The 922746-nt window shown below is 33.7% G+C and carries 683 protein-coding genes, 19 tRNA genes, 3 rRNA genes, 2 pseudogenes, 1 CRISPR repeat array and 1 riboswitch (2 of these 709 running past the window's edge); of the genes and pseudogenes, 296 read left to right on the forward strand and 411 right to left on the reverse strand.

What is annotated here, in order from left to right; all coding sequences use genetic code 11:
* The 16 genes from C8C83_RS02250 to C8C83_RS02325 form a co-directional block, all read right to left on the reverse strand.
* Window positions 1-4555: the 5' portion of a helicase-related protein gene (locus C8C83_RS02250; RefSeq protein WP_121326242.1), read on the reverse strand. The gene continues 1016 nt to the left of window position 1, outside the view; the window shows 4555 of its 5571 coding nt (coding positions 1-4555); its start codon is at window positions 4553-4555; the stop codon falls past the left edge of the window.
* A 38-nt stretch (window positions 4556-4593) separates the two neighbouring features.
* Complete coding sequence (locus C8C83_RS02255; protein WP_121326243.1) at window positions 4594-5022, reverse strand: DUF1896 family protein; 429 nt, start codon at window positions 5020-5022, stop codon at window positions 4594-4596.
* Between the two features lie 11 nt (window positions 5023-5033).
* On the reverse strand, window positions 5034-5378 hold the full coding sequence (locus tag C8C83_RS02260; RefSeq protein WP_121326244.1) for a DUF4134 domain-containing protein: 345 nt from the start codon (window positions 5376-5378) through the stop codon (window positions 5034-5036).
* Between the two features lie 137 nt (window positions 5379-5515).
* Window positions 5516-5995: a hypothetical protein gene (locus C8C83_RS02265; RefSeq protein ID WP_121326245.1), complete on the reverse strand. Its 480-nt coding sequence runs from the start codon at window positions 5993-5995 to the stop codon at window positions 5516-5518.
* Window positions 5996-6425: 430 nt separating this feature from the next.
* Window positions 6426-6890: a hypothetical protein gene (locus C8C83_RS02270; RefSeq protein ID WP_121326246.1), complete on the reverse strand. Its 465-nt coding sequence runs from the start codon at window positions 6888-6890 to the stop codon at window positions 6426-6428.
* A 163-nt stretch (window positions 6891-7053) separates the two neighbouring features.
* Window positions 7054-7839 carry a phospholipase D-like domain-containing protein gene (locus tag C8C83_RS02275; protein ID WP_121326247.1) on the reverse strand — a complete coding sequence of 262 codons (786 nt, stop codon included), beginning with the start codon at window positions 7837-7839 and terminating at the stop codon, window positions 7054-7056.
* Window positions 7840-7992: 153 nt separating this feature from the next.
* Window positions 7993-8850, reverse strand: a complete 858-nt coding sequence (locus tag C8C83_RS02280; RefSeq protein WP_121326248.1) for a hypothetical protein — start codon at window positions 8848-8850, stop codon at window positions 7993-7995.
* 193 nt (window positions 8851-9043) lie between these two features.
* Window positions 9044-9766 (reverse strand): hypothetical protein, encoded by a 723-nt coding sequence (locus tag C8C83_RS02285; RefSeq protein WP_121326249.1) that lies wholly within the window; start codon window positions 9764-9766, stop codon window positions 9044-9046.
* 21 nt (window positions 9767-9787) lie between these two features.
* Entirely contained in the window at window positions 9788-10195 is a 408-nt protein-coding gene (locus tag C8C83_RS02290) for a hypothetical protein (RefSeq protein WP_121326250.1), read from the reverse strand.
* A gap of 193 nt (window positions 10196-10388) precedes the next feature.
* Window positions 10389-11165 (reverse strand): DUF4145 domain-containing protein, encoded by a 777-nt coding sequence (locus C8C83_RS02295; protein ID WP_121326251.1) that lies wholly within the window; start codon window positions 11163-11165, stop codon window positions 10389-10391.
* A 154-nt stretch (window positions 11166-11319) separates the two neighbouring features.
* Window positions 11320-12015: a CBS domain-containing protein gene (locus tag C8C83_RS02300; protein ID WP_121326252.1), complete on the reverse strand. Its 696-nt coding sequence runs from the start codon at window positions 12013-12015 to the stop codon at window positions 11320-11322.
* 159 nt (window positions 12016-12174) lie between these two features.
* Window positions 12175-12549 carry a hypothetical protein gene (locus C8C83_RS02305; RefSeq protein ID WP_121326253.1) on the reverse strand — a complete coding sequence of 125 codons (375 nt, stop codon included), beginning with the start codon at window positions 12547-12549 and terminating at the stop codon, window positions 12175-12177.
* Window positions 12550-12927: 378 nt separating this feature from the next.
* Window positions 12928-13476: a hypothetical protein gene (locus tag C8C83_RS02310; RefSeq protein ID WP_121326254.1), complete on the reverse strand. Its 549-nt coding sequence runs from the start codon at window positions 13474-13476 to the stop codon at window positions 12928-12930.
* 24 nt (window positions 13477-13500) lie between these two features.
* On the reverse strand, window positions 13501-14181 hold the full coding sequence (locus C8C83_RS02315; RefSeq protein WP_056250074.1) for a hypothetical protein: 681 nt from the start codon (window positions 14179-14181) through the stop codon (window positions 13501-13503).
* A gap of 109 nt (window positions 14182-14290) precedes the next feature.
* On the reverse strand, window positions 14291-14926 hold the full coding sequence (locus C8C83_RS02320) for a response regulator transcription factor (RefSeq protein ID WP_123887402.1): 636 nt from the start codon (window positions 14924-14926) through the stop codon (window positions 14291-14293).
* Window positions 14927-15480: 554 nt separating this feature from the next.
* Window positions 15481-16209, reverse strand: a complete 729-nt coding sequence (locus C8C83_RS02325) for a hypothetical protein (RefSeq protein WP_121326255.1) — start codon at window positions 16207-16209, stop codon at window positions 15481-15483.
* Between the two features lie 354 nt (window positions 16210-16563).
* On the opposite strand from C8C83_RS02325, the gene C8C83_RS02330 reads away from it, so the two are divergent.
* The gene (locus tag C8C83_RS02330) at window positions 16564-18234 is read left to right on the forward strand and encodes an AraC family transcriptional regulator (protein ID WP_121326256.1); all 1671 of its coding nucleotides are present in this window, start codon (window positions 16564-16566) and stop codon (window positions 18232-18234) included.
* Between the two features lie 58 nt (window positions 18235-18292).
* Here C8C83_RS02330 and C8C83_RS02335 read toward each other — a convergent pair whose 3' ends face one another.
* The gene (locus C8C83_RS02335; protein WP_121326257.1) at window positions 18293-18880 is read right to left on the reverse strand and encodes a hypothetical protein; all 588 of its coding nucleotides are present in this window, start codon (window positions 18878-18880) and stop codon (window positions 18293-18295) included.
* A gap of 104 nt (window positions 18881-18984) precedes the next feature.
* Window positions 18985-19269, reverse strand: a complete 285-nt coding sequence (locus tag C8C83_RS02340; protein WP_121326258.1) for a transcriptional regulator — start codon at window positions 19267-19269, stop codon at window positions 18985-18987.
* 619 nt (window positions 19270-19888) lie between these two features.
* Here C8C83_RS02340 and C8C83_RS02345 point away from each other — a divergent pair.
* From C8C83_RS02345 to C8C83_RS02355, 3 genes are read left to right on the forward strand one after another with little or no spacing between them, the layout of a single operon-like run.
* Window positions 19889-22903 (forward strand): SusC/RagA family TonB-linked outer membrane protein, encoded by a 3015-nt coding sequence (locus C8C83_RS02345; protein WP_121326259.1) that lies wholly within the window; start codon window positions 19889-19891, stop codon window positions 22901-22903.
* A gap of 10 nt (window positions 22904-22913) precedes the next feature.
* A complete protein-coding gene (locus C8C83_RS02350) occupies window positions 22914-24302 on the forward strand; it encodes a RagB/SusD family nutrient uptake outer membrane protein (RefSeq protein WP_121326260.1) in 1389 nt (462 codons plus the stop codon).
* 11 nt (window positions 24303-24313) lie between these two features.
* Window positions 24314-26986 (forward strand): prolyl oligopeptidase family serine peptidase, encoded by a 2673-nt coding sequence (locus C8C83_RS02355; protein ID WP_121326261.1) that lies wholly within the window; start codon window positions 24314-24316, stop codon window positions 26984-26986.
* A 75-nt stretch (window positions 26987-27061) separates the two neighbouring features.
* Here C8C83_RS02355 and C8C83_RS02360 read toward each other — a convergent pair whose 3' ends face one another.
* From C8C83_RS02360 to C8C83_RS02370, 3 genes are all read right to left on the reverse strand, one after another.
* Entirely contained in the window at window positions 27062-27334 is a 273-nt protein-coding gene (locus C8C83_RS02360; protein ID WP_072959310.1) for a DUF6520 family protein, read from the reverse strand.
* A gap of 110 nt (window positions 27335-27444) precedes the next feature.
* Window positions 27445-28950, reverse strand: a complete 1506-nt coding sequence (locus C8C83_RS02365) for a MauE/DoxX family redox-associated membrane protein (RefSeq protein ID WP_121326262.1) — start codon at window positions 28948-28950, stop codon at window positions 27445-27447.
* A gap of 378 nt (window positions 28951-29328) precedes the next feature.
* On the reverse strand, window positions 29329-29622 hold the full coding sequence (locus C8C83_RS02370; protein ID WP_347812775.1) for a hypothetical protein: 294 nt from the start codon (window positions 29620-29622) through the stop codon (window positions 29329-29331).
* A gap of 626 nt (window positions 29623-30248) precedes the next feature.
* On the opposite strand from C8C83_RS02370, the gene C8C83_RS02375 reads away from it, so the two are divergent.
* From C8C83_RS02375 to C8C83_RS02390, 4 genes are read left to right on the forward strand one after another with little or no spacing between them, the layout of a single operon-like run.
* Window positions 30249-30641, forward strand: coding sequence for a plasmid mobilization relaxosome protein MobC (locus tag C8C83_RS02375; protein ID WP_121326263.1), 393 nt, complete (start codon window positions 30249-30251; stop codon window positions 30639-30641).
* Window positions 30626-31930 carry a relaxase/mobilization nuclease domain-containing protein gene (locus C8C83_RS02380; RefSeq protein WP_121326264.1) on the forward strand — a complete coding sequence of 435 codons (1305 nt, stop codon included), beginning with the start codon at window positions 30626-30628 and terminating at the stop codon, window positions 31928-31930. The genes C8C83_RS02375 and C8C83_RS02380 overlap by 16 nt, the downstream gene beginning before the upstream one ends.
* A gap of 17 nt (window positions 31931-31947) precedes the next feature.
* Window positions 31948-33930: a conjugal transfer protein MobC gene (gene mobC, locus C8C83_RS02385; protein ID WP_121329924.1), complete on the forward strand. Its 1983-nt coding sequence runs from the start codon at window positions 31948-31950 to the stop codon at window positions 33928-33930.
* Between the two features lie 51 nt (window positions 33931-33981).
* Window positions 33982-34233 (forward strand): DUF1016 N-terminal domain-containing protein, encoded by a 252-nt coding sequence (locus C8C83_RS02390; RefSeq protein ID WP_255416712.1) that lies wholly within the window; start codon window positions 33982-33984, stop codon window positions 34231-34233.
* Here C8C83_RS02390 and C8C83_RS02395 read toward each other — a convergent pair.
* From C8C83_RS02395 to C8C83_RS02445, 11 genes are all read right to left on the reverse strand, one after another.
* Window positions 34161-34871, reverse strand: coding sequence for a SprT family zinc-dependent metalloprotease (locus C8C83_RS02395; RefSeq protein WP_121326266.1), 711 nt, complete (start codon window positions 34869-34871; stop codon window positions 34161-34163). The genes C8C83_RS02390 and C8C83_RS02395 overlap by 73 nt on opposite strands.
* On the reverse strand, window positions 34871-38095 hold the full coding sequence (locus tag C8C83_RS02400) for an HsdR family type I site-specific deoxyribonuclease (protein WP_121326267.1): 3225 nt from the start codon (window positions 38093-38095) through the stop codon (window positions 34871-34873). Before C8C83_RS02400 ends, C8C83_RS02395 begins: the two co-directional genes overlap by 1 nt.
* Window positions 38095-39300 carry a PDDEXK nuclease domain-containing protein gene (locus tag C8C83_RS02405; protein ID WP_121326268.1) on the reverse strand — a complete coding sequence of 402 codons (1206 nt, stop codon included), beginning with the start codon at window positions 39298-39300 and terminating at the stop codon, window positions 38095-38097. Before C8C83_RS02405 ends, C8C83_RS02400 begins: the two co-directional genes overlap by 1 nt.
* Window positions 39301-39303: 3 nt before the next feature.
* Window positions 39304-40434 (reverse strand): SAVED domain-containing protein, encoded by a 1131-nt coding sequence (locus tag C8C83_RS02410; protein ID WP_121326269.1) that lies wholly within the window; start codon window positions 40432-40434, stop codon window positions 39304-39306.
* 5 nt (window positions 40435-40439) lie between these two features.
* Window positions 40440-41639, reverse strand: a complete 1200-nt coding sequence (locus C8C83_RS02415) for a restriction endonuclease subunit S (RefSeq protein WP_132011641.1) — start codon at window positions 41637-41639, stop codon at window positions 40440-40442.
* Between the two features lie 100 nt (window positions 41640-41739).
* Window positions 41740-42546, reverse strand: coding sequence for a hypothetical protein (locus tag C8C83_RS02420; RefSeq protein ID WP_121326271.1), 807 nt, complete (start codon window positions 42544-42546; stop codon window positions 41740-41742).
* A 50-nt stretch (window positions 42547-42596) separates the two neighbouring features.
* Window positions 42597-43076, reverse strand: a complete 480-nt coding sequence (locus tag C8C83_RS27325) for a hypothetical protein (RefSeq protein WP_199735280.1) — start codon at window positions 43074-43076, stop codon at window positions 42597-42599.
* Window positions 43060-44292, reverse strand: coding sequence for a nucleotidyltransferase (locus C8C83_RS02430; protein ID WP_121326272.1), 1233 nt, complete (start codon window positions 44290-44292; stop codon window positions 43060-43062). The genes C8C83_RS27325 and C8C83_RS02430 overlap by 17 nt, the downstream gene beginning before the upstream one ends.
* Before the next feature lies 1 nt (window position 44293).
* Window positions 44294-45826: a class I SAM-dependent DNA methyltransferase gene (locus C8C83_RS02435; protein ID WP_121326273.1), complete on the reverse strand. Its 1533-nt coding sequence runs from the start codon at window positions 45824-45826 to the stop codon at window positions 44294-44296.
* Window positions 45827-45844: 18 nt separating this feature from the next.
* Entirely contained in the window at window positions 45845-46066 is a 222-nt protein-coding gene (locus tag C8C83_RS02440) for a hypothetical protein (protein ID WP_121326274.1), read from the reverse strand.
* Window positions 46067-46073: 7 nt separating this feature from the next.
* Window positions 46074-46631 carry a restriction endonuclease subunit S gene (locus C8C83_RS02445; protein WP_121326275.1) on the reverse strand — a complete coding sequence of 186 codons (558 nt, stop codon included), beginning with the start codon at window positions 46629-46631 and terminating at the stop codon, window positions 46074-46076.
* A gap of 505 nt (window positions 46632-47136) precedes the next feature.
* On the opposite strand from C8C83_RS02445, the gene C8C83_RS02450 reads away from it, so the two are divergent.
* The 8 genes from C8C83_RS02450 to C8C83_RS02485 are packed head-to-tail and all read left to right on the forward strand — an operon-like array spanning window position 47137 to window position 52286.
* Window positions 47137-47523, forward strand: a complete 387-nt coding sequence (locus C8C83_RS02450; protein WP_121326276.1) for a single-stranded DNA-binding protein — start codon at window positions 47137-47139, stop codon at window positions 47521-47523.
* A 30-nt stretch (window positions 47524-47553) separates the two neighbouring features.
* Window positions 47554-48615, forward strand: coding sequence for a DUF932 domain-containing protein (locus tag C8C83_RS02455; protein WP_121326277.1), 1062 nt, complete (start codon window positions 47554-47556; stop codon window positions 48613-48615).
* Window positions 48616-48662: 47 nt separating this feature from the next.
* Window positions 48663-48869 carry a hypothetical protein gene (locus C8C83_RS02460; protein WP_233565982.1) on the forward strand — a complete coding sequence of 69 codons (207 nt, stop codon included), beginning with the start codon at window positions 48663-48665 and terminating at the stop codon, window positions 48867-48869.
* Window positions 48870-48873: 4 nt separating this feature from the next.
* Entirely contained in the window at window positions 48874-49413 is a 540-nt protein-coding gene (locus C8C83_RS02465; RefSeq protein WP_121329927.1) for a prtrc system protein e, read from the forward strand.
* Window positions 49407-49625 (forward strand): PRTRC system protein C, encoded by a 219-nt coding sequence (locus tag C8C83_RS02470; protein WP_072965252.1) that lies wholly within the window; start codon window positions 49407-49409, stop codon window positions 49623-49625. Before C8C83_RS02465 ends, C8C83_RS02470 begins: the two co-directional genes overlap by 7 nt.
* 56 nt (window positions 49626-49681) lie before the next feature.
* Window positions 49682-50773, forward strand: coding sequence for a hypothetical protein (locus C8C83_RS02475; RefSeq protein ID WP_121326278.1), 1092 nt, complete (start codon window positions 49682-49684; stop codon window positions 50771-50773).
* Window positions 50770-51486, forward strand: a complete 717-nt coding sequence (locus C8C83_RS02480; RefSeq protein ID WP_121329928.1) for a PRTRC system protein B — start codon at window positions 50770-50772, stop codon at window positions 51484-51486. Before C8C83_RS02475 ends, C8C83_RS02480 begins: the two co-directional genes overlap by 4 nt.
* A complete protein-coding gene (locus tag C8C83_RS02485) occupies window positions 51483-52286 on the forward strand; it encodes a PRTRC system ThiF family protein (RefSeq protein WP_121326279.1) in 804 nt (267 codons plus the stop codon). Before C8C83_RS02480 ends, C8C83_RS02485 begins: the two co-directional genes overlap by 4 nt.
* Before the next feature lie 450 nt (window positions 52287-52736).
* On the opposite strand, the gene C8C83_RS02490 is transcribed toward C8C83_RS02485, so the two are convergent.
* Entirely contained in the window at window positions 52737-53249 is a 513-nt protein-coding gene (locus C8C83_RS02490) for a response regulator (protein ID WP_132011642.1), read from the reverse strand.
* Between the two features lie 443 nt (window positions 53250-53692).
* Here C8C83_RS02490 and C8C83_RS02495 point away from each other — a divergent pair, with 443 nt between their 5' ends.
* Entirely contained in the window at window positions 53693-54007 is a 315-nt protein-coding gene (locus C8C83_RS02495) for a hypothetical protein (protein WP_121326280.1), read from the forward strand.
* Between the two features lie 131 nt (window positions 54008-54138).
* Here the strand turns inward: C8C83_RS02495 and C8C83_RS02500 are convergent, their stop codons facing one another.
* From C8C83_RS02500 to C8C83_RS02545, 10 genes are all read right to left on the reverse strand, one after another.
* Window positions 54139-54924 carry a hypothetical protein gene (locus C8C83_RS02500; protein WP_121326281.1) on the reverse strand — a complete coding sequence of 262 codons (786 nt, stop codon included), beginning with the start codon at window positions 54922-54924 and terminating at the stop codon, window positions 54139-54141.
* A 102-nt stretch (window positions 54925-55026) separates the two neighbouring features.
* On the reverse strand, window positions 55027-56436 hold the full coding sequence (locus C8C83_RS02505; protein WP_121326282.1) for a TolC family protein: 1410 nt from the start codon (window positions 56434-56436) through the stop codon (window positions 55027-55029).
* On the reverse strand, window positions 56436-59591 hold the full coding sequence (locus C8C83_RS02510; RefSeq protein WP_121326283.1) for an efflux RND transporter permease subunit: 3156 nt from the start codon (window positions 59589-59591) through the stop codon (window positions 56436-56438). The genes C8C83_RS02505 and C8C83_RS02510 overlap by 1 nt, the downstream gene beginning before the upstream one ends.
* A 30-nt stretch (window positions 59592-59621) precedes the next feature.
* The gene (locus tag C8C83_RS02515) at window positions 59622-60860 is read right to left on the reverse strand and encodes an efflux RND transporter periplasmic adaptor subunit (RefSeq protein ID WP_233565984.1); all 1239 of its coding nucleotides are present in this window, start codon (window positions 60858-60860) and stop codon (window positions 59622-59624) included.
* 69 nt (window positions 60861-60929) lie between these two features.
* Complete coding sequence (locus tag C8C83_RS02520) at window positions 60930-62006, reverse strand: adenylate/guanylate cyclase domain-containing protein (RefSeq protein ID WP_121326284.1); 1077 nt, start codon at window positions 62004-62006, stop codon at window positions 60930-60932.
* Between the two features lie 167 nt (window positions 62007-62173).
* Window positions 62174-62929, reverse strand: coding sequence for a LytTR family DNA-binding domain-containing protein (locus C8C83_RS02525; protein ID WP_121326285.1), 756 nt, complete (start codon window positions 62927-62929; stop codon window positions 62174-62176).
* A 4-nt stretch (window positions 62930-62933) separates the two neighbouring features.
* On the reverse strand, window positions 62934-64028 hold the full coding sequence (locus C8C83_RS02530) for a histidine kinase (RefSeq protein ID WP_121326286.1): 1095 nt from the start codon (window positions 64026-64028) through the stop codon (window positions 62934-62936).
* A gap of 176 nt (window positions 64029-64204) precedes the next feature.
* A complete protein-coding gene (locus C8C83_RS02535) occupies window positions 64205-65251 on the reverse strand; it encodes a beta-ketoacyl-ACP synthase III (RefSeq protein ID WP_121326287.1) in 1047 nt (348 codons plus the stop codon).
* Between the two features lie 63 nt (window positions 65252-65314).
* Window positions 65315-66646: a hypothetical protein gene (locus C8C83_RS02540; protein ID WP_132011643.1), complete on the reverse strand. Its 1332-nt coding sequence runs from the start codon at window positions 66644-66646 to the stop codon at window positions 65315-65317.
* A 206-nt stretch (window positions 66647-66852) separates the two neighbouring features.
* Window positions 66853-67701: a universal stress protein gene (locus tag C8C83_RS02545; RefSeq protein WP_121326289.1), complete on the reverse strand. Its 849-nt coding sequence runs from the start codon at window positions 67699-67701 to the stop codon at window positions 66853-66855.
* 239 nt (window positions 67702-67940) lie between these two features.
* On the opposite strand from C8C83_RS02545, the gene C8C83_RS02550 reads away from it, so the two are divergent.
* The 3 genes from C8C83_RS02550 (at window position 67941) to C8C83_RS02560 (ending at window position 69769) form a co-directional block, all read left to right on the forward strand.
* Window positions 67941-68501 carry a Crp/Fnr family transcriptional regulator gene (locus tag C8C83_RS02550; protein WP_121326290.1) on the forward strand — a complete coding sequence of 187 codons (561 nt, stop codon included), beginning with the start codon at window positions 67941-67943 and terminating at the stop codon, window positions 68499-68501.
* A gap of 71 nt (window positions 68502-68572) precedes the next feature.
* Window positions 68573-69436, forward strand: coding sequence for an NmrA family NAD(P)-binding protein (locus C8C83_RS02555; protein WP_121326291.1), 864 nt, complete (start codon window positions 68573-68575; stop codon window positions 69434-69436).
* A gap of 6 nt (window positions 69437-69442) precedes the next feature.
* The gene (locus C8C83_RS02560) at window positions 69443-69769 is read left to right on the forward strand and encodes a multidrug efflux SMR transporter (protein ID WP_121326292.1); all 327 of its coding nucleotides are present in this window, start codon (window positions 69443-69445) and stop codon (window positions 69767-69769) included.
* A gap of 312 nt (window positions 69770-70081) precedes the next feature.
* Here the strand turns inward: C8C83_RS02560 and C8C83_RS02565 are convergent, their stop codons facing one another.
* From C8C83_RS02565 to C8C83_RS02585, 5 genes are all read right to left on the reverse strand, one after another.
* Window positions 70082-72103, reverse strand: coding sequence for a thioredoxin family protein (locus tag C8C83_RS02565; RefSeq protein ID WP_121326293.1), 2022 nt, complete (start codon window positions 72101-72103; stop codon window positions 70082-70084).
* A gap of 240 nt (window positions 72104-72343) precedes the next feature.
* Window positions 72344-73381 carry a TlpA disulfide reductase family protein gene (locus tag C8C83_RS02570; protein WP_121326294.1) on the reverse strand — a complete coding sequence of 346 codons (1038 nt, stop codon included), beginning with the start codon at window positions 73379-73381 and terminating at the stop codon, window positions 72344-72346.
* A gap of 22 nt (window positions 73382-73403) precedes the next feature.
* A complete protein-coding gene (locus C8C83_RS02575) occupies window positions 73404-74771 on the reverse strand; it encodes a RagB/SusD family nutrient uptake outer membrane protein (protein ID WP_121326295.1) in 1368 nt (455 codons plus the stop codon).
* A gap of 32 nt (window positions 74772-74803) precedes the next feature.
* Window positions 74804-78175 carry a SusC/RagA family TonB-linked outer membrane protein gene (locus C8C83_RS02580; protein ID WP_121326296.1) on the reverse strand — a complete coding sequence of 1124 codons (3372 nt, stop codon included), beginning with the start codon at window positions 78173-78175 and terminating at the stop codon, window positions 74804-74806.
* Window positions 78176-78318: 143 nt separating this feature from the next.
* Window positions 78319-79470: a FecR domain-containing protein gene (locus C8C83_RS02585; protein WP_121326297.1), complete on the reverse strand. Its 1152-nt coding sequence runs from the start codon at window positions 79468-79470 to the stop codon at window positions 78319-78321.
* A 295-nt stretch (window positions 79471-79765) separates the two neighbouring features.
* On the opposite strand from C8C83_RS02585, the gene C8C83_RS02590 reads away from it, so the two are divergent.
* The 3 genes from C8C83_RS02590 to C8C83_RS02600 all read left to right on the forward strand — a co-directional run bounded on the left by C8C83_RS02590 (window position 79766) and on the right by C8C83_RS02600 (window position 85404).
* Window positions 79766-80359: an RNA polymerase sigma-70 factor gene (locus C8C83_RS02590; RefSeq protein WP_121326298.1), complete on the forward strand. Its 594-nt coding sequence runs from the start codon at window positions 79766-79768 to the stop codon at window positions 80357-80359.
* 590 nt (window positions 80360-80949) lie between these two features.
* Window positions 80950-82410, forward strand: a complete 1461-nt coding sequence (locus tag C8C83_RS02595; RefSeq protein ID WP_121326299.1) for a TlpA disulfide reductase family protein — start codon at window positions 80950-80952, stop codon at window positions 82408-82410.
* A 237-nt stretch (window positions 82411-82647) separates the two neighbouring features.
* A complete protein-coding gene (locus C8C83_RS02600) occupies window positions 82648-85404 on the forward strand; it encodes a M16 family metallopeptidase (protein ID WP_233566129.1) in 2757 nt (918 codons plus the stop codon).
* A 417-nt stretch (window positions 85405-85821) separates the two neighbouring features.
* Here the strand turns inward: C8C83_RS02600 and glyA are convergent, their stop codons facing one another.
* From glyA to C8C83_RS02615, 3 genes are all read right to left on the reverse strand, one after another.
* The gene (gene glyA / locus C8C83_RS02605; protein WP_121326301.1) at window positions 85822-87093 is read right to left on the reverse strand and encodes a serine hydroxymethyltransferase; all 1272 of its coding nucleotides are present in this window, start codon (window positions 87091-87093) and stop codon (window positions 85822-85824) included.
* A gap of 759 nt (window positions 87094-87852) precedes the next feature.
* Window positions 87853-88470 (reverse strand): Crp/Fnr family transcriptional regulator, encoded by a 618-nt coding sequence (locus C8C83_RS02610; protein WP_121326302.1) that lies wholly within the window; start codon window positions 88468-88470, stop codon window positions 87853-87855.
* Between the two features lie 226 nt (window positions 88471-88696).
* The gene (locus C8C83_RS02615; RefSeq protein WP_121326303.1) at window positions 88697-90172 is read right to left on the reverse strand and encodes a glycoside hydrolase family 30 beta sandwich domain-containing protein; all 1476 of its coding nucleotides are present in this window, start codon (window positions 90170-90172) and stop codon (window positions 88697-88699) included.
* 465 nt (window positions 90173-90637) lie between these two features.
* Between C8C83_RS02615 and C8C83_RS02620 the strand changes: the two genes are divergently transcribed.
* From C8C83_RS02620 to C8C83_RS02675, 12 genes are all read left to right on the forward strand, one after another.
* On the forward strand, window positions 90638-91384 hold the full coding sequence (locus tag C8C83_RS02620) for an NUDIX domain-containing protein (RefSeq protein ID WP_121326304.1): 747 nt from the start codon (window positions 90638-90640) through the stop codon (window positions 91382-91384).
* A gap of 370 nt (window positions 91385-91754) precedes the next feature.
* Entirely contained in the window at window positions 91755-92738 is a 984-nt protein-coding gene (locus tag C8C83_RS02625) for a catalase family peroxidase (protein ID WP_121326305.1), read from the forward strand.
* A 23-nt stretch (window positions 92739-92761) separates the two neighbouring features.
* The gene (locus C8C83_RS02630; protein WP_121326306.1) at window positions 92762-93001 is read left to right on the forward strand and encodes a hexameric tyrosine-coordinated heme protein; all 240 of its coding nucleotides are present in this window, start codon (window positions 92762-92764) and stop codon (window positions 92999-93001) included.
* An 821-nt stretch (window positions 93002-93822) separates the two neighbouring features.
* Window positions 93823-94338: an acetolactate synthase small subunit gene (ilvN, locus tag C8C83_RS02635; RefSeq protein ID WP_121326307.1), complete on the forward strand. Its 516-nt coding sequence runs from the start codon at window positions 93823-93825 to the stop codon at window positions 94336-94338.
* A gap of 72 nt (window positions 94339-94410) precedes the next feature.
* Window positions 94411-95673, forward strand: coding sequence for a threonine ammonia-lyase IlvA (ilvA, locus tag C8C83_RS02640; protein WP_121326308.1), 1263 nt, complete (start codon window positions 94411-94413; stop codon window positions 95671-95673).
* Between the two features lie 571 nt (window positions 95674-96244).
* Window positions 96245-96844, forward strand: coding sequence for an RNA polymerase sigma factor (locus tag C8C83_RS02645; RefSeq protein ID WP_121326309.1), 600 nt, complete (start codon window positions 96245-96247; stop codon window positions 96842-96844).
* A gap of 164 nt (window positions 96845-97008) precedes the next feature.
* On the forward strand, window positions 97009-98082 hold the full coding sequence (locus tag C8C83_RS02650) for a FecR family protein (RefSeq protein WP_158598129.1): 1074 nt from the start codon (window positions 97009-97011) through the stop codon (window positions 98080-98082).
* A gap of 28 nt (window positions 98083-98110) precedes the next feature.
* The gene (locus tag C8C83_RS02655) at window positions 98111-101305 is read left to right on the forward strand and encodes a TonB-dependent receptor (protein WP_121326311.1); all 3195 of its coding nucleotides are present in this window, start codon (window positions 98111-98113) and stop codon (window positions 101303-101305) included.
* Window positions 101306-101322: 17 nt separating this feature from the next.
* Window positions 101323-102732 (forward strand): RagB/SusD family nutrient uptake outer membrane protein, encoded by a 1410-nt coding sequence (locus tag C8C83_RS02660; RefSeq protein WP_121326312.1) that lies wholly within the window; start codon window positions 101323-101325, stop codon window positions 102730-102732.
* 80 nt (window positions 102733-102812) lie between these two features.
* A complete protein-coding gene (locus C8C83_RS02665) occupies window positions 102813-104087 on the forward strand; it encodes an MBL fold metallo-hydrolase (RefSeq protein WP_121326313.1) in 1275 nt (424 codons plus the stop codon).
* A gap of 19 nt (window positions 104088-104106) precedes the next feature.
* Window positions 104107-105030, forward strand: coding sequence for a glycerophosphodiester phosphodiesterase family protein (locus tag C8C83_RS02670; RefSeq protein ID WP_121326314.1), 924 nt, complete (start codon window positions 104107-104109; stop codon window positions 105028-105030).
* Window positions 105031-105306: 276 nt separating this feature from the next.
* Window positions 105307-106722, forward strand: a complete 1416-nt coding sequence (locus C8C83_RS02675) for an alkaline phosphatase (protein ID WP_121326315.1) — start codon at window positions 105307-105309, stop codon at window positions 106720-106722.
* 630 nt (window positions 106723-107352) lie between these two features.
* Here C8C83_RS02675 and C8C83_RS02680 read toward each other — a convergent pair.
* On the reverse strand, window positions 107353-108981 hold the full coding sequence (locus C8C83_RS02680; RefSeq protein WP_121326316.1) for a DUF6377 domain-containing protein: 1629 nt from the start codon (window positions 108979-108981) through the stop codon (window positions 107353-107355).
* 429 nt (window positions 108982-109410) lie between these two features.
* On the opposite strand from C8C83_RS02680, the gene C8C83_RS27175 reads away from it, so the two are divergent.
* From C8C83_RS27175 to C8C83_RS02735, 12 genes are all read left to right on the forward strand, one after another.
* A complete protein-coding gene (locus C8C83_RS27175; protein ID WP_255416713.1) occupies window positions 109411-109572 on the forward strand; it encodes a GH32 C-terminal domain-containing protein in 162 nt (53 codons plus the stop codon).
* Window positions 109573-109826: 254 nt separating this feature from the next.
* A complete protein-coding gene (locus tag C8C83_RS02685) occupies window positions 109827-112967 on the forward strand; it encodes a TonB-dependent receptor (RefSeq protein ID WP_121326318.1) in 3141 nt (1046 codons plus the stop codon).
* 60 nt (window positions 112968-113027) lie between these two features.
* The gene (locus tag C8C83_RS02690; RefSeq protein WP_121326319.1) at window positions 113028-114590 is read left to right on the forward strand and encodes a RagB/SusD family nutrient uptake outer membrane protein; all 1563 of its coding nucleotides are present in this window, start codon (window positions 113028-113030) and stop codon (window positions 114588-114590) included.
* 176 nt (window positions 114591-114766) lie between these two features.
* Window positions 114767-116986 (forward strand): alpha-galactosidase, encoded by a 2220-nt coding sequence (locus C8C83_RS02695; RefSeq protein WP_121329930.1) that lies wholly within the window; start codon window positions 114767-114769, stop codon window positions 116984-116986.
* A 789-nt stretch (window positions 116987-117775) separates the two neighbouring features.
* Entirely contained in the window at window positions 117776-118888 is a 1113-nt protein-coding gene (locus C8C83_RS02700) for a hypothetical protein (RefSeq protein WP_121326320.1), read from the forward strand.
* A gap of 29 nt (window positions 118889-118917) precedes the next feature.
* Window positions 118918-120390 carry a T9SS type A sorting domain-containing protein gene (locus tag C8C83_RS02705; protein ID WP_121326321.1) on the forward strand — a complete coding sequence of 491 codons (1473 nt, stop codon included), beginning with the start codon at window positions 118918-118920 and terminating at the stop codon, window positions 120388-120390.
* A gap of 47 nt (window positions 120391-120437) precedes the next feature.
* The gene (locus C8C83_RS02710) at window positions 120438-121367 is read left to right on the forward strand and encodes a hypothetical protein (RefSeq protein ID WP_121326322.1); all 930 of its coding nucleotides are present in this window, start codon (window positions 120438-120440) and stop codon (window positions 121365-121367) included.
* 33 nt (window positions 121368-121400) lie between these two features.
* Window positions 121401-121922, forward strand: a complete 522-nt coding sequence (locus C8C83_RS02715) for a hypothetical protein (protein WP_121326323.1) — start codon at window positions 121401-121403, stop codon at window positions 121920-121922.
* A 301-nt stretch (window positions 121923-122223) separates the two neighbouring features.
* Window positions 122224-123144, forward strand: a complete 921-nt coding sequence (locus tag C8C83_RS02720) for a hypothetical protein (RefSeq protein WP_132011644.1) — start codon at window positions 122224-122226, stop codon at window positions 123142-123144.
* A 5-nt stretch (window positions 123145-123149) separates the two neighbouring features.
* A complete protein-coding gene (locus tag C8C83_RS02725; RefSeq protein WP_132011645.1) occupies window positions 123150-123776 on the forward strand; it encodes a hypothetical protein in 627 nt (208 codons plus the stop codon).
* Between the two features lie 440 nt (window positions 123777-124216).
* Window positions 124217-125803 (forward strand): transglutaminase-like domain-containing protein, encoded by a 1587-nt coding sequence (locus C8C83_RS02730; protein ID WP_132011646.1) that lies wholly within the window; start codon window positions 124217-124219, stop codon window positions 125801-125803.
* A 65-nt stretch (window positions 125804-125868) separates the two neighbouring features.
* Window positions 125869-127677: an O-antigen ligase family protein gene (locus C8C83_RS02735; protein ID WP_132011647.1), complete on the forward strand. Its 1809-nt coding sequence runs from the start codon at window positions 125869-125871 to the stop codon at window positions 127675-127677.
* A 647-nt stretch (window positions 127678-128324) separates the two neighbouring features.
* Here C8C83_RS02735 and C8C83_RS02740 read toward each other — a convergent pair.
* Window positions 128325-128756, reverse strand: coding sequence for a hypothetical protein (locus C8C83_RS02740; RefSeq protein ID WP_121326329.1), 432 nt, complete (start codon window positions 128754-128756; stop codon window positions 128325-128327).
* Window positions 128757-129906: 1150 nt separating this feature from the next.
* On the opposite strand from C8C83_RS02740, the gene C8C83_RS02745 reads away from it, so the two are divergent.
* The 3 genes from C8C83_RS02745 (at window position 129907) to cas2 (ending at window position 132804) form a co-directional block, all read left to right on the forward strand.
* Window positions 129907-131130 (forward strand): site-specific integrase, encoded by a 1224-nt coding sequence (locus tag C8C83_RS02745; protein ID WP_121326330.1) that lies wholly within the window; start codon window positions 129907-129909, stop codon window positions 131128-131130.
* A gap of 454 nt (window positions 131131-131584) precedes the next feature.
* Window positions 131585-132499, forward strand: coding sequence for a type II CRISPR-associated endonuclease Cas1 (gene cas1 / locus C8C83_RS02750; protein ID WP_121326331.1), 915 nt, complete (start codon window positions 131585-131587; stop codon window positions 132497-132499).
* Window positions 132475-132804 carry a CRISPR-associated endonuclease Cas2 gene (cas2, locus tag C8C83_RS02755; protein WP_073485070.1) on the forward strand — a complete coding sequence of 110 codons (330 nt, stop codon included), beginning with the start codon at window positions 132475-132477 and terminating at the stop codon, window positions 132802-132804. The genes cas1 and cas2 overlap by 25 nt, the downstream gene beginning before the upstream one ends.
* A 167-nt stretch (window positions 132805-132971) precedes the next feature.
* A CRISPR array of direct repeats spans window positions 132972-135053; the repeat unit is 36 nt; unit sequence AATATCGTGTTTTCTAATCTTTAATCAAACCACAAC.
* A gap of 75 nt (window positions 135054-135128) precedes the next feature.
* Here the strand turns inward: cas2 and C8C83_RS02760 are convergent.
* From C8C83_RS02760 to cas9, 3 genes are read right to left on the reverse strand one after another with little or no spacing between them, the layout of a single operon-like run.
* Window positions 135129-135425 (reverse strand): type II toxin-antitoxin system RelE/ParE family toxin, encoded by a 297-nt coding sequence (locus C8C83_RS02760; protein WP_121326332.1) that lies wholly within the window; start codon window positions 135423-135425, stop codon window positions 135129-135131.
* Window positions 135418-135663 (reverse strand): CopG family transcriptional regulator, encoded by a 246-nt coding sequence (locus C8C83_RS02765; protein WP_121326333.1) that lies wholly within the window; start codon window positions 135661-135663, stop codon window positions 135418-135420. Before C8C83_RS02765 ends, C8C83_RS02760 begins: the two co-directional genes overlap by 8 nt.
* Window positions 135664-135714: 51 nt before the next feature.
* On the reverse strand, window positions 135715-139089 hold the full coding sequence (cas9, locus tag C8C83_RS02770) for a type II CRISPR RNA-guided endonuclease Cas9 (protein ID WP_121326334.1): 3375 nt from the start codon (window positions 139087-139089) through the stop codon (window positions 135715-135717).
* A gap of 595 nt (window positions 139090-139684) precedes the next feature.
* Between cas9 and C8C83_RS02775 the strand changes: the two genes are divergently transcribed.
* On the forward strand, window positions 139685-139876 hold the full coding sequence (locus C8C83_RS02775) for a hypothetical protein (protein WP_132011648.1): 192 nt from the start codon (window positions 139685-139687) through the stop codon (window positions 139874-139876).
* Window positions 139877-139895: 19 nt separating this feature from the next.
* Here C8C83_RS02775 and C8C83_RS02780 read toward each other — a convergent pair whose 3' ends face one another.
* A complete protein-coding gene (locus tag C8C83_RS02780; protein ID WP_121326336.1) occupies window positions 139896-140342 on the reverse strand; it encodes a response regulator in 447 nt (148 codons plus the stop codon).
* A gap of 376 nt (window positions 140343-140718) precedes the next feature.
* On the opposite strand from C8C83_RS02780, the gene C8C83_RS27180 reads away from it, so the two are divergent.
* From C8C83_RS27180 to C8C83_RS02810, 6 genes are all read left to right on the forward strand, one after another.
* Window positions 140719-142677 carry an ATP-binding protein gene (locus C8C83_RS27180; protein WP_158598130.1) on the forward strand — a complete coding sequence of 653 codons (1959 nt, stop codon included), beginning with the start codon at window positions 140719-140721 and terminating at the stop codon, window positions 142675-142677.
* A 10-nt stretch (window positions 142678-142687) separates the two neighbouring features.
* Window positions 142688-143128: a response regulator gene (locus tag C8C83_RS02795; RefSeq protein ID WP_121326337.1), complete on the forward strand. Its 441-nt coding sequence runs from the start codon at window positions 142688-142690 to the stop codon at window positions 143126-143128.
* Between the two features lie 54 nt (window positions 143129-143182).
* Window positions 143183-144406 carry a hybrid sensor histidine kinase/response regulator gene (locus C8C83_RS02800; RefSeq protein ID WP_121326338.1) on the forward strand — a complete coding sequence of 408 codons (1224 nt, stop codon included), beginning with the start codon at window positions 143183-143185 and terminating at the stop codon, window positions 144404-144406.
* Window positions 144407-144441: 35 nt separating this feature from the next.
* Window positions 144442-144639, forward strand: a complete 198-nt coding sequence (locus C8C83_RS02805) for a hypothetical protein (protein WP_132011649.1) — start codon at window positions 144442-144444, stop codon at window positions 144637-144639.
* 527 nt (window positions 144640-145166) lie between these two features.
* Complete coding sequence (locus tag C8C83_RS27355; protein ID WP_233565986.1) at window positions 145167-145550, forward strand: hypothetical protein; 384 nt, start codon at window positions 145167-145169, stop codon at window positions 145548-145550.
* Window positions 145551-145576: 26 nt separating this feature from the next.
* Complete coding sequence (locus tag C8C83_RS02810) at window positions 145577-146395, forward strand: site-specific integrase (RefSeq protein WP_233566131.1); 819 nt, start codon at window positions 145577-145579, stop codon at window positions 146393-146395.
* A 733-nt stretch (window positions 146396-147128) separates the two neighbouring features.
* Here the strand turns inward: C8C83_RS02810 and C8C83_RS02815 are convergent.
* The 9 genes from C8C83_RS02815 to C8C83_RS02855 form a co-directional block, all read right to left on the reverse strand.
* Window positions 147129-148034: a toll/interleukin-1 receptor domain-containing protein gene (locus tag C8C83_RS02815; protein ID WP_121326339.1), complete on the reverse strand. Its 906-nt coding sequence runs from the start codon at window positions 148032-148034 to the stop codon at window positions 147129-147131.
* A gap of 145 nt (window positions 148035-148179) precedes the next feature.
* A complete protein-coding gene (locus C8C83_RS02820; protein WP_158598131.1) occupies window positions 148180-149112 on the reverse strand; it encodes a hypothetical protein in 933 nt (310 codons plus the stop codon).
* Window positions 149109-150296 (reverse strand): toll/interleukin-1 receptor domain-containing protein, encoded by a 1188-nt coding sequence (locus C8C83_RS02825; protein ID WP_121326340.1) that lies wholly within the window; start codon window positions 150294-150296, stop codon window positions 149109-149111. Before C8C83_RS02825 ends, C8C83_RS02820 begins: the two co-directional genes overlap by 4 nt.
* Window positions 150289-151077: a TIR domain-containing protein gene (locus C8C83_RS02830; RefSeq protein WP_121326341.1), complete on the reverse strand. Its 789-nt coding sequence runs from the start codon at window positions 151075-151077 to the stop codon at window positions 150289-150291. Before C8C83_RS02830 ends, C8C83_RS02825 begins: the two co-directional genes overlap by 8 nt.
* Before the next feature lie 16 nt (window positions 151078-151093).
* The gene (locus C8C83_RS02835; RefSeq protein WP_121326342.1) at window positions 151094-151657 is read right to left on the reverse strand and encodes a toll/interleukin-1 receptor domain-containing protein; all 564 of its coding nucleotides are present in this window, start codon (window positions 151655-151657) and stop codon (window positions 151094-151096) included.
* Between the two features lie 4 nt (window positions 151658-151661).
* Complete coding sequence (locus C8C83_RS02840) at window positions 151662-152276, reverse strand: hypothetical protein (protein WP_121326343.1); 615 nt, start codon at window positions 152274-152276, stop codon at window positions 151662-151664.
* The gene (locus C8C83_RS02845; RefSeq protein WP_121326344.1) at window positions 152276-152767 is read right to left on the reverse strand and encodes a TIR domain-containing protein; all 492 of its coding nucleotides are present in this window, start codon (window positions 152765-152767) and stop codon (window positions 152276-152278) included. The genes C8C83_RS02840 and C8C83_RS02845 overlap by 1 nt, the downstream gene beginning before the upstream one ends.
* 13 nt (window positions 152768-152780) lie before the next feature.
* Window positions 152781-153788: a nucleotide kinase domain-containing protein gene (locus C8C83_RS02850; protein ID WP_121326345.1), complete on the reverse strand. Its 1008-nt coding sequence runs from the start codon at window positions 153786-153788 to the stop codon at window positions 152781-152783.
* 21 nt (window positions 153789-153809) lie between these two features.
* Entirely contained in the window at window positions 153810-154694 is an 885-nt protein-coding gene (locus C8C83_RS02855) for a nucleoside triphosphate pyrophosphohydrolase family protein (RefSeq protein WP_121326346.1), read from the reverse strand.
* 324 nt (window positions 154695-155018) lie between these two features.
* Here C8C83_RS02855 and C8C83_RS02860 point away from each other — a divergent pair, with 324 nt between their 5' ends.
* Both C8C83_RS02860 and C8C83_RS02865 read left to right on the forward strand, forming a co-directional pair.
* On the forward strand, window positions 155019-155312 hold the full coding sequence (locus C8C83_RS02860) for a recombinase family protein (protein WP_121326347.1): 294 nt from the start codon (window positions 155019-155021) through the stop codon (window positions 155310-155312).
* A 224-nt stretch (window positions 155313-155536) separates the two neighbouring features.
* Window positions 155537-155621, forward strand: a tRNA-Ser gene (locus C8C83_RS02865).
* Window positions 155622-156190: 569 nt separating this feature from the next.
* Here C8C83_RS02865 and C8C83_RS02870 read toward each other — a convergent pair.
* From C8C83_RS02870 to C8C83_RS02905, 8 genes are all read right to left on the reverse strand, one after another.
* Window positions 156191-157690 carry an aminotransferase class V-fold PLP-dependent enzyme gene (locus C8C83_RS02870; RefSeq protein ID WP_121326348.1) on the reverse strand — a complete coding sequence of 500 codons (1500 nt, stop codon included), beginning with the start codon at window positions 157688-157690 and terminating at the stop codon, window positions 156191-156193.
* 22 nt (window positions 157691-157712) lie between these two features.
* Window positions 157713-159713: a cytochrome c biogenesis protein CcdA gene (locus C8C83_RS02875; RefSeq protein ID WP_121326349.1), complete on the reverse strand. Its 2001-nt coding sequence runs from the start codon at window positions 159711-159713 to the stop codon at window positions 157713-157715.
* A 388-nt stretch (window positions 159714-160101) separates the two neighbouring features.
* The gene (locus C8C83_RS02880) at window positions 160102-162897 is read right to left on the reverse strand and encodes a pitrilysin family protein (RefSeq protein WP_121326350.1); all 2796 of its coding nucleotides are present in this window, start codon (window positions 162895-162897) and stop codon (window positions 160102-160104) included.
* An 88-nt stretch (window positions 162898-162985) separates the two neighbouring features.
* Entirely contained in the window at window positions 162986-164119 is a 1134-nt protein-coding gene (locus C8C83_RS27445; protein WP_121326351.1) for a TlpA disulfide reductase family protein, read from the reverse strand.
* A 59-nt stretch (window positions 164120-164178) separates the two neighbouring features.
* Window positions 164179-165378, reverse strand: a complete 1200-nt coding sequence (locus C8C83_RS02890; protein ID WP_121326352.1) for a TlpA disulfide reductase family protein — start codon at window positions 165376-165378, stop codon at window positions 164179-164181.
* A 66-nt stretch (window positions 165379-165444) separates the two neighbouring features.
* Complete coding sequence (locus C8C83_RS02895) at window positions 165445-166851, reverse strand: RagB/SusD family nutrient uptake outer membrane protein (RefSeq protein WP_121326353.1); 1407 nt, start codon at window positions 166849-166851, stop codon at window positions 165445-165447.
* Window positions 166852-166868: 17 nt separating this feature from the next.
* Window positions 166869-170447: a SusC/RagA family TonB-linked outer membrane protein gene (locus tag C8C83_RS02900; protein WP_121326354.1), complete on the reverse strand. Its 3579-nt coding sequence runs from the start codon at window positions 170445-170447 to the stop codon at window positions 166869-166871.
* A gap of 412 nt (window positions 170448-170859) precedes the next feature.
* Complete coding sequence (locus C8C83_RS02905; protein WP_121326355.1) at window positions 170860-172011, reverse strand: FecR family protein; 1152 nt, start codon at window positions 172009-172011, stop codon at window positions 170860-170862.
* Between the two features lie 291 nt (window positions 172012-172302).
* Between C8C83_RS02905 and C8C83_RS02910 the strand changes: the two genes are divergently transcribed.
* Entirely contained in the window at window positions 172303-172908 is a 606-nt protein-coding gene (locus C8C83_RS02910; RefSeq protein ID WP_132011650.1) for an RNA polymerase sigma-70 factor, read from the forward strand.
* Window positions 172909-173037: 129 nt separating this feature from the next.
* Here C8C83_RS02910 and C8C83_RS02915 read toward each other — a convergent pair whose 3' ends face one another.
* The 17 genes from C8C83_RS02915 to C8C83_RS02995 all read right to left on the reverse strand — a co-directional run bounded on the left by C8C83_RS02915 (window position 173038) and on the right by C8C83_RS02995 (window position 202236).
* On the reverse strand, window positions 173038-174150 hold the full coding sequence (locus tag C8C83_RS02915) for an alkene reductase (RefSeq protein ID WP_121326356.1): 1113 nt from the start codon (window positions 174148-174150) through the stop codon (window positions 173038-173040).
* 41 nt (window positions 174151-174191) lie between these two features.
* Entirely contained in the window at window positions 174192-175148 is a 957-nt protein-coding gene (locus C8C83_RS02920; protein ID WP_121326357.1) for a polysaccharide deacetylase family protein, read from the reverse strand.
* 48 nt (window positions 175149-175196) lie between these two features.
* Window positions 175197-175670, reverse strand: coding sequence for a nuclear transport factor 2 family protein (locus C8C83_RS02925; RefSeq protein ID WP_158598132.1), 474 nt, complete (start codon window positions 175668-175670; stop codon window positions 175197-175199).
* Window positions 175671-175737: 67 nt separating this feature from the next.
* Window positions 175738-177111 (reverse strand): alginate export family protein, encoded by a 1374-nt coding sequence (locus C8C83_RS02930; RefSeq protein ID WP_121326359.1) that lies wholly within the window; start codon window positions 177109-177111, stop codon window positions 175738-175740.
* Window positions 177112-177140: 29 nt separating this feature from the next.
* Complete coding sequence (locus C8C83_RS02935; RefSeq protein ID WP_121329932.1) at window positions 177141-178910, reverse strand: amidohydrolase; 1770 nt, start codon at window positions 178908-178910, stop codon at window positions 177141-177143.
* A 670-nt stretch (window positions 178911-179580) separates the two neighbouring features.
* Window positions 179581-180627 (reverse strand): cellulase family glycosylhydrolase, encoded by a 1047-nt coding sequence (locus C8C83_RS02940; protein WP_199735281.1) that lies wholly within the window; start codon window positions 180625-180627, stop codon window positions 179581-179583.
* A gap of 640 nt (window positions 180628-181267) precedes the next feature.
* On the reverse strand, window positions 181268-183196 hold the full coding sequence (locus tag C8C83_RS02945; protein WP_121326360.1) for an RICIN domain-containing protein: 1929 nt from the start codon (window positions 183194-183196) through the stop codon (window positions 181268-181270).
* Window positions 183197-183487: 291 nt separating this feature from the next.
* Window positions 183488-185161, reverse strand: coding sequence for an endo-1,4-beta-xylanase (locus C8C83_RS02950; RefSeq protein ID WP_121326362.1), 1674 nt, complete (start codon window positions 185159-185161; stop codon window positions 183488-183490).
* A 17-nt stretch (window positions 185162-185178) separates the two neighbouring features.
* Complete coding sequence (locus C8C83_RS02955) at window positions 185179-186210, reverse strand: DUF5627 domain-containing protein (protein ID WP_121326363.1); 1032 nt, start codon at window positions 186208-186210, stop codon at window positions 185179-185181.
* A 51-nt stretch (window positions 186211-186261) separates the two neighbouring features.
* Window positions 186262-187998: a RagB/SusD family nutrient uptake outer membrane protein gene (locus tag C8C83_RS02960; protein ID WP_121326364.1), complete on the reverse strand. Its 1737-nt coding sequence runs from the start codon at window positions 187996-187998 to the stop codon at window positions 186262-186264.
* A gap of 27 nt (window positions 187999-188025) precedes the next feature.
* Window positions 188026-191052: a SusC/RagA family TonB-linked outer membrane protein gene (locus C8C83_RS02965; protein ID WP_121326365.1), complete on the reverse strand. Its 3027-nt coding sequence runs from the start codon at window positions 191050-191052 to the stop codon at window positions 188026-188028.
* 45 nt (window positions 191053-191097) lie between these two features.
* Window positions 191098-192987, reverse strand: coding sequence for a RagB/SusD family nutrient uptake outer membrane protein (locus C8C83_RS02970; RefSeq protein ID WP_121326366.1), 1890 nt, complete (start codon window positions 192985-192987; stop codon window positions 191098-191100).
* 10 nt (window positions 192988-192997) lie between these two features.
* Entirely contained in the window at window positions 192998-196201 is a 3204-nt protein-coding gene (locus tag C8C83_RS02975) for a TonB-dependent receptor (RefSeq protein ID WP_233565989.1), read from the reverse strand.
* A 466-nt stretch (window positions 196202-196667) separates the two neighbouring features.
* Window positions 196668-197792, reverse strand: a complete 1125-nt coding sequence (locus C8C83_RS02980; RefSeq protein WP_121326368.1) for an alpha/beta hydrolase-fold protein — start codon at window positions 197790-197792, stop codon at window positions 196668-196670.
* A gap of 28 nt (window positions 197793-197820) precedes the next feature.
* Window positions 197821-199116, reverse strand: a complete 1296-nt coding sequence (locus C8C83_RS02985) for a glycosyl hydrolase family 8 (RefSeq protein ID WP_121326369.1) — start codon at window positions 199114-199116, stop codon at window positions 197821-197823.
* An 88-nt stretch (window positions 199117-199204) separates the two neighbouring features.
* Window positions 199205-200167 carry a glycoside hydrolase family 43 protein gene (locus tag C8C83_RS02990; protein WP_121326370.1) on the reverse strand — a complete coding sequence of 321 codons (963 nt, stop codon included), beginning with the start codon at window positions 200165-200167 and terminating at the stop codon, window positions 199205-199207.
* Window positions 200168-200304: 137 nt separating this feature from the next.
* Window positions 200305-202236, reverse strand: coding sequence for a glycoside hydrolase family 97 protein (locus C8C83_RS02995; RefSeq protein ID WP_121326371.1), 1932 nt, complete (start codon window positions 202234-202236; stop codon window positions 200305-200307).
* A 942-nt stretch (window positions 202237-203178) separates the two neighbouring features.
* Between C8C83_RS02995 and C8C83_RS03000 the strand changes: the two genes are divergently transcribed.
* Window positions 203179-204645, forward strand: a complete 1467-nt coding sequence (locus C8C83_RS03000) for an MFS transporter (protein ID WP_121326372.1) — start codon at window positions 203179-203181, stop codon at window positions 204643-204645.
* A gap of 719 nt (window positions 204646-205364) precedes the next feature.
* Here the strand turns inward: C8C83_RS03000 and C8C83_RS03005 are convergent.
* The 22 genes and pseudogenes from C8C83_RS03005 to C8C83_RS03110 form a co-directional block, all read right to left on the reverse strand.
* A complete protein-coding gene (locus tag C8C83_RS03005; protein WP_121326373.1) occupies window positions 205365-206858 on the reverse strand; it encodes a RagB/SusD family nutrient uptake outer membrane protein in 1494 nt (497 codons plus the stop codon).
* A gap of 13 nt (window positions 206859-206871) precedes the next feature.
* A complete protein-coding gene (locus C8C83_RS03010; RefSeq protein ID WP_243653110.1) occupies window positions 206872-209886 on the reverse strand; it encodes a TonB-dependent receptor in 3015 nt (1004 codons plus the stop codon).
* A 790-nt stretch (window positions 209887-210676) separates the two neighbouring features.
* Window positions 210677-214804 (reverse strand): two-component regulator propeller domain-containing protein, encoded by a 4128-nt coding sequence (locus C8C83_RS03015; RefSeq protein WP_121326374.1) that lies wholly within the window; start codon window positions 214802-214804, stop codon window positions 210677-210679.
* 130 nt (window positions 214805-214934) lie between these two features.
* Window positions 214935-216896 carry a glycoside hydrolase family 97 protein gene (locus tag C8C83_RS03020; RefSeq protein WP_233565990.1) on the reverse strand — a complete coding sequence of 654 codons (1962 nt, stop codon included), beginning with the start codon at window positions 216894-216896 and terminating at the stop codon, window positions 214935-214937.
* 42 nt (window positions 216897-216938) lie between these two features.
* Window positions 216939-217127: pseudogene (locus C8C83_RS03025) on the reverse strand (fibronectin type III-like domain-contianing protein); the annotation flags it as partial.
* A 42-nt stretch (window positions 217128-217169) separates the two neighbouring features.
* Window positions 217170-218732: a glycoside hydrolase 43 family protein gene (locus C8C83_RS03030; protein WP_121326377.1), complete on the reverse strand. Its 1563-nt coding sequence runs from the start codon at window positions 218730-218732 to the stop codon at window positions 217170-217172.
* A gap of 20 nt (window positions 218733-218752) precedes the next feature.
* Window positions 218753-221221: a glycoside hydrolase family 95 protein gene (locus C8C83_RS03035; RefSeq protein ID WP_121326378.1), complete on the reverse strand. Its 2469-nt coding sequence runs from the start codon at window positions 221219-221221 to the stop codon at window positions 218753-218755.
* A 168-nt stretch (window positions 221222-221389) separates the two neighbouring features.
* Window positions 221390-223921, reverse strand: coding sequence for a glycosyl hydrolase 115 family protein (locus C8C83_RS03040; protein WP_121326379.1), 2532 nt, complete (start codon window positions 223919-223921; stop codon window positions 221390-221392).
* A gap of 147 nt (window positions 223922-224068) precedes the next feature.
* The gene (locus C8C83_RS03045) at window positions 224069-225751 is read right to left on the reverse strand and encodes a sialate O-acetylesterase (protein WP_121326380.1); all 1683 of its coding nucleotides are present in this window, start codon (window positions 225749-225751) and stop codon (window positions 224069-224071) included.
* A gap of 180 nt (window positions 225752-225931) precedes the next feature.
* Window positions 225932-227176 (reverse strand): SGNH/GDSL hydrolase family protein, encoded by a 1245-nt coding sequence (locus tag C8C83_RS03050; RefSeq protein WP_121326381.1) that lies wholly within the window; start codon window positions 227174-227176, stop codon window positions 225932-225934.
* A gap of 173 nt (window positions 227177-227349) precedes the next feature.
* Complete coding sequence (locus tag C8C83_RS03055; RefSeq protein WP_121326382.1) at window positions 227350-229077, reverse strand: glycoside hydrolase family 43 protein; 1728 nt, start codon at window positions 229075-229077, stop codon at window positions 227350-227352.
* A 682-nt stretch (window positions 229078-229759) separates the two neighbouring features.
* Window positions 229760-230416, reverse strand: a complete 657-nt coding sequence (gene fsa, locus C8C83_RS03060) for a fructose-6-phosphate aldolase (protein ID WP_121326383.1) — start codon at window positions 230414-230416, stop codon at window positions 229760-229762.
* A 106-nt stretch (window positions 230417-230522) separates the two neighbouring features.
* A complete protein-coding gene (gene xylA, locus C8C83_RS03065) occupies window positions 230523-231848 on the reverse strand; it encodes a xylose isomerase (RefSeq protein ID WP_121326384.1) in 1326 nt (441 codons plus the stop codon).
* A gap of 8 nt (window positions 231849-231856) precedes the next feature.
* The gene (locus C8C83_RS03070; RefSeq protein WP_121326385.1) at window positions 231857-233338 is read right to left on the reverse strand and encodes an FGGY family carbohydrate kinase; all 1482 of its coding nucleotides are present in this window, start codon (window positions 233336-233338) and stop codon (window positions 231857-231859) included.
* A gap of 283 nt (window positions 233339-233621) precedes the next feature.
* Complete coding sequence (locus tag C8C83_RS03075) at window positions 233622-234353, reverse strand: NUDIX hydrolase (RefSeq protein WP_121326386.1); 732 nt, start codon at window positions 234351-234353, stop codon at window positions 233622-233624.
* 37 nt (window positions 234354-234390) lie between these two features.
* On the reverse strand, window positions 234391-235425 hold the full coding sequence (locus C8C83_RS03080; protein WP_121326387.1) for a glycoside hydrolase family 43 protein: 1035 nt from the start codon (window positions 235423-235425) through the stop codon (window positions 234391-234393).
* 29 nt (window positions 235426-235454) lie between these two features.
* The gene (locus C8C83_RS03085) at window positions 235455-236888 is read right to left on the reverse strand and encodes an MFS transporter (RefSeq protein WP_121326388.1); all 1434 of its coding nucleotides are present in this window, start codon (window positions 236886-236888) and stop codon (window positions 235455-235457) included.
* Window positions 236889-237108: 220 nt separating this feature from the next.
* A complete protein-coding gene (locus C8C83_RS03090; RefSeq protein WP_121326389.1) occupies window positions 237109-238224 on the reverse strand; it encodes an endo-1,4-beta-xylanase in 1116 nt (371 codons plus the stop codon).
* An 80-nt stretch (window positions 238225-238304) separates the two neighbouring features.
* On the reverse strand, window positions 238305-239465 hold the full coding sequence (gene uxuA / locus C8C83_RS03095) for a mannonate dehydratase (RefSeq protein WP_121329936.1): 1161 nt from the start codon (window positions 239463-239465) through the stop codon (window positions 238305-238307).
* Window positions 239466-239700: 235 nt separating this feature from the next.
* Window positions 239701-240438: an SDR family oxidoreductase gene (locus tag C8C83_RS03100; protein WP_121326390.1), complete on the reverse strand. Its 738-nt coding sequence runs from the start codon at window positions 240436-240438 to the stop codon at window positions 239701-239703.
* A gap of 171 nt (window positions 240439-240609) precedes the next feature.
* Complete coding sequence (locus C8C83_RS03105; protein ID WP_121326391.1) at window positions 240610-242775, reverse strand: alpha-glucuronidase family glycosyl hydrolase; 2166 nt, start codon at window positions 242773-242775, stop codon at window positions 240610-240612.
* A 467-nt stretch (window positions 242776-243242) separates the two neighbouring features.
* On the reverse strand, window positions 243243-244274 hold the full coding sequence (locus C8C83_RS03110) for a LacI family DNA-binding transcriptional regulator (protein ID WP_121326392.1): 1032 nt from the start codon (window positions 244272-244274) through the stop codon (window positions 243243-243245).
* A 473-nt stretch (window positions 244275-244747) separates the two neighbouring features.
* Between C8C83_RS03110 and C8C83_RS03115 the strand changes: the two genes are divergently transcribed.
* From C8C83_RS03115 to C8C83_RS03155, 9 genes are all read left to right on the forward strand, one after another.
* The gene (locus C8C83_RS03115) at window positions 244748-246103 is read left to right on the forward strand and encodes a heme-binding protein (RefSeq protein ID WP_121326393.1); all 1356 of its coding nucleotides are present in this window, start codon (window positions 244748-244750) and stop codon (window positions 246101-246103) included.
* Between the two features lie 75 nt (window positions 246104-246178).
* Window positions 246179-247897, forward strand: a complete 1719-nt coding sequence (locus C8C83_RS03120; RefSeq protein ID WP_121326394.1) for a thiamine pyrophosphate-dependent enzyme — start codon at window positions 246179-246181, stop codon at window positions 247895-247897.
* Between the two features lie 45 nt (window positions 247898-247942).
* On the forward strand, window positions 247943-249937 hold the full coding sequence (locus C8C83_RS03125) for a hypothetical protein (protein ID WP_121326395.1): 1995 nt from the start codon (window positions 247943-247945) through the stop codon (window positions 249935-249937).
* 96 nt (window positions 249938-250033) lie between these two features.
* Complete coding sequence (locus tag C8C83_RS03130) at window positions 250034-251554, forward strand: ferritin-like domain-containing protein (RefSeq protein WP_132011651.1); 1521 nt, start codon at window positions 250034-250036, stop codon at window positions 251552-251554.
* A 12-nt stretch (window positions 251555-251566) separates the two neighbouring features.
* On the forward strand, window positions 251567-252145 hold the full coding sequence (locus tag C8C83_RS03135) for a hypothetical protein (RefSeq protein ID WP_132011652.1): 579 nt from the start codon (window positions 251567-251569) through the stop codon (window positions 252143-252145).
* Window positions 252145-253059 (forward strand): DUF692 domain-containing protein, encoded by a 915-nt coding sequence (locus tag C8C83_RS03140; RefSeq protein ID WP_121326398.1) that lies wholly within the window; start codon window positions 252145-252147, stop codon window positions 253057-253059. Before C8C83_RS03135 ends, C8C83_RS03140 begins: the two co-directional genes overlap by 1 nt.
* A gap of 9 nt (window positions 253060-253068) precedes the next feature.
* Entirely contained in the window at window positions 253069-253905 is an 837-nt protein-coding gene (locus C8C83_RS03145; protein WP_121326399.1) for a DNA-binding domain-containing protein, read from the forward strand.
* A 136-nt stretch (window positions 253906-254041) separates the two neighbouring features.
* The gene (locus C8C83_RS03150; protein ID WP_121326400.1) at window positions 254042-255751 is read left to right on the forward strand and encodes an NAD(P)/FAD-dependent oxidoreductase; all 1710 of its coding nucleotides are present in this window, start codon (window positions 254042-254044) and stop codon (window positions 255749-255751) included.
* A gap of 1 nt (window position 255752) precedes the next feature.
* The gene (locus tag C8C83_RS03155; protein WP_121326401.1) at window positions 255753-257513 is read left to right on the forward strand and encodes a thiamine pyrophosphate-dependent enzyme; all 1761 of its coding nucleotides are present in this window, start codon (window positions 255753-255755) and stop codon (window positions 257511-257513) included.
* A gap of 176 nt (window positions 257514-257689) precedes the next feature.
* Here C8C83_RS03155 and C8C83_RS03160 read toward each other — a convergent pair whose 3' ends face one another.
* Window positions 257690-258520 (reverse strand): M57 family metalloprotease, encoded by an 831-nt coding sequence (locus C8C83_RS03160; RefSeq protein WP_121326402.1) that lies wholly within the window; start codon window positions 258518-258520, stop codon window positions 257690-257692.
* Between the two features lie 577 nt (window positions 258521-259097).
* Here C8C83_RS03160 and C8C83_RS03165 point away from each other — a divergent pair.
* The 13 genes and pseudogenes from C8C83_RS03165 (at window position 259098) to C8C83_RS03225 (ending at window position 290611) form a co-directional block, all read left to right on the forward strand.
* Window positions 259098-261812: a S8 family serine peptidase gene (locus C8C83_RS03165; RefSeq protein WP_121326403.1), complete on the forward strand. Its 2715-nt coding sequence runs from the start codon at window positions 259098-259100 to the stop codon at window positions 261810-261812.
* Between the two features lie 449 nt (window positions 261813-262261).
* The gene (locus C8C83_RS03170) at window positions 262262-262864 is read left to right on the forward strand and encodes a hypothetical protein (protein WP_121326404.1); all 603 of its coding nucleotides are present in this window, start codon (window positions 262262-262264) and stop codon (window positions 262862-262864) included.
* On the forward strand, window positions 262861-268515 hold the full coding sequence (locus C8C83_RS03175; protein ID WP_132011653.1) for a hypothetical protein: 5655 nt from the start codon (window positions 262861-262863) through the stop codon (window positions 268513-268515). Before C8C83_RS03170 ends, C8C83_RS03175 begins: the two co-directional genes overlap by 4 nt.
* 183 nt (window positions 268516-268698) lie before the next feature.
* A complete protein-coding gene (locus C8C83_RS03180; RefSeq protein ID WP_121326407.1) occupies window positions 268699-271575 on the forward strand; it encodes an isopeptide-forming domain-containing fimbrial protein in 2877 nt (958 codons plus the stop codon).
* Window positions 271576-271966: 391 nt separating this feature from the next.
* Window positions 271967-275557: a hypothetical protein gene (locus C8C83_RS03185; protein WP_132011654.1), complete on the forward strand. Its 3591-nt coding sequence runs from the start codon at window positions 271967-271969 to the stop codon at window positions 275555-275557.
* Window positions 275558-275559: 2 nt separating this feature from the next.
* Window positions 275560-276258, forward strand: a complete 699-nt coding sequence (locus C8C83_RS03190; RefSeq protein ID WP_132011655.1) for a hypothetical protein — start codon at window positions 275560-275562, stop codon at window positions 276256-276258.
* A 32-nt stretch (window positions 276259-276290) separates the two neighbouring features.
* Entirely contained in the window at window positions 276291-286919 is a 10629-nt protein-coding gene (locus tag C8C83_RS03195; protein WP_121326410.1) for a DUF6883 domain-containing protein, read from the forward strand.
* A 6-nt stretch (window positions 286920-286925) separates the two neighbouring features.
* Window positions 286926-287144 (forward strand): DUF4926 domain-containing protein, encoded by a 219-nt coding sequence (locus C8C83_RS03200; RefSeq protein ID WP_121326411.1) that lies wholly within the window; start codon window positions 286926-286928, stop codon window positions 287142-287144.
* A gap of 81 nt (window positions 287145-287225) precedes the next feature.
* Window positions 287226-288251: pseudogene (locus C8C83_RS03205) on the forward strand (RHS repeat-associated core domain-containing protein); the annotation flags it as partial.
* A gap of 15 nt (window positions 288252-288266) precedes the next feature.
* Window positions 288267-288770: a hypothetical protein gene (locus C8C83_RS03210; protein ID WP_121326413.1), complete on the forward strand. Its 504-nt coding sequence runs from the start codon at window positions 288267-288269 to the stop codon at window positions 288768-288770.
* Between the two features lie 455 nt (window positions 288771-289225).
* Complete coding sequence (locus tag C8C83_RS03215) at window positions 289226-289603, forward strand: hypothetical protein (protein ID WP_121326414.1); 378 nt, start codon at window positions 289226-289228, stop codon at window positions 289601-289603.
* A 4-nt stretch (window positions 289604-289607) separates the two neighbouring features.
* The gene (locus C8C83_RS03220) at window positions 289608-290057 is read left to right on the forward strand and encodes a hypothetical protein (protein ID WP_132011656.1); all 450 of its coding nucleotides are present in this window, start codon (window positions 289608-289610) and stop codon (window positions 290055-290057) included.
* 134 nt (window positions 290058-290191) lie between these two features.
* The gene (locus C8C83_RS03225) at window positions 290192-290611 is read left to right on the forward strand and encodes a hypothetical protein (protein ID WP_132011657.1); all 420 of its coding nucleotides are present in this window, start codon (window positions 290192-290194) and stop codon (window positions 290609-290611) included.
* A gap of 693 nt (window positions 290612-291304) precedes the next feature.
* On the opposite strand, the gene C8C83_RS03230 is transcribed toward C8C83_RS03225, so the two are convergent.
* From C8C83_RS03230 to C8C83_RS03295, 14 genes are all read right to left on the reverse strand, one after another.
* Entirely contained in the window at window positions 291305-291517 is a 213-nt protein-coding gene (locus tag C8C83_RS03230; protein WP_121326417.1) for a hypothetical protein, read from the reverse strand.
* 455 nt (window positions 291518-291972) lie between these two features.
* The gene (locus C8C83_RS03235) at window positions 291973-292911 is read right to left on the reverse strand and encodes a DUF6252 family protein (protein ID WP_121326418.1); all 939 of its coding nucleotides are present in this window, start codon (window positions 292909-292911) and stop codon (window positions 291973-291975) included.
* A 134-nt stretch (window positions 292912-293045) separates the two neighbouring features.
* Window positions 293046-294167, reverse strand: a complete 1122-nt coding sequence (locus C8C83_RS03240) for a type II secretion system F family protein (RefSeq protein ID WP_121326419.1) — start codon at window positions 294165-294167, stop codon at window positions 293046-293048.
* Window positions 294157-294663, reverse strand: coding sequence for a hypothetical protein (locus C8C83_RS03245; protein WP_121326420.1), 507 nt, complete (start codon window positions 294661-294663; stop codon window positions 294157-294159). The genes C8C83_RS03240 and C8C83_RS03245 overlap by 11 nt, the downstream gene beginning before the upstream one ends.
* Window positions 294644-294988 (reverse strand): hypothetical protein, encoded by a 345-nt coding sequence (locus C8C83_RS03250; protein WP_121326421.1) that lies wholly within the window; start codon window positions 294986-294988, stop codon window positions 294644-294646. The genes C8C83_RS03245 and C8C83_RS03250 overlap by 20 nt, the downstream gene beginning before the upstream one ends.
* On the reverse strand, window positions 294963-296174 hold the full coding sequence (locus C8C83_RS03255; protein ID WP_121326422.1) for a hypothetical protein: 1212 nt from the start codon (window positions 296172-296174) through the stop codon (window positions 294963-294965). Before C8C83_RS03255 ends, C8C83_RS03250 begins: the two co-directional genes overlap by 26 nt.
* On the reverse strand, window positions 296174-297004 hold the full coding sequence (locus tag C8C83_RS03260) for a hypothetical protein (RefSeq protein WP_132011658.1): 831 nt from the start codon (window positions 297002-297004) through the stop codon (window positions 296174-296176). The genes C8C83_RS03255 and C8C83_RS03260 overlap by 1 nt, the downstream gene beginning before the upstream one ends.
* A gap of 125 nt (window positions 297005-297129) precedes the next feature.
* Complete coding sequence (locus C8C83_RS03265; protein ID WP_121326424.1) at window positions 297130-297639, reverse strand: hypothetical protein; 510 nt, start codon at window positions 297637-297639, stop codon at window positions 297130-297132.
* A 1-nt stretch (window position 297640) separates the two neighbouring features.
* A complete protein-coding gene (locus C8C83_RS03270) occupies window positions 297641-298594 on the reverse strand; it encodes a hypothetical protein (protein ID WP_121326425.1) in 954 nt (317 codons plus the stop codon).
* Entirely contained in the window at window positions 298578-299102 is a 525-nt protein-coding gene (locus C8C83_RS03275) for a hypothetical protein (protein WP_121326426.1), read from the reverse strand. Before C8C83_RS03275 ends, C8C83_RS03270 begins: the two co-directional genes overlap by 17 nt.
* The gene (locus C8C83_RS03280; protein WP_121326427.1) at window positions 299095-300282 is read right to left on the reverse strand and encodes a hypothetical protein; all 1188 of its coding nucleotides are present in this window, start codon (window positions 300280-300282) and stop codon (window positions 299095-299097) included. The genes C8C83_RS03275 and C8C83_RS03280 overlap by 8 nt, the downstream gene beginning before the upstream one ends.
* On the reverse strand, window positions 300282-302186 hold the full coding sequence (locus tag C8C83_RS03285; protein ID WP_121326428.1) for a type II and III secretion system protein: 1905 nt from the start codon (window positions 302184-302186) through the stop codon (window positions 300282-300284). The genes C8C83_RS03280 and C8C83_RS03285 overlap by 1 nt, the downstream gene beginning before the upstream one ends.
* Before the next feature lie 5 nt (window positions 302187-302191).
* On the reverse strand, window positions 302192-303598 hold the full coding sequence (locus C8C83_RS03290) for a GspE/PulE family protein (RefSeq protein ID WP_165877221.1): 1407 nt from the start codon (window positions 303596-303598) through the stop codon (window positions 302192-302194).
* Window positions 303599-304081: 483 nt separating this feature from the next.
* The gene (locus C8C83_RS03295; RefSeq protein ID WP_121326430.1) at window positions 304082-304513 is read right to left on the reverse strand and encodes a type II secretion system protein; all 432 of its coding nucleotides are present in this window, start codon (window positions 304511-304513) and stop codon (window positions 304082-304084) included.
* 302 nt (window positions 304514-304815) lie between these two features.
* Here C8C83_RS03295 and C8C83_RS03300 point away from each other — a divergent pair, with 302 nt between their 5' ends.
* From C8C83_RS03300 to C8C83_RS03315, 4 genes are all read left to right on the forward strand, one after another.
* Complete coding sequence (locus tag C8C83_RS03300) at window positions 304816-305835, forward strand: proline-specific peptidase family protein (RefSeq protein ID WP_121326431.1); 1020 nt, start codon at window positions 304816-304818, stop codon at window positions 305833-305835.
* Window positions 305836-306472: 637 nt separating this feature from the next.
* A complete protein-coding gene (locus tag C8C83_RS03305) occupies window positions 306473-318838 on the forward strand; it encodes a gliding motility-associated C-terminal domain-containing protein (protein ID WP_132011659.1) in 12366 nt (4121 codons plus the stop codon).
* A gap of 28 nt (window positions 318839-318866) precedes the next feature.
* Entirely contained in the window at window positions 318867-319790 is a 924-nt protein-coding gene (locus C8C83_RS03310) for a type IX secretion system membrane protein PorP/SprF (RefSeq protein WP_121326433.1), read from the forward strand.
* Window positions 319791-319801: 11 nt separating this feature from the next.
* Window positions 319802-321730 carry an OmpA family protein gene (locus C8C83_RS03315; protein WP_132011660.1) on the forward strand — a complete coding sequence of 643 codons (1929 nt, stop codon included), beginning with the start codon at window positions 319802-319804 and terminating at the stop codon, window positions 321728-321730.
* A gap of 198 nt (window positions 321731-321928) precedes the next feature.
* Here C8C83_RS03315 and C8C83_RS03320 read toward each other — a convergent pair.
* The 8 genes from C8C83_RS03320 to C8C83_RS03355 form a co-directional block, all read right to left on the reverse strand.
* A tRNA-Leu gene (locus tag C8C83_RS03320) sits at window positions 321929-322014 on the reverse strand.
* An 8-nt stretch (window positions 322015-322022) separates the two neighbouring features.
* Window positions 322023-322095 (reverse strand) — tRNA-Phe (locus tag C8C83_RS03325).
* 63 nt (window positions 322096-322158) lie between these two features.
* Window positions 322159-322268, reverse strand: a 5S ribosomal RNA gene (gene rrf / locus C8C83_RS03330).
* A 179-nt stretch (window positions 322269-322447) separates the two neighbouring features.
* Window positions 322448-325329, reverse strand: a 23S ribosomal RNA gene (locus C8C83_RS03335).
* Between the two features lie 190 nt (window positions 325330-325519).
* Window positions 325520-325593, reverse strand: a tRNA-Ala gene (locus C8C83_RS03340).
* A gap of 91 nt (window positions 325594-325684) precedes the next feature.
* Window positions 325685-325758, reverse strand: a tRNA-Ile gene (locus tag C8C83_RS03345).
* Window positions 325759-325891: 133 nt separating this feature from the next.
* Window positions 325892-327405, reverse strand: a 16S ribosomal RNA gene (locus C8C83_RS03350).
* Together the 16S, 23S and 5S rRNA genes with 4 tRNA genes alongside form the textbook arrangement of a ribosomal RNA operon.
* Before the next feature lie 978 nt (window positions 327406-328383).
* On the reverse strand, window positions 328384-329385 hold the full coding sequence (locus C8C83_RS03355) for an LLM class flavin-dependent oxidoreductase (protein ID WP_121326435.1): 1002 nt from the start codon (window positions 329383-329385) through the stop codon (window positions 328384-328386).
* A gap of 187 nt (window positions 329386-329572) precedes the next feature.
* On the opposite strand from C8C83_RS03355, the gene C8C83_RS03360 reads away from it, so the two are divergent.
* From C8C83_RS03360 to C8C83_RS03375, 4 genes are all read left to right on the forward strand, one after another.
* Entirely contained in the window at window positions 329573-330088 is a 516-nt protein-coding gene (locus C8C83_RS03360) for a DUF2975 domain-containing protein (protein ID WP_121326436.1), read from the forward strand.
* A gap of 2 nt (window positions 330089-330090) precedes the next feature.
* Complete coding sequence (locus tag C8C83_RS03365) at window positions 330091-330297, forward strand: helix-turn-helix transcriptional regulator (protein WP_121326437.1); 207 nt, start codon at window positions 330091-330093, stop codon at window positions 330295-330297.
* 106 nt (window positions 330298-330403) lie between these two features.
* Window positions 330404-331288 carry an ABC transporter ATP-binding protein gene (locus C8C83_RS03370; RefSeq protein WP_121326438.1) on the forward strand — a complete coding sequence of 295 codons (885 nt, stop codon included), beginning with the start codon at window positions 330404-330406 and terminating at the stop codon, window positions 331286-331288.
* 4 nt (window positions 331289-331292) lie between these two features.
* On the forward strand, window positions 331293-334832 hold the full coding sequence (locus tag C8C83_RS03375) for a M1 family aminopeptidase (RefSeq protein ID WP_121326439.1): 3540 nt from the start codon (window positions 331293-331295) through the stop codon (window positions 334830-334832).
* A 99-nt stretch (window positions 334833-334931) separates the two neighbouring features.
* Here the strand turns inward: C8C83_RS03375 and C8C83_RS03380 are convergent, their stop codons facing one another.
* On the reverse strand, window positions 334932-336167 hold the full coding sequence (locus tag C8C83_RS03380) for a polysaccharide deacetylase family protein (RefSeq protein WP_121326440.1): 1236 nt from the start codon (window positions 336165-336167) through the stop codon (window positions 334932-334934).
* Window positions 336168-336381: 214 nt separating this feature from the next.
* Between C8C83_RS03380 and C8C83_RS03385 the strand changes: the two genes are divergently transcribed.
* Window positions 336382-337173, forward strand: a complete 792-nt coding sequence (locus C8C83_RS03385; RefSeq protein WP_121326441.1) for an alpha/beta hydrolase — start codon at window positions 336382-336384, stop codon at window positions 337171-337173.
* Here the strand turns inward: C8C83_RS03385 and C8C83_RS03390 are convergent.
* On the reverse strand, window positions 337165-339147 hold the full coding sequence (locus tag C8C83_RS03390; protein ID WP_121326442.1) for a sigma 54-interacting response regulator: 1983 nt from the start codon (window positions 339145-339147) through the stop codon (window positions 337165-337167). The two genes, C8C83_RS03385 and C8C83_RS03390, sit on opposite strands and share 9 nt — an antisense overlap.
* A 207-nt stretch (window positions 339148-339354) precedes the next feature.
* Here C8C83_RS03390 and C8C83_RS03395 point away from each other — a divergent pair, with 207 nt between their 5' ends.
* From C8C83_RS03395 to C8C83_RS03445, 11 genes are all read left to right on the forward strand, one after another.
* Window positions 339355-341796 (forward strand): sensor histidine kinase, encoded by a 2442-nt coding sequence (locus tag C8C83_RS03395; RefSeq protein ID WP_121326443.1) that lies wholly within the window; start codon window positions 339355-339357, stop codon window positions 341794-341796.
* A 51-nt stretch (window positions 341797-341847) separates the two neighbouring features.
* Window positions 341848-343191, forward strand: coding sequence for a sigma-54 dependent transcriptional regulator (locus C8C83_RS03400; protein WP_132011661.1), 1344 nt, complete (start codon window positions 341848-341850; stop codon window positions 343189-343191).
* 251 nt (window positions 343192-343442) lie between these two features.
* Window positions 343443-343724 (forward strand): hypothetical protein, encoded by a 282-nt coding sequence (locus C8C83_RS03405; protein WP_121326444.1) that lies wholly within the window; start codon window positions 343443-343445, stop codon window positions 343722-343724.
* Between the two features lie 183 nt (window positions 343725-343907).
* Window positions 343908-343985, forward strand: a complete 78-nt coding sequence (gene kdpF, locus C8C83_RS03410; protein WP_073075461.1) for a K(+)-transporting ATPase subunit F — start codon at window positions 343908-343910, stop codon at window positions 343983-343985.
* 96 nt (window positions 343986-344081) lie between these two features.
* On the forward strand, window positions 344082-345803 hold the full coding sequence (gene kdpA / locus C8C83_RS03415) for a potassium-transporting ATPase subunit KdpA (RefSeq protein WP_121326445.1): 1722 nt from the start codon (window positions 344082-344084) through the stop codon (window positions 345801-345803).
* Window positions 345804-346039: 236 nt separating this feature from the next.
* A complete protein-coding gene (kdpB, locus tag C8C83_RS03420; RefSeq protein WP_121326446.1) occupies window positions 346040-348073 on the forward strand; it encodes a potassium-transporting ATPase subunit KdpB in 2034 nt (677 codons plus the stop codon).
* Window positions 348074-348171: 98 nt separating this feature from the next.
* Entirely contained in the window at window positions 348172-348735 is a 564-nt protein-coding gene (locus C8C83_RS03425; RefSeq protein WP_121326447.1) for a K(+)-transporting ATPase subunit C, read from the forward strand.
* Between the two features lie 473 nt (window positions 348736-349208).
* Window positions 349209-350285, forward strand: coding sequence for a porin (locus C8C83_RS03430; RefSeq protein ID WP_121326448.1), 1077 nt, complete (start codon window positions 349209-349211; stop codon window positions 350283-350285).
* Window positions 350286-350530: 245 nt separating this feature from the next.
* The gene (locus C8C83_RS03435) at window positions 350531-351658 is read left to right on the forward strand and encodes a universal stress protein (protein WP_121326449.1); all 1128 of its coding nucleotides are present in this window, start codon (window positions 350531-350533) and stop codon (window positions 351656-351658) included.
* Between the two features lie 132 nt (window positions 351659-351790).
* Entirely contained in the window at window positions 351791-353512 is a 1722-nt protein-coding gene (locus C8C83_RS03440) for an ATP-binding protein (protein WP_121326450.1), read from the forward strand.
* A 696-nt stretch (window positions 353513-354208) separates the two neighbouring features.
* On the forward strand, window positions 354209-354970 hold the full coding sequence (locus C8C83_RS03445; protein WP_121326451.1) for a phosphatase PAP2 family protein: 762 nt from the start codon (window positions 354209-354211) through the stop codon (window positions 354968-354970).
* Window positions 354971-355166: 196 nt separating this feature from the next.
* Here C8C83_RS03445 and C8C83_RS03450 read toward each other — a convergent pair whose 3' ends face one another.
* A complete protein-coding gene (locus tag C8C83_RS03450; RefSeq protein WP_121326452.1) occupies window positions 355167-355940 on the reverse strand; it encodes a LexA family transcriptional regulator in 774 nt (257 codons plus the stop codon).
* A gap of 85 nt (window positions 355941-356025) precedes the next feature.
* Between C8C83_RS03450 and dinB the strand changes: the two genes are divergently transcribed.
* The 5 genes from dinB to C8C83_RS03475 all read left to right on the forward strand — a co-directional run bounded on the left by dinB (window position 356026) and on the right by C8C83_RS03475 (window position 363004).
* Entirely contained in the window at window positions 356026-357207 is a 1182-nt protein-coding gene (dinB, locus tag C8C83_RS03455; RefSeq protein ID WP_121326453.1) for a DNA polymerase IV, read from the forward strand.
* Window positions 357208-360270 (forward strand): DNA polymerase III subunit alpha, encoded by a 3063-nt coding sequence (gene dnaE, locus C8C83_RS03460; RefSeq protein WP_121326454.1) that lies wholly within the window; start codon window positions 357208-357210, stop codon window positions 360268-360270.
* Between the two features lie 54 nt (window positions 360271-360324).
* Window positions 360325-361710: an exonuclease domain-containing protein gene (locus C8C83_RS03465; RefSeq protein WP_121326455.1), complete on the forward strand. Its 1386-nt coding sequence runs from the start codon at window positions 360325-360327 to the stop codon at window positions 361708-361710.
* A 48-nt stretch (window positions 361711-361758) separates the two neighbouring features.
* Window positions 361759-362385 (forward strand): alpha-ketoglutarate-dependent dioxygenase AlkB, encoded by a 627-nt coding sequence (locus tag C8C83_RS03470; protein ID WP_121326456.1) that lies wholly within the window; start codon window positions 361759-361761, stop codon window positions 362383-362385.
* Between the two features lie 157 nt (window positions 362386-362542).
* On the forward strand, window positions 362543-363004 hold the full coding sequence (locus tag C8C83_RS03475; RefSeq protein ID WP_121326457.1) for a DUF1810 domain-containing protein: 462 nt from the start codon (window positions 362543-362545) through the stop codon (window positions 363002-363004).
* Window positions 363005-363311: 307 nt separating this feature from the next.
* Here C8C83_RS03475 and C8C83_RS03480 read toward each other — a convergent pair whose 3' ends face one another.
* Complete coding sequence (locus tag C8C83_RS03480; protein ID WP_121326458.1) at window positions 363312-364724, reverse strand: amino acid permease; 1413 nt, start codon at window positions 364722-364724, stop codon at window positions 363312-363314.
* A 722-nt stretch (window positions 364725-365446) separates the two neighbouring features.
* Here C8C83_RS03480 and C8C83_RS03485 point away from each other — a divergent pair.
* Together C8C83_RS03485 and C8C83_RS03490 are read left to right on the forward strand one after the other, a co-directional pair.
* Window positions 365447-366871, forward strand: a complete 1425-nt coding sequence (locus C8C83_RS03485) for a HAMP domain-containing sensor histidine kinase (protein ID WP_121326459.1) — start codon at window positions 365447-365449, stop codon at window positions 366869-366871.
* A complete protein-coding gene (locus C8C83_RS03490; RefSeq protein WP_121326460.1) occupies window positions 366861-367250 on the forward strand; it encodes a response regulator in 390 nt (129 codons plus the stop codon). Before C8C83_RS03485 ends, C8C83_RS03490 begins: the two co-directional genes overlap by 11 nt.
* Before the next feature lie 8 nt (window positions 367251-367258).
* Here the strand turns inward: C8C83_RS03490 and C8C83_RS03495 are convergent, their stop codons facing one another.
* Window positions 367259-368686, reverse strand: coding sequence for a LysM peptidoglycan-binding domain-containing protein (locus tag C8C83_RS03495; protein WP_121326461.1), 1428 nt, complete (start codon window positions 368684-368686; stop codon window positions 367259-367261).
* A gap of 241 nt (window positions 368687-368927) precedes the next feature.
* Between C8C83_RS03495 and C8C83_RS03500 the strand changes: the two genes are divergently transcribed.
* Window positions 368928-370307, forward strand: coding sequence for a carboxypeptidase-like regulatory domain-containing protein (locus C8C83_RS03500; protein ID WP_121326462.1), 1380 nt, complete (start codon window positions 368928-368930; stop codon window positions 370305-370307).
* Window positions 370308-370504: 197 nt separating this feature from the next.
* Here the strand turns inward: C8C83_RS03500 and C8C83_RS03505 are convergent, their stop codons facing one another.
* Both C8C83_RS03505 and C8C83_RS03510 read right to left on the reverse strand, forming a co-directional pair.
* Window positions 370505-372769, reverse strand: coding sequence for an aconitate hydratase (locus C8C83_RS03505; protein ID WP_121326463.1), 2265 nt, complete (start codon window positions 372767-372769; stop codon window positions 370505-370507).
* Window positions 372770-372899: 130 nt separating this feature from the next.
* Window positions 372900-375671, reverse strand: a complete 2772-nt coding sequence (locus C8C83_RS03510; protein ID WP_121326464.1) for a bifunctional aconitate hydratase 2/2-methylisocitrate dehydratase — start codon at window positions 375669-375671, stop codon at window positions 372900-372902.
* Window positions 375672-376104: 433 nt separating this feature from the next.
* Between C8C83_RS03510 and C8C83_RS03515 the strand changes: the two genes are divergently transcribed.
* Window positions 376105-378600, forward strand: coding sequence for an XrtN system VIT domain-containing protein (locus tag C8C83_RS03515; RefSeq protein WP_121326465.1), 2496 nt, complete (start codon window positions 376105-376107; stop codon window positions 378598-378600).
* A complete protein-coding gene (gene xrtN / locus C8C83_RS03520) occupies window positions 378600-379841 on the forward strand; it encodes an exosortase N (RefSeq protein ID WP_158598133.1) in 1242 nt (413 codons plus the stop codon). Before C8C83_RS03515 ends, xrtN begins: the two co-directional genes overlap by 1 nt.
* Before the next feature lie 62 nt (window positions 379842-379903).
* Here xrtN and C8C83_RS03525 read toward each other — a convergent pair whose 3' ends face one another.
* Both C8C83_RS03525 and C8C83_RS03530 read right to left on the reverse strand, forming a co-directional pair.
* A complete protein-coding gene (locus C8C83_RS03525) occupies window positions 379904-380857 on the reverse strand; it encodes a MoxR family ATPase (RefSeq protein ID WP_121326467.1) in 954 nt (317 codons plus the stop codon).
* Window positions 380858-380935: 78 nt separating this feature from the next.
* Window positions 380936-382366: a peptidylprolyl isomerase gene (locus C8C83_RS03530; protein ID WP_121326468.1), complete on the reverse strand. Its 1431-nt coding sequence runs from the start codon at window positions 382364-382366 to the stop codon at window positions 380936-380938.
* Between the two features lie 539 nt (window positions 382367-382905).
* Here C8C83_RS03530 and C8C83_RS03535 point away from each other — a divergent pair.
* The gene (locus tag C8C83_RS03535) at window positions 382906-384348 is read left to right on the forward strand and encodes an alpha-amylase (RefSeq protein ID WP_121326469.1); all 1443 of its coding nucleotides are present in this window, start codon (window positions 382906-382908) and stop codon (window positions 384346-384348) included.
* 159 nt (window positions 384349-384507) lie between these two features.
* Entirely contained in the window at window positions 384508-386100 is a 1593-nt protein-coding gene (locus C8C83_RS03540; RefSeq protein ID WP_121326470.1) for a peptide chain release factor 3, read from the forward strand.
* Between the two features lie 251 nt (window positions 386101-386351).
* Here the strand turns inward: C8C83_RS03540 and C8C83_RS03545 are convergent, their stop codons facing one another.
* The 19 genes from C8C83_RS03545 to C8C83_RS03635 all read right to left on the reverse strand — a co-directional run bounded on the left by C8C83_RS03545 (window position 386352) and on the right by C8C83_RS03635 (window position 404098).
* Entirely contained in the window at window positions 386352-386663 is a 312-nt protein-coding gene (locus C8C83_RS03545; protein WP_099711150.1) for a DUF3467 domain-containing protein, read from the reverse strand.
* A gap of 10 nt (window positions 386664-386673) precedes the next feature.
* The gene (gene rpoC / locus C8C83_RS03550; RefSeq protein ID WP_121326471.1) at window positions 386674-390984 is read right to left on the reverse strand and encodes a DNA-directed RNA polymerase subunit beta'; all 4311 of its coding nucleotides are present in this window, start codon (window positions 390982-390984) and stop codon (window positions 386674-386676) included.
* Between the two features lie 274 nt (window positions 390985-391258).
* The gene (gene rpoB / locus C8C83_RS03555; protein WP_099711148.1) at window positions 391259-395071 is read right to left on the reverse strand and encodes a DNA-directed RNA polymerase subunit beta; all 3813 of its coding nucleotides are present in this window, start codon (window positions 395069-395071) and stop codon (window positions 391259-391261) included.
* Between the two features lie 262 nt (window positions 395072-395333).
* The gene (rplL, locus tag C8C83_RS03560) at window positions 395334-395705 is read right to left on the reverse strand and encodes a 50S ribosomal protein L7/L12 (protein ID WP_007807437.1); all 372 of its coding nucleotides are present in this window, start codon (window positions 395703-395705) and stop codon (window positions 395334-395336) included.
* Window positions 395706-395796: 91 nt separating this feature from the next.
* Window positions 395797-396300, reverse strand: a complete 504-nt coding sequence (gene rplJ / locus C8C83_RS03565) for a 50S ribosomal protein L10 (RefSeq protein WP_026985794.1) — start codon at window positions 396298-396300, stop codon at window positions 395797-395799.
* Window positions 396301-396322: 22 nt separating this feature from the next.
* A complete protein-coding gene (gene rplA, locus C8C83_RS03570; RefSeq protein WP_031456760.1) occupies window positions 396323-397012 on the reverse strand; it encodes a 50S ribosomal protein L1 in 690 nt (229 codons plus the stop codon).
* Window positions 397013-397025: 13 nt separating this feature from the next.
* Window positions 397026-397463: a 50S ribosomal protein L11 gene (rplK, locus tag C8C83_RS03575; RefSeq protein ID WP_007807442.1), complete on the reverse strand. Its 438-nt coding sequence runs from the start codon at window positions 397461-397463 to the stop codon at window positions 397026-397028.
* 67 nt (window positions 397464-397530) lie between these two features.
* Window positions 397531-398082, reverse strand: a complete 552-nt coding sequence (nusG, locus tag C8C83_RS03580; RefSeq protein ID WP_059116013.1) for a transcription termination/antitermination protein NusG — start codon at window positions 398080-398082, stop codon at window positions 397531-397533.
* 10 nt (window positions 398083-398092) lie between these two features.
* Window positions 398093-398290 carry a preprotein translocase subunit SecE gene (gene secE, locus C8C83_RS03585; RefSeq protein ID WP_041517377.1) on the reverse strand — a complete coding sequence of 66 codons (198 nt, stop codon included), beginning with the start codon at window positions 398288-398290 and terminating at the stop codon, window positions 398093-398095.
* An 18-nt stretch (window positions 398291-398308) separates the two neighbouring features.
* Window positions 398309-398379, reverse strand: a tRNA-Trp gene (locus C8C83_RS03590).
* A 58-nt stretch (window positions 398380-398437) separates the two neighbouring features.
* On the reverse strand, window positions 398438-399625 hold the full coding sequence (tuf, locus tag C8C83_RS03595) for an elongation factor Tu (RefSeq protein WP_031456758.1): 1188 nt from the start codon (window positions 399623-399625) through the stop codon (window positions 398438-398440).
* A gap of 55 nt (window positions 399626-399680) precedes the next feature.
* Window positions 399681-399752 (reverse strand) — tRNA-Thr (locus C8C83_RS03600).
* Window positions 399753-399850: 98 nt separating this feature from the next.
* Window positions 399851-399931 (reverse strand) — tRNA-Tyr (locus tag C8C83_RS03605).
* Between the two features lie 55 nt (window positions 399932-399986).
* Window positions 399987-400060: transfer RNA gene (locus C8C83_RS03610), tRNA-Thr, on the reverse strand.
* A 91-nt stretch (window positions 400061-400151) separates the two neighbouring features.
* Entirely contained in the window at window positions 400152-400454 is a 303-nt protein-coding gene (gene raiA / locus C8C83_RS03615; RefSeq protein ID WP_121329938.1) for a ribosome-associated translation inhibitor RaiA, read from the reverse strand.
* A gap of 34 nt (window positions 400455-400488) precedes the next feature.
* Entirely contained in the window at window positions 400489-401382 is an 894-nt protein-coding gene (locus tag C8C83_RS03620) for a tyrosine-type recombinase/integrase (RefSeq protein WP_121326472.1), read from the reverse strand.
* Window positions 401383-401491: 109 nt separating this feature from the next.
* Window positions 401492-401686 carry a 30S ribosomal protein S21 gene (gene rpsU, locus C8C83_RS03625; protein WP_035684969.1) on the reverse strand — a complete coding sequence of 65 codons (195 nt, stop codon included), beginning with the start codon at window positions 401684-401686 and terminating at the stop codon, window positions 401492-401494.
* Between the two features lie 367 nt (window positions 401687-402053).
* Window positions 402054-403196, reverse strand: a complete 1143-nt coding sequence (locus tag C8C83_RS03630; protein ID WP_121326473.1) for an acyl-CoA dehydrogenase family protein — start codon at window positions 403194-403196, stop codon at window positions 402054-402056.
* A 14-nt stretch (window positions 403197-403210) separates the two neighbouring features.
* Window positions 403211-404098, reverse strand: a complete 888-nt coding sequence (locus C8C83_RS03635; protein ID WP_121326474.1) for a helix-hairpin-helix domain-containing protein — start codon at window positions 404096-404098, stop codon at window positions 403211-403213.
* A gap of 272 nt (window positions 404099-404370) precedes the next feature.
* Between C8C83_RS03635 and C8C83_RS03640 the strand changes: the two genes are divergently transcribed.
* Window positions 404371-405846 (forward strand): amino acid permease, encoded by a 1476-nt coding sequence (locus C8C83_RS03640; RefSeq protein WP_121329939.1) that lies wholly within the window; start codon window positions 404371-404373, stop codon window positions 405844-405846.
* A gap of 60 nt (window positions 405847-405906) precedes the next feature.
* On the opposite strand, the gene C8C83_RS03645 is transcribed toward C8C83_RS03640, so the two are convergent.
* From C8C83_RS03645 to C8C83_RS03680, 8 genes are all read right to left on the reverse strand, one after another.
* A complete protein-coding gene (locus tag C8C83_RS03645) occupies window positions 405907-406134 on the reverse strand; it encodes a PspC family transcriptional regulator (RefSeq protein ID WP_099711143.1) in 228 nt (75 codons plus the stop codon).
* A gap of 131 nt (window positions 406135-406265) precedes the next feature.
* Entirely contained in the window at window positions 406266-407537 is a 1272-nt protein-coding gene (locus C8C83_RS03650; RefSeq protein WP_121326475.1) for a DUF2851 family protein, read from the reverse strand.
* Window positions 407538-407613: 76 nt separating this feature from the next.
* Complete coding sequence (locus C8C83_RS03655; RefSeq protein WP_121326476.1) at window positions 407614-408096, reverse strand: 3'-5' exonuclease; 483 nt, start codon at window positions 408094-408096, stop codon at window positions 407614-407616.
* 14 nt (window positions 408097-408110) lie between these two features.
* On the reverse strand, window positions 408111-408881 hold the full coding sequence (locus C8C83_RS03660) for a Fic family protein (RefSeq protein WP_121326477.1): 771 nt from the start codon (window positions 408879-408881) through the stop codon (window positions 408111-408113).
* A 171-nt stretch (window positions 408882-409052) separates the two neighbouring features.
* Complete coding sequence (locus C8C83_RS03665; protein WP_099711140.1) at window positions 409053-410414, reverse strand: pyridoxal-phosphate dependent enzyme; 1362 nt, start codon at window positions 410412-410414, stop codon at window positions 409053-409055.
* 49 nt (window positions 410415-410463) lie between these two features.
* Window positions 410464-412431, reverse strand: a complete 1968-nt coding sequence (locus C8C83_RS03670) for a putative porin (RefSeq protein WP_121326478.1) — start codon at window positions 412429-412431, stop codon at window positions 410464-410466.
* 156 nt (window positions 412432-412587) lie between these two features.
* On the reverse strand, window positions 412588-414060 hold the full coding sequence (locus C8C83_RS03675) for a RagB/SusD family nutrient uptake outer membrane protein (RefSeq protein WP_132011662.1): 1473 nt from the start codon (window positions 414058-414060) through the stop codon (window positions 412588-412590).
* Window positions 414061-414064: 4 nt separating this feature from the next.
* Window positions 414065-417232: a TonB-dependent receptor gene (locus C8C83_RS03680; RefSeq protein WP_121326479.1), complete on the reverse strand. Its 3168-nt coding sequence runs from the start codon at window positions 417230-417232 to the stop codon at window positions 414065-414067.
* A gap of 300 nt (window positions 417233-417532) precedes the next feature.
* Between C8C83_RS03680 and C8C83_RS03685 the strand changes: the two genes are divergently transcribed.
* Complete coding sequence (locus tag C8C83_RS03685) at window positions 417533-418192, forward strand: ribonuclease HII (RefSeq protein ID WP_121326480.1); 660 nt, start codon at window positions 417533-417535, stop codon at window positions 418190-418192.
* Between the two features lie 93 nt (window positions 418193-418285).
* Here the strand turns inward: C8C83_RS03685 and C8C83_RS03690 are convergent, their stop codons facing one another.
* From C8C83_RS03690 to C8C83_RS03725, 8 genes are all read right to left on the reverse strand, one after another.
* On the reverse strand, window positions 418286-419137 hold the full coding sequence (locus tag C8C83_RS03690) for a nuclear transport factor 2 family protein (protein WP_121326481.1): 852 nt from the start codon (window positions 419135-419137) through the stop codon (window positions 418286-418288).
* A gap of 164 nt (window positions 419138-419301) precedes the next feature.
* On the reverse strand, window positions 419302-419901 hold the full coding sequence (locus tag C8C83_RS03695; RefSeq protein WP_121326482.1) for an NAD(P)H-dependent oxidoreductase: 600 nt from the start codon (window positions 419899-419901) through the stop codon (window positions 419302-419304).
* A 145-nt stretch (window positions 419902-420046) separates the two neighbouring features.
* Complete coding sequence (locus tag C8C83_RS03700; protein WP_121326483.1) at window positions 420047-420886, reverse strand: SDR family NAD(P)-dependent oxidoreductase; 840 nt, start codon at window positions 420884-420886, stop codon at window positions 420047-420049.
* Between the two features lie 84 nt (window positions 420887-420970).
* Complete coding sequence (locus tag C8C83_RS03705; RefSeq protein ID WP_121326484.1) at window positions 420971-421870, reverse strand: AraC family transcriptional regulator; 900 nt, start codon at window positions 421868-421870, stop codon at window positions 420971-420973.
* Window positions 421871-421897: 27 nt separating this feature from the next.
* Entirely contained in the window at window positions 421898-422719 is an 822-nt protein-coding gene (locus tag C8C83_RS03710) for an AraC family transcriptional regulator (protein WP_121326485.1), read from the reverse strand.
* Window positions 422720-422740: 21 nt separating this feature from the next.
* The gene (lipB, locus tag C8C83_RS03715) at window positions 422741-423442 is read right to left on the reverse strand and encodes a lipoyl(octanoyl) transferase LipB (RefSeq protein WP_121326486.1); all 702 of its coding nucleotides are present in this window, start codon (window positions 423440-423442) and stop codon (window positions 422741-422743) included.
* Between the two features lie 5 nt (window positions 423443-423447).
* The gene (locus C8C83_RS03720) at window positions 423448-424203 is read right to left on the reverse strand and encodes a hypothetical protein (protein ID WP_121326487.1); all 756 of its coding nucleotides are present in this window, start codon (window positions 424201-424203) and stop codon (window positions 423448-423450) included.
* 236 nt (window positions 424204-424439) lie between these two features.
* The gene (locus C8C83_RS03725; protein WP_121329940.1) at window positions 424440-425165 is read right to left on the reverse strand and encodes a hypothetical protein; all 726 of its coding nucleotides are present in this window, start codon (window positions 425163-425165) and stop codon (window positions 424440-424442) included.
* A gap of 425 nt (window positions 425166-425590) precedes the next feature.
* Between C8C83_RS03725 and lysS the strand changes: the two genes are divergently transcribed.
* The 3 genes from lysS (at window position 425591) to C8C83_RS03740 (ending at window position 428578) form a co-directional block, all read left to right on the forward strand.
* Window positions 425591-427294, forward strand: coding sequence for a lysine--tRNA ligase (lysS, locus tag C8C83_RS03730; protein ID WP_121326488.1), 1704 nt, complete (start codon window positions 425591-425593; stop codon window positions 427292-427294).
* Window positions 427295-427421: 127 nt separating this feature from the next.
* The gene (locus C8C83_RS03735) at window positions 427422-427892 is read left to right on the forward strand and encodes a hypothetical protein (protein WP_121326489.1); all 471 of its coding nucleotides are present in this window, start codon (window positions 427422-427424) and stop codon (window positions 427890-427892) included.
* 260 nt (window positions 427893-428152) lie between these two features.
* Window positions 428153-428578, forward strand: coding sequence for a hypothetical protein (locus C8C83_RS03740; protein WP_132011663.1), 426 nt, complete (start codon window positions 428153-428155; stop codon window positions 428576-428578).
* Between the two features lie 32 nt (window positions 428579-428610).
* Here the strand turns inward: C8C83_RS03740 and C8C83_RS03745 are convergent, their stop codons facing one another.
* From C8C83_RS03745 to C8C83_RS03755, 3 genes are all read right to left on the reverse strand, one after another.
* On the reverse strand, window positions 428611-429213 hold the full coding sequence (locus tag C8C83_RS03745; protein ID WP_121326491.1) for a hypothetical protein: 603 nt from the start codon (window positions 429211-429213) through the stop codon (window positions 428611-428613).
* 35 nt (window positions 429214-429248) lie between these two features.
* A complete protein-coding gene (locus C8C83_RS03750; protein ID WP_121326492.1) occupies window positions 429249-430274 on the reverse strand; it encodes a 2-hydroxyacid dehydrogenase in 1026 nt (341 codons plus the stop codon).
* A 120-nt stretch (window positions 430275-430394) separates the two neighbouring features.
* Complete coding sequence (locus tag C8C83_RS03755; RefSeq protein ID WP_121326493.1) at window positions 430395-431318, reverse strand: DUF4274 domain-containing protein; 924 nt, start codon at window positions 431316-431318, stop codon at window positions 430395-430397.
* Window positions 431319-431534: 216 nt separating this feature from the next.
* Between C8C83_RS03755 and C8C83_RS03760 the strand changes: the two genes are divergently transcribed.
* Window positions 431535-431975 (forward strand): hypothetical protein, encoded by a 441-nt coding sequence (locus C8C83_RS03760; protein WP_121326494.1) that lies wholly within the window; start codon window positions 431535-431537, stop codon window positions 431973-431975.
* A 164-nt stretch (window positions 431976-432139) separates the two neighbouring features.
* Window positions 432140-432880: a hypothetical protein gene (locus tag C8C83_RS27370; RefSeq protein WP_233565995.1), complete on the forward strand. Its 741-nt coding sequence runs from the start codon at window positions 432140-432142 to the stop codon at window positions 432878-432880.
* 53 nt (window positions 432881-432933) lie between these two features.
* Here the strand turns inward: C8C83_RS27370 and C8C83_RS03770 are convergent, their stop codons facing one another.
* The 6 genes from C8C83_RS03770 to C8C83_RS03795 all read right to left on the reverse strand — a co-directional run bounded on the left by C8C83_RS03770 (window position 432934) and on the right by C8C83_RS03795 (window position 439345).
* Window positions 432934-435408, reverse strand: a complete 2475-nt coding sequence (locus tag C8C83_RS03770; RefSeq protein ID WP_121326495.1) for a zinc-dependent metalloprotease — start codon at window positions 435406-435408, stop codon at window positions 432934-432936.
* 181 nt (window positions 435409-435589) lie between these two features.
* Window positions 435590-436876 carry a glutamate-1-semialdehyde 2,1-aminomutase gene (hemL, locus tag C8C83_RS03775; RefSeq protein WP_121326496.1) on the reverse strand — a complete coding sequence of 429 codons (1287 nt, stop codon included), beginning with the start codon at window positions 436874-436876 and terminating at the stop codon, window positions 435590-435592.
* A gap of 39 nt (window positions 436877-436915) precedes the next feature.
* Entirely contained in the window at window positions 436916-437167 is a 252-nt protein-coding gene (locus tag C8C83_RS03780) for a hypothetical protein (RefSeq protein WP_121326497.1), read from the reverse strand.
* A gap of 53 nt (window positions 437168-437220) precedes the next feature.
* Entirely contained in the window at window positions 437221-438111 is an 891-nt protein-coding gene (locus tag C8C83_RS03785) for a glucosaminidase domain-containing protein (protein ID WP_121326498.1), read from the reverse strand.
* Window positions 438104-439000 carry a pyridoxal-phosphate dependent enzyme gene (locus C8C83_RS03790; RefSeq protein WP_121326499.1) on the reverse strand — a complete coding sequence of 299 codons (897 nt, stop codon included), beginning with the start codon at window positions 438998-439000 and terminating at the stop codon, window positions 438104-438106. The genes C8C83_RS03785 and C8C83_RS03790 overlap by 8 nt, the downstream gene beginning before the upstream one ends.
* Before the next feature lie 3 nt (window positions 439001-439003).
* Window positions 439004-439345 carry a hypothetical protein gene (locus tag C8C83_RS03795; protein ID WP_132011664.1) on the reverse strand — a complete coding sequence of 114 codons (342 nt, stop codon included), beginning with the start codon at window positions 439343-439345 and terminating at the stop codon, window positions 439004-439006.
* Between the two features lie 113 nt (window positions 439346-439458).
* Here C8C83_RS03795 and C8C83_RS03800 point away from each other — a divergent pair, with 113 nt between their 5' ends.
* The 4 genes from C8C83_RS03800 to ilvA (C8C83_RS03815) all read left to right on the forward strand — a co-directional run bounded on the left by C8C83_RS03800 (window position 439459) and on the right by ilvA (C8C83_RS03815) (window position 444385).
* Window positions 439459-439644, forward strand: coding sequence for a DUF5522 domain-containing protein (locus tag C8C83_RS03800; protein WP_041517399.1), 186 nt, complete (start codon window positions 439459-439461; stop codon window positions 439642-439644).
* Window positions 439645-440179: 535 nt separating this feature from the next.
* On the forward strand, window positions 440180-442156 hold the full coding sequence (locus tag C8C83_RS03805; protein WP_121326500.1) for a urocanate hydratase: 1977 nt from the start codon (window positions 440180-440182) through the stop codon (window positions 442154-442156).
* A 99-nt stretch (window positions 442157-442255) separates the two neighbouring features.
* Entirely contained in the window at window positions 442256-442795 is a 540-nt protein-coding gene (locus tag C8C83_RS03810) for a DUF4136 domain-containing protein (protein WP_121326501.1), read from the forward strand.
* Window positions 442796-443140: 345 nt separating this feature from the next.
* Entirely contained in the window at window positions 443141-444385 is a 1245-nt protein-coding gene (ilvA, locus tag C8C83_RS03815; RefSeq protein WP_121329941.1) for a threonine ammonia-lyase IlvA, read from the forward strand.
* 78 nt (window positions 444386-444463) lie between these two features.
* Here ilvA (C8C83_RS03815) and C8C83_RS03820 read toward each other — a convergent pair whose 3' ends face one another.
* Entirely contained in the window at window positions 444464-446869 is a 2406-nt protein-coding gene (locus C8C83_RS03820; protein ID WP_121326502.1) for an RICIN domain-containing protein, read from the reverse strand.
* Between the two features lie 397 nt (window positions 446870-447266).
* On the opposite strand from C8C83_RS03820, the gene C8C83_RS03825 reads away from it, so the two are divergent.
* The 3 genes from C8C83_RS03825 (at window position 447267) to C8C83_RS03835 (ending at window position 450204) form a co-directional block, all read left to right on the forward strand.
* Window positions 447267-447653 carry a group III truncated hemoglobin gene (locus tag C8C83_RS03825; protein ID WP_121326503.1) on the forward strand — a complete coding sequence of 129 codons (387 nt, stop codon included), beginning with the start codon at window positions 447267-447269 and terminating at the stop codon, window positions 447651-447653.
* 86 nt (window positions 447654-447739) lie between these two features.
* Complete coding sequence (locus C8C83_RS03830) at window positions 447740-448180, forward strand: hypothetical protein (RefSeq protein ID WP_121326504.1); 441 nt, start codon at window positions 447740-447742, stop codon at window positions 448178-448180.
* A 266-nt stretch (window positions 448181-448446) separates the two neighbouring features.
* Window positions 448447-450204, forward strand: coding sequence for an aromatic amino acid hydroxylase (locus C8C83_RS03835; protein WP_121326505.1), 1758 nt, complete (start codon window positions 448447-448449; stop codon window positions 450202-450204).
* 194 nt (window positions 450205-450398) lie between these two features.
* Here the strand turns inward: C8C83_RS03835 and C8C83_RS03840 are convergent, their stop codons facing one another.
* From C8C83_RS03840 to C8C83_RS03860, 5 genes are all read right to left on the reverse strand, one after another.
* Window positions 450399-451028 carry a DUF4230 domain-containing protein gene (locus C8C83_RS03840; RefSeq protein WP_121326506.1) on the reverse strand — a complete coding sequence of 210 codons (630 nt, stop codon included), beginning with the start codon at window positions 451026-451028 and terminating at the stop codon, window positions 450399-450401.
* Between the two features lie 198 nt (window positions 451029-451226).
* On the reverse strand, window positions 451227-453545 hold the full coding sequence (locus C8C83_RS03845; RefSeq protein WP_121326507.1) for a BamA/TamA family outer membrane protein: 2319 nt from the start codon (window positions 453543-453545) through the stop codon (window positions 451227-451229).
* Window positions 453529-458619 carry a translocation/assembly module TamB gene (locus C8C83_RS03850; protein WP_121326508.1) on the reverse strand — a complete coding sequence of 1697 codons (5091 nt, stop codon included), beginning with the start codon at window positions 458617-458619 and terminating at the stop codon, window positions 453529-453531. Before C8C83_RS03850 ends, C8C83_RS03845 begins: the two co-directional genes overlap by 17 nt.
* 302 nt (window positions 458620-458921) lie before the next feature.
* Window positions 458922-459893, reverse strand: coding sequence for a GSCFA domain-containing protein (locus C8C83_RS03855; protein ID WP_121326509.1), 972 nt, complete (start codon window positions 459891-459893; stop codon window positions 458922-458924).
* Between the two features lie 99 nt (window positions 459894-459992).
* Complete coding sequence (locus C8C83_RS03860) at window positions 459993-460784, reverse strand: hypothetical protein (RefSeq protein WP_121326510.1); 792 nt, start codon at window positions 460782-460784, stop codon at window positions 459993-459995.
* A 203-nt stretch (window positions 460785-460987) separates the two neighbouring features.
* On the opposite strand from C8C83_RS03860, the gene C8C83_RS03865 reads away from it, so the two are divergent.
* Window positions 460988-462733, forward strand: a complete 1746-nt coding sequence (locus C8C83_RS03865; protein WP_121326511.1) for an ABC transporter ATP-binding protein — start codon at window positions 460988-460990, stop codon at window positions 462731-462733.
* Window positions 462734-462825: 92 nt separating this feature from the next.
* Here the strand turns inward: C8C83_RS03865 and C8C83_RS03870 are convergent, their stop codons facing one another.
* A complete protein-coding gene (locus tag C8C83_RS03870) occupies window positions 462826-463203 on the reverse strand; it encodes a GxxExxY protein (protein ID WP_121326512.1) in 378 nt (125 codons plus the stop codon).
* 113 nt (window positions 463204-463316) lie between these two features.
* Window positions 463317-465947 carry an alanine--tRNA ligase gene (alaS, locus tag C8C83_RS03875; protein WP_121326513.1) on the reverse strand — a complete coding sequence of 877 codons (2631 nt, stop codon included), beginning with the start codon at window positions 465945-465947 and terminating at the stop codon, window positions 463317-463319.
* A 248-nt stretch (window positions 465948-466195) separates the two neighbouring features.
* Between alaS and C8C83_RS03880 the strand changes: the two genes are divergently transcribed.
* The 9 genes from C8C83_RS03880 (at window position 466196) to C8C83_RS03920 (ending at window position 474507) form a co-directional block, all read left to right on the forward strand.
* Entirely contained in the window at window positions 466196-467173 is a 978-nt protein-coding gene (locus C8C83_RS03880; RefSeq protein ID WP_121326514.1) for a peptidoglycan DD-metalloendopeptidase family protein, read from the forward strand.
* Window positions 467174-467219: 46 nt separating this feature from the next.
* On the forward strand, window positions 467220-467552 hold the full coding sequence (locus C8C83_RS03885) for a MerR family transcriptional regulator (RefSeq protein ID WP_035685071.1): 333 nt from the start codon (window positions 467220-467222) through the stop codon (window positions 467550-467552).
* 44 nt (window positions 467553-467596) lie between these two features.
* Entirely contained in the window at window positions 467597-468178 is a 582-nt protein-coding gene (locus tag C8C83_RS03890; protein ID WP_121326515.1) for a LemA family protein, read from the forward strand.
* Between the two features lie 63 nt (window positions 468179-468241).
* A complete protein-coding gene (locus C8C83_RS03895; RefSeq protein ID WP_121326516.1) occupies window positions 468242-468679 on the forward strand; it encodes a TPM domain-containing protein in 438 nt (145 codons plus the stop codon).
* A 3-nt stretch (window positions 468680-468682) separates the two neighbouring features.
* Window positions 468683-469519: a TPM domain-containing protein gene (locus tag C8C83_RS03900; protein ID WP_121326517.1), complete on the forward strand. Its 837-nt coding sequence runs from the start codon at window positions 468683-468685 to the stop codon at window positions 469517-469519.
* Between the two features lie 54 nt (window positions 469520-469573).
* Window positions 469574-470356 carry a tetratricopeptide repeat protein gene (locus tag C8C83_RS03905; RefSeq protein WP_121326518.1) on the forward strand — a complete coding sequence of 261 codons (783 nt, stop codon included), beginning with the start codon at window positions 469574-469576 and terminating at the stop codon, window positions 470354-470356.
* A gap of 9 nt (window positions 470357-470365) precedes the next feature.
* The gene (locus C8C83_RS03910; RefSeq protein WP_099711089.1) at window positions 470366-470779 is read left to right on the forward strand and encodes an Rrf2 family transcriptional regulator; all 414 of its coding nucleotides are present in this window, start codon (window positions 470366-470368) and stop codon (window positions 470777-470779) included.
* Between the two features lie 248 nt (window positions 470780-471027).
* Entirely contained in the window at window positions 471028-473589 is a 2562-nt protein-coding gene (locus C8C83_RS03915) for a TonB-dependent receptor (RefSeq protein ID WP_121326519.1), read from the forward strand.
* Window positions 473590-473766: 177 nt separating this feature from the next.
* Complete coding sequence (locus C8C83_RS03920) at window positions 473767-474507, forward strand: DUF2490 domain-containing protein (RefSeq protein ID WP_121326520.1); 741 nt, start codon at window positions 473767-473769, stop codon at window positions 474505-474507.
* A gap of 391 nt (window positions 474508-474898) precedes the next feature.
* Here C8C83_RS03920 and C8C83_RS03925 read toward each other — a convergent pair whose 3' ends face one another.
* Window positions 474899-477652, reverse strand: a complete 2754-nt coding sequence (locus tag C8C83_RS03925; protein ID WP_121326521.1) for an outer membrane beta-barrel protein — start codon at window positions 477650-477652, stop codon at window positions 474899-474901.
* A 379-nt stretch (window positions 477653-478031) separates the two neighbouring features.
* Here C8C83_RS03925 and C8C83_RS03930 point away from each other — a divergent pair, with 379 nt between their 5' ends.
* Complete coding sequence (locus C8C83_RS03930) at window positions 478032-479900, forward strand: hypothetical protein (RefSeq protein WP_121326522.1); 1869 nt, start codon at window positions 478032-478034, stop codon at window positions 479898-479900.
* Between the two features lie 84 nt (window positions 479901-479984).
* Here the strand turns inward: C8C83_RS03930 and der are convergent, their stop codons facing one another.
* Both der and era read right to left on the reverse strand, forming a co-directional pair.
* The gene (gene der / locus C8C83_RS03935; protein ID WP_121326523.1) at window positions 479985-481295 is read right to left on the reverse strand and encodes a ribosome biogenesis GTPase Der; all 1311 of its coding nucleotides are present in this window, start codon (window positions 481293-481295) and stop codon (window positions 479985-479987) included.
* A 404-nt stretch (window positions 481296-481699) separates the two neighbouring features.
* Window positions 481700-482581 (reverse strand): GTPase Era, encoded by an 882-nt coding sequence (gene era, locus C8C83_RS03940; protein WP_099712802.1) that lies wholly within the window; start codon window positions 482579-482581, stop codon window positions 481700-481702.
* Window positions 482582-482697: 116 nt separating this feature from the next.
* On the opposite strand from era, the gene C8C83_RS03945 reads away from it, so the two are divergent.
* Window positions 482698-482770 (forward strand) — tRNA-Met (locus tag C8C83_RS03945).
* An 84-nt stretch (window positions 482771-482854) separates the two neighbouring features.
* Here C8C83_RS03945 and C8C83_RS03950 read toward each other — a convergent pair.
* Window positions 482855-483223, reverse strand: a complete 369-nt coding sequence (locus C8C83_RS03950; RefSeq protein WP_121326524.1) for a hypothetical protein — start codon at window positions 483221-483223, stop codon at window positions 482855-482857.
* A gap of 234 nt (window positions 483224-483457) precedes the next feature.
* On the opposite strand from C8C83_RS03950, the gene C8C83_RS03955 reads away from it, so the two are divergent.
* Window positions 483458-483856, forward strand: a complete 399-nt coding sequence (locus C8C83_RS03955) for a lipocalin family protein (protein ID WP_121326525.1) — start codon at window positions 483458-483460, stop codon at window positions 483854-483856.
* Between the two features lie 131 nt (window positions 483857-483987).
* On the opposite strand, the gene C8C83_RS03960 is transcribed toward C8C83_RS03955, so the two are convergent.
* The 7 genes from C8C83_RS03960 to C8C83_RS03990 all read right to left on the reverse strand — a co-directional run bounded on the left by C8C83_RS03960 (window position 483988) and on the right by C8C83_RS03990 (window position 488892).
* A complete protein-coding gene (locus C8C83_RS03960; RefSeq protein WP_121326526.1) occupies window positions 483988-484905 on the reverse strand; it encodes a GyrI-like domain-containing protein in 918 nt (305 codons plus the stop codon).
* Window positions 484906-484953: 48 nt separating this feature from the next.
* Complete coding sequence (locus tag C8C83_RS03965; protein WP_121326527.1) at window positions 484954-485289, reverse strand: hypothetical protein; 336 nt, start codon at window positions 485287-485289, stop codon at window positions 484954-484956.
* 206 nt (window positions 485290-485495) lie between these two features.
* A complete protein-coding gene (locus C8C83_RS03970; protein ID WP_121326528.1) occupies window positions 485496-486047 on the reverse strand; it encodes a GNAT family N-acetyltransferase in 552 nt (183 codons plus the stop codon).
* A 90-nt stretch (window positions 486048-486137) separates the two neighbouring features.
* Window positions 486138-486647 (reverse strand): hypothetical protein, encoded by a 510-nt coding sequence (locus C8C83_RS03975; RefSeq protein WP_121326529.1) that lies wholly within the window; start codon window positions 486645-486647, stop codon window positions 486138-486140.
* Window positions 486648-486759: 112 nt separating this feature from the next.
* Window positions 486760-487200 carry a hypothetical protein gene (locus C8C83_RS03980; RefSeq protein ID WP_132011665.1) on the reverse strand — a complete coding sequence of 147 codons (441 nt, stop codon included), beginning with the start codon at window positions 487198-487200 and terminating at the stop codon, window positions 486760-486762.
* Window positions 487201-487351: 151 nt separating this feature from the next.
* Window positions 487352-488263: a hypothetical protein gene (locus C8C83_RS03985; protein ID WP_121326531.1), complete on the reverse strand. Its 912-nt coding sequence runs from the start codon at window positions 488261-488263 to the stop codon at window positions 487352-487354.
* Between the two features lie 89 nt (window positions 488264-488352).
* Entirely contained in the window at window positions 488353-488892 is a 540-nt protein-coding gene (locus C8C83_RS03990; RefSeq protein ID WP_121326532.1) for a helix-turn-helix domain-containing protein, read from the reverse strand.
* A 463-nt stretch (window positions 488893-489355) separates the two neighbouring features.
* Here C8C83_RS03990 and C8C83_RS03995 point away from each other — a divergent pair, with 463 nt between their 5' ends.
* Window positions 489356-489766: a helix-turn-helix domain-containing protein gene (locus C8C83_RS03995; protein ID WP_121326533.1), complete on the forward strand. Its 411-nt coding sequence runs from the start codon at window positions 489356-489358 to the stop codon at window positions 489764-489766.
* 159 nt (window positions 489767-489925) lie between these two features.
* On the opposite strand, the gene C8C83_RS04000 is transcribed toward C8C83_RS03995, so the two are convergent.
* Both C8C83_RS04000 and C8C83_RS04005 read right to left on the reverse strand, forming a co-directional pair.
* Entirely contained in the window at window positions 489926-490300 is a 375-nt protein-coding gene (locus tag C8C83_RS04000) for a hypothetical protein (RefSeq protein WP_121326534.1), read from the reverse strand.
* Between the two features lie 382 nt (window positions 490301-490682).
* Window positions 490683-492695, reverse strand: coding sequence for a M13 family metallopeptidase (locus C8C83_RS04005; protein WP_132011666.1), 2013 nt, complete (start codon window positions 492693-492695; stop codon window positions 490683-490685).
* 380 nt (window positions 492696-493075) lie between these two features.
* On the opposite strand from C8C83_RS04005, the gene C8C83_RS04010 reads away from it, so the two are divergent.
* The 3 genes from C8C83_RS04010 to C8C83_RS04020 all read left to right on the forward strand — a co-directional run bounded on the left by C8C83_RS04010 (window position 493076) and on the right by C8C83_RS04020 (window position 495473).
* Window positions 493076-493522, forward strand: coding sequence for a CAP domain-containing protein (locus tag C8C83_RS04010; RefSeq protein ID WP_158598134.1), 447 nt, complete (start codon window positions 493076-493078; stop codon window positions 493520-493522).
* Between the two features lie 344 nt (window positions 493523-493866).
* Window positions 493867-494625 carry a glycosyl hydrolase gene (locus C8C83_RS04015; RefSeq protein WP_121326536.1) on the forward strand — a complete coding sequence of 253 codons (759 nt, stop codon included), beginning with the start codon at window positions 493867-493869 and terminating at the stop codon, window positions 494623-494625.
* 152 nt (window positions 494626-494777) lie between these two features.
* Window positions 494778-495473, forward strand: coding sequence for a pseudouridine synthase (locus C8C83_RS04020; protein ID WP_121326537.1), 696 nt, complete (start codon window positions 494778-494780; stop codon window positions 495471-495473).
* A gap of 122 nt (window positions 495474-495595) precedes the next feature.
* Here the strand turns inward: C8C83_RS04020 and C8C83_RS04025 are convergent, their stop codons facing one another.
* The 8 genes from C8C83_RS04025 to C8C83_RS04060 all read right to left on the reverse strand — a co-directional run bounded on the left by C8C83_RS04025 (window position 495596) and on the right by C8C83_RS04060 (window position 502795).
* Complete coding sequence (locus C8C83_RS04025; protein ID WP_121326538.1) at window positions 495596-496303, reverse strand: DUF6090 family protein; 708 nt, start codon at window positions 496301-496303, stop codon at window positions 495596-495598.
* Window positions 496304-496384: 81 nt separating this feature from the next.
* Complete coding sequence (locus C8C83_RS04030) at window positions 496385-497200, reverse strand: DUF5694 domain-containing protein (protein WP_121326539.1); 816 nt, start codon at window positions 497198-497200, stop codon at window positions 496385-496387.
* Window positions 497201-497552: 352 nt separating this feature from the next.
* Window positions 497553-498236 (reverse strand): hypothetical protein, encoded by a 684-nt coding sequence (locus C8C83_RS04035; protein ID WP_132011667.1) that lies wholly within the window; start codon window positions 498234-498236, stop codon window positions 497553-497555.
* A 222-nt stretch (window positions 498237-498458) separates the two neighbouring features.
* Window positions 498459-499778, reverse strand: coding sequence for a hypothetical protein (locus C8C83_RS04040; protein ID WP_132011668.1), 1320 nt, complete (start codon window positions 499776-499778; stop codon window positions 498459-498461).
* 138 nt (window positions 499779-499916) lie between these two features.
* A complete protein-coding gene (locus C8C83_RS04045) occupies window positions 499917-500363 on the reverse strand; it encodes a hypothetical protein (RefSeq protein ID WP_121326542.1) in 447 nt (148 codons plus the stop codon).
* 298 nt (window positions 500364-500661) lie between these two features.
* Window positions 500662-501159, reverse strand: a complete 498-nt coding sequence (locus C8C83_RS04050; protein ID WP_121326543.1) for a hypothetical protein — start codon at window positions 501157-501159, stop codon at window positions 500662-500664.
* A 106-nt stretch (window positions 501160-501265) separates the two neighbouring features.
* On the reverse strand, window positions 501266-501994 hold the full coding sequence (locus C8C83_RS04055; protein WP_121326544.1) for a CPBP family glutamic-type intramembrane protease: 729 nt from the start codon (window positions 501992-501994) through the stop codon (window positions 501266-501268).
* A 66-nt stretch (window positions 501995-502060) separates the two neighbouring features.
* A complete protein-coding gene (locus C8C83_RS04060; RefSeq protein WP_121326545.1) occupies window positions 502061-502795 on the reverse strand; it encodes a class I SAM-dependent methyltransferase in 735 nt (244 codons plus the stop codon).
* A 544-nt stretch (window positions 502796-503339) separates the two neighbouring features.
* On the opposite strand from C8C83_RS04060, the gene C8C83_RS04065 reads away from it, so the two are divergent.
* Window positions 503340-503411: transfer RNA gene (locus tag C8C83_RS04065), tRNA-Glu, on the forward strand.
* A 418-nt stretch (window positions 503412-503829) separates the two neighbouring features.
* Here the strand turns inward: C8C83_RS04065 and C8C83_RS04070 are convergent.
* The 3 genes from C8C83_RS04070 to C8C83_RS04080 form a co-directional block, all read right to left on the reverse strand.
* Window positions 503830-504525 (reverse strand): hypothetical protein, encoded by a 696-nt coding sequence (locus C8C83_RS04070; protein ID WP_132011669.1) that lies wholly within the window; start codon window positions 504523-504525, stop codon window positions 503830-503832.
* 131 nt (window positions 504526-504656) lie between these two features.
* Window positions 504657-504980, reverse strand: a complete 324-nt coding sequence (locus tag C8C83_RS04075; RefSeq protein ID WP_121326547.1) for a hypothetical protein — start codon at window positions 504978-504980, stop codon at window positions 504657-504659.
* A 251-nt stretch (window positions 504981-505231) separates the two neighbouring features.
* A complete protein-coding gene (locus C8C83_RS04080; RefSeq protein WP_121326548.1) occupies window positions 505232-505414 on the reverse strand; it encodes a hypothetical protein in 183 nt (60 codons plus the stop codon).
* 657 nt (window positions 505415-506071) lie between these two features.
* On the opposite strand from C8C83_RS04080, the gene C8C83_RS04085 reads away from it, so the two are divergent.
* Window positions 506072-507166, forward strand: a complete 1095-nt coding sequence (locus tag C8C83_RS04085) for an exopolyphosphatase (RefSeq protein ID WP_121326549.1) — start codon at window positions 506072-506074, stop codon at window positions 507164-507166.
* 179 nt (window positions 507167-507345) lie between these two features.
* Window positions 507346-507852, forward strand: a complete 507-nt coding sequence (locus tag C8C83_RS04090; RefSeq protein WP_121326550.1) for a GNAT family N-acetyltransferase — start codon at window positions 507346-507348, stop codon at window positions 507850-507852.
* A 94-nt stretch (window positions 507853-507946) separates the two neighbouring features.
* Here the strand turns inward: C8C83_RS04090 and C8C83_RS04095 are convergent, their stop codons facing one another.
* From C8C83_RS04095 to C8C83_RS04175, 17 genes are all read right to left on the reverse strand, one after another.
* Window positions 507947-508264, reverse strand: a complete 318-nt coding sequence (locus C8C83_RS04095; protein WP_121326551.1) for a hypothetical protein — start codon at window positions 508262-508264, stop codon at window positions 507947-507949.
* Between the two features lie 223 nt (window positions 508265-508487).
* Window positions 508488-508823 carry a hypothetical protein gene (locus C8C83_RS04100; protein ID WP_121326552.1) on the reverse strand — a complete coding sequence of 112 codons (336 nt, stop codon included), beginning with the start codon at window positions 508821-508823 and terminating at the stop codon, window positions 508488-508490.
* A gap of 3 nt (window positions 508824-508826) precedes the next feature.
* On the reverse strand, window positions 508827-512423 hold the full coding sequence (locus tag C8C83_RS04105; RefSeq protein ID WP_121326553.1) for a DUF6443 domain-containing protein: 3597 nt from the start codon (window positions 512421-512423) through the stop codon (window positions 508827-508829).
* 61 nt (window positions 512424-512484) lie between these two features.
* Window positions 512485-521286, reverse strand: coding sequence for a DUF5977 domain-containing protein (locus C8C83_RS04110; RefSeq protein WP_121326554.1), 8802 nt, complete (start codon window positions 521284-521286; stop codon window positions 512485-512487).
* A 68-nt stretch (window positions 521287-521354) separates the two neighbouring features.
* On the reverse strand, window positions 521355-523025 hold the full coding sequence (locus tag C8C83_RS04115) for a T9SS type A sorting domain-containing protein (protein ID WP_121326555.1): 1671 nt from the start codon (window positions 523023-523025) through the stop codon (window positions 521355-521357).
* 365 nt (window positions 523026-523390) lie between these two features.
* The gene (locus tag C8C83_RS04120; protein WP_121326556.1) at window positions 523391-523939 is read right to left on the reverse strand and encodes a zinc ribbon domain-containing protein; all 549 of its coding nucleotides are present in this window, start codon (window positions 523937-523939) and stop codon (window positions 523391-523393) included.
* Between the two features lie 140 nt (window positions 523940-524079).
* The gene (locus tag C8C83_RS04125) at window positions 524080-525084 is read right to left on the reverse strand and encodes a N(4)-(beta-N-acetylglucosaminyl)-L-asparaginase (protein WP_121326557.1); all 1005 of its coding nucleotides are present in this window, start codon (window positions 525082-525084) and stop codon (window positions 524080-524082) included.
* A 283-nt stretch (window positions 525085-525367) separates the two neighbouring features.
* A complete protein-coding gene (locus C8C83_RS04130) occupies window positions 525368-526270 on the reverse strand; it encodes an ROK family protein (protein ID WP_121329942.1) in 903 nt (300 codons plus the stop codon).
* A gap of 134 nt (window positions 526271-526404) precedes the next feature.
* A complete protein-coding gene (locus tag C8C83_RS04135) occupies window positions 526405-527868 on the reverse strand; it encodes a glycoside hydrolase family 125 protein (protein WP_121326558.1) in 1464 nt (487 codons plus the stop codon).
* Between the two features lie 4 nt (window positions 527869-527872).
* Window positions 527873-530158 carry a GH92 family glycosyl hydrolase gene (locus C8C83_RS04140; RefSeq protein WP_121326559.1) on the reverse strand — a complete coding sequence of 762 codons (2286 nt, stop codon included), beginning with the start codon at window positions 530156-530158 and terminating at the stop codon, window positions 527873-527875.
* A 229-nt stretch (window positions 530159-530387) separates the two neighbouring features.
* Window positions 530388-532643, reverse strand: coding sequence for a GH92 family glycosyl hydrolase (locus C8C83_RS04145; protein ID WP_121326560.1), 2256 nt, complete (start codon window positions 532641-532643; stop codon window positions 530388-530390).
* Between the two features lie 237 nt (window positions 532644-532880).
* Window positions 532881-534869 (reverse strand): glycoside hydrolase family 2 protein, encoded by a 1989-nt coding sequence (locus tag C8C83_RS04150; RefSeq protein ID WP_165877222.1) that lies wholly within the window; start codon window positions 534867-534869, stop codon window positions 532881-532883.
* A 445-nt stretch (window positions 534870-535314) separates the two neighbouring features.
* Window positions 535315-536832, reverse strand: coding sequence for a SusD/RagB family nutrient-binding outer membrane lipoprotein (locus C8C83_RS04155; RefSeq protein ID WP_121326561.1), 1518 nt, complete (start codon window positions 536830-536832; stop codon window positions 535315-535317).
* Between the two features lie 15 nt (window positions 536833-536847).
* Window positions 536848-539937, reverse strand: coding sequence for a SusC/RagA family TonB-linked outer membrane protein (locus C8C83_RS04160; RefSeq protein WP_233565996.1), 3090 nt, complete (start codon window positions 539935-539937; stop codon window positions 536848-536850).
* Between the two features lie 303 nt (window positions 539938-540240).
* Window positions 540241-541251, reverse strand: a complete 1011-nt coding sequence (locus tag C8C83_RS04165; protein WP_132011670.1) for a LacI family DNA-binding transcriptional regulator — start codon at window positions 541249-541251, stop codon at window positions 540241-540243.
* Between the two features lie 346 nt (window positions 541252-541597).
* Window positions 541598-542566 carry a type I phosphomannose isomerase catalytic subunit gene (locus tag C8C83_RS04170; protein WP_121329944.1) on the reverse strand — a complete coding sequence of 323 codons (969 nt, stop codon included), beginning with the start codon at window positions 542564-542566 and terminating at the stop codon, window positions 541598-541600.
* A gap of 434 nt (window positions 542567-543000) precedes the next feature.
* Window positions 543001-545100 carry a glycoside hydrolase family 97 protein gene (locus C8C83_RS04175; RefSeq protein WP_121326563.1) on the reverse strand — a complete coding sequence of 700 codons (2100 nt, stop codon included), beginning with the start codon at window positions 545098-545100 and terminating at the stop codon, window positions 543001-543003.
* 243 nt (window positions 545101-545343) lie between these two features.
* Between C8C83_RS04175 and C8C83_RS04180 the strand changes: the two genes are divergently transcribed.
* From C8C83_RS04180 to C8C83_RS04210, 7 genes are all read left to right on the forward strand, one after another.
* On the forward strand, window positions 545344-545745 hold the full coding sequence (locus C8C83_RS04180; protein ID WP_121326564.1) for a hypothetical protein: 402 nt from the start codon (window positions 545344-545346) through the stop codon (window positions 545743-545745).
* A gap of 159 nt (window positions 545746-545904) precedes the next feature.
* Window positions 545905-546453 (forward strand): DUF4494 domain-containing protein, encoded by a 549-nt coding sequence (locus tag C8C83_RS04185; RefSeq protein ID WP_132011671.1) that lies wholly within the window; start codon window positions 545905-545907, stop codon window positions 546451-546453.
* 76 nt (window positions 546454-546529) lie between these two features.
* Window positions 546530-546967 carry a hypothetical protein gene (locus tag C8C83_RS04190; RefSeq protein WP_121326565.1) on the forward strand — a complete coding sequence of 146 codons (438 nt, stop codon included), beginning with the start codon at window positions 546530-546532 and terminating at the stop codon, window positions 546965-546967.
* Window positions 546968-547148: 181 nt separating this feature from the next.
* Complete coding sequence (locus tag C8C83_RS04195) at window positions 547149-548675, forward strand: glycosyltransferase family 39 protein (RefSeq protein WP_121326566.1); 1527 nt, start codon at window positions 547149-547151, stop codon at window positions 548673-548675.
* 2 nt (window positions 548676-548677) lie between these two features.
* Window positions 548678-549202, forward strand: coding sequence for a DUF4269 domain-containing protein (locus C8C83_RS04200; protein ID WP_121326567.1), 525 nt, complete (start codon window positions 548678-548680; stop codon window positions 549200-549202).
* Between the two features lie 127 nt (window positions 549203-549329).
* Window positions 549330-549402, forward strand: a tRNA-Met gene (locus C8C83_RS04205).
* Window positions 549403-549698: 296 nt separating this feature from the next.
* Entirely contained in the window at window positions 549699-550358 is a 660-nt protein-coding gene (locus C8C83_RS04210) for a hypothetical protein (protein WP_121326568.1), read from the forward strand.
* Window positions 550359-550777: 419 nt separating this feature from the next.
* Here C8C83_RS04210 and C8C83_RS04215 read toward each other — a convergent pair whose 3' ends face one another.
* The 3 genes from C8C83_RS04215 to C8C83_RS04225 all read right to left on the reverse strand — a co-directional run bounded on the left by C8C83_RS04215 (window position 550778) and on the right by C8C83_RS04225 (window position 552341).
* The gene (locus C8C83_RS04215; protein ID WP_121326569.1) at window positions 550778-551299 is read right to left on the reverse strand and encodes a cupin domain-containing protein; all 522 of its coding nucleotides are present in this window, start codon (window positions 551297-551299) and stop codon (window positions 550778-550780) included.
* Complete coding sequence (locus C8C83_RS04220) at window positions 551296-551691, reverse strand: DUF4267 domain-containing protein (RefSeq protein ID WP_199735282.1); 396 nt, start codon at window positions 551689-551691, stop codon at window positions 551296-551298. Before C8C83_RS04220 ends, C8C83_RS04215 begins: the two co-directional genes overlap by 4 nt.
* Before the next feature lie 71 nt (window positions 551692-551762).
* Window positions 551763-552341, reverse strand: coding sequence for a Crp/Fnr family transcriptional regulator (locus C8C83_RS04225; protein WP_121326571.1), 579 nt, complete (start codon window positions 552339-552341; stop codon window positions 551763-551765).
* 397 nt (window positions 552342-552738) lie between these two features.
* On the opposite strand from C8C83_RS04225, the gene C8C83_RS04230 reads away from it, so the two are divergent.
* Window positions 552739-553143: a helix-turn-helix domain-containing protein gene (locus C8C83_RS04230; protein WP_121326572.1), complete on the forward strand. Its 405-nt coding sequence runs from the start codon at window positions 552739-552741 to the stop codon at window positions 553141-553143.
* A 51-nt stretch (window positions 553144-553194) separates the two neighbouring features.
* Here C8C83_RS04230 and C8C83_RS04235 read toward each other — a convergent pair whose 3' ends face one another.
* The 3 genes from C8C83_RS04235 to C8C83_RS04245 all read right to left on the reverse strand — a co-directional run bounded on the left by C8C83_RS04235 (window position 553195) and on the right by C8C83_RS04245 (window position 555500).
* Complete coding sequence (locus C8C83_RS04235; RefSeq protein ID WP_121326573.1) at window positions 553195-553794, reverse strand: hypothetical protein; 600 nt, start codon at window positions 553792-553794, stop codon at window positions 553195-553197.
* A gap of 178 nt (window positions 553795-553972) precedes the next feature.
* Window positions 553973-554422: a hypothetical protein gene (locus tag C8C83_RS04240; protein ID WP_132011672.1), complete on the reverse strand. Its 450-nt coding sequence runs from the start codon at window positions 554420-554422 to the stop codon at window positions 553973-553975.
* A 34-nt stretch (window positions 554423-554456) separates the two neighbouring features.
* Window positions 554457-555500 carry a hypothetical protein gene (locus C8C83_RS04245; RefSeq protein ID WP_132011673.1) on the reverse strand — a complete coding sequence of 348 codons (1044 nt, stop codon included), beginning with the start codon at window positions 555498-555500 and terminating at the stop codon, window positions 554457-554459.
* Between the two features lie 344 nt (window positions 555501-555844).
* On the opposite strand from C8C83_RS04245, the gene C8C83_RS04250 reads away from it, so the two are divergent.
* From C8C83_RS04250 to C8C83_RS04270, 5 genes are all read left to right on the forward strand, one after another.
* Window positions 555845-557356: a hypothetical protein gene (locus C8C83_RS04250; protein WP_121326576.1), complete on the forward strand. Its 1512-nt coding sequence runs from the start codon at window positions 555845-555847 to the stop codon at window positions 557354-557356.
* Window positions 557357-557379: 23 nt separating this feature from the next.
* Window positions 557380-558099, forward strand: coding sequence for a hypothetical protein (locus C8C83_RS04255; RefSeq protein WP_121326577.1), 720 nt, complete (start codon window positions 557380-557382; stop codon window positions 558097-558099).
* A gap of 53 nt (window positions 558100-558152) precedes the next feature.
* Window positions 558153-559145, forward strand: a complete 993-nt coding sequence (locus tag C8C83_RS04260) for an energy transducer TonB (RefSeq protein WP_132011674.1) — start codon at window positions 558153-558155, stop codon at window positions 559143-559145.
* 337 nt (window positions 559146-559482) lie between these two features.
* Entirely contained in the window at window positions 559483-560637 is a 1155-nt protein-coding gene (locus C8C83_RS04265) for a helix-turn-helix domain-containing protein (protein ID WP_121326578.1), read from the forward strand.
* Window positions 560638-560725: 88 nt separating this feature from the next.
* Window positions 560726-561280, forward strand: a complete 555-nt coding sequence (locus C8C83_RS04270; RefSeq protein ID WP_121326579.1) for a porin family protein — start codon at window positions 560726-560728, stop codon at window positions 561278-561280.
* Between the two features lie 125 nt (window positions 561281-561405).
* On the opposite strand, the gene C8C83_RS04275 is transcribed toward C8C83_RS04270, so the two are convergent.
* The 9 genes from C8C83_RS04275 to C8C83_RS04315 all read right to left on the reverse strand — a co-directional run bounded on the left by C8C83_RS04275 (window position 561406) and on the right by C8C83_RS04315 (window position 578276).
* Window positions 561406-561738, reverse strand: a complete 333-nt coding sequence (locus C8C83_RS04275) for a hypothetical protein (protein ID WP_121326580.1) — start codon at window positions 561736-561738, stop codon at window positions 561406-561408.
* A gap of 163 nt (window positions 561739-561901) precedes the next feature.
* Window positions 561902-562444, reverse strand: coding sequence for a hypothetical protein (locus C8C83_RS04280; protein WP_121326581.1), 543 nt, complete (start codon window positions 562442-562444; stop codon window positions 561902-561904).
* 25 nt (window positions 562445-562469) lie between these two features.
* Window positions 562470-563087: an Imm26 family immunity protein gene (locus C8C83_RS04285; protein WP_121326582.1), complete on the reverse strand. Its 618-nt coding sequence runs from the start codon at window positions 563085-563087 to the stop codon at window positions 562470-562472.
* Between the two features lie 248 nt (window positions 563088-563335).
* The gene (locus tag C8C83_RS04290; protein WP_121326583.1) at window positions 563336-563800 is read right to left on the reverse strand and encodes a hypothetical protein; all 465 of its coding nucleotides are present in this window, start codon (window positions 563798-563800) and stop codon (window positions 563336-563338) included.
* A 225-nt stretch (window positions 563801-564025) separates the two neighbouring features.
* Complete coding sequence (locus C8C83_RS04295) at window positions 564026-564469, reverse strand: hypothetical protein (protein ID WP_121326584.1); 444 nt, start codon at window positions 564467-564469, stop codon at window positions 564026-564028.
* 269 nt (window positions 564470-564738) lie between these two features.
* Window positions 564739-565131, reverse strand: a complete 393-nt coding sequence (locus C8C83_RS04300) for a hypothetical protein (protein ID WP_132011675.1) — start codon at window positions 565129-565131, stop codon at window positions 564739-564741.
* 2 nt (window positions 565132-565133) lie between these two features.
* Complete coding sequence (locus C8C83_RS04305; RefSeq protein ID WP_121329946.1) at window positions 565134-568748, reverse strand: DUF6443 domain-containing protein; 3615 nt, start codon at window positions 568746-568748, stop codon at window positions 565134-565136.
* Window positions 568749-568782: 34 nt separating this feature from the next.
* Window positions 568783-576534: a DUF5977 domain-containing protein gene (locus C8C83_RS04310; protein ID WP_243653119.1), complete on the reverse strand. Its 7752-nt coding sequence runs from the start codon at window positions 576532-576534 to the stop codon at window positions 568783-568785.
* A 71-nt stretch (window positions 576535-576605) separates the two neighbouring features.
* A complete protein-coding gene (locus C8C83_RS04315) occupies window positions 576606-578276 on the reverse strand; it encodes a T9SS type A sorting domain-containing protein (RefSeq protein ID WP_121326555.1) in 1671 nt (556 codons plus the stop codon).
* A gap of 451 nt (window positions 578277-578727) precedes the next feature.
* On the opposite strand from C8C83_RS04315, the gene C8C83_RS04320 reads away from it, so the two are divergent.
* Both C8C83_RS04320 and C8C83_RS04325 read left to right on the forward strand, forming a co-directional pair.
* Window positions 578728-579297: a hypothetical protein gene (locus tag C8C83_RS04320; RefSeq protein ID WP_121326588.1), complete on the forward strand. Its 570-nt coding sequence runs from the start codon at window positions 578728-578730 to the stop codon at window positions 579295-579297.
* Between the two features lie 106 nt (window positions 579298-579403).
* Window positions 579404-580288 (forward strand): hypothetical protein, encoded by an 885-nt coding sequence (locus C8C83_RS04325; RefSeq protein ID WP_132011677.1) that lies wholly within the window; start codon window positions 579404-579406, stop codon window positions 580286-580288.
* A gap of 162 nt (window positions 580289-580450) precedes the next feature.
* Here the strand turns inward: C8C83_RS04325 and C8C83_RS04330 are convergent, their stop codons facing one another.
* Window positions 580451-582649: an alpha-galactosidase gene (locus C8C83_RS04330; protein WP_121326590.1), complete on the reverse strand. Its 2199-nt coding sequence runs from the start codon at window positions 582647-582649 to the stop codon at window positions 580451-580453.
* 965 nt (window positions 582650-583614) lie between these two features.
* On the opposite strand from C8C83_RS04330, the gene C8C83_RS04335 reads away from it, so the two are divergent.
* From C8C83_RS04335 to C8C83_RS04345, 3 genes are all read left to right on the forward strand, one after another.
* A complete protein-coding gene (locus C8C83_RS04335) occupies window positions 583615-586860 on the forward strand; it encodes a TonB-dependent receptor (protein ID WP_121326591.1) in 3246 nt (1081 codons plus the stop codon).
* Window positions 586861-586886: 26 nt separating this feature from the next.
* On the forward strand, window positions 586887-588587 hold the full coding sequence (locus C8C83_RS04340) for a RagB/SusD family nutrient uptake outer membrane protein (protein ID WP_158598135.1): 1701 nt from the start codon (window positions 586887-586889) through the stop codon (window positions 588585-588587).
* A 581-nt stretch (window positions 588588-589168) separates the two neighbouring features.
* The gene (locus C8C83_RS04345) at window positions 589169-591184 is read left to right on the forward strand and encodes a hypothetical protein (RefSeq protein WP_199735283.1); all 2016 of its coding nucleotides are present in this window, start codon (window positions 589169-589171) and stop codon (window positions 591182-591184) included.
* Window positions 591185-591554: 370 nt separating this feature from the next.
* Here the strand turns inward: C8C83_RS04345 and C8C83_RS04350 are convergent, their stop codons facing one another.
* From C8C83_RS04350 to C8C83_RS04380, 7 genes are all read right to left on the reverse strand, one after another.
* The gene (locus C8C83_RS04350; protein WP_121326593.1) at window positions 591555-592328 is read right to left on the reverse strand and encodes an isocitrate lyase/phosphoenolpyruvate mutase family protein; all 774 of its coding nucleotides are present in this window, start codon (window positions 592326-592328) and stop codon (window positions 591555-591557) included.
* 48 nt (window positions 592329-592376) lie between these two features.
* Entirely contained in the window at window positions 592377-593402 is a 1026-nt protein-coding gene (locus C8C83_RS04355) for a saccharopine dehydrogenase NADP-binding domain-containing protein (RefSeq protein WP_121326594.1), read from the reverse strand.
* Between the two features lie 38 nt (window positions 593403-593440).
* Window positions 593441-593911 carry a DUF4440 domain-containing protein gene (locus C8C83_RS04360; RefSeq protein ID WP_099710999.1) on the reverse strand — a complete coding sequence of 157 codons (471 nt, stop codon included), beginning with the start codon at window positions 593909-593911 and terminating at the stop codon, window positions 593441-593443.
* Between the two features lie 88 nt (window positions 593912-593999).
* Window positions 594000-594578, reverse strand: coding sequence for a Crp/Fnr family transcriptional regulator (locus tag C8C83_RS04365; RefSeq protein WP_121326595.1), 579 nt, complete (start codon window positions 594576-594578; stop codon window positions 594000-594002).
* Window positions 594579-594751: 173 nt separating this feature from the next.
* Window positions 594752-595195: an SRPBCC domain-containing protein gene (locus C8C83_RS04370; RefSeq protein ID WP_121326596.1), complete on the reverse strand. Its 444-nt coding sequence runs from the start codon at window positions 595193-595195 to the stop codon at window positions 594752-594754.
* Window positions 595196-595210: 15 nt separating this feature from the next.
* Window positions 595211-595705 (reverse strand): DinB family protein, encoded by a 495-nt coding sequence (locus tag C8C83_RS04375; RefSeq protein WP_121326597.1) that lies wholly within the window; start codon window positions 595703-595705, stop codon window positions 595211-595213.
* Between the two features lie 50 nt (window positions 595706-595755).
* Window positions 595756-596067 (reverse strand): EthD family reductase, encoded by a 312-nt coding sequence (locus tag C8C83_RS04380; RefSeq protein ID WP_121326598.1) that lies wholly within the window; start codon window positions 596065-596067, stop codon window positions 595756-595758.
* Between the two features lie 161 nt (window positions 596068-596228).
* Between C8C83_RS04380 and C8C83_RS04385 the strand changes: the two genes are divergently transcribed.
* Window positions 596229-597215, forward strand: a complete 987-nt coding sequence (locus C8C83_RS04385; RefSeq protein WP_121329949.1) for a helix-turn-helix domain-containing protein — start codon at window positions 596229-596231, stop codon at window positions 597213-597215.
* A 401-nt stretch (window positions 597216-597616) separates the two neighbouring features.
* Here C8C83_RS04385 and C8C83_RS04390 read toward each other — a convergent pair whose 3' ends face one another.
* Together C8C83_RS04390 and C8C83_RS04395 are read right to left on the reverse strand one after the other, a co-directional pair.
* Window positions 597617-597922 (reverse strand): hypothetical protein, encoded by a 306-nt coding sequence (locus C8C83_RS04390; RefSeq protein ID WP_121326599.1) that lies wholly within the window; start codon window positions 597920-597922, stop codon window positions 597617-597619.
* Window positions 597923-598495: 573 nt separating this feature from the next.
* A complete protein-coding gene (locus C8C83_RS04395; protein WP_121326600.1) occupies window positions 598496-599353 on the reverse strand; it encodes a Two component regulator three Y domain protein in 858 nt (285 codons plus the stop codon).
* A 180-nt stretch (window positions 599354-599533) separates the two neighbouring features.
* On the opposite strand from C8C83_RS04395, the gene C8C83_RS04400 reads away from it, so the two are divergent.
* Together C8C83_RS04400 and C8C83_RS04405 are read left to right on the forward strand one after the other, a co-directional pair.
* On the forward strand, window positions 599534-600022 hold the full coding sequence (locus tag C8C83_RS04400; RefSeq protein ID WP_121326601.1) for a DUF1761 domain-containing protein: 489 nt from the start codon (window positions 599534-599536) through the stop codon (window positions 600020-600022).
* Window positions 600023-600139: 117 nt separating this feature from the next.
* Entirely contained in the window at window positions 600140-601285 is a 1146-nt protein-coding gene (locus tag C8C83_RS04405; protein WP_121326602.1) for a GNAT family N-acetyltransferase, read from the forward strand.
* A 205-nt stretch (window positions 601286-601490) separates the two neighbouring features.
* Here C8C83_RS04405 and C8C83_RS04410 read toward each other — a convergent pair whose 3' ends face one another.
* Complete coding sequence (locus tag C8C83_RS04410; RefSeq protein WP_121326603.1) at window positions 601491-602360, reverse strand: diacylglycerol kinase family protein; 870 nt, start codon at window positions 602358-602360, stop codon at window positions 601491-601493.
* Window positions 602361-602425: 65 nt separating this feature from the next.
* Here C8C83_RS04410 and C8C83_RS04415 point away from each other — a divergent pair, with 65 nt between their 5' ends.
* Window positions 602426-603385, forward strand: coding sequence for an App1 family protein (locus C8C83_RS04415; protein ID WP_121326604.1), 960 nt, complete (start codon window positions 602426-602428; stop codon window positions 603383-603385).
* Between the two features lie 635 nt (window positions 603386-604020).
* Here C8C83_RS04415 and C8C83_RS04420 read toward each other — a convergent pair.
* Window positions 604021-605934, reverse strand: a complete 1914-nt coding sequence (locus C8C83_RS04420; RefSeq protein ID WP_121326605.1) for an ABC-F family ATP-binding cassette domain-containing protein — start codon at window positions 605932-605934, stop codon at window positions 604021-604023.
* 75 nt (window positions 605935-606009) lie between these two features.
* Here C8C83_RS04420 and C8C83_RS04425 point away from each other — a divergent pair, with 75 nt between their 5' ends.
* A complete protein-coding gene (locus tag C8C83_RS04425) occupies window positions 606010-606393 on the forward strand; it encodes a DUF983 domain-containing protein (RefSeq protein WP_121326606.1) in 384 nt (127 codons plus the stop codon).
* Here C8C83_RS04425 and C8C83_RS04430 read toward each other — a convergent pair.
* The 8 genes from C8C83_RS04430 to topA all read right to left on the reverse strand — a co-directional run bounded on the left by C8C83_RS04430 (window position 606374) and on the right by topA (window position 617412).
* On the reverse strand, window positions 606374-607447 hold the full coding sequence (locus C8C83_RS04430; RefSeq protein WP_121326607.1) for an FAD-binding oxidoreductase: 1074 nt from the start codon (window positions 607445-607447) through the stop codon (window positions 606374-606376). The genes C8C83_RS04425 and C8C83_RS04430 overlap by 20 nt on opposite strands.
* Window positions 607448-607523: 76 nt before the next feature.
* Entirely contained in the window at window positions 607524-608513 is a 990-nt protein-coding gene (gene gldN / locus C8C83_RS04435) for a gliding motility protein GldN (RefSeq protein WP_121326608.1), read from the reverse strand.
* Window positions 608514-608733: 220 nt separating this feature from the next.
* Entirely contained in the window at window positions 608734-609723 is a 990-nt protein-coding gene (gene gldN, locus C8C83_RS04440; protein ID WP_121326609.1) for a gliding motility protein GldN, read from the reverse strand.
* Window positions 609724-609767: 44 nt separating this feature from the next.
* Window positions 609768-611312, reverse strand: a complete 1545-nt coding sequence (gene gldM / locus C8C83_RS04445; protein ID WP_121326610.1) for a gliding motility protein GldM — start codon at window positions 611310-611312, stop codon at window positions 609768-609770.
* Window positions 611313-611364: 52 nt separating this feature from the next.
* Window positions 611365-612012, reverse strand: a complete 648-nt coding sequence (gene gldL / locus C8C83_RS04450; protein WP_121326611.1) for a gliding motility protein GldL — start codon at window positions 612010-612012, stop codon at window positions 611365-611367.
* A gap of 56 nt (window positions 612013-612068) precedes the next feature.
* The gene (gldK, locus tag C8C83_RS04455; RefSeq protein ID WP_121326612.1) at window positions 612069-613478 is read right to left on the reverse strand and encodes a gliding motility lipoprotein GldK; all 1410 of its coding nucleotides are present in this window, start codon (window positions 613476-613478) and stop codon (window positions 612069-612071) included.
* Between the two features lie 262 nt (window positions 613479-613740).
* Window positions 613741-614892, reverse strand: coding sequence for a formimidoylglutamase (locus C8C83_RS04460; RefSeq protein ID WP_121326613.1), 1152 nt, complete (start codon window positions 614890-614892; stop codon window positions 613741-613743).
* 3 nt (window positions 614893-614895) lie between these two features.
* A complete protein-coding gene (gene topA, locus C8C83_RS04465; RefSeq protein WP_132011678.1) occupies window positions 614896-617412 on the reverse strand; it encodes a type I DNA topoisomerase in 2517 nt (838 codons plus the stop codon).
* Window positions 617413-617958: 546 nt separating this feature from the next.
* On the opposite strand from topA, the gene miaB reads away from it, so the two are divergent.
* The 10 genes from miaB (at window position 617959) to C8C83_RS04510 (ending at window position 629541) form a co-directional block, all read left to right on the forward strand.
* On the forward strand, window positions 617959-619404 hold the full coding sequence (gene miaB / locus C8C83_RS04470; protein ID WP_121326614.1) for a tRNA (N6-isopentenyl adenosine(37)-C2)-methylthiotransferase MiaB: 1446 nt from the start codon (window positions 617959-617961) through the stop codon (window positions 619402-619404).
* An 89-nt stretch (window positions 619405-619493) separates the two neighbouring features.
* A complete protein-coding gene (locus C8C83_RS04475; RefSeq protein ID WP_121326615.1) occupies window positions 619494-619865 on the forward strand; it encodes a GxxExxY protein in 372 nt (123 codons plus the stop codon).
* Window positions 619866-619924: 59 nt separating this feature from the next.
* The gene (locus C8C83_RS04480; protein WP_099710974.1) at window positions 619925-621184 is read left to right on the forward strand and encodes a sigma-54 dependent transcriptional regulator; all 1260 of its coding nucleotides are present in this window, start codon (window positions 619925-619927) and stop codon (window positions 621182-621184) included.
* Window positions 621185-621249: 65 nt separating this feature from the next.
* On the forward strand, window positions 621250-621768 hold the full coding sequence (locus C8C83_RS04485) for an LptE family protein (RefSeq protein WP_121326616.1): 519 nt from the start codon (window positions 621250-621252) through the stop codon (window positions 621766-621768).
* Between the two features lie 97 nt (window positions 621769-621865).
* Complete coding sequence (locus tag C8C83_RS27185; protein WP_158598136.1) at window positions 621866-623641, forward strand: tetratricopeptide repeat protein; 1776 nt, start codon at window positions 621866-621868, stop codon at window positions 623639-623641.
* A 3-nt stretch (window positions 623642-623644) separates the two neighbouring features.
* Complete coding sequence (gene secG / locus C8C83_RS04490) at window positions 623645-623983, forward strand: preprotein translocase subunit SecG (RefSeq protein ID WP_121326617.1); 339 nt, start codon at window positions 623645-623647, stop codon at window positions 623981-623983.
* 148 nt (window positions 623984-624131) lie between these two features.
* Window positions 624132-624407, forward strand: coding sequence for a co-chaperone GroES (locus C8C83_RS04495; RefSeq protein WP_012023920.1), 276 nt, complete (start codon window positions 624132-624134; stop codon window positions 624405-624407).
* A 127-nt stretch (window positions 624408-624534) separates the two neighbouring features.
* On the forward strand, window positions 624535-626163 hold the full coding sequence (groL, locus tag C8C83_RS04500) for a chaperonin GroEL (RefSeq protein ID WP_121326618.1): 1629 nt from the start codon (window positions 624535-624537) through the stop codon (window positions 626161-626163).
* 265 nt (window positions 626164-626428) lie between these two features.
* Window positions 626429-627631 carry an ectonucleotide pyrophosphatase/phosphodiesterase gene (locus C8C83_RS04505; RefSeq protein WP_121326619.1) on the forward strand — a complete coding sequence of 401 codons (1203 nt, stop codon included), beginning with the start codon at window positions 626429-626431 and terminating at the stop codon, window positions 627629-627631.
* Between the two features lie 200 nt (window positions 627632-627831).
* Window positions 627832-629541, forward strand: a complete 1710-nt coding sequence (locus C8C83_RS04510; RefSeq protein ID WP_207903539.1) for an amidohydrolase — start codon at window positions 627832-627834, stop codon at window positions 629539-629541.
* Window positions 629542-629623: 82 nt separating this feature from the next.
* On the opposite strand, the gene C8C83_RS04515 is transcribed toward C8C83_RS04510, so the two are convergent.
* The 3 genes from C8C83_RS04515 to C8C83_RS04525 form a co-directional block, all read right to left on the reverse strand.
* On the reverse strand, window positions 629624-631153 hold the full coding sequence (locus C8C83_RS04515; RefSeq protein WP_121326620.1) for a SulP family inorganic anion transporter: 1530 nt from the start codon (window positions 631151-631153) through the stop codon (window positions 629624-629626).
* Window positions 631154-631297: 144 nt separating this feature from the next.
* The gene (locus C8C83_RS04520; protein ID WP_121326621.1) at window positions 631298-631510 is read right to left on the reverse strand and encodes a hypothetical protein; all 213 of its coding nucleotides are present in this window, start codon (window positions 631508-631510) and stop codon (window positions 631298-631300) included.
* A 45-nt stretch (window positions 631511-631555) separates the two neighbouring features.
* Window positions 631556-632536 carry a hypothetical protein gene (locus C8C83_RS04525; RefSeq protein WP_121326622.1) on the reverse strand — a complete coding sequence of 327 codons (981 nt, stop codon included), beginning with the start codon at window positions 632534-632536 and terminating at the stop codon, window positions 631556-631558.
* A 183-nt stretch (window positions 632537-632719) separates the two neighbouring features.
* Here C8C83_RS04525 and C8C83_RS04530 point away from each other — a divergent pair, with 183 nt between their 5' ends.
* Together C8C83_RS04530 and C8C83_RS04535 are read left to right on the forward strand one after the other, a co-directional pair.
* Window positions 632720-633715 (forward strand): histidine kinase, encoded by a 996-nt coding sequence (locus C8C83_RS04530; RefSeq protein ID WP_121326623.1) that lies wholly within the window; start codon window positions 632720-632722, stop codon window positions 633713-633715.
* The gene (locus C8C83_RS04535; RefSeq protein ID WP_121326624.1) at window positions 633691-634401 is read left to right on the forward strand and encodes a response regulator transcription factor; all 711 of its coding nucleotides are present in this window, start codon (window positions 633691-633693) and stop codon (window positions 634399-634401) included. Before C8C83_RS04530 ends, C8C83_RS04535 begins: the two co-directional genes overlap by 25 nt.
* A gap of 23 nt (window positions 634402-634424) precedes the next feature.
* On the opposite strand, the gene C8C83_RS04540 is transcribed toward C8C83_RS04535, so the two are convergent.
* Complete coding sequence (locus C8C83_RS04540) at window positions 634425-635033, reverse strand: YkgJ family cysteine cluster protein (protein WP_121329950.1); 609 nt, start codon at window positions 635031-635033, stop codon at window positions 634425-634427.
* Window positions 635034-635327: 294 nt separating this feature from the next.
* On the opposite strand from C8C83_RS04540, the gene C8C83_RS04545 reads away from it, so the two are divergent.
* From C8C83_RS04545 to C8C83_RS04560, 4 genes are all read left to right on the forward strand, one after another.
* A complete protein-coding gene (locus C8C83_RS04545) occupies window positions 635328-635789 on the forward strand; it encodes a hypothetical protein (RefSeq protein WP_121326625.1) in 462 nt (153 codons plus the stop codon).
* Window positions 635790-636140: 351 nt separating this feature from the next.
* Window positions 636141-637379, forward strand: coding sequence for a DUF3754 domain-containing protein (locus C8C83_RS04550; RefSeq protein WP_121326626.1), 1239 nt, complete (start codon window positions 636141-636143; stop codon window positions 637377-637379).
* 103 nt (window positions 637380-637482) lie between these two features.
* Window positions 637483-637947, forward strand: coding sequence for an Mpo1-like protein (locus C8C83_RS04555; RefSeq protein ID WP_121329951.1), 465 nt, complete (start codon window positions 637483-637485; stop codon window positions 637945-637947).
* A 362-nt stretch (window positions 637948-638309) separates the two neighbouring features.
* On the forward strand, window positions 638310-639041 hold the full coding sequence (locus tag C8C83_RS04560) for a CPBP family intramembrane glutamic endopeptidase (protein WP_121326627.1): 732 nt from the start codon (window positions 638310-638312) through the stop codon (window positions 639039-639041).
* Window positions 639042-639099: 58 nt separating this feature from the next.
* On the opposite strand, the gene C8C83_RS04565 is transcribed toward C8C83_RS04560, so the two are convergent.
* From C8C83_RS04565 to mraZ, 19 genes are all read right to left on the reverse strand, one after another.
* Window positions 639100-639984: a PorP/SprF family type IX secretion system membrane protein gene (locus tag C8C83_RS04565; RefSeq protein ID WP_165877223.1), complete on the reverse strand. Its 885-nt coding sequence runs from the start codon at window positions 639982-639984 to the stop codon at window positions 639100-639102.
* Between the two features lie 74 nt (window positions 639985-640058).
* Window positions 640059-644846 carry an MBG domain-containing protein gene (locus C8C83_RS04570; RefSeq protein ID WP_158598138.1) on the reverse strand — a complete coding sequence of 1596 codons (4788 nt, stop codon included), beginning with the start codon at window positions 644844-644846 and terminating at the stop codon, window positions 640059-640061.
* A 669-nt stretch (window positions 644847-645515) separates the two neighbouring features.
* Window positions 645516-645589, reverse strand: a tRNA-Arg gene (locus C8C83_RS04575).
* A 79-nt stretch (window positions 645590-645668) separates the two neighbouring features.
* Window positions 645669-646118 carry a GatB/YqeY domain-containing protein gene (locus C8C83_RS04580; RefSeq protein ID WP_121326630.1) on the reverse strand — a complete coding sequence of 150 codons (450 nt, stop codon included), beginning with the start codon at window positions 646116-646118 and terminating at the stop codon, window positions 645669-645671.
* A gap of 227 nt (window positions 646119-646345) precedes the next feature.
* Window positions 646346-648352 carry a cell division protein FtsZ gene (ftsZ, locus tag C8C83_RS04585; protein ID WP_121326631.1) on the reverse strand — a complete coding sequence of 669 codons (2007 nt, stop codon included), beginning with the start codon at window positions 648350-648352 and terminating at the stop codon, window positions 646346-646348.
* A gap of 84 nt (window positions 648353-648436) precedes the next feature.
* Window positions 648437-649858 (reverse strand): cell division protein FtsA, encoded by a 1422-nt coding sequence (gene ftsA, locus C8C83_RS04590; RefSeq protein ID WP_121326632.1) that lies wholly within the window; start codon window positions 649856-649858, stop codon window positions 648437-648439.
* Between the two features lie 6 nt (window positions 649859-649864).
* On the reverse strand, window positions 649865-650587 hold the full coding sequence (locus C8C83_RS04595; protein WP_099710908.1) for a cell division protein FtsQ: 723 nt from the start codon (window positions 650585-650587) through the stop codon (window positions 649865-649867).
* The gene (gene murC, locus C8C83_RS04600) at window positions 650574-651923 is read right to left on the reverse strand and encodes a UDP-N-acetylmuramate--L-alanine ligase (RefSeq protein WP_121326633.1); all 1350 of its coding nucleotides are present in this window, start codon (window positions 651921-651923) and stop codon (window positions 650574-650576) included. Before murC ends, C8C83_RS04595 begins: the two co-directional genes overlap by 14 nt.
* A gap of 152 nt (window positions 651924-652075) precedes the next feature.
* Window positions 652076-653161: an undecaprenyldiphospho-muramoylpentapeptide beta-N-acetylglucosaminyltransferase gene (gene murG, locus C8C83_RS04605; protein WP_121326634.1), complete on the reverse strand. Its 1086-nt coding sequence runs from the start codon at window positions 653159-653161 to the stop codon at window positions 652076-652078.
* 38 nt (window positions 653162-653199) lie between these two features.
* Window positions 653200-654516 carry an FtsW/RodA/SpoVE family cell cycle protein gene (locus C8C83_RS04610; protein WP_121326635.1) on the reverse strand — a complete coding sequence of 439 codons (1317 nt, stop codon included), beginning with the start codon at window positions 654514-654516 and terminating at the stop codon, window positions 653200-653202.
* Window positions 654517-654556: 40 nt separating this feature from the next.
* A complete protein-coding gene (locus tag C8C83_RS04615) occupies window positions 654557-654925 on the reverse strand; it encodes a four helix bundle protein (protein WP_347812776.1) in 369 nt (122 codons plus the stop codon).
* Window positions 654926-654999: 74 nt separating this feature from the next.
* On the reverse strand, window positions 655000-656331 hold the full coding sequence (gene murD, locus C8C83_RS04620; protein ID WP_121326637.1) for a UDP-N-acetylmuramoyl-L-alanine--D-glutamate ligase: 1332 nt from the start codon (window positions 656329-656331) through the stop codon (window positions 655000-655002).
* A gap of 64 nt (window positions 656332-656395) precedes the next feature.
* Complete coding sequence (locus C8C83_RS04625) at window positions 656396-656746, reverse strand: four helix bundle protein (protein WP_121326638.1); 351 nt, start codon at window positions 656744-656746, stop codon at window positions 656396-656398.
* Window positions 656747-656799: 53 nt separating this feature from the next.
* Complete coding sequence (gene mraY, locus C8C83_RS04630; protein ID WP_121326639.1) at window positions 656800-658029, reverse strand: phospho-N-acetylmuramoyl-pentapeptide-transferase; 1230 nt, start codon at window positions 658027-658029, stop codon at window positions 656800-656802.
* Between the two features lie 82 nt (window positions 658030-658111).
* The gene (locus tag C8C83_RS04635; RefSeq protein ID WP_121326640.1) at window positions 658112-659575 is read right to left on the reverse strand and encodes a UDP-N-acetylmuramoyl-L-alanyl-D-glutamate--2,6-diaminopimelate ligase; all 1464 of its coding nucleotides are present in this window, start codon (window positions 659573-659575) and stop codon (window positions 658112-658114) included.
* The gene (locus C8C83_RS04640) at window positions 659572-661578 is read right to left on the reverse strand and encodes a penicillin-binding protein (RefSeq protein ID WP_121326641.1); all 2007 of its coding nucleotides are present in this window, start codon (window positions 661576-661578) and stop codon (window positions 659572-659574) included. The genes C8C83_RS04635 and C8C83_RS04640 overlap by 4 nt, the downstream gene beginning before the upstream one ends.
* Complete coding sequence (locus tag C8C83_RS04645) at window positions 661569-661916, reverse strand: FtsL-like putative cell division protein (protein ID WP_121326642.1); 348 nt, start codon at window positions 661914-661916, stop codon at window positions 661569-661571. The genes C8C83_RS04640 and C8C83_RS04645 overlap by 10 nt, the downstream gene beginning before the upstream one ends.
* Before the next feature lie 16 nt (window positions 661917-661932).
* Window positions 661933-662841, reverse strand: a complete 909-nt coding sequence (gene rsmH, locus C8C83_RS04650) for a 16S rRNA (cytosine(1402)-N(4))-methyltransferase RsmH (RefSeq protein ID WP_199735284.1) — start codon at window positions 662839-662841, stop codon at window positions 661933-661935.
* Window positions 662816-663289, reverse strand: coding sequence for a division/cell wall cluster transcriptional repressor MraZ (mraZ, locus tag C8C83_RS04655; RefSeq protein ID WP_099710898.1), 474 nt, complete (start codon window positions 663287-663289; stop codon window positions 662816-662818). The genes rsmH and mraZ overlap by 26 nt, the downstream gene beginning before the upstream one ends.
* 378 nt (window positions 663290-663667) lie before the next feature.
* On the opposite strand from mraZ, the gene C8C83_RS04660 reads away from it, so the two are divergent.
* The 3 genes from C8C83_RS04660 to C8C83_RS04670 all read left to right on the forward strand — a co-directional run bounded on the left by C8C83_RS04660 (window position 663668) and on the right by C8C83_RS04670 (window position 665920).
* Window positions 663668-664432, forward strand: a complete 765-nt coding sequence (locus C8C83_RS04660) for an alpha/beta hydrolase (protein WP_121326643.1) — start codon at window positions 663668-663670, stop codon at window positions 664430-664432.
* A gap of 42 nt (window positions 664433-664474) precedes the next feature.
* Entirely contained in the window at window positions 664475-665095 is a 621-nt protein-coding gene (yihA, locus tag C8C83_RS04665) for a ribosome biogenesis GTP-binding protein YihA/YsxC (RefSeq protein WP_121326644.1), read from the forward strand.
* A 192-nt stretch (window positions 665096-665287) separates the two neighbouring features.
* Window positions 665288-665920, forward strand: a complete 633-nt coding sequence (locus C8C83_RS04670) for a hypothetical protein (RefSeq protein WP_121326645.1) — start codon at window positions 665288-665290, stop codon at window positions 665918-665920.
* 69 nt (window positions 665921-665989) lie between these two features.
* Here the strand turns inward: C8C83_RS04670 and C8C83_RS04675 are convergent, their stop codons facing one another.
* From C8C83_RS04675 to gldB, 3 genes are all read right to left on the reverse strand, one after another.
* Window positions 665990-666676, reverse strand: coding sequence for a hypothetical protein (locus C8C83_RS04675; RefSeq protein ID WP_121326646.1), 687 nt, complete (start codon window positions 666674-666676; stop codon window positions 665990-665992).
* Between the two features lie 186 nt (window positions 666677-666862).
* A complete protein-coding gene (gene gldC / locus C8C83_RS04680; RefSeq protein WP_165877224.1) occupies window positions 666863-667198 on the reverse strand; it encodes a gliding motility protein GldC in 336 nt (111 codons plus the stop codon).
* A complete protein-coding gene (gene gldB / locus C8C83_RS04685) occupies window positions 667198-668154 on the reverse strand; it encodes a gliding motility lipoprotein GldB (protein WP_121326647.1) in 957 nt (318 codons plus the stop codon). Before gldB ends, gldC begins: the two co-directional genes overlap by 1 nt.
* A 99-nt stretch (window positions 668155-668253) precedes the next feature.
* Between gldB and nadE the strand changes: the two genes are divergently transcribed.
* Both nadE and C8C83_RS04695 read left to right on the forward strand, forming a co-directional pair.
* Window positions 668254-669060 (forward strand): NAD(+) synthase, encoded by an 807-nt coding sequence (nadE, locus tag C8C83_RS04690; RefSeq protein WP_121326648.1) that lies wholly within the window; start codon window positions 668254-668256, stop codon window positions 669058-669060.
* A gap of 93 nt (window positions 669061-669153) precedes the next feature.
* Window positions 669154-669783 (forward strand): response regulator transcription factor, encoded by a 630-nt coding sequence (locus C8C83_RS04695; RefSeq protein ID WP_026730588.1) that lies wholly within the window; start codon window positions 669154-669156, stop codon window positions 669781-669783.
* Here C8C83_RS04695 and dnaG read toward each other — a convergent pair.
* From dnaG to C8C83_RS04715, 4 genes are all read right to left on the reverse strand, one after another.
* Complete coding sequence (gene dnaG, locus C8C83_RS04700) at window positions 669780-671858, reverse strand: DNA primase (protein ID WP_121329953.1); 2079 nt, start codon at window positions 671856-671858, stop codon at window positions 669780-669782. The two genes, C8C83_RS04695 and dnaG, sit on opposite strands and share 4 nt — an antisense overlap.
* A 129-nt stretch (window positions 671859-671987) precedes the next feature.
* Window positions 671988-673040, reverse strand: coding sequence for a hypothetical protein (locus C8C83_RS04705; RefSeq protein WP_121326649.1), 1053 nt, complete (start codon window positions 673038-673040; stop codon window positions 671988-671990).
* A 311-nt stretch (window positions 673041-673351) separates the two neighbouring features.
* Window positions 673352-674104 (reverse strand): hypothetical protein, encoded by a 753-nt coding sequence (locus C8C83_RS04710; protein WP_121326650.1) that lies wholly within the window; start codon window positions 674102-674104, stop codon window positions 673352-673354.
* The gene (locus C8C83_RS04715; RefSeq protein WP_121326651.1) at window positions 674091-674651 is read right to left on the reverse strand and encodes an RNA polymerase sigma factor; all 561 of its coding nucleotides are present in this window, start codon (window positions 674649-674651) and stop codon (window positions 674091-674093) included. The genes C8C83_RS04710 and C8C83_RS04715 overlap by 14 nt, the downstream gene beginning before the upstream one ends.
* A gap of 274 nt (window positions 674652-674925) precedes the next feature.
* Between C8C83_RS04715 and C8C83_RS04720 the strand changes: the two genes are divergently transcribed.
* Window positions 674926-675408 carry a hypothetical protein gene (locus C8C83_RS04720; protein ID WP_121326652.1) on the forward strand — a complete coding sequence of 161 codons (483 nt, stop codon included), beginning with the start codon at window positions 674926-674928 and terminating at the stop codon, window positions 675406-675408.
* A 10-nt stretch (window positions 675409-675418) separates the two neighbouring features.
* Here the strand turns inward: C8C83_RS04720 and C8C83_RS04725 are convergent, their stop codons facing one another.
* Window positions 675419-676396: a polyprenyl synthetase family protein gene (locus tag C8C83_RS04725; protein ID WP_121326653.1), complete on the reverse strand. Its 978-nt coding sequence runs from the start codon at window positions 676394-676396 to the stop codon at window positions 675419-675421.
* A gap of 162 nt (window positions 676397-676558) precedes the next feature.
* Here C8C83_RS04725 and C8C83_RS04730 point away from each other — a divergent pair, with 162 nt between their 5' ends.
* Entirely contained in the window at window positions 676559-677419 is an 861-nt protein-coding gene (locus C8C83_RS04730; RefSeq protein WP_121326654.1) for a hypothetical protein, read from the forward strand.
* A 330-nt stretch (window positions 677420-677749) separates the two neighbouring features.
* Here C8C83_RS04730 and rlmN read toward each other — a convergent pair whose 3' ends face one another.
* Window positions 677750-678793, reverse strand: a complete 1044-nt coding sequence (gene rlmN / locus C8C83_RS04735; protein WP_121326655.1) for a 23S rRNA (adenine(2503)-C(2))-methyltransferase RlmN — start codon at window positions 678791-678793, stop codon at window positions 677750-677752.
* A gap of 318 nt (window positions 678794-679111) precedes the next feature.
* Between rlmN and C8C83_RS04740 the strand changes: the two genes are divergently transcribed.
* The 6 genes from C8C83_RS04740 (at window position 679112) to C8C83_RS04765 (ending at window position 683868) form a co-directional block, all read left to right on the forward strand.
* Window positions 679112-679672 carry a YceI family protein gene (locus tag C8C83_RS04740; RefSeq protein ID WP_121326656.1) on the forward strand — a complete coding sequence of 187 codons (561 nt, stop codon included), beginning with the start codon at window positions 679112-679114 and terminating at the stop codon, window positions 679670-679672.
* Between the two features lie 302 nt (window positions 679673-679974).
* On the forward strand, window positions 679975-680544 hold the full coding sequence (locus tag C8C83_RS04745) for a YceI family protein (protein ID WP_121326657.1): 570 nt from the start codon (window positions 679975-679977) through the stop codon (window positions 680542-680544).
* 5 nt (window positions 680545-680549) lie between these two features.
* Complete coding sequence (locus C8C83_RS04750; protein ID WP_121326658.1) at window positions 680550-681932, forward strand: hypothetical protein; 1383 nt, start codon at window positions 680550-680552, stop codon at window positions 681930-681932.
* Window positions 681933-681939: 7 nt separating this feature from the next.
* Window positions 681940-682491 (forward strand): hypothetical protein, encoded by a 552-nt coding sequence (locus C8C83_RS04755; RefSeq protein ID WP_121326659.1) that lies wholly within the window; start codon window positions 681940-681942, stop codon window positions 682489-682491.
* A gap of 255 nt (window positions 682492-682746) precedes the next feature.
* Window positions 682747-683112 (forward strand): hypothetical protein, encoded by a 366-nt coding sequence (locus C8C83_RS04760; RefSeq protein WP_099710883.1) that lies wholly within the window; start codon window positions 682747-682749, stop codon window positions 683110-683112.
* A 114-nt stretch (window positions 683113-683226) separates the two neighbouring features.
* The gene (locus tag C8C83_RS04765; protein ID WP_121326660.1) at window positions 683227-683868 is read left to right on the forward strand and encodes an O-methyltransferase; all 642 of its coding nucleotides are present in this window, start codon (window positions 683227-683229) and stop codon (window positions 683866-683868) included.
* 445 nt (window positions 683869-684313) lie between these two features.
* On the opposite strand, the gene C8C83_RS04770 is transcribed toward C8C83_RS04765, so the two are convergent.
* The 7 genes from C8C83_RS04770 to C8C83_RS04800 all read right to left on the reverse strand — a co-directional run bounded on the left by C8C83_RS04770 (window position 684314) and on the right by C8C83_RS04800 (window position 690373).
* Window positions 684314-684877 carry a phosphatase PAP2 family protein gene (locus C8C83_RS04770; RefSeq protein ID WP_121326661.1) on the reverse strand — a complete coding sequence of 188 codons (564 nt, stop codon included), beginning with the start codon at window positions 684875-684877 and terminating at the stop codon, window positions 684314-684316.
* 1 nt (window position 684878) lies between these two features.
* Entirely contained in the window at window positions 684879-685226 is a 348-nt protein-coding gene (locus tag C8C83_RS04775) for a twin-arginine translocase TatA/TatE family subunit (RefSeq protein WP_121326662.1), read from the reverse strand.
* A 104-nt stretch (window positions 685227-685330) separates the two neighbouring features.
* Window positions 685331-687583, reverse strand: a complete 2253-nt coding sequence (locus C8C83_RS04780) for a M1 family metallopeptidase (protein WP_121326663.1) — start codon at window positions 687581-687583, stop codon at window positions 685331-685333.
* 66 nt (window positions 687584-687649) lie between these two features.
* Window positions 687650-688162, reverse strand: coding sequence for a DUF6702 family protein (locus tag C8C83_RS04785; protein ID WP_099710877.1), 513 nt, complete (start codon window positions 688160-688162; stop codon window positions 687650-687652).
* Window positions 688146-688904 carry a hypothetical protein gene (locus tag C8C83_RS04790; protein ID WP_121326664.1) on the reverse strand — a complete coding sequence of 253 codons (759 nt, stop codon included), beginning with the start codon at window positions 688902-688904 and terminating at the stop codon, window positions 688146-688148. Before C8C83_RS04790 ends, C8C83_RS04785 begins: the two co-directional genes overlap by 17 nt.
* Window positions 688894-689598 (reverse strand): carboxypeptidase-like regulatory domain-containing protein, encoded by a 705-nt coding sequence (locus tag C8C83_RS04795; protein ID WP_233566001.1) that lies wholly within the window; start codon window positions 689596-689598, stop codon window positions 688894-688896. The genes C8C83_RS04790 and C8C83_RS04795 overlap by 11 nt, the downstream gene beginning before the upstream one ends.
* A gap of 7 nt (window positions 689599-689605) precedes the next feature.
* The gene (locus C8C83_RS04800) at window positions 689606-690373 is read right to left on the reverse strand and encodes a carboxypeptidase-like regulatory domain-containing protein (protein ID WP_121326666.1); all 768 of its coding nucleotides are present in this window, start codon (window positions 690371-690373) and stop codon (window positions 689606-689608) included.
* A 164-nt stretch (window positions 690374-690537) separates the two neighbouring features.
* Here C8C83_RS04800 and pepE point away from each other — a divergent pair, with 164 nt between their 5' ends.
* Window positions 690538-691245, forward strand: a complete 708-nt coding sequence (gene pepE, locus C8C83_RS04805) for a dipeptidase PepE (RefSeq protein WP_121326667.1) — start codon at window positions 690538-690540, stop codon at window positions 691243-691245.
* A 417-nt stretch (window positions 691246-691662) separates the two neighbouring features.
* On the opposite strand, the gene C8C83_RS04810 is transcribed toward pepE, so the two are convergent.
* Window positions 691663-691735 (reverse strand) — tRNA-Gly (locus tag C8C83_RS04810).
* A 106-nt stretch (window positions 691736-691841) separates the two neighbouring features.
* Window positions 691842-691914, reverse strand: a tRNA-Gly gene (locus tag C8C83_RS04815).
* Window positions 691915-692050: 136 nt separating this feature from the next.
* Here C8C83_RS04815 and C8C83_RS04820 point away from each other — a divergent pair.
* Both C8C83_RS04820 and C8C83_RS04825 read left to right on the forward strand, forming a co-directional pair.
* On the forward strand, window positions 692051-692488 hold the full coding sequence (locus C8C83_RS04820) for a GNAT family N-acetyltransferase (RefSeq protein ID WP_165877225.1): 438 nt from the start codon (window positions 692051-692053) through the stop codon (window positions 692486-692488).
* A 1-nt stretch (window position 692489) separates the two neighbouring features.
* A complete protein-coding gene (locus C8C83_RS04825) occupies window positions 692490-694082 on the forward strand; it encodes a L,D-transpeptidase family protein (RefSeq protein ID WP_121326669.1) in 1593 nt (530 codons plus the stop codon).
* Here the strand turns inward: C8C83_RS04825 and C8C83_RS04830 are convergent.
* Complete coding sequence (locus C8C83_RS04830) at window positions 694071-694793, reverse strand: murein L,D-transpeptidase catalytic domain family protein (protein WP_121326670.1); 723 nt, start codon at window positions 694791-694793, stop codon at window positions 694071-694073. The two genes, C8C83_RS04825 and C8C83_RS04830, sit on opposite strands and share 12 nt — an antisense overlap.
* 318 nt (window positions 694794-695111) lie before the next feature.
* Between C8C83_RS04830 and C8C83_RS04835 the strand changes: the two genes are divergently transcribed.
* The 6 genes from C8C83_RS04835 (at window position 695112) to C8C83_RS04860 (ending at window position 704519) form a co-directional block, all read left to right on the forward strand.
* Window positions 695112-697541, forward strand: a complete 2430-nt coding sequence (locus C8C83_RS04835) for a DUF5916 domain-containing protein (RefSeq protein WP_121326671.1) — start codon at window positions 695112-695114, stop codon at window positions 697539-697541.
* Window positions 697542-697681: 140 nt separating this feature from the next.
* The gene (gpmI, locus tag C8C83_RS04840) at window positions 697682-699199 is read left to right on the forward strand and encodes a 2,3-bisphosphoglycerate-independent phosphoglycerate mutase (protein ID WP_121326672.1); all 1518 of its coding nucleotides are present in this window, start codon (window positions 697682-697684) and stop codon (window positions 699197-699199) included.
* Between the two features lie 232 nt (window positions 699200-699431).
* Entirely contained in the window at window positions 699432-700103 is a 672-nt protein-coding gene (locus C8C83_RS04845) for a TetR/AcrR family transcriptional regulator (protein WP_121326673.1), read from the forward strand.
* A gap of 16 nt (window positions 700104-700119) precedes the next feature.
* Complete coding sequence (locus C8C83_RS04850; protein WP_121326674.1) at window positions 700120-701781, forward strand: ATP-binding cassette domain-containing protein; 1662 nt, start codon at window positions 700120-700122, stop codon at window positions 701779-701781.
* Between the two features lie 3 nt (window positions 701782-701784).
* Window positions 701785-703131, forward strand: coding sequence for a biotin/lipoyl-binding protein (locus C8C83_RS04855; RefSeq protein WP_121326675.1), 1347 nt, complete (start codon window positions 701785-701787; stop codon window positions 703129-703131).
* The gene (locus tag C8C83_RS04860) at window positions 703131-704519 is read left to right on the forward strand and encodes a TolC family protein (protein ID WP_121326676.1); all 1389 of its coding nucleotides are present in this window, start codon (window positions 703131-703133) and stop codon (window positions 704517-704519) included. Before C8C83_RS04855 ends, C8C83_RS04860 begins: the two co-directional genes overlap by 1 nt.
* A 178-nt stretch (window positions 704520-704697) precedes the next feature.
* Here C8C83_RS04860 and C8C83_RS04865 read toward each other — a convergent pair whose 3' ends face one another.
* A complete protein-coding gene (locus C8C83_RS04865) occupies window positions 704698-705954 on the reverse strand; it encodes a DUF445 domain-containing protein (protein WP_121326677.1) in 1257 nt (418 codons plus the stop codon).
* 292 nt (window positions 705955-706246) lie between these two features.
* On the opposite strand from C8C83_RS04865, the gene map reads away from it, so the two are divergent.
* The 8 genes from map to pruA all read left to right on the forward strand — a co-directional run bounded on the left by map (window position 706247) and on the right by pruA (window position 714993).
* A complete protein-coding gene (gene map / locus C8C83_RS04870) occupies window positions 706247-707065 on the forward strand; it encodes a type I methionyl aminopeptidase (RefSeq protein ID WP_099710863.1) in 819 nt (272 codons plus the stop codon).
* A gap of 53 nt (window positions 707066-707118) precedes the next feature.
* Window positions 707119-707280, forward strand: a complete 162-nt coding sequence (locus tag C8C83_RS27460) for a hypothetical protein (RefSeq protein ID WP_347812789.1) — start codon at window positions 707119-707121, stop codon at window positions 707278-707280.
* Window positions 707232-707498 (forward strand): GxxExxY protein, encoded by a 267-nt coding sequence (locus tag C8C83_RS04875; RefSeq protein ID WP_347812777.1) that lies wholly within the window; start codon window positions 707232-707234, stop codon window positions 707496-707498. The genes C8C83_RS27460 and C8C83_RS04875 overlap by 49 nt, the downstream gene beginning before the upstream one ends.
* An 80-nt stretch (window positions 707499-707578) precedes the next feature.
* Window positions 707579-708352: a class I SAM-dependent methyltransferase gene (locus C8C83_RS04880; RefSeq protein ID WP_121326678.1), complete on the forward strand. Its 774-nt coding sequence runs from the start codon at window positions 707579-707581 to the stop codon at window positions 708350-708352.
* A 120-nt stretch (window positions 708353-708472) separates the two neighbouring features.
* Window positions 708473-711382 (forward strand): DEAD/DEAH box helicase, encoded by a 2910-nt coding sequence (locus C8C83_RS04885; protein WP_121326679.1) that lies wholly within the window; start codon window positions 708473-708475, stop codon window positions 711380-711382.
* A gap of 80 nt (window positions 711383-711462) precedes the next feature.
* On the forward strand, window positions 711463-712725 hold the full coding sequence (locus C8C83_RS04890; protein WP_121326680.1) for a DUF5103 domain-containing protein: 1263 nt from the start codon (window positions 711463-711465) through the stop codon (window positions 712723-712725).
* Window positions 712726-712826: 101 nt separating this feature from the next.
* On the forward strand, window positions 712827-713213 hold the full coding sequence (gene apaG, locus C8C83_RS04895) for a Co2+/Mg2+ efflux protein ApaG (RefSeq protein WP_008467225.1): 387 nt from the start codon (window positions 712827-712829) through the stop codon (window positions 713211-713213).
* Window positions 713214-713367: 154 nt separating this feature from the next.
* A complete protein-coding gene (gene pruA, locus C8C83_RS04900) occupies window positions 713368-714993 on the forward strand; it encodes an L-glutamate gamma-semialdehyde dehydrogenase (RefSeq protein ID WP_099710855.1) in 1626 nt (541 codons plus the stop codon).
* A 131-nt stretch (window positions 714994-715124) separates the two neighbouring features.
* Here pruA and C8C83_RS04905 read toward each other — a convergent pair whose 3' ends face one another.
* Complete coding sequence (locus tag C8C83_RS04905; RefSeq protein ID WP_132011679.1) at window positions 715125-716207, reverse strand: hypothetical protein; 1083 nt, start codon at window positions 716205-716207, stop codon at window positions 715125-715127.
* 298 nt (window positions 716208-716505) lie between these two features.
* Here C8C83_RS04905 and C8C83_RS04910 point away from each other — a divergent pair, with 298 nt between their 5' ends.
* Entirely contained in the window at window positions 716506-717558 is a 1053-nt protein-coding gene (locus C8C83_RS04910; RefSeq protein ID WP_158598139.1) for a sensor histidine kinase, read from the forward strand.
* 92 nt (window positions 717559-717650) lie between these two features.
* Window positions 717651-718355, forward strand: coding sequence for a response regulator transcription factor (locus C8C83_RS04915; RefSeq protein ID WP_121326685.1), 705 nt, complete (start codon window positions 717651-717653; stop codon window positions 718353-718355).
* A gap of 43 nt (window positions 718356-718398) precedes the next feature.
* Here the strand turns inward: C8C83_RS04915 and C8C83_RS04920 are convergent, their stop codons facing one another.
* The 3 genes from C8C83_RS04920 to C8C83_RS04930 form a co-directional block, all read right to left on the reverse strand.
* Complete coding sequence (locus tag C8C83_RS04920) at window positions 718399-720138, reverse strand: CocE/NonD family hydrolase (RefSeq protein ID WP_121326686.1); 1740 nt, start codon at window positions 720136-720138, stop codon at window positions 718399-718401.
* 140 nt (window positions 720139-720278) lie between these two features.
* The gene (locus tag C8C83_RS04925; protein ID WP_121326687.1) at window positions 720279-720995 is read right to left on the reverse strand and encodes a LytTR family DNA-binding domain-containing protein; all 717 of its coding nucleotides are present in this window, start codon (window positions 720993-720995) and stop codon (window positions 720279-720281) included.
* Complete coding sequence (locus C8C83_RS04930; protein WP_121326688.1) at window positions 720992-722047, reverse strand: histidine kinase; 1056 nt, start codon at window positions 722045-722047, stop codon at window positions 720992-720994. The genes C8C83_RS04925 and C8C83_RS04930 overlap by 4 nt, the downstream gene beginning before the upstream one ends.
* Before the next feature lie 465 nt (window positions 722048-722512).
* Between C8C83_RS04930 and C8C83_RS04935 the strand changes: the two genes are divergently transcribed.
* The gene (locus tag C8C83_RS04935) at window positions 722513-723244 is read left to right on the forward strand and encodes a hypothetical protein (protein ID WP_121326689.1); all 732 of its coding nucleotides are present in this window, start codon (window positions 722513-722515) and stop codon (window positions 723242-723244) included.
* 89 nt (window positions 723245-723333) lie between these two features.
* Here the strand turns inward: C8C83_RS04935 and rsmG are convergent, their stop codons facing one another.
* Window positions 723334-723963, reverse strand: coding sequence for a 16S rRNA (guanine(527)-N(7))-methyltransferase RsmG (gene rsmG, locus C8C83_RS04940; RefSeq protein WP_121326690.1), 630 nt, complete (start codon window positions 723961-723963; stop codon window positions 723334-723336).
* 107 nt (window positions 723964-724070) lie between these two features.
* On the opposite strand from rsmG, the gene C8C83_RS04945 reads away from it, so the two are divergent.
* The 9 genes from C8C83_RS04945 to C8C83_RS04985 all read left to right on the forward strand — a co-directional run bounded on the left by C8C83_RS04945 (window position 724071) and on the right by C8C83_RS04985 (window position 733368).
* Complete coding sequence (locus C8C83_RS04945) at window positions 724071-725165, forward strand: acyl-CoA desaturase (RefSeq protein WP_121326691.1); 1095 nt, start codon at window positions 724071-724073, stop codon at window positions 725163-725165.
* Window positions 725166-725236: 71 nt separating this feature from the next.
* Window positions 725237-726427, forward strand: a complete 1191-nt coding sequence (locus C8C83_RS04950; RefSeq protein WP_099710844.1) for a pyridoxal phosphate-dependent aminotransferase — start codon at window positions 725237-725239, stop codon at window positions 726425-726427.
* Window positions 726428-726834: 407 nt separating this feature from the next.
* Window positions 726835-727293, forward strand: coding sequence for a PA2169 family four-helix-bundle protein (locus C8C83_RS04955; RefSeq protein ID WP_121329954.1), 459 nt, complete (start codon window positions 726835-726837; stop codon window positions 727291-727293).
* A 135-nt stretch (window positions 727294-727428) separates the two neighbouring features.
* Window positions 727429-728007, forward strand: a complete 579-nt coding sequence (locus C8C83_RS04960; RefSeq protein WP_121326692.1) for a hypothetical protein — start codon at window positions 727429-727431, stop codon at window positions 728005-728007.
* A 126-nt stretch (window positions 728008-728133) separates the two neighbouring features.
* Window positions 728134-728679, forward strand: a complete 546-nt coding sequence (locus C8C83_RS04965; protein WP_121326693.1) for a dihydrofolate reductase family protein — start codon at window positions 728134-728136, stop codon at window positions 728677-728679.
* A gap of 141 nt (window positions 728680-728820) precedes the next feature.
* The gene (locus tag C8C83_RS04970) at window positions 728821-730692 is read left to right on the forward strand and encodes a U32 family peptidase (protein ID WP_121326694.1); all 1872 of its coding nucleotides are present in this window, start codon (window positions 728821-728823) and stop codon (window positions 730690-730692) included.
* A gap of 605 nt (window positions 730693-731297) precedes the next feature.
* The gene (gene purT, locus C8C83_RS04975; RefSeq protein ID WP_255416714.1) at window positions 731298-732473 is read left to right on the forward strand and encodes a formate-dependent phosphoribosylglycinamide formyltransferase; all 1176 of its coding nucleotides are present in this window, start codon (window positions 731298-731300) and stop codon (window positions 732471-732473) included.
* Window positions 732474-732475: 2 nt separating this feature from the next.
* Window positions 732476-732793 (forward strand): DUF6370 family protein, encoded by a 318-nt coding sequence (locus C8C83_RS04980; RefSeq protein ID WP_121326696.1) that lies wholly within the window; start codon window positions 732476-732478, stop codon window positions 732791-732793.
* Window positions 732793-733368: a Crp/Fnr family transcriptional regulator gene (locus C8C83_RS04985; RefSeq protein ID WP_121326697.1), complete on the forward strand. Its 576-nt coding sequence runs from the start codon at window positions 732793-732795 to the stop codon at window positions 733366-733368. Before C8C83_RS04980 ends, C8C83_RS04985 begins: the two co-directional genes overlap by 1 nt.
* A gap of 212 nt (window positions 733369-733580) precedes the next feature.
* Here the strand turns inward: C8C83_RS04985 and aceA are convergent, their stop codons facing one another.
* Window positions 733581-734861: an isocitrate lyase gene (gene aceA, locus C8C83_RS04990; protein ID WP_121326698.1), complete on the reverse strand. Its 1281-nt coding sequence runs from the start codon at window positions 734859-734861 to the stop codon at window positions 733581-733583.
* Between the two features lie 345 nt (window positions 734862-735206).
* Entirely contained in the window at window positions 735207-736808 is a 1602-nt protein-coding gene (aceB, locus tag C8C83_RS04995; protein WP_121326699.1) for a malate synthase A, read from the reverse strand.
* A gap of 197 nt (window positions 736809-737005) precedes the next feature.
* Between aceB and C8C83_RS05000 the strand changes: the two genes are divergently transcribed.
* The 5 genes from C8C83_RS05000 to C8C83_RS05020 all read left to right on the forward strand — a co-directional run bounded on the left by C8C83_RS05000 (window position 737006) and on the right by C8C83_RS05020 (window position 741105).
* Complete coding sequence (locus C8C83_RS05000; protein WP_121326700.1) at window positions 737006-738487, forward strand: XRE family transcriptional regulator; 1482 nt, start codon at window positions 737006-737008, stop codon at window positions 738485-738487.
* Between the two features lie 10 nt (window positions 738488-738497).
* On the forward strand, window positions 738498-738854 hold the full coding sequence (locus C8C83_RS05005) for a hypothetical protein (protein WP_121326701.1): 357 nt from the start codon (window positions 738498-738500) through the stop codon (window positions 738852-738854).
* A gap of 442 nt (window positions 738855-739296) precedes the next feature.
* Window positions 739297-740013 (forward strand): pirin family protein, encoded by a 717-nt coding sequence (locus C8C83_RS05010; protein WP_121326702.1) that lies wholly within the window; start codon window positions 739297-739299, stop codon window positions 740011-740013.
* A 172-nt stretch (window positions 740014-740185) separates the two neighbouring features.
* Window positions 740186-740422, forward strand: a complete 237-nt coding sequence (locus C8C83_RS05015; RefSeq protein ID WP_121326703.1) for a (4Fe-4S)-binding protein — start codon at window positions 740186-740188, stop codon at window positions 740420-740422.
* 149 nt (window positions 740423-740571) lie between these two features.
* Window positions 740572-741105 carry a YceI family protein gene (locus C8C83_RS05020; RefSeq protein ID WP_121326704.1) on the forward strand — a complete coding sequence of 178 codons (534 nt, stop codon included), beginning with the start codon at window positions 740572-740574 and terminating at the stop codon, window positions 741103-741105.
* Between the two features lie 207 nt (window positions 741106-741312).
* Here C8C83_RS05020 and C8C83_RS05025 read toward each other — a convergent pair whose 3' ends face one another.
* Window positions 741313-742176 (reverse strand): helix-turn-helix domain-containing protein, encoded by an 864-nt coding sequence (locus C8C83_RS05025; RefSeq protein ID WP_121326705.1) that lies wholly within the window; start codon window positions 742174-742176, stop codon window positions 741313-741315.
* Between the two features lie 178 nt (window positions 742177-742354).
* Between C8C83_RS05025 and C8C83_RS05030 the strand changes: the two genes are divergently transcribed.
* Together C8C83_RS05030 and fabD are read left to right on the forward strand one after the other, a co-directional pair.
* A complete protein-coding gene (locus tag C8C83_RS05030) occupies window positions 742355-742717 on the forward strand; it encodes a DUF983 domain-containing protein (RefSeq protein ID WP_041517577.1) in 363 nt (120 codons plus the stop codon).
* Between the two features lie 70 nt (window positions 742718-742787).
* Window positions 742788-743663, forward strand: coding sequence for an ACP S-malonyltransferase (gene fabD / locus C8C83_RS05035; protein ID WP_121326706.1), 876 nt, complete (start codon window positions 742788-742790; stop codon window positions 743661-743663).
* A gap of 108 nt (window positions 743664-743771) precedes the next feature.
* Here fabD and C8C83_RS05040 read toward each other — a convergent pair whose 3' ends face one another.
* The 3 genes from C8C83_RS05040 to C8C83_RS05050 all read right to left on the reverse strand — a co-directional run bounded on the left by C8C83_RS05040 (window position 743772) and on the right by C8C83_RS05050 (window position 746341).
* Entirely contained in the window at window positions 743772-743981 is a 210-nt protein-coding gene (locus C8C83_RS05040) for a hypothetical protein (RefSeq protein ID WP_121326707.1), read from the reverse strand.
* Window positions 743982-744147: 166 nt separating this feature from the next.
* On the reverse strand, window positions 744148-745161 hold the full coding sequence (gene galE / locus C8C83_RS05045) for a UDP-glucose 4-epimerase GalE (RefSeq protein WP_121326708.1): 1014 nt from the start codon (window positions 745159-745161) through the stop codon (window positions 744148-744150).
* Between the two features lie 46 nt (window positions 745162-745207).
* Window positions 745208-746341 carry a DegT/DnrJ/EryC1/StrS family aminotransferase gene (locus C8C83_RS05050; RefSeq protein ID WP_121326709.1) on the reverse strand — a complete coding sequence of 378 codons (1134 nt, stop codon included), beginning with the start codon at window positions 746339-746341 and terminating at the stop codon, window positions 745208-745210.
* Window positions 746342-746476: 135 nt separating this feature from the next.
* Between C8C83_RS05050 and C8C83_RS05055 the strand changes: the two genes are divergently transcribed.
* Both C8C83_RS05055 and C8C83_RS05060 read left to right on the forward strand, forming a co-directional pair.
* A complete protein-coding gene (locus C8C83_RS05055) occupies window positions 746477-747706 on the forward strand; it encodes a glycosyltransferase N-terminal domain-containing protein (RefSeq protein ID WP_121326710.1) in 1230 nt (409 codons plus the stop codon).
* A gap of 350 nt (window positions 747707-748056) precedes the next feature.
* Entirely contained in the window at window positions 748057-748281 is a 225-nt protein-coding gene (locus C8C83_RS05060; RefSeq protein ID WP_089354185.1) for a hypothetical protein, read from the forward strand.
* Between the two features lie 536 nt (window positions 748282-748817).
* On the opposite strand, the gene C8C83_RS05065 is transcribed toward C8C83_RS05060, so the two are convergent.
* The 4 genes from C8C83_RS05065 to mutS form a co-directional block, all read right to left on the reverse strand.
* Window positions 748818-749192 carry a DUF1508 domain-containing protein gene (locus C8C83_RS05065; protein ID WP_099710824.1) on the reverse strand — a complete coding sequence of 125 codons (375 nt, stop codon included), beginning with the start codon at window positions 749190-749192 and terminating at the stop codon, window positions 748818-748820.
* A 466-nt stretch (window positions 749193-749658) separates the two neighbouring features.
* Window positions 749659-749744 (reverse strand) — tRNA-Leu (locus C8C83_RS05070).
* Between the two features lie 14 nt (window positions 749745-749758).
* Window positions 749759-749831: transfer RNA gene (locus tag C8C83_RS05075), tRNA-Gly, on the reverse strand.
* A gap of 161 nt (window positions 749832-749992) precedes the next feature.
* Window positions 749993-752599 (reverse strand): DNA mismatch repair protein MutS, encoded by a 2607-nt coding sequence (gene mutS / locus C8C83_RS05080; protein WP_165877226.1) that lies wholly within the window; start codon window positions 752597-752599, stop codon window positions 749993-749995.
* A gap of 158 nt (window positions 752600-752757) precedes the next feature.
* On the opposite strand from mutS, the gene C8C83_RS05085 reads away from it, so the two are divergent.
* The 3 genes from C8C83_RS05085 (at window position 752758) to C8C83_RS05095 (ending at window position 756885) form a co-directional block, all read left to right on the forward strand.
* Window positions 752758-753180 (forward strand): DUF1573 domain-containing protein, encoded by a 423-nt coding sequence (locus C8C83_RS05085; protein ID WP_121326711.1) that lies wholly within the window; start codon window positions 752758-752760, stop codon window positions 753178-753180.
* A gap of 78 nt (window positions 753181-753258) precedes the next feature.
* On the forward strand, window positions 753259-753801 hold the full coding sequence (locus C8C83_RS05090; RefSeq protein WP_121326712.1) for an RNA methyltransferase: 543 nt from the start codon (window positions 753259-753261) through the stop codon (window positions 753799-753801).
* Window positions 753802-753909: 108 nt separating this feature from the next.
* Window positions 753910-756885, forward strand: coding sequence for a T9SS type B sorting domain-containing protein (locus tag C8C83_RS05095; protein WP_243653111.1), 2976 nt, complete (start codon window positions 753910-753912; stop codon window positions 756883-756885).
* A 122-nt stretch (window positions 756886-757007) separates the two neighbouring features.
* Here C8C83_RS05095 and folK read toward each other — a convergent pair whose 3' ends face one another.
* A complete protein-coding gene (folK, locus tag C8C83_RS05100) occupies window positions 757008-758141 on the reverse strand; it encodes a 2-amino-4-hydroxy-6-hydroxymethyldihydropteridine diphosphokinase (RefSeq protein WP_121326713.1) in 1134 nt (377 codons plus the stop codon).
* A gap of 281 nt (window positions 758142-758422) precedes the next feature.
* Between folK and sppA the strand changes: the two genes are divergently transcribed.
* The 3 genes from sppA (at window position 758423) to C8C83_RS05115 (ending at window position 763905) form a co-directional block, all read left to right on the forward strand.
* Complete coding sequence (gene sppA, locus C8C83_RS05105; protein WP_121326715.1) at window positions 758423-760180, forward strand: signal peptide peptidase SppA; 1758 nt, start codon at window positions 758423-758425, stop codon at window positions 760178-760180.
* A gap of 9 nt (window positions 760181-760189) precedes the next feature.
* Window positions 760190-761137 carry an alpha/beta fold hydrolase gene (locus C8C83_RS05110; protein ID WP_132011680.1) on the forward strand — a complete coding sequence of 316 codons (948 nt, stop codon included), beginning with the start codon at window positions 760190-760192 and terminating at the stop codon, window positions 761135-761137.
* A 173-nt stretch (window positions 761138-761310) separates the two neighbouring features.
* Entirely contained in the window at window positions 761311-763905 is a 2595-nt protein-coding gene (locus tag C8C83_RS05115) for an AsmA family protein (protein WP_121326717.1), read from the forward strand.
* A 278-nt stretch (window positions 763906-764183) separates the two neighbouring features.
* On the opposite strand, the gene C8C83_RS05120 is transcribed toward C8C83_RS05115, so the two are convergent.
* Window positions 764184-765263 carry a glycosyltransferase family 9 protein gene (locus C8C83_RS05120; RefSeq protein ID WP_121326719.1) on the reverse strand — a complete coding sequence of 360 codons (1080 nt, stop codon included), beginning with the start codon at window positions 765261-765263 and terminating at the stop codon, window positions 764184-764186.
* Between the two features lie 259 nt (window positions 765264-765522).
* Window positions 765523-766317 (reverse strand): DUF2797 domain-containing protein, encoded by a 795-nt coding sequence (locus C8C83_RS05125; RefSeq protein ID WP_099712789.1) that lies wholly within the window; start codon window positions 766315-766317, stop codon window positions 765523-765525.
* 256 nt (window positions 766318-766573) lie between these two features.
* Between C8C83_RS05125 and C8C83_RS05130 the strand changes: the two genes are divergently transcribed.
* From C8C83_RS05130 to C8C83_RS05145, 4 genes are all read left to right on the forward strand, one after another.
* A complete protein-coding gene (locus C8C83_RS05130; RefSeq protein WP_121326721.1) occupies window positions 766574-768097 on the forward strand; it encodes a GH3 auxin-responsive promoter family protein in 1524 nt (507 codons plus the stop codon).
* Between the two features lie 117 nt (window positions 768098-768214).
* A complete protein-coding gene (locus tag C8C83_RS05135; protein ID WP_158598140.1) occupies window positions 768215-768640 on the forward strand; it encodes a DUF695 domain-containing protein in 426 nt (141 codons plus the stop codon).
* A gap of 18 nt (window positions 768641-768658) precedes the next feature.
* On the forward strand, window positions 768659-769255 hold the full coding sequence (locus tag C8C83_RS05140) for a Zn-dependent protease (protein WP_121326725.1): 597 nt from the start codon (window positions 768659-768661) through the stop codon (window positions 769253-769255).
* Between the two features lie 46 nt (window positions 769256-769301).
* Window positions 769302-769547 (forward strand): redox-active disulfide protein 2, encoded by a 246-nt coding sequence (locus C8C83_RS05145; RefSeq protein ID WP_121326727.1) that lies wholly within the window; start codon window positions 769302-769304, stop codon window positions 769545-769547.
* Window positions 769548-769857: 310 nt separating this feature from the next.
* Here the strand turns inward: C8C83_RS05145 and serB are convergent, their stop codons facing one another.
* The 7 genes from serB to C8C83_RS05180 form a co-directional block, all read right to left on the reverse strand.
* Entirely contained in the window at window positions 769858-771084 is a 1227-nt protein-coding gene (gene serB, locus C8C83_RS05150; protein WP_121326729.1) for a phosphoserine phosphatase SerB, read from the reverse strand.
* A gap of 237 nt (window positions 771085-771321) precedes the next feature.
* Window positions 771322-771762 carry a VOC family protein gene (locus C8C83_RS05155; protein ID WP_121326731.1) on the reverse strand — a complete coding sequence of 147 codons (441 nt, stop codon included), beginning with the start codon at window positions 771760-771762 and terminating at the stop codon, window positions 771322-771324.
* Window positions 771763-771830: 68 nt separating this feature from the next.
* Window positions 771831-772274, reverse strand: coding sequence for an SRPBCC domain-containing protein (locus tag C8C83_RS05160; protein WP_121329957.1), 444 nt, complete (start codon window positions 772272-772274; stop codon window positions 771831-771833).
* 1 nt (window position 772275) lies between these two features.
* Window positions 772276-772683 (reverse strand): VOC family protein, encoded by a 408-nt coding sequence (locus C8C83_RS05165; protein ID WP_132011681.1) that lies wholly within the window; start codon window positions 772681-772683, stop codon window positions 772276-772278.
* A gap of 159 nt (window positions 772684-772842) precedes the next feature.
* Complete coding sequence (locus tag C8C83_RS05170) at window positions 772843-773247, reverse strand: SRPBCC family protein (protein WP_121326733.1); 405 nt, start codon at window positions 773245-773247, stop codon at window positions 772843-772845.
* 47 nt (window positions 773248-773294) lie between these two features.
* Window positions 773295-773702 carry an SRPBCC domain-containing protein gene (locus C8C83_RS05175; RefSeq protein WP_121326735.1) on the reverse strand — a complete coding sequence of 136 codons (408 nt, stop codon included), beginning with the start codon at window positions 773700-773702 and terminating at the stop codon, window positions 773295-773297.
* 18 nt (window positions 773703-773720) lie between these two features.
* Complete coding sequence (locus tag C8C83_RS05180) at window positions 773721-774131, reverse strand: VOC family protein (RefSeq protein WP_121326737.1); 411 nt, start codon at window positions 774129-774131, stop codon at window positions 773721-773723.
* Between the two features lie 140 nt (window positions 774132-774271).
* On the opposite strand from C8C83_RS05180, the gene C8C83_RS05185 reads away from it, so the two are divergent.
* Entirely contained in the window at window positions 774272-775237 is a 966-nt protein-coding gene (locus C8C83_RS05185; RefSeq protein WP_121326739.1) for a helix-turn-helix domain-containing protein, read from the forward strand.
* A gap of 155 nt (window positions 775238-775392) precedes the next feature.
* Here C8C83_RS05185 and C8C83_RS05190 read toward each other — a convergent pair whose 3' ends face one another.
* The 6 genes from C8C83_RS05190 to C8C83_RS05215 form a co-directional block, all read right to left on the reverse strand.
* Window positions 775393-776067 (reverse strand): murein L,D-transpeptidase catalytic domain-containing protein, encoded by a 675-nt coding sequence (locus C8C83_RS05190; protein ID WP_121326741.1) that lies wholly within the window; start codon window positions 776065-776067, stop codon window positions 775393-775395.
* Window positions 776068-776180: 113 nt separating this feature from the next.
* Window positions 776181-777413, reverse strand: a complete 1233-nt coding sequence (clpX, locus tag C8C83_RS05195; RefSeq protein ID WP_099710804.1) for an ATP-dependent Clp protease ATP-binding subunit ClpX — start codon at window positions 777411-777413, stop codon at window positions 776181-776183.
* 167 nt (window positions 777414-777580) lie between these two features.
* The gene (clpP, locus tag C8C83_RS05200) at window positions 777581-778255 is read right to left on the reverse strand and encodes an ATP-dependent Clp endopeptidase proteolytic subunit ClpP (RefSeq protein ID WP_089054473.1); all 675 of its coding nucleotides are present in this window, start codon (window positions 778253-778255) and stop codon (window positions 777581-777583) included.
* Between the two features lie 379 nt (window positions 778256-778634).
* The gene (locus C8C83_RS05205) at window positions 778635-779957 is read right to left on the reverse strand and encodes a trigger factor (RefSeq protein ID WP_121326743.1); all 1323 of its coding nucleotides are present in this window, start codon (window positions 779955-779957) and stop codon (window positions 778635-778637) included.
* Between the two features lie 118 nt (window positions 779958-780075).
* Window positions 780076-780420 (reverse strand): phage holin family protein, encoded by a 345-nt coding sequence (locus C8C83_RS05210; RefSeq protein WP_121326744.1) that lies wholly within the window; start codon window positions 780418-780420, stop codon window positions 780076-780078.
* Between the two features lie 106 nt (window positions 780421-780526).
* Window positions 780527-781291, reverse strand: a complete 765-nt coding sequence (locus tag C8C83_RS05215) for an alpha/beta fold hydrolase (protein ID WP_121326746.1) — start codon at window positions 781289-781291, stop codon at window positions 780527-780529.
* Between the two features lie 221 nt (window positions 781292-781512).
* Between C8C83_RS05215 and C8C83_RS05220 the strand changes: the two genes are divergently transcribed.
* A complete protein-coding gene (locus C8C83_RS05220) occupies window positions 781513-782880 on the forward strand; it encodes a hypothetical protein (RefSeq protein ID WP_121326748.1) in 1368 nt (455 codons plus the stop codon).
* A gap of 51 nt (window positions 782881-782931) precedes the next feature.
* Here the strand turns inward: C8C83_RS05220 and C8C83_RS05225 are convergent, their stop codons facing one another.
* The 3 genes from C8C83_RS05225 to C8C83_RS05235 all read right to left on the reverse strand — a co-directional run bounded on the left by C8C83_RS05225 (window position 782932) and on the right by C8C83_RS05235 (window position 787008).
* Complete coding sequence (locus tag C8C83_RS05225; protein WP_121326750.1) at window positions 782932-783783, reverse strand: DUF4249 domain-containing protein; 852 nt, start codon at window positions 783781-783783, stop codon at window positions 782932-782934.
* Between the two features lie 3 nt (window positions 783784-783786).
* Window positions 783787-786066: a TonB-dependent receptor gene (locus tag C8C83_RS05230; RefSeq protein WP_121326752.1), complete on the reverse strand. Its 2280-nt coding sequence runs from the start codon at window positions 786064-786066 to the stop codon at window positions 783787-783789.
* A 228-nt stretch (window positions 786067-786294) separates the two neighbouring features.
* Window positions 786295-787008, reverse strand: coding sequence for a pyridoxine 5'-phosphate synthase (locus tag C8C83_RS05235; protein WP_121326754.1), 714 nt, complete (start codon window positions 787006-787008; stop codon window positions 786295-786297).
* A 116-nt stretch (window positions 787009-787124) separates the two neighbouring features.
* Here C8C83_RS05235 and C8C83_RS05240 point away from each other — a divergent pair, with 116 nt between their 5' ends.
* The 7 genes from C8C83_RS05240 (at window position 787125) to C8C83_RS05270 (ending at window position 794633) form a co-directional block, all read left to right on the forward strand.
* Window positions 787125-787784, forward strand: a complete 660-nt coding sequence (locus tag C8C83_RS05240) for a CBS domain-containing protein (protein ID WP_099710795.1) — start codon at window positions 787125-787127, stop codon at window positions 787782-787784.
* Between the two features lie 98 nt (window positions 787785-787882).
* Window positions 787883-788767, forward strand: coding sequence for an NAD kinase (locus C8C83_RS05245; RefSeq protein ID WP_121326755.1), 885 nt, complete (start codon window positions 787883-787885; stop codon window positions 788765-788767).
* A gap of 173 nt (window positions 788768-788940) precedes the next feature.
* Entirely contained in the window at window positions 788941-789630 is a 690-nt protein-coding gene (locus C8C83_RS05250; RefSeq protein ID WP_121326757.1) for a DUF6089 family protein, read from the forward strand.
* A 4-nt stretch (window positions 789631-789634) separates the two neighbouring features.
* Window positions 789635-790375: an isoprenyl transferase gene (locus tag C8C83_RS05255; RefSeq protein ID WP_121326759.1), complete on the forward strand. Its 741-nt coding sequence runs from the start codon at window positions 789635-789637 to the stop codon at window positions 790373-790375.
* Complete coding sequence (locus C8C83_RS05260) at window positions 790308-793049, forward strand: POTRA domain-containing protein (protein ID WP_121326761.1); 2742 nt, start codon at window positions 790308-790310, stop codon at window positions 793047-793049. Before C8C83_RS05255 ends, C8C83_RS05260 begins: the two co-directional genes overlap by 68 nt.
* A gap of 42 nt (window positions 793050-793091) precedes the next feature.
* A complete protein-coding gene (locus C8C83_RS05265; protein WP_121326763.1) occupies window positions 793092-794114 on the forward strand; it encodes an OmpH family outer membrane protein in 1023 nt (340 codons plus the stop codon).
* A gap of 18 nt (window positions 794115-794132) precedes the next feature.
* A complete protein-coding gene (locus tag C8C83_RS05270; protein WP_121329958.1) occupies window positions 794133-794633 on the forward strand; it encodes an OmpH family outer membrane protein in 501 nt (166 codons plus the stop codon).
* A gap of 78 nt (window positions 794634-794711) precedes the next feature.
* On the opposite strand, the gene C8C83_RS27190 is transcribed toward C8C83_RS05270, so the two are convergent.
* The gene (locus tag C8C83_RS27190; RefSeq protein ID WP_158598141.1) at window positions 794712-794882 is read right to left on the reverse strand and encodes a hypothetical protein; all 171 of its coding nucleotides are present in this window, start codon (window positions 794880-794882) and stop codon (window positions 794712-794714) included.
* 113 nt (window positions 794883-794995) lie between these two features.
* On the opposite strand from C8C83_RS27190, the gene murI reads away from it, so the two are divergent.
* Window positions 794996-795775: a glutamate racemase gene (murI, locus tag C8C83_RS05275; RefSeq protein ID WP_121326765.1), complete on the forward strand. Its 780-nt coding sequence runs from the start codon at window positions 794996-794998 to the stop codon at window positions 795773-795775.
* Window positions 795776-795779: 4 nt separating this feature from the next.
* Here murI and C8C83_RS05280 read toward each other — a convergent pair whose 3' ends face one another.
* Both C8C83_RS05280 and C8C83_RS05285 read right to left on the reverse strand, forming a co-directional pair.
* Window positions 795780-797015 (reverse strand): aromatic hydrocarbon degradation protein, encoded by a 1236-nt coding sequence (locus C8C83_RS05280; protein ID WP_132011682.1) that lies wholly within the window; start codon window positions 797013-797015, stop codon window positions 795780-795782.
* Entirely contained in the window at window positions 797016-798344 is a 1329-nt protein-coding gene (locus C8C83_RS05285; RefSeq protein WP_121326767.1) for a DUF4270 family protein, read from the reverse strand.
* Between the two features lie 281 nt (window positions 798345-798625).
* On the opposite strand from C8C83_RS05285, the gene C8C83_RS05290 reads away from it, so the two are divergent.
* From C8C83_RS05290 to C8C83_RS05315, 6 genes are all read left to right on the forward strand, one after another.
* Window positions 798626-799417 (forward strand): DUF6268 family outer membrane beta-barrel protein, encoded by a 792-nt coding sequence (locus C8C83_RS05290; RefSeq protein ID WP_243653112.1) that lies wholly within the window; start codon window positions 798626-798628, stop codon window positions 799415-799417.
* A gap of 17 nt (window positions 799418-799434) precedes the next feature.
* Window positions 799435-800442 carry a kelch repeat-containing protein gene (locus tag C8C83_RS05295; RefSeq protein ID WP_121326771.1) on the forward strand — a complete coding sequence of 336 codons (1008 nt, stop codon included), beginning with the start codon at window positions 799435-799437 and terminating at the stop codon, window positions 800440-800442.
* Complete coding sequence (locus C8C83_RS05300) at window positions 800426-800764, forward strand: DUF4907 domain-containing protein (RefSeq protein ID WP_233566007.1); 339 nt, start codon at window positions 800426-800428, stop codon at window positions 800762-800764. Before C8C83_RS05295 ends, C8C83_RS05300 begins: the two co-directional genes overlap by 17 nt.
* Window positions 800765-801865 (forward strand): sensor histidine kinase, encoded by a 1101-nt coding sequence (locus C8C83_RS05305; protein WP_121326773.1) that lies wholly within the window; start codon window positions 800765-800767, stop codon window positions 801863-801865. It begins immediately after the preceding gene.
* A gap of 13 nt (window positions 801866-801878) precedes the next feature.
* Window positions 801879-802589: an intradiol ring-cleavage dioxygenase gene (locus tag C8C83_RS05310; protein ID WP_121326775.1), complete on the forward strand. Its 711-nt coding sequence runs from the start codon at window positions 801879-801881 to the stop codon at window positions 802587-802589.
* Window positions 802590-802697: 108 nt separating this feature from the next.
* Window positions 802698-803414 (forward strand): LytTR family DNA-binding domain-containing protein, encoded by a 717-nt coding sequence (locus C8C83_RS05315; RefSeq protein WP_099710782.1) that lies wholly within the window; start codon window positions 802698-802700, stop codon window positions 803412-803414.
* Window positions 803415-803505: 91 nt separating this feature from the next.
* On the opposite strand, the gene C8C83_RS05320 is transcribed toward C8C83_RS05315, so the two are convergent.
* Both C8C83_RS05320 and C8C83_RS05325 read right to left on the reverse strand, forming a co-directional pair.
* Window positions 803506-804024 (reverse strand): gamma carbonic anhydrase family protein, encoded by a 519-nt coding sequence (locus C8C83_RS05320; RefSeq protein ID WP_121326777.1) that lies wholly within the window; start codon window positions 804022-804024, stop codon window positions 803506-803508.
* Between the two features lie 9 nt (window positions 804025-804033).
* Window positions 804034-805023 (reverse strand): type IX secretion system membrane protein PorP/SprF, encoded by a 990-nt coding sequence (locus C8C83_RS05325; protein ID WP_121326779.1) that lies wholly within the window; start codon window positions 805021-805023, stop codon window positions 804034-804036.
* Window positions 805024-805166: 143 nt separating this feature from the next.
* Between C8C83_RS05325 and C8C83_RS05330 the strand changes: the two genes are divergently transcribed.
* From C8C83_RS05330 to C8C83_RS05340, 3 genes are all read left to right on the forward strand, one after another.
* The gene (locus C8C83_RS05330) at window positions 805167-806066 is read left to right on the forward strand and encodes a NifU family protein (protein WP_121326780.1); all 900 of its coding nucleotides are present in this window, start codon (window positions 805167-805169) and stop codon (window positions 806064-806066) included.
* 151 nt (window positions 806067-806217) lie between these two features.
* Complete coding sequence (locus tag C8C83_RS05335; RefSeq protein ID WP_121326782.1) at window positions 806218-806625, forward strand: YtxH domain-containing protein; 408 nt, start codon at window positions 806218-806220, stop codon at window positions 806623-806625.
* An 89-nt stretch (window positions 806626-806714) separates the two neighbouring features.
* Entirely contained in the window at window positions 806715-807524 is an 810-nt protein-coding gene (locus C8C83_RS05340; protein ID WP_121326784.1) for a mechanosensitive ion channel domain-containing protein, read from the forward strand.
* Window positions 807525-807531: 7 nt separating this feature from the next.
* Here the strand turns inward: C8C83_RS05340 and tsaB are convergent, their stop codons facing one another.
* The 8 genes from tsaB to C8C83_RS05380 all read right to left on the reverse strand — a co-directional run bounded on the left by tsaB (window position 807532) and on the right by C8C83_RS05380 (window position 815624).
* Window positions 807532-808206, reverse strand: coding sequence for a tRNA (adenosine(37)-N6)-threonylcarbamoyltransferase complex dimerization subunit type 1 TsaB (tsaB, locus tag C8C83_RS05345; RefSeq protein WP_121326786.1), 675 nt, complete (start codon window positions 808204-808206; stop codon window positions 807532-807534).
* Window positions 808207-808235: 29 nt separating this feature from the next.
* A complete protein-coding gene (locus C8C83_RS05350) occupies window positions 808236-808487 on the reverse strand; it encodes a hypothetical protein (protein ID WP_121326788.1) in 252 nt (83 codons plus the stop codon).
* A gap of 18 nt (window positions 808488-808505) precedes the next feature.
* Entirely contained in the window at window positions 808506-809798 is a 1293-nt protein-coding gene (locus C8C83_RS05355) for an efflux RND transporter periplasmic adaptor subunit (protein WP_121326790.1), read from the reverse strand.
* A 4-nt stretch (window positions 809799-809802) separates the two neighbouring features.
* Window positions 809803-811185 carry a TolC family protein gene (locus tag C8C83_RS05360; protein ID WP_121326792.1) on the reverse strand — a complete coding sequence of 461 codons (1383 nt, stop codon included), beginning with the start codon at window positions 811183-811185 and terminating at the stop codon, window positions 809803-809805.
* 78 nt (window positions 811186-811263) lie between these two features.
* Entirely contained in the window at window positions 811264-812379 is a 1116-nt protein-coding gene (locus C8C83_RS05365) for an efflux RND transporter periplasmic adaptor subunit (protein ID WP_121326794.1), read from the reverse strand.
* Window positions 812380-812417: 38 nt separating this feature from the next.
* Complete coding sequence (locus tag C8C83_RS05370; protein ID WP_121326796.1) at window positions 812418-813683, reverse strand: ABC transporter permease; 1266 nt, start codon at window positions 813681-813683, stop codon at window positions 812418-812420.
* Between the two features lie 2 nt (window positions 813684-813685).
* Window positions 813686-814930, reverse strand: coding sequence for an ABC transporter permease (locus C8C83_RS05375; protein WP_121326798.1), 1245 nt, complete (start codon window positions 814928-814930; stop codon window positions 813686-813688).
* Entirely contained in the window at window positions 814923-815624 is a 702-nt protein-coding gene (locus tag C8C83_RS05380) for an ABC transporter ATP-binding protein (RefSeq protein ID WP_121326799.1), read from the reverse strand. Before C8C83_RS05380 ends, C8C83_RS05375 begins: the two co-directional genes overlap by 8 nt.
* 176 nt (window positions 815625-815800) lie before the next feature.
* On the opposite strand from C8C83_RS05380, the gene C8C83_RS05385 reads away from it, so the two are divergent.
* Window positions 815801-817207, forward strand: coding sequence for a DUF4403 family protein (locus tag C8C83_RS05385; RefSeq protein WP_121326801.1), 1407 nt, complete (start codon window positions 815801-815803; stop codon window positions 817205-817207).
* Between the two features lie 133 nt (window positions 817208-817340).
* On the opposite strand, the gene C8C83_RS05390 is transcribed toward C8C83_RS05385, so the two are convergent.
* From C8C83_RS05390 to C8C83_RS05465, 16 genes are all read right to left on the reverse strand, one after another.
* A complete protein-coding gene (locus tag C8C83_RS05390) occupies window positions 817341-817643 on the reverse strand; it encodes a hypothetical protein (RefSeq protein WP_233566008.1) in 303 nt (100 codons plus the stop codon).
* 13 nt (window positions 817644-817656) lie between these two features.
* Window positions 817657-818238 (reverse strand): DUF420 domain-containing protein, encoded by a 582-nt coding sequence (locus C8C83_RS05395; protein WP_121326805.1) that lies wholly within the window; start codon window positions 818236-818238, stop codon window positions 817657-817659.
* A 2-nt stretch (window positions 818239-818240) separates the two neighbouring features.
* A complete protein-coding gene (locus tag C8C83_RS05400; RefSeq protein ID WP_121326807.1) occupies window positions 818241-818930 on the reverse strand; it encodes an SCO family protein in 690 nt (229 codons plus the stop codon).
* 10 nt (window positions 818931-818940) lie between these two features.
* Window positions 818941-819582: a hypothetical protein gene (locus C8C83_RS05405; protein WP_121326809.1), complete on the reverse strand. Its 642-nt coding sequence runs from the start codon at window positions 819580-819582 to the stop codon at window positions 818941-818943.
* A gap of 78 nt (window positions 819583-819660) precedes the next feature.
* A complete protein-coding gene (locus tag C8C83_RS05410) occupies window positions 819661-820011 on the reverse strand; it encodes a cytochrome C oxidase subunit IV family protein (RefSeq protein ID WP_121326811.1) in 351 nt (116 codons plus the stop codon).
* 18 nt (window positions 820012-820029) lie between these two features.
* Complete coding sequence (locus C8C83_RS05415) at window positions 820030-821013, reverse strand: cytochrome c oxidase subunit 3 (RefSeq protein WP_121326813.1); 984 nt, start codon at window positions 821011-821013, stop codon at window positions 820030-820032.
* 42 nt (window positions 821014-821055) lie between these two features.
* Window positions 821056-821643, reverse strand: coding sequence for a cytochrome c oxidase subunit 3 (locus C8C83_RS05420; RefSeq protein ID WP_099710761.1), 588 nt, complete (start codon window positions 821641-821643; stop codon window positions 821056-821058).
* Window positions 821644-821645: 2 nt separating this feature from the next.
* The gene (cyoE, locus tag C8C83_RS05425; protein WP_121326815.1) at window positions 821646-822548 is read right to left on the reverse strand and encodes a heme o synthase; all 903 of its coding nucleotides are present in this window, start codon (window positions 822546-822548) and stop codon (window positions 821646-821648) included.
* A gap of 159 nt (window positions 822549-822707) precedes the next feature.
* The gene (locus tag C8C83_RS05430) at window positions 822708-824849 is read right to left on the reverse strand and encodes an energy transducer TonB (RefSeq protein ID WP_121326817.1); all 2142 of its coding nucleotides are present in this window, start codon (window positions 824847-824849) and stop codon (window positions 822708-822710) included.
* On the reverse strand, window positions 824850-825593 hold the full coding sequence (gene deoC, locus C8C83_RS05435) for a deoxyribose-phosphate aldolase (RefSeq protein WP_121326819.1): 744 nt from the start codon (window positions 825591-825593) through the stop codon (window positions 824850-824852). It lies immediately after the preceding gene.
* 114 nt (window positions 825594-825707) lie between these two features.
* Window positions 825708-826091 carry a VanZ family protein gene (locus C8C83_RS05440; protein ID WP_121326821.1) on the reverse strand — a complete coding sequence of 128 codons (384 nt, stop codon included), beginning with the start codon at window positions 826089-826091 and terminating at the stop codon, window positions 825708-825710.
* Window positions 826084-826464, reverse strand: coding sequence for a glycine cleavage system protein GcvH (gene gcvH, locus C8C83_RS05445; RefSeq protein WP_121326823.1), 381 nt, complete (start codon window positions 826462-826464; stop codon window positions 826084-826086). Before gcvH ends, C8C83_RS05440 begins: the two co-directional genes overlap by 8 nt.
* Window positions 826465-826549: 85 nt before the next feature.
* Entirely contained in the window at window positions 826550-833794 is a 7245-nt protein-coding gene (sprA, locus tag C8C83_RS05450; protein WP_121326825.1) for a cell surface protein SprA, read from the reverse strand.
* A gap of 24 nt (window positions 833795-833818) precedes the next feature.
* Window positions 833819-834400 (reverse strand): Holliday junction branch migration protein RuvA, encoded by a 582-nt coding sequence (ruvA, locus tag C8C83_RS05455; RefSeq protein ID WP_121326827.1) that lies wholly within the window; start codon window positions 834398-834400, stop codon window positions 833819-833821.
* A 78-nt stretch (window positions 834401-834478) separates the two neighbouring features.
* Window positions 834479-836770 (reverse strand): NADP-dependent malic enzyme, encoded by a 2292-nt coding sequence (locus C8C83_RS05460; protein ID WP_121326828.1) that lies wholly within the window; start codon window positions 836768-836770, stop codon window positions 834479-834481.
* A gap of 159 nt (window positions 836771-836929) precedes the next feature.
* Window positions 836930-837355, reverse strand: coding sequence for a CBS domain-containing protein (locus C8C83_RS05465; RefSeq protein WP_099710752.1), 426 nt, complete (start codon window positions 837353-837355; stop codon window positions 836930-836932).
* A gap of 1082 nt (window positions 837356-838437) precedes the next feature.
* Between C8C83_RS05465 and C8C83_RS05470 the strand changes: the two genes are divergently transcribed.
* Window positions 838438-838764 (forward strand): hypothetical protein, encoded by a 327-nt coding sequence (locus C8C83_RS05470; protein ID WP_121326830.1) that lies wholly within the window; start codon window positions 838438-838440, stop codon window positions 838762-838764.
* Between the two features lie 115 nt (window positions 838765-838879).
* Here the strand turns inward: C8C83_RS05470 and C8C83_RS05475 are convergent, their stop codons facing one another.
* The 14 genes from C8C83_RS05475 to C8C83_RS05540 all read right to left on the reverse strand — a co-directional run bounded on the left by C8C83_RS05475 (window position 838880) and on the right by C8C83_RS05540 (window position 877829).
* Window positions 838880-840883: an OmpA family protein gene (locus C8C83_RS05475; RefSeq protein WP_121326832.1), complete on the reverse strand. Its 2004-nt coding sequence runs from the start codon at window positions 840881-840883 to the stop codon at window positions 838880-838882.
* 12 nt (window positions 840884-840895) lie between these two features.
* A complete protein-coding gene (locus C8C83_RS05480; RefSeq protein WP_121326834.1) occupies window positions 840896-841807 on the reverse strand; it encodes a type IX secretion system membrane protein PorP/SprF in 912 nt (303 codons plus the stop codon).
* Window positions 841808-841859: 52 nt separating this feature from the next.
* On the reverse strand, window positions 841860-862256 hold the full coding sequence (locus C8C83_RS05485; RefSeq protein ID WP_132011683.1) for an Ig-like domain-containing protein: 20397 nt from the start codon (window positions 862254-862256) through the stop codon (window positions 841860-841862).
* A 745-nt stretch (window positions 862257-863001) separates the two neighbouring features.
* Entirely contained in the window at window positions 863002-863928 is a 927-nt protein-coding gene (queG, locus tag C8C83_RS05490; RefSeq protein WP_121326838.1) for a tRNA epoxyqueuosine(34) reductase QueG, read from the reverse strand.
* Entirely contained in the window at window positions 863925-865271 is a 1347-nt protein-coding gene (locus tag C8C83_RS05495; RefSeq protein ID WP_121326840.1) for a cytochrome P450, read from the reverse strand. The genes queG and C8C83_RS05495 overlap by 4 nt, the downstream gene beginning before the upstream one ends.
* A gap of 11 nt (window positions 865272-865282) precedes the next feature.
* On the reverse strand, window positions 865283-866305 hold the full coding sequence (ruvB, locus tag C8C83_RS05500) for a Holliday junction branch migration DNA helicase RuvB (protein ID WP_055096839.1): 1023 nt from the start codon (window positions 866303-866305) through the stop codon (window positions 865283-865285).
* Between the two features lie 134 nt (window positions 866306-866439).
* Entirely contained in the window at window positions 866440-868242 is a 1803-nt protein-coding gene (locus C8C83_RS05505; RefSeq protein ID WP_121326842.1) for a cbb3-type cytochrome c oxidase subunit I, read from the reverse strand.
* Between the two features lie 31 nt (window positions 868243-868273).
* Complete coding sequence (locus C8C83_RS05510; protein ID WP_121326844.1) at window positions 868274-869464, reverse strand: cytochrome c oxidase subunit II; 1191 nt, start codon at window positions 869462-869464, stop codon at window positions 868274-868276.
* A gap of 19 nt (window positions 869465-869483) precedes the next feature.
* Window positions 869484-870878 carry a quinol:cytochrome C oxidoreductase gene (locus C8C83_RS05515; RefSeq protein ID WP_121326846.1) on the reverse strand — a complete coding sequence of 465 codons (1395 nt, stop codon included), beginning with the start codon at window positions 870876-870878 and terminating at the stop codon, window positions 869484-869486.
* A 27-nt stretch (window positions 870879-870905) separates the two neighbouring features.
* Window positions 870906-871451: a cytochrome c gene (locus C8C83_RS05520; RefSeq protein WP_121326848.1), complete on the reverse strand. Its 546-nt coding sequence runs from the start codon at window positions 871449-871451 to the stop codon at window positions 870906-870908.
* A gap of 8 nt (window positions 871452-871459) precedes the next feature.
* Window positions 871460-871984 carry a DUF3341 domain-containing protein gene (locus tag C8C83_RS05525; RefSeq protein WP_121326850.1) on the reverse strand — a complete coding sequence of 175 codons (525 nt, stop codon included), beginning with the start codon at window positions 871982-871984 and terminating at the stop codon, window positions 871460-871462.
* Window positions 871977-873377, reverse strand: coding sequence for an NrfD/PsrC family molybdoenzyme membrane anchor subunit (gene nrfD, locus C8C83_RS05530; RefSeq protein ID WP_041516374.1), 1401 nt, complete (start codon window positions 873375-873377; stop codon window positions 871977-871979). The genes C8C83_RS05525 and nrfD overlap by 8 nt, the downstream gene beginning before the upstream one ends.
* Before the next feature lie 34 nt (window positions 873378-873411).
* Window positions 873412-876465 carry a TAT-variant-translocated molybdopterin oxidoreductase gene (locus tag C8C83_RS05535; RefSeq protein ID WP_121326852.1) on the reverse strand — a complete coding sequence of 1018 codons (3054 nt, stop codon included), beginning with the start codon at window positions 876463-876465 and terminating at the stop codon, window positions 873412-873414.
* A gap of 32 nt (window positions 876466-876497) precedes the next feature.
* Window positions 876498-877829 carry a c-type cytochrome gene (locus C8C83_RS05540; RefSeq protein ID WP_121326854.1) on the reverse strand — a complete coding sequence of 444 codons (1332 nt, stop codon included), beginning with the start codon at window positions 877827-877829 and terminating at the stop codon, window positions 876498-876500.
* Window positions 877830-878048: 219 nt separating this feature from the next.
* Between C8C83_RS05540 and C8C83_RS05545 the strand changes: the two genes are divergently transcribed.
* Entirely contained in the window at window positions 878049-878438 is a 390-nt protein-coding gene (locus tag C8C83_RS05545; protein ID WP_121326856.1) for an SPOR domain-containing protein, read from the forward strand.
* 120 nt (window positions 878439-878558) lie between these two features.
* Here the strand turns inward: C8C83_RS05545 and C8C83_RS05550 are convergent, their stop codons facing one another.
* Entirely contained in the window at window positions 878559-879767 is a 1209-nt protein-coding gene (locus C8C83_RS05550) for an MFS transporter (protein ID WP_121326858.1), read from the reverse strand.
* A 98-nt stretch (window positions 879768-879865) separates the two neighbouring features.
* On the opposite strand from C8C83_RS05550, the gene C8C83_RS05555 reads away from it, so the two are divergent.
* Entirely contained in the window at window positions 879866-880666 is an 801-nt protein-coding gene (locus C8C83_RS05555; RefSeq protein WP_121326859.1) for a helix-turn-helix transcriptional regulator, read from the forward strand.
* On the opposite strand, the gene C8C83_RS05560 is transcribed toward C8C83_RS05555, so the two are convergent.
* The 4 genes from C8C83_RS05560 to rimP all read right to left on the reverse strand — a co-directional run bounded on the left by C8C83_RS05560 (window position 880663) and on the right by rimP (window position 886390).
* Window positions 880663-881460, reverse strand: a complete 798-nt coding sequence (locus C8C83_RS05560; protein ID WP_233566009.1) for a phosphatase PAP2 family protein — start codon at window positions 881458-881460, stop codon at window positions 880663-880665. The genes C8C83_RS05555 and C8C83_RS05560 overlap by 4 nt on opposite strands.
* Window positions 881461-881727: 267 nt before the next feature.
* Window positions 881728-884616 carry a translation initiation factor IF-2 gene (gene infB / locus C8C83_RS05565; RefSeq protein WP_121326861.1) on the reverse strand — a complete coding sequence of 963 codons (2889 nt, stop codon included), beginning with the start codon at window positions 884614-884616 and terminating at the stop codon, window positions 881728-881730.
* A gap of 48 nt (window positions 884617-884664) precedes the next feature.
* On the reverse strand, window positions 884665-885912 hold the full coding sequence (gene nusA / locus C8C83_RS05570; RefSeq protein WP_099710734.1) for a transcription termination factor NusA: 1248 nt from the start codon (window positions 885910-885912) through the stop codon (window positions 884665-884667).
* Between the two features lie 13 nt (window positions 885913-885925).
* Complete coding sequence (gene rimP, locus C8C83_RS05575) at window positions 885926-886390, reverse strand: ribosome assembly cofactor RimP (protein WP_165877227.1); 465 nt, start codon at window positions 886388-886390, stop codon at window positions 885926-885928.
* A gap of 176 nt (window positions 886391-886566) precedes the next feature.
* Here rimP and C8C83_RS05580 point away from each other — a divergent pair, with 176 nt between their 5' ends.
* The 3 genes from C8C83_RS05580 (at window position 886567) to C8C83_RS05590 (ending at window position 889889) form a co-directional block, all read left to right on the forward strand.
* Window positions 886567-887391 (forward strand): universal stress protein, encoded by an 825-nt coding sequence (locus C8C83_RS05580; protein ID WP_121326863.1) that lies wholly within the window; start codon window positions 886567-886569, stop codon window positions 887389-887391.
* Between the two features lie 205 nt (window positions 887392-887596).
* Complete coding sequence (locus tag C8C83_RS05585; RefSeq protein ID WP_121326865.1) at window positions 887597-889012, forward strand: aldehyde dehydrogenase family protein; 1416 nt, start codon at window positions 887597-887599, stop codon at window positions 889010-889012.
* A gap of 70 nt (window positions 889013-889082) precedes the next feature.
* A complete protein-coding gene (locus C8C83_RS05590; protein WP_121326867.1) occupies window positions 889083-889889 on the forward strand; it encodes an AraC family transcriptional regulator in 807 nt (268 codons plus the stop codon).
* Window positions 889890-890111: 222 nt separating this feature from the next.
* Here the strand turns inward: C8C83_RS05590 and C8C83_RS05595 are convergent.
* Together C8C83_RS05595 and C8C83_RS05600 are read right to left on the reverse strand one after the other, a co-directional pair.
* Window positions 890112-890182: transfer RNA gene (locus C8C83_RS05595), tRNA-Gln, on the reverse strand.
* A 96-nt stretch (window positions 890183-890278) separates the two neighbouring features.
* Window positions 890279-890349 (reverse strand) — tRNA-Gln (locus tag C8C83_RS05600).
* 245 nt (window positions 890350-890594) lie between these two features.
* Between C8C83_RS05600 and C8C83_RS05605 the strand changes: the two genes are divergently transcribed.
* Both C8C83_RS05605 and C8C83_RS05610 read left to right on the forward strand, forming a co-directional pair.
* Window positions 890595-893873: a DUF2723 domain-containing protein gene (locus C8C83_RS05605; protein WP_121326868.1), complete on the forward strand. Its 3279-nt coding sequence runs from the start codon at window positions 890595-890597 to the stop codon at window positions 893871-893873.
* A gap of 91 nt (window positions 893874-893964) precedes the next feature.
* A complete protein-coding gene (locus C8C83_RS05610) occupies window positions 893965-894600 on the forward strand; it encodes a polysaccharide deacetylase family protein (RefSeq protein WP_099710728.1) in 636 nt (211 codons plus the stop codon).
* Window positions 894601-894628: 28 nt separating this feature from the next.
* Here the strand turns inward: C8C83_RS05610 and C8C83_RS05615 are convergent, their stop codons facing one another.
* The 7 genes from C8C83_RS05615 to C8C83_RS05645 all read right to left on the reverse strand — a co-directional run bounded on the left by C8C83_RS05615 (window position 894629) and on the right by C8C83_RS05645 (window position 899390).
* A complete protein-coding gene (locus C8C83_RS05615; protein WP_068844990.1) occupies window positions 894629-894931 on the reverse strand; it encodes a thioredoxin family protein in 303 nt (100 codons plus the stop codon).
* Between the two features lie 74 nt (window positions 894932-895005).
* The gene (locus tag C8C83_RS05620) at window positions 895006-896241 is read right to left on the reverse strand and encodes a metallophosphoesterase (protein ID WP_121326870.1); all 1236 of its coding nucleotides are present in this window, start codon (window positions 896239-896241) and stop codon (window positions 895006-895008) included.
* A gap of 176 nt (window positions 896242-896417) precedes the next feature.
* Window positions 896418-896603 carry a hypothetical protein gene (locus C8C83_RS05625; protein ID WP_089353114.1) on the reverse strand — a complete coding sequence of 62 codons (186 nt, stop codon included), beginning with the start codon at window positions 896601-896603 and terminating at the stop codon, window positions 896418-896420.
* A 107-nt stretch (window positions 896604-896710) separates the two neighbouring features.
* A complete protein-coding gene (locus C8C83_RS05630; protein ID WP_233566010.1) occupies window positions 896711-898048 on the reverse strand; it encodes a HAMP domain-containing sensor histidine kinase in 1338 nt (445 codons plus the stop codon).
* Between the two features lie 10 nt (window positions 898049-898058).
* Window positions 898059-898733 carry a response regulator transcription factor gene (locus C8C83_RS05635; RefSeq protein ID WP_121329961.1) on the reverse strand — a complete coding sequence of 225 codons (675 nt, stop codon included), beginning with the start codon at window positions 898731-898733 and terminating at the stop codon, window positions 898059-898061.
* Between the two features lie 191 nt (window positions 898734-898924).
* On the reverse strand, window positions 898925-899116 hold the full coding sequence (locus C8C83_RS05640) for a hypothetical protein (RefSeq protein ID WP_121326874.1): 192 nt from the start codon (window positions 899114-899116) through the stop codon (window positions 898925-898927).
* Window positions 899117-899168: 52 nt separating this feature from the next.
* The gene (locus C8C83_RS05645; RefSeq protein WP_121326877.1) at window positions 899169-899390 is read right to left on the reverse strand and encodes a hypothetical protein; all 222 of its coding nucleotides are present in this window, start codon (window positions 899388-899390) and stop codon (window positions 899169-899171) included.
* 421 nt (window positions 899391-899811) lie between these two features.
* On the opposite strand from C8C83_RS05645, the gene polA reads away from it, so the two are divergent.
* From polA to C8C83_RS05660, 3 genes are read left to right on the forward strand one after another with little or no spacing between them, the layout of a single operon-like run.
* Complete coding sequence (gene polA / locus C8C83_RS05650) at window positions 899812-902652, forward strand: DNA polymerase I (RefSeq protein ID WP_121326879.1); 2841 nt, start codon at window positions 899812-899814, stop codon at window positions 902650-902652.
* An 18-nt stretch (window positions 902653-902670) separates the two neighbouring features.
* Complete coding sequence (locus C8C83_RS05655) at window positions 902671-903186, forward strand: DUF2004 domain-containing protein (RefSeq protein ID WP_121326881.1); 516 nt, start codon at window positions 902671-902673, stop codon at window positions 903184-903186.
* 4 nt (window positions 903187-903190) lie between these two features.
* Window positions 903191-904306, forward strand: a complete 1116-nt coding sequence (locus C8C83_RS05660; RefSeq protein WP_121326883.1) for a hypothetical protein — start codon at window positions 903191-903193, stop codon at window positions 904304-904306.
* A gap of 48 nt (window positions 904307-904354) precedes the next feature.
* On the opposite strand, the gene C8C83_RS05665 is transcribed toward C8C83_RS05660, so the two are convergent.
* Window positions 904355-905380 (reverse strand): LacI family DNA-binding transcriptional regulator, encoded by a 1026-nt coding sequence (locus C8C83_RS05665; RefSeq protein ID WP_121326885.1) that lies wholly within the window; start codon window positions 905378-905380, stop codon window positions 904355-904357.
* 511 nt (window positions 905381-905891) lie between these two features.
* Between C8C83_RS05665 and C8C83_RS05670 the strand changes: the two genes are divergently transcribed.
* The 6 genes from C8C83_RS05670 to tsf all read left to right on the forward strand — a co-directional run bounded on the left by C8C83_RS05670 (window position 905892) and on the right by tsf (window position 910584).
* Window positions 905892-906641 carry a ferritin-like domain-containing protein gene (locus tag C8C83_RS05670; RefSeq protein ID WP_121326887.1) on the forward strand — a complete coding sequence of 250 codons (750 nt, stop codon included), beginning with the start codon at window positions 905892-905894 and terminating at the stop codon, window positions 906639-906641.
* A gap of 26 nt (window positions 906642-906667) precedes the next feature.
* Window positions 906668-907480: a ferritin-like domain-containing protein gene (locus C8C83_RS05675; protein ID WP_121326889.1), complete on the forward strand. Its 813-nt coding sequence runs from the start codon at window positions 906668-906670 to the stop codon at window positions 907478-907480.
* 194 nt (window positions 907481-907674) lie between these two features.
* Window positions 907675-908130: a 50S ribosomal protein L13 gene (gene rplM, locus C8C83_RS05680; protein WP_026983738.1), complete on the forward strand. Its 456-nt coding sequence runs from the start codon at window positions 907675-907677 to the stop codon at window positions 908128-908130.
* Window positions 908130-908516: a 30S ribosomal protein S9 gene (rpsI, locus tag C8C83_RS05685; protein ID WP_116752865.1), complete on the forward strand. Its 387-nt coding sequence runs from the start codon at window positions 908130-908132 to the stop codon at window positions 908514-908516. The genes rplM and rpsI overlap by 1 nt, the downstream gene beginning before the upstream one ends.
* 185 nt (window positions 908517-908701) lie before the next feature.
* Entirely contained in the window at window positions 908702-909484 is a 783-nt protein-coding gene (gene rpsB / locus C8C83_RS05690; protein WP_121326891.1) for a 30S ribosomal protein S2, read from the forward strand.
* Window positions 909485-909621: 137 nt separating this feature from the next.
* Window positions 909622-910584 (forward strand): translation elongation factor Ts, encoded by a 963-nt coding sequence (gene tsf, locus C8C83_RS05695; protein WP_121326893.1) that lies wholly within the window; start codon window positions 909622-909624, stop codon window positions 910582-910584.
* Window positions 910585-910660: 76 nt separating this feature from the next.
* Here tsf and C8C83_RS05700 read toward each other — a convergent pair whose 3' ends face one another.
* Entirely contained in the window at window positions 910661-912739 is a 2079-nt protein-coding gene (locus tag C8C83_RS05700; RefSeq protein ID WP_121326895.1) for a M3 family metallopeptidase, read from the reverse strand.
* Window positions 912740-912939: 200 nt separating this feature from the next.
* Between C8C83_RS05700 and C8C83_RS05705 the strand changes: the two genes are divergently transcribed.
* From C8C83_RS05705 to C8C83_RS05750, 10 genes are all read left to right on the forward strand, one after another.
* Window positions 912940-913617: a queuosine precursor transporter gene (locus C8C83_RS05705; protein ID WP_121326897.1), complete on the forward strand. Its 678-nt coding sequence runs from the start codon at window positions 912940-912942 to the stop codon at window positions 913615-913617.
* The gene (locus C8C83_RS05710) at window positions 913617-914186 is read left to right on the forward strand and encodes a DNA-3-methyladenine glycosylase I (protein WP_121326899.1); all 570 of its coding nucleotides are present in this window, start codon (window positions 913617-913619) and stop codon (window positions 914184-914186) included. The genes C8C83_RS05705 and C8C83_RS05710 overlap by 1 nt, the downstream gene beginning before the upstream one ends.
* A 100-nt stretch (window positions 914187-914286) precedes the next feature.
* Window positions 914287-914384, forward strand: a riboswitch (TPP riboswitch).
* An 85-nt stretch (window positions 914385-914469) separates the two neighbouring features.
* Window positions 914470-914676, forward strand: coding sequence for a sulfur carrier protein ThiS (gene thiS, locus C8C83_RS05715; protein WP_121326901.1), 207 nt, complete (start codon window positions 914470-914472; stop codon window positions 914674-914676).
* A gap of 246 nt (window positions 914677-914922) precedes the next feature.
* Window positions 914923-916746 (forward strand): phosphomethylpyrimidine synthase ThiC, encoded by a 1824-nt coding sequence (gene thiC / locus C8C83_RS05720; protein ID WP_121326903.1) that lies wholly within the window; start codon window positions 914923-914925, stop codon window positions 916744-916746.
* Window positions 916747-916787: 41 nt separating this feature from the next.
* Entirely contained in the window at window positions 916788-917390 is a 603-nt protein-coding gene (locus tag C8C83_RS05725; RefSeq protein WP_121326905.1) for a thiamine phosphate synthase, read from the forward strand.
* Window positions 917357-918112 (forward strand): hydroxymethylpyrimidine/phosphomethylpyrimidine kinase, encoded by a 756-nt coding sequence (locus C8C83_RS05730; protein WP_121326907.1) that lies wholly within the window; start codon window positions 917357-917359, stop codon window positions 918110-918112. The genes C8C83_RS05725 and C8C83_RS05730 overlap by 34 nt, the downstream gene beginning before the upstream one ends.
* Entirely contained in the window at window positions 918102-918740 is a 639-nt protein-coding gene (locus C8C83_RS05735) for a thiamine phosphate synthase (RefSeq protein WP_121326909.1), read from the forward strand. The genes C8C83_RS05730 and C8C83_RS05735 overlap by 11 nt, the downstream gene beginning before the upstream one ends.
* Complete coding sequence (locus C8C83_RS05740) at window positions 918721-919497, forward strand: thiazole synthase (RefSeq protein ID WP_121326911.1); 777 nt, start codon at window positions 918721-918723, stop codon at window positions 919495-919497. Before C8C83_RS05735 ends, C8C83_RS05740 begins: the two co-directional genes overlap by 20 nt.
* A 172-nt stretch (window positions 919498-919669) precedes the next feature.
* Window positions 919670-920806, forward strand: a complete 1137-nt coding sequence (thiH, locus tag C8C83_RS05745; protein ID WP_132011684.1) for a 2-iminoacetate synthase ThiH — start codon at window positions 919670-919672, stop codon at window positions 920804-920806.
* A 95-nt stretch (window positions 920807-920901) separates the two neighbouring features.
* Window positions 920902-921612 (forward strand): HesA/MoeB/ThiF family protein, encoded by a 711-nt coding sequence (locus C8C83_RS05750; protein ID WP_121326913.1) that lies wholly within the window; start codon window positions 920902-920904, stop codon window positions 921610-921612.
* Here C8C83_RS05750 and C8C83_RS05755 read toward each other — a convergent pair.
* Entirely contained in the window at window positions 921609-922403 is a 795-nt protein-coding gene (locus tag C8C83_RS05755) for an MOSC N-terminal beta barrel domain-containing protein (protein WP_121326915.1), read from the reverse strand. The two genes, C8C83_RS05750 and C8C83_RS05755, sit on opposite strands and share 4 nt — an antisense overlap.
* A 2-nt stretch (window positions 922404-922405) precedes the next feature.
* On the reverse strand, window positions 922406-922746 hold the 3' portion of the coding sequence (gene aat / locus C8C83_RS05760; protein ID WP_121326917.1) for a leucyl/phenylalanyl-tRNA--protein transferase. It continues 298 nt past the right edge of the window; only the last 341 of its 639 coding nucleotides appear in the window; its start codon lies off the right edge, out of view — the gene reads right to left on this strand; its stop codon occupies window positions 922406-922408.

Here is a 922746-nt window from a genome sequence, read left to right on the forward strand (position 1 = left end):
GTTTGTTCTTCAAAAGGTTGAATTTGTAATTGTCCAGGGATTGCTCTGTGGCATAGATGAAGTTCTTTACTTTATTACCATAATGCTGTTTGGCAACTTCGTTCCCTTGTCTGCTGCCTCGGCCATTGCGTTGTCCCAGATCTGATGGTCTCCAGGGAATATCCATATGATGCATCGCCACAACACGTTTTTGTACATTAAGCCCGGTACCTGCTTTTTCTGTACTGCCCAGAAGAATGCGTATCTCACCTGTATTCATTTTAGAAAACAACTCCGGTTTCTTCTTATCTGTCCAATCGTGTATATAGGTAATCTCATGAGCAGGGATATTAAAATCCCTTACCAGTTTTTCTTTAAGGGCATCATACATATTAAAGTCATCCGGCTTTGGTGTACCGATATCTGAAAAAACGATCTGAGTGCCTTTATGCTCCATGGAAGCATGATAAATTTCAGCCACATTTCTGGCGCATGTATTGACCTTATTATTCGGGTGATCACCATATCTTTCATTTATCAGCCTCATATCGGCGGCCATTTTTTTAGCGTAATTAGTAGCTATAAGCATCCTGCCTTTGTCTTCCTGCGAGGTAAGAGGTGCCCTGCCTATAAGTGTCGCATTACCTGTTTTGGCAAACTGCATGAGTTGGGTAATGAATTCGGTTTGTTCCGGTGTCGGGCTGACATTGATAAGTCGCTCTTCAATTTCAGGTTTGTCCAGATCAATATGTTTTGCTGTTTTATAATCGGTAATCTCATTATAGAACAGTGCCAGTTCCGGAACTTTAATAAAATGGCGAAAACGCTCTTTGGCAATAATCTCGTTGGTGACAGAAAATTCAAAATCAGTCGTTTTTCTAGCAAAAACAGCTGCCCATCCATCAAAGTTTTCAATATGCTGGCGTTCCATTTCTTTAGGTCGCAGGTATTTGAAAAGCAGGTACATTTCTGTCAGACTGTTTGAAATAGGAGTACCTGAAAGAAAGGTCACACACAGATCCGAATCGAATTTTTCCTGAAGCGTGCGTACCGCAAATAACATATTAAGCGCCTTTTGGCTTCCCTGCATATTTCCAATTCCGGCAACACGGTCATGACGGGTAGTGAAAGTCAGATTTTTGAATTTGTGTGATTCATCTACAAACAAATGATCAATCCCCATTTCTTTAAAGTTGATGCCGCTGTCCTTTTTATCTTCTATATCTTTCAGCAGTGTTTTTAGTCTGCCGTCCAGATTATTTTTTCGTATTTCAAGACCTTTTAATATTTTTTTGGAGATATCACCTCCCAAATCTCTGGCCGTATCAAGGTCCCGTTCTATATTATCCAGCTCATTTTGTAATATCTCTTTTTGTATTTCGGGTGACTGCGGAATTTTACCAAACTGATCGTGGGTTAAAATGATACAGTCCCAATTATTATTTTTAATTTCATGGAACAGCCTTACTCGTTTAGCCGGAGTAAAATCATTTTCACCAGGTGCCAATATTCTTGCATTGGGATAAGCCTTTCGATAAGTTGCTGCAATTTGATTTACATTGGCATTCAATGCCAGTATTGCAGGCTTATGAATAATCCCTAATCGTTTCATTTCATTGGCAGCCACAATCATGGTTAATGTTTTTCCAAGCCCAACCTCATGATCGATTAAAGCGCCACGGTTCTGAATAATACGCCATGCCGCATTTTTCTGAGAACTGTACAAGTCTTCAATCTCCAGGGCTTTTTTATCCAAACCCGGAAAGCTCAGATGACTTCCATTATATTCTCGCAATACGTAACAATTAAACGTATTGTTATAGAGATTTTCCAATTCATTTTTGTCATTTATTGGCAATTCCTGCAGCCACTCAATAAAACCATTACGGATGTTTTCAATTTTTTGATGGGCAAGCTGTATAGCTTCATTATCGGGCAGTCGGATGGGTTTTCCGCCGGCTCCCTCAACTTCATAGGTAAAAAAGGGAGCCGTATTTTCGAGCGCATGCTCCAATATCGTGTAACCATAAGTGGTTCTGCCGCTTTTGGGAGTCACCGAAAATTCTCTGTCTATTTTGGTATTGTGACCTGTACTTACTTTAAAGGTATCCAGTGATGGGAAATAATTAATTTCAGTTGGCTGCTCAAATAATTTTCCGGCAAAACTTTCATAGTATCGGTTGGGAATCCATCGCTCGCCAAGATTGAAATCGAGTAATTCAAAAGGGATACGCTCTGGCTGTACTTTTTCCAGTGCCTGCAATCCTTTGTAGTATTGTGTGTTTTCAGGGTATAGCTGCACAGCCTGTTTAGCCTGTTGTAACTTTTCTACAACATTGCCGCTTAAATAGAGGTCTGAAGTTTCCCAATTCTGATCTGTAGGATTCAAATAGATATGATGGTTCAGACGTTCTATAACCTCATTGTGTTCAAGTCCTGTTGCAGCAGTTATAAATCCTAAGTCAACAGCTCCTTTTTCATTCAGACTTCGGGCCAGCGCTTCAACAGGATCGTCTGTATAATAGCGCTCTTGCTGTTTTACTACAGATTCTATTAAAATATCCGACTTCACATAACGTTCGCCTTCTTTGCGTTCCAATGAAGAAAGAATGGTGAAACCGAAAGCGGAATCATGCATGATTAACCTGCGATTCTCAGCACCGTTCAAAATACCATAGTGGGAAACAAATTTGGTATACTGCTCATCTAGATTTTTCCGAACTTCATCACTGGCTGTTTGGTCTGATTGCTCTTTCTCGAACAATTCCAGATAATGATCCCGAATAGTAATATAGGCATCGTAAAATTTCAGATTGCCCTGTGATGCTAATGGCTGGAAAAAGGCCTGTTTGTGTTGATCATTTATATCACTTATAATCCCAACGGCTTCTCCAAGCCGAACCAGTGTTCCTTCTTTATAGAAAGATTTAAACGGCGCCAATTCTTCGTACAGCTGTTTTTCCAAATTAAAGGCCGATTCGAGGGTTTTATCTCCTTCATAAGTATACTTGTGATCATAGTACTGAAGGGTATTGGATAAAGCCAATAACTCATGAGGCAGTAATCCGCCATTCATCCAATTGGCTGAAAAGCCATCGATTTCTTTTACATTCGAATATAATTTATACAAATACCGATTGGACTTGTTTTGTTTAGCAGCAATTAGCACAACATTTTCATGTGATGGATTATCAGTAGTTCGTATGGTGCTGAGTATTCGTGCTGTTTTTTTATCCACTACAGTTTCGTCAAGGGGATTGATGTAATCCATTGAACGGTTGATGTTTTCTGCAGGCACAGTATCAAACAAACCAAGCTGGACAGAAATACCGCTTGCTTTACTCTCGGGCATGGGTAAATAAGTGAATTTTTGCCCGATTGCTTCAGCGGACTGAGCTATCTCTGTTTTTTGAGCCTGCTCGAAGCATTCGGGGTTAAAGTTTTCTTTTAGTCCTTTAGTAATATTTTCTGCAAGACGGTTTCCAATAGAATTGATATCACCGTTTTGTCTCACACTTTGGTGTGCCTGCCCGTATTGATTTTTACCGGCGTGTATTTCATTCCCAATGATTAGCTCAGGTCTATTGTGCAGATATTTATTAATACTGTATTTTCCAAATTCATTTTTGAGTTCGACGGTTTGTAGCAGCTCATTTTCATTATCAGACAGGGTTTGTTTATGCTCGTTTTTTTGGACAATAAGCAGATGATTAGGAGCATCCGTATTTCCTGTTTCTTTCATCAGGTTGTCAGGCATAACTGCCACACTCACAAAATCCGCATTTTGAAAAAGATATGCGCGGACACTCTCATTGGAAGGGTTGTTTAAAAAACCGTCTGTTGTAATATAAGCCATAAGACCGCCATCAGCTAGTTTGTCCAGTCCTTTTGCAAAGAAGTAATTGTGAATTTTCCCCGAAATCGTTTTATCGGGATAGGCTTGGTCATACACAGAAAAATTACCAAACGGAATATTGCTGACCACAAGATCATAACTCCTATTATCATTTGTTGGAGCTTCTTCTAATCCTATGATATGTGTAGTATTTTTTGTTGTCAGTGTACTGTTTAATGCCGAAAGTACCAGACCGCTTAATTGGTCTTTTTCCACAGCAGTAATTTGTTCCAGATTTTGGAAAGCCTTTTCTGCTTCAGTGATAAAAATACCCGAACCTGCCGATGGTTCGTATAGCCTTTTAGGGCTAATGCCTTGCTCGTTTAAAAGGGAATATAATGTCTTAGGTACAATTTGCGGAGTGTAAAATGCCGTAAGGACACTGTTGCGTAGCGAAGAAACAACCGCACTATAATCCTTTTCAGAATACTGTTCCTGCAACAATTCATGCAGACGTGTCATCTCTGGATGAAGTTTCAAATCTTCTTTAGTAGCTCCGGATTTTATCCAGTCTTCGGTAGTGCCGTTAGGATAAAGTATAGCCTTGATTCCTCCAAAGCCAGCAAAGGCTTTAAGCGCTGCAACTGCTTCTTCCGATAAAACATCACCTTGCTGCCATTGCATTGCAATGGTAATCGCCTGGATATTGGCACTTAGTTTTTGGGATAGATTGTAAGCCATAATTACTCCTTTTCATACTACACACTACTATAAATAGCTCAACTCAAATAGTCAGCAATCTGACCGATAAGGGCATTTCTCAAATTGGGATCTTCTTCATTTTCTTTGGTAAAACCAATGGTTTCAAAAATGGGTCTGCAGTTCTCCATAAGATTGATTACTTCATAGGTCAGGATACCTGATTCCTGAAAAGCGGCATAGGTTTTTTCAAACTCACCTGAAAGCAGAGAGCGGATATATAAAAACCGGGAAGGTTTTAGATCTTCGGTAAGTACATTGAGACAGATTTCTTCGATGATATATTTAGGTGTACCATCAGATAACATATCATCCAATATGGACTTAACTCCTTCTATTTTTTTATTGAGATAATCCAATACACTGTAATCTTCCTGAAGTGTGAACATCAAATCTGGATTGTTATGGATAATGTAAAACCATAACTTTTCTTTGAGTAGATCTTCCATAACGATTTGTTTTAAATCCCAAAGAAGGATTTGATTACGGTAGCCACTACCACTAGAAAAACACAGCTTCCAAACCAGGCTGCTGCTACTTTTCCGGTATCAGGATCACCTGCGTTCCATTTTTGATATACTTTGACAGCACCAATAAGACCTAATAATGCCCCTACAGCATACATCAGTTCAGTTCCTGCATCAAAGTAACTTCGAACCTGTTGGTTGGCTTCATTGATTCCTGCCAGGCCATCCTGGGCGTAGGTTTCATAACTGATTACAAAAATTAATTGTGCCAGAAGCTTACAAATAATATTTGTTTTTTGTTCAATAAACTTTTTAAAATTCCAGTTCCATTTTTTCATCGCACATTATTTTTAAAGCTTAATAATTCAGAAAAAAACGGAGGTGTAGCCGCTGTCGCAGTTCCACTTTCCTATTACATCTGCCATACTGCGCCGGGATGGACAGGGGCGATTCCTCCGTTATATTGTTTTAGAGTTTATTCCCAAAGGGCTTCTGCTTCCTTCTGGGTTAAATTGATTGATTCGAGTTTATCACATTCTGAAACTATCAACTCGCTTACTGAAGAATTAAAAGCGGAATTTTTCACTGAAGGAAATTCTCTTAGGAGAAGCTGCAGATAGTAGGTAAATTCTTTTTTGACTAATTTTTTCTTTGCTGCATCTGCAATAAAAGTTTTTAATCGTGCCACCAAAGCATCAACGTCCTGAAAAGTGGTGTCAAATTCGCCAAAAGAAGTTTCGTTTGAAGTCAGTTCAGGAGAATGCTGATCCTTTAATTCGGGTTCAGTATCTTGGTAAGTTGAGTTTTCAAATCCACGGAATTGAAGTTTCCGCTTTCCTGATATGACTTCTTTGAGGTCATCAAAATAAAATCGAAATCCAACAAATAAATACCAGCTTGCCAATAGCAGAATAATTACAACTATATAATTACCCCATGAAATGTTTGTAAACATACCTCATCATTTTATCGTTCTACATTAGTTTCTCACAATCCCGGTAAATTGATAATTCCAAGCCAGGATCTTCATTATTACAAGGCAAAGAAACGATAGAGATAAAACTGCTACAAGTACAACTTTTGTTGTACCCTTATTGTACCCCGTTGAACCCCCAGTAAAATCAAGGAAAAAAAAATAAAAAAAATAAAAAAGCCTTCCGAATGGAAGGCTGATTTGATGATGAGATAATTATTTAGGATAGTTTTTTAGTTCGAAAATTTTACTAAATTCAAAATGAATTCAAAATGAATTCAAAAGTGTGTCATCTGTTTTTTTTACATAAACATAACACAGTCACTCTAGCTCATAAATTTTATCAGCCTATTCAACTTGCTATTCTAGTTTTATATTAGTTTATTTTGGTGACATTTAAAAAAAATATAAATTATTTACGATTAAAAGATTCTTGGTTTTCAATTTTCGGTGATTCTGGAGTTGTCCTATATTCTTTAACTTCTTGAATAATTAATGTTGCAATATAACCAAGAATACCACCAATTACATATTTTAGAATATCTTTTCTCATATCATCCGATTGAATAATATATTTTTTAAATGCCCATTTAATTCTAAAAACTTGGAATTGATTTGGTTTTATATTTATTATCTTAGTTTCTTCAGCATCATTATGATATAGTATTCGATATGTGAATTTTAGGTTTTTAGAATATTTTTCATAGAATATTTTTTCTAAACCATATTCAGAATTATATGAAGGTTGGTAATTAGTAAAAAATTCATTATGGTCAAATTTTATTTTTTGAATCTTGCCAAATTCTATAATTACATCACAAGGCACAAAATTTAATATTCCGTCTTTTAGATAATAACCTTTTAAATTTAATTTCATATTTATTTCTTCAAGTTTTTTTTAAGTAACTGCCGACATTCCTAAGCTAAAGCAGTTTGTGATCTTTTTAGCATAGTATTTTCAACTAAACCGAAATACGATTAAAAATGGTAATTCCACTGAAATTTGCAAACGGCTACAGATTTATGGTGTCAGCAGTATTTTATGTTGTTAGACGTTTATATTCAACAGAAAATTTTGTAGCTTGTTCTTGGTCATGTTGTATTGTTATATTTTCGTCATTTCTAAATTCCGCATTATTAGTCCAATTATAAGAACCCGTTACTACAACTTGGTTATCAATTACACAAAATTTATCATGCATTAAGCCTCCGCGTTTTCCTCTTTTAATTCTTTTGTGAGGTAATTGAGTGATATCAACGCCATGCTTCTTGTTAACACCGTCATCATAAATTGAAATTTCAACATCCACGCCTTGTTTATGTTTTTCAACTAACATATTGAATAAAGTTTCATTTGTAAACCATGCCATAATTACTTTGATAGATACTTTAGCCCCATCAAGAGCTATAAGAATTCTATTCTGAATGTCTTGAAAGTGAGCTTCATTGATAACTATTTTTGGTTTTATAATTACTCCACCTTGAATAAAAAATTCACCATTAACATTTTCAATTATGTAACCTTCATCGTTTAATAGAACTTCAATATTTTGAATAATTTCAGGTATTTTATTTATAACTATTTTTAGACAATCTCTAAGGGAGCCATCATTTCTTGTAGACATTTGATTAAGCCTCTCTTGAACATACTGAGTTTTACTTGGCCTTTGTCCATTTTTTTTACCTATATCTGGAAGTCCTCCATTATCATAGGAATAAATATCTTTGAATCCGAATTGATTAAATAATTTAACCAAATCATTTCCATTGCCGTAATTAATTATTTGAGGGGAGATGTTTGAAATTATATATTCTGATACTTTCATTTTTTAATTAAAATTTGTGTTATGTATACGATTCTGCCAGCTTTATGAATTACATAGTTACAGGAATAAATTAAGCCCGCCCAATCATCCCAAATCAAAACCAATTTCCATCAAGCCAATTGTATAAATTTGTTGTAGTAGCATTGCCTGCAGTTATTTTTCCAAGTTAAATTTATCATTATATAGTGATTTTCCAACATCTGAATCCCAAAATTTTTGCGGGTTTTTCTTTATTTCTTGTTCTATTTTATCTTGTTGAGCTTGATTAGGCAGTGGATATTTTTCAATTTCTCTAATTCGGTTACTTATGAATGAGATAATTGGTTGGTATTCTAAAATTTGTGGTATTTCAAAATTTCCTTTTCTTGGATGAATTTCTACGTCATATAAATCGTCACCGTAATCAGGGCTCTTTATAACGCTCCAAAAAACAAATCGATTAAACTTTCCACACATTATTATGAAAGTATGATTTGGGTTGTCTACTATTGTACCATCTAATGCTCTTGTAATATAAAAATCTACGCCAGTTAAATCAGTTGTATGGGATTTTACTCTATCGGTAAAGAGTAAATTTACGTTATGATATTTGTTTGGAATTTTTCCATTTTTTAAGAAATTTTTCCATTCAATTTCAACTTTTTTTAATTCTTCAAAATACCATTTATCTTTTAAATTCCCATCTCTTTTTATTTCTGTTACTAATATTCGCCAAAGAAATGAAATAGCGAAATAGTATAAATTTTCATCGTAATCTAATTTTGACTTACCCTCTAAGTATGGTACAAAAATATTTTCCGCAAACCATTTTTCTCGTAATGAAAATTCCTGTTCTGCTTCAAAGCTTAAAAGATGAAGTTTAAGACCATCTTGTTCTCTTTTATTAGGATCGACTACTCTTCTTAAATAAGTAGAACCAGTTTTTTTAGTATGTTTAATAACAAATTTAGGAAAAATATGACTTTCCATTAAGTCTTTTTCGTTATCGTATAAAGCACATATTCCTTTCAAAGTTTCAATTTTTTATAATTTTTAGATAACGTATGTTGGTGCTCTAGCGAATTTGAGACTTAATTAAGCCCATTATTCGGATTTACCTAATCATCCTAAATACAAAACTAACTTTCCCATTAAGACTATTATCCAAATCTGTTGTAGCTGTTGTATGCTGCTGTTCTCTCTTTGTTGTTCATCATCTCTGATTTTACTTTTCAAACACTCCTAAAACACCAACAAAATGAACAGCTTGAGCATAGAAGTCTCCAGTGTCGTTAAATATTTCTTCGTCAGAATGTTTACCTACATACAAAAGGTTGTCGTGAACTGTTGCTACTTCAACTCTATATTTAAAACCTGTTGTCCATATCTCTTTTGTGATAATGTCTTCAAGTTCTTTTTTTGCAGCATCTAAATCTTTTTGTATCTCGTTTTGCATTCTTGTATCTGAAAAGTGTCGGAAATATGTAACGTAAGATTTTTGAATAATAGATTGTGAGTTTTTGTTTTGAAATAAGAAATATTCTGCGTTTCTTCTAAGGTCAAGGATTACCCTTTCTTTTGAGTTAACTGTCGGGTTGAAATTTTTTACTTCAATAGCACACAACGCTGTTTTACCATCACTTTTATATACAGCAATGTCTATTTTACCATTTCGTTCAGTGTTGAAATCATTAAATGCCAAATTAAAAATGTCAATCGAAATTTCAGGGACACATTTCTTAGAAAAGTCTTCTGTGTCTTCTTCGATTGCGATTACGAATTTTTCAGCAGGATAAGAGTTAAACTTTGATATTGATTTTGCAATATTAACTGTTGCCAAATATTCTGGCTTTGTCCATTCGTTCTCAAAGTCCTGTCCTTTAAGAAGAATATAATCTTTAATTGTCGACCTTAGTCCTTCAAATATTGCTACTTCAAATTTATTCATTGTCGTTTGGTTGGTATGTCTTTAATATATTCGCATCACAGCTCTATCCTCTTCTTTCCCCCATTGTACCTGCCAAGTTCTACCATCTACTTTGTCAAGCAGAATGAAATTGTATATGTTTGTTGTTGGATAAAGAAAGAATCTACCATTCTTCTCTTCATCTTTATTTACTAAAGAGATGTCTGATAGTGTAGTCACAAACCTAGATTTGCTTTCTGTATTCCATTGAACTTGCCACATTTGTCCATTTCGTGTATCCAATTTGATAAAAGTATACATATTTTGTGTTGGAAAAAGTTGATACGCAGAAGTCGTAGATTCTTGCTTGCTTTCAGCATTATTATTTGGAATATCTTTTTTCAATTGCGCTTGAGCAACTAAATTCGTTATGGCTATCACCAGAATTAATAAGATTTTAATCTTTTTCATATTTGGTATATTTAAGAGTTAATTTCTTTTCTACGCGAGATGTTTGCTGATACATAAAGTTCTGGGACTACAGCGAGTTTGGGACTAAATTAAACTCATTCTTTGGATTTGCCAAATCATTACAAATGCAAAACCAACTTTAAATTAAGCCTAATGCCCAAATCCTTTGTAGCAGCTGTATATCTTGTTTTTTTTATTTATGCTTTGACAATGGTTTGTTTTTCAGAACAATTTCGGATGCTTTAATATGAATATTTTTTTCTTTTTTGTCATATACAAAATCTAATATTGATTCTAAAAATTCATAGGCATCTAATAGGTCCTCTAAAGCTACATTTCCGATGTGGCTTCCTTCATTTCCTATTATTTTTATCGCAAATAATAAGTTAGTTATTTTTTTGTTTTTTGTTTTTTTCTCATAGTTTTGAATTCTATGATGTAAAGTTCTGAAAGCTTTTAGTTTATTAGTTTTGGAATCTTTATATTTTTTAGGCGCTTTTAAATCGTCCAATATTAACTCAATGGAATTTCTAATTCTATTTGCACAAGAAGATAAGTCATTGTAAAAATGTGAAAATGACAAGTTTAATTGTTGCGCTACTTCTTTCGGTACTTTTTGGGAAATTTCTATTATTTTTAAAGGAGGGAAGAAATATTTGGGATAATATACACTTAAATATTCTTCAACATATTCTCCATTTGGTAATTGATATCCATTATGTATATCCTTCAGAACGTTTCCTATGATTGATAATACATTTTTGCAATTACTATTTTTACACACTAATATTCCACTGAAAACATAATCAATTCCATTAGGATAATTATACATTTCCATTTCTTCTTGTCCTGGAATAATTTTAGAATTCAAATCAGTAATATTTAATATTCCAATATTACATTTAGGGCAATTATAATCTAATGGATTTTTATTTGTAAAATTTCTTTTGTTCCAAATTTCTCTGTTCATATGATTTCTCTGTAAAGTAAGGCATAACGTTCTGTTACTACAGCAGGTTTGTGACTAAATTAAGTTCTATTTTAGAATTTACCAATCATCCTAAATACAAAACCAACTATCCATTAAGCTATTGCCCAAATCCGTTAGTAGTTGTTATGAGCAGTTATATCAAATTTGCAATATCTTCAATTGTTATTAATCCTAACAGTTTTTCATTAGGACTTCCGCTATTTGTTATAAAAAGAACATCAAGATTTCTATTGCTGTTTTCAATTTGTTGTATGAAAAAATTATAAGCAGTATAAATATTGCAATCTCTTGAAATGAACTTATAATTATTCTTAAACTCAATTTCGGAAATAAGTTCAGACACTTTAGGATTCTCGGTTATTATTTCGTCATTAATAATGTTTTTTCCCAACCACCTTGAAATAGTATTTGTATTTATAAGTTCAATAATAGAATTATTATCGTCAAATACTGGAAATTGGGAAAATGACATTTCTCTCATTATTTTTAAAACTTTATCAAGCTTTTCATTTTTATGAGCACCTATAACTTCAAACTGAAATGTTGGAATAACTTTCTTTGGATTTGTAAGTTTCTCTTTGAGGTTTTCAAAATCGATAACAACTTCCTCTAAAGGTTCAGCAATAAATCTGCCTCCAATTTTTGGGTTATGTACAATTGCATTTCTAAGTTCACCATAATCTAGCAATTTATCTTTAAAATTTCTAATTAACGGATTTTTGCTATTTTTTACTTTTGAAGAGAATGACTCATAATGATCCTTTTCTATATCCTTTAAAAGTTTATCAACAAAATTGTACGAATCAATAAAACGTTCGGCGTTTGTCATATAGAATTTCTAATAATTGCTCATAACGTTCTAGAGCTTGTGGTTGTTGTGGAAGTTCATAACCTTTCAATTTTCTGGTTTGCAGAAAATACGATACTAAACGGTAATTACACTAATTACACGCTAGCTCAAAACGGTAGTTAGGTATAGTTTTTTATATTACGATAGTTTTGAATATTCAATTTTAGAATCTTCTTCGTCATAAAGATCTGTAATTTTTTCAATTGAATATTTGCCATGTTCTGCTAAATCTATTTCTATTTTTTTTCCATCTATGTCAATCTCATTAGTCAATATTTTTTCGATGTTTTTTCTTTCGGTTTTTAAGTTATCTAGTTTAACGTTATGTTCATCAAATTTTTTAACAGGCTCAATATTTTCTTTTCTGATTTTATTAATTTCGTCTATGTCAGTTATTTTGTCTTCGCTTTTAATTTTGTCTTTTAATTCGTTAGACTTTTGAGTTAATGAATTTATTATGCTATCTTTTTCAATCAATTCAACCAATTTAGTTTTAATAGTTGTAGTGTTCATGTTTTTTAATTTTTTATTTGATTCTGTGCGATAAATTACCTCTACTCGTTAATACCTACCATAAAATGTCATCAACAATTTTTTTTTGATCGTTTTGATGCAGTAAAGCTATTCTTAAAGCGAATATAAGAAATATTTTTACTACATTTTTTAGCTTTCTTGAAATTTAAATAAAAATAATTCCTAAGTTTTCACCTCATTTAAATCCTCTCTAAATCATACCTCAAATGAGTTATATCAAGTTTTTAAACATCAATAAATAATGCATTTAAATCGATTAATTAATAAATTTCTGATTGTCACTAACTTTGTAATTACTGGAGGTGTAAAACCTGTAATATAAAGGTAGCTAAGTAATTCATGGATAGTTTTCATATCCTAAAATGACAAAAATTCAATTTCCGACTTTTTATCCAGTAGCCGCCAGCCTTCATCAGCAAGTATAAAATATACTTCATGAATCAATGTATCTTTCAATCCATTTTTAATTGCAGCAGCAAAAACATTTTTTTTTCGAATAGTAGTATATTCCACAATCGCCTTATTACCGGAGCTCATAATCCGGATGGCTACAATTGCTCCAAACTCTTCATCGGCTACTTTTACACGTTGAATTTTATGTTTTTTATCTGCTGCAGGTGTTGGCAGTAAGTACGGTCTTGCTGCAGGGGTAAAACTCACGAAAGCCGTTGTATCACCAAATTTTTTGGTTTGAAGTACTTTTACAAATCCTTTTTCTACGAGTCCGGATTTAAAAATGGTGTAGGCATGCGTGGGATCACCACAGAAAATATCATGGTCTACAATAGTAGGGTAATGATTTTTTTCCAGAATAAGGGCGGTAGCCAATTTCTCATCCAGCTTTTTAGGCTGGCAACCTGTTATGATCAGAATCATAGTGGCTAAAATATAAGATAGATTTTTCATGTTTTTAAGTTTTAAATTATTTAGTTAATATTCTTTAATCTGTTTAATCATGCGCTCCAATGTTTCAATTGCTATTCGTTTATCCCTTTCTTCAAAAATGTAAGCCTTGCTTCGCATGGCATTGTATGAAAGATCCACTTTATTTGGAGTGGATAGAAATGGAACAATTGTTTTAAATAAATGATTCATTGATTTTGAAATAAGAATTTTTAATTCATCAGATGCCCTAAGTATTAAGGCTGTCTGATCTGTCGAAAGCTTACATAAGACTTTATTAGAGGAAGAGTCTATAACGGAGGACTCACACATCTTCTTTTCAATAATTGGTAAAGGTTTGTTTAAATAGTTTGCAAATCTGGATTCTACAAAAGTTATTAATTCATCCAAACACGAAATTAAAGTAGCAGTTACCTCTTTTAAATGTTCTCTATGTTCATCATCGGTACTATTTATCTCTGTAATTTTATCTAAAAGAAATAACAGCGATGAATAATAATTTCCAACTAAAATTTTAATCTGTTTCTCCTTGGTAAGCGAAAAAACCTGTACCGTAAATTGTGACTGAATTAAGAATGTTTGCTCGGTCGCTTTTTTAATAATCGCTTTGGATTGAATTGGAGTAATCATAGTAAGATCTGTTTTACCAGGATTAAGGGTTGAGGTCACCGTTAAATCCATCCATTCTAAAAGATAGGTTTGAGTCATTTTTTTTACTTTTACTTAGTAAATATTTCTCTCGACTTGCAATCGACAGTACTCTAAATCAATGCTTATAGAACATTCTTAACCCGGTCAAACATGTATTATAAAGTATTTAATTAGAATTTAATTGTAAACGGTATTCTGAAGGAGACAGGGAAGTATGCCTTTTAAAAAAAGTACTGAAAGCAGAAGAATTACTAAAGTGCAATTCTTCTCCAATATATAAAATGGTTAAATGATTGTTTTGCAGTAAAACTTTTGCTTCGAGGAGAATCGCTTCTTCAATAAATTGCTTCGCAGTTTTTTCTGTAACTTGTTTAACTATTCTACTAAAATGATCCGTATTAACACCTAAATAATTTGCGTAGTATTTTACACTGTGTTGCTTTCTGCAATTCATTTCTAAAATTTTAAAAAATTGAAGAACTAGTTTTTCCCTTTTCGAATGCTGAAGTGATATATGCCAGGATGACCTGTGATAGATACCTGCTAATTCATATAATAACAGATTAAAACTAAAAAGTATTATCTCATCTTTAAAAACATGCGAGCTAGGTCGTAATACTTTGCTATTAAGTAATGTCAATAAATCAATTAGTAATAAAACATCTTTACTTTTTAGAAAGATTTTAGAGGATAATTGGGTAATAAAAAATTCAAAATACCTAATATGAGGTCTTCGTATACTATTTTCAATAACAAAGTCTGTAGTAAATGACAGCAAGCAAATTTGTAATTGATCACTCATGATCAAAATTTCAAATGAAGTCTTTATAGGTATCACAAGGATCTCACTTTCAAAGACAGTAACTTCTGTATTATCTATTAGGATAGATAAGGAACCCGAATTTACAATCAGTATAGAGAAATGGTCTACCTTAAATAATTTACTCAAAGATTTTTTAGATGTAAATTTCTCAAAAATGTAAACTTGCAGGCCAATATGAAAATATTTTGATTTTTTGCTTACCACGACAATACTCTTTATGAAATTATAATCAGTTAAAATAAATTTTACTTTATTAAAGCCCAAATTGGCAAGCTACTCTGACATCAACCTAGACATCAATGTAACGGTAATAAAAAGTAAATTGGACATGCCGCTCACAAAAAGCAGGTAGGCCAGACTACGTGGACTATCACTTTTTATCTCGCCATTTGTGAGATAGCCAATTATTTCATCATAGGATAATAGATCTATGATGAAATAAAGACTAACAAGATTGAAAAGAATCAAGCACACAGTAAACACGTATGCTATTTCTTTTTCATAGCAATAGATATAATACATCATAACTCAGATCATTGATTGTATATCATGATTCCTGTTACAAGTGAACGTTTTATTGCCGTACAGGGATCATCAATTGCACCACTAACCCCTGCAACACGGTGACCAGTAGAAGTGTCCCAGTCTTTATCTTTGCGTTCCAGAGCATAATACGTTGAATATCTCGCTATGGAGGAAGTGGTAAGGATAATTCTCTTATCCTCACTGTTAAATGCCTGATTAGCTATCACAGCTGATTCAAAAGATATTATGTATTGATAAATTTCCTCGTAGGAATCATTTTCCCATAAAAGGATATCATTCATAAAATTCGAAAGATTATCTTTTGCTGCAATTGTCATTGTAGAATTTAAAATAGTCTGATCTAGTTTAGACTGTGGATTATTTATAATCTCTTGTATCACAATCAGATTGGGAGACAAATTTGTTCCTGAAGTTAAAAGCATTAGATCATTATTTTGAGCCGCTATAGTTTCGATCTGTTGAGAAATTTGTCCTATTGTGTTATACTGATAGTTACCTGATAAATAAGCATCAAGAATATCATTATGTAGTTTACCAGCAAAATCGTAAATGTTTGCAAGGTTTTCAGGGGTCATGTTTTGCACCAAACGTGCTGATTTTTCTGATTCCTTGCTACTGATTTTACTATCTATACTTTCTATATTATCAATAGTATCAGTAGTACAGGAAACGATTAATAATGGTAAAATTATTAATCGTAATGAAATGTTTTTCATGATTAAAATGTGTTAAATGTGACCGACTAATTTTTTAGTCAGTTCATTTCACCCGGGTAAGCAGAACTTTAATTTAGTACTCTACTAAATATTTTTGCTTTTGAATTCAAGGCAAATCTAAAAGTAGATTTTTTGATTTGCAAAACATTAGTATGTGGATTTCCGAGAATAACAGTATGGATTTTCGGAAAATCCATATACCTTTTTTAAATAAAAAAAACCTTAATTATCAATTGTTTACACTATATTTAAGGCGATTTTTTTGAAAAATGTTAATGAGTCTTTTTATAAGCCTTTTATTTAGCTTTCAGAATGATTTTGTACAAAAAATAATGTCTCATTTTAATTCAAACTATGATTAGAAAGTATCTATTTATACTCTCTCTTTGCCTGGGAGATCAAATCTGCGCACAGGAAATCCATTTTAAAATTCCCGATACACTTCGAAATAAGAATTACGATTACCTTTTTGAAAGGATAGAAGAATCTGAAAAAGATAGTGTTAAAAAATCCTTATACCTTAAATCCTTTCTCGTAAAATCGAAAGCAGAAAATAATTTGGAAGAACTTGTAAATGGCTATAAAAACTATGTTCATCACTCGCCGGAAAATCTAAAACTGATCTATGTAGATAGTATGATTTATGCTGCAAAAAAATCAAAAGATAATGCATTAATAGGTTCAGCCTATCTTTCAAAAGGAATCGTATATTATGCCGCTAAAAAACATAATTATGCATTAGACAATTATCTAATTGCAGATAATTATATTTCCAGAACAAATGATAAGTATTTGATATATAAGGTAAAATACAATATTGCAAATATAAAATACTACCTGGGATTTTATAATGAGGCAATTTCTTTATTTAAGGAATGCATCGATTACTTTAAAGAAAACAACGATAGGGGCTATCTGAATTCCTTACATTCTCTGGGTCTTTGTTATAATCGTCTTGGAAGTTATAGTTTATGTACAGAAATAAATGAGAAGGGATTATCAGAAGGACAAAGATTATCTAACAATGAGATGAAAGAGTATTTTATTATCTCCGAAGGAGTTAACCAGTATTTCCGAGGCAATTATACTTTGGCTATTAGTAAAATCAACTATTCACTACCTGTCATTATAAAAAACAAAGATTTTGCAAATGAAGCTGTTGGCTATTTTTATATTGGGAAAAGTTATTGGGATCTTAAGAATCCTGAAATGGCTATACCTTATTTCAAAAAAGTAGATGATATTTTTAATAATAAAGGATACATTCGTCCTGATCTTCTCAATAGCTATGAATTATTAATCAGTTACTTTAAATCCAAAAAAAATCTTAACCTACAACTTTACTATATTGAGAAACTGCTTAAAGTAAATAATATTATGAACAGCAGATACAAATACGTATCGCAAAGAATTTACAAAGACTATAACACTAAAGAATTACTATTTCAGAAAAATAAAATTGAAAAGTTACTTGAAGAAAGAAAGCGTAATGACTTTATTTTCAATGGTATAATAGTTTTTTTATTTTTATCTGTGGTCTTTCTAATTTATAATCATAGTAGGAATAAGAAAGTTTATCGTCAAAGATTCGATGATTTAATGAAAAAAAGTGAAACTGTATCCAAGTTTGAATCAAAAATCCTAAATAACGGAATTGAAGATATAAATCTGGATACTGTAAAGGTTATATTGAAGCAATTAGAAAAATTTGAAAAGGATAAAAAATTTTTGGTGAAAGATTTGACGGAAGCAAAACTCGCGGTTCTAATTGATTCAAATATAAAATATCTTTCAAAAATAATATTACATTACAGAGGTAAGAAATTTGTAAAGTACATCAATGATCTAAGGATAGACTATTTGATAAAATTAATGAAAGAGGAAAAGAAATTTCAGAATTATACAAATAAAGCGCTATCAGAAGAAGCGGGTTTTAGTAGTAAAGAGCGTTTTACAAAAGCTTTTTTTTCCAGAACCGGAATGCCAACATCATATTTTATGAAAGAACTTAGAAAAGAGGACTAATAATACAGTTGAATTGTAACCTCGCTTAAATAAGTTTAGGCGATGTTATCTTCTAATATTATTCTAAATTATGCTTTTCTATCAATCTTATATGTTCCTTGTAAATTTCAGAAAATTTTTCTTTTCTATAATTTATCAAATCAATAGAGTCGTTCAATAAATCCTGAAGTTTTATTCCACTATCTATATATTCAAAATCGTTAATTAAAGAAGTATCTGCAATTTTGGGAAGAATATCAACTTTAAATCCTCTTTCTTTAAGATTTCTCAAATGACTAAATAATGAACAAATATTAGATATTCCTCCACCTGAACCTTGAAGAGCAAAGTATCCTAAAGCAAACTGAAAAATTTTTCCTGTTCTTTTTTCCTCGACTATGGGAGCAATTAAATTCCAAGCACTACTTTTTTTATCTTTCTGGATAAAAAGATACACAATCACATTATCATTAATATTATCAATTAAATGAAATTGGTTAGTGGATAAAGTAGTTTTTGATTCCGTAAAATTTATTCTGTCAATTGTTTCTGTACTTTCTAAATTCAAGATTTTATTTTTTTCTTTTTTATTAAAATTATTAGAAAGATTGAAAAAAGTGAATGATAAAATTGAATTTTTTACTGCATTATTCTCTAATTTAAACATAAGTCACGAAATTTTATTTTTTATAATTAAAACAACAACTGTATTGCTAATGTTAAGGTAAAATAAAAAAGGATGCGTATTGCATCCTTTTTTATTTGTTTTATTCATTTTTTTTCTTCAAAATAATCTTCATACAGTTTCTCTCCGTATTCTTTTTCTAGTATTTTAAAAAAATCTGATAAGGTAATTTCTTTGTAATAGCAAATTTTAGAAAGTGTATGCACTGGTATATTATAGTTGTCCGCACTTTTAATTTTTGCAATTATAGAATCATGAACAACAAAAAAAGCAGCCAATTTATCATTTGAATCTCCTGGTTTAAACCAGTTAGTTCGGATAAATTCACAGATATAATTATTTATTTTATATATTTTTTTTGTTGTGCTCAATTAAATGTAATTAGTTTAGTCTAAGCAAATAAAAAGACTTAAATTAAAATTTTCACACGCGATAGCGTGCGTTTCGAATAATTTTATTATATTTGATTTTAATTTTACAATTAAAATATTTGATTGTAAATTTGCGAACCTTATAAAATTCATGAGGCATTCGCTTTGAATCTCGTTATCAAAAACTGGTAATTTTAGCACGCGAGATGATAAGTAAGATGCTCACGTCCTATGGCGTGGGCTCACTTATTCGTGTGCGGGTATACCAGTACCTTGATAGCGTTTAAGATGAGTTCTGCGCCATTTTTTATTCGCTTGGTACAATTCTCTACTTTTATTCCTAGCAATGTTTCTCCATTTTTCAAAGTCTCGCATTTAGCTATTACCTAACCAAACCTGCATGACTTATGAATTAAAAAAAATTACTGCTATTTTTTACTGCCTGCACTGTCTCAATTTTTATTATGAATTAGTCAACTGCAAAGTTTTATAGGTTTTTAAAAAAGGCAAGATTACATGGCTTTATCTAAGCTAAAAAAAAGCTCTCTAACCCGCGATCAACAAGTATAGAGAGCTGAATTAATAAAACTTTCGTTTCAAATTAACTAACCCCAAAATTATGAAAACTTTTTCATTAAATAAAGGGTTGGCGGGACTTTGGTATCCGTTTATTTTCGGGTTCTATCTTTTTTGCACGCCAGCCTTAGCGAGGAACACCTTGTTCTTTTCCGTTTTACAACAACAAACACAAGTCCACGGTATCGTAACTGATGGCACCCTTCCTCTTCCGGGAGTCAGTATTTCAGTAAAAAACCAGAAAAAAGCTGTGGTTACTGACTTTGATGGCAAATTTACAATAACAGTGTCACCACACGATATTCTTATTTTTACCTACATTGGTTTCAAAACAACTGAAATTCCAGTTGCAGGGCGCTTAGTAATTAATGTACAAATGAAGGAAGATGCCACTTCTCTTCAGGAAGTAAAAATTAATGCAGGATATTATTCCGTTAAAGAGAGCGAACGCACGGGAAGTATAGCAAGAATTACTTCAAAGGATATCGAAACACAGCCCGTAACTAATGTACTTGCCACGATGCAGGGTCGTATGGCAGGTGTGAATATTACACAAAATACAGGAGTTCCCGGAGGTAATTTCGATATTAAAATCAGGGGACAAAACAGTATTCGCGTTGATGGCAATGCACCACTTTATCTTATAGATGGTGTGCCATATGCTTCTGAAACAATTGGATACAATCAGACCTCTACTATTTATCCATCACCTACAAGCCCTCTAAACAGTATAAATCCTGATACTATCGAAAGTATTGAAATACTCAAAGATGCAGATGCCACAGCTATATATGGTTCGAGAGGTGCTAACGGTGTGGTGCTCATCACAACTAAAAAAGGAAAAGCAGGAAAAACAACTTTTACAGTAACTGCCTCCACGGGTGCCGGAACTGTAACAAAATTCATGAAACTCATGAATACAGAGCAGTATCTAGCCATGCGAAGAGAAGCTTTTAAAAATGACGGCATTCCCTACAATTCATGGGATTATGATGTAAATGGAACATGGGATCAAAACAGATATACCGATTGGCAAAAGGAACTTATCGGTGGTACAGCCAGCATCACAGATCTACAGGCTGCTATTTCAGGGGGATCTGAAAAAACACAGTTCCTGATCAGCGGTAATTATCATACGCAGTCCAGCGTATTTCCGGGTGATTTTATCTATAAAAAAGGCGGTTCACAATTCAATTTAAACCACCGCTCAGAAGATAATAAATTCAGGGTTACGTTCTCAGCTGGATATAACAGTCAAAACAATGATCAGCCCGCCTTTGATTTTACCTATGATGCCCGCTCACTCCCTCCTAATGCACCTGCCCTTTATGATTCTAATGGTGAACTAAACTGGGAAAACGGCACTTGGGACAATCCGCTTCGGAACCTTAATGCTGAATTTGAATCTAAAACAAATGACCTTATTGCCAATTCCGTATTATCATATGAAATATCTTCAGGTCTCTTGATTAAAAGCAATTTTGGATATACTGATTTAAGCACTGTGGAAACCCGTACAGCTCCATCGTCTGTATATAATCCTGCCTACAATATCAGCAGTGCTAATTCATCACTTTATCTAAACAATACAGACCGCTCTTCCTGGATCATAGAACCACAGATAAGTTGGACAAAAGAATTAGGTTTAGGAAAACTGGACCTGCTTGCAGGATCAACTTTTCAAAATCAAACTACCACCCGGTTGTTTCAGTCAGGTACAGGATATAGTTCCAACAGCCTGATTTATAATCTGGCATCTGCTAAGTACATTAATGTACTGCTAAATGATGAAACCATATATAAGTATCAGGCCTTTTTCGGACGTATTAACTATAGTTTCGACAAACGTTACATCATCAACCTTACAGGCAGGCGTGATGGGTCAAGCCGTTTTGGACCAGGCAATCAATTTGCTATTTTCGGTGCCGTAGGTGTGGCATGGCTCTTCTCAAATGAGAATTTTCTAAAAAACAGCTCATGGATCAGTTTTGGAAAACTAAGATCCAGTTACGGAACAACCGGTAGTGACCAGATTGGCGATTATCAGTTCTTAAATACCTATACTACTACAGGGATAAATTATGGAGGAAATGTCGGCCTTGAGCCAACCCGGCTTTACAATGCTGATTTTGGTTGGGAAACCAACAAAAAACTAGAAGCCGCGCTTGAATTAGGTTTTTTTCACGATAAAATATTTACAACAGCTTCATGGTATCAGAACAAATCATCTAATCAGCTCGTGGGAGTCCCACTGCCCGGAACAACTGGTTTTACCGTTCTTCAGTCAAATTTAAATGCCGAAGTTCAAAACAGCGGTTTGGAACTGACACTTAGAACCAATAACTTCAGTAATGCAAATTTTAGCTGGACAACCAGCTTCAACCTAACCTTTGCCAAGAACAAACTGCTTAGTTTTCCGGTATTAGAAAGTTCTCCCTACAGCCAGAAATATCGCCTTGATAAGCCCCTAAACATTGAGCTTGTCTACGAGTATAAAGGGGTTAATTCCCAGACTGGTCTCTATGAATTTGAAGACATTAATAAAGACGGTAAAATTACTTTTCCTGAAGACAGACAGAAAGCTGTCGATCTTAATCCAAAGTATTACGGCGGTCTGCAAAATCAGCTTCGCTATAAGAATTGGAACCTTGACTTCTTATTTCAGTTTGTCAAACAAAAAAACAGAATAAATCCAATGGGATTTGCAGGACAGATGTCCAATCAGCCTGTTTCGAAAACAGATCGCTGGCAAGCTTTCGGAGACATTCCTGCTTATCAATTGTATACAACCGGTAATAATAGTGAGGCTGTAACAGCCGATTATTTATACGACAGAAGTGACGCCTCAATAACGGACGCTTCATTTATAAGACTTAAAAACATCTCGCTTTCCTATCTATTACCCATGCGCTCAAACACAGTGCAATGTAAAATTATGCTGCAGGCTCAGAATCTTTTGACTTTTACCAAATACAAAGACGGCGATCCTGAATTTACTTCGTCTGGATACTTACCGCCTCTTAAAGTCACAACTGCAGGCATTCAATTAACATTTTAAAACATACTTTATGAAAACATTTTATCATTTAGAAAAGCAAATGTTGTGGTTAGGAATATTGTCCTTTTTTATGAATTCCTGTGATTCTTTTGTAGAGGTAGATCTTCCTAAATCACAACTTACCACCGTCACCGTATTTGAGGATTATGCTACTGCAGATGCCGCTCTTACCAATATCTACGCAAAAATTAGGGATACGGGTCTGTTCACGGGCAATAACAGAGGACTATCGAATCAGCTTGGAAACTATACCGATGAGATAATTCCTTACGGTACGCCTTCAAATCCAAGTTTGAACTTTTATAACAATAGCCTTTTAGCTGAGAATGCTGATGTTGCGCAGTACTGGAACGACTCTTATAATCAGATTTATGCTGCCAATTCTATCATAGAAGGCACAGAAGCGAGTACTAAGCTTTCAGATCAAAATAAAAAACAACTTAAAGGAGAGGCTCTTTTTATTCGTGCATTACTGCACTTTTATCTGGTCAATCTTTTTGGAGACGTTCCCTACATCACAGTGACCGATTATAAAAAAAATAGTATAGTAAGCAGAATGCCTGTCAATCAGGTATATCAGAATATTATAAATGATCTGGAAAGTGCTATTGGTCTTTTACATAACAATTACAGCGAAATGGGACGAATCCGCGCTGACAGATATGTTGCCCGTGCCCTTTTAGCCAGAGTTTATCTGTATTCCAAATCTTATCCTGCGGCGGCCAATGAAGCCTCGGCAGTTCTTAACCAGACCGATTTATTTGCTTTGGAAATTATAGATGAGACCTTTTTAGTAAATTCAAGAGAGACCATATGGCAATTGCAGTCCGCAGAAGCAGGACAAAATACACAGGAAGCATCAACCTTTATATTCTTATCTGGTCCACCTGCACTTGTAGCTCTAAATGATAATCTTGTAAATTCCTTTTCAGCATCTGACCTGCGACATTCTAATTGGATTAAAGCGGTCAGTGACGACACCTCAACATGGTACCATGCCTACAAATACAAAGAGCAAAACTTTACTTCGATCTCTAAAGAATATTCGATTGTGTTTAGACTTGCCGAACAGTATCTCATCAGAGCCGAAGCACGAGCACAACAAGGTGATCTTATTGGTGCCAAAGAAGATTTAAACAAAATCAGGCATCGAGCTGGTCTTGATGATACTTCGGCAATCACTAAAGAAGAAATTTTAGATGCTTTATTAAATGAAAGACGATGGGAATTCTTTACCGAGTATGGACACCGTTTTTTCGATCTAAAACGCTTCAATCAAATAGATGTGGTGCTTTCAGGCAGTAAGCCGGGATGGAATGCGTCTGATAGTTTATTCCCTCTCCCTCAGAGTGAACTAAGTTCAAATCCGAATCTTCGTCCTCAAAACCAGGGATATTAAAATCGTTTAAGATGATGAAGTACGCTACTCAAAAATATTTCAGTCCTGTAAGTGCTTCTTTATTCCTAAATATGCGTTTACACTTTTTTTTATTTTTTATTTTGCCATTAGTAGCCTGTCCTTTAAGGGGACAGGTGGTGCAAAAAAAAGATCTTACTGCAGCAGACTATCACTTATGGGGTGCCCTGAGTCTGGAAAAAATATCTCCTGACCAGAAGTGGGCCAGTTATACCATGACTTACGAGAATAATATTGATACACTATTTGTTCGTAATACAGTAAGCCTTAAGACATTTTCGTTTGTGACAGTTCAGCATTCTTTATTCACTAAAAACAACACTTTTGTATGTCAGAATGAAGAGGGATTACAAATTACAGAACTACACACAGGGAAAAAACAGTATATAAAATCAGCTCATGAGTTTGATTATTCATCCCTTGCAGATCTTATCATCGTAACAATCAACCTTCCACAGGATAAAAAGAAACTCATCCTTCAAACTCCAGATGGCAAAGTCGTTAGGGAAATAGCTGACATTACCAGTTTTTCTTTAAGTCCTGACAAGCAGCATCTGGTTTATGGAAGAGCATTGAACGATAAACATTCCGTTATCCTACTGGATCTAAAAAAAACGGAGCAGGAAAAGTTGATTCTGAACAATCACGAAGATAAAAGTTTTGGCTTTACATGGCATAAAGATGGAAGTGCTGTTGCTTTTGCAACACAATCAAATTTAATAACTGAGACCTTCTTGTTTTATTATATACTCGAAAATGAAAAATTATATAAGCTCGATCCGGCGCTACAATTAAACTTGCCGAAGAATACCTTTATACCTGCAGACTTTACATTTAAACTGACCGTTTCTGATGATATGCAGAAAGTGTTTTTTACCACAAAAATAAATAGTCCATTATTGGAGGAAAAAAACACTCCAGATGTTGAAATATGGAACGCAAATGACAAATCGTTGTATGCCGAAAGGGAAAAGGGAGGTTCTCTCTCAACAGTTCCAAGGGTTGCACTTTGGTTTCCTTTTTCTAATATTGCCAATCAATTAACAACAAATGACCTGCCTAAGGTGATGCTTTCCGGTGATCAACAATATGCCTTATTATTTAATCCGAAGGATTATGAACCTCAGTTTATAATAAAACCCGGTCCAAGTGATATTTATATTCTGAATCTGAAAACACTTGAAAAAAAGCTATTTTTGAAAAAACATTCTGCTCATTTTTTAGAACTAATACCATCGCCTAAAGGAAACTATATTTCTTATTTTAAAGACGGCAACTGGTGGGTATATAATATTGCAGCTGATACACATCAAAATATTACAGCGGGAATAAAATCTAAATTTACAGCAGAAGATTTACAGTATTCCATCTCCGCCAAAAACTCAAATGCTGGCTGGAGTATGGATGATAAAGAAATTCTGCTATATGACGAGTTCGACCTGTGGGCTATTAAACCCGATGGAACTTCTTTCAGGAGGTTAACACAGGGACGCGAATTAAAAATAAGATACAGACTGGTTAGCAGCCCCGACAGGCAACCTTATCTTTTTGTTTATGATGCGCTAAAAGTAGACAACATTGATATCGAAAAAGAATTGTTTCTTCACGGTCAGGGAGACGATGGAAAAACGGGTTATTTTAAGTGGAATAAGAAGTCACGTGAAAAGTCAATTATCTATGATGATCGACATATTGACCAATTAACCTATAATTCTAACAAACAAAATTTGTTTTACAGGGAACAAAAATTTGACCTTTCTCCACAGCTGATAATTAAAAAGAAAAATTTGAATCCAGTCTCTTTTTTTCAAAGTAATCCACAGCAAAAAAGATATTATTGGGGAACATCAGAACTCATCGAATATGAAAATTCTAAAGGCGTAAAAATGAAAGGGGTACTACGTTACCCTGCGCATTATGATCCCAAAAAAAAATATCCGATGATAGTGCATGTATACCAGAGGCAATATGATCAGCATCATAAATATATAAATCCTACATCACAGATGGAGGATGAAGATAATGATACTGTATGGACCACTCAAGGCTACTTTGTTCTTCTTCCGGATATCATTGTGGAGTATGATACTCTGGGTTATTCAGCCTTGGATTGCGTTTTGGCAGCAGTCAAAAAAGTCCTCGCTAAAGAAATTATAAAACCAGATAAAATCGGACTTATGGGACATTCTTTCGGAGCGTATGAGACTTCGTTTATAATTACGCAAACAAATCTTTTTGCCTCAGCTATTGCAAGTGCCGGTAGTACCGATCTAAATAGTTTTTATTTTACCCTTGCCAAAAACTTCTCTTATCCTAATATGTATCGCTTTGCCAGTGGACAATGGAAAATAAGTCAGAGTCCGTTTGAAGACCCTGAAACCTATCGGCGTAATTCCCCAATTACGTATGCCAATAAAGTGAATACACCACTCTTGTTATGGTCGGGAAAAGAAGATTATAATGTTGATCCTCATCAGACTATGGAATTTTATTTTGCACTTCGTTCTTTGGGTAAAAAATGCATCATGCTCTTATATCCGGACGAAGGACATGGCATTTCAAAACCAGCCAATCAAAAAGATATGACCAGCCGGATTCAACAGTGGTTTGCCTACTATCTCAAAGATGATTTGTCGGCAGAATGGATAACCGAAGGCGTGAAATAAATTTTAAAATAAACTAAAAAAAGCAATGCAGTTCCACTTTGGAACTGCATTGCCGTTTATCGAAACCTCAAACCGTTAGTTTGCTGGTCGAAACAATACTTCATTACAGTTCCCTTGGGCATTTTTACCAAATGCCTGCGGTCCTGTTGCCCCATTAAGACGACAGGTTTGTGATCCACTGGTATCACAATTTACCGGAATGTTACAAGCGCCTTGAGCATTGAGAGTATATCCAATTTTTGGTGCAAGGTTTTTTTCAGTACTTTGCATGGACATAGTGGCAAATGCTCCGGTAATTCCCAGCGCAATAACTGCTGCCGGCATTACATTTTTAAAAAAAGTTTTCATAATAATAAATATTAAATTAAAAACACGATCTACTTTTTTCTACAGGTGTTCGATCTGGCTTCCTGACATCGGCCAATGTATTTTGATGCTGCTTTTTCATTCCAGCATTTTTATTTTTTTTTTAGTATATCTCTAAGTTTATAAACAGACAGCTCATCACTCATCAAAGCATACAAATGAGTATCAGTAACGATAAAGGATTGCAGTTTTTTATCCTCAACATTGTAGATTGCAAAACTCAGTAAATAAGCTTTTTTCTTTAGGTCATATACATCAATTATCGCAGCCTGTTTCCATAATTTCAGATCTTCAAAACGTCCTTGAATTTTGGAGTTTATAAAAAATAGATTTGAATTTACAGCAAGATTTGCATTTACGGTCATCGGCGGTGTTGCCATTCTTCTCTCTGTATTATTTTTGAGATACGCTACCTTAATCTGAGCATGTGATATTGTATCTATAGTATGACCCCGGTATAATAGCTTTAAATTTTCATCTGCAACAATAAATTCATTTCTGTAATAATAGAGATAAATCATTCGTTTCATTTTCTCATTGTAGACAAGCATACCATCAGTATCGAATACACCGTCGATTTGTGTCTGTAAAAGTGTATCGTTATAGCTAATTTTTGGTGACCTTTCGGCTTTAAAAATACTTAAAATATGAGCAGCATTCTTGCCATTATTAGACCTGAATACTACCGAAGTAATATCCACAGGCTCAGCGATGGTAAAATAATGAAGGTCTTTTATTTCGCCGATCACTTTCCAATTATTGGTCCTTCCCCAAAAAATGCAGGGAACGGTTCCATCCATCAAATAAAAGTAAGATCCTCTAACTAAAATTTTAATCCTTTTAAATGCTATATCTTTTGGGCTAAAAGAGATTTTAAATGTCTGTTTCACCTGTAAGGCAGAATCAAATGCAATAATATGCAGTGGATCTGTGTAGTTCCCAAGATATACCTGATTATCTCTGCTTCCGGCAAAATAATAGGAATTGAATTTCAGATTTACTGTTTTTTGCAGCATGATAGGATGCTGTGGATACCTTCTGATAAATGGATTTTCATGTTGCATAATTTGTTCCGATGATAAAAACAAAACAACAACTATTATGATGCTCAGTGCAACTGAAACTATAGTTGTTTTTATCCCTACAACCGGTTTTGTAAAGGATTCATTTTCTATACGTATATGATGTTCCAACAGAAGAGCCAACAATCCTAACAGCACAAAAACAATATTGAAAATCAGATGTACATCCCAGCTCATTTTCTCCAATATACCACCACAAGAACAAGGGACAAAAGAACTGTAATGCAGTACAATAAAAATATATGCCGTAAACATGGTCATCATACTTACTGAAGCAATTAGTCCCCAGTTTCTAAATCTTTTAACAACCAGTAGCACAACAATCAATAATTCACTCAGTGGTACTATCCATGAAATCCAGGAAGCAAAAGCGCTTAAAAGAGGAGATTGTCCAAGTTGCACTTGGAAGTTCTCATAGTCGAGTAATTTGCTAAATGCTGCATACACAAATAGAAGTATATACAGTAGACATATTGCGTCCAAAATTACACTCTTAATTTTTACATTCAGTTTCATATTTTCTATAGATTTAAGCTGATACCATTAGTGAATACTAAATCGGTATCATTAATATGGAAATTTTTATTCTAGTTTTAAATTTTGCTGTTATTCACCTAATAAATTTTAACAGCATAATTTAAATCCCCTTAAATCCTAAAAAATGAAAAGCATTTTAACTGTGATTCAATTGTTTGGAGTTGGGGCGAAAACAAAATTACAACAGCTTGTTTTATAGTACGTTATCAAAATCCGACATCAATTTGTCAAAATCCGATATTTTAGTTAAAGTTTTAAAAAAAACAATGATAAAATAAATTGGATAATAAAAAAAGGGTTCAAATAAACACTAATTGTTTATTTGAACCTCTTATATTTTCTTGTTTTTTTAATCTTTTATGACTTACCTGTCTCATTTAATGTGTTGAGCTTTTCACTAAGTTCTATAAGCCCTGCTTTTAAAAGACATTCCTCTCCAAACAGTTTTAAATCCTGTAGATTTTCTTCTGAAACACTTGTTAAGAGTATAGATGGTTTATCATCTCCTTTAGCTGCTAACCCACGTTGAATAACATGGTTTAATAACAATACATTTTTTCGTGAAATTTTCAAATCAATCTTCACTACATCATTCATGCTAGGGATACTAAGCACAGTATCAAAAACCTTGGCCACATCATTTGTTGTCATAATCTTCACATTTTTAATTAATAATTTATTTATACAAAGGTATAAAGCTAGTCCTAAAATGTCATGGACATAATATGTCCATCATAGGTAAAATCCATTTCGCTTACTTAATTTTGTATCTGAAATAACAGGAAAGGTTAAAATGAGCAATCAAAAACCTTCCCTAAAACGGTCAGGATTTTGTTGTTTTAAAATTGGTTTATTGCTGTGAAAGAGCACGTTTCTAAATCTAAAATAGAGAGGATAAATTGAGATAATAGTTACCACTTTACATTAGTTCCGAATTATATGCAGTGTGCACTTTCTTTGAGTTTTAAATACAAAAGTCAAACAGATTTTATAAAAAATGACTTCATGGATACAGCATTAAATTTCCGGAATATTACAATTAATACATCACATAATATAAAAAGAGTCTGTAAAAAGAGAAATTTAAGTTCTGAGTGTTTTAGAAATATTATAATGTCTAAAGAACATTTAAAGTTTCAGGAAGATTGCCACGTTTCTGCAATCGGCAAGATGTCCTGTTGTTAAACAACAGCCTTCTTGCTGCTCTACACTCGGAACTCGTGAGCAGTGATAGTGAAAGGATAAATAAGGTTTGATAACAATGAAAAAGAGAGAAAATGAAAAGAGAAAATTCAAACAGAACACGTATAGTTGGGTTACGCTTTACACCTCAAGAATATGCGAAAATTGAGAAAAAATGGAAAGCTAGTACTTGCCGCAAGCTGAGTGATTATATTCGCAGACACCTATTTGAGAAATCTATAACCACCATTTACAGGAATCAGTCTTTAGATGATATGATCCACGAAATGATGCCATTGTTCAAGCAATTAAATGGCATTGGAAACAACTTCAATCAGGCAGTAAAAAAACTACATACACTAAATCAAATTCCAGAATTTAAAGTATGGATAATAAATGCTGAACTGGATAAAAAAATCCTTTTTGACAAGATTGATGAAATCAAAAATTACATCCGGAAAATCTCCGAAAAATGGTTGCGATCATAAAAACAGGATACGCTATCCATAAGGTTTTCTATTACAATGAAAACAAAGTAAAAGAAAATGAGGCAGAGTGTATAGGTGCCGGAAATTATCCTATTGATGTTGATAAAATGAGCCTTCCTTTAAAACTGAACCGTTTTTTAAAACAGCTGGAACTAAATGAAAATGTAAAGCGAAACAGTGTACATATTTCGATCAATTTTGATCCTTCAGAAAATCATCCCAAGGAAAAGTTAATGGCTATCGCGGATACTTATATGGGAAAAATCGGATTTGGCCAGCAGCCCTATCTGGTATATCAGCATCATGATTCCGGACATCCGCACATCCATCTAGTCTCCATAAATGTTCAAAGGGATGGTACACGAATTGACATGCAAAATATTGGCAAAAACCGATCTGAACCGGCAAGAAAAGAAATAGAAGAACGCTTTGGGCTTGTTAAGGCGCAAGGGAATAAAAACAGTACTGATTTTAAGCTTAAGCCAATCATCTCACAAAAGATTCAATACGGTCGAAGCGAATCGAAAAAGGCAATTACAAATGTACTCAATCAGGTGCTTTCATCTTATAAATACACCAGTTTTCCAGAACTCAATGCTGTGCTAAAACAATACAATGTTTTAGCTGACCGAGGCAATGAAGATTCAAAAATGTTTAAAACAAAAGGATTGATCTATAGAATACTTGATGATGACGGTAAACCTATCGGAGTCCCCATAAAAGCCAGTCTGTTTTACAACAAGCCAACACTGAAATTTTTAGAAGAAAAATTTGCGTCTAATAAAACAAATGAAGTCTCAAATATAAGAAGGGTAAAAAATGCCATTGATATGGCATTCTTTAAAACTCAAATATCGCTCGCAGAACTAGTTCAAGTACTGCAAAAAGATGGAATCAATACTGTTTTTAGAAAAAACGCAGAAGGATTAATTTATGGGATTACCTATATAGATCATACCACAAAATGTGTTTTTAATGGCAGTACACTTGGTAAACAATACAGCGCTAAGGGAATACAGGAACGCTGTACATTCATTAATCAGGCCGAACATAAAATGACAAATTTGGTTAGTGAAAAATTACACGAAATCACATTTGAAACACCGAAATCGGAAATAGTTGCAGCACTGTTTGGTGATGATTTTAGAAATAACAAATATATAGGGGCCAGCACAATAATGGGGCAGTTAGCAGAGATGCTCACTCACTCTGAACAAACAGCTAATTACCTTCCATACGAGCTCAGAAACAAAAAGAAAAAAAGAAAAGGACAGTCTAATAATCGATAAAATTTGAAATCATGGCTATGCAGACAGGAGAAAACGAACAGGCGCTGAGAAAAATCTTAGATATGACAAGACTCATCAGCATCATTATTTTAGTAATCCATTTTTATTATTACTGCTATGCTGCCTTTCGGGAGTGGTATCTGGTGAGCGGGTTCAGTGATAAAATCATGGCTAATATTTACCATACAGGACTATTCAGTAATTTTCATAAATCCAAACTCTTTGCTCTGGGATTTTTAATCATTTCTTTAATTGGCGCAAAAGGGCGAAAAGATGAAAAACTGAATTACAAAACAGCTTTTGCTTACATCATTACGGGGATTCTGATTTATTTTATAAGTTGTCTTTCACTATACCTGAAAATAGAATTAATGCCGGCAGCAATTGCCTATATGACCATAACTTCCAGTGGCTTTCTTCTGATGCTTTCCGGAGGTACGCTATTGTCTCGTATTATAAAAAACAGGCTGAACGGCAAGGATATTTTTAATAACGAAAATGAAACTTTCCCCCAAGAAGAAAGATTCTTGGATAATGAATATTCCATCAACCTTCCGGCCCGCTATCATTTAAAGGATAAGATAAGGGACAGCTGGATAAACATTATTAATCCCTTTCGGGGACTGCTAGTTTCCGGTACTCCCGGATCCGGGAAATCTTATTTCGTCATACGCCATGTCATTACCCAGCACATCCGTAAACAATTCACCATGTTTGTTTATGATTTCAAGTTTGATGACCTAACCAGAATTGTCTATAATACCTGGCTTAAATACAAACATCACTATCCGAAATTACCACAGTTTTATGTCATTAATTTTGATGACCTTACCCGGACCAATCGATGTAATCCTTTAGAGCCATCTGGCATGAGTGACATTACGGATGCTTCAGAATCAGCGCGTACTATTTTGCTCGGACTCAACAGGGAATGGATCAAAAGACAGGGTGATTTTTTTGTGGAATCTCCGATTAATTTTCTCTCAGCTATAATATGGTATTTACGAAAATACAAAGACGGCGAATTCTGTACACTTCCCCATGTAATTGAACTCATGCAGGAAGATTACGATAGTCTCTTTACGCTGCTTAGAACCGAAAAAGAAATCGAAGTGCTCATTAATCCTTTTGTGAATGCCTATTTAAATAACGTAATGGACCAGTTGGAGGGTCAAATTGCTTCGGCAAAAATTGCCATGGCTCGTCTTTCCTCTCCACAATTGTATTATGTTTTATCCGGCAGTGATTTTACTTTGGACATCAATAATCCGGACGATCCTAAAATTGTATGCATGGGAAATAATCCGCAGAAAATCCAAATATATGGAGCTGTATTGTCACTTTACGTGAACCGATTGGTAAAGCAGGTAAATCAAAAAAAGAAACAAAAAAGCAGTCTGATATTCGATGAATTTCCAACCATTTATCTAAACAATATGGACAGTTTGATTGCCACAGCTAGAAGCAATAAAGTAGCAACTTGTTTGGGTATTCAGGATTTTAGCCAGCTGCGTAAAGATTATGGACGGGAACAGGCAGATGTGATTATGAATATTGTTGGAAACGTAGTCAGCGGACAGGTTACAGGAGATACTGCTAAACAATTATCGGAACGTTTTGGGAAAATTATGCAGGACAGGGAAAGCCTTTCCATTAATAGCGGAGATACTTCTATAAGCCGGTCCAAACAATTGGAATCCGCAGTTCCTCCATCCAAAATTTCCGGACTTAGTTCCGGTGAATTCGTAGGTATGGTAGCGGATGACCCTGATTGTAAAATAGAACTTAAAACCTTTCATTCTGAAATAGTAAATGACCATAAAGCATTAAAAAAAGAACAGGATCAATATGTCGATATTCCTGTTATTCGCAAAGTTGATAATCCAATGGTACAGCGGAATTACTTACAGATAAAAAAGGATATCAAGGATATTATTTATGCTGAAAAGGAAAGACTATTAAATGATCCTGAATTGAAGAATTTAGTGATTAAGAAATAAACAATTAAACTCAGAAATAATGATACAGCAGCAATTTACCGATATCAATTAATAAAACAATCCAGATCAAATGCTATTGCAGCAGTTAATACTGAAATGATTAACCTTTACTGGAATATTGGGCAGTACATTCACAATCGTATCGAAACAGAACGGTCGGGGAAATCAGTGCAAAAGAACTTGATGATTTTTTTAAATCATTCTTGTAAATTTGAAAAAAAAGCAATCATTTATGATAATGTAAATTCTAATTTTTCTTTCCACTTTTCCCAATTGGGAGATAATGTATTTTGTAAATCATAGAATTCCTTTTTATGATTGTAATGCACTAAATGACATAGTTCGTGAATTACGACATATTCAATACTTCCTTTTGGGGCTTTTATTAATTCTGTATTTAGAATTATTTTGCCAGATTTAGTACAACTGCCCCAACGTTTTTGCATGAATCTTATATCTAAAACCGGTTTTTCAATTTTATACTTATTGAATTTTTCTATAGAACTATCCAGCACTTCTTCAAAGTGAAAGATTGCTTTTTCCTTGTACCATTCATTTAATTTTCTTTCTAAATATTCTGGATTAGTTTTTTTTGTTTTCATAATCATCGCTCCTCTATAAAGTTTAATTTCATTTATAGTATCTTCAATGATTTGTAATTTATATTGTCTTCCTAAATACAAATGAGTTTCTCCATTAATATATTTGCGCTCAGGTGTGTTTGGTTTGTAACTACAAAAAAAGGCTTGTTGTTTCAAGATCCAATTGGCTTTTAATTTTACCTTTTTATTGATGTCTATTAAATTCGTATCATTTGGAGCAATAACCGATACCAATCCGTCAGGCAATACTTTTATGCCTAATGACTTTCTTTCGGCAAAAGACAATTTATATTCAATGCTTTTGCTTCCATACTTTACTTGTTGGATTGAATTAAGCATTAAAGGTATTTTAGTTTAGCTATTTTAATTACTTCGTCTATTAATTCATCTATTTTATCAAAAGAGAATTGCGTATCGTATTGTTGCTGTTTTTCGAAAAGTAAATCATCAAGATTGTTTTTCAATTCTTTCTCAATTTCTGTATTGGTTTGCCAATCAATAATAAGTGTATTGTTTTCAAACACTATATTCTTAATACAATCTTCTATCTCTAATGCTGTACGGGCTTGTACTTCTTTTGGCTCTGGTGCATTACTAAAACTATTCTCTAAAACTGCATTTATCAGATTATAAAAAGCAATTACATTAGGTTTGTCTTGGATAGCATTTGGAACATTATTTTGTTTTCCGGTCAGGAATTGATTTTCGTATACTTTAGCTTTTTGTAAATATAATGCTTCATCAATTCGATGCTGATGATAATCGTTTATGGCTTCTCTTATTAATGCCGATAAACTTTTGTAGAAGATTGGATCTTCATTCATTTTAACATTAATTGCCTTAACCGTACGAGTTGCAATATGGTCGGCTTTTGCAGCTTTACCTATTATTTTTTCTACCTCAGCTTCTCTTTTTTCTCTATCAAAAATATTCACGAGTTCGGTTATTTTCAATACTTCACCTTCCGTTGTAATATGTTTGTCTATTAACTTTTGAACTTGTGGTTCATAAGCTGCATAATCTAAATCATCAAAATATCTTCGTTTAACATCAACTCTTAATTGCAAGAAAAACTTACTGTCTTGTTTGTATTTATCAATAGTTTTCTCGTTTTTAATATCATTAAACTCTATAGATGCCATTGCTAATTTGAACAAACGAACAAAAGCAGAAAGCTTTTCATAAAAAGGATGTCTTATGCTTTCGTCACTTAATAATTCGGAATAGGCTTCTGCATCGTATTTGTTTTTTATCGTTTTGAAAATATCCCATAACTCGCTATGTGCTTGTGGTAATTTTTCTATTTCCTTATTGATGTTTATAATTGTTCCGGATAATTCTTCTAACTCAAAATCATTTAAACCACTATAGGTATTTAGAGCATTGTCCAGATTTTCTAAATTCCCAAAATAATCAATTATAAAACCATATTCTTTTCCTGGCGCTACTCTGTTTACCCTTGCAATAGCTTGAAGTAAAGTATGTTCTTTTAAACTTCTAGTAATGTATAATACTTGATTATTTGGTGCATCAAAACCAGTTAATAATTTATCTACTACAATAATTATTTCAGGTTGTTCTTGCTTTTTGAACGCACTAATTACTGATTTTTCGTAATCTAATTGTTTTCCATATTTACCCATCATTGCTTTGTAAAACTTCAAGACTACATCTTCGTTTTCCTCAAAAGCATCTTCGTGATTTTCTCTTGTGTCGGGTGCAGAAATTAACACCTCACAACTTACTTTTCCTATTTCTTTTAAGTATTCTCGGTATTTTATTGCGCTGGTTTTATTGGGTGCTACTAATTGTCCTTTGAAACCAGTCCCTTGAATGTTTGCTTCAAAATGCTCGCTAATATCCCAAGCTCTTGCATAAATCACTTGGTCGGCTTTATTAATTTGATTGGTTGAACTGAATTTTCTTTTTAATGCAACTTTTCCATAAGGTGTTGCAGGTTCCGAAATTTTATCGAAATAGGTGTCTAATGGTTTATCATTTACCTCAATTAGATTGTGTCTTCCCTCATAAAGCAACGGTACTACAGCTTTATCTTCAACGGCATCCGTTATAGAATAAACATCAATTAGGCCTCCAAATTTATTGGCAGTACTTTTTTCTTTTTTCATTAAAGGAGTTCCTGTAAATGCTACAAAGCAGGCATTCGGGAAAACCTTTTGCATTTTTACATTAAACGTACCGTATTGGCTTCGATGTCCTTCATCAATTAACACAAAAATATTAGGAGAAGTAAATCCTTCTTTTGATTGATTTATAGCCGCTTCAAATTTATGTATCAGTGTGGTAATAACTGCGTCAGTAGGACTGTTGATTAATTCAACTAAATGCTTTCCAGTTTGTGCTTCGTCTACATCAACGTGACATTTTTGAAATGTTTCTGTAATTTGGGTATTTAAATCTATTCTATCAGTAACGAGAATTATTTTTGGATTTTTTATGTCTTTTTGAGTTGCAATCATTTGGGCTAACATTACCATTGTTAATGATTTTCCACTTCCTTGTGTGTGCCAAATCACACCACCAGTTCGTTTACCATTAGCATCGGCAACACTAATTTTTTTGAGCGTTTCTTTTATTGCAAAATATTGTTGGTATCTAGTTATTTTTTTAATACCATCGTCATAAACTATATAATTGAAAATCAAATCTAATATTCTTGATTTTTGGCATAAACTGAATACTAATTTATCTTGCTCTGTTACAATTATTTCTTCTTCTTCCAATTGATTGAAATAATATAATACACTGCTAAATCGTTGTTTGAAAATCGCTGTTCGTTCTGTATTAGGTAATTCGCTGTTTTTTAGCTGTCTAATTGCATCGCCATACTGTATTCCTTCTTCCTTGGTACGGAATACCTCTTTCCAGACACTCCAAAACTCTTTTTGTGTAGCTGTTGTGGCATATCTTGCCTCATTTACTGCTAAGGATAATACCATATTAGAATATTGGTATAATCCTCTTATTCCGTCCTCTAATTGGTTTCTTAAATGTTGTGATATTCCTTGTGTTACAGGATCTTTTATCACATTGCTTTTACATTCAATTACTACCATTGGAATTCCATTAATAAATAAAACAATATCTGGACGGTAGGTGTCGTTTCTTTCACTACGCAATACGGCAAACTCTTCGGTAACGTGGAATGTATTATTCTCTATGTTTTTCCAATCGATATATTGAAAAGAGAAACTTTTTTTATCATTTAGAATGGTTTGTTCCAAACTTTTACCCAAAGTTATTAAATCGTAAAATGCTTGATTTGCCTTTATAAAACCATCTTGTATCGGTAATTCTCGCAAGGCTATAATGGCGGAATTGATATTACTATCTGAAAAAGAAAACTCTTTGTCTTTGTATTGAATACTATTTATTTTTTCGAGTTGTTTTTTTAAAATAGGTTCCAGCAATACATTACTGGTTCTTCCGCCACGTAATTCCATTGCTTCGTCTGGTGACACATATTGATACCCCATTTTTATGAGTAACTGCAATGCCGGAATTTGACTAATATGATCTTCTATATACGATGGAATACTCATTAGGATTCTGTGTTTTTTGATTGATTGTACAATTCTCCCAATTCGTGTAATTTAGCTTGGAGTAGTTTTTTATCAATTAATTTTGTGGTGTACTCTGCTACTTTTGTTGGAGACAGTGAACGGCTCATTGCAATTTCTACAATTTCATCGTCTTTACTTTTACAAAGAATTATTCCAATACTCGGATTTTCGTGTGGCTGTTTATGATCCCTGTCGAGTGCTTCTAAATAGAAGTTCATTTTACCTAAATACTCCGGTTTGAAATCGGTAATTTTTAGTTCAAAAGCCACCAAACATTGTAATGATCTGTGATAGAATAATAAATCTACTTCATAATCTCTATTAGATACTTGTACTCTGTATTCTTCGCCAACAAAAGAAAAATTATTTCCAATTTCTAAAATAAATTTCTTTAAGTTTTTTACTATTGATTTTTGTAAATCACTTTCACTGAAATCATCACCTAATTCTAAAAACTCTAATGAATAAATGTCTTTTAAGTGCTCGTTTATTTTGGCTGGTAATTGTGTCACCAGTGGCGACACTTTTTTATTACTTAAGGCATAGCGTTCAAATAAACCACTATCGATTTGTCTTCTGACTTCTAATTTGCCCCATTTCTCTTTCGAAGCCATAATCAAGTAAAACAATTTTTCTTCTGGCAACTTACAGGCTGATAAAATCTCTAAATGAACTGACCAACTCAATTGTGTCTGCAATGCGGACACAATTGTTTTTTCGTCATTATCATTAGTGTTTTCTAATTGTGTCGCCAGTGGCGACACTTTTTCATTGTGTGCTTTTTGCAATTGAGTCAACGCAGTTGATACAAACTCAAAACTTAAATGTGTCGGCGGTGCTGACACATTTTTATTATTTTGATTTTCAATATTTAGACTAGTAATATTTTGAAATATAACATCAAATTCCGATCCTGGACAATAGGTTTCGTAAAACTGCTTCATACGGTATAAACCCCTACGATTAAAGGATTTTAATGTAGGAATTTCAGCTTGAATATAATCTGCCAATTGTTGTACTGTACCTTGTCCCCAATTACCTTGTGCCACTTTTTGGCTAACTGTTTTACCAATATTAAAGTATAATGTTACCAAAGCAGTATTGGTATATTGTCTAACTCTGCCTTGTGCTTGTTGTATTAGATTTACAATATTGCTAAATTCTGGATTTTGAATGTTGCTCATAAATTAACTATTTACAATTTCTATCACTTTTGTAAATCCATCATTAGCAGTATTTTGGTCATAAAGAAATAACGGCATATCTGCTTTCGGCATCCAAACTCTTCCTAATTCCACTGCTTTAGCTATAGGAATTGCAGGGAAAATATGGATTGGAGTTTGTGCATCATATTTAGCTTTTATTTGATTAAATAATTGTCTAATTGCAATACTAAAATCTTCTAAATGTTTTTTACTCTTTAAATAATCATTAAATGGATTATCTATTGTAAATGTAAAAACATCGCATTCTTCGCCTAAAACTTGAGTAATTCTATCATTAGTAATGGTAGCACTTAAAGAAATATTTAAAGCCACCGTTTTATGCTTTTTCACAGGTTCTATTAGTCTATATTTTACCTCTGTGGTATCATCATCTAAATTCCAAGTATTAGGATTGCGTACTTTTTGATGAATATTAGCCGTATAAATATCATTGATAAGTGTACCTAATTTTATAAGTAATGGAATTGGCGCAAAAGCAAAGACGGATAAATGCTTAATTTCTCCTTTTGCATAATTCTGGAATAATTTCCTATCGAATTGTGCTTCTAAATTTGCTATTTCAGTTGTCCAAAACGCACTGTCTCTATCTCTTTGTACACTATTGGATAAACTTAAATCAATAGTGTCAGCAATTGCTGGATAATAGGTTGGATAAAGAAATTGGCTTACTGTTTGGTAACTCATTTCTGGTGTAAACACCCCTACATTAGCTTTGTAAGTAAGTATATGGCTATACATATTTGGTGCAATAGCTGTAACATTCTCAATGCGCTCTTCGTGTTCTTTTTTCATATCCATTAATTCTGATACAGAAAAATGTATGCCGTTTTCAGCATCAATTCTTCTATGGCAACCATCACATAGTAGCATTAAATTTGATACCGCATTTGCTAAAATTGGAGATTGAATCACATCGCCTCTAGGTCCTGTCGATTTATCTCCAACAATGTGAGCAATATATGATTTATTAAAATCTCTTTTTGTAATTAAATCTTTGTATAATGATTGATTACAGCCTCTAAACTGACAACGCCCAGCAGATTTTACTAAAAGTTGATTTTTTATTTTAGGTGGAATAGATGTATTGCTCATTGCTTTTAATTATTGGTTTTTACTCTCACTTTTCCAGTTAATAACTGTTGCATCAATCCTTTTTTCTGTAATCGTAAGGTTTCTAATTTTTGTTCATACTGTCTTAATTCTGCATTTGCTGTATCTAGAATTTCAACGATTTCATTTTGTTTATCTATAGTGGCAGGTATTTTAATATGAATTTTATAAAGTTCTCGTGGTTGAATACGTTTTGAACCGGTACCAGTAGAAATATCTTCAAGTTTTTCAAAAAAATGCACTCTTGAAAAATAATATAAAATATAATTTATATTAAAATTTACATTTACATCAAAAGCAGGTATGTCCGAACTGCTTTCAAATCCATCTAACTCATTTGGGATAATACCGAACGCTCCTTTATGCAAATTTTGTTTACCATAAATAAATTGTCCAGCTTTTCTTAAATAATATGCAGTCGCCTCTTCTATTTCACTTCCTCTAACTCCTCTTTTCTCAATTCCTTTTAAATTCAATCTTACTGTAATTCTTTTATTTACATTTGAATTGATAGCAGGAATTTTACTTTCGACAAATATGTCTCCTAATTTTACTTTTAATTCCTCATTTTCAATTATCAATTTATTTAAAAGGCCTTTATTTCTAACTTTTAAATTATCAATAATCAATTTACAATAATCAATAGCTATATCCCAGATAGATAATACTGATGCTATTTTTTGTTGTTCTTTAATCGGAGGTAATAAACAAGGGATCTTACTCAAAGAATCCTTAGTAAGTTTATATCTACCTACACCTTGTCTAGTTAAGTAAGGTGTCAATTCTTTATGATTAAAATAATAGAAAAACCATTCTGTTAGATTCTCTATTCCTTCTATTATATGTGCATGGTTATTTACATTAAATTTTCCTTCCACCAATAAAGTCATTGGAAGCTCTTTCCATTTTAAAAAGTGATCCCCATCTTCTCCAATAAGTGCATATTTTCCCTCAATTCTATAATTGTCTATGTAGCCCTGAATCTTAGTGGGACCATAATATGGATACTCGCCTTTTATTTTATTTCTTTCATCCTGACTAATTGGCAATCTAAGATTATTACAAATCTTAAATGCTTCTCCTACAGGTTTTATGTACCAATCCACAGGAATGATGCCAATAGGACTATCCTTATAGTCGTTAGTTATTTGTTTAGCCATTACCTTTATCATCGTGTTATTATTCATAGTTAAATCCACCTTTATAATTTATAATCGGAGTAATCCATAAAAAAATATTTTATAAATCCTCATTTGATAACAAAATTTCTTTTTTTTACTGTTGATTTTATTTTCTAACAACTTTAATCATATATGCATTAATGCAACCTGTATTGGTTATTAAATCGCCATAATCTGCCTCTGGATCAAAGCTAAAATTACGAAATTCTTCCGCAGGAATATTGACAATACTTGTATCAATTAACTCAAATAATAACTCGGGATATATATATGCCATTTCTTCAAAATATTTTTGCCAATTTTTTTTTTCAAAAGAAGTTTTGTTATCAATTTGAATACTTGTCAAGGTAGAATTATCATTATCAAATCTTTTAAAAAAACAGGTAAAGCAAGCCTGAATGCTATTTATACCTATTTCGTCTTTTAGACTAACAGCTTGTGCCATTCTGTTTACATCTTTTCTGATTTTTTTATCTGATTGATTTATTGATTTAATCTCAATACCAATTAATGATTTTTGGGTTGTTCCCCATTCTCCAGAAAATCTACTATCACTAGTTAAAACTATGTCAATTCTTTTTGATTTACTATCTTCAGGCGAATGTTTTTTTCTTCCTATATATTTTTGATCAAAGACGCCTCCTTCAAAAATAAATAATGGAAATGCATTATTATAGAAGTCATTTAAGGAATATTCTAGATTAATATAAATATCATTTTGGAAACTAAATTTTTCTAAATTTTGAGCTACATTAACCACAATCAAATATTCGATTACCCTAGACTGTAAATCGGAATAATTTTGTGTAAAAAGTATATTTTGTTTGTATCCTTGAATTAATCCATCTTTGATTAATTCTTGCACATCTAAAACAATATTTTTTTTAATTCTTGTAGTTAGATTGCTAGTCATAGTGATTTTAGTTTCGTAATAAATCAATTAGATTTATAGGTTAATTATTTTTATTTGTCAGATGATTTCGGTGAATTTTTAATTGGATGTACTCCGCCACCTGTCCATTCTCCGGTACCTAACCAAATTTCGTAATGGTATAACCACTCATAAGCCCAAGGAATAATCGTTGTTGCTAACAACATTGATTTATTCCACTCACTCCCATCAGGATAATACAAACAGAGATGTTGTTTCTTTTGGTCATAACAATGGGGCAATTTTGATTCTCCTATTGCTAACTCAAGTTTAGGATTTAGAACGTAAATTTTAGGTGCACTTGTTGTTTTTGATGATCCTAATCTATTTCTTGATCCATTTATTTTATAAACTAATTTAATCTCATATTTAGCGCCTAAAGGAGAAGGTATAATAGTATGCGTCCAAGTTAGTTCTTGGTCGTGAAAAGTTGTTACCGTTGTATCTGGATACATCTTTTTTATATTGGCGACTTGAATTGCAATTGATACGTGATTATTCTTCTGAGCCATAAAAATTATGAGGTTTAATTGCACTTGTTCCTGTTGAAGTTAATCCAACTGCAGCATTAAAATTATTTATACCACCATCAGTCATTAATTTCGTTTTGTTTCCAATATTTGTAAATGCCTTTTTAACCGCATTTTCTCCAAATGATTCTGAAAGATTTCTGATAATATTATGCTGACCACTTTGTTGTCCAGCATTATTAATATCAAATTTCACCTTTTTCAACCAATCATTAAACTTTTTTTCTTTGGCTGGGGTATCTCTCCAACGGTCAGCAAAGTTTTCAGAAAGATTAACAGGATTACCCACAAATCTGTATGCTTCTCCAGTATCTTGGTCAATTGCATCTTCCACAAATAAGTGCATTCTATCAATTACTCCAACCAAAGCATCAAGGACATTGGTTTGTCCTTCATAAGCATAAGCCGCTAAAGTGGTAATAATTATTGATATTGGTTTTTCTTTATCATCCTTAAACATCATATCTCTATGACGCTTTAAAATTTGAACCACTCTCTGTAAAGGCAATCTTCTCTTTTGGAATTTAGGTACTGGTTTAATAGATTCGTTTAAAGAGAAAAGTTTGAGATTACTAGTTTCTGCTCTGTCGATAAACCATTTTGCATAACCAAAAGGATTACTTTGCAACCAATTATCAGGATCAGTTGCCACTTCATAGTTTAATAACTCTTTATCTGTTATTCTAATTGCCAAACTATCAAAATTAATGTTTCTAGATTCTGAAAAAAATTTGGTCAATACGACATTGTAGCCATTAGCAATAACAGCCGGCAGAATATCCATATGGTACTGGTCGTTATTTACCGAGTTTTCCCTGTACTTCAAAGTCCAGCATCTTCTTCCTTCTTCATCAAGAATAGATTCATATTTTTTATGAGCTTCTAACTGTTCCTTGACAATATCCTTTAAGTCTTTTTGTGTCCATTGAGGATTTTTACCTGTTAATTCACATACTAAATCAATGTCAATATCCTGACCATCTGTATAAGGCTGAATAGTTGTCCCAATTAAAAATGAGCCTTGAGGTTTTACACTTGGACTGTAAGGTTTTAATTTTGATTCATCACTACAAAGCCAATTACCAACCGCATTGTAACTGGTTACAGCTGCATTAAATTGACTTTCAGTTATGTCAAGAGTTTCTCCTAATTCGTCTAATATTTCGCTGAATTCTGTTTTCTGTTGTATTGTTAGCATATTATATTAAATTTAGGTCTTTCAAGTAGTTTTCCATTTGGTTTTCTACTTCGGTTAGTTGTTTTTTCAGTTCTGTAATATTGGTATGCGTGGCTTTAATATCTACTTCTTCCTCTTCTTCAAATGTGTCTACATAACGGGGAATATTAAGGTTATAATCGTTTTCGATAATATCCGCCATTGTAGCACGATAGCTGTATTTGTCTTCTACAGCAGCCCCTTTTTCGGTGGTTAGGGGTGTAGCAGCTTTAAAAGCCTTGAATGCTGTTACAATATGCTCGATGTCACTATCTCTTAATTTATTTTGATTTTTGTCATTCTCAAATTCACGACTGGCATCAATAAATAAAATGTCTTTATTGGTTCCTTTTCCTCTGTTAAAAATTAATATAGCGGCTGGAATTCCTGTGCCAAAAAATAGGTTAGCAGGCAAACCGATAACAGCCTCCAATAAATTTTCATCAATTAGTTTTTTACGGATTTGTCCTTCGCTACTGCTGCGAAACAATACGCCGTGTGGTACAATAACCCCAACTTTTCCAACGTCTTCGTATGTAGTTTCTATCATGTGACTGATAAAAGCATAATCTCCTTTGCTCTTTGGAGGAACGCCTCTGTGAAAACGGTTGAATTGGTCAGAAGCCGCTGTATCAGCTCCCCATTTGTCGAGTGAAAATGGTGGATTCGCTCCCACAATATGGAACTTCATCAGTTGATCATTTTCCAATAATTTTGGATTATTGATGGTATCTCCCCATTCTATAGTAGCACTGTCTTGTTCGTGCAAAAACATATTCATACGGCATAATGCCCAAGTGCTACCGTTATTTTCTTGACCGTAAAGTGAATAATTTTTACCTTCTATTTCATCAGCCATTTTAATCAACAAAGAACCCGACCCTGCAGTGGGATCACACATTCTATTGCCCGGTTGCGGATCCAATAGTTTCGCTAATAGCGTACTGACTTCACTTGGCGTATAGAATTCTCCTGATTTCTTGCCACTTTCTCCTGCAAATTTTGAGATTAGAAATTCATAACTATCTCCAATGATGTCGTTGTCTTTTAAATGTGATGGCTGTAAGTCTAATTGTGAAAAATCAACCAATAGGTTTTTCATAATAGCATTACGTTGTTTGGTTTGACCAAAAACTGTTTCAGAATTAAAAGAAATACTACGGAAAACCATTGCTAATTTAGAACGGTTGGCATCCTCTAGAGCTGTTAATCCGATGTCAATAATTTCACCAATGTTAGCTTCATTTCGATTTTGAAACAAGTAATCAAAATTGCTAATTTCCGGCAATATGAAACGCTCTCTTTGTAATTGGCGCTTTATCATTTCTTCATTATCGGGATATTTAATACGGTATTGTTCTACTTTGTCCTTCCAAACATCAGATAGATATTTTATAAACAATAGTGTCAATATATAATCCTTGTATTGTTCACTTCCCATTACTGGGCGTAAAGTATCGCAAGCCTTCCAAACAATATTATTGATTTCCTTTTGGGTTATTTTATTCTCTGCCATAGTGGTTATTTTTTGGAGCTATTCTTTTTTATTGTTGTTTATTAAATCATTTAAAGAAACAATATTGTTCTTTTCTAAATACGTACCTAAATGCATATCACTTCTTACATTCAAATCTATGTTATAATTTTGTTCGATAGTACCTATGTGTGTATCACTTCTTTTTTTTCTTAATTCTCCGTTGTCATTTCTACTTCTTTCTCCTCTCATTCCGGGAGCATCATTTTTTACTTTTGGCATCTTGTAATTATTTTATAATTGTTGAAATTGTTGTTTGAAATAACTTTTGTTTCTCTTTCATTATAGCATTGGTAAGCTCCATATCTTTCAGATATAGCTCTTGTAATGCCACCACTTTTTGCTGTTCTTCTAATGGTATTAGATTAAAAGTAAAGTCAGCTAATTCATTTTTACGAATAGATGGAATTGTACTTCCTGCACCTGATTGCTGAAAGTGCAATAAGTTTTTAGGAAGATTAAGTACTGAAACCAAATAAGCAGGAATAATTCTGGTTTTATCAGTTCGTAAAATAAAAAATATTGAAGAGGCAACCGCCTTACCAAGTTCTTCTTTATATAAGGTAGCAAAAAAGCGAAATCCTTTCGCAACGAAAAGAATATCTTCATTTTGCAATAAGTTAGCTACTGATTTTGGGTCTTCTTCCAAAAAGGTATCATTTTCTCCATTATATTGCCCCATTTCATTGAAATGTTTGGCCTGTAGATATGGAATAGTACCTTTTTTACTTGGTTGTCCGTAATACCCAAACTGAATATTTGCTATTTCTTTTAATTTAACTTCCATTGCATTATTTTTGTAATATTATTCATTTCTGACACAAATATACAAAAACAATTCAAATACACAAGTTTATTTTATTGTATAGTTATTCGTTTTTTTTTAAAACACACTGAATAATAAATATATTCTTATAAAAATTTTAAAAAACAAAGATTTAAAATCTCATAGACACCTCTTTTATTTGCTCTATATTTTTAATACTAACATTGAATTTATAGCTCCCTGGAATTTAAAAATCACATTTTCATTATAGAAAAGCTAAAAAAATTTTCTTAAAGCTTTCACTCGAAACGGACTAAAAGGGCAGCTAAGATAGTGACTTAAGCATGCCCCGTGCGCATAATGGCGGCGCTTCCCTTGCCACCCTTCGGGACTTATAGCACTTACCCATCCTTAAGCCACTTACATCTTGCTTTCTTTTTTCCCGTTTTTTCGTTTTGAAAACAATTTTTGTGGGAGCAGGATTAGAGAGAAACTAAAACAGTAGTAATCTTTAAATTTTAAAATTATGGAAATCACAGGACGATTAACAGCAGATGCATCAGTTCAAAAAGTGAACAATGACAAACAAGTGGTCAATTTCAGCATTGCCATAAATGACAATTACAAACCAAAAGGCAGTACCGAGCTAAAAGAAGTCGTAACCTATATCGAATGTTCGTATTGGTTAAATACTGCTACAGCGAAGTGGCTGAAAAAAGGAACACTCGTACAGCTCTTTGGGCGTATTGGCATGAATGTCTACAATAACAGCGAAGGCGTAGCGGTGGGCAGTTTGACCTTTCACACCAACAATATTAAAATTTTGGTTTTCCCAAAAAAAGTAGAAAGTACTGAGGCCAATACAGCAGTAAAGGAAAAGAAAGCAAAAAAAACAGCAGAAGTACCTTTTTAATAATAGTGTAATCACCTAAAATGTAACATCATGGCACACAATATAAATTACAGCGAGCAGTCAGGAAAACACAGTTTTTTCAGTACTAAACAAAAAGCATGGCACAATTTGGGACAGATTATTACCGATTACCCAACAAGCGCCGAGGCAATTGCGCACGCAGGTTTGGATTATGAAGTAGAAAAACGTAAAATTTTCACAACCAGTTCAGCCGAAATTATTTTGGATAAGCAAACCATTCCGAGTAAAATAGAGGTACCAAATTACTACAGTACGGTGCGCACCGATAATGATGCCGTACTCGGCGTGGTCGGAAAAGACTACCAAATCTTACAAAACAGGGATGCCTTTTCTTTTTTTGACAGCATAGTAGGCGGTGACGGTATCCTATACGAAACCGCAGGGGCACTCGGTAAAGGGGAACGCATTTTTATAACCGCTAAACTCCCTGATTATATCAGGGTTGGAAACGATGATTTGATTGAAAAATATCTTTTCCTGACCACTTCCCACGACGGAAGCGGAAGCATTACCGCAGCATTCACGCCCATACGAATTGTATGCAACAATACCCTTAATGCCGCTATGAACAATAAAACCAATACCGTTCGTATTCGTCATACCTCCAATGCCAAACAGCGTTTGGAACAGGCACATAAAGTAATGGGTATATCCGATATGTTATCGTCGCAGATGGAGAATATTTTTAACCATTGGACAAAAATCCGCATCACGGACAATGAAGTAAAAAAATTCATACAGTCCGCCCTTGTTCCGAGTAAAGAGGTGCTTAAAACCATACAAGATGGTAAGGAAGACGAACTCTCGACTTGTTTTACAAATATGGTCGATAGTGCTTTTGAATATGCCATGAGCGACCCGACACAGCTTATGGAAACCACTAAAGGAACTGTCTTTGGGGCATACAATTCTTTGACAGGCTATTTTCAGAATGTGAGAAATTATAAAGATGAAGAGGCTAAATTAACTTCCCTTTTGATGGGTGGAACAGCACAGATTCGCACACAGTCCGCTTTTAATCTTTGTTTGGATTTTGCCACTAAAGGTTCGGATGCCTTGATTCTTAATTAACCAATCAGGACAGGCAGTTCCTGCCTGTCCTTTTAAATCCTTAGATCATGATACAAATAGAAGATAAAAACGGAGAAAACGTTGAGGTTGCCAATTTAACCCAAGCCATTGAGCAGGCAGATTATTTCAGAAATTTTGCCCACAGCGACAAACTCTTTGAAAAGTTTGATAAAAAACAGCAAGCCTATTGGCAGGACATGTACGAAAAGTTAGTAGCAATTAGTGATTTAGATGTTGAACAAACTAAAGAGTAAAGCAATGGAAACCAATTTTTTTAAATCAATCCTCGCCTTGCAGGTAGCAGGTAATTGGAAAATAAACATAGCCAAAGAAGAGACAGACAAACTCATTGTATCAGTATTGTTTTTTAACGATGCCATTGGCGATGATGCCCGAAAAAAAGTACCGCCCATTTTGCTAAAAGGTACAGCCGAAGAACTCGACAGCGGATTTTTTCAGGCAATTGCAGAGCCTGTGCAAGATACAGCGAAGCTTTTTGCCAATATGGAGCAGTTCCTAAAAGAAAAAGAACAGGCAAAAGTGAGTTCCCAAATGGAAAAGGACAACATTCTTAAAAGGGATAAGGAAAAATCAGAATTGCAGAAACAGTACGAATCAGCCATGAAAAAAGCAGAGGAACTCGAAACGGCAGGTAAATTTAAGGAAGCGTGGATGAAAGTGCCACAGGCTGACCTGTATCCTGAATACAAGGACATCATTCACGCCCGCAAAGCCGAACTTTCCGACAAGTTCCCTGTTGACCTTTTCAATGACCCTAATACAGACGAACCATGTTAACAGCGACAACCTTAGAGCGCATCTTTATCTTCAGGGATAAAGAGCAGGAGATTTGCCTTGCCGACCCATCGCCATCATTCAGTCCTGAAGCGGTACTCAATTTTTATGCCCAGACCTATCCGATTTTAACCACGGCAACCATAGAAGGACCAAGTATAAACAACGATGCGGTGCAGTATAAATTTATATCACAAATCGGCACAAAAGGATAAACTATGAAAACGAAAATCATAACAGGTAGTATCCAACTGCCTAAAAACAAAAAGCTATGCAGACTATACAGACAGTTAGGGGAATTCGCAGAAAACACAAACCGATTACCCGATGCGCAGGAAGTAAAAAAGAACCCCAACAGCTCAGCTCCGCTCGAACTCCTGCCGATGGTTTTCTAAGGTATTCCTTTTTACCATTGTTCGAAAAAGGCAAAAAGTTACCCGACCAATTGCAGGTAGAAAATGATTTTTTCAATTCGCTTGCTATCCTGAAAAGGCTGTACGGTTTTGAAACAATAGATATTGTAAACAAATCCTATCCGTATAATATCCTCTTGGTATACGCAGACATTCAGAAACAGCTTATTAAAGCGGGGCAGGATATTCAGCTCAAAATAATACAGGATGATGATGGCACGGTAAAATTAGCAACGAATCACACCTATAACACAAGTAATACTTTGTATTATATTCCTGTATTGCCGTTATTCCGATTGTTACAAAACAGGAAACAGAAACAAACCGCAGAAGTATTGCTCTCTGTTTTTGCTTATCTCTATCATATTGCAGGAATTCCCTATTACAGGGAAGACAGCAGTTGTCTGTATTATCACTATGAATGTATGGAAGAATGGCTTTTAGAGGATTTACAGGATGAGGAGTCTGAATCGGGTAACAGCATGGTTTCAGAATTGAACAAGGCTGTTTATTATGGGGACATAATGCTCCGTAAAATTTACAATCCCTATCATTTGAAAGCCTTTGAGAAACGTATAGAAAATTATAAACCAAGCACCTCTTTTGAAAAGGACTGCCTGAGTGTTGGCAGACAAGCATTGGCATTACTTCGCGAATATCCAGGCGATACTATTTTCAGGAATACTTCCACTCGGGAATTTGACAGTGAAGAAGGGATTATAAGGGCAGAGCAGTATATTTCTTTTATAGCAGACACCGATGGAGCACTTTATGAGAATATTGCACGGGTTGTCAATGACGAATTTAATGAATGCTCCCAAATGGAAGAACCCACAGTACTGCAAATCTATGATACCCAAAACGAGCTGTCCAATACGGTGCTTGATTTTGAGTACCGATTATTTCCACTCCTAAATGATTTATGCACCATTTTAAACAATATGCCATGAAAGATATAACCACCGCATTTGGAACATTGTACAATCCTGTAAAAGCCTTTGTCGTCTATCAGAAAAATTCCGCTGAAAAATCCATTTATGTGGAAGCCTATGACATGGATAAAAATGGCTGTCCAATTAATGCCCATCCCTTAAGCCTTAGGGAAAGCACACAGCTTGCGGGTGCCTTGGACACTTCGGAAGAACTGACACGCAGATTCTTAAAACCATCGGGACTGCTTCCCAAAAATATACTGTATCTAAATCCGGAGCAGGGTGGTTATGTCATTTGGTACACGCCTGCTCAAAAAGTTGATTTGTTTTTCGTGGAGGGTTTAGGCATTGCAAACGGCAAAGCATCCGTACCGCCATTGTTATGGAAAGCTTCAAAAAATACCTTATCCATTTATGCAATGGACACCCAAATAGAAATAAACGAACAGACTGCCCTTTACCATGCCCCTTTTTGTAATGTGTATAAAGACGGTAAGGTCTGCCTCGGTACAGTATCAGTTAACATACAGGCAGATTGTCTCTTGGAAGAATTCATTTCGCTTTGGGAACAGTATTTTTTCAACAGCTATTTCAGTCACGTGATTGGAAATACAAGTCCTGTAAAAGGAAACATTATTCAGCTTTGGCAGAAACTTGTGGGTCGTTCAAAGACATTCCCCCTGAAATCCTTACTTAAAAATGGTTTAACAATTAAAAATCTATTATCATGAACTCACTCAAACCCATGCATTATACAGCTAATTACCTGATAAATCCTACCAATCCCATTACGGTAAACCTCATTGGCGCAGGAGGAACGGGAAGCAGGATGCTGACAGAACTAGCAAGAATCAATCACAGCCTTATCGCTTTGGGTCATGCAGGATTACACGTCAATTTATTTGATGATGATGTGGTAACCACAGCCAATCAGGGCAGACAGCTTTTTGCAGATGCTGAGGTAGGACTTCCCAAAGCCGTAGCGCTTATCAATCGCACCAACCGCTTTTTTGGAACGAATTGGAAAGCCTTAACCGAACAGTTTAGTACCAACAATCTGAAATCCCTGCCCAATGGTGGCAGGGCAAATATTTACGTCAGTTGCGTGGATACCGTAACGGCACGTTTTGATATTGCATCTTTCTTAAAACAGGCTATAGAAAATAGTAATTTTGAACGTTCCAAATCACTCTATTGGCTCGACATCGGAAATTCCCAAAATACAGGGCAAGCCATATTGTCCACTATAGGAGAAATCAAACAGCCGAATTCCAAACTGTACAGGACAGTATCCCATCTTCCGATGGTAACAGATGAATTTAAGGAACTGCTCGAATTGCAGATGGATAATAATGAGCCGAGTTGTTCCCTTGCAGAAGCACTAGAAAAACAGGATTTGTTTATTAATGCTGCACTTGCCAGTATGGGGGCATCACTTTTATGGAAGCTGTTCCGTGAGGGCATGACTGCCCAAAGGGGATTTTTTCTGAATCTTGGCACTTTAAGGTTAGAACCTGTAATGGTGGGCTGAAAAGCCGCCGCCCCGCAATTGGTCTTCCTTTGGTCGGCAATTGCGGGGCGCTTTAAAACGGAACAACATCGTTAGCTCTATTGCTCATTACCCAATCGCAATACAGCTGACGATGTTTGCGTTTTATTGTTTTTGAACAATTTTTTTATATTTTTAGATTCTAAATGCTGACCCCATGCTATACTTTTGCAAGTAGTTTACAAAAAAGTAAAATAGTGCACAAAACCAGTGTGTTGACAAACAATAATTTTGTAAAAATAGAAAATGGAATATTGCGGTAATAATATTAAAAAATTAAAGTTTACACCGAAGTCCTAAATTTAAGTTCAGTTTTTCTATTGATTTTTTTGTAAAATCGAACATTTATACTTCGATTTTCCTACCGAACGCAAAGCCTAAAAAACGTCAGCAGCAAATAAATTGGGAAGAATATTGGCAAAATCATGATAATTATACTATAGACGCTGATTTTAATCCACAAAAGAAATTGAAGATATATATATATATGATATTCAGGCCAGCAGGAATTTTCGATCGTTTTTTTTTAACGCTGTTCCAGTCCATTTCAAAAATTTTCTGCAGCAGATTTTTCAATCCTTGAAAAGTACTCGGTTTAACAGCATAAAGGTCAGCACCAAGTTCGAAGGATAGTTCAATATTGTCAGGATTTTTGCTGGTGGAGAGCATGACAATCTTCACTTTTTTCAGATCGCCTTTCGCACTTCGGATTTCTTCAAGGCAGTCAAAACCACTTTTGCCCGGCATATTAATATCAAGGAAAATAATTTCAGGAAGCTGCTTTACAGCCTGTGAAAGCATATCGAGAAGCTGTATCCCATCCTCAGCAGCCGTTACAGCAGCAGGAAGCTTTAAATCCAGCACCGCATCAAAAAATAACATTCTGTCGTCTTCATCATCATCTGCTAAATAAATGATCTTTTGTAAGTTTTGCTGTTCTAACATGATTTCTCATTTTTAATTACAGTTCAAAATTGGATATAAACTGCAGGTGTTATCAAAAAAACATTTAGCCTCTGTCAATCCTCAAGCGATCGATTACATTCGTGGAACATCTAGCTTGTAAAAGTAAGTATTTTTACCTAAAAAATCACTTTTAAAATGTTATAAAAACATTCATAAAGTAAAAAACTGGTTCTGTCGCATCTGAGAATAACTTTTGTCTTTGGAATTTAAACCCATCGAAAAATGAACACGAAAGGTCATTGCTATCCGAAGTCTATTATATTGCAGGCAGTATATTTTAAGCTTAGGCTGACATTAAGCTATCGGGATGTTGAAGAGATCATGAAAATGCGAGGAGTTCATGTTGATCATGCTGGCATTCAGCGCTGGGTATAAGTTTGCATCGTTAGTAGAGATGCAAATGAAAAAACGCAAAGTACAAGTTGGCAGTAGTTGAAGAATGGACGAGACTTATATTAAGATTAAAGGGCAATGGTGTTATTTTATATAGGGCTGATAGGTCTGGCAATACAGTCGATTTCTTATTAACTAAGAGGAGGCAGAGGATGAGTGCCCAGTCATTTCTAATTAAAGTACTAAAGCTGATTATATTGAAATCGAAAAGGAAGCAAGCATTTTTATATTCGAAAACAATAGTAATTTCATCCTTTAAGATTTCAAAAAAGCCCAGCCAATTAGAAGTTGTCGAATCTGAAGGTCAAGGAAGCAGCTCGGTTGAGGATAGGGCTTTGAAATAACAAATAAAAAGATCGGAGATACATTAATCTTACATTATTTCCCCAGACAATCTACTCCTGTAGGAGTATTAAAATTTGGTACTGAATATAAATTTTTCAAATAAATGGCAAATCAATTTTACAGCTCCCCATTATTTTTCTTCACCGGCTATCATCTCGAGCTTAGCTACAATTCTGGCAAGACTATTCTCTAACGAAATTTTGCCGTCACGCCATTCTTTTTTATAAGAATGTCGAGTAATTTGCAGTATAAATTCATTTGTATGGACATATTGGGCAGAATCCTGAAAAACTTCAGGTGTTATCCTTTTTAAAGCTTCCCTAAGATAAATATCGATAGCAATACCATTTTTCATAAAAATAGTACCTGTTTTATTACTGCTTTTTTCAAACTTGTGTCCCCTGTATTGCAGCAGCTTAATAAAAGCATCCATAAATAATAAAGCCCTGGGTATATTTTGAGGAGTTACGTTTATATCAAGAACTTTGGAAAAATTTTTACTTGGGTTCGAAGGGTTTTGCTTATTGCTCCAATATGTTTTGGTATTTAATATTAATTTACATGGCTTGGTAAGTTTATTCGGAACAGCCAAAGGTGCATTGGGATCACTTTCTATACTTTTGATCAAGTCAAGTAAAGGTGTTGTTTTAGAGGTACTCCTTAATTGAATTTCATATGTCTTTTTTAAAATTCCGATTGGGTCGTTTTCACTGTTATATTCTGATAGTTCAGGTACATTACTTCTTTTGTAATTGGGCTTTAGCCAATAATTACTGTTAGGTAAAGGAATCTTGAGTTTGTGGCAGGCATTTTTTATTCCCATACTGGAAATACCATAATCCTTCTTTATTTGAGCGATAGAGAATTTCCAAACCAGGTTGTAAAGTTCTAATCGGGTAAAAAAAACTTTCTCCATAAATTAATAAAATAATTACAAGTTGCGCTAAAAGTTTAAAAACCGGAAAATTCACCACCCGTACCATAATTGATACAGATGATGAATTTTTTAGAATTAACCTTATTCTACTCCGCCGCCAAGGGCGCGGTATAAATTTATTGCCGCATTTAATTTTTCTAATTTTATAGCAACCACATCAAGCTCATTTTGAAGTGCACTGTTTTGAGCAGTTATTACCTCCAGATAATTGGCCATTCCGCTTTTGTACAGCAGATTGGCATCTGTAGTGGCTTTTTCCAGAGAAACGGCCTTTTCAGTGGCTAGATTCATGCGCTCATCTGCATATTTTACTTTTGACATCGCATCGGATACTTCACCAACAGCTACAATAAAAGACTGTTTGAACTGAACAACCGCCTTTTCCTGTTCCAGAACCGCAATCTCATAAGCCGTTCTCAACTGGCGTTTTTTGAAAATGGGCTGTACCAGATTAGCCGCTATGGTTTTAGTCACAGAACCCGGAAAATTAAACCAGGTATCAAATTCAAAAGAGCTGATTCCAATTGAAGGACTCAGGCTCAGCGTTGGATACATCGTGGCTTTTGCCAGTCCGGTTTTAGCATTGGCAGACATAACGGCATATTCAGCAGCTTTAACATCGGGTCTTCGGCTTAAAAGTGAAGCAGGTACTCCTGTGGATAAAACAACATTAAATTCGGCGGCGTTAAGATTTCCTGAGCGTGCAATACTATTAGGATATTCACCGCATAAAATTTGCAGGGCATTTTCCTGAACCGCTATATTTGCCTTTGCCAAAGGAACCAGCAATTCTGCTGTTTTCTTTTGGGCCTCAGTCTGATACAGTGCCAGTGAGCTGATGGCTCCCGAATTATACTGCAATTGCATCATGTTGAGGGTACTAGTACTCAAATCGATATTTTTCTGCGCAATTTTAAGCTGCTCGTCGAGTCCTAAAAGGTTATAATAAGACTGTGCCACCTGAACAATTATTCTGGTTTTAAGTGCCGAAAGATTCTCCTTCTGGGCAAAATAACCAGCCTTGGCATCTCTTTTCTGCATTGCTGCTTTACCCCAGATATCAGCTTCCCAGGACATTCTGAGATTGGCACTGTAATCGTCTATGTAATCTTTACTTGTAAATTGCGCACTTAAAGATCCGTTAAGTGAATTTTTAGACTGATAACTGCGGCTTGCTCCTGCATCAAAATCAAGCGTTGGCAGTAAAGTTAATTTTGCCTGTTTGTAAGTCAGATCGAGCTGTTCCATGCTTTTCATGGCAATAAGCACCTCGTTATTTTTAACGAGGGCTTTTTCAATAAGATCAACAAGCAGAGGATCTTTATAATAATTTTTCCAGGGAAGCAGAATAGTATCCCCCGTTACTGTTACTTCTTCACGATATTTTTCGGGAGCCTTTAAATCGGTGCGGGTATATTTCTTCCCTACCACGCAGGATGTTAACAAAACACCTGCAAATAAAGAAACTCCAATAGTATATAATGCTCTCATTATTCTTCTTTTATAGTTTGAATTACAATTTTCTTACCTGATACTTTTTCCTGTAAGTATTGGAAGAGTATAAAAAGCAGTGGAATGACAAAAACTCCCAGAACCACTCCGCTGAACATTCCAATAGCAGCACTTACACTAATTGAACGGTTTCCTACTGCGGTTCCTCCATGGGCAAACATTAACGGAATCATCCCTACAATAAAAGCAAGGGAGGTCATGATAATAGGTCTTAATCTTGACCTTGCACCTTCTATAGCTGCCTCGGCTATGGATAATCCTGCGTAGCGCCTCTGAAGGGCAAATTCTACAATAAGAATGGCATTTTTAGCCAATAATCCCACCAGCATGATTAATCCGACCTGAACATAAATGTTATTATCCAATCCTACTGCTTTAACTCCTGCAAATGCACCCAAAATTCCTGTTGGGATAGAAAGTAATACGGCAAGAGGCAGCAGGTAACTTTCGTACTGCGCAGCCAGTAAAAAGAAAACAAAAAGAAGACATAGTCCAAATATGGCTATCGTCTGATTTCCTCCCATTTTTTCTTCAAGGCTCAATCCTGTCCACTCATAGCTGTAATCAGACGGAAGTTTATTCAGTACTGTTTCAAGGTTCCCCATGATTTGTCCGTTACTGAATCCCGGCAGCGCCACTGCTGTAATATTAACCGAATTATAAAGATTGTAACGGTTTACCGATTCAGGACCATATACTTTACGGAGTTTAACAAGGGATTTTACAGGAACCATTTCCTTTTTGGCATTTCGAACAAATATTTCGTTGAAAGCTTCCTGATCTGTCCTGAAAACTCCATCCGCTTTTACATTTACCCTGTAAAACTTTCCAAATCTCGAAAAATCTGCCGACTGATCACCAGCAAAATAAGTCTGGATATTACCTAGGAGCTCTCGCACATTTACCCCCATCTGAGCAGCCTTTTCTTCATCTACTTCCAGCTCTAACTGTGGATAATCTGCTCTAAAAGTCGTATAGGCATACTGTACGCCGGGCTGCTGCATAATTTCACCGATCACTTTATCTGCCATCGCTTTTAATGTTGCCGGATCACGCGCCGTCCTGTCCTGAAGCACTATTTCGGCACCGCTTGTTACACCAAAACCTTCTACCGGAGGCATTCTCAGTACCATGATAGAACCTTCTTTTATAACAGACAATTTACCGCTCACCAGATTCAGTACTTCGTCAATATCTTTTACTGCTCCTCTGTCTTTTTTAGGTTTTAGTTTTATAAATCCTAATCCGTAAGCGGTACTGGCACTATTACTTAAAATATTAAAACCTGTAATACTGGTATTGACATCAATAGCCTCCACGCCGGCTAGCTCTTTTTCCATTTTCTGTACTACCGCTGTTGTACGGTCCAAAGCTGTACCGGGCGGCATTGACAAGCTGTAAAGCATAAATCCGTCATCTTCCATTGGAACGAAACTTTTTGGAGTGGAAATCATCATCACGACAGCTATGGCACTAATTGTTAAAACTAATCCTGCGGCAAGCCATTTTCTGCCAATAAGAAAACGGACTCCCTTAATGTACCTGCCCGTTAAATTGTTGAAACTTGTATTGAAGCCTATGAAAAAACGCTCTTTAAATCCTGTTTTGTGGTGATCTGCATGCTCTTTACCGCTATGGTTATTCTTCAAAAGAAGGGCGCACAATGCTGGTGTAAGCGTAAGTGCATTTACAGCTGAAATAATAATGGCAATAGCCAGTGTATAGGCAAACTGCTTGTAGAAAATCCCTGAGGATCCTGTCATAAAACCAATCGGGATAAACACCGCAGACATTACAAGGGTAATAGAAATAACAGCTCCCGTGATTTCCGCCATAGCACTGTGGGTAGCTTCCTTGGCCGTAAGGCTCGAATCTTCTTCCATTTTACTGTGAACGGCTTCGACCACAACAATAGCATCATCGACGACAATACCAATGGCCAGAACCAAAGCAAAAAGCGTCAGGATGTTAATAGTAAATCCAAAAACAAGCAGGAAGAAAAACGTTCCTATGATAGCAACCGGAACGGCAATAGCCGGAATAATGGTAGAACGAATATCCTGAAGAAATATAAACACCACAATAAAAACCAGAATAAAGGCTTCCAACAAAGTAGATTTAACCTGCCCTGTTGCTTCATCTAGTCTTTCTTTGGTACTCATTACATTAGTGTACTTAATACCGGGAGGAAAAGACTTGGACAATCGCTCCACTTCTTTATTAATACCGATTTCGATATCATTTGCATTCGAACCCGATGTCTGCAAAATGGCCATCGTAACGGCATTCTTTGAATTCGATTTGTTTTCACCACTGTAGGAGATCGAACCAAATTCTACCCTGGCGATATCTTTAAGTCTTAAAATATTGTTTCCTTCGGCTTTAACAACAATATTTTCATATTGCTCCGGTTTGTTTTTCTTTCCTTTATATCTGATAACATATTCTAAAGCTGCTCTTGATTCTTCTCCCAATTTTCCGGGAGCCGATTCCAAACTCTGGTCTGCAATAGCCTGAGTGACATCTGAGGGTACAAGTCCTGCATTGGCCATTTTACGCGGATCCAGCCATACACGCATTGAATAATCTTTCTGCCCGAAAATTTGTACCTGACCTACTCCCGGAACACGTTTAATCTGCGGAACCAAATTGATATTGGCATAATTCTGCAAAAATAACTCATCATATTTTTTGTTGTCTTCAGTATAAAGATTGAAAATAACAATCATACTGTTTTGCTGCTTGGAGGTTGTAAGTCCCATTCTGATCACTTCCTGGGGAAGTTTTGGTGTAGCCTGCTGCACCCTGTTCTGCACATTTACTGCAGCCTGATCCGGATCTACTCCCTGTTTGAAAATAATGCTGATAGAAAAAGATCCATCATTACTGGCAGTAGATTTTATATACTGCATATTCTCAACCCCGTTAATTTGTTCTTCAAGCGGTGTTACCACAGAACGAATAACCGTTTCACTGTTACCTCCAGGGTAAGAACCGCTTACCATTACCGTTGGAGGCGAAATATCGGGAAATCTTGTTACCGATAATCTTGTAAGACCTATGATACCCAATATCACCAATACAATGGAGATAACCGTAGCCAATACAGGCCTGTCTATTATTTTTTTTAACATGGAAATGTTATTTATATTAAAACCAAAAAATTACTTAGTACTTACTGCTTTTGAAGCCGTCTTTGGAACTACTTCCATACTGTCATAAAGTACATCGATGCTGTTCAAGGCAATCTTATCACCGGCTTTTACACCGCTTTTTACAAAATAATTTGTACCTGCGCTGCCTGCTATTTCAATTGGGACCATCGCTACCTTGTTGCCTTGTTTTAAGACATAAACAAAGAATTTATCCTGTATATCCTTCACACTCGCCATTGGAATTGTAACTACCGAAGACAAACTGTTGTTCAATATAATTCTTGCAGAACCTCCCGAGCGCAATTGCTTTTTTGGATTTGGGAATACTGCTTTTAATGAAATAGTACCTGTTGTACGATCAATATTTCCACTGGCTACTTCAAGTTTTCCATGCTGCTCATACAAACTGCCGTCTGCCATAATTAAACTTACGGTTTGATTTGATTTTGAATCTTTCGCAAAAGACAAATAATCAGATTCACTCAAAGAGAAATAAACAAAAACGGTATTAATATCAGAAAGAATCGTTAGAGGAACTGCATCTGCAGGGGTAACCAGATTCCCTACACGATTAGGAATCCTGCTGATGTAACCGCTTACCGGGGCTTTGATTAAAGAAAAATCAGCGTTAAGCTGTGAAGATCCTAAGGCTGCTTTTGCTTGGGAAACCTGTGCTGATACTGCTTCGTAATTGGCCTGTGCTGTTTTTAACTGCATGTCCGAAAATACTTTTCCCTCTACAAGCGGTTTTATTTTTTCAACCTCCAGCTTGGCGTTTGCCAGGTTTGCCAAAGCATTTTTATAAGCCGCACGGCTGTTGTTAACCTGCTCTGCAAATACATCAGCCTTGATTTTAAACAAGGACTGGCCTTTGTTTACATACTCGCCTTCTTTGACATAGATGGCTTCCAGATAACCTGAAACCTGGGCTTTTATATCAACATTGACTGTACCTTCAATACTGCCCGGATATTTTTTTTCTACTTCACCCGTAGATGATGAAGCCTGAAAAAAATCAACTTCAGGTTTTGGGGCTGCAAAAGCTTCAGCGCCAGGTCCGCCTTTACCACATGAAGAAAAGCTGATGATAATCAATAAAACTACCCCTGCGCAGAGTGCTTTATACTTTTGAGAAAACTGTTTTGTCATTTTTTTCATTTTAGTGAATACATAGAATTTGACGGCAAAAGAACAACTCAAAACATCTTTTAATCTGCAGAATTTTACCCAAACGTATATTTTTGGCACTGAAACGAACAATTTGACAACCGAGAAAATCAGGTGGCAGTAGTAAATGAAAAGGATAATTGCAAAATTTCAACTGCAGGTTTTGTATATGGCCACAGCCTTTTTTTTACCACGCAGCACTGTTGGTTCTATGGAAGTGAATTGCTCCTTTTCAAAAGAAGATAATTGTTCGAAAAAAGATTGTGTGATAAGGAGATCCGCCTGATATAAATTGCATAAATCACGAACGCGGGCTGCTGTACTGAGCACATCTCCGTGGTAGGCAATCTCGGTCTTTATTTGTCCAATCTCAGCAACCGTTACCAGCCCCTCGTTAATCGAGGCTTTGAACCTGGGAACCAAACCAAATCTATCCTGATAAAAATCTTTCTTATCTAATAGTCTGCCGGCAAAAGCTTCATAGAGTTTTATACATTGCCGCCTTTTAAAGCCATGCGTGACTTTCCATGTTATTACGGCTTCATCACCCACATACTGATAGACTTCCGCTTCATGCTCATGTAATATTTCTGATAGATCCGTAAAACATTCCTGCAGTAAAAGACTGTAATTGTAATGTCCTGCCTCTTCAGCTGCCGTTACGGACGCATACATATCCAAAAACATAAAAACCCTGTACTCCACAACCGGAATCCTATAATGACCGTATAAAAGACTTTTGAAATAACTATTTCCCAGCCTTCGGCGAAAAGCCTGCAAAAGTGTAATAAAGATGTGAACCAGCAGACAGTAAAAAGTAAAACATACCAGCCATTTTGCATTGACCTGCAGAGCAAATAAATTATTAATAGTAATATAATGTATTTTATTAAGTTCAATAACAATGAGCAGCGCTGCAAAACTCACCACTATAAACAAAAAACTCCGGAGAATTGAAGTAAGCAGTATGCCGTAACGGTAAAAAAAACGAGGATAGACATATTGCTGCAAAAGAAAAAGATTGGTGCCCATAAAGACCCCTACATATAAAGCTCCGGTAAGTTCCGATATTAAAAAATCCTTGACATTAAACCCATGATCAAGAAAATAAGAATCATCAATCATGCTGTAGGTCATAAAAATATAGAAAATAAATGCCCCTACCCAAAGCATTATAATCTGTACGTAGTCTCTGAGTTTTAATAGTGTTTTTAAAGAATATTTCATTCTGTACAATTTTGATGCAATCCGAACAAAAAAATACAGGTTCGAAAAACGATATGCAGCAAAATTAAAACACGATCTGTCTTAAATTGAAATAAGTATCACCCAAACGGTTATTAAAGGAACCCAATAGTATATTATACCATCTAAGATGAATCTTAAGAGATAGGCTAACGATCCATCCACTGCTTAAAAAGCGATGCTTTTTCCCTGCTGATAATCACCTCGGCCTCAGGATTTTCTTTAAGCCTTATTTTAAGCTTGGCATTAAAATAGTTGGCTATTGATTTAATACTTTCCGCACGGATGAAAAACTGCCTGTTGGCCCTGAAAAAAATGTCGGGATCAAGTTCTAACTCCAGCTCCTCCATGGTTTGACTAATGGGTATTGCGATGCCGCTTTTGAGAAACAGGTGTGAGGTTTTAAACTCTGAATAGATATAATCAATATCAGCAACATCAACACTTTTATAACCATCACGGAAACTTACCAGAAAACGTAGTCGAAATGAAGGCTTATTGATGAAACTTTTAAGAATTCCGGCAATATCATCGGTCCTATTGCTGCCTTTTGACAGGGTTCTGAATTTCAGCAGTGCCTGTTCGAGTTCATTTTTCTCGATGGGCTTCATGATATAATCGATACTGTTTACTTTAAAAGCTCTTACCGCATATTCATCATAAGCGGTAGTGAATATTACGGGACAGGTAATTTTTACTTCCTCAAAAATCGAAAAACTGATACCATCGGCAAGCCGTATATCCATCGTTATCAAATCGGGCATATCATGCGAATTGAGCCAGTTCACAGCGCCCTTCACAGTGTCAATTATTTCCAGGATTTCACAATCAGGTTCCAGTTCTTCCAACAGCCTCTTAAGACGGTTGGCATTGATACTTTCATCTTCTATAATTAAAATTTTCATAATATTAAATTAAGGGCAGACGCACACAATAAAAACCATTAGAATTCGAGAAAACAGGCATGCGGTCAAACAAAATTTTATACCTAAACTCAATATTTTTGTTACCGACTCCCATAGAAGTAAAGTTTTTACCTGATGTTGGCTGCAGGTTATTACGTACCACCAGATCTCCAAGATCCGAATAAATAGAGATAATCAGGGGATGGGTTATTGTCGCACTATTATGTTTCACCGCATTTTCAACCAGCAGCTGTAATGTTAATGGAGGCAGATGAAGATCAAGGCAAGCCATATCTATCTGCAGTTTTAATGCTACTTTTTCACCCAGTCGTTTTTTTAAAAGATAAAAATACGCATTTAGAAATTCAATTTCCTCCCTTACAGTGATGGTATCTTTATCCAGATTTGAAATCATATAACGATACACCCGTGTTATGTTCTCCAGGAATGAAGCGGCTGATTGCTGGTCTTCATGAATTAATTCTGTAAGGGTACTGAAATTGTTAAAGATAAAATGAGGATCAAGCTGGAGTTTTAACGATTCTAATTCTGATCTGGTTACTGCTTCCTGCAATTGAGAGGTTTTAATTTTGAGCTCCGCTGCTTCCTCAGAAGTGATACGCCAGCGGTTTAGTAAAAAGATACCCGTGTGAATAAAACTGATAAAGAGGGACAATATCGCAGCCATTAAATTGGACTGCCATATTACAAGAAGTTCACTTTGCTTAAGGGCTGTCCAGGGATATAAAAATTCCCATAAATAAGAAAATAAATAATTCAACAGAATGTTACCGGCAATAATAAATAAGAATTGTGCAAAAGCCCTGAAAATAGGTTTTTGTTCCCAGCTGATCCAATAATTAAGGCTCCGTCCCACAAAGAGACTAAGCTCGGTAAGAACAGCACAATACAATAGTATTACAAAAATATCAATAGTCCAGTCTAAAGCCAGCAACGAATCTTCACCAATTTCCCTATAGGGATCCATAAAAAAATAAGATGAAAGATACAGCATAAAAACTACAGGTATAACTATAATTCTATAATACTTATAGAAAAAATTCGTTTTAATCACCTGGTTTTGAACATTTGAATTCATAAATTATTGTATAATAGCAGTAATTATAAGTTTAAATACAGACAAAGGTAAAAAAAACAGCCGGTCTGTTTCCCTTTAAATATTTTTGTCAGATTCTGGACAAAGAAAATATATCCTTCCGCTATAAAGGCAGTCCTCAGATTTGTCACTATTCTTTCCTTGCTCCGGCAGTAAATTCAACGCACCAAGGCATGCTCAAGTTTTTTGGTGGTCTTAGATTCTTTCAAAGTCTTATGTTTTCTCATCACTCCCCATTTAATACAGGTCGCCCCCCAGGAAAAACCCGCTCCAAAAGTAGTCACTAATATATTTTGTCCCTCTTTAAAATCGTCTTTAAAATCCCACAAGCAAAGCGGAATGGTTGCCGATGTGGTATTCCCGTATTTTTCAATATTCACCTTAACCTTTTCAGCAGCAATGTTTAAATTTTCGCTAACAGCATTAATAATTCTTATATTGGCCTGATGCGGTACTATCCAGTCAATATCATTAATAGTAAGGTCATTACTGGCCAGAACATCGGCCGAAACACTGCTCATCGATTCAATAGCTTTTTTAAACACCAACGAGCCTTCCTGCTGGATATAATGCCTGCGGTGTAAAAGACTCTGCATACTGGCCGGAAATTTTGACCCTCCTGCAGGCACAAATAAAGAAGAGGTGCCGCTGCCGTCTGTGCGTAAAATACTTTTCATCATACCGTAATTTAAATCTGTTTTTTCTAAAAAAACTGCCCCGGCACCATCACCAAAAAGTATACAGGTATTGCGGTCTTCATAATCAACAATTGAACTCATTTTATCAGCACCAGCTACAATAATCTTTTGATAACGTCCGCTTTCAATCAGACTTGCTGCCATTTCCAGAGCGTATAAAAAACCACTGCAGGCAGCATTAAGATCCAGTCCAAAAGCATTTACAAGTCCGCTTTTCTCACATACTTTGCTTGCTGTTGGCGCCAGGATATGATCCGGTGTAGATGTAGCGAGGATCAGACAATCGATTTCATCCGGATCAACTTCATAATTCTTAATTAGATTGCCAATAGCTGCGCAGGCAAGATCTGAAGTGCATTGGTCTTTACCCTGTGCCACTCTTCTCTCTTTTATACCCGTTCTCTTTTCAATCCAATCCTCCGTGGTCTCTACCATTTTGGAAATTGTTGTATTATTTAAGACTGAAGTGGGTACAAAACCTCCTATAGCTGTAATTGTTGCATTCATTTTTTTTATTTTTTATTTTTTTTAATTCAATACTTCAAATAGTAACCGATAACATGACCTTTTTTACAAATAAATACTTCTTATCTTCTTCTTACGCGGTTTTGTAATATATTGGTCAAGGCTAAAAAAAGTGCAGAGAAAGGCTGGAGCAGGAAATAGTACAAGAAAAGAAGATGCTGAAATAATGGTCCCCGATAAAATTAATTCCTGATAAGAAACAGAACCCACGGCCGCAGTGAAATAAACTGATGATAACATAACAAATATCAATACGCAGGCTGCGGAAAATACAACATATAAAGACTTTGCAGTAGCATTCAATATACCGTCCTTAATCATTGAAGACTTCCTGAAATAGTGGATTGCAGTGTCGGTTTGAAAATAAATCCCAATTACTGTTACGGCAATGCTGCATAAAAAAGTGGCATCCATTATCAATTTACAATTCCATGATATCGCCTTACATACAGCACTTATGAAAAGGAAGTTAAGTATTATAGCCAAAACCGGAGCCAATGCCAGAACATAGCTCTGGTATCGTAAGACTACTAAAAGAAAATATAATACCGCAGCAGTTAAAATAATAATACCCGAATTACCTTCAGAAATAATATCTAAAAAATAGGGAATAAAGAGTGAAATCAATATCAAAGCCAATAATGTTATGGAAAAATAAATAATCTTATTGTAGATGATTGGACTTACAATCCATGCTAAAACAGTAGCAGTCTGTTCAATACGTGCATTGAATTGAACAAGAAGCTTCTCAGAAAATGCAGGTTCCAAATCATCCTGCATACGCTCTTCATTGAGATGCCCAAGACCAAAGAAACCAAAAAAAGGCAGAAGCATCATGCAGTTAATCACAGGTACAGCTATTACCACAGCTATCATCCAAATAAAACTTCTTGATGTAAATATCGAATACTTTAAAAAGAAAAGAGAAAACAGCAGTGACATTGCAGCAAAGAAAAGAATCACCAGCCAAAAGTTAATTTTCATGGCCTTACTTACGGCAGACTTTGCATCATTTTCCCATGATTTTTTACTCTCTCGTATGGAAAACAATAATAGGGTATTAATCAAAGCAGAAAAAGCCACGCTCATTACGATGCTGAGTATTGTCAATGGTGAATATTCTATTTTAAAAAGATCTATCAAAAAAAGTATTCCCAAAATTACATTTAGGGTACACGCTAGACTGATAAGTACAGAAATACTGTCCATAAGGAACAAATAACTTGACACGATATATAAAGCAGACAGCAGCATCAAATAAGAAGTGTCGATATGATCTGGCAGTGGAAATCTAAAGAGTGATAAGCTTCCTGTAATAAAAAAGAATACAGGAAGAATACTAAGAATAATTGGAGATTTAGAATAGCTGATTTTCATTATTTGCCTTATCGTAGGATTTTAATATTGTGAGTTGTATAAAATGAAGAATTGAAAATTACAATGCCCGGCAATGCATCAGGTACAGCATAATGCCAGCCAAAGGTTACACTTTATGTTCCAATTGATGGCTGTTTTTAAAAAATATAAAGGTCAAAAAACCTTAATGCTTTAAATTATAACTCCGGGCATTTATCCAAATGCCGCTATCGATTCAGGGCGGTATAACCCGGAAAGGATAATAAAGGTATATCTAAACCTGCCGCCATGAATCGGGTCTTACTTTTGTGTACCAGCGAATCCCAAAAGCCGTATTTTTGAGGAACCATCACTAAAATATCTGCTCCATAAATTTTGATCTCTTTCTGTATTTCGTTAATTACAGCATTGGATCTGACACTCTTATAAACATATTTGACATCCTGAAACTCCTCTTCCAAAGTCAAATTTACCAGCATTCGCCCACGTTCCTGTTTCATATCATCAATTTTTTCATCTACGCTGAAAAACTCCACCTCCGCACCTAAATTATCAAGGATATCCCTGAGCCATGAAAATTTTCTTATGGAAGAAAAACTTAATGTATCACAGGCATAAAGGATTTTTTTTATATTAAAAAATCGTGCATTTAAGGGAACTGCCAGTATAGGGATGTTTAAATTCTTTATTACCGATGTTGTTGAATTGCCCATCAGATCCTGCTCAACAGAACGATCGGCCATACCCATTACAACAAGATCTGTTTTACTGTCATCTATTAGGGAAATCAGCTGGTCTTCTAAAAAAGAATAGCTGCAGAAACAGCTCACTTCGATTTTGTAAAGCTTGGAAATATCCCTTCCTAATGCCTCAAGTCTCTGTGTCGCTTTCTCTATCTGTTTTTGCAGCGCCTCGGCACTAATGAGAGAATTGGAACCGTGTACTGTCAAAGAAAATGAATTGAATAAGATTAATTTGGCATTGGCAGATTTTGCAAGTCCTGCAGCATAAGTAACAGCATTATTAGAGATAGCAGAAAAATTGGTTGCCGCTATAATAGTAAAAGGTGAATTCATAAATATATCAATTAAGCAATTATTACAGTAAATTTGCTGATTTAAGCTTTACTATAATTTATAAAATTACCGTAGAATCAATATTTGGCTCCCAAACGTAATTTTTAGCTTCTGAAAATAGAATCAAGAGGAAATAAATTGAATTATTGCTTTAATATTACATACATCAATAATGTATTGAGCCATATTCCAAAGTTGCAGCATATATTAACCGAAAGAACTCAATAGAAAATATAAAAATGAATCCACTTATTAAAAAATTCAAACAATACGGTCCTGTCCCACCTGAGATCGAAAACCTGCTGGCAACCAAAATAAAATGTAAAACACACAAAAAAGGTGATTTTTTTCTTAAACCGGGACAGCTTATTTCAAGCTTGTTTATTCTCGAAACAGGACTGGTACGCTCTTTTTACATAAAAGACGAACGGGAAATCAATTCTTGGTTTGGATTTGAAAATATCATTTTAGGTTCTATCTTACCATTATTCTACAACATACCGTCGGCTGAAAACATTCAGTTCTTAGAAGAATCAACTTTATATTATATTCAAAGCAGTGACCTGAACAAAATATATCAAAAGTCCAACGAAATGAATACCATCGGAAGATTAATGGCAGAAGAATATTGCAAAATTTTAGAAGACCGTATTATGTCCCTGCAGACGCAATCCGCCGAAGAACGCTATAATTCTTTACTGGAATATCAACCCGACGCCGTACAAAGAATTTCGTTGGGTCATATTGCATCCTACCTGGGCATTAAGCAGGAAACATTAAGCAGAATAAGAAAAAAATAAATGATTTTGACTTTTGTCAAAAAAAGCATTTAAAAGATGAAGTTACTTTGCCTGATAAAATTAAGGTAATTATGATATTAGTAACAGGAGCATCGGGAAACTTGGGAAGTTGGGTAATTGAAAACTTATTAAAACAAGTGCCTGCGCATACCATTTCGGTCTTGCAGAGAAATTCAAAAAAAGCAGCGTCATTTCAGCAGAAAGGAATCACCGTACATATTGGAGATTATGGAGATAAAGAATCTATCATTAATGCATTACGGGACGTAACAAAATTATTGCTGATAAGCAGCAGCGGCCCAAATGCTTTATCGGAACATAAAAATGTAATTGATGCCGCCAGGGAAAGCGGTGTAAAACACATCTATTATACTGGAGGAGCATTGAACCAAAAGGTAAAAGAATCAAAATTAGGTTCGTTAGCCGACTCCTATATCACAACTGAAAACTATATCATAGAAAGCGGTTTAACTTATACTGTTTTCCAAAACGGGCTCTACGCCGAAACTATTCCTTATTTTGTTGGAGACCAGGTTTTAGAGAACGGTATTTATTTTCCTGCCGGTCAGGGGAAAGCATCGTTTGCAAAAAGGGAAGAAATGGGAGAAGCCATTGCCAATGTTTTAGCCAGCGAGGGACACGAGAATAAAATTTATATCACCACAGGTCTTCCTTCTCATTCGTTTTCAGAAATTGCTCAAATGCTTTCTGTGTTATCAGGTAAACCTGTCGCTTATTACAGTCCTGAATCCGGCGAATTCGAATCCCAGTTGAGAGAACATGGCGTGAGTGAGGATGACATATGGGTTTCGTCACTATTTGCAGCCGTTATCAAAAATCAGGAATTTGACATTTCAAGATCTCACCTGGCAGAATTATTGGGCCGTAAACCTGCTGATTTAAAAACATATCTTAAAGAAACTTTCATTAACTAAATTATTATGAAATACTTATTTCTCGCATCGGCCATTATATTTGAGGTAATCGGCTCAAGTTTTATGAAAGCGTCTGATGGTTTTACCAAATGGCTTCCTTCTGCTATTGTTGTAGCGGCATATATAACATGTTTTTATTTCTTATCATTAGCCCTTAAAAGCATTCCTCTGGGAATTGCCTATGCCATTTGGGGAGGTCTGGGAATCGTGCTAACAGCGGCAGTTTCCGTTTTAGTCTTCAAACAAAAATTGGATATGCCCGCCATAATTGGAATCACATTAATCGTTGCAGGAGTAGTTATAATGAATTTCTTTTCAAAAACTACACATTAAACTTCATATAGCTAAAACATAGTATAGGATTTAACTGCATGCAATTAAAAAAAAGGGACAGAGAAAATTTTCTCTGTCCCTTTTTTATTTTAAACATCATCCAAAATTATACATAAAAATTAAAAGAGCTGTTGGCAAAACAGCTCTTTGGGTTTTTCATATAAGCAAGTTAACTAATTCAATACTTTCAAAAATAAAAAAGATGAAAAACCACTATTTTTTTGTTCGAACCTTTTGTTTTAATCTGATAATCTGGTTTTTAGATTCAATAATAAATCAGACCTTTAAAAAAAAACATCGGATAGAATCCTGTTATTTAAAACTTTGAATACCCTCTTTAAGCCAGTTGCCGTAATCCTCAATATCGGGATTATAAGCAGTAGGCTGATTTAATGCTTCTCCCTTATGATTAATAAGAACATAATAGGGCTGCGCATTAGTTTTGTATTTCATAATTTGAAATTCGCTCCATTTCTGACCAGTGTATACAAGTTTTTTCCCTGTTATTTTTGATATTATCTGGTCTTTTTCAGCGATCTCTCTTTTATCATCAACGTATAAGGAGATCAAAACAACATCATTTTTTAGGTAAGACAGTATCTGATTGTCCGACCAAACACGCTCCTCCATCTTTCTGCAATTCACACAAGCATAACCTGTAAAATCAAGCATAACAGGTTTGTTTACTTTTCTGGCATAAGCCAGCCCCTGTTCATAATCATGGAAAGCCGGTATGCCTTGCGGTCCTTCTTCAGAACCTTCTGGAAAGATTATACTGGCCGTCTTTATCTGATTGGCAGCACCGACTCCCTTAGGGGATTCACTGTATTGTTGTGGAGGAGGAAATCCACTGATCCACTGCAGGGGAGCTCCCCATAAACCAGGAACCATATAAATGGTGAAAGCAAGTACAAAAATACCCAATGTCAGTCTTCCCACTGAAAGATGCTCTATGGGAGTATCGTGGCTCAGTTTAATTTTTCCAAATAAATACAAGACTAAGACCGAAAAAATAGCAATCCATATGGCCAGAAAAGTTTCCCTTTCCAGTAAATGTAATTGTAAAACCAAATCCGCATTACTTAAAAATTTAAAAGCCAGCGCCAATTCTAAAAAACCTAAAACTACTTTTACGCTGTTCAGCCATCCACCCGATTTGGGCAGTGAATTCATCCAGCCTGGAAATGCAGCAAAAAGAGTAAATGGTATTGCAATGGCCAAAGAAAATCCTAACATTCCTAAAATAGGAGATAGCCCTCCTTCACTTGCCGCCTGTACCAATAAGGTTCCTACAATTGGGCCCGTGCATGAAAATGAAACAATAGCCAGTGCCAGTGCCATAAATAAAATCCCGATAAGACCGCTTGCCTGAGATTTTTTGTCCACTTTTGTGAGCCATGAGCTTGGTAAAATAATCTCGAAAGCACCTAAGAATGAAAGGGCAAAAAAGAGAAGCAGACTAAAAAATATCAGATTGAAAGTGACATTAGTCGCTAAAGCATTTAAAGCATCCGCGCCAAATATGGTGGTAACTAAAGTTCCAAGAGCCACGTAGATTATAATGATAAAAAAACCATAAATTAAAGCGTTTATAACCCCCGCTCTTTTGTTTTTGCTTTGTTTGGTGAAAAAACTTACCGTCATGGGAATCATCGGAAAAACGCAAGGCGTTAATAACGCGGCAAGTCCGCCTAGAAAGCTAAAAAAGAAAATACTCCATGAACCTTTAGAACTCGGCAGCGTTTTTGATTTTGATATCACCTTGGCAGGTACTCTGGCAGTCCTAACTTCTTTTGCAGTATCAGTAGTATTATGTTCTTTTGCCTGTATGTCCGTATTTATATTGATCTGAACCATTGGGGAAGTATCTTTCTTTGACGTAGATTTTGGAATATCAAAAAACAATTCTTTTTCAGTAGGAGGCAGGCAGCGCTGATCATTACATACCATAAATTCTATAGCAGCCTTAATACGGAAAGCACCACTTCTCTTTCTTTCTACAATCTGTTTAAAGACAGTCTTGGTTTCAAAATATTTGATACGCATTTTAAAAACCGGATCATCAATTTCACGTCCTTCCAGCTCTTTTACAGTGCCTTTTGTTTCATAATTTTCAGAGGCAGCAAAACTAATGGTAGTGGCAACAGGTCCGTTTTCAGGCACCTGCTGAGAATACATATGCCAGCCTTTTTCTATCTGGGCAGTAATTATTAATTCAACATTATCGTTGTCTGTCTCCCTTAAGCTGGTTTTAAACGAAACCGGGTCGTAAACTTGGGCAATACAAGTGCATATCGTGAACAAAGTCACAAATAAAGTAAAAAAAACTCTCATGTATTTCAGGATATTTTCAGGAATTCCTCCTGTCTTAAATAATTTTATTTCTTAATGTCAATACTAGGTATATAGAATCAATCAGTAAATATTTTAGGCCGCATTTGATATTGTTTCTCTGGATTTTTCATTGAAAATATTATTAATCTTATTTTGTAATTTAGACTTCTGTCAATTCCTTACTAAATAAGAACTCTGCAAATAATGCAGATTAAAATTTTTTACTGTTTTTCCAAATCTTTATTTTTTGGTATTATAATAATCCAAAACCCCTTTTAAATACGGTATAGTTTCTTGTTGTTTTAATTTTTCTGCCAGTGTAAGTGCCCTATGGGCCGCAATTAATGCCTGGTCTTTGTCACCGCTTTTGAAATAACAGCGCCCCATGAAATCATTTACCATCAGACTATCCGAATAACTATACTTTGAAATAAGAATCTCAAACAATTTAGCTCCATAAGCATACGTTTTGGGATATAAATCTTCTGCCTGGGCAATTACTCGCGCCGCATCAAATAAATACACCTCAAGCTCTTTATCTTTTGATTCCTTTGTAACCTTGTCCATAAGATCCATGGTATCCCACTGCGAAATTTTAAGCAGGGCCTTAAATTTCTCAGAAATTACCTGTTTTCCCGCCAGAGTGTCCCGCTTCATAATCTCATCGGCTACATAGATAGCTTTTACATACTCTTTATTGTTATTTAAAGTAATCATTTCATTAGAAGACATTTCAGGTTTTTCCATAAGTTTCCATACAATAGTCTCAATCTCTTGTGCCCGAAAATCAGTCAGCGCATCAAATTTTCCAGCTACATTTCCCTGCTGATCTATAATAATGACAGTTGGGTTACCTGCTCCTATAGACTTTCCATAAGCATCATTATTGATTGTCATGGGGAATTTATAGTCCTGCTCCTGCCAGTACTTTACCGGATTCCCTTTTTTAACAGATTCTGCAAAATTAACGCCTATCATCAGAAAATTTTCGCCATTGTACTTTTGCAACATGTTATTAAGTTCTTTGGTTAATTCCCGACATGGGGAACACCAGGTAGACCAAAAATCAAGTACAATCACTTTCCCTATTAAATCATTGCTGTCTAAAACCTTGCCATCGGGTGTAGTCATCGAGAACGGTTTTATGGGCTGCCCATTTTTTGAGTTATCCCATCCGCTGGTGTAAAAACCTCTGGTATCTTGGACAAGGCTGACATAATTTTGACCAAAGCAGATCATTGGCAGAATTGCTAAAATGGTCAAAATTGTCTTTTGCATAAAATATTTGTTTTTCAAAATATTAGTATCCTTTGTTTTGTGTCAAATTAGGATTAAGCTTTATTTCAGATATTGGTATTGGGTACAGCATATCATCGGTATTCCAATTTTTATTTGGAAGAGCTCCTAATACTGCTGAAGCTCTTGAAGTCCTGTTTAAATCCAGCCAGCGATGTCCCCATTCGGCAAAAAACTCAAGCCTTTTTTCTTTTTCTATCAATAAAAGACATTCTCCCTGACTTATTCCCACAGGATCAATTTCGGATATTCCCGCCCTGTTTCTTATTACGTTCAAATCCAAGATGGCACCGGATATGTTATTTTGATTGGCCTTTGCTTCGGCAGCAATAAAGTACTGCTCAGCAGCTCTCAACAAAACATTATATTGCGGCGGTCCTGATGAATCATAAGGGCTTGTAGTATACTTGGCAGCATAAAAATTACCCTGATCTTCTCCAACCCATGAAATTCTTCTTAAATCTCCCGGTTCAAATTCTTTCAGGAGATTATCCTCAAGGAGATAATCCGCACCAAAAAGATTCATTAAAGAGGACTCAAAACTGCTTGTGTAATTATTGGGCGGCTGTAATTGAAATATTGTCTCTGAACTATTAGGAAAAAATACTTCCCCAACATTCGGTAATGCAGCTCCTGTCCCTAATGTATTTGCAATGGTCATTTCTGCATATTTTTGCGCCTCAGCCCAGTTTTTCTGATACAAATATACTCTTGCCAATAAGGCGGTGGCTGCAGATTTTTTTGCCCTTATATTATTAGATGCCGTCTCTGGCAGATTTTTAACGGATTCTAATAAATCGTTTAGAATAAATGTATATACATCTGCCTTAGGAATCCTAACAGACTTTGAAGTTGTACTCCATTTTGTAGAAGTGATAAGAGGCACATCACCCCATAGGTTTACCAAATAGAAATAACAATAGGCTCTTAAAAATTTTGCCTCTGCCAGGAACTGCAATCTTTTGTTTTCCGGAAAATTAGAATTATTCTCCAGCCCTTCGACTGTACCATTGGCCTGACCAATTACCTGATAAATTGACGACCAGAAAACCTGAACATTATCATTATTAGCAACAATGTCATTAATATGCAGCTGCCTGCTCGGGCTGTCATCGGTATGCCTGTACATATCATCTGCAGACAGCCCAAGGTATACCGAAGTGTAACCCTGTCCTAAACTGGAAGAGGTTAATTGATAATAAATTCCAAGTACGGCAGAATTTGCGCCTTTTTCATCACTAAAAACATCATCTTTTACCAGTGCATTTTTAGGAGGATCAATTTCTGTAAAACTCTCACATGACTGCAAAACTGTAAGCATTGAGAAAATAAATAATACAATAACTTTATTTTTAAGTTTATTTATAAACATGATACCATTATTTTTTATTAATGAATGAAAAACTAGAATGAACAATTAACTCCCATAGTATAAATGCTAGGAGAAGGAAAACTATTCACATTTCTGCTTGGATTTGCCGCATCCGTGCCTTTATATGAAGTAATTGTAAATAAGTTCTGTCCCCTTAAAAACAAATTAATGTCAATTTTATCGGTGCCGATGAAAGACCTTTGTGGAATTTTATAAGACAGCGATATATTTTGCAATCTGATGTAAGAAGCATCTACAATATTAGCATCTGAGCTGGTAAATTGATAATAATCCTCCGTAGCAGTTGTCGTAAAAGCCCTTACATTGGTAATATCTCCAGGGTTGCGCCATCTTTCCATAACGGCAATGGGCTGATTCTGCAGTGCCGTTCCGGGAATGTAATCAGTACCCACTCCATAAAACCCTTTTTGTTTTTTAAATGTAAATAAAAAGTCGAATTCTAAATTTTTATAGGTGAAGTTATTCTGTAAACCGCCATAAAACTTTGGTGTTAAATCCACCGGATGCAAATCTTTTGATCCCGGATTAGCATCGATTACACCATTATTATCTAAATCTTCAAAAGAGTATTGACCATTTTGAGGATTAACACCTTTGTATTTAAGTAAAAATTGTATAGTAGTAGGCATACCGACTACATACTGGTATTTATAAGATGGATAATTTTCTAAATCAGCAAATGCAACTACCTTGTTGGTATTTAGACTGATATTAAAGCTTGTTCTCCATTTAAAATCTTTACCACTGATATTATTACTGGTAAAAGTAAATTCCCAACCCTGATTTTGAACAGTAGCAGGAATATTTCCCGGAACCGTACTATTAGAAAAGCCCGTAAAACCAGCAAGAGGAATAGTAACGAGCTGGCTGTCTGATCTTTCCCTATACCATGCTGCATTTAAAGTAATGGCATTATTTAGAAATCCAAGTTCCAGTCCAATATCAGTCTTTTTGTTAACCTGCCAGCTGTAATTTTCATTATAGGGCTGAATCAAATTCAACGTTGGGGTGCCGTCATAATTATACAATGCCTTCCAAAGTTCAATATATTTATAATCACCTGAGCTCGCACTTCCGGTAGTTCCGTAACTTCCACGTAATTTACCAAAACTTAGCCATGAATTATCTCTCAGGAATTCCTCTTCGGTAAAAACCCATGCAGCCCCAATAGAACCGAAATTTCCCTGTTGGGATCCCGATTTAAAACGGGAAGAATAATCGGCTCTTCCTGTAAGGTTTAAAATGTATCTGTCTAACCAGTTATAACGCACTCTTCCATAATAACTGGCAAAACGAAATTGTGAATAATTTGTTTGGGTAAACTGTATCTTACCGCTGCCTAGATCACGCATTAAAGACTCATTGACAAAGCCGTTGGCCTGAATCGATTCTCCGTCCGTAATATTCTCCTGCAAAGTCACTCCCCCCATTATTTGAAGATTTCCTTTACTAATACTGGTATTATAAGTGATCTTAGGTTCTACTATCCAACCATTGAATGCGTTATTTCCAAAACGTGTAATATTATCATATAATGCAGGATCAGAACCTTGGGAAAAAGCCGGTACAAGATTTATCTGTTCCTGATCTGTCGAAGAAAAACCAAAACTGGAAGAGAACTCTAAATTATCCAGAAACTTATAACTCAAATCAAGATTGGTCATGAAATTCCTCGATTTTGCTTCATACCCCTGAAAAAAATTGGTGAAATTATAGGGAATCAAATCCAGTCCATTGGAACCCTGGTTCCATTCATCCCAATTAAGCCTGCCATCCTTATTGAGTATAGAAGGTGCATTGGGTGCTACTGTAAATGAATATGTATTTCCTCCAGGAAGCTTTGTGGTGGTATAAGCATAATTCATCATTATTGAAGAATTAAACTTGCCGTCACTTGATACGTGATTAAAGTTAAACATGCCTGATAACCTGTTATCCTTGAAATCATTTTTAAAACCTTTGGCTACAGGTGGTGTTTCTGAATGAAGGCCCCCACTAAATCTAAAACTATTGTACTCATCTCCTCCTGAATAAGATAATTGCAAATCATTGGTAAGAGAGCCGGCTCCTAGTTCATCCTGCCAGTCTGTATAACGATTAGGGTCCCAATTTACCAAATCCGTAGCATTAGAAGCATTGGGGACGATACCATCATTTTGCAGTGCTTCTCTACGCATTTCAAGATATTGCTTTGTATCGAGCATTTTAATCTTTTTAGGATTCATTTGTACACCGCTGTACGCGCTTACATTAAATGTGCTCTTTTTATTATTTCCTTTTTTGGTTGTAATCAGCACCACTCCATTTGCACCTCTTGAACCATAAATAGCCGTTGCATCACCATCCTTTAGAATACTTATACTTTCAATATCCTGTGGATTAATAAAGTACAAAGGGCTTTGTCCTCCATTAGTTCCCAAAAAACCATTCTGGTTAAGTCCTGAATTATTAACATCTCCATTACTTGTGATCAAAGGAATTCCGTCTATAATATACAGCGGCGTACTCGGGCTCGCCGCGCTATATAAATCCTTTTTTCCTCTAATGGTTATTTGTACCTGGCCGCTGGCGTAACCGCCCGTATTGACAACATCGACTCCCGCAACAGTACCTTCCATAGCTTTTAAAACATTAGAAACTGGCTGCTTTTCAATCTCTTTTTTAGTAATTGTCGATACAGATCCAGTACTGGTTCGCTTTGTTGTTGTACCGTAACCGATAATTACAAGTTCATCCATTTCATTTTTTTCCAATTCTAAAACGGCATTGATTATACTTTTTCCTGCAACTTTTATAATCTGTGTTTTGAAACCAACAAAACTAAATTTAAGTGCAGTCTCTAAATTAACAACCGTAATCTCGTAATCTCCATTAAAATCTGTAGTGACAATAGTGCTAGATTGAGTATCAGATACAGTTGTCCCGGGAAGGGGTATGCCTTGGGCATCTGTCACTTTACCTTTTACAATTGAAACATTGCTGTTTTTTTTAATTGGAATAATTTCTTCCGGAACAGTCACTTTTTTAGCCATTAAGACCACGTGCGTACCCGATATTTTATATTCCGTACTGGTATTTTTAAAAATCAATTTTAAAACCGTTTCAATGTTTTCATTTTTTACCTTTATATTAATGCTCCGATCTAAATCGACTGATTTAACATTATAGACAAAATTAAAATCAGTGGTACTTTCAATTTTTTCGATAACTTTTGCTACTGACATATTGTTGATATTCAAAGAAACTTTCGTCTTCTGTGAATAACCAACACTCGCCTGAATAACGGACATCGCTGTAAATAAAAATAATGTGGTGAGTTTCATTTTTAAATCAAATTTCAAAAAAGGTTTGTCAAACCTGATTGGGTTTAAGAGTTTTTTCATACTTTTAAATGTTTTTATTTGTGGTTGGTTAATTAACTGATCGCTTTTATATGGCCGGAAAATGTTAGAGCATTTTCCGGTTTTTTTTTATTACAATCGTATTCTTTTTAAATATTTTTTTTTACATAAACATTCTTTTTGATCTATTTTATAATTATTTTATCTTCCTCAATTGTATAATCAATAGCATAACTATCGCTTAAATATTTCAAGACTACTTCAATAGGCTCATTGTCAAAACGGGCATTAAAAACCTCTTTACCTAACATCCTGTTTTGATTTATAAAAGTGATATTATATTCTCTTTCGAGTTTTTTGATAATATTATCAAAAGAAGCATTCTTAAAAACTAAAATCCCCTTTACCCAATCGGTATAAAGTTCCGTATCTACTTGTTCTGTTGTAATTTTTTGCTGCCCTGTTAGGGAAGATCCTTTTAATCCCGGAGTTAAATAAACCTGATTGGAATTCGTTTTTTTATCTTTATAAAGCGAAACTTTACCCTCTACAAGAACAACATTTGTAGAAAAATCTTCTCTATAGTTATTGACATTAAATTTTGTTCCTAAAACCTCAACATTCAAATCCTGAGCATTTACGGTAAAAGGATGTTTTTTATCTTTTGTAACTTCGAAAAAAGCTTCACCTGTTAAGTATACCTCACGACCATGATCTTTTAAAAAACGGACCGGATATCTAAGTGAAGATCCCGAGTTTAAATGCACAATGGTTCCATCTGATAATGCAACTTCAAATTTTTTACCATACGGTATCTTTAAAGTGTTATAAACTAATTCAGACCCCGAAAAAATATTTGAATAAGCTAACTTATTTTTATCCTGCTTACCAATTACTTTTCCAAACTTATCGGTAAGATTTTGAGAATTGGAAGGATTGATAACCTGTACCTCTCCATTGTCCATCTGCAGTACAATAACATCTTCTCTTGGAACAACAATATTTTGTTTAGAATTTGAAAAATTTAAATTTTTATAATAATATACACCTGCTAAAAATAACATCAAAATAGCTGCGTATTTAAAATACGAACGCGTACGAGATTTATAAAAAATACTTTTTTCTGTTTTTATTTTGTCCATTAGCTCTTTTTTTAATAGAACAGGATCGAAAGTATTACTTGTATAATCAATTAAATAATTGACTTTTACAAAATCTTTAAACACGATTTGATTCTCTTTATCCTCAAGCCACTTGGTAAGAATTTCAATTTCTTCAATCGAAGCTTCATTGGTGATAAACTTAACAATTAGTCTCTCTGACTTTTTCAATGTCATTTTATATGTTTTTTTATATTAATACGAAGCCGAAATACAAAACCCTAACAATTTGGTAATCTTTTTTTAATTATTGTTAATTATTTCGTAATTTGAAAGTAAAAACTCTCATAATTTAATTACATAAGATAGTTTTATAGTAATATGCAAAGCTAAAAATCCATAAATGACATTTTATTAAAAAGACAAAACTTTCATTTTTACAATTAATATTTATCAGAATACAAGATTTAACTAATTATATTCAATAAAAAAGCAACTTTAAAGATAAAGATTTATTTATATATTTGCCTTCATGAAAAACAAGGTATATGATAATGATACGCTGATCGAATCTTTAAAAAATGGAGACGAAAAAGCCTATGCTTATTTAATTGACACCTATCACCATATGCTTTGCGTATATGCCAACAGCCTTATAAAAAATATTTACAATGCAGAAGACATAGTTCAAAATGCTTTTTTAAAGTTATGGGAACAGCGCACAAGTTTAAAATCCGATTATACCATAAAAAACTTTTTATACAAATTGGTTTACAACGAATTCATTGATGTATACAGAAAAAATCAATCTCTTTTCTCGCTTGAAAAAACCTATCATGACACTTTAAATGTAATAGTTCAGCAAGACAACGAAGAATCTTTTGAAAACGCGATAAACATTGTAAATAAAAAAATCGAAAACCTTCCTCCTAAATGCAAAGAAATTTTTATTCTTAGTAAAAAAGAAGGATTGACCAACGTTGAAATATCAGAGCATCTCGACATATCCATTAAAACAGTTGAAGCGCAGATAACCAAAGCTTTTTCTATTTTGCGTACATCACTTCAGGAGAAAATAAAAAACTTTCTTTTTTTATTATTTGGAAATAGAAAACTGTACCGCTAATTATTCTGACGATAAAAAAAGCATTTTATCAAACAAGGCATTTCTAAAAAATTTAAAACTATTTAAAAAAGGAAACTGATACCGGTAAAATGAACTTTAACAGCTTTATTGTTTTTTTTACCAACAATTCTGCATTTTTAATCTCAACCTCATAAAATAAATTCAAACTCCCGCCATTTTAATATTTAGCCGTTCAATAAATTAAAAATCGTAACCGTTAATTTAGAATACTTATTCAAAAAACTTAGTTCGTCCAAAAACGAATAACTTCCTTTACTTTTCTACTACCAACTTTATCAAATAATCATCCCCGTTTTTACATTTATACTTGTTTCACTAAAATATAAACATTGTGTTTTACTGCTAAATAAAATCAGTGTAGAGAAAATCTTTTTTGCATGTAAAAACTTTCAAATTGTGAAAAAACCAACAATAATTAAAAAAAGATTATCAAATTGTTAGGGTATTGCATTTCGGCTTCGTTTAAATATAAAAAAAACCATAAAAAACTAACAAAAGAAAACAGCCCTTTTCTTGTATAATACTACAATTTAAATTTAGAAGAAACCAAGTCAAATTACAATTACTACATGAAAAAAAATAATCTTCAGTTATTATTAATTATTATAACTATATCATTTTCAGCTATTAGTTTTTCTCAGGAAAAACCAAAGGGTTTTATTATTTCAGGAAAACTTAGTAACTTAAAACAATATCCCGATGCTGTTTTTATAAAGAGTATGGAAAATCCCGATATTTCATATCGAGTTCCTGTTGTAAATGGAAAATATGTTATCAAAGGAATACTTAACGGACCCACACAGTTTAATCTCAATCCTATTTACAATACCAAAAAAGAAAAACCCAAGGATATAAACTCTATAATATTTGTTTATATCGACAATAGCCATACAACCATTGAACATAAAAATAGTTTTAGTAATTTACAAGTGAACGGTTCGCAGGCTCAATTGGAATTCGATACTTTAGATAAGCAGATTCAGAAGAGTATTTCTGAAGGGGCAACCGAGGAGCAGATCAATGAACTTAGAAGAAAATTTTTATCGGACAATCCTACTTCTCCAATTTCGGTTTATGTGCTTAGAAATTTTTCAGAAATATTAAGTCAAAACAGAAATATTTCTTTTGAGGATATCCCTTTTAGTTTACAGAACAGCTATCTTTTGTACGCCGGGCGTTATGATTATAAAAAAGCCTTACCAATCCTGAAAAAACTTCCTGAATCTCTGCTGCAATCCGATGCAGGTATGACATTCAATAAAGATATGGAGTTTGCAAAACTAGACCTTGATGCTGCACCTTATCGTGCAAAAATTGACAGTCTTATCGCAATTCATAGTACCGCAATAAAAAGTAAGAATTTAAAAGAGGCTTCCGATCTGGAAAAAGAAATGCTGGTTATTGAATCTGCCATGTACACCGATGTTTATGAAGCTTATATCATTAAAATGCCGTCCTCGGCTATTGCATTTCCTGTTCTGGAAAGGATAGCACAAAGCAATTTTAATGATCCTGTAAAGACAAAGTTATTTTTTGACAAACTATCAGAAACTGCCAAAGCTACAAATGAGGCAAAAGATTTTAAGGCTCGTCTTGATATCGCACTAAAAACATCAGCTATTGGAATGCCAGCTGCTGATTTTACCCAGCCTGATGTTTCAGGAAAACCTGTTGCTTTATCTTCTTATCGTGGAAAATATATTCTGCTGGATTTTTGGGCAAGCTGGTGCGGTCCCTGCAGGGCTGAAAATCCAAATATGATAAAGTTGTATAATGAATATAAGGACAAGGACTTCACGATTATCAGCGTATCGCTAGATACTGACAAAGTAAAATGGCTAAAAGCTATTAAGACTGACAATCTTCCATGGGTACAGCTATCAGATCTTAAAAAAGAAAATGCGGCAGCAAAACAGTATGCTATACTGGGGATACCTGCAAATATACTCATCAACAAAGAGGGAGTTGTAGTAGGTAAAAATCTTTTTGGTGATACTCTCGGAGCAAGACTTTCAGAAATTATAAAATAATAACGCACTCCACTACTATAAAAAATATTAAGTACGACCTCAACAAAATCATATTCATCGTCTTTAAAATTTAGAACTTAAGTCGTTTCAATTAATTATTTAAAACTTTTAATTTTTTCAAAACTTTTACACATGCAAAAACACACTAACGCAAGGCAAACCTCTGCAAGGATCACTTTTAGGTCAATTGCATTTTGTCTATTCTTTATTAGTTATGGCTTATTGGCACAAAAAGCAATGCCGGCTGACAATGAAAAAATACCACTTGATAAGGCTGTAAGAACAGGTAAATTACCCAATGGTTTCACCTATTATATTCGCAGGAATTTAAAACCTGAAGGACGTGTAAGCCTTTATCTCGCTAATAAGGTAGGGGCCATACAAGAGGATGAAGATCAACTTGGTGCAGCACACTTTCTGGAGCACATGAACTTCAACGGTACGGTAAATTTTCCAAAAAATGAGTTGGTAGACTATTTGCAGAAAATTGGAGTTAGCTTTGGAGCGGATCTAAATGCCATGACCACTTTTGACGCGACAATCTACCAATTGCCAATCCCGACTGATAATCCTGAATTTATAAAAAAAGGACTGACTATCATGCACGACTGGGCACAGGGAGCCTCATTGGAAACAGATGAAATCAATGCTGAACGCGGTATCATTCTGGAAGAAATGAGATCCAGAGATAATGTAATGCAGCGTACCATGATGCAGTATACTCCTGTGGTTTTAAATCAATCAAAATATGCATCAAGATGGCCTATAGGCACAGAAGAATCGATTAAAAAAATGACGCCCGAAGCTATCAGAAGATTCCATCATGACTGGTATCGTCCTAATCTTCAGGCATTAGTTGTCGTTGGAGATATTAATGTTGACGAAATGGAAAAACAGATCCGTAAACAATTTTCCGATTTGAAAAATCCTGTCAATGAAAGATCCGCAGAAGTCGATAAAGTAAAATTAGCTGGAAAAAACAATTTTATTTCAATAACTGACAAAGAAGCTGACGGAACTATGATTATGGTTGTAGTAAAAACACCAGAAATAGTTGTCCGTACTATTGCTGATTATAAAGAAACTTTTAAGCGACAGATCTTCAATGATATCATGAGTGATAGGTACAATGTTGTATCACTGAATGACAATCTGCAATTCATCGGTGCAACAGTTAATATTTCTCCTTTTCTTGGAAAAATCGATTTATTAAGCGGTATGGTTGCTCTTAAACCCGGACAATATGAAGACGGGTTTAAGGCTATGTGGCGTGAACATGAAATAGCAAAACGTTTTGGCTTTACAGAAAACGAAATAAAAACCTCTAAAAAAAGTATACTCGATGGTCTTGCATTAGCTCTGATTGAAAAAAGTAATGCTCAATCTTCAGGCTACGTAGATGAATATGTAAGAGTATTTTTAACTGATGAAGCCGCTGCTGGTATTGTAAAAGAAAATGAGATTTCGATTGCAGCAGTAAATGAGATAACTCAGGCAGATATGCATGAATTTATCAAACGTATGATGTCTGATACCAATCGTGACATTATTATTACCTCTGCCGAAAAATATAAGGACGTATTGCCTAATCAGGCTGCAGTAGAATCCTGGATGCAGGAGGTGGCAAAAGAAGACCTAAAACCTTATAACGACAAAAAAGACAACAGGCCTCTAATGGCAAAGAAACCAAGTCCTGGAAAAGTAAAATCAACAAAATCAATAGCTTCTTTAAGTATTACAGAATTGACACTGAGCAACGGTCTTAAAGTGATCCTCAAACCAACAAAATACAGAAATGATCAAATTGTAATTAATGGCTTTGGCCCAGGAGGAACCTCTATCTATAGTGATGCCGACTTTGAATCTGCCGCTAATGCCACCGAGTTAATTTCGGGAGCAGGAGTTGGAGAATTCAGTAAAATTGATATTTCTAAAATTTCAATGGCCAACCAGATGGGTATCAACCCTATTATCGATGAGAATTATCAGGAACTAATGGGTTCTTGCATTACCTCAAGCTTGGAAAAACAACTTCAGCTTATTCATCTTTACATGGCCAAGCCCAAGCTCGATACCAATTATTATGCTAATTGGGTTGATCGTACCAAAGCAGAATTAGCAGAACCATCAAACAGTCCTCAAAGCAGCAGCAATGATACTATTATTAGTGTATTTCATAATTATAATCCCAGGTTCAAAACTGCTACTATTGAAGACCTAAAGAAAATAAACATAAACAGAGCTTTCGAAATATATAAAGAGCGTTTTGGGAATGCCCGTAATTTTACCTTTGTCATCATTGGAAGTTTCAATCCCAAAACCATAACACCTTTATTGGAGACATATCTGGGTTCGCTTCCCTCTCTGCCAAACAAAGACAGTATCGTTAATCTGAATATACATCCGGCTCCTGGCAAGATTACAAAAATGGTATACAAAGGCAATGGAAATTTGTCAAACGTTACGATGATTTTCAGTGGAAAGTATAGTTATGGTGTTAAAAACAATATGCAACTCATTGCTCTTAAAAGTATTCTGGACTATAAACTTACAGAGCGTCTGCGCGAGATTGAAAGCGGGGTTTACTCACCGAGTGTAAGTGTTAACTACAGCAAAATTCCGAATAATGATTACTCCGTATTCATTAGTTTTAGCTGTTCGCCTGATAACTATGAAAGACTTATTGCGGCGACTCTTGATGAAGTCAAAAAATTAAAAGACAACGGCGCGCTGCTCACAGATATAGAAAAATTCCATGAGGAGTCTATGAGACATCATCAGATTATGCTAAAAGAAAATTATTTCTGGATGTCTTATATAACAAGATCCTATAAAAACGGAGATAACCTCGAGAATATACTAGAATATGAAAAAAATATAAAAAACATTCAGGCAAATAATATAAAAGAAGCAGCAAATACTTTCCTTAGTGGGGATAACCTGATAAAAGTTATTCTTTTACCGGAGAATTATGCGACTAAATCTAACAAATAAAAATAGCTTTGGAGTTCTGACCTGAACAATACAACACTCTTTAAGCCACGCCTTTCAGAACAACATTAAAAAGAAAAAGTAGCGGCCCAGCGCGGTCGCTACTTTTTTTATTTTCAATCGAATAACTTTTATTGCTAAAATTATATTTTTAGAACAGGGATGAAGAATAAAAACGGATTTTATCGGATAGTGATAGTGGATTTATTTTGAATAATCGGACTCGTTTAAATCAAATCAAGAATTCATCTATTAAAATTGAAAACATTTCATTTTGAACAATTTGCCAATACTAAACAGCACAAATTTCAGTAAAATTAACAACATAATTGTTTATTCATACTCCTCAAAGTTCATGTATTGATAATAAATCCAAAACAGCTTCAGAGTATTTGCTTATCAGGAGCGATTATAATTTATCTAAACAAAAATTCTTCTTTCATTCATCATTTCATTAACACTATTGGAAACCTCTTCAATAATCTGCTGACTTTTGTGATTGATTAATACCTTATCAATTAAAGCAACTATTTTCTCCATATCTGCTTCAATTAAACCTCTAGTTGTAATTGCAGCTGTTCCAATACGAATTCCCGAAGTTTCAGATGGTAATTTCTCATCAAATGGAATCATATTTTTATTTACCGTGATTTCAGCTCTTACCAATGCATTTTCAGCATCTTTACCGGAAATACCTTTATTAGTCAAATCAATTAACATCATATGATTATCCGTGCCTCCCGAAACAATGCTGTATCCCTTTTTTAAAAAAGCATCCGCCATAGCCTTTGCATTTTTTTGTATTTGCGTTGCATAAACATAGAATTCCTCTTGTAAGGCCTCTCCAAATGCAACTGCTTTCGCAGCTATAATATGCATCAGCGGACCTCCCTGATTACCGGGAAATACCGCCAAATCTAATAATGTAGACATCATTCTGATTTCTCCTTTTAAATTTGTGGATCCACACGGATCTTCAAAGTCTTTACCCATTAAAATCAACCCTCCACGTGGCCCACGCAACGTTTTGTGAGTAGTTGTCGAAACGATATGACAATGAGGTATTGGGTTATTCAATAATCCCTTAGCGATAAGTCCTGCGAGATGTGAAATATCGGCAAATAAAATTGCCCCAACACTATCAGCAATCACTCTAAAACGTTCAAAATCCAAATCACGAGAATAAGTTGACGCTCCAGCAATGATTAATTTCGGCTTTTCTTTTAACGCAATTTCTTGAATCTTATCGTAATCTAAAAGTTTAGTTTCTTTATCTACACCATAAAATACAGGATTATACAACTGCCCTGAAAAATTTGCAGGCGAACCATGAGTAGAGTGTCCTCCATGGGATAAATTAAATCCCAAAATAGTATCACCGGGATTTAAACATGCGTGATAAACCGCTACGTTTGCTTGTGAACCGGAGTGTGGCTGTACGTTTGCATAAGCAGCGCCAAATAATTCTTTGGCTCGATCAATAGCCATCTGCTCAATAACATCAACTACCTCACAACCACCGTAGTATCTCTTTCCTGGATACCCTTCTGCATATTTATTCGTTAAAACAGAACCAACTGCTTCTTTTACATCATCACTTACATAATTCTCAGATGCAATTAATTCTATTCCTCTAATTTGTCTTTTCTGTTCTTTTAGAATAAGATCAAAAATTTGTCTGTCTTGCTGCATTAATTTATTTTTAGTTGAAAAGTGATACTAATATACAAAGAAGTTAATTGTCACTTAGTGTTCAATCTTTAAAAATGTTTGATAAGATCAAAAACTTAACATTGGTCATATTGTAGTTTTTAAGAAGGAAAATCAGTCTTGTGAATTTTAATATTTTCTTGTGAAATTAACAAGGTGACGCGATTTAATATAGTGGTGAAGGAAACCTTTGAAACAATCAAAAATTTAGTGCTCCAAATTCAGAAAATCGTAGATATTTTTAAATGTTATTGTAACACCCAAACCAGGAAATTATCTGTACACTATTAACCTTTTGAAGAATACCGACTTCAATCATTATCAATAAAGAAAATACGGATCATTTGTTTGAAAAATACAAGATTAATAACAATCGAAAAAGATTATTCCATCTTTGAGGTAACATCACAAGAAGGGGAAGTCAATAATTAAATGGATCAATTAAGCACTTTATGATCTGTCGAATTTGTAAAAAGTTCAAGAATTTTATTTATCAAGTTCAATGGCGGCTTCAGAAAGGAATTATTAGAAATGGAAACAAATACGTTCGTGAACCAACAGATTTCTGCGCCATTGATTGAAATCATACTCTGTTGATGTATTTTCTAACTATCATTTAAAATAAGGAGAAGATAACAAGAACAGGAATATCTATACTAATCTAAAATTTTACGTCTAAAAAAACGTAAATGTTCAAGCTAATTTATATATATTATTCCCATTTTAAACCAATGCTTAAGATCAAACAATCAGAAATATTTTTCTATTTTGTTGTTTTATTTTCCCATCACCTTCAATTTTTTTCATTATCCTGGAGATTACTTCACGTGTTGTTCCCAAATCATCTGCTATGGATCTATGAGAAATTAAAAATTCTTTTGAATTGTGGAATTTGCTCTTATTTTTTAAATAACTCAAGAGCCTCTCTTCAAGTTTATAACAAATGATCTGTTTCGTTGTTTGTAAAAGATCATCATAATGTTTTTGATATTCATTCAAAATTAAAGTATTAAATACTGGAAATCTAATTAGCCAATCCTTTGCTTTATCCATTGGAATCAATAACATTTCCGTTTCCCCCACTGAAACTGCTGAAAAATCAGAAGCTCTTGGACTAAACAAATGAGCAAAACTAAAAATACAGGCACTTCCTTCTTTCAGGTAGTACAATAAAAACTGAATTCCATTCTCCTGACTTTGTACTTTTACTAAACCATTTAAAACTATTGGCAGGTAACTTATTAATTGCCCCTGATTTATTATATCTTCATTGTTTTCGAACTTTCTAATTTTTCCGAATTTTTCTATTTCACCAATAAATTCATTTCCAAATTCAGGCAAACAAATTTTAATATTCATAGTATCTTTCTTTTTTAATTATCTACCGTGTTTTTATCTTAAATAATATGAATGTATGCGAATAAAAAATATCTTCATTTCAATTAAGAATTATTATTTTATGATATCTAAACAATACCAAGTTACTACTTTCATCTAATTGCAATATAGACAGACCTCAAATTTAGTCCATCTGCTTTTTTATGATACTATTGCTTCGGATACTTTTACTAAATTGATAAATAATTTATTGTTTGATTAAAAAAGTGTTGAATGACTTTGGTTCTAGTTCGGGGCTTATAACAGTATTATTTATTTTGATATTTAATTTCTTGAGGGAACTGCTTTCATTATAAACTACCACCACAATTGATCCGTCTGAATTTTTAAAAGCCAGCAGGTTTTCTTTATTACTCATTAAATCTCCTTTCCAAAAACCGAGAACATCATTACGATGATTTACAACAGCTGTACTGCTGGTTTCTAACATTCTGGATCCTGGTTTTACAAAATGACTAAGATGTTTCATGAGATAGTATTCGTTATTCCATTTATATGTCTTGTTTGAAGCATCGATTGAAAGTAAAGAATTCTGTTTCCAGCCCCAGCGACTTACCCCTCCCTTAAGCAGGGAAGTGTTCCAGTATAAATAAGCATTGGTACCATTCATAAAATAATGCTTCATTAAATCCCAGCTGTAAACTGCGTAATCCCAATCATTTTTACCATTACCACATTCATGCTCGCTTTGATAGATTTTCAGATTTGGATATTGTTTATGAATAACTTCCACTGCTTCTTTACCTGCCCATTGAAGCCCAATTCCATTGATGTTTTCTGTCGCTTCTTTATAAACATCTGAAAAAAGGTTTTTGTCAGGCCTCTCTAGTGTTCCGAAAAAAGTCTGAACACCAACCTTTTTCATTCTTGGAGCGAGCACATTTATAAATTTGATTAAACCCTCTTTTGTCCATGTACAGCTGGGGTACCATTGTGCCGAATTAAACTCATTTTGAGGCATTACCATGCTTATTTTAATTCCTTGAGTTTTATAAGCTTCAATGAATTTTTCGAAATACAGCGCATAAGCATCGAAGTATTCCGGTTTTTGTATAAACATGTCGGTACCTTCTTTACCTAACTGTTTTTCAGTGATACCATTTTCGGTATTTTTAATAACTGTAGGTACTTTATTTAAAGCATAATGTCTATTATACTTCATCCATTGCGGCGGACTCCAGGGAGAAGCCCAAAGCTTAAGATCCTTATTATACTTTTGTGCTGCTTTAATAAAAGGAACCAGCGTTTGTTTGTCGTTTTCTATAGAAAAATTTTTCATTGTAAAATCCCCCTCAGTTTCATCATATGAGTACCAATCCCTTGAAAAATCGTTGGCTCCTATCGGCATTCTACCGATTGTAAAACCTGCTCCAGTTCCGGGCTCATATAATTCTTTCATAATTGCACTGCGATCTGCTGCGGAAAGTGCTGATAAAGATGTCCAGCCCAATTCATTAAAACAACTACCAAAACCTTCGATTTCCTGTAAAGGTCTCCTCGTGAAAATTTCAATCGATTCTGTTTCAGAAGCACTTGTTAAACCTTCTATTTCTTTAATTTCCCAGGGCGTTGATTCTGTTGTCGAAACCCATTCCGTATTAACTTTCTTGCTTGCGCAACCTACTATTATAATTAATAAAAAGCTTAATACTATGTTTTTCATATTGTTTATTTTTATAATTATAAATTTCTACACTATTTTTTACTACCTTTTTTATTCTCTTCAAATTACCTTTCCAATCTTGGAAAAAATATGATGCAAAGAACCTTTTTATTAGTTATTAATTATACTCGCACTAAATTTCAATGCTTCATAAAGAAGCAATATTAACCACATTTTTTCATATCAACAAATGAATCATAAAATAATTTTTATAATCATATGAAAATCACATTTTAATCTCTATAATATTAATAAAACACGTCTAGCATAAATCTTATAAAAATAAGAAAATTGACTATCATGTTGTAGCAGAACCTTAATTTTGCTCAATTAAATTAGTTTACTAAAAATTTAATACCAGAAAAAAATAAAATGTAAATTTCAATATTTTTTTTATCGTAGAAAAATGATAACTAATCGAGCTTTAACTCTAAAAAAGAGTAAATTTGAGTATAATTACATCCAATGGAATTAAAAAAGATACTGGAAAAAAGATCCGAAGAATCTTGGGAAAAATATATCCCGGCACTCTCTATTGATTGTACAATTTTCAGCTTTAAAGATACTTCTTTGAAAGTTTTGACAATCAAAATGAAAGATCAGGAATCTTGGGGGCTTCCTGGTGGATATGTTCAAAAAGATGAAAATGTTGATCACGCGGCTATTCGTATTTTAAAAGACCGAACTGGTACGGAAGATATCTATTTGCAACAATTTTATACTTTTGGTAATTTAAACCGTTCAGAAAGTTTTTTTGATAATTACCAAGATAATTTATGGAATAAACAACGCTTTGTTTCTATTGGCTATTATGCACTTGCAGATTATTCCAAAGTAAAATTGATTATCGATGAGTTTTCAAGCGATTGTAAATGGCATTGTGTTAACGATCTGCCATGTTTAATGATGGATCACAGAGTTATTTTTGAAAAAGCACTTTTTACGCTGCGCGAACAATTAAATAATCATCCAATAGGATATAATCTTCTTCCTGAGAAATTTACAATACCGGAACTTCAAAAATTATATGAAATCATCCTTGGAAAAAAACTAAATCGTGGTAATTTTTACCGAAAGATTTTAAAATACGACATCTTAACAAAACTGGATGAATATCGAAAAGGTGGAGCACATAAAGCTCCTGATTTATACAGCTTTAATTTAGAGAAATATAATGTTGCGTTGAAAGAAGGTTTGAAAGGGAACTGGTAAATTATTAAAAAAAATTGAAATATTTCTTTGTATAGGAAAACTTTTGACAAATTAATACTGGACAATTTTCAAAAAAAACATCAAAATAATCTCCTGTTTAAGATGAAAAAAATCATCTGCAATAAATTGAATGTAGAATTTATGATCATTTAAACGCGAACTTGCAGGTCCAAAAGAAGTATTTACTTCTTACAGAATTATTTCAAAGATTTGAATACTACTGAAAAAGTAATTTCATAAAAATTAAAAAACTACACAAAAATAATATACGAAAATCAGATAATAACATTATAAGCTGTGACTTTTGGTACTGATTTTTACTATTGGTTATTCTAATATTGTACAATATTAATTTTTAAAAGTGTAAATTATGAAAAAGTTTAGAATTTCAATCATTTTTGGTCTGATGCTGATTTCATCGATCCTAAAAGCTCAAACAATAAAAACTGAATCCACACCTAATCAAATGGTAGATGCTCTGCATAATACGTTTGGAAAACATCCTAATGCAAGAGCCGTACATGCAAAAGGTATTATTGTGGAAGGGTATTTTGAAGCCTCCGAAAAGGCTAAAGCCATCACAAAAGCCATTCAATTTCAAAACAAAAAAACACCGGTAACAGTACGCTTTTCTGATTTTACGGGAATTCCAAATATACCAGATACAATTGGAGCATCAAATCCAAGAGGATTAGCTATTAAGTTTCTTTTACCAAAAGGAGTAACAACAGATATAGTTACTCATAGTTATAACGGATTTCCAGTATCAAATACAGATGAATTTGTTGAATTATTAAACGCAATTGCAAAAAGTGGAGCGAATGCTCAAAAACCAACCGCTTTGGAACAGTTTTTTGGAACTCATCCTATAGCCAAAACTTTTTTAACCACTCAGAAACCCGCCACGACAAGTTTCGGAACAATTTCATACTATGGAGTAAATTCATATAAATTTACGAACGTAAAAGGCGAATCAAAATTTATAAGATATCAATTTATTCCAGAAGACGGAGAACAATTTTTAAACAAAGAGCAAATTGCGAAATCAAGTCCGGATTATTTATATGATGAAATCAAAAATCATTTAAAAAACAAACCTGTTAAATTTAAATTGTATGCACAAATTGCAAAAACAGAAGATAATATAGCCAATCCTTCAATAGCTTGGCCAGAAACAAGAGAACGTATATTACTGGGGACAATTACAATTACTAAAATTGGAAAAAATACGCCCGATGCTGATAAGCAATTACATTTTATTCCAAATAATGTAACAGAGGGAATTGAAACGGCTGATCCCATGCTGGAAGATCGTTCAAAAGCCTACCCAATCTCTATAAAAGAACGTCAATAAACAAAATTTAAATTCAGGAAAACATGTCCGAACAAATTCAATTAGTACCAGGTAATTCTTTAATTACAAGTACACCGGAAGAGGGCCGTCAATTAGCATTAAAAATGGCGCGATTAATCATTAAAATTACTCAGCCCGATGCAGAAATTAGGGAAAGATTACGTAATGTTTACGCAGAAGATGCAAACCTGCTTATTGCTATTGGACAGACGGTTTCTAACGAATTTGCGACAATAGCTGCGGCAAATAATTATTGGAGGTAGCGAATTGGAATATTAGTAAATAAGTCATTCGGTAATAAGGTTTTATTGCCTAATTAAACATGTCGAATTCCATTAAACGTTGGTCTTATATAGAAGATGCTAGTTCGGATTTCGATCAACACAATTTCAATAAACGTAAAAGGGAAGGAAATATGCGCCACTTATCCATCTTAATTATGAGCATGCTTTTCTTCATTCAGGTATGCATTATCCGAAACGCGGATCTATGATGGTGAAGAAATTCTTAAATTATTCAGAGGAACCTGCTCGTTACTATTTGTTAGAATGAGCCACAAATATTTCTTTCAAAAGCTCCATTGGCATTGGATCAAACATCAGCTTTAATTGATGTAATGAAATAGTTGTTAAAAAATAAAAGGTTCAATACTATAATAGTACAGGACTAATTTTTATTTTCCCCCTGATAAATAAAAAATTGTGGTTTGATAAAAATTAATATATTTGCACTTTAATCAAGAGAAATGAAAAACTTTACCAACATCGTTATTATTAATATCATAATTATCATTGGATAACTATGATGGGGTGTTGTATAAATTAAAAAACTATATCAATTTAAAAACCTCCCTGTAACGGGAGGTTTTTTTGTTTAAAACCAATATGAAAAATTCATTATCAATAATTATTATCGCAATTATCATTATTTGTCTCTTATGACGAGTCAGGATTATATTGTCTAAATACAAACCTTTCTCTGTCAAACGAGAAAGGTTTTTTTATTTCAAAAAGCAGGTAAATTGATGTAAAATAATCCTTGACGCAAAAACTAACTACTTGAAGCAATTAACAACGAAAAAACAATGAAAGAAGAATACACATTAACAGTTTACGCAGAAGATCAAATGGGCACGATTAATAAAATAGCTATAATGTTTCTAAGAAAAAAAATTAATTTGAAAAGCCTTAATATTTCCTCATGTGAAATTGATATGATGTACCGTTTTACCATTGTAGTGAATGAGACCTCTGAAATTGTAAAAAACTTGAAGTTTCAGATAGAGAAAATTATTGAAGTTTTTAAATGCTACTGCAGTACAAATCAAGAAATCATCTCGTCACAGACGGCCATGTATAAAGTATCAACCGACATGATTATGAACGAAGCAAATATTGATCATTTAATGCGACAATATAACGCCAGATTCTTAATAATTGAAAAAGATTATGCTGTATTTGAAGCTACAGGACAAGAAAATGAGATCGATAACTTAACGAAATCATTAAATAAATTTGGGCTAATTGAAGTTATCAAAACTTCGAGAATTGCACTTATAAAATCCTGTGAGGGATTTGCAGTGGAATTATTGAATATGTAAAAAAAAAACTTCAAATGCCACAATTACATCCCCAAATACTTTTAATAACATTTACAATATCCCCACTCTAAAATGGATTTATTCAAAGAAATACATCTAGCAAAAAAGCAATTACATAATGTACTGTTACCTACTCCATTAATTGAAAGCTCAACCCTTTCAAAACAGTATGCTGCGACTATTTTACTAAAACGCGAAGATCTCCAAGTAGCTCATTCTTTTAAAATAAGAGGGGCATATAATAAAATAAAATCACTTACCGCTGCAGAAAAAGAACTTGGAATTATTTGTGCCAGTGATGGAAATCATGCTCATGGAGTTGCCTATTGCTGCAATCTTTTAAAAATAAAGGGAAAAATATATATGCCGAAAAATACATCTGAGCAAAAAGTGAAACAAGTCCAGCTGTTTGGAAAAGATTATATAGAAATAATTCTGGCGGGTAACTTTTTTGATCAGGCTTATGCAATAGCTTTAGGCGATGCCTCCATACATCATAAAGTATTTATCCATTCTTCTGAAGATATAAAGGTTATTGCCGGTCAGGGAACTGTAGGTTTGGAAGTTCTTGAAGAATATCAAAAAAAAATAATTGATTATGTTTTTGTACCAATGGAAGGAGGAGGTTTGGCCGCAGGATTATCAACTGTTTTTGGGCAATTAAGTCCAAACACTAAAATTATCGGGGTTACGGCTCAAGACAATTTCTCAACCGAAATTTTTATTCAAAATAACAATAAAAACTCTTTAGATCCAGTAGACCAATTTGTATATGATACATCTATAAAAAAATCTGATAGTCTAACTTCAGAGATATGTCAAAAAAATCTAAATGACATTATAAAAATTCCTAAGGGAAAAGCATGCGTCGCTCAATTACAATTATTCAATAACGAAGAGATAAATATTGACCCTACCGGCGTATTAACTATTGCTGCGCTGGATTCTTATGCTGAGCAGATAAGGGGAAAAACGGTGGTCTGTATCTTAAGCGGTGGTCTAAAACATATGGAAAGAGAAGATGAAATACGAGAACACTCCTTATTATTTGAGGGACTAGTACATTATTTTTTAGTCGATTTTCCACAACGGCCTGGAATATTAAAAGAATTTATTAATGATGTACTTAGTACGGATGATCATCTTACATATTTTCAGTCTGTCAAAAAACAAAATTCTGAAACAGAATCTGTACTAATGAGATTAGTTGTAAAAAATCCAGATAACATTCTAAACATAAAATCCAATATGCAGGCAAAAAAAATCCTATACCAAAATCTTAATGAAAAATATGATCTATTTGCCTCAAATATTACATTAGTTAATATAATGTAAATAAAAAAAACAAGCTTAATTTTAATCTAAAATACTGGTATGTAATATGTTTAACTTTCATGTGTCGAAAAAAGAATATCAGAAAACTAATGAAGCAGACAAACCTGTTTGCAAAGCAATATTTGTAATTTTTGAAGGAAATTTAATTTAGATAACTCTGTAAAATCCTTTTTTGAAATTTAAAAAAGTGAAATACGAGCTTTTTCTCTGCTAAAATGATCTGTTGATACACAAAGAGCAGTAGCAAGAGAATAACTAACGAAATGGGATTATATTTTTAATTATTTAATGTGACTGTTTTTTACCATTAAATAGGTTTTAAATGGGAATATTCGTTTTCTAAAAAGAACAAGGCAAGCTTTCTTTTGCATTTTTTTTCAGTTTTTTTGATCAGTATCATTCAAACCAACAACTTAATGATCTGGTATTATTTTGTTAACGAACAACATGATGAGAGTTTGTTTGGGAGGATATACTTTCGCAAAACAAAACCAAATTTATTATTTGTTTAAAAAAAACAAATAATGATAATTTGGCACAATCTTCTTCACTATTTAGAATAAACAGCTAAATGTCTTTAAATAAGCTAAATGATGGGATTATTATTTCTTTTGCCAACGGTAATAAGGTTGCTTTTATAGCCGTTTATAATCATTATCATCAAATAGTATTTAACAACGTCGCACGGCTTATTCCTCAAACGGATGTTGTTGAAGATGTATTACAGGAAGTTTTTTTGAAGCTTTGGGAAAACAAACATAAATTCCAGGACGAGCACGCAGTAGCTTCGTGGTTATTCTCTGTTAGTTACAACCAGTCTATTTCTCATATCAGAAAATTGATTAGAGAAAGAAAGTATATGGAATCTATGAAAGCAGATGTCAATTTTGAATATGATCCCGAAAGCGAAGTCGAAATAGAGAACATCAAAGAAAATATTTTGGCGGAAGCTATTAATCAGTTACCATTGCGCAAAAAACAGGCTTTTGAACTTTGTAAATTACAGGGGAAAACCTATGCCGAAGCTGCCGAAATTATGAATATATCTTCAGAAACGGTAAAAGAGCATATTACCCTTTCCCTAAAATTTGTACATACCTATACAGTAAATCGCTACGAAAAAGAGTCAGCGATATCTTTATTTATCATTGGTTTATACTTCCGTACTTAGTCTGTTTACAGTCAGATCTTAGTATTTACAATTAATACTTCTTTTGTTAATAATTACTTAACCAACACTGTACCCCCCCTTTTTGAATGTCTTGCGTTTTTAGAATAGTTGCGGTGTGCCAGATACCCCATCTTATTTTAAGGACAGGACATTTAATTTATACTATGAATAAAATTCAATCAATAATTGAAAAATTGTGGAAAGGAACTTTAAGTCCCGAAGAAATCACAATATTGGAAAATGCTTTAAAAAATGTAAATGACGAAGAAAGTAATCAAGTCAAAAATCATTTTAGAAAATTATACGAGCAGGATGATGCCCCTGATCAAAGCAATAAAAACAAGGCAATACTTTTAAAACGCATTTTGAAATCTATTGATGATAGCGAAGTGCGTCAGCCAAAACGATTGACTCTTAGTTCAAGATATACATGGTGGGCCGCAGCAGCTATAGTTGGTATTTGTACTTTATTTCTTTTCCAAATAAATAATCACTCACTGGGTAAAGCAGATAACAAAATTGTACAAGTAATTCAAAATTTAAAAATAATTAAAAATAAGCAACAACATAATATAAATGTTGATTTACCTGATGGGTCTGCAATTGTTTTATTTCCTAAAAGTGCAATTTCTTATAATCAGGAATTTAATAAAAAAGACAGGATAATCAACCTGAAAGGAAAAGCAATATTTAAAGTTGCCAAAAATAAGACAAAACCTTTCAGCGTACTTTCTGAGAGATTTTCTACCACCGCCTTAGGAACACAATTCTTAGTAAATACCACTAAAGAGAATCAGATTGAGGTAAAACTTTTTGAAGGACATGTAAGGGTGCGAGATACACATAGCAAAGGAAAAAACATTCCGGACATCTATCTAAAACCCGGACAATTGCTGACTTTGAACAAGCTAAGTCCTAAATACGAAATAAGCACATTTAGATTAAACGAAAATACACTGGTACCTACAGCTAAAATTACTCCTAAAAATCAGACAGTGAAAAATAATGGCTCTTTGAATTTTAATAATGCACCACTTAATATGGTATTACAGAAACTAAGTGAAAAATATAAAACGGCTATAGACTATGACAAGGAAACTGTTGAAGGGCTTTATTTTACAGGAAGGGTCGAACAAACAGACAGACTCAACACCGTATTATCAATAATAACAAAAATGAATGACTTAAAATTAAAAGAAGAGCAAGGAAAACTCATTATAACAAAGTACAACAATTAAAATTTAACGATTAAAACAAAAAAAGAAAATGAATCTATTATTAATGCCCAAAAAAAGAAAGTGGCTGTTATTTGTCTACCCTTTATTGTTTATTGTCACGCAAGCCATTGCACAAACACAAAATCCAATTGTATCGGGTACAGTAATATCCGAAAATGGCGAGGCTCTTCCGGGAGTAACCGTACAAATTGAAAACAATGATCATAAAATAGTGGACTCAAGTATTACCGACGAAAAAGGTTTATTTACAACTTCTGCCCTAAAATTAGGAGAAATCTATGACTTCTCTTTTTCTTCTGTGGGGTATCAATCTACTCAAATAAAATCATTTGCTGTAAAAGCTGGCACTAACACACTTTTGGCAAGGCTAAAAGATAACAACGAGAAATTAAACGAAGTGGTAGTCGTTGGTTATGGTACCCAACAGAAGCGTTTTGTTACGGGTTCTGTAACAAAAGTGAGTGCGGAGCAACTATCTAATTATAGCGGAAGTAACTTTGCCCAACAATTGAGCGGTAAAGCGGCCGGTATTCAAATTAACGAAGCCTCCGGGCAACCGGGTTCAAACCCTCAAATTATCATTCGCGGTATTGGTACACTAACTGCCGGACGCAGCCCTTTGGTTGTGGTAGATGGTTTTCCCCTAACGGAAGGAACTTCTTTCAATTACATTAATCCAAATGACATAGAAAGTCTTGAAGTGTTAAAAGATCCTGCATCAGCCTCTATATATGGTTCCAGAGCAGCAAACGGGGTAATTCTTATCACTACCAAAAAAAGTAAGGCTGACACGTTTAATGTAACTATAGATGCTTATACCGGATTTCAACAACGATCAGATAAAGTAGAATATGTTAATGCGCATGATGCTGCTATTTTTTTTACTGAAGCAAGAGATCAGGGATATATATCCAAAGATCCTGCAAACAGAAGCATAACCGATGATCGTGCGACCAGAGTTGCAAAAGGAGCTTCGCTTAGAGAATTACGTCTAAATTATCTGGATCCGTACCTGAACAATCAAACCGGCCTAACAGATACAAACTGGTCGAATGAAATATTCCGTACAGCACCTATAAGTAATATAAATGTGGCTTTGAGCGGCGGGAACGGAAAAACATCTTACTATACCTCATTCAATGCCTTTAATCAGGAAGGTCTAGTGGTCGAAAACGGACTAAAACGTTACAGTGCCAGTATAAAACTAAACAATAAAATATCTGATAGGGCTGAATTTGGTATAAGCCTTAATCCTTCTTATACAACACAACGGTATTATGATGCCAATGGTAGTTTTGACGAACCAATTGGTGCAATAGCAGTAATGTATCCTTTCTTCAAACCGTATAATGATGACGGTACTTTGGCTATTAGTCAACAAATAAAAGCCAATCAGCCCGAAGATGGTGCCTTGGTAGAAAATCCGATTGCTTTTCTTAATATGGTAAAAAACAACCGTACTTTCTTCAAACTTTATGGAAATACTTTTTTCAACTATGCTATATTAAAAGGCTTAAAATATAAATTTACTTTAGGTGGAGATTTTTCGCAAAGTATGTTTGATCTTTATAACCCATCTAATCTGGGAGCTTATCGTACGCCTGCGCCTAAGCCGGCAACTGCTTCAGAGACTGACGGATCATTAACGAATTACCTATTAGAACATACCTTAACATATTCTAAGAAAATTGACAAGCACGATTTTACACTTTTGACAGGCTACAGTTACCAGAAAGAAAATTCATTCTCAACGATTATAACCGGAGCAAATATTGCCGATGATAATATAGATAACATTGCCGGGGCCAGTTCTTTTACTGTAAATCCTAACAGGTACAGATGGGTGCAAATCTCTTATTTCTCAAGATTGCAATATATTTTTGCAGATAAATACATTACCTCGTTCTCTTATAGAATGGATGGTTCTTCAAGATTTGGAGCTGAAAACAGATGGGGGAAATTTCCATCAATAACAGCAGGTTGGATTTTCAGTAAAGAAGGATTCTTCCCTGAGCAAGATGTTGTTAGCTTTGGAAAATTGAGAGCGACCTGGGGACGTTCGGGCAATAATCAAATTGGTTCTTATGGTTCATTGGGTATTGTAACAGGAGGTAATGCCGCCAACAATTACATATGGGGTAATACGCCTGCGTCGGGCTTTAGTGCTTCAACAACACCAAATATAAACCTATCGTGGGAAACCAATACTTCTTACAATTTAGGTCTGGATTTGCAATTATTTAAAAAAATTGACCTTACTGCCGAATATTATAATGCTACTACTTCTAATTTATTGCTGGATGTGCCTGTTCCGCAACAATCGGGCTTTAGTAGCTCCTTACAAAATATTGGAAAAGTTCAAAATAAAGGATTAGACCTTAGCATCTCTGCCAGTGATATCAATTTAGGTCAGGTAAAATGGAATCCTGCTGCGAATATTTCTTTCAATAAAAATGAAGTATTGGCTTTGGCGCCAGGTCAGACACAAATAATTGCGGGTGATATAGGTAGTATTATTACAAAAGTGGGCGGTCCTATAGCCGAGTTTTACGGTTATCAGGTTGTGGGTGTGTATAAAACTCAGGATCAGTTCAATGACACAAAAATCCCAAAATTACCTGGTACACAAATGGGAGATTATATGGTAAAAGATGTAAATGGAGATGGCGTAATCGACACCAAAGACTGGACACCAATGGGGACTTATTCTCCAAAATTCACGTATGGATTCTCCAATTCTTTTGCTTACAAAAACTTCTCATTAACCTTTTCGTTAACGGGTGTTGAGGGTCGTAAGGTATATGAATCAAATTTGGCCTCAAGAGGAGAAGCCGGAGAAGGATTTGCTCTGCCAACAAAATATTATTTTGAAAACAGATACCATCCTATTGATAATCCGAATGGAACTTTTGCTCAGCCCAATTTAGGAAATTTTTCAGCAGCCCGCAGAGCTACAAAAGCATCAAATTTGTATATCCTTGATGGCGATTATTTAAGGCTTCGTGATGTACAATTGGCCTATACGCTTCCTTCATATATAGTAAAAAGAGCCAAAATAGCGAACATGAAAATTTATGTAGGCGGAAATAATTTGTTCACCATTACAAAATACAGAGGAACTAATCCAGAAGCAACTACAGGCTCTGCCTTAACAAACGGGCAGGCAACATCCAATTATCCTGTAGCCAGGACGTTTATTTTTGGTACCAATATTTCTCTTTAACAATTAAAACGAATACAATGAAAAAAATATTTTTTGCAATAATTGGTGCTGTCTCTCTTGTTTCCTGCACCAACGACCTGGATCAACATCCTATAACCGATAAAGAGTCAGGTAAGTTTTTGACCACCGAAACCGAAGTAGAAGAATATGTAGTGGCAACTTATGCCTCATTACAGGCAAATGGATTGTATGGATTGTATTTGCCTGCCATGGGCGAAGTACCTTCTGACAATACTTATGAAGAAGTACCGGCAAATGACGGTGCAATGTATGGAGATTTAGAAGAATTTAAAACCGTTCCGGCAAATGGAATGCTTGCCGATAACTGGAAAGCCAGCTATGTTACCATACAACGCTGTAATGTGATATTGAACAGAATAGCCGGAGTAGCCTACAAAACAGATGCTGTAAAAAGCTCCAGAATTGGAGAGATGAAGTTCATAAGAGCGTTAATTTACTTTAATATGGTACAATTTTATGGTGATGTTCCTTTGACAACTGACGAAACCAAAGATCCAAATGTTTATTTTGGTAAAGGTCGCCAACCGGCAGCCGATGTCTATAAGCAAATTATCCAGGACCTTACAGATGCGATTTCGACTTTACCTACATCGACAACACAACCGGGACGTGTAATAAAAACGGCGGCCCAGACTTTACTGGGAAAGGTTTATCTTGTACAAAAAGATTATGCTAACGCAAAAATCCAAATTGATGCTGTTGTAAATTCTGGTGCACACGCGCTATTCAACGATTCAACGACACTTTTTGATTTGGCAAACGAAAATGTAAGTGAATTCATTTTTTCAGTGCAGTTTGGTTCTGGTATAAACAGTAATACAGAGGGCAGCACTATGGTTCAACAGTTTTCACCTTCGGGTGTAATGAGTGGTGCCAAAGGACATAGCTTGCCTACCAAAGAATTGTACAGCAAATATATTGCCGGGGATAAAAGAAAAGATAACTATGTTAAGCTTTCTTCTGCCGGTACTCCGTACAATAATAAGCTCAAAAAACCCGTAGCGCCAACACCTCCTGCTGATGGCGGAAGTAATACAGTGGTACTTCGCTATGCAGACGTGTTATTGATGCAGGCCGAAATTGAAAACGAATTGGGTAATACACTTACAACGGCAAAACCAGCATTAGACAAAGTAAGAAACAGAGCCGGACTTGCTCCTTCAACTGCCCTTACACAAGCTGATTTGCGTGATGCCATTGAACTCGAAAGACGTTTAGAATTGATAGGAGAAGGATATCGTTGGCTGGATTTACTTAGAACCGGAAAAGCCATAAGTACGATGAACGCTTGGTTTATTTCTCAAAACAAACCGACCACAGTAACTTCTCAGTTCCTTTTAATGCCTATACCTCAAAATCAAAGAGATGCTGATCCTACCATAACACAAAATAAGGACTATCAATAGTAACAAGTACAGAATCGCTATACTTCAGCATCACAATTTAATACTGAAGTATAGTGTTATAAAAACTAATAGATACACAGATGAAAAAGCTATCAATAGCATTGTTCACTTTTTTTATTTACACTTTTGCAATAGCACAAGAAAATAATGACACAACCAATATTCTTTGGAAAGAAGGTTACATGGACATACACCATATCAACACTGGTCGGGGTGTCTGTACTTTTTTTATATTGCCGGACGGAACAACCATGATGGTTGATGCCGGTGATATGGACGACACCTATTATGCAGGACCAGATTCCAGAAGTTGGCCATTGACGGTAACACCTGCCTATCCTGATAATAGTAAAAATTCAGGCGAGTGGATTGTTGATTATATGAAACAGGTTTATCCGCAGGTAAAACAAATTGATTATGCTCTTATTACCCATTTCCATACAGATCACATGGGAGTCATTCGACCAGATAGCAAATTAGCTTTGCAAGGCGGATACAAACTTACGGGAATTACGCAGGTTGGTGATTTGGTTCCCATCAAAAAACTGATTGATCGTAGCGCTCCTAACTACAATTTCCCTCTTGATTTGAATAAATATTATACCGAAGAAAACAGTATTTTCCTTAATTATCAAAAATTCATTGCAGAAAACCAAAAAAAGGGCTTGAAAGCAGAAGGTCTTGATGTGGGAAATTCAGATCAATTGGTCCTTATAAAAAACAAAAAAAAATATCCGGATTTCCATATAACCGGAGTTAAGAGCAGCGGTACTATATGGACCGGTGTTGGCAATCAAACACAGGAATACATTACAGCCGACAGCATCGTTAAAAAAGGAAAATTCAACGAAAATCCTTTGAGCCTTGCTATAAAACTTAGCTACGGGAAATTTGATTACTTCACCGGTGGAGATAACACCGGATTGCAAGGCTATGGTTTACCCAAATGGTTTGATACAGAAACCCCCATGGCCAAAGCCGTAGGCAAAGTAGAAGTAACAACTTTAGATCATCATGGTAATCGTGATGGTACCAACGAAAATTTTCTTTCGTATTTGCAACCACAGGTTGTGGTAGAGCAAACCTGGTGCAGCGACCATCCCGGTCAGGAAGTAATGCACAGACTTTTATCAGACCATATTTACAAGGGAGAAAAAAATATTTTTGCGACCAATATTCAAGAAGTAACCAAGCACACCTTAGGCTATTGGTTTACCAAAGGATATAAAAGTATGTTCGGACACGTAATTGTTCGGGTTTTACCCGGAGGCAATTCGTTTTATGTTCTTATTGCCGAGACAGTAAACGGTAAGATTCAAATAAAAAAATCATTCGGACCCTATAATTCTAATTAATTTTAAAACAAAAAATACTATGTCTAATAAATATTTAGCCCTTATTCTTCTAACAACTCTTTTTTGTTATCAGGCAGAGGCTCAAAAAAAAGGAAAGTCGGTTTCGCCACAACAGAAACTAGAACAATTATTTAATCCAAAAAATAACGAAATATTGGTAACCGCTCACCGAGGCGATTGGAGAAACGCACCAGAAAATTCTTTATTGGCATTAAAATATTGCATCGATATGGGTGTTGATATTATGGAACTCGATTTGAAAAGAACCAAAGATGGTCAGTTGATTGTAATGCATGACAGAACCATTGATCGTACTACTAACGGCAAAGGAAAACCGGAAGATTACACTTTGGAAGAGATTCAAAAATTTAAACTTAAAAATGGTTTGGGTAGACCTACTTTACATCAAATTCCAACATTTGAAGAAATGCTTATTACCGCAAAAGGCAAAATATTGATTGACGTAGACAAGGGTTACGAATATTTTGGCGAAGTGGTAGCACTCATCAAAAAACATAATATGTACGATCAGACATTCATCAATATTGATGACAACACCAATTTAGAAAGTGTGGAATCGAAATATGGAAAAGTAGATCCGGAAGCAGTATTAATGCCTATTATTCGCTATACAGACAGTCATGCCGAAGAGATTGTAAACAGCTACATGAGACATAAAAAAACTGTTTTTCAGCCTGTTTTTGACACCGATACAGTCAAAACAATTAATAATTTACCAACGCTGAAACAGAAAGGTTATGGTGTTTGGATTAACAGTCTTTGGGCGTCTTTAAACGGTGGTCATGATGATGATACTGCGGTAGATGAGAACAAACCTGATGAATCATGGGGATGGATAATAAAAAAAGGAGCTAATGTAATTCAAACTGATAGGCCAAAAGAATTACTGCAATATTTGAAAAATAAAAAATTACATCAATAACCATAACTATAGAAAAGATTTTTTAAACGATTAAATTATACAATCGAAAGTTGAAGAAAGTTTTTGATAATCTGGAAAATTGTAATCCAAATGAGCTATAAAATTCAGAGACAGATCTAAGAGAAGAAACAGGCATCTAAAGGTTTTTAGCTTAATTTGTTACGCTAGTTTTATAATGAGAATTGTTAGATTAAGAAACAGTTATGTTTACTGTACTATCGTGACAGTGATCTTAATTTATTGATTATTTTTGAAAACACTTATAAATACACAATAATGAACAGAAGAAAGTTCTTTAAAAATGGCTCTTTATTTACAATTGGCGCAGTATTGATGAATCCTTTACAGGGTTCGGCCAATATTTTAGATGTAGAATCAGCCAATAAAAATAAGAAAGCAAAAAATATTATTTTATTGGTTAGTGACGGGATGAGCACGGGAACATTAAACATGGCCGATTTATTTTTGAACAGAAAAACAGGTAAAGGCTCTAACTGGATACAACTATATAAAGACAATAAGGTGTCAAGAGCTTTAATGGATACCGCATCTGCGAGTTCTATCGTAACAGATTCATCGGCAGCTAGCTCTTCCTGGGGAGGAGGTTTTAGAGTAAATAATGGTGTACTAAATATTAGCCCGCAAGGAGAACCGCATTTGCCGATTTGGCAGAAATTTAAAAAGGTTGGAAAAATGGCCGGTTGTGTTACGACCGTTCCCATAACGCATGCCACTCCGGCTGGCTTTTGTGTTAACAGCGAAAGCAGAAATGCTCAGGATGATATCGCCGAACAATATTTAAAGCTTGGCTTTGATGTTATGATGGGAGGCGGCGCAAACTATTTTAGTTCAGAATTAAGGAAAGATAAAAAAGACATGTTCGCAGCTTTTAGTTCGAAAGGATATCAGGTTGTAAAAACGCGATCTGAAATGGAGGCAGCTTCAAGTTCGCAACCTATTTTAGGAGTGTTTGCTGATGATGGACTTCCGTATTATGTGGATAGAAATAGTGATGAAAATTTAAAGAAAGCTACTCCAAGCCTTGGTGAAATGGCCAAAAAAGCAATTGACAGAATGAAAAATCATAAAAATGGTTTTGTCTTGCAAATTGAAAGCGGAAAAGTAGATTGGGCAGCACACGCTAACGATATTGCAGGTTTGATAAATGACCAGATTGAGTTTGATGAAGCAGTAAAAGTAGCAATAGATTTTGCAGAGAAAGACAAAGAAACTTTAGTTATAATTACAACAGATCATGGAAATGCAAATCCTGGAATAATTTATGGAAAATACGCCAATGATAATTTTGATAGCATTCAGCATTATACCCAAACCAATGAGTGGATTTTGAATCAAATAAAGTCAGATACTTCAGTTTCCCAAGTAAAGGAAATTATCGAAAAAGCAAATGGACACTCCGTTTCAGATGAAGACGCAAAAACAGTCTCGGGGTATTATGATGGGTTGCATAAAGAAGACGGTTTGTATAATTACAAAAAACTGCCTTACAAAGCTTTTGCAGAAATGCAGGGAAAAATAAATTCTGTTGGATGGATCAGTATGGATCATTCTGCAGATTATGTTGAACTGGCAATGTTTGGCCCAGGAAGCGAACTTTTAAAACCTTTTGTAAAAAACACAGATTTGCATTATTTAATGCTTCAGGCGGCAGAAGTAGAAAATAAATTTTAAACTATTATATAAAACAAATATAATTTAGATTATTTCAAGAGTAAGATCTTTTAGACTCTTTGGTGGAGGCTCAAATTATAATAAGTATATAAAAAGTAGCTGTGTCAGTTTTGAGATAGCTACTTTTTTTCGGAGCAGCTGCACACTCGAACCCAACTGTTATATCGCTTATTAATACTGAATTTGTAGTTTCTAAAAATCCATTTACCATGATTTTGCCACAAATTAAAATTTTCAAATTCTTGAATATTTTGAGACTGGATTAACCGTTTAAATGTACGTTATAATTCTTTAGCCGTTTTAACTGGTTTTATATTGTTTCTTTAATCAAGCACTGGTTATTTAAGACAATTTAAAACACCAAATTAATGCGAGTTGCATTGCTTAAGTTCAAATTGAGACTGTAACGATGTAGATTTTTTTGTCCCAGTTTTTTTTACTCTAGCTTTCAGAAACAACCTTAACTCTTTGTGACAAAATTGGTAGTAGCTCCATTTTTCGACGTCTATAGTTATTGGAATTTGGAGGAACTCATTTTTATGCAATTCACCCACTGGTATTTCAACGTCATTAATATAAATGGTATGACTATAAAAAGAATTAATCTGACTCAGATTCACACTATATGATTTACTGAACCTCCAACATATTTTTGAGCTGTTGCTCAAAATCTTCTCGTACAAACCGCGAACTGTTTTTCATTTTGACACGGTAATTGTAGATTGTTTGGGGAGAATAATGCAAAAAGGAAGCTATCTTATTACTGCTATCTATTCCTAATCGAATCAGGGCAAGGACACGCAGTTCACTATTTAATATTTCACCTTTTTTGAGTTGGAACTGACTATCTTCTTTCATAAGTTTATTCACATTCTCCACAAAGTTGGGAAAGAGGCTAAGTACGGACCGGTCAAAGTTTACAAAAAAATCATTCTTATCTGATTTGGCGAATTGCTGCGAATCAATATTCTTCAATAGATCATTGATTCTGTTATTGATGATCTTACTCTTCACAATCTGTTTGTAATCATCAAGTTTATTGATGTACGAAGAACAAAGATCCATAAAAAGGCCTATATTCTCCTCGCGTGTTTCGTTTGCATAATGAAGTTTGTTATTAAGATGTTGCAGCTCGTTGTTGTAAAACTGCAGTTCATTGTTTAGCCGATCCACTGCCAATCTGGCCTTTCGCAGTTGTATTACCTGTCTGTAAATAAAGATTAGGGACCATGTAATGAAAATTGATAAAATACTGATTACAATAATGGAATATTTTAAATGTCTATTTTCTTTACTCCTTTTTTCTTGAAAGGCATTTACGATCAAGGGTAATTTCTCGGATATCTGTAAGATTCGCTGCCTGTTATTGTAAAAGCGTGCGTCTGCCAAGGCCGACTGAATGTATAAATTGGCTCTATCAATATCCTGAAGTTTATTCTTATAGAGATAAAAGGCCAATTCCTTAATAGCCGCATTTTCTTTAGTAGGGATTTGCCTGTCTACAATGGATGCCTGGATGAGGTAATATTCATATAGTTTGTCATTTTTTAATACCTTATAGATTCCGGCAAGATCGTAATAGACCATTGCAGCAAATCTCGTTGGTTTGTTTAGCCCAGGGATTGTTTTTTTTAGTAAATCTCGGGCTTTAAGATATTCACCCGCATTTACCATTAAGTTAGCGGTGTATTTATTATATTCAATAGAATTTTTCGGATAAGTGGAGCGTACGGAATCCTGATAGGTCTGTTCCTGCCTTTTATAAAGTGGGGTGTAATAATTATCGTGACTAAATTCCGAAGATACGTAGTAAAACCTTTCCTGAGCATAATAATAATCTCGCAGCAAAGACTTATCGAGTCTCTGCCTATCTATTTTCTTCAAGATTTGCGATGATTCATTTAACAGACCAGATGTGGATAACATAATTGAATAGGTCAAAATAATCTGGTCAGACATCTTACTGTTGTGCGATACTTGTGCAATCTTCATATTTTTTTCGATATAAGCGTATGCAGAGTCCGCCCTATACCAAAGATAACCAGCAATGATCTTATTATAGGTTTCATATTTAAGAATCGGATCCGAGGTGTCATTTACCAGACGCTTCAAACTGTCCAGTGTTTTCTCTTTTGCAGTTATCATAGAGGTATCAGCGAGTACTTTATCCAGAGTCTTCAGAAACCTGTCATTGACATCAGCTTTCTGACAAGACTGAAATAATATCATTATAATTACCAAGTACATAATTTTATTCATAATAAAATATCAATTTATAATATTCAAGGATAAATTTTTATCAAAAATACAAAAAAGGAATCTACTTTAGCTTTATTCAGACCAATCATTTAAACATAAATAAAGTACTGATTAATAGTTGTTTATGATTTTTATTTTAAAAATAGAGCTACTTCTGATCTACTTTTTTTCATTAAACAAATCCCTCCTTATAATTTAGCCTCTTTATGAAAACTTAATCGATATAGAATAGATATGATACGAACAAAGTTGCTCATTACATTAATGCTTCTGCCATGTTTATAGAGGGGCGAGCACAGACTACTGCCGGGTTTCAAGCAACGTCCTTATTATATTGCAGGTCCACCTTCTGATGATGCGCTCAAGATAAGGAGGTGAAACATATCCAGTTTCGGGGGCGAAGATTTCAATACAAAGGAAATCAAAATTATTGCAGATAAAACCTCTATTGAAGTTTTTTACAATAATGGGAAAACAGTAATGACTGAAATATTTTTTCCAGAAAAACAAATGGAAACTTTCTCAGTATCTAAAGCAAATGTCAATTTTAGGATTGAAAATATAACAATTAACCAATTAAATATTAACTAAACTAACTTAATTATGAAACACAAAATTATTCTTTACTTAATTCTAATGGGCTCCTTTTTTTCTATTTCGGCCCAAAACAAAGGAATAAAAAGAGCGGTACCTTCTTGCGAAAAGAGCATTTCTTTTCCAAGTGTATCAGTATTTGTTTCTAGAACAATTTCTAGAACTTTAAATGATTTAGAAAGGCAATTTAAAATCAATACTACAGATAAAAAAACTATCAACAAGATTCTTAATTATTAAATCTAAAGATTATGAATGAAAAATATAAATTTCAAAGAAACGTTTTAATAAAATTGAAACTATTCTTATTTTTTTTCCTTTTTAGTTTTGCCTCAAATGCTCAGACTAAAACTGTGACAGGTGTAATTACATCCACTGAAAATGGGGAGACTTTAATTGGAGTAAATGTCTTAATTAAAGGAACTGCAAATGGCGTTATTAGTGATTTAGACGGGAAATATTCAATTTCTGTACCCAATGATGATGTCGTATTAATTTTTTCTATGATTGGGACGAAAAATGAAGAAATAAAAGTAGGTTCCAATCAGGTTCTTAATGTGAAGCTGTCGGCCAACAGTCAAATGATGGATGAAGTAATTGTAGTAGGCTACGGTTCACAGAAAAAATCAGAATTAACTTCGGCAGTTTCCTCCATTAAAAAGGAAGATATTAAAGTTGCTTTGGTTTCTAATGTATCTGAAGCTTTGCAAGGTAAAACTCCAGGTGTTGAGGTAATTAATAATAGTAACTCACCAGGAGGTGATGTTTCTGTACGCGTAAGAGGTATCAGTTCTTTGAATAATAGTATTCAGCCATTATATGTGGTAGATGGAATTCCTTTGAGTGGAAATGCATCATTCTTGAATAGTAATGACATTGCTAGTGTAGAAATATTAAAAGATGCAGCCGCAGCATCTATTTATGGAAGTCGTGGAGCAAATGGTGTTGTTTTAATTACTACAATTAAAGGAACGGCCAATGAGAAGTTCTCTATTACAGCAGATGCTTCGATTGCCTTTCAGACGCCAACACATATGGTAAAAATGATGAATCCTGCAGAATATGGACAAATGCTTCAAACATTTAAAACTAATGATGGCTCTGGGTTAACTATTAGTCCAGGCGAAAGTGCGGGAGCTGGAACTGATTGGTTAAACCTTATATCCAGATCCAATGCCCCTTTGCAAAACTATAATCTTTCAGTAAGCGGTGGTACAAAAAAAGTTGTTTATTCTTCCAGCTTAAGCTATTTTAATCAACAAGGTGTCGTAAAGACATCTGATTTCGAAAGATTTAATTACAGATTAAATACAGAGGCTAATGTTACAGATAAATTTAAAATAGGTGGAACAATAGTATTTACCAATTCTACGAGACATCTAGTTCCAAATGAAGGAGATTTATGGAATTCAATCTTCAATAATGCATTGACCATTGACCCAATAACACCAGTATATTTTAGTGCTACTGAATTGGCTGCTAATGCAGCGGCAGGAAATAGTACCAATGAATATAGTATTTATCACAATGCGCTATACACTAACAGTGGAAATCCAGTAGGTGCTGCTGCCAGAAATTTTAAGGAAGAAAAAAACACCAATTTTTTTGGTACTCTTTTCGGTTCTTATGAAATTGTACACGGACTGACTTATAAAACAAGTTTTGGATATGAATACAATGGATACCATTTTAATAATTTTAATCCTGAATTTTATGAAAATCCAAGTACAAAACTACTTGTGAATAGTTTGACTAAAAATGAAAATACAACAACACATTTTACATCAAATAACACTTTAACATATAGTAAAAAGTCTAAAGATCATTCATACACACTTTTGGCTGGTACAGCATACGAACATTATCAAACAGGAGGAATCAATGCCGCTGTTTCTGGTTTGCCAGGTAATGATCCAAATTACAGGTATTTAACATATGGAACATCTGGTGCGACTGTTAGTGAAACACAAGATGAATCAGCTTTGGTATCTTTTTTTGGTCGTGCAATGTATAACTTTAGATCTAAATATTTTCTTTCTGCCAGTATGCGTTCGGATGGTTCATCAAAATTTGCAGCTGGAAACAAATGGGGTAATTTCCCTTCTATATCAGGAGCGTGGGTAATGAGTAAGGAATCTTTCTTCGAGAATGACGTTGTTTCTTTATTGAAATTGCGCGTTGGTTGGGGAAAAATTGGAAATCAAAGTATTCCGTCTAATGCTTATTCTACGGTGCTAAGAAATAACGCTTACTATAATTTTGGGGGTAATCTTCTTACTCCAGGATATTCTATTGCAAAAGCCGGTAATCCCAACGTAACGTGGGAAACTACTACTGATTTAAACCTTGGTCTTGATTTTGGATTATTGGATGATAAACTTTCCGGATCAGTAGATGTTTACAATCGTAAAGTTTCAAATTTATTATTAGCTATCGATCCTCCAATGTTTACAGGTTTATACAATAGTAATTCGATTACAACTGGTATTATTACCAATGTTGGAGCAATGCAGAATAAAGGTATCGATTTAACATTAAATTACAGTAACAAAGTTGGTGGACTAGAATACGATTTTGGTGGAGTATTTTCTGTAGTTGACAACAAAGTGCTTGATTTGGGCACACTTTCTTATTTAGATGCAGGGGCACTTCGTAACGTAACAGGTTATGCTGAACGTACTGTTGTAGGGAAGCCTATTGGACAATTTTACGGTTATAAAGTACTTGGCATTTTCCAAAATCAGTCTGAAATAAATAGTTACACCCGAAACGGAGCATTAATTCAGCCCAATGCTAAACCAGGTGATTTTAAATTTGGTACCAATTCTGGTAACACGACAGGAACTAATTTAGTAGAAGCCGATAAACAATATTTGGGAAGCCCTCTACCTAAATTTACTTATGGCTTTAATTTGAAACTTAAATATAAAGGTTTTGATCTAAATGCTTATTTCTACGGTGTTTATGGTAATAAAATTTTAGAAGCCGAAAGAGCATTGATTTCTAATACAAATAATAGTTCATCTAATTTAAAGGCTGGACTTGTTGAAGCTGCATGGCATGGAGAAGGAACTTCAAACACAGTTCCAAAAATGACTTTGCAAAGTACTAATAATAACTTTGGAGTAGTTTCGGATGCTTATTTATCAGATGGTTCTTATTTGCGACTTAAGAATTTGAACGTAGGTTATGAGTTGAATAAAGAGGCATGTTCATTTCTAAATTTGAATCGTTTTAGAGTATATGTGGGTGCTCAAAATTTGTTTACAATAACTAAATATACTGGTTTTGACCCGGCCGTTTCTAATTCGACGGTAACTCAAGTGGGAGTTGATTATGGTGGTTATCCTACTAATCGTACTTTTCTTATGGGGTTTAATATTGGTCTATAATAATGGTATTTCAATGTACGATTACACTTCAAAATTAATTAATACTTAATAATAAATCAAATGAAAAAGATGTATAAAAAACAACTGATATTTTTATTTTTTCTGAGCTTCATGGGGCTTTCAAGCTGTAATGATCTCATCGATATTCCATCTCCAGGGATAACACAAGATGCTATTCCGATGAACCAAAAAGATGCAGTAGGTCTAATTACGGGTTGCTATTCAACATTTATGGATTACGACCAGACTCAAGGTGTTGACAACTGGGTTGAAGGTTATTTTTGCCAATGGCTTGTAGGTGAAGAGTGTGGTGATGATATTTATAAAGGTGGAGATAGTCATGGAGATTTTCAGGCCATGGAAGATTTAGGTTATTTCAAAACAGGTTATAACAATGTTATCGATTGGAAATGGCGTAAAATGTGGATTGGTATTGCTCGTTGTAACAAAGCTATTACTAGTATACCTAATGTTCCTGGGATTAATGCTGCTCTGTCTGCACGATTAGTAGGCGAAGCTCAATTTTTAAGAGCTTATTTTTATATGGAACTTCTAAGAAATTTTGGAGATTTGCCAATTATTACGACTCCAATCACTGCCTTCGATGTGAATCAGCCAAGAGTTGCTGTCAAAGATGTATATGAAAAACTAGTTGAGCCAGATTTAGTGGCTGCAGCTGCTATTTTACCTCAAAAAACTGCTTATGCAACAGCAGATGCCGGCAGAGCTACACGCGGAGCCGCTTTGAGTTTACTTGCAAAAGCTTATTTGTACCAAAAAAAGTGGTCAAATGCTTTTACTACAGGGCAAACAGTTATTGATGAAGGTCAATACAATTTGGAAACTAATTTTAGAAATGTATTTGAAGTAGACAATGTAAATGGTAAAGAATCCATTTTTGAAATAGCTTTCTCAGGAAATCAAACTTATCCTTTTGGCTGGGTTGGCGCTAATGCTATTGGCAGTAGAGATGATATAAATTGGGGATGGTTACAGCCTTCAACTGATTTAGATCGTGAATTTGAAAGTGGTGACCCTCGTCATCAAATGACAATCATTCATGATGGTGATACTTTTGTTGATGGATGGGGAGGACAACCTTATCCAATTACAGCTTTGCGTAACAATCAAGTTCCTTATACGGCTTCATATAAGTATTTTATACCTAAAAGTAAACGAGTATCTAACAATTGGTTGAGACAAAATTATAATTTAGAATTGATCAGATATGCAGATTTACTCTTAATGTACGGAGAAGCAGCTTTGCAATCGGGAAATCAAGTAAAAGCAGACTGGGCAGTAGAACAAGTTCGTTCTAGAGCAAGAAATCAGTCAGTGAATCCTTCCACGACCTTGCCAACAAAAACAGGAGTTACTATGAATGATATAATTCATGAAAGACGAGTAGAACTAGCTACTGAAGGACATCGATTCTATGACCTTAAAAGATGGGGAATTGCACAACAGGTCTTGAATGCACTGCCTGCTAAAATAGCTACTTATCCTGAAGCATTATATATCGGGGCAAAAGGAGCGCTGTATCAATCTCCTCGTAATGATAATTTTCAAATTCCTCCAACTGATGTTTCGAGAGCGGGTTGGACACAAAATCCAGGATATTAATAGTAGAATTGTTAATTAAATATTTGTTTTAATAAGTAAATTTGGTTAAAGGCAAGTAAAAACACTTGCCTTTAACTTTTATTTTCAAAGCAGATACTCTTTTGCTAAATATGATTTTTAGTAGAAATGCTTTAATTTTTAAGTTTTTAAATCAGAAAAAAATAGTTTTTAAAATTATGAATAAAAAAATCCCGCATTATTTTTATAAAAAATGGTTATTCCTTTTTAGTTTAATAACAACAGTCATGAATTTATCGGCGCAAACAATTATTCCTATAGCTACGGAAAATAACCTTATGTTACTGCAGACAGATAACACCAATAGGTTGAGAATGGTTTATTTTGGAAAACCATTAGATAATGAAAGTGAATATAAGTCGGTATCTGCGAATTATAATTATGATGAATCTAATGCTGGCATATATAATGCGGCCTATACTTCTGCAGGAACATGGAATCTTTCTGAACCTGCAATTCAGGTCAAACATGCAGATGGGAATCCTTCTTTAGAGTTGAAATATGTGAGTTTTAAAAAGGAAATAATTAATACTGATATTTCAATAACCAGTATTCTTCTTAAAGATCCTCTTTATCCGTTTGAAGTGACCTTGTTTTATAAAGTTTGGAAAAAAGAAAATATTATCGAACAATGGACGGAAATAAAACACAAGGAGAAAAAACCTGTGCTTTTGCAAAAATATGCTTCTGCTAATTTATATTTTGCTGATAAAGACTTTTATCTGACAAGTTTTCAGGGTGAATATTTGAAAGAAATGCAGCCAAAAGAAGCGTTATTAACACAAGGTATTAAAACAGTAGATTCAAAATTAGGAACGAGAGCAATGCTTTTACAGACACCTAATTTTATTGTGTCTTTTGGTAAACCTGCTTCTGAAGAGGAAGGAAATGTACTAGTTGGTCAATTAGCATGGAGTGGTAGTTTTAAGCTGGACTTCGAAATCGATTCACACAAAAACCTTCGTCTTATTGCTGGTGTTAATCCATTTGCATCAGAATATTCATTAGCTCCCAATGAAACATTTAAAACGCCTTCTTTAATCTATGCAGTGTCCAATCATGGAACTGGTCAGGCGAGTAGAAATTTACACGATTGGGCGAGAAAATATAGGGTGTTAGATGGTGCAGGAGAACGACTTACTTTGTTGAATAACTGGGAAGCAACCTATTTTGATTTTGATGAAAATAAAATAAAAGCTTTGTTTAAAGATGCTAAAGAGATTGGAGTTGATTTATTTTTGTTAGATGATGGTTGGTTTGGTAATAAGTATCCAAGAAATAATGATGATGCAGGACTTGGAGACTGGCAGGAAAATAAAAAGAAGTTGCCAAGCGGGTTAGGTTATTTAGTAAAGGAAGCTAAAAATGAAGGAGTGAAATTTGGTATTTGGATTGAGCCTGAAATGGTGAATCCTAAAAGTGAATTGTATGAAAAACATTTGGATTGGGTAATACGGCAACCAGAACGACCAGAGATTTATTATAGAAATCAAATGGTGTTAGATTTGTCAAATCCAGAGGTTCAGGATTTTGTGTTTGGAATTGTAGACGATTTGTTTGTTAAAAATCCAGAATTAGCTTTTATAAAATGGGATTGCAATGCGGTGATTTATAATGCTTATTCTGCTTATCTCAATAAAAAAGGAATTCCACAGTCTAATTTATATGTTGATTACATAAAAGGTTTGTATAAAGTATTGCAACGCATTCGTTCCAAATATCCAAAAGTACCTATGATGTTATGTTCTGGAGGAGGAGGAAGAGGTGATTATGAATTACTTCAATATTTTACAGAATTTTGGCCAAGTGATGATACAGAACCTTTGGAGCGTGTTTTTTTACAATGGAATTATTCGTATTTTTTCCCTTCAATTGCTACAGATAATCATGTCACTGATTGGGGGAAACAACCTTTAAAATTTAGGATTGATGTGGCTAGTATGGGAAAATTAGGATTTGATGTTGTAGTATCACATTTAAAAGAAGAAGATAAGGAGTTTTGTAAACAAGCGATAAGTAATTATAATTCTTTTAAAGACATAGTGTGGCATGGAGATATGTATCGTCTTGTCAATCCTTATGAAAATGATATTGCGGCATTAATGTATGTTAATCCAGATAAAAGTAAAAGTATTGTTTTTAATTATTTGGTAAGTAATAGATTTAATATCACAGCAACTAAAAGGCCTGTTGTGTTGAAAGGGTTGAATCCTAATAAAAAGTATTCAGTAAAAGAAGTTAATTTATACCCTGGTACAACATCAACAATTGATGCTAAAAATGTTTTTACAGGGGATTTTTTAATGAAAGTTGGTTTTAATCCAAATGTTACCTTGCAAAGAACTAGTGTTTTGTTAGAAATAAGTGAGGTTGAATGATTAGCATTTAAAAATTGAATATGGAACAGTAATTCTGCAAAAAAACGTTTTGTAGATTTTGCGACTCATTATCCACAATTTATTCAACGTTTCCGCAGCATCTTATTATTTCTTTAGGTATCACAAAAAAAGGAGACGAATTAGAATACTAAGGAGTGAAATAACTTCTCCTTTAAGTTTTAATGTAGAAAAACCGTTGAGGAATGTCAACGGTTTTTTTTGTTATAGTGTGCCCAGCATGAGCGGTAACTCTAGGTTGTAAGTCCCGAACGCACCTTTACACTGGGAAGTGTTAGCTAACTGCAAGGGTGTCCATTGTGAGGTGGAATCTGAAGGAAGCAGTAGGCAAACTCTTGGCCTGACGGATAGAAACTATATATAAGGCCAGAAATGTTAGATAAAGTTGCTATACAAACTAAAGTCTTTTCCTTAGGGGCTTTGATCTCTAACATGACTTTCTTAAAGTGAATATAAGAAATATTTTTACTACAATTTCTTAATCTTTTAAAGATAAAAAAATGATTTTTCATCATCCTCTCATTGAATTTTCTTCAAATCCTACAACAAGTGATTCGAATTCAGTACCGTCATTATACGAATTTTGTAAAACCAAGTAAAGTTTTTTTAGTTCAAACAAATTATCTGATTTTTTAATTATCTAGTTACTCGCTTTTCAAAAGTGATAGAATAGTACTCTATTTTGGAAAAATAATACTACAAAACAATTCTTTTAATCGTAATTTTGATGAATGTTTTTATAAATAAAATACTACTTACATACATTTAATTATGATTAAAAAATTACCCTTTTTCGTTCTTGTCTTATTTTTACTCCAAATTAAATTTCTTTATAGTCAGTCAAACAAAACAAGCACTCTTATTGATAATTTTGAAATTACAATGAATGAAACTGGTTTATCAAAACCTCAAATTTTACAAATCAAAGACTTATTGATTAAAAAAGATCAACTTCTCACTGAGAATATAGAATTAGAAAAAGAACTTAACGCAAAGTATCCTTTTGTTTTTCATGATCAAGAAACCACTACTAAATACATTAACCAGCAATTTGTACACTCATTATCTGAAATTGTTACAATATCTCAATTCAAACAATTATTCCTGTCGCAGCTTAATTACAGAATAAAAACAATTGCAGAAGATAAATTTAATCTTTCAAAAAAGAGATATAAGTTTACTGTTGATCAGGAAGCAAAACTTAAAAAATTACTGCAGGAAACCACAACTAATGAAATCATTATCAAAGAGTATTACAGCTATGATGATAATTTATCATGGAACAATTATACCGAAGAAAAAATAAAGTCCTCAGATAAAGAAAGGGAATTGCTGAAAAGTTTCGGATTATTTTATTCTAAAAATACTAAAACGGACAACCTTATTAAAAAACTTATTGAGGCTCAAGTTGATGCTGAAAGAATAAATCAAATTTTACTGGCATTGCAGATTTTACAAGAAAGAAATGACAAAAGACTTAAAACATGGAGAGAAAATGATGTCGCCAATGCCTTCAATTTTCATGACCCAGGCGATGATGAATATGCTATTTATCTTGACTTCCGTGAACAATTAAGTAAAATATTAAAAATAGAAGAATTCAAAACTGTTTTTGTATCCCAGATGCAAAACAGAATTGTCCGTGATACCCAAAAAGAATTTCAAATTTTGAAAAGTGCTTACAAGCTTACCGATGCACAGTATGATGAAATTCAAAAATTAGTTCTGGAAAAGAATACTGAGAAAATAGTAACAGAAGAATACTATAAATACAGTTACGAATTGTACCAGCAAAAATTGCGCGCTGTTGAATATCGACATGAAAAAAATATCCGAGAGACCATTCAAAAAATGATGAACGTAACTATGGAAATTAAAAAATAAATAACTATCACTAACCAAACTTTACTAAAATGAAACAAAAATTACTTCTATTAAGTTGCTTTCTATCGGGATTTGCCAACTATGCCCAGAACGACTGTGCAGAAACGAATAAACAAGCGCAAACGTATTTATTGGGAACAGCAGATAGTAAACCCGATTACCCAAAAGCATATGTTATTGTACAAGATTGTGCAAACCAGGGGGATGCTTCTTCCTTGGCTATCTCTGGAATTATGCGCCTTAATGGATTAGGGATTGAAAAAGATGAAAACCTTGCCTTTGAATATTTGATGAAAGCGGCTCTACAAGGACATCCTTCGGCAGAATATAACATAGGTCGTTTTTACATGATAGGTACAGGCTGTGACATTGACTTTGATAAGGCAATATACTGGCTCACATTGGCATCTGACCATGGAGATGAACAAGCTGCCTATTCCATTGGTTACATGTATCTAAAAGGACTCGGGGTGCCACAAGATTATAAAAAAGCTATTTCATGGTTTGAAATATCTTCCTGGCCTATGGCTAAACACTGGTTGGGTAATTGTTACTATTTTGGCTATGGAGTACCTAAAGACGAGAATAAGGCAATCCTGTATTATACTCAAAGCCATACGGGAAACAGTGAGCAACTTTTAAAACACATTGCACAAAATGTGAAAGAAAATGTTGATATCGCAATTAATAATGAACTAAAGGAAAAAGAAACTCCAGAAAACACGGGTATTGCCAAAGAAGCAATCGATAAATTAACAATCGAAACGCCTCAACAAACGGAGAATAGAACTCTTAAAGCCAAATATCTTAATGGTAAATGGAAAGGAAAATTGATAGAATTAGACTGGTCAGGCAAACAAATCATGAAAGTATTGCCTTTAAATAGTGAGTTTTCAGCAGAAGGGAATACTGTAAATTATAAATGGGAAATTAACAAAACTACAAGTCAGTCTACAGCTATCTGGGAAGATAACGCTTTGTATTTTGACAAGTTAAATATGGTTTTCGACTGGCCATTTAGTGACCGACCAGATGTAAATACCATAGACTGGGAAGTGCTCTCGGCCCAAATAGAATTTAAGGTAATCAACAACAAAACTTATTTAATAGGCAATTTACAAACTTTTACCAATCAATGGAATGAGCCAGGACCACCAATGCGTGTTATCCTAAAACAAACAGGAGAAGGAGAAGATGATGATCTATCAGATGATGAACTCCTTGCTATAAGTGAGCAAAAAGATCATTTTATCGTTTTGTATCCAAATCCTTTTGTAGAAGATGTATTTATAGCTTATGAACTAGATAAGGATGCACAAGTGAGTGTAAATGTCTATGATCTTACCGGAAACCCTCTACCAGCAATCCTAGAGCCAGGAGCATTACAAACTGCAGGAAAGCATCACTACACACTTAGCGGAGGCAATCTGAAGGCAGGTATGTACATTGTACGTGTAGGAGTTGGCAATGAAATGCATTCCAGAATTTTAATAAAAAAATAGACAAGATGAAAAAACTTTATATTTGCCTCATAATTGTCTTATGTTCAATGAAAGGTTTTGCACAATTCTCGGAGTACGGGGGAACCTATTATGACTATCCATCTGGCCAAACAGGTGTTATTGTAACATATAACAACCCACAGCCTAATAATATAGGTGCGCAAATGGATGCACAAATGGCTGCAAATGCGGCTGCTGCAGCCTCACATATCCCAACACAACCTCCAATACCGCCAGCAACTGGCGGGAGCAGTGGATCACCATCAACTCCAAATACACCACCCCCACCACCAATAACTCCTCCTGACCCTTGTGCTTCCGCTGCAAAAAGTGATGCAAAAACGAGCAATGCAATTCTTGCAGCTCAAAATGCATCAATAAAAACACAATCAACCACGACTGAATTCGGGGCAGAACAAAATTTAACTTCATTTCCTGTAACGAGCACTACTGGCTATAAAAATATTGCTGTACGTTCAAACGGGGCTGCTGGTTCTTTCAGTCCTAATTTTACCTGGGATGCTACAAATGGATACACAATAGGAGTTTCTCATGGTCATCCAGGAAACGGTGCTCCCTCTCCTGCGGATTTAATAAATGCATATGGTAATTTATCAAACCCACAACTGGTTGCTGGCGGTCAGGCTGCTATTGATTATTATAAAGCTAATTTTACAATATCTGTAGTAACACAAAATGAAATTTACACAGTAAGTGTTACAGATTGGACTGCATTAGGTACATTATATACTGCTTATAAAGCAAACCCAGCTGCAGCTAATACTGCATGGTCAAATGCTGCCGTTGCTTATCGTGACGCCAACGTAGGTTCAAGTTATGGTGATTACACAGCATATGCAGGATTAAAATTATATGGCAATGCAATAACTATTACCAAAAAGGATAATGCTGCCGTAAAATCTACCCCATTGAAAATTGATAGCGCTGGGAAAGTAGTAAAAACAACTTGTCCTTAGTTATTTTTTATAACTTTATAAAAAAATGAAAAAATGAAAAATTTTTTAAAATATCTTATTATAATACTTTTATTTATTTCCTGTAGCAGCACTAAAAACGTTCAAAAATTAGAATCCGTAAAATTCGAATTACCAAAAGGAGCTGTCAAAATTGAAAATGCAACCTTAGATCAAAACAATAAAAAAGATCAAAAATTGATGCTTTTAAAAAATATCTATAAAATTAATGATGTTTATATTGGAATGAATGATCCTTATAAAGGAGAGGTTAAAAACGATTTATTAAAAGATATTAAAGATGGTTCTGATTATGATTATAAAAAATTTGGTTTTATAGAATCACACCAATATAAATCAAGTCTAGAAAACATAAATAATTACGAGACGTTAATTATATATACTTATTATGAAGACGTTGGGCAATATTCTTTTAGAAAAGTCAATAAAGAGAAAACTCAAATTTTTGGAGGGACAATTGTTTTTGAAAAGCAATCGGATTACACTGAGGCCACGAAAATAGTAAACGATTTGTTAAACAGTGTCAAATTTGACTAAATAAGACCACATACAGTTTGTTCATAAATTCCTCACAAACTCAAACATGTTTCTTAAATTATTAGAGATAAATAATTAATGATACACAGTTCCAAGAACATTCTTGGAACTGTGTTGGTTTTTTATTTTCATTTCAATAGATATTTGAAAGCCAAGTAATCCACTTCAAAAAATATACTAAAATGAAAAAATAGTGATAACAGCATGCTAACTTGTTATCTACTAATTTATACACATTTTAAAATATGAAAAAATATAAAATTAATGCCTATAGCAGACAGGATTTTAACCAAAAACTAAAATGAAAAAACTATATATTTGCCTTATGATCTTCTTGTGCTCAATTAAAGGTTTTTCGCAATTCTCGGAGTATGGAGGAACATATTACGATTATCAATCTGGCCAAACCGGTGTTATTATAACATACAATAACCCACAGCCTAACTATAATAATATAGGTGCGCAAATGGATGCGCAGATGGCAGCAAATGCGGCTGCAGCAGCATCACATATCCCAGTCCAACCTGTTATTCCTCCTCCAACTGGTGGAACAACCGGATCTACACCTCCCAAACCTACGACTCCGCCACCAACGCCAAAACCGGATCCGTGTGCAGAGGTAATAAAGCAATCATTTAATACATTAACTCAACAAGGAAAATTGGCTGAAATACTTAGTAAATTTATCGGAGCAAATCCCAAATATAATATCAATATAAGTACAGGACCGATAGCAAATGGTAATTTAGCCAGTACAAACCAGTTTAACATTACGTTTAATCAAGACTATCCCAACGCAACAGTGGCTTCCAAGACAGCATCACTCATACACGAATACATACATGCCTATTTCAACACGCTTTATGAGGAATATAAAGTGACTAAAAACCCCCATATTTATGATGGTTATCCTTTCTTGTATACGGCCTTTGTAAATGGAATAGGAGACAAAGAAATTGCACATCACAATCAAATTGCATCCAGCTTTATTGACACAATGGCTGCTGTTATAAAAGAACTTCAACCAGGGATCGTTGTAGATGGTGATGTCAATCGGTTTTATACAGATATGGCTTGGGGTACTCTACAAGGAACACCTGCTTTTAATACCACGAATCTTAAACCGGAAGATATAGATAGAATTGCCTCTAGAAGAATAATGGAAAGAGATAATCAACCAAGAGGTACCAATACTCCAAAGGGAAAACCGTGTAATAAATAAAAAAAATGAAAAAAATAATCATACTACTCTGTATCTGTTTTGCATCCTGTTCAACCGTAAAAATAGAAGAACAGATTGTGCAGGACTTTGTAAAAGAAAAGGATTTGAAAAAAATCCCATTCCTAAAAGCTTCCTACTTAACTGAAGAAGCATATTCCAGTAATGAAGTTTTAGACCATTATGAAATGGCTTCTTTAGACAAAAACTTGCCTCTGGAAAATAAAAGAAGGGAAATTAGAGCTTCAATAAGCGACTCATCCATAAGTCAGGATAGAGTAAAACAGCTTAACGATACCTTGTATATAAGTTTAGATGAAATAAAACAGATGAAACTATTACACAAAAATGATAGTTTAGTCTATCATTGGGATGCTAAAAAATTCAAAACTCTTGAAATTCCAATTATTAAAAAAGAGGAATTATTATTGAAAGCTGACAAGGGAATATTGTCTATAAGTGCAACAGGACATGTTATATCTAAACCAATTGTGAGTTTAAATAAAAAATATGCGCTGTTGAAATATTTTTATGTCTCCCTCTCAGGTGGATCTGTTGAACGCACTTATCTATTAGAAAAAGAAAACGGTAAGTGGACAGTCAAACAAGTCATTTATATTCCAAATATTTATTAATTAGTCGCTTTTAGCCCAATCTTATTAAGTTAAGGTTTTTGACTGGCATTTTAGCCAAAATACCAATGCAAATATTTTGAACGGGAAAGTATTATTCTCGCAAATGGAGTTTAAGACCATCAACAAAAAAACATCTCTTATAAGCAATTTACAAACTTTTATTAAAGGAAAAGGTCTGGACCTCCGATAGATGTGGTTTTGAAACAAATAAAAGAAAGTGAAGTCGACTTGTCTAATGATGAGCTTTTGGCGATAAGTACCCAAAAAGACTATTTTATAAAATATAGAAACAAAGAAAACACAGTTACAAAAACGGTTCTTGTAACTATGTTAGGTTGATAAGTTCATTTCCATAGAAAGAGAACTGAGTAATTCATACTGAAACCAGCCAATCAATGAAGGTTTTAAATCTCTCCAAGAAAATCTTAAATTTTTATCATTTGAATACCATTTTATTTATGAAAGTAAAGAATAATCCTTTTTTTAAATTTGCCAAGGTTCAGAATAAACTCCAAATTCGATTTATCCTTTTTTCATTTTTATTTTCAGTAACTGCTTTTTGTCAATCAAAAAACGATAAAAAAATAAATACAAGTGAAATTTCTAAAGTTTTAGAATATTTTCAAAAAAAGGGCGATAAAGAGCAATATAATGCTGCAGTTTTTTTAACCGCTAATATACCGATTCATTATTCGGCAGATAATGTCTGGTTGGATAAAAATGGGAAAGAAGTTGTTTTTAGAGTAACTGATTATAAAGATATAGAAGCGGCTGGCAAAGAATTTAATACATTAAAGGATAGTATTGGAATGATTCCAAAAAACACTTTGATTAAAGACAAGGATGTCATTAAAAGTGAGTTTTTGATTAAGAATATCGAAATGGCTTTTAAAGCATGGAAAGAAAAGTCCTGGTCAAAAAACTATGATTTTAGAACATTTTGCGAATACATTCTGCCTTATCGCAGCTTATCAGAACCTATGCAGGATTGGAGAGGTGAATATCAGACGACCTTCGAGAAATTATCAGTCGGATTGTCAGATCCTACTGATCCGGTTGAATTATGCTCGAAAATAATTGATAATATAAAGCATTTTGATTTTGTATTAAAACGTTTTGACCCTAAACAACTTTTAGGACCAACAGATTTATTGTTTTGGAGAGAAGGCAATTGTCCCGATTTGGCTAATGTCGCTATTTTTGCTGGAAGGTCACTTGGTGTAGCAACAACTTTTGATTATACACCTCATTATGCAGCTTCTTCTAACAGGCACTACTGGAATACAGTTATAGACAATAAAGGTGTTCATGTTCCTTTTAACGGGAATCAGGATTTACCTTATGTTTATAATCCTGTAGCCAAACGATTAGGTAAAGTATTCAGGGTTACATTTTCGGAGCAAAAGGGGAATTTAACTTCTTTAATTCCTGAAAATGAAATCCCGGATGATTTTTTAAAAAGTAAAAACATTATAGATGTTACCTCTGAATATGTTGAAGTCAGTGAGGTTAATTATTCGTTTAGCCCTCAGGTGATTTCAAAAGTTAGTTACCTTAATGTATTTAACAGAGGTAATTGGAGGCCACTGGACTGGGCGAAAATAAACAATAATGTCTCTGTTTATAAAAATATGGGAAGGGACATAGTCTATTTGCCAAGTGTGTATGTTTCAGGAAAAATGGTTTTCGAAAATTATCCAATACTTTTAGACCAAAAAGGTATGAAAACGATATTAAAACCTGATCTACTAAATTCTTTTTCGGCAACACTTTCCAGAGAAAATGAGTATAAAAATAAGCACACAGATAATAATCCTTTACAGATTATAAAAGGCGAAAAATACAAAATATATGTATGGAGTGGTAACTGGCAGCTTCTGGAAGAACAGATTGCATCAGAAGACAACAAGGTCTTTTTTAAAAAATTACCTAAAAACGGACTTTTTTTAATGAGTTCTTCAAAACCAGATTTTTATGAACGAATATTTACCATTGAACCACTGTCAAGCCTTATCACATGGTATTAAAATAGAATTTTTTAAATAATGTATATTATGGATGTTTTTAATGTTCATTGCAATAAAAGTTACCGATGAGTAAATATAATCCCTACCTGGCAAAGAATCTGTCACATGTAATAGATTCTTTGTTTATAATTTTAGTTTTAGCATTGCCTTTTATTTCATATTCATTTATTTTAAATTCTAATAAAATTGGCAAAGAACTATACTTGGTTACTGTAGTTTCTTTATGGATAGTTTTTAAAACAGTATGCACCATAAAAAACAAAGCGCTCAAGATTTATGCTGTAGATGTAGTAATGCTTTTATTTTACTTATATCTTGTTGTCCATTATTTTCTTTTTTCTTTTTATACTTTTCTATACGACCAATTTTGGGTGTTCACATGTTATATTCTGCTCTTTTATTTATTTCGTTGGAGTTATGATAAGGAACAGGAAAAAAAGATTCTTTTTAATAGAACTATATATCTGATATGGTGCTATTGTTTTGTGCAATCTATAGCGGCATTATTGCAAAATTTTGACTTTATAAATTCCGATAATAAGTATTTTAAGACAGTAGGAACATTTATAAATCCTAACTTTTTAGGGGTTTATATGGTAGTCGGATTACTTGTTTTATTATATCAAATTCTCGTGGTTCAGGAAAAAAAAATAGTTGTCAAAGTAGCTTTGTTATTGAGTTTTTTTTCCATGTTGTATATTCTTTACTTAACAGAATCCCGGGCATCATGGATATCATTAATAATCGGTTTTCTGGTTTTAATATTTACTTCTCAAAATTGTGTTTACTTTTTCAAGGCAAACAAAAGGAAAACTATAATTTTATTTGCCATTATCAGTATCGCAGTATTCACCTCTTTGTATCTGTTATATCAGTTAAACAAGGACTCGGTTGATGGGAGGACATTGATTAGGAAAATTGCTGTTTTAGATATGCAGAAAAATCCCTTTTTTGGAAATGGGATCTTTAATTTTGACGGTGTATATAATGACTCTAAGGCTCTTTATTTTACCGAAAACCAACGCCCATGGAAAGAAGTAAAAGTAGCAGATTATGTTTCTAATGCTTTAAATGATTATATTCAAATTGTCTTTGAGATCGGATTGTTAGGGTTTGTTTTACTTGGTGTGCTATTATTTATAATGGTTAGGAAAATAGAACTAAATCCACGGACGAGATTCGCTCTTGCTATTGTTGTTGCTTTTGTTTTCTTAGGATTGTTTACATCGGTTTTATATAATCCAACAGCGATGGTTTTTATGGTCTGGGCATTGTCAATATTATTTGTTTACGGAGACAATAAAACTCAGGTGTTTATTATAGCAAATAATCGAACATTGAATGTTTTAAGAGGTATTATTATTTTTGCTTTTTTGAGTATTGGGGTTTTATTTGTTTTAAAAACTAAGTCTTTACGAGATTTTAAAACGGTGATAGAGGATAGAAGTCAGAAATTTTATTACAAACTCAGCAACAATGACATGCTTTTTATTAAAGATGATGCATTTGTTGAATTTAAACTTGGATTCGAGAAATATACCGATCAAGAGATTGACAAGGGAATTGGAATGATGGAAAACTCTGTAAAAAAATCTAAAATACCGGAAGCCAACATTATATTGGCCAATATTTATACGACTCAAAAAGATTTTATCAGGACAGAGCAATTATTGGTAGCTAATGTAGGTATTGAGCCTTTTAGATTTGAGCCAAGGGCAAACCTGCTTCATTTTTACATTCAGACAAATCAAAAGGCAAAAAGTATCAAAATAGCTGAGAAAATAATGAATTTACCTGTAAAAATTAAATCTAATAAAATCGATATTTATAAACAGGAAGCTGAAGAATATCTAATAAAAAACAACTTCCCGTAGGAGTTACCTTCATTTTTTATAATTTTAGACATAGATATATTTTACAGATCGATTATTTCAAAGACAAGATTAGCAATAAGAATGGAGAGTGTAAATATTGCATAGGCCAGATATTTATTTGCATTCCTTTAAATAATGGTAATTTTGAAATAATTGCCCCAAGAAACTATTTAAAGAAAATACAAAAATAGACAATAAAAACAATGATTTGAGATTCGATATCCTTTTGCGGGATGTTATCAACTCTGATATATTTGAGCATCTTGTTTTGAATATAATTTAGTAAATGTATAAAGGAAATCAGGGATCAATCCCAAAAAACTATGGAGTGAGAAAATTTAAGCATAAAATTTTCCGGGCTCTGCAACCATATCCTTAATTTATTAAAATGTAAATTTTAGTATTAGATATTCTATTTATTATAGATTTGAGATTTTAAGCTCAATTGCAAATTTTAACAGATATTCCTTGTTTTTACATCGTAATGATTTAATATATTGAAAGCTAAGTGCTCCAAACTTAAATAATATATTATAGCCCTTGAATTACTAGGATTTTCATAAAAGCATCGGAACCTCTTTCTGCACATAAAGACAAATAAAGCCACTGGTTTTTGTTTTTTATATGATTAATTATTTTGATAGTTGTCACATTCTAAATCCTCTTTTTCGAGAAGAAAGTGTTTGTTGAGGAAATACTGAAACTTGGGCAATGGCTTCCTTTAATGTCGGAATTGAATTTATTGAAAGGTTTTTTAGTTCCGCTTTTTTCAAAAGTTGTCCGTATCTGTTTTTACTTGTAATTTCCATTTTTTGTATATCAAAACCGTCGTTTTCTTTTCTTATCCAAAAATCGCATACAATACTCGGATTATCATCGCCTGACCATTGCAGATAAGTCGATAGTAAAAAGTTTCCGTCTCTATCAGATCTTTCTTTACCATTGTTACAGGCTTCCATATATTCGGTAATGCTATCTTTCAACTTTCCCGGATAGGCTACTTGTGTTTGAAAGTAACCATTAAAGCCTTTGTCTATGAGAATTTTTGCGAATGCATCTAAATCAGGCAACTGTTTCATAATTTTAAATTTTAGTTTATTATTTTTAAATTTTAGTTTTCAATACGGTGAATTTTTAATATTGAAACCTTCGAGTTATTACATATATAAATACAATATTATTAAGCCTAAGCTTTCAATATTACTGGAACAAATGATAAACTTTTTGTTTATTTACTGAATGCCCTTAAACTTAAGGGACTTTGTATTCTATAGAATTGGATGTGCTTTGTATCAGCCCCATTTAGGCTAGTTGCAACTTTTTAATAAACTCGGGCAATCAAATACTTTCATTATTAAACCTCTGCGAGCTCGCTTAAAATCTGGAAATCTTCAAGTAAAAGGTTCGAATTTTGTACCAAGGAGTTCACATCTTAGTACAAGTCAGAAAATATCTTATTTGTTATAAAACAACGGCATAACTTTAAGTACTTCATTGCTTCTTGTGGTTCGACGTTCTATTCAGGAAAAGTGAGCTTTTCAGGAAAAATCGAAACAATTATCTTATTCCTCATTGCCATTGTACCTTCTTAATATAAAATTGTAAGTTATAACAAATGGATAAAATGGTTATGAAGTGTTCGAATATAGCCTCATCTACACCAAGAAGAAAGTTGGCACAACTAATTTCTAAGCACTAAACGAGTCTCATTAAGACTTCCAAATCTTTACAAAACAAGTATTGTAAATTACTCACTTAAAAAGATATTCCCTATCTTTACATCGTAATGATTTAATGCGCTGACAGTTAAGTGACCCTATAGGTAACCCTTACTAAAATAATATATTGTAGCCCTTCTATTTACTGGGATTGACACAAAAATAGCGGAACCTCTTTCTCCGCTTAAAACGCGAGCCCCAATTTTTATTGGGGCTCGCAGTGTTTTTAGAGGAAGCCAAAAACTCCGGAACCCTCAATTTAAAGAAATCTCAATTCTTCAAAAACCCATTAAAATCAGGCTTTCACAAGTTTTTATCTCCGTTTACCATAATCACAATAGGCAAATTTTGGAAACCTAGGTACACCTATCAGTGCACTTTTTTGCGCTTAAAAATAAAGTTTTTTACTACAAAATAACCGAGGTCATTTCGCGAGGATTTCCCGAAAAATTTTCAAATAATTTTGTTCCTCTTATTTAATTTTACATATTAATTTTAAAAAGAATGAGTTATGCTTAAAATTTATTTTTATTTAAAATCTGAAAGAGTTAATGAAAGAAGTGAATCTAGTATTTGTACTCGTATACGCTACAAACAGCAATCACTATCTATATCCACAGGTAAATATATTTCGAAAGAAAGGTGGGATTTTACTAATAAACTGCGAAATGTTCTTAAACTGGAAAAAGAAAAAGTCATTCGCCGCAGCCTTGATCTATTTCACCTTGCCATTGAGAAAAAATTTAATGACCTAATTCAGCACAATACAGACATTTCATTATTAAATCTTAGAGATGAATTAAAAGGGAAGAAAATAATTAAAGAAAACGAAATTTCAATTATTGAAGTTTTGCAAATGCATATTGAATATTTTCGCAAAAAAGTTTCAATTGCAGAAAGATCTAAGGCTACTTTGCAAAAGTATGAACGTTCCAAAGAATTATTAATGATCTTCACCCAAAGAGAATATGATGACGTCTATCTTGCATCTAGTAAAATCGACAGCCCTTTTATATATAATTTAGAATCATATTTGAAATATGAAAGCAATTTTAAAGGAAGAATAGGGATAAAAAACAATTCTGTCGTGAAGTACATGAGAATGTACAAAACAGCCTTTAATTATGCTGTTAAAATGTATAAGTTGACTAGAAATCCTTTCGACATCTACGAGGGCAAATTGAACATTAAAAATGCTGTTTATTTAACTCCCGAAGAATTAAAAACAATAGAGACTAAAAAATTCGGCAATGAAAGATTAGAAAAAGTTAAAGATATTTTTCTTTTCTGCTGTTATACTGGATATGCCCCAATAGACGCTTCCTCTCTAACAGTGAGCAATCTGGTTACTGACAATAACAATGATCAGTGGATTCAAACTAACAGAGCCAAAACTTCCATCAGATCCAATGTTCCTATTCTTCCTCCAGTTCAAAAAATAATTAAAAAATATAAAGATCAACAGACCGGATTAATACCTCAGCTATCCAATCAAAAAATGAATGAGTATTTAAAGGAAATTGCAATTTTATGCAAAATTGATAAAAATCTTACTTGGTATGCAGCCAGACATACCTTTGCCACGACAGTTACTTTAGGAAATGGGGTACGAATAGAAAATGTGTCTTCGATGATGGGACATACAAATATTTTACAAACTCAGCATTATGCAAAAGTTTTGGATTCAAATGTGAAAGAAGATATGAATAAATTAATCGGAAAATATAAGAATTGATAAATAGAAGGAAATAACAATTACTGCATTCTAATTCATTATATAAATTTCTGTTTTTCAATTATTTATTTTGTACTAGTCCATTATATCCTCCTTTATAAATTCCCAATATTTACCTTTCAGACAATATTGCGACCATTTATACAGTAAAGGAGCTATTATTCCAAGTTCCTTAGCTAGTTTTGTAAATATTATCTCTTTCTATAACTTAATTGGACGTTTTTCTCCTTAAAGTTGCGGTCATAAGTTTTACGATTCTCTCATGTCCTAAAGTTAAGATTAGTTCTTAACTAAAACCCCATGCGAAGTTAGCAGATCTAATAATGCTAAAACTAAAATACGTAAATTATGGAAAACCGTAAAAACAACATTTCTTTTAAGTCGAACTTTAGGCAAATAATTAAAGATGCAAATTTAGATAGACAAACTGTTATTATAATTTCAAATTAAATTTATGCTAAAAAGAACTATTTTAATTGAAAACAAATTTTCCATAACGGCAAAAAACAATCAGCTGGTACTAAAATCAGAAATGAAAGAGAGTTCTATCCCAATTGAAGATATCGGCTTTCTTGTTCTCGATCATAATGAAATCTACCTCAGCATTCCTGCTATGAATTTACTTGTTGATAACAATACTTCTATTGTTATCTGCGGAAAGAATCATCTTCCCAACGGAATGCTGTTAAACCTTAACAGCCATCATATTCAGCAGGAAATATTCAAAAATCAGATTGAAGCTTCTATACCATTAAAAAAGCAATTATGGCAACAAACAATAATTGAAAAAATTAAAAACCAAGGGCAGTTACTAGAAAAAATAACTGATTCCAAAAATAGTTTTGTATTTCTGGCCAGTAAAGTATTAAGTGGAGATTCATCTAATATGGAAGGAGTTGCAGCACAACAATACTGGAAATATTTTCCTCAGCCAAATCTAGAATTTGATGGAATAAAACGGGAAAGATATGGCGACTATCCTAATAATTTCTTGAATTATGGATATGCAATTTTAAGAGCCGCAACTGCAAGAGCTCTTTCCGGAAGTGGCCTATTGAATACATTAGGAATTCACCATAAAAGTAAATACAATGCTTTTGCACTTGCTGATGATATCATGGAACCGTTTCGTCCCATTGTGGATGAGAAAGTCTTTGAAATTATGCAGCGTTTTGATGAACAAGAATTAAACACTATTATTAAGGCTGAATTATTACAAATATTAACTAGAACGGTATATTTTAAAGATGAGAAAAGTCCTTTAATGATAGCTTTACAAAAGACTGCAAGTTCTCTCCAACAATGCTTTACAGGAAATCGAAAAAAAATTAAATATCCTGCATTATGGAGCTTAACGGATATCGAATAATGTGGCTATTTGTTTTTTTTGATCTCCCCACAGAAACAAAAAAAGACAGACGAAATGCATCTGGATTTAGAAACAATTTATTAAAAGATGGATTTTCGATGATGCAATATTCTGTTTATGTACGCCACTGCGCAAGTAGTGAAAGCGCCGATGTTCATGAAAAAAGAATCCACAAACTACTACCACCTTTAGGAAAAGTAAGTGTACTTCGAATAACCGATAAGCAATTTGGTAATATCTTAAATTTTTGGGGAAAAGCAGCCTTACCATCAGCACCTCAACCTACGCAACTAGAATTATTTTAGTACTGATATATTTAATTATTAGTAACGTTTCAATGTCTAAAAACTCATTTACTAAACCCTACAATTGAAAAAATGCCACAATTATGGGTTATCAAACCATAAAAGAGGCATTTTTCTGAACGATATTCACATCTAAATCCTTATATATCAGAAGGAAACAAGCCAACTAATATCGTGTTTTCTAATCTTTAATCAAACCACAACCCTGATCTTCTCCAATAATTTTTACATATTAATATCGTGTTTTCTAATCTTTAATCAAACCACAACCTTGCTGAACCGCAACTTTGTTTTCTTCGTAATATCGTGTTTTCTAATCTTTAATCAAACCACAACCCTTGTATCATCATCGATAATAGTTAGGTTAATATCGTGTTTTCTAATCTTTAATCAAACCACAACTTACAAGTCCTGGTTTATATTCTGTTTTAGAATATCGTGTTTTCTAATCTTTAATCAAACCACAACTATCTCCGTTTGCAAATGCGACTAGTATTTAATATCGTGTTTTCTAATCTTTAATCAAACCACAACTATACGTGTTGTCAAATCACATGAATCTGTAATATCGTGTTTTCTAATCTTTAATCAAACCACAACAGAGCTAAAGGCACAGGTTACGGTCATTTCAATATCGTGTTTTCTAATCTTTAATCAAACCACAACAGCTTACCCCAAAGTCCTAACGCGTAAATAATATCGTGTTTTCTAATCTTTAATCAAACCACAACCTCGCATACTTTTTCAAATGTTTCTAAAGTAATATCGTGTTTTCTAATCTTTAATCAAACCACAACATATTGGCGGTGTTACAGATCCGGGAGCGGAATATCGTGTTTTCTAATCTTTAATCAAACCACAACGGATCGATTTTTATTTGTTTCCGGAAATTTAATATCGTGTTTTCTAATCTTTAATCAAACCACAACAGTCCGATCGTAATCAATCCAAATACCAATAATATCGTGTTTTCTAATCTTTAATCAAACCACAACAACTTCTGATTTTAAAGATAAAGCTTTGTTAATATCGTGTTTTCTAATCTTTAATCAAACCACAACCATTATTGCATATTCAAATGTATAAAAAATAATATCGTGTTTTCTAATCTTTAATCAAACCACAACCAATCGCTCTTTTCATTTGAGGATTATCCGAATATCGTGTTTTCTAATCTTTAATCAAACCACAACACATTGCTTATAATAATATTGTAAGCATCAAATATCGTGTTTTCTAATCTTTAATCAAACCACAACGGCTGCAGTAGACGCGACAACATCAACTATAATATCGTGTTTTCTAATCTTTAATCAAACCACAACCAATGTAACTTGGTTCCAAACCTCTTTCTAAATATCGTGTTTTCTAATCTTTAATCAAACCACAACTATTGGTCTCGACGGCTTTTTCTGCCGTCGAATATCGTGTTTTCTAATCTTTAATCAAACCACAACTTCTTGTGGGTATATGAATCCGTATTGCCAAATATCGTGTTTTCTAATCTTTAATCAAACCACAACTATTGGTCTCGACGGCTTTTTCTGCCGTCGAATATCGTGTTTTCTAATCTTTAATCAAACCACAACTAAGTGAATGCGTTGCTTTATTTACGTTTTAATATCGTGTTTTCTAATCTTTAATCAAACCACAACTACACTCCGTTTAAAGGCAAACCAGATTCAAATATCGTGTTTTCTAATCTTTAATCAAACCACAACATCCGATAGGAACTGAATCAAAGAAACTTCAATATCGTGTTTTCTAATCTTTAATCAAACCACAACTGAATTTCCATCTAACAGCAACCTCTTTTAAATATCGTGTTTTCTAATCTTTAATCAAACCACAACCTGATTGGCAAATGGAAAACCGTTATGCTAAATATCGTGTTTTCTAATCTTTAATCAAACCACAACCTCTTCATTGTTTTGAACGCGGGTCATTTCAATATCGTGTTTTCTAATCTTTAATCAAACCACAACAGCCTCTTTTATCGGAAAGAAGTATGATATAATATCGTGTTTTCTAATCTTTAATCAAACCACAACATGATATATAGTTTTAAATTGTTTAAGTTTAATATCGTGTTTTCTAATCTTTAATCAAACCACAACAGGTAACGATGATACAAAGTTCAGTTTTCCAATATCGTGTTTTCTAATCTTTAATCAAACCACAACCGTGCAATTCTTCATGTGAAATACTCTTACAATATCGTGTTTTCTAATCTTTAATCAAACCACAACGAAAAGCTACTGCATTCCTGCTGGGCGAATGCCATACCTTTCCGTTGTGGTTTGGATGTTTAAGATTTGAATTGTTTATGTCAAAGAACTACTATCAAAATCTTGTCTTCCAATAATGGTAATAATCTCTATCCTTTTATTTCCATTGATTTGATAGTAAATAGTATCAACACCACAAACACAATACCGATATCCTTTCTTGATGTGGTCGGCTGATGGAAATAAAAAAGGATTTTCCTCTATTCTATCAAAACAATCATAAAACATATTAAAATAGTTATCCGCTTGATTAACGCCAAACTTACCAACCCCATAATAATAAATTCTTCTTAAATCTTCTTTGGCTTCGCTACTTAAATAATAGCTATACATTAGGCAGATCTTTTTTGAATTCTGCTAACATTTCTTCTCTAGTTTGTTTTTTAACAAAACCGCTTTTTTCTCCCTTATCTATTTTAGCCCTCACAAACTCATAATATTCATCTTGTGAACGAGCTTGCTTAATCAAATAGTTAATAGCTTCACTTTTACTACTAAATTCTTCTGTACTAACCTGATTTTTAAGCCACTCTTCATTCGGTGCAGTTAATGATATACTTTGTCGTGTCATAACAATAATTTTTAATGTGGTGTAAATTTACACCAAAATTTCGAAATGAAATTACATTTTGAAAATTTTTCCTGAAACTGAAATCTTTACTTTTATCGGATTAAACGTAAACCATCCTGTTTTTCCTTCTCCAAAACCTCTTATTTGTTTGTAATCATCATCCGTTATTGTTGAAGATTTATGCTTTCTAAAAAAATAATCGCCAGAAGTTAATTTTTGCACCCTGTACAAACTGTCTCTTAAAATTTCATAATCGGGAATTACCCAGTTTATCTCATCTTCATTTAACCCCAATAAAAACATATCATTAATATGCAAAGTGGCAATTATTTTACTTCCATCTGCTGGCAATTGATAAGTTGGAAATCCTTTTCTTTTTCTTTCTACAACGGTCCAAAATGTAACCACTTCTTCTTTTAAATTTCCCTTTTCATCTTTATAAATGAGTACGTGATGATTATTTCTTGGATTCACCCATTGATTTACATTGTCTTTTAATTTTTCAGCTCCACTAATATTTTCTTTCATTCTGACTTTCAAAATTGGAACTGGATTACCGTTTTTATTTGGCAAGAAAATTTGTGGTTGTTTGACTCCGCTTTCATCAACAATGAAAAAAGTGTTAGCAGGAATAGCACCTTTTACGAATCCACCAAGTTCCTGAATCCTTTTATGAATTAATTTCCTAATAACTTCATCAACCACTTTTTCTAATTGTTTCTCGGTTGTTAAACTATCAATTGATTTCCTAACATGAAATGCTTCATCCCCATTAAAATTTCGTTTACCAAAAACAGTTTCCTTATGCAATTGCCCTCGTGCTGCAACTCCTTTATTTATATATGTTTTTCCATTTTTCTCTACTTTAGTATATCGAATCGTTATATCATTAGAAATACGTTTATGAGAAATCAATATTTTATCGACCGCTTTTTCAGCATCAAATCGGAAAGTTTCCCAAGGCATCGGAAAATCTTTTAAATCGTAGTTTCTATTATAACGATTCCATTTTGATAATTCCTGTAAATAATTTGTCTTCCCACAAGCCATAACCAAAGCATCAATGGCATGATGACGATGATCTTCTCGCGTTTTAGCATTTTCATCATTCAAAACCGTATTCAAACCCCATTTTTGACGTAAGTTGGCTGTCATTTGACCTGGAGAAACATTTACTTTTTTACATATTTGTGTTAAATAAGATGACGCTTCTTTACTTATAAACCGGGTATCATTTAATTGTCTTGAAGAAAAATCATCGTCAAATTTTTGCTGTACAAATCGCTTGAATTTTTGATAGGCATTTGGATATTCCTTAGTATCAGAAAACAATTTTAAAGCTCGTTCTTTTCTGGAAATCCAATCCAATTCATCATTTCCATAAAATTCAAAAGGTGTTTTGTCTCCTTTTCGTCTATTTTCATCTGCATAACACAATGTTTTATTATTGAAACTATCGTTTAGCGAACGACTCCAGGGATGAATATGCTCTATTTGTATTTCTCCCGTAAAAAGTTTGGTAACTGGAATTACAACACCCGTATAAGGACAGGTCTGCTTGCACTCCTCCCAAAGCTTAAATCTTAGAATGTTATCATGAGAAACTCTTACGTACTTTTCTACTTCCTTTTTTACTCTGTCATTTTCTCGCTCCAATCGTTTTTGATCTCTGCGGATTTTATTTCGTTGCGACTTGGATATTTTCAGGTCACGAGCCATTTCTACTTTTATTTCATCCAATTGCCCGTGCTCTTCGATTAATTCATTGACCAATTTTCGTAATTCAAATAAAGCTGTAATTACAATTGGATTTCTAATACCTTGAATATCCTTGTCTGCCTGTTTCCCTGTTGGTAGTTTTTCTAATAATATTAAAGAATCAATTGTTGCAGAATGATGGTAAAGCTTCTTTAATTGTTTCTCATTAAATTGAAATTCTTTTCGAAGTAAATCTTTAATTGTATCTATAAATCCACCCGAAATTTTAGATCTAATAATTGCTTCAACATTATCAACTAAATCTAATTGTTTTTGATTGTTTTCTACTGTATCATTCTGCCATTTATTGCTAAAACTGTTTTTAATTCCACCCATGACTACTGCAACATCATACGTATATCCTTGCTTTAGAAAAGGCAAAATATTTCCAATAGATTTTCGGCTCAAACTGGCATAGCCATCTTTTACATTAAATTTTGAAATAGCAATTGCTTGTTCTTCTGTAAATTCCCAATTCTTAATGGCATATTCTTTTAGGTTTGATTTACTATCAAAAAAATACAGGACATGCCAAATATCTTCTTGCTCTTTATCTGAAAAATCAAACCATTTTTTACCAAAAAACTTTTTATTGGATAAGTTAGAAATGGTATGTGTTCCAACTATTTTATCGTCGTCTTTATAATTAAACTTGAATTCTGCACTTTCTTTCCCGATGGCTTTTCGTAGTTTTTTAAATTCAATTTTATCAAATGAAAGCAATTGCTCAACTAATTTAGCTTTTTCTTCTTCAGAGATTTTCTTCCCATTATATTCAACTGTATTAACCCATTGCCAAATTCTAAACATTTCTACAGGAATAGCACTTATAGGGCATTTAGTTTTTGATGGTTCAAAAGAACAGTTTCCAACTAAATGCTTTTGAGAGCGCAAAGGTCTTTGATGAAATAAAATACCGTCTTCTGTGTAATTATCTTGTTTTCTACCTCCAAAAATGGTTTTTAAATCATAATTCAAAACCGAATGAAATTCTGACTGTTTCTCCCAAATCAGTTCAAATTCGTCAATATACATTTTACGAGTAGTATATCTGTTTCTGATTCTTTCTAGTCCATCTTGAAAAGGTTGATTTTCTTTTGGATAAATCTCATATAAATATGACCCTAATGTTTTTCCTTCAATACTTTCTAAAGTATCATCAATTCCTATTTTTCCTTCTTTAGCATTTCCTTTAAAAATAGCTCCATCATCGCTTCCTCCTTTTCTACTATTACTTAAAAATCCTCGTCTTTGAATTAAATGATAAAAAATCCGACCTATTTCTTCTAAAGATAATTTCTCCTTCAATGCTTTTTGACGCAATTCATAAGGATTCATAGCAAACCAAGTTGCTAATTTTTCAGAAGGGAATTGTTTAGTTTGTTTCCAATCTTCAAAATCTTTGGTGTTTATTGGACACATATTGTTTTCTGAAAGTGATTTTAGTAATACTTTCTTTCTTAGCTTTCGTCTAAAAAACTGACGTCGAACTCCTCTTGCTCCTGTTCGACTTGCATTCTTAGATATCTCGTTATCGCCATCACCAAGATTCTCAACCCCCATTGGAAAAATTCTACTTCCAATCCCTAAAATTTTATTTAATTTATCGTCAATTAATGCCCAACCTATCGAGTTAGTTCCTAAATCTAATCCTAAAATCTTTGCCATATTTCTTAAATTTAATCTGCACGGAATTTACTATAAAAAAAATTAAGACAATTACGGTTTTCCTTTTTCTACCATAATACTTTTTCTATATATTTGTGACTGATTAAAATTTCTAATCTTTAATCTTATCACAATAAGGCTATATGCCGTAGATGAAAATCTTTAGTCCTGCTTCGGTGGGACTTTTTTGTTATCTTTAAGAATTACAAATCCCTCAACTATCTTTGAAATAGGTAATACCTGAAATAAAGAAGTTATATTTTTAGTTATTTTCTCTCCCTTTTTACTTGGTATTATCCAATAAAGAAGACATGTATAAGCTAATGGAGAAATACAAAAAAAGTAATCTCTAAGAAAACCAAGTTATGATATAATATATTGCCTGATAGTAAATCAGACTTAAAATCAATTTATAAAACTTGTAGAAATTATATTTGTCAGACCCATTATGCTTATAATACAATCATCTGAATCTGAGTCCAAAATAATTGACCTTTCATTACCAAATATTATTAATACCTCTAAAACTTGTGGCTGATTCATAATTTCCATAGATACCACCCTCTTGTCCCTGCCAATAATACCAAAATTGAAGTTGGAAACTAAAGAGATACATTCTTTAACCATCATTGCCTTTGAAGATAATATGGGTTTCCGTAAATCATCCAGTACGCTTTTAAGCGATATCAATGGCGTACTTCGCGAAGATCAAGATCTTAATTTTAGCTTTTTTCATCTTGAAAAGGACATTAATAATAGAAAAGGTAAAAAATATAACTATCATTAAATTGCTATGTTACTTATTTTTAAACAGAAATAATAAAAGATTCCAGTACAGGCAGCTTAAATTCTTCTTTCCTATACATTTCTATTACTTTATGCAACAATGATTTCAAATCCTTAAAAGTTATGGGCTTCACAATATAGGCATTTGCTCCCAATCCAAAAGTACTTATAATGCCATCTTCATTTGCAGGTGTAGAATAAATCGCGACTACAGGTATATTATTAAAATTAATATTTTTACGGATTTGCTGTAAGGTTTCAAAACCCGAGAGTACAGGCATATTAAGATCCAGAAAAACAATGTCTGGTGAATCAAGATCTGTATTATAAAGCCGTTTTAAAAGTTCACTGCCATTTTTAAAAAACTCGACTGAAATTTTAAAATGCAGCTCGGTGACAGCGTCAGCAAAAAATTGTCTATCATCCTTGTCATCCTCTGCCAATAAAATTTTAATATTTTCATTCATCTTTTCATTCTGGTTTAGATCATCAAATGTAAGGTATTAAAAAACAGGAGTTGGCAGTATTTAAAAAAACTATCTCATTGACCCAGAACCAGATCTAATTTGAGTTTGCTATACACTAGATTTAAATCTCAACATAGCCCGAAGATCTGTTCTATTATCATAACCTTTGTATTATCTATACGTTTACAGGATAAATCAGGTATTTTATTGAGTAATATTCATTACATTCGCCAAGCTGCCTCAATATACTTCCTGGGTATATTATATGTTAAGGTAAACATTATCATTATTGAATATCAAGGTTTAATTACAACTAAAATATCGGTGCTTTTCCAGCAAATTACTGCCAGTATTTTCTAATACAAATCCGCTTTACATGAGCAACGCAGAAAAAAAAGAGGGAAAAGAACTTACTGGTGTCAACAAAACAAAACACATTGATTCCCAAAAAGAAGATCAATATGCTAAGGAGCTGAACATCGCTAAAAAAGAACTGCTTTTCCAGCATGTTGAAAAACAGAAAAGAGCTGCTGAATTAATCATAGCCAATATAGAACTTGATTATCAAAAAGATGAGAAAGAAAAAAGGGCTGATGAACTCCTTATTGCCAATGAGGAACTTATCTATCAAAATTCTGAAAAAGAAAATCGGGCAGATGAACTCATTATCGCAAATAAGGAACTGATCTATCAAAATAGTGAAAAGGAAAACCGAGCATCAGAACTCGTTATTGCCAATAAAGAGCTGGCGTTTCAAAATAAAGAAAAAGAAAAACGTGCAGCCGAACTCATCATTGCCAATAAGGAACTTATCTATCAAAACGCAGAAAAGGAAAATCGCGCATCGGAACTTATTATTGCCAATAAAGAATTAGCTTTTCAAAATAAAGAAAAAGAAAAACGTGCTGATGAACTGCACATTTTAAACGAGCAGCTCAGAGCCAAAGAGCAGCAACTAAGCAATCATATCCATGCCATTGCCGTTTCGAATGCTTCCATAGAATTTGATCTTGAGGGCAATATTTTAAATGCCAATGAAAATTTCCTTGAAATTATGGGATACACGATCAATGATCTGAAAGGAAAACACCATAGTCTTTTTGTAGATAAAGTGTATGCTGCATCTTCGGATTACAAACTTTTCTGGAACGATTTAAAGAGAGGAATCTATCAAAAAGATGAATTTAAACGAATTGGAAAACAGGGCCAAATCGTATGGCTTCTTGGAAGCTACAATCCCATTTTGGACATTGCCGGAAAACCATACAAAATATTAAAACTTGCCACGGATGTAACATTGGCAAAGACACAATTCCTTGAATTGGCTCTACAGGCTAAAGAAAAAGAAAATCGTGCCTCCGAACTCATAATCGCCAATAAAGAGCTGGCCTTTCAAAATACTGAAAAAGAAAAGCGCGCCGCAGAACTTATTATCGCCAATAAAGAACTTGCATTTCAAAGTAAGGAAAAAGAAAAGCGTGCTGCTGAACTTATTATAGCTAATAAAAAATTAGCATTGGAGACCATCCAAAAAGAGAAAAGAAAAGCTGAAAAAGAAAAGGCTGCTGCGGCACTTATTGTTACTAACAGAGAATTAGCCTATCAGGAAAAAAGAGGTAAAGAACTTTTTCTGGCCAACAGCGAACTCAAAAAAGCACAGGAAGAGTTGGAAGCTTTCTCCTACTCAGTTTCTCATGATTTAAGAGCCCCTATCAGGGCTATTAATGGCTATACGCAAATCTTACTGGAAGATCACGCGACCAATATTGATGACGATGGTCAAAGAGTACTTCAGTCTGTTATACATAATTCCAGAAAGATGGGACTGCTAATTGATGACCTGCTGGCTTTTAGTAAATTGGGGCGTAAACAGGTAAGTACTGAAACCATCAATATGGCCTCTTTACTTAATGGAGTCATTAGTGAAATTGGGGTTGACAATAGCAGCAAAATTCCAGTATTCGAGATTGAATCCATTGCGTATGCCAACGGAGATCCGGCACTGATAAAACAAGTATGGATTAATCTTATTTCCAATGCCATTAAATATTCTCAATATAAACCGGAAATCCGAATTAAAATTACTTCTTTTCCTAAAGAGGATAATATCGTGTACTGTGTAAAAGACTTCGGTGCAGGTTTTGACATGGAATATTATGATAAACTCTTTGGTGTCTTTCAGCGCCTGCATTCACAGGAAGAATTTGACGGAACGGGCATTGGTCTGGCAATAGTACAAAAAATCATAAACCGTCATCATGGAACGGTATGGGCAGAGTCAGAATTAGATCAGGGAGCAACTTTTTACTTCAGCCTTCCTATTATTAATATTTAAAACAAAAAAAATGAATTACGACGACATTGAAATTTTATTTGCAGAAGATAGTATGGATGATGCTTTACTGACCATACGGGCATTAACCAAAAGTGGTTTTACAAACAAACTGCTTCATGTAAAAGACGGTGCTGAAGCACTTGACTTTATCTATTGCCGTGGCATTTATGCCGATAGAAATCCTAAAACACACCCAAAACTATTTCTATTAGATCTTAAGATGCCCAAAATATCTGGTATGCAGGTACTTGAAAAAATTAAGAGTGACCCTGATTTCAAATCAATCCCGGCGGTGATCCTTACCTCTTCTCAGGAAGATCCGGATATTGCCAAATGTTATGATCTGGGAGCCAACAGTTATATCGTAAAACCGGTGGACAGTAATAATTTTTTCAATGCTATTAAGGAAATGGGCATGTACTGGATGATCCTAAGCCAGCCTTCTCTATAAGATTCCGCTTGATTGGCTGTTTCTCATCTTCTCACTTATAATTGCTCAATAAAAATGAAGGAACAAATTAAGATTTTAATACTTGAGGATAATAGCTCGGATGCAGATTTAATACTGCGACAGCTCTACAAGTCAGGGATGAACTTTTTATCGAAAACTGTTGAAACACGGAAAATGTTTGAAAAGGAACTTGAAAATTTCTCCCCGGACATCATTTTATCGGACTATTCCTTACCAACATTCGATGCCGTTTCAGCCTTTGGCCTGGTCAAAATCAAAAAACTTAATACCCCTTTTATTATAGTTTCCGGAACTATTGGCGAAGAAAATGCAGTACAACTTTTAAAAGATGGAGTGACTGATTTTGCTTCTAAGAGCAACCTGATGACTTTACCACAAAAAGTGGTTCGGGGAATCAAAGAAGCTCAAGATAGCCTGGAAAAAAAAGAAATTCTGGAGAAACTAAAAACACAGACTGCCGCATTGATTATAGCAAACGAAGAACTTAAATTTCAAAATAACGAAAAAGAAAAAAGGGCTATTGAACTACTAAATGCAAACAAAGAATTGCTTGCCTTTAATTTTATTTCCAGTCATGACCTTCAGGAACCGCTGCGTAAAATTCAAACCTTTATTTCCAGAATTATGGAAAATGAAGCAGAAAACATGAGTGAAGCCGGTAAGAATAATATGGAACGCATACAGGTATCGGCTACCAGAATGAGACAGCTAATAGAGGATTTACTGGCTTTTTCACGTGTAGGGAATACGGCACAAAATTACGAAATGAATGATTTGAAAATCATAATTGAAGATGTAAAATCAGATTTAAAAGATAGTATTAAACAAAAAAAGGCAACAATTGATATTATTGAACTTGTACCCGTAAATATTATAACATTCCAATTTCGACAGCTTATTTATAACTTAATAAGTAATGCTCTTAAATTTTCACGTCCTGATCTGGCTCCACACATTAGCATTCAAGCCACTATCCTAAACCATACTAACTCTAAATTGGATGGCCTGAGTTCAAAGCTGTTAAATTGTAATTATTGGAATCTAAGTTTTAAAGACAACGGAATTGGATTTGAAACTGAATTCAATGACTTGATATTTGTAATGTTTAAAAGATTACATCACCGTGATCAATATGCAGGTACCGGAATAGGACTTGCAATCGTAAAGAAAATTATTGACAACCATAACGGAATTATAACTGCAAAAGGCATTTTAAACCAAGGAACTACTTTTGAGATTTTTATTCCGCTGCTATAAAAATCAGATCCTATGCCAGCAAAAATGACTGGAAAATGGATAAATTGACCATTCTTTTTCAGTCTAAAAGAATCATTAGGCTAAGAGTAAATTGCTCAGCTAATTTTACTTTAGTAAGAGTGGTTTCAGAAACTAAAAAACGATTGATTATCACAGTCAATGAAATAGAAGATATTGCTTATCATTTGGGTCTTAAAAATACCACAAGATTTACAAGGCTTTTCAAAAAATAAGCAAGAATGTCTCCATTAGATTTTAGACAATCTTTGAACTGATTTCTTCAATCGAGGGCTATAGACTAATCTGTAGAATGCTTCATATTAAAAAAAACGAGCATCTAAATTACAAGTGTAAACCGATATTACTTATCTTTACAATATAATAATTTAAATACGCTGAAGTTAGGTGACCCTATAGGTGACCCTTACTTAAATAGTATATCGTAACCCCTTGTATTTACTGGGATTGACATAAAACCAGCGGAACCTCTTTCTCCGCCAGTAGAAGTTTCAAAAGAAACTTTAAAAGTCAAAAGCCTTTAAACACTAGTGTTTAAAGGCTTTTTCGTTTTTACACACTTTTCAAAAAGCACATGTTTTATCAAAGAATGGTGGCACAATTAGTGACCCACTTTTTTTGAGATCGTTTTTCTCAAAATTGGACCACTAAAACAAAAGAATTCCCCGGGAATTCCCTGCTGTTAATGGACTCTCTTAAAATTATTAATTCAATTTGATTATTAATTTTAAAACTAGATAACATGTTAAAAACAATTTTTCTGCTAAAATCTGGCAGAGTTAATCGCGACGGAGAAAGCTCTATTATCCTAAGACTTTCTTATAAAAACAAAACAATCACAATCGCCTCGGGAAAATATATCTCGAAAGAAAAATGGATCCAGACAAACCATCTGAAAAATACACTTAAGGCGGAAAAAGAAAAGGTAATAAAAAGCTCTCTTGATCTCATGCAGCTTAATGCCGAAAAGAAGTTTACAGAACTTTTCCGAATTGATCCTGACGTTGATCTGGAATTGCTAAAAGCTGAACTTACAGGAAAAGTCAAAATCGGCCAGCCTCAAGGTCCGACCATAATTGAGATTATGGATACATACAACATATTATATTCTTCACCAAAAGAGTAAATACTGGAGAGCGAGCACCCGCTTCACTGCAGAAGTATAAAAGAGTAAAAGATTTACTTTTGGATTTCATCAATAGTGACTATAAAAAGGAAGATATACCTGCATCTGAGCTATCAAGCTCGTTTGTCTTTAAACTGGAACAGTACCTTAAATATGAGAGCAGTTTTAAAGAGCGGACAGTTATTAAAAACAATTCGGTGGTAAAATATATGAAAATGTATAAAACTGCCTGCAATTACGCCATTAAAATGGATTTGATCATAAAAAACCCATTCAATATTTATGACGGAAGGCTAAGCGTAAAAGATGCAGTCTTCCTAACTCAGCTGGAACTGAATACAATCGAGAATAAAATATTCTCAACTCCCCGTCTTGAAAAGGTCACGGATATATTTCTTTTTAGCTGCTATACTGGCTACGCCCCTGTCGATGCCTTGGAGCTGACCGAAAGAAATTTATCAGAAGATTCGACAGGAAATTTATGGATTATTACCAGCAGAGCCAAAACCGCTATAAGAGCTAATGTTCCGATACTGCCAACCGTTGAGAAAATTATTTCTAAATATAAAAACCAGCAGAAAGGTCTTATCCCGAAAATATCCAATCAGAAAATGAATGCTTATCTTAAAGAAATCGTCGATGTCTGCAGCATAAACAAACATCTTACATGGTATGTTGCCAGATATACTTTCGCTACCACCGTAACTTTAGGAAACGGAGTAAGACTAGAAAATGTATCTGAGATGATGGGTCATACCAACACTAAACAGACGCAGCATTATGCAAAGGTTTTGGATGTTAATATAATGGAAGATATGGAGAAACTTAAATCTAAATTTAAGTGATATTTTTTTAGGAAAGGGGTTCCTGAATTTGGAACCTCTTTTGAAACTTTAATCAAATTTAAAACGAGAATCAAGGGATTATTTGTTGGACATATAAATAAACCGAAATGAACCCTACAAAAAAACATGTGAATTGTGTCCGCAGCGCGGACACAATTCACATGAACAAAAAAGTTATATTCCTTTTAGTTTTTTTTACTGAATAAAGATTATCCAAATCTCTCAACACTGTTGAGAGATATCAGCTAGACAGAGACTTTCTGTTTGCAGATGAAGAATATAAGTTTCAGCTCGAAAAAACAATGACATGTATATTCAACAGCAATCTTCAAATTGTATAAATCTATTCTTCCTAAACTTTTCTAATTGCGTCTGCAGTGCGGACGCAATTAGAAAAATAAATAAAATTCCCAAATAAGCGTCATAATAATACTGGAATTGCTACAGTTTTGCAATAGAAGTTAAGACGTAATTTCACTGATTTTCAACAGTTTTAACTTTGTGGTAGCATGGTGGCTTCATACATTTTCAAATACTTAAACCTTAGCAAAGACAGTACATCATATGCTCAGGTTCAAAAACGCATACGCCATTTGAAGCATAAAAATTGCTTTATCTCCCAATTAATTATTCTTTAATTTCAATTGTGTCTACAGTGTAGACATAATTGGGTTATTGATTTGTTATTCTACTGACGCAAAAAATTGATTTATTTCTCATTTTTGAAGTTTTTTCAATAGTTTTCTTTAAATGGCAATTCTTCGTCAAAATCGTAAATGGGAATATTATGTGAGAAAATATCTGAAGCTTTTTCTATAAACTCTGAATCAAAATTCTCTAAAAAACTATTCTGCGAAAAATCTGAATTATTAATTAAAAATAATAATTGAAATACATCTTTATAAAAATTTTCTCTTTCTCGTTTATATAATTTGAACATTTCAGGGTCAACAATAATTTCTAGAAAGCAACTAGATATATGTTCCCAATATCTTACCTCATTTTCTATATTCAAATCTCTTTGAAAACCATCTAGCCAAAATGCCATTGAGTGAGGGTAACATAGCAACAATGAAGAACGTATTAACCTGATTCTAGAAATTAAGTTTTCATTTAATTTTAAGTGCCTTATTGGAGCAGCTTTCAATTCACTGGCAATTTTTTTTTCTACTTTAGCAGTTTTAAGTATTTCATTAATTCTGATTTTATAATGTATTTCTGAAAATAATTTTGGGTTACAATTTTCTATAATTTTCAATGCTATGTCTTCGATAGTATTTTTTGTTGTTAGAGCAAATTTATCAGCTAAATATGGGCTAAAGTCTCTAACTTCTTTAACTGTTACATCTTTCCAAACCGGAAGAAGAATATCCCCATTTTCAATTTCATAAGAGTTCAAACTTTTTAATTCGTATTCGGTCCAGTTTTTACTAAAGAAAGATTTTGAAAGAACTATTAGTCCATAATTTGAATTAGAAATACCCTTATCAATGCTTCGACTTAAGCTGGTTCCAATTTTTAATTCGAATTCATCGTACCAAACCTTTAAACCGTATTGATTTAATAAGTTAGCCAATGGACGAACAAAGTCATCTTTATCTTCTGAAGCATGACTTATAAACAAATCTTTGTTTTTCATTATTGATTTAAATTAAATATTATTGAAGGGTAATACTAATGTCTAATCACTTTCTACTGAAGTCTTTTAAATGACTTGAAGAAGTTGAGTAAATAGTCAGTCATTTGTAATTTCAAACTTTATCATTCTCGTTTTAATTTTGAGTCTAAAGTTTTTTTAAGCCTTTCACTAATAAGTATAATATTTGATGAATATTTTTGCTTGAAAATAATATCTCGTTTTCTTCAATACTAAGTCCATTGAGTTCTGAAATTTTCTGTACATCGAATTTTGACAATTCTGCTTTTAATATTTCAAAGTCTGTGTAGTCACATTTAGAATTGACATAATTTTTAAATTCTAGTAGAAATTCAGTATTGTATTGAAATTCATTAGTTAAATCTTCAATAACCTCACCTTTAATTAGCCTTATTAACCTTTCTGTCGCTCCGCCAAATCCTCCGACTAAAAAGAGAGGCTTACCTTCTTTTAAAGTGTAAAGAGCCTCTTCAATAACTCCAGGTACATATCCTAAATAATTTGTTGTTTTTCCTCCAACTAAAATTCTAGCCGAACAATCTTTTGCCATTTGAATCCTCATTTCTTTAAAACATTCGCAAAAGGAATATCGATCTTCTGTAGAATTGAAGGGATTATATTCTTTACGTTGATCGATAGAGATAGTTTTCGGAGCTGAAATTTCTTTTATTTCAATTTGTTTTGAATGAAAATCTATTCTAACGTCACGTGTTAAACGTTTAGTATTAGGAAATACAAAATAGTTAACAAACTTAAAGTCTTTATCATTTGCCTTTTTATATTGGTTCGAAAGTTCTGAAAAATATTGAGTAAAACCATTTTCCCTTAAGTCTCCACCGTATAAAGCTGTTCCATCATTAGCAATAATATACCTTGCAATTTCAATTGAAATATCATTCAAATGTTGTTCAGAAAATCCTATTTTTTCTAAATCTTCATTTACTGATACAGAAATGGCAATTTTTTTAGTGTTTAATATTTTTGATTTGTTAGCTTGTTTTTTTTCTTGTAATATTAAATCGGAGTCTACACCTGAAATATCTATTTTATTTTTTTTCATAAATTCAAATTAATAGGAGTTGTAAATTCTACATCTTCATCTAGCTCATTTAAAATGTTGAGTTCTTCTAATCCTAATGGAGGATCAGGATACAGGATAATTAATCTTTTACCCCCTAGATCTTCCTTATACTTCTTTATATCTAAAAAGTTAAACAACTCAGGAGGAGAAGTTATAACTTTAATTTCGTTATAATCATCCGACCCTATATCAGAATACCCTTCTAAAAGTCTATTCTGATATAAGTTATTTAGAACTTGATATAATGTCAAATTTACAATTTTATAAAACCCTATAATCTCTTTCTTACCTATAACTGTTGTTGGCATATTACCTAAATACGGAAATGCTCTTTTTTCACCTATTAGGATATTATGCACAACAACTATGGGAGATTTATGTTTCTTTGCAATTAATATTTCACGTCGGCACCATTCTCTGTTAGAATATTCGTCTGTATGAAAGACAACTAGAGCTGAGTGTTTAATTTCTTGCTCAAATTGCTCCGCAAAATCATATCCATTTGCAATATCAACAGTGTCAAAAAAAACATCAAGTTTAAGATTGTCCTCAATGAACTTTTTAAATTTGATTGTAGTAGTTTCTCCATCTTTTTTAGCGTGACTTAAAAACAATTTCACAGGAGAACCTATTCTATGATGTTCTTTATCGTTTTGTTTTGGGTGAAAATTTAAAATAAGTCTAGAACAGTCGTGTAATAATTCTGTTTTTATTTTTTTAATAGACTTTTCTAAATCTTTTTTATCTTCAAGATTTAAATCTTTATTGAAAAATTTTGTTCCATCAGTAAATTGAAGAGTACTTAGACCACAGCCTATAGAATAAGCTTTATTACAAAGTGATATAGGAAGTATTCTGTTATTATCATCGATTTTTTTAGCAAGCTCTTCAGTGTATGAGCGAAAATCTTCATCCAAGATATATTCCTCATCTATAAGTAAAACGATAGCATTCTTTTCTGCATTGGATAAAGCTATTTCTAAAGGTTTATTATCGTCTAGTTTTACATATCGAAAATAAACAGGAATATTGATTCCTCTTGATAAGGGATTTTGATAATCTCTACAAAATGTAGAATATAATTCTTCTGCAATTTTTTTTCCAGCTTCAAAATTAGGATGCCAAACTACATATATATTTAATGGATATTTAATATTATTCATTGGTATCTTTTGTCATTTGTTTTAAAGTATTATCTATATTATCTGAATGTGTATTTCTTTTTTCAAATGCTAGTTCAATATATTCTTGCATTTTTGTTCTGTCATCTGTCCAATCCCCTATAACTGCATATTCTGATCTGAAATTGTCAGCCAATCTAGCAGGCATCAAACTATAAGTAGCTTTATCTGTACCAAAATCAGGATGATTGGGTAATATTAAGCCTAATAATCCAGAATATTTATCTCCAACTTTATAATTCAATGCCCCAGATATTTCCCAGTCAATATGTTTCCGATGTTTGGTGTTAAGACCTATTAAAACAACCAAAACAGTTGTGTCTGCCAAGTAACCTTTTTGAATTAACTGCTTAATGTATCCATCCGAATTGTCGGAATCTATATCTCCATCTTCGACAGATTTATGAGTAATCAAATCACCAAATAAATTTTTAAACTCCTCTTTATACTCTTGATCTTCAAAATGATAATAACTTATAAATGTCTTTCTTTTTGTTATTTCTTTTGGAAGCTTAGCACTCCAATTAAATCCAGCACCAGCTTTCTTAGTAAATGAACAAATTCTTGACCAGCCTCCAATTTTTCTTTCGGCACAGCAAAAAGTTTTTCCTTTATTAACTTGTTCTACCAGCCACTGACGATTTTTAAGCATTGCATCACCTATATATTCTTCAAAATCATCGTGGACTATAACTCTGTCAATTGAATTTCCTTTTTCGTTAAAGGATATTTTTGTGATGACATAATCTTCCCATTTAGCCATAATATTTTATCGTAAATTAATTGTATGGATCATTTATGAGAGTATCCATTACTCCCGAAAGGGGATTTGTATAGTTTCCGTAATCACTCATCATTTTTGTTTCAAGTAGGATTTCTTTATTAATTTTTGAGATTCTACTAATCAGATTGTTTAAATCATAAATATCTCTAACAATAGTAGCAGACCTTGCATACTCAGGCAATCCTCCTTTAGGAATTCCTTTTAGGCATAACACAAATAATTCTGTTTTATCATAACCGTAACCTATTTCAAAAGGCACCCAACTAGAATATAATGTATTGGGAGAAACTAATACAAGCATATGAGAACTATTGTTTATCCCTTTTCTGATTGAGTCAGTAACAGCTTTAGCGTTATTAGATTGATGATGAATTCTCAAATCTCCGTCATAAGCGTCAAAATAAACATCAATACCCGTCTTTATCAAATAATCTGCAATCTTTTTTGCTGCATCCTTATCTTTTTGTTGATGTGATATAAATACACATTTTATTCCCAAAGACAAGACCTTATTTCTGGAGTCATACTTTGTTGGGTAATAGTATCGGTTTAATGCCATTTAACTAAAATAATTTTGTCTGTTGATAGTCTTTCCAATGAATTGGTGTGCCATTTATTCCTAAATCGTATTTAATTGTTATCATCTTAATCAGATCTTCTGCTAATGGCTCATTTCTAATTGTTATATAATCTCTGTGACGAGTTCCAGGACAAATCTCCAGATATTTATCTGGAACTTTCCATGCATTCATTCCCAGATATAAAAAGTAATTAGATATTAAAACATATTCACCGCTTATATCTTGTTTAAGGTTCCCTTCATTGATTTTTCCATCATATAAACTATGATGAGAATCTAACTGAATCCACTCATCATTTTCATTGTGATAAATATTATCTCCATGTATTTGTTTTAAGCTGCCATTCAAAACAGGCTTTTTATAACTGAACCTCTCATCTTCCCAATATTCTTGAAAAGTTAATTTTTCAGTTACTTTCATTAGAAAAATCAAATGATTTAGCAATTTATTTTCAACAGCTCCTGTTCCAATAATCCAATCTCCGACAATTGCTTTTTTTCTTATATGAGGTTTACAACAAGCTAATGTACAGTACTCTCCGAATGGATTTGGAGCAAAACCATAATCACGAGTAATTTTGTATGCATAAATACTCATTATTGACAACCAATTCTTTTAACATTATTCACGGGGGCTCTAGGAGATCCATTTGAACTACACCACCCAACATCTTTGCCTTCTAAAGCATCAATTATTTTTTCAGAATTCCAGCCAACTAGACCGTCACCAAATTTTTCCAGATTTTCAGGGATATCCGAATCTTTACCCCCATGCATGAATACACCAACAATTCTTTTTCCTAGTTTAGCAGCTTGTTCAATTTCCCAATTCACCCATTCTCTCGAATGAGTCTGCGAACCAATTAATACAACAACCGTTCCTGCCCAACGCATTTTCATTGTCAAAAGTCGTTTCAAAGTCTGTTCAGGAATTTGTTTTTTATCTAACCTATCTTGATTTTTGGGATTAGCCCTTATAGAACTATTTCTAATACCATATTCTTTACCAGCCAATAACTTTGTAAAATTTGTAACAGAATCATCATCTTTATGATGATGACTTATAAAAACATTTTTTGATGTACTCATAGTTTATAAGACTTTAAATTAGATTGTTAATCTCCCATTTTGGAGGAAAGAAATAATTAATTTGTTCTTTCTTCTCTATTTTAAATTTCTGTTTTATACGTGTTCGATTTGAAACTCCCAGTATTTCAGGATGAAACACTCTAGAATATTTATCTACTTCACAAAAAACATTTTGACAATCAATTAATTGCAGATTTCTGCCTCCTAAATTCTGAAACTTTACTCCTAATCTTTCAAATTCTATTTCTTGATTGTCTGCCACCATTTTTATAATATCTTCATAATTATAATCGCCAAGACTTATAAAGCATTTGGTAATACCATCTTTTGCTCCTGGTCCAGCTTTTACAAATTCCATTTCACTAAAATTAATGAGATTACTATAATTGAGATCAATAGCATACTGATAGGCTAAAAACTCACCTACAGTAGGATAAGATAATAATAGCTCATATACGTCTTTCATAGATTTACATTGTTGAAGTTTATGAGGAAGTTTATCATTTATCATCTTTTCTATTAGTAATAAATGATTTTGATGCTTTCTTTCTTTTCCAAAAACAGATTTTCCTGATGCCATTATGTAAGCAGGAGAATATATAGGTTCTTTATTTTTCAGTACTTCTAGTAGTAATTTATCATATGCCTTGAATGAATAATTTTTAAATGAGATTTCACCTAACTCTTCTTGAAGAAATTGCCATGTAGAAATTCTATTAAAAATTTTGAATAAAACAATACGGAAAAATAATTCATCGGGGTCCTGGCTACCTTTGTATATAATATCTCGTATCAAAAATTGACTTACCCTATCTGTAGCACGGTATACATTAGTAAATTTGTAATTGTTTAGAATATCATCATTTGACCAAGGATATTCGGTATTATTAATTCGCTTAAAAAAAATATCTTGTCTCTTTGAGATGAATTCCCAATAAGTATTGTATACAACACTGGGTTTAGGTTTTATTTTTTTTATTAAGAATGAGACATTTTTAGGATTGTTTTTTTTTTCTATCATTATCACTTTTTAATTCGAACATTAGTTTTTACCTAAATAAGTTAGCTTTTTATTTTTAATGCTGACTAGAACTCGGCCTCCTTTATTATTCTTCAATTCATCAAAAACCTTATACGAATTTATAATTGCTGTTTCCCACTGTTTTTGCGTACAGTTCTCTACTTCAATACCGCTAACTAGCTTTTTAATTGTTTTTAAAACTTCTGTATCTACATTGTTACTATACTTAAATAACTGATGATCTACGGCGTAATTATAAATATATAAACTTACTAATTCCTCTGTGATAGCTGCTCTAGCACCATCTTCCACCTCATCTGTAGCATTATCACTTTTTCTTTTTATTTCCATTAATTTTCTTATCACGGGGGACCACCCTAGATAGGCAACATAGCCTAGATGAAATATATCGTGAAATCTGTATCCATCTTTCTTGTGTGAATTGTCCGTAATATCATCTCCTAACTGCTTTTTAGTAGTATTATTAATAATCCTTACTTTTTCCTTTCCTGCTTCATTAACAATCTTAAATTCTACTTCGAATTCTCTAGGAAATTGTTCTGATTTAGGGTATTTTTCATCATAAACTATAAAGTTTTCGGGCTGTTCTGAATCAAAGCGGTCTTTTATTTTTTTTAGATTCTCTTTTGCTATTTCTTCTAGATTTAGATTATTTTCAGTAGCTATTGTAGATATATACCAAAGAACGTCGCCCAGTTCTTCTTTTAGCTTATTTGTGTAGTTTATATAAGCGTTCCCATCTCTTAAATTCTTTTTCAATTCTGTAATAACAGATCCAGCTTCACCAATAAGTCCCAAAAACGGGACTATATTATTAACGTCTTTTCCTTTCACATAATCTTGGATAGTATTTTTAGCTTGGTTTTGATATTCTGAAAATAGCATACTTTATGTAGTTAGTTAATAATTGTGTTTAAACAAATATATTTAAATAGTATTTTTCTCTATTACGTAAAACCGTAATCATAAAAAATATTTTTTTCAATAATCTTGAAATTTAGATTTTTACATATCAAAAATACAACTATATAGGAACTCTATATAGGTATAAATACCTGTTTTAAAAAGATTGTGTTAAGCACAATTTCTGATCATAATATTTTCAATTGTTATTTTGTGAAATATAGAGTAAGGTAATAGCGTTTTATTTAATACTGCATCGAATGCTTTTTTAGTTAATTCAATAATTTTAACAAATACATTAATTATATAAAGTCAGCCTATTTATACGTTCGTGTAAGTAAGGACGAACAAAAGAGAAAAGGTTACTCCTTGCCAGAACAGGAGGATAGACTCTTGAAGCATTGTAAATATTATGATATCGAAGTTAAAGCGATTTATTGCGAAGATTTCTGCGCAAAGAGTATCAATAGACCAGAATGGAACCTATTATTTTCTGAAATCAAAAAGAAATCATCAGGAGAAGACAAAAACATACTATTTATCAAATGGGATCTATTCAGTCGTACTATTGAATTTGCGTACGAAAATGTTAGGTTGTAAAGACTTGAAAAATCTACATATTTATGTATAAAAAAAGAGACAAGTATATAATAGTTGTCTCCTTAAAGTGACAGAAGTATTCGAACCATAAGCTCTAGATTCCTAAAAGTTTCCTTACTTTTCACTTAGATATTATTTATTTAAAAATAGTATCACAAAAATTTCTGCAATCAAAAAAACATACTATCTTTGCACTCGCAATCACAAAATGATTGCAACATACTGGAGAAATGGCAGAGCGGTCGAATGCGGCAGTCTTGAAAACTGTTGACTGTAACAGGTCCGGGGGTTCGAATCCCTCTTTCTCCGCGGAAGGTTTAAATGTATAAAATAGCAAGTTTTATAACAAAGCCTAAAAAGTAGCAAACCCTGCAAATCAAACGATTTGCAGGGTTTTTATTTTATACTCATTTTCATTTTTTGTAGACGCTCAAGTTTGTAGCACATTCGGGGTACATTTAATAAATAGGCAGTCTACCTACATGAGACAATTCCATAATTTTACTGAGGCTGACTTTGATTCTCCTTGTCTGCTCCTGCCTGTAACCCAAACTTACAATTGCGGCCAAAATTGATAAATGATACACATTCAATTTGGGATCGCCAATATATATTGATAGGAAAAGAATGATATCGCTTTCTTTAAATCTATTATTTTTTTTATCCTCAATAGTCTTTGAGGATCTTCCTTATTGTAATAATATGAACCAAGCACTTTCTTAAAGCGAATTTTACTCGTAGTTCTGAATTTGAATTGTTACCTTCTAAAATTAAAAAAAAGCGCTAATCTTTAATAAAATTAACGCTTTTCTAATTACTTAAAATTATACATTCCAGCAATTTTATATTTGAATTCAGTATTTATTGTTTAAGGCTAATTATTCTAAACAAAACCATTTCTTAACCTCTGTCTCCAACAAATTTATCTTTTCAGAGATTTCATATTCATTGGTGAAAGGATTATAAGTATAAATCATTTGCCATTCTTTGTAGTTAGCTTCAACTTTTTGGATGGCATCACAAATAAATAAAAGTTCATCATTGGTCATTGTTGGATGCAAAGAAATACGAACCCAACCTGGTTTATTACTTAGATTTTGCTGAAGAATCTCTTTTGTCATTTCTGAAGATTCCTCTCGATTAATGCCAAATAAATAATGCGCATAAGTACTCGCGCAAGACCAACCGCCACGAACCTGAATTCCGAAACGATCATTTAAAATACGGACAACTAAATTGTAATGAATGTTTTCAATATTAAAAGAAACGCAGCCAATTCGTTCTGTATTTAAATCGCCCAGAATAGAAACTCCTTCTATTTTTTGAAGTTTTGAATAACATAAATCCAGCAATTCCTTTTCTCTGTTTTTCATGTTTTCAACACCCATTTGTTCTTTTAATTCTAAACATAACGCTGTCCGAATCACTTGCAGAAATCCCGGAGTTCCGCCATCTTCTCTTACTTCTATTGCATCACTGTAATGATATCCGCCCCACGGATTGGTATACTTTACATTTCCACCACCGGGATTATCCGGAAAACTTGATTTGTATAATTTTTCATTAAAAACCAAAATACCGCAAGTTCCCGGTCCTCCTAAAAATTTATGAGGCGAAAAGAAAATCGCATCCAATTGCGCTTCCGGATCTTCAGGATGCATATCAATTGAAACGTAAGGTGCCGAAGCAGCAAAATCTACAAAACAAAAACCACCGTTTTGATGCATGATTTTGGCCAATTCATAATACGGCGTGATAATTCCTGTAACATTTGAACAAGCCGTAAACGAACCAATTTTCAAACTTCGGTTTTTATATTTTTGAAGTTCTGAAGACAAGATTTTCGGGTCAACCAAATTGTTATTATCGGCAGGTAAAACCACAACATCGGCAATAGTTTCATACCACGGAACCTGATTAGAATGATGCTCCATATGTGTGATAAAAACCACTGGTCTTTCGTCATCAAACTGCAGTTTTACATTATAAATATTATCCTCAGAACGAAGTCCCATAATACGCTGCAATTTTGACAAAGCAGCCGTCATACCGGTTCCTGTAGCCACCAAGCAATCAGAATCATTGGCATTTACGTGCTTTTTGATTATTGCTCGCGCATGTTGATACGCATATGTCGATGCTTTGCCGGTTTCGCTTGAAAACGAATGCGTATTAGCGATCATCGGACCTATTTTATTGAGCATTATCTCCTCAATTGGAAAATATAATCTTCCGCTCGCAATCCAATCTGCGTACAATATTTTCTGTTTCCCGTAAGCGGATTCAAAAAAATGATTAACGCCAATTGTATTTCCTCTGAATTTAGAAAAATAATATTCTAATTCTGTTATCGCTGTTTTTTCTATAATAGATTCCATGACTATTTTTTTCTAAAAACAATTATGATTTGAAGTTTTTGATTCCCGTGTTCAGCCAATTGTAATAATCTTCGATATCAGGATTATAAGCCGACGGTTCCGTCAGGTTTGCGCTGTTTTGATCTACAATTACATAAAAAGGCTGCGCATTTGCTTTATATCGTTTAATTTGTAAATCGCTCCATTTATTTCCAACCGTTTTGATCTTTTTTCCTGTTGTTTCAGAAATATATTGTTCGTTTTCCGGAAGTTCTTTTTTGTCGTCTACATACAACGAAATCAAAACTACCTTGTTTTTTAAAACATCTGAAACTTTAGAATCTGACCAAACCAACTCTTCCATTTTTCTGCAATTTACGCACGCATAACCTGTAAAGTCTAATAAAACCGGTTTTCCGTTTTTCTTTGCGAATTCCATTCCTTTATCATAATCGTGAAAAGTAATGATATTTTGCGGTCCAAATTCTGCTCCTTCCGGTAAATCCGATTTTGTTTCGCTAACACTTTTAGAAGCTCCAAATCCGTCTGGAGATTCACTGTATTGCATTGGAGGTGCAAAACCACTGATTAATTTTAAAGGTGCGCCCCAAAGTCCCGGAATCAGGTAAATCGTAAAAGACAAAACAATTAATCCAAAACCTAATCTTCCAACCGAAATATGGTTTAAAGGAGAATCATGCGGCAACGTAATTTTTCCGAATAAATAGCAAGCCAAAGTTCCAAAAACGGCAATCCAAATTGTTAGAAATACTTCTCTTTCCAGCCAATGTAATTGCAAAACCAAATCAGCATTTGATAAAAATTTAAAAGCTAAAGCCAATTCTAAAAAGCCTAAAACCACTTTTACGGTATTTAGCCAACCGCCAGATTTTGGCAAAGCATTTAACCAACCCGGAAATGCAGCAAACAATGAAAACGGCAACGCTATCGCAGTCGAAAATCCTAACATTCCAACAATTGGCGCGATTCCTCCTTTTGAAGCTGCTTCTACTAATAATGTTCCAACAATTGGTCCGGTACACGAAAAAGAAACAATTGCTAAAGCCAAAGCCATAAAGAAAATCCCGATTAATCCTCCTCTATCCGCTTGTGAATCGACTTTGTTTGCTAATGCATTTGGAAGCATAATCTCGAAAGCTCCTAAGAAAGAAACAGCAAAAACAACCAATAAAATAAAGAAAATAAGGTTAAACCAAACGTTCGTTGAAAGCGCGTTCAGAGAATCAGCACCAAAAACAGCCGTTACAATTGAACCCAATAAAACATAAATAATAATGATCGAAAATCCGTAAATCAAAGCGTTTCTGATTCCTGCTGCTTTGGTTTTACTTTGTTTGGTAAAAAAACTCACCGTCATTGGGATCATCGGGAAAACACAAGGCGTCAATAAAGCTGCAAATCCTGATAAAAAGGCAATAATAAAAATGCTTATTAATCCTCTTGAATCCTTCTTTTCAACAGGTTTTGCAATTGCTATTTCTGCTTTTTCTGTTTCTTTTACGATTGCTTTTTCTTCTGCAATTGTGGTATCTTTTGCAACTGCAGTTTCTTCGGCGGAAGCCATTTTTACTGAATTTGGCATTTTAAAAGATAATTCTTCAGATGATGGCGGTAGACAATTACTGTCATCGCAAACCATAAATTCCACTTCAGCGGCAATATTTGTAATTTGATCTGATGTGAATTTTATTTTTTGTGTAAAAAGTGCTTTATCTTCAAAATATTTAATTTTCATATTGAAGATTTTATCCACGACTTCATGACCTTTTCCTTCGGTGGTTTTGCCTGTTAATTCAAAGTTTTTCTTCGGATTTTTAAAAGAAAAGGCTGTCGCCGATGGTCCTCCTTCTTCAATATATTGTCCATATAAATGCCATCCGGACTGAATCGAAGCTTCAGCTTTTAAAATATATTCTTTATCTGAAATTTTTTCTACAGAAGTTGTCCATTTTACCGGATTATACATTTGTCCAAACATACTGCAACTCACTAGCAATATTAAGGTTATGATAAAGTTTTTCATTGTTTTATGTTTTGATATTTTAAGTTTGATTAAAAAAAAGAGCTGTCGGCAAAACAGCTCTTTTGGGTCTTTCACAAAAATTGCTTACTAATTCAGATTTAAAAATGAAAGACAACTATTAAAATTGTTTTTTTTTGTTTCAGGTTTCAGGTTTTGACCACAATCTTGTCATTTCGACGGAGGCGAAATCTTCGCAAGTAACTCCGTAATCAAAATTTTCAATCTTTGTCGAGCTACTCGTGGAGATCCCTCGTTCCTCGGGATGACAAGATTGTGGTCACTATACTATTTCAGATTGCGATAACTTTGTCAAAGTTTAAAACTTTGACAAAGTTGAATCACAATCTTGCTTCTTACATCTTTTTTCTTTCCTCTTGCTTAAAAAAAACTACTTCAAAGGATTACCATCTTTATCTAACGAACCCGCTTTTACAATAATCATCTTGTCCAACTGAATATACTTTTTGATCGCATCATTCACTTGTTTCAGCGTTACTTTTTCGATGTCTTTTGGATATTGGTCAATGTAATTTGGCTCTAAACCTCTTTCTATAAAACCTAAAATCGTTCTGGTCATTCCGTTTGTGGTTGCCATTCCAACTTTAAAACTTCCAATTAAATTGGTTTTCTTGTTTTCCAGTTCTTCCAAAGTGATTCCGTCGTTTACCCATTTTTTAATCTGAACCATAGTTGCGTCCAATCCTTTTTGGAATAACGTTGGATTAAACGATGCATTTACCATCCAGTAACCACCAGTTGTAATGTTTCCGCCAGTTCCTGATGAAATATTATAAGTTAAACCATCATTATCACGAACAGTTTGCATCAAGCGACCAGCAAAACCGGCACCTAAAGTATAATTCCCAATGTAAAACGGAATATAATCTGCGTCAACTCTTTTCAAACCTGTGTATTGCCCTATGTACAATTCGGCGCTTGGTTTCTCGGCGATTGTAATAACTTCTGTTTTAGCGTTTGCTTTTACAGCTTCTTCAAACTTCATACTTTCAACAACTCCACCATTCCAGTTTTTGAAAGATTTATTTAATGAATTATTCAAATTTGCACCTTCTGTATCTCCAACAATAACCAAATGCATTGAAGCGGGACCGAAATATTTTTTGTGAAATGCTTTTACTTCTTCCAAAGTCGCATTTTTAACATTGGTTAAATCTTGCTCAACACTTGGATCATAATTCGGATTTCCTTTTGGATAAATTGCCTGAGATAACGCAATACTTCCTCTTTCTCCCGGATCATTCAAATTTTGTTGAATGTTTCCTGTAAATTGTTGTTTTAGATTTTCGAATTCTTTCGCATCAAATAATGGATTTCTTAATTCTTCGGCTAATAAAATAATTACCTGATCTAAATCTTTTTTCAGGCATTTAAAACCAATATTAACTTTGGTTGTAGAAGCATTTACATTGATATTTACACCTAATTTTTGAAGTTTTTCTGAGAATTTAAATTTGTTATTCAGCGTTGTTCCTTTTGATAACATTGAAGCTGTTAATGATGGAATCGCCAAGTTTTTACCTTCATTAGCATAATTTCCTAACGAAATACTTGCTGCAACGGTCACAAAATCTTTAGCCGAAGTTTTTACAGAAACAACATCAATTCCGGCTACTTTTTCTCTTTTGTAAGCCGAAGCAGTTTTTTCGATTGAAGTTTCATCTTCTGCAACAATAGTTTTTACCGCATTTTTTTGTTCTGATAAATGAACTTCAGAAACTTCATTATGATCGTGTCCATTTTCCGGATGTCTGTAATAAAACGGTCCATTCTCTGGCATATAATTGTTGGCTTGCGCCGATTCCTGACTTTGACCTCCATTTTGTTTCGGAACAAAATATCCTGTTGTGCTTTGATCTTCAACTAAATATTTTTTAGCTACACGTAAAACATCAGCCGGCGTAACTTTTTTCAATCGGTCAACTCCTGTGATATAATCTGTCCAATCTCCGGCAGCAATAGCTTCGTTTAATTGTGATGCAATTACGCCAGAACCGTCACGAGCTAAGATAGTTTGCGCGCTGATATTGGCTACGACACGATTTACTTCTTCTTGTGTAACACCTTCTTTTTGGATTTTAGCTACAACTTCGCCAATTTTAGCATCAATATCTTCGTGTTTTGAAGTCGTTGGAAAACCAACTCCAATAGTAAAAAGTCCAACTTCTTTAAAATTTGTTGCACTTGAGTAAGTGTAAATCCCTAAACCTGTGTCTACAAAAGTTTTATTTAAAATAGCCGATGGACCAGAACCAATGATTTCTCCCAGAATATTCAAAGCTGGCAAATCTTCGTTTAAAGCACCAGGAATTTTATAAGCTTTATTAACAACGCCTAATTCTCCCGGTTTTTTAACTACAATTTTACGAGGTCCGTATTGTTCCGGTTCTTCGGTATATGGCTGAGGCATTGCGTTTGGCGCTTTTGTGATTTTACCGAAATACTGCTCGATCAATTCAAAAACTTTTTCTTTTTTAAAATCTCCAATAATCGTCAAAGTCGCATTATCCGGCCAGTAATAAGTGTTGTAGAAATTACGTAATACTTCGATTGGTGCTTTTTCAATATCAGATTTCCATCCAATTGTAGAATGATGGTACGGATGCGCAATATATGCAGCTGCCCAAATTTCTTTGTCCAATAAACTATTTGGATCGTTTTCTCCGCGTTCAAATTCGTTACGAACAACGGTCATTTCGGCTTCTTTATCTTCTTTTAGTAATAAAGAATTGCGCATTCTGTCTGCTTCAATTTGAAGTGCCAAAGCAATTTTATCACTCGGCAATGTTTCAAAATAATTGGTTCTGTCGTACCAAGTTGTAGCGTTTAATTGCGCTCCCGTATTTTGAAGAACATCAGTAATCGTATTTCCGTTTTTCTTGTTGAAACTTGGAGTTCCTTTAAACATTAAATGTTCTAAAAGATGCGTTGATCCTGTGTTTCCCAAAACTTCGTTTTTAGAACCAACACGATACACAATTTGCACGGTTGCAACTGGCGAAGCATTGTCTTGCAAGAGTAAAACATTCATACCGTTTGGTTGGTACAAATATTCTTCAATTCCACCTAATTCTTTGATTTTCTTAAAATTAACCGATTTATTTTGCGCTGAAATAAGCGTACAGAAAGCTAGTGAGCAATAGCCCACGAAGATGTATTTTTTCATTTTTTGTAATTGAGATGTTTTTTTTAGCGTGAAGTAACTTTGTCAAAGTTTAAAACTTTGACAAAGTTTGATAGCTAATTTTACTGTTTTAAGATTTACTAAAAATCTCTTTTAGTTTAGCTTGAAGTGCTTCTTCTCTTAGATTTTTAGCAACAATTTTTCCATCAGGTCCAATTAGGTAATTGGTTGGAACAAGTTTTACTCCGTATAAAACGGCAACATCATTTTTCCAGCCTTTTAGGTCAGAAACGTGTGTCCAGGTTAAGCCATCTTTTTCGATTGCTTTTTCCCAAAGATTCTTTTTATCGTCTAATGAAACGCCTAAAACTTCAAATCCTTTATCGTGATATGCTTTGTAAGCTACAACTACGTTTGGATTCTCTTTTCGGCATGGACCGCACCAACTTGCCCAGAAATCAACTAAAACATATTTTCCTTTATAGTCAGATAATTTAACTACTTTTCCGTTTACATCTGTTTGAGAAAATTCGGGAGCTGCAACACCTGGCGCAGTTTTATCGTTAAGTTCGATTCCGCTTTTGATTTTTTTACCAAAATAAGATTTCTGAACTTCAGGGCTTAAAACAGCATAATATTCTTTTACTTGTTCCGGAGTTCCGTAAGTTACCAAACGATCGTCCAAAACTAAAGCGCCTGCAATCTGATCTTTATGAGATTTAATAAATTTAAAAGTAAGATCATCTGCCAAAGTTTGTAAATCTGCCCAACGTTTATCCATCATTGCTTTTTGCTCAGCTGTTGGTTTTACTTTTCCGTTTTGGCTTATAGAATCTGACGCTTTGTAAACCGGACCTGCAATTTTCTGGATCTTTGTAAATTCATTTTTATAATAAGACATATAAATCGAATCCTGAGTTGCTCCAGACAATTTTGCAGCGAAAATACTGTCTTTATTCGCTGTAAAATTTATCGTTTCATTTGATAAAACAAAAACTCTTCCAAACTCCTGCCCTTTTAGCTTGACACTGTATCTCAAAGGTTCGTCGACTTTTCCTGTAAAGGTAAATTTGCCGTCTACGATTTTAACAGAGTCTTTTACAATGTTTTTGTCTCCATCCTGAAACTCCAAATAAACTAATCCGTCTTTTTGTCCCGGAATATTACCGTTTATTGTAAATCCTTCTTCTTTTTTTGAGCAGGAACTAATTGTGGCTGTAAGCGCTAAGGCCAATAAACCAGATTTTAAGATTGTACTTTTCATGTTTGATATTTTTTTTTATGTGAAATGTGAATTGTGAAATGTCAACTGTCAACTGAAAATTATGATTTCAGAAGTTCTTTCAATTTAGCTTCTAATTCTGCGCCTCTTAAATTATCCCCGATAATTACACCTTTACTATCTACTAAATAAGTGGCTGGAATTGTTTTTACGTTGAATGCATTACTTACTTTATTGTCATCAAGAAGGTTGTGCCATTGCATATTTTCTTGTCCTAAAGCTTTTTGCCATGCTTTTTCGTCTTTATCGATTGAGATACTTAAGATTTCAAATCCTTTATCGGCGTAAGCTGTATAAGCCGTTTTTAAATTCGGAATTTCTTTGCGGCAAGGTCCACACCAAGACGCCCAAAAGTCAATTAAAATGTATTTTTTTCCTGCAACGATGTCTTTAACATTATAGGCTTTTCCGTCTTTGTCTTTTAATCCAAAATTTGGAACGCTTGTTCCTACTAAAGTCTTTGGATTAAGATCTTTATCTGCTACTTGACCGTAATAACTTTTCTTTGCTTCCGGAGAAAATTGCTCATAAATTGGCTTTTGATCCGGAGTGAAATAACTGTATTGTGTCAACATAAAAAATGGTCCCCACCAGGTTGCTTTATTTCTTGTAATTAGATCATTTGTTGTTTTTTCAACTTTGGCAAAAAATGCCTTTTCTTTGGCTTCAAAAGCTTTCCATTCCGGAGAATTTCCAATAGAATCCATCAGTTTTTTATTTCCGGAAACTCTTGCTTTACCGTATGCATCTGCAACTGCTTCGGTACCTTTATGATAATCTTCGTAATCTTTTTCTAAATCTTTTCTAAAAGCAGTTTCTTTTTTATAATAATCATTTGATTTAGATCCTGAAACTACTTCGTTTTTAAAATTGATTCTTCCGTCTTCTTGTTTTAAAACTTCTGCTTCAGCTGTTAGTTTTATTTTAGAATTTTCTACTATAACCGGAATGTATCCTTTGTTTTTTCCAAATTCAAGATAAAACATACGAGGTTCGTTTAATTTTCCTGTAAAGGTAAATTTGCCATCTTTAAGCGTAGTTTCGGCAACTGCAGATTCTGATGAATGTGTTGCTCCGGGAATTAATTTTATGGTCGTTCCGTCTTCAAGTCCTGTTATATTTCCTTCAAGGTTATAAGAGGTTGCGGTTACTGCAGGCTTTTTCTTTTGCGCCTCGATATTGTTGGAAAATGCAAATACACAAATGCATAATCCAATTACTTTAAATTTAATTGTATTCATTTTTTGATTGATATTTTAAGTAAAAGCTTCCTTTTCGAAAGTCCTAATCAGGAAGCTTTAAGATTTTTATTTACCTACGTTTTGAGTTAGAGTTCCGTTTCCAGGATTTTTTGTAGCTCCTTGAGGAAATGGCATTGTCCATAAATGTGAATCTGTTGCTAATGCGTAGTTTACTCCGCCAGCAGTTTTCGACAAATTCAATTTATAAAGTCCTTCGGCATTTAGACGACGTGCATCTGCAAAAGGAATAATTGTCAAAATAAGTTCGTTATACTTCGTTTTGAAAATGGCGTTTAAGGCAACTGTTTTATCTGAAGTTGTAATATCCTGATAAGAAGCTGGAAGAATACGTGTTTTACGAACTGTATTTAATACATCTAGAGCATCACTAATTTGTCCTGCACGAGCCAGACATTCTGCTTTAATCAAATAAACTTCTACAGTTGTGATTCCGCCATAATTAAACATTCCTGATAAAGTTCTTCTGTAATACGTATCTGCACCAACGGTTCTTAGTTTCCAACGAGATTTAAAACGAACGTCTCCAGCTTCAAAACGTTGTGCACGTTCTACCGGAATACTATATTCTGTAGATAAATAGGTTCTTTCGCCATGACGGAAGGTGTAATTCTCAACATAATCAAATCCCATTGGAGATGGCGTATTTGTATAAGAATTAGGAATGTCAATGACCGCTTTATTTGCATTATAATATGCTACCCAGTCGTAAAGTTTATTGTTTTCGGTCAAAGCCAAATTAGCATATTTTAGGGCTTCTGTATAATTATTCATTTGCAAATAAACGCGGGAATAAAAGGCATAACCTGCTCCTAAATTAGGATGCAAAGCTGTTTGAGAAACTTTTGGTAAATAAGGCAATGCGTCTTTTACATCGGCCAAAATAAAATCATACAATTCCTGAATCGTTACTTGCTTGCTTGGCGCATTAATATCGGCACTTGTAATTAAAGGCACAGATAATTTTGTTCCCGCAGTCGAAGCTACATACGTATCGGCATAAAAATTAACCAAGTTATAGTAAGACATTGCACGTAGAATTTTTGCTTCTGCCCAAACTGCTCTTTTTTGATCTTCGGTTGCTTCTGTTGTTGTCAAAGCATTTGCAATAATCAAATTAAAGGTCGAAATACCGGCATATTGTCCATAATATTGTCTTTCGTCCGATTGATTTAACTGAATACGATCTGCGGTTTCATCCCACATATAGTTGGCTTTTGTCAAACGCTGAGCGGCAAGAGTTGCAATATCAATAAACTTATCGTTGATCAAGGTCGAAGCTTGTGCAATATCTACACTTTGATTGGTGTATTCATCGCGAAGAAAAGCTTCAAAATCTGCCAATGTTGTTGGTATTTTAGATCCTTTTGGCGCATCATCTAAATAGTTGGAGCAAGATGCTAAAACCAATCCTAATGCTAAAACGCACAGTATATTTTTATATATATTTTTCATCGTGTAGTCTTTTTAAATTAGAAATTAATATTAACACCAAAAACTAAACTTGGAGATTGATAGCCATTTAAAAGATATTTAGCGTCTCTGCTTTTGGCGAAAGTATAGACATTTTCAGCATTCAGATTAAAGCGAACATCTTGTAATTTTACTCTTTTTATAACAGACGAAGGCAAATTATAAGCAAGAGAAATATTGCTTAATCTGATATTTGAGGCATCAAGAATATTAATATTTGCATAACGATAAATGTCACGAGAATCTGATGTAAAATCGGCTTCGTATTCGTATACCGCACGAGGAATATTAGTAAAAGCTTCATCGCCTGGTTTTTGCCAACGGTTTTCTATATTTTTATTTACAGTTGTAATATCTGTTACATAACTACCTATTCCAGAAGAATAATTGTTCTGTAACATTGGTAAAAATGTATTTCTGATTTTATGTCCTAACTCATAGATAAACAATGCCGAAAGTGAAAAATTCTTGTAGTTTACAGCCGTATGAAATGATCCGCTGTGTGTTGGAACAGTTGAACCATAATCATGAATTGCATTTAAATCTGCCGGATTGTAAATTACTTTTTCGCCTTTTGCATTATAAACCTGAGGTAAACCTTTATCAGTTAAACCTGCCCATTCGTAACCGTAAATAGTATTGTAATTTTTGCCCACTTTAGGATAAGCATCCGGAACATCTAACTGTAAGTAATATACAGGAGCTTCTACTTTTACATAATCGACTTTGTTTTTGTTATACGCATACAAAACTGAGGCGTCCCAAGAGAATGAATCTGTTTTTACAATGGTTCCTCTTAAAGTAGCTTCAACTCCTTTGTTGGTCATTTCTCCATTGTTTATTTTATAGGTAGAATAACCAAATCCTTCTGTTGGAATTCCGTTACTGTTTGCTAATAAATCTTGTCCTTTTTTGTTGTAAACATCAAAAGTTCCGCTTAATCTATTTTTAAAGAATGAAAAATCTACACCAATATTAGTTGTTGTTGTTTTTTCCCAAGATAATTCAGGATTTGGTCTTGAATTAACATAACCCTGATTTCCACCTACATTTGGATTAGCATAATAAGAAGCTGTTAAATAAGGCGCTGCGTCTTTGGCAACATTTCCTCCAATACCATAAGAAGCACGAAGTTTAAGTGAGTTTATCCAATCAACGGCAAAGAAAGATTCTTTATCAATATTCCACGCTGCTCCTGTAGACCATGTTGGTTTATTTTGATATTTATTGTTTGTTCCCCAAAGGTTCGAACGATCCCAACGCAAACTTCCTGTAAAAGAATATCTTCTGTCATAGGTATATCCTCCGGTTCCGTAAAATGAAACGTAACGGTTTACCAATTCACGATCTGCTGCGAAATCATTTAATCCCATAGAACCTGGAAAAACAGATCCATAAACTTTAAGCAAATTTGCCTGATTAATTGGTGTGTATGATAAAGTTTGCTCGTCCCAGCCGTAACGTGTTTTGTCTCCGTATTCTATTTTTGAATGACGGATTTCCATACCTGCAATTGCGGTAACGTCGTGTTTATTATTAAAAGTCTGATCAAAATTCAATTGCTGACGGAAGTTGTAAGCATTAGAAAATTGATTGGTTTCTTTTAAGATATCACCATAAGGCAAATTATAAACCGCTTTGTTATTATTATCAATAGTTACTAAACCATTTACTTCATTTCTAACACTATACGATTCTTTTTCTCTTAATAAATTACCACGATCTACGCCATATTCGTACTGAAACATTGCATTGTAGGTAAGTGATTTATTGAATTTTACATTAAACTTTGCAAAAGTTCTGTTTAAGAAATTTTTAGTCTCGTTTATATTTCGCCCTAATTCATCCATTGGCGTAATATCCATGCTGTAAAGACCATAATTCTTTATTGATTGCTGCGTAAAATCATTGTAGCGAGATGCTGCTGTAGACGTAAAATAAGATCCATCATCATTTACCAACTGGTTGTACATCTGAGTTTTATAATCTTGCTGAGTAAGCGGATTATAAGTTTGTGTATTGCTTTCGCCATAATTGATATAAGTTCCTAAATCTAATGACAACCAGCTTGTAATTTCTGTAGAGTTTTTCAGATTTAAACCAACCGATTGATTATCAGAATAGCGGTCTTCAAATTTATTTCCTTTATAAGTCAATGACGCATTAAATGTGTTTGATTCTGTTGCTTTGCCTAAACTTACGTTATGCTGAATAAAATATTGATCACGTTTTGCATATTTCGCAACGTCATTATAATATCTATATCCCTGAGAACCCAATTGATCCAGACGATTGTTCATATCTGCTTGAGAAATGTTTCCTGCATAACCGTTTAAAAGCGTTTGCATTCCCTGACTTGTAAAAACTGCATTGCTTAATAATGATTTTGCATAAGCATTTGCGCCAGCGCCTTGTAAATTAGGATTTGCTGTTGCCCAACCTCTTTCCAGACCAATAATATCGCCTGCATCTGTTAAGTTTCCGGTATAATTTCTATATGGAGTTACGGTCAAATTGCTTGAAAACGAGATATTAGTTTTTCCTGCTTTTGCTTTTTTAGTTGTGATTACCACAACACCATTTGCTGCACGAGCCCCATAAATAGACGAAGCTGCTGCATCTTTTAAAACCGTAATTGTTTCAATATCTTCTAAATTCAGGTTTGGAAGATTTTCTTCTAAACCAAAATTCTCATTGTATTTTGTGTTTTCTATCGGGAATCCGTCAATTACATATAGCGGAGTTGTTAAACCATTCATAGAAGTAGTTCCACGAATTTTACCATCCTGATAACCAACGATACGACCTTCTAAAATTTTGTTTAAACTGCTTAAACGCTGTTCCTGAAAATCTTTTGCTTTTAAACTGGAGAAAGATCCTGTCGCTTGTTCTGTTGAGATGTTTTGATATCCTGTAGTCAATACAATTTCGCCTAATTCTAGTGTATCTTCTTTAAGAACAACATTAATAACAGCTCTTCCGGCTACTTTAATTTCCTGTCTCACAAAGCCTAAATAAGCAAATGCCAAAGTAGTTTCTTTATTAACTGCAATAATCTGATATTCACCATTAAAGTCAGTTTGTACGCCATTTCCAGAGCCATTATCAGAAATTGCCGCACCAACCAGAGGATTTCCTTTTTCGTCTGTCACTCTACCTTTTACAATAAAATCTTCGGCTGCTTTTTGTGCTACAACAGGTTTTTCTGCGGGAGCTTTTTTAGGTGTTAAAATAATATGAGTTCCTGAAATTTTAAAATCAGTTCCTGTATTATTAAATATCGTACCAAGAATCGCTTCAATAGATACATCATTGAGACTGACATCTATTTTGCGCTCTAAATCAACTGATCTTACATTATAAACAAATCTGTAATTTGTCGTGTATTCAATCTTTTCAATTATTTTTCCAACGGTCATGTCGCTGGCATTAAATGACATTTTTGCCTTTTGAGAGTAAGTTACTCCCGCCTGCATCACTGTCAAAGTGGTCAATAAAAATAATGTAGTCAATTTCATCTTCAAATCAAATTTCAAAAAAGGCTTGTCGAACCTGATTTTGTTCAATAGTTTTTTCATACTTTTAAATGTTTTTAATTGTGGTTGGTTAGTTTACTGATCGCATTTATCCTACCGGGAAATGTTGGCGCATTTTCCGGTTTTTTTTATAAACAACGATCCATTTTTTCTAGACGTTTTTTACATAGGCTTTTACTTATTTTAGATTGTAGATTGTTGATTTTAGATTGTAGACTATTGTCTATAAATCTATTCTCGTTATTTATGATTGTAATGTTTTATTTTAGATTGTTGATTTTAAATTACTTCAAACTTCATCTTAATTCGAGATTATAAACTTTAGTCTATTTTTTATCGTCTATAAACTTTAGTCTATAAGATATAATCTTGCCTCTTGCTTCTATCATCTTTTTTCTATACTCTATAATCTTGCTTCTATACTCTTTTCTCTATACTCTATATTCTTGACAGGCTAATTAATCGTAATCTTATCTTCATCAATCTTATAATCAATTGCATAGCTGTCGCTAAAATATTTCAGCACGACTTCAATAGGTTCATTATCAAAACGGGCGTTAAAAATTTCTTTTGCCAGTTTTTTGTTTTTGTTAATGAAAGTCACGTTATAATGACGTTCTAACTTTTTGATAATCGATTCAAACGAAGCGTTTTTAAAGACTAAACTTCCTTTTACCCACGCTGTATAATAATCTGTATTAACACTTTCTGTTTCGATTTTTTGCTGTCCGCGAATGTTTGAACCTTTTAGTCCCGGTGTCAGATACACTTGATTGTCTGCTGTTTTTCTCTCTTTATAAAGCGAAACTTTTCCTTCGACCAAAACTACATCTGTACTTATATCTTCTGTATACGAATTGACGTTGAACTTAGTTCCTAAAACCTCAACATTAACTTCTTGTGTATTTACGGTAAACGGATGTGCTTTGTCTTTTGCTACTTCAAAATATGCTTCTCCGGTTAAATAAACTTGCCGGCTTTGATTCTTTAAAAACTGAATTGGATATCGCAATGATGTTCCGGCATTTAAATGAATCACTGTTCCGTCTGACAATTGAACTTCGAACTTTTTCCCGTAAGGAATTTTCAATGTATTAAAAGCTAATTTTCCATCCGAATAAGATTTAGAATATACTAATCTGTTTTTTTCCTGTTTTCCAATTATTTTTCCGTCTTTATCTGTCAAATTTCTGGTTTCAGAAGTATCGATTGTTTCTGATGATTGATTGTCTATTTGAAGCACAATTTCATCTTGTCTTGGAACCACTACATTTGCTCTTGAATGAAACAAATTTGAATTCTTATAGAAATAAAAACTTCCAAAAGCTACAATCAAAATTGCAGCATATTTATAATAAGACGAAAATCTTCTTTTCTGAAAAACATTATTTTCCTCCTGAATTCTTTCTGATAATTGTTTTCTCACTTCAGTCGAATCAAAAGTGTTCACAACAGAATCTATTGCATAATTGGTTTTTACAAAATCCTTAAATACAATTTGATTCTCTTCTTCTTTAAGCCATTCTGTCAACGTTTCTATTTCTTCCTGACTGGCTTGATTCGTGATAAATTTCACGATTAATCTCTCTGACTTTTTCACTGTCATTTTACCCTTTTTAAATATTATTACGAAGCTAAAAAACAAAACCCTAACAATTTGATAATCTTTTTTTCATTTTGCTGATTTTTTTATTATTTGAAATCTTTTTCTTTCAATAAAAAATTTCAAAAACTCTATTAATCATATAGAATTAATAAACATTTTAATCTACCTTTGCATTTTCAGGTGGTTTTTTATTTGTAATAAAATTCAATAGAAAACAGAAAAACGCATTGTTTTTAGCAAAAAAATGATCCTTTTGGGTCGTAAAAATTATAAATTTATATATTTGTTTCTATGAAAGGTGAAGATTTTAACGATAACGATATACTAATTGAATCTCTAAAAAATGGAGATGAAAGAGCTTATACTTATCTAATTGATATGTATCATCACAAACTTTGCGTTTATGCTAACAGTCTGGTAAAGAATGTTTACAGCGCCGAAGATATCGTTCAAAACGTATTTATAAAAGTTTGGGAACAACGTACACGTTTAAAATCTGATCATGCAATTAAGAGCTTTCTTTATAAATTGGTTTACAATGAGTTTATTGATTTATACCGAAAAAATCAATCTTTGTTTTCATTAGAAAAATCATATTACGACGCCTTAAATTCGATTGTTCTTGAAGACGATTCAGAATCTTTGCAGCGTGTTATAAATGTAGTAAATAAAGAGATTCAAAACCTGCCGCCAAAATGCAAAGAGGTTTTTATTTTAAGCAAAAAAGAAGGTTTAACCAATATTGAAATTGCAGAACATCTTGACGTTTCTATTAAAGCGGTCGAAGCTCAAATAACCAAAGCATTTTCGATTTTGCGTTCTTCGCTTGACGATAAAATAAAAAGTTTCTTGTTTATGTTGTTCTCCATAAAGAAAAACTTACGCTTAAATACCTAAAATATTCTACGCTTAAAGAAAAGATATTTCGGAATTATCCGAAAGAAAAAAAACTCCAAAATCAAACGACTTTGGAGTTTTGTAAATTATACTGGTTTCTGAGAAACCAATATTTTTTTGATTTTATTTTTAAAAAATTTGAAAAAAAGGATAATCAATATAGCCTCGTGCTCCGCCACCTCCAAACAAAGTATGATTGTCTGAAATTTTATTTAAGCTCAAATTTTGTTTTACTCTGGCAGGATAATCCGGATTGGTCAAAAAATTTCTTCCAAAACCAACTAAATCAACCCAATTTTCCTGAAGCAATTTCTCCGCTTCTTCAGGAGTTTTATTTCCTGTGGCAATAATGGTATTTTTAAAAGTATCTCTAAGTTTAATTCTAAAATCAATTGGAATTTGAGGCGCCTCATCCCAATCCGCTTCGCAAAGATGAATATACGCAACATCAAGTTTGTTCAGCTCTTCTGCAGCAAGCATTATCGTTTGCAGAATCTCCGGATCATCCATATCTTTAAAACTAATAAAGGGAGAAAGCCTTATTCCTGTTTTTTCTTTTCCGACTGCATTCTTTACCGCTTTTGAAATTTCAAGCAATAAACGAATTCTGTTTTCCTTACTGCCTCCATATTCATCCGTTCGTATATTGCTATTGCTTCTCAAAAACTGATCGATCAGATAACCGTTTGCTCCGTGAATTTCAACACCGTCAAAACCGGCTTCAATAGCATTTTGTGCACCTTCTACAAATTCTTTAATTACAATTTTAATATCGGTTTTATTCATTTCTCTTGGTTCGTCTACAGGCACAAAGGTGGCGTCACCATTTGGAGCGCCGTCAAAAATGTAAACACTTGTATTTTGAGCCGTTAGTGACGAAGGTGCTATTGGCTGTAACCCGTTTACTTTAGAACTGCTTACTCTTCCTACATGCCATAACTGCAGAAATATTTTGCTACCGTTTTGATGTACCGCGTCTGTTATTAATTTCCAGCCTTCTATTTGCTCTTTACTGTAAATTCCGGGGGTTTTAGCATATCCTTTTCCTTGCAGAGAAACCTGAACTGCTTCTGTAATTATAATACCTGCCGTGCTTCGCTGAGCATAATATTCTGCCATTAAGCTATTTGGAATATCTCCCGGCTGCGAAGCTCTTGAACGCGTCATAGGAGCCATTAAAAAACGGTTTTCTAAGTGATTACCGCTTAAATTATAGTGCTGAAATAGTTTTTGATACTTCATCTTATTATGGTTTTAATGATAATAGTTTTAATAGTAATGGCTTATTCTCTTATGATGCTCTTGTCCTGATAAGCCATTTGAGCAATCTCGTCTTTTCGTTTAAAACTAACTCCTTTATGTTTTTGAATATAACTAATGATTTCGGTCGTCGCACTTACCATTTGCGGCGTTCCTCCTATTCGATCATGAAAACTTATTGACATTTGTCTGCGCTTAGTTTCTGATTCTTTATAAAGCTGATCAAACTCCATTATAACCTGACGCGCAAACTGATCTGCGCTAAAATTTTTACCTTCTATTAATACAATATCATTACAGCGAATGGTATATGGAACTACTGCAAAATCATTTCCTTTTACTTTTAATAAAAAAGGTTCATCACGGCTTAAGTCGTCAATATGATATTTAAAACCAAGTTCCTGCAGAATTTCCAGTGTATTTGGTCCGCGTCTTAACCAATTTGCATTATACCCCACAGGTTCAAAACCGGTTACTTTTTTAATAGCTTCTGCCCCGTCTTTGATGAACTTTTTTTCGGTTTCATATGGCATAGAATATTCTGTTGCCCAATCCATACCGTGAGCTGCCGCTTCATGTCCTCTTTGAACAATTTCTTTGGCTAGTTCCGGATTTTTCAATACTGCCGATCCTACCATGTGTGAGGTAACTTTGATTCCGAATTTATCCCAATTGTCCAGCATTCTTGGAATTCCTTCTTTATATCCATATTGATACCAGGTTTCTCCCGGAAGATCTACAAAACCTTTCTGCATATTTTGCGGAAACGGACTTTCAGAATTTACCGGTTGTCCGCCCGCTTCAAACTGCATCGATACCGATACTACCAAACGAGATCCATCCGCCCATTTGGAAGCAGAATTTTCATTATTGGCTAATTCGTTTGCTTTAATATCGCTTGCAGAAAATGTACTTATTGGTATCAAACCCGCAAGGCCTGCAAGACCTGCTTGTTTAATAAATGTTCTTCTGTCTTTCATAAATGTTGATTTTAAGATATAACGTATTTCCTCTTCATTGAAAACATTTTATTTCAGTACTTTTTCAATAATCAGCGTTTCTTCATAGAGTGAAAATCTACTAATCAGATTATTTTCTACTGTTATATGAATGGCAAGGGGCATTTTAAAATGTTTACCATTTTTTTTCACTGTTCTTTCAACAAAACCAAAAACCGCCACTTCATTTCCTCTCAACAAAAAAGATTGTGCTTCGAGTTTTTCACTTCCATCAACAAAATAACTAAAGAGGGTTTTGAATAATTCTGAAATTTCTTCTCTCTTAGAGCGATGTCCCGTCCATGGCATATATTTCGATTCGAAAATATACCAATCTACTTTTTCGGAAACCATAGAAGCTATTTTTTCCGGATCTTTCGCTCCAATATATCCGAAGAACTTCTCAGCAGTTTCTTTTGTTTTGATTTCTTCATCAGTGTACACTTGTGCTTGTACCGAAAAACCAATCAATAACATTGCTGTTATTAATGTTATAGTTTTCATTTTTGATATAAAGACCGATTTTTCCATAATGATGTTTTTTTAAAATTATTTTGATGCAGCTTTCACGTTAAAAATGAAGCTGCATTGTAATTCCTGTAAAGAATATATTTTTACCTGTTCCGGATGCTTTGATATAATCTTTTGCCTGAAACCAAGTCGCTTCGAGCCTGAAATAAAGGTATTGATTGGGTTCCCAAATCATTTCACTTTCTAATTGGTTTCCTATTTTCTTTGCTGTAGTGGTATCTCCGGGATAAATCAAAGTCGTATTTGGTGCATAAATACCGTCGTTGCTGCTGTATCTCCAAAACATATCATAATCAATTACCCAATCAACGTTTTTGAGAATTTCAAAACTCAATGATGGATGAAAATCAATTAAATTGGAAGGCCCGATTACGGAAGCTAATCCAAAATAAGCACCTCTTGGAAAAAGCGGATTAAAGGTTTGCAAACTTGTATCGCCTTCCGTTTTGTCTCCGCTTATTACTTCTGTTTTAAAACCAATTTCAGGACGAAATTTTACGGCATTAAACCGATATCCCGCATTAATAGAAGCTGTCCAGGCACTAATATTTTTATCAGCAACATTCCCAAATTGGTAAACAGCTTCTCCGTCATAACGCCAGTTTTCTGTTTTACCCCAAATTCGTGTTCCTACAGATTGTCGGTTTTCTTTTCCTGTTGCATCATTAAACGCAGCGTGAGCTCTTTCGTAACCTAAATAATAAACATCAATATTTTTGATCACCGGTATTTTGTTAAACACCAAATAACTTCCCCATAATTGCCTGTCTTTATTCGACGCATCATCAAAAATACCATCGTGTGCTACAACGTAATGTGTGTAAAATAAATCTGTTGTGAAATTTTGTCTCGATACAATTGCTTTAATTCCGTCAAAAGATTGCCTGTTGTTAGGTCCGTCTCTAACGGCAACCAAACGCTGTGATCCATAAGTGAGTTCCTGTCTTCCTACTCTTAAAATAAGTCTTTTTGCGCCCTCATTTATGAAATTAAAATCTGCAAATGCCTGATGTACTTCAAGCGGATTTTGTTCTACGGGATTCGGATCGATTCTGCCGTCTGCCAAACTGCTTTGTGTCTGAACAAAAGTTCTGAAAAATTTTCCAGCATGAAAATCGGCATGAAATAAATACCTTCCTAAAACATAACCATCGTTATCCTGCGGACCATCTCCCCAATTTTCATTTTTAGCATAGAAGTACTGAAATCGGATATCGCCCCCAAAACTGATATAAGTTTCTTTGGAAGCAGAAACTGGCAGGAATTTCATTGTTTTATACCAATCATTGCTTACGGTATCATTTTTTAAAACACTATAATTTTCATCAAATCGCAGTGATTTAAACGCAGGATATCGTTGTGCAAAACCAGAAAATGAAAGCAATAAAACCACCAATAGGATTTTGTTTTTCATAATTCAATTTTAAATTATCAACTTGATGCTTAAAGTTTTTTAGTGTATCCTCCAAAATATTTCACTGGCGACCAATCCGGAATTACCGGAGCTATTTCAGGATCAAATGTTTTAAATTCTCTTGCGCCATAAACTATTTTTCCATTTACAATTGTCAGATCCGATTCGATATTTCGAACTTTATCCGTTGAAATGGTAAAATAATCTTCTGATAAAATCGACATATCGGCATACATTCCTTTTATCAATTTTCCTTTTTCTTTTTCTTCACCCGAAAACCACGCACTTCCTGAAGAATACAATTGAAGCGCAGTAAATTTATCCAAAACCTGCTCTTTTGGCCAGAACTGCATTCCGCCTAACGTTTTTCCTGTAATGAGCCAATGCAGCGCCATCCAGGGATTGTAGGTTGAAATACGTGTCGCATCGGTTCCCATTCCTACCGGGATTCCCATTTCGAGCATTTTTTTAATTGGAGGAAGCTGTGTCTTTGGAGCGCCGTACATTTTCTCATACAATTCTCCCTGAAAATACATTCTGAATTGAACTGCAATTCCACCGTTAAGTGCTTTTACACGTTCTAATTCCTGAGGCGTAATGGTTTCGGCATGATCAAAAAACCATCGTAAACCATTAAACGGAATTTCTTTATTTACTTTTTCAAAAACATTTAGCATCCTGTCAATTGATTCCCCATAAGTAGCATGCAATCGAAACGGCCATCTGTTTTTAACAAGCAGACGAATAATTGGTTCAAGATCTTTTTCCATTTCATCAGAAAGTACAATTCTTGGTTCCAGAAAGTTTTCGAAATCGGCGGCAGAAGCTACAATATTTTCTCCGGCGCCTTCTTCGGTATAACCGTTGGCAACCAAAAGATTATCGTTTTTATTGATAACGGTTTCAGCAACCCATTTTTCATAATCCTGAAGTTCCTTGCCTTTTTGCTGTGCAAACAAATAATAAGAGATTCTAAGGTTTAGTTTTCCCTGTTTCGCCAATTCCATAGAAGTCGCATAATCTGATGGGAAATTTTGTGATCCTCCCGCTGCATCAATTACTGAGGTTAATCCAAAGCGATTTAGTTCCCGATTAAACTGGAGAGAACTGTTGATTCTTTCTTCGGGAGTTAATTTTGTGGTTAATCCCAACGTAGTATAAATTGCTTTTGGAGTTTCTTTTGCAAACATTAATCCGGTTAGATTTCCGTTTTTATCCTGTTCCAAAACACTTCCTTCATAATGAGTATCTTTGGTATAACCTAAAACTTCAATTCCTTTTTTGTTTAAAAAAGCTTTGCCGTAGAGATACGTTATAAAGACAGGTTTGTCAGGAACTGCAGCATTTATTTCCTCGATTGTTGGCTGTCTTTTTTCTTCAAAACCATATTCGTTCCAGCCTCCGATAACTTTTATCCAAACGCCCGGCGGAGTTCTGGCAGCTTGTTCTTTAAGCATTTCCATAGCTCTTTTTAGCGTTTTTACACCATCCCAACGCAATTCTGAGTTATAATTTAAGCCTTCGCGAATCACATGAATATGGCTGTCATTTAATCCAGGAACAACGGTTTTACCTTTAGCATCAACAATTTTAGTGACTGTAGTTTTATACGTTTCTAAAATACTTTTAGAAGTTCCTGTTGCCAAAATAATTCCGTCTTTTATTGCCAGCGCCTGAACAAATTCGCCAGCTTTTTGCATCGTGGCAATTTTTCCGTTATAAAGAATCAAATCTGCTTTTTCCTGAGACTGAACCAACAGTCCAAAGAAAAATAATAGTATTAATAATATTCGTTTCATTTTTTTAGATTTTAGTTTTAATTGATTAATAAGTAATTGGTTATTATAAATTTTTATGCTGGCAATTTTGCGATCCATTCGTGTATAAAGACCGATTTAAAACAAAGTGATTTCTTTCTGGAAAAACCTTGTAATTTGTGATAGAATTTTGGTACGAGTATCTTTTGTAGTAGGGTTTTGAGTCAGCATAATATATATTTTAATGTTATGCCGAGTTATAAACCAAAATGAAGCCAACTTTATAAACGACTAAAAATCAATAATTTACAAATAATTAAAGTTTTAAAACCAACTATATTTCGCTATTTAACGAAAATGCAGCAACTTAATATCGCTTTTTAATGAAATGTCAGAAGTAAATTTAAAATGGTAATTTGATGGAAGTAAAATGTAACAGAAAATCTGTTTGGTCGCAAAGTTAGAGGGTGATAAGCGATGAAATTGAAAGGGAGCTTTTTAAGAAAATAAAAATGTAAACCAGACCAAAGGGTGATTTTTTTCTCAAACAAGGACGAATCATCACCTGCCTGTTTATGCTAGAAACAGGACTAGTACGTTATTACTATACTGTAGAAGATCGTGAGATAATTACAAAACTATTGAAATTGAATATAAAAAAAGAAGGTCATTAACGACCTTCTTCCCTATTAAAATTTATTTCATTTTTAAATTAATTCTCACCCCAGCCATATCTTACGCGAAATACACCAGAATTATTAACCGTATTAATTGTAATATTTGTTCCGCTTCCTCCTCTTGTAAATAAACTATAAGAATCTCCATCTCTTAAACCAGGCCAATACACACTGGCAATATTGTCTGTCCTGCATACATCACTGGTTGCTACTATGTAAGCGATTTCGTTATCAGACTGATTACCATTTTGATAATCTTTACCTGAGTTCATTCCGGCACCAAATTCAGTAATTACTGTTCGGCTTCCATAACTTCCTATACGACTGCGCCAATCTGCTCTCCATTGCGTAACTGTTCTGGTCGCCCAATAAGCATAATTGTGCAATCCCAGCAAACAGCCATTAAAACGACTATCTGCTCCAACTCCGGTAACATTTTCCGAATATCCTGTTCCACCCAAGATTATTCGCCCTTTTGGAACATTCGGATAAGTAGAAAGAAACTGAGCATAAATAGTTGTTAATTGTGCTAAAGTGTAACCATGAGGCTCATTAAACGGTTCAAAATACACATTTGCGTTGCCTTGATATTTATTTACAACCGTAGTCCACATTGTCCAAAAAGCTGTCGTATTGTCGATCATACCATCTTTTGATGATGAAGACTCCCAACAGGCAATAATTACTTTCCAGCCCTTACTGGTCGCTTTGTCTATTACTCCTTGATAACTAGCCCACCAACTGTCTGAAACTGAAGGTGGATTAATTGGAATACGTATTGTATTTACTCCGTTTATTTTACTGGTAAAACCATTTAATACAGCATCTGTTTTTGCCACAACTGTAGCATAATTATCAGCCGCTTCTAAACCCGATGGAATAACCCAACCATCTACAAAATTATCTCGCCCGTCTGCCCAATTTAGTCCGGCAATCGATGCGGCTCCAACTTTAGCAGTAGAAGCATTATTTTTAATAACAGTTTCTTTTTCTATCGCGCTTGCCTGATTAACTTCAATAACTTCATCTTTTGAACATGCACATACAATGATGCTTAACATTAATAAATATCTTTTTTTCATTTTTTTTAAATTGTTAAATTAATATTTTGAATATTGTTTCAAATGGTAGTGTCATAGATTACAAAATTTATTTTTAGCTTATCCTGCTGGATAATCGTCAAGAAATGCAATTAAAATAATTACAATCTTATTTTGTTTTTTCTTCTAAAAATTAATTGAGATTCTATTTGAAACACTAAAACATTTCTCTACTATTAATCATAAGGTCTATTCATCGGTTTATGGGGTTTTAGTTAGTTAATAAGTATCGTATTATAATAATGTATTATTCGCAACAATAACCCAAAGTAATGCTTATCCTACATATTTGAACAGGGGCAAATTGGAAAAAATAAGTGGTCATAATGGTAATTTGATATTTTTTTAAGACAAAAAAAAATAGTACGTAAAAAATAGGCTGTTTTTTTACGCACTAAATAATTATCAAATTACTAATCGTTATATCAATATAATATAAAACAAACATTTAAATTATAATTTGAAGCTTTTCAAAAGTTAAATAAGGCTGAGATTTCATTGCCGGAAATTCAAAAATAAAACCCCTACTTTAATTTAAAGTAGGGGTTTTGCAATGCTTAAATAATGATGATTCGGATTATAAAGTTAATCTCGAAATCTATGTGTATTGTTTTAGAATAGGCTATTCAATTATTATCTTTTTGGTTGTTTTAGTTGAATTTTGAGAAATCACCGCCAAATATACTCCTTTAGCAAGTTTCGTTCTGATAACCTGATTGGTATTAGATTTTAGATTTTTTGTTTCGTATAATACCGCTCCGCCTATTGCGTATATAGTTACCGAATAATCTTCGTCTGATTCTGAAGCGAAATGAATATTAAACTCTCCACCTTTTGATGGATTAGGATATACCTGAACATCAGTATCTATTTTAGTATTATTTGCTAAAGTATTTTTCTCACCTGCACTTTTTGAAGTACCTCCTATTTTATTGAACTTAAATAATTGACATGAAGTACCGTAATAATCCCAAAGCTGAAGATTTGCTGAACCATCCATATTACAATTAGAAATGTCCCAACTTTTTGATGTGTTTACAGCTGATTTGATGCTATAATAACCATTACCAACATCGGTAACTAACCATTTTTGAGCATCATTATTATAATCATCCCAAAGTCTTATCGCTTTTCCATTTGTTGGATCTGCGCTCTCAAGATCTATTACACGTCCTGTAGCACTTGCATTTGATTTAAAACGCCAATAACCATTTCCTGCATCAACAGCAATCCATTGTTGTGCTGTTCCTCCTAATCTGTCCCAAGGATGAATTACAGCACCATTTGAATTAGTTCCATATTTAAGGTCTACTACTTTACTTGAATTTGTTTTAAATTCAATTTCATAAACACCATTATTTACTAACGAAGTAGTACTACAGGTTTGCGATGGTACATTATTATTTGCATATGCAGCAAACCATTGCTTAACTGGCGCAGCACAAGCTTCCCAATTGTTATTGAAAGCAGTTGTTACATTATATGGATCTCCGTTGGTTATCAAATCTTCCGGTTGAAGTACATTCCAACTACAATTTCCGGTAGCATCAATTCTACCTTTCATATTAAGACCAAAACCACTTGTTGTACCAGTTCCCCATGTTCCGGAACCGTTAGGAGACCAATCTGTTTCTGTTATCATAATAGGCGCTACATTAGCAATTGGCTGCACGTTAGCATTCCAGGCATTGTTAAAACTAGTCGTATTTTCTGCATTGGCTCCCCAATATCCCGGATAAACATGCACTGCATAACCTATATTTCCTCCTGTTATCAAATGGTTTGGATATCCTTGGTAATGAGATTGATATCCCGTTCCCGGTATCCAACAAACATTATTTGCTCCATTACCTTTAATTATATTCACTAAATCCTGAAAGTAATTATGCAAAGCTGCAAAGTGCTCATCGCCTGTTGCTCCCCAATTTCCATTTGTTCCAAGTATTTCTATAGGTTCATTGGCTATTTCGAACATAACATTATCTACATTCTTTAAATTTGGATGGTTCGATAGATATTGCCATACCTTTCTTAAATAATTATGGTAATTGTCTCCAAAAGCAATTCGCTGAGGAGAAACACCAGGAGGACGAAGGACAACATACAATCCTCTGCTTCTGGCATGATTAATCAAAGGAATTATAACTTGATCTACATAGGTTACTAATCTATTGTAATCAAAGCATGAGATGTCATTTTCTGCTGCTGAACAACCAGGTTTATTGGTCCAGTAAGGATCAATATGAAGTCTTATATAATTTAATTTCCATCCGTTATTGGTGTCTGTAAGCGCATCCATAACGGCATTATTATAATTGAGACAGCCTTGAACATTATAGTTATCCCAACGACATTGATTATACGAGCAACCATTAAACCAGGGACTGGGAGTTATGGCAACACCATGGAGTAAAACATTTTTTCCGCAAGGATCTTTTAAATTTTTGCCTTCAATATGCAGCGGAGGCAGTGGCATTCCGGGCCAGGCAAACAATTGTATTTGGGGAATAAACACTAAAAATAGAAACAGTAATTTTTGAAATCTTTTCATAATATAAATGGTTTAATTAATAAATATACTCTTCGCCTTTGGATAGTTTTTTTCACTGCCAATTCAACAATGAAAACCTCTAAAAAACTTGGAGTGATTGGTTACTTAAAACTTTATTGCCGCAAGGGGCTTTCAAAAACTTGCCTTCAGGATTTGGCTGCAGAGTAATTTGAGGCCACGATAACGCAGCCTCAATTGGAGATATTTCCCGTGCAGGAATATCATCCTTTCCACAACATAAAAATGCAAGCAAAAATATTCCTGTAAATAATTAACTGAATTTCATAATTGTTACTTCAATCCTTTAAGTCCTTCGGCAAAGCTTGCATAAGAAAACTTACGGGTAAAATTAATATCCCATAAACCCTGATGTTGTCCCGGCAACCATGAAGAATCTGATTTACTGTCTGTTAATCCCCAAACAGTGATTCCGTATCTTTGATTTGCCGGAATGTTTTTTACATACATATCCACAACATATTTATACATCTCTGCTTGTTTTTTAAGATCAGCTTCTGAAGGATTAAGTCCGGCAGCAACATCAAGTTCCGAAACTTTTATAAGCTTTCCGGTTGCAGCCAGTAATTTGAACATTGTATTGATTTTATCTTTGTCAGAATTGATACTAATATGCATTTGAGTACCTATTCCATCTACTTTTTGCCCTTTACTTTCAATATAATTTACATATTGAATAAGGCCTTTGCATTTATCAGTACTATATTCAAGATTGTAGTCATTTATGAATAATTTATCTGTTGAATTACCGCTTTTTCTGGCAAGTCTAAAGGCTTCTACAGCATAATCTTTCCCCATATAATCTTGCCAGTAGAATTCATCCGAAGCCATATTTATTTTACCAACACCTGTTTTTAATTCATATGGATTTCCGTCATCCATTGGTTCATTAACAACATCCCAAGCTTTGACATAAGGCGCGCTGTTTTTTACCATTTCTGTTATCCACTTATCCAATGCGTCACTAATAATAGTCTTTTTCTCTTCGGGTGTTTTTTCTTTTGTCTGAATACTGCCCGTCGCATTGTACTTTTTCAAGGTGATATTGTCGAAATAAAAATTAGTGGCGGTCTTTCCAAGATTAAAGGCTATTGCTCCGCAGTTTGCCATTTCAGTAGTAACCGTAATCTCTTTAGTATAAGTTGTCCAAGAGGTCGAGTAAGGAACGGCACCAAAGAAATCCCAGTGTTTATAATTACCCGGAGTGATTTGTGCCTGCGTAGGAGAAGATGCGTCAACATCTGCACGCACATCCATTGTAAGTTTATATTTTTCACCTACTTGTACAGCCGGAGAAAATTTTAAGTACAACTGCGCTTCCCAATCATTGGCACGAACAACTGCATTATTTAGCTTTAAAGCTCTGCCTACTCCATTTGCGCCTTGACCTGAAGCAGTAAAAGATGCCACTACATTAGAATTGTATTGATAATTTGATGCGTCTGCAGTTTCAAAATCTGCCGAAGTTATCAAATCCCAACCCGGACCTGTTGTTGATAAAATATCCGGTGCAATCAACTTATTTAGATAAGCTGCATTTTGATTGGCGTGCCAACAAAGCGTGTGTCCAAAAACGGAAACATTTGCTTCATCTGCTGCTTTTAGTAATTTATTGACATTGTCAAGATCAAGTTTCCCGTCTGATTTTACTACTGCGCCATGTTTCATTTCATAACCTAGCGTAATTTCATCAAAATTCTTGTTCACTACTCTATACATCAAACTTTTACTTGTATAGTCAGATAATGAAATACCGGCTCCTAATTTAAAACTAGGATTTGCAGCTCGATCGACGTAGCTTTTTAAATCAGAATAAGCATTAATTTCTTCCTGATTGGCAATGCTGGAAGGTTTATCATAACTGTACTTTAAAGTATTATCGTTTGTACAGGATGCAGCCATCATCAAAACGGAAGACAATAGTCCTATTTTATATAATTTATTCATCTTCTTTAATTTTTAAATTATTTCTTAACCGGATTATAAACGGCCGCTGTTACTCCTCTGTCACGTAATACTAAGGTGTCTTTTGTGACTACATTGAAATCCTGAAAATTTACTTTATAATCAAGATAAAGAGCATCGCGGTCCTTGCTTCCCCAACTATTTTTTTCTCCTTTTTTTACGTATTTACCTGTTCCGCTTGCTGAATATGTTGTACTGCTTCCTGAGATTGTACATTTATTTTCATTATCAAATGTGAGTACGAGATTAAAATTGACATTAACTCCATTTGCATCTTTAACAGTAACAGGAAAATCAATAGTATTTAAGGAGAGTGTATTAATTTTGGAAACCTGATCTTGTTCCACGTAAGTGTTATGTCTCACAACTGTTTTATTGAGTGCTGTATTTCCATTATTTCCGGTAATAACATCTTTACCTCTTCTTAAATAATTGGCATCCCAGGTATTTATATACTTGATAGCATATAAAATATAATCTTTGGGCGCAACGCTCCAGTCTGTCTTTTGCAGTTTTAACGGATTGGGAACTAAAGCCTTTCCGGAAAGAATAGAATCAGCATTGACTACTTTTTTCATTTCGATAGGAATAACGTATGTCTTTTTTATGGATTGAGGATCTGCAAAAAAAGCATCGGATAATTGTACCTCAACGCCTCCTGTAATCTGACCTTTTGGAATAACAATCTTATCACTCGAAAGTGTATAATAATTGCTTGGCATAGGAACAATTTCATTTTCGCCGGCATTAAATAAGAAACCAACAGGCAACGAATTTGCAACAGCAATATCAATGGTTACGTCTTTATCATTTTGATAAACACCTCCAAGAGTTCCCATTATTTTACACTTGTGCTGATTGTCTAATGTGGTATCAAATATATCTTCTCCTAATGTTATGGTTCTGACAGGGAATTGATATGCAAAATAAACCGACTGATGATCGTAATTATCAAATTCTGTATCCTGATTTGTACATGAAATCATGGAGACAAATACAGCTGTTAGCATTAATAATATTCTGTTTTTCATTTTTCTTTAATTATATTAAATTTCCATTTTCACTAAGCAGAACCTTAAGTTCTACCATCCCTTGTTTTGGAGTAAAGCATTGAATTTAAGCGCTTCTGAATATGGAATTGGTCCATATTTCATATACTCATTATAAACTCTGCTTTCTACAGTAATTTTTTGATGAACGCCTCCTTGGATTTTATCTCCATTTGCAGATTCATTTAAGCTTGAATTCCATCTGCGTAAATCCCAAAATCTAAATCCTTCAAAACATAGTTCTAAACGACGCTCGTTTCTAATTAAATTGCGCATTTCCGTTTTATCTCCTTTAATGGTTTCCAGATAAGGATCAGGCTGCACTATTCCGGCTCTTTTTCTTAAAGCCTTCACAACATCATAGGCAGAGAATCCTATGGAACCTGTTGCTGTTGGTCCCCAAGCTTCGTTTGCAGCTTCGGCATAAATAAGATACAATTCCGTATATCTCATTCGTGGTTTATAATGTCTCTGATTATTAATCGAAGTTGGGTTTAAATTCACATCTTGTCTCAATAATTTTCTCATATAATACCCCGTACGAGTTGAGGTACCAACTTTGTTTAAGGCATCATTTGTGGTACCATCACTAGCTGTTGTAATTACAGAATTACTCACTCCGGCGGTTGACTGGTTTACTAAAATGAATTTTTTTAAACGAGGATCACGATTTTCATAAGGTTTTGTTGCATCATAATTACCGCTGGCATCTGTAATAGGATAACCGTTTGCCATTGGGAAAGCATCCACTAAATTTTGTGTTGGATTGATGCGTCCTTTTCCAAACAGGGTTGGAGGAAAATTATCACTTTCTAAATTATTACTGTCCGCAATATCACTTCTCCAAAGAATTTCCGGAGGGTTAATTCCGGCGCCCATACCTTTTAACTCTTCAACATCACTGAACCAGTTTAATCCATTAGAAGCTATTCCTAAAACTCCTCCATTCAGGTTCAATAATGCGCCTGAATATTTAGCTGCATCTTCCCAAGTTGTTGTATTTCCTGTACTAAAAGCCGGACTAGCGGCCAATAATGCTGCTTGTGCTCTTACTACTTGTGCAATTCTGGAAGACATTCTTTGTCTTGCATATTGTCCAAAAACACGATTGTAATCATTTAAATTATTTTGACCGGGAGGTAATGTTGAAGCATCTTCAAAATCTAACGGAAGCAATTCTGTCGCTTTTTTTACATCAGCATACAATTGTTTCATACAATCTTCAAAAGACGAACGGCCCACATTAAAGTTTGAACTTGCCGTTTCCGGTTCCAATAAAATTGGCACTCCTAATAATTGATCATTAATTGCTGTTCCTGCATGAGCCTGCAACAAATAATACATATATAAAGCTCTTAATCCATAGGCTTCACCCATCAAACGATCTTTGAACAAAAGACTTACATTTTGATCTTTTGCCCATTGTACTTTTGGCGCTTCAGCCAGAAAAATATTCAAATACTGAATGGCTGATCTTGAATTTGTCCATTGATCTAATGGGTTAAAGCTTGATGTCCATTGACCTGTTGCTACTTTAAGATAATTACTTGAGATGTCATTTGTTACAGCATCATCTGTTGCAACATCATTAAATGACCAGGAATTTCCAGGCAATCTTGTATAAGCATTAAGAAGAATTCCTTGCGCATATTCAGCTTCTGCATACATATCTTTAAGCCCTCTGTTGTTTTCTATTGCCGGATCAATCAAATCATCACAGCTACTAAAAACAAACAGAACTGATATAAAAAATACTATTTTTACTTTCATAATATTTAAATTAAGTGGTTTTTGATTTTAAAATAATGCTTTAAGACCAAGGTTATAATATCTGGTTTGTGGAGCACCTCCGATATTTAATTCCATGATATCTCTGTTTTGAGATAGCGTTAAAAGATTAGCGCCAAGTGCATAAACACTCAGTTCATTGAAAAAAGTTTTTTGAAGTGTCTTTTTTGGAAAATCGTATGTAAGTTGTACTTTCGAAAGATTTACTCTATTGGTACTATACATCCAAAAATCTGATGAGCGGAAGTTATTATCGCCATTCAATGAAGTTAACCTTGGATAAAGTGCTGTATCTTTATTCGCTTCTGTCCAACTATCGCGCACATTAACTGAATATTTGTCTTCACCATCCATCCAAAAATAAGAACTGTTTTTCATCGCATGAGCGCCAGTTTGCCCTGTGAAAATTGTGAAAAACGTAAAATGATTCCATTTCGAAGTAAAATTAATTCCAAATGTAAATGGAGCTCCATTCCAACCCGCTTTACCTAAATATACTTCGTCTCTATTATCAATAATGCCATCACCATTTTGATCTATGTATTTAATATCTCCCGGTTTAACTTGTCCAAAAGTTTGAGAAGGTGAACTGGAAATATCTTGTGCATCTCTAAAAAAACCTGCGCTTTTAAGTCCCCAAAACGCATCTAAAGCTTTGCCTTGTCTGTTTTGATAACTGTCACTGTATAATTCGGCTCTTTTAGAAGCTTCTGTATCTATATAAGTTCCTGTAAATCCAAGTGCCAAATCAACATTTCCGACTTTTTTATTAAATCTTAGATCAAAATCAAATCCAATACGTTTATCATTATTATAATTAATATAAGGCAGAAATGAAGTGTTAGGAAAGTTTGTAACAAAATAATTTGGATATAAAGTCGAAGCCTGAATAACATTTCCGGTAACTTCATTGGCAAAAAAGTTTGTGTTTAAAGTGATGAAGTTCTTAAAGAATGCTCCTTCTAATCCAACACTCAACTCTTTTCTCTTTGCAAAACCTAAATCTAAATTTTCACCTCTTCTTGCATCAGTACTTCTGTTAAGAGCTCCATCTCTCCAACTGAACCACGCTCCATCAGTTTGACTATAGATACTTTCGTATAAATAATAATTTGAAACATCTAAATCTGTGTTTAAAACTCCCGCCGAAACATTCAATTTTAAACTATTAACAGCTGTCAGGTCTTTCATGAAATTCTCTTCAGATATTTTCCATCCTAAAGTCATTGTTGGAGAAAATGCTTCACGATTACCTTCAGCAAATTTGGCCGAATGCACAAATGCTCCGTTAAATTCTGCAAAGTATTTTTGATCAAAATTGTAAGCCAAATTCAAACCCAAATTAGCATTACTTGTTTTGTGATAAACACCAGAAAAACTCTGTTGAAATCCTGAACCAATAAGCATTGCTGATACATTATTGTTTTCATTTATTTTTTTCACATAATTAAACTGTGCAGAAAAAGAAACTGTTTGAGCAAGAGCGCTTCCGCTGATATTCTGAATACCTGTTTTGGAATCTTTTCCATACTTTGTTAAGGATGTAATTTGATCCTTTCCGGCATAATTATTCCAGGATGCTTCATAAGTTGCATAACTATTATTATAAGATTGGTTGTATGAATTAGAGTAATCAACTCCAAAATCAGTACGAAATGTCAATCCGTTAACGACATCGCCTAATTCAACATTAATACCTGTATTAAACTGAAACTGACGGCTTATATAAGTATTGTAACCTCCGGCATATATCGCAGCAAAAGGATTGGTAGGATTAAGTTGTGTACCGCCCAATAAATATTTTCCGTCAACTATATAATTACTGTTTTTGACAAGAGCCATTGATGCGTCATCAGAAGGTTCAATCATACTAATTGGCACTAATGGACTAAATAAATGAGGGCGCAAAGTCGCTGCACTGCTCCAGTAATTTGTATTTACGCCTCTTGAATTGCTGTATATCGCATTTGCCCCGATTGTTGCTGAAATACGATCATTAATTCGAAGATCTACATTTCCTCTCACATTAAATCTATTGTTGTTATTTTTTGCAGCTTCACCAAAATCCTGTAAAGGATCTTCTTGTGTCGAAAAATTAACAACTGTATAATATCTAGCCGACTTATTTCCGCCTGTTATCTCAACATTTGCATCATAATTAAAATAAAACTTCTTAATGTATTCCGGCGCATAATAATTCACATCAGCATATCGATATGGATTTTTACCTGTTGAATAATTATAAATGGTCTCATCAGAATAAGTTGGATCTAAACCATCATTTGCACGAGCCTGATTATAATAATGCATATATTCTGCAGAACCTAAATATTTTGGAAGGTTCTTTGGTATAGAGACTCCATTATCAAATCTTGTGGTAATTTGTTGTTTTTGTACTTTACCTTTTTTGGTTGTAATATAAATTACGCCTTTTGCAGCGCGGCTTCCATAAAGTGCGATTGCCGAAACTCCTTTTAGAAAAGTAATCTGTTCAATTTCTGTAGATAGTACGGTATTAATATCACGAGGAACTCCATCTACTAAGACTAAATATCCACTCATTCCCCAGATATTGCCATTATTGTATCCTCCAACAAAAGCCTGAACTCCGTCTAAACTAAAAGTTGTATAGTTTTTATCTAAAATTTCAGGCAGATTTATAAAAGAAATAGCGCCCATTAAATCCTTACTTTCTTGTTTTCTAAAAGCAATCTGAACTAAATTTGAATTTTCTTTGTCTAAATTTATGTCGTTTATATCTGCTGTTGCTTTTACTATAAGTGTGTTGTAACCAATAGCGCTAATCTCTATATCTGTATTGGCTGTTACGCTTATTGAGTAGCTTCCGTTATTATCTGTAGTTGCTGTAATATTATCTTCTTTACTAACAATAGTTGCATTCTCAATAGGTTTTCCTTCTGCCCCAATAACGACTCCTGCTAAATTTATTTTCTGATCAATCTGAGCAAAAATCTTGGAAGGTAAGAAGGCAAATAGTACAAAACATAACACTATTTTAAGTTGTATATATCTCATTATTCTATAGTTTTATTTTTAAGTTTTTTAAAACAATCATTTTAATTACCATCCGGGATTTTGTGAAAATTCTAAATACATATTTACATCTGCATTTTTTAGCGGAAGCCAATAATGCTTTTCGCTAAAGTTTCTCACCAAAATCACTTCCTCACGAATATTAACAACTCTGTTTTCGCTTGGTTTTGTTGGATCAAATGAAGTGGTACGGTCAAATTCTATAGATTTTTTAATCGTATATGGGCTTTGAATTAATAATAACCAACGGCGTAAATCATTAAAGCGGTGTCCTTCAAAACTCAACTCTACAGCACGTTCACGTCTCACTTCGTCCATAAAAGAATCTAATGAACCTAAGTATTCTGTTGCCACGTGTCCAACTCCGGCTCTGTCACGAATTACATTTATAGCATCTGTAGCAGTTCGGGAATATTTTGGATCTTTTCCTGCAGCAGAACCATAACCTTGAGCCGCAGCTTCGGCGTACATTATATAGATATCCGATAAACGCATCCACGGAAGGTGAATATTTAAATTGTTCCCATATCCAAATCCGTCATCAAACTTATTGGCACTTCTTGGAATAAATTTATAGAGCAAATAACCCGTTCTGCTTCCTGTACTAATATTGCGATAACTACCATTGGTATAAAGGTTTGCATAGCGATTATTTTCTTCGGCAGCCGGAATAGAACCCGTAACGCATTTTACACCATCATATACAATATCATTGTAAAAACGAGGATCACGCCCTTTCCACGGATAGTTTGGATCGTATCCTGAATCCGGATCTGCTTTTGTGATATCTTTAATAGGTTTTCCATTTGCCATTCCATAATTATCAACATAATTTGCTGTAGGCAGGAATTTTACATCTCCGTCACATATTTGAGGAGCTGGCTGATATTGCTTAGAAGTTCCCCAGTTAGAACCGTTTGCGCCCCAATAAGGACCTCTAAAAATAGCTTCAGTACCTCCGGGCATTTTCCAGTTGCTTCCGGTGGTGTAAAAATTAGTACTGTAACTTACAAATGGTAAAAGCTTGTATTGAGAAGCTCCGCTTTCTGTGATAGTTAATAATTCGGCAAAAGCTGCTGCCGCTTTTTTACAATATTCCTGATTATAACCGGCATTTCCTGTAGATACTTTATTCATTAACGGACTTCCCGCCCATAAATAATTTTTACCTAAATATCCCAGCGCCATTATCTTATTGATTCGAAGTTCATTCTTTCCTAATGTTCTTTTTCCGATAACGGTATTGTCCCAATTAGTTGGAAGTAAATCAGCCGCTGCTCTGAAATCACTAGCCGCTTTATCAGCACATTCCTGATAGCTAAGTCTTGGCAATTTAAGAGGCTGATCGCTAGGAAGTACTTTATCGATATAAGGAAGACCTCCAAAATATTGCATAAACTCAAAATGAAACCATCCTCTAAAAAACAACAATTGCCCTTTGATTAAGTCCTTTTCTTCTTGCGTATATTCGGTCATTTTATCGATGTTTTCAAGACCAATATTTGCCTTACGAATACCTGCCCAGCCTAATGTCCACAAATCTTTGTGCATACGGTCATTATCCGTACTTACATTATTTCTGTTCATCCAGCCTGCCTGCCAGCCATCATATTCTGTTTGCCAGCCCCAGAAATCTCCTTTATCGATCTTGCATACAAAATGAAAATCACGCGCAGTAGATTGAATTTCGTCTTCACCCCAATTCCATGAATTTGTCCAATATCCATTGGTAAAATCCGGAACACATTGATACAATTCCTCCGTGAATCCCTGAAAGTTTTCAAAATTTTTAAAAGCTTCCTCAGGAGATATATCCGAATCAGGAGATTTATCAAGATAATCACTGCAAGATCCGGAAAGTATAAATAAGCCTAAAACTAAGCTGTACTTTGATATTATTTTAATATAATTCTTCATAGTTAAAATTTTAGAATATAATGTTAGCCCCCAAGTTGAACCTTTTTACAGTTGGATAAGCACCTTGTGATGCCCAGCCTGTTCCTGCATAATTTGCTTCTCTGTCATCAGGCATATTGGACCATAAAAACAAATTATTTCCATTTAAATAAAATCGTATGCTTTGAAGTCCTGACGATTTTATCCAATTTGTTTTTCCGTCGAAAGTATAAGCGATTTCAGCATTTTTTAAACGGAGGTAAGATCCGTCATACATATACCTGCTTCCATTGTTAAAGTCGCTGGCTGTAGCAAGCCAACGAGGCATTGGCTGATCTGCGTTTGTATTATCCGGTGACCAAAATGATCCCTGATCGTACACCACATGATTTTGTCCTGATAGACTTGTAAGAACAACTTGTCTGGTAACATTATTTACACCATAAAACTGTACAAATGCACTGAAACCTTTCCAGTTAACACCCACTATATTGTTATAAGTGTTTTGTGGCGTTCCTGTATAACCATAAGGAATATTATCTTTGGCATCAATGATACCATCAGCATTATAATCAAGGATATTGAAATTCCCCGGAAGCTTTGTCGCATCATTTGTGCTATGAATTGTACTGGCATATAATTCATCCCAATTATTGTAGTAGCCCTGACTTACATACGAATGCGCCTGACCAATAGAATATCCTTCGCTTTTTTGATAAGCTGGCAATAACTCCGGATTATCTGCACTTATAATTTTATTTTTTGAATGCGTAAAACTAGTGGTCCACCATACATTCCAACCATTTCCAAAAGTATGATTGAACTTTAATTCTAATTCATAACCTCTATTTTGAACTTCTCCTAAATTTGCAACTGGCGCTACGGCACCATAATAAGAAGGTATTGCTCTACTCGCTCCATTTAATAAAATATCTGTTCGATCTTCTTGATAATAATCAAATGTACCCGACACAAATCCTTTAAAGAGAGCAAAATCAAGACCTATATCGCTTTTCTTTGCTTTCTCCCAGTGTACATCTTCATTACCAACAGTAGCTTGTTTGTACCAAGTATAAGGACTTGCTTCTGCTGCCTCGCCTGTTGTTCCTAAAACCGAATTCCCACCGTATGCCCATTGAGATTGATAAAGAAATCTGCCATTGACATTATCATCTCCAATCTCTCCGTAAGTACCTCTGATCTTTAATAAATCAAGAAAAGATTCTGTACCTTTCATAAAATTTTCTTTTGTAACAATCCAGCTTAAACCACCAGAAGAGAAAAATGCAAAACGATTCTCCTTACTAAACTTTTCAGATCCATTGTAAGCTCCATTGTATTCTATGAAATATTTATTGGCATAATTATAAGTCGTACGAAATACCCAGTCTTCTCTATAATGCGGAATTTCACTTCCAACAGCATATTGATCTCTGCTAAAAAGTCCCAAGGCTGTTATATTATGATTTTTAGCAATTTTTGTCTGATAATTTAATTGCAATTGATAAAAAAGTTTACGTGAAGTTGCATAATCTCTCACACTTCCTCCTGTGGTAGTCCACTTTACACCTTCTTGAAAATCAAATCTATTATTAGAATCATACGTTCTTTTGAAAAGAACTACGCCCGTAACCGGATCAATATACTTTTCCTGTACATCGTTAAATAAATCACTTATTCCGCGATCACCTTCTACAAATGTGTTATCCAAAGCAACCATTCCTTTAAAGCTTAGTCCTTTTATCACTTTGTCAAAACTTTGTTCCAGCGTAAAATCCGTATTTAATCTTGTTGTTGTAACATATTGAATACCGCTTATCGCAAGGTTTCTTACTGAATTTGATGCTTTTCCTTGATTTGGCGCATAATATCCCCAGGAACCATCCGAATAATACGGCAGGAAAACATCCGGAGCAGTTGAATATGCTGCATCCCACATCGTATATTCACCTCCGGAAGCTCCCCAAGGACTTTTCTTCTCACCACGAGAACCGGCAAGACCTATTTTAAACACTGTACTGGAAGTAACTTGAAAATCTAAATTACTTCTAACATTCAAACGATTGTAACCATATCCTGGATCGTATCCTCTATTATTGTTGTATTTTTTAAACAAATCACCTTCACTTAAAAAATCAGCACTTGCAAAATATTTTACAGATTTAGTTCCGCCGCTTACATTTAAACTCGCATTATAAGACATTGCATAGTCATTAAATAATGCCTTTTGCCAGTCTACATTAGGATAACGCTCAGATTCTTCTAGATTTGCCGGATATCTATACTTATCAATAATCGCCTGAGGAACATAGTCAACCCAACTCGACGGACTCAAAGCCAACTCGTTTTCGATGACTCTATTTTTAACCATTAAACCGTCATAAGAATCCAGCTTAGAAGGCAATTTAGAAAGCGTTTTTACAGTTGTATTAAAAGTCGTTCTTATCAATGCTTTACCAGATTGACCGCGTTTAGTCGTAATAAGTATTACTCCGTTTGCACCTCTAACTCCATAAACCGCAGTAGCAGAAGCATCTTTTAATACCGAAACAGATTCTACAGAAGTTATCTCAACACTATTTATTGGTCGCTCTACACCGTCAACCAAAATAAGAGGTTGCGCATTATTCCAGGTACTTGCACCACGTATAAAAAGCTGAGGATCTTCCTCTCCGGGCATACCTGAACTTGCCGATGTTATCAAACCCGGCACATTACCAGTCAATGCGGCACCAATACTTTGAACACCTCCTGCACGCTCTAAGACTTTTCCTGAAACCTGAGTAATTGCAGCTACTAAACTTTCTTTTTTCTGTTTTCCGTACCCAACTACAATAACCTCATCAAGGGTCGTTTTCTCGGGTGTCAATACCACATTGATTTCTTTGGTATTGCCAACTTGTTTTTCAACAGTTTTAAACCCCACAAAACTGAATTGCAAAACAGCATCAGAAGGTACATTAATGATATATCTTCCGTCAAAATCAGTAGTCGTGCTTAAATTTGGTACGCCTTTTACTGAAATAGTAGTTCCCGGCACACCGTTACCGTCTTCTGATGAGGTTACTCTTCCGGTAACTGTAATATCCTGCTTAATCGTACTGTTTGTAACATATCCTGAATCAGAAAAGCGATTCTCTGCAGCGGATAATTGGGGGATAAACAAAAACTGAAACAAAACTCCTAAAGGCAGATACATTGCTCCGTTTAGAATTTTAGATAATTTTATTTTCATGTTATTTAAATATTTTGAACTTGATCCATACTTTATACTGCTACCAATACTCTTGATAACAGATACAGACTTGATTAAATTAATTTTATATTTTTTCCAGCCGGAAATTGATAATACTTTTACTTTAATTCAGGCTGCTATTTATAATCGTATAAATAAATTATCAATGCCTAAAGGAGAGCAATTGAATCTGTGGATGATTGATTGTCTTAGCAAAATGGCTTGTATCCAGCCTAAAGTTGTGGAGCAAATAATTCGGGAATAGCTCTTTTGTTTTACTTTCTTTATATTCCTCATAAGATTTGAGGATTAAACGCTGGCAAAAGGAACCAGCTTTTGAAAAGATTTTTCGATAAAATAAAATTTTGGTCATAATGGTTAGTTAATAAAGTTTTGGTTAATTATTTTGGTTGTTTTTTTTAATTCATAAACAGAAATTGTTTGTAATATTCACATAGACAAATCACTACTCTTTAAATAAAAGAGGCGCCATTTCTTTGAAACTGCGTCTCCACGTCAAAAATTCGTGACCTGTATTTTCGGAGACATAAGAAACTGCATTGTATCCGGCATCTTTCAGGGTTTTTACTGCAATCTGCACAGATTCGGGTTTTTCACGGCTGCCACAGCTTATAAAAACAAGCTTAACTTTTGATTTATCTTTAATTTCTTCAGGTTTATAAATCCCTCCGCTTAGAAGCGCATAATGAGAAAAAACGTCGGGTTTATTGAGTGTAATCGTGTGTGTTTCCATTCCTCCCATTGATAAACCTGCCATTGCACGATTTGCCTGATTCGAAAGTGTTCTGAAATTTGAATCAACATAAGGGATTAATTCTTCGATAAGAACGGTATGAAAAGGCTCTATTTTGAAGCTTGCCAAACCTCCATATTTAATTTCATTTGTCATTCCGTAGGTCATTACAATAAGAAATGGTTTTATTTTTCCTTCAGAAATTAAATTATCCATGATTAGATTTACATGTCCCTGATTACTCCACGCTGTCTCATCTTCGCCCCAGCCATGTTGCAAATACAAAACGGGATATTTTTTATTTTTATCTTTATCATAACCCGGAGGCGTGTATACAAAGGCTCTACGCGATGTATTAGTACTTTTTGAAGGAAATAAAATCTGTTGTACATTTCCATGCGGAACCTCTTTTAACGCATAAAAGTCCTTATCGTGAGCAGGTATTTCGACACCACTTTCCCAACGTGTCGATCCATAAAAGTTAAGTGCACCGGGATCGTTAAAAAGACCTCCGTCGACCGTTACATGATAATAATGAAAGCCCTCATCCATTGCTCCTGCTGTGGTACCTCTCCAGAAACCATCTGCTTCTTTTGCAAGAACAGTTCCTCCTTTTGCCCCGCCTAATCCAAGACTTACTACAACAGACTTGGCTTCGGGAGCTAAAATTTGAAATCGTACATAACCTTGAGAATTAACTTTTGGATATTCTTGTCCGGGCTGATTAACTGTTGAAGATTTAAAATCTTCGATAATTGAAGTCTGGCTCGTTTGCGCAAAACATACACCGCCTGACCAAACAAACATGCATAAAATGGCAATAGTAAACTGTTTCATATTTTTATTTTTTTGATTTAAAATCTGATTAACGTTCTACGGCTATAATCTTGTAATTTCCGCTGAGATGCATTAGACTAAAGAGATACATTAATCCATCATAATACGGATCAAAATAACCGTCATCATAAGGTTCAAGTTTCGCATTCCAGACAGCGTGAACAAAATCGATACTGTTTTTATCGGGATTTACTAACGATGCTGTTGCCGCTGTTGAAACCAACCCAATAGAATGTCTTAGTTTTTTGACTGGTCCCGCCTGAAGAATAAAATCAGGTGTAGAACCATCCAGATTAAATTGATCTTCATAGGCATCTAATCCTTTAGATCTAAGGAAATTTTGAAATCTCTTCGCATAATCTTCCTGCCATTTTTTATCTTTTCCGTACCACGTATAATCCATCGCAATATTCATAGGAACGCGCCATGAATCGTAACGAAACGCAGGAGGAAGCCACGGTGTAGGATGAGGTTCTCCGCTAAACTCAGCATAATCTGAAGTTAAACCTGTTACAGGATGACAAGCTTTATGCAAAAAATTACGGGAAACTTCCGCACATTCTTTATAAAATTGCTCGTGTCCGTCTTTTGCATACAATGCCCATATTTCATAAAATGCAGGAACATGATACGAAGGATCTGTCCAATTATAACCAACGCCTTCCGGCACAAAAGAAATTTGCTTATGTTCTGTGTTTATAATATTGTGGACATTAGCAGTTCCATCTTTTTTCCACATGGCATCTAATATTCTTCTGGCTTCTTTGTAGTAATCTATTCCTGTTGCATTTCCCCATTTATTAGAGGCAAAAAGAAGACTGGTGATATAATACAATTCTCCATCTGAAGCAGAACCTGCGGAATTTTGTTTTTTAGTCACCGGATTCACGCTCCAGGCAAAATAACCTTCTCTTGGTCCCTCCTGATGCTGCATATATTTTACAGACCATCGCCAAATACGATCAAAAACTTCCTTTTTATTGAACTGAACGGCAACCATCATTCCGTATGACATTCCTTCGGTACGAGCATCTTTATTTTTAACATCAGAAACATATCCTAGTGAATCTCCTTCTTCAAAATAAACTTTGTCTGGTCCTTCAAAAACATCATAATATGCTTTTGCTAATTTCTTGTCTATTTCAATTTGGCTATAGCCCGCTTCTGCAAAAAGATTGCGGTATTGTGGTTTTCCAAGTTCTGCTTTTTCTGTTTTCTTTTTATTTTGGCTAAAGCCAAGAACCGGAACAATCAAGGCAAGAATCAGTATTAAAAGTCGGATTCTGACCAAGTATTCGCTTGTCGCATTTTTATGAATAATCATGTTTATCTTTTTATTCGTTAATAAAAAAAATGTGCATTCTAAACCTACTCAGTCTTTTGATTGGAAAAATTAAACTGAGATCCTTTTTTTATTTAATCTTACGTACACCTTCTGTAGTTTGTACTATTTTCTGAATGGTTCCATCTTTATTATAATGCATATCATCTACACAAATTGAACGTCTGTAACTCCCGCCTGTTGGTAGACTTCCGTTATGATAAAAAAAGTATGATTTTCCTTTATAGTCGATAATTCCCGGATGTGTGGTAAAACTATTTTGTACATTTTCCTGAATAATTCCCTGATAAATCCACGGACCTGTTATCGTTTTGGCTGTACAGTATTCTATCATTTCCGGTTTTGTACCTGCACTGGCGTATACTAAATAATACAGTCCTTTTCTTTTGTAAACCCAAGGTCCTTCGATATAATTTTTAGGTATAAAAGTGGTAATTGGTCCGTCCAGTTCTGTCATGTTCTTTTTAAGTTTTACCCATTTACAGCTTCCATTTCCCCAAAACATATAAGCTTGTCCATCATCGTCAACAAATACGGTTGGGTCAATATCGTCCCAGGCAATTTTCATATCTGTTGTCATTTCATTTATGATGAGCGCTTTTCCAATTGCATCTTTAAAAGGACCTGTCGGACTGTCTGAAACCGCTACACCAATCGCTGCGCCGCCACCGCTTACGGCATCTTTTTTATGAAATGTAGAAACAAACCAATAAAATTTTCCGTCTCTCTCAACACATTGCGCTGCATAAGCGTCACCGGTAGCCCACGAAAAGGTACTTGGTGAAAGTGCTGCTCCATGATCTTTCCAGTCTTTCATGTTTGTTGTAGAAAACACGTGCCAGTCTGCCATTTTGTAATTAGTATCTTCCGGAGTTGCTACATCGTGTCCCGTGTATAAATACAATGTGCCATTATGTACAAGAGGAGCCGGATCTGCAGTAAAAATATCTTTGATTATAGGATTTTGTGCTTCTATTTTAATTACTGATAAACAGCATATTATTAAAAATAAAATTTTGGTTTGGTTTTTCATTACTTGTTTTTTTGGTTTGGTTTTATAGTTAGGGAATGCTCTTTTTAATTCATTTTATTTCACTTGAATTTTAGATTTAATTTTTGATTTAATTTTTATCGCCTGATTTTTTTCATTCCAGCTTATAGGAATTTCAATTACTCTATTGGAATTAATGAAACCACAAAACCTCCTCTGCGAAGCAATTTTACAGCAATAATACTCTCCTTATTAACTTCTATATTCTGCGAATCAAATTTTTTATCGTGTTTACCATCGGCAATAATAATAGCACGATAATTAACGCCTTTCTGTAAAAAATCCAGTTTGATTTTTTTTGTTATTTCTTCACGTTGAGACGCACTTATGCCTCCAACATACCAAGCATTTCCTTTTTGGCGTGCCATCGTTATTTCCTGACCCGGATATCCGTCAATAAGCTTTGTATTATCCCATGTTGTAGGCACTTCTTTAAGGAAAGTTTTAGCTTCATCAGGTAATTCATAATATCCCTCCGGACGGTCTGCGAAATGTTGCAAAGGAGATTCAAAAACTACGGAAAGAGCCAGTTCATGCCCATAAGAAGTTTGATGTGGAAATTGAGAATTGGTAAACGTAACGGGCGTATAATCCATTGCTCCGACTACGTTTCTTGTAAAAGGCAAAATCGTATTATGCTCTGGCGCTGTGGTCGAAAATTCAGGTCCGTTATTATACCATTCGGCACCGCGAACAGCTTCGTAAGTCATTAGATTTGGATACGTGCGTGACCAACCGCGCGGTACAAGGCAGCCGTGAAAATATACCAGCATTTCAAATTGCGCCGCATCTTCAAGAATATCAATATAATAGTTGATCATGTCTTGTTTTTCGCTTTCAAAAAAGTCAACTTTAACTCCGGCAACACCAAGTTTTTTAAGTTTTGTAAACTCTTCAACTCTGTTTTTATGAGTCAGCATTCGATCTTTTGGAGTCGAAGAAACCCATGTATGATCTCCTCCTGAATTGTACCACATCAAAGGTTTTATTCCTTTTGAATGAATGTATTTTAAAGCGTCTTCCAGATTTCCGCCATTTGCCATCGTATCCCATTCCCAGTCTAAAAGTGTGTAAGGCCAATTCATGTTTACAGCCAAATCTGTAAAATCGCATATAACTTTATAATCTTTAGTTCCGTGATTACTTGACCAGTAATTCCAGGAAACTTTCCCCGGTTTTATCCATTGTGTAGTTTTAAAAGCAGTTGGAGTTGAAACATCTTCGATTAAAGTATTTTCGACAATATCAGACAAACTTCCTATTGCAATTACTCTCCACGGAGATTGCCACGGAAGCGAAATAGCAGGTTTTGATTCGCCGGTTCCTCTGGCATCTTGTGCATCAGGAAAAGTAAGCTTGTATGTATTGACATCTTTTGTATTACTCAATTTTGTACCGCAATAACTGCGGTTCAAATCGGCTTCATGCAATAAAAACCAGCATGATTTATCTGCTGAATTAAACAATGCCGGATAACACCATTCTTGCTGAAGTATTTTATCATCGCTGGAAGAAGCATATAAACCTTCATTTGCCGGATTCCATTTTTCTAACCATCGTTTACTTTCTTTTGGTATTTGATAAGCCGTAAATTCATCCTTAATTATATAGGAACCTTTTTTTTCCGGAAATTCATATCGAAATGTAACTCCATCATTATATGCTCTTATAATAATATTCAGTTTCGCTTTATTCGGATTTTCAAAACAAATAGTTACTTCATTGGCAGTATTTTCACGTAACGACTTTTTACCAAATGGCAATTCATAATGTTCTTTTATCACTTTTGGTTTACTTACTTTTAAGAGAATAAGTTCATTAAAAAAATCCTGATCATTTCTTGAAAGCCCTAAGCTTACTTTTGGAAGTATTTCAGTTGTATTTTTATCTGTCTGATACTTTATTTTAAGATCCCATTCTCCCTTATTATTATTTGTGCCATGCAAAGTGATCGCGATTTTTTTATTAGGCGATTCTAATTGCATTTGTTGTGACCAAACATTGCATAAGCCAAAAACAAAAAAGGTCAATAAAATAATTTTCAACTTCATAATTTTATTTTTTTTCTATCTCGAAACAATTTGAGAGTCTGGTTATAATCAGAAGAAGTGTCTTTATGATTCGTTGTGATTTTGGAAGTAAAAAGCCGAAACCAATTTCAACTTCGGCTTTTTAAAAAACTAACTAACATAATTTCAATTCAGATTCTTTAAATACTTTATTTTCTGATAATTATAATTTCAAACACTATAGATTTTAATTCTATAAACCAAGCCTTAATAATAAGTGTATTTATTACAAATATAAATAAAAACAATCAATACGCAATCGGTTGTATTATATTTTATTACTGATTACATAAAAACAAGCCTTAAATAAAACATTATAATTATTTTTATAGCTAAAAAATTAAACAATAAACAATACAATAAGTAGTCCCGAAATAAAAATTACAAAATTGAAAGCGCTAATTCATTTTTCTTAAAGAACTCGTAAAAATAACGAACCAACAATAAAAGGCTATTTTTAGTGACATATAAAGGAAATAAAGAGGGGAAAATCTATAAAAAAGGAAGCTAAAACAACCGTTAGCCTAAATTCTTAAAAAAAGCATGAATCTATTAAATTGAGAAGCCATTTAACTCTTTAATTATTTAAAATGCAATTATTTTTTAGATACGTACTTAAGACGATTATACCCGTAAATTAAAAAGTGAGAAGAGCAATTTGAATTTACTTTTTTTCTAAATTAGGAAATTCAAGTAGCAATATAGATTCAATCGTTTCACTGAAACCAATTGTGCTTCAAATATGATATTTTAGGCTTCAAAAATGATAATCTTATTTTCAACTTTCACACTATTTTTACATTTCACATTCTGTTAAAATGCAGTAAAAAAGAAGTGCTCTGTTTTTATTAAAAAAGAATACTTTAAAAAGCAATTCCAAATTAAAAAAGCGGATAAAAACAGGTAAAAGCAATTAATAAATTTATGAGTGATACATCGCAAAAGCTTTCTGTATTAGAAAAAATAGGTTACGGTTTAGGAGATTTTGCAGCAAATTTAATTTTCCAGACTTTGCTGACTTTTTTAGCTTTCTTTTACACCGACGTTTATAAAATTCCGGCCGGTACAGCAAGTGTAATTATCTTTACGGGAGGTTTTATCGGTGCTTTTTTTAATATCATTATGGGGGTTATTGCTGATCGTACTCAAACTAAATGGGGAAAATTCAGACCCTGGATATTATGGACTGCTTTACCTTTTGGAATTGCTGCAGTTCTCTCTTTTCTTACTCCGGATTTCGGAATATCAGGCAAGATTGCTTACGCACTATTAACGTACTTTTTTTTAGTGATACTTTATTCGGCAAACAATTTACCTTATGTTGCTTTAAGCGGTGTTTTAACAGGCGATATGAAAGAACGAAACAGCCTTTCCTCCTATCGATTTGTTGCTGTAATGGTCGCTCAATTTATAATTCAATCACTTCTGTTGCCTTTAGTTTTAATTTTAGGAAATGGAGATAAAGCGGTTGGTTTTAAAAATACGATGCTGTTATTTGCCTTTGTTGGCGTCATTTGTTTACTAATTGCTTTTTTTTCGACCAAAGAAAGAATCATTCCCACAAAGAATCAGGAATCATCGGTTAAACAGGACTTTATCGATTTGTCTAAAAACGGACCTTGGCTGGTTATGGTGCTGGTTACTATTCTTGTTTTTATAACTTTATCCTTAAAGGGCGGAATGTATGTTTTCTACTTTAAATATTATTTAGATCCGGCTGCACAAACTGTTTTCCTGAATGATATTGGTTTTACGACATTTATTGACAGACTGAACAACTCTTTAACAGCAATGGGATTTGTAGATTTTCAGTGGCCAAAAGACGCTCCAACATCTGCATTTAGTCTTTTTAATGCCGGAGGAATTACTTTCATGATCTTTGGAATTATGTTTTCAAAACCTCTTGCGGATTCTTTTGGTAAAAGAAATATTTACATCTGTTTTATTTTCCTATCTGCTCTTAGTTTGCTGCTATTTAATTTTTACAGCAGAACAGCTATTGCAATTGTTTTTATAACCCAATTAATACATGGATTTATTTACGGAATAACAATTCCGTTGTTATGGGCAATGATTGCTGATGTGGCTGATTACAGTGAATGGAGAAACAATCGAAGAGCGACTGCTACTGTTTTTTCGGCAATGATTTTCGGACTAAAAATCGGAATTAGTATTGGCAGTGCATTAGGCGCAGCTTTTCTCTCTAAATATGGCTATGTAGCCGAAGAAGTTAATCAGGTTCCGGCAGCAGTAGAAGGAATTAAACTTTCTGTTAGTATTTATCCTGGCTTTATATTTATTATAAGTGCAGTTCTTTTATGCTTTTATGTAATAGATAAAAAAATGGAAATTCAGATCGAAACAGATTTAAAAGAAAGAAGAGGAATTTAAGTCATAAAGTCGAAAGTCGTAAAGTCAAAAGTTGAAAGAACTTATCATCAATTGAAACTTTTTAGAATCAATGAATTTCTCGTTTTATCTAGTTTTAAAAACGTGATACTATATTGTGATATATCTATATAATTAAGCTTTACAGATTAAACTAAACAATGGAAATCAATGGTTAAAATGTGCCTTTAGGTACTAAATATTGGTAGTCATTAGATTCCAAATATATTGGCGTGCCGTAGGTACGCAACAAAACGATAGCCATTGCGTACCTACGGCACGCTGGATTACTCCAATTCATGTTTTTTTCTACCAATATTTAGTACCTGACGGTACAAAAAAATGTGCCTTTAGGTACTAAATATTGGTAGTCATTAGATTCCATTTTTTTTGGCGTCCCGTAGGTACGCGACAAAACAATAGCCATTGCGCACCTACGGCACGCTAAATTATTCCAATTCATCTTTTCTACCAAGATTTAGTGCCTAACAGCACAAAATACAAATAACGATCTATTATGAAAGAATCGATATTTACACAGATTGGGATTTGCCATTATAAAAATTTCAGTAAGCATCTCAACCATCAATAATTTAAGCTGTTAGATTATAAATTCGTCAAACTTAAAGCATCTCTGTACTTACTAAAAAAACAAAGAGCGCATTTTACAATGCGCTCTTTGTCAATTACTAACTTAACTCAAACTTACCAAATTTTAATTTTTAGTAACCAGGATTATTATCACTTGGTTTTATATTAGGATTTGAAGATGTCTCTCTGTTTGGTATTGGCCATAACTCACTTTTACCAGTTTGAAAACCAGTTCCTGCTAATTCTGTAGCAGCAATTCCCCATCTTATAACATCATCAAAACGACTTTGCTCACCAGCAAACTCTACTTTACGTTCATGTACAATTGCAGTAAAAACAGCATCTTTTGTAGCCGTAATGTTAGTTGCTAAATTGGCTCTGTCTCTAACTTCTTTAATATATGCAATTGCCGTAGTTTGTGAACCTCCTGCTCTTTGGTTTTCACATTCGGCTTTCATAAGCAATACATCTGCGTAACGCATCACTTTGAAGTTGATACTTGAGCGTGTCGCTTCATCTTCTCTTATGTAGTAGTTTTGATATTTTTTCCAGCCTGCTCTTCTAATACCTGCAGAAGTCGTAAAATTACTTGCCACCATTACCTTGGTTCCTTTTAAATAAGTTGAGCCTGGTACATAAAAAGTATCTCCAAAACGATCATCCCCTACTTCATACGAATCTAACAAATCATCTGACGGATACACGTTATACCAACTTAAGTTACCATATTCCTGTCCTCTAAGTGTAGACTCTTCAAAACCAGTTCCCTGGCTATCACCAGCTGCACCCCATTGATCACCTGTTCCGTTTTTCTCGTCAAACTCAATCTCAAAAATGGATTCTTTACCGTGTTCTGTTTCTGCCATAAAGTTGTTGTAAAAACTGCCTTTATCTTCAAGACTGAATCCGGTAACGCCATTAAAAGCAACTAAAGCTTCATCATATTTTTTTTCATATAACAATACTTTTCCCAAATAGGCAAAAGCTGCTTCTTTATTAGCTCTTCCTGCAGATTCTGTTGTTCTTGGCAAAAGATTTTTAGTTGCAAATACAAGATCCTCTTCAATTAAGGCATAAACTTCTGCCTTAGGACTTCTTCCTTTGCCAACAATAGTTCCTGTTTTATAAATTGGTAAATCTCCAAATCGCTTCACTAAAAGAAAGTAATAGTAAGCTCTTAAAAAATGAGCTTCTCCTAAATATTTATTCTTTTTCTCTTGTGATAAAACAGAGTTTGCAAGAGCATTTATTTTCGCCTCATTATCCAGTACAAAATTAGCTCTGGATATTCCTATATAACAAGCTTCCCAATAATATTGAATAATATCATTTCCTCCATTAAAAGAAAAATCCTGAAATGGCTTTTTGTTTCCTTCTAATTGTGGGTTTCCCAAAGCATCATGAGCCATTAAATCCATTGCAAAAGAAAAATTTCTTCCGTAAAGTCCTCTTGTCTGTAGACCTGCATAAGATGCATTTACAGAAGATTGTACCTGCGCTTCGGTTTTAAAGAAGGTTTCAGGTGATAAAGTGTTGGGATTAGTTAATTCTAATTCACCAGTGTCACATGAAGTTATAGTTAAAACTCCGGACAGCACTATAAGTATATATTTTATTTTTCTCATTATCTTTTATAAATTAAAATGTAACATCAAGTCCAAAAATCACAGATTTTGGTTGTGGATATCTTCCTAAATCAATACCTGCAGAATTTGCATTGGCATCTGCACGTGCAATCTCAGGATCTAAACCGTCATATTTCGTAATTGTTACTAAATTTTGCCCGCTTACATAGAATCTTATTTTTGAGAAATAAGCCTTAAATGCATCTCCTGAAAATGTGTATCCTAAGGCTACATTTTTTAATCTTGTATATGATCCATCTTCAATATAACGCTGGTTTGCAGACGACCAGTTGATATCTGCTCCTTGTGCTCTTGGTAAAGTTGCAGATGGATTTGTTACAACACCATTTACAACAATTGCTCTGTCTAATACAGCAGTACTGGCATTAAACAAACGATTCATCCCTTTTAGGTCAAAAGTATTTGCGTTGTAAATATCGTTCCCCTGAACTCCGGTTATAAAACAGTTAAAATCGAAATTTTTGTAAGCTGCACTAAGATTTAAACCATAAGTAAAATCCGGATATGGATTCCCAATATTTGTTTTATCATTTGAATTAATTACTTTATTACCATCACGATCAACAATTTTAATATCTCCTGGTTTGATCGTTGTTTGACCTGGTCCAAAAACAGCATCTACTTCTGCCTGATTTTGATAAATTCCATTGGTTTGATATCCATAAAAATAGAATAACGGCTGACCTACTTCTAATCTGGAAAAGTTTTCAAGACCAGCTCTGGGTGTTGGACCGCCTAAAACACTTGTTACTCCAGGCGCTAAAGCGGTTACTTCGTTTTTACTTGTTCCTAAATTAGCTACAGCAGACCATGTAAAATCTCCCTTTCTGTCATTGTAACCTAATGATATTTCAAATCCGCTTACTTTTACATCTGCAATATTTTGAATTTGAGTTCCGCCACCCGCAGATCCTACAGAAGCAGGAAGGGGCACTGCAAAAAGAATATCACTACTTTTATTATTGAAATATTCAAAAGAACCTGTGAATTTATCCTCAAATAAACCAAAATCTAAACCTATATTTCTGTCTAGTTTTGACTCCCATTTCAAATTTGGGTTTGAAGCAACTCCTAAAGATACACCAGGCGCATTTGCTCCACCAATTGGATAATTATAATTTGCAATTAATGTTGCACTATATTGATAGTTATCAATCCTGTCATTTCCTGTTGTTCCTGTACTTGCTCTAAGTTTTAATGTACTGAAAACAGAATTTTCCATAAAATCTTCTTTAGCAATGTTCCAACCTACTGCAACTGAATAGAAGTTACCCCAGCGATTATTGGCTCCAAAACGAGACGAAGCATCTCTACGTCCTGAAACAGCAAGCAGATATTTATCATTATAATCGTAATTGATACGGGCGATATAACCAATATTTTTTTCTACATAATTAGCCGAACCTAAACTACCTTCATTATATCGCAACTGATCTATGTCATCTGAAATACTGTAACGGCTTCCTGCTGCTAAAGTTTGAGATTTTCCATCAATTTTAGTAATAACTCCTAATACTTCAAGATTATGTTTTCCTGCAATAGTCGTTTTATACGTTAAGCTGTTATCAAAGACAATAGTCTGACCTTGTCCATTTGTTTCATTTGTTGTAGAAAATGCTTGTTTATGATAAGAACCATCCTGAAAACTAGGAATAAAAGTATGATCCTTACTTGTATAATAATCTAAAGAAACTTGTGATCTGAATTTTAAACCTTTGTAAAGTTCCAGTTCAGCAAAGATGTTTCCGATTATAGATAATCCGTTAATTTTTTGATAACCCAAATTGGCTACACGCACAGGATTTTCTGCATCGTTACCATCAACAGCGCTAGGACCTTGATATCCTCCTAAATTATTTGTATTGTAAATAGGGAAATAAGGTGCCATTTTAATAGCATGCTCTAATAATGTTCTACCTCCTGAACTACGCTCCGGATTAGTAGTACTGAAAGATACACCGATATTGCTTCCTACTCTAAGTTTTCCAATATCCTGCGTATTATTAGCTCTAAAAGAATAACGTTCAAAACCGGTGTTAATAATAGCACCTTCTTGTTTCATATATTCGGCAGAATAACGGCTTGTAGAAGTCTCTGTACCATTTGAAAAACTTAGATTATAATCCTGCATAAGACCAGTTTGAAAAATCTGATCCTGCCAATTGGTATTTATATTTCCAAATTCAGCGGCTCTTGCTGTTAAATCACTTCCTAAGTCTTTGGCATATTGCAAATATTGCTGTGTATTTAACACATCATATCTTTTTGTAACCGTTTGTCCACCTACATACGTACTAAAATTTAGCTGTCCCGGACCTTTTTTCCCTTTTTTAGTCGTAACCACAATTACTCCATTAAAAGCTTTTGAACCATATAATGCAGTAGTAGAAGCATCTTTTAAAACTGATATACTCTCAATATCATTAGGACTTAATCCTGAAAGGTTACCTGTTAAAACTCCATCAATTACGTACAATGGAGCACTGTTACCCATTGTAGATAAACCACGAATACTAACAGTAGGACTTGAACCCGGTGCACCATTTACAACAGTAACACCTGCGGCGCGTCCTTGCAAAGCCGATTCTGCATTCGTAATAGGAACAGCGGCAATATCTTTTGAACTTACTGTTGAAATTGCCCCGGTTACCTTGGCTCTTTTTTGAGTACCATAAGCGACTACAACTTCACTTAAGCTTTGTGTAGATAATGCTAATACAACATCAATTGTTGCTCTGGTACCAACAGTAATTGTTTGTGAAACTAAGCCTACATAAGAGAATGTTATTTTGTCTGTAGGGTTAACTCCTTTTAAAGAGTATTTACCGTCAAAATCCGTTGACGCACTGTTTTTTGACCCTTCTACATTAACGCTCGCACCAGGTAAAGGAAATCCAGAGGGATCGGTAATTACCCCCTGTACGGTCTTTGTTTGTGCCATCACACTCTGACTGCCAATTATTAGCAATGTGATTATTGCAAATTTTAATTTTAACATCATTTTCATTGGTTTTTTTGTTTAGTTTAATAGTTGTTTGGTTGTAAAGTTTTTATCGTACTTATTATGGTATTAGCTCAGAAGCTATTCTCTTTTTTTTCAAATTTTAAAAGATCCTTTTTATACCTCTTTCTAAATCTATATTTCGCAAATCATAATTCATTAGCTAAATTTTGATTTAAAAAAAGAGCGTTTAATACCTAATTTTAGATTTCATTTCATACTGTAAAATTGTTTTAATGTGTTCATAATTACTTTAAGTTTATTTGATTTTGTTACTTCCAAAAATATAGTGTTAACATAAATTTCACATATTAAAAATGATGCAAAAACTATCAAATTTGTAGCATGAAACTTAATAAAATGAGCAAAATCAGCATTTAAGACTCATTTAGTAGTAAAAACATAAATAGGGTATTATTAAAATTGTGGCTTTTTTTTTCGCATGTAGAAAAAATAGAATAACATTTATAAATATTTAACAATGGCTTAAAAGTAAAACTGACTCTAATTGTTTTTTGTTTTAATAAAACCAAAGCCTAAATATTGGTTTATATTGAACTCAAGTTTTCGCGAACATTATCTATATTAAAAGCACAAAAAAAGACGGCATAAGCCGTCTTTTTCTTGTTTTACACAATCTTGTCATTTCGACGGAGGAGAAATCACACTAGAAACTCTACAATCAAAATCGCCTATCTTTATCGAATCCCGCGTGTGATTTCTCCTCCGTCGAAATGACAAAATCTTTGCGACTCTGCGACTTTGCGAGAGATTTATTCAATACATTAGAAAAAAATTACTGTTTGTTATTATGCGTAGGCAGATATCCGAATTTTTCTTTAAAACATTTTGTAAAATAAGAAGGCGAACTAAAACCGACTTTTATACTAATCTCGTTTATATTATCATTGCCCAATTCTATTAATTCTTTTGCTTTTTCTAAACGAACATTACGTATAAATTCATTTACTGTTATACCCGTAAGTGTTTTAATTTTTCGGTACAACTGGCTTCTGCTTAAAAAAACTTTCGATGCCAAAACCTCAACACTTAGCTCATATTCAGCCATGTTTTCATTAATATAATTCAAAACGTTTTTTATAAATTCATTATCCAAAGTGGTCGTTTTTTCTTTTGCCTTTGGAGTAATTCCGTTGTAAAATTTATTAAACATAATTTGTCTGCTCTTGATTAATTGAACTAAACTGGATCTTAAAATATCCATATCAAAAGGTTTACTCAAATACATATCAGCACCAGAATCAATGCCTTCTAATTTGTCTTTAATTAATGCTTTTGCAGATAACATCAACAACGGAATATGACTGGTTGTTAAATCTGCTTTAATACTTTTACATAACTCTAAACCACTCATAACCGGCATGATTACATCTGTCAAAATCAAATCAGGCAATTTTTCTAAAGCTAATTCTAAGCCGACCTGACCATTCTCTGCTGTTATAACTTTATACTCTTTTTTGAGTTCGTTTTTTAGATAATTCCGTAATTCTACATTATCCTCCACAATCAAAATAGTGTAAACCCGATCTTGTTTTTCCTGATCGTCAGATGAATCTATGACCGTTTTTTCAACAATTGGTGTAAAACTTATTTTTTTCTCCTTTTTAAATTCTTCCTGCAATATTTCATTTTCATTAAAGAATTCTTTTCCAACAGGAAATAACAATTTAAAAGTCGTACCAACTCCCAATTCACTTTTTACTTCGATTATTCCTTTATGCAATTCTACAAATCCGCGAACAACTTCTAATCCTATTCCTGTACTTCCGTAATACGCTTTATTTAAATTATTTACCTGATAAAAACGGTCAAAAATTCTTTTAATATCTTTTTTATCCAATCCCGCACCGGTGTCTTCAATAATAACCGCAAAAGAAGGATTCATTTTAGTTAAACTTATCAGCGGAAAGCGAACTAATTCCTCATCAACTACTATTTTTATCCTGATTTTTCCGTTATCCGGAGTAACTTTAAAAGCATTTGAAATTACATTGAAAATAATTTTTTCGAACATTTTAGGATCTATCCAATCTTTTAATGCTGTTTTATTGGACTCAAATTCCAGTTGAATTCCACGGCTAAAGGCTTCTTCATCAAAATAGCTGACAATTTCTTTTGTAAAACCAACGATTTCAATTAGCTGTACTTTTAATGGCATTTTATTAAACTGCAACTGATTAAAATCCATTAACTCATTGATTAATCTTGAAAGCCGATCTGAACTTTTTTGAATCGTCTGCAATTTATTCAATACTACATCCGGTACTTCCTGGCTATTATTTTTGATGATATCTGCTAATGGATTTAAAATCAAAGTAAGCGGAGTTCTAAACTCATGCGAGATATTGGTAAAGAATTGTAATTTTTTATTGTTTAATTTTTCAATCTGAATTGCTTTTGTCTTTTCAAATTCTATCATTTGTTTTTGTTTAAAACGATTCTGATAGTATTGATTAGCAAAATAAATCGCTGCCAATAATAATAGAGAATAAAATAAATAGGCAAAAGATGTTTTCCACCAGGGTGGTAAAATTTCAATTCTTAATTCTAATGGTTTTTGACTCCAAACTCCATTTTTTTCGGATGCTTTAAGTTTAAAAACGTACTTACCCGGAGTTAAATTCGTATAAGTTGCCGAGCGTTTATTCCCAACATAATTCCAGGAATCTTCAAAACCTTCTAAATAATATGCAAATTCATTTCTGGCGGGAAACGAATAATTAATCCCAATAAAATCGATGGTAAATACAGATTGATCGTGTCTGAGAATTATCTTTTTTGTTTCTGAAATTACTTTTACTAATGGTGAGTTTTTTTCAAGAGGTCCAACTGATTTATTAAAAAGCTTTAGATCTGTCAAGTAAATTGGAAGCTGTTTTTTGCTTTTAACTAAATTTGCGGGATTAAAGTAATTTAAGCCTTGATAACTCCCAAAGTAAAGGATTCCGTTTTCGTCTTTCAGAACAGAATTATTATTAAAATCATTTCCTAGTAAACCATCAAAAGTAGAGTAATTGACAGTTGTTTTGCTTTTCAAATCCAAGCGGCTAATTCCTTTTTTTCCGCTTAACCAAATGTTTCCATCATTAGATTCTACAATCGAGGATATTGATTTTTCATGAAGTCCTTTGAAATTTATATACCATGTCAGAACAGCCGTTTTTTTATTGTAACTAAACAATCCGGCTCCGTCTGTACCAATCCAGATTTCTTTATTTTTAGCCTCATATAAAGTATTAATAGTATGTGTACTTTTATGATTTTTAAACTTTTCAGACATTTTATCCCGTAAGGAAGTAACCGAAAAAGAAACAAAATCTTTCGTACTGACTTTGTATAAACCTGTTGTTGAACCCACCCAAACATCATCATCTGAATCCACCATCACTTGTCTGATGTCTATATTTGCAAGTCCAAATTTCAAAAATTCTTTAGTATTGCAATGGTGAAATTGACTGTCTGAAGGCGTATAATAATGCAGCCCTTTTGCAAAAGTTCCAATCCAGATCACACCTCTTGAATCTTCATTAATACTCATAATATTGTCTGAAGCCAGATTGGGAGTGTTTTTTGTATTGTAATTAATAAAGCTTCTGCTTCCTTTTTTTAAAAGAAAAATCCCTTCATTCCAGCTGGACAGCCAGATATTTTGCTTTTTATCAATAAATACTTTTGTGATATTATCATTGGTCAATCCGGAATAAGAACTGGCATCTGATTTTGTAATATGTTTAAAATATTTAGTCGCCGGATTGTAAACATCAACACCTCCGCCTTCCATAGAAATCCATAATTGTCCCTGATGATCTTTAGCAATACTGGTTACACAATTGGTTTGTAATGATTGCGAATTTCCAGGCAAACTTTCTATAATATTTACCTTGCTGTTTATTCGGTCAAAAACACCTAATCCTTTATTATAATAACCGAGCCAGATTCTTTTTTCTTTGTCTAAAAATAAAGACCAGACAGAATTTGAACTTAAACTACGATTATCGAATCTGCTGTTTACATATTTTTTCTGAACAATTCCCTGGTCATTTACAATAATTAAACCGTCATTTTCTGTTGCACAAAGTATTGTTTTAGAATCTGTTGCCATTATTGACATAATTCTTTTTCTGGTAATAGGATAAGAAACAACCTGCTTAACTTTAGAATATAAATCTACTTTAACCAGACCTTTATATCCATTGCCAATCCACAAGTTTTGTTTGCTGTCAAAAAACATGGATACAATTGTCCCTGAAAGCAATTTATTGTCGTTGCCAATACTTACTTTTTTAATCTCCTTTTTTAGTGGATCTAATACTTTTAAACCAACGTTGGTGCCTAAATAAATCGTTCCTTTTTTGTCTTTTACCAAGCAGTTTACGAGATAATTTGGTTCATCCTGTTTGATGTTCGTAATTTCCCGGGATTTAACATTTAGTTTCAGTAAACCATTATTAAAAGTTCCTAAAAAAAGATTTCCATCATTGTCTTCAATGATGCTTTTTACCGAAACTACAGCTTCTTTTTTGCTTTTTTTCCGAAGATCAATATTTTCAAAAGTATTTAAATCCCGATTATAAAGACACAATCCCTCATCTGTACCTACCCACAAACGGTTTTGAGTATCTACATATACAATGTAAATTAAATTGCTATTGATAGAATTACGCTGCTTTGAATTTTGCTCATAACCCACATAATTTATTCCATCATATTTATATAAACCCGCACCATTTGTTCCCATCCACATAACCCCAAACTGATCCTGTGCAATGGTGTAAATTCCACTTTTTGACGTGTCATTATCTACTAACCGAAATCGGTAGTTTTCAAATGTATTTTGAGAAAACAAGTTGTTTATTATAAAAAACAAAATGCCAATGGCTCTAAAACATTTTTTTGGGGACATTTTAAAATTATTATTAAATTAAAATTCAATGTGTATTGTTTAATAAAAAACCAATTATTTGCCAAACACAATTATTAAAAAAAATCTGCAGAAATCCGTTTAATCCGCATAATCTGTGGGCTTTTTTTAACTAATTCTCCAGAAGCATTCCGCCATTACTTGGAATTTTTATTTCGACTTCCTGATTATTTTTGAGCTTTATTGTTTTTGCTTCTCCATTTAATTTTTCATCATCAAAATAGCCGGTTAATGATGTTCCAGAAATAATCATTGGCAATTTCATTTTAATTTTCAAAGTTTCTTTTTGAGCATTTATCCCTGCTATATACCATTTGGTTCCTTTTCGGCGTGCCAGAACTACATATTTACCCGGATATCCTTCTAAAAAGCGAACTTCATCCCAAGTCGTGGGAACTTCTTTCATAAAATTTATTGCCCAAGACGGAGCATCAGTCAAATTGTTTGGCGCCAATGCAAAATGTTGAACACCGCTTTGAAAAAGTACCGCTGTCGCTAAAGCAAAGACATCAGAAGTAATTCGTTTTGAACCTTTGTTTGGAGTATTATCACTGTTGTAAAATTTATTCAAAGCACTTCCTCCAAAATCCATACTTCCCACAGTATTCCGAATAAAAGTATGTGTTGCCGCATTAGTCGCTTCATTGTCACAGCTTCCTTGTCCAAAATGCAGATTCTCGCTTGCTAAAACAGCTTCGGCAGAAGCAAAATTAGGATACATACGCTCCCAGCCTCTTGGCAATGTACAACCGTGAAAAATAACCAATAAGCCAAAATCATTCGCATCTTTCAAGATATCTTCATACAACTTCATCATTACCTGTTTGTCACCTCCAAAGAAATCTACTTTTATCCCTTTTACATCGATACTTTTTAGCCACGCCATTTCCTTACGACGGATTATACTATTGTCCATCATTCCTCTTGGTCCTTGAGGTGCGTCATTCCAATATCCATTTGAATTGTACCATAAATACAAGCCAACCCCTTTTTCTGAACCATATCTGGCAAGTTCTGCAATTTTATCTTTTCCAATTTGAGTATCCCAAAGTGCATCGACTAAAATCGTTTGATATCCCATTGCAGCACTAAAATCGATGTACTGTTTTTGCACCGGAAAAGTGGTATTGTTATCCATTTTCATGATCCAACTCCACGAGCCTTTGGTATATTGATATTCTTTTGAAGCTTCGTATTTTGGTTTAACCAAATCAAAAGGAATCGTAGTTTCTACAATGGGAGCCAGAGTTTCGCCAACTGTAATAGTTCTCCAGGGCGTTTCTCCAATAAGCGGTATTCCTGGAGCGGTTGTTCCGTTTCCGTTATTTTCTCCCGCCATTGGAAAACCAATCGTGTATAATCCTTTATCGTGTCCAAGTAATCTGCTGGCGCAATAACCGCTGTCTACGCCGGTTTCTGATATTAAAACCCAACCGTTATTATTTACTTTAAAAAGACAAGGAAATGTGTAACCTTCGCCAAATCCGTTTTCTCCCATAGGAGCGTCTAATGTATACGATGTTTCATAACTTGGCGCTGTTCTGGCATATCCTGTCATTGGTTTACTTTGCGGACAAAGAAATGTAGTTGTGCCTTGCGGCAAAAGAAAACCAGAAGCTTCTTCCTGAACCACACAAGAACGACTATCGTTTTGCGGATATATTTTATATTTGAATGCTGCATTATTATTGCTTACTCTAAATACAATATCAAACGCTTCTTTACCTTCTTTGCTGAAAGAAAAAACAGCTTCATTAGCTTCATAATGTACATTGCTGTTTTTGATATTAGGAAGCTGATATTTTTCGTCAATTTTATTTTGAATTGGATTCGTTTTTAAAACTAATCCTGTTGTAAAATCACCAACATTGGTTTTTAGACCAAGCGGAGACTTTTCTAAAAACAATTTTTCATTGTACGAAAGGCTGTAAAAAGGCTGACCGTTAGAAACAAAAAGAGAAACTTTAAGTTTTCCATCAGGACTTTTTATAACTGATTGTGCGTTTAAGTTAAAAAAACTAAACGCACATAAAAACAAAACATATTTAAAACTCATAATTCGCTGTAGATTCATTACTTTTTTTTATTTATAAAGAAATTCAAGAAACAATTCAATTTATTTAACAACCAATTTAGTACTTTTTAAGTCTTTAGCACTAGAACTAGTTCCATAATATACTTCATATTCACCATTTATTATATTTATTCCTCCGGTTTTAGCATCATAAAACTCAAATGAAGAAGCAGGTAAACTGATCATAACATTTAGCTTTTCGCCTGCTTTTAGATCAATTCTTTTAAAAGCTTCTAATGTTTTTTATTTTGAATTATAGATTTTGCTAATCATTTATTTTTCAATTTTATTGTCAATATGGAAATAATCAAAATCAACATAACCACCTAAATCTCTCTCTGCATAATTAAAAAGTCCAAATCGATAACCCATAAAATGAGGAAGTGTATAAGGCAACTTTATGGTGTTTCCTATACTAATCCATTTTTTGCCGTCGAGACTATAGTAAAATTTGCCTAAATCGGCTTTGTCTTTAAAATTGCATGCTGCTTTAAAATAGATTTTATTTCCTGAAAAAGGAACGCTTTTAATTTCTTTTGAAATACCGTCTACAGTTTCAATCATGACAATTCTTTTTGATCCGTTTTCGGATTTTACGCCAACCAAACCAAAATCTTTTTGCAATAAAGAAAGTCCGGCAAAATCACCATCTTTCATTTTAGATACTTCCAACAAAGTAGTTCCTGAACATTCTGGCCCAAAAGTTCTTTGTGTCAGCGTATTTTTAGCCTGAGTAAAAGTGTTTGTTATTGATGCTGTTTTTAATCGTAAATATCCTTGTCTTTCTTTAACCGACCATAATGAATTATCAGGATTGTGATTCCATTGCCAAACTAAGGGTAAATCTTTGTCTCCTTTTTTTCGGCTGAAATCATCAGAATTTACAATTCCCGGAATTAATCCTTTACTTTCTGGTAAATCTAAGTATTGTGGTACTTTATTGTTTTCGCCCAGAATTGGCCAGCCGTCCACCCATTTCACGGGAACAAAATACGGAATACGTCCTACGCCTCCATAATCTCTAAATAAATACGAAAACCATTTTCCGTCAGGAGTATCAATTAAGCCGCCTTGCGCAACACCTAAATCCTGCAAACCAATTTTCCCTTCCCAAGGACCTGTAATTTTATCGGCTCTGTGAATCACTACGGTGCGCATTCCGTCTTTTGGCCAAACGATATTAAAGAGATAATATTTGCCCTTAATTTTATATAATTGCGAACCTTCTGCGCCAAGCATAATATTATTTCCTGCTGGACTGCTCGCATTTTCTATCAAAACCTGATTTAATCCGTCTTCTTTTATTCCTGATAAATCAGATTTTAATTCTTTGATAAAAAGCTTACCATTTCCGTACACGATATAAACCCTGCCATTGTCATCAAATAAAATACTGTGATCGTGATATGCGGGACTAAAACTAATTTCTTTCCAAGTTCCTTTTTCAATATTTTTTGTGGTGTATATGTAAGTCTTTCCGGTTGTCTGCGCAAAAGTGGTCACATAAAATGTATTGTTATGAAATCTAATATTACTTGCCCAGGAACCTCGACCATAGTTATTTTTACCATTATAGAGATTTAGTTCATCTGTATTTCCAAGACTATTTGAGGCATAGTTTATTATTTTCCAGTTAATCAAATCTTTTGATTTCATGATTGGAACGCCCGGACTCATGTGCATCGTGGTACTGCTCATATAATAATCATTGCCAACTCTAATGATTGACAAATCCGGAACATCGGCGAAAATTACGGGATTCTGTGCTTTGTTTTTCTGAGCATGAGATCCGGTTATGATTAAAAAAATCGCTAATAGATTATATATTATTTTCATAATTCTTAGTTCTAATTTTTTTAGTTTGAATCAATTAAAAAAGTATAAATTTTACCCTTTTCAGTTTTTACATCATATAAATAAGTCTGCGGAATAGTTAAAGCTTTTATATTGGATTCTTTGGAGATAAGAGGTTTAGCAGTTTCATTTAACTGATAAAAAGGATTGCCGTTTTCTCCAGAAGCTGTTTTAAAGTTTTTAGGATCTTTTGCAATAATTTTATTTCCGGTTCTCAATCTAAGATTTCCTCCAAGATTTGACTTAATATTTACAGCGATTAGTTTTCCTTTTTCCCATTTCATATCCATAATTTCAAAGCCTCCGCGGGCCTTTAAACCTGTTATTTCTCCATATTCTTTTAATGCATCGGGAAGAGCAGGAAGTAAATGAACCGCACCATCAGAACTTTGCAGAAGCATTTCTGTTATTCCGGATGTACAGCCAAAATTTCCATCAATCTGAAATGGCGGATGTGCATCAAAAAGATTATTATAAGTTCCGCCACCGTCTTTATTGACACCAAGTGGCGTTAATTGATTCTGAATTAAACTATAAGCGTGATTGCCATCCTGCATTTTTGCCCACCAATTGACTTTCCATCCCATGCTCCATCCTGTAGATACATCTCCTCTTTGAAGCAAGGTATTTTTTGCTGCTGCAAAAAGTTCCGGCGTTCTGTAAGCCGAAATTTGATTCGAAGGATATAAGCCATATAAATGCGAAATATGACGATGATTGTCTTTTGGATCATCAATATCATCCAGCCATTCCTGAATTTGATTGTATTTCCCGATCTGCATTGGCGGAAGCATTTTTCTCAATACTTTTAAACTATCTCCATATTCTTTGTCTTTTCCCAGTATTTCTGATGCTCTGATAACGGTGCTAAAAACATCAAAAACAATTTGATTATCCATTGTAGAACCCGCTGTTATTGTTGAACCCTGATGTGCTTGTGGAGCATTTTCGGGAGAGTTTCCCGGTGCAACTACCAGCCATCCATTTGCCGGATCTTTTACTAGAAAATCCGAATAAAAATCGGCAGCACCTTTAAGCACTTCATAAACTGATTCAAGATATTTTTTGTCTCCGTTATATAGATAATGTTCCCATAAATGCTGGCTTAACCAACCTCCGCCTGCGTTCCAAACTCCCCATGTTGCGCCGTCAACAGCTCCGTTAATTCTCCATATATCTGTATTATGATGTACCATCCAACCGCGTGCGCCATACATTACTTTTGCTGTTTCTTTTCCTGTGTCTGCGAGTTCTCGAATCATTTTTAGCAAAGGCTCGTGCATTTCAGATAAATTTGTTTTCTCGGCTGGCCAATAATTCATTTCTGTATTTATATTGATCGTGTATTTACTATCCCAGGCAGGATTCATACTGTGATTCCAAATGCCCTGAAGATTGGCTGTCTGACCGCCGGGCTGTGAAGATGAAATCAATAAATATCTACCATATTGATAATATAAAGTCACAAAAGAAGGATCTGCCGTATTTCTGAAATTAGCCAGTCTTTCGTCTGTTGGCAGCTTGGAAGCTTCTGTTCTGCCCAAATCAAGTTGTACTCTTTTGAAATATTTTTGGTAATATTCCAAATGAGCTTTCTTCATTTTATCATAATTCTTATCGAATGCTTTATCCAAAAAAAACTTTGCAATTTCTTTTTCCTGCCCTGAAATATCATTATAATTAATAAAATTCGTAGCAATAGAAACGAAAATGAGAACTGAATCTGCTTTATCAATTTGTATTGAATTATCGACCGCTTTTATGTTTCCTCCAATAACTTTAAATCTGGCAAGTGCATTAAAATTTACCTTTCCTTCAACACCTTCATGATCGCTGGAAGTTCCGCTTAGCGAAAGTTCATTACTATTTAATAAAGTAATTAATTGTTTTTTATGCTCCGAATTGAAACTTGCTTTAAAGGATAACTTCCCCGGTTTATCTGCCGAAAGTTTTATAACCAAAACGCGATCCGGAAAAGACATAAATGCTTCTCTCGTATAAGTAATTCCATCGACGGTGTAAACTGTTTTTGTAACTGCTTTTTCAATATCGAGTTCGCGATAATAATTGATATAATTTTGATGATTTGAGAAGTCCAACTGTAAATTCCCAACAGGCTGAAACATTTGTCCTTGCGACTTTTTACTAATTATATTTTCATTGGTTAATTGTTCCGCTTTTTTATATTCTCCCTGAAAAATAAGTTTTCTGATTTCGCTCAGGGCATCTTTTGCTTTAGGATTATCGTTTCTGTTCGGACTTCCGCTCCATAAAGTGCCTTCATTTAATTGAAAGACTTCTTTTTCGACATCACCATAAACCATAGCTCCCATAAATCCATTTCCAATTGGTAATGCATTTTCCCAAACGCTATTAGATGGAGTTTTATACCAAAGTTTTAGATCATTTGCTTCTTGTGCAGCTAATGAAATCCCTAAAAACAGTAATATGGTAATTAAATATTTTTTCATGTTTATTCTAATTGAATTATATGTTTGTCCACAACAATTCCTAATTTTTTTTGCCACGAATTACACTAATTAGCACTAATTTTAAAAAATCTGAACAAATCTGTTTGATTCGTCTAATCCGTGGACTCTTTTCCTATAAGTATCATTATCGAGAAGCAAAAATTATCATTAAAAACCATCTCCAGAGATTCTCTCACTTTCCGGCGCACCGAGATAAGACGGTTTTAATCCGCCCGTGTTTATTAAAATCTTCTCGAGAACAATTCCGGGATCTAAAACTCGGAAACGTAAGATGTGTCTTCCTGCTTTCAAAATTTGATGTGCCGTTACCGAATGTATGATATGTTCTGCCTGCCATTTTCCTAATTCACCACGGTATTTTCCGTTAAAATTTGCAAGCTGTGGATTTTCATCATCAAAAGAAACTTCATAACGTAGCCCTTTGTTACTGTTGAAATTAAGCGTAGGCGCTAATAGTAATTCAACATTAAAGTTTCCTGCTGAAGCAAAATCAATTTCATATTCTACGAAAATATTCTCCTGTTTATCAGGATAAAGGTTTTGCGGAAATGTAGTAATACCACTTTTTGTTTTTCCAAAATCAGGAATCACTTCCCAATGTATTCTTTCTGAATTATTTGCTTTAGAAAAATGTTCTGCCTCGATAGCAACATAACCATCTTTTTCAACAAATACCTTTCGTGTTATCTTCTCAGATTCCGTAACATATTTTACATCAGGCAAAATGTTTTTGGGAGAATCATTCCAGTTTTTGTAACCAATACGCATTTGATCCATTATATGAGACCATTTCCCGCCGGCAATTTCATTATTGTATTTGTTTTGAAGTACCGAATCCCGAGCGAACTTTGCCTTCACTATATCTGCATAATAATTGGCTTCAATGTCTTTTTGTTCGAAAAGTTTTTTGTTCTGAGCTTGTGCAAAATACATTTCGTAAAGATTGCTGCAAGCGTCAATAGGATATAAAACGAGCTGAAAATAAGCATCTTTATATTCCTCAGGTAAATCATTGTAAACTCTATAAGCATCAAGTGCCAAATTCTTGTAATCATTCACAACAGTTTGAAATTCATTGTAGTTTCCAAGACTATACGTTTGGCTGTCGAGCATTTCGGGTGTTACGCGACGGTTGAATTTTGGATACCTATTTAGAAACCCTGCAATCTCTTTTGAATGTTTTTTGCCAAATTGTTCAGCAGCCCAATTCTCGGTAAATTCAAATAGATTCTGCGCATTAAATTTCTTGGGATTCCATGCCATATCCAGAAAAAAACTGATTGGAAACTCCATTGGTTTTAGATCTCCAACATTAACAATCCAGACTTTATCGACACCATGTTCATAGCTTAGATTCATTTGTTCCCAAACTCTTTGTATCGGACTTATATTAATCCATTTTGAGTTTCTTGGACCGCCAACATAATCAAAGTGATAATACATTCCGTAACCACCTTTATGCAATGGTTTAGTGAGATTAGGAAGTTTTCGAACATTGCCCCAGTTATCATCACAAAACAATAAAATCACATCGTCCGGCACTCGCATTCCCTGATCATAATAATCCTGAACTTCTTTGTATAAAGCCCAAACCTGAGGCGTTTTAGACGGAATTTGCCCTGTTTCCTGTGAAATAATTCGGCGTTGTTCTTTTACAATATTCTCGAGCAGACTTATATTAGTTCCTTGGCTCATTGCTTCGTCACCGTCTCCGCGCATTCCAATGGTTACTAATTTTTCCCAGTTTTTACTTCGGGCAATACCGGTTTTCCAAAATTCATCTAAAACGGTTTTATTTTTGGAGTAATCCCAAATATTTGGAAGGTTATTTTTTTTAATATACCGATGCCAATCTGTTTGAGCCAAAGCCATTGGTTCATGGTGAGATGTTCCCATTATAATGCCCATTTCATTTGCAAGTGGTCCGCTGGCGGGATCATCATCATAAAAAGCACTTCCCCACATTGCAGGCCAGATATAATTGGATTTTAAACGAAGTAATAATTCGAAAACCTTCTCATAAAACTTGCTGTTAAATCCTCCGAAGGTCTTTTTTGCCCATCCGCTTAATGCTGGTGCTTCATCATTCAAAAAGATTCCTCTGTATTTTACGGCAGGTTCTCCATCTGTGTAAGTTCCTTTTATAAAACAAAGATTTTCACTGTGTTTTACCGGAACATCTGCCCAATAATACCACGGTGAAACTCCTATTTGCCTCGATAATTCATAAATCCCGTAAATTGTTCCTCGTTTGTCACTGCCTGCAATTACAATGGCTTCTTGAACTCCTTTGAATGGATTTTTAACATTCTGAATAATAAATTTTTCATTTTTCCCTTTCAGCTCTTTTCCATCAATTTTCTTTTGCTTTATTAAATCGTCAATCACTGAATTACCTATCATTCCAATTATAATAAGTGCCGAAGTATTAGCGGGACTTTGATTAAAAACGACAGGTTTTGCACTGGTAACTTTCTCAAAGTCTGATTGCAGATTGTATACGGCACGCATAATACCGGCATCTAATGTGGCATTTATAAGAAAAGAAGGCGTTATTGATTTATCTGCCAGAACCAAAACATTAGAACTTTTTTCATGTATTATGAAAGGTTCTGCTGCTTTTAAAGGACTATAAAGACAGATAATCAATACGCTAATATATGTTGAAAGTCTTTTCATTCTGTTTTTCTTAGTTATGTGAATCAAGGGTTGGATATACAACTTTTTGGTTTTCAACGGAGACCTAACAGGTTTTAAAAACCTGTTAGGTCTAATCAGCAGAATTACAGTATTTTATTTCAACCCTTGATTTGCATTAGTTAAAAATTACTTTTCAACAGTGAAGGTTGAAATACTATATTTTTGAAAAACCGAAGGATCGACATCTTTAAATAAAAACTGTGAAAACATATACAAACCGTTTTTCCAAACTTTAAAGTCATGTACTCCGGGCTCGATATAGTAAATATGAGGCACATTATTTTTCGATAAATAATCGTGTGTTCGTGAGCTGTTTTCTATAAGCCAGTCTTTGTCGCCACAAGAAATCCAAAGCAGTTTGAGTTTCTTTTTTGCCTCTTCGGGTTTAGGCAATAATTCTTCTCCAGGCTTAGTATTAGGCGCAGCCGAAAAAGCTCCTACCCACGCAAACGTATCTAAATTCCCTAATCCGAAATTTAAAGACTGTCCGCCACCCATAGATAAACCGGCAATTCCACGATGTTCTCTGTCTTTTAAAACCGGGTATTTTTTTTCGATAAATGGAATTAAATCATTTAGAAGATCTTTTTCAAAAACACTGAACGCCTTTACTTTATCAGCAGCCATGATATCACCGCTTGCACTGTCATCTTTCATTGCTCTTCCGTTTGGCATTACTACAATCATGGGTTCCAGCTTTCCTTCTGCATAAAGATTATCTAATATTACATTTGGATTTCCACCATTCAACCATTCTTTCTCGTCTCCTCCTATTCCATGAAGAAGATATAAAACTGGATATTTTTTGTTTTTATTAAATCCCGGAGGCGTATAAATTGTTGCTTTTCTGGTTGAACCTACGGTTTTAGATTCGTAACTAATTGTTTCGATTTTTCCTTGTTTTGCATTTGGGTTAACCTCATCAAATCCAAGTGGCGCACGAACTATAAAAGGTTCTTTGCCATCAAATAATTGGTAACCTGAAAGCGATAACATTTTCTCTGCGTAACGTTTTCCTAATTCTCTGTAGCCATTAGCATTAAAGTGTAAAAAATCAGGTTCAACTGTGCATCCTTTTGACGAAATAACATAAGAATTTGGTATAACTTGAGGCAGTTTTGCAATAATTTTATTCATACTGCCACATTTGCCATTCTGATCTTCATTTACGGTTTCTCCGGAAAGTAACGGGACTTTTTTGGGATCGAGATTTAGCTCTTTTATTAAATTATCATATACAATTTTTACTTTTTGAGGCCAAAGTGTATCGCCTGTATTGGATTCTCCCTGATGAAGTAAAATACCTTTTATAACTCCTTTTTTCTGAGCAATTTTTGCCATTTCTACCAATCTTCCATATGGATTTCCGTCGTATTGGTTTACTATGTTTTTTAGCCAATCCGGAGAATCTGCTACATAACTTTCGAAATTATTTTTATCGAAAAGTTCTATTTTACAGCCTCCAACAGCAACATTTATAACGCCAACTTTTATTTTCTCCGGAAGATTTGATATCATAGTTCTTCCAAAATAATCCACGGGAGTTAATCCTGTTGTACATCTGCACAATGGCGGAACAGCGGTGTACCATTTTCCTTTTTCACGTCCCAATTCCGGACAATCGACTGCGGCTAAAACCTGAAAACGCGGATTTACATCTGTATTATCCTGAGGTTCTATTTTGGCATAACCTTCCATATTGGATTGTCCTAAACTCAAATAAACATGAAAATTTGGATCTTGTGAATATCCTTTTTCCGCTATTAAAAATAGAACTGCAAATATTGAAAACCTGATTATTGATTTCATTTTATACTTTAGTTAAAATTTATAATTAAAATTTCTGATTCTTGAAATGCGTATTATTTAACTCCTAAATTCTATTTTGATTTCCAAATTAAAACTGTGCGCTAAATATTTTTTCACGCAGATTGAGCAGATTTTTATTTTATGATCTTTTTAATCTGTGCTTTTATTTGAAAAACACATCTACTTAAATAAATTAAAGTCAACTGCTTCTCCCATTCTCTGATATCCTTTTTCATTTGGATGCAAAAAATCGCCGTCGTGCATGTCTGATAAAATAGTTTTAGAACCAATGCCTGAAGCCATTTCTTTATCAAAATCAATTACGGCATCAAAATTACCTTTGGCACGAATCCATTCGTTTACAATATCTCTTGCTTGTTGTTTGTACGGTGCATCATAAAAGGATTTTTCAAATGGCAGAATTGTACCACCAAATACTTTTATTCCTTTTGCATGGGCTTTATCAATCATTATTTTATAACCGTCAATAATTTCTTTTGCTGTAAGAGATGCATCTTCTGCTTTTTTAATACCACCAATATCATTTATTCCTTCCAAAATAATAAGCCATTTAGTTCCTTTTTGAGAAAGAACATCTCTGTCAAAACGACTTAAGGCTGTTGGTCCTAAACCTCCCCTAACAACACAATTTCCTCCAATTCCTAAATTTAAAACTCCAATATGTGCGGTACTTTTATTGGCATTTAAACGTGTTGCTAAAATATCTGTCCATCGATTCTGTTTATTTGTTCCTGATCCACGACCATCAATGATTGAATTTCCTAAACAAACGATATTACTCTCATTTTTAGTCGAACGAATATCAACTCCCATAATAGAATACCAATGATCTGTTTTTATCGCTCCTGCGAAAGACGCATTATTGATCTGATCTCCTTCTAAAATATAAGAAGTCGTTCGAGAACCGGGATGTCCGGTTACTTTTGTTGAGACTTCTCCATAATGAATCGTAATCGCTAAAAGCTGTCCCGTCTTCAATTCAAAATCAAAAGCATCTGAATATACTTCTTCATTTGGTCCTAATATTACTTGCGAATTGCCATTAAAACTCAATATTTTCTGCGTTTTTGCATCTACAGTCGGAGCTTCTATAACATTGGCAACACTTACTGATTTCAGAACCGTGGGCTGATCGCTAAACACATTAGAAAAACGAAGTCTGATTTGTTTACCTCCCAACGATACTTTAATAATCTGACGAAGTGTATTTTCTGCAAGTCCCGGTGAGGGCGGCATATTATTGGGTTCAACAAGCATTTGAGCTGTTGCCCAAGTACCTGTCCAATTTTGATGATCTTTTTTCTCTACTGTTTTAATTGATGCTTTATTAGAAATGCATCCTGCAATTAAAATTAGTAGCGCAAAAAATATAATGCATTTAATAGACTTTGTTTTTACGTTCATTTTATTGAAAATTATAAATACATTTTTGTCTTTTTTGAATAAAACTTTGCGACTTTGCGTCTTTGCGTGCAAATTTCTCGCTGTTGAGAAAGAAGCTTTAATTATTTAATCTCGCAAAGTCGCAGAATCGCAAAGTCTATTTAATTCAAATTAGAAACCAACTCCTTTTATTATTAAGGACGAGCATCATTTGCAGAAGTAGCATATAAACCTACCAATGCTCCGGTAAAACCTCCGGCAACATTTGTAGAAAGAATATCTCCTGAAACTTTTTGTCCTAAATTTTCAAAATCTACGCCATTTACAGCGTAACTAAATTCATAACTATCGCCTGTTGCCTTTACCTGTAAACGAAGTAAATTTGTTACTTTGATTTTAGAACTTGCTATAATTTTTGACTGTCCTTTTTCTGTTCTTTCTAATAAAACAAACGTATCATTTCCTTTTTTTGTGATTCCAAAAACATAATTAAAACGCTCGTTCTGAAGACAAACAATCCCTGCTAAATCCTTTTCTGATTGTGGCTTATAATCAAGTGTTGTTGCAAATGAAAATGTATTATGTTGTTGTCTGTAAAAAAGCGTCGAAGTTGGTTTAACTTCTTTTATGTTTACTTCAAATGGCGTGATTTCTAAGCCTTTTTTGCTTAATGAAATAAAATTTTCGCGTGGACCTCTTAATCCGATCCATCTGAAATCTAATTTTTTAGAAGTAAAATTTTCGGTAAAAGTGAAATTCCCATTAGGAAAAAAACCATCTTTTCCTGTATTATTTGTAACTCCATCAGGCATTTTTAATTTTGGCTGCATTGGAACTAATCCGTTTTCAAAAACAGGAAATTCACCTGACCAATCTACAGGCAATATAAAAGTCTCTCTTCCTATGTTTACTCGATCTTCATTGTTAGGACGAATTCCTAAGAAAACTCCATAGTATTTATTATTCGGTCCCTGAACTAAATCAGCGTGACCTGCCCAATCAACTTTATCTTTTCTATCTTTTGGAAAATAACGTTGCGTTAGAATTGGATTATTTGATGATGGTTTGAAAGGACCTTTCGGATTATCGCTAATAAAAATAACTTCGCTGTGGTTTCCTCCTGTTCCACCTTCGGCACACATTAAATAATATTTCCCATTTTTTTTATATAAATGTGGCGCTTCAATCCAGATTGGTCTTTTCGAAAGATCTACACCTCCGTCGACGATAATTTTATCTGTACCCGGAATTACCTTATCTGTATTGGTATCATATTCCCAAACTTTAATTACACGATGTCCTTCGTACAACTCTTTTCCTTTATCAGGCGCATCATTATGAACGATATAACCTTTACCGTTCTCATCAAAAAATATGGAAGGATCGATTCCGCCAAAATCTAGTTTGATAGGACTTCCCCATCCTTTCATTGGATCTTTTGTTTTTACAATAATGTTTCCAAGACCGCCGGAAAATGCGGTAACAATCATATAAAAAGTATCATTATGCGGATTATAAGTAATTCCAGGAGCATAAACACCCGCACTGATTCCTGTATCATGCGGATTAAATTCTGATACGTTATTTAAAATACCTCCCAAATCTGTCCAATTGACTAAATCTTTAGAATGAAAAATTGGCACACCGGGAAACATCGCAAATGAAGAACATACCATATAATAATCATCTCCCTTTTTGGTAATCGCAGGATCGGGATAACATCCCTGTAAAATTGGTGTATAAAATTCGTCTGGTTTTAATGGATTGTTTTTATAAATCTGATCATCTCCGTTGTAAACGACATTGGAAAAAACAGGACCTTTTTTACTTTTCTTTTTAATAATAGTATCGTTTGTGGCTATTGCTTTAAAAGAAAAAAGAAACAATAATGGTAATAAATAAAATATTATTCGGTGCTTCATTTGTACTGATTAATTATTAGTAACATCTCCTTGAAAATGTTAGGTTACTTTAAAAAATTTAATTTGAAATATGTCGGATTCTGTATTTGATGTTTCATTGTTTATCAAAATACTTCCTATCCAAAAGTGAGTTTACAATTTAAAAGCCGAGGGATAATCCTCGGCTTTAACTAAAGCAAACTTAAATAACCAACTTATAAAGTTATTCTGTAAAATCAACACTTATAACTACGGTTAAATTTGCTTTTAGCACCAAGATTAATATCTAGGATTTTGATAAGCAGATTTGTCTGCTTGTAATAAGTTTATCATAAAATTGGTTTAGAGCGTTAGAAGTTTGGTTTGGCTTAATAGATAAGTGTATTTATTACAAATATAGAAAAAACAACTAATACACAATCGGTTGTTTGATATTTTTTTTCAAGAATTGATAAAAAATTGTTAGATAAAAAACAGTCTGTTTAATTAAAATGCCAAAATAATATATACTCTATGTTTTAGTGCTTGATTTCAATTCTAACTTTAGTACTATTACAGCATTCTCAACATTTAATTAAAAGAAAATTACAAGACAACTGGTTGTTGATAAAACAGAAAAAACTCCTTTCAAATTAAATCCAAAAAGAGTTTTCGTAATGATATAAATCAATAAGTTTTGATTTATTAAATAGGTAAAAGAAACTTATAATTTCATTTTTTTTGCATCTTCAATAAATTGATTAAGCCCTATATCGGTCAATGGATGTTTCAATAATCCTTTTATCGCAGAAAGAGGTCCGGTCATAACATCTGAACCCACTTTTGCACAGTTTACAACATGCATTGTATGTCTTATTGAAGCCGAGAGAATCTGAGTTTTATAATCGTAGTTATCATAAATTTCTCTGATTTCTGCAATTAAATGCATTCCATCAGTCGAAATATCATCTAATCTTCCTAAAAACGGAGAAACATAGGTCGCACCGGCTTTTGCTGCTAATAATGCCTGTCCGGCAGAAAAGACCAATGTAACATTGGTTCTGATTCCTTTTGACGAAAAATATTTACAAGCTTTTACACCATCAGCAATCATAGGCAATTTCACCACAATCTGCGGATGCAGCCCGGCAAGTTCTTCACCTTCTCTGATCATTCCGTCAAAATCTGTCGAGATTACTTCGGCAGAAACATCTCCGTCAACAATGTTACAAATATCAAGATAGCGCTTTAGGATATTGTCTTTTCCGGTAATTCCTTCTTTAGCCATTAAAGACGGATTGGTTGTTACGCCATCGAGAACACCCAAGGATTGTGCTTCTTTAATGTCTTCAAGATTGGCAGTATCAATAAAAAATTTCATAGTTTTTTTGGTTTGAGTTTGGTTAGTTCGTTTTAATCTTATTTCTTAAACAGTAGACCTAACAGGTTTTAAAAACCTGTTAGGTCTTTCTATATGAATTTACCAATTAAATATATTGGTTAATAATATTTTCAAACAATTCCTGCTTACCACTTTGAAGTGTTAATTCTCCGTTTTGGTTTGCGATATCGTATAAATCTTTAAGGTTTAATTTTCCGTTTTCGAAATCTTTACCTTTTCCAGAATCGAACGAACTGTATCTTTCTGTTCTTAATTTTTCATAAGGAGAAGAGCTAATAATTTTATCTGCAGTCAGCAACGCTCTTGCAAAAGTATCAGCACCGCCAATGTGCGCTAAGAAAACATCTTCGATATCTGTAGAATTTCTTCTGATTTTTGCATCAAAGTTCACTCCTCCGCCTTGTAATCCGCCAGCTTTTAAGAATACCAACATTGCTTCTGTAGTTTCCTGAATGTTGTTTGGAAATTGATCTGTATCCCACCCATTTTGATAATCTCCTCTATTGGCATCAATACTTCCTAACATTCCGGCTTTTGCAGCAACTTCCAGTTCATGCTGAAAAGTATGCTGTGCCAAGGTTGCGTGATTTACTTCGATATTGATTTTGAAATCTTTATCTAAACCATATTCTTTTAAGAATCCAATTGCAGTTGCCGAGTCAAAGTCGTATTGGTGTTTAGATGGCTCCATTGGTTTTGGCTCGATAAAAAACGTTCCTTTAAAACCTTGCGCTCTTGCATAATCTCTGGACATTGTTAAGAACTGCGCCATGTGGTCTAATTCTCTTCCCATATCTGTATTCAATAAAGACATATATCCTTCTCTACCTCCCCAGAATACGTAGTTTTCTCCATCTAAAGCGATAGTGGCATCCAAAGCTAATTTTACTTGTCCTCCGGCTCTTGCCACAACATTAAAATCAGGATTTGTAGCGGCTCCATTCATAAATCTTGGATTTGAGAAACAGTTTGAAGTTCCCCAAAGCAATTTAATTCCAGAAGCTGCTTTTTTCTCTTTTAGGTATTCTGTAATTGCCGCCAAACGTCTTTCTGATTCAGCAAATGTTGGTCCTTCGGCAATTAAATCATAATCGTGAAAACAGAAATAATCAAATCCCATTTTGCTGATAAATTCAAAAGCAGCATCTGCTTTATCTTTTGCCGCCTGAACTGCATCTGTAGCCTGATCCCAAGCAAAACTCTGAGTTCCTGGTCCAAACGGATCGCTTCCTTGTCCGCAGAATGTATGCCAGTACGCGATTGCAAATCTAAAATGCTCGCGCATTGTTTTTCCAGCTACAATTTGGTCTGGATTGTAATATTTAAATGCTAATGGATTATCTGATTCCTTTCCCTCAAATTTAATTTGTCCAATGCCTTTGTAGTATTCTTTATCTCCTAAAACTATCATTTGATTCTTTATTTAGTTGTTAATATTAATTCTAATTCTTGTTTCCATTTTTGATATGCCGTTTCATAAGGTTCTCTATTTTTCAATGGTAAAAATGTCATAACGTGATCATTGGTCGTAATACTTGAACCAAATTTGTTATAATCACCATCTTCTAAACCTACAGCTCTTGCTGCTCCAACTGCTCCGGTTGTATTATAAATCTCGATTTCGTGACCAATTAAAGTCGCAACGGTGTTTGAGAAAATTTCTGAGCGAAATAAATTGTCATTTCCTGCTCTAATGACATTAATTGCCGCATTATCATCTTTTAAACATTCCATTCCGTATACAAATGAAAAAGCGATTCCTTCTAAAGATGCTCTAAACAAATGAGCGCTGTTATGAATATTTAAATTGAGATTTAAAAAATGTGTTCCGATGTTTTTATTGTTGAACATACGCTCTGCACCATTCCCAAACGGAATCACAACAACACCATCAGACCCAATATCGATTTTTGAAGCTTTACGATTCATTGATTCGTAGGTTTCATCACCCATATTATTTCGAAGCCATCTGTATTGAATTCCTGCTCCGTTAATATTTAAAAGTTTACCAACTCGAGGCGTTTCTAATTCGTAATTAACATGTACAAAATTGTTTACTCTTGTGCTTTTTCCAGAATATATTTCGCTTACCGCGTAAAAAACTCCCGAAGTTCCGCCTGTTGCAGCCACTTCTCCCGGATTCAAAACATTTAAAGCCAAAGCATTATTAGGCTGATCGCCTGCTCTGTAAACTACCGGAATACCAACAGGAAGTCCGGATTCTTTTGAAGCTTTCTCTGTTAAAACACCTTGATTGGTAAAGTTTTCTACAATTTTTGGCGTCAGCGATTGATCGATTCCGTAGTAATCCAAAAGCCAGTCAGCTACTTTATTTTCTTTATAATCCCAAAGCATTCCTTCAGACAAACCGTTTTTGGTCGTGGTTACTTCGCCTATCAATTTCAAAGCGATGTAATCTCCCGGAAGCATATATTTATAAATTTTACTGTAAATTTCAGGTTCGTTTTCTTTCACCCATTTTAGTTTTGAAGCGGTGAAGTTTCCCGGAGAATTCAGCAAATGTTCCATGCATTTTTGTTCTCCAATTTCGGCGAAAGCCTTGTTTCCAATTTCAACCGCACGGCTGTCGCACCAAATAATAGAATTTCGAAGCGCATTTCCGGCTGCATCTACGATAACCAATCCGTGCATTTGGTAGGAAATTCCAATACCTTTAATTTTCGATGCATCTATATTGGCTTCCCGAATGGCTCTTTTAGTTGCTACACAAATGTGCTGCCACCAAATCTCCGGATCCTGCTCTGCCCAATCTGAATGCAGTGACAAAATTTCCATTTCGTTTTGAGGCTCATGCAAAACAATTACTTTTTTTCCCGTTTCAGCTTCTACCAAGGCAACCTTGACAGAAGAACTTCCAATATCATATCCTATATAATACATAACTTTATAATCATTCTAACCCTTTGGGCGTAATTCATAAATATTTTATTTCAACACATAGCCCCGAAGCTTAAACACAATATTTTCGTCTAGTTTGTCATTTCGACGGAGGAGAAATCACACATGAAACTCTACAATCAAAATCGCCAATCTTTATCGAATCCCGCGTGTGATTTCTCCTCCGTCGAAATGACAAAACCTCTGCGACTTTGCGAGAAATTCCTCTCCCGAAGCTTCGGGATCGAAATGACAAAATCTTCGATTTTATGTCTTTACTAGAGACTTATTCCATAAAAATTGATTTACAATAAAAATTGAAATCAACTGTTTTGTGAGCGAGCATTTCGTCCTTTTTTAAATTCAGACTATAAAATCTGGCTGCTCTGTGCGAAACATCCTGTTCTTTTTCATTGGAATCATTCACTAAGTCCATCTGAAATAACTTTCTTCTAAAATTGGGTTTGTTTATCTCGATGTTTAAAATTTCTTCATAAAGACGGATTACTTGTAGCAATGTGAACTTTTCCGGTAATAAATTAAATCCAATTGCACTGCTGCAAATATTTTTGCGCAATTCTTTTACACTATAATCTAAAATAGCTTTATGCTTATCATTCAAACCTGTAACTTCATGAATACTAATCCATTTTGCGTCATCTTTCAAGGTTTCATTCAGCATCTTTCCTCTTTTTACCAATGCATAATATCCAATTGAAATATCTTCCTGCAATGACGATTGAGACGAATAACCAAAAGCTTTTAGCTGTTTTAAAAAAAACTGATTACTGCCAATATATCGCTCCAAAATATTTTGAGCCGTACTTGACATCGTTTCGTTTTTCTTTATATAATCATTGGCCAGTCTCCAAGTTATATTTGCTTGATTTTCTTTTTGTTTTACCAGTAAAACTTTCAGGCTATCATCTTCAAAATTGAAAATAACACAATCAATTTCTACTATATTTCCGCTAGTTTGTCTGGCGGTTTTTCTAACTTTTTCATCCCCTTTTTCCATAGAAAATAAAATTTAACCCATTAATTTTTCGTCAGCTTTAATCAGTTGCTGTTTTAATATTGTAAGGATCTATTGTAACGATTGAACCATCTTCGAGATACTCTATTTTTGTCACTTTCATGCTTCGCAAATGTGTTATTCCTTTTGACAAACTTGAATCATGATAAAACAAGTACCAGTCTTCATCAACTTTACAAATAGAATGATGTGAAGTCCAGCCTACAACAGGATTCAGGATTTTGCCCTGATAGGTAAATGGCCCATATGGATTATCGCCTATTGCGTAACAAATAAAATGAGTATCGCCGGTAGAATATGAGAAATAATATTTTCCGTTATATTTATGAACCCAAGAGGCTTCAAAAAAACGTCTGTCATTATCTCCGGCTAATAAGATTTCCCCCTTTTCATCTAAAATTTTTATCTCTTTCGGATCTTCAGCAAGTTCTAACATATCATCAGTTAGTAAAGCTACAATTGGTCCTAAAGCGGGTTCATTACCAAGTGGTTCTTCATGATTCTGATCGTAAGTATTGTTTCGGTATTTCTGAAGTTGTCCTCCCCAAATACCTCCAAAATAAATATAATGTTTCCCGTCTGTATCTTCAAAAACGGCAGGATCAATACTATAACTTCCTTTAATGGCTTCAGGTTGTGGTAAAAATGGACCAACAGGAGAATCGCTTACAGCAACTCCAATCTGAAAGATTCCATTTGGACGTTTGGCCGGGAAATACAAATAATATTTCCCGTTTTTAGTGGCTGCATCAGGAGCCCACATTTGTTTTTCTGCCCAAGCCACATCATTTACATGCAAGGCTACACCATTATCTACAGCTTCAGAATTGATGTTTTCCATTGAAAACACATGATAATCTTCCATACCAAAATGATCTCCATTATCATTAAAAGGAATACCGGCATCTATATCATGCGAAGGATAAATATAAATCTTACCATTAAATACGTGTGCCGATGGATCGGCGGTATAAATATGGGATACCAAGGGTTGCGAAATTGCTTTTTTATTAATTTGATCGAAATTAATTTCTTCAATACTATCTTCTGGCATTAGTCGTGTTTTTGTTTTATATAAAATAATTAAGTTCTCTTTTCTTTTAAATCTGCCTCTATTTGTACTTCCATATTTTTATCTATTTTGTAGAAAAATAATAGCACAACGCCTGTTAAAAAAGGGATTGCAGGAAAAATACTGACCAATAATTTGATTCCGTTTATAGCAAAATCAGTTTGGGTCAGGGAATTCGGTACGTAGTGAAAATAGCCCAAAAACAAGGTTGTCAAGGAACCTCCAATACTTAAACCTGCTTTTAAACCTACCATCATTGCCGAAAAAATAATTGCTGTAGCACGACGATTATTCAGCCACTCTGAATAATCAGCTACATCGGCAATCATTGCCCACAAAAGCGGAATTGTGATTCCGTAGAAAAATCCATGTAAAATCTGGGAGAAAAATATGAAGCCAATCGCTGTTGGCGGAAAGAAATAAAAGGCGAGAACAAATAAGGTCGAAATGAATAAAAACAAGCCGAATATATTTCTCTTGCCATATTTATCAGCCAGACTTTTCGACAAAGTAATTCCGAAGATCATAAAGATGATTCCGCCTGCATTAAATAATCCAAAACCAGCAGAAACGGGATCATTCCCAAAATGATTCAATCCTATTTTTGACAACGTATCTAAAATTGGCTGTATAAAAACTGCCAACTGTTCTTTATTGACATAATTTTCAAAATAGTACACATAAGAACCTCCTTTCATTGATAAAGTAATGAATACCAATGTTGTAAGACTTAACATAATCAACCACGGTTTGTTTTTCATTAAATCGCTTAGATCTTCTCGAACGCTTGATTTTTGTTCCGGTTTTGGAATAATGCGCTCTTTTGTTGTTAAAAATGTGATAAGCAACATGATAGTACCAATAATAGCCAAAACGGTCATTACTTTTTCAATCCCTATGGCTTTGTCTCCATTTCCGGCACTTTTAATAATTCCGAGCATAAAAACCTGAACGAAAAATTGTGCAAACATAACCGCCACAAAACGATACGACGACAGACTGTTTCTTTCTTTCATGTCGCCTGTAATTACTCCGCTTAAAGCGGAATAGGGCAAATTATTACTGGCATAAAAAAGTAGTAATAAAGTATAGGTTACAACGGCATAAATTACTTTTCCGTGATACGAGAAATTTGGTGTTGAAAAAGCCAACAATGCAATAATTCCCAGAGGTATCGCAGTTATTAAAATCCAAGGTCTGAATTTCCCCCATTTTGTAATAGTTCTGTCTGCCAGTACACCAATTATAGGATTAAAAACAAAAGCCGCCACTAATCCTACGACAAGCATAATAATGGAAGAATCCGTAGGCGATAATCCATAAATATCTGTATAAAAATACGCCAGGTACGTCATCAAAGTCTGGAAAACTAAATTTGCAGCAAGATCTCCTAAGCTATATCCGATTTTTTCTTTAATGGATAGTTTTTGTGAAATGTAATTCATTATTTATGTGGTTAATTTGGTTCGAAATCAGATTTTATTTCTCTCAGATTTCGTTTGGTTTTTTGGTTTCGTAAAACAAACAATTAATAAAACAATCGGTTGTGTAAAATTATATAAAAAAACAGAATTAGCAAGTTCACTTTGTATTATTTCATAATATAAAACAAAAAGCACATTCGGTTGTGTAATTTTCAATAAAGAAGTTTTTTAAGCGAAATTTTTATTGTTTTGTTTCTTTTAATTCAATTACACTGTTATACGCTTTTTTATGCTTTAAGTCTTTATCAAATAACAATGGGTAATTTGTTCTACCTTTTATAGGCCAGTCATTTAACCAGGATTGTCCATCATGAACTCCCCAAAATGTTACGCGGCTAATTTTATCTTTATGCTTCAAAAACAATTTAAAAATCGACGCATAACGATCCGCCAATTTAACCTGTACAGAATCCGGAAGAGATTTAGGATAAGGATTCATTTTTGCATTCGATTCAAAATTCTGATTTACATCTGCGCCATTCAAATTATGTGGATCTGGAAGTACAGAAATATCAAGTTCGGTAAAAGCGACTTTAACGCCAACGGCAGAATATTCCAAGATACTTTTCTCAATTTCTTCTAATGCCGGATGATTTAATTTCCAATGCGCCTGAATTCCCACACCATCAATTTTTCCTCCCGCTGCTTTAATCTTTTTTATTAAAGCAATATTTCCCGCTCTTTTTGCCGGCGCTTCATTATTATAATCGTTATAATACAAATCAACTTTTGGGTCAGCCGCTGCAGCCCATTTAAAAGCATCTACAAGATAGCTTTCTCCAAGCGTATTTAAAAATATCGATTTTCTTAAAGTTCCATCTTCGTTCAGCGCTTCATTGACCACATCCCAGGAATCAACTCTGCCTTTGTATTTTGAAACAATTGTCGTGATATGATCTTTCATAAAGGCTTTCATTTCTGTACTGTCTTTAATTTTTTGCATCCACGGCGCCAATTGGCTGTGCCAAATTAAAGTGTGACCATGAATAAACATCTTGTTTTTTTCGCCATAAGCAATAAATTTATCCGTCAGAGTAAAATCATATTTGTCTTTGAAAGGATGCACAAACATCGATTTCATGATATTTTCAGCCGTTATTGCATTAAATTCCTTTTTTATTAATGAATCTTCTTTGGCGTTTTTTTCTTCAATTTGATCTGCACTCAAAGCTGTTCCTATATAAAAATCATTTTTATAACTGTCTTTTAAAGAAACGGCACTTTTTTCTTTTTTCACATTACAGCTGCTTAAAATCACAAGGGACAAGAGCGGTAAATAGCGATTAATTAATCTCATTTTTTTTGGTTTAAGGTTAATAGTTAATTTTATTTTTGAGTTTTAAAATTTCAAAAAAATATTGTTTTAAAGTTTATCTGTTATGAAAGTTTATAAGCAATTCCCATCTCCAAGCCTCTTAGTTCCGCAAGACCTTTTAATCTTCCTGTTAAAGAATATCCGGGATAAGTTTCTTTTTCTTCGTCAACGGCATGCAAAAAACCGTGATCGGGACGCATTGGTAAACTTACTTTTCTGGAATTCATTAGTAAAAGAATTTTTTCTACAATACTTTCCATTTTTGCATCGCCTTTCAAATGCTCTGATTCTCTGAAAATAGTTTCGCTTTCGCGGAAGGTATTTCGAAGATGCAAAAAGTGAATCCTGTCTCCCCAATCGTCCATAATTCTTTCCAGATTATTTTTCGGATCTGCTCCTAACGAACCAGTGCAATAACATAATCCATTCGAATCTAGAGGAACCGCAAGCAATATTTGTTTAATATCTTCTTCGGTAGAAACAATTCTGGGCAAACCTAAAACCGAAAATGGCGGATCATCAGGATGTATCGCTAATTTAGAATCACATTCAGCAGCTACGGGAGCTACTTCTGATAAAAAATAAATCAGATTTTCTCTCAATTTTTCATTAGTAATTTCAGCGTAATTATCTAATAGTGACAGAATTTCTTCGGCTGTAAAGCTAGTTTTACTGCCCGGTAATCCTAATAACACATTTTTAAAAAGCAATTCTTTTTCTTCTTTAGACAGTTTATTCCCAAATTGCAATGCTTTTTCTTTTTCACTTTCAGAATAATCATTTTCTGAATTGGGTCTTTTTAATAAAAAAACATCGAAATAAGTAAAGGCATCCTGATTATACAACAATGCTTTGCTTCCGTCTTCATTGACAAAATTATGATCTGTTCGAACCCAGTCTAAAACTGGCATAAAATTATAAGTGATAATTTTAATACCACATGCTGAAAGATTTTTGATACTAATTTTATAGTTTTCAATGAATTGCAAATAATTTCCGGTAGCACGTTTTATTTCTTCATGAACAGGCAAACTTTCTACAACCAACCACTCTAATCCGTCTTCGATAATCATTTGCTTTCTTTCTCTAATATCATCGATTGTCCAGACTTCTCCAACAGGAATTTGATGCAAAGCCGTTGCAATTCCTGTGGCTCCGGCTTGCTTGATATCTTTTAAAGTGACGTTATCCTGAGGACCAAACCAGCGCATGGTTTGCTGCATTTTTATCATACTAAACTACTATTAGAATTATTTAAACATAGGACGCAGATGATACGGATTTACAAAAGTAAAACGCGGATTAAAGAGATTTTTTTTAATAGTAGATGAAAAATCCGTTTTTTTCCGTGTCTTCGCGATAGCGAATCCGTTTAATCCGCGTTCCTCTATAGGCAATTTAAGTTAGCAACTATTTACATCCAGCTAAAGCTGAACGCTATTCATTTATTCTTTTGATTTAAAAACCAATACTGTTTCCTCCATCAACTGGCAAAATGGTTCCGGTTGTATATTTTGATTCGCTCAAAGCGAAATAAAAAACGGCATCTGCAATATCTGATGGCTCTCCTAAAACACCCATCGGCGTTCTTGAAAGTACTTTGTTTTTTCTTTCCGGATCACTGTCCAAAGCTTTTGCTGACATTTTTGTTTTAATAAAACCCGGCGCGACACAGTTTACTCTGATTCCAAATGGAGCCAACTCTACCGCCATTGCACGAGTCATAGATTCTATCGCGCCTTTACTGGCAGAATATGCGATTACTTTCGGAATTCCGTATTGTGAAGCCATTGAACTAATATTAATAATACTTCCTCCTCCGTTTTCTTTCATGTTTTTTACAACGGCTTTACTAACTGCAAAAACGCTTAATAAATTGGTATGAATTATGGATAGAAAATCTTCATCGGTAACCTCTAAAAATTCCTTTTTCATGTTGACTCCTGCATTATTTACCAAAATATCAATCGGATTTTCTTTGGTCAGATTGTCAATCATTTCTGCAATTCCATCAATATTATTAAGATCAAAAAGTACAGGAATTGCATTTGGTCCAATTTCTTTGCAAGCGTCTTCTGTTTTTTCTTTTGTCCTTCCAATTATGTAGGTTTTGATTCCGTTATCACATAATTTTTTCGCTGTTGCAAAACCCAAACCCGAATTTCCTCCGGTTACAATTGCCGTTTTTGTGCTCATGTTTTTTAAAATATATTTATTGGACGCGGATTACACTGATTCGCTATCGCGAAAACGCTGATTTACACGGATTTTTTTTTATTTTTTTATTGGAAAAAATGCGTTTTTTCCGTGTCTTCACGATAGCGAATCTGTCTCATCTGCGTTACAATTACTCAATAATTCATTTACCTATCCATTTCCCGGTGCAAAAGGAAATTTTAATGATTCGAAATATTCCAAAGACTGTTTTGGTTTCTCTACTCCAACCGGTAATTCTTTACCCGAATATTGCTGAAAGTAAAGTAAACAAGCATCTCGCCACCATTTAGCTTCTTTGTACTGAATTTCTAACAACATTTCAACTTCTTTAAAACGTTCGTTGTCAACATATTTTATAGTTTTATCCCAGGTATTCTGCATTTCTTTCACCTGATTTACGCCTTCCTGATATTTTAAAGCCAGACCATTCCAAAGTGTTTGTCCATTTTTTAGTTTATAATCCCAGGAAACGTGATGAAACCACAATAAATCTTTCTCAGGGCAAGTTTCTAAATTCGAAAAAAGTTTTTCTATTTCCGGTGCGTATTGTGCTGTGGCATTAGTTCCTGTTTTAGAACGGTCGAAACCTATTCCGTTTTTATCCGCTTTGTGATAATACACGGGATTCCATTCCGGTCTTGATAAATTAGAAACCCACGGACCCGGACCATAATGATGTCCTGTATCCATAATGTGATGCAAACCCAAAGGCGTCATGTAATTTACAACTGCCTCTCTTGATTCAATCATCATCGCTTTAACCGGTTTTATGAAGTTTTCATCGTTCGAAAATGTACACCTCAGCCATTCATCAGCAATAGTTTCAGAGTCTAAATAAGGATTCCATGCCAGTCTTCCAAAGCCATACCAATTTGCTTGTGCAAAAGGATGTCCGGTCCAGTTTAGGTCATTTCCGATATTTGAAACACCTGCAATTCCGGTAAGTTTTGTGTGACTCAAAGAACCATCGACTACTTTGGCAACTGTAGTACCTTTTCCTTTTTGATACGTGTCAGATTCTAAAACTTCCTGAAATAATTTGGGCAAATAAACCAAATGAGTACTAAAACCCAGATATTCCTGTGTTATCTGAAACTCCATCATTAAAGGTGTTTTTGGCATCGCGCCAAACATGGGATGAAAAGGTTCGCGAGGCTGAAAATCGATTGGACCATTTTTTACCTGAACAATCACGTTTTCTCTAAATTTTCCGTCGTAAGGCACAAATTCGGCATAAGCTTGTTTTGCACGATCATTAACATCATGTTCTGAATACACAAATGCACGCCACATAATTATGCCACCAAAAGGCGCTACAGCATCAGCCAGCATATTGGCTCCATCAACGTGATCTCTTCCGTAATTTTGTGGTCCCGGCTGACCTTCTGAATTTGCTTTGACCAAAAAACCTCCAAAATCAGGAATTTCTTTGTAAATTTCAGCTGCTTTATTTTTCCACCATTTTATTACTTCAGCATCTTTTGGATCTGCAGTTTTTAAACCTCCAATTTCAATTGGTGCCGAAAATCTTGCCGTTAAATATACTTTTATTCCGTATGGTCGGAATACATTAGCCAAAGCTTGAACTTTCTCTAAATATTGAGGCGTTAAGATTAAGGCATTTGCATTTACATTGGTCAAAACAGTTCCGTTAATTCCAATTGATGCATTGGCTCTGGCGTAATCAATATAACGCTGATCTATAAAATCAGGTAATTTTTGCCAATTCCACAAAGAGAATCCGGCGTAACCACGTTCAACGGTTCTATCCAGATTATCCCAATGATTTAGAATTCTAATGTTTGTTTTTGGTGCATCAACAATATTTAATTTTTTAATCGACTTATTGGTTTGAATCAATCTTAAAAAATTATAAACGCCGTATAAAACTCCAATGTCTTTTTTACCGGTGATCAAAATGTGCTTTTTATTTTTTACGGAAATCGATTTAATTATAAAACCTTCTTCATTGATCTGATCAAAACTTCCAATTTCTTTTTGAATTTCTGAACCCAGCGATTCTTTCGAAGCAATAATAATCGTATTATCTCCCGCAGTTATTGGCTTATTTCCGAATTTCTTTCCTAACATCTCATTCAAACCTAATTGTAATTCAGCAAAGGCAATTTTTATAGTTTCAGAATTTCCTAAAGAAACAATATCCTGAATATTGGAAAGATATTCTGCTTTCAGATTATCATTAGTAATCTTATTGTATTGCAACCATAATTTATAATCTTTTTGAGCCGATACAGAACAGCAAACTGCAAAAAAAAGTAGAATCGATCTGAAAAAAGTCCTTTTTGTATGCGTCATTTTATTTGCTTTCTATCAATTTATCATTTTAAGTACAAATCACAAATTCTATTCAAAAACAACTTATTTAGCAAAAAAAGTGCTAAAAAAATATACTTTCAGAAAAAATACACAACTTGCAATCGGTTGCGCTAAAATACAAAAATATGGTAATAAAAAACTAAAAATCGATTTTTTTTAAATTTTAGATTATTTCACAAAGAGATTTAAATGATCGACGGTAAATTAAAATTGAGGTTTTATGGGTTTGCTATATAGTTTAAAAACTATATGCTTTAGGGGATTTAGCTTCTTCAACTGTTTTGACCACAAATTGCACAAATTTTCACAAATTAATTAGTGCAAATTTGTAGCTAATAAATATGTAGGCTTTGGACACTTTTAATGCATACTGATTTTACTCTAAAAAAAAATAACCTGTTAATACGCGTGTATTAACAGGTTATAGTATAGAACTAAAGTGCGTCTTAAATCCTTTTAGAGGATTCTCGTATGAGGACTTGTGTATTTAAAAATGTAATTTCTTTGGCATCTTCTTCCTTAGCCGATTTTAGATTTTTGATAATCAATTCGGCCGCAGCTTTACCCATTTTCTCAGCTGGATGTGTTATAGTAGAGATATTAGGCTCAATTATTTCAGAGATTGGATCATTGTTAAACCCTATTACCGCAAACTCTTCAGGTATTTTAACGCCTCTTTTTTTAGCGGTCTGCACTGCGCTTACAGCAAGAATATCTCCAGGAGCAAAAAGACCGTCCGGAGGAGGTTTTAAATCAAATAATTGATTGCAAGCCTTTACTCCATCTTCATAAAGCATTTTCTTTAGACTAATAATCAAACTATCGTCAACAGGCAAATCATGTTCTAATAAGGCATCGATATAACCTCTTTTTCGTTCATTATAAAGTGTACCAAATTCTGATCCTGCGGTTAAATGCGCTATTCTTTTACAGCCTTGTTCTATCAAATGCTTTGTTGCCTTGTAGCCTGCCAAATAATTATTGATTACAACACGAAAAGTATCGTAATCTCTGGGAACCCTGTCAACAAATACTAAGGGAATATTGTTGTTCGAAAATTGCTTAAAATGAGAAGTATCTTTGGTCTCCATTGCCAGCGAGCATATAACTCCACTTACTCTGTTGCTATATAAGGATTTAGCTAAATTTACTTCTGTCTCGTATGAATCATGCGATTGCATAATAATAACTGAATATTCAGATTTTTGAGCCGTAATTTCAATACCACTAATCAAAGAGGATAAAAAAGGCTGTGTTACTGTTGGTATTAAAATACCAATAGTTCTTGATTTATTTCCGCGCAAACCTGCCGCCAAAGTGTTAGGCACAAAACCCATTTCCTTGGCTGTCTGCTTTACTTTTTTGATTGTCTTTTCGCTGATAGTATGATGATCTTTTAAAGCTCTTGAAATTGTTGATGTCGCAAGATTAAGCTTCTCGGCAATATCATATATCGTTACATGTCTGTGTTCTTCCATCAATTATAATACTAATATCAGTAAATGTAATTATTTTAATGATATAACAACCCATTGTGTATGCATTTAGCGCATTGCAAACATTTAATATTAATTCGGTCCAGTCAATCTCAATTCTGAATCATCCTTTACTTAGGTTTAAATAGATTAAATGACCTAAATCTGCTTTGAATAATTTCTGCTTCAAAATGCAAAAAAAGCCCATACTCCTATTTTGGTCTCTCATGCATAAAAATTCGGCACTCATGCCTTTTTTTTAATTTAAACTTTTTCATCATAGTAATTTTATGAATAAATAAAATCCTAACCAGATCTATTTTCAAATATATTTTTTAATTAACACTTCTAAAGCCCACAAAATAAATGAATTACAAAATATCATTAAAAAATATAAAGTGAAACCCTGATCCTCTTAAATAAACAAACTTAACCATCCTGAAAACCTCATAAATCAGGAACAAAAAACTAAAAACATGGAAAATTCAATTAACCTAGAACAACAAAAATGCCCTTATTTGGCTCAACAAGCTGCAACAGCGGTAATTCCGGACATTACAACTCCACTTGTATCGACTACCAATCAACTACCAGTTGTTGGCACATCTAATATCGGATTACTAAATAACTTTATTGGTACCTGGAACAGCCCTACGGGAGCTGGTGCAACAGGTTACAATGTTATGCCTTTACCTCAAGTAGATGCTCCCAATGGTTACATTCTTAAAAACTTTCCTTATTTTGAAGAAATTTCATTTACACCTATAGCTGGTGGAGCACCAAATCGAGAGGGACAATATACACAGACAAGCGGTGTACTGTTTTATGAACAAAGGGTTTACATCGCAAACAATGCTGATCCAAGCGGAACACAGCCCATAGAAAACACCTTAATTCATGCCGAAAATGGCACTTGGCTTTATCACGCGATACAAAATCAAATGGAAGGTCCTTACGGTCCGGGTATTGTTCCTGATACAAATATCCCTGTACAAAATCCAGCCACGCAATACAACAAACAAATTTCAGTACCTCATGGTGTTTCCGTTTTAATGGTTGGAGGTCCAGTTGTTTCCGGAACAGGTAATCCACTTTTTCCAACAGCCGACAGAACTAAGTTACCGTTTACTAATCAATCTGTTATTGATCCATCAACTTATCTGACACAGCAATTGAATTCATTGAATGCCAATGGTATTACAGTTACCAATTATTCAAGTATTAATGTTAGCACTACTAATACTGGTGGCGCAGTAAGCAATATAAATTTTGAAAATTCTTTTGGTAAAGTGATTTCAATGAATACCACTTGGTATGTTGAAACTTTAAGTAATGGTACAGTTCAATTGCAGTACATTCAAAATATTGTTTTACAGTTTGTGATTGATGGCGTAGATACCCAATTTTTACATATTGATGCCAACACCTTACAACTAGTAGAAACATTTGTTCAGGTAGTTTCTACTCAGCCATGGCAAGATACCGGAGTTACTGTTCAATCTGGCAGCCCAGTAACCATAAGTTACAAGTCAGGTCAATGGACTGCGGATCCAAATACAAATAATGGTAATCTGTACGGAGCAAACGGCTGTCCGGGCATTATTGTAACGCAATCAGGTTATCCGGTTCAAAATGTAAATATGGGTGCACTTATAGGACAAGTTGGTACTAATGCTCCATTCTTAATTGGAAACGGACCTGTTACCACTCCTGCAGGACAAAGCGGCGCATTAAAATTATGTATCAACGATGATCTGAATGCTGAATATGGAGCCGGACTAGCCGATAACATTGGTAGTTTACAGGTGCGTATAAAAGTTCAAAACACTTAAACCAAGAGATCTTCAAAGTAATAAGAAATCTTTAGTCGAAAATAAATACTTCCCAAAAATTAAAACTTCTAAAAAATGAAACCTGCAAAAGAATTTACAGTCGCAGATTATCTTCTGACTCGACTTAAACAATTAAATGTTACCGAAATTTTTCAGATTCCAGGTGATTATGTAAAACATTTTACACAAGCTCTGGAGCATTTTGACGGAATTAAAACCATTGGAACTTCTAATGAACTAGATGCTTCTTATGCTGCAGATGCTTATGCGCGTACCCGAGGTTTGTCAGCTGTATCTCTTCAATACGGAGTAAGTACTTTTAGCGCATTAAATGCTATTGCCGGAGCTTATGTAGAGCGCAGTCCGGTTGTTGTAATTAGTGCTACTCCCGGAGCAGATGCCAGACAAATTGGAAGTATGTACAATGTACTTTACCACCATTCTACGGGTAATCTTAATGCAGATCAGGAGATTTATGAAAGAGTAACTGTTGCTACCGAAACCTTAAGCAGTTCAGTGGATGCTCCGGAAAAAATCGACAATTTAATCATCGCTGCACTTACACACCAGCGTCCTGTTTACATAGCGTGCTATAAAGAGGTATGGGGTGAACCTTGTCCTAAGCCTTCAAGTAAAAAACTAAAAGCACAAATACCAAAGAGTGAAACGGCGGCACTTGAAAATGCAGTTTCTCAGGCGTGGACTCAAATTACTCAGGCAAAATCACCAATTATTCTTGCAGGTGTAGAGATTTTACGACATGACTTATCAAATCTCTTAGAAGAACTTATTAAAGAGAGCGGAATGTTGTACACCACAACTTCACTTGGAAAAACGGTATTGGACGAGAAAGGAGATAAATTTATAGGTACCTATTCTGATCAGGCTTCAATACCCGAAGTAATCAAACTAGTTGAAGCTTCGGATTGCATTCTTTCTTTAGGAACTATAATTACCGATGATTATTTATGGCTGGTAGAAAATCAATTTCCAAATATGATTCAGGCAACTACGCAAGAAATGCGTGTTGGCTATTTTACCTATAATAATGTAACCTTAAAAGACTTTATTGAAGCGCTAATAGACCGTTTTAAAAGAACCTCATCATATCCTCTAAAAACTATTGCGCCACCTCAGCCTAAATTTCCGGAGCCCTGGAGATCAAACTCAGATCCTAAATATGATGCAACTCCCGAGGTAATAACATTCAACCGTTTTTTTGAACATACCACATCTTTCCTGAAAAAGGAGAAAATGCTGGACGATATTGTTATGACTTTTGGCGTAAGCTCTTCTATGTATGTGGCTACTAATATTTACGGATTATCGAAGAATGCCTATATATCTTCGGCTGCGTGGCAATGTATTGGTTTTGAAACCGGTGCAGCTTCCGGTGCTCAACTTGGGAGTGGTAAACAGGCTTGGACTGTTGCGGGAGATGGTGGCTTTATGATGATAGCACAATCACTTTCGACTCTTGTAAAATACAATATCAATTCTGTAATCTTTGTGATGAGTAACGGCGTCTATGCTATTGAACAGGTATATGTAGACATAAACTCGTTTAAAGCAGGACCAGAACATAAGTTTGATGAATTTGATATTCTTCCAAAATGGGATTATCAGGCACTTGCCAAAGCATTTGGAGCAAACAGCTACAGAGCTGAAACCATTACAGAGCTAAACGAAGTTCTTCTTAAACTCAAGAAAAAAACAAATCTTCCTACGCTTATAGAAATTGTAATTCCGCAAAAGGATCTGGCACAGCAAATGTCAAGATTGGGTAATGAATAAAACGTCCATAAAACAAATCTATATAAACTTCAAAAACATATTATTATGAGCAAGAAAACATACTCCATTTTTGGAGCAGGTGCAGCCGGGCTTTATACTGCCTGGAGATTACTGGATGGAAAATCCAAACTCGAAAAAAACGAAAAAATGCTTGTTAAAGGCGATGTATTAGAACTTTACGACTGGGGAAAATACGATTTTTCTAAAAAAGATCCAGGTACCAGAGCACCAGGCGCACGTGTTTGTACATGGCATTACAAGGATAATAAAGACAACTCATACCTTGAATTAGGTGGTATGAGATATTCTTATTGGAACGGAACCCCTATGGGAGCAGGTCATCGTGTAGTGACCAAAACCATAGAAAAATTAGACCTAAAAAAGGATTCTGTTGAATTTAATGAATCTGCTGACCCATTGATGTCTCTACGTTCTAAAAATATGTATGTCTCAGATGTCAATTCTAACCAACCAGCACCATATTTCGCTAACAATTATGCTCAAGACGCACCACCGGACGATGGGTTTACAACAATACAATCTGTAGCCATTACTGCAACCTCGGGACCAACTACCCGAAGAGAATGGTGTAAATTTTATGACGAAGGAAGAATCAATATCGAAATGCCAGACAGTTCGATCTTTAAAAAAGGAGATTTACTAAAAGAGATTGGATACTGGAATTTAGGCTATGATATGCTTGGACAAGAAGGATTTGGTTATTTAGCCGATGGTAATGGCTATAGTTCAAATGTAGTAAATAGCAACAGTGCTCAATCATTTAATGTCAATGACGAGTTTACTCCGGGAACCGAATATAAAACTTTGGTAAAAGGATATTCCAGTTTATTTGATGCCTTATTTCTGGAGGTTGAAAAATTGGCAAAACAAAAAGGGATCACTTTAAACTATTTTCCAAATACTCGTTTACGTTCTATTCTGCATACCAAATCAAAAGTACATTTTACAACAGCAAAACGTCAATCTCCGGATAAACTTGCAGAAAATAAAACCTGTGATGCAGCATTTCTGGCAATGCCAAGAGCAGCCATAGAATTAGTAGCCGAAGCAACCAGATATAGTGACTCAGAAGGTTTTGATGTATTAAATCACGAAAAAGTTCAACTGTATTTAGAGTCTGTAATTATGGAACCTTCCTACAAAATAGGAATGTTTTTTAAGACTCCCTGGTGGAGAGAAACTGCAGATGCAAGTCCAACTTATCCTGCTAAATTAACGAGTTATTTTTTGACACAGGAAGGAATTGCTAAACTGAAAAAAGACAAATTTCCAGATAGTTATCTGAAACATATAGAATTGGCTAAAAACCCTGTTATTATTGGAACTTCCTTTAATGACAAAGCCACTTTTATAGCTGCTGTAGAAAATGCGATCGAGGAACGTTTAACTTTCAAAGAAGAAAAACAAATCTCGACAATTGCAGAATTAGATACTATAGGTCCAAGTATTACAGATATGCCGATTCGACAAGTGGTCTATTTTGGAGATAATGCCATAAACCAAAAAGGAGAAAAAGTATACGGTATTCTTGCCAGTTATGATGATATTCAATATTCAACATTTTGGAAAGCTTTAGAACTTGGTCCTAATGCAACCCGCAAGATTCCTGAGTCCAGAGATTGCCAGCCACTCGAAGGACCAAGAAAAGCCACACCTGTAATGGTAAAAATGCTTCGCTCGCAATTAGCATCATTGCATTTTGGACCACAAACCGATTATTCTGCGGTACCTGAACCTTTAGAAACAAGATATATGGACTGGTCGCTCCCTCCTTTTAATGCAGGATATCACGCCTATAAATCGCATTATGATTTAGGTGATGTGCAAAGAAAAATCAGAAAACCATCACAACTCGTTCCAAAAACAGATTGCGAAATTTTTATAGTCGGTGAAACATATTCAAATGACCAAGCCTGGGTAGAAGGTGCTTTTTGTACAGCCGAATCTGTTTTGAATGACTTTTTTGGTATTGAAGCAATTATAGACGAAAAATACTACCCATTTATCTGTCCAAAATAGCTTCTTTGAACACAATACAGTAATTAATACTTGTTTTACCTTGGGTATTATATCAAAGGTAAAACAAACCTATTCCTCCAAAAAAAAAATAACTACATGAAAACAAAAAAACTTTTTACCTTTTCGGATACGGTAACAACAGGTAATATCGAAGAAGTAATGCAACAGGCCATTGCGCTTGAACTTGCAACTATTCCAACGTATTTATCTACCTATTATTCGATAAACAGAGCACAGGATCAGGACAAATTGTATGCTAAAATTTATGCCCAGCTTTCTCAATCCGGCGAACGTACTCCTGAAGAAATTGATGCATTGGCACAAGAACTGAAAGTCGACATATTGGTTTATTCCAATAAAGCCGCAGCTTTAATCATGAGCGTTGTTATCGAAGAAATGCTACATCTTGCTCTCGCATGCAATGTCAAACAAGCTGTTTGTCAAAACGCACCGGATCTTATGGGAATTGGAAAAGTATTAACATTTCCAACACAATTAGACGGACATATTCCAGAGTTTCAAATTAATGCTGCAAAATTATCATTAAACCAATTGACAACTTTTTTGCAGATAGAAAGTCCTGAAGATTTTGAAGATCCTTATAAAGACAAACAATTATTAAATACAATTGAATATCATACTATTGGTAAATTGTACGAATTAATTATTAAGTGCGTAGAAGAAGATTTCCCGGGACCATATAATTACAGACCGCAATTGCTTCCTCCGGATGATTCTGGACGTCCAAAACCATTCTATTCTCAAAATTCCATGAACACTGTGCATTATGACCGAGACCACAATCCTCAGTTTGCAAATCACGATGACAGTGGCGGACTCGTTGGAATATATGATGCTAAATCAGCAGTTGAAGCTTTAGGGCGTATTATTGAACAAGGAGAAGGGCAAAGTCAAGACGAACAACATACCTTAATATGGGGTGAAAATAAAATGCCTGTACCAATGGAAATTGTTGATGGAAAGGCAGTTTTTTGGAAAGGTGATTATGATGATACAGGAAAAGAACTGGCTCATTTTGCCAAATTTCTGGAAGCCTATAGTTTTGGTGGCTATTACCAGGAAAAGTTTCGTAAGATTCAGGGCTTAGACGATTTCTTTAGCTATTTTGTATATGATACTGATGCTAATCCCAAAACAGCCGATTATGTTGCTTCGGGTAACCAGGCACTGGCATTGTGCTCACAATTGGGTAATGCCGTTTTTGCCTATATACTTTTAATGATTGAAGCCTGCTATCACAAAGACGAAAGTACCCAATACGATTTATTCATGTACGGTATTCACAAATCGATGATCTGGCTATTGAGCGGTGTTGGAAACCAAATCAATCAGTACACTTATAACAAAGGCAATGCAGCCTACAGAGGCGCTCTGACATTTGAACCTTTTGCGTTTGAGCAAAGTTTTCTGAGACCTAAAGCACAAATTATGAGCTTAGTCGATCAATTGGCTAAAGCAGATCCTGTCAATTGGGGTTGGGCAATAAAAAGCGAAAATTATTTTCCGTCTTTACCAGATGTAGGACTAGATTATAGCATTGTAGCCGATGTGCCAAAAGTACCAGGTACACCTTATACTCATACTCATCATCATTAAAAAAAATATATTATGTCAGAATTAGTAAATAGAGAGCTTCATGTATGCATGGGGCTTAATTCATGCAAAAACACAGGATATTCGGGAAATAATGAATGTGCAGGAAAGGGCGATTGCTCAACAGCAGTTGGTCATCCTTGCCACACTTTAAACGCTTGCAAAGGACAAGGTGGCTGCGGTATTTTTGGAACTACTGAAGAATTTTGTCATCCGGGTCAAAACGAATGTCGATATCAAGGCAGCTGTGGTGTACCCATTTTAGCTTCTCGTTTTATGGCTCAAGGTCCTAATAGAGGACTTAGTGTTTGGCAATTAGCCAGAATACGCTTCGAAGAAAAAAGAAAAGAAAATGGTGAGGACTTTGGTTCTGCTCCGCTACCATACGGACCAACTGATGCTTACGTAAACACTCTTCGCGGTACAACAGGTCAGGATTATTCTTCTTGCGGACAAAGTGGTTCAAGATCTTGTTCTTATATAAATAACCCTGATAAAAGAAAGGCTGCTGCCGATCAAAGAGTTTTGAAGATGGAACAGGAAAGTGCAGAAAAACTACCGGAGAGTCTTTCTAATTGTAAACCAAAAAAATAATGGACACCAGACTCGGATTACCCAATTTAGGGCTGGGCTTAGGACTTAGAAGCCAGCATTTTGAGCATATTCTAAAAAACAATCCTGCCGTAGATTGGTTTGAGGTAATTTCTGAGAATTTTATAGATTCACATGGACGTCCAAGATACATCTTACATCAAATAGCAGAACGATATCCCGTGGTCATGCACGGGGTATCGTTGTCTATTGGAAGTACTGATCCGTTAAATTTTGATTATCTCAAAAGTTTAAAACAATTAGCAACCGAGGTACAACCAGCCTGGATTAGCGACCATTTGTGCTGGACAGGAGTTTTAACGACCAATTCGCACGATTTACTTCCGCTTCCGCTAAATGACGAATCATTAAAACACGTTTGTAATCGAATCATTCAGGCGCAAGACTATTTAGAACGACCGCTGATTATCGAGAATCCAAGCACTTATGCAGCCTTTAATAATTCTACGCTTCCGGAATGGGAATTTTTACGAATAATGACCGAAGAAACTGGTTGCGGATTACTTCTGGATGTAAACAACGTTTATGTATCTTCTTTCAATAATGATTTTGATCCTGTCGAATATATCAAAGGAATTCCGCATGATAAAATTGTACAAATGCACTTGGCCGGTCATCAAAATTGTGGCAATTATATTATTGATACGCACGATCGAGAAGTCAATACTCAGGTATGGAAATTGTTTCAAATGGCTTATCAACTGGCAAATGAAGCTTCGGTTTTATTAGAATGGGATGGCAATATTCCCTCCTTCGATATATATCATTCTGAATTGCTTAAATCAAAACAATATATGGATGAAACATTTGTGGGAGTTGAAAATGAAGTCCATTTTATGGATAAAGAACAGGTTTCAAACCCATTGAATCTTTTTGAAATGAATAAATTTATATAAGCCCAAAAAATGCAGAAAACGGTCAAAATACCATTAAAAAATTTCCAACATTGGATGCAGCAACTTTTATTGGATCCTTACCAGCAAACGGGAGTCAATCCCAGCGATTTACTTTCGGATCAAAATGCTGCTTCAATTGAAGATGTGATTTGTCATTCTGAAAAACTTACCGCACAGGAACATTTGGGTATTTACCAAAGAAGCTACATTGCACGTTTACGAAATTGTATGTCGCAGCAATTTAGTGCTTTAGAATATGCCTTAGGCGAGGCTATTTTTTGCGCTTTCGCCGATGATTATCTCGCTTCAAATCCATCTCACAACTATAACTTAGCCTATTTAGGAGCCCATTTTGCAGACTATCTTGAAATCAACCGACCCGATGCTCACGAAAACATCAAAGAAGACTGGATTGATTTCATGATTGAACTCGCCCGATTTGAATATGCTATTGGCGTTATTTTTGAAATGAAAGCCGAAGAAGATTACCAGTTAGCCTCGATAGATACAGATGAAAGCAAACTAAAACTCGTACCTATATGCGAGTTGTTTAAATTTAGATTTCCTGTCCGAAAATACTACTCGGAATTTAAAAATGAAAAACAACCCAATTTACCTTCTGAAAGCGAAAGTTATTGTGTAGTCCTGCGCCATAAATTCAAATTAGCTATTTATGATTTGCATAAAGAACAATTTGAGTTTTTGACTTATTTGAAAGAACAAAACAATATTGCTGAAGCTAAAGAACTGTTTAAAGCTCAATATAAAGAAAACACACCTTCACTTGATGAAGTTTGGAACAGTTGGAAAGAATCCTGGATAACGGCTAATTTTTTTCGAGTTTAACCAAAAACATTCCAAATCCCTCCTTCTACAATATAAAAACAGGTAGAATTACGCTTGAAAATGAAGATTTTAGTGAGTTATTTTATAAATAATTTCATTCCCAAAAACAATAACCCAATAATTAAACTACCTAATCATGGAAAACTATTTACACGGTTTACTCGACGAAGACAACGACGACATTATTAAAGACTACTTAAAATACATTGATGGGGGAATCCCATGTACGGATAAACCAAAAGACGTATTAATCATTGGTGCCGGAATGGCTGGAATGGTGGCCGCAGCTATGTTAAAAGAGGCCGGACATAATGTTACGATAGTCGAATCAAACACTCGCGTTGGTGGAAGGATTAAGACTTTCAGGAATTCTGAAAACAAAAAATATTTTGAAGACGACAGTGTTTATGGTGAAGCCGGTGCAATGCGTATCCCAACCATACACAAGATGGTACTTAAATACATTGATAAACTCGGACTAAAAACTGAGCCTTTTTATTATAAGTCTGTCGATAAAGAACAGGCAATCGCATATCAGGCAGGCTTAACTAAAAAGGAGCCGGATGTTACTAAAAATTCCCTTTTTTATGTTAACCGCAAACGTGTTGTCCAGAATGAATACATCAAAAAAGATGTCGATATAAACAAACTACTGGACTTTAATTTGGGCAGCAGCGAAAACAAACGTGCTGACGAGTTAATGGCCGCTCTCATTGATCCACTTAAGGCTTTTATTGCAGAAGATCCTCAGAAAAACTGGCCTTTGCTGATTGAGCGCTATGGAGAATATTCGATGCGTCGTTTCTTAAAGGAACATTCAATGTATTCAGAAAATGCTATCGAGATGATTGGAGTTATGCAAAATCTGGAGTCCAGAATGGCTTATGATTTTATCCAGAGTTTTATTGAGCAAAATATCATCAAGGATTCGACTACGTTTATGGAAATTGTGGGCGGAAGCGACTTGCTGCCTAATGCATTCTTTAAAGCTCATAATCTGGAAGAAAACACCTATTTTGATTGCAGAATGACCAAAATGAAGCTCGTTAACAACAAGGTAAAAATAGAAGTGGATATTGAAGTACAGCGTGATTTTCAGTTTTATGAAGACGCAGGATTCAAAGCATTAAAAACACCTGTTAGTGATCTGGAATTTGATGAAATAATTGTCACTATCCCATTTTCTGCATTAAGACATGTTTATGTATTACCTCAATTCGATCAGCAAAAACGAAAAGCAATCCGAGAACTGCACTATGATTCTGCTACTAAAATATTGCTGGAATTTCGTGAAAAATGGTGGCAGGAAGCACCTTATAATATTGTTGGCGGCGGTACGATTACCGATTTTTCGAACCGTTTCACTTATTATCCGAGTAATGATTTGGGAGCTAAAGGACATGGTGTTGTACTGGCATCTTATTGCTGGTCTGACGAAGCAAGCCGTTGGGATTCTATGGATGATGATGACAGATATTTTTATGCACTTAAAAATCTGGCGATCATGCACTCTGATGACCCGAAGGAACAACAGCGCATTATTGACCTTGCCGTAATTACTTCTAGCATAAAAGACTATAAAAAGAAAGGTGGAAAATTAATAGGTGCCGCTACACAAAGCTGGATGCGTGATCCTTATGCATATGGTGAAGCAGCAATATTTAATCCGGGACAGTTACAATTATTACAGCAACATATCATCTCAACCGAATGGGAAGGAAAAGCGCATTTTGCCGGAGAACATACTTCGCTAAAACATGCCTGGATTGAAGGCGCGATTGAGTCCGGAATCCGTACTGCACTTGAAGTTAACGAAAATACTGGTAACCTGAATAACCCAATTTAAGATGTCACAGCAAAAAATATCCGTTGCAAAATACCTGCAAATACGTCTGGAACAACTAGGACTTACCCATTTATTTGGAATTGCAGGCAATTATACTGCGCCATTTTTGAATACGATTCACGAAGACAAAAATGCAAAAATTAAAATCGTTAACGACACAAATGAAATAAACGCCGGACATTGTACCGATGCTTACGCGCGTCAAAACGGATTCGCTGCAGTAGCGGTAACCTATGGCGTTGGAGCATTTACACTGCTCAATTCGGTTGCAGGTTCTTATGTAGAGCACTGTCCCGTGCTTGTCATTAATGGTGCTCCAACCAATAAAGATCAGCAAAGAAGTCTCGTTCAGGGAATGCTGGCATCACATATGACCGGTGATATGTACAGTAACATCAATGTGTACCGAAACGTTACCGTTGCAGCAGAACAAGTTACAGGTTCATCAGATGCTCCTTATAAAATTGATTCCGTTCTGAATGCTTGTATTCTATACGGAAGACCGGTTTATCTTGAGGTTTTTGAAGATGTATGGCGAATGGAATGCAATCCGCCTGTCGCTCCATTGGCAGAAAGAGAATCATCTAAATGTCAAACAAGTGCACGCAACGCGGCTAAAAGAGTAGCTGCATTGGCAAAAGAAAAAGAAATTATTTTTTGGGGAGGTATTGAGATTCAGCGCTACGGTATTCAAAAGGAATTCCTTGATCTGATCGAAACTACCGATACTGAATTTGTGACTTCTATACTTGGAAAATCAATCGTATCCGAAAATCATCCTAAGTTCAGAGGTGTTTTTAATGGTAAGGCATCGCCAAAAGATGTCTATGACCAATTCAAAGATGCTGGGCTAAAAATTGGTCTTGGCGTATGGACCACCGGCAAAAATTTGGGAGGTTTTGATGTTTGGCAAGAAAATACTGTACTTGCCAATCATAGCGGTGTAAGGATTGGTGCTTCTTATATAGCTAATGTGTCGCTAAGAGATTTTATTATATTTCTGAAAGAAGAACTTATTAAAGTTAAATTTAGTGCTTACGAAATGTATGATGCAGAAAAGCTGCCTGAATCATTTTTCCTGGCTGATAACCAAATGCTGAAAAAAGGGAAACCAGCGCTTACTTACGATACATTTTTCAAGAGAATCAATGATTTTATAGACGAGAGACATATAGTCATTGCCGATGCGGGTTTTCCGTTATTAGGAGCACAAGGCATTCGTATTGCAGAACCTAACGGATTCGTAGCACAGGCATCATGGCTTTCGATAGGTTATTCTGTTCCTGCGGCAACCGGAATAAAATGTGCCAGACCTGATAAAAGGGCGGTAGTATTTGTTGGAGACGGTGCTTTTCAGGAAACTTGTCAGGCTATATCTACACAAAATAAGCTGAAACACGACACTATTGTTTTTGTTTTGGATAATGGTATTTATGGTATTGAACAAATGCTTGTTAATCCAAATCCGTTTCGTGGTGAAAAAAAGGTAGAATATAGCGTTCCCGATTTAAACAGCGTTTATGATTACAACGAAATGCACCGTTGGAAATATGCAAAACTCGTTGATGTATTTGGAGGTAAAGGTTTTGAAGTCAACACTCTCGACGAACTCGAAGAGGTTTTGAAACAGCTTGACAGCATTAAGGAAAACACCATTATACATGTAAACATACCCAAGACCTCTATTCCGGAAGCAATTGGTTATAAAACATATGAGTCTGGAGAAGATGAATTTTTGAATCATGACTGGAGTTTATGTTAGGTTTAAAATTGGTTATTTTTTAACATCAAGTTTAAGGCTTTTTTATTTTTGATCTATTTCGAGAAAGCATTTACTTTATTATGGAATAACTACACTTATATCCAATAAAAAATAGAGGCTGTTTCACAAATTGTGAAACAGCCTCTTATATTTTGTAAAAACCCCTAATTTAATTTTTAGTATAAATAATTAAGAGCTGTAATATCGTTAGAATTGAATGCTCCAGTCTCATTTGAACCGAAACATGCTCTCATATATGAAGTTGCATCATATCCAGAAGGTGTTCCCGGGATTTGAATTGCTCCAACGCCAGCTGTTCCTTCGTTTGAATTTTGTCCACAACTTTGACGGCTGAACCAGTCTGTATGACGTAAACCAATACAGTGACCTATTTCGTGTGCAGATACGTGTGCATTTACACCTGTTGAATAAGTATCTAATCCAGAGTATAAAGTAACTGAATTATAAGGTGCTCCTCCTGAAGGGAAACCTGCTACTCCACCAGCAGATCCAGTTTGTCTGCGGACAACAATGTTTGCACCTGTAGTACTTGAACTAAAAGTTAGTGTAAAGTTAATAGACAATCCTAGATTATTATATCTATTTATTGCCGCTTGTAATCCAGCACGCATATTTGTACTTAGCGCAGTTGTTCCGGTTCCTGTTAATCCAACAACTTTAATAGTTCTTGGAGCAGATACTAAATTAGTAGTATGGTATTGTTCTGTAGTAATACCTCCATGAAGATCCATTTTGTTTAATTGATCTTGAGTAACGATAATATCCCCTTCTACAAGGAATGCATCCTCAATGGTGCCATCTAACTTAGTGTTTTTAATCACTTGAACATCTGTTGCATTTAGCGAAAGTGATCTAAGTTTATTTAACACTTCTGGAGTTACTTTAAGAGATGCTTGGGTTGATTGATCTGCCTGATCTTCTTTGTTACAAGACAAAATCGTTAGCGCTATAAATGACAGGGCTAAAATTGATTTAATTTTTTTCATAAATAATAAATAGGTTATTTGGGTTTTTTAAATAATTTGGCAAACAGGGGTTTTTACAAAATATTGTAATATTTGTCATCAAATTTATATAATTTTTAATCTTAAAATACTTATAAAACAAGTATTTAACAATTTTAACATTTTTTGTTAAATAAATTAATGTAACTTTTTTAATAATAATTGTTTGATTATTACGGTAAGTCCAGTAAAATCAGTAATTCAATACAAATCAATTTGTTACATAAAAAAATATCATTAATAAATTTTATCTAATGCAACATGTGTTAAAAAATGCTTTTACACTTTTATAACCTATTTAAAACATAAAACGGGGGTGTAAAAAAGGAAGATTGCGACACAGATTTTGTAGATTTTGCAGAAAATAAAAAATCATAAAATTTTTACAAATATTTTAATAACTTTGATTTACCTACATGCATAAATATTTAAAAAAGAAATCATTCAGTACAAATTTCATCTTTATTTTACCTCAATTAAAAGGTAATAAAAAGCTGAAATAGTTATTTTTTTCTACGATTGATCAGAATGTTTATAATTGCCCTAACATCTATAATAAATGAAGAAACAAATTACTTTTCTCTTTTTTATGATAACAACAATCAGCTTCTCACAGAGTTCTGAAAAATGGAAACAATACTTAAAAAAAGAAAACGAAAGAAAATCTGACAGATACTATTTTACATCTTTAGAAAATGCATATCACAACAAATACAAGGTTATAAGAAAATTGGACAATACTTTTTGTATTGTTGAAAATAAAAATTTAAGGTCTAATCTAACTTCAAAAAAAAATATTTCTGTCAATAATTTATGGAAATTGTCCTCAAATTTTTCAAATCATACCGATGACAAACAGTATATAATAGTAACGGATAATATCAAAACATTGCTTACTGATTTGAAATCAATAAACGTTTTTGATATTAAAATACTAAACAATCATCTTATAGTCATAAATAGTGATTCCCGAAAAATTACGGAAGACATTATAACTTTAAGCAATGTGTCTTCTGTTTCGCAAGAAGTGCTCCTTCCAAAAGGTGAGTCTAAGATCGTAGATCAAAATTTTAGTGTTAATGCTATAAATAAAGCCAAGGCTAATTTTCCTCTTTTAACTGGCGAAAATCAAATTGTATCTGTCAAAGATGATTTTTTTGATGTAAATGATATTGATCTATTAAATAAACAGATTCCTTCTTCAACACAATCTACTATTGTATCAAGTCATGCAACGGCAATGGCAACTATAGTTTCCGGACTAGGAAATAGTTCTGTATTAGGAAAAGGAGTTGTTCAAAAGGCAAAGATACTGTCATCTGACTTTTTAAATATCTATCCTGATGAAGTAGCAACTTTGCAAGGTGTTACTACTCAAAATCATTCTTACGGCACAGAAATTGAGAATTTTTATGGCTCACTTGCTAATGCTTATGATTCTCAATTATTTTCAAATCCTGATTTGTCTCATTGCTTTTCCTCAGGAAATACCGGGCTTCAAGGTTATAAATCTATTACGGGTAATTTCAAGCAATCTAAAAATAGTATTGTAGTGGGTTGCATTGACCAAAACGAGATAATTATGCCGTTTTCATCGAAAGGCCCAGCTTATGATGGTCGCATAAAACCAGAATTAGTTGCCTTTAGCACACAAGGAACTTCAAATTCTACAGCATTAGCTACAGGAATTATTACGCTTATGAAACAACATTATAAAGCGACAAATAATAACTCTTTGACTAACGTTCTGACAAAAGCAATTTTAATAAATAGTGCTAAAGATTTAGGTAACCCTGGTCCGGATTTCACGTATGGCTATGGTAATATTGATGCAGATAAAAGTCTAAAAACGATTAGTGAAAATCGAATTATATCTGGTAATTTAGTAACTGGTCAGATCAATTCACATACAATTACGGTTCCGGAAAATGCAAAAAATTTAAAGATTACATTAGTATGGAACGATTTGCCTGCTGAAATTAACAGTAATATAAGTTTGGTAAACGATTTAGATATCGAAGTTCTTTCGGCTGACAATACCGCTTTCTTACCTTGGATACTTAATCCTGACGCGCCTGAACAACAAGCTGTAAGAGGAAAAGATAAAATTAATAACATAGAGCAAGTCACTATCGAAAATCCGCCATCTGGATCTTATACGATCAATGTTACGGGTTCATATGTTTCGAATACGTCTCAGGAATACAGTATCGCTTATGAATATGAATTGAAAAATCAATTTGAATGGAATTATCCTGTTATGAATGATAATTTCCCTTATGACGGAAAAACTATTTCCCCTTTAAAATGGAATTCTTCATTTTCTGGTATTTCCGGACAATTGTCTATAAGCTACAATGATGGACAGACTTGGGAAATTATCGCAAATGATATTAATCTGGCTAATGAGCAATTTACTTACACGCCTACAGAACAAAAATTTTCAAAGGCAAAATTAAAAATGACCATTAATAATCAGGATTATATCTCAGATAGTTTTACGATTTCTTACGATCTAAATATCAATACGAGCTTAGTTTGTGATGGCACAACAGAAATTAATTGGGATAAACCTGCCGATTTTTCTTCCTTTAATATTTACCAACTAACAGGAGATTATTTAGAATTTAAAGAACAAACGACAAACAATAATTACACCTATAATGATGGAAAAATTTACACTATTTCTCCAGTATTTAACAATATCGAAGGGATAAAAAGTGAATCAACATTACAGTATGCTCAAAACTCAAATTGTTATTTCGAGTTGGCTTTAGCAGAAGTTTATGAAGAAAACAACGTAAAAATTGACGCCAGTCTTTTTAGCTTGTACAATATCAAAAGAATTGAGTTAGTAAAAATAGTTAATAATGTCGAAAACGTTATTAGCACAATGAATGACATCAACTCAAAAACATTATCTTTTCTAGATGCGACTCCAGTAAAAGGCAGTAATAAATATAAAATAAATATAATTTTAGAAAACAATAATGTAATAAGTTCTCTAATTCTTGATGCTAATTATTTAGGCGATGATTTGTTTTTTGTACATCCGACGTTATTAAAGAAAAATGAAGAATTAAGTATTGAAGCCAAAAAAGAAGAAAATGCTATTTTCTATTTGTACAATATTAATGGACAAAACATTATTACTTCTCCGCTACTTTCTAAAATCAATAACATCAGTCTAAAAAATACTGCCTCAGGAATTTATATCTATAAAATAATCACAAGCTCAGGCGAAATGAAAACAGGTAAAATTGCTGTTTTTTAGTACAAGACAAAACTTGATTCAACAATTTAACACTAAACATAAGTTAGTCCTACAAAATCGCTTTTATATAACTGGTGTAAGAATACTTTTTTTGAAATCATATGAAACCTCACCTCTATTGATTTCAAAATAAAAGTCCTGTATGATATAAAACTTTGCAACCAATAATTTAAGCGTTTCGCAATTCTTCAATCACTCTTTTTATGATTTATCGCTTTTAAATCATTAAGACAAACTTCTTAAAACTTAAAAAAACGAAGTTTTCAAAACTATCCTACTACCCATCAGCAAGTTACGTAGAACTCTGCGGTTACCTGTACATATTGTAAGAATAATATTAAATTAAAAAATGTTTTTAACATTTTTTTGTAGTATTTTTACATTTAATTATTTGTTAAGATTAAAATATCACATCTTAAAAGATCTAACTTAATATTTAAACAAAAGATATGAAGGGATTAAATATGTTATTTTATATTCTCATGTTTTTATTCTGTTTTTCTTGTAAAAAAGAAACGGATAAAGATGCAAAAGATCAGGAAATTAGTGATCGTTACTTTAACCTTGAAAAAATAGGTTGGAAATCCCGCGCACATACTCAAAATATAGAAGACATTGGCTTTACTGCAGTTGAAGTTCCAATACAATATTACTTACTTAAAGATTTAGGAACTAAAAATTTGAAAACTATAGATTCTCTTTATGAAGAAAATAAAAGAGAACGTGTATTAGAATTTACTTTCCAACAAAAGCAAGAAAAAGATTTACTTACCAAAAATTTTACAGGCATGGACTATACAGACGCTGTAAAATATATATCATTTGGTCTTGAAAAAGATTTTTACCTGGTTACTTCAAAAAAAGATACCATAAGATGTTCAGGTGTTACTTTAGAGCGTAACTCTAAAATTGCGCCCTACCAACGAGTTTTATTGTTTTTCTCAGACATCGACCCAAATGATAAAATCCAATTAGTGTATAACGATTGCCTTTTCAAAAAAGGAACATTAAAATTTAAATTTAAAGACCCTAATACCTTAATAGCCTTATGATTGAGTACAAACCGAATAAATTTAAAAAAACTATCGCTATTTATCTAGCTATGATGATTCTTTTGGAAACCGTTCAGCCAATGCAAATTTATGCATTAACTGGTGGTCCATCGCAGCCAGAATTTGAAGCTTTTACGCCAATAGGAACTTCTGACATGGTTGATCTTGCTAGTGGCGACTTCAACTATAATATTCCAATAATGGATGTAGGCGGTTATCCGCTGAATTTAGCCTATAGTTCTAATGTAACGATGGATCAGGAAGCTTCTTGGGTTGGACTAGGCTGGGATTTAAGTGTCGGACAAATTTCAAGACAAGTACGAGGATTACCTGATGATTTTAATGGTGATGAAATGATTTATGAAAATAGCATGAAACCTAATATAACTGTTGGAGCTAACACCAATGTATTTGTCGCCGGCTTTGGATTTAGCGAAGCAAAGGCAAGTATTGGGATGGGGATTAAATATAACAGCTACGACGGATTTGGAGCCTCAGTAAATGGAGGGTTGAGCTTTCAGATAGCTGATAATTTAAGGGTTGGTATGGATTTAGAGTCATCGGCTTCTGAAGGAGTATCAGTAAGACCAAGCGCTTCATATTCCAAAAAAATAGGCACTGTAGGTTCTGGCAATCATAATCTGGGAGCCAATGTTGGCGTGAGCTACAATAGCAGAAAGGGATTAGAAAGTACTACTATGTCATCTTCCATAAGTAAGCAAGAAAAAAGTACTGGTAAAAGCAGTTCAAATAGTTTATCATCCGGATCTCTTTCTATGATAAATGCTTCGTACACTCCCACTAAACGTGTTGGAATGGTATCTTCAAATGATATGTTTAGTTTGCATATCGAAACTGAATTTTGGGGCATTGAACCGGGTTTCAAATTTTCAGGATATAGGACTAGTCAGGGAATTAAAGATTCAGAAAAAAATAAAACAGAAAAAGCCTTTGGTTTTGAAAACACTTACAATGCGGGAAAAGCAGATATTCTGGATTTTAACAGAGAAAAGGACCGTTCTTTTAATAAAAACACAACATCATTACCGCTTACAAATAACACCTATGATCTCTATTCTATACAAGGGCAAGGAATTGCAGGAATGTATCGACCTTATAAATCACAAGTAGGATATATTTATGATAATGAAGTTCATGATGATAGTAAAGGAGGCACTTTTGGAGCAGAATTTGGTCTTAATATTCATGCTGGTTTTGACGCTACTGTTACACTTGGAAAAAGCAGCACTTCCTTATGGGAAAATTCTAATCCAGCTTTAGAAAGATTCAAGGAGAAGAAGAGCGGAAACAGGCCTGATTATGAAAAAGTATTTTTCAAAAACATTGGAGGAACACAAGTAGATAAAGAACTTGATTTATTTAGTAATAAATTAGGTGGTTATGATCCCATAAAATTAAACCTCGCTGGTGGCAAATTTTCCACAAACACTACTTTAGAGTACTATAGAAATAATGGAATCATTACTAATGGTGGAATTCTTAAGAGAGAATCCTCTCGCTTATCCAGAAATCAATCTATTCAAAAACTAACAAAAGCGGAATTAAAAAAATATCATTCAAAAAATCAATTCAGCCAATTTGCCCAAGATCATCATACGGCAGAAGTAAGAATTACCAAAGAAGGTGGTGAAAGATATCTCTACGGCAGAGCTGTCTATAATACAATAAAAAAAGAAGTAACATTTGATGTTAGTGATAAAAATAATCCTAATGGGCTAGTTAACTTCAAAAATGGTTTAGTAACCTATAACCCAAATATTGATAATTCATCTAACAATCTTAAAGATGGTGATCAATACTTTAACAGGGTAACTACTCCTGCTTATGCCCACTCCTATTTACTGACATCAGTTTTATCTTCAGATTATCAAGATCTAACAAACAATGGCCCTAGTGATGATGATTTAGGTACCTACACAAAATTTGAATATGAGAATAAGACTCCTGATAAAGCTAATCTTTACAAATGGAGAGTGCCGTTTACTAAAAATCAGGCAAATTATGATGAAGGTTTAAAATCCAGTAAAAAAGACAACAAAGGGAATTATCAATATGGTGAGAAAGAATTGCTGTACATAAAAAAAATAGAAACAAAAACACATGTTGCTATTTTTCAACTTTCTGAACGAAATGATGGATATGGTGTTACAGATGAAAATGGCGGTTTTGGGGATTACTCTAAAAAAATATACAAATTAGATAAAATCTCATTGTACTCAAAACCTGAATATGAAATAAATAAAGAAAAAGCAACTCCAATAAAGGAAGCCCATTTCGAATATAATTACAGTTTATGTCAAGGAATCGATAATAATATAAATATTGATAAAAACAGCCTTGAAGTTAAAGGACAAAAAGGAAAACTGACTTTAAATAGAGTTTATTTTACCTATAAAAATTCAAATATGGGAAAATTCACTCCTTATGTTTTTGACTATGCCCCGAAGAGTTTAATTGATAAAACTTCTGGTTATCTAATAGAAAACGATGAAGTAAACAACCCTAAATACAATATGAAAGCATATGATGTTTGGGGAAATTTTAAACCTGTAAATAGCATACTAGGATCTGAATCTATATCAGAACTATCCAATCCTGAATATCCGTATGTAGATCAAAATGATAGAGAAAAAGCTGATGAGTATGCAAGTGTATGGTTGCTAAAATCAATTCGTTTGCCTTCGGGAGGACAAATGGAAGTAAATTATGAATCTGATGATTACGCATATGTGCAAGATAAAGCTGCAATGCAAATGTTTAAAGTGGCTGGTAGCGGTACAAAAACAGGATTAACGGCAGTCAATATAGATGCTGCAGATAAAAGACAGCAAAAAACCTTAGGCGAATATATTTATATAGTCTTAGACCAAAAAATCGATAAAAATTTATCTATTAATGATCCACAGATAGCTAAAATTTTTTATGATAAGTATATTAAATCTATTGGAGATGATGCCAACCCTCTATATTTTAGATTCTTATTGAACATGGTAAATCCTAATCCTTTACCAGGTATTGACGGAACTGATAAATATGACTTTGTAACGGGTTATCTAAATATCAAAAAAGCATCAAATTATGATTTTGGATTTCTGGAAACAAATGGAAAACAATACGTTGCTATACCTATTCAATATGTTGGAGAAGGTGATGGCTTTAAGCCTGAATTGCGTGAAGTGAATCCCATTACAAAAGCGGGTTGGAATTTTGGGAGACATAACCTTAACAGACTAATGTATAATATGGATCGTGAGGAAGATACCAGTAATTTAGATGTTATCGTAAAAGAACTTATTGACTGGATGCCCAGGCTTTTAGAAATTTTTAAAAGCCCAAACGCTCAATTAAAAAAGGCAGGTATCGCAACTAAATTTATTACTAATAAATCATGGATTAGGCTTTTTCAACCCGAAGGAAGAAAAATTGGAGGTGGCAGCAGAGTAAAAGATATTCAAATTCATGATCAATGGGATGTGATGACCAACCATATCAACAATGAAGCTTATCAGCAATCTTACGGGCAAAAATACAGCTATGAAACAGAAGGCGGGAAATCATCCGGAGTTGCTACTTATGAGCCATTAGGTTGTAAAGAGAATCCTTTTGTAAAACCTTCTTATGATGAAAAAAGAAGAGAATTACTATTAGGTCCGGATACTGATAATTATGTAGAAGAACCATTTGGAGAATCCTTTTTTCCTTCTCCAAAAGTCACTTATAGTCGTGTAACGGTAACCAATTTACCCAGAAATAAATATAATGAGCAAAAAGAAATAACAGCAACAGTAAAAAAACATGCAACTGGTTCTGTTGTTACTGAATTTTATACATCGAAGGATTTTCCAACAATTGTTGATCGCACAACACTATCATCAAACTATGATACTTCTTCAATATTCGCAACACTACTTAAACTGAATGTTAAAGATCATATTACTTTATCACAAGGTTATGCTATTCATACCAATGATATGGATGGCAAAATGAAAAATCAAAGAGTCTATGGTGAAGAACAAAAAGATTATATCTCAGGAGTTGACTACAAATACAAAACAATAGATCAAAGTCTGAATAAAAATCAGGGGAAATTAAATAATATAGTCCAGACTATCGATGCAAAAGGAGTTATTGCTTCAAAATTAGTTGGTGTAGATTATGATGTAATTAATGATTTTAGAGAAAGTAAAACCACAAGTTCAACCAAAGGTATTCAGGCAAATATTGCATTTTTAAATTTTGGTATACTTGGAGTATATCCAATACCAACTCCTATACCAACTAGTTCAAAGCATGAAAGTCAGATTAGAACTGCCGTAACCACAAAAGTAATACATAGCACAGGTATTCTTTCTGAAAAAACAGCATATGATCTTGGATCAAAGGTTTCAACCAAAAACTTAGCATGGGATGCAGAAACAGGTGATGTTTTATTGACTGAAACAATCAATGAATACAATGACATGTATTTTAACTTTAATTTTCCTGCCTACTGGAGTTATGCAGGTATGAGTCAATCAGCCAAAAACATTAATCTGGAATGGGATATTACTAAAACTGGCAATAACCAATACGAATTTACAGGACTTCACAATGCATCTGATTATCTTATAGATGGTGACGAATTATGGATTAATGGCATTGCCCCAGACAGCCGAACAAAGACAATGATGAAAGCTTGGGTTGTAAAAGTCAATAACAATAATTTTCAACTTATCGATGAAAAAGGACTCTTAATTAAAAACGATATTATAAACACTGCTAAAATAAAAGTAATACGCTCGGGATATCGAAATTTACAAATGGCATCTATGGCAAGTGTAACTTCTATGACAAATCCGTTATACATCTATGATAATAACAATAATGCTATAATGATAAGAGGAAATATAGGAAGCAATCCATTTATGTCTGCTACATCAAGTAATAGAATAGTAAACGCATCTGCGGTAGAGTATAATAATCTTTGGCCGGCTCAATGCGAATGTAACCTACCCAAAATGACATTTACAGATGGTGTATTAAAATTTGGATATGAAAACACTGAAACTAACCTTGAAGAAGAAGATATCGCTAAAAATTCATACAATCCATATTTATATAATGTTTTAGGAAACTGGCGCGCCAATAAATCCTACGCGTATTTAACAGGACGAAATTACACAGCTGATCCAACGCCCAGAAAAACAGGATTCTATACTGATTTTTATCCATTTTATACGTTTACAAACAATACCTGGAAAATAACTACAGGAGCAAATTATGACCGCTGGACATTTGCATCAGAGGTTACGCAATATAATCCTGCAGGACAAGAAATTGAAAACAGAGATGCTTTAAGACGATACTCATCTGCTTTATATGGTTACAATAATCGTTTCCCTGTAGCCGTGGCTTCAAACACCAAATACAGTGAATTGGCTGCTGACGGTTTTGAAGATTATAATTTTTCAACCTGTGGTGCAAATTCTCATTTTGACTTTCAAGGGCAGTTAAAAACTAATGATGTGAGTATAACTGACAAACAATCGCATACTGGTAAAAAAAGTTTAAAAATTGCTCCAAATAAAAAAGCAATTATCAAAAAACAAGTTGTTTCCTGTCTTACAGATGGAGTAAGTACAAAAAATTAATTCTGAGCCTATAAAACTATAGTATTAAGCTCTTAAAATCTATTCCTTTTTTCAGGATCTTAATTACTATAAAATATAATAATTACAAGAAATATGACCAATAATTTTAAATTAAAAAAAAATAGATTACTCACTTTATTGATACTGGTAGTATCCCATTATTGTGGCTATAGTCAAAGTTTTTTGAGTGTTTCAGGTGGTTTAGAAAAACCAAATGGCAAACCAATAAATATAGAATTAAATCTTACGAGTACTCCCATGGAATGTACTAGTCAGACCATAATATTAAACATCGGAAAACTAAATTACATTCCAAGTTCTAATTTGATATCTCAAGAAATACTGGTGACTCCAACAACTACAAACGGAGAAACAATATTATCTATTACTGGTATTACAAATAAAACTGACGGATATAGCAGAACCATAACTATAGGGGCACAATTTGCACCTGGTACCTGCGACTACACCAAACAAGAAATTACTGCTAGTCTTAACTTTGTTGGATGCAATAAACCTTCAATTAATGCATCTCCCATTACTGTAACTTCAAAAACCCCCAATAACGCAATAATTTCATTGTCAGATCAAACTTGGCAACAGCCTTATTGTCTTAAAAAAATTATTAGATACAGATTAGATATAACTAATAATGGAAATACGGGATTTAATATTATCAATCCCCAAGTCTTTTTAGAACTTGACAAATGTGCAGAAATTGTTGGAATATATAAATACAGTACTTATGAATCTATGAATCCTGTTATAACAGCTACAATTAACACACAAACTGCTGTTTTTAATATTCCTGACTTACTATTATCTCCTAATACTTATTATAGCTATTATGATCTTTACGTAAGATATCCCTGCCTTGACGGGATAAATGATTGTACATCTGGATCTAAAAGTATAAGCGCCTATATAAAGGGAAAAACGTGCGGATCTGATATTAGTTCTAACATATCAACTACAACAACTAAAATTATTACAGATAGTTCTTGTGGAGATGTTACTTGTAGTACTGGAACAGGAACTGTAGAAATTCCTACTATCAGTTTATCCTCTAGTTTACCATGCCCAACTGCTTGCAATCTGAGTATATATACACAATTCAATTTAAATAACCATCCTTTAAACTTTACTTCTACTAATCTTACATTTATTGTGGATATTCCTGCTGGATTAAATGCAACTAATGCTTATGCTACTTCGGCATGTAATACTGCTTTTACAGTGAAATACATAAATGAAGTAGGAGAGAAACAGAATACTCCCTATTCTGGTTCCTTAACAAGAAAAGTTGAATTTACAACTACTTGTACTTTAACTAGACCCAATATATATTTTACAATTATGTATGGTTATGATCCTTACCACACCCCTATAGAAGATGCAATACTCTCATTTAATTATAAACTCACCTCAGATGAAACAGCCGTTAATGGTAACGCTTCTAAAACTGTAGGAAAATGTAATTCAAGCATGTCTGGAAGTACTCAAGTAAAAAAAGTTACAGCTACTAATTATGACAACAATTATAACGCTAGTGGTGTACCCGGGGAAGTTTTTACTTATAGACTAAATATTACAAATTATGGAACTGGAGCAGATATAAGCACAACAATTACTAACATACTTGATGAAAAATTAGAATATACTGGAAATTTTAAATATGCTTTTGGCAATCTTATATATGAAAGCTTATTAGGGAATTCTAGTGTTACAATTCCGGATTTAGGAACTTTAAATATAAGTATTCCAAAAATTGGCGAATCAGGCACTATTCTTTTAAAAGGTTTTAATTTTCCATGCACAACTAAAACATTATATATTGAATTTAATGTAAGAGTTAAAGACTATGTTACATCTGGAACAATAATACCAAATGTTTTTAGAACAAACGAACTGAACTTAAGTACCTCTAAAATTAATATAATTCCATTTTCGTATGTTAAAAGTAAAATGTTCGTCAAATGCTCACTGGCTGACGAATGGAGTGATCAAGGTATAAATGTAAAAAATGGAGAAGAGGTCGATTTTAAGATGCAAATTACCAATGCTGGCTCTAATCCTGTTATAGTATCAGAATTAATAAATTTAAAACCTCAACTAAACGATCAATATGAATTTGGTTCAAATCCCAGAAATAGTAGTTTAAAAATCAATTATAGTTGTGATCTCCCTAAGATTAATACTAGCTTAACAGCATCACCATCTGTAAGTTTTAAATATGCACAAAATCCTGTCACTATGGACAGAAATATGCTTTGTCCTCCGCAAAATTCTGGTAATGTTCCAAATTGGACATCTCCTTGCAGTGTTGATACAAATTGGTTTAATGCTGCATTCCCAAAAAACTTTACTTTATCTCCCGGTGATTTCGTAGAGGTCATATATAAAGGTAAAGTTTCCGGAAACACAGGAGTCGCTAATAATAGCTTTGCTTTTAAAGTAGTTAATAGCAAAGGTGATTGTGATCTTTTTTCAGATAGTTCTAATTTATTAACAATAACAAATGACGGAATTGGAATTGGCTGTAAATCGTGTGCTTTGACCAATCCAAATTCGATAGAAATAAAAAAACTTTTTGAGAATTTATTAAAAAACATAATTACACGATTAATAAACGGGGAAACCGATACACAAATTAACGGTACTAAACCCAATGAGCTCTTTCTTCTTAAACCATATATCTCTAATGGTGGAGGCGATAAAATATATCATTTTGTTTCTGTTCGCAATGCTCAAAATAAAATAACAAGCATACGCTTCTCTTTTTCTGAAAATAGTCAAAATGACGTTTCATTTCTTGAAGAAAATGGATTGTTCTATGATCCGGAGGTTGGTGCTGTTGACAGTTCTTATTTAAAAATAGATACTAGTTTATTTGCAACTCCTTCGCAATACTTTACAACATGCCGAAAATTGGTAAGTGAAAACGGAAGCACAAATTCAGGAACAGACTGCAAAAACAGAACCGAAGTAAGATATATTGATTTTTGTCCTGATAAATTCTGTGTCCCAATAAATGGCGAAATCAAAGCAATTGTACCCTAAATAAATTAACCTTGATTTTATAGAATCGAACTTAAACGCTTCTTAAGGAAAAGGATATGAAAGTATTCCTGTGATCGTTGCGTCGCATATTTTTTTTGGTAAGCATAAATTAAAGTGTGACCATCTATATAAAATATTAATACCTAATAGTAAAGAATTAATTATGGTAATCATTTTTAAAATAAATAAATACTGGATCCTTACTTTTTGTATGGTTCTATGTTCTATAAATTCCATTTTTTCTCAAGAAATTCCTGATACTGAAATTGGTCTGGATATAATTCAATTAACAGCATCTCTTAAAGAAAAAGGGCTATCTGATCAAGAGATTAATGGGGAAATATTTTTTGCTAGGGAGCAGTATAAAGAAAGATATCTGGAGAGAAAAAAAATGGAGGAATCTCTATTACAAGAGGTAGCAAAACAAAATTTACTCCTTTCAGATCAGGAAATAGGTTTTGATGCAGCCAGAGAAACACTTTTCTTAAAGAAACGAGGTCTTAATACTTCCGAGGATCTAAATCTGGAAATCGACCGTGTACGAGAAATGTATAAAGCCCAGTACATACAAATGAAAAGCACTGAGGAAGAGCTTTTGCAAAAAACACAACCCAAACGACTTCTAAAAGCTGGAGTTCTTACAGATGTTTCTCAAAGCGAGAAAGAAGCACTAAAAGCATTATACGACAGTACAAACGGATCCAAATGGACAAACAAAACAGGTTGGGACTTCTCAACTCCAGTCACTAGCTGGAATAACACAACCAAAACAGGATGGTTTGGAATTACAGTTACTAATGGCCAAATTACATCTTTAAACTTAGGCACAAATAATTTAAATGGATTTATACCACCAGAAATAGGACAATTAAAATATTTAAAATTTCTAAGCATACGAGACAATAAATTAAGCGGTACAATTCCTGAAGAAATAGGAAAGCTAATTGATGTTGAAATTTTGGCATTAGATGCAAATAAACTAAGCGGAAACCTGCCTAAAGGTATTTACGACTTAAAATCACTAATATACATTTATGTAAATAATAATTTACTTAGTGGAACAATATCACCGGAAATAAAAAAACTTACAAATTTAACTTATATCTATTCAAGCATAAATCAATTTAGTGGTTCTATACCTGCTGAGATAGGACAACTTTCAAAACTTATCTTCATAGATTTTAGAAGTAATGAATTAACAGGTCCAATCCCTCCAGAAATTGGACAGCTAAAAAACCTTACTAGTTTATACCTCCAATATAATAAATTGACTGGTACAATCCCACCACAAATAGGTTTGTTAACAAAGGTTCAATGGATGAATCTAAGTTACAATCAACTTAATGGTAACATTCCTATCGAAATAGAGAAAATAGCTTTTAATTATCTTTATTTGAATGATAATCTGCTAGAAGGAGCTTTACCAAATCTTAGAGCTTCATATTTATTAGACATAAGAAATAATAAATTTTGCTTTACGGATATGCTAAATAGGATTGCTTTATATAAAACAAAAACGAATCACTCTCCTCAGGCCAAAACAGATACTGCAAAAACGATTACTTCTGCAATTGGAGGATCAGTAACCTTAACAATGTGCGAGGATGGCAGATTTTTGCCCGATGATACCTTTCAATGGTTCAAAAACAACATCGAAATTGTTGGAGCAACAAATAGAATTTATACCATTACAGATTTAAAGAATAATGATACAGGTGTATATAGCTGTAAGTCGTATCACATTAATAATCCTGATATGTCTCCTCTAGTATTAGAACGAGAGCCAATTACATTAAATACAATTAACTGTTCTCCATTAATAGGAGCTGTCAAATCGCCTTCAGAAAAGTTCTATACCAATCTCGAAAGTAATTTTACATTTGAGACTATAGCAACCAACTTAACTTATGTCTGGTCTGTTACGAGCGTCACTGGAGAGAATGTAAATACTCAGAATTCAGATATGAAGAATAGAATGTGTTCTTACAAATTTACAGCCGAAGGAGATTATCTGATTACTTTAACTGCTACAGATACGACCGGATGTTCTACTACTTTTACCAAAACTGTAAAAATAATAGACAAACACTGTATTAAAGAGGATATTCAGTTTTCATTCGAAACCACCGTTACAAATCTTAATTATACCTGGTCTGCTACAAACACGGCAAACGTAATTGTAAATACTACTACAAACAACACTGGACAATATACTTTTACTCCAGAAGTTCCCGGAGAATATGAAATTAAACTTTCAGCAGAAGGAGCACAAAATTGCGAAACCCTATTTTCTAAAAAAATTAGTGTAGAAAATTGTATTCCTTTTGCTTCTTGTACAGCATCAAATCCTAATACTCCTATAATTAAGAGCCTTTTTGTCGCTTTAGTCAACAAAGTACTTAGTCAACCAGAAAGTAAAATAAAAGATGGTTATACATGTCCTGAATTAATGGCTTTAAAACCATATATAAAAAATGAAAATCCCGCAATTTATAATTTTAAAAACAGAGAAACTTTCTTAGAATTTTCGTTTACAAATCGTTCAGGTCTTGATGTTGTAATGGAAATTAAAAACGGGAAAATTGTCGATTTTAATTTAGATAATTATGTATCTCCTGAAACCGAAACAAAGTTAATAGCAAATCATTTATATGCTTATATAAAAGGTGTCGACTTTTGTCCATCGGAACTGTCATGTGTATCTCACGTCGCACTTGTAGTAGACGAATCGGGCTCAATTGATTTAATAGCAGCCAATAAAATTAAGAAACAACTAAAGTCTTTTATTCTACAGCAAGCTACAACTAATGATAACATTGGTTCAAACATTTATGTTTCTATAACCGGAATGTCTGACAGCGATGAAAATACACGAACTGACTTTATTAGACCAACTAAACTAACAAATACTCCGGCAGTTATTAATCAATTTAATACCTGGATTGATAATTATGGTAACAGAGGCGGTAAAACAACAGGAGTAAGTGCTTCTTCAGACTATTGGCGAAGCGGGTTAGAAGGCGCTTTAAGCTATTCTATGAAACCAAACCTTGTTCTCATGATAACCGATGGTTGCCAGACAGCTGATGTTCTGGGATTAAAAACAACTCTGAAAAAATTTAACAATGCTCACGCAAGTAATTCTCAATTACCACATTTATATGTCGTAGGATTAGAAAAAGGCTTTTATGTTGATGAAAATTTCTACACCAATAAAAATTCTGGTACAGATCCTAATACAGGAACACTTGTTAATACAGTAACGACCCATCTTACAAAATCATTACAATATTTACTGGATCTTCCTGCCACACAGTTTCCAAAATCTGATAGCAATCAATTTGATAAAGGAACTTATTACGGACATGAAAATTTCAACTTATTAGCGTCTGATGATACTTATTTCTCAGACAAACTTGCCGATAGCAAAATCGTTTGTGGTACTGCTTCGGTAAAAGATTTTTGCGATGATTGTTTATCATTCAAACCAGAACCCGGTAAAGAATATTTAATAAGTGCATGGGTAAAAGAAGAGCTTTTTACTCAGGTTAAAACCTATGAAAATCCAAGTATCAAAATTATTTTTTACAACAGGAAAGAAGCTTTAGATATACCTGCTCATAAAATCGACTCATTGTCGATAAAAGCAAGCGGAGCTATTATTGAAGGTTGGCAACGTATAGTGAAGAAATTTAAAATTCCATCAAATACGATCACTATTGGCATCCAGTTAGAAAATGCCAGTCCTAGTATACCTGTTTATTTTGATGATATAAGAATTCATCCGCTTCAGGGAAGTGTAAAATCTTTTGTTTACGATCCTGAAACCTTCAAATTAATGTCTGAATTAGATGAAAACAATTATAGCACTTTTTATGAATACGATAACGAAGGCGGTTTAGTGCGAGTCAAAAAAGAAACCGAAAAAGGAATCAAAACAATTCAGGAAACACGCTCAGGTAGTGTCATAAATACAAATTAACAATGATGTTACACAAAAAGATAATATACGTATGGATGCTTTGCTCTTGTTTCCTGACACAGGCGCAATCAGTAAATGATGTTTTTAAACAATTAGCGAAGCAATACAGTCTGAACAAACCTTTGCAGTATAAAGCAAATTATGCTCTGTATAAAGATTTTGATTCTAAAAAAATAGAAGAAAATTATAATGGAGCTTTTTATAAAAATGATCTCAATGAGGTTTATATGAAAATTGGCGATAGCGAAATATTAAATTCAAAAACAGTATTTCTTAAAATAAACAACACCGAAAAAGCAATTGAAATTTTAGATCCGGTAAAAAATTACTTTGGAGATTTTGATATAAAACCACTATATGAACTATGCAAAATTGAAAGTTTTCTGGATTATAAATCTTATTGGGAAATAACTCTGGTATCAAAACAATACTCAAGCCTTCCCTATTCAAAAATTATAGTACAAATCTCTAAAAGCTATTTTTTACAAAAACAGATATTCTATTACAATACAGCAATTAATTTTTCTAAAGATTACAGAAGCCCAGATTCGCATTATCCCAGATTAGAAATTACATATTCCAATTTTAACAGAAATCCTGTTGCAGCTTCCTTATTTAGTACCAGTACTTATTTTACAAAATCAGCCAAAGAGAAGATTATTTTGACTGAAAAATTTAAAAAGTACAAGATCAACAATTAGGTGAAATTTTCAATAAATAAAAATATAGATACATGTATATCCGCCAGCATTTAACAGCAATTATATTCACACTTTTCTCCTTATGTTCATTTGGTCAACAAGAAGAGTTTTTAGGAGACCGAAAACAAGGAGCACAATTAGACGCGTCACCACAATTGGAGATAACTGATCCGAAGTTTTCAGACTTAAAAAAGCAAAATATCTTTACATCTGTAAATCCGGCTGTATCAATACATTTTGGATTTGATGAAAATTTGAAAAACTTAACAGAATATAATACTATATATTATTGCCGAATCGTTTTAGGAATCACCGCTTACGATATTTCTGGAAACAAAATAACTACCTATACCGATGCCAAAAACCAACAAAAAACGTATCCGGAATCGATAACATTAAATATAAAACATGATAATGTAACCAAAGGACAGCAGTTTGACGATTATGTAGTATATCAATTACCCGGAATCCATAAAGCAACAGTAAAGGTAATAGCTATAAGATATTATGATGAAACCAAAAATTACACAACAGTTGCCAATTCTTCCGTATATCTCGCATTAAAATTAAATACCGATAGGTATTACAATATGCAATTAAGCACGACACAGTTTACCTCTGTTTTTCCGTTGACCCATAAATTTATAAAATACAATGGTACAAGCGAAATAGAGGTTTCTAAAACAAGTGATAGTGCCGAAGAATTAGTCATTAATTGGACTGAAGACAAAAATGCACCCGCTGTAGAATATGAACTCGAATGGACATGGATTGATAATTATAAAAAAGAAGGAGGAAAATTAACTACAAACGAAATAGCATTAACAGAGCAGGATTTTAAATTAAACAGTACAAGAATTCAAACAAAAGAAGTTAGCTATAGAATTCCGCTTATATATTCTAATGGTTATTTAGTATACAGAGTCAGACCTGTAGGGAGATTTCTTGACGATACATCCAAGAATTTTTACGGAATATGGTCGTCTGGTTTGACTGATACATTTAAAAACATCAGTCAGTGGCCACACAAAATAGAGATTGATCAGGCGCACGAAGGAAACAAAAACTGGCAATATCAATCGTCATTTGCAGAAAATGGAAAGAAAAAAGAAGTAGTAAGTTATTTTGACGGAAGCTTACGTAACCGACAAACCGTTACCAAAATAAATTCGGATAATAAAGCCATTGTTGGCGAAGTAATCTATGACAATCAGGGAAGAGCTGCAATAGAAGTTTTACCATCTCCAATAGAAGCTTCTGGAATACGTTTTTATAATGATTTGAATAAAAATTCTAAAAATAGTATATACTCACACAATGATTTTGACTGGGATAATCCAAGTGTTTTAGATTGTGCTCCGGAACTGGTTTCAGGTATGGCAAATAATGCAGGAGCCAGTAAATACTATTCTGCAAATAATTTAAAACAAAACAATCATCAGGATTTAGTTCCGGATGCTAAAGAATATCCTTTTTCACAAATTGAATATACTCCTGATAATACCGGAAGAATAAAAAGAAAAGGCGGTGTTGGTCCGGAACATCAAATAGGTAAAGGACATGAAATGCAATATTTTTATGGCCAGCCTAAACAAGAAGAACTAAACAGGCTTTTTGGCTACAAAGTAGGTGATTTTTCGCGCTATAAAAAAAACATTGTTGTAGATCCCAATAAACAAACAAGTGTAAGTTACCTTGATCCGCAAGGAAGAACTGTTGCAACTGCACTTGCTGGCGATAACAACGGGAATCTCGTATCATTAAGTGACGAAAGTAACTCAGATTTGCACTTAACAACAATTACAAATTTAGTCGTAAACAACGATCGCTATACTTCCGGAAACAATGGGATATTTGAAGATGGAATACATTTAAATACACCCGTTTCGATTGTAAAAGAAGGTGAGGTAAAATTTGAATATACTTTAGATAAAACCGTTGGGGCTTATACCGAAGATTGTTTAAACGGCAAGCAATATCCTTTTGTTTATGATTGGTCTATAGACATGACAAATGATTGTTCAGAAGAATTGCTTACGGGATCAAATTCGTTAACTTCAAAATTTGGAACAGTTAATTTAAGTTCTTTTACTGCGGCATCACTAAATATTCCCAAAAGAGAATATAAGGGACTGCATTTAAATAGCTTTTTAAAAACCGGTTCTTATTTGTTAAGCAAAGATCTTCATATAAACCAAGATGCGCTTAATCAATATGCAGACGATTATATCTCTGAATTAATAAAAAATAAAAAGTGCTTACCTGAATTATCTTCATTAGAAGCAGATATAACAGTTACAGATTGTAATGTAACCTGCAAAAGTTGCGAACAGTCTTTGGTATGCGACAATCTTACTGTTGCTGAATGCGAAGCTTTTAAACTAAAACTTTCTGCAGATGAAACTGCTCTTGGAAACATAGCCAGTAGAGCATCTTACATCATTTCTGCTGAAAAACAATATGTACTCAAAAACCTAAAAGCTACTTTTCCTGACGATTCTTTTACTTTTAACGGAGCACAATTTGTGTCGCCTAATAAGGGCCAGAATGAAATAATTCCTAAAGTAAACAGTTATAAATTTGAGTTTAACGGTCTTTTAGCCGGATGCAGGGAATTATGCAAACAACCTATTAATGTTTGCAGTCTTAATTTAGAAATGTTATTGGGAGATGTTAGTCCGCATGGGCAATACGGATCTGTTGAAGGAATAGAAACAGACGATACTGATGACATATTAAATAATAAAACAATAGATCCTCTAAGTCTCTTTAATGATAATAACCAATTATTTTATGGTGGTTACACTACAAAAACAGAAACCAACCCAGAGACGAATAAACCCGAAGAAATAAAATTTTCTAATTACAACTGGAGAAATCCTTTTGGAGGAGCTTACAAGGAAGAAGACGGAACACCATCAAAAATAAGTGTAAAACTTGTTGGAGAAGGCAGATATAATCCAAATTTAGTAGATAATGCTTTTGTAGAGAAAGACTTAAATAATGATGATCCGGATACTTTTTTAACAGATCCTAAAAATCTGCGATATGCTGGTGATTTTATTTCTCTTTGGAAACCGAGCTGGGCAAATTCACTACTGCCTTATCATCCTGAATATCAATATTATGCATACAACACCGCATGGTGTAATAAACTCAATAATGACGGCAATAACTCTGACGGATTTGACGAACAACTAGCAAATATCGACTATTTTGACACCGAAAAACAAGCAATTGCCAACAGTAATCTTTTTACTGCTGGCGGTACAATAGCAACGCTTATAAACGTTGACTCACAAAACAGCGACAGTGATCCTTTTTATAATTCTAAAAACGATTTAGAATCTCAGACAGATTATATCTTACGAAAAGATCTAATGAAAGAGGCTTTGAATTTGAATTTTGATGGCATGGCACTTCAAAATGGCAAAAAACTGAACATGCTTCAGGCAGCTTATTATTTTGCTGTTTACACTAATGGGCTTGCACCTCAATCTGTTTATGAAGAATTTATAGATAAATCAAATACTGCATTATTAAGCTCAATAAACAGTATGAGCGATGTGAATTTAAAGCAAAGAATATGGGTTAATTTCAGAACTTATTATACCGGTTTTAAACAAAAAACACGTACCGTTTTTGGTCATATTTATGCAAGCAAAAACAATAATTATAATGATTGTATTGGCAATTCAGCAAGTTCAGACGCTTTTGTAGATTTATTTAAAAAATACAGTACTGCAAATTTTGAAAGACTTACAGCAATAATAAATACTATTCCTCAAACTCCGGCTAGTACAGGCGTAACACTTGCATGTTCAGACCTTACGGCAACTTATTATAAAAGTAAAGAAAAAAGATTTGTTCCGGTTGATTTTGGTTACGATGCATCGCTTAGTGATGAAGAGATCCTTGCCGAGGTTAAAAAGACTGTCGAAACTGGTATGTATCTCGAAACCGGAAGCTGCCCGAGAGCAAATGACCTTCAAAATTTCCTGAATGGATTACTTGACACCTCTATTCAAAACAAAGGACTATTGGTTAGCAGTTTGAATACTACAAGCATGCTTTATTTAACCAAAGAATTATTTGATGCTCAGGTAAATCCTGAATTCAATCTGGAATCAGCAACTGAAATTCCGCAAATAAATGCCTCTCAGGATGTCTCCGGCAATCTTAATATTGGCTTTACCTACAAGAATAATTCTATTGCAACACCCATACAATTAAGATTTACAAATACTAAAACCAATTATAAAAATCCTTGCGGCGCAATTGTAGACGCCCCAAAATGGGAAGACATAATTAGTTTCAAAAACCTGTATGCATTACCACAATACAATGCAGCCAGTAAAACCTACACCTTTCAAATTTTGGCTGTTGTAAAAAGAAAAAACAGCAGTACAAATTGTACCTCTACCGAAGAAATAATTGTAGAAGGCTCCACAAAAGCAGCAATTAATGGCTGCAATGATTTAGCCGAAGTTCCCTGTGATAAAAAAGAAAAATTCAATAGTGCTCTTAGAAACCTTGTATTTCATTTGCAAGCCAGCGGAACTATTCGAAGTAATGATTTAAATATAACTAACGAACCTGCTTTTACAGGAGATTATCTGTATACCTATTTTGGTATTAAACAAGGAGATGTTGTAAAATGGAATAACAATACAGATGGTATCTCTATTACCGTTAACAATAGCCCTCGTATGGCGATAAATCTTTCCGGCTATGATTTGGGAAAAGATTATATCAGAAACATCACGATAGCCCAATTATCTGAACAAAGAGAAGGCAGTTATAATACTTTGAGAATTACTACAAGAGGCGGAGCTTTTGCCTCCAACAAAGTTATAACCGCCAGAATTACATCCGGGAATTCAAAAAAGGCACTTTATTTTGATTGTTGTTCGTCTTGTGGTGAGTTGGATTATGATGGAGATGGTTTTGGAGATATTTGTGGAGATCCGCTTTCACCTTCTAGAATAAACAGCTGCTTAAGTGAGCTTGGAGGAAATAATGACTTAGAATCTACATTTGAAGCAAACTTTACAAAAACTCTTAATAGAGCTATTAGCAATGGCATTATGCCACGTTACATAAATACATTTTCTGATCCAAAAGCAACAGAGCTTAAAAATCTTATAAATGATGCAAATTTAGTATCTCATTATCAGTTGGGCAAAGATTACTATTTTTCACTGCAAACCTATCCGGGAGCTTTGACAAGTCGCGTAACACTTTCACAATATTATTCATCTATTAGTTCATCAAGTATTCAATTCATTCTAGCAAATGAGGGGTATTTAATTTTATGGACTCCAAATGCGGATCAGATTAGTGAAATTCTCTTTTTAGATATTCTAAATGGAAATGGCACTGCCAAAGTAATATATAAAAATAAAGACGGTCAAATCTTAACTGTCAATAATGCAAGAGTAGAAATTAGTATTGGACTTGCAATACAAAACAATACTGGCGTAGGAGTACGTACACAGTTATGTCAATTTTTCTCCGATAAATACCCTGTTGTCACTCAAAATCAGCTTTTAAAAGGTAATGCAGTAAAATTAGATCTTTTTGAATTTACTATAGACGAAAATGGCTTACTTCCATTAAAAAGCAGCCCTTTGAAAAATGCAGGATTATTGGGTACAAATTCAATTTCATTACATACAACTACAACAAACTGTGACACTTTCTGCGTCCCTCCTACTGTTGCCCCAATAATTTGTGGTGATAAATGGAATGAATTTAAAATACAATTACACAATAAAGTATCAGATTATAGCATTCCTGAAAATCTAACCAAAGATGGCAATTATTTCTGTGAAGCAAATTTTGGATATATCAGCACAGATTATTTGGCTTATTTAACCAAGTTGCAAATTACAACGGAACAAAACCCGCTTTTTATAACCATTGAAGAGTTTGCCGCAACCAAATTAAAATACGGTAACCCAAAAGCACCAGAAACTGTTGAAAGTTATGCCAGTTATGTATCTGTGCAAAAAACAGCCAAAACCGAAGAATTATTGACCTGGATACAATTTGCCAATAAATATGTTGCGAATAACAAGATTTGTGCTCCGGCAACAATGGTACCAACATTTAGCCTGGAAGTCCCTACTAACGAAAAAAGAACTCCTTGCGAAATATATGCAAATACCGTAAAAGCATCTAACAAACAAGAAATAGAGAATGCATTTTATGCTAATAAAAAGGAAGAATTTAAACAACGTTACCTAAAAGCATCACTTGAAGGAATAACCGAAACATTAACACAAAGCTCTAAGGACAAAGAGTACCAATATACCCTGTATTATTATGATCAGGCAGGAAACTTAATTCAGACCGTACCTCCGGAAGGCGTTGCAAGATTACAACCTGCTTCTGATGCAACCATAAAAACAGTAAGAGAAACCAATCCCGAAAAAGAAGATTTGGCAGCGGTAAATGGCGTTGCTGTAGCGCCAAGTCATAAAATGCAAACCCAATACCGTTATAACTCCTTAAACCAGTTGGTATGGCAACAAACTCCGGACGGAAATATAACCCGATTTGCCCATGATGCACTTGGAAGAGTTGTCGCATCGCAAAATGCAGAACAAATAAAAACAAAACGTTTTAGTTATAGCCGTTATGATGGTTTGGGCAGAATTATCGAAGCCGGACAATTTGTGACTAAATCAACTCTTTTGTTAAATATCAACGACAACGGAAGACTAATTTTTGCAAATAATACCAATCTGGTTCCGGTAGATGGTATCTTAGATCTTTACCCGTACAGTCAAGGGGTAACTTTTGAGCAGGTTACCAAAACATTGTACGATATTCCTATGGCAGATACCAGCGATTGGTTTACGAATTATGCCGAAGATAACTCGCATAAAAGAGTCACTGCTGTATTGTATTACGACAAATTAACAGCCGAAATAAAAGATATAATAGCATATGATACTTACAGCAATGCAATATTATATGACTATGATGTACACGGAAACGTAAAAGAACTTATCCAGCACACCAATAACAATACAAAATTAAGCCAGCTCAACCAAGACCGTAAAAAAGTAGTTTACGACTATGATTTAATTAGTGGTAATGTCAATAAAGTAACATATCAGCCTAATAGTACCAAAGATCAATTTATACACCGTTATGAATACGATGCTGATAATAGAATACAGCAAGTATACACCAGTAAGGATAATGTTATTTGGGAAAAAGAAGCCAACTACCTTTATTATGAACATGGCCCACTGGCACGTGTAGAAATTGGAGATAAAAAAGTACAAGGACTAGATTATATCTATACACTGCAAGGTTGGCTAAAAGGCGTAAACTCAGAAAGACTTGGTTCACAATACGATGCCGGAAAAGACGGATTAAGTGTGGCCCAAGACGCCTTTGGCTTTGCTCTAAACTATTACAAAGGCGATTATCAATCGAGATTTAGTACACAAGACAATACAATATTCAGTTTTAGTAAAGGCGCAAATCTCGAAAAAGATTCAAACCTGTACAATGGCAATATAAAAGAAATGGTAACGTCATTGCTTAATACTCAGCAAAAACCAATTTCGACACAATTTAATTATTACAAATACGATCAGCTTAACCGAATCAAAGAAATGACTTCTCAGTCTATTTCCTACAATCAAAATTTAAGTACCAATACCCCAACAGCGGGTTATCACTCTAATTACAGTTATGATAGAAATGGAAACCTAACAACCCTAAATCGTTGGGCACCATTACCTGGTACTGGTGTGATAACACTTATGGATCAGCTGACGTATAATTATATAACAGGTACAAACAAATTGCGACATGTAAATGATGCCGTACCAAATGCAGTATTTACAAACGGCGCAGCCAATGATACATCTCTCGATATAGACAATCAAACCGCCGATAATTATGGCTACGATAGCATTGGTCAGTTAAATGCCGATAAACAAGAAGGTCTAAAAATCGAATGGCGTGTAGACGGAAAAGTAAAAACAGTAACCAAAAACAATGGTACGATTATTAGTTTCGAATACGACGGTTTAGGCAATAGAACCGCCAAAACTGTAACAAGCGGTACCAATGCCACTACAACTTATTACCAACGTGATGCACAAGGCAATGTATTGAGTGTTTACGAAATGGTAAAACAAGGAACCGTTCTTAAATATTATCTGGTAGAACAGGATATTTATGGCAGCAGTCGTTTAGGTGTCGAAAAAGGAAGAAAAGAAATCACTGCAGATCTGCTACAAAGCACACTAAGATCAGGAGCAAATAATCTTTTGGCAGGAACAGCACAAACTGTAGTTCCAGAAGTTAATGAAGACCAATATGGTTTAAATTTTACAACCATAGATGCTAAAGCAACTTGGGATGAAAAACCAGAGAATTCAATTAACTTATTTGATAATTCAATACCAAAAACAGAGTCAATAATAGTAAACACGCATTTAAAAATTGATCCAACCAATACAGGTATTAATCTGGTAGCAGCTTTGCATGGAGTTTTTGAAGAAGGAGACTCTTGGCCGGGAGATAGAACCAACTCCTATCTAAGTTCTTTATTAATCTCAGTTAAAAAAAGCGAAACAGGTTACACACCAATAATTACACTACAAAAATACCGTAGAGGACACAACGCTTATATGAATGGTAACAGAAATAGACGTTATAGTTTTAGAAGTTATGCATCAACTACAAATTATGAAATTATTTCGCCTGCAATTCCAGAAGACGAATGGGATTTACAAACAGAAATAACAAGAAGCATAACTTCTGACGAATATACTGTAACTATAACCTTAAATGGTAATAAATACAAAACTATTGCAAAAGTAACCGAAGACCACAATGGAGTCGAGAATAAAGGGATGAGAAGCGGTTCTGAAGACCTTCATATTATATTACAAAAAAACTCTATAGGAGCTACCTCTATTATACATCGCCCTGGTGATGAAGAGAAATTTAATGCCCTAAAAGCCGAAATATGCGACTTTAGTTTTACAGTAAACAATGGTCAGGAACCTGAAGATATCAAAACCAATTATTTTAGTTTTGATGAAGGAAAAGGCACAAAAACCATAGCTACTACAGGTCAGGAAATGACTTTAAGTAACGTTGCTTTTTCACAATCTTATTGTGGCGCAAGAGCCGATGACAGCGATGGTGACGGCATATTAAATAAAGACGATAATTGCCCTTATGTATTTAACCCGTTACAAGAAGATATAGACAAAGACAAAAGAGGAGACGTCTGTGATAATTGCAAATATATCCCTAACTTTGACCAACTTGATAGCGATGGCGACGGTATAGGCGATGCTTGCGATAACTGCAAATTTATCGCCAATGCTGACCAAATTGATACAGATGGCGACGGTATAGGCGATGTATGCGATAATTGCCCAACAATTGCAAACCCATTACAAGAAGATACCAATAACAATGGTATTGGCGATGTATGCGAAGGATTAGCACAAGGTCAAGGAAAAGAAACTTCTGCTACTACTCCTCTACTTGCCTATCGTTTTGTTGGCGATAAACAATACGAGCTTTCGAATCATTTAGGCAATGTATTATCAGTTATTAGTGATCGAAGCTTATTAAACGGCAATACTTTTTATCCAGACGTTCTTACATATTCTGATTATTACCCTTTTGGTATGCAAGTGCCTCAACCCGAAAAACCTGCCGGAGATTATCGTTATGGGTTCAACGGTAAAGAGAAAGATAATGAAATAATGGGTGGTGATGGAAACTTCCAAGATTATGGAATGAGAAGTTATAATCCTAGGCTTGGTAGGTTTTTTACAATTGATCCACTTGCAAAAAGTTTTGCTCATTATAGCTCATATCAATTTGCAGGAAATACACCTATTCAAGCCATTGACTTAGATGGAGCAGAAGAATATCATTATTTAGCTAATTTTGATAGAAACTCAGGAACGATAATTTTTAAACTTGAAAACAGTAAAACAGTAAAAGAGAAAACCTTTTTGGGATGGAGCTGGATTCCAAAAGAAAAACATACTATTATTTATCAGGGTGATGATGGAGATAAAAGCACTTTTGTTTTCACTTCAAACTATCACGCAAGACTGGGAGCTGAATTTGTAACAGTAAATGCCATTCCTGATTTTAGAAAATTTGTAAAAGATTCTAAAACGAATACTTATAAAAATGCTGCCGAAGCAGAAAATGTTCTAAATAGAACTTTTATGAGTGAGGGCGCTAAAACTGTAAATGATTGGGGTGGTGCTTTAGTTGATTATTCTACATCAAGAGATGCATTTTCAACAAAGCTTCCTGTAACTGAAAAAGCAGTATCAATCACGGAAAAAAGTGTTTCTTATAAATTAAGTACTTATCTATTGAATAAAGAACACCCTGTTGGCAAATCAAAAGCTAATTGGTTTGAAAAAGCACTTGGATTTACAAATCAGAATATGGATAAATTAGCCAAACAAATTATATTCGACCCTTCAAAAGCTGTTTCTACAGGCAATAATGGCCATGCAAATATGTATGAACAAATAATTCCAATAACAGGAGCTAATGGTAGGAAAATTGATGTACAGTTTAATTTTGCAGTACCAAACGGAGAAACATCCCCAAAACTTGTTGGAGCAATTCCAGCTAAAAAGTAATAAAGTATGATAAGAGAACATGATATTATTAAAATTAAAATTGATTTGAATGATAATATAAAAGCTGGTACAATTGGGGTAATATTATCAATTTATGAAAATGGAAAATTTTTCCTTGTCGAATTCGTTGATAAGAATAATCAAACAATAGGAGATGGAATGACACTTGTTGATTTTAAAGATATTGAACTCGTTTCCAGCCATTCTAAGGGTTCTAATGAATAAAAAAGTCCCAGCTCGGCAAAGTGTGTAGCTCGCTGCGCAAACGTCCCAGACGTTCTTACGTATTCTGATTATTACCCTTTTGGTATGCAAGTGCCACAACCCGAAAAACCTGCAGGAGATTATCGTTATGGTTTTCAAGGTCAGGAGAAGGATAATGAAATTAAAGGCGGTGACGGGAACTCCATGAACTTTACCTTTAGGATGCATGATCCTAGGATTGGGAGGTTTTTTGCAAGAGATCCGCTGGCAACTGAGTATCCTTGGAATTCACCATATGCATTTAGTGAGAATAGGGTAATTGACGGAATCGATCTAGAGGGATTAGAGTATTATCAAGCAATTGGTGATCCTCACGATGCAGATATAACAGATTCATTTAATCCTGCTTTTTCATTCAATTCTGGAATGGCTGCAGTTGCTAATACAGTAAGAAAGGCAAATGCAAAACTATTTGGAAATACTACTTATACACGTGTAACGGTTAAGATTCAAGATTATGTTGATGTGTTTTCAGGAGCATCGACATCAGGAACTATTACAGAATCAAAACAGGTTAATGTTTATAATGCCAATCCAATGGATGGCTTGTTGGATACAGTAGAAGTTTTGGGGAATGTTGTCGGTATGGGAGCAAAAGCCAAAGGTTTAAGTAAAGGAGCTGGAGTACTTTTAAGTAAAACAGCACCAAAAGGTACTATAGTAAAACAAGCAGCAGTAAAATCTTTTGAAGAATTAGCTGAAGGTGGAGCATATGGCAGAATGAAAAATTGGGTTGAAGACGGAATTAATATAACAGAAAAAAACCATGTACCCTCTAAAGATGCAATTAAAGTATCTGGTGTTGGAATTTCTAATTATTTAGGAAGTGCTCATATAATGAATAAAGCTGATCATAGAGCTTTTATTTCAACTGGAAGTAAAGAAGCTTCAAAAGTATTCAGAAACGCAGAAGCTAAATTGTTAAAAGCAGGAAAATATATGGAAGCATTTGATCTAAATGCAACAGCAATAAGAAAACAATTTGGTAATAAATATGATAAGGGATTAAAAGAAGCAAGGGAATATTTTGAAAAAGAAGTCGTACCTACATTATCGTCACATAATTAATTTTGTAAAAAAAACATGAAAATAAAATCTTATATAGGTATTGATAATTTGCTTTTTACTGACAATTTTAAAGAAATTAGCAATAAGCTAAAAGAATTCAAAATTGAAAAAGGAGAAACAATGTTTATGGATAAAGTAAATTTAACGTTGTTTGTTGAGCAATTAGATCTTTTAATCACTTTTAGTAATAATGTTGGAGATTCAGTCGAATGCTTCGAAATTAATAGAAAGAATGTATTTTTTGAAGATATGAATTTAATGAAATTGAAATATGATTTTTTAGAAGAATTTATAAAAAAATCAGATCCTGATATAATTATAGATGAAGAAGGTTTCAACTCTCCAAAATTTGGTTTTGGAGCTTACAGAGGGGTAAATAATAGTAAATATACTTTATATCCTAAATCTGTAATAGTTTTTAATAATACTTATTTGTCTAAAGAAATGCCCAGTGAAGACGATATTATTAAGTTTTATTTAGGAGAGAATTATGATCCAAACTCGAATCCCTTTGAATAAACCACAAAGAGCATAAAAACAAAAAAGCAACCTAGAAATGGGTTGCTTTTTTTTTGAGAGAATGCCAATCTTATATTTAAATTAAAAAGAAAATGTTCTGGCATTCTTTCAAAAAAAATGCATAGCGTTTTGCGGCGATTGAGCAAAATAAAAAAAGAATCCTAGTGTCCCGAAGTTTCGGGAGCAGCAGCGTCGGGGATTATAGAGGTCTTAAGGAACTGAGATATTTTACATAATGAGTTTATAGTGAAAGGCGAAGCGTACCGGCACGGCTTGCACTATAATGACTTGTTATGTAACATAGCTTTAGTGTGGTTTATCTCTTAGTTCTTGAAAAACCAATGCGCAAAGTATGTCGATAAAGAGATTTTAGATTTGGCTTATTCTGTTCTCAATAAGCCTTTTATGGATTTATTGATTTTGTGGTTCATCGTAATTTTGTCAAAAAATAAGATATGACCACAAATCCTATTGATTTTAGAAAATTTGCAAAATTAGTTCAGGAACATACACGTAGAAAAGAAATAATTCAGGAACGAATAAATACAAAACTAATGTACACTGTATTGATTAGTTTAACACTGGTTATACCTGGCGGAGGTGAACTTGAGGGGTCATTAATAGAAAGTCAATTACAAACAAAAGAACAGCAGCAAGTCTTTCACTCTGTTAAAGCAATTGTTCGTGGTATTTCGAGATTTTTTTCAATCAATAGTTTAAGTTCTGCAAAAGGAGGAACCGAAACGGTGAAAGGAACAATTGGTGTTTTAGATGACACCACGGGTACTATTGGTGAGGTACAAAGTATAAATAATGCAGAAGATAAAAAATAGCAATATGAAATATACTACCTCATATACAAACAGCTTAAATTTTTTCTGGATATTACTTTTTGGGTTCTCATCTCCATTTATTATATTTCCAGAGGTAAACCAGATTTACTTATCAATATACTTTATATTGATTTTACTTATTGCATATTCTTTTTCAATACATTTTATATATCAAATAGAAATAATAGACACAAAAATTATTAAATCCTATTTTTTAAAAAAAGAAAAGGAAATTATAAATTTTGAACAAATTAAAAGTGTTTCTATTTCTATTCCTTCTTTTAGAGACCCTCCTGCCATTGGAATTATTTATTTAGATTCTTTAAATAAAGAGAAAAAAAATTGGTTTATCTGCTTTGATAAAAGTGATTTAAAAAAACTTTATAAGTTTTTTATTGATCACGGACTCAATGTTGAAGTTGTTCCAAAAGAAAAACTGAATGATTTATTATAAATTCCTTAACACATCTAAGAAGAGTTCTTTTTAGAAGTAAATCTATCGCTATCATATTGCAAATAACCGAATTTAAACCTGTTAATCGCAATAAAGACTAAAGCAAGTACTAAAATATAAAACATAAAAAAGATATGAAATCGAATCTAGTTATTTTAATTTTCATTATATCACAAAATCTATTTTCGCAAAGTTTAGCTGAAGAATATTACATCTCAATGGAACCTCTTTGGAAAAATGCAATTACTGATGAAATGAGAAATCAGATTGATTCTAAAACAAATGATGATTACATAAAAATCTATGGTGTTGGATTTTGGGAATCTCAAGCTATAATTTCAAAAAAAAGTACAGAAGAAAAGATTTCTTTTTTAAAAAATATCCTTGCTTTAAATATTTTTAATGAAAATGATGGTGAAGTCACTATTTTAATTGAGTCAGGTAATTTTAGCGAACCAAATCAAAAAGGTTTTGTAATTTATGATAATGAATTTTATTTTTTTATCAAAACCCCAACAAAGATTATAAACTTGAAAAATATTATAAATACATAAAGAATTTAAAAAAAATAAATAAAAATAGTGTTCGAAGTATTCTATTTTTTGCTTTAAAGAACAATCGGTCCGATATTATAGAAAAATTGATTGAAGATGAAATGAAGGATTCCGAAAATAGAAATCAAAACCCAATTATAAATTATGAGATTATAAATTATAATTTCAAAAGAGAAAAAAGGTTAAACTTATATTATTATAATCAATATGAGCTCTAGGTTAATATCCAGCCCAGCTCCGCAAAGTGTGTAGCTCGCTGCGCAAATATCTCTGACTTTGCGCCCACAACGATAAGCCACAAAGAGCATAAAAGTAAAAAAGCAACCTAGAAATGGGTTGCTTTTTTTTTGAGAGAATGCCACCCTTACAGTTCAATTAAAAAGAAAATGTTCTGGCATTCTTTCAAAAAAATGCATAGCGTTTTGCGGCGATTGAGCAAAATAAAAAAAGAATCCTAGTGTCCCGAAGTTTCGGGAGCAGCAGCGTCGGGGTTTGTAGAGGTCTTAAGCAACTGAGATATTTTATATAACGAGTTTATAGTGAAAGGCGCACCGCACCGGCACGGCTTGTACTATAATGACTTATTACGTAACATAAACTTTGGTATGGTTTTATATTTTATGTCTTGAGAAACCAATACATAAAGTGTATCCATAAAGAATATAAAAAAGAAACCGCACTGATTGTGAGGTTTTATGCTTTATAATATTTTCTGATTGTTTTTCTATAGACAAAAATCAGGGAATCTTTTTTTATATAAGTACTATCTTTTATCATAATCCTGGAACATCCGCAAGGCAATAGGTTGTAATATCTCGGTTTATAATACAAACGGGTTGTGTCTTTTTGTTGCGCATTTACAGAAACCATCAATAAAAGCAGAGTAATAAGAATTATTTTTTTCATTAAGAAGAGAATGCTTTTTTTGCTTTAAAATTCTCGATACAAGTATCAATCAAATTAAAGAGAATGTGTTGGATGTAATGATCTAATTTTTGAATGTCTTTTATTCTCTTCATTATTTTTTTTGTCACAGGTATATTTTGTCCGTCCTAGCTCCACAAAGTGTAGCGCTGGCAAATGTCTCTGACTTTGCGCCCTCAACAATAAGCCATAAAGAGCATAAAAGCAATCTCGAAATGGGTTCCTTTTTTACTCTAAATTTTCATCCAAATATTACATTAATATTTTAAACCTGATAATCTGAACCTAAACCCTCTAAAAAAAGAATAATAAAAACTTCTAAATAAAACTCAAAAATTTTCACTTTTATTCCTCAACATATAAGTAATAAATATATTTTTTATTCATAAAAAATCCGCAAATAGCGGATTTTAATGTAATTTGAATAACGGTGCTTTTTAATATGAAATATTAAAGGCTCCTTCAGTTATCTCATGTTTCACAGTTGCAGGATATGTTACTAAAGAAGCTGTAAACGTTCCGCTAATTGTTTTCTTAGCGGTATCATGGCTTAAAATAACAATAGTTCCTTTTGAGGCATCAAACATATTACCAAGTGTTGCATCTTTACTATATGTTAGAACATAATCAAAACCAGAACCAACACTATAAGTACCTTTTTTTATAGTACTAGGTATAGCAACTAAAATATTTTCGACACTTCCTTTTATGCCACCGATCATTATTTTTCCCATAACAGAAATTGCCGTCACACTTGTAGGAACAAAATTTGTTCCGTCTAATTTTGCCGAAAAAGTGTTCTTATTCACAACAGGAACATTACTTGTATAAGCAATCTCATTAAAAGATCCTTTGGTGAAAGTTTTGTTTTCTAATTTATTGTTAGAATTAGATCTTATGCCCGTAAACTGAAATGTCCCTGACAATTTTTTTGTTTTTGAATCAATCGATGTTATTGTAACAGTTGCAGTATCTTCATAATCTGAAATACCTAACTCATTATTGGCATCTTCTTTAGAAAGGCCAATAAAAGAACTATCATCTGTAGAAGAAGCACTATAAGCCAATCTCAAATCCCAACCTTTATTTTGATTGCTTACATTTTTCCAGGTATAGGTTCCTACTTTATTAGAAGGCACGGTTATTACAATAAAATCTCCCTTTGAGGAACGTAATCCCATAATCGAGATATAATCATCCTCTATAATGGCTTGTACGGATGTAGAAACAAAAGTTTGACCATCAAAATCAAATTGCAATTTTCCTGCTGCCGTATCAACGACGACTTCATCATCAACCGATTCATCGCTGCTGCAAGAATTAAAAAAGAATCCTACCGTTAGGATTGAGACAAATAAAACATAAATTTTTTTCATAATAATTTTATATAAATTAGACTGTAAGGTGAAAAAAATGCGTCCAAAAATAAGCCTCAATACGTTTTAGAAGTATTAAAATAAGACAGTTTTTAACAAATTATTATAAAATGCAATTGATATCAGAACAGGGATTACTTATTGATAATTTTACTTAAATCAAACATCGGCGCATACATAGAAACCATTATTACTCCAACAATGGCGCCTATTATAATGATAATCATGGGTTCCAGAATCACGCCTATCATTTTGGTTTGATGACTTATTTCTTCATTGTATTGTTCTGTTAATCTTTCAAACATAGCCTCAAGCTGATTGACCTGCTCTGCTACCTCAACCATAGAAACCATTTTATTTTCAAACACATCGTGTTTTTTTAAACTTTCATGCAATGAAGCTCCTCTTATTATGTCTTCTTTTATTTGTTCGATAGCAATTTCTATAGGGTAAAAACCAATCATTTTTGCGGTTAACGACAAAGAATTTATTAAGGTTGTTTTAGAGGTAATCAACAAATTCATAGCTTGGCAGAAACGTGATATGTATATTTTGCGAATCAAGTTACCAAAATAAGGGATTTTTAAAAGTACTTTAGTTGTAAACGATCTGTAACTATCTTTTTGTTTTAGCAAGCTATGAATGAGTATTAAACCAATTATAACTCCAATTGTAGCAGAAAAAATCATCCCGGAATGATTCGATATTTTGAGAATAATTTGTGTACTTTTTGGTAATTCACTTCCAAATTGTCTAAAAACAGAACTGAACATCGGAACAACTTTATTAAGCATAAAATACAAAACCAGAAACGTAACCAACATTACAATAGTAGGATAAGTCATAACAGAGATAATCTGTCTTTTCATTTGAATTTTTCGATTAAAGTACTTTTGTAATTCTCCCAGAACTTCTTCCAGTTTTCTGGTTTCTTCGCCAATTTGAATACTATAATATTCGTAAGCCGAAAATTGATTGGTTTCTCTCATTGACTCATAAATACTTCTTCCTTCAATCACTTTTTCTTTGATTACAAGGATTAATTCTCTCTCAAATTTATTAGCAGCTTGATTACTAAGAATTTCAAGTGCTTTTTTAAAATCAACACCGGATCTTAGAAGCATACCAAGCTCTCGATAAAAAATCTCTTTTTTTTTGTCAGACAGCTTTTTAGAGAATTTAAAAGATTTTGTTTCAATTCTGGAATCCTTCTTCTCCCCTTTTGGTGCATTATAAGCAGTTAAATCAAAACTCATTTTTCTTTATGTTTTGTAACAATTCATTTGGATAAACTCTTTTGTAAAATTTTAAAACTATCTCTTTTTCGTTTGATTCTACATTTAATTTTACTTTCTGATAAACATTTTTTTCAGATTTACTTTTAATCGTATCCACAATTATTTTATTCACTTTGATTCTGAAAGTATCAATAAAATTTTCTTTCTTTCTTAAAATATAATCGTTAGAAAATTGATACAAAATTCTGTCACCTGTGTATCCATTAAAATAAATTTCATTTTCATCAACCATCATTTTTTCTTTTTCAAAAATATCTTTATTCAAACTATATGTCAATCTGTTAAGGTCGTTGATTAATTCGTTTTGGGTTTTAAAATCCAGCATTCTTCCGGTAACAATAGAAAAAATCACAAATAAAACTCCCATAATAATAGCCGTAATAGCCATACCAACTACCGCCTCAATAATAGAGAAAGCGGGAACCGAATTTATACTATTCCGCATCTTGTACATAAAAACTTTTTTTGAACTTAAATTGTGTACTGTCTTTATATTCTATTAAAATCTTTTTAAGATTATCATTTATTATTTCTTCTTCGATCAATAAATTTTCATTTTGACTTTCGTTTAAAACAGAATCGTTTTTTAACTCCAATAAATAAAATAATTCATTGACTTTATTTTGGGTACCATAAAATTTAGCCGATGTTTTTGAAGTATAAACTGAAGCAAAAATCAGAACTGCAAAGTACAAACAGATCGAAATGATTGTTAAGGCAATAACTGATTCCAATATCGAATTAGCCGAGAAATTAAAGCACTTTTTTGATAACTCCATAAGTCGCTTTTTGAGTATTAAACAATGGAATCGAAATAAAATATGCCGGACGTTTTTCTATATTTATTTCAATATCGCTAATCATATTTTCATAGGTGGACGAAGCTGTTTTCATAAAAAAACGATTTACATAAACAGAACCATAAACATTACTTTTAAGCATTAGCTTTCCTGAACAATACAAATCTCCTAATAACAGTCCTTTTTCATCTATTTCAATAGTATTTTTGTCAATTAGATCAATGGTATTGCCAAATAAAACCACAGCACCGGTTATTTGGCATTCTTTCTTTATTTTTATTTTAGATTCATCTGCACTTTCATTATACACACATAGTACCGATGGATAATTTAAAATTACTTTTTCTTCGAGTTCGATTCCATTTGTTGCAAATGCCTGAACAGTTCCTCTAAATCCTTCTTCAAAAGTTATTTTTGGGGCTATTAAAATCACATCTTCAAGAACCACATTTTTTTTAACCCGAATAGAATCTGCAGATTTTAAAATAAAGTTACCCTTAAAAATACTATTGCTAAGGATGGATTTTATCTGAATCTCTTTTGTAGTATTAAAAAATGAATTGAAATACAACGAATCTTTTGTTTTTTCTAACTCTGAAATATCTATTTTTTCTGATTTTAAGCCTTGAAATACTTTTTTAAACTCAGGATTTATCTCTGGTAATTGTGGTTCTGAAATAGCGGTTGGTCCATTTGCGATAAGTTGATTTAGACTATTGTTTATATAAGAGGTTTCGATAAAAGTATTTGGTAAATGGTTGTGGCCAATAAGTTTTACTTTTCCGGAATAATACAATGATTTGGACAAATTAGTTAAATACAGCGCATTCTTATCAATATCTTGTTTACCAACAAAATGCATCGAAGATACTGTATCCTTTAAAATATAAGATTGTGCTAAAACCACGGAAAACAATCCGTATAATTTGGTCTTATAACAGCCTTCTATCTCTGAGTTTTTATCTTTTTCAATATCAGTGATAACTGTTTTATTTCCTAAAGCAAAATTTAAAACTGAATGATTCTGAATGTAAAGTTCTTCCTGAAGATTATAGTATGAATTAAGCTGGTTGTATAAATTAGAAAAATATAGCAAAGCCCCGCAAATAATTGATACAATTAAACAGATATAAATAGCATACAACAAACTATGAGCCTTAACCATTATTGAGCTGCTTTATCTTTCTTTTTAAAAAGATTTTTGAAAAAGGTTACTATTTTATTCTCTTTTTCAGGTTCTTTTTTGGCTTCTTCTCTGGCTTGTTTTTTTAATAAGCGTTCTTCTTTTTTCGCTGCAGCTTCAGACTCATTTTGTTTCTTAGCTTTTTCTTTTGCGATCGCTTTTTCTTCTTTGGCTTTGGCTTTATAATTATCCAGTTGGTCTGCGTCAGCGAGAGCTTCTACTCTTTTTTGTTCCTTCTTAGCATTTTCTAAATTGTTTTTCTCTTGCTTTATTTTATACTTTTCAGATTTATTAAAAGTTGGTTTTTGTATTATAACTTTCCCTTTTTTGTAAATAACAGTATCTTTCTTCTCTGTATCAATCCATTTTCCGGTTTTATAGTTTGCAACAAACCTCCCTTTTTCTACTAAATTACCGGTAATGTCAAAACGGGAATAAATTCCGGAACGCAAACCATTATGCCAATTTTGATCTGTGGCCAAAATACCATTTTGATGCCAGGTTTTCCATATCCCAACTCTTAGTCCATTTTTAAATTCTCCTTGCTCTGCCAGTTGATTACTATGATACATTTTGATAAACTTATCATTTAACAGATCTCCGGCAATTCCGCCCTGAGTTTCGTGTATAAGACCTCCTTTAAACCAAGAATACATATGGGTTTTATTCGGTTTTATTTTTTTGTCTGTAGTAAAAAATTCATATCTAAAATCTTTATCAGAAATTCTTTTTACCGTATAAGGATCACTAAAAGAAAGCAATGCAAATGAGAGAACTATAAAAAAAGTAGATTGTAAAAAAATTGATTTCAAAATGATATTTTTTAATATTTATAAAATAAGGAAGATGCTTTTAATGAACTATACACGATTCCTGAACTTGATGTTTTTTTCAGATAATAAAATTTAGAATAAATACCCACCTTTAGTTTTTCTGTTTATTTTTTCAAGCGAACGATCTTTCTTTCTGAATTAAAATAAACCTCTATAGAATCTTTGTATTTCTTTTTTACAATTAATCCATTATACGGAGTATTAATTTTAAGCTTGCATAATTTTGAATCTACCTTCAGTAAAACCAATTCCTGTTTTTTTTCTTTAGATTCAAAATAACCGTAATAAGATAAAATGGGCCAGCTTAAATTTGGATCTGTTTTTAAAGTTGGAGTTACAACTTCCTTTCTTACAGAAACATAATTTGATGTTGGTCTTTTCGGGACTATTAGAGCGGTTTGAAATTGTTTGTTTAAAAACGGATCTCGGCCTATTTTTTCCAGTTTAAAAGTGTCCTTTTTAATTTGCTTTATATTGATATTGACTTGTTGATTTCGTTTTTCAATAAGCAGATTACTGCCTGAAAATTGACGATTAAGTGCTTTGTATCCTGCGGTTCCCCAAAGTGCCAAAACCACAATAATTAAAATTATATTTATTCTTTTTTTAGCCATTTCAATTCACAGTGAACTTGAATCCAGTACTGTTTGCTCCTATATTTCCAGCCTCATCAATAGCTCTTACTCTCCAATAATAAATACCGGTAGCTGAAAACGTTTGCTGCAATGATGTTGTATTACTTTTTTGAGTTTGAACAATTATATTAAAATCAATATCATTGGCAAATTCAACTATATATGAAATTGGTGCTTTAACATTACCAAGATCTGTTGCAATACTCCAGGTAAATGAAATATTAGAATTAGCTATTTGAGTTGAATTATCAGCAGGCAAAGTGTTTTTTGGCTGATTAGGAATTGTGGTGTCAATGTTGAATTTTCGTGCAGAATATAGTTTTGTTTCTGTATCGGCATTTTTAGCTTTTACCCTCCATTCATAAGTTCCATCAACTAAAGTTGGCAAATCCAGTGTTAATGAAGTATCTGTAATATCCGTTTTTGAGAACACTTCCTGACTTGTGACTGTATTTAGAACTTTAACACTATAACTTTCAGCATTTTTAAGCACTTCCCAGTTTAGCGTAACATTTATAAAATTTACATATTTATCATTTTCAGGGCTTGATAAAATTACTAGCTGATTGGTTAAATCATCCGGAATTGTAGTCGAAAAATTAGACGGAAAAGAATAAATAGACTCATAAGCATAATTTTCACCTCTTACTCTCCAGATATAATTTCCAGCTGCTAATGGCAAAGTAATACTCGTTTTGTTAGTTAAAGAATCCAAAATTAAAACCTGATCAGATTCATATATTTGGACACGATATTTATCAGCACCTTTTAGATTATTCCATTTAAAATTAACTACATTACTTTCAATTTTAGAATTGTTTATTGGCGAAAAAATTTGAACAGTATCGTTGCCAATATCTTCTTCAAGAATATCATCGCATGAATAAGTAAAAATCGCTAGGGCAATTACTGCAAGTTTATTTATTGTTTTCATAGTTTTGGAAAATCATTTTTAGATGTAAAACATCCGATTTATTATTGTTTTTTACGATATAGAAGTTCATACTTACAATTCTTGAAAGATTAAATTGCTTCTCAAAATTATAGGCCAGTTTTAAAACCTGATTACTATCCCCTGTTACGTCCAACTGATTTGTTATAACATGATAATTATCCTCAGGATAATCATGTATTGGTTTTAAATCACTTATTGAAACTTCGGGAGAATTTTCTGCTGCAAAACTTATAATTCCTTGCTGCACCATTTCTTTTGCAACGCCTTCCTTTCCGATAATTTTATCCAGATATGCAATATCTTTTACCAGAGTACTTGCGTTTTTTGTTTTTTTATCAATATCATCTGCTTTTTTTAAGAGCGTTCTATACTCCATCACCACATCAAACAAAGTATGAAAGGATCTTTTATAAGCCGCAATCGACAATATAAAAAAGAGACCAATAAGGGCATAAAATTTTTGTTTATACGAATAATTTTCAAACATTTTTTAGTGTTATTTTTATTTCGAATATTGATTTATTTTTCTTGTCTTTCTTAAGACTAATAATCTCGAAACGCTGCAGCCAATTCATTTTTCTCAAACCTTCTAACCAATTATTAAAAGACGATTCTTCATAAGTCTCTCCTTTAATAAGGATCGTTTTATTATCAAAAAAAGCTTTCTTATTTTCTTTATATTCTTCTTTTAATGGAATAATGTTTAACTCATTGAGAGAAATAGCGGCGGGAATCGTTTTAATAATTTCATAACCATAATAAGAGAGAAACTTAGAAGACAGAACTCCGGATTCTTTTAAGATATTCAGTTTCTTTTCTTTTTGAATTTCAAGATCTAATATCAGTTGATAGGATTTATTTGAATAAACTGTTTGCTGTTTTAATTCAGCATTTTTAGTTCCGTAATATTGTATTAAAAAATAACTGAATAATAGTGAAGTCAAAAAACCGGTAAGAATTACTATTCCTAAAACTCTAAAAGCTTTTTTATAGATTAATTCTTCACTGCTTAATGCTGAATTGTTTGTTTTTGAAACTTCCTTTGACTGAACAAAAAAATGAATTACTGCTCCGTACAGTGGCAAAAAAGTACTCGAAATTATTTCTTCTCCAATTTTGTAATCTATAAGTTTTAAAGTTTCTTTTTCTTTTACAAAACTTAACAATTTATCATCTTCAAATTCTAAACGCAGTTCATTTGAGAATAAAACTTCTTTTTTTAGTACATTATTCAACAAAGCAGCTAAAAAGGAGCCAACATAAACATCTACAACCTGAAAACTACTTTTTTGAAACTTTGATATTATTTCATCTACAATATTTTTTCTGCAAAAACTTATAAAATTTGATTTTCTGCCTTTTATATCTGTATAGTAAATAGTATTATAATCGATATTCTTTTGCCAATTTAAATCGGCTTCATTTTCAAAATCAATTTCTTTATTCAGGATTCCTTTCCCTTCTACAACAATCAAAAGAGGCTGTTTTTTATCGGCTATTTTTGTTAGTGCTTCAAAGGTTTCGAAAGTTTGTTTTGAAACTATAGAAATCTTATTGGCGCTCTTTTTAATAGCTAGCAAATGATAGACTTCGTAATCTTCTTTTTTGATTACTCCAACAACATTTAAGTTATTTAGTCTTATAATTTTGGATAAATGGACTAACATTAATAAATAACTGTTGGTTTAATAAAAATGTGAAGTTTAGCATCACTTTTCCCCTTTTTCCTACTACTAAAGAACCATTTAATAATTGGTATTCTAGAGATCAAAGGAGTTCCTGTCCCTGAGTTTTCTTTTTTTAATTCGTCCAAACCACCCAATAATATCATTTCGCCATTTTTTACCCTTACTAAAGATTCAAATTTTTGAGTAGCTTTTCCCGGAGGAGCATCTTCGCCTATTCTGGCTAAGAATGAGCTTTTTTCTACTGCAATAGTCAGTGTTACGTTTTCGTCTGTAGATACATAAGGTTTAATCGACACACTAAGATTTGCATCAGTAGATTTCCATGTTCCTGAATTCAAAATATCGTTCCCTATCGTATTGTTTATTAATCGATTACTTTGTTCAAAGTAATAACTGGTTTCTCCTATTGATAGTTTAGCTTCATGTCCACTTATTGTAGCAATTTTAGGTGTAGATTCTATTTTTAAAACTGAATTGTTTTCCAGAAGTTTCAGATTGAGATAAAAAGACTCTGTTACTTTTCCTAATTTAAAAAGACCAAAACCATTAAAAGCATCTATTAAACTATTTACCGAAGATCCGTTTAAAGTCACATCAGAATTAGGGAACAAAACACCACCCGTTTTAACGGAGTTTATTTTATCCAAACCAGCTTTCATTCCGGTCTGGATATCATAAGACTTGTTGTATTGTACTATTATAACTTCAATTTGTACCATAGGTACAACTTTATCAATTTGTTTAATATAAACTTTTAGCTCTTCGAGTATAGATCTTGATCCGGAAACAATAAGTCCATTTAATTCTATAAATTCTTTAATTTCTAATTTTTCAGAAAACAATTTAGGCAGTGAACCAATAACAGATTCTATAGATCGGTTTTCTAACTGAATCATTTCGGTTACTCTCAATCCTTCTGTAGCTTCTTCACCAATTAAATAGAAATTATCCTGTTTTTTATGTGTGTATTTTTTTCCTTTAAAAATATGAGCAAGTAATTCATCAAAAGTAATATTGTCGACAGAAAGTGTTGTTTTTTCGTTTTCGGGCTTGTTGTATAAAAAGTAATTAATATGTAATTTTTCCGCAGCTTCAGTCAATAAATCTGAGGCATCTGCGATATAAGCATTGACTTGTAAAAACCCTTGTTTATTAACATTAATTTCATAAAAACCAGGAACACCGAGGCTTACTTTTGGTTGCTTTGCTTTTGCGGTCTTGATTGGTAAACCATCATCATTTTCATTGTTTTTTTCTATAAAATAAAAATCATTTTCATTTTTAGTTGCAATTAAATTATTTGACTTTGACATCATCTCTATTACCTGATCAAAGGGACGATTTAAAATATAAGCCGAAACAACACTATTTTTTACGTCTTGTGCCAATATCAAATTTTTACCAGACTGATCTGTAATTGCCTTTACAACTGCTGATAAAGTATCATTTTCTAATTTAACAGATAAAAAATCATTCTGAGAATTGTATGAAACATCTATAACTTTTGCCTTTTTTTTCTCTATTATGGTTGTTATTTTTCTTTTTTTGAAAATTATGATATTGTTCATGAAAGAAACTTCAATATCATATTTCTGAACCAGATGTATAAAAACATCTTTTACTGTTACATCAAAGAAATTATTAGCCACTAACTGATTTAACTCCGTGTCGATGTCAATATTCAATTGATGTTCTTCTGCAACTGAAGAAATAAAATCGTGTAATGTAAGTCCTGAAACATCCATTTTAATGATTTCATTCAATCCTTTTTTTTGCAGAGACAACTCGTCAAATTTTCTACTTAATTCAACAATATCCTGCTGTGCTACAATAATATTCGTAAAAAATAACGCTGCTATTACGCAAACAATTTGTTTAAGCATTTGTTTTATATGTTTATTAAAATTGAATATATTTCATCCAGAGATGTTTCTCCATTAACTAAAATCTCAAATGCTTTTTCAGGTAATGATTTATAATTTTTATCATCATTATATAATTTTGTAATTGTATTATTTTTAATAGCTTCTGTAATCTTACTGTCGATGTTTAAAATTTCATAAATTGCTGTTCTTCCTTTGTATCCGGTATGATAGCATTTATTACATCCCACAGGTTTATAATAAGAAGCGATTTCAAAAGGAAATTTAAAGTGTAACGGAAAATCTTTCAGGTTACAAACCGTCTCTTTTTTGCAATGATTACAAAGCTTTCGAACTAATCTCTGAGCCACAGAAAGATTTAAGGTTTCTGCAATTAAATAAGACGGAACTCCCATATCAATTAATCTCGAAATCGTTCCTATTGCTGAATTCGTATGTATGGTTGATAAAACTAAATGTCCGGTTAAGGAAGCACGTATTGCCATTAAAGCAGTTTCTGAGTCTCGTATTTCTCCCAACATAATAACATCAGGATCCTGGCGTAAAAATGATTTTAGTGCAGATGAAAATGTTAAACCAATATCTTCTTTAAGTTGTACCTGATTAATTCCTTTCAAAGTATATTCAATTGGATCTTCAACGGTTACAATATTTCTGCGGCTATCATTTAATAATCTTAATGTAGCATAAAGCGTCGTTGTTTTTCCTGAACCGGTTGGACCACTTATCAAAATAATTCCGTTGGGCTTTTTTACTGCTTCAAGATAATTTTCTAATTCTTCTTCCTGAAGTCCTAAAGTTTTTAGATCAATATTTGAGGCGTCCTGACCTAAAAGCCGCATTACTATTTTTTCACCAAATAATGTAGGTAAAATAGAAACTCTGATATCAAATGATGCATTAGTAATTCTTCCGTCTTGTGGAAGTCTTTTTTCGGTAATATTTAATTTTGCTTTAATCTTGACTTTATTAACCAATTCAAGATAGTTTTCTTGTTCTATTTTATAACGTTCAATTAACTGTCCATCAATTCTAAAACGTATGCGCGAAGAATCTTCATAAACTTCAAAATGAATATCACTGCATTTTAATGATTTTGCTTCCGTCAATACGTTTTCCAGGAAATCACCTTTATCTACATTTAATGATTTATTCGAACTTAATGCCCTTTCTTTCCGATAGTAAATCGATAATCCTTTTTCTATTTCAGCAGAAATTACAGGGTAAAAAATGATGCTTTTACCAAGAAATAATTCCAATTCATCCTTAGCGTCTTTGCTATTATTAGAATTATCAACATATAATTCTAATGTGTTTTCGAAGAAAAATTTAGGTAATATTCTATATTGATTGGCAAGATCATTAGATATCATATGCTGAATATCAGATAGGATTGTAATATCTTGTATCATTATAACAAAGTGATTTTTTGAAAAAACATGAGGTAGTCTTTCAAGATTATAATGAATAAGAACAAAGATGAAAATCCAGCTAACGGAACAGTTTCTTCTTTAATGATTTTTTTCAACACAAACTGCATTAAAATTGCAAATAGAAGTGATCCTATAAAAAATAAAATGTAATTTTTTAATAAAAACAAAGGTGAAACTGCTGCATAAAATAATAAATCTCCCAATCCAAAATAATAGTGAAAAGGATTCAGAAATTTTTTAGATTTTACGCTCATATAAATCGTTAGAATACCTAATGTAATTAAAAAGAATCCTAAATTGAAAATTATGATCTTAGCTAAGTTATCTGTTTTAGGAACAATTAAAAAGATGGATAAACTGAAAATTAATAGCGGTAACACAATGTGTATTCTACGAAATTTCCAATCCTGTATAAAAACGGATATTAGACATAATAACAAAATTGACAGGACTATTTTCAACTTATTCCTTTGTTACTTCCGTTAATATTTTTTTGCTGTCGATTTCCCAAGTATTAAAATTTCCATCGCCATCCAAATCTGAAGTAGCTGTTGCTCGGGCTAAAAAAGAATCATTTGAAGCTTCCAGAATTTCAATTTTATAAACAGCCTGACCACCTTCGTCAACTGTTTTTTCTTGTTCAAAACCAATTTCTTCTAAGCTCCCGGAATATTTTGAATGTCGATAGAAATAACTCTTCTCCAAACCATATACTTGATTTAGCATTGCTTGAGCTTCAATAGCTTTTGCCTGACCAATTACTGAAGTTTGATTTGGTAAAACCATCAATAATAGTATTCCGATGATACACAGAACAATTAAAATTTCGGTTAAAGAATAGGCTTTAACGTATAGTCTTTGAATTGATTTAAAATAACGAGTAGAAATTAACATTTAAAAAGAATTAGATTGCTTAACTCTACAAGTAAGTAATGTATTACAAAAATAGAAGTTTGCGAATATATTCTTTATTATTAGAAACAACTATCCACTAAAAGTTATATAAATAACATATTAAGCTTTTCTATCAAATGCACTTGACTAAAGTTATTAAGATTGCAATGAAAAAATCATCCACACAATAACCTCAGCCGAGCTAAGAAAAAAAGCTTCGTTCGTTACAAATACTACTTATAAAAGAAATTTGTATTTTTAGTCTCAAAAGAAATTCCAACCAATTATCAAACTCTAAAAATATGCGCGCAATTCTCTTCTTAAGTATAATTCTACTAACGGTTTCTTGTAAAAATGAAACGAAATCAACATCTCTTAAATATTATTTTTCATACAATCAAAATAATGAAGTAGAATCAGCTGGTGTAAAAATGATTCCCATAAAAACACCTGTCGGAGAATTTAAAGTGTGGACGAAACGATTTGGAAATAATCCAAAAATAAAAATACTATTGTTGCATGGCGGACCAGCAATGACACATGAATATATGGAATGTTTTGAAACCTTTTTTCAGCGTGAAGGTTACGAATTCTACGAATATGACCAACTGGGATCTTACTACAGCGATCAGCCAAAAGACAGTTCACTATGGACAACAGAACGATTTGTTGAAGAGGTAGAACAAGTACGTAAAGCTATTGGAGCAGATAAAGACAATTTTTATGTATTAGGAAATTCCTGGGGCGGAATACTTGCAATGGAATATGCTTTAAAATATCAGCAAAATTTAAAAGGGTTATTGGTTGCAAATATGGTTGCCAGCGCACCGGAATATGGAAAATATGCTGATGAAGTTCTGGCAAAACAAATGAAACCTGAAGTTCTGGCTGAAATCAGAGCATTAGAAGCTAAAAAAGATTTTAGCAATCCTCGTTATATGGAATTGCTTATTCCTAATTTCTACAAAAAACATTTATGCCGTTTAAATGAATGGCCTGATGGATTAAATCGTGCCAGCAAACATGTCAATGGAGAAATCTATACTTTAATGCAAGGTCCCAGTGAATTTGGAATTAGCGGGCGTTTGGCTAAATGGGATATTAAAAATCGCTTACACGAACTTACAATTCCAACTTTAATGATTGGAGCCAAATACGATACAATGGATCCAAAAGCGATGGAAGAGCAAAGCAAATTGGTTCAAAAAGGAAGATATTTATATTGTCCAAACGGAAGTCATCTGGCAATGTGGGACGATCAAAAGGTTTTTATGAATGGCGTAATTCAATTTGTAAATGATGTTGATTCTCAAAAATTCTAAGAGGAAAAATTAAAAACAAATTATTTAGACAATACAATTTAATTAAACACCTGTAAAAGATTTTTTACAGGTGTTTTTCTTTTATACGCTTTTAGTTCATTCTTATTTGCTTGTGGATATGTATACAAAAATCTGAACATTTTTATAACAAGTGCTTTTAATTTCGAATTGAAAAACCAACTTTATGATGTGTACGAATAGAGAATTACTTCCTCATAATTAAACTAAAATTCAATATAAGTTGAGAAAATTAAAGTCATAAAATCTTTAAAAGAATTATTAAAACAATGTTGCAAGTTATAATTTGCAACCATTTCTTTCTTACAATTTAAAAGGTCAGTTCTTTTTTTTTCTAATTTTAAAATTCCCTTAAGCAAATAATCACAATCTTTTCAAGTGTTTACTGAATAAATTCTATTTATCGGTTAGCATTAGCATTCATCGCGTAGTTATAGCTGATTTAAAATCATAATTTTTTTTGATATAAAAGATATTGCAAAATTTCATATATAACACAGAGATATTTAAACATTTAATCTTGTAAAAATTCTATTGTTTATCTCTACTTATAAATGACTTACCAATTAAAGCACACATAATTAAATTGTTAGAACTCACAAAGCAATCCTGTAAGCCTATGGAACGATCTATACAAATTAAGAATTATTTTAAAAAAATATTTTATTCCCTATTTATAATATCTTTTTATTCTATAAATACGTTTGGACAAAATTGTTCTGTAAATGCCGGTATTCTAAATGTCACTATCTGTGAAACGGATGCTTTAGTTCTAACAGGAAATAATCCATCTCCAATTATTGGAAATGTTTTATGGACTCAGATATCAGGACCAACAGTAGTAATCAATTCTCCTAATAACCCTACAACCACAATTTCCGGTTATTCAGGAGGAAACACTTATATTTTTAGATATAGTGCAACTTGTGGAGACGGTGTTTTTACCTATCAGGATAAAGTGGTAAACGTACAGCCTATTACAATTGCGAATGCTGGAAGTAATATTGCAAGTTGCCCAAATAGTTCAGGGACTTTAACAATTATGGCAAATACGCCACAAAATACCGGAGAAACGGCTTATTGGGAAATAGTGGGTGCTAATAATGCCGGAGTTGTAATTAATTTTCCAAATTTGCCTACTTCAACTATAACTTTACCACAGACAAGTTGTGGTACAACTACACTACAATGGGTTATAGAAGGTCCTGAATATTCAGCAGGACAGAGATGCAGAACTACATCGCAGATTACTGTAACCAATTATGGAGGAGTCAAACCGGTTTCGGCAGGACCTGACCAAACCTTAAGCAATTGTTATACTACTACTCAAACCACAAATCTTACAGGAACTTATGGTGGTTGTGGTCTTAACGGACAAAATGGTCAATGGACATTTGTTAGTGGTCCAAATACGCCAACTATTGGCAGTCCAAATTCAAACGACACACAAATTTCTAATCTTGTTCAAGGTACTTATACTTTTAGATGGACTGTTACGGGACCTTGTGCCTCAGGTAATGATCTTGTAACCATTGTAGTTCCTGCAGCAACACAAGATGTTACTACGCTACCGGGCGGCGACGAAAATCTTTTCTTTTGCGATAGCAGCATCACTCAGGTAACACTTGTTGCTCAAACGCCATTATACGCAGGAGAAACAGTTCAATGGACGCAGATAACAGGAGATCCTGGAGCAATAATTGTTTCACCAACAAATCCTACTACATTAATTACTAATATATCAGATTCAGGAGATCCGTATAAGTTTAGATATACGTTAACAAACAGTAATACTGGCTGTGTTTTTACTAAAGATTATAACATTCAATACAATAGTGCAACCAGAACAATAACTGCTAATAATGGAGATGATTTAGTAGGAAGCTGTAATGCAACCGTATTTACAATTCCGCTTACGGTAACAGGAACTGGTTACAATCAATATAGTATTGTGGCTGGTCCGAGTGCTTCTCCGTTAGGTCCTTTTCCTACTCCATTAAAAGACATTGGAAATTCTTTGACATTAACACTTACAGCTCCTGGCGATTATATTGTTGAATTTATAAGAAAACAGGACGGATCGCTTCCTATTGGTTGTGATTATGGCTTTGACTCTCTGAATATTCTGGTCTCGGGTGAACCAACTCCTTCAAATGCGGGTTCAGATGTAAGTTTGCCTTGCGGAGACACAAGTACACTTTTGTCCGGAGTTATGACTGATGTAGGTTTACACTTTTGGAGTCAGCTAAGCGGACCTAACGAAGCTGTTATTGCAGATACTTTTGCCGTTGACACACAAGTAACAGGATTAATACCGGGAACTTATGTTTTTGAATATATTACGAAAGGCGGTGGTGCGAAATGTGGATTTTCTGTATCTACAGTTACTATTTACGTATCTGCAAGTACTTTAGGAGTTACTGATGCCGGACCAAATCAGATTGTTTGTACAAACGCACAAGTTACTCTCGCGGCGACACCTCCTCTAACTGGTGAAATTGGTGAATGGAGTCAAACCTCCGGTCCTAATACTCTAATTTTTTCGAATCTCAATGACCCAAACGCGACAGTTACTGGTTTTGCCACTAATTCTTCTTCGTATCAGTTACAATGGACGATTTCCTACCTTCATCCGGGTCCGTCCTGTAGTGCCTCTATTTCTGATACTGTAACCATTTTAACAAATAATAGTAATGCTGCTTCAACCTCTGATGCGGGTCCGGATGCTTGTTATCCTTCCGGGACAAGTTCTTTCAACTTAAGCGGAAATACGCCGGGCATTTTTGAAACTGGTATTTGGTCAGTTACTCCTGCAACAGGCGTTATTATTGCCGATATAAACGATCCCAATACATTAGTTAATGTTCCGTCAAATGGCACTTATACTTTTACATGGGCTATTGAAACAGCAACGAGACTATGTGACCCAAATAAGAATTCTGTCAAGGTTACTATTGCTAATACTCCTCCAACAGCAAATGCAGGACCTGATCAGGAACTATGCGGTAATGTCATAACTATGGCAGCAACAGCAAGCAGTGGCGGAATTGGTACCTGGACAAGAATTTCAGGAGTTGGTGGCTACACAATAAGTGACGAACATAATCCTAATGCGGTTTTTACATTTGCTTACAGCGGATATTATATTTTTAGATGGACAATAGATGCCGAAGTCTGCGGTACTGCTTTTGATGACATTAATTTAACTATTGGAATTCCGCCAGTTATTGCAAATGCAGGACCGGATCAAAATATTTGTAATAGTACCAGTGTTACAATGGCAGGAAGTACATATGACAGTTTTTTTGAAAGTGGTCAATGGTCTGTTTTAACCGGAGCACCAAATCAGCCTAATATTGTGAATCCATCCAGTCCAAATACAGTAATCAATGGACTTGTGGCGGGTACATATACTTTTAGATGGACAATTAGTGCAAAAAGTGTCTTTTTGTGTCAGGGAACTCAGGATGATATGGTGGTAGTAGTTACGCCTTCTGCAAATGCCGGAAGCGATCAGTCTTATTGTGATGTAAGTAGTATTCAGCTCGTGGGAAATGCAAATTCTAAAGGAACGTGGACGCTGACCAGCACGTCAGGAAATGTAAATGATGTTTTTATTACACAATCTCCACCCGACAATTATATTGCAAATGCAACCGTTGTTCCGGGAAATACTTATGTTTTTACCTACACAACCAATACTGTGACAAATCCTGATGGAAGCATTTGTACAGGATCATCAGATTCTGTAAATATTGATGTTTTCAGCGGTGCCAGTATTGATCCGAATGCAGGGGCTGATCAAATTTTATGTATTTCTGATGTTGGAGGAACTGCTACCTTAACAGGAAATGTTCCGCCACCAGATGTTTCCGTTGCAGAATGGCGTTTTGTCGATCAGCCGCCGGGAAGTGTTGCTGTAATTACGACACCTACTGCCCCATTAACCACAGTTACAGGCTTAACCGTACCGGGACTTTATATTCTGGAATGGGTATTTGAAAGTACCGCCTGCAGATCCTTATCAGACATTGTAAGAATTGAAATGAATGCGGCTCCAAGTACTGCAAATGCAGGTCCGGATGATACTGTGGCGTGTCAGACAACATATAAAACTGACGCTGTTCCGCCTGCAGTAGGTATTGGAACATGGTCTTTTGCCAGTCCGGGAGATGATCCATCAGGAGGCGCTGTTGTTATTAATAATCCTAACAGTCCTGTAACTACTTTATCGAATATTACAACTTTAGGAACTTATCGATTAACATGGACAGTAACAAACGGTCCATTTACCAATCCATCTTTATGTCAGCCTTCTTCAGATACTGTTGAGATAACGTTTAATGACACTCCACCATCCATTGCAAATGCAGGACCAGATCAGGAATTATGTGATGTAGATACTGCTACGATGGCTGCTACGACCGTAACTTCCGGTATAGGAACCTGGACTAAGGTTTCTGGACCACCTGCCAATATTGCTTCTCCAAATAGTGAAAATTCTTTAATGTTAGGTTTAATTCCGGGAACTTATGAGTTTCTATGGACTGTTACCACATTAAATCTAAACGGATGTATTTCGGAAGATTCTGTTATAGTCACCATTTATGACTTACCATCAACTGCAAATGCTGGACAAGATCAAATTATTCCACAGTTTTCACCTGTAAATATGAATGCAGTCACTCCAACTGTGGGAACAGGAGAATGGACTCAGGTTTCGGGACCAAGTATCGTAGGATTTGCTGACGAAACATTGCCTGGAACAGCAGTTACAGGTACTATTGCAGGAACTTATGTTCTGCGATGGACCGTAAGCAATGGAAATTGTGCTGTTTCTTCAGATACTGTAACTCTAACTATATTATCTGTAGCTGATCTTGAATTGACTAAATCTATTTCTCCTATGACAGGAAGTGCGGGTGATACCGTAACTTTTAGCATTCAGGTTTTTAATAATAACTCTCTTGGCGGAACCGTAGATGCAACTGGCGTAGCAGTCAGAGATTATATTCCGTCCGGATACACTATACTTCCCGGATCAGCAAATTTTTCCGGACAATACAATATTGGTGATAATACCATGTCGTGGTACAATTTAACGATTCCTAATGGAAACAGAATTACCTTAACTTTTAAAGCCGTAATTCTGCCAACCGGCTCGTATCAAAATGTGGCCGAAGTCATTGCATCCGATCAATTTGATCCTGATAGTACTCCAAATAATAATATCTTATCAGAAGACGATCAGGACGATGCCGATTTTATATTGGATGTTGCCGATTTATCCCTTCAAAAAACCGTTTCACCATCAACTGTAAGCATCAACGATAATGTTATATTTACGATTAGAGCAACGAACAGCGGACCAAATAATGCTTCGGGAATTACCGTTTCTGATCATCTGCCGCCGGGATACACTTATGTAAGCGATAATGGAGCTGGTAAATATAACAATGCAACAGGTATTTGGACTGTTGGTAACTTAAACAACGGAAACTCTCTTTCGCTACAGATTACAGCAAAAGTTAATGTCGCTACAGCTGCCAATTATATAAATACTGCCGAAATACAAACGGCGCATCAAGTAGATCCAGACAGTACTCCGGGCAATGGTCTTCCGGAAGATGATATGGCTAGTGCCAATGTTACCCTAAAATTAGCCGATTTAGAACTCACCAAATCTGTTACTCCAACTTCTGCCGCATCAGGACAACAAGTTAATTTTACCATTAATGTAATAAACAAAGGACCTGGAAATGCCACCGGAGTGGATGTGCAAGATGTTATTCCCGTTGGTTATACTTTAATTCCGGGATCAGTATCAAATGGAGGTTCGTATGAAATAGCCAGCGCAACACTTTCATGGAATGATTTATACTTTCCAACCAATTCAAATACAAATTTAACCTTTAGCGCATTTGTAAATCCTTTAGGAAGTTATGTAAATGTTGCTCAGATTACAGCAAGTGATTTAAAGGATCCTGATAGTGCACCTAATAATAATGTACCAACAGAAGATGATCAGGATACTGCCGAAATTACATTTATCGGGCCATCTGCTGATTTGTCTTTGGTTAAAAATGTAGTTGCAGGAAATACAAGTCCGGTCGTAGGAAGCCAGGTTTCTTTTGAACTTGTAATTACTAATGACGGGCCAAATAACGCTAATGGAGTTCAGGTAACGGATTTACTTCCATCTGGTTTTGAATTCATTAACTACAGTTCATCAGCAGGAATTTATAATGATATTACAGGTTTATGGAATGTAGGTACGGTTGATAAAGGAGTTTCTGAATCTCTTATTATTGATGCAAAAGTACTTCCAACAGGTATTTACAAAAATGTTGCACAAGTAACCGCAAGTAATCTTCCTGATCCGGATTCAACACCAAATAACGACGATGGAGATCAAAGCGAAGATGATGAAGACAATGCTGTTATTACACCAATTCAGCCTTCTGCAGATTTATCTTTAACTAAATCAGTAAATAATCCAACACCTTTAGTGGGTTCACAAGTTACTTTTGAAGTAATAGTTACCAATAATGGACCGCAGGATAATACCGGCGTACAAGTAACAGATTTATTACCTACCGGATATACTTATGATAGTTTTACGGTATCAACAGGAATATATAATCCATTGACAGGAGTTTGGACGGTAGGAAATTTAGTTAATGGGAAATTTGAAACACTGCAAATTACCGCAACTGTAAATGCCACAGGAGATTATCTGAATAAAGCCGAGGTGACAGCGAGCGATCTTCCTGATCCTGATTCGACTCCGAATAACGGAATCACTACAGAAGATGATTATGCCGAAGTTCTAACAGTTCCCGTGCCAATAGCATCTGATTTATCTATTACAAAAACAGTAAGCAATGCTACTCCGGTGGTAGGTACTCAGGTTACTTTTGCTATTATCGTAACCAATAGCGGACCACAGGACAATACAGGTGTTCAAATTACAGATTTACTTCCGTCAGGATATACCTATAATAGTTTTACAGTTTCAACCGGAGCTTATAATCCAATTAACGGAGTATGGACAGTAGGAAACTTAGTTAATGGGAAATTTGAAACACTGCAAATTACTGCAACTGTAAACGCTTCCGGCAATTATCTAAATAGTGCAGAAATTTCAGCAGCCAATGTTTTTGATCCCGATTCAACTCCAAATAACGCAAGCACAACAGAAGATGATTATGCAGAGGTTTCAACAGTTCCTATACCAAAATCATCAGATCTGTCCATAACAAAAACAGTAAATAACGCTACACCAATAGTTGGAACTCCCGTTACTTTTGCCGTTATAGTAACCAATAGTGGTCCACAAGACAATACAGGCGTTCAGGTTACTGATTTATTGCCATCCGGGTATACGCTTAACAGTTTCACTGTTTCAACCGGAGCTTACGATCCAATAACAGGAATCTGGATTGTTGGAAATTTAGTTAATGGAAAATTTGAAACACTACAAATTACTGCAACGATAAACGCTTCTGGTAACTATCTTAATACTGCAGAAATTACAGCGGCAACTGTTTTTGATCCGGACTCAACTCCAAATAACGGAAACACAACAGAAGACGATTACGCAGAAGTCTTAACTACTCCTATCCCAACTTCTGCTGATTTATCACTTACGAAAGTGGTTAATAATCTGACTCCGCTAGTAGGTTCACAAGTAACTTTCAGCTTGGAAGTTAGTAATGGCGGTCCTCAGGAAGCAAACGGTGTCACAGTCACTGATTTACTTCCTTCCGGATATAGCTACGTTTCATACAATACAACAGCAGGAAGTTATGATGCCTTTACAAGATTATGGAATGTTGGAATTCTACCAGCTTTTGCCTCTCATACTTTACAAATCACAGCTGTAGTAAATGCTGCAGGAGATTATGTAAATGCAGCCGAAATTACAGCAAGTAGTCAGCCAGATCCGGATTCTACCCCAAATAATGGAGATACGACCGAAGATGATTACGCCACTGCTACTACAACTCCGGTAAGTCAATCATCTGATTTATCATTAACCAAAACAGTAAACAATTCAACACCACTTGTAGGTTCGCAAGTTATTTTTGAAGTCGTGTTAACGAATAATGGACCTCAAAACAATACAGGAGTTCAGGTAAAAGATCTATTACCAAGCGGCTATAATTTTACTGGATTTACTATTTCTACCGGAACATATAATCCTGTAATAGGAATTTGGACTCTTGGAAACCTAGCTAACGGAGATTCTGAAACACTGCAAATTATTGCTACTGTAAATCCAACAGGAATTTACACTAATACCACCGAAGTTATCGCAAGTGATCTTCCTGATCCGGATTCTACTCCAAATAACGGAAGTACAACTGAAGACGATTATGCCGAAGCTTCAACAACTCCTATAGTAGCATCTGCAGATTTATCACTTACCAAAACAGTAAGCAACAGTAGTCCGTTAATTGGTTCTCAAGTCACTTTCAGTCTAGAAATAAATAACGCAGGTCCACAAGCAACAAGTGGTGTTACAGTGACCGATTTATTGCCAACTGGATATACTTATGTTTCATACAGCGCCACAAGCGGAACATATAATCCGGTAACAGGTCTTTGGAATGTTGGATTACTTTCTATCTCAGCTTCGCATACTTTACAAATAACAGCAATTGTCAATGCTACTGGAGATTATACTAATATAGCCGAAGTTACAGCAAGCGCACTTCCTGATCCGGATTCTACTCCAAATAATGCTGTTACTACAGAAGATGATTATGCAACAGCTACAATAACTCCGGTAAGTCAATCATCGGATTTATCATTAACTAAAACAGTAAATAATGCCACTCCATTAGTAGGTTCGCAAGTTACTTTTGAAATAGTTGTAACCAATAATGGACCGCAGAATAATACCGGAGTTCAGGTAACCGATTTACTTCCTGACGGATATACGTACAACAATTTTACTATTTCTACAGGAACTTACAATCCTGCAACAGGAATATGGAATGTTGGCAATTTAGTTAATGGAAAATCAGAAACACTGCAAATTATTGCAACTGTAAATACAACAGGAAATTATCTAAATATTGCTGAAATTACTGCCGCTGCTCTTCCTGATCCGGATTCTACGCCAAATAATGCTGTTACTACAGAAGACGATTACGCAACAGCCACGATTACGCCAACGAATCAGGCATCGGATTTATCATTGACTAAAACAGTAAATAATGCCACTCCATTAGTCGGTTCGCAAGTTACTTTTGAAGTTGTAGTAACCAACAACGGACCGCAGAATAATACCGGAGTACAAGTAACAGATTTGCTTCCTAACGGATATACTTATGACAATTTTACTATTTCTACGGGAACTTACAATCCTGCAACAGGAATATGGAACGTTGGTAATTTAATTAATGGAAAATCAGAAACACTGCAATTAATCGCAACTGTAAATGCAACGGGAGATTATTTGAATATTGCCGAGATCACTGCCGCTGCTCTTCCTGATCCGGATTCTACGCCAAATAATGCTGTTACTACAGAAGACGATTACGCAACAGCTACAATTACGCCAACGAATCAGGCATCGGATTTATCATTAACTAAAACTGTAAATAATGCCACTCCATTAGTAGGTTCACAAGTTACTTTTGAAGTAATAGTTACCAATAATGGACCTCAGAATAATACCGGAGTTCAGGTAACAGATTTACTTCCTAGCGGATATACGTACAACAATTTTACTATTTCTACGGGAACTTATGATTCGACTACAGGAATATGGAATGTTGGCAATTTAGTTAATGGAAAATCAGAAACACTGCAAATTATCGCAACTGTAAATGCAACAGGAAATTATTTGAATATTGCAGAGGTTACTGCCGCTGCTCTTCCTGATCCGGATTCTACGCCAAATAATGCTGTTACTACAGAAGATGATTATGCAACAGCCACGATTACACCAACGAATCAGGCATCGGATTTATCATTAACTAAAACCGTAAATAATGCAACTCCATTAGTAGGTTCGCAAGTTACTTTTGAAATAGTTGTAACCAATAATGGACCACAGAATAATACCGGAGTTCAGGTAACCGATTTACTTCCTAACGGATATACGTACAACAATTTTACTATTTCTACGGGAACTTACAATCCCATAACAGGAATTTGGAATATTGGTAATTTAGTTAATGGAAAATCAGAAACATTGCAAATTATCGCAACTGTAAATGCAACGGGAGATTATTTGAATATTGCCGAAGTTACTGCTGCTGCTCTTCCTGACCCGGATTCTACACCAAATAATGGCGCTGTAAATGAAGACGATTATGGTTCTGTAATTACAGTACCAATAAATCAGGTAGCAAATTTATCATTAACAAAAATGGTAAATAATCCAACGCCTCTGGTTGGTTCTTTAGTTACTTTTGAGATTGTTGCGACCAACAGCGGACCCCAAAATGCTACAGGTGTCGAAGTAACTGATTTATTACCTTCAGGATATACCTTTAATAATTTTACTGCAACTAAAGGAACATATCATACAACTACAGGAAAATGGAATATAGGTTCTCTGCTAAATGGCGATTCTCAAACGCTGCAACTAACCGCCACTGTTAATACAACAGGAAATTATCTGAATATTGCAGAGGTTACTGCCAGTAGTCTGCCGGATCCAAATTCAACTCCAAATAACGGAGTCCCTACAGAAGACGATTATGCTACAGCAACAGTTACACCAACTCAGCCCGTAGCCGACTTATCCCTTGCAAAAGCAGTAGTAGGCGGTAATTTAAGCCCAATATTTGGTGCAACGGTTACTTTTGAAATTACAGTTAAAAATAGCGGACCGCAAGCTGCTACCGGAGTGAGAGTTAAAGATGTACTACCTGATGGCTATGAATACGCTGTTTATAGTTCTACAACCGGACAATATTTCGGCTCAACCGGAATATGGGATGTAGGAACAATTGCAAATGGTGCTTCAGAATCTTTACTAATATCAGTAAAAGTCAATAACACTGGAAACTATCAAAATATAGCCGAAGTTTATGCTTCAAACGTATTTGATCCTGATAGTACTCCTAATAATAATGTCGATGGTGAAGATGACATATCTTCTGTAAGATTATCTCCCGTTCCTGCTGTTGCAGATCTTTCGATAGAGAAAACGGTAGTCAATAATAATTTAACTCCTGCCGTAGGATCGCAAATTACATTCTCCGTTACTGTGACCAATTCTGGACCTAGCACAGCAACAGGTGTAACCATTAGAGACATTCTGCCATCAGGATATGATTATATCTTTTTTAGTTCAACATCAGGAAGCTATGACAAAACAACAGGGTTATGGTCACCAGGAGTTATTTTAGCCGGTAATAGCCATACTCTATTAATAAATGCATTGGTAAAAAGCCCAACCGGAACTGCAAATGAATATCTCAATAGTGCCGAGGTTATAAATTCTAATCAATTTGATCCTGACAGCACACCTGGAAATGGCGTTACGACAGAAGATGATTATGATAGTATTTCTGTAACACCGGTAATTGTAATGGCTGATTTATCTATCAGTAAAACAGCCTTAAATGAAAGCGATTTTCATGATGTTGGCTCAACAGTTATTTTCACCGTTACCGTTACCAACGATGGTCCTGGCGATGCTAGTGGTGTGGTTGTTAAAGATTTACTTCCACCAGGATTTACCTATTTCACCAGTAGTCCTACAAGTGGTCTTTACAATTATGTTACAGGCGTCTGGAATGCAGGAATTGTTCCTAGCGGAACCAATCAGTCTTTAGATATCTATACGACAGTAAATCCACCAACTGGAGTTGCCGGTGAATATACTAATTCAACTGAGATTATCGCAAGTAATCTGCCTGATCCTGATTCAACTCCAAATAACGGAGTTACAACAGAAGACGATTACGACAGTTTACAAATTAAAGTGGCTGTTGCCGATTTAAGTTTAGACAAAACAGTCAGTAATAAAAATGCAAATGTAAACGAAGTCGTAACGTACACCATACAAATCAACAACGAAGGACCAAGTACAGCTACCGGTGTTGCTGTAGAAGACATGGTTCCTTTAGGGTATTATAACATCAATAATATTAACAATGGAGGTATATTCAGCAAAAACATTATTAAATGGGTTGATTTAACAGTTCCTATTGGCGGTATTACCTTAACATATCAAGCAACCGTTGCAAGTCCGCATGGGCTAGATAGTAACGATTATCTGAATATCGCTCAGGTAACAGCCAGCAATCAATTTGATCCGGACAGTAAACCAAATAATGATAATGGTGACCAAAGCGAAGACGATGAAGATTCTGAATTCGTAAATATACCTTCAACAGATATTGCTATAAATAAAGAAGTAGACAAAACCGATGTTCCTATGGGAAGTGAAGTAATTTTTACCGTCACCGTCGAAAACCTTGGAAACCTAACTGCCACAAATGTTGAGGTGCAGGATGTTCTTCCAAAAGGATATTCTTTAAACAGTTTCAACACATCATCAGGAGTTTACAACGGTACAACTGGCGTTTGGATAATACCTTCAGTAAATGCGGGAAGTTCTCAAACCTTAACTATTAATGCCAAAGTACAAGATTTTAATGATTATGTAAATACAGCCCATCTTGTCAAAATGGATCAAATTGACACCAATTCATCAAATAATCAGGATAGTGCAACCGTATCGCCAAACTGCTTGAAAATTTACAATGAATTTTCACCAAATGACGACGGACAAAATGAGACTTTCTATATAGATTGTATTACACAGTATCCAGATAATCAACTCCAAATATTCAATCGCTGGGGTAATTTGGTCTATTACAAAAAAGGATATGATAATACTTGGGACGGCAAAGCAGACGGATCTGCCAAAACACTTCCTGAAGGTACTTATTTCTACATTCTGGATCTCGGAAACGGGTCGGCTAAAAAATCCGGATGGCTTTATTTAAAATAAAATAGGATAACCAAAATAAGAATTGGCTATGATGAAAAATATAAATAAGATTTTCAAAATCATTACGATGCTTTCTGTATTTGGTGTTGCAGCACAGCAAGATCCGCAATACACGCAATATATGTATAATACACTAAGTGTAAACTCTGCTTATGCCGGCTCCTTAGGGCATTTGGCCATAACCGGAATATATAGAACACAATGGGTTGGTCTTGAAGGAGCACCAAACACACAATCGTTCACCTTAGATACACCAGTTGCAAAAAACGTTGGTTTAGGTTTATCAATAGTCAGTGAAGAAATAGGCCCAACTGAAGAACAATATATAGATGCTAATTTCTCGTATACAATACAATCCGGACAAACACATAAATTGTCTTTTGGTATAAAAGGAGGAGGAAGAGTTATCAATATCGATTGGACAAAAGGAAGCCATAGAGAGCCAGACGTTCAATTTCGCGAAAATATTACAAATAAATTTCTACCAGTCGTTGGTGCAGGTTTGTATTGGCATGGTGAAAGAGATTACATCGGAGTAGCCATCCCTAATTTTATGACCCGAGAAAGATATAATTATGATGATATTGCCGATGATCTTGTAAACGAAAGAATGCACGTTTACTTAATTGGAGGAATCGTTTTTGATCTTTCGGCACACACAAAATTTAAACCCGCTGCTTTAGTAAAATATGTTGCTGGAGCACCGCTTATTGCAGATTTTTCAGCCAATTTTATGTTCAATAATGCTTTCACTCTTGGTGCATCCTATCGTACAGGAGATTCTGTAAGTGCGATGGCGTCTTTGCAAATTACACCGCAGTTTCTAGTTGCTTATGCGTACGATTATACCACAACAGAACTCCAAACGTATAATAGTGGCACACACGAAATTATGCTTCGATTTGAATTAGTATCACGCAAAAAGGGATTAAAATCTCCTCGATTCTTTTAACACTATGCTATATGAAAAAAAGAATTACTATACTGGTATTACTGGCAATGCAAATAATTTATTCGCAAACCAAAAACAAAACAGCCGACGCTCTATTTGATAAAATGTATTATATAGAAGCAGCAAAATCGTATGAATTGTCAATAAAAAATGGAGACTTTTCTAAAGAAATCTTGCAGCGCATTGGAGATGCACATTATTTTAATACACAAATGACCAGTGCCAGTAAATGGTACGGAAAATTACTTGCCGATTATCCAAACGATGTTCCGGCAGAATACTATTTTAGATATGCCCAATCTTTACAAGGAATTCAAAATTATGATTTGGCGAAAAAATGGATGAAAAGCTTTTCTGAAAAACAAAAATCAACAGATTCCAAAGCCCAGAATTTTTCCCTTAAAACCATAACACTTGAAGATATTAATAAAATCAAACCACAATTTATACTCGAAAATCTCGAAATCAATTCAGCTTATTCAGACTTTGGTCCAATGTTTTACAAAGGAGATTTGGTTTATTCTACAACGGTAGATTCTTCCTATTTAAAAACAGCAAAATACGGCTGGAACGATCAACCTTATTTAAACATGCAATTAGGAAAAATAAGTACAACACAGACCAATGTTACTTTTAAAGAACGTTTTGGAAAAGAAATTACAACCCAATTTCACGAAGCATGCGTCGCTTTTTCGCCAGATGAAAAAACAATTTATTTTACTCGAAATAATTATAATGGAAAATTAAAAAGAGACAGCAAAGGCATTAATAACCTGAAAATATACTCTGCGAAAGCCATAGAAAATAGCAACGGAATCGTTCGATGGGAAAACGTAAAAGAACTTCCGTTTAACAACGACAATTATTCTGTTGGACAGCCTTCTGTAAGCAAAGACGGGAAAAAATTATATTTCGTTTCAGATATGCCAGGAACACTGGGATCGACAGATATTTTTGTTGTAGATATTTTAGGCGAAGATCAATATTCTAATCCTAAGAATTTAGGCGAAAAAATAAATACCACCGGACGTGAAATGTTTCCGTTTATAACTGATAAAGCTTTGTATTTTTCCTCAGATGGATTTTTGGGGTTGGGTGGACTCGATGTTTTCGAAAGCCGATTAAATGACGGAATCTTCGATTCGCCAAATAATCTTGGTGCACCATTAAACAGTAACAGAGATGATTTTGGTTATATCGTAAACGAAGACACCAATAAAGGTTTTGTATGTTCAAATAGAAAAACAGGAAAAGGTGATGACGATATTTATTCTTTCGAAAGAAGCTGCACACAATCTATAGAAGGTTATATTTATGACGCTATATCAGATAACAAAATTGCCGGAGCTATTGTAACACTTAAAAACAGTGAGAATCAAAAAGTTGACGAAACCGTTTCAAAAATAGATGGAAAATTTGAGTTCAGTGAAAACATCAATTGTAATACACCTTACACGATTGAAGCTGCAAAAGAGAATTTTACCACAAGCGCCAAAGCCATTGTTACTCCCCAAAATTCAGGAATAACCCAAGTTCCAATTGGTCTTGATCCATCGCTGATAGAACGAAAAGATGGTTTACTAAAAATAAAAATTGGCATCATCTTCTTTGATCTCAATAAATCAGACGTTCGTTATGACGCTGCAATCGAATTAAACAAAGTGGTTTTATTAATGAGTCAATATCCAAGTGTAGTCATTAAAATTGAATCACATACAGATTCTAGAGCTAACGACCAATACAATCTTGAACTTTCCGACCGACGCGCAAAAGCAACTAAAGAATATATCATTTCGCAAGGAATTCCTTCTGAAAGAATCCAAAGTGCAGTTGGTTATGGTGAAACACAACTCATAAATAACTGCTCAAACGGGGTTCCTTGTACCGAAGCTCAACATCAAATAAACAGACGAAGCGAGTTCATTATTACCAAAATGTAACCAATATTTAATATATTGCTATAATTAAATGATTTTTTTTGTTTATATTTCGTCATTTATTAGAGAAAAACAAGATTTATGGAGCTATTTCTCGGCAAAATGAGCAAATTTGGATTTAAGATTAGCTCGAAAAAGCTTAAAACGAAACTTTATATCATAAAAAAAACTTCAACCAGCATTTGCCAATTGAAGTTTTAGTACTCAGAGCGGGACTTGAACCCGCACGAACATTGCTGTTCACTGGATTTTAAGTCCAGCGTGTCTACCAATTTCACCATCCGAGCATTAGTAGTGGTACCTCCAGGGATCGAACCAGGGACACATGGATTTTCAGTCCATTGCTCTACCATCTGAGCTAAGGTACCTTATAATTCGCAATATATGCGAATTGAGAATAAAAAACCCTATCATTGATAGGGTTTTCAAAAGAAAGGCGACGACATACTCTCCCACATAACTGCAGTACCATCTGCGCAGGCGGGCTTAACTACTCTGTTCGGGATGGGAAGAGGTGAGCCCCGCCGCAATAACCACCTTAAGGTTGTTAGTTGTTGGTTTTTGGTTGTCGGTTGATGGATTTCTCCAACAACTATCATCTATTAACCATCAACTGCTCTTGCGTCGAGCAAATATTTTAACATACTGAGATAAAGAAAAGTACTTTTATTTACTATTTTTAGAAAGTTTCTCCCCGCACCTTGCGGTGCGGGAAAAGGTGTACATAAGCTTACGGATTATTAGTACTACTCGACTATGACATTACTGCCTTTACATCTATAGCCTATCAACGTGGTCATCTTCCACGATCCTTAAAAGAAATCTCATCTTGTGGTGGGTTTCGCGCTTATATGCTTTCAGCGCTTATCCCTTCCAAACGTAGCTACTCTGCGGTGCCCCTGGCGGGACAACAGATACACTAGAGGTTTGTCCAATTCGGTCCTCTCGTACTAGAATCAGATCCACTCAAATTTCTAACGCCCACAGTAGATAGAGACCGAACTGTCTCACGACGTTCTGAACCCAGCTCGCGTGCCACTTTAATGGGCGAACAGCCCAACCCTTGGGACCTTCTCCAGCCCCAGGATGTGACGAGCCGACATCGAGGTGCCAAACCCCCCCGTCGATATGAGCTCTTGGGGGAGATCAGCCTGTTATCCCCGGCGTACCTTTTATCCTTTGAGCGATGGCCCTTCCATGCGGAACCACCGGATCACTATGCTCTACTTTCGTACCTGATCGACCTGTATGTCTCTCAGTCAAGCTCCCTTATGCCATTGCACTCTACGCACGGTTACCAAGCGTACTGAGGGAACCTTTAGAAGCCTCCGTTACTCTTTTGGAGGCGACCACCCCAGTCAAACTACCCACCAAGCAATGTCCCCCACAATATGGGGTTAGGCCTCAGATAAACAAAGGGTTGTATTTCAACAATGACTCCACAACGCCTGGCGACGCCACTTCACAGTCTCCAACCTATCCTACACATCATTTATCCAAGGTCAATACTAAGCTATAGTAAAGGTGCACAGGGTCTTTTCGTCCCACTGCGGGTAAACGGCATCTTCACCGTTACTACAATTTCACCGAGCTCATGGCTGAGACAGTGTCCAGATCGTTACACCATTCGTGCAGGTCGGAACTTACCCGACAAGGAATTTCGCTACCTTAGGACCGTTATAGTTACGGCCGCCGTTTACTGGGGCTTCAATTCAATGCTTCTCCGAAGATAACATCTCCTCTTAACCTTCCAGCACCGGGCAGGTGTCAGGCCCTATACTTCATCTTACGATTTTGCAGAGCCCTGTGTTTTTGATAAACAGTCGCCTGGACCTCTTCACTGCGGCCAGCTTGCGCTGGCGACCTTTCTCCCGAAGTTACAGGTCTATTTTGCCTAATTCCTTAGCCATGAATCTCTCGAGCACCTTAGGATTCTCTCCTCAACTACCTGTGTCGGTTTACGGTACTGGTACTAATTACCTGAAGTTTAGAGGTTTTTCTTGGAAGCCCTTAGGCGCACTATCTCTTTGTCCGAAGACTCCGAGTACTATCGTATTTCCCCAAGATCTGTGGATTTGCCTGCAGATCTTATAGGTAGGTACTTCAACGAACTATTCCGTCAGTTCGCGGCGCTTTCATCACTCCGTCACCCCATCACAGTAATTAGTAGTACGGGAATATTAACCCGTTAGCCATCGACTGTCCCTTTCGGGTTCGCCTTAGGACCAGACTAACCCACAGCTGATTAGCATAGCTGTGGAAACCTTAGTTTTTCGGTGTGCGGGTTTCTCGCCCGCATTATCGTTACTTATGCCTACATTTTCTTTTCTAACCAGTCCAGCATACCTTACGATACACCTTCAACCCTGTTAGAATGCTCCCCTACCACTTACAATTGCTTGTAAATCCATAGCTTCGGTAATACGCTTATGCCCGATTATTATCCATGCTCGTCCGCTCGACTAGTGAGCTGTTACGCACTCTTTAAATGAATGGCTGCTTCCAAGCCAACATCCTAGCTGTCTGGGCAGACAAACCTCGTTCTTTCAACTTAGCGTATATTTGGGGACCTTAGCTGATGGTCTGGGTTCTTTCCCTCTCGGACTTGGACCTTAGCACCCAAGCCCTCACTGTTATGAAACATTATATAGCATTCGGAGTTTGTCAGGAATTGGTAGGCGGTGAAGCCCCCGCATCCAATCAGTAGCTCTACCTCTATATAACTTTAAACATAACGCTGCACCTAAATGCATTTCGGGGAGTACGAGCTATTTCCGAGTTTGATTGGCCTTTCACCCCTACCCACAGGTCATCCGAAGACTTTTCAACGTCAACCGGTTCGGACCTCCACTGTGTGTTACCACAGCTTCATCCTGCCCATGGGTAGATCACACGGTTTCGCGTCTAACACTACTGACTAAAGCGCCCTATTCAGACTCGCTTTCGCTACGGATCCGTGGCTTAACCACTTAACCTTGCCAGCAACGTTAACTCGTAGGCTCATTATGCAAAAGGCACGCCGTCACCCCACGAAAGGGCTCCGACCGCTTGTAAGCGTATGGTTTCAGGATCTATTTCACTCCGTTATTCACGGTTCTTTTCACCTTTCCCTCACGGTACTGGTTCACTATCGGTCTCTCAGGAGTATTTAGCCTTAGCGGATGGTCCCGCCAAATTCAGACAGGGTTTCACGTGCCCCGCCCTACTCAGGATACCACTATCTATTATACTTGTTACCCATACGGGGCTATCACCCTCTATGGCGTCACTTTCCAGTAACTTCCGGTTCCTTGTACATAAAATGTCGTGGTCCTACAACCCCAACAATGCCGTAACATCATTGGTTTGGGCTAATCCGCGTTCGCTCGCCACTACTTACGGAATCACTTTTGTTTTCTTCTCCTCCGCCTACTTAGATGTTTCAGTTCAGCGGGTTTGCCCACCTATCGGTGTACTATGTCTTCAACATAGTGGGTTGCCCCATTCAGGTATCTACGGATCAATCGGTGTGTGCCCGTCCCCGTAGCTTTTCGCAGCTTATCACGCCTTTCATCGCCTCTGAGAGCCTAGGCATCCCCCATACGCCCTTATTTTGCTTATTGTACCAATCTTGTTATTTAAAACAAGACCGTTTTTTTTTGTCTTTTACAATAAATTGTAAAAAACGCTTTCTACTTTTTATTATTTTCTTATCTCAATATGTCAATGAACTTTTATTTGGTTGTTTGTTTTTAGTTATTAGTTATTAGGTAAACCTATCAACTTTAAACTATCAACTGACAACTAAATCAGTGGAGAATAACGGAGTCGAACCGTTGACCTCCTGCGTGCAAGGCAGGCGCTCTAGCCAGCTGAGCTAATCCCCCATTTTTAAATGATGAGTTATGAATTATGAGTTATGAATTCACTCATAAACGCTCAACTTCTAAAATTTCCTTTTTTTCTCAAGTTAAATAGTAGTCCCGGGCAGACTCGAACTGCCGACCCCTACATTATCAGTGTAGTACTCTAACCAGCTGAGCTACGAGACTCTGTTTTTCTTAAGTTTTTCATTATTTTTTTAAATTAACAGCAAGAGTAATTGAATCTTAATATTCAGAACCTATAAATAGACATCTTTTTTCCTCAACGTGTTGACAAGTCAACTAACATTCGAGGCTCTAGAAAGGAGGTGTTCCAGCCGCACCTTCCGGTACGGCTACCTTGTTACGACTTAGCCCTAGTTACCAGTTTTACCCTAGGCAGCTCCTTGCGGTCACCGACTTCAGGCACCCCCAGCTTCCATGGCTTGACGGGCGGTGTGTACAAGGCCCGGGAACGTATTCACCGGATCATGGCTGATATCCGATTACTAGCGATTCCAGCTTCACGGAGTCGAGTTGCAGACTCCGATCCGAACTGTGACCGGTTTTATAGATTCGCTCCTGGTCGCCCAGTGGCTGCTCTCTGTACCGGCCATTGTAGCACGTGTGTAGCCCAAGGCGTAAGGGCCGTGATGATTTGACGTCATCCCCACCTTCCTCACAGTTTGCACTGGCAGTCTTGTTAGAGTTCCCGACATGACTCGCTGGCAACTAACAACAGGGGTTGCGCTCGTTATAGGACTTAACCTGACACCTCACGGCACGAGCTGACGACAACCATGCAGCACCTTGTAATTTGTCTTGCGAAAAATCTGTTTCCAAATCGGTCAAACTACATTTAAGCCTTGGTAAGGTTCCTCGCGTATCATCGAATTAAACCACATGCTCCACCGCTTGTGCGGGCCCCCGTCAATTCCTTTGAGTTTCATTCTTGCGAACGTACTCCCCAGGTGGGATACTTATCACTTTCGCTTAGCCACTGAAATTGCTTCCAACAGCTAGTATCCATCGTTTACGGCGTGGACTACCAGGGTATCTAATCCTGTTCGCTACCCACGCTTTCGTCCATCAGCGTCAATCCATTAGTAGTAACCTGCCTTCGCAATTGGTATTCCATGTAATCTCTAAGCATTTCACCGCTACACTACATATTCTAGTTACTTCCTAATAATTCAAGTTTAACAGTATCAATGGCCGTTCCACCGTTGAGCGATGGGCTTTCACCACTGACTTATTAAACCGCCTACGGACCCTTTAAACCCAATGATTCCGGATAACGCTTGGATCCTCCGTATTACCGCGGCTGCTGGCACGGAGTTAGCCGATCCTTATTCTTACGATACCGTCAAGCTCCAACACGTTGGAGTGTTTCTTCTCGTATAAAAGCAGTTTACAATCCATAGGACCGTCATCCTGCACGCGGCATGGCTGGATCAGGCTTGCGCCCATTGTCCAATATTCCTCACTGCTGCCTCCCGTAGGAGTCTGGTCCGTGTCTCAGTACCAGTGTGGGGGATCTCCCTCTCAGGACCCCTACCCATCGTAGCCTTGGTAAGCCGTTACCTTACCAACTAGCTAATGGGACGCATGCTCATCTTTTACCGTTGTGACTTTAATAGTAGAATCATGCGATTCAGCTATACTATGAGGTATTAATCCAAATTTCTCTGGGCTATCCCTCTGTAAAAGGTAGATTGCATACGCGTTACGCACCCGTGCGCCGGTCTCTAGCTCCGAAGAACTATACCCCTCGACTTGCATGTGTTAAGCCTGCCGCTAGCGTTCATCCTGAGCCAGGATCAAACTCTTCATCGTATATTTTAATATTATATTGCGATGTTTTCTCTATCGGTTCTTTTCGAATCTCTCAATTCTATTACTCTTATTCTTTTGTTTTAACATCTCTGTTAAAACGGCTGTCAATTCAATATGTCTACGAACGTGTTTCTTTTTTGTTTCGCTTGTCTCTCAAAGCGGGTGCAAAAGTAGAAAACTTATTTCTAACTGGCAAATGTTTTTTGAAGTTTTTTTTTAAGAAAATTTCTTTTCTTTTTAACTTCATATTTACCAATCTTTCAATGAACTTTCCCTGTTTTGCGGGGTGCAAATGTAATATCCCTTTTCGAATCTCACAAGCTTTTTTGAATCTTTTTTGAAAATAAATTTTCACATTTGATTGTTTTGCTTGTCAGTATTTCTGTGAACGTCTATCGCTGTTGCGGGTGCAAAAGTAGGTAGTTTATTTACATTTACAAGCCTTTTTTTAAACTATTTTTAATATATTTTATAAGTCGCTGGTTTGGCGTTTTTTACATCTCAAAGTTTTTTCTCTGTTTTTGGGATTTTATGCTTTTGGGGCGTTTTTACCACAAAGATGCAAAGGTTCTTTTTGTTTGGATGCGTTTTAAGAAGATCGCTAAACTGGAGTTTACTGGGGTTTTATTAGTCTCGCAAAGACGTTATACTTGATTTCTTTGGCTTTTTTAATCTCGCAAAGGCACAAAGGCGCTAAGTTTTTATTTTCATGACTGATCTTTCTTTTGAAAACCTCTGCCCTAGCCCCGATAATAGCGGAAATCCTTTTGTGCCGGGGTTCGGCACAAAAGATTGAAGTGGATAGCGGGAAATAGCTCCTGATACTTATCGTAAAAGCTTCGACTTCGCTCAGCTGAACAAAGACTACTCTTATATATATGTACAAATAATAAACCCGACAGGTTTCAAAAACCTGTCGGGTTGTGAATAGAATTCTTCCTTATATATTAGGAGGGATTTTATACTTATATATGTATACTAATTTAAACTGTCAATTACTTGTTTGGTGATTTCGATACTTTTTAGTTTTGTTTGATGATCGAAGATTGGACTGGTTACCATTAATTCATCAATTCTTGAATAATCAATGAACTTTTTTAGGTCTACTATCAACTGTTCTTTGTTTCCTGTAAAGGTACATGCAGTCATTTGATTTACATGGAAACGCTCTTCTTCGCCCATGATATCGTCCAGAGATGGAACTGGCGGCTGCAAGCCTTTGCGATCATTACGAATCAAGTTGAGAAACATTTGATATAAGCTCGTCGATAAAAATTCAGCTTCTTCGTTTGTGTCTGCTGCTACGATATTTACACAGGCCATTGTTTTGGGTTTATCCAAGACATCTGATGCCTGGAAATTCTCGCGATAGAACTCAAAAGCTTGAATCATTTGGCGTGGTGCAAAATGTCCAGCAAAGGCATACGGTAAACCATAGGCTGCGGCAAGAGCGGCACTTTCCATGCTTGAACCCAGAATCCAGATGGGAACACTTGTACCTTCGGCTGGGAATGCGCGGACTTTGGCGGTTGCATTTTCGATCGAAAAATAATCCTGAAGCTTGCTTACGTTTGCAGGAAAACGCTGTGCTTGTTCAAAAAAATCTTTTCTAATGGCTTCGGCTGTTGGCTGATCTGTTCCCGGCGCTCTTCCTAACCCCAAGTCGATTCGGTTTGGGTAAAGCGTTTCTAAGGTTCCGAATTGCTCGGCTACTATTAAAGGAGAATGATTTGGCAACATGATCCCGCCTGAACCTACACGAATCTTTTTTGTATGACTGGCGATAAAACCAATCAATACTACAGTTGCTGAACTGGCAACGTGTGCCATGTTATGATGTTCTGCCAACCAAAAACGCTTGTAATCTAGTTGATCTGCGAGTTGCGCTATGTCTTTTGTTTTTTGAAATGTTTCGGCTGCGTTGCTATCCTGAGTGATGATAGCGAGCTCTAATAGAGAGACTGAAATTGGGTTTTTCATATAAAAAAATGCTAGTATGCAAAATTAACTCATTTATAGAGATGTCTTTTCTTTTCTAATGTTAATAGATTTATAATGTTTTTAGTTAAGACAAAAAAATATCCGAATTATATTTTTTTGATAATTAATTATTGTTTTACGATAATTAATTATACATTTGCAATATCAAAACTAAATTTAGGTACAAATGAAAACCACTCACATTGTTTCGAAAATCTTATTTTATGTTACGCGCTTTCTGGCTGTTGTATATTTTACATTAGCATTCTATTCTTTGTTAACTCTGATTACGGGATTTTCATTGAATTTTAAAGATAACGGAAAATATTTTCAGATTTGCTATCCGTTTACCGATCATCCGCTTATGCTTGGCGATTATAATCTTCCTTATATTATTTTTGAGTTTTTGTCTCCTTTGAGTCTTTATGGTCTTTTCTTTTTATTGATCAGTAATGTTTTTAAGATATTTTTTCAGCCTAAATTATTTACTCAAAACGGGATTAATCATTTGAGGCAATTTTATCTAACCAATTTAATTTTACCAAGCCTTGTTATATTTTTAGCTTCTTTCTTTGTTTCGCTTGACAATGAGGTTAGCATTTTTATTGTACTACATTTTATGCTGGGCGTTTTTGCTTACTTTTTAGCTGCTATTTTTAAACAGGGATTGAACCTTCAGAACGAACAAGACTTATTTATATAATCATGCCAATAATTGTAAACGTTGATGTCATGCTTGCGAGACGTAAGATGCAAAGTAAAGAATTGGCTGAAAAACTAGAAATTACGCCCGCCAATTTATCGATACTTAAAACCGGAAAAGCCAAGGGAATCCGGTTTGATACGCTGGAAGCTATTTGTAAAATTCTGGATTGCCAGCCCGGTGATATTTTAGAATACGTAAGCGAATAAATCTTTTTTAAATCTCTTTTATAAAAACCGACTCTCTGAGGTTGGCAGGAATGCTATTGCCTATTTTTTTTTCAATCATATATATAATCATTAAATCAATCAAAAAATGAACAGTTTATCAATCAAAAATCTCAGCAAAACGTATGAGAACGGTACTCAGGCTCTGGCCGATGTATCACTGGAAATTACGAACGGAATGTTTGGCTTATTGGGTCCAAACGGTGCCGGAAAGTCTACTTTAATGCGAACTATTGCGGCTTTGCAGGAACCTACTTTTGGAATTATTGAGTTTAACGGAATCAATATTCTGGAAAATCCGATGTATATAAGAGAAAATCTAGGTTATTTGCCTCAGGAATTTGGTGTTTATCCTAAAATTTCGGCTTATCGCTTGTTAGATCATTTGGCAATTTTGAAGGGAATTGTCAATAAACAAGAAAGACACGATCAGATTTTGACTTTATTACAACAAACTAATTTACTTCAGCATAAAGATAAGGCGGTTCACTCCTTTTCTGGTGGAATGCGTCAGCGTTTTGGGATTGCACAGGCTTTGCTCGGAAATCCGAAGATTATTATTGTGGATGAACCTACGGCGGGTCTTGATCCTGAGGAAAGAAACCGTTTTAATAACTTATTAAGCGAAATTGGCGAAAGCATTATTGTACTCCTATCTACTCATATTGTTGAAGATGTTCGGGATTTGTGTACCAAAATGGCAATTATTGCGAACGGAAAATTAATTCTGGAAGCAAATCCTAATGATGCAATTGACACTTTAAAGGATAAAATATGGATGAAAGCCATTCATAAATCTGAATTGCAGGATTATCAGACTAATTTTAATATTATCTCCTCGCATTTGAATTCGGGAAAACTGAATATTCATGTTTTTGCAGATCAACAGCCAGATTCTGGTTTTGGTCTAATTTCTCCGGATTTAAGCGATGTTTATTTTTCTGTTTTAGCTCAAAATCAACTTAAAAAGTAACGTTATGTTTTCAAAGTTATTACGATTTGAATGGCATAACAATACCAGAAACTGGAGCTTTTATGCCACATTTTTAGTTTATTTGATCTTTGGATTTTTTGTAAGCGCTTTTGCTAATTTCTCTTTTTCGGGTGCTTATAAAAATAGTCCTTATGTTTTGACATATGCCATTGGGCTGATTTCGTTAACTACGATATTTTCGATCACGCTTCAGGTGGCGCAAAATTTCCTTAAGGAATATGAAACTAAATTTGACTCGATCATTTTTACGACGCCAATTTTTAAGTTTCATTATTTAGGAAGTAAGTTTATTGCTGCTTTTGGAATTGCAATTGTTTCTTTCGGTATGTTTATAATCGGGATGATGATTGGTCATTTGATGCCTTGGTTGTCAAAAGATGAAATTGGACCGTTTTCGTTTTTGAATTATTTTTGGCCGTATTTGGTTTTGGTAATTCCTAATATACTGTTGTGCCTTTCTGTTTTGACAACTTTGGCGTGGTTAACCAGAAGCAAACTCTTTATATATGTAGGCGGTTTTATGGTTTACATTTTATATATCGCGGGTTCGTTGTTCTCTAACTCCCCTATTTTTGCCAATGCTTCGCCTTCGTCAGCGGCTGCAATGTCGCTTGCTGCAAAAGTTGATCCGTTTGGGTTAGCGGCTTTTCTGGAACAAACGAGATACTTTACTTCTATCGAAAAAAATACTAATCTTCTGGATTTATCGGGCAATTTTCTATTTAATAGAATTCTTTGGCTGAGTGTTTCTGTTCTATTAATTCTGGTTTCTTATCGTTTCTTCTCTTTTAGAAAAACAAAAACTAAAAAGGTTAAACCAATTAAAGTTCTAAAAACTGAACACATTTCTTTTTCTACGGAAGTACCCAAAAATATTGAATTCAGAACTTTGAAACATAATTTATTGGTTCTGAAAAGTTACATCAAAATGGATGTTTCACTGATTTTGAAAGGAATTCCGTTTTTGTTAATTGCGCTTTTATTCTCGGGATTACTATCTATTGAAATTTCAGATGAGATTGATGGCGGAATTAGATTGTCTCAAAACATTGCTAATACAGCTTTGATGATTAGCACGATTATGGATCGTTTGCCTTTTATTCTGATTTTAATTCTGCTCTTTTATAGTAATGAATTGATCAACCGAAGCGAAAGTTCCCGATTTGAAATGCTGGAAAATACAACGCCTTATCAGCAAACCGTCGTTTTACTCTCAAAAATCATTTCTCTTTTTACGATTCCGCTTCTTATAATTGCTTTGAGCATTTTAATTGGTTGTGCTTTTCAAATCGCTCATGCGAATGCTCCAATAGAATTTGGGCTTTATCTTTCGTTATTTTTTTATCTGGGTTTGCCTATTTTATTGATTTCGATTTTAGTTGTTTTTATTCAGACGCTTATTCCTAATAAATATCTGGGACTTTCAGCTGCAACCATTATTACGATTTTAATAAGTACCGGAATTGGTGAACAATTAGGAATTTCTCATCCTTTATTGAGATTTGGAGATTCTTTTAAAAGAGAATATTTTGATTTGAATGGTTTCGGGAAATATACTTTTGCATTTGATGTTTCAATGTTATACAATTTCGGATTGGCTTTGATTCTACTAATATTGACGGGAATTTTATGGAAACGAAATACTTCTGTTCTAAAATCATTCCGAAGACATTCGTTTAATTCGATTCAAAAAATGGTTTTTACTTTCGGAATTCTTCTTTTTATTGGCTTTGGAAGTTACCTTTTTTACAAAACCAATATTGAATATCCATATATTACTGAAGAAGATCAAAACAATTGGAGTGAACAATATGAGTTGCAATTCAAAAAATATATTGATTTACCGCAACCTACGATAACTTCTGTAAAAAGTAATGTAGATTTATTTCCGTCAGAAAATCGATATGAGGTAAAAGGAGCGTATGAATTAATCAATAATGCCGAAAAACCAATTGATAGTTTACTCCTATATATAGATCGGAATTCGAAACTAACTTCAATTGAAATTCCGAATGCTAAAAAATTAAATGATGTTTCTGCATTCAATCATTATTGGTATAAATTAGAAAAGCCTCTACAACCGCATCAGAAAATGAAAATTTCGTTTTCGTTTGAATCAACCTGGTCGCCATTTAAAGGTCATACATCTTTTAATTCGATTATAGAAAATGGTTCTTTTATGCGCATAAGCCGTTATTATCCTTATTTTGGTTATCAGGATTCTAACGAAATTGAAAGTGAAAAAGAACGTTTAAAAAGACATTTACCGGCACAAACTCCGCTAAAAAAACTGGAAGATAAATCAATAGTACCGCAAAATTTTATTGATTACGAAACTGTTGTTTCTACTTCTCAGAATCAAACCGCAATTGGGGTTGGCGATTTAATTGGAAAATGGAAAAAAGGCAATCGCAATTATTTTCATTATAAATCAAATGGAAAAATTCCGTTTCGATTTGCTGTATCTTCAGCTGTTTATAAAATTCAAAAAACAGTTTACAAAGGGATTACCGTTGAAGTTTATTATGATTCAAGACATTCGAGAAATGTTGCAAAATTGATAAAAGACATAGAAAACACACTGGATTATTGCCAAAACAACTTTGGTAAATATCCGTATAAAACGATTCGATATGCCGAAATTTCTGCTTTCGTTAATGGTTTTGCCGCGACTTCTTACCCTTCTACGGTTTTTATGAAAGAGAATTTTGGTTTTTATAGTGACTTAAATCATAAGGATAAGGAAGATGTGATTAACCAATTGACAGCGCATGAATTGTCGCACGAATGGTGGGGAAATTCTCAAATTAGTCCGGAACAAAAAGAAGGAAGCTGGATTTTGACCGAAACTCTGGCACAATACACGGAATTGATGCTTTATGAAAAAGAACATGGATTGGAAAAAGCATTGGAAACTTTAAAAATTCATCTTGATTTGTATTTGAGCAGCCGAAGCTACGATCCTGAAACGCCTCTTTATAAAACGAATTATGATACGCCGCATCTACCTTATGATAAAGGAATGCTTGTAATGCATCAATTGAGAATGCTAATTGGAGTAGAAAAAGTAAATCTTGCTTTAAGTAATTTTCTAAGTCATTATAAATATCCAAACCAAACACCGGATTCTGAAGATTTATTGAAAGAGATTTATTCGGTTACAGATCAAAAACTGCATTATAAATTAGATGAAATGTTCAAGCAAATTATTACGTATTCCTCTAATATAGTTTCAGTTGAAAGTCAAAAGAAGAATGGTTTTTATGAAGTTTCTTTTAAAGTGAATTCTGAAAAATACTCTGAGAATTCAACCGGAAAACGAAAACTGATTGCAAACGATTCAATAATAGATATTGGTGTTTATGATGAAAACGGAAAATTAGTTTCTTATCCTTTTTCAATTAAAAATAATCAGGTTGAAGGAAAAATTAAACTCAAAACCAAACCTCAACGCATTATTGTTGATCCGTATTTAAAGAATATAGACACTTTTTATAAGGATAACGAAAAGGAAATCAATTAGTTTTTTTGCCACGAATTACACAAATTTTCGCTAATTTCTATTCAGTTTGAGCTGAATTTAATTTGTGGAAATTCGTGTAATTCGTGGCAAAAACTTTTCTTATTTTAACTCAATCGTAATTAATTTATGCTTGTTTTTTCCGTCGCTGGAAATCTTGAAATCTGTTGAAGTTGATTCTATTTCAAATTTAGCCGGTGTATCAATTGCTAATGAAATAGCACGATATCTGAATGTTTCCGGAATTTCAGGAAGTTCAATTGTTACAATTCCTTCTTTATTGTTTTGTGAGTAATTGATTTTGATTCTGTCGCGAAGCCAGATATATTCGTAAACTTCCTGCCAAGGCGCCATCCAAATACTATCATCTCCTTTTGCTCCATATTTATTGGCAATGGCTGTCATGTAATATTTAAAATCGGGAAAACGCATGCTCAAATTCCAAAGATTTTGATTTCCAACTCCGTGCGTGAATTCGTTATACCAAACCGGATTTGGTGATTTTGTAATTGATTCGAGCTTTTCTAAAAATCCATCCATTGTTTTGAATCCAATCGTGTCATTTGAGCTTTGAACAAATGTTCGGGCATAAATCATTTTATCCAGATTTACTTTTCCCTTTACATCAATTATTGGTCCTGAACCTACAAAAGAAGCTACAGAAAAAGAACCGTTTGCCAAGGCATCTCTTTCATATTCTAACTGATATCCCGGATCGCTTTCTCCTCCAGGAACTACAAAATGAGACATTGTAAATCCTAAATTTTGCTTTATTGAAGCCGTATTTTCTGTTACTTCTTTCAAAAAATTAGTTCCGTGTTTGGTGGCGTGATGAAAACCGTGATTCAAAATATCCCAACCTGCATCGTACATTTCTTTTACTTCCGGCCAGGAAAGATGTCCGCGATTTGCTGGTAAATTGCCAATTGCGGCTCCATTAATGGCTAAACCTATTTTAAACGGGATTTTAGTTCCCAAATTATTAGTGTAAAAAAGTCCTTTTGAAGTCGTTCCGTCTCCGCCTTGATCGTTTTTCCATTCGCTGATTTCTTTACCGCTAATTTTCCCGCCATTCAACAAAGGAAAAGCCGTTAGAAAAGTTGATCGATATCCGTCGTCAGCCGTAAAACTATAAGCCAAATGTTTATTGAATTTTAAAGCCGAAGGTTGAATTTTTACTTTGTCAGCTGACTTTGATTTTATTTTAAATGAAATCAATTTTGGCTGTAAGGAATCCATTTCTGGATTTGGCGTATTTGCTGAACAAAAAAATATTCCATTAATGAGGAGAAAAAATATCGACAAAAAAATTCTCATTTTAGGTTGTGCTATTTTCATTTGAAATATCTGATTTAGAGTTCCTAAAGATACATTTCTTTGAAAAAACTAGTTCAAAAAATTGATATTTCAATAGTTTAAAATTTTATTTAACGATATATAATAACAATTACTAAACAAAACGCAAGTAGTTCTTTTATAATCAATACTTTACAAATAAGGCATGTAGTTTGTTATTTCTTAAATATTCAAAAAATATCAAACTATCTTAATTATGTACCTATCTAATACAAAGACTATTGTGTTTATTACGGGAGCGTTTGTGAGTCATTCTTGCTGGAAGGAATGGATTGTTTTTTTTGAAAATAAAGGTTACAAAGCCGTTGCGCCACCTTGGCCTTATAAAAATGAGTTGACCGAAACTTTAAGAAGTGAACATCCAGATTCTAAAATTGCTCAACTTCGATTAAATATCTTAATTGATTATTATACGGAGATTATCGAAAAACTTACCGAAAAACCTATTTTAATCGGACATTCTTACGGTGGTCTTTTGACGCAATTATTGATTCAAAAAGAACTTGCCGCGGCTGGAGTTTGCATACATTCTTTTCCTCCGAAAGGCGTTATTACCACAAAATTTTCATTTTATAAAGCTACATGGAAATCTTTAGGCTTTTTTTCATCCACAAAACATACCTATTTAATGTCTTTTAAAGAATGGCAATTTGCCTTTACAAACACAATGGAATTTGAGGATCAGAAAGAATCTTATGAAAAATTGGTGATTCCGGAATCTAAGCAAGTAATGCGTGATATTATTTCAAATTCAGCTAAAATTAATTTTAAAAAACCACACGTTCCCATACTTTTTTTATCCGGTTCTAATGATACTATTATACCGTCGTCACTTAATTATTCTAATTTTAAGAAGTACAAAAACCTACATTCTATAACTTGTTATAAAGAATTTGAAAATAAAAATCATTTCGTTCTGGGACAATTAAACTGGGATGAAACCGCTGGTTTTATTGTCAATTGGCTTGAGAAAATCAGTTTAATTTAATTCTCTTTTAATTTCCAGTTTTTTGATTTTTGAATTTAATGTCGAAGGATGAATGTCGAGAATTTCTGCTGCACCTCCGGTTCCGGATATTTTTCCGTTGCATTTTTTCAGAATGTACAAAATATAATCTCGTTCGTTTTCCAGAATAGTTTTTATCGAAAATGATTCGTTTGCCTGATCAGGATGCATTTTTGAAGAAGGTGAAATTTCGATTTCTTTAATTGTGTTTCCGTCTGTCAATAAAATGGCACGTTGAATTACGTGTTCTAATTCTCTAATATTTCCCGGCCAGTTATAATTCATAATCTGCTGCAAGGCGTTTTCTGAAAGTGAAGGCACTTTTCTGCCCATTTTCTCACTGTAAACTTGCATAAAATGACTTGCCAATTCCGGAATATCTTCTTTTCGTTTTTTTAATGGCGGAACCATAATTGGAAAAACATGCAAACGATAATACAAATCCATTCTAAATCGTCCGGCGGCAACTTCTTCTTCTAAGTTTTTATTGGTGGCCGCAACAATTCTAACATCAATTTTTAGAGGAGCTTTTCCTCCAATGCGTTCGATTTCTCTTTCCTGCAAAACTCGCAATAATTTAACCTGAAGTTCCAAAGGCATTTCTCCTATTTCATCCAGAAAAATAGTTCCTCCGTCTGCAAGTTCAAATTTACCGATTCGTTTATCTAAAGCTCCGGTAAAAGCACCTCTTTCATGTCCAAAAAGCAATGATTCTGCAAGATTTTCAGGAATGGCACCACAATTTATAATGACCAAAGGCTTGTCTTTTCGAGGAGAAAGTGCATGAATACTTTGAGCAATTTTTTCTTTTCCAGTTCCACTTTCGCCTAAAACTAAAACGGAAGTATCTGATGGAGCAACTTTTCTGATGTAATCAAAAACAGTTATCATATGGTTACTGTTTCCTATAATTCCTTCAAAACCAATTACGCTTTTTTCAACATTTAAATTTTTATTTACGGTTTCTTTTTTAGTTTTTTCATCCAAATTCAAAGCGCCTCCGGAATACGTTTTATTAATAAACTGAAGCAAATTACTTTCTAAATTTGATAATAATTTTAGATTTTCATCTGAATATACGCTGAAATTTCGGCTATAGAAAGTAAAATAAAACCTTTGAACTGATGCAATTGTAATTGGGAAAACCAAATAAGATTTAATTCCGAAATTATGCGCAATTAAACTTTTTATTGGTGCTTCCTGAAAATTATTAATCAAAGATTCTTCACTATAAATAATAGGTTTAGCATCCGATTTTGATTTTTTGTAGGTATCGTTTAATTCTTTTATTGAAATATCTGCTATTTTGGACAGTTTTTCTGAACTTATAATTTGATAATCGTCTATACTTTTACGCATAATACCCAAATTATCATAAGCAGTTGTATTAAGAAAACCAACTTCTAAATAATCAAACGAAATAAAGGACTGCACTATTTTTGCCAATGCCAAAAGTGATTCTTCTTTTTTTAAATCAGAATTTACGATTTCGTTAATTCCATTTTGAAGTTCTAATTGCTGCACCAATTGTGATTCCAAACTATATTCCTGACGATAAAAAGCAATCTCGAGCGTTGTTAAAACATCTTGTTCTCTAAAAGGTTTTACGATAAATCCATAAGGTTGTGTCGTTTTTGCCTGATCTAAAATACTTTTGCTGGAATTTGCCGATATATAGATAAATCCAATGCGGTTTTCTTTTAGAATTTTGGCAAGATCTATTCCGTTTCGAGTTCCTTTTAACATAATATCGACAAAAACTAAATCCGGCTTTTCGTTCTGAATTTGTTCCAAAGCCTGATCAACAGAACGTGCAATTCCAGTAACTTCATAATTTGCTTTTTCAAGTATTAATTGCAAATCATGTGCCTCAATAAATTGGTCTTCAACAATTAAAATTCTCTTTTTAAAGCTGTTATCAGATGAATTATTGAGATTGCCTGAAGCCGTTTTCATAATTGTGGTATTTTTATTGTTATAAGCGAGGTAATATATTGGTATAAAATTAGTTAATTATTATAAGTAAAATAACATTTTAGGTTAATTTAAATCATCTAAAATTACTTTTATCTGAATTTTCTTCATATAATTCTAAAAACCATTATCGTTATTTCTATATTTGTTTTTCATAAAACCACCCAAAAACCTAATTCCCACCAAATTATGAAAAAAGCAGCGTATGCTCTTTATTTAATCTTCATTATTACGTTTTCTTCCATAGCACAACCACCATCTGTTACAAAATATGATTTAAAGAAAAAAAGACTATTAATACAGTCCAGTTCTATCTTTTTATACAATAGCAATCAAGGAGCTGTAGACGTAGATAGTTCAGTAGTTCTGGCCTGTAAAATTTACAAATTACCTCTTTCCTTAGCATATGATGAAGGATTTAATGATGGTTCGTATTTAATTGGGAGTGATTTAATTGAAAAAGGAAATATTAATTCGGTTTTAAAAGTTCTGGCCCAATCAAAAGGTGAAGACCGAATCAAATTATTGCTTCAATTGGGTAATTTTTACCTTTTTAAATCGGGTGCAAAACCGCAAGATCTTCAAAATGCACTTTTATATATAAAACAAGCGGTTGATGTAAGCAATCAGCTTAAAATAAAAAAATGGCAGAACCTAAGTCTATTGCTCTTAGGAAAATATTATTATCAGGCTAATAATCAAGCAGAAGGCAAAAAATGTTTTTTGCAGATTATTGATAAATGCCGCAAACAAAATGACAAAGCCGGCCTTGCACAAGCTTTGGACGCTTACGGAACTCTTTTGTTTAATCTGGATCCTGAGAAAGAAAAGATCCTGACAGAAGCTATTTCCTTATATGCTTCCTTAGGAATGGAAGAAAAAAGGATTGAAAATTATATGAAGATTACAGTGATTTATTTTTGGGGAAAAAAGGTAAATGAAGCCAAAAAGAGATTATACCAGAATTTAGTTGACTTACGAAAAATAGGTTTTACGCATCAGCAATTTGCAGAATCAACAATTGTCTATCTTGAATTAGGTCAGCATAATATGAAAAGTGCTTTTTATTACGCCCTAAAAAGTGTAAAAAGAATGGAATCCGAAAAAGATTATGCTTTTGCTGATATTTTTTATATGCGTCTGGGTGATGTTTATAATTTATACGGTCATTATGAAGAAGCATTGGAATTGTACACAAAAAGTATCAAAATAGGCCGCCAAAATTTGAATATCGGTACTTGGTACAAAAGTTTTTACGGTGCCGTTGCTGCTTTATCCCTAAAGGGAAAAACGAAAGAAGCTCTTAACTACATCAATTCAATGACGGCAAAATATCCGCCGGTAAATACTTTTGATAAAATGTTTGTTGCCTTCATTAAAGCCAATTGTTATGATCAATTAAAAAATTATGTACAGGCTGAAAAATATTTTAAAGAAGTGGCTTATTTTGCCAAACAGTTAAATACTCCTGAAACCATTAGAGACGTTGTCCATCAATATACTATGATCGCACTGTTTTATATCAAAACAAACAGATTAGAGCAGGCTAAATTTTATACCGATAAAATTTATGCAATCGGCAAAGAAAGTAACAGTCCGCGTAATTCAGAGTATTTTCAGGCTTTGCTTTTTAAAACAGACTCGATTAATGGTAATTATAAAGGTGCACTTGAACATTTTCAAAGAATTAAAAAAATAACCGATTCAATTCATGGCGCAGATAAAAACAGACAAATTGAAGAACTTAAAATTGAATATGAAACTAAAAATAAAGAACAGAAAATTAAACTATTAAATAACCAATCAAGATTGCAGGAAAGCGAATTACAAAAATCGCAACTCTTGAATAATCTATCAATTTGGAGTTTGATTTTATTGCTCATTATTATTGTGTTATTATACAGCCGTTATCGTCTTAAACAACGAAATCATGCTAAACTGGAACTGAAAGAAAAAGAAATCAACCAGAAAAATATTAACTTAAGACATTTATTAGATGAGAAAGAATGGCTGCTGAAAGAGATTCATCATCGTGTAAAAAATAATCTGCAAACGGTAATAAGTCTGTTAAATTCGCAATCAGCCTATCTGGATAATGATATGGCTTTATCAGCCATAAAAAACAGTCAGCACAGAATACATTCTATGTCTTTGATTCATCAAAAATTATATAATTCTGAGAATATTTCAACGATTAATATGCCTAATTATATCAAGGAATTGGTTGAATATTTGAAAGATTCTTTCTCGCTGGGACAAAGAATTCGTTTTGAAATTAAGATAGATCCATTAGAATTAGATGTTGCTCAGGCGGTTCCGCTTGGGTTAATTCTGAACGAAGCGATTACGAATTCTATCAAATATGCTTTTCCTGATGATCGTAGCGGAATGGTTTACATAACGCTTGAAACCATAAAGGAAAACCTTTATTTAATGACTATTGCAGACAACGGAATTGGAATTGATATTGACTTTAGCAATAAAAAAGTAAACTCGTTTGGGATGAGTTTGATAAAAGGTTTGAGCGATGATCTTGAAGCAAAATTTTCGATGGAAAATAATAACGGCACGATTTTGAAAATTGAATTTTCACAAGAATTTCCTCTGAATCAAAAAAGAGAACTAATTTAAAACCTAAATTTGTATCTCAAAAATAAATTCCGATTCTAGACTTTTCCTCAAATGACACATAAAATATTAATTATAGACGACGAAGAAAAACTCAGAAGTCTGTTGGCACGCATTATAAAATCTGAAGGCTTTGAAGTTATCGAAGCCAAAGATTTGAAATCAGGTTTTAAGAAACTCGAACAAACGGATATTGATGTCGTTTTATGTGATGTGAAATTACCTGACGGAAATGGCGTTGACTTTCTTCAAAACATAAAAGGCAGTTTTCCTTTGATTGAAGTTATTTTACTAACGGCTTTCGGAAATATTCCTGACGGTGTTCAAGCCATGAAAAATGGTGCTTTTGATTACATCGTAAAAGGCGATGATAACGACAAAATTATTCCGCTTTTGTACAAAGCTGTTGAAAAGGTGCAGTTACAGAAAAAGGTAAAGCAACTCGAAAAACGCATTGGCGATAAATATTCTTTTAATACCATTATTGGGAAATCAAAAGGAATTGAACAAGTTATTGATCTCGCCAAAAAAGTTGCCAAAACTGATTCTACTGTTTTACTGACAGGCGAAACCGGAACCGGAAAAGAAGTTTTTGCACAAGCAATTCATGAAAATAGTAATCGTATTGGAAAATCTTTTGTCGCTTTAAACTGTAGTACTTTCAGTAAAGAAATTCTGGAAAGTGAACTTTTTGGTCATAAACAAGGTGCTTTTACCGGAGCTTTAAAAGATAAAAAAGGTTTTATTGAAGAAGCAAACGGCGGAACTTTATTCCTGGATGAAATTGGAGAAATGCCAATTGAACTGCAAGCCAAATTATTACGCGTTTTAGAAACTAGCGAATATATTATGATTGGAGACACAACTCCCAAAAAGTCAAATTTCAGATTAATTGCCGCAACCAACAGAGATTTAAAAATAGAAAGTGAAGAACACCGTTTTCGTTCTGATTTATATTTTCGTTTGAATATTTTTGAGATTACCCTTCCGCCTTTGCGCGAAAGAATAAAAGATATTCTGCCTATAACAAACTATTTTGTAAAGCAATTTTCTGAAAAAACGAATAAAAAAAACCTGAACGTTTCTGATGATTTTATTCAGAAATTAGAAAATTATTCCTGGCCGGGAAATATCCGAGAACTTAAAAATGTTATCGAAAGATCTGTTATTCTAAGCAATGGCGATATTTTGACCGCTGATGTTTTACCATACGAAATGCAGCATCAACCTGAAAAAGCTACAAAATCAATGTCCGCTTTTTCTATGCAAAGCGTTGAAAAACTACATATTCAGAAAGTTTTAAATTACACAAAAGGTAATAAAGCCGAAACTGCTCGTTTACTAGAAATTGGAATTGCGACTTTGTATCGAAAGTTAGAAGAATATAGTATTCAATAACAATTGCAAATTTCAATATCAAACTCAAAGGAGATTACATTTTACAATTAATAATTAATAATTAATAATTAATAATTAATAATTAAAATCATCCTATCATTTCAATAATAGCTTATCATTTTGATAGGCTTTTTTTATGCCTGATTTTTGGCACGAAACTACATTTCTTTCATTGACAACACTTTAGACATAACTTGAATTTTTCGGAACATATTTTGGCATAAGTGGGAAGAACATAAAAATTCATTCTCATGAAAAACCAAGTGACCTCAATCTACAAACAAGCTGAACGCTTTGCTGAAATAACCAAAAAATCTATTATTTCCGGTAACATCGTTCGTGCAAAAAAATGCCTTGCTCTTGCTGAACGCCTTTTTATAAGCGGAAGTAACGAAACTAAAAATGCCATTTCTAATGTGTATGTTTTCTCTGTTTCTTCTTTTATGGAAGTACGCCACTGCAACATTTCACATCTTTTTCCTCAAACGCTTAAAGCGGAATATATCAAACAAATTAATACGTCTGGTGTGTAAAATGTCTTTTGTAAAATGTAAAATGCATTTCACTTTTCTTACCACATCTCACTTTTTACATTTCACAAATCTAAAAATCTAAAATCATTTAATATGTTAATCACTTTTCTTTTACTCGCATTAGGCTTACTACTATTTGCCATTTGTTTTAAATCAGTTGAATTTTTTGAAAAAATCTAAATCATGACTGCACTATTTATTGTTTCCATCGCCGTTTTCGGCTATTTGGTTTATGTCTTAATCAAACCCGAAAAATTTTAAATCATGTAAAAAGTAAAATGTTTTATGCGAAATGTAAAAGCCAGATCAATTCATTTTACAAATCACATTTGACCTTTCACTAAAAAAATAAAAATTATGAACACAGAATTATTAGGCGTCATCAGTATTTTTATCGTTTCGATAGTTTTAGCCATTCCGTTAGGGAAATATATCGCTAAAGTTTATTTAGGAGATAAAACACTTTTTGATCCGATTTTCAATCCAATTGAAAAATTTATTTTTAAAATCAGCGGTATTAATTCCACTGAAGAAATGAACTGGAAACAACACTTAAAAGCACTTTTAAGTATCAACATGATTTGGTTCGTTCTTTGCTTTTTTGTCTTATTATTTCAAGGATCATTATTTCTAAATCCTGACAATAACCCTTCAATGTCGCCCGATTTGGCCTTTAATACCGCCATTTCGTTTGTAGTAAACTGTAACTTACAACATTATTCAGGCGAAAGCGGAGTTTCTTACTTGTCACAAATGTTTTTGATGTTCTTGCAATTTGTTTCTGCTGGTGTCGGTATGGCTGCTGCTGCAATGATTTTTACTGCAATGAAAGAAAGAACTACAGATAAACTGGGCAATTTTTACAACTATTTCATCAAAAGTTGTACACGTATATTATTACCACTTTCAGTAATTGTAGCTACTATTTTAGCATTCAGCGGTACGCCAATGGATTTTGACAGTAAAGATTCTATCACAACTTTACAAGGTGATCACGTTGACGTTTCACGCGGGCCTGCAGCTGCTTTTATTGCCATTAAACATTTAGGTACAAATGGTGGAGGATTCTTTGGAGCCAACTCAGCGCATCCTTTAGAGAATCCAACTTATTTCACGAATGCTGTGGAGCTTTGGGCACAATTAATTGTTCCGTTTGCTATGATTTTTGCTTTAGGTTTTTATCTAAAGAAAAAGAAATTATCCTATGTAATTTTTGGAGTTATGACCGTTGGATTCTTATTATTGGTTATTCCAACAATGATGACGGAAATGAACGGAAATCCTGCTATCGAGAAAATGGGAATTGCACAAGCAACCGGAGCGATGGAAGGAAAAGAAGTTCGGTTTGGACCAGCGGTTTCTGGTTTCTGGAGTATTGCTACAACCGTAATTTCTACAGGTTCTGTAAATAGTATGCACGATAGTTCAATGCCAATTTCCGGTGCGATGGAATTACTTGCCATGATGGTCAATGCGTTTTATGGAGGTTGTGGTGTTGGTATTCTGAACTTCTACATTTTCATTATTCTGGCTGTATTTATTTCCGGATTAATGGTTGGTCGAACCCCTGAATTTTTAGGAAAGAAAATCGAAGCGCGGGAAGTTAAAATTGCAGCTTTTATCGCAATTCTTCACCCTTTATTAATATTAGCAGGAACAGCTTTGGCTTCTTATTTTGCGGCAAACGATACTGCAATGGGTTATTGGTTTAGCGGAAACGCAACAGGCTGGCTGAACAATCCAGGACATCACGGATTCTCTGAAATGTTATACGAATATACTTCGAGCGCTGCCAATAATGGTTCTGGTTTTGAAGGTTTGGGCGATAATAATCCGTTTTGGAATATCACTACAGGAATTGTGTTGCTATTAAGTCGTTTCATTCCTATCGTTGGACCATTGGCAATTGCAGGATTATTGGCGAATAAAAAATACATTCCGGAAAGTGCAGGAACTTTAAAAACCGACACTTCTATTTTTGGAATAATGGTTTTTGCCGTAATCGCGATTATTGCTGCTTTATCATTCTTCCCAGCGTTGGCACTTGGACCTTTAGCGGAGTACTTTACACTAAAATAACAATTCATTTTTCTAATGCTGAACATTTTTAAACACATAGGAACATAGAAATAAAATATACAGAAAGAATATCGTATTTCAATATAGCCCGTGGTTTCAACCATGGGAAACGATAAAGATTGTGTTAATATATTATGCTCCCATGGTTGAAACCACGGGCAATGTCTAAATAATAATTGCAATATATGTCTCTATGTGTTTAAAAAATTATCAGCTTAATAAATAAAATTCAAAAAATGACAACTAATAAATCCACATCGTTGTTTGAAAGCAAACAGGTAAAAGAAGCTTTAGTGCAATCTTTTGTGAAGCTGAATCCAAAAATGATGATCAAAAATCCGGTAATGTTTACCGTAGAAATAGGAACTGCCATTATGTTTGCTGTTTGTGTTTCTATATTAATGGGAGCAACTGACCAAGGTAGTTTTACTTATAATTTAATTGTGTTTTTAATTTTACTAGCAACACTTTTGTTTGCCAATTTCGCAGAGGCAATTGCCGAAGCCAGAGGAAAAGCACAAGCAGATAGTTTAAGAAAAACACGGGAAGAAACTCCGGCAAGACAAATTTTGCCTAACGGAGAAATTAAAAATATCAGTTCATCTGAATTGAAAAAAGGAGATATTTTCGTTTGCGAAGCTGGAGATTTAATTGCAACCGATGGTGAAATTATCGAAGGTTTAGCAACGATTGACGAAAGTGCCATTACGGGAGAAAGTGCTCCTGTAATTCGGGAAGCTGGTGGTGATAAATCATCTGTAACTGGAGGAACAAAAGTATTATCTGATAAAATTAAAGTAATCGTAACCTCTGAACCAGGCGAAAGCTTTCTGGACAAAATGATTGCTTTGGTTGAAGGTGCAAGCCGTCAGAAAACACCAAACGAAATTGCTTTAACGATCTTATTAGCTGCATTTACTTTAATATTCGTGATTGTGTGCGTTACGCTAAAACCGTTTGCCGACTATGCAAATGCACCCATCACGATTGCGGCTTTTATTGCACTATTCGTTTGTTTGATTCCAACTACAATTGGTGGTTTATTATCAGCAATTGGAATTGCGGGAATGGACAGAGCGTTGCGTGCGAACGTAATTACAAAATCAGGAAAAGCGGTTGAAACTGCCGGAGATATTGATGTATTGCTTTTGGATAAAACCGGAACAATCACGATAGGAAACCGAAAAGCAACAAATTTCTACCCTGCAAAAGGTGTTACTGAAGAAGATTTTATAAAATCTGCCGTGTTAAGTTCACTAGCAGATGACACTCCGGAAGGGAAAAGTATCGTGGAACTGGCAGGTGCCGAAACTGCCAATAAATTATCAATTGAAGGTGCTACTTTAATCAAATTTACTGCTGAAACCAGAACTTCCGGAGTTATTTTAAAAGACGGAACTAATATTAGAAAAGGTGCTCAGGATGCTGCAAAAAACATTGCAAAACAAGCCGGAAATAATTTCCCTGAAGATACTGCTCAAAAAGTAATTGATATTTCGTCTAAAGGAGGAACACCATTAGTTGTAATTAAAAATGATCAGGTTCAAGGTGTTATCGAATTGCAGGATATCATTAAAACAGGAATGAAAGAACGTTTTAACCGATTGAGAAAAATGGGTGTAAAAACGGTAATGGTTACCGGAGATAATCCGCTTACGGCGAAATTTATCGCAGAAGCTGCAGGTGTTGATGATTTTATTGCCGAAGCAAAACCTGAAGACAAAATGAATTACATCAAAAACGAACAAAACCTGGGTAAACTTGTTGCCATGATGGGTGACGGAACGAACGATGCTCCTGCCCTTGCTCAAGCCAATGTTGGTGTTGCGATGAACAGCGGAACTCAGGCTGCAAAAGAAGCAGGAAACATGGTCGATCTTGACAATGACCCAACGAAACTAATCGAAATTATCGAAATTGGAAAACAGCTTTTAATGACTCGAGGAACTTTAACTACTTTTTCTATTGCAAATGACGTTGCGAAATATTTTGCTATTGTTCCTGCTCTTTTTATTACTGCGATTCCTGCGCTTGAAGGCTTAAATATCATGCGTTTACATAGTCCTGAAAGTGCGATTTTATCGGCGGTAATTTTTAATGCGATCATTATTCCGATATTGATTCCGTTAGCGTTGAGAGGTGTAGATTATAAACCAATTGGTGCAAGCGCAATCCTAAAAAGAAACCTATTGATTTACGGTTTAGGTGGATTGATTGTCCCTTTTATCGGAATTAAATTAATTGATTTACTCGTAACATTTTTTATTTAGTGAAATGTGATTTGTAAAATGTGAAATAATGAAATCAAAAAAACACAGATAACAATTTACAAATCACTTTTTACTTCTAACATCTTACACAAAAAACAATGAAAACAATATTTTCACTAGTAAAACTTACACTGCTTACCGTAATATTATTTGCAGTTATTTATCCTCTTGCGATTTACGGAATTGCACAATTTGCTCCTAATCATGGAAAAGGAGAAACTATTTTGGTTAATGGAAAAGTAGTTGGTTACCAAAAGATAGGTCAGAAATTTGATAAGTCGAATTATTTCTGGGGAAGACCATCGGCTGTGGATTATAACGCTGCCGGAAGTGCCGGAAGTAACAAAGGACCAAGTAATGCTGAATATTTAGCTTTGGTTCAAAAAAGAATTGACACTCTTTTACTAGTTCATCCTTATTTAAAAAAATCTGATATTCCATCAGATATGGTGACTGCTTCAGGAAGTGGATTAGATCCTAATATTTCTCCGCAAGGCGCTTTGATTCAGGTGAAACGTGTTGCCAAAGAAAGAAAATTGTCTGAGGATAAAGTAAAAGCTTTGGTTGAAGCAAACATTAATACAGCTGTTATGGGACCTGAAACAGTTAATGTTTTGGAATTGAATGTGGCTTTGGATGAGCTTTCTAAAAAAGGTTCTTAGGTTCTGAGTCAATATCCCGATAGCTATCGGGACTAAGTTTTTATCCTAACAGGTTTTTAAAACCTGTTAGGTATGACAAAGTGATTCTCTCATTTAATGTCATTGCGAGGAACGAAGCAACCTTACTAATAATGAGACATAAAGTTGGATTTTGCAAATGTGGTTGCTTCGTTCCTCGCAATGACAAACTGTGGCGAGAATTAAAATCGAAAAACTAAATCTTATAATAAATACCTAACAGGTTTTGGAAACCTGTTAGGATAAATAAATGCCCTTTTTTACCCCAAATATCCTAGCCCCGATAGTAGTGGAAATCCTTTTACTTTTTTCTTTAAAAAGTAAAAGATTGAAACGGATTGCTTCGCCAGTTCGCACTTTCAGGCTCGGGTGCAGGAAATAGCTCCTAAAAAATCTACTAAAATAAATAACCCAATGAGGATGAGATTGCTTCGTTCCTCGCAATGACTAACAAAATGAAAAAAATAATACTTACCGCTTTAATCGTTTTTGGTTTTAGCAATTTACATGCACAAGAAGAATCTAAAAGTCCGTTTACATTTTCAGGATATGTAGAGACTTATTATAGTTATGATTTTGGGAAACCAGAAGATCATACACGCCCGAACTTTTTTTACAATTTTAATAAAAGCAATGAAGTGAATATTAATTTAGGTATGGCAAAAGTGAATTATTGGAAAGAGAATGTTCGTGGAAATTTTGCTTTAATGGCGGGAACTTACGCCGAATATAACATGGCGGCGGAACAAGGTTTATTGAAAAATATCTACGAAGCAAATGTTGGTGTTAAGATTTCCCAAAGCCATAATTTATGGATTGATGCGGGAATTATGCCGGCTCACATAGGTTTTGAAAGTGCGATTGGAAAAGATTGTCAGACTTTGACGAGAAGCATTTTGGCTGAAAACTCTCCTTATTATGAAACGGGAGTTAAAATTGGTTACACATCTGAGTCCGGGAAATGGTATCTGGCCGGAATGTACTTGAACGGATGGCAACGTATCGAGAAGGTAAAAGGCAATCAAACGCCAGCTTTTGGAACGCAGATTACTTATAAACCATCAGATAAAGTGGTTTTGAACTGGAGTACTTATGTTGGAAATGAACAACCAGATATTGACAAAAAATGGCGCTATTTTAATAACTTTTATGGGCAATTTAAAGTAACGGATAAAACAAATGTTACGGCTGGTTTTGATGTTGGATCGCAACAAGCGGCTAAAAACAGTAATAAATATGATACTTGGTTTTCGCCAGTTTTGATTCTGCAATACAAACCTACTGATAAAATTCAGCTTGCAGCTCGTGGTGAATATTATAGTGATGAAAAAGGAGTCATTATTACAACAGGAACTCCAAATGGTTTTAAAACTTACGGATTTTCAGCTAACTTTGATTACTTAGTTACTGATAATGTAATGTTTAGATTAGAAGCAAGGAATCTTTCTAGTAAAGATGAAATATTTACAAAAGACAATCTGCCTACGAATACAAATGCGTTTGTAACGTCTTCGCTGGCGATCTCATTCTAGTATTTATTTGCCACAGATTGCACAGATCAAAAGGATTATTAAATTACTCAGTGTGAATTTCTGCCACAAATTACACAAATTTACACAAATTTACACAAATTAAACTAGTCAATTTCATGCCATTTTTCAAATAAAAAATTCGTGTAAATTTATGTAATTCGTGGCTAAAAAATCTTTTTAATCTGTGCAATCTGTGGCTAAAAAAAATTAAAAAACTTTGTGACTTAGCACCTTCACACAAACATATGAAAGAAGAAAAAGAAAATAACGCACAGCACTTTCTCGATTTAATTCAGAAATCACGAAAAGGAAAGTTTAAAGTCTATATTGGGATGAGCGCCGGTGTGGGGAAAACTTATCGGATGTTACAAGAAGCACATTCGTTGTTGAAGAACGGAATTGATGTGAAAATTGGCTACATCGAAACACATATGCGAAAGGAAACGCATGAACTTTTATCTGGTTTGCCCGTAATTCCGCGGCGAACCATTTTCTATAAAGGGAAAGAGCTGGAAGAACTCGATGTTCAGGCAATTATAAACCTTAGACCTGAAGTGGTAATTGTTGATGAATTAGCGCACACGAATGTTGAAGGAAGCAAAAATGAAAAACGCTGGCAGGATGTTCTGGAAATTCTGGAAGCGGGAATCAATGTGATTTCGGCAGTGAATATTCAGCATATTGAGAGTTTAAATGAAGATGTAAAACGCATTACAGGGATTGATGTTCAGGAACGGATTCCGGATAATGTTTTAAGATTGGCAGATGAAGTCGTAAATATCGATTTGACTTCTGAAGATTTGATTGCCCGTTTGAAAGAAGGGAAAATTTATACGCCGGACAAAATTCAGACGGCTTTGGCAAACTTCTTTAAGTCTGATCAGATTTTACAATTGCGTGAATTGGCTCTGAAAGAAGTAGCAAGTCAAGTGGTTCGAAAAGTTGAAAATGAAGTGCCTCAGCTACATGCTTTAAGACACGAAAAACTTTTGGCGTGTATTAGCAGTAATGATAAAACAGCTAAAATTGTGATTAGAAAAGCGGCTCGTCTGGCGAGTTATTACAACGGATCCTGGTATGTTTTGTATGTAGAAACTCCGCAGGAAAGCAGTACTAAAATTGCGTTGGACAAACAACGTCATTTGATTAATAACTTTAAACTTGCAGTGCAACTAGGTGCAGAAGTCATTAAAATTGAACATAAAAATATTGCAGATGCAATTTTGATCGCCGCCGAAGAAAAACAAATTACAACTGTTTGCATCGGTAAACCGCATTTTAATTTATTTAAAGTAATTTTGGCTACGACGATTTTCAGGCGTTTATTAAATCGTCTTTCTTTATCGAATGTTGACCTTGTTATTCTGTCTTAAATATGAAATGTTTTATGTAAAATGTGAGATGCTTTTGTGAAACACCTTTTACATTTCACGATTAACTTTTTACTATAAAAAACAATAATTAAATTTAGAGGATGAGATTGCTTCGTTCCTCGCAATGACGTCATGAGAATTAAAACTAAATTGAATCTGGGAGTTGGGTTATTATTTTTACTAATAATAATACTCACATTGGTGAGTGCCTTTTATATTTTCTCAATAAAAAAAGACACGGAGAATATTCTGAAAGCAAATTATAATACGCTTGAATATTCCAGAAATATGCTTTTGTCTTTGGACGAAATTACTACTAATAAAGAAAATGCGATTGTTACTTTTAAAGAAAACCTTCAGAAGCAAACACAAAATGTTACTGAAGAAGGTGAAAAAAAAGGAACCGATAGTCTTAAGAAAAACTTTGCTCTTTTAGAAAAAAACAGCTCTGATGAGTCTTTAAAAATGCAAATCAGACAAGACATTTTTGAGATTATGAAACTCAATATGAATGCCATAAAGAAAAAAAGTGATATCGCTAAACATACCGCAGAAACCGCCAATTTATGGATTGCTATTGTTGGAACTTTATGCTTTCTGATTGCTTTTAATTTACTGATTAATTTGCCTAATAATATTGCCAACCCTATTAAGGAGTTGACGTTGAGTATTAAGGAAATTGCCAATAAAAATTATTCAGAACGAGTTCATTTTACCAATCATAACGAATATGGAGATTTGGCAAAATCGTTTAATACAATGGCGCAAAAACTAGAGGAATATAATAATAGTAATTTATACAAATTGTTCTTCGAGAAAAAACGCCTGGAAACACTTATCAATAACATGCACGATCCTATTATTGGATTGGATCATGAAGGAATTATTTTGTTTGTGAACGATGAAGCGCTGAAAATTATCGGAATGAAATCTGAAGATGTTATAGGGAAATCGGCTTCTACTCTTGCTTTGTCAAATGATTTAATTCGGTCTTTGATTTTGAAAGAAGTAGCAACTGATTCTCAGAAAAAACAGCCTTTGAAAATTTTTGCTAACGGAAAAGAAAGTTATTTTGATAAAGAAACTATCAATATCACCATAACACCAACTGGAGAAGAAAAAGAAATCAATATTGGCGATGTAATTATTTTGCGAAATATTACCTTATTTAAAGAACTTGATTTTGCGAAAACTAATTTTATTGCCACAGTTTCACACGAATTAAAAACACCAATCGCTTCTATAAAACTAAGTCTTCAATTGCTTCAAAATACCAAAACAGGTGATATGAATGATGATCAAAAGCAATTGGTTGAAAGTATTAAAGATGATAGTCAAAGGTTATTGAAAATCACAGGCGAATTGCTGAATTTATCACAATTAGAAACCGGAAATATTCAGTTAAATATCGAAAAAAGTAATCCGTACGCTATTGTAAATTATGCTACTGAAGCTGTAAAAGTTCAAGCAGACCAAAAGCAAATTAAACTTATTATTGATGCTGACGAAAATCTCCAAAATGTAAAAGCCGACAGTGAAAAAACAGGTTGGGTTTTGATTAATTATCTATCGAATGCAATTACTTATTCTTCTGAAAAAAGTACGATTATCATTAAATTAAAAGAAGAAAAGGATCAAATTATATTTCAGGTAATCGATACCGGAAAAGGAATTGACGCGAGATATAAAGACAAAGTTTTTGATAAATATTTCCAGATTCCCGGAAGTCAAAAATCAGGAACGGGATTAGGATTAGCAATCAGCAAAGAATTTATCGAGGCCCAAAATGGTAATATTGGCGTTGAAAGCAATTTAGGTTTGGGAAGTACATTCTGGTTTTCATTGAAAGTTTAAAAAAGAGCCGTAGGCTCAACGTGTATTGTAGGGCTGGATTTTAATCCAGTTCCGTTATAATACAAAATCAACAATATGGATCGTCCCTGCGGGGATTTTGCATCGTAATACATTTTTTAACCGGATTAAAATCCGGTCCTACAATATGAATCGTCCCTTCGGGACTTTAAAAATATGGTAACAACGGATTAATCAAGAAACCTCGGGACGTTGTACAATATAAATCATTCCTACGGAATTTAATATTGTATTGTCTGTTAGAATAAAGCCGAAAATGTATAGTCCCTACGGGACATTATTACCCATCTCAATTATTTTTTTCTACCAATATTTAACTCCTAAAGGAGTATGTATTGTAATAATTATATATTCGTAGATTTTGTTTGTTTTTGCATCCAAAATTTAATTTACAGAAGTATCTCGTAGAGATTATATGTTGGTAGAAAAAAAATTATACGCGATATCTTTGTCCCGTAGGGACTAAACCTATATTTAATCTTTGTCTATCTGTTTGATATTGAAATCATTATTGATATCACCATTGAATTTGAACCTTTTGTCCTCTAATATTTAGCTAATCTTAATCTAACTATCTTATTTAAAGTCATGAAATTAATATTGACTTAAGGTTAGATTAAGCCAAAAATACTTGGTTTGAACATTCGTTATTATTGCAACTTATAACGATAACGAAAGATGTTTTACAAAACGATTTCTCTGGTATTTCTATTTGTTTTTTTTAGTGCAAATGCGCAACAAAATGACTCGATAACCAAAGTTGACAGTACTTCACATAACTTGAAATTCAATTACAAACAATTAATTATTCCGGGTGTATTAATTGGTTATGGTGTAATTGGAATTGGAAACGATCAGCTTTTAAGTTTCAACCATCAAATCCAGAGTGAAGTTACTGAGGACATTGACAACAAAATCACTATTGATGATTTCTCTCAATACGCGCCCGCAGCTTCTGTTTATGCTTTGAATGCTTTTGGAGTAAAAGGCAAGAACAATATGCGTGATCGTTCTGTGATATTTGTGACTTCGTATGTTATTATGGCTTCAACGGTTTTAGGTTTAAAATCGCTTGTGCATGAAGAACGCCCAGACGGAAGTTCGAATAACTCTTTCCCTTCCGGACATACTGCAACGGCTTTTGCCGGAGCTGAGTTTTTATGGCAAGAATACAAAGACAAATCCATTTGGTACGGAATTGCGGGTTATGCCGTTGCAACCGGAACCGGATTATTTAGAATTTACAACAATCGCCATTGGTTAACAGATGTTGCAGCGGGAGCCGGAATAGGGATTTTGAGTACTAAATTGGCGTATTGGATGAATCCGTATATCACCAGAAAACTTTTTAAATCATCATCTGAAAGTAAATCAACTTCTATGGTAATGCCTTTTTATAATGGACAACAATATGGATTGGGATTTGTGAAGGTTTTTTAGATTTTTATCTGCCACTCCCGATAGCTATCGGGATTCACAGATTAAAAGGATTTTTTTTGAATGACTTTGCCAAGTTTTCTGCCACGAATTGCACAAATTCCATTCAAAATTTAATCAAAATAATTCGTGTAACTTTATGTAATTCGTGGCAAACAAAAAATCCTTTTAATCTTCTTAATCTGTGGCAAAAACTTTTTTAAGTATTCGCAGTATTATTTTTTATCTCCATAACTTCTCGTTTTACTTCCAGAAGTAAATCTTTCATACTTTGAGATTCTGTTACTTCATGTCGTTTATCGCTTCGGCCAATGCTGCATTCGTATTCCCAAATTTCAAGAATATCTGAAGCTTTCACTTCATAATTTGGATAAAAACGATTGTCTGATTCCAAAACCAAAGCATTCTTTTTATTCTTATTAAGACGTTTGTATACCATTCCTTCATTTTTGGTAATCAGGATATACGTTCTACCATCCATCACCTCTCCCAGCCTTTCTACATAACGACCAATAATTATAGATCCATCTTCGTGTGGTGGCATCGAATCGCCTTCTACAGGAAATCCGCGGTGTTTTCCAGGTCCTAAAAACGGAAGAGAAACTTGTTGCAGACTTTCAATATATTCCGGATCAGCATATCCGTTTAGATATCCTGCTTTTGCTTTTTGAGATACAATTTCAATATAATTCTCTCCAAAACTATCTACTTGTATCGGTAAGATTAGTCGGTTGCCTTCTAATTTTATCAGGTTTTCAATGTTTATCTTTCGTATATCGACAGACAGTAATAAATCAATACTCATATGAAAATATAAAGCAATTTGCTTTAAAATATCATATGGCGCTTCGGAGGTTCCATCTTCGTATTTAACGTATCTTCCTCGGGTAATTCTAAGGTTTTCAGCTAATTTCTCCTGAGATATTTTATGCTTAACCCTCAATGCTCTGATGTTATCTGAAAATAAGGACATAATTAATTTGTTATAATTTGGAACAACAAATATACAAAAAAATGTTCTTATCTGTACTAATTTTGTTTTATACAAAAACAAGGAGATGGCACGGGCAATTGTACACATGGATTTGGATACTTTTTTTGTATCCTGCGAAAGGTTAACTAACTCACAATTAGACGGAATTCCGCTAATTATTGGAGGCGGTGATCGTGGTGTTGTGGCCTCTTGTTCGTATGAAGCCAGACGTTTTGGAGTACGCTCAGCAATGCCTATTCATATGGCGATAAAACTTTGTCCGCAGGCGAAAATTATTAAAGGTGATATGGAATTATATTCGCAATTGTCGCATAATGTTACGCAGGTTATTCAGGAAAAAGCACCGATAATGGAGAAAGCCAGTATCGATGAATTCTATCTTGATATTACCGGAATGGACAAATTTCACGGTAGTTATAAATGGACTGATGAATTGGCTCAATCTGTAATTAGAGAAACCGGATTGCCTATTAGTTTTTCGTTATCTATTAATAAAACAGTTTCTAAAATTGCAACCGGTGAAGGTAAACCAAAAGGGAATTTAGAAATTCCGGAAAATGGCGTTCAGGCATTTTTAAATCCTTTATCGATCCAGAAAATACCAATGGTTGGTAATGTCACTTTTCAGCTTCTGTCAAGGATTGGCGTTCGTACAATTCAGACTTTATCTGAAATGCCAGCCGAAGTTTTACAACAAATGATTGGCAAAAACGGTCTGGATATCTGGAAAAAAGCCAACGGAATCGATCATACGCCCGTAGAACCTTATACAGAAAGAAAATCAATTTCTACTGAGCATACTTTTTCTCAGGATACAATTGATATTGAAAAACTCAAAAGAATACTTATTGGAATGGTCGAAAAATTGGCTTTTCAATTGCGATCAGAACAATGGTTAACTTCAACAATTACCGTTAAAATACGTTACGCCAATTTTGATACTGAAACCAAGCAATGCAAAATAGCATATACCTCGGCAGATCATATTCTGACCAAAAATGTAATGGAACTTTTTGAAAAAGTGTATCAGCGTAGGATGCGATTGCGTTTGATTGGTATTCGCTTTAGCGGATTGGTTCGTGGTACCTATCAAATTGATCTTTTTGAAGATACTGAGGAAATGCTTTCGCTTTATGCTGCGATGGATAAAATGAAAAGTCGTTATGGTTTTGATGCCGTAATGCGTTGCGCGGGAGCTCATTTCAAACCGAATAATAAAGACGAAATTTTAAAACGTAACAAATAAATGTATCTCAACTGTCATTCTTTTCACTCGCTTCGCTACGGCACGATTCCGCTCGATAAACTTATCGATCAGGGTGTTTCTTGCGGTGTAAAAGCTATGGCACTTACAGATATTAATACCGTAACGGGAATTTATGATTTTATAAGAGCCTGTGATAAAAAGGGAATTAAACCTCTTGTAGGAATAGAATTTCGTTCTAATCATCAATTTCGATATATTGGCTTAGCCAAAAATACTGAAGGATTGGGCGAAATGAATCGGTTTTTAACGGATCATAATTTTAGCGGAGAAACTTTGCCTTTAATTGCTCCTGAATTCGAGTCGGTTTTTGTGATTTATACTTTAGAAAATGCTCCGAAGGAATTGCGTGAAAATGAATTTATCGGAGTTTGTCCGGATGAAGTTTTAAAACTTCTTACTTCAGGACATAAAAATAAAATAGCAAAAATGGTTGTGCTTCAATCCGTAACTTTTAGTAATAAAAGAGAATTTAATCTGCATAAAATTCTACGCGCAATTGACACCAATATTATTTTATCAAAATTAACAGAAGTTGATTATTGCAAAACTTCGGAGAAAATGCTGCCTTTAGAATCGCTTTTACCTTATTATGAAAAATATCCCGAGATTATAGCCAATACACAGCAAATAATTGATTCCTGCAATTTTGAATATGATTTTAAAACTCCAAAAAATAAAAAGTTTTTTACTGAAAATCGTGAAAGTGATATAGCAAAACTTAGAGAATTGGCTTATGACGGTTTATTATGGCGTTATGGAAAAGAAAATACACTTGCAAAAACACGTATAGAAAAAGAATTAAAAGTAGTTGACGAATTAGAATTTAGTGGTTATTTTTTAATCACCTGGGATATTGTTCGTTATAGCAATAGTCTGGGTTTTATGCATATTGGTCGTGGTAGCGGCGCCAATAGTATTATTGCCTATTGTTTAGGAATTACCGATATCTGTCCGCTTGAACTTGATTTGTATTTTGAGCGCTTTTTAAATTTAAATCGAAAAAGTCCTCCTGATTTTGATATCGATTGGAGCTGGAAAGAACGCAATACAATTTTAGAATATATATTCGATAAATACGGTCGCGATCACGTTGCTTTTTGCGGAACTAATGTAGAATTCAAACATCGCTCTATTTTTAGAGAAGTCGGAAAAGTATTTGGTCTTCCGAAAGAAGAATTAGACATGTTAGCCAAAAATCCGATGGCATTACACGAAACCAATTCTATCGTAAAACTAGTTCAGGAATACAGTATTATGATGAATAAATACCCTAATCAACGTAGTATGCACGCTTGTGGTATTATCATTTCTGAAGAACCAATTACTAATTATACGCCGCTGGAAATGCCTCCAAAAGGATTCCCAATCGTGCTTTTTGACATGCATATTGCCGAAGAAATTGGTTTCGAAAAATTCGATATTTTAAGTCAGCGTGGAATTGGTCATATTGATGATAGTGTAAAACTAATTGAGAAAAACCGCGGAATAAAGGTTGATATTCGTAATACTTCGATTTCTAAAGACGAAGCTGTATGTAATATTTATTTGGCTCAAGGCCAAACTATTGGTTGTTTTTATATCGAAAGTCCAGCAATGCGTGGATTATTACGCCGACTGAATTGTGATAATTATAAAATTCTTGTTGCAGCTTCTTCTATTATTCGTCCCGGCGTGGCGCAATCCGGAATGATGAAAGAGTATATTTTTCGTCATAATAATCCGGATCAGTTTCAATATTTTCATGAAGTTTTTAAGGAACATCTTGGCGAAACTTACGGGATTATGGTGTATCAAGAAGATGTGATAAAAATTGCCCAACATTACGGTGGACTTCCAGCTGCTGATGGTGATATCCTGCGTCGTGCCATGTCCGGAAAAGGACGTTCTATGGAAGCTTTACAAAAAGTAAAAGATAATTTCTTCGCTTGTTGTGCCCAGAAAGGTCATCCCGAAGCACTTAGTCAGGAAATTTACCGCCAGATTGAATCCTTTGCCGGGTTTTCGTTTTGCAAAGCGCACTCGGCTTCTTATGCCGTAGAAAGTTACCAAAGTTTATATCTTAAGATTAATTATCCTGTAGAATTTATGACAGCGGTAATCAACAATCAGGGCGGATTTTACAGAACCGAAGTTTATGTTCACGAAGCGCGTATGTCCGGCGGAACAATTATGAATCCTTGTGTAAATAAAAGTGAATATCAAACTACCGTTTATGGAACTGATATTTATCTCGGTTTTATGCATTTGCAAAGTCTTGAATCTAAAACAGCTCATTTAATCGAATCGGATCGGGAGAAAAATGGTGATTTTCTTTCTTTAGAAGATTTTATCAATCGGATACCTATTGGAATTGAAAGCATGAAAATTCTAATATTTATAGATGCTTTTCGTTTTACAGGAAAAACCAAAAATCAGCTTTTGGTCATTGCCAGTTTGCTCTTAAACAACTTCAAACCCGAAAACAGAAGTTTGATGTTAATGCAGGAACCAGTAAAAGAATATAAACTTCCTACTCTGGAACGTTCTTTATATGAAGATGCTTTTGACGAAATCGAACTCTTAAGTTTTCCTGTATCATGTACGGTTTTTGATTTATTACAAACCAAATATCGAGGAAATATTATGGCGAAAGATCTTGTCATGCATCACAAAAAACAGGTTCGAATGTTGGCTTATCTAATCGCTCGAAAACAAGTTCCAACTAAAAAAGGAAATATGTATTTCGGGACCTGGATTGATCACGAAGGTTCTTATTTTGATACAGCGCATTTTCCGGATAGTTTGGCAGAATATCCTTTTCAGGGCGGAGGTTGTTATTTACTTTTAGGAAATGTAGAAGTTGATTATCATTTTCCAACAATCACGATTATCAAAATGGCTAAGATGCCTTTTATTCCTGATCCAAGATATATGGATGCCAAAGATCAATATAAAACCCAACAATTAATCAAGGAAGATGTTAGCCCTACGCATCGGGAACCTTATCCGCAAGGACATGAAATTAATTTGCCACGACATCGAATGAAATTTCAGAATACATAAATAATTGAGGCATAATTTTTTAAATAATAGAAGACGAAATTACGTTATATACAGATGAAAAAGCAAGAATACGCCATAGTAGATATCGAAACCACCGGTGGAAACGCCAGTGGCAGCCGCATTACCGAAATTGCCATTATCATTCATGACGGAGAAAACGTGATTGAACGATATGAAACGCTTGTGAATCCCGAAAAGGAAATTCCAATTTCGATTTTTGCCTTAACAGGAATTAATAATGAAATGGTAGCTAATGCGCCAATCTTTGATGATATTTCGGAGAAAGTACTAGAAATGCTTACAGATCGAATCTTCGTGGCGCATAATGTCAATTTTGATTATTCATTTGTTCGTCATCAACTCGAACAAGCAGGTTTTAAATGGACAGCCAGAAAGTTGTGTACCGTTCGCGCAGCCAGAAAAATCAGACCAGGTTTCTCCTCCTATAGTTTAGGAAAACTTTGTAATTCGCTTGATATACCTTTAGAAAACCAACATCGTGCCGGCGGAGATGCAGCTGCCACGGCAATATTATTTTCGCGATTACTCGAATGGGACGATGAAGGTCATATTGAACAAATGATCAAAAACACGGCACAAGATCAGCGTTTACCTCCTAATCTTCCGCCAGAAGATTTTGATAATTTACCTGAAAAACCGGGTGTATATTATTTTTATAATGAGGTAAATAAAGTAATCTATGTGGGTAAAGCGGTTAATATAAAAAAACGTGTTGCTTCTCATTTTAGCGGACACAAAATTAATCCGCAAAGGCAAAATTTCTTGCGCGATATTTACTCGATTTCCTTTGAAGTTTGTGGCAACGAATTGATGGCTCTTTTATTAGAATGTACCGAAATTAAACATCTTTGGCCAACTTATAACAGAGCTTTAAAACGATTTGAACCCAAATTTGGGCTGTATGAATATGAAGCCCGTAACGGATACAAATATCTCGCTATTGGAAAACTCAATAAATTTCAGTCTTGTATTGAGCATTTTAGTAGCTTACACGAAGCAACAAATATATTGCGAGGTTTGGCAGAACGATTTGACATTGATTATAGATTTTGCAAATATTCAAAACCTGAAGAAGGTGAAGTATTTCAAAATAAAGATAAAGATTTACCCGATGTTTCGCTCCACAATGAGCAAGTCGGCAATGCTATTGATTTTTTATTAAACAACAGACCTTCTTTTGCGATTATAGAAAAAGGAAGAACGGCAGGAGAAAGAAGTTGTATCTGGATAGAAAATGGTCATTTTTATGGTATGGGATATATTCCGTCAGATGTTGCGATTACTGATTCTTCAGAAATAAAAGATTATGCTACGCCTTATAAAAGCAATCAATACATTGTACAATTGATTTTTGCTTATGCGGAAAAAAATCCGCGAAAAGTTTTTTTCAATAAGAACTTGCTAAAATCAGGAATATGAAACTAATCTAATTTAAAAAATAGAGCTATAAACTAAAAGTATTGACTTATGACACTATTTAGCGATACCGAATTATTTGCCACAGGTTTAAAAGGAAAAAAAATATTTGACCTGCCTGATGCAGAACTTATTTTGATCGATAACTTTTTTACCAAAGAAGAATCTGATCGCTTTTATGAAAAAATACTTCATCAAACTAAATGGAGAGAATATGAAATGGAAATGTATGATAAAATTGTTACGGCTCCCCGAATGATTTCGTGGTATGAAGACAAAGATAATGTTGGAGCAGATCAAAATGGTCCAGATTGGACTTATAATTTATTAACGATTAGAGGCCGTGTCGAAAGAGAAACTCAGATTGAATTTAATAGTCTCTTGCTTAATTTATACCGAGATGGCAATGATGGTGTTTCGTGGCATAGCGACAAAGAACATAACTCGGGACCAAATCCAATTATTGCTTCGGTAACTTTTGGGGAAACCAGAATGTTCAGACTTCGTCATAAATTTCGCAAAGAAATTCCGCAAGTAGAAATTCCTTTGCATCACGGATCTTTTCTATTAATGGCGGGAACAACCAATAGTTTCTGGCAACATCAGGTTCCTAAAACAGCCAAAAATGTATTGCCACGAATCAATTTAACCTTTAGACGAACTAACCGAAGCGAATGATTTGTAAATCACTTAAAATGAGTTTTATTTTAACGCTGAAACGACGAGGAAAATTCCTCCTCTAAAAGTTAAAATACTCAGTACATGAACCTTTTATTAGGCAGAACCTATCTTTTTTACTACTTTTGCAACCTTTTTTTATATATACATTACTATAATGGCTTATTCAAACAATGATTTATTGCGCTTTTTAGATGCACAAAACAAACTTTATCTTACTGCTTTTTCTGAAATCAAAAAAGGAAAAAAAGAGACACATTGGATGTGGTTCATTTTTCCTCAGATTAAAGGATTAGGCTCAAGTGATACTGCAAATTATTATGCCATTAACGATCTCAAAGAAGCAACCGAATATTTAGAGCATCCTATTTTAGGGAAACATCTTATAGAAATTTCGGAGTTATTTTTGACTTTCAAACGAAAATCAGCCGATGGAATTTTAGGTGATTTAGATGCACGCAAATTACGTTCTTCTATGACGCTTTTCTCTTTGGTTGAAAATACAAATCCTGTATTTCAGGAAGTTTTAGAAGCTTTTTTCTCAGGAGAATCAGATCCTCTTACCTTATCTATTATTAATTCAACCATAAAATCATCTGTCGAAACTGAAATGGTGTAATTTATACTAACTTTTTCCAGATTATTTAAATTAAAAAGACACTGCGTTTTTTGCTTTTGCAAATTGGTAGTGTTTTTTTTTATGCCCACGGGTTTTACGGATTAAACGGATTTACATAGATTTCTGTTTTAAACTTTATATTTCTTGTTTTTAGATATAAAAAATGCCTTGTTTTTAGCAAGGCATTTTTTGTATTCTATTATTGAGTAATAAAAGATCAGCGTTAATCTGTTTAATCCGTAAAACCCGCGGATAAATCATATTTATACTTAGAAACTAAGTGTCTAAGCGACTTAGCACCTTTCCTTTAATCTTCTTTCGGTTTTGTTAGGTAATATACCGGAATTCCTGTTAGCATAATTAATACTCCCCAACCACAAGTTGAGAATTTTGTAATTAATAAAGAAACACAAATTGCCGCTGCGATCACAATATACAACATTGGCAAAAACGGGTATCCAAATGCCTTGTAAGGTCTTTCTAAATCCGGCATTTTTTTGCGTAAGATGAAGATTCCGTAGATTGTTAGTATATAAAAAATCAATACAATGATGATTACGAAATCTAATAAGTCTCCATATTTACCTGTCAAACATAAAGCCGAAGCCCAAATACATTGCGCCCAAAGTGCCCAAGCCGGAACACTTGATTTGTTTAAAACAGCTGCTTTTTTAAAGAACAAACCATCTTTTGCCATTGTATAATATACTCTTGCACCAGCCATAATTAATCCGTTGTTGCAGGCAAAAGTCGAAATCATGATCATAATTGCAATGATCAGTGTTCCAATGTTTCCAAAAATATAATGCGAAGCTACAACTGCTACTCTATCTGATTTTGCTGTTGCAATTTCGTTTAACGGAACTACAGCCAAGTACATCAAATTTGTCAGTACATAAATAATTGTCACAATAAAGGTCCCTAAAAATAAGCTGAAACCAACATTCCTTTTTGGATTTTTAATTTCTCCAGCGATAAAAGTCACACCATTCCAAGCGTCACTTGAGAATAAAGATCCAACCATTGCAGCAGAAATTCCCGTAATCAAAGCTGTTCCGCCAATTGGTAACCATGAACCACTTTCGGCATTATACGAACGAGGAGTCCAGGCATCTGTCCAGTTCGCATCCCAAATAGAAGCTTTTGCTCCTAATGTTAATCCGAAAACTATTAAACCTAATAATGACAGTATTTTGATAATCGTAAGGACAGTTTGAAGAATTTTTCCGTTTTTAACACCACGGCTATTAATAAAAGTCAGTAAGATAATGGTAACAATTGATACTAATTGTGCTGCATTGAGTTTAAAAGATCCCAATTCATAAAGTATATTTTCATCACTTAGCGGCTCATATAGATAAGCTGCGAATTTTGAGAATGCCACCCCAACAGCTGCAATGGTTCCGGTTTGAATTACGGCGAAAAAACTCCAACCGTATAAAAACGCGATTAGTTTATTATAAGCTTCTTTTAGATATACATACTGCCCTCCTGCTTTTGGGAACATTGCACTCAACTCTCCGTAACTTACTGCGGCTATAATTGTGATCAATCCTGAGATTAACCAAATTAGCGTTAACCATCCTGCAGAACCTACTTGTCTGGCGATATCAGCACTTACAATAAATATTCCGGATCCAATCATCGAACCTACAACAAGCATGGTTCCGTCTAATAATCCGAGTTCTCTTTTAAAATTTTCCTGGTCGTTTTCTTGCATTATTTTGGTTTTTGGGTTGGTTAAAGATATACTTTTTTCTGAGATTGTATAACTCTGATTATTAGTTTATATCTAATTCTTGATGTTCTGTTTTGTTCTTAAAATGCAAATTAACGAAATCGATATAATTACAAAATAGTATAGACCGATTTTCCTTTAAAATTGACCGAAAATAAAATCTCATCAAACTACTAGATATTTAATGTAAAAACATTAAACCTTAAAAAAACAGAAAACTGTTTTTTTAATCATTCTAAAAGTGCCCTCCAACGAAAGTAACAAAGCTCTAAAAAAAACCTAAATCAAGGCTTTAATAAGTTAAACAAAAACAACTAATTAATTGCATTATAATTTATTAGTCAAAAGTATTTAAAATTAGTTGCATTAACTCTTTTTTTTAAATCAAAAGTTAAAACTGATTTTTACAAACAACAAACCAAAACACAAAAAACTGATTACCAATTATTTAAATGACAAAAATACATTTATCAGATAATTTAACAAGAAAAAATAAATCATCCGTTAAACTCTATTCTTTTTTTGCTAAATTTGATACAGGAGTTAATCGGCCTTAAAATTTCAAATATTTCATTAACAATTGTTTATACTTTTAATAAAAAAAAACATAATCCCAAAAAAGATTATAAAAACAGAGAAGAACCACTTACAAAGCAAACTTTGCAAGACAGAAGACTAATTATTAACCTACAAATTCAAAAATTATGTTTAAGGTCAATTTTTTCAGCAAACTGCGTTTCCCAAATGTTTTTATTCTTTTATTAATCGTATTTATTTCTTGCGCTTTATTAATTTGTATTAACATTTTTACGATCAAAATCTTATCCGCTAACAGAGCATATGTTAATGGCGAATCACATTATTCAAAAGGTCAAAAAGATGCTTCACGCCACCTTATAACTTATCTTTTTACCAAAGACAAGAATCAGTGGAAATTGTATCAGGAGGAATTAAAGGTTCCGCAAGGAGATGGTATTGCCCGCGAAACACTTATGAAAGCCGGCGACAATGAAGTTGCCCGAAAAGCACTACTTGTTGGCAGAAATCATCAGGAAGATCTTGATGATTTGATTTGGCTATTTGTGAACTTCAAACAGGTTTCTTATTTATCAAAAGCAATAAATGAATGGGGTCAGGGAGATCAATTAATCTTTAAATTATTTGTTATTGGCGAACAAATCAATGCCAAAATAAATCACAATATCCTAAGTATTGAAGATCAGAAAAAATTCCTTCAGGAAATTAGTGTCATAAGTGATAAACTAACTATTAACGAACGAAATTTTTCGAATACATTAGGAGAAGGAACCCGCAAAATCAAGTTTTTACTAACCATTTTCAATGTTATTTTCATCTTGATTATAGTTTGTAGTGTTTGCCTATATTATTCGATAATGGTAAAACGCTTATTATTTTCAAAGAAAGAAACCGAAGCTAAAAACGAAAATCTGATTCTTGTCAATCATGAACTTGATCGCTTTGTTTATAGCGCCTCACATGATTTAAGATCGCCTATAACTTCTTTAAAAGGTTTAATTGAAATTACACAATTGGAAGATGATGTTGATCAAATTAAAGATTATCTAAGTTTAATGTATCAAAGCCTCACAAAGCAAGATCAATTTATTAGCGACATTATTGATTACTCAAAAAATAAACGAAAATTAATTATAGTAGAACCTGTGAGTTTACAAGACTTGTTCAATGAAGCTATCTCACAATTGATGCATATTGAGAATGCAAACAGAATAACTTTTAGACAAGAATTACTGATTGATCAAATTCAGAGTGATGGTTTACGTCTAAAAATCATTATCAGTAATCTAATTTCTAATGCTATAAAATATGCTGATAATAGTAAACAGGAAATGTTTATCTCTATAAAAACTTATATTCAGGAAGGCTTTAATAAAATTGAAGTTGCCGATAACGGAATTGGCATCAACGATGAATTTAAGGATTATATTTTTGAAATGTATTATGGTACAAATAAAAACAAAGGATCTGGTTTAGGTCTTTATATTGTAAAAGAAGCTGTCGAGAATATTAAAGGAAACATTTCCGTGTTTTCAGAAAGCAATATCGGCAGTAAGTTTATTGTAACAATTCCTAACGCCTATGGAACTTAATTCTTTGTTTTTATTAATTGAAGACAACCTGATTGACCAGCTTGTTACGAAACAATTACTAAAAAAAGTTTTTAGTATTGAACAAGTATCTATTGCAAATAATGGAAAAGAAGGAATTCAATGGCTTAACAATAACAAAAGAATTAACCACCAACCACTTATCATCTTGCTAGACATTCAAATGCCAATTATGAATGGCTTTGAGTTTCTGGATGAATTTCACAAACTCAGTAAAGATGCAAAAAAAGGAGTTCAGATTTATGTACTTTCTTCAACCTTAGATGCTGACGAAATTAAACTAATAGAAGAAAATGAGTATGTAACTGATTTTTTAAACAAACCATTCCCAATTGAGGAATTGAAAACTAAGTTTTTATAGCTGAAAAACTATTGTAAAACGCGATTTACTTGCGAAAAGGTTCTTCCGTAATAAGGTTCTTTAGTTGAAGAAATCATTACGCCACCGTGTGTTGAAGAATGAACAAATTTAATTTCTCCGTCCAAAACCTCAACTACCATTCCAACATGGTTGATATGCCTTCTTCCATTGGTTCTAAAGAAGATTAAATCTCCTTTTTGCGCTTCTTCTGAATTGACTTTCATTCCAATTCTAGATTGCTCGATAGAACTTCTTGGGAGCTTAATATCAAAATTATTAAAAGTACAAATCATTAATCCTGAACAGTCAAACCCTGCTTTTGTGGTTCCGCCCGATCGATATCTTATCCCAATATTATCAGTTGCATTTACAATCAATTGATTTACTAAATCCGAATGATTACTTACTCTAAATATTGTAGTGGTATCTTTTTTAATTTCCGAATTATCAGCAATCTGACCCGAAGTTGCTAAATTATCATTAATTGCCGGAGTTGTTGACAAACCTGCTGCGGCATCAGCTTTTTCTTTTGTAGTACGAATTTTTAATACATAACCTACCGCTAATTTTCCTTTGATAAACGGATTTTGCTTTTCCAGTTCTTTAACTGTTATTCCGTATCGTTTAGCAATTGCATATTTTGTTTCTTTTGGCTGAACTTCAACTGCAACTTCTACATTTGTTGTTGCAGGAACAATTTCTGGTTTTGCAGCTTCTGAAGTTGTTCCGGTATTTTCTGCAACCTGAGTTTCAGAAGCAACAGAACTATCTTTTATCAGCTGATCTGCTTTTTCTTTTGATGTTCTAATTTTTAAAACAGATCCTACAGGCAACTTTCTTTTAATTGATGGATTTTGGCGTTCTAATTCTGCAACTGTTATTCCGTATTTTTTAGCAATCAGATATTTCGTTTCTTTTGGTTTTACCTCAACAATAACCTCGACATCTGTAGAAGGAATTATTTCTGGTTTCTCTAGATTTTGCTTTTTCGTTGTCTTTTCATTTGACACAATAGCACTAGACGGAATATTAAGCTTCTGTCCTATCTTCAAAGCTTCACTTTCCAATGAAGGATTTGCTTTTTTTAAATCATCGACAGAGATATTGTATTTTTTTGAAATTACCCAGAGATTTTCTTTTTCCTGCACTTCGTGCAAACCTGGATTTGATGTTGCTGCGGGAGTTGTATTGGCAGCAATTTCAGTTTTTTTCGTAGTAGCTTTTTTATTGTTATTCGGAATTAACAAGACCGAATTTAATTTTAGAACTTTGGGTGCATTGGGATTGGCTTCTTCAATGTCTTTAGTTTTTACACCATATTTTTTAGCAATTACAGATAGATTTTCTCCTTTTGATATTTTGTGCTTGATAAACTTTTCCTGAGAAAAAACACCAACGCTGAAAAAAAACAATACTATAATTAATCTAAAAACCATACCTATTAAAGTTTAATGAATACTTTTTTAAGTTAAGACAATATTTTAAACTCAAAAAGAGCAAATATATTACCCAAAAAGGCTAATTTAACTTTTTAATATAAAACATAAACGTTTTTTAACAACTAATTTAATTGAAATTAACAGACTCGGCACAGAAATTGAGCCAACATTTTGAAACACTACACTTTATACAAATAAGTATTTTTTAATGGTAAACTAACCCATAAACCGAAAACTTGTGAAAAAACTACTCCTTATTATCTTTTTTCTGCCATTAATAACAATAGCTCAAAATATAAAAGGCATTATTTTTTCTCAAAAAACAGATCTTCCTATTGAAGACACTAATGTTTTTGCTCTATCGAGTAACACCGGAACTTTATCAAATGTAAAAGGTGAATTTGCATTAAAACTTGACACCAAATTTAAAGACAGTGACACTTTACAGTTTTCTCATATTGGCTTTATTACCACAAAAATCTCCATAACTGATTTAAAGAAATTAGATTTTAAGGTTTCTCTTCCTGAAGATGTCGAAAATTTATCCGGAGTGACCATTTCCGCAAATCAGAAACTGACTTTGAAATCGAAACTTTCCTTTAAGAAGCTTTCAGCTTTAAAGAATCCAGTTTTTGCATTTGGTTCTTTTTTGAAAGATGAAAAAATTTATGTTATTGGTGGAGATGCTTCTTTTGATTCGGATGCTTTTAAAAAAGTCCGATTAGAAAAGCCTGATTTTTCTTTAAAAGATTATTTAGATGAAATAAAATACAACACAACTCTTTTTTATTATAAAGGAGATTTTTCGACCTATAATATTAAAACAGATTCCTGGGAAGTTTCCAATTTAAAATTTAAGAAAAGAGCATTTCATAATATTCACTTCTATAATAACTCTATATACGTTCTTGGAGGAAAGAGAATTTCTGTAAACGGAAAATTCGAATATTTGCAAGATCAAATTGAAGTTTTAGACCTTGACAAACAAACTATTAAAACTGACAACACAAATCCGCATCAAGCTGCTAATTTTGCATCTTTTCTTTATAAGGATAATATTATTGTAATGGGTGGCTCTGTAAAAATGTCCGAAAAAGGTAAAAAAGATTTTTCGAATAAGATGCACTTATACAATCTTACTTCGGGATATTGGTATGAACTAGACAATATGTCAACAGCAAAAGAAGCCACCGGAATTCTAATCGACGACAAAATTTATCTCATTGGCGGCAACAACGGAAATCCTATTTCTCAAATCGAATCTTTTGATTTAATTTCACAAAAATGGCAAATCGAAGGTGAATTATTTTCAGGATTAGAAAGACCCGCTATCACTTATCACGATAACATCATTTATATTTTTGAAAATCAAAAAATGCTTGTGTACGATCTAAAAACTAAACAACTAAAAGAATACATAGTTGAATTAGGCTTGCAACTTTCGGCTATGTATTATGATACTAATAAATTGTATATTTTAGGAGGACGTACTGAAAACGAATATTCTACAATACCTTCTGCAAATGTATTCAGCATTGATACAGAGGAATTTAAAACTACACAACCTAACAGAATTAAAGTTTTATCTGGGGGATCAATTTTACCTAAAGCAGATTAATAAGACTGATAGAGTTATCTAAAAAACGTCTTTTCTTATACAAATCAGAGCCCTAGCCCAGATAGAAGCGGCATCCTTTTATTTTTTTCTTTAAAAAATAAAAGATATAGTGAATAGCTGGAAATAGCTCCTAAACAAAAACAAAAAAAAACGCCCTGTTTTCACAGAGCGTTCTTGGTATAATTGAATCTTAAAGATTAAGCTTTTCCGGCAGCAATTAAGTTTAATGCTGAACCTGCAACGAACCAGCCAATTTGACCTGCATTGTAAGTATGGTTTGCCAAGATTATATCTTTTGTACCATTTGCATGAACGAATTCTAATGTTAATGGTTTTCCCGGAGCGAATTCAGTTAAATCAGTAAAATTGATTGTATCGTCTTCCTGAATTTTATCGTAATCAGCTTCGTTTGCGAATGTTAATCCTAAAAGTCCTTGTTTTTTAAGGTTTGTTTCATGAATACGGGCAAAAGATTTTACCAATACCGCTTTAACCCCCAGGAAACGTGGCTCCATTGCAGCATGCTCACGTGACGAACCTTCGCCATAATTGTGATCTCCAACAACGATAGACGGAACTCCAGCCCCTTTATAAGCACGTGCTACAGCAGGAACGGCATCGTAAGTACCTGTTAATTGATTTTTTACTGAGTTTGTTTTTTGGTTGAATGCATTTACAGCACCAATCAACATATTGTTTGAAATATTATCTAAATGTCCGCGGAAACGTAACCATGGTCCAGCCATAGAAATGTGATCTGTTGTACATTTTCCGAATGCTTTGATTAACAATTTTGCACCTGTAATGTTTTTACCATCCCAAGCATCAAACGGAGCTAATAATTGCAAACGCTCTGATGTTGGACTAACCACAACCTGAACTCCTGAACCGTCTTCTGCAGGAACCTGGAATCCTGGATCTTTTACATCAAATCCTCTTGGAGGCAATTCGTCTCCTGTTGGTGCTTCAAGCCTTACTTCTTCTCCATCTTCGTTGATTAACGTATCTGTTAAAGGGTTAAAACCAAGATCTCCCGCAATTGCCATTGCAGTAACCAATTCTGGCGAACCTACGAAAGCTAAAGTGTTTGGGTTACCATCTGCACGTTTTGAGAAGTTACGGTTGAAAGAGTGAACGATTGTATTTCTTTCTTCTTTCTCTGCTCCATCTCTATCCCACATACCAATACATGGTCCGCAAGCATTTGCAAAAACGGTTGCTCCAATTTTTTCAAAAGTATCAATAAATCCGTCTCTTTCGATTGTATAACGAACAACTTCTGAACCTGGAGTAATTGTAAACTGAGATTTAGTTTTTAAATTTTTAGCACTTACTTGTCTTGCCAAAGAAGCTGCACGCGAGATATCTTCGTAAGATGAGTTTGTACATGAACCAATTAAACCAACCTGAATTTGTAACGGCCAGTTATTTTTGATTGCTGTTTCTTTCATTTTAGAAATTGGCGTAGCTAAATCCGGTGTAAATGGTCCGTTTAAGTGTGGCTCTAATTCTGTTAAATTGATTTCGATAACCTGATCAAAATATTGCTCTGGATTAGCATAAACCTCAGGATCTCCAGTTAAGTAAGAAGCTACTTTGTCTGCAGCATCTGCAACATCGGCTCTGTTTGTAGAACGCAGGTAACGACTCATAGAATCATCATATCCAAAAGTTGAAGTTGTAGCTCCAATTTCTGCTCCCATGTTACAAATTGTACCTTTACCAGTACAAGACATAGAAGTTGCGCCTTCTCCAAAATATTCTACGATTGCACCAGTTCCTCCTTTTACAGTAAGAATACCAGCAACTTTAAGGATAACATCTTTAGGAGCTGTCCATCCTGATAATTTACCCGTTAGTTTTACTCCAATTAATTTAGGAAATTTCAATTCCCAAGCCATTCCTGACATAACATCTACAGCATCAGCTCCACCAACACCAATAGCTACCATTCCTAAACCACCAGCATTTACAGTGTGAGAATCGGTACCAATCATCATTCCTCCAGGAAAAGCATAATTCTCAAGCACTACTTGGTGAATAATACCTGCTCCTGGTTTCCAGAAACCAATTCCGTATTTATTAGAAACTGACGACAAGAAGTCGAAAACTTCATTACTTTGAGTTTTTGCTCTCGCCAAATCTGTTGCGGCATCTACTTTTGCCTGAATCAAGTGATCACAGTGAACAGTTGTAGGCACTGCTACTTTGGGTTTTCCGGCATGCATAAATTGCAATAATGCCATTTGAGCGGTTGCATCCTGACACGCTACACGGTCCGGTGCAAAATCAACATAATCTACTCCTCTTCCAAACGCCTGAGTTGGATTTCCGTCCCAAAGGTGATTGTATAAAATTTTCTCTGTTAAGGTAAGCGGACGGCCAACAATCTCGCGTGCTTTATCAACACGACCTGGCATGTTCTCATACACTTTTTTAATCATTTCAATATCAAAAGCCATAAGTATAATTGTTTTTGTTTTTTATATTTTGAACATACCAAGTTACAAAAAATAGAGTAGCCAGAAAAGAAAAAGCCTGAGTTTATTGACTCAGGCTTTTTATCTATAATGATTATAACTAATCGCGTGATTACATCACCAACAGTTTGTGAGAAGGTGCAAATCTAGTCAAGCTAATACCATCAACTGCAGCTGTATACTCTTCTAATGTTGGAGTTCTACCTAAAATTGTAGATAAAACTACTACCGGCGTAGAAGAAAGTAATGACTCTCCTTTTTTACCTTCGGTATCTTCTACAACCCTTCCTTGGAAAAGACGCGTTGAAGTTGCCATTACAGTATCTCCTTTTGCTGCTTTTTCCTGGTTACCCATACAAAGGTTACAACCCGGACGCTCTAAGTACAACATGTTTTCGTATTCTGTACGTGCTGCTCCTTTTGGCGCATTATCGTTAAATTCGAAACCTGAATATTTTTGTAAAACTTCCCAATCACCTTCAGCTTTAAGTTCATCTACAATATTATATGTAGGTGGCGCTACTACAAGTGGCGCTTTGAACTCAACTTTACCATGAAGATCTTCGATGTTTTTAAGCATTTGAGCTAAAATCTTCATATCTCCTTTGTGAACCATACAAGAACCAATAAATCCAAGATCTACTTTTTTCTCTCCTCCGTAGAAAGAAAGAGGTCTGATTGTATCGTGCGTATATCTTTTAGAAACATCCACATTGTTTACGTCTGGATCCGCAATCATAGGCTCGATAATTTGATCAAGATCTACAACAACTTCAGCATAATACTTCGCATTTGCATCTGGAGTAAGAGCTGGTTTTTCAGCTGATTTAATCTCTGTAATTCTCTTATCTGCTTTATTGATTAATCCTTGAAGAACTTGTTTTTCATTGTCCATTCCTTTGCCGATCATGATCTGGATTCTGCTTTTTGCAATCTCAAGAGATTCAATTAAAGTATCATCCTCAGAAATACAGATAGAAGCTTTTGCTTTCATCTCTGCAGTCCAGTCTGTAAATGTAAATGCCTGATCAGCAGTAAGAGTTCCTAAATGAACCTCAATAATTCTACCTTGGAATACATTCTCTCCACCAAACTTCTTAAGCATTTGAGCTTGTGTTGAGTGAACTACATCACGGAAGTCCATGTAATCTTTCATTTCTCCTTTGAAAGTAACTTTTACAGATTCCGGAATTGGCATAGAAGCCTCACCAGTAGCAAGTGCAAGAGCAACTGTTCCTGAGTCAGCACCAAAAGCAACACCTTTTGACATTCTTGTATGAGAGTCACCACCAATAATGATAGCCCACTCATCAATAGTAATATCGTTAAGAACTTTGTGAATTACATCTGTCATTGAATGATAAACTCCTTTAGGATCACGAGCCGTAATTAAACCGAAATCGTTCATGAATTTCATCAACTTTGGAATATTAGCCTGAGCTTTTTTATCCCATACAGAAGCTGTGTGACATCCAGATTGGTAAGCACCGTCAACGATTGGTGAAATTACTGTAGCAGCCATAGATTCTAATTCCTGAGCAGTCATAAGACCAGTCGTATCTTGAGAACCTACGATATTTACTTCTACACGAACATCTGAACCTGCGTGTAATACTTTACCCGGAATGATTCCAACAGCGTTTCTGTTAAAGATTTTTTCTACAGCTGTAAGACCTTGTCCTTCAATAGAAATCTCTTTTGACGGAGCAAATACAAGAGGAGCTTCAATGTCTAAAATTTTAGCTGCCAATGTCTGAAGTTTTTTACCAAATACAATTGCATATGATCCTCCAGCTTTAATAAATTCCATTTTTTGAGGCGTGAATGCCTTAGAAATGTCAATTAATTCTTGATCTCCGTTATAAAGTTTCTTAGTTTTTGTATTGATAGTTAATACAGTACCAGTAGCAACTGAGTAAGCTTCTTCTAAGATTGGCTCATTATTCTCATTACGAATAACATTTCCATCTGCATCAAGTTTTTTAACCCAGTTTTTAAGGTCTAAACCAATACCTCCGGTTACGTCAACAGTTGTTAGGAAAATTGGAGAAATTCCGTTTGTTCCTGCAACAATTGGAGCAATATTAATAAACGGAACATATGGACTTGCTTGTTTACCAGTCCAAAGTGCCACGTTATTTACTCCTGACATTCTAGATGAACCTACACCCATTGTACCTTTTTCAGCAATCAACATAACGCTTGCATCAGGATGTTTTGCTTGTAATGCTTTAATTTCTTCTTGTGCCTGAGGCGTAATCATACATTTACCATGAAGTTCACGGTCAGAACGAGAGTGCGCCTGATTACCCGGAGAAAGCAAATCTGTAGAAATGTCTCCTTCACCAGCGATATATGTAACAACTTTAATTTCTTCAACTACTTCTGGCAAAGTTGTAAAAAACTCCGCCTGAGCATAACTTTTAATAATCTCTATTGCAGCTGCATTACCATTTTTGAATGCCTCTTTTAGACGATCTGTATCTGCCTCATAAAGGTAAACTTGTGTCTTAAGAACTTTTGCAGCTTCACTTGCAATTGCAGCATCATTACCAAGTGCTAAATCCAGTAAAACTTCAATAGAAGGTCCACCTTTCATGTGTGATAACAAATCAAAAGCAAAAGCAGAAGTAATTTCTTTTACTACAGCTTCGCCAAGAATAATTTCTTTCAAAAACTTAGCTTTTGTACCCGCAGCGCTCGTAGTTCCCGGTACAACATTATAAATAAAAAAGTTAAGAGAATCTGCTCTATACTCGTTATTCAAATCTTTAATTTGTTCAATGATTTCGCTTAATAATTCAGCTCCATCAATTGGTTTCGGGTTAAGCCCTTGACCTTTTCGTTCTTCAATTTCTTGGATGTAATCCTGATAAATATTCATAATAAAAGTCTTTTCTAGGTATTTTATTTTTTTTGTACGCAAATTTAAGTATTAAAGCCGAGAATTAAAAAAAATATAATAGAAGTCGCCTTTTCAAAAATTATTATTGTTAAAAAACGATTTTGACTGCTTGTTTTTGCCAAAATAGCAGTTTTGCATTAAAAAAATGAATTATTAATATTTTAATATCTTTTCTTTAACAAAGTCGGAATTCATTGTTAAAAAGGAAGTCAGATTTTACCTCGTTTTTAACTAAGAATCTTTCTAAATTAAAATTTACAACGTTATAGTTGCGATTTTTGACGTCTGTTTTTAGTCTTTTTCCTGAGTTAAAATTTTATCAAATTTCACATTAAAAAAAACACATAAAACATTTGTAATTCAATTTTTATTTTAACTTTGTAATTCAAAGTTCTTTCAAAAACATAAAACTATGAAATACAAATTAGAAAATGCGAATGATTATTTTAATCAAATTGGAGTTGGATTAAGTTTATTCACCAGTTTATTCAGTGGTCTTTTTTTATTGATTTTATTATTAAATGAAAACACTAAATTTTACGGTGCCGGAGCATTGGGTACTCTTACATTGATAATGGAGTTTGTTTACGGAGTTACCGTTACATTCCTTATTCTTAGAAATAGAGAAAAATACCTTCATTTAACTCCTTTTCTTATACTAAACTGGTTTATTGGATGTTTCTGTTTAAACACTTTCGTACCTATATTTGAAGATCTTCCGTTCTGGGTTTACCTCACTACTTTGGTCTTTTTTATTAGCAATTTTTTCATTTACCAAAAATCACAAGAAAATAGTTTTACTTTTTCTCTCTTTTTTATAAATGGATTATCTTATACTATAATATTGTATTTCACATTCTATCTATTACCTCTCACTCCTTTTGCCTGCATTGGAATCCTATTATTAGGAATTGGTTTTTATGCATTAGTCCCTTTACTTGTTTCCGTTATTCATATCATAACTATAGCTCGTTATTTGCAGGAAAACAGAAAGCAATTTATTTCGTTCAGTGCAGGTTTTGGATTTGTATTAATTATCTTGTTTTCTTTTGTTGTAATGCTTGACAGAGAAAGTAGACTCATCAATGTTAGACGTCCCATGAATTCTTTTACTTCTAATGAAGATTTACCGAATTATATTAAAATATCACAAAGTCTTGAACCAAACTTTTTTAATGAAATTTTACTAAAAAAAGACATTGTTTATACTGGTCCTGACAAGTTCTTTGATTATGATCTTGGTTCTTTTGGAATGAAACAATTTAACGAAAGAAAAGTCCACAATCCTTTTATTACAATAGCTTACATTTTCTGTGAAGATCTTGATCTGAGTCAAGACGACCGAATTAATATTCTTAAATCTAATTTTGACAAACGATTAGAAACAGAAGAGCAATTGTGGAGTGGTGAAGATTTGATTACCAAAGACATCAAAGAAGATGTAAAATTATATCCAGACAGCAGGCTTGCTTATACAGAAATTACCATGAATATTGCCTGTAATAAAGATACATGGAGTGATCAGGAAGCTATTTATTCTTTCCAACTTCCTGAAGGTTCTGTTGCAACTTCACTTTCATTATGGGTAAACGGCATTGAACGCAAAGGAGTTTTAACAACTAAAGAGAAAGCTAAAGCAGCTTACAATCAAATTGTTGGTGTAGAAAGCCGCGATCCATCATTAATGCAATGGAAAGAAGGAAACAAAGTTGTCGTGAGGGTTTTTCCTGTAAGTTATAAAACCCCAAGAACTTTTAAATGCGGTTTTACCACTCCTCTAAAAATGGAAGATAATAAATTGAAATACGAAAGCCTTTCTATTAAAGGTCCAAATATTTCAAATGCTTCTACAATTTCCAGAATCCAGATGACAGGAAAAAGTGATGTAGAGACAAGTAAGAATTTTAAAATGCAAAATAATTTCTATATCAATGAATCAAAAGGTCTTGATGATTGGCAGGCAATAATACCGTTGAGCAAAATATCGAAGCTAAATTCTTTTGCCTGGAAGGATAAAATATACGAAGTAAAAGAGAGTAAAAAAGTGAACGTTCCTTTTAATGCATCAGAAGTCATTTTAGATTTAAACAGCAACTGGACAACTCAGGAAATTGAATCATTTGTAAGCTTAAAAGGAAAAGAATTTTATGTGTATGACAACAAAGAGAAAAAAGCAATAACCAAAGAAAATTTTGAAACTATTTTTTTTAATTTCAAATACTTACACTACTCTTTATTACCTCTGTTTGAAATCAAAAAAAATAGCTTGATTATCACCAAATCTGGAAATTTTTCTGCAAATTTTGAAGAACTTAATGAATCTGAATATTTAAAAAAGATTAGAAGCAAGACTAAATCTCAAAACTTGAAAGTTATTAATATTTCCGGGAACATTAATCCGTTTTGGCAGACTGTAAAAGAGCAAAAATATGTAGACTTTTATCAGACAAGCTTGAGAAATAGTTTAAAAATGCTGCAGGGAAATTATTTCATCAAATATAAAACTGCCAATAATGTAGTTAATATTGAGCCTTCAAACATTTCGATTCAGGAAAAACCAAAAGACAGTATTTCTAAAAGTAATGGTCCAAATCATATTTACAGAATGTATGCTTTTGGAAAAGTTTTAGAAGAACAAGTTAAAATTCAAAATGATTCTTTGGTTCAAAACCAATATGTAGATTTAGCCAAAGATGCCAATATCGTAACGCCAATATCTTCTTTGATTGTTCTTGAAACTGACAAAGATTACAAAAATAACGGAATTGAGAAAAACGTCAACACTTTAGGAAACGCTTCTATCAATAACGATGGTGCTGTTCCCGAACCACACGAATGGTTATTGATTATTCTTGGATCAACAATACTTTTTATGTATTACAGAAAAACAAAAAAGCAAACTGTATAATGACTGATTTTTTAATTCAATATAAAAAAGCAATCCTCCTCTTTATTTTAATTTCCCTCTTGGGGATCAACTATACTATTGTATTAAATGGTTTTGATAGTAATCTTTTTGGGATTGTTTTTTCTATATTATTATTTGTCATCGGGGGTAGAAAAACTTCATTCAATATGAACTACCCTCTTTTGGGATTAATTTTTCTATTAGAATTCGTCAGTTATCGTTTGCATACTAAATCTTTACATTTTTTAGCATTATCAATATCAGTCTGTTTTGTCTATTATTGTTTTACACAAAAATTTTCGTTCATTGCTTTTATCTGCATTATGTTATTTTCGTCGCTCTTCAATACTTTTTTTGATTATTTAACGGTCGAAATCAAGCAAACACTTTGTTACGGTGTATACCTAACTTTAAAAGACATCATTCCGATTACCAAAATAGAAGGCGTCAATTTTTACATCGATAATGCAAAAATTACAATAGATACCGCTTGCATGGGATTATCGATGTTTAAAACCGGTTTACTCGCAGGAGCTTTTTTACTGACTCTGGAAGAACGAAAACAAGAGAAATATTTTAATATTAAACAAATTCTCATTTTCTGCATTCTATTGATTTTATTAAATATTGTTTCAAATTATTTCAGAATCATAACGCTTATTTTGTTTAATTGTACCGAAGAAAATGCACTTCATCACACCATTGGTTTGCTTTGTTTTGTGTTTTATCAAATTGTTCCAATGTTATTTTTAGTTCGCCTTTTCAAACCAAAAAAAGAAGCAATCACAAATGACAAAACCAAGAACACTACTTTATTTCCCATTATAACAGCAATGTTAATTCTATTTGCAACCAGTTTAGAATTCAAACAAGAACAAGATTACAAATTACTGGATAATATAAATTCTGACTATAATATTAATAAAGGTATTTGGGTAAACACAGAAGTTTTTAAGATTGTAACTCCTGAAAAACTCATTTACATTAAAACACCAGCACACAATCCCTTGATTTGCTGGACAGGAAATGGTTATAAAGTAATAGAATCAAAAGTGATAAAGAAAAATAATGAAGAAATATGTTTTGTTCGAATGGAGAAAAATAACATTCAATACTTTTCTTATTGGTGGTATGAATGTGGCAAAACAAAATATACTTCGCTAATTGAGGTATTACTTGTCAAACTCTTTTACAATAAATCAATCCGACTTGTAAACGAAACCAGCAAAACTCCTTTATAGAAAAAAAAGCCTAACTAATTATGAAGAAATCAGTTAGGCTTTTTTTTATGCTTTATATATGCTTACATTAGCTTTTGAATAATAATTTCTTCTGTAATTCCTTCGGCATCTGCTTTGTAGTTCTTAATAATTCTGTGGCGTAAAATTCCAGTCGCAACAGCTTTTACATCTTCAATATCCGGTGAGAATTTACCATTGAAAGCGGCATGCGCTTTTGCTGCCAAAATTAAATTTTGAGACGCTCTTGGTCCCGCTCCCCAATCTAAATAATTCTTTACAAAATCATTCGACAACTTATTATCCGGACGCGTTTTACTTACCAAAGTTACTGCGTATTCAATAACATTATCAGCAACAGGAATTCTACGAATCAAATGCTGAAAATCGATAATTTCCTGAGCAGTAAACAACGGATTAATAGTCGTTTTAACATCAGAAGTCGTACGTTTTACAACTAATACTTCTTCTTCAAAACTTGGATATTCTAATTTGATTGCAAACATAAAACGGTCTAATTGTGCTTCCGGCAAAGGATAAGTTCCTTCTTGCTCAATTGGATTTTGAGTTGCTAATACAAAATAAGGCAAATCTAATTTATAATTCTGACCTGCAATTGTAACTGAACGTTCCTGCATAGCTTCAAGCAAAGCTGCTTGTGTTTTTGGCGGTGTTCTGTTTATCTCGTCAGCAAGAATGATATTCGAGAAAATTGGTCCTTTAATAAATTTAAAGTGTCTGTTTTCGTCCAGAATCTCACTTCCCAAAATATCCGAAGGCATTAAATCAGGTGTAAACTGAATTCTTTTAAAATCCAAACCTAAAGCTTGCGCCAAAGTATTAATCATTAAAGTTTTTGCTAATCCTGGAACACCAATTAAAAGTGCGTGTCCTCCAGAAAATATACAAAGTAAAATTTGATCTACAACTTCATCTTGCCCTACAATTATTTTTGCTATTTCGGCTTTTAATTCGTTTCGTTTTTGAACCAGATTGTGAATTGCTGTTACGTCAGACATCTATGAATATATTTTAAATTAAAAAGAGTTAGTGCTATGAATTCATAAAACTAACTCTTTTTCTTTATTTAATAAAAATTATTTTTTCAACCAATTGTATACAAACTTACAATCTCTGTACTCTCCAATAATTTTGATATAAGTATCTTTAATTTTAGTATCAAACCATTTAGAAATTGTTGTGATTTGTTTTTCTTTTAATGCTAATTCTTTAATTTTTGTATAATCCTTAGCATAATCAGCAACGTGCTCATCGATTCTATTTGTAACGGTAATTAACTTATATGTTTTTTTACCTTTATCATCAACATTTAAAAGCGGTTGAGAAACTTCGTCATCTTTCAAATTAGAAACCTGACTGTATAATGTAGGATCCATTTTAGTCAACTCAAAACGCGTATCCTGTGTATTTGGATTTACCAAAGTTCCTCCGTTTGCTCTTGTTTCTTTTTCATCAGATTCTGTTCTTGCAGCATCTGCAAAAGAAATCTCTTTGCTTACAATCTTATTTCTAATATTAGTAATTCTTTCTTTAGCATCTTTCAAAGCGTCTTCAGAAACCGTTGGAGCAATTAAAATATGACGTAATTCAACTTCTTGTCCTTTAATTTTTTCTACCATAATAATATGATATCCAAAAGTAGTTTCAAAAGGTTCCGAAACTTCTCCTTCTCCTAAACTAAAAGCAACATCTTTAAATTCTTTTACAAAAGGAGTTTTTCTTGTCATTTTATAATATCCTCCGTTTGGTGCTGATCCAGGATCCTGAGAATATAAAACCGCTTTTGTAGCAAAACTTGATCCTTCAAGAACATCTTTACGAATTGCATTTAATCTATCGATTACTTTTTGTTTGTCTTCTTTAGAAACTTTAGGTTCAACCACAATTTGTGCTACTTCCATTTCTGCTCCAAAAGTTGGTAATTCTTCTTTTGGTATTTTTTTAAAGAAATTACGAACCTCTTCTGGTGTTATTTCTACAGCATCTACGATTTTCTTAGTCATTTCCTGAGCTAATTTTTGCTCTTTTAAGATGTCAGCAAAATAAGTTTTAAATTCCTCTACAGAATTTTTCTTATAATACGCTACAACTTTATTGATGTCTCCAACTTGTTGAACCATATAGTTCAATCGATCGTCCATCATTCCTCTAACTTCTGCATCACTAACAATGATACTATCCTGAATCGCCTGATGTGCATATAATTTATCTTCTAAAAGTTTTCCAAGCATTTGGCATCTTGTAATATCTTTTATAGAACCTCCTTGTGCTGTAATCTCCAAATATCCTTTATCAATATCAGAATCTAAAACAATATAATCTCCAACATTAGCAATAATACCATCAACTTTCAGCTTTTGGCCAGGGGCAACTTGAACTGGTTTCTTAACTACAGTATCTTTTATAATTTCCTGAGCCGAAATAATTGAGGTGAAAAAAAGTAAAAAACACATTGTCAATACTAGCTTGTAATCAATTGTTTTTAGCTGTAATTTTTTTAATAACATTATTTTAAATTTAATTTGAATGTAAAGATCTTGTTTTTAGAATTCCGTTTTAAACTAAAATCAACTTAACCTATATTTTCAGAAATGACTCTAAAAACACTAAATATTTAAGATCTAGTTCTTTTAACTTATGCCGAACAAAAATAACAATTCAATTACATAATACAACTATCAGCTATACTATTAACAAAAAATTATATGGAGTACACCTAAATTTCATAACAGAAACACCAATTGGGAGAGATTAATCTTTTCAAAACAGCAAAATAATTGTTTTTATTCCTTTAAAAATCCTGCAATTATCAAAATAATACAATTCACAAACTGTTAAATTACAGTTGAATAAAAAAAAGTTTTTAACACTACAACGTTTTCGTTGTATAACTATTTTCTTATAAAAACCGATCGATACAAAAAATATATACTTTAGATGAATAATCTACAATTTATAGATGTAAAAATTACGAATTATTCGTTTTTAACCCTCTATAAATATGTAATTACAACTTTATTTATCTAACCTTAACCAAATCTCGATTATGAAAAAACCTAATGCAAAGATTTATTTAATTGCAGCTTTTACAGCATTTTTCTGTTCTTGCTCGCAAAATGAAACAAACGAAGGCGATTCAAAAGCTGAAAGCCAGAAATTTGAAATCATTAATGTAACTCATCATGATGGAAAACCTTTTAGTACAGGACTTTCTAAATCATCATCCACAGGGAAATATGTAGACAATCCTGGCGGAGGAGTCATGATGCAAGCCTTTTATTGGGATGTTCCCGCTGGTGGAAACTGGTGGAATACCGTAAGCGGAAAAGTAGCCGCTTGGGGTAACGCAGGAATTGGCTCAATATGGTTACCTCCTGCTTCAAAAGCACAAAATGGTGCTTTCTCTATGGGATATGACCCTACAGATTATTTTGACTTTGGAGATTACAACCAAAATGGCTCTACAGAAACAAGATTCGGATCTAAAACGGAGCTTGTAAACTTAATCACAAATGCTCATACTGAAAACCTTAAAGTATATGCAGATATCGTAATTAATCACAATAGCGGTGGTCAATCTGAAGCAAATCCGTTTACAGGAACAAATACGTGGACTAATTTTACCGGAGTTGCTTCTGGAAAATTCCCACGTAATTATAATGACTTTTACAAAAACAGTTATGGTAATAATGACGAAGGAGCTTTTGGTGGTTTTCCTGATTTATGTCATGCGGCTCCAAATGTTCAAAACTGGTTGTGGCTTAGAACTGACGGGGTTGGTAAATATTACAAAAACACTATGAAATTTGACGGTTGGAGATTTGATTATGTAAAAGGATTTGCTCCTTGGGTTGTACATGATTGGAATGCAAATGTAGGCGGATTTTCAGTTGGAGAATATTGGGATGCAAATGTAAATACATTAGAATGGTGGGCAAACAATGCTAACAGTTCAGTATTTGACTTTGCTTGTTACTACAAAATGAATGACGCTTTTGACGGAAATAATCTTGCGTTATTAAACGACGACATGATGTGGAAAAGAAATCCATACAAAGCTGTTACGTTTGTAACAAATCACGATACAGATGAAATTTCGAATAAATTATTAGCGTATTCTTATATATTAACACATGAAGGATATCCAACAATTTTCTATAGAGATTATGAAGAATGGTTGGACAAAAACAAATTAAACAACCTAATCTGGATTCACAATAATAAAGCGACCGGAACAACTTCAATTTTATATTCGGATAATGATGAGTATGTCGCAAGAAGAAATGGTTACAACGGAAATCCTGGATTAGTTGTATATATCAACAATTCAGATTCATGGCAAGAAAGATGGATTCAAACCAATTGGGCGAATACACAAATTAAAGATTTTACAGGAAACTCAACTTGGTATCCAACAACTCAGGCCGATAAATGGGTAAAAATACAATGTCCTCCAAAAGGATATTCAGTTTGGTCTATTAATCAGTAATTTTAAGTTTAGACTATTTATTAAGGCTGTCGTAAAAAACAGCCTTATTTTTTTGCCTGTAAATTATCTCTAATAAATTGAAAGAGTTCCTAATTTAAGAAGTGAATATTTTTATTAAGCCGTAATTAATAGTACTTTTGCAACCTATTTATACGAAATATGAGCTTTTTAAAAGAAATACAACGCAGAAGAACATTTGGAATTATATCGCATCCTGATGCCGGTAAAACAACTTTAACTGAAAAATTATTGTTGTTTGGAGGAGCTATTCAGGAAGCAGGTGCTGTAAAAAACAATAAAATTAAAAAAGGAGCAACGAGTGATTTCATGGAAATCGAACGCCAAAGAGGTATTTCGGTTTCAACCTCTGTACTTGCTTTTAATTATAAAGACAAAAAAATCAACATTCTTGATACTCCGGGACACAAGGATTTTGCCGAAGATACTTTTAGAACTTTAACTGCTGTTGATAGCGTTATTGTTGTAATTGACGTTGCAAAAGGGGTTGAGGAACAAACTGAAAAATTGGTTGCAGTTTGTAGAATGCGTAACATTCCGATGATTGTTTTCATCAATAAATTAGATCGTGAAGGTAAAGATGCTTTTGATTTGATGGATGAAGTGGAACAAAAATTGGGATTAAAAGTTACACCTTTAAGTTTTCCAATTGGTATGGGTTATGATTTCCAGGGAATTTATAATTTATGGGAAGAAAACATCAATCTTTTTAGTGGAGACAGCCGTAAAAATATCGAAGAAACAATTGCTTTCTCTGATGTTCAAAACAATCCTGAACTAGATAAAATTGTTGGTCAAAAAGCAGCTGAAAAACTTCGTGAGGAATTAGAATTAATTGATGAAGTTTATCCAAAATTTGAACGTCAGGATTATTTAGACGGAAAAATTCAGCCTGTATTTTTTGGTTCGGCATTAAATAATTTTGGAGTTCGTGAATTATTAGATTGTTTCGTTTCAATTGCTCCATCACCAAGACCAAAAGATTCTGAAACTCGTTTAGTTGATCCTAAAGAAGAAAAAATGACCGGTTTTGTTTTTAAAATCCATGCTAATATGGATCCAAAACACCGTGATCGTCTTGCATTTATAAAAATTGTTTCCGGAACTTTTGAAAGAAACAAACCTTATTACCATGTTCGTCAAAAGAAAAATTTAAAATTCTCTAGTCCGAATGCCTTTTTTGCTGAGAAAAAAGAAATTGTAGACATTTCATATCCAGGTGATATTGTTGGTTTGCACGATACCGGAAACTTTAAAATTGGTGATACTTTGACAGAAGGTGAAATCATGAGTTTCAAAGGAATTCCAAGTTTCTCACCAGAACACTTTAGATACATTAACAACGCTGATCCTATGAAAGCCAAGCAATTGGACAAAGGTGTTGATCAATTAATGGATGAAGGTGTTGCGCAGTTGTTTACATTAGAAATGAACAATCGTAAAGTAATTGGGACTGTTGGAGCATTACAATATGAGGTTATTCAATATCGTTTAGAGCATGAATATGGTGCTAAATGTACTTATGAGAATTTCCCGGTTCACAAAGCTTGTTGGGTAAAACCTGATGATGCAAAAAATGACGAGTTTAAAGAATTCAAACGTATCAAACAGAAATTCCTGGCTCATGATAAATACGGTCAATTGGTATTTTTAGCCGATTCTGATTTCACGATTCAAATGACACAAAATAAATACCCAAGTGTAAAATTATTCTTCACTTCGGAATTTGATTAAATTTCATTTTGTAAAAACCATAAAAAAAGCGCTAATTTTCATTAGCGCTTTTTTTTAATTTGAATTAAACCAACCTTATACTAAGTCATTATATTTCAAAAATTAATCTCTTTTTTCTAAGAGTCAGCAAAGTAAAACAATACTATCAAATAAGAAAATTTAGTCGACGAAAGTAAAATTAAATCGGATAAACTGCACTTAATTTTAAGTATCATACAAAAAAAAGCCCCATTACTGGGGCTTTTATTAATTTATGCTTGTCCTGCCGGACCAAAATTAAGCGGAATTGGTGCTTGTTCAGTCTCTTTGATTTCGCCATGAGCTGCTTCAAAACGATGAATATTTTCACCAATTGCTTTCAATAATCTTTTAGCATGTTGTGGTGTCAAGACAATTCTTGACTTTACCTTGGCTTTAGGAATACCGGGCATAATGCTCACAAAATCTAAAACAAACTCTGATGATGAATGATTTATAATCGCCAGATTAGAATAAATTCCTTCTGCAATAGTTTCGTCCAACTCAATATTAATCTGCTCTGGTTGTTGTTTCGGATTACTCATAATTTCCTAATTAATAAATATATTCTTCTTTATTAGCCATCATTTCATTGTAATCGTCTTTAGATCCTACGATAGTGTTATCGTATTCTCTCATACCAGTTCCTGCAGGAATTCTGTGTCCAACAATTACATTTTCTTTCAATCCTTCTAAATCATCTACTTTACCAGCTACTGCAGCTTCGTTAAGTACTTTTGTTGTTTCTTGGAAAGAAGCAGCAGAGATGAATGATTTAGTTTGTAGCGAAGCTCTTGTAATACCTTGTAAAACTGGCGTTGCAGTTGCAGTAATTACGTCTCTAGCTACAACTAGATTTTTATCATTTCGTTTAAGCAATGAATTCTCATCACGTAAATCACGAGGCGAAATAATCTGACCTGGTTTCAATACCGCAGAATCTCCAGCATCTTCAACTACTTTCATACCATATAATTTATCATTTTGAACGATAAAATCTTTAGTGTGAATTAATTGATCTTCTAGGAATAATGTATCTCCTGGATCTTGAACTCTTACTTTACGCATCATTTGACGAATAACTACCTCAAAGTGCTTGTCATTAATTTTTACCCCTTGTAAACGGTATACCTCTTGAATTTCATTTACCAAGTACTGTTGAACAGCAGCTGGTCCTTGAATTCTTAAGATGTCATCTGGTGTAATTGCACCGTCAGACAATGGTACTCCAGCTCTTACGAAGTCATTTTCTTGTACTAAGATTTGGCTAGAAAGTTTAACTAAATACTTTTTAATCTCACCAAATTTAGATTCGATAACAATTTCACGGTTACCTCTTTTGATTTTTCCAAAAGATACAACACCGTCAATTTCAGAAACAACTGCTGGGTTTGAAGGGTTACGAGCCTCAAGCAACTCAGTAATTCTTGGTAAACCTCCCGTGATATCGCCTGCTTTAGAAGAACGACGTGGGATTTTTACTAATACTTTACCTGCTTTAATTTTCTCACCGTTCTCAACCATAAGGTGGGCTCCTACTGGTAAGTTATACGAACGAATCAATTCACCTTCTTTACCGTAAACCAATAAAGTTGGAATTAATTTTTTATTTCTAGCTTCAGAAATTACTTTTTCCTGGAATCCTGTTTGCTCATCGATTTCAACCATGAACGATTGTCCTTGCTCTAAATCCTCGTAAGCAATCTTACCAGTAAATTCAGAAACAATTACACCATTATATGGATCCCATTTACAGATTACAGATCCTTTAGCAACTACTTCACCATCCTTAACAAAAATACTAGATCCGTAAGGAATATTGTGTGTATTTAAGACGATTCCAGTTTTCTCATCAACTAATTTTAATTCAGTTGAACGTGATACTACGATATCAACCGCATTACCTTCGCTGTCCTCACCTTTAACAGTTTTTAAATCTTCAATCTCAAGTCTACCTGCAAATCTTGTAACAATACTAGACTCTTCAGAAATACCTCCGGCAACCCCTCCAACGTGGAACGTACGAAGTGTCAACTGTGTACCTGGCTCTCCAATAGACTGAGCTGCAATAACTCCTACTGCTTCACCTCTTTGTGTCATCTTACCAGTAGCTAAGTTTCTACCGTAACATTTAGCACAAATACCTTTTAAAGCCTCACAAGTTAATGGAGATCTAACCTCTACTCTTTCAATCGGAGAAGCTTCGATAGTTCTCATGATTGCCTCAGTAATTTGTTGTCCAGATTGAACCATTACTTCATTAGTAAGTGGATTTATAACATCTTGCAATGCAACACGTCCTAAAATTCTCTCTCCTAATGATTCAACGATTTCCTCATTTTTCTTCAAAGCAGAAACTTCAACACCTCTTAAAGTTCCACAATCTTCGATGTTTACAATAACATCTTGTGAAACGTCATGAAGCCTTCTTGTTAAGTATCCAGCATCCGCCGTTTTAAGAGCCGTATCCGCAAGTCCTTTACGAGCACCGTGAGTAGAAATGAAGTACTCAAGGATCGAAAGACCTTCCTTAAAGTTAGAAAGAATCGGGTTTTCAATAATCTCACCACCACCAGCAGTAGATTTTTTAGGCTTAGCCATCAAACCACGCATACCAGTTAACTGACGAATCTGTTCCTTAGAACCCCTCGCCCCAGAGTCAAGCATCATATATACAGAGTTGAAACCTTGTTGGTCTTCTCTAATATTTTTCATTGCTAGCTCTGTTAACTGAGCATTTGCTGAAGTCCATACGTCAATAACCTGGTTGTAACGTTCGTTATTGGTAATAAGACCCATGTTATAATTCACAGAAATACCTTCAACTTGCTCTCTGGCATCTGCAATTAATTTTGTTTTTTGTTCTGGAATTCTAATATCACCTAAAGAGAATGATAAACCTCCTCTAAATGCAAATTTATACCCCATATCTTTCATATTGTCCAAGAAAGCTGCCGTTGTAGGTACATCAGTCACACTTAAAATGTGTCCGATAATATCTCTAAGGTTTTTCTTAGTCAATACATCATTGATATATCCAGCTGCTTCAGGCACTACTTCATTAAATAATACACGTCCTGCAGTTGTTTGAATAATTTTGAACACTAATTCTCCAGCTTCATTAAAATCTTTTGCTCTAATTCTTACACGAGCATTCAATTCTAATCTTCCTTCGTTTAATGCAATATTTACTTCTTCAGCAGAATAGAAAGTTAAGTCTTGACCTAAAATTATGTGTTCTGGTGTAGAGATACGTTCTTTGGTCATATAATATAGACCCAAGACCATATCCTGAGAAGGTACAGTAATTGGTGCTCCATTTGCAGGGTTAAGAATATTGTGAGAAGCCAACATTAATAATTGTGCCTCTAAAATAGCCTCTGGTCCTAATGGCAAGTGAACTGCCATCTGATCCCCATCAAAATCGGCGTTGAAAGCCGTACATACTAATGGGTGCAATTGGATCGCTTTTCCTTCAATTAATTTTGGTTGGAAAGCTTGAATACCAAGTCTGTGTAACGTAGGAGCACGGTTAAGTAATACTGGGTGACCTTTAATTACGTTTTCAAGGATATCCCAAACTACAGGCTCTTTTTTGTCAATGATTTTCTTAGCAGATTTTACTGTTTTAACAATACCTCTTTCAATCAATTTACGGATAACGAAAGGTTTGTATAACTCAGATGCCATATCTTTTGGCAATCCACATTCGAATAATTTTAATTCAGGACCAACAACAATTACCGAACGAGCAGAATAATCCACACGTTTTCCAAGTAAGTTTTGACGGAAACGTCCTTGCTTACCTTTTAAGGAATCTGATAATGATTTTAATGGTCTGTTAGATTCTGTTTTAACAGCAGAAGCTTTACGAGTATTATCAAATAATGAATCTACAGATTCTTGTAACATACGTTTTTCGTTTCTTAAGATAACTTCTGGAGCTTTAATCTCCATTAATCTTTTCAAACGGTTATTACGGATAATTACACGACGGTATAAGTCATTTAAATCTGAAGTTGCAAAACGACCTCCATCAAGTGGCACAAGCGGACGTAATTCTGGTGGAATAACAGGAACCACTTTCATGATCATCCATTCAGGACGATTTTCACGGTTTAAGTTAGACTCACGGAAAGACTCAACAACTTGTAATCTTTTTAAAGCTTCAGTTTTACGTTGTTTAGATGTTTCGTTGTTAGCGCTGTGTCTTAATTCATAAGATAAAGCATCTAAATCGATACGAGCTAATAAATCCATAATACATTCTGCTCCCATTTTGGCAACAAATTTATTAGGATCTAAATCATCTAAATATTGATTTTCTTGTGGAAGAGTATCTAAAATATTCAAATATTCTTCTTCAGTTAAGAAATCTAATCTTTGTAAAGATTCTCCATCTGCATTTTTAGCAATACCAGCCTGAATTACTACGTATCTTTCGTAGTAAATGATCATATCTAATTTCTTAGATGGAAGACCAAGGATATAACCAATTTTGTTTGGAAGAGAACGGAAGTACCAGATGTGAGCAATTGGCACAACAAGGTTGATGTGTCCTACTCTGTCACGACGTACTTTTTTCTCTGTAACTTCAACACCACAACGGTCACAGATGATACCTTTGTAACGAATTCTTTTATATTTACCACAAGCACACTCAAAATCCTTAACAGGTCCGAAGATTCTTTCGCAGAATAATCCGTCACGCTCTGGTTTGTGAGTTCTGTAGTTAATTGTTTCAGGTTTCAACACCTCTCCTCTTGATTCTTTCAAGATAGATTCTGGTGAAGCTAATCCTATCGAGATTTTGTTAAATCTTTTTATAGGATTCTTATCTTTATTATTATTTCTATTATTCATCATAGTTTTTACTATTGATTTATCTGCAATTAAAAAATTGATTTTAACTTATAACCTTCTCTTTAAAAAGAGTAAAACCATCAAGTCACTACCACGGATTACTTCTCTAAACTTCAAACGTCAATTTTGAAGTGCTAATTACAAAACCCAAAGGTTAATAAGTAAAAAATCGGAACGGTTTACGGGTATAAATCCTAAAAACTTTATTTTAATAAACAGCTTCAGTCTCAGCTTTCAGTGTTGAACTGAATACTGAGACTGTAACTGAAAACTTTATTTATTCTTCTAAACGAATGTCAAGTCCAAGACCTTTCAATTCATGCATTAATACATTGAATGATTCCGGTAATCCTGGTTCTGGCATAGATTCTCCCTTAACGATAGCCTCGTAAGTTTTAGCTCTACCAATAACGTCATCCGACTTAACTGTTAAGATTTCACGAAGAGTACTTGATGCTCCATAAGCCTCAAGTGCCCAAACCTCCATCTCTCCAAAACGCTGACCTCCAAATTGAGCTTTACCTCCAAGTGGTTGTTGAGTGATCAACGAGTATGGTCCGATAGAACGTGCGTGCATCTTATCATCAACCATGTGTCCTAATTTAAGCATGTAAATTACACCCACAGTTGCAGCTTGATGGAAACGCTCTCCAGTACCACCATCATAAAGGTGCGTATGTCCAAAACGTGGCACTCCAGCTTCATCAGTCAAAGCATTGATTTGATCTAAAGATGCACCGTCAAAAATTGGAGTAGCAAATTTTCTACCCAAGTTCATACCAGCCCATCCAAGAACAGTCTCATAAATCTGACCAATGTTCATACGTGAAGGTACCCCAAGTGGATTCAATACAATATCTACCGGTGTTCCATCTTCAAGGAAAGGCATATCTTCATGACGAACGATTCTTGCAACAATACCTTTGTTACCGTGACGTCCTGCCATTTTATCACCAACTTTTAACTTACGTTTTTTAGCGATATAGATCTTAGCCAATTTCAAGATTCCAGATGGTAGTTCATCCCCAACTGTAATAGTGAATTTTTCTCTTCTTAAAGATCCTTGTAAGTCGTTCAGCTTAATTTTATAGTTATGAATTAAATCATTAACCATTTTATTAGTAGCATCATCAGCAACCCATTGACCTTTGCTTAAGTGAGCAAAATCTTCTACTGCATAAAGCATTTTTTGAGTATATTTTTTACCTTTTGGTAAAACTTCTTCACCCAAATCATTCATTACACCTTGAGATGTTTTTCCGTTCACGATCAAGAATAATTTCTCAACCAATCTGTCTTTTAATTCAACAAATTTAGTTTCAAATTCCATTTCTAAAGCGCCTAAAGCATCTTTATCCTGAGTACGTTTACGTTTATCTTTTACGGCTCTTGCAAATAATTTTTTGTCAAGAACTACACCATGTAAAGATGGAGAAGCTTTTAATGAAGCATCTTTTACATCACCTGCTTTATCCCCGAAGATTGCACGAAGCAATTTCTCTTCCGGAGTAGGATCTGATTCTCCTTTTGGTGTAATTTTTCCGATTAGAATGTCGCCAGGTTTAACCTCTGCTCCAATTCTGATCATACCGTTTTCATCTAAATCTTTAGTAGCTTCTTCAGAAACGTTAGGAATATCGTTTGTTAACTCTTCATTTCCTAACTTAGTATCTCTAACCTCTAATGAATAATCATCAACGTGGATAGAAGTAAAAATATCATCACGAACTACTTTTTCAGAAATTACAATCGCATCCTCAAAGTTATACCCTTTCCATGGCATGAACGCAACTTTTAAGTTTCTACCTAAAGCTAATTCACCATTTTGAGTAGCATATCCTTCTGATAATACTTGACCAAGAACAACTCTATCACCTTTTCTTACGATTGGTTTCAAGTTGATACTTGTACCTTGATTGGTTTTTCTAAATTTAATTAAGTTGTATGTTTTTTCATCAGCATCAAAACTAACCATTCTCTCATCTTCAGTACGGTCGTATTTGATAGTAATGATGTTTGCATCAACATATTCTACAGTTCCATCTCCTTCAGCATTAATCAATACTCTAGAATCTGAAGCCACTTGACGCTCTAAACCTGTACCAACGATTGGTGCTTCCGGACGGATCAAAGGAACCGCCTGACGCATCATGTTAGATCCCATCAACGCACGGTTCGCATCATCATGCTCCAAGAAAGGAATCAATGAAGCCGAAATCGAAGCAATCTGGTTCGGTGCAACGTCTGTATAATGTACTGCAGAAGGCTCAACAACCGGGAAGTCACCTTCCTCACGAGCAATAACATTGCTTGCTGTAATTTTACCTGAAGCATCCATTTCAATGTTTGCCTGAGCAATCATTTTTCCTTCTTCTTCTTCAGCACTTAAATAGATAGGTGTACTTTCTAAATCAACTACACCATCAGTAACTTTACGGTAAGGAGTTTCGATGAAACCCATTCCGTTAACTTTTGCATAAACACCAAGAGATGAAATCAAACCAATGTTTGGTCCCTCTGGAGTTTCAATCGGACATAAACGACCATAGTGTGTATAGTGAACGTCACGAACCTCAAATCCAGCTCTCTCTCTCGAAAGTCCACCAGGTCCAAGGGCAGAAAGTCTTCTTTTGTGTGTAATCTCCGCTAATGGATTCGTTTGATCCATAAATTGAGATAACTGGTTAGTACCAAAGAAAGAGTTGATAACTGAAGATAATGTTTTAGCATTAATCAAATCAATTGGTGTAAACACCTCGTTATCTCTAACGTTCATTCTCTCACGAATAGTTCTAGCCATACGTGCTAAACCAACACCGAATTGCTGAGACAATTGTTCACCAACTGTTCTAACACGACGGTTTGATAAGTGATCAATATCATCAATCTCTGCTTTAGAGTTTATCAATTCGATCAAATATTTTACAATGGTAATGATATCTTCTTTGGTAAGCACTTGCTTTTCCATTGGGATATCTAAACCAAGTTTTTTGTTCATTCTATAACGACCAACTTCACCTAAGTTATAACGTTGATCAGAGAAGAACAATTTATCGATAATACCACGAGCAGTTTCCTCATCAGGCGGTTCAGCGTTACGCAACTGACGGTAAATGTGCTCAACAGCTTCTTTTTCAGAGTTTGTTGGATCTTTTTGTAATGTATTGTGGATAATAGCATAATCTGCTTGGTTATTATCCTCTTTGTGTAACAAAATAGATTTAACGTTAGAATCGATGATCTCTTCAACATTATCTTTGTCGATAATAGTATCACGATCAAGGATGATTTCGTTACGTTCGATAGAAACTACCTCTCCAGTATCTTCATCAACGAAATCCTCATGCCATGTATTCAATACACGTGCAGCAAGTCTTCTTCCAATATATTTCTTAATACCAGTTTTAGAAACTTTAATTTCTTCAGCAAGGTCAAAAATTTCAAGGATATCCTTATCTCTTTCGAATCCAATTGCACGGAATAAAGTTGTAACAGGTAATTTTTTCTTTCTATCGATATAAGCATACATTACACTGTTGATATCTGTAGAAAATTCTATCCATGAACCTTTAAAAGGAATTACTCTGGCAGAATAAAGTTTTGTTCCATTTGCGTGGAATGATTGACCAAAGAAAACCCCAGGAGAACGGTGTAATTGAGATACTACTACACGCTCAGCACCGTTGATAACAAAGGTACCACTTGGAGTCATATAAGGTATTGTTCCAAGATAAACATCTTGTACAATAGTTTCAAAATCTTCGTGTTCTGGATCTGTACAATATAGTTTTAACCTTGCTTTTAAAGGCACACTATAAGTAAGACCTCTCTCTATACATTCTTGAATTGTATAACGTGGCGGATCAACAAAATAATCTAGGAATTCCAATACAAAGTTATTTCTTGTATCTGTAATTGGGAAGTTTTCCATGAAGGTGTTGTATAACCCTTCGTTGCCTCTTTCGTCAGATTTCGTTTCTAATTGAAAGAAATCTTTAAAAGATTTAACCTGAACATCTAGAAAATCTGGATAGTCAGGAATATTTTTTGTAGAGGCAAAATTCAATCTTTCAGTCTGATTTGTTATCATCAATGGACAAAATTTTGATTAAAAAAAGTAATTTTTTTTGTGTGAAACACACTGTTTAATCTATACTTTCTTATTATAATCAATACATCTTTAAAAATAAACCAAAAGTAAGTTCAATTTTTTTTCTTCGTATTGATCAAAAACTTTTTCGTATTTTAAACTATTTGATAATAAAACTTGGTATATTTTATTATACGAAAAATGGTTTAGGCCTTTGAGTGTTAACTCAGGACCTAAACCTAGTTCTTAAAACTGAGTTGAATTATTTTAATTCAACTACAGCTCCAGCTTCTTCTAATGATTTTTTAAGACCTTCAGCCTCTTCTTTAGAAACACCTTCTTTAACGTTACTTGGAGCACCGTCAACTACATCTTTAGCTTCTTTCAAACCTAAACCTGTAAGTTCTTTTACTAATTTCACAACTGCTAATTTAGAAGCACCAGCTTCTTTTAATACAACTGTAAATTCAGTTTGTGCTTCTTCAGCAGCACCTTCTCCACCACCAGCAGCAACTACTACAGCTGCAGCAGCAGGCTCGATACCATACTCGTCTTTTAATATTGTTGCTAATTCGTTAACTTCTTTAACTGTTAAGTTAACTAATTGTTCTGCGAATTGTTTCAAATCTGCCATTTTTTCTATCGTTTAAAATGATTTGTAAAATATAATTTATTTATTGTGCGCTAATTAAGCTACAAGGAAATTTAATTCCTTATACGAATTATTATGCTTCAGCTTCTTCTTCGCTACCAGCGAATTTGTTTTGTAAAGCTGAAATAATTCTTTGTGCTGGTGATTGCAATAATCCAATAAGTTCTCCAAGAAGTTCTTCTTTAGATTTGATAGTTGCTAATGCATCTAATTGATCATCTCCAATATAAATTTCAGAGTTAATATAAGCTCCTTTTAATACAGGTTTAGCCGATTTTTTTCTGAAATCTTTAATAATTTTTCCAGGTGCATTTGCAACATCTGAAATAAATATAGCACTGTTACCTGTCAATACTGAAGGTAAATCTCCATAGTCATTAGCAGAAGCTTCCATTGCTTTTGCAAGCAAAGTGTTTTTTACAACCTCTAATTTAATACCTGCTTTAAAACAAGCTCTTCTCAAGTTTGAAGTTGTTTCTGCGTTTAATCCAGAAATATCAGATACATAAATAATATTTGTACCAGCTAACTGTGCAGTTAAATCTTCAATCGCGATTGATTTTTCTTCTCTAGTCATACTAAAAATTATTAACTACCAATTATACTGCTTTAGGGTCCAATGCAATTGCAGGACTCATAGTGCTTGTAAGGTGAATACCTTTAATGTAGGTACCTTTAGCAGCAGTTGGTTTAAGTTTGATTAATGTTTGAATAATTTCGTGTGCATTGTCATAAATTTGCTCAGCTCCAAAAGAAACTTTACCAATTCCTGCATGTACGATACCAGTTTTATCAACTTTAAAGTCAATTTTACCAGCTTTAACCTCTGCAACAGCTTTTGCAACATCCATAGTTACAGTACCTGTTTTAGGGTTTGGCATTAAACCTCTAGGTCCTAAAATACGACCTAATGGACCTAATTTACCCATAACAGCTGGCATAGTGATTATAACATCAACATCTGTCCAGCCATCTTTAATTTTTTGTAAATAATCGTCAAGACCTACATAATCAGCTCCAGCTTCTTTAGCTTCCGCTTCTTTATCTGGAGTAACTAATGCTAATACTTTAACGTCTTTACCAGTTCCATGAGGTAATGTAACTACACCTCTAACCATTTGATTCGCTTTTCTTGGATCTACACCCAAACGAACTGCGATATCAACAGACTCATCAAATTTTGCAGAAGCTATAACTTTAATTAATGCAGCAGCATCTTTCAAAGTATATAGTTTGTTCTTTTCAATTTTTGAAGCAGCCTCTTTTTGCTTTTTTGTTAATTTTGCCATTTCTTTCTCTTAATTAAAAAGGAGCATCTCCTGATACAGTTATACCCATAGATCTAGCAGTTCCAGCGATCATGCTCATTGCAGATTCGATTGTGAATGCATTTAAATCTACCATTTTATCTTCAGCAATAGCTTTGATAACGTCCCAAGTAACACTAGCTACTTTTTTACGATTTGGTTCACCTGATCCAGACTTTAGCTTTGCAGCTTCCAATAATTGGACAGCAGCTGGAGGAGTTTTTACAACAAAATCAAATGATTTGTCTTTATACACAGTAATTTGTACTGGGCATATTTTGCCAGGTTTATCTTGTGTTCTAGCATTGAACTGCTTACAGAACTCCATGATATTAACCCCAGCAGCTCCTAAAGCAGGTCCAACCGGTGGCGACGGATTCGCAGCACCTCCCTTAACTTGTAGTTTAACTACCTTACTAATTTCTTTAGCCATTTTTTAAAAAATTTAACACCCTAATCATTGGAAGCGATTACGGTGGTTATTATAGATGTAACAAAAATTATACTTTTTCAACTTGCATAAAACTCAATTCTAATGGAGTTTTTCTTCCGAAAATTTTCACCATTACTTCAAGTTTACGCTTTTCTTCATTGATTTTTTCAACTGTACCGTTAAATCCGTTAAAAGGACCGTCGATCACTTTTACAGTTTCACCTAAGTTGAAAGGAATAGAACGAGTATCTGTATTGACAGCTAACTCATCTACTTTACCTAACATTCTATTTACTTCAGAAAGTCTCAAAGGAACAGGTTCTCCACCTTTAATTTCCCCTAAAAATCCAATTACACTAGTAATAGACTTAATAATATGAGGTATCTCACCAACTAAATTGGCTTCGATCATAACATATCCAGGAAAATAAACTTTATCCTTAGACATTTTCTTTCCTTCTTTTACAGTAACTACTTTTTCTGTAGGTACTAAAACTTGGGAAACATAATCACCCATACCTAATCTGGCAATCTCAGTTTCGATGTAAGCTTTGACTTTATTTTCTTGTCCGCTTACAGCTCTAACTACGTACCATTTTTTCACATTATTATCTGCCATCACAAAAAAATTATCCTTTTAACCAGTTAAAAAATCCAGCCAAAGCTTTTGCAAAAAATTCGTCTACTCCCCATGTTGCCAAAGCGAATAAAACCGAAAATACAGCTACAACAATTGTCAATTTTTGAACCTCAGCCCAAGCTGGCCAAGTAACATTTGACTTTAACTCTTCGAAAGCCTCTGATAAATAATTAGTAACTTTTGTCATTTGATATATTTTATATTGCACGGGCGGAGGGATTCGAACCCCCATCAACGGTTTTGGAGACCGCTATTCTACCCTTGAACTACGCCCGTAATTAAAAGCCAGTGATATCAGTTAAGATTCAACTGGCTTTTTATAGTTTTTATAGGATTATCCTACGATTTCAGTCACCTGACCTGCTCCTACTGTTCTACCACCTTCACGGATAGCGAAACGTAAACCAACACTCATTGCGATTGGGCTTAATAAAGCAACATTGATAGTCAAGTTATCTCCTGGCATTACCATCTCTACTCCTTCTGGTAAAGTAATAACTCCTGTTACGTCAGTTGTACGTACGTAGAACTGTGGACGGTAGTTATTATGGAATGGAGTATGACGTCCACCTTCTTCTTTTTTCAAGATATAAACCTCAGCTTTGAAAGTAGCGTGTGGTTTTACTGATCCTGGCTTAATGATAACCATTCCTCTTTTGATAGATTCTTTATCAATACCTCTTAACAATAAACCTACGTTATCTCCAGCTTCTCCTCTATCAAGGATTTTACGGAACATCTCAACTCCTGTAATAGTAGAAGTTAATTTATCAGCTCCCATACCAATGATTTCAACTGGATCTCCTGTATTAGCAATACCTGTTTCGATACGACCTGTAGCAACAGTTCCACGACCAGTAATTGTAAATACATCTTCAACCGGCATCAAGAATGGTTTAGCTACGTCACGCACTGGCTCTTCGATCCAAGCATCAACAGCTTCCATTAATTCAATGATTTTTGGTACCCAAGCAGGATCATTATTCAATCCTCCTAAAGCAGAACCTTGAACTACAGGACCATTATCTCCATCATATTCGTAGAAAGATAATAAATCTCTAATTTCCATTTCAACAAGCTCTAACAATTCAGCATCATCAACCATATCCACTTTGTTCATGAAAACAACGATTCTTGGAATACCTACTTGACGACCTAAAAGGATGTGCTCACGAGTTTGTGGCATTGGACCATCTGTAGCAGCAACTACTAAGATAGCTCCGTCCATTTGAGCAGCACCAGTAACCATGTTCTTTACGTAATCCGCGTGACCTGGACAGTCAACGTGAGCGTAGTGACGGTTAGCTGTTTCATACTCTACGTGTGATGTATTAATAGTAATACCTCTTTCTTTCTCCTCTGGAGCGTTATCGATTTGATCAAACGATTTTGCTTGACAGTAACCAGCATCAGACAATACTTTTGTAATTGCTGCAGTTAATGTAGTTTTTCCGTGATCCACGTGTCCAATTGTACCTATGTTTAAGTGCGGTTTGGAACGATTAAAATTCTCCTTTGCCATTTTACTTAATTTTTAATCTTAGTTATATATTAATTTTCAATTTCCTACTTACTTGAGCCAACTACGGGAATTGAACCCGTGACCTCTTCCTTACCAAGGAAGCACTCTACCCCTGAGCTAAGTCGGCAGAGTTCTAATTTTAGATTCTCTGATTTTTAATCAAAATCAAATCTTTTTTTTAGACAAATCTAAATTTTAAAATCATTAATTTGAAATTAAAATTTGTGGGGAGAGCAGGATTCGAACCTGCGAAGTTCACACAGCAGATTTACAGTCTGCCCTCGTTGGCCGCTTGAGTATCTCCCCTTTATTTTATCAATAATTGCATGAACAATTTCAAATCGCATTTGAAACATTTTAGAGCCGGCGGAGGGACTCGAACCCACGACCTGCTGATTACAAATCAGCTGCTCTAGCCAACTGAGCTACGCTGGCAATATCAATAAAAAAGTCCGCTATTTCTAACGGACTGCAAATGTAGCTATTTTATCTTTGTATCAAAACATTTTTTGAAAAAAATTTTCAATTATATGTGTGCTCTTATTTTTTCTTTCCTTTTTACCAGTAAACGTTCTAAAGATTCTGCCGAAAGTTCGACCGCTTCTTCGAATGTCTTGCATTGCTTTTTAACCAAAAAATCATCTCCCGGGACATTAATCTTAATCTCTACTGCCTTATTCTCCTTATCACTTGTTCTTTCAACTTTCAAAAAAACATCGGCCGAAACCACTCGATCGTAATATTTTTCTAATTTATCCAATCTCTCCTGAATAAAATCCACCAATTTTCTGTCAACAGTAAAGTTAACTGCATGAACATCTACCTTCATAATACTAATTTTAGGGTTAAACATTTCAGAACTATTATTTGTTCCGAGGATGCGCATCAGTATACACCTTTTTAAGCTCTGCTAAACTATTATGAGTATAAACTTGCGTTGACGCTAAACTCGAATGTCCTAATAATTCCTTAACTGAATTTAAATCCGCTCCGTTATTTAATAAATGAGTCGCAAAAGTATGCCGAAGCACATGCGGACTTTTTTTTACCTTTTCAGAGACTCTACTAAAGTATGAATTTATTAATCGATACACAAAAGATTCGCTCAATTTTAACCCTTTTCGGGAAATAAAAAAATATTCATCATCTACTATCTTTTCAAGCTGAGATCTTTCTTTCAAATACAAACCAAATTGCTCTATAATAATCGGTAAAATCGGAATAACACGCTCTTTATTTCTCTTCCCTAAAACCTTAACCACATTTGAAGATAAATCAACATTATTCTTCATCAAATATATTAACTCCGCCCTTCGCATTCCGGTAGTATAAAACAAATCAATTATAAGCTTATCTCTCACTTCTTCAAAACCTGAAGGATTATCAATTTCCTGCATTAAATCCGTTAGCTCTTTTTCAGAAAAAGGAATCTGAATAATTTTAGGCGTTTTCAAAGCTTTATGCTTCAACATAGGACTAACCTCTATTTGCTTTGTTTTTAAAAGAAATTTATAAAAAGCCTTAAGAGAAGCCATTTTTCGATTTACAGAAACATTTGAAATATCCGCATCCACCAAAGAAACAATCCAACTTCTTATCTGACTATAATTCACCTGCTCAATATTCTCTTGCTCAAAATGAGCTTGATTGAATATTTCAAAAAACAGAATATCATTCAAATAGGCATTTACCGTATGTGCCGAATATTTTTTCTCCAACTCAAGATAATCACGAAATGCTTCTTTATTTGATTTCATAAAAACTACTTATTACACTTTATATAGTTACCTCAAAATTAAGCATAAAAAAAACCGTTAGTACCAAAATCTTGATACTAACGGTAATTATTTTTACAAAAGCCTGATATTAACTTTCTAAACTATCTCTCAAGTTTTGAATGTAAGCAGCTTTTTGAATTTGAGCTCTTTTGATTACAGAAGGCTTAATAAAAGCAGTACGTGCTCTTAATTGACGAACAGTTCCTGTTTTATCAAATTTTCTTTTATAGCGCTTTAATGCTCTATCGATATTTTCTCCGTCTTTAATTGGTATAATTAACATAATATTGACACCTCCTCTCGTTAAGGCTGCAAAAGTATATATTTATTATGAATTATGAGTTATGAATTATGAATTATTTTTCATGAATAGAAAAAAGAACATAGAAAATAGACTTTAGAGCGCATTTTTACTACAAAAGTTATACATAATATTCATCTTTTGTAGTGATTTTTTACTCTAAAAGAACTTATTCATTCTAAAATTTCTATCTTAACTAGTATGCGTGAGGGATTACAACGGAAATCCTTTTTTGTTTTTTCTTTAAAAACAAAAAAGATTAGAGTGAAAAGCCCGACCATAAGAACAAAAGCCACTTAACGTTTGCTAAATGGCTTTTGTTTTTTATGGGCACGCCCAACTTATTATTTTACTCTTTTAAAAGGTTTCTTGCAATAACTACTTTTTGAATTTCTGTAGTTCCTTCTCCAATTGTACATAATTTAGAATCCCTGTAGAATTTCTCTACCGGAAAATCTTTTGTATAACCATATCCACCATGAATCTGTACGGCATCGTTGGCAATCTTAACACAAGCTTCTGAAGCATACATTTTTGCCATCGCGCCAAGCGTTGTAACAGGTTTGTGTTGTTGCTTTAAGAAAGCAGCTTTATGCAACAATAATTCCGAAGCTTCGATCTCAGTTGCCATATCCGCCAACTTAAATGAGATTCCTTGAAAATTACTAATAGGCTGACCAAACTGATGTCTTTCTTTAGAATACTTTAATGCAGCTTCATAAGCTCCTTTTGAGATTCCTAATGATAAAGCTCCAATTGAGATTCTACCCCCATCTAATATTTTCATCGCCTGAACAAAACCTTGTCCAACTTCTCCTAATCTATTTGCATCGGGAACACGGCAACCATCAAAAACCAATTCGGCAGTTTCGCTGGCACGCATTCCTAATTTATTTTCTTTTTTTCCTGATGTAAATCCTTTCATTCCTTTTTCAAAAACAAAAGCTGTCATTCCTTTTGAATCACCTTTTTCACCTGTACGAACAATTACTACTGCAACATCTCCGGAAATAGCGTGTGTAATAAAGTTTTTAGCTCCGTTTACAATCCAGTGATCACCATCTCTAACTGCTGTTGTATTCATTCCGCCAGCATCAGAACCTGTATTATGCTCTGTTAATCCCCAAGCTCCAATATACTCAGCTGTTGCTAATTTTGGCAACCATTTTTTCTTTTGTTCTTCATTTCCAAAAGTCAAAATATGGTTTGTACATAATGAATTATGCGCCGCAACAGACAAACCTATTGACGGATCTACTTTTGAAATCTCTTCGACAACTGTAATATATTCGTGATAACCTAAACCTGAACCTCCATATTCTTCAGGAACCAAAACACCCATAAATCCCATTTCCCCTAATTTTTTAAATAAAGGAATTGGAAAAATTTGAGCTTCGTCCCATTCCATTATATATGGTCTAATGTTTTTATCGGCAAACTCTTTTATAGACTGAGCAATCATCGATTGCGTTTCATTGTAATCAAAATTCATTGTGTGCTGTTTTTTTAGAACTCCAAATATAAACTAATTATTTTTGCTTTATCAACAGGAAAATCTTTAATTTTTGATAAATCCTCAATATTATTAAAATTTCCGTTCATACTTCGAGTTGTCACTATCTGTTTTGCTAATGCATATCTGAAATAAGGAAACTGCGATAATTCTTTTAAAGAAGCATCATTTACAGCGATTTTTTTCAAATTTGAAGGTATGACAACTTTAAAATGTGAATTTAATTCTACTACCACTTCTGCTGACAGTCCCCAAATATCTTTCATTTGATCCATAGAAACAAAACATCCCAAAATTTCTTTTTGCTTTAATATTCTTAAAGATAAAGCTTCGCCTATTCCGTATACTTTGATTAAATCTTCCTGAGTTGCGACATTTATATCTAAAACCTCTGTTTTTTCCTTTTTCGAATAAGATTTCTGAACATACTCTTTCTTTTCTGTCTTGAAGGTAGATTTATTCTGAGTCCAATCCGGAAATTTAAACAATGGAGAAATCACCTTTAATAAAGAATCAGAAACTTTTGTGACTTGCTGAAACTCCTCGACAGAATTAACATATTTATTTTCTTTTCGAAAAGCCAGCAAACGATCAATTTCTTCAATCGACATTCCGAGTTTATAGCCTCTATAATCTGAGATAAAATTGGGATTAAAAGTATATACTTTTGGCTTCTCATTATATTTTATCGACTTTAAAGAATCTATATCTGTTTGTAAAGAAATCCATTCTTGTTTTTCAGGAAAAGATTTCTCAGGGATACTAAAGTTTGCTAAAAAATAAACTGCTTGTAATACTATTATAATTATAAAAAGCAAAAGAATCCCTGTTCGCTGTTGACTTGTAAACTTAAAATGCCTTAACAATGCTTTAAAATTCATTATCTAAAAAATTTCCTATTTCAAATTGAAATAGTATTTACGCGAAAATAAATCATTTTAATAAGAAAAATAGTAATTTTTTGATTAATTTGCAAATTGATTAATCTGCTGTAAAACACTAATAATTTTAATGAATATAAGAATTTAAACAGGATTTCTTGTGGGTATTATCACATAATTAAATATTTTATAACTTAAAACATGATTATTGTTTTTATTTTTTACAAAAAACAATACATTTGGAGCTTAATAACAATAAACCAATATTATATATGTCAATTTGGAGAGTTAAACCAATATCTGCCTTTGAGGCCGATATGAAAAAAAGTGATTTAAAAAGAGTTCTAGGAAAGTGGAGCCTTACTGCGATTGGAGTTGGTGCCATTATTGGTGGAGGAATTTTTGTTCTTACAGGTACCGGTGCATATTATCACGCTGGTCCGGCATTAGCCCTTTCTTTCATTATTGCGGGTATTGCCTGCGTTTTTGCTGCTCTTTGTTATTCTGAGTTTGCGTCAATTCTACCCGTTGAAGGTTCAGCTTATGCTTATGCTTACGGTACAATTGGAGAAATTTTTGCCTGGATTATCGGTTGGGGTCTTATCCTCGAGTACGCAATGGGATCAATGACCGTCGCGGTTTCCTGGTCAGGATACTTTAATAAATTACTTAAAATGTTTCATATTAAACTTCCTGAATGGCTCACAACAGACCCAGCCAGTTATACTGGAGAGGGTTTTTCTATGAATCTTCCTGCTTTTTTAATCGTTATTTTAGTTATTTCGTTGCTAATTAAAGGTACAAAAAGCGCTGCGAAAGCAAACAATATGATTGTAATTCTTAAAGTTTCTGCTGTAATCTTCGTTATCATTGCAGGACTTTTCTTCATCAATACTGCTAACTGGCATCCATTTATTCCAGATGCTACTCAAATTATCGAAAAAGAAACTACTCATAATGCTTATGGAATTGGTGGTGTCGTATCTGGAGCTGCAGCAATTTTCTTTGCTTATGTAGGTTTTGATGCTGTTTCTACACAAGCTGGAGAAGCTATTAATCCTAAAAAAGATGTTCCGTTTGCAATTATTGCTTCTTTATTAATTTGTACTACTTTATATATTCTTGTTTCATTAGTATTAACAGGAATGATGAATTACCAAGATTTCAATCCACTAGGAAAATATCCTGAGGCGATTAAAGCGCCAGTTGCTTATGCATTTGATATTGCAGGACAACCTTGGGCAGGATTCATTATTACCGTTGCTGCAACTATTGGTTTGATTTCAGTATTAATGGTAATGATCATGGGACAATCAAGAATCTTCCTTGGTATGTCTAAAGATGGTTTAATTCCTTCTGTATTTTCTAAAGTAAATCCAATTTCAGGAACTCCAAAAACTAACTTAATGATTTTAGGTGGTATTATTGCTATAGTTGCTGCTTTTACTCCAATTAACAGATTAGCAGATATGACAAGTTTTGGTACTTTGTTTGCCTTTACAATGGTTTGTATTGCTGTTTGGATTTTAAGAGTAAAACAACCTCAATTAACCAGAACTTTTAAAGTTCCTGCTTTGCCAGTAATTGCGATTTGCGGTATTGCAATCAACACTTATCTAATGATCAATTTAAGTTTAGACGCGCAACTACTTTCACTTGGATGGTTAGCTATCGGTATTCTTGTTTATTTTGGATATAGTAAAAAGAGAGCAAAACTTAATCAAACAAATGCTGACACTGCTGAATAAGCAAAGCCAGTATTACTTCATAAAAAAACTCCATTAGCTTTACTAATGGAGTTTTTTTATCTATAAATCAAAAACTGATGTTCTTTTTGCACGAACTAAATCTTTTAGCCGAATCCAAAATGCTAATGTCAAATAGACTCCGAAACCTAAACCGGCTGTTACAAACGAAATATAAATAAAGAATAATCTAACGCTTGTTACACGCATTCCAAGCTTGTCTGCCAATCTGGAAGAAACATGAAATCCATATTTCTCGAAAAAAAATTTTAGTCTTAAAATAGCTGACATAGTGTTGATTTTAGATTTATCCTTCGACTTCGCTCAGGATGACATTCCGATTTTACTCAGGATGATATTATTTTTTTTGTTTAGAATAGCAAAAGTACAAAATTATCTAATTATCTAATTCCCTCAATTAGCTAATTGTTTTTCAACAACTCCATTCCTATTGCACATTTTAAGCAAGCTTTTTTGTTACAATATTCATTCTTAAGTTCCAGTAATGTCTGTGTTTCAAAAGCATTTTTAGAAACGATTCCAAAAGAATTAAACTTACTTATAATTGCATTATTCTCTGGCGCAACTTCATTCATAAACTCAATTAAATCTTCGGAGATTGTCTCACCCATTGTTGTAAAATAAGCAAACTGAAGCGGAATTATAGTATTTATAATTACTAAATCTAAGAATGCTTTCGATAGATGTTTTGCTTTCTTTGGACTTTCCTTATCAAACTGATAGTGGTTATGCCAATACAAACTTGCAGAAACACCAAGCAAATAATAAACATCTTTAACCGATTTTAAATGTATAAGTTTAGAAAATAAATTTTGATGTTTGGAGTACAAATTTGCCAATTGCGATAGTCGGATCGTAGGAAAATTATCCGGACGATGTTTAAAAAACTGAACAAAATCGATATGGCGCTTTTCAAACTGATATTTATGCAAAAGGTAAAAATATCTAAGTTTTAAATCTGTAAAATAAACATCTTCGCCATCTTTATCTAATAAACCCGCGGTTCCTAAAAACAATGCCTCGAGATTTTCTACTTCAAAACTTTCTTTTCGAATAACCGAAAACGGAATGGCGCGTGCGATTTGTAAAAAAGAATTTCCATTGGTATTTAATCCAAAATTCTTTGCTAATAAACAAAATAAAACAGCTTCCCAATCCTGATTTGTTTCTTCCAGTAAATCGTAGATGAATTTTGACTTACGTTCTAACCGTTCAAAAAACAATCTTTCTTTCCAGTTTTTAAATACAAAATCATCTATTCCCGAAATTTCCCTTTCGCAGAATATCCAGGATTTTGGAGCAAGAAGTGATTTATAAGATGATATTATATCATATGAAACATAATCTTTTAAAACTAAAACCGGAATTTCAATGTTGTTTTCTCTGAATATTTCTGCGTCATGTTCCCAAACAACGTGCAAAACTACATTTTCATAGGCAATATCCTTTTCGTGATGATGTATATACCAATCAGAAGACTTAATATGAATCTCGATATTACCAGCCCATTTTTGATCACCAATCACAATCTGGGCATTAAAGAAATCAGGTCCGGAAAGTTCTAAGTAATCTCCAGTTTTAATAATAGTAACGGATTCATTTTGTGTAGTTCTTAAATTCAAGGTTTCAAACTTCTTGAATTTCCAGAGATAATGAAGAAAATCTTCTTTCATTTTTTGGCTTTTATGATGATTTATAAAAGCTTAAATTTAATAAAAAAAATAATATTAATCTTACAAAATAAAGTCTTTATCTCAACATATACAACTTAGCACATGCTCTGGCATCAGATAATGCTTCGTGATGGCTTAACTGAATCTTCATTTCTCTACAACAATCACTTAATTTAGTCGGTTTTAAACCTTTTGCTTTATAGATCTTAACCGTGCATTCCCATTTCTCAGCTATATTTAAATCTTGGTAATTCAAACCATATAATGCCATTGATTTAGCCAGAACATTACGATCAAAACTTTCGTTATGTGCTACTACCACTCTATTTTTTAATCTTTTTTCTATTTCGGGATAAACCTGTAAAAATGTTTTAGCATTCACAGTGTCTTTTGGATAAATACCATGAACCCGAATCGTATAAGGATTGTATTCGTTATTAGGCGGTTTAATCAAAGTAACAAACTCGTCTACAATTATTCCGTTTTCAACGGTCACAATACCAACAGAACATGGATGATGTCCTGTAGCTGTTTCAAAATCTATCGCGGTAAAGTTCATTTTTATTTTTAATTTTATAGAAACAAAGATTGTGGCAGCATTTCAAGAAAAGGTAATGCCTTTGAATAATCTAAGCCTTCATATTCTAAACCCAAGTTTCTTAAATTAGAATAATACAACTTGTGCTTTTGATAATAATTCCTCTCACTCTGAACAAACCATGCTTTTTCTCCAAGCTTTTCAGCCAAAAACCATTTCTCTAATAATCTCGCTGAGCGACCATTCCCGTCATTCCATGGATGTATTTTTACAAAGATTAAGTGAATCATACTTGCAAAATAAAAAACTTCAGAAAAACTTAATTCTTTACTCATTAAATACTCCAGATCTTCATAAAACTTCTTCATTTCTTCGTTCACCAAATTTGGAACCGTAGCCACATATTCAATTTTACCATCGTCAGTTGTGATAAACATATTCTGAATCCGATGTTTTCCCTGATAAGCTATTGTTACGATATTTTTTGCCAGTAATTTATGAACCTCAGAAATATTTTCTTCATTCAATGGATTTTCTTGAGCAAAAGAATATGCATTGTATAAATCATCTATTTTCTTTGTATAATCAGGCAAAAATTCTATACCAAAACGTTTATGTTTTACATAGGAATTTAATTCAATTTCCTCGCCCTCTATCTTACTTGAAAAAACTGAAGCTACTGATGTATAAAAACTAAAAGAATCATTAGAAATTTCTGCATCACAAAGCTCTTCAAACTTCATTTCTAATGTTGCTGGAAAGTTTTTTATATAATCGTTTAAAAGTGTTTCTGGAATTATTTTCATTAAGAAATTAGTTATAGCACAAATATAAAGTTTAAATCAGTAATGTGAATTTATTACATTAAATAACTCAATTATCACATCAAATTATAGGTTTTTTTTTAGAATTCATTCTATTAAAAAATCCTGCAAGTAAAAAAACTTGCAGGATTTCAAACTATTATAAACTACTTTTTATTTTATTGATCCAATGATATCATACTTTGTAATAATATGATGATTTCCATTTTCAAGATCTACTAAAACAGCATCATTTTCTTTGGTAAATAATTTAGAAACTTCTTCTATTGGAGTTCCCAATTTTACAATAGGAAATGGTTTTCCCATTACTTCTTTAATTGGTTTTTCGGCTACGTTTTTATCTGCAACATAACTTCTGAACAAATCTGTTTCGTCAACAGAACCAACAAATCCGTTGATATCTACAACCGGAATTTGAGAAATTTTATACTTACGCATACGCTCAATGGCATGCGAAACTAACTCTTCTGTACGAACAACAATCAATTGTTTATCGATATGATCTTTAATTACATCTTCGGCTTTTGTTACGTTTTCTTCTAAGAAGCCACGCTCACGCATCCAATCGTCATTAAACATTTTACCAACATAACGACTTCCTGAATCGTGGAAAAGAACCACAACAACATCATCAGGCTTAAAATGTTCCTTTAATTGTAACAGACCTTTGATACAAGCTCCGGCAGAATTTCCAACAAAAATAGCTTCTTCAAGAGCAATTTTTCTGGTGTAAACTGCAGCATCTTTATCAGTTACTTTTGTAAAACCGTCAATTAATGAAAAGTCAACATTTTTAGGTAAAATGTCTTCTCCAATTCCTTCCGTTATATAAGAATAAATCTCGTTTTCATCAAAAATTCCAGTTTCGTGGTATTTTTTAAAAACAGATCCATAAGTATCAATTCCCCATATTTTAATATTTGGATTTTTCTCTTTCAAATATCTTCCAACTCCTGAAATCGTTCCTCCGGTTCCTACTCCAACTACAAAGTGAGTAATTTTCCCATCTGTTTGTTTCCAGATTTCAGGTCCTGTTTGCTCATAATGCGCCAACGAATTAGACATATTATCATATTGATTTACATACCATGAATTAGGCGTTTCTGAAGCTAAACGTTTAGAAACCGAATAATAAGAACGTGGATCTGTTGGCTCAACATCAGTAGGACAAACCACTACTTTTGCACCAACTGCACGCAAAATATCCATTTTTTCTTTAGACTGCTTATCTGAAATTACACAGATTAGCTTGTATCCTTTTATGATTGCCACAAGAGCTAATCCCATTCCTGTATTACCAGAAGTTCCCTCAATAATAGTTCCTCCGGGTTTTAATCTGCCATCTGCCTCTGCGTCTTCAATCATTTTTACGGCCATTCTGTCTTTTACAGAATTTCCCGGATTAAAAGTTTCGACTTTTGCCAATACCAAGGCATCAATTTCAGCAACAATCTTGTTGAGTTTAACCAATGGCGTATTACCAATTGTTTCTAAAATGTTTTTTGAAAAGTCCATTTCTATCTTAATTTAATATTTGGTTTTTAATCTAATCAGAGCCTTTATTTTATTGGAAGAAATTCCAAACTAAACCAAATCGGATCACAAAATCACGATATGGGTTATTAGGTGCTGAGTAATAATCGCTTTTAGAAAAAATAGCATTTATATGTTCTGCTTTTAAATAAAAACGAGTCTGACGAATTCTTGCATTTACAAATAAATCGAATAATGGATATCCTCCAATTTTTTTGTTTTCCTGAACAAAAAATTCTCCAACCACAGGATTATAATCGTTACCATAATATTTGGTAAAATAATTAAATACAACTCCGGTTTGCATATATAACGCTTTCTTAAAGAAATATCCTGAATAATAAAATGTATTTCTGGTTACAAAATCAGGTACATTTAAAATCAAATTAGACTGATCTACTTTTTGATATAAAAGTGTATTATCAAAACCAAAAGGTCCAAATTTGAACTCTCTACTAGCTTTTATAGTCAAATAATTAATGGCATTTTCGTATTGAGCAGGTTTTATAATTTGTGTTTGAGCTGCGATTTCCGCTGGTGATGAATCATCTTTGAAATACAAATGATCATTTAAAACAGAATATTCAACTTCAGCATTTAACCACGGTGTAAAAACATTTGCACTAAGCGTATTGATTTTTTCGTTTTTAAAGCTATTCGACCAATTGTACTTTACGTAACTACTTTGATATAAATTGTAATTGTTGTTTGGTAATTTATTGACGTTTCTATATCTAAAATCAAATTGTATTTTTTCATTTAAATTGTACCTCAACTTAGCATCTAAATCAGAAAGTGATACATTTGTGATTGATCTTGAATATAAAAAGCGACCATTCCATTTGTTTTTCTGATATTCATACTGTCCTCCAAAATTATTAATCTGCTGAAACAAATTATCAGGAATAGTTCTTCCATCAGTAAAAACTATTATTCTGTCATACTTATAATTTGATCTGTAATCGTCTATAAAAAAATTGAATTTCCCTAATAGAGAATTTTCATAAGTAGCTCCCACTTTATTATACAGCTTCTCAAAACGAGTCTGATCGTTAATATTACTAGTTGTATAAGACTCTCCAAAACGCTCAACCGGTGCATTATCTACCGTAGAAATTACTGTTGGCTGATTGTATTCGAAGAATTTATATTCGTAATTAAATTGATGTGTTATATATAAATTATTGCTTCCGTCTTTTGGATTTATTCTAAAAGCATGATCAAAAAACAAGCGTCTTCCTTTTAAAAATGACTTCGCATCTGTTAGGTAAACTTGTAAACGCTGGCGGTTTTTATAATCTTTATTATCACTTTCAAAATCTGTTGGTGTTGTTATTCCGCCATTTTCTTCATTAGAAATATCCTGTGAAGTAAAGTGAGCGTTCAAAGCATATCTTCTATCTGTTGTTGCATAACTCGTTGTAAACCTAAAGTTTCCGGCACTTACCAATTGGTTTATATAATCTCCCTCTGAACGTAAACCTCTGTAAGCAATAGAAAAGTTAAGATTTTTGGATGTATTTAATGTAATAAAAGAGTCAACGTTTTGCCCTTTATTTATTGTTGTATTAAAAAATAATTCAGTTAACGGAGTTGCAGCTGAGTAATATTTAATATCACTCACTTCCATATAATTAAAATGTTTGCCTTTAAAACCAATTTCAGGATATGGAGAAAAACTAGTTAAATTATATTGTAATGTATTATAAGTTTGTCCAATATTTGAAAAAGGCAATAATCCAAAATTATCTTTTCGAAGATAATTTTGTCTATAGGCACTTTTTAATGTTAATGATGTGTCTACGTAAGTCGTATCATGTTCCAGTGTGATAATTTTGTATTGATCAATAGTTGCAACTAATGATTTTTTCTTCTTTACAGTATCTGTTATACTTGAATATTTTGTGTTCATGTCTAAACCATTTTTAGGAACGGTTTTTTCTTGAGAAAACAATAATGTTGGTACAACTAATAGATATAGAAAAATGAATATTCTCATTTGATGGCTTTATATGTAATTATTTCGACAAAATTTATCAAGCAAAGGTAAAAGATAAAAACGTATAAAAAAATACTTTTAGTATTGTGAAAATTTCAAATTAGAATATAAAAAAACTGCCCAATATTTTGGGCAGTTTATAACATAAATGAAAAATTATAGTTCGTTTTGTTTCACTAGCGGATTTGCATCGATTTCTACTTTAGGAATCAACCATTGCCATCTTTTATCTCCCGAGGGAACAATCATAACTCCATTAGTAATTCCTGAATCATGATTTGCACCTGTTCTGTCTAAAGCAGAATTTGTTCTTTTTAAGTCAAAAAATCTAAATCCTTCTCCCCATAATTCTATCCTTCTTTGCAATAAAATTTCATCAACTAAAGCTTGTCCTGTGTTAGTAGATAAAACATATTCCGGATTTCTTGCTTTCTCAAAATCATAAAGAATTGTTGCAGCATCAGCTTGTCCTAATCTTGCCTTTGCTTCGGCTTCTATCAAATACATTTCGGCTGCACGCATATAAGGCACATCACATCTACTGTCTCCAGTACCAATCGCAAGAAATTTTTGACTTGTATACGGAAATTTAACGAAAACACTCGTAAGCTCAAGATTTGGATGACTTCCATCTTTACTAAAAATAGTAGAGCGTACATCTGTGGGCGGAATCAAATTATACAATTTACTGTTAATTGCTTTAGGACAAGAACGTATTACAGTTGAGCTAAAGTTTCTGGACATATAAGCTCCAAAATTCCCAAAATATTGCGTTTGCACTTCGTTAATATGACTTCCCCACATCCATTCTTTATTATTATAATTATTAAATCCGGCTCCGTAATCTGCAACAGACATTAAGCTCATTCCTGATCTTGCTTTATTCGCATAATCAGCCGCAATAGCCCAATTTCCCTGAGTTAAAGCTACACGTCCTTTTAATCCTTGCGCTACTTTTAGATTTAAATGAGAATTATTTGGTTTTGAATATCCTGCTAGCAAAATATTAGCTTCGTCTAAATCTTTATTAATCTGAGCATATACTTCTTCAACGGTGGAACGTGGAAAATTACCGTTTCCAACTGTTAAAATAATCGGAATCCCTAATTGAGAATTAGCTTCTCCATTAACGTATCTTTTACCATACAATTGCACTAATTGAAAATGACAAAACGCACGGTACAATAATGCTTGCCCTTTTACAATATTTTTATCCTTCACAGATCCAATAGCAGTATCTGTTGCATTAATAATAGTATTGGCATTTCTTATTATTCTATAATATGTTCTATACGGAAAACGAATATCTGCCGAATTTTCATTACTTAATGCACTCCAATTATACACCTGTAAAAACCACCCATTTGTAATTGGAAAAACCACATCATCACCAGCAATATCTGTTTGCTGCATTAAACCTCCAAGACCAGCCTGACTTTGATCTTCATAAGTAATGTATAGAGATCTGTGAATACCGTTTAAGGTAATCATAAGATTTTCAGTCGTTTTAGTTGCTCCATCGTAATCTACAAACTCAGTAGGTTTTTTTTCTGAAAAATCCTCTGAACAAGCTCCCAGAACTACAATTGTAACTATAAGCAAAACTTGTTTTATATAATTTGATTTCATATTGTTAAAAATTTAAATTAAAACCTAACGTAATTACTCTGGATGGAATATATCTGTTTTGAGTCGTTCCGTTAAAAGTTTGAGTTGGATCCATTCCCTGACGCTTAGTGAACAGCAATAAATTTTCGCCATTCATATATAGCGTTGCATTATCAATTGCTAATTTGGAAATTAAATCGGAAGGCAATTTATAAGACAGGTTAATTTGTCTGAGTGATAAATAATCTGATTTCATTAACCATCTGTCTGAGGCAGAAGAAGACTGAGTATTTCTAGTCACATCTAAACGAGGAACATCTGTTATATCTCCAGGTTTTTGCCATCTGTCAAGAATGTCTGTACTTAAAGCAGATCCATAATTATTACCTGTATGCATTAAAGAAGCATAATTTGAGTCATATGTTTTACCACCTATCTGGTAAGAGAACATAACATCTAACTGAAGCCCTTTGTATTTAAATGTAGTGCCAAAAGTTCCAAATAAATCTGGTATTGCAGAGCCAGCATAATGATATAATGCTTTATTTTGATCTGTTGTCACATTCACACCATTTACAACCCTTTGCGTAATATCACCAGCAACAATTAAATTTGGATCGGAGACATAAAGTGCATATCCATCTCTGGAATCTACACCATACCAATCTCTTAACCAATATTCATAAATGGAATGACCTACTGTTAATTTTTTAGTGCCATCTATAATTTCTTTCTGTGGCAACTTGGTAATTTTGTTGTCGATTGTTGATGTATTCACATTTAAACTCCATGAAAAATCATTGGTTTTAAGAATTACACCGTCCAATGAAATCTCAAAACCTTTATTTACCATCGATCCAATATTTTCAACTCTGTAATCTAAACCCGAGGATAACGAATTGGGAACATCAAAAATAAGCCCATCAGTATTTCTATTATAATATTCAATACTTCCCTTAAGCCTGTTCTTAAACAAACCAAACTCTACCGCAATATCCTTTTGAGTATTGACCTCCCATTTCAAATCGGGTGCTGCTGCCCCATATATAATCACTCCACCTTCACTGGCGTTATCATAACCTAATTTATAAGTAGATTGACCTATATAATAATTTAAACCATTCGTTATCGTACCATCCTCGTCTCTATCTGAAGCTATATGCGAATCATTACCAACTTGCCCCATTGATGCTCTAAGTTTCAAATCATTTACCCATGAAACATCACTAAGAAAGTTTTCTTTAGAAACGACCCAAGCCCCACTAAAAGACCAAAAATTACCCCACTGGTTATCTTTCGCAAATTTTGAAGACGAATCTCTGCGTAACGATGCCGAAAAAATATATTTATCCATATAATCATATCCAACTCTTGAGAAATAAGACTCAGTTGAATAATTTCTAGTAATAGATTCTAAAGTAGTAACTGTAGCGTAATTGATGAATTCTATATTATCCGGCGCAACCTGACCAGTCTTTACGCCTGTAGTCCAATTTCTTTCGTAATCAAAACTTTCATGACCTAACAATGCAGTAACAGAATGATTTCCTATTTTTTTCAAATAATTCAATAATTGATTATAAGTGACGCCTGTAAAAATCCTATCCTCTTTAGCCATCAATCCCGTAGGAGATCCATCACCAATAAGAGTATTGTATGAATAAGTTCTGTTAGAATAAGTTTTATCAATAGAAGCATTAGTTGTGAATTTGAAATCTTTTAGAAAACTAATTTCAAAAAAAGTTCTTCCCGAAAGCGCTAATCCCTTTTTAACATCTGTATTATTTAATGTTTCATATACTATATTACGACCACTAGACGCTCCTGAACCTCGGAGAGTTGAATAAACTTTTTCGCCATTATCATCAAGTACATAATCACCGTTTTCTGTATGATCAAAAACAGGATAAATTGGCCCCATATATCTTGTTGTTCTAAACGGATTGTTGAAAGAATTTGTGTTAGCAACTCCATCAGTGCCTAATTTAGAATTTGTTAAAGTCCCAGACATGTTTATTCCGGTTCTAAACCAGTTGTTTAAACTCGTATTTAAATTCAAGCGACCAGTTGTTCTTTCGAAACCAGTATTTCGTATATATCCCTCTTCATTAAGATGCCCTAAAGAGGCAAAATAATTTGATTTCTCTGATTTACCCTGATAGGAGAAATCAACATTTTGACGAACACCTGCTTGCTCTAATTGCTTTTCCCAATCTAAATCGTCAGGATATAACAATTGTGCATTTGGATTTAATTTCCCATCAGTTCCAACAATACTATTATTTGGAACATTAAACGGATTCGTCACTAATACTACTGGAACTCTAGTTGATGCATATGCATTTGCTGCGTCAATTTGAGTCTGATTGGCTATAGGTCGGCTATTTCTTATAGCTTCCCATTCTAAAGGATAGTATTGATATGCATCGACTCTTTTATAATCCTTTATTGACCTTGAAGTCATTCCCGTGCTTACATTCAATGAAAATTTATCTTTATTAGATTTTCCTGCTTTTGTCGTGATAATAATTACTCCATTTGCAGCTTTTGAACCATAAAGTGATGTTGAAGAAGCGTCTTTTAAAACCGTCAAACTCTCAATATCATTTGAATTTATATTGCTAATATCTCCGGCAAACGGAACTCCATCCACAACATATAATGGCGTGTTTGAACCATTAACTGAGCTAAATCCACGTATTCTTATTTCTGGTGCTGATCCTGGCTGACCAGCAGAACTTTGAACTTGAACTCCTGAAGTACTTCCTTCTAAAACAGAAAGAGCATTTGTTAAAGGTCTGTTTTCAAGTTGCTCAGATTTAATTTGAGTAGCAGAACCTGTGTATGAAGATTTTTTAGCTTTACCATAAGCCACTACAACAACTTCATCCAATTCCTTTCCATCCTCTTTCAACTTAGCATTAATGCTTGATGAACTACCAACTGTAGCTAAAGCATTCTGCATTCCCATATAAGAGAATACTAAGACATCCCCCGTTTTTGCCTTCACAACATATTTACCATCGAAATCTGTTTGGGTACTATTTTTTGTGCCTTTTACAGTTACGTTCGCACCTGGAATTGGTCCACTATTATCTGAAACAACTCCAGAAATCATTCTTTCCTGTGCAAAAGAAAATTGCATCATAATCAAGGCTAAGAATGTTAAAAAACATGTAGATTTCAATCTCATCTTAAGTTATTTTTTGGTTAATTAGTTAACAAAAATGAAATTATTTTCTTACAATTACAACTATACACGTGTTAAATATTATAATTTTTCTTACTTTTTAAATAAAAAATAGACAGAAGTCTACAAAAACAAATCATAAAACGCAGTAAATCCGTTATTTAAAGAATTCACTTACATTTTAAAAAAAAGTGCTGTTTATTCTAAAAAGAGCAGAAATGCATCCAATTATTATTATTTGATTGGCTTCTATTTCTATTTTTTAGAAAAAAAATCTAATATTTGCTTTTTAAAATTTGAAAAATGCTTGCAAAAAATTTCTCTGGATTTGTTTTCGAAAGTGGAACTGATGAAGCTGGTCGTGGCTGTTTGGCTGGACCGGTAACTGCCGCCGCAATAATTCTACCCGCAGATTTTGAGCATGAAATTTTAAATGACAGTAAACAATTGTCTGAGAAGACAAGAGCTTCTTTAAAACCAATCCTTGAAGAGCAGGCGGTTTGCTTTGCTGTAACACATTTATTTCCTGCCGAAATTGACGAAATAAACATTCTAAATGCTTCGATGAAAGGAATGCAGGAATGCATTTTAAAATTAAATCAAGTTCCTGAGTATATTATTGTGGACGGAAATCGTTCTCTGAATGCTAAATTGGGTTTAAAGAATACAACTGGTAAACAATTTACTAAAGCCGAAATAGAACTGCTAAAATCCATTCCTAACCAAAGCATCATAAAAGGTGATGCCAAATTTTTAAGTATTGCTGCTGCGTCTGTCCTTGCAAAAACATATCGGGACGAATATATGGATCAAATCCACGAAGAATTCCCAATGTACAACTGGAAAAAAAACAAAGGTTATCCCACTAAAGAACATCGTGAGGCGATTAAAAAATATGGCCCTACAAAATACCATCGAATGAGTTTCAGGCTTTTGCCAGATCAATTAGAGTTTGAGTTTTAAACAAAAGAGAAAGGCTTATCAAATCTGATAAGCCTTTCTCTTTTTAATGTTTTCTCTAATATTCGATTACTTAAAATCGTTTTAAATACAATACTATTTTTTACTTTTTAAGAATTCAGCAAATTGCTTTGTATCAAAATAAAACGGTCTGATTGCCGTGATTTTTCCGTTTTTTAAATCGAAATGCTCCGAAATTGGCATTGAAAGGAATTTACCGGATTTCTTTGCTTTGCATTTTATGGTGAAATAAATAATTACTTCATTTTTAGTCGCATTGCTAAAATAGACTGGTTCTTTTTCTATTTCTAAATCAAAAAATTCACTTGATTTTGCATACATTTTAGTCCATTCATTAAAACCTTTATAAGTTCCGCCATAAGGCAATCCTTCAGCTTGACTGTAAACTGCGCCTTCTTCTACTAAAGCCGAAATTGCTGTTAAGTTTCTGGTTTTAAAAAGTCCTTCAAAATATTGTGCGACAACTTTAAAATTATCAGTTTCCAGATTTTTCAAAATTTCCTCGTCTGACAATGTAACTTCTGAATCCCAAAAACCTATAATTTTACTTACCTGACCTTTCCCGTTTAATCTGGCAAAATCACGGCCTCCCATTACAAGTTTTCCTTTTGAGTCTAAAATCTTCCAGTCCCAACTTACATAATTGTCTTTTACAACTTTTTTACCTGAAGTTAATCCTGCATCCGGATATTTTTTATAAAACTCATTTATAACGTTATTTAGCGCAACCGCACCTTTGATAGATGCCGACGGATCTTCGAAAGTACTGTCGTCTAACCAAATCGTTTTTATCAATTTTAGTCGTGTATCGCTATTATGTTCTTGCCATACTTTTTCGTAAACTGCAATTGGATTTAATTTATCTTTCTTTTGAGCAAAAAGACCATTAAGCATAAAAAGAAAGCACACAAAGTAGATTTTTCTCATAAGTTTTTAAATTTAGTTAAAGCTTTTTAGATGTACAAAACCAAATTTACCATAAAAACCGCAAAGAATCACAACTCTCGCATAATTTAGCATCAATTCAAAATCAGGATTCCGAACCCAGCATTTTTACATTTTTTGCAACATTTTTATTCAAAAATAAATTTCTATCCTAAAACAGAAACTTCATCCGTATTTTTGAAAGTTGCTTTAATCTCATTTTCCCACTCAAAAATACTTTCAGCAGAAGCCCTATCTGCTTTATCAAAGTAAAAATGCTTTTGAATTTCCAATCCACAATAAGAAAAGATTCCAATATCAGATGTTAATGCAAGTGCTTTATCCATTCCCATTGCTTCGTATTCTGCATTCGATTTTCCATGCGAATTGATTATTATTGTTTTCTTTCCTGTTAACAATCCTTTTTGAACGCCCTGATCGTATCGATAAGCAAATCCGTAACTAAAAACACGATCAATAAAACCTTTCATAATCGCCGGCATTCCCGTCCACCAAATCGGATAAATAAAAATAAGCTGATCTGCCCAAGTTATAAAATCCTGTTCTGTTTTTACATCGTCTGCGACTTTGCCAATTCTTTGGCCGTGCATATCTTCCAGAGATAAAACCGGATTAAAATTAATTTCATTCAAATCCCGAACGATAACTTCTTCTCCTTTTTTTTCTAAACTTTCTACAACAGTTTGTTTGAAGAAATGGTTTAAACTTGCTGAATTTGGATGCGCATAAATAATTAAATTTTTCATGTTTTCTATTTTTAAAGATTGAACATGACAAATGTAGAATGCAAGTTTCGAGAAGAATTGTAAGAAAACGAAATCCGTTCTTTCAAAAAAAATCCCGTTATTAGTATAACGGGATTCCTTTTAAAAATTAATTTATTTTCTGCGATTAATAAGAAGTAGAAGTTGTCAAATCTTTCCAGGTTGCCAGATCTGTCTTTACAATTTCTATTTTACTATTTGCCATGTCGTAGGCATCTTGTCCTAAGAATAAATGAAGCGGAGGATTTTTCTCATTACTTATTTGAATCAAAGCATCAACCGCTTTTTCAGGATCTCCGGGTTGATTTCCGTTAATTTCATTTTGATGTGCTAAAACTGATTGACGAGCTTCTTCATAATCCGCGATTGGATTTTTAGGCAATCCCATAGAACCTTCTGATAAAAAACTGGTTCTAAAATATCCCGGATAAACCAAAGTCACATTTACACCAAAAGCTTTCGCTTCTGCCTGCAAACCTTCAGTCAAACCAGAAACTGCAAACTTTGTCGAACAATAAATTCCCCAACCCGGAAAACCTCCGTGATATCCACCAATTGATGAAATATTAAAGAAATGCCCTGATTTATTAGCTCTGAAATGTGGCATTGTATTTCGAATCACATTCAATAAACCAAATACATTTACATCAAAATTACGTCTTGATTCTTCATCTGAAAGTTCTTCCAAAGTTCCAATTTGTCCATAACCGGCGTTATTTACCACCACATCAATCGTTTTAAAATGATTGATTGTATTTTGAACTGCTTCCTGAACACTGCTTTCAGTCAAAATATCCATTGCAATAGGCAAAAAATGATCTGATGTTGCGCCAATTTCAGTAATTAAAGCGTTTACATCTCTAGAAGTTGCGGCAACTTTATATCCGTTTGCCAATAATTTTTTAACCAACGTTAATCCCAAACCTTTTGAAGCTCCTGTAACGAACCATACTTTATTTGTATCCATTTTAATAGTGTTTTAATTAGAATACAAAAGTAAGTCGCTAGTTGACCTTAGGGCTAACGAGATTCAAACCATAAATTACAAAAATCAAACAGTTCTAAATTGTCGTGGCGTAATTTGAATATTTTTCTTGAAGAAGTTATTGAAATGTGTTGGTTCTTCAAATCCCAGACTATATGCGATTTCTGAGATATTCCAATCGGTGTGTTTTAAAAGGATTTTTGCTTCTTGCAGAATACGTTCTGCAATAATTTCCGAAGTTGTTTTTTGCGTCGTTTCCTTCAAAGCTCTATTCAAATGATTGACATGAATCGTCAATTGATCTGCAAAATCTGCTGCCGAACGTAATCCAAAACGCTGTCTTGAATTTTCAATAGGAAACTGTCTTTCCAGTAATTCCAAGAACAAAGAAGATATTCTGCTTGAAGCATTAGAATGCTGAGTAACAGAAATATTAGCCGGCTGCATTTTCATGGCGCTATGAATCAAATCAAAAACTAAATTCCGCAATACATCATATTTATAGGTATAATCAGAATTTATTTCGGTAATCATTTGCTCAAAAATGCTTTTGATTCTTTTAACCTGTTCGTCATCAATAGCAAAAACAGGCGATCCGTTGGGTTTAAAAACCGGATATTCCTTTAAATTCCCAAACTGATGAAAAAAAGCTTCGGTAAATACACAAAAAAAGCCTGTTTGCTGTTCTTCTAATTGTTCCCAATTATACGGTATTTGTGGATTAGCAAAGAAAAGTGCTTGATTTTCAATCTCCACAACTTTATCAGCATAATGCACTTTGTTCTTCCCAATGATCAAACTTATCTTAAAATAATCTTTTCGGCTGTACGGAATAGGTTTTGCACTGCAACCCATAAATTCATCCAATACAAAAACATTAAAATGTCCGATTTCTTTTTTGAGATTATCGGGCATAAAAAGTGCTTTATTAAGATAAAAATCCTCAATACTTTCTAATTTTTCCATTTCACAAAGTTACAAAATTCAAACAATCTATTCTCCTTTAGAACTGCAAATATCGTTTTGGAATTTGAGGAATTTGGTTGGAGAAATATTCATGTAATATTTAAAGTCGTGTATCAATTGACTTTGATCATAATAACCACATTGTTCTACGACCGAAAGCCAATCTGTTTTAGAATCATTCAGAATATCTTTCTGAATAACTTCTACAGCTTTCAAAAATCTTTCGTAACGACTGATTTCTTTAATTGTATATCCAAAAAACTTCTTTTGATTCAATTGGATATTCCGTTCTGATTGATTGGTTTTTGAAGCAATTGCTTTTATCGGATTTAAATTCTCATCCTTAAAATCAGCCAAAAGTGTTGTTAAAGCATTTTGCTCTTTTAGGTAAGGTTTACAAAATTCTAAAATATAATCGACACGCTCTTTTGTATCTGATAAAAGATTAAGTTCTTCCCATAAAACCGAAAAACAATTTTCAGCCAGCAAAGCATCGGGGTGAATGGGTAAAGAATGCGTTAATAATGCATTTCCGAAGAATCTATAAAAAGCATCTTCTTTAAAATTGGCAACTAATATCTCTGAATTGGGTTCTAAAGTATAATCAAATGATTGTTTTATTGGTCCTAAAACAATGCATTTTTCGACTTCGAGGATCGTGTTTTTCTCTGATTTTAAAGATGATTTTGTTCCGAAGTTGAAAACCAAAATCGTCTGAAAACTGGGTAATAAAGTTTTCGTTACAGGAAATACCGTTTTGTTTTCGGCAAAATAAAAATGAGAAAAAACAGATTCAAATGCTGAAGGAACAGCAATTCTATGATTGTTATTTTCTTCAGCATTTTTCATACTATTTATATTTTAGAAGCTTTAAGAAACAAACTCAGCTTCAAACAAATTCGTTAAGTGCTTTACGATTTTAGCCTTTACTTCGTCTTCATCGACTTTTTCCACACCAAGTTCTACTTGCAAAGATGTAACGCCTTTTCCGCGAATTCCACACGGAATAATATTGTCAAAATAACCTAAATCTACGTTTACATTCAGCGCAAATCCGTGCATAGTTACCCAACGTGAAGCACGAACACCAAGAGCACAAATTTTACGCGCAAACGGAGTTCCAACATCCAGCCAAACGCCAGTTTCGCCATCACTACGTCCGCATTTTAAACCGTATTCTTCTAAAGTCAAAATAATAGCTTCTTCAAGAAAACGTAAATACTTATGAATATCGGTAAAGAAATTTTCTAAATCTAAAATCGGATAACCTACAATTTGTCCGGGTCCGTGATACGTAATATCTCCGCCACGATTGATCTTATAGAAAGTTGCACCTTTTGCTTCAAGCTGCTTTTCGTTTAATAATAAGTTCTCTAAATCACCGCTTTTCCCCAAAGTATAAACATGCGGATGTTCTACAAACAGTAAATAATTTGGCGTTGGTAAATCAAGTTCTTCTCTTCTGTTTTTGATTTTTAAGTCGACTATATCCTTAAAAAGTTCTTCCTGATATTCCCAGGTCGATTTATAATCTTTACTTCCTAAATCCTGAAGTTGAATTTTTTTGTTCATTTTAATTATTTTTCAAACTCAACTTCAAAGTTAAGTTTGTCAGGATTCTCCATATAATCCGTGAAAGGGTATTGAATTGTAATTGATTTTCGATCTTCGCTAAACAAAGCATTTGGGTTTGAAACTTTCTTGATTCGCTTAGGAAAATGGTACTTTATAATATAGTTTGACGAAGCAAAGATCATCTTAGACATATCTGCCGCGGAATCTTTTACTTTTTGAACTGCTTGTTTGTCTATTATTGCCTTACGCGTAAATTTCTTTCCGTCGTATGTATAGCTTAATTTACTTTTATTATCTCCGAAACCTGCTCCAAATGCTGCTGTAGGATTTGCGCCCGTTCCTTCTAATTTTTGAAGCGCAGATGTCGTTTGCAATATATCCTGTAATTCGTTTACGTTTTTAAAATCTGTAGAAAGCGTCATTAGAAACTCTTTTTGCTCTGCATTCATTTTAGTATTTACTACAAAATTTTCCAGTTTTTTAAGTTCCTTTTGAGTCTCCGGAGATAGTTTTGCAATACTGTCTTTTTTCTCTTCAAATATTTGTTTGAAGGTAAAAGTCGTATCAATATTTTTCTTAGCGTCTGCTCCCATTTGACTTCCTACTTGATCTCCGGCCATTGCCATTAACGAAGAACCATCCATATCAACAGAGAATTTACCGGTTCCATTGTCATTGATGTACATGTTTTCAGTAAACGTGCAACTTGTTAATGTTGCTAATAAAAAAGAAAAACTAAGAAGTTTATATAATTTCATATGGGTTAATTTTTATCAAAGATACGAAGACTATTTTTATTTATTTAATCGTTGATTTGTTTAATTGTTTATGTGAAAATTGCCCACGGATTCAACGGATTTAAACGGATTGAACGCGGGTTGTTTCATGATAATCTTTGTCAAAGTTTAAAACTTTGACAAAGATCGTCGCTTCAAAGAAAAATAAAAAATCCGCTTTAAATCCGTTTAAATCCGTTGAATCTGTGGCCAAAAAATTATTCTAAAACCACTTCTAAATTTGTCATTTCCGGATTTTGCAAACAATCCGAAAGTTTAAATTCTAAGGTTAATGCTTTTTTATCCGAACTAATAATTGCTTTTTCGTTTGAAACGGATTTTATTTTCTTTGGAAAATGATATTTTAAAGTGTAAGATTGCGTCAATTTTAAAGAAGTATATTTAGGATCTGCCGTTGCAAATTGATTTTTTGTTTTTTGAAGTTCCTCTTGATTTGTAACAGAAACCGATCGCTTAAAAACGGTTCCGTCAAAATGATATTCTACTTTATAATAATGATTTTCGGCGGTCAGTGCATAATTGTGTTTGATATCATTTGCATAATCTTCGGTTTTATACAAATCCGGAATTTCTGAAACTTTATTAAAGTTAAACGACATTACGGTTCTGAATTCTTTTTCGAAAGAACTGTTTTTTGTATGCACTTTTACATTCGAATATTTTTGAAATAATTGCTGTTCTATTGGCGTATATTTCACAAATGTCTCGTTGTACCTTTTAATATAATCCTCAAAAACATAGGTTGTATCTTTAAAAACATCTTCATGTGCGTATTGATCTCCCGCCAATTGCATATAACTGTTTTCATTTCGTAGTTGGACAACTTCAATGGTTCCGGTTCCGTCTGGATTGATTTGAATGGTTTCGGTAATTTGGCAACTTGAAAGGATAAGAAGAATTATTAAGGCTGATATGGATTTCATTTTTTCTAGAAGGTTCTTTTGAAAAGGTTCTGAGAAGCTAAGATACTGAGGTTTTTGTTTAGTTTCATGCATTTTTAACGCATTATTGTCAGGCTGAGCGAAGTCGAAGCCACTCCTGAAATTTTGCAATAAAAATCGTCAATCTTTGTCGAGCTACTCGTGTGGCTTCGACTTCGCTCAGCCTGACAATGCTTTACAAAACGATCTAAACCCACCAACTAAAAGCTCTTATAAAAACTAAAACTTCTAAAATAGCCCCGATAGAAGCGGTATCCTTTTTTGCTTTTTCGGCAAAAAAGATACAAGTGAATAGCGGGACAAAAGGACTTTGAAAACCAAAAATTTGTGCTTCAAAAAATCTAAAAACTGCATTCTGAAATCTACATTCTTTTCTTTATCTTTGCACACTTAAAAAAGAGCACAAAATGGCATTATCAGAACAAGAAATCATTAGAAGAGAGAAACTTCAAAACTTACGCAACTTAGGAATCAATCCTTACCCAGCTAATCTTTTTCCTGTAAATCATACTTCGAAGCAGATTAAGGAATCTTTTGAAGAAGGTAAGAAGGTGATCGTTGCCGGACGTTTGATGAGTATCAGAGATCAGGGAAAAGCTTGTTTTGCTGAATTGCAGGATAGCGAAGGGCGTATACAATTGTACGTGAATCGCGATGTTTTGTGTGAAGGTGATGATAAAACTTTGTACAACACGGTTTTTAAAAAATTAACTGATTTAGGTGACTTTGTTGGTATTGAAGGAGAATTGTTTACAACACAAGTTGGTGCAAAATGTATTCGTGTGAGCGGTTTTACTTTCTTGAGTAAAACACTTCGTCCGCTTCCTTTACCAAGAGTTGATACAGACGGAAACGTTCACGACGCTTTTACAGATGCTGAATTGCGTTACAGAATGCGTTATGTTGATTTAACGGTGAATCCACATGTTAAAGAAAACTTCATTAAGCGTACAAAATTGTTTACCGCTATGCGTAACTATTTTAACGATGCAGGTTATCTTGAGGTTGAAACTCCGGTTTTACAATCAATTGCTGGTGGAGCTTCGGCAAGACCTTTTATCACGCACCATAATTCGCTTGATATTCCGCTTTACATGCGTATTGCAAACGAATTGTATTTGAAAAGATTAATTGTTGGTGGTTTTGAAGGTGTTTATGAGTTTTCGAAAAACTTTAGAAATGAAGGTATGGACAGAACGCATAATCCTGAATTTACTGCAATGGAAATATATGTAGCCTACAAAGACTACAACTGGATGATGGAATTTGCTGAAGGTTTGCTTGAGCATTGTGCAATTGCTGTAAACGGAACTAGCGAAGTTACTTTTGGTGAACACCAAATTAACTTTAAAGCGCCTTATGCTCGCGTTACAATGACGGATTCTATCAAACATTTTACTGGTTTTGATATTTCAGGTAAAACTGAAGAAGAATTGTTTGAAGCTGCAAGAGGAATGGGAATCGACGTTGATAAAACAATGGGGAAAGGAAAATTAATTGATGAGATTTTTGGCGCTAAATGCGAAGGAAACTATATTCAGCCAACTTTCATTACTGATTATCCAAAAGAAATGTCTCCTCTTTGTAAAGAACACCGCGACAATCCGGATCTTACAGAGCGTTTTGAATTAATGGTTTGTGGTAAAGAAATTGCAAATGCTTATTCTGAATTGAACGATCCAATTGATCAACGTGAGCGTTTTGAAGATCAAATGCGTCTTTCTGAAAAAGGTGATGATGAAGCTAACGGAATCATCGATGAAGATTTCTTAAGAGCGCTTGAATACGGAATGCCTCCAACTTCTGGAATGGGAATTGGTATGGACCGTTTGATTATGTACTTAACAAATAATGCTTCAATTCAGGAAGTTTTATTGTTCCCACAAATGCGTCCGGAGAAAAAACAAGCTCAAATTGAATTGTCTGACGAAGAGAAATTTATCCTGGATTTATTGAAAGGAAATGAAAATAAAATGGATCTTCAGCAATTAAAAATTACTGCGAATTTAAGCGGTAAAAAATGGGATGCATCTATGAAAAATTTATCTAAACACGGTTTAACTAAAGTTGCCGTTGAAGGCGAGTTTAAATTTGTGGAATTGGTAGAGTAGTTTTAAAAAAAATCAAAATTTTAAATACCAAATTCCAAAATTGGAATTCATAATATATTTAAAGAAAGGAATTCATAATAGAATTCCTTTCTTATTTTAAAAAGATAACAACAAAACATTAAAAGGATTGAGTACATTACTTATTATTACAATTTTAATATCATTTATCTGTTATCAAATTTACTTTGAAAAAGTTATTACAAAAAAGGTTCCTATACAGAGAAAAGAAAAAATATTTAAATTATTAAGCACTAAATTTGAGGGATTAAAAGAAAATCATCTTGGTTTTTTTGAATTTACCTTAAACAATAAAAATATTTTATTTGATTATAAAGCTATTAGACATAAAAATGGTTTTTCAAATATCTTAAAGATATATTTAGATATCTCAACAATAGAAGAAGAAATTAAACAGCTATGTAAAATTCATTTTTATTGTATAAAGATTGACAATAAAGATTGGATAGAAATGCCTGTCGAAGTATTCTTTGACTCACTAAATAATCTAGTTAAATATTCAAGCAAAACTGTTGATCGAATAATTTCAGAAACCGAAATTTATATTTCAGAGAAAAGAAGAGAACGAGACACAAAATAACTTGTCAAAGATATTCCATCGGAATATATCATCGGTAGAAAATAAAATATTGTTTTGCATTGTGTCCCGTAAGGACACCTGTTTTTTACGGAAATGAAACATTTTCATCATTGATCAAACGTTCCTACGGAACGTACAATCGTAATTCTAATTTTATTCTACCGAGCAAACATTCCTATGGAATGATTTTTTTTATATAATCCGACAGGTTTTTAAACCTGTCGGATTTTTTATTTAAATTTAACCACATAGAAATGCCTATGTCAAAAATTAAAAATTACTTACTTTATACCATATTTATTGTATTCACAGTACTTGGTTCATATTTACTAATCGATTCATTTATAAATCCAGAATTAGAGTTTTCTGAGGATGTTGTACTCAAAAACAGAATTAAATATATCAATGGTATTCTTTTCTTTGGTGGATTAGGCTATATCTATTATCTCATAAAAGAAAGGAAAATTGACACAAATCAGAATACGTTTAAAACGAATATTACCATGTTTTTTGGCTGTTTAATATTTGTCCTAAATTGTTTATTCATAATTCTACATCCCGAAACATTTAAAAAAGGAACCAAATTAACACAAATGATTATTGGCTATAGTGGAGTATTATTTTTTGGCGCTGGTTTACTTATGTCAGTTTATAGATTAATAAAAAATCTCTCTAAGACAAATTAATAAAACGGATCAAAAACCGAGAGATTCATATTTTAAAAGGAATACTTCTCTAACTTCTTTCCATCAATATCCAAAACCTTTGCACTTTCTCTTGAAGCGTCTTCTTTGACAACTTCCTGAACCGATGGATTTGACGGATATTTTCCGTTTTTAAGTTTTAAAAGGTGAAATTTCCCTCCACTTACGACTATTAGATCATAGAATTTTTCAGATACTGAAGTGGTTACATAAATAGGAAAATCAGTTACGGTAAATTTATTGATTAAACTTCCGTCATTATTTAAGATATATCCTGAACAACCACCGCTTCCGCAAAAATAAGCATTCGAGAAACCTACAAAATACTCGTCTTTTTTGTCATTGTTTAAATCGAAAGCACTGTAATAAAAAAATCGATCGTCTTTGGTCAATGCCGGTAAATCCGCTTTTAGTAAAACCAGGAGCTGTTTTCTAATTAATTGTACAGCTTTATCATCTTTTGCAGGAGCGTCGCTTATATCTGCACTACCCGTTGCAGTCTTTGTCAATGTATCATTTGCAACTGCTTCAACAACATTTTCTTTTTCTGTTTTTTCTTTATTTTGACATGATATCATTCCTAAAATCACAAATGCCATTAAAATTTTTCTTTTCATAATTTCTCTTTTTTTAAATTCTTATGATTATGTTTCTAAACCAATAAAGCGGCTTTATTCTCAATATCATTTTGCGCCAATAATGACTTTATATTATTGAAAGTTACTAAAGCAATCTGCGTTAAAGCTTCATTAGTAAAAAAGGCCTGATGCGCCGTTACCAAAACATTTGGAAAACTCATTAAACGCTGAATCGCATCGTCCTGAATAATATCTGCCGAAAGATCTCTGAAAAATAATTTCTCTTCTTGTTCGTAAACATCGATTCCCAAGTATCCAATTTTCCCTTCTTTAAGACCTTCAATAACCGAAGCTGTTTCTATTAATCCGCCTCGACTTGTATTGATAATCATTACGCTGTCTTTCATCTCATCGATAGACTTGTTATTAATAATATGTTTGGTTTGCTCATTTAGCGGACAATGAAGCGAAATGATATCACTCGATTTGAAGATTTCTTCGAGAGAAACGAATTGTACTCCGTCTTTTTCCATTTCGGCATTTGTAACAATATCATACGCCAGAACTTTACATCCAAAACCTAAAGCGATTTTTGCAAAAGCTTTTCCAATATTTCCCGTTCCGATGATTCCAATTGTTTTTCCGAATAAATCAAAACCTAATAATCCGTTTAAAGAAAAATTTTGTTCACGAACTCTATTATAAGCTTTATGTGTTTTTCTATTTAAAGTCAAAATCATGGCAATTGCATGCTCTGCAACTGCTTGCGGCGAATATGCAGGAACTCGGCAAACTTTTAAATTATATTTTTTTGCAGCCTCTAAATCGACATTATTGAAACCTGCACAACGTAAAGCAATAATTTTCACTCCCTTTTCTGCTAACTGTCTTATAACGGATTCATTTACGATATCATTTACAAAAACACATACAATTGAAGCGTTTTCAATCAAAATAACAGTCTGAGGATTTAATTGGGTTTCAAAAAAATCCAACTCAAAACCAAAGTCTGTATTGTATTTATTAAAGAAAGCTTTATCATAAGGCTGCGTCGAAAAAAAGGCGATTTTATTACTATTTGATGTAGTCGTTAAACTCATGATCTCTGTTTTTTTGATTCTTAAATTATGGTTTTACTAAGTTAAGTAATTAAATCTGAAGTAAATTTCTGATCATAAAAAAAGAGCTTCTCTCAAAGCTCTTTTGTCAAAATAGTTTTTTTATTCTCTAAATTTTAAATGATCTGTACTAAAAAGCAACCCAATTCCGCTGTAAGGATCTCTTTTTAAATCATAAAAGTTATTTGCTCCAGCCAAATCATGATACAAATCAATCATTATTGAAGATTCCTGAAATCCATCAATTGTATGTTTTATAATAGTATCAGATAAACAAGTTAGCTCTTTTGTAGTATTTGTAATTCCGATGTTATTTCCAGTTTCCCAATCCCAAATAGTCCAATCCCAATTGTGTGTTTTTTGAACAGCATCCATCCATAAATAAGAAAGATTGTTGATTTTAATTTTCCCTAATTCCTTTTCTTTCCAATATTCAACACTTTCGATTATCGCTTTTATTGTATTCTCTGTTTGATCGTAAACAAAATCAGGATTTGAAATCTGAATAGTTTTTATAGCATCAGCAATTTTAGTGTTGATAGTTTTTAATTCCTTTTCGTTGGGCTTTCTTAAAAAAGCAAATTCAATGTCTTGTCGGTCAAAAGCAATTCCAGGTGATTTCACCAACATTTCTGCAGGAATACATTTTGCATTAGAATATTCGTTAAGAAACTCTTCTCTCGGATCAAAAGAAAAATTCTCATCAGCATAAAAACCGGAAACATATCTTTGCTCAATTTCCTTAACGATTTGATACGTTTCAAAATTTATATCTTCTTTTATTTCGTCTTCGGTTTCAAACCTGCAAAAATAATCCGGTTGCAACATCCAATACAAACAAAGAGCGGTTCCTTTATCAAGATGTTTTTGTTTGATTATCCATTCAAAAGGTTCAATTCCGTCATCATAATTCCAATTTTGTACAAACTGATGCAATTCGGGAGCGGTTAATTTTTGATAAGACATCTCGCTATTTACAGCTTTTAGAACTCGATTTTTACTCTTTTTATTAAATAATTCTTCCATTTCTATATTTTACAAATCCAATATTCTCCTACAAATTTAAAAACCTATTTTTATAAATACATCATTAAATACAAACACTTCTTAAAAATCTCAATATCAGACAAATCGCTATTTTATATTTTTAATTTTGTTAAATAATCTATAATTCTGATACTCAGATTAAACCTATTGAATCTGATAAAGTCTAAATGGTATAACAATTAAAAAACTTACATCATGAAAAAATTATTCATCGCAGCTTTGTTATTCATCGGAGTAGCTAGTTTTGCACAAGAAGCGGATCAAAAACCACCTCGCGAACAAAGAGAAAGATTGACTCCGGAACAACGTAGTGACAAACAATTAAAAAAACTTACTTCTGAATTAAACTTAGATGCAAATCAACAAGCACAAGTAAAGCAACTTCTAGCCGACAGAAATGCTAAAGCTGAAAAATTTAAAGAAACCCGTAAAGCAAAAAAAGACAGCGATGTAAAACCAACTGCAGCTGAAAAAGAAGCTTTCAAAAAAGAAGTAATAGCCGAAAGAGATGCAAATGATGCTAAAATGAAATCTATCTTAAATGCAGACCAATACACAAAATGGAAAGCAATTCAGGAAGAGAATAAAGACAAAGCGAGAGAGAAAATGAAAGAATACAAAAAAGAGAATAACTAATTATAGTTTACAAAAAGAGGCTTTGATAGCCTCTTTTTTATTTTTGAAAAGTTTTATGCTTTCCTTATTACTTTCTGTTAATTAAAAGATAAATCCGACAATTCGATTAAACTTAATAAAATCATGGCAGTCTAATTGCTATAAACCTTTTAAAAAAACGAATTATGAAAAAATTATTTATCGCAGCTTTATTATTCGTTGGAGTAATAAGTTTTGCACAAGACATCAATCAGAAAACGACACGTGATCAACGAGAAAAATTAACTCCGGAACAACGTAATGAAAAACATTTACAAAAGTTAACTTCTGAATTGAATTTAGATAAAAAACAACAGGAACAAGTAAAACAGTTACTGGCAGAAAGAAGTGCCAAAGTCGAAAAGTTTAGAGATGGTAAAAAAGACAGCAAAACAAAACCTACTGAGGCAGAAAGAGAAGCTTTTAAAAAACAAATGGATACTGAAAAAGCAGCAAACGATGCTAAAATGAAATCAATTCTAAACACCGATCAGTACACAAAATGGACTGCTCTTAAAAAAGAGCACGATCGCAAAGGCGATCATAAAGGCAGAAGAGACATGAAATCTCCACAAGAACGCGATCAGGCACATTTGCAAAAATTGACTACAGATCTAAATTTAAATACAGATCAGCAAAAACAAGTTAGCGAGCTTTTGTCTGACAGAAGTACCAAAATGGCAATGCTTAAAAAGAGCCGAAGAGACAATGCAACACCACCAACTGATGCTGAGAAAAAAGCCATGAAAAAACAAATGGAAGAAGATCACAAAGCAACAGATGCAAAAATGAAATCTATTTTGAATGCTGATCAATATAAAAAATGGACAGCAATTCAAAAAGAACGTAAAGACAAAATGAAAGAACACAGAAAAGATAAAATGTAATTGAGTTCAAACAAAAAAGAGGCTTTAAAAAGCCTCTTTTTTGTTATACATTCCTATTTTGGATTAAGAATTAAATCAATTCTTTTGATACAATCTTCATAATGGTATTTTGTTTCTGTGTTTACGGGTCTTGCTTTTGCTGCTAAAAGTGTGCTTCGTAATGCCGTTAATTCACCTCGAACTAAAGCTCTAAGATCAGATTGTACCACATTATAATAGGTCGTTGATTTATCTGTTGGTTTAATTTCCTCGATCATCAAAGTTCCCATTCTGTCAATATAACCTCGTTGTAAGTTTCTTCTATATATTGTCACATTAGCTGGAGTTACTGCTTCTTTCCAGATTCCTTTTCTGGTATCTTTCAGTAAATCTAAAGCTTTGTAAGTATCAGCGCCAAGAATTTCATTATCCATTAATCTACCAATTCGGGAGATACTCAATAAATTATTTAAGTGACGTACTTGTAAACTTCTAAACTTTTCTGAATAACCTGCAGAATTTGTATTTTTTAAAGTATTTACATTTACAATCCAGGTTGGCGAAGCAAAAGCATTTGTTTGAAGCCAATTCATCGCTTCGATTTGTTTTGCTTTCGGCACAACTTCATAAACATTTCCGGGCTGATTTGGTTTTTTAGTATTTTCATAAACACCGCCAACATTCGTCACAACATGACCAACATATCTGCTCCAAACGTCCAGCATTTCTTTATATAATTCGTCTAAATCTTCATAATTATTGGTCACATTACTCGTCCATTCGCTTAAATGTCCTGCAACATATTCCAGATTTTTAAGTCCGTATGAACTTGCTTTCATCGAATTGTTTCCAATATCTTCTGTTTGAGAAGTTGGATCAAAAGAACTGCCCTGATCTCCAAATTTATAAATTGGATTTCCTGCTTTTTCCAAAATCCATTTGTCTAAAGTTACTTCTTCAGCTTCAGGAGATTTTGCATTTGGAATCACTCTGTATCCCCAATTTAATGCATAATGATCGTAAGCTCCCATTTTGCGAATAAAACGAATATTTTTATCTCCGGGTTGTGCAATATAATTAAAACGGGCATAATCCATTATACTTGCCGAGATTCCGTTTTGTTGTGTAAAATCACCATTTCTGTAACTCTCAACATCATATGCACAACTTGCACCCATATTATGCGGAAACCCTAAAGCATGACCAACTTCGTGAGCAATAACCATTCGCATCATTTCGCCCATTTCTTCATCACTGGTTTGTAATGTTCGCGCTGAAGGATTTGCTGCTCCGGTTTCTAATAAATATCTGTTTCTGTAAGAACGCAAATGATTGTGATACCAAATCACATCGCTTTCGATAATTTCTCCCGTTCTTGGATCTGAAACACTTGGTCCAACTGCATTTCGCGTCGTACTTGCTACATAACGAATAACCGAATAACGCACATCTTCAGGACTAAAATCAGGATCTTCCTCTTTTGTTGGAGCATCTTTTGCAATAATCGCATTTTTAAAACCTGCCGTTTCAAACGGTTTTTGCCATTCTTCTATTCCTTGTTTTATGTATTTTTTTAATTTTTCCGGCGTTGCAGGATCTAAGTAATACACAATTGGTTTTATTGGTTCAACCAATTCTCCTCTGTTGTATGCTTCAGGATCTTTTGGCTCTAATCTCCAACGTCTGATATATGTTTTAAGATCTGATTTTAATTCATTGCTTCCGTAATCGTACTGACTTACTGTAAACCAACCCACACGCGGATCTGCCAATCTAGGTTTCATTGGTACTTCCGGTAATAAAATCATCGATTGATTCATTTGAATACTTATCGATTCTGTTTCTTCCAGCGTTGAAGGTTTTGAAGCATTATAAGTCATATCCTGAATTACTTCAATATTCATCGGAAAACTTTTAATCTTATTGATAAAGCTTCGCGAATCGTCAAGTCCTTTTACTTTGTAAGTATCACGCATTTCTGCTGATATTCCGGTAATTGCCTTAACATCTGTGCTGTAAAATTTAGTTACATCAATAACCGTATTTGCAGAATCTTTACTGAAAGCTACAATATCAAATGCAAATAATGTAGGCTCATAATTATTTGATTTTACCGAAATACTAATAGGTAAAGTATCATTTGCAACCGCATTATAGGATTTTGATTTGATAAGGATTTTATCCTGAAAACGCTGCCAAACGATCAATTGTTCATTAGTTTCAGAACCGGCATTTACATATCCTCCGCCTAAATTAGCAGGCAATTTCGAAAGTCTGCTTACCAAAAGCATATCTTTATTTAAGTACTTATTCGGGATTTCAAAGTAGTATTTTTTATCGACCTTGTGCACTTTAAAAAGTCCGTCATCAGAAACAGCGTCTTTAGTAATTACTTTACTGTATTCTTTAATTGTCGATTCTGGCTTTTTTTCTGGAGGTGCAACTACAGGATCGCCTTTTTTTGATTCCTTTTTGTTCGATTGGGCAAACTGATTATTAGAAAATAGCATGAAAAATGCCATTGTAATAAAAATGCAAAATTTATTCACTTATTGGTAGGTTTAGTGGTTATTCGATAAACAAAAATAATTTTTATTCTACTTATAAAAAAACAAACTCACTTCTTAACATTTTATTAACAAGTATAATCGAAATTAAAATCATAAAAAAAGGTTCAGTTTTTATAAAAAACTGAACCTTAAATTGAAAATATTTTTTGTTTTCTAAGATTTAAAAAGTCTTTGAAACCTTATCAATTGCATTAATTGTAAAATCTAAATCCTCATATGTTAATGCATCAGTAATAAACCATGTTTCATAAGCCGATGGCGCAATATAAACTCCTTCGTTTAATAAACCGTGAAAGAATTTCTTGAACGTTTCATTATCACCTTTTGCTGCTGTTTGAAAATCAACAACCGGATTTGCATCAAAATGAACAGAAATCATTGAACCTACTCTATTGATTGTAAAAACAACATTATTAGCTTTTAAAACTCTGTCAATTCCTGCTTCTAAATAAGCTGTTTTTTCGTCTAAACGATCAAAAATTGCACGATCATTATCAAGAGATTGCAACATTGCTAATCCTGCCGCCATTGCTAACGGGTTTCCAGACAATGTTCCGGCTTGATAAACTGGTCCAAGTGGTGCAAGATAATTCATAATTTCGGCACGTGCAGCAAAAGCACCAACCGGCAAACCTCCACCAATTACTTTTCCGAAAGTAACAATATCAGCATTGATGTTAAACAATTCCTGAACTCCACCGCGAGCCAAACGGAAACCTGTCATTACCTCATCAAAAATCAGTAAAATTCCGTTTGCAGTACACAAATCTCTTAAACCTTGTAAGAAATCTTTTTGAGGCGGAATACATCCCATATTTCCTGCAACTGGTTCGATGATTATTGCTGCGATTTCGTTTTTGTTAGCTTCAATTAAAGTTTTTACATTCTCTAAATCATTGTATTTTGCCAACAAAGTATCTTTTGCAGTTCCTTCTGTAACTCCCGGGCTATTTGGAGATCCAAAAGTTACAGCTCCACTTCCCGCCTGAATCAAAAACGAATCAGAATGTCCGTGATAACAACCTGCAAATTTTATAATTTTATCTCTTTTTGTAAATCCGCGAGCCAGACGAATCGCACTCATACAAGCTTCTGTACCTGAATTTACAAATCTTATCTTATCAATATTCGGAACCATAGAAACCGCCAAAGCAGCAATTTCAGTTTCTAATTCTGTTGGCATTCCAAATGAAGTTCCCAATTTTGCTTTCTCAATTACGGCATCAACAACTGGCTGATACGCATGCCCTAAAACCATTGGTCCCCAGGAATTGATGTAATCAATTAATTTATTTCCATCTTCGTCATATAAATAAGCACCTTTGGCACTTTTTACAAAAATAGGAGTTCCTCCAACCGCTTTAAAGGCTCTTACTGGCGAATTTACTCCTCCCGGAATTACTTTTTCTGCTTCAGCAAAAAGCTGACTACTTCTTTTATATATCATTTTTTATTTTAGTTTTTTGAGTTCAGGTTTTAGATTTAATTAGAAAATTAAACGTTGATCTAATATAAACTCATTAAAATATTTTTGTTCTATTTGATCTTCTTCACTAAGTTCTTTCATTTTTTTATTAGACATTCCAATCGGAGAATAAAATAACCATTTCCAGGTTGGACGATGTTTTATAAAAAAATGCCTTTCGGCAAATTCATCATGAATATAAACTCCACAAAAAACTCTAATACTTAGAATTATTGCAAAAGTAAAGATTCCAACTGTGACATTCTTTTTCATAGACAATTTTGTAGCAATTTTATAATTAACAATTAATAATGAACAATTGACAATTATTTTACCCTCAACTTCTGTCCAATAGAAAGCGCATTATCAGATAGATTATTTTTCTGCTTTAAATCATCAACCAATAAGTTGAATTTTTTTGAAATCGAATATAAAGTATCTCCTTTTTGAACTTCATACAAATTAGGATCGTTGGAATTTACATTCGAATTTGAATTTGAAGGATTTTTTGCGGGCGGAGTTGTTTTCTCAAATGGTTTGTAATTTTTCCCCGTAATCTGACAATCATATTGATGCAGATTATATCTTTCTATATAACTGATTAATTTATCCGGATAATTAGGATCTGTTGCATAACCACAGGCTCTTAATCCTTTTGCCCAAGCTTTGTAATCGTCTTTTTCATAGGTAAATAAGCTTGCGTATCTTTTTTTCCCAACCAAAAACAAGGCGTGATCTCTATAAGATTCTGAAGCTTCGGTATATTTCCTGAAACATTCCTGAGCCGAATCATCATCATGACGAACGCTTTCGCCCAACCAATCATTATGACATTTTATTCCAAAGTGATTGTTTGCATCTAAAGCTAAATCTCCTTTTCCTGCACCGGATTCCAGAATTCCCTGCGCCAAAATGATACTTGCAGGAATACCATATTTCTGCATATTTCCCATTGCAATATCTTTAAATTGCAAAATATAATTATTGATTAATTCACTGGTAACAACCGTTTTAGAAGTAGATTGAATAACCTCGGTTGTATTATTTGTAGAAGGATAATTTTTGCCTATTGGCTTTACCGGAGCTTGTTTTTTGGTAGTTGCCACTCTTGGCCTCTGAACCGCAGCCGCTTTTTTAGTCGTTGCAATAGTAGGTTTACTCGACGAACAACTTACTAAAGTAGCCAGAATTAAGAATGTTATTATTTTTTTAACCATTGCATATAAGTATTGGTAATTTTTTCTGCTTCAATTTTATATTCATTCCATCAATTCCCTGCAATCCGCCGGTATGAATGAGTAATATTTTTGAACCCGCAGGAAAATAGTTTTTATGTATTAAATCTATAACGCCAAAAACCATCTTTCCTGTATAAATTGGATCTAAAGGCACTTTATTTTCTTCAAAAAAAGCATTGATAAATTCAATTAATTCTAAATTTATCTTCCCATAACCTCCAAAATGATAGTCAGAAATTAAATTCCAGTTATCTTTTTTTGCAAAAATACGAATTTCATCTGTTAAAAAGTCACCTTTTAACGCCGGAAACCCTAAAACTTTCTGATGCGACAACGCACTATTAATCAATCCGGATATGGTTCCGCCAGTTCCAACAGCGCAGCAAACGTAATCAAAAACTGCATCTTTTTCCGTTAGAATTTCCTCGCAGCCTTTTACCGCCAACTCATTTGTTCCGCCTTCGGGCACTAAATAAAAATCTCCGAATTTCTCTTTTAATTTTTCTATAAACGAAGTTTCACTTTTATGTCGGTAATCTTCGCGGGTTACAAATTCAAATTGCATTCCGTTTTCCTGAGCAAATTTCAAGGTTGGATTTTCTTCGATTTTATCAAAGATTTCTTCTCCACGAATAATTCCTATTGTTTTAAAACCCTGCTCTTTTCCTGCATATGCAACCGCTGCAATATGATTCGAAAAAGCACCGCCAAAAGTTAACAAAGTCGTTTTGTTTTCGGCTTTAGCCTGAAGTAAATTATATTTGAGTTTTCTGAATTTATTTCCCGAAACAAAAGGATGAATCAAGTCTTCTCTTTTAATTGTCAGAGAAATATTGTTCTCAAAAACAGTATGAATTTCCTGGTTCAAAATTTATTTTTCTTTTAAAGTTATGTAATTTAAAAAACCGAAAAAAGATCGGTTTTTCAAATAATCAGTATCATTTTCATTCGCATAAGCTTCTCTTTCAAAACTTATATTTCGGTACGCCAAATCTTTGTTTTTATATTGAATCAACCTTATTATATATTCTAAAACATAAAAAATATAAAAAGGAAGAATCAGCAATTCTAATTGTTGTCTGAGATGAATTTTTTCGTGATTTACAAAAACGGGATTTTCTTTGTCCTGATTGTATTTTAAAAATACAAACGGAAACACAGCCATTCCGCGATATCCTTTCGGAATTAAATATTTAGCAACAATCAGAAACATTAGCTGTAAAATTTATAAATTTGTAGATAAAAAATGTTCGATTTCGCTAAAATCATAATCATCTTACTAAATTTGATTTTAATAAAATAAGAACAAGAATCCAAAGCAGATTTATGAAAGAGCAAAGTAATGAAAATAAACTAATCGAAGGCGAAGATTTTTACTATACGCCCGAAGGTTATAAATGCTTTACTGAAAAACACCATCTAAAACGTGGTTATTGCTGCAAAAGTGGCTGCCGTCATTGTCCGTACGGATTTGATAAAAACACAGGTCAAATTAGAAAAAAGTCTAATTAGAAAATGTGTCAATTTGATAATGAGATAATTAAAAAAAACAGATTAAGAATCAAAAATCTAAAATCACCAATCTAAAATATTTATATGGATATTCTCTTGCGAAAATTTAGGATTACGATCCACAAATCCTATCACAGGTCGGATATTCGTTATCCCTAGCTTTTTTAATTAGAAAATGTGTCAATGTGCCAATGAGTCAATTTTAAAATTATCTCAATTAGAAAATGTGCCAATTTGATAATTAGATAATTAATTTTTGACCTAATTTGCATTGACAGGTATTTCGCTCCTTTGGAGCTTTTACAAGCTGATCGTGTTGTTTTCTATAAATATTGCGCCTTTCCAAGGCTTAAATAAATCCGTTAGGATTGCAATATTTATAGCATAAGAATTTGGCGATTAGAATTTAAGCCTCAGCGGGGCGACATAATTTAATTTAAAAAAACAAAAAATTAATCTGTTGTTAATCTTGCTAAATTATCTTAGCGACTTAGTCCCGATGCTTCGGGATAGCAACTAAGCACCTTAAAAAAAAATGATTTTTCAAGAAGAAATAAAACAAGGAATTCCATCTATATTACCTCCAAAAAAGGATTACGATTTAGCCATTAATCATGCGCCAAAACGAAAAGAAATCCTTTCGGCAGAAGAAAAAAAACTGGCGCTTAAAAATGCATTACGTTATTTTGAAGCTAAACATCACGCTGAATTAATCGTCGAATTCTCTGAAGAATTAGAAAAATACGGTCGTATATATATGTATCGCCTTCGTCCTGATTACAGAATGTACGCAAGACCAATTGACGAATATCCGGGAAAATCATTACAGGCAAAAGCAATTATGCACATGATTCAGAACAATCTGGATTATGCTGTGGCGCAACATCCGCACGAGTTAATTACGTATGGCGGTAACGGAGCTGTTTTTCAGAACTGGGCACAATATTTATTAACGATGCAATATTTGTCTGAAATGACAGATGAGCAAACCTTGACGATGTATTCAGGACATCCAATGGGATTATTTCCTTCGCATTCTGAAGCGCCAAGAGTTGTGGTTACAAACGGAATGGTGATCCCAAATTATTCTAAACCGGACGATTGGGAAAAAATGAATGCTTTGGGCGTTTCACAATACGGACAAATGACAGCTGGAAGTTATATGTACATTGGTCCACAAGGAATTGTACACGGAACTACGATTACGGTTTTGAATGGTTTCAGAAAAATAAAACTAAATCCTGAAGGAAATTTATTTGTAACATCGGGACTTGGCGGAATGTCCGGTGCACAACCAAAAGCCGGAAATATTGCAGGTTGTATTACGGTCTGCGCCGAAGTAAATCCTAAAATCACCAAAATTCGTCACGAACAAGGATGGATTAATGAAATTGTAACTTCGACAGAAGAATTGGTCAAAAGAGTCACTTTGGCGAAAGCCAATAAAGAAGTGGTTTCGATTGCTTATTTAGGAAATGTGGTTGATGTTTGGGAATGTTTCGACAAAGAAAATATCAAAATTGATTTGGGTTCTGACCAGACTTCGCTTCACAATCCTTGGGCGGGAGGTTATTATCCAGTCGGAATTTCTTTTGAAGAAGCAAACGAAATGATGGCAAACAATCCTGAATTATTCAAAGAAAAAGTACAGGAATCTTTACGTCGTCAAGCGAAAGCAATAAACAAACATACCGCAAAAGGAACTTACTTTTTTGATTACGGAAATGCCTTTTTACTAGAAGCTTCGCGTGCCGGCGCCGATGTAATGGCAGAAAATAATATCGATTTCAGATATCCAAGTTACGTTCAGGATATTATGGGACCAATGTGTTTTGATTACGGTTTTGGCCCTTTTAGATGGGTTTGTACCTCAGGAAAACCAGAAGATTTACAAAAAACTGATACAATTGCAAGTCAGGTTTTAGAAGAATTGGCTAAAACTTCTCCAAATGAAATTCAGCAGCAAATGCAGGATAACATCAAATGGATCAAAGGTGCACAGGAAAATAAATTGGTTGTAGGTTCTCAAGCCAGAATCTTATATGCTGATGCCGAAGGTCGTATTAAAATTGCTGAAGCTTTTAACCAAGCGATTGCAAAAGGCGAAATTGGAACTGTTGTTTTAGGACGCGATCATCATGATGTTTCTGGAACGGATTCTCCTTACAGAGAGACTTCTAACATCTATGACGGTTCTCGTTTTACGGCAGATATGGCGATTCAAAACGTGATTGGAGACAGCTTTAGAGGTGCAACCTGGGTATCGATTCATAATGGCGGCGGAGTTGGCTGGGGAGAGGTTATAAATGGCGGATTTGGTATGGTTCTTGATGGTTCTAAAGAGGCTTCAAAACGTTTAGCATCAATGCTTTTCTGGGATGTTAATAACGGAATTTCAAGAAGAAGTTGGGCGAGAAATGATGAAGCAATTTTTGCTATAAAAAGAGCGATGGAAGTTCAGCCTTTATTAAAAGTAACATTGCCTAATATCGTAGATGAAAATCTATTTTAAATAGAAGTGTCATTCTGAGCGAAGTCAAAAACTAACGAAAAAAGGGCTTCGACTACGCTCAGCCTGACAAAAAGATGAGAACATTAAATTTTTAAACATATGAAAACATTCAAATTAGTACCCGTTTTTTTGCTCTTAATACTAGCTTCATGTAGTACGGTTAGTGTTTATTCTGATTATGATAAAAACGTAGATTTTGCGCCTTATAAAACTTATGCTTTTTTTAAGCCGGGAATTGATAAGGTCGAAATATCTGATTTGGATAAAAGACGAATTCTACGTGCCATTGATGATCAAATGCAAGCCAAAGGTTTTACCAAAAGTGAAAACCCAGATTTATTAGTGAACATTTTTACTAAATCAAGAGAACAAGTTAACGTAAACCAATTTAGCGCTGGCTGGGGTTATGGTTGGGGTTGGGGATGGAATCCTTATATGATGTATGGAGGAAACCAGACTACAGTATCAACTTCTACAGAAGGAACCCTATACATTGACTTAATTGATGCCAAAAAGAAAGAAATGATCTGGCAAGGCGAAGGCGTAGGAACTCTGACTAAAAATGTTGACAAAAAAGATGCAAGAGTAAATGAAATTGTGAGCAAAGTTTTGGCGCAATATCCGCCAGTTAAAAAATAATTAATACATTTGCCATTCAATTATTTGAAATGAAAAACTTAAATAACATTATTATCTCTATTACTATTATTGCAATTCAGCAATAATGGCGAGGTATTATATAAATAAGTAAACAAAATACAATTTATAAAACCTCCCAAATCGGGAGGTTTTTTTATTTAGCGAATATTAAAGTCGCCACGAATTTCACGAATTAACGCGAATTATTCTTTTCCATCGTTAAGAAAAAAATTAGAGAAAATTTGTGCAATTCGTGGCAAAAAAAACAACAAACATCACATTTTAACTACAGATTAAAAATCATTTGAAATCATTTAATCTGTGGCAAAAAACAATTTAAACATTATGAATCTATTTAACGAAGTACTTGCTGCCCAAAAGCAATTAGAAAATGTAGTTGCTGCTACTCCACTCACGCAAAATCTGAATCTTTCAGAAGAATTTGAATCTACTATTTTATTAAAAAGAGAAGATTTACAAATTGTGCGGTCGTACAAAATCAGAGGCGCTTACAACAAGATTTCTTCGTTAAATGATACCGAAAAAGCAACCGGAATTGTTTGTGCAAGTGCCGGAAATCATGCACAAGGTGTTGCTTATTCCTGTCATCTTTTGCAAATACAAGGCAAAATCTATATGCCAAAAACAACTCCAAAGCAAAAAGTAAAACAAGTACAATTATTCGGAAAATCGTTTGTTGAAATTGTGCTTACCGGAGATACTTTTGATGATGCTTATGCTTCGGCTACAGCCGATGCCATTAAAAATCATAAAATCTTTATCCATCCTTTTGATGATGAAAAAGTCATTGCAGGTCAAGGAACCGTTGGATTAGAAATTCTTGAAAGCTATAAAGAACCAATTGATTACGTTTTTGTTCCGATTGGCGGCGGAGGATTAGCTTCGGGTTTATCCGAAGTTTTTAAACATTTAAGTCCACATACTAAAATTATTGGCGTGGAGCCAAAAGGAGCGCCTTCGATGAAAACTTCGATTGAAGAAAACAAAAACACCGCTCTAACCACAATCGATAAATTTGTAGATGGCGCAGCGGTGAAACAAGTTGGCGATAAAACTTTTGAAATCTGTCGCTATAATTTAGAAGACATCATCTTGGTTCCCGAAGGAAAAGTTTGTACCACAATTTTACGTTTATACAATGAAGAAGCAATGGTTGTAGAACCTGCGGGCGCATTAACAATTGCAGCTTTAGACTTTTATAAAGAGAAAATAAAAGGAAAAACAGTCGTTTGCGTCGTAAGCGGAAGTAATAATGACATCGAAAGAACTGCCGAAATAAAAGAGCGTTCTTTATTGTATGAAGGTTTAATGCATTATTTTATGATTCAGTTTCCACAGCGTCCGGGAGCTTTAAAAGAGTTTGTAAACAATATTTTAGGTCCTGATGATGATATAACTTATTTTCAATTTGCTAAGAAAAACAGCCGCGAAGTAGGTTCTGTAGTTGTGGGATTAGAATTGAAAAACAAGAATGATATTCTGGCGATTAAAATGAATATGACCAAAAATGGTTTTGAATTTCAATATTTAAACGACAATCAGGATTTGTTTACTCAATTAATAGGATAAAAAATAAAAGGCTGCCTGAATAAATTAGACAGCCTTTTAAACATCAATATAAAATTACTAATTGAATTCCTGATGTAATTATTGCTTCAATACCTTTTTAGAATAAGAACCTGTTTTATCGCTTACTCTCACGATATAAACTCCTTTTGGAAGTCTTGAAACTTCTATTTCGGATGGATTTCCTTTTACAAAATCTACATTTTTCTTAAGGATGTTTTGTCCTCCAATATTGAATACTTCTACAGTAGCGCTTCCTTCATGATTGGTATCAATTTTTAAATAATCATTTGTCGAATTAATAAAAATTGCCATATCGGTTGAAGTTTCGCTAGTTGGTGCAATTTCTGTTAAAGCTCTTTTTGCTGTTGATTCTACCTGAACCAATTGCCATTGTTGGTTTAATCCACTTGTATAATCCCAAACCTGAATATTAGCTCCATTTGCTGTAGAAACATTTTCAACATCCAACGATTTATTACTGTTTACGTTGATAATACTGTAATATCCACCTCCCAGACTATTAACAGTCCATTTAAATTCATTAGAACTAGAGAACGTTTTTTGCTGCACTTTCAATCCATTTGCTGTTCCATTGTTTTCAACTGCCAAATACATTCCTGTAGATTTTACAATAATGTAATAACTACCGCTTCCTGTAGAAACAAATTTCCAACGTTGGTTGCTTCCGCCTCCGCCTGTAACATCATATTGCTGAATACGACCTCCGCTTGTAGTCGAATTATCTGCAACATCTAAACCTTTGTTACTGTTTCTTGAAATGATATTATAGTATCCAGGAAATCCTGTTGTTCCAGCATTTATTGTTATAGCGCTAGTTGCAGTTTTAGAACCGTCTACTGTAGTAACGGTAATAGTAGCATTTCCGGCAGCAACTCCAGAAACCAATCCGTTTGAATTTACGGTTGCAACCGAAGTATTACTTGAACTCCAGTTTACTGCTGTATTTGTTGCATTACTTGGCGAAATTGTAGCTGTTAATTGTTGTGTTTGTCCCGCCGTAATAGTTGCCGAAGCCGGACTCACACTAACGCCTGTAACCGCAACCGGATTTGAAGCTCCCCAATTAAATGTCACAGCAGAAGATGCTGGAACTGCATAATCAAATGCCGAAGATCCTGATACTACTTTGATTGTATTTGCAGATCCTGAATTGTAAATTACAAGTGCAATTGATCCGTCAGGATTTTTGAATGCAGAAGAAGTAATCGAACCACTTGTACTTGACGAAGCAACTCTTAAAGCGCCCGGTTTTACAAATTTTGAGATTTGACCAATAATGTAGTAAGCGACATTTTTAGTATAACTTGTACTATTGTTAACCGTTACGGCTCCCAAACAAGTCGTACATCCGCCAGGAGTGCGCGGTCCTAAACTTGAATTATTGGCGGCATTCCATTCTAAGACTGTTTTTGCCCAATTAGTCGTGCTTCCGATAACCACATTTTGCATGTGCCAGCCAAAGTCTCCGCTAAAACTTCCGCCTGAACCTGTGTATTGTTCTGTAAAATAAACATTCTTGTTTGTAGCATTTTTTACTGTTGACATTGCTGAGATATTTCCCAAATACAAGTGAAATGCAGCTCCGTCAACGTAACTGCTATTATTCAAAACATCAATAGGATAAGCCGTATTATCGCAATTATGATCAAAAGCGATAATTTTAATTCCGCCATATCCGGCTGCTGCCATTTGTGGTCCAAGTTGTTGATTGATAAAATTCTTTTGCTCTGTAGAATTCATCAGCATACTTGGTTCATTGTTTGGATTTTCAGGTTCATTTTGAGGTGTGATTCCCCAAATAGAAATTCCCTGTGCTGCCATTGCATCAAAATATTTCACAAAATACTTTGCATAAGCAGCATAATATTGTGTTTGCAGATTTCCGCCAACCCACGAACCGTTACTTTTCATCCAGCGTGGCGCTGACCAAGGCGTTGCTAATATTTTTATGTTTGGATTGATTAGCTTAATCTTTTTTATAATTGGAATCAAATAAGTTAAATCTGGTCCGTTTAGACTAAAATTATTCATGTTAACATCTCCCGAAGTTTCGTTATAACTATAAGAAGAACTGCTTAAATCTGAAGCTCCAATACTAATACGAACCACATTTGCGTTTAAACCTGTAGTAGGATTATACAAATCATTTAATAGTTGATTTTGCTGAGTTGCTGCCATTCCGCTAATTACTTCGCAACTTCCTTCGGTAAGTGTATAACCAAATCCATCCATTGTCTGATAAGTAGTTCCGGCATTAACCGTTACTGTTGAAGGATTAGATCCTGAATTAGCTCCAAAACTTACAGTACCTTGCTGTTGCAATAGTTTTGTCTGATCGCCCGAAGTAATCCACGGAGTAACTGTTTGAGCATTTACATTAGTAATAAACAAAAGCATTATAATGACCTTTATCATTATCGTAGCTTTTAATTGGTTTTTAGGTTTTAAGGTAGTTTTGTGCATAGTTTTCTAGTTTTTTAATAATTTAATTTTTCTCATTTTTTAAGATTAATTTTAATAATTCACAACAATATTATGTTAATTTTAATTAAAATGACATTTATTCGACTTTACAAATACACATCAAACTAAGAATTTTCCTTAACAAAAACTTATCTAACAATTTTTTAATTACCTGTTTTTCAATTATTTAAAATTAACAAATAACTAAAATCTTACTTTAAAACTATGCAAATACAAGACGGCTTATATTTTAACCTCATAAATGTAAGATTTAGCTTGAAAATGGGAGCCTTTTGGGATTAATTTACTTTAGATAAAATAATCTTAAAATGATAAATATCAGAAAACAGAAGTGATCATATATCGTATTTTTGCACTTCACTTTATAGCATAAAACATGGCAACTCTTAAAGATATTTCGAACCTGGAGGATATAAAAACAATGGTCAATACTTTTTATGATAAGATTAGAAAGGATGATCTTCTTGGCCCAATTTTCAATGATAAACTGCAAGATCGCTGGCCTGTGCATTTAGAAAAAATGTATGGCTTTTGGCAAACTATTTTATTTGATGTTCGCGCTTATTCCGGAAGTCCTTTTCCTCCGCACAAACAATTACCGGTAGACAAAACTCATTTTGATCGTTGGATTGCGATTTTTAATACTTCGATTGACACTCAATTTTCAGGACCAATTACAGAAGAGGCAAAAATGCGCGCCACAAATATGGCGTTTATGTTCAATCATAAAATTGAATATTTTAGAAACGCAGACAATCATTAATTCAAAAATTTGCAGGATATTTCGCTATATAGTTTTGGATTATAATTTTTTAAATAGTTAAATTTGACCAAACCAATATTTGAAATATGTTTAAAACATTACTCTCTTTTCTTCTTTCTCTTTTTATTTTTAATGGTGCTCAGGCACAAACAGTTAAATCAATTTTATACAAAGGCACTATTGACGGAAAAACCGCTGTAACTTTTTATATAAAAGCTGAAAATCATCCTTGCAACGCTGATCTAATGTATACTTCGATGTATCGTTACGACAATTCGGGCAATTGGATTCAGTTAAATACAACTCAAAATAAAAAAAACGAGAACGAATTTGTATTTGTTGAGCAAGGATTTACCGGTGTCATGATTTTAAAGAAAGACAGCGCTACTCTAAACGGCTTATGGATAAGTCCCGACACTAAAAAGCAACTGAAAACAGAGCTGAAAAAAGTCCCCATGACGGCAAAAGACATTCAATTCTATGAAGATAAGATGGAAAAGGTAAATTATGAAAACAATGATTGCTAAAGCCTTACTTCTGGATAATTAAAAAGATTCTTTTGAAAATTAAAGCCCTAGCCCTGATAGAAGCGGTATCCTTTTTCTGGCTTCTTTAGCTAGGAAAAGATACAAGTGGATAGCAGGAAATAGCTCCAAAAAATCCAAATAAACTACAACTCTATATCTAAAGAAACTGCAATAAAAAATCATTTCGAACAAAAAAATTGTGATGAATAGCAAAAAATAGCGTCTTAAATTCGTAATTTTACATTCTAATCTACAACGTTTTCGAAATGAATGCAAGTATTGAAACCAACCCATTATTAGAGCGATTGCCTAAACATTTAAAGCAATTTATTAAATCGCAGGATTATAGCGATTATACGCCAATTAATCAGGCCGTTTGGCGCTACGTAATGCGTAAAAACGTAGATTATTTATCAAAAGTTGCTCATAGTTCGTATTTAGAAGGTTTGCGCAAAACGGGAATCGAAATTGATTCGATCCCAAGTATGTACGGAATGAACCGAATCCTGACCGAAATTGGCTGGGCTGCTGTTGCCGTTGACGGGTTTATTCCGCCAAATGCTTTTATGGAATTTCAGGCTTATAATGTGCTTGTTATTGCTTCGGATATTCGTCAGTTAGAACATATTGAATATACGCCTGCGCCGGATATTATTCACGAAGGTGCCGGTCACGCTCCTATTATTGCGAATCCTGAATATGCTGAATATTTGCGTCGTTTTGGCGAAATTGGCTGTAAAGCGATTTCATCACACAAAGATTATCAGATGTATGAGGCGATTCGATTGCTTTCAATTTTGAAAGAAGCCGAAGATACTCCGCAAGAAAAAATCGATGAAGCCGAAAAAGCGGTTGCCGATTTGCAGAATAATATGGGCGAATTGTCTGAAATGGCTCAGATTCGAAACCTGCATTGGTGGACGGTTGAATATGGTTTAATAGGAACTGTTGAAAATCCAAAAATATATGGCGCCGGATTACTTTCTTCGATTGGCGAAAGTGCCTGGTGTATGACGGATAATGTAAAGAAAATCCCTTATGATATTTCGGCTGCGAATCAAAATTTTGATATTACGCAATTGCAACCTCAACTATATGTTACACCGAATTTCTCTTATTTAAGTTTAATTCTGGAGGAATTTGCTAATAAAATGGCTTTAAGAACGGGAGGTCTTTCGGGAATTCAGAAGCTAATTCATTCGAATGCTTTAGGAACTATTGAATTGAGTACTGGTTTGCAAATTTCGGGAGTTTTTACCAATGTTTTGGAAGATGAAGGAAAACCTGTTTACATTCAAACTACAGGAAAAACCGCTTTATCGTATCGCGAAAAAGAATTGGTTGGACACGGAACTTTAACGCATCCGCACGGTTTTGGAAGTCCGATTGGGAAATTAAAAGGCTTTAATCTGGCGATTGAAGATATGAGTCCAAAGGATTTGCAAGCGTACTCTATCGTTGAAAATGAAACTGTAAAACTGGAGTTTGAAGGCAATATTATTGTTGAAGGAGAAATTATTACAGGCTCAAGAAACTTACACGGAGAAATTATTCTGATTAGTTTTAGAAATTGTACCGTTACTCATGGCGAAACGATTTTGTTTCAGCCTGATTGGGGGAATTATGATATGGCAATTGGTAAAAAAGTGGTTTCTGCTTTTTCCGGTCCAGCCGATGTGAATAGTTTTGATCTTATAAATTCTGTTCCAAAAACAACTACTATTAAAGCTAAGCATACAGACGAACGTGATGATCTTGAAGTTCTTTATCAAACTGTTCGCTTGACTAGAGAAAATAAAGATTCTAAATCTGAATTAAAATCTGTCTTTACTAAACTGAAAGAAAATCATCCTAATGATTGGTTGCTTTCTGTTGAAATTGCTGAGCTTTTGAAGGATTCAAATGAAGATCAGCTTCTACAGGAACTATTAGTTCATCTTGATCAATTGAAAGTTAAACGTCCAGAAGTGGCGCATTTAATTGCTGGCGGATTGGATTTGATTTTTGATAAAGAAGCGGTTTAGTATATTATTGCACGCAGATTTGGCGGATTTAAACTGATATGCGCGGATTTTTTTTAATCTCGCGAAGGCGCTAAGTCGCAAAGTTTTTACCTCATTTTATGTCATTTCGATCCCGAAGCTTCAGGATCGAAATGACAAGATTGCGGAAAAACCTTTGAACCTTTGCCTCTCTGAACCTTTGCACCTTCCTCAAATCATAACTTCAAATCCTGATTCAGCTCTTTTTCTGATTCAATAGTTTTTCCGTTGTATTGAAGTTTCCAACCCATTGAATTGGTTAGAATTAAAATCTTAGATAATTCGCTAATCAAACGATTTTGTGCGTTTGTTTTCAAAGTGGAAGCTTCGATTTTCTTAGCTAAATTTGCTTTTACAGATTTGTTGATTTTATTGTAATCGTCTCCCGTAAACGGATTCAGCTTGCTTTGTTCAACATCATAAAACTGAATATCAGGATTAATCGTGATTTCTTCTTTTGGGATATTAAGAATTGTGATGGTTTTATTCTTTTCGTCGATATCGTATTTCATTTTATGCAAATCGTAAGCTACAGTAACATTTGCATTGACAACAACAAGTGCTTTCTTCTCAAAAGAAACCATATCCATCAAGTATTTCTGCTGGTTTTTATACGTGATAACTTCTGAAAAATGTCCTTCAGTAACCACCAATTTACCAACATTAAGAATTTGCTGCTGAATCAGATTGGTGTTATAATCGATGGTAGAATCATCTTCTTTTTTGAACTGACAGTATTTGAAACCCAGAACTATCACAAGTACGAGCGCAGCTAAAACTATTATCCTTTTTATTAAATTTTGCATTCCATTATTTTATTAGACCAATTTACTGCTTTTTTTAGTTTTTTCCGCCACGAAATTTTTTTGCCACGAATTTCACTAATTTACACTAATTGTATTGGCTATAAAATAGGACTACACGAATTCTTAATTTGTGTAATTGATTATTATACACAAAGTATGATTAGTGTAAATTCGTGAAATTCGTGGCGAAAACCTTTTTTAAAATGGATATCCAATTGCGATATTCAGAATCAGATTATCTTTTCGCCATGGACCACTTCCAAAATCAATATCCTTGATTACCCATCTTTCGCCTTCAGGTAAATAAGGTTTTCTAAGCGGAAATGCCAAATCGGTTCTTAAAACCAGAAAAGACAAATCAAAACGTAAACCGGCTCCGGCTCCAACCGCAATATCTTTCATGAAATCTTTAGTAATTTCTCCACCAGGTTTGTTCGGATCTGCATTTAAAAGCCAAACATTTCCTGCGTCTATAAATACAGCTCCGCGAACAATACTAAAAAGTTTTGCTCTGTATTCTGTACTAAATTCCAGTTTTAAATCTCCTGATTGATCCGGTAAAAAATCATTGGTAGTTTTGGTATTCAAGTAACTTCCCGGTCCCAAAGATCTTGCTCTAAAGGCACGAATACTATTGGTTCCTCCCACAACAAATTGTTTGGATGTTGGCAATGCGCTTGAATTTCCATACGGAAGTCCAGCACCAACAATGATTCTACTTGCCAATTCGCTTTCTTTTCCGAGTTTTAAATAATGCCTGAAATCGGCTCTCATTTTTACATATTGGCTAAAAGGAACATTAAATATTTTTATCGTATCATTCTTTTTAACATTTGCTCCTGTAGCCAAACCTGTTATGTTTCCCGCCAAATCTAAATCTCCGCTAAAATAGAACGTATTCTTTTTACGTTTCTGCATTGTATTGGTATAGGTGTAGGTATAAGTTGGGCCAAAAATCAATTGTTTTTCAATTACTTTTCCCAACGATTCGTCTTCTTTAATATCTTCTAAATATTCTGCCGTAACATGATTTGGACTAACATAAGTAACATCAATAACATTCAATTGATGTTCTTTTCGAATATTCTCTTTCCATTGATATCCGAAAGATGTTTTAAAAGAATTTAAAGCATACAATTGTGTTCTGTTTTGGTATTCATATCTCACAGCTGCTTTCGTTCTCGGCACATATTCGCTATTACCTTCAACATGAAAAAACGGAACGATAAATCTAGGCCATGTTAAACTGGTTTCTGTACCAAGTTTATAAATATTCTTCCCATTATTATCTCCCGAAAGTTGAAAATCGGCACCACCAAAAACAGAAACCGTAAGCAATTCTGCTCCTCTAAATAAGTTTCTATTATTCCAATTTACATTGACTTCTGTTCCCGTATAACTAGCCGAATTTGTTTTCCCTAAAACCTCAAACCGAATAAATTTCTTTGGCAAAAGTGTCAAATAATAATAGGAATCCAGCGTATTAGGTAAACTATCCGAAGGTTTAAATTCGTTTTTTACAAAGCTAAAAGTTCCCAGATTCACAAACCGATTTAGCGTTAAATTATGATCTTTTCTATTGTATAAATCTCCTTTTTTGAAATAGATTGCCCGATCAAAAACTCTCGGTTTAAAAGTATCTGCCGTGTCTATAATCGTGAAATCTTTGTACTGAACAACATCTTCGGGTTTGTATTTAATGCTGTCTTTTGAAATGGCAAAATTCGGGTAAACAATAATTTTGTTAATCTTATAAGATGTAAGTGCTTTTGGCGGTGTATCTGCTTTTATTACCAGCCTGATTTTTACTTCATGATCGCCTTTACTACTATCAACTTGCGCTAAAATATAATCCGGATTAAAATAATAATATCCCTTTTCTTTAAGTCTTGCATCTATACGCTCACGTTCGGCTTTTATAATATCCAAATCATAAGGTTTACCAACTTTTAATAAACTTCTTCGGCTCGATCTTGCTATTAATCTTGACATTGCCAACGAATCATCTGGAAATGTCACGCTTTTTATGATGTATCGTTTTTTGGGTTCAACCGTATATTCCGCCGTTACTCTTTTGTTACTAACGGTAGAATCGGCACTTACGCGGGTTTTAAAATAACCTCGGTTTTCAGTGAAATTTCGAAGAACTGAAGCATTGTAATCCAAGTCGACTTTACTAAAAAGTACCGGCGGTTCACCAACTTTATTTCGCAACCAATATCGAATCCCTTTATCTTTTTTGGGCTGTCCGGCAATATTATAAATCCATAATTTAGGACGTAATCCCAGGAATTGTTTGTTAGGTTTTGGACGCAACAAACCTTCAAGTTCCGTCTCCAGTTCTTTGCGTTCTTTCTTTTTTATAATCGTGTCTTTGACGGTCACAGAACCCCCTGTATACAACAATTCTCCATCAGGCAAATACTTTGTATTGCTGCATCCAAAAACAAAAAATAAGGATAGCGCAATAAAATATCTGATGTATGCTGTTTTTATATTGCTATGTTTTTTGCTCATTTCCTTCAATTTGATTTTCCTTTTTTTCCTTGTCTTCCTTCTCTTTCTTTTTGGCTCTTTCCTTGCGTAATTTCTCTTCTTTTATCATTTCTTTTTCTGCCGCTGTGCGATGAAAAAGCTCTCTGAATTTGTTGTAACTCATCGTGATAATAAACGCAACTCCAGTCTCAATAACCTGACCTTCTACTGCAACCTGATATTCATTTTTTCGATAAGCACGAACCATATATCGTCCGTCTTTTGTAAGCTGATAATCCAGCGCTACGTCGCCCGCAATATTCGTACTTTGTTCGTTGGCGCGTTCTTGTCCTTCAACCGCAAAACTGCTACCTACGGTAACTTTTAATCGATCATCGAGAAGTTTTTTAGAAACACCAACATTCAAATCTGTTCTGTTTTCTCTGCTCCCTGACGTATAATCATCCGTAGATTCTAAATCAAATTCTAACTGAACTCCGGTAATTAATTCTCCTGCCAAATCATTTAATTGTTGCGAAAGTATTTTACTCACACTTTGTCTTGCCAAAGATTCTGCACTTGTTCCGCCGCTTTCACTCGCAAACGGATTTTCGCCAATAAATCTATTCAATAATAAAAGCGCAAAAACCTGTTTGTTTAATTCGGCTGGTTCTTGTCTTAGTTGTTGTAATTTCGTTTGTGTAAGAGACACAACATCTGTAGAAACATCATAATTCCCGTCCGGAAGTACAATATCAAATGTAATTTCAGGCTTCAAAAGTTCCCCGTTCATCTTTAATAAAGTCTGAAAAGGAATTTTCTGTTTGTACGTATTTCTAACTGTTGGATTATCTGTTGGCAATTGGTTTCCAAGTAAATCGATTGGCGCTGCATCTACTTTATAAATCGCTGTAATATTCAAAGTTGCCATTGTTGGCTCACCATTCCAGGTAATCGAACTTCCTTTTTGAATATTAAATTTTCGTCGAATCATATTGAAATTCATTTCATATGCACCATCAGAAAACTCATATTTACCGGTTAAAGTTGTTTTCCCCGAAGGATCGATTCCGCCAATAAGTTCTGCTTCACCTTTTAGATTCAGATAATCACCATTTCCTTTGTCGATAACCAATGTCAATTCCGCCTCTTTATCTATCGAAATCGCAACACTCACATCCATCCCAATTAACTGCGATTGATTTAATTTTTGCTGCATTGCCGCAGTCTGTTTCAGATACTGATTGTCTTCATCTACAAATTCTACAATTCCTTCACGATCTGCAATCGAAGGATCTGATTGTGGTAAAACAACAGTGAATTTCGTGTCTTTATTTATTTTGATATTTCCGCCAACGATTGGGTTTGCCAGTGTTCCTTTAATATTTAACTTGCTGTCCAGAATCAAATCTCCATAAAACAAATCATTATCTTTTTCTTTAGAATGTATCGCTCTAAAATCTTCTGCAACAACGGTTAAACCGAAATCAAAATTGGTATAATCTGCTGATTTAATAGTTCCGTTTATCGTTAATTCATTATCATTTTCATCCTTGAAAGTAAAACTGTCAAATGTAATTACATCATTTTGAAGCGTAATTTTTTCCTCTTCCGTTTTAAAATATGAATTGAATTTCGTGACTCTGAAACCTGTATTTTTAAAGTCTAATTCCCCATTTACTTTTGGCGCAGACGCGTTTCCGCTAATTTTGAAATTTCCGGTCAAAAATCCTGTTCCTTCGGTAAGATTTCCCATACTGAAACCCTGAATACTTTTGATCTTCAATTTGTTAAAATCCAGATTAAAATCCAGATTTCCATCGTCTATTTTATAGTTTCCAGTTAGGTTTACATCATTTCCTTCTCCACTTAGCGTAACATTTGCTGCCAATAAATTATTGGTTTTATTATCGACTTTTATTGCAATATCTCCAACAGGTTCTCCTTTAAAAGCAAATTGATCAACTTTAATATCCGATGTAAAAGTTGGTTTTGTCATTACATTTTCAACCAAAGCATTTCCGTTAATCAAACCTTGCATTAATAGTTGATCTTTTTTGACGATGTTCATAATCGTCTCAATTTTGAAGTTTACAAAATCAACTTTAAGCGGTGCATTATCCTGATTTCCCTGCGATTGAATTCTAAGTTCATTTCCTGAATTTTCTAAGAAAAACTTATTGATATAAAGTCGTTTTCCTCCAAACTCAATGGCATTTTCAGGATCAACATTCCATTTATCATAATTCAGGACAAAGTTTTCTGCATCAATTTTGAAGATGTTTTTAGAATCTTCGGCTTTAAAATTTCCTGCAATAAAATATTGTTGTTTGTCTTTTGCATCTTTCACTTCAAGTGCATAAGTCAAAAGATTATTCTCTACTTTTCCTGATAAACTCGTAAACGGAATCTTCAAAGAACCGCTTTCAATTGTTGCCACAGAAATTGCATATTCTAAAGCATTTTCTTTGGCTTCGATATTTATTTTTCCGTCAGAAATAGTGTTATCCGCATATACAATTCTCGGAATCGTTCCTTTTATTTCTAAAGAATCTGCAACATTATTGTACTTTCCGGTAATATTAATGGGTTCTAAACCTGTTAATTTCGGAACGAGTTTAAAAAGTATCGGATCATTATCAATCTTTAAAGTAAATGCCAAACGTTGTTCGTCTGATTCGCCATTTGCTTTCGGATTTTTTAAATCAATATATTTCGAAAGTGACTTTTTTATTGCCGCCGTTAATGTTGTCAGTTTGTATTTTCCGTCAACTTCTGCTTTTAAAAACTGAGACGAAATTTTGATATTATTTCGATTATTATCTGCGAAAGCAATTATTCGCATAGAATCCAAAACGATTGGTTCTGCGTCTTGCAAAATCTGAATGTTCGAAAGAAACACTTTTCCATTTAGAAAATCTGGATTACTATTGGCAATATCTGCATCTATATTTCCGCGCAATTTCATTGGTCCGGCATGAAGATTCAGCTTTTCTAAATCGGCAATATCAAGGTTTAATTTTAATTTTATTGAAGGATACTTTTCTTGTGTATTTCCGCTCGCAACCAAGTCAAAATTTAAGTTTGGATCTTGCATTCCTGATTTTACATCGAATGAACCGTTTGCGATATTTCCTTTTAAAGCTAAATCTTTATACGTGTATTTATTGAAAACTGCTTTCTGAACCAAACCGTCAAATTGTGCCTGAGCCGTTTTTGGATCTAAACCTTTGCCTTTTACTTTCGCTTTAAGCGTAATTTTTCCAATCGAATCATTTTTGATTAATCGTCCCAAATCAAAATCTAACAAATAAACCGTCGCGTCGTATTTCTCTTTTTTCTTAATACGCTGATCAAATAAAGCATCAATTTTGGCATTTCCGAAGCTGCTGTTTAAAGCCAAATTGGTTTTGAAATTCTGAACTGAACCTTTAAATTTTCCACTTAAATTAAGTTGAGAAGGCAACTGAATATTCTTCGGAATTGTTCCCGCCGGTACAAACGAATAAATGTCTTTTGAAGTACTTGAAAGTTTTTTAATATCTAAATCATAATACGCTTTTTGTGCATCAGGCAAACCTTTTATTTTCCCCGAAAGGGCAACTTTTGTAGTTCCAATTCCGCTCATTTCGAATTGCGGAATATTCAAATCTTTGATTTTTCCGCTCAAGCGTGTGTTCAAATATAGAATTGCATTTGGATTACTCTTAAACGGATTCGTTTTTTGCAAATCGGGAACAAAAAGCAAAATGTCTCTAAACCCAATTTTTGATTGTTTTAGATTTGCGTCTAAAGTAAGGTTTCCTAAATCTTTAGAAATCGAGGCAATCGAAGAATAAGAAACTTTGGCTTTATCCTGAAGTAATGTTTGCGGCGTTTTTAAATATAAATCATTCAAATACGCATTTTTAGGTCCGTAAAAGAAGTCTGTTTTTAAAGACTGAATTTGCAATCCGCTTTTATCATTTACAGTTAATGCTTTTATATTTCCTGAAATTGTATCGTTTCCATAATACAATTTTTCAGCTTTAAAATTGAATTTATCCAAATCCATATGGCTGTAATCAATTCCTTTTGAAACGGGTTTTGATTGCATATCATCAAATTTGAAAGCAATATTTTCTAAATTAACATCTGCCAATTTCACTTTCCAACCAGCTTGTTTTATTGCTGTTGTATCTAAATTTGGCGCTTGAATTTGTTTGTCTTTTGCTCCTAAACGTAAGTTTCCTTTTAGATTTTTTAATTCGAAAGAATCAAAATCCAAAAGCTGATTATTCAAATCTATCTTATTTACTGATAAATCTAAATTGCCCAGTTTTATTCCCGAATCTAATTTGGAATCTTTATTGTCATAAGCAATATCAATTTTTGACAAACTGATTTTGCCTAATTTTAAATTGAAATCTGTTCTTTTCGAAATTGTATCAACGGTTTTCACCGAAACTTCAGCAATTTTCTCTACAACATCTTGATTTAAAACTACTTTTAATCCTTTTAAATCAATATTTGGAATATCAAAATCCATTTTATCCAAATCGAATTCTTTGAATTTCGTATCAAAATGTGTAAGGTTTACCCGAACATCATTTTTAGAAAAATCGTCTTTAAAATTAAAATTCACGTTATCAAGATCAACTTTGACAACTGATATTTTGAATGGTTTACTATTCGGATCGTCGACTTTTGGTTCTTTTGATTCAAACGCTTTTATGATATAATCGAAGTTGAAAACGCCGTCTTTATTTCTGGAAATATTAGCTTTGACATTTTCCAATGCAACCGAATTGATTTCTAATTCGCTACTTACCAATTTAAATAAATCGACATCGAGTTGTAAACGTTTACCTGCCAATAAAGTATCTTTTTTTTGATCTTCAAAATAAAAACCTTCAAGAACTACATCTTTAGGAAATTCTATCGAAATGTGATCTAAAGAAACTTTGGTTTTGATTTTGCCTTGCAGATAGGTAATCGCTTTGTCTTTTACATAATTTTGAACGGAAGGAACCTGAATCAAAACAATCAGCAATAATAAAAGTACGATAATAGAAGCCACGCACCAAAGAAGTACACGTAGTGTTTTTTTAAGAAAATGAATGGGTTTCTTATTCATACGTCAATAAAACACGTTAGATTAAAGTTGCGTTATTATAAAGCTGTATTTATACAGTTTACAAAATTGAAAAAATTAAACTTTAACAATTTACACAATTACACGCAATTATTCTAAAATTTCAGGTACAAATAATTATTTTCTTACTTTTTGATTTGCCACGAAAGCGCAGAGACGCAAAGAAAAAGGATACGAATTTAAAAGACTTGGCGTCTTCGCGACTTTGCGCGCAATTTTCGCCAATACTTTAAAAAAACTTAAAAAACAATCTCGCAAAGTCGCGAAGTCGCAAAGAATATTTTTTAAAACTTAATATGAGACCATTTCTCTTCTATAACCGTGATTTTTTGATGAAGTTTGGCTAAGAATTTCTGATGTTGTTCTGATTCCGGATTGAAGCTTCGATGGCGCAAACTTTTTTGAATTTCTTCGATTTCCTGCATCGTCGGAATACTGTTTTCAGAAATATAGTTTTCACTGAATTTATGCCAGATATAATCGATTGCTACTTGATTTGGATGTAGCATATCTTCGGAATAAAAGCGATAATCACGAAGTTCGTCCATCATGATTTCGTAAGACGGAAAATAATTATGAATTATATCCCGAAGCTTCGGGAGTGAATTATGAATCTTTAAAACTTGGTGAAGTCCGGCAAACAAATGTGATTTACTTAATTGATTTTCTGCAAATCCGTCTTTTATATGTCGAACAGGAGAAACGGTAAAAATGAAATTTACATTCGGGTTCAAAACCTGAATCAAATCTATTGTATTCTGGATGCTTTTCTGAATTACTTCAACCGATAATAACTCTTTTTCAAATTGTTTTTGAGGAACTTTATGGCAATTTGCCACAATCTGATCGTTTTCGATATTTCGATAAACCCAGGAAGTTCCATAAGTTATAATAATGTGCGAAGCTTCCTTTAATTGTTTACTGGTTTCTGTAATTGCTTTATTTAATGTTTCCAGCAATTCTTCCCGATCAGAATTACTTAAATCCGAATGTACTTCATAACTGTGCCAACGCTCATTATAAAAGAAAACATCTTTCTCTGTATAGAATTCCTGTTTAATGATTCGGCTAATAATTTTCTCGATCGAAACCGGATTAAAAATAATCCCAAACGGATTTGTTGTGTTTTGAAACTTAAAATAGTCGAATTTCTCCGCCATATTTTCGGCAAAACAAGAACCAAATGACACTACTTTTGAGTTATAATCAATAGGATTATTAGCTTTTGAAATTGGTATTTGGGTTCTGAATTGCATGTCGTTTATTTTAAACACGAATTTCACCAATTTTTACCAATAAAAAAACCAAATACAAGAAAGTATTTGGTTTTTGATATAATTTCGAAATTGGATTCCTTAATAAGTATATTCTATTTCATATTCTATTGATTTTCCGTCACCCGCAAATGATGTTTGTTTCGTTGGAAAATCTTTATCATTATAAATATAATTGCTTAAATAAACAGATGTATCAGGCGAATCACTATCTACTCTTTTAATTTTCGATATGTTGTTACGCGAAATTTCTGTTTCTTTCAATAATAGATCTAAACCTAAAATATTTTTTAAAGGATTATTTTTAGTATCATATTCATACGTTCTTGTCGATGTAGAAACTCCTCTGACATTTTTGTCTTCAATAAGATTACCTTCTTTATAAGTAAAAGTTCCTTCGCTGATCTTTTTTTCAATTTGCGTATCTGCATCAACTTCGTAATCAATATATGAAATCAAATTATTAGAAACATGCGTATAAATTGTTTTGCCAATATATGTTCCGTTAGGATATTGAGGCGTGAAATATTCTCTTGTAATTCTGGTTTTTAATTTTCCGTTTTCATAAGTATATTCAGCTTCCATATCTTTAGTTTCTAAACCTTTAGAATCAATATCAAATAATTGCTGCTTGGTAATAAAATTTCCTGTATATGTAAAAAGTGCTTTTGAACGTACTGATATGCTACTTACAATTTTGTTCCCGTCATAAGTTATAGTGTTTTTAGTATTTGTACCCAAATCTGGTGAAGGATAGCTATAAGTAATTGTTTTAGGCAAGATAGATGTATCTTCTGAAGAATTATTATCATCATTTGAACATGATGTAAGTACTAAAGTAAAAGCGCTAAAAAGCAATAAAAGGTTTTTCATTTTTTGGAATTTGTTTTTGGTCGAGCAAATATAATTGAAATTGTTTCGATTAAGAGATTTAAACAATCTTTAATATCTAATAGCAAACAACATAGGCAAGAAATTATCTTAGTCAAAAAATTTACATTTTTAATAACTAAAAGCCACTTTATAGCGTCAAACTATTCACTACTTTTGCATCTGCAATAAATTTAAACTCACACATGAAATTACTATATTCTTATATAATCAAACACAAAATGCTTTTGTTTTTTGCGTTGATTATGGCCTCCATCAACATTTGTTTCAGCTTATCAGACTCTGTAATAACCGGTAAATTAATGCAGGATTGCGGTGTTGGTTTGCATAAATATGCCGGAAACGAAATGGGTTTTATAAAATCTTTATCATTCTGGTTGGGTCTTTCGCTTGGTGCTGCGATGATTTCCAGAATCACCAAAAATTTTCAGGATTACTTTACCAATGTCGTTATTCAGCGAACTGGTGCACAAATGTATACTGACGGAATTAAAAAATCTCTTGATTTACCATTTGCTGAATTCGAAGATCAACGAAGCGGCGAAACATTAAGCAAACTGACGAAAGTACGCTCTGATTCTGAAAAACTAATTACGCTTTCGATTTCTTTAATCTTTCAAACCATTATCGGATTCATATTCGTTATCGTTTATGTTGCCCGAATTGATTATCGTATTTCGATTATCTTTTTGATTACGGCTCCAATTATTGCTTTGATTAGTTCTTATTTGGGAAAAAAAATAAAAATCGTTTCTCGAAAAATTGTCAATCAAACCAATGCTTTGGCAGGTTCTACAACAGAAAGTTTAAGAAATATCGAGCTTGTAAAAAGTCTTGGATTAACTTATCAGGAAGAAAAACGTCTAAATTTAAATACGTTTAAAATTCTACAGCTTGAATTAGAGAAAATCCGTTTTATCAGAAGTTTGAGTTTTATTCAGGGAACAACTGTTCACTTTTTACGAACTTGTGTCGTTTTTACTTTGTATTATTTCTTGTTTGGAAATAAAATTATCGTTGGTGATTTACTAACAATGGTATTCTTTACTTTCTTCATTTTTGGACCTTTACAGGAATTAGGAAATTTCATTATCGCTTTGAATGAAACCAAAGTTTCAATGGAAAACTTCAAAACCTTATTAAGTGCTCCAAAAGAATTTCGTCCTAAAAATCCAAAACATGTTGGAGCAATTCAGTCTTTGCTTTTTAAAGATGTAAGTTTCCAACATAAAACTGCAAAATTTAAGGCTGTAGAAAACATAAATTTCGACATTAAACAAGGTGAAACAGTTGCTTTTGTTGGCCCGTCCGGTTCCGGGAAAACAACTTTGGTAAAATTATTAGTTGGTTTATACACGCCTGCCGAAGGAAAAGTTCTTTATAACAAAATTGATTCTACCGAAATTGATTTGCTCGATTTAAGAAAACAATTAGGTTTTGTAACTCAGGATGCGCAATTATTCTCGGGAACAATCCGTGAGAATTTATTATTCGTAAAACCTAATGCAACCGACGAAGATTTATATGATGCATTAAAACGTGCAAGTTGCGAAAAACTGCTTCAACGCGCAGAAGATGGTTTAAACACAACAATTGGCGAAGGCGGAATTAAAGTTTCGGGTGGTGAAAAACAACGTTTATCTATTGCACGTGCGATTCTTAGAAATCCGAATTTATTGATTTTTGATGAAGCAACTTCTGCATTAGATTCTATTACTGAAGAAGAAATTAATGCTACAATCAGAAATATATCAGATCAAAACAGAATCACCGTTTTAATCGCCCACAGATTATCAACGGTAATGCACGCCGATAAAATATTTGTATTAGAACAAGGTAAAATTATCGAGCAAGGTAAACACGAAGATTTAATTGCTGAGAAAGGTTTGTATTACGCTATGTGGCGTCAGCAAATTGGCGAACGTAAATAAGTTTTTTTTTAATCTCGCAAAGACGCAAAGTCGCAAAGTTTTTCTTTAATTCTTTGCGACTTTTTTTATTACTAAGTTTTTAAGTTTAAAAGCTAGAGATTTGAAACTACTCTTTTGATACCAAGTTTTATTATTGGAACATTAAAATTAATTAATAATCCTAATTTCATTTTCGTGATTTTGAGATAAGTCAAAACTTGCTTTGCGTGAACATCTGAAATTTTTTCAATTGATTTGATTTCTAAGATCACCTTATTTTCAACTATTAAATCTGCTCTAAAACCAATATCTAAGTTTATTTGATCCCAAATAACAGGAAGCACTTTTTGTCTTTCTACATTCAAACCTCTCTTTGTCAATTCATGATGCAGAATCGCCTCATAAACAGATTCTAACAATCCTGGACCAAGTTTTACATGGATTTTATAACATACATCGACTACAATAGCTGAAATTTCATTTTCTGTCATTTTCTCTTTTTATAAATTTAAAGAAAAAGCTTACATAAAAATTATTAAACTTAAAAAAAGTCGCAAAGCATATAAAATACTTTGCGACTCTGCGTCTTTGCGAGATTAAAAACTTACTTCACGAACTCAACCGCTTTAGCCAAAGCCTCAGCAATTCCGTCAGCGTTTTTACCTCCTGCGGTTGCGAAGAAAGGTTGTCCTCCTCCTCCTCCTTGGATATATTTTCCTAATTCGCGAACAACTTGTCCTGCGTTTAGTTTTCTGTCTGCAACTAAATCTTTAGAAATATAACAAGTCAACATTGGTTTTCCTTCTTCGACTGTAGCCAAAAGTAAAAATAAATTACTACCTAAATTCCCTAATTCATAAACTAAGTCTTTTGCTCCTTCCGGATTCAAATCAACTTGTTTTGCTAAGAATTGGATTCCGTTTATTTCTTGTAATTCTTTAGCCAAATCACCTTTCATGTTTTTAGCTTTGTCTTTCAATAATACTTCCAATTGTTTTTTCAACTGAATGTTTTCTTCTTGTAAAGACTGAATTGCTTTTACAGGATCCTGAGCATTTTTCAACGTTTCTTTAATTTCTTCGTAAGAAAGCAATTGTGACTCAAAATATTCTTTTGCAGCTTCACTTGTAATTGCTTCAATTCTTCGGATTCCTGATGCTACAGCGCCTTCAGAAACAATCTTGAAATGCCAGATATCAGATGTATTTGCAACGTGAGTTCCTCCACATAATTCGACAGAATCACCAAACTTAATCATACGAACCAAATCTCCGTATTTCTCTCCAAACAAAGCAATTGCTCCTTCTTCGATAGCCTGATCTTTTGGAATTGCTCTTTTTTCGATCAATGGCAAACTCTCACGAATTCTTGCATTTACAAAATTCTCTACTTCTTTTAATTCTTCGTCTGAAACTTTAGAGAAGTGAGAAAAGTCAAAACGCAATGAAGCATTTCGAACCATAGATCCTTTTTGCTCAATATGAGTTCCTAAAATCTTACGCAAACCTTGGTGCAATAAATGCGTAGCCGAGTGATTTGACGAAGTTTTTGCTCTTTGAATTGCATCAACAACAGCATTAAAAGTTCCGGTTAAATTTTCCGGTAACGATTTTGCCAAATGTATCGTTTGGTTGTTCTCTTTTTTAGTATCAATAATATAAACGATGTCTCCGTTTTGAGATTCAAGATATCCTTTATCTCCCGTTTGTCCTCCGCTTTCTCCGTAAAACGGAGTTGCATTGAAAACCAATTGATAAATTTCACCATCTTTTACACTATCAACTCTACGGTATTTAGTGATTTTTACCTGGTGCGATAATCTGTCATAACCTACAAATTCCTGAATATCATCTTCTACAATTACATTCCAGTCTCCGGCAGTTACTTTTGAAGCTGCACGAGATCTTTCTTTTTGTAATTGCAATTGTTCTTTAAATCCTTCTTCGTCTAATTTCAATCCTTTTTCTGAAAGAATCAAAGCTGTTAAATCGATAGGAAAACCGTAAGTATCATACAATTCAAAAGCTTTTTTACCGTCGATTGTATCTCCTGTATTGTTCAAAATTACAGCATCTAAAAGTACTAATCCCTGATCAAGTGTGCGTAAGAAAGAGTTTTCTTCTTCACGAATTACATTCGAACAAAGTGCTTTTTGAGTTCTGATTTCAGGGAAAGAATCTCCCATTTGCTCACTCAAAGTTTCTACCAATTTATAGATAAAAGCTTCCTTAATATTTAAGAAAGTGAATCCGTAACGAATTGCACGACGCAAAATTCTACGAATCACATAACCAGCTCCGGTGTTAGACGGCAACTGACCATCGGCAATAGCAAAAGCTACCGCACGAACGTGATCTGCAATAACACGAATTGCAATATTTACTTTTTCCTCAGCCTCATTTGATGCTTTAACAGTATAATGTGCTCCGGTAATTGTTTCGATTTCTCTGATAATAGGCATAAAAACATCTGTATCATAATTTGATGTTTTACCTTGCAATGCCATACACAAACGCTCAAATCCCATTCCGGTATCTACGTGTTGTGCAGGAAGTTTTTCTAATGATCCATCAGCTTTACGGTTGAATTCCATGAATACATTATTCCAGATTTCAACTACTTGCGGATGATCGTTGTTTACAAGACTTTTTCCTGAAACAGCAGCTTTTTCTTCCGGAGTACGTAAATCAACGTGAATTTCAGAACAAGGTCCGCATGGTCCCTGATCTCCCATTTCCCAGAAATTATCTTTCTTGTTTCCAAGAATAATTCGGTCTTCGTCGATTAATTCTTTCCAGATATCCCAAGCTTCCTGATCAAACGGAACATTATCTTCTTTGCTTCCTTCAAAAACAGAAACATAAAGGTTTTCTTTTGGAATTTTATAAACTTCTGTCAGTAATTCCCAAGCCCAGTTGATTGCTTCCTTTTTGAAATAATCACCAAAAGACCAGTTCCCTAACATCTCAAACATGGTGTGGTGGTAGGTATCAATACCAACTTCTTCAAGATCGTTATGTTTTCCTGAAACACGAAGACATTTTTGCGTATCGGCTATTCTTGGACTTTTTGGCGTTCCGTTTCCTAGAAAATATTCTTTGAACTGGGCCATTCCCGAGTTATTGAACATTAAGGTTGGATCGTCTTTAAGCACAATAGGAGCTGATGGCACAATAGTATGGCCTTTGCTCTCAAAAAAGTCTAGAAATTGTTTACGTACGTCTTGTGATTTCATATTTAAATTAAGAAAATGTATCTGTTTATTAATGTGCCAATTTGATACTGTGATAATTAGATAATTTTAAACTAAAAAACTTACAGTTCTAAGCAATAAATCGTCTCCTTATACATTATCTAATTATCAAATTGACTCAATTATCTAATTATTTAATTCTTGAAAAAAAGCTTCGAACAACTGAAACATTTATTAAATTTGTTCGACTAACTTATTTTACAAGCTGCAAAAATAGGGTATTTTAAAATATGGCGAAAGTAAAATATTATTACGACTCAGAAAATCTGGCTTATACGAAAATAAAAACCAGAAAAAGGATCAAAATTGGCTATGCAATACTGTTTTTGGTAGCTTCAGCCTTGTTTGGTTTTTTTGTTTTTATACTATTAATCAACACGCCTTACTTCGAAACGCCAAAAGATCGTTTGCAAGCACGTGAAATTGAGAATTTGAAATTGCAATATGCCATTTTAAACAAAAAAATGGACGAAATTGATGATGTAACTGAAGCATTAGAAAATAGAGACAACAATATATACAGGGTTTATTTTAATAAAACTGAAATTCCGGATTCTATTCGAAAAGCAGGTTTTAGAAATCCTGAACGTTATAAAATTTTAGAAGGTTATAACAACTCTCAATTGGTGTTGAATACAACGAAACGAATTGACAGATTGTCTAAAGAATTGGCGATTCAGTCAAAATCACTGGATGAAATTTTGAAATTGGCGAGTACAAAAGGGAATTTATTATTGGCAATTCCGGCGATTCAGCCTGTTCGAAATGAAAACTTAAAGCGAATGGCTTCGGGTTTTGGATACAGAACTGACCCTTTCACGAAAGTGCGAAAAATGCATAACGGAATGGATTTTACCGCTAACACAGGTTCTCCAGTTTATGCCACAGGCGATGGCGTTGTAGAAAGAGCCGATGCCGCAGCGTCAGGATTTGGAAATCATGTTGTGATCAGGCATGGTTTTGGATACGAAAGTTTATACGCGCATTTGAGCAAATACAACTGTCATCCCGGACAACATGTCAAACGTGGCGATGTTATTGGATACGTGGGAAGTACCGGAAGATCTGAAGGTCCGCATTGTCATTATGAGGTTCACAAGGATGGAAAAGTCGTAAATCCGTTGAACTTTTATTACGGAAATATTTCAGCTGTCGAATATGTGGCAATTTCGCAAATGGCAAATCAGGAAAATCAGTCATTAGATTAATACTGCAAAAAGTAGTATTTTTGGATAAAATAGAAAATTAAAAAATATGCATATTGAGCTTTCAAAAGATAAAAGATATTATAGTATTGGCGAAGTTGCCAAAGCTTTTAATGTCAATGCATCATTGATTCGTTTTTGGGACAGCGAATTTGACATTTTGAAACCTAAAAAGAACGCCAAAGGCAACAGAATGTTTACGCCGGACGATATTACAAACTTGCAATTGATCTATCATTTGGTCAAAGAAAGAGGTTTTACTCTTGAAGGCGCCAAAACACATTTGAAAGAGGGACAGAAGAAAACATTAGATAAATTCGAAATAATACGTAAATTAGAGTCCATAAAAACACAATTAAACGAGATTAAAAACGAATTATAACATTAATAATCAATAATTAGAAATAAACTTAAATCAAAACTGATATGAAAAAATGGTTAATCCCCGTAGGAATTATTGTTGTACTAATTGCTATTATTGCTTTTTGGTCAATTGGAATTAAAAATACAGGTTTACAAAAAAGCCAGGCAGTTAACAAAGAATGGGGAAATGTAAGTACTACTTACCAAAGAAGAAATGACCTTATTGGAAACTTGGTTAATACTGTAAAAGGTGCAGCTGATTTCGAAAAATCGACTTTAACAGCTGTTATCGAGGCTCGTGCAAAAGCAACTTCTGTAACAATCGATCCAAGTAATGTAACTCCTGAGCAACTTTCTCAATTTAACCAGGCTCAAAGCGGAGTATCTTCTTCTTTATCAAGATTATTAGTTTCTGTTGAACAATATCCAACATTAAAAGCAAACGAAAACTTCTTGAAATTACAAGATGAATTGGCTAGTACTGAAAACCAAATTTTAACAGCAAGAACTCGTTTTAACGAAGCTGTACAAGATTACAACGGATATGTTCTTGCAATTCCAAACAAATGGTTCTTGGATTACAAAGAAAAACCATACTTTGAAGCTGTTGCAGGTGCAGAAAAACCAGTTGAAGTAAAATTCTAAAAAAGCATTTAGTATTTTAGGCAAAAATCTAAAATCAACAATCTAAACTCTAAAATTATTTCAATGTCAAAAGTAGAAGATTTTTTATCCAAAGTAGAAGAGCAAGATATTGTAGAAGCTATTCGCGTAGCAGAACAAAATACTTCTGGCGAAATTAGAGTACATATAGAACAAACGACTTCTAAAGTCCCTTTTGACAGGGCTTTAGAAGTTTTTTATGATTTAAAAATGAATGAAACACAACTTCAAAATGGTGTTTTATTTTACTTTGCTGTAGCAGATAAAACTTTTGCTATTTGCGGAGACAAAGGAATAAATGATGTTGTAGCATCAGATTTTTGGGATTGTACCAAAGATGCAATGGTGGAGCAATTTAAATCAGGAAATTTTAAACAAGGTATTGTCGACGGTATTTTGAATGCCGGTGAACAATTAAAAAAATACTTTCCGTGGTCTGAAGATGACACTAATGAATTATCAAACGAAATATCAAAAGGATAAACAATGAAAATTTTCAAAAATAAAATCTCAAGTTCCAAAAGAATTTTTCAGTTTACCTTTTTACTGTTAGCGTTTTTTACCTGTAATGGTGCTTTTGCACAATTTACAATTCCGGAAAAACCAAGTCTTCAAACTTCTGTTTACGATTATGCTAATATTTTAAGCGCTTCTGAAAAAGCACAATTAGAAGAAAAACTAATTCGTTATTCAGATTCAACTACAACCCAAATTGTAGTGATTACAATCGAAAGTTTAAAAGGCGAAGATGTTAGTCAGCTTGCTACAAAATGGGGACAAACCTGGGGAATTGGAGGAACTGCAAAAGACGATAACGGTGTTGTCATTTTACTGGCAAAAAACGAAAAGAAAATTGCCATTAATCCAGGATATGGAGTCGAAGATCGCTTAACAGCAGGAATTGGCGGAACAATTATCCGAAATATTATTATCCCGGAATTCAAAGCAGGAAGTTTTTATAATGGTCTTGATAAAGGTACAGATGCTATAATTGATGTCTTTAAAGGGAAATTTAAAGGCGAACGCAAACAAACCAAAGGAAAAGATTTTCCGATATTCCCATTTATTGTAATTGTTGTAATTGTATTAATTCTACTTTCGCGAAATAAAGGCGGTGGAGGAAATTCAGGCAATAATGGCGGTGGAGGTCCTAGCCTTCTTGATGTTATTCTTTTAAGTAGTCTTGGCAGAAGTGGCGGAAGCGGATTTGGTGGAGGTTTCGGTGGCGGATCATCCGGTGGAGGTTTTGGCGGTGGCGGAGGCTTCGGAGGAGGTTTTGGCGGCGGCGGATTCTCTGGTGGAGGTTCTAGCGGAGGCTGGTAAATTTCAGTTTTCAGTCGCAGTTTTCAGTTTTTTGTTTCAAGTTTAAAATCATTTATGAAAATTAGTTTTTATTTCTTTATTTTTTGTTCCTATTTCACTTCTTATTCACAAGAGTTTTTTGATAATGATAAAATAGAAAGCGGTAAACAAATTGAAGAATTAAATACTATTATTCTACAGAATCCAAGTGCAGAGAATTATTATTACAGAGGTTATAATAATTATATAAGTGAAAATTATCCGGAAGCATTGGCTGATTATAACAAAGCGCTCTCGATAACACCAAATGATTTTAATATTTATTTTAGCAGAGGAAATCTAAGTATAAAATTAAAGGATTACGAAAGTGCCATTGCAGATTTTTCAAAATGTATTTCTTTAGATAAAAATTCTCAAAAGGCTTATTTTAATAGAGCTTTTGCCGAGAGAAAAATATTCAATCGTACGGGTGCAATAGACGATTATTCAAAAAGTATCGCTTTAAAGCCTGATAATAACATATCAGCCTATCAAAATAGGGGATTATTAAAAAAAGAACTAAATTTACACAAGGAAGCAATAGCCGACTTTGATAAAGTTATCGCAATTGACCCAAAATCAGTAGATGCGTTTCAGAATAGAGCCATTTCAAAAGCAATGCTTAATTCAAAAGATGCTTTACTTGATTTTAATGAAGCTGTAAAATTAGCGCCTGAAAATTCAGAAGTATACTTTAATAGAGCACTTTATTTTATTAATTTCAAAATAAAAGGAGATTATTGCTCAGATTTAAAAAAAGCTTTTAATTTTGGCTATTTACCGGCACAAGAATTATTAATAGAACTTTGTAAAATTTAATACCTAAAGATGTTATCACATAAAGCAAAATACGCCCTTAAGGCCTTACTTTATTTAGCAGAACAAGACGAAAATCACATTTCTAAAACTATAGAAATTGCTGATGGAGCCAACATTCCTAAAAAGTTTTTAGAGCAAATTTTATTAGATCTAAAACGTGGTCGTTTTGTGAGTAGTAAACAAGGAAAATTTGGCGGATATTATCTTATAAAGTCCAAAAATGAAATAACTCTTGCCGAAATTCATCGATTATTTGACGGTGCAATTGCACTTTTACCTTGTGCTTCTTTAAACTTTTACGAACCTTGTTCTGATTGTAAAACCGAGGAAGAATGCAGTCTGAGACATGGTTTGATGCTTATTCGCGACGAAACTCTTAAAGCGATGCAAGGCATTACTATAGCCTCCCTTATAAAAAAATAAAAAAATATTTTCTAATTCCTAGTAAATCGATAGAATTAATATTTATATTTGCAGAAAATAATTAACAAATCATTTACAAAGTTTTAACCATGAAAGTAAATTACAGTAAATCAGGTGTAACCAAAAATCTTTTGCAAAGAAATCAAAATCAATTCACTACCGTGAATAGCAATTCGTTTATGATATGTATGTGTTGGTAAAAAAAAATTTATTTTAAATTCTACTAATCACATATACTTAATCTGAAAATGAAAAATTCTATAAAAAACACCCTAACAATATTATTATTTTTAACCTTCTCTGTTTCGTTTGCACAAACTGTTGAAGGTATAGTTTTTACAAATGAAAATATTCCTCTTGAAGCAGCAAACATTGTTATTAAAGGAACAACTTCTAATACAACTTCTGATCAAAACGGAAAATTCATAATTGATACAAGAGGAAAAGTTCCTTTTACAATTCTGGTTCAATATGTAGGATATAAAACTACTGAGTTAGAATTTACTGCTTTGCCAACAGCTCCATTACAAGTAACTCTTAACGAAGAAAATGCACTTGTTGAAGTTGTAGTTTCTTCAAGACGTCGTATAGAAAAAGTTCAGGATGTGCCAATTGCAATATCAGTTATTACTGGTAAACAAGCTGAACAAACCGGAGCTTTTAACGTAAATCGTATTAAAGAACTTGTTCCATCTGTACAACTTTATTCTTCAAATCCTAGAAATACAGGTATCAATATTCGTAGCCTTGGTTCACCATTTGGACTTACAAATGACGGAATCGATCCCGGAGTTGGTTTCTATGTAGACGGTGTTTATTACGCTCGCCCTGCTGCTACAACTTTAGATTTTATTGATGTAGAACAAATCGAGGTTTTACGTGGGCCACAAGGATCATTGTTTGGTAAAAACACGACTTCTGGAGCGTTCAACATTACTACTCGCAAACCAAGTTTTACTTCTGGCGCTGACTTCGAAGTAAGCTACGGAAATTATAACTTCTTGCAAGCTAAAGCTTCTATTACCGGAGGTTTGACTTCAAAATTAGCTGGTCGTATATCTTTTTCAGGTACTCAACGTGATGGTTTAATCGATAATGTTGCTACAGGAAGACCTACAAACACCTTAAACAATCAAGGAATTAGAGGTCAATTACTTTATACTCCTTCAGAAAATACCAATATTATATTAGCCGCAGATATTACAACGCAACGTCCTGATGGATATGCGCAAGTAGTTGCCGGAGTTGCTCCAACAAAAAGAGCTGCTTACCGTCAGTTTGATGCTATTATTAAAGACCTGAATTATCAATTACCAAGTTTAAACGCTTTTGATCGTAAAATTGACCACGATACTCCATGGCGTTCAAATCAGGATATGGGAGGTATATCTTTGAACATTGATACAAAAATTGGAGGCGGAACTCTTACTTCGACTACAGCTTGGAGATTCTGGAACTGGGATCCTTCAAATGATAGAGATTTTACAGGATTACAAGTTTTAGCAAAATCTCAAAACCCAACAAGACAAACTCAATTTACACAAGAAGTTCGTTATGCTGGTCAGCTTACCTCTAAAATAAGTGGTGTTGTAGGTGTGTTTTTCATCGACCAAACATCAAAAACAAATGGTACTGAAGAATCTGGTAACGCACAATGGAGATTTGCTCAAAGTACTACAAGTAACTTATGGAAAACTCCAGGACTTTTTGAAGGATACGGAATCAAAACTGACGCTAGTATCAGATCATCAAGTGCTGCGGTATTTGGACAATTAGACTGGGCAATTACAGAACGTTTCCATATATTACCAGGTTTAAGATATAACTTTGACAAGAAATCAGCTGATTATTCCCGTAAAACATACGGTGGTCTTCAAACAACTGATCCTGCATTAATTGCTTTGCAAAAATCAGTTTACTCAGATCAGGCATTTACATCAGATACTGATAATACTGACTTCTCAGGAAACTTAACTTTGACTTATAAAGCGTCTGACAAAATCAATGCTTATGCGACTTATGCAAAAAGTTACAAACCAGTTGGAGTAAACGTAGCCGGACTTCCTACAGATTCAAAAGGTCAGCCTTTATTAGATCTTTCGGTAATCAAACCAGAGAAAGTAAATCATTATGAAATTGGAGTAAAAACTTCTCCTTTCAGAAATTCAGTATTCAACTTAGCATTCTTTAATACTGAGATTAAAGATTTCCAAACAAACGTTCAGGCTGCTGAATTAGGTGTAAACCGTGGATATCTTGCTAATGCAGATAAAGTACGTGTAAGAGGTGCAGAATTAGACGCTAGTTTTGTAGTAAACAGAAATCTAACAATAAATGGTGCTGCAACTTATACTGAAGGTACTTATGTGAAATTCACAAATGCACCACTTCCATTAGAAGAAACAGGAACTACTGTTGGAGGAGTTCAGGTAGCTTATAAAGATGTTTCAGGAACAGATTTGCCTGGTGTATCAAGATGGGCAGGATCATTGGGTGGTGAACTTTCTGATGATGCTAAATTCTTTGGAAACGCTGGAAAAATATTCCTTGCTGTTGATTCTTATGCACGTTCTGAATTTTCTTCAAGCCCTTCAGCTTCAAAATACTTAATCGTTCCGGGTTATGCGATCTTTAATGCTCGTTTAGGTTTCCGTGCTTCCGAAGGTTTATCGATTCACTTTTGGGGACGTAACTTATTGAACAAAGATTACTACGAACAATTATTGCCTGCTGGTGGAAACACAGGACAATATGCAGGTGTAATTGGAGATCAAAGAACATACGGAATCACATTGAAATACAAATTGTAGTCAGTTAGTTAATTTTTTATATACACAAAGCGAGGTAGGTTTTTAAACTTACCTCGCTTTTTTATTACCAATCATGAAATCACAAAATAGCTTTTAAAACGAATTTAAAAATCAATTTATACTTCTATAAATCAATTCTCATTTGTATATATTCGCAGCCTGAATTATATAGATTAGATGAAATTTGTCAAAACACTGTTCTTATTTGGCCTTATAAGTCCATTTTTATCGGCACAAAATCTAAAGAAAACAGATCAGCAAACCCTTACCTGGATTAGATATTATAACATTTTACCTATAACGGAAAAGTGGGCAATTCACTCTGAATTTGACAATCGCAGTTTTTTAAATCCTGTTCACGAAAATCTATTTGTTATAAGAGTTCAAGGTCGTTATCGCGTCAATAAATTTGCAGAATTAGGAGGAGGTTTTGCTTATTTTAATGTAAATACTCAAGATCCTAATATCGATCCGGATTTCTCTGTTCCGGAATATCGAGTTCAACAAGATATTACTTTCATAAACGATATTGGAAAAATTACATTTCACAATCGTTTTCAACTTGAAGAACGGTTTATTCAAAAAACCAATAAAATAGAATTATTGGATGATTTTTCTTTTGCTTACCGATTTAGATATAGATTACAATCGACTTTTGATCTTTGGAAAAAAGAAAAACGAAGCCTAAAAGCAACTATTTCTGATGAAATCATGTTTAATTTTGGAGAAGATAATAGAAAAAATACGTTTGATCAAAACCGATTTTATGTCGCATTGCGTTATCATTTTAATCCTAATATTGGTTTAGAAGTTGGCTATCTAAAAAGCTTTCAGCGACGTGCAAGCGGTCTTGATTTTTATGATCGGGATATTATTCGTTTTACGCTTTATCATAGAATTGACAGGAAAATTAGATAATGTGGTAATTTGATAATGTGGCAATTAGATAATTTTCCTTGAAATTTAATTTGAATTCAAAAAAAAGACGCAGTGCTGTGCGCCTCTAACTTCAATTAGATCTGTTCAATCCGTAAAATCTGTGGGCATAAAAAAGACGCACTGCTGTGCGCCTCTACGATAAAATCTTTGTCGCTCTACAATTCAAAAAAACCTTAGAACCTTAGAATCTTAGAATCTTTTCTAAGACGCACTGCTGTGCGCCTCTACGATAAAACCTTTGTCGTTTTACAATTTTTAAAAAACCTTAGCAGCTCAGAACCTCAGAAACTTAGAACCTTTTCTAAGACGCACTGCTGTGCGCCTCTACGGAAAAACCTTTGTTCCTTCGAACCTCTGAACCTTTGTACCTTTAATCCCTTCTTCTCTTCCCTCCTTTTTCTGCGGCTGCAAAATTTCCAAATTTATAGGCCAGAGAAAACATGACGTAACGTTTAAGAACTGTATTTTCTTCATCACGAATTGACGTTGCCGAAATAGTTCTTGTGGCACTTTGATTTTGATTTAAGACATCGTAAACTTTAATTTTTGCATATAGTTTTTTATCAAAAAATCCATACGATAAACTTGTATTCCAAAGAAAGAAATCTTTCTTGAAGTCACTCGAAATATTAGAATTATAAGTATATCCAAAATCATTTCCGAAAATGAAATTTAAAGGCCAGTAATTCGTGGTTTGCAAATTGATTCTGTGCACCACATTCGAAGTCGCATCACGCGTATAATTCTCATAACTAGTTTCATTATAAGTCAAACTGTATGATGGCGAAATAGACAATAATTCCCCATATTCATACGTCAGATAAACTCTTGGTGTAATTGCTATTGCTTTTGCGTTGTACAAAACAGCATTTGTAAAACCTTTATCAAAAGAATAGCTTCCGTTAATTCCCAAACCATATCTCAAAACGTGTGCATCTCTTTTTACCGATTGATTCCAATTTCCGCCAATCGATGCAATATAAGTTCCGGAGATATTGGCATAAGTAGTTGTTCTTTTTCCGCTATCGTCATATACCGAAGTCGAAACAACATCATTATTATAATAATCTGCTTTGATAAACATACTATAACCCGAACGTGTTCTAAAATCAAAATTCTTAAAATCAATTCCTGCGCTGCTTTTTTCTATCGGATTTAAATTTGGATTTCCAATTACGGTATTCAACGGATTCATCAAATTTAAAACGGGCAATAATTGCGTAGCGCTCGGAAGCGAATTCGAATAATCATATTTTAAAGTCAGGTTTTTAGAACGGCTGAATTTGTATCTTATCAATGCATTTGCAAAAGGCAAAGCATATGTTTTATTCAAATCAGTTGAATTTCCTAAGTAAAGAGAATGATTATCATAATCGATAATAGAAGTTTTGGTGCTAAGATTTATGATGAATTTACTTTTTTTCAATGTAATTCCAAATTTAGGACTTACTGAACTTTGTCTTGAACTGATGTAATTTGTCAACGATAAATTCAAATCAGAATAGGATTCTGTAGCAGCATTAAAATCAAACGTTTTTTGATCGTTTACTGTTTTTTGCCAGTCAAAATCAGAACCAAATCTAATTTTCAATGAATCTGTAATAGGTTCTGTATATTCCAAATCCAAAGTATAAGAATCAGAACTTGTATTGTTTTTACTGTTTTGATTTCGTTCATCGTTTGGTTTTCCGTCTTGATAAAATATAGTTTGAGAAAGATTCATTGTATTCGAATCGTTTCTGGTATTATTATTATTAAAAACGAAACTTAGATTGCGCGATTCTTTTTCAAAAGTTTTATTGAAATTAATCGCATTCATAAAATTATTATTCGTGCTTTCGCTTTTAGATTCTGACTTGCTTTCGTTCAATGCGACACCGTTTTCATCCTCAGATGCTGTACTTGATTTTGAATCACTATTTGCTCTGGTTTGATTAAAAGTTGGCGCAATATAAATATGAGTCGTTGGATTAATTTTGTAATCTAACTCCAGATTAACCTTATTTCCGGTATTTTCACTTCTTGATTTCGAATCAGATGCCGTAAGAATATTTCCCGTTGGTAAAAAATTAACTTGATTTGATTTACTATCATTATTATTAATCGAATTCGAAAAATTATAACTACTCGTAATGTCCAATTTTTTAGACAATGCATCAAAATAATTAATTCCTGCCAAATTAGACTGCGTGATTCCTTTTCCGCCTCCGGAACTTTGATTCATATTTTTACTATTTCGTCCTCCGCCCATACTATCAAAAACATCATCCATAGAAAAGCCTGTCGAATTGATATTATTGGAAGAAGCTAATACACTTATTTTCTGTTGATTTTTGAAAAAATTCAGCATTAAACTACTTTCATAACGATCATCAGAACCGAAACCACCGAGTATTTTTCCGAAGAAACCTTTATTTTTCTTTTCGTCAATCGTCAAATTTATACTCGAATAATCGGAGGTTGATTCTTGTTTTGCAAATTCTTCTTTCTTGGTTTTAAAATCCGAAACCTGAACTTTCTTGATAATATCGGCAGGCAAATTTTTAAGGATCAAAGCTCCGTCTTTATCAAAAAAGGTCTTTCCGTTGACTAAAAACTGCGTTACTTCCCTTCCGTTTACGGTAACTTTTCCGTTATTATCAACATCAACGCCGGGCAATTGCTTTAGCAAAGCTTCAACATTGGCATCCGGACGAACTTTATAAGAAGATGCATTAAACTCCAGAGTATCTTTTTTGATTGTAATTGGTGGCGCTTCGGTTTTAATTACTACATTATCCAGCGCATTTACACTTTCTAATAAATATAGTTTTCCAAAATCTTTGCTTTCCAAAATCCCTTTATGTTCTTCAACAAAAGGCTGATATCCCATATAATTTACTTTCAGAAAAACAGGTTTATCTATTTTTTTAGTGTTGATTCTAAAAACTCCATTTTTATCTGTCGTTGCATATTCGATAACGGTAGAATCTTTAACGGTAGAAAAATAGACGGTCGCCATTTCCAGCGGCAACTGCGTATTGATATCAACAATGATTCCTTTGATCACAATATCATTGCTTTGCGCATTCGAGACAGAACAAATAAGAAGAAAAAACAATAGATAAGCGAGAGATTTGGTCATAAGAAAGGGTTAGTTATGCTAGTAAGACTAACAAAGAAATCAAAGGTTTAACGGGGTATTCAAAGTTTTATTAGGTTTTTTATCGCAAATATCTCAAATCAATTCTATTTACAAGGGATTTTAGATGTTATTTTTTGAAAGAAAACTACCAATTAAAACTCGCAAACTTTTCTTTTATCTTGATTTTTTTTTCTTAAAAAGACTTGTAAAAAGGGGGAATTGCCCCTTATAAAAACGGTACTTCACCTTGCTTCTATCTTATAAAAATGCAAAACCTTTGTGATGTAAAATTTAAAAGACGAGACCCTATTAAAAATTCTGAAACAATGCTTCAGAAACATCAAAAAAAACTATTACAGACAATTTAAACCAATTAATCATGAAAAATATTTTTAAAGGCACCTTACGAGGATATGTATGTGAGGATTGTATTGAGGCGATATCCGGAGTTGAAGTTTTATTTTATCTTCCGTACAGAAAAGAAACCCGCCCGACGAATCAGGTTGCAAATACTAAAGATACATTTCATTATGTATCAAAAGAGGAAGCAAAACAAAGACAAGAGTTATATATTGGCAAAGCCAAAACAGATCCCAAAGGGAATTTTGAATTCGAAATTGACGAAAGATACGTGGGTTCTGATTTAGATATCGATTTTATTTGCGGAACGGTTCCTCCAAAATTTCCAAAACCAAAAAGAGACGAAATTGTACAATTTCATATTACAACATTATCAATACATTCTGAGCTTGAACAACAAACAAAAGACCTAAACTTGAGATGGCAATGTAATATTGCTTATAAATGGTGGTGCTATATAAGAGGCCATTATTTTGATGCGTGGGTTATTTGTGGACATTTGAGAAACTGCAAAACCGGAAAACCTATTGCAAATGCAAAAGTTACTGCAATGGATGCCGATTTTCTAACAGATGATAATTTAGGTTCTGATACAACGGATGCTTCCGGACATTTTAGAATCGATTATACCTCTGTAGATTTCAAAAAAACCTTTTTATCGCCATGGATAAATATCGAAACAGATCCTAATTTCCTTTCTTTTCAAAGTGGTCCGGACGTTTATTTCAAAGCCGAATTAAGCGGAACAACTTTAATCAATGAAACAAAAGCAGATGCGCGCAAAAATGTAGGCTATTGTCTATGTGTCAATTTATGTTCTGAAATAAATGTTTTTGATCCCGAGGGGCCTGGTTTTCCGAGTGCATGGACAGGAATTGGAACCGCTTTTAGTTCTTCTTTCGGATTAGGCGTTCACGATTTTGATGCCGATGGTTTTGCGGGCTCCGGCAAACATGTATTGTACAGCACTATCCGTTTAACCGGACAAGCAGCTTTAAAATCAGCTGGCGGATACCCAATTGAATATCGTTTTAGAATCAGCGATACAACTGCACCCAATAATTCAGCTCCTTTAGATGAAACAAATTTTACCAAAACTATTGGAGTCGACAGCGGCTTATTTGCTCCAAGTACTGTTTCTAAATTATCCAGAAAAATTCCCATTCTTGACCATGATATTATTTATGTAGACAGCGCTCAAAGTGATTTTGATGCTCAAGGCTGGTTTGATGTAAACAAGTCCATTGAGAGAGCTTTGGTAACAAATGGTTTTACTCTTGCAGATTTACCGCTATATAATATTATCGAAGAAGACACACTAATTTCTCTAAATACAGCAGCATTAACAACTGCTGTAGGCATTACTCCGGACAGTATTAATCCGGGACAAAATATTCCTCCTGCAAGTAAAGCTCCGCTGGAAAAATTTGCAATACGATTCGAAATCAGAGAAGTGATTAACAAAGCAACCAATAGTTTTGGCGTTATTGATGGCAACGGAACAACATTAAATTCTGTTGTAATGAACAATACTCCAATATACAGACAATTGTCTATAAAAGAGCTAGAAGAAAGCACACTTTGTACTCCTGTAAACGGCACAATACACGCTAAATATACCTTATATCACCGCTATTTATCGACTTGCAAATTGAACATAAGAAAAAATAGTGAAAGCACTGAAAGAGATATTATAGACGGTATCATTGATACTGCGCCAGCTGTTGACGAAAGAACAAGTAGTAGTTCTAAACTAAATGATCCGCCAACTTTAGCGCGTTGTACTTATATCGTAAAACTATATTCGTCTACGCGAAAACACGATGGCGACAACGGTGATTCTGATGGAGGAACACCGCTTGAACAACTTTTCTTCTACGACGTTTAACAACCATTTCTAAATAAACCACAAAAAAAAAGCAACATTTCAAAATTCGAAATGTTGCTTTTTTATTAACTGTAAAAAGAAATTTTATTTCTCTCTGATATAAATATCGATTGGCACTCCTGCGAAGTCCCAATTTTCTCTAATTTTATTCTCCAAATATCTTTTATATGGCTCCTTAACGTATTGTGGCATATTTGCAAAAAACACAAACTGAGGCGTTAATGTTGGCAACTGCATACAATATTTAATTTTCACATATTTCCCTTTTGTTGCTGGCGGCGGATAAGCTTCAATAACTTTCAACATATATTCGTTGAATTTTGAAGTTGCGATTCTTTGTTTTCTGTTTTCGAAAACCTGAACCGTAGCTTCAAGTGCTTTCAATAAACGTTGTTTCGTTAAAGCCGAAACGAACAAAATTGGCACATCTGTAAAAGGCATTAATTCTTTTTTGATTTTCTCTTCGTAATCACGAGTCGACATGGTATCTTTTTCAACCAAATCCCATTTGTTTACTAAGATTACGACACCTTTACGGTTTTTCTCAGCCAACCAAAAAATACTTTGATCCTGACCTTCAAATCCACGAGTTGCATCGATAACCAAAATACAAATATCTGCATGCTCAATCGCACGAACAGAACGCATTACCGAGTAAAACTCTAAATCTTCCTTCACCTTAGCCTTACGACGGATTCCCGCAGTATCAACCAGGTTAAATTCAAAACCAAAACGGTCAAATTTTGTGTCAATTGCATCACGAGTTGTTCCTGCAATATCCGTAACCATAAAACGATCCTGACCAATTAAGGCGTTGATAAAGCTTGATTTACCAGCATTTGGACGTCCAACAACAGCAAAACGAGGTAAAACGATTTCTGGTTGAACAGGTTCTGGTTTTACAGGAAAAGATTCGATCAAAGCATCCAATAAATCTCCCGTTCCACTTCCTGAGATACTTGCAAATGTATAATAATCTCCTAAACCAAGATTATAAAACTCCAAAGCATCTTTTTCGCGCATTGCGTTATCTACTTTATTAACAGCCAATAAAACTGGTTTTGTTACCTTACGCAATAAACGCGCAACAACATCATCCATTGGTGTAATACCTTCTTCTACATCAACAACAAAAATAATAACATCTGCTTCATCGATAGCAAGCTCCACTTGTTTACGGATTTCACCTTCAAATACGTCATCAGATCCACGAACATATCCGCCGGTATCAATCACAGAAAACTCTTTTCCGTTCCACTCGCTTTTACCGTAGTTTCTATCTCTGGTAACTCCAGAAACCGAATCTACAATAGCTTCTCTTCTTTGTATCAGCCTATTAAAAAGGGTTGATTTCCCCACATTAGGTCTTCCTACTATCGCAACAATGTTATTCATTTTTTTGAATTTTTGATTTTAGACTTTAGATTTTTTGATTTTAGTCTCCCATAATCAATCACTTATAAATCCAAAATCCTTTTATTTTAATTTTTTGCAAAGGTAGTTAAAAAAGTGACTAAGTCGCTAAGTTTCTAAGTACCTAAGTTTTTTATTATTTTTCCTGTTATTTCAGACTATTTTTTGGGAGCTATTTCCTGCTATTCGTTACAATCTTTTCCTGGCTAAAGAAGCCAGAAAAAGGATTTCCACTTCTATCAGGGCTAGGGCTTCAGTTTTCAATATCAGCTTTCTGTTTTATACAAAACCTTTTATTTTCAAAACATGAAACCTGAAACAACTTTAACCATTCCAATTTCGCATTTCTAACAAATCAACAATTAAACAATTAACCGATTAAACCACTACTGATTATATCCAAATCGTTTCAACATATTCGCATTGCTTCTCCAGTTTTTATTCACCTTAACAACAAGTTCAATATGAATTTGTTTTCCGAAGAATTTCTCCAGATCTGCGCGAGCCTCGGTTCCAACTTTTTTCAAAGCAGCACCTTTATGTCCAATAATGATTCCTTTTTGAGTTTCGCGTTCCACCATAATAATCGAACGGATTCTGATAATAGCTTCGTCTTCAAAAAATTCTTCCGTTACGATTTCAACCGCATACGGAATCTCTTTGCTGTAATTCAACAAGATTTTTTCACGAATCGTTTCGTTTACGAAAAAACGTTCCGGTTTATCTGTTAATTGATCTTTTGGATAATATGCAGGAGATTCTGGAAGTAACTCAATGATTCTGCCAAAAACTTCCGGTACATTAAAATTCTGTAAAGCCGAGATTGGGAAAATTTCAGCATTTGGCACTTTTGCAGTCCAGAATGCAACTTGTTCCTCTAATTGTTCCTGATTTGAGTTGTCAATTTTATTCAACAATAACAAAACCGGAATTTTAGCGTGGATAATTTTATTAAAGAAAGCTTCATCTTTTAAGTCCTGCTCTCCTATTTCGACCATATAAACCAGAATATCAGCATCTTCAAAAGCCGATTTTACAAAGTTCATCATCGATTCCTGCATTTCATAAGCCGGTTTGATGATTCCTGGAGTATCCGATAATATAAGTTGAAAATCCTCGCCATTCACGATTCCAAGAATACGGTGACGAGTTGTTTGTGCTTTTGATGTAATAATCGATAATCTTTCTCCAACAAAGGCGTTCATCAATGTTGATTTTCCAACGTTTGGATTCCCGATGATGTTTACAAAACCTGCTTTATGTGACATTTGCATATTATTTATTTTGCAAAGGTAGTCATATCAACTCAATACAGAAAATAAAACATTTTTTAATCTTTTCGTTGGATTTCTCAAAAAACGGCGTATCTTTGCACCCGAAACATCGCGGGATAGAGCAGTAGGCAGCTCGTCGGGCTCATAACCCGAAGGTCACAGGTTCGAGTCCTGTTCCCGCTACTAAGACAAAAAGCTTCAGAGAAATCTGGAGCTTTTTTGTTTTGGATTACTTTGAAATTTTTGCGTTCACGAGCGGGGTTAAGTTTAAAGTAAATCCTCTCTTATTTTATTTGATTCAAATATTTCAAAATAAGTCATATTTGCTTTACTAAACATAGTATCAATATTTAATGACTCATTCTTTAATACATCATCTATTGATTGATAAATTGTATTTCTTGATAAATCTTTAACTATAAAAAAATCGCTAGCCCAAAACCATTTTTCACGATTGTTTTTCATTATCATTTTTATATTTTCCAGTGTAAAAATTGTAGCAATATAAACTTTAGAATAATCATTTTTTAAAACAATATAAACATCAATATTATCATTTAAGGCATCTTGAATCCTATATCCTCCCGGAAATGAAATAAAAAAGTTATAATTTAAGTGAATTCGCTTGTTCTCCATAAATAGTAATTATTTCAATAGCGTGGATTTTCAATCCATGCCCATTTCAACTTTAACACAAAAATAAAACTTTTAAACTGGCATTACTAAAAAACCACAACATTGTACAGTTGTAGCCTTATATTATTCACTTTGTGGACACAGTAAACTAACTAAAATCAATACTTTTCAAAATTACACGCAACCTTTTGCATGATTTAAAATCTATTTATTATAACTAAAAACCAGATAAATATGAAAAAGAATATTATTTTTTTAATGTTAATTAGCCTTCTTGTTTCGTGTAATAGTGATGATCAGGAGAACTCAACACCTGAGTTAATAGGAACTTGGAAACTAACTGAAGTTTTGGCTGATCCAGGTGACGGCAGCGGAACTTTTAAAGCAGTGCAAAGCAATAAAACTATTGAGTTTAAAAACAACGGAACTATAGTAACTAATACTTCTTTATGTGATCCGTACTCCGATGAAATAAAAAGTTCCGGAAGTTTTAGTCTGCATAATAATTCTATAACCACCAATTGCCAAAACTCAAATATTGCAACAATACATTTTGAATTGAAAAACGACTACCTGCTTTTACATTATCTATCTAATGAAGGTTATTCTCAAAAATTTCAAAGAAGTAATTGAAAAATCGCGTATTGGAAAAAAACAAACAAAGCTTCAGAGAAATCTGAAGCTTTGTTTGTTTGTTATGGTTTTATTTTTTTGCCGATTCACTTTCTGTCACATAAAAGGATTCGTGCGGAAGCGGTGTTTTTTTATTCAATTGGTATGTAAAAGTCAACAATAGCCTTCCTTTCAGGATGTTCATTAAAATTATTATAATAAATTTCAAAAGGCTCTCTGTCAGCTTTCTTATATCCATTTTCGTTCATCCAAACGAATAACCCAGTCCACGACTTTTCAAATTCCTGTAATCCAATTTCAAAACTTCCAACGATAAATTTTCCAGCTTCTATTGTTGTCAGTCCGATTTCTCCATTTGTTTCTACTGCCTTGTCTAGTAAAATCGAAGCACTCATCCTTACTTTGTTGGCTTCAGTAATTTTAAAACTGTCGTGATAAACCGTTATCATTTTTGTTTGGCCGTTTATTAATCCTTTTGGTGTTGCCCATTGTACTAATTTCCCATAGGCATTTTCAAGGTTATCAGGACCAATACTAGATACATAAGCCAAATCCATTTTTGACATTTCTTTAATTTCAATTTTTGCGTTCATTTTTATCCAATTTTTAAGATTATTAATGACGCAAATGTATTTTTCATAGTCAGGATATTCTTGTCCATTCTTGCTTTTAAGTTGACGAATCTTGCTAAATCTATTTGGATTTTGGCCTTTAAATTCAGTCGGACTTACTCCAAAATGCTTTTTAAATGCTCTGGAATAGGAAGAATTATCACTAAATCCATATTTATGTGCTATTTCAGTTGCTGTTATGTTTTTATGTAACAAATCAGATGCTGATTTTTCTATTCTTCTTCGTTTTACGTATTCATGAAGAGTTTCTTCTGTAACAAATTTGAAAACTCGATGAAAATGAAATGGTGAGAAAAAAGCAATTTCCGAAACTGTATTTAGCGATAAGTCCGATTCCAAGTTTTGATCAATAAACTCAAAAACTCGGTTAATTCGATTTTTGTAATCAGCTTGTATTTCTTTATCTGTTACTGTCATTTCTTAAATGCTTTATAACTTGTTTATATGTGTGACAAACTTTTGTTTTTATAGATTCTCAGTTTCAAATTTCTCAATAAACTTATTTATTATTTTATGTGATTTCATTCGTAAATCAGAATTTTCAGTTATTAACTCTATTCTATAACTTCCGTAAGTTATTCTAGTATTAATTTTAATATCAGTACTCCATCCAATTTCAAGCAACTCCTTTATCATATCAGATAACAATTCATCCCATTCTTTTTCTTTTGGTAAATTCAATCTATTTAGTTTTATATAAAGATTTATTTCGTCTTGCGCTTTCAATTCCTTGCTTAACAATGAGATTTTTTTGTCATTTTCGATCTGCACTTTCATATTCTTTTTGAATTGCTTATTCATCCTCAATATTTTATCTTGTTGAAATATAAAATTATTTTAATTTCTCTAAGAAGGCAAACTTAACATATCCAAATTATCAAAAAGTTGTATAAAACTAAAAAGCAATTTGATAAAAATCATAAATAATTTGGCTAGATAATTGAATGCTTCCTGATACTAAGACAAAAAGCTTCAGAGAAATCTGGAGCTTTTTTTTACTAGATTTCCTATCCAGGCTTTATTAAATTATCTTTTAGTTTAGCATAAATATCAAGACTTATAAACTTACCATTTTTAATTTCACAGTCTTTCATAGTTCCTTCGTATTGAAAGTCAAGTTTAGCCATTATGCTTTTACAATTCTTATTTTCCGACTCAACAAATCCTTCAATTCTGTGAAGTTCTAAATCGTTAAATCCATAATTACAAATTAAGGGTATTGCTTCTTTTATAATTCCATGTCCCCAAAAATCTGGAATTAACCAAAAACCGATCTCTGCTTTTTTATGTTCTTTACTTAAATTATTTAATCCACCCGCTCCGTAGAATGTTCTGTTATCAGCCGAGCAAATTGCAAACCAAATTCCGGTATCGTTTTTTTCAAGGTCAGCAAAAAAAAGCATTTGTTCTTTGGTTGCTTCCAATGTTTGAAAACTCACTTCATAATACTTAATAACTTCAGGATATGAAAGTCCTTTGAAAACATTTTCAAGATCACTATCTGCAAATTGTCGCAGTAAAAGTCTTTCGGTTTTTATAGTTGGAAATTCTTTCTTCATGATTTCTTGTTCATTTCATATTATCAGTTTTCATCGTCAAGAACTGACCGTTAAAACCTAAATCCATTACAATAGCTGCTGCATGCAAGTTTATTTTGTGTTTTTATCGTATTCTTCTTTAGCCATTTTATCATATTCATCTTGAGTAAAACCATATTTACAGTCTGAATATTTTGGATCGAGAGCCCAAAACATTAAATCATTTATTTCAGCCGAGCCGTTTAGACAAGCTCCATTTGTAGTACTAATAGCCTCAAAATCATTCTTATGTTTGAAATATATCTCTTTAATTTTTGGATAATTTTTCTCTTTTAATCCAATAAAAGCATAATATCGAATGTATGGATTTTCACTATCAGTCAAATAAACCAAATCTTCAACAGTTGCTACTTTAATTAAGTTTTTATACGAATCATTATCTTCAACCCAAACAGTATTTATACATTTTTCATGACTCAAAAGATTTACAGCATCTTCCACTTTTGAATCAAGTTTATGTTTACACGAAATTATGATGTTAAAAGTTAAAAGCATTAAAAAAATATTTCTCATAATTCTAAGTTTATCAAGCAATTTAACTTCACAACCTGCTATTTTCATAGTTTAATATGTTTTAAAATTATCGTCAACATCTTGGGACTACAACAGATCTAAGACTAAATTAAGTCCAAAACGCCAATCTTGTTAAACAACTATTATTGGCTGGCATTTATTACTTTAAAGGTTCACATCTTTCGAATAATAATGTGTCCATTTTTCTTTCGTCAAACGACATTATCATTTTTTTCTTGCTTAGAAAATAAATTGGTGAATTTGAACCTACAATACACAATCTTCCAAGACTTATTCCTTTTGAGGTCGGTTTCCACTGATAATCTACTAACGAATCTAGATTATTATCTTTAAAAATTTCGGCATTCCCATCAAGATTTAAGTGAAGCGTTAGATCATTTGTATAACCTGCATTTATTAATCGAATTGGTTTATTTGTTGCCTTTTTCAATTTCCACCATCCATTGGCATTTTTGAAATCGAAATTTTTTGTGATCAGATTTTTATCTTCTAAATTTTCATTAACCTTCTCTTTACAAGAATAGAAGAACACAAATATTAGAATTATAAATATTTTTTGAATGGAATGTATTTTCATCATTTTGGCTGTGTTTGTCTATAACGTTCTGCCACTACAGTAAGTTTGAAACTAAATTAATTCCTATTTTCGGATTTGCCAAATCATGTCAAATACAAAACCAACTTTCTATTAATCTTATTGTCTAAATCTGCTGTCATTAGGAACTATTTTTTTATTCAATTCCCATTTTGTTTTGTATACAGTCAATATACAAACAATTATTTAAGAATATTTTATTTCCCAACATTCCTGTCATACCCGAAAATTTCATCATTGAATATTGAACTTGCGAAAATCCTTCAACATAAGTAATATTATTTAAAGATATTTCCTCAGTGTCAAATTTTATTTTTTGGCTACAGCTTGCAGTAAAAGTAGTCAAAACATTATCCCAGGATTTTGACTTTTCAATGTTAATTTTTGAATTTGGCAGTTTCAAGCTTTCCCATACTTCTTTGTTGGCTAATAATTCATAAGCACTTGTCCCTGAATCAAATAAAAAACTTTCCTCCTGCCCTTTTAAAAAACCTTTAAAGATTATTTTTCTTTTTTTGAATTTAAAATCAAATAATTTGTTTTGTAATTGAGAGGGCACTTTAGATAAATTTAAAGCAATATTATTTTCTTTAAAATTGATGATTGTTCTTCTGTTTTCTAAAATATCTCCTCCAATAGTCCCAATTATTTTTATTGAATCATTATTATTATCATTTCCGTGATTGTAAATTTTGAATTTATCGGAAGTAATTTTTGTCTTCCCAATGTAAAAAGAAGCTTCTGCAAGCTCTTTATCTACGGAAATTTGGCTAATTTTTTTAATTGAATTTGAGTAAAATACGGTATAAGGCGAACCAGTGTCAAATTGCAAATAGTAAGTCATGGTGTCATTCGAAAAATGTATAGGAAGCAACAAAGCATTTTTTTCAGAACCCAGCCACTTAAATGGTACAAAACCACTTTCATTATCTACTGTCAAATAATTATTTTCCGGAGTAAATTTTTGGTCAAAATAAACATAACCACCAAATACAGCTAAAACCAAAACTACCAAAAAAGCCAACACAATTTTCTTTAAAACTTTCATTAGATTATTTTTTCTGCAAATTTCTGTTTTAGAAAACAATTTCTTTGCAAAAGCAATACGCCAATTTTACGTCAATTAACCGACAGCAGTTATAAATAATTGATTTTTAAATTTTTATGCAAATCGTTTGTATTATTTAAACTTATACCGTTTACAATAACTACTGATAATTTAAGACACATAATTAATAATAATGGAACTATAAAAAGCGGAAAATGTAGTGATAACCCTTTTTGAATGAATGGGCTTATGATTTGAGAAGCAGCAAGTACAACTGCAATTAGAATTTGAACACTTACAATACTTTTTCCAAGTTCTTTGTTTTTTGGATCGTTTGTTTTACTGGTCAGGATTAATGGGAATATAACTCCTCCAAAAGGTATTATAAGTCCTAATAAACTAGAAAAATTAATCAATTTTGCTCTGTCAAGTTTTGTAATTTCTTTGAAAGCTATTAGTTTTTCAGGCTCAGTTTCAAAGACATTTGCAAGTGCTTTCAATGTAAATCCTTTTGGGATATTTCCAGCTTCAATCCTTTGAATTGTTCTTAGCGAAAGTCCACTTTTTTCGGCAAGTTCGGTCTGGGTTAAATTTTTTCCCTCTCTTAAATGTTGAACTATTGATTTCATTTTGGTTTTGTTTGCGGTTCTGATAAACTTTCTGCTAACTTATATTAAGACAAAATCATACAAAGCCACCCAATTTTGGGCTGTTAAGAATGAAAAACGTCCTACTTTATTCAAACCAAATATATTGATAATTACTTATAATTTATGGAATACTTTTACTAGTTTAAAAAGTGTAAAATTATACCATATTTCTACTGCAACGACACGCTTTCTAAGTCGTTCTCACAACTGAAATTTTTCGAAAAATGTACAATTTATAGCATCTAAAAAAAAATGTGCAAAGCCAGCGACATTCGCACAGCTTTGCATAAGAACTGTTCATGCATCAAAAGACAAGAAGAAATATTCTCCTTTGTCACTTTTTTATTTAAGACAATTAACAGGATATTTTTTTATCTTTGAAAGTCAAAATTTTTAAGCCAAATGGCTTTATCTTTGAGCCTACAGAAAATTGATATTCATTATGGAACAGAAAATACATCAGGGAAGAAACATAAAACGTTTCAGAGAAATGCTTAATATAAAGCAAGAGGCATTGGCTTATGATCTGGGAGAAGACTGGAATCAGAAGAAAATTTCTTTGCTGGAGCAAAAAGATGTAATTGAAGAAAGTCTTCTTAAACAAATCTCAGCAATATTGAGAATTCCTGTTGAAGCTTTTCAAAGTTTTGAGGAGGAACATGCTGTAAATATTATTTCGAATACATTTAATATTGAAAAAGATGGTTATATAGGAAACGCTAAGCCTACATTCAACATAAATCCAATGGAGGAACTAAAAAAACTTCATGAAGAGAAGATTGCCTTGTACGAAAGAATGTTAAAAGAAAAAGATGAAATGATGGCAAGGCTTGAAAAACTAATCACCAAATAATCATTTATAAAATATATTAATTCTGCAAAGAGACTATTTAGTCTCTTTTTTTTGCTTAGAACATTCATCACATTAGCCAAATCATCTCAAATCCAAAACCTTTTTTGCATTAAGCCAATTGCCCAAATCTTTTGTAATAGCCGTTATAGCCAGTCTTTTTTATTTTTTAATAAGTTGCATTTCTTCTATTGAATATGGCGTACAAGCTCCTTTAATAATCCTTTGTCCATTTATAGAGTATTTATTCAGAGTATCTTTAATTTCTTTTTCACTAAAATCTTTCCCAATTCGAAAACTTAAGTCCCACGAATCTTCCTGATATATTTGATTAGAATCAACTATTGATTTAAAATTTATGTAGTCAATTGAGTCGTTTTTATAAACTATCTTTTCAACTTTTATTGTGTCTGTAAATTTTTCATATTCACAACCTCCAGATCCGGGAGATATCCTATTTGTTTTCCAATAGATTAATGTTGACGAAATAATAGCGAGTAATATCAGAATGATAATTATTATTTTTTTTGAAGTCATGTATGAAAATTGCCTATAAATTATTTATATAACTGATAATACCACGCAAAGCCACCTAAATTTGAGTAGACATATGATAAATATTACAAACCGTTGTCTTTCAAATATATAATTTTTTCATTATAAATCATCATAAAGACTTTTTTTACCAGATGTCTTTGATACAAAAATCACATAATACCCCACAACAAACTGGTTCGATAATTGAATGCTTTCCAATAGCTTCAGAGAAATCTGAAGCTTTTTTTGGCTTAAGCTAAAATGTAAAAGCTCGAATACTTTTTTAAGATTTATAAGAAACCATAAAAAAAACTGCGCAAAGTCAGTCCCGAAGGCTTTCGGGATTACGCAGTTTTTTTTGATCACATTTCGAAGAGCGAAATTACCAAATTGTTATTCTGTCTTTCTTCGGTAAAAACATTTTATCTCCAGGTTTTACATTAAATGCTTCATAAAAAGGCGTAGTATTCATTAAAGGTCCATTAACACGCCAGTTTGGTGGAGAATGCGGATTATTGTTAATCCACAAACGCAGGAATTCGTCTTTCATTTTTACTCGCCATATTTTGGCTAAAGAAATAAAGAAACGTTGATCCGGAGTATAACCGTCGATTTTTGTGTTTCCTTTTCCTTGTTCCGTCATTTTAAAAGCATCATAAGCAACGGCTAATCCAGCAATATCTGCCGTATTTTCGCCAACCGTCATTGCGCCATTAATATGTAGATCACCTAAAACGGTATATGTACTATACAAATTGATAACTTGTTGTATTCTTGACTTAAACTGTGCATAATCTTCTTTTGTCCACCAGTTTTTTAAGTTTCCATCTTTGTCATATTGAGCACCTTGATCATCAAAAGTATGGGTTATTTCGTGCCCTATAACCATTCCGATACCGCCGTAGTTAAGTGCATCATCTGCATTATTATCAAAATATGGAGGTTGTAAAATACCTGCAGGAAAAACAATTTCATTCGCAGTAGGATTATTATATGCCGTAACGGTTGGAACTGTAGTAAACCATTCTGATTTATCGACTGGTTTGCCCAATTTTGCCAATTGAAATTGATATGCATCTTTTGAAGCCGAAACCATATTTTCAAAATAAGTATTTCTAGCTACCTGCACATTGCTATAGTCTCTCCATTTATCCGGATATCCTATTTTCTTAGTCATGGCTGCCAATTTTTCTTTCGCTTTTTGTTTTGTAATAGGACTCATCCATTCTAATTTGTCAATTCTTTTGGCATAGGCTTTTTGCAGATTATTCACAAGAACTAACATGCGTTTTTTAGCATCTTCTGAAAAGTATTTTTTCACATACAATTCGCCCAACGCATCACCTAAATAAGTATCAAGGACATTAGCCATTTTTTCGCCACGTGTTTTTTGAACAGCCTGACCAGAAAGCACTTTGGTATACTCAAATGAGGCATCTGCAAAAGACTTACTTAAATCATCTGCATATCTTTCCAGAGAATTTGCTTTCAGATAAATTTTCCAATTATTGATAGGAATACTTTTTAAAAGTTTATTAAGGGCGTCATAATAAGCAGGTTGACCTACATTAATAGAATCGGTTTTGGCACCTAAATTATTCAAAAAAGTAGTCCAATCTATATTAGGATTTCTTTTTGCAAGAGCTGCCACAGCAATTTTATTGTAATTTGCCTGCACATCACGAAGTTCAACTTTTGTTTTATGCGAAGCGGCAAGTTGTTTATCAATATCGTAAACCAAATTAGCATTCTTTTCAGCCTCTTTGGCGTCGCTGCCTGTTTGTTGAAATAATGTCGCAAGGTATTTTTTGTACGCTTTCTGTATAGCAACAGTTGATGAATCTGATTTGAAATAATAATCTCTGTCAGGCAAACCAATACCAGTTTGATAAATTTGCGCAATATTCATACTACTGTTTTTTTCATCGGGCGAAACTCCAAAACCTATGATAGAAGAATTGCTCACCTTCTCCTCATTAGCCACAAAGTTCAATAAGGACGGTAAATCGGTAATCGATTCAATTTTTGCAAGTAATGGTTTGATAGGTGTATAACCGCGTTTATCGATAGTTACAGTATCCATACCTGATGCATAAAAATCTCCTACCTTTTGCGCTATACTTCCTGCTTCATTTTTGCTTTGCGAAATACTGTCTAATATTTCTTGCAGACGCATTCGTTGTGGGTAATTCATAAACATATAAACACCAACTCCCGCTTGAGATGCAGGTATTTGCACAGAATCGTACCATTTGCCATTTACATATTTAAAAAAATCATCACCAGGACGCAATGTGGAATCTATGCCGGTGATTGCGATATTTTTCTTTTCCTGATGTTTTGAACATGCTGTAAGAGCTAAGAATGCAATGAAGAGCATTAATGAATTTTTCATAATCTAGAGATTTCTATTAAAATGAACTAAAAAACATTTGAAGGCAAATATTTTTAAATGTATTTACTTGGTATAGTTAATTTAAGCAGAACAATATACGAATTCAGTTTTTAATACTAAAGTTTTTGTTAGAATGCTTCCTGTTACTCAGATAAAGCTTCACTAAAATCTGGAGCTTTTGTTTATTATATAATTCTTTATCTCTTCAATTTATATCACGCAAAAAGATTTCTGCTGGAGCGAAGGCTAAACTAATTGTAAGCTATATTTTCTATTTCAATCTCCAAAATTCAATGTTCTTATCTTATATCATAACAATTATTTATCTTAGATTTTTAATTATCAATTACTTTTCAATGTCTTCAAAATATTTTCTTTTTTTGGGTTTAATATTATTATTTTCTTGTGACAATAATGATGATCCTGTTGTTGATACAAATGTTACTGATTCTGTTTTGATCGAAGTCAATAAATTAAGAGTGACCGGATGTAAGTGTGGAGACGAAGATATGCCTCCCGTACCTGAATTGGTAAGTAACTCAATATTGGCAAAAACAGCACTTAATTATTCTCATGATATGTATGTCCGAAATTATTTTTCTCATATCTCGCCAGAAGGAACAAGTCCTATTCAAAGAGCTAGTGTATTAGGTTATACAGGTAATTACGTAGGAGAAGTAATTGCTCGAAATTATGACAATCCTATAAGTGTTGTAAACGGATGGAAGAACAGCACAGACCATTGCAAAGCCATGATGAGCGATACTTATATTGAAATGGGAGCAGGAAAATCCGGTAATGTGTGGGTTGCTAATTTAGGAAAATAAACTACCCCAACCTCCTATCTCTTCTCGCCCATATTTAAACAAAAAAATCTTTTATTTTTTCTTATCAATCAGGTAATCAAAGAAATAAAAAACAATGCCTTTTACAGCATAAATCAATCACTTCATTTAGATTTTCTGTAAATTATGAAATTCTCATTTTTTTTATTTTAATTATAGTCATTTTAACCATAACCAAATAAAATTATTGCTTTTAAAAAAGAAATTGTCATCTTTTTGTGATAATAATTAAAAAATAACATTTTATTTAAGAAAATATTTAAACAAACAGCTAAATATCAATATCTTAGTAAGTATTTTTTTACTAACTATCAAACCACTTATTTATGAAAAAAACAATTTTATTTGCTGCATTATGTATTATGTTCATCAGTTGTGAAACATCCGATGGTAACAACGAATCTGAAGTTAAAGCAAACTGGTCATCATCTGCTCAATATGCAAACTGGTCAAATGGCGGTTATACTGTGTATAATAATATTTGGGGCTCTGGTGCCGGCAGCCAGTCGATATGGGCAAACAGTTACAGTCAATGGGGAGTTTGGGCAAATCACCCTAACACAGATGGAATTAAATCATACCCAAATTCTACCAAATACATTGGTAAAGTGCTTAGTACAATAAACACGCTGAGTACTAGTTTTAATGCAACTACTCCTTCAGGAGGTGCCTGGGAATCCTCTTATGATATCTGGGATAGTGCCAAAGCGCATGAAATAATGTTATGGATGAATTATACCGGAAACGCAAATGGCACTGGTAACGTAAAACCAATTTCATACAATTATTCTGCGACCGGAGCTGCAATTGCTGTGTTTACTAATCAATCTATTGGTGGTCATACCTGGAATGTATACAGAGGAAATAATGGTTCGAATAATGTATATTCATTTTTACGCACCACAAAAACAAATAGCGGTACTATTGATGCCAAAGCTATTTTGAATTGGATAAAATCAAAGGGATGGATTGGTGATATTACTGTTGGTGATGTACAATTCGGGTTTGAAATTACATCATCTTACGGCACAAATGGAGCCGGATTGAATTATACCTGCAACAGTTATTCTGTTACGAACAACTAATTTTTTCTTTTAATACTAAATAACCTTTTATAAAAACATATTAATTCCACAAAGAGACTTTCGAGTCTCTTTTTTGTTTTTCGATCGAAAAGAAAAGTATAGAAATAAATCATAAAAGCGATTTTAATCGAAATCTCTTCTACTTTTGCCAAATGTTAGAAATTCTTTACCAAGACGAATATATTATCGCAATCAATAAACCAAGCGGATTATTGGTTCATAAATCATTTTATGCGCGCGATGCAAAAGTTTATGCCATTCAGGAATTGAGAAATCAAATAGGTCAACACGTTTATCCTATTCATCGGTTAGACCGAAAAACATCTGGCGTCTTGTTATTTGCATTGGATAAAGAAGTTTTGAAAATTATGAATGATCGTTTCGCCACACGCGAAGTCGAAAAAAAATATTTAGCCATTTTACGTGGTTGGTCACCCGAAGAACTAACAATTGATTATGATTTAATCAATGATGATGACATTAAACAAAATGCAATAACATACTTTCATCGCTTGCAAAATGCCGAAGTTGAGTTGGAATTTAACAATAAACCAACCTCACGATATTGTTTAGTCGAAGCGATTCCTGAAACGGGACGTATGCATCAATTACGAAAACATTTTAAACATATTTTTCATCCCATTTTAGGAAGTCGGCCGCATGGTTGTAACAAACAAAATAAATTATGGCTGGAGAATTATGACCTGAAAGGAATGATGCTTCACGCACATCAATTAATTTTTAATCATCCAATAAAAAACGAACAACTAATCCTGAATGCAAAGATTAATGAAGAGTTTAGCAGAGTTGGTACTATTCTTAATCTGGATTTGAGTAAATATCAATAGAATAATGATCGTTAGAAAAGGGATTAGAAATTTCAATTCTTCCCGCTACTAAAAACAAAAACACCACTTAAAAAAGTGGTGTTTTTGTTTTTATATCGCACAACAGTTGTGCATTCGTTTTTTTATTTATTCAACTCTTTTTCAATTTCTTTAATAAGTTCAATTGCTTCCGGTTTTACATTTTTGTCGTAAACCCTTATGTTGTTATTACCTAGTCTAACAAGAAATTCGATTGTCTTTTTAAATTTTGGATCTGAATACATTTGCACTTCTGATTTATCTGCATTTTCTATCATTTTGTCAAAACACTTAAACAGAAAATCATTATAAACTTTATCGACTTCGTTAATTGTTGGTGCAAGTATTTGGTAGTAATTTAAAATTTTCTGTTTTAATTTTTCATCTTCAATATAGCCAATTTTACCACTAGACTTAAATCCTTCGTAATTACCAATATTTAGTACTTGTCCATGTGCATAAGTTGGAAAAACAACTTTACTTTTAGACTTATAAATACTATCAAGTTGAAGAGTCGTTAGTGCTAAAATTTTTTCATAACCTATGTTTGTCTCTTGGTATCCGCCCTTTTCAATGTTCAGGCTTTTTACATCATCTTTTAAATCATTCTTTAAATTATTAAGAAAAACAGAAACTTCTTCTTGCTGGTGTTTGTGTTCACTCCAACTATGTAATCCTATTGAAAGCGTTACTGCAAAAACTATTATAAAAATTTCTATAATGATTTCTTTCACTTTCTCTCCCAATGTATGTTCTTTATTTTTCACAGTTTTATAAATTTTTTCTGAATGTTTCGTTATTTCTTCTTGCATGATTTTTTGGTTAAAATATTGTCCTGATAATTATTGGTTTGTTTTACAAAATGGCACAACTCTTGGCTATTTAGTGGCAGTTTATTTTAGTACGCTACTTACTTCAACGACTTCAAAATCGTCATTATTTTGTAGTAAGTGTTTTAATATAGGAATATGACCTTGTCCAAATATTAGTATAACATATTTGTCATTTGCATTTATTTGAGTCATTATATTAGCGTAAATAGCAAGATTTCTTAAATACCAAACAGAAACAGATTCTGCTCCTGCAAAATTTTTACCTGCCCCAATCTTTGCTATAAATTTTAAATAAATTGATAAATTTCTTTCTAATTGATCAGGTCTATTTATGTACTTTAAAACTTCTGTTATCGTACCTTTTTTCAATTGATTATCAAAATCACTTATCATTGCTTTTGCGTGAGTCCCTAAATCTTTTAGTAAATAAAGTTGATTATTTTCTTTTGCGGTTGCAGCCATTAAACTATCGTGCATTGCATAGAATTTGTCTATACAGTTTATTTGAGTTAATTTTAATTTTTTACCTAACCTAAAGCCAATTTGTTCTCTTTCTGAAACTGTAAGTTTATAATGTCCTGTTAGATATAAATTATACAAACTATCGGTAGAACGTTGATTTTCGAATGGCTTTTCAATCATCACTTTAGTCGCTTTTGTTTGAGACAAAACAGTAGTTAAATCTTCTAATTCATTTTGTCGTTTAGTACTTAAAAAATCGTCTACTTTTAGTTCAAAACTATCTGTATGAGGTGTTTCAAAGTGAATTGTCCCAATCAATAAGATTTTAGTTTTAGGTTTAGATTCTTGTCCAAAAGTTGTTGTTACAGTTAAAAGCGCAATTAAAAATGTAGAAATTGATTTAATGAAAGTCATTTTTTTAGTTTAATTTTTTATTATTGTTGTTCTTCTAAATTGTAGCCAACTTATTTATATGTGCAATAAGTATTACATATTATTTATTTTCAAATATATAATTTTTCCATTGTAAATCATCGTAAGAACTCTTATTTTACGGAATGTTTTTGGCACATAAAATATTAGACCAGATTACGGAAAACCGTAATAATAAATAAAATATTACCATTATAATTTTGAAAAAGAAACGACAAAATGAGAAACATACTATTCTTGATTTTCATCTTCGCTTTAACAATAAGCTAAGCCCGGGAAGTAAAACATTTCACTGAATTTCCAAATGACTAGAGAAGTGTGTTCGAGGTAGTTTTTATTTTTCTTCTTCTTGTGAATTATCGTCTTCAAATGATTTACTTTCACTTTCTGATTCTTTAGATTTTACTAAAACTAAATTATCTTTCTTAAAAACAAATGTATCTTCTTCTATATAATTCCAGGAATTCTGAGTGCGCATATTTACACCATCGGCCTTAAAGGTTATTTTGATTGTATCACCTTTAGTAACAACATTTATGTAATCAAATGTGTTCTGAACGCTTGCTGTAAACGGAACGGCAGAACAATCTTTCAAACGCTCTAGTTGTTTTTTATCATTTTTAAACCACTTTCTTAAAAAATTTAAATGCTCTTCTGAACATTGATAACCAATATTAAGCGCTGTATTAATTTTACAACTTAGATTATCATATTTTTCATTTGGTTCTCCGTCCCAGTCACATTCACTTCCAATAAAACTTGCAATAAATCCAAGGGCTGCCTTTTCAGGTTCAGAAATGTTTTTGGAATATTCTTTATTTATAAAAATTGTATTAACCGTATCCTTTAATTCTTTGTCATATACATCTTCTCTCCATAAAAATTTTACAGATTTGTCTGTTAATTTTATTGGCTTTTCAACTTTTAAAGTTTTAACTGCTGTTTTTAAATTTTCTGATTCATTTTTCTTTGCACAAGACATTATTAAAATCAAAAGGATTAAGCTTAAATATTTCATGTAGATTGGTGTGATAAGTATCGAACAATATTTATTCCCAAATATATAATTTTCATGAAAAACCACCAACGAACTTCGTGTATTTTGTAAGCTTTTTTTTGCGCTAAATGGTTTTATTCATGTTGTTTTTAATGCTGCACAAAGAAATTTAGAACAAAAAAAATGCGCAAAGTCAGAGACATTTGCGCAGCTTTTTATAAGAAACTTTTCGTTGAGCTGAGTCTAATTGCAATTGGCATTATAAGTTGCTATACCATCTTTTCTCCAATTAGAAAATGGAATCATGTCTTTATCAGTTTGAATACATTTTAGATTAAGATTAAAGAATGCATATAAATTTTTCAAACTTTGGTTATTCCCGTTCTTAAGGTTCAAACTTACGAGTGAATTAGATTTACAGTAAAGAGCATAAATTTTAGGATTTTTCGAAATATCCAAACTTACTAATTGATTATCAGAACACTCAAAACTAAGCAGTAATGGATTTTGACTTACATCGAGAGTAACCAAACGATTTTTATAACAAACTAACTCGGTCAAAGGAGCATTAGAAACATTCAATGAAGTCAATTGATTTTTAGAACAATTCAAAGAAGTTAAATTGATATTTTTTGTCACATCTAAAGATGTCAACTTATTTTCATCTAAAGACACTTTGGTTAAGGCTATATTTTTGCTAATGTCTAAATTGGTTAATGCAGTACCTGAACAGTTCAAAAACATTAAAGAGAGATTTTTAGTTAAATTTAAACTCGTTAATGGGCTATTTCTACAGTCAAAATTCCTTAGGCTGATGTTTTGAGATAGATCTAAAGTTGTTACTTGATCTTCGCCACAAAATAAACGCTCCAGCTTAGTATTTTGTGACAAATCTAATGTTAAAAGTTTATTCTTGGAGCAATCCAAACCAATCAAAGCACTATTTTCACATAAATCTAAAGCAGTTATTTTATTGATAAAACAATCCAAATAATTCAAAGCCACATTTTTAGAAACATCGAGATCATCTAATTGATTTCGACTGCATTTCAAAGCTGTTAAATGGCTATTTTGCCTTAAATCTAACTTTAGCAATTTATTTTCTTCGCAAAACAAAGAAATCAACTCACCATTGTTCGTTACATCTAAAGAGTCTAATCTATTTTTGGCACAGTTTAAAAAGGTTAAAGTCGTATTTTTACTTACATTCAAATTCGTCAATTGATTTTCTTCACAAGATAGATAAGTAAGTCCGGTATTATTGGATAAATCAAGTGTGATCAGTTTATTTTTAAAGCAAATGAGTTTAGTTAATGCAGTAAAATCCTCTATTCCTTTTAAATCTACTATACCTCTATTTTTAAGATTCAATTCTGTTATTTTGGCAATTTCTGAGGTCAGTACTTTTCCATCCGGTTCGCCACGATCACAACCTGTATCCTGCAAAGCGATTTCAAAATTAACATCAGGAATTGCTGTATATTTTTTCGTGCTTTGAGCTATCAATGTATTAAAAACACACAGTAAGCTAACTGTCACGAAAAGAAATTTAAAGTTTATCATACTTATTTTTTATACACTTTTGAAGTTTAATTTAGCTATTATTAGCTGACAGTAATACTATTTTTAGATTGCAAATGTTCGAAATTATCATTAAAAGAATGCTGAAACTATGTGATACTATTTTAGTACTGATCACTTTTATTTCTTTTTTACTAAACTTAACAAATAAGAAATCCTATCAGTATAAAATTTAGCATTTTTCTGGTAAAAAATCCTTGCATCTGGCAGTAATTCAGAACCTTTATCCCATACAAATTTACCGGGATGTTTATCTTTAAACTCCTTCATTGTCTTTGCAACATACCAATATGTTGAATCTTTCCACTCCGTCTGCTTTTTTATAAAAACGTTCTTTTCATCTTCAGTTTTACCTTCGAAGGCAATTTCTAAAACAGTATTAAAAACCTCTGTTTCCCAGAATTGAAGTTCATGATAATATTCTTTTCTACAATTCAATTCTTCCGCACTATTTTCTTTAATACATTGATTAACTTCTTTTTCAAGTGTTGGCAATGGATCAGTAATATTCTGTCCATAACAACTTGACAACAATAAAACAAAAAATAAAATAAATCTTATAGTCATTTGATACTTATTCCTGGTTAATAATCTTTAGCAATTTTAGATTAATAAATTAATATTTTCAATCAACGTTTAAACATATTCGAAAACCAAAATGTCTTCCCGATCTCTGCAGTCTTTTTACTGGTGCTGCGCAAATGTTCCTGACTTTATATCAATTTAGACAAATGTAATTGAAAAACAGAAAACCACTACACAACTAGTTCGACAGTAAACTAAGCCCCGTTATTGGATTTTCAAAATCATACCAAATAGCAAATCAACTTTGTATTAAGTCAATTATTTAACTCTATTGTAGTAGCTATTTTGTTCCGTTTTTAGATTGATTATATTTAGAAACAACATATTTTCTAAGTTTTTCATCAAATCTGGGATCTTTTCCAAAAGTGTAACTGGCAGGCAACCCAAATTTGATTTTAAAATCAACAGCTGGGTAAGTATATACTCTATCACAACCAAATGAAGAAAATTGATTCCAAAACCATAAACCATAAATTTTTCTACCATTTAAAGTGATTACTACTGGTAATCCCGGTAAGGGAATTTTTAAATCTGTAAATTCATGTTCCCCCTTTTTTGTTAAGATTATTTGTTGCTTCTTCCAATTAAAATTTTTGATATCCTCTTCATTTAAAATTGGCACGGAACTCAACTTGGCTGTTTCCAAGTCAAAACAATATCTACAACCAGGATTTGAATTTTTGAATTTTTCTACATAGAAAAATTCAATTCCGGATTTTTGTGCATAAAGATTAAATCCGATAAAAAGTAAAAACACAAAAAACAGATCTCTTTTCATTATTTATAAATGTTTTATTAATTCATTGTTTATAATTTTCCGGCAGAAACCATAATAAAGACTTGGTGATATTTGCCTTTACTTTCTATAGCGAAGATAGTTTTCGTCAGGCTACTTTTTTGATCTTTTTATCACTTGTTAGACTTTTGTTCCACATAATGATTATTAAAACCCAAATTACAGCACAAATCAATGTAACATAATTTGTTCTGCAAAGTAAAGTATGAATGGACGCTGCCACTAAAACTGATTTTGTTTTATCTGCCGTGTACGCCATTATTATGGACAATATGATAGAGAATAAAATAAAAACAAACAGTCCTCCAAACTGGTCAAAATTGTCAAAAATTAGTAAATGCCAAAGCGCCCAAAGTATTCCTGTAATAATACCTCTTAACCAAAAAGGAATTAAATTTAAGCTGTCATTTAGAAGTCCTCTCCAAAAACTTTCTTCTAATAAATCATAGATGAGAGTTAGGATACAGAATATCAACGCCCATAAATGTGAATTAATTCCGTATTCATTGTTAAAACCTAATGCAGCATAGCCAATTAAAACTACGCTAAGAAAAATGATGGCTTTTACGGGCTTATTTCCTAATAAGGTCATTTCCCGTTTGATTCTGAATATTTTATAAGCAGCTATACTTGTAATTAATAATGCTAAACCATGGTTGTAATTGAAAGTAATATTAAAGTCAAGAAGTTCTACACTGATTTTGTTTAACAAATTAGGTATTTGACGGAAAAGGAAAGTAAGTACGCAAGCAACAGTATAAAAAATTAAGATGTTTGTCCATTTTGTCTTTTTAATACCTTCAATTAGGTTATCCATTCTATAAGTATAAGTTTTTATTATTTGAAGTTTATTTTTATCTTTTTAATTCTGAAATTCATTTGTTTATAATTTTCCGGCAGAAACCATAATAAAAATTGGTCTTCTTAATTCGTCTTTCATCGCTGGATATTTTTCAATGATTTCCTCTGATGGCTTAGGCTCAGATATTTGTTTAATAACAAAACCTGAATCAATTACAGTATTTAAAATACTTGCGACAGTTCGATGGTATTTAATTACTTTGTGACCTAAAAAATTCGTTTGTCTTACTCCTTCGTCCTGATAATTGTCAACTGGCCAATGTAGCAAATTTCCTTTTTCGTCCTTAAACCAATCTTGCTCTGGTTTTGAAGTAAAAACGGGATGTTCCATTGAGAAAACAAAGCTTCCTCCTTTTTTCAGGAACTTATTAATTTTACGAAAAACAACATCCAAATTTTGGATATAATGAAAAGTAAGCGAACTAAAAATAATGTCAAACTGTTCCTTTTCAAATTCAATATCTTCAACAGGCATTTGATAATACGCTATTGACAAGTCTTTTGAATTTTCCTTTGCTTTATCAATCATTTTCTTTGATAAGTCAATTCCAATCACATTTTTTGCACCTTGTTCTTTAGCATAAATACAATGCCAGCCGTAACCGCAACCAAGATCAAGAACATTTTTATCTTGAAAATCTGGCAACATATTTTTCAAAACATGCCATTCTCCTGCTGAATTCAAACCGTCTACAGAACGTAGCATTTTACCGTAGTTTTCAAAAAAATCTATATCGTCGTAAATATTTTGTTTCATCTCTTACTTATTTATTAAACCTTGTACCATAAAATATTCCTCGGCAACACTGACAAATATCACAAATTTTGCAGCCATTTTAAACAAATATAATTGAAAAACGAAAACTTCATAAATTCAATAACGTTAAAACTAAATTTCTAAGATGCTATCTATATAAATGAAAAGCTCAATAAGAACATTAATAACTATTCGTCAAAAAATGCCCAAAAGTAAAAGACATTTGTGCCGCTTTTCATAAAACACTTCAAAAACTTTTCAAAACACCGAACAATAAGCTAACGAATATTCTTTCAAAAATAAAAATTATCAATAAATATTAAAAATTATTATTTTAACAAAAGAAGAAAAAAACTTTCTTTATCCGCTTTTAATGTAAAAACAACCAATTATTAATCAAACAAATACATCTTCATTAGCAAAATCCCTTTTAGATTGATTGTTTCTAAATGTTATCTTTTCAGAATAACTAAACGAAACTTTTTAAATATTTTTTTGTGTATCTCGAATTTAGTTCTAATTTTGCACCCGCAATACAAAAGCAGGCCCGTTCGTCTATCGGTTAGGACGCATGGTTTTCATCCATGTAAGAGCGGTTCGATTCCGCTACGGGCTACTTACTACAAAGCTTCAGAGAAATCTGGAGCTTTTTTGTTTTTTTGAATTGGCTCCAGCTTTAGCTGGAGTTTATATAAAATCAATGGGAATGGCTTTAGCCCAAAATAAGTTATTTGGCTAAAGCCTTTATTGCATCTATTAATTACCTCCAGCTGAAGCACAATGTCATTAAGTTAAGGAAGAATATTTTTGTACTATATCGAATACATTTCACGCAAAGTCGCGAAATCGCAAAGGTTTCGTCATTTCGACGGAGGAGAAATCTTCGCGAGAAGCTCGACAAAGATTGGATTCTCGTTGCGGAGTTACTTGCGGAGATTTCTCCTCCGTCGAAATGACAATATTGTGTTTAATCTTTTCGTTTTAAAAAAAAATATAGTTAAAAAAAATTAACCTAATAACATTGACTTCTAACTTTACCTCAAATTTAAAAGCACTACTTTATTGTGAATCGTTACCAACCCTTGCATCGATGTTTTTAGATCTTCTGGCATATTATCGATTGCTTTTTGTTTGGCATAAAACTCATTTTCGTCTTCGTAATGTGTAATACTCACTAAAAGATTTTTATCCTGAAAAACAGGTAATCTTGGAAAATCATTTTCAGCCATTTCACTCACCCAAAGCGTAATATCTTCTATTTCTGAATTTTTAAGAAAAGGAATATATGTAGTCTCAAATAAGTCAATAACCTTCTCGAGTGTACTATTACAGATATAAAAATCTACAACCGTAAATGTTTTATCAGTCTTTAATAATCTGCTATTAATTTCTCCTTTTAAAGGGCGTAACAAATAGACATTATCCGAATTTATCATCATCTCATTTGTCCCTTTTCCATGTTCTTTCCAAGTTGTGCTGTTTAGATAAAAATCATTCAAAAATTTGAATCTGGTTTTCATATCAGCAAAACCCCGAAACCAAACAAATCGATCGTTTACTTTATTAATTTTGAATTCTCCCAATGTATATCCGCCGAGTTCATTCATTGGAGAAACAAATTTCGAATGAAAATAATCCCCAAACTTATCCGTTAAATTTGATTTTAAAAGATAATTGCGGATTTCTAATACTTCTATCTTTTCTGAATTTTGTTGGGCTGAATTATTCATGTTTTTTTTCAAATTTAGATTCATTTTTCTCTAAAAACCTTTAACAAGTAAAGCAATTTAATATCGTTATTACAAATGTCGGCTTCGCTAAATATCCATGTTTAAAGCTAGATAAATAAATATATCGAATTTTACTCTGAAAGTAACTTTTCATTAATTTCGCTTAGCAACTCAAATTCATCTACAGGAAACAACTGCAGCACAACTTCCAGAATAAGAGCCACATTTATATAGGGATTTTTAACCGTTTTTGAGATTTCCGGTGCTTCAGAATCCAATGCCAAAATACATAATTTAAGCATATTGGTAATAACACAACCAAGCTCGCCATAATTTGATAATTTGATTTCGGCAGTATAAAATTCTGTTTTATCGCTTGGCGCTTTTAAAGTATTTAGATACCTATTCATTAGTTTTCTAAGATATTCTAAGTCTTTAATTTCTTCTGCTTCCATAAAATTATATATTAAATTAATCTTCCTTTTTATGATAATTCAAATTTCATCTTATTTTTCCTAAAAAGGGTTATCTTATATGATAACCATTAAAAACAAATTGATTTTCAATAGTTTAAAAAAGCTAAAAGACTCTAATAACTATAATTACGATTCATAAAAGCAAAAAAAAATGCGCAAAGTCAAATGACATTTGCGCAACTTTTTATTGTAACTCTCCAAATCCGAAGAACAGAGAATTTAAAAATTCTTTATTCAAAACAAGCTTGACTATTTAATCTGCAAAGTCCATCGCCGCCACCGCCTGCATAACAACAATAAGTGCCTGGTCTTGGACAAACACCGTCAACACATGCTAAACCGCCTGCGATGCTTCTTTTTTCTTTTTTAGTTAATTCTGTAACTCCTTTTAGGTTTAAAATGTTTTTTATCATAATATAAAGTTTGAAAAATTAATTAATACCTCAATCAATTAAAGACACTTGGGGCTTTTGTCTATCCTTGCGCAAGAATTCTTTATATATTTTTATAATTAGATTAAACTATTTTTTAATGTTATTGCTTTTTTTTTAAAATCATTTAAGGATTATTCTATAGGAACTCATCCAAAGATATACAATTATTTCTTACAAATAATACCTTTTTATTTTCTAGATATAAATTACAGAAATACCTTTTAAACTCATAATAAGACGATTATATTGCTCTGGTTTAGATTTTTCAGTAGTTCTTGTTATTGAATACAATTATAAAAAGTTCAAAAAATTCTTTCAGTTTTGTACAAAAAAGTTACGGTAATAAGCAATTCTTTACTGATTTTTTTTTCGACTACCTTTCTTTATCTATTCTTTTTCAGCAAGTTATAAATCTAAAATTGCTTGTCATTTACTTAGAAAAAACATCACAATAATTTAATATATGTTTTCTCAATATCTGCGTTTATGTTAGTAAATGTTTTTATAAATTTGCAATCTTATACGGAAACCCGTTATTTTCAATTTAAAATTATGACTTTCACATAAATACCTCAACCAATTACTTTGAAGTCTTTATTTAAAAATAAATAATACCCCTAACTACAATTAAATCCAATGCTTAAAAAACACAAATCCCAAATTCTATTTTTCATTCTTTTAAACTTATTCTTTTCTATCAATGCATTTTCTCAAAAGAATGTTTATGCCGGAATCGAAATCGGACGCAGAGCAATTAAAGTTTCTGTTCTGGAAGTAAATAATATCAAAAAAGCGGACTATGATATTCTTTATTTTGCAAATGAGAGAATTAGTCTTGCTGATCACATTGCTGCTTCGGGCGAGTTACCTCAGGACGATATCAATAAAGTTACTATGATAATTGTTGATCAATTGAAGAAAATCAAAGAGGAATTTAAGCTTCGGGAAGAAAATATCTTTATTGTAGCTGCGCCTGTTTTCTCATCTGCTCGTAATATCGATGTTTTAAAAAATAAAATTAGTTCCCTAACCACTAAAAGTTTTGACATTATTAATGTTAACGAAGAAGCTAAAATGTTAGTTAAAGGTGCAATTCCACCTGTTGATTATTCTAACGCTTCACTACTTGATATTGGTGCTCAAACTACTAAAGGCGGATACATTGACGAACTTGAAGATAACAAATTGGAGTTTGTACCTTTGGAGCTTGATTTTGGTACAATGACACTTACAGATGCCGTAAAAAAGACGGTTGTAAATCCAAATCAAGCGAATGATATGTCGACCTTTCAGGAAAAATCTTTTGATTATAACCCAGTGTTGCGTAAGAAGATTAAGGAAATGCTAGATGCAAATCCTCTTCTATTAAAAAAGGAAAAAATCTATTTATCTGGTGGAGCTGTTTGGGCATTTGCAACGTTATATTATGATGAAAACGTTAAAAATCATTATATTCCATTAACGCTTGAAGACGTTATCAATTATGATGCAATCCTGAAAAATAACTTTGTGAAGTATACAAACCTTGCTAAAACGAATAAAGAAATGGCTAGAGTTTTGAGTACATATGACCAGAAATACCTTATTTCGGCAAACAACATACTTCAGAACTTTTTGGAAAGCATTCCAAATTTAGAAACAAAGAAAGTATTCTTCGTTAAAGACGGACAAGTAACTTGGCTTATGTCATACATCGCAGATCGTTCTAAAAAAGTAAATACTAATTTTTAAGGTATCAACTTTACAACATTACTAAACAAAGCTTCAGAGAAATCTGGAGCTTTTTTGTTTTGGTCATTTTTTTAATCCAGAGCGAAGTTCTGGAGGTTTGTTCCATTTATTTTCTGTAAATTCGGTTATTAATTTTAGCAAAAACTTCTAAATTATTTACCTTAATATTACTATAATCAATGTCTATTCTTTATCAAAGCTCAAGAATAATTATTCGCGAATTTCTACCTCAGGAACAACAAACATTTTTAGATCTTTTTGAAGATAATCAAGTTACACAATACCTTCCTTATGCTTCACCAGAAAGATATTTGGAAATGTTTAATGAATTGCTTGAAAATTATGAAAAGAAAAACCTAAGTCGATGGGCGATATTCGATACGACAAATAATAATTTTATAGGAATTTGTGTTGCCCGTATTTTTATACACAATAAAACCCAAATAGAAATAGGTTACGTACTTAGTAGAGAATATTGGGGAAAAGGTATCGCAACAGAAGTATGCAAGGCTATAACTCAATATGCTTTTGCAAACACAGATACGAAAGAAGTTGTAGCTATAACAGATCTCGATAACACCGGATCACAAAACGTGCTGCAAAAAGCCGGATTTGAACGATTGAATAACTTAATAAGAAATGAAGAAGAAATAGCTTATTTTAAGATAGAAAGATCATTAGTTTAATATAAAACATAATTGGTTAAATGATTTAGAGTAAAAAATATTTACAATTGAGACTTTTAGAGAGCGAGGGAAACTTTTCAGAAAATGCTAGACATTACTCTTTCGTACTGACAGTCATACAACGATTTTTTTCTAACCATTCTCGCCAAAGTTTCATATCGTGATTATAATCCGCGGCACTTTTAAAACCAATTGTATCACTATATTCTGCTAAAGTCATAATACCACTAGTAATTGATAAATACGTCAAGGCGTTCCTATATTCTACGACTTTTACTTCTTTTTTTTGAGCCTTTTTAACTACAGCTAATTTCTTTTCAAATTCATCAATTAATTTATAATTCATTCTAGCACAATCTTTTGATTTGCAAGAAGAAAGAACTATAACAAAAAGTAGTATTATTTTTTTCATTTTCTTGTTGTGATTTTTTTGTCACGCTGCGCAAATGTCTCTGGCTTTGTTGCTCCACTTCTTCAAACAAATCTAATCTAAAAAAAAGAAAACATTATAAAGTCTCTAACCATATCTAAAGTTTAGTATAAATTATTTACAACAACATAAAAAATTGCGCAAAGTCAGAGACATTTGCGCAGTTTTTTATAAGGAACTCTTTGAAGAGCGGGAGGGCGACCGCCTAAAATATACCTGACGGTGATATTTTTAAATGTTCTTCATATTTTCCTGTCAAATTATTTCTTCTTAGAATAAACAAGAAATTAGAATTTTCATGTTTACAAACAACATCACCTACTTTAACATCCTGATAATCTCGAATGTCATAATTCCAAAGCCTAATTTTTTTATTATTATCATACAAAACAAGTGATTTTGTAGGCGTTATATCAATTTTTGTTATAATAAAATTATAACTTTTAGACATTTCCTGCTTTGATTTAAAATAAAAATTTGTAATCACACCTAAAAAAATAATTGTGAAAAAAATCACAACAAAAAGAATTTTACTTTTCATAATCTATCTATTAATTGGTATAGTATAACTTATTCCCCCCCTTACACCAGCTCCGGATGTAAATCCACCTGAAAATCCAGTAGTCACCCAAGTTGGTCTACTAACGAGTGGCTCCTCACTAAAACCTATCGAACCATTTACCGAGCCTCCAACTCCTAAACCTAGATCTCCTGATAAATTCCCACCCCATCCTAATAATCCTCCTGACGCCGTTCCAGGTTCTAAATTTCTCATGTCAGCTGTTAAGTATCGTCCTGAACCTATACCAACTGAAGCAAAATTTGCAGAAAAATCTGCTCCAGCAGTTAGAGCAAGGGTTACAGTCCTATAGGGTGTCAAACTGGCATCATTTCCTCTTGTTATCCATGTCCAAGCATGATCTTGACTGAAGCCAACGGCACCTGATACTCCTTGTGTAAGATGTAAAGAAATTTGATCAGGAACCAATACTCGTGCGATTGCGCTATTCCATAAATCTGATAGACTGTAACTTGATTTTACATTCTTTTTACTTGTTTTTTGGCCGCGTTTTCCACCTTTCCCACCTTTCCCACCTTTCGCACCTTTTCCACCTTCTCCATTTTTCCCACCTTCTCCCGCGATATAATTAGGCTGTAAATTAAAGTCATCTAAAAACTCGCTTACTTTATGGTCCAGATTAGGATCATCATCTCTATATTTCCCATTATTTGTATTGTTTTGTCCAGGATATAATTCCATCGGCTCTTTTTTTCCTCCTTTATCGAACTCATCAGTACCATTGCCACTACCTCTATTTGATGCATTTGCCATTCCATCGGGGTCAATAAAGTAAACAGGATTATTAAGAGCATAAACATATGGGGAATTCCTTCTTGAAATTTCTGCTAAGGGATCTATATTCATCCAACGACCAAGTGCAGGGTCATAATTACGCGCTCCATAATCGTATAGATTCAATTGATTACCTCCAATAGTTTCATCTTGCAGTTCCTTACCATTAAACTTATACTTATTATTAGTACCTGGCAAAATACTGTTACTAACATGAGTCAGACCAAAAGGATAATAATTATTTTCGTCAATAACTTCAGGAACATTACTACTATTTTTAGTATAACTCACTCGCACATTTCCTAAGTGATCTTTATACTGAAACACATAGGAAAGATTACCACTTGTACTTTTAACATACCCTTCTGCAGTTGGAAAAAACTCTAAATCATTGTTTTTGTACTGAAAGCCACCCAAATAATCTGTTGTTAGTGTAGGTTTTCCTGTTTCTGTTACAATTTTTTGTACTTTTTGTCCTGTTGCATTGTAAATATATTCAATGTTATTTGTTATTCCAAATGCAATTTTCTTAGGTAAATTTAGATGATTATACTCAATTTTAGTTATGCCTTTATTGTCGTCTTTTATCAAATTTCCGTTTAGGTCATAATCGTAGTCGTCTACCGTGTCATTAGAACCATTACTGTCATCTTTAAAACCTTCCGGTGCATTAGACTTATCCGTAACTTTCATAAGTCGGTTCGTGTTTGCTTTATAGAAATAATCCAGATTATCCATAGGATCAACATAAGGATTAGCTGTACCTAATTTACGCTCACGTAGTAACTTTGTAATATTTCCGTTCTTATCATACTCTATGTTATTCTCTCCAAAATAATTCTTATTATCAGCTGATTTTGGATCTTGATACCAAGCGTCTTTTAATCGATTCAATTGATCGTATTGATAACCATAACCATGCTTAATTCCGGAGGCATCAAGACCTGAACTCCAAAAAGTCTCTGCAATATTTCCATTATAAAGTTCTTTTGTGTAACTCGTATTTCCTTCAACTTTATTGTAATTAATTCTAAAAGCAAATAAATCTTGATTTAAGTCCTTTGTATCATTAATATCGGTAAGCCAGCCTCTAATATTATAAGCAAAATCAACTTTCTGAAGAGGGCTTAAAGCGCTATTACCTACACTTTTGCTCTTCAACTGTCCTAACTCATCATATTCATTAGAAGCCATAAGTTCTTCTGTACCTCCATTCCCTATTTGGTGAGTATGGGTCAATAAACGATCCTGAGCCGAATAAGTAAATTTTTCATTGATAAGGATTGTAGCTCCGCTACTTAAACGCTGATGCTCTGTTACAGTACTTAGGGGTTTTCCTAAAAAGTCAAGTTTACTATCACTATGATTTATACCTCCCAAATAATTTTTAAGATAAGTACTTATAACTTTTCCTGTTTTATCATAAAAAACTGTAGCCGTTTCTCCTGCGTCAGAAGTAAGAGTTGTTATAACTCTGGTCCAGCTTCCGGTTGGCAGCCCTTTTACATTGGTTAGCACTTTTTGCCCCATAATCGTTGTAGGTACTGCCTGAGCTGCAGGAAACGAATAATCATCGTAATAATTAACCGTTAAGAGTTTAAAATTCGTTGGCGCTATACTATTATTATAACCCGTAGGAATACTATCAATATTTAGTGCTGTCTTTGTTTCGAACAAAGTAGTAGCTAAATTTTGCGCATCCTGCAATGTTTTTCTCATTGTAGAATTTGAAGCATCACTACTCCAACCGGTATAAATAGGTCGTCCAAGAACATCGTATTTCGTAATAATCCAGCCTATTGTAGCATCGTCTTTAAAGGGCGAAGCTGCTGGTCCTGTTGCTACTGGTCTGTTTAAATTATCATAAACAATAAACTCCCAATCTTTCCCTGGTAATTTTTTCTCAACCAAGCGGTTTCTATAATCATACTTATATTGGTAACATAAACCATCCAGAACTTCGCGATCTATAACTGCATCAGCTTTTGGAGGAATTACATAAGTCAGATTTCCGTAAATATCATATACATAATAAGTATCAAGTTGATCCGTACCATTATAATTACGCTTTAGCACTACTTGTCCTTGTTTGTTTTTAAATTCTTCAATTCCTACTTTAGTTCCCGGAGTAGTGTTCTCATCATACGTAACTGTTTTATACAATTCATTAATGCCGTAATTGCCCGCATCTACAAAACGAATATCGTATAATCCTAATCCTGCATCCCAATTAGCTGTGGCTTTGTATAACTTTACCTCAGTTGTACCGGTATTAGTTTGATAATCAAATTTAATCTCGTGACCGCTATTCATAGCCCACGCATCGCCCGGAGCAGCTTGTTTTAATACTCTGCTTAATGGTGAACTCTCAAGCTGTTTTTCTGAGAATGGATTTGAAGCATCGTCAAATTTTGAGCTGTAGACTCCTTTTAAACTTTCTATTGATATCTCGGTGTCAATTCTGGGATAATTTGTCCCGCTATTGGCTACTGGATAAGGCAAGTATTCTTTTACTTGCCTCCCAAAACCATCATATTGAATTGGAGTAACAATATCTGTACCTCCAACTCCCTGACCTATTGCCATAGACTGCACAGGGCGGCCTAATCCATCAAAATAAGTTATATTTTGAACAATCGAATCTTTGGTCAGTGTACTAAAATCACTCGCCTGAACTTTCTTTTTAGGTGCTATTTTGTAAACAAAATTATCATCACTGAAAGTCTGAGCATTTATACCCGGAATTGCAAGTAATAACAAGATTATTATTGCTATATATTTTTTCATACGTTTTTTATCTTTTAAAAGGTTATGTCTTATTGCTGTTTTATAAAATTAAAAGTCATTTTTAATTTTCATCTGGTCTTAGCAAACAAGAACCTTTTGCATTAGCATTAGCTTGTCCTTTACTATTTAACTCTGCAAGTGCTTTAGCATCTGCATCTGCTTGTGAAATGGTGGATGTAAAAAGTCCCGCAGCAACAGAATAAGATACCATTGTACCATCATAACCAACAGGGCAACCGGCTTTTGTAAAGACTTTGCTCATAAGTACATTTTTAAATGTGCAAATTCCCTGAGTATTGGCCGTATTCTGACCATTGGCATTTAGTTCATCCTGAGCCAGATTGTCTGCCGCAGCTTGTGATACAACAGAACTGTATTTACCCGCTGCAACTGTATAAACAACAGAACCTGAAGAAACAGCCGTTGCACCGCAATTATTTCTAGTATAAGTGGCACTTTTCAGAACATTATAAAATGTACATGTCCCATTCGCATTAGCATAAGCCTGTCCATTATTATTAACATCTGTTTGCGCTAATGCATCTGCCGCAGCCTGAGATACTGCTGAGTTGTATTGTCTGGCAGGAACTGTATAGACTACAGTTGATGCTGTTCCTCCTGAACAATTATTTTTAGTAAAAGAACCACTTTTTGCTACGCTGTAAAATAAACAAGTTCCAATATCATTAACATAAGATTGAGCAGTTGCATCAATAACATCCTGTGCTTTTTTATCGGCATCTGCCTGAGATATTTCTGAAGAATATGCTCCAGCCGGAAGAGAGAAAGTTTCTACTGAACCTGTGCTTCCTCCTGTACAATCATTTTTAGTAAGTGTTTTACTTTTAGCAATACTTTTAAATAGACATCTACCAACGCTATTAGCATAACTTTGTCCATTATTATTTACTGCAGTTTGCGCTAATGCATCTGCTGCAGCTTGCGAAACTGTAGAAGTATAACTTCCCGCCGCAACTGTATAGGTTTCTACTGACCCAACTGTACTTCCGGTACAATTATTTCTGGTAAACGTACCGCTTTTGGCAATACTACTAAAAGTACATATCCCATTAGTGTTTGCATTGGCCTGTCCGTTATTGTTAACATCTGTTTGGGCTAATGCATCTGCAGCAGCTTGTGATGTTGTTGAAGTATAAGTGCCCGCAGGAACTGTATAAACAACTGCCGAACCAACTCCGCCTGCAGCACAATTATTCTTGGTGAATGAGCCACTTTTAACAACACTATTAAAAGTACAAGTACCATTTGTATTGGCATTGGCTTGTCCATTTGTATTGAACAGAGTAAGTCCTTTAGCATCTGCATCTGCCTGAGAAATTATTGACGTTTGAGCACCAACAACCTGACTAAAGGCTACACTTGAACCAACTCCGCCTGAAGCACAATTATTCTTGGTAAAATTGCCACTTCTGGCAATACTGCTAAAAGTACAAGTTCCATTGGTATTAGCATTGGCTTGTCCGTTTGTATTAAACAAAGTAAGTCCTTTTGAATCTGCATCTGCCTGAGAAATTAGAGACGTTTGTGCACCAACAGCCTGGCTAAAGGCTACAGTAGAAGCAACGCCACCTGCAGCACAATTGTTTCTGGTAAAATTGCCACTTCTGACAATACTGCTAAATGTACAAGTACCATTGGTATTAGCATTCGCTTGTCCATTATTAGTAACATCTGTTTGGGCTAATGCATCTGCAGCAGCTTGTGATGTTGTTGATGTGTAACTACCCGCAGGAACTGTATATACTACTACTGAACCAGCTCCGCCTGCAGCGCAATTATTCTTGGTAAACGAACCACTTTTAACAACACTTGTAAAAGTACAAGTTCCGTTTGTATTCGCATTAGCTTGTCCGTTGGTGTTAAATAAGGTAAGTCCTTTAGCGTCTGCATCTGCCTGAGAAATTATTGATGTTTGAGCACCAACAGCCTGACTAAAGGCTACACTAGAACCAACTCCACCTGCAGCACAATTGTTTTTGGTAAAATTACCACTTCTGGCAATACTGCTAAAAGTACAGGTTCCATTTGTATTAGCATTCGCTTGTCCGTTATTGTTAACATCTGTTTGGGCCAATGCATCTGCAGCAGCTTGTGATGTTGTTGAAGTATATCTTCCCGCAGGAACTGTATAAATAACCGCTGAACCAACTCCACCGGCAGCGCAATTATTCTTGGTAAATGAACCGCTTTTTACAATACTTGTAAAAGTACAAGTACCATTTGTGTTCGCATAAGCTTGTCCATTATTATTAACATCTGTCTGAGCCAATGCATCTGCAGCAGCCTGAGATACTGCTGAACTGTATTGTTTTGCAGGAACTGTATAAACAACTACTGAACCGACTCCGCCTGCAGCACAATTATTTTTAGTAAATGAACCACTTTTCACTATGCTGTAAAACAAACAAGTTCCGATATCATTAACATATGATTGCGCAAGTGCGTCTATAACATCCTGTGCTTTTTTATCGGCATCGGCCTGAGATATTTCTGAAGAATATGCTCCAGCTGCAAGTGCATAAGTTTCTACTGAACCTGTGCTTCCTCCTGTACAATCATTTTTAGTAAGGGTTTTACTTTTTGCAATACTTTTAAACAAACATTTTCCATTACTGTTGGCATAGTTTTGTCCATTATTATTTACTGCAGTTTGGGCTAATGCATCTGCAGCAGCTTGCGAAACTGTAGAAGTATAACTACCCGCAGCAACTGTATAGGTTTCAACAGATCCAACCGTACCTGATATTATACAATTGTTTCTGGTAAAATTGCCACTTTTAGCAATATTACTAAAAGTACAAATCCCATTAGTGTTTGCATTGGCCTGCCCGTTATTATTAACATCTGTTTGAGCTAATGCATCTGCAGCAGCTTGTGAGGTTGTTGAAGTATAAGTACCAGCAGGAACTGTATAAACAACTGCTGAACCAACTCCGCCTGCAGCGCAATTATTCTTGGTAAATGAGCCACTTTTGACAACACTACTAAAAGTACAAGTTCCATTTGTATTGGCATTGGCTTGTCCGTTTGTATTGAACAAAGTAAGTCCTTTAGCATCTGCATCTGCCTGAGAAATTATTGATGTTTGAGCACCAACAACCTGACTAAAGGCTACACTTGAACCCACTCCGCCTGAAGCACAATTGTTTTTAGTAAAATTGCCACTTCTGGCAATACTGCTAAAAGTACAAGTACCATTGGTATTCGCATTTGCTTGCCCGTTTGTATTAAACAAAGTAAGTCCTTTTGAATCTGCATCTGCCTGAGAAATTAAAGACGTTTGTGCACCAACAGCCTGGCTAAAGGCTACACTTGAAGGAACTCCACCTGAAGCACAATTATTCTTGGTAAAATTGCCACTTCTGGCAATACTGCTAAAAGTACAAGTTCCATTAGTGTTAGCATTGGCTTGTCCGTTATTAGTAACATCTGTCTGAGCTAATGCATCTGCAGCAGCTTGTGAAGTTGTTGACGTGTAACTACCCGCAGGAACTGTATATACTACTACTGAACCAGCTCCGCCTGCAGCGCAATTATTCTTGGTAAACGAACCACTTTTAACAACACTTGTAAAAGTACAAGTTCCGTTTGTATTAGCATTAGCTTGTCCGTTGGTGTTAAATAAGGTAAGTCCTTTAGCGTCTGCATCTGCCTGAGAAATTATTGATGTTTGAGCACCAACAGCCTGACTAAAAGCGACACTTGAACCAACTCCGCCTGAAGCACAATTATTTTTAGTGAACGAACCACTTCTGGCAATACTGCTAAAAGTACAGGTTCCATTTGTATTAGCATTCGCTTGTCCGTTATTGTTAACATCTGTTTGGGCTAATGCATCTGCAGCAGCTTGCGATGTTGTTGAAGTATATCTTCCCGCAGGAACTGTATAAATAACCGCTGAACCAGCTCCACCGGCAGCGCAATTATTCTTGGTAAATGAACCGCTTTTTACAATACTGCTAAAAGTACATGTTCCGTTAGTATTGGCATAAGCCTGACCATTATTATTAACGTCTGTCTGAGCCAATGCATCTGCAGCAGCCTGAGATACTGCTGAGCTGTATTGTTTTGCAGGAACTGTATAAACAACTACTGAACCGACTCCGCCTGCAGCACAATTATTTTTAGTAAATGAACCACTTTTCACTACGCTGTAAAATAAACAAGTTCCGATATCATTAACATATGATTGCGCAAGTGCATCTATAACATCCTGTGCTTTTTTATCGGCATCGGCCTGAGATATTTCTGAAGAATATGCTCCAGCTGCAAGTGCATAAGTTTCTACTGAACCTGTGCTTCCTCCTGTACAATCGTTTTTAGTAAGGGTTTTACTTTTAGCAACACTTTTAAACAAACATCTACCATTACTGTTAGCATAACTTTGTCCATTATTATTTACTGCAGTTTGGGCTAATGCATCTGCAGCAGCTTGTGAAGTTGTTGAAGCATAACTTCCAGCAGCAACTGTATAAATTTCTACTGACCCAACCATACCTCCGGTACAATTGTTTCTGGTAAAACTGCCGCTTTTTGCTACATTAAAAAATGTACAAATCCCGTTTGTATTAGCATTAGCCTGTCCGTTATTGTTAACATCTGTTTGGGCTAATGCATCTGCTGCAGCTTGTGAAGTTGTAGAAGTATAAGTACCAGCAGGAACTGTATAAACAACTGCTGAACCAACTCCGCCTACAACACAATTATTCTTGGTGAATGAACCACTTTTTACAACACTACTAAAAGTACAAGTTCCATTTGTATTGGCATTCGCTTGTCCGTTTGTATTGAACAAAGTAAGTCCTTTAGCATCTGCATCTGCCTGAGAAATTATTGATGTTTGAGCACCAACAGCCTGATTAAAGGCTACACTTGAACCAACTCCCCCTGAAGCACAATTATTCTTTGTAAACGATCCGCTTCTGGCAATACTGCTAAAGGTACAAGTACCATTTGTATTGGCATAGGTCTGTCCGTTAGTAGTAACATCTGTTTGGGCTAATGCATCTGCAGCAGCTTGTGAGGTTGTTGATGTGTAACTACCAGCAGAAACAGTATAAACAACCGTCGAACCAACTCCGCCTGCAACACAATTATTCTTGGTATATGAACCAGTCTTTGCAATATTGCTAAATGTACAAATACCATTAGTGTTTGCATTGGCTTGCCCCTTAGAATTCACTTCTGTTTGAGCTAATGCATCTGCAGCATCTTGTGAAATTGTTGACGTATATCTTCCCGCAGGAACGTTATAAACAACTGCCGAACCAACTGCGCCTCCACTACAATTATTCTTTGTAAATGAACCACTTTTAGCGATACTTGTAAACGTACAGGTACCATTTGTATTAGCGTAAGCTTGTCCCTCACTATTAAATTGCATTTGAGCCTGAGCATCGGCATCAGCTTGAGAAACTAACGAGATAATTGCTTCTGCCGGCAAAGAAAAACTCACGGTAGATCCAACAACTCCTTCACCACAATCGTTTCTGGTAAAAGATCCGTTTAAAGCTGCACTTCTATAAAGGACCCCAGCTGAATCACTATCATCAGAACAATCTGTTTGTTCTCCTTTATAATTGTAACAGTATTTTTCAAGTACATTAAATTCATTATTCTTAACAAATTTCAATCTGCCAAAAGAATCATACTCATAATATATAGTCTTCTCTTTGGGATCTGTAATACTTGTTACTCCCATTGATGGATCATAAGTATAGGTAGTAATCATATAATCAGGAAAATCTTTCCTTAATTTTTTTAAACTCTCTCTTAATACCTGTTCTGTAGAAATTGTTGCTATGCCATTGTCTATATCTGCATTAGATTTTTTTTGAAGATCGTCAACACTATTTACAATCTTGTCATACGTAATATTTTCAATTTTGGCAATAGGCTGTGTTTTGTTATATCCCCAAATAATTGATACTGGCACTCCACCTTTAGGTGTATATTGTAAAACATTTCCTCGATCATCATATTTATCAAAAGCAATTTTTTCATCTTTAGTAATGCTAATATCATCTGTTCCTTTATTTGAATAAATATATTTAGGTAATAATAAGTTACTTGTGGCAGCACTATTATCATAAACCGTTTTTTGCTCAGATAATTTAACATTTTCAGTGCCCTGAATATTAAAAGTCTGAGTATCAAGGGGTATACCTATCATATTTTTCGCAATCAGGTCACTCCTAAAGGGTTCTCCTGCCATTTCAGGATCAGGCGCGTAGAAGTATTTTGTTTCTAACGTTTCCTGACTGGAAGTTTGAGTTTGTGAACTCTTTAACTCATAATTGGAATTATAGTTATAAAAATATTTTGTGGACTTTTTATATTCTTTAGCATTTTTAAGAAACTCTGTCTCTTCGGTACTAAACAAATCAACAGTCCCTCCCATCGTGTAATATTTATTATATGAATTAGGACTATCATAATTTACGGAGCCACCAGAACTTGTAGAAGCAGTAAATATAGCCAGAGGAAAAATATATTTTCTTCGATGTAATAAGTAATCTTCGCTATCCAGCATTTCTGCCATATACCTTACATCTGTCATTACATCTCCATAAATATATTTGTTTTTAACCTCCTTAACCAATGAGTAACTCCCCGCATTATTCGAATAATATTTAATACTTAAAGGCATTCCCCTTAGCCATTCATTATCTGTAGGAGAATGATAAGGAAACTTATAAAAATCACCTGAATCTTCAGGCATTGTAAAATTATATTCGGTTTTACCTATGTTATTCCCTGCTTCTCCATTAATTTCTGTAACTACAGAATAGCCCAATGCATTTCCTTGAAAATTAGTCAAAGGACTTCCTGCTGTTGCACCAATCTGATTTATGATTGGAGAATTATTATACATACCCATGATATAATACATATTGGGTATTGAGAATGTTTTCCCTGAAGATTTTCCTGAACTATCTAAGTATTTATAACTTTTAGAAGTTATACCGCCCAAATTATCATCCCAAATAATACGTTTGATTCTTTTACCTGCTGCAAATAATATTTCTTTTGGATTGCTCGAAGGCTGTTCCCAACTTAACGAAACAGAAAAAGCTCCCTTTTCATAATCAGTAAGATCGCGTCCCTCAGGAGTTTTAGGCCTAACCTCTATAACATACTCTCCTGAATCTAACCTTATAGATCCTCTACCAATAAATAAGCTTCCCATACTGGTTTTGGGGTTCAATTTATAAACTGATACTTCAAAGGGACAGCCATAATTAGTCATTGTAGAGCTACACGTAGAAATATCACCTGCAAAAGATGAAAATGATTGTGCATTAACAATATCACTTTCTTTTCCCAAAGTGACTGTAAAAGATTTCGAGACAAATACGCCTCTAGTACTATCATATCGAAGAGAGTCTTTAATTATGTTAGCTACTTTATGCTCAGAGGGGGTAGTAGGATTCATAAGCAATTCTTGGTAAAAGAGTGGCGGAATTACTATATTATGTTCATACTCAAAAGTGGCGCTTCCTCCGGTAGGATAAATAATCTTCTTAAGCATTCCTGCCTGAGATTTAATAGTATCTACCTCTCTATTATCGCCTTCGAAAAATGAAGAATACTCCCCATTATCTTTCCCATTATAATATCCCCAGTTATCTTGTGCTGTTGAAAACCTGTTGGGTAAAATTTGAGAATCATATACAAAAGAGTACTTCTTACCTTTATTTGTTGTCTTAGATCCCTCACTAACTATTGATTCCAGAAACAGTCTTTTTTTAGCCTGCGGCTCACTATTTCTTAAATGAAGTAATGAATTAGTGTCTTCACTGTTAGTATAAGTATAATTAAAAGAATGTTTGACTTTTAGAAGACCATCACTGCCAAAAACTTCTACTTTTTGTAAAGCATAACTATTTCGTAAATCTTCTCTTTGCGTTGCAAATTTGGTAAACACCACTTTTCCTTTATCAAACGTAATAGTCTTGATATGATATTGATTCATAAAAATTTTGGAAAAATGACTCGTAAGATAAAATCCCTGCCCATCATCAAAACTTCTCGAAAAATAATCCGGTCGCTCTTTTAAATATTCAAACTTAATCTCTTTATTGCTAGGAGTAACAATATCCATTAACTGCCACGCATTATTATACGTGATATTGACCGTCGATTTTTGAAGACCTTTCTGCGCCAGAAACTGGTAAGAAGAGCTACCTTCTGGACTGTCTATCGCTTTCCTGGCACCATCTTTAGACGTACCAAAATAATATTTTATACCATCTTTATCCGTTATAACCCAACCCGTAATATAATAACCATTTTCAAATTTAGGTTCAATTTTAAAATCACTGTATTTTTGAATTACAGGCTTTTTTGTTTTTTGATCAAAAATAAACTTACCTGAAAAATTTAAAAAATTAAAGAAATACACATCCGGCTCCATATCCATCAGCTTATCCGAATCTATACCAGTTAAACTTTGAGCCTGAACTCTAACCCTTGTTGCCTCTGATGTGTAAAATGTATCGTAAAAATTTTCCGATAGATATCCGTAAGTACTTTCATCGGCTGGTCCTCTTTGCTGTCTCGTAATAACTCCACCAGCACTTAAAGCCCAACCAGTACCAACCTGAGGTGCCATTTCACTTACCTGAATTCCTCGGGCATGATAAGAAACCTGAATTGGCAGTTTTATTTCTCCCGATTCAATTGTGTAAAGTGGTACTGATATATTCGGTAATCCTGTATAATGTGAAACAGGTACTTCGACAAACTTTCCCAGTGAAGCTGCCTCCGGTGAAGGGGGAACAATTTTAGGAACGAAGTCATTTTGTGCTATTGCTTTTGTTGAACTGATCAAAATGATCATCAAACAACAAAAGATTTTAACGTGATTTTTTATAGTTACTATATACATTTTTGTAATTCTATTATATCTTATTTACTTGTTATTCTTTTGATCACTTTTACAGATTCTGTTTTTACATCTGTTTTAATATTGATGATGTAAATTCCCTCTGCATAAGCACTTAAATCAACCGGTACTGTCCTGCTGGAGATACTGAAATTTTGCAGCGTTCTACCTGTCATATCAACCACACTGGCTGTTCCTGAAGTAAAATCGTAACCTATAATAACATTTGTATATGTCGATACCGGGTTAGGAATGGCTTCTATACTTGATTTAACTTTTTCGATTTTTGTTTTGTCTTTCAACTTTACAACCCAAAAATCACTACCTCCAATATTGGAGTTTTTATCTTTTGAAGCGCCTGAATTAGACGTTCCCGCCATTAAATATCCTCCATCGCGGGTTTCTATCAATTTTCTAAGAATATCCTCGCCGGCACTTCCAACAGTTTTATTCCACAATTCCTCTCCTTTTTCATCAATCTTTAAGGCGATATAATCATTGATTCCGTCTTTTTCTTTGGCAACGACATTGGTTAATTTTCCAACGATTCCCTCTCTTGGAACTCTTCTTTCACTTTGGGCATATCCGCCAATTAAATACGTATGATCTTTGTTTTCTACCAATGAGGTCAAAATATCCACTTTTCCAAAATCATAGGTTTTACTCCATACAACTCCTCCTTCTTCATCTAGTTTCAAAACCCAATAATCAGTGCCGTTTCCAACAATTCCACCCAATGAAGTAAGTGGGTTTGTACTATTTGAGTTGGCTCCAATAATATATCCGCCATCACTGGTCTGATGAATTACATAAGGCTGGTCATCGCCTTCTGCCCCATAAGAATTTTGCCATTCTATTTCTCCAACATCATTTATTTTTAAAACCCAAACATCTCCAACTCCTTTATTACTTTCCGTTTTATCACCGGATCGTGATGAAGTGGAATATCCCGCCAGAATAAAACCATTATCTGTCGTTTGCTCCATACTTCTTAGTAAGTCTGCATATTCTCCTCCGTATGTTTTTTGCCACTCAATAACACCTTGTTTGTCCAGTTTTACAACCCAGTAATCCATGTTTCCTCTGCTTTTTTCTGATTTACTGTACAAATCTGCTTTGGTAGTTGTCAAGGACTTTGCATCAGGTTTAATACCTGAAATAGAGAGCGGACTGGAGCTTGAAGATCCTCCTAAAATATAACCTCCATCTCTGGTCTGAAAAGCACATAACAATTCATCTGAACCATTCCCTCCAATTGTTCTTTGCCATTGCTCAGCTCCTGAAGCATCTAGTTTTATAACCCAAAAATCAGTAAGTCCTTTACAATCTTCTGCTTTTTGAAAACCTGTTCCTGAACTTGAAGTTCCTGCCAGAATAAATCCCCCATCTTTTGTATTTTTAATGCTTTGAAGTAAATCAAATCCACTTCCTCCAAAACTTTTCTGCCAGTCAAGTTCTCCTTTTTCAGTCATTTTCCACACCCAATAATCAAGATCTCCATGATTATCGTCTGATTTATTTCCTGTTTTATTAGATAATGAACTTCCTGCCAAAATAAAACCATAGTCGGCTGTTGGCTGGGCGTCAAAAAGATAATCAGCATGTTGTCCTCCGTACGATTTTTCCCAAAGAATATCCTGAGAATAAGTAATTAATGGCAATAAAAGAGGAAGGAGTAGGTAAAGTTTTTTCATACGCATTTTAGATTTCAAACTGTTTTTGCCTGCAAATCTAAATGATGGCTCTATTAAAATCTTACGGGTTTCCTCATTTTGAAATTCTTTTTATAAGTCTTTAAAAAAAAATGAGCAACGACGCCACCTTAAGACGGATAAAAGTTATCAACTTCGTCTATATTTTTCCAAATCGATTGCAAAATCACTCGATAATCACCTTAACAAGGCAATTTAATTAATAGTTATTGTTAAAATATGAAACATAGTTCTACACAAACAAATCTATTATTTCTATTAAACATAAAAAAACGCAAAGTCAGGGACATTTGCGCTTTTTTTATAAGAAACTCTTCAGAAATCAGAGTCAAATACCATAGTATATCTTATTCGTACAATTCAGGTTTTACGATATATTCTGTTACGAAATCACCATTTTTATCTGTATAATGGTAATTCAAAGTAACTTTATTATCTCTGAATGGTTTCATTTCAGGACTGTTTTTTACATTTTGTAAAACTCCGGGAAAAATATATTTCTTTACCGTATCCAATTTAACCTCAGCTTTGGTTAACCCTAAAATATAATTATACTGAATCGTTTTTTCCGGTAAAGCAACAACGCTTTTCAAAGTCGTATATTCATCAACTCTTATTGGGCAGCTTTTATTCATTTCGTTTGCTATTTCCGTAAGTTGTTTATCAATCGAGGGCTTAAACAAAGATTGCGTTACGAAAAACATAACTGCAAAACCCACTATAAACCCTAAAAAAGTTTTGAGACTAAATTTCCTTTCTGACTTAACAGGGATTTCTTTTTTGATTTCAGGAGTTATATTCTCTTTTTCGTTACCTGACAATTCATAACCACAATTGGAGCAATATTTTAAACTTGAATCATTTTCTGCTTCACATTTTGAACAAATAGTCTTCATAAGCTTTGCTTTTTTTTAGATACTAATATAGTTTTTTCTACATGTATCTCAACATTTTAAACTAAAAAATGCGCAAAGCCAAAGACTATTACGCATTTAAAAAACAATTAACTCTATCGACAGAGTCAACTAAAAAAATCTTACTTCAGGAAAGAATCGGCATCGATTAATTGGTTTCCGGTTTCATCATAAACTGCATAATTAAAACCACTTTGCACACAATACGAACCATATTCGCCCGCTTTGTTCAAGGCAATAAAACCTACCTGAATATCTTTTAAATCTTTGTTTCTGTTTTTAGTCAATTTTATAATTCTGGCAACAGCTTCTTCACACGCTTTTTGAGGCGATTTGCCTTGTCGCATTAATTCAACTACCAAATGACAACCCGAAATTCTGATTACCTCTTCGCCGTGACCTGTTGCTGTTGCTGCGCCAATTTCATTATCGACATATAAACCCGCACCAATAATTGGAGAATCTCCTACTCGTCCGTGCATTTTAAAAGCCATCCCGCTTGTAGTGCACGCACCCGAAAGATTTCCGTTGACATCCAAAGCGATCATTCCTATTGTATCGTGATTTTCGATATTTGCAATTGGTTTGTATTTACTGTCTTTCAGCCATTCTTTCCATTCTTTTTCAGATTCTTCTGTTAGTAGATTTTCTTTTTTGAAACCTTGTGAAAGCGCAAATTGTAAAGCTCCGTCACCAACCAACATTACGTGAGGAGTTTTTTCCATTACGGCTCTTGCAACAGAAATTGGATGTTTTATATATTCTAAACAAGCAACGGATCCTATATTGGCATTTTCATCCATAATACAAGCGTCCAACGTTACACGGCCATCTCTATCCGGACGTCCGCCATAACCAACACTTCTTTCTTTGGGGTCGGCTTCAGGAATTTTCACTCCGGCTTCGACCGCATCGAGCGCTGTTCCTTTATTTTTTAGAACTTCCCAAGCTGCTTCGTTTGCAGGGATTCCAAATCGCCAAGTCGAAAGTACAATTGGCTTTTTTCCTTTCTTTGAAACTACGACTTTTTCCTCTTCTTCAGAATTTGAATTAAAAGATTGTAAAGCTACAGCCGCTGAAGCTAAAGCTGCCGTTTTTATAAAATTTCTGCGATTTGAATTTGTCATATCTTTTATTTTGTTTGCCACAGATTAAAGGATTTTAAAAAAATTTTTATCTATGGAAATGTTATAAGCTTATCAAATTTTAGCACCTGATCTGAAAATTCGTTATTTGTTCATTAAAATAATATCAAGCAAAATTTCAACAAAAATCTTAAACCAATTTTTCTTTTTCTTTGTCGCCTCAGTCTTTTCCATTGTAAATTTCATTTATTAAACACAGATAAAAAATCTTTTAAAATCCTTTAATCGGTGGCAAAAATTATCTGCAATGTAAATTTATAAAAATCTAAGCTGTATAAAGCAAACTTGTCGCGCCCAATAAAGCTGCGATTTCATTATCTGTGGAAACCGAAACATTGACTTTACTTCCTGATTCTTCTAATTTCTTGTTGAAAGTCGGTAAGAAAAACTCACTCGCATTTGCTATTTTTCCTCCAATAATAAAGCTATCTGCTGAGAATTTTTCTAACCACGGAATCACAATCGCCGCTAAATCTTCTCCCATTTTTTCAAATACTTCTATCGCTACTTTATCTTCGGCTTTAGCCAAATTAAAAAGCTCTAATCCGTTGTTTATTTTTTTTCCGCTTAAAGCGAAATAACCAGCGATAAGTCCACGTGCAGAAACATAATCTTCGGCAATTCCTTGTCTGTAAGGCTGATCATATATTTCTCCGTCTTTTGGTACTAAATCGCCTGTATTTATAGATTCTCCTTTGTCAATAAAACAAGCACCAAGTCCCGTTCCAAGCGTAATTGCCATTACTTTTTTAGAAAGATTATCAGCGTCTTTAAAAACTTCGCCTTTACCAAAACAAACAGCATCATTTTCAAACAGAATCGGAAAATCATTCGAAAGATTTAATTTATTCTGAAACAAATCGCGAACATTTAATCCGTAAAAATGCTCGTATTTTGATTGCCCTTTTATCCAGCAAACTCCATTTTCATAATCAAATGGTCCCGGCATGCAAACTGCCAATCCTGTTGTGGCGTCTACTTTAGAATTTTCGATAGAAGTTCTGATTGCTTTTTCCCAAATGGTCATTACTTCTTCTACTGGCAAATTAGAATCAAACGACTCTTTGTGCAACGAAAAATCAATCACTTTCATACCTACAATATCTATAATCGCTGCGGTAATATGTGTACCTCCAATGTCTAATCCAACGGCATATTCTTTATTCATTCTTATTTTTTTTGGAATTGAATCATTAAGAAATCAAGAAAAAACCAGATGTGATTCTTAGTTTTCAAATTATACCTAACAGGTTTTAAAAACCTGTTAGGATACTAATCTCTTAATGTTATATTTTTAGTTTTTTAAATGTTTTTGTCTTTTAAAATTTGTGGATAATGAATACTCGTATGAACAATCATTTCGCCGAATAATGTATTTGCCCACGCAAACCATTTTCTGGTAAACTTGGTTACATCGTCTTTATGAAAAGATTCGTGCATAAATCCTGTATCGGCATTTGTTTTGATCAAATTACTGATACAGTGTTTTATTTCATTTTCCTCTACACTTGTAATCGCTCTTAAAACAATGCTCATTGGCCAGATCGTATCTGTTCCGGTATGTGGTCCGCCAACGCCTTCGCCCGCTTTTCCTTTATAGAAAAATGGATTATTTTCTGAAAGAACTACTTTTCTGGTATTCAAATAAAGTTGATTGTCCGGTTCTATCGCGCCTAAATAAGGCAATGATAATAAAGATGGAACATTGGCATCATCCATCATATGGAAACTTCCGTAACCGTTTACTTCAAAAGCAATGATTTTTCCAAATTTTGGATGATCGATGATTCCGTTTTCTTCTAATCCTTTCTGAACTTGTCCTTGTAATTCTTTGGCTTTAGCCACTAAATTATCGTCTTTTAATGCTGGCAAAGAGAAAATTTCCTGAAGATATCCAAGAACTTCAATCGCAAACATATTACTCGGAATCAAATACCCAAACAAAGTACTATCGTCACTTGGTCTGAAGGTCGAAACAATTAATCCGCATGGTTTTACCGGATATCCGTAACCACTTAACGGCACGCCATCTGTAGCCCAAGCCGTAACTCGCTGAAAATTATACGGTCCTTTATCGGTCCAGCGTTGTTGTTCTTTGAATGTTTGAATAACCAAAAGCATGGCTTCTTTCCACTTACTGTCAAATAAACTGATGTCTCCGGTTTCTTTCCAATATCCGTGTGCAAGTCTTATTGGATAACACAAACTGTCAATTTCCCATTTGCGTTCGTGAATACCAGGCTGCATTTTGGTCATGTCATTTTTCCATTCGCTTACCTGATTGAAATCTTTGTAAAAAGCATTCGCATAAGGATCTAATAAAATACATTTCGTTTGGCGATTGATTACTCCTTTTACCAATTCAGCCAGTTTTTTATCTTCTTTAACAAACGGAATATACGGCCAAATTTGCGCTGTACTATCACGCAACCACATCGCATCGATATCTCCTGTAATTACATACGTATCAGGTTTTCCGTCGATAATTTCAAAATCTACGGTTGTATCTAAAGTGTTTGGAAAACAGTTTTCAAACAACCAGGCCAATTCCGGATTTGCTATTTGCTTTTTGATTCTTACGATTGCTGCTTCAACGGCTTTACTCGTAAATTTTCTTTCGGCTAATGGTGGTCTTTTGGTAATAAAATCTTTTAATGCAAAATTGAAAGCATCTGAATTCATTCCGAAAACATCGGTTTGAAGTGCTAATAATCCTGCTGAAAAAATCCCTGTATTTTTTATAAATTTTCTACGTGATTGCTGCATAGTATTATTTTGAAGTTGAATAAGAATATGGATACGAACTTGCCGAAGTTCCTCTTTGTAAATTAGGTTTGCTGCTCATGTCAAAATTTAACTCTCCACCTTTTAATACATCAAAATGATTGATGAAATTTTTGGTATGAGTTACATTGTTCCATTTTAAATCCTGAACATATTTATTGGTTTCAGAATTGTTTGGCGCATTGATTACTAATTGTTTTCCGTTTTCTAATTGCAAGGTTAATTTCTTAAATAATGGTGCTCCAAGAACATATTCTTCTGTTCCCGGGCAAACCGGATAGAATCCCATTGCTGAGAAAACATACCAAGCCGAAGTTTGTCCGTTATCTTCGTCTCCACAATATCCGTCCGGAGTTGGTTTGTACAAACGGTTCATCACTTCGCGAGACCAATATTGTGTTTTCCAAGGTTCTCCAGCATAATTATACAAATAAATCATGTGCTGAATCGGCTGATTTCCGTGAGCATATTGTCCCATATTCATGATTTGCATTTCTCGGATTTCATGAATTACTGCGCCATAATAACTATCATCAAAAATTGGCGGAGTTGAGAAAACTGCATCTAATTTAGCCGTGAATTTTTTCTCACCGCCCATTAAATCGATCAAACCATGAACGTCATGAAAAACACTCCAACTGTAATGCCAAGCATTTCCTTCGGTAAAAGCATCTCCCCATTTAAACGGATTGAAATCTTTTGGAAAACTTCCGTCTTTGTTTCGACCGCTCATTAAACCAATCGACGGATTATAAAGATTCTTATAATTCATCATTCGCTTTTCGTATAAACTGATTTCTTTCTTCGGACGGTTTAAAGCTTTTGCTAATTTCCAAATCGTAAAATCATCGTAAGCATATTCTAATGTTCTGGCTGCATTTTCATTGATTTTTACATCATAAGGAACGTAACCTAAAGTGTTGTAATACTCTACTCCTTTTCTTCCTACAGCTTCTAATGGTCCTTCGTTATTAGCGCCATGCAATAAAGCTTCGTACAATTTATTAATATCATATCCTCGTAATCCTTTGATATAAGCATCAGTAACTACAGAAGCTGAATTATTCCCAACCATTACATCTCTAAATCCCGGACTTGACCATTCCGGCAAGAAACCGCCTTCTTTATAATCGTTGATTAATCCTTGCTGCATTTCTGTATTGATCGAAGGATAAACCAAATTTAACAAAGGATATAAAGCGCGGAAAGTATCCCAAAATCCTGTTCCTGCAAACATATAACCCGGCAAAACTTGTCCGTTATACGGACTGTAATGCACGATTTCTCCTTTTGCATTTACTTCATATTGCTTCTGCGGAAAACAAGCGGTACGGTATAAGCTAGAATAAAACGTTTTTAGTTGTTCTTCGCTTCCACCTTCGGCAGTTAATTTTCCTAAAACTTTATTCCATTCTTGTTTTGATTGTGCTACGGTTTCATTAAATGAAGAAGTTCCTAATTCATTTTTCAAATTTAATTCTGCTTGTTCCTGACTAATAAATGAAGAAGAAACTTTTACGTTTACGATTTCTCCTTTTTTAGTTTTAAAACCTACAACTGCACCAACATGATTGTCTTTTAATTCTAATTTATCTTTTTCTAAAACTTTATCATGCCAAGTATAATTAGTCGCAAATGGTTTATCAAATTGCAAAACAAAATAGTTCTTAAAATTTTCCGGAACTCCACCACTATTTCTAGTTGTATATCCTATAATTTTATTTTCTGACGGAATTATTTTAATGTAAGATCCTTTATCAAAAGCATCGATTACAATAGAAGATTGTTCGTTTTCAGGAAATGTAATCTGAAAATGCGCTGCTCTTTCAGTTGCTGTAATTTCTGTTGTTACATCATAATCTGCAAGATATACGCTGTAATAATATGGTTTTGAAACCTCCGCTTTATGGCTGAACCAACTTGCTCTTTCGTTTTCTTCAAAAATCAATTTTCCGGTTACCGGCATGATCGAAAACTGTCCGTAATCGTTCATCCAAGGCGATGGCTGATGCGTTTGTTTGAATCCTCTAATCTTTTCTGCAGTATAAATATACGCCCATCCGTCGCCCATTTTTCCGGTTTGTGGCGTCCAGAAATTCATTCCCCAAGGTCGGCAAATGGCAGGATAAGTATTTCCGTTCGAAAGACTATGCAAAGATTGTGTTCCCATTAAAGGATTTACATATTCTACAGGATCTAAAGTTTTAACTTGTGCGTTTACAAAAACGCAACATTGTAATACCCCTAAAAAAATTAAACTCTTTATTTTCATATTCTGTGTTGTTATCCTAACAGGTTTTAAAAACCTGTTAGGTATTATTTGTTTGCTATTAAATACGGATCTCAATTGCCTAAGCTTTGTCAAAGTTTAAAACTTTGACAAAGCTACCGTAAGCCTGAAAACTAAAACCTTAAAACATACCTAACAGGTTTTAAAAACCTGTTAGGAGACTAAGCGTCTCAACTTGTTAAATCTATATTCTAAAATCTATACTCTAAAATCAAATAGGTCTATCTTCCTTCTTAACTCCAAAAGTTGTCGATGGTTTACTTCCCATAAACAATTTTAATTCTCCTCCTTTTACGATCATATCTTGTGTGATATATGATTTTGTATAAGGTTTTCCGTTGTATTCTGCTTTTTGAATATAGATATTTGTTTTACTATTATCGATTGCATTCAATGTAAACGAAATACCTTCTTTATGATGAATTGTCGCTGTATTTACCAACGGACTTCCTAAAACGTAAATTCCGTTTGCCGGATTAACCGAATAGAATCCCATTGAAGATAAAACATACCAAGCCGACATTTGTCCTAAATCCTCATTTCCGCATAATCCGTCTGGTTTTGTCGAGTAGAATTTATCATCGATTTCACGAATTAGTTTGGCTGTTTTCCAAGGTTGTCCTGCATATGCATAAAGATATGGAATATGATGATTCGGTTCATTTCCTTGTGCATATTGACCAATTAATCCGCTAATATCAGGTGAAATTTCTTCTCCTTCAACTTTATCTGTGATTAAGAAAAGTGAATCTAATTTGACTAAAAACTTATCATCACTTCCAAATAATTCAATTAAACCATAAGGATCCTGAGGAACTAACCAAGTATATTGCCACGCATTTCCCTCAACATAATCGTCTTTACGATGTGCTGATGAAAGCGGATTAAATGGCGTTCTCCAATTTCCATCTGTCAATTTTCCTCTCATGAAAGTGGTTTCTTTATCGAAATAAAGTTTGTACAAATTAGCTCTTTTAGTGAAATAATTATAATCATCAGTTTTGCCTAAAGATTTTGCCATTTGTGCCACACAATAATCGTCGATCGCATATTCTAAAGCATTTCCAACAGATTCTAACATTTTATCAGCCGGAATATATTCTAATTTTTGAACATAATCCATTCCGTCACGCGTTTGCATCGCCGTTTTTTTGATCGCTTCGTATGCCAATGCAGTATCGTAATCTCTATAACCTTTCATGTAAGCATCTACAATCACGGCAATCGAGTGATTTCCGTTCATCGTGTTGGTTTCATTCCCCATTAAATGCCAAACCGGTAATCGACCTTGTTGTTCGTAAATTGCCAAAAATGATTTTACAATATCGTTGATTTTATCCGGTTGTGTAATCGTGTATAAAGGATGCAAACCTCGGTAAGTATCCCAAAGTGAAAAAGTGGTATAGTTTGTAAAATTTGCTTTTTCGTAAACTTTCTTGTCTGTTCCTCTATAATCTCCGTTTACATCATTGAAAATTGAAGGCGCAGACATGGTATGATACAAAGAAGTGTAAAAAACTTTCATGGTTTTATCGTCTGCTTTGATCTGAATTTTGTTCAATTCTTTATTCCACTTTGAAGTCGCTTCTTTTGCTACAGCATTAAAATCCCAACCCGGAATCTCGGCTTTAATATTCGCAGAAGCGTTTTCATAACTTACCGGAGAAATTCCAACTTTTACTAAAACTTGTTTGTTTTTTAAAGTCTTGAAATCCAAAACGGCTTTCATTTTTAAACCTTCTCCTTCGCTTCCATTTACAGCGGTTATATTGTCGTAAAGTGCAATATTTGAAATTGGTTCTGAAAATTCAATCGTAAAGAAAATACGCTGATCAGCCGCCCAACCTGCAGAATATCTGTATCCAACAAGCGTTGTTTCGTTTAGTTTTTTTATGAAAGTTTTTACCGGTTTATCCCAACCTATTCCGTCTGCAAGATCCAGCAAAACGTGATTGTCTGTAGTGGAATTGAATGTATATTTATGAAAACCGACTCTTTCGCTAGCGGTTAACTCAGCTTTGATTTTATATTTATCCAATAAAACGCTGTAATATCCGGCTTTACTTACTTCGTTTTTATGAGAGAAATAAGATCCATAACCAGTTGCCATATCTTCTTTTGTACCTTTCGTAAGTGGCACTTTTCCTGAAACAGGAAGCAGCAAAATATCGTTTAAATCTCCAATTCCGGTTCCGCTTAAATGCGTGTGTGTGAATCCCAGAATTGTGTTACTTGCGTAGTTGTATCCACTGCACCAATCCCAACCTTCAAAAACATTTACAGGTCCTAATTGTACGGCTCCAAAAGGAACATTCGCGCCCACAAAAACGTGTCCGTGACCTGCTGATCCAATAAACGGATTTACATATTGCGTGTAATCTAAACTAGCTTTTTTTTCCTGCGAAATTGCAGATAAATTGATTAGCATAATTATAGCGAAAACAATTTGTTTGTATTTTGTAATCATATTATTGTTTTTTATTTTGACTTGCTTAAATTTTTAGCCACGGATGACGCGGGTTAAACTGATTTACACAGATATTTTTTTAATCTTTGAATTTAAAAACTTAACCACAAAGTGCGCAAGGATTTACGCAAAGTTTACAAAGATTTTAATTTTAAATATTTAGTGAAGACGCACTGCTGTGCGCCTCTACAAAAAAACCTTAGAACCTCAGCATCTAAGAACCTTAGTACCTTCTTTTTAGTACCTCTTTAAAACATCATATAGAGAATAAACTCTAACCTCTGGTTTTGCAATTTTCCCTTCAAATGTGATTGTTTTTTCTTCTCCTGCTTTTAGGCTAAAATAATTATCGCTCCATTTTCCGGTGTATCCTTTTATCGAAACATTGACATATTTTGCATCTTTTAAGACTTTCAGTGTCAGCTTGTTTCCTTTTAATGTCCAGGTGATTTTTGGATCATCTAATTTTAAACTTATCGGACGTGTTAAATCAATTTCCGGAGTTTTATCATCTCGATATGCTTCTTTCATTGCGTACCAAGCCGCTTTTGGTTGTCTGTCATAATAATCGGTTACACTCCAACTTGCTACTGGCCAGCAATCGTTAAGCTGCCAAACCAAAGTTCCCATATTATAAGGCGCTTTTGAACGGTGGATTCCGATAATATTTTTAAGAGAATAATATTGTAAACATTGTGTCAGATACGTATAATCCTCCACATTCATTTTACTTATTTTGGTCGAATCAATAAAATAACGACTCAAATACGAATCTAATTTCATGAACCCTTTTCCAGCTTTTTGATGCGCCTGCAAAATATCCGAATATAAATATCGGTCTTCAGCTTGCGTAAATCTTTCGATAGAAGAATAATTTGGCATTGCCTGCATTCCGTATTCGCTCACAAAACGTCCTGTTTTATTCTGTACGGCTTCTACATCTTCTAATCCCCACCAGGTTCCCCAATAATGGCTGTCGCCTTCGGTTAAACTTTTTGCTTGTGACCAATGAAATGATGGCGATGAACTAATATACGGGCGTTTATTATCGACTTCTTTTACCCATTTTGGAATACTGTCCTGAAACAAACGAACGTAATCTTTCCATAAACGAATCGAATCTTGTTTGGGCATTTTCATGCTTTTTTGCCATCCCCAATCTTTAAAGGCTTCGTCGATTTCATTATTTCCGCACCACAAAACAATACTTTTATGATGACGTAAACGTTTCACCTGATACTGAACTTCTTTTTTTACATTGGCAAAAAAAGCATCGTCTCCCGGTACCATTGTTCCGGCAAACATAAAATCCTGCCAAACGTAGATTCCGTTTTTATCACATAAATCGTAGAAATAATCGTCTTCATAAATTCCTCCACCCCAAACACGGAGCATATTCATATTGGCATCTTTCGCCATACCAATTACTTTTTCGTATTCTTTTTTGGTTACTCTCGAAAGAAAAGCATCTGACGGAATATAATTAGCACCTTTCATATAAACTGGCTTTCCATCTATTTTAAAATAGAATGTTTTTCCAACATTATCTGGCTCTTGCACCAATTCGATTTTGCGATCTAATACATATGGTTTCTCTGGAGTTTTTTTGTCGTAAGCTTCTAATCGTGGAGTTTTCCAGATTCCGCACGTGGTGAATTTTGGTCCCCAATCCCATCCAAAATGATATTGCGCTTTACGAACATAAGCACGTGGATTGTCCGGAATTACAAATGGTAAATCTTTTTTGGCAAGCGAATCGACTACATTTTGTGCCGATTTAAACACAACTACCAAATCGTTATTTCCTGATTTCAATATCTTTTTTACATCTACACGCCATTGCAGAAACATATTATCGGCTTTCAAAACCAATTGATTGTTCAGATAAACGGTTGCATAAGTATCTAATCCGTCAAAAACGAGTTCTGTATTTTTCTTTTTTAAAACTTCCGGATTTACTTTAAAAGTGGTTTTATATTCCCAATCTTTCTTTTCGATCCATTCTAATTTTTTCTCATTGTCTCTGTAAAATGGATCCGGAATTGCTTTATTATTCAATAAATCGGTATGGATTTCTCCCGGAACTGTTGCAGGATTCCATTTCTCAGTTTTGGTTTCACGATATTGCCAACCCGTTTTTATATCTATGTTTTGAGCATTTGCTGCCAATGAAAAATTGACGATACAAATTCCGACAAACCAATAAAAGCTTTTTTTACATTCCATTCTTACTTAGTACTATATTATATATGCATTGCAATTCAATCGTTGGCAGTTTGAGAAGGATAATTGATTTTTCAATTATTCCTTCTCATCAGGTTTTTTTTTATCAGAATAAAAGGTAACTAACAAAATATCCAGAAATCATTTCCTTTTTACGGCTGCCAAGCTTTAATTCTTATTTTAGATTGTTGATTGTAGATTTTAGATTCTGTTTAATGCTTAAAAAATCGAAAATTCTATCATCACTTTATGTTCTTTTGAAAATAATTCCATCTTTTTCAGCAGAAGCAACTTGTCTTTGCGAAAAAAAAGGTTTTAAAACTTTTGAACGGGTTTCTGATATAACTCCTCTAATTTAATGAAAATCAAAATAGAAATTAAAAAATAAGCCGGGTGGTACAGGTATTCCTACCCGGCTTAATTCAACTAACTAACCAATATTATTCAACTATTGTTTATCCCACCAAATTCTGGTTGTCATTAAATCCAACCCTTGGCGAGCGATCGCTGCTTTATAATTAGCCTCATTTGTTATCAATTCTGACTGATCATAAATTAATCTTCTTGGTACTGTTCCTTTTGTTTCTCCCGCAGGATCATTTACCGGAACTAAAACCGGATATCCTGTTCTTCTATATTCTGAAAATGCTTCAAAACCATTGAATAACAATACAATCCATTTTTGAGTGATAATTTGTTCAATTTTTTGAGCTTCTGTTCCAGTAGCTTTAAAAGGATGAGCAGCAATATAAGTGTTGTATTCTGCAAGTGAAACCGCTGGTACTTTATCTCCAAAAATAACCAGAACTTCCATTGCAGCTCTAACTCCGTCTTGGTAAAGATTTTGTGCCGTGTCTCCAACATTCCAGCCTTTTACTGCTGCTTCTGCCAATAAGAATTTAACCTCAGCATAAGACATAATCAAAGTTGGTGCATCTAAACGTAATACTGTAGAAGTATTAGGATCTGAGAATAATTTCTTGTCTCCACCCGGAAATTCTTTTGCATCATTTGCAAGTCCTTGTTGGCTTGCAGGATTGTTGTCTCCTGAAGCTTCCAATTTGGCATAAATTCTTAAACGTGGATCGTTATTGTTTTTCAACATATCGATAAACGTTTTGCTGTATTTTGTATTAGAATCTCCTCCGTTAAGGTCATTTCTAACCCAAGATGAAGTAATTGGGTTTGTTCTAACTCCTTGTGGTCCTGCATCATGTTTTAAAACAAGACTTTCAGTATTTGAAGTAAAAACACCTTTAGCTACAGCTTTCTCAACATATTGTTGTGCTTTTGCAGGGTTTACTTTAGACAAACGCATTGCAACTCTCAACATTAATGAGTTTGCCAGTTTTTTCCATTTGGCAACATCACTTTGGTAGTACAAATCGGCGTTACCTACAAATGCTTTATTAGCATCCAATGCAGTACCAGCTTCATCTAATTCTTTTAGAAGATCATTGTAGATAGCTTCTTGTGTGTCATATTTTGGAGCAAAAACATTTCCGTTATATCCTTTTCCTGCTTCGAAGTAAGGAATTTCACCGTAAGTATCTGTCAATTTTTGAAACATGAATACTTTCATGATTCTGCAAGCCTGAATCATATTACTATTTTCAGGAGAGTTTTCTACTACAGATAACAATTGAAAAATCTGATTCAATCCTTTACCATATGATTCTCCAAAAAGAGATCCTGAATATTCAGAAGAATAAGTATATTTTGAACCTGGTCCGCCTAATGAAGAAAATTGCTGAACGATTTGAGCCGCATATGCATTGTTTCCTCTTGTGTTAGAATAATCTTGTCCATCTACATAAATCTCAGCAAGTGTAAACATAGATTTTATCGCCGGATCTGTCAATGCATTTGGATTCGTATTCATTTCCTCGAATCCTTTATCGCATGATGTTAATGTCATTGCACCAACAATTGCGACACAGAATATTTTTATAAATTTATTTTTCATCTTTCAATTTTATTATTAAAATTTGACATTAAGGCTTACACCATAGTTTCTTGTCAAAGGCATAGATGCTCTTTCAAGTCCTTGTGCATTACTATTAGAATAGTTTGATTCTGGATCGATGTTTGGCACTTTGTCATAAATTGTCCATAAATTATGAGCAGAAAACGCTAAGCTAATCGCTTGAAATGGTGTTTTTGACAAAGTTGATTTTGGGAAATTATAAGCAAAAGAAATTGCTCTTAATTTTACGAAATCAGCATCGTAAACAAAGTTTGATGTAATATCACTATAACTTCTCCAGTAATCGTATGCAGAAACTGTTGTGTTTACAGGATTTCCGTTAACATCTTTACCTGATACCTGAACTCCGCCTTCACGACCCGGAAGTGTTTGCTCTGATAATCCGTAACGAGTTCCTAATTGGTTTGTAGCTGAATAGATTTCTCCTCCAAATTTAGCATCTACAAAAACTGAAAGTGTGAAATTTTTATATTGAAAATCATTCGAAAGTCCCATTGAAGTTGGCGCTACACCTTGTCCTGCAATGATTAAATTTCCTCTCATGAATTTACCGTTTGTATCGATTACAATGTTTCCTTGTGAATCTCTCAAATAATCATAAGCTTTGATTACTCCAAAAGGCTGTCCTTTTTCTAATACTACAGAAGCTCTTGAATCTCTGTTTCCTTCTAATGATTTTGTATTGATTTTGTCCGAAAGACTTACTACTTCACTATCATTGTAAGCAAAGTTATAACCAATGCTCCAAGAGAAACTTGGTGTTTTAATCGCTTTTACATTTACTGCAAACTCAACACCTTGATTCAGGATTTCTCCCACGTTGATTTTTGTAGTTCTGTAACCTGAAGCCTGAGAAATATCAGCATCAGCAATATCTTTTGTTGTTCTCTTTTGATAGAAAGTCAAATCTGTACTTACTCTGTTATTAAAGAATGTATTTTCGAAACCAAATTCGATTGTACTTACATTATAAGGTCTCAAAAATTTATTTGGAACTGTTTCTCCATTAACTCCCAAAATTGGTTGTCCCTGAGAATCTGTTTGTCCATCTGGCGCAGTATAAGTTAATGACAAAGCATAAGCTTCTTGCAATCCGCCTCCTACATTACCCCAACCTGCTCTTAATTTTCCGTAAGACATCCATTCCGGCAAATCGATAATTTGAGAATAAATGAAACTTGAACTTACAGATGGATAAAAAACGCTATTGTTTGATGGATCTAAAGTAGAAAACCAATCTTGACGACCTGTTAAACTAAGATATAAGAAATCTTTGTATCCTAAATCTGCCGAATAGAAAAGAGAGTTTACTTCTCTTTCTGAAAATAGTTTTTCTGTTTTATCCGGTTGAGTATTAGCATAAAAATATTTAAACGGCACAATAAAGTTGTTACCTTTCATTTTAATACCACTGTACTTATTATCCTGACGGTTCGCTCCAATAAAAGCATCTAATGAAAGATTTTTAGCAATATCGCCTTTGTAGCCTAAATATCCCGAAGCATTAAACTCAGAACGATTCTCTACTCTGTTTTCATAAGATCCTCCTGGATTATAGTTAATTCCTGTAGGTTCAATTTCAGTATATTCATAATTAATATCATCAATACCAATTACAGCTTTTGCATAAATTTTATCGGTAATATTATAGTTAACTTTTGCAGAACCTATAAAACGCTTTCTAAGGTCATCGTTAAGATCTTCTTGTGTTGCAAAGTAAGGATTTGTTTGGTACGTGTTTGCACCAAAATAATCTGCCTCACCGCCATTTTCATCATATCCGTTATTGATCCATCTAATATCTGTTCCCGGCGTTAAGAAAGTTGTTGGGAAAGAAGGATTTCTTGGTGAATCATTCAAATAAGGTCTGTTATGACTTTTCTCTGAAATGTATTGTGCATTAGTTTCTATACTAATTTTTTTGTTTGGTGCTGAGTTTAAACTCAAAGACAAGTTATTTCTACCAAAATCTGTTCCCGGTAAAATAGACTCATCTTTTGTGTTTCCAAAAGACAATCTGAAATTAGTTGTTTCATTTCCGCCAGAAATTGCTAAAGTATTACTGAACGAAAATCCAGTTCTGTAGAAATTTTCAACGTTGTCTTTTCCGTAAGCTTGGTATGGTCTTGTTTTTCCGTCAAGCGAAAGAGAAGGCGTTCCGTCGTATTTATCTCCCCATGCAAAATAGTAAGAATCTCTAAGTTCCTGTAAGTCAGAAAATCTTGTTGCAACACCATTTACAGGCGCTCCGGCTCCGTATTGATCTTGCCAGTGCAAAAGACTTACCGGAGTATTAAAAGTAGAATTTGTACTAAAATCTACGCCAAGTCCAGTTCCGCTTTTTCCTTTTTTAGTAGTAATCAAGATAACACCATTTGACCCTCTGTACCCGTAAAGAGCAGAAGCGGCACTACCTTTTAATACAGACATCGAAGCGATATCGTCAGGATTGAAAGAAGACATACCATCTCCTTTATCAGCTCCACCATACATTCCGGCGTTTCCTTGTTGACTGTTATCAATCGGAATTCCGTCTACAACATACAAAGGCTGGTTTAATCCAGAAGCAGATGTTGCCCCACGAATTACTACACGGCTTGAACCAGAAGGTCCTGTAACAGGTGCAGAAACGTTAACTCCGGCAATTTTTCCCTGAAGAGCGTTTCCTAAATTAATCTCTTTATTTTTTGTCAGGTCGTCGCCTTTGATTTCTCCAACTGCATAACCTAAAGCTTTCTTTTGTTTTTTAACTCCAAATGAAGTTACCACAACATCTTTTAATTCTTGTAAATTTTCGTTCAGTACAACCGCAACACGGTTTTCTTTTTCCTGAAGTACTACTTGTTTTGAAGCAAAACCTATAGAAGATACATTTAAAGTTACCTTCCCTTCCGGAACATTCATCTTGAATCTACCTTCAGCGTCTGTAACTGCGCTAAACGGTTTTCCTTGAACCTCTATGGATGCAGCAACAATTCCCTTGTTCTCTGCATCAGTCACTATGCCTGTTATTAATCGGTTTTGTGCAACAGCTCCTAAGCTGCTCAACAATACCATTCCTAACACTGCCAATATTCGTTTCATAAGCATTTTTTTTGGTTATTTGTTTTGATTTTTGTTGATTTTAACGTGATTGTTTTTAATAATTAGTAATAAAATTTGAACTCAGTTTAATATGGTATTTAAAGATCTTAACCTCTAAATACTATGACTTAACAGCAACTTAAACACTTTCCTAATTTTAAGAAATCGATATAGTGAACACGTTAAAAAAAACAACTGATAAACACAGTTTAGTCTTCTAAAACTTACTAAAACGATTTAGTAAAATGACTAAAAAAAAACGAAACGTTTTTTTTTTAATTTTTTTAATATTATCCTTCAGAATCAAACAGATTCCCGGATTATTAACCTACCTTTTTTAAGGCTTTTTTCTACTTCAAATTTCTCCATATCAGTCATCTGACTCATTAACAACTGTATCGATTTAACTGCAATATCCTCAATAGGCTGCGCAATTACAGTAATTGTTGGTGTATGCAATTTAAAACTATCATGATCATCAAAACTTATGACCGAGATATCATCAGGAATACTAATTCCCATCTTTCTAAAAGCCTGAAGTCCCGCAAGTCCCATGTAGTTGGTTAAAAATAAAACAGCATCTATGTCTGTGTTTTTTTCAAAAAAACTTAATATATCGGCTACCTTATTTTCTTCGGTACTATTATAATCCAGATGAAGCACAAGCGATTCATCATAGGTCCCTTCTTCTTTCAAAGCATCGCGATAACCATCTTCTCTTAATTTCATCTGAACCATTTCAGATGTATTATTTACAACAGCAATCTTTTTACAGCCTTTATTGATCAAAAATTTTGTAGCTGTATTAGACGCTTCATAATTATCCATTACAACATGACTCACTCTTTGTCCAGGAAAATACCTGTCGACTAATACTACGGGTTTTCTTAATTTTATAAGAAGATCAATTTTCTCTTCAAGATTTTGAGTTGGCGTAATAATAAAACCATCCACATTTGCCTGCAAAAGACTATTTATCAATTCTTCAGAACGTTCATTATCTCCACCAGTACTACAATAAAAAACTCTGTAATCAATGCTCTTCGCTTCATCTTCTATGACTCTCGCAAGATCTGCAAAGAACTGATTCGAAATATCCTCAACAATAAGTCCAATCGATCTTGTTTTTCCAGTTCTTAGACTGGTTGCAATCATGCTGGGTCTGTAGTTCAGCTTTTCAGCAACTTCCTGCACCTTTTTTATTACTGCAGGACTGATTCCCATTTTCTCGCCTTTATCATTAATGACAAAAGATACAGTAGATATAGACACTTGCGCCTCTGTGGCAATATCCTTAATAGTAATCTTTTTCATTTAGCGAATTAATTTTTTATTAAGCTGTTGTTAATTGAATCACAAATATAGATATAAAAATAGTTACTAAAACGATTTTGTAATTATTTTTTTAAACAAATCATTTTTTTAGAGTTAATTAAAAACAGAATCATTAGTATTTAAAGGCAATTTTAGCATTAATCCTTTTTAAACCCTCAAAAGATACTTAATCATTTTAGCATGAATAATCTTTATTCAGCTTTTTTAGCAGAATTGCAAAACTCATATTTTGTAATTTATTCAACTAAAAAACACTTTCAAAATATTCAATTAATACCTGTTAGGTTTTCAAAACCTAACAGGAAATCTCATCTTAATCTTCAACTTAAGAAATAAAAACTTCTAAAACAGAAGCATAACCATCTATTGTATAATCACTTATATCGGCAGGCAATAAAACAGTATCTCCTTTCTCATATTTATAAATTTCATTCTCATGTCTAATTCCAAAAGAACCTTCGATGCACATATAAACTGTAAAAGATTCTCCGTTTCTACTCACATCAATTGTTCCGTCAAGCGGAATAAAATTCGTTGTGAAATAAGGACAATCAACTACAACATTTGATTGATTTTGAATCGTTTCGTACTTTTTATATGTATCTACTTTATTATAATTAATTGCATCAAGTGCCAAATCTACATGCAATTCTCTTTTATTTCCCTGAGCATCTTTTCTGTCAAAATCATACAAGCGATACGTAATATCCGATGTTTGCTGAATCTCTGCAACTACTAATCCCGCTCCTATCGCATGAACCGTTCCTGTTTCCAGAAAAAACACGTCGCCGGCTTTGGCTTTTACATCGTCTAAAATAGAAACCAAAGTATTATTATTCAGATTTTCCAGATATTCTTCTTTGCTTGAATCTTCTTTAAAACCAACAATAATTCTTGCATCAGCATCGGCTTGCATTACATACCACATTTCGGTTTTACCAAAAGAATTATGACGCTCTTTTGCCAATTTATCATTTGGATGAACCTGTATCGATAAATCTTCTCTTGCATCGAGATATTTAAACAATAGTGGAAACTGATTCCCAAATCGTTCATAAACTCTCGTTCCTAAAATTGCCTTTGGAGATTTTTCAATTAATTCCGTTAATGATTTTCCTTTTAATTTACCATTCGCAACAACGCTTACATCTCCTTCTACAGTAGATAATTCCCAACTTTCTCCTGTAATTTTAGAAACGATTGGCTTATTAAGAACTGTTTCTAGTTTTTCTCCGCCCCAAATTCTTTCTTTCAAAATTGGTTCAAATTGTAAAGGATAATTTTTTATGCTCATTTTTATGTTTTTTAAATTAATATCTAGTTTTTTTTTGCCACAGATTAAAGGATTAAAAATGATTTTAAATATCTGTGGATTTTTTTTTGCCACGAATTACACGAATTTTCTCGAATTATTTCTCTCTTTTCTTATCTACTTAAAGCATATAAAACAAAATCATTTTAATCCTTTTAATCTGTGGCTAAACTTTTCTCTTGCAGATTAAGCAGCTTTTTCTTCAAATCCTGAAAGAAAAAAATCCGTGTTTATCCGTGTTTTCGCGATAGCGAATCCGTGTCATCCGCGTGCCATTTTCTCGCAGATTTGGCAGATTGAGCAGATTTTTTTCAAATACTGCAGAAAAAAAATCCGTGTTCATCCGCGCTTTCGCGATAGCGAATCCGTGTCATCCGCGTGCCATTTCACATTTTCACAATTCACAATTCACATTTTTACTTTACAGAAATCGCAACTCCTCCGCTTGACGCCAGTTTTTGCTTCAGCTTTGTTTTGCTATTTACGCTTATTTTTCGGATAATATACGATTGCGGATTAGTTTTATAATCAGCAGTTTTTCCATCTTCGTAAATTGTTGCTGTATAAGATTTCCCTTTTGGAAGAAAACTAAAATCAATTGTAGCAATGCGTGCGTTTTCATCAGTTATTCCGCCAACAAACCATTCTTCTTTTCCTTTTGTTTTTCTCGCAATTGTGATATAATCTCCAGGTTCTGCTTCGAGAATATAAGTTTCATCCCAATCAAGGGCAACATCTTTAATAAACTGAAATGCATCATTAAAACGCATATAATTCTCCGGTAAATCGGCAGCCATTTGCAACGGACTATACATCGTAACATAAAGCGCCAATTGCTTCACAAGTGTTGTACTCAGCTTATTCTTCTTAGAACCATAAACCGATAAATCTCCCTGAAAAATCCCCGGCGTATAATCCATCGGACCGCCCATTAATCTTGTAAAAGGCAAAATCGTAGTATGATCTGGATGAATTCCTTCCATAGATTCAAACTCAGTTCCTCGTGCCGATTCCTGCGCAAACCAGTTTGGATACGTTCTGTGTAAACCCGTTGGACGAACGGCTTCATGTGAATCTACCATGATTTTATGTTTCGCCGCTTCTTTGGCTACATACGTATAATGATTGACCATTTGTTGTCCGTCGTGATGTTCTCCTCTTGGAATAATTGGTCCAACATAACCTGTTTTTACAGCATTATAATTGTTATCAACCATGAAATTTAAAGCATCATTTAATTGTCTTTCATACTCCGCAGTGGAAGATGTTGTTTCATGATGCATGATAGTTTTTACGTTCTTTTTAGCCGCATAATCACTTAAATCTTTTACATCAAAATCCGGATATGCTTTGGTAAAACTATAAATTCGTTCTTTTTTAAAAGCCGTATTATCTTCCCAGCCTTCATTCCAGCCTTCGACCAAAACGGCATTAAAACCATTTGTAGCAGCAAAATCAATATATTCTTTTACATGTTTTGTATTTGCTCCGTGCGTATTATTGGGTTTCAATTTAGAGAAATCTGTTGCTCCAATAACAACATCCTGATTGTCTGAATATGCCCAAGTCGAACCTCCGCCAGTAAAATATTCCCACCAAACTCCTATATATTTAACGGGTTTTATCCATGAAGTATCTTCAAAATTGCAAGGTTCATTTAAGTTCAAGATCATTTTTGAAGCCAGAATATTTCTCGCATCATCGCTTACGACAATTGTTCGCCAAGGCGTAAAACTTCCCGTTTGAATATATCCTTTATTTCCAACGGCATCAGGTACAAGATGCGAACTCAACGAAAAAGTTTTGTCATTAACATTCAGACACATTGCAGGATAATTTTTCAGAGCCGCTTCGTGAATATTAATATAAAGACCTTCATTGGTCTTCATCATCAAAGGCGTTTGTGTTGCCAAATTTTTGATTGTAGTTTGTGCTGCCAGCGAAACATGAGTTGCATTATAAACCAGTGATTGCATCTCAGATATTTTAGACGTTGTATAACTATATTCGTTGGTATCATAATCGCCGGGAATCCAGAAAAGTTTATGATCTCCCATTAAATTAAACTCCGTTGTTTCTTCCTGAATAATAAAATGACGCAAATTATCCTGCACGGGAAACTCATATCTAAAACCTAAACCATCATTAAACAATCGGAAATAAATCGAAATCTTTCGGCTGCTTTTATTCTGAACAAGATCAGCTTTCAATTCATTATATTGATTTCTGATTTCTTTTTGTTCTCCTAAAACCGGTTTCCAAGTACTATTTTCGGATTGAAATTTTGTATCTGTAATCTGGAAATCTTTATTGAATACAATATCCGATTTTAGAATAAAACCCAATTTACTTTCTTTGATTACTTCTTTGTTCTTAAAACTTAAAGCATAAACTGGCGTTCCGGCTTCATTTAATTTGAATGTCAGAACCAGATTTCCATCGGGAGATTTTAATTCCTGAGCATTTAGGAAAGCATTAGAAATAATAAAAAAACAGATAAGGAATATATTTTTCATAAATGAAGGTGGTTTCAAGAATAGCTAAATCGATTTAGCAAACATAATAAATTTTATGAAACAGATTTCCCAACAGAAGAAAAAATATACTTTTTTGAAATTAACGCTAAAAATTTATTGTGATTATTATTTTAATCAAACTCAAATATACCATACATATTTAACCAAATTCCTTAATTAAAACTCCATCCAAATACAATTATAAATATCTATATTAGCTATTAAAATTAAACTTAATAAATAATGAAGAAATTCTACTTAAGCACTTACAATTTTTGGATTATATCAAGAATCGCATTTATACTTCTTGGCTTTGTAGAACTTCTGAGAGTTGTTTTTATTGATCATATATCGCTTTTCCATGTATTCCTTTTTATATATGTAATTTCGTTTTTTCTGATTTTCTACAAAGAAATTACCAAATCAACGCCATCTAAAATCCTGAAATATAGTATTGGAACTCTGACCATTATTATTGGTTTTTATTTTGCGTATTTAAAATTTATACAGCCAAAAGCTTCGTGGGGATTAGAAAAATATCAATTTGATTATTGGCAAATCATTATATATGGTTTTTCGATCTGGGTTATACTTCTTGGATTTTTTGAGTTTTTTACATTCAATAAAAATGAATCAGAAAAGTAGTTTATATCCAATCTTATAGAAATTCCTTTAACCTTTTTCAACTAACAGATATTCAATACATTATTAAAACAAACCCAAATTTGTGAATATCTATTTCAATATTTAAGAGTTTTTTTTTCTGTAAAATCTATCTTTGACATCCTTAAAAATTAAAAGAAGATGAGCGCAACTTGGTACGAATGCAAAGTAAAATATAGAAAGACAGACGAAACCGGAGGACAAAAAGTTCTAACAGAACCTTATCTGGTAGATGCTTTGTCTTATACCGAAGCCGAAAAAAGAATTAATGAAGAGATGGCAGCTTATATCAGTGAAGAATTTAAAATCACGAATATAAAAGTGGCTAATTATGCCGAAATTCATCCTTTTGAAAATGCAGATCGTTGGTTTAAATCAAAAGTAACTTTGATGGCTTACGACGAAGAAAGTGGTAAAGAAAGAAAATCGAATATGTATCTTTTGGTACAGGCAAATGATGTGAGAGAAGCTTATGACAATACGCTTCACGTGATGCAAACCACAATGGGAGAATATTCAATTCCTGCTGTTTCTGAATCACCAATTATGGATGTTTTCCCTTATTTCAGTGGTGAAGAAGGAGAAACAGAACAATTAGAAAGATTCAATGCATTGAAAGCTTCAAAACCTGCACAACCTGCAGTAGAAACTATCGATCACATGGAATTTGAAACTGCTTTGGAAGAATAAATTTTCATCATAAAATACTTGTTTTTTCAAATAGAATAAAGATTATCTTTAAATTAAAATTATCTAAAACTATTCTATGAAAATCCCCAAATCGTCAGAAGATTTAATCCAGGAAATTTTTCTTTGTGTTGATCTAACAGAAAAATTAGGAGATTTGAGAATTAGACAACTTATGAGATTATTGCCTAAAGTATCTGATGAAATAATTCTGAAAAGTGTTATTAAAGTTTTCAGTAATAAGGATAGAAACGAAACTTTATATCTTGACCAATTGTATGCAGGAAAAATTCTAACGAATGTCAATCCTAAATCACAATTAGACATTAAATCGATTCTAGACGAAATATTAGAAAACTGGAATAAAAGCATAAGAGATATGCCTCTTTGGCTTTTCAATAATTATAAAAAAGAAGATTTAAACAATGCGCTTTTATCAATTATAAATGATCCATTTGAATCTAATGAAAAAAGAGACAAAGCAGAGACAATGATATGGTGGATTAAATCAATGTAGATAAATTATACATAACAAAAGCTTCAGAGAAATCTGGAGCTTTTTTATTTTACAGTATTTCTTAAGACTTTCATTTCCTACAAAACCAAAATAAATTATATATTAGCTATACATTTTTAGCACTGATACAAAATCATTTAGCTAAAAAAAACACAACCAAAACTCACCAAACTAAATCTCGATGACTAAGAAATCTCTAATTTTAATTGGGTTTATTATTTTAAAATTTGTCTTGCAATGCATTCTCATAAGTCCTGAATATGATTTGCAGCGCGATGAATATCTACATCTTGATCAGGCGCATCATTTGGCTTGGGGTTATTTGTCCGTTCCTCCCGTTACATCCTGGTTTTCTTACCTTATATATCAGCTTGGAAATTCGGTTTTTTGGGTAAAATTCTTTCCTGCTCTTTTTGGTGCGTTGACACTTTTTATTGTTTGGAAAACTATTGAAACCCTAAAAGGAAATATCTATGCGTTGATTTTGGGCGCAACTTGCATTTTGTTTTCGTCTTTATTGCGAATTAACACACTTTATCAGCCCAATTCATTGGATATTTTGTGCTGGACAGGATTTTATTATGTTATCATTCAATATTTTATTACCGAAAAAACAAAATGGCTTTATATTGGAGCAATAGTCTTTGCTTTTGGCTTTTTGAATAAATACAATATTCTTTTTCTCTTACTCGGACTTTTGCCTGCGCTTTTACTTTCTAAACAAAGACAAGTTTTAGCCAAAAAACATCTGTATTTGGCATTACTTTTAGGCTTATTATTGATTCTTCCGAATCTTTTATGGCAATACAATAATCAATTTCCTATCGTACATCACATGAAGGAATTAGCAGAAACACAACTTGTCAATGTTGATCGAATTGGATTCTTAAAAGAACAATTACTGTTTTTTATTGGCGCCTTTTTTGTTATTCTTGCCGGATTATATGCTTTACTATTTTATAAAGCTTTCGCCGAATTTAAATTCTTTTTTACCAGTATAATTTTCACGCTTCTGATCTTTATTTATTTCAAAGCCAAAGCTTATTATGCAATTGGCCTCTATCCTATTTATATTGCTTTTGGAGCTGTTTTTCTATCCAATATTTTAAAAACGGGCTGGAAACGATATCTACAACCAGTATTTATCATTATTCCGCTTTTGTTTTTTATTCCGATGTACAATTTGGCGTTTCCAAATAAAAGTCCGGAGTATATTGTAAAACATCCTGAGAAATATAAAAAACTTGATATGCTTCGCTGGGAAGATGGAAAAGATCACGCTTTGCCACAAGATTTTGCCGATATGTTGGGATGGAAAGAACTTGCCCGCAAAACCGATTCTGTTTATGCGACGCTTCCTAATCAAGATAAAACACTCGTTTTGTGCGACAATTACGGACAAGCCGGAGCGATTAATTATTATACCAAAAAAGGAATCAAAGCGGTTTCTTTTAATGCTGATTATGTAAATTGGTTTAATCTAAATATTACCTACAAAAACCTCATCAGAGTTAAGGATTACGAAAAAGAAAGTGACGAATTAAAAGAGACAAGTCCTTATTTTAATAGTGCTAAAATTTCAGGTGAAATCACCAACAAATATGCGCGTGAATACGGAACTACTATCTTTGTTTTTACTGATGCAAAAGTCAATATCAAAAAAAGACTTGAGAGCGAAATAAAATCGGCAAAAGACTATAGCAAATAAAAATGATTGACTTTACTTCTATCGAATATTTAAAAACCGGAAACCAAAAACAGATTAAGACTTTTGAAGTTTTGTCTCAAAATAAGGTTTTAATCCATTTAGCTGAATTTGATCCTATTCTTGTTGGCACAATCCCGATTAATATTGATATCGAAAACAGTGATCTTGACATTATCTGTTACTGGAAAAACAAAACCGATTTTATAGCAAAACTGAATGTTCTTTTTATAAATGAAACTGATTTTCAAATTAGAGAAACAGTTATTGATAGTCAGGAAACTGTTATTGCTAACTTCAAACTAAACGGTTTTGAAATTGAAATCTTTGGTCAGAACCTTCCAACCAAAAATCAAAATGGTTATAAACATATGATTATCGAAAATGAAATTCTGAAAGCAAAAGATGAAAATTTTAGATTAGAAATCATCAAACTCAAACAAAACGGCTACAAAACAGAACCTGCTTTTGCATATTTATTAGGCTTAAATGGAGATCCATATTCGGAATTATTGAAATATCAGATTTAACCATTCCGTAACACAAACATAAACAACTACTGCTTAGTCGATTACGAATTAAAAAAGTTATTTCGAAAATAATTCAGAAATTCCTTTGTATAACCGTATATCCTGTGTATCTTTGCACCCGAAACATCGCGGGATAGAGCAGTAGGCAGCTCGTCGGGCTCATAACCCGAAGGTCACAGGTTCGAGTCCTGTTCCCGCTACTAAGACAAAGCTTCAGAGAAATCTGGAGCTTTTTTTGTTTTTAAAATTATTGCTCAGTGGACTCATATCCGCCGCGGCGGACACAGGTTCGAGTCTTCGCCGCGGCGAACTACTAAGACAAAGCTTCAGAGAAATGTGAAGCTTTTTTTGTTTATTATAGTTTTAATTCTTTATCAAGTCACTTTGAGCCACACGAAAAGATTCGTGCGTGAGCGGAGGAAGAAATGATAGCAATTCCTCGTTTTGCATTTTAAATTACAGGAAATTAAATAACTTCGCTTTAAATAAAATTAACATGAAAATTATCTGTATCATATTACTGCTATTTATCTTTTTGGGTTGCAAAAAAAATCTAATAGAAAAAGAAATGAATGAAATGAATTTCGTTCCAACCAACAGCATGAAAATAAAAAATTTGTTACCCTTTAAAAATCACGATGTTTGTATTGGTACTTATGTATTAAAGAATGATTCAATTATCTCACAATATGAAATTGAATCAAAGTACTCATTAATGGTCATAAAACTTAAAAATATTTCGCAGAATTATACTTTTAATAATCACCAATCAACTAATTTTCGAACACCAGGTTATTTTTCTACTATTAACGAAGGTTTATTCGAGGTTAATTTGAGTCCGGAAATATTTAAAGATGACTATAAAATTAATCGCATAGATTTTTTTTCAGATAGTAAGATAAATTACCAAGTAAATAATGACACTATAAAAAGCTTTAATCTAAATTTCAGTAACTATGTCATCAAAATCAACAATCAAGATTCAAAGGTAATATATAGCAAAATAGAATATTATGGATTAAAAAACATAAATGCTAACATAGTACTTTATAATAATGAAGATAAGCTATATATCTTCATCATGACACCTCTGAAGAAAAACACTCCTATAGATAAAAATAAATTGTACGATCATCTTTTTGGAAATAATTTATAAAAATAAAATATCTAATTTGTAATTAATTCTAAATAGCTCGAGAATGACTAGTTCAAATTATTAGGAAAAGCTTTAGTGAAATCTGTAGCTCTTCGCAAGGCAAAATCTAAATTGGATTTAAGTTTTTTAAATCATCTATAAAATGGTTCGAGAATTGTCCCGTGAGGACTACTAATAAAACACCACTTGAAAAAGCTGGTGTTTTTTTTTATTCAAAATTTAAACTCGTCGAACTCATATCCGCCGCGGCGGACACAGATTCGAGTCTTCGCCGCGGCGAACTACATAAGACAAAGCTTCATAGAAATATGAAGCTTTTTTTTGTTTATTATAGTTTTAATTCTTTATCAAGTCACTTTGAGTCACACGAAAGGATTCGTGCGGAAGCGACGTATAAATTCGTAATTGTTCGATTGTGTTTATTTTATCTCTTTGCAGTATTTCTGTATTAATTCATCTAAACGTCCTTTTTTAATAGCTGCTTTAGCAACCCAACTAAATATTGGCTCAGCTATTTTTTGAAATCCGACCATTTTTGAGTTATTCAAATAAACAAACAGAGCTAAATCTGAAAATTTCTTCGGAGTACCTGCAACACTTGCCAATCTATCATTTACAAGTCCTTTCAAAATAAAAAGAGAATATTCAAAATTCATATTACCCGGACTAAGAGTTGCTTTTATAATACACTCCTCTTTAGAAACATTGTGATAATAATGTTTTTCATTTGGTTGTATCATTGCAATATCTCCCTGTTTTAAATGATGAATGTCTTTACCTTTTCCTACTTCCAATGTACCTTCTAAAATCTCAAATGTCTCTAAAAACAAAGTGTGATAATGCCACGGTGTTTTTTCGCCCGGAAGAATATTCATCTTCAATACACTCTCTTTATTTGTTTCTACTGACTTAATCAGTTTAATGTATCCTTGCGTTTTCATACAGCTTTTTTTTCGGATTTATTCATAATCAAAATTATTCCTAAAGTAGTGCAAACAATAATTGCAGATATATGCGAAATAGCTGGCGTTATGCCATTGTAGTTTTTACTTAAAACGATAAGCATATCAACAAATGGAATAATTGCACCAACCAATAGCGTTATGCCTAATGCTTTTGTTTCTTTACTCAATACGAGAATGCAAAATATTAACCCTGCAAATAAATCACGGATACCTTTAATGTAATGAAAGGAATAATCACCTTGTTCATTAAAGCGTATTCCATAACCTGCTTCTGCTGTTTCTGGTGATACGAGAAATCTTGCTCCTAGAAAAATCAATCCCAACCCCACCAGGAATACGATTGTAATAGAAATATTTTTTGTCATCATAATATATGTTTAAAATTATGATACAAAATTCTATAACTTAATCCCGAAACTTATGCACCTAGGTTAATAAATCATTTTTGATTGGAAATTCTTTTCCGAATACGACTAAGCGACTGAGGTTTCACACCTACAAAAGATGCAATATGATATTGAGAAATTCTTTGCTGTAAGTCTGGGTGTTTTTTTATAAATTTCTCATAGCGGTATTCGGGAGTATCAGTATAAAATGAGCTAAGGTCTTGAAGTAAATCTATAAAAACCAGTCCAATTATTAACCGACCAAACTTTTCTCCTTCGCTTATGGATTTGTAAAATATTTGTAAGTCGGCATTTGAAATTTGCAAAATTTCACAATCTTCTAATGCCTGAATGATTTTTGTTGACGGCGTTTGCGGCAAAAAACTCTCATAATTACAAACAAAATTGTTTTCTTGAGCAAAAGCATAAGTTTTCTCTTCACCATCTTGATTAATAAAGTAACGCATTAAGCCTTTTAAGATAAACCCAACATGTTGGCAAACTTGTCCATCTGCCAAAAAGAATTCTCCTTTTTTAACGGATTTCTCCTTAAAAAGAACTTTTATGCAATCTATATCTTTTAAGGATAGGTTGATTAATGATTGTACACTAACAATTAGTTGTTCTTTCATAATTAATTTCTTGAATTCTCGGGTCGATCTCAAAAATTGCCATTAACTTGTTTATATCTATGACAAACTACACAAAGCTACCCAAATTCGGGTTGCTTTGTGTGATGAATTATTAAAAATTATTAAGATGCACTTCGGATAATAGTATAATAATCTTCAAAAAATAGGTTAAATATTTGAATGCTTCGCGTTACTAAGACAAAGCTTCACAGAAATCTGAAGCTTTTTTCGTTTAATTACCTTTGTTTAAACAATATTACACAAAGCCTGAAACATTTGCGCAGCTTTTCAAGAAGAACTCTTCAAATAAACTAGAGGATATTTTTTTATCTTTGAAATTCAAAATTTTTAAAGCAAATGGCTTTATCTTTGAGTCTTTAGAAAATTGATAATCATTATGGAACAGATAGTACATCAAGGAAGAAACGTTAAACGTTTTAGAGAAATGCTTGGCATCAAACAAGAATCGTTGGCTTTTGATCTGGGAAATGACTGGAATCAGAAGAAAATTTCTATACTGGAGCAGAAAGATGTAATTGAAGATAATCTGTTGAAACAAATTTCAACAGTATTAAAAATTCCTGTGGAAGCTTTTCAGAATTTTGATGAGGAAAAGGCAGTGAATTTAATTTCGTGTAATTTCTCAGATAATGCAATGTTCAATAACAAGATTGAAGTTTTTAATAATAATCCGATTGAGGAAATCAAAAAACTTCACGAAGAAAAAATTGCTTTATTTGAGCGCATGCTGAAAGAAAAAGATGAAATGATGACAAAGCTCGAAAAATTAATCAATAAATAATTTCAGAATAATTCTTATTCATATATGAAAACATTAAATTAAGAAAATTTCCTATTCTAAACTGATTTCTATTTTTGATATGTAATCTTCATTTACATCTAAAACATTTTCTTTTAGATGTAAAATATCTTCCAAAAAAGCTTCAGTTCTATTGATGTAGAATTCCATAATTGAACTAATTTCTTTATTTTCTAATAATTTCAGAAGATCAATTGTTAGAACACTTTTCTTGAAATTTCCTATTTCTCTTTCATATAAACAATTATCTAAAACCTCATTCATATTCAATTCTTCAAAAGCATTTGAGCGAAAGAAAAATGGCTTGGAGACTTCATTTCTATTATTATAATTTATGTTCTTAAAAAAATCAAACTCTACTTTAGCAATCACAATATTCTTATCGTAAATATTATATTTTGAAATAAAACTCAAATTAGCATCGAGAAAAACATCTTCAAAATCCGGAATAAGAATTGCATATAAATTAGACAAATCAAGTATTTTGAAAAAAGAATTAATATAATCTGTATCAAATACTTCAATAGAAACATTATATTCTATATCACTTTTACAATTGGTTCTTACCAAAGGAATATCTTTATATGTTGCCAGAAATTTTTGAGATATTATATTGTATTTCAATCTGTTCATATGAGATATTATTATTTTTAAATTTATTACGTTTTAAATTTATTTGAAAAACTCAAGATGTTCTCGCAGATGTCTCTGACTTTGCATCGCTTATTAAACAAATCTAGTCTAAAAAACGAAAACATTATAAAGCCAAAATCGCTCATCCTTTTAATCTAACATTCTTTATTCCAATTAATTAATCCTCACTTATAAAATATGTGAAAGCAATTTTTAAATCATCAACAAATACAATTGCCATATCAAATGTGTTGTCAGTAATAGGATCCCAACCTGCGCCATTTTTACTTTTCCAAGGACTTTGAGACCAATTAGTGAAACACTTAGTATCAGATTCTTTAAATTTAGAAGTAAGAAGATCTCTGTAATATTCAGCTTTTTCTGTTGGCATAATTTCACAACCTGTGTAAGCTAAGTCAAAATTAAATGCATTTAAAAGTAACTCTGAACATTCAGAAAAATTCAATTCGTTCCATTTGTTCGCTAATGGATTTCTATTTTCAGAAACACAAATATTGTCAATATCCTTTATAATATCTGAACTGGCTCTATCTCTGTCAACAATAAAACTGTCTCCCCAATAGAACTCATCCATTCCAAACTCTTTGTATAATTCTTGTTTTTTCATTTTAAACGGCTCTGAGTTATTGTTAATGCCCATATCAATTACAATTATCAAGAAACAATTGTTTTGCATTTGCCTGTCCCAACATGGAAATTTCCAACCATACTTTACACGCTTTTTCCTTTTCTCCTGATTCAAAATATACAGCCGCTTTATTATATAAAGCATCTATATTTTTGTGATCATAATAATAAGATTCTGAAAAATACGTAATCGACTCTGAATATCTCTTTTCTTGGTAAGCCGCTATTCCCTTATTAAAATAATCCGAAGATTTTCTTAGATCTTCCATTTTTCCGCCATAATTCCTTTCAAAATCAGTTAAATCTTTTGTAAAAAATATTACTGAAATTCCCCAATATCTTTTTGTAATTTCACTTTTGAGAACAAATGGAATTTCAATAGATTCATAATCCTGAAAATCTTTTAAATTCCATTTTTCAAATGAATGATCAATAACTTTTTTAATTAATTTTATTCTTGAAGAATCATTTTGTGTCCAAAATGTTATTTCTGTCTTTACTTTTTTTTGTGCAGGATAAATTTTTAAATTTCCCACCAATTCAAAATTTGAGTAATTATTTTTAAAGGCCTTATTCAAATCTAGTTCAATCGGTGTGTTAGTTTTTGGCGTAAATAATTTTGAAGCGATTATATTTTTTTTGTTTTTATTTTCTTCTTTATACTTTGCCAAAACCACTTCTTGCTTAGTAAAATATAATCTTTTTAGTTTATCATCTGTTAAGCCTTCAATTTGCTCACTTAATATTAGAGAGTCATTACTAACTTTTTCAATGATAAATCCTCCATATTGAGATGTTTTCATCAAATTGTTAATTAAATTAAAGTTCAAACAGCTTTCATTAATCCTATGAATTGGATTTGAATTAATACATAATTTATTTTGATCAATTCGATACTCCGCATAAGCAGAATCTTCTACAAATCGATCAAAAAGATCACTTCCATCTTTCATTTCTACTTTGTACTTTACCCAATATCCTTGTATTTCCAAAAGCTTGGTCTGTCCATAATTATTAGTAAAGAAAAATATGGATATAATAATAAAAAAAATCTTCATTTTTGTATTTATAGGGTTTCGATTTATTGTAATTTTTAAATTAAAAACTGAGCTTCCAAGCACAAAACCCTGCTCTTCGAGTTATTCCTGCAAGCGCTGCGCAAATGTCTCTGACTTTGCACCACTTCTTAAAACAAATCTACTCTAAAAAACCAAAAAGTCACAAACTCTCTGACTTTACCTCAAAACTAATGTAAAACATATTGATTAAACAATTTATTTTCATTCTTACTCCCAACCTTTTGTAGCAAATAATCATCTATAGAGATAGAAACCGGAAACAAAACAATGGTTCCTTTTTCGATAAAAATGTTATCTTTCTCTAATTTAAATTGAATTGTCTGATGATTACAAAATACTCTAAAAAGCTACTTTTCATTTTTGTTCTTCTGGCTCAGGCTTGTTTTGGACAAAAAGTTTTTAAAATCAAAGAAGGACAGTTGCAATTTATTAACGCCGATAAAGGTGTTTTTATAAAAAAAGGAAATTCATATTATCATCTAAAATTACCTCGAATAAATGATTATGAAGATTTACCTGAAGGAGTTAAATATGAACTGGACGATGTAACTCCGGAAGAAATAAATAACCTTAAAAAGGATTCGGCAACTATTTCTGCTTTAGACATTATAAAGTTTGATTTTGAAAATTTAGAAACAAAAAAGGTTATAACTAAAAACAAAAGCAATCAGAATAATTATCAATTTTATAAATACAATGGAAATTTCTTCGCTATAGATTTTCTTAAGGATTCATCCCAAAAACCGGTCAAAAAGTTCTTACTGAATTACTGTATTCTGGATTTTGGAAATAATAACAAAATTATTTCCCATAATGAAGGCTTTATAGTTTCGACAAAAGAGAAAGTCAAATTTTCGTTTAAAGACAAGGATTTAAACGATGCTTTTAAAAATCATGAAACAGAAAACCTTAAAAGCTTTACTACTGCAGAAGTATATTTTGAGAATGAAAGCAAATTGCAAATTAATAATGGTTTCTATAAAACTGACACTTTATGGAATAAGAAATTAAAAATTAAGGATATTTATAATGAAAGTGTTATATCTAAATCATTTGACTCAATTGCTTTTAATATTTTTTTCATCGTAGGTTATCAAAAGGGAAAAATAAATCTTTACAATTATGCTTTTCAAAATTTAGATATTCAAAATCTAAAAGCTGCTAGTTTGAGAAAACATTTTCCTTTAATGCAGATTATCGAAGGAAATTCTTTGAAAACTATAAATCTAATCGGAAAAGATTCAAAGATGAGTGATTATAATATGGAAGGAACGCCTTTTAGCGTTAGTTTTTCTGATTATTTTGACGATCAAACGGCTGATTTTAAGATCATTCAGAAAAATGGAATGTTCTATTTAGAACCTTACTCTATTTCAATCAGTTCAATTGTTCCTGATGTTCGAAAATTCCGAAAAGAATTGCAACTCTTGGATTCTAATGAATTTGAAACTGTTGAATTTTTAGACGAAATGGCTTCAATAACAACACAATCTGAAATAGCGGCTTTTAGTATTAAAGATCCAATTATGATCTATGTAAAACTCAAAAACGGAAAATTTAATCTCACCACAATTGAATACTTAATTGCCGAAAATCCAGACGAAAAAATTATCGCTTTTAATAATAAACTGCCTAAAAACTTAGATTCGATTAAAACTATTAGTAATCAAAAGTATCTAATTGAAAAAGGTGGATTATTTACTTATTATCCAATAATGAAAGCAATAAAATATAAAAAACTTGAGGATTTCAAAGAGAATTTTGCCCGATTTGAATTGCCCAACGGACAAAAAGGCTGGCTGGATTTAAAAGGAAACGAATACTTAGATAATTAAATTAGAAAGAAACACAATTGACCATGACAAAACTATTTCCGTTATTATTTTCGTTGCTATTTATTTCTTATACTTCACAAAATAAACCTCTCGAAATTGAAAAAGAGAATCCTATTGGAATCGGAATATTAGAAATTAATTCCCATCAATCCTTAAATATATATTTATCTAAAAATCTTGATGAAGTATTTGATACCATAACATTTGACCAGATTTATATTGGAAATAAAAGCGGAAGTGTCGAAATTAACTCCGATGTTTTAAAAACAAAACTGAAACCTTATGCCCTTTCTGCCAGTTCAGGCACAGTACAAAGTGAAGCACTTGTCAATCAAGGTTTAGGTGGTTATGGAACGACTTTAAAATTTACTGTGATTGAATCTAATCCTAAATATTTTAAAGTAATCTTAAATGAATCCACAAAAGAAATTGGATATATTAAGGCTGGAGAAAATACCGAAAAACAATACACTTTTAAGAGTTGGAAAGATTATCTGCAAAGCGTCCAAATGATAAATATTGATACTAAAACAGCTCTTTATGATAAGCCTGGCGGATTAAAAATTAATACAGTCGATAATCATTGTTATTTAAAAATAACAGACGTTAAAAATGAATGGGCAAAAATTGAACCTGCCAAAAATATCGTTGGAAATGAAAATTGTAAAAACATAATAGGCTGGATAAAATGGCATAATAAGGATACAATTACAGTTAAAATAATTGTACGAACTATAGACTAAAAGAACATAAAACTTAGGTTTCAAAGATCCTTAATTAACTTCAAAAGTAATTCATGAAAGCAATAATTTTAATATTCTTAAGTATTTGTTCCATCGCAAATTGTCAAAACAAAAAAACTAATACGGCAATTAGAGATCGTACTTTAAAAATTCCGAAAGGTTACACTAAGCAAAAATCTTCAGAACCATATTTGACTTGTGGTACAGATGATTACACTTACATACCAAATGCTGAGAACTACGCTTCTGGTTTTTATAAAAAGGGAAATCAGGTTTATTGCAAAGGGATATTGACAGATATTGATGGTGATAAATTTCGTTCGCTTTGGTTCAATTATTACAAAAACAATGACAATGTATATTATTACACCAGAGAACTCGGGTTACAAAGAATTCCAGGCATCGATGCGGCTTCAACTGAAACTTTTAGTTCTTTTATAGCCGATAAAAATTACTTATACATTAGAACTTCAAAAGTAATTGAAAGACAAGGTCTAAAAATTGTATCAGATTATATAAGCTATAAAGAAGCTATTCCCGCAAAAAACACCAATAATAATAGCAATAGCAGTTATACATACGTAAATTATTATCTGTTCAAAAATAGTAAAGGATATTGGATTGTAAAACTTTCTAATGTTGTGTCTTATAATTTTTTGGGAAAAACATACAACCATAAATGGGATATCGTTTATCAAAAAGATAAAGTAGAAGATGAAGTAGAAGACATTATATACAACTCTGCAGGTATAGATGTTAGACCAGAATTTCCAGGCGGAATAAGTAAGTTTCAGAATTTTGTAGATAAAAAATTCAAAGTAGAGGAAAAAGACCTTAGCGGAAGAATTTACTCAACCTTTATAGTTGAAAAAGACGGAAGTTTATCTGATATAAAAATCCTTAGAGATCTTGGATATGGAACCGGAAAAGAACTAATCAGGGTTTTAAAATTATCACCAAAATGGAAACCCGGTCTTCAAAATGGACAAAAGGTAAGATGTCTTTATGCTATACCTTATAGGATAAATTCATCGCTGGATCATTAATATTCTTTTCAAATGATCTGCAAAATGATTCGAAAATTGTCGTGTTAGCGCTAATAAAACAAAGCTTCAGAGAAATCTGGAGCTTTTTTATTTTAATAATATTGTACAAAGGCTTGTACAGCTTTTCATAATAAACTCTTTATAGAGTTGGGATTCTTTTTTTATACAAATTGATAAATCATTTTAGTTAATCATTTCTTAATCCATTAAGAAAGTCATTAGTATTACTATAAATTCGTCTTATCAATCCGTATGAAATAGGCTATGTTTTAAAGAAGGACTAATTACCACGATATTCCAAAAACAAATCTTAAAAACAACTTTTTATCTTTAGAAATTGATTTATACCACACTTTTAAATATTGCGATTTTTCAGGGAATAGTCTTAGGCTTAATTATTTTAAAGTCTTCTGTATTCAATAGTAATTCAAATAAATATCTGGCATGTTTACTATTTACACTTTCGATTATTTTACTGAATCATGTTTTTGAGATTGAAGATGCTTTTACTCCCTACCCTTTCTTACTCTTTATTAATCATGTCGAATGGGTATTTTTAATACCTGCTTTCCTATTTCTGTTTATTATAAACCGAATTGATGATACTGTAAAAAATAAACAGAAATCTTATTTGTGTTTTGTTCCATTTGCCTATTCCGCCGTTCTTAATATTATACAAGATCTTGATCATGTTGCAGGAATTTATACTATTCCTGAGTCAGGCATTAGTATAATAAACATACTTGGTTTGATTCACCTTGTTTTGGCCGTTACATTTATCCCATTCCTGTTGCTTTACTCTTATTTTATGATAAGACATTTAAAAGATTCACAGGAAAAAAAATGGATAATTACCTTATTGACAATTGTTTCTTCAATGGTATTCGCTTTTCTTATTATTGCTCTAGTGGGTTTATTTCTTCAATTTGACATTTCTTCTACTATGAGCGTTCTGGCTCTGTCTGCAACATTCATAATTCATTGGACAGCTTATATAGGCATTTACAAATACAAACTTGCTAAAAACAAAGATGCTATCTATAATTTTCTAAATAACGATTTAGCTCTTTCGTCTGCCAGTATTCAAATTATAGAAAACAGCCTAACAGAAGAAAATAGTACTCTGGAAGAATATAAGGAATCTATCACGGCAGATAATCTTTATTTTCAAAAACTGGAACTTCTTTGCAAAGAGCAGCATATTTATACGGACAGTACATTAAACCGAGAAAAAGTCGCCGAAAAACTAGGCATAAGCGCCGGATATCTTTCACTAATTGTAAACACGATAACAGGAGATAACTTTGCCAATTATATTAATCAATATCGGGTTGAAGCTGTTAAGGAAATGATCTCAAATCCTGAATATGAAAATTATAATTTGTTGACAATGGGATTAGAATCCGGGTTTACTTCTAAGACAACTTTTTATAAAGCTTTTAAAAAAGTTACCGGTCAAACACCAAATGAATATAAAAATACCTGCAAATAGGTGCCAATTTATCCATTTTTGAGGTTTTGAAACCTTTTATAGTTTTTCTTAAGTGAATTTTGGCTTCAAATAATTCAAATCAATTTTTATGAAAAAAATTTTATTACTAGCTGTTCTTACAGTTTTAGGTTTTACAAATGTTAATGCCCAAAAAATTAAATTTGGTGTCAAAGGAGGTTTAAACTTTGCAAATATAAGCGGAGATAATACCAAAGATGCTGATCTTGTAACATCATTTAATTTTGGTGTTTTATCCGAAATTCCTATTTCAGAAAAATTCTCTTTTCAACCCGAGTTAATGTATTCTGGTCAGGGATATAGTTTCAATGATAATACAGTTGCCTTAAGTTATCTGAACGTTCCTTTAATGGGAAAATATTATTTAACAAAAGGATTTAGCGTTGAAGCCGGACCGCAAATAGGTTTTTTGCTTGCTGCCAAAAATGAAAAGATAAACGTAAAAGATTCGTTTAATACTGTTGATTTTGGTGTTAATTTTGGCTTAGGTTACAAACTTGACAACGGACTTAATTTTGGTGTAAGATATAATCTGGGATTAACGGATATTAATAATGTAGATAATTCTTCTATTAAAAATAAAAACAGCGTATTTCAAGTATCTGTTGGATATTTCTTTTTCTAAAACTTAATAATTTCAACACTTTTACACCCTGCTTTTAGAGGTATTCTTATTAATGCTGCGCAAATGTTTCTGACTTTGCGCAGTTTTTTTTTATAAGAGATTCTTCATTGCAAGTCATTTTATTTTTATTTTTCAACAAGCTGCGAATAACCAAAAACCATCTCATTAATTTCGGCTAACATATCAAATTCATTTGCAGGAAACATTTCAAGTACCATTTCTAAAATAAGCGAAACATTTACAGGATTTTTGTTTGTACTTGACATTATATGTCCTTCATTGTCTAATGCCAAAATGCACATTTTTAGCATATTTGTAATCACACAACCAAGCTCATAATAATTAATTTTGATTTGAGCGGTGTAAAATTCTGATTCATTATCTGACTTTGAATTATTGAAATACTTCTCAATTATTTTTTTAAGATTCTCTAATTTTTTAGTTTCATTTATTTCCATCTGATCTCTTATTATTTTAATTGCATAGTTCTGCAAATTTTTATGATAAAAGAGGAACGTATATGACCGTTTATTTTAACAATTTTGCGCAAAGTCAGAGACATTTGCGCAGGTTTTTTATAAGGAATTCTTTGGAGAGCGGGATATACTTGCGAGCGCTGCTTTATACTGCTTTCAAATCATATTCTTTAGGAGAGCTATCGTTTAAAACAAAGCGCCATCCAGAATCTAACTTCTCTTTCGCTGTTTTTCCTACATAACAATTACCAATTTTTGTAAATCTTCTTTTTATTAACGAAAAAAACAAATTATATAATTCCTTTGAAAACGCATCATCTTTAACCGTGCCTATTCTTCCTGCTACAAAAATATCATTTTTAAAAACACCACCTGGTTCAATTATAATACTCTCTTCATTAATTAATTGATCAACTGCATATTTCACACCTCCCTTTCTTTGAGGCACTGATCTTATTTTAAGCTCTTTATCATTTGCTATAATTAAAAAACAATCATTTAAACCTTGACTACCGAACGAAGCATTTCCTAAATTTCTATAATCAAGAAGTGAATTATAATTTACTATATTAATTTCATCAAAAAGTCCTGTTTGAAAATACTTTAAGACTTTTTTAGATTCAACTTCTTGTAATATTTCCTGAAAATCTGTTTTTTTACCAAAAAATATAAATTGTTTACTTTTCATTATTGTCTTCTCTTTGGAATTAATATTATAAAATCGCTTTACCTCTTATTTCCTTTGGAATACTTGAATAAATGGGTGTATAGATAATATTATAATATGATACTAAATCATCATGTTCTTTTAGTTCATAATAATCTTCAATTTTTTCACCACTTTGCCGAATAACCTCCATAGTTAAACGTGTCATAATTGAACCATACGCACGATAAACAAATTTCTCTAGATGTTTTACTTTTTCATAATCAGTAACTACCCTATTATTTACTTCCCCATTATGAATATAATACCAAATTTTAGCTTCCTTTTCATATAAAGTAAATACAGGTCCATAATCTTTAAAATCTGGTATTTGGAGCTCAATTGTTTTAGGTTTAAGGAGTCCAACAATTTCCCATGTCTTATTTTTCAAAGCAGGATAAGGATTAAGCACATAAATACCTCCTAATAATAAATCATTATTATCAATACTTTCTACCACAATTTCTTCATCTTTAAAAACACGATTGTAAACGTATATAAATTCATTATAACCTATACTTTCTTCAATTTGTTTTAGGTTAATAAATTTCGCTAGAACAAAACCTAAATCATGTTCTAAAGGAATTTTTATTATTGATCCTGTTTCTATTTTATTTTTTTTCATTTTCTTAATTTTTCAAGCCCAGCCCCCAGCTCTTCAAAGTGTTCTTGCGAGCGCTGCGCAAATGTCTCTGACTTTGCGCCACTTATTAAAACAAATCTAGTCTAAAAAACGAAAACATTATAAAGTCTCTGACTGTATCTAAAATTTGTATATACCATTTACAACAACATAAAAAATTGCGCAAAGTCAGAGACATTTGCGCAGCTTTTTATAAGGAACTCTTTGGAGAGCGGGGGCGTTTTTTTTATTTAAATTAATACTTCTTTTTCGAAGAAAGACAACGTGTCATTTTTAAATCTTTCCTTATCAAAATTTTTAACTTTTTTTGGAAGACCATCTAAATTTGACAAAGATTTAATTATCATAACAGCTAGTATTTTTCTGCTTTCTTCATCAGATTCATTTATAAAACTGTTGTATTCTTCATTGTCCAATTTTACAGAATAATGAAAGTGTTTATTTAGTTCTATTGACTCTCCTGTGTATTTATTTTTTATAATCTTGAAATCCACATATTTTGTTGGGTACATCTTAAATAAATGTTCAAAACCTTCAGAAACATATGCACAGGTTAATCCAATTAATATATCTTCAATATCTGATCCATAATTTTTAGAAGCAAAATAAACTTCTAATGAATCAATTAACGAATTAATCAAATTAATTTTGTGTTCTGCTCCACTATCAGTTCTTAAAGAAATTCTAACTTTCATAATTTATATTTTATCTAAATATTTTATTCCCCGGAGGTAGGTGACCATTTTGCAGATAGTAATTATATATTTTTGATTTTTCCGCTATCTTTATTTGCATTTGTGTACCAGTAAATTGTATTACTTCTCGTACTCCTGGGCAGCTTTTTATAAGGAACTCTTCGTAGAGCGGGGACATTTGCGCAGTTTTTTATAAGGAACTCTTTGCAGAGCGAGGATATCCAATTATCCACCACCGTAGATATAAATATTTTTAGTCTGAATATTTTTTTCTTTAACAAAATCCACTTTCTTTTTTCTGCTATTTATCATAAAAGTTCCTATATAATTTTTAGGAGGCACTTTCATCCAAAACTTCCCCGTCAAAGTAACTTCCCCATCTTTTTTATTAATAAGGTACCAACTACTATCACAATCAATTAAAGTAAAAAAATTATCATTGTCATATAAATAGCTTTTTGCTCCACTACCTATATCTTCTTTTATTTTAATTTCGTAAATATCTTCCTTATTACAAGTTACTATTAAATAACGATCATACTCTTTTAAAATAGGATTACTTTTTTCGATTCTAATTGTAATATTGTTTGGGTTAATTTTCCCCTCACATTCAACCTTCTTATTACAAGAAATGAAGACAACTATTAAAAATATAATGTGTTTTTTCATCTTTAAAATTTAAATAATTCTATTTTTTTTCTTGTATACTCGTGAATACTCAGCTCTTCAAAGTGTTCTTGCGAGCGCTGCGCAAATGTCTCTGACTTTGCGCCACTTATTAAAACAAATCTAGTCTAAAAAACGAAAACATTATAAAGTCTCTGACTGTATCTAAAATTTATATAAATCATTTACAACAACATAAAAAAATTGCGCAAAGTCAGAGACATTTGCGCAGCTTTTTATAAGAACTCTTCGGAGGGCGGGATTTTCCAATTTTAATTTCTTGTATTATTCCCAATATCTTCTTTAGAAAATCCTGATTTTAATATTTCCGACGTATCACTAATTTTTTTTGAGTATACTCCTCTAATTATTCCCGGAGAATTTGACAAATATTTTATGTTATAAAATTTTCCTATATCCTTTTCTGTTATTTTTTTGTGAAGACCACTCTCGATAGAAATATATTTTTTACTATCGACATAATATGATACATAGATATATTCTCGTTTAGGATTTACCTGAATACTATCGATCCTTCCTATTGTCACTTTTCCACTCTTTTTAAATTCTTCATCATATCTATAACTTGTTATCTGTCCGTACATAATAAAAATTATTAGAGATAAAAAAATCACTAGTCCTAATATTCTTGATATTTTTTTCATATTTATTTTATTAAACTTGGAGCAGCATTAGAACCTGTTTCAATAATCCCTTTAAAATATTCTCCTATAAATTTCCCTCCAGTTCCTTCTCCTAAAAGATAATTATCAGTTGCATTCCCAAAACGATTACTAAGAATTCCTCCTCCTACTTGAACTCCCCAAGTAGCCCATCCTTTCTGTGTAGAAAAATCTGGACTTTTAATACCCTCACCGTTAAACATGTTATTAGGAGTATAGCTAAAAGTTTCTCCTAAAATTACAGGAGCAATGCCAGGTAGTGGTGAACTTAAAACTTCAAGTGTATTAATATCTCCCACTTTTCCGCCATTTGCAATATATTGAGAAGTTGCATTAACCCCCATGCCAACTAATGCCTCTCCGCTAGTGTAAAATGAAGCTGCAGCTGTTAAACCACCTGTCACTCCAAATACAGGTAAAACTATTACACCAGCAAAAGCGACCGCATGTCCAAAATCTTTATCTGGTCCATAATCTCCAGAAGAAACATAATTACTCTTATACCCCTTAACATTAACATTGTCAAGCTCGATAGTATTAGCTATATCTTTCGATCTTGTGCCATCTTTATTTCCATATTGCCCTAGCCAAGTAGTACTTTTTTTGTCATATATCCAAATACCTTTTCCATCCATGTATCTTTGTCCATTTCTTGCATCAACTCCAACAGGTGGATCACTGTTACGTCTTGCGCCTCCACTATTAACCCATTGTACAAATTTTTTATTTTCCTCTGTGCTCTCATCAGCTGGACCATAACCTTCTGATTGCATTCCATCTGGATCAACAAAATAGACAGGATTATTATATGCATAATTATAGGGAGTCCATTTTCGTGAGTTTTCAGCAAGAGGATCAATGTTCATCCAGCGTCCTAATGCAGGGTCATAATTACGTGCTCCATAGTCATACATATTAAGCTTAGAACCTCCAATATCATCATCTTGCAATTCTTTTCCGTTATACTTATACTTATTATTAGTACCTGGCAAAATACTGTTACTAACATGGGTCAATCCAAAAGGATAATAGTTGTTTTCGTCAATAACTTCAAGAACATTACTACTATTTTTAGTATAACTAACTCGTACGTTTCCTAAATGATCTTTGTACTGGAACACATACGAAAGATTGCCATTTGTATTTTTAACATATCCTTCTGCTGTTGGAAAAAACTCCAGACTAGTGTCTTTGTACTGAAATCCTCCTAAATAATCGGTGACTATTGCCGTTTTTCCAGTTTCTGTGACAACTTTCTTTACTTTTTGCCCTGCTGCGTTGTAAATATACTCAATGGTGCCTTTTGTGCCAAATGTTATTTTCTTAGGTAAATTTAGATGATTGTAATCAATCACATTAATACCTTTATTGTCGTCTTTTATCAAATTTCCGTTTAAGTCATAATCGTAGTCGTCTACAGTGTCATTAGAACCATTACTGTCATCTTTAAAGCCTTCCGGTGCATTAGACTTATCCGTAACTTTCATTAGTAAGTTCGTGTTTGCTTTATAGAAATAATCCAGATTATCCATAGGATCAGCATATGGATTAGATGTACTCAATTTACGCCTACGCAGTAATTTTGTAATATTTCCGTTCTTATCGTACTCTATGTTGTTCTCGCCAAAGTAATTATCACTATTCGCCAATTTTGGCTCTTGATACCAAGCGTCTTTTAATCGATTTAATTGATCGTATTGATAACCATAACCATGCTTAATTCCAGATCCATCAAGACCTGAACTCCAAAAAGTCTCTGCAATATTTCCGTTATAAAGTTCTTTTGTATAGCTCGTACTTCCTTCAATTTTATTGTAATTAATTCTAAAGGCAAACAAATCTCTAGGTTCTGTACCTTGCTTTAAGTCCTTTGTATCATTAATATCGGTAAGCCAGCCTCTAATATTATAAGTATAATCAACTTTCTGTAGTGGACTCCCGGTAGTATTCCCTACAATTTTGTTCTTTAATTGTCCCAGATTATCATATTCATTAGAAGCCATGAGTTGTATGGTTCCTCCATTGATTTGATGCGTATGCGTTAATAAACGATCCTGAGCCGAATATGTGAATTTTTCATCTATAACAATTTGATCACCTCCGTCCAGACGTTGATGTACCGTAATGCTGCTTAGGGTTTTCCCTGAAAAATCAAGTTCACTATCTGCATGGTTTTTACCGCCCAGATAATTTTTAAGATAAGTACTTATAGCTCTTCCTTTTTCATCATAAAAAATTGTAGCCGTTTCTCCTGCTTTAGAAGTAAGGGTTGTTACTACTCTGGTCCAGCTTCCCGTTGGCATTCCTTTTACATTGGTTAGTAATTTTTGCCCTATAATTTTTACAGGTTCTGCCTGAGCATCCGGAAAGGAATAATCATCATAATAATTAACCGTTAAGAGTTTGAAATTTGTTGGTTCTATACTATTATTATAACCCGTAGCAATTTCATCAATATCCAGTAAAGTTTTAGTTTCAAACAAAGTAGTTGCTGAATTTTGTGCATCCTGCAATGTTTTTCTAGTAGATGGACTTACAGTTTGAGGGTTCCATCCGGTATAAATAGGTCGTCCAAGAACATCATATTTCGTAATCATCCAGCCTATTGTAGCATCATCTTTAAAGGGCGAAGCTGCAGGTCCTGTTGCCACCGGTCTGTCTAACTTATCATAAACAATAAACTCCCATTGTTTGCCCGGTAATTTTTTCTCAACCAAGCGGTTTCTATAATCATATTTATATTGATAACATAAATCATTTAAAATATCAAGAGTTATGGTTCCATCTGCTTTTGGCGGAATTACATAAGTCAGATTTCCATACTTATCATCATATACATAATAGGTATCAAATTGATCTGTACCATTATAAGTGCGCTTTAGCACTACTTGTCCTTCTTTGTTTTTAAATTCTTCAATTCCTACTTTGGTTCCCGGAGTTGTATTCTCGTCATAAGTAACTGTTTTGTACAATTCATTAGTGCCATAATAACCCGTAGCATCCGAAAAACTAATATCATACAATCCTAATCCCACATCCCAAGTAGCCGTTGCTTTGTATAACTTTACCTCGGTAGTACCGGTATTGGTCTGATAATCCAATTTGATTTCATGGCCGCTATTCATAGCCCACGCATCGCCTGGAGCAGCTTGTTTTAATACTCTGCTTAATGGTGAACTCTCAAGTTGCTTTTCTGAGAATGGGTTTGAAGCATCGACAAATTTTGAACTGTAGATTCCGGTTAAATCAACTATTGCTGTATTTGCATCAATTCTGGGATAATTTGTCCCGCTATTGGTTACTGGGTAAGGCAAGTATTCTTTTACTTGCCTCCCAAAACCATCATATTGAATTGGAGTAACAATATCTGTACCTCCAACTCCCTGACCTATTGCCATAGACTGCACAGAGCGGCCTAATCCATCAAAATAAGTTATATTTTGAACAATCGAATCTTTGGTCAGTGTATTTAAATTACCCGATTGAACTGCCTTTTTAGGTGTTACTTTGTAAACAAAATTATCATCACTGAAAGTCTGAGCATTGATACCCGGAATTGCAAGTAATAACAAGATTATTATTGGTATATATTTTCTCATTAAGTTCTCTTTTGTATTTTCTTTATAAGTCAATTTAATTTTTAATTAATGATACTAAATCAACACTTACTACACTTTTAGCTGTTAACTTAACAGTATTTTCAGGTTGGCCAGCAGCCAATACCCCACTTACTGCTTGAGTTGCAGACTGCCCATTTATACGTATATAAGTAACATTAAAATTAAATGTTGCTCCAAGATGATTTGAAGAAGAGGCAAAAAGATAGATAGAAAGCTCGTTTGTTGGCACTGCAAATTCAGTTTCATATGTAAAAGATACTACTTCAGTACATGCACCATTTGCATTAGCGTATGCTTGTCCGTTAGTATTTACATCTGTTTGGGCTTTATTATCAGCATCTAATTGAGACAGATTTGAATTATATTTAGCGATAGGTACTGCGTATACAACAGCGCCTCCCGTAAAACCAGCTCCACAATTATTTCTAACAAATGTTCCTGATTTTATAGTACTATAAAAAGTACAAGTTGCCTCCTCATTTGCCCAATTTTGTCCATAAGTATTTGCTTCATTTTGTGCCAATTCGTCTGCACGTGCTTGTGAACTCAAAGAAGTGTATTTACCGTAAGGAACGGAGTAAGTAATTGTTCCAGGAGAAGCATTAGCAGGACAATTGTTTCTAGTATATAAATTACTAATAGCTGCACTACTAAAAGTACAAGTCCCATTAGTGTTTGCATTGGCCTGTCCATTGGTATTGAACAAGTTCAGTCCTTTGGTATCAGCATCGGCCTGAGAAATTGTTGAAATCTGAGCGCCAACCACCTGACTGAAAGCTACGCTTGATCCCACACCACCTACAACACAATTATTCTTCGTAAAAGATCCACTTCTGGCAATACTACTAAAAGTGCAAACACCATTAGTATTTGCATTAGCTTGTCCATTGGTATTAAATAGAGTAAGCCCTTTGGAATCTGCATCGGCTTGCGAAATTATTGAAGTCTGAGCTCCTACGATTTGGCTGAAAGCTACACTTGAACCAACTCCGCCTGCTGCACAATTATTCTTTGTAAACGATCCGCTTCTGGCAATACTGCTAAAAGTACAAGTACCGTTGGTATTCGCGTTAGCTTGTCCGTTGGTATTAAATAAAGTAAGACCTTTAGAATCTGCATCGGCTTGCGAAATTATTGATGTCTGAGCGCCAACAGCCTGACTAAAAGCTACGTTCGATCCTACGCCTCCTGCAGCACAATTATTCTTGGTAAATGAACCACTTCTGGCAATGCTGCTAAAGGTACAGGTACCATTTGTATTAGCATTCGCCTGTCCATTATTAGTAACATCTGTTTGAGCTAATGCATCTGCGGCAGCTTGTGAGGTTGTTGAAGTATATCTTCCCGCAGGAACCGTATAAACAACTACCGAACCTACTCCGCCTGCAGCGCAATTATTCTTTGTGTATGAACCGCTCTTAACAATACTTGTAAACGTACAAGTACCATTTGTGTTCGCATAAGTTTGCCCGTTAGTAGTAACATCTGTTTGAGCCAGTGCATCTGCAGCAGCCTGTGAAGTTGTTGAAGTATATTGACCTACCGGAACGGTATACACCACTACTGAACCTGCTCCGCCTGCAGCACAATTATTCTTGGTAAACGAGCCACTTTTGACAATACTACTAAAAGTACAAGTTCCATTTGTATTGGCATTGGCTTGTCCATTTGTATTGAACAAAGTAAGCCCTTTAGAATCTGCATCTGTCTGAGAAATTATTGACGTTTGTGCTCCAACAGCCTGACTAAAGGCTACACTTGAACCAACTCCGCCTGAAGCACAATTATTCTTGGTAAACGATCCGCTTCTGGCAATACTACTAAAAGTACAGGTTCCATTGGCATTGGCATTGGCTTGCCCGTTTGTATTAAACAAAGTAAGTCCTTTTGAATCTGCATCTGTCTGAGAAATTAGTGACGTTTGAGCACCAACAACCTGACTAAAGGCTACAGTAGAACCAACTCCGCCTGAAGCGCAATTATTCTTGGTAAATGAACTGCTTCTGGCAATACTGCTGAAAGTACAGGTTCCATTTGTATTAGCATTCGCTTGTCCGTTATTGTTAACATCTGTTTGGGCTAATGCATCTGCAGCAGCTTGTGATGTTGTTGAAGTATAAGTACCAGCAGGAACTGTATATACTACTACTGAACCTACTCCGCCCGCAGCACAATTATTCTTTGTGAATGAACCACTTTTTACAATACTGCTAAACGTACAAGTTCCGTTTGTGTTAGCATTAGTTTGTCCATTATTGTTTACATCTGTTTGAGCTAATGCATCTGCAGCAACTTGTGATGTTGTTGAAGTGTATCTTCCAGCAGGAACCGTATAAACAACTACCGAACCAAATCCGCCCGCAGCACAGTTATTCTTTGTGAATGAACCACTTTTGGCAATACTCGTAAACGTACAAGTTCCGTTTGTATTAGCAAAAGTTTGTCCGTTATTGGTAACATCTGTTTGAGCCAATGCATCTGCAGCAGCTTGTGAAGTTGTTGAAGTATATTGACCTGCTGGAACGGTATAAACAACTACTGAACCTGTTCCGCCTACGGTACAATTATTCTTGGTAAACGAGCCACTTTTGACAATACTACTAAAGGTACAAGTTCCATTTGTATTAGCATTGGTTTGTCCGTTAGTGGTAACATCAGTTTGGGCAAGTGCATCTGCAGCAGCTTGTGAAGCTGTTGAAGTATATCTTCCCGCGGGAACGGTATAAACAACTAATGAACCTACTCCGCCAGAAGCGCAATTATTTTTAGTAAATGAACCGCTTTTTACAATACTTGTAAATGTACAAGTTCCATTCGTGTTAGCATAAGTCTGTCCGTTAGTAGTGACATCTGTTTGAGCTAATGCATCTGCAGCGGCTTGTGAAGTTGTTGAAGTATATTGACCTGCCGGAACGGTATACACTACTACTGAACCTACTCCGCCAGAAGCGCAATTATTTTTAGTAAACGAACCGCTTTTTACAATACTTGTAAATGTACAAGTTCCATTTGTATTAGCATTGGTTTGTCCGTTAGTGGTAACATCAGTTTGGGCAAGTGCATCTGCAGCAGCTTGTGAAGCTGTTGAAGTATATTGACCTGCCTGAACGGTATACACCACTACTGAACCTACTCCGCCAGAAGTGCAATTATTTTTAGTAAACGAACCGCTTTTTACAATACTTGTAAATGTACAAGTTCCATTTGTATTAGCATTGGTTTGTCCGTTAGTGGTAACATCAGTTTGGGCAAGTGCATCTGCAGCTGCTTGTGAAGTTGTTGAAGTATATCTTCCAGCGGGAACGGTATAAACAACTAATGAACCTACTCCGCCTACAGCACAGTTATTCTTAGTGAATGAACCGCTTTTTACAATACTTGTAAATGTACAAGTTCCGTTCGTGTTAGCATAAGTCTGTCCGTTAGTAGTGACATCTGTTTGAGCTAATGCATCTGCAGCGGCTTGTGAGGTTGTTGAAGTATATCTTCCCGCAGGAACTGTATAAACAACTACCGAACCAACTCCGCCTACAGCACAGTTATTCTTAGTGAATGAACCACTTTTAACAATACTGCTAAACGTACAAGTTCCGTTTGTGTTCGCATAAGTTTGTCCATTATTGGTAACATCTGTTTGAGCCAGTGCATCTGCAGCAGCTTGTGAAGTTGTTGAAGTATATTGGCCTGCCGGAACGGTATAAACAACTACTGAACCAACTCCGCCTGCAGCACAATTATTTTTTGTATATGAACCACTTTTGACAACACTCGTAAATGTACAGCTACCATTTGTATTGGCATTGGTTTGTCCGTTAGTATTGAATAAAGTAAGCCCTTTGGAATCTGCATCTGCTTGCGAAATTAATGAGGTTTGGGCGCCTGCTACCTGACTAAAGGCTACACTTGAACCCACGCCTCCCACAACACAATTATTCTTAGTAAATGAACCGCTTCTTGCAATACTGCTAAAAGTACAAGTACCATTAGTATTGGCATTAGCCTGTCCGTTAGTATTAAATAAAGTAAGTCCTTTGGCATCAGCATCTGCCTGAGAAATTATCGAGGTCTGAGCACCAACAACCTGACTAAAAGCCACGCTTGATCCTACGCCTCCCGCAACGCAATTATTCTTGGTAAAAGATCCGCTTCTGGCAATACTGCTAAAAGTACAAGTACCATTACTATTAGCATTAGCCTGTCCGTTGGTATTAAACAAAGTAAGTCCTTTGCTATCAGCATCGGCCTGAGAAATTGTAGAAGTCTGAGCACCTACAGCCTGACTGAAGGCAACGCTTGATCCCACACCACCTACACAATTGTTCTTCGTAAACGATCCGCTTTTGGCGATACTTTTATATAAAATCACACTTGTAGAACTATTGTCACTACAATCAATCTGCTGCCCTTTATAGTTGTAACAATATTTTTCAAGGACATTCAAATCTTTATCCTTAACAAACTTTAATCGTCCAAAATAATCATATTCATAGTAAGAAGATATTCCTTTGGGATCTGTAATGCTTGTCACTCCAACAAGTGGATTATAAGTATACGTAGACATAAAAACATCCGGAAGTGATGCTCTAAATGTTTTTAACTCATTACGTAATAATTGTTCGGTACAATTTACTGACATGCAATTATCATTGTCAGCATTTGATAGTGCCTGTAAAGTTGTTATTGTTCCCGCGGGAATTGTACTATATATTACATTTTCAAGTTTAGCAATAGGTTGTGTCTTATTATAACCCCATATAATAGAAACCGGCGTTCCGCTTTCAAGAGTATATTGTAAAATATTACCTCGATCGTCATATTGATCATATGTGATTTTTTTTTCAAGGTTTCCTATATTGGAAACTAAAGGCAAAACATTAGGAAATTTAGCAGAATAAACCTCTTTAGGAAGTAGTATATTACTTGTAGAAGCATTTTTATTATAGATGGTTAATTGCTCAGATACTTTGGTTCCTCCCTTAGAAGTTTGTACGTCTAAAGGAATACCAATCATATTTGCTGCTTTTAATTCATCTATAAATGGTTTACCTACCATTTCTGAATCTGATGCATAGCTATATTTTGTTTCTAATGTCTGTCCATTTGAATTTACAGTAGTTTGCGATGTTAATTGTAAATGAGCCGGATTACTGTAATTATAATTTGTTGTACTTGCTAGTGTACCTGTTAAAGTATTTGAAGAATCGTAAAAATAATTTGATACTTCTGAAGTCTTTTGATAAAACCACGGAATAGGAATATTATAATCTGCCAAAACATAAGAATCTCCCAATGACTGAGGAACATTACAATCTCCAAGTAACCCTAAAACTGCCGGTTGTCTCTTTGGATCCGAATAATCTTCATCTACATCAATAAACGATTTTCGTATCAATTTGTATCCTTTTACATATGCAATTTTTGAATTGTCATCGAAATAAGTGTTTTTTTCTTTTCTAACAATAAAAGTTTTACTGCCTACAGTTTTGAAATCGTTTTTTTCTAAAATTTTACCTCTTCGGAATCCTAAATTTGCTTGTATCCCAATATCAGATCGAAACCAATCCCCATCAGTAGTAAACTCATAATCAGTATACATTTTTTCATCTGTAATAACATTTGTAGAAATCTCTTTGACATATCTGTAAACTACAGAATTAGATTCAAATCCCTGTTTAGATCTGGAATTTATAAAATAAGTTCTTGTATAATCAACCTTAGGAATAACAGTATTATTATCTCCGGTTGCGCATATACCAAGTGTGAAATTTGCAAATGAATCAGAAATAAAATCAATTCCCAAGTTATTAATAAGATTTCCACTGCTTATTGCATTGTTGTCCTTATCGTTATATTCATATGCTTTTTTCAAAAGAAGCGTATTGTTTGAATCAAAGCTTTCTATACTTTGAATTCTTAAACCCGAAGATGTTATGTTTTTAGGAGTTCTATCCTCTTCAGTGTAAGTTATTGTAGCTCCAATTGTCATTAATTCACCATAAGATTCTAAAACAATAATACAATCTCCGTTAACTAATGAAAGAGGAATTGTTATATCATTATTTTTGTTAATTCTTCCCGAATCAAATAGCAGTTTGTCTGAATAAACCCAAATTCTACAGTATTTGTACTTAATTGTCTTGTCATCGGTAAAGCCATTATTTCTTATGCTACAGGTCAAATAACTTTTTTGTGGGTTCAAAACTTGTCTATGAAGTGTTTTATATTTTAGACAGTTTAAGGCATCAATACAATTTTGTCCCTCAAAATCATGTTCTCCATCCGGATCTTCTAATTGTCCGGGAGCAACAAGACTTGCCTTTCCTGTACCTGTTAATGAGGCATCAAACGTTTTTATTGAGTATATATTTGATTCATCAATACCATAGAAAATATTGGGTTCATAATTAAAACTAGATGATCCTTTAGTAGGGTAAAATATCTGTTTTAAAATTCCTGCCTGAACTTTATTACTATTCACGCCCCTATCTGCTGAACCAACTGTCCTTACTTGTGGCTCATACAAAATATGTTTGGGTATCATATCAGAATTCGTAGCTCCATTATAATATCCAAAAAAATCCTGTGATTTAGAATTTTTAATAGGCAAGTTTATGTCTGAGTAAATAAAACTATGTTCGTTTGCATCATTTAATTCAAATATGCGATTCAGTTTTAATCTCTTATATTTATAAGCATCTGTACCTGTTTGATCTGCATTAAAATAAGAATACTCAAAAAACACCTTTTTTACGACATTAAACCCACCAGTAGTATTTTGGCTAATTTTTATATTATCAAGATATCCATTTTGATTTACCAAATCTTGCCTTCCTTTTCTGAGTTCAAATTCTACTTTAGTCTGATCATCGTTAAATGAAATTTCTTTTATCTTTTTTGTACTTGTAGTCGTATTTTCATTACTATTTCTAATTTGTCCAATAACTTGCGTCTGAGTCGCACCTTGGGGGCATGCACAATTTACTCCTTGTTCTGTTACTGCAATACTTTCAGATTCACTAAATTCAACTACATCACCATCATCCTGATAGGTAAATTTTATTTTATTGTTTTTTGGAGTTATAATTTGATCAACATACCAAGCACTTGTATACTGATCATAATGAGTAAAAGCTCTTACTGATTTCTCGATAGTACTTGTAAAAAGATATTTATTTCCTAATTTATCTGTAATTGTAAAATTTGCAATATGAACTGCATTACCACCTATTTCAACCTTAAAAGCATCTGGCGGAAAAATTACCGCAACACCATTATCGATGTAAAAACTTCCATTTGCAGTAGGCGATGAAAGAGAAAAGACATCCTTTACCCTTGATTTTTCATATTCTTTTGTTAAACTACCTTTGAAGGCATAAGGATGATCAATCATATATTGCTTTACAGTTGCTGCAACTCTTTCTGTGCTATCTATTCCGGCATCATCTTCATCAACACTATCTCTGGAATTTAAAATAATTTGAGCACCTGCATTCAAATTCCATCCCAAACCTACCCAAGTTGCTTCCTGACCGACTTTAATTCCTGAAGCATGATAACTTAAAGATATTGGAATTTCAAGATCATCAACTTTAATACTATATATGGGCAAAGATATACCAGGCACTCCTGTAGAAAGATCGACAGGGTATTCTCCATATTTTAAAAAAGCTGATGCTTCAGGAGACTTTGGCGTAAAATCAGGAGCTTTGAATCCGTCGCCTGGTGTGGTTTGTGCCACAATTTTTATCGAAGTCAGTAAAATCATTATCAAACAACAAAAGATTTTAACGTGATTTTTTATAGGAACTATATACATTTTTGTAATTCTATTATATCTTATTTACTTGTTATTCTTTTGATCACTTTTACAGACTCGGTTTTTACATCTGTTTTAATATTGATGATGTAAATCCCCTCTGCATAAGCACTTAAATCAACCGGTACTGTCCTGCTGGAAATACTGAAATTTTGCAGCGTTCTACCTGTCATATCAACCACACTGGCTGTTCCTGAAGTAAAATCGTAACCTATAATAACATTTGTATAGGTCGATACCGGGTTTGGAATGGCTTCTATACTTGATTTAACTTTTTCGATTTTTGTTTTGTCTTTCAACTTTACAACCCAAAAATCACTACCCCCAATATTGGAGTTTTTATCTTTTGAAGCACCTGAATTAGACGTTCCCGCCATCAGATATCCTCCATCACGGGTTTCTATCAATTTTCTAAGAATATCCTCGCCTGCACTTCCAACAGTTTTATTCCACAATTCCTCTCCTTTTTCATCAATCTTTAAGGCGATATAATCATTGATTCCGTCTTTTTCTTTGGCAACGACATTGGTTAATTTCCCAACGATTCCCTCTCTTGGAACTCTTCTTTCACTTTGGGCATATCCGCCAATTAAATACGTATGATCTTTGTTTTCTACCAATGAGGTCAAAATATCCACTTTTCCAAAATCATAGGTTTTACTCCATACAACTCCACCTTCTTCATCTAGTTTCAAAACCCAATAATCAGTGCCGTTTCCAACTATTCCGCCCAATGAAGTAAGTGGGTTTGTACTGTTTGAATTGGCGCCTATTATATATCCTCCATCACTGGTCTGGTGAATTACATAAGGCTGGTCATCACCTTCTGCCCCATAAGAATTTTGCCATTCTATTTCTCCAACATCATTTATTTTTAAAACCCAAACATCTCCAACTCCTTTATTACTTTCCGTTTTATCACCAGATCGTGATGAAGTGGAATATCCCGCCAGAATAAAACCATTATCTGTCGTTTGCTCCATACTTCTTAGTAAGTCTGCATATTCTCCTCCGTATGTTTTTTGCCACTCAATAACACCTTGTTTGTCCAGTTTTACAACCCAGTAATCCATGTTCCCTCTGCTTTTTTCTGATTTACTGTACAAATCTGCTTTGGTAGTTGTCAGGGACTTTGCATCAGGTTTAATACCTGAAATAGAGAGCGGACTGGAGCTTGAAGATCCTCCTAAAATATAACCTCCGTCTCTGGTCTGAAAAGCGCATAACAATTCATCTGAACCATTCCCTCCAATTGTTCTTTGCCATTGCTCAGCTCCTGAAGCATCTAGTTTTATAACCCAAAAATCCGTAAGTCCTTTACAGTCTTCTGCTTTTTGAAAACCTGTTCCTGAACTTGAAGTTCCTGCCAGAATAAATCCCCCATCTTTTGTGTTTTTAATGCTTTGAAGTAAATCAAATCCACTTCCTCCAAAACTTTTCTGCCAGTCAAGTTCTCCTTTTTCAGTCATTTTCCACACCCAATAATCAAGATCTCCATGATTATCGTCTGATTTATTTCCTGTTTTATTAGATAATGAACTTCCTGCCAAAATAAATCCATAGTCGGCTGTTGGCTGGGCGTCAAAAAGATAGTCAGCATGTTGTCCTCCGTACGATTTTTCCCAAAGAATGTCCTGAGAATAAGTAATTAATGGCAATAAAAGAGGAAGGAGTAGGTAAAGTTTTTTCATACGCATTTTAGATTTCAAACTGTTTTTTGCCTGCAAATCTAGAGGATGAATATGTTAAAATTTTACGGGTTTCCACATTTTAAAAAAACTTTTCTTGATCCTATAAAAAGTATGAGCAACGACGCCACTTTTAAGATTGAAAAAAGTTATCAACCTGGTTACTTTTTTTAAATTAAACTTATAGAATGTCTCGAGAATGTCTCATTAAGACTAATATTACAAAGCTTCAGATTTCGCAAAACTTTTTTTGCATTATTATTTAATCAAGCAGAAAAAAGTCAGTAGACTTTATTAGATTTATAAGTTCAAAATAAACAAAAAATTGCGCAAAGTCAGATACATTTGCGCAGCGTTTCAGAAGAAGTCTTCAAGTAGCGAAGGCATCACAACCTTTGTTAGATGCATTGGAAGCAAATGGTATTAAACCAATTACTCATTAAAAATTAAAAAGATGTATCAAACAATACAGAATTTACCGACAGACTATCAGTTTGATAATAAAACTAAAGAGGAACTAAAACTATATGAAATTTGGTTTAAAGAAAACAAAGATGACAGAATAAATCATTTAATAGAATTAGTAAAAACAACACCAAGCTTTGAAGATTGGAATGCAGATTTTACACCAAATTCCTTAAATGAGCTAGGAAGATGGTTTTATCAAAATGTAGAAACCTTGAAACTTACAGAAGAGGAATACTTTAATAAAAGATCTCAAATACCAAACTATATAGAAATAGAAGATTGGGATTTATCAATTAAAACTCGTTCTTTAATTGTAGATATAGGGCTTTATTTTGGAGAGGTTTTTATTCATACACATAAAGAATTAGTATGGAAACAATATTTTTCCAAAAATAAAAAAGACATGAATAATGGCCATATGGTAATACCAAAATTTGGAAAATTAGAACTAAATCCTATATTGGTAATAATGGGCACAGCTTGGGGATTGGCTAGAAAAAAATATGATGACAAAAGATTATATGATTTATATAAAATTTGGGAAAACTATCTTTAAATTATTAAATCCTTCCCTCTCCAAAGAGTTTCTTATAAAACAATACGCAAATGTCTCTGACTTTGTGTATTGTTTTATGTTACTTTAAATTCTAAAATTAATGCAAATGAAAGAAACAATTGAATTTAGAATAAATTATGATTTTGCTCATTTACTTTTTAAAGAAGATGAAGGTAAAAATGTTGGAACTTCAGTTAGAGTAGTTGAGATATCAAAAAGTGATCCCCGGTATAATCAAATTCCAATTATTTCAAAACAGGTTAAAGAAAATTATGATCGAGGTTTTTTCTTTGGTTGGAAAATAAAACGAAAATACAGCATAAATGAAATAAAGTCAGCTTCGTTATTTTATCTAAAGATTAAGAATGTATTTCAACCAGCTGGTGAAGAATGCGGGACAATATATGATGAGACAGAGGCTTGTGATATATGTGGGGCAAATCGAAAACAAATCGGGCCTTTAAAACTAAAAAGAAACTCAATTCCTAAAAAAGATATTTCAAAAACGATTTCGGGGGAAATTGTAGTATCAGAAAAATTTGCGATAGCGTTAAAATCAAGAAATTTACAAGGAGTGATATTAAATCCTGTTTTTTTAAATGAAAAAGAATCAAATTATTTTCAGTTAAATGCAAATAATAAACTTCAATTATCTGAAAAAACAATTGCAGGTAATGATCCATTTGAAACAACTTCTGGAGATGAAGGTGGTTCTTATGATATTTCAGGCTATAAAATTAATATGAAAAAAGAGGTGTATAAATGTCCGAAAGGCCATCTGATAGGTTTAAACATACTCTCAGAGGTATATGTTTTAAATAATCCATCAATTTATAATACTGATTTTTTTACCAGTGTACAAAAAGCTGGTGTTAAACGTGGTTTGCTAGAGCCTGAACCTATTTACTTTTGCTCGAAAGATTTTAAAAAAATGACTGACGAAGAAAAATTAACGGGTTTTGATTTTGAGGTTGCTCATATTGTAATGTAGACCCCAATTCTATGAAGGGTTCCTTATTAAAAAGCCATGCAAATGCATCCAATTTTGCGTCATCTCAGACATAATTTTAAAACAAAAAACTCATAAAAACAAAAAAAGCCTTTCAAATGAATCACTTCATAGAAAGGCTTTTTTAACAATAAAACTAATTAATTAAACTTCTGTAATTTCAAGAACAACGCTGGATTCTACTTTAGATGAAGAAACTCTTAAACCAACATTCATTAGATAATCTCCGGTAAAAGATTCGCCTGATTCTTCGAGGGTTTTCTTTGCTTCGGGCATTAGGTTTATTTCATCGACTTTGTAGGTTTTATTTGGATCTAAGCCTTGAAAACGAACCAAATTATATTGCGGATCATAAAGCGGATGAAGCGTATAAGAGAATAATACTGCTTTGCTTTTTGCCTCATTTACATACATTAATACGGCGCGGCTTTCGTCATAAGGCGAGACAATTCTATACATGTCGCCGTGCCAGATTACGGGACTCAATCGTTTATAATTGGCAACTGCATCCTGACAATATTTTAGCTCATTTTCTTTAAGTTCTTTTATGTTAATATCAAAACCTAATTTGCCCATCATCGCGACATCGGTTTTGAATTTAATGGATTGATTTCCCCATGAAGTTACGTGATTACAAATTGCAAAAGCTGGAAAAAACTGCGAATATCCCCATTGAATAAACACTCGATTGAAAGGATCTGTATTGTCACTTGCCCAGAATTCCGTAAAATATTTCAGGAATCCATAATCTGTTCTTCCTCCTCCACCGGCGCAAAGCATCATTGGTAAGTTTGGATATTTGGTTTTAATTCGGTCTAAGACTTTATACAAACCTTTGGTATATTCGATAAATAAATGCGATTGCTGATTCTTTAAATAGGTAGAATAAGCATTCGTCATCATTCGGTTGCAATCCCATTTAAAAAAGGCCACGCCCGAATTGGTCTGCATAATATCGTCTACCGTTTTGAATACAAAATCCTGCACTTGCGGATTGCATAAATCCAAAACCAATTGTGTACGATAATAACTTTCCGGTCTGTTTGGTAATTTCAAAACCCAATCCGGATGTTTTTCATACAATTCACTTTTAGGATTCACCATTTCCGGCTCAATCCAGATTCCGAATTTAACGCCTGTTTTTTCTGCTTCCTGCATCAGGAAGCCAAGACCGTTTGGCAATTTTGTTTTTGTTGCCTGCCAATCTCCAAGACCAGATTTATCGCCACTTCGAGGATATTTATTCCCAAACCAACCATCGTCTAACAAGAACATATCAACGCCCAAAGTTTTTGAATCGGCAAACATATCTGTCAATTTCTTTTCATCAAAATTAAAAAATGTAGTTTCCCAATTATTCAATAAAGTCAAGCGTGGTTTTTCTCCATCTTTAACGCCGTATTTTCTTGCCCAAGTATGTAAGTTTCTACTCGCCTGTCCTTTTCCTTTATTCGAAAAAGTATAAATAAAAGATGGCGTTGTAAATACTTTTCCAGATTCCAGGTTGTATTCTGAAGCAAACGGGTTGATTCCGGAACTTATTCGAAGCGAATTTTTATTGTCTAATTCAAAAGCAAATTTAAAGTTTCCGGACCAGGCAATTGTTCCCGCCACAAGTTCTCCCGAAGTTTCATTGGCTTTTTCGTTAAGCGATAAAAAGAAAACCGGCGTCTGGTACATATCCGTGCGAACTCCCAATTTTGAGTCGATTACTTTTGTTCCGCTGGTTAATTCACTTTCCTGCATACGAACTTCCTTTGCCCAATCTCCGTGAAATTGCGTCAACCAATAATGATCGGCATCAAAATGCAACATCGACGATGCATAATTGTATAACATAACAGGCTTTTTTTCGTGATGCACAATTTCTGTCCATTGCTCAATTATATTCTCATTATAAAAAGATTTATAGTGCAGCGTAACTTCTACAGGATATACCGGATCTTTTAGCTTTATAATGGTTTCAGTTGTATTTGCATCAATTTTGTCGGTACGATGACTTACATAATTTAATTCTAAAGACGGATTCCCATCATTGTGAGTCATTCGAATTGCCGATTCAAATAAATTTTCGGTTCCGTATGTTGGATACGCCTGATGTCTGAGATTTACTAATGGATTTCCATCGTTTATGACAAATGACTTTGTATTTTCTTTCGAAAGTATATTATACGCCGAATTGTCTTTGAGTTTCGTTCCTAAATACGATTGATAAAGTATGCCGTTTTTTGCTGCTTTTAAAATTAGAGCTGTATTTTGAGTTTCGATCTGAATTTGACTTTCTTGTGCATTAGCTTTACAAAACAAGATTGTAAACGCTATTAGAAATAGTATTTTTTTCATAAAAATTATTGGATAATATTCTGTGGTTATTTCTTATTTATAGTTGGTAAAATTCTTTGGAATTGGCATTCTTTTCTAAATCAAAAACATAGCTAATTTGTGTTGAAATGACACTAATTTTCATGCTCAAAATAGCTTTTAAACGACATTAAAAATCACTTTTCAAAAAAGAGACACAATATCATTATGCTTAAATATGATTAATTATATTATTGAATTAACAATTTAGTATAGCACATTTTTTCATTATGTTATTAATTTAAGAAAAAACGAAATTCAAAAATATAACAACAGAACCTTCATTCATACCTGTACCCACCAGTTTATTTTAGAGCATTGCAAAAAGCTTTTTTTTATTAAATAATACTCAATTTTTAAGAAATTTTATTCTGATACTATATTACCCACTTTTGATAACTGAAAACAAAATTCTTAGTATTAAAAGTGAAGATTCGAAGAAATATCATTTTATAATTACCAGAGAAAAAAAGAGTGTTTTTCATTCGCAGATTTTCAAAATTACAAAACCTTCAAAAGAGCATTGTTTTCGGGAGTTTTTCAAAAAATGTAATTTTAACACTTTTTGCTCTTTTCCGAATTAAAAATCTCCTCTTTTTTTCTTTCAGAATGGCGATAGAATTATATTCTGTGACCATAAAAAATCAGAAAATTCTATCAATATATCGATTCTTCTGTTTTATAGATTATATTCATATATTACCCACTTTATTTTTCATATTCTTTTATTTAATACTTGTTTTCTAAATATATCGTAAAAAAACTGGTAGGTACTGGTATAGCGAGATATGGAAACATATATACTTTTGGATTTCACATTTGTCTCTTTTTCACAAACGATCTGCAAGTACTCCACGCATCTTGTTTGGTTCTGAGAAAAAAAGGAAGGGAGCAAATTTGACAAATTAGAGAATTCATTACTAACCAAAAACCATTATTAGAAAATCATGAAATTATTAACCAAAGACCAACCAACGACTGATTGGCTTTCTACAGAAATCTGGAAGGTTACCAAACTAGCCTCCGGATTTCTATTAGCCATGACATTACAAGTTTCTGCTGCGACAGAAACTAAAGACAGCAAATTTTTCCTGAAACTTAATAACGCTCCACTCACTGGGAGCAACGTAGCAGGTAAAAATTCGTCTCTTTCTGAATTGACAAAAAACTCAGGGATTTTATTCACAGAACAAAAAACAATTAAAGGAAAAGTAACCGGTCCTAAAGGCGAGCCTCTTCCGGGAGTTAACATTGTAATAAAGGGAACCCAAATTGGTGTTTCTACTGATTTCGATGGTAATTTCGTCATTGATGTTCCGGACTCCAATACCATTCTTGTTATTTCGTTTACAGGTTTTGTAACGAAGGAAGTTTTGGCTTCAAATGCTTCGAATATTCAGCTTGAAGAGCAAAATCAAACTTTAAATGAAGTTGTAGTTGTAGGATACGGAACTCAGAAAAAAGGTTCTACAACCGGAGCAATTGCATCTGTAAAAGGTACAGTTTTAACAACAAATGCTTCTGCAAACGTTTCAAACGCAATTGCTGGACGTATGTCTGGAGTAATTGCCAATAACCGTTCAGGACGACCTGGCGATGACAGCTCAAGCCTTTTGATTAGAGGTTTTAACTCGTTTGGTGGCGGTACAAGTCCGCTTGTAGTTGTAGACGGAATTCCGGATCGTGATTTAAACAGAATTAATCCTGATGATATCGAATCGGTTACGGTTTTGAAAGATGCATCGGCGGCAATTTATGGTGTTCGATCTGCAAACGGAGTTATTTTGGTTACAACCAAAAGAGGTAAAGTTGGAGCTCCAACAATTAAAATCGACGGCTCGTATGGAATTCAGCAATTAACGAGAATGGACGAAAGGGTTAATTCGTGGCAATACATGACGTATTATAACGAACTGAATGCGCATAAAGGAACTACGCTTCCTTATACACAAACAGAAATCGATAAGTACAAAGCAGGAAATGACCCAAATTATACCAGTACAAACTGGCTTAAAGAAGTGTATAGAAAAGATGCGCCTCAGTCTAATGTTTCGCTTTCTGTGAATGGTGGTAACGAACAAGTTAAGTACTTCTTTTCTGGTCAATATTTGAATCAGGAAAGTAATCTTAGAAATAGCGACGAAAGATACAGACAGTTTAACTTGAGATCGAATATCGATGTTAATATCTCTAAAAACTTAAAGGTAAATCTTGATATTTCAACTCGTCGAGAAGACAGAACCTATCCGGCAGTAAGTATTGGAAGCATTATGCACGAAACAGTTAGTATGTATCCTTTTATTCCGGCGTATTGGAAAAATGGTTATCCTTCTTCGGGAATTGCAAATGGTAGAAACCCTATTTTAATGTCTTCTTCGGCTGCTGGTTATGACAAAGTTTTGAACTTAATCGTAAATCCAAAAATTGGTTTTGACTTAAAATTACCAAAAATTACAGAGGGACTTTCGCTAAGCGGATATGCCGCATTTGACTACAATGTTCGCAGTGAGAAAAAATTTACTAAACCTTGGGATGCTTATTCTTATGACAAAACGAATGATAGTTACAATAACGTAAAAAATAGTACGGCGATAACTAGCGTAATGCAAGACGAGCAAATTACGAATCAAAATACTTATTTCGCAAAATTAGCTTACGATCGTAAATTCAACAAACATGGTTTTAATGCTTTTGTAGGATATGAGCAAACTACAACTGATAAAACCGAAACGTATGCGTACAGAAGAGATTTATTAAGCGACCAATTGGATCAAATTTTTACAGGAGGAACTAAAGGACAAAATGCAACCGGAGGCGCTTATCAGGACGGAAGAGAAAGTTTCTTAGGTCGTCTTGCTTACAACTTTGACAATAAATATTTTGCCGAAGTTACGGCTCGCTACAACGGATCATTCAACTTTCCGTCTGCGACTCGTTGGGGATTGTTTCCGGCAGTTTCTGCAGGTTGGAAAATATCTGAAGAATCCTTTTTCAAAAATAATATTAAAGGAATTGATCAGCTTAAGATAAGAGCTTCCTGGGGAAAAATGGGTAATGATGATTTGGGCGAATGGATTAATGGCGTCTTTTATCCAAACCAATATCTTTTCTTAACGAGATATCAGTTAACTACAAATCAGCAGAATTACAGCTATTTTGGTTCAGATTATATCTTAAACAATAGTATCTATCTTTCGTCTACGCCTAACCCTAATATTACTTGGGAAGTACAATATTCTACAAACATCGGACTTGATTTTGGATTCTTAAACAATAAATTAACCGCAACTTTTGACTATTTCAGTAACAAAAGATCTGATATTTTAACGGCTAGAAATGCATCTGTTCCTTTATATACAGGATTGGCACTTCCTAAAGAAAATATTGGAGAAACGGTTAACAGAGGTGTTGACTGGTCTTTAAATTATGCTGACAACACTAATAATTTCAAATACAGTTTAGGTTTTAATCTTACTTATGCACAAAGTGAAGTCCTGTTTCGTGATGAAGCTGCGAACATTCCGGAATGGCAAAAATCAACCGGAAAAGCAATCGATTCCTGGTTAGTTTACCAAACAAACGGTATTTATCGTACACAGGCAGATGTTGACAATTCGGCTCATTTTGAAGGGGCAAAACCCGGAGATCTTTGGGTAAAAGACACAGACGGCGATGGTAATATAACGTCTAATGACAAGGTTAGAATTCCACAATCGGCAACGCCAAAAATCGCTTACGGTATTCCGATGAGAGCAGAATACAAAGGTTTTTCTATCGACTTACTCTGGACAGGACAAGCAAAGGCTAAACAAATGATTTTGCCACAAGCGCAAGGAGCAATCGTAGCGCCGCCAACTTGGTTGTACAACGACAGATATACGGCTGATAACCCTAATTCTAAATATCCTGTAGCATTCAACGATTCTGATAATAGAAACAATATTCCGGCTGATTTCTGGCTAAGAGATGCGTCTTTCTTTCGATTAAAATCATTAGAAGTGTCTTATGTATTGCCAAATAAATCGCTTTCGAGATTTGGAGTATTGAATATGAGAGTTTACGCCGGAGGAACAAACTTGTTTTCTATCGACCATATGAAACAATACAATCTTGATCCTGAAACGAATAATACAACAGGAGTAAATTATCCGCAAACCCGTATCTACAGACTCGGTGTAACTATTGAATTATAATGTTGCAACAAAAAAAATATCCAGACATGAAAAATTATATCAACAATAAACGAATCAATATAAAAAAGAAGGCACTTATCCTTGCCTCTTTTTTTATCGCAATTACCTCTTTTATATCCTGCAGCGAAGATCCTTTAGACAAAATTCCTTTGGATTCTTATACAGATGCAACGGTTTGGAGTGATTTGAAACTTGCTGAAGCTTTTGCAAACAATCTTTACAATGTTTTGCCAAGCACGCAACACAATTGGAACAATAAAACAAATCGCAGCTGGATTTTGTCTACTGCTTGTGATGAAGCTTTTAATAATTTTAACGATTATGACATTTGGACCGTAAACTCAGGAGCACTCACGCCAGATAATGCAAGTGATTTTGATATCTGGAAACCTACATATGCAACGATTCAAAATTGTAACATCTTTTTGTCCCGAATTGATAATGTTCCGGGTGACGAAGAAACTCGCAAGAGATTAAAAGGAGAAGTAATTTTCTTAAGAGCTTATGCTTATTTTAAACTTACGAGCGATTATGGCGGAGTTCCATTGATTACAGTTCCTTTTGATCTAAACAGTAATTTTAAAGTTGATCGCAGTACTTATGACCAATGTGTTGATTTTATCGTTACTGAGTTAGACAAATCTGCTGAATTATTGCCATTAACAACTTCTAGTCTTGGCAGAATCACAAAAGGTGCCGCACTTGCCATCAAATCAAGAACATTGCTTTATGCTGCGAGTCCACAATGGAATACAACAAATGACATCACTAAATGGAAAAAAGCATCTGATGCTGCAAAAGCGGTTATCGATTTGAATATTTATCAGCTTTATGATAAAAAGTACGAAGATCTTTTTACGACTAATAACTCTGAAATTATTTGTTCTCGTCTGTCTAGTAAAGATCCGCAATGGAGTGCTTTTAATGGTGTCGAAATGTTTAATTCTCCGAGTGGTTTTCACGGTTGGGCAAATTTCGCACCAAGCCAAAGTCATATTGATGCTTATGGAACTGCTGACGGAAAAGACATTACAGATCCAACATCTGGTTATAATCCGCAGAAACCATATGTAAACAGAGATCCGCGTTTTTACAAAAATATTGTATATGATGGACGCGCTTATGGAAAACCTGAATTTTGTCAAGATCGTTATGATGCCGGAAGTTCAAATAAAGCTGAGTTTTACGAAGGTGGTTTAGATTCTCCTCAAGGTTGGGATACCTGGAATGCGAGTAAAACACGTTACACTTTCCGTAAATATTGTGATACAACATACAATTACAATAATGAAACACAAACCAACAAAGCCTGGATTATTTCTCGCTTAGGCGAAATTTATCTGAATTACGCCGAAGCGCAATTTAAACTTGGTAACGAAGGAACAGCAATTCAATATCTAAACGCAATCAGACAACGTGCAGGAATAACTGTTCCGTTAGCAGGTTTGACGGGAACTGCTTTAGAAAATAAAATTCGTAACGAAAGACAAGTTGAATTGTGTCTGGAAGGATTCCGTTATTATGATGTTCGCCGTTGGAAAATTGCCGAAGTAACAGAAAATAAGCCTTTGATGGGAGTTGTTATTACCAAAAATGGTGATGGTTCAAAAACCTATACTTACACCAAAGTTCAGGATAGAATTTTTAAACCTCAGCATTATTTATTACCAATTCCAAGGGATGAAACGAACAGAACCAGTTTAGTTCAAAATCCGGGTTATAATTAGAATTTTCTTTTATACTTTAAATTAATTATCAGTCTCATGGTAATAGTCGATCAACAAAACTGATAATTGCGCAAACCCACTCTATCAATTGTGTGGGTTTGCTTTTAAAATTTATAGCGGTAAAATAATCTCAGATTAAAAAAATTACCGCCAGCCATAAGAAAGATGACAATAAGGATTCCTATACATTTGTTGATGTTCCGGTTAATTCAGGACAAAAAATAAGTGCATTTTTCAAATATTAACTGAATTAGTAAATTAGTAATTAATACTTATCCAAAAAAACAACACGTTCAAACACTACAAACAATGGATAAGGAAGAGTTGGCGGTAATTACAATAAACAAACATGCGAATCTGGAGTTGAAATGTGCCATTAGGCACTGAATATTGGTAGAAAACACGAATTGAAATAAATTTAGCGTGCCGTAGGTACGCAATAGTTACCATTTTGTTGCGTACCTACGGCACGCAAATGAATTTAAAACCTATGCGGACTACCGATATTCAGTGCCTAACGGCACATTTCAACCCTTGACTAGCGTAACACATTGATAATCGAAATTTAAAAAATGAATTTAATGAAAAGATCATTTCAAGAAAAACGAAAATACATTCTATTTGCCCTTATTGCTTTTAGCTTTATGCCAAATAGCGCCTTTTCGCAAGAAGATCGCCGTTGGCAAATGGATAAAGATGGCTCTATTTCGTGGCAAATAAACAACAACATTCCGCATGACGATCATATCGAAATGAGCGGAAAAAAAATCTCGTGCGTGCTAAGATATGGTGTTGCGGCAGATGGTTCATTTCACGCTACACGCAGTTTGGTTTGGCCAATGCTCAGAACAATTCCTAATAATACTCACGCAAGTTTAACGCGCCAATTTGCGCAAGATGCGTTTGATTTGGTAACCGTAAATTACAAACCTATTGCGGCGGAAAAAGTGATTTCGTTGACGCTAAATGGAACTTTGCTTGTGAAAAGTAAAGCCGGAAATACATTTGAATTAACAAGACAATTTTTTCCGTCGACAACGTTGGCTGGTTATTGCGAAATTTATACATTAAAAAACAGTTCTGAAAAAACCTGTGTAGTCGAAATTCCAACATCAAATGCTGTTTATAACACAGATTCGGCAAAAGGAACAGAAGGCAGTTATGCTTTGCATGTAGATCTTTTTAATAACGGAAGTTTTAATCTGAAGCCAAATGAAACTATTAGTTTTTCCGTTTTTTACTCTGGTGTTAAAGCAAATGAACCAATTCCTGTTGTAAATGTCGAGGAAGAAAAAAACAATCGTCTAAAATTAATCCATGAAATCTGGGACAAACTTATACTTGAAACTCCAGATGAAGTTTTGAATACAGAATTTGCTTTCGCGAAAATCAGAGCTGCCGAAAGTATTTTTGAAACTAAAGGCGGTCCAATGCACGGTCCCGGAGGAGAATCTTATTATGCTGCAATCTGGGCAAATGATCAAGCAGAATATATTGGACCTTTCTTCCCTTTTTTAGGATATGAATATGGTAATCAGGCATCGTTAAATGCTTATTTGCAATTTGCAAAATTCATGAACAAAGAATACAAACCTATTCCAAGTTCTATTGTTGCCGAAGGAACTGATATTTGGGCGGGAGCCGGAGATCGCGGTGATGGCGCCATGATTGCTTATGGCGCTTCGCGTTATGCGCTTTCGAGAGGAAACACAAATGAGGCCAAACAATTGTGGCCGTTGATCGAATGGTGCCTCGAATATTGTCATAGAAAATTAAATTCTGATGGCGTTGTAGCTTCAGATTCTGATGAACTCGAAGGACGTCTTCCCGCAGGAAAAGCCAATCTTAATACTTCGTCTTTGTATTATGACGCGCTTAATTCGGCTGTTTATTTAGGTGAAGCTTTAGGCGAAAATCAAATACAACTTAAAGCATACAAAGCCGAAGCAGGAAAACTAAAAGTTGCCATTGAAAAATATTTTGGCGCAAAAATAGACGGTTTTGAAACCTATAAATACTACAAAGAAAATGACGTTTTAAGAGCCTGGATTTGCACTCCGCTCACAATGGGAATTTACGATCGAAAAGACGGAACTATAAACGCCTTATTCTCTCCAAAATTATGGACAAAAGATGGTCTTGCCAGTGTTTCAGGCGATAAAATATTCTGGGATCGCTCGACTCTCTATGCTTTAAGAGGAGTATTAGCAGCTGGCGAAACTGACAAAGCATTAGATTTTTTACATTATTATTCTAATCGTCGTTTATTAGGCGACCACGTTCCTTATCCTGTAGAAGCATATCCTGAAGGTGATCAGCGTCACCTTTCGGCAGAAAGCGGTTTGTATTGCCGAATTTTTACAGAAGGATTATTCGGAATTCGACCAACATCTTTGCATAGTTTCGATTTTACGCCACGACTTCCTAAATCGTGGTCAATTATGAAAATGCGTCACATAAATGCATTCGAACGAGATTTCGATATTACCGTTGAAAGAGACAACAAAAAATTAAAAATAACAATAACCGAAGGCAAAAAAATAATTGTAAATAAAGTTATTAAAGACGGAGATACCGTAAATATCGATCTTCAATAGGTTTTGTATTTTTATTTGGAAATGAATAATCGATTTTAATATGAAAATGGTGTAGTCCCTACGGGACACTTTCCATGTGGTCTATATTTCTACCAACCTACCGACCTGTAACTCCTAACGGAGTATTATTAGCGACATTTGATTTCTACGAAAATACTCCGTTAGGAGTTACAGGTCGGTAGAAACCCAATTTAGAACGAGATACAAAATGTCCTGTAGGGACTACACATACCACAATACACATAAATAATTTAAACAAAAAACGGGCGAGCATTTTATAAAACTCATCCGTTTTTTATTTAATTTCTAGAAAATTTCTCAGATCTAAATTTTTATCGATTTTATTAATTCCAGAATACCTTTTCTTGTTTTAAAACACGCTGCTAAAATTCTGATTTTTCAAAACCGTTTCAACTTCAGATCCTAAGTATTGGTATATTTTATTATTTAAAAAATTCCCCATACTAATTCGTTTTACACCTGCATTTTGCAGCTTATCAAAATCCGGTAAATCAGGCATACACATTACATTTATTGGCAGTTTTGTTGCTTTTGTAAGCGCTTGTATATCTTCAATTTTTGTAACACACGGAAAAAACAATCCATGAATGCCTATGTTTTCATAAATGCTTATTCTTTTCAGTGCCTCATTTAGACTATCCGGTAATCCCAATAAAAAAACATCCGATCTAATATTGATAAAAATCTCGATATTCTCTTTCAGAAGTTCATCGGCGACAGCCTTAATTTTTTGAGCAAATGAATCTGCATCAACAATTGTTCTTACACCTTGTTCGACTACAGAATCTTCTATATTAATTCCCGAAACGCCGATCTTATTTAGTTCTTTAATATTTGCTACAATTTCTGCAACAGTTTTTCCATAACCGGCTTCGAGATCTACAGAAAGCGGCGCGGATACAGAAGCTGCAATACGTTTCGTAATAAACAGATATTCATCGAAACTCATTTCTTCGCCATCAGCGTATCCAAGTGTTTCTGCAATTGCGTAGCTTGAAGTTCCCAAAGCTTTAAAACCAAGTTCTTCTAATTTTTTCGCACTTTGTACATTCCAAACATTGCCAATCAACAAAGGTTCCTGCTGATCGTGTAATTCTTTAAACTTTTGAAAATCATTCGTCATATTGTATAATTTTATAATAAAAGGACAATTCTAATTTCTGTTTTTGATTTAATTAATTTCAGTTTCTTTAATCTCCGAAATCACAATATCGTCAACATCAAGCGCATTTAAAAAATCTGTGGCGTCAAATGCTTCTCCCAATGTTGTAACGCCTTGTTTTTGTATTTTTCCGGTCAAAATTCTTTTTAAAGCTTCAACAATCAAAGGCGCTGTTACCGCATAAATATCGATTCCCTGAGCTGTGATACTTCTGCTTTTATTGCCTTTTGTAGCGACAACTTCCATACAAAAACGTTGAGATGATCTGTTTTTTTCATCGGCAGCTTTAGGTTCCGGTGTTTTATCATTTCTAATATCGGTCAACGAATTTTGACTCAAATAAGTATTGATTGTATTGACGTTTATGTGTCTCGAAATCGTGATAATTTCTGATAATGGAACCGTTACCACTTCTTGTGTAAATATTGGTTCCGGAAAATTCCAAACTTTAGATTTCACCTCCAAAACCGGTTGTAGACTATTGTTTGCATACATAAATCTTTGATAGTGATTGCGTTCTCCCGTCAATCGCGTTCCTTTTGTAGGATGCCAGGAATCCAAACCTATATAACTTGAAATTTCATCGACCTGATCCCAGTCTTTGGTAAGTGTTGTGCTCAATAAATCTCCCAAACCGCCATAAAATGCAGCTGCAGGAATGATGGTTACATTGGCCGTTTTTGCCTGTTCAGAGAATTGCTCAAAAATGTCCAAAACCGCTTTTTGTTCAGCACTTACATCAAGATAATGTTTTCCTAATCTTAGCGCAGATTGAATAATAGGCTCTGCAGTATCTAAAAATGGACCTGCGCAGTTTACGATTATTTCGGCATCGGCAAAAGCCTTATCTAAAGTTTCAGGTTGGTTAATATCGGCTACTTTTGTGATTAAATCCGGATAATCTTTACTTAAAGCAGCTAACTTATCAGCATCTCGCCCGCTAAGAACAGGTTTGAAGCCTTGCTGATAAAGCTGAGCAACTAAAAATTTTCCTGTGTGTCCGTAAGCGCCGTATATTACTATTTTATTTTCCATAAAAGGGATTTTGGTATTTTAGGGTTAGTTATTGTATTTTATAATTTGCGATTACTGCTAAAAGAATCGCGGAACATTTTCCAGCCTTCAGGAGTTTTTTTCCAAAGCACCAGAAATTTACCATCGTCAAATAATTCGCCTTTGGCATTAAAAGACTGCCATAAACCTTCTTCGGTTACGTATTCAATTCCGTCACCATAAACGGCTGTTGTAATAAATTTTCCATTTCTCATTCCATAGCTGTCATAAGCCGCTCTAAAGAATTTTGCGGCAGCATCATGACCACACATTTGTACTGAATTCGGCGCCATAATGCAGGCATCTTTTGCATAACGATTAATAAAAATTGAAGAATCATTTTTTACGAATGATTCAAAATAAATCGCATTACTTTCTGCGATTGCTTTTTTAGCTTCTTCTAAACCTGTATTCTGAATTTCTTTTTTTTGATCCTTGCAAGACAATAGCATTGCAAGAACAACTACTGAGATAAATAATTTGTTGTGCATGATAATTATTGTTAATGTTACAAGACAAAATTCAGATTATGCGGATAAAGAAATGGTGATGTAAGTCACTATTTTAAAAGAGGGAAATTTATCTTTTCAAACGACTTAATGTTTCCCGTGATACGCCTAAATAAGCGGCCAATTTTCTTTTTGAAATTCTTTGTATCAAATCCGGGTATTCTTTCAGTAAGAGATTAAACCTTTCTGTAGCATCGTTTGTCATATAAGTGAGAAGCCGTTTTTGTTGTTTTACAAAACTGTCGTTGGCTTTTCGCCGAAAAAAATTTTCCATCTTTGGAATGTCTGCACATAATTTTTCTCTGTTCTCGAATGAAATCGAAATCGCTTCTGTTTGTTCCAGACAAACAATATCAAAAATGGCAATTGTCTGATTGTAGAAAGCTTGTTGATCTGTAATCCAGCAACCTTCATTGGCAAATTGCATAATGTGTTCCTTACCCAAATTGTCTATATAATTAGACACGGCAAGACCTTTGGAAATCCAATAAGTATGGTTTACTTTTTCGCCTAGTTTGGCAAGATAATCTCCTTTTTTAAAGATAACTTTTGAAAAATAAGACATTATATCATCAAATTCTTCTTCTGTAATAGAAGAAAACTTTGCAATATGTTTATAAAAAAGGTGAAATTCAGACGTCTCGTTCAACTTTGTATACTTTATATTCTAGTTATTTTTGGCTGTTAAATTCTACTACGCAGGAAATTTAGCACTAAAATAAGTTCATTTTTCGGATTAGCCAAATCTTCCAAATACAAACTTAAATTCGCACTAAATCAACCTTTTATATAATTACAATAGTGTAAAATACACACCTTTTTTTATCCAAAAACATTCACTCCTTTTCCGGTCGTTATCAAGCTAAATAAACTTTTTTCGATAAGCTGAGTCCACGCATTTGAGCAATCTCCATAACATTCAAATTGAGGAACTAATCCCAAATGACTAAAACGGATTTGTGTTTTATGGTTTGCTTCAGAGATTTCGAACACGATTTTTGTTCCTGTCCATTCACTTTGATCTTTTACAAAACTTAATTTACTGTCTGTAATAAGCCAAACAATTTTTTCGTTCGGAATAATCTCTACTATTTTTTGTTTCGAAAAATGAATTCCCGGAACACTATAATCAAATTCATCGTTGAGGTTTTCTGTATTTCCGTCAATTTCGCCTTGCCACCAACCGCGAACGGTGTTGATGGCATTAAAAACTTCTTCTTTAGAATTATCAACTAAAATCGTTGTGCTAAAATTTGATGTTTCCATTTTGTTGTTTTTATATTATTTAAGCAATTGCAATTGTCCTAGATGATATTGCAAATGCGATGTTCTTGTAACCACAATATTTAGTTTATTACGATGAGGTTCTCTCTCGAAATCTTCTGTACTTACAGCCGTATGTTTTTCGAACCATTCTTCTGGTTTCAGACTGTCAAATTTTTGTTTTATCACTTCAGATTGTTTTGTCCAGAAAGTTCTCAATTCTTGTGCACTCGGAAGTTCTTTTACAGTTTTATCCGGAGATTTAATAAAAGGTTGATTTAGTTCAGGATATAATTTTGGTCCCATATCCAATAGAATCAGCAAATCGTCATGAACCGCAATAAGATGTCCCAGCAAATAAATACCTCGATTTTTTCCCGGAGCAATTTCTTTTTGTAAAGTTTCGTCGCTTACAGAATTAAGTAATGTATCGCAATTTAATATTGAAGCGTACCATCTGTCTAATATCAATTTAACAAATAATGTCGCTGTTGGTGTTACTGTTGTTGTCATTTTTTTAGGTTTTAATAGTTGTAATAGTTTAAAATCGTTTTGCTGTTTTATCAGGTATTTACTGAATCGTACACATAAATCTGAACTTCGTCATCGCTTGCAAAAATCATTCGGTCAACCGCGCATTGCTGCCCAATATCTGACTTAAAAGATTCCATCATTTCGTCAAGCGAATTAAAATATAAATTGGCTACACGATAAACATCATTATGTCCCGTAAGCGAGATAATTGGACCATTATTGATTTCGTATTTCAATAATCCCGGTAATTGTTTAGCCAGCGGAACGTGTACTTCGAAATAATGTTTTTCAAAGAATTCTTTATCCTTTGGAGTGGTATAAATCACTGTCATTTTTGCCATAATCGTTTTTTGTTTAATTGTTCTAAATCGTTCTTTTGAGTTTTGATATGTAAAATTACCTTCTAATAATCAAACCATTAAGGTGTAAGTTAGACATTGTGATGGGTAGTTTTGGACAAAAACATTTAGTACCTTTACTTATCAAAAAAAATCAAAAAACGATGAAACATCTTACCATTATAGTTCCAAATGGAGATAATAATCTTCCCAGTATTACAGGTGCTTATGAAATTTTTACCAGAGCAAATGCCTATAATAAGATAAGCAGCAAAAAAGAGTTGTTTAATATACAATTGGCCGGTATTTCTGAAAAAATAGAGTTCAATGGCGGATTATTTACCGTAAAACCGCATCTTAATATCTCGGCAATTACAAAAACTGATCTTATCATTATACCTTCTTTAAACCATAATTATAATCTTGCACTAAAAGATAACGAGCAATTATTGCCGTGGCTGGAAAAACAATACGCAAACGGCGCTGAAATTGCCACAATTTGTACGGGCGCATTTGTACTTGCAGCGTCTGGATTATTAGACGGAAAAAGCTGTTCTACACATTGGTCTGTAACCGAAAATTTCAAATCAATGTTTCCTAAAGTAAATCTGCAAGTCGATGAATTAATTACGGATGAAAAAGGAATCTACACTAATGGCGGCGCTTATTCGTTTCTTAATTTGATGATTTATCTAATTGAGAAATATTACGATCGAAATACTGCAATTTATTGTTCGAAAGTTTTTCAGATCGAAATGAACCGAAATACACAATCGCAATTTGCCATTTTTACAGGTCAAAAAAAGCATAATGACGAAATGGTTCAATTGGCGCAATTGTACATCGAAAAGAACTTAGAAGAAAAAATATCTATTGGAGAATTATCCTCAAAACTAAATGTTGGAAGAAGAAATTTTGACCGAAGATTTATAAAAGCAACCGGAAATACTCCTGTAGAATATTCGCAAAGAGTCAAAATTGAAGCGGCAAAAAAAGCTTTTGAAACCAACCGAAAAACAATAAACGAAGTAATGTATGAAGTAGGTTATTCTGATGTAAAAGCATTCCGCGAAGTATTCCGAAAAATTACCGGAATGTCTCCGTTAGAATACAAAAGAAAGTATCATAAAGATGTTGTTTTGGTTGCCTAAAACTTATTTAAAACGATAATTTTTTTTTGGATCAATACAAAAAGCTGTAAATATAATTATATTGTATTGACTAATAATTTTAACCGCAAAGCGCGCTAAGCTTTGTATTTAATAGTATGTTTAAAAAAATACAAAGTTCGCAATCCCGATAGCTATCGGGATTGTGTTGATCTGGCTTTGCGAACTTTGTGTTTTCTATGTGTGAAGTAAAATTAAATCTTAGCGCACTTTGCGGTTAAATTCATCCCTAATTTTTATAGCTCTCCAGGTTTGAATTTTTCCTTTTTAGGCTAACTAATACTCACTCCACAGTTTTTTGTTGATGCTCCTTTTTTGAGAAACTCATAAAAAAAACTGTTCAAATAAATGAACAGTCTTTTTTTATTTTAAAACATTAAAGCTTACGCCATAAATAATGCATATTTATTGTAATTGTATAAAACCTGATCATAAGGCACTAAAAGCGGTGCAACTTTCTCTGAAGAAGCTTCGAATTTGATACCATTGTGTTTTCTGAATAAATAGATTTCTTTCAAACAATTTGACAAACTCTGGTGAATTGATGTCGTAAAAATAGGTAACTGCTTGTCTCCTACCAGCAAATCAATTTGATAATTTGAGCTGCTTTTTGATAAATTGTTTCCTATTATTCTTAAAGTAAAATTTGTCTTTTTGCCGTATTGTTCACCTTGATACTGTACTACCATAATCTTATTATTAAAAAGGTTAAATTATTATTTTTTTAGAACTTCAACATACTTATAAGTTGAATTCAAAATTAAAGTTATGAAAAAAAAGTAAGTTCATATATAAACTTACCTTAAATTATTAAATCAATACAAAGTTAGTATAAATTCTATTTTTGAAACCTTTTATTTCCTTCTTAAAAAGTAGATTTAACGGATCAAGACAAAATGTTGTGGAGCTATAAAAATTAAAGATGGATTTTACCGCAAAGTTTACAAAGTTTTTTTACATATCGGTATCGGAATTTACAAAACACAAAGTTCGCAAAGCTAGATCATCACAAAGCTTTGCGAACTTTGTATTTTTAAACATACTAATTGGGTAAAAATCTTAGCGTGCTTTGCGTTTAAATGATTAACCTATATAAAGTCTTTTATGTTTCGCCACAGGTTTTTGGATTGATGCGATTTAACCCTATCTTTTACTGGAAATATCACGACATAAAAAAACCGTAACGAATTACGGTTTTCACAATTAACTAAATATATTTAATCAACTTTTTTAACGATTGTAAAATTCATTCATAAGCACGATTAATTTTCTATTATTACGGTTTTATCTTTTTCAACATTTAGTTCTAACAAAAACATATTCCCGTTTTCGTCAAACATTGTCATATTTAAGGCATCCAATAATGCTAAGTTTTTTGATACAGCTCCGGCAAATTTATTGTATGAAAGATTCATCTCAGACAAATTATGCAACTTTTCTAGTTCTTTAGGAATTTCACCTTCAAAACCATTATTAAACAAACTAAGATTTTGCAAAGCATTGAAATTTACAATTTCTCCACTCAAACTTCCTGAGAATTTATTACTGTTTAAAAGTAAAACCTTCAACGCAGGAATCTTATAAATCGAATTTGGCAATTGCCCTTCAATCTCATTATCAAATAAAGACAGCACTTCTAATTGATTTAATTTTCCAATTTCTACAGGCAATTCTCCCGAAATCTTATTCTTAGAAAGCTCTAAATCTTTTAGTTTTTGCAACTCACAAATAGTTTCCGGTATCGTTCCTGAAAGCTGATTAAGTGAAATATCTAAAACTTCAAGCTCTTTAAAATTATTAATTGTATTTGGCAATTGACCTTGCAGTTTATTTTTATGTAAATCAACAGCGGTCAAATTCACTAAATCAAAAAATTCAGAAGGCAATTGTCCTTCCAGATTATTGTCGCCTAAATTAAGCGCCGTTACCTTTCCATTTTCGATCTGAACACCATACCACGTTGACACTGACAATGATAAATCCCATTTAATTTTCCATTGTGATCCGTTTGTTGCGTAATATAATTTTATCAGAGCGTCTTTTTCTTTATCAGATACAGTATCTGCAAAAATATTCAGCGTAAAACCGAATATTAACAAAAGAGTTGTTAGGCATTTCATAACAGATTTGGGGTTTTGTTATCTGTGATAAAATTATGCATTTCATAGATATAAAGCGTCTAATGTCGATAAAGTGTTAATAAGTAATTAATTAACATGAATTTACTTATTTTATATAAAAATCAAATAATTCTACTTTTTTGATTAAATTTGATCAACTAATTCTAAAAACCTCATATTATGGAAATTAACCCTATTGCATTGCTTCTGGCAGCTGTTGTAACACTTGTCGTTGGTTTTATTTGGTACAACCCAAAAGTGTTCGGAACAATCTGGATGAGAGAAAATAATCTCACCGAAGAACAACTTCGAACAGGAAATATGCTTAAAATTTTCGGCTTAACGTACGTTTTTTCTTTAATGATTACCGTAATTCTGATGGCAGTGACCATTCATCAAACCGGAGCAGTAGGAATGGTAGGCGGACCACCTTTATTGGATAGCGCAAAACCTTCATTTGCAGCTTTTATGGCAGATTACGGAACGGCTTATCGCACCTTTAAACACGGATCGCTTCACGGATTTATGGCGGGCTTGTTTTTTGCTTTTCCAATAATTGGAATTAATGGTTTGTTCGAAAGAAAATCATGGAAATACATCTTTATTCACGCCGGATTCTGGATCGTTTCTCTTACTTTAATGGGAGGAATTATTTGCGGATTTGCTTAAATAATAAAAACAGAAACCCGTTTGAAATCAAAATCAAACGGGTTTTTCTTAATAATAACTTAAACAAACCAAGTTATTATAAATATTACCTAATTTTGAAGAAATTAGCGCACTCATTTGACTACAACTTATTCTTTCCGGATTTACAACAGCACATCATTACTGCCTTTAGAATGGAATTCGCTGGCTGTAGATAATATTTTTTTGACCAGAGAATATCTTGAAGTGTTAGAAAATTCTTGTCCTGTAAATATGATTTGTCATTTTATTGGAATTTTTAGCGACGACAAACTAGTCGGAATTGCTTTAACTCAATTTTTATTTGCCGAAAAACTGGAATCCTTTGGAGAACGCGATCAGTGTTTAAAAACTTCTGTGCGCAATTTTGCTTTCAAAAACTTTGCTTCACATGTTTTATTTGTTGGCAACAATATGCTTACAGGTCAAAATGCCTTTGCTTTTAATAAAGAAGCCAGCCAGCCAAAACTGATAAAAACATTGCATAAAGCAATTAATCAGCTTAAAAAAGAACTAAAATCAAGTGGAAAAAAAGTTCATATTACAAGTATAAAAGATTTTACTGCAAAAGAAATCGAGCCTTTACAAGCCGAATTTAAAAACAATTATACGTTTTCGACTCAGCCTAATATGGTTTTCGAAATCAATAAAAACTGGAGTTCTGAGCAAGATTATATTGATGCTTTATCCAAGAAATACAGAGATCAATACAAACGCGCCCGCAAAAAAGCCGACGGAATTGTAAAGCAAAAAATGGGTCTGGCTGACATTAAAAAATACGAAGATGTAATTTATGATTTGTATTTTCATGTGGCCAAAAACGCTCCTTTTAATACTTTTTTCTTAGCCCGAAATCACTTTAGTTTCTTTAAAGAAATTATGAAAGATGATTTCTTATTCTACGGGTATTTTCTGGAAGAAAAATTAATAGGTTTCAATACATTGATCAAAAACGGAAATGTAATGGACACTTATTTTTTAGGATATGACGAAACGATTCAGCGCGAAAAAATGCTGTATTTAAATATGTTATACGACATGATTGCGTATTCTATCAATCAGGGTTTCTCTGAGATTGTTTTTGCCAGAACTGCACTTGAGATTAAAAGTTCTGTAGGAGCAAAACCAATAAAAATGTATGGTTTAATTACGCATAGCAATACTTTGATCAATCATAACATTGCGAAATTATTCAATTATCTTGAGCCTAAAACCGATTGGCAGGAACGAAATCCTTTTAAGTAAAATTATAACTTTTTTCAGGAGCTAATCCCGTTATTCGTTTCATAACAATATTTTCGTCTAATTTGTCATTTCGACGAAGGAGAAATCACAAATAAAACTCCGTTCCTAAATTCGCCAATCTTTGTCGAGCTTCTCGTGGAGATTTCTCCTTCGTCGAAATGACAAAAATGCGCGCACTCACTTCAAGTTCTGATCTTTAAAAAAATTAAGGTACTGCAATCTTCATTTGCTTATGCAGAATATGAATTTCCAAATCAGTTTGTGCGCCACAATATTCACCATCAATCTGAAAATTTACCGGATAATCTGTTTTTATTGTTGCTTGGTCTGTCGAAATAATTACAATATCATCTGAATCAATTGGCATATTTCCGGTAATTATTTTACCTATTAATAACAAATCAAGGCTTTTTAAAATCACCAATTCGAACTTTCCGTCGTTCATCGCGCCATTTGGATTAATGATTACGCCTGTTCCGTATTTTTGAGAATTGGCAATTACAATCATTCTTGCGGTATGTTCGACCGTTTCATTATTTGCCGAAATTGTCGCTACAAAAGGTTCTTCGGATTCTTTTAATGCGGAATACGCTTGTAATGCATAACCCCAAAAACCACGTAAATTACTTTCTTCGTAGTTCTTAACCAGGTTTGCATTGACTCCAATATCGCTTAAATGGATACTTTTTTTACCGTTAATACAAATCATATCCATTTCGATATAATGATGCAGAAAGGCAATTTTAAGGTTCTCCTCGATTGTTGCAGGTAAATTCAGATCGACGGACAATCCATTTGCTGAACCTGCAGGCAAAATGCCAATAATTACATCGTATTGCTCCATTGCTTCGGCAACCATTTTTATAGTTCCGTCACCTCCGGCCACAACAATACGTTCCGGTAGATATTGATTATAAAGTTCTTTTATATTTTTCTGATCTTGTTTTCCGGTAGTTTCGTAAACTTCCAAATCAAACTGATTTGTAGTTGCAAACTCTTGAACAGCTTCAATTAAATCTGATTTATCAAGATCTCCCGAAATAGGGTTTACAACAAATATGATATTCTTTTTCAAAATTTTAGTTTTAAAATCAATTAAAATAATTAATTTACATCGTCATCTATAAATATACGCAATTAATGAAACCAATTTTACAATTATATCGAGGTTATGCCAACGAAGAAGAATTAATTGTAATGGGACACGTTTTTAAAAGAACGTATGATTATGATTTTCAGAAGAAAAATTTTAAAAACGCCACTTCGATTATCAATCAATTCAGGATAAAAACGCTTCAGAATTTTGATATTTATTTAAAATGTGGCAATCAGGAAATTCACACCAAAACACTTGATGACGGTTATTTTAAGTTCTGTATTCCCCTGGAAAAAGAAACTCATTTTGGATGGATGGAATATGAAGTAAGTCTTAAATATAAAAATGAAACCATAGTCGAAAATGGCAGTTTCATAAGACCTCACAAAGGAAAACTTGGAATCATATCTGATATTGACGATACTTTTTTGATTTCGCATACTCAGAATTTCTTTAAAAAAATATACATTCTTCTCTTCAAAAATGTAAACGATCGTAAAGTCTTTACGGATGTTGTACCGCATTATCAGGCTTTGAGCTCTGCAGGCAGAAATAATAAAGAAGAGGAAAATGCTTTTTTTTATGTCTCGAGCAGCGAATGGAACTTGTATCGTTTTATTGTCAAATTTGCCAAAATACATAATCTGCCCAGAGCCGTTATTTTACTGAAAGATATTAAAAGAGGCATCACGGATTTTTTCATGAGCGGACGTGGAAATCACGATCACAAATTTGACAAAATAAAACACGTTTTAGAGTTTTATCCTAATCTGAAGTATGTTTTATTAGGTGATGATTCGCAACACGATCCCGTTTTATATGAACGAATTTGCAAAATATTCCCTGTAACAGTTAAAGCAGTTTACATCAGGCAAACCGGAAATCATCAAAAAGAAGCCACCAAAAAAATCATGAAAAACTTAGAGAATCTGGAGGTTTCTGTTTGTTATTATAAACATAGCAGTGAAGCAATTATGCATTCTAAAAGTATTGGACTTATTTAAAGGTTTGTGGATATTGGCACGCGGATGACGCGGATTTTAACTGGTATTTGCAGATTTTTTTATTTTTTGTATTTCTATCTTTTCGAAAAAGACTCGTGCGATAACAAACAAACGTAGCAAACTACGTCATTTTTGTCATCTCGACCGAAGGGAGAGATCACACTAGAAATGCCGCATTCCAAATCGCCAATCTTTATAGAGTTTCGTGTGTGATCTCTCCCTTCGGTCGAGATGACAATATTGGGGTTACTATGCGTTCAACGGATTAAAATCCGTTGCTACAAAATAAATCATTCCTTCGGAATTTATAACGATATCTCGATGAACGAGCGATGACAAACGTTGCGAAAAATTCTAAACTTGAAACTTGAAACAAAAAGAACTTGAAACTCCTTTTTCTAGCCCAGATTGAAGAGGAAAGCCCGGAACTAAAAAAACTAATTTTTCTTGCCAGAAAACAGCGACCAACGGAAGCTCGTTTTATGGCTTAGAAAAATAGTTTTTTTAGTGTCCCGATAGCTATCGGGATGAAACGGAAAGCTGGAAATAGCTCCTAAAAACTAAAAAAACCTTTGTCAAAGTTCGAAACTTTGACAAAGGCCTGTATAAATTGAAAAAGAGACTTTTAAACTATATTAAGCGTTAAAATTATCGATTTCTTCCTGAACGATTTCCCAATCAAGAAGTAATTGATCTAAGTCTTTTTTCTTTTTGTTGTATGCGGTGAAAAATGAAGCGTCTTCGATATGTTTATCATAATTTGACGCTAATAACTTATCGTCATGCTGAATGTCTTTTTCTAATTGCTTGATCTGACTTTCAACTTTACTTAATCGGTTTTGAAGTGCTTTTCCTTTTTTCTGATCTTCGTATGACGTTTTATTATTTTCTTTTGGAGCAGCAGCTTTTTCAACATCTTTTTTCTCGACTTCACGCATGTTTTCAAGATTGCGTTGTTCTAAGAAATAATTTATATCTCCTAAATATTCTTTGATCTTTTGATCTTTGAATTCGTAAACAATATTCGACATTCCCTGCAAGAAATCTCTATCGTGAGAAACTAATAATAGGGTTCCGCCAAATTTTTGAAGTGCCGCTTTCAATACGTTTTTAGATTTAATATCTAAGTGATTCGTAGGCTCATCCATTAGCAAAACGTTGATTGGCTGTAGTAGTAATTTACAAAGTGCCAAACGGTTACGTTCTCCTCCTGAAAGTACTTTTACTTTTTTCTCAACATCGTCTCCGCGGAATAAAAATGATCCTAACATATCACGAACTTTAGAACGGTTGGTGTCCATTGCAGCATCTTCCATTGTTTGAAGAAGTGTGATTTCTCCGTCAAGATATTCAGCCTGATTTTGAGCAAAATATCCTAATTGCACGTTATGTCCTAACTTGATGCTTCCCTGATATTCGAATTCATCAACGATTGCTTTGATGAAAGTCGATTTTCCCTGACCATTTTGTCCCACAAAAGCAATTTTGCTTCCGCGTTCTACCAATAAACTAATGTCTTTTAGAATTGTTTTATCGCCGTATGCTTTAGTTACATTTTCAGCTTCTACAACTACTCTTCCAGGTTCTTTTGAAACCGGAAAAGAGATATTCATTACTGAATTATCATCTTCGTCAACTTCAATTCGTTCTACTTTATCTAATTTTTTAATCAACGATTGCGCCATCGAAGCTTTTGAAGCTTTTGCACGGAATTTCTCGATTAACTTTTCTGTCTCTTCAATTTTCTTCGCCTGATTCTTTTGCGTTGCCAATTGCTTTTCACGGATTTCATGACGCAATTCTAAATATTGAGAATATGGTTTGTTGAAATCGTATGCTTTTCCTAATGAAATTTCGATCGTACGATTCGTAACATTATCAAGGAACATTTTATCGTGCGAAACAATTACGACAACTCCGGGATAACTACGCAAGAAACTCTCTAACCAAATGATACTTTCGATATCTAAGTGATTCGTAGGCTCATCCAGAAGCAATACATCATTTGATTGCAATAATAATTTTGCTAACTCGATACGCATTCTCCAACCTCCTGAAAATGTTTCGGTTTGGTTATTGAATACTTCTCTTTTGAAACCTAATCCCAAAAGAATTTTTTCTGTATCACCTACATAATTGTAACCTCCAAGAAGGTCAAAACGATGTGTATAATCAGATAAATCTTCTATGATTTGGCCATATTCTTCACTTTCATAATCGGTTCTGGTAACCAATTGATGATTGATTTCTTCTAATTTTTTCTCTACAATTTTAATATCTGTAAAAGCTTCATAAGCTTCTTCTAATACTGTTCTTCCGCGTTCAAAATCAATATCCTGACGTAAAAAACCCATTCGGATATCTTTCTCCTGAGAAATAACTCCGGAATCAGGAGCAAAATCTCTTGCCAGCATTTTAAGCATTGTTGATTTTCCAGCACCATTTTTCCCGACAAGTCCAACTCGATCTCCGGCACCTAAACGAAAAGTAACTTCTTCGAATAAATAAGTACCACCAAAAGAAACCGATAAATTGTGTATATTAAGCATGTAATGTTATTTTATAACTAATTGATTGTGTAAATTTACACTCCCAATTTAATGGGGTAATTTAATTTTTTGCAAATGTTAAAAAAAGGATCGAAACTAAATAGTATTTTAACAGGAAGTTGTCCAAAATGCCAAAAAGAAAGCATGTATTCGGACAGAAACCCACTTCATTTGACTAAAGTTCTCAAAATGAACGATCATTGTAGCCATTGCGGATTAAAATATCAAATTGAACCTTCGTTTTTTTATGGTGCAATGTATGTGAGTTACGGTTTAAATGTTGCCGTAGGAATTGCAGCTTTTATTGTTTCGTTTGTGTTTTTTAAAACCTCAATCGAAGAGTCATTTATAACAATCGTTGTTACCTTAATTCTGTTATTTCCGTTTGTTTTGCGACTTTCCAGAAATTTATATATTAATATGTTCGTTTCTTATGATCCTAATGCTGGTCAGGGTTAAGACTTTTTAAATATCTTTTGCGAAAGCGTTTAATATCTATTTCGCGCTCAAAAGGAATTTCATTTTCGATATGATCGTACAAAACTTTTGCCATTGCTGGTCCGAGCATAACTCCTCTTGTTCCTAATCCGTTAAGAATATGTAGCGTTTTAAACTCTTCGTGAGTTCCTATTAGTGGTCTCCTGTCTTTTACGGTAGGACGAACTCCGCCATAATGCTCGACAATTTCGAAATCGCAGTCAATAATTTCGTTTATTCGCTCTATTAATTCTTGTTTTCCTGCTTCGGTAGGTATATCTGTTTTGTCTTCCCAATTGTATGTTGCACCAACTTTAAACAAATCATTGCCAAGCGGTAATATAAAAACACTTGTATTCATAATTACATCCAAATCTAAATCCGGAGCTTTTATCACAAACATTTCTCCTTTGGTACCGTCTAATGGCAAATAATTAAAAAAAGGATTTTTATGCAATCCAAAGCCTTCTGCAAAAATGATATTTCGTGCCTGAATATTTTTATACTGAATTCCATAATCAAAAAACTCAATATAACCGTAATCGAAAGCCTGCTCTAATAATAAATTATTCTGCTTTAAATATTCTCTATAAGTATCTAATAACAGCATTGTATCTACATAACCGGTATGCAATACTTCGCCATAATCGTATGGAGAATCAATTCCTTTATATTTTTTAGTAATAATTTTGGTTGATAAAAAAGGTGCCAAGTTTCTTTTGTCTGAAGCCGAAAACCAATTGTTCTGCTCTTCTATAGAGAAAAATTTTCTTAGAATGGGAAGTTTAAAATTAAACTTGGTTTGTAACTTCTCTTCAATCTCATTGTAAAATTCATTCATTACAACTAATTGTTCCTGTGCATTCCAGACCTCGCTAAAACGCTTTAAAATAACAGGATTATAAAACCCTCCCGCTACTCTTGAAGATACCTGAGACATATTATCTACTACTAAAATAGATTTATTGTTTTTAAGGGCAATTTCTGCAAATGAAATTCCGGCCAATCCAGATCCGATAATTAAATAATCTAACATGTGTAAAAGATAAAATATAAAAAAACTCTTGGTACAAAGGTACTAAGAGTTTTTTGTTTTAATACGGTTTGGATACTTAGTAGTTCCACATATCTTCTTCGAAGTTGCGAATCTTTTCTTTTACTCTTTCCGATTCTAACAACTGATTTTGTGCATTGTTTTTCATATAATCTTTGATCTCACGATCTCCGTACATATTCTCTTCTTTATAAATAATAGAATTAAAACGTCGTGAATTTAAAATCTGATCAAATGAAATTGGTCGTGCCGAATTATTGTCATTAAATGCTGTTGCTTCATTTAGCACTTCCCGGGCATTGGGGAAAAAGACCCAAAATAATTCAATGTAATCCTTCTCGTCGCTGTTCATTGTATAAACATCAGGAGTCACGGGACAAATTCCTAACAAACGATATTTCAAATCACCTTGACGTTTATCAAAATACCAATATCCTTTTATTTTATACTGTGTAACATCAGCGGCAGTTAAATCTTGCTTAAGGATATATTCCGCAGGAACAGTTCTTGTTGCACCAACTGTCTGATCAACATAAGTAACAACTTTCTTTTTACCTGTTCCGGTAACGACTTTTTTCTTGACAACATGTGTTTTATAATCATCCGGATATTGGTTAATTAATTCTCTACCGGCATCTGTCGTATCAATTCGTGATAAAGACCCCTGAATATCCTTTAATGTTTTTTTGGTATTAAAATAACTATCTGAATACACTTCCGTAATCCTGCCTGTTCTCATAGCTTTGGTTAAAACGTCATAAAGTGAACGCCTATCAGAACCAATATTGGCAGTATCTACAGGAAAATAAAAAGGAAAATTGATTTTTTCATTTAAGTCGATGATTTCCCATACCGTTTTCCCCATCAAAACATCTCTGTCATCAATATAACCATAAGCCAATGGCTTATCGTTGTCTGCAATGAGCTGAGCAGCGTTCTTTTGTCCAATTTGGTCAGCAGTTTTTGCATTAAGCAAATTCGATTGTGCATTGGAAGCAAAACTCCCTATAACCAAAACACTAGCGATTAAAAAACTTTTTACTTTCATAATGATATTATTAGAACATAGTAAACGTAAATTTACGTAATTTATTGTTATTTTTCTTACATCATTTAAAAATTCATAAAAACTGCCTAAATCACTAGGATTGCAAACAAAAGAACCACAGCTTATTACACATCAAACATCAGTTTTACTTCAATAAAAGCAAAAAAAAACTCTTACTACACAGGTAGTAAGAGTTTTTATTATAATGTAATTTGGATACTTAGTAGTTCCACATATCTTGTTCGAAGTTACGAATCTTCTCTTTCACTCTTTCAGATTCTAACAACTGATTTTGAGCGTTATCTTTCATGTAATCGCTAATTGCTCTGTCTCCGTACAAGTTTTCTTCTTTGTAGATTTCTGAATTGAAACGTCTAGAGTTTAATATTTGATCAAATGAAATTGGAAGTGCTGAATTATTATCGTTAAAAGCTTTTGCTTCATGCAATACTTCTCTCGCATTAGGGAAGAAAACCCAGAATAACTCAATATAATCCTTTTCGTCACTATTCATAGTGTAAACATCCGGAGTTACAGGACAAATTCCAAGTAAACGATATTTCAATTCACTTTGACGTTTGTCAAAATACCAGTATCCTTTAATTTTATATTGTGTAACGTCTGCTGCAGTAAGATCTTGTTTCAAGATATACTCAGAAGGAACTGTTCTTGTTGCACCAACTGTTTCATCAACATAAGTAACAACTTTCTTTTTACCAGTACCTGTAACTACTTTTTTCTTCACTACGTGAGATTTGTAATCATCTGGGTATTGGTTGATCAATTCTCTACCAGCATCTGTAGTATCAATACGTGATAATGCACCTTCGATGTCTTTCATAGATTTTTTAGTATTGAAATAACTGTCGCTATATACTTCAGTTATTTTACCGTTTTTAACGGCTTTCGTCAAAACGTCATATAATGAACGTCTGTCTGAACCAATATTAGCTGTATCTACCGGAAAATACATTGGAAAGTTGATTTTTTCATTCAAATCAATAATCTCCCAAGTAGTTTTTCCCATCAAGACATCTCTATCATCTACATAACCGTAAGCCAATGGCTTATCATTGTCTGAGATAAGTTGTGCAGGAGTTTTAAGTCCAATTTGAGCAGGTGTTTTTGCATTAAGCAAATTAGATTGCGCGTTAGAAGCAAAACCTCCAGCGATAGAAACAATAGCTATTAAAAAATTTCTTACTTTCATCATGATATCATTATGAGATATTGAGCGTAGTTTTACCTACTATATTATTGTATTTCGTAAATTACCGGTGCAGTTCTTGGTAATAAATAACTACCAGCTCCAACAAGTTTAGTTTTAATTTCAGAAATAGTAACCTGATCTCCTTTACCTGCTCTTGAAAGAACTTGTTTACATTGTGCACTTAATTTGTTACCAGTAACAACAACTGTAGGTTGTCCGGCAATTTTCAAGTTAAATCCAACAACATCTAAACCAACTTCAAAATCAAAATCAAGTAATTTAGCACCAATCGTAGCAATTTCTAAGTTAGATCTAGGCCCTTTTACAACACCCATTTCACCTCTAATTGTTCCTGTTGGCCCAGGAATACCTTTAATTCTAAATGTTTTCTTATCTGTTACTTTATCTCCGTTTGGCAATGTACCAGTTACAGAAATAGTAGCTTCAGTACCAGCACCCGGGTTCATGTTATATTTTCCTGCTTTTCCAGCTGAAGATAATCCAGGAGCGCTAGCAACAACTTTGTTATCAGCAACACCAGCGAATGATACAGAGATTGGGTTAACAACACCTCTATAAACTACATTCATTTTGTCTGCAGAAATTGTAGCAGAGTTTGGTCTTGGTACAACAACGTAAGTTCCATTAAAAGGAAGATTAATTGGCTTACCATTTTCCATGAAATTGAAAGAACCTCCAATTTTTTGTTCTCCAACTCCACCAGCTGTCATTTCTAACACAGCTTGACCATTAACTAATTTACCTGGTCCTTTAAAACCACTAAATTGAGCATTTGGATCGTATTTTCCTAAAACTACTTTACCAGTAACTTTTTCTCCTTGGAAATAAGCATTTTTATCTAAAACAACAATAGCTTGAAATTTACTGTAAGATGCTTCATCTACAGCCGCTTTTCCTAGAGCATTACTGTAAACATCAGATTCAGTTTTTTGAACGTCATTTTGCCAAGCTGTAAGTTTAGCTAATGAAGCAACTGCAGGAAAACCTTTAAAGTGGTAAGCTAAATACTTATCTTTTAAACCTTCTTTGTTTTTTACATCTGAAACATCAAATTTCTTTTCAACTTCAGCTATAATAGCAGCGTATTTATTATTTTTATCTGTCAAAGCAGCTTTCATGTCCGCTTTATACTTTTCAATTTTAGAAATAACTTCATTTCCTTTAGCAGTATATCCTTCTCCTGTAAACCAGTTGTCGATATTATCACCTTTGTCCATAGACTCATAAGGTAATTTTCCTGTTTCTTTATCAGTTTCAAATCCGTGTAAAACGTCTCCTTTTAAAGAACCAATGTACGCATAAAATTCTTTCGAAATTGTTTCAACTTTATGAGCTGTAACTGCTGCTGTAGCGAATTCTCCTTTTGACTCAGAAGCTTTTAAGTCTAATGAAGATAACATTTTAGCATTATTTGCAACCGAAGCATTATTAGCGCTTTCAAATTTTTCATTCATTAAGCCAAAAGCAGATAAAACTTCTTTTGACATATTCATTGCTAACATTGCGATGAAAACCAGATACATCAGGTTAATCATCTTCTGTCTAGGGGTTAATTTTCCTCCTGCCATTTTTTTCTAATTAGTTCTTATTAATAATTTTAATATAATAGTTAAAAACTAATTATCCTTTGTTACTCATTGCAGAAAGCATACCACCGTAAACACTGTTCAAAGAAGCAATGTTTGCAGTCATTGATTGCATTTGTTCTTTTAATTTAGAAGCATTTTCAGCGATTTCGCTGTTTGCTTGTGCATTTCTTGAAGCACTTTCTAATTGTACTTTGTATAAGCTGTTTAATGATTCCATTTGTGCAGCAGCCATAGACATTTCTTCAGCATATTTCTTTTGTCCTGCGATAGAATCTACAGTTGGAGAAATTGCTTTTGCAGCTCCTTCGAAATTTTTGATAGAGTTTCCTAAACTTGACATTAATTCACCGTCAATTTTAGCTTCTTTCAACATAGTGTCTAATTTTTGAGACAACAATCCTTGAGCATCAGATGGAGTTTCAACTTTGTCAGCTTTTTTTCTAGCTTGACCATTAGCCAATTCTGGGTAAACAAGAGTCCAGTCTAACTCGTCGTCTACTGGTTCGAAAGCAGAAAGAGCAAAGATTAACGCCTCAGTTACTAATCCAACTGAAAGCATCAATGTACCTGTTAACGGTCCAATTTCAAAGTGAGTAATTTTGAATAATGCTCCAATAATTACTACTGCCGCTCCCATACCATAAGCGAAATTCATTGCTTTTTTACTTAATAATGCCATAATACTTTTTTTTAGGTTTTAATTTTAAATAGATTCGATTTGGTTATTGATTATAATTATAATTTACTTTTCTTTTTTCCGCTTCCAGTTGTTTGAGTTCCCATGTAATCTTGTACAGTTCTGAAACCAATATAACTTCTTGCAGAATCAGCATATTCGTGATCACGAGTACTTACCTGTAGGAAGTACGCAACATCTTTCCAAGATCCTCCACGAACAACTTTTCTTTGATTGTTTCCATCAATTACGTTAGGGTTCATTGTAGAAACGTATTCGTATGCATTTGGATTGTAAGCTGAATCTGTCCACTCTGAAACGTTTCCTGCCATGTTATATAATCCGTAACCGTTTGGCTCATAAGATTTAGCCTCAACAGTATATAAAGCCTCATCAGCTGCATAATCTCCTCTGTTAGGTTTGAAGTTTGCTAAGAAACAACCTCTGTCACTTTTAGTGTAAGGACCTCCCCATGGGTAAGTTGCAGACTCCAGACCACCTCTTGCAGCATACTCCCATTCTGCTTCAGTTGGTAATCTGAAAGCATTTACTAAATCACGTCCTTTTTTCTTAGATTTGATATAGCTGTTTTTATTTAAGGTTCTCCAAGCACAGAATGCTTTAGCTTGTTTCCAAGTCACACCAACTACAGGATAGTCTCCGTAAGCTTTATGCCAGAAATAATCGTTATGCATTGGCTCATTATATGAGTAAGCGAAATCTTTAATCCAAACTGTTGTATCTGGATAAACACTAACTTGTTCTGTTTTAACGAAGTCTTTTCTTTTTCCTACTTTAGCTTTTGCAGCAGCCTGAATATCCATCCAAGAATAACGGAATTTCAATTTATTTACATCAATTGTTCTTAAACCATTATATGATTCTTCAATTGGCAAATACATAGAGTCCATTACCTCAGTATAATACTCATCCGGGTAAGCTTTAGTATCTTTAATTAACTTCACTTTTTTGTTTAATTTTCTACCAGCATACGGATCATCTTTTGTCCCTACACTATAGTAGTTATCATACATATATTTATCATAAGCCGTCATTTTGTCCGGCTCAGAATCATTAAATGCATAATCTGCGATACTACCGCCTTTTTTACCTTTAGCATCACCTGAAGCTTTTTGCCCGGTTTCATCAGCTAAAATAGCCAAACGAACTCTCATTGTAGAGTCTTTTACCCACTCCACAAACTGACGATATTCGCTATTTGTAATTTCGGTTTCATCCATATAAAACGAACGAACAGTTACTGTTTTAGTCGGAGCATCCTCCACATTCGCTAAATCAGCATCAGCCTTACCCATTATAAAAGATCCACCTGGAACCAAAGTCATTCCATAAGGTTTTTCAGGATGCCATTTCCCTCCTGTAACACCAACCAATTCTCCTTTGTCTCCTGACTTACCACAGCCAATTACCAGTGTTAACATTGCTGCAAATGCAATAAACTTCTTCATATAAATTTGGATTATCTATTCATTATTATAAGTTCGTAAACGTATTTATTATTTATCTAAAAAACAATACTAGTTGCGAAATTTATTTTACCGTTCAAAAATAATGTTAAATAAAATAAAAAAAAAATATTTCCTCGACAAACTGACTTAAAAAATCGACGTAAAACGTTAAATTTTATATTTTGTAAACCTTGCCTTACTAATAATTCTTAATGATTTTTTTACATTACATAAACTGCAAAATTTATTGTAAAGCTTTACTTCATAAAGCATTTTTTCTTTGTGCTTTCCACCATCTCTCAGGCAATTCTTGGTTGCAAGCCGAGAGATATTCGTCGTAGGAACACGGTAATAACGTATTTCTTTTTAATTTATTGTGACCGTTAGATTCGTAAGGAATTTCTATCCACCAACGTTCTGTTTTATCACTTTTATAAAAAATTAATTCTTCTTCTTCAAGCGGAACAATATATTTTAAATAGTTCGTTCTGCTACCAAACGGATACTCTTTTGATCGGTAATGATATCCTTCTATAAAATACCAAACAATCTGTGCAATTATTCCAGCTTCCTGCGCTGTGCTATTATGATTAAACACTCCAAAAGAGGAAACTTTATCACTAATTCCAGCATATCTCGCCAAAGAACAAATCTCTTTTCCATTGAAACCATTTGGCTCAAAATAAACATTATTCCCTGAAGCAGAAGACTTTACCGAATTCAAATCAATACTAACTAAATCAGCATCTCTAAAAACGGGTTCTGCTAAAGCTATCTTATTTGAAATTTCACCTAAACGATAAGCATCAAAAAATAATTTTTCGATCAAATCAATTTCTTCCTGCGAGTTGTAATACGTCTGATATCCTATATTACAATAATTAAAGAGATTATTAGGCTCATCTATAATGATTTTAGTCAAAAAAGAATTTGCCGAAACAGTTTCATTTTCTTTTCCGAAATCAAATTTATTATCTACAGAAACCATGTTTACCATTTGCTCTAAATCGTCATAAGCACGATACATTGCATAGGTCAAATCCTGGGAACCTCCTAGGACTATAGGAATCACTTTATTCTTAATTAATGTAGAAGTTACTTTTTTTACTGCAAAATAAGTGTCCTCTACAGAATCTCCGGCAAGTATATCTCCAAGGTCTGCAATCGACGCATCCCAATTACCAGGAAACATACTGTAAATCTTTTTACGAACTGCCGTAAGATCTACGTTATTAATCATATCACTGCTGCGACGGTCTTCTAAAACACCAACAATAGCAATGCTTATTCTGCTAATATCAGGAAATTGATCTTGGGTATGCAAAACTATTTTGCTTCCCAATTCTTGTGAAGACAACGAACTAATGAATTTTAAAACTCCTTCGTTAACTGGTTCTAGAAAATCAAATTCCATTTTTTATTTCTTTTTTGCAGCTGCTTTTTTAGCTGGAGCTTTTTTGGTTGTTGTTGCTTTTTTTGCTGGTGTTTTCTTTGCCGGTGTTTTTTTGGCAATCATTTCCTGAACTTCTTCTAATGTCAATTTTGTCGCATCAACATCTTTGCTTAATTCAATTTTGATTTTACCTTTTGTAATAACCGAGCGTCCCCAACGCGCTTTTTCAACCAAAATCCCTTCGTCTTCCCAATTATGAAGTACTTTATCTATATTTTTTTGTAATTTATCTTCAATCAGTTCTTCAACATCTTGTTGTGATAAATTATCAAAATTGTATTTTTTACTTACGTTAACAAAAAGACCATTCCATTTGATGAATGGACCAAAACGTCCCACACCTTTCTGAACTCCTTCGCCTCTGTAAACAGCAATTGGCGCATCAGCAATAGCTTTTTCGTCAATTAATTCCTGCGCTCTTTCTTTAGAAAGACTTAATGGATCTTCTCCTTTTGGCAAAGAAATGAACACGCTTCCGTGACGTACATAAGGTCCATAACGGCCATTACTAACTTCTACTTCTTCTCCTTTATATTCTCCTAAGTTTTTAGGCAATAAAAATAAATTTAAAGCTTCTTCAAGTGTAATGTTTCCGATATTTTGATCAGACATTAAACTGGCAAACTTTTTATCTTCATCATCAGCTTCTCCAATTTGAGCCATTGGTCCAAATTTTCCTAAACGAACAGAAACTTGTCTTCCGTCAGCATCTTTACCAAGAATTCTTTCTCCACTTTCACGTTCTGCATTTGCTTCAACCTCTTTTACATTTGGATGAAATTTATTGTAGAACTCTTGCATCATGATTGCCCAGTCAATATTTCCTTCGGCAATCTCATCGAAATCCTGCTCTACTTTTGCAGTAAAATTATAATCCAGAATATTTCCGAAGTTCTTCACTAAGAAATCTGTTACAATTGTACCGATATCTGTTGGAACTAATTTTCCTTTATCTGAACCTGTATTTTCTTTTAGCAACTTCTCACCTACTTTATTGGCTTGCAAAGTAAGTTGAGTATAATTACGTTCCTGACCTTCAAGAGTTCCTTTTTCAACATAATTTCTGTTGATGATAGTCGAAATAGTTGGTGCGTACGTAGACGGACGTCCAATTCCTAGTTCTTCTAATTTCTTAACCAACGAAGCTTCTGTATATCTTGCTGGTGGTCTTGAATATCTTTCGGTTGCTGTAATATAGTTGTTAACTAATTTTTCGTTTACTTTTAATGCAGGCAACATTCCTTCTTGTTCTTCTTCATCGTCATCATGACCTTCTAAATATACTTTTAGAAATCCTTCAAAAAGTAAAACTTCACCCGAAGCTGTAAAAATTTCACTGTGATTATTCGCTTCAATTTTTACGTTTGTTCTTTCTAATTGTGCATCACTCATTTGAGATGCCAATGTTCTTTTCCAGATCAAATCATACAAACGCGCCTGGTCACGATCAATATTTACCGTATGACGAGACATATCTGTAGGACGAATTGCTTCGTGCGCCTCTTGAGCTCCCTTGCTTTTGTTAGCAAAAGTTCGAGGTTTCGAAAATTCTTTTCCGTATGATTTTATGATTTCAGCTTCTGCAGCGCTCATTGCTTCAGCAGAAAGATTCACACTATCCGTTCTCATATAAGTAATAAGTCCGGCTTCGTACAAACGCTGCGCAAGCTGCATTGTGATTCCAACTGGCAAATACAATTTTCTGGCTGCTTCTTGTTGCAAAGTAGAAGTTGTAAATGGTGCTGTTGGTGATTTTTTGGTAGGTTTAGTTTCTAAATCTGCTACCTTATATTGTGATCCGATGTTTTGATTTAAAAAATCTTCGGCTTCTTTTTTTGTATTGAAATTCTTTGGCAATTTGGCTTTGAAAGTTTTTCCTGCCTCATTTACAAATTCTGCTACGATAGAATAACTCGCAACTGCATTAAAGTTTTGAATTTCGCGTTCTCTCTCAACAATTAAACGAACTGAAACTGACTGAACACGTCCGGCAGAAAGTCCGCCTTTGATTTTTCTCCATAAAACAGGAGACAATTCATAACCTACTAAACGATCTAAAACACGACGCGCTTGTTGTGCGTTTACTAAATTATAATCTATTTCTCTTGGATTCTCGATTGCTTTAAGAATCGCTGTCTTTGTAATTTCGTGAAAAACAATTCGCTTTGTTTTTTTAGTATCTAGTTTTAATTCTTCCGCCAAGTGCCATGATATAGCCTCACCCTCGCGGTCCTCATCGCTTGCTAGCCAAACCATTTCGGCATTCTTAGATAGTGTTTTCAGTTTACTTACTAAAGCTTTTTTGTCTGGAGAAACTTCGTACTTAGGTTTAAATCCATTTTCTACATCTACGCCTATTTCCTTTGATGGTAAATCTGCTATATGTCCGTAACTTGACTCTACCTGAAAATCACTTCCTAGAAATTTCTCTATCGTTTTCGCCTTTGCAGGTGACTCCACTATTACTAAATTCTTTGCCATTGCTCTATTTTTCTGCAACAAAAGTATCTATTTTTTTTAAATATCAGCCTTGTGAATTCATTTTTGAGTTATTTTAATATTATGTTTCTTTAAATTACAGATTTATCTGTATTCCCACCTATTATATATATAGGTACAATTTTTATGGGTTTATGACCGAGAAATGTTCTTTTTTTATCCTAAACCCCTAGCCCGGATTATAGTGGAAAGCCCGGAATAAAAAATGCAAAAGTTTCTTGTTTTGAAAAAGCGACCAACGGAAGCTCTTTTTAAAACATCAGAAACTTTGCGTTTTTTATGAGGACTTGTAGCGAAAAGCCGGAAATAGCTACAAATTATTTTAGATTTTAGATTGTTGATTTTAGATTAATCCACTTTATCTATATTTTTTCTAATTTAACTTATTTGCGTAGTTATTATTAAAATCTAAAATCAGCAATCGTTAATCAATAATCTAAAATCAACAATCTAAAATCTAAAATTTCTTTTCTGCCATCTTGTCACATTGGCCTCATTTACGTTATCTTTGCACTTTGAAATTATACAATGGAAAAGATTATTGAGGAAAGCAAACAGGGCGAAAGTCTTGTTCTAGAGAATAAACCTGAGAATACTAAAAAACTTTTTATAGAAAGTTACGGTTGTGCGATGAATTTTTCGGACAGTGAAGTCGTAGCTTCCATCTTATCAATAAACGGATATAATACTACTCAAACTCTTGAAGATGCGGATTTAGTTTTGGTAAATACTTGCTCGATTCGAGATAAGGCGGAGCAAACTATTCGTAAACGTCTGGAGAAATATAATGCAGTAAAACGTATTAACCCAAAGATGAAAGTGGGCGTTTTGGGCTGTATGGCCGAGCGTTTGAAAAGCCAATTTCTCGAAGAAGAAAAAATAGTAGATCTTGTTGTTGGTCCTGATGCATACAAAGATTTACCAAATTTATTAGCGGAAGTTGAGGAAGGTCGCGATGCTATTAATGTAATTTTATCAAAAGAGGAAACTTACGGAGATATTTCGCCTGTTCGTTTAATGAGCAACGGAATTACGGCGCTGGTTTCGATCACTCGTGGTTGCGATAATATGTGTACTTTTTGCGTTGTACCTTTTACTCGCGGTCGTGAGCGTAGTCGTGAACCTCAAAGTATTATGAAGGAAATTCAGGATTTATGGGATAAAGGCTTTAAGGAAATTACACTTTTAGGACAAAACGTTGATAGTTACCTTTGGTACGGTGGCGGTTTGAAAAAAGATTTCGTAAATGCTACTGAAATGCAAAAAGCAACAGCGGTTGATTTTGATCAATTGCTTGAAATGGTTGCTGTTGGTTTCCCAAAAATGCGTATTAGATTTTCGACTTCTAATCCGCAGGATATGCACGAAAGCATCTTGCATGTTATTGCAAAATATCCAAATATCTGTAAACATATTCACTTGCCGGTTCAGTCTGGAAGTGACCGTATTCTAAAAGAAATGAATCGTTTGCATACTCGCGAAGAATATATGACTTTGATTGATAAGATTAAAGCTATTATTCCGAATGCTTCGATTTCGCAAGATATGATTGCCGGTTTCCCAACAGAAACTGAGCAAGACCACCAAGATACAATGAGCTTAATGGAATACGTGAAATATAATTTTGGTTATATGTATTCGTATTCTGAGCGCCCGGGAACTCTCGCAGGAAGAAAAATGGAAGATGATGTTCCGGAAGAAACGAAAGCGAGAAGATTACAGGAAATTGTCGATTTGCAACAAAAACACGCTTGGTTCCGCAGTGAGGAATTCGTGGGACAAATTGTTGAAGTTTTAGTCGAAAAAGTATCTAAAAAATCAACGGAAGAATTCTCAGGAAGAAACTCTCAAAGTATTACGGTAGTTTTCCCTAAAGAGAATTATAAAATTGGAGATTTTGTAAATGTAAAAATCACTAGTTGCACTTCTGGAACCTTAAAAGGTGAAGCGGTTGGGCTAAGCGCAATGAATTAAAGTTTTTTTTGCCACGAATTTCACTAATTTGAACGAATTTTCTTTCTATTTGTTTATGAATCGATAAATTTGCTTTTAAAAAAGGAATTATGGAATTATATCGAAAAGAGGAATATTATAAAATTGTAGGTATTTGTATGGAAATCCATAGAATTCTTGGTGGTGGACTTCTTGAAATTGTTTACAAAGATGCATTGGAATATGAATTCAAAAAACATAATATTCCATTTGAACGTGAAAAAAAATATGATATTCAATACAAAGACATAGTTTTAGCACATAAATTCTATGCTGATTTTGTTATTTACGATGAAATTATTTTAGAAATAAAAGCATCTAAAGAAATTATAGATGAGCATACAGCTCAAACAATTAATTATTTAAGACTAGCTAATAGTGATTTGGGAATTATTATTAACTTTAATAAAAAGTCACTACAACATAAAAGAGTTATTCATTAGCCCGATTTAAAAAATTTGTGAAAATTTGTGTAATTCGTGGCAAAAGATATAAAACATAAATGGAAACAGTTCAAGCAATAAAACAGCGATTTGAAATTATTGGAAATGATCCGAAATTGAATCGCGCTATCGAAAAAGCCATTCAGGTTGCTCCTACTGATATTTCGGTAATGGTAACTGGAGAAAGTGGTGTTGGTAAAGAAAATATTCCAAGAATAATCCATTCGCTTTCGCACAGAAAGCATGGTAAATATATTGCTGTAAACTGTGGTGCAATTCCGGAAGGAACGATTGACAGTGAACTTTTTGGTCACGAAAAAGGGGCTTTTACAGGCGCAACAAGTACGCGTGAAGGTTATTTTGAAGTAGCCGATGGCGGAACTATTTTCCTTGACGAAGTTGGTGAATTACCATTAACTACTCAAGTAAGATTACTTCGTGTTCTTGAAAATGGTGAGTTTATAAAAGTAGGTTCATCTCAGGTTCAGAAAACAAATGTTAGAATCGTTGCGGCAACAAACGTGAATTTATTCAATGCTATTGAAAAAGGAAAGTTTCGTGAGGATTTGTATTATCGTTTGACGACTGTTGAAATTACTTTACCGCCTTTACGCGAAAGAAACGAAGACATTCACTTATTATTCAGAAAATTTGTTGCCGATTTTGCGCATAAATACAAAATGCCTCCGTTGAAATTAGACGATGATGCCGTTCAGCTTTTGCAAAAATTCAGGTGGAATGGTAACATTCGTCAGTTGCGAAATGTAGCTGAACAAATTTCAGTTCTGGAAACTAATCGTGATATTTCATTGGCTACTTTACAATCTTATCTTCCTAGTAATGAAGGAAGCAATTTGCCTTCTGTAATTAGTGACAAGAAAAAAGACAGCGATTTTAGCACTGAAAGAGATATTTTGTACAAAGTGCTTTTTGATATGAAAAGTGATCTGAATGATTTAAAGAAACTCACTTTGGAATTGATGAAAAACGGAACATCAAAAGTGCAGGATATAAATCCGAATCTGATTCAGAAGATATATGGTTCTCAGGAAAATGAAAGCGAAATAGATTTTGAAGAAGAACCAAGAACTGCTGTAATGACACCAACAGCACGTGAAGAAAATTATCAAATGCAGGATGACAACTATTTGTTCGCCGAAACAATTGAGGAAGAAGAAGTTTTGCGTTTAGAACAAAAAGAAATCGAAATGATCAAAAAATCATTAGAGAAAAATAAAGGTAAACGAAAAGCTGCTGCAGATGAATTAGGCATTTCTGAACGAACTTTATATAGAAAAATTAAACAATTTGATTTGTAGTTTTGTCACAAAGACACCAAATGTTTTAGACGAAAATGAATATCTTTGAACTCTTAAAGTAAAAAATGAAAAACTTAAAATATCTTCTAATTCTATTAATAGCAACAACTTTTAGCGGTTGCAACGTTTATAATTTTACAGGAACAGGAAAAATTGACGCCAAAACTTTTCAGGTTAACTTTTTTCAAAATAATGCTGATTTAGTTGAGCCTGGAATCGACAGACAATTTACGCTTGCTCTTCAGGATTTAATCATGGGGCAAACGAACTTAAACTTAGTTAGTAATGGCGGAGATTTAGTTTATGAAGGAGAAATTGTAGATTACAGAACTACTCCTATGACGGCAACCGCTGTGACATCAGGTGGTGATGTAGGGGCAGCACAAAACCGTTTGACGATTCGTGTGCAAGTTAGGTTTACTAATAAAAAGAAAGAGACTGATGATTTTGAAAAGTCATTTGAATTTTACTATGACTTTCCGGGATCAGGTCTTCCAACGGGGGCTATTTTGAACGAAGCCCTCAAAACTATTTTTGAAAGAATTACTCAGGATATTTTTAATGAGTCACTTGCAAAATGGTAATTTTTTTTGTTTAATTGGTTAATCGTGTAACCATTAAATCGATTAAACAAATTTCCGACTAAACAGATAAACAATAAAAACGATTAAACAATAAATAATGAACGTAACTGATTATACTTACTTAATGAACAAACCCGATGCTATTACTGAAAAGCAAACGGATGCATTAGGAAGTGTCTTGAATGAATTTCCGTATTTTCAAAGTGCACGCGCATTGCGATTAAAAGGACTTTATGATCAAAACAGCTTTAAGTATAATTATGCTTTAAAAGTTACTGCGGCTCATACTTGTGATCGTTCGGTTTTGTTTGATTTTATAACATCAGAAACATTTACTTCTATCCAAAGCGAATATTACGATCAAAAGCTGAAACATCTTTTGAATATTACTGTTTTTGACAGTGAAATAATTTCGACGGAACAAAGTAAAAAAGTCCCAGAAGTACGAATTGATCCAATTGAAAAATCAATTTTAAATTCTATTAAAGAAGCTACATCTGTTACTTTTGAAAAACCTGTAATCATTGAGGAACCAACTTTAGATTCTTTTAAAGAAGTAACAATAACTTTTGAAGAACCTACAAAAATAGAGCAACCTAAAATTGAAACCATTAGTGAGCAAGCAATTTTAGATTCTTTTAAAGAAGTTTCAACCCTAACTTTTGAAAAAGCTATAAAAGCAGAAGAACCTAAAATTGAGCTGATTGATGAGCAAGCAATTCTAGATTCTTTTAAAGAGGTTACAAAAATAACATTTGAAGAACCTGTAAAAACAGAGGGACCTATAATTGAAGCAATTAGTGAGCAAGCAATTTTAGATTCTTTTAAAGAAGTTACAACAGAATCTTTTGAAGAAACTGCACAAATTGAAGAACCTAAAATTGATGCTATAATTGAGCAACCTCTTTTAACTTCTGATAAAGAAGAAGCAGTTGCAACTTTTGACGAAACTGAAAAAATTGAGGAACAAAAAGTTGATGCTATAAAAGTTGATGCTATAATTGAGCAACCTATTTTAACTTCTGATAAAGAAGAAACAATTGCAACTTTTGAAGAGCCTGTAAAAATCGAGGAACAAAAAGTTGATTCTATAGTTGACCAGCCTGTTTTAACTTCTGATATAGAAGAAACAAACATAACTTTTGAAGAACCTGCAAAAATCGAGGAACAAAAAGTTGATTCTATTATTGAACAGCCTGTTAAAATAGCAACTTCGACATTTTTTGACGAAACAGTTGATGATGAAATTCCAGAAGTACAAATTGATTCAATTGAAAAATCAATTTTAAATTCAAGCGAAGAAACTTCAACAACAATTTTTGAGAAAACTTTAGAAATTGAAGAACCAAAAGAAATTGAAATTCTGGAAACTGTAAAAAATGCAGAAGAAAATCTGGAAATAGGAAAACCTTTGGATTTTTCGGTTAATGAGAAACACTCTTTTCAGGAATGGCTGCAATTAGCCAAAACTGAGCCTATTGACAGAACAGACGAAACTCAGGAAAAAGAAACTCCGCAAGAAGAAGAAAAAAAAACGGAAGAAGTAACTGAAATAAAAGTTGAAGAAGAAGAACTAGAAGAAGAGAAGAAAAAAAAAGCTGAAATAATCGATAAATTCATTGAAACAAACCCGAAAATTTCACCTATAAAACAAACTGCAATCACTCCAGCGGTACAATTCAACATAAATCAAGAGGATAATTCATATCTAATGACAGAGACTTTGGCACGAGTTTATCTGGAACAAAAAAAATATACAAAAGCAATACAAGCATATGAAATATTAATTTTGAAATATCCAGAAAAAATTAGTTTCTTTGCAGACCGTATTTCGGATATAAAGATTTTACAACAAAATAACAATAATAATTAAGCAATGAGCACATTTTCAATTTTTTTAGTTTTAATCACAATAGTTTGTTTTCTATTGATCGTAGTAATCATGGTTCAAAACCCTAAAGGAGGCGGATTATCGTCTACTATCAGCGGAACTCAAATGTTAGGTGGAGTACAAAAAACAACAGACTTTTTAGATAAAAGTACTTGGACACTAGCAACTATTTTGATTGCTTTAATTTTGCTTTCAAGCTTAAGCTTTACAGGATCATTAAGCGATACTGATTCTAAAATTATCGAAAAAACGGAAGCTCCTGCTAATACACCAGCTGCTCCGACTCAACAAACTCCTGCTCCGGCAGCTCCTGCAGCAAAATAATAATTTTGATATAGATATAAAATGCCAGCCTGTCAAAGCTGGCATTTTTTTTAAGAAATAATGTCAGTTTTTAGAGCATGGCACAATTTCTGAAATCCAATAGAACATATAAAACGTATAACTTATAATAAATATAAAAGATAAAATCATGGCCTTAAACATTAAACCGCTTTCAGATCGCGTACTTATTGAGCCTGTTGCAGCTGAAACTAAAACTGCCTCAGGTATTTTTATTCCCGATACTGCCAAAGAAAAACCACAAAAAGGAACTGTTGTAGCTGTTGGTAATGGATCTAAAGATCACACTATGACCGTAAAAGTTGGCGATACTGTACTTTATGGTAAATATGCAGGAACAGAATTAAAACTTGAAGGAACTGATTATTTGATTATGCGCGAAGATGATATCTTAGCGATAATCTAAAATTGCTGTAAGTATTAAGTTCTAAGTATAAAACCTCAGTAACTTGAAACAAACCAAACATTAAACAAAATTAACTCAGCAGTAGAAAAGGCTTAAAGCCTAAAGCCTACTGCCTAAAGCAAAAAAAATGGCAAAAGATATAAAATTTGATATTGAAGCACGTGACGGATTAAAACGTGGTGTTGATGCATTAGCAAATGCTGTAAAAGTAACTCTTGGACCAAAAGGTCGTAATGTAATTATTGGAAAATCATTTGGTGGACCAACTGTTACTAAAGATGGTGTTTCTGTTGCAAAAGAAATCGAATTAAAAGACCCATTAGAAAATATGGGCGCGCAAATGGTTAAAGAAGTTGCTTCTAAAACCAATGATTTAGCGGGTGACGGAACTACAACTGCTACAGTTTTAGCTCAGGCAATCGTAAAAGAAGGTCTTAAAAACGTTGCTGCAGGTGCAAATCCAATGGACTTGAAACGTGGTATCGATAAAGCTGTTGAAGCTATCGTTGCTGACCTTGCAAAACAAGCTAAAGTTGTTGGAAGTGATTCTGATAAAATCAAACAAATTGCTTCTATCTCTGCAAATAATGACGAAGTTATTGGTGAATTAATTGCAACTGCTTTCGCTAAAGTAGGAAAAGAAGGTGTTATTACTGTTGAAGAAGCTAAAGGAACTGACACTTTTGTGGATGTTGTTGAAGGTATGCAGTTTGACAGAGGATATCTTTCTCCTTACTTCGTAACAAACCCAGAGAAAATGGAAGTTGAATTAGACTCTCCATACATCTTATTATACGACAAAAAAGTTTCTTCTTTAAAAGAATTACTTCCAGTTTTAGAGCCAGTTGCTCAATCAGGAAAACCATTATTGATTATTGCTGAAGATGTTGACGGAGAAGCACTTTCTACATTAGTAGTAAACAAATTAAGAGGTGCTCTTAAAATTGCTGCTGTAAAAGCTCCTGGTTTTGGAGACAGAAGAAAAGCAATGTTAGAAGATATCGCAATCTTAACTGGTGGAACTGTAATTTCTGAAGAAAGAGGTTATACTCTTGAAAATACAACTATCGAAATGTTAGGAACTGCAAAAAGAGTTTCTATCGATAAAGACAACACAACTATTGTAAGTGGTGCTGGTGAAGCTGATATTATCAAAAACAGAGTTAACCAAATTAAAGGTCAGATGGAAACTACTACATCTGATTATGATAAAGAAAAATTGCAAGAACGTTTGGCTAAATTAGCTGGTGGTGTTGCTGTTCTTTATGTTGGTGCAGCTTCTGAGGTTGAAATGAAAGAGAAAAAAGACAGAGTTGATGATGCTTTACACGCAACTCGTGCTGCTGTTGAAGAAGGAATTGTTGCTGGTGGTGGTGTTGCTTTATTAAGAGCAAAAGCTGCATTAGCAGCAATTAAAGCTGACAACGCTGATGAAGCAACAGGAATTCAGATTGTATCTCGCGCCGTTGAATCTCCATTAAGAACTATTGTTGAAAATGCTGGACTTGAAGGTTCTGTAGTTGTAGCAAAAGTTGCTGAAGGTTCTGGTGATTTTGGATATAATGCTAAAACTGACGAATATGTAGATATGCTTAAAGCTGGAATTATTGATCCTAAAAAAGTAACTCGTGTTGCATTGGAAAATGCTGCGTCTGTTGCCGGAATGATCTTAACTACAGAATGTGCATTAATTGATATTAAAGAAGAAAGCGCTGGCGGAATGCCAATGGGTGGCGGTATGCCAGGAATGATGTAATCATTCTTAACTTCTTAAAAATTGAAACGCCGGATATTTTATCTGGCGTTTTTTTTTGCCACAGATTTTAAAGATTAAAAAAGATTTTTTTTTCGCCACGAATTCCACGAATTTTCACGAATTATTTTCCTATCGATACTGCTAAAAAAATTAGTGCAGATTCGTGAATTCGTGGCAAATCCTTTTATTTTATAATTGTTTAACATTCTGTTTTTCATTAAAATTCCTGTTATTGATACCTTTGTAATTCAATTAAAATTGCAAAATGAGAAAATTTACAACTCAGGTATTACTTTTTACATTCTTACTTCTTACCGCTTTTTCCTATTCTCAAACTAATAAAGATACTTATGTTGTTTTAGTTTCTATGGATGGATTTCGTTGGGATTATGCGAAACATTTCAAACTTCAGAATCTTGATAAAATAGCAAAAGAAGGTGTTCATGCCAAATCTATGCGCCCTTCTTATCCAAGTAAAACTTTCCCGAATCATTATTCTATTGTAACGGGACTTTATCCGGATCATCACGGTATCATCAACAATGTTTTTTATGACTCTGCTTTAAACGAATCTTTTTCATTGTCTACAAATGCCAAAAATGATTCTCGTTTTTACGGCGGAAATCCTATTTGGAATGTTGCCGAACAACAAGGTGTAAAATCAGCTTCTTTCTTTTGGCCAGGATCAGATACAGACAAAAAAAGACCGAGTATTTACAAAAACTATGATGATAAAATTCCTTTCGAAACCAGAATTGATACCGTTATAAAATGGCTTCAGCTTCCTGAAAAACAACGTCCTCATTTAATTACTTTATACTTTGATGAACCGGATCATACCGGACATTCTTTTGGGCCTCTTTCAAAAGAAAATGAAAAAATGGTTCATAAAATGGATACAATTATCGGAAAATTATCATCTAAACTCGATCAATTAGCTATCGGAAAACAAATTAACTTAATTATCGTTTCAGATCACGGAATGGCAACTATCAGTAACGATAAAAAAGTAGTCATTCTGGATTATCTAAAACCGGAATGGCTAGGATATAAAGCCGTAATCAACCCAATTATGAGTCTTGAAGCAAAACCCGGATATCAGGATTCTATCGCAAAAGCATTGAAAAAAGTACCTCATATCAAATTCTGGAAATCAAGTGAAGTTCCTAAAAGATTACATTATGGTACAAATCCCAGAGTTCATGATTTTGTTATTGAAGCTAAAAAAGGATATAGTTTAGCAAAAGACAAAACTCAGGATACAAAAGGCGGAACTCATGGTTACGACAACAGAACAAAAGATATGCAGGCAATTTTCTATGCAAAAGGTCCAGCATTCAAAGTAGATAAAGAAGTTGGCTCATTTCAAAACGTTTCAGTTTATCCTTTAATTGCTCATATTTTAGGTTTACAAATTGATGAAGTTGATGGAAAATTTAGTGAAGTAAAAAATATGCTGAAGAATTAGAAAATGTGCCAATTAGAGAATTTGATAATTAGAGAATTAAATTGAAAAACGCCAAATAGAAAATTCTATTTGGCATTTTTTTATCTCTAATTAAAAAACGCAACACATTGAAAACAAAATATTTAAAAACATAAAAGTATTTTATTTAACTTTAAGGATATTCCAAAGTTGTTTTTATTCGTAAACTAAAAATCCATCAAATGAAAAAAATGCTTAGCCTTATATTTCTGCTTACTTTAATAAGTTGTAAAAAAGAAATTGCCAATCCTGCTGATTCGATTTATTTTGGAGGCGATATTATAACGATGGAAGGCAATAAGCCAAATTATGCAGAGGCCGTTGCAATTAAAGAAGGTAAAATTATTTTCGTTGGATCAAAAACTGAAGCAGAAAAATTTCATGGTGACAAAACTCAAATGAATGATTTGCAAGGAAAAACATTACTTCCTGGATTTATAGATGCTCACGGTCATGTATGGAATGCTGGTTTTCAAGCTGTATCTGCAAATTTACTTCCAGCTCCGGATGGTACGGGAAACGATATTCCGACGCTTATTTCTTTATTAAAAGAATGGAATGCTAAAAACCCAAAAGCCGTTGGAAAATATGGTTGGATTGTTGGTTTTGGCTATGATGATGCGCAATTAAAAGAAAAACTTCCTCCTACTGCTGATGATCTCGATAAAGTATCGACAACAGTTCCGGTCTTAATTATTCATCAATCCGGTCATTTGGCGGTTATGAATCATAAAGCTTTAGAATTTGCCGGATATAATGCAAGCACAAAAGATCCTGCAGGCGGTGTAATCCGAAGAAAAGAAGGTTCTCAGGAACCAAATGGCGTTCTGGAAGAAATGGCTATGTTTATTCCGTTATTTAAGATTATGGGAACACTCGATCAAACTGCAAACGTAAAAATTGCAGAAGCAGGAATTGCAGCTTACACAAAATTTGGTTTTACAACAGCACAAGAAGGTCGCGCGAGTAGTGATGCTTGCAACACTTGGAAGAAATTAGCAGATGAAGGAAAACTTTCTATCGATGTTGCTGCTTATCCTGATATTCAAAGTCAAATGCAGTATATGAAAGCTAATGGTGTTCAAAAAAACTATACAAATCATTTTAGAATTGCCGGTGTAAAACTTTCGCTTGACGGATCTCCACAAGGAAAAACAGCTTGGCTTACAAAACCATACAAAGTTCCGCCTCCGGGAAAACCAAATACTTATGCGGGTTATCCAGCTTTTCCAAAAGAAAGCGATGCTATAGCTCTTGTTGATTCTGCATATGCTAATAACTGGCAAATTTTGGCGCATTGCAATGGCGATGCTGCGATTGATGAATTTATAAAAGCAGTAAGAAATGCTACCAATCTCTACGGATCAAAGGATAGAAGAACTGTTGCGATACATGCTCAAACCGTACGTTTTGATCAACTTGATTCTATGAAAGTTTTAAAAATTATACCATCTTTTTTCGGAATGCATACGTATTATTGGGGCGATTGGCACAGAGACGAAACTTTAGGAAAAGAAAGAGCTTATCGTATTTCGCCAGCTGCGACGGCATTAAAAAAAGGAATGATTTTCACAGAACATCATGATGCTCCTGTAGCGCTTCCAAACAGTATTATGATATTATATTCTACAATAAACAGAATCAGCAGATCTGGTGATGTCATTGGTCCTGATGAAAGAATTAGTCCTTATGATGCTTTGCGATCTATAACAATCTGGGCAGCGTATCAATATTTTGAAGAGAATTCAAAAGGTTCTATCAAACAAGGTAAACTAGCTGATTTTGTTATTTTGGATAAAAATCCTTTAAAAATTGATCCAAAGAAGATTATAGATATAAAGGTTTTGCAAACTATCAAAGAAGGAAAAACTGTCTTTAAATTTACTAATTAGATAATGAGTCAATTAGAAAATTAGAAAATTTCCAGATTGCGCATAATCATTATCTAATTTTCTAATTGACTCATTATCTAATTTAAGAAACGACCTTATAAGTTGGATCTTCAATTATATTTACTTTGATTACTGCTTCTGCATTTTTAAGCAATTCTCTGCAATCCGGGCTTAAATGTTGTAATTCGATTACTTTATCTAATTGATTGTATTTCTTAGTCAAATTATTCAATGCTTCGATTGCTGACATATCGGATACACGGCTTTCTTTAAAATCAATAATTACACGATTTGGGTCGTTTGCTACATCAAACTTTTCGATAAAAGCCGAGATTGAACCAAAAAATAATGGTCCAAAAATTTCGTAATGCTTCACTCCTGCTTCATCAATAAAATGTCGGGCACGAATTCTTTTGGCACTTTCCCAAGCAAAAACCAAAGCTGAAATTATTACACCAATCAAAACAGCCAAAGCCAAGTTGTGCAATAAAATTGTAATCACTGCAACCAAAATTCCGACAAAAATATCGTGTTTAGGCATTTTGTTTATGATTCTGAAACTTGCCCATTCAAAAGTTGTAATTGCAACCATCATCATCACACCAACTAAAGCTGCCATTGGTAATTTTCCAATTACCGGCGCTCCAAAAAGTATGATTAATAAAATAGTCAAAGAAGCAATTATTCCCGAAAGTCGAGCTCTTGAACCAGCAGAAAGATTTACAAGAGTCTGAGCAATCATTGGACATCCGCCCATTCCGAAAAAGAAACCATTTAATATATTTGAACTTCCCTGAGCGATACATTCTCTATTACTATTACCTCGGGTTCCGGTAATTTCATCGACTAGATTTAGCGTAAGCAAACCTTCGGTTAATCCAACAGCTGCAACAATTACCGAATACGGAAAAATCACTTTTAAAGTCTCAAAAGAAAGTGGAATATTTGGAATATGAAAAGGAGGAAATCCTCCTTGAACTGAGGCAATATCTTCAACTGTTTTGGTTTCGATATTAAATAAAATTACGATTGCAAACACGACTAATATCGCGACCAAAGAAGCTGGAATCGTTTTTGTTAGTTTTGGAAAAAGCAAAACAATTGCAATTGTAAATGCTACCAAACCTAGCATTATATACAAAGGAGTTCCTTGCAACCAGGAAACCTGACCATTAATTACGGTTTTAAACTGTTCTAGTTGCGACATAAAAATGACAACTGCCAAACCATTTACAAAACCAAACATAACAGGCTGAGGAACTAATCTGATGAACTTTCCTAGTTTAAAAAGTCCAATACAAATTTGCACCACACCTCCGAGCGCAACTGCTGCAAAAACATATTCGATTCCGTGAGATTTCATCAAAGCAATTAAAACAATAACTGTTGCTCCGGCTCCACCTGAAATCATTCCGGGTCTTCCGCCAAAAATAGCTGTAACCAAACCAGCAATAAAAGCTGCATACAAACCTACAAGTGGCGGAAATCCCGCCAAAATAGCAAATGACAGCGATTCAGGAATCATAGTCATAGCAACTGTTAGACCTGCTAAAATTTCATTTCTGTAATTGACTTTTTGAGTAAAGTCAAAGAGTTGGAAAGCTTTTTTCATAAGGGCACAAATTTAGAAAAATAATATGCACAAATAGAACAAAACCTAGTGTTGCTATGAGGAATTATTAAAACTTTAAATTATTTTAAAAATCGTTCTACCAAAAGTAAGAAACATGAAATAATGAAATTGATCATAATACAGTTATTCTAATTTTATACAAATATATCCCAGACAATTTACGTAATCAATTATGTTTTTGGGTTCTAAATTGGTGCCTTCAACTCTTAATATTTTATCACAATCTTCTAAATCAAAATTGATTTTATAATTTGGAAATTGGGTTTGAATAACAGCAATAATGTAATTTTTGTCTGCTTCTTTTTGAACATTTGTTTTAAAAACTTCAACAATCATAATTGCTAATTTTAATACTATTTAATCTAAAATCAAAAACTACTTTTAAAACGGATTATACGAAATTCCAAATCTAAAATACCCTTGCGCATCTTCCTTTTGATCATATACATACTTAGACGTTCGTTCGCCCTTTTCTGTTACACGCGCACTCACAACATTATTAACACCTCCTTTAATTATTCCGATAATTTTTGGTGTAAACCTATATTCATAGGTAATTCCTGATTTTAATTCCAGTTGATTTAATTCATAAATTCCTTTCAGTTTTGGGTTGTTCAGATTTAAATAAAAACTCTCCGAATTCAATTCTGTCCCTAAAGAGATCCTTCCATTTTCCAGTAATTCTCTTCTAAAAAATAATCGTTGCGGTAAAATAAAATCGATATCCCATTTTGAGTTTTCGAACTTATGATTGTAAGTCAAAAGTGGCGTAACCGGAATAATCGCCGAAGGATCCAGCATTACCAAAGCTCCAACAGTTAGAGTTGTATTGGCATTTCTTTTTAGAACAATATTGGCGGTTACAAAACCTTTTACACGCTGAAAACCATCCTGACTCCCGTCTGCAGTTGCAGTAGCATTATAAATAACAGGTTTATGAAAAAGCGTCGAAACATAAGTAGCACTTAAAGCCGCAGCAAAAAAATGAATTTCTTCTTTTTCGCGAGTATAAGTTGTTGCTGAATTGTAATTATAAATATCTCCAAATTCATAGGTTTCATATTTATAACGAAGTGAACTTGTCAGAACAAACCGTTTAGATTTTGAGGAAAAAAAAGGTACATTAATGGCTGCTTTAAATCTATTATGACTTTCGATTCTACCTCTTTCAAATCGATCTCCAAAAAGCTTCGAATCAAAATTGGAGGGACCTAATTGTTCGTATTGTACGTCTAAAATTCTTGTAGTCGGAAATTTATCGGTTACTACTTTTACAACAGTTTTTATAGGAGCATCTTTTTCCTGAGCAATCGCCCTGATAGATACAAATACAAATAAAACGCAAATGACTTTTGTTTTCATAGCACCAATAATTTTTAAAGTTTGTTTTTGAAAAAAGGTTTAAATTTCAGGGCAAATGTAATCGTGAAGCACTGATTATTAAAGCTTAATTATACAAGTGGCGTATTATTTATACCAATGGCGTTTGTATAATTCTGGCTGATAAAAAAGCTAAAACTATACTATTTCGCTAATTTTGCCGTTATGACGATTCTCAAAATATATCAGAACTTTTTTCTTAGAAACCTCATCGTTCATGTATTGTTAATTGCGGTTATTTTAGCCTGTGTGTATGACGAAATACGATTAGACGGTCATGATTTCTCTTATATGATTAGCAAAATTACTGTAGGTTATTTTCCGTGTATTATCTGGGTTACGATTTTTAATCTTTTTATTATCAAACCTTTTTTGTTCAAAAAAAAGCTAAAAACATTCTTTATCCTTTTTGCTTTCTATTGGATTGCTTTTTACTTTTTTATGAATTGGTTTTTCCCTTTGGTTGGTCTTGGAAACTTCAAAACTCTTCAAATATTATCGCTTATTATTAACGGTACATTTTTTTATTTTATTCATATCGTAATTATGAAAAAAGTTTCCCAAACAGATAAGGATATTATGAATTACAAATCAGAACTTTCGTTTTTAAAACAGCAGCTCAATCCTCATTTTTTGCTTAATGCAATGAATAATTTATATGGAGAATCTCTAACTGAGCCTGATAAATTGCCGGATAGAATTTTGAATCTTTCAGATATGCTTCGTTATCAAATTGAAGCCACTAAAAAAGATTATGTCCTGGTTGCTGAAGAAATTAATTTTGTCAAAAAATATATTGAATATTATACATTTCGAAATGAAAGATTAAATGTGACTCAAAACTATGCAGGCGATTTTAACAACATCAATATTCCTCCCTTATTCTTTTTACCTTTGGTAGAAAATGCTGTTAAGTTTTCTGGTGAAACTGCGGAGCCATTTATTCTTTTGGACTTAAAAGTAAAATCACGACATTTATCTTTTACTCTGAAAAATAATTATTTAGAATCAGGTTCCAGACTTTCGGGAACAGGAATTGGAATTGAAAATCTAAAAAGACGTCTTGAAGTCTACGGTTTGAAACATGAACTGAGCTGCAAAAAAGAAAAAAATACTTTTAGCGTAAAATTGAATATATGGGACTTACCTATCGTTGCCTGATCATTGACGACGAATCGCCTGCACACAAAGCGCTGGCTTCGCATATTGCAAAATGTGACGATCTGGAATATTCCGGAAGCGCCTTTAGTGGTATGGAAGCGGTAAAAATGCTCAATGAAAACAAATATGATATTATTTTCCTTGACATTAATATGCCTGTAATTTCCGGTATTGAATTAATGGAATTACAACCCAACCGTCCAATAACTATTGTTACCACAGCCTATTCTGACTTTGCACTTTCGGCGTACCAAAATGATGCAATTGATTATTTACTAAAACCTATTTCATTCGAAAAATTCTCTAAGGCGATCGAAAAGGCCAAAACCTTTTATTCCGGAAAAAGTATAAAAAAAGAAAATACCGCTAGTGAAAGATCTCTTTCATATCGTGCCAATGGTCAAATGATTGATATGCTTTTGAGTGATATTTTCTATATCGAAAGCCTGGGTAATTACATGAAATTGTATAGCAAAAAATTAAAATCTCCTCAAATCATCTACGGCTCACTCTCCAGCATTTCTGATGAGATCAACAGCACCAACTTTATTCAAGTACATCGTTCTTATATTGTAAACGCTAACGAAATTTCTTCGAAAACTTTCAAAACACTTACGCTTTCCAATGGAGAAATTATTCCTGTAGGAAGGAAATATCAAATTTTATTAGACAGCTTTTTTAAATAAATTTTAAATCTAATAAAATTTCCTTAAGCAATATTCTCAAGTCCACCTGGAAATGGTCTGTAGGCGTAATAATGTAAGACCTCTTCGATTGCTTTTTTTAGTGCTTCGTTTATGGGTAGTAACGTCATTCCCATTTTGAAATCAATTTGTGCGAGCTTCATATAATAATCAGTAAAAATGGGTACATATTGTCCCTTATTAATTGCCTCTTCACTTTTATTAAAGTTTTGCTGTTGCTCTTCTTTAATTATTGTACAGGTTGCCAACCTTAGTTTTCCATATTTGTCTGTGTTTGCAGCATAACCAAAAAGACGGCATATTAATCCGCGATAACGATAATTACTGCAACTTCCTTTATGATGTTCTAATACGGAAAGTGGCCGATATAAAAGACAGTTTTTACTAATCGAATTGTTTAATTCTTCTAAGGTTTCTTCAGCTTTACCATTTAAAAACAAATGAAACGCCCAAGGCAAAAATTCTAATGGAGAAGCATCTATGTTTGGTTTAGAACAACATTTACCGCAACCTGCATTACAATACAAATGAGTTTCAGATTTAAATGCGGAAATTTCAATTTCAAGGCGCTCAAACAATTCCTCAACCAGCCGAACTTTTTGTTCTATTGCCATCTTTTTTTCGTAAGGTAGACTAATAGAAATTGCTCCTGCCAGAAGTGTAGTTTTATTGTGAATAGTTTGTGCATTTATTCCTCTAACAATAATTAATATGGTTATGCAAATGTTTCCTTTACTCCTCAAAAAATCCTACTAAAAAGCTGCAAAACAAAAGCTGCTACTTTCTAAAAGCTTATAATTCAAAACAACCATAAATCTTTTCTTTAAAAAAAACCTTTACTAAAACAATTTTTCCTACATAAATAATTATATTCGCAACGCCACTAATCGTTTAAATAATTGTAGAAAATGACCATTTTTAAGTTCCTATTTAGAAAATCAGATTTAGAATGCCCCAGATGTTTAGGAAAGACTTTCGTTGATTGGGATGATATAAAACGTTTAGACAAACAACTAAAATGGACACCTGCGCCTTGTGCATATTGCCTTGGCACTGGAAGAGTTTCTAAAGAAATACTGTCAAATGTTCCTGTAGACTATACTTATCTCACTATAGATTTGCCGGAATCAGAAATGGACAAAATAAAAGAAGGTAATGAAGAAACACTCGAAAAAGGAAGGCAACGCGATCTTTTTTTAGACAATCTGATAAAATATGCCGAGCATCATTATTCTAATAATAAAATGGATGCAATAAGTATTGCAGATTTATATCTAAACACTGAAGATGAAAGTGCTTTATTTTCGCTGGAAAGAAAAAATCTAATACAATTTATTGAAAAAGTAATCGAATTTAAAAAAACGAAGTGAATTAATCAAAGCTACATTTTTTCATTTGCGTCGAAAAGTCTTCATTTCAAAAATTATAAATACTTCAAAAACACGTATAAATACGCATTGTCAGATCTTTATTAAGTGGTAAAATTGCGCTAAATAATTTTACTTTTAAAATATGGTTTTCCTTAAAAGGAAGATTATAAAAATGCTGTCATTTTTTTTGGAACAATTAAAGTGAGATTTCTAATCGATACCATCGATTAAAAGTCTCACTTTTTTTATTCATAAAAGAATCTACTTTGCTCCTTTTGAACTTCAAAACCTTTGAGTCTTTACAAAAAAACCTTGTATCTTTGAGCCTTAGTACCTCAGAACCTACAAAATATGACACGAGAACATTATATTCCCTTTAACAAGGAATTCTTACTCGAACAACAAATAAATACTTTCGCCGAAGACCAAGAAAAAGTTGATGATTTTAAAAAATTGTTTGATATAATCGAGCATTATTTTCATTATGAAGCTTTTAATTTAAACCGAAATCTTAAGCAAAACTATGCTTTGTTTGATCCGGACTTGAGCCTTAAAGAGCGAAAAGGTTTTATAGGCAAAAGTGATTTTTCGGTTTTTAAAGAGACATTACTTACGGTTTTAGAACAGGGAAATTATATTCGTATTGATCAGGAAACTTTAGATAAAGCATTTCAGGATTCTGATTTGATTGGTTTAAAACTTTCTATAGATTTTAATGCTTTTCAGGACTATGAATTATATGTTCGCGGACATCATAAATCGAAAGAAAAAGTGAAGAAATATTTCTTTTGGAAGAAAGAAATTGAAATCGAATATTACGATCGTGTCATGATTTATCTGCATTATAATGACACTCATTTTTTAAAGCAAAACAAAGTCAAATTAGGAAAAATGCCTATCGAACCAGGATCTGTCGTTTTAAAAATCTTTAAACGGGTTCCTAAAAATGATATTGAAACTATTTTTCCAAATGCAATTCCTAGAATGTCAACCACAGATAAATTACTGTTGTGGATTCCTGGAATTTTTGGTGGAATTTCATTGTTAAGTACAAAAGTAATTCCGGCTTTGATTAGCATGTATGACGCTTATGAAACGGGTGAAGCCATTGATTTGCTAAACAGTAAAACGTCGCTAAATCAAGGTTTAATTGCGCTGGGAATTTTGTCACTTTATTTGTTTCGTCAGTACAACAACTTTGTAAATAAGAAAATTAAATATTCTAAAATACTTTCCGACAGTCTTTATTTTAAGAATCTCGGAAACAATAGTGGTGCTTTTTATTCTCTATTAAACTCTTCTGAAGAAGAAGTCCTTAAGGAAACCATTTTGGCTTATACATTTTTATACAAAAGCAACAAACCTCTTACTGCAGAAGAATTGGACTTTCAAATTGAATCCTGGTTTGAAACAAAGCTGAAAACTAATCTTGATTTTAATGTAAAAAACGCATTAGAAAAATTAAAAAACATTGGTCTTGGTATCGAAACCAATGAAAAATGGGAAGTTCTTCCGCTTGATCAGGCGTTGATTAAAATCGATGAATTATGGGATGGTGTTTTTGAGTATAATCAGCAACAGATTTTTTGATTTATTGGATGTTCTCAATAAATTAAACGAACTAAAACTCTTCACACTTTTTATCAACATAAAAGAAATTTTATTAGATTTACGTATACCTAAATCAAAACAAATGAGAACATTAGAACAATGGTTTGAAGAATATGCAGTAAGTCATCAAAATCCAAAAAACAAGGCGATTCATTACGTTTGTGTACCTGCAATCTTTTTTTCGATAGTTGGTTTATTAATGAGTATTCCAAGTGGTTTTATTGCTAATACTTTAAAACTAAATGCTCCTATTATTGAAAACTGGGCGGTTGTTGTTCTTCTTTTTGTTCTTGTTTTTTATATCCGATTATCAGTTGCAATGGCTATTAAAATTGCCATTTTTTCTGCAATTTGTCTGGTTGCAAATTATTATATCGGACAGGTATTCCCATTATGGATTTTTTCGATTGGAGTTTTTGTTATCGCTTGGATCGGGCAATTCTACGGACACAATATTGAAGGAAAAAAACCTTCTTTCTTAAAAGACCTTCAATTTTTAATGATCGGTCCGGCTTGGGTGGTAGAAAATTTGTTTTCCAAAAAATAAGTACTGATTAACTATACAATTTTTATCTTCTTCTTTTTTGGCAGTATTGTGTTTAAGCATTGGAATTTTGCGAGATTAATTTTATTTTCTAAAAGCTTAACTTAATGACATTGCCCTGGCCCAGACAGTAACGGCATCCTTTGATGGTGGTCCCGAAGCCTCAGGGCACCATTAAAGATATAGTGAATGGCTGGAAAAAGCTCCTGAATAAAAAAATGGAACAAAAAAGATATACTTCCCTTTGTTCCATTTTTCGTTTCGATTAAATACACATTCGATTATATTACAAGATTAGATAATTATTCATTTCTTGTAATAAAATTAGTTCTATATTAGTACTTTTTGATCAAAAATATTAAGAAATGATATTAAAGATACTTTTGGAGAGCGCTGTACCTGTTTTAATTCTTTTACCTATAACTTTTATTTTTGCAAAGGATAAAAATCAAATTAAAACCATTGGCCTTTTTGTATTAATCTTTATTTGTTATCAAATACTTCTAAAAATTCCATTAGAATATAAAGAATTTCAGATCATAAGTGGAAAAAGAAACTGGACGGGAAAACTATTTGGAATTTCTTTTGGCTTATTGACCTATTTATTATTGTATCATAAACTAAAACCTTTTAATTTCTTACGTTTTAAGCAAGATAAAAAGGCTTTGCTAAAGACAATTTTAGTCTCATCAATATTGATTTGCACTGCTTTTTTCTCTTACTTCGATACTCGTATAGATTTTAATATTGAGATTCTTGCTTTTCAATTGACAATGCCTGGAATTGATGAAGAAATTATGTTTAGAGGTATTCTTCTAGCACTTTTATTAATCTGTTTACAAGACAAAATTAGAATTAAAGAAAAGACTTTTGGTAATCCAGGTATCCTGATTATTGGTATTCTGTTTGGTCTTGTACATGGATTTAGTATAACAGATGGTCTCGAATGGAAGTTTGAATTTTATCCATTTATATGGACCTCTGTGTCTGGTTATATTTTGAGTTGGATAACTGTAGAAACCAAAAGTATTTTGCTTCCGATATTATCACACAACATGATTAATTTTATACAGACTTTGATGAAAATGATAAAATAAAAAAGCAAGGCAACACATTACATATTACCTTGCTTTTTTATTTTATTCTACTTTTTTATTACAATTTGTAATTCAACCCAATTTCAAAAGTATTATTTGCATAAGCTCCCAAACTACCAAAATATTTAGAGTAAGCCAGAAAAACACCTAAGTCTTCGACTGAGATTCCAAACGCTGTAGATACTGTTTTATTGGTATGATAAAAAGCTGATAAGTTCATCTTATAATCTGGAAAATTAAATCTTCCCCCCATGTCTAAAATATCTTTGTGCCCTTTAATACCTCTATAAGCAACCAATGGCTCAATATTTAAGTTTTCATCCTCATTTGACAATAAAAACTTGTAACTGACAGCGGAATAAAAAGTAGAACGATCTGCATAATTTTTAATGCCATTATCATTTTCATAGAAGAGATTATGAAGTTTTGGCAATGATGCTTGAACAGTAAGCAATCTCGTGGTATAAGCAATACCCAAATCTCCGTCAAAAATAGCTCCTTCGTTATAATTCTGTAATGCAATATCATCCATATTTCCTATTACCTTGTTGTAATCTATAGAAGAAAATTTTGCTCCTGCAGACAATCCAAAATGGATTTTTTGATCAACTCCTATTGGCAGATGATATGCGTAGGTCGCCATTATTCTTGTTCTATTGATTAAACCAGCTCTATCACTATTAACATTTAACCCTAATCCAGTTCTGTTTCCAGAATTGTATTCGAAGGTTGCATTCATCAATATCGGATTCCCCGGAACTTCATCCCATTGTCTTTGGTAACCAATATTAAATTTCATTCCTTGCTCTAACCCTGCCATTGCAGGGTTGTTAATATATTGATTTTGAAAATACATGGACTCGTATTCTGTCAACTGCGCATTTGCGGAGTTTGTTCCTAATATAAGCAGGAACATAATTGCCTGTATATAGATTGCTTTCATTGATTTTATTTTCATTGTATTCATTTCTGTGTGGTTATCTTCTAACCATTTTACTATTCTTATTTATTTTGCCCTTAATTATTGTCTCTAATAATTGTAATGAATCCTTTAAGTTTAGGTGACCCATTTCCTAGATCAATTAAATAGTAATAAGTATCCTCATTAAGCGGAGATCCTTTATAAGTACCATCCCAAGAATTGTCATAATGCTCTTTAGAATAAACTAATCGAGCTGCTCTATCAAAAACTTTAACTGAGTTGTTTGGATATTGATCAAGCCCCGGAACTATCCAGTTATCATTTTTACCATCTCCGTTTGGAGTAATAATATTTGTAGGTACTATTGGCTGCGGTACAGCATCTGCTCTATTTACAATAACAATGTATGTATCTATTGTAGTGCCATCTTCAGCTGTAACAACTATTGTAATTTCATTATCTCCTACTTTTAAATCTATCGGAGCAGTCGGATCAATAATTTTTCCATCAACTGTCATTACAACTGTTGCATCTGGATCGATAGTTTTTGGAGTAATTACAATTGAATTCGTTTCATTTGGCACATCTACTTCGTAACCTTTTGTATCTGTATTAAATGGCTTATCTAAAGAACCATCACTTAGTGCAATATCAGATAGTCCAGCATTATCAGAAGGTATAACTGCCGCCTCTTCTCTTGTCACAACTACTGTATAAGTCGTCGTTGTTCCGTCCTCAGCTGTAACTACGGTTTTAATTTCATTTTTACCTACTTCTAAAGGAATTTGTCCTGAAGCAGTTCCGCTAGGAACTGGTTTTCCGTTTACAGTTACCGTTGCTGTAGAATCATCAGTAATTGGTGTAGCTGTTATACTTTCAACATTATTAGGTACGGTAGCAGTATAAGCTGTATTTCCTTCTGTAAAACCAGGCTCTAACTTACCTTGATTAATTACTAAATCTGTTAAACCTGAATTATTAGATAACGGAGCTGCTTCTCTAGTTACAACTACGGTGTAAGTAGTAATAGTTCCATCCTCAGCCTTCACTACAGTAGTTATTTCATTTTTACCAACTTTTAGAGGAAGGTCTGCCGAAGCAGTTCCACTAGGTACAGGTATTCCGTTTACTGTTATTGTTGCTGTCGGATCTGCTGTAACTGCTGTAGCGGTTATACTTTCAATATTATTGGGTACAGTAGTAGTATAAGCCGTATTTCCTTCTGTAAAACCAGGCTCTAACTTACCTTCACTAATAGCTAAATCTGTTAAACCTGAATTATTAGATAACGGAGCTTCTTCTCTTGTAACGATTACAGTATAAGCTTCTTTAGTAGTACCATCTTCTGCTGTAACAAGTATTGTAATTTCATTTTCTCCTACTTTTAAATCAAATGGAGCTGTTGGATCAATAACTTTTCCATCAACTGTCATTACAACCGTTGCATTTGGATCTACCGGGATTGGATTAACTACATAAGTATTAGTCTCATTTGGAACCTCTACTGTATAACGTTTTGTATCTGCATCAAATGGTTTATCTAAAGAACCATCACTAATAACAATATCAGCTAAATCTGCATTACTAGATTTCATCACAGTTAAAATACCTTTTTCAAAAGTAATAGTATAGTTTGAAGAAGCTGCACCACTTACTGTGATATCATATTTTCCTGCTGGGCTGTCTTTAACTACTACTGTTGCAATTATAGGCTTTCTAGTTAAATCTGCTTCAGTTTCTCCGGGAACAAACCCAAAATAACTTAACGTTAAAACTGGATTATCTATACCATGCTCTTTTTCCTTATCATCTGCTTTGATAGTTAAAGCTGCAGGTTTAACATCTAACAATCCTTTATTGTCATATGTAATTGCATAATTTGACGAAACCGCTCCAATAGCTGTAATTGCATATTTTCCTACTACACTTCCTGTAACTGCAATTGTAGCAATTGTAGGTTTTGTAGTTAAACTTGCTTCACTGTCTCCAGGTATAAATCCATCATAACTTACAGCTAAAACTGGATTTACTGATCCGTAAATTTTACTATTATCAATTGTCGTAATAGTTAACTTTGCAGGTTTAACATCTAACAATCCTTTATTGTCATATGTAATTGCATAATTTGACGAAACCGCTCCAATAGCTGTAATTGCATATTTTCCTACTACACTTCCTGTAACTGCAATTGTAGCAATTGTAGGTTTTGTAGTTAAACTTGCTTCACTGTCTCCAGGTATAAATCCATCATAACTTACAGCTAAAACTGGATTTACTGATCCATAAAATTTACTATTATCAATTGTAGTAATTGTTAACTTTGCAGGTTTAACATCTAACAATCCTTTATTGTCATATGTAATTTCATAATTTGGCGAAAGCGCTCCAATAGCAGTAATTGCATATTTTCCTACTACACTTCCTGTAACTGCAATTGTAGCAATTGTAGGTTTTGTAGTTAAACTTGCTTCACTGTCTCCAGGTATAAATCCATCATAACTTACAACTAAAGCTGGATTTACTGATCCATAAAATTTACTATTATCAATTGTAGTAATTGTTAACTTTGCAGGTTTAACATCTAACAATCCTTTATTGTCATATGTAATTGCATAATTTGACGAAACCGTTCCAATAGCTGTAATTGCATATTTCCCTACTACACTTCCTGTAACTGCTACAGTAGTAATTGTAGGCTTTGTAGTTAAATTCGCTTCTGTTTCTCCAGGTATAAACCCATCATAACTTACAGCTAAAACTGGATTTACTGATCCATAAAATTTACTATTATCATTTGTAGTAATCGTTAATTTTACAGGCTTAATAATTAATGCCCCATTTGCTGGCTCATATTTAAACTTATAATTTAATGCTTCTGCTCCATTAGCTGTTATTAAATAAGGACTTCCTACTACTGAACTTCCTTCATTTGCCGTAGTTGTTATTGTAGGTAATTTGGTTAAAACATCTACAGTTTGTTCATTTACAAATCCAGTATAACTTGCTGTTAAACTTGGATTTACTGCCCCATAAAATTTTTCCTTATCATCTACTTTGATAGTCAATTCAGCTTTATCTACAGTACTTATTGCTATTGGTACATTTAAAGTAGTTGTACTATTACTGCTTAAAGCAATATTTCCTAAAGAATAACTTCCCGCAGGAGTTAGCGCTTTTAATCTAACATAAACAGTTGTAGATGCAATAGCACCAACAGCTCCAAGAGTAACTGTGTTAGTAAAATTAGTTCCGTCTGTACTGACTTCAAATTCCGAAGAAGGTGTAACCAAAATTCCTTCAAGCATTGCAATACCAGATATATCAAAGCTCTTTGAATCTGATGGCGTACCATAAGTTGTCGTTAACCCTGATAAGCTATTAGTACTTATTACTATTGTTGGTCCAACATTTACAATACCATTATTAGTAGATACAAAGTATGTATTATTTTTATTGGTAGCATTTGAAAGTGAACTTCCCCATGATCCACCTGAAGCTACTCCAGTACCTAATTTTATATATTTGGCACTATGGACCAAATTTGCAGTAAGATCTGCTACTACTCCTGACGTTAAAGATAAAGTCTCATTTATAGTCGTTTTTGCTCCAAAAGTTTTAGTTCCTGTTCCTGATAATGTAAGGTTATTATAAGTTATGGATCCTGTTCCTAAATTTTGAATTCCTCCATTAAACTCTACTGTACCAGTTCCTGCTACAAAATCACCTCCAGTACCAATTACATTTCCAGAAAATTTTAATGTACTTGATCTCGCATTTAATGTTCCATTAATTCTATTCCAATCGGTAAATGTATGAGTTCTGCCTACTCCAAGATTAAGCGTTCCCTGACCATTCATTATTAATTGTTTTGTATTTATATTTCCTGTAAAAGTTGCTATACCGGCATCTTTATCCATAGAAATACCTTTTGTAGAGGTAAAACCTGCAATACCCTGATTGACTCTGCCTGTCAAATACACATATCCATCAGTTGTAAGTGATCCATTGTTGTTGATAAAATCACCTCCTAAATACAGCCCCGTATTACCAAGTATTAATGACGCATCTTCATCTATCATCAATGGCACACCATCAGCAAATTTTTTATCTAAAACACTACCAGGAATAGTTACTGTACTAGAAATAGTAAGTCCCGGAGTAGAAATTTCAACTCCTCCTTTTGCAATAAATGGACTAACCCATTCCGACCCAACTGTAAAAGATGCTGCTGTATATTGTAATGAAGCATCTACTCCATAAGTTGGTGCTGCAGATACGGTCGCTGCTCCAGCCATGTTAAGTTTACCATTTACAGTTACTTTCGAAGAAATTGTTCTTACACCAGTACCTGAAATCGTCAAATTGTTATAACTATATTCTCCAACACTTCGTGTTCCGGCACCATTATAAGATACCGTTCCAATTTTGTCAGCATTTAATGTACCACCAGTCATTAACCCTCCAATAAATAATCTTCCATCGCCAGAGAAAGTCACATTATTTTGAAGTACAGCGTCATTCATCATAATAGCTCCGGAAACACTAACACTTCCTGTACCAATATTTAAACTACAATCTCTACCATCCATCGTTATTGATGCTGGAGCAAAAGATCCTGATTTTATAGTCAGAACAACAACGCTGCCCGGAATTGAATTTGATAACGTAAGTTTAGCACAAGAAGTTCCTGAAGTGCTAATTACCGGCTGGTTTGCCGTATTCGTTATCAATACATTATCATCAACCGTTGGTTTTTCATCAGAATCCCAATTTTCATCTAATTCCCAAGCGTTGCTTACAGCTCCTGTCCAGGTTTTCAATGTTTGCCCATATCCTATATTGAATAAAAGAAAGGCTAATACGATAAGTAAATTTTTGTTCATTTTTATTTTATTTCTATTCATTTTTGTTTTAAAATTTTATTCCTCTTTTTTAGTTTCTACCTCATAATTTTCATTGTTAATTCATTTTGTTTATTTGATTTTTCACTGTTTTTATAAAACTTTCAAGACTAATTCATCGCTTTAAAACAATCGCACACAATTCACGAAACATTAAATTTTAAAATCTTCAGAAAAAAAGCATTTTAAGCGGGTAATAATTTTACATAAAAAAATAAAACACAAAACATAATCTGCTGATTGTAAAATTATTGTGCTCATAAGTTGATGAATCCGCTAAACGAAAGGGCTGGCAACATTTAATTATTCAAATATTGAAGTAATTAAGATCAGTTTTGACCTTCAAAAGTTTTAAAATTGACAGATAAAGTTATTTAATAAGACATATCTTGTTTATAAAAAATTATAAACAAGTATAATCTTAAATAATAACTAAAAAACATATAAAATTCATTAGAAATGAAACATCATATCTAGATAGAAAATATAAAAAGGAACTTGAAATGGAATAAAAAAAGCGGTAACAACAAACTTAAAGATTGAAGGAATGCCATAAATAGCAATAAATTAAGACTCACAAAAAAGATATTTGACAATTCTTATATAAATAAAAAAAGGCAAAATACATAAATAATGTATTTTACCTTTTTGTGACCACGGAGGGGTTCGAACCCCCAACCCTCAGAGCCGAAATCTGATATTCTATCCAGTTGAACTACGTGGTCTTTTTTGATTGTAGATTGTTGAGTTCAGATTTTAGATTGTTGAATGAAATCTAAAATCTGAACTCTATAATCTTATTTTTTAAACTAAAAGTTTCTTTACAATTGCAGAGATTGTTTTTCCTTCAGCAGTTCCGCCTAATTGAGCAGACGCTAATCCCATAACTTTACCCATTGAAGCGATTCCTGAAGCTCCAGTTTCAGCAATGATTTTTGCTACTACTGCTTCTACTTCTTCTTCGCTTAATTGAGCTGGTAAAAATTTCTCGATTACTGCAACCTGAGCTAATTCTGGTTCAGCAAGATCAGGACGATTTTGTTCTGTAAAAATTCTGGCACTTTCTTTACGAGTTTTAACTAATCTTTGAAGTAATTTAACTTCATCGTCTTCTGTTAATTCTTCTTTAGAACCTGAAGCCGTTGCAGCTAATAACATTTCAGATTTAATTGCTCTTAAAGCTTCTAATGCTACTGTATCTTTTGCTCTCATGGCGATTTTAATCTCGTCCATGATCAATGTTTGTAAACTCATTTTATTTTTTTATTTAAATAGGTAAACCTATAATTGATATATTATTTTGAAAATTTGTTCTCGACTAGTTTATCCTGAACGAAGTCAAATGGACTCGAACTGATAACAAGATTAACTTTAAAAGTCAAATATAGAAGTCAAATTTAAAATTCTGTGCGAAGATAAAAAAAATAACCCGAAAATTAAATCCAATTCTCGGGTTATCCATATTTATTATGATTGAGAAATTAATCTACATTGTCATGTAAAAATGAATTGTTTGAACGTAATTGCAAATCATTATTACTATCGGTCCCAACTGATATTCTCGAACCAGTGTTATTTGATTGTGAATTAGACAAATCGATTCCTAATCTTTTATAAGCAGGTTCTTTTTCAAGCTCATCGATTCTGGAAACATTATTATGAAATTTATAATTAAATTCTTTTAGTTTCTTTCTTCTTTCTTCGGCTCTTAAACGTAATGTTTCTTCAATTGTTAACTCCATTGGAGAAACATTCGATGTTGTAGAATAATCAGCTTCGCTGGCAAAATCAACTCTTGGCTTCATAGTAATATTTAATTCCTCAGGAATTACGTCTTCTACTACTTTTTCAATCGGTTTTGATGTTGTTAATTCATTTTCAACCTCCATGTATTCTTCCAGAGAGTACTTCACGATTCCATTGTCAGAAAGCTCAGTTACCGGTACAAATTGTACTGGATCATTTACTTTTATATTACGTGTTTCATTCGATAATTCGAATAAAATTTTAGTCTCTTGTTCAGCAACTGGCTCTTTTCTTGCTTCTGGCTCTGATCTGTAAAGAGGTAAATCAAAAGAGAATGTTGTTTGTTCTTCTCTTTCAAAAGTTCTTTGCTGAACAGGTTTTACTTCTTGAAAAGCTTGCACTTCAGGAGTTGGCGCTGTTATTGTAAAATCAATATCTGTAATTGGCGAAACAATTTCAAAAGTTACATCAAGATTCTTGATAAACTCAGACATTACAACCAATTCTTCCTGATTCATAGATGGAGCAACTGCAACCGGAGTAACCGGAGTTGGTATTACGGGAGCAACCGTATCTGCAAATGAAGTGTCATCCATTAAATCGAAAACAATTTTTTCTTCTGATTTAGTTGTTGGTGTTTCAGCATTTAAATCAAAAGAAGTAACTGATTTATTTGTCAAATCATAAACACTTCTTTGCTCATCCCCTAATGTGTGAATGATTTTTTTAGGTTCGGTATTTACAATTTCATTTTGTTGTTCAACATCAAAACCTGTTGCAATAATAGTCACAGCAATAGCATCACCAAGAGTTTCGTCTTCACCAACTCCCATGATAATATTAGCGTTATGACCTGCTTCTACCTGAATGTGATCATTGATTTCTCCAATCTCATCCAAAGTAATTTCGTTTGATCCAGAAACGATAAGCAACAATACGTTTTTGGCTCCTGTAATTTTGTTGTCGTTTAATAACGGAGAGTCCAATGCCGAAACGATAGCATCTTTAGCTCTGTTCTCACCTTCAGCAACAGAAGATCCCATGATAGCTGTTCCACTGTTTGACAAAACAGTTTTAGCATCACGTAAATCGATATTTTGAGTATAGTGATGCGTAATTACTTCAGCAATACCTCTAGAGGCTGTTGCCAAAACTTCATCCGCTTTCGAGAATCCAGCTTTAAAACCAAGATTTCCGTATACTTCTCTTAACTTATTATTATTAATTACAATTAATGAATCGACTTGCTTACGCAATTTTTCGATTCCTAAAAGTGCTTGTTCCTGACGTACTTTCCCTTCAAACTGAAACGGAATAGTAACGATACCAACTGTCAAAATTTCTCTTTCTTTTGCCAATTGTGCAATTACCGGAGCTGCACCAGTACCTGTTCCTCCACCCATACCAGCGGTAATAAATACCATCTTAGTACCACGGTCCAACATTTTCTCGATATCAGCGATACTTTCTATAGCAGATTGCTGTCCTACATCAGGATTTGCTCCTGCTCCAAGACCTTCTGTTAAGTTCATACCTAACTGTATTTTGTTCGGCACTGAACTATTCTGTAGTGCTTGTGAATCGGTATTACAAACGATGAAATCAACGCCTTTAATACCTTGTTTAAACATATGGTTGATAGCATTACTACCACCTCCACCTACACCTATTACTTTGATAACATTTGATTGGTTTTTTGGTAAATCAAATGAAATACTTCCAAATTCTGAGTTGCTCATCATCTTTTTGGTTTTTGAAATTCTTATTTAATACATTTTTTACTTCTTGACTTGGGGCCAATAAAGTAATCCTTTTCTGTTATTGTCTTATTCTGCGTTGTCTAAAAAATCTTTGATTTTATCGACATATCTATCAAAAAATGATCTTCTAATTTTTGTTTCAGTAGATTCTTCTTTAGACGCATTAGTTCTAACTTCTCTTGTGTCTTCAATAGTTTCTACTCTTTCAACGTAGTTTTCTTCTACTTCGTATCGTTGTTGAACAGGTTGTTGTATTGGAGGCGGAACATTTCTGTACACCACTTTTGGCTGCTCATTTACAATCTCCATTCTAACAGCACTTTGCGTACTATTTTCGATACTATTCATTACTAATCCAACTGCTGTTGCAAATAACGGACTAGAAATTTCTTCGCTTGAATTTCCAGCTAAGTGCTCATTTGGATATCCAATTCTTGTATCCATTCCTGTAATGTACTCTACTAATTGTTTAATATGTTTTAGTTGAGCTCCACCACCTGTAAGAACGATTCCTGCGATTAATTTTTTACGAGGATCTTCGTGTCCATAAGCTTTAATTTCTGCAAAAACCTGCTCTACAATTTCCACAACTCTTGCATGAATAATTTTAGATAAATTTTTAAGCGAAATCTCTTTTGGCTCTCTTCCTCTTAAACCCGGAATAGAAACAATCTCGTTGTCTTTATTTTCTCCCGGCCAAGCCGATCCGAATTTTATTTTTAAAAGCTCTGCTTGTTTTTCGATAATCGAACAACCTTCTTTAATATCGTCTGTTATAACATTTCCTCCAAAAGGAATCACTGCTGTATGACGAATAATACCATCTTTAAAAATGGCTAAATCTGTTGTTCCACCACCAATATCAATCAAAGCAACACCTGCTTCTTTTTCTTCCTGACTCAAAACTGCATCTGCAGAAGCCAATGGTTCTAATGTCAATCCAGACAATTCGATTCCTGAACTCTGAATACATCTTCCAACATTTCTGATCGAAGAAGCCTGTCCAACTACAACGTGAAAACTTGATTCAAGTCTTCCTCCGTACATCCCTATTGGTTCTTTAATTTCAGATTGTCCGTCGATTTTAAATTCTTGCGGCAAAACGTGAATAATTTCTTCTCCCGGTAACATGGCTAATTTATTAACCTGGTCAATCAAAAGCTGAATATCTTTTTCGCCAATTACCTCCTCCGGATTATTACGGCTGATGTAATCTGTATGCTGTATACTTCTTATGTGTTGTCCTGCGATACCAACAACCACATCTTTAATTTTGTAACCTGAATTATTTTCTGCTTCAAGTATTGCTTGTTGAATTGATTGAATAGTTTGCGTAATGTTGTTTACAACTCCACGTGCAACTCCCAAACTTTTGGATTTTCCAATACCCAAAATTTCCAACTTACCATACTCATTTTTCTTGCCTATCATGGCAACTATTTTGGTTGTTCCAATATCTAGACCTACTGCAATGTTATCTTTTTCCATTTTCTATTATTTTGTGCAAACTACTTGTTCCGTAAACCTAAGGTCAATTTTATTGTATTTATATAACGAACTATCTAAAACTGCTTTTTGAAAAAAAGCTTTATAGTTTCTAAATTTCTTATCAACATTCATCGTTCTGCCAAAATCGATGACGTAATTATAATTTCGATTAAACATTTTTAGGCTGCCATTCGGCATAATTTGTATTGCAATGATGTTTTTTTTCAAAAACGCATCGTCATAAATTGTGCGAAATAAAGCAGCTAAATCTTCGTTATTTTTTTTATTTATTGCCCCCGAAACAAGTGGAACCCGCGACGTAAAATTGTCCGACAAAGGCATTTTATTACCCTCATAGTCAATATAAAAAGATTGATCACCATCATAAACTCGCGCTATTGGTGTCTTCTGTTTTACTACCGCTTTTAAGACGCCATCGATACTTACAAAAACGTCTGACTTTTCAATCATGTCTTGCGTATCAAGGGTTTTTTCTATCTTATTCAAATCTAGTTCATCTTTTCGGATACTGGAAGCGTCTCTTTTATTTTCTATCAACAATTTATTAACCGTTTCCGGCTTCACAAAAAGCGTATTTTCTCCTACAAAAACAACCATCGATTTCTTCAATTTTCGATCTCCATTTCGATGTTGAGCAAAAGAATATAAAAAAAGAACAAGCCCTAAAATGAGAAATAATCGAATATTTGTCCAATTAAATATTTTCATTTAGCATTTTTTTAATTGACGGAACCATTTCACCAATATCACCAGCTCCTATTGTCACAATTATTGGCGCATCACTGGCTTTGATCTCCGCTAATAAATCACTTTTTGCAACAATTTTCTTGTTCGAATTTGTCATTTTACCCAACAGCCAATCCGATGTAATTCCTTCCATCGGTAATTCGCGTGCAGGATAAATATCCATTAAAAACACTTCATCAAACTGCGATAAACTTTCAGCAAATCCATCTGCAAAATCTCTTGTTCTGCTAAATAAATGCGGCTGAAAAATCGCTAATACTTTACGATTTGGATACAATTCCCTAACCGCTTGATGTACAGCATTTATTTCTGTTGGATGATGCGCATAATCATCTATATAAACCAACTTTTCAGATTTAATCTGATAAGAAAAACGTCTTCTGATTCCGTTGAATGATGCAATGGCTTTTGCGATGGCATCGGTCGGGGTGCCAAAAGTTTTTGCCATCGCAATAGCCATTAAACCATTCATTAAATTGTGTTTTCCAGGCAATCCAAAATGCAAATCCTTCATGATTTCTGATGGAGTTTCTACATCAAAAACATAGCTTCCATCTTCAATACGTACATTGAACGCTTTATATATAGCATCTTCATTTATAGCACATTGAACGCCCTCCAGAGGCAATTCTTTGGTTATAAACAGCTTATTCTTGTCTTCTACTTTTGAAGCAAATTCTACAAACGATTCTTCAATAGCTTCACTTGTTCCGTAAATATCCAAATGATCTGCATCCATTGACGTGATACAGGCAATATTTGGATGTAAATGCAAGAATGAACGATCAAATTCATCTGCTTCTACAACCGTTACAGTTTTTCCGCTTCCAATTAAATTAGAATTATAATTCTCTACAATTCCACCAACGAAAGCCGTAACATCAGCTCCGCTTTCAAATAAAATATGTCCAAGAATACTTGATGTTGTAGTTTTTCCATGTGTTCCGGCAACAGCAAAACTAAAAGTGTCTTTGGTAATAATTCCTAATACCTCGGCACGTTTTTTAATTTCATAATTTCTTTCGATAAAATAATTCCACTCTGAATGTGATTTTGGAACCGCAGGCGTAAAAATTACCAACGTATTCTCTGCATAATACTCACTTGGAATCAAACTAATATTATCTTCAAAATGAATATCAATACCACTTTCTATCAATTCGCTTGTTAACATTGACGGCGTTTTGTCGTAACCAGAAACCTGTTTCCCTATGTTTTTAAAATAGCGAGCCAGAGCACTCATTCCGATGCCTCCAATACCAATAAAATAAACGTTTTGTATTTGATTTAAATTCATTTCTATTTAATTTTGAGCTATTTACAAGTTGCTTTATTATGTAAAGAACTAGTAACTAAGTCTTTGTAATTTTATATTTTAATAACCCAAAACGCTTAAAAATAGCGTCCTAACTTTTTACTTTTGTTCTATAATTTTCGAAAAAAGTTATATTATAACAACTTTTTAATCTGATCCACAATCACTTTCGTTGCATTTGGCATTGCCAGTTTCTTGATGTTATCACTTAGTTGTTTTTGTTTTCCCTGATCTTTCAATAAAGCTTCAAAAACAATACTAAATTCATTCTCCAATTCTGATTCTTTCAATAAAATTGCTCCTTTTGCATCTACAATTGCCTGCGCATTTTTTGTCTGATGATCTTCGGCAACATTTGGCGACGGAATAAAAATCACCGGTTTCCCAACAATACATAATTCTGAAACCGATGACGCTCCTGCTCGCGAAATAATCACATCTGCAGCAGCATACACAAAATCCATTCTTTCTATGAAATCAACTACTCTAACGTTTTGTTGATTGTGTTTTTTATAATCTTCAAAATATAATTTTCCGCACTGCCAGATGATTTGTACATCTTGCGAAAGCATATTTTGCAATTCTTTTTCAATTAACTGATTGATTCTTCTTGCTCCTAAACTTCCTCCTAAAACCAATAATGTTTTTTTATTCGGGTCTAAACCATAAAAAGCAATTGCTTCATCACGTTTACTTTCAATATCTATTAAATCCTGACGAACCGGATTCCCGGTTAAAACAATTTTTTCTTTAGGAAAAAATCTTTCCAAATTTTCATAAGCAACACAAATTGCGTTTGCTTTTTTACTCAACAGTTTATTCGTAATTCCCGGAAAAGAATTTTGCTCCTGAACTATTGTCGGAATTCCTGCCGAGCCAGCCGCTTGCAATAATGGTCCGCTGGCAAAACCTCCGGTACCTATTACTACGTTTGGTTTAAACTGCTTGATAATTCGTCTTGACTCTAACAAACTTGTTGCCAATTTTAGCGGAAACATTAAATTTTGCAATGTTAATTTTCTTTGTAAACCAGCTATCCAAAGACCTTTTATTTCGTAACCTGCCTGAGGCACTTTTTGCATTTCCATTTTATCTCTGGCACCTACAAAAAGAAATTCAGCATCAGGAAATTGTAATTTTAATTCATTTGCAATCGCAATTGCCGGATAAATATGTCCTCCAGTCCCACCGCCACTTAGTATGAATTTATACTTTGTCATATTCTTTAAAATTATAACGCTTAAAAATTATCCTGTTTCTAAGCTTTATTTAATACTGCATTCATTGGATTTCTGGAAGTATCTTCGATCGAATACATTCCTTCTTCTTCATATATTTTTTCGTCAGCCGGCAAATCTTCTTCTGATAATTCTTTATCAATTAATCGTTGAAGTGCTTCTTTACGTCTTTCTTTTTCTTCATTTTCTTCTGCTATTTCTTCATCTTTTTTAGTCACGCTAATGATAATTCCAAGCGAGAAACAAGTCATCCAAATCGAACTACCTCCAGAACTTATCAGCGGAAGCGTTTGTCCTGTTACCGGCAATAATTCTACAGCAACCGCCATATTAATCATCGCCTGAAATATCATCGGAAATCCGAGCCCGACGACGACTAATTTTCCAAACAAAGTCGTAGCTTTATGTGATGCTATTACAAAACGGAACAATAACAACAAGTACAAAACCAATATCGATACTCCGCCTACTAATCCATATTCTTCAACAATAATCGCATAAATAAAATCTGAAGATGATTGAGGTAAAAAGTTCTTCTGAACACTTTTACCCGGTCCTAATCCTCCTAGTTTTCCAGATGCAATCGCGATTTTTGCCTTTTCGATTTGATAATCATCTTCATCAGGTTTATCTGTGGTAAAATTCATAATACGACTTTCCCAAGTTGAAACCCTGCTAAAGAATCTTGAATCCGGAAAAGCTTTTGCCACTAAAAGGAAAAACGCTAACATTGCAATTCCAGAACCTATAATAAATCCAATATATTTTAATGGATACTTACCAATAAATGTCAGCATCATAACCATTGAAAAAATCAACGCTGTTGTCGAAAAGTTTGCTGGCAAAATAAGTGCCAATGTTATAAAAACTGGCAACCAAAGTTGAATTAGTGAAGCTTGAAACGGCTCATTCTCATCTCTGGTTTTTGACAAATAACGCGCTACAAATATGAATAATATACTTGCCGCCAAAGTCGAAGTTTGAAACGTAATACCAATAAATGGCACCTGAATCCAACGACTCGCATTTGCGCCGGCAATTACAGTTCCTTTCAACAATGTATAAAGCAATAAAAACCAAACAATTGGCAAAGCTATTTTAGAAATCGCTCTAAAATAATGATACGGAACTCTGTGTACCCAATAAATAATCAGGAATCCAATACAAACGTGAGCTAAATGTTTTACCAAATATCCCAGTGTATTTCCGGTTCCGTGACCAATATATGCCAGATTACTACTCGCACTAAAAACTGGCATAAACGAAAACAGTGCTAATAAAGCCACGAATGACCATATTACTCTATCTCCTTTTAGTTTGTTTACTAGTTCTTTCATTTTAGATTTCTGATTTTAGATTATTTTAAAATCTTACCTCTTAATTTTTATTATTTAATCTATTATTTACTGTCTTTAAACTGCTAACGAAAATAGCGGTTAACTCATTTCCTTCTTTCCAAATTATCTCTAACTCAGATTTTGCAATCCACATTTTTTCTTTTATAATTTCCAGCCAAAATAAAGTTTCATCAGATTCTTCTAAAACTATATTCATTTTAGAAACAAATTCTCGATCACTTCTTGCTCTGCAAACTGCTCTGTAATTTGCTCCAACCGATGTACCACTTCTCACTATTTGATTTGCAATTACTTTTACTACATATGTTGTTGGCAATTTTTCTGCTAAATCAATTATCATCAAAGAGAACTTTTTAGTTCTCAACTTCATTTCATCCGTCATCATCATTAAAAGAACTTATATTCTATTTTTGAATTCAAAGTCTAGAAAACAATCTAAAATCTAAAATCAGAAATCTAAAATTATAGATTGTGTACTGCTTGTTTAAATTGTTTTCCACGATCTTCGTAGTTTTCGAATAAATCGAAACTTGCACAGGCCGGTGACAATAAAACTGTATCTCCTTTTTCTGTTAAACGTTGCGCTGTTTTTACAGCATCGTTCATATTATTTACTTCAACCATGATATCAACAACATTTCCAAAAGCCTCAATAATCTTACGATTATCGATTCCTAAGCAGATAATTGCTTTCACTTTTTCACGAACTAACGACATCAATTCGTTGTAATCATTTCCTTTATCAACTCCTCCAACAATCCAAACCGTTGGAACATTCATACTGTCTAAAGCAAAGAATGTAGCGTTTACATTTGTTGCTTTTGAATCATTGATATATTGTACATTCTGAATTTTAAGTACTTTCTCTAAACGGTGTTCAACACCTTGAAAATTTGATAAACTTTCGCGAATTGTTGCATTTCTAATCTGCATCAATTTCGCCACGGAGCTTGCTGCCATTGCGTTTTTCATGTTATGTTTTCCTTCTAACGCAATGTGTTCTGTTTCCATTGTAAACTCTTCTTGGTTGATCTTTATTTCCATTTTGTTGTTATTTATAGAAGCCCCTTCAGTGAATGTTTTAGACAATGAAAAAGGAATTAATTTTGCTTTTGTTGTGTTATTTTTTAACCATTCCGTAATCGCTTCATCATCTGCATCGTAAATAAGATAATCGCTTTCCGTCTGATTCATTGTTATTCGAAACTTTGAATCAATATATTTTTGATATTTATATTCGTATCGGTCTAAATGATCTGGACTAATATTTGTAATTATTGCAATATCAGGCCTGTAATCTATAATTCCATCAAGCTGAAAACTACTTAACTCCAGCACATAGGCATCAAATTTATTCTCGGCTACCTGCCAGGCAAAACTTTTCCCAATATTTCCTCCTAAACCAACATTCAAACCTGCCGATTTCAGCAAATGATGTGTTAACATTGTTGTAGTCGTTTTACCGTTACTACCTGTAATTCCAATTGTCAGCGCTTCTGTAAAAGGTTTCGCAAACTCAATTTCCGAGATTACCTTAATTCCCGCAGCGATAAGCTTTTGTACTATTGGAGATTTTTCAGGAATTCCCGGACTTTTCATCACCACATCGGCGTTTAAAATCAGGTCCTCAGTATGCTGTTCCTCTTCCCAGGCAATTTTATTAATGATAAGAACTTCTTTATAACTTTCTTTTATCTTTCCAAAATCCGATACAAAAACATCATATCCTTTTTTCTTCCCAAGAATAGCGGTACCAACACCACTTTCTCCTCCTCCTAAAACAACTAATCTCATAGGCTATGTAATTAAAAATTTAGAATTAAAAATTAAAAATCAACTGTGACCTTTAACCAAATTCCTATTTTCCTTTTAGGGTTATTATAATTTTCGCTAATATTCTGCAAATTTCATTAGCCTCACCAAAGATGCTGTCGAATTCACTTACAGAGATATAATCTGTTGCTTTCAATAATTTCAACCAATAAATTGTTTCTCTAGCTTCTTTATATGAAATTTCAAGCTTAAACAAGAACTCTTTATCAGAACGTCCTCCAATTGATTCTTCGATATTTGCTCCAATTGAAGTTCCACATCTTAAAATCTGTTTACTCAAAACAAACTCTTTCTTTTTAGTGGTTAGATATTTATACAAATTGATTATTCTAACTGCAAAAAGGAATGATTTATCCTGAATAATATTTTCTTTCATTTTTAAGAACGTGCAATACTTTAATTTTTAATTCTCAATTTTTAATTGAAATTCTATCTTAGTTTTAAAGTAACAATTGATAATATGGCTAACATAATGGCAACAATCCAAAAACGAGTTACGATTTTACTTTCATGATATCCTTTCTTTTGATAATGATGATGAAGAGGCGACATCAGAAAGATTCTGCGTCCTTCACCAAAACGTTTTTTAGTGAATTTAAAATAACTCACTTGCAAAACCACTGAGAAATTCTCCACTAAAAAGATTCCGCACAATAAAGGAATCAATAATTCTTTTCGAACTGCGATTGCCAGAACTGCAATGATTCCACCAATAGTCAAACTTCCTGTATCTCCCATAAAAACAGATGCGGGATAAGAATTGTACCAAAGAAAACCAATCAGAGAACCAACAAATGCAGATATAAACACGGTCATTTCTCCCGAATTGGGGATATACATAATATTCAAATAATTAGAGAATATGATATTACCGGAAACAAACGTAAATATTCCGAGTGCTAAAACAGATATTGCCGAAGTTCCCGCTGCGAGACCATCGATACCATCTGTTAAATTTGCTCCGTTTGAAACTGCTGTAATAATAAAAATCACAACCGGAATAAAAATTAACCAAGCCCATTTTTCATATCCTTCTCCTGTCCATGCCAACAATTCGGCATAATCAAATTCATTGTTTTTTACAAAAGGAATTGTCGTTGCTGTTGATTTCTCTTCCATTGGAGCAGGCATAACAACCGCTGTGCTTACATTTTTTTGAGTTCCAATATATCCTGTATCAGTTCTTACTGTAACTGCCGGATTAAAATACAAAACAGTTCCAACGATAAGTCCTAAACCAACCTGACCAATAACTTTAAAAATTCCTTTAAGACCTGCTTTATCTTTTTTAAATATTTTAATATAATCATCTATAAAACCAATTGTTCCCATCCAAAGTGTGGTTACAATAAGCAAAACAATGTAAATATTATGCAAACGAGCAAACAACAAAACCGGCAAAAGAGTAGCAAAAATGATAATCAATCCACCCATTGTTGGCGTTCCTGCTTTTTCATTTTGACCTTGTAAACCCAATTCACGAACTGTTTCACCAACTTGTTGATTACGCAAAAAATTGATAATTCTTTTTCCGTAAATCGTCGACAAAAGCAACGAAAGCATTAACGCTAAAGCTGATCTAAAAGTGATGTATTGAAAAACTCCAGTTCCCGGGATATCCAGTGTTTTATCGAAATATTCAAATAAATAGTATAGCATATTTTATATTTTTTAAATTCCAATTTAGAAATTCCAAATTCCAATTATTGTGGTGGTATTTGAACTTAAAAATTTATTTTTATTATTTGTTTAGTTGATCTAAGATTTCTTTTACAGTTTCCATATCATCAAAATGATGACGAACTCCGCTTATCTCCTGATAAGTTTCGTGACCTTTTCCTGCAATCAGAATAATATCATTTGGCTGAGCCAATTGACAAGCCGTTTTTATAGCTTGTTTACGATCGGTAATCCTTAATATTTTTTTATAATTATGCGCTTCAACTCCTTTTTCCATTTCGTCTAAAATCACTTCAGGATCTTCGTTTCTTGGATTATCAGAAGTTAAAATTGCTTTATCACTAAGATCTGTAGCAATTTTTGCCATAATTGGTCTTTTCGTTTTATCTCTGTTTCCGCCACAACCAACAACAGTAATCAATTGTTCGTTTTTGGTACGGATATCATTAATTGTTTTTAACACATTATCCAATGCATCCGGCGTATGCGCATAATCTACAATTGCCGTAATATTTCCTTCCGAAACAATATATTGAAAACGACCAGAAACACTCTCTAAATCAGACAATAAGCGCAACGCTTCCAGACTATCCATTCCAAGTTCAACAGCAGTTCCGTAAATTGCCAAAACATTATAAGCATTAAAAGTCCCGATAAGTTTTACCCAAACTTCATTGTCATTTACTTTTAATAATAATCCTGACAACTGACTTTCTAATATTGTGGCTTTAAAATCAGCATAAGATTTCAAGGCATATGTAAATTTTCTTGCCACTGTGTTTTGCAACATCACAGTTCCGTTTTTATCGTCAACGTTTGATAATGCAAAAGCAGTTTTTGGCAATGAATCAAAAAATGACTTTTTTACATCTCTGTATTCTGCAAAAGTTGGATGATAATCTAAATGATCGTGAGAAAGATTGGTAAAAATCCCTCCAACAAAATGCAACGCTTCTGTTCTCTTTTGATGAATTCCATGAGAACTCACTTCCATAAAACAATGTGTGACACCCGCTTCAATCATTTCATTTAGATAATGATTTATTGTGATAGAATCTGGCGTTGTATGTGTTGCAGGATATTCCGTTTCATCAACCATAATTTTTACCGTTGATAATAAACCAACTTTAAATCCTGCTTTTTGAAACAACTGGAACAACAATGATGCAATCGTGGTTTTACCATTTGTTCCCGTAACACCAACTAATTTTAATTTTTCAGAAGGATTTCCAAAATAATTAGCCGCCAAAAAAGCCAATGCTGTATTGGTATCTTTTACTTGTATATAGGTAATTCCTTTTTCAATATTCTCAGGCAAAGTATCGCAAATAATCGCAATAGCACCCAACTCGATCGCTTTCTGGATATAATCATGTCCATCAGAAAGTGATCCGCGAATTGCCACAAAAACATCACTTGCTTCAATTTTTCTTGAATCAAAATCAATTTTATGTATATCAATTTCAGTCGAACCCGTTACAGATTCAATTGCTACTTTGTATAATATGTCTTTAAGTATTTTCACGATAATTCTAATACTATTGTTGCGTTTCTACTAATATTTTGTCCAGCTTGTAAAGACTGTTTTTTTACTTTCCCTACTCCATTTACTTTTACTTTCAAACCTAAATTTTCCAGTAAAGCAATTGCATCCATTCCCGGCATTCCTTTTAAATCAGGAATCTGATTTGATTTTTTATTTACGTCGACAGTATATTGATTATAATTGTCTTCTTGCTTTGGAATCCTTGAGTCTAACTTTTTAATTTTATTTGTCGAAGGCGCATCTGTAAATATTTTTTGAGCAATTCTCTTAAAAACCGGTCCTGCAACATCTGCTCCGTAATAATTATTTTTAGCTGTATTTGGTTTGTGAACTACCACAATACAAGAATATTTTGGATGATCTGCCGGAAAATATCCTACGAAAGAAGACGCATAATACATTCCTTCTCTTCCTGCCTTGCTGTAATTTACCATAGCCGTCCCTGTTTTTCCTGCCATCGAAAAATCTTTCGAATACAACTTAGAACCTGTTCCTTTTTTTACTACATTCTGCAATACAGCTCTTACTTTATTAAGTGTTTCTTGCGAACATACTTTTGGATTAATTACTTCAACATCAAATTTCTTAATGGTTTTGTTCCATTCTTTTATTTCCGATACAAATTGTGGCCTTACCATTACTCCATTATTAGCAACTGCATTATAAAGAGCCAATGTTTGCATTGGTGTTACCGAAACATTATATCCAAAAGCCATCCACGGAAGCGTAGTTCCTGACCAATGTTTATCTCCAGGTTGTGGAATATATGGTCTTCCTTCTCCTTTAAAATGCAATCCTAATGTCTTATTCAATCCGTAGCTATTAATGTGATCTACAAATTTTGATGGATTGCTTTTATAATTTTCATAAACTGCCTGAACCATTACCGTATTTGACGAAAGTTCGAATCCGCGTGCTAAAGAAACCTTGCCGTAACCTCCTTTATGTGAATCACGAACAGCACGTCCGTAATATCTTATTTCTCCGCCGTGGCTATCATAAACCGTACTTGTATCAGCAACTTTATCTTCTAAAATTGCCATTAAATCAACTAATTTAAAAGTTGATCCCGGTTCGTGAGATTCTGCAATAGCATAATTTGTGGTTTCAAAATACGATCCGTCTTCTGCTCTTCCTAAATTAGAAATCGCTTTTACATGTCCCGTTTCTGTCTCCATAACCACCACACAACCGTGATCTGCTTGATAATCTTCTAATTGTTTCAACAAAGCGTGGTGCGCAATATCCTGAATAAAAACATCTATCGTAGAAATCACATCATAACCATCAATTGGATCAACCTCATTTACATCACGAATAGGTTTCCACTGCCCTTTTGCTATTTTTTGCTTTAGAATTTTCCCATCTTTTCCGTTCAGGTAATTTTTAAAAGCCCACTCAATTCCTTTTCCAACTTCCATTCCTGTTGCCGGATCGATTTTGTCATACCCAATCGTTCTTTCCGCAATTTTACCTATAGGATGTTTTCTAACAGTTTCTTGTTCAATTATAATTCCACCTTTAAAAGCCCCCAATTTGAACAACGGAAATCCTTTAATCTTCACATATTCTGTATAACTCAACTTGCGAGCAATCAAATAATACCGATTTTTATTGGCTCTGGCTTTTCTTAATTCCTGTTCGTAATAACCTGCCGGTCTATCCAAAACTTTAGACAATGAATCTGATAATGCTTTTACATATTTTTCGAAAGTTTCCGTTTTTGGCGCTTTGGCATCAAATCTAATTTCATAATTAGGAATCGATGTTGCCAATAAACTTCCATCAGCAGAATAGATATTTCCTTTGTTTGCCGGAATCACAAAATTTCTAACCGTACGTTGTTTCGCCAGTTTTCTGTAATAATCTCCTTCAACCCATTGAATATTGGTTAATTTAACGACAATAGCAATTGCCATCACAAAGATGAAAACTGCTACGAGGTAAATTCTGTAGGATATATGTTTATCGTCTACTGCCATATTCTTTTAAAGAAACTTTTTTCTTCTTCTTTTTTAACTTCTATTTTAACCGGAGGAACCGTTGATGGAAAAATCTGCTTTTCAAGCATTTTATCCGATATAGTCGACTCCATTTTTAACTTCATCAATTCTGAACGGCGATCTACAAATTCTGATCGCAATTCTTTTACTTCATTATTAAGCTTTGCAATTTCAAAGACTTTTTGCTCGTATCGTTGCGTATTTGCAATCATCAGTATAGCAAGCAGAATGATAAAAACAATGAACCTCCAGTTTTTTACTGCATCATCGTTAATCAGAAATCTTGCTTTTAATATGCCAAATACTCCACCTTTCATTTTCTACCTATATATATTATATCTTTTCAGCAATTCTCAATTTTGCACTTCTTGCTCTATTGTTGATTTTAATCTCGACATCATCCGGAACAATCAACTTTCCTATCGTTTTATATGGAACAGAAAAATTTCCAAAAAAATCACGTTCTGGTTCTCCTTCAAACATTCCGTTTTTAATAAATCTTTTTACCAACCTGTCTTCAAGAGAATGATAAGAGATTACTGAGAATCTTCCGCCTGGATTTAGAATTTCTAAAGATTGTTCTATAAACTCTTTCAAAACATCCATTTCCTGATTTACCTCAATTCGAATAGCTTGATAAATCTGAGCCAATACTTTATTTCGAATTCTTTCCGGTAAAAATTTCGCCAGAACATCTTTCAATTCATCTGTAGTTTTAATTGGCCTGTGTTCTCTTGCCTCTACAATTGTTCTTGATAAAAGTGGCGCATTCTTCAACTCCCCATAATCAAAAAAAACACGACGTAAATCCTGTTCTTCATATTCGTTAACTACACGATAAGCACTTAAATCATTTTTTTGACTCATCCGCATATCGAGTTCAGCATCAAATCTTGTTGAGAAACCTCTCTCAGGAACATCAAACTGATGTGATGAAACTCCTAAATCTGCCAAAATTCCATCTACTCCTTTAACACCATGAAAACGCAAAAACCTTTTTATAAATCTAAAGTTCTCATTAATTAAGGTAAACCGTTCGTCCGGCAACGCATTTGCAAGAGCATCTTCATCCTGATCAAAAGCAAATAATTTACCGTTTGGCCCTAATCGTCTCAAAATTTCTTTTGAATGACCACCGCCACCAAACGTTACATCTACATAAATACCATCTGGTTTAATATTTAAACCATCAACTGTAGGATGAAGCAAAACCGGATTATGATATTCCATTGTCGTCGTCATTAATATTTCCCATTACTTCTTCGGCTAAATCTGCAAAATCCATATCTTCGCCACTTATTGATTTTTCATACAAATCCTTATCCCAAATCTCCACAATATTAACCGCAGATGAAAAAACGACATCTTTAGAAATACTTGAAAAAGCAACCAAATCCTTTGGAACCAATAATCTTCCTAACGCATCAATTTCTACCATTTTAACACCAGCAGTAAATCTTCGAATGAAGTCATTGTTTTTTTTTACAAAACGATTCAGCTTGTTGATTTTTTGCATCATCAAGTCCCACTCGTCCATTGGATACAATTCTAAACACGGTTGGAAAACTGAGCGCTTCAAAACAAATCCGTTTTGAAGAGATGCAGTCAATTGCTTTTTCAAAGGTGCAGGCAACATAAGCCTTCCTTTAGCATCGACTTTACACTCATATGTTCCGACAATTGTGTTCAAGAAAAATTCATTAATATGTTATAGGACAAAAATATAAAAAATATTACCACAATTTACCACTATATACCACTTTGTTAATAAGTTTAACCACTTTCCTACCACCTCTCCTAATTACTAAACAATCAATACGTTAACTAATTATTAATCAATTCCTGACAACACTGATCAATCAAAAAAAATACGCACCTTTTTTCTTAAAAAAATAAGTATTATGCTAATTTCTTAACATTTGAAGATTCGTCAAAAAACACCCATAAAACCTGATTTTTAATCACTTAGAAATTCTACTGAAATTATCTAGTTAAAAAACGGTATCAAAAATTCATTTTTATTTATTAAACCCTATATTTGTCCAAATTGAAATTGGCATTAAATTAAATGGACAAACACTACAAAAAAGAAGGCAAATACAGCTATTATGAAGCTGGAGAAGGAACTCCTATCGTGATTTTACATGGCTTAATGGGAGGCCTAAGTAACTTTGATGCTGTAGCAGAATATTTCCCATCGAAAGGATACAAAGTTGTTATCCCGGATTTGCCAATCTATACCCAAAGTATTTTAAAAACAAACGTAAAAAGTTTTGCGAAATACGTTAAAGACTTTATCACTTTTAAAGGATTTGATCAGGTAATTTTATTAGGCAACTCCCTTGGAGGACACATTGCTCTTTATCACACCAAAATGTATCCTGAAAAAGTAGCCGGACTCGTAATTACCGGAAGTTCTGGACTTTACGAAAGCGCAATGGGTGATAGTTATCCAAAAAGAGGTGACTACGAATACATAAAAAAGAAGGCTGAAGATGTATTTTACGATCCTGCAATTGCAACTCCCGAGCTTATTGATGAAGTGTATGCAACGGTAAACGACCGCATAAAACTAATCAAAACTTTAACGATTGCCAAAAGTGCAATTCGCCATAATATGGCAAAAGATTTACCAAAAATGACAGTAGAAACCTGTATCATTTGGGGTAAAAATGATGCCGTTACACCACCAAATGTTGCCGAAGAATTTGATAAATTATTGCCTAATTCAACTTTGTATTGGATAGACAAATGTGGACACGCTGCTATGATGGAACACCCTCAGGAATTCAACACAATTCTTGAAGAATGGCTCACAAAAAAGAATTTATAGCATCTAACTTTCGACTTTAAGGAGGTTTTAAAAACAAAAAACATGAAAATTAATACCGCCGAATTTATTATCAGTAATTCCGAAGTAGCAAAATGTCCACAGGATTTTTTGCCGGAATATGCTTTTATCGGACGATCTAACGTAGGTAAATCTTCGTTGATCAATATGCTTACCAATCATAAAAACTTAGCTAAAACTTCAGGAAGACCAGGGAAAACACAGCTAATTAATCACTTTAAGATTAATAACAACTGGTTTTTGGTCGATTTACCTGGTTATGGTTATGCTAAAGTATCAAAAAAAACAAAATCAGTCTTTCAGCAATTTATAACTGATTATTTTGAAACAAGAGAACAACTTGTTTGTGCTTTTGTTTTGATTGATATTCGTCACGAAGCTCAAAATATAGACATTGAATTTATGTCATATATGGGAGAAAGCGAGATTCCGTTTTGTATCATTTTTACAAAAGCAGATAAAATCAGTAAAACTAAAGTTGACTCTCATATTGCAGCATACAAAAAACAAATGTTTGCCAATAACTGGGAAGAAATGCCACACTATTTTGTGACATCCGCTACAGAGCAAATAGGAAAAGATGACGTTTTAAATTATATCGACGAAGTAAATCAGGAAGTTTTTAAAAACAGTAATAAGTTTTAAAAAACAAATCCTAATTCTTTTATCCCGAAGCTTCGGGACCACAATTCCAATCCTTCGACTTCGCTCAGGAAAACAAAAGTTTCAATATAAAAAATTCCAAATTCCAATACTTTTTAAATTGGAATTTGGAATTTTTTTTGCTTTTTTTATTGTGCGTTTTAAACTACATTTGCGGCAACCAAAACCTAATTCATGAAGAATATCAAACCAATCTTTTTCTTTTTTTTTATTTCTATTTTATTTTCATCGTGCTCAACAAAAACTTACATGTTTACTTCCGGACCAAGATCTGGTGTTGATTTCACTTCAGGAAAATGGTTATTAAATGAGTTAGACAGCCCTAAAAACCAGAAAGATAAACTGACAGCAGAATCTTTAGAATTTTTCAAAAAGAAATTAGCAGATCGAGTATCTTATATTCATGATGTTAACGGATTACTTGTCCCTAGAAAAATTAACTTTAACCCAAGTAAAACAAAATTAAAGGAACTGAAAGAAGGAACTGGTTTTGATTTTTTCATCAATATTTCTACCCAAAAAAACAAAAGTGATTTCTCTTCAATCGAACTCTATCAATCTGATAACGAAACAGGAAGAAACGAAGCTTCTGTACTTGTCGAAATTTATGATTTAAACTTACAGGAAATCATTTACTCTCAAAATGTAGTTGGAGTTGCCAGAAAAACCAAGAATGAATCCGTGTGGGAAACAGAAAAATCAAGCAAACTACTCGACAATGTACATTTTTATAAAAGCTCAAATAAATTAATGACAGGAGCTTTAAAAAAGATACTAAAAGATCTGGACAAAAGATCTGTTAAATAGAAAAATCCCAAACTTCAAGTTTTATACCACTGGAGTTTGGGATTTCTTATTTATCTATTATTTTATTCTTTACACCTTTCCGGGATCATCAAAAGTATCTGCCGGATCTGATTCTTTACTTACTTCTTTATGATTTAAATCTTTCCATTCTTTGTATATTAAAAATTGATACAGAATATAAAACAGAGAATTAAAAAACCACAAATCAAGCACAAATGGTTCGGTAAAAATCACCCAATCAGTATTACCACTTAAAAAAATACTCAAACTACTTGCGAGATAAATGATCAATCCATTGCAGAAAAACAAATAGTTATGTTTCGCCGTTTTGAAATTCCGAATCAAAAAGATTAACGCGTAAACAATTAACAACATTGAAGTTGTTCCAATTTCAAGCAAATTAAATCTCCAATAAAGATCCGGAGTTTTATAATATTGAATCGCTAACAGAACCAAAACCGATATCAAAAACAAAAGTATCATTCGCTTCAAAACCACATCTGAAAACAAACTATAAAAGAATATACTTAACGCAATAAATTGAAAAATAAAATAATAATGAGAAAGGAAGAAATTAGATCCCGGATAACAAAATCCAATAATATTACATAGCAGTTCCTGTACAAACAAAAAAATCAAATAAATCATAATTATGATATACTGAACATCTTTGTTTTTTCGTGTTTTATAAAAACGAATACTGTTTACCAGTAAAAAAAACAATCCTATAAGGCTTATAAAAAATGGAAATAGCATAATTATTACTTTTTCAGATCATGAACTATCTCGACTGCAAATTATTTTTACTTAATAGAAGCAACTTAAATAATAATGCCTTCTAAAGTTAAGATTAAAATTCTAAAAAAGAAATAACTAACGAAAAAATCCCAAATCCCAATCTTTACAATTGGAATTTGGGATTTCATTATTGGATTTTTCAAATTACTTTGTCAACTCCAATTTTTCTGCAAAATAATCACAAAAATCTTTCATCGTATCTGACATCTTTTCATCGTCAGTCGCACGTTTAAAAGTATCGGACATCGCAACTAAAGTTTGGTGAAAGAAAATCTTCATTTCATCAACCGGCATATCTTTTGTCCATAAATCTATACGCATAGTTTCTTTGGCTTTGCTGTCCCAAATAGACAACATTATTGCTTTTGCTTCTTCAGCCTGCACACCGCCATCTTGTGCGCTCCATGTTAATTTTTCCGGAACGCGGTTTCCGTCCAATTCTATATTGAATCTAATTTCTGAGTTTATTGTATCTGACATTATTTCTTCGGTTTATATTTTGACTTTTCGAAAATTTCTTTTGAGTTTGTTTTTAATAATTCCGGCAACGTTACAGTATTATTTTTCATATAAGATCGCACGATTTGCCAGCCAATCCAGGCACCAACTCTTCCTGGAGAATCATTATCAATTTCTAAATAAAATTTAGAAAACGGAGCTGGAGTCATAAAACGTGTTGTTAATTTTGGATCCTGACTATATAACATTTCGCTTTCTACAAAAAAACGCCACATATAGGCCTCATTTTCTTCACACCATTTTATTTGTTCCGGTTTGTACCCTATTTTTTCTGCATCTGAATATTCAGGCAGAAGCAAATCTTTTGCATAAAGCTGCTTTCCATCAAAAATCATTTTAGAAAGCAAATCTTTATCTGCAGAAGCAGGAATATTTCTATAAGTAAAACTAGAAACCACATCTGGCATAATTTGATTTTCCTCGAAATTTTCCTTCAGATAATTTGGAAACTCATAAAACTTATGATTTTTTCCCAAATACAATTCCAGTGCAACAATTACCAGACTGTCTGCATAAATTGCTTTAGAATTATAATCCATTTCACCAATTACCGTAATAATTTTTGGCGTTTTAGTTTTAGGAAAATAATATTTTACATGCTGAAAAAGTGCATTGAATTTCTCGCGTACCGGTTCAAAATTGCTGTATTTTTTTTGCACTTCTGTATACACTTCTCTCCAAAGCGGATCCTGCATTCTCTTTAACCAAACACTATCATCATTTCCTGCCGGAAAAAAGAAAGGATATTGTCTTTTTAATTTCGCTAAATCCTCTGGTTTACTTTCAAAAAACGCTTTATCAAAACGCTCAACCTTAATATCAACCGGAATTTCTTCTACTGCTTTTTCAACTTTAGTTTTTTGATCACAGGACAAAAAAAACAAGCCCAGAACCACTACAAAGCGATATATTTTCATTTTATTTTAATTAGATTTGTGTTGCCTATATTTTAAATAAACGTTACTTAAAAATATTTGTGCAAATATACACCCCTGCATCTTAAATCTTGAACTATTATGGCTAAAAAAAGTACGATTCAAACAGAAAAAGTGAATAACCACATTGTAGAGTGGTTGAAAAATTATGCTAACAATGCAAAAGTAAATGGTTTTGTAATTGGAATTTCCGGTGGCGTTGACTCTGCCGTAACGTCTACATTATGTGCCCAGACCGGTTTGAAAGTTTTATGTGTAGAAATGCCAATTCACCAGGCCGAAAATCAGGTTTCGAGAGGAAGAGAACATATAGAGCAATTAAAAAAGCGTTTTCCGAATGTTTCTAACGTAGAAACAGACTTAACTGCCACTTTTGAAGCTTTTAAAAGTGCAGTACCAAAAACAGATGACGAAGCAAAAGTTAGCTTATCATTAGCTAATACACGTGCTCGTTTGAGAATGACTTCTTTATATTATTTGGCCGGAATTCACGGGTTATTAGTTGCCGGAACCGGGAACAAAGTAGAGGATTTTGGAGTAGGATTTTACACCAAATACGGAGACGGCGGAGTCGATTTAAGTCCAATTGCCGACTTAATGAAGTCGGATGTTTATGCTCTTGGAGAATTTTTAACGATTCCACAATCAATTTTAACAGCTGCACCAACTGATGGATTATTTGGCGATAATCGAACCGATGAGGATCAATTAGGAGCAAGTTATGACGAACTTGAATGGGCGATGTTGGCCGCGGAGTCAGGAAATACGCCAGCTGACTACAGTGGGAGAGAAAAATCTGTCTTTGAAATTTATAAACGTTTAAACACCAGCAACAAGCATAAAATGGACGCAATTCCGGTCTGCATTATACCAAAAACGTTAAAATAAAACTTTTTAACATTTGTCTGCAATTAATTACAGAATTTATTTATTAATTTTACAGTTCCAAAAACATGAACAATTCTAAAAAAGGTAAAAATTATGATTAAAGTATGTCTTGCAGACAATCATCCTGTGACTCACTTTGGCGTTAAGTCTTATTTTAAAGACCACGATCAAATTTCAATTGTTGCCAACGTAGGCAATTTTTCAATGGTTAGAGATATTCTTCAAACGAAGGAGATTGACATCCTAATTCTAGATCTGGAATTAGAAGGTCTCTCAAGTATCTTTGAAGTTAAATCTATCCTGAAAAACTTCCCAAAAACAAAAATTGTAATTTTTAGTGACCTCGCTGAACAAATGTACGCTCCAAATGCGATCAAAGCAGGAGTTTCTGGGTATGTGCACAAAACAGAAAAACTTGAAACTTTAGGTCTTTCTATTATTAAAGTACATGAAGGAAAAATTATCATCAACGAAACTGTGCGTAAAAACATGGCTCTTATTGCGAAACAAAGCAAAAGCGAACGTTTGTACAGAAAACTTTCTAATCGCGAGATCGAAGTTTTACGTTACTTAAGTGATGGTAAGAAAAACAATGAAATCTCTAAAATCTTAAACCTGAACGAAAAAACGATCAGTACTTACAAATTAAGATTATTGACTAAATTAAATGTTACTAATTTAGTAGATCTTGTTAACAAAGCAAAGACTTTAGAAATTATTTAATGGTACCTTGACATTACTCTTCCTAGTTTTTTCGAAAACGAATTAACTAGTTTTGAGTAATCAACAACCATCGACAAAAGCTCTGTATTATCTGAATTATCAGGTTGTATAGAGCTTTTTAATTCTTGGATGATTTTGTCAACCAAAAACCAACGCATAGACATAATCGTTTCAGTAACATATTGCGCAATTGTTTCGTCTTTCATTTTCGAAAAAATGTTCTGCCCTTCCCAATCGTGAAGTGTCAATCGTTCATCTTCCATCAAAATATCTGTAACTTCCTGAGCAAAATCAGGCTGTAGACGCATTAAATATTGCTCTAAACTGAATTTGTCGTTTTGATTGTAAAATGCAATCAAATCAGTATAAATATCGCGGAATAAGTTATTAGAAAGTTCAACCTCATCTTCCTGCAAACTCAAATAAATTCGTTGATGTACTTTATATTGTCTCATTTCTGAAACCATTATAACCTCGCCTTCATCATTATTTTTTAAAAGCACATCTTCAAATTCTTCCATTTTATCTCCGTAAAGTAATAAAATCTCAATTACTTTGCGTTCTAAACGGTATAAAATATCAACTTTTTCTGTTTGCTCTACTGGTGCTGCATATCCTGGTCCTCCCGGATAATAATCATCTGGCGGCCCTGTTCTTGGATCATCAGGATCTCCTCCTGAATATCCGGCATTACTTGGAGGTTGTTGGGGTTGGTTTCTAAAAACTTCAAAAGGTTTTTGCTCCTGTTTTTGCTTTTTGCTAGCTTCTGTAAGGTCTTTTTGAATCAGCTGAGCCAAAGTACTTACCAAAACCTGCTCAGAAATATCCATAATTCTGGCACATTCCTGAGTATAAACTTCACGTTGAATACGATCTGGAATTTTAGAAATACTAACAACCATATCACGAATCAAATCCGCTTTTTTTATAGGATCGTTTTTAGCCTCTTTCATTAAGAGCGATGCTTTAAACTGTATAAAATCTTTACTGTTTTCTTCTAAATAAGCAACAAGATCGTCATGCGAAGTTTTTCGCGCAAAACTATCAGGATCTTCTCCGTCAGGAAAAGCACAAACTCTTACATTCATTCCTTCTTCAAGAATCAAATCAATTCCTCGAATAGCAGCACGTAAACCTGCAGCATCTCCGTCAAAAAGTACGGTAATATTTCTTGTAAGACGATTAATTAAACGAATCTGATCCGGCGTTAAAGCTGTTCCTGACGAAGCAACAACATTCTCGATTCCGGCTTGATTAAACTGAATTACATCTGTATAACCTTCTACTAAGTAACAATTGTTTTGCTTTGCAATCGACTGTTTCGCCTGAAAAATTCCATAAAGCACTTTACTTTTATGGTAAATATCACTTTCCGGCGAGTTTAAATATTTTGCTGCTTTTTTATCATTCGTTAAGATGCGTCCTCCAAATCCTAAAACACGTCCTGACATACTTTCGATAGGAAACATCACACGGCCTTTGAAACGGTCAAACGGGCGATCTTCTCTCGCAATTGTTAAACCGGTGCTTTCCAAAAATTCCAATTTATAGCCCTTACCTAAAGCTTCTTTGGTCAAAGCATCCCAGGTTTCTGGCGAATATCCTAAACTAAATTTTTTGATTGTTTCATTGGTAAAACCTCTTTCCTTAAAATAAGAGAGTCCAATTGCTTTTCCTTCTTCTGAATTTAAAAGCGTTTTATTAAAATAATCTTTTGCAAATTCCGAAACCAAATACATACTTTCACGAACGTCCGTCATCGCTTTTTCAGCATCGGTTTGTTCTGTCTCTTCGATCTCAATATTGTATTTTTTAGCCAAATATCGAATGGCTTCGGGATAGGTAAATTGCGAATGTTCCATTAAGAACTTTACAGAATTCCCTCCTTTTCCAGTACTAAAATCTTTCCAGATTCCTTTTGCGGGCGACACCATGAACGATGGAGAGCGCTCATCTGAGAATGGACTTAGACCTTTGTAATTACTTCCTGCACGTTTTAAGTTAACATAATCACCAATAACCTCCTCTACTCGAGCAGTTTCAAAAACGGAATCAATTGTAGCTTGTGAAATCAAAACGTAATATATTTTAAAAAATTTGAAGTCTGTAAAAGTACACAAATCAATCTTGAAATGTGATGATTTCAAATAAAAAAAAGCGCTTCTTTCGAAGCACTTTTTCAATTAACTAACCTTATTGTATTCTTAATTTAAATCAAATCTTAATCCTAACGAGATATTATTCTCTTTTACTAAATTGTCCTGAAATAAAGGGTTCAGATCATATTTTACATACAAACTCATTTCTTTATAACCTATATAAGAACTTAATCCGTATATAAAATTATTCACATTATAATCTCCTTTTATAGTGGTTTTATAATCTAAATCATCCTGATCGTATTTCAGAATTTGTTTCGATTTTACATTGATTCCTGCATATCCTCCAATTCCAAAACGGAAACTTTTATGTGTTCTAAAATACGTTTTTCCGTTAACTACTTTAGGCTTAGAAAAATCAAACTCCAAATGAACCGGCGCAACGATATAAACATTTCTAAAACGAGATTCGTCTAAATTTATAGCATTTGTCTGCAACTCAGTTTGATTTCCGTTGACAACAAAATTACGATTATCCGTTGGACGTATATTATTATACATTAATGAAAGTCCGTATTTAGCATGCAATAAATTGTCGTTTTTCATTAATCTTGAATTATAGGTAAAACCCCATTCGTAGAAATGCGAACCTATAAAACTGTAATTCGAATCCTGTAGTTTTCCATCGACCATCATATTATTCAAACCCATTGCAAACACAAATTGCGATGTCGTTCTTCTTTCTCCGCGAATAGAATCTTTTCTCTTTTTATTGTCTTTCCATTCTTTATCGTTCCAGTGAATAACCAAGGTATGTTTCTTTATCGAATCTCCTTCTTTGATTTTTCCGTCTACTTTTTGCTGAACCAAATCATTAAGTTCATTTTGAGCCTCGGTTACTTTTTGCTCAATAATTGTAGCTCTGACTTCTGCCAATTCTTTTTTGCGTTTATCGGCTTGTTCCTGCGTAATTTTCCCTTCAGATAACTGAACGTTTACAGCTTCAACTTCTTCTTTTAGAGTTGCTTTTTCTTCCTTAGTTATCTTTTCTATTTTATTGGCAATTTGCCTTGCTTTCGACTCAAAAGTTTCCTGTCCCAGTACTTTACTAACAAATAGAAAAACAAGGATAACGAGATAAATGGTAAAATTTTTCATGATTGATTGATTTTGATGATGATTATTAATTGTTAATTATTGATGATTAATTGTTGATTGTGAATTAGGAAATGTGAAATGTTGATTGTGAATTGTTGATTGTGAATTGTCGATTTTGAAATGTTGATTGCGAAATTTTGATTGTGAAATTTTGATTGTGAATTGTCGATTGCGAAATACGAAATATGAATCCCATCTATATCGGGTTAAAACCCGACGCTACAATATGGATCGTTCCTCCGGAACTAAAAATCTATACTCTATACTCTTGCTTCTATAATCTTGCTTCTTTACTCTTGATTCTTTACTCTCTACTCCTGCTGATTCCGATTTGCCAAAGCCACTTTTACTGTTTGATAATTTTTATTGACTTTTGTGATTACTTTTTCTCTAAACGAAAGCTCCAATTCACCATCGACCTGATTTAATAAATCGTTGGCATTTATTTTAATTTTTGCTTTTGGTTTAACCGAATTCTGCGCAACAACACTTTTTTCAGCCGAATCTAATAATTGATCTATATTCTCTTTTTTAGAATTTTCGACAATTGGATTCACATTATTGATTGATTGTTTTTCTTGATTGTTTTTGATGATGACTGAAGACTCCGCTATTTGATTTTTCTCATTTTTAATTGGTTTGTTTAGGTTTTGTTTTAAAGTATCAGGATGAATGTTCTCTTTTTTATCTAAAGCTTGTTTTGCCGTTTTTTCTGAAACTGCTACTTCTTCCTTAACAGAATTGGTTACGTTTAAAGTTGGTTTTTCAACCGAATCTTTCTTAGTATTTTCTTCTATTACAACCGTTTCTTTAGGAGTTTCAATAATGCTTTTCCTCTGATTAAAAAAGAAAGTCCCAACTAATAAGAAACCAACAATACTCGCTGCTATATAAAACCATTTCCTATTTTTTGGAACTTGCAGTGAGCGAAGTCGAACTGTCGGTTTTTTTTCTTCGGCAACACTCAACATTGCGTCTAATCTATCCCAGGCTTTATTGCTTGGCTCGATCTGACGTTCGTTTAGTTTTTCACGGAAATCCTTTTCAAAATTATTCGGTTCCATTATCTTGTTTTTTTAATGTATTAATTTGTGTTTGCAGCATTTTTCTGGCGTGCGATAATTGCGATTTCGATGTTCCTTCATTAATCCCTAACATCTTGGCAATTTCATTGTGTTTGTATCCTTCTATGGCGTATAAATTGAAAACCATTTTGTATCCGTCCGGCAAAGCGTCTATTAAAAACTGAATCTGATCTGTCGAAAACTTACTGTCGATTGCATTGAAACTTTCTTCTACATAAATTTCATCATCGGTAAACTTTACTTTTTTCTGAACTCTTAAATAAGAGATACATTCGTTGACCATAATTCGACGGATCCAGCCTTCAAAACTTCCTTTATTTTCAAATTTGTTTAAATTGGTAAACACTTTCATAAAAGCTGTTATCATCACATCTTCTGCCAATTGAATGTCTTTTATATATTGTCGACAAACACTTAACATTTTTGGTGAAAACCGACTGTATATTTGCTGTTGCGCTTGCCGATTATTTTCGACAGCCAACTTTATAATTTCGGTTTCTTCTTGATGTAAATGAATAATTTTCATTTATAAGCTTTTGGTTTTTGGTTTAGTAACAGACTTCTATTAGCATAGACGATTGTCGTTTCGAAATGGTTGCATCAGGATGGGAAAAATTTCAATAAAAAAATTCTAAATTCCAATCGAACAAAACAAAACACTGATTTACAAACAGATAAATCAATTTTCAGTTTGAAAAATTTTCTATTTTTTTTATCTGATGTAAACTTAAGAAGAATTAAAGATAGTAAGTGTTTCAGATTGGCCTCTATTTCCTATTTTAGCAGAAAACCAAATCACAATGAAAATAATATTGAGCTCAATTTTTTGTCTTTTTTCAGTATTACTTTTTTCTCAAAATGAAAATAAAGCAATTACCGGCTTTTCTAAAGAAGAAAAAGCAGACTCAATAAAAGTTGAGAACAAAACTATTGGATATTCGAATACTGGTTTTGCTAAAATTAAAGGTAAAACTTTCGATGGCCAATTACGCAGCGTTGAAAGCGTAGAGATATCTTTGACAAATTTATCTTCTAAAATCACAAACATTTACGAAACAAATGATGATGGCCTTTTCGATATTAATATTGAAAGAGGGATTTACTCCATATTATTTTCAAAAAGATCTTACGGGGAATTTAAAATTGAAAAAATCGATCTTAACGATTGTCAAATACAGGAAATTAATTTAAATCTGGGATCGAGAATAAATATAGTGGAATATATAACGGTACCGGCACAAGAATTTTCACTTCCATCGAAAAAGAAAACAAAGAAAAAATAAAACTTAATCCTTATTTTTTTCTTTCAATAACGTAGTTCACCATCAAAATCAAAGCATCTTTAAACTCAGAATCTTCAAAGTTTTGAAGTAACGAAAGTGCTTCTTGCTGAAATTCGATCATTTTATTTTCGGCGTAAGCCAAACCATTATTGTTTTTTACAAAGGCAATAACTTCTTTGACGCGCTTCTTGTCTTTATTGTGGTTTTTGATGGAGTTTATCAACCACTTTTTTTCTTGCGGAGTACAAGTATTTAAAACATGAATCAAAGGCAAAGTCATTTTTTGCTCTTTAATATCGATTCCTGTTGGTTTACCGATTGCTTCTTCGCTATAATCGAATAAATCGTCTTTGATTTGAAAAGCCATTCCGATTAACTCACCAAATTTGCGCATATTCTCAACCTGAGCATCATCTTCAATTACTGATTTTGCACCAAGCGCGCAACAAGCAGCAATAAGTGTTGCAGTTTTCTTTCGGATGATTTCGTAATATACTTCTTCGGTAATATCAAGTCTTCTAGCTTTTTCGATTTGAAGTAATTCACCTTCGCTCATTTCACGAACGGCAACAGAAATGATTCGGAGTAAATCAAAATCACCATTATCGATAGAAAGCAACAAACCTTTAGACAATAAATAATCCCCGACTAAAACGGCAATTTTATTTTTCCAAAGTGCATTTATAGAGAAAAATCCGCGGCGGCGATTGCTATCATCCACCACATCATCATGTACTAAAGTTGCGGTATGAATAAGCTCAATTACAGATGCACCACGATACGTTCGCTCATTTACGATACCTTCTGAAACCATTTTGGCAGTTAGAAAAACAAACATCGGACGCATTTGTTTCCCTTTTCTATTTACTATATAATAGGTAATACGGTTCAGTAAAGCCACCTTTGAGGTCATCGATTCATGGAACTTTTTTTCAAAAAGTTCCATCTCGTTAAAAATGGGCTGTTTTATTTGAGAAGTAATATTCATTTCGATCCCAAATATACTATTTTAAATAAAAAAACGTTGTCTATTTTAAGTTAGTATAACAATAATTTAAGTATTAACTCAAAAAAACTCTACCAAGAACATTTTTCATAAAGCCTAATTTGAATTCATTATTTAAAAGTAAAACCATTTAAACTATTTACTATGAAAACAAAAGTTTTATTTATTGGAACATTAGTCGCTTTATCTTTTTTTATTAGTTGTAATTCTGATGAAAAAACAAATGACGGAACTACTACGGCAATTTCGAACAATGAAATTATTACAGCTTCTAAAATTGATGCTTCAATTGAAGATGTTACTAATATTGCCGAAGATCAATTTAACGCACAACAAAATACTACTGCTAAACCCGGCGGCCCTGTAAAAAACTTTTTACCGAGTTGTGCTACTATTACAACAGTTTTAACGAATAACACGTGGACAAAAACGGTTGATTTTGGTGTTGAAGGATGTACGCTTGATAACGGAAACGTGGTTAAAGGAAAAATGGTTATTTCTTTTGCTAACGATTTCTCTGCCTCTACTCAAACCATAAGCTATACTTTTGACGGTTTTTATCATAATGGCAAAAAACTTCAAGGAAGTAAAAGCATCGTTAGAACTATTAAAACAACTAATTTATTGGCAACAGCGCATCCGGTTTCTACTGCAACAATCGATATGACGATTACTTTTGATGATGGCGGCGTTTATACCCGAAAAGGCTCACTGGTAAAAGAAATGGTTACGGGATATGATACTTGGTTTAATTGGGAAGACAATGCATATTTAGTAACCGGAAGCGGAACAACTACTTTTCCGAACGGAGATACTTTTTCAGCAGAAATTACAACTCCTCTTGAATTTGACTCTTCATGCAGAAAACCATTTGCTGTAAAAGGTGTTGTTTCTATTACCAAAAATGGAACTACTGCCGTGGTTGATTATGGCGATGGAAATTGTGATACTCTTGCCAAAGTAACCAAAGATGGCGTAACGGAAGAAATTGATTTGAAAAAATAAGAATCCTTTTTTTATATAATGATGCGATCAGATGTTCCTATGGAACAAATTCACTTTGTCAATATTTTTTTTTCTACCGATCAATTATTCCTAGCGGAATATCCTGGAGAGATCATATTTCGGTCGACATGCTATTTTTCTACCAATATCTAATTCCTAGCGGAATATCCCGGAGAGATCATATTTCGGTCGACGTCCTTTTTTTCTACCAATATCTAATTCCTAGCGGAATATCTCGGAGAGATTATATATTGGTAGACAAACAATTCATTAAATGTATTTTTGTCCCGTAGGGACTACATAAATATTGCATACATCACTAATCGAAATTTATCCTTCTTTATTTGCCAATTGTCCGCAAGCTGCATCGATATCTTTTCCGCGGCTGCGACGTACTTTTACTACAACTCCAATATTTTCTAAAGCTTTTATATAAGCCATAATAGATTCTTCTGAAGCTTGTTGAAACTCTCCGTCATCAATTGGATTATATTCGATTAGATTTACTTTACACGGAACATATTTACAGAACTTTACTAATGCGTCGATTGAAGCTTTATCATCATTGATTCCTTTCCAAACTACATATTCGTATGAAATCTTATTCTTTGTTTTTCTGTACCAATATTCTAATGATTCTCTCAAATCTGCCAGTGGAAAATTTTTGCTGAAAGGCATAATTCGCGCACGAACTTCGTCAATTGCCGAGTGTAAAGAAACCGCCAATTTGAATTTTACATCATCATCAGCCATTTTCTTGATCATTTTTGGAATTCCTGAAGTCGAAACCATAATACGTTTTGGAGACATTCCTAAACCTTCCGGCGACGTAATCATATCGATGGCTTTGATTACATTATTATAATTCATCAAAGGTTCGCCCATTCCCATAAAAACAATATTCGAAAGCGGATGATTGTGATACAAACGGCTTTCTTTATCAATTGCAATAACCTGATCGTAGATTTCTCCCGGCTCCAGATTACGCATTCTTTTTAATCGTGAAGTTGCACAGAAATTACAATCCAAACTACAACCAACCTGACTTGAAACACAAGCTGTTGTTCTGGTTTCTGTTGGAATCAAAACTGATTCCACAACTAATCCATCATGCAAACGAACGGCATTTTTTACGGTTCCGTCGCTGCTTCGTTGCATTGTATCAACCTTAATATGATTGATCACAAAATTATCCTCCAGCATAGAACGTGTTGCTTTGGCAACATTGGTCATATCATCAAAACTATGTGCTCCTTTGCTCCATAACCATTCATACACTTGATTTCCGCGAAAAGCTTTGTCATTATTTGCGACAAAAAAATCGCGCAATTGATCTTTTGATAAGGCTCTTATGTCTTTTTTCTCGATTTGCATGGTGCAAATTTAAGTATTTGTTCATTTCTAATCCTAAAAACTGCAATACAATCTCAAAAAATGATGAATTAGAAACAAAGAATACTTTCAATAAAACAAAAAATCTATAAAATTTATAAGTTTTTGCTGACTAATAAAAAGAGTCGTAGCTATATATACAATCTTAATAAAATTTTAACAATGATTTTTATCATTTCCTTTTTTAGGTATCCAGAATAAATTTGATCCAGGAAATAAGATCAGTTTTTAATTCTACGACCACTAATAGAATCACAATACTTCCTTATTTAAAGATTAACCTAATAATACCACATTAAAATGAAAACAATTAAACCTATTTTATTGACCATTATTTTCACAACAATGGCATTACAGACCAATGCACAAAAAAACTATACCGTAAATACAAAATCGACTTTTGAAGTTGCCGGGACTTCTACTGTGCACGATTGGGTAATGAAATCTACAGAAGGAGCTGGTACTGCAAATTTAACCGTTAAAGATTCTAAACTAGCAGGCTTAAATAGCTTAACAATTACGTTGCCGGCAGAAAGCTTAAAAAGCAATAAGACGAGTATGGATCAGGTGGCGTACGAAGCATTAGACACAGAAACGCACCAAACAATTGAATACGTTTTAAAATCTGCAGAAAAAATCAACGAAACAATTTGGGTTCTAACCGGAACTTATACAATTGCCGGCATTAGCAAAGAATACAAAACTCAGGTAAGAGTAACGACAGATAACGGAACTTTTATTTTACAGGGTTCTAACCAAATTACTTTTGGCGATTTTGAAATGACACCACCCAAAGCAGCTCTTGGAGTTGTTAAAACAGGAAAAGACTTAACGCTAATCTTCAATATCATTTTAAGCTAGATAAATCAAAATAGAAATCAATTTTTCGATTACTACGAACAATCACTCGATTTTGAAATTATTAACTAAAACTTAAAAAAAAATCTATTTAACAAAAATAAACTTCCTTTTTTATTGATTTGATCAATTGGGAAAAACTTGAAAACGTTGTAGTTATTAAATACATTTTTAATAAAAGTTTAACAATGATTTTTATCATAATTATTCCTTAATGATCCCTATAAATTTGATACAAGTTAAAAGCATTATTAGTACTAAGATAAAATTGACTTAAGAATTAACACTTCAAATAATAAAGAACCATGAAAGCGATTAGAATAAAATTACTAGCCTTAACAATTTCCTTTTTAGGAATAACTTCAATAGCAACTGCACAAAAAAGTTATGCTTTAGATAGCAAATCTACATTTTCTGTTTTGGGAACATCAACCTTACATGACTGGGAAATGAAATCAAGTTCCGGAACGGGAACGGCAAGCTTTTCAATTGCAAATTCTAAACTAACAGATATCGACGCTTTATCTATAACCCTTTTATCAGAAAGCATAAAAAGTGAGAAAAAAAGCATGGATAAAGTAGCCTACGAAACTTTAAAAACTGACAAACAAAAAAATATTAAATATGTTCTTAAATCTGCCGAAAAAGTAAACGAAACAACTTGGACTCTAACCGGAACTTATACCATTGCAGGTGTAAGCAAAGAATACAAAACAACTGTAAAAACGACTGTTACAGCAAATGGAGTAAATATTCAGGGATCAAATAAAATCACTTTTGCTGATTTTGGAATGAAGTCTCCAACCGCTTTACTAGGCACTATTAAAACCGGTCAGGATTTGACCATAAAATTCAATTTAAACTTTAATTTATAAACGCCATGAAAAAGTTCTATCTCCTATTTATTGCATTAGCAGGCACCTTTGCTACTAATGCGCAACAACTTAGCTTTGGACATATTCAGAACCAAGTTCCTCGTGACCAAAGAGCTATTAATGTTTTCGACGTTAGAAAAGATACAACCGCCTACAAAGGTATAAGTATCGATTTGGGTGGTGCATTTGCATTACAATTTCAAGCTATAAATTCGTTCAACGATCAAAGAGATTTAACTGGAGCTAATGCAGATTACAGATTAAACAATCTAACAAACGACTTTAATTTACCTAATGCAAACATGACCATTGGTGCTCAATTGGCAGATGGTGTACGCGTAAACTTAGATATGTATCTTGCTTCCAGACACCATCACGAAACTTGGGTACAAGGTGGATATTTGCAAATTGACAAATTAGATTTCATTAAAAAAGGTCTTCTTGAAGACGTTATGAAATATACAACGATCAAAATTGGTCAAATGGAAAATAATTATGGTGATGCGCATTTTAGAAGAAGCAACAACGCTTATACTATAACAAACCCTTTTATTGGAAACAATATCATGGACGCTTTTACTACTGAAATGGGAGCTGAAATATACTATAACAGAAGCGGTTTTATAAGTATGATTGGAGTAACAAATTCTAAATTAAATCAAAATGTACAAGAAGTTATTCCTGGAACGCCTACAGAACTTGCTCCTGATCAAAATACAACCATTAGTCCTACGATTTTGGCTAAGTTAGGTTGGGACAAACAAATTGATAGCGATTTAAGAATCAGACTTACAGGATCTTTATATCATGTATCAAATTCTAGCGGAAACTTATATTCTTCTGACAGAGCTGGAAGCCGTTTTTATAGTGTTATGACACACGCAGGAACAATTGGTTACCCGAGTTCAAACATTTTAGATTCTGAAAGTAACAAAGATACCGGTAGATTTAATCCGGGATTTGGAAACTGGGCAACTTCTTACATGATTAACCCGTTTGTAAAATATAAAGGTTTCGAATTCTTTGGAACTCTTGAATTTGCTTCCGGAGGTGATTATAAAGGAACAGATGATACACGTAATGTCAACCAATATGTTGGAGATTTAGTATATCGTTTTGGTAGCCACGAAAATTTATATGTAGGCGCAAGATACAACTTAGTAGATGGTAAATTAAGAAATTCTGATGCCGAAGCTGTTCAGGTAAATAGATTTGAAGCTGCTGCAGGTTGGTTTATGACTAAAAATATCCTTGCAAAACTTTCATATGTACAACAGAATTATAAAAACTACCAACAATTTGGAAACGTAGGCGGAGTTTCAATGCCTAATGATTTCTACGGAGGAAAATTTGAAGGACTAATGTTTGAAGCTACAATTTCATTCTAAAGAAAAAATGAATACGAGATTTTTTATCTTAATTATGGGTTTAGCAATTTTCTTTTTATTAGGAAGTGCTAAACCCACTTTTTTAGCAGAAGATACAACTTTGGTAATAAATAAAATTAAAATAGAAATTACCGGACTATCAACTGTAGGCAAATACAATTGCTCAAATACCTTTTCTATAAAAGATACGATATATATAAATTCCGCTAAAAAGAACGCTTTTAATACCGAGATTAAAATGTCTGATTTTGATTGTGGAAACAAAATAATGACAAAAGATTTACAAGGTACAGTGAAGGTAAAAAAATTCCCAAACAGTAAAGTTTATCTAACAGACATACAATCAAATGGTAAAAACTACAAATGCAATCTTAATTTTTACATCACAGATAAAACAGTGAAGTACAAAGATTTTATTCTATACAATACTGATAAAAAAGTTGAAGGCACTATTAATTTAAAATTTTCTGATCTTGAAATGGAGGCTCCAGTGAAAATGGCCGGTTTAATAAAAGTCAAGGATGAAATCGTAATTAATTTTAGTTTGTACAAAAGTTAGATAAACTAAAAAGCAAATCCCCCAAATTGTTTTTTAATTACATCTAAACTTAGAAAAGGTGTCTCTCATTGAGATACCTTTTCGTTTTAAAAAACTTTTAGATTTTTTTTTGAAATTATAAAATTTGGCACAAGAATTGTCTTGCTCTCAAAAGGAAAATAACCTTACAAAGCGCGCAATCATTTTAAAATTTGTATCTTTATTTTTCAGCTTTATAACCTTTAAATTTTTATAACCTAAAAAGATCCATTCACTATGAAAAAACAAATTTTAAGCTTGGCTGTTGTTGCTTTATTAGCGTTCGCTGTACAATCATGCGAGAAAAAAGAGCCAAAACCAGCAGAAGATGAACTAACTCTTGGAAACAAAGTTGATTCTCTAACAACAGATATTAAAGAGGTAAAAGACAGCGCTGTAACTAAAACAGAAGCTGCTGCGCAAGACGTAAAAGATGCTACTAAAAAAGCAGCTGACGATGTCGAAAATGCTGCTAAAAAAACAGCTACTGACGTAAAAGACGCAACAAAAAAAGGAGCTGAAAAAGTAGAAAATGCTGCGAAAGCTGCAAAAGACGGAACAGTTAAAACTGCCAAAGATGTTAACGACGCTTTGAAAAAATAATCTTTTCCGAATTCAATATTAAAACCATTCCGCAAAAACGGAATGGTTTTTTTATGTAAAAAAGCGAGCCAATATTTTTTGTATTTTTGTTTTCAAAATTGAAGACACTACAAGATGCATTTTATATCACAAGACTTAGAAGATTATATCGAGCAACATTCTGAAAACGAACCAGAATTACTAGCCAAACTTAATAAAGAAACGTACCAAAAAATACTTTTACCAAGAATGTTAAGCGGACATTTTCAAGGTCGTGTTTTGAGTATGTTATCTAAATTAATTCGTCCGGTTAATATTCTCGAAATCGGAACTTATACTGGTTATGCCGCTTTATGTTTATGCGAAGGAATGCAGGAAAATGGTCAATTACATACTATTGACATTAAAGAAGAATTGGTAGACTTTCAACGCAAGTATTTTGACGCATCGCCTTGGGGAAATCAAATTTTTCAGCATTTAGGAGAAGCCGTTGATATTATTCCAACTTTGGACGTCAAGTTTGATTTGGTTTTTATCGACGCCGACAAAGAAAACTACTTAAACTACTGGGAAATGATTGTACCGAAAATGAATAAAGGCGGAATCATTTTATCTGACAATGTTTTATGGAGCGGAAAAATACTAGAACCGGTTCACCCAAATGATGTTAGCACAAAAGTGCTTTTAGAATACAATCTATTATTGAAAAACGATCCAAGAGTTGAGACCGTTTTATTACCAATTCGTGATGGTTTGACGGTTAGTAGAGTACTTTAGAAAAAGGTTCTGAGATTCTGAGATACTAAGGTTCTAAGTTTTCAAAAACTATTCTTGAGAATTTGATGATTAATAAAGTTCTCTAATGTTTGTCATTTCGACCAGAGGGAGAAATCACACTCGTAAATCGACAAAGATTGGCGATTTTGATTGTAGAATTTCTTGTGTGATTTCTCCCTTCGGTCGAAATGACAAATCTGACTTAAATAGACAATACTAAAGAGGCTTTAGCCAAAACGAAATGTTTTGACTAAAGCCTTTTTATTGAGTTGATTTTTTTTGCCCTCAAACTAAAGCAGAAGGCAATTAAAAAACTTATATTTAATTTAATTCTAAATTTTCTTTTGAAAAACCAGAGTCTTAGCCCAGATAGAAGTGTAAATCCTTTTGTGCCGGGGTTCGACATAAAAGATTGAAACGGATAGCTGGAAATAGCTCCTAAAAATTATCCAGGAAAATATTGTGGTTTTAGTTTTCGATACACTAAAAAGATTAAAAATCCGAAAAGTGCTCCAAAAAAGTATCCTGTAAGAATGTCTCCCGGATAATGTAATCCTAAGTAAATACGGCTATAAGCAAAAATTAACGGCCATAAAAACAGGAATCCTAAATACTTAAAATGACGTTTTAAAACCAAGAATAAAAACGTAGCAACTGCCATTGTATTGGCCGCATGACCGGAGAAAAAACTATATGATTGTCTAACCTGAACAACACGAATAAATGAATTGATTTCGGGATTATTACACGGACGCAAACGTTGAAAGTTGTATTTGAACAAATTAGTAACCTGATCTGTAAAGGTTAACAAAACGGCTATAAATAGCACAATAAACAAGGTTTGTTTTCCTCCTACTTTTTTATAAATAAGATAGAAAAGTAATAGAAAAAATGGCGTCCAATTTAACTGACTGGTAATAATAAGCCAAAGTTTATCGTATGTTTCAGATCCTAAACCATTAAGATAAACGAATAATTGAGTATCTAGTTCTTTTATTTTTTCAAGCATATTACATTTGGCGTTTTACAGGTCCTGAGATCGAATCGATATCTTCTTTTACTTTGTCAATTTCTGTTGCTGTTTCTCCCAACAAATTAGGTGAATCACCCATTATGTTAGCCTTAGCGTCATTAATCTGAGCATTAATATTTCCAGTGATATCCGTTAGAGCTTTTGCATCAAGACCGTTGGCCTCTGCTCCTTTTTGGATTTCGCTTTTAATATCATTGGTTGCATTTTTCAATTGCGCCATTGCTTTTCCCATTGTACGGGCAATTTCCGGCACTTTGTCTGAACCAAAAAGCATTAGAACTATAAATAGTATGAAAACTAATTCTCCTCCTCCTATACCAAACATATCTTTTATTTTAGTGTGCCACAAAGATATTAAATTTTGTAGCTGACAGTTTTAAAATTTACTTAAAAAAAAAGACTCTTTTCAGAGTCTTCTTCTTTCTATATTTAATCAAATTTTGACTTTTCCTGTACTTTTGGCCAAGAGTTATTGGTTACATCAATATCAGCAGTCATTAATTTTGGATCTATCTGAATGTTTTTTATCGCTTTTTCGGTTGCGTAAACTTTTTTAGCGGTATCATTATTCTTTCTCCAGATTTGAGCCGGATACTGATAATTTTGTTTTGAACCGTCTTCGTAAGTAATCTCAACAAGAATTGGCATAATCATTCCGCCTGGTTTATTGAACTCCACTTCGTAGAAATATTTAGGCGATTTTAATCCTGCTTTTTCTTCCGCAGTGAAAGTTTGATTTACGTAATCAGATAATAATTTTACGTCATCTACTTTCAAAGCGGTCTTTTTTGTAGCATTTACTTCAGCATTATCACCGGAAACCAAATACACAAATGGTCCTTTATCATATCCGAAACGTCCTTTTTTAACTTTTACATCTTTAATATCAGTAGTTGGAGTATCAGAAACATAGTATTGTTTTACTTCTTTGATTCCGATATCTACGAAATCTGTTGAGTAAAACCATCCTCTGAAAAACCAATCTAAATCTACAGCGGAAGCATCTTCCATAGTTCTAAAGAAATCTTCAGGAGTTGGGTGCTTAAATTTCCATCTGTTTGCATATGTTTTAAAAGCATAATCAAACAATTCATGTCCCATAACAACTTCTCTTAAAATATTAAGTCCGGTTGCAGGTTTTCCGTAAGCGTTATTTCCAAATTGCTGAATCGTTTCAGAGTTAGACATAATTGGCTCTAAAAACTTTTGATCTCCACTCATATAAGGAACAATATTTTTTGCAGGACCACGTCTTGACGGGAAAGTAGGATCTAATTCCTGCTCTGCCATATATTCCATAAATGAATTCAGACCTTCATCCATCCAAGTCCATTGACGCTCGTCAGAGTTTACAATCATTGGAAAAAAGTTATGTCCTACTTCGTGAATCACAACACCAATCATTCCGTTTTTAACCTCTCTACTAGTCACCCCATTTTCATCAGGACGACCATAATTCCAACAAATCATTGGATATTCCATTCCCTGATCTTCTGCAGAAACTGAAACTGCTTTTGGATAAGGATAATCAAATGTGTGTGATGAATAACTTTTTAAAGTATGCGCAACAGTCATCGTTGAAGTTTCTCCCCAAAGCGGATTTGCTTCTTTTGGATAAACCGATTCTGCCATTACAATTTTACCTCCTAATTTTACAGCCATTGCATCATAAATGAATTTTCTTGATGATGCAATTCCAAAATCACGTACGTTTTTAGCACTAAATTTCCATGTTTTTTTCTTTTCAGAGAAACCTTTTTCAGTTACTTCAGCTTCAGCTTGTGTAACAATTACAACCGGTTTATCAAATGATTTTTGTGCTTGTTCGTAACGTTTTACTTGTTCTGCAGTAAAAACTTCTGCTCTATTTGTCAATTCTCCAGTTGCATCGATTACGTGATCTGCAGGAACTGTAATATTTACGTCAAAATTTCCAAAAGGTAGAGCAAACTCTCCGCTTCCCCAGAATTGCATATTTTGCCAGCCTTCAACATCGTTGTAAACCGCCATTCTTGGGTAAAACTGAGCAATTACATATATTTTGTTTCCGTCTTTTTCAAATAATTCATAACCTGAACGTCCATTTCCAGTTTCTTTTCTATAATTATTGATATTGTACCACCATTTTATAGCAAATGAAATTTTCTCACCCGGTTTTAGAGGAGTTGCCAAATTAATGCGCATCATAGTTTCATTGATTGTATAAGACATAGGATTTCCTTTTGCATCTTTTACATATTCAATATTAAAACCACGTTCTAAATCTTTTTTCAAATATTTACTAGAAAAACCATCTAATGGTAAAACCTGACTAATTTTTTCGCTTTCAGCTAAAGAGGATTGTGTATTTGCTTTTGCCTGATTTTGATCTAACTGAACCCATAAATACTCTAAACTATCCGGAGAATTATTTGAATAATTAATTGTTTCAGAACCACTTAACTTTGAATTCTTATCGTCTAATTCAACATCAATTTTATAATCTGCCTGTTGTTGATAGTATGCCGGTCCGGGAGCTCCCGCTGCAGTACGAAACATATTTGGCGTTGCCAACAAATCGTACATTTGGCTAAATTTGTTTGTATCATATTTACCTTGTTGTTTTGGCGCAACAGTGGTAGTAGTTTTTTCCTGAGCAATAAGTATTGCAGGAAAAAGCAATAATAATGAAAGTTTTTTCATAAATATTTAAAGGTAATTTTGTCAGGGTGTGAAAATAACAATTAAAATAATAATTTTACTTATTATTTAATACTTTAACAATTCTTTCCTTGAGGATTCTGTAAAGAGAACACTTCTTTTGGTGCCAAAAGCTGTAATATGTGTAATATTCTGCTGTTCAGCATTCCAATCAACCAAAATCGAATTTGATATCTCAATTGTCTTAAATTTTTCCACATCTTTTATTCTGGAGTAACAAACCAAAACATCATCAGATTCTACCTCTTTTGACAAGAAGGTAATAGCTTTTGATTGTCCGTTGATTTTGATTGTGAAGTTTTCTGAAAGGTATTTTTTTAATAAATCAACATCGGCCTGAGTTTCTTTCTCAGTACCGATGTATGTTTTTTTATGGTATTTTTTTTCGATTCCGTTATTCAGATCATCGACAAAAATACGGGAAGTAATTTGAATCATTTTTTTTTCGGCCGCATAATTGACCTGAAAAACACCCATATAAAATTTATGGAATGTAAAAGCTGAAAGCGATAAAAACAATAATCCTAAAAGAGGATAAATTAATCTATTTTTCGGCAACATTTGCTTTTTGAAATTCTTTGTTTTTATTAATCATAAAGTCCATTAACTCAAACTTTTCTTCTGGTTTTAAATGTCTTTTAGATTCCGGATCATTAGAACAATACATTAAGAACAAATCAATTTCGTCGTTTTTTAACCCTAATGTTTTAGTAAAAAAGTCAGTAGTAAAATTGGCTCTGGAATATTGAACAAAAGCCATATCATCAATAACTTCCGGTTTTACTTCATCTTTATTTTTCGTCAGAATCTTTTTTACATCCTTGAAAATTCGAACAAAATCTGTTCCATATTTAATGGTTTGATCAGAATACATTGCGATATTTTTTGCAGTAGATTGCTTATCATCTTCAAACTGCATATCAACATATTTCTGAGTATCTTTATCTAGCGATTTTACTTTTAAATCTTTACGAACAACAACTTCTTTCAATTGATTATTTGCCAAATCTAATTGAATTAAGAAAAGTACATCTGAACAATCTTTTTCTGTCAGAACTACTTTTTTTGCCTGAAATGCCAAACCTGTAAACAATAAAGTATCTTTTGGTTTTGCCATAATATCAAACAACCCACCTGAACCTATAAAAGTTCTAACGTTTGCATTAATGTTCATTACATAACCACTTTCTATTGCCAATCTTGTATTGACAACTTGCCCATGTAATGGCTTCCTTGAATTATTTTGTCCCAGCGCAATCTGGCAAAATAAGCACACAACGAGTATTCCTAGTCTATTTTTCATTTTCGAGAATTATTAAATATCTTCTTGCTAAATCTGTTATTAAAAACATACTCATTGTTTTGTTTTTAGTATTCAAAGATACAGCAAATTCGGCATCATCCACACAATATAATTGAAATCCTTTGATATCATCCGTCGGAATTTTCAATCTGTCTGTGTAATAATTCTCTTCAAAAAGGTATTCCATTTTTCTAAAAAGTGCTTCCTTTTTCTCTACATTCACTTCTTTTTTCAACATTGTAGTTCGTCCGGACATCATATTCAACAACTTATCTACTGAAGTCGAAGTTGCAGTATAAACTTTTCTTTCTGCCGGTGTGTATTTTTTTTGTCCATAGGGAATTATACCTAAATTTTCTGCCGTGATATTGGCATTTTCATTTACGACGACTTCTTTTAATTCTACTTCTTTGGCTGTCATTTTTATCTTGAGCGAATTTAAACTCAAATCATCCGCAGTAATACGATAACGAAGTCCTTCTAAATTCACAGCAGAAAAAACCAAAACATCTCCCTCTTTTACAGCAATTGTAAACATTCCGTTAGCATCTGAAATAGTAGCAATTTGTGTTGTATTATTAACAACATTTACCGCTTCAACCGAAGTAGATTGCGCTAAAATCTGTCCAGGAATTTCCCTTGAAACTGTATTTTGTCCAAAACTATTCTGAACCAGAATTAGAAAAAAAATCAATATTATATTACTTATTTTCACTCGCTATTATTTCTTTGTATTTCACAGCCAGTTCGGCTAGCAAAAACTCTGTCGAAGTTTTATTTTTAGAGTTCAAAATTACTGTGAATTTATCGTTTTCCACGGCATAATATTCAAAACCTTTTACGTATTCAAGCGGAATTTGCAATCTGTTCACAAAATGATTAATGCTAAACATACGCTCTAAAAGTTTCATGAAAGCTTCTTTCTTTTCAACCGCCACTTCTTTTTTAAGCATTGCAGTTCTTCCTGAAAAGAAATTCAATAATGGATCTGCAGATATTGAACCTCCAGCCATTGAACCAGCATTTGCCGTAGGATTTAATGCCGTAGCTGTATGTAATTTCCTTTCGGCTTCTGTATATTTTTTCTGCCCATAGGGAACAATTCCTAGAGAGGCAGCATTAATTCCGTTGTAATTTCTAACCACAACTTCTTGCAATTGATGCATTACCATGTTCAATTTTACTGTAAAATGAAGGTCTGAGAAATTCTCAGCAATTAGCAAAACCTTATTTTCCTTGAATTGTATAGACGAAAAAACAAGTGTATCCCCTTCTTTAGCAGAAATAGAAAAAGCGCCCGATTCATCTGTAGTCGTCATCGCTTCAGTTTGAGCATTTATAACATAAACACCTTCTAAATCAGAAGTATTAGCCGTTATTTTTCCGTTAATAACACCACGATCCTGGCTTTGAGACCAACTAGTTTGTCCCAAAACAACCATCAAAATACATGCAACTTTATTGACCAAAATGCTGAAAAATTAGAATTATTCTTAAAGCTGTAAAAATATCTTAATGTATTCCAAATTTAGTATTAAGGACATGGTAAAAATATGTTAATTAAACCCGTTTTACACTTTCAAAAAAGAGAGTTTTAATACCTTTAACAGAAACAAATCTGAGTTAAATTTCTATGAAAAGTATCATCATTGCCAGCACATCTACATTACACGGAGGCAGTTATTTAGACTATATTTTACCCGTATTAACATCACATTTTAAAAATTGCGAAAGCATTTTATTCATTCCGTATGCCCGCCCAAGCGGAATTTCGCATGACGAATACACCAAAAAAGTAGCCGAAGCATTTTCTACTATTAACATTGCCGTAAAAGGAATTCATGAATTCGAAGACGCCGCAAGCGCCATAAAAAATGCTCAAGGAATATTTACTGGCGGAGGAAATACTTTTTTACTAGTTACACAACTATACAAAAACAATATCATGCAGATTCTTGCCGAAACTGTAAAAAACGGAACTCCATATTTAGGAACCAGTGCAGGAAGTAATATCTGCGGTTTATCAATACAAACCACCAATGATATGCCTATAATTTATCCGCCAAGCTTTCAGACTTTAGGATTAATTCCGTTCAATCTAAATCCACATTATTTAGATCCAGATACTCAATCACAACACATGGGAGAAACTCGCGAAACAAGAATTAAAGAATTTCACGCTTTTAATTCAATTCCCGTTTTAGGATTGAGAGAAGGAAGCTGGCTTGAAGTTAAAGGAGACAAAATAACCTTAAAAGGAAACTTAAAAGCTCGTTTATTCAGACAAAACGAAAATCCCGTAGAATTAGAAACAGAAAGCGATTTAAGCAATTTGAACTAAAAAAGATATTTTAACCATTAAGACATTAAGCTTATTAAGAACTGAACTTAATCTCAACTTGACAAAAGTTTATTAAGGATTGAACTTAATTTTTGGATCAACACAAAAAAATGTGGAGAAACATAAAATATTTTTTATTAACTAATTATTTTAACCGCAAAGCACGCAAAGGTTTTTTATTCGTAAGGTTTTACATAAACACAAAGTTCGCAAAGCTTTATCAATATAGCTTTGCGAACTTTGTGTTTAATAGTAATCTAACAAAAAAAAACTTTGCGCCCTTTGCGGTTAAATTCTTCCTTAATTTTTATACTCCAGAGCCTTTCGTATTGATCTTAATTTTCCTTAATATCTTAATGATAAAAAAAATATTTACGCAAAAAAAATCCTCAAACAATTAGTTTGAGGATTCTGAAGAGCGAAAGACGAGGCTCGAACTCGCGACAACCAGCTTGGAAGGCTGGAGCTCTACCAACTGAGCTACTTTCGCATTAACCGGGTGCAAATATAAATAATTAAATTTTTAAAACAAAATAAAAATCAAAAATTATTTATTTTTATAAAAAACCGAAACGATTAAGTTCCGGTTTTTTTAGAGCGAAAGACGAGGCTCGAACTCGCGACAACCAGCTTGGAAGGCTGGAGCTCTACCAACTGAGCTACTTTCGCATTACCGTGGTGCAAATATAGAAAATAACTTAAGTTCAAAACAAGCTTTTTCGCAAAAAAATTCAATAAAAAACAACAATAATTTATAACTAATTTAAAACTAAAAAGTTATATATTTATTTATTTTACACAAATCATGAGTATCATTAAAGAAATACCGTCAAAAGAAACTTTTATCGTTCGTCAACCAGTTTTAAGAAAAGGGAAACCCGTCGAAAGTTGCGTATTTGAAGGTGATGACCTAGAAACGACAAAACGCTTTGGTTTATTTGAAAACAAATGTTTAATAGGAATTATTCCACTATTTCAAAAAATCAATCCTATATTTGCCGAAAATAACCAAGCTCAGATTCGCGGAATGGCTGTTTTAGAAAACCATCAGAAAAAAGGAATTGGAGAAGCTTTAGTAAAACATTGCGAAAAATACTGCAATACAAACAATATCGATTTAATCTGGTTCAAAGCAAGAACTGCTGCTATTGGGTTTTATAAAAAAATGAATTACGAAACTCTGGGAAAAGCATTTGACATTAAAGATGTTGGAGAACATTATTTAATGTCTAAAAAAACATGAAATGAAAAAAATTTACTTTTTATTAGTTATAAGCCTGTTTATTAGTTGTAAAAAAGACACTCCTAAACCTATTCCTGTGGTCAAAAAAAAACCACCATTAATCATACTTACCGACGAAAGAAAAGTAGAAATAGATACTGCAACAATAAATGTATTTAAGAGCGAAACCTTAAAACAATTTTATGATGCTTCTGAACATAAAACCGTTTGGGGAAACCTTAAAAAGAGAACTTATGTTTTATCGCAATTAGAAAATTCGAATCTACTTGGCTTAGATCCTGAAGATTACAAAACTTCTAAGCTTAAAAAATTCGAAAGTAGAATCAGCTCTTTAAACGACAAAGATCTGGCTACATATGATATTTTATTAACGTACAACTTTGAAAAATATCTTAATCACTTATATAAAGGAAAACTGGATCCAAAGAAACTATATACGGACTGGGATTTAGAAGAAAAGACATTTGACGTAAATAATGTGCTCATAAAGGCTTTCAATAAAAACAAACTGGACAGTATTGTTGACAATATTCAGCCGAAATCAGAAACTTACAAGGAGTTATTAAAAGCTCTTGAAATTATTGAGAAGTTTCCAAATGACGAAATTGGAACGATTGCTATAGACTCTTCGACAAGAAAAATAACTTTAAATGATACTAACAACGCTTTAGTCAACATCAAAAAAAGACTTTTATTCTGGGGAGATATGTCAGGGAAAGATACTCTGAACAAAATTTATAATAAAAAAACATTCGAATCAATCAAAAGATTTCAGGAAAGACATGGTTTAGCTTCTGATGGGGTTATTGGCGTAGGAACTATAAACGCTTTAAACTATTCGAAAGAAAAAAGAAAAGAGCAAATTATCGCCAATTTAGAGCGCTGGAGATGGTATACTTCCGATTTTGCCGAGAATTATTTCATTATCAATATTCCAAATTACAGCTTGAATGTTGTTGAAAGCAAAGACACGACATTAGTTCGAAATATTGTGGTAGGAACGAGCAAAAGAAAAACACCTATTATCACCTCAACATTAAGAACAGTTGTTTTTAACCCAACATGGACCGTTCCACCAACTATCTTAAAGGAAGATGTTGTGCCGGCAATGAAACGCAATAGAAATTATCTGGCGAATAAAAACATAACTATATACGATACTACGGGAAAAGTTGTAGATCCGAGTGCATGGAACGAGAACAAACCCGGTAATTACCGTTATGTACAAAGTCCGGGATATAATAATTCATTGGGAGTAATGAAAATTTTGTTTCCAAATCATCATAGCGTTTACTTGCACGATACTAATCATAGAAACTATTTTGGACGAAGCAATCGTTCTTTAAGTTCCGGTTGTGTTCGTATTGAAAATCCTTTAGAATTGGCAGAACATATATTAGATGATCCTGAACAATGGTCGAGAGAAAAAATCGACACGCTGATTGCTACCAAAAAAACAACGAGCATAAAAATTATCAAAAAATATGCTTTATACCAATGGTATTGGACAGCTTGGAGCAAAAAAAATCAGCTCATTTTCAGAGCTGATATTTATAATTTAGATTCGGATTTGTATGCTAAATTAAGAAATTAGCCTTTCTTCCATCGCAAAACTTCTTGACGGATGGTAGATATACAAACACGATTTGTCTTTTATAACTTCGATTATTTCGTCTGTTAATTCCACTGGAATTGCCGGACAACCTTGGCTTCTGCCTAATCTTTTATTGTTTCTGATAAAAGATTCAGAAACATAATCAGCTCCATGCATAACCACTCCTCTTTCGCGGGCGTTATCATTTACTCCGTTTTCTAATCCATCTAAACGTAGAGAAGCTCCATGTTTTCCGCGGTAAATTTCGCCTGTTGCATAAAAACCTAAACTACTTTTAAAAGAAGAGTTTGAGTTTGAAAATGCTGATGCAAATTCTTCTCCGGTATTTCGTCCATGCGCAACAAGAGAATTAAACAAGATTGTGTTTGTCGTTAAATCAATTACCCAAAGGCGTTTTGAATTTGATGACAAACTAAAATCAATTAATGTCAAAATATTTTTTTGAATAATTCCTCTTTCTTTCAACAGGTAAAAACCTTTTAAAGCTTCAGAAAAAGTTTTAAGTTCAGGCAGCTTAAAATTGTTGGTATTCAAAGTATTATAAACACTTTCAATTTTTGCTTCAACAGTAAGTTTCTCAACTTTAGCATAATGCTTTACTGTTTCTTTTTTAATTTCGGATGTGTTATTTGAATCTTTACCAAAAGATAACAGCAAAAACACAAGAAGTGGATAAATTTTGTAAATCATTGAATTGCTTTAGGTTAAACAAAAGGTTTGGGTCTGGCAAAAGTATAAAAAAAATGTACCTATCAAAATATAAGCCTGTAAATCAGGGGCTTTTTGGTTAAACTTTAACAGAACTAAGGCAAAAAATTAGTATTTGGCGCAAAAATCTTTTTTATTTGTAGGAGATTTACTTATCATAAAAATCTTAGCGTTTTGAACCTTTTTCTTAAAGAAAACTTAATCAAATGGCATTTTTTATAACTAAAACTGTAACAATCCCGAAAAAACATTGTCTATTAAAACAACACATATTATAGGATCGTTTATTTTGAACTTTACATGAAAAAAGCACTTTTTTTTATTCTTCTTTTATCTACTTTCTCAGGCTTTAGTCAGAAAAAAGTTTTGCACACACAATCGACTTCGCAAAGCTTTATTATTGATGGAAAACTGGATGAACCGGCATGGAAAGACGCTTCGATCGCAACTGATTTTGTAATGTATGATCCTGATAATGGGAAACCGATTCCGGAAGCGAGAAGAACTGAGGTCAAAGTTGTATATAATAATGATGCCATTTATATTGGCGCAATGATGTATGATGATGAACCCGCCAAGATTCTAAAAGAAATTTCGCACCGTGATAACTTTGGAACTGCCGATATGTTTGGCGTTTTCATTAATGGCTTTAATGATGGTCAGCAAAATTTTGAATTTTTCGTTTCTGCAGCAGATGTTCAAGGTGATTGCATTATGACAGATGCCAACGGCGAGGATTATTCATGGGATGCTGTTTGGATCAGTAAAGCGAGAATAGCCGACAATGGCTGGATTGTCGAAATTAAACTTCCATATGCAGCTTTGAGATTTTCGGGAGAAAACAAGCAAACTTGGGGAATAAACTTTTTCAGAGAGATAAAACGGGAACGTAAAAAATATACCTGGAATTTAATCAATACTAAAATTGGAACTTTTACGCAGCAAAATGGCGATTTAGCAGGAATCGAAAATATCAAACCTCCTACCCGATTATTTTTTCTGCCTTATGCTTCTTATTATCTAAATGCTGCTGATGGTCAAAAAACGTATGCCACAATAAAAGGCGGAATGGATATTAAATACGGAATCAGCGATGCTTTTACGCTTGACGCAATTTTAATTCCTGATTTTGGACAGGCAAAATACGACGATCAAATTTTGAATCTTGGTCCGTTTGAGCAGCAATTCAATGAAAACAGAGCTTTTTTTACTGAAGGAACTGATTTGTTCAACAAAGGAAATATGTTTTATTCGAGAAGAATTGGAGGAAAACCGTCTGTTGATCCTGATTTGAATAAAAACGAAGAAATTATTGATAATGTACAAAATGTGAATCTAATCAATGCTTTGAAAGTTTCAGGAAGAACAAAAAACGGATTAGGAATTGGAATCTTAAATGCTGTTACGGAGAAAACTTTTGCTACTATAAAAGATACAATAACCGGCGAAACAAGACGCGTTGTTGTAGAACCTTTGACGAATTATAATGTATTAGTTCTGGATCAGCGTTTTAGAAAAAATTCTTCGGTAACATTTATTAACACGAATGTTACGAGAAACGGTCAGTTTAGAGATGCAAACCTGACGGGATTAGTTTGGGATTTAAATACTAAAGCCAACACTTATAATTTATCCGGTAACGTAAAATACAGTTTTATCAATGCTGCCGAAAATAAAAACGGACTTTACTCAAGTGTTAGTTTTGCCGAAACCAGCGGTAATTATCGCTACAGCGTAGGAACTGATTTTGTGACCAAAGATTTTGATCCCAATGATTTGGGAATTAACTTTTATACCAATTATTACAACTTTTATGGCAATGCAAATTATAGAATTCTGAATCCGACCAAACTTTTTAATAAGTTTAAAGTAGACTATGATATGTATGTCGAGTTTAATAAAGAATCCGGAAAAGTACAAGACAATAAAATAAGTTCGGAAGTAAATGTTACATCTGTAAATAATAATTATTACGGATTTGGAGTTACTCTTTTTCCACTGGAATCTTATGATTATTACGAACCCAGAGCAGAAAACAGGTACGTTATTCTTCCGAGGAAAATTGAAGCATGGGCAAGCGTATCAACTAATTACAACAAGAAATTTGCTATTGATTTAAATCCATCTATTGCAATTGCAGATGAATCCGAACGAATTGCTTTTGGAGCTGATATTGGTCCAAGATATCGATTTAACGACAAACTGTTACTAACTTATACTTTTAGTTTTCTAAGACGTAACAACAATAAAGGTTATATTGATAGTTATGACGATGATGACAATGAAAACACTCCTGAAATTATTGTTTTTGCAAACCGGAATGTAATTACTTACGCCAATACTCTTGGCGGAAAATATGCTCTAAACAGCGCCATGACACTCAATTTGGCGGTTCGTCAATATTGGTCATCGGCTGAAAATAAAAACATTCTGGAACTTGAACCAGACGGAACTCTGGCGCCTTATCCTCAATATACCGAAAATAAAAACTCAAGCTTTTATTCCTGGAATACTGATTTATCTTATTCGTGGTGGTTTGCGCCCGGAAGTCAGCTTTCGGTTTTATACCGTAATAATGCTTCAAATTTTGAACGTATAATCGACAAGAATTTCAAGAACAATGTAACAGGTTTACTGAACAATGATGCTCTAAAACACATTTTTTCGGTAAGTGTAAAATATTTTATTGATTATAATGCTGTCAAAAATAAGATTAGAAACAGAAGCTAGCGTGAATTAATTTTAAAAAAATTAGGGTTCTTCAACCAAATTATTATTTTTTAATAGCCTTCATTTTATTAACCATAAATTATAACATTGCTTTCGTTCACATTTTAGAAATGGTTTATCTTTGTAAAAAACTAAAAATGATGAATAAAAAAGTAATACTTATGATCTTGGACGGTTGGGGAAAATCTCCTGATCCAAAAGTATCAGCGATAGACAATGCAAATGTTCCTTTTATAAACAGCCTTTACAAAGATTACCCAAGCGCACAACTTAGAACTGACGGATTAAATGTTGGTCTTCCTGAAGGTCAAATGGGAAACAGTGAAGTTGGTCACATGAATCTTGGTGCCGGAAGAATTGTATATCAGGATTTAGCCAAAATAAACTTAGCCGTAGCAAACAAAACACTTGCCAAAGAACAAGTACTTGTTGATGCTTTTACTTATGCTAAAGAAAACAATAAAAAAGTTCACTTTTTAGGATTAGTTTCTGACGGAGGTGTTCACTCTCATACTTCTCACTTACGTGGATTAATCGATGCATCACAAGAATATGGTTTAGATCAGGTTTTTGTTCATGCTTTTACAGACGGTCGTGATGTTGATCCAAAATCAGGAGCAAAATACATTCACGATTTAGAAGAACACATTAAAGATACTCCGGTAAAAATAGCTTCAATCATTGGTCGTTACTACGCAATGGATCGTGACAAACGTTGGGAGCGCGTAAAACTAGCTTACGATTTAGTTGTAAACGCTATTGGAACTCCATCTAAAAATGCAGTTGCAAGCGTTCTTGATAGTTATGCACATGACGTTACAGATGAGTTTATTGCTCCAATCGTAATGGTTGACGAAGAAGAAAAACCTCTTGCTACAATTGTCGAAGGTGATGTTGTTATCTTCTTCAATTTTAGAACAGACAGAGGTCGTGAACTTACAGAAGCTCTTTCGCAACAAGATTTCCATGAGCAAAACATGCACAAGTTAAACTTGTATTATGTTACGCTTACCAACTACGACGAAACATACCAAAACGTAAAAGTAGTTTACAATAAAGATAACATCACCGAAACTCTTGGTGAAGTATTAGAAAAAGCGGGTAAAAAACAAATTCGTATTGCTGAAACTGAGAAATATCCGCACGTGACATTTTTCTTTTCTGGCGGAAGAGAAACTCCTTTTGAAGGTGAATCACGTATTTTAAGAAATTCTCCTAAAGTAGCAACTTACGATTTGCAGCCAGAAATGAGCGCTTTTGAATTAACAGATGCTCTTGTTCCTGAATTGAATAAAGGCGAAGTAGATTTCGTTTGTTTAAATTTTGCAAATGGAGATATGGTTGGTCATACTGGAATCATGAGTGCTGCAATTAAAGCTTGTGAAGCTGTAGATGCTTGCGTAAAACAAGTAATCGAAGCGGCTCTTGCCAATGATTATACTACAATCGTAATTGCCGATCACGGAAATTGCGAAACAATGATTAATCCTGATGGAAGCCCAAATACCGCGCACACAACAAACCCAGTGCCGATTATTTTGGTTGACAAAGAATTAAAAAATATCCAAAATGGTGTTTTAGGTGACATCGCTCCTACTATTCTTGAATTAATGGGCGTTCAGCAACCTAATGCAATGACTTGTCATTCGTTATTGTAGAAGTATTCAGTCTCAGTTTTCAGTCTCAGTTTTCAGTCTCAGTAGACACTGAAATAAATAAAATAAACCCGATAGATTTTTAAAATCTGTCGGGTTTTCTGTTTTATAGTTCCAACTGAAAACTGGGACCGCGACTGAATACTGACACTGAGACTCAAAAAACATAATAAATAAAAGTTAAAATTTCTAAATTGATAGTATTACTATTATCTTTGCATTTAAAATAACTATTATGGAAATCATACTATCAAATATAAAGATGCAGGTTAACGAAAAGATCTACGTAAAAGATCCGGAAACATCTGCATTGGGAAAAAAGATAATTGAACAAAGTATTCTTCTTATTGATGATATTGGTTTTGACAATTTTACCTTCAAAAAATTAGGCGAAAAAATAGGCTCAAACGAGAGTTCTATTTACCGATATTTCGAAAACAAACACAAATTATTAGTATATTTATCTTCATGGTATTGGAGCTGGATGGAATACAAACTGGTTTTTACTACTACCAATATTCCGGACAAAAAAGAAAAACTCGATAAAGCTATCACCATACTTACCGAGAAAATTACTGATGATGTCTCGACAGACCATATAAACGAAGCGATTTTAAACAAAATAATAATTGCCGAATTCACAAAAACACTTCATACCAAAGAAGTTGATCAGGAAAATAAAGAAGGCTTTTTTTTAATCTATAAAAGAGTTATCAATAGAGTTGTTGCAATTGTCAAGGAAGTAAATCCCGATTATCCTTATGCTAAATCATTAGTATCAACTATTGTCGAAGGAAGTTTACACCAGCATTTTCTAACAGATCATTTAAGATCCATTACAGATTGCAATGAAACTGTGACAACAACACAATTTTACCTAAATCTCGCACATAACGTTCTGCGCTAATTATAAAAAAAAGAATATGACTACTCCATTAAAAAGATTTTACAATTTACTAGAGCTAGATAAAAAAGACATTTATCAAATTTTCTTCTACGCCATTTTTGCCGGTTTAATCAGTTTATCACTTCCGTTAGGAATTCAGGCAATCATCACTTTTATACAATCCGGAAGAGTAAGCGCTTCTTGGATCGTACTTATTATTCTTGTTGTTGCAGGTGTTGCACTTGTTGGAATTTTAGCCTTAATGCAATTGCGAATCACCGAAAATCTACAGCAAAAAATATTTGTTCGTGCTTCGTTTGAATTTGCGGCTCGTTTGCCAAAAATAAAATCCGAAGAATTGTATGGAACTTATCCGCCGGAATTAACGAATCGTTTTTTTGATACTTTGACCATTCAAAAAGGAACTTCAAAATTATTAACGGATTTTTCAGCAGCTTTACTTCAAATCACTTTTGGGATAATTCTGCTCTCTTTATATCATCCTTATTTTATTGTTTTTGGACTTTTATTGTTCCTTCTTTTATTCTTTATTTTTAAATTTTCGTATAAATCAGGAATCGAAACCAGTTTAAAAGAATCAAAATTCAAATACAAAGTTGCAAGTTGGTTACAGGAAATGGCTCGTAATAATTTTAGTTTCAGAAATGAATTAAACTATGATTTTGCGCTTCAAAAAAACAACTCAATAGTCGAAGGTTATCTTAATTATCGTGAGAAACATTTTGGCGTAATCAAAAGACAATTTATACAATTGATCCTTTTCAAAGTCATCATTACGGCAAGTTTATTATCAATTGGGGGATATCTGGTTTTAAGTCAGGAAATGAATATTGGACAATTTGTGGCTGCAGAAATCATTATTTTATTAGTAATTACTTCTGTCGAAAAAATCATTGTTGGACTTGAAAGTTTCTACGATGTTTTGACTTCTGTTGAAAAAATTGGACAAGTAACCGATTTAGAATTAGAAGAAAACTCAGATTCACAAACAGATCATTGCTACAACAGTATCAATTTAGAAACTGAAAATTTAAAATTCAAATTTCCGGATGCTCCAACTAATGCATTGGATTCTATCACACTTAAAATTGAGCAAGGCGAAAAAATCGTAATTGATGGTACAAATGGCTCCGGAAAAACAACGTTAATTCGCTTATTATCAGGTTTATTAAAACAAAGTTCAGGCGCTTTTTATATCAATGACGATACTTTTAGAAAAATAGATTTAAAACAATATCGTGCACAAATAGGCAGTATTATTCATAACGAAACTCCATTTGAGGGAACAATTTTAGAAAATATAACTTTTAATGATCCTTCAATAACTACCGAAGATTTAAAATGGGCACTTGATGGAGTTCAGTTGAGTCCGTTAATTAAAACTTTACCAAAAGGTTTAAAAACACATATTTATCCTGAAGGAAGACAACTATCATCGTCTAATGCGCAAAAAATTCTCTTGGCAAGAAGTATAATTCATAAGCCAAAAGTGCTTTTCTATGAAGATCCAACAGACACAATGGACGAAAATGTGGCGAATGAAATCATTGATTTTATTACTTCAGAAAAAAACAACTGGACGATTATTGTTTCTTCAAAAAATCCATATTGGAAAACAAAATCTACCCGAAAAATAACAATGCAAAACGGACATATTATCCTTGATCAAAAACAATAAGTCATGCTAAACATATCTGACAACAAAACAAAATTACAGTCACTTGATCGATACGAAACTGTAAAAAACCTGAGCAACAGACCTCATTTTAAGATTTTAAACAAAATAATAGTTGTGACTTCAATCTTAGGATTAATTGCTCTTTTCCTGCCTTGGACACAAAACATTTCGGGATCAGGATCTGTAACAACTTTAAAACCCAATCAAAGACCACAATCTATTCAGAGTGTTATCTCAGGTAGAATTGAAAAATGGTATGTACAAGAAGGTGATTTTGTAAAAAAAGGCGATACGATCTTGTTTATTTCTGAAATAAAAGAAGATTATATGGATCCGAATTTGGTTCAGAACACCAAAAATCAGGTCGATGCAAAAAAGAACTCTCTCGAATCTTATGATGATAAAGTAAATACACTTTCGACTCAGATTCAATCTATACAAAATGAAAAAACGCTAAAACTGCAACAGGCACAAAACAAAGTCAAACAATCGCTTTTAAAAATAAAAAGTGACAGTATTGATTTGGTTGCTGCAAAAACACAGTTAAGAATTGCCAATACACAATACAATCGTTCGGTACAATTGAACAAAGAAGGCTTGAAACCTTTGACTGATGTCGAAGAAAAACGTTTAAAACTTCAAGATGTTGATGCCAAAATAATCACGCAGGAAAACAAATATCTAACAAGCAAAAACGAATACATAAACGCAAAAGTTGAGATTAACAGAATCTCTGCTGAATATGCTGAAAAAGTGGCTAAAGCCAAAAGTGATCAGTTTACCACATTGAGTAATAAATTTGATACTGAAGCGCAAGTCAATAAATTGGAAAATCAGTACGCAAATTACAGCTTAAGAAACGGAATGTATTACATCAAAGCGGTACAAAGCGGTTATATCAACAGAGCTTTGCAGGCTGGATTAGGAGAAACTATAAAAGAAGGAACGCCAATTGTAACGATAATGCCGTCGCAATATGATATTGCGGTTGAGACTTTTATAAACCCAATCGATTTGCCTTTAATCAAAAAAGGAGCAGAAGTACGCGTCTGGTTTGATGGTTGGCCAACAATTGTATTTTCAGGATGGCCAGATATGTCGTACGGAACTTTTGGTGGAAAAGTTGTGGCGATAGAAAATTTCATTAGCCCAAACGGAAAATACAGAATCTTAATCGCACCTGATCCACATGAAGCAAAATGGCCAAAACAATTGAGTATTGGTTCCGGAGCACAAACAATTGCTTTATTAGACACCGTGCCAATTTGGTTTGAAATCTGGAGAACCTTAAACGGATTCCCTCCTAATTATTACAAAACCGGCGAAAAAGTAACTAAAGAGAAAAAATAATGAAACAAATACTTATAGCTTTTCTTTTTGTGAGTTGCACCGTTTTCGGTCAGCAAACCATTTCTAAGGAACTTACTTATAATGAGTTTCTTGGATATGTAAAAAAATATCATCCATTGGTAAAAAGTGCTAATCTGGAAGTAAGCGAAGCACAAGCCAATTTGATGATGGCAAGAGGTGGTTTTGATCCAAAGATTGAAGTTGATTTTAGTAAAAAACAATTCAAAGACAAAGAATATTATTCGATTCTAAACAGTAGTTTCAAAATCCCAACCTGGTACGGAATTGAGCTAAAAGCCGGATTTGACAATAACGAAGGTTATTATCTTAATCCCGAAAATACAACTCCAAATGCAGGTTTAACTTCATTTGGAATCAGTGTTCCGCTTGGTCAGGGATTGTTTATTAACCAAAGAATGGCAGATCTTCGCAAAGCCAAAATCCAGATAAAACTAAGTGAATCTGAAAGAAAACTTCAGGCTGTGAGCGTTTTATATGATGCTTCACTTGCTTATTTTAATTGGAAGAAGAATTTTGAAGAAATGAAGCTTTACGAAAATTACAACAACAACGCTGTAATCCGTTTAGAAGGAATAAAATCCTTAATTATTCAAGGCGACAAACCTGCGATAGATAGTATTGAAGCCGGAATTATTGTAAAAAACAGAGCTTTAAGTCTTGAAGATTCTAAACTGAAACTTACAAAAGCAAAACTGGAATTGTCAAATTTTATGTGGCTTGAAAACAATATTCCGTTAGAGATTTCAGATGATCTTGTTCCCGAAGCAGCGCTCGAATCTACATTGCAGGAAACTTTAAAAACAAACGATTTATTGCAGGGAGATTTTAGCTTAGCTACACATCCAAAATTAAACGCGATGCAAAATAAAATAGATATGCTGACGGTTGATAAAGATCTTAAAAAGAATATGTTATTGCCTAAAATAAACATTGGTTATTCCTATTTGTCTGAACCTGCTTATATTGACAATTATCGCTTTGACGATTACAAAATTGGACTGGAATTTTACTTTCCATTATTTCTGCGAAAAGAACGCGGAAGTTTGAAATTGGCAAAATACAAGCTTCAGGAAAATCAATTTGCTTTGGCTTTAGAGAAAACACAATTAGCAAACAAAATAACGGCTCAAAAAACAGAAATTCTTTCGCTTGTAAAACAGAAAAAACTAGCCAAAGATTTAGTCGACAATAATATGACGATGCTAAACTCTGAGGAACGTTTATTCACTTTTGGAGAAAGTTCTTTGTTCCTGATTAATACTCGGGAGAATAATTTAGTAAGCGCAAAATTAGCTGCGATCGCTCTCGAAAACAGATTTTATATCTCCAATTCAGAGTTATTCAAAATCATGGCAAATCCTGATTGATTTTTTTCACCATATAAGTGATATAAGTTATTATAGGCTGTTGCGGTATTCTTATGTTATTTTTTTTAGCCACGGATTATTATGATTAAATGGATTTTTTATCTTTTTTGAACTTAAAATTTGTGCTTTACAAAGTAGACATTCCAAACTTATAATAACTTATATCACTTATATGGTTTTAATTAATAAAATAATGGTATGTCCATTCGACACAATAGATTACGATTCCTATAAGTCCGCCAACGAGAGTTCCATTGATTCTGATGTATTGCAGATCTTTCCCGATTTCGAGTTCTAATTTTTCAGAAACCTCTTTTCCGTCCCAGCTTTTTACGGTGGAAGAAATCAAATCTCCAATTACTTTTTTATTGTTCAAAAGAATCGAAAGTAAATCATTTTTGATAAAATTATCGATCTTATCAATCATTACAGGATCTTCTTTTATTCCGTTTCCAAAACCTTGAATTAAGCCTGAAATATTTTTCTTAATCGAAGATTCCTCGCCTTTTTCTAAATCATTGGTAATTGACAATTTTATTTCGTCCCAAATTCCGTTGATATAATCCTGAACTTCTTTTTTACCGGCAAAACTCAGAATCATATTATTGATTTTGATTCTCATTTCTTCTGAGTTTTTCACCTTATCCAGAAAGTCATAAACATATTCGTCAATCTTAATTCTGATGGCGCTTCCAGGATGTTTAGCTTCATTTAAAAAATCGGCTAAACCATTAAAAACACCTTCTGTAATGCTTTTATCGGCTAAGCCAAAACTCAAAAATGGCGTTGATTCTTTTACTTTTTTCCGAATTAAATCTTTATTGTTTGTAAGTTCCGTGCTCATCACATTCAGAAGATTAGTTAGCAATTCGTCTTTTACATTTCCTTTCTGCAAAGGTTCTAAAGCAAGCGCAACCCATTCTCCAAAATTAATTCCTTCGAGTTTTTCCTTAAATTGAATTTGGATAAAGCGCTTTATATCTTCATCTTTTATTGTTTTTAAAACTCCGGGAATAATATTCAAGACAACCAAATTGGCAATTTTATTCGCATTTTCGTCAAGCGAAAGCCATTCTGAAGCTTTTGTAGCAAAGTTGAATTCCTCTATTTTAACTTCCAGTTTTTCGCGATTTAGAAATTCTTCCGAAACAAAATTTCCCAGATTTTCACCAATCTCATTTTTCTTCGTCGGAATAATCGCCGTATGCCAAATTGGGATTCCCAACGGATGACGAAATAAAGCTACAACCGCAAACCAATCGGCGATTCCTCCAACCATTGCCGCTTCGCTAAAAGCCTGCAGCATTGGAATTTTAAAATAAATAGCGATTATAAATAAAAGTACCGCAACACCTAAAAGTGATAAAGCATTCCCTTTCATTTTATTTAAAGCTTTCTTTTTGAATATATTTTCTTGATCTATAGACGTTTCCATATTTTAGTAGTTTTAAGTCTTACTAATTTACGGCTTTTCTGTCAAATAATAATTTTAAAAGGGTTTGCCACGAATTGCACTAATTTTCACTAATTACTTTGTGTTTAAATTCTAAGAAATAAAATTCGTAAAATTCAATTTTTACATCAGAATTCATTCGTGTTAATTCGTGAAATTCGTGGCGAAAATCCAAACTATTAACATTCATGTTAATTCATAAAATTCGTGGCAAAAATTTTCAATAAAAAATAATATTAAAATCGTACTTTTGCGAACTGAAAATCTGAAAAATATGATTATCCAAAAAAGTAGAGAGGAAATTGAATTAATGCGCGAAAGTGCTTTGATCGTATCGAAAACATTAGGAATGATTGCTTCTGAAATTAAAGAAGGAGTTACCACATTATACCTTGACAAATTAGCTGAGGAATTTATCCGTGATCACGGTGCGGTTCCTAGTTTCTTGGGATTGTATGATTTTCCGAATTCACTTTGTATGAGTCCAAACTCTCAGGTTGTACACGGAATCCCGAATAATACTCCATTGCAAAGTGGTGATGTTATTTCGGTAGATTGTGGTGCATTCAAAAATGGATATCACGGTGATCATGCTTATAGTTTTGAAATTGGAGAAGTTGCTCCCGAAGTTAAAAAACTTCTACAAGTAACTAAAGAATCTCTTTATGTAGGAATTAGAGAATTTAAAGCTGGAAATCGCGTTGAAGATGTTGGAAACGCAATTCAAAAATATACTGAATCTCACGGTTATGGAGTTGTTCGCGAATTAGTTGGTCACGGTTTAGGGCAAAAAATGCACGAAGAACCAGAAATGCCAAACTACGGAAAACGTGGTCGCGGTAAACTTTTTGTTGAAGGAATGGTTGTTGCAATTGAGCCAATGATCAACATGGGAACAAGAAACATAAAACAACATAAAGACGGCTGGACAATTACAACTGCTGACGGAAAAGCAAGTGCGCATTTCGAACACGACGTAGCTTTAATCGATGGAAAACCAGAGTTATTATCAACTTTCCAATACATCTATAAAGCTCTTGGAATCGAAAGCAATGAAGAAGACGAATTCAGAAAAGTGCCGTTAGTTCTATAAAACACTAATTCCACAAATTTCCACGAATTAATATAACGCTGAAAATTTCGCTAATGATTATGAATGAGTTGTATTTAAAAGAGGAATCTTATAAAATTATTGGAATCTGTATGGAAGTTCATAAAATCCTGGGAAAAGGACATAGTGAAAAGTTTATGGAGATGCGTTGGAATATGAATTTCAAAAGAATAAAATTCCTTATAGTCGGGAATTGAAATACAATATCGCTTACAAAGACATAATTTTATCTAGTTATTACTTTGCTGATTTTGTAGTTTTTGACCAAATTATTTTGGAATTAAAAGCAATCATGACACTCTCAAGTAGTGAAATAAAACAAACATTAAATTACTTGGCTGCTTCAAAAAACAAACTGGGATTGCTGGTTAATTTTGGAGAAGACAGTCTAAAATATAAAAGAATAATACTTTAACCCAAATCAAAGGTTCGTGAAATTTCACCACAACATTAATCCGTGTTAATTAGTGAAATTCGTGTTCAAATCATCAAATCGTGAAAAAACTTTTTAAATTAGTTTTAAATACAATTCCAAGACCATTGTTAATTCGTTTGAGTTATGTGGCACGTCCAGTTTTAGCTTTCTCATTAAGAGGAGATAAATTTACAGATCCTATCGATGGCAGAAGCTTTAAATCGTTTTTGCCTTACGGATACGGAAAACAACGTAATAATGTGCTTTCGCCAAGTACGCTTTCTCTGGAAAGACACCGTTTGCTTTGGTTGTATTTAAACGATCAGACTGATTTTTTTACAGCACCAAAAAAAGTACTTCATTTTGCTCCGGAACAAGCTTTTTATAAAAGATTCCGTAAGCAGAAAAATCTAGATTACACAACAACTGATTTATTTTCGCCTTTGGCAGATGTAAAAGCAGACATTTGCAATTTGCCTTTTAAAGACAATGAATACGATGTTATTTTGTGTAATCACGTTTTAGAACATATTCCGGATGACACAAAAGCGATGCGTGAATTATATCGCGTTTTAAAACCAGGCGGAATGGCGATTTTACAAATTCCACAGGATTTAAATCGTGAAGTTACTTTTGCCGACGATACTATTACAGATCAAAAAGAGCGTGCGAAAATTTTTGGACAATACGATCACGTTCGTATTTATGGACGCGATTATTTTGACAAATTAAGAAGCATCGGTTTCATCGTAATCGAAGAAGATTATACTAATAAAATTTCTCCTGAATTGGTAGAAAAATACTGTTTGGCAAAAGGCGAAATTATTCCGCTTTGCTTTAAACAGGAAAACTAATTTTCTCACCATATAAGTGATACAAGTTCATTTAAAAGAGTTTTCAAATTTTTGATATTTTGAAAACTCTTTATTTTTTTGCCCAATCTCTAAATTATAAGCCAACCAAATCCCTAAACCTTGGAACCTACAAAACCTTATCAATTTTGCTTTGACATCAGTTTTGAAAAAAATTTGAATGTTTATATCCCAACTGCATATATCATTGAGAATACCGATGATATTAAATATCTAGAAAAAAAAGCGAGTGCAGATGTACTTGAAAGTTTTGGAGTTCTTTTTGAGAATTTAGATTCCAATACAAAAAAGATCCTGACGGCTTGCGACTCTTTAAAATCTGAATTTATTTTCAAGAAATTCAGCGCCAAAATCAAATCGGCTAAAACAATTTCTGATTTACAGAAAGATTCCAAAATTGAATTTGCGATTCGACAGCATTTAAAATTTAACTTAGAATCCTTTTACAATCTTATTGTAAAAGAACAATTTCCGTTATCTGCTAATATGAGTGCAGAAAAGGATTTTTATCGATGGAGAGTCGACACGAATCCGCTAGAGTTTGAGCCTCAAATTCAATTTGACAAACATACGGAAGGAATTACTTATACTCTGGCTTTAAAAGAAAACGAAACTTCATTTCTGCCAATGAATAAAAGTATCGATATTCTTCTGGACGAACCAGGCTGGTTGATTATTGATAAAAAATTAGGGCGTTTGAAAGAACTTAATGCTAAAAAACTTTCGCCTTTTTTAAAGAAAAAATCCATCGAAATACCTTCAAAACTAGTTGATAATTACTTTAAGAATTTCATTCCTGAAATAGCAAAAAAAATTGATATTGAAGCAACAGGTTTTGAAATTGAACTTCGTGACAAGATAATTTCCTGCACGATTCAGCCTGTTTATGATTTCTTTAAAAACTGTTATTACCTCAACCTTTATTTTGAATATAACGGATATTTATTTGACGCCAGTAAAACTAAAAAGACACATACATTTGTTGATTTTAGCGTTGCAAATGAACCGAAAATAATTCAGTTTAAACGAAATTCTGATGAAACTTTATACACCGATAAATTAAAGGAAATTGGTTTAATAAAAATCAAAAATGAATTATTCGGATTGAATTCAGATTCAGAAATTCAAGATCCATATTCTAATGTTCAATTTGTTATTAATCGTAAGGAAGATCTGGAAAGTTTAGGTTTTACTATTCACAATTTGAAACTGGAAAGCAGAGAAATTATTTCGGAAAATCATACGGTTACAACTTCAAAAGGAGAAACAAAAGAAGATTGGTTTGATATCAAAATCATCATTTCTATTGGAAGTTACACGATCAATTTCAGCGAAATTATTCTGAATATAAAAAGCAAAGAAAGACTCTTTTTATTGCCTGACGGAAATTATTTTTTGATTCCGTTAGAATGGCTGAGCAAATATAGTTCGCTGGCAAAACTTGCAAAAACAGAAAACGGAAATCTACTTTTACGCAAAACAAATTTTGCAGCTTTAGATGCAATTCCGGAAATCAAAAACGATTTAAATCCAATTCAGAAAGCTGAATATGTGGCTTCAGATTTGCTAAAAGCAACTTTGAGACCTTATCAAATTGATGGTGTAAAATGGCTTTTGGGTCATTTTAATTCGAATTTAGGCGCTTGTTTGTCCGACGATATGGGACTTGGTAAAACCTTACAAACTTTGGCTGTTTTAGTCGCGGTGCAGGAACAGTTAGGTTTTACAACCAAAACCACCAATTTTGATTTGTTTGCAAATGAAACTACAATTGAAAGAGAACCTTTAAAAACGCTGATTGTTTTACCTTCTTCATTGGTTTTTAACTGGTATAATGAAGCTGCAAAATTTACGCCTCATTTTTCTAAAATGCAGTATGTAGGCAATGACAGAAAGTTGCTTGCAAGCAGATTAGAAACATCAGATTTGATTTTTACAAGTTATAGTATTGTTCATCGTGATATTTCAATTTTAGAAAAATACAATTTCCGTTATTTAATTTTGGACGAAAGTCAATATATTAAAAACAAAGATTCTAAGATTTTTAAAGCCATTAATAAAATCAATACAAATCATAAAATCGCTTTAAGTGGTACGCCTATCGAAAATTCGCTTGACGATTTATGGTCACAAATGCAGTTTATAAATCCGGATATTTTAGGCAGTTATAATTTCTTTGCTGAAAATTTTAAGATTCCAATTGAGAAAAAACAAGACGAAAACAGTTTATCTGAATTGAAAAATCTTATTCAGCCTTATATTTTAAGACGAACCAAAGAGCAGGTTTTAAAGGATTTACCAGAATTAACGGAGCAGATTTATTATTGCGATATGGATCCTGAACAGGAAAAATTATACGAGAAAGAGAAATCAAAAGCTCGTAATTTTCTATTAAAAACAGACGGATCTGGTCCTGATAAAATTAACATTATCAATACTTTGATGAAGTTAAGACAGCTGAGTAATCACCCAAAAATGGTAGATCAGGAATCTGAAATTGACTCCGGAAAATATATTGCCGTTACTAATTATCTGGAAACTTTAGTAAAAGAGAAACAAAAAACGATCATTTTTAGTTCGTTTGTTACTAATTTGAATTTTTATACGGATTGGTGCAAGGAAAATAAAATAGGATTTTGTCAAATAACAGGTGAAACTCCAGCCAAAAAACGAGAACAGCAAGTAAATTTATTTCAGGAAAAAGAAGAGCCTTTGCTGTTTTTTATTTCTCTAAAAGCTGGTGGAGTTGGATTGAATATTACCAAAGCTTCTTACGTTTTATTCCTGGATCCTTGGTGGAATCCTTTTGCTGAAAAGCAAGGAGTTGGTCGAGCGCACAGAATTGGACAATTAAATAAAGTAAATGTTGTGAGGTTTATTTCGAAAAATACCGTGGAGGAAAAAATCATCAAACTTCAGGAAAACAAAAAACTTCTATCTGATTCACTTTTAGAAGAAAGTTATATCAACGACGAAATCGAAGTTAATCTGGAATACATCTTGGGTTCTTAATAACTTGTTTTCAAAACCAATAAATTGGCATTATATTCGTACATAAAATTGTTATATTTACAATCTTACAACGTAATATGATGCCAAAATTTTTATTTAGAAATCTCCTCTTACTTTTCATTTTTACTTCGGCGACAGCGCAGGAAGTACAAACAGAAGTAGTTCCTCCATACAATATCAAAACCGTTTCATTTGTTCAGAATGGTAATAATGTTGTTCCGATATTTCAATTGGGCGATACATTTCAATTTCAATTTGATGATTTATTTGGCAATGAAGCGAATTATTACTTTGAAGTCGTGCATTGTGATTACAATTGGATTCCAACTGATATTCCTAAAACAGATTATATTAGTGGTTTCGACAATCAACGAATTACTGATTATGTAAATTCATTTAATACACTTCAGGTTTATTCTCATTATCGACTTCCTTTTCCAAACCAGTTTACTAGTCAGTTACGAATTTCAGGAAACTATATTTTGAAGATTCTTAACGAAGACAGAGAAGTTGTTTTTTCCAGAAAGTTTATCCTGTATGAAGAGCATTCTACTGTTACGGCTCAGGTAAAAAGAAGCCGCGATGTTACTAATATAGATTATAAACAAAACTTGGATTTTGCAGTTTTATCAAATGATATTGTTTTTCAAACTCCATTGCAAAACATAAAAATTCTTTTGTTACAAAACGGAAATTTCAATACTGCTATAAAAAATATTCCGCCACAATACACGATTGGAAATCAATTGGTTTACAAATACAATAAGGAAACTCAATTTTGGGGCGGAAATGAGTTTTTATATTTTGAAAATAAAGACATTCGCGCAGGAAGTAATAATGTTGCAAAAGTTGGCGCAAACAATGACATATACAACTCTTATTTGTATACAAATTTGGCACGCGCCAATCAGATTTATACTTTGAATCAGGATGTGAACGGGAATTTTGTTGTAAAAAACATCAATGCTTCTAATAACGAAATCGAAGCTGATTATGCGTGGGTTTATTTCAGCTTGTCTGCTCCCACTTTCAGATCCTCAAGCAAAGACATTTATATTACAGGAATGTTCAATAATTACAGCCTTTCACCAGAATATAAAATGGACTATAATGCAGAGAAAGGACTTTTTGAAAAAGCAGTTATGATTAAGCAGGGTTTTACTAATTTTCAATACACAATTGCCGATAAAAAAGGTGTTATTGACAATGAAAATGCTATTGATGGAAATTTTTATCAAACTGAAAATGAGTACACCATATTAGTTTATTATAAAGAAACCTCAGATCGCTATCAAAGAGTTATCGGAAAAGGAAATGCGAACTCAATAAACATCATAAATTAAAACATTGTTCATCATTCATTAAAACATTGTTAAGGTTTCGGGCGGAATGATTTTTTTTTGTAGATTTGCACATATAACGCACACATATATACTACTTTAGTATGGTTTCTCAAATTACAAGAGGCATAAAAATATCTGTTTTGACTAGTTTTGAAGGTACTTACTTCAAAAACTACAAGATTCATTTTGCCTTTAGTTATGTTGTTACAATCGAAAATCACAGTAAAGATTCTGTTCAGTTAACATCTCGTCACTGGGAGATTTTTGACTCTTTAAACGACTTAGAAGTTGTTGACGGAGAAGGCGTTATTGGAAAAAAACCGGTTTTAAAACCCGGAGAAAATCACACTTACAGCTCTGGTTGTTTACTATCATCGCCTTATGGCGCTATGAAAGGTCATTTTAATATGATCAATTTTACGACTACAAAAACATTCAAAGTTATTGTTCCTACTTTTAGAATGTGTGCTCCGTTTGCTTTAAACTAATTTATAGTTTAAAAACTGCACTTTTTATCGTTATCTAAATCATAAATTTATCAAATTATTAATTTATCCTTTGTACTTTTGTGCAACGTTAGATTATTCGTAACAATCAAATCGTCTAACGCATAAATTGTCTAATTATCTAATTTTAAATAACATGCTAAAAGGATTCTTTCATGTACCAAAAGCGGTAAACGAACCGGTAAAAGGCTACGCACCTAACTCACCAGAAAAAGCAGCTGTTCAGGCAGCTTATACCACAATGTGGAATTCTAAAATTGACGTTCCTTTATATATTGGAAGCGAAGAAATCAGAACTGGAAATACAAGAACAATGTCAGCTCCACACGATCACAAACATATCGTAGGAACTTATCATTTAGCTGAAAAACAACATATAGAAAAAGCAATTGCTAATGCACTTGAATCAAGAAAAGCATGGGCAAATATGGCATGGGAACAACGTGCTGCTATTTTCTTAAAAGCTGCTGAACTTATTGCAGGTCCATACAGAGCGCGTATTAATGCAGCTACAATGATTGGACAATCTAAAAATATTCATCAGGCAGAAATCGATGCTTCTTGCGAATTGATTGACTTTTTACGTTACAACGTAGAATTCATGACGCAAATTTATAACGATCAGCCAAAATCAGATTCTTCTGTTTGGAATCGTTTAGAATACAGACCTCTTGAAGGTTTTGTTTATGCTATTACTCCTTTTAACTTTACTGCTATTGCTGCAAATCTTCCTGCAAGTGCTGCAATGATGGGTAACGTTGTAATCTGGAAACCAAGTGATAGTCAGGTTTTCTCTACACAAATTATCATCGAAGTTTTCAAAGAAGCTGGTGTTCCTGATGGAGTTATCAACGTTGTTTTTGGAGATGCTTTAATGATTACTGATACAGTTTTAGCAAGTCGTGATTTCGCTGGAGTTCACTTTACTGGATCAACTCATGTATTTAAAGATATCTGGGCTAAAATTGGTGCAAATATTCACAATTACAAAACATACCCAAGAATCGTTGGAGAAACTGGTGGTAAAGATTTTATCATTGCACACCCAAGCGCTAACGTAAAACAAGTGACTACGGGAATTACTCGTGGTGCATTTGAATTTCAAGGGCAAAAATGTTCTGCAGCTTCAAGAGCTTATATTCCACAAAGTTTATGGCCTGCTGTAAAAGAGCAATTAATTGCTGATGTAAAATCAATGAAAATGGGTTCTCCGGAAGATTTCGGAAACTTTATTACTGCGGTTATTCACGAAGGTTCTTTTGACAAATTAGCAAGTTATATCGATCAGGCTAAAAAAGACGCTGATGCTGAAATCATCGTTGGAGGAAACTACGATAAATCAGTTGGATACTTTATTGAGCCAACGGTTATTGTAACTACAAACCCAAAATACACTACAATGGAAACCGAATTATTCGGACCAGTTATTACTATTTATGTGTATGAAGATGCAAAATGGGAAGAAACTTTAGAATTAGTTGATACTACTTCTGAGTATGCTTTGACTGGAGCTGTATTTAGCCAGGATCGTTACGCTATTGAAGTAGCAACTACGAAATTGCAAAATGCTGCTGGTAACTTCTACATCAATGATAAACCAACGGGAGCTGTTGTAGGAATGCAACCTTTTGGTGGAGCAAGAGCTTCAGGAACTAACGATAAAGCTGGTTCTGCATTGAACTTATTACGTTGGGCTTCTCCTAGAACTATCAAAGAAACTTTTGTAACTCCAGAAGATTACAGATACCCTTTCTTAGGATAATATTTTTGATTTTAGATTTTAGAAATCAGATTTTAGATTATAAAAAAGCCGCAATTTCATTCTGAAATTGCGGCTTTTGGTCTTATGGCATTAGTTACTTAGTATTTTTCAGATCTTTTGTTCTTTAAAATCTACAATTTAAAACTTGAGATTGTATGAAAACTATCTGCTTCTTTATTTTTTTCTCCTTCGAAAGTATCATAGTTTACTACTAACAATTTTTCTTTATAAACAATAGTCTCACAAGGATTATCTAATTGTCCGTCAGAACCGTCAGCATCATCATTTTCCCAAATTAAAGAAATAGTATTCGTATCTAAATTGAGTTGATGCACACTATTATTTTCATAATTGGCTATAAAAATGGAGTTTCTTTTTTCATCATAAAAAAAGCCATCACAACATTTTAATTTATCCGAATCAAAAACAACTTTTTTAGATTTCACTTTTCCATCGCTATAAAACTCTATTTTAGTAATTACTCCATCACCAAAATTTCCTGCATATAAATTTCCTTTTTTATCAAAAGCAATTCCATCAATCCCGATTGTTCTCTTGGTAACTTCAGGTTTTAAAGTAAAAGTTGCAATCAGGTAATCTTTCTTATTTGATGAATTCAGAACGATATTTTTCTTGTTTAATTCTTCTAATGAAAAACTATAAATTCCGCTTTCTCTTCTGTTTTCAAACAAAGCGTCTGTTATATAAATTCGGTTTTTAGACCATCTTACAGCTTCTCCAAAATTAAATCCTTCGGCTAAAACCTCAGCATTTATGGGTTTTCTGTCTTTTACGATAATTCTTAGTAATCGCGAGAAATTCTCTTTTTCAGCAAAAAACTGATTGTCCATTATATATAAATTCCCATCTGGTCCAAACTCTATTCCCATTGGATGTACTTTTTTTGTTACGGGATGCAACGGTAATTTGTCGAACCATGTTACAGGTTTGTCATTTTCATCGAAAGTCAAGATTTTGCTTCCGTACTTTTCAAACGAAATTGGATTTGTAATCGAAAGAAATAAATTTCCTTTTTTATCCAGAGCCATTCCGTCTGGAGTTTGGCAAGTTTCGCCCAGATCTGCAAACAAAGTAGGTTTAATTACTTTAGAAGTTTCGCTATATTTAATTTCTTGTTTGTTTTCTTGCGAAAATAAATTTGAAGTACTCATTAAAATCAGAATACCAATTGCGTTTTTAATTATTCTTTTCATTTCGTTTTAAGTTAGTTTATTATTTTAAAGAGGTTTTACTTCAGCATTTCACTTAGAAATACAATCAATACAAGAATAAATTTGATCATAATTATTTTTTAAGCGAATATAAATGCATGAAGTTTTGAGAATTAGAGCCGCAATCGAAAAGACCGTTTTAGCAACCAAATAACAAATAATTCGATTCTATTGTGTTCGTATGCTGAAACGCTGTTTTCGAAAGCAAAAACCCATTATTTATAGCAATAAACAAAGCTTAGTTTTATATTTTGCTATCTTGCTCCCAATTAAATATTCTATGAATTTCATCCAAAAAATTGATATAAAAAGAGTCGCACTTCATTGTTTCTACTGGATTTTCTTTTTATTCTTTTATTATTCGAATAAATCTGACAACGAAAACTCTTATGCTTTTCTATTTATTTATTCCTGGAAAATTGTAGCACAAGCATCCGTTGGGTATGGTTTGATTTATTGGATTATTCCTCAGACACTAAACAAAAAGAAATATTTACTTTTTATAGTTTCCTCTTTGGGTTGGCTCTATTTCGTTTATGCTCTTTTAATGATTTTAAAATTTTATTATCTCGAACCAAAATTTCCGGGTTTCTTTGACGACTGGCTTGGTCATAAAATGACTGTGCCTGAAAGATTAACTTCAGTTAAATTGATTCTGAGAGAATTCTCGTTTATTACCTATCCTGTTATTATTTTAGGTTTTATAAGTTTCAATCGCAAACAGCAACGCCTTTTAAAACTGGAAGAAGAAAAAAAATCAATGGAATTAAAGATTCTAAAAAATCAGCTGAATCCACATTTTCTCTTTAATACATTGAATAATCTATACACTTTAACCTTAAAAAAAGATGAGAAAGCGCCTGAAGTAATTGCTAAATTATCTGAAATCTTAGATTTTGTATTGTACCGCTGTAACGAAGATTATGTTTCTATCGAAAAAGAAATCACTTTAATTGAAAATTATATTGCATTGGAAAAACTCCGCTACAGCGAAAACAGATTAGGTATTTCATTTGCTAAAAACATTGAAGTAAGCAACAAAATATCGCCTTTAATTGTATTAACTTTCATTGAAAATGCCTTTAAACACGGTGTAATTAACGAAACTGAAAAGGCAATAATTTCTTTGCATTTAGAAAGCAAAAAAGAACAAATCGTTTTTAGCATTGAAAACACAAAACCTAAAAATGATTTTGGGAAGATCTCAGATAAATCTAAAATTGGTTTAGACAATGTTCGCAAACAATTGGATTTATTATATCCAAAAAAGCATCACTTAGAAATTGAAGAAACGCAAACTAGTTATACCGTTAAACTTTACCTCAACATTTAATTGTAAAATCATAAAAATGAAAATCACGAAGATGTTTTAAAAACTATTACAAAACTCTTAAATTAGATTTTCTAAAAAATATTCTTTTTTAAATGAAATACAAGTGCATCATCGTTGACGATGAACCTTTGGCAAGAGAATTAATTGCTTCGCATTTAGTGAATTTTGAAAATTTCGAACTAATCGATTCTTTCGAAAATGCACTTAAAGCTTATACGTTTCTGGAAACAAATACAGTTGATTTAATCTTTTTAGATATAGAAATGCCGCTATTAAAAGGCAATGAATTTTTAAAAAAACTAAAGAATCCGCCTAAAGTAATTTTTACGACTGCTTATAGAGAATATGCAATTGAAGGTTACGAACTCAACGTTATAGATTATCTTTTAAAACCAATAACTTTTGATCGTTTTTTTGTTTCAATCGAAAAATTTAAGCAATTACAAAATCCAAAAAAAGAAATAAGTACTGCAACTGAAAATCATATTTTTGTAACCAGCGGAAGCAGAAATATTAAGATTGTGTTTGATGAAATTTTATTTGTTGAAAGTCTGAAAGATTACATCACTATTCATCTTGAAAACGGAAAATCGCATCATATTAAGCAGAATATTTCTGTTTTTGAGAAGCAATTAGATTCTAATTTTGTCCGTGTTCATCGTTCTTATATCATTCAAATCAAAAAATTAACCGCTTATTCTAAGAATGAAGTCGAAATAAATACTGTAGAAATACCAATAGGAAACAGTTATAAAGAAAATTGGTTGCATCATTTAGAGACAGTTATCCTGAAATAAAAGAATCCCAATCTGATAACAAATAAGATTGGGATTTTTAGTTTTATTTCCAAACCGGAATTTTGACAAAACTGTCATTGTACCATTTTATTTTTAAAGGTTCTTTGGCATCTTTAATAGTTTCATCGGCGACTGTTTTTCCCGTTCCGTAATTGAGTTCAGAAAAGGCATTTTTGTTTACATTCAAAGTAATTAACAATCTGCTTCCTTTACTTAATTGTTTGCTTACCAAATGTGTATTCGAAAAAGGAATCGTTTCAATTTTATTCGGTTTCAGTAAATTTCTCTTTGTAATATCTTTAGAATAACTCGCTCTGCCAATAAAATAAGCCAAATGAAAATATTCTCCCTCTGGCGTTACTTCGTATAAAGTAACTCCAATGTCCATATCTTTTTTATTAATACTTGCTTTTATTTCGCCCAAAAACGAGCCATTTACTAATAGTGGTTCTTTTAGCGGATCACTTATAAAAACATAACCATTTGTTGTATCAATTTCTTTTCGAATAATAGGATCAGGATAATAATCATTATTCTGTACTTGCCTGTCTGCAAAATCAACTTCTTGTGAGAGATAACTATTTTTAGTTGGTTTATTAGCATTCAAAGAATAGAATTTCCCTGATTTATTATCGGTTAAATAAAATGTTAGAAAACCATTATTCATTTCATCAATAGACGGAGCATTTCTCCACTCATTGGCACCCATTACCTGATAATTAATTTTGTCTTTCAGGATTGCAGGTTTTGGTCCGTTTTTTAAAATATAATCAAACCATTGATACGTTATTTCATTGGTATTAATTAAAGCATTTGCATCAACTTTGTAACCATTCAATATAGGAGAACCTCCTCTTTGCGCTCCAAAATGGCTGTACGGACCAATTATTAAATAGAAATTAGCTTTGGAATTATACTTTTGAAGTTCTCTTAAATAATACAAACTCGAATTTTGAGAATCATTATAATAACCATCAATCACCAAAATAGGAATATTTATCTGTGCAAAATCCTTCTTGTAAGGCGACATTTTTTGCCAATATTCATCAAAAGAAGGATGTTTTAACCATCTCTGAAAAAGCCTGTTTGGACTTCCATCAATACTGTCCATTTTTCTATAAGCAACTCCGGTTTCCCACCATTTAAATTGCATATTTCTAAATCGCTGTCTGTCATTTCCGGCAACTGTATCAAGATATTTGTTATTTCCCACGTAAAAAGACCATTCGTAATTAGGGTTTATAAATACGTTGTTTTCCATTGGTAATCCCATTCCTGCGCGATTGGCAACATAAGGAACTATGGTTTTTAGTGCAGGATGCATTTTTTTGCAAGCCGCCCATTGCGTCAATCCGTTGTAACTGCCGCCATACATTCCTATGCTTCCGTTACACCATTTTTGCTTACTGATCCAGTCAATTACATCATACGCATCATTACCATCATTTTCATACGGAAGTATTTCATCCGGACTAAATCGCTTCCCTCTTGCATAAGCAATTACACCAACATAATCTTTATCTGCAGCTGCTTTTAAAGATTTCATGTCTCTCTTTTCCATAACATAAATGGTATTTTGGAGTATTACAGGTTTTGGAGTTGAAATCCCTTTTTTCCGAACTACGATTGCAGAGATAAATGTACCATCGCGAGTTTCGATCATTACGCTATCCTGAATGTTATAAGCACTTTTTAAATCTTCTGATTTTGTTTTACTTGTTTGCTGTGAAAATGTATTTGATACTATCAGAATAAAAAATACAAAGTTTAAAATCGTTTTCATTGAATTGTTTTAAGGTGATTTATTTTTAAAGAAATACAATCTGTTAATGTTTGATTTTCATCAAATCCGGAAATAGCAATGCCTTTTCACAACTTAAAAGATTAGCTGTAAACATTAAATAAAGACTAAAAAATTATTGATTAAATTCCGTTACTATTTTTGAATTTGACTGCTTGCCGGTTTGATACTTCCAGTAATTCTCCGGTTTTTAGTTTTACTTCAAGCTTGCCGACAATTGTTCTATTTACTTCCTGAATGTATTTGACATTGATAATTTCAGTTCTGTTTATTCTGAAAAAAACATTTTCATCCAATATCTCTTCCCATTGACGAAGAGAACGCCTTTGAAGCGCTTTGTTTCCCTGAAAAAAAAGTCTGGTATAATTCTCTAATGATTCTATCAGATAAATTTCATCTAATGGAATAAAGAATCGTTTTTCTCCATCTTTAATGAAAATTTTTCTGTCACTTACAGCATTACCCAAGGAAGATTTTAGCTTTATAGCATTTCTTACTTTTTCAATTGCTTTTGAGAAACGTTCTTCCCTTATAGGTTTCATTAAATAATCTAAAGCATTTACTTCAAAAGCTTGCACAGCATATTGATTGAAAGCGGTAATAAATAATACTTCGGGCACATTGTCTAAAGATTCTAATAAATCGAAACCGGATTTTTCAGGCATCTGAATGTCTAAGAAAATCAAATCAGGTTTTTGAGATTCAATCAAATCTTTAGCAGAATCGGCATTTTCAGCTTCACCAACAAGAACAAAATCATCGTATATCGCTAATGCTCTTTTGAGTTCTTCTCGTGCCAAACGTTCGTCATCAATTATTACAACTTTTATCTTTTTCATTTTGATGGTAATAAAATTGTTGCCAAAACTGTTTCGTCATTCAAATCTTTAATTTCAAAAGCTGCATTTCCGTTATATTGTAACAACAATCTTTCCTTCAGATTATTTAAACCAATACCGGACGTATTATCTTGAATTTCTAATTTACCCGAATTTTGAACATTAATTTTTATAAAATGATCTTCTTCCTGAATTGTTACGTTTATAAATCCGCCATTTTTTCTTTTTTCGATTCCGTGTTTTATGGCATTTTCAACCAATGATTGAATACTTAAAGGCAGAATTAAATATTTTGACAAATCAATATCAGCTTCAATTTTGATTTGTAAACGTTCTTCAAATCGAATTTTTTCTAATTCCAGATAATCCTTAACCAAATTAATTTCGTCATCTAAGGATATTAATCTTGCAACATTACTATTTAGGGAATTTCTCAACAACTCAGATAAAAGGTCAATCGCACGTCTTGCTGAATTTGGATTTTCCAGCACCAGATATTTTATGTTGTTTAAGGAATTAAAAAAGAAATGCGGATTCAGTTGTGCACTCAGATTATTTAATTGCGCCTCTTTTACTATAAGCGACAAACGCGCATTTTCTTTTACCGTTTCTATTTCAAGTCTTGAATAATGATAAAGATGATATGCCAAAACCCAAATCGACATTAATCTTATTCCAGTCATAAAAATCTGCAATTGTACAGATTTAAAAAATGCTACAAATGAAATTGAATTATTTCCTAAAAAGAACAAACGGATTAGATAAAGTTTAGCAGCAATGAGAAACATATACAATAAAGAAAGAACCAAAATACTAATCGCAATTTTGGGCACTAATCTTTTTAGGTTTAATTTATTCCATCCTTTTCTCAGAGCAAAATTTCTATAAATATGCGTTAATGTAATACCAATTGCAACATCCAGAATTAAATCGGTGATACCAATTTTCCAACTAAAATAACCTTCAAAAAAAGCCGAAAATCCCCAATACAAAGAAGTCATAAACCACCCGATAAGTTGAATTTTCCAATAAGTCGATATATTCCTGATCATTTTCTAAATAAAGTGGTTAGATTCTTTAGTAAAGATATTTCTCTATTACAGATTGAACAAATAAAAGTACATAAGCGTAAAATAATAGGGGTCGAATAAAACTTCTTTTCAAAATTATCTTGATTTAGTGCACTTTTAAAATCATTTGTGACTGGAAAAAATTCTCGTTTTATATTTAAAGACTATAAGAATCGAATAAAACCCAGGATATTCGCTTATTTATGTTTCTTTGAAGCAACCAAAAACCAACTTAAAACACTGTAAAACAACACACTGCTATAATTCAAAAATTACAATTTTATATTTTGTAATACTTTTCTTATTTAATTGATCGTCAATGCATTAAGTTTTCAAAAAATCTTATTATGTTATTTTAAAAACTTTTTGTTCCTCAATATAAAGTGGCATGACGATAAATTTGCCAAACATAAAATTAATTACCCTTTAATAATAAAAATACAGATCATGAGAAATTTAAACAATGTCCCAAAAGTAATTTTAGAATCAAAAAGTATTGGTCATTCAATTGATTTTGCATGGACAAAAAAGAAAATAGATAAGTTTTTAGATCCTCTTAATCAAAATGATGAATTAGAAAATGCCTTAACACATATTAACCATAAAGGTTCTGTAGGATTAACGACCGCATTATTGGAATGGATCTATTGGCGTTTTACAGGTTATACACAATCAACACACGATATCCAAAAACGCATTGAAGCACTTTGGTGTTCAATCAATGACAAAGAACAAACAAATCCTTTATTATTTGATACGGAACTTGATGTTCCGGCAGTAGGTTCTGTTGATGGTGTATTGTGGATCGCTCTAATGAATGTACGAATGGTTGATGTAAGATATAGAAAAGGTTCTTATTTTTTACAAAATGAACTTTTAGGATTAGTATTACTGGCGCGTCATATAACTCCAAAGAAAAGCGTTTTTGACAAATGGCTTAATGATACTATTTCTAATTTAATTCATTTATATCCTTGTCCTTATAATTTCACCAGTTTAGACGAATCTGACGAAGCGATATATAATTCAATAGATGAACCTGCAATCTGTCGCGAGTTTTTCTTTGATTCTCAGTTTAATTATTCTCAAGCCGCCACAACAGAAGCGCTTCATAATTTCATCGAAAACTTAGACCATAAAGCAAATCCATTTTTGCACTTAACAAGAAAAGCATCTTAATTATAATTCATTTTTTTGATATGCAAAACCCGATAATAGTACTTGAATGTAATTATTATCGGGTTATTTTATTTAATATTCGAGAAAAATTAAGCCTGAAACTTCAAAGGTAAATGCACCACTTTTTTAGTTTCAAAAAATTCATCTTCAAAAATGGTAGACAAATCATATAATGTAGCTTTTGGAAAGTCTTTTAATTCTTCAGCCAAATCACCACCTTTTAGATATAAGATTCCGTTTTTCAAAGTATGTTTATGCTGTTTCTTGATTTTATCTTTTATCCACGAAACAAAATCCGGCATGTTGGTTACAGCGCGACTTACAATAAAATCAAAATCCCCTTTTACCAATTCGGCACGTTTTTGTTCGGCTTTTACATTTTTTAATTCTAATGCATCAACAACGCCTTGAACTACTTTTATTTTTTTTGCAATAACATCAATTAAGTAAAAACGGGTTTCCGGAAAAAGAATCGCCAACGGAATACCAGGAAATCCGCCACCGGTTCCAACATCAAGAACAGTTGCTCCCGGTTCAAATTTCATGATTTTTGCGATTCCAAGTGAATGCAAAATATGTTTTGTGTATAATGCATCAATATCTTTCCTTGAAATGACATTGATTTTTTCATTCCAATCGTGATATAAAAAGTCTAATTTTTGAAATTGTTCGATTTGAAGATCGGTCAAATCAGGAAAATATTTCAATATCTCATCCATTGCTCTAAATTTTTAACAAAAGTACTACTTTACAGTTGAAATATTTAACTCAATTTTGCAAATTGAAAATTTATAATAATTACCTTTGAAACCTATTTAAAATAATTATGAATAACACTGCGCCTACATTTGCTAAGCAAGACAATCTGAAGTTCTTCAGAACACTTAACTCACGAGTAAACAATTACTTCAAGGAGAACAACATTCAGAAAACCGGAAACTGGAAGCTGCACCTAAAAGCTGTTATTCTTTTTGCTGTTTTTCTAACACCGTACTTTTTGATCCTAACTCTTGACATGCCTTTTTGGGCACAATTGTTATTAAACATTCTAATGGGAGTTGGAATGGCAGGAATTGGAATGAATGTGATGCATGACGGAAATCATGGATCTTACTCTTCTAAATCATGGATCAACAAAATTATGGGCGGAAGCATTTATGTATTAGCTGGAAATGTACACAACTGGCAAGTACAACACAATGTACTTCATCATACTTATACAAACATTCACGGTCATGACGAAGATCTTGATGCGGGAAGAATTATCCGTTTTACACAAAACGCAGAATGGCACCGTTTTCATAAATTTCAACATTATTATTCTTTTTTCTTATACGGATTATTGACTTTCAATTGGGCTTTAACAACCGATTTTAAGCAAATGAAAAATTACTTAAAAAGAAAATTATCATACGGAGCGCCACAAAGTCCAACTAAATTATGGACAGTTCTTGTAATTACTAAAATTATCTACGTTTTAATATGGATGGCTTTGCCAATGATTTTAGGCGTAACATGGTGGAAAGTCGTTATTGGATTTTTCGTAATGCACTATACTGCAGGATTAATTTTAAGTATCGTTTTTCAATTGGCACACGTAGTTGAAGAAACTTCAAATCCGGTTCCGAATGAAGATGGAGAAATGGAAAACACCTGGGCAATTCACCAATTGTACACAACTGCTAACTTTGCTCCAAAAAACAAAATAATCAACTGGTTTACAGGAGGATTAAACCATCAGATCGAACATCATATTTTCCCGAATATCAGTCATATTCATTACGGAAAAATTGCCGAAATTGTAAAACAAACTGCAATCGAATGCAATTTGCCTTATCATGAATTCAAAACCATGAGAGGAGCCGTTATTGCACATTACAAGCACTTGAAAGATCTTGGAATGAAGCCGGAACTAGCATAAAAACAAAAAATCTATTAATAATTAACCATCCTTAATTAAAGTTGAAATTAAGGACATTCAAAATTTTTATAATGAATCATATTCTTTCAGACAGAATCAACAACTTAGCGACATCACAGACTTTAGCAATGGCAGCTTTAGCTCGCGAATTAAAAGCACAAGGAAAAGATATTATCAGTTTAAGCTTAGGTGAACCTGACTTTAATACACCAGATTTTATCAAAGAAGCTGTTAAAAAAGCAGTCGATGAAAATTACAGCACATATTCTCCAGTAGAAGGTTATTTAGAATTGAGAGAAGCAATTTGCAGAAAATTCAAAAGAGACAATAATTTAGATTACAAACCAACTCAAATTGTAGTTTCTACAGGAGCAAAACAATCTTTATACAACATTGCACAAGTAATGTTAAACGATGGTGACGAAGTTATTTTACCTGCACCTTACTGGGTTTCTTACTTCGAAATTGTAAAACTTTCAGGTGGAGTTCCTGTTGAAGTTCCAACTTCTGTAGATACTGATTTCAAAATTACACCAGAACAATTAGAAGCAGCAATCACACCAAAAACAAAAATGATGTGGTTCAGTTCTCCTTGTAATCCATCAGGATCTGTTTACAGCAGAGAAGAACTAACTGCTCTTGCAAAAGTTTTAGAAAAACACCCAAATATATATGTAGTTGCTGACGAAATTTATGAGCACATCAATTTCTCAGGAACATTCTGCAGCATCGGTTCAATCCCGGGAATGTTAGAAAGAACAATTACTGTAAACGGAGTTGCAAAAGCATTCGCAATGACAGGATACAGAATTGGTTATATTGGAGCTCCGGAATTTATCGCAAAAGCGTGTACAAAAATTCAGGGACAAGTAACTTCAGGAGCAAACTCTGTGGCGCAACGTGCTACAATTACTGCTGTAGATGCTGATCCAAGCGTATTAAACCACATGGTTGAAGCTTTCCACGGTCGTAGAGATTTAGTTGTTGGATTATTAAAAGAAATTCCAGGAGTAAAAATCAACGTTCCGGAAGGAGCATTTTACGTATTCCCAGACGTTTCTTCTTTCTTCGGAAAAACATTAAGAGGAACTGAAATCAAAGATGCAAACGACGTTTCAATGTACCTTTTGGCCGAAGCTAACGTAGCAACTGTAACAGGAGATGCTTTCGGAAATCCAAATTGCATTCGTTTCTCTTACGCAACAAGCAATGACATTTTAAAAGAAGCGTTACGCAGAATCAAAGAAGCTTTGACTGCATAACAACATCAATAATTTTATTAAAACGGCTTAAGGTTCAAAGTTTCATCACTTTATACTTTGAGCTGTTTTTTTTATACGTTTATTTTTGGGGTTTTCGCCGCGGCGAATCGGGCTATCCGTTTCAATCTTTTGCTTTTTAAAGAAAAAAGCAAAAGGATTTCCACTTCTATCCCTAACCCAAACGGAAAACAAGAACTTTTTCTTAAATCAATTGAGATACAAAGTAATTAGTGAAAATTCGTGGCTCGAGCGATAGCGAACAGGCTAAGCAAATTCGTGGCAAAAACAATCTAATACTTTCAAAATTCCCATTCTACAATCTTATAAATCAAGAGTCTAATTCTGTAAAAGAAAAGCTTCTGTTAATTCTCAACTTTGTAATACACATTAATTTAAAAATAAAAGTTATGATACATACAGAAGAAACCACAACAGAAACAGTTAACACATTAGAAGGATTAATTTCTATTTTAGAAGACGGAAAACTTGGATATACAAATGCCGCTGAGCACGTAAATGACTTGTCAATTAAAGCTGATTTTTTAGACTATGCCCGAGAACGTGCTTTATTTATAGTTGAATTACAAGACCAAATAAATAAACTAGGAAAATCAACCGATACTTCCGGCGGAGGTGCATTAGGCGCTCTACATCGCACCTGGATCGATATCAAATCATCATTCACTGGCGGAGATACTGAAGCGATTGTAAATGCGTGTATTACCGGAGAAGAAGCAGCCGTTGAAAAATACAAAATGGCTCTGGATAAAAACGAACTTGAAGGCACTCAAATTGCTATTATTTCGAAACAATTGAATACTATCCAAAGTACATTAGATAAAATTAAAACGAAAAGATTGTCATAATAATTGACACTATTTTTTTTGGAGCGGAAACTACTTGGTTTAATAGCCAAGTAGTTTTTTTGTTTTGTAGGAATTTAAAAATAAATCTTTACTTTCGCCGCAACCAAAAAATAATTCTCAACCAAAAAACGTTCTATGAATTTATCATTACGCAATTCGTTCTTTATTTTAATCTTTACTTTATTTTTTAGCAATCAGGCAAAATCCCAAACAGAAGGTAATGCTATAAAAGCCTCAATAGGGTTTGTATCAAGCACTTCAAATTACATAGAAGAAGATCCGGAAATCATAGATGGTTCTGGTTTTTATGCAGAAGGAGAATATGTAATTGGATTGACAACATGGTTTAGTGTAAGACCATATGCCGGAGTAATTTTAACATCAACGGACGGAGATGCTGTTAAGAACCCAAAAGGTTACCGAGTGGAAACTAAAGCTTTTTTAGTAGGTGGAAAAGTTCGTCTTTGTGCCCCAATACCTTGGGTAGCTCCTTTTATAGAAGCTGGTATTGGTACCTCAATAGGTTCGTTTGTAACCTACACTAAGGACGTTAATAAAAAAGCGAGTGGCGCTCAGGTTCATATTCCTATAAGCGTAGGTCTGGCAGTGGGACGTAAAAATAATATAGAAATTGGAATCTCTTTCTATGGGCATCCGTCTATTGAACAATCTTCCGGAGTATTTGCTGCAGGACTTTCTTTTCCATTAGATTAATAGATCGTTTGTCGTAAAATTTGAAGAAAAGAAAACTACTTGGTTAATAAACTAAGTAGTTTTTTGTTTTATTAAAAACTGAAATAATATATTTTTATATCAAATTCTATAAAAAAAAAGTATCAAATGAAAAAAGTAATTCTAGATTTAGCCGTGACCTTAGATGGTTTTATTGAAGGTCCAAATGGAGAAATTGATTGGTGTATTATGGATGATGAAATGGATTTTGATGGCTTTTTATCAAACATCGACACCATCTTTTATGGCCGCGTAAGTTATGATGCATGGGGTAATTATCAACCGGATGCGAATGCAGATAATTCAGAGAAAATGCTTTGGCAAGGCGTACATTCAAAAAAGAAGTATGTTTTTTCTACTCAGAACAAACAAGATAGCAATGCCACTTTCATAAACTCTGATATAGCAAATACAGTAAAGGAGATTAAGGAACAATCCGGAAAAGATATCTGGTTATATGGCGGTGCAAGTCTAATTAAGACTTTTATTCAATTGAATCTTATAGATACTTATAGAATTTCTGTTCATCCAACAGTTTTAGGAAATGGCAAACCGTTATTTGAAGATTTAAAAGAACGAATCGAATTAAAATTAATTAAAACTAATATTTTCAAATCAGGTGTTGTTCAACTTATCTACGAACCAATTCAATAAATACAAAAAATTCATTTATCATCATTCCATATAAGTTAACTATTTCAAAAAAAGTCACTTCAGCATTAGCAAACTCGAAATATTTATAAGAACTTTGCAAACTTTTTTCCGTGAATACCACAGAAGGTTAAAGTCTTAAAAATGAAGAAGATCGAAATATTAGCTCCGGCTAAAGATTTAATTGGAGGAATGGCAGCCATAAATAGTGGCGCCGATGCAGTTTATATTGGTGCACCACAATTTGGAGCACGTTCAAACGCTAACAACTCTATTGAAGATGTTGCTGCTTTGGTACAATATGCACACTTATTTAATGCTCAGGTTTTTGTCGTTATGAATACCATTTTGTATGACAACGAATTAGAAATTTGCCGTTCAATGATCTGGGAATTATACGACATTGGTGTCGATGCCCTGATTATTCAGGATATGGCGATTATGGAAATGGACTTACCTCCTATCGTACTTCACGCTAGTACACAATCCAATAACCGTGATGCTGATAAAATTAAATTCCTTAAAGATGCCGGAATCAAACGTGTGGTTTTAGCCCGCGAATTGAACTTACATCAAATTAAAACGATTTACGACGAAGCCGATGTTGAATTAGAATTTTTCGTGACCGGCGCATTATGTGTATCCTTTAGCGGAAACTGTTACATGAGTGTAGCAAACGGAGAACGTAGTGCAAATCGTGGTTCTTGTGCTCAAAACTGCCGTTTACCTTATAACTTAATCGATGGAAACGGAGAAACCTTAATCAAAAACAGTCACTTACTTTCGATAAAAGATTTAGACATTTCAGAACAAATCCCAAATTTGATCGAAGCAGGAATCGTTTCTTTTAAAATCGAAGGACGTTTAAAAGATGTTGTTTACGTTAAAAATAACGTTTCTTATTTACGTCAAAAATTAGACAGCTATTTAGAGGGAGATGGACGCGGAAAATACATCAAAGCTTCTTCAGGAACTTGTACTTATACTTTTGACTCCTCTTTAAACAGAACTTTCAACCGTGGTTATACAGATTATTTTGTAAACGAAAGACACAGTTCTATTGGTTCTTGGGAAACTCCAAAATCAAAAGGACAATATATTGGTAAATTAATCAGAACTATTGGAAATGCTTACGAAATCGAAAATGGCGAATTACTAAACAACGGTGACGGACTTTGTTTCATCAACGAAAACAATGAAGCCGACGGAATCTACGTAAACAAAGCTGAAAACGGTAAAATCTATCCAAACGTTTTAAAAGAAGTAAAAGACGGAACTTTCATTTACAGAAATAACGACGCCGCTTTCATCAAAATTGTTGAAAGAGAAGATAGCGCCGTTCGTAAATTAAGCACGACATTATTACTTACTGAAACTGAAACTGGTTTCGAACTTATTGCAACCGATGAAGACGGAAACGTGAGCACCGTTACTTTAGAACACGCAAAAGAGCAAACTAAAACCGGCGAGTCTATCGAAGAAAACATCAAAACGCAATTGGCTAAAACAGGTTTCACACCTTACAAAGCTGATGAAATCAACGTTATGTTTTCTCAAAACTGGTTCCTTCCTATTTCAAAAATCAACGAAATGCGAAGAACCGTTTACGATCAATTGACTGAAATTCGTTTGAAAAATTACAAACGTGAAGAACACCAAATGATAAAAACATCGCATCCGTATCCTGAAACCAAACTGGATTTCATGTACAATGTTTCGAACAAAACGGCTCGTAAATTCTACGAACGCCACGGTGTTACCGAAATCGAAAAAGCATTCGAATTACAATGGGATCCAGGAAAATCTCGCGTAATGACAACCAAATATTGCATCAAATACGAATTAAAAAAATGTCCGATACACCAAAAAGATATTGTAGGCGTTAAAGTAAAAGAACCTTTGGTTTTAAAACAAGGCGAACTTGAATACAAACTAAAATTCAACTGCAAACCCTGCGAAATGGAAATCTGGGAAAAAGATGCCGAATTCGAAATTGAAGAAGATCATTTTCATTAATATTATTTAACTGCAAAGTTTTTTACCGCAAAGAGCGCAAAGGAATACGCAAGGTTCGCAAGATTAATTTTAAAATCTTTGCGAACCTTTTTCTTTTACTTAAAAACAAAAACTTTGCGTATTCTTTTGCGAACTTTGCGGTTAAATTGATTCTGTTATTTCCACAGTCTTGTCATTTCGACGAAGGAGAAATCTTCGCAAGAAGCTCCGCTCCAATATACCAATCTTTGTAGAGTTTCTCGTGGAGATTTCTCCTTCGTCGAAATGACAAACTATATGATTACTTTATCTAAAAATGACATTTCCAATTAATTTAAAATCTTCTCAATCTGCAAAATCTGCGAGAAACCTTATTTTAACTTAAAAACAAAAACTTTGCGAACATTTTGGTTAAACAATTTACAAAACCAATTCAACACAAAGCTTTGTGAACTTTGTGTTTTTTATAAACCCCTTTAAATATAACCTTTGTGTTCTTTGCGGTAAATAAAACTTTGCGGTTAAATATAGATTACAAAGACGCACTGCAGTGCGCCTCTACACTAATACATATAAATAGAACTTTGCGGTTAAAAACATTTTTCTGTACTTTTACTACTCAAACAATACACCCCTCCCAAATGAAAATACTACTCCTCGGTTCAGGCGAATTAGGCAAAGAATTTGTCATTGCCGCACAGCGAATCGGACAAACCATAATTGCTGTTGATAGTTACGAAAATGCCCCTGCAATGCAAGTTGCTCATGGTTTTGAAGTAATCAATATGCTTGACGGTGAAGCTTTAGATAAAATCGTAGCCAAACACAAACCAGATTTTATAGTTCCTGAAATAGAAGCCATTCGTACCGAACGTTTTTACGATTACGAGAAACAAGGAATCACCGTTGTTCCTTCGGCGAAAGCGGCAAACTTTACTATGAATCGTAAAGCAATCCGAGATTTAGCTTCAAAAGAATTAGGATTAAAAACAGCCAAATATCAATACGCCACTTCTGCCGAAGAATTGCAAAAAGCCGTTCAGGAAGTTGGAATTCCGTGTGTCGTAAAACCATTAATGTCTTCATCCGGAAAAGGACAATCTACTATAAAAATCGAAAGCGAGATCGAGAAAGCATGGCAATATGCGGTTGCAGGTTCACGTGGCGATGTAATCGAAGTTATTGTAGAAGCATTTGTTGATTTCAATTCAGAAATTACACTTTTAACGATTACCCAAAATAATAATCCAACCTTGTTTTGTGCTCCAATTGGTCACAGACAAGAACGTGGCGATTATCAGGAAAGCTGGCAACCTGCTTTAGTTTCAGAAAAAGATTTATACGAAGCGCAAGATATGGCTGAAAAAATTACTGAAGCGCTTGGAGGTGCAGGACTTTTTGGTGTTGAATTTTTCTTAACTAATGACGGTGTTTATTTCTCTGAACTTTCTCCTCGTCCACATGATACCGGAATGGTAACTTTGGCAGGAACTCAGAATTTCAACGAATTTGAATTGCATTTACGCGCCATTTTAAGTCTTCCTATTTTCGAAATCACTCTTGAAAAAGCCGGAGCAAGTGCCGTAATTTTAGCTTCAGAAGATTCTAATAATCCAACTTTTACCGGAATCGAAAAAGTAGCTGCTTTACCAAAAACTGATTTCAGAATATTTGGCAAACCAACTTCAAGACCGTATCGCCGAATGGGAGTTGTATTAAGTCACGATTCACTGGCAACTCCAATTGAGGAAATTGTTGAACGTGCCAAAGCAACTTCAAAATTAATAACTGTAAATTCTTAAAAATGAAAAAAGTACTATTTATAGCATTCCTACTTATTGGAATCGCAACTCAGGCCCAAAATAAAAAAACAAACGAAAAACCTCAAATCGTAGAAACCGCTTGTGGCGAATGTCAGTTTGGAATGAAAGGTAAAAGTTGTGATTTAGCCGTTCGCATTGACGGAAAACCTTATTTCGTTGACGGAACAACTATTGACGAACATGGTGACGCTCATGCCGAAGATGGTTTTTGCAATAAAATACGCAAAGCGTCTGTTACCGGAAAAGTAGAAAACGGACGTTTTAAAGCCACTTCATTCACTTTACTTAAAGAAAAATAATGGAGTTAATTCTTGAAAATATTGCCAAACACGTTTCGCTAACTCCCGAAGAACAAGCTCTCTTTTTATCTAAAACCGAAACACATAACTACAAAGCCAAAACTATTTTATTAAGTGCGGGCGAAATTTGTAAACATTCCTATTTTGTAAACTCAGGAATTTTAAGAAGCTTCAACATCAACGATAATATCGTAGAACATGTTCTGTCATTTGCTTGCTCAGGTTGGTGGATGAGCGATATGTACAGTTATTTTTCGCAAAAGCCAGGACAGCTTTTTATAGAAGTTTTAGAAGATGCAGAAGTAATTTCTTTATCTAAAGAAAATCAGGAACAATTGTTTCACGAAATTCCAAAATTAGAACGCTTTTTCAGAATTCTTATCGAAAATTCATTAGTTGCTAATCAGCAACGATTAATGGACAATTTGAGCTTACCCGCAGAAGAACGTTTTGAAAAATTCTCAACCAAATATGGAAACCTGGTTCACAAAGTTCCTCAAAAACAAATCGCTTCTTTCATTGGCGTTACGCCTGAGTTTTTCAGCAAAATGAAAGCCAGACTTTTAAAGAAATAAAAAATATTTTTGCCACAGATTAAAAGGATTAAATGGATTTAAAAAAAATGTTGCCACGAATTTCACGAATTCACGCGAATTTTAATTCAATTTTTACGCCAATTAATTTGTGTGAATTCGTGAAATTCGTGGCAAAAAAATCATTTTAATCCTTTTAATCTGTGGCAAAAAAACAAAAAAAACCAGTTCAATGAACTGGTTTTTCTTTTGAATTAAAATTGCTCAACCTCCGTAGAATGTTCCATCGCCGTTATAGTTGATTTTCCTATCATAACTGTATTCTGAACAGCATCAAAATAAGAAGTTCCTACGAACGCCTGATGTTTTACCGCTCTAAAACCATTTTTCTGTAGAGCAAATTCTCTTTCCTGCAATTCAGAATATCCAGCCATTCCGCGTTCTTTGTAGGCTTTAGACAATTCGAACATACTTGTATTCAAAGCATGGAATCCCGCCAAAGTAATGAATTGGAATTTATAACCCATCGCAGCTAAATCTTCTCTGAATGTTTCCATTTCTGCAACTGATAATTTTGCAGCCCAGTTAAATGAAGGTGAACAATTGTAAGCCAACATTTTATCCGGGAATTCTTTTTTCATAGCATCAGCAAACTTTTTAGCATAAACTAAATCCGGATTACTGGTTTCCATCCAAATTAAATCAGCATAAGGCGCATAACTCAAACCTCTTGCAATTCCCTGATCGATTCCGCTATTTACATAGAAAAATCCTTCGTTTGTTTTTTCGCCAGTTATAAATTTAGCATCTCTAGGATCTGCATCGCTTGTCAATAAATTTGCTGCATCAGCATCTGTTCTTGCAACAATCAATGTTGAAACTCCCATAACATCTGACGCCAAACGAGCTGCAATCAATTTATTAATTGCTTCCTGAGTTGGCACCAAAACTTTTCCGCCCAAATGCCCGCATTTTTTGGCAGAACTCAATTGATCTTCAAAATGAACTCCTGAAGCTCCCGCTTCGATCATTGATTTCATAAGTTCAAAAGCATTTAAGTTTCCGCCAAAACCAGCTTCGGCATCAGCCACAATCGGAACTAGATAATCTTTTTTATCTTCCACTCCATTTACCGTCTGAATTTGATCAGCGCGTAATAAGGCATTATTGATTTTTTTAACCACCATTGGCACACTATTTACCGGATAAAGCGATTGGTCAGGATACATTTCTCCTGCCAAATTTGCGTCAGCGGCAACTTGCCATCCGCTCAAATAAATCGCTTCTAAACCAGCATCGACTTCCTGAATCGCCTGATTCCCTGTCAATGCGCCCAAACCAGCAACATAATCCTGACTTTTTAACTTTCTCCACAATTTTTGCGCTCCTATTTTAGCAATAGAATGCTCAATTTGATACGAGCCCTGAAGCGTAACTACTTCTGTTGCTGTATAAGGGCGTTCAACACCTTTCCATCTTGGGTTCGTAATCCAATCGTTAATCAATTCCTGAATTCTGTCTTCTGTTGTTTTCATAAATAATATAGTTAAGTTGGTTAGTAAGTAAAATAGTTTGCAGTCGCAGTTTTTAGCTTTAACTGGACTTGTTTTTTTTAACACATAGAGACATAGTTTGTAGAATCGCATAAAAAAGGCGTTTCACTTTAGATATTACCGCATAGCTATGTATGAAAACTAGTTTTTTTTATAACTCTTTCTATTCACACTTTAATTCTATGTTTCTATGTGTTTAAATAATTTAAGCTTAAGTTTCACTCTCATTTATCTGCTTGATCTGCTAAATCTGCGTGAAAAATAATTAGCTCGCAGATTTGGCAGATTGAGCAGATTTTTAATTTTTAATTCTAAATTTTTAATTCTTTATAAATATTTGTAGCACGGAATCGTTAAAAAATCAACGAAATCTGGATTTACAACCAATCTTTCTAAGACTTTTTCAGCCAAAGGAAATTGTCTTTTCTCATGATTTTCTTCGCCTAATTCGTCTTTGATTTTCTTGAACTCCTCTAAAGCCAATTCGTGATAATACGCCAAATCTAATTTTTTGCCATTATCCAAAACCACTTTATTCTGAAGCCATTGCCACAATTGAGATCTCGAAATTTCAGCCGTTGCAGCATCTTCCATTAAATTATGCAAAGCCGCCGCTCCTTGTCCGTTTAGCCATGAGGCCAAATACAAAACTCCTACATTGATATTTTTTCGAACACCAGTTTCGGTGATGATTCCAATTGGTGGTTCAATCAAATCTTCTTCTGTGATTTTTCGATATTCTCTTTTTATATGAATTTGATTTGGAGTTGGCATTCCTTTATCAAAAATTTCTTTTGCAATTGAAACCAAATCCGGATGTGCAACCCAGGTTCCGTCATGTCCGTTTCGAACTTCACGTTCTTTATCAATTTTTACTTTTGCAAAAGCAACGGCATTCGCTTCTTCATTATTCTTAATCGGAATTTGCGCTGCCATTCCGCCAATAGCGTGAATTCCTCTTTTATGACATCTTTGAATCACCAAATTCGAATATGCATCCATAAAAGGCGAAGTCATATTTACCTGATCGCGATCCGGAACAATGAATTTTGGATTTTTTCTAAATTTCTTGATGTAAGAGAAAATATAATCCCAACGTCCACAATTCAAGCCAACGATATGTTCTTTCAATTCATAAATAATTTCATCTAACTGAAAACTTGCTGTTATGGTTTCGATTAAAACCGTCACTTTTATTGTTCCGCGTTCTAATTTTAAATAATCTTCTGTAAAATCAATTACAGTATTCCACCAACGCGCTTCTAGATAATGCTCTAATTTTGGAATATAGAAATATGGTCCTGAATTGTTTTCTAAAAGTCTTTTGTGATTGTGAAAAACATACAATCCAAAATCTACCAAAGAACCTGAAACTTCTTTTCCATCAATCAAAAGATGTTTTTCCGGCAAATGCAAACCACGCGGACGTACAATTAATGTTGCGATTTTTTCATTTAAATGATATGATTTATGTTTAGCCAAATCGGTAAACGTAATCGTTTTGTTAACCGCATCAATTAAATTCATTTGTCCGTCCATCAAATTTTGCCAGGTTGGTGAAGTACTATCCTCAAAATCAGCCATAAAAGTTTTCGCTCCTGAATTCAATGCGTTGATTATCATTTTACGATCAACCGGTCCGGTAATCTCAACTCTTCTGTCTAATAAATCTTTTGGAGTTTCGGCAGCTATCCAATTACCTTCTCTGACGCTTTTTGTTTCCGGAATAAAAGTCGGCAGGATTCCCTGATCAAAAGTGACTTGTTTTTGTTCTCTCTGCAAAAGCAATAATTTTCGTTGCGATTCGAATTTTCGATGCAAATCGGTTATAAAAACAATCGCTTCTTCTGTCCAGATCTTTGGATAACGAAGCTTCTTTTCGGCTAAAAATTCCAGTGCCGTTTCGGTAATTTCTAATTGGTTTTTCATAGCTGTTGATTTTAATTTTTATTAGTAGCAACTGAATAATTTGCATCTTTTCTAAAACACATAATCATAACAAACTGATATCTAATATTTTCTACACCACAATATTAGAAAAAAGTTTTTTACAAAACAAGCGAACGTTCGCTAAATATTAAAAATAATTTTTTGGCGATTATTTTTCAAATGACTATATTTGATACATGGATATCGAAAAAGACTATATAAAGCTGATCTTCGGGCTAAAATTGAAGCAAGTCAGAACACAAAAAAATCTTTCTCTTTTTGGCTTAGCCAAATTGACAAATCTTTCAAAATCGTACTTAAACGAAATTGAAAAGGGAAAAAAATATCCAAAAACAGATAAAATTTTATTGCTGTGCGAGCATTTAGAAACAAGTTATGACCAAATGGTGTCTTTAAAACTTGATAATAATCTCGCTCCGATTGGCGAAATCCTAAAATCAGGAATTTTAAAAGAGATTCCGTTAGAGCTATTTGGGATTCAGGAAGCTGATTTAATTGATATTATTGCCAATGCTCCTGCAAAAGTCAATGCTTTTATTAGTACGATTATCGAAATTGCGCAGCATTATAATTTAAGCCGTGAAAGTTTCTTTCTTGCTGCTTTAAGATCCTATCAGGAAGCGCACAGTAATTATTTTGAAGATCTGGAAGAGAAAGTAATTGCTTTTTCGAAATCATTTCAAATCAATTTAGATTCTAAAATTAGTATTGAAGAATTAGAAGCTATTCTTAAGGAAGAATACGAATACATTATCCAAGAAATTGCATTTACGGATCAGGAAGCTTTAGAAGATTTGCGTTCGATTTATGTTCCGAAAAGTAAAACATTATTACTTTCGACAGAAATCGACAATCCGCAAAGGGCTTTTATTTTAGCCAAAGAAATTGCTTATAATTACCTAAAAATCTCAGATCGTTTACTAACTTTTAGTTGGATCAAATTCGAAAACTTCGATCAGGTTTTACATAATTTTTATGCTTCATATTTTGCCGGAGCATTGCTATTGCCAAGACAATTGGTTGTCAATAAAATCAATGATTTCCTGAGTAATGAAAAACCAAATCCGGAAGAATTTGTTGCTTTAATAGAAAGTTTTGAGGTTTCGCCTGAATCTTTCTATCAGCGATTAACCAATTTATTACCGAAAGATTTTCATCTGAAGAATTTATTCTTTTTGAGAATGTCTCACAAAATTGGCTCTGATTTTTATCAGATTAAGAAAGAATTACATATTACGAATCAACAAGAACCACATGCAAACGAAACCAACGAACATTATTGCAGAAGATGGGTTTCGGTAAAAACCATTGATGAAGCGATAAAACAAAATAAACCTCACTTTTTTGATGCACAAATCTCAAGTTATGTTCATAGTGGAAATGAATATTTGGTTTTTTCATCGGCTACAAAAGATCCATTTATAAAAGACAATATTCGTAGTATTTCTGTTGGAATTTTAATTAATCCAACCATGAAAAAGAAATTCAAATTTATAGAAGGAAAACCTATAGAAAAAAGAATCGTAGGCGTTACCTGTGAAACCTGCGACGTTAAAGATTGCCTGGAAAGAGCCGCGCCGCCAATCGCTTTAGAAAAGAAAAAACGCCACGAAAATACTGATGCTGTTGTGCAGCAGTTTATTACACAATATAGTTAATAGATCGATTATGAAATACTTTGCTTTAATAATTACTTTCTTTTTTATCAATTTCAACAATCAAGAAAACGATAAACTTACTGGCCGTTATAATTATTTAATAGAGGATAATAATTCCTATATCCTAAAAGACAAAATTACCTTTAAGGATAGTATTTTTATTTTTGACAACAAGTTCATGCCAAAAGGAAAAATCTCATATGGTAATACAATATTATTGGAGAATTTCATTAATACTGATTTGATTATAAGCATTCGTAAAGATCAAATCAAAAAAGATACAATTTTATTTTACATGCATGATAAGAGTGGAGGGAACTATCTTGATATTTCATCAGGAAAAGGAAAATTGATTAGAATTAAATAAAAACCGTTTTTTAATAATCTCGCAAAGACGCTAAGTCGAAAAGTTTTATTTTTCTTTGAACATAATTCTAATCGAAATCTTTGTGGATTATGATTGCGTAGAATGGATTGAAATCCATCCCTACAATATAGTTCGTTCCTTCGGAACTTTAATAAAAGGCGGAAGTATACATTTCTTATGAAAATAAAAATCTCTCGTTTAGCCCCGATAGAAGTGGAAATCCTTTTGTGCCGAGGTTCGGCACAAAAGATTGCAATGGATAGCGGGACTTCAGGTCTTTTGAAAACCGAAATTTCTGCTCCTAAAAAACACCACAAAGGCATAAAATCTCAGCACCTCAGAACCTCATAAACTTAGCACCTTAAAGAACTTAATCTAGGTTAAGTGCGTTTCATTGACCTTGGTGGTATCTTTGTACTATAAAAATAATAAAACATAGATCATGGAAAATATAGTATTACATAAAGCAGAAACAAGAGGAAATGCAAATCACGGATGGCTTAATGCTTATCACAGTTTTAGTTTTGCAAGTTGGTATAATCCGGATAGAATTCAGTTTGGAGCGCTTCGTGTTTTGAACGATGACACAATTGCAGGCGGAATGGGTTTTGGAACGCATCCGCACGATAATATGGAGATTATTACCATTCCGCTAGAAGGTGATTTAGCGCACAAAGACAGTATGGGAAATACTGAAATTATCAAAAACGGTGATATTCAGGTGATGAGTGCCGGAACTGGAGTTCAACACAGCGAGTTTAACCCAAATGCCGATCAACAAACAAAATTATTACAGATTTGGTTGTTTCCAAATAAAAGAAATGTAACGCCTCGTTACCAACAAATTACTTTGGATGTTGCGGACAGACACAATAAATTGTCCCAAATTCTATCGCCAAATGCAGACGATGAAGGAGTTTGGATTCATCAGGATGCTTGGTTCAACATGGGTAATTTTGACTCAGGTATTGAAACAGAATACAAAATTAAAAAAGAAGGAAACGGAGTTTACGCTTTCGTTTTAAAAGGAAATGTAACCATAAATGGTCAGGAATTAAACACTCGTGATGCTGTTGGAATTTCAGGAACTGACATTTTAAATATCAAAGCAAACACTGATGCGGAATTTTTATTGATGGATATTCCGATGAATTATTAATTCAAAGATTACAATTAATATTTTTTTTCGAAACGATATACAAGTTGAATTTCAGCTTGTTATCGTTTCTTTTTTTGCTCAAATTTTATCGAAACTCAAAAAGAAAACGTATTTTTATATGTGAAAATAGGTTTTTAATTCACTCAAAACTAACCATTTAAAATTTTCAATCATGAATCCAAATAATCTAACCAAAGAATACACAAATGGAGAAGTAACCATTGTTTGGCAATCCGGAAAATGCATACATTCTGCCAATTGTGTAAAAAATAATCCGGATGTTTTTCGTCCAAAAGAAAAACCATGGATTACTCCTGAACAATCCACAACTGAAAAGATAATTTCTGCCGTTAATAAATGTCCTTCGGGAGCTTTGACTTATTATTTGAATAACAAAGATCAAGACTAAATATATTTTATAATCTAAAGAGAGACCTAACAGGTTTTAAAACCCTGTTAGGTCTTTTTTATTTCTTAATCTAGGTTAAGTGTGTTACGCTGACTACCACCGTAACTTTGTCCTATCAAAATGAAATTAATTATTTAAAAATAAAAATTATGGCAACTACAAAATGGTCAATTGACCCAACACATTCAGAAATTGGTTTTAAAGTTAAACACATGATGTTTACAAATGTTTCAGGTAAATTTGGAACTTATGACGCAACAATTACTACAGAAGGAGACAACTTCGAAAATGCAGATATACAATTTTCTGGTGATATTGCATCTATCGATACTGCAAATGCAGACAGAGATGGTCACTTGAGAAGTGCAGATTTCTTTGATGTTGAGAACAATCCTAAATTAACTTTCAAAGCTTCATCTTTCAAAAAAGTTGATGCTGGAGATTATGAATTAACTGGAGATTTAAGTATCAAAGGTGTTTCAAAAGAAGTGAAATTTCCTGTAGAATATAGCGGAATCTTAACTGATCCATGGGGAAATACAAAAATTGGTCTAAGCATAGAAGGAAAAATCAATCGTAAAGATTGGGGTTTAAACTGGAACTCTGCTCTTGAAACTGGTGGTGTTTTAGTTGGAGAAGAAGTAAAATTAAACATTGAATTACAATTTGTAAAACAAGCTTAATTCTCTAAGAATAAATTTAATTTGGTTGGTTGAAAAGCCTGCACTTTTTAGGAAGTGCAGGCTTTTTTTAGTTTGATATAGAGAAAAGCTTGCCACGAATTACACGAATTTTCACTAATTTTTTTTCCTCAAAATGGGGATGTTTTTTTTGCCACAGATTAAATATTAATTCGTGTAAATTAGTACAATTCGTGGCAAACAAAAAAACTATCGCACAGTATTTCTAAATTCTGTTGGCGACAATCCGGTTTGTTTTTTGAAGAATCGGGAGAAATACGAATAATCTTCATAACCTACTTTGAACGCTACTTCATTTACGGCTAATTGCTTGTCTATTAGCATTCTTTTTATTTCGAGAATTACACGATCTGTAATAACTTCCGTAGCTGTTTTTTGTAGAATTTCATTGCAGATTCTGTTTAAATGTTTCAATGTGATATTCAGTTTTTCGGCATAAAAAGATGGCAATTTTTCTTGTTTGAAATATTGCTCTAAAAGCATTTCGAACTTATCAATTTTAATATTATACGAATGCGTTTGATGCGAGTAGGTTTCGTTGTATTTTCGGGCAATTTCAATATGAATGCAATCCAATAAATTCAACATTTTATCGAGTTGATATCGATTCTCCTGATTATTCTCCTGAATCAGTAAATTAAAATACGGGAGGATTTTCGAAATTTCTTTTTCTTCAAAAACCATTTCCGGTCGGTTATGGATCGAATGATAAAAATTATACTCATTGATATTTTTTTGTCCGAAATAGAGATTATACAATTCCTGCGAAAAAATAATCACAAAACCCTCGATATCTTCAGACAAACTCCAATGATGCATTTGTCCGGGTTGCAAAACGAATAAACTTCCTTTTTTTATTTCGAATTGATCAAAATCTACTTCGTGTTGCCCCGAACCTTTCGTAAAAAATACCATTAAATACGAATCATGTCGGTGCGGTTCTTCAACAAAACTGTGACTTTTCAGATGTTCTTTGAATGTATTTACATAAAAATCACGATGAATATCGTTGCAGCTAAAATTCTGAACACTATAAACGGGATATTTTTTCATATGTGATTAGATTGTAGATTTTAGACTTTAGATTCTTGGATTTCGATTTGGGATTTGAAATTTATTTTTTTGAAAATTCAGCCCAAAATGTCTTTATTGTGCTATAAGTAGCGAAGATACTAAAAAGACTTTTATCCTACTCCGAATTACCTTTGTATAAATAAAAAACAACAAGATCATGTCAAGTGCATTAACTCATATTTTAAGCAACGAATGTCCGATTTGTCATAAAGGGAAAGTTTTTAAAGACAAGAATATTTTTCTGAATTTTGGTTTGCCAAAAATGAATGAATACTGTAGTCATTGTAATTACAAGTTCCAGAAAGAACCTGGATATTTCTTTGGCGCTATGTATGTAAACTACGGATTAACAGTTGCTCAGGGAATTGCAACATATTGTATTGCTCAGTTTTTCTTTGAGAAAAATTTCGATTTACGAATCATTCCAATTATTGCGGTTGTGATTACTTTACTAACTTCATTCAATCTTAGATTTTCAAGATTAGCGTGGATTTATATGTTTAAGGATTATACGAAGTAAAAAAGTGTTATTTTTGCCTTTCAATTGAAACTAATTTTCAATTCCAAAAAATAAAAAACAAATTAGACAAATGAAAGCATACGTATTTCCAGGTCAGGGCGCACAGTTTACAGGAATGGGCAAAGACTTATATGAATCATCGGCTTTAGCCAAAGAATTATTCGAAAAAGCTAATGAAATTTTAGGTTTTAGAATCACAGATATCATGTTCGAAGGTACTGCCGAAGAACTAAAAGAAACTAAAGTAACTCAACCTGCTGTATTTTTACACTCGGTTATTTTAGCAAAAACTTTAGGCGAAGATTTTAAACCAGAAATGGTTGCAGGACATTCTTTAGGCGAATTTTCTGCATTAGTTGCAAACGGAACTTTATCTTTTGAAGATGGTCTTAAATTAGTTTCTCAACGTGCTCTTGCTATGCAAAAAGCTTGCGAAATTACTCCATCTACAATGGCTGCCGTTTTAGGTTTAGCGGATAATATCGTAGAAGAAGTTTGCGCTTCTATCGACGGAATCGTAGTTGCTGCAAACTATAACTGCCCAGGACAATTGGTAATTTCAGGAGAAACTACTGCAGTTGAAAAAGCTTGTGAAGCGATGAAAGTTGCAGGAGCAAAACGTGCTTTAATTTTACCTGTTGGAGGAGCTTTTCACTCTCCAATGATGGAACCTGCAAGAGAAGAATTGTCTGCTGCAATTGAAGCAACTACATTCTCTACTCCTATTTGCCCGGTTTATCAAAACGTAACTGCAAATGCGGTTTCTGATGCAAACGAAATCAAAAAGAACTTAATTATTCAATTGACTGCTCCTGTAAAATGGACTCAATCTGTACAACAAATGATCGCTGACGGCGCTACTTTGTTTACTGAAGTTGGCCCAGGAAAAGTATTAGCCGGTTTGATTAATAAAATCGACAAAGAAGCGGTTACTGCGAATGCTTAATTCGTAGAAGCGCACTGCAGTGCGTCTTTTACCAAATATTAAATAAATAAAATCTTCATGAACAGATTGTTTATGAGGATTTTTTTATTTTAATTTATTTAAAGAAAATTACTTTTTCCAAGGATAAGCTTTTATTCTTTTAGACATTTCGTCCTTAAATTCTTCAGGAGTTAATCCTTTTGCGAATTCAGCATCAAAATCATCTACCCACCATTCCCTAATTCTTCTTTTCGACTCAACTTTCGCTTCTTCCAGCGTTAATCCCTTCGCAAAATCTGCGTCAAAATCAAAAGCATTCATTTTATCTGCTTTTTCCATTTCTATAATTAAATAAGTATAATCTTACAAATTTACAAAATAAATCAAAGTCATAAATTAAAAAATCCCAAATAATCTTAAATGTTATTTGGGATTTTAATATTCTATCGTTAGACGCACTGCAGTGCGCCTCTACCGAAAACTGTGACTAAGACTGAAAACTAAATTAAGAACGAACTTTTTGTTCCCACTTCCAGGCACTTGCCATTGCCTCGTCTAAACTTAATTGTGCTTTCCAGCCCAAAACATTGTTTGCTTTATCTGTATTTGCGTAAGCTTCAGTGATATCACCTTCACGACGTGGTTTGATTACGTATGGCAATTTTTTATCGCTTACTTTTTCGAAACTATGAATTACTTCCAGAACTGAACTTCCTTTTCCTGTTCCTAAATTAAAGGTTTCTACTTTTTGTAAATTCTTTTTATTGAATAAACGCTGTAATGCAATAACGTGTGCTTTTGCCAAATCTACAACGTGAATATAATCACGAACTGCTGTTCCGTCAGGAGTTGGATAATCATCTCCAAAAACTGATAATTCCTGACGTAAACCAACACCTGTTTGAGTTATAAAAGGAACTAAATTTTGAGGAACTCCTAATGGTAATTCTCCAATTTCAGTACTTGAATGTGCTCCAACCGGATTGAAATAACGCAATAAAATCGCGCTGATATTAGTTACTTTAGCTGTATCTGTGATAATTTCTTCTCCAATTTGCTTTGTGTTTCCATAAGGAGACATTGCTGCTTGAACGGGAGCATCTTCAGTAATTGGCATTTTTTCGGCTTGACCGTAAACCGTACAAGATGAACTAAAAATAAAACTTGCCTCAGGTTTTTGTTGTAATTCCTGTAACAAATAAACCAGAGAAGCAATATTGTTTTCATAATACAATAAAGGTTGCTCTACACTTTCTCCAACTGCTTTTGAAGCCGCAAAATGAATTACTCCGGTAACATCATTGTGTTTTTTAAAGAAATCCTGAACTGACGCTTTTTCTCTTAAATCTAACTTTTCGAATAAAGGTGTTTTTCCTGTAATGGCTGTAATTCCTTTTAAAACATCTTCTGAAGAGTTTGAAAGATTATCAATTATCACGACTTCAAAGCCTTCATTTTGCAATTCGACTACGGTGTGAGAACCAATAAACCCTAATCCTCCTGTTACTAATACTTTCATTTTGTGGTTGTTTTGTGCTGTTGTTATTTGGTTTAACTTTATAAAATTATTTATTCAAAAATTCCAAAACAGAATCTGTAATAAATTTGATTTGCTCATCATCCAATTCTGTATGCATAGGCAAAGCAATTACTTCTTTTACTAATTGATTCGTTACCGGAAATTGCTCTTCTTTATAACGAGTATCAACATAAGCTTTTTGTGAGTGCAACGGAATTGGGTAATAAATCGCACATGGAATTTGCTTATCCTGCAAATGCTGCAATAAAGCATTTCTGTCTGCATCGATAATTCTCAATACATATTGATGAAAAACGTGATCATTTTCGTTTGCATCAAATTCCGGTGTAATAATATGTGCATTTCCTGCAAAAGCTGCATTGTATTTTGTAGCCGCCAAACGACGTGCTGCATTATATTCATCTAATAAAGGCAATTTTGCATTTAAAACTCCTGCCTGAATACTATCTAAACGTGAATTTACTCCAACAACATCATGGTGGTAACGCTCATACATTCCGTGATTTACGATTCCGCGGATAATGTGCGCCAATTTATCATCGTTTGTAAAAATTGCTCCACCATCTCCGTAACAACCTAAGTTTTTAGACGGGAAAAATGAAGTTGCTGCAACGTGACCAATTACTCCTACTTTGCTTTTTGTACCAGATTTCGAAATATAATCAGCTCCAATTGCTTGCGCGTTGTCTTCGATTACATATAAATTATGTTCTGCTGCAATTTCCATAATCGCATCCATATTTGCTGCGCGACCAAATAAATGTACCGGAACAATTGCTTTAGTTTTTGGCGTGATTGCTTTTTTAATTGCTTCGATATCGATGTTCATATTTGTCATATCAACATCTACTAAAACCGGCGTTAATTGCAATAAAGCAATTACCTCAACAGTTGCTGCAAAAGTAAAATCGGCAGTGATTACCTCATCGCCCGGTTTCAAATCCAATCCCATCATTGCAATCTGCAAAGCATCCGTACCATTTGCACATGGAATCACGTGTTTTGCTCCTAAATAATCTTCAAGTTTTTTTTGAAACTGATGTACTAAAGGTCCGTTTATGTAAGTATTTGTGTCTAAAACTTCTTGAATTGAAGCATCAACAGTAGTTTTTATTTTTTCGTATTGACTCTTTAAGTCAACCATTTGAATTTTTTTCATTTTCGATATTTTTAAAGTTAAAGACCTGCTTTTAAAACAAAATCTTTAAAAAGAAGGAACAAAAATAGTTATTTAATAACTTCAAACCAATGAAAATAATCGAAAGAAATGTAATTTAGCCACAAAAACAAACAGATGCTTTTTCTATATAATTTAGTTATTTCTATTGCGGCGTTTTTTCTGAAAATTGTTGCGCTTTTTAGTCCGAAAATTAAACTTTTTGTAACTGGTAGGAAAAATGTCTTTTCTATTTTAGAAGAAAAAATCAAACCTACAGATAAGACTATTTGGTTTCATTCGGCTTCGCTTGGAGAATACGAACAAGGTTTACCGGTGATCGAAAAAATCAAAGAAAAATATCCTTCTCATAAAATTATCGTTACTTTTTTCTCTCCTTCCGGTTATGAAGTCCGTAAAAACAATACGGTTGCCGATGTTACTATTTATCTTCCTTTAGATACCAAAAGCAATGCAAAAAGATTCTTGAAATTAGTACATCCCGAATTGGCATTTTTCATTAAATATGAATTTTGGCTGAATTATCTAAAAGAACTAGAAAACAGTAAAACTCCAACTTATTTAATTTCCGGAATCTTCAGAGACAATCAAATGTTTTTTAAATGGTACGGCGGTTTCTACCGAAAAGCACTAAAAGCATTCACTTATTTCTTTGTTCAAAACGAAGAATCTAAAGAAAAAATCAACGCTATCGGATTTCAGAATGTTATCGTTTCCGGAGATACTCGTTTTGATCGTGTAAATGCTATTTTAGAAAGAGACAATACTTTGGATTTTATTGAAAACTTCAAAAACAATACCCCAACTATAATAATAGGGAGCTCTTGGCCAAAAGACGAAGCGTTATTAATCGAATATATTAATGATGCGCCTTCGACAGTAAAATTCATTATTGCGCCACATAATATCAAAGCTGATCAAATAGCTAATCTTAAATCACAAATTACAAAATCAACGGTTTTATTTTCTGAAAAAGAAAATCAGGATTTATCAAACTACAATGTATTTATAATTGACACTATTGGCCTTTTGACCAAAATATACAGTTATGGAACCATTGCTTATGTAGGCGGTGGATTTGGTAATCCCGGAATCCATAATATCCTGGAACCCGCTACATTTGGAATTCCAATCGTAATAGGACCTAATTATTCTAATTTTGCCGAAGCTGTTCAATTAGTTAATCTTGGAGGTTGTTTAGTAATTTCTAATGGTGAAGAATTAAAACAAAATCTTGACCTTTTACTCAATAATGAAAGCTTTCTAAAAGAGAAAAGTCAAATTTGTAAATCCTACATTCAAGACCATAAAGGAGCAACAAATACCATCATGAAAATCGTTTCGTAAGAGGTTTCAAAAACTTAAATCCGAATTTCACCACCACAATCTAACTAAAAAACTTTAAAAACAGCTTATTTTAACATTTACCGATTACGCAATAATCACTAAAAAACAAAATAAACTGCAAGCAAGAGAATCAAAAAAGCCAATTCTCTTATAGAATAATCAATGAAAAATAATTTATACAAAAAATACGATAATACCAAGCAATTTTGTGGTTTTGGCATATTCTTTGATAAATAAGATAATCGTGAGCAATGAAAATATTTTAAAAAAAAAATAAAAAAATATTTTACATATTAAAAAATTTATATCTTTGCCACGAATTAATAATTAACCTTTTATAATAAAGTAAGATGAAAAAAGTATTTTTAAGTTTAGCTGTTGTTGCTGTTTTAACTGTTGTATCTTGTAAAAAAGCTGACGCTGCAGCTACTGAAGCTGTAGATTCTACTGCTGTTGCTGTTGATTCTGCTGCTACTGTAGTTGATTCTGCTGCTGCAACTGTTGACTCTGCTGCTACTAAAGTTGATTCTGCTGCTGCTAAAGTAGAAGAAGCTGCTAAAGAAGTAAAAAAATAATTAGAACTTAAATTCTAAAAATTTTAAAACCATCCATCGTGATGGTTTTTTTTTGCTCAAAAATTTAATTTAAAATTCCAATATTTTAAAAACTAAATTCCAACAGCAAAAAACCACTTCATAGTTCTGAATCATCACTAAAACGTGTGGAGAAATTTAAAATATTTTGTATTAAGTAATTATTTTAACCGCAATCCCAATAGCTATCGGGAGCAAATTTTTTTTATACATATCGGATTTTATAAAAACACAAAGCCAGCAAAGCTTCACCATTAATCTTGTCTTGCGCATTTACCGCAAAGCACGCAAAGTTTTTTTTTTACTTACAAGGCTTTATAAAAATGCAAAGTTCGCAAAGCTATACCGATAAAGCTTTGCGAACTTTGCGTTTAATATGCATAATCCCGCACAAAAAATCTTTGCGCACTTTGCGGTTAAATTCATCCTTAATTTTTATAACTCCGCAGATTTCTGTATTAATCCATAGTTCCAACCCATTGGAATTTGAAATTTTAAATAATTGAAATTTCTTTTTCCTAATCTTCTTCTTCCTCAAAAACCACTTCATCCTCAAAAATAGATTCACTTGACGAGAAGTCTAAAATTTCTGCTTTTGAAGCATAATTGACTATTTCTTTAATTCCTTTCTGCAAAAGCAATTCCGTTGTATATTTTCGACTTGTTGCAAAATGAACCTCACCCAACATCAACTTAAAGAAATACTTTCCGCCAGAGCCTTTAAATTTCAAAAATTTCGCCTGATCTATATTCGCCTTAAATTTCTCAATATCTTCTTCCCCTTCAAATTTCAACTCATAACTCAGACTTGTAAATATCACTTTGCCTTTCCTAGAAGTAAACACGAATTTATATTCATCATTAAACCTTTTACTTATTACAAAAGCACCCATTTATTATTTTAGATTTTAGATTGTTGATTTTAGATTACCAATTCTTAGATTCTTAGATTCTTAGATTCTTAGATTCTTAGATTCTTAGATTCTTAGATTCTTAGATTCTTAGATTCTTAGATTCTTAGATTCTTAGATTCTTAGATTCTTAGATTCTTAGATTCTTAGATTCTTAGATTCTTAGATTCTTAGATTCTTAGATTCTTAGATTCTTAGATTCTTAGATTCTTAGATTCTTAGATTCTTAGATTCTTAGATTCTTAGATTCTTAGATTCTTAGATTCTTAGATTCTTAGATTCTTAGATTCTTAGATTCTTAGATTCTTAGATTCTTAGATTCTTAGATTCTTAGATTCTTAGATTCTTAGATTCTTAGATTCTGTAAATAAATTCACTTCGTGAATTTATTTTTAAGCCGTGCGAGTTTGCACAATAAAAAAAGCCTCTTCAAAAGAAGAGGCTTTAGTACTCAGAGCGGGACTTGAACCCGCACGAACATTGCTGTTCACTGGATTTTAAGTCCAGCGTGTCTACCAATTTCACCATCCGAGCATTATATGGTTTTGAGCGAAAAACGGGGCTCGAACCCGCGACCTCGACCTTGGCAAGGTCGCGCTCTACCAACTGAGCTATTTTCGCATTTCAAATTCTTGTAAGAACCACAATACTTGACTTGTTGTGTATTGCGAGTGCAAATTTAGGACATTTATTCAATTACACAAGCGTTTCTTTAAAAAAAATTACACTTATTTTATAACTTTCTGATAACCTAAACTTTAAACTTGAAACTTTTTTTGATTTTATTTCTTAACCAGCATTCGCTTGATTTCATTCAGCTTCATCAACGCTTCGACTGGTGTTATTGCATTTATATCAAGACTCATGATCTCTTCTTTTATTTCTTCCAACAAAGGATCATCTAAATTAAAGAAACTCATTTGCATTTCATCCGCAGCAGATTTTACTCCATTTAAAGCTTCGCTTGAATGATTTTTTTCTAATTTCTTCAATAGCTTTTGCGCTTTCAAAATCACTATTTGAGGCATTCCCGCCATTTTTGCTACGTGAATTCCAAAACTATGCGCACTTCCTCCTTTTATCAGTTTACGAACAAAAAGAACGGTGTCTTTTAATTCCTTTACCGAAACATTATAATTCTGAATTCTAGTCAGAGATTCCGTCATTTCATTCAACTCATGATAATGCGTCGCAAACAACGTTTTTGGTCTTCCCGGATGTTCGTGAAGAAACTCGGCAATAGCCCAAGCAATCGAGATTCCGTCATACGTACTTGTTCCTCTACCAATTTCATCCAACAAAACCAAACTACGATCTGATATATTATTCAAAATAGAAGCTGTTTCATTCATTTCGACCATAAAAGTAGATTCTCCCATCGAAATATTGTCCGATGCTCCTACTCTTGTAAAAATCTTATCTACGATTCCCATTCTCACACTATCAGCAGGAACAAAACTTCCCATTTGAGCCAACAATACAATTAATGCCGTTTGTCTTAAAATAGCCGACTTACCCGACATATTGGGACCGGTAATCATAATAATTTGCTGTGTTTCTCTATCCAAGAAAACATCATTTGCAATATATGGAGTTCCAACCGGCAATTGCTTTTCAATTACAGGATGACGTCCGTTTTTGATATCAAGCTCGAATGTTTCATCGATTTCAGGACATACATATTGATTTTCGATTGCCAATTGTGTAAATGAACACAAACAATCTAATTGCGCCACCAAATTGGCGTTCATTTGAACTGGTTTAATATATGTCGCAATCCAGGCAATTAATTGCTCAAAAAGTTCGCTTTCAATTTTATGGATTTTTTCTTCGGCACCAAGAATTTTTGTTTCGTATTCTTTTAATTCTTCGGTAATATAACGTTCCGCACTTACCAAGGTTTGTTTACGAATCCATTCTGCCGGAACTTTATCTTTGTGCGTATTTCTAACTTCGATATAATATCCAAAGACGTTATTGAATGAAATTTTCAAAGAAGAAATTCCGGTTCTTTCCGATTCTCTTTTTTCAATTCCTTCCAAATATTCTTTTCCGGAAGTCGAAATAGCACGTAAATCGTCTAATTCTTCACTAATACCTTTTGCAATTGCATTTCCTTTTGCAATAGCAACCGGCGCATCCTGATTTAAGGTAGTTTTGATTTTTTCTCTTAACAAATCACACGCATGCAAACTGTCTCCAATAATTTTTACAGCTTCTTGCGGACTTGCCAATGCCAAAGTTTTTATTGGAATAATAGCATCCAAAGATTCTTTTAGATAAACAATTTCACGAGGCGAAACTTTTCCTGCCGCGATTTTAGAAATCAAACGTTCTAAATCTGAAATTTGCTTAATCTGATATTGAATGTTTTGTAAAACTTCAGGATCTGATTTTAAATAGGTAACAACGTCGTGACGATTTTTGATTTTGGCACTGTCTTTTAAAGGCAAAGCCAACCAGCGTTTCAACAAACGTCCTCCCATCGGCGAAAGCGTTCTGTCAATTACATCCAAAAGCGTTACGGCATTTGGATTATAACTGTGGTATAATTCTAAATTTCTAATCGTAAAACGATCCATCCAAACATAAGCATCTTCTGCTATACGCTGAATCGACGTGATATGTTGCACACGATTATGTTGTGTTTCTGATAAATAATATAAAATTGCCCCAGAAGCAATAATTCCTTCTTTTAACTCTTCAACTCCAAAACCTTTTAAGGAAACGGTTTGAAAATGTTTTGTCAAAGTTTCTAAAGCATAATCTTCTTTATAAATCCAATCTTCTAAATAAAAAGTATGAAAATCTTCTCCAAAAGAAGCTTTAAAATCCATTTTATTATTCTTCGGAACCAGAATCTCACTTGGATTAAAATTCTGCAATAATTTATCTATATATTCTGCATTTCCCTGAGCGGTTAAAAACTCTCCGGTAGAAACATCCAGAAAAGAAACTCCGATGCTTTTACTGGCAAAATAAACGGATGCTAAAAAGTTGTTTGTTTTTGATTGTAAAACCTCATCATTTAAAGAAACTCCCGGTGTCACCAATTCGGTAACGCCACGTTTCACAATAGTTTTGGTCATTTTTGGATCTTCAAGCTGATCACAGATCGCTACACGAAGTCCGGCTTTGACCAATTTTGGCAAATACGTATTAATAGAATGATGTGGAAAACCTGCCAACGCTGTTTCGGTTTCAGATCCCGCACCTCTTTTTGTCAATGTTATTCCAAGGATTTTTGACGCCCTAACAGCATCTTCTCCAAAGGTTTCATAAAAATCACCCACTCTAAATAGCAGACATGCATCAGGATATTTTCTCTTGATTTCGTTGTACTGTTTCATTAAGGGTGTTTCTTTCACCACTTTGTCTTTCGCTGCCAAATTATTGTATTTTAAATGAAAAATTAAGACAGCGAATTTATAATATTTTAAAGGAATATCGAAGCCGTTCAAAAATTAAAATATTTTAAGGAATTTTTAAGTTGAGATATAAGAATTTTATATAGATTTGTTCATAATTAAAACAAAGACTCTAAAAGATGAAAAAAATAATCTTAATCGCTATGTTAGCTGTAGTTGGAATTACAGCTTCTAATGCTCAAAGCACTAAAAAAGCTAAAGCTGCTAAAATTGAAGGTGCTGGAATGACTTTCGAAACAGAAACTATTGATTACGGAACTATCGCTCACAACGCTGATGGAAAACGTGAATTCGTTTTTGTTAACAACGGAACTAAGCCATTAATCATTACAAACACACAAGGATCTTGTGGATGTACTGTACCAACAACTCCAAAAGAGCCAATCGCTCCAGGTGCTAAAGGTATTATTGGTGTAAAATATGCTACTGACAGAGTTGGTGCATTTACAAAAACAGTTACTGTTACTTCTAACGCTGAAGGACAACCAACAAAAGTACTTACTATTAAAGGTACAGTTTTACCAGATCCAGTAAAAAGCTAATCTGACAAACAAAATAAAATAAATCGAAAAAGCTTCCTTATCTTTGGAAGCTTTTTTTATGACCTGAATACAACACCAATGAGAAAACTCGAAAATAGCGAACTGGACAGAAAATCAATCGAAGATTTTAAAAAATCAGACAAAACACCTCTAATAATAGTGCTAGACGATATTCGTAGCTTACACAATATTGGATCTGTGTTTAGAACTTCTGACGCTTTTTTGGTCGAAAAAATAATCTTGTGCGGTATTACAGCAACTCCACCAAACAAAGAAATTCATAAAACCGCTCTTGGCGCCACTGAAACCGTAGCATGGGAACATCACGAAAACGTTTTGGAAGTTATTGAAAATCTTAAAAAAGAAAATGTTATAACGATGGCTATTGAGCAAGTTGAAAGCTCCGTTTTTCTTCAGGATTTCAAAGTAGAAAAAGATCAGAAATATGCATTGGTTTTTGGAAACGAAGTTTATGGTGTTGCTCAGGAAGCGGTTGCTATTTGTGATGGTTGTATTGAAATTCCGCAATTAGGAACCAAGCATTCTTTGAATATTGCTGTGAGTGCAGGAATTGTAGTTTGGGATTTATTCCAAAAACTAAACTGGCCTGCTAAAATCTAGAAGACAACTTCGAAGGAATTAGATTGTTATTTTATATTGAATTACACTTTTAAATGTTAGAAATGTAAATATATTTTTTTATTATTATAAAATTGATACTTTTATAAAATGAAAAATGTTAATTTCTTAAAAATATCTCTATTATTATTTTTATTACTGTCAGGCTTTTTCGGGCACGCACAAGAAACTTTAATTCCTGATCCAAATTTTGAGCAAGCTTTAATAGATTTAAAAATTGATAACGGACCTATTGACGGAAAAGTACTTACTTCTAGCGTGGTTGGATTACCTGTATTAAATGTTAGAGAGAAAAACATAACTGATTTAACCGGAATTCAGGATTTCTCCTCTTTAAAGATATTAGATTGTAGTAGTTCCAATATTTCCATTATAGATCTTTCTAAAAATACCGCTTTAACAGACTTGATTATGATTAACTGCGGATTAACTCATTTAGACATTTCTAAAAATGTTCTTCTGAAATATCTAAATCTCTTCAATAACCAATTCTCCACTTTAGATATTTCTAATAATACTGCTTTAGAAGTGCTCCAACTTCAAAGAAACAAATTAAGCAGTTTAGACATTTCTCAAAACATTTTATTAAAAGAACTTGACTGCTCTGAAAATCAACTAGCCACCTTAGATGTTTTTAAAAATACCCTTTTAAACTATTTTTATTGTGATGAAAACAGATTGACCAGCCTTAACATTTCAACAAATACAGCTTTAATTAATTTTGGTTGCAATAAAAATCAAATCACAACTCTAGATGTTTCAAAAAACACCCTCTTAAGAAGTATAGAATGCGATAGTAATAATTTATCGATTTTAGATGTTTCCAAAAATAATTCTTTGACCCGTTTTTTTTGCAGTAACAACCAATTACGTAATCTGAATTTAAAAAATGGAAAAAACACTGCGCTTACTGCTGTAGATTTTCTATCAAATTCAAACCTCACTTGTATAGAAGTAGATAGTGAAAATTACTCTAACCTTAATTGGTCTACTTTCAAAGATGCTTCGGCTTCTTATTCAAACAATTGTAACAAAGCTGCAACAACAACAGCTCCTAAAATTACAGCAACAGACGATCAATTATATTGCCCGTTAACTTCTATAAAAATTGCGCCTTCTGTTACAATTACTCATGATCCTGCAGAACCCGGAACACAAGCTGCTTATATTCAGATTTCTTCAGGCTATATTAATGGTCAGGACAAAATAGAAATTCTAAATCCTGCCGCACATCCAACAATTGTACAAGCTTGGTATCCTCTTGAAGGAAAATTAGTTTTATCAAGTCCAACTGGAGGAAACGTTCCATATTCTGAATTAGAAGCGGCTATTAAAGATGTTGTTTTTTCGAATTCTTCGGCTACAGCTTCAGGTACAAGAACTTTCTCCATAACAATTGGTCAGGCAAATTACCTGCCTTCTACCAAACATTTTTATTTGTATGTTCCAAGTATTGGTATTTCGTGGTCATCTGCAAAAACCGCTGCCGAAAATAGTACTTATTACGGTCTTAAAGGATATCTTGCAACGCTATTATCTGATGATGAAGCTAAGTTATGTGGCGAACAAGCATCAGGAACCGGATGGATTGGCGGAAGTGATTCCGAAACGGAAGGTATTTGGAAATGGGTAACCGGACCTGAAGCAGGAACTATTTTCTGGAATGGTACCGCAAATGGCTCTACTCCAAATTTTGCTTTTTGGAATACTGGAGAACCAAATCAACAAGGTGATGAAGATTATGCTCACATTACGCAACCTGGAGTTGGAATACGAGGTTCGTGGAACGACTTATCAAATACTGGTGATACAAGTGGCGACTATCAACCTAAAGGTTATATTGTAGAATATGGCGGTTCACCTGGCGAAGTACCACTAGAAATTGCTGCAAGTACAAAAATAACGATTCCGGTTGCAACACCTGCAGCAAACCCACCAGCGGCTTGTGATTCAGGAACTTTTACTTTTACTACTACAGCAACAACAGGAGCAACAATTAGTTGGTACGCAACAGCCACAGGCGGAACTGCATTGGCAACAGGAAATTCTTTTACAACATCTACAATAACTTCAACTACAACTTACTATGTAGATGCAGGTTGCGAATCAAATCGAAAAGCTGTTACAGCAACAGTTAACACAACACCAGCAACGCCTATTGCCGAAAAACCTTTCTATACTAATTGCGGTCCGGGATCTGTAACAATTGAGGCAAGTACAAATATTGGTTTCATCAATTGGTACGCAACATTAACTGGCGGTACAAGTTTATTTACCGGAAATAGTTTTACAACTCCTGTAATCTCAACAAATACCACTTATTATGCTGAAGCAGCAAATAATGGTTGCATCAATAACACTCGTATTCCTATAGAGATCAAAATCTATACGCCACCTGTAGTTACTGATGAAACTAAAATATTATGTCAAAATCAAAAAGTCAATCTTGATGCAGGAATCGCAGGAATGTCTTACAAATGGAGCAATGGCAAAACTGATCAGATAATTACAATTACAACTCCCGGAACATATACTGTTGATGTTATAAGTCCGGATCCGGAAAACTGTACAAGTCGAAAAACAATTATCGTAAACGAACATCTCATTCCTAAAATCTCACGAGTTGATGTTAACGGAACACGCGTTGTTATTTATCTTACTAAAGACGCAGATTATTATGAATATTCAGTTGATGGATTAACTTTTCAGGACTCGAATGTTTTCTATGATGTTTCTGCGGGATTAAAAACTGCTTTTGTTCAGGAAAAAAATGGCTGTGGAGGCGATACTTTCAAATTTGTTGTAATTACTTTTCCTGAATTTTTCACTCCAAACAATGATTCTTTTAATGATTCATGGGTTGTTGACGGAATCGAAAATTATCCGCAAGCTCAAATAACAATTTTTGATCGATACGGAAAACTTGTCGCACAGCTAAATGGCTCTAAAATGAGTTGGGACGGAACTTTAGACAAAAATCCTCTACCGGCTTCTGATTATTGGTATGCGATGAAAATCGATAATGATCATCCTGTTTTAAGAGGTCATTTTTCGCTCAAGAGATAACTTTAATTAGATAATGTGACAATTAGAAAATGAGATAATTATTGCTGCGATTATTTTTTCATAAAGATAAACAATTGTCTAATTATCTAATTGACACATTGCCACATTATCTAATTGACACATTAACCAATTTTCTTCTTGATTTCATCTAAAATAAAAAGATAATCTTCGTGTTTTTTTACAAAATCGCGTTCGGAAACATCGATAATCAAAACATTCAGATCCGTTTGAGATTTAATATAATCTAAATAACCGTTGTTGATTTTATCAAGGTAATCTGCGGAGATATTTTGTTCGTAATTGCGTCCTCTTTTCTTGATGTTTTCAAGCAAACGCCCTGAATTCTGATACAAATAAACGTATAGATCAGGTTTTGGCATTTCTTTATAAATAATATCGAATAAGTTTCGATACAAACGGTATTCATCTTCTGCAAGTGTAATCTTGGCAAAAATCAAGGATTTAAAAATATGATAATCGGCAACGATGAAATCTTTGAATAAATCAAATTGTGCCAAATCATCTGATAATTGCTGATAACGATCTGCCAGAAAAGACATTTCTAATGGAAAAGCATATCGGTTTTGATCTTTGTAGAATTTTGGCAAAAAAGGATTATCTGCAAAACGTTCTAAAACGGTTTTAGCATTAAAATCTTCTGAAATTTTATGCGCCAAAGTAGTTTTTCCCGCACCAATATTTCCTTCAAAAGCGATATAATTAAAGTTTTCTAAAGGAATTTCTCTTAGCGGATTTTCTAAATCCTGAACAATTGTACAAACGCTATCGTCTGGCGAAATAGCAACTAATTCTGAAATAGATTTTTGAGAAACAGGATGTCTCCAATCCAGTTTTAAATCCTGCATTGGCAATAAAACAAAATTTCTGTTTTGCATTTGCGGATGCGGAATCTGAAGTTTTTCGGACTCAATAATTTCATCGTCAAAAGTTATCAAATCAATGTCAATTATTCGGGATTGATACCCTTCCTGATTAGATCGGATTCTTCCTAATTGTTTTTCGATTTTTAAAACCTGATTCAGTATTTTTTGTGCAGATGAATTACTGTGCAAAACCAATGCACAATTATAAAAAGCATCACTTTCAAATCCCCACGCCGGAGTTTCGTATAGTCTTGAAACCCTGATTACAGTGCCAACTTCCTGATGTATTAAAGCGATACAACTTGTGATGTTTGCTAATCTGTCTCCCTGATTACTGCCTATAGATAGTGTGATTTGATGCTGTGATTTCATAATTAATGCAAATTAACTAAAACTATTTTAGAATTAAGTACATTATTTGACTCAAGAATCAGAAGTTTTCAAGAAAAGAAAACTCTTTGTTGATCGTTTCTTTTATCTAAATTAATATAAAAAACAATCATTATCTTACAAAATAAAGTATCTTTATTTACAGGATTCAAAAGTTGAAATAATACAAATATTTGATAATTGAGCTATAAGGATTAAATTCTATTTAGATTATATTTGTAACAAACCAACCTTTTTTACTACTTATTAAAAAAAATATACTTATGAAGTTTTTAGGAAATGTAATTGCCACAGTTATTGGTATTTTTGTATTTATTATGCTCTTCTTTTTTGGCGTAATTCTAATTGGGACGATTTTTGGCGGAGAGGATTCTGTTTCTGTTAAGGGTGATTCTGTTATAGAATTAGATTTAAAACAAATTCAAAATGATTACGCCGGAAAATACAAAGATCCTTGGATAACTGTTTTTTCGGATAAAAAAGGAATCGGTTTAACCGATGTTATCAACGCTATCGAAGCAGCAAAAACGGATGATAACATTAAAGGAATTTCTATTTTAAATGATCAGTCTTCTTTAGGATTGGCGCAATATAAAGATTTGAGAAATGCACTCGAAAGTTTCAAAAAATCAGGAAAATTTGTTTGGGCATATGCCAATACGTATTCTCAAAAAGAATATTATTTAAACTCGGTTGCAAATACTGTTTATTTGAATCCTGCGGGAGATTTAGACTTCAAAGGACTTTCATCTGAAGTAATGTTCTTTAAAGATTTTCAGGATAAATCAGGTATTCATATGGAAGTGATTCGTCACGGAAAATACAAAAGTGCCGTTGAGCCTTTCTTAGAAAACAAAATGAGCGATGCTAACAGAGAACAAGTTACAGCATTATTAAACTCAATCTGGACAACGGTTACAAATGATATTTCGAAAAGCAGAAATATTCCTGTTGCTAAATTAAACGAAATCGCAAATGGTTTGCTTGCCAGAACTCCGGAAATGGCAAAAGCGCAACATTTAGTAGATATTGTTGCTTATGAAGATGTATATCACAATGCGATTAAAAAGGCATTGAAAGTAACCGGAGACGATGATTACAACAAAATTTCAATCTCAGATTATACGCAAAACAACATCACAACAGCTTTGACGAATACCGCAACAGATCAAATCGCAATTATTTACGCTCAAGGCGAAATACAAAGCGGTGAAGGAGATGTGACTGTAATTGGTGAAGGTTCAATGCGTCGTTCGTTGCAGGAAGCCAGAAAAAATGAAGATGTAAAAGCTATCGTTCTTAGAATTGATAGTCCGGGCGGAAGCGCTCTGACTTCTGATTTGATCTGGAGAGAAATCGAAATCACTAAAAAAGTAAAACCGGTTGTCGTTTCAATGGGTAATTATGCTGCTTCGGGAGGATATTACATTGCTTGTAACGCTAACAAAATTTTTGCCGAAAACAATACTATTACGGGTTCTATTGGCGTATTTGGTATCTTGCCTAACTTTAGCCCTTTGGCAACTAAATTAGGAATCAATACAGAACAAGTAAAAACACACGAAAACTCAGCTAATTATAGTCCGTTTGTGCCAATTGACGAGAAATTTAAAGCTTTTACATTAGAAGGAGTTGAAAACATCTACAATACTTTTGTAACGCATGTGGCTCAAGGCCGAAAAATGACTTTTGCGCAAGTAGACGCTATCGCACAAGGAAGAGTCTGGTCAGGAACTGAGGCTTTAAAAATTGGTTTGGTTGACAAAATTGGAGGCTTAAATGATGCTATTGCTGAGGCTGCAAAAATTGCTAAAGTAAAAACATACAGCACTCAAAACTATCCTGAATATGATAAAACATTCAATGATTTACTTTCAAATCTGCCTTTTGCACAATCGAAAGAAGCTTTTATAAAAGAAGAAATCGGAGAAGAAAACTACCAACTTATCGAACAGGTAAAAAGATTTCAAAATCAAAAAGGTGTTCAGGCAATCCTTCCTTTTGGGTTAAACATCAAATAATTTAAATAGATGAAAAATATAGTTCTTCTGCTTACTATTTTCTTTTTGAGCTTTGTAAATGCTCAGGATAAAAAACAAGATACCTATAAAGAGTCTAGTGTAATTTTAAAAATTAACAACGATCAGCTTTTTGGTACTTTGACCGTTCCTGATTTAACGAAGAAATATCCTGTTGCCTTAATAATTGCAGGTTCAGGACCAACAGACAGAGACGGAAATAATCCGATGATGAAAAACAATTCGCTAAAAATGCTGGCGGAAGCTCTCGCAAAAAACGGAATTGCATCATTAAGATATGACAAAAGAGGAATTGGTGAAAGTAAAGCTTCTGCAATATCTGAATCTAGTTTAGTTTTTGAAAATTATACCGAAGATGCCAAAAGCTGGATTAATTTCCTGAAACAAGACAAACGTTTTTCGCAATTAGTAATCATTGGACATAGCGAAGGTTCTTTAATAGGAATGATTGCGGGCGCAAAAGCAAATAAGTTTATTTCTATTGCCGGAGCCGGAGATTCAGCAGATAAAATCATAAAGACACAAATTGCAAGCAAATCAAACAAGCAAATTGAAGACATGACTTTCCCAATTATCGATAGTTTAAAAACTGGAAATACGGTTAAAAAAGTTGATCCAATGCTAAATTCACTTTTCAGATCAAGCATTCAGCCGTATTTAATTTCCTGGTTTAAATACAATCCACAAACAGAAATCACAAAACTGAACGTTCCTATTTTGATTCTGCAAGGAAACAACGATTTGCAAGTCACAGTACAAGATGCTGAAAACTTATCCAAGTCTAACAAAAATGCCGAATTACTGATCGTCGATAAAATGAATCACATCATGAAAATTATCGACGGCGACAAACAGGCAAATTTAGAAAGTTATAATAACGCCACTTTACCAATTTCAGAAGTTATGATTAATAAGATTGTTTCTTTTATTCTGAAGTAATTAAAATAATAAAAACCAAAATCCGTTTGAATATATAGTCAAACGGATTTTTTTATTTCAACTAATAAAGTAAAATTCTTACAGTTTTTAAGAAAACTTTATCGCAGAACTAAATCAAAAAAGCTATTTTTGCAACAGTTAAATATTCATATTAAATCCTCAAATCTATAAATATGTTAAAGAAAATTCTAAAAATCGCAGCCATTGTACTTGTCGTCATTGTTGCTGCATTATTTGCCATTCCTTATTTTTTTAAAGATCAGATAAAAGCCAAAATTGCTGAGGCTATTAATGAAAGTGTTGATGCAAAAGTAAGTTTTGCTGATGCTGATTTAAGCTTGTTTAAAAACTTCCCAAATGCAACTGTTGGAATCGAGAAATTGGTTATCATCAACAAAGCTCCTTTTGAAGGTGACACTTTGGTTTCGCTTGGCGAATTGAATCTAAAAATGAGTATTAAAGAACTTTTCAAAGGAAAAGACGAACCTTTAAGTATTCAGGGAATTAGCTCTACGAATGGTTTAATTAATATCATCTTTAATAAAGATGGCGTTGGGAACTTCGATATCGCTTTAAAAGACAAAGAAGAAACTAAGAAAAATGATGCAAGCAAACCGCTTTCATTAAAAATTCAGGGTTATAAAATCGAAAATTTCACCTTTAGATATATCGATCAGGGATCAAAAATTAAAATGGTAATTGATAGTTTAAATCACGAAGGAACGGGAGATTTTACCAATTCTAAACTTGATTTGACTACAAAATCTACTGCCAAAGTATCTTTGGATATGGATAAAATCAATTACATGAAAAACGTAAAACTGACTTTAGACGCCGTTTTAGGAATTGATTTAGAAAAAAGTAAATATACTTTTAAAGAAAACAAAGCTTTGATTAACCAATTACCGTTAGAATTTGACGGTTTTATTCAGATGGTTGATGCAGGTCAGATTTATGATTTAAAATTCAAAACACCAACATCCTCTTTTACCAATTTCTTAGGTTTAATTCCTTCGGCATATGCTTCTGGCTTAGATGGTGTAAAAACAACTGGAGATTTTACTGTAGCTGGTTTTGCAAAAGGGGAATTAACAGATACTACTGTTCCTAAATTCAATATTGCGATTGCTTCAAACAATGCTTCTTTTCAATATCCTAACTTACCAAAATCGGTTCAGAATATTGTAATTGACACAAAAATCATCAACGAAACAGGAATTCTAAATGACACCTACGTTAATTTAGACAAGCTTTCTTTTAGAATTGATCAGGACGTTTTTAGCGCTAAAGCGAATATCAAAAACATTACAGTAAATCCTATTGTAGATGCAGCATTAAAAGGAACAATCAATTTAGCAAACCTTTCTAAAGCATATCCAATCAAACTGGACAAACCGTTGGCTGGTATTTTAAAAGCTGATGTTACAACCAATTTTGATATGGCATCTGTAGAAAAAAGCCAATATCAAAACATAAAAAATGCCGGAACAATGAGTTTGTCAGGCTTTAAATATACAGATGAGAATAACAAATCTATGAATATTAGTACGGCTTTGGTTGAATTTAATCCAAGCACTATTAATCTGAAAAAATTTGATGCTACAACCGGAAAAAGTGATTTAAGCATAAATGGTGTTCTGGAAAATTTCTATGGTTTTATGTTTAAAAAACAAGAGCTAAAAGGAAATTTCAACATGAGCTCAAACCAATTGGCTGTTGATGATTTTATGACTGCCGGTGAACCTGCAACTGAAAAGAAAGCAGCAAAACCAACAGAAGCGATGAAGATTCCAGCTTTTTTAAATTGTACTATTAATGCAAAAGCAACAACGGTTTTATACGATAATTTAAAACTAAAAGATGTTTCGGGCAAACTAATCGTAAAAGACGAGAAAGCAACTCTGGAAAACTTCAAAACTTCGATTTTTGGAGGAACAATTGGTTTAACAGGAACGGTTTCTACAAAAGCAAAAGTGCCAACTTTTGATATGAATTTAGGTTTCAATCAAGTTGATATCGCACAGACTTTTACACAATTGGACATGATGAAAAAAATTGCTCCAATTGCCGGAATCATTAATGGTAAATTAAATTCGACTATTAAATTAAACGGAAATTTAGACGCAAAAGAATTAACTCCGGATTTAAGTTCTATTTCAGGAGATTTGTTAGGACAATTACTTTCGACAACCATAAACTCTAAAAACTCAACTGTATTAAATGCTTTGACATCAAACATTAAATTTATCGATATGAATAAGATAAATTTAAATGACATCAAAGCTGCCTTAACTTTTGAAAACGGAAAGGTAAACGTAAAACCATTTGACATTAAATATCAGGATATTAAAATCACCGTTGGCGGGACTCATGGTTTTGACCAAACGATGAATTACAACCTAAAATTGGATGTTCCGGCGAAATATTTAGGAAGTGAAGCAAATGCTTTTATTTCGAAAATGTCTCCTGCTGATGCTGCGAAATTGCAAAACATTCCGATAAATGCGATGATTACAGGGAATTTTTCGAATCCAAAAATCTCAACGGATATGAAATCTGCTGTAACGAGTTTAGCATCTCAGGTTGCAAATCAACAAAAAGAAAAGTTGACACAAAAAGGAACTTCTGCACTTAATGATTTAATCAATAAAAACACAAAGGCAAAAGATACTACAAAAGCTGCTGCAACTGAAAAAGAACAGAAAACTCAAGAAGTTACTAAAAAAGCAAGTGACTTGATAAATGGTTTGTTCAAGAAGAAAAACTAACTAAAAAGAAGCATAAAAAAAGAGGCATTCATTGTGATGAATGCCTCTTTTTTTATGCTTTAAAATACTTTTCAATCAAGAGTTGAAAGTCTATAATTTGTGCCGTTAGGCACTAAATATTCCTAGAAAACATGAATTGAAAAAATTTAGCGTGCCGTAGGTACGAAATAGTTTTATCATTTTGTTGCGTAATTACGGCACACCAACGTAATTCTAATCTACAATAACTATCAATAATTAGTACTTAACGGTAGATTTTACTCTTGATTTATACTTTATTAAATTGCGTCTGATAAGGTATTTAGTTTACCATTATTCAAAAGTGAGTTTATCATTTTTATATAATCTTTTTTAGCATATAAATTGACATCTACTCCAATACTGCAATTATCATAAGGCTCATATTTTTTCATGTTTGATACTGAAAACAATCCAATTGTTGGCGTTTGAACAGCGCTTGCCAAATGCATAATTCCACTGTCTGCACCAATAAATAAATCAGCATTGGCGATTACAGATCCTATTTCGCGAATGTCTTTACTATAAAACGCAGGTGCTTTAAAGTCAATTTGAGAAACATTTTCTACTGGCAAAATTTCAATGATATTGTACTCTTTATATTCTGTTGTAAGTTGTTTATAGAAATTCTCCCACCAATCTTCTGCCAGGCATTTTGAACCGGTTGCATAAGTAAATATGCAGATTGTTCTTTTAGAATTATGAACTAAATCATGTAACGTTTTCTTTCCTTGAGCAATTTCCGAAGACGATAATTTAAGATCTATTGGAGCTATTATTTTATTACTTTTTGCGAGGCCAAGTTTGGTTAAGTAATATCGAAAGTTATAAACCGGGTATTTTGCAATATGATCGTAGTCATTTTTTACAAGTTGAGATTCTTCATGTAAATCTCCGTAAAATTTATACTTAGCGTTAGAAAATTGGACTGCTAAACGTCCTGAAGAAGAGTTTTGATCGACATTGATCGCAACATCATATTTTTGTTTTTTTATCGAAATCCATACATTCATGTATTTCAGTAAATTTTTGAAGGGCTTTTTGGGCAAATCGATTACTTTATCAATGCTTTCGTAATTCTCAAAAATTATTGGAGCTAAAGTTCCCTTAACAAACAAATCAACTTTACAATTTGGAAATATTTCCATGACTTCCTGAACGAGAGGCGTAATCAATAAAAGATTCCCTAACCTTGCATTTGGTCTGCAAATTAAAACCCGTTTAATCTCAGATTTATCAACCAAAAAAAATCCCTGATCACTTTTGGGTTTTCCAATGTTCTTAGTCAGACTGCGCATTACGCCACGCCTATAATGATTAATTTTGCTTAAAACACTCATCTATGAAATAATTTAGGGGTTATAAAATCTATATTCGATTTTAGAAAAATTGAAAAGATTCAACTAACTCAAAGCTAGCCTCTTTTTTTTTCTAAATTTAAATTCTTTCAATTAAGCAATTATTACAAAATTGTAACGAAAATGTTTCAACATTCACATCTTCAACTACTTAAAAGAGACTTAAAAATACAAAAAATATTATATAAACACTAAATTATTAGACAGTTAGGCATTAACAATCGACGTTTAGTAACTCATACTAGACGTTTATTTCGACAACATAACCTTCAGAACCACGAATATTAAATACAGTTCCGTTTTCAAAAATTAAATACTGCCCTTTAATTCCTGTTAATTTTCCCTGAAAAGAAGGTGTCTTATCCAAGTTCAAACTAGCCACTTTTGCAGGATAATTTAGAACAGGATAATGCAATTCATAAAGATCATTTTTTTGAGAATAAAAGTATTCCTGAACTTCAGACGGAATTAAGCTTTCTACTTTTACTTTTTCAGCAATCAAATCAAAACTTTCGCCTGTACTTTGAAGCATTTTTCTCCAATTGGTTTTATCCGTATAATGATCTTTTAGCGCAACCTCCGTAATTCCGGCCAAATATCGATTAGGAACCTCAACAATTGCGATTGCTTGTGTCGCTCCCTGATCGATCCAACGGGTTGGAACTTGTGTTTTGCGCGTTACACCAACTTTTACTTCACTTGCAAGTGCCAAATAGACAATATGCGGTTGCAATTGCACTTTTTGCTCGTAGTCTAAATCACGATCGGCGATTCCTAAGTGAGCCGTACTTAATTCAGGTCGCATAATCCAATCTCCAACTGCGGGACTAGAGTAAAAACAATCATAACAAAAACCTTGTCTGTATATTTTTTTCTTTTTATGACAATTCAAACATTCATAACCCACAAAATTAATTTCAATCTCTTTATTCAATAATTGATTCATATTTAGAAAACTATCTTCGAAAACCAAATAATATTGAATTGGATCTCCCATTTCAGTTTGCATTTTTGTAAGTACTCCTTGATATGTCATTTTAATTTTAAATTTTAGATTGCCGATTTTAGATTTTAATTCACTTTGAAGAATTTGGAACATTATATCTTATAATTCCATTTTTGAAGTTGAATCTTTAGTTCAAATACAATTGTTTTTTATAAAAAAACACTATTTTTGATACAGCGACAAAGTTAGTATTTGTCTATCGATATTCAAATTTTAAATTTTCTTGATTTTAAACTAATCATGAAATTAAAATCTAAAATCATCAATCTAAAATCTATTTTTCTCCATGCCCTTATCAATAATCAACTCGTTTGCCTCTTGGGTCCTGAAACAAAGGATACATCAAATTGAACTTTTTCTAAAATACCCGAATGAAGTTCAGGAAGAACTGTTGCACAATTTATTGACATCGTCAGAGAATACGATTATCGGAAAAAAATATGATTTTGCGTCTATCAATTCCTATGCTACTTTTGTGGAAAGAGTTCCAATCGCAACTTATGAAGAATTGCAACCCTTAATTGAACGCACACGCCAAGGCGAACAAAATGTTTTTTGGGAAACTCCAATAAAATGGTTTGCCAAATCTAGCGGAACTACGAATGCCAAAAGCAAGTTTATCCCCGTAAGTAACGAAGCACTGGAAGATTGTCATTATAAAGGAAGTAAGGATTTACTTTGTTTGTATTTGAATAACAACGAGGATTCTGAATTGTTTCTTGGGAAAAGTCTTCGCTTAGGTGGAAGTTCTCAGATTTACGAAAACAATAATACTTTCTTTGGAGATTTGTCGGCTATTTTGATTGAAAACATGCCTATTTGGGCTGAATTTAGCAGCACGCCAAGCAGCAAAACCTCTTTAATGAGCGAATGGGAATCTAAGATTGCTGCAATTATAAATGAAACCAAAAACGAAAACGTAACCAGTTTTGCCGGAGTTCCGTCCTGGATGTTGGTTTTGATGAATAAAGTTTTAGAAAATACAGGAAAACAAAGTTTATTAGAGCTTTGGCCAAATTTGGAAGTTTACTTTCATGGAGGCGTGAGTTTTTCTCCATATAAAGATCAATACAAGAAAATTTTACCTAGCAAGGATTTCAAATATTACGAAATATACAATGCTTCTGAAGGCTTTTTTGCCATTCAGGATTTGAATAATTCAAGCGATTTATTACTGATGCTGGATTACGGAATTTTCTACGAATTTATTTCGATGGATACTTTTGGAACTCCAAATCAAAAAGTGGTTCGTTTAGCAGATGTTGAATTGGATAAAAACTACGCTATTGTTATTACTACAAATTCTGGTTTGTGGCGTTATTTAATTGGTGATACCGTTCGATTTACTTCTTTAAATCCGTATAGAATTCGTGTTACCGGAAGAACAAAGCATCATATTAATGTTTTTGGTGAAGAATTAATGGTCGAAAATACTGATCAGGCAATTGCCAAAGCTTGCCAGCTTACACAAACCGAAGTTATTGATTACACCGTTGCTCCAATTTTTATGCAGGACAAAGAAAAAGGTGCGCACGAATGGATGATCGAATTCAAGAAAAACCCTGCCGATGTTGGGCTTTTCCAAAAGGTTCTGGATGAAACTTTACAAACTTTAAACTCTGATTACGAAGCCAAACGCCATAATAATATGACTTTGAATCCTCTTGTAATTAATGTCGCTCGTGAAAACTTATTTTATGACTGGTTAAAGGAACGTGATAAACTTGGCGGACAACATAAGATTCCGAGACTTTCGAATCAAAGAGATTATTTGGAGCAGTTGAAGGAGATGTGTACAGTTAAGAACTAAACACGAATTTCACAAATTTTCACGAATTAAATGAAAAGTAAAATCAGAAGAATATTTATTTTACTCTTTGTTACCATAGCAACAACTTCATTTTGTCAAAATAAAACAATAGAAAAAATGGAATGGCTAACAACTAGAACTGAATATGAAGGTCTTCCATTATATTTAAGAATTCCAAATTATAAAAACATTTGGGAGTACAAATCAAAATATCCTGAATTAATCAATATAACTCATGAATTTGAGAGCATTAAAGATAATGGATTACCAACATCTGACTATAACAAATCTATCATGGATTTTGATCTCGAAATAACAAACATATTTCAAAATCAAGAAAATTGCGGCATTATTTTTCTAGTTGAAACTTATGGAGGAGAAAGAAACTATTGGTTTTACGGAGAAGATTCTAAAGCGGTTTCTAAACTTTTCAATGAGTTAAAAATTAAACATCCAGACAAAAAAATAAAACTAGATTGTCAAAATAATTCTGATTGGGGCTTTATAAAAGACTATCCTATCCAATTGTACAAAAACCAATAACAACGAAGAACAATAACAATGAGACATTATTTTTTGATATTAATAATTGCTTTTATTTCTTGTACCAATACAAAAGAGCAAAATCAAAAAATAATCGTTATTCAGCCTTTAGGAAATTTCAATATTGAACAGTCAAAAAGCGTCTTTAATAAAATCAAAACAATTAACCCAAATGTTGTTTTAAGAGAAAACATTCCCTTTCCCGAAAATGCTTATTATCAACCCCGAAACAGATATCGAGCGGACAGTATTATCAAAATAATCAAAAATAATATTGGCAAAGACTCTGTCATTGTTGGATTATCTAATCGTGATATTAGCGTAACCAAAGGAAAAATCAAGGATTGGGGCGTTATGGGACTAGGTTATCATCCCGGAAAATCTTGTGTCGTTTCTGATTTTAGACTAAGTAAACAAAATAAAAGCCAGCAATTTTATAAAGTCGTTCTACATGAATTAGGTCATACAGAAGGATTACCTCATTGTCCTGTAAAAACTTGCTTAATGAGAGATGCAGAAGGAAAAAACCATATGGATGAAGAAACTGATTTTTGCTTAAAATGTAAAAACTTTTTAATTGGAAAAGGCTGGAAATTAAACAATCCTGTAACCTGATATTTCACCATAAAAACATATATAATTAACCCAAAACCAAACCAAAATGAAAACCAAAAGATTTAGCGAAATGACTACTGAAGAATTACTTAAAAGCGAAAAAACTTCAAAAATTACCACTTATACATTTGCAGGAATCTTATTTCTCTTATTTCTAGTCAATATATTTCTTTTTTCTAAAAAAGGATTTACTGCGTCTCTGGTTATTCCTTTTGCGTTGCTGCCAATACTTTTTTTAAACTTCAAGACTTTGAATGATATTAAAAAAGAATTGAAATCCAGAGAAAATTAAGAAACCGATAATTCCACTAAAGCGCATGAGGGATAGAAGTGGAAATCCTTTTTGTCCGCCACGGCGGACAAAAAGATTGAAACGGATAGCCCGACCCACTTTTTTCGGCGGGACATGCCCATAAAAAAAACCTTAGCTTTATTGAGAAACTAAGGTTTTTATTTTTTATTGTTTGTCTTGTTTGTCATTTCGACCGAAGGGAGAAATCACACGCGAAACTCGATATAGATTGGCGATTATGCGGATGGAATTTCTAGTGTGATTTCTCCCTTCGTTCGAAATGACAAATAAACGAAATGACAAAAAAATGCTACATCATATCAATATATCTATCGTGATATCCTAATAAATATAAAACTCCGTCAAGACCTAAACTTGAAATTGAGGTTGAGGCGTTTTCTTTTACTTTTGGTTTTGCGTGAAAAGCAATTCCTAATCCGGCTAGATTTAGCATTGGTAAATCATTTGCTCCATCTCCAACTGCAATAGTCTGGTTGATGTGAATTCCTTCTTTTTCGGCAATTGCTTTTAGATATTCGGCTTTCTTTTGACCGTCTACGATTTCGCCCAAATATTTACCGGTTAATTTACCGTCTTTAATTTCTAATTGATTGGCATGAACATAATCAATACCCAATTCTTTTTGCAGATAATCTCCAAAATAAGTGAATCCTCCAGATAAAATCGCCGTTTTATATCCGTAATATTTCAAGGCTTTCATCAAACGATGCGCTCCTTTTGTTATTGGTAAATTTACAGCAACATTTTGCAAAACATCTTCGCTCAAACCTTCCAATAACGCCATACGCTGTTTGAAACTTTCGTTGAAATCTATTTCGCCATTCATCGCAGATTCTGTAATGGCACGAACTTGTTCTCCTACTCCATTTAGTTCTGCCAATTCATCAATTACCTCGGTTTGAATTAAAGTTGAATCCATATCAAAGCAAACTAAACGTCTGTTTCTTCTGTAGATATTGTCTTCCTGAAACGAAATATCGACATTTAAAGTTCTGGAAATTTCCATGAAACTTGCCGTCATAGCAATTTTATCTACAATATCTCCGGTTAGTGATAATTGTATACAAGAACGTGGATAATCTTCTTTTTCAACTACAGATGTTCTGCCTGTTAATCTTATGATAGAAACAATATTCAAATTTTGGTCGGATAATAACTTTGCGACTGCGGCTAATTGCGAAGCGGCAAGTTTCTCTCCTAAAATATTAATAATATAACGTTGCTTAGATTGTGTTTTTACCCAATTTTCGTAATCTTCAATTGAAATTGGAATAAATTTTACCTTTACTTCTAATTCATAAGCTTTAAACAACAAATCTTTTAAAACTGGTCCTGAACTAGAGCCTGCTTCTACTTCGAATAAAATACCCAAAGATAATGTATCATGAATATCGGCCTGACCAATATCTAAAATATTAGCATCATAAGCAGCCAATACTGCTGTCAAACCAGCTGTTACTCCTGGTTTATCATGTCCTGAAACTTTTAATAGAATAATTTCTTTCTCTTCTGCCATTTTATCTTTGTTGATTTTTTAAGAAGCGACAAAAATCGGCAATCTATTTTTTATAAAAAAGGATATTGTTTGTTTTTTTTGTAAAGAAAAAGCACATATGAATGTGCTTTTTGAATTAATTTAACAATAATACTTTACTATTGAAATAACGTAACAAGTGGGATTGTTTTATCACCACGAATTCACGAATTATATTCGCTTAATGAGAAAAATTCGTGAATTCGTGGCGATGAAAAATTATTTTTGGTTTTCATCGAAATTCACCATCCAGCTTATACCAAATTTATCTTTGAACATTCCGAAATAAGCGCCCCAAAATGTTTTCCCAAGAGGCATATAAATAGTTCCTCCTGCCGAAAGTCCGTTGAAGATTCTGTCTGCTTCTGCTTCACTTTCTACATTGATTGATACTGAAAAGTTTCCACCAAAAACTACATCACCTGATTGTTCGTTACTATCGCTTCCCATTAAAATGGTGTCACCAATTGGCAATGAAACGTGCATAATTCTGTTAGCATCTTTATCTGATACTTCCGGACAGCTTCCGTTTTCGTCTGCAGGCATGTCTTTAAATTTTCCGATATACGGAAATTCTCCTCCAAAAACTGATTTGTAAAATAGAAATGCTTCTTCGCAATTTCCGTTAAAAATTAAATAAGGGTTTACTGATGTTGCCATGATATTTTGTTTTTTTTGTTTGTTATAGTTATTCTATTCTCTTAAGTCTATCCTCTTTCTTCTATTCTCTATTCTCCTGCTTCTGATAGCTCTTTTACAACTTCTAATCCTTTTGGGAAAACTTCTTTATAATAATCGATATACTTTTCGACTGTATCAATTTGAGCGACTAAATCTATAAATTCATCATCCGGAATTAATCGATAGGTTTCCATTGCGCCACTCCACTTTTTTGTTTCTTCGTTAATTGGTAATTCTTCAAAGTCTTTTATTTCACCCAAATGTTTAAAAGCCATATACTCATTTAGAACTTTCGTCTCGATAATACTATACATTCCTTCTCCGCTGGGAGACATGAAATGCACTTTATCACCTTGATTCCAATCGGTTATAGTGTATGAACCTTCACAAAAAACTCCTGTCCATTTTTTATAGGTTTCGTCATCCCATAAAACTGACCAGATTTTTTCTGCCGACGCCTTGATTCTGATTTTAAATTCTAATGTTTCCATATTATGATAATTTACTAAAATCCATAAAAAGTACATTCCAACGATGACCGTCTAAATCTGCAAAACCAAAACCATACATCCAACCTTGACTTTCTGCAGGAGGAGCAAAAACGGTTCCGCCAGCTTCTGCAACTTTTTTTGCCAATTCATCAACTTCTGCAACACTTTCTGCATCAATCGAAATCAAAACTTCTGAACTCAATTTTGTATCGGTAAGTTTGTTTTGAGAAAAACTGGCGAATAATGATTCTTCAAAAAGCATTACTACAAATTTTCCTTCACCCACGATCATGCAAGTCGAACTTGGCGTATCGTGTTCTTCATTAAAAGAGAATCCTATTTTCGAGAAAAAGGCTTTAGATTTTGCCACCTCTTTTACAGGCAAATTCAGCCAAATTTGTTTTGTCATAGTTTTATGTTTAGGTTAAACCATATAAGTGATGTAAGATAATTTAAGTGATACTTGCTAAGTTTATGTTCTCGCAAAGTCGCAGAGTCACAAAGTTTTTTTTCCTCGGTCCCTTTGAACCTTTGTCCCTTTTTTAAGCCTTTGAACCTTAGAAAAAAACTAATTTTGCTCTACATAACTTTTAAAATTATCCATGATTGCCTGCCAGCCTCCGCGTTGCATCTCCTCTGGATTTTGGGTTTCTGGATCAAAACTTTCGACTACTTCAATTCCACTTGGAGTTTCTTCGAAACTAATTTCTACTTTTCTGCCATCTCCCAAAACATATTCAATTGCTTTGTGTTTTTCTACCAATGTATATTCACCACCAAAATCAAAACTCATGCTGCCATCTTTTGCTGCCATTGTAGATTTAAATGTTCCGCCTTCTCTTAAATCATTTTCGGCATAAGGCGTGTGCCAGTCTGGCGAAGCAAAGCTCCATTTTGTAATGTGTTCCGGCAATGTCCATAAATCCCAAACTTTGTCTATTGATGCGCTAATTGTGTTTTTTACTGTTATCATTATATCTTTTTGTTTATTGTTTAATATTTGTTTTTTAATTGATTTAATTATTCAAAATTTTCAACGTATTCTTTAAATTTCTGAACAACTGCCTTACAAAATTGCTCTTGCATATCCTCAGAAAGTGTTGCTTCAGGTTCAAATATTTCTGTAAGTTTTGTTTCTGAACCTAAATTTTCAAAACGAATACTTGCAATTCTATTGTCCGAAAGTCGATATTCAATTAATGAAAATTTTTCTATTTTAGTGTAAACTCCTTCAAAATCAAAACCCTCGTTTCCATTTTTTGAAGCCATTGTAAATTTGAATTTACCGCCTACTTTCAAATCATTTTCTGCAAAAGGTGTATGCCAATCTGCAAAAGGAATATTCCAATTCTTTATGTGTTCCGGTAATGTCCATAATTCCCACACTTTCTCAACTGGTGCATTAATTAAATTTTGAACTTTTATCATTTTACAGTTTTATCTTAGTTACATTTTATCCGGAATCTGATCTTCATCTATAACCGAGAATTCCCAATGATGTCCATCTAAATCAAAAAAGGAACGATAATACATCCAACCATAATCTTGTGCTTCTGCATATTCAGTTGCTCCATTTTTGAGCGCGTTCTCAATGATTTCATCTACTTTTTCACGACTTTCAGTTTGTACGGAAAGAATTACCTCGTTAGTAGTTTCTGCATTGCAAATTTCTTTGTGTGTAAATGTTTTATAGAACTCTTCAACTAACAACATCGCATTGATGTTTTTACCAATGATCAGACAAGTTCCTTTATCATTTGTAAATTGTGGATTGAACGAAAAACCTAAGTGGGTAAAAAATGATATTGACCGATTTAAATCTTTTACAGGAAGATTTAAGAAAATTTTTGTTTCCATTTTTATATAAAATTACAAATTATTAAGACAAAATTAGATTATTAACATTAAGCTTAAGATACTTTAAATGTCAACTTTAGGGTCATTTAAGACAATTTATCTACTTTTGTTAGAATATTTTTTTCTAAAATAACAAGACGATGACTAAGAAAGTAGGCCTGATCATACCTCATGATTATAAGTTATTAAGCATAGCAGCGATTTTAGAAGTTTTTGAAACGGCTAATAAACTTGCTAAAGAAGATCAAAAACCGTTTGACATTATGGTTTTTCAATTGGCTGAACAGATTAGCGATAAACGTTTATTTGGATATGATGTAAATATTATTGAAGAATCGAATGAATCTTTGGGTCTGATTTTGATTCCGGCTTTTACCACTGATAATATGAGTGAAATGATTGCGAAGAATAAAAATTTTATTCCGTGGTTAAAAAAACAACATACATCAGGCGCCGAATTAGCGAGTTTTTGTACAGGCGCTTTTTTATTTGCTGCTTCAGGTTTGCTCAACGAAAAACTGGCAACAACTCATGTCGACGCTTGTAGTGCTTTTACTAAAGCTTTTCCAATGGTGAAACTAAAACCCGAAGAAACTTTAACAGCCGACGGAAGTCTATATACCAGCGGTGGTTCTACCTCAACATTTCATTTATTGATTCTTTTAGTTCAAAAATATTGTGGAAATGAAATTGCAGTACAAATTGCAAAAATATTCTCGATCGATTTGAACCGATATAAGCAAAGCTACTTTAGCACTTTTAGACCCAATCATTTGCATAATGATACGCTGGTTGCGATGCTACAGCAAAAAATAGAAAGTCAATATCATTCGATCGAAAAACTGGAAGAAATCACAAAAGATATTCCAACAAGTGCGCGCAACATGACACGAAGATTTAAACAAGTTACGGGAATTCCGCCAATTGAATATTTACAAAATATAAGAGTCGAAAGTTCTAAGAAATATTTAGAACAAACACAGCTTTCGATTTCGGAGATTATCGAAAAAACAGGTTACAATGATCCCAAAGCTTTTAGAAAAGTATTCTATAAAATGGTTGGAATGAAACCTATTGAATATCGCGAGAAATTTAGGGTTCAGTAATTTTTTTAGGAGCAGAAATCTCGTTTTCAAAAGGCCTCCTTTCCTGCTCTACACTATATCTTTTGTCGTGAAACCCACGACAAAAGGATATCGTTTCGATCAGGGCTAAATCAGAAATCTCATTTTCATAATTTAACAAGCACTTTAAAAAGAAACTACGATGATTTTATAATCCACATCAAGACCTTTTTATTTTGTTTCAAAAGCGCGTCAATTTCTGTCATGCTTTCATTTGAAACTGCGGGACAACCCCAACCTTCAGGCGTTCCTTCAGGATAAGTTTCATTACTTGAAATGGCATCCCAGGAATGCAAAACAATAGCACGATTTCTTGCATTTGAGTTTGTATTGTCTTTTCCTTGTAATATGTAATTCACTTTAATTCCCCATTGACTTACACCACGATCCAAAATAACAAATTTGCCAATCGACGAGCAATGTGAATCAAACTCGTTACTTATTATTGCTTTTTCTTTTGACATTGTTGCACCCCATTTATTATCGCCACAACCATGACTCACTATATAGGATTTTGAGATTTTGTCTTTTTTAAAATCATAAACAAAAAACCTTTTCAAACCGGAATGCACTCCTAAATCAATTAGAAAAAACTGATCTTGATTTAGATTATTTTTTTGGCAGTATTGCTTTGCTTCTTTGTAATACTTGCTGTAATTAATTTCTTTAATTTCATTACGAGGTTTTATTTCCGAAGTTGTTGGATTTGTTTTTATAACACTAGATAAATTATTTTCAGAAATATCTTTATTCTTATTACACGATAAAAGCAAAAGGAAAATTAAATTTAAAACAACAAATATTTTTTTCATAATTAAAGACAGAAGTGTTCCTCAAAAGTATAAAAAAAACCTGTTCAAATAAATGAACAGGTTTTAAGGAAACTTTGTCAAAGTTTTGAACTTTGACAAAATAATATCAATATTTAAGAAGCAATTTCCATTCGCTTCAATAAGTTTTTATTCAAAGTATGTTTTGCATAATCTTTGTCGATTGTCAAAACTTTATCGTCTGAACTTGGCAATTCGTACATTGCATCTGTTAAGATAGCTTCACATAACGAACGTAATCCACGAGCTCCTAATTTGTATTCTAATGCTTTGTCAACAATAAAATCTAATGCTTCGTTTGTAATCGTAAATTCAACATCATCCATCATGAATAATTTTTGATATTGTTTGATTAACGCATTTTTAGGTTGTGTCAAAATTGCACGTAATGTTTCGCGATCTAAAGGATCCATATGTGTCAAAACTGGCAAACGACCAATTATCTCCGGAATCAATCCAAAATCTTTAATGTCTTTTGGAATGATATATTGCAGCAAATTGTCTTTATCAATATTATCTACATTTTTAGATGTAGAATATCCAACTGCCTGACGGTTTAAACGTTTAGAAATAATACGCTCAACTCCATCAAAAGCTCCACCTGCGATAAACAAGATGTTTTGAGTATTTACCTCAACAAATTTCTGGTCCGGATGTTTACGTCCTCCTTTTGGTGGCACATTTACAACTGTTCCTTCTAATAGTTTCAATAAAGCTTGTTGAACTCCTTCACCAGAAACGTCACGTGTTATCGATGGATTATCGCTCTTACGGGCAATTTTATCAATCTCATCAATAAATACGATTCCTCTTTCTGCTTTTGTAACGTCGTAATCAGCGGCTTGTAATAAACGTGTCAAAATACTTTCGACATCTTCACCAACATAACCTGCTTCTGTAAGTACAGTTGCATCTACGATAGCCAAAGGAACATCTAACATTTTTGCGATAGTTTTTGCTACCAATGTTTTTCCGGTTCCGGTTTGACCAACCATGATAATGTTACTTTTTTCAATCTCTACTTCGTCGTCCAATTGCTGTTGCATTAAACGTTTGTAGTGATTGTAAACCGCAACTGACATTACTTTTTTAGTCTGATCCTGACCAATTACATATTGATCTAAGAAAGCTCTGATTTCTTTTGGTTTCTTTAAAATTAAATCCCCAACAAGTTTAGCGCTTCCGCTTGATTTTAATTCTTCTAATACAATTCCGTGTGCTTGTTCAATACACTTATCACAGATATGTGCATTGATACCTGCAATTAATAAATTAGTTTCTGGCTTCTTTCTTCCACAAAACGAACATTCTAATACTACTTTTGCCATTCTTTATTTAAGTTACTAAGCTGCAAAGATACTAAGTTTCTAAGCTTTTTACTTTAAAACTTAAAAACTTAGCATCTTTCAGCTTAATCTTTTTTTTATTTTTTTGAATTTCAAATTAAATAGAATACTAAGAACCTTAGTGTCTTAGTAACTTAGAAACTCAAAAATTATCCTCTTCTCAATACTTCATCAATCATTCCGTACTCTTTAGCTTCGTCAGCGATCATCCAATAATCACGCTCACTGTCTTTGTGTACTTTATCAAAAGTTTGTCCTGAATGTTGAGAGATGATGTTATACAATTCATCTTTCAATTTCAACATTTCACGTAAGTTGATTTCCATATCAGTTGCAACTCCTTGTGCTCCTCCAGATGGTTGGTGAATCATTACTCTTGAATGTGGTAATGCTGAACGTTTTCCTGCTGCTCCTGCACATAATAAAACTGCTCCCATTGAAGCTGCCATTCCTGTACAAATTGTCGCTACATCTGGTTTGATGTATTGCATTGTGTCATAAATTCCTAATCCTGCGTAAACGCTTCCTCCAGGAGAATTTAGATAAATTTGAATATCTTTTGATGCATCAGCGCTTTCTAAAAATAATAACTGAGCCTGAACGATATTAGCGATTTGATCGTCGATACCTGTTCCTAAAAAGATGATTCTGTCCATCATTAATCTTGAAAAAACGTCTAATTGAGAAATATTCAACTGACGTTCTTCTATAATATATGGAGTCATATTAGTTGGGTTCATCGCTGCTATGATTTTGTCATAGTACATTGCGTTTACTCCTTGGTGCTTTGTAGCAAATTTTTTAAATTCTTTACCGTAGTTCATATGTATCTGTTCTAAGTTTTACTTTATTTAATGTATATATTCTTCATCAAAGGTTGTACCTATTTCTAAAGAATGTCAATTTGTCTTATTTTGAAAATTTGTTTCAGGTTTATTTTGTTTCAGGTTTCTAGTTCTGGAACTTGTTTCTTAAATAGCCCAGATAGTAGTGAAAAGCTTTTTGAATTCCGGTTTTTAGTTTTTTTATTCTTGGAAAGCGACTGGAAGAAGCTCTTGCAAGAATTTTAAAAACTTAAACGGAAGAAAAAAACTTGAAACGGATAGCTGGATTAGCTTCTGAAAAGTAATCAAAATTAATTTAAAACAAAAGAGCGTCAGGAAAAAACTTCCTGACGCTCAAATATATTTATTGTTTTAGAAATTATTCTCCGTAAGAAGCGGCAATAAATTCTTCGTAAGTTACTTCTTTAGTTGTTGGATTTGCTTTTTCTTTAAACACTTCTAACAATTTTTCTGCAACTACTTGCTCAGAAAGTCTTTTTACTTCGTCTTGGTTAGATAAAACTCTAGCCACGATTCCTTGTACTTCTTCGTCAGTTGGATTTGTTTGTCCAAATTGAGCCATTTGTTGTTTGATAGCGTTTGTTGTAAAAGCTTTCAAATCTTCAAAAGTAATTTGGATATTACTTTGAGCCATTGCTTTTCCTTCGATTAATTGAAAACGTAATCCTTTTTCAGATCTTGCGTATTCAACTTCAGCTTCTTCTGCAGAAAGTTTTTTCTCTCCAACAGTTTGTAACCATTTTTTAAGGAATGCAGATGGTAAATCAAATTTTGTATTTTCGATCAAGAAATCCTGAACGTCTAATAATAATTTTTGATCTGCTTGTTGCGCGAATTGAGCTTCAGCATCTTCTTTAATTTTAGATTTCAAATCCTCTAAAGAAGCTACTTTTCCTTCACCAAAAAGTTTATCAAAAAGCTCTTGGTTTAATTCAGCCAATTCTGCTCCGTTGATAGCTTCGATAGTAAAGTTTACTTCGATATCTAAACCGTGAACATCATCATGACCAACTTTTAGGTAATCCATTAATTGATGATCATCTTCGAATAAACCTTTTGTACTAATAGTAACTACGTCACCAACTTTTTTACCGATGAATTTATCACCTGCTTTTTTGTTGAATGTAGAAACTGAAATTGTAGTTGTATTGTTGATTCCTTTTTCTTCGTTTGAGAAAGTTCCAGTTAAATCTGAATCAGCAGCAACCACTTCTTGTGGAATTGCTTTTCCAAATTGTTTTTGGATACGCTCTACTTGTCCGTCGATTAATTTATCGTCAGCAGTTACAACATATTTTACGATATTATTTTTTGCTTCTAAGTCAATTTCGAAAGTAGGAACTAAACCAATTTCGTATTCGAAAGTTAATTCTTCAGCATCCCAATCAAAGTTTTCGTTTTCTTTAGCAAGAGGAGTTCCTAAAAGATTTAATCTTTCAGATTGAACAAAACGCTCTAAAGCCAAATCAACTACTTTTTTAACTTCTTCTTGCTTAATTGCTTTTCCGTATTGTTTTTCAACAAGATCTTTAGGAACTTGTCCTTTTCTAAAACCTTTTACGGTAGCCAATGGCATTTTTTCGTTTATTCTTTTTGCTACCTGACCTTTATAATCCATGTGAACAACGTTTAATACAATCGTTTCGTTCACAGCATCTGTTGCTACTCTTTTAATATCCATCTTCTTCTTTAATTTACATAATAAAATTGGGTTGCAAAATTATAAAATTTTTGCAACCCAACCAAGTTTTTAATCTATTGTATTTGAAGACGTTTTAAACACGCTTTCAATTTTTATTTTATTTATCGTCTCCAACTATTTTATAAGTAATAGACTGAAGAATAGACAATATAATACTAAAGATTAACGCGGTCAAGAAAGAATCGACTGCAAAACCTCCAACTATATTGGTGCACAACAAAATAATGATTGCATTAATTACCAACAAAAACAGCCCTAAAGTAATAACCGTTACCGGCAAAGTCAGAATTACCAATATTGGTTTTATAAATAGATTTAATAATCCTAAGACAATTGCAACGATTATCGCTGTTGTAAAACTGGCAACATGTACGCCCGGCAAGAAGTTAGCAATTAACAAAACCAAGCCAGCAGTAACAAGGAGTCTAAGTAATAATTTCATATTTTTTTGATTTTAAAGTTATAATAAAAGTAATGATTTTTATATTCATCAACTATTGCAGTACTATTTTTTGCCACTCCCGATAGTTATAAGTATTTAAGCTTACTTACTCTTTTAAGAACTCAGTCGTTAATTCAAAAAACATTTTAGGGTTTTCGGCATGAAGCCAATGTCCTGCGTTTGGAATGGTTTCGAACTTAGCTTTTGGAAAATGCTGACGTATTGCATCAAAATCTGAATCTGCAATATATCCCGAAGCTCCTCCTCTAATAAATAAGGTTTCTTTTTCGAAAACTAAACCATCAGGCAAAGCTTTACCTATAGCGTCGAGATTATTATTAAAAACTTCTAAGTTGAATCTGAAAGCCAATTGTCCTGGCTCTTTCCAATACAGGTTTTTCAACAAAAACTGACGTGTTCCAAAATCAGATACATATTGCGCAACTATCGCTTCGACATCATTTCGGCTTGGTTTTACCGAAAAATCTACTGCGTTTAAACCTGCCAAAATATCCTGATGATGTTGTTTATAAAATCTCGGACCAATATCTGCCACAATTAATTTGTCTACAATTTCTGGATGTGTCGTTGCAAAAAGCATCGCAACTTTTCCGCCCATTGAATGTCCTAACATATCTATTTTGTTTAATTGATTGGCTTGGCAATATTCGAAAACGTCTTGTACCATTGCTTCATAGCTCCATTCATCTGAATGAAAACTGCGACCGTGATTGCGCAAATCTAAAATATGAACCTGAAATCCTGCTTCAACATATTGTCCGGCAAGTGTTTTCCAGTTATCAGACATACCAAGAAATCCATGCATGATAATAAATGGTTTCCCTTCGCCTTCTATTTTTGAGTATAACATTTGTATTTGGTTTTTAAAAAACAGATCACAAAGGTAAAAAACTTATCTATCAATCTCTAACAGAACCTATTCTATAAGACTGTTTTTTAATCTTGTTTTTTATACAAAAAAGTTCGCCGTTTTACGGTTTCCCGTAAGTATATTAAAATTTTGCAAAGTATCTTGCGTGCTCAAAAATCAAAACAAAAACTTGATTTAATCCATTAATTAAAGACCTTACCATGATTAAAAAATTCCTTTTATTATCATTAGTTGTTTCTCAACTAACAATTTCTTGTTCTAGCGATGACAGTCCGGAAAACCAACCAGAGAAACCAACTGCAGAACAAACATTAGCGGAGCAAATTGCAAATATTGTTAAACAGCCTTATTCTAAATTAACTCCGGCAGACCAAAAAATCAAAGTAGAAGCTGAAGCTAATGAAATGTTGGTTCAATTGGACAAATCAAAAAGTTCTGGTGCCATCGAAGCAATTCAAAACTTAGGTCGCTTATTTAGTCTTAAGCACATTGATCTTTTTGATGGAAAAAGTGACAATGGAGTAGAAGAAGTTTTAAACATTTCTGGTGTTTACGGTATTTATACTTGGAATAACACTAACAAAACATGGACAAAAACAGCTTCAACAACTGAATTAAAATTTGTTTTTCCTGCAAAAGCATCTCAAACTGCAAACAATGCAATATTAACATCTAAAAGCACTTCTTCTGATATAAAATTCTCTAATACAGACACCTACGGAGAATGGAACTACAATAGCGAAACAGGACAATGGGAAAACACTCCTTCTGTAGTAGATTGGTTTTACTTACCAACTTCTGTAGATGCTGTTTTAACAATTGACGGAACTCAGTCTGCTACTTTAGCTTCAACTGCAAAATATTCATCTAAAAACAAATCTCCTGAAGAGTATACTTATAAAGTAACTTTGAATGATGGTTATACTTGGGAAATGAATGGTAAAAAAGCAGCTGAATCTACTTCAAAAGCATCTTTTACTTATAATGGTAAAAATTTAATCGAATTTAATGTAGGAAGTACAGCTGATATCGATAATTTAATTAATACACCAGAACTTAATCAATACAAAGGAAAAGCCAATGGTTTGGTTAACATCATGGACAACTTTGTTATTGTAAGTGAAGCTGACATGGTTAATTTAGGAATTGACAGTGAAAATTTAGAAAAAAGTTTAGTTGACGTTGACTATGATAGCAAAGACTTCTATACAAATGAGAACAGTAATAATTTAAAATATTCTCAAGGTACTGCTACTAGTTTAAATAAAAACATAAAAGCAATTTTAGCATCTAAAAAAGATGGAACTAAAATAGCTGATGTTGTTGTACATTCAGAAGCAGATGGAAGCTATCGTACTCTTCAAAAATGGGTTGTAGACGCTACTAATTCTAATGGTGGTTACTGGACTTATGATGAGAACTCAACAATCGAAGTTAAATATTACACTGAAGTATATTATTTAAAATTCAATGATAATACAGAAGTTGCAATGAGTGTATATTTCTCAAAAGGATTTGAAAATCTAAACACAAAATTTAAAGACTTTTATACTTCTTTCAAGAAATAAAAATCTTTTATAAAATAAATTAAAGCCGATTTGAAATCATTCAAATCGGCTTTATTTTTTTGGAGGTGTTTTTACCACCAAAGTGCTTTGACCATATCCCGCCCAAATACCAATTCCGCCATTTATATTAGATTTCAAACTTGCATTTGCAGGATATATTGGATTTTTACTATTTACTATTTCGTTTTGCCAACTGTTCCAGAAATCTAAAGCGTCTTTATTCTGCGTTCTTAGTTTTACATGAATCAAATCTCCATCTGTAAAATATGGCGTAAATTTTGTTTTAGGAAAAAGTAAAACTCCACGGTTTATCTGTACAGAAACTTCAGATTTATTAAAGTTTTGATCGTCTAAATTACCATAAAATGAAGGAACAAAAATTGGTTCTTCACCGTCTATTTTTGTGGCGATCTGATAGTAGTTTTTTTCATTTACCGGATCATCAAATTTTACAAAAATATATCCCGTTGTATCTGCGGAATTCTTCTTTATATATTCGGCATTTTTAAGCGGAACTGATTTTGGAACTTTGGTTATCGCCGTTATAATTCGATTTAAATATTCAATTTTAAGCGAATATTCTTTTCCGGCTTCTCCTTTTAATGTTGATCCAAAATATACAAATGGAGGCACTCTGTTTTTATCATTTTTGACTCTTAAAACTTCTGATGTCTCACCATCAGAAATTGTGATTTTTGCAGATCTGATCACGTGACTCAAAACATTTGTCGAATCAATAGTACCAGTAACCGGAATACTGCTCGATAACAAAACCTGAGCATAATCGCCTTCCTCTATCCAGCCTTCTACGATAACTTTAGATTCAAGATTTTGCTCGCTAAAATCATCTTTAGAACAGCTTGTTATTACTAGAGCAAAAAGAAATAGTATATATTTTTTCATGTTTTAAAATTTAAATCTCCAACTTATTGAAGGTAATATTCGGTACAAAACTTTCTCTTCTTGTTTCACAACCACACTATTTTTATCTTTATTTACCTGAACATTCAACACCACATAAATTGGATTATTAATATTAAAAGTATTGTAGATCGAAAAATTCAAAGCACTTTCTTTTTGATTCGTTTTCACGAAAAAATAATTTACAGAAACATCTGTTCTGATATAATTTGGCATTTGTGCATTGTTATATCCTGAATATTCTTTGACCGGATTATTATTAATAAAATACCATGAAGTCGGCATTGTAAATCGGTTTCCGGAACTAAATATTTGCGTTACGCCAAAATTCCATTTTGAATTCAAATCGTACATTCCTACTAATGAAAGGTTATGACGACGATCGTATTTCGCAAAATAAGTGTTTCCATTATTAAGTTCATCAAAATTTCGATCAGACCAACTTAAAGTATAACTTAGCCAGCCTGTGAATTTTCCGTTACTTTTCTTCAACATCATTTCAAATCCGTATGCTTTTCCTTTTCCAACCAATAAATCATTTTTGAGCGTTGTGGTCTCGTTAAACTGAGTTATTCCATAAGGATATTCCAGTAAATCTTTCATTGAGCGATAAAATCCTCCAAATGAAGAACTAAAGTTTCTTGAAATATTTTGATTTGAACCAATCGAAAATTCGTTCGACGATTGTGGTTTTATTCCGTCTGAACTTGCAATCCAGAAATCTGTCGGAATTCCAACACTCGAAGTTGTAATCAGGCTTAAATATTGATATTGTTTATTATAAGAAGCGTAAAACGAATATTTGTCATTTGGATAATAATTCAACACGACACGTGGCTGAAAATGTAAATACGAATCCTTAGATCCTGAAGTATAATAATTGATTCGAAGCCCTAAATCTGCAATCAAGTTCTCAAATAACTTTGGTTTTGCAGTTGTAAAAACAGCAGCTTCATTGGCATTAATTGTACTATTTTGAGCTGTATTGTTATTAGTTGTCAGATTTTCGACATTTACTTTTTGAGGCTGTAAATCATGATACACATATTGTAAACCAGATTCAAAAGGAATATTCTTAACGAAATAACGAACTGAATTTGTAAACCCAAAATCTTTTACATAAGAAGAAACACTAAACTGAATTGTAGCTTGTTCCATATTCAAATCATTAGAATACTGACTGAAATAAACCGAATTTGACATGCTTACTTTAGGCGAAAATGTGGTAACCAAAGTTGGAGAAACTATAAAATTACTCCATTTCAAATCGGTTTTTAAAGCCAGATTTCCATCTTTGACTTTTAGTTCGTCTCCGCTAACAAAAGCATCGATAGAAAAAAGATTCTTTTTTGAAATTTGAGAAAGAAAGGTAATATTTCCGTCTGAAAATCCATATTTCATGTCCTGAACATCATTGTTTTTCGAACCGGATTTTAATAAGGGTCCCATTATTTCATCAATATAGGTTTTTCTGCCCGAGATATAAAAACCTGAATTTTTAGTCATCGGAACTGCCAAACTTATTTGTGATGCCAGAATTCCGATATTTCCTTGTATTCCAAATTCTGATGGTATTTTTTTATTGGGAATCAAAAGCGTGGTTGAACTTAAACGTCCGCCATATTTTGCATTTGAACTGGATTTATCAAATTCTACTTCCTTAACATGGTCTGTGTTATAAAAAGGAAAAATACCCAATAAATGCGACATTCCATATACGGGAGTTCCGTTGTACAAAATGGCATTATGTCCGGGATCTCCGCCTCTTACATATAAATATCCGTTTGCGTCTCCGGAATTCTGAACTCCGGGCGTTAATTGCAAAAGTTTTATAATATCTGTTGTTCCCAAAACTGTTGGAACTGATGATAACTCTTTTAGATTGAAAGACAATTTACCGCCGGACAAGGTCGTAACTCCACTTTTTTTGTCATTTGCGATGATAACTTCTTTTAACTGAGAAATATCTTTTTCTAAAACTATCGAAATTACGGTGTCTTTTACAAAATCAAAATGGAGTGCTTTTTTAAGATATCCTAATTGATCAATCGCTATTTCGACTTTTCCTAAGGGAATATTTTGCAAAAAATGTCCGACAGAATCTGATATTGCATAGAAATTCTGATTGTTTGTATGGAAAGAAATACTTACACCAACAAGGTTTTCGTTTTCGGGAGATTTTATGTTTCCAATTATAGTGGCTTTAGATTGCGCAAATACATTGGAAAAACAGAACAGAAAAAGGATAATTATTGATTTTGGCACTTGATTTTAATAAGAAAAGTGCGAAAGTAATCAATTATAAGCCAATTCTTAAACGATATAAATATTTTATTTTAGGGGTTTAAAATTGTATCCTAAAAAGTTTATCGCGATCAGAATGCCGCATGAGGGATAGTAGTAAAAATCCTTCTATTTTTCTTTAAAAATAGAAGATTGTAACGAATAGCCCGACCCGCTTTTTCTGCGGGTCATGCCCTACTCATTTTTATATTATTTCAATTTATTCAAATACATATTTACCACATTATCTAATCCCAGATAAAGTGCTTCTGAAATTAATGCGTGTCCGATAGAAACTTCTAATAATCCCGGTATGTTTTGATTGAAAAACTGAATGTTATCTAAACTTAAATCGTGTCCGGCGTTGATTCCTAAACCTAATTCATTTGCCAGTTTTGCTGCTTCGACATAAGGATCAATTCCGTTTTTATTTCCTAGACTGTATTGATGCGCAAAAGCTTCGGTATATAATTCGATTCGGTCAGTTCCTGTTTTTTTGGCTCCTTCAATAATTTCTAAAACCGGATCTACGAAAATCGAAGTTCTGATTCCGTTGCGTTTAAATTCCTGAACAACTTCGATTAAATAAGCTTCATTTTTTATAGTATCCCAACCTGCAGAAGAAGTGATCGCTCCAATTGCATCAGGAACTAAAGTTACTTGCGTTGGTTTGCATTCTAATACTAAATCGATAAAATTATGCTGCGGATTTCCTTCAATATTATATTCGGTGTGAACGATTGCTTTTAAATCTCGTGCATCCTGATAACGAATGTGACGCTCGTCCGGACGAGGATGAATGGTAATTCCCTGTGCTCCGAAATTCTGAAGATCTGTAGCTACTTTTAGTAAATCAGGGACATTTCCGCCGCGTGCATTTCTTAAGGTTGCAATTTTATTGATATTTACACTTAACTTTGTCATATAAATAGATAATTAATTCTAGTAACACTATATTTGTTACGACAAAAATACAAAGTAAAACGTAGCAGTTTTTGCTATTTTTTGATTATTTTGCATCAAATATCTTCAATTGATTTATGACAGAAATTACGAATTATATCACCAATGATTTCAGAGCGATTGATAGTCAGGAAACGATAGCGTCTGTTCAGGACTTTTTTGCGGATTTGAATTTTTCGCATTTTCCGGTTTTGGAGAACGGAATTTTCATTGGAAGTATCGCTTCTGACGATGTTGAAACTTTTGACACGGATAAAAAAGCCATCGATTATAAATATACCTTAGAACGTTTTTTTGCCAGAAAATCGATGCTTTGGCTTGATGTTTTGGAAGTTTTTGCCAAAAACCACACTAATGTAATTCCTGTTCTTGACGAAAACAACAGCTATATTGGCTATTATGAAATGGAAGATATCATGAAATTTTTTCAGGAAACTCCATTTTTAAAAGAACAAGGCGGAATAATTATTGTCCAAAAAGGCCTTTTGGATTATTCTATGGGTCAGGTTACTCAAATTGTCGAGAGTAATAATGGTAAAATATTAGGTTGTTTTATATCTGAAGCTGATTTGGAAAATGTTCAGATCACGATAAAAATTGGCGTTGGACCAATGAATGAAATCATTCAGACTTTCAGACGTTACAATTATGAAATTATTTCAGAACATCAGGAAGACGCTTATATCAATAGCTTAAAAGAACGTTCAGACTACTTAGACAAGTATCTTAATATATAAATTAGATAATGTGTCAATTAGATAATTTCTGGATTCATCTAATTGACATATTGCAAATTATCTAATTGACACATTGCCAAATTATCTAATTAACAAAAATGAAAGTAGCCATATACGGACAGTATTATCAAAACAGTACGGAACCTATTATTAAGGACATTTTTTTATTCTTCAATTCCAATAACGTCGAGATGGTAATTGAAGAAAATTTCCTGAAAATGCTTCACGAAAAACAACTCGTTGACAATCAATACGAGACTTTTTCGTCTACTACGTCTTTAGATAATAGTTTTGAAATGCTTATTAGTATTGGTGGCGACGGAACCATTTTGAGAGCTGCAACTTTAGTTCGTGATTCCGGTGTGCCTATTTTAGGAATCAATGCAGGAAGACTAGGGTTTCTGGCTACTGTTCAAAAAGAAAATATTGACAGCTTTTTGCAATTTGTGATTGATAAAAATTACACTACTTCCGAAAGAACTTTATTAAGCCTTTCCTGCGATCCAAAAAACGAAGCTATTGAAGATTTGAATTTTGCGATGAACGAAGTTACTGTAAGCCGAAAAGATACGACATCAATGGTTACTATTGAAACGTATTTAAACGATGAATATCTAAATTCTTATTGGGCAGACGGTTTAATCATCTCAACTCCCACGGGTTCTACCGGATATTCTTTGAGTTGTGGCGGTCCATTATTAACTCCAGATGTAAAAAGCTTAGTAATAACGCCAATTGCACCTCATAACTTAACAGCAAGACCTCTTGTTATTCCTGATGATACCGTAGTTAAACTTCGCGTATCCGGGCGAGAAGATCAATATTTAGTTTCATTGGATTCTAGAATTGCTTCTGTAAAAAACGAATCAATTTTGACCATCACAAAGACTGATTTTAAAATAAAAATGGTAGAGATTCCCGGTGAAACTTTCCTGAAAACACTTAGAAATAAGCTACTTTGGGGAGAAGACAAAAGAAACTAAGTCCTTTTCTGACATCTCACTATACGATAATACTACTTTTTCTCGTTCTGCATGTATCGAATCTTCATTAAATGTCTGAAATTCATATCGTAAATTTAAAAAAAAGCACATTTAACTAAAGCAACGTTGATTCGTATCGATAATTATTATATTTGCACGCAATTTTGAATTAAATGAAGAAAATTTTTAATTTATTGTTATGTTTTTTCCCCTTTATTACACTAAATGCTCAGATCAATGAGATTGGTGTATTTCTTGGCGGAAGTAACTTTGTTGGAGACGTAGGAAGTACAACCTATATTGCTCCCGAAAAACTGGCTTTTGGTGTTTTATACAAGTGGAACAAGAGTCCTCGCCATTCTTATCGCTTTTCTTACACACAGTCATCTGTTATTGGAAATGATTACGATTCAAAAGAAACAGGACGAAATAAAAGAGGCTATAGTTTTGAAAACACTATACAAGAGTTATCTGCCGGTTTAGAATTTAATTTTTTTGATTTTAATTTACATGATTATCATCCAAAAGTTACTCCTTATATATATTCAGGATTAAGTTACTTTAGGTATGATCAATTGTATCGACAAGTAGCCAATCCAAATATAACTCAATCCCAAAGATCCGGCTCATTTGCTATACCTATTATATTAGGTGTAAAATCGAATATAGATCCACATTGGGTTTTAGGTGCTGAAGTTGGAGTTCGCTACACTTTTACAGACGATATTGACGGAAGTAATCCTAATACAAGTAACACGAATATAAAGAAATTCGGGAATTTAAATAATAATGACTGGTATGTCTTTTCAGGTATCACTTTAACCTATACCTTTGGACAAAAACCTTGCTATTGCGCATACTAATAAAATGAACTTACTAGACTCTATAGATCAAACCAACTTACCCAAACATTTGGCCATTATTATGGACGGAAATGGTCGTTGGGCTAAACAGCAAGGCTTCTTAAGAGCTTTTGGCCACGAAAACGGAACTAAATCTGTCAAAAAAACAATTACAACTTGCGCCAAACTAGGTATTGAGTATCTTACCTTATATGCTTTTTCTACAGAAAACTGGAATCGTCCAAAACTGGAGGTTGAAGCTTTAATGAAAATACTGATCAATTCCCTAAAAAAAGAGTTAGTTACTTTACAGGAAAACAACATAAAATTGAATGCAATTGGTAATCTTGAGAAATTACCAAAATCTGCTCAAAAAGAACTTCTTGATGTAATTGATAAAACCAAAAACAATACGCGTCTCACGCTAACACTGGCTTTAAGTTACGGATCAAGAGAAGAATTGGTAAATGCCGTTAGAATCATCAGTGATAAAGTTAAAAATAATATAATTTCAATAGACACTATTGACGATTCAATTATAAATGAGCATCTTTACACGCAAAATTTACCTGACGTAGATTTATTAATACGAACAAGTGGAGAACATAGAATAAGTAATTTTTTGCTATGGCAAATAGCCTATGCAGAATTATATTTTACTAATGTCTTGTGGCCAGACTTTAAAGATCAAGATTTATATGAGGCTATTATTAGTTATCAAAAAAGAGAACGTAGATTTGGAAAAACCAGTGAACAAATTAAATAATTTTTTAGTGTTACAAAAAAGAGTACAAATAGCCCTTACCCTACTTCTTTTGGGTAGTTTTTCACAAATAAAAGCACAAGATAGAGTTCCTTTTGATCAAGGAAAAAAATATATTCTTGCTAAAGTTTCTGTTGTTGGTAAAATAAGCTTCAATGAACAAACCGTAGTTACCTTTTCAGGCCTTCAAAAAGGGCAGGAAATAACCGTGCCTGGTGAAGAAATCAGTGGTGCTATTAAAAAATTAGGTAAACTTGGTCTTTTCGACGAGATTGCCTTCTATATAAATAAGGTAGAAAACGATAGTATTTATTTAGATTTAAATATCGTCGAACTGCCTAAACTAAATGAAGTTAAATTTGTTGGTATTAAGAAAAGTAAAGTCGAAGGATTAATTAAAGACAATAACTTAACCAAAAGTAAAATTGTTAACGAGAATTTGATTACTACCACTAAAAATTATATCGAAAACAAATACAAAAAAGACGGTTTTTATAATACCAAAGTTACGATTACCACTACTCCGGATACTATAAACGGACACCAGGTTAACATGCTCGTTCGGGTTGACAAAGGTGACAAAGTAAAAATAAGCAGCATTGATTTCATTGGAAATAAACAACTTACAGACTCACAGTTAAGAGGTGCAATGAAAGACACAAAGCAAAAAAATGTGTTTCGCGTTTTAAAAGCTTCCAAATTTATTCCTGAAAAATACAAAACCGACTTAGAAAAAGTCGTTTCTTCATATAAAGAAAAAGGATATCGTGATGCACGTATCATTTATGATTCTGTTACTTACGACAAGAAGAAGAATATGCTTGCCATCAAAATTAATGTAGAAGAAGGAAATAAATATTACTTCGGAAATATTAAGTTTTTAGGAAATACTGTTTACTCAGATCAATTATTAAATCGTTATTTAGGAATTAAAAAGGGTGAAACCTATAATGGTGTTTTACTTGAAAAAAGAATTGCTGATAAAACAAAACCTGATGCTGAAGATATCACAAACTTATACCAAAATAATGGGTATTTGTTTTCGAACATCAATGCAGTAGAGGTAAAAACAGTAAACGACACAATTGACTTTGAAATTAGAGTTACTGAAGGGCCTATTGCCTATTTCAACAAAATATCGGTTGTTGGAAACGACAAAACAAATGACCACGTAATTTACCGTGAGTTAAGAACTAAGCCAGGAGAAAAATATAGTAAAGAGCAATTAGTTAGAACTATTCGTGAGATTGGACAATTAGGATTCTTTGATCCTGAAGCAATCGAACCAAAATTCAAAAACGTAGATGCCGGAGCCGGAACTGTAGACATTGAATATAATGTTGTAGAAAAAGGATCTAGTCAGGTTGAGCTTCAAGGAGGTTACGGTGGTGGAGGTTTCATTGGTACATTAGGACTATCCTTTAACAACTTCTCTGCCCGAAAACTTTTTGACAAAGAAGCTTACAAGCCTTTACCAATGGGAGATGGACAAAAAGTAGCACTTCGTTTACAAGGAAGTACTTATTTCCAAACGTACAGTTTATCGTTTTCTGAGCCATGGTTTGGAGGAAAAAAACCAGTACAGTTTAGTTCATCTATTTCATATAGTAAACAATTTCTTAATAATTATGTCACCAGAAGTGTTGACAAAAGCAAAAGTTTTAATATTTTTACCATTCAAGTTGGTTTAGCAAAAAGATTAACAGTGCCGGATGATTATTTTGTATTGTCTCAATCTGTGAGTTACCAACACTATGATTTGAATAATTATAATACTGGTTTGTTTACTTTTGGTAATGGAGCGTCAAGAAACTTAGCATACACAATTGGTCTTTCGAGAAGTAATAAAGGGGTTAACCCAATATTCCCGACATACGGTTCTGAATTTAGTGTTTCTGCAAAAATTACGCCACCATACTCCTTATTTAATGGTATAGACTATGGAGATTTGGCAAATGAAAAAGAATATAAATCAAGATGGACTGGAGATTCAGGTTATGGTGCAGACCAAAAACCATTAAGAAACGGGGATTACATTAAGGCGACAACTGCTGGAACTGTAAGTGTTGGATCTGATTTTGCAAGCGCAGATACTGACCAGGGTAAAGTGGATCAGAAAAGATATAACTGGTTAGAATATTATAAAATTAAATTTAAAGCTGATTGGTATACTAAAGTATATGGTAAATTAGTTTTAAGAACATTAACTGAGTTTGGCTTCTTAGGAGCTTATGATCAGGCAAGAGGAGTTGTACCATTTGAACGCTTTTATTTAGGAGGAGACGGAATGGCACAATACTCAATGGATGGTAGAGAAACAATAGGATTAAGAGGGTACAAAAACAGCTCTTTGACTCCTGTAAATGCTAACGGAGAACAGATTGGAGCAACGATTTATAACAAATTCTCTTTAGAATTACGTTATCCAATTACATTAAAATCGTCAGCATCGATATATGCATTAACATTTTTAGAAGCTGGATCATCATATCCAACGTTTAAAGATTACAACCCATTTGATTTATACCGTTCAGCAGGTGCTGGTTTACGTGTATTTATGCCAGCATTTGGATTGTTAGGTATTGATTTCGGATACGGATTTGATGCTGCACCAGGAATGCCAAGTAATAAACCAAATGGTTGGGAGACACACTTTATCATAGGACAACAGTTCTAGATAAATTAAAATTGGTTAAAAATTTCCAAATAAAGTAATGTTATGAGAAAACAGTTTTTATTTATATTTTTAGCCTTGATTGTAGCTAATACAAGTCAGGCACAAGGAAAAACGACAAGGATTGGCTACATCGACATGGAATATATTTTGGAAAACGTTTCTGATTATAAAGAAGCGAAAGCCCAATTAGAGTTAAAAGCTCAAAAATGGAAACAAGAAATAGAAGCTAAGAAATTAAACATCAATACTCTTAAAGAAAGCCTTAAAGCCGAAAAAGCTTTACTTACTAAAGAGCTGATCGATGAAAGAGAAACTGAGATCAAATTTCTTGAAACCGAAATGTTGGATTATCAACAAAAACAATTTGGTTCTGATGGAAATTTAATGCACCAAAAAATGGCATTAGCAAAGCCTATACAAGATCAGGTTTTTACAGCTGTTCAAGATATTGCTGAAGCTAAAAATTATGATTTTGTATTTGATAAATCATCGGATTTGACAATGCTTTTTAGCAATAAAAGATTCGATATTAGCGATCAGGTTTTACGTATTTTAAACAGAACTGATAAACGTGAACAATTGACTAAAAAACAATTGAAAGATCAGGAAGCTAAAGAAAGTAAAGAAAATGCTCTTGATGAAAGCCCTGCATTGCAAGACAGACAAAAAGTATTAGACGAAAAGAGAGCTGCCAGAGATAAACTAATAGAAGACAGAAGATTAGAGCAGGAAGCTAAGAAAAAAGAATACGACGACAGAAGAAAAGCAATACAAGCTGAAAGAGAAGCTAAAAAGAATGGCACGGTTTCTGAAACAGCAAAAACAACTGAGGCTGCCAAAACAACAGATGCTACAGGAAAAACTGTAACACCGGCAGCGGCAACAACAGGAACTGAAACCACGCCAGCGACACCAGCAGTTGATAAAGCAGCAGAAAGACAAAAACTTTACGAACAGCGTAAAAAAGAATTAGAGGAAAAGAGAAAGAAAATCTTAGAGGAAAGAGAAGCGGCTAAAAAAGCAAAAGAGGCCGAAACACAGAAAACAAATACGACCAATAATTAATTAATATTTTTAAAAATGATGAAACAAATCAAAACTTTACTAATTGCTGCCATTTTAGTTCTAGGAGCAAGTAACACAATTAACGCACAAGCTAAGGTAGCTCATGTTGATGTTAGCGAGATTATGTCGAAAATGCCTGCAATGCTAGATGCTCAAAACCAATTACAAAAATTAAGCGGTACATATGATGCAGAATACAAAAAAATGGTTGACGAATATCAAGTAAAAATCAAAAAGTACGAAGCTGAAGCTGCTACAGTAACTGATGCTGTAAACGGAGATCGTTCTAAAGAAGTTCAAGACATGCAAAAAAGAATTGTTGACTATAGAGACAATGCACAAAAAGAACTACAACAAAAAGAAACTGATATCGTAAAACCATTAATGGAAAAAGTAAGAGCTTCTATCCAAAAAGTTGGAAAAGCTAAAGGTTTCCAATATGTTCTTGACGGTTCTACTTTATTATTAGCTGATGGTCCAAACATTACTGCTGATGTTAAGAAAGACTTAGGATTCTAAGAAACAAATCACATTATAAAAAATGGCTCAAATTTTAAAGTTTGAGCCATTTTTTTTGATTTTACAATTAATTAATTTTTAATGTGATGGGCATAAAGTTGTTGTTGGTACACAATCCCACATAGGTAAACCATTTTCATCATCTCCTCGGTAGCAAATTTTACCAACTGGACAATATGGAAAATTTCCACCATTTATGCTCTTAAGCTCATCTTTTGTTAATTTCTGGCAATTTTTGATAAATTTCATAGTTATAGGTTGTTTAATGTTAAACGTAAATATAGTACTTTTTTTACATTTTATTAACTCAATTATTTAAACTCCAAATTGTAGAAAAACGTAGAAATATGTAACTTTGTAATATGACGAACAACAATCCTATAGGCGTTTTTGATTCCGGTATTGGAGGAACTTCCATCTGGAACGCCATTCACGATCTGCTTCCAAACGAAAAAACCATCTATTTAGCCGACAGCAAAAATGCTCCTTACGGTCAAAGAACCAAAGAAGAAATTGTTGCATTAAGCAAAAAAAATGTAGATTTTCTACTAGAACAAAATTGCAAAATTATTGTTGTTGCGTGTAATACTGCTACAACAAATGCTATTCGAGAACTCCGTGCTGAATATGATGTCCCGTTTATAGGAATTGAACCTGCAATAAAACCTGCAGCCAATAATTCAAAAACACAAGTAATTGGTATTCTTGCTACAAAAGGAACATTGAATAGTGAGTTATTTAATAAAACTGCTGAAATGTTTCAGCATACTACAATAATTGAGCAAGTTGGTCACGGACTCGTGCAACTTATTGAAGACGGAAATCTAAATTCTCCGGAAATGACTCAATTGTTAGAATCCTATTTACAACCTATGATTGACGCCAATATTGACTATCTGGTATTAGGCTGTAGTCATTATCCGTATTTGATTCCACAAATAAAAAAAATCCTTCCGGAACATATTCAAATTATAGATTCCGGAGAGGCTGTTGCAAGACAAACGCAAAATGTCTTACGTGAAAAAGTAGGTTTTACAGATACTCAAAATAACGACGAACCAATATTTTACGTTAATTCAAATCCTGATGTTTTAAAATCGATTTTAGATTATAAATATCCTGTAATCGAAAAAGATTTTTAGGCTTCTACTCTATTTTTCGCTTGACGAACCAAATTCCGTCCAAAGATAAATTCAGGGATAACTTATGGTAATTTTCTTTAATTAGATTATCTGCGATTCTTCCTTTTTGTCCATAGGAATAAGAAATATTAACTGCGGAAAAAGTGTTTTCGATGGGCAGCGAAATCCCAAGAGAGATTGCGGCATTATTGACTCTTTTTCCGTCGATTTCAAGATAACCGGTATCAAAATTCAAACCTGTTGAATATTGAACGCTATCCCAATATTTCCTGACATTTTTTCTGCGACTATAACTAAAACCCATTGCAAATCTGTCCTGGTTCACAAAATCTCCATATAATTCAGGCTGATTTGTATCATTCCATAAACTCTTTTCATAATCAAGCGTCATGTTTAGATTATTTTTAAATCGTTTACTAATACCTATCCCCATCTCCAAAGGCATATAATAATTATCTAAATCTGATGCTACATTCGATTCTATACTGGTTGCAACATTATTTGTAATTGTTTGAACTGATTGAACTTTAGAGGCATTAATTTGAGTTGGCAACTTAAAAGTTGTAGCAATTGTAAGCGTTGAATCAATTTTATACTGAGCTCCAAATGTCGCTCGCAAACCATTATAATTTGTTTTTTTACTGAGTGTTGTAATTGAATTTGCGATTAAAAAACTTCTGTCATCGGTAGTACTTCCAAATAAAACGGCAGCAGATACTCCGAGTGACAATTTTTTTCCGAATCGATATCCATACGAAAAATCAAAATTATTTAATCCGCCAGAACCAGCTGCGGTTAAATAATAGAATTCCTGACTGTCTGAAATTGGCAATTTTAAGTTAGAGATTTTAAATGCTGAACTTGAATAAGGACGCAGTGCTGCACTAAATCCGGAGTTTTTAGTCACCGGAAATGCAAAAGCAATATGCGAGAATTGAAAATTATTTCGCTTTTCGCTTCTTGAAGCACTCTGGTAAGTTGTTGCAATAGCCTTGCCACCTATATCAAACATAAAATGATTTTGAGGCAAATAACCCAATGAAGCCGGGTTTAGATTATTAATAAAAGTATCTGAAGGCAATGCCATACCAGAGGATCCAATTGAGGGAAGCGAACCAAAATCTGAATCGTATAAACTTCCAACTCCATATAATGAATAAGGAGAACTCGAAATACTTTGAGCAAATGAAGTCAACGACATTAAAATGGCGCCACTTAAATAAACTATTCTATTTTTCATTTAATAAGAGATGTAATAAATTTTCAATTGAATTTTATTATTCAAATGTTTTTGGTCTCCTAAAACAACTCTGTTGACTGCTTTAGAAAGTGCAGGTAAAGTAAGAATCAAACAAGATCTTGAATCAGTCTGCTTGAGCATTTCTTTTTGTAGAAAGCCTCCAATAGGAATTGTATAACCAACATTTTCGTTAAACTCATCGGTTTTTTTGTTTAAAATTCCATATACTGATTTACTTTCAGAATTCAATAAAGTGCCGCTAATTCTATTTAAATTATCGGCTACATAAACACTTAAGGAATCGGCTAAAGGATATTTGTCTGAATAGGAATTATTGACTGGCTTTAAAAGCAATTCGGCGGCAACAATTGCTCCATTATCTGAGATATGTTTAAACTGCTTTATATTGGGAAAATCGATTCTGCAAGAAACTCCTGTTCCGGATTGAATAAATCCCTGATGCTCGGTTAAAGAACTTGACAGCTTGCTTGTTGGAACAGATAAATTCTGAAGCAACGTACCTGTTTTATCTGACGAAATAGCATTGAATTGCTTTGTTTTGTCAAGTATAGTAAAATCTAAAATATAAGGTGTTTCTTCAGTGTCTGCCTGATATTTGGAATAATACAACCTGACTTTACTTGTAGCTGCGCTAAAACCTATTATACTCGAAGAATTAGAAGATGAGGGCACTAAAACAAATCCTTTTAAATATTCTGTGAAAGTGTCAAAATCTGTGACTTCCCTTTTCTTCAATTTCTGAAAAAGTTCGGCACCAAATGCACTACTCATTTTAATATTAATAGAATCTTTTTCGATTGGTCGTGGCTTATACGAAATTGTTCCAAGACTTTCCGGACTATAATTCAATTTTGAATTATTATAAAAATTATTATCCTCAGTATTAGGTTTAACTTTCTGAATCAAACGATGAATATCAAATGTCTGCACTTTTGTGGTGTCTCCAAAATAATAGTTATCATATTTTAGAATCATCGAAATAGAATCAAAAACATATTTAACGGCTTCTGTATCTGAACCACTATTATTTAAGGCATATGTGTTAGTTGATAATTGAAAATAACTATCAGACTTTATTTTTCCAAAGAGAGGATCATCATAATTTCCAATCAAAATTCGGCTTTGAGTAGAAGTTACAAGTGAATCTAAATTTATTGTAGACATCTCGACAGTCATTGTATCTACCAGAATAACTTTATTATTCAATGCCAAATAATCTGACCCTACAACAAACTCACCCGCATCTGTATCTGTACCACACGAAATTAGCGATAACGCAAAAAAGAACATCAATATAAACTTGTGCATAATCAATTTTTTGAACAAATATAAAATGGACTCTTCTGCACAACACTATAACATATACCGTCACGCGTTTTTAGCCTATAAATGGCAAAAAAACATCTATAACATATTATTACCATCAAATACTTCATTCAGCCCTAAAAAGAGGCATTTAGTCTATCGAAAAGTGCCATACATATATCTTCTTTTTTTTAAAACCATTAGCCACCTACTTTTGAACCAATAAATATGCAATGAAAACAAGGTTTTTAATTTGTTCTATTTTTTCAATTTCATTTTTCAGTATGAAAGCACAGGAAAATTTTTCAGTAAATATGAATTTGAAAACAGAACCAACGGATAAAATTGATTTTAACGAAAGTAGTATTGGAGTTTTGTTCAACACAAAAATAAATGCCAAAAACCAAATAACAAATACATTAGAATATTCAAGTTTGAAAGTAAATTATGAATTAGGCAGCTTTAATAATGTTGAAGATCTGGATCAATTCAACAAAATTCAAAACACGTTTGAAATCAAACATGAAGTTTCAAAGACAACAAAATTTGAATTAGCCATTACACCTTCGGTAAATTTTCAGCGAAACTTAGATGCTTCTGATTTTTTACTTTTTGGAAGTTTTGATATTAGCCAGCAATTAAGTTCAAAGACAAATATTAAACTTGGAGTCGCGAGAACAGCCATTTTTGGTTATGCTAAATTCATTCCGACTTTATCGATAAACTATCAAATAAACGAGCATAGTAATGCATTGATTGGTTTTCCGGATTCGAATATTTCGTATTCAAATAACATTCGAAACAAATTCAGTTTAACGAATAGTTTTAACGGAAGTTTTTATCATTTAGACACTCCAAACAGCTCGTATGAAAATGCAACAAAAGCTAGTTTATCGCAAATGACTTCGGCTTTTGAGTACGAAAGAAATGTTACAAAAAACTGGTTTCTAAATTTTAAAGCCGGATATGACTTTAACAAAAAATATAACCTGCTCGATAATGATAATCACAGAATCTATGATTTCAACACTGGCAATGGGTATATTCTGGGTATTGGGATCAAATACAAACAATAAATAAATTTAATACACTTATGAATAATTTAAAAAAAGGAATATTATTCGCGGCGCTGTTTTCGAGTCTCTTTTTTATAGGCTGTAGTCATGATGATGAAGATGAAGATTTGGTAGGAAACTGGATTAAAAAATCTGCATTTGATGGACCTGCAAGATCTAGTGCGACTAGTTTTGTCATAGGAGATTATGCTTATGTAGCGGCCGGTTATACTGGAGATGTATATTTAAAAGATTTATGGGCATACAATTCTAACGGTGATTATTGGGAACAAAAAGCCGATTTTGCCGGAGTAGGAAGAAGTTCTGCTTCAAGTTTTGCACTTAACGGAAAAGGATATGTTGGTTTGGGTTACGATGGAACCAATAAGCTGAAAGATTTTTATCAATACGATCCAACAAGCAATAGCTGGACTCAAAAAACTGATTTTGGAGGAACTGGCCGTTATGGCGCAGTAGGTTTTCAAGTAGGTGGAAAAGCTTATTTTGGAACTGGTTATGACGGAAATTATCTAAAAGATTTTTATCAATACGACGATCAGGCAAACACCTGGACTCTTGTTAACGGATTTAGTGGGAACAAAAGACGTAATGCTACTGTATTTGTAATTGATACTAAAGCGTATTTGGTAACGGGAATAAACAATGGAGTTTATCAGGAAGATTTTTGGGAATTTGATCCATCAACTGATGTTTGGACCAGAAAACGTGATGTCGATAAAGACACAGATGATGACCCAACTTACAATGACGAATATGCAATTGTTCGTGCAAATGCTTCTAGTTTTTCTATGAATGGATTGGGATATATTGTAGGTGGTGAAAGCATCAAAACGGTTTGGGAATACATTCCGTCAACAGACCTTTGGACAGAAAGAACTCCTATGGAAGGCGCTACAAGATCAGATGCTGTAGGATTTGCGATCAACAACCGTGGCTTTTATATGTTAGGAAGAATAGGTTCAACTTACTTTGATGATGCTTGGGAATTTAAACCTTTGGATGCGCAAAATGATGATGATAATTAATACTCAAATAAAATTCTTCTGGGCCAAAATCCAGAAGAATTTACTGTTTCTTTTACTTGTTTTGCAATTTGTTGCCTGCTCAAAAAATGAAACTTTTAAAACAGAATCTTTCAAAACAAAATCCGGTTGGGGATATTCAATTGCTTATAAAAGTAAAATCATAATTAAGCAATCTATAATACCGGTGATAATTGATTCTAAAAGCTTTTCGACAGAAGATGATGCATTAAAAGTGGCACATTTAGTAGTTGACAAACTCAATGAACATATATCGCCAACGGTAACAAAAAATGATTTAATTTTATTAAAAATAAAATTATAAATGAAAATAGATACCATTAAAAATACGAGTTCTAATAAAATTTTATTCCATTGTATGATATGGGTTTTCTTTATTCTGACATCTTTGATTCAGTTTTATGAAAGTCCGTTTCGTATCAATAATGACTTCTACGTACAATGGGTCACTGGAATTGTATTGTTTTATCTGAACTATTTTTACTTGGTTCCAGCCTTGCTTTTGCAAAAAAAATACTGGTTATATTTTACGTTTGTTGTTATTCTGATTGCTGCTTTCATGATCATCAGAATCAATTATTTTATTCCTGAATTTAAACATATCAGACCTAGAATGATTCCGCCGGAAGAGTTGAAATTGATGTATAAAGGACCTAGAATAAGAGGAATAATGGCAACCAGACAACCACTGTTTTTTAAAATTGGCCCATCGCTTTTCTATATTTTAATCATTACAATAAGCGCAGCGATCAGAACGCTGACAGAATTTTATAACAACCAACAAAACAAACTTATTGCCGAGACTCATCGAACCAATACTGAATTGATTTATTTGCGCAAACAAACCAATCCGCATTTTTTATTCAATTCGTTAAATAGTATTTATTCTTTGGCTCACAAAAAATCTGATTTGGTCCCCGATGCCATCGTGACATTATCTGAATTAATGCGTTATATGCTTTATGAAACAGATAATAAAACGGTGGCTTTGGAAAAAGAAATCAATTACATTCAAAATTACATCGAATTACAAAAGCTAAGACTCAACAACATCGAAGACATTGTAATCAATGTTCATGGTGATACAAAAAACAAATTTATTGAGCCTTTGTTATTGATTTCATTTGTTGAAAATGCCTTTAAATACGGAACTGATTATAAAGGAGCAGCTCACGTAAAAATTAAAATTTTTATCCTGAACAACAGTCTTGATTTTTGGATCGAAAACACCATTGAAAACTATCTGAAAGATCCTGAAAATTCAGGAATTGGATTAGTGAATATTCAAAACCGATTGGATTTACTTTATCCAGATGCGCACGAACTCAACATCACACAAGACAACGATTTTTATCGTGTGCATCTGAATTTAAAATTAGACGAAATTCAAAACACAATCAATTAAACACCACTCTATCATGGACAGAAAAAAATTCATTAGAAATAGTATATTAGGAATTGCATCTTTGGCAACAGCTACAAAATTATTAGAATCATGTTCTAAAAGTGATAACGACAACACTGATACAAATTCATCCGGCGATGGAAGCTGCACCGTTTCTCCTGCCGAAACTAAAGGTCCTTTCCCGATTAAAACACCAAGTCAACTGGTACTAGAAAATATCAAATCTGATCGAATTGGTATCGCTTTACTAATTAATCTTATTATCGAAAATAAAACCAACAACTGTTCTCCGCTGGAAAATGTTTTTGTTGACGTTTGGCATTGTGATAAAGACGGAAATTATTCTGAATATGGAGGCACTTCGATGCAGCAAACAGATTATACTTCTGTACATTTTTTAAGAGGCAGACAAACCACAAATTCAAAAGGAGAAGTTTCGTTTCTTTCTATTTTCCCGGGCTGGTATCAAGGCAGAGCGCCACACGTGCATGTTGAAGTACTAACGACGAGTGGCACATCATTATTGGTAACACAAATTGCTTTTCCGGAAACTGTTTCAAGCGAAGTATATTCAAGCACAAATTATGCTTCTCACGGTCAAGCCGATACTTCGAATACAAAAGACAATGTTTTCTCTGATAGTTTATCCGATGAATTAGCAACTTTAACAGGGAATTTGACAGATGGTTATACATTAAGCAAAACCATTACAGTAAAAGCATAATTTAAAAATGAATTTTGTTTTTTATGAAAACTTTAAAACTTAATTCATTGGTTTAAAACTACTTTTGAGCATCAAAACAAGACTTTTTAAAATTTAATCTCCAACAAGATGAAATGTGTAATTATAGACGATGAACCTTTAGCGGTTGAATTATTAGAAGATTTTGTTCGAAAAATAGATTCTCTCGAATTGGTCAGTACTTTTAATAATGCGATTGATGCTGTTTCTTTTATCAATCAAAACAATGTCGATTTGATTTTTTTAGACATTCAGATGCCACATTTCTCTGGTATAGATTTTTTAAATACAATCGAAAAAAAGCCTTTAATTATATTCACAACGGCTTATTCTGATTATGCTGTTGAAGGATTTAATCTTGGTGCTGTTGATTATTTAGTAAAACCAATTCCGTTTCATCGTTTTTTAAAATCAGTTGTAAGAGCACAGCAAATTTTAAATCCGACTGCTTCTACCCAAGCCATTTCAGAAAATACAACTGCTCCGGAATTAGAACAGGATTTTATGTTTGTAAGAGCTGAATATGAAAACGTAAAAATGAATTTTTCGGATATTCTATTTATAGAAGGTTTAAAAGATTATGTAAAAATTTATACCACAGACAATAAATTCACGCTAACCTTAATTAGTTTAATTAAGTTAGAAAACTTACTTTCCAGCAAAGGATTTTCAAGAATTCACAGGTCTTATATCATCAATATAAAACATGTAAAATCAATTCAGAAAAATAAAGTTTTGATTAGTGATAAACGTATTCCAATTAGCGAAAGCTACAAGAATGCTTTCTTCGAAAGAATCAATTTATAGTGTTTTAAATTCCAATTAAAAAAAAATCCAAATTCCAATATTGCTCGACAACGATTGGAATTTGGATTTTTTTTATTGAATTATTTATAGCTTATTCTTCGTTTTTAAGCCATCCGGAATACATTACATAATTATTTGAAATACGCTCGATTTCGCCTGCAAAATCAGATTGATCAATATCTTTTACTTTTTTGGCAGGAACGCCCGCATAAATACTTCCGGAAGTTACAACGGTATTTTGTGTGATAACTGCTCCGGCTGCAATAATAGAATTACTTTCTATCACACAATTATCCATTACAATTGCGCCCATTCCTATTAAAACATTGTCATGAACCGTACAACCGTGTACAATTGCATTATGTCCTATTGAAACATTATTACCAATTATAGTAGGATGTTTTTGATACGTGCAGTGTATAATCGCTCCGTCTTGAATATTAACTTTGTTCCCGATTTTGATAAAGTGAACATCGCCACGGATTACCGCGTTAAACCAAACACTACATGAATCTCCAAAAGTAACATCGCCAATAATAGTAGCGTTTTCAGCAACATAACAATCCTCAGGAATTTGAGGAGTTTTTCCGTTTACAGATTTGATTAACATAAAATTGATTTAATTAATAGCAGGACAATTACAGTCGTAACGTTCTCTTTTACAAAATAAATTAATTCCCAAAGTAACCTGATGATAACCACCAGTGTCAAATTTTACATCGCCTACAACTTGAGAATACGTATAAGCAAACATGAAATTATTAAAATTTACTCCAATAATAGGCGTAAAATATTGTAATTTTTGAGATGCAACTCCACTTCCGCTTCTATATTGCGCACCGTCAAAACTTCTTCTATAAGATAATGCAGCCCATAAACTTCCAAAATCCATGTTTTTATAGGCTTTCATGTTTAAATCGATAGATTTCTGTTTTGTTTTGTCAAATAGTTGAAACAAAATAGAAGGTTCCCAGGTAATATTTTCTCTTTTTCCAAAAACATAACCAGCGCTAAGTAGATACTTTCTTAAGTTATCACTTTCATAATCTGTGTAAATATCTCTTCTGGTTTCTAATATACCCTGAACAGTTGCATGAGCATAAAAATCTAAGTAATTATAAGAAGCTCCAACATCGACATTGAAGTAAGAATCTTTTTGAATCTGACCATAAACAATTGGGTCAAAAGTTCCACCAAATGTAGTTTCGTCTAATTGATTTTGAATCAAACCTGCATTTATACCAAACGAAAGTTGATTTAAATCTACTTCGTCTCTAGAGAACATAATATGATGCGCATAAGTAACTTTTACACCTTTTTGAGAATGGTAACCATTTTTATCATTAAACAGGATAATACCAGCACCTGATCTTTCTCCAATTCTTCCGTTCATGCTTAAAGTTTGAAGTGATGGTGCATCTTCCTGACCAAACCATTGCTTTCTTGCAGTCAATCTTATTTTTGTACAATTTGCAGCTCCCGCCATTGACGGATGAATTAAATAGTAATTGTCTGATAAATAATCTGAATAAACCGGAATCCCCTCTTGTGAATAAGAATAAAACGATGTAATAAAAAAAATGAATAAAACCTTGATTCTAAATTTCATAAAGGCAATTTTGTTTACTTATATTTTTGACTCCTATAATTTAATACGATTTATTTGAAAAGAGTCTTAATTATTTTATTAAAAAATCAAATATAGGTATTAGTAGAAAATAAGTTTACTAAATTTGTAAAAATTTACAAATCATGACAAAAATCACCATAAAGGAAACTCAAAATCCAACAATCCTAAAGTTTGAATTTGAAGATTTCATAACACAAAATCAAAGTTTTGAGTTCAAAAATATCGATGAAGCGCAAGCATCTCCATTAGCACAACAATTATTCTATCTTCCGTTTGTAAAAACAGTTTATATTTCCGGAAACTTTATCGCTATCGAAAGATACAGTATTGTAGAATGGGATGACGTTAAAGACTCTGTTGCTGAACAAATTACAGCATTCGTTGACAAAGGTGGCGTTATCATAAAAGTAGACGAAACTACCACAAAAAAACAGCCTATAACAGTTTACGGAGAAACAACTCCAAATCCTGCTGCTTTAAAATTTGTAGTGAGCAGAATGTTGACCAGAAACGCTGTAGAATACAAAAACATCGATCAAACTGCTTCTTCTCCTTTAGCAAAAGAATTATTCAAATTTCCTTATGTAAAAGAGGTTTTTATTGATGAAAATTATATTTCGGTAACTAAATATGACATTAATAATTGGGATGAAATTACTTTAGAAGTTAGATCTTTCATCAAACAATTTATCGAAAATGGAGGAACTGTTTTAGATGAAACTTTAATTGAAGTTGCTACTAAAAATGACATTACTAAAGATGAAGCATTTGACAAACTAGATGTTACTTCTCAACAAATTATCAATATCTTAGAAGAATACGTAAAACCTGCAGTTGCTGCTGACGGTGGAAATATTGCTTTTGATTCTTATAATGAAAACGACAAAACAGTAAAAGTAATTCTGCAAGGAGCTTGCAGTGGTTGTCCGTCATCTACTTTTACTCTAAAAAGCGGAATCGAAAATATGCTAAAAAGCATGCTAAATGATGAAGCTATTAAAGTAGAAGCTTTAAACGCATAATATTACATCTTACATAAAAGAAAAGCGTCTGCCAATGTAGACGCTTTTTTTATATATCTTATTTACTATCAGTAAATTATTTTAACAATAACACTACAATTCTTGTAAAAATGATTTAATATTGTATTCTTAACAAATCAAATTTCAAACTATGGGAGTATCATCATTTTTCAAAAATTTATTTGGCTCAGCCAAAGAAACCGCTACAGATTTAGCAAATCAGGCAGAAACTACTATTGAACAAGCTAAAGAAGCTGCTGCACCTTATGTAGAAAAAGCAGAAACTTTTGCAGAAGAAACTATCGCAAAAGCCAAAGAAGCTTCGGAACCAATACTTGACAGCGCTGTAGAATATGCACATCAGGCAAAAGATATTGTGAGCGAATATGTAGAGAAAGCATCTGATTCAATAAGTGACGTAATTGACACGGTAAAAGAAAAAGCTGGTGATCTTACTCAAGAAACTAAAACAGTTGCCTCTGAAACTGTAGTTGATGCTGCTGAAAAAACTGAAGATGCAACGGATAAAATTGTTGATGAAACTGGAGACAAGGAATAGATCCTTATTTTTCTTATAGAAGAAATATCTTTATATTTGTACCACTAATGTACCTTCTCTTTTGAGAAGGTTTTTTTATTCTATAAAACATGATGAGTCCAGAACAACTTAGCAATTACGCCGCAAAATTCATTGACGTATTAGTTGATTATTCGCCTAAATTAATTTCGGCATTCCTAATTTTATTTGTTGGTATTTATGCCATCAGATTGATCAATAAAATTATTACCAAGGTAATGATTCAAAGAAATCTAGATCCCACTTTAACAAAATTCCTTTCGGATATTTTAATATGGGCACTTCGAATTTTATTGTTTGTTACTTTTATTTCAAAACTTGGAATCGAGACTTCTTCGTTTGTTGCTATTTTAGGAGCCATGGGACTTGCAGTTGGTTTGTCTTTACAAGGTTCGCTTTCTAACTTTGCCGGAGGAATGTTAATTATCGTTTTCAAACCTTTTAAAGTTGGAGATACTATCGAATCGCAAGGTGTAATTGCAACGGTATTAGAAATTCAAATTTTTGTTACCAAAATGCTTACCGCCAATAATCAAACTGTTTTTGTACCAAATGGTGCTTTATCAAACGGAACGATTATTAACTATTCAATGCAGGGAGAAAGAAGAGCAGATTTGACTTTTGCAGTTTCTTATGATTCTGATATCAAAAAAGCAAAAGAGATTCTATTGAATGTTTTAAACTCAAATCCTAAAGTACTTAAAAAACCGGCTCCAGAGGTTTTCGTAAAAAACTTAACAGCTAGTTCTGTTGAATTTGCAGTTCGACCTTGGGCTAAAAATGTGAATTATGGTTCTGTTTTTTCAGAGACTTTAGAAAATTGCAAAGCTGCACTTGACGAGGCTGGAATCAAAATCCAACCTTTTACACTTCAAAAATAAAATTGATTTATTGTTTTTTAGATGGCAACGTCATCATAAAATCTTTTAAATAATACGGTTCAAAATAAGCGACATCTACAGTGTCGCTTTTTTGATATTTATCATAGCTGATTTTACTCATTGCCGAAGCCGAAGGGTATTTTATATCTTCCAAAAAAACAAAGTTCTCTTTCGTTAAAACGGGTTTACATTTATCTGCACAATCGCCAACGAAGTAAACTACATCAGTATATTCTGCAAAAGATTCTTCTGTAATAACCTCTGCCTGAATTGCTCTTTCAACTTCCAGATTTGCAGTAAAAACTTCACTGTAAACTTCCATTCTTCTGGCATCCAGCATTGGAATTATTTTTCCATCAGAAACATTAGCCTGAGAAGCTAAAGTTTGCAATGTATCAACTGCAATCAACGGAAGATTTAATGCAAAACATAATCCTTTTGCTGCCGAAACTCCAATTCTTAATCCCGTATATGATCCGGGACCCTGACTTACTGCAATTGCAGTTAAATCTTGAACATTTATTCCGGAAGCTTCTATTACATCTTCAATAAAAACATGGAGTTTTTCGGCATGCGAATAGCCTTCTTCGGCAATTTCCTTGCAAATAATGGTTTCACCATTTTTAGCAATAGATACTGAACAATTTTTCGTAGCCGTTTCGATATTGAGAATAAAAGACAATGTATTTATATTTAATTATTTAAAAAAAATTACTTAGAAATTCCTGCATAAAGAAAAACACATACTATAAGCAACAAAGGAATAATACATAAATTTATTGCCAAAAAACCTAAGTAAATTAAAGCTTTTTTTCCAGCAGAAAAATAAACATATTCTTCATTATAATACTCCGTTTTATATGCTTTATAATGAGTAAAAAACAGAAATACTATTACTAAAATAAATCCAATCCCGATGGATTCAAAAAAACCAGCTGGCGGACTTCCACATAATGAAACCATAAATACTAAAATTTCAAATTATTTCTTAGCTGTGTCTGCTTTTTTAAGCTTCACTTTATCACCAGAATTCAAATCTTTAGAAACCGTAGTATATGGTCCGGTAATTACAACATCACCCGATTTTAAACCTGACATTACTTCGATATTTGTATCGTCCTGAATACCGGTTTTAATGATTCTGATTTTAGCTTTATCTCCAACTTTTACAAAAACGCATTCAAATTTCTTATCGCTTTTTGGAGCTGTTTTTTTGTCTTCATTAGGATCTTCTACTTTAAAATCTTTTACAGCAGTTGTATCAGATTTTACTACAACAGAACTAATTGGCACTGCCAAAACATTGTTTTTAGTTCTTGTAATAATATCAACAGTAGCTGTCATTCCAGGTCTGAACGGTGAATATGTACTTGGCTGTCCTTCTAATAGATCCTGATAGGATTCTTTTAAAATACGAACTTTAACCTTAAAATTAGTTACCTGATCTGATGTCAAAGCTGTACTTGCCGAATTAGAAATACTGGTTACAGTCCCTCTAAATTTCTTTTTCAAATAAGCATCTACTTCAACATTAGCTTCATCTCCAATTTTTACTTTAACAATATCATTTTCGTTTACATCAACTTCAACTTCCATGTTGTTTAGGTTTGCCACTCTCAAAAGCTCTGTTCCTGCCATTTGTTGTGTTCCTAAAACACGCTCTCCTAATTCAACATTCAATACTGAAATTGTTCCGTCTGCAGGAGCATAAATTAATGTACGTCCAAGATTATCTTTGGCTTCTGTTACAGATGCTGATGCACTTTGAACATTATAATAAGAGCTTTGCTTAGTCGCTTTTGCTACTTCATAAGTCGAAACCGATTTATCCCAATCTGATTTTGAAATTACACCTTTGTCATACAGCGTTTTGTTACGCTCATAACTGGCTTTGGCTTCTCTATAACTTGCTTCAGATTGTGTTAAACCTGCTTTTGTACCAGATAAATTCGCAACAGATCTTTCCAATCCTGAAGTATACAAATCAGGATTTATCTTAACTAATAAATCACCTTTTTTTACAACCTGACCTTCTTTTACATTTAATGCAATAATTTCACCCGAAACCATTGAAGAAAGTTTTACCTCAATTTCCGGCTGAATTTTACCCGTTGCCGAAACTGTTTCGACAATCGTGGAAGCCATCACTTTTGAAACTTCAACTTCTTTACCTTCATCCTTATTTCCTATTACTCCCGATTTCGAAAGTCCAACTAAAGCAAAAATAACAACCAGCGCTCCGCCTACTAAGAAATAAACCGTCTTTTTTTTCATATAACTATTTTTTGATAATCGGGACAATTGGAATTCCAAAATAGAATTCAAGTATCTTTATTTTAAATATATAATCGTATTTTGTTCTGATAACGTCAGATTGCGCATTCGTCAATAATGTCTGAGCCTGTGTAAAATCAAAAGAATTCATTAAACCTACATCATACTTTTCTTTAGCATAATTATAAGCTTGTTGTCTTGCTTCTAATGTTACTGTTGAAGATTCAAACGTATTTAAAGCTCCTTTTGCATTTGTAAAAGCAGTATAAACATTACGTTGCAAATCTAAACTTTTTTGTTCTAAATCTATTTTAGATTTCTCTAAACTTACTTTATTGCGCTCTACATTATTTCTAACTGAAAATCCATTAAAAATAGGGATTTGCAAGTCTAATCCAAAATTATGTCCTTTGTTATCACTAAACTGTTGGAATACTGGTGCCGGACCTATAGTATAAGGTTGATTATTTGCATCAAATTTAACCTGATCACTGTAACTTGCTCTTGTATTAAAACCATAAAAACCAGTAAGTCTTGGCTGATAAGCTCCTTTTGCAATAGCAACATTTTTCTGAGCAATTTCAAGATTAGTTTGTGCCAGTTTTAATTCTGTTCTTGTTTCTTTTGCTTTATTATAAATATCAATTGGACTTTGTGCCATGATATTATTTTCATCTTTCGCGTTTGTGTCATCGACTACGTCAAAATCAGCAAATTCTTTTAGCTGTAAAAGCTGTGCTAAACTTAATTTCGAAATCAATAAGTTATTCTCTGAAACCGTAATTCCTTGTTGATCTGTTGCAATAGTCGCTTTTAGATCATACAAATCTCCTCTTGGAATTGTCCCGGCGCTTACCATTTCTTCAGAACGAGCCAAACGTTTTTCATCAATCGTTAATTGCTCTTTTTTTACTTTTAATTCTTCTTTATAAGATAAAATCTGAAGAAAAGCATTGGCAACATTCAGTGAAATATCTTCTTGCATTTTCAGCAATTGATATTGTGACGCAATAATAGACAATTTAGTTCTTCGATATGTATTTTGATTTTGCAAACCTTTGTAAATATCAACTCCTGCATTTAAACCTACAGAAGAATATTGAGTGGTCTGATTACGCAAAAGACCTGTTGTAACATCCTGGTTCAAACCAATATTCCAGGAGTGTGAAGCGCTACCACTTACTGATGGAAGATATTTACCAAAAGCATCTTTTTTATCAATATCAGCATTTTGTACATCTAACTCTGATAACTTTATTGTGATATTATTATCCAATGCATAACGCACGCATTCTTCTAAAGTCCATTGTTTTGATTGTGCATGGCCCGAAAGTCCGAACCCGAATAACATTGCAAAAACAAGACTATTATATTTATTTATTTTCATATATTTTGAATCAAAGCATAGTAAATGACTACGCAAATTTAACATTTTTTAAAACCAAAAAAACCTTACAATTTCAGATTATTTTTTTTCACCTTCACTAATTAAACCCTGATTCCAGATTTTAATTTTATCGGTGTTTTTGATACCACTTTTAACCTGAACATAAATTCCATCGCTAACTCCTAATACAAGATCTTTTCTTTCAAACTTTTGAGGAACTGTTTCGATTTCAACATATGGTTTTTGAGTTTTCTTATCAAACTGAACCAAAGATTCTTTGATAGCCAAAACTTTATCTGCTTTTTCTAATATAATTGAAGCATTTGCACTTAATCCTGCTCTGATAAAAGTTGCATCTCTATTTTCTAAAGAAGCTTTGATTTCAAATTGAATTGCACCATTTTCTACTACACCTTTTGGTGCAATATCAGTCAAACGAGCTTCAAATTTTTTATTTTCAATTGCTCCAATTGTAATCTCAATTGGCATTTGAACTTTTATTTTTCCAACTTCAGATTCGTCAATTTTTCCAATAAAAATCATTCTTCCAACATCTGCAACACTAGCAATTGTAGTTCCTTCGTTAAAGTTATTACTTTCAATAACCTGGTTTCCAACTTTTACAGGAACGGCCAAAACCATTCCGTTTACAGTTGAACGAATTAGGGTATTTGCATAACTTCCTAATGATGTTGTTGTTCCTGTTTTTACGATATCTAAACTTTGTCTTGCCGCAATATAGTTTTGTTTCGCTTGTGTGTAAGCTAATTGTGCTGCATCAAAATCATTGGCAGAAATAACTTCTTTTTCAAACAAAGTTTTTTGTCTTTTATAGATTTTTTCCTGATTGTCTAAAGCAATCTTAGCCGTTTGCACTTGGTTTTGAGTAGAACTCACATTAGAAACGTTTGCTACAACTCTAATCTTCGCAATCATATCTCCAGCCTTAATTTTTTGACCGGCTTTGATATACACTTCTTCAATAATTCCAGAGATATTAGGTTTGATTAGGACCTCTTCATCCGGCTGAATATTACCTGTTGCGATTGTATTTTTTACGATCGTTTTAATTTCTGCTTTCTCCGTTTTAAAGACAATTGGCGACTCTTGATTTTTAGCATACAAATAGTAAAGTGCGCCAAAAAAAACTAAAGCAATAAAAATTAAAATGGTTACAGTTACTCCTTTTTTCATTTTGTTTTTGGTTTAATCGATTATTTTTGATTGATAATTTATTCTGATCGTAAAGCATCTACCGGCTTCACATTAATTGCGGTTTGAGCCGGAATAAATCCTGCCAGCAAACCAGATCCTACTAATATTAATAAAGCTACAAATACAACTCTTAAGTCAACACTTGGATTCGCAAACATAGTACTGCTGTCTTGTGGCATAGAAGCTAATGCAATATTCAAAAGAGCAATAATTCCGGTGGCGACGGCAATACCCAACATTCCCGAAATAATAGTTAAAAATATAGATTCAGATAAAATTTGTCCTCGAATAGCGGCCGGAGTTGCTCCTAAAGCTCTACGAATTCCAATTTCTTTTGTACGCTCTTTAACTACAATAAGCATGATATTTGAAATACCAATTACTCCCGAAATTAAAACTAATGATCCAACAAAGTATGCGATAATTGTTAAGATCGTGAACAAACTTTGTACTTTGTTGAATTGCTCATATAAATCGAAATTTCCAACTGCACGATCATCTGCAGGATTAATAGAATGTAACGATTTAATCAATTCTAAAATTTTCGGTTTTAAAGCAGTAATCGAAGTTTCATCTTTCGCGGTAAGCGCCATCCATCCAACTTTATCACCATAATTAAAGGCTTGCTGAAAAGTAGTAAACGGAACAAAAATATTTTTCTGTTCTTGCTCTGCATTTCCTCCCTGTTGTTTAGAGTTATATACTCCAACCACCATAAAGTTAACGCCGTTTACCTTTATGTAAGTTCCAATAGATTCCTCTTCTTTTCCGTAAAGTTCGCTAATAACTCCTTTTCCAATTACAGCAATTTTTCTTCTCTCATTAATATCCTGTTGGTTTATAAAACGCCCTTTTATAATATCCATTGGTTGCTGTTTGATCAGTTCCGGATAATCTCCATAAATGGTAAAAGAGGAAGTTTTAGTACCACGAACCACATTATTAGTTCCGTTAAAATCTCCTAACTGATTTCTTGGCGAAACATATAATAAATCCGGTAAAGCTGCTTTTAAAGCTGCTACATCACTATTTCTAAAATCATAACGGCGCGTTTTAGGCAATCCTTTATAGGCTTTAGACGTTGTTTGGCTCCACATAAACATTGTATTGGTCGCGATTCCGTCAAAACCTCTTTTTACACCATTCTCAAGACCTTTTCCTGCAGCAAGTAATATTACTAAAATAAATATACCCCAAAATACCCCAAAAGCAGTTAGAACTGTCCTGAAAACATTGGCTGTTAAAGCCTGTAAAATTTCATCCCAATTATCTTTTTTAAACATAATTATTCGTCTCTAAGTGCTACAATAGGTTTAATTTTAGCCGCTCTGTATGCTGGAAAAAATCCTGCCATTGCGCCTGCAAATACAAGTAAAGCAAGTGTCGTTAAAGCCACATTGAAATCTACCTGAGGATTTTGAAAATATTCACTCTGCACCATCGGACCTACAAATTCCAATAATAATAAACTCGCAAGCAATCCTACAAAACCAGCAATTGTGGTAATAAAAATAGACTCGTGAAGTATCATTGAAATAATTGAAAACGGAGATGCCCCCAAAGCCTTTCTGATTCCAATTTCTTTAGTTCTTTCTTTTACAATAATAAGCATGATATTACTCACACCGACAACACCGGCAATAATGGTACAAATACCAACCCACCAAAAGAATAGTCTAATGTATAAATTCAAATCATAAAATTGCTTAGCATCTTTAACTGAATTATAAACTCCAACACCTCCATCGTCATCAGGAGCAACCATATTTCGGCTTTTAAGCAAATCTTTCAAATCTTGTGTAAATTTTTCAGATTGTGCCAGAGCTTCATCATAATTATCTGTTTTTTTCATGGTAAAAAACAAATTGCTGATTTTATCACCATTACCAAAAGCTCTTTGTACAGTCGTTAGAGGCAAATAAGCTCTTGTTTCTTCTCTTTCTCCTCCCGGATCGGTAAAAACTCCAACAACCTTAAAATTGATACCATTAATTATGATTTCTTTCCCAAGAGCATCTTTATCTTTAAAAAGATCCGTTTTAACTTTCATCCCAATACAAGCCACTTTTTCATTATTGGCTATATCGTTATCATTTACATATCGTCCCTGAACTATTGTTAAATTTTCAACCCTTCCATAGTCAGGAGTAACTCCTCTATATTGATAACTTCCTGATTCTTTTCCGTATGAAAATGGAGCTCCCCAATAATTATAAGTCGAAGCTCTCATATCTAACTTATCATCAAATTTCTGCACAGATTGGTTATAATCAGCATCTCTGTACTGGATTTGTCTCCCGGGATTTAACCCTTTATATTCTTTGGTCGTAGTTCCGGACCAAACCTCAATAATCCCTGCGGCGTCACGTTCAAATTGCTTTTCAATTCCGTTTTGAAGCCCTTTACCCGCACCAAGCAAAATCACAAGGATAAAAATACCCGAAGCCACAGAAACGCCGGTAAGAAATGTTCTTAACCGATTTTTCGAGATTGCCTCAAAGATTTCCTGCCAACGCTCAATATTAAACATAAGATGAAGCTCTAACTTGTTCTACCATTTTATCATCGATAATTAATCCATCTTTCAGGACTACATTTCTTTTGCACATTGCGGCAATATCAGGCTCGTGTGTAACGATTAGAATAGTTTTTCCTTCGTCGTTAATTCCTTGAATAAGTTCCATTACTTCATAAGAAGTTTTGGTATCTAAAGCGCCCGTTGGCTCATCTGCCAATAAAACTTTTGGATTTGACGCCAATGCTCTTGCAATTGCAACACGCTGTTTTTGTCCTCCGGAAAGTTCACTTGGCAAATGGTGAGAATGAGTTCCTAAACCAACTTTCTCCAAATATCTCATTGCGATCTCATAACGTTCTTTTCTCTTTATACCTTGATAATACAATGGCATAGCAACATTATCGAGTGCTGTTTTATAATTTATCAAATTGAATGACTGAAATACAAATCCCAAAAACTTATTTCTATATTTTGAAGCGATTGTTTCATTTAAGTTTTTAATTGGAGTTTTATCTAAAATATAACTACCAGAATCTGCTTCATCAAGAATTCCTAAAATATTAAGAAGCGTCGATTTACCAGATCCCGAAGATCCCATAATCGCAACTAATTCCCCTTCAGCAATATTAAAATTAATCCCTTTTAACACATGTAAACTAGAACTTCCCATTTTATAGGACTTGTGTAAATCTTTAATTTCGATCATGGTATTGTTAAATTTTAAAACAATAATAACATTTTTATTAAGTAAAATATGATAAGAAAACGTTAATAATTCCGTTTTGTTATTTAGATAAGACTCTATTCGTTATCAATTGTTACACTTTTTTAAGATAATTTAATAGTTTTCTTAATTTTGCATCACTCAAAAAAATCTTAACCATGAAGTTTTTTTCAATTCTCTCTTTATCTACAGTACTTGCCGTACTTGTTAGCTGTTCTACAACTCAAAAATTAGAAACGTTAAAACCGGAACCAGATGATGCAAGTCCACTGGTTTACGATGCAAATCCTTCGTTTATAAACCTGCCCATAACAGTAAAACTTAGCGATATTGAAAACCAAACCAATACTTTGCTGAACGGATTAATCTATGAAGACAACAACATCGAAGATGATGATATCGAAATGAAAATCTGGAAACAGGCTCCGATAAAAATTCAAAATGATCCAGCGAATCCAGATAAAAAAATCAAAACGATTCTACCATTAAAAGCGACAATTAAATACAGAATTGGAACTAAAAAACTTGGAATTGAACTTTACGACACAAGAGAATTTAACTTAAATGGTGTAATTACTTTATCAAGCGAAGTTGCACTGACCAATTGGAAATTAAACACCAAAACAGAATTTAAATCTCTTGACTGGAACGAAAGTCCAACAATGCAGGTTTTTGGAAAAAGTATGCCAATAACCTATTTGATAAATCCGGCAGTTTCGATCTTTAAATCAAAAATCGAAAAAAGTATCGATCAGGCGATTGAAAAATCAATGGATTTTAAACCGAATGTTTTATCTGCTTTGGAAAAAATCTGTACTCCTTTTCAAATGAGTGACACTTATGAAAGTTGGCTAAGAATTGTTCCTATCGAAATTTATTCGACCAATGCCAAACTTAAAAATGATTTGTTTTTATTGGATATGGGAATGAAATGCAACATGGAAACTATTGTTGGTAAACAACCCGAATCAAAATATAGCGCCAGTAAAATTGTATTGAAACCTGTTGCTAAAATTCCGAATCAAATTTCAGCCAATATTGCTGCGATTTCAACTTATATCGATGCTTCAAAAATAATGACCAAGAATTTTGCCGGTCAGGAATTTGGATCAGGAAGCAAAAAAGTAACCGTAAAAAATGTTGCAATTTGGCACAAAGACGGAAAAATGGTTATTGCGCTAGATATTTTAGGATCTATAAACGGAACTATTTATTTAGATGGATTTCCACAATACAATCCAAAAACTAAAGAAATATATTTTGAGAAACTGGATTATGTTTTAGACACCAAAAGCAAGCTAATGAGAACTGCAAGCTGGTTAGGTCAAGGTTACATCTTACGAAAAATGGAAGAAAGTTGTCGTTATTCTATTCAAGCTAATTTAGAAGAAGGCAAAAAAACGATGGCAAATTATCTTAAAAACTATTCTCCAATGCCTGGTGTATTTGTAAATGGAAAAATGGAAGATATTCAGTTTGATAAAATTCAATTAACGAATCAAGCCATAATCGCTTTTATAAAAATAAACGGAACGGTAAATGTTTCTGTTGACGGATTGAAATAAATAAGTCGAAAGTTTAAAAGCCGTAAAGTCAAAAGAACTTATATCAATCAAAACAACATATTATTCATTTTATCTAATTTTAAAATACAATAATATATTGTGATTATTACTTAAAAAGAAAAAAGCAGAATAATTATTCTGCTTTTTTCTTTTTTGATTGGTACATTCTATAAATCAGATATCCAATTATAGCAACAAGCAAATACGGAATCACCATTAGATAAACGATTCCATTATTTACGGCTTCTGCTTTTTTTACATTCGAATCTCCGGCAAGTGCCGCACGACACATTGCACATTGCGCGTTTGCTGCAACAGAAAAGAAAATAGAAAATAGAATATAGATATATTTAGCAGAAGAAGCTCTTTCTCTATTATTCTCTACGTTTTCCAATCTATTTTCTTTATTCTCTATTTTATACTCTTTATTCTTCATTCTATTTCCCATCTTAAGCATAATAAGGAGCAATCATTAAGTAAACTACAACACCAGTTACCGCAACGTATAACCAAAGCGGAAAAGTTATTTTAGCTATTTTTTTATGTCTATCAAATCGTTCTGAAATCGCTCTCACATAAGAGATTAATACCAGCGGAATAATCACGATAGACAATAAAATATGGGTTATTAAAATCAGGAAATAAACATAACGCAATGAACCAATTTTAGCAGTTTCAGCTAAATCAAGAATTCCATCGTGATTTAAATCTCCAAACTTAGTTGAATCAGCCGTCATATGATACGCAACATACATGGCTAAAAATGCAAGCGATAATGCTATTGCAAAAGTCATTAAACGCTCATGTAATTTACGTTTTCCGTTTTTAATAGCAATTACAGCCCAAACTAATACAATTGCCGTTATACCATTTGTAGTGGCATAAATTGGAGGCAAAAATGAAAGCGGTTCTACATTGATTCCAAAATCTTTTAATTTTACCGCGAATAATATTGCAACCAAAGTTGGTATTACAATTGAAACGGCAATAATAAGCTTGCTATACTTTTTTTCTAATGAATGATCTTCCATTTTTATTCTTCTAATAATATTTTAATATCCTCCTGAATTTCTCTTACTCCTTTTTTATCAAGTCCGTCATAGTATAAAATTGGATTTCCGAAATCATCTTTTCTACAACGAATATTTCCGTCTTTATCAATTAAAGCAAACAAACCTGAATGTTCAAATCCTCCGTTTACTTTAGAATTTTCGCCAGCATAAAGATTAAATCCTTTGTTAGACAAATCCATAATCGTTGCTCTGTCTCCCGTAAGGAAATTCCAATTTGAAGATTTTGCTCCCAAAAGCTTAGCATGATCTTTTAAAACTTGCGGAGTATCATGAACCGGATCTATAGTTATAGAAACAATTCCGAAATTAGGATTCCCAAAAAAGGTTTTCTCAATTTCTAACATGCTCAAATTCATCTTTGGACAAATTGACGGGCAAGTTGTGAAGAAAAATTCCAAAACATATACTTTTCCTTTGTACGTTGCATTTGAAACTTTAGCATTATCCTGATTTGTTAATTCAAATTTAGGAGCCGGACCAATTGTTAGTAATTTACTATCTGATTTCGAAGATTTCAAACCTACATTATCTAAACGGTTTCCTTTTACCACTTCTCCATTTTTTATTCTGTCCACGATTTTTGGCACAGCATAAATTCCGAAGATTAAAACAATAAACGAAATTCCGATATATGATTTATTTTTAAACATGATATAAAGATTAAAGTTCTTTTGTTGCGTTGTGATTCTTTTTAAGCGCTGCGCGATATTCATATAGAATGATTTTAAAATCATCTAACATTTCGTTGCTTAAATCAGAAGGATGAAAAGTATTATACCCTTCTTTGTATTCGTCTTTATCTTTTCTTCCTCTTAAATTTCGCTCTTTATCTACGATATAAACATTTGAAGTTCCAAGATTCGAATCTAGCTTACCTTTTAAATGTAATTGATCATAATAAGCTTTAATTTCATCGGGTGAAGCAAAAATAAAATGCCATCCGGATACATCTGTAAAAGCGCCTAATGATTCTTCAATTTTTTGGGCATCTTTTTCTGTTCCTAATGGACAAACTACCACAAATTGCAAATCTTTGAATCCATTATAACGTTGGTAAATTTTTTCGTTTAAGTTGAAAAAATTCCCTCTGTTTTTTAAAATTTCAGAACCGGAGAAACCAAGAATCGTAATCTTATTATTTAAAGTGACTTTTTCTCCTTTCAGAGATTTCCAATCGCCAAAGTCGGCAATTTTAGGAGTGATTGTGGGAAGTTTAGTAAAACTATTTACACCAGAAGCAAAAAACAAATAAGCTACAATTGGCAAAACAAAAAGTACAAATAGAACTATATTTTTTTTCATTGTATTAACGGAAGTTATTGAGGTACAAAAATAAAAAAAGCTCCGTTAAACGGAGCTTCTTTTCGAATTAATATCATGTTAAAAATTCCATTTAATAGTAGAATCTTTAAAAACCCCATAAATATAATGTCCTTCTGTCAAAAGAATAAACAATAAATATAAAACTAGGAAAATAACTGGTGAAACAACTGACCATCTAAGGCTGCTTTTTTCACCTTCCATGTGCATAAATGCCCATACTATATAATATGCTTTGAATATTGTAAGGATATAAAATATCCAGTTCAATAAATTCAAACCTACAAAATGATTAAACTCTAATACTCCCGGTTTAATAATACCAAGAATAACTTCTACTGTAGTTACTGCAGATAATAATGCAAAAACAAACCAGATTCTCTTTGTATTTGATACGTGTTCGTGTGACATAATGATAAAAATCTAAAATTAAACTAAGTAGAAAACTGTAAATACAAATACCCAAACTAAATCGACAAAGTGCCAGTATAAACCAACTTTCTCTACCATTTCATAGCTTCTTCTTTTCTCGTAAGTTCCTAACAATACATTAAAGAAAATAATGATGTTAATGATTACTCCAGAAAATACGTGGAATCCGTGGAATCCTGTAATGAAGAAGAAGAAATCAGCAAATAATTTACTTCCGTATTCATTTCTAGTTAAGTTTGCTCCTTCTACTACATATTTTGCAGTACTTAAGCGAGTCTCAGACTCTGCTCTTGTCAATACTGTTTTTTTCTTTTTATCAGTAAGTTGTTCTGTTCTGATCAATAAATCAGGATGCGCTTTAAAACCTGCCTGAATTTCAGCAACTGAATATGTAGGTACTGTTTCAGCACTTTCCATAAACCATTTACCTTTTGCTCTTGTAAGCTCTTCTGGTTGTGCTGGTAATTTTACCGCAAACTCTTCAAGAGCTACTCTTTTACCGTCTTTATCAACAAACTGCAATAAACTTCCTCCTACTGTTTCTACTGCTCCGTATTCACCTTTAATGAAGTTTTTCCATTCCCAAGCTTGAGAACCAACGAAAATTAAACCTCCAATAATAGTTAAGAACATGTAGATTGCAACTTTTGTTTTTTTCAATTGGTGACCTGCGTCAACAGCCAAAACCATTGTTACAGATGAGAAAATTAAAATAAAAGTCATTAAGGCTACATAATACATTGGAGCCGAAACACCATGCATAAATGGGAAGTGAGTAAACACTTCGTCAGCCAAAGGCCAAGTTTCAATAAATTTAAATCTAGAAAAACCATAAGCAGCAAGGAATCCAGAGAATGTTAAGGCATCCGATACGATAAAAAACCACATCATCATTTTACCATAACTTGCTCCTAATGGCTGGATATCTCCGCCTCCCCAAGTTTTTTCGTCGTTATTTGCAGTAGTAACTGTCGCTTCCATAAAAGATATTCGTTAAAAAGTTCCCAAATTTACGTTTTTTTCTTATTTAAAGAAATATAAAAATAAAAATAAATATACCCATAATAAATCCAAAAAGTGCCAATACATCGCACCTAGTTCTATACCAAGAGTTTGAGTCGAATTGTATTTTTGTTTAAAATGATTATAAATTATAATTAAAAGTGAAATTAGCCCTCCAGCCAAGTGTAATAAGTGTGTAACCGTTACTACATAAAGAAAAGTTGTAGTAATTGAACTACCTTCTCCTGTGAAATAATACCCGCTTTTTACGATTTGTCCAAAACCTACAAATTGCAAAACCACAAATAAAATCCCTAAAGCCAATGTTCCTAAAAGCAACGCTGTAGTTGCGCTTCTGTTATCTTTTTGAATTGCTTTTTTAGCCAGATAAAAAGTAACACTACATCCTATAATTACTGCTGTGCTGTAAAAAAACGCTGTTGGTAATTCAAAATTCTTCAACCAGTCAGCTCTTGATTTACTTACTACAAACGCACTTGTAAGTCCGGCAAACATCATTGTCATACTTACCATTGCGAATAACAAAATCAGTTTTGCCGATTTTGCGCTCCTTACTTGTTCCTCGCCTTTTGTCATTGTCATTTCCATAACTATCTTAAAAATTTATCTACTATATATATTATTTGCAATAATGAGATATACGAAACACTTACCAACATCAATGTTCTTGCTGCTTTTGCGGTTCTTAATTGATACAACCGAACTGCATAAAACAACATCCACAATCCTAACAAAAACACTAAAATCGCAGCTATTGGCGTAATAAACAATTGTCCTGTATATCCTAAAACCGGCAATAATGACGCTATGATAAGCCAAACTGTATATAATATAATCTGTAAAGCAGTTCCTTTGTCTTTTTTTCCTGTTGGAAGCATAAAAATCCCAGCTTTCTCGTAATCTTCATATAAAAACCATCCAATTGCCCAAAAATGAGGGAATTGCCAGAAAAACTGAATCAAAAACAAGGTTCCGGCTTCAATACCAAATTCTCCTGTTGCAGCAACCCAGCCTAACATAAACGGAATTGCACCCGGGAAAGCACCAACAAAAACTGATAACGAAGTTACTGTTTTTAAAGGTGTATAAATACTTGTATATAAAAATATTGAAATTGCAGCAAACATTGCCGACTTCGCGTTGATTGTATACAATAAAGTTATTCCAATTATTGTAAGCAAACTTGCTACAAACAAAGCCACTTTTGGTGACATACGCCCAGAAGGAACCGGACGATTTTTAGTACGATCCATTAAAGAATCTATATCTCTTTCGATTACCTGATTAAAAGCATTAGATGCTCCAACCATGCAATAACCGCCAATCATCAAAACAATCAAGACACTCCATTTAAAAGGATGTGCATCATTAACTCCTAACAAATATCCGGCAATAGAAGAAAACAACACACTAATAGCCAAACCAGCCTTTGTTATCTCTTTGAAATCGTTAAATATTGATTTTATTGAAAATGTATTTTTAGTAGCGTTCAATACGGTAATTGTTTGTATGTTTTTTTTGAGTGGTGCAAATGTACAAATTAGATTGTAGAATTCTGACCTATAAAATTAGATTTTTTTCAATAAAACCTTTACAAAATAAGGACTTGCTTATCTTTAACACAATTATTTCGAAAAATCTTATTAAAAATACTAGTAATCAAAATACCAATTAAAGACATCAGTACGTAATCCGATGCTAAACCAAGTCGTGTTTTGTTTAAAAGTAGTTGCGGTCTCTTGCGTTGGATCAAAATTTCTATAAATCAAACTTCCAAACAATTTCAGGTTTGTCATTGGATTAATCACATATCCCGCTTGCACATCTGCAATAAACACACTTGTTTTATTCCCTTGCCCCACTTTTACACCTTTATCATATGGACGATTTACATCATAACTTTTGTAAATATTACTTCCGTAATTAAAGCTATTTTGAGCAGTATCAAAATCCAAACCACGTGTTCCAGCTGTTATTTTTCCATCAGCATAGTAACGCCCTTTGTGGTAGCGTCCAATTACAACAAACTCTTCAAAATTACCTCCCCATTGATGCCCAATACTTTGATTATTATGACCGTAATTAGTAATAACTGCACTATGAGAATAAACATAAGGACGAACGTGATTGTACTCTAATTGCAACAACAAATCTTTTACTTTAAACGCATTGAAGTATTTAGCACCTAATTGATAACCAAATTTATTCTTCCAGCTTTGCTCTCCTTTTGCCATATCTCCAACTGAAAATTCATCCAGCAAGAATTGCCCATACAAATTAACATTATTGTTCCACTTGTATTTACCGGTGAATCCTAAAAGGGCATTACCACTTTTAGAAGACGACGCAAATTCTACGGAACGATAAAAAATAATTGGATTTACAAAATTGACATCAAAACCTCTATTATTGGTATCTGTCCAAACTACAGATTCAAAAAAACCTAAATTCAATTTATTTGAAACATTCCAACTTAAATAATGATTCGCCATGAATTTTGTTGCATATGTTTTTTCTAATGTAACATCTGGTCGAACATCCTTAAGCCACATATAAGTGTTTGTATATTTTATCTTCCAGAAAGTCGTGTTGATTTTAAAATATGGATATGGACTTGCTCCATCACTTTCAAGCAAGGAACGATATCCATCACCAATAAAATTACGTCCATAACCTAACTGAAAATCAAAAAACTTACTTGGCGTATAAGTAATATTAGCTTCCGCTAAAGGAAAATCGTAAGCATCCGTTTTAAATCGTTTTGCAATTCCTACTCCGGGAATAATTGCCGGATTTCCTCCCGAAGGTTTTAAAGTTTCGGCATAATCATTATAATAACCCGCAAATCTTCCCTGACTTTCAAAAACCGTGGTTGTAAAGTTAATCTGTTTACCCAAACCTCCTCTAAAATTTAGCGCTCTGGTATTTACATACGTATAAGAAGCATCAAGATCTGAAGCTTTTCCCATTTGCAAATCAACAATAGGATTTAGCGATAACCAATAACCTTCACCTTGAATCTGAACTAAATTTTCATTCCACCATTTTCTACCTAACCAAGTCGAAACATTCTTTTGAAGTGATTCATTTACAGCTTTTAAATTATAATATTTCGAGACTTCGGCATAAGTATACGGCTTAGAAGCGGTATGATTATTACTTCCTACCTGATTCATCGCACCGTCAAATTGTGCATAATAACTATGAGAAAACGGAATATTCAAATGACTTTCGAATTCAGGATTATTGTATTTTTTATATACAATACTATCCAATTCTGTCATTGGTTTTTCGACAGGTTTTAGAATTTGGGCTGCAGCCAAAGCTTCATCAGCGATTTGAGCTGAACTTTTTAATGGTATATCAATCGAGATTGTATATTTTGAATACGTTGGTTTTCCATTGTAAGTTGAAGGTTTTATTTTAGGAAATTTACTAAAAACACGTTTTGCTTCTTCAGATAATTCTTCATTGGCGGCATTTACATAAATCACTTTGAACTCACCATTAACATCAACTTCAAAAAGAACTTTTACTTCTCCTTTATAATTATTTTGTTTTGATTTTTCAGGAACTTCAAAATTCTGAAACACAAAATCCTGAACTTCTTTGTAAAAACAATTCTCTAATTTCTTCGCTTCTAAATTTTCACAATTTGGAAAGACAGGAAATTGCTCTGAAGTAAAGCCCGGTTTTATAGAAGCATTATTATTTTCCTGAGAAAAAGCAAATAAGACAGATAATGTAAAAATAAAAGATAAAGAAATCTTATTCACGTAATTTTTGGTTTTCATTTAATATTGATTTGTGGTATTTTCTCCGTTTGCAATTGTTTTTGCAGCCGAAGTTCCGATACGTTTAACACCTAAACGAATCATTTCTATTGCTTCATCATACGACCTTACTCCTCCGGCAGCTTTTACCTGTAAAGGCGATGCATTTTCTAACATCATTATAATCGTTGGAATGGTCGCTCCGTTTGGCGCATTATCTTCAGTTTTAAAAAAACCTGTTGATGACTTTACAAAAACAGAAGCATAATTCTCTTCTTTAAAGTTTGACATCACAACATTTTTTATCAATGCCGAGAGCTGAATAATTTCTTTATCCGTTAAGGCAGCAACTTCAATAATCCATTTTACTGTTTTATTATTTGCTAAACCTATCTGAGTTCCAAATAAGATTTCTTCTTTTAATAAAGTAATTTCACCTCGTTTGAAGGCTTCATAATTACAAACAAAATCTAAATCGTCTGCTCCATTTTCGATTGCTTCATTTGCTTCTTTGATCTTCGATTCAATACTTGATGTACCTTCTGGAAAATCAATAACGGTACCAATTAGCAAAGTCGAGTTGGCTTTCAAAATCATTTCTTTGGCCAAAGTCACATATTCCGGACGAATCATAATTAACTTAAATCCTTCCAGAATTGCTTCACTAATTACATTCTTTACTACACCCTCATTTTCGGCTTCTGTAAGTCCGGCTTGAGAGGCAGTTTTTAAATAAGTCGAATCCAAATATTGCTTGACATTCATGATTTTGAAATTATTTTGAATCGGGACAAAAATACATTTTAAATTCAAAAAAAACTCCTTGTAATGCCTGATTTTTAGACAATAAAAAACCCACCGAAGTGGGTAGTTATATTCTTATATTTTATCTAATTGCTTCTTGAAGGCTATCGCGGTAAAAACCGCTATAGTTGCACCAAGTGCATTTGCTAAAACATCTGTTACATCTGATGCTCGTGTAATTGTCAGGACACTTTGTAAAATCTCGATAGTAATTCCAAAAAAAACAGAAAATATAAACGAAATCAAATATGCTTTATAATCATCCGCTTCTCTTCCTTTAAGCTCTTTCTTAAAGAATACAATCCAGGAAATTGTAAATCCAAAATGAAAACAAAAATGCACAATTTTATCAATGCTCGGAAAATTTACTACAGGAATCTTACTGGAATCAACAAGACAGAAATAAGCAATAATTCCCGAACAAATAATTGCCCAGATTAATAGTAACTGTTTAGGCACCGATCAATTGTGTGTAAGCCTCAGCAGATAATAAACCTTCTACTTCTGATGCATCAGCAATTTTTATTTTAATCATCCATCCATCTCCATAAGGATCAGAATTTACAGTTTCAGGAGCACTTTCCAAGCTTTCATTAAAAGCAATAATTTCTCCTGTTAAAGGTAAAAACAAATCAGAAACAGTTTTAACCGCCTCAACTGTTCCAAAAACCTCATCTTTATCAAGTGTCTGATCTAAAGTTTCTACTTCAACATACACGATATCTCCTAACTCTTTTTGTGCAAAATGAGTAATTCCTACAGTTGCAACATCTCCTTCGATGCTAACCCATTCGTGATCTTTTGTGTACTTTAAATTTGCTGGTATGCTCATAATTGTGTTGTTTGAAAATTGATAATTTAGTAATTCAGTCACAAATGTAATAATCTTCTAAGAAATCTAGTTTAGAAACTAAAAATTAATTTCCGAAATTATACCTAAGCGTAAATCCTGATCTAATATTCGTTAATGGAAATGATGTTGAAATTACTGCTTTTGAGAACGAGTGATCGTAATAAAATATTGCCGTTAGGTTTTTACTAAACGCATAATCTGCTGTCATTTTTAGCGACCAGATGTTCTGTCCAGCTGCCAATTGATTATTGTCATAATCTAAATAACGAACCAATGTTTGATTATTTCTAAAAGAAAAATCGGCTTTTATATTGATGTCACTTTTAATAATTCCTGTTGGACTGTCTGCTAATCTTGAGGAGAAAATAACATCTTTAAAACGATATCCCATTCCTACAACATACTCCATTCCTCTAACTTCTGTCAACAAATTATTATCAAAACTCATCGACAATGCTCTGTCTTTCTTGATTTCAGTAAGGATACGCAATGAACTCTTCAACTCAAAATCAACACGAATAAGCGGACTAAACTGCTCTACCAAATTGACATTTGACATGATCGTCTTATTGAAAAAATTGGTATTAACATCCTGTCCATTCGGATTTTCTGAATAATCAAAATTAGATCTGAACTGATTTATTGTATATGACGCTCTGTAATTATTTTGCAATGAGAATCGCTTGAATTTATCTTTGAAAAACTTATAACGCATTAAACCGTTGTATTTAATACTCCAGTTTGGGATTGGAAAATCTCTAAAAATTCCGGTTGAAACATTCGATGCATTACTTCCGGTATAAGCCGCAAGGAAAGATGGCAACAATACTGCCTGATTACTTTTGCCATAACCAATAGGATATCCTTGATTTGACGCATAAATTTCTCTTTGTTTTTTAAACGGATCTTCCTGCGTTGGATCTACCGGTGGCGGCGGAACATCAGCTACATCATATCTTGGTATTGGAGCTGATCCATAACGTTCTTCTGCAAGACGATTTGCAATTATCAAACGATTGTTTCTAAAATCATCAAATGCCGCAGATTGTGTTTCATCACTTTTAGAAAAAGCAGTTTTTATTAACACTGTCGAAATCGAAAACATTCCATAAGTATATGGAGATAATGGCAAATATTCTCTACTAACCGGATCAACACTATATTGTTCTGACGTGTTTTGAGAATAAGCACGATCCATTGCCAAGTCAATTTTTAAATCTGGCAGTAAATCAATATTTGCAGTTATTTTTAAAAGCTTATTTGTTACCTGTGTAAAGTTTTGATTAAAATCCTGATAATCTGTCAACCATCCATTTTTAGCAGCTTCATATCGCACATCATCCTGACTTCCAAAAACAAACCCAAGTGTTGGTCTTGAAGTTCCAAAGAATCCTACACTTGGTGTATACCCAGGAAGAACAGTTCCGCTATTTTTAGTATAATTTACCTGAATGTTTTTCACACTAGTTAATATTCCTATCAAGCCATCATAAAAAGGGCTATTACTTACTACCGGTTTTGCCGTATTAACAATTTTTTCTCCAGGTTTTGGTGGTGCAGCAGCCTTAGGTTTTGCTCCAGCCTTCGAAGATTTTGCTCCAGGCGTTAATCCTAAATATTTATACAACATATTCATGTTAAATGTTGTAGTCAATGTATTTGAATTTGCGTTCTGGATTGTATTCCCCAAATTATAATTTGTTATTGATCCATCCGGATTTTCTATCGGAAGATCAGCAAACGCTGAAGAAGAACGTTGCCAGTTATAATCAGCCGTATACGAATAACTTGCTTTTACAAAACTAAAAACAGGGATTTTATTAATAGGAATTTCGTAATTCAACACTAATTGTTGTATGTGTGAATTTGGTGTTCCAATATCCAAGTAATCATCCCAAATATTAAAATCTTGCTTAGGCGTATTATCGTCATTCAAGAAATTTTTAACAATATTATTTGATGCAGCAGTATAATTTAATTTCAATGATTTTGTCAAATTATATCCAAAACCATATTGATAATTAAATGCAAAATTCCTTCTGAAAAGTGGTGAAACCGGAATCCCTTGTGTTTCAACATCTCTAAACTGTTGACGATTGCTTTGTCTTAAAATATTGGTATTAAAGGTAATATTGGATGGTAAGTAATTAAAATTAAAGTCACTTAAAATCTTCCAATATTCACTTGTTTTCATGAATTTGGTTGTCTTAAAAGGAACTACTTCTTTTGGCTGAAAAGTATAAGCATAATTTACCGCCGTATTCGATTGTTGATCCTGATAGGTTTCTACTTCATAATCATGGCGATTAACCTCATTATATGATTGTGAAAATGTTAAATTCTCAACATCATAAATATGCGGTTTTTGTTCCGGAGCTCTGTCCTTTTTTACTCCAATAAAATTAATACTTCTTCGTTTTGTATAATCAACAGCACGAGTTCTGATATTGTCTTTTTCAGCCTGATCGGTAGTTTCTCTAATCAACTGATCTAGTTTTATATCCTGATTAAAAGGATCATACTCAGGGGTAATTACCTCTTCTCCAATCGCATAATTAAATGGAAGATTGATTCCCCATTTATGCGGCAATAGCTGACCCAGATTTAAATTAGTAACAATATTATATTGCTGAATATCTTCACGACTTCTTTCGTTTGCTCCTTGTTCAAGAGATCCGAAACCAATTGTACTCTTTTTACCCGTTGCCGAAACTGTGGCGAAATCAGCCATATTGGTATCAATATTTAATATTGCTGCCATACCGCCTTTATTCTCTAAATCGGCAAGACGAAGCTCATTAAACCAAACTTCTCCTTTAATATCTTTATGATCTACTCTACTTTTTACTCCGACCATTAAGTTTCGAACTAAACCAAAGTTAGGATTTCCTTTTATACCTAATACCAATCTACTGTCTCCATCGCCGCCTGGAGAATCAGGATCATTATCCGGATAATAAATACCATTAATATCTCGCTTAGGAGAAGCAGGATCAAGGCTCATCGCTTTAATCTTCATACTTGTCAGCAACTCCAATGCCAGATCGATATTATTTTCTTCCATCCAAACCTGATCAGGACTTATTGTACATGACCCTCCTGTTCTGGTTACTTTTAATGGAATCTCAACTTGATAGAAGTTTTGTGTAAAGTCATTTCCAAAACGAATAAACCCTACCATTTCATCATCTTGTAACGTAGCTTCACTTGGTAATGATTCAGCGTGCAAGAACATTTTAAGTTTTTTGTATTGACGCATATCTACGCTTACATTTTTAAAAACTGCTCTGGAATCCATCGGTTGTAAACCTGACCCGCCAACTCTTAATGCTAACGCTTGCTCGTTTTGATTGATTATCGTATTGTTATTATACAATTGTTCTCTTTGAACTCCTGGTGGAATCACATAATTCACAGGACATTTTGTACTGTTTTCCTGAATATTTACTGCCGAAACATCAAATTCAGTTCCATCATTAGTCGGGTCTGTATCATTTGCGTCTAAAGTTCCTGTGTATCTTCTCCACTCTCCACGAACTAAATCTAAAGCTCCAAAACGCATTGTCATCTGATTGCTAAAACCAGTCATAAACATACGCATAAAACGAATAGATCTAAAATCGGTGATATTACCAATGGTCTTTTGAGGCTGAGAAACAGGAATCTTAAACTGAATCCATCTTGCATTTGTTGTTCCACCGTTTGGCAACTCAATATTAGATACATCACGAATATCTGTAATATAGTTCTGTCCAACCTGCATTCCTGGTTTAATATCAATACTATATTCGTAATAAGCATTTATAGTACTCATCGTATTATCACGATTAATATCTTCAACATCCGGTAATGTTGTTGATCCACGATTAGGATCATCTATACTTACGGCAGAGTTATTTTCTACTCCATTATATTTTTTATAACGATCAAGAACTCCACCTGTTGTATTTAAGTAATAAGTATAATTATCCGCAGCAGGATCTTCATCTCCCGCATAATTTGTATAAACTGAACCTTCTCTAGCATCCGGTAAACCATCTAAACCAACATCCTGATTTCTACGATTATCCGGATTTGTATCAAAGGCATAAATCAAAGATTGTGATGCTGGAACATCTCCCCAAATTGGCTGTGGATTTACCATTATCTGACCTGGTCCTAATCCATTTTCATATTGTTTTCTTCCATCTTTTAAAACATCTTCAGAAACCTCTCCTAAATTGAAATATATTTTTCCAGTATTATTTGTTTGTGCTTCTCCGTTTCCAACATAAGGATCCAGAACCCAAAACTGAATATACTCAACATTCCCCTGTTCAAAATTTGTAGAATTCAGAGCACGCATAATTCCACCAAAATTCGAAGATGCCGGATCTGTACTAAAATTTGGATTGTTATTATACGGACCTCTGTCTGATGGATAATAACTTAAATCAAGTGTATTAATAACCTGAATTTGTCCCTGAGCAATATCTGTATTTGGATATAATTCACGGCTGTAAATTCTTCTTGTTGTGTTCAATGATAAATCATCGTTTGAAATACCTGATGGTTTTGAGGTATAAAATATTGGATCAATGGTATACCAAGCCAGTTTTGCTCTTTTATAACCATATCTTAAATCATCAAAATTTGCATTAAAAGTAGGATCTCCTGCCGTGTTAATAAATGGCGTAGAAGCTAAACTCCATGCATAAGCTGATCGCATATCTATCGTAGACTGTGAGCCTTCAAAATCATCCACATATATAGTTGCTTCTCCTTCAAAATCACTTGCTTTTGGAGCATCCGGTCTTAAGAAAGCAACCTCACCACGAATCGAAAGATTAGAAGGAACATCTGTATCAATATTTGGTAATTTATTTACTAATCTGGTAAAGAATGGAACTTCTGTTGAATAGGTTCCGTTAAAACCAAAAATAGTATTATTTACAGATTCCTGTCCATAACTCGATTTTTGAGTAAATGGTCTTTCGGTCATTTTTAAAAAGGTTCCGCCAACAATAAAATTATCCGAAATTTTATGTTCGATATTGAATCCCATAAATCTTCTGGTTTGCTGTCCAAAAATTGAATTGTTTTCCAGCGAAACCTCAATTGGTGTATTTGAAGCCTGAAGTGAAGGGTCTAAAATTTGTACTCGCCCTAATTGATAATCCACACTGTAATCAATTCCTTCCACTAATCTTCTCCCGGCAGCCATTACCACAACTGAACCTTGTGGCACGTTAAATGCGCCAATTGGAATTCCGTTACTTCCTGATGATTTATATTTTCCTCTTAATAAGAATTTATTTTTGTCACTGTCCTGCAATGCTCCGGATTGTGTATTTCGATACATGTTGTTAAACACATATTTTTTTTGATTCGGATTGTATGTAGAAGGATCGTTGTAGTTTTCTCCTGAACCTGTATTTAATTTATCAAACAAAAGTTTTCCAAAAGGCTCTTTGGTTGTAAAAATAATTCGACCATTTTGAACGTCTACCGTTATACCCGGAAGATAATCAAAGAAACCATCTCCTCCGGTTTGTGGATCGTTATTATAGTTTAATCTATCCAGATTAAAAACATTTAATAATGGCGTTTGGTCAACCTTATTATCCGGTGCAGGATTTGGAGGAAAAGTACTTCCCTGAACTGGTGTAATATAATTTATTGGTGAAGGATCTGTATAAAGAATGTTTAATCTAAAATCATCTTGCTTAATTTGATACGCCTGAGGAATTTGATAAACGTTTTTCATCATCAAATTCCAAACTGGATTCTGTACGTTTGTCAAACTACTTTTCAGCATTTTCAAGATTAAACTTTGTGTAATAATAGCCTGATTTGAAGGGGTGTTTCCTGTAACAATTGTCCCATCAACTCCATCACTACCAAATTCTCCAACCTGATAAACTTTACCACCAATGGTATACTCGTAGGCTACAGCCAAGATCTCATCATTTGCCAAACGTTGCTGCAAAGAGATATATCCTAACTGTGCATTAAATGTAAACTCGTTCGCATTTAATTTTCTGGCATTTTCTAATATCGAATAATCTGTACCTTCACTTACGTTTGCACTATTAAATCCTGATTTTGCCGTTACAATTTCTCTAATATTTGAATTTAAAAACGAACCTGATTGTCCAATAGCTGCAGGATCATATTTATTATTATCATTTTCTGCAGGAGAATCAACAGGATTACTAAAGAAACCTGTTGTTGGTGATACAACTACAACCTGATTATCCGGAATACCGGTTGCCTGTGCCTCTCCTAAATCCTGAAGTGCAATAACGTTACGCAAGTTATTACTTGTAGTACTTACACGGTTTTGTTTGTTGGTTACCCAAACTTCAATTCTCGTTACCTGTACACGGCTATCAATAAAAGGATACCCTTTTAAAGAAGCGTCATATTTGTTTCTAAAGTATTGTGATAAGAAAAAGTGCCTGTCGTTATCGTAGTCTAAAGCATACAAATCAAAATTTTGAACTGTACCACCACCTTCTGCAACTATACTCTTTGTTTGTGACTTCTGTTCTGAGAAAACTCCCGTGATTGTTGTCTTACCAAATTGCAGCTGAGTTTTAACCCCAAATAAACTTTGAGCCCCACGTATAAGCGTACTGTTCAAAGGCATACTAACGTTACCAACCTCTACTTTTTGAATAATATCATCTTCTGAAGGTGAATAAGCCAGTTTAAATAAGTTTTGAAATGCAAATGTAGACTGAGTATCATAATTAGCATTTACATCTAATCTGGTTCCTACTTTACCCATTAAGCTCATGCTGATTCTCTGATCAAAATCAAAGGTTAAGCTTGACCTGTTTCTAGGTGAGAATGAAGGATTATCTTGCTTGGTATATCGAATACCCAAATCCATTTCGACTGATCCTGTTGGCTTTACATCAATTGTATTACTTCCAAAAACGCTTTCAAAAAGACTTGAGTTAATGTAATATCTTGGTAATAAATTCTTTTTATTGGCTTCACTACCTGCTTTTTTACCATCGATAGCATCTGATTTCTTTTTGAAATAATCTCTTCTGGATTCTTTCAAAACTAAATCTTCGTATTCTTTTGGCGTTAAAACAATTGGGTAATTTATAGAGAAACCATCAACTGAACTTGTGTAAATATAACGATCTGTAATAGGATCGTATCTGTAAGCAGAAAGTATGCTTGGTGGATCTTCAATCTCAACCTTTCCTACTGAAAATTGAGTCTTGGTTGTATCTTTGACCGCCGGATTTACTTGCGCACGCAAAACATTACCGCAAAATAAAACCAGCAAAAAAATACAAATTTTACGCATACAATTCTTTTATTTAAAATGAGTTTATAAGCTTTTTAAAGCTTTTTTGATGATTGATTCTACAGTAGCTTCCGGATCTTCTTTGACGATCTTTTCGACTACTTTTTCAGAAGTTTTTCGAACAAAACCTAAAACTTCCAAAGCAGATAACGCTTCATCTCTATTTGTATTGTTTTGTACTACAGAAACTTCATCTAAATCGTACAACTTTAACACTTTTTCTTTTAAATCAAGAATAACTCTTTGTGCTGTTTTGTTCCCAATTCCCTTAATTGACTGTATAACAACTACATCGCCAGAGGCAATAGCATTTATAATTTGTCTGGGTTCTATTGAAGACAACATTGTTCTGGCAATATTTGCTCCAATGCCGGAAACAGATAACAACATTCTAAAGATTTCTCGTTCTGATTTTTCTGCAAAACCAAATAAAGTATGCGCATCTTCTTTAATTTGAAGATGCGTATACAATTTTATATTCTCTGCATTAGGAATTAATGAGAAGGTGTGTAAAGAGATATGTACTTGATATCCAACACCTCCACAATCAATCACTACATCTGTAGGGTTTTTCTCAACTAATTTACCTTGCAAGTGTGCTATCATAGTATAATTTATTAGGGTCAAATATAATAAAAATGCACTAAAAATACGACAATATTACATCGACCCTTATAATTTCTACTATTTAGCTAATTTATTTTTTTTATTCTCTTTTTCCTGAGCATCAATAACTGCAATTGCAGCCATATTAACCATTTCTTCAACGCTTGCTCCTAATTGAAAAATGTGAACCGGTTTACCCATTCCCATCATAATTGGACCAATTGAATTTACTTTATATAATTCTTTTAATAATTTATAAGTAATATTAGCCGACTCTAAGTTAGGGAAAATCAATGTATTTACTTTCTTTCCTGCTAATTTTGAGAACGGAAATTTCTCTGCAAGCATTTCCTGATTCAAAGCAAAATCTGCCTGAATCTCTCCGTCAACGATCATATCAGGATGATTTTTATGCAAATAAGCTACAGCTTCTCTTACTTTTGAAGCACTTTGGCTTGTTGAAGATCCAAAATTTGAATAAGAAACCATTGCAATAACTGGTTCAACACCAAACATTTTTGCTGTTTTTGCAGTCATAATTGCAATATTAATCAAATCTTCGGCAGAAGGATTGATGTTGATTGCTGTATCAGACAAGAACATTGGCCCGCGAGAAGTCAACATCATATTTGCTGTTGCTACAAGTGATGCTCCAGGTGCTTTTTCAATCAATTGCAACATTGGTTTTACAACTGTTGGGTAACTTCTTGTATGACCTGTAACTAATGCATCTGCTTCGCCTTCATTGACCATCATTGCAGCAAAATAGTTTCTTTCGCGCATGTATTTCTGAGCATCAAGCAGCGAAACACCTCTTCTCTCTCTTGTTTCCCAATATGAATTTGCAAATCTGTTACGTCTTGCTTCTTCTTCATTTGTTTTAGGATCGATGATTTCAAGTTCAGCATCAAAACCTAATTCAGCTTTAAGCTCTAAAATCGCTTCTTTATTTCCTAATAAAATTGGATGTCCAATTCCGTCTTCGTGAACAATTTGTGCTGCTTTTAATACATTTAATTGATCTGCCTCAGCAAATACAATTCTTTTAGGATCCATTTTAGCACGGTTTGTCATCAAACGAACCATTTTATTATCATTCCCCATACGTTCACGAAGGTGATCTTCATAAGCTGCCCAATCTGTAATAGGATTTTTTGCAACACCAGATTCCATTGCTGCTTTTGCAACTGCCGGAGCAACTACAGTAATCAATCTTGGATCAAATGGCTTAGGAATAATATAATCGTTACCAAAACCTAGTTTTGTTGCGCCATATGCCACGTTTACTTGTTCCGGAACTGGTTCTTTAGCCAAAATAGCCAATGCTTTTACAGCAGCCATTTTCATAGCTTCATTAATTTTAGTAGCTCTAACATCCAGAGCTCCTCTAAAAATATATGGAAAACCTAAAACATTATTTACCTGATTAGGAAAGTCTGAACGTCCCGTAGCCATAATAACATCTTTACGAGTTTCTGTAGCTAGATTATAATCGATTTCCGGATTTGGATTTGCCATTGCAAAAACAATTGGATTCTCTTTCATTGTCAACAACATTTCAGCCGATAAAATACCTCCTGAAGACAATCCGATGAAAACGTCTGCTCCTTTTACTGCTTCTGCTAATTCAATTTTAGCGCCATCAACAGCATATTTCAATTGTAATTCTGATAGTGAAGGATTGTCTTTTGTTAAAAGTCCTTTACTATTAAACATTTTGATATTCTCAACCTTAACTCCTAACAAAACATACAAATCAGTACAAGCTATTGCAGCCGAACCTGCGCCAGAAACTACTACTTTTACATCTTCTGCTTTTTTTCCTGCTAATTCTAATGCGTTAATTAAAGCCGCAGAAGAAATAATTGCCGTTCCGTGCTGATCATCGTGCATTACCGGAATATCCAATTCTTCTACCAGTCTTCTTTCGATTTCAAAAGATTCCGGTGCTTTAATATCCTCAAGATTTATTCCTCCAAAAGTTGGAGCAATATTTTTAACAGTCTGGATAAATTCTTCGATATCTTTTGTTCCGATTTCTATATCAAAAACATCAATATCAGAAAAGATTTTAAACAATAAACCTTTTCCTTCCATAACTGGTTTAGAAGCTTCCGGACCAATGTCTCCAAGTCCTAAAACCGCTGTACCGTTTGAGATAACGGCAACTAAATTTCCTTTTGCTGTGTATTTATAAACGTCGTCTACGTTTGCTGCAATTTCTAAACATGGCTCAGCAACACCCGGCGAATAAGCCAAAGATAAATCTCTTTGGGTTGCATATTTTTTTGTTGGAACTACCTGAATTTTTCCTGGAGTTGGTTCTGAATGGTACAGTAACGCTTCTCTTCTTTTACTCTCTTTGTTCATTATTTTTAGCTTTTATTCTAGCTTACAAAGATATAAGTCTTGGTTTAAAATGGCGTCTTTTTATGTTTTTCTTTTCTTAAAATAACGTTTTCGCAACGCCAAAAAAAATAGTCCACGATAATTTGGACTATTTTATAAAGTATATTTTTATGTTTTATATTACTGCGAAATATATGAATTTAAATGATTTATAGTATCTTTTTGAATTTCTATAATCGCTTTTACAACGTCACTGATCGAAATTATTCCTACCACAATTCCATCTTCCAAAACTGGTAAATGTCTAATCCTTTTCGTACTCATCAACTCCATACAGTCTTCGATATTATTAGAAAGATTTACTGAAAAAACAGTGCTTTCCATAATTTCATGTACAAAGGTTTCTTTTGATGACTTGTCTTTCAAAACAATTTTTCGGGCATAATCCCTTTCAGACAATATTCCTTTTAAATCGGTTCCATCAATAACCAGAATTGCCCCTATGTTTTTTTCGCCCATTACTTTCAAAGCTTCATAAACTGTTGTTGTTGAAAGTACGGAATAAACATTTTTCCCTTTTGCGTTTAGTATTTGATTTACAGTCATATCTGAAAAATTTTAAGTTCTATAAAGTTAAAAAAAAATGAATATAAAAAACAACGAAAACGATTTTTTAAAACTTAATCAACTCATTTTAAACATAATAAGTTAAATTTTAATCTAAAGAAATTTTACTTTAAAAAAATGAATGAATTTTAAGACTTTTTTGCGAAAAACGCAGGGTTTTGAATGGTTTTGAATTTGGACAAAGATTTTGTCGAGATAATTAAACCCGACAGGTTTTAAAAACCTGTCGGGTTTTGGAACGATTGCTTTTCGATAACATGATTACGAAGATGGATTAAAATCCATCCCTACAATATGTTTCGTTCCTCCGGAACTTTTTACAGAATTATTCTATATTCTACGACAAACCCGACAGGTTTTTAAAACCTGTCGGGTTTAATAGCGATTTGCATTCATTACAATTTGTCATTTCGACGGAGGAGAAATCTCCACAAGTAACTCCGCAACAAGAATCCGATCTTTGTCGAGCTTCTCACGAAGATTTCTCCTCCGTCGAAATGACAAGATTGTGGTTATGATTGAGAAGAACGGATTAAAATCCATCCCTACAATATATTCCGTTAGGAATTAAATGTTGGTAGAAAAAAGAAATTACCATTCTATAGTATCCCGTAGGGATTACATAAAATCTAGAAAAGACAAAGAAAATCGCCAATCTTTGTCGATTAACGAGTGTGATTTCTCCTCCGTCGAAATGACAAGATTGTGGTATGATTATGATTTTGATTATAATTGACAAAGATGGATTAAAATCCGTCCCTACAATATATTCCGTTAGGAATTAAATGTTGGTAGAAAGAGGAAATCACGATTCCATAATATCCCTTAGGGATTACATAAAATTTAAAAAAGATATCAACCCGACATATATGTCGTTCTATTATTCTTTATTGTTTAATAGATTTGATTTTGAAAAAATGTAAGAAAATAATTAAATTAACATATTATAGTATGTTGAAAATAAAAATTATAAAACACAACTTGCATGAAATTAAAACAACTCTTTAAGAAGAATTAAAAAAGCTTAAATGCTAAACATTTTACAATCAAAAAACATCATTATGGAAACAATTGAAACTAAAAATTTAGAACGCCTAAAAAAGTTATCTGCGCTATATTTAAACACCTTAAAACCTTCTAATGACGAATCAGAAACTTATACTGTTCAAATTAAACTTTCAAATTATTCCGAGCTTGGTTGCGTTATTGCCGAAATCTTAAAATTATGTATTGTAGCACTTGATCACGATGCACATAAATCTTCCTATACTCTTAAAAACTCACCTATTAATGTAGCGCTCATTTTAGAAATGGTTTTAGAAATGTTTCCTACGAATGAATTTGATGTACTAGACGAAATTAACCAAATGTTTGTTAGACCGGACTAAAGTCCGGCCCTACAATATAAATCGAACCTCTGGTTCTTTTTTGAATATCCGTTTACAATTTCCCAAAAAAAAGACCTTTTCTAATCTTGAAAAGGTCTTTTTTATATTTATCAAATTACAGACTTACAATTATAAATTCGCTTCGTCTGTTTTGCTGATGTTCTTGTTCGGTACATTTTACACCATCGGCACATTTATTTACTAATTGTGTTTCTCCGTATCCTTTTGCTGTCAATCGGCTTGCGTCGATTCCTTTTTGTATCAACCAATTCTTCGTCGATTCAGCTCTTTTATCTGATAAAATCTGGTTACTTTCAGTTGATGAACGACTGTCTGTATGCGAACGAATATCTAATTTTATGGTTGGATATTGTTTTAGCATATCAACAATTTTCTGCAATTGAGGCTCAGATGTTTTCTTGATTGTCGCTTTTCCTAAATCAAAAAAGTTCATCGGAATTTTTAATAATTTTCCTAAATCGGTTCCAATGCTAATATTGACTTTAACCGGTTTAATCGAATTACTTGCCTTTATTATAACCGGAATTGCAACTATTGGTTTTGGTTTCTTCTCTAAAGCTATTGGCAGAGAAACTGATCCTGTTTCTTTTTTCAACGTCACAGAAACTTCTTTAAACAAATAATCTTCTTTTGATGTTTTGATAAAGTATTTTTTTCCGCATTTTACATTCGAAAAAACATAATTTCCGTTAGCAGCAGATTTTGCTTCAACGGCAGATTTTCCTGCTTCGTCAAATAATATTAAAGCAACATTCGAAAGTGTTTCGTTTGTTTCCTGATCTGTAATTGTTCCTGATATCGACTGTTCGCAAATTAATCTGCGGTTTTCTGTAAAGCGATAAACATCGTCCAAGCCTTGACTACCAGTTCTATTTGAAGAGAAAAACCCATTTCTGTTTTTACTGTTAATTATAAAAGCAAAATCGTCTTGCTTACTATTAATTGGTTCTCCAATATTCTGAACTTCATCAAAAGAACCTTCTTTAGTTATTTTCGAAACATAAATATCAAGTCCGCCTAAACCCGGTCTTCCATCGCTGGCAAAATAAAGTTCATTTTCAGCTGAAATAAAAGGAAAGGTTTCTCTTCCTTCTGTATTGATATCCGAGCCTAAATTTTCAGGTTTTCCAAAAGTTCCATCAGCTTCTATACTTACTTTAAAAATATCCGAAGCGCCAAGTGTTCCGGGCATATCTGATGCAAAATACAATGTTTTTTCATCTACGCTTAAAGCCGGATGTGCAACGCTGTATTCGTCACTATTAAAAGGAAGTTCCTGAACATCTTTCCATTGGTCGTCTATTAAAGTTGCTTTGTAAAGTTTTAAGAATGTAATTTTCTTTTCATTCTCTCGTCTTTTTCCATCTACAGAATTATTTCTGGTGAAGTACATTGTACGTCCGTCTTTTGTAAAAACCGGAGTCGATTGATTGAAATTGACTCTTAAATTTTCTTTATGAAATATCATTGGTTTTCCAATACTTCCGTCAGGACTTAATTCAGCAGAATATAAAGTTGAAATTGCTTTATTGGTCCACTTAAAGTTCTTTTTGACTATTGAACCAGTATCTCTTGCAGATGTAAATACTAGTTTATTATCTAAAATCGTACTTCCGTAATCTGAATCTTTTGAGTTAATTCCAGCATCTGCAATGTCAAATCGACCAGAATTTGCTTTAATATCTTCTAAATAATTTTTATTATTTGCGAATAAAATACCTCTTTTATCTAATGGTGCTTTTTGAATGAGTTTTTCTAAAATTTCATCTGATTGTGTATAATTTCCTTCTGATTTTAAACACTGAGCATATTTGTACAAATACTCTGGTTCCTGATTTTCATTAAGGATATATAATTCCTGATAGTATTTTAAAGCTTCTTGCAATTCTCCAATAAGGTAATAGGAATTTCCTAATCTTTGAAATACTTTTTCGTCTCTAACTCCTTTTTCAACTAACTTTTCGTAGGCTTTTATGGCATCCGCGTAAGCGTAATTGTCGTATTTTTTATCTGCATTTGCTATACTGGCAGTTTGTGCATTTGCCACGAAAAAAATGCTAAAGAACAAAAAGGAATATAATAGTTTTTTAATCATCATATTTTAAATCAATTAAAAGAATCTTGGTGATGTAAGTCTGCTGTAATTATGGAAAAATTCAAAACGAAGGAAAATCTCATGTGATCCTGAATTGTATCTTCTTAAGTTGGTCGTTTCATGATCGTAACCGTATCCTATATACATTCCTTTTGAAACCTGAAAACCTGCCATTGCACTTACCGAAGCACTCCAACGATAAGCAAGTCCTACAACAAATTTATCATTAAACATAAAATTTCCTGAAACATCAACTTGTAAAGGTGCTCCTTCTACCATTTTTGTTAATAGGGCTGGCTTGAATTTTATATACTCTAAATGGTCTAAATTAAAGACGTAACCCGCCATGAAATAGTAGTTGATTTTGTCTTTGAAAATAGCAACATCGTTATCATCATATCTGTTGGTTTGAATGAAATTTGGCACCGATAATCCAATATAGGCCTGATCTGAATGCCAATAAATACCGGCTCCAATATTTGGTGTAAACTTGTTTTTTAAATCCTGAAACTGTGGATCACCCTGATTTTCATAAGTTAATTTACTTACGTCTAAATTAAAAAGGTTACCAGTAGCTTTTAATCCAAAAGACAATTTAAATTTTTCGGATGTTGGAATACTATACGATAAATCTGCCGACAATGTATTTTCATTTGTTGGTCCGATTTTATCATTTACCAAAGAAACTCCCAGTCCTAAATTACTATTATTTAAAGGTGTATTGACTGAAAATGTACTTGTTTCTGGCGCTCCGTCAAGTCCGATCCATTGTGTACGATACAACCCAAAAACACTTAATACTCCACGAGAACCTGCGTAAGCGGGATTTATTGCAATGGTATTGTACATATATTGTGTAAACTGCGCGTCTTGTTGTGCGTTACATACAATGGAAAAAAACACAAAAATTAAAGCTAGTTTTTTCATTTAATGATCTTTTAAAAAACGGCTCAGCTCCTGACTAAGCCGTTTATTATTTTTATTTATTAATGTATAAGTATCCTGATAATTCATGTTGGTTTGAGCCACTGTCTTTATATTTCAAGATATAGAAATAGGTTCCTACTGGCAAACCATCAGATTGTTTTATAGTTGTACGTCCTTCTGAGATTCCAACAAAAACTCTGTCTTCATTATTATAATTATTAGTATCATAAACCAATACTCCCCAACGGTTGTATATCTCGACTGTATTGTCAGGATAACATTCTAATCCCTGAATATAGAATCTTGCATTTTTTGAATCTCCGTTTGGAGAAAAAGCATTGAATACTTTTATCTCACATCCATTCAATGCAATAACTGTTGGTCTGTCTTCTGAATTATTATCCTTATCAGATGTATCTCCAACTACGACTCCTTTTCCGCTTTTTCCTTCAACACTTGCTTGATTTGTAACACTTCCGTGGTTTATATCATTTTGTGTTATTTTATATTCTGCTGTAAAGTTTGTCTCATTAGATTCATTTGGCTCTAAGTCAAAGGCTTGTCCAGAGATTACAAGACCCGGTAAAAGATCCTTAATCATAACTTGTGTTAAAGCTACATTACCTGTATTTGTTACTTTGAACTTATAGGTAATCGTCTCTCCGGCTTCTGCAACTTTATCTCCATTTTCGTCGTTAAACGAAGCTGTTTTAATAATTGCGATTGACGGAACTTCAACAAAAACAATTAATGTTGCTGTTTTACAATTTTGTGGATTTGCTTTTTCACAAACCTGATAAGTCAGTGTATAATCTCCTCCTGGTGTATTTGGTTTCACATTTACTGTTCCATCTGCATTAAATTCAAAATACGGACTTGTTGAAGGTGTAAATACAACATCTGCTATATTAATTGGTAATCCTTTTAATAAATCATTGTCTAATACATTTATGAACTCTAATTCTCCGTTTATTCCATCAACATTTATTTTATCATTCGTTAGAATAAGTGGTGTTGGCGGATCCGGATCTAAAGAGTTTAATACTGTAACAGTAACAACTGCCTGACTACAATTACCCGCATTTACAGCATCACAAATTTGATACGTTAACTGATACGTTCCCGAAGGCGTTTTTGGTACAAGATCTACAGAACCATCCGCATTTAAAACTAAATTAGGATTTGCAATAATTGTAGTTAAAGTAACATTCGACGCGTTAAATCTCGTTCCGTTTAAAGTATCATTATTAAAGATATTCAGTGATGTACTTATTTCTTTATTTGTATTAATTGGTCCTGCCTGATCATCATTTGCTTTAATTACAAATGCTGGTCTTGCATTACAATCTGCCGTTGCTACAGGATAATTTACTACAACTTTTGCGGTTGGATTTAATGAAAATTCCATTGTTACGCTTGGTCTTGTATTCTCAAATCCATCGGCACCTTCTGTCCATTGTCCGTTTGTCAATACCCATCCTGGCCAATCTAAACCGTTTCCGTTACTGTCAACAGTCGCTCCCGGCCAAAGAATGTTTCCGCTTAATGGCAAGTTGGTTTGTGTTGCAACAACATTATTCGCACTATCGATCCATGTTATTGTCAATAAGTTGTTTGGCGTGAAATTGTCAGGCTTAACATTATATGAAACATAAGGAACGTTGTTTGAACAATAGCTATCTGCTGTTATTGTCATTGTTGGAGCAACAACGGTAACTGTTACTGTTGCTGTCGCACAATTTGTCGTGTTTAATTCACAAACCTGATACGTTAATTCATATGTTCCGGCTGGCGCATTTGGACCTAAAACAATTGTTCCGTCAGGATTTAATTTGATATTTCCTGTTGGATCTGAAACTGTTTCTTTAATATCTACATCTGTTGAAACAATTGGTTGTCCGTTTTTAGTATCATTTCCAAGTACATTTAAAACATCTACCGGATGATTAACTCCAACTACTGAACCCGCAGAATCGTCTTTCAAGACTATAACTGCTCCCGTTACCGGAATAATACTTATTGCTGTATCGCAATTATTTGGATCATTTGCCTCACAGATTCTGTATTCAACTTGGTAATCTCCTTTTGGAGTTCCTGGTGCTACAGTTACTGTTCCGTCTGCGTTTAAAGTTAATCCTGTTGGTACATTTATACCTGTCAAAATAACCTGACCAACTTGGTTTCCAATAACTACCGAACCTCCGTTTAAGGTATCGTTTGTGATAAGCGATATTGTTGTTCCTCCGATATTTCCATTTATTGGAGCTGTAGTTTCAGAAACTGCATTGATAACCGGTGCAACAACAGTAACTTTTACTGTAGCTGTTCCGCAGTTTGTTGTGTTTAATTCACAAACCTGGTACGTTAATTCATATGTTCCAGATGGCGCATTTGGTTTTAGAACAACTGTTCCGTCAGGATTTAGTTTAATATTTCCTGTTGGATCTGAAACTGTTTCTTTGATATCTACATCTGTTGAGACAATTGGTAATCCATTTTTAGTATCATTTCCAAGTACATTCAAGATTGTTTTTGGTTGATTTGTACTTACAACTGAACCTGCAGAATCGTCTTTCAAGACTAAATCTGCTCCCGTTACCTGAATAATACTTATTGCTGTATCACAATTGTTTGGATCATTTGCTTCACAGATTCTGTATTCAACTTGGTAATCTCCTTTTGGAGTTCCTGGTGCTACAGTTACTGTTCCGTCTGCATTTAGAGTTAAACCTGTTGGTACATTTATACCTGTCAAAATAACCTGACCAACTTGGTTTCCAATAACTACTGAACCTCCGTTTAAGGTATCGTTTGTGATAAGCGATATTGTTGTTCCTCCGATGTTTCCATTTATTGGAGCTGTAGTTTCAGAAACTGCATCGATAACTGGTGCAACAACCGTAATTTTTACTGTAGCTGTTCCGCAGTTTGTCGTGTTTAATTCACAAACCTGGTATGTTAATTCATAAGTTCCAGATGGCGCGTTTGGTTTTAGAACAACTGTTCCGTCAGGATTTAGTTTAATATTTCCTGTTGGATCTGAAACTGTTTCTTTGATATCTACATCTGTTGAAACAATTGGCTGTCCGTTTTTAGTATCATTTCCAAGAACATTCAAGATTGTTTTTGGTTGATTTGTACTTACAACTGAATTTGCCGTATCATCTTTTATAACAATTGTATCGTTAACCGGAATTACTGTGATAAATAAATTCGCTGTTGCAGTACTTGTTCCATCAGTTACGGTGTACGTTACTTTTGGTACAGATCCGTTATAATCTGCTTTTGGAACGAAAACATAACTACCGTTTGCATTTATGGTAAGATCTCCTTCGGCTAAATTAGCTGTACTTCCAACTGGGTAAGTTGTTGTTCCAATTACGAATTGCGTAATTGTCAAAGTATCACCATCTACATCGGTATCATTTGCCAATAAATTAGCACTTGAAGTAACATCAACTGTCAAAGTTGTGTCTTCATTTGTTGTATTTGAATTATCAACTGCTACTGGCGCGTCGTTGACCGGAATTACTGTGATAAATAAATTTGCTGTGGCAGAACTTGTTCCATCAGTTATGGTATATGTTACTTTTGGTACTGTTCCGTTATAGTCTGCTTTTGGAACGAAAGTATAACTACCGTTTGCATTTATCGTAAGATCTCCTTCAGCTAAGTTTGCTGTACTTCCAACTGTATAAGTTGTTGTTCCAATTACAAATTGTGTAATGGTTAAAGTATCACCATCTGGATCTGTATCGTTTGCCAATAAATTAGCGCTTGAAGTAACAGCAACTGTCAAAGTTGTGTCTTCATTTGTTGTATTTGAATTATCAACAGCTACTGGAGCGTGGTTTACAGCTGTCACCGTTATTGTTAATGTTCCGATATCTGTTAAACTTCCGTCTGTTACCGTATAATCTACTGTGTCGGTTCCGTTGAAATTTGGAGCCGGCATGTAAGTATAAGATCCATCAGCTGCTAAAGTTAATGTTCCACCTTTAGTTGTTGTGTAAGTTCCAGCTACCACTGTTAGTGGGCTTGAATCTACATCAGTATCATTAACCACAAAGCTTACCGTTGAAGTATAAAGTGTGTCTTCAGTTGCTGTAGCTGTATCATCTACGGCGATTGGCGCATCGTTTACAGCGTTTACTGTAATTGTTAATGTTCCAACATCTGTTAAACTTCCGTCTGTTACCGTATAATCTACTGTGTCGGTTCCGTTGAAATTTGGAGCCGGCATGTAAGTATAAGATCCATCAGCTGCTAAAGTCAATGTTCCGCCTTTAGTTGTTGTGTAAGTTCCAGCGATCACGGTTAGTGGGCTTGAATCTACATCGGTATCATTCGCCACAAGGCTTACCGTTGAAGTATAAAGTGTATCTTCAGTTGCTGTAGCTGTATCGTCAACAGCAATTGGTGCATCGTTTACAGCATTTACTGTAATGGTTAATGTTCCGATATCTGTTAAACTTCCGTCAGTAACTGTATAATCTACTGTGTCGGTTCCGTTGAAATTTGGAGCCGGCATATAAGTATATGATCCGTCAGCTGCTAAAGTCAAGGTTCCACCTTTTACTGTAGTATAAGTTCCTGCTACTACTGTGAGTGGGCTTGAATCTACATCGGTATCATTCGCCACAAGGCTTACTGTTGATGTGTAAAGCGTGTCTTCGGTTGCAGTTGCAGTATCATCAACAGCGATTGGCGCGTCGTTTACAGCATTTACTGTAATAGTTAATGTTCCAATATCTGTTAAACTTCCGTCTGTTACCGTATAATCTACAGTGTCAGTTCCGTTAAAATTTGGAGCCGGCATGTAAGTATATGATCCATCTGCAGCTAAAGTCAATGTTCCGCCTTTAGTTGTTGTATACGTTCCTGCTACCACGGTTAATGGGCTTGAATCTACATCTGTATCATTAGCCACAAGAGAAATGCTTGATGTGTAAAGCGTGTCTTCTGTAGCGGTTGCTGTATCATCTACGGCAATTGGTGCGTCGTTAACCGGAGTTACCGTGATAAACAAATTAGCTGTCGCTGAACTTGTTCCATCAGTTACGGTGTACGTTACTTTTGGTACTGATCCGTTATAATCTGCTTTTGGAATGAAAACATAACTTCCATTTGCATTTATTGTCAGATCTCCTTCGGCTAAATTAGCGGTACTTCCAACTGGGTAAGTTGTTGTTCCAATTACAAATTGTGTAATTGTTAAAGTATCACCATCTGCATCTGTATCGTTTGCCAATAAATTAGCGCTTGAAGTAACATCAACTGTCAAAGTTGTGTCTTCATTAGTTGTATTTGAATTATCAACTGCAATTGGAGCGTGGTTTACAGCTGTTACCGTTATTGTCAATGTTCCAATATCTGTTAAACTTCCATCAGTTACCGTATAATCTACTGTGTCGGTTCCATTGAAATTTGGAGCCGGCATGTAAGTATATGATCCATCAGTCGCTAAAGTCAAGGTTCCGCCTTTAGTTGTTGTGTAAGTTCCTGCTACAACTGTTAGTGGACTTGAATCTACATCCGTATCATTCGCCACAAGGCTTACAGTTGAGGTGTAAAGGGTGTCTTCAATTGCTGTAGCTGTATCGTCAACAGCAATTGGCGCGTCGTTTACTGCATTTACTGTGATTGTTAATGTTCCGATATCCGTTAAACTTCCGTCAGTAACTGTATAATCTACTGTGTCAGTTCCGTTGAAATTTGGAGCTGGCATATAAGTATATGATCCGTCAGCAGCTAAAGTTAAGGTTCCGCCTTTGGTTGTAGTATAAGTTCCTGCAACCACTGTTAGTGGACTTGAATCTACATCCGTATCATTCGCCACAAGGCTTACCGTTGAAGTGTAAAGTGTGTCTTCAGTTGCTGTGGCTGTATCGTCAACGGCAATTGGCGCATCGTTTACTGCATTTACTGTAATGGTTAATGTTCCGATATCTGTTAAACTTCCATCCGTTACCGTATAATCTACAGTGTCAGTTCCGTTAAAGTTTGGAGCTGGCATATAAGTATATGATCCGTCTGCTGCTAAAGTCAATGTTCCGCCTTTAGCTGTCGTGTAAGTTCCTGCTACAACTGTTAGTGAACTTGAATCTACATCTGTATCATTTGCCACAAGGCTTACAGTTGAGGTGTAAAGTGTGTCTTCGGTTGCTGTAGCTGTGTCGTCTACTGCAATTGGCGCATCGTTAACCGGAGTTACCGTGATAAACAAATTAGCTGTCGCTGAACTTGTTCCATCAGTTACGGTGTACGTTACTTTTGGTACAGATCCGTTATAATCTGCTTTTGGAATGAAAACATAACTTCCATTTGCATTTATTGTCAGATCTCCTTCGGCTAAATTAGCGGTACTTCCAACTGTGTAAGTTGTTGTTCCAATTACAAATTGTGTAATTGTTAAAGTATCACCATCTGCATCTGTATCATTTGCCAATAAATTAGCACTTGAAGTAACAGCAACTGTCAAAGTTGTGTCTTCATTTGTTGTATTTGAATTATCAACAGCTACTGGAGCGTGGTTTACAGCTGTTACCGTTATTGTCAATGTCCCAATATCTGTTAAACTTCCATCAGTTACTGTGTAATCTACTGTGTCGGTTCCGTTGAAATTTGGAGCCGGCATGTAAGTATATGATCCGTCAGCAGCTAAAGTCAAGGTTCCGCCTTTAGTTGTTGTGTAAGTTCCAGCGATCACCGTTAGTGGGCTTGAATCTACATCGGTATCATTCGCCACAAGGCTTACCGTTGATGTATAAAGTGTGTCTTCCGTTGCAGTTGCGGTATCGTCTACGGCTACTGGCGCATCATTTACTGCATTTACTGTAATAGTTAATGTTCCGATATCGGTTAAACTTCCATCAGTTACCGTGTAATCTACTGTGTCGGTTCCGCTAAAGTTTGCTGGCGGCATATAAGTATATGATCCATCAGCAGCTAAAGTTAATGTTCCGCCTTTAACTGTCGTGTAGGTTCCAGCGATCACTGTTAGTGGGCTTGAATCTACATCCGTATCATTCGCCACAAGGCTTACCGTTGAAGTATAAAGCGTGTCTTCGGTTGCTGTTGCGGTATCGTCAACAGCGATTGGTGCATCATTTACAGCTGTTACTGTAATGGTCAATGTTCCAACATCTGTTAAACTTCCATCAGTTACGGTATAATCTACTGTGTCAGTTCCGCTAAAGTTTGGAGCCGGCATATAAGTATATGATCCGTCAGCTGCTAAAGTTAAAGTTCCGCCTTTAGCTGTAGTATAAGTTCCTGCTACAACTGTTAGTGGACTTGAATCCACATCCGTATCATTTGCCACAAGGCTTACAGTTGAAGTGTAAAGTGTGTCTTCTGTAGCGGTTGCAGTATCATCAACAGCAATTGGTGCATCATTTACAGCATTTACTGTGATGGTTAATGTTCCAATATCTGTTAAACTTCCGTCAGTAACTGTGTAATCTACTGTGTCGGTTCCGTTGAAATTTGGAGCCGGCATGTAAGTATATGATCCATCAGCTGCTAAAGTTAATGTTCCGCCTTTGGCTGTAGTATAAGTTCCTGCTATAACCGTTAATGGGCTTGAATCTACATCTGTATCATTAGCCACAAGAGAAATGCTTGATGTGTAAAGCGTGTCTTCTGTAGCGGTTGCTGTATCATCTACGGCAATTGGTGCGTCGTTAACCGGAGTTACCGTGATAAACAAATTAGCTGTCGCTGAACTTGTTCCATCAGTTACGGTGTACGTTACTTTTGGTACAGATCCGTTATAATCTGCTTTTGGAATGAAAACATAACTTCCATTAGCATTAATTGTCAGATCTCCTTCGGCTAAGTTAGCGGTACTTCCAACTGGGTAAGTTGTTGTTCCAATTACGAATTGTGTAATTGTCAAAGTATCACCATCTGCATCTGTATCATTTGCCAATAAGTTAGCACTTGAAGTAACATCAACTGTCAAAGTTGTGTCTTCATTTGTTGTATTTGAATTATCAACTGCAATTGGAGCGTGGTTTACAGCTGTTACTGTAATTGTTAATGTTCCGATATCTGTTAAACTTCCGTCTGTTACCGTATAATCTACTGTGTCGGTTCCGCTAAAGTTTGCTGGCGGCATGTAAGTATATGATCCGTCTGCTGCTAAAGTCAAGGTTCCGCCTTTAGTTGTTGTGTAAGTTCCAGCGATCACTGTTAATGGGCTTGAATCTACATCAGTATCATTTGCCACAAGGCTTACTGTTGAAGTATAAAGTGTATCTTCAGTTGCAGTTGCTGTATCGTCAACAGCAATTGGAGCATCATTTACAGCATTTACTGTAATGGTTAATGTTCCGATATCTGTTAAACTTCCATCCGTTACCGTATAATCTACAGTGTCAGTTCCGCTAAAGTTTGGTGCTGGCATATAAGTATATGATCCGTCAGCTGCTAAAGTCAAGGTTCCGCCTTTTACTGTCGTGTAAGTTCCAGCGATCACGGTTAGTGGGCTTGAATCTACATCAGTATCATTGGCCACAAGACTTACAATTGAAGTATAAAGCGTGTCTTCAGTTGCTGTAGCTGTATCGTCAACAGCAATTGGTGCATCGTTTACCGGAGTTACTGTGATAAATAAATTTGCTGTAGCAGAAGTTGTTCCATCAGTTACGGTATATGTTACTTTTGGAACTGATCCATTATAATCTGCTTTTGGAACGAAAGTATAACTTCCATTTGCATTTATTGTCAGATCTCCTTCGGCTAAATTAGCGGTACTTCCAACTGGATAAGTTGTTGTTCCAATTACAAATTGTGTAATGGTTAAAGTATCACCATCTGAATCTGTATCGTTTGCCAATAAATTAACACTTGAAGTAACAGCAACTGTTAAAGTTGTGTCTTCATTTGTTGTATTTGAATTATCAACAGCGATTGGAGCGTGGTTTACAGCGTTTACTGTAATGGTTAATGTTCCAATATCAGTTAAACTTCCGTCTGTTACCGTATAATCTACTGTGTCGATTCCGCTAAAGTTTGCTGGTGGCATATAAGTATATGATCCATCAGCCGCTAAAATTAATGTTCCGCCTTTAGTTGTTGTGTAAGTTCCAGCTACCACGGTTAATGGGCTTGAATCTACATCAGTATCATTTGCCACAAGGCTTACCGTTGATGTATAAAGTGTGTCTTCAGTTGCTGTAGCTGTATCGTCTACGGCTACTGGCGCATCATTTACTGCGTTTACTGTAATGGTTAATGTTCCAATATCTGTTAAACTTCCGTCAGTTACCGTATAATCTACTGTGTCGGTTCCGTTGAAATTTGGAGCCGGCATGTAAGTATATGATCCATCACTCGCTAAAGTCAAGGTTCCGCCTTTGGTTGTGGTGTAAGTTCCAGCTACAACGGTTAATGGGCTTGAATCTACATCGGTATCATTGGCCACAAGGCTTACCGTTGATGTATAAAGTGTGTCTTCCGTTGCAGTTGCGGTATCGTCTACAGCTACTGGCGCATCATTTACTGCATTTACTGTAATAGTTAATGTTCCAACATCAGTTAAACTTCCGTCTGTTACCGTGTAATCTACTGTGTCGGTTCCGTTGAAATTTGGAGCCGGCATATAAGTATAAGATCCATCAGCCGCTAAAGTCAAGGTTCCGCCTTTAGTTGTTGTGTAAGTTCCAGCGATCACCGTTAGTGGACTTGAATCTACATCAGTATCATTTGCCACAAGGCTTACCGTTGATGTATAAAGTGTGTCTTCAGTTGCTGTAGCTGTATCGTCTACGGCTACTGGCGCATCATTTACTGCGTTTACTGTAATGGTTAATGTTCCAATATCTGTTAAACTTCCGTCAGTTACCGTATAATCTACTGTGTCGGTTCCGTTGAAATTTGGAGCCGGCATGTAAGTATATGATCCATCACTCGCTAAAGTCAAGGTTCCGCCTTTGGTTGTGGTGTAAGTTCCAGCTACAACGGTTAATGGGCTTGAATCTACATCGGTATCATTGGCCACAAGGCTTACCGTTGATGTATAAAGTGTGTCTTCCGTTGCAGTTGCGGTATCGTCTACAGCTACTGGCGCATCATTTACTGCATTTACTGTAATAGTTAATGTTCCAACATCAGTTAAACTTCCGTCTGTTACCGTGTAATCTACTGTGTCGGTTCCGTTGAAATTTGGAGCCGGCATATAAGTATAAGATCCATCAGCCGCTAAAGTCAAGGTTCCGCCTTTAGTTGTTGTGTAAGTTCCAGCTACCACTGTTAGTGGGCTTGAATCTACATCAGTATCATTTGCCACAAGGCTTACCGTTGATGTGTAAAGCGTGTCTTCGGTTACTGTAGCTGTATCGTCTACGGCAATTGGCGCATCGTTTACTGCATTTACTGTGATTGTTAATGTTCCAACATCTGTTAAACTTCCGTCAGTTACGGTGTAATCTACTGTGTCGGTTCCGTTGAAATTTGGAGCCGGCATGTAAGTATATGATCCATCAGCTGCTAAAGTCAATGTTCCACCTTTGGCTGTTGTGTAAGTTCCAGCGATCACGGTTAGTGGGCTTGAATCTACATCAGTATCATTTGCCACAAGGCTTACCATTGAAGTGTAAAGTGTGTCTTCGGTTGCAGTTGCTGTATCATCAACAGCAATTGGCGCATCGTTAACCGGAGTTACCGTGATAGTTAATGTTCCGATATCTGTTAAACTTCCGTCGGTTACGGTATAATCTACTGTGTCAGTTCCGTTGAAATTTGGAGCCGGCATATAAGTATATGATCCGTCAGCTGCTAAAGTTAAGGTTCCGCCTTTAGTTGTTGTGTAAGTTCCAGCGATCACCGTTAGTGGGCTTGAATCTACATCGGTATCATTCGCCACAAGGCTTACTGTTGAGGTGTAAAGCGTGTCTTCAGTTGCTGTGGCTGTATCGTCTACGGCTACTGGCGCATCATTTACAGCATTTACTGTGATTGTTAATGTTCCAATATCCGTTAAACTTCCATCAGTTACTGTGTAATCTACCGTGTCAGTTCCGCTAAAGTTTGCTGGCGGCATATAAGTATAAGATCCGTCTGCTGCTAACGTCAATGTTCCACCTTTAGCTGTCGTGTAGGTTCCAGCGATCACTGTTAGTGGGCTTGAATCTACATCCGTATCATTCGCCACAAGGCTTACTGTTGAAGTATAAAGTGTGTCTTCTGTAGCGGTTGCTGTATCATCTACGGCAATTGGAGCATCATTTACAGCGTTTACTGTGATTGTTAATGTTCCAATATCTGTTAAACTTCCGTCGGTTACGGTATAATCTACTGTGTCAGTTCCGTTGAAATTTGGAGCCGGCATATAAGTATATGATCCGTCAGCTGCTAAAGTTAAGGTTCCGCCTTTAGTTGTTGTGTAAGTTCCAGCGATCACCGTTAGTGGGCTTGAATCTACATCGGTATCATTCGCCACAAGGCTTACTGTTGAGGTGTAAAGCGTGTCTTCAGTTGCTGTGGCTGTATCGTCTACGGCTACTGGCGCATCATTTACAGCATTTACTGTGATTGTTAATGTTCCAATATCCGTTAAACTTCCATCAGTTACTGTGTAATCTACCGTGTCAGTTCCGCTAAAGTTTGCTGGCGGCATATAAGTATAAGATCCGTCTGCTGCTAACGTCAATGTTCCACCTTTAGCTGTTGTGTAAGTTCCTGCTATTACTGTTAGTGGGCTTGAATCTACATCTGTATCATTCGCCACAAGAGAGATGCTTGATGTGTAAAGCGTGTCTTCAGTTGCTGTGGCCGTATCGTCAACAGCGATTGGTGCATCATTTACAGCATTTACCGTGATGGTTAATGTTCCAATATCTGTTAAACTTCCATCAGTTACCGTATAATCTACTGTGTCAGTTCCGTTGAAGTTTGGAGCCGGCATATAAGTATAGGATCCATCAGCTGCTAAAGTTAATGTTCCGCCTTTTACTGTCGTGTAGGTTCCAGCGATCACTGTTAGTGGGCTTGAATCCACATCGGTATCATTCGCCACAAGGCTTACTGTTGAAGTATAAAGTGTGTCTTCAGTTGCAGTTGCAGTATCGTCAACAGCGATTGGTGCATCGTTTACTGCATTTACTGTAATAGTTAACGTTCCAATATCAGTTAAACTTCCATCAGTAACTGTATAATCTACTGTGTCAGTTCCGTTAAAGTTTGCTGGTGGCATGTAAGTATAAGATCCATCAGCAGCTAAAGTCAAGGTTCCGCCTTTAGTTGTAGTGTAAGTTCCAGCGATCACTGTTAACGGGCTTGAATCTACATCAGTATCATTTGCCACAAGGCTTACCGTTGAAGTATAAAGCGTGTCTTCAGTTGCGGTTGCTGTATCGTCAACAGCAATTGGAGCATCATTTACAGCATTTACTGTAATGGTTAATGTTCCGATATCTGTTAAACTTCCATCAGTTACGGTATAATCTACTGTGTCGGTTCCGTTGAAGTTTGGAGCCGGCATATAAGTATATGATCCGTCTGCAGCTAAAGTCAATGTTCCGCCTTTTACTGTCGTGTAAGTTCCTGCTACAACTGTTAGTGGACTTGAATCTACATCCGTATCATTCGCCACAAGGCTTACAGTTGAAGTATAAAGCGTGTCTTCAGTTGCAGTTGCAGTATCATCAACAGCGATTGGTGCATCATTTACAGCATTTACTGTAATGGTTAATGCTCCAACATCTGTTAAACTTCCGTCAGTTACCGTATAATCTACTGTGTCGGTTCCGTTGAAATTTGGAGCCGGCATGTAAGTATATGATCCGTCAGCTGCTAAAGTCAAGGTTCCGCCTTTAGTTGTCGTGTAAGTTCCTGCTATTACTGTTAGTGGGCTTGAATCTACATCGGTATCATTCGCCACAAGGCTTACAGTTGAAGTGTAAAGTGTGTCTTCTGTAGCGGTTGCAGTATCATCTACGGCGATTGGTGCATCATTTACAGCATTTACTGTAATGGTTAATGTTCCAACATCTGTTAAACTTCCGTCAGTTACCGTATAATCTACTGTGTCGGTTCCGCTAAAGTTTGGAGCCGGCATGTAAGTATACGATCCGTCTGCTGCTAAAGTCAAGGTTCCGCCTTTAGTTGTAGTGTAAGTTCCAGCTACCACTGTTAGTGGGCTTGAATCTACATCGGTATCATTTGCCACAAGGCTTACCGTTGATGTATAAAGTGTGTCTTCCGTTGCAGTTGCTGTATCGTCAACAGCAATTGGAGCATCATTTACAGCATTTACTGTAATGGTTAATGTTCCGATATCTGTTAAACTTCCATCCGTTACCGTATAATCTACAGTGTCAGTTCCGCTAAAGTTTGGTGCTGGCATATAAGTATATGATCCGTCAGCTACTAAAGTCAATGTTCCGCCTTTAGTTGTAGTGTAAGTTCCAGCGATCACGGTTAGTGGGCTTGAATCTACATCAGTATCATTGGCCACAAGACTTACAATTGAAGTATAAAGCGTGTCTTCTGTAGCGGTTGCCGTATCATCAACAGCGATTGGTGCATCATTTACTGCGTTTACTGTAATGGTTAATGTTCCGATATCTGTTAAACTTCCGTCAGTTACGGTGTAATCTACTGTGTCAGTTCCGCTAAAGTTTGGAGCTGGCATATAAGTATATGATCCATCAGCAGCTAAAGTCAAGGTTCCACCTTTAGTTGTCGTGTAAGTTCCAGCGATCACCGTTAGTGGACTTGAATCTACATCAGTATCATTTGCCACAAGGCTTACCGTTGAAGTGTAAAGCGTGTCTTCCGTTGCAGTTGCTGTATCATCAACAGCAATTGGTGCATCATTTACAGCATTTACTGTGATTGTTAATGTTCCAATATCTGTTAAACTTCCATCAGTAACGGTGTAATCTACTGTGTCGGTTCCGCTAAAGTTTGCTGGCGGCATGTAAGTGTATGATCCATCAGCTGCTAACGTCAAGGTTCCGCCTTTAGTTGTTGTGTAAGTTCCTGCTACAACTGTTAGTGGGCTTGAATCTACATCGGTATCATTCGCCACAAGGCTTACCGTTGATGTGTAAAGCGTGTCTTCGGTTACTGTAGCTGTATCGTCTACGGCTACTGGCGCATCATTTACTGCATTTACTGTGATTGTTAATGTTCCAATATCTGTTAAACTTCCATCAGTTACTGTGTAATCTACCGTGTCAGTTCCGCTAAAGTTTGGAGCCGGCATGTAAGTGTATGATCCGTCAGCTGCTAACGTCAATGTTCCGCCTTTAGTTGTCGTGTAAGTTCCAGCGATTACTGTTAATGGGCTTGAATCTACATCGGTATCATTCGCCACAAGACTTACAGTTGATGTGTAAAGTGTGTCTTCCGTTGCGGTTGCTGTATCGTCAACAGCAATTGGTGCGTCATTTACAGCATTTACTGTGATTGTTAATGTTCCAATATCTGTTAAACTTCCGTCAGTTACGGTGTAATCTACTGTATCGGTTCCGTTGAAATTTGGAGCCGGCATGTAAGTATATGATCCATCAGCCGCTAAAGTTAATGTTCCGCCTTTAGTTGTTGTGTAAGTTCCAGCGATCACGGTTAATGGGCTTGAATCTACATCGGTATCATTGGTCACAAGGCTTACCGTTGATGTATAAAGTGTGTCTTCCGTTGCAGTTGCTGTATCGTCAACGGCTACTGGTGGACAATTTGGTTTAACATTAATAGTAACTGTATTTTTTGGTGAGTTACATCCAGATGTATTCTTAATAATCACATCATAACTACCTGGTGTTAATCCTGATTTTGAATTACCTGACTGAAAATTTTGTCCATTATCAAAACTATAAGTTTCTAATGGATCTTGCACTGTAACTGTAATCGAACCAGTAAATGTATTACAATTAGGTTGCGTCACAGAAGTAACTGGTTTTGCTGGTAATGGGTTTGTACTTATAGTTACACTGCCTGACATTGGCGCAGTACAGCTTGTTGTGCTATTAGTGGCAACAACTGTGTAGTTTCCTGTAGCTGTTTTTGTTCCAAAGCTGATTGCTGAACCTGTACCTGCAACGGCAGTTCCATCATTCGCTCCAGCTAATTGTAATTGATAGCTTACTCCGGTTTGTGAATTACTTAATCCAACTGCAACTCCTGTTCCGCCTGCGCAATATGCTCCGCCACCGGTAACATTGTAAGCTGTTGGTAATGGATTTACTGTTATAGTTACGCTACCTGTCATTGGAGCAGTACAACTTGTAGTAGTATTAGTAGCAACTACAGTATAATTTCCTGTAGCTGTTTTGGTTCCAAAGCTGATTGCTGAACCAGTTCCGGCAACTGCAGTTCCGTCATTCGCTCCAGCTAATTGTAATTGATAGCTTACTCCGGTTTGTGAATTACTTAATCCAACTGCAACTCCTGTTCCGCCTGCGCAATATGCTCCGCCTCCGGTAACATTGTAAGCTGTTGGTAATGGGTTTATTGTTATAGTTACGCTGCCTGTCATTGGAGCAGTACAGCTTGTAGTAGTATTAGTAGCAACTACAGTATAATTTCCTGCAGCTGTTTTGGTTCCAAAGCTGATTGCTGAACCTGTACCTGCAACAGCAGTTCCATCATTCGCTCCAGCTAATTGTAATTGATAGCTTACTCCGGTTTGTGAATTACTTAATCCAACTGCAACTCCTGTTCCGCCTGCGCAATATGCTCCGCCACCGGTAACATTGTAAGCTGTTGGTAATGGGTTTATTGTTATAGTTACGCTGCCTGTCATTGGAGCAGTACAGCTTGTAGTAGTATTAGTAGCAACTACAGTATAATTTCCTGCAGCTGTTTTGGTTCCAAAGCTGATTGCTGAACCTGTACCTGCAACAGCAGTTCCATCATTCGCTCCAGCTAATTGTAATTGATAGCTTACTCCGGTTTGTGAATTACTTAATCCAACTGCAACTCCTGTTCCGCCTGCGCAATATGCTCCGCCTCCGGTAACATTATAAGCGGTTGGTAATGGATTTACTGTTATAGTTACGCTGCCTGTCATTGGAGCAGTACAACTTGTAGTAGTATTAGTAGCAACTACAGTATAATTTCCTGCAGCTGTTCTTGTACCAAAGCTGATTGCTGAACCAGTTCCGGCAACTGCAGTTCCGTCATTCGCTCCAGCTAATTGTAATTGATAGCTTACTCCGGTTTGTGAATTGCTTAATCCAACTGCAACTCCTGTTCCGCCAGCACAATATGATCCGCCTCCGGTAACATTATAAGCTGTTGGTAATGGGTTTATTGTTATTGTTACGCTGCCTGTCATTGGAGCAGTACAACTTGTAGTAGTATTAGTAGCAACTACAGTATAATTTCCTGCAGCTGTTTTTGTTCCAAAGCTGATTGCCGAACCTGTACCTGCAACAGCAGTTCCATCATTCGCTCCAGCTAATTGTAATTGATAACTTACTCCGGTTTGTGAATTACTTAATCCAACTGCAACTCCTGTTCCGCCTGCGCAATAAGATCCGCCACCGGTAACATTATAAGTGGTTGGTAATGGATTTACTGTTATAGTTACGCTGCCTGTCATTGGAGCAGTACAACTTGTTGTTGTATTAGTAGCAACTACAGTATAAGTACCTGCAGCTGTTTTGGTTCCAAAGCTGATTGCTGAACCTGTACCTGCAACGGCAGTTCCATCATTCGCTCCAGCTAATTGTAATTGATAACTTACTCCGGTTTGTGAATTGCTTAATCCAACTGCAACTCCTGTTCCGCCTGCGCAATAAGATCCGCCACCGGTAACATTGTAAGCTGTTGGTAATGGATTTACTGTTATTGTTGCGCTGCCTGTCATTGGAGCAGTACAACTTGTAGTAGTATTAGTAGCAACTACAGTATAATTTCCTGCAGCTGTTTTGGTTCCAAAGCTGATTGCTGAACCTGTACCTGCAACGACTGTTCCGTCATTAGCTCCAGCTAATTGTAATTGATAACTTACTCCGGTTTGTGAATTGCTTAATCCAACTGCAACTCCTGTTCCGCCTGCGCAATAAGATCCACCACCGGTAACATTGTAAGCGGTTGGTAATGGATTTACTGTTATAGTTACGCTGCCTGTCATTGGAGCAGTACAACTTGTAGTAGTATTAGTAGCAACTACAGTATAATTTCCTGCAGCTGTTTTGGTTCCAAAGCTGATTGCTGAACCAGTTCCGGCAACTGCAGTTCCGTCATTCGCTCCAGCTAATTGTAATTGATAGCTTACTCCGGTTTGTGAATTACTTAATCCAACTGCAACTCCTGTTCCGCCTGCGCAATATGCTCCGCCTCCGGTAACATTGTAAGCTGTTGGTAATGGGTTTATTGTTATTGTTGCGCTGCCTGTCATTGTCGCAGTACAACTTGTAGTAGTATTAGTGGCAACTACAGTATAAGTTCCTGCAGCTGTTTTGGTTCCAAAGCTGATTGCTGAACCAGTTCCGGCAACTGCAGTTCCGTCATTCGCTCCAGCTAATTTTAATTGATAACTTACTCCGCTTTGGGAATTACTTAATCCAACTGCAAATCCTGTTCCTCCGGTGCAATATGATCCGCCACCCGTAACATTATAAGCTGTCGGTAATGGGTTTACAGTTATTGTCGCGTTGCCTGTCATTGGTGCAGTACAACTTGTAGTAGTATTAGTGGCAACTACAGTATAAGTTCCTGCAGCTGTTTTTGTTCCAAAGCTGATTGCTGATCCTGTACCTGCAACTGCAGTTCCATTATTAGTACCTCCTAATTGTAATTGATAACTTACTCCGCTTTGAGAATTACTTAATCCAATTGCAAATCCTGTTCCGCCTGCACAATAAGTTCCACCGCCGGTAACATTATAAGCTGTTGGTAATGGATTTATACTTATTGTCGCGCTGCCTGTCATTGTCGCAGTACAGCTCGTTGTGCTATTAGTGGCAACTACAGTATAAGTTCCTGCAGCTGTTTTTGTTCCAAAGCTGATTGCTGAACCAGTTCCGGCAACTGCAGTTCCGTCATTCGCTCCAGCTAATTTTAATTGATAACTTACTCCCGTTTGTGAATTACTTAATCCTACTGCAACCCCTGTTCCACCAGCGCAATAGGCTCCGCCTCCTGTAACATTATAAGCTGTTGGTAATGGATTAGCAGTGACTGTTGTACCTGCTGAAGATGCACTATAACATCCAGAAGCATTAGATACCTTAACCGTATAAGTACCAGAAGTTGTTACTGTTATGGTTTGAGTAGTAGCTCCTGTTGACCACAGATAACCTGTTCCTGCAGTTGAACTCAAAACAACACTTCCACCAGCACAAAATGTCGTTGGACCACTTGCTGAAATTGACGGAGTTCCAGGAGATGCTATTACAAGTACATCATCTTCTGTTTTTGAAGTACCATCAAAATTGGTACCTCCCACATTTAATCCTCCTCCTGTTTGATATGTTGTATTAACAGTTCCAAAAGAATTTGTAAATGGTGTAATTCTTCTACTTGGATCTGCAATTGTTCTTGTTGGATCTAAATATAAAGCTTGTGCTTTCGAACTGTAAGTTGTACCTGGCGTCATAGCTGCTGCAACTTTCCCTATAAGGGTAATTTTAACAACTCCATTCAAAGGAATATTAAAACCTCCAACAATAGGACTATTTGCTGTACCCGTGTTTGCCATTGAACCTGTAGGTCCAGAAGCATTAAGTGTATAAGTTGCTGTTGCAGAATCAAAATTTATTCCGGTAGGGAAAAGATAATTTAAATTTACTTGTGCGGCATTTCCACTTCCTAAATTTGTTATTTCGATTTCATATGTAACTGTTGCGTCAATTGTATTACATACAGATTTATTTATTGAATTTACTTTAGTAGAAAGTGACGCTAAACAATTAGAATTAATTTGCAATTCAGATGGCATATCACTTGAACTGAAAGTAGATACATAACCAACCGTTCCCGGTTGAGCACCATGATTTTTATTATCAGCTGTTACTCCTGAAACTCCATTAATTACAGAAGTATTAATAGTAACTCCAGATCCCGGAACATTATATCTAATTATTCCACCACCACCACCACCACCAGGTCCGTGTGAATTGTTTTCGTCATTTAATGTATTTCCTCCATTTCCACCTTTCGCCTCAATATTAATTGTCGTGGTACTGTTATTCGAAATATTTAAAAATACACTTCCTCCGGCTCCACCACCTCCGGCTCCATCTGGTGCGCCCGAATAAGTTCCGGCGGCTCCTACACCTCCATTTGCATAAATATTTCCTGTTCCCTGTATTGAACCTGCATTAATCAAAATTATAGCTCCTCCAACTCCACCTTTCACACCATTCACAGCGTTATTGGCATCACCGGCACCCCCACCACCTCCCATAACAAGACGGGTAAGTGATGGTGTTGCAGTAAGATATGAAGTGTATCCTGGTCGGCCACCTCCGTTTAGAGGACTAACATCTCCTCCACCGCCTTGCCATCCTAAACCTCCTAAACCACCGTTTCCACCATTTCCACCACCTCCACCTCCGGAGTTGTGATCGTTTCCACCACCACCAGCATTTGCAGGAGCTCCTCTTCCGGCGGACCCACCGGGCATACCTTCTACTCCGTTATTTACCTGATTAAAACCATCCCACATATATCGCGGTGTTCCGGCAATTCCTTCTCCTTTTCCCGAAACTACACTGCTTGTTGAATTATCTACATAAGTAGTTGAATTGTTTGCATTTGTTGCTGCTACAGGGCTGTAACCTCCTCTAAAACCTCTCGCAGATCCATCAATATTAAATCCATTAAAATTGAATGTTCCAGAAACATTAAAAGCAATAATACCTCCGGCAAAACCATTGAACGGTGGCGTTGTTATATTAGAGTTAAGTGTTAAATTTGAGAATTGAGGTACACGAATAATCTGAAAAGTCTTTTTACCGCTAGTTGTTGTTGGAGCAGCATTAAAATAATCATTCAATGCACCGCCTCCAGTACCTGTTCCTATAAATGTCAAAGTACCTCCAGTCAGAGGTACGTTACTCGTTGCTATAACATATTCATAGATTCCTGTATTTCCTAAATTGGTAAATCCGGTACCTCCCAAACCATCAATTCCTGAACTTGAGCTTCCCGAACCATAATTTGGATTATTACTATAGTCTATGCTTGCATCCTGCATTTGGATAATTAAAACCAAATCTCCTGATGAAATTTGAGTTCCGCCAAAATTATTACCATGACTATCTGTTGCCGGAACCGCAGTTAACGCAATTGTTTTTGCACCTTTTGCTAAATTCAGTGTTCCCGTTATTGGATAGTATGTATTTATCGATGTCGAAGCATTTATTGGTCCATCTGCTCCTGGAGTCCCACATACTTGTGCAAAAGACAATGTGGTATTTAGTAAAAATAATGAAGCAATAAAAATTAACCTAGAAAACTTAGAGGTTCTAAAAGTAATGTTACGCATAGACAATGTTGGTATTAATGGCGGTAATAAAAATATAATTGGCTGAACAACCGGAAGCGGTTTTCAACATATAGAGCAGATACGATAAAATGAAAGGAATGGATGTCAAAAATCTTAAAAAAGTTTTTTCAAGATCTTCATACAGAAAATGTACCGTGTGGGCCATAGGTATAATAGGTTCAAGACAAAAAATGTCTTTTGGTTAAATTAAGTAGTTTTGGAGCAGCGAAAATATACAAACCCCTAATTACTAGCTACATTCGTCGACAAACTGCATAGAAAAACGTTGAAATACACTTTTTGTCGATAAAATTTAACCTCAATACTTAATAAACATAACAATTTGATAATAAAAGAGCAGAATTTTCTTAATTTTTTATCGAAAAATTAGCTTTTAGTTAATTCTGTGACAAAAAAACAATAATATCTTACAAAAAGAGGAGACGTAATAAGATCACGACTCCTCTTTAAATACTGATAAACAGAACTTTACATAATTTTATTAATATCTAAATATCTTATTAAGCTAACCAACTCATTTAGATCGGTTTTACAAATTACTACTTAAAAAACAATTACACTTTTTGCGGCAATATCTCCTGCAGCTAAAGTATAATTTCCGATAAAATTGTCAATATTAATCTCACCAGTTTAAGAAAACAAGATCTCTCGCAGTAAATATTTTAAGTCTAAAATACTTACAAAAAAAGAGTGCGTAAATTCTTAAAATATCAACTTTTTTAAGCTATTCCAGAAAAGTAATATTGCGTTTTAAACCATCAAACTTGGTTCTTTTAATAGGAGAATTTTTAAAAACTGCTCGAAAAGTCTCTTCTGTAATTTCGACCCAGTCTTTTTTAGAAAAAGAAAGTAATTCTGGATTTGGATTAAACAAAGGTTCTGAATGGGGTTTCGAGAACCGATTCCAGGGACAAACATCCTGACAAGTATCACAACCAAACATCCATTCGTCAAATTTTCCTTTCATTTCATAAGGAATATTTTCTTTAAGTTCGATTGTATAATAAGAAATGCATTTACTTCCGTCAACCACATGAGGAGCAACTATTGCTTGCGTAGGACAAGCGTCAATGCAAGCTGTACAAGAACCACAATGATCTGTTGTTGCATGATCATACTCTAAATCTAAATCAAGTATAAGTTCAGCAATAAAATAAAAAGAGCCAACTTTTTGAGTCAACAGATTACCACTTTTACCAATCCATCCCAAACCACTTTTTGCTGCCCAAGCTCTGTCTAAGACAGGTGCCGAATCAACAAAAGCTCGTCCGGAAACCTCTCCAATATTCTCTTGAATTGAATGTAAAAATTCTTTTAATTTCTCTTTGATTACAAAATGATAATCCTGACCGTAAGCATATTTAGAAATTTTAAAGCTTTCCTGAGTTTGAGTTTCTTCCGGATAATAATTTAGTAAAAGTGAGACAACACTTTTAGCATCATCAACCAATAAAGTTGGATCTAAACGTTTGTCAAAATAGTTTTCCATATAAGCCATTTGACCATGATGGTTATTATTGAGCCATTTTTCAAGACGTGGTGCTTCCTCTTCCAGAAATCCAGCTTTAGATATTCCGCAGGAAAGAAAACCGAGGCGTTTTGCTTCTGATTTTATAAATTTCGAATATGTCACTTTTGCATTAATGCTCATCTTTTCGAGAATGAAACTTCTACACCAACTGGTTTTAATGTAATTAAAGGATTAAACTGAGCTTCATCTGTATTGGATTTAATCTCATATTTTTTTACAATTTGAGCAATAGTCAAACACATTTCATAAATAGCAAACCCCGCTCCTATGCACATTCTGGGACCGGCGCCAAAAGGATAAAAGTATTGCATAGAAAGCTTTTTCTGCTCTCCAAGAAATCGTTCCGGATTAAATTCATCCGGGTTTACCCAATATTTAGGATTTCGATGTAATTCGTAAAAAGAAACCCCAATAAGAGTTTCCTTTTTTATATGAAAACCTGCGAGCATATCATCAGTAACATTTTCCCTGTCTGTAATCCATGCAGGGGGATACAAACGCATCGATTCATTTAAAACAGCATTTGTATAGGTCATTTTTTGAAGTTGCTCAACAATGTCATTTGTTTGAGATTCTATTCCGATAATCTCATCAAGAACTTTTTGTTGCACATCAGCGTTTCTTCCCAAAAGATGAAGTGTAAATGTCAAAGCATTTGCAGTTGTTTCATGACCAGCTATAAACAAAATTTTTATTTCATCAACTAATTGCTTAACCGACATGCCTTCTCCTGTATCTTCATATCGGGTTTCTAAAAGCATATTCAGCAAGTCGTTAATCTCTTCTTTCGAAGTCAATCTCTGCTCAATGATTTCCTGAATGATTCCATTATTTTCTTCTGCCAATTCAAGATGTTTTTTCACCTGTCCGGTAACAGAAAACCACCATCCTTTATGTGGAAGTCTAATTTCTTTGATTAAAAAATTCTGAACTTCTTCAATAATAAATTTTATACGAGTTAGCTTTTCTTCTGAAATGGAAAATTGAAATAGTGATTTAGCCACAACATTAAAGGCTAATTGACTCATTATAGGAAAAAGATCAATTGCCTTTTCTTCTATTAAATTATCCAATTCAGAAGCAATAGTCAAATTCATATTCTCAACTAACTGATTCATCTTTTGCTTATGAAAAGCTGGCTGAATTAACCTTCTTTGCTTTAGCCAAAAATCACCGTCAACAGTCAAAAGTCCTTTCCCTAAATACTTTGAAAGATATACAGATTGAAATTTTGACTTATGATAATTCTTTTGATTTTTTTGTAAAATATACTGGGCAATTTCATTATCTCGTGATAAAATGATATGCTTAGAAAAACCAATTTTAAGAGAAAAAGAATCTCCAAATTCCTCAAAATATCTTTTATGGTATGGAATTGGATTTCTACGCACTCCTTCAGCATTGAGAAAAAATCTTAATATCGAAAGTCTGCCCGGGTAATTATATTTTTTGTTCTCAGACATTTTAAATAGAATTAAAACAATCCACCCTGAATGTTGGTGTTTATTTTTCCCAAATGTTTATAGGCCTTATCTGTAACTTCTCGACCACGCGGAGTACGCATAATAAAACCTTCCTGAATCAAAAATGGTTCATATACTTCCTCAATGGTTTCACTACTTTCCGAAACGGCAGTTGCCAAAGTTGAAAGACCAACTGGTCCACCTTTGAACTTATTAATAATCGTCAATAGAATCTTATTATCCATTTCATCCAATCCGTGCGCATCAACATTAAGTGCTTTTAAAGCATAACGTGCAATTTCAAGATCTATGGTTCCGTTGCCTTTAATCTGTGCAAAATCTCGAACTCTTCGCAACAAAGCATTTGCTATACGAGGTGTACCACGACTTCTACCAGCAATTTCGATAGCAGCATCCAATGATATTGGCATTTTAAGTATAGAAGAACTTCTTTCGACAATAGTTGTCAAAAGTTCAGTAGTATAATATTGTAATCGTGATGAAATTCCGAAACGTGCACGCATTGGAGCCGTTAATAATCCTGAACGAGTTGTAGCACCAATTAAAGTAAAAGGATTTAAATTGATTTGTACCGTTCTGGCATTTGGACCAGATTCGATCATAATATCGATCTTAAAATCTTCCATTGCCGAATATAAATACTCTTCGACAATTGGACTTAAACGATGAATTTCATCAATAAATAAAACGTCTCTCTCATCAAGATTTGTCAATAAACCAGCCAAATCACCAGGTTTATCCAAAACAGGACCAGATGTAATTTTAATTCCAACTTCAAGTTCATTAGCAAGAATATTTGCCAAAGTAGTTTTTCCTAAGCCGGGAGGACCATGAAAAAGTGTATGATCAAGAGCTTCACCACGTTGATTGGCTGCAGCTACAAAAACTTTCAAATTCTCTAAAACTTGATCTTGTCCGGCAAAATCATCAAAGGACAGCGGACGTAATCTTTTTTCAAGATCTAATTCTTCTGGGTTATACCCATTTGTAGTGGGATCTAGGTTCTCATTCATTTTACAAAGATAGACAAAGTAATCAGTTTGTAAAACAGATAAATCTCAAATAAAATACTGAAACTTAAAGTCAAATTCTAACTTTAGCCAAAACAAAAAAGACCATCTTTTCAGATGGTCTTTTTTAAATATTTTTAGTGGTGTAAAACTTCTTCACCTGCTTTCATTGGTACATTTTGCGGTACAAAATCTACATCGTGATTTGGGTTACTATAGTCATACGGCCAACGATATACGTGAGGAATTTCACCTGGCCAGTTACCGTGAATATGTTCTACTGGAGTAGTCCATTCTAATGTTGTAGATCTCCATGGATTCTGAACTGCTTTCTTACCGTAGAAAATACTACTAAAGAAGTTGTACAAGAATACTAATTGGAACGCTCCCCCTACAAGAGCAAATGTTGTAATTAAAACATTCACATTTTGTAAATCATCAAATAATGGGAAGTTTGTATTTGTATAATAACGTCTTGGTAGACCAGCTAATCCTATAAAGTGCATTGGGAAGAAAACTCCGTAAGCACAAACTGCTGTTACCCAAAAGTGAATATAACCTAAGTTTTTGTTCAACATTTTTCCGTACATTTTAGGGAACCAGTGGTAAATACCAGCAAACATTCCATAAAGTGCAGAGATACCCATTACTAAGTGAAAGTGAGCAATTACAAAGTATGTATCGTGAACATTAATATCTAAAGTACTATCTCCTAAAATGATTCCTGTTAAACCTCCAGTGATGAAAGTAGAAACCATTCCGATAGAGAATAACATTGCAGGGTTAAATTGCAGGTTACCTTTCCATAATGTTGTGATCCAGTTGAACGCTTTTACAGCAGATGGAATCGCAATCAATAAAGTTGTAAAGGTAAATACAGATCCTAAGAAAGGATTCATACCTGAAATAAACATGTGGTGACCCCAAACAATTGTAGATAAAAATGCAATTGCAAGAACTGACATGATCATCGCTCTGTATCCAAAAATTGGTTTACGAGAATTCGTAGCCATAATTTCAGAAACAAGACCCATTGCAGGTAAGATTACGATATAAACCTCAGGGTGACCTAAAAACCAGAATAAGTGTTCGAACAATACTGGAGAACCACCTTGGTAATGTAAAACTTCTCCAGCGATATAAATATCAGATAAGAAGAATGAAGTACCAAAACTTCTATCAAAAATCAATAATAATGCTGCAGATAACAATACTGGAAATGAAATAACACCAATAATAGCTGTTACGAAGAATGTCCAGATTGTAAGTGGAAGTCTTGTCATAGACATTCCTTTAGTTCTTAAGTTGATAACTGTAACAATGTAATTTAAAGATCCCATTAAAGAAGATGCAATAAAGATTGCCATTGAAACCAACCATAAAGTCATACCTGTTCCAGAACCTGGAATTGCTTGTGGCAATGCACTTAATGGAGGATAAATTGTCCAACCTGCAGAAGCTGGTCCAGCTTCAACAAATAAAGAAGACAACATAATCACAGCAGACAAGAAAAACAACCAGTATGAAATCATATTCATAAATCCAGAAGCCATATCTCTTGCTCCAATTTGAAGTGGAATAAGTAAGTTACTAAAAGTACCACTTAAACCAGCCGTCAGTACAAAGAATACCATGATAGTACCGTGAATTGTAACTAAGGCCAAATAAATATCATTTGCCATTACACCATCTGGTGCAAATTTATCTCCTAATAAAACATTAAAGATTTTGAAAGACTCTTCTGGCCATGCTAATTGCATTCTGAAAAGCAAAGACATTGCAATACCAATAATTCCCATGATAATACCGGTAATTAAGTATTGCTTAGCAATCATTTTGTGATCAATACTAAATATATATTTAGTAATGAACGTGTCTTTATGATGATGTTCGTGCTCGTGATCGTGTCCGTGATCGTGATCGTGCGCTTCTGCTGACATATATGTGTACTTTAAATTTTCTTAATAAATATTATTTCATAGCAACTTTAGCTACAACTGCTTTTACAGTATCAATAACTGCTTTAACAGTATCTTTAGCAGTACTATCTGTAGTCGCTTTCGCTCCTGCTTCTTCAGCTGGTTTTTTAGCAGCTTCAGCCGTTTTAATATCCTGTGCTAAAGTAGTTTTTTCGCTTAACCATTTTTTATACTCTTCAGGAGTATCAACAACAACTTTCATTTGCATGTTGTAATGAGAAGCTCCACAAATTTTATTACATAATAATAAATAATCAAATGTATAAGGATCTAAAGCTGTACCACCTTTAGCAACTAACTCAACACTTTTTTCAGCTCTTAGTTTATTGATGTTCGCAACTTTTTCGACCATAAATGGTAACTCTCTGTATTCAGAAGTTGTGTAAGTTGGAATAAAAGCAAACTCAGTAACCATTCCGGGAACACAGTTCATTTGCGCTCTAAAGTGAGGCATATAAGCTGAGTGCAATACGTCTTGAGAACGCATTTTGAAATGTATCTTTTTACCTTTTGGAATATGCAATTCAGAAACTACGATATCATCTTGAGAATTAGGATCTGACATATCAACTCCTAAAGTATTCACACCTTCAATCAAACGTACGTTTGCTTTTCCTAAAACATTATCTTGTCCAGCATATCTTGCAGTCCATTTGAATTGTTGAGCATATAATTCGATTTCGATTACATCTTCATCTTTATCAACGAACATAATGTTGTTCCAAGCGTACAATCCGTAAAGAATCAAACAAGCCAAAACTACAGATGGAATAATACTCCAAATTGCTTCTAATTTATTACTATCAGCAAAGAATAATGCTTTTTTATCTTTATGACCTCTATTTTTGAAAGAGAACCAATATAATAAACCTTGTGTAATAAATTGAACTACAAAAATTAAAACCCAAGTAATATTCATTAAGTTATCTACTAAAAGTCCATGCTCTGAAGCAGGAGTATGAAGTGCTAAACCACCCCATTTTAGTAAACCATAAATCGTAAATATATATATGAAAGCTAAGAAGCCAAACATAATATACCCTTGAATATTATTATCATTATCCGATGCAACCTGAGAATCGTCCGAAGAAGATCCTACTTGAGTAAGATCAAATATCTTGGTCAATTGCCACAATGCAACTGCTAATAAAACTAAAACTATAATTACCAACAAACTTGTCATCTGTTTACTTCTTTAAATATTAATAATGAAAATGTTTACTTTCTTCAATGAAAGGATTTCTTTTTGCTAACAAAGGAGCTTTAGTTAATGCAGTAAATACAACAAAAATAAATAAACCTAAGAAGAAAAGTATAGATGCAATTTCAGAAACTCCAATAAACCATTTATCTCCAACTGTACCAGGCATAATCATATTAAAGAAATCTACATAGTGACCTAATAAGATAACAATACCTGCCATTACAATAACCCAGCTAAGACGTTTGAAGTCTGTGTTGATTAATATTAATAATGGGAACACAAAGTTCATAACTACAGCACCAAAGAATGGTAAATTGTATAATTGAATTCTTGTTACGAAGTAAGTTACCTCTTCCGGAATGTTAGCATACCAGATTAACATGAATTGAGAGAACCATAAATAAGTCCAGAAAACACTAATACCAAACATAAATTTAGCTAAATCATGAATATGGCTTGTATTTACATACTCTAAATATCCTTTAGATTTTAAGTAAACAGTTACTAATGCAATTGCAGTAATACCACTTACAAAGAAAGATGCGAAAACATACCATCCAAATAAAGTACTGAACCAGTGTGGATCAATTGACATAATCCAATCCCAAGACATAATAGACTCAGACACGATAAAGAATACTAAGAAACCAGCAGTTAACTTAAAGTTCTTTTTGTAATATAGATCATCGTTAGCTTCGTCTTGAGCTAAACAATTTTTTCTAGATTGGTAACGATATAAATTCCATCCTATTAAAAAGATAGCCGCTCTAATAATCCAGAAAGTGAAGTTTAAATAACCTGCTTTACCAGCGATAATTTTATCATAATTTGCACTAGCAGGATCAGTAACCCCTTCACCTAACCATACAAAAACATGATTAAAGTGCAACCCGCAAAGAATTAAAATAACAAAGAAAATAATTGAACCTACTGGTAAGTAAGCCGTGATTCCTTGCATAACTCTAAACAAAACTGGAGACCAACCTGCCTGAGCAACTTGTTGAATAGCATAAAATGCTAAAGTTCCCATAGAAAGTAGTAAGAAGAAAATACAAGCAACGTATAAAGCTGACCAAGGCTTATTTTGCAATTGGTGCAATACATGCGTTAAATGTTCTTTGTGCTCATCAGCAGCATTTACTGTTTCATGCTCACCACCTTTGTGTGATTCATGTGAAGCTTCAGCAGCTTCGTGATGTCCAGCTTCTTGATGTGATGTTTCTGCTGTTGCTTCATGCGCAGCACCATGAGATCCATGTGCATCTGCAGCTAGAATTTTTTCAACTTCTTGAATATCTTTAGGAGCAGTTAAAAAACCATATCCAATTCCTAATATACCAAGGGCCATTAGGATGATAGAAAAAGTTTTTAATTTACTTGAAAATGTATACATATCTATTACGATCAGTTTGTTCAACAATTATAATTGGCTTCTTAGTTTTAGAACATAGTCAGCAACTAACCAACGTTCGTGGGCACTTAATTGATTTGCATGCGAACCCATTGCATTTAGACCATAAGTTTCAACGTGAAAGATACTTCCTTCAGTGATGTCTCTGTCTTTATAGTTAGGTACTCCAAGAAATTTTTCTCTTTCAACCAATTTACCTTTACCGTTTCCAGTTGCACCATGACAACTAATACAGTAAATTTCGAAAAGTTCTTTTCCTTTTCCGGAATTTCTTTCGATAGAATCCAAAGGAGATTTTAAATTAGCTTTTGCCAATTCGTAACCTGCAGTTGAATTTTCATATTCATAAGGCTCAAAACCTCTATTGATACTTCCTTCTGCAGGAAGCTGTCCTTCTTTTCCACCTTTAAATATTTTTGCTTCTGAATAGGTTTCATATCCTACAGACTCATACATATTAGGGAAATACTGATAGTTTGGTGCCGAATTATTGTGGCAAGATGAAACTAAAATAGTTATACCAACTAAAAGTGTTATTTTATATATCCTTTTCATAGCTACAATTAATTCTTTTCAATTACTTTAACTTCAACAGCTCCTGTACCTTCGAAAAAAGAAACTAGTTCTACTTCGTTATCATTTACAGCAACTTCCATTAAAAAATGGTCATCTGTTGTTCTTACATCAGGATTCTCAGCTTCTTTGAATGGCCATAATCTACTTCTCATATAAAAAGTAATTACCATTAAGTGAGCAGCAAAAAATACTGTCATCTCAAACATAATAGGCACAAATGCAGGCATATTTTGAATGAAGCTAAAACTTGGTTTACCTCCAATATCCTGTGGCCAGTCATGAATCATGATATAACTCATCATGGTTGTTGCAACAGAAATACCAACACATCCATATAAAAATGCACAAATTGCTAATCTTGTTGGTGCTAAACCCATAGCTTTATCCAATCCGTGAACTGGGAATGGAGTAAAAACTTCTTCAATATGATGATGAGCAGCTCTGGTTTTCTTTACTGCATCCATCAAAATATCATCGTCATTATAAATGGCGTATATTACTTTATTACTCATGATGTGAATCTTTATTTGCTCTTTCTCTAATGTAATTATCTCCTGTTCCTTTCAAAATTGTTTTAACCTCTGCCTGAGCAATTACAGGGAATGTTCTAGAGTATAATAAAAACAATACGAAGAAGAAACCAATTGTTCCAATGAAAATTCCAATATCAACAAATGTTGGTGAAAACATTGTCCAAGAAGATGGAAGGTAATCTCTATGCAAAGAAGTAACAATAATTACGAATCTTTCAAACCACATTCCGATGTTTACTACAATCGAAATAATAAAAGAGAACATGATACTTGTTCTTAATTTCTTGAACCACATAAATTGTGGAGAGAAAACGTTACAAGTCATCATCGACCAATATGCCCACCAGTAAGGTCCGGTAGCTCTGTTTAAGAACGCATATTGCTCATATTCTACTCCTGAATACCAAGCCACAAATAACTCAGTAATATATGCTACACCAACTATAGAACCTGTAATCATGATTACAATATTCATTAACTCAATATGTTGTAGTGTAATATAAGCTTCAAGATTAGATACTTTTCTCATAACGATCAACAATGTGTTTACCATTGCAAATCCTGAGAATACCGCTCCAGCAACGAAGTATGGAGGGAAAATTGTTGTATGCCATCCAGGAATTACAGAAGTAGCAAAGTCCATCGATACAATCGTGTGTACAGAAAGTACAAGAGGAGTAGCTAAACCAGCTAATACTAATGATACTTCTTCAAAACGTTGCCAATCTTTAGCTCTTCCACTCCATCCAAAACTTAGGATAGAATAAACTCTTTTTGTAAAAGGAGTTACCGCTCTATCACGTAGCATTGCAAAGTCAGGCAATAAACCAGTCCACCAGAACACTAATGATACTGAAAGATATGTTGAGATTGCGAAAACGTCCCAAAGTAATGGTGAGTTAAAGTTTACCCATAAAGATCCAAATTGATTTGGAATAGGTAAAACCCAATACGCTAACCATGGACGTCCCATGTGAATAATTGGAAATAAACCAGCCTGAACAACAGAGAAGATAGTCATCGCTTCTGCAGAACGGTTAATCGCCATTCTCCAACGTTGACGGAAAAGTAATAATACCGCAGAAATTAATGTTCCGGCGTGACCAATACCAACCCACCAAACGAAGTTCGTGATATCCCAAGCCCAACCAACTGTTTTATTTAATCCCCATGTTCCAATACCGGTAGATACGGTGTAAATTATACAACCTAACCCCCAAAGGAAGGCTATTAGTGCGATTGAAAATACAATCCACCAATGTTTGTTTGCAGGTCCTTCAACAGGCGCAGCTACATCTACAGTTACATCGTGATAAGATTTATCACCAATAACTAAAGGTTTTCTAATGGGTGCTTCGTAGTGAGACGACATAATCCTTTATATGTTTCTTAATTAATAATTTATTCTAAGTATTTCTAACTTTAACATGGTAAACCACATTAGGTTTTGTTCCTACATGCTCTAATAAGTGATATGATCTTTCATCAGCCGCTAATTTAGCAACTTTACTTTCTTTATCATTAACATCACCAAATATCATTGCTCCAGAAGAACAAGCGTTAGAACAAGCTGTTTGGAATTCGCCATCAGCAACTGGGCGACCTTCGTTTTTAGCTTTTAATTTAGTAGCTTGTGTCATTTGAATACACATTGAACATTTTTCCATAACACCACGAGAACGAACGTTTACGTCTGGGTTTAATACCATACGTCCTAAATCGTCATTCATGTGATAATCGAATTCGCTGTTTTTGTTATACAAGAACCAGTTGAAACGACGTACTTTATATGGACAGTTGTTAGCACAGTAACGAGTACCAACACATCTGTTGTATGCCATGTGGTTTTGACCTTCACGACCATGAGATGTTGCAGCAACTGGACAAACTGTCTCACATGGTGCGTGATTACAGTGCTGACACATAACTGGTTGGAATGAAACTTGTGGATTATCTCCAGGTTTTTCCATTTCATTAAATGTAGATAATGAACTAGATAAACCAGCGATATTCTCTTTTCTTTCGTTATCACCTTCAAAAGTACTTTCAGAAGAATAATATCTATCAATACGCAACCAGTGCATATCACGACTTCTTCTTACTTCAGCTTTTCCTACTACAGGAACGTTGTTTTCGGCATGACAAGCAATAACACATGCTCCACATCCTGTACAAGCGTTCAAGTCAATCGAAAGGTTAAAGTGATGTCCAGTAGAACGATCAAATGATTCCCATAAATCGACAGTAGTAGCTTTTACTTCTTCGTGATCTAAAGATACCATTGGTTGTTCGTTCCAAAATTCAGCATCTTTAGTATTAAAGATTTCAAGAGTAGTTTCTTTAATAATATCTCCTCTACCCATTAATGTTTTCTGTCCTTGAACACAAGCAAACTCATGTACTCCATTTGCCTTAGCAATAGAAACAGATTGAACACTATTGAAGTTTTTATATAAAGCGTAAGCATTTAAACCTACGACCATTTCTTCTTTTAAAGCCGCTTTACGACCATAACCAACTGCTAAACCAACTGTTCCAACAGCTTGTCCTGGCTGAACAATAACTGGAACATTTTCTAATTTTAAACCGTCAGCAGTAGTAATTGTAGCATAACTTCCGTTTAAACCTCCGTTCGCAACAATCTCATTTGTTAAACCAAGTTTTTTAGCATCAGCATTAGAAACCGTAACATAGTTATCCCAAGAAACTCTTGTGATTGGATCTGGGAACTCTTGCAACCAAGGATTGTTTGCTTGTTGTCCATCTCCTAAACCTGTTTTAGTATACAATACTAATTCAAATTCTCCGGCAGCTTTTGATTTTGAAACCGCATTTGCAGCAGCAGCATAATCAATAGAACCTGCAGATAAAGCAGTAGAACCAATTACAAAAATACCATCATGTAAAACTTTATTCCAAGAAGAACCAGCAATAATCCCAGCCGAACTAGCTTTAAGATAATCGTAGAAATTTCCAGGAACTCCGTTTAATGATAATAAAACATCTTGAAATTGTTTTGTATTGAATATAGGACGAATAGTTGGTTGAGTTAAACTATAAGTTCCTTTAGTAATCACAACATCACCCCATGATTCTAAATAATGAGGAGCCGGAGCAGCGATTGTAACAACTGAAGCCGTTTCATCTTCTTTTAAAGAGAAAGCAACTGAAGTTTTTACTTTTTTCAATCCAGACACAAAAGAAGCTGAATCAGCTAATGTATAAACCGGATTAATACCACTCATGATTAAAGTATGAACACTTCCAGCATTCATATCTTTTATTACTTGAGATACAGCCGCATTAGATCCTTTTCTAATTTGTCTTGTACCAGCTGTATTAAAAGCTTCACTAGCCAATACCTGATTGATAGCTAAAACTAATAATTGAGCATTTTTATCTTCAATTCCAGATACTAAAACTCCTTTAGACCCAGCAGCTTTTAACTGTTGAGCAGCTTTAGTAACTTCTGTTTTAAATTTAGCATCCAAAGAAACCGGAACAGAAGTACCTGCAATAACATTATAAACTAAAACTAACGCTTGTTTTTGATCCGCTGGAGTCATTGGAATACGCTTATCAGCAGCAGCACCAGACAATGTCATGTTTGATTCGAACTGAAAATGACGTGACATTTTTCCGTTTTGAGGAATACGTCCTTGAGCATATCCGGCATCGTATCCACCACCTTGCCAATCTCCTAAGAAATCAGCTCCAACAGAAACAATTAAAGAAGCTTTTGAAAAATCGTAATCAACAAGAGCTCTTTCTCCGTAAACTGTTTCAAATGCATCTAATGCTTCCGAAGAAGAAACAGCGTCATAAACAACGTGTTTTGCATTTGGGTTTTTAGCAATAAATTCACCTATTAATTTCTCAGTAGATGGACTTGCTAAAGTATTTGTCAACAATACTACTTGTCCACCTTTTGCTTTTGCATCCGCAAGACTTGATTTTATTTTCAAATCAACAGCAGACCAGCTACTATTTTTTCCTTCCAATTTAGGTTCTTTCAAACGCATGCTATCATATAATGATAAGATAGACGCATGAATTCTAGCATTGGCTGAAAACTTAGCTCCAGAAATAGTATTGTTATCAATTTTAATTGGACGACCTTCACGAGTTTTTACTAATAAGTTAGCAAAATCAAAACCATCAAAAACAGTAGTCGCATAATAATCTGCAACACCAGGAATGATTTGTTCTGGTTGTAACACGTAAGGGATAGACTTGTGAACCGGACCTTCGCAGGCAGCTAGAGTTACCGCTGCAGTACTAAATCCTACGTACTTTAAAAAGTCACGACGTGAAGTTCCAGATTGAGCTAAAGCATCTGCATTCCCTAAGAATTCTTCTGTAGGAATCTCTTCAACGAATTCGTTATTTCTAAGCGCCTCAACAATAGAACTATTTTCTAGTTCTTCAACACTTTTCCAGTATTTTTTGTTTGATGACATTGTATATAAATATTAAAATCTTAATAATTCGATTAATAGTGGCATTTACCGCATTCTAAACCTCCCATTTGCGCTGCAGTCAATTTCTCTACACCGTATTTTTTAGAAAGTTCAGCATGAATTTTATCATAATATGCATTTCCTTCCATCTTAACATCAGTTTTTCTATGGCAATCAACACACCATCCCATTGTTAATTTAGAATATTGCTTCATGATCTCAAATTCCTGCACTGGACCGTGACAAGTTTGACATTCAACTCCTGCAACAGTAACGTGTTGAGAGTGGTTGAAGTAAACAAAATCAGGAAGATTATGAATACGAACCCATTTTACAGGCTGCGTTTTTCCAGTATATGCTTGTTTAGCTTTATCCCAACCAACAGCAGTATATAACTTCTGGATTTCACCATCGTAGTAAGCTTTACTGTACTCAGGAGTAGCAGTAGACTCAGCAACTTCAGAAATGTTTTTATGACAGTTCATACAAACATTCAAAGATGGAATACCTGCGTTTTTACTCACACGAGCAGCAGAGTGACAATATTTACAATTGATCTCGTTATCTCCTGCGTGAATTTTATGAGAATAGTGAATTGGCTGAATTGGCTCATAATTTTGATCTACACCTACTTGCATTAAGAAAGCATACACAAAATAACCACTTGCCAAAAGCAAGAATATAGAAGTAACTAATACCAAGAATTGGTTTTTAGCAAAAGCTTTCCAAATTGGAAGTCTAGCTTCTTTAGGAGCAACTTCAATTCCGTTATTACTAGCAACTTTAGTTAATACTTTGTTCACCATGAACAACATAACAACCAAAATAGCCATTACAAGAGCAAGAGCTCCTAAAATAACGTTATTAGAAATTCCACCACCTTCAACTTTTTCCCCAGGAGGAACAGTTCCAGGTGTACCAGCAGCAGGCTCAGCTTTTACTTCAGAAGTATAAGCGATAATATTATCAATATCACCTGTAGATAATTGAGGAAAAGAAGTCATTACAGACTTATTGTTTTCTTCAAAAAGTTTTACTGCAACAGCATCACCTGATTTAATTACTTCAGAACTGTTATGAACCCACTTGTAGATCCAAGCCATTTCGTGCTTAGAAGCAACCCCTCTTAAAGCAGGACCTGTTGACTTAGCATCTAATTTGTGACATGCAGCGCAATTTGCATTAAAAAGTTCTTTCCCTTTTACTGGATCACCACCTGAAGTTGCAGCCGGAGCGGCAGCAGCAGGCGCCGCCGGAGCAGCAGCAGCATCTTGAGCAAATGAAGTTAGGGAGAAAATCAGCGTTAGCGATAAGCTAAGCAGCAATTTTCTGGAGATCGAATTATGGTTACCCACCTTTTTCATATAGTATAATAATTATCTACTAATTTTTGGTATGATTTTTTCTGTAGTAAATCAACAAAAAACTAATACCTTCTTTTAAAACTTGCACAAAAATACGACTTATGAACTATTCTCAAAACCTTAAAATACTCTTAAATATCAATTTATATCAATTCTAAATAATATTAAAATTTTCCATACAAACTTTAAATACTATTTTTGCATAAAAACCATCACATTATGAGAATTTTAACCCACTCAAAAAGAGTTTTCTTAACACTAGCAATGTTCACTTTAGCATATAACATTCATGCTCAAGACCAAAATTTAACACTAAATCAAGATCCCAAATTTGAGCAATTATTAAACGACAAGCGCAAAATTAACACGTCAATAAACACAAACGATACTTATAAAATTCAAATTTTTAGCGGGAAAAGCGAGGAAGCAAAAAAAGCTCTAGCAGATTTCAAAAGAGAAAATAGTGATATAGACGGCACAATAATTTTCAACACACCAAACTATAAAGTAATCGTTGGAAATTTTAAAACAAGAATCGAAGCAGAAAGAAATTTAGCTGAAATCAAAAAGAGATACAAAAGCGTATTTTTGATCAAACCAAGCAAATAAAATCTTCCTAAAAAAACACTTAAAAAACAAAAAAAGCATCAGCAGTAGCTGATGCTTTTTTTATATCCTATATATCCAAATTACAAGAATATATTAACGCTTAAAATTCAAAAAATAGAATTACCCCTTTTTACTCTCAAGATTAGGCAAAAACCCTGTCAAAACACCAATCAAAGGCAAAAAGGCACAAATTTTAAAAACATAAGTTATGCTGGTCAAATCAGCTAATTTACCTAAAATAGCAGATCCCAGACCTCCCATTCCAAAAGCAAAACCGAAAAACAATCCCGCCACTAAGCCAACTTTACCAGGCAATAATTCTGTCGCATAAACCAAAATAGCCGAAAACGCAGAAGAAATTATCAACCCAATTATTACTGACAAAATACCAACCCAAAATAACGAAGCATACGGAAGCAAAAGAGTAAATGGCGCAACTCCTAAGATAGAAATCCAAATCACATATTTTCTACCAAACCTATCTCCCAATGGACCTCCAATTAATGTACCTGCAGCAACTGCACCTAAAAACGCAAATAAATAAATCTGGGATTCCTGAATCGAAATATTAAACTTATCAATCAAGAAAAAGGTATAATAACTAGTAATGCTTGCTAAATAAAAATATTTCGAAAAAATTAAAACCAACAAAATAGCCAATGAAAATACCACTCTTTTTTTAGACAATTGATACGTAAAAACTTCACGCCCCGTTTCTTTGTTTTGGCGTTTTAATTCTAAATGCGCACTGTACCAAATTGCTATTCTATATAAAACAAAAATTCCAATTAAGGCTATCAGGCAAAACCAGATTATATAGAATTGTCCATATGGAATCACAATTAAAGCAGCCAATAAAGGACCAACCGCACTACCTGCATTCCCGCCAAGTTGAAAAATAGATTGTGCTAATCCCCTTTTTCCACCTGAAGCCAAATGTGCCACTCTTGACGATTCCGGATGAAAAATAGAAGAACCAATACCAATCAAACTAACTGCTACTAATAAATAAGTAAAGCTCGATGCAATCGACACAAAAAATAGTCCCAATAGCGTAAAACTCATTCCTATAATTAATGAATACGGCTTAGATTTTTTATCTGTATACATCCCCACAAACGGTTGTAAAATAGAAGCAGTAAGTTGGTACGTAAAAGTTATCATACCAATCTGAGCAAAACTCAAATTAAACTTTTCTTTAAACAAGGGATAAACAGAAGGAATTACTGCTTGCAACAAATCATTAATAAAGTGAGAAAAGCTAATAATAAAAAGTATAGAATAGATAGTTTTCTGAACTACCTCGGGTTGCGTTTTAACATTTGTCATAGGTTGTAATTTTAATTTTGAACACTAATACATCTTAAAGTATTTATTTTCGACAAAGATCCTATTAAATACATTGTCAGAATTACTACATTTGGACAATGAATAACGATTATCAGACATATCTTGTTGTTGACCTTGGATTTCAAATAAATCCATTTCTTCCAGTTGTGGGATATACCGAAACAATTACAGATGCAGTTTGCTCATTGCATTCGCATCCACGAGCACAACTTCTTTACGCGACAAGCGGCGTAATGAATGTAGTTGTAGAAAATCAAATTTGGGTTGTAAATCCATTACAAGGATTATGGATTGCAGGCGGGGTTGAACATCAGGTAGCTTTTCAGAAAAATGTCAATCTACATAGCGTTTTTATTGATCCATCATACACAAACAATCTGCCGCCGACTAGTTTTTCTTTTGATATTTCGGTATTTCTAAAACAGCTAATGTTTAAAATTATTTCTTTTGAAGATCATGAAAATATAACTCCTACACAAAGAAGAATTATGGATGTATTTTTAGATGAATTGGCTCTAATTAGCCCAAGTTCTACTTTTTTACCCACAAGCAATCACATAAAACTCAAAAACATTATTGATCTCTTAATTAATGATGTTGCCAACAAAGAAACAATAGAATATTTTGCCGATCTATCTTACATGAGCAGCCGAACTTTATCCAGACTCTTCATTAAAGAATTAGGAATGAGTTTTAGCGACTGGAGAATTAGATTAAAATTACTGGAGGCAATAAAAAGATTAGGAGAAAAACAATCCATAAAGGAAATAGCTTTTGATTTGGGTTACGAAACAACCAGTGCATTTATTTTTATGTTCAAAAAAAATTTAGGAAAGACCCCTTCAAATTATATTCTCGAAAATAAAACAGAATACTAAGCATTATTTTCTGTCTCTTTTAAAATCATGAGTACTTCCTCCTTAGCTATTGCCAAATCATCTTGAAAAACTAAATTATCCCTTAGACAATCTACAGTTGCTCTTCCCATTACTCTTCCCATTTCTACATCACTACGCCAATGTGCATTACAAATTATGCGGCTTTCACCAAAATCATATCCTCGCCTTAAAATCATTCTCTCATTGTAAGGAAAAATTTCACTAAAAACCAATGCCCACGCCCAGCCAACGGCAGCATGTCCCGAAGGAAAAGAACCAACTTTACGTAACACCTCTTCCTGTTCCGGAGTACAAGTTTTTGTATTTGTAACAACAAATGGTCGTTCTCGATTATAATGATTCTTAGCTGCATATGTAGACAATCCGGCATCAGTCATTACCCTACGCATTAACAAATAAAGCTTAGGAGTTTTTGCTTCACTAATCTCAATACCCAAAGTAGACTCAAAAGATTTAACTGCGGCGGGAAAAGATAAATTTGCATCAGCGGCAGCTTGCATAAACCGAATTTTATCTTCCGCTTTTACAGCTTTTTTAGCATATTCTAAATCAAACTCAAAAGCTTCTGATGTGTGTTCCGGTGGTGGCGCTAACAATATCAAACTATTTGGCATCTCGTCTTCCTTCAAATAACCATGTAATAAATCAGGCATTATTTCTCTAAGCTGCTCAACGTTTGTAAATGTACGCGCAGCATTCTTTGATTTAAAACCTTTATCAAAAAGTGTAGTAATAATATGAAATACTTTCAATCTCATAAGAAGCACCTTCATTAGTAAGCTTTGATTTTTAAATAAACCAAAAGCAATACAAAGAAATCAATTATCTTAATATAAAACATAATCAATATCTTACATTTTTGTTTCAAATTATAAATTGAAACATATAAACAATCATAAATCAACTTACATTAATTTTTCTGACAGCAAAAATTCGCAATGCTAGCTGAATCACTGATTTATTTATATGATATTTTAAAAAGTATTAAACAAAAAAAATCCCGATTGCTCGGGATTTTTATATTTGAAAAATATTTAATTTTATTTCAATTTTTTCTTGATAGCAACTTCGTGGTACGCTTCAATAACATCTCTTTCTTCAATGTCATTGTAACCTTTAATCTGGATACCACAATCGTAACCTTTAGAAACTTCTTTAACATCATCTTTGAAACGTTTCAATGCAACAAGTTCACCTGTATGCACCACTACTCCATCTCTAATAACTCTAATTTTAGAAGATCTCATGATTTTACCATCCATAACCATACATCCTGCAATAGAACCAACTTTAGAAATTTTGAAAATCTCACGAATTTCAGCTGTTCCTAAAATTTCTTCTTTCATCTCAGGAGCTAACATTCCTTCCATCGCATCTTTCAAGTCATCGATAGCAGCGTAAATAATAGAGTAGTAACGGATATCGATTTCCTCTTTATCAGCAAGTTGTCTAGCATTTCCAGCAGGACGAACGTTAAATCCGATAATGATTGCATCAGAAGCAGAAGCCAACATAACATCAGTTTCAGTAATTGCTCCAACACCTTTATGGATAATATTAATTTGAATTTCTTCAGTAGATAGTTTAGAGAACGAATCTGATAATGCTTCAACAGATCCATCAACGTCTCCTTTAAGGATTACGTTCAACTCTTTAAACTGACCAAGAGCAATACGACGACCAATTTCATCAAGTGTAATATGACGTTGTGTACGTACAGATTGTTCACGCATTAATTGAGAACGTTTTGATGCAATTTGTTTTGCTTCTTTTTCGTCTTCAAAAACGTTAAACTTATCACCCGCAGTTGCAGCTCCATCAAGACCTAAAACAGATACCGGAGTAGACGGACCAGCTTCTTTAACAATATGTCCACGTTCGTCATGCATAGCTTTAATTTTACCATGATGTTTTCCTGCCAACATATAATCTCCAACTCTTAAAGTTCCGTGTTGAACTAAGATTGTAGAAACATATCCTTTTCCTTTATCTAAGAAAGCCTCAACTACAGTTCCCTGCGCTGCTTTATTTGGATTCGATTTTAAATCTAAAATCTCAGCCTCTAATAAAACTTTTTCTAATAATTCTTTTACTCCTGTTCCAACTTTTGCAGAAATATCATGTGACTGAATTTTTCCACCCCAATCTTCAACAAGTAAATTCATACTAGCCAAACGCTCTTTGATTTTCTCAACATTCGCATTTGGTTTATCAATTTTATTGATTGCAAATATAATTGGCACTCCAGCAGCTTGTGCGTGAGAGATCGCCTCTTTTGTTTGTGGCATGATATCATCATCCGCCGCTACAACAATAATCGCGATATCCGTAACTTGAGCTCCACGTGCACGCATCGCGGTAAACGCCTCGTGACCCGGTGTATCTAAGAATGCGATTTTTTGACCGTTATCTAAAGTTACTCCATATGCTCCAATGTGCTGTGTAATACCTCCAGACTCACCAGCGATAACATTTTCTTTACGGATATAATCCAGTAAAGATGTTTTACCGTGATCGACGTGACCCATTACAGTAACAATTGGTGCTCTTACTACTAAGTCTTCTTCTTTATCTTCAACAACCTCGATTGCTTCTTCAATATCAACTGTAATAAACTCAACTTCGTAACCAAACTCATCGGCAACGATAGTTAATGTTTCAGCATCCAGACGTTGGTTCATGGTAACCATGATACCAAGAGACATACAAGTTCCAATTACTTTAGTAATCGGCACATCCATCATGATCGCAATTTCACCTACAGTAACAAACTCAGTAACTTTAATAGTTTTACTTCCTTCGTCAAGTGCTCTTTGCTCTTCATCAGATTTCTGACGGTGTGTATCTCTTTTATCTCTTCTGTATTTAGCAGCTTTAGATTTTCCACCTTTACCTTGAAGTTTTTCAAGAGTCTCTCTAATTTGGTTTTTTACTTCCTCTTCAGTAGGCTCAACTTTAGCTACAATTGCAGGACGGTTTCCTTTTACAAAACCTGGTCTTGCACTTCTGTTAGCATTAAATCCTCCACCACCGGTATTAGGTGTGATTTTATTAGGATTTGGAGTTCCCGGCGCATTACCTGTTGCAGGTTTTGGTGCACCCGGAGTTCCAGGCTTAGGAGCAATTCTTTTACGCTTATTTTTGTTAGCGTTATTATTATTTGCTCCAGGAGCTCCCGGTTTATTAGGAGTTATCTTTGGATCTTCTTTCTTTTTCTTAGGCTTATTAAATTGAGATAAATCAATTGTTTGTCCAGTAAGAGTAGTTCCAGATAATTTTTGATATTGAGTAGTGATAGTTTCCTCAGCAGTTGTAGGATCTGTTGAAATAACAGGTTCCGGTGCTACTTTAGGAGCTTCCACTTTTACTTCTTTTTTCTCTGTAATAATTGGTTTTTCTACCTTTTTCTCTTCAGAAACTACAGGAACCACTACCGGCTCAGGCTGTACAACTTCTTTTTGAACAGGTTTTTCTGGTTGAGTTGGAGCAACAACTACTTTTGGTTCTTCAGCCTTAACTGGTTCCTCAACAATAGGAGGAGTAGAAACAACTGCAGGTTTCTTTGGATTTAAATCAATTTTACCAACTTGAACAGGTCCGGTTACAACAGCTCTCGCTTTTATAATCTCTTGTTGCTTTTGGCGTTCCTCGTCTTGTCTGCGTTTATCCTCAATTTCTTTCTCACGCTCAACACGTAATGCTTCTTTTTCTTTTCTTTTCTCTTCTCCTACCTCTTTAGAAGCTTCCTTATTCCCCTTATCGCCCGCAAATTGGCTTTGTAGGATATTAAATTCGCTATCAGAAATTTTCGCATTTGGATTTGCATCAATAGCAATTCCCTTATCTTTTAGATAATCAACAGCTCTTTCTAACGAAATATTTAATTCCCTTAAAACCTTGTTTATTCTTATTACTCTCTCTTCAGACATATAACCTTTTTATTATTACCTTTTTCGTTGTGTTGTTAGAGCAGATAACTAGCTATCAAACTCTTCTTTTAGTATTTTCATAACATCAAGAATTGTTTCCTCTTCTAAATCTGTTCTTCTTACTAAATCTTCTACTTCTTGTTTTAAGATACTTCTAGCTGTATCTAAACCAATTTTTGCAAATTCTTCGATAACCCAGCCTTCAATTTCATCTGAAAACTCAGTTAATTCAACGTCATCATCTTCACCACTAGCAACATCACCTTCTCTAATAACATCCAGCTCATAGCCTGTAAGCTGACCTGCTAATTTAATATTGTGACCTCCTCTACCAATTGCTTTAGATACTTCTTCTAATTTCAAGAATACTTCAGCTCTTTTGTTTTCTTCATCAATTTTGATAGAAGAAACTTTTGCAGGGCTTAATGCTCTTGTAATAAACAATTGAATGTTGTTTGTATAGTTGATTACGTCGATATTTTCGTTTCCTAATTCGCGAACAATTCCGTGAATACGAGATCCTTTCATACCAACACAAGCTCCAACAGGATCAATTCTATCATCATAAGAATCTACCGCTACTTTTGCTTTTTCACCAGGAATACGAACTACATTTTTAACAGTAATTAATCCGTCGAAAACTTCAGGAATTTCTTGTTCAAACAATTTCTCCAAAAACTTCTCAGAAGTTCTAGACATAATAATTTGAGGTTTGTTTCCTTTTAATTCAACGCTTTCAATGATTCCACGTACATTATCTCCTTTACGGAAAAAATCAGACGGAATTTGTTTTTCTTTCGGAAGCACAATTTCGTTCCCTTCATCATCTACTAAGATAACAACTCTTGGGCGAACGTGGTGCACTTCGGCAGTATAAATATCACCAATAATATCTTTAAATTGTTTATAAAGATTTGTATTATCGTGTTCGTGAATTTTAGATATTAAGTTTTGGCGTAAAGCTAAAATAGCTCTTCGTCCTAAATCAATCAATTTAACTTCTTCAGAAACTTCTTCACCAATTTCAAAATCCGCTTCGATCATTCTAGCCTCTGTCAATGTAATTTCTTCATTTTCAAAATCAAGATCTTCATCAGCAACAATTACTCTTCTTCTCCATATCTCCATATCACCTTTATCAGGATTAATAATAATATCGAAGTTATCATCAGAACCGTATTTTTTCTTCAATGCATTTCTAAACACGTCCTCTAAAATTGCCATAAGCGTTACACGATCAATAAGTTTATTATCTTTAAACTCTGAGAATGAATCGATTAATGCTAAATTTTCCATGCGAATTCTTTAATTAAAATGTTACTGTAACAATTGCCTCTTTAATTTCTGTATAAGGTATTTGTTGCTCTTTTTGAACTGTTTCTTTTCCTTTTCCTACTTTTTTCGGTTCTCTTGCTTTCCAAGACAAAATTATAAAAACATCGTTAGCTTCCACTAATTCTGCTTCAATTTTTTCATTATTTGTAGTAACAATCAACGTTCTACCAATATTTTTCTTGTATTGTCTTGTCAATTTCAATGGTGATCCTACTCCAACCGATGCTACTTCAAGCGAAAAATCCTGTTCTTCACGATCCAGATTATTCTCGACTGCACGACTAATATCGATACAATCCTGCAGCGCCACTCCATTATCTCCGTCTAAGCCAACACTAATTTTAAAAGAGTCAGAAATAGCCAGATCAATCAAAAAGATTGATGGTTTTTCCAGAAGAGCTTCTGTAATTAATCCGTTTACTTTTTCTTTAAATGTCATAATTTTATAAAAAGAGGGGACACTTAGTCCCCTCATTATTTAGATTTTAATAAATAACGGTGCAAATATAGTGTTTTTTTTATAAATCAAAATAAATAGATTGCTCTAAAAATATTTCTTATCTTTATAGTAGCATTAAAATAACGGAATTTCACATTATTTAACCCCTAAAGATCATGAAACGAATTCTAGTACCTACCGACTTCTCAGAACACGCAGAAGACGCTTTAAAAGTTGCTGCCAAAATTGCCCAAAAAAACGATTCCGAAATTATCATTTTGCACATGCTTGAATTACCACATCAGATGAATGATGCAATTTTGGGCGGCGCAAGCATTCCGGAAACCATGCTTTTCATGAAAAAGGCAAACGAAATGCTTGACGAAATTTCATCAAAACCATATCTTGAAGGAATAAAAGTAACTGAAATTGTAAAAATTGACAAGCCAATTCATGGAATTACTCAGGTAAGCAAAGATCATGAAATTGACTTAATCGTTATGGGTTCACACGGTTCCTCTGGAATTGAAGAACTTTTAATAGGCTCAAATACCGAAAAAGTAGTCCGAAATTCTGAAATTCCCGTTTTGGTAATCAAAAAAGACATCACAGACTTCAAAGTAGGAAATATCGTATTTGCTTCTGACTTTTCTGAAGAAACAAAAAAACCTTTCGAAAAACTTTTGAATTTCACTAAATTCTTCGAATCAAAAATTCATTTAGTTACAATTTGCACTCCAAACAGCTTTAAACCAACACATGTTCTTCAAAAAGCCATGGATAATTTTATATCTGAATTCAATATCACCAATTACACTACTCAAATCTATAACGACACCAATATCGAAAAAGGAATTATCAATTTTGCAAACAGCATAAACGCTGACATTATTGGAATGTGCACACACGGAAGAACTGGTTTTGCTCACTTTTTTAACGGAAGTATCAGCGAAGGCCTAGTAAACCATACCATAAAACCTGTCGTAACCTTTAAGATTTAAGCAAATATTCTACAAAGACAAAACATTTATCCTCACCAAAAGCCTTTCAAATGAAGGGCTTTTTTTTTACATATAAATATTATTCAATTGTTCCTTAAAAAAAATCACATGAGCTTTTTAGCAAAGTACATCTGAGCTTTTCAACAAAACAGAAGAGCTAATTAATATAGAAATTTGTCAAATAAAAATCATAATAAAACACAACATGAAAACAATAGACAAAATCTACATTAATGGAGAATTCGTAACTCCGCAAGGACAAGAATATTTTGACTTAATAAGTCCAACAACAAACGAAAAACTAGGAAGGGTTCTTTTAGGAAACAAAGAAGATACCCAAAATGCAATAAATGCAGCAAAAAAAGCTTTTAAAACCTTCTCAAAAACCACAATCGCAGAAAGAATTCAATACCTAAAAAACATAAAAACTGCCATCGAAAAAAGAAAAGTAGATTTCATAAATGTAATGGTCGAAGAATACGGCGGAACGCTTCAATTTTCAACAATCAGCTACGAGTATATGCTAAAAGGTTTTGATTCCGCGATTAACCTATTAAGCACTTATGATTTCACTAAAAAAATGGGAGAATCTGAAGTTCAAATGACGCCACTGGGAGTTGTAGGAATTATTATCCCCTGGAATTCAAGCAATGGTTTTATATGCAGCAAATTATCAACTGCAATTGTCGCAGGATGCACAACAGTTATAAAACCAAGCGAAATGAGCGCTCAGCAAACGCAATTAATAACAGAATGCCTTCATGAAGCAAGACTACCAAAAGGCGTTTTTAATATCGTAAACGGACTTGGTGAAGTTGTTGGAGCCGAAATAAGCCGTAACCCGGATATTGCAAAAATTTCTTTTACAGGATCAACGACTGTCGGAAAAATTATTGCAACAGAAGCCATTAATACCATGAAACGCGTTACACTTGAACTTGGAGGAAAATCTCCGAATATTATTTTAGACGATGCTAATTTTTCAGAAGCAATTCCGTTAGCTATAATTGCCGCTTACATGAACAACGGACAAGCCTGTATTGCAGGAACAAGATTATTAGTTCCCGAAAATAAACTTGACGAAGTCAAAACTCTTGTTAAAGAAATAGTTTCAAAAACAATTGTTGGCGATCCAAAAAACGAAACGACAGCAGTTGGACCAATGGTCAGCAATAAACAATACGATCGCGTTCAGGATTACATTCAAACAGGGATAAATGAAGGTGCAGAAATTCTTGTTGGCGGCTTAGGAAAACCAGAAGGATTAGAAAAAGGAAACTTTGTAAAACCAACCGTTTTTATTAATGTAAACAACCAAATGCGCATTGCGAGAGAAGAAATATTCGGCCCGGTTTTATCCATTATTAGTTATAAAACCGAAGAAGAAGCAATCGAAATAGCCAATGATACGACATACGGACTACAAGCTTATGTAAGTTCATCAAACAAAGAAAGAGCTCACAAAGTTGCTTCACAAATTAATGCAGGACGCGTTCAGATAAACGGAATCGGACATGATCCAATGGCACCTTTTGGCGGATTTAAACAATCAGGAATAGGAAGAGAATTCGGAGTCTTAGGACTCGAAGCATATCTTGAACCAAGAGCATTAATTCAATAAAAAACAACATTAACAGATCCGGACATCTTTAGACAAAAAGATTTTCCGGATCTTTTTATAACTTTACAATATGACTGCAAAAACAAATACAAAACCTCAAATACTTTACTCCTGCTATTACGCACGCAGTCGTGAAGGCGAACATTTTATACCGGAACACGTCTTTAGTTATCAGATTTCAGGAGAAATGACTGCTTCAGACAGCAAAAACACCTATCTCACAAAAGCAGGGGATTTTCGCTTTAGCAAAAGAAATAATTTAGCAAAATTCACCAAAATACCACCTGAAGGAGGCGAATTCAAAACAATATCTCTTTTTCTGGATCAGGAAATTTTACGCGAAATAAGCAAAGAATATGACTTTAAAATCAACAAAAGAACAGATTCCGAAACCATGATTACATTAGCACCAAATCCGCTATACAAATCTTTCATGGAATCACTCATATCCTATCTTGAAGTTGAGCAAGAAAACAACGAAACCCTATTTAATTTAAAAATAAAAGAAGCCGTTCATCTTTTACTTAAAGTAAATCCGGAATTAAAAGATATTTTATTTGATTTTAGCGAACCTGGAAAAATGGATCTCGAAGCTTTTATGAATAAAAACTTCCATTTTAATGTACATCTTAATCGTTTTGCTTATTTGACAGGAAGAAGCTTAGCCACTTTTAAAAGAGATTTCCAAAAAGTATTCCAACAAACACCCGGAAAATGGTTATTAAACAAAAGACTTCAGGAAGCTTATTATCTAATTAATCAAGGAACACCGCCATCAGAAGTTTATATAGGCGTTGGCTTTGAAGATCTTTCACATTTTTCATTTTCATTCAAGAAGAAATTCGGAATAGTTCCGTCATCTTTACTCTCTAAATAACACTGCCTTTTAAAATCCAGCCTAGAATTCAACCGCAAAGAACGTAAGGTTTTTTACTTATAAGATTTAATATCAACGCAAAGTTCGCAAAGCCATAATTGACAAAGCTTTGCGAACTTTCTATTTGCAATCACAACAATAAGACAAAAACTTAGCGTTCTTTGCGGTTAAAATCACTAAGTTTATTCCATAAAAAAAGCCTCTCTATTGAGAGGCTTTTTGTTGGTCTACAAGGACTCGAACCTTGAAAGACTGCACCAAAAACAGTTGTGTTACCATTACACCATAGACCAATAAAAAACACTTATACAGACTGCAAATTTAAAGCTTTTTTAGCTAAAACAAAGCTTTTGAGATAAAAAAGCCTCTCGTTTGAGAGGCTTTTTATGTTGGTCTACAAGGACTCGAACCTTGAAAGACTGCACCAAAAACAGTTGTGTTACCATTACACCATAGACCAGCGTTGCTGTTAAGCGAGTGCAAATTTAGAGCTTTTTTTAGTTTGCGCAAACTTTTTAATAAAAAAAACTCGTTTTTTTTTCATTTTTTTTCTTTCAAACTCGTAATGTTCACGCAACCATTTAACAAACAACAGATTAATACAATCAAATACTTTTGTAGAATTTTATGTTAATGCTCTTCTCTTTAAACAAAAAAACATTTTCTTTGTAGGATAGAAAACATACATAATTATAACACCTAAATATGGCACAATTCAATTTCAATAAATGGAATACAATTATTGGTTGGTTTGCATTTGCAATCGCTTTAACTACTTATACACTAACTGTTGAACCCACCATGAGCTTTTGGGATTGTGGCGAATATATTGCAACAGCAGCTAAACTAGAAGTTGGTCACCCACCAGGAGCACCACTATTCCAGATGATGGGTGCCTTTTTTGCAATGTTTGCTATAGACGCTCAACACGTCGCTGTGATGGTAAATATGATGTCTGTTTTTTCAAGCGCATTCACCATTCTATTTATGTTCTGGTCTTCATCAATGATTTTGAAAAAAATCGTTGCTCGTTTTGCTGAGATTGATCAAAACAATTCTATCGTTATATTAGGAAGCTCTTTCGTTGGAGCCCTTGCTTATACTTTCTCTGACAGTTTCTGGTTTAATGCCGTTGAAGCCGAAGTTTATGCAATGGCATCTCTATTAATCGCATTACTTTTTTGGCTTGGATTACGCTGGGAACAAGACATGGATAAGCCAAAAGGAAACAAATGGTTATTGATCATTTCTCTTGTTATCGGACTTTCATTTGGTGTTCACTTCATGGCACTTTTGACTATTCCCGCAATTGGCTTTCTTTACTATTTCAAACACTACGAAAAAGTTACTATAAAAAACTTCATTATTGCCAATGCTGTAGTAATTGCAATTCTATTGTTTATCTTCAAGCTTTTACTACCATTAACAATGGCTTTCTTTGGTAAAACCGAGATTTTCATGGTAAACAGCATGGGATTACCTTTTAACTCAGGAACTATCTTTGTAGCTTTATTATTTATTGCTTTCTTTTATTTTGGCCTTAAATACACCAAACAAAAAGGATTAGTTTTCTACAACACTATTATTCTTTGTATTTTATTTATTCTTATTGGTTTCTCAACCTGGATTATGTTACCGGTTCGTGCTAACGCCAATACTGTAATCAACGAAAACAAACCATCTGATGCTACAGAGGTTTTAGCATATTATAATCGTGAGCAATACGGTGTAAACCCATTGTTTTACGGACCTCAATACACAGAACTTTTTGCCGGTCTGGATGCAAAAACTCCTTACTTAGACAAAAAACCTAACTACGAAAGAGATTATAAAACTGGTAAATATATCATTACCAACAATTATAAAAATGCAGAACAAAATTCTGATGATAATCAGAAGACGATTCTTCCAAGAATGTGGAGCACCGAAACCGGACACATCCAAAATTATATTAGCTTCACAAATCCTCCTAGTTTCAAAATAGATCCAAATCATAGTTACGATGAAGATTTAGCAAAATACGGAATTGACGCAAGTCAATTAAGTGAAGATGAATACAACAAAGCAACTGCACAATTGCGAAATGAAGTTGAAAAAACAGTTTCAGAATTCAGAAAAGCTTACGCTCAAAAACAAATCGACAACGAAGGCTACGTTAAATTCTTAAATAGCTATGGTGAGTATTTAATCATAGAAAAACCAACAACTGCAGACAATTTCAGTTTTATGTTCGAATATCAATTTGGATATATGTATTGGAGATATTTGATGTGGAATTTTGTTGGCCGTCAAAGTGATGTTCAAGGAAAATATGATAATCTGGATGGAAACTGGATCAGCGGAATCAAAATGCTTGACTCAGTACACCTTGGTTCTCAAGACAACTTACCTACTGATGTTTTAAACAATAAAGGACGTAACGTTTACTTTTTCCTACCTTTTATTTTAGGTTTAATCGGAATAATGTATCACGCAAATAAAGACCTTAAAAGTTTTTATGTTCTTCTGGCATTATTCTTATTTACCGGAATTGCATTAAAAATATACCTAAATGAACGACCTTTTGAGCCTCGTGAAAGAGATTATGCACTTGTAGGATCCTTCTATGTATTTGCAATCTGGATAGGTTTTGGAGTTTATTCTCTATATGAAAGCATCCAAAAATACATCGCTCCAAAAATTGCAGGACCTATTATTATTGCAGCAACTTTCTTAGCAGCTCCAGTTTTAATGGCGTCTCAAAACTGGGATGATCATGACAGATCTGAAAGATACACTGCGGTTGCAATGGCAAAAGCATATTTAAATTCCTGCGATAAAGATGCTATCTTATTTACTATTGGAGATAATGATACGTTCCCGCTTTGGTATGCGCAAGAAATTGAACACATTAGAACCGATGTAAAAATCGTAAATACAAGTTTATTTATGACTGATTGGTATATTGACCAAATGAAAGCGAAATCATACGAATCTGATCCATTACCAATATCATTTACACATGACGAATATGTGGGAGACAAACTAGATTATGTAGCTTACATTCAAAAAGTTGAAACTCGTTGGGATATCAAAGATTTAATGTCTTTCATAAAAAACCCAAAATCTACTGTTGGATTACAAAACGGACAAACAATTCACTTTTATCCAACAAATAAAATAAGATTGAGTGTTGACAAAAATACTATCATTAAAAACAAAGTTGTAGATCCAAAATACAACGATTCTATTGTACCTTATATCGATATTAATATCAAAGGAAGAGCCTTATACAAAAACCGTTTAATGATGTTAGATATCTTAGCTAATAACAATTGGAAAAGACCAATTTACTTTAGTGGCGGAGCTTTTGATGATGAAGATTATCTTTGGTTAAAAAACTATTTACAATTAGACGGAATGGTTTACAAATTGGTTCCTATTAAAAATGTTCCTTCAAAAGATGGCGGACCAATGGACATGGGACAAATTGACGCCGATAAAATGTATGACATTGTAATGAAATGGGATTGGGGTAATAGTAATGGTAATATCTATCACGATCCTGAAACCAGAAGAAACAGCATCACATATCGCACGAATTTATCGCGTTTAATGGATCAACTTATCGCAGAAGGTAAAATTGATAAAGCTAAGAATGTTATCAACTTAGCGATAACAAAAATGCCTCTGGATAAATTTGGATATTATTCTCTTGTTGAACCTTTTACTAATGGATATTACAAAGTTGGTGAAACTGCGAAAGCACATGACTTATTGAATAAATTAGTTCAAAAATACAAAGAGAACTTAAATTATTATGCGACTTTGACTCCTGGCGACCAAACAGATCTGGCAATGGATATTATTACTGATATCGAACGTTACAGAAGCTTATTGGAAGTGATGAAGAAAAACAACGACAAAGCATTCTACGAAAAACATAAAGTAACTTTTAATACTTATGTAAACGTTTTTGAACGTTTTGGTCGAGAAAAAGAATAATATACGAAAAATATAGCAATTAAAAAAATGCAGCACTGTTTGATAAATAGCGCTGCATTTTTTAAATTTACATATCACTAAAACCTTCCAAATGAGCTTTTACTGGGTAAAAACAAATTCATTCATAAAAAGGGTATTTTCTAAATATTGTTGGGACATTCCAAACAAAGAAAAGAAAATATACCTCACGTTTGATGATGGCCCAACTCCTGAGGTTACGGATTGGGTTTTGTCTGAATTGAAAAAGTTTGATGCAAAAGCTACTTTTTTCTGCATTGGAAAAAACATTAAAGCCAATTTGTCTTTATTTGAAAAACTATTAACAGACGGACATGCAATAGGTAATCACACTATGAATCATGTTAATGGCTGGAAAAGCAACAATAACGACTATATTGAAAACGTTAAGAATTGCGCAGCTGTTCTGGAAGAAGAAAAAACATGCAACCTGATATTTCGTCCTCCTTACGGGAAGATTAAAAAAGCGCAATCTAAAATCCTAAGAAATCTAGGCTATAAAATAATTATGTGGGATGTTTTAAGCGCTGATTTTGACCAAAGCATTACTCCAGAAAAATGCCTTGAAAATGTTACCAAAAATGTAAAATCAGGAAGTGTAATTGTATTTCATGATAGCATAAAAGCATCGCAGAATTTAAAATTTGCGCTACCTAAAACCTTACATTTTTTAAAAGAAAATGGATATAAATTTGATATTATTCACTAAATAATATCAAATAAAAAGAAGTAGTATTCTATAAGTTAAATTGTTCCTGGACAATTCCAATAATTGTATTTGCATCAAGTTCTCCTGATTGTCTCCAAATCATTTGCCCTTCTTTATAAATCATTAAAGTAGGAAGTCCCTTTATACGCAGCGCTTCTGCTAATTCCTGATTTTTATCCACATCAATTTTAATCACCTTAGCTTTATCGCCAAGCGCAGCCGCAACATCCTTAATAACAGGATGCATCGATACAGATGATTCGTTCCAATCCGTGTAAAAATCAATTAACACTGGAACTTGAGCATTTATAAGTTCTCCAAATTTTGACATAAAACCAAAAATTTAATTCTTTATTATTCTGTTAAAAAGAGATAATTATATACAAATGTAGCATTTTTAACGAATTAAGCCACATTGTTCCCTTTTTTTAGTTCAATCACCGTTATTTCGGGCATAATACCTACTCGACCCGGATAAGCATGAAAACCAAAACCTCGGTTTACATAAACATATCTTCCTACATTTTCATACAGACCAGCCCATTGTTTATAGATATATTGCGCCAGACTCCATTTAAAATATCCTGGAATTTCAATTCCAAATTGCATGCCATGTGTGTGTCCTGACAGCGTTAAATGAAAGTTTTTAGGATGATTTTTAATCTCGTATTCCCAATGACTTGGATCATGACTCATTAACACCTTAAAATCATCCTGATGCACATTTTGCGAAGCTTTATTTAAATCTCCTGCCTTCTTGAAATTTTGTCCCCAATTCTCTACTCCAATTAGTGCAATTTTGTCATCTCCTTTTTGAATGTAAGTATGCTCATTCAACAAAAGATTAAATCCTATTTGACCGTAAAGGCTTTTAATTTCTTTGAAATTTTCATCTTTTTCTTTCTCAGAAGGCCAGGTAACATATTCTCCGTAATCGTGATTCCCTAAAACCGAAAATTTCCCGTATTTATAATCTTTTATTCTCTTAAAAGTATCTAACCACGGATGCATTTCTTTGGCATGCGTATTCACAATATCACCGGTAAATAAAATCATATCTGCCTCTTGCTCGTTAATCAGATCAATGGCATAATTTATTTTTTCAGGATTATCGAAACTTCCACTGTGAACATCTGAAATCTGAGTAATTCTAAAACCATCAAAAGCATCCGGTAAATCTGGAAAAAATACCGTTTGTTTGATAACTTTAAAATTATATTTCCCTTCAAATATTCCGTAAATTAAAGATAAAAAAGGAACTGCCGCCAAACCTAAACCTATTTGACTAATAAATTTTCTCCTCGAAGGAAAAACACTTGTATTACTTGGATTGTCTATAAAATAATTAATTGCTCCCGCTCCTAATCTAAAAACATCTTCACCTAATAAAACTAAAGTAATTACAATTTTTGGAACGTAAACCAATAACACCAAACCCATTGTAAACATGGTTTGCTTAGTTTGTCCAACAGAACGATCGAATTGCATGAAAGAGTAAATGATAAAAATTAAAAGCAGTAAACTTATAATTTGATAGCTAACCAAAACCCATCTTAGTTTGATTAAAGTACGAATGGCTTGATAAGAATAGAACTCAATAAACAAAAAAAGAGCACAGAGAATTACAAAACGAATTATCATTAGTTATAGTTTTAAGCAAAGTAACAAATAATGAAAATTTTATAGCTTTTTATTATCAAAAATTTAACTCAATAAATGTAAAAAGCTGATAGATTACTCTACCAGCTTTTTCTCTACCAAATTTTTCAAAACCTTTAATAATCCACAACAGGTTTACAGGGTAAACCAACGTTGTTTTATTTTTGAGCTTTTGCAGCTTCTGGTTTAGCAGCTTCCGCTTTTTTAGCTTTTTTATCAGCTTTTTTGTCTTTTTTAGGAGCTTTAGCTTCTTTTGCCGGAGTTGTTTGAGCTGGAGTTGTTTGAGCGCTTACCATTGCAGTTGTTCCTAGAACCGCTACTGCTAACATTACTAATTTTTTCATGATTTGAAGATTTTATGATTATTATTATTTTCATTTATTATACCTCAAAGATATAATCAGTAAATGAAGATTAAATGAAGATTGGACCAACCCTGAAAAATTAACTTTTAATTGTGTTTTACAGCTTCCGGAAGCAATAACATAAACGTAGTTCCTTCATTTATTTGCGAAGTAACTTTGATTTCGATATGATGAAAAGAAGCAATACTCTCAGCAATAGCAAGCCCCAAGCCCTGACCATCCTGATCTGAACTAATTCTGGCAAATCTATTGAATATGTTTTCTATCTGAGAAGCATTCATTCCAATTCCAGAATCAGTAATGGAAATAAAATATCGATGTTCCAGGAAACCATCTTCAATTATAATACTACCTTGGGGTTTATTATATTTTATAGCATTTGTCACCAAATTATAAATCAGAATATGAATTAAAGTTTTATTTCCTGTAAAGATATAATCGTGCTGCATTTTGTTTAGAAACTGTATTTCGCGATCGTCAATTCGATCTTGTAAATCTTCCTGCAAATCCGAAATGATTTCATGAAAATTAATTTCTTCATTTGCTTCGTACTGATTGTTTTCAATTCGGGAAATCAACAATAAGTTATTGATGATTTTTTTTAACATATCCAATGTTTTTAGAGAACCTGCAATTTTATCAAATGCATTATCGTCTAAAGAACTATTTTGGAGTAAATTCTCGAACTTATTTTTAAGCAACGCAATTGGCGTAAGAAGTTCATGAGAAACATTCGAAATAAATTGTTTTTCTTTTTTAAAAAGCTCTGTAATCCGATCCATCATTTGATTTAAAACAAAATCCAATTCTCTAAAATCTCTGGATGTTGCTTTTATTGGTGTATGATCAAAAGATTCCGGTTCATTTACACGCCTTATTTTTGTATCGATAATTTTATAAAAAGGCTTTAATAGAAATTCAATGTAAAAAGTATCTGCCAAAAAGGTAATCAACAGAATCACCACAAAAACAATAATTATAAAAAACCGAATTATAAAAGTAAGATCATTTACTTCGCTAAGACTACTTCCTATTTCGAGTTGATATCCTTGATTTTCATAAGTAAAATGATATTGTAGAATCCTGTATTCATTTTCTTCGCCTTCGATAATCCTGAAATCATTACTAAAAACCGCTTTCTTCTGATTGGGTTTTATTGGAGATCTTGAAAGTACTAAAAACTCACTGTGAAGCGTAGAAAACTGAGAGTAAGTTTCAGTTGAATCGTCTGGATTTTCGATAAAATCATCGATTTCATTTTTATCCAAATGCTCGATAAACTTATGTTTCTTTTCCAGCAATCCATTGTTGATGTGTCTATAAACCACATTTTCCACCAAAATAGGCAGCATTAACCATAAAATTAAAATAACCAACAATCGTGTCAGAGCATTAAAAATGGCTAATTGGTGTTTTATTTTCACAGTTCTTTATTTATTCATTAATACGATATCCAACATTTCTCACGGTTTCAAACCAATCAATTGCAGTGTGCTTGTCTAGTTTTTTTCTAAGATTCCGAACGTGAACATCTATAAAATTAGAATCTGAGTTTACTTCCAGAATATCTCCCCAAATATGCTCTGTTAATTGCAATCTTGTAATTACTCTATTTTTATTCAAAACCAAATATTGAAAAATATCAAACTCTTTTTTGGTAAGGTTTATTGGAATTTCGTCATAACTTACTTTATAATCCTGAAGTTGCAGCAAAAATCCATGAATACTTAAATTATTCAAAGTAAAGCCATGAATCCTGCGAATGACAGCAAACAATCGCGCACTAAGTTCTGTCAAAGCAAACGGTTTTGTCAAATAATCATCTGCCCCAAGATGCAAACCATTTATTCTGTCATCTAATTCTCCTCGCGCTGTCAGAACAATTACTGCCATTTTTGATTTGGTTTTTCGAACTGTTTTCAAAACCTCAAATCCGTCGCCATCAGGCAAACCAAGATCCAATAACATGGCATCATAATCATTACTACTTACTTCCTCGAGAGCATCAGCACAATTATGCGCTATTTTGCAGACATAACCTCCGTTACACAAAAAATCGTAAACCTCTACGGCGAGTTCTCTATTATCTTCAACAATCAAAATATTCATAAAAACAGCTTTTAAGCGCAACTAAATTTAAGTAATTATAAAAAGCCATGTTACGCATTATTAAAAAATTAACGAATCAAAAAAAGCTGATAAATTTCTTTACCAGCTTTTCTCAACCGCATTCTCCATAATCATTACTTCTGTTTTGCCTCCTTTACAATTCTTCGAAAGCAAAACAAAAACAACTTCTATTATTTCATTTTAGTTGCATCTGCTTTTGGAGCCTCAGTTTTTGCTGATTTTGCTTTTTTATCAGTACTGTGTTTGTGATGCTTTGTTGCTTTAACTTCTTTTGCAGGAGCTGCCTGAGTTGGAGTTGTTTGTGCACTAACCATTGCACTTGTTCCTAAAACTGCTACGAGTAACATTACTAGATTTTTCATAACTTTTAAATTTAAATTAATTGCCTTTTATTTTTATTGTATTTAATGTTTTTTATTTTTTCGCTTTAGTAGCTTCTACTTTTGGAGCTGCTGTTTTTTCTGATTTTGCTTTTTTATCAGATTTTTTTTTAGGCTCTTTTGTCGCTTTAACCTCTTTTACAGGAGTTGCTTTTACTTCTTTAGCCTGAGCCGGTTTGGTCCCTTTTGCAGGAAATGCATTAACCATAACACTTGTTCCTAAAACCGCTACTAGTAACATCAAAAAATTTCTCATGATTTCTAAATTTTTATATTAATACCTTTTATTTTACAGATCAAATTTACCCCTGTAATATGAAGACAAAATGAAGAAAACCCCTCATCTAAATATTTTAACTTGACATTAACGATTCTGGAATTTTTCTACCACGTAGAGACGCACAGCAGTGCGTCTTTTATAGAATACAAACAAATTAATTTAAAATCTCATTCTAATAAAATCCTTCTAAACCATAGACGCACTGCTGTGCGCCTCTACTGAAATGAACTTATATAACTTGTATGGTAAAAAAAACATTCTAAACCATAGACGCACTGCTGTGCGCCTCTACATATAGGATGAAAAACAATTCTCATTTTAAATTTGTGTTTATTTTTCAGAACCGAATCGTTTTTAAAACCCAATTGATTATTTTTACAGACTAATATTTTTTTTTATGTCAACTCAAAAACGTCTTTTTCTTCTCGATGCTTACGCTTTAATATTTCGTGGTTATTATGCCTTCATAAAAAATCCGCGAATTAACTCTAAAGGAATGGATACATCAGCGATCATGGGATTCATGAATTCGCTTTTGGATGTTATTAAACGTGAAAAACCAGATCATTTGGCAGTAGCTTTTGATAAAGGCGGAAGTCAATTACGTAACGAGATATTCCCTGAATACAAAGCAAATCGTGACGTTACGCCAGATGCAATAAAAATTGCGGTACCTTATATACAAGAACTTTTAAAAGCCATGCACATTCCAATTATTGAAGTATCAGGCTTTGAAGCCGATGATTTGATTGGAACAATTGCGAAACAAGCTGAAAAAGAAAACTATAAAGTTTTTATGGTAACTCCTGATAAGGATTTTGCTCAGTTAGTTTCTGAGAATATCTTTATGTACAAACCGGCTCGTATGGGTAACGGAATTGAAATCTGGGGTGTTCCTGAAGTCTTGGCAAAATTTGAAATCGATCGTCCGGAACAAGTAATTGATTTTCTTGGAATGATGGGTGATGCTGCCGATAATATTCCTGGTCTTCCGGGAGTTGGTGAAGTAACTGCAAAAAAACTTCTTAAAGAATATGGCACTATGGAAAACCTTTTGGCAAATACAGATAAGCTAAAAGGAAAAATGAAAGAGAATATTGAAGCTAACAAAGAGAAAGGATTACTTTCTAAAACATTAGCTACTATTTTATTAGATTGTCCAGTTACCTTTAATGAAAGCGATTACGAATTAACACGTCCTGATATTGAGAAAACTGATGCTATTTTTAATGAATTAGAATTCAGAAGAATGGCAGAACAATTTGACAATCTTTTTAAAGCCGGAAGCGAAACAGCAAATACAGCTCAAGCTTCTGATGCAAAATTATACAAGAAACCACAACCTAAAAATGAAGATCAATTTGACCTTTTTGGAGGTGGCTCAACAGAAGAAGATTCAGAAACTCCAAGAACTTCTTTTTATAATACTTTAGAAAATACTCCGCATTCTTACCAGGCAATTCAAGGCGATTTAGGAATAAAACTGCTTTTGCAGAATTTACAAAACCAAACTTCTGTTTGTTTTGATACTGAAACAACTGGTTTAGATGCTTTACACGCTGAATTAGTTGGAATGTCGTTTTCTTATGAAAAAGGAAAAGCATTTTATGTTCCGTTTCCGGAAAGTCAGGAAGAAGCTCAGATTTTAGTCGATAAATTCAAACCGTTTTTTGAAAATGAAAATATCGAGAAAATCGGTCAGAATTTAAAATACGATTTAAAAATCCTTTCTAATTATGGTGTAATTGTAAAAGGAAAACTTTTTGACACTATGATTGCGCATTATCTAATTAATCCGGATATGCGTCATAATATGGATATTTTATCTGAAACCTATTTAAAATACTCTCCAAAATCAATTGAAACATTAATTGGCAAAAAAGGAAAAAATCAAATCACAATGCGCGATGTTCCTCTTGAAGACATCAAGGAATACGCCGCAGAAGATGCTGATGTAACATTGCAATTAAAAGAAATTTTCACCACCGAATTAGACAAAACAGAAACCAAAAAGTTATTTGATGACATCGAAATTCCGTTAGTAAGTGTTTTGGCTGCAATGGAAACCGAAGGAATTCGTCTGGATGTTGACTTTCTAAAAGCGATGTCTAAAGAAATGGACGTTGAGATTAAATCTTTGGAACAAAAAATATACGAGACTGCCGGTGAGAAATTCAACCTTGCTTCTCCAAAACAATTAGGTGATATTCTTTTTGATAAAATGAAAATTGGCGGAGCAAAACAAAAGAAAACTAAAACCGGTCAATATGCAACTGGCGAAGAAGTTTTGACTTATTTAGCCAATGATAATCCAATTGTCAAAGAAATTCTGGATTGGCGCCAAATGGTGAAACTCCAAAGCACTTATATCTTGGCTTTGCCGGAACAAGTTGACAAGAAAACATTGCGTGTTCATACGGATTACATGCAAACTGTTGCCGCTACAGGACGTTTGAGTTCTAACAATCCAAACTTGCAAAATATTCCAATTCGTACCGAAAGAGGTCGTCAGATTCGTAAAGCCTTTGTTGCACGCGATGAAAACTATACTTTAATCTCTGCCGATTACTCACAAATCGAATTAAGAATTATTGCCGCTTTAAGCGGAGAAGAAAATATGATTGCCGCTTTCAAAAACGGAGAAGACATTCACAAAGCTACAGCTGCAAAAGTTTTTGATGTTCCTTTGGACGAAGTTTCACGCGAACAAAGAAGCAATGCCAAAACGGTAAACTTCGGTATTATATATGGTGTTTCTGCTTTTGGTTTAAGCAATCAAACTTCGTTATCTCGTAGCGAAAGCGCTGCTTTGATCGAAGCTTATTACAAAACATATCCAAGACTTAGATCTTATATTAATGAGCAAATTGAGTTTGCACGCGAAAAAGGATATGTACAAACAATTCTGGGTCGTCGTCGTTATTTAAAAGATATTAACTCGGCAAATGCTGTAGTTAGAAGTGCTGCTGAACGAAATGCTGTAAATGCGCCAATTCAGGGAAGTGCTGCCGATGTGATTAAAATCGCAATGATCAACATCCACAAAAAATTAAAAGAAGAAAACTGGAAATCAAGAATGTTACTTCAGGTTCATGATGAGCTTGTGTTTGATGTGCATAACGACGAATTAGAAAAAATCCAGCCAATGATCAAACACGAAATGGAAAATGCTTTTACAATGGCAGTTCCTTTAGAAGTTGAACTTGGCTTGGGTAAAGATTGGTTAGCAGCGCATTAATAATTTTAAAATTTAAAAATGACAAACTTTAATTTGCCGCACTTCGAACAAATCAATTCTCAAGAATTGAAAGAATATTATTTTGTTGAGATCAATTTAAACGGAAGAAAAATAAGTATCGATTTAAATTTTAAAAATAACATTATTGATCCAAGTGAAATTGAGACTATCAAAACCTTTCTGGAAAACATTGAAAAATTTGACAAACAAAACAAATTTTATATTGAAAATGATTTAAAAGAAGAAGGAGATGGTGAAACATTGGAATATCTAAACTATTATTTTGAAGAGCTTGATCAAGATGAAATATCAAATATTATAAACACCAATGATTTAAGCACTTCAAAAGAAATACTACTTTTTAATGAATTAAAATTAAATAGAATCGGACTTTATCCTGATGAAAAATATGGTGCAGAATATTATGCTGCATTTGATTATTCTATAGATATTGATGGAAGACCTTGCGATCAACTTTTAGTAGTTAAAACAAATGAAAAAGGAGATTTAGACCATATTGCTTGGGAAAGTTAAAATCATGAAAAAAATAATTGTATTCTTTTTTGTATTTCAATCATTAATTACATTTAGTCAGGAGACCTATTATTTAGAAGGAAACCTGGCTAAAAGTAAAATATTCATGAAAATTGAAGTTTACAAATCCGATAATGAAACAAGTCTAAGCGCGACTTATTTTTATCAGAATTCATTAAAGGACATTAAATTAGAAGGAAATTTAAAAAGTAATCTTTTCACTTTCTTTTTTAAACCGAACGATATAATTACCGAAAAGTTTTATCTGAAAAAATCTGCAAATAATAACTTTGAAGGATCTTGGTATAATACCAAAGGAACTCAATTTGCGGTACAGTTGCATCCCGTTGATTTCTCTAATTACAGAGCAAATTTGGATAGATACTATTATGATGAAAAATTAAATCGTGTAAAGTGTAATTTTTTAGAGTTTAAAAAGCAGAAAACAACCGTTTATAACAACAAAGAATTTGTTTGGTATTCTGAGAAACATTGTGATTCAGAATTTTTCAGGATAGGAAATAACTTTTCAGAGAAAAACAAATCTGTTATAAATCCTATTTTGGAAAAAATTCACATTCAAAATACATTGGATCAATTAAATTGTTCATCTTCTTTTGAATACAGCGAAGGAAAAGGAATCGAAGGAAACGCAATTGTAAACTTTTTGAATTCAAATTTATTAGGTTTTGAAATTTCGAGTTCTTATTACTGCGGAGGCGCTCATCCTGATTTTGGAAGCAGCGGTTTTTTAATTGACTTAAATAACGGAAAAAGCTATAAAATTGACGATATATTAGCTTTTGATAAAAGTGCCACAACAGAAGAAGAAAGTGATTTCTCGAGTTATTCCACTTATAGAAGTACTTACTTTGCTCCTAAATTACTTGCTGTGCTTAATTCAGAATTTCATTTCGAAAAACCAAAAAATGACGATGAAGATCCTTGCGATTATACCAATGAAGAATATTGGGATTTTCCATCCTGGAATTATACCGAAAAAGGCATAGAATTCACACCAATCTTTTACAGAGCGGCAAGATCTTGTGAAGAATCTTTTTTGATTCCGTTTGAAAAATTAAAAAAGTACAAGAATCCAAAATTCCCTTACTCCTTATAATAATAAAAAAAATCCATCAGCCGCGGCTGATGGATTTTTTTATAACTCTTATTTTTTTCTTGTCGATTCTCGTTCTTTCAATTTTGTTTTGATAACGATGGTTTCGTAATCAGAAGTTTCTTCTTCAGATTCTTCTAAACGTTTGATTAATTGTTTAGCAGCTACTTCTCCAATTTCAATTCCGTGTTGACTTACAGTTGTTAAACTTGGTGACAAACGTCTTGAAGCTAAAATACCGTCGGCAAAACCTATAATCGAAATATCTTCCGGAACTTTATATCCTTTTTTCAAACTTACGCGTAAAGCAGCAACTGAATCATTTTCGTCTAAAGCAAAAATCGCATCAATTTTATTGTCGAAAATTGCATCAATTTTAGCTTTCATATCATCTTCTGAATCGGTACGAAGGATAATTTTTTCGTTTACCGGAATATTGTTATCTGCCAAAGCTTTCAAATATCCATCGGCTCTTAATTTTCCAACGCTTAAATTATCTACAGAAGAAATCAAAGCAATATTTTTACATCCTAAATCAATTAAATGCTGTGTTGAATTTAAAGCAGAATCAAAATCATCTACCACAACTTTATCACATTCTACTTCATCAGCAATACGATCAAACATTACAATTGGAGTTCCATCGCTAATAATAGCAGAGAAATGACTGTAATCCTGTAATTTTTGCGCTTCTTCTGAAACTGAAAGAATAAATCCGTCAATTGTTCCGTTGCTTAACATTTCAAGTGTGTGAATTTCTTTTTCCAGAGATTCATTAGAAATACACGTAATTACATTATATCCTTTTTTATCGGCTACTTTTTCGATACCACTAAAAACCTTAGCAAAAAAGGAGTTTAATATATTAGGTATAATTACACCAATTGTTTTCGTCTTACGATTCTTTAAATTAAGACCAATAACATTGGGTTTATAATTTTTGAGTTTGGCATACTCCTTAATCTTCACCTTCGTTTGCTCACTAATTTCCGGGCTATCGTTTAATGCCTTAGACACCGTCGATACAGAAACACCTAGTTCTTTCGCAATTTGCTTTAGAGTTGCTTTAGCTTTCATTTAATAATAATTTTTATGTAATTAATACAAATATAGTAGAATTACCTAAAATAAAACAAAAAACACCTACCAGTATTTGAATTTATAAGGTCTTTTTAAAATATTGCGATTTCTACTTTATATAGTATTCTTTTAAATATTCATAAAAAAGGCTGAATTCGAAATTATATTATACAAAAGACCTCATATAACAATATTTATTTTAAAGAAATTACTTACCTTTATTGTTTCTGTTTAAAAAAAATAAAAAATTACCTACAATGGCTTAGACCTTAATAATTAAGCTTTTTTTATTAAAAATACTTCTAACAAAATCTCCTAATCATCTTATTAATAGAATTTTACACCTTTATTTTAATTAATTATGAAGTAATTACTTATCTTTAATTAAAAAAGCAAAAATAATCTTAAAAAAAAGCAAAAAACCAAAACCACTTCCTCTATAATCTCGTTTATATCTATTTACGGAATAATTATAATTACTATTAATAACACTTTAAAGAATTAAATTATGAAAAACGAAGTTAAAATTCATGAAGTTGACCGCTCATTGAATAACAGAAGGAGCTTCTTAAAGCTCAGCGGCTTGGCATTAGCAGGCGCAGGTCTGGTAATAGCCGGTTGTAGCAACAATGATGATAATGACCCCGCACCAGAAGACACGTCATTACCAGGAGTTAGAAATGGTATTTTTGATTTAGGTTCTGGAGATTTTGGAGTATTAACTTATGCTTATGCTCTTGAACAACTAGAAGCCGACTTTTATACTAAAGTTGTAAACTCTTCAAACTTTAATAGCACTTTTAATGATATCGAACGTCAGGTTCTAACTGATTTGTATCATCATGAAGTAATTCACAGAGACTTTTTTAAAGCTGCCTTATCAGGAGCACTTCCAAATCCAAGCGCACAATTGCTACCTACACTAGCTTTTAATTATGGCGCTCTGAACTTTAATAGCCGTACTGATGTTCTTGCAACAGCAAAAGCTCTTGAAGATACTGGAGTTGCCGCTTATAACGGAGCTGGAAAATTGATTAAAAGTGCCGACTATTTACTATTAGCCGGAAAAATTGTTTCAGTTGAAGCAAGACACGCTTCAGCGATAAGAAGCTTAATTAATCCGAATTCAAGCGACTTTGCTGGTGATGATGTCATAAATACTTCTACAGGTTTAGATGTTGCGAAAGATCCTTCTAAAATTCTACCGATTGCCGGAGGTTTCATTACTACAAAATTCACTGCCAAATATTTACCTTAATCTTAACTAGCTAAAACTTAGAAATTATGAATATTTTAAAATTTATAGAAACATTTACTGATGATAGCTTAATGAGAAGCACTGGATCAAGAAGAGACAGTTTTAATCAGTTTGGAAATATTGGAAAAACATTGGCAATCGCAGCGATTCCTTTTGGATTATCAACTTTCGCAAATAAAGCATTAGCAAAAGATATTACTGCAACACCGGCTACTCCAATTGGAGCTTTGCAATTTGCTTTAACTTTAGAATACCTTGAAAACGAATTTTATGCCATGGCATTAGATTCAGGAGTAATTCCTGCATCAGAAAATGGAGGACGAGATTTAAAAGTTTTTCAACAAATAGCTGCACACGAATCTGATCACGTTAAATTTTTAATCGCAGGTTTGGGCGGAACTATGAGTGCTAACTTTGTTGCAAAACCAACATTTGACTTTACTGTTGGCGGCGCATTTGATCCTTTTGGAGACTATCCAACCTTTCTGGCATTGGCGCAAGCCTTTGAAGATACAGGTGTAAGAGCATACAAAGGTCAGGCTGCAAATTTAATTTCTGCACCGGACTTATTAACTGCTGCATTACAAATTCATTCTGTAGAAGCACGTCATGCATCTGAAGTTCGACGCTTACGCGGATTAAAAGGATGGATCTCTAATGACGAAAGAGGCGCAGGAATGCCAACTGCAACGCAAGCTGTTTATAATGGTGAAGGAGTTACTGTTCAGGCAGGATTTAACACCGCAGCCTCATTTGGAGCTGCAGCAGGATCAGAAGCTTATGATGAGCCACTTACAACACAACAAGTTGTAGATATTGCAAATTTATTTATTGTTTAAGTAAAAACAATTTTAAATATTGAACCACCTTCGCGTTATTGTGAAGGTGGTTTTTTTTTATTGTTTTAAATATAAAACTGACCCCTTGATTTTCAGCATATAAAATATTCTTTTCAGGTATTTGGTTTTAAAATAATTAATTGTACTTTTGCATCCCCTTTATTGGGGATGGAATGTTTAATTAAAATAATATTATGGACGCATTAAGCTACAAGACAATTTCAGCTAGCAAAGCCACTGTAACAAAAGAGTGGATTGTTGTTGATGCAGAAGGTCATAACTTAGGTCGTCTTGCTTCAAAGGTTGCGATGATCTTAAGAGGTAAGTACAAGCCAAGTTACACACCACACGTTGACTGTGGAGATAACGTAATTGTTATCAACTCAGAAAAAATTAACCTTACAGGTACAAAAATGAATGACAAAATTTACATGCGTCATACAGGTTACCCAGGAGGACAAAGAACTTTAACTGCTAAAGTATTGCAATCTAAAAACCCTGCATTATTAGTAGAGAAAGCTGTAAAAGGAATGTTACCTAAAAATAAATTAGGAGCTGAACTTTTTAGAAATCTAAATGTTGTTGTAGGTGCTGAGCATACTCACGGAGCTCAAAAACCTAGAACTGTTAACCTAAACGATCTTAAGTAATGGGAGTTATTCACAAAATCGGTAGAAGAAAAACCGCTGTTGCACGTGTATATGTTTCTGAAGGAACAGGTAAAATCACTGTAAACAAAAAAGAATTCGCAACTTACTTTCCAACTGCAACTTTACAATACAAAGTTTTACAACCATTATCTATGACAGAAAATGCTGGTAACTTTGATGTAAAAGTAAACGTTTACGGAGGTGGTTCAACTGGACAAGCAGAAGCCGTAAGAATGGCATTAGCACGTGTAATGTGTGAAGTGAACATCGAAAACAGAGCTATCTTAAAACCAGAAGGTTTATTAACAAGAGATCCAAGAATGGTTGAACGTAAGAAATTCGGTCAGAAGAAAGCTCGTAAGAGATTCCAATTCTCTAAACGTTAATATTACCTGTCTTGTGCATATGGTACAAGACACTATCAATTATTTATTGAAATTAAAAAACACAGTTGTTGTTGCTCTCCTATCGAGGTAGGATATAGTTTAGCATCTAAATGTATAAAGCCAGGAATCCAAAAGAAACCGCCATTTATACATTGCTAATCAACAGAACGTAAACTAGTACAAAAATGGCAAACAAAATAGAAGTAAAAGACTTACTAGAAGCAGGTGTTCACTTTGGACACATGACTAGAAAATGGGATCCAAACATGGCCCCTTACATTTATATGGAGCGTAATGGTATTCACATTATCAATCTATATAAAACTGCAGCAAAAATCGAAGAAGCTAACGAAGCTTTGAAAAAAATCGCTGCATCAGGTAGAAAAATCTTATTCGTAGCTACCAAAAAACAAGCTAAAGACATCGTTGCTGATAAAGCAAAAGCTGCAAACATGCCTTACATCACTGAAAGATGGCCTGGTGGAATGCTAACTAACTTTGTAACTATCAGAAAGGCAGTTAAAAAAATGTCTTCTATTGATAAAATGAAGAAAGATGGTACTTTCATGACGTTATCTAAAAAAGAGCGTTTGCAAGTTGATCGTCTACGTGCTAAATTAGAGAAAAACTTAGGTTCAATTGCTGATATGTCTAGACTACCTGCAGCATTGTTCGTAGTAGATATCAAAGCTGAACACATCGCAATAAAAGAAGCACAAAAATTAAACATTCCAGTTTTCGCAATGGTTGATACGAATTCTGACCCAAGAGAGGTTGATTACGTTATTCCTGCAAATGATGATGCTTCTAAATCAATTGACAAAATTTTATCTTTAGTAACTGCTGCTGTAATCGAAGGTCTTTCTGACAGAGGTTCTGATAAAGAAGCTGAAGTTTTCACAGAAGAAGCTCCTGCTGCTGAAGCTGCTGCTCCTGCTGTTGAAGCTGCTCCTGCAACTGAAGAATAAATCAAATTTAAATTCCAAATTTTAAATTCCAAATTCCAAATACAAAATTAAAAACGTTATGTTGATAATTTAATAAAATTGGAGTTTGGGATTTAGAAGATGGAATTTTTACTTTTAACATTAAAATTCAAAATATTATGGCAACAATTACTGCTGCAGACGTAAATAAATTAAGACAATCTACAGGTGCCGGAATGATGGACTGTAAAAAAGCTTTAGTTGAAGCTGACGGAGATTTCGATAAAGCGATACAAGTCCTTAGAGAAAAAGGACAAAAAGTTGCTGCTAACCGTTCTGACCGTGAGTCTTCTGAAGGAGCTGCTGTTTCTTTTATCAATGCTGACAATACTAAAGGAGCTATCATCACTTTAAACTGTGAGACAGATTTCGTAGGTAAAAACGAAGCTTTCGTAACTTTAGCTAAAGATTTAGTTGAAAGAGCTATTAACTTCTCTAATAAAGAAGAATTCTTAGCTTCAGATTTCAACGGAATTACTGTTGCTGAAAAATTAATTGAGCAAACTGGAGTTATCGGAGAAAAAATCGAAATCGGTGGTTTTGAAATTTTAGAAGGTGCTTTTGTTGGATCTTATGTTCACGTTAACAAAATTGCTGCATTAACTGCAATTTCTGCTGCAATTCCTAATGCTGACGTTTTAACTAAAGATGTTTCTATGCAAGTTGCTTCTATGGGAGCTGATACATTATCTTACAAAGATTTTGATCCTGCTTTCGTTGAATCTGAACTTGCTGCTCGTATTGCTGTAATCGAAAAAGATAATGAAGAAGCAAAACGTTTAGGAAAAACTTTGAAAAATGTTCCTAAATATATTTCTTTCTCTCAATTAACTGAAGAAGTTTTAAAACAAGCTGAAGAAGATGCTAAAGCTGAATTAAAAGCTGAAGGTAAACCAGAGCAAATTTGGGACAAAATTATCCCAGGAAAAGTTCAACGTTTCATCTCTGACAACACTACTTTAGATCAAGAAAAAGCTTTGTTAGATCAAAACTTTATCAAAGACGATAGTAAAAAAGTTGGTGATTACGTTAAAGGATACAATGTTGAAATCACAGGTTTCAAAAGAGTTACTTTAGGTTAATATATTATTATTTCAATATAAAAAGCCCGAATATTTATTTATTCGGGCTTTTTTATTTTTATAAACTTGAAATCTTTTATTCAACAGGAAAATTTCTCGCTCGCATCAAAGCATCAGACTTTGGAGCTCTTCCTCTAAAATTCTCATATCCTTTTTCGTTATCAATCGTATTTCCAACACTAAAAATAGTGTCAAGTAATCTTTTTGCAACTACTTTGTCATAAGGTCCGTTTGCTTCCGTAAAAGCCTCATAAGCATCAGCATTGATTACATCTGCCCATAAATAACTATAATAACCAGCCGCATAACCATCACTCGAAAAAATATGCGCAAATTGCGGAATACGATGACGCATTACAATCTCTGACGGCATATTAAGCGCTGCCAAAGTTTCTTTTTCGAACTTTACAGGATCAATCGTTTCAGTTGTCAAATGAAGCTTCATATCTACAAAAGAACTCGATATCGTTTCCACAGTTGCAAAACCTTCATTAAAATTAGCAGCCAATTCAATTTTCTCTACCATTGATTGTGGCAATGGCTCATTTGTTTTATAATGCAAAGCAAACTTATTCAACACCTCAGGAGTTGCTAACCAATGTTCAAAAATCTGTGAAGGAAACTCAACATAATCTCTCGCTACTGACGTTCCGGACAAACTAGGATACGTAACATTCGAACACAATCCATGAAGAGCATGACCAAATTCATGAAACAAAGTCGTAGCATCATCCCAGGAAATCAAAACGGATTCGTTTCCATCTCCTTTTATAAAATTGCAATTATTGGAAACAATTGGAAGCATATTTTCTAACTTTTGCTGATCACGATAAGAACTCATCCATGCGCCTGAACGCTTTCCTGTTCTTGCATAAGGATCAAAATACCACAACCCAATTGTTTTGCCCAAGACCTTATTACTAACTTCCCAAACACGCACATCTTTATGATATACCGGAACATTAGTAATTTGCTCAAAACTTAAATCAAATAATTCTCCTGCAACCCAAAACATTCCTTCACGCAAATTCTCAAGCTGCAAGTATTGTTTAATCTCGTTTTGATCTAAACTATATTTTGCCTTTCTTACTTTCTCTGCATAATAACGATAATCCCACGGTTGAATTTTAAAATTATCTCCTTCGGCATCTACTATTTTCTGCATTTCAACAACATCCTGATGCACCTTTTCTACAGCGGGTTTCCAAACAGAATGCATCAATTCTAATGTTTTCTCAGGATCTTTTGCCATTTTATTCGACAGACTCCAATGTGCAAAAGAAGGAAATCCAAGTAATTTCGCCTTTTCGCTTCGCAATTTCAAAATGGTAATAAGCGTTTCGTTAGTATCATTTTCGTTACCATTATCACCGCGTTTTACAAAAATATCAAATGCTTTTTCTCTTAAATCTCTACGATCAGAAAATGTCAAAAATGGTTCAATAGAAGAACGAGTATTAACAATACATCCCAAAGCATCAAGCTTACGATTTTTTGCTTCAGCAATTGCAGCATTTTTTATTTCTAAAGGTAAACCATCAAAATCTCCCTCCTCTTTCAATTCAATAAACTGATTGTTTTCTTCCGCTAATAAATTTTGACTAAATCTTGTAAAAAGCGTTGCTAATTCCTGATTAATTTTCCCTACTTTTTCTTTATTTAAATCATCCAATTCAGCGCCTTCTCGAACAAAATCAGTATAATACAACCAAATCAAACGTTGCTGTTCGCTATTCAATTTCTCTTTTTCATTAGAATTATATAAAGTCTCTATTCGGGAGAAAAGCTTTTTATTCTGATACATTTTATCATTTAAAGCAGACAGTTTTGGAGACATTTCTGTTTCTACAATTCCAAATTCGGACGTATAAATATTCGAACTATAAATTCCAAAAGCAGTATGAATTCGCGCAATCTTTTTTCCTGAGTTTTCTAATGCAGCAATAGTATTCTCAAATGTTGCAGCCTCGGGATTGTTGGCAATAGCATCAAATTCATTTAAATTTTCCTTAATCGCTATTTCTATTGCAGGTTTAAAATCTGCAACCTTATATTCGTTAAAAGCAGGAACTCCGCCATATGATCCACTCCATTTTTGAAGTAATGGATTATTAGCATTTATTTTTTCATCAACAGTTAATGAAGTCTCACTCATGATATAATTGATATTTATTTTGTGTTGTTAATTAAAAAAGAAAAACAAGTTCTCCTTTATCCAAAAGTACCCAAAAAATCAGAAATCAAAATAAAGTTTAACAAACCATATTTATAAACTGCACGAAACACAATTCGCAAGCAGATACTTCAACTTAAAAAGAAATAACTTAAATTTGAAACATCATTTATGCCACAAACATGTTTAAAACCAGAAGAGAAATTGTCTTTGTAATTCTAGCAGGAATCTTTATCACCAATGCAGTTGTCGCAGAACTTATTGGGGGGAAATTAATCCAAATTGGTCCATTTGTAATGAGTATCGGAATTTTACCGTGGCCCATTGTATTCCTTACAACAGATTTAATCAATGAATATTTTGGAGAAAAAGGAGTAAAAAAGCTCTCTTTTATAACGGCTTGCTTAATTGCCTACGCTTTTTTAATATTATTCATGGCAATCGTTATTCCGGCAGCAAAAGGAATAAGTCCCGTAAATGACGAACAATTTCACGCGGTTTTTGGGCAAAGTATGTGGATAATTGTCGGAAGTTTAATTGCCTTTATGGCTTCACAATTAATTGATGTTTGGATATTTTGGTTTTTCAAAAGACGAACCGGCGAACGAAAAATATGGCTCAGAACCACCGGATCAACTGTAATTTCACAATTATTTGATTCTTTTATCGTACTTGGAATCGCTTTTTGGCTTCCGGGAAAAATCGATTTTGACACCTTTATTTCATCAGGATTAACCGGATATATATTCAAGCTTACTGTTGCTGTCGTATTAACCCCTGCGATTTATGCCGGACATCATTTGATTAAAAATTATCTAGAAAACGATCCTTCTCATAAAGAGAATAAAAACCCAGAATAATGGCAACACAAGAACTTATTCGATGTGGTTGGTGCACTTCCAGCGATTTATACAAAAAATATCATGACGAAGAATGGGGTGTTCCGGTTTATGATGATCCTACTTTATTCGAATTTTTAATTCTGGAAACTTTTCAGGCTGGTTTAAGCTGGATTACAATTTTAAATAAACGAGAAAATTTCAGAGTAGCTTTCGATCATTTCGATTATAAAAAAATCGCGAATTATTCCGAAAATAAAATAGCCGAATTATTGGAAAATACCGGAATTATCCGCAACAAACTCAAAATAAAATCTTCCGTTTCAAACGCACAGGCATTTATAAAAATTCAGGAAGAATTTGGAAGTTTCTCTGATTATATTTGGAAATTTACCAACGGAAAACCAATCATCAATAATCCAAAAACATCAAAAGACGTTCCCGCTACTACTCCACTTTCTGACGAAATCAGCAAAGATTTAAAAAAAAGAGGCTTTAAATTCGTAGGTTCAACCGTAATTTACGCACATATGCAAGCCACTGGAATGGTCAATGATCATGCGGAAGATTGCTGGAAAAGAGTTCAGTAATCAGTCGCAGTTTTCAGCTCTTTAAAACGTGATAGTTTTAAGTTAAACACTGAAAACTGTGACTGAAAACTGAAAACTTTAAAAAAAACATTATATTTGCTTCACACTTTAGGGGTGTCTACAACTTTGTAGGCTGAGATTTTACCCTCTGAACCTGATCTAGTTCATACTAGCGTAGGGAAAAGTAAGATGACTTCTGCGCGCATTTTTACGCGCAATTGTAGCCATTCCTAAGGTAAAGATTCATTATCATGAATCTTAGACAAACCTAAAAAACAAAGGAATGGAAATAAAAATCAACCAACAAATCAAACAATTCAATGCTGAATCGCTAAGCGTTCAATCATTGCTCGATCTCGAAATTCCCAACAAACAAAACGGAATTGCCGTTGCTGTAAATAATACTGTCGTTCCAAAACTCAACTGGAACCAACACTTCGTACAAGAAACTGACGAAATTTTAATTATTTCAGCAACACAAGGCGGATAATATGGCTGCTTAAACGGGCTATACGTTTCAAGTCCGCAGTCGCCAACCAAAAAAATATAGTCTTAGAAAAGCTTCCGTTGGTCGCTTTCCTAATCCTTATTTTTTACGGTTTCCTCCTTTACGGGCTTTACACTCCTATCCCTAGCAGAAAAACAAAAATTACAACAAAAACACCTAAAAAAGACGCACTGCTGTGCGCCTCTACGGAAAACCATTTTACAACACACATTTTACAATTCACAAGCTATGACTACAGAAGAACAAATTTCCAGAACTCCTTTTCCGAACTCCAATAAAGTATATGTTAATGGAGAAATTCATCCTATAAAAGTCGCTATGCGAGAAGTTATTCTTAGCGATACTAAACTTTCAAACGGCGGAATTGAGAAAAATCCTCCAGTAACAATTTACGATACTTCCGGGCCTTACACAGATCCTAACATCGAAATTGACATTCGTAAAGGTTTGCCACGCTTACGCGAAAGTTGGATTCTGGATCGAAATGATGTCGAAATTTTAAGCGAAATAACTTCTGACTACGGTCAAAGCCGATTAAAAGATGAAAGCCTGAATCACCTTCGTTTTGAATATTTACATCAGCCTAAACGTGCCAAAAAAGGCGCAAATGTGACGCAATTATACTACGCAAAACAAGGTATCATAACTCCAGAAATGGAATATATCGCAATTCGTGAAAATCAACGAATCGAGTTATTAAACGAACAAACCAAAGCAATGCAATGTCAGCATTCGGGACATAGTTTTGGCGCAAATACTCCAAAAAGCAAAATAACACCCGAATTTGTTCGAAGTGAAGTTGCTTGCGGAAGAGCTATAATTCCTAACAACATCAATCATCCTGAAAGCGAACCCATGATTGTTGGACGTAACTTTTTGGTAAAAATAAATGCTAATATCGGAAACAGTGCAGTAACCTCAAGCATCGAAGAAGAAGTTGAAAAAGCCGTTTGGGCTTGCCGTTGGGGTGCTGATACAATTATGGATTTATCAACTGGAAAAAATATTCACGAAACCAGAGAATGGATTATTCGTAATTCTCCGGTTCCAATTGGTACCGTTCCTATTTATCAGGCTTTAGAAAAAGTAAAAGGAATCGCCGAAGATTTAACTTGGGAAGTTTTCCGCGATACATTAATCGAACAAGCCGAACAAGGTGTTTCGTATTTTACCATTCATGCTGGAGTTTTATTGCGCTACATTCATTTAACAGCAGATCGCGTTACCGGAATTGTTTCTCGTGGTGGATCAATCATGGCAAAATGGTGTTTATTTCATCATAAAGAAAACTTTTTGTACACGCATTTTGAGGAAATTTGCGAAATCATGAAGCAATACGATGTTGCTTTCTCATTAGGCGATGGTTTGCGTCCAGGTTCAATTGCTGATGCCAACGATGCAGCTCAATTTGCCGAATTAGAAACTTTAGGCGAACTAACAAAAATCGCGTGGAAACACGATGTTCAGGTTTTCATTGAAGGTCCGGGTCACGTGCCAATGCACATGATTAAAGAAAATATGGACAAGCAATTAGAACATTGCAGCGAAGCCCCTTTTTACACTCTTGGTCCTTTAACTACTGATATTGCACCAGGTTACGATCATATTACATCTGCAATTGGAGCCGCAATGATTGGCTGGTACGGCTGCGCAATGTTGTGTTATGTAACGCCAAAAGAGCATCTTGGATTACCCAATAAAAAAGACGTAAAAGATGGCGTTATCACTTATAAAATTTCTGCACATGCCGCTGATTTAGCCAAAGGTCATCCGGGAGCACAATATCGTGATAATGCTTTAAGTAAAGCCCGTTTTGAATTCCGTTGGGAAGATCAGTTTAATTTATCATTAGATCCAGATACGGCTAGAGAATTTCATGATGAAACTCTTCCTGCTGACGGAGCAAAAGTAGCGCATTTCTGTTCGATGTGTGGCCCAAAATTCTGTTCTATGAAAATATCTCAGGAAATACGTGATGTAGCAGCCGCCGAAAAAGGTATGCAGGAGAAATCAGAAGAATTTATTGAGCAAGGGAAAGAGATTTATATCTAAAAGAAAATAGAGGAAAGAATAAAGAATAAAGAAAATAGATTATGATTGTAATTACAAATCCTTCTGCTATTGCAAATGAAATCAACATCATAGATGCTTTGTTTGAAGAAGGATTGTCTTTGCTTCATATCAGGAAACCTGATTTTTCTGAGATTGAAATGGTGGAATTTATCAAGCAGATAAAATTAGAATATAGGTCAAATTTGGTTTTACACAGTCATCATGATTTAGCAGAAGATTTTGGTATTAACCGAATTCATTTTTCAGAAAAAGAAAGAAAAAAATCTCATGACTTTCCTGCAAGGTTTCCAAAACCTTGTAGGTATAAATCAACATCAACACATTCCATCGAAGATTTTAATTCTTTAGAAAATGATTTTGATTATGCCTTTTTAAGTCCTGTTTTTAAAAGTATTTCTAAAGAAGATTATCATCCGAAAGAAAACCTTTTTGAATCATTAAAATCAAGAACAAATTACAATACAAAAGTCATCGCTTTGGGCGGAATTGATTCTGAAAACATCAAAAAAACACTTGAAAACGGATTTGATGATGTAGCGCTTTTAGGAGCTATCTGGAACAATGAAAACCCAATAAAACAATTCAAATTATGTCAGAAAATCGCCCTTTCGTTCTCAGTATAGCGGGTTTTGATCCAACTGGTGGTGCTGGTGTTTTGGCAGATATCAAAACATTTGAACAACATAAGGTAACTGGTTTTGCAATTACAACTGCTAACACAATTCAGACTGAAAATGAGTTTTATGACATTGAATGGACAAATGTGAATTTTGTAATTCGTTCTATTGAAACGTTATTTCAAAATTATAAAATCAGTACGGTAAAAATTGGAATCGTACCTTCTTTACATTATTTAAACCGAATTCTTTCGACCATAAAACTACTAGCTCCAACTACTCAAATTGTTTGGGATCCGGTTTTAAAATCAACAACAAAATTTGAATTCATCAGTATTGAAGACCGATTAGATTTGAATAAAGTTCTATCGAAAATCGATTTGATTACGCCAAATTATAATGAAATTGAAATTTTATTTCCCGGTTTTGTTTCAGATGAACTTTGGCTTAAAGATGAAATATCAACTAACATTTTGCTAAAAGGAGGACATAATCCGGATGAAATTGGCACTGATCGTCTATTCCTTAAAAATGAAATTATTGATTTATTGCCCTCAGAAAAAAAATGCTTTGAAAAACATGGCTCCGGTTGTGTTTTATCATCAGCACTCGCCGCAAATCTCGCATTGAATCAAACTCCAAAGGAGGCTTGTAAAAATGCTAAAACCTACATAGAAAAATACCTGAGTTCAACTAAACATTTAATCGGATATCATTATGTACAATAAATTGCAATATATCTCACAAGGAAAAACAATCGAAGAACAATTATATAATATTCATCACGCTCTCGATGCCGGATGTGATTGGATACAAATGCGTTTCAAAGATCAAACTACCAAAGATACTTTTGCTTTAGCGGAAGCGGTAAAATTTTTATGCGAAGAATATCTCGCCAATTTTATCGTAAACGACAATCTCTATCTCGCGCAGCAAATTGCTGCAGACGGAGTTCATTTAGGTTTAACCGATATGAATATTGCCGAAGCAAGGGCAATTTTAGGAAATACAAAAATCATTGGAGGAACAGCAAATACTTTTGAAGATATTGAAAACCACGTAAAAAATGGCTGTGATTATATTGGTTTAGGTCCTTTTAGATTTACTGCCACAAAAGAGAAATTAAGTCCAATTTTAGGCTTATCCGGTTATTTTGAAATTCTTCAAAAACTGAAAAAAAACAAAATTTCGATTCCGGTTTATGCCATTGGCGGAATAGATTTAAAAGACATTAGCCCGTTAATAGAAACCGGAATTCACGGAATTGCCGTTTCCGGAATGATCACAGAAAGTGACGAAAAGAAAAAATTAATTCAACAATTAAACGAAAAGTTATATGCAAACGTCATTGTTTAACATTAGAGATAAAACCTTTAAATCCCGTTTGTTTTTAGGAACGGGAAAATTTGGTTCAAACCTTGAAATGGAAGAAGCTATTCTGGCTTCTGAAAGTGAATTGGTAACCGTTGCCTTAAAACGTATCGATCTCGAAACAGAAACGGATGTTATTTTATCGCATTTAAAACATCCAAACATCAATTTATTACCTAATACTTCGGGAGCCCGAAATGCAAAAGAAGCTGTTTTTGCGGCTCAATTAGCACGTGAAGCTTTAGAAACAAATTGGATAAAATTAGAGATTCATCCGGATCCAAAATACTTAATGCCAGATCCCATCGAAACTTTAAAAGCAACCGAAGAACTAGCTAAACTTGGTTTTTTTGTTCTGCCTTATATTCACGCAGATCCAGTCTTGTGTAAACATTTAGAAAGCGCAGGAACAACAGCGGTTATGCCGCTAGGTTCTCCAATTGGCAGTAATAAAGGCTTAAAAACTATCGATTTCTTAGAGATTATCATCGAACAAAGTACTGTTCCTGTAATTGTAGATGCAGGAATTGGCGCTCCATCAGACGCTGCAAAAGCTATGGAAATTGGCGCTGATGCTGTTTTAGTAAATACCGCAATTGCTGTTGCCGGAAATCCGAAACTAATGGCTGAGGCTTTTAAAGAAGCTGTTATTGCTGGCAGGAAGGCTTTTGAAGCTAAAATTGCGAATCAGCACAATTTTGCTGTAGCTTCTAGTCCTTTGACATCTTTTTTATATGACTAAAATTTAATTGTAATGAGTTTTTTTTACCGCAAAGTACGCAAGGTTTTTTCGCAAAGTTCACAAAGCTTTGCGGACTTTGTTCTATCAAATAAGAGCTCAAAACTTAGCGAACTTTGCGTAAATCTTAGCGCTCTTTGCGGTAAAAAACTTTTCCGGTAAAAACCACACACCTATGAAAACATTTAAATCCGTTTTTGAACAATATAACTGGGATTCCATTCAATCTAAAATATACCAAACCTCATCAAAAGATGTCGAGCGTTCTTTGTTTAAAACCAAACGAAATCTTGATGACTTTTTGGTTTTGATTTCTCCCGTTGCACAAAATTATTTAGAGCAAATGGCGCAACAATGTCATGAAATCACCAAAAAACGTTTTGGCAAAACAATTCAAATGTATGCTCCGCTTTATTTAAGTAACGAATGTCAGAACATTTGCACTTATTGTGGTTTTAGTTTAGACAATAAAATCAAGCGAAAAACACTTTCTGATGCCGAAATTAAACTCGAAGTCGAAGCTTTGAAAAATACTGGTTTTGATCATGTTTTATTAGTAACCGGTGAAGCAAATTATACCGTAAACATCAATTATTTCCTGAACGCGATTGCCTTAATTAGAAAGCAGTTTTCTATTATTTCTGTTGAAGTTCAACCTCTTTCTACCGAAGATTACGAACGTTTACACGAAGCCGGAGTTTATTCGGTTTTGGTATATCAGGAAACATATCATCAGGAAGTCTACAAAAAGTATCATACAAAAGGCAAAAAATCAAATTTCGATTATCGATTAGAAACTCCTGATAGAATAGGAACTGCCGGAATTCATAAAATTGGTTTGGGTGTTTTGCTAGGTTTGGAAGATTGGAGAACAGATAGTTTTTTTAATGCTTTACACCTCGATTATCTCCAAAAGAAATATTGGCAGACAAAATATTCGGTTTCATTTCCGAGATTACGTCCTGCGGAAGGTATTATCGAACCTAATTTCATTATGGATGATAAAGATCTAACACAACTTATTTGTGCGTATCGTTTATGGAATGAAGATCTTGAAATCTCGATTTCGACTCGTGAAAATGAAAAATTCAGAAATAATATTATTCCAATTGGTGTTACAAGTATGAGCGCAGGATCAAAAACAAATCCCGGTGGTTATGTAGTTGATCCGCAATCTTTGGAACAATTTGAAATTAGCGACGAACGTTCTGCACAAGAAATTGCCGAAATTATAAAAAACTCCGGTTACGAACCCGTTTGGAAAGATTGGGATAAAATATACAGTCATAAAGTGGAAAGTCTTAAAGTCTAAAGTAAAATGCTTTTCACTTCAATTCCAGCTTTCATTTTCGACTTTTGACCTTCGACTTTTGACCTTCGACTTTACAACTTTAAGACTTAAATTAAATGAGCATTATACAAGAATTCCTCCGTTACAACAGACAAACTATATTACCGGAAATTGGCGATGAAGGACAAGAAAAACTAAAAAAAGCAAAGGTTTTAGTTATTGGCGCCGGAGGTTTAGGCTGTCCAATTTTACAATATATTGCGACGGCTGGAGTCGGTTTTATTGGGATAATGGATTTTGACACTATTGAAATTCATAATCTTCACAGACAAATTTTATATACCGAAAATGAAATTGGTCAAAGCAAATCACTTATTGCTAAAGATGTTGTTTCAAAACTAAATCCTTTAATTAAAGTTAAAGCTATAAACGAGAAATTAACGACAGAAAATGCAAGCCAAATTATTCAGCAATATGATATTATAGTTGATGGTTCTGATAATTTTGCAACTCGTTATTTGGTAAATGATACTTGTGTTACATTACAAAAACCTTTGGTCTATGGAAGTATTTTAAAATTTGAAGGACAAATTGCTGTTTTTAATCACAATGGAAGTAAAAATCTACGTGATTTATTTCCCGAAATGCCTGATCCAAAAGATGTCCCAAATTGCAATTTGAATGGAGTTTTAGGAACTTTACCAGGAATTATTGGAACCATGATGGCGCATGAAACCTTAAAATTAATCTTGGAATTGCCAACTTTAGAAAATGAATTAGTACTTTTTAATACGTTAAATTGGAACTTTACAAAACTGAATTTCTAGAAAACAAGCTCATCTCCAACGCTAATAATTCCAGAATTTAAACTCACAATATTTGTTCCGAATAAAACAGAATTATTTACATTTCTATATTTGCTTAAAGTTTTTAGAGGTTCTTTTTTTAATTTCCCATTTTCAGGATCATTATTTACCATGATACATCTTCCGCAGGGTTTTATATTTTTAAATTGAACTTCTCCAATCTTAAAAGTATCAAAATCATCTTCTTCATGTGGATTTTGACTGCTTATGACAATATTGGGACGGAATCTTAAAATGGTGATTTTATCTGTTAGTTTTTCATTTAGAAAATCTAAACTTTCGCTTCCAATCATTAAATACGGATAACCATCGGCAAGACTTACATTGAAAGTTTCTTTTAGTCTTGAACTTTCATGTTTACGATCTCCGTTTTTGATTATTTTTACCAATTTACATTCAAAACCTAAATGTTCGCTGAACCATTTAGAAGTTGCCGAATTCACTTCTATTACTTCGCTTTGATCATCCCAAACGTTAACTTTTATCGAATTATCTAAATGTTCATCAATCGAGAACTCATGTTTTTGATCCTGAAAAGTAATGCTGATTTTTCCATCCGAAATTTGTGGATAAAACTGACTCATAATGCGATGTTCTCGCTGCGTTATCATTTGATTATCTGCATCAATTAACATCCATCTGCGATCATTTTCGAAACCCATTTCTTCTGCGAAAGCATTTTTACAACTAATTCCGGCCAAACTTTTTATCGGATAGATGTAGATTTCTTTTACAACATGAATTGCACTCATTTTTATTTACTTTTTAAAATAGACATAAATTCATCACGATCAATTTCGCGACAGCCTAAACTCTCTAAATGCGAATTATAAACCTGACAATCTAAGAGTTTGTAATTCTTTTTTTCTAAATAATTAACCAAAGCTATAAAAGCCACTTTTGATGCATTTGATACTTTTGAAAACATACTTTCGCCACAAAAAACGTGTCCTAAATCAATACCATACAAACCTCCAACTAAAACCTCATCTTGCCAAACCTCAATAGATTTTGCGATTCCTTTTTTGTTCAATTCGCAATATGCATCAATCATTTCGTCTGAAATCCAAGTTCCGTTTTGACCATCTCGTTCTA

It is taken from the genome of Flavobacterium sp. 90, assembly GCF_004339525.1.
Taxonomy (GTDB): domain Bacteria; phylum Bacteroidota; class Bacteroidia; order Flavobacteriales; family Flavobacteriaceae; genus Flavobacterium.

Excerpts from the sequence above, each read along its gene's own strand:
- C8C83_RS02505 (WP_121326282.1), bottom strand. The coding sequence starts at position 56,436 with ATGAGAGCATTATATACTATTGGAGTTTCTTTATTTGCAGGTGTTTTG.
- C8C83_RS04185 (WP_132011671.1), top strand. The coding sequence starts at position 545,905 with ATGAGCGCAACTTGGTACGAATGCAAAGTAAAATATAGAAAGACAGAC.
- C8C83_RS05270 (WP_121329958.1), top strand. The coding sequence starts at position 794,133 with ATGAAACAAATCAAAACTTTACTAATTGCTGCCATTTTAGTTCTAGGA.
- lysS (WP_121326488.1), top strand. The coding sequence starts at position 425,591 with ATGGCATTATCAGAACAAGAAATCATTAGAAGAGAGAAACTTCAAAAC.
- C8C83_RS02910 (WP_132011650.1), top strand. The coding sequence starts at position 172,303 with ATGAAAGGTGAAGATTTTAACGATAACGATATACTAATTGAATCTCTA.
- C8C83_RS02675 (WP_121326315.1), top strand. The coding sequence starts at position 105,307 with ATGAACAGAAGAAAGTTCTTTAAAAATGGCTCTTTATTTACAATTGGC.
- C8C83_RS03805 (WP_121326500.1), top strand. The coding sequence starts at position 440,180 with ATGATTTTTCAAGAAGAAATAAAACAAGGAATTCCATCTATATTACCT.
- C8C83_RS03755 (WP_121326493.1), bottom strand. The coding sequence starts at position 431,318 with ATGGAAGAATTATTTAATAAAAAGAGTAAAAATCGAGTTCTAAAAGCT.
- C8C83_RS04105 (WP_121326553.1), bottom strand. The coding sequence starts at position 512,423 with ATGAAAAAATATATAGCAATAATAATCTTGTTATTACTTGCAATTCCG.
- C8C83_RS02525 (WP_121326285.1), bottom strand. The coding sequence starts at position 62,929 with ATGAAAATTTTAATTATAGAAGATGAAAGTATCAATGCCAACCGTCTT.
- C8C83_RS05430 (WP_121326817.1), bottom strand. The coding sequence starts at position 824,849 with ATGAAAACCAAAAATTACGTGAATAAGATTTCTTTATCTTTTATTTTT.
- C8C83_RS05730 (WP_121326907.1), top strand. The coding sequence starts at position 917,357 with ATGTCAGAAAATCGCCCTTTCGTTCTCAGTATAGCGGGTTTTGATCCA.
- C8C83_RS04510 (WP_207903539.1), top strand. The coding sequence starts at position 627,832 with ATGAAAAAAATGCTTAGCCTTATATTTCTGCTTACTTTAATAAGTTGT.
- clpP (WP_089054473.1), bottom strand. The coding sequence starts at position 778,255 with ATGAACTACGGTAAAGAATTTAAAAAATTTGCTACAAAGCACCAAGGA.
- C8C83_RS03015 (WP_121326374.1), bottom strand. The coding sequence starts at position 214,804 with ATGTCCCCAAAAAAATGTTTTAGAGCCATTGGCATTTTGTTTTTTATA.
- C8C83_RS03185 (WP_132011654.1), top strand. The coding sequence starts at position 271,967 with ATGGAGGAATCTCTATTACAAGAGGTAGCAAAACAAAATTTACTCCTT.
- C8C83_RS05210 (WP_121326744.1), bottom strand. The coding sequence starts at position 780,420 with ATGAAATTATTACTTAGACTCCTTGTTACTGCTGGCTTGGTTTTGTTA.
- C8C83_RS04560 (WP_121326627.1), top strand. The coding sequence starts at position 638,310 with ATGATATTAAAGATACTTTTGGAGAGCGCTGTACCTGTTTTAATTCTT.
- C8C83_RS03720 (WP_121326487.1), bottom strand. The coding sequence starts at position 424,203 with ATGAAATTATATAAACTTCTTAGTTTTTCTTTTTTATTAGCAACATTA.
- C8C83_RS04845 (WP_121326673.1), top strand. The coding sequence starts at position 699,432 with ATGGAAATCATACTATCAAATATAAAGATGCAGGTTAACGAAAAGATC.
- C8C83_RS03750 (WP_121326492.1), bottom strand. The coding sequence starts at position 430,274 with ATGAGTTTAACGACTACATCAAATAGTAATAAAATCGCCTTTTTTTCG.
- C8C83_RS04210 (WP_121326568.1), top strand. The coding sequence starts at position 549,699 with ATGAAAATTATCTGTATCATATTACTGCTATTTATCTTTTTGGGTTGC.
- C8C83_RS27185 (WP_158598136.1), top strand. The coding sequence starts at position 621,866 with ATGAACGTAACTGATTATACTTACTTAATGAACAAACCCGATGCTATT.
- mobC (WP_121329924.1), top strand. The coding sequence starts at position 31,948 with ATGCAGACAGGAGAAAACGAACAGGCGCTGAGAAAAATCTTAGATATG.
- C8C83_RS03990 (WP_121326532.1), bottom strand. The coding sequence starts at position 488,892 with ATGAAATCAATAGTTCAACATTTAAGAGAGGGAAAAAATTTAACCCAG.
- C8C83_RS05225 (WP_121326750.1), bottom strand. The coding sequence starts at position 783,783 with ATGAAAAAATATATACTATTTCTTTTTGCTCTAGTAATAACAAGCTGT.
- C8C83_RS27325 (WP_199735280.1), bottom strand. The coding sequence starts at position 43,076 with ATGGCTCAGAAGAATAATCACGTATCAATTGCAATTCAAGTCGCCAAT.
- C8C83_RS03160 (WP_121326402.1), bottom strand. The coding sequence starts at position 258,520 with ATGAAAAAAATTAAATCAATTTTAGCCCTGTCATTTATAGCGCTAACG.
- C8C83_RS02300 (WP_121326252.1), bottom strand. The coding sequence starts at position 12,015 with ATGACAAACGCCGAACGTTTTATTGATTCGTACAATTTTGTTGATAAA.
- C8C83_RS05665 (WP_121326885.1), bottom strand. The coding sequence starts at position 905,380 with ATGAAAGCTAAAGCAACTCTAAAGCAAATTGCGAAAGAACTAGGTGTT.
- serB (WP_121326729.1), bottom strand. The coding sequence starts at position 771,084 with ATGGCAGAAGAGAAAGAAATTATTCTATTAAAAGTTTCAGGACATGAT.
- C8C83_RS02745 (WP_121326330.1), top strand. The coding sequence starts at position 129,907 with ATGCTTAAAATTTATTTTTATTTAAAATCTGAAAGAGTTAATGAAAGA.
- C8C83_RS04195 (WP_121326566.1), top strand. The coding sequence starts at position 547,149 with ATGACTAAGAAATCTCTAATTTTAATTGGGTTTATTATTTTAAAATTT.
- C8C83_RS04095 (WP_121326551.1), bottom strand. The coding sequence starts at position 508,264 with ATGAAAAAAATAATACTACTTTTTGTTATAGTTCTTTCTTCTTGCAAA.
- C8C83_RS04030 (WP_121326539.1), bottom strand. The coding sequence starts at position 497,200 with ATGACTTTCATTAAATCAATTTCTACATTTTTAATTGCGCTTTTAACT.
- C8C83_RS04145 (WP_121326560.1), bottom strand. The coding sequence starts at position 532,643 with ATGATTACAAAATACAAACAAATTGTTTTCGCTATAATTATGCTAATC.
- C8C83_RS04110 (WP_121326554.1), bottom strand. The coding sequence starts at position 521,286 with ATGATCATTTTGATCAGTTCAACAAAAGCAATAGCACAAAATGACTTC.
- C8C83_RS05295 (WP_121326771.1), top strand. The coding sequence starts at position 799,435 with ATGAATAATTTAAAAAAAGGAATATTATTCGCGGCGCTGTTTTCGAGT.
- gldN (WP_121326609.1), bottom strand. The coding sequence starts at position 609,723 with ATGAAAGTAAGAAATTTTTTAATAGCTATTGTTTCTATCGCTGGAGGT.
- thiH (WP_132011684.1), top strand. The coding sequence starts at position 919,670 with ATGAAAACATTTAAATCCGTTTTTGAACAATATAACTGGGATTCCATT.
- C8C83_RS04395 (WP_121326600.1), bottom strand. The coding sequence starts at position 599,353 with ATGAAATGCCTAACAACTCTTTTGTTAATATTCGGTTTTACGCTGAAT.
- C8C83_RS03245 (WP_121326420.1), bottom strand. The coding sequence starts at position 294,663 with ATGTACAAGATGCGGAATAGTATAAATTCGGTTCCCGCTTTCTCTATT.
- C8C83_RS02570 (WP_121326294.1), bottom strand. The coding sequence starts at position 73,381 with ATGCAAAAGACAATTTTGACCATTTTAGCAATTCTGCCAATGATCTGC.
- C8C83_RS04920 (WP_121326686.1), bottom strand. The coding sequence starts at position 720,138 with ATGAAAACGATTTTAAACTTTGTATTTTTTATTCTGATAGTATCAAAT.
- C8C83_RS04325 (WP_132011677.1), top strand. The coding sequence starts at position 579,404 with ATGAAAGAAACAATTGAATTTAGAATAAATTATGATTTTGCTCATTTA.
- C8C83_RS04625 (WP_121326638.1), bottom strand. The coding sequence starts at position 656,746 with ATGAAAGAAAATATTATTCAGGATAAATCATTCCTTTTTGCAGTTAGA.
- C8C83_RS04550 (WP_121326626.1), top strand. The coding sequence starts at position 636,141 with ATGACACGAGAACATTATATTCCCTTTAACAAGGAATTCTTACTCGAA.
- C8C83_RS02555 (WP_121326291.1), top strand. The coding sequence starts at position 68,573 with ATGATATTAGTAACAGGAGCATCGGGAAACTTGGGAAGTTGGGTAATT.
- C8C83_RS03785 (WP_121326498.1), bottom strand. The coding sequence starts at position 438,111 with ATGGTTAAAAAAATAATAACATTCTTAATTCTGGCTACTTTAGTAAGT.
- cas2 (WP_073485070.1), top strand. The coding sequence starts at position 132,475 with ATGGAGCTTAACGGATATCGAATAATGTGGCTATTTGTTTTTTTTGAT.
- gldB (WP_121326647.1), bottom strand. The coding sequence starts at position 668,154 with ATGAAAATATATCGCTTTGTAGTGGTTCTGGGCTTGTTTTTTTTGTCC.
- rplK (WP_007807442.1), bottom strand. The coding sequence starts at position 397,463 with ATGGCTAAAGAAATTAGTAAGGTAGTTAAACTACAAGTTAAGGGAGGT.
- C8C83_RS04035 (WP_132011667.1), bottom strand. The coding sequence starts at position 498,236 with ATGAAATATTTAAGCTTAATCCTTTTGATTTTAATAATGTCTTGTGCA.
- C8C83_RS03100 (WP_121326390.1), bottom strand. The coding sequence starts at position 240,438 with ATGAGCACAAAAACGGCAATTGTAACCGGAGGAAATTCGGGTTTGGGT.
- C8C83_RS03405 (WP_121326444.1), top strand. The coding sequence starts at position 343,443 with ATGAAAAACCAAGTGACCTCAATCTACAAACAAGCTGAACGCTTTGCT.
- C8C83_RS05590 (WP_121326867.1), top strand. The coding sequence starts at position 889,083 with ATGACTGCAAAAACAAATACAAAACCTCAAATACTTTACTCCTGCTAT.
- C8C83_RS03650 (WP_121326475.1), bottom strand. The coding sequence starts at position 407,537 with ATGAAAGAAGATTTTCTTCATTATCTCTGGAAATTCAAGAAGTTTGAA.
- C8C83_RS02915 (WP_121326356.1), bottom strand. The coding sequence starts at position 174,150 with ATGAAGTATCAAAAACTATTTCAGCACTATAATTTAAGCGGTAATCAC.
- C8C83_RS04220 (WP_199735282.1), bottom strand. The coding sequence starts at position 551,691 with ATGATGACAAAAAATATTTCTATTACAATCGTATTCCTGGTGGGGTTG.
- C8C83_RS04730 (WP_121326654.1), top strand. The coding sequence starts at position 676,559 with ATGAAAACAAAAGTTTTATTTATTGGAACATTAGTCGCTTTATCTTTT.
- C8C83_RS03220 (WP_132011656.1), top strand. The coding sequence starts at position 289,608 with ATGAAATATACTACCTCATATACAAACAGCTTAAATTTTTTCTGGATA.
- C8C83_RS04580 (WP_121326630.1), bottom strand. The coding sequence starts at position 646,118 with ATGAGTTTACAAACATTGATCATGGACGAGATTAAAATCGCCATGAGA.
- aceB (WP_121326699.1), bottom strand. The coding sequence starts at position 736,808 with ATGAAAAACCAATTAGAAATTACCGAAACGGCACTGGAATTTTTAGCC.
- C8C83_RS04945 (WP_121326691.1), top strand. The coding sequence starts at position 724,071 with ATGAATAACACTGCGCCTACATTTGCTAAGCAAGACAATCTGAAGTTC.
- C8C83_RS05525 (WP_121326850.1), bottom strand. The coding sequence starts at position 871,984 with ATGAGTAATAAAGTAATATACGCCATTTATAATGACGATGATATTTTG.
- C8C83_RS05755 (WP_121326915.1), bottom strand. The coding sequence starts at position 922,403 with ATGAGTGCAATTCATGTTGTAAAAGAAATCTACATCTATCCGATAAAA.
- C8C83_RS02595 (WP_121326299.1), top strand. The coding sequence starts at position 80,950 with ATGAAAAAAAATAATCTTCAGTTATTATTAATTATTATAACTATATCA.
- C8C83_RS04335 (WP_121326591.1), top strand. The coding sequence starts at position 583,615 with ATGAAATTATTAACCAAAGACCAACCAACGACTGATTGGCTTTCTACA.
- C8C83_RS05625 (WP_089353114.1), bottom strand. The coding sequence starts at position 896,603 with ATGAAAAAATTAGTAATGTTAGCAGTAGCGGTTCTAGGAACAACTGCA.
- C8C83_RS02990 (WP_121326370.1), bottom strand. The coding sequence starts at position 200,167 with ATGAAAAACCAAACCAAAATTTTATTTTTAATAATATGCTGTTTATCA.
- C8C83_RS02995 (WP_121326371.1), bottom strand. The coding sequence starts at position 202,236 with ATGAAGTTGAAAATTATTTTATTGACCTTTTTTGTTTTTGGCTTATGC.
- C8C83_RS02665 (WP_121326313.1), top strand. The coding sequence starts at position 102,813 with ATGAAAAAGCTATCAATAGCATTGTTCACTTTTTTTATTTACACTTTT.
- C8C83_RS03440 (WP_121326450.1), top strand. The coding sequence starts at position 351,791 with ATGAGAATTAAAACTAAATTGAATCTGGGAGTTGGGTTATTATTTTTA.
- C8C83_RS04360 (WP_099710999.1), bottom strand. The coding sequence starts at position 593,911 with ATGCACAACAAATTATTTATCTCAGTAGTTGTTCTTGCAATGCTATTG.
- rplJ (WP_026985794.1), bottom strand. The coding sequence starts at position 396,300 with ATGACTAGAGAAGAAAAATCAATCGCGATTGAAGATTTAACTGCACAG.
- C8C83_RS03530 (WP_121326468.1), bottom strand. The coding sequence starts at position 382,366 with ATGTTATTAAAAAAATTACAGCTAAAAACAATTGATTACAAGCTAGTA.
- C8C83_RS02840 (WP_121326343.1), bottom strand. The coding sequence starts at position 152,276 with ATGAGTATTTATGCATACAAAATTACTCGTGATTATGGTTTTGCTCCA.
- rsmG (WP_121326690.1), bottom strand. The coding sequence starts at position 723,963 with ATGGATGAGATATTGAAATATTTTCCTGATTTGACCGATCTTCAAATC.
- C8C83_RS02375 (WP_121326263.1), top strand. The coding sequence starts at position 30,249 with ATGAAAAGAGAAAATTCAAACAGAACACGTATAGTTGGGTTACGCTTT.
- C8C83_RS02925 (WP_158598132.1), bottom strand. The coding sequence starts at position 175,670 with ATGAAAACTATAACATTAATAACAGCAATGTTATTGATTGGTTTTTCG.
- C8C83_RS03825 (WP_121326503.1), top strand. The coding sequence starts at position 447,267 with ATGGCAACTCTTAAAGATATTTCGAACCTGGAGGATATAAAAACAATG.
- C8C83_RS03000 (WP_121326372.1), top strand. The coding sequence starts at position 203,179 with ATGAGTGATACATCGCAAAAGCTTTCTGTATTAGAAAAAATAGGTTAC.
- C8C83_RS04390 (WP_121326599.1), bottom strand. The coding sequence starts at position 597,922 with ATGGTAGTACAGTATCAAGGTGAACAATACGGCAAAAAGACAAATTTT.
- C8C83_RS05670 (WP_121326887.1), top strand. The coding sequence starts at position 905,892 with ATGAAAAACGAAGTTAAAATTCATGAAGTTGACCGCTCATTGAATAAC.
- C8C83_RS04645 (WP_121326642.1), bottom strand. The coding sequence starts at position 661,916 with ATGAAAGGTGGAGTATTTGGCATATTAAAAGCAAGATTTCTGATTAAC.
- C8C83_RS04345 (WP_199735283.1), top strand. The coding sequence starts at position 589,169 with ATGAAAAGATCATTTCAAGAAAAACGAAAATACATTCTATTTGCCCTT.
- C8C83_RS02960 (WP_121326364.1), bottom strand. The coding sequence starts at position 187,998 with ATGAAAGTAAAAATAGTATTTTTTATATCAGTTCTGTTTGTTTTTAGT.
- C8C83_RS03835 (WP_121326505.1), top strand. The coding sequence starts at position 448,447 with ATGAATGCAAGTATTGAAACCAACCCATTATTAGAGCGATTGCCTAAA.
- C8C83_RS04320 (WP_121326588.1), top strand. The coding sequence starts at position 578,728 with ATGTATCAAACAATACAGAATTTACCGACAGACTATCAGTTTGATAAT.
- polA (WP_121326879.1), top strand. The coding sequence starts at position 899,812 with ATGTCAACTCAAAAACGTCTTTTTCTTCTCGATGCTTACGCTTTAATA.
- C8C83_RS05340 (WP_121326784.1), top strand. The coding sequence starts at position 806,715 with ATGATGAGTCCAGAACAACTTAGCAATTACGCCGCAAAATTCATTGAC.
- C8C83_RS05510 (WP_121326844.1), bottom strand. The coding sequence starts at position 869,464 with ATGACAAGTTTGTTGGTAATTATAGTTTTAGTTTTATTAGCAGTTGCA.
- C8C83_RS04120 (WP_121326556.1), bottom strand. The coding sequence starts at position 523,939 with ATGAAGACTATTTGTTCAAAATGTGAAGCAGAAAATGATTCAAGTTTA.
- C8C83_RS04005 (WP_132011666.1), bottom strand. The coding sequence starts at position 492,695 with ATGAAAAATTCATTAATGCTCTTCATTGCATTCTTAGCTCTTACAGCA.
- murG (WP_121326634.1), bottom strand. The coding sequence starts at position 653,161 with ATGACAAAGTATAAATTCATACTAAGTGGCGGTGGGACTGGAGGACAT.
- C8C83_RS04160 (WP_233565996.1), bottom strand. The coding sequence starts at position 539,937 with ATGAAACGAATATTGGCAGTGTTAGGAATGGTATTGTTGAGCAGCTTA.
- kdpB (WP_121326446.1), top strand. The coding sequence starts at position 346,040 with ATGACAACTAATAAATCCACATCGTTGTTTGAAAGCAAACAGGTAAAA.
- C8C83_RS02265 (WP_121326245.1), bottom strand. The coding sequence starts at position 5,995 with ATGTTTACAAACATTTCATGGGGTAATTATATAGTTGTAATTATTCTG.
- C8C83_RS03700 (WP_121326483.1), bottom strand. The coding sequence starts at position 420,886 with ATGGATACAAATAAAGTATGGTTCGTTACAGGAGCTTCAAAAGGTTTG.
- C8C83_RS03425 (WP_121326447.1), top strand. The coding sequence starts at position 348,172 with ATGAAAACAATATTTTCACTAGTAAAACTTACACTGCTTACCGTAATA.
- C8C83_RS05140 (WP_121326725.1), top strand. The coding sequence starts at position 768,659 with ATGAGACATTATTTTTTGATATTAATAATTGCTTTTATTTCTTGTACC.
- C8C83_RS04965 (WP_121326693.1), top strand. The coding sequence starts at position 728,134 with ATGAAAAAAGTAATTCTAGATTTAGCCGTGACCTTAGATGGTTTTATT.
- C8C83_RS03140 (WP_121326398.1), top strand. The coding sequence starts at position 252,145 with ATGGACACCAGACTCGGATTACCCAATTTAGGGCTGGGCTTAGGACTT.
- mraY (WP_121326639.1), bottom strand. The coding sequence starts at position 658,029 with ATGCTATACTATTTATTTGAATATTTCGATAAAACACTGGATATCCCG.
- C8C83_RS03080 (WP_121326387.1), bottom strand. The coding sequence starts at position 235,425 with ATGCCAGAAGATAGTATTGAAGAAATTAATTTCGATCAAATTAATAAA.
- rplL (WP_007807437.1), bottom strand. The coding sequence starts at position 395,705 with ATGGCAGATTTGAAACAATTCGCAGAACAATTAGTTAACTTAACAGTT.
- C8C83_RS04855 (WP_121326675.1), top strand. The coding sequence starts at position 701,785 with ATGCTAAACATATCTGACAACAAAACAAAATTACAGTCACTTGATCGA.
- C8C83_RS04970 (WP_121326694.1), top strand. The coding sequence starts at position 728,821 with ATGAAGAAGATCGAAATATTAGCTCCGGCTAAAGATTTAATTGGAGGA.
- C8C83_RS03450 (WP_121326452.1), bottom strand. The coding sequence starts at position 355,940 with ATGTCCTTATTTTCAGATAACATCAGAGCATTGAGGGTTAAGCATAAA.
- C8C83_RS04150 (WP_165877222.1), bottom strand. The coding sequence starts at position 534,869 with ATGGAATGTAAAAAAAGCTTTTATTGGTTTGTCGGAATTTGTATCGTC.
- raiA (WP_121329938.1), bottom strand. The coding sequence starts at position 400,454 with ATGAAGGTAGATGTTCATGCAGTTAACTTTACTGTTGACAGAAAATTG.
- C8C83_RS02565 (WP_121326293.1), bottom strand. The coding sequence starts at position 72,103 with ATGAGAGTTTTTTTTACTTTATTTGTGACTTTGTTCACGATATGCACT.
- C8C83_RS02575 (WP_121326295.1), bottom strand. The coding sequence starts at position 74,771 with ATGTTTATAAATAAACTTAAAAATAAAGTTATTGTATTATTTATTTTC.
- C8C83_RS03515 (WP_121326465.1), top strand. The coding sequence starts at position 376,105 with ATGAAATACAAATTAGAAAATGCGAATGATTATTTTAATCAAATTGGA.
- C8C83_RS05245 (WP_121326755.1), top strand. The coding sequence starts at position 787,883 with ATGAAAGTAGCCATATACGGACAGTATTATCAAAACAGTACGGAACCT.
- C8C83_RS04280 (WP_121326581.1), bottom strand. The coding sequence starts at position 562,444 with ATGAAAAGTAAACAATTTATATTTTTTGGTAAAAAAACAGATTTTCAG.
- C8C83_RS02655 (WP_121326311.1), top strand. The coding sequence starts at position 98,111 with ATGAATCTATTATTAATGCCCAAAAAAAGAAAGTGGCTGTTATTTGTC.
- nadE (WP_121326648.1), top strand. The coding sequence starts at position 668,254 with ATGGCTAAAAAAAGTACGATTCAAACAGAAAAAGTGAATAACCACATT.
- C8C83_RS05660 (WP_121326883.1), top strand. The coding sequence starts at position 903,191 with ATGAAAAAAATAATTGTATTCTTTTTTGTATTTCAATCATTAATTACA.
- C8C83_RS03280 (WP_121326427.1), bottom strand. The coding sequence starts at position 300,282 with ATGTTAGTCCATTTATCCAAAATTATAAGACTAAATAACTTAAATGTT.
- C8C83_RS03465 (WP_121326455.1), top strand. The coding sequence starts at position 360,325 with ATGAAAAAGCAAGAATACGCCATAGTAGATATCGAAACCACCGGTGGA.
- C8C83_RS02685 (WP_121326318.1), top strand. The coding sequence starts at position 109,827 with ATGAATGAAAAATATAAATTTCAAAGAAACGTTTTAATAAAATTGAAA.
- C8C83_RS02900 (WP_121326354.1), bottom strand. The coding sequence starts at position 170,447 with ATGAAAAAACTATTGAACAAAATCAGGTTCGACAAGCCTTTTTTGAAA.
- C8C83_RS05365 (WP_121326794.1), bottom strand. The coding sequence starts at position 812,379 with ATGAAAAAAGGAGTAACTGTAACCATTTTAATTTTTATTGCTTTAGTT.
- rlmN (WP_121326655.1), bottom strand. The coding sequence starts at position 678,793 with ATGCAAATCGAGAAAAAAGACATAAGAGCCTTATCAAAAGATCAATTG.
- C8C83_RS04300 (WP_132011675.1), bottom strand. The coding sequence starts at position 565,131 with ATGAAAAAAATATCAAGAATATTAGGACTAGTGATTTTTTTATCTCTA.
- C8C83_RS05460 (WP_121326828.1), bottom strand. The coding sequence starts at position 836,770 with ATGAACAAAGAGAGTAAAAGAAGAGAAGCGTTACTGTACCATTCAGAA.
- C8C83_RS02415 (WP_132011641.1), bottom strand. The coding sequence starts at position 41,639 with ATGAATAATAACACGATGATAAAGGTAATGGCTAAACAAATAACTAAC.
- C8C83_RS05255 (WP_121326759.1), top strand. The coding sequence starts at position 789,635 with ATGAACTTACTAGACTCTATAGATCAAACCAACTTACCCAAACATTTG.
- C8C83_RS05610 (WP_099710728.1), top strand. The coding sequence starts at position 893,965 with ATGAGCTTTTACTGGGTAAAAACAAATTCATTCATAAAAAGGGTATTT.
- C8C83_RS02880 (WP_121326350.1), bottom strand. The coding sequence starts at position 162,897 with ATGAAAAAATACATCTTCGTGGGCTATTGCTCACTAGCTTTCTGTACG.
- C8C83_RS02850 (WP_121326345.1), bottom strand. The coding sequence starts at position 153,788 with ATGATAGAAAAAAAAAACAATCCTAAAAATGTCTCATTCTTAATAAAA.
- C8C83_RS02400 (WP_121326267.1), bottom strand. The coding sequence starts at position 38,095 with ATGAGTATTCCATCGTATATAGAAGATCATATTAGTCAAATTCCGGCA.
- tuf (WP_031456758.1), bottom strand. The coding sequence starts at position 399,625 with ATGGCAAAGGAGAATTTTAATCGTTCCAAACCGCACTTAAACATAGGT.
- C8C83_RS05000 (WP_121326700.1), top strand. The coding sequence starts at position 737,006 with ATGGATATCGAAAAAGACTATATAAAGCTGATCTTCGGGCTAAAATTG.
- C8C83_RS05505 (WP_121326842.1), bottom strand. The coding sequence starts at position 868,242 with ATGTCAGCAGAAGCGCACGATCACGATCACGGACACGATCACGAGCAC.
- C8C83_RS02305 (WP_121326253.1), bottom strand. The coding sequence starts at position 12,549 with ATGAACACTACAACTATTAAAACTAAATTGGTTGAATTGATTGAAAAA.
- C8C83_RS03640 (WP_121329939.1), top strand. The coding sequence starts at position 404,371 with ATGTCAATTTGGAGAGTTAAACCAATATCTGCCTTTGAGGCCGATATG.
- C8C83_RS05705 (WP_121326897.1), top strand. The coding sequence starts at position 912,940 with ATGTTTAAAACCAGAAGAGAAATTGTCTTTGTAATTCTAGCAGGAATC.
- C8C83_RS02690 (WP_121326319.1), top strand. The coding sequence starts at position 113,028 with ATGAAAAAGATGTATAAAAAACAACTGATATTTTTATTTTTTCTGAGC.
- C8C83_RS02290 (WP_121326250.1), bottom strand. The coding sequence starts at position 10,195 with ATGAAAAAGATTAAAATCTTATTAATTCTGGTGATAGCCATAACGAAT.
- C8C83_RS05305 (WP_121326773.1), top strand. The coding sequence starts at position 800,765 with ATGAAAATAGATACCATTAAAAATACGAGTTCTAATAAAATTTTATTC.
- uxuA (WP_121329936.1), bottom strand. The coding sequence starts at position 239,465 with ATGCAGCAAACCATGCGCTGGTTTGGTCCTCAGGATAACGTCACTTTA.
- C8C83_RS04080 (WP_121326548.1), bottom strand. The coding sequence starts at position 505,414 with ATGATAAAAAACATTTTAAACCTAAAAGGAGTTACAGAATTAACTAAA.
- C8C83_RS03910 (WP_099711089.1), top strand. The coding sequence starts at position 470,366 with ATGTTATCACATAAAGCAAAATACGCCCTTAAGGCCTTACTTTATTTA.
- yihA (WP_121326644.1), top strand. The coding sequence starts at position 664,475 with ATGAAAATTAATACCGCCGAATTTATTATCAGTAATTCCGAAGTAGCA.
- C8C83_RS02285 (WP_121326249.1), bottom strand. The coding sequence starts at position 9,766 with ATGAATAAATTTGAAGTAGCAATATTTGAAGGACTAAGGTCGACAATT.
- C8C83_RS05380 (WP_121326799.1), bottom strand. The coding sequence starts at position 815,624 with ATGATCGAAATTAAAGATTTACACAAGTCCTATAAAATGGGAAGTTCT.
- C8C83_RS03055 (WP_121326382.1), bottom strand. The coding sequence starts at position 229,077 with ATGAAGCACCGAATAATATTTTATTTATTACCATTATTGTTTCTTTTT.
- C8C83_RS27355 (WP_233565986.1), top strand. The coding sequence starts at position 145,167 with ATGTTAAAAACAATTTTTCTGCTAAAATCTGGCAGAGTTAATCGCGAC.
- C8C83_RS03165 (WP_121326403.1), top strand. The coding sequence starts at position 259,098 with ATGAAGAAACAAATTACTTTTCTCTTTTTTATGATAACAACAATCAGC.
- C8C83_RS04960 (WP_121326692.1), top strand. The coding sequence starts at position 727,429 with ATGAATTTATCATTACGCAATTCGTTCTTTATTTTAATCTTTACTTTA.
- C8C83_RS04215 (WP_121326569.1), bottom strand. The coding sequence starts at position 551,299 with ATGAAAACGCAAGGATACATTAAACTGATTAAGTCAGTAGAAACAAAT.
- C8C83_RS02520 (WP_121326284.1), bottom strand. The coding sequence starts at position 62,006 with ATGAAATATTCTTTAAAAACACTATTAAAACTCAGAGACTACGTACAG.
- pruA (WP_099710855.1), top strand. The coding sequence starts at position 713,368 with ATGCTAAAAGGATTCTTTCATGTACCAAAAGCGGTAAACGAACCGGTA.
- C8C83_RS03685 (WP_121326480.1), top strand. The coding sequence starts at position 417,533 with ATGCTTGCAAAAAATTTCTCTGGATTTGTTTTCGAAAGTGGAACTGAT.
- C8C83_RS03375 (WP_121326439.1), top strand. The coding sequence starts at position 331,293 with ATGTTTTCAAAGTTATTACGATTTGAATGGCATAACAATACCAGAAAC.
- C8C83_RS04050 (WP_121326543.1), bottom strand. The coding sequence starts at position 501,159 with ATGAAAAGAGATCTGTTTTTTGTGTTTTTACTTTTTATCGGATTTAAT.
- C8C83_RS03195 (WP_121326410.1), top strand. The coding sequence starts at position 276,291 with ATGTATATCCGCCAGCATTTAACAGCAATTATATTCACACTTTTCTCC.
- tsf (WP_121326893.1), top strand. The coding sequence starts at position 909,622 with ATGGCAACAATTACTGCTGCAGACGTAAATAAATTAAGACAATCTACA.
- C8C83_RS02410 (WP_121326269.1), bottom strand. The coding sequence starts at position 40,434 with ATGAGCAATACATCTATTCCACCTAAAATAAAAAATCAACTTTTAGTA.
- C8C83_RS04520 (WP_121326621.1), bottom strand. The coding sequence starts at position 631,510 with ATGATTGTTGAAGTTTTTAAAACAAATGTTCAAAAAGAAGCAGACAAA.
- C8C83_RS05125 (WP_099712789.1), bottom strand. The coding sequence starts at position 766,317 with ATGACATATCAAGGAGTACTTACAAAAATGCAAACTGAAATGGGAGAT.
- C8C83_RS02700 (WP_121326320.1), top strand. The coding sequence starts at position 117,776 with ATGATTAAAAAATTACCCTTTTTCGTTCTTGTCTTATTTTTACTCCAA.
- C8C83_RS03210 (WP_121326413.1), top strand. The coding sequence starts at position 288,267 with ATGAAAATAAAATCTTATATAGGTATTGATAATTTGCTTTTTACTGAC.
- rplA (WP_031456760.1), bottom strand. The coding sequence starts at position 397,012 with ATGGCAAAATTAACAAAAAAGCAAAAAGAGGCTGCTTCAAAAATTGAA.
- C8C83_RS04250 (WP_121326576.1), top strand. The coding sequence starts at position 555,845 with ATGATTACAAAATACTCTAAAAAGCTACTTTTCATTTTTGTTCTTCTG.
- C8C83_RS03075 (WP_121326386.1), bottom strand. The coding sequence starts at position 234,353 with ATGGAAAAAGGGGATGAAAAAGTTAGAAAAACCGCCAGACAAACTAGC.
- C8C83_RS04330 (WP_121326590.1), bottom strand. The coding sequence starts at position 582,649 with ATGAAAAAAATACTATTTCTAATAGCGTTTACAATCTTGTTTTGTAAA.
- C8C83_RS04785 (WP_099710877.1), bottom strand. The coding sequence starts at position 688,162 with ATGTTGCCGAAAAATAGATTAATTTATCCTCTTTTAGGATTATTGTTT.
- rplM (WP_026983738.1), top strand. The coding sequence starts at position 907,675 with ATGGACGCATTAAGCTACAAGACAATTTCAGCTAGCAAAGCCACTGTA.
- C8C83_RS04530 (WP_121326623.1), top strand. The coding sequence starts at position 632,720 with ATGACGATTCTCAAAATATATCAGAACTTTTTTCTTAGAAACCTCATC.
- C8C83_RS02260 (WP_121326244.1), bottom strand. The coding sequence starts at position 5,378 with ATGAAAAAATGGAACTGGAATTTTAAAAAGTTTATTGAACAAAAAACA.
- C8C83_RS02490 (WP_132011642.1), bottom strand. The coding sequence starts at position 53,249 with ATGTTAGAACAGCAAAACTTACAAAAGATCATTTATTTAGCAGATGAT.
- gldC (WP_165877224.1), bottom strand. The coding sequence starts at position 667,198 with ATGTCAGATACAATAAACTCAGAAATTAGATTCAATATAGAATTGGAC.
- sprA (WP_121326825.1), bottom strand. The coding sequence starts at position 833,794 with ATGCGTAAAATTTGTATTTTTTTGCTGGTTTTATTTTGCGGTAATGTT.
- C8C83_RS02320 (WP_123887402.1), bottom strand. The coding sequence starts at position 14,926 with ATGAGTGATCAATTACAAATTTGCTTGCTGTCATTTACTACAGACTTT.
- C8C83_RS02590 (WP_121326298.1), top strand. The coding sequence starts at position 79,766 with ATGAAAAACAAGGTATATGATAATGATACGCTGATCGAATCTTTAAAA.
- C8C83_RS02270 (WP_121326246.1), bottom strand. The coding sequence starts at position 6,890 with ATGAAATTAAATTTAAAAGGTTATTATCTAAAAGACGGAATATTAAAT.
- C8C83_RS02740 (WP_121326329.1), bottom strand. The coding sequence starts at position 128,756 with ATGAAACAGTTGCCTGATTTAGATGCATTCGCAAAAATTCTCATAGAC.
- C8C83_RS04565 (WP_165877223.1), bottom strand. The coding sequence starts at position 639,984 with ATGAAAGCAATCTATATACAGGCAATTATGTTCCTGCTTATATTAGGA.
- gpmI (WP_121326672.1), top strand. The coding sequence starts at position 697,682 with ATGAATAAAAAAGTAATACTTATGATCTTGGACGGTTGGGGAAAATCT.
- C8C83_RS27445 (WP_121326351.1), bottom strand. The coding sequence starts at position 164,119 with ATGAAAAGTACAATCTTAAAATCTGGTTTATTGGCCTTAGCGCTTACA.
- C8C83_RS02440 (WP_121326274.1), bottom strand. The coding sequence starts at position 46,066 with ATGCCAAAAGTAAAAAATGATGCTCCCGGAATGAGAGGAGAAAGAAGT.
- C8C83_RS04305 (WP_121329946.1), bottom strand. The coding sequence starts at position 568,748 with ATGAGAAAATATATACCAATAATAATCTTGTTATTACTTGCAATTCCG.
- C8C83_RS05175 (WP_121326735.1), bottom strand. The coding sequence starts at position 773,702 with ATGATAAAAGTTCAAAATTTAATTAATGCACCAGTTGAGAAAGTGTGG.
- C8C83_RS02510 (WP_121326283.1), bottom strand. The coding sequence starts at position 59,591 with ATGTTAAAAAAAATAATAGACAGGCCTGTATTGGCTACGGTTATCTCC.
- C8C83_RS05320 (WP_121326777.1), bottom strand. The coding sequence starts at position 804,024 with ATGTTAATCAAATCTGTAAACGGAAAAACTCCTCAAATTCCTGAGGAT.
- C8C83_RS05710 (WP_121326899.1), top strand. The coding sequence starts at position 913,617 with ATGGCAACACAAGAACTTATTCGATGTGGTTGGTGCACTTCCAGCGAT.
- C8C83_RS03930 (WP_121326522.1), top strand. The coding sequence starts at position 478,032 with ATGAAAAATATTTTTAAAGGCACCTTACGAGGATATGTATGTGAGGAT.
- C8C83_RS05605 (WP_121326868.1), top strand. The coding sequence starts at position 890,595 with ATGGCACAATTCAATTTCAATAAATGGAATACAATTATTGGTTGGTTT.
- C8C83_RS04430 (WP_121326607.1), bottom strand. The coding sequence starts at position 607,447 with ATGTTAGATTATTTAATTATCGGATCTGGATTGGCCGGAATTTCATTT.
- C8C83_RS04130 (WP_121329942.1), bottom strand. The coding sequence starts at position 526,270 with ATGAATAAAGAATATGCCGTTGGATTAGACATTGGAGGTACACATATT.
- C8C83_RS04340 (WP_158598135.1), top strand. The coding sequence starts at position 586,887 with ATGAAAAATTATATCAACAATAAACGAATCAATATAAAAAAGAAGGCA.
- C8C83_RS03695 (WP_121326482.1), bottom strand. The coding sequence starts at position 419,901 with ATGAAAAATTTAATTATTTATGCGCATCCAAATTCAGCAAGTTTAAAC.
- C8C83_RS02480 (WP_121329928.1), top strand. The coding sequence starts at position 50,770 with ATGAAAGATATAACCACCGCATTTGGAACATTGTACAATCCTGTAAAA.
- C8C83_RS05555 (WP_121326859.1), top strand. The coding sequence starts at position 879,866 with ATGAATAACGATTATCAGACATATCTTGTTGTTGACCTTGGATTTCAA.
- C8C83_RS02695 (WP_121329930.1), top strand. The coding sequence starts at position 114,767 with ATGAATAAAAAAATCCCGCATTATTTTTATAAAAAATGGTTATTCCTT.
- C8C83_RS02820 (WP_158598131.1), bottom strand. The coding sequence starts at position 149,112 with ATGAAAAAAAATAAAATAGATATTTCAGGTGTAGACTCCGATTTAATA.
- C8C83_RS03890 (WP_121326515.1), top strand. The coding sequence starts at position 467,597 with ATGAAAAAATGGTTAATCCCCGTAGGAATTATTGTTGTACTAATTGCT.
- C8C83_RS03655 (WP_121326476.1), bottom strand. The coding sequence starts at position 408,096 with ATGAACTTTACCGCGATAGATTTTGAAACAGCTACAGGACATCATCCA.
- C8C83_RS04375 (WP_121326597.1), bottom strand. The coding sequence starts at position 595,705 with ATGACAACAACAGTAACACCAACAGCGACATTATTTGTTAAATTGATA.
- C8C83_RS04415 (WP_121326604.1), top strand. The coding sequence starts at position 602,426 with ATGAAACCAATTTTACAATTATATCGAGGTTATGCCAACGAAGAAGAA.
- C8C83_RS04125 (WP_121326557.1), bottom strand. The coding sequence starts at position 525,084 with ATGACAAATTCAAATCGCAGAAATTTTATAAAAACGGCAGCTTTAGCT.
- C8C83_RS05470 (WP_121326830.1), top strand. The coding sequence starts at position 838,438 with ATGGAAACAATTGAAACTAAAAATTTAGAACGCCTAAAAAAGTTATCT.
- thiS (WP_121326901.1), top strand. The coding sequence starts at position 914,470 with ATGGAAATAAAAATCAACCAACAAATCAAACAATTCAATGCTGAATCG.
- C8C83_RS03850 (WP_121326508.1), bottom strand. The coding sequence starts at position 458,619 with ATGAATAAGAAACCCATTCATTTTCTTAAAAAAACACTACGTGTACTT.
- C8C83_RS05375 (WP_121326798.1), bottom strand. The coding sequence starts at position 814,930 with ATGTTTAATATTGAGCGTTGGCAGGAAATCTTTGAGGCAATCTCGAAA.
- C8C83_RS04475 (WP_121326615.1), top strand. The coding sequence starts at position 619,494 with ATGGAATTATATCGAAAAGAGGAATATTATAAAATTGTAGGTATTTGT.
- xrtN (WP_158598133.1), top strand. The coding sequence starts at position 378,600 with ATGACTGATTTTTTAATTCAATATAAAAAAGCAATCCTCCTCTTTATT.
- C8C83_RS04115 (WP_121326555.1), bottom strand. The coding sequence starts at position 523,025 with ATGAAAAAACTTTACCTACTCCTTCCTCTTTTATTGCCATTAATTACT.
- C8C83_RS02825 (WP_121326340.1), bottom strand. The coding sequence starts at position 150,296 with ATGAATAATATTAAATATCCATTAAATATATATGTAGTTTGGCATCCT.
- gldM (WP_121326610.1), bottom strand. The coding sequence starts at position 611,312 with ATGGCAGGAGGAAAATTAACCCCTAGACAGAAGATGATTAACCTGATG.
- C8C83_RS04745 (WP_121326657.1), top strand. The coding sequence starts at position 679,975 with ATGAAAGCGATTAGAATAAAATTACTAGCCTTAACAATTTCCTTTTTA.
- C8C83_RS05170 (WP_121326733.1), bottom strand. The coding sequence starts at position 773,247 with ATGATAACAGTAAAAAACACAATTAGCGCATCAATAGACAAAGTTTGG.
- C8C83_RS02435 (WP_121326273.1), bottom strand. The coding sequence starts at position 45,826 with ATGGCAGAGAATAAAATAACCCAAAAGGAAATCAATAATATTGTTTGG.
- C8C83_RS04540 (WP_121329950.1), bottom strand. The coding sequence starts at position 635,033 with ATGGCAATAGAACAAAAAGTTCGGCTGGTTGAGGAATTGTTTGAGCGC.
- C8C83_RS02405 (WP_121326268.1), bottom strand. The coding sequence starts at position 39,300 with ATGAGCAACATTCAAAATCCAGAATTTAGCAATATTGTAAATCTAATA.
- C8C83_RS04135 (WP_121326558.1), bottom strand. The coding sequence starts at position 527,868 with ATGCAGCAATCACGTAGAAAATTTATAAAAAATACAGGGATTTTTTCA.
- murC (WP_121326633.1), bottom strand. The coding sequence starts at position 651,923 with ATGAATTTAAATCAAATACAAAACGTTTATTTTATTGGTATTGGAGGC.
- C8C83_RS02950 (WP_121326362.1), bottom strand. The coding sequence starts at position 185,161 with ATGAATAAATTATATAAAATAGGACTATTGTCTTCCGTTTTGATGATG.
- C8C83_RS05065 (WP_099710824.1), bottom strand. The coding sequence starts at position 749,192 with ATGGGTGCTTTTGTAATAAGTAAAAGGTTTAATGATGAATATAAATTC.
- C8C83_RS03390 (WP_121326442.1), bottom strand. The coding sequence starts at position 339,147 with ATGAAAACGGCTTCAGGCAATCTCAATAATTCATCTGATAACAGCTTT.
- C8C83_RS04350 (WP_121326593.1), bottom strand. The coding sequence starts at position 592,328 with ATGACGAATGATTTTCAAAAGTTTAAAGAATTACACGATCAGCAGGAA.
- C8C83_RS03040 (WP_121326379.1), bottom strand. The coding sequence starts at position 223,921 with ATGAAAAGACTTTCAACATATATTAGCGTATTGATTATCTGTCTTTAT.
- C8C83_RS04190 (WP_121326565.1), top strand. The coding sequence starts at position 546,530 with ATGAAAATCCCCAAATCGTCAGAAGATTTAATCCAGGAAATTTTTCTT.
- C8C83_RS04515 (WP_121326620.1), bottom strand. The coding sequence starts at position 631,153 with ATGAAAAAAGCTTTCCAACTCTTTGACTTTACTCAAAAAGTCAATTAC.
- dinB (WP_121326453.1), top strand. The coding sequence starts at position 356,026 with ATGGCACGGGCAATTGTACACATGGATTTGGATACTTTTTTTGTATCC.
- C8C83_RS02680 (WP_121326316.1), bottom strand. The coding sequence starts at position 108,981 with ATGAATAAAATTATGTACTTGGTAATTATAATGATATTATTTCAGTCT.
- C8C83_RS04570 (WP_158598138.1), bottom strand. The coding sequence starts at position 644,846 with ATGAACAAAAATTTACTTATCGTATTAGCCTTTCTTTTATTCAATATA.
- C8C83_RS03045 (WP_121326380.1), bottom strand. The coding sequence starts at position 225,751 with ATGAAATCAATAATCAGGTTTTCAATATTTGCAGTTCTATTTTTAATA.
- C8C83_RS03915 (WP_121326519.1), top strand. The coding sequence starts at position 471,028 with ATGAAAAATTCTATAAAAAACACCCTAACAATATTATTATTTTTAACC.
- C8C83_RS03830 (WP_121326504.1), top strand. The coding sequence starts at position 447,740 with ATGTTTAAAACATTACTCTCTTTTCTTCTTTCTCTTTTTATTTTTAAT.
- C8C83_RS04425 (WP_121326606.1), top strand. The coding sequence starts at position 606,010 with ATGTTAAAAAAAGGATCGAAACTAAATAGTATTTTAACAGGAAGTTGT.
- rsmH (WP_199735284.1), bottom strand. The coding sequence starts at position 662,841 with ATGACGACGACAATGGAATATCATAATCCGGTTTTGCTTCATCCTACA.
- C8C83_RS03300 (WP_121326431.1), top strand. The coding sequence starts at position 304,816 with ATGCGCGCAATTCTCTTCTTAAGTATAATTCTACTAACGGTTTCTTGT.
- C8C83_RS04260 (WP_132011674.1), top strand. The coding sequence starts at position 558,153 with ATGAAAGCAATAATTTTAATATTCTTAAGTATTTGTTCCATCGCAAAT.
- C8C83_RS03895 (WP_121326516.1), top strand. The coding sequence starts at position 468,242 with ATGTCAAAAGTAGAAGATTTTTTATCCAAAGTAGAAGAGCAAGATATT.
- C8C83_RS05040 (WP_121326707.1), bottom strand. The coding sequence starts at position 743,981 with ATGGAAAAAGCAGATAAAATGAATGCTTTTGATTTTGACGCAGATTTT.
- C8C83_RS02550 (WP_121326290.1), top strand. The coding sequence starts at position 67,941 with ATGAATCCACTTATTAAAAAATTCAAACAATACGGTCCTGTCCCACCT.
- C8C83_RS04595 (WP_099710908.1), bottom strand. The coding sequence starts at position 650,587 with ATGAAAATATTTAATTGGACAAATATTCGATTATTTCTCATTTTAGGG.
- C8C83_RS05235 (WP_121326754.1), bottom strand. The coding sequence starts at position 787,008 with ATGACAAAGTTAAGTGTAAATATCAATAAAATTGCAACCTTAAGAAAT.
- ruvB (WP_055096839.1), bottom strand. The coding sequence starts at position 866,305 with ATGAATGAGAACCTAGATCCCACTACAAATGGGTATAACCCAGAAGAA.
- C8C83_RS05370 (WP_121326796.1), bottom strand. The coding sequence starts at position 813,683 with ATGTTTAAAAAAGATAATTGGGATGAAATTTTACAGGCTTTAACAGCC.
- C8C83_RS05485 (WP_132011683.1), bottom strand. The coding sequence starts at position 862,256 with ATGCGTAACATTACTTTTAGAACCTCTAAGTTTTCTAGGTTAATTTTT.
- C8C83_RS05055 (WP_121326710.1), top strand. The coding sequence starts at position 746,477 with ATGCTTTTTCTATATAATTTAGTTATTTCTATTGCGGCGTTTTTTCTG.
- C8C83_RS03310 (WP_121326433.1), top strand. The coding sequence starts at position 318,867 with ATGATGAAAAATATAAATAAGATTTTCAAAATCATTACGATGCTTTCT.
- C8C83_RS02275 (WP_121326247.1), bottom strand. The coding sequence starts at position 7,839 with ATGAAAGTATCAGAATATATAATTTCAAACATCTCCCCTCAAATAATT.
- ilvA (WP_121329941.1), top strand. The coding sequence starts at position 443,141 with ATGAATCTATTTAACGAAGTACTTGCTGCCCAAAAGCAATTAGAAAAT.
- C8C83_RS02370 (WP_347812775.1), bottom strand. The coding sequence starts at position 29,622 with ATGACAACAAATGATGTGGCCAAGGTTTTTGATACTGTGCTTAGTATC.
- C8C83_RS05300 (WP_233566007.1), top strand. The coding sequence starts at position 800,426 with ATGATGATGATAATTAATACTCAAATAAAATTCTTCTGGGCCAAAATC.
- C8C83_RS04890 (WP_121326680.1), top strand. The coding sequence starts at position 711,463 with ATGCCAAAATTTTTATTTAGAAATCTCCTCTTACTTTTCATTTTTACT.
- C8C83_RS05090 (WP_121326712.1), top strand. The coding sequence starts at position 753,259 with ATGAGAAAACTCGAAAATAGCGAACTGGACAGAAAATCAATCGAAGAT.
- C8C83_RS05465 (WP_099710752.1), bottom strand. The coding sequence starts at position 837,355 with ATGACTGTAAATCAAATACTAAACGCAAAAGGGAAAAATGTTTATTCC.
- C8C83_RS02720 (WP_132011644.1), top strand. The coding sequence starts at position 122,224 with ATGAAAAAACTATATATTTGCCTTATGATCTTCTTGTGCTCAATTAAA.
- dnaE (WP_121326454.1), top strand. The coding sequence starts at position 357,208 with ATGTATCTCAACTGTCATTCTTTTCACTCGCTTCGCTACGGCACGATT.
- C8C83_RS04370 (WP_121326596.1), bottom strand. The coding sequence starts at position 595,195 with ATGGAAACATCAAATTTTAGCACAACGATTTTAGTTGATAATTCTAAA.
- C8C83_RS05005 (WP_121326701.1), top strand. The coding sequence starts at position 738,498 with ATGAAATACTTTGCTTTAATAATTACTTTCTTTTTTATCAATTTCAAC.
- glyA (WP_121326301.1), bottom strand. The coding sequence starts at position 87,093 with ATGCAGCAAGACAGACAAATTTTTGATCTTATTCTAAAAGAACAGAAA.
- C8C83_RS03855 (WP_121326509.1), bottom strand. The coding sequence starts at position 459,893 with ATGCAATTCAGAACCCAAATACCAATTTCAAAAGCTAATAATCCTATT.
- C8C83_RS04780 (WP_121326663.1), bottom strand. The coding sequence starts at position 687,583 with ATGAAAAAACTTTCATTATTATTGCTTTTTCCTGCAATACTTATTGCT.
- secG (WP_121326617.1), top strand. The coding sequence starts at position 623,645 with ATGAGCACATTTTCAATTTTTTTAGTTTTAATCACAATAGTTTGTTTT.
- C8C83_RS02450 (WP_121326276.1), top strand. The coding sequence starts at position 47,137 with ATGGAAATCACAGGACGATTAACAGCAGATGCATCAGTTCAAAAAGTG.
- C8C83_RS03230 (WP_121326417.1), bottom strand. The coding sequence starts at position 291,517 with ATGAAAAAAATAATTCTTATTACTCTGCTTTTATTGATGGTTTCTGTA.
- C8C83_RS05085 (WP_121326711.1), top strand. The coding sequence starts at position 752,758 with ATGAAAAAAATAATCTTAATCGCTATGTTAGCTGTAGTTGGAATTACA.
- C8C83_RS03965 (WP_121326527.1), bottom strand. The coding sequence starts at position 485,289 with ATGAATAAGCAATTCAAAAAGAATATGAAAGTGCAGATCGAAAATGAC.
- C8C83_RS02540 (WP_132011643.1), bottom strand. The coding sequence starts at position 66,646 with ATGAAAATCAGCTATTCTAAATCTCCAATTATTCTTAGTATTCTTCCT.
- C8C83_RS02630 (WP_121326306.1), top strand. The coding sequence starts at position 92,762 with ATGTCCGAACAAATTCAATTAGTACCAGGTAATTCTTTAATTACAAGT.
- clpX (WP_099710804.1), bottom strand. The coding sequence starts at position 777,413 with ATGGCAAAAGTAGTATTAGAATGTTCGTTTTGTGGAAGAAAGAAGCCA.
- C8C83_RS03470 (WP_121326456.1), top strand. The coding sequence starts at position 361,759 with ATGACACTATTTAGCGATACCGAATTATTTGCCACAGGTTTAAAAGGA.
- C8C83_RS03540 (WP_121326470.1), top strand. The coding sequence starts at position 384,508 with ATGAGCTTTTTAAAAGAAATACAACGCAGAAGAACATTTGGAATTATA.
- C8C83_RS04310 (WP_243653119.1), bottom strand. The coding sequence starts at position 576,534 with ATGATTTTACTGACTTCGATAAAAATTGTGGCACAAACCACACCAGGC.
- C8C83_RS04715 (WP_121326651.1), bottom strand. The coding sequence starts at position 674,651 with ATGAAAATTATTCATTTACATCAAGAAGAAACCGAAATTATAAAGTTG.
- C8C83_RS03235 (WP_121326418.1), bottom strand. The coding sequence starts at position 292,911 with ATGAAAAAAATTTATGTTTTATTTGTCTCAATCCTAACGGTAGGATTC.
- C8C83_RS02875 (WP_121326349.1), bottom strand. The coding sequence starts at position 159,713 with ATGAAAAACTTTATCATAACCTTAATATTGCTAGTGAGTTGCAGTATG.
- C8C83_RS02735 (WP_132011647.1), top strand. The coding sequence starts at position 125,869 with ATGAGTAAATATAATCCCTACCTGGCAAAGAATCTGTCACATGTAATA.
- C8C83_RS03380 (WP_121326440.1), bottom strand. The coding sequence starts at position 336,167 with ATGAAAATAGCACAACCTAAAATGAGAATTTTTTTGTCGATATTTTTT.
- nusG (WP_059116013.1), bottom strand. The coding sequence starts at position 398,082 with ATGGCAGATAATAATGTGAAAAAATGGTACGTAGTTAGAGCTGTAAGC.
- C8C83_RS05185 (WP_121326739.1), top strand. The coding sequence starts at position 774,272 with ATGACTAAGAAAGTAGGCCTGATCATACCTCATGATTATAAGTTATTA.
- C8C83_RS02350 (WP_121326260.1), top strand. The coding sequence starts at position 22,914 with ATGAAAACATTTTATCATTTAGAAAAGCAAATGTTGTGGTTAGGAATA.
- C8C83_RS04765 (WP_121326660.1), top strand. The coding sequence starts at position 683,227 with ATGCATTTTATATCACAAGACTTAGAAGATTATATCGAGCAACATTCT.
- C8C83_RS02870 (WP_121326348.1), bottom strand. The coding sequence starts at position 157,690 with ATGGAATCTATTATAGAAAAAACAGCGATAACAGAATTAGAATATTAT.
- C8C83_RS05120 (WP_121326719.1), bottom strand. The coding sequence starts at position 765,263 with ATGAGTGTTTTAAGCAAAATTAATCATTATAGGCGTGGCGTAATGCGC.
- C8C83_RS05165 (WP_132011681.1), bottom strand. The coding sequence starts at position 772,683 with ATGACAAAACAAATTTGGCTGAATTTGCCTGTAAAAGAGGTGGCAAAA.
- C8C83_RS03275 (WP_121326426.1), bottom strand. The coding sequence starts at position 299,102 with ATGTTTGAAAATTATTCGTATAAACAAAAATTTTATGCCCTTATTGGT.
- C8C83_RS02965 (WP_121326365.1), bottom strand. The coding sequence starts at position 191,052 with ATGAGATATATACAACTTAAAATAGTGTTATGTTTTGTACTATTTGCC.
- C8C83_RS02975 (WP_233565989.1), bottom strand. The coding sequence starts at position 196,201 with ATGAAAATAAAATTATCTAAAATTCTAAACGGAGCAATGTATCTGCCT.
- C8C83_RS04770 (WP_121326661.1), bottom strand. The coding sequence starts at position 684,877 with ATGCTTGAAAAAATAAAAGAACTAGATACTCAATTATTCGTTTATCTT.
- C8C83_RS05520 (WP_121326848.1), bottom strand. The coding sequence starts at position 871,451 with ATGAAAAGGATATATAAAATAACACTTTTAGTTGGTATAACTATTTTA.
- C8C83_RS02705 (WP_121326321.1), top strand. The coding sequence starts at position 118,918 with ATGAAACAAAAATTACTTCTATTAAGTTGCTTTCTATCGGGATTTGCC.
- C8C83_RS05260 (WP_121326761.1), top strand. The coding sequence starts at position 790,308 with ATGAGGCTATTATTAGTTATCAAAAAAGAGAACGTAGATTTGGAAAAA.
- apaG (WP_008467225.1), top strand. The coding sequence starts at position 712,827 with ATGGTTTCTCAAATTACAAGAGGCATAAAAATATCTGTTTTGACTAGT.
- C8C83_RS03840 (WP_121326506.1), bottom strand. The coding sequence starts at position 451,028 with ATGCAAAATTTAATAAAAAGGATAATAGTTTTAGCTGCGCTCGTACTT.
- map (WP_099710863.1), top strand. The coding sequence starts at position 706,247 with ATGATTATCCAAAAAAGTAGAGAGGAAATTGAATTAATGCGCGAAAGT.
- C8C83_RS02760 (WP_121326332.1), bottom strand. The coding sequence starts at position 135,425 with ATGTATAGCTATTATTTAAGTAGCGAAGCCAAAGAAGATTTAAGAAGA.
- C8C83_RS03370 (WP_121326438.1), top strand. The coding sequence starts at position 330,404 with ATGAACAGTTTATCAATCAAAAATCTCAGCAAAACGTATGAGAACGGT.
- ruvA (WP_121326827.1), bottom strand. The coding sequence starts at position 834,400 with ATGATAGCACACTTGCAAGGTAAATTAGTTGAGAAAAACCCTACAGAT.
- C8C83_RS05205 (WP_121326743.1), bottom strand. The coding sequence starts at position 779,957 with ATGGATATTAAAAGAGTAGCAACAGATGCTGTGAACGAAACGATTGTA.
- C8C83_RS27460 (WP_347812789.1), top strand. The coding sequence starts at position 707,119 with ATGATTATGAATGAGTTGTATTTAAAAGAGGAATCTTATAAAATTATT.
- C8C83_RS02380 (WP_121326264.1), top strand. The coding sequence starts at position 30,626 with ATGGTTGCGATCATAAAAACAGGATACGCTATCCATAAGGTTTTCTAT.
- C8C83_RS02615 (WP_121326303.1), bottom strand. The coding sequence starts at position 90,172 with ATGAAAAACATAGTATTAAGCTTTTTATTAATTATAATAGTAGGTTGC.
- C8C83_RS05095 (WP_243653111.1), top strand. The coding sequence starts at position 753,910 with ATGAAAAATGTTAATTTCTTAAAAATATCTCTATTATTATTTTTATTA.
- C8C83_RS03135 (WP_132011652.1), top strand. The coding sequence starts at position 251,567 with ATGTCAGAATTAGTAAATAGAGAGCTTCATGTATGCATGGGGCTTAAT.
- C8C83_RS04165 (WP_132011670.1), bottom strand. The coding sequence starts at position 541,251 with ATGAAAAAGATTACTATTAAGGATATTGCCACAGAGGCGCAAGTGTCT.
- C8C83_RS03780 (WP_121326497.1), bottom strand. The coding sequence starts at position 437,167 with ATGAAAAAGAATGTCACAGTTGGAATCTTTACTTTTGCAATAATTCTA.
- C8C83_RS03985 (WP_121326531.1), bottom strand. The coding sequence starts at position 488,263 with ATGAAAGTTTTAAAGAAAATTGTGTTGGCTTTTTTGGTAGTTTTGGTT.
- C8C83_RS03900 (WP_121326517.1), top strand. The coding sequence starts at position 468,683 with ATGAAAATTTTCAAAAATAAAATCTCAAGTTCCAAAAGAATTTTTCAG.
- C8C83_RS03005 (WP_121326373.1), bottom strand. The coding sequence starts at position 206,858 with ATGAGAAAAATAAAATATATACTTATAGTGCTGTCCGGAGTTTTAACT.
- C8C83_RS04235 (WP_121326573.1), bottom strand. The coding sequence starts at position 553,794 with ATGAACAGATTGAAATACAATATAATATCTCAAAAATTTCTGGCAACA.
- C8C83_RS04755 (WP_121326659.1), top strand. The coding sequence starts at position 681,940 with ATGAATACGAGATTTTTTATCTTAATTATGGGTTTAGCAATTTTCTTT.
- C8C83_RS02345 (WP_121326259.1), top strand. The coding sequence starts at position 19,889 with ATGAAAACTTTTTCATTAAATAAAGGGTTGGCGGGACTTTGGTATCCG.
- C8C83_RS02295 (WP_121326251.1), bottom strand. The coding sequence starts at position 11,165 with ATGAACAGAGAAATTTGGAACAAAAGAAATTTTACAAATAAAAATCCA.
- C8C83_RS05400 (WP_121326807.1), bottom strand. The coding sequence starts at position 818,930 with ATGTTTAAAAATAAATCATATATCGGAATTTCGTTTATTGTTTTAATC.
- C8C83_RS02545 (WP_121326289.1), bottom strand. The coding sequence starts at position 67,701 with ATGAATTCACCTTTTACTATTATAGCGGCAACCAATTTTTCTGCTATC.
- C8C83_RS04860 (WP_121326676.1), top strand. The coding sequence starts at position 703,131 with ATGAAACAAATACTTATAGCTTTTCTTTTTGTGAGTTGCACCGTTTTC.
- C8C83_RS04955 (WP_121329954.1), top strand. The coding sequence starts at position 726,835 with ATGATACATACAGAAGAAACCACAACAGAAACAGTTAACACATTAGAA.
- C8C83_RS03630 (WP_121326473.1), bottom strand. The coding sequence starts at position 403,196 with ATGAATTTTGATTACAATGAAACGCAATCGATGATTGCTCAGTCTATA.
- C8C83_RS04555 (WP_121329951.1), top strand. The coding sequence starts at position 637,483 with ATGAGAACATTAGAACAATGGTTTGAAGAATATGCAGTAAGTCATCAA.
- C8C83_RS04460 (WP_121326613.1), bottom strand. The coding sequence starts at position 614,892 with ATGGAATTTGATTTTCTAGAACCAGTTAACGAAGGAGTTTTAAAATTC.
- C8C83_RS04985 (WP_121326697.1), top strand. The coding sequence starts at position 732,793 with ATGGAGTTAATTCTTGAAAATATTGCCAAACACGTTTCGCTAACTCCC.
- C8C83_RS04270 (WP_121326579.1), top strand. The coding sequence starts at position 560,726 with ATGAAAAAAATTTTATTACTAGCTGTTCTTACAGTTTTAGGTTTTACA.
- C8C83_RS03905 (WP_121326518.1), top strand. The coding sequence starts at position 469,574 with ATGAAAATTAGTTTTTATTTCTTTATTTTTTGTTCCTATTTCACTTCT.
- C8C83_RS05325 (WP_121326779.1), bottom strand. The coding sequence starts at position 805,023 with ATGAAATTTAGAATCAAGGTTTTATTCATTTTTTTTATTACATCGTTT.
- C8C83_RS03130 (WP_132011651.1), top strand. The coding sequence starts at position 250,034 with ATGAAAACAAAAAAACTTTTTACCTTTTCGGATACGGTAACAACAGGT.
- C8C83_RS03870 (WP_121326512.1), bottom strand. The coding sequence starts at position 463,203 with ATGACAGAAAATGAAATTTCAGCTATTGTAGTCGATGTATGTTATAAA.
- C8C83_RS02500 (WP_121326281.1), bottom strand. The coding sequence starts at position 54,924 with ATGGAGAAAGTTTTTTTTACCCGATTAGAACTTTACAACCTGGTTTGG.
- C8C83_RS03120 (WP_121326394.1), top strand. The coding sequence starts at position 246,179 with ATGAAACCTGCAAAAGAATTTACAGTCGCAGATTATCTTCTGACTCGA.
- C8C83_RS05220 (WP_121326748.1), top strand. The coding sequence starts at position 781,513 with ATGATTAAAAAATTCCTTTTATTATCATTAGTTGTTTCTCAACTAACA.
- C8C83_RS03620 (WP_121326472.1), bottom strand. The coding sequence starts at position 401,382 with ATGAAATCAAATAAAGAAGCATTTCGTGATTATCTTGAGTTGGAGAAA.
- C8C83_RS02780 (WP_121326336.1), bottom strand. The coding sequence starts at position 140,342 with ATGAATGAAAATATTAAAATTTTATTGGCAGAGGATGACAAGGATGAT.
- C8C83_RS03020 (WP_233565990.1), bottom strand. The coding sequence starts at position 216,896 with ATGAATCTACAGCGAATTATGAGTTTTAAATATGTTTTGTTTTTATGT.
- C8C83_RS03980 (WP_132011665.1), bottom strand. The coding sequence starts at position 487,200 with ATGATGAAAATACATTCCATTCAAAAAATATTTATAATTCTAATATTT.
- C8C83_RS02255 (WP_121326243.1), bottom strand. The coding sequence starts at position 5,022 with ATGGAAGATCTACTCAAAGAAAAGTTATGGTTTTACATTATCCATAAC.
- C8C83_RS04905 (WP_132011679.1), bottom strand. The coding sequence starts at position 716,207 with ATGAAAAGAATAATTAAAAACGCAATTGGTATTCTGATTTTAATGAGT.
- rpsU (WP_035684969.1), bottom strand. The coding sequence starts at position 401,686 with ATGTTAATTATACCAATTAAAGACGGAGAAAATATCGATAGAGCATTA.
- C8C83_RS03400 (WP_132011661.1), top strand. The coding sequence starts at position 341,848 with ATGACACATAAAATATTAATTATAGACGACGAAGAAAAACTCAGAAGT.
- C8C83_RS02580 (WP_121326296.1), bottom strand. The coding sequence starts at position 78,175 with ATGAAAAAACTCTTAAACCCAATCAGGTTTGACAAACCTTTTTTGAAA.
- C8C83_RS05335 (WP_121326782.1), top strand. The coding sequence starts at position 806,218 with ATGGGAGTATCATCATTTTTCAAAAATTTATTTGGCTCAGCCAAAGAA.
- C8C83_RS03035 (WP_121326378.1), bottom strand. The coding sequence starts at position 221,221 with ATGAAAAAATATTTAATTACCATATTACTGTTTTTAGGGATTTCATTA.
- C8C83_RS03145 (WP_121326399.1), top strand. The coding sequence starts at position 253,069 with ATGCAGAAAACGGTCAAAATACCATTAAAAAATTTCCAACATTGGATG.
- C8C83_RS03795 (WP_132011664.1), bottom strand. The coding sequence starts at position 439,345 with ATGTTTCTGATTGTTGCTAAATATTTAATTCCGAAAGGATATCGCGGA.
- C8C83_RS04085 (WP_121326549.1), top strand. The coding sequence starts at position 506,072 with ATGCTTAAAAAACACAAATCCCAAATTCTATTTTTCATTCTTTTAAAC.
- C8C83_RS04935 (WP_121326689.1), top strand. The coding sequence starts at position 722,513 with ATGAGAAATTTAAACAATGTCCCAAAAGTAATTTTAGAATCAAAAAGT.
- C8C83_RS04100 (WP_121326552.1), bottom strand. The coding sequence starts at position 508,823 with ATGAAAAGTAAAATTCTTTTTGTTGTGATTTTTTTCACAATTATTTTT.
- aceA (WP_121326698.1), bottom strand. The coding sequence starts at position 734,861 with ATGAAAACAACAGAAGACAGAATTCAGGAATTGATTAACGATTGGATT.
- C8C83_RS04420 (WP_121326605.1), bottom strand. The coding sequence starts at position 605,934 with ATGCTTAATATACACAATTTATCGGTTTCTTTTGGTGGTACTTATTTA.
- C8C83_RS04865 (WP_121326677.1), bottom strand. The coding sequence starts at position 705,954 with ATGGAAACGTCTATAGATCAAGAAAATATATTCAAAAAGAAAGCTTTA.
- C8C83_RS03495 (WP_121326461.1), bottom strand. The coding sequence starts at position 368,686 with ATGGTTTTTAGATTAATTATAGTATTGTTTTTTTTCAGCGTTGGTGTT.
- C8C83_RS02895 (WP_121326353.1), bottom strand. The coding sequence starts at position 166,851 with ATGAAAAATATATATAAAAATATACTGTGCGTTTTAGCATTAGGATTG.
- C8C83_RS03880 (WP_121326514.1), top strand. The coding sequence starts at position 466,196 with ATGGCGAAAGTAAAATATTATTACGACTCAGAAAATCTGGCTTATACG.
- C8C83_RS03535 (WP_121326469.1), top strand. The coding sequence starts at position 382,906 with ATGAAAAAACCTAATGCAAAGATTTATTTAATTGCAGCTTTTACAGCA.
- C8C83_RS05640 (WP_121326874.1), bottom strand. The coding sequence starts at position 899,116 with ATGAAAAATCTAGTAATGTTACTCGTAGCAGTTTTAGGAACAAGTGCA.
- C8C83_RS05315 (WP_099710782.1), top strand. The coding sequence starts at position 802,698 with ATGAAATGTGTAATTATAGACGATGAACCTTTAGCGGTTGAATTATTA.
- C8C83_RS03845 (WP_121326507.1), bottom strand. The coding sequence starts at position 453,545 with ATGAGCAAAAAACATAGCAATATAAAAACAGCATACATCAGATATTTT.
- C8C83_RS04615 (WP_347812776.1), bottom strand. The coding sequence starts at position 654,925 with ATGATGATGACGGATGAAATGAAGTTGAGAACTAAAAAGTTCTCTTTG.
- C8C83_RS03970 (WP_121326528.1), bottom strand. The coding sequence starts at position 486,047 with ATGAAGAAAGAATTTCCAACTATAAAAACCGAAAGACTTTTACTGCGA.
- C8C83_RS02710 (WP_121326322.1), top strand. The coding sequence starts at position 120,438 with ATGAAAGGTTTTGCACAATTCTCGGAGTACGGGGGAACCTATTATGAC.
- C8C83_RS02315 (WP_056250074.1), bottom strand. The coding sequence starts at position 14,181 with ATGACTCAAACCTATCTTTTAGAATGGATGGATTTAACGGTGACCTCA.
- C8C83_RS03680 (WP_121326479.1), bottom strand. The coding sequence starts at position 417,232 with ATGAGATTGAAATCTACATGTTTTTTAACATTCTTAGCCTTGATTATG.
- ftsA (WP_121326632.1), bottom strand. The coding sequence starts at position 649,858 with ATGGAAAAAGATAACATTGCAGTAGGTCTAGATATTGGAACAACCAAA.
- C8C83_RS03490 (WP_121326460.1), top strand. The coding sequence starts at position 366,861 with ATGGAACTTAATTCTTTGTTTTTATTAATTGAAGACAACCTGATTGAC.
- C8C83_RS03480 (WP_121326458.1), bottom strand. The coding sequence starts at position 364,724 with ATGCAAGAAAACGACCAGGAAAATTTTAAAAGAGAACTCGGATTATTA.
- nrfD (WP_041516374.1), bottom strand. The coding sequence starts at position 873,377 with ATGTCGTCTCACTACGAAGCACCCATTAGAAAACCTTTAGTTATTGGT.
- C8C83_RS03085 (WP_121326388.1), bottom strand. The coding sequence starts at position 236,888 with ATGAATTACATTTCACAAAAACTATCCATTAAAGAAAAAATCGGATAT.
- C8C83_RS03545 (WP_099711150.1), bottom strand. The coding sequence starts at position 386,663 with ATGAGTAATCCGAAACAACAACCAGAGCAGATTAATATTGAGTTGGAC.
- C8C83_RS03190 (WP_132011655.1), top strand. The coding sequence starts at position 275,560 with ATGATGTTACACAAAAAGATAATATACGTATGGATGCTTTGCTCTTGT.
- C8C83_RS04015 (WP_121326536.1), top strand. The coding sequence starts at position 493,867 with ATGAAAAAAACAATTTTATTTGCTGCATTATGTATTATGTTCATCAGT.
- C8C83_RS02985 (WP_121326369.1), bottom strand. The coding sequence starts at position 199,116 with ATGATTATTCATAAAAATGCGACAAGCGAATACTTGGTCAGAATCCGA.
- C8C83_RS04830 (WP_121326670.1), bottom strand. The coding sequence starts at position 694,793 with ATGATTTACAAAATTTATCCACTTCTTGTGTTTTTGCTGTTATCTTTT.
- C8C83_RS03070 (WP_121326385.1), bottom strand. The coding sequence starts at position 233,338 with ATGTATTATATAGGATATGATATTGGAAGTTCTTCTGTCAAGGTTGCC.
- C8C83_RS02715 (WP_121326323.1), top strand. The coding sequence starts at position 121,401 with ATGAAAAATTTTTTAAAATATCTTATTATAATACTTTTATTTATTTCC.
- C8C83_RS04285 (WP_121326582.1), bottom strand. The coding sequence starts at position 563,087 with ATGAAAAAAAATAAAATAGAAACAGGATCAATAATAAAAATTCCTTTA.
- C8C83_RS27180 (WP_158598130.1), top strand. The coding sequence starts at position 140,719 with ATGAGCAACGCAGAAAAAAAAGAGGGAAAAGAACTTACTGGTGTCAAC.
- C8C83_RS05390 (WP_233566008.1), bottom strand. The coding sequence starts at position 817,643 with ATGAAGAATAAAGAGTATAAAATAGAGAATAAAGAAAATAGATTGGAA.
- C8C83_RS05190 (WP_121326741.1), bottom strand. The coding sequence starts at position 776,067 with ATGAAAAAAATATTTGTTGTTTTAAATTTAATTTTCCTTTTGCTTTTA.
- C8C83_RS04610 (WP_121326635.1), bottom strand. The coding sequence starts at position 654,516 with ATGAAAGAACTAGTAAACAAACTAAAAGGAGATAGAGTAATATGGTCA.
- gldL (WP_121326611.1), bottom strand. The coding sequence starts at position 612,012 with ATGGCATTATTAAGTAAAAAAGCAATGAATTTCGCTTATGGTATGGGA.
- C8C83_RS03150 (WP_121326400.1), top strand. The coding sequence starts at position 254,042 with ATGGAAAACTATTTACACGGTTTACTCGACGAAGACAACGACGACATT.
- C8C83_RS03255 (WP_121326422.1), bottom strand. The coding sequence starts at position 296,174 with ATGGTTAAGGCTCATAGTTTGTTGTATGCTATTTATATCTGTTTAATT.
- C8C83_RS04255 (WP_121326577.1), top strand. The coding sequence starts at position 557,380 with ATGACAAAACTATTTCCGTTATTATTTTCGTTGCTATTTATTTCTTAT.
- secE (WP_041517377.1), bottom strand. The coding sequence starts at position 398,290 with ATGACAAAAGTTACTAATTATTTATCAGAGGCTTTCGAAGAGTTAAAG.
- C8C83_RS03635 (WP_121326474.1), bottom strand. The coding sequence starts at position 404,098 with ATGAATTTTAAAGCATTGTTAAGGCATTTTAAGTTTACAAGTCAACAG.
- ftsZ (WP_121326631.1), bottom strand. The coding sequence starts at position 648,352 with ATGATGAGCAACTCAGAATTTGGAAGTATTTCATTTGATTTACCAAAA.
- C8C83_RS05280 (WP_132011682.1), bottom strand. The coding sequence starts at position 797,015 with ATGAAAAATAGAATAGTTTATTTAAGTGGCGCCATTTTAATGTCGTTG.
- C8C83_RS05675 (WP_121326889.1), top strand. The coding sequence starts at position 906,668 with ATGAATATTTTAAAATTTATAGAAACATTTACTGATGATAGCTTAATG.
- C8C83_RS03800 (WP_041517399.1), top strand. The coding sequence starts at position 439,459 with ATGAAAGAGCAAAGTAATGAAAATAAACTAATCGAAGGCGAAGATTTT.
- C8C83_RS05635 (WP_121329961.1), bottom strand. The coding sequence starts at position 898,733 with ATGAATATTTTGATTGTTGAAGATAATAGAGAACTCGCCGTAGAGGTT.
- C8C83_RS05215 (WP_121326746.1), bottom strand. The coding sequence starts at position 781,291 with ATGTTATACTCAAAAATAGAAGGCGAAGGGAAACCATTTATTATCATG.
- queG (WP_121326838.1), bottom strand. The coding sequence starts at position 863,928 with ATGAGCATTAATGCAAAAGTGACATATTCGAAATTTATAAAATCAGAA.
- C8C83_RS02455 (WP_121326277.1), top strand. The coding sequence starts at position 47,554 with ATGGCACACAATATAAATTACAGCGAGCAGTCAGGAAAACACAGTTTT.
- C8C83_RS02890 (WP_121326352.1), bottom strand. The coding sequence starts at position 165,378 with ATGAATACAATTAAATTTAAAGTAATTGGATTATGCATTTGTGTATTT.
- kdpA (WP_121326445.1), top strand. The coding sequence starts at position 344,082 with ATGAACACAGAATTATTAGGCGTCATCAGTATTTTTATCGTTTCGATA.
- C8C83_RS04200 (WP_121326567.1), top strand. The coding sequence starts at position 548,678 with ATGATTGACTTTACTTCTATCGAATATTTAAAAACCGGAAACCAAAAA.
- C8C83_RS03175 (WP_132011653.1), top strand. The coding sequence starts at position 262,861 with ATGATTGAGTACAAACCGAATAAATTTAAAAAAACTATCGCTATTTAT.
- C8C83_RS02560 (WP_121326292.1), top strand. The coding sequence starts at position 69,443 with ATGAAATACTTATTTCTCGCATCGGCCATTATATTTGAGGTAATCGGC.
- C8C83_RS05420 (WP_099710761.1), bottom strand. The coding sequence starts at position 821,643 with ATGGAAATGACAATGACAAAAGGCGAGGAACAAGTAAGGAGCGCAAAA.
- C8C83_RS03745 (WP_121326491.1), bottom strand. The coding sequence starts at position 429,213 with ATGAAAAGAAAAATTTTAATGGCATTTGTGATTTTAGGAATGATATCA.
- C8C83_RS04230 (WP_121326572.1), top strand. The coding sequence starts at position 552,739 with ATGGAACAGATAGTACATCAAGGAAGAAACGTTAAACGTTTTAGAGAA.
- C8C83_RS03050 (WP_121326381.1), bottom strand. The coding sequence starts at position 227,176 with ATGAACGTAAAAACAAAGTCTATTAAATGCATTATATTTTTTGCGCTA.
- C8C83_RS03385 (WP_121326441.1), top strand. The coding sequence starts at position 336,382 with ATGTACCTATCTAATACAAAGACTATTGTGTTTATTACGGGAGCGTTT.
- C8C83_RS04045 (WP_121326542.1), bottom strand. The coding sequence starts at position 500,363 with ATGACTATAAGATTTATTTTATTTTTTGTTTTATTGTTGTCAAGTTGT.
- C8C83_RS04400 (WP_121326601.1), top strand. The coding sequence starts at position 599,534 with ATGGAAATTAACCCTATTGCATTGCTTCTGGCAGCTGTTGTAACACTT.
- C8C83_RS05310 (WP_121326775.1), top strand. The coding sequence starts at position 801,879 with ATGGACAGAAAAAAATTCATTAGAAATAGTATATTAGGAATTGCATCT.
- C8C83_RS03010 (WP_243653110.1), bottom strand. The coding sequence starts at position 209,886 with ATGAAAATGATGTTAAAATTAAAATTTGCAATAATCACATTGCTAATA.
- C8C83_RS04175 (WP_121326563.1), bottom strand. The coding sequence starts at position 545,100 with ATGAAAAATATATTCCTTATCTGTTTTTTTATTATTTCTAATGCTTTC.
- C8C83_RS05515 (WP_121326846.1), bottom strand. The coding sequence starts at position 870,878 with ATGTATACATTTTCAAGTAAATTAAAAACTTTTTCTATCATCCTAATG.
- C8C83_RS03395 (WP_121326443.1), top strand. The coding sequence starts at position 339,355 with ATGAAAAAAGCAGCGTATGCTCTTTATTTAATCTTCATTATTACGTTT.
- C8C83_RS02610 (WP_121326302.1), bottom strand. The coding sequence starts at position 88,470 with ATGAATATTAAAATTTGTTTGCCTGAATTTGGAAATGAATTTATTGGT.
- C8C83_RS03105 (WP_121326391.1), bottom strand. The coding sequence starts at position 242,775 with ATGACGCATACAAAAAGGACTTTTTTCAGATCGATTCTACTTTTTTTT.
- C8C83_RS03170 (WP_121326404.1), top strand. The coding sequence starts at position 262,262 with ATGAAGGGATTAAATATGTTATTTTATATTCTCATGTTTTTATTCTGT.
- C8C83_RS05615 (WP_068844990.1), bottom strand. The coding sequence starts at position 894,931 with ATGTCAAAATTTGGAGAACTTATAAATGCTCAAGTTCCAGTGTTAATT.
- C8C83_RS05265 (WP_121326763.1), top strand. The coding sequence starts at position 793,092 with ATGAGAAAACAGTTTTTATTTATATTTTTAGCCTTGATTGTAGCTAAT.
- C8C83_RS04290 (WP_121326583.1), bottom strand. The coding sequence starts at position 563,800 with ATGAAAGTTAGAATTTCTTTAAGAACTGATAGTGGAGCAGAACACAAA.
- C8C83_RS05355 (WP_121326790.1), bottom strand. The coding sequence starts at position 809,798 with ATGAAAAAAAAGACGGTTTATTTCTTAGTAGGCGGAGCGCTGGTTGTT.
- C8C83_RS02325 (WP_121326255.1), bottom strand. The coding sequence starts at position 16,209 with ATGAAAAACATTTCATTACGATTAATAATTTTACCATTATTAATCGTT.
- C8C83_RS03645 (WP_099711143.1), bottom strand. The coding sequence starts at position 406,134 with ATGTCAGCTATTTTAAGACTAAAATTTTTTTTCGAGAAATATGGATTT.
- C8C83_RS03435 (WP_121326449.1), top strand. The coding sequence starts at position 350,531 with ATGAAAGAAGAAAAAGAAAATAACGCACAGCACTTTCTCGATTTAATT.
- C8C83_RS04025 (WP_121326538.1), bottom strand. The coding sequence starts at position 496,303 with ATGCAAGAAGAAATAACGAAACATTCAGAAAAAATTTATAAAACTGTG.
- cas9 (WP_121326334.1), bottom strand. The coding sequence starts at position 139,089 with ATGGCAAAGATTTTAGGATTAGATTTAGGAACTAACTCGATAGGTTGG.
- sppA (WP_121326715.1), top strand. The coding sequence starts at position 758,423 with ATGAAGTTTTTAGGAAATGTAATTGCCACAGTTATTGGTATTTTTGTA.
- C8C83_RS04525 (WP_121326622.1), bottom strand. The coding sequence starts at position 632,536 with ATGAAAACAAAAGTCATTTGCGTTTTATTTGTATTTGTATCTATCAGG.
- C8C83_RS03505 (WP_121326463.1), bottom strand. The coding sequence starts at position 372,769 with ATGGCTTTTGATATTGAAATGATTAAAAAAGTGTATGAGAACATGCCA.
- C8C83_RS02805 (WP_132011649.1), top strand. The coding sequence starts at position 144,442 with ATGGATAAATTGACCATTCTTTTTCAGTCTAAAAGAATCATTAGGCTA.
- C8C83_RS05535 (WP_121326852.1), bottom strand. The coding sequence starts at position 876,465 with ATGTCATCAAACAAAAAATACTGGAAAAGTGTTGAAGAACTAGAAAAT.
- C8C83_RS02355 (WP_121326261.1), top strand. The coding sequence starts at position 24,314 with ATGATGAAGTACGCTACTCAAAAATATTTCAGTCCTGTAAGTGCTTCT.
- C8C83_RS03125 (WP_121326395.1), top strand. The coding sequence starts at position 247,943 with ATGAGCAAGAAAACATACTCCATTTTTGGAGCAGGTGCAGCCGGGCTT.
- era (WP_099712802.1), bottom strand. The coding sequence starts at position 482,581 with ATGTCACATAAAGCAGGTTTTGTAAACATCATCGGGAATCCAAACGTT.
- C8C83_RS05540 (WP_121326854.1), bottom strand. The coding sequence starts at position 877,829 with ATGAAAAAGGTGGGTAACCATAATTCGATCTCCAGAAAATTGCTGCTT.
- C8C83_RS05015 (WP_121326703.1), top strand. The coding sequence starts at position 740,186 with ATGAATCCAAATAATCTAACCAAAGAATACACAAATGGAGAAGTAACC.
- C8C83_RS03485 (WP_121326459.1), top strand. The coding sequence starts at position 365,447 with ATGTTTAAGGTCAATTTTTTCAGCAAACTGCGTTTCCCAAATGTTTTT.
- C8C83_RS02725 (WP_132011645.1), top strand. The coding sequence starts at position 123,150 with ATGAAAAAAATAATCATACTACTCTGTATCTGTTTTGCATCCTGTTCA.
- C8C83_RS05010 (WP_121326702.1), top strand. The coding sequence starts at position 739,297 with ATGGAAAATATAGTATTACATAAAGCAGAAACAAGAGGAAATGCAAAT.
- rpoB (WP_099711148.1), bottom strand. The coding sequence starts at position 395,071 with ATGATAACAAATCAGACTGAAAGATTGAATTTTGCCTCTACAAAAAAT.
- C8C83_RS05580 (WP_121326863.1), top strand. The coding sequence starts at position 886,567 with ATGAAACGAATTCTAGTACCTACCGACTTCTCAGAACACGCAGAAGAC.
- C8C83_RS04240 (WP_132011672.1), bottom strand. The coding sequence starts at position 554,422 with ATGAAAAAACAAGAATTATACAAAGAGTTTGGAATGGATGAGTTCTAT.
- C8C83_RS05350 (WP_121326788.1), bottom strand. The coding sequence starts at position 808,487 with ATGGTTTCATTATGTGGAAGTCCGCCAGCTGGTTTTTTTGAATCCATC.
- C8C83_RS03920 (WP_121326520.1), top strand. The coding sequence starts at position 473,767 with ATGAAATTTGTCAAAACACTGTTCTTATTTGGCCTTATAAGTCCATTT.
- C8C83_RS04835 (WP_121326671.1), top strand. The coding sequence starts at position 695,112 with ATGAAAAAAGCACTTTTTTTTATTCTTCTTTTATCTACTTTCTCAGGC.
- C8C83_RS03215 (WP_121326414.1), top strand. The coding sequence starts at position 289,226 with ATGACCACAAATCCTATTGATTTTAGAAAATTTGCAAAATTAGTTCAG.
- infB (WP_121326861.1), bottom strand. The coding sequence starts at position 884,616 with ATGTCTGAAGAGAGAGTAATAAGAATAAACAAGGTTTTAAGGGAATTA.
- C8C83_RS02765 (WP_121326333.1), bottom strand. The coding sequence starts at position 135,663 with ATGACACGACAAAGTATATCATTAACTGCACCGAATGAAGAGTGGCTT.
- C8C83_RS02800 (WP_121326338.1), top strand. The coding sequence starts at position 143,183 with ATGAAGGAACAAATTAAGATTTTAATACTTGAGGATAATAGCTCGGAT.
- C8C83_RS27190 (WP_158598141.1), bottom strand. The coding sequence starts at position 794,882 with ATGAAATTTATCAAAAATTGCCAGAAATTAACAAAAGATGAGCTTAAG.
- C8C83_RS05620 (WP_121326870.1), bottom strand. The coding sequence starts at position 896,241 with ATGATAATTCGTTTTGTAATTCTCTGTGCTCTTTTTTTGTTTATTGAG.
- C8C83_RS05130 (WP_121326721.1), top strand. The coding sequence starts at position 766,574 with ATGCCCTTATCAATAATCAACTCGTTTGCCTCTTGGGTCCTGAAACAA.
- C8C83_RS04790 (WP_121326664.1), bottom strand. The coding sequence starts at position 688,904 with ATGAAAAATAGACTAGGAATACTCGTTGTGTGCTTATTTTGCCAGATT.
- C8C83_RS03690 (WP_121326481.1), bottom strand. The coding sequence starts at position 419,137 with ATGAGAAAAATCTACTTTGTGTGCTTTCTTTTTATGCTTAATGGTCTT.
- C8C83_RS02360 (WP_072959310.1), bottom strand. The coding sequence starts at position 27,334 with ATGAAAACTTTTTTTAAAAATGTAATGCCGGCAGCAGTTATTGCGCTG.
- C8C83_RS05135 (WP_158598140.1), top strand. The coding sequence starts at position 768,215 with ATGGAATGGCTAACAACTAGAACTGAATATGAAGGTCTTCCATTATAT.
- C8C83_RS03090 (WP_121326389.1), bottom strand. The coding sequence starts at position 238,224 with ATGAGATTAATTAATCGCTATTTACCGCTCTTGTCCCTTGTGATTTTA.
- C8C83_RS05250 (WP_121326757.1), top strand. The coding sequence starts at position 788,941 with ATGAAGAAAATTTTTAATTTATTGTTATGTTTTTTCCCCTTTATTACA.
- C8C83_RS02940 (WP_199735281.1), bottom strand. The coding sequence starts at position 180,627 with ATGAAAAAAAGATATTTATTAATGTTAAGCATCATTGTATGTGCATGT.
- C8C83_RS02855 (WP_121326346.1), bottom strand. The coding sequence starts at position 154,694 with ATGCTATTTTCAGAATATCAAAACCAAGCTAAAAATACTATCCAAGAT.
- C8C83_RS03525 (WP_121326467.1), bottom strand. The coding sequence starts at position 380,857 with ATGTCTGACGTAACAGCAATTCACAATCTGGTTCAAAAACGAAACGAA.
- C8C83_RS02845 (WP_121326344.1), bottom strand. The coding sequence starts at position 152,767 with ATGAGTACATCAAAAAATGTTTTTATAAGTCATCATCATAAAGATGAT.
- deoC (WP_121326819.1), bottom strand. The coding sequence starts at position 825,593 with ATGAATGTCAAGCAATATTTGGATTCGACTTATTTAAAAACTGCCTCT.
- C8C83_RS02335 (WP_121326257.1), bottom strand. The coding sequence starts at position 18,880 with ATGTTTAAATTAGAGAATAATGCAGTAAAAAATTCAATTTTATCATTC.
- C8C83_RS02330 (WP_121326256.1), top strand. The coding sequence starts at position 16,564 with ATGATTAGAAAGTATCTATTTATACTCTCTCTTTGCCTGGGAGATCAA.
- C8C83_RS03030 (WP_121326377.1), bottom strand. The coding sequence starts at position 218,732 with ATGAAAATAATATATAATCTATTAGCGATTTTTTTAATCATAACCGGA.
- C8C83_RS05020 (WP_121326704.1), top strand. The coding sequence starts at position 740,572 with ATGGCAACTACAAAATGGTCAATTGACCCAACACATTCAGAAATTGGT.
- C8C83_RS03675 (WP_132011662.1), bottom strand. The coding sequence starts at position 414,060 with ATGAAATCAAATTATATAAAACAAGTTTTGCTTATAGTTACAATTGTA.
- C8C83_RS04170 (WP_121329944.1), bottom strand. The coding sequence starts at position 542,566 with ATGAGCATAAAAAATTATCCTTTACAATTTGAACCAATTTTGAAAGAA.
- nusA (WP_099710734.1), bottom strand. The coding sequence starts at position 885,912 with ATGGAAAATTTAGCATTAATCGATTCATTCTCAGAGTTTAAAGATAAT.
- C8C83_RS05025 (WP_121326705.1), bottom strand. The coding sequence starts at position 742,176 with ATGAAAAAATATCCCGTTTATAGTGTTCAGAATTTTAGCTGCAACGAT.
- C8C83_RS05145 (WP_121326727.1), top strand. The coding sequence starts at position 769,302 with ATGAAAACCAAAAGATTTAGCGAAATGACTACTGAAGAATTACTTAAA.
- C8C83_RS02815 (WP_121326339.1), bottom strand. The coding sequence starts at position 148,034 with ATGAAAAACAAAGATTTGTTTATAAGTCATGCTTCAGAAGATAAAGAT.
- pepE (WP_121326667.1), top strand. The coding sequence starts at position 690,538 with ATGAAAAGTATCATCATTGCCAGCACATCTACATTACACGGAGGCAGT.
- C8C83_RS03705 (WP_121326484.1), bottom strand. The coding sequence starts at position 421,870 with ATGGAAAAATTAGAAAGTATTGAGGATTTTTATCTTAATAAAGCACTT.
- der (WP_121326523.1), bottom strand. The coding sequence starts at position 481,295 with ATGAATAACATTGTTGCGATAGTAGGAAGACCTAATGTGGGGAAATCA.
- murD (WP_121326637.1), bottom strand. The coding sequence starts at position 656,331 with ATGAGATTAGTTGTTTTAGGAGGAGGAGAAAGTGGTGTTGGTACCGCT.
- C8C83_RS05740 (WP_121326911.1), top strand. The coding sequence starts at position 918,721 with ATGCAAACGTCATTGTTTAACATTAGAGATAAAACCTTTAAATCCCGT.
- C8C83_RS03810 (WP_121326501.1), top strand. The coding sequence starts at position 442,256 with ATGAAAACATTCAAATTAGTACCCGTTTTTTTGCTCTTAATACTAGCT.
- C8C83_RS05050 (WP_121326709.1), bottom strand. The coding sequence starts at position 746,341 with ATGAAAAAAATTCAAATGGTTGACTTAAAGAGTCAATACGAAAAAATA.
- C8C83_RS02830 (WP_121326341.1), bottom strand. The coding sequence starts at position 151,077 with ATGGCTAAATGGGAAGATTATGTCATCACAAAAATATCCTTTAACGAA.
- C8C83_RS02445 (WP_121326275.1), bottom strand. The coding sequence starts at position 46,631 with ATGGAAGTTAAATTAAAAGAAATAGCAAATATTCAGTTTGGGTATTAC.
- rimP (WP_165877227.1), bottom strand. The coding sequence starts at position 886,390 with ATGACATTTAAAGAAAAAGTAAACGGATTAATTACAGAAGCTCTTCTG.
- C8C83_RS02365 (WP_121326262.1), bottom strand. The coding sequence starts at position 28,950 with ATGAAACTGAATGTAAAAATTAAGAGTGTAATTTTGGACGCAATATGT.
- C8C83_RS05405 (WP_121326809.1), bottom strand. The coding sequence starts at position 819,582 with ATGAAAAAAAATATAGTTCTATTTGTACTTTTTGTTTTGCCAATTGTA.
- C8C83_RS04055 (WP_121326544.1), bottom strand. The coding sequence starts at position 501,994 with ATGGATAACCTAATTGAAGGTATTAAAAAGACAAAATGGACAAACATC.
- gldN (WP_121326608.1), bottom strand. The coding sequence starts at position 608,513 with ATGAAAGTAAAAAGTTTTTTAATCGCTAGTGTTTTGGTTATAGGGAGT.
- C8C83_RS04155 (WP_121326561.1), bottom strand. The coding sequence starts at position 536,832 with ATGAAAAATAAATTTATAAAAATATTCTGTGTCGCAATTGTTGGTGCA.
- C8C83_RS03670 (WP_121326478.1), bottom strand. The coding sequence starts at position 412,431 with ATGAGAATATTCATTTTTCTATATCTATTAGTTGTACCAACATTATTG.
- C8C83_RS05110 (WP_132011680.1), top strand. The coding sequence starts at position 760,190 with ATGAAAAATATAGTTCTTCTGCTTACTATTTTCTTTTTGAGCTTTGTA.
- C8C83_RS02470 (WP_072965252.1), top strand. The coding sequence starts at position 49,407 with ATGTTAACAGCGACAACCTTAGAGCGCATCTTTATCTTCAGGGATAAA.
- C8C83_RS03820 (WP_121326502.1), bottom strand. The coding sequence starts at position 446,869 with ATGCACAAAACTACCTTAAAACCTAAAAACCAATTAAAAGCTACGATA.
- C8C83_RS05330 (WP_121326780.1), top strand. The coding sequence starts at position 805,167 with ATGACAAAAATCACCATAAAGGAAACTCAAAATCCAACAATCCTAAAG.
- C8C83_RS04545 (WP_121326625.1), top strand. The coding sequence starts at position 635,328 with ATGACCATTTTTAAGTTCCTATTTAGAAAATCAGATTTAGAATGCCCC.
- C8C83_RS04660 (WP_121326643.1), top strand. The coding sequence starts at position 663,668 with ATGGACAAACACTACAAAAAAGAAGGCAAATACAGCTATTATGAAGCT.
- C8C83_RS02430 (WP_121326272.1), bottom strand. The coding sequence starts at position 44,292 with ATGCTAACAATACAACAGAAAACAGAATTCAGCGAAATATTAGACGAA.
- C8C83_RS03865 (WP_121326511.1), top strand. The coding sequence starts at position 460,988 with ATGAAATTACTATATTCTTATATAATCAAACACAAAATGCTTTTGTTT.
- C8C83_RS02645 (WP_121326309.1), top strand. The coding sequence starts at position 96,245 with ATGTCTTTAAATAAGCTAAATGATGGGATTATTATTTCTTTTGCCAAC.
- C8C83_RS03950 (WP_121326524.1), bottom strand. The coding sequence starts at position 483,223 with ATGGAGAACAAGCGAATTCACTTAAATTATAACTTTTTTATTTCATTT.
- C8C83_RS05735 (WP_121326909.1), top strand. The coding sequence starts at position 918,102 with ATGTACAATAAATTGCAATATATCTCACAAGGAAAAACAATCGAAGAA.
- C8C83_RS02935 (WP_121329932.1), bottom strand. The coding sequence starts at position 178,910 with ATGAAACGAATATTATTAATACTATTATTTTTCTTTGGACTGTTGGTT.
- C8C83_RS05645 (WP_121326877.1), bottom strand. The coding sequence starts at position 899,390 with ATGAGAAATTTTTTGATGTTACTAGTAGCGGTTTTAGGAACAAGTGTT.
- hemL (WP_121326496.1), bottom strand. The coding sequence starts at position 436,876 with ATGATATATAAAAGAAGTAGTCAGCTTTTTGCTGAAGCAGAAAAAGTA.
- C8C83_RS04820 (WP_165877225.1), top strand. The coding sequence starts at position 692,051 with ATGAGTATCATTAAAGAAATACCGTCAAAAGAAACTTTTATCGTTCGT.
- C8C83_RS03660 (WP_121326477.1), bottom strand. The coding sequence starts at position 408,881 with ATGAAAATAATTCCAGAAACACTTTTAAACGATTATATAAAAAACTTT.
- C8C83_RS02980 (WP_121326368.1), bottom strand. The coding sequence starts at position 197,792 with ATGAAACAGTTTACTATTGCCATTTTATGCATGTTTGTTTGGTCAGGC.
- C8C83_RS05240 (WP_099710795.1), top strand. The coding sequence starts at position 787,125 with ATGACAGAAATTACGAATTATATCACCAATGATTTCAGAGCGATTGAT.
- cas1 (WP_121326331.1), top strand. The coding sequence starts at position 131,585 with ATGCTAAAAAGAACTATTTTAATTGAAAACAAATTTTCCATAACGGCA.
- C8C83_RS03760 (WP_121326494.1), top strand. The coding sequence starts at position 431,535 with ATGAAAAAATTATTCATCGCAGCTTTGTTATTCATCGGAGTAGCTAGT.
- C8C83_RS03475 (WP_121326457.1), top strand. The coding sequence starts at position 362,543 with ATGGCTTATTCAAACAATGATTTATTGCGCTTTTTAGATGCACAAAAC.
- C8C83_RS03665 (WP_099711140.1), bottom strand. The coding sequence starts at position 410,414 with ATGGACTTTTCAAAAAACATTTTAGAAACAATTGGTAATACGCCATTG.
- C8C83_RS04385 (WP_121329949.1), top strand. The coding sequence starts at position 596,229 with ATGAAACATCTTACCATTATAGTTCCAAATGGAGATAATAATCTTCCC.
- gcvH (WP_121326823.1), bottom strand. The coding sequence starts at position 826,464 with ATGAGCATACCAGCAAATTTAAAGTACACAAAAGATCACGAATGGGTT.
- C8C83_RS05115 (WP_121326717.1), top strand. The coding sequence starts at position 761,311 with ATGTTAAAGAAAATTCTAAAAATCGCAGCCATTGTACTTGTCGTCATT.
- C8C83_RS02920 (WP_121326357.1), bottom strand. The coding sequence starts at position 175,148 with ATGAAAGACAGAAGAACATTTATTAAACAAGCAGGTCTTGCAGGCCTT.
- C8C83_RS04740 (WP_121326656.1), top strand. The coding sequence starts at position 679,112 with ATGAAAACAATTAAACCTATTTTATTGACCATTATTTTCACAACAATG.
- C8C83_RS03365 (WP_121326437.1), top strand. The coding sequence starts at position 330,091 with ATGCCAATAATTGTAAACGTTGATGTCATGCTTGCGAGACGTAAGATG.
- C8C83_RS04695 (WP_026730588.1), top strand. The coding sequence starts at position 669,154 with ATGATTAAAGTATGTCTTGCAGACAATCATCCTGTGACTCACTTTGGC.
- C8C83_RS04925 (WP_121326687.1), bottom strand. The coding sequence starts at position 720,995 with ATGAAAAAGATAAAAGTTGTAATAATTGATGACGAACGTTTGGCACGA.
- C8C83_RS03155 (WP_121326401.1), top strand. The coding sequence starts at position 255,753 with ATGTCACAGCAAAAAATATCCGTTGCAAAATACCTGCAAATACGTCTG.
- C8C83_RS05700 (WP_121326895.1), bottom strand. The coding sequence starts at position 912,739 with ATGAGTGAGACTTCATTAACTGTTGATGAAAAAATAAATGCTAATAAT.
- C8C83_RS04480 (WP_099710974.1), top strand. The coding sequence starts at position 619,925 with ATGGAAACAGTTCAAGCAATAAAACAGCGATTTGAAATTATTGGAAAT.
- C8C83_RS02585 (WP_121326297.1), bottom strand. The coding sequence starts at position 79,470 with ATGACATTGAAAAAGTCAGAGAGACTAATTGTTAAGTTTATCACCAAT.
- C8C83_RS03955 (WP_121326525.1), top strand. The coding sequence starts at position 483,458 with ATGAAAAAGAATATTATTTTTTTAATGTTAATTAGCCTTCTTGTTTCG.
- C8C83_RS03885 (WP_035685071.1), top strand. The coding sequence starts at position 467,220 with ATGCATATTGAGCTTTCAAAAGATAAAAGATATTATAGTATTGGCGAA.
- C8C83_RS02650 (WP_158598129.1), top strand. The coding sequence starts at position 97,009 with ATGAATAAAATTCAATCAATAATTGAAAAATTGTGGAAAGGAACTTTA.
- C8C83_RS04090 (WP_121326550.1), top strand. The coding sequence starts at position 507,346 with ATGTCTATTCTTTATCAAAGCTCAAGAATAATTATTCGCGAATTTCTA.
- fabD (WP_121326706.1), top strand. The coding sequence starts at position 742,788 with ATGAAAGCATACGTATTTCCAGGTCAGGGCGCACAGTTTACAGGAATG.
- C8C83_RS02460 (WP_233565982.1), top strand. The coding sequence starts at position 48,663 with ATGATACAAATAGAAGATAAAAACGGAGAAAACGTTGAGGTTGCCAAT.
- C8C83_RS02970 (WP_121326366.1), bottom strand. The coding sequence starts at position 192,987 with ATGAAGAATTATATTAAAATAATATCAAAGTACAGCTTAGTTTTAGGC.
- C8C83_RS05545 (WP_121326856.1), top strand. The coding sequence starts at position 878,049 with ATGAGAATTTTAACCCACTCAAAAAGAGTTTTCTTAACACTAGCAATG.
- C8C83_RS04380 (WP_121326598.1), bottom strand. The coding sequence starts at position 596,067 with ATGGCAAAAATGACAGTGATTTATACCACTCCAAAGGATAAAGAATTC.
- C8C83_RS04060 (WP_121326545.1), bottom strand. The coding sequence starts at position 502,795 with ATGAAACAAAATATTTACGACGATATAGATTTTTTTGAAAACTACGGT.
- C8C83_RS03270 (WP_121326425.1), bottom strand. The coding sequence starts at position 298,594 with ATGAAAACAATAAATAAACTTGCAGTAATTGCCCTAGCGATTTTTACT.
- C8C83_RS04355 (WP_121326594.1), bottom strand. The coding sequence starts at position 593,402 with ATGGAAAATAAAATAGTAATATACGGCGCTTACGGACACACAGGAAAA.
- C8C83_RS05060 (WP_089354185.1), top strand. The coding sequence starts at position 748,057 with ATGAAAAAAGTATTTTTAAGTTTAGCTGTTGTTGCTGTTTTAACTGTT.
- C8C83_RS03430 (WP_121326448.1), top strand. The coding sequence starts at position 349,209 with ATGAAAAAAATAATACTTACCGCTTTAATCGTTTTTGGTTTTAGCAAT.
- C8C83_RS03200 (WP_121326411.1), top strand. The coding sequence starts at position 286,926 with ATGATAAGAGAACATGATATTATTAAAATTAAAATTGATTTGAATGAT.
- ilvN (WP_121326307.1), top strand. The coding sequence starts at position 93,823 with ATGAAAGAAGAATACACATTAACAGTTTACGCAGAAGATCAAATGGGC.
- miaB (WP_121326614.1), top strand. The coding sequence starts at position 617,959 with ATGGAAAAGATTATTGAGGAAAGCAAACAGGGCGAAAGTCTTGTTCTA.
- galE (WP_121326708.1), bottom strand. The coding sequence starts at position 745,161 with ATGAAAGTATTAGTAACAGGAGGATTAGGGTTTATTGGTTCTCACACC.
- C8C83_RS05725 (WP_121326905.1), top strand. The coding sequence starts at position 916,788 with ATGATTGTAATTACAAATCCTTCTGCTATTGCAAATGAAATCAACATC.
- topA (WP_132011678.1), bottom strand. The coding sequence starts at position 617,412 with ATGGCAAAGAATTTAGTAATAGTGGAGTCACCTGCAAAGGCGAAAACG.
- C8C83_RS04950 (WP_099710844.1), top strand. The coding sequence starts at position 725,237 with ATGAATCATATTCTTTCAGACAGAATCAACAACTTAGCGACATCACAG.
- kdpF (WP_073075461.1), top strand. The coding sequence starts at position 343,908 with ATGACTGCACTATTTATTGTTTCCATCGCCGTTTTCGGCTATTTGGTT.
- C8C83_RS04245 (WP_132011673.1), bottom strand. The coding sequence starts at position 555,500 with ATGAAGATTTTTTTTATTATTATATCCATATTTTTCTTTACTAATAAT.
- C8C83_RS04180 (WP_121326564.1), top strand. The coding sequence starts at position 545,344 with ATGAAGAAATTCTACTTAAGCACTTACAATTTTTGGATTATATCAAGA.
- C8C83_RS04295 (WP_121326584.1), bottom strand. The coding sequence starts at position 564,469 with ATGAAAAAACACATTATATTTTTAATAGTTGTCTTCATTTCTTGTAAT.
- C8C83_RS04980 (WP_121326696.1), top strand. The coding sequence starts at position 732,476 with ATGAAAAAAGTACTATTTATAGCATTCCTACTTATTGGAATCGCAACT.
- C8C83_RS05550 (WP_121326858.1), bottom strand. The coding sequence starts at position 879,767 with ATGACAAATGTTAAAACGCAACCCGAGGTAGTTCAGAAAACTATCTAT.
- C8C83_RS04000 (WP_121326534.1), bottom strand. The coding sequence starts at position 490,300 with ATGACTTCAAAAAAAATAATAATTATCATTCTGATATTACTCGCTATT.
- C8C83_RS04710 (WP_121326650.1), bottom strand. The coding sequence starts at position 674,104 with ATGGAACCGAATAATTTTGAAAAGGATTTCCGTGAAAAACTAAACGAA.
- C8C83_RS02475 (WP_121326278.1), top strand. The coding sequence starts at position 49,682 with ATGCAGACTATACAGACAGTTAGGGGAATTCGCAGAAAACACAAACCG.
- C8C83_RS05360 (WP_121326792.1), bottom strand. The coding sequence starts at position 811,185 with ATGAAAATAAATAAATATAATAGTCTTGTTTTTGCAATGTTATTCGGG.
- thiC (WP_121326903.1), top strand. The coding sequence starts at position 914,923 with ATGACTACAGAAGAACAAATTTCCAGAACTCCTTTTCCGAACTCCAAT.
- C8C83_RS03740 (WP_132011663.1), top strand. The coding sequence starts at position 428,153 with ATGTCAAAAATTAAAAATTACTTACTTTATACCATATTTATTGTATTC.
- C8C83_RS03975 (WP_121326529.1), bottom strand. The coding sequence starts at position 486,647 with ATGAAAATAGCAGGTTGTGAAGTTAAATTGCTTGATAAACTTAGAATT.
- C8C83_RS03995 (WP_121326533.1), top strand. The coding sequence starts at position 489,356 with ATGGAACAGAAAATACATCAGGGAAGAAACATAAAACGTTTCAGAGAA.
- C8C83_RS02795 (WP_121326337.1), top strand. The coding sequence starts at position 142,688 with ATGAATTACGACGACATTGAAATTTTATTTGCAGAAGATAGTATGGAT.
- C8C83_RS03510 (WP_121326464.1), bottom strand. The coding sequence starts at position 375,671 with ATGAATATTTATCAGGATTACATCCAAGAAATTGAAGAACGAAAAGGT.
- C8C83_RS03710 (WP_121326485.1), bottom strand. The coding sequence starts at position 422,719 with ATGAAAAATGCTGAAGAAAATAACAATCATAGAATTGCTGTTCCTTCA.
- C8C83_RS04495 (WP_012023920.1), top strand. The coding sequence starts at position 624,132 with ATGGCCTTAAACATTAAACCGCTTTCAGATCGCGTACTTATTGAGCCT.
- C8C83_RS04275 (WP_121326580.1), bottom strand. The coding sequence starts at position 561,738 with ATGGAAATAAATGAAACTAAAAAATTAGAGAATCTTAAAAAAATAATT.
- alaS (WP_121326513.1), bottom strand. The coding sequence starts at position 465,947 with ATGAAATCACAAGACGTACGTAAACAATTTCTAGACTTTTTTGAGAGC.
- C8C83_RS03315 (WP_132011660.1), top strand. The coding sequence starts at position 319,802 with ATGAAAAAAAGAATTACTATACTGGTATTACTGGCAATGCAAATAATT.
- C8C83_RS04485 (WP_121326616.1), top strand. The coding sequence starts at position 621,250 with ATGAAAAACTTAAAATATCTTCTAATTCTATTAATAGCAACAACTTTT.
- C8C83_RS04225 (WP_121326571.1), bottom strand. The coding sequence starts at position 552,341 with ATGAAAGAACAACTAATTGTTAGTGTACAATCATTAATCAACCTATCC.
- C8C83_RS04535 (WP_121326624.1), top strand. The coding sequence starts at position 633,691 with ATGGGACTTACCTATCGTTGCCTGATCATTGACGACGAATCGCCTGCA.
- C8C83_RS02945 (WP_121326360.1), bottom strand. The coding sequence starts at position 183,196 with ATGAAAAGATTTCAAAAATTACTGTTTCTATTTTTAGTGTTTATTCCC.
- C8C83_RS05655 (WP_121326881.1), top strand. The coding sequence starts at position 902,671 with ATGACAAACTTTAATTTGCCGCACTTCGAACAAATCAATTCTCAAGAA.
- C8C83_RS02670 (WP_121326314.1), top strand. The coding sequence starts at position 104,107 with ATGTCTAATAAATATTTAGCCCTTATTCTTCTAACAACTCTTTTTTGT.
- C8C83_RS03355 (WP_121326435.1), bottom strand. The coding sequence starts at position 329,385 with ATGAAAAACCCAATTTCAGTCTCTCTATTAGAGCTCGCTATCATCACT.
- C8C83_RS05415 (WP_121326813.1), bottom strand. The coding sequence starts at position 821,013 with ATGGAAGCGACAGTTACTACTGCAAATAACGACGAAAAAACTTGGGGA.
- C8C83_RS02660 (WP_121326312.1), top strand. The coding sequence starts at position 101,323 with ATGAAAAAAATATTTTTTGCAATAATTGGTGCTGTCTCTCTTGTTTCC.
- C8C83_RS04020 (WP_121326537.1), top strand. The coding sequence starts at position 494,778 with ATGTTAGAAATTCTTTACCAAGACGAATATATTATCGCAATCAATAAA.
- C8C83_RS02930 (WP_121326359.1), bottom strand. The coding sequence starts at position 177,111 with ATGAAAAACAAAATCCTATTGGTGGTTTTATTGCTTTCATTTTCTGGT.
- C8C83_RS04675 (WP_121326646.1), bottom strand. The coding sequence starts at position 666,676 with ATGCTATTTCCATTTTTTATAAGCCTTATAGGATTGTTTTTTTTACTG.
- C8C83_RS04825 (WP_121326669.1), top strand. The coding sequence starts at position 692,490 with ATGAAAAAAATTTACTTTTTATTAGTTATAAGCCTGTTTATTAGTTGT.
- C8C83_RS05410 (WP_121326811.1), bottom strand. The coding sequence starts at position 820,011 with ATGTCACACGAACACGTATCAAATACAAAGAGAATCTGGTTTGTTTTT.
- C8C83_RS04910 (WP_158598139.1), top strand. The coding sequence starts at position 716,506 with ATGAATTTCATCCAAAAAATTGATATAAAAAGAGTCGCACTTCATTGT.
- C8C83_RS04070 (WP_132011669.1), bottom strand. The coding sequence starts at position 504,525 with ATGAATAATTCAGCCCAACAAAATTCAGAAAAGATAGAAGTATTAGAA.
- C8C83_RS04705 (WP_121326649.1), bottom strand. The coding sequence starts at position 673,040 with ATGAAAAATTTTACCATTTATCTCGTTATCCTTGTTTTTCTATTTGTT.
- C8C83_RS04775 (WP_121326662.1), bottom strand. The coding sequence starts at position 685,226 with ATGTTTGGTATAGGAGGAGGAGAATTAGTTTTCATACTATTTATAGTT.
- C8C83_RS03265 (WP_121326424.1), bottom strand. The coding sequence starts at position 297,639 with ATGGCTAAAAAAAGAATAAATATAATTTTAATTATTGTGGTTTTGGCA.
- groL (WP_121326618.1), top strand. The coding sequence starts at position 624,535 with ATGGCAAAAGATATAAAATTTGATATTGAAGCACGTGACGGATTAAAA.
- C8C83_RS04850 (WP_121326674.1), top strand. The coding sequence starts at position 700,120 with ATGACTACTCCATTAAAAAGATTTTACAATTTACTAGAGCTAGATAAA.
- C8C83_RS05750 (WP_121326913.1), top strand. The coding sequence starts at position 920,902 with ATGAGCATTATACAAGAATTCCTCCGTTACAACAGACAAACTATATTA.
- C8C83_RS04315 (WP_121326555.1), bottom strand. The coding sequence starts at position 578,276 with ATGAAAAAACTTTACCTACTCCTTCCTCTTTTATTGCCATTAATTACT.
- xylA (WP_121326384.1), bottom strand. The coding sequence starts at position 231,848 with ATGATAGTTTTAGGAGATAAAGAATACTACAAAGGCATTGGACAAATT.
- C8C83_RS05560 (WP_233566009.1), bottom strand. The coding sequence starts at position 881,460 with ATGAAGGTGCTTCTTATGAGATTGAAAGTATTTCATATTATTACTACA.
- lipB (WP_121326486.1), bottom strand. The coding sequence starts at position 423,442 with ATGAACAAAAAAATTCAACTTCAGGATTTAGGAAGTAAAGATTATAAA.
- C8C83_RS02485 (WP_121326279.1), top strand. The coding sequence starts at position 51,483 with ATGAACTCACTCAAACCCATGCATTATACAGCTAATTACCTGATAAAT.
- murI (WP_121326765.1), top strand. The coding sequence starts at position 794,996 with ATGACGAACAACAATCCTATAGGCGTTTTTGATTCCGGTATTGGAGGA.
- C8C83_RS05385 (WP_121326801.1), top strand. The coding sequence starts at position 815,801 with ATGAAGTTTTTTTCAATTCTCTCTTTATCTACAGTACTTGCCGTACTT.
- C8C83_RS04140 (WP_121326559.1), bottom strand. The coding sequence starts at position 530,158 with ATGAAAATAAAGAGTTTAATTTTTTTAGGGGTATTACAATGTTGCGTT.
- C8C83_RS02530 (WP_121326286.1), bottom strand. The coding sequence starts at position 64,028 with ATGAATTCAAATGTTCAAAACCAGGTGATTAAAACGAATTTTTTCTAT.
- C8C83_RS02420 (WP_121326271.1), bottom strand. The coding sequence starts at position 42,546 with ATGACTAGCAATCTAACTACAAGAATTAAAAAAAATATTGTTTTAGAT.
- C8C83_RS03925 (WP_121326521.1), bottom strand. The coding sequence starts at position 477,652 with ATGACCAAATCTCTCGCTTATCTATTGTTTTTTCTTCTTATTTGTTCT.
- C8C83_RS03285 (WP_121326428.1), bottom strand. The coding sequence starts at position 302,186 with ATGCTTAAACAAATTGTTTGCGTAATAGCAGCGTTATTTTTTACGAAT.
- gldK (WP_121326612.1), bottom strand. The coding sequence starts at position 613,478 with ATGAAGAAGTTTATTGCATTTGCAGCAATGTTAACACTGGTAATTGGC.
- C8C83_RS03240 (WP_121326419.1), bottom strand. The coding sequence starts at position 294,167 with ATGAGTTTTGATTTAACTGCTTATAATGCACCAAAAGGGGAGAAGAAG.
- C8C83_RS05155 (WP_121326731.1), bottom strand. The coding sequence starts at position 771,762 with ATGGCAACATCAGTAAACCCTTATTTAATTTTTAACGGAAATTGCGAA.
- C8C83_RS03860 (WP_121326510.1), bottom strand. The coding sequence starts at position 460,784 with ATGAAAAACCTTTTATTGCTTTTTAGCGCTTTTACTTTAGTACTTACA.
- C8C83_RS04750 (WP_121326658.1), top strand. The coding sequence starts at position 680,550 with ATGAAAAAGTTCTATCTCCTATTTATTGCATTAGCAGGCACCTTTGCT.
- folK (WP_121326713.1), bottom strand. The coding sequence starts at position 758,141 with ATGAAATCACAGCATCAAATCACACTATCTATAGGCAGTAATCAGGGA.
- C8C83_RS03360 (WP_121326436.1), top strand. The coding sequence starts at position 329,573 with ATGAAAACCACTCACATTGTTTCGAAAATCTTATTTTATGTTACGCGC.
- C8C83_RS02905 (WP_121326355.1), bottom strand. The coding sequence starts at position 172,011 with ATGACAGTGAAAAAGTCAGAGAGATTAATCGTGAAATTTATCACGAAT.
- C8C83_RS05475 (WP_121326832.1), bottom strand. The coding sequence starts at position 840,883 with ATGATGATTAAAAAACTATTATATTCCTTTTTGTTCTTTAGCATTTTT.
- C8C83_RS03445 (WP_121326451.1), top strand. The coding sequence starts at position 354,209 with ATGTTTTACAAAACGATTTCTCTGGTATTTCTATTTGTTTTTTTTAGT.
- C8C83_RS04760 (WP_099710883.1), top strand. The coding sequence starts at position 682,747 with ATGAAAAAACAAATTTTAAGCTTGGCTGTTGTTGCTTTATTAGCGTTC.
- C8C83_RS03250 (WP_121326421.1), bottom strand. The coding sequence starts at position 294,988 with ATGGAGTTATCAAAAAAGTGCTTTAATTTCTCGGCTAATTCGATATTG.
- C8C83_RS05180 (WP_121326737.1), bottom strand. The coding sequence starts at position 774,131 with ATGGAAACAAAAATTTTCTTAAATCTTCCTGTAAAAGATTTAAATCGG.
- C8C83_RS02835 (WP_121326342.1), bottom strand. The coding sequence starts at position 151,657 with ATGGCATTAAACCGATACTATTACCCAACAAAGTATGACTCCAGAAAT.
- C8C83_RS03295 (WP_121326430.1), bottom strand. The coding sequence starts at position 304,513 with ATGTTAATTTCTACTCGTTATTTTAAATCAATTCAAAGACTATACGTT.
- C8C83_RS04505 (WP_121326619.1), top strand. The coding sequence starts at position 626,429 with ATGAGAAAATTTACAACTCAGGTATTACTTTTTACATTCTTACTTCTT.
- fsa (WP_121326383.1), bottom strand. The coding sequence starts at position 230,416 with ATGAAATTTTTTATTGATACTGCCAATCTTGAAGACATTAAAGAAGCA.
- C8C83_RS03225 (WP_132011657.1), top strand. The coding sequence starts at position 290,192 with ATGAAATCGAATCTAGTTATTTTAATTTTCATTATATCACAAAATCTA.
- C8C83_RS04670 (WP_121326645.1), top strand. The coding sequence starts at position 665,288 with ATGAAGAATATCAAACCAATCTTTTTCTTTTTTTTTATTTCTATTTTA.
- C8C83_RS04915 (WP_121326685.1), top strand. The coding sequence starts at position 717,651 with ATGAAATACAAGTGCATCATCGTTGACGATGAACCTTTGGCAAGAGAA.
- C8C83_RS05285 (WP_121326767.1), bottom strand. The coding sequence starts at position 798,344 with ATGCACAAGTTTATATTGATGTTCTTTTTTGCGTTATCGCTAATTTCG.
- C8C83_RS27370 (WP_233565995.1), top strand. The coding sequence starts at position 432,140 with ATGAAAAAATTATTTATCGCAGCTTTATTATTCGTTGGAGTAATAAGT.
- C8C83_RS03305 (WP_132011659.1), top strand. The coding sequence starts at position 306,473 with ATGGAACGATCTATACAAATTAAGAATTATTTTAAAAAAATATTTTAT.
- C8C83_RS04640 (WP_121326641.1), bottom strand. The coding sequence starts at position 661,578 with ATGGCAGTAGACGATAAACATATATCCTACAGAATTTACCTCGTAGCA.
- C8C83_RS04930 (WP_121326688.1), bottom strand. The coding sequence starts at position 722,047 with ATGATCAGGAATATATCGACTTATTGGAAAATTCAACTTATCGGGTGG.
- C8C83_RS04040 (WP_132011668.1), bottom strand. The coding sequence starts at position 499,778 with ATGATAAACTTTAAATTTCTTTTCGTGACAGTTAGCTTACTGTGTGTT.
- C8C83_RS02955 (WP_121326363.1), bottom strand. The coding sequence starts at position 186,210 with ATGAAAAACAGAATATTATTAATGCTAACAGCTGTATTTGTCTCCATG.
- C8C83_RS04720 (WP_121326652.1), top strand. The coding sequence starts at position 674,926 with ATGAAAATAATATTGAGCTCAATTTTTTGTCTTTTTTCAGTATTACTT.
- C8C83_RS05495 (WP_121326840.1), bottom strand. The coding sequence starts at position 865,271 with ATGTCTGAGAACAAAAAATATAATTACCCGGGCAGACTTTCGATATTA.
- C8C83_RS05290 (WP_243653112.1), top strand. The coding sequence starts at position 798,626 with ATGAAAGCACAGGAAAATTTTTCAGTAAATATGAATTTGAAAACAGAA.
- C8C83_RS02395 (WP_121326266.1), bottom strand. The coding sequence starts at position 34,871 with ATGCTTAATTCAATCCAACAAGTAAAGTATGGAAGCAAAAGCATTGAA.
- ilvA (WP_121326308.1), top strand. The coding sequence starts at position 94,411 with ATGGATTTATTCAAAGAAATACATCTAGCAAAAAAGCAATTACATAAT.
- C8C83_RS05160 (WP_121329957.1), bottom strand. The coding sequence starts at position 772,274 with ATGGAAACATTAGAATTTAAAATCAGAATCAAGGCGTCGGCAGAAAAA.
- C8C83_RS02535 (WP_121326287.1), bottom strand. The coding sequence starts at position 65,251 with ATGAATGCAACAATTACAGCTATAGGAGGTTTTGTACCCACTTCAGTC.
- C8C83_RS02600 (WP_233566129.1), top strand. The coding sequence starts at position 82,648 with ATGCCGGCTGACAATGAAAAAATACCACTTGATAAGGCTGTAAGAACA.
- rpoC (WP_121326471.1), bottom strand. The coding sequence starts at position 390,984 with ATGATGAATAATAGAAATAATAATAAAGATAAGAATCCTATAAAAAGA.
- C8C83_RS03290 (WP_165877221.1), bottom strand. The coding sequence starts at position 303,598 with ATGATACAAGATATTACAATCCTATCTGATATTCAGCATATGATATCT.
- C8C83_RS02620 (WP_121326304.1), top strand. The coding sequence starts at position 90,638 with ATGGAATTAAAAAAGATACTGGAAAAAAGATCCGAAGAATCTTGGGAA.
- C8C83_RS05480 (WP_121326834.1), bottom strand. The coding sequence starts at position 841,807 with ATGAAAAAACTAGCTTTAATTTTTGTGTTTTTTTCCATTGTATGTAAC.
- C8C83_RS05585 (WP_121326865.1), top strand. The coding sequence starts at position 887,597 with ATGAAAACAATAGACAAAATCTACATTAATGGAGAATTCGTAACTCCG.
- C8C83_RS02465 (WP_121329927.1), top strand. The coding sequence starts at position 48,874 with ATGGAAACCAATTTTTTTAAATCAATCCTCGCCTTGCAGGTAGCAGGT.
- rpsI (WP_116752865.1), top strand. The coding sequence starts at position 908,130 with ATGGGAGTTATTCACAAAATCGGTAGAAGAAAAACCGCTGTTGCACGT.
- C8C83_RS04725 (WP_121326653.1), bottom strand. The coding sequence starts at position 676,396 with ATGAATATTACTTCTCAAATAAAACAGCCCATTTTTAACGAGATGGAA.
- C8C83_RS02310 (WP_121326254.1), bottom strand. The coding sequence starts at position 13,476 with ATGAAAAATCTATCTTATATTTTAGCCACTATGATTCTGATCATAACA.
- C8C83_RS05030 (WP_041517577.1), top strand. The coding sequence starts at position 742,355 with ATGTCAAGTGCATTAACTCATATTTTAAGCAACGAATGTCCGATTTGT.
- C8C83_RS05395 (WP_121326805.1), bottom strand. The coding sequence starts at position 818,238 with ATGGAAGATCATTCATTAGAAAAAAAGTATAGCAAGCTTATTATTGCC.
- C8C83_RS03960 (WP_121326526.1), bottom strand. The coding sequence starts at position 484,905 with ATGACAGTAACAGATAAAGAAATACAAGCTGATTACAAAAATCGAATT.
- C8C83_RS02625 (WP_121326305.1), top strand. The coding sequence starts at position 91,755 with ATGAAAAAGTTTAGAATTTCAATCATTTTTGGTCTGATGCTGATTTCA.
- C8C83_RS03110 (WP_121326392.1), bottom strand. The coding sequence starts at position 244,274 with ATGGAAGAACACAGACATGTAACGATATATGATATTGCCGAGAAGCTT.
- C8C83_RS04075 (WP_121326547.1), bottom strand. The coding sequence starts at position 504,980 with ATGGAAGCAGAAGAAATTAAAGACTTAGAATATCTTAGAAAACTAATG.
- C8C83_RS03115 (WP_121326393.1), top strand. The coding sequence starts at position 244,748 with ATGGAAAATTCAATTAACCTAGAACAACAAAAATGCCCTTATTTGGCT.
- C8C83_RS03725 (WP_121329940.1), bottom strand. The coding sequence starts at position 425,165 with ATGAAATCCATATCAGCCTTAATAATTCTTCTTATCCTTTCAAGTTGC.
- rpsB (WP_121326891.1), top strand. The coding sequence starts at position 908,702 with ATGGCAAACAAAATAGAAGTAAAAGACTTACTAGAAGCAGGTGTTCAC.